Here is an 894758-nt window from a genome sequence, read left to right as displayed (position 1 = left end):
CCTCGACAGCAATGCCGAAAGCCTGATGGCGACCTTTGCCAATGTGGAAGGCGCCGATTGCATCATCCTCACCGAGAACATGCGCTATGCCGGCGTCATCTCCGCCGCTTCGCTGATCAAGATCATCAACGAGAAGCAGGTCCGCATTGCCCAGGACCAGAACCCGCTGACGGGGCTTCCCGGCAACCGCTCGATCCGCGACTTCATGCAGATGAGCGCACGTGACGGAGATGAGAACCGCTTCTTCTGCTATTGCGACTTCGACACCTTCAAGCCGTTCAACGATCACTACGGCTTCCAGGCCGGCGACCACGCGATCGCGCTCTTTGCCCGCCTCATGCACCGCTATTTCTTCTCGCAGGGCGATTTCCTCGGCCATATCGGCGGCGACGACTTCTTCATCGGGTCGTCGAGCCGCAACCGGGCGGAAATCGCCGCGGTGCTCGCCCGCCTGCAGCAGGATTTCCGCAGCGACGCGGCCGAGCTCTATTCCGAAGCCGACCGCGCCGCCGGCGGCATCTTCGGCCATGGGCGCAGCGGCGAAAGCCAGTTTTTCCCGCTTCTGCGCTGCTCGATCGCCGTCATCGAACTCCCTTGCGGCCTTGTCATCGAGGACATCGGCCGTATCAGCGCCGCGATCGCCGACATCAAGGGCGAGGCCAAGGAGAGCGATGCCGGATTGGTTTTCCGCGAGATTTGATCGACGATTGACGGGTGAAATCGGCGGTCAGCGCCCTATAGTCTCTTTCAGGACGTATGAGTCGCAGCCTGAAAGGGGGAGTTATCCGTGTCATTGCCCGAAAAGATGCGCTACGTGGCGCTTGCCGCGCCCGGCGCGCCGGAAGTCATGCACCTTGCCGACGGCCCGTTGCCGGAGCTGAAGTCCGGCGAGATCCTTGTCAAGGTTGAGGCGGCCGGCGTCAATCGTCCGGATGTCGCCCAGCGCCAAGGCACCTATCCGCCGCCGAAGGATGCAAGCCCCATCCTCGGCCTCGAGGTCGCCGGCACGGTCGCCGCCATCGCCCCGGATGTCGACGGCTTTTCCATCGGCGATCCGGTCTGTGCGCTGGCCAATGGCGGCGGCTATGCCGAGTATTGCGCCGTGCCCGCCGGTCAGGCGCTGCCGTTTCCCAAGGGCTACGATGCACTGCGCGCCGCCGCGATCCCGGAAACCTTCTTCACCGTATATGCCAACCTGTTCATGATGGGCGGGCTGAAGGCAGGTGAGAAGGTGCTGATCCATGGCGGGTCGAGCGGCATCGGCACGGTGGCGATCCAACTCGCCAGCGCTTTCGGCGCCGAGGTCTATACGACCGCCGGCTCGAAGGAGAAGTGCGATGCCTGCGTCGAGCTCGGCGCGAAGCGCGCCATCAACTACCGTGAGGAGGACTTTGCCGCCGTCATCCGCCAGGAGACCGGCAAGGCCGGCGTCGACGTCATCCTCGACATGATCGGGGCCTCCTATTTCCAGCGCAACATCGGCTCGCTCGCCCGCGACGGCCGCCTCGTCATCATTGCCTTCCTCGGCGGCGCGGTTGCCGAGAAGGTCGACCTGACTTCGATCATGCTCAAGCGGCTGACGGTCACCGGCTCGACCATGCGCCCGCGCACCGCAGACGAAAAGCGCGAGATCCGCGACCAGCTGTTGATGAAGGTCTGGCCGCTGCTCGACGAGGGCAAGGTCGCCCCCGTGGTCCACTCCACCATGCCCTTCGCCGACGTCGTCAAGGCCCACCGCCTGATGGAATCCAGCCGCCACATCGGCAAGATCATGCTGGAGATGTGAGCCATACCGGTTCCTTGTATTGCTGCTCAAATGAGCTATATTAAGGATCAATTGAGTTTAATTCGGGTGGCTGAACATGAGCGAACCGGCACTGGCAACGGCGAAACACCCGGCTGGCAACAGCGAGCCGGACGAGATCATCTCGATCTCCGATCACCTCGACCTCTTCCATTCGCCCGCCTGGATGCGTGTCGGTCTGATCCGGGCCGGCGTGCCCGCGCGTGACGTCAAGGCGCTTCAGGAACGGCTGAACATGCCGCAGGGCCTGCTGCTCGACAGCCTGAAGATTTCCCCGGCTACCCTCAATCGCAAGGTGGGCCGCAAGGACAACCTTTCGCCGGAAGACAGCGAGCGCGTTGTCGGCATCGCCAAGATGATCGGGCAGGTGGAGGAAATCGTCCGCCAGTCGGGCGAGATCGAAGGCTTCGATTCGGCGCAGTGGCTCTCCGAATGGCTGCAGCAGCCCGCACCGGCGCTTGCCGGGGCAAGGCCGCTCGATTTCCTCGATACCGTCGAGGGGCAGGCGATGGTCTCCGGCCTGATCGCCCAGATGCAGAGCGGGGCCTACGCATGACGGCAGGCGTTTGGCGTATCGCCACCGATACGCCGGACTACGAGGCCGACGACCTGTCCGGCGCCGGGGCTCAGGCCACCGGTGGCCGCTGGAACGAGAAGGGTTCCGCCGTTCTCTACTGTTCAAGCTCTATCGCGCTCGCCGCGCTCGAAACGCTGGTGCATCTCGGCTCCGCCGGGCTGCCGCTGAACCGCTATCTGGTGCGCATCGACATTCCCGATGATGTCTTCGCCGCCGCCGAGGTCCTCGATGCCACCACGGCGCCCGTCGGATGGGATGCGCGGCCGCCCGGCCGGGCGAGCATTGCCTACGGCACCCGCTGGCTTGCCGGACGCAAGACCCTCTGCCTCGTCGTGCCCTCCATCATCGCGCCGGAGGAAACCAACATTCTCGTCAATCCGCAGCATCCGGACATCGGCCGGCTCACCGCCACCAAGCTCCGCCGCTGGGACTACGATCCGCGGCTGCGCGGCGGTCCGGGTCCGGCATGAGGCCGCGCGTGCCATTTGCGGTCGGGAGCCGCGCCGCAGCATGAACGAAAGCACCATCCACCGCCTCTTCGAGGTGAGCGTCATCCTCAAGGGCCTGCATGCGGCTGTCGAATGCATTGGCGGGCTGACGCTCGCCTTTGTCAGCACCGGCTCCATCCTCGGGCTGGTCAAATGGATGACCCAGAGCGAGCTGCTCGAGGATCCGCATGATTTCGTCGCCACCCATCTGCTTGCCTGGGCCCAGGGCTTTTCCGTCGGCACCAAGACCTTCTACGCCTTCTATCTTTTAAGCCACGGCCTGGTGAAGCTGCTGCTCGTCGCCGGGCTCTTGAAGGAAAAGCTCTGGGCCTATCCGGCCTCGCTTGTCGTCATGGGTCTCTTCATCGCCTACCAGCTCTACCGCTTTTCCTACACCCACAGCCTCTTCCTGATCGTGCTCACTGTCTTCGACATCGTCGTCATCGCACTCATCTGGCACGAATACCGCCTCATGCGCCGCCATCTGCCGGTTCGGTGAAGGGGAGGGGGGCACCCTTCCCAAGCCGCCGCCGATCCTCTATGTACGCGGCCAAAACGCCCCGTCAGAACGGCCCGAAGGAAATGGTCATGGAAAATCCGGTCCTCGTCGAAGTCACCCGCGGAAATCGCGTCGAAAGCCGTCATCGCGGCATGATCGCCGTTGTCGATGGTGATGGCGCGGTCGTGTGGTCGAAGGGCGATATCGACAGCGCCGTCTTCCCGCGCTCGGCCTGCAAGGCGATGCAGGCGCTGCCGCTCGTCGAAAGCGGCGCGGCGGATGCCTATGGCTTCGGCGACAAGGAGCTCGCCTTTTCCGGCGCGTCGCATTCGGGCGAGGCGGCGCATGTCTCGCTGGCGGCTTCGATGCTGGCCCGCGCGGGCCTTTCCGAAGACGATCTCGAATGCGGCGCCCACTGGTCCTTCTACCAGCCGGTCGCCATCGAGCAGGCGCGCGAAATGGCGGTCCCGACCGCGCTCCACAACAACTGCTCGGGCAAGCATTCCGGTTTCCTGTGCGCCTGCGCCCATTCCGGCACGCGGCTGAAAGGCTATGTCGGCTATGAGCACCCGTTCCAGGGCGAGCTGCGCGGCATCATGGAAAACCTCACCGGCGCCGTCCATGACGCCGATATCTGCGGCACCGACGGCTGCTCGATCCCGACCTATGCCATTCCGCTCAAAAACCTCGCCCACGGCTTCGCGAAGATGGCGACCGGCACGAGGCTGGAACCCGTGCGGGCGAAAGCCGCCACGCGCCTGTTGAACGCCGCCATGGCCGAGCCTTTCTATGTTGCCGGCACCAACCGCTTCTGCACGCGGTTGATGGAGGCCGTGCCCGGCAAGGTCTTCGCCAAGGTCGGCGCCGAAGGCGTCTATTGCGCCGTCATTCCGGAAAAGGGGATCGCCATCGCGCTGAAATGCGAGGACGGCGCCGAGCGTGCGGCAAACGCCATGGTGGCCGGCACGCTCGCCCGCTTCTTCGACGAAGGCAGCACCGAGAAGGCGGCCCTTCTCGGCCTCGCCAATCACGCCATGCATAACTGGAACGGCATCCATGTCGGCGACGTCCGCATCGCAGAACCGCTCGCCAGTTGATCGCCGTCTGATCGTCAGTGACCGGCCGCTGATCGCGGCCGGCTGCATTCCCGCCTGCCGGTTCACCTTCCGGTAGCGGATTGTCCCGTTTCGGCACGGCTTTCCCGATCCGCCGCCGCGCTTGGGCCCCGTCGTCGCGATCCGTCAACCAGCCGCACAGGCTTTCCTGCGGGCATTTGGCGGAGATGCTAGTCTTCCTTTCGTCATGCAGCAGGGTTCGGCCCTCGTGGCCGGCCGCGTTGCATCAATGTGGCACGAAGGCGCCGCGGCCGCTGTGTTCGGCCCCGGGGAGAGGGAGACCCGCCGGTGTTTGCAGGACGCTATGTCTGGTGGATGTTGATGGCGGTCACCGCGTTCCTGTTCTTCGCGGTGTTCTATCCCTATGTCGTCTGGTTCTTCGCGGCGCTGACCGAATGTTCCGCGACGCCCGAGGGCTGTGCCGGCCAGTCCGCCTTCTTCAACGGCTTCCTGAAGCCCTTTGGCCTGACGATGACGGCGCTCGTCGTCTTCGGCTGCAGCGCCGCGCGCATCCTCTACCTGCGCCTGGCGCCCGCCTGGATCGCCGCGATCGGCATCTGGCTTGCCGCATCCGCCGGCAAGCTCATGATGCTGGCCTCGCTGTGGAGCGGCGCGCCGCGCCCGGACGTGCTCATCGAAACCACGCCGCAGCAGGTCCTGTTCCTCGCGGCCCTGCTCATCTTCCTCGCGTTCCCGATCGAGTCCTTCAAGGAATCGTCAAGCCCGCCCTGGCGGGTGGCCAACTGGCTCGCCGGCCTTGCCGCCGCTTGGTCCTGTGTTGTGGCGTTTGCCGGAATGGAAGAGCTGCCGGCGCTTCTCCACCGACTGCCCGGCCCAGGCCTAGCCGTTTCGGCGGTTGATTATCTGCAAGGCTTCGGCACATCACTCGCCGGTATGGGCGGGCTCGTCTCCAGTCCTGCGCTGTCGATGTTCATCGTCTATTTCGGCGTCCTGGCGCTCCTCGTCATCCTCAGGATACGCCCGGCGGTCACGTCGCTGGCGCCTCCGCCGGCAGAGAAGCCGAGACGCCGGCGATATCCCGTGCCATTGCGCCCGGCCCGCTGAAGAGGGGCCGCGGCCGTTACACCGGCAGGACTTCCGCCTCGCGCTTCATCATCATCGCCTTGAAGGCCGGTCGTGACTGGCAGCGCGCCAGCCAGTCCTTTACCTTCGGGTGGCTGTCGAACAGCGCCGTCTGCGTTTGCGCATAACGCAGCACCTCCGCCATGTTGAGGTCGGCGACGGTGAACCGGTCGGCAGCGAGATAGGGGCTCTCACTCAAGCGCTTTTCCAGGATTTCGAACGGCTTGGCGAGCAGCAGGACCGCCTCGCGGATCGTCCGTCGTCCGTCCTCCGTCCCTTCCGCCTCGTTGTCGTAGGTCAGCACGATCCTCACGCTCTGCGGCTCGATCTGGGTGGCGGCAAACAACGTCCACTGCGCGATCATGCCGTCCTCGCTTGCATCGGCGCTGGCAAGCGGCACGCCATGGCGGCGGGCGAGGTAGAGGTTGATCGCCAGCGATTCCGTCAGCACCAGCCCGTCGTCCTCCACCGCCGGGATCTGGCCCGCGGGATTGACGGCGAGGAAGTCCGGCGAGCGTGTGTTGATCGGTGCATCGGCGGCTTGCGGATCGGAAAGCAGCCGCGCCTGCACGACGGGGACCGAGCGGTGTTCGAGGCCGAGTTCCTCCGCCATCCAGTAATTGCGCGATGCGCGCGAGTGATAGACGCCGTAGATCGTCAGCATGCCGGGCTCCGTAAGGCTCCTGTTGGTTGCAGCGACACTAACCGGGCAGGCGGCGTGCGGGAAGCGGCCGGCCGATGACTTTTCGGCAGGCACCCATCACGCCGTCTGATGGATCAGCCCTTGACGACCCGGTTCCGTCCGACCGTCAGATGGTCGTAACCGCCGGCGTCCTCGGCGAGCTCGCCGGTCGCCTTTTCCAGCCAGCGGAAGCCGAGCACTCCGCCCTCCGCGACATCCTGGAACAGGTTGTCGGAAATAAGTGCGCTGCCAGCGCCTTCGACGACGCTGACAGCGCAGCCGACCGGCGTACTGCGGACCATGTTGCCGGTGGCGACGAGATTGCGCAGATAGGGCCCCCAGCCCAGCGATATGCCCCAGTGCGGCGCATTCTCGACGACGTTGTTGGAAATGACGGTGTCGGCCTCGGCCGCAATCCCGTAGCCGAAGCCGCCGTCCTGCTCGTAAGGCCCGGTCGCCGACAGGTTGCGGACGATGTTGCCGGTGACGACGGCAAGCCTGCCGCCATTGTCGAAGTTGACGATGGAAATGCCGTTGGCGGCTCCGTCGACCAGGTTGCCGGAAACCACCGCCCCCTCGAAGCCGAATTCCGAATAGATCGCCGTCTCGCCGGAGTTCAGGCACTGGTTGTTGACGATCTGCACGTCCGAGCCGGCGTTCGAGCGGATCGCGGAAAAGGCGCAGTCGGAGACGTGGTTTGCGGAGATCAGCACATTGTCGGCGCGGAAGACATTGATGCCGTTGCCGTTCTCGCCCGTGCCTCCGGCCTTGGCGCTGATCCTCCGCACGCGGTTGCCGGAGACCATGCTGGCGTCCGGACCTTTCGTCCAGCGGTGGACGAGGATGCCGCCATTGCCGCAATCCTCGACGATGTTGTCGGCGATCGCCATGCCGGTGCACTCGACCGCGTAGACGCCGGCATCGCCGGCGCCGGCGATCCGGCAGTCGCGGACATGCCCGCCGCAGCGCTCCAGCTGCAGGGCGTGCTTTGAAGAGCCGCGGATCTCGCAATTGTCGAAGGTGACCTCGCTCACCGCGCGGGCGTGGACCAGCGCCGGGGCATAGTCGGCGAGCCACCGCTGCCCGCCGTCGATGACGAGATTGGAGAAACTGACTCGCTGGACCTCGTTGGCGGCGAACAGATAGCCGTCGCCGTCATAGAGAATGCGCGTCTGGCCGGCGACGCCGGTGATGTGCACGCCGTCCGGCAGTTCGATGTTCGAGATCGCATAGTCGCCCGGCGGCAGGAACACGGGCGCACGGTTGCGCGTCGCCTCTTTCAGGAGATCGCTGAACGTCCTGCTCTTGCGATCGGCCGCGGCCGGCAGGTAGCCGGCCGACGCCTTGCCGATCGGCCCGCGCAGCACCGTGTCCGCGACGCCCGGTGCCTGGGCGCTGGCGCGGCTCGAAAGTCCGGCTGCGGCTGCGGCGGCAAGTCCCGCCATCAACGTGCGTCTTTGAAACATCCCGTCACTCCTTGCCATCATGGCAGCACAAAGCGTGCCAGACGGACATGTCCCGAAATGGGACAAATTGCGGGGTCGGACGACTTTCGCAGGCGGGGTTGATCTATATCAACGAGCGCCGTCCCGGAGCCGCTAGATTGAAATCCGCAATGACCGGGACGCAATGACGACGACTTCTTCAGTCGATGTCCGGCGCATTTCCTGGGAGCGGCCGGCGCCTCTCGAAAAGGCATTGGCCTGCTGGAAACTAAGGTGTCATTCGAGCTGTTGTGGCGACGGCGATGAATGACAGCGCCAGTGATGCTGCCGACAGGAATGGGGCTTCCTGCTCGGCGATATTGTCGGCTACCGGTCATTGCGTCCTTTCTCCCGGCGCTTTCGCGGTTCACGCGGGCGCCGGTTTCTTTTTGCGCACAGCTTTGCGACTCCTTAACCACGATCCGATTTCCGGCGCGCCTGCCGGCAGTCTCGGCCTCCATGGTCGCCATTCGCAACCCCCGGTTAATGCTGTGGCTCTATAAATCCCGGTTGAGGAAATGTTTCACTGGTCGATCATGAAGAACAAGTCGCCGCAATTTTCGAAATGGAGCGCGACGGGCAGAACCGGCCCCGACCGGCTTGCCGATGTGATGACCGACCGCCTGCTTTCGGCAGGCCGCGCCCTCAACAGCCACGCCATGGTGATCGGAAACCAGCAGATCTCGGCGCTGCCGCGCGAGGCCTGGCTGGAAGAGATTTTCGAGGTGACGCCCGACTATCTCTGGGCCAAGGACCGTCAGAGCCGCTACGTCGTCGCCAATGCCGCGATGCTGGCCGACACGCCCTTTGCGACGGCCGAGGAGATCGCCGGCAAGACCGATTTCGATATCCACGACAAGGCGATGGCCGAACAGTTCTTCGCCCGCGAACAACAGATCATGGCGAGCGGCAAGTCGGAAATCGGCCGGACCGAACGGATCATCGATGCTCATGGCAAGGTGAAATGGGTGCTGACCAGCAAGGTGCCGGTCTGGTCGGAAACCGGGGAGGTGATCGGCGTCATCTGCTGCGGTCACGACATCACCGCCCGCAAGCTCGCCGAAGACCTGCTCAAGGGCCAGTCGGCGCTGATGGAAATGATCACCCTCAGCAAGCCGGTCGAAACCATTCTGGATGAGCTCCTGCGCCTGATCGAGGGGCTGCTCGACGGGGTGATGTCCTCGCTTCTGCTTCTCGATGAAACCGGAACGCATCTGCGCAAATGCGCCGCGCCGACGCTGCCTGTCGCCTGGAGCGACCTGATCGACGGCGTCAAGATCGGCCCGTCCGTCGGCTCCTGCGGAACGGCCGCCTGGACCGGCAAGCCGGTGATCGTCGAGGACATCTTCACGAACCCGCTCTGGGCGGACTATTGCGAGCTGGCCCGGCCGTTCGGCTTGCGATCCTGTTGGTCGACGCCGATCTTCTCGCATGACGGCCGCGTGCTCGGCACGTTCGGCCTCTATTCGCTGCAAGCCGGGGCGCCGGATGATTACGCCAAGTCGCTCATCCAGTTCGCAACCGATATTGCCGGCATCGCACTCGACCGCAAATATGCCGAGGACCGCATCCGCTTCATGGCGCTGCACGACACGCTGACCGGCCTGCCGAACCGCGCGACGCTGCAGAAGAACCTGCAGGAGACCATCGATGCGGCCCGCATCGCCGGCGAGGGCGTGATGGTCGCCTATATCGACGTCGACAATTTCAAGATGGTCAATGACAGCCTGGGGCATGCTGCCGGCGATGAGGCGCTGCGCAGCGTCGCTGCGAGGCTGGGCCAGTCCCTGCCGTGCCTCGAAGCGGCCTACCGCATGGGCGGCGACGAGTTCCTGGTCGTCATGCGGGATCGCGATCCCACCTGCACGAGCGCCTGGGAAAGCCTTCTCGCGATACACCGCAAGCTCGCCGATCCGATCCTGGCGGCGGGCACCGACTTTTCCATTACCTGCAGCGTCGGTGCTTCCGGGTTTCCCGGCACGGCCGGCGACATGGAGGCGCTGCTGGCCCAGGCCGACGCCGCCATGTACCGCGCCAAGGCCTTCGGGCGCGACAATTGCCAGCGCTACAATGCCGACATGGAAACCAATGTGCGCGAGCGGCTGGCGCTGCACGAGGAACTGCGCATCGGCATCGAGAACGACCAGCTGCGGCTGGTCTACCAGCCGCAGATCGAGCTTTCCTCTGGCCGCATCGTCGGCCTGGAGGCGCTGGTGCGCTGGCAGCATCCCCGGCGCGGCCTGATCCCGCCGGCGATCTTCATTCCGGTTGCCGAGGAATCCGGCCTGATCTCCCAGCTTGGCAGCTGGGTCTTGGCGGAAGCCTGTCGCCAGAACCGGCTCTGGCAGGATGCGGGCCTGCCGCAAGTCCCGGTTTCGGTGAACGTCGCCGCACGTCAGTTTCGGGAGCAGGGCTTCATCGACGTGGTGCGCGATGCGCTCGCCGCCAACCGGCTGAGCCCCGCAAGCCTTGAGGTGGAGGTGACGGAAAGCCTGATCATGCAAGACCTGCCGCACGCGGTCGCCACCATGGAGGAGCTGGACGCGCTCGGCGTGCGCATCGCCATCGATGATTTCGGCACCGGCTATTCCAGCCTCAGCGCGCTCAAGCGCTTTCCCGTCTCGCGCCTGAAGATCGACCAGTCCTTCGTCGCCGGCCTTCCGGGCGACGAGAGCGACGCGGCGATCTGCTCGGCGGTCATCTCTATGGCGCAGAAGCTCAACCTCAAGGTCATCGCCGAAGGCGTCGAGACCATCGCGCAATCCGCCTTCCTGCGGTCTGCGGGCTGTGACCAGATCCAGGGCTACCTGATCTCGCGGCCGGTCTCGCCGGACGACATCGCCGATCTCCATCGCCAGCGCCGCTTCTGAGCGCTCTTGCCAGAAATGCCGCTTCATCGCAGCTTGGCATGATCAGGCTGTGCAGGGGGCTGGCAATGACGAAAGGCAGGCTGGAAGCGTTTTCGGATGGCGTGATCGCCATCTTCGTCGGCGTGGCCGCGACATGGCTCATTCCCGATCGCCGCTTCGAGCGGGTCCTGGCCGGCAAATGAGCGACAAAGATATATAGAAAACGATATTTTTTTGTCCTGGATCAATGCCGGGACCACGCCAACGCCTAGCCTTCCGCCATCAACGATGGACTGGAGGGCTTTACATGTTCCGTCTTGCTGCAATTCTCTATGTGCTGATCGCCTCCGCGCTCGCCGGCGCCGCCGTCGTCGCGGTCCTGTCGATGTCGATGATGGATGCGCGCTCGATCGTCGCCGCAGCGGTCGCGGGTGCCGTCATCGCCTTGCCCGCCACCTGGCTGGTCACGCGGCGGATATCTGCGACCGTATCACGGTGAGCCTCGCCGCTGTCTGACACGACAGCGGAAGCGGGTGGCCAAACATCGCGCATACCAAGCAAGACGGCCATCTCTAAGCCGTCTTGCGCAACCTAATATTTATCAATTTCGCCTAACCTCTCCGCAAAGAGGGGATTGTCGAGTTGTACAGTTTCAAATTGCAAATGGCGGACTGGATACAGGTCGCCGCAGCGTCTGCCGTCGGCACTTTCGTGTGCATAGTGCTGACGTTGCTGTTTGACGTGGACGTGTTGATCGAGGTTCCGGCAGGCCGACGCTTATGGGCCGTGCTCGACCATATGTTTGTGCCGCTCGTGATCGCCTTCCCGAATTTCCTGCTGGCCTCCTGGAAGATCGCCCAGTTGCGCGTGGCGCGCCGGGCGCTTGAGGTCCTGGCCATGACCGACGGGCTGACAGGCACGTTGAACCGCCGCGCCTTCGCGTGCCAGGTGGATGAGACGCTGCGCCGGCCGGTCAAGGGTGAGAAGCAAGACCGCATCGATGCGATGATGGTCGTCGACGTCGATCACTTCAAGCGCGTCAACGATACCTTCGGGCACGAGGTCGGCGACCGGGCGCTGCAGACCGTGACCAGCGCTGTTGCCGCAAGCCTTCCCCAGGGCGCCCTGTTCGGTCGCCTCGGAGGCGAGGAGTTTGCGGTCTTCATGCATGACACGGTGCCGTCCGTCGCCACGCTTGCTGCGGAAAACATCCGTCTGGCGGTGGCCACCTCCAAGTTCGAGGTCGGCGGCGTAACCTATCCGCTGAACGTCAGCATCGGCGTTGCCTGCGCCGACAATGCCGGCGGCTTCCGCGACCTCTACCATCAGGCGGATCTCTGCCTTTATGCGGCCAAGGAAGATGGACGCAATCGAGTCGTTGCGAAGCGCCTCTCCATCAAGAGCCGGGCGGCCGCCTGACGCCGGTGTCCGCCGCGTCCACCCAAGTCAGTTTCGCGCCAGCGCAACATGGAAGAGTGCCGCTGGATCATATCTGGTGACAGTGGGCGATTATGCTTTGCAATCTTTCTTTTCGGCGTCATGGGCTGCGCATCGGCGCGGTCCTTGCGATCTGCAACGGGCTGCAGGGATGCTATGTCCTGCCCGATACCGGCGCGACGGACCCCGACCGCTTCGTCGCCGAGACCTGGCCGGTCTATTACGAGCAGACGCCGAAGCAGAAGAAACATGTCGCCGACGCCGTCGTCGATTCGGTCGCTTCCACCTTCGGTCTCGACCAGGTGATCTGGGACGACGAGTATCGCGGCCGCAAGCTGCTCGCGAAGGAGACCTATGCGGGCAATGGCGGGCAGGTCTACCAGCCGGCCGGCGCTGGCGCTCCCTATTCCACGTTGCCGGTCATTCCGGGCGATCAGCCGGTCTACAAGTCTGCGGAAGAAGCATCAGGCTGCGACGTAGTGTGTTGAGCGCGTCGCGGATCTCCGGCGGGCTGTCGAGCGCGCAGCCCACCGCCTCCATGACCGGCTGAACCGCTTTCCGCGTCTCTGCCTCCCGCGCCTTGCCTTGGTCGGTCAGCGTGATCACCACCTGCCGTTCGTCGCGGCTGTCACGCCGTCGGGTGATCAGCCCGACCTGTTCCAGCCGCTTCAGGAGCGGTGACAGCGTGCCGGAATCGAGCATCAGCGCCTCGCCGATCGCCTTGACGGTGAGGGGGGCTTTTTCCCATAGCGCCAGCATCACGAGATACTGCGGATAGGTCAGCCCCAGCGGTTCGAGCACCGGCTTGTAGGCGCGGGTAAAGGCGTGGCTCGCCGAATAGATCGCGAAGCACAGCTGGTTTTCCAATGTGAATAGGTTTTTGCTCATCGTCTTGTCCTGGCCGGCTCGCTGTGCCGATCTCTCATGTTTCCATTGTTTCAGGCTTGACTCTCGAATGCAACGCGGTAAATTGAATTGTGTCCAATTTAATTTTGCACCAATTAAAGGAGTCTCGATATGGCAATTCTCTACCGGACCCAGGCCACCGCCGTCGGCGGTCGTGCCGGCAATGCGAAGTCGGATGACGGCGTTCTCGACGTGACGCTGACCGTGCCGAAGGAACTCGGCGGTGACGGCGCGCGCGGCACCAATCCGGAGCAGTTGTTTGCCGCCGGCTATTCCGCCTGCTTTACCGGCGCGCTGGGTGCTGCCGCCCGCAACGCCAAGGTCAAGCTGCCGGCGGATACGACCGTGACGGCCAAGGTCGGCATCGGCCCGCGCGACGACGGCACCGGCTTCGGCATTGAAGTGTCGATCGAGGCGAGCCTTCCGGGCATGGAGCGCGAACTGGCCGAAAAGCTGTTGGCCGACGCGCACATCATCTGCCCCTACAGCCACGCCATGCGCACTTCGACCGAAGTCAGCGCCACGCTTGCCGGCTGAGGTTTCAGATAAATCTCAGGACAATTCCGCGAGATCATGCCGCAGCCGGTCGAAATCCAGCTGCGGCCTTTCCTTTTCCAGTTCCTGGTGAACCGACTTCCACACCCACAGCGCGTCGGCAAGCACGGAGGCGCCGTCCTCCGTCAGCGCCAAGAGGCGTGAGCGGCGATCCTTCGGGTCGGCCTTGCTGGTGATCCACCCCCGCTTTTCAAGGGGTTTGAGTGCCGCCGTCAGCGTGGTGCGGTCCATGGCCAGCAGGTTGGCGACGGAACCGAGCGTCGGCGGCTCCGGCCGGTTGAGCGACATCATCAGCGAAAACTGCCCGTTCGTCACGCCATAGGGCTTCAGCGCATTGTCGAAGCGCCGGGCCAGCGCCCGCGCGGCGCGCTGCGCATGCAGGCACAGACAATGGTCGCGGACATGGATGGTGGTGGAATAGGGAACGGGTTGCTTGTTTGACATTGTCATATTATGTTGATATCAACTCAAAAGTCAAGTGAAACATATCGCATGCACTATGCATCATTCCGGCGCGTTGCGCGAGGTCCGGAATGCGCTCCTGCGCGATCCCATTACCCTTTCAGGGAAACGGTCCCCGAACAAGCCCTTGGGCGGCCATGAAAACCGATCAAACGCCGGAAGGAGACGGTCATGAAGGAAGGCGGATTTATCTGGTACGAGCTGATGACCTCGGACACGGCGGCCGCGGCCGCTTTTTATGAAAAGGTGGTCGGCTGGAAGGCGAAGAAGGCGGACAATACGACCGCCGGCGGCATGGATTACACAATTTTCCACGTGCCCGGCCACGAGGCGGGAACCGCCGGCATGATGGCGATCACGCCGGATATGGCGTCCGGCGGTGTCCGCCCCGCCTGGGTCGGCTATGTCTGCGTCGACGACGTCGATGTCAAGGCAAACGACTTCTGGGAGGCCGGCGGCCGGGTGCACATGCCGGCAACCGACATTCCCGGCATCGGCCGCTTCGCCGTCGTCGCCGATCCGCATGGCGCGGTCATCTATCTCTTCAAGCCGCAGATGCCGGACGGCCCGGTGCCGGAGATGCCGAAGCCGCCCACACCCGGCACCTTCGGCTGGCACGAGCTCTACGCCGGCGACGGCGGGCAAGCCTTCGACTTCTATGCGAAGATGTTCCGCTGGAAGAAGGGGCAGGGCATGGATATGGGCCCGATGGGCACCTACCAGCTGTTCCAGTACGAAGGCGCGGATCTCGGCGGCATCATGACCAAGATGCCGGACATGCCCGTTCCCTTCTGGAACTACTACATCTGCACCGATGCGATCGATGCGGCCGCAGGGCGGGTCGAAGCCGCCGGCGGCAAGGTCGTGAACGGCCCGATGGAAGTGCCCGGCGATTCGTGGATCATCCAGTGCCTCGATCCGCAAGGCGCGACGTTCGCGCTGGTGGCGCCGAAGCGCTGAGGGGAAGCGGCGCAGCATAACGTGAGTATTGCCCGTCAGAGACGAGGTGGCCAACTTCGTCGCCTCGTCTCTGTATTTTCCCAAGCTCTGCATTCAGCTTCTTGGCACCGCTTTGCTGTGACTGATTACATCAGCGGCAGTTCAAAGCTCCGCTTCAGCGTTTCCATCGGCACGTCCGTCTTGACGTTCAGCACGCTCGGGATGCGCGTCAGGTGATCGGCCTGGAAGCGCCAGTAGCTGTGAAGATCGGCGGTGACGACACGAAGCACCGCGTCGCATTCGCCTGTCGTCAAATAGCACTCCATCACCTCCGGCAACCGGTCCATCGCCTCGGCAAACTGCAGCGTGACCTGCGCATCCTGGGTCTTGAACCAGACCCGCACGAAAACCGTCAGTGCGGCGCCGACCTTCTCCGGATCCAGCACGGCGACGTAGCGCGATATCACGCCGGCTTCCTCCAGCAGCTTGACCCGGCGCAGGCACGGTGACGGGGACAGCCCCACCTCCTTGGCGAGGTCGACATTCGAAATGCGCGCGTTGCGCTGCAGGACGCGAAGAATGCGTCTATCAATGGCGTCTAGAGATCTTGGCATGTCACGTCTCAGTTATGTAGCTCATTGGCACGTTATGCCAATAATGCCTTCAAGAGAAGAAACTTCGCAATTCCTGGCCGCGCAGGCTGGTCTATCGTTGCGCCAGCTTTGACATGGAGCGTAGCGATGAACAAAGAAATCAAAAAGGTAGTGCTGTCCTACTCCGGCGGACTGGACACATCGATCGTCCTCAAATGGTTGCAGGAGACCTATGGCTGTGAGGTCGTGACGTTCACGGCCGATCTGAGGCAGGATGAAGACCTTGAGGCGGCGGGGCGCAAGGCGTCGCAGCTGGGTGTGAACGATGTCCGCATCGTCGATGTCCGCGAGGAATTCGTTCGTGACTTCGTCTACCCGATGATGCGGGCCAACACCGTCTACGAGGGGCAGTATCTGCTCGGCACCGCGATCGCGCGGCCCTTGATCGCCAAACACCTGGTCGCGATTGCTCAGGAGGTGGGCGCTGATGCGATCTGCCACGGTGCCACGGGCAAGGGCAATGACCAGGTTCGCCTCGAACTCGCGGTCAATGCGCTCGATCCGTCACTCGCCGTCATTGCCCCCTGGCGCGAATGGACACTTCAGTCGCGCCAGCAGCTAATCGCGTATGCGGAGCGTAACGGCATACCTATCCCGACTGACAAGCGCGGCGATGCGCCATTCTCGGTCGATGCCAATCTGCTGCACACCTCGACCGAGGGGAAAGTGCTGGAAGACCCCGCCAAAATCGCTCCGGACTATATCTACCAGCGCACGGTTTCCCCGTTGGCCGCGCCGGACGTGCCGGAAATGGTCGTTGTCGGCTTTGAAAATGGCGACGCGGTCTCGCTTGACGGGAAGGCCATGAGCCCGGCGTCCCTGCTGTCGGAATTGAATAGGCTCGGCGGCAAGCACGGGATAGGTCGGGTCGACATGGTCGAGAACCGCTTCCTGGGCATCAAGTCGCGCGGGGTCTACGAGACGCCCGGAGGCACCATCCTGCTCGCCGCCCATCGCGGCATCGAGTCGATCACTCTGGATAAGGCAGCGGCCCATCTCAAGGACGAGATCATGCCCCGCTATGCGGAGCTGATCTACAACGGCTTCTGGTATGCGCCGGAGCGCGAAATGCTGCAGGCGCTGATCGACCGCAGCCAGTCCTTCGTCAGCGGCGACGTCACCATGATGCTTTACAAGGGAAGCGCAACCGTCGTTGCCCGCAATTCGCCATGCTCGCTCTATTCCGCCGACCTCGTGACCTTCGAGGAAGGAGCTGTGCAATACGACCACCACGACGCGGAAGGTTTCATCAAGTTGAATGGCTTGAGGTTGAAGAGTTGGTCGGCTCGGAGGATTTTCGAAGACAATAATTAGGCGAGAGGATCCGGTGGCAGCAATTCATGTCGAAAGATCTTGGGTTGTCCGATATGGCAAGCCCTCAGTATTCGCGCCAATTATGGATGAATTACACGAAGCGGACTGGCTTGCCATCGGCAATCCAGTTCTTCATCTCATCAAGTCGCTCACGAGTAGGAAGATTAAGCGCTTGCGCTTCAGAGTGCCCCTCTGCAATCTTCTTTTCGGTCATCCAGCCGAGGAATGTTGCGTAATCTGCCTCCAGCCTTGCTGGCCCTGGCACCGCGATATTGGCCTCGACGCGGAAAAAGTCCCTGACATGCTTTATAACCAGCTCGTAGCTGTCGCCGTGATTGGCGACGTCTTGCCCGGAAATATCTGAAAGGGCCCGTTTCAGATCGTATGCATTTCGCTCAAAAATGAGGAATTTCTTCTGGTCAAGATTGCCCACACCGCTTATTCGCAGACCTACGTCGACGCCATATTCAAATGGCATGTTCATTCTGAAGAATTCGCCGATGGCTTGAGCCGTGCATCGCGATAGATCATGAATTGAGTACTTGGAGCCGCGGACCATGCCGACGATTTTTTCGAGGCGATTTTCTCCAGCTTCTAAACGCTCGTTGGCTAACCGTGGCTCGAAACCGAAATAAACAATGCAAAACAACGCCGCTTCAAGCAGTGGGGCATAAGTGTTGTCGAACGGGCAGTTGACGAAGACCGATGTCTCAAACTCAAATGCCACATTCATTATCCCTTTGGTGGATACGGGTCGCGACCGTAGGAGCTACGCTCGCGTATCCTTCCATCCTTGCCGTGTACATAGAGTTCCGAGCCTTGCTTTTGAGCTCTTCTCCTTGCACTTTCAATTGCCTCTTGCTGTGTGTCGAATGTCTTGCTGGCACGCTGCGCGCCGGCCGCTCGCACACTCCACTTTCCGCCATTGGGGACGACGTGTTGGCCCTTTTTTGACATGACTAACTCTCCGCTTGAGCGTTTATGCGTAGCAAGAATATAGGTGATATCGCTGCAACTCGCTAGTGAGAGTGATGCTTGCGACTTCTCCCCTACCGCTTCAAACTCCCCAAGATCCCCCTGACGATCGCCCGGCCGACTGATGAGGCCACAGACCTTGCGGCACTCTTCATCGCCGCCTCGATCACCGTTTCGCGCTGGTAGCTGCGGCGCGTCGTGGTGGTCTTGCGGCTGGAGCTGGTGGTGGAGCTGGCGTCTTCGTCGCCGAAGCCGGGCAGGGTCCAGCGTTTGGAAGCGCTCGCCTCGGCCTGGTCGGCCTGTTCCTCGGCTTGTCTCTGGGCGGCGGCCTGTTCGGCGGCCTTCTGGGCGCGGGCGGCGAGGATCTCGAAGGCGGATTCGCGGTCGATGTCCTTGTCGTAGACGCCGGCGACCGGGCTGACGGCCATCACCTGCGCGCGTTCTGCATCCGTCAACGGGCCGAGGCGTCCGGCCGGCGGGCGGATCAGCGTGCGTTCGACGATCGACGGCGCGCCCTTCGTCTCCAGCATCGAGACCAGCGCCTCGCCGGTGCCGAGCGTGGTAATCGCGGTGGCGCAGTCGAAGGCCGGGTTGGGGCGGAAGGTGTCGGCCGCCGTCCTGACCGCCTTCTGCTCGCGCGGCGTATAGGCGCGCAGCGCATGCTGCACGCGGTTGCCGAGCTGGGCGAGCACGGTTTCCGGCACGTCGAGCGGGTTCTGCGTGACGAAGAAGACGCCGACCCCCTTGGAGCGGATCAGGCGGACGACCTGTTCCACGCGCTCGATCAGCACCTTCGGCGCGTCGTTGAAGAGGAGATGCGCCTCGTCGAAGAAGAAGACGAGCTTCGGCTTGTCCGGATCGCCCACCTCGGGCAGTTCCTCGAACAGTTCGGAGAGCAGCCACAGGAGGAAGGTCGCGTAAAGCCTGGGGTTCATCATCAGCTTGTCGGCCGCGAGCACCGAGACCGCGCCGCGCCCGTCATTGGTCACCCGCATGATGTCGGTGATCTTCAGCGCCGGCTCGCCGAAGAATTCTTCGGCACCCTGCTGTTCGAGCACCAGAAGCCCGCGCTGCAGCGAGGCGACGGAGGAGGCGGAGATCAGGCCGAACTGCTTGGAAAGCTCGGAGGCCTTCTCGGCCATGTAGTTCAACAGCGATTGCAGGTCTTTGAGATCAAGAAGCGGCAGCCCGCCCTCATCGGCGATCTTGAAGGCGATGTTCAAGACGCCTTCCTGCGCTTCGGAGGCGTCCATTAGCCGGGCGAGCAGCAGCGGGCCCATCTCGGCGATCGTGGTGCGCACCCGGTGGCCCTTCTCGCCGAACAGGTCCCAGAAGATCACCGGAAATTCCTGGAAGTCGTAGGGTTCGAGGCCGATCTGCTCGGCCCGCTTTAAGAGAAAGTCCTTCGGCTGGCCCATGGCGGCGATGCCGGAAAGGTCGCCCTTGATGTCGGCGCAGAACACCGGCACGCCGGCGTTCGAAAAGCCTTCCGCCAGGATCTGCAGGCTCACCGTCTTGCCGGTGCCGGTCGCCCCGGTCACCAGCCCGTGCCGGTTGCCGTATTTCAGGTCGAGATATTCGCCCTTGTTGATGCTGTCATCCGGGTTGCGGCTGGTTCCGACATAGATCATCCCGTCCTTCAGCATCATGCGTCTTCTCCCTTGCGCTGCCGGCCATTGGCGCGGTGCGTCATCGAACCATCATCACTCCCTTATAAGTATCGACGCCGAAAGCGGCAACGGCCTTGCGGGAGCGGGTGGGAAAAGGGCATGCTGCGGCGGACAGCCCGCAAATCCGCTTGCGCGATACGAGCGGATGTTTTACGTGAACGTTAACGTCAATAAACGCTTCGAGGAGGCAGCATGAACGACATCGTCACCCAGATCGCCGATAAGGTCGGCATCGACAAGGAACTGGCCGAAACCGCGCTCGGCATGATGCTCGGCTTCCTGCAGCGCGAGGCCGATGACGGCGCGGTCGCCCGCATGATCGAGGCGATCCCCGGCGGCGCCGAACTGGTTGCCCAGCACAATGGCGAATCCAAGGGCGGCGGCGGTCTGCTCGGCGGGCTGATGGGCGCGATCGGTGGCGGCGGCGTCATGGCGCTCGGCCAGCAGCTGATGAGCGAAGGCCTCGGCATGGGCCAGATCACCTCGCTCGCCAGGGAAACGATCGCCATGGCCAAGGAATATGCCGGCGAGGAAGTCGTCGACGAAGTTGTCGCCTCCGTACCGGGCCTCAGCCAGTTCGTCTGAGGGCGCTCGAACGCAAGATATCGGGAAGGGCCGGGGAGCGATCTCCGGCCTTTTTCTTTTCCGTTTGGTTCAGCCGTTCGAGGTCAGCCAGACGCCGACAAAGGTGATCGCCAGGCCGACGAACATCGTCGCCGTCAGCGGTTCGGAAAACAGCGCCCATGCCCACAGCATGGTGACGGCTGGGCTGAGATAGATGACCGCGGTCACCTTGGCGACGGGGAAAAGGCGCAGGCTGGTATAGTAGATCGAGTAGGACGCGAAGGTGGCGATCAGCACCAGCCAGGCCATGCCGATCGCGAAGTCGCGGGTCATGGGCGGCGCCAGGCTGCCCTGCATCGCGGCGGCGATGCCAAACAGCGCGGCACCGGTCAGCATCTGGATTGAGATGCACTGGTGGACCGGCATATGGATGGTGCGCCGGCGCTTCTGCAACACGGAGGCGAGCGCGAAGATGAGCATGGAACCGACGGTGAGCCCGTAGGCCCAGATCGGCGCCGCGCCGAAGGCGAGGCTGTCGAACGACACCATGAGCACGCCGGCGATCGCGATCGCGGTGCCCAGCCATTGCCGCGGGCTCAGCCTCTCGCCGAGAAGCGGCTGTGCCAGCGCGGCGATCGCCAGCGGCACGAGATCCGAGATCAGCGCCACGAGCCCGGTCGGCACCCGCTGTTCGATCGCCAGCGCGAAGCCGCCGAGGTACAGAAACACGATCATCACGCCGTAGAGCATCTGCTCCAGCACCGCCCGCGCCCGCATCCGCGGCCCGATCGTCAGCGCGAACGGCAGCAGGATCAGCCCCGACAGGAGCGTGCGCCAGAACAAGACCAGCATCACGCTCGCCTGGTCGCTGGCATAGCGCGTGCCGACGAAACCGGAGCTCCAGGTGACCACCAGCAGCGCCGCCGTCAGCGGCCAGACGAGCGGCGGAAGAACCGGGGAAGGGGTGGTCACGGACTGATCGGTCATGTGGCTCTCGGATAATGTGTATGAAGGCGAGCCATAAGCGACAGGCACGGTCTGCGCACATGACAAATGTCGATCATTACATGACACGCCATTCCGGATATGAATGAAGACTTGCCAGCGGCAGCCGCCGGCCGCATAGATGATGCGGAACACAAGACGGATGGACATGGCGTGAGTGAACTGAACGGCCGGCGACTGGAAATCGATGCACTGCGCGCCTTGTGGGCGATCCGCCAGCATGGCGGCATCACCCGCGCGGCCGATGCCCTCGGCCTGTCGCAATCCGCCGTCAGCCACAAGATCAAGCGGCTGGAGACCAGCCTCGACTGCGATCTCATGAACCGTAAACCCGGCGCCCCGGTCTTCACCGCCGCCGGCGAGGACCTGCTGACCTATGCCTCCCGCATTCTCGTGCTGCATGACGAAGCGCTGCTGAGCCTGTCGAAGACCGCGCTTGCCGGCCGCATCGCGCTCGGCTTCACCGAGGACACGGCCTGCACCGACATCGCCCGCATCCTGGGGCGCTTCCGGCGTCTGCATCCGCATGTGGCGGTCCGCACCAAGGTCCGCATGAGTCTCGTTTTGAGGGCCATGCTGGAGCGCGGCGAACTGGACGCCGCCATCATCCAGGTCTTCGCCCACGAAGTCCGACCGACCGACATCGTGCTCATGCGCGAGGGCCTTCATTGGGTCAAGCATCCCGAACTCGCTCTGCCTGAGGCCGATCCCATCCCGTTCCTCTCCTTCGACAACGATTGCTTCTATCGGCAATGGGCGCTCGATATCGGCCAGGATGGCGGCGTCGCGCTCGAAACCGTCTTCGAATGCTCCAGCGCGGCGGGCATCGTCTCGGCGGTCAATTCGGGCCTGGGCGTGGGGCTCCTCAGCGATCGCCATCTGCGCCCGGACATGCAGGTCATCACGGACCGCCTGCCGCAGCCGCCCTCGCTCACCTACGTGATCCGCCGCGCCCGCAAGGGACGGAACCCGGCGCTCGATTCCCTCGTCGCCGAAATCGAGACCGAAATCAGCCGCTACGGCGGCCTCGTCCTGGCGGGATAAGCGCCGCGCTTTTCCTTACCCACGTCTTTGGCCGGTGCCCGGCCTCCCGCCGCAACAGGGGATATCGCCCACCGGCACTGGAGGCTGCCGGGGGCGGGTGGTAAGACCGGAAGGAGGAATCGATACGGAGGAACCTTCCATGACGTCCTGTCCCTGCGGCTCCGGTCGTACATTCGAAGACTGCTGCGGCCCCTATCTTGCCGGCCAGCCCGCGCCGACGGCCGAGGCGCTGATGCGCTCGCGCTACACGGCCTTCACCCGCGGCGACCTCGACTATATCGAGCGCACCATCACCGACCACGCTGCCGCCTCGTTCAACCGCGTCGACATGGAAAGCGCGCTGCCGGGCACCGAATGGCTGGGGCTGGAGATCCGCGATACCGAGGCCGGCGGCGAGGGCGACGAGACCGGCACCGTCCGCTTCGCCTTCAGCTTCCGCGCCAATGGCCGCCCTTTCACCCAGGTCGAGCGCGCCACCTTTTTGCGTGTCGACGGCGAATGGCGCTTCCACGACAGCGAGATCAATCCGAAATCCGAGCCCGTCCGCGTCGCCCATGTCGGCCGCAACGATCCGTGCCCCTGCGGCTCGGGCAAGAAATACAAGAAGTGCTGCGGCTCGGGCGCGGCGTCCGCCGGCTGATGAGCGAACAGCGGTTCCGCTGCACCGCCTGCGGCCTCTGTTGTTATGGCCTCTTGCCGCTGACGGTGGCCGAGGCGCTTTCGGGCGCAGGCCGCTTTCCGCTGGCAATCAGCATCACGCCGGTCAAGACGACGGCCCCCGGTTATCAGAAGGTGGGCGAGATCGCCGCGACGATCGACATCAGCCGCAAGAAGACCATGCCGATCCTGGTGACGCCCGTCTCATTCGTGCCGCCGCATCTGCCCTGTCCCGAGCTTGATCCCGAAGGTCTCTGTTCCATCCACACGACCAAGCCGCTGCGCTGCCGCACCATGCCCTTCTATCCCTACAGGGACGAGGCGCATCAGGCCGACATGCTCACCCCGCGCCCCGGCTGGCTCTGCGAGACCGGCGAGGAAGCCCCCGTCGTCTACCGCGACCGCCAGATCCTCGATCGCACCGATTTCGACGCCGAACGCGACGCCCTTGTCGACCAGGCGCCGGCGCTGCGCCGTTATGCGGACCTGCTTCTCAAACACGCCCCCGCCCACCACGCCCGCGTCCTCAAAGCCGCCCAATCCCCCGTCCCCGGCCGCGTCATCGTCAGCTTCGTCTCCTACCTGCGCTACGACAACCGCCTCGACCTCCTCGATTTTTCCGCCCGCCAGCTCCCGGTTCTGGAGGTCTGGGCGGAGAAGACGGCCACCGATCCGAAGGCGGCGGAACACCACCGTTACTATCGGGAGGCGATGGCGGAGTTGGGGAGGTACCGGCGGTGAGGGGGCAATACGGAAGATTGTCTTGTGGGCGGGTGGGTGCAGCTAAGCGGACGCTCACCTTTACACGTGTGCAACGGCACCTATGGGACCGTAAGAGGAATGGCGGCTTCATCTACCAATCGTGAGTGGCGGCCATTCGCCTGTCGAATTGCTTGAGCGTGGTCAGACGGTAGGCGTGTCTCAAAATGTTTCTTCGTCTCCACCACGATCGGTGTATTCGGCGTGCAGATCGTAGCAGATCTGCACGAACAGCTCTGAGATAACCCAGGAATCTATACTATCGAGATTACCTTCGCTGCCCATCTCTTCTAAACCTTGCGAAATACCGTCTGTCATATCTGTGAAGGCCTCCGCTGCTTGCCCCCATAGCGCCATCATCTCGCCGATTGAAGGGCTGAAAGTAAACTGATGCGCGAGCTTGTTGCGCATTTGGTTGATGGCATTGAGAACCTCTTTTTGTTCGGGGCTGATCGTGCCGATCTGACCGTTGAGATCAATCAACTGCTTGTGACGCAATTCGTCAGCAAGCGTAGTTAGCTTAGCGTCATATCGGCTGATCAATTTGCGCAGCATGAACTCAACTGCGAGATGACCCGAAAGGAATGCTCCCAGCCATGGGCGATCGCTCACTGCTCGCTCGTAGAGTTCTGAGAAAGTTGGTATGGCAGGTGGCTTCGTCATGACGTCACTTTCATTCGTTGCCCAATGGTTTTCCATGGCGTCAGCGGGCTCTACGAGCCTATCACTTAATGGTCTAGTTCGTGGCCGCGAGCGGACTATCCACTTCACCCCAGATTATTGTGGAGGCGCCCTTTATATTCGGTCTATTTCGTTTTCATCATTCTTCGCAGTATGGTTACGGGATGATCGAAACCCCATCAATACTCTATGCGGGCATGTCCAACGTCACCTATGCAGGCGAGCCGTTCGATATGGGAAACGGCATCATCCTGAGGCCAACCTATGCTCATCTCTTTGCTGCGAACATGATGGCGTTCGGGAGAACGACGGAGGGGAAACATCATCCTGCTCCTTGGCGCGCAGCGCGAGGTGGGTTCAGTTACGATATTGAGGTCGAGCTAGCGGTTCCCATCGGCCAGAAGCTACCAGGGGAACTCAGAGCTGAGGACACAGTGTGGTTGATAGCCGCGCTGCTGAGACTGGCGAAATATACTTATCTGATGGTCCCAGTAATTTCTGATGTGTCGTTCGATGCGGCAGTTTCCTCTAAACGGGATCCGCTGCTCCAGCCGTTCGAAATTGAACCGCGCATCCTTCACGCGACAGACGAGAAGACGTCGTGCCTCAAGATTGAGGACCTGTTGTGGGTGAAATCTGTGTGGCCCCGGACGGCAGAACTATTGCGGACATGCTCGCCACTAAACATGGCACTTCGTGCGGCCGACGCCTGTACAGTCAGGGACCGACCGGCCTCGGCGTTGCTAACAGCGTGGGGGGCGCTCGAAGAACTATTCGCTCCGTCACGGGCCGAGCTTCGCTTTCGTGTATCAGCTCATATCGCGGCTTACCTTGAGCCGGTCGGGGCCAAGCGACGCGAATTGTTTAAGACAGTTGCGGACCTCTACAACGCACGCTCGAAGGCCGCACATTCGGCTCAAGATGCGGAGGTCGCCGCGTTAATACAAAGCTTCATAATCTTACGAAACGCCCTCGTTCGGATGATCGACGAGGGGGTCGTGCCGACGCAAGCTGACCTAGAAGAACGACTGTTCTGCGGTGACGGGCAATGATCATCGGCGGCGCGCCATTTTCGGGCTAGATCTGCGAGCGGACGGTATCGGGTTCAAACGACGCGAGTCTGAACGTCCGAAATGGACGCGAAACCCCGCCCCCCGTTTTTTCGCTCCATCCCAACACCCCGCAACCCCAACTGACGAAATCAACCTCCCCGCAACCCCTTCACCTCATCCTCCGTCAGCGCCCTGACCGCACCCTTCTCCAACTCCCCAAGCGGCAGGCCCCCGATCGATACGCGCACGAGGCGCAGGACCTCTATGTCGAGCGCTTCCAGCATGCGGCGGATCTGGCGGTTCTTGCCTTCGTCGAGGGTGATTTCCAGCCAGGAGGTCTTGTCGCCTTCGCGCAGCTTTGTCGCCCGCGTGGCGCGCATCGTTTCGCCGTCATGCTCCACGCCGGCTCGCAGCGCGTCGAGCACGGCTTCATCGGGTATGCGGTCGATCTGCACGTGATAGGTCTTCGGCACATGCGTCTGCGGGTCGAGGAGCGCGTTGGCAAACGTCGTGTCGTTGGTAAACAGCAGCAGGCCCTCGCTCGCCTTGTCCAGCCGCCCGACCGGCGACAGGTGCGAGGTCAGGTGATCCTTCAGGCAGTCGAACACGGTCGGCCGGCCCTCGGGGTCGTGGCGGGTGGTCACCAGTCCGCGCGGCTTGTTCAGCATCAGGTAGACCGGCGTTTCGGCGGCGACTGTCCTGCCGTCGACGGCGATCTTCGCGGCCGAAAGATCGACCCAGGTCGCCGGATCGGTCGCAACCTTGCCGCCGATCGTCACGCGGCCCTCGGCAATCAGCGCCTCGGCCTGCGTGCGCGAGCAGAAGCCGAGCTTGGAGAGCGCCCGCGGCAGCGTCACGCGCTTGCCGTCCGGCGTCGCTGCCGCCTTCCTGCCCGCAGGCCGCGTTTTCCCGCCCGGTACCGGCGGTCTTGAACGGCCTTTGAAGTTGTTGCTGCCCTTCGCCACTGTCCTTGACCCTTCGGATCGGTTGACCGGCCACCCCTCGTCATTCTAGAGCGAAGTCTGGCTACCCGCATCCTGTCTGCCTGTCCTCCGACGGGCAATAGGACAGCTGCGCGAACATTGGAAGAGACGAGCATGCCGAACCTTGACGAGACGATCCGCGAACTGGCGACGCTGCGCGATTACTGGCGCTATGCGATTTCCCGCTTCAACGCCGCGGACCTGAGCTACGGCCACGGCACGACGACCGCCGGCGACGACGCCGCCTTCCTGCTCCTCGACAGTCTCGACCTGCCGATCGACGCGCTCGATCCCTTCCTCGACGCCCGCCTGCTGCCCGCCGAGCGCCGGTTGCTGGCCGAACGCATCGAGGCGCGCGTGACGACCCGCAAGCCGTCCGCCTATCTCACCGGCCGCTCCTATATCCAGGGCGTGCGCTTCCTCGTCGACGAGCGGGTCATCGTGCCGCGCTCGCATATCGGCGAAATCCTGTTCAACGAATATCTGAACGGCCAGGGCTCCGCCGTCCTGCCGGATCCGATGTCGGTGGAAAGCGCCGTCGACATCTGCACAGGCTCCGGCTGCCTGGCGGTTATCGCCGCGAAATTCTTCCCCATGGCTTCCGTCGATGCCGTCGATCTCTCCGCCGATGCGCTGGAGGTCGCGAAGCTTAACCTCGCCGAGCACGAGGTCGAGGACCAGGTCGAGCTGCACCAGGGCGATCTCTTCGCACCGCTCGAAGGCCGCACCTACGACCTGATCATCACCAACCCGCCCTATGTCGATCACGATGCGCTGGACGGCTATCCGCCGGAGTTCCGCGCCGAGCCGCAGATGGCCCATGACGGCGGCGCGGACGGCCTTGATCTGGTGCGGAAAATTCTGGCCGATGCGCCCGCCCATCTCAATCCGGGCGGCGGCATGATCTGCGAGATCGGCTCGGGCCGTGAAATCCTCGAGGAGGAGTTCCCGCATCTCGAATTCCAGTGGATCGAGACGGCGGAATCGCAGGACGCGGTGTTCTGGATTTCGGCCGAAGCGCTCGGCGTCGCCTGATCGCGGCCGGGGCGGGTCTCGTCAGGCCAGCCCGTCGAGCGTCGGCAGGATCATCGACGGTGTGCAGTCGCCATATTCGTCCGGCATCTTCAGCCGGTTGATCCAGACCGTGCGAAAACCGAAGGTGGTGGCGCCCGCCACGTCCCAGCGGTTCGATGACTGGAACGAGACAGCGTCCGGATAGAGCCGGTAATTGGTCGTCACCAGTTCATAGACCGGCGGCGCGGTCTTGTAGGTCTTCAAGAGATCGACGGAGAAGATGTCGTCGATGACGGTGTCGAGCTTGGAATTCTCCACCGCCGCCTGCAGCATCGCCGGTGAACCGTTCGAGAGGATAGCCACCTTCGTTCCCTGCGCCTTCAGCTGCTTCAGCACCTTCGGCACTTCCGGATAGCAGTCGAGCTTCCAGTAGGCGTCGAGCAGGTCCTGCCTCAAGCCCTTGTCCACGGTCTCGACGCGCGCCAGCGCATAGTCGAGCGCCTGTTCGGTCAGCGACCAGAAGTCCTGGTAACGGCCCATCAGCGCCCTGACCCAGGAATATTCCAGCTGCTTGGCGCGCCAAATTTCCGAAAACATCCGGTAGTCGGGACCGGCCCGGTCCGCATGCTTGCGCGCCGCCGCATGCACGTCGAACAGGGTGCCATAGGCATCGAATACATAAGCGGCGAAAGTCATGAGATCATTCCATGGAAGTGAAGCGCGGGGCGGTATCGACTATAATGCAACTTTTTCGGGAATTTACGCGAATTTGATGCCAGATCAATACGATTTGAAACCGGCGCGGGCAAGTCGTTCGCTTAACTTTAACTTAGAAAAATAGCGATATCACTATGTAGGAATACTCTTGGGAAACCGGCCGTCTGATGATGTTTCAATTCTTGTCGAGGTTTGGGATCGGCGACAGCCAGCGCCCGCGCATCGCTTTCATCTGGGCCGTGACCGGTACCGTCTGCCTTGCCATCATTGCCGGCTTCATGGCCCTCGCGCTCTATCTTCCGGGCGCCATGATGGCCGGAGCGCGGGAGATGACCGCCGCCAGCGGCGTATCCATGGCGCACAATATCGCAACGGTACGCAACTTCTATTCGTCGGCCGTCGTCGCCAAGGCAAAACCCTTCCTGACCCCGAAAGTCGACCACGCAACCGATCCGCACGGCATTCCGTTGCCGGCGACCTTCGTCCTGGACGTCTCCGCGCTCCTGTCCGGCGGCGGGGTCGAGGTCTCCATGACCAGCCCGTATCCCTGGCCGAACCGGGCAGGGCGCACGCTCGACGATTTCGAGAAGATGGCCTGGGACAGTTTCCAGACGAATCCCGATGTGCCGGTGATCCGCGAGGAGACGGTCGACGGAAAGCGCTACGTCCGGACCGCGATTGCCGACCGCCTGACGGCCGAAGCCTGCGTGGCATGCCACAACACCCAGTCGAACTCGCCGAAGACCGGCTGGAAGCTCGGCGATGTACGCGGCATTCTGGAAGTCTCGCGCATGATCGAGCCGAGCCTCGCCGCTGCCGAGAACAAGGCGAAGGTCATCCTGCAGATCGTCGGTCTCGCGGCGCTCGCCAGCATCCTGGTGATCATGACCATCGCCTTCTTCTTCCATCGGCGGCTGATCGAAAACGCCGAGGTGCGCAAGCACATGGAGCTGCTGGTGCATCACGATCCGCTCACCGGTCTCCTGAAGCGCCAGAGTGTACTCGATCTGATGCAGGAGATGGCGAAGGACAAGGCCGGCGGCCTCTCGGCGCTGCATTTCATCGGCATCGACCGGACCGGAGAGCTCAACGGATCCTACGGACGGCCCTCCGGCGATCTGCTCATTCGCGCGGTTGCCGACCGGTTGAAGGCGATTGCCGGCAAGGATGCCCTGGTCGGCCGCGGCGACGGAGACGAATTCATCATCGTCCAGCCCGGAGCCGCAGCGCTGGAACGCGCGCAGGCTTTCGCCGCCGGCGTCGTCGAGGCGTTTGCCACGCCGATCACGGCCGGACGCGAACAGGTCACGGTTTCCGTCAGCGTCGGCGTCGCCCTCAGCCATGGCGGAGAGATGGCCCGCGACGGTTTGCTGCAGCGCGCCGACATCGCTCTTAGGGATGCAAAATCCGGCGGCGGCAATTGCTACCGGCTGTTCCAGCCGCAGATGCTCGCGCAGCTCAAGCGCCGTCGCGATCTCAAGGGCATGATCGAGCGCGCCATCAGCCAGGACGGCTTCGAGCTGCATTTCCAGCCGGTACACAATGCGCAGTCCGGCAACATCGAAGGCTTCGAGGCACTTCTGCGTCTGATGGACGGGGAAGGGGGCCTCGTGCCGCCGTCGCAGTTCGTTCACCTCGCCGAGGAAAACGGGCTGATCCGCGAAATCGGCGCCTGGGTCGTCCGCAAGGCCTGCTTCTTTGCGGCCAACCTGCCCGACGATCTGTTCGTTGCCGTCAATCTGTCGCCGATGCAGTTCTCCACCGGCGGCCGCAAGGGCCAGATGGCGATCAGCGAGATCGTCCGCGAGGCGCTGGACCAATCCGGACTGGCGCCGTCGCGCTTCGAGCTCGAGATCACCGAGAGCGTGTTCCTGGAGCGGTCGGAAGAAACGGTCGCCGAGATCATGGCCTTGCACGACCTCGGCGTTTCGCTCGCCATGGACGACTTCGGCACCGGCTATTCGAGCCTCAGCTATCTGTGGAACCTGCCGTTCGACAAGGTCAAGATCGATCGCTCCTTCGTCCTCGGCTGGTCGGAGAACACCGCCCAGGTTGCGCCGATCATCGAGACCATCGCAGCACTCTGTCGCACGCTCGGCCTGCGTGTGACGGTCGAGGGCATCGAAAGCGAGAAGCAGGCCGAGTTCTTCCGCTCGGTCGGCTGCAACCAGTTCCAGGGCTATTACTTCGCGCAACCGATGCCGGAAGGCGAGGTTCCGTCCTCGCTGCTCGCCAACTTCATGCGGCAGTCCGAGATCGCCGGTCCTAACATCGATTTCGAACACCCCGGCACAACCCTCGGCACCGCCTGAATTCCCCCTCCGTCTGCTCCGCCATCAGCGGGCTTGATGCACTCATCAGCGTCGCCCGCGGCGGCGTGCGCATTCGGCAACGCCTCCGGACGGCCGCGCCGCTCCCATGAAAATCGGCAGGCTTTTCCGCTTGACCGCCGCCGCCGACTGTCCTTCAGTCCAGCCTTTGAAAATGAAGGAGGCAGCCGATGGCAGTCGATACGTCCGCCAAAACGACAACCTGGACCTATGTGGATGGCGAGTGGCTTGCCGGCAATCCGCCGCTGATCGGCCCCGTTTCGCATGCCGCATGGCTGGGCTCGACCGTGTTCGACGGCGCCCGCTGGTTCGACGGGATCGCCCCGGATCTCGACCTGCACTGCCAGCGCATCAACCGTTCGGCCACCGCCATGGGCATGAAGCCGACACTGACGGCAGAGGAGATCGAGGCGCTCGCCTGGGAAGGGCTGAAGCGGTTTTCCGGCGACGTCGCCGTCTACATCAAGCCGATGTACTGGGCGGAGCATGGCCTTCCTGGCAATGTCGTCGCCCCGGACGGGCGCTCGACGCGATTCGCGCTCTGCCTGTTCGAGGCGCCGATGAACACCGCCAAACCGGTGACGCTGACCGTCTCGCCCTTCCGCCGTCCGACGCCGGAATGCGCCATGACCGACGCCAAGGCCGGCTGCCTCTACCCCAACAACGGTCGCATGATCATGGAGGCGAAGTCGCGCGGCTTCGACAATGCGCTGGCGCTCGACATGAACGGCAATGTCGCCGAAACCGCATCCTCCAACATCTTCATGGTCCGCGACGGCGTCGTCTTCACGCCTGCCGCCAACCGCACCTTCCTCGCCGGCATCACCCGCGCTCGCGTCATCGCGCTTCTGCGCCAGTCCGGCTTCGACGTCATGGAAACGACGCTCTCGGTTCAGGATTTCCTCGCTGCCGACGAAGTGTTCATGACCGGCAACTATTCCAAGGTGATGCCCGTCAGCCGACTCGATGGCCGCGACTACCAGGAAGGTCCGGTCACCCGCAAGGCATTGGAACTTTATATGGAGTGGGCGCATTCCTCTGTAGATGCCTGAGCGCGGAGAAAAGCGTCGTCACCGACGAAAATCCTGTCGCCAAATGGTTCCAATTGCGATGCAACCGCACTATGTTCCGCTCGGGTTTGCATCTTGGCTGCAATCAACAAGATTAAGGAGAGACCGCTATGGCCTTTGAACTTCCGCCCCTCCCGTATGACTACGACGCGCTCGCCCCCTTCATGTCGCGCGAAACGCTCGAATTCCACCACGACAAGCACCACAACGCCTATGTCACGACCGGCAACAAGCTGGCCGAAGAAGCCGGCATGGGTGGCCTGTCCGTCGAGGAAGTCGTCAAGAAGTCCTACGGCAACAACCAGCCGCTCTTTAACAATGCCGCTCAGCACTACAACCACGTCCATTTCTGGAAGTGGATGAAGAAGGGTGGCGGCGGCAACAAGCTGCCGGGCAAGCTGGAATCCGCCTTCGCCTCCGATCTCGGCGGCTTCGACAAGTTCAAGGCGGACTTCATCGCCGCCGGCGTCGGCCAGTTCGGTTCTGGCTGGGCCTGGGTTGCCGTCAAGGATGGCAAGCTCCAGATCATGAAGACCCCGAACGGCGAAAACCCGCTGGTTCACGGCGCGTCCCCGATCCTCGGCGTCGACGTCTGGGAACACTCCTACTACATCGACTACCGCAACCTGCGTCCGAAGTACCTGGAAGCCTTCGTCGACAGCCTGATCAACTGGGACTACGTCCTGGAAATGTACGAAGCCGCCGCCTGATTTTAAGCGACGCATCGCACGATGTTGAAAGCCCCGGTCTAGGCCGGGGCTTTTTTCATGCCCGGCCATCACATGTCCTTCAAATCTTTGTGACTTCATTCGGTCATGCAAATTCGGCAATGATGCCGATGGCTGGATAAACAGGTCGGCCTCACGCCGACCGAAAACCATGGAGAGAGCCTGATGAAGTTTGCGAAGATCTGTCTTGCCGCCGGTCTGTTGGCCGGCGCGACCGCCGTGATCGCCGTTGCTGCCGACGAGCCGCAGGTGCTGCGCCAGGAAATGATGAAGAAGAACGGCGCGGCCATCGGTGCGCTCGTGGCGATTGCCAAGGGTGAAAAGCCCTACGACGCGGAGAAGGTGAAGGCCTCTCTCACCTCGCTCTCCGAAGACTCCAAGAAATTCCCGGACTATTTCCCGGAGGGCACGGAAACCGGCTTCAAGACCGAAGCCTCGCCGGCGATCTGGGCCAACATGGATGACTTCAAGGCGCTGTCGATGAAGCTCGCCACCGATGCCGACACGCTGCTGGCCGAACTGCCGGCAGATCAGGCCGCCGTCGGTGCCGCGGTCAAGACGCTCGGCGCTGATTGCGGCGCTTGCCACCAGAAATACCGCCTGAAGAACTGAGCGGCCTCATTCGAACTCGGAAGGGTCCGGTCAAAATGCCGGCCCTTGCTGTCCGCCGTTCCTGACAAGGGCGGCGGACCAGGAAGACGACAGGAGATATGATGGCGGGTCGGCTGACGAAAGTTCTGGTGTCGCTGGTAGGGCTCGGCATGGTCGGCGCCAGCGCATTCCTCTACGTGACGGCGCCCGATCCGCTGCCTGACAGCCATTGGCAGGGTCTCGGCCCCGCCGATCCGGCCAACGGCGAACTGGTCTTCTGGGAAGGCGGTTGCGCCTCCTGTCATGCCGCGCCGGGCGCCAAGGACGACGCGAAGCTGGTCTTGGCGGGCGGTCTCGCCATCAAGAGCGATTTCGGCACCTTCCATGCGCCCAACATCTCGCCCGATCCGGATGCCGGCATCGGCAAATGGACGCTCGCCGACTTCGGCAACGCCATCAAGCGTGGCGTCGGGCCGGGCGGCGAGCATCTCTACCCGTCCTTTCCCTACGGCTCCTACGCCCGTATGAGCGACAAGGACGTCAACGACCTCTGGGCCTACATGCAGACCCTGCCGCCAAGCGACAACCGTCCGCCGCCGCACGATCTGCCGTTCCCCTTCAACATCCGGCTTGCCGTCGGCGGCTGGAAATTCCTCTATGTCAGCCATCAGCCCCGCGTGGCGCTCGACAACCCGTCCGATCAGGTCAAGCGCGGCCAGTACATCGTTGAAGGGCCGGGCCATTGCGGCGAATGCCACACACCGCGCGATGCGCTCGGCGGCTTCAAGCCCGGCGAATGGCTGGCCGGCGCCAAGAACCCGGATGGCGAGGGCATGATCCCGAACATCACCCCGGGTTCGAAGGACATCGGCTCCTGGAGCGAGTCGGACATCGTCGAATACCTGACCTCCGGCTTCACTCCGGATTTCGATTCGGTTGGCGGATCGATGCTCGAGGTCCAGCAGAACATGGCGAAGCTCCCTGCCTCCGACCGCGAAGCGATCGCCGCCTACCTGAAGGCCATTCCGGCGATGTGAGGTTGGCGAGTTTGGAGAGTTCATGCGGATTGCTGTCCAATATCGTCAAATGACCTTGAAGTTTTGTAGTTTTAAAACTACATTTGCTCATGGTCGAGCTGAAGCAAACGGAAACCTTCCGGAAATGGTGGACGAAGCTGAAGGACGAGCGCGCCCGAGGCGCGATCTTCGCCCGGCTTGACCGCCTGGCTTACGGTCATGCCGGCGATGTCGAGCCGGTCGGCGACGGCGTATCCGAATTGCGGATCCACTATGGTCCCGGCTACCGGGTATATTTCCAGAAGCACGGCAACACGCTCGTCATCCTGCTTTGTGGCGGCGACAAGAGCACGCAGGGCAGGGATATCCGGACGGCAAAGCGTCTGGCGAAGGAATGGAGTGAAGAACATGGCTGAAAAACTGACCCCCTTTGATCCCGCCGAAGGCCTGACGTCGGGCGAGGCGATTGCCGGCTTCATGGCGGAGGCCTTCGCATCGGAAGACGCTGGCTATATCGCCCACGCGCTCGGCGTCGTCGCCCGTGCGAAGGGCATGACGCAGATCGCCAATGAAACAGGATTGTCTCGCGAACAGCTCTACCGCTCCTTCAGCGAGAACGGCAATCCAACGCTGAAGACAACCTTGGCGGTGATGAAGGCGCTCGGCATCGAGTTGACCGCCAAGCCGCTGGAACGGCGATCGGAACCGGCGTGAGCTGTTATGACGAAGTGAACACGGCATGAGCGCTGCATCCGACGAGGCGGAGGCTGCCATCCTGCGGCTTCAGGCGAAATTTTCAGGGCGTCGGGATCCGATGGCGGCCTGGGTGACTGATACGCTGGCCGCGCTCGAGAAGCGCTTGGAAGCTGTTACGGACGAAAGCCAGAAGGCCGAGGCGCGGCGGGCGGGGCTCGCCTTCATTCGCGCGACGCTGGAGGAATGGGCGAAGAAACCGCCGCATTCCTCCGGGTAGCGAAGGATGCTTGAGGGGAGGCCTGGCCCCTCATCCCTGATTCAGGCCAGCGCCTGATGGTAGCGCATGCCGGTGACCGGGCGCGGCACGAAATCGAGATGCTGGTAGAAGCGGTGGGCGCTGATGTTGCCGGTGGCGGCGGAAACCGAGAGGTAGTCGCAGCCGGCGGCTTTCGCATGGGCGCGGGCGTTTGCGACCAGGTGCTCGCCGATGCCGTGGCCGCGGTGGCCGTCGCGCACGAAGAGGTGATGCAGTTCCATGCCGCGCTTGCCTTCCTGCGCCCTGTAGAGCGGCACGAGGATGGCGTAGCCGATCAGGCCTTCGCTGCCGGCGTCGGCGACGAGGGCGGTGATCCAGGGCGTGGCGGAGAAGAGGTCGCGTTCCAGCTGTTCGGTGGTCATCGCCGCGACGTCGCCGTGATGGGCGGCGAGTGCGGCGATCATCTCGGCAAGCGACGGCAGGTCGCGCAGCTTCGCCAGGCGGATATTGACCACCGGCGGACGATCCAGGCTGATTTCGGTATCTTCAGGCATTTCAAGCATCCTTCTGGTTTCTTTGCCGTCAGGGTGCTTGGAGTTCGTCTAGAAACAAAAGCCGCCCTGAACCGGCGGCCTTGTTTGAATGAGATCAAGCGGGCCGCACCTTAGAGGTACAGCCAAAAATACTTCTGAGCGTGGGTCACGGTCTTGATCATGGACGTCTGTTTCTTCCAAAACTCCGGCCTTGTCAATCGGAATTTTGTCGGCGCCGTTTCCCGTCGGACGATCGGCGGCGCCGTCTCCAATATCGTTATCACGGGCAGGCCCTAGAGCTTGCCCGCCGCCTTGATCGCGAAGGCATATTCGAGCGCGATTTCTTCCAGCCGCTGGAAGCGGCCGGACGCGCCGCCATGCCCAGCGCCCATGTTCGTCTTCAGAAGGATCGGCGCGTCGCCGGTGGTCTTCTCGCGCAGGAGCGCCACCCATTTCGCCGGTTCCCAATAGGTCACCCGCGGATCGGTGAGGCCGGCCAGCGCCAGGATCGGCGGGTAGGGCAGGCCCGCGACGTTGTCGTAGGGCGAATAGGAGATGATGTAGTCGTAGGCTTCGCGCGATGTGATCGGATTGCCCCATTCCGGCCATTCCGGCGGGGTCAGCGGCAGCGTGTCATCGAGCATGGTGTTCAGCACGTCGACGAACGGCACGGCGGCGACGAAGCCGCCGAATTTCTCCGGTGCCATGTTGGCGACAGCGCCCATCAGCATGCCGCCGGCCGAGCCGCCTTGGGCGATGATCTTGCCGTAATGGGTAAAGCCTTCCGCCACCAGATGGTCGGCGGCGGCGATGAAGTCGCGGAACGTGTTCAGCTTGTTCAGCATCTTGCCGTTCTCGTACCAGGCGAAGCCCTTGTCCTTGCCGCCGCGGATATGGGCGATGGCGTAGACGAAGCCGCGGTCGGCAAGCGACAGGCAATTGGTGTTGAACGAGGCGGGGATGGAAATGCCGTAGGAGCCGTAGCCGTAGAGCAGGCACGGCGCGGAGCCGTCGATCGGCGTGTCCTTGCGATAGAGCAGGCTGACCGGCACCAGTTCGCCGTCTTCGGCGGGGGCCATCACCCGGCGCGTCACATAGTCGTCCGGGCTGTGGCCCGACGGCACTTCCTGCGTCTTCAGCAGCGTGCGCTCGCGCGTCACCATGTTGTAGTCGTAAAGCTGGCCCGGCGTCGTCATCGACGAGTAGGAAAAACGGATGACGTCGGTGTCGTATTCGGCCGCACCCTGCAGGCCGAGCGAATAGGCTTCCTCGGCAAAGGCGATCGCGTGCTCCTCGCCGCTCTTGCGGTCGCGGATGATGATCTGCGGCAGGCCGTTATTGCGCTCCAGCCAGACGAGATGGCGGGCATAGGCCGCATGCGAGAGGATCAGTCGGCCCGGCTTGTGGGCGACGACCTCGCGCCAGTTGTCGCGGCCCGGCGCCGTCACCGGGGCTTCCATGATCTTGAAGTCCTTGGCGCCGTCGGCATTCGTCAGGATGTAGAAGACGTCGCCGCCCTCGCACATCGAGTATTCGATGCCGGTCTCGCGCCTGGCCACCAGCTGCGGCTCGGCCGTCAGGTTCGAGGTCGACAGCAGGCGGTATTCGCTCGTCTCGTGGTCGTGGATGTCGATGAAGATGAAATCGTCGAGCAGCGAGCCGCCGACGCCCATGAAGAAGCCGGGATCGGTCTCCTCGTAGACCAGCCGGTCCTCGGACTGCGGCGTGCCGAGGATGTGGTGGAAGATCTTCGAGGGGCGATGGTTGTCGTCGAGTTCGGTGTAGAAGAAGCTCTTGCCGTCCGGCGCCCAGGCACCGCCGCCGCCGGAGTTGTCGATCACGTCGGCTAGGTCCTCGCCGGTCGAAAGATCGCGCACCTTCAGCGTGAAATATTCCGAGCCCTTGTCGTCATAGCCCCAGATGCCGAGCGCATGGTCGGACGAATGGTCGAGGCCGGCGAGCTTGAAATAGGCCTTGCCCTCGGCTTCCTTGTCACCGTCCAGCAGCACGTCGCGCTCGCCGCCGTCGCGCGGAACGCGGAAATAGCGGGGCTGCTCGCCGCCGGTAACGAAGAAGGTGCCGTAGGCATAGGGGCCGTCCGGCACGGGGACGGACGAATCATCTTCCTTGATCCGGCCGCGCATCTCGGCAAACAGCACCTTCTGCAGCGCTTCCGTATCGGCCATCGCCGCCTTCATGTAGGCGTTCTCGGCCTCCAGGTGGCGGCGGATGTCGTCATCGAGGATCGAGGGATCCTTGAACATCGCCTGCCAGTTGTCGGCTCTCAGCCATGCATAGTTGTCGGTCCGGGCGATCCCGTGGCGAATGTCTTCGGTCGGACGCTTCTGGGCGCGCGGAGCGTCGGGCAAATTCTTGAAAATCGTCACTTATGGGGTCTTTCGCATAGCGTTTTGAGCGGTACGAGAGATAGGCCCAATGCTGTCCGGCATCAAGCGGGAAACGGCGGTGGGAAAGCCTGCATTGTCCCAGGGTTGACAAATTTTTGCCGGATTGCGCGCCCACCTCCTGCGGGCCTTGAAATTTTGACGTGGCGGCGTTGAAATCAGCGGCCTATAGACGACGACAAGAAACGGCAAAAGCAGAGCCGGCCACCGATGCCGGCCCACGGGGATGTGATCAATGCGCAGATTTTCCGGATATCTTGCCTGGGCGGCGGCAGTCCCAGCCCTTCTTTGCGGGCAGCTTTCGGCGGCCCATGCCGGCTCCACGCCCACCGTGCAGGTGGAAAAGCAGCTGAACCGGCTGGCGCCCGAGGAGGAACTCGAGCAGCGCTGCGACATCGAGGCGATGAACCGCATCGACAAGGACAACGGCAAGTTCGACCCCGACAAGGTGATCGCCTATGCCTTCGGTCCGACGCAGGTCAACGGCACCACCATCAAGGCCAAGGGCGCCGTCTTCCGCTCGCACGAACACTGGTACCGGCTGAGCTACACCTGTGAGACGGGGGCGAAGCGGCTCACTGTCGAGAAGTTCGACTACAAGATCGGCTCCGAAGTGCCCCGCGACCAGTGGGATTCGCACTATCTCTACGATTGACGGCGGGCAGGGCTAAGTGTGGGGTCTTCTTGGTCAGACGAGGGCTCTGCTTTTAAGCCTCGGGTAAGGCAAATTCCTTGCCACGGGCTCGATAAGACATTGTGGCTAGGCGTTCGGTTTCATCCCATCCCGAAGTGTAGCAGGTGTCGGGAGTGAGATAGACTGTTGCTACGCCCACATGGCCGTTGCCTTATCGCGATGAGTCATCATTTGACCAGGCAAGCTCACCTAGCGACTGAATATGTACAGGCGCTCGATCCGGGAATTTAACCACCAGATCGAGTTCTCCCCCCATGGCTTCCACATAGCTGCGGAGCGTCGAGAGCAATATGTCGGACCGCTTTTCGATGCGCGAAACGTTATCCTGGGTAACGCCTAAAATGTCGGCCAGCCGGGCTTGCGTCATCTCGCGCGCTTTGCGCAACTCCTGCAGCGTCTTGTATTCGCCAATTAGCTGTTCTGTGCGTGCTTTCGCCTTTTCAAGCTGAGCGGCGCTGAGGTGTCTCCTGAAAACGTCATCGGCAGGGCGGGACATCACGAACTTCCTTTCATTTCATTCAGGTGATCCTGGAAACGCTTGTCAGCCTTCTGCAGCAATTGTTTGTAGAAGCGCTTCTCGCTTGTTCCTGATTTATCTCCGCCAACCAGCAGAATGGCGTTGCGGTCAGGATCGAACGCAAAAGCAACTCGCCACACGCCATCATTTGCCTTGAAACGCAGTTCCTTCATGTTGGCGTGTTTTGACCCTTTGAGCGTATCTGCGTGCGGGCGGCCAAGCTGCGGACCGAATTCCTTGAGCAAGCCGACCATAGCCGCCAACTCGATCTTCGTGTCATCGGGCCAGCCGGCAAACTCGTCCTCGAATTCGTCGTGAAAATCGACACGCCAGATCATTCCGAAAATATGCACCTTAGTGCATATGATTTCAAGTGCATATTTGCGCGTCAATTTGGGTAGGCGAGGGCCGGCGGCAATGCCGTGCCGACCCCGGTCGCGTCAGTCGAAGGTGACCGCCTTCAGCTTGTCGATGCCGAGCGCCTGCAGCGCCAGGCGTTCGTAGAACGGTTCGGCCTTGCCGAGGCGGATCTTGTAGAGGAAGTATTTCTCGAACCCGATCTTGGCGGCGTGCACCCATTTGCCCTGCGACGACCAGTTGACGTTGCGCGGCGGGATTTGCGGTTGTGCCACGAAGGCGATGCCCCCGTCGCCGAAATCGGCGAGGCAGACGGCGTTCCACGTCCCTTGCGCATTCGGCTCCTCGCCGGCGACCAGCCGGGCGATGTTCTTCGCCGTCGCTGTCACCATGGATTCGATCATGAAGCCGGTCTTCGGCACGCCGACGGGAACCGCCGTCTTGCCGGTCGGCGGGATGGCCACGCAGACGCCGATCGAGAAGACATTCTTGAAGGTCGGGTTCTGCTGGTGCTTGTCGGCAAGGATGAAGCCGCGCGGATTGGTGAGCCCCTCGATGCCGCGCACCGCCTCGACGCCGCGAAAGGCCGGCAGCATCATCGAGAATTCGTGCGGCAGTTCGTGCACGGCCTTCTGGCTGCCGTCGTCGTTGAGTTCCTCCACGGTCATCACGCCGGCCTCCACCTTCTGCACCTTGGCATTGGTGATCCACTTGATGTGCCGGTTGCGCAGGGCGCTTTCCAGAAGCCCCTTGGTGTCGCCGACACCGTCGAGGCCGAGATGGCCGATATAGGGCTCCGACGTCACGAAGGTCATCGGCACGCGGTCGCGCACCTTGGCGTCGCGCAGTGCCTTTTCCAGGATGAAGGCAAACTCGTAGGCCGGCCCGAAGCAGGACGCGCCTTGCACCGCGCCGATGATCACCGGTCCGGGCTTCTTCACCAGCGCGTCGAACGCGTCCTTCGCGCCGAGCGCATGATCGACCTGGCAGATGGATTGCGTGTGCCCGTCGGGACCGAGGCCGGGGATCTCGTCGAAGGCAAGTTCCGGGCCGGTGGCGATCACCAGATAGTCGTAGGAAAGCGACGAGCCGTCATTCAGCTCGATGCGGTTTTCGTCTGGATGCAGTCGCTTGGCGCCTTCCGGACGAAGGGTGATCTCCCGCTTGGCAAAGGCCGGCACCAAATCGACCTCCACCGATTGCCGATCGCGCCAGCCGACCGCCACCCAGGGGTTCGATGGCACGAAGGAATAGGTCGATCCCTTGTTGACCACGGTAATTTGATGCGTCTTGCCCAGCACGTCCCTCAGCTCGTAAGCCATGATCGTGCCGCCCAGACCGGCTCCCAACACTACGACATGCGCCATTTCTGTCTCCTCCGCGAATAGCCACACGACGCCGGGTCATCCGGCGCTCCTCAATACATATAAATAATCATATTTATGAATACAACAAGCCTGCCCGCCTGATCCGTTGACCGTTGTATTAGCGGCCCGCAGTGACGGCTTTCGGGATCATCATGGGACCAGGCGGGGCCGCTGTTCTTGATCTTGATCAATGCGGCGACCATGGCGAAGGGCAAAGCTTTGCCTATATCTTAAACAGCAGCCCAATTCAGGGAGGTGAGCCATGTACAAGACAATCATCGTTCCGGTCGACGTCGGAGCCCTCGACAAGGGAGAGCGCATCCTCACGAAGGCCTCGACACTGCTTGACGACGGCGGCGAGATCATTCTGGTCAATGTGGTAGAGGAGGTGCCCGGCTATCTGGCGATCGACCTGCCGACTGACCTCATCGAGAAGGCCGGCAAGGAGGCGATGGACCGTCTGACGGGCCTGAAACAGAAGACCGGCGTCAATGCCCGGACCTTCATCCGCCGGGGACCGGCCGCGCGCGAAATCATAGCGCTTGCAAATGAACACAATGCCGATCTTATCATAGTCGCATCGCACAAGCCCGATCTGTCCAACTATCTGATCGGCGCGACGGCCGACCGCGTTGTCCGGCATTCCAAATGCTCGGTTCTGGTCGACCGCTAACGGGAGGAATCGAAATCCGATGACCATCAGTGACAAGTACGAACCGATCCTGCGAGCGCGCCGCGAGGAAATCAACGCGCGCCTGCAGAAGATCGACATCGATCTCGGCAAGCAGCGCCCCGCCGACAGCGAGGAACGAGCGACCGAGAGCGAGAACGACGAGGTGCTGGAGGAATTCGGCAGCACGGGTCAGGCGGAGCTGAAGGCGATCGACGCGGCGCTGTCGCGCATCTCCGCCGGCACCTTCGGAACCTGCGTGAAATGCGGCGATCCGATTTCGCCCGAGCGCCTTGAGGCGGTTCCCTATACGCCGTTCTGCAAGACCTGCGCAGCGGCGCTCTGAGGCAAGCATCGGCCGTCCCGCCAGCGGGACGGCTTCACAATGTCGCGCAGGCCGTCTCTTTTTTTGATCGGAGCGCCCTTGCATGTGTCAGGCCGCGATGTCACCTTCAACGGGACATCGCGAGGACTGTGCATGGCCGAATTCAAGGGTATTCCTTGGCCTTATGACAAGATGGAGATCATTGCGGACGCCATCGTCCACGGCGTCGGCATTGTGCTGGCGCTGGTGGGTGCCACGGCGCTGATTTTCTACGCCACGGTCTGGGCCAGCGGCAGCGATCTCGCCGCAGCTTGGATCTACGGCATCGGCCTGGTGCTGACACTCTCCGTCTCGTTCACCTACAATATCTGGCCGGTTTCTCGCACCAAGTGGATCCTGCGCCGCTTCGACCATTCCTCGATCTTCATCCTGATCGCCGCCACCTACACGCCGTTCCTGCAGCGCGGTGCCAGCGACCCCTACATCTTCTCCGTGCTGATCGGCATGTGGATCTTCGCCATCGGCGGCATCGTGCTCAAATGCGCCTTTCCCGGCCGCTTCGATCGCCTCGCGATCGCGCTCTATCTCGGCATGGGCTGGGCCGGCGTCATGGTCGCGGGACCGATCGCCAACCACATCCCCTTCGCCTCGCTGCTCTTGATCGTCATCGGCGGCATCATCTATTCGCTCGGCGTGATTTTCCACGTCTGGGAAAAGCTGCGCTTCCAGAATGCCATCTGGCACGGCTTCGTGGTCACGGCGGCGGCGGTGCATTACTCGGCCGTGGTTGCCTGTCTTTCGGTGCAGCCGATAGTGTGATCCTGTCCGGCCCCGAGCCCATCTGATTCCCGGAGCGACCGCCTTGAGCGACCCTTTGACCATTCGAGACGCCGTCGAGGCGGATCTTGCCGCCATTCGCGACATCTACAATCACGCCGTCGAGCACACCACCGCGATCTGGAACGAGGTGATCGTCGACCTCGACAACCGCAAAGCATGGTTCGACGCCCGCCTGAAGCAGGGTTATCCCGTCCTGGCGGCCGAGCGCGGGGGCAGGGTGGTCGGATACGCTTCCTATGGCGACTGGCGCGCCTTCGACGGCTACCGCCACACGGTCGAGCATTCGGTCTATGTCGACAAGGACGCCCGCGGCGGCGGCATCGGCCAGGCGCTGATGGTGGCGCTGATCAATCGCGCCACGGCACAGGGCAAGCATGTGATGATCGCCGCGATCGAGGCGGAAAATCGTGCCTCCATCTGCCTGCACGAGAAGCTGGGCTTCCGCGGCGTCGGGCGGTTTACCGAAGTCGGCCAGAAATTCGGCCGCTGGCTCGATCTCTACTGCATGGAAAAGGTTCTTTAGCGCTTTGGTCGCCGCAAGGCTTCAGGGCCTTGGACCGCCGCACTGCGCCTGAGAGGCGCGGCGGCGATGTGGGCGCGGCCGCTGGGGCCAGGCGTTACGATTCGCGGCGTTCCAGCGGAAAGGACGGCGCGTCGTAGAGCATCCGGATCTGCCGGTCGACGAAGCGTGTTTCGTTGACTTCCAGCACTGAGCCGCGCAACTGCGAGCCGGGCATCTCTTCGATGGCGAAGCGCACGGCTTCGGCAGCCGTGTCGAAACGGCGATAGCGCAGGCCGCTGCTGCCACGCATCTTTTTGCCGGCGTAAAGTCCGGCAGCGGTCATGTAGTTGAATTCAGCCACGTTATGGGTCCTGTATAGTTCTTGGTAGGGGTGGAGATCAGGCCGTGCCGGCCTTCGGTCTTGCATTCAGGCGCAGCTGCCGTTCGGTCACGCGCAGTTCGCGTTTCCTGAGCACCTGGCGCTGGCGAAGGGCCTGCAGCTTTTCAGTGTTGGAGCCCTTGTCGGCGACGGGTGGAAGGAAAAGCTCCTCGGCCGCCCGTCGCGGTGTGTACTGTGTCATGTATCTGTCCTTGTGAATTCTTGTGAACGATTGCCCGGTCCGGGCAAAGCCCCCGCGCATGGCCATTGGCCGGCGCGACGCCCCGATAATCGGTTCGGGCAATCGGTTGATCTGGCCGCAAATGCGGCCCTTGCGTTACGATTTTCCCATCGAACGCGTCATGTTGCTGGTCGCAGCTTTGACCTGCGATCCCTGCTGCGGCGCGGCGGCCTTGACCGCCTTGTCCTTCTTCGGCTTGCGCACTTCGCGATTGCTGCGAACTTGGCCCTTTGCCATGGTCTTCTCCTTTGACGTAGAGCCGCGTTGGTCCGGGCGGCTTGCCCGGTGAAATCTTCTGATGCCGGCGGAAGGCGCGTGCCGTCCGCTCGGGCGATGTCAGGGGGTAATGGTCGGCAGCGCCTTGGGCGCGACCGGATAATCCCTGTGGTAGATCGTGACGCCCCGAATGGTCAGGACGGCGGTGATCTTGCGGGCGATGTCCTTGCTCGCTTCCGCGATCGGATCGGCGGCGCAATGGACGGCCCGGCGCAGGCCGGCATGCTGGAACGCAGCGCCGCCGGTGCGGCCGGAAAACAGACGGGTCTTTACCATAACAGGCCTCCTGCCGACATGTAGACAATGGCGGCGATGCTCAGAAACGCGACAAGCATGCCCGTGGTACGGGCATAAAGGATGTCATGGAAATGCTGAGAGACGGAAGACATGCTGTCCTCCTGTATTTGGGGCGAAGGTCGTGACCCCTCAGTCGGAGGCGCCCGTTTCAAGTGCCGCCGATGACAGATCATGCACTTAAATTATGGTCTTAACAAGCCCTGACCGGTCTGCCATCGGCGCGTCGGCCCATAAAAGCGGACGCTTATGGCCTGATGGCAAGCCAGATGACATGCCGCGCCCCGCCGCGCTTGGCGTTGGCGCGGACATTGACGGCGGAGGCCGAAAAGCCGCCCTGCTGCAGACGGCGGGTAAAGGCCGCGTCCGGTCCCGACGACCAGACCGCCAGCACGCCGCCGGGCCTCAGGGCCGCGCGCGCTGCATTCAGTCCGCCGTGATCGTAGAGCCGGTCGTTCGACGTCCGCGTCAGCCCGTCGGGCCCATTGTCGACGTCGAGCAGGATGGCATCGAAACCGTCGGCGGAGCGGCGGATCAGTTCGCCGACGTCGCCTTCGTGGATGCTGACGCGCGGATCGTCGAGGCAGCCGTCAAACACCTCCGCCATCGGCCCTCGGGCCCAGGCGACGACGGCCGGCACCAGCTCGGCAACGGTCACCTCGGCGTCATCGGGGAGGACGGCCAGCGCCGCGCGCAGCGTGAAACCCATGCCGAGCCCGCCGATCAGGATCTTCGCCTTCGGCCGGCCCTTGATCTTCTCCCAGGAAAGCGTCGCCAGCGCCTCTTCCGAGCCGCTCAGCCGGCTGTTCATCAGCTCGTTGGCGCCGAGCATGATCGAGAATTCGCGGCCGCGCTGCTTTAAGCGCAATTCGCCGCCGTCACCGGGTATCTTCGCCTGATCGAGCTGAATCCAGGGCAGCATGGCCGAACCTCGCATTGAAAAACGGGTACGCCCGGCGAGGGCGCAAAAAGGACGGCCGGCGTGGTCTCGCGGCAGCCGCCTGACGTCAATCAGCAGCCCGACCCCGTTCTAAATTTAACGGCGGTCGCGTCCCGACGCGGCTTGTGACAGAGCCAAACGCATTCGTCCAGTTCTTTGGTGGCGTCAGGCAACGTCGGTTATCCTCAGCCGGGACGATTCGTCGACCGTCAGGCTGATGCAGCCACGGTTCCGGCGGGCAACGCGAACCGGCAGTTGCTTTTGGGCCAGCCTCCTTTCGAGAAGGATCAGGCGCGCTTCCAGATTGTCCTTGTCGGCGGGCAGCAACAGCGATTGCTGGCGCCTGACGTCGCGGTTGAAGAACTCCGTCGTGCCGTTCTCGGCATAGGCGCAGAGGAAGTGGCGAAGCAGGCGGCCGGCCACACCGCGTATGACATATTCATCGTTGACGAACAGCGCGCCGTCGCGCCGGTGACAGCACACATGCAGCTGCCGGCGGCTCCTGCGCGGCCTGTCGGCATGGAGTGCTCTTTCAAGCCATCGCCGCACGCGGCCAAGCGGCAGAGTGTTCCAAAGGTCTATTTCGTTCAGCGTCATGATTGGCACCTTGTTCCGCAATTTTTCCTGTCTGGCTTCCGGAGTGGTGGTTGCGATCCGCGTCGGTGCTCTCGCAACCACCACAGTTCCCGTCAGTGTCTCCGTCAGTCGATCGGTGGTCCAACGAATTCGATGCCGTTGCGATTGCACAGCATGGCGAGTTTCTGCTGGTCCTCCGTCGTCAGTGGCGCCTGGGGTGGCATGCCCGGATGCTTTGCCGGCACGGAGAATGCGCGCACCATGGCTTCGAAGTTTCCGTTGGTGACCGTCAGGAAGCGCGCCCGGGGGGACAGCACCTTGAGGGCGTGTCGTTTGCCGCCGGGAACATGCAGGGACTGGCCGGCGACATGTTCGACGATGTCGCCCTCCATCATGAACCGGACCTGGCCCTCCAGCATGTAGAAGGTTTCGTCTTCGGTGTGGTGGACGTGTGGCGGCACGAAGAATCCGCCGAGCATGTCGTGCTCGATGATCGAGACGCCGGCGGCACTCTCGGACTGGGCGAGCAGGATTTTCAGATATGCGTTCATGAACCAACGGCCGTTCTCGGACATGGTGATAACCTTTGCTGATGGCGCCCGCGCAAGGCGGAACGCGCTGATGTGATTGGGGAAAGTCCGGCTTGCTGCGGTCCGGTCCGCTTCCTCCGATGCCGGCCGTCATCGTTGGAATGTGTATTTTCTAGTCAAATTCGCCGCCGATGATAAGATCGATTATCGCGCATCACTGTTTGGATAAATGGACATGAAGACACTCGATCCCTTTGCCGGCATCGCCGCCTTCCTCAACGTCGCGCAAAGTCTCAGCTTCTCGCAGGCGGCAGAGGACCTCGATATGTCCAGGGCGACCGTCAGCGCGCAGATCCAGGCTCTGGAGAAGCGGCTCGGTACCCGACTGCTCCAGCGCACCACGCGCGCAGTCACGTTGACAGAGGCCGGCGCAGCCTATCGCGATGCATTGCAGGGTGTCCTGCCGCAGATCCGCGAAGCCGAACGCGCCGCCGGGTCCTTCCAGCACGAAGCGGTCGGTCGCATGCGCATATCGGCAGCGCCGGATCTCGGGCCGGATCATATCGTTCCGGCCATTGCCGAATTCCTCAAGCTCAATCCCGGCCTGTCGATCGACCTCGACCTGTCGCTTGACGTCGTCAATCTGATTGAAGGCAATTTCGATCTCGCCATCCGTGGAACGGTGTCGGTGGAGCCCAACATAATCACCCGCCAGATCGGCGCTTCACCGATGATCGCCTGCGCATCGCCGGCCTATCTGGAACGCTTCGGCGCGCCGGAAAGACCCGACGATCTGATCCGGCACGCCTGTCTGAATTTTTCGAGATTGCGCTGGGGCAGGGTCTGGCAGTTCCATAAGGGTGAGGCAAGTCTGCGCGTGCCGCTGCTGCCGAAGATGGAGTGCAATGACAGCCGCAGCCTCGTCGTCGCGGCCGTTGCCGGCGCCGGCATCATGCTGGCCCCGGCCTTTGTCGTCGGCCCGCAAATCCGTTCGGGCAGGCTTGTCCCCGTCCTGCAGGACTGGTCGGTGGCGACGATACCGATTCACGCGGTCTATCCCGCCAACCGCCATATCGCCATGAAGGTGAAAAGCTTCGTGTCCTTCCTCGTGGAACATCTTGCCGGTCATCCGGACCTCAACTGAAATTTCCCGCCCAGCCGCGGACAGTCCGATACAAATGCCTCAACAATTCAGATCGTTGGCGCATTATGGCGTCGGCAGGGTCTCAAGCAAAAAGCTGCAGTGCCACGCCGCCAGAGGCGGCGACAAGCACCACAAGCCATGGCGGGGCTTTCCAGGCGATCAGCAGGACGAAACAGGTCAGCGCCAGCGCGAAGTCGCTCATGTTGCCGATGGCGCTGGTAAACACCGGCGAATAGAGCGCGGCCGCCAGGATGCCGACGACGGCGGCGTTCGCCCCGCGCATCAGCGATTGCACTTGTACCATCCTCCGGAAGCGATCCCAGAATGGCAGGATGCCGACAAGAATGAGAAAGCCTGGCAGGAATATGCCGGCCAGAGCCAGGAGAGCGCCGGCAATTCCGTTGGGTTCCGGTTGCAGCGCGGCGCCGAGATAGGCGGCAAAGGTGAAGAGGGGGCCGGGCACCGCCTGCGCGGCGCCGTAGCCGGCAACGAATGCGTCAGGCGAAACCCAACCGGGTTGCACGACCTCGCTCTGTAGCAATGGCAAAACGACATGCCCGCCGCCAAACACCAAAGCGCCGGCGCGGAAGAAACCGCCAAAGACGTCGAGCGCCTGCCACTGGCCGGCCAGCAGTGGCGTCAGGATCAGGAGGGTAAAGAAGGTCGCGAGCGCCACAAGCGCCGTCCGTCGCGTGACCGGCATGTGCACGGGTGTGCCGCTCGGCGAAACCGCGCCGAAGCGGAGGAAAAGGCCCGCTGCAGCACCGACAAGAATGGCGCCCAGCATCCCGTACATGCCGGGAATGAAGGCAATCATCGCAACCGCAACGACGGCGAGCGTTGCCCTTTCCCTGTCCGGGCACAGCGATTTTGCCATGCCCCAGACCGCCTGCGCCACGATGGCGACAGCGACAATCTTCAGCCCGTGCAATGCGCCGATCCCGACCGGCCCGGTCAATGTCGATGCAGTGCTGGCGAAAGCAAAGAGCAGGAGCGCCGAAGGGAGCGTGAAAGCAAGAAAGGCCGCCAGCGCCCCCAGCCAGCCGGCACGCATCATGCCGAGCGCAAAGCCGACCTGGCTGGAGGCGGGGCCGGGCAGGAACTGGCACAGCGCCACCAGATCGGCATAGGCGCTTTCGCTCAGCCATCGGCGGCGCACCACCAGCTCATCGCGAAAATAGCCGAGATGCGCGATCGGCCCGCCAAAGCTGGTCAGGCCCAGCTTCAGGAATGTCAGGAAAACCTCTCCCGCCGTGCCAGGTGTCAGACGCCTCTCGATTTCTTCCGACGAAAAATCCATCCGCCCCCGCTGTCCAGCCCCTGCGCCGGCTGTCAGTAAAAATGATGGCGGCGTCATTCGACGCCGGCATCGCTCTCAGTCTACTTCGCGCCCTCGGGCTCAAACGTCATCGAATGGCCGTTGATGCAGTAGCGCAGGCCGGTCGGCGGCGGGCCGTCGGGGAAGACGTGGCCGAGATGGCCGTTGCAGGTCGCGCAGCGGATTTCGGTGCGCACCATGCCGTGTGATGTGTCGCGCAGCTCGATGACCGCATCCTCGCTCACCGGCTCGAAATAGCTCGGCCAGCCGCAGCCGGAATCGAATTTCGTGTCGGAGTAGAACAGCGGCTCGTTACAGCCGGCGCAGCGGTAGAGGCCGTTCTCGTGGCTGTTCCAGAACGGGCCGGTAAACGCCCGTTCGGTGCCGGCTTCGCGCAGGATGCGGTACTGCTCCGGCGACAGCTCCTCGCGCCATTCCGTGTCGCTCTTGGTGATCTTGGGGCGCACCGTTTCAGACATGCTCGCTCTCCTGTTGTTGGCGTGGACGGGCCCGGCTTGGACATCTTGGTTGATTGTGGCCTTGAAGTTGTTCCGCTTATGGAACCGGTATTGGCCTTTGATATTCCGTCCCGGACGCTAGAAATAATGTCCGGCCAGCTCACGGGCAAGCTCCGCGCTCTACACATTCATGCGATTGTTATTTGATGGACAGAACTTGGCTTCGACTGCCTGTGACTTATGACCGGAAGGGGTGTTGCTGATGGCGGGAACGCCGCTTCAAAGTCTTCGCCTTCGTCGGGTTCCGCCTCTGCAACCGTTGAAGCCTGTCATCTTTTTGACGTGCGCCTCTTGAGACGGGGGGTTGTTTATCTTAAGTGGGTTCGGGGTCCCGGCCATAAGCCGCCTTGCGAATGACAAGAAGAAGGAGACGGCATGAACGCCGGTGCCGATGCGCTGACATTTGTGGTCTTGTGCCTGCCGTTTATCGGCGCCCTTGCTGCCCCCATCCTCACGCGTCTGCTTGCCGAGAAGGCGGCCTGGCTTCTGGCCATCGCCCCGGCGCTGGCCTTCTGGCACTTTTTCTCGATGCTCGACATCGTCTCGACCGGCGGCACGGTGACCGGAGGCTATGACTGGGTTTCGAGCTACGGCATCCGCTTTTCCTGGATGATCGACGGCCTCTCGGCCACCTTCGCGCTGCTGATCACCGGCATCGGCACGCTGATCGTGCTCTATTCCGGCGGCTACATGAAGGGCCATCCCCAGCAGGGCCGCTTCTTCTCCTTCATCCTCCTGTTCATGGGCGCGATGCTCGGCCTCGTCGTCTCCGACAGCCTGCTGACGCTGTTCGTCTACTGGGAGCTGACCTCGATCACCTCCTTCCTGCTGATCGGCTTCGATCACACGCGGGAAGCCTCGCGCCGGGCGGCGCTGCAGGCCCTCGTGGTCACCGGCGGCGGCGGGCTGATGCTGCTCGCGGGCCTTCTCCTGATCTGGAACCTGACGGGTGCGACGCAATTGTCGGACGTTCTGGCGAGCCACGATCTCCTGCGCCAGAGCCCGCTCTATCTCGCCGTCTTCGTCCTCATTCTCGGCGGCGCATTCACCAAGTCGGCGCAGGTGCCGTTCCATTTCTGGCTGCCGAACGCCATGGAGGCGCCGACCCCGGTCTCCGCCTACCTGCATTCCGCCACCATGGTGAAGGCCGGCGTCTACCTGCTGATGCGCCTCAATCCGGTGCTCGGCGACACGGCGCTGTGGGAAACGGTGCTGCCGCTCTTCGGCGGCGCGACGCTGATCGTCGGCACGCTGCTCGCCGTCCGCCAGACGGACCTGAAGCTGATGCTCGCCTATACCACCGTCTCTTCGCTCGGGCTTCTGGTCATGCTGACCGGTTTCGGCACGGAAAAGGCGATCGAGGCAGCGGTTCTCTATCTTCTTGCCCATTCCATGTTCAAGGGCTGCCTGTTCATGGTTGCCGGCGTCGTGGATCACGAGGCCGGAACGCGCGACATCACCAAACTCTCCGGCCTCGCCAAGGCCATGCCGGTCACCTTTGCCGCAGCACTTGCCGCTGCCTTTTCCATGGGTGGCCTGCCGCCCTTCGTCGGCTTCCTCGCCAAGGAAGAGATCTATGCCGGCATCGCCGCCGGCGATCCCTGGTCGATCTTCATCACCGTCGTCGCCATCATCGGCAACGCCTTGATGTTCGCGATCGCCTTCGCCGTGGCGCTCAAACCCTTCCTCGGCCCGAAGGTGGAAACGCCGAAGCACGCGCATGAAGGCCCGATCCTGCTGATTGCCGGCCCGATCGTGCTGGCAACGGCGGGTCTTCTCGCCGCCGTCTTCTCCGGCGCCTTCCACCACGCCATCTCGTCGCCCATGGCCTCGGCCGTCGCCGGCGAACCCGTCGACATCTACGTCTCGCTGATCCCGCATGTCGGCCTGCCGCTGGCGCTCTCCGGCATCACTATCGCGCTCGCTGTCGCCATCTATCTCGCCTATGATCGCGCCCGCACCGGCCTGGAGGCGATGTTCACGGCCCTCGGCAATGGCCCCGACAAATGGTTCGACGGCTTCATTTCCGGTCTCGCCGCCTTTGCCTTCCGCGTCACGCGCATCATCCAGTCCGGCCGTCTCGACATCTACATGACGGTGACCTTCATCGCCGTCGCCATCGTTTTGCTGGTGCCGCCCTTCGTCTTCGGCGAACTGCCGTCCTTCCCGCTGCTGCCGGAAGATGTGATGTTCCACGAATGGGCGATCATCTTCATCGCCATCGTCGGTCTCTTTGCCGTGCTCGGCGCCAAGAACCGGCTGACGGCCATCGTCTCGCTCGGCATCCAGGGCTTCGCCGTCGCCGTCATCTTCCTGCTGTTCGGCGCGCCGGATCTGTCCTTCACCCAGTTCATGGTCGAAACGCTGTCGGTCGTCATCCTCGCGCTGGTCATGACAAGGCTTCGCCTGTCGCCGAGCGATCATCGCCCGACGCGCGAGAAGATCATCGACGGCTCGATAGCGGCCGCCTGCGGCCTCGGCTTCGGCATGCTGCTCCTGAAGGCGACGGAGATCCCGTTCGATGCGTCGCTGACGCGCTTCTTCAACGAGTTCTCCAAGACCGTGGCGCACGGCAAGAACGTCGTGAACGTCATCATCGTCGACTTCCGCGGCACGGATACGCTGGGTGAAATCGCCGTGGTGATGATCACCGGTCTCGCCATCCTGGCGCTGATCCGCATCCGCGTGGCCGGACGCCGGCCGATTGCCGACAACACGCCCGACAAGCCGGCGGAGGCCGCACGTCCATGAACACCGTCATCTTCCGCACCGCCGCGCCGTTCCTGACCAGCCTCATGCTCTTGTTCTCGGTCTTCGTGCTGCTGCGCGGCCACAACGAGCCGGGCGGCGGCTTCATCGGCGGGCTGATCGCCGCATCCGCGCTGGCGATCTACGGTATTGCCTGCGGTGTCGCGACCGTGCGCCGCGCCATCCGCTTCCATCCGATGACCATTGCCGCCGCCGGTCTGCTGCTGGCCTGCTGCGCCGGCCTCCTGTCGCTGTTCCCCGACGTTCCCTTCATGACGGCGCTGTGGATCTACCCGTCGATCTTCGGCGTCGAGGTGCCGCTGTCGACCGTGATGGCATTCGATACCGGCGTCTACCTCGTCGTCGTCGGATCGATCACCTCGATCGCGCTGGCGCTCGAAGAAAGGGATAGCGACTGATGGAAGCGCTGTTTTCGGTTCTCGTCGGCCTGTTCTTCGCCACTGCCATCTATTTGATGCTGTCGAAGCGCATCGTCCGCGTCATGCTCGGCATCGCCATCCTCGGCAATGCGGTCAACCTGCTCCTGTTTACCGCGGGCCGGCTGACGCGCGAGGTGCCGCCGATCATTTCGGATACGATGGACACGCTGCCGTCCACCACCGCAAATCCGTTGCCGCAGGCGCTGATCCTGACGGCGATCGTGATCTCCTTTTCCTTCTTCGCCTTCCTGATGGTGCTGACCTATCGCGCCTTCCAGGATCTCGGCACCGACGATACCGACAACATGCGCGTCGCCGAACCCGAACATCCCGAACCGCCGCCGGCCGGATACTGAAGGGAACGCTGAAACCTCATGGCCGCAACGTCACACACACCGACCGTGGATCTCTCGCTAGCCTGGGTTATGGAGCCGGTGCCGGTCGCCCATTGGCTCGTCATCCTGCCGGTTGTACTCTGCATCGCGCTCGGCGCTATTCTCCTGATGATGCGCGGCCGCATGCACCTGCAGCCCTTCATCGCCATTCCAGGCTTTGCCGTCGTCGTCGTGATGGACGCGCTGTTGCTGGCCCAGGTGGTCGCCAATGGTCCGGTCACCATGGTCATGGGCCGCTGGCTGCCGCCCTTCGGCATTGCCTTTACCGTCGATGTGTTCGGTGCGCTGATGGCGCTTACAGCCGCCATCGTCGCGCTCTGCGGCGCCGTCTTCGCGCTGCACGACATCAATGACAGCGGCCGGCGCTACGGCTTCTATCCGTTCCTGATGCTGCTGCTGGCCGGCGTCACCGGCGCCTTCCTGACGGGCGACATCTTCAACCTCTATGTCTGGTTCGAAGTGTTGCTGATCTCGTCCTTCGGCCTGCTGATCCTCGGCTCCGAGCGCGAGCAGATCGACGGGGCGATGAAGTATGCGGTCCTGAACCTGATCGGCACGACGCTGTTCCTGATCGCCGTCGGCTACCTCTATTCGATCTTCGGCACGCTCAACATGGCCGACATCGCCCAGAAGGCGAGGGCGGGCATCGATGGCGCGCCGCTTCTGACGCTTTCGGCGCTGTTCATCCTCGCCTTCGGCATGAAGGCGGCGGCCTTCCCGGTCAATTTCTGGCTGCCGGCCTCCTATCACACGCCGCGCATCGTGGTGTCGGCGCTGTTTGCCGGCCTGCTGACCAAGGTCGGCGTCTACGCGCTGATCCGCGTCATGGTCATGCTGCTGCCGGTGGGGCTTGCGGGCCTTTCCGGCGTTCTCGCCGTCTCCGCCGGCCTGACCATGGTGCTCGGCGCGCTCGGCGCCATGGCGCAGAGCGATCTTCGCCGCATGTTCGGCTATCTCGTCATCTCCGGCATCGGCTCCATGATGGCCGGTGTGGCGATCGGCACGCCGGCGGGCCTCTCCGGCGCCATCGTCTATGCGCTGCATTCGATCGTTCTGATGACGGCGCTCTACCTTATGGCGGGCGCCGCCGCGCGCATCGGCGGCGGTTTCAAGATGATGGAACTCGGCGGCATCTACGCGACCAATCCATGGTTTGCCGGTCTGTCGCTGGCATTGCTCTTTGCCGCATCAGGTCTGCCGCCGTTCTCCGGCCTGTGGCCGAAGATCATGCTGGTCGAAGCGTCGATGAAGACCGGTTCGTGGTGGCTTGCCGCGGCCATTCTGGTCAGCGGCTTCCTGACCACCATCGCGCTCGGACGCATGTTCCTGATCGCCTACTGGCGCCCGGCCGCAGCGCGCGAGGAGGAGGTGCCGCCCGTCTCGCTGCCCGCCGGCATGTGGCTGCCGATGATCGCGCTGTTCGCACTGGTCGTCTTCTTTGGCGTCTTCCCGGACGGGCTCATCCGCCTGGCGCAGGCCGCCGCCGACGGGATCTTGAACCCGCAGGCCTATCTCAACTCGGTCTTCCCGGCTGGAGGTGCGTAAGATGCGTCTGTTCGTCATCAATCTCATCCTGGCGCTGATCTGGGTTTCGGTTACCGGCGATGCGTCGCTGCTCAATCTCGGCTTCGGCTTCGTCCTCGCCCTGCTGGCGCTTGGCGTCGTGCGCGAGCAGATCGGTGGCGCCGGTTACTTCATGCGCGCGCGCAATGTGCTTGCCCTGGTGCTTCTCTTCCTGAAGGAACTCGCGCTGTCCGCCTGGGACGTGGCGTGGCTTGTCCTGCGCCGGGACATGAACCTGAAGCCCGGCATCTTCGCCTTTCCCTTGACCGTCGACCGTGACTTCGAGATCGTCCTGCTCGCCAACATGATCACGCTGACGCCGGGCACGCTGTCCGTCGATGTCTCGGAAGACCGCAAGACGCTCTACGTCCACGCGGTCGACTGCTCGGATCCGGAAGGCACCGTCCGCTCGATCGCCGACGGATTCGAACGCAAGATCATGGAGGCATTCCGGTGATCACGCCCGAAAACATCATTTATGTCAGCACCGAGATCGCCCTTGTCCTGCTGGCTTTGTCCTTCCTCATCACCGTATACAGGGTGATCCGCGGTCCGACCCTGCCGGACCGGGTGGTGGCGCTCGACATGCTTGTGGCAACCGCCATGGGTTTCATCTGCGTGATCGCCATCAAGACCGGCTTCACGCTCTACATCGACATCGCCATTTCGCTCGGCCTCGTCGGCTTCCTGGCGACTGTCGCGTTTGCCCGCTTCATCCTGTCGCGCAACAGCATGGTGGAAAGCGAGAGCGAGGATGATCACCCCGACGCACCGGTTGCCGTGCGCAAAGAGGAGGGCTGAACCATGGACCTGATCTTCGCGATCGTCATTTCGCTCATCATCTTCGCCGGCGTCTTCTTCACGCTGACCGCTTCCATCGGCATCATCCGCCTTCCGGACATCTATACCCGCATGCATGCGGCTTCCAAGACCGGCACGGTCGGCTCCGGCCTGATGTTCCTGGCCGTCGGCCTGCACTCGGGCGACATCGCCACCTTCGAGCGGGCGCTGGCCGGATTTGTCTTCTTCATCCTGACGGCGCCGATCTCGGCACATCTGCTCGCCAAGGCTGCGCACAAGGCGGGTTACCCGCTTCACAGCGTCTCGGTACGCGACGATCTTGAGAAAGATGACGCGCATTAATCGATTACAGAGCCTTTCTTTAGCCAGAAGTGATTAATACACCCGAAAGTATTCGACGCCTTTGGCAGAAAATGATGATTGAAAATTACAAGAAATAATAATTGGCGACCTTGAAGAATAGTGATATTTGACTTTCGCGGATCGTCAGTATCGATATCCCGTACCGCTGAATTTTCACACGTCTAGAAGCACATGTCATGTTGCTGATTGAGGTAATCTGACCTGGTCTTGGTGGAGATTCAGATGAAAAAATGGGCAATCGCTGCTGTATCGGGCGTCGGAATGTCATAACGAAGCTTGGGGTGGGCATCGTTATATTAGAGATAGGTCATCTATCCCATCCGGCGTTCGGTGTCTGTGTTATTGATTCGTCGTCCTTTCCCACGAAAAGGCGGCGGATTGGGCGAGATATTGAACAGGAGATAGTCAATAATGACGGAGCTTGCTTTGGAGAGCAACCAGGATTTGTTAGTGGAATTGACGGCAGATATTGTCGCCGCTTATGTCGGTAATCACGTTGTTCCAGTCAGTGAACTGCCTGGTCTGATTGCAGATGTTCACAACGCATTGCATAATACGTCCACCCCCGCTCCTGCGGCCGCCGCGGCCGAGAAGCAGAAGCCTGCCGTTTCCGTGCGCAAGTCTGTTCAGGACGACCAGATCACTTGCCTGGAATGTGGCGGTACCTTCAAGTCGCTTAAGCGCCACCTGATGACCCATCATGACCTGACGCCGGAAGATTATCGCGAAAAGTGGGAACTTCCCGCCGATTATCCGATGGTGGCTCCGGCCTATGCGGAAGCTCGCTCCCGCCTGGCCAAGGAAATGGGCCTCGGCCAGCGTCGCAAGCGCGGCAAGTAATATGTGTATTGCCTCTCGATGAGAGGTGATTGGAGCAAAACCCGGCCCCTGTGGCCGGGTTTTCTGTTTGAGCGCCGGGATTGCCGGGGAGCAGATGCTGGCCGCTGCTGTTTCGATCCGTCCGTCCGGAGAGCCATTGCGTCTTTGTGACGAGGAAATAAATCCCATAAATTGTCATCGGAATCGCTGTTTCTCCAGCAAAAACAAGGCATGGTTGCAGACGGGATGTTTCATGCATCCCCGCATTTGCCGTAGGGTGTATGAATAAATTCCTATTCGCAAAGGAGTTGTTTCATGCTGCCGATAGTTCCACATGCCACCAGTCAGGCGAAAGAACCGCCGCCGACCTCCCGCCGCCGGTCGTTCCCCGTCAAGGGTCCCGGTCGTCCAGTGATCCTGCCGCTGTCGCGCGAAAGGGCGCTCTGCCGTGTGGTTCGCAACATCACGGCCGAACTCGTCCTGTTGACCGGCGAGCGCATTCTGGTGCGCCGCGAACGCCGGCGCACCGCCTGCCATATCCGCCAGATCGCCATGTATGTCTGCCATGTCTCGCTGAGCCTGCCGATGAGCGAGATCGGCATCGCCTTCGGGCGCGACCGTACCACGGTCTCGCATGCCTGCGCCAAGGTCGAGGACCGGCGCGACGACAGGGCCTTCGATGAGTTCGTCGCGACCGTGGAGCGCATCGCGCTGTCGATTGCAGCGGTGACGGCGGGAGGCGGCGATGACTGAGATGGCAGGCAACTGGACGCCGCGGCGCAAGGCCCGGACCCTCAGGCTCCTCGAGTTTATCGGCGCCGCCGGCGCGTCGGTAAACGAGGGGGCGGCCGTCAACCCCGACATGCTGTCCTTGACCGCCGGCGGGGCAGGCGGCACGCGCGCCTTTCCTGCGGATCTGGTCGGCGCACTCCTTTCCGAGGGCGTCGTCCGTCGCAACGGCGACAGTCTGACGCTGCGGCCGGAGGCGGCTTCGCTTCTGGTCCGGCTGCGTGCTGCCAACGGGCAAGGTCCGGAGGGTGATGCCTTCGCTGTCCAGCACCGGGATCTCGACCAGACATCGGTGGAGATGGAGGGGGTTCGCCAGACCGTCACGGTCAATCGCAGCGAATCTCCGCTGGCGCCCCTGCTGCGGCTGAAGGGAGGGGATGGCAAGCCGTTTCTGCCGCACGAGGCTGTCGCCGCCGGCGAGAGGCTGGCCGCCGACTTCGCCCGCGCCGGTCTGCAACCGCGCGTCACCGCATCATGGGAGCCGCGTCTGCAGAGCCGGGGCAGGGGACAGCCGGGCGGCATGGCCGATCTTGCGGTTAGCGCCATCGAGGCGCGCCGCCGGGTGAACCGGGCACTGGACGCACTCGGGCCGGACCTTGCCGGGATAGCGCTTGATGTCTGCTGCTTCTGCAAGGGGCTTGAAGCCGTCGAACGCGAGCGGCAATGGCCGGCCCGCTCTGCAAAGCTGATGCTGAGAACCGCGCTTATGGCGCTCGCGCGGCACTATCAGCCGCCGGCAGCGACCACCCGTCGCGACATCCGGCATTGGGGTGCGGACGGCTATCGGCCGGACATCGGGGAAAGGTGACGGCCGTCACACATCGCAAGCAATGAATCTTCATAATCTGATTGCAAATCCGAAGGCTGTCTCCATTTATTCTTTGCTCTCGGGCAGATTAACCACAGATATTATCAGAAGTTGAATTTCTCGTGATGGTCGCACTAATGTCGAAATGCGTAGCGGGAATTTCATTTTTTAGCGTATGTGGGGACAGTGCATGAATAGTAATGAACATATACTGCCGCAGTTGTTTCTGCGGTCGTGGCCATTTCCCTATGGCGTGGGGCGGCTGACGATCAAATTCTTTTCCGGCCTGAAGTTCAGGCACCAGCGGGCAACGGTCATGACGAGGGATGGGTTCCCGATCGATGTCATGCCCAACGAACATGTGGGGCGGGTTCTCTATCTCACGGGTCAGTTCGACCAGGGCGTCTTCGATGTCCTGTTCCAGCACAGCCGGCCCGGCGATACCCTGCTCGATATCGGTGCCAATATCGGCTATATGAGCGCCTGCTTCCTGGCCAATGTCGAAGGCTCGAATGTCATCGCCGTCGAGCCGCAGGCGGGCGTTCTCGATCTGCTGCGCGCCAATCTTGGGCGCTTTCCCGGCCGTGCCGAGATCGCGCCTGTGGCCCTGTCCGCAGAGAGCGGACGCGGTCACCTGCAGATCGTTGACGACAACAGGGGCGCAAGCAGGCTTGTCAGCCATGGCGACGGCGAGACGCAGGACGTGGAACTGTGGTCGCCCGAGCAACTGATCGAGGCCCTCAAGCCGACGAAGATCGACATCGTCAAGATCGATGTGGAAGGCCACGAGGAAACGGTCTTTCAGGCCTCGCGCTCAATCCTTGCCAAGTTCCGGCCACGCATCATCGTGTTCGAGGATCATGGTGACAAGGCGGCGCCGGACGCCGTCATCGGCAGCCTGTTGAGATCGCTTGGCTACCGGGTCCATGGGATCAAGAAAAGGCTGACAAGGCTGGAATATCCCGAAATCAAGTCTGCCAGGGACTGCGTGCACCGCGATTATATCGCAATCCTGAACGGATAGCCCGAACCAACGGAGTTACCTTATGCCGCGATCCGCAACGCTGCTTCGTTGCGGATCCGCTGGACCATGGAGCGCAACCCGTTCGCTCGCTGCGCCGAAAGGTGCTCGACGAGACCGATTTCCTTGAAGGTGTCGAGCGCGTCGAGCCTGGCGATCTCGGAGGCGTGCTTGCCGGAATAGAGCGCCAGCACGATGGCGACGAGGCCGCGCACGATATGGGCGTCGGAATCGCCTGCGAAGGTCAGCACCGGATCGGCCGTGTCGTCGGCCGGGTTGACGACCAGCCAGACCTGGCTCGCGCAGCCCTGCACCTTGTTCTCGGCTGTCTTCTGGCTGTCGGGCAGATCGGGGAGCGCCTTGCCGAGTTCGATCACGTAGCGATAGCGGTCTTCCCAGTCTTCCAGGAAAGCGAAATCGTCGATGATCTGATCGAGTGAGGTCATGTCGGGCCGTCGTCTTTGCTGTCTGGTGTCTCCCGCATATAGGCCAAACAGGCCGATAAATGAACCATCGGCGGGAAAAAAGAAAACGCCATGGCGGATGGGCTCCCCATGGCGCTGGCAACAGATTGCCGAGGTGGTGTGACAGGCAGTCACGGAAGGATGAAGGCGGTCGCTCCGCCTTCGGAAAATGTCAGCGCTGCGGCTTGGGAATGGGGTGTGGCACGACCGTGCCGGTGATGATGGCGCCGACCGGATCGTTCTCGTCGGTGGCGGTCGTTACGTCTTCGAGCGCGGCGGTTTCGGTCTTGGCGCCGTCCTTATTGTCCAGATAGGTGTCGAGCATCTCGTAGGCGACCTTGGCGCCCTCGCGCGCCCTGACGCTCAGCGCCGCAAATGTCCTTGCGCCCTTTTCGCAGACGTCCGGCTGCTCCGAGCAGATCGCGCCCATGTAGCGGATCGCGCCGCTCGCCGCCGTGAAGGCGTTTGCGAATTCAACTCTGGTCTCGCCCTTGGCCATTTCCTCGCCGGGATCGGTGGCGAAGAATGATAACGCCACAAGGACGATCGAGAACCAGAACGCTCCTTTGATCAGAAACCACATGATGCCCATCCTGTTTTGTCGTCCGGTCTGTCGCCGGTTCAACCTGACCATTTACCGGTCTTGTTGGGCACTATAGGGGCGAGAAGCGAATCGCCCTTTGCAGAATTTGCTCACATTTGCCGCGAATTTTGCTCAAATGCCGCTTTCTCAAATTTTCCGAAACATTGATTAGAATTTGAACGACCGGTGTTAATCATATGGGCAGCGGCGCGCCTGAAAACACTGGACAAGTGTGTGGGCAAGCCTGCCACAAATGTTAACGCGAAACGAAAAATCAAGCCAAATCCGTCGCTTACCCCTCGTTAACCACGAATTGCAAAGCACCGTTGAATCGTCCCAAATCGGGATTTTTATGGTTTGGCCGGCCCTTCCGGAGGGCCTCTTTTATACTTTCCTTAAGCCGCCGCCCTGTACATTTGCCCCATAAGAAAGAAGCGTCTCACAGGGCTCGTTTAAGTGCTGGTATTGCGTAACATTGCTGATCGGGCCGTTGGCCTCGCCGACCGGATGGCCACTGCGTGGCTCGCCGGTTCGAATGCGGGCCAGGAAGCCGAGACTGCCGAGGTCGCGGTGCTTCGCCGGCTGATCCTTGTCTCGTCCACGGCCCTGCTTGCCGTGCCCGCCGGCCTCTCTCTCGTCACCAGCCCCGCCGTCGCCTTGCCTGCCGGTGTCGCCGCCGTTGCCGCCGGCTTCCTGTTTTCCGCCGTTGGCGCCGTTGCCCTGTCGCGTCTCAGTGCACGCGAGGAGCGGCCGGCTGTCGCCAAGGCTGCTGAACCTGTTGACGAGGCGAGCCTGTTTGCCGCCTATCCCGGTTTTCTCATTCTCTTCGATCTGCAAGGCCATGTTGCAGCCGTCGGCGGTCGCGGTGCCGAGGGCCATGGCGAGCAGGCCGCCCGCTATCCCGGCCGCGGCTTCGTTGAGCACATCCATGTCTCCGATCGCATCCACTTCCTGAAAGCCATCGACGTCCTGCGCCAGGGCACGCGCCAGAGCATCGCCGTCGATCTGCGGCTGGAGCGTCGCGGTCTCGGTGACGGCCAGTTCTCGCATGTCCGTCTCGACCTCAGCGCCGGCGCCATCAAGGATGGCCGTCCGGCCCGCATCCTCGGCGCGCTGACGGATGTGTCGGCCGAGAAGGACATGGCTGTCGAGCTGCAGGCCAAGAGCGAGGAGGCCGCATCGGCGCATGAGGCGAAGTCGCGCTTCCTGGCCGCCGTCAGCCACGAACTGCGCACACCGCTCAATGCCATTCTCGGCTTCTCCGACATTCTCGCCGGCGAATATTTCGGCCGCTTCGAAAACGAGCGTCAGCGCGAATACGTCCAGCTGATCCGCCAGTCGGGCGGTCACCTCCTGTCGGTCGTCAACACCATGCTCGACATGAGCAAGATCGAGGCCGGTCACTACGAACTGATGCTCGAGCCCTTCGCGCCGGGCCGAGCGGTCAAGACCTGCGAGGAAATGCTCGGCCTTCAGGCGAAGGAAAAGGGCGTCTCGCTGACGAGCCGCGTCCAGCGCGACATCGGCGAACTCGTCGCCGACCAGCGCGCGCTCAAGCAGATCCTGATCAACCTCGTCGGCAACGCCATCAAGTTCACCGATGCCGGCGGCGTCATCACCATCGACGCCGTGCGCGAGGGCGACAACTTCAAGATGACGGTCAGCGACACGGGCATCGGCATTGCGGCCGACAAGATCGCCCTGCTCGGACGGCCGTTTACACAAATCCAGAACGATTACACCCGCCAGTACGAAGGCACCGGCCTTGGCATCTCGCTGGTGAAGGGACTTGTCGCGCTGCATGGCGGCGAGTTCCTGATCGATAGCACCCCGGGCGAGGGCACGGTGATTTCGATCGTTCTGCCGGCAGACGGAAGCGGCGCGGCACGTGCGGCGGCCGAGGGCGACGGGCGCATGGTGGAGTTTCCGCCGCGCCTGAAGACCAGCGATACGCCGGCAGACAGCCAATGCAAGGAAGAGATCAATGGCCGCTCGCAAGCGAAAACCGCCTAAGAAGCAGGGAGCAGGCGCCGTCCTGCTTCGCCTTGCCGTTCGGGGCGGGGGCCGCACGGCTGCGGTCATCGGCCGGCACCCGTCGCTGTTCGGCGGCACGTTGGCCTTCGCCGTCATTTTCGGCTTCGTCGCCGCCAATGCGCTCTGGTACCAGCCGAACGAACATCCGGCCCCGATCCTGAGGACCCGCACGGACAAGAACCCGAACGGCATTGCCGGTCTGGTGCGCAAGCCGAACGAACTGCCGGAAAACAATGTCACCACGTTCAGGATCGAGCGCGAAACCGGAAGCGACCTCGACAGCACACAGACCGCTGCCGTCCATCCGCTGGAGCGTCCCGCGCCGGACGATGCCGGCGTCACCGCATCCGTGCCGAAGCCGGACGTGCTGGTCGGCGAGATCCAGGGCGAACTCGCCAAGCGTGGCCTCTATGACGGCGCGATCGATGGTCTTGACGGGCCACGCACTTCCGCGGCGATCTCCACCTTCGAGCAGCGGATCGGCCTGAAGCCGACCGGGGAGGCACGCGACGACATTCTCGTGCTCCTGCAATCCGGCATTGGCAAGACCGCCGCCGCAGACCCGAAGCCTGCGCCGACCGCACCCGTCGTCGTGCCGGCCTCGCGGCCCACGCCGGAACTTTCCGACAGAAAGCCGGCGCCTTCGACAAAGACCGTGGTGGCGGCAAAGCCGCAGCCGAAGGTCCCCGTTTCCGATCCGGTTGCCGATGCGATCCGCCAGGCGTCAGCCAAGCCGCCGGCCGCCGCGCCGGTGACCAAGGCATCCGCACCGGCCAACGCGAACGCATCCGACCTGGTGACCAAGATCCAGCGCGGCCTCTCCAACATTGCCTATGCCGACATCAAGGTCGACGGCGTCGCCGGTGGCCAGACGCGCGCGGCGATCCGCCATTTCGAGAAGCATTACCGTCTGCCTGTGACCGGCGAACCCAATGCCGCCGTGCTGAAGAAGCTGCAGCAGATCGGCGCATTGTAAGTATTGCGCGCTGCCTGCGTAGTTGCGTCCTCTCTAATATTATGGATTGATTAACCATGCCAAGCATATCCTCGTCGTTGGTGAGGAGATGGTCATGCAATCCATGGTGCAGCCACAGGAAGACGTCGCCGGCGAGGCCGGTCCAGACGCGCGCGAATTGAAGTCAATCATCGGCAAGCTGGCCCGCGAGGCGTCCAATCTCGGCATCGACCTCGTCGATATCGCCGGCGCGGTTCATGATACGGCCGCCATGTCGTCCCGCCACGCCGGGACCTTTTCCGAAATCACCGATGCGGCGCTGGAAATCGCCAGCACGAACAACACGCTGGCCGAAAGCCTGCGCCGCACCGACGACGATGCCGCGCGCGCCCGCGCCATGATGCAGGAGTCCTCCGCACGGCTGACGCTGTCGGCAACCGAGATCGACAAGATGCTGTCGAGCACCGGCGAGATATCCGCCGAGATCGGCAGCTTTTCGCAGTCGCTGGCCAATGTCGACGGCATCGCCCAGGAAATCTCCATCATCGCCCGCCAGACCAACCTCCTGGCGCTCAATGCTGCAATCGAGGCGGCGCGTGCCGGCGAAAGCGGCAAGGGCTTTGCCGTGGTCGCGGCAGAAATCCGCGCCCTGTCGCTGCAGACCTCGAAGGCGACCGAGGCAATCCAGGCCATGCTCAACGAACTGGGCGGCAAGATCGAACGGCTGACCGGCTCCGGCGCAGGCGCGGCGGAAAGCGCGCGCGAGGTGCAGGAGACGTCGTCCGCCGTGCGCGCCTCGTTCGGCGAGATGGAGGGCGTGATGTCGAGCATCCTCGATTCGGCCTCCGAATTCGCCCGCACGACGGAGACGGTCGACCGCCAGTGCGCCGCCTTCGTCGACACGCTCGGCGGCATGGCCGGCGAGATGCTGAAATCGAATGCCGGCATGCAGAAGGCGAGCGAACGCCTCGACGATCTCGTCGGCCTCTCCGAGACGATCATCCAGCTGACGGCCAGCGCCGGCATCGAGACCGCCGACAGCCGCTGGATCGGCATGGCGAGCGACGTCGCCGGCGCCATTTCGGCGGCGCTCGAAGGTGCTGTCGCCCGTGGACGCATTTCCGAAGCCGATCTCTTCGACCGCAACTACCGCCCGGTGCCCGGCAGCGATCCGCAGCAATATCTGACGGCCTTCACGGCGATCACCGACGAATTGTTTCCGCCGATACAGGAGCCGGTGCTGCAGGAGGACGAACGCATCGCCTTCTGCGCGGCCGTCGACAACAACGGCTACCTTTCCACCCACAATCGCAAGTTCTCGCAGCCGCAGAAGCCGGACGACCCGGTCTGGAACATGGCGAACTGCCGCAACCGCCGCATCTTCAACGACCGCGTCGGGCTTGCGGCCGGACGGTCGACGGCTCCGTTCCTGGTCCAGACCTACCGCCGCGACATGGGCGGCGGCAATTTCGTGCTGATGAAGGATATTTCCGCGCCGATCGCCGTCAAAGGTCGCCATTGGGGCGGATTGCGGCTCGCCATCAAGGTCTGACGTCATCGCTGTCGATGGCGTTGCGCAGGTCGCCGGCTTGCGGAATTTGCCCTAGCATGCGATCAGCCGTTCTGCATCGAACGGGGTCCAGCCATGCGCCTGAAAACCGAAATCTTCGTCTCCGCCCTTGTCCGCCGCGTCTTTTCCGCCGGCGGATTTGCCGCCGTCGAGCGCAAGGGAGCAGACGCCGCCGGCGCGATCTTCATCCGCCAACGCTTCCGCGACGGCCGTGAAAACCTCTACGGCCCGGCGCCGCAGAGCTTCTTCGAGGAAGACGAGGCGATGGGCCGCCTGTTTGAAAAGCGTCTTGAGCTCGCCGAAGCCGCCGATGTCGATGCCCTGCTCAAACGAGAAGCAAGTTTCGATTCCGACCTCTGGATCGTCGAACTCGAATGCAACAGCGTCGAGGGTCTGTTCGAGGTGGAGGGGTAGGGAGCCCGCTAGGCCGCCCGCTCGTCCTTGCTTGCCGGCGCTATTGGCGGCGCGACGGCATCCTCGTCGTCCGAGAAGGTGTAGCGGTCGGCGCGGCACCAGGTCTCGACGCGCTCGAGGCTGTCCCAGGGGTCCAGTTCGCCGAGCAGCATGTCCGCCATCGTCCTGCCGTCTCTGACGTCCCCGAGATGGGGATAGAGGGCGGCCAGGATCAGGCGGATGTCCTCTTCGGCCATGCCGACCCCGATCAGTGTCGTTGCCAGCTGGTGGCCGGAGATGTCCAGCATGATGCGTTCGGCAAGCCAGCGGCTGGAAGTCAGCGTGTCCGAAAGGGTCGTGGCGAAGTGTCCGGCTTCCATGTTGCGCGCGAAGCGGACGAGGAGGGCGGATTGCATTTCGGAAATCGAGCGCAGGCCGAGCCGGTCGGTTTCGGGGCGGGCCATGTGCCGGGCGAGTTGCTTCAGCTGATCGCGCAGCGCTTCCTCGCGCGCCAGCCGCAGGATCTCTTCGTCCTCGGCGGCCGGGGTGGCAACGGCCGCTGGCTGCGTTGCCGTATCGGCGCGGGCAGCGGTCGCCTGGGGAGCGTCCGCTCCCTCTTGTCGTGGCAGCGCCGCCGGATGCGGCATGCCCCGGCTCGGCTGTTCGCCGCGCTGCTCGGTATGGCGCAGGCCAACCAGCGCGTCGACGACGCGCGGCGACAGGTTTTCGCGCCGGACGATGGCGCGGGCATGCGCTCCGCCTTGCGTGCGGGCGATGGTGATCAGCGTTTCGTCATGGATTGCGGGGGAACTGGTGAGGAAGGGCGCGGCAAGGCTGATCGGCTGGCTGCCGATGAAAAGGGCGACGGCCTGGGGAACATGCTCGCACTGGGAAAGCGCGGCGATCGCCTGGCGGCGGGTCTCTTCGGACGAGGCGTGAAAGAACGGTGTGAAGAGCTCGGCGAACTGCTGCAGTTCCGTCCGGGTCGGCTGTTTGAGCGACTCGAAACTCGTCACGGTCGCCATCAGCACCACATCCTTCCTACGCACACCCAATGGTCCTTCCAGCTCTCTGTACCGGTCACTCACGGCCCTACCCACGCTACGCACTACATCTGAATCAGCAAATTAGACCAAATTCGCTAACGACCTGTTAACTATGCTGTGTCTGAATGGAACCATCACCACCGGTGATCCGTTTGATGCGTTAAGGCGAAGCGGAAACCGGTGGACGAGAGAACGGCGCAGATGCCTCCGAAGGTTCGAGGTCCCCAATCTGGAGATGCGCCAGCCCGGCCGAAACGGCGGGCAGGATGAAATCGCTCTTCATCCGTCTCGATCGCCTTATCAAGGAGACGAGCATGGCAGAGATAGTTCGTTTACAGGACCGCAAGTCCAGCAAGAAGCCGCCGGTCAAGCGCCGGCCGGTCACCGGCGACGCCAAGGTGCTGCTGTTTACCGGCATACGCTACGAGCGCCGCGGCGAGATCATGATCAACAGCGTGTCGCAAAACCGCGGCTGATAGATTTCATCCGGCGGCCCTAGCGCTGGTTGTTAGGGTTGCGTGGCACGCTTGCAGATAATTCTCGGGGAGCTATGCTCACCGGATGGCAACTACGTTGTGCCCTGTTTTTCTTTTCCGAAGTTCGGGCTTTGCCCCATCTGGCGTCACTGTGATCAGTGTCGCGCCGCTGGAAGCTGTGATCTTCGTTTATGGCGGCGGTGGCGTCGTTGGAGAAGGCGGTCTGCACTCAGCCTTTGGCGGCGCGGCAGTTTTCAAGAACGACACGACCGGTGGGTGCTTTGTTGGCGTATGGGGAGCGCGCAACGCTTCACGATTTCGCAGAGAACTGCGAGCACATATGGACATTCGTGTTATCAAAGAAGCTCCGGACGCCCGCCTTGTTTTCTGGGGCGCGGCAAATAATCGACCAGGGAAACCCTAGGGTTCGTAGCGGGATATCGTTCCCTCCTGAAAAGCCTACTTGTTGACGCCCAAACTGAAGCATGAGCCGACTTCGTCACCCTTTACGCCGGGCGGGTCACCGTGCAGCTTGCTTCCTGAAGGAAGGAGCGGGCAAGTGGCCCGTAGCTCGGCATCGGCGCCATGGCGCGCAGCACGGCATAGCCGTCGGAGACCGGCATTTCGACGAGAATGGATTTTGCGAAGGCTTCCGGCAATTCCTTGCGGATCGACGCAAGGTCGACCGGTGTCGCCAGCACGACATCGAGCACGCCCGCCGAGGACGTGCGGTCATTGATCGAGAACACCTCGTTGCTGTTGGAATCATAGACCGCCAGCGACCAGAAGGGCAGGTCGCCCACGGCCTGCAGCCGCACCGGCCCGTCCGCCGCATCGAAACCGCAGACAGCCTCGCTCAGGAACGGATCGCCATTGGCAAGCCCTGCCGCGTCCGGCTGATCGGAGAGCAGGTGGAAGCGGTAGAAGTCGCCCTCCGCGATCACCCGCGTGAAGGCGTCGCGGCCGGTAAAGTCCGGCAGCCAGAGGATGGTGATCAGATGCAGGATCGCCGCGCCGACCAGCCCGATGATGACGGCGAAGGGCACGCCCCTGAAATCAGGCATTCTTGCACCCCAGTCTCTGCACTTGCGGCATGGTCAGGTCCATCAGACCCGCGCTGCCGGCCGTCGGCGTGTCGAACAGGGTCAGGACCAGCCTGAACGTGCCCGTCGGCAGCAGCGCCAGCCAGTTTCCGGGCTTGGCGTCGGTCGCCGCGACGATGTCGAACATGCCGTCCGTGCCGCGCACGACCACCCACGAATTCAGCGCCATCGGCAGGGTCTTCGCCACGGTGAAGGGCCGGCCGTCGGCGCCGGCGACATAGAGCGTCCAGAGTCTTGTCTGCGGCGTCTGCCCGGAAATGCGATAGGTGCAGGCGGTCGAAAACGCTTCGCCCGAATCGTCGCGGTCGGCGATGAAGCGCAAGGCCTCTGCCTCGCCATAGGTCAGCCGCCCGGCATTGGCCCGGTGCGCCTTGGCATAGGGGTCGGCATCGGCAGTCTGGGCACGGGGAAAGGCGGTCCAGGCGCCGAGCCGGATGGCACCGAAGCCCTCGGTCGCCTTCAGCGCATAGATCGACGACAGGATGCCGACGCCGAACGCGACCAGGAGGCCAACCGCCACAAGGAATGGAATTCTGAACACCTGGAGCTTGGACCCTCTGACCCCCGAACTGCTGCGGAGCCTAAAGCGTTCAGATTCAAATGGGAACAAGCCAGTTGCCGCAAACGCCGGCTTTCCACTGCGGGCGAGGGGAAAGCCCGGTGTGCGCAATGCGATCGGCCCAGGGCGATGCCCCGGGCCGATCTCTATTTCATCGGTAGCTGTCCGTCAAAAGGCGACCTTCACGCCCATCCGGCCCGAATACGCCTTGGACTTGTCGGTGTATAGCCAGCCTTCCAGCCCGCCATAGACGCTGACGTTCGATTTGATCTGAACGTCGATGTTTGCGCCGATGCCGGCGCCGGCGACATTGCGCGCGCCGCTATCGGCAACGCTGAACTCGGAGTTGTCGAGGCTGGCGTGGATGCTGTCGGAGCCGAGATACTGCACATCGGACACGGCGCCCGTCATGGTGAAGGTGAGCGGCTGTCCGGTCGAAAGCACGGTCCGCCTGGTCAGTTCGCCCATCAATCGGCCTTCAAGAGACTGGGACATACGAGAATCGTAGTCGATGTTCTGAGACGAGCCGCTTTCGTCGTAGCTCTCGTACCAGGCGCCCGTGTAGCGCAGCTTTGCTCGTCCGGTCAGCGTCCAGTCGTCGGCCAGCGACCGGGAGGTGCTGAGTGCAATTTCCGGCGAGGCATACCAGCCATTGAAGCTGCCGACCGCTTCCTCGTCACCGTCGTTGATCGAACGTTTGGAGCGGTTGTGGATGCCACCGAAGGCGACAGATGCGTCCAGCTGGAAGCCTTCGAACTGCTGCGCGCCGTAGAAACCGAAGAAGCCCGTGTTACCGGTGATGGAGGACGTGCCGTCATTGGCCTTGCTGGAAACATGGCCGCCGCCCATGAACATGCCGAGGCGGGTCTTGTCGAACTGGTGGTCGACGCCGGAAATGCCACCGTAGTGGTAGGAGTCGCTACCCGACTGGCCGTCTTCGCCCGGCAGGAACTTCTGACCGCCGAACACCCTCGTCCAGAAGAGGTTGCCGGTGCTGTCGAGAGCGGCATTGCCGGCCTGAGTCTTGATCGCCTTGACGGCGGGGGTGTCCGCCTTCGTTTCAGCATAGCCAAGCGCGCCGGTGGAACCGGCCGTGTCGACCTGCACCGAATCAGGCCTGGCGACATCGAGAGACAGAATGCTGCCGACGACGTCCGACACCGAGGAGGTATACTGCGTGGCCATCTTGCTCGCGGAAGGAAGCGTGACGACGTTGATCGTCCCGGTGGTGTCCGCGTCTGTGATGATCAGCGTCTGGCTGCTATTGTCGAGATTGATCGTGTTCAAGCCGGAAAGATAGTTCGACGCCTCGATACGATAGCTTCCCGCGCCGAAATTGGTGGTATTGCCCGTGGTATGATTGTAGTCGACGACGCCCGAGAAGGATGAGTCGGGCGAGATATTGAGCGTGTTGGAGCCGCTTGCGAAATAGACCGATGCGATGCCGCCGGTGATGCTGCCGGTATTGCTGATCGTGTTGCCGGACCCCTCCAGGTAGACACCGTATTTTTCGCCCTTGATCGTCCCCGAATTGTCGAGCGACGCCGTTTCCGAAAGGGTGACGCCCGTGCTGGTCAGGCCGGTGATCGTGCCTGTGTTGGTGATGGAGATCTTGCCGTTGAGGGTCGTCGCCTCGATACCGTCGGCGCCGGTGACGGAGCCGGCATTGACGATGGTGATATCGCCGCCGCCATCGGAGTCCTCATTGTCGCTCCCTTGAGCCGTGGCGGAGATCGCCGCATCGTCGGGAGCATAGATAACACCGGTCTTGGTGTTGGTGATGGTCGTGGTGCCGAAGCCCTGTACAAGCGTTTGAATGCCGTTATGACCGACGCCTTGGTCTGTCAGTTCGGTATTATCATAGGCATTGACGGTGCCGCTGTTGACTACCGTGACGCCAGTCGCGCCCCACGCCTGCAGGCCGATCTCGTCATACGATGTGACCGTTCCCGAGTTCGTCACACTGGCGGTGCCGGTGTCAGACCAGGCCGTGATGGCCTGGCGCGTGGTGGAATAGACGGTTCCGCTGTTGGTGACGCTGGTATTGGCCACATAGCCGATGGCGCGAATGCCGGCGAGATAGCCGTTGACGGTGCCGCTGTTGGTGATGGCGACGCTTTCCGTCTCTACGGAGTTGTGACCGCCATCGGCATAGAGGCCCCAATCAGTCGTCGAGGTTACGGTGCCGCTGTTTGTCAGGTCGACGCTGCCGTCGTTGGTCGTCGCGGTGATGCCCGGCCCCACATAGGCCATTACCGTCGCGGCGCTGTTGACCGTGATGTCGCCCGACGTCTCATTTCTGAACCATTCGGCCCCAAAGCCGCCGCCGCTTGCGGTGATCGAAACGCCCGCATCGATGATGATCGTCGCGTCGTGATCAGCGGCTTCGGTCGAGAAGTAGACGGCGCTGTACTCCGTGTTGTTGATGACCGTGCCGCCGGTAATCGTCAGCGTCTGGATCGTGGGCGAGGTGTCGCTGGTTTCCGGCCCGATATCGATCGCTGTCGCAGTACCCCCGGTGACGGTCAGCGCCGACGTACCAATGCCGCCAAGCATGCTGACGTGTCCGCCGTTATCGCAACTTAAGGAGGAAACATTGCCGGATGTGCTGCAGATCGAGGCTATCGGCTGGGCGAGAGCATAGGTCGGCAGAGAAAGATGCGCGGCAAATGGCATGGCGGCCATGCAGGTGGTGCTCAACAGAGCACGGACACGCGAGGAAATCGGAAGCTTTGACATTTTGAATCACATCCAATGCGGGAATCTTAAACACCTATGGGTGTATTTCGCAACTGATGAGATTCTCTTCTGGACGGCAATGTGACCGGAGGTAGATTTTCGTCTATAACCAAAAATGGTTGCGAATATCCGGATGCGCAACCCGCCGCGCCTCCGCTGTTCATTGGGCCAGGAGGCGCCTTATCGCACGCTGGCGACCTTTTGCGGGTCGGGCGGGGTGAGTGGCGGGGCCTTGATGAGGTCGTCGCGGATCGTGCGGATGAGCTTCGTCGTCTCCGGCGACAGCGAGCGGGGGCGCACCAGCGGCGGCAGGGAGCCGTCGTCTGGGGTGTTGCTCTTGCCGGCCGCGACCGTGATCGGCGTGCGGTCGCCTGTCGGCAGCGGGTCCTCGATGCCGGGAATGGGTTTCAGCTGGATGCCCTGGTGGGCGTAGTCCATCAGCCGCTTGAAGGTGCGGGCCGGAATGGAGCCGCCGGTCATGCGGTTGGTCGAGGTGTAGTCGTCGTTGCCGAACCAGACTGCGGTCGTGTAGTTGCCGGTGTAGCCGACGAACCAGGCGTCGCGATAGGCCTGCGTCGTGCCGGTCTTGCCGGCGGTGACGATGCCGTGGTCGAGGGCGGCGGCGCGCGCCGTGCCGGACACCGGCACCTGGGTCAGCATCTGGTTCATGTAGGCGTCGGCCTGCTCCGAAATCACCCGCTTGGCTGCGGGCTCGTCGCGTTCGAAGTCGTAAAGCAGGCGGCCGTCATAGGAGAGGATCTGCGAGATGCCGTGACGGCGCGACTGGTAGCCGCCGGCCGGGAAGACCGCATAGGCGGTCGCCTGGTCGAGCACGGTCACTTCCGACGTGCCGATGGGAATCGTCTTGTTGGCGCGGATCGGCGTCTCGACACCCATGTCCTTCGCCATCTTGACGATGCCGTCGATGCCGAGCTTCTCCTTGGCGAGGCGGACCGGAATGGTGTTGATCGATTTCTTCAGCGCCGTCTCGACAGTGACCCGGCCGGCATAGCTGCGGCCGTAGTTCTGCGGCGACCAGCCGTTCCAGGTGATCGGCGCATCGACGACCGTCGATTGCGGCGTCAGGCCTTTTTCCATCGCCAGCGCATAGGTGTAGACCTTGAAGGACGAGCCCGGCTGGCGCAGCGCCTTGGTGGCGCGGTTGAACTGGCTTTCGCCGTAGTCGCGCCCGCCGACCATGGCGCGCACCGCGCCGCCGTTTTCGATCATCACCAGGGCTGCCTGCTTGGCCTTGTAGCTCTGGCCGTATTCCCGGAGGCTCGCTTCGGTGGCCTGGTCGGCGGCGTGCTGCAGGCCCATGTCGAGCGTGGTGCGCACGATCAGCGCATGTTCGGGGAAGCGGAAGGCGAGGCGCTGGACCTCGTCATAGGCCCAGTCGAGGAAATAATCTGGCGATTCATTGGCGTCGCGGTCGATGGCGGTGGCCGGATTGCGCCTTGCGGCGACCACCTGGCCTTCGGTCATGAAGCCGCCCTGGACGAGATTGGTCAGCACCTCGTTGGCGCGGGCGCGCGCTGCCGGCAGGTTGACATGCGGCGCATATTTCGCCGGCGCCTTGAAGAGGCCCGCGAGCATGGCCGCCTCGGCAAGATTGACCTCGCGCACGTCCTTTCCGAAGTAGAAGCGCGCCGCCGCCGCCACGCCGAAGGTGCCGCCGCCCATATAGGCGCGGTCGAGATAGGTGGAGAGAATCTGCTTCTTGGTGAGGTTCGCCTCCAGCCACAGAGCCAGGAAGGCTTCCTTGATCTTGCGCTCGATGGAGCGTTCATTGGACAGGAACAGGTTTTTGGCGAGCTGCTGGGTCAGCGTCGAGCCGCCCTGGACGACACTGCCGGCCTTGGCGTTTTCGCCCATGGCGCGCACGAGGCCGAACACGTCGATGCCGAAATGGTCGAAGAAGCGGCGGTCTTCCGTTGCCAGCACCGACTTGATGAGATAATCCGGCATCTCTTCGATCGGGACCGAGTTCTGGTGGATGACGCCGCGATGGCCGATGACATTGCCGTAGCGGTCGAGGAAGGTGACGGCGTAGTCGCCGCTGTTGCGCCAATCCTTGTTGGTGGCCTGGAAGGCGGGAAGCGCCAGCGTCAGCATCAGGACGGCGCCGACGGTGCCCCAGGTCGCGGCCTCGCCGAGAAGTTCGAAGACGGCCCGCTTCCAGCCATACATGCGGAAGCGGCGGAAGAAGATGGTGATGCGTTCCCAGGTGTCGGCGATGCGGAAGCCGGCATTCCACAGGAAGGAATCGAGCGCGGCATCGATCTTGAGCAGGAGGAAGCGCTTCTTGCGCGGGCGCTCGTCTGATGAAAAAGGATCCTGCACGCTGCCGTCGCTCCCTCCGCCGGGCGGCATGTGCCGGCGGTTAACCCGGGCGGGATTATAACGGTTGGGGTCGGTTTGGAAAGTGCCGCCGGTGCCACACTGACACAGAAGACATACCAGGGTTAACCGGGATTTCCCCATGATGCCGAGGCGATAGAGTGACGGACAAACAGCCCTTCTGGAAAGAAAAGACGCTTCTCGAGATGAGCCCGCAGGAGTGGGAGTCGATCTGCGACGGCTGCGGCCTGTGCTGTCTCAACAAGCTCGAGGACTGGGATACCGGCGAGGTCGCCTTCACTTCGGTCGCCTGCACCCTGCTCGACGATCAGAGCTGTCGCTGTCGCCACTACGAGAGCCGCAAGGATTTCGTGCCGGAATGCATCCAGCTGACGCCCGAAAGCGTGCCGGAAATCCCGTGGCTGCCGCCGACCTGTGGCTACCGGCTGATCGAGGAAGGGCATGACCTCTACTGGTGGCACCCGCTGGTCTCCGGCGATCCGGAGACCGTGCATGCCGCCGGCATCTCGGCCCGCGGCCGCACCGTGAGCGAGGATGACGTCGATGTCGAGGACTACGAGGACTACATCGTCGACTGGCCGCTGACGGTGGGCGAGGGCGCGGAAAAGGCCTGACCGGCGGTCGTTTCGCCAGCCTCGGACCAGTTCTTTGTGCGAAGGGAGTCCCCGAGTGAAGGGGACAGGCGCGCAATGCTGGACGAGATGCAGGACAAGGTCAGAATTTTTCTGCGCGGCTTTGCCGTGATGTCCGATCCCGTCGCGGTGCGCGAGAAGGGCCACGCCCTGCTGGCAAAGTTTCCCGGCGACGAGATCGTCAAGGTGGCCTCGCTGCTGACGGCCTACAATCCTCTGTTTCTGCCCGAGTTCGGCAATGTGCCGGAACTGAAGGCGACACCCGACCAGTTCATGGAATGGGTGATGCGGCTGAAGCTGACGGCGGCGAATGCAGCCCAGCCGAACATTCTCCTGGCCGCCGCGCCGAAATCCGCCTCATCCTTCATCTTCGTCGCCGTCGCCAGGGCGGCAAAACTCCCGACCGTCTATCTCGGCGCCAATATCGCAACGCCGCAGACGCTCGGGATGATGGACGGCATCTTGAGGGAAGACGAGGTGGACGAACTGGCGCTGATCCGCAACGGGTTGAACGGCGTCGGCTACATCGCCCAGCACCACATCAAGCCGACGCCTTTCCTCTGCCGGCAGCTGGCGCAGTACAAGGTCCGCGTCATTGTCACCGTGCGCAATATCCTCGACACGTTCGTGTCGATCGACGACCAGTTCAAGCGCATGCAGAAGGTTTCACGCGAGGCGGGCGAGGACCCCGAGGTCAGCTATTTCTCGCAGGGCTTTCCTCGTCACTACACGGAAATGAGTGACGAGGACCGCTTCGATTTCCTCGCCGACCGGGCGGCCTGGTACGTGCAGTTCCTGATGCACTGGCAGAAGCTGGAGCAGCGCGGCATGGTGGAGCCGCTGTGGATTTCCTACGAGCGCGACCTCTTGGGCGACCGCCAGGCGATGGCCGGGCGGATCGCCGCCCATGTCGGCTTCGGCCTGTCGGCCGAGGCGGTGCTTGCCGAGCTTTCGGCCGACCCCGAGGCCGGGCGGTTGCAATGGAACAAGGGCGTGGCTGGCCGCGGCGAAAAGATCCCGACCGGACCGCGCGAACGGATATTGAAGGCCTTCGCGCCGTTCCGCGACGAGGCGGATTTTTCGCTGATGCTGGGGCCGGAGAGGGCGTGAGAATATCGACCGGCAGATATCGACGTTCGGCCCCAAGCCGTCGCCCTGCCTGGTGTCGAGTGGAAGAAAGAGGAAGGCAATGAACCCAGAAACGAAGGCATTGTTGCTGAAGTTTGCCGAGAAGATCTCGGAAAGTCCGGACCTCGCCTTTGTCGAGGCGAAGTGCAACGAATTCCTGGGCAAGCTCGATCCGCGCGAGCAGCTGGCCGCCGCGAGCGTCTTCTCGCTGACCAATCCCTTCTTCCTTCCCGATGTGGATGACGAGGTGGTTTCGCGGCTGGCGTTCAACCTGGACCAGTTTTCCGAGCTCCTGATGCGGGCGAAGCTCTCGGCCGCGCGGGCCAGGCAGCCGAACATCCTGGTGGCCTGCGCGCCGAAATCGGCCTCGACCTTCATCAGCGGCACGTTGAGGCGGACCATGAGCCTTGGCGGCGCCAACTTGATGGCCGCGACCCTTTACATGCAGACGCCCTATGCGATGGGCATCGTGCTGCGCGAGCAGGAAACCGACGAGCTGGCGCTGATCCGCCACGGGCTGAACCAGCGGGGCTATGTGGCGCAGCACCATGTGCGGGCGACGCCCTATCTCTGCCGGCAGTTGAAGACATTCAACATCATGCCGATCGTCACCTATCGCAACCTGTTCGATTCGATCGTCAGCCTCGACGACATGTTCCGCAAGGCACGCCAGAAGGGCTCCACCGGTAATGCCGATGTCGACTATTTCCTCGACGCGCTGCCGGACCGCTATCACGAGATGGACGACGAGACGCGCCTGACGGCGCTGGTGCACCTGCAGGCGCACTGGTTCCTGCAGTTCTATCTCTCCTGGAAGAAATGCGAGCGGATGGGCTTCGTCAAGCCGCTCTGGGTGTCCTACGAGAAGGACTTCCTCAACGATAAGCCGGGGCTTGCCGAGCGGATCGCGCGTTATGTCGGGCCGGACTATCTGGACGCTTCCAAGCTGGCGGAGGCCTTTGCCGATACCGAGACCGCCAGGGGCGAACGGCTGAACAAGGGCGTCGCCGGGCGCGGGGCATCGATGCCGGAGAGCGTGCGCAGGCTGATCCTCGAGATCGCCGAACCCTACCGGGCCGAAGAAGACCTCTCCGAACTGGTCGGTGATTGAAATCAAGGACGCTTCGAAGGCAGAATGCTCAATGTCTTGATGCGGGCCGGAACGAGATCCGGTGATTGCCCCTTTTCGGAGTGTTCGTGACGTCTCTTGCCGACTACCTGCCGGACCAGCTGCCGGCCTTCGTGCTCGCTTCCGTGCTGATCGAGCTGACGCCGGGGCCGAACATGGCCTGGCTGGCCATGGCCGCGGCGACGGAGGGGCGGGCGAAGGGCTTTGCGGCCGTTGCCGGCGTGGCGCTGGGGCTGGCGACGATCGGCATTGCCGGTGCGGTGGGAGCGGCCGAACTGGTGCAATCCTCCACGCTGGTCTACGAAACGCTGCGTTGGGCGGGCATCGCCTTCCTCTTCTATCTCGCCTGGGACGGCTGGCGCGACGGCGGCAGCGAGACGGGCGTCGGCGCCAATGACGGCTATGGCCGTTTCTTCCGGCGCGGGCTGGTGACCAACCTCCTGAACCCGAAGGCGGCAATCTTCTACGTCGCGGTGCTGCCGGCCTTCATCGATCCGGCCGGCGTGGTGCTCGGCCAGACGCTGCTCCTGACGGCGGTCTATGTGGCGGTCGCGACCGGTATCCATGCGGGTATCGTCGCGGCAGCCGGCTTTTTAACCCCCATCCTGACCGACGAGCGGCGCGAGCGTTTCGCCCGCCGTGCGCTCTCCCTGATGCTTGCCGCCGTCGCCGTCTGGTTCGCCTTCTCGACGGCGCGCTGAGGCGGACTTGATCTTTCGCAAATCAGGGCCGGGCGCCTTCCTGTAGAAACATATTGAAAAACGAATGTTTCTACAGGAGCTCCACATGACGACGAAATACTACCCCGACATCACCCGGGACATTTCCGCCCACACCAAGACGCTGCGACGCGATATTCCGGACGTGATGAAGGGCTTTTCAGCGATGGCGACGGCTGCGACCGCCGACGGCGCGCTCGACAAGAAGGTGAAGGAGCTGGTGGCGCTCGGCATCGCCATCGCGACGCGCTGCGACGGGTGCATCGGCTTTCACACCGAAACGCTGATCAAGCTTGGCGCGACCAAGGCCGAATTCGAGGAAACCCTCGGCATGGCCATCTACATGGGCGGCGGCCCGTCGCTGATGTACGCCGCGCACGCCATGGCGGCGTGGGAGCAGTTTTCGGCGCCTGTTGAGGCGGCGGAGTAGGTTAGGCGGAGCGCGCGTAGTCCTGGTCGATCGCCTCGATGGCGTCGATCATCTCCGCCTTCTCCCTTGCTTCGACCTTAAGGTCATAGCTGACCTGCATGTTCATCCAGAATTCCGGGGATGTGCGGAAATACTTGGCGAGCCGCAGGGCGGAGTCGGTGGTCAAGGCTGTCTGCTCGGCGACAAGGCGTTCGATGCGGGTGCGTGGCACGCCGAGCTTGCGCGCCAATGCGCCCGCGCTCATGCCGAGCGGACGGAGATATTCCTCGCGGAGGATTTCTCCTGGATGGACCTCTGGAAGAATGCTGACCATGGTTCAACTCCCTGGTTTCAATGGTAATCGACGATCTCGACGGCGTCCGCGCCTGTCAGTGTCCAGATGAAGCAAATACGCCATTGATCGTTGATCCGGATGGAATGCTGACCGGCGCGGTTGCCACTGAGCTTTTCGAGGCGATTGCCCGGTGGTGATCGCAAGTCGTCCAGCTGACGGGCATTTTCCAAGACGGTCAGCTTGCGCACGGCCGATCGCACCAAATCTGCCGGAAAGCCTTTCGGCGTCCGACCCCTTGCAACGGCTTCCGTACGGGCGTCTTTGTAAGACCGGATCATCAGGCGCCTCGATTTCATGTATCATAGCATGATACATCGTAAGTTCAAGTGCCATGCGGATGGACACAGGGCCGGTATGAGGATGGTGACGGCGGCGCTGAAAGGTAGATCAAATGCAAAGATAGGAAAATAATCCCAATATTATACTTCACACACCCACGCGAGTTTGTGGTATGTTGAGTCCATGGGTTGAATTAGGAGATTCTGCAATGAACAATACTCAGGCGGAAGTAGCAGCTCAAACAAGGCTCATCGCCGCCACACTGGCAAATGCCCTGATAATTGCGTCTGGGAGGCCACATTCCGTCAATGAAGCGCTTGCCCTGTTGAAGGACTTTCAGTTTTCGATGATGCCAAATCCGGGACACAGCTCATATCAACTATGGCATGATGCGTTTGATGGAGACAAACCTCACGAATAAACGTCGCCCATAAATAGGGAGGTTGTATCTTGGAGGAGAGTTTGGAACCACCAAGCGAATACAAGCTTCGTGATCCGGTCAACATCACGATTTCCATGACAGCCATCGGAAAACACCTGTCACGATGCGAGACGATAGAGCATGAAGGTTGTTACTGGCTCGTGCCGCAATGGATCGAAAACAAAGAGCAAGGATGGATGCGGCCAGTCCGAATAATTTCACTTCGGGATATACCCCACGAGGTGAAGGAAAACCGCGATCCGCCGATATTGGTAACTGAAGGATTGCCGGAAGACGCCGAGCCCCCGAACGATCCAATTCAAACAGCAGAACGAACGCTGGTAGTTGATCTGCCGAAGATATGGTTTTCAATCCCGGTCGCAAACTGATTGACATGGAAATCCCTATTAAAAAGCCCGCTCACTTGGCGGGCTTCTTGTCTTTGGTTCCGTCTTCTTTTGGCGGCGGTGACTTGGCGATCTTGCCAAGCCGCTGATCAAAACGCGCTTCATCGTCATCCGTTTCCAGTTGACGGGCGGCTTCGCGGAATTTGTCAATCTGCTGCTGCTTGACCTTCGTCATCTAAATTCTCGCAATCGACGCCTATCGCGCCCTCTTCTGGGAAGTTGATATTTAGCTGAGGATCTTCTGGAGGTAATTCCATATCGGCCAATCCAACGACGTTTATGCCCATGCGCTTTGCCACAGTCGCCAGACCTTTATCATCTGAATATATAGCCGTAGCTTGATTAACCAACGCGATAGCCACAATTTGCCGATCATATTTTAGCTTCGCCCAAGTTGCATTATCGTCCCGTTTGCTAGGCTGTTTCCCGCTGTCTGCAGAGTTCCTGGTCATAATGGCCACCTCGATGGCGGCCCTTTCATCGAAAGGCTCAATCCGAAAAACGGACATACCATTGATTTTTTCAACAAGGGTCTGCGCAACGCCCGCGTCAACACGAACCAGAACTTCACTCAACGCCGGGGTTGGTATGACAAGCTTTGCTCTCGCCTTATCCAACTTCTCCACCAAATACGTCAGACGCTCTACCGGCTTCGAAATTGGGTTGCCATCCTTGTCGACCGGTGTTTTTGCGCCGGGCTGCAGCAGGAGCATAAGTGTCGTAGCGTCAATGACTACCATTGCCGCCACCTTCTGGTCCGTGACGAATCAAGCTGAGTTCGTCATAAGCTGCCTGATCAAATTTTATCGGCAGTTTTTGCAGTTCAGCCAACGCATCGGATAAAAATATCGGCTTGAGGACTTCAAACGCATCTATCCTGAACTTCTCCAATTGCCACTTTCCATCGGAGTCGCGGCTCCAACTTCCAACGCCAATTAGGCGAACGTTCTCGTCAAACTTGGCGGCAAGCTCTTTGCCAAGCGACCTGCTATTTGTGTAGCATCCCGTAACAGGGACCCCCTCGGAAAGAAGCCGCACATGAACGGTGTTGTCTGCACCACCGACAGAAACGACAACACCGTCTAATGTTCCTTGCTGCCGAATGGTGGGGTATTTTTCTTCTACGAGTTCCCTACCGGGGAAGCGTATTATTACACCCTTCTTTTCCTGCAGGGTGCCGATGGCATTGTCATCGCGCAATAACTTGTTGACCGCACGATACGCTTTCAACGCATCCTGCGGGCCTTCATTTCGTCTTACAGCGGTAGTGCGCTCCCGCACTTTCGGAACAGCTTCCCGTTCAACTTTATGAACGATCACTGTGCTGCCACGCTCAAGACGCTCGAAATGGACCGCTCTTTGCTCGCCAAGAATGGCAGCAAGCTCGGCCATATATTCCGCGAGTCTGGACATAGGAATGGTGTCCGGACTGTAGGCATCGATCCGGAACCGATACTCTGCGTCAATGGGTTTACGTGGGGCCATTTGGCTTTCCTATTTCGGTTCTAGAAGGATGCCACAAATGAGTCCTTGTAGAGAAGCCTCTTATTTTTTGCTCCAACCAGTGCACTCAACGCACGGGAACCATCGTCAATGCCAAGGCCAACGCGGTTGTTGTAACGGAAATCAAATTCCGCCAGATAGCGGTGCAGATGCTTTTCGCTGCAATGCTGGTAAACGCCCTTCATGCCGCGCTTGAACACGCTGAAATAGTTCTCGATCGTGTTCGAGTGAATGACCTTGCCGCCCTCGTAGCGGACGTATTCGCCAGCGGAATGCTTTGTGGTCTGGTGGTCGGCAAACTGAGTACCTACTACCTTGTAGAGCCTGCTTTCGTCCGTATGCAGATCGCTTTCGCGGTGAACGTTTTCCGTGACGATCTGCGCAACAGTTTCCTTGTTTGCATTTTCGACGTGGAGCGTGCGGACGGAACCGCCACGCTCTACAAGACCGACAACAGCCCGCTTATGCGACGGGCCGGTTTTGCCGGACTTTGTGAACGGACGACCACTTGTCGTCATGGTCGGCGCAGGGCCAGACTTCTTGCCAAAGTAGGTTTCGTCTGCCTCGACTACCTTACCATTGCCGCCCATCGGGCCAAGGTTGCCTTCACGCATGGCTTCGCGGATGCGATGACCAAGGAACCAAGCAGTTTTCAGCGTGACCTCAAGGACGCGGTGAAGCTGGTTTGCGCTAATACCCTTCTTGGAAGAGCAAATAAGGTGGATCGCCTGCAGCCACTTATGCAAAGGCAGGTGGCTTTCCTCAAAGATCGTGCCGATGCGAACCGTGAACTGGCTACGGCAGGCAGCGCACTTGTATAGGCCATGGCGCTCGACACCTTCCGGGCTTTTCTTGGAAGGCTTGGAGCGAACACCCTCCAGCTTGTAGTGCTTGTCTACGTTCCCACAGTGAGGGCATACAGGACCTTCCGGCCACAGAATGCTTTCCACATGCTCGAAGGCTGCGGCCTCATTGTGAAAATATTCCCTCGACAAAACAGACATGACGCGTTCCAAAAGCTAACCTCTTGGATTCTTTATCTCACATCAATTTGGGTTTGTCAAAGATAATATTGGGAAAATAATCCTTGACGGTGTCACGGTGGTCTGATAGGGTTCTGGTATAGTCGGAAAGTTGCGACCGGATGCGGCGGCTGGCCGGGAAGGTCGGGGCTGTTTCCGGTGTCGGGAATGAGGGTTTTTGAGGTCGGTTTTGCCGGCCTTTTTTGTTGGGCGGGTGAGGGGGCTTACCCCCCCTCTGCCCTGCCGGGCATCTCCCCCGCAAGGGGGGAGATTAGCTGGGGTTGGCCTTGCGCCATCTGGCCCATGCCATCGGAGGTTTCATGGACAATCTGGACAGGTTCGATCCGGGGCTTTTCGGGCTCTGGCCGGAGCGGCGCGTCTATGGGGACGGGCCGTCGGAGGCCGGGGTGGCGGATGCGCCGGAGGTGAAGTCGGGTGAGGGCGGCGACGATCTGCGCCGGTTGCTCAATGACATGACGCGCGAGATGCGGGCGCAGTTCGATTATTTCCGCCGTCTGCGGGGCGAAAGCGAGGCGGACGGGGCGGCGAGCCGGACCGACGCCAAGGCGGCGGTGGATGCGATGTCGCTGATCGTCCGGACGCTCGAAAAGATCGACGCGCTGCAGCGCCAGCTTGCCCGCGACCGCGAAGAGGAGGCAGACCGTCATGCCGATCCGGCCGAACTGGAGCGCGCCCGCGACGCGCTGCTGGCGCTTATCGACGAGCGGGCCGACGAACGGGCGGCGCGCCTTGCTGATGAGCGGGACCGCGGATATTCGCCGGCCGGGGCGGCGGGTGATGGCGTCGGAGATAGTCGAGGGATCGAGGCGGGTGACGTTCGCCCCTCACGGGATGGCGGAACCGGCCAAGCATCGGGTGGCGGCGTTCGCTGAGCGGACGTGGTTGGGGCCAAGCGCGCCCGAACGGACCATCGGAGAGCGGGCGCGGGCCGAGTGGGCAAATGCGAACCCGGAATGGATTGCGGTGGCGCCCTGGATGGGGCGGCTTGCCGATGAGATGGCGGCGGTCGCTCGCCGGGCGATGGCGCCGAATGCGGTGCGATGGATCGCCCGTCATGAGCGGCGGATTGTGGCGCTGCTGGCCAATCCGGCGATTGCGGCGGCACTGCTGAAGGACTGGGCGATTGCCGGGCGCGACGAACAGCAGCCGCCGAAGGGCGACTGGCGCAGCTGGCTTCTGATGGGCGGGCGCGGCTCCGGCAAGACACGGGCCGGCGCCGAATGGGTCCACGCGCTGGCGAGCGGGGCCGGGGCATCCGAGCTGCGCATCGCGCTGGTGGCCGAGACGCTGGGCGACGCCCGCGAGGTGATGATCGACGGTGTGTCCGGCATCTGCCGGATTGCCCGGCGCAACGTGCCGGTGTTCGAGATTTCGCGCCGGCGGCTGATCTGGCCGAGCGGGGCGATGGCCTACATATTTTCTTCCGAAGATCCGGAAAGCCTGCGCGGGCCGCAATTTCATTTCGCCTGGTGCGACGAGCTCGCCAAATGGACGCATGCGGCGGAGACCTTCGACATGCTGCAGTTTGGCCTGCGGCTGGGTTCGCATCCGCGCCAGTTGGTGACGACGACGCCGAGGGCGGTGCCGGTGCTCAAACGGCTGATCGCCGATCCGGGCACGGTGGTCCGCAAGATTTCGACTGCGGCCAATGCCCGCAATCTGGCGCCGGGCTTCATCACCGCGCTCGAGGCGCGCTATGGAGGGACGCGGCTCGGGCGCCAGGAGCTCGGCGGCGAGCTGATCGAGGACCGCGAGGACGGGCTCTGGCGGCGCGAGCAGTTGGAGGCGTTGACGGTCAGGGCGGCGGGACCGATGCGGCGCATCGTCGTGGCGGTCGACCCGCCGGCTGCGGCCGGCAAGACGTCGTGCTGCGGGATCGTGGTCGCCGGGATCGACGAGGCGGGGCGCGGCGTCGTGCTGGCCGACTGCTCGGTGGAGGGCGCGAGCCCGTCCGGGTGGGCGGAAGCCGCGGCGCGGGCCTATCGCCGTTTCGATGCCGACCGGATCGTCGCGGAGATCAACCAGGGCGGCGACATGGTGGCCGCCGTGATGCGCTCGGTCGATGCCGGCCTGCCGGTGACGACGGTGAGGGCGACGCGGGGGAAATTCCTGCGCGCCGAACCGGTGGCCGCACTCTACGAGCAGGGCCGGGTGGTGCATGCCGGGCGGTTTAGCGCGCTCGAAGACCAGATGTGCGATTTCGGCCCGGACGGGCTTTCGAACGGCCGCTCGCCGGACCGGCTCGACGCGCTGGTCTGGGCCCTGACGGCATTGATGCTGGAGGGGGCGGGAGAGCCGAAGGTGAGGGGCGTGTGAGGCACGGCGCTGCAGCCATCGCATGTACAGAGACAAAATTGCATGTTAAAATTGTATTTGCGGACGAATGCACGCCAATGGGGAGTCCGCGCCAAACCGGGGGACATCATGAGCATCAATCGCAAGTTCTTCTACGATCATCTGCATGACACGCTGTTTTCGACCGGGCTGAACCAGTCGCAGGTGGACGGCCACAACGCCATTCTGGATGCCTGGGAAGAGGGCTACGCCAAGGAGGACGACCGCTGGCTGGCCTACATGCTGGCGACCGCCTATCACGAGACGGCGCGCACCATGCAGCCGGTGCGCGAGACGCTGGCGCCGACCGACGACAAGGCGATCGCCCGGCTGGAAAACGCCTGGAACGCCGGCAAGCTTTCCTGGGTGAAGGAGCCATACTGGCGCAAGGACAAGGACGGCAAGAGCTGGCTTGGCCGCGGGCTGGTGCAGCTCACCCACAAATACAACTACGAGAAGATGAAGAAGGAGACCGGCGTCGACCTGGTGTCGCATCCGGAGCTGGCAATGGAGATGGATGTGGCGATCAAGATCATGTTCATCGGCATGATCAAGGGCTCGTTCACCGGCCACAAACTCGCCGATTATTTCTCGAAGACGAACGAGGACTGGGTGCATGCCCGCCGGATCATCAACGGCATGGACCGGGCGCAGCAGATCGCCGGCTATGCGCGGACCTATTATTCGGCCGTGAGTTATACGATCGCCGAGGCGGCGTGAGGCGCGACCTATCCGCATCGTCATCCCGGACCTGATCCGGGATCCAGCGGCGCGATGTCGATCGCGCGGGGCACTCATTTGACGGCTTGGTAAGGTGGCGAGCCTGCCAGAGTCTTTCCACCGCGCGGACGCGCGGTGGCTGGATGCCGGATCAAGTCCGGCATGACGGAAGAGTTTTGCCGCTGTGCCACGCCGGCAGTCAGAAATCAGGGAAACGATCACCACATGAGAAACATTTTTCGTCTGCCGTTCAGGACGGCGGCGCCGGTTGGCGTGTCCGAGGAGAAGGCGCATTCGGGGCTGGTCGCGATTGCGGCGGGTTGCGAGGCGCACTGGAGCGGGCGTTCCTATGGCGAATTGTCGCGAAACGGCTTCATGCGCAATCCGGTCGCGCACTGCGCTGTCCGGCTGGTGGCGGAAGCGGCGGCGGCGGTGCCGTGGCTTCTCTACGAGGGGGCGGAGGAGCTGTCGGAGCATCACCTCGTCAACCTCATCCGCCGGCCTAACGCACGCATGGGCGGGCCGGAGTTTTTCGAAACGCTGTTCGGCCAGCTGATGCTCTCCGGCAACGGCTTTATCGAGCCCGCGATCCTCGATGGCATGGTGCGCGAACTGCATCTCCTGCGGCCCGATCGCATCAGCGTGGTCGAAGGGCCGGACGGCTGGGCGGCGGCCTATGACTACCGCGCCGGCGGGCGCACGCGGCGGATTGCGGCGGACGGCGAGGGGATATCGCTCCTGCACATGAAGCTCTTCCATCCGCTCGACGATCACCTGGGCTTCGCGCCGCTGGCCGCCGCCCACATGGCGCTCGATCTTTCCAATGCGGCGGCGCGCTGGAACAAGGCGTTGCTCGACAATTCCGCGAGGCCGTCCGGCGCGCTGATCTACCAGCCGAAGGAGGGGGGCAACCTGACGCCGGAGCAATATCGCCGGCTGAAGCAGGAACTGGACGACGGCTATTCCGGCCCGATGCGGGCGGGGCGGCCGTTGTTGCTGGAAGGCGGGCTCGACTGGAAATCGATGGGGCTGTCGCCCCGCGACATGGATTTCGTGGCGGCGAAGGATGGTGCTGCGCGCGACATCGCGCTCGCCTGCGGCGTACCGCCGATGCTGCTCGGCATTCCCGGCGACAACACCTATGCCAACTACCAGGAGGCGAACCGCGCCTTTTACCGCCTGACCGTGCTGCCGCTGGTGGCGCGCACCATGAGCCGCTTCTCGCAGTGGCTGGCGCCCGACGGATCCCTGCGCTTTGAACCCGATCTCGACCAGGTGGCCGGTCTCGGTGTCGAGCGCGGCGAACTCTGGAGCCGCATCGGCGCGGCGGATTTCCTGTCGGACGAGGAGAAGCGCCAGGCGGTGGGGTATTGAGGGAGGGCTTTGGCCTTGCTCCCTCATTCCTGTGCTTGTCACAGGAATCCAGCGGCGCGATGTCCATCGCTCGGGAGACTCCTTTCACAGAGTGGGAGCGGGTAGGCGTCCATTTTGTCTTTTCGGCTCGCGGACGCTCGCCGGCTGGATCCCCGGGACAAGCCCGAGGATGAGGGAGGGGGTGGTTGGCGTGATCACCGAAAATGAATCAATCTCTGAAGACGGCTGGCCAGTGGAAAGCGATTCAGGATCAGGGCTTTGTGCCGGGGTCCTGAATCGGATTGTCCGCTTTCGTGACTCGAAGTCTGAAGAACCGGACTCTTTGCGTGAAGTGGCTGACTCAGACTGTCAGCGGATCGACGCAAGCGATTCAAAGGATTCTGCAATCCCTGATCCTGACTCTGCGTGACGTGGGGCTTTCCGCCCCGGTGCACGGTCCGTGCAGCGTTCAGGCGAGTAAAAGCAGTATCGCACCAACAGGTTAACAATATGTCCGACTTTGCCAACGAGCCCGGAATGTGGGCTGCGCGGGCGGCGGGTGCCGCTGCCGGCGCCGCGGTCTCGCTGATCTATCTGCTGCCGAAAAGCCGGCGGGAAGCGGCGACGCGGTTCCTGACCGGCCTCGTTTGCGGGATCATCTTCGGCGGCCCGGCCGGGCTCTTTCTGATGGAGAAGCTGGGGCTTGCCGGCACGTTGTCCGGCAGCGAGGTCATGCTGTCGGGATCGGCGGCCGCCAGCCTCTGCGCCTGGTGGGGGCTCGGCATCCTGTCGAGGCTCGCCGAACGCTACGGCGCGCGGCGGTAGGGGGCCGCGAGTAACAGCAAGAAATACCCCTCTGGCCTGCCGGCCATCTCCCCCACAAGGGGGGAGAAGACACTTGGCACGCGCCCGCTTCATTTGAAACGCGGCGGCAGCGGCTGGCTTAGCCCCTTCCCCTTGTGGGGAGGGGTTGGGGGAGGGGCGGTTTCTGGGGAGGGGCATTTCACCCCGCCGTCCGAACAATCACAGCATTCGATCCAGGGAGATCCGCTCATGAACCATGCTCACGGGCCGGGCGCGGCGTCGTGCAAGTTTGCCAATCTGACGCTGAACGGCGTGACCGGCGACGGACGTTTTTCCGGCTATGCCAGCGTCTTTGGCGAAGTCGATCTCGGCAAGGACCGGATCGAGCGCGGGGCGTTTGGCAAGTCGCTCTCCGCACGCGGGGCGGGCGGGGTGCGCATGCTGTTCCAGCACGATCCGGCCGAGCCGATCGGCTCCTGGACCCGGCTTGTCGAGGATGCCCGCGGGCTCTTCGTCGAGGGCGTCCTGTCGACCGGGGTGACGCGGGCCCGCGAGGTGCATCAGTTGATGAAGAGCGGCGCACTGGACGGGCTGTCGATCGGCTTCCAGACGGTGAAGGCGAGAACGGACGCCAAGACCGGTGTTCGCTCTATCGTCGAGGCCGATCTCTGGGAGATCTCGGTGGTGACCTTCCCGATGTTGCCATCGGCGCGGGTGGAGAGCGTCAAGCATCTCGCCGGCCATCTGCCGACGAAGCGGGAAATCGAGCGCAGGCTGACGCGGGATGCCGGCCTGACGCGCAAGGAGGCCCGGCGGCTGATCGCCAGGGGCTACGACGACATGGCCGGTCTGCGGGATGCGGCGGGCAATCCTGACATAGACGGGGACGAGGCCCGACTGCTGGCGCTGATGCGTCGGGCAGCGTGGCTGATGTCGCCCCGAAACTGATCCAATCCAAAGGAGACGAGCATGACCGACATGCAAAGACGTGCCGCGCCCGAGATCAAGGCGGCGCCCGACACGATGACCGAGGCCTTCGAGGAGTTCATGGAGACCTTCGAGGCCTTTCGCGAGGCAAACGACCGCCGGCTCGGCGAGGTCGAGAAGAAGCTGACCGCCGACGTGGTGACGCGCGACAAGGTCGACCGCATCAACAAGGCGCTCGACGACCAGAAGCGCACCGTCGACCAGTTCCTCCTGAAGAAGGCGCGCCCGCGGCTTGGCGGCGGGTCGCCGGAGGCCGGCGAACACAAGGCGGCATTCGAAAGCTACATCCGCCGCGGTGACGAAGGCGGGCTGCGCGAGCTGGAGGCGAAGGCCTTTGCCGCCGGCACCAATTCCGACGGCGGCTATCTGGTGCCGGACGAAACGGACACCGAGATCGGCCGGCGCCTCTCCGCCGTCTCGCCGATCCGGGCGCTGGCGACGGTGCGCCAGGTGTCAGGCTCTGTGCTGAAGAAGCCGTTCATGGCATCGGGGCTTGCGAGCGGCTGGGTGGCGGAGACGGCGGCCAGGCCGCAGGACGCCACGCCGGATTTCTCCGAGCTGTCCTTTCCGACCATGGAGCTCTACGCCATGCCGGCGGCGACCCAGACGCTGCTCGACGACGCGGCGGTCGATATCGAGGCCTGGATTGCCGGTGAGGTGGACATTGCCTTTGCCGAGCAGGAGGGCGCGGCCTTCGTCGCCGGCGACGGCACCAACAAGCCGACCGGCTTTCTCGCCCATACCAAGGTCGACGACGCCGGCTGGAGCTGGGGCAATATCGGCTACTACCCGACGGGCGCGGCCGGCACGTTTGCCGCCTCCGGTCCCTCCGACGTGCTGGTCGATACGGTCTATGCGCTGAAGGCCGGCCACCGGCAGAATGGCACCTTCGTCATGAACCGCAAGACGCAGGCGCGGATCCGCAAGTTCAAGGATGCCGACGGCAATTATCTCTGGCTGCCGCCGGCAGGACCCGGCCAGGCGGCCTCCCTGATGGGCTTCCCGATTGCCGAGGCCGAGGACATGCCGGACATCGCGGCGGACGCCTTTGCGATTGCCTTCGGCGACTTCCGCGCCGGCTATCTGGTCGTCGACCGGACCGGGGTGAGGGTGCTGCGCGATCCCTATTCGGCCAAGCCCTACGTGCTGTTCTACACCACCAAGCGTGTCGGCGGCGGCGTGCAGAACTTCGAGGCGATCAAGCTGATCAAGTTCGCGACGAGCTGATTGGGAGCGCTTCAAGCGATTGCCCCTCATCCGCCTGCCGGCACCTTCTCCCCGCTTGCGGGGAGAAGGGACCAGAACGTCGACCTTTCCTCTCCCTCTCCCCGCCTGAGGGGAGAGGGTTTGGGTGAGGGGCAATTCACGCGGATATGAGGCGCTAACGCTCGAACATCCCGCCCGGTCGTTCTGCGTCGGGCGGTAGGCGGCTCCGGTTTTCCTCCCCGCCGGGGCCGCCAACTCTTTTCGATCCTCCGGAGACATTTCATGACCTATCTCAGACTGTCCGGTCCCGCTGGCGAGGCGGTGACGCTGGCCGAGGCGAAGGCGCATGCGCGGATTGACGGCGACGACGAGGATGCGCTGATCGAAAGCCTGATCGCCGCCGCTCGCGAATACCTGGAGGCGGTCACCGGGCTCAGCCTGATGGCCCAGCGCTTCCGGCTTTACCTCGACCACTGGCCGGCGGACGGGGTGATTCAGATTGACAGGTGCCCGGTGCAGGCCATTGAAACCGTGACGGTTTACGGCGCTGACGGCACGCCGTCGGAGGCCGTGCTTGCCGGCCATGTGCTTGATGGCGCGGCGCGTCCGGCGCGGCTGATGCTGGCTGATCCGCCGAGGCCTGGACGGATGGCGAACGGCATCGAGATCGACTTTTCCGCCGGCTTCGGCGACGCGGCAACCGATGTGCCGGATGGCCTGAAGCGCGCCATGCTGCTGCATGTCAGCGAGATGTATTCCTTCCGCGGCGCGGTGGCGCTCGAGAACCAGCCGGCGGCGGTGCCGGCCGGATACGAGGCGCTGATCGCGCCCTACCGGATGCGGAGGCTGTGACCATGGCGCACTCCCTTCCTCATCCCGGTGCGATGACGGCGCGGCTCGCGCTGGAGGCGCCGGAGGAGATTTTCGACGGGCAGGGCGGCGTGACCCGGACCTACGGCGTCGCTGCTTCGCTCTGGACCCGCATCGAGCCGGTGTCGCTGCGCGAGACCGAGCGGGCGGGCGCCGCATTCGGCATTGCCGCCTACCGCATCTGGATGCGCTACCGCGACGACATCACGCTCGCCAAACGCTTCCGCAAGGGCTCGCGCATCTTCCGCATTCTCGGCTACCGCGATCCGGACGAGACGCGGCGGTTTCTCGTCTGCGACTGCGAGGAGGAAAAGCTATGAGCGCGGCCAATGCCCTGCTGCAGGCGGTTCATGCGGCGCTTGCCGCAGATGCGGTGCTTGCCGGACTGGTCGGTCCGGATGCGATCCATGACCGGCAGCTGACGGGGAAGGCGCGGCCCTACCTGGTGATCGGCGAGATGGTGTCGCGGGACAATTCGACCTCGACCGAGGCGGGCGAGGTGCACCTGATGACGATCGAGGCCTGGTCGGACGAGCCGGGTCGGCGCGAGGTGGACGCGATCGCCGGGGCGGTCCGGAGCGTTTTGCATGACGCGGCGCTGGCGCTTTCGGGGGCGACGCTGGTCAGCTTGCTGCACCAGTCGACACGGGTGCGGCGCGAGCCGAAGGGGCGGGCGTTCAAGGCGGAGATCACGTTTCGGGCGGTGACGGAGTGAGGTTTGTTTTCCCCTCCCCAACCCCTCCCCACAAGGGGGAGGGGCTTGAGCCGCCGGCGTTGCGGCGAAAATGACAAGAATTCCCATGCTCAAAGCAATGTTGAGTTTCTGGAATCCATGCTGCTGCAAGGGAGCCCCTCCCCCTTGTGGGGAGGGGGTGGGGAGGGGTTCTTTTCACGAAAGGACAGATGATGGTGGCGCAGAAGGGCAAGGACCTGCTGATGAAGGTCCATAACGGCGCGGGCTACGAGACGGTGGCGGGGCTGAGGTCGAAGAAGCTGGCGTTCAACGCCGAGACGGTGGATGTAACGGACGCGGAGAGCGCCGGGCGCTGGCGGGAACTGCTGGCGGGTGCCGGTGTGCAGCGGGCCTCGCTGTCCGGCGCGGGCATCTTCAAGGACCAGTCCTCCGACGAGACCGTCCGGGGCGCGTTCTTCAACGGCGCGATCCTGTCCTGGCAGATCGTCGTGCCGGATTTCGGTACGCTGACGGGACCGTTCCAGGTGACCGCGCTCGAATATTCCGGACAGTACAATGGCGAGATCCTGTTCGAGATCGCCCTGGAATCGGCCGGTGAACTCTCGTTCGGAGCGGCGTGATGGCGGGCTATGCGGACGGACGGCGGGCGAACCGCCATCGCGGCGAGATCGAGGCGACGATCGACGGCGAGCGGCGGGTGCTTTGCCTGACGCTTGGCGCGCTGGCGGAGCTGGAAACGGCCTTTGCCGCCGACAGCCTCAACGGGGTTGCCGAACGCTTCGCCTCCGGCCGGCTGAAGGCGGCCGACATGATCCGCATCATCGGCGCCGGACTGCGGGGCGGAGGCAATCTCTACACCGACGACGAGGTGGCGGCGGCAAGCGTCGAGGGCGGGGTCGCGGGTTTCGCGCGGATCGCCGGCGAACTGCTGGCCGTGACCTTTGGCAGTGCGGAAGGCGAGACCGGGCCGGACCCTCTGGGGCCGTAGCAGGCGCGGACCGGCCGGCGGCGGACGCCTTTCCCTGGAAGGGCGTCATGCATGCCGGGCTCTGCCTGCTGCGGCTGTCACCGAAGGATTTCTGGGCGCTGTCGCCAATCGAATTTCACGCCATGACCGGTGGGCTTGCCCAAAAGGGCAGTGGGCCGGGAAGGGCGGAGTTGGAAGGGTTGATGGCGCGGTTTCCGGATGGGTGAGGTGGAGATGCCCCTCCCCAACCCCTCCCCACAAGGGGGAGGGGCTTCATCGTGGATACCCCTTTGCCAAGCCTGGGACCATTGTGTTCCGCAGCGCTTTTCGCCCCTGACTAGATCGTTCGGCAGGGTAAGCCCTTACTCCTTGTGGGGAGGGGTTGGGGAGGGGAAATGGCCATTGCAGATCAGGACGCCGCACTATCCGGTCAATCAAACAGGAATAATTTCCCATGGACATCGAAGACACACGGGATCTCGCGTCCGAGGCGCGGGATTTGAATGATATTCTGGCCGGGCTGGAGGCGCGGTCGAATGCGTTCGGGTCGGCGCTGACCGGGGCGCTGAAATCGGCGACCGTCAGCGGCCAGGGCCTCGATGATGTGCTGAGGGGGCTCGCGACGCGGCTGTCGACTGCGGCGCTGAACAGCGCGCTGAAGCCGCTGGAGACGCTGGTCTCGAGTGCGGCGAACAGCCTGTCGTCAGCGCTCGGTTCGCTGTTCGGCTTTGCCGATGGCGGGGTGGTCAGCGGCGTAAAACCGTTCGCCTCGGGTGGCGTGGTGTCGCAGCCGACCTATTTCGCCCATGGCGGCGGGCTTGGCCTGATGGGCGAGGCGGGCGCCGAGGCGATCCTGCCCTTGAAGCGCGGCAGCGACGGTTCGCTGGGAGTCGCGGCTGCGGGCGGCGGGTCGACGCAGATCGTCTTCAACGTGACAGCGAGCGATGCGGCGAGCTTCCGCAAATCCGAGGCGCAGATTTCGGCGATGCTGGCGCGGACCGTGAGCCGCGGACAGCGCAACACGTGAGGGGGCCGCATGACCGCGAGTTTTCACGAGGTCCGCTTTCCGCTGCGCCTGTCGCTGACGGTGACCGGCGGGCCGGTCAGGCGCACCGATATCGTCAACCTGTCCAACGGGCGGGAGAACCGTAACCAGCGCTGGCAGAATTCACGGCGCAGCTATGACGCCGGTTCGGGGATCCGCTCGGTCGCCGACCTCTACGAGGTCCTGGCATTCTTCGAGGCGCGTGCCGGCGAGATGTACGGCTTCCGCTTTCGCGACCCGGTCGACTGGAAATCCTGTGCGCCCGGCGCGGCGATTGCCGCGACCGATCAGGCGCTCGGCATCGGCGACGGGACGACGGCGGCGTTCCATCTGGTCAAGGCCTATGGCGACGGCGAGGGTGCGTGGCTGCGGACGATCGCCAAGCCGGTGGCGGGCAGCGTTTCGGTGGCGCTCGACGGCGTGGTTGCGGATGCCGCGACCTATGGGATCGACCATGCGATGGGCCTCGTCGTCTTCTCGGCGGGGCATCTGCCGGGCGACGGCGTGGCGGTGACGGCGGGCTTCGAGTTCGACGTGCCGGTGCGCTTTGCCACCGACCGGATCGACGTCAACCTGCAGGCCTTCAATGCCGGGCGCATTCCGACCATTCCGCTGATGGAGATCCTGCCATGAGGACGATCGACGCAGCCTTTGCGGCCCACCTCGGCGGCGACGTGACGACCGTCTGCCATGCCTGGCGGGTGACGCTGGCCGACGGAGCGGTGCTCGGCTTCACCGAGCATGACCGGGACCTGAATTTCGCCAGTACGCTCTACCGCGCGGCGAGCGGCTTTTCCGCGAGTGAAGCGGAGGAGGCGAGCGGGCTTTCGGCAGAGACGTCGGATGTTGCCGGCGGATTTTCGAGCGAGGCGATCACCGAGGCCGATTTGGTCGCCGGACGCTATGACGGGGCGAAGGTCGAGGTCTACCTGGTCAACTGGGCGGCGCCGGATCAGCACCTACTGCTGCGCGTACAGGAGATCGGCGACGTCCGGCGGACGGAGGGGTATTTTTCGGCGGAACTCCGGAGCTTTGCCCACAAGCTGTCGCGGCCGCAGGGCCGGACCTATAACCGCCGCTGCGACGCCACACTGGGCGATGCCCGCTGCGGGGTCGATCTCACCGCCTATCGGGCGGCGGCAAGCGTGGTGACGGTCGTCGACGCGGCGAAGCTGGTGGTCGACGGCGTTTCCGGTTTTGCGACGGGCTTCTTCCGCCAAGGCGTCGCGCGCTTTGCCGATGGGACGAGCGCCGATATCGACGATGTGAATGCGGAGGGCGACCATCACGTGCTGACGCTGTGGCTGCCGCTCGCCGTGCTGCCGGCGGAGGGAAGCGCGCTGACGCTGACCGCCGGCTGCGACAAGGCCTTTTCGACCTGCAAGGCGAGGTTCGCCAATCATCTGAATTTCCGGGGCTTTCCGCACATGCCGGGAAGCGACTTCGCCTATTCCTATGCGACGGGCGAGGCGAACCATGACGGCGGGGTGCTGTTCGAATGAGCGATATCCGCAATGACGTGCTGGCGATTGCCCGCTCATGGATCGGCACGCCCTATCGACATCAGGCCTCGCTGAAGGGTGTTGGCTGTGATTGCCTGGGACTGGTGCGCGGCATCTGGCGCGAACTCTATGGCCGCGAGCCGGAGCCGGCGGGCGCCTATGCCCGCGACTGGGCGGAACGCTCCGGCGAGGACCGGCTGATGGCGGCGGCGCTCTCCCATTTCGGCGGGGCGGTGGGCCTTGATGCGGCCTTGCCCGGCGATCTTCTGATTTTCCGCTGGAAGGCCGAGATGGCGGCCAAGCACCTCGGCATACTGGATGAGGGCGGCCGCTTCATTCATGCCTATGAACAGGCCGCCGTGGTTTCCTCGGCACTCGTGCCGTCCTGGCGGCGGCGGATCGCCGGCGTGTTCGTCTTTCCCGCCCGTCCGGGGCTCTGATCCCGTTTTCCTTTCGATGGCATGAGGTCCTGATGGCAACGCTTCTGCTTCAGGCCGCGGGCGCAGCACTTGGCAGCGTCTTCGGTCCCGTTGGTGCAATCATCGGCCGGGCGGCGGGTGCGCTGGCCGGCAACGCGATCGACCGCGCCGTGATCGGCGGCGGATCGTCGACGACGGTCAAGGGCAGCCAGCTGTCGTCGGCCCGCATCGCCGGGGCGGAGGAGGGCACGGCGGTCAATCGCGTCTACGGCACGATGCGGATCGGTGGGACGCTGATCTGGGCGACGCGCTTTCAGGAAGAGGTGACGACGGCGACCCAACGCAGCGGCGGCAAGGGCTCGTCCAGCTCTTCCTCAAAGGTGACGACCTACAGCTATTACTACTACGCCAATGTCGCGATCGGGCTCTGCGAGGGGCCGATCGCCGGCGTGCGCCGGGTGTGGGCGGACGGGCAGGAACTGGATCTGACGACGATCGAGATGCGGATCCATACCGGCGCTGAAGACCAGGCGCCGGATCCGCTGATCGAGGCCAAGCAGGGGGCGGGCAATGCGCCGGCCTATCGCGGGCTTGCCTATGTGGTGTTCGAGCATTTTCCGCTGGAAACCTACGGCAACCGCATTCCGATCCTGCAGTTCGAGGTGATGCGGCCGGCCGGCCGGCTGGAAAGCCTCGTCAAGGCGATCACCGTCACGCCGGGCGCGACCGAATACGGCTACAGCCCGGTAGCGATCAAGGAGCAGACGGGGCAGGCGAGCGCCCGGACGATCAACCGCAATGTGCTGACCCGGGCGACCGACTGGGAAGCCTCGATCGACGAGCTGATGGCCGTCTGCCCGAACCTCGAACGGGTGGCGCTCGTTGTCGCCTGGTTCGGCACCGACTTGAGAGCCGGTGAATGCCGCATCGTACCGGGCGTTGAGCTCTCCGCGCGGCAGAAGGAAAGCGTGACCTGGAAGGTTTCCGGCATTTCGAGAGGGGCCGCGCATCTGGTCTCGCGGATCGACGGCGAACCGGCACTTGGCGGCACGCCCGATGACGCGAGTGTGGTCGCGGCGATCACAGATCTCAAGGTGCGCGGGCTGGAGGTGTTTCTCTACCCCTTCGTGATGATGGACATACCCGCCGGGAACGGCCGGGCCGACCCCTACTGCGGCACGGAGCAGGACGCCTATCCCTGGCGCGGGCGCATCACCTGCCATCCGGCCGCAGGGATCGCAGGCAGCGTCGACGGGACGGCTGCGGCACGCACACAGGTCAACGGCTTTTGCGGCAGCGCGACGGCAGGCAACTTCACCACCAGCGGCACGACTGTCACCTATCACGGCAGTGATCAGGGTTACCGGCGGATGATCCTGCATTATGCCAAGCTCGCCAAGGCGGCGGGCGGCGTGGCGGGCTTCATTCTCGGGTCGGAACTGCGCGGGCTGACGCGGGTGCGCGACGAGACTGGCGGCTTTCCCTTCGTTTCGGCGCTGGTGACGTTGGCCGCCGATGTCAGGGCGATCGTTGGCGCGTCGACGAAGCTCACCTATGCCGCCGACTGGAGCGAGTATTTCGGCTATCACCCGGCGGATGGCTCCGGCGACGTCTTCTTCAATCTCGATCCGTTGTGGGCGTCGCCCAATATCGACGCGGTCGGGATCGACAACTACATGCCGCTCGCCGACTGGCGCGACGACGATCTCGTGGCGGCAAACCCCGACGGCTTGCGGCTCGCCGACGATGCGGACGGGTTGAAGGCGGCGATCACGTCGGGCGAAGGCTACGACTGGTATTATGCCGGAGACGCTGCGCGGGCGAACCGCAGCCGCAGCCCGATCGCCGACGGCCTGGCGGGCAAGCCATGGGTCTACCGCTACAAGGACATCGAGGGCTGGTGGGTAAACCGGCACTATGACCGCCACGGCGGAGCCGAAGCGGCGGAACCGACCGCCTGGCTGCCGGGGATGAAGCCCGTCTGGTTCACCGAACTCGGCTGCGCGGCAATCGACAAGGCTGCGAACCAGCCGAATGTCTTTTTCGACCCGAAATCCTCGGAGAATGCGGCGCCGTATTTTTCGAACGCCACGCGCTCGGACAGCGTCCAGCGCCGCTTTCTCGAAGCGCATCACGACTGGTGGACGAGCGAAGAAGCGCCGGCCGGCATGGTTGATCCGGGCCGCATGTTTCTCTGGACCTGGGACGCGCGGCCGTTCCCGACCTTTCCCTTTGACACATCCGTCTGGTCGGACGGGGACAACTGGCGCACGGGGCATTGGCTGAACGGCCGGCTGGGAACGGGGACGCTGGCCGGCATCATCGGTGCGGTGCTGACCGATCACGGTTTTGCCGATTTCGACGTGTCGCAGGTGAGCGGCAACTTGACCGGCTATGTGCAATCGGACGTGACGACGGCGCGCTCATTGCTCGAACCGTTGATCGACGTCTTCCAGCTCGACGTCTTCGAGGATGGCGGGCGGCTGACGTTCCGCTCGCGGGCCAAGGCGAGCCTGCCGGCGCGTGACATGGCGGTGCTGGTGGACGAGGAGGACCAGCCGCTGTGGGAGGAGACGCGGGGGCACGTGGCCGATTATGCCGGCGAGGCGCTGGTGACCTATTACGACGCGGCGCTGGATTACGAACAGGCGGGCGCACGCTCGCGCCGGGTGGCGGCGGCAAACGACCGGGTGCTGTCCTACAGTCTGGTGGCGGCGCTGCCGCAGGAAGAGGCGCTGCTGGCGACCGACGGACTGCTGCGCGACCACCGGATTTCCAGGCGGTCGGTGACTTTCGCGGTGTCGCCGACAATGGCGGCACTGCAGCCGGGCGACGTGGTGCGTCTGCCCGTGGGCCCTGAGGGGCGCTTTCTGGTCACCCGGATCGAGGATGGCGACAGCCGCAGCGTGGAGGCGCGCGAAGTGGTCAGCGCTCCCGGTCTGGCGCCGCCGGCGGAAAGCGCGCGCCGGCACACATCCGGTTCGGCTTCCGCCAGCTTCTCGCCGATCGTCCACCTGATGGACCTGCCGCGCTATGGTGGCGACGAGGCATCGGAATTCGCGCGGATCGCCGTGACGGCAAGCCCATGGAAGACGGTGACGGTGTCGGCATCGGCGACGACCGAGGGCTATTCGGCCCGCGCCCTGCTGACCCGCCCGGCCATCATCGGGACGCTTGGCACGACACTAGGCGGCGGCGTTCCCGGTCGCTTCGATCATTCGCAGGCGCTGGAGGTCGATCTTGCCTTCGGCAGCTTCGCGTCCGCGGAAAAGGCCACGGTGCTGAACGGCGGCAATCTGATCGCGGTCCGCTCTTCGGCGGGTAGCTGGGAACTCTGCTCGTTCCTCAATGCGGAGGAAACGGCGGCGGATCACTGGCGGCTGACCGGTCTCCTGCGCGGGCTGGCTGGCACCGAGGACGCCATGGCGGCCGGGGCGGAAGAGGGCACGGCGGTCGTGCTGATCGATGATGCGGTGGCGGCAATCGGACTGACGGCGGCCGAGCGCGGGTTGGAGCGCAACTGGATTGTGGAGACCGCCGACGGCATGGCCGGGCCATTCGCCTTCACCGGCGGGGAACGGGCGGAAACGCCGCTGGCGCCGGTGCATCTGCGTGCCGTGCGCCGTCAGGACGGCACCATCCGCATCACGTGGGTTCGGCGCGGCCGAATCGAGGCCGATAGCTGGTTATCGAGCGAGATTCCGCTGGACGAGGAGACGGAAGCCTATCGGCTGGACATTCTCTCCGGCGGCCTGCCGGTCCGTACGGTCGAAGTGGCAAGCCCGGTCTTTGAGTATGCGGGTGCCGACGAGGTCGCCGATTTCGGCGCGCCGCAGGCCGCTCTCGCGATCCGGGTCCGCCAGCTCGGGCGCAAGGTGCCGCTCGGTATTCCGGCGGAGAGACTGATTTCCCTTTGAAAACAGGAGCGAAAGGAGAAGTGCATGGAAAGCGAGAAGAACTGGTATCAGTCGAAGGCGGTCTGGGGCGCGCTGGTTGCGATCGGCGCATCGCTGGCGCAATATGGCGGCCTCGATCTCGGCGTGTCCGACCAGGGGCAGGTGGTGGAGTCGATCACGGCAATCACCGGTGCTATCGGCGGGCTGGTCGCGCTCTATGGTCGCGTTACGGCCAAAAAGGCGCTGAAATGAACGGCTGCAACTGAATTGCGGCGCAAATTGGACTTCCCTTGCCATTCATTTGCTGTTCAGGTGGGATCGGTTAGAAACGGCTTCAACATCGTTTAATGCCGAAAGGGAAAGCAATGGCGTCTCCCCTCATCATCGCCGCACTCACTGCAGGGCTGTCGGGCATGGCTTTCGAGCCGCCGCAGACGACCCGCTATGTCGTCGAGGCGGGGGGCAATTGCCAGGCTGCCGCCTCGCAGGTGGTGTCCCAGACGGGCGGGCAGCTACTCTCGGTACAGGCGTCCGGCAATTCCTGTGTCGTCACCGTTCTCGTGCAACGCGACGGCGAGCGACCGAAGAAGGTGACGAAAAAGGTCCCGATGTAATAGACTGCAACCTCCCGCCCGGTGATTCCGGGCGGGAGGTTTTTTATGTGAAGAGGGTGGGACCGCCATGCGCATTCTGGTCGTCGAGGATGACGAAAATCTCAACCGGCAGCTGAGCGAGACGCTGAAGGAGGCCGGTTATGTGGTCGATCAGGCATTCGACGGCGAGGAAGGCCATTTCCTGGGCGAAACCGAGCCCTATGACGCGGTGGTTCTCGATATCGGCCTGCCGGAGATGGACGGCATCACTGTGCTGGAGAAGTGGCGTGCTGAAGGCCGCGCGATGCCGGTCCTGATCCTGACCGCCCGCGACCGCTGGTCCGACAAGGTGGCCGGTATCGACGCCGGCGCGGATGATTACGTGACGAAGCCGTTCCATGTCGAGGAAGTGCTGGCGCGCCTGCGCGCGCTGATCCGCCGTGCGGCGGGCGTCGTTACCTCGGAAATCAGTTGCGGTCCGGTGCGCCTCGACACCAAGAGTTCGAAGGCGACCGTCAACGGCATGACGCTGAAACTCACCTCGCATGAGTATCGCCTTCTGTCCTACCTGATGCATCATCTCGGCGAAGTGGTGTCGCGCACCGAACTGGTCGAGCATATGTACGACCAGGACTTCGACCGCGATTCCAACACGATCGAGGTCTTCGTCGGGCGTCTGCGCAAGAAGCTCGGCGTCGACCTGATCGAAACGGTGCGCGGTCTCGGATACCGGATGCAGGCGCCGGGCGACGCCAAGTCCGCCGACGCGAAATAGGGGCGATGCGCAACAGCTCACTGACCTTCCGCGTTCTGCTGCTGGCGACAGTCTGGTCGGCGGTGGCAATCGTGGTGATCGCGCTGGTCATCTCGACGCTCTACCGGCGCGGGGCCGAACGCGGCTTCGAGGGACTGCTGCACGCCCAGCTCTACAACGTCATCAACTCGGTTTCCGTCGACGACGCAGGCAAGCTGACCGGCTCGCCGCAGCTCGGCAATCTCGATTTCCAGCAGCCGGCCAGCGGCTGGTATTGGATGGTCGAGCCGATCGGCGACTACAAGGCCGAGCCGCTGGTCTCGAGCTCGCTTGGCGATATCAAGCTGCCGGTGGTCTCGACGGCGGCGGTGCCGTTCGACGCCAATTACGAGCGGCTCTATTCCGAACCGGACGGTAGCGGCAACACCGTGATGATCGCCGAAACCGAGGTCATCATGGACAATGACGGCCGGATCGCCCGCTTCCGCGTGGCGGGGAACACCGATGTCGTCGAGGACGACGTGCGCTATTTCTCCCATCGCCTCTATCTGGCGCTTGGCGTCTTCGGCTTCGGCAGCCTTGTCATCAACGCGCTGGCGATCCTGCTCGGCCTGCGTCCGCTCGACCGTGCCAGAAAGGCGCTCGAGAAGATCCGCGGCGGCGAGAGCGAGAAGCTGCCGGAAAACTTCCCCCGCGAAATCCAGCCGCTGGCCAACGAGGTCAATGCGCTGATCGAGAGCAACCGGCGCATCGTCGAGCGCGCCCGCATGCAGGTCGGCAATCTCGCCCATTCGCTGAAGACGCCGATCGCCGTGCTATTGAACGAATCGCGGGTTATCCAGGGCGCGCAAGGGGAACTGGTGCGCAACCAGGCCGACACGATGCAGGCGCAGGTGCAGTCCTACCTCAACCGCGCCCGCATCGCGGCGCAGCGCGACACGGTGCTGGCGCGCTGCGAAATCGAACCGGTTCTGGAACGTCTGATCCGTGTCATGCGGCGGCTGAACGACGGCGTCGAGTTCACGCTTCGGGTCGAGCCGAAGGACCAGATGCTGGCGATGGAGGCGCAGGACCTCGAGGAGACGGTCGGCAATCTTCTGGAAAACGCCGCCCGTTTCGCCAAGGGCAAGGTGACGATTACGGCAAGGCGCGCCGCCGCGGAAGCCGGCTTGCGACCCAGGGTGGAGATCGTCGTCGAGGACGACGGACCCGGACTGGAGCCGGACGAGATCAAGGAAGCGATGAAGCGCGGCCGGCGGCTCGACGAAAGCAAGCCCGGAACGGGGCTGGGCCTTTCCATCGTCAAGGAGATCGCCACGGAATACGAGGGCGACTTCGTCCTGTCGCGGGGCACGATGGGCGGGCTTCGCGCCAGCCTGCTCCTGCCGGCGCTGATCCGGGAAAATGATTGATCCGCAATGACATGGTTCAGCTTTGCCGGGATTGTGTTAAAAGCGTGAAGACTTCGCCACAATGACGCCACGGACGAAAGCGAAGTCACTTTCGGCCAGTTCCAGACAACAGCTCAGTTCCCCGGTATTTGCTCCTCATGAATTTGATCAGGTCTTCCTTCCTTACGTCCCTTTGCCTCACTGCCATGGTCCTGAGCGGTTGCCAGGCGCTGAACGGGCCGAAGATCGGCAACGCAGCGTCTCCGGGGCGCTTCATCGCCGCCCTGAACGGCGGCATCGTGCGCCTGACGGGCGCCGATCTCGGCGATGGCGACAAGCAGCGGGCGCTGGAAGCGGAGTACCGGGCGCTGGAAGCGGCACCGGGCGGGCAGGCGGTCACCTGGACCGGCCGCAGCTATAGCGGCAAGGTGGTCGCGGCTGCGCCCTATCAGGTCGGCTCGCAGAATTGCCGCCAGTATTCCCATACGCTGCAGACGCCGAATGGCGAAAAAGTCGCCAAGGGCGTCGCCTGCCGCAACCAGGATGGCAGCTGGACGCCTTTGATCTGAATCATGGTGGCGCAAGGCTGAAGCCTTAAAAGCGAGGCCGAGTGTGGCCAAACGCAGCAATTTGCCGCGTCGGCCACTTTGAGCGTTGGAAAGCCCCCGCGCTTGCAGTATTTGGATCGCCATGGATTTCTGGATTCTCGCCACTCTTCTGACCGTTCTCGTCGCGGCCTTGCTCGTCATGCCGCTCTTGCGAAGGGGCCGTCAGCCCGATGAAACGAATGCCGGCGAGGCGGCCGTTTACCGCGACCAGCTCTCCGAGCTGGAGCGGGACCGCGCTTCCGGGCTCATCTCGGCGGAAGAAGCCGAATATGCCCGCGCCGAGATCGGCAGGCGGCTGATCGCCGTCTCCAAGGCGAAGACGGAGCGGCGGACGGCGGGCGGAAGGCACATTCTGGTTTCAGCCGTCGTCGTGCTGGCCGTTGCCGGAACCGCAATCTATCTCTACGGACTGACGGGGACGCCGGGCGCACCGGACGAGCCGCTGGCCGCCCGCATGGACAATCCCGGCAACGACGTCGGCATCCTGATTGCCAAGGCCGAACGGCACCTGGCCGAGAATCCCGATGACGGCGGCGGCTGGGACCTGCTGGCGCCGATCTACTTCCGCAACATGCGGATCGGCGACGCCGAGCTTGCCTATCGCAACGCCATCCGTCTTCTGGGCGAAAACGCCGAACGCCTCTCCGGCCTTGGCGAGACGCTGGTTGCCGGCAACGACGGTATTGTTACCGACGAAGCGCAGCAGATGTTCCAGAAGTCGGTGGCGCTGGACGGCAACAATCCGAAGGCGAAATATTACCTCGCTCTGGCGCTCGAGGAGAGCGGCAAGCGCGAGGAAGCGCTCGCGGCCTTCAAGGCGCTTGCGGCGGAAAGCCCGGCCGACGCGCCGTGGATGCCGCTCGTCAATCGCCATATCGCCCAGGTCGGCGGTGCTCCGACGGTGGCCGAAGGCGAGGCGAAGGCCCCGGGCAATCCGACGGCCGAAGACGTGGAGGCCGCAAAGGACATGTCGTCCGGCGACCGCCAGCAGATGATCCAGTCGATGGTCACAAGCCTGGCGCAGAAGCTTGCCGACGACCCGAACAATTTCGAGGGCTGGATGCGGCTGGTGCGCTCCTATGCGGTGCTGAACCAGAAGGACAAGGCCGAGGAGGCCCTCAAGACGGCATTGAAGACCTTTCCGGCCGACGGTGACGAGGGCAGGCAGCTCGTCGCGCTCGGCACCGAGATGGGGCTGACGGTGGATGGAGTAAGCCAATGACACGCAAGCAGAAACGCCTCGCGGTGATCGGCGGCGGCATGGGATTCATCATCGCCGCCGTTCTTCTGGTGATGTTCGCCTTCGGCCAGTCGGTCGCCTATTTCTACGTGCCCGGGGATCTCGCCGAGGCGCATGTGCAGCCGGGCACCCGGATCCGCCTTGGCGGGCTGGTCGAGGAGGGAAGCTGGGTGCGCGGCGCCGGCACGACCTCGACCTTCGTCGTCACCGATACGCAGTCGGAGGTCAAGGTGACCTATACCGGCATCCTGCCGGACCTGTTTCGCGAAGGGCAGGGCGTGGTGGCGGAAGGCACATTCGAGCCGGGCAGCAATGTTTTCGTTGCCGATACCGTGCTTGCCAAGCATGATGAGACCTACATGCCCAAGGATGTCGCCGACAGGCTCGAGGCGCGGGGCGTAACGCTTTCTGGTAAGGAAACGATCAAATGATGACCGAGCTTGGACATTATGCGCTCGTATTGTCGCTGGGGGTCATGCTGGTCCAGTCGATCCTGCCGGTCGTCGGCGCCCGGCGCGGCGATGCGGGGCTGATGGATCTCGCCTCCTATGCGGCGCTGACCGGCTTCGCGCTGGTCGCCTTTTCCTTCGCCATGCTGACGCGCGCCCACATGACCTCCGACTTCTCGGTCGTCAACGTTTGGGAGAACTCCCACTCGCTGGTGCCGGCGCTCTACAAATTCTCGGGCGTGTGGGGCAACCACGAAGGCTCGATGATGCTGTGGCTGCTGATCCTCGCCTTCTTCAGCGCCCTTGTCGCCCTGTTCGGCCGCAACATTCCCGACACGCTGAAGGCCAATGTGCTGGCGGTGCAGGCCTGGATCGGCTTTGCCTTCACGCTGTTCATCCTCCTGACGTCGAACCCGTTCGCGCGGCTCTTCCCGCCGCCGGCGGAAGGCAAGGATTTGAACCCGGTACTGCAGGATGTCGGCCTCGCCATTCATCCGCCGCTCCTCTATCTCGGCTATGTCGGCTTCTCGGTCTGTTTCTCCTTCGCCGTCGCAGCGCTTCTGGATGGCCGTATCGATGCCGCCTGGGCGCGCTGGGTGCGGCCCTGGACGCTGGCCGCCTGGACCTGTCTGACGGCCGGCATCGCCATGGGCTCCTATTGGGCCTATTACGAGCTCGGCTGGGGCGGCTGGTGGTTCTGGGATCCGGTCGAAAACGCCTCTTTCATGCCCTGGCTTGCCGGCACGGCGCTCCTGCATTCGGCCCTCGTGATGGAAAAGCGCGAGGCGCTGAAGATCTGGACGGTGCTGCTCGCCATCCTGACCTTCTCGCTGTCGCTGCTCGGCACCTTCCTCGTGCGCTCCGGCGTCTTGACCTCGGTGCATGCCTTCGCCTCGGACCCGTCGCGCGGCATCTTCATCCTCTGCATTTTGATCATCTTCATCGGCGGCTCGCTGAGCCTGTTTGCCTTCCGCGCCCCGCTCCTGAAGGCTGGTGGGCTGTTCGCGCCGATCTCCCGCGAGGGGGCGCTGGTGCTCAACAACCTGATCCTCACCGTATCGACGGCGACGGTTCTGACCGGCACGCTCTATCCGCTGCTGCTGGAAACGCTGACAGGCGAGAAGATTTCGGTCGGTGCGCCGTTCTTCAACCTGACCTTCGGCCTTCTGATGCTGCCGCTGATCGTCGCCGTGCCGTTCGGCCCGCTGCTCGCCTGGAAGCGCGGCGACCTGCTGGGCGCGTTCCAGAGGCTCTACATGTTCGCGATAGCCGCCTTCGTTGCCGCGGCGATCCTGTTCTACACGCAGAGCGGCGGACCGCTGCTGGCGCTCGCCGGGCTCGGTGCCGGCTTCTACCTGATTTTCGGGGCGTTCGCCGATCTCTACTACCGCGCCGGCTTTTCCAAGGCGGGACTGAGCGTCGGCTGGAAGCGGTTGACCGGCCTGCCGCGTTCGGCTTTCGGCACAGCGCTCGCCCATGCGGGCTTCGGCGTCTCGGTTCTCGGCGTCGTCGCCGTATCGACGTTCGCGACGGAAACCGTCGTTGAGATGAAGCCGGGCGCAACGACAGAGGCCGGCGGCTATCAGATCACCTTCGACGGCATGAAATCCGGGAAGGGACCGAACTATACCGAGGATTCTGGCCATTTCTCCATCGCCCGCGGCGGTGTACAGGTCTCGGATTTCTTCTCCTCCAAGAGGCTCTACACTGCCCGCCGCATGCCAACCACGGAAGCCGGCATCCGCACCTTCGGCCTGAGCCAGCTCTACGTCTCGCTGGGCGATCCGACGGAGGACGGCGGCATGGTCGTGCGCATCTGGTGGAAGCCTTACATCCTCTGCATCTGGGGCGGCGCGCTGCTCATGATGGTCGGCGGTTTCGTCTCGCTGAGCGACCGCCGCCTGCGGGTCGGCGCACCGAAGCGCCGGGCCAAAACGGTGACCGGACCGGCGGTGGAGGCTGCCGAATGATCCGCCGTCTTGTCCTGATCCTGGCGTTTCTGGTCACGGCGGCGCCGGCCTTCGCGGTCAATCCGGACGAAGTATTGGCTGATCCGGCCCTCGAAGCGCGGGCGCGCACGATTTCGTCCGAGCTTCGCTGCATGGTCTGCCAGAATCAGTCGATCGACGATTCGAATGCCGATCTCGCCCGCGATCTCCGGCTGCTGGTCCGCAACCGACTGACGCAGGGCGACACTGACCAGCAGGTCATCGACTATATCGTCTCCCGCTACGGCGAATTCGTGCTCTTGAAGCCGCGCTTCGGCGAGAAGACACTGATCCTGTGGGGCGCGCCCTTGCTGCTGGCGCTCGCCGGAGGTTTCGCGTTGTTCATCTACGGGCGCAGGAACCGCGCGCGGCCGACCGGCAAGCCGCTGACCGAGGCAGAGGCCAAGGAATTGGAAAACATACTGAAAGGCTGATTTTCTGGGTGCTCGTATACGGCGTTTTCCACAAGTGCCGAACATTACCAAAAATTCATCGCCCGGTCAGTTCTCCGTAAGGTCTCACCCTCTATACCTTTCTTCATCGATTGTTCCTGCCGACCCCCAAGGCAAAATGACAAAGGAAGAGAAGGTAATCCCCATGTCCAGCACTCAAAACGGTCGCACCACCCTGAAAACCGTCCTGAAGTCCACGACTGTCGCGGGTCTTGCGGCTGTGCTCCTGTCGACCGGCATTCCGGCTCTCGTCGAACAGAGCTATGCGGCACCGGTTGAGGTCGACGCGCCACACGTCGCAAGCTTTGCCGACGTCGTCGATGCCGTTTCGCCGGCGGTGGTTTCCGTCCGCGTCGAATCCAAGGTTCAGCCGGCTGCCGATGATGGCGGCTTCTACTTCAACTTCGGTGAGCGCGGCTTCGACAACCTGCCCGACGACCACCCGCTGAAGCGCTTCTTCCGCGATTTCGGCGGCCCGAATGGCGGCCCGCAGGACGGCAACGGCATGCCCAAGGGCAAGCAGCGTCTGCGTCCGACCGCCCAGGGATCCGGCTTCTTCATCTCCGATGACGGCTACATCGTCACCAACAACCACGTCGTCTCCGACGGTTCTGCCTTCACGGTCGTCATGAACGACGGCACGGAAATGCCGGCCAAGCTGATCGGCACCGACCCGCGCACCGACCTGGCTGTGCTGAAGGTCGATTCCAAGCGCAAGTTCACCTACGTGCAGTTTGCCGATGACAACAAGGTTCGCGTCGGCGACTGGGTCGTCGCGGTCGGCAATCCGTTTGGTCTCGGTGGCACGGTGACGGCCGGTATCGTTTCGGCCCGCGGCCGCGATATCCACTCCGGTCCCTATGACGACTTCATCCAGATCGATGCTGCCGTGAACCCCGGCAACTCCGGTGGTCCGGCCTTCAACCTGAACGGCGAAGTGATCGGCATCAACACGGCGATCTCCACGCCTTCCGGCGGCAATGTCGGCATTGCCTTCGCCATTCCGGCCTCCGTTGCCCAGGGCGTCGTCAACGACCTGATCAAGAGCGGCGCGGTCGACCGCGGCTGGCTCGGCGTACAGATCCAGCCGGTGACCAAGGACATCGCCGAATCGCTCGGCCTTGCAGAGGCCAAGGGCGCGCTGGTGATCGAGCCGCAGGAAAACTCTCCGGGCATGGAAGCCGGCATCAAGAAGGGTGACGTGGTGACCGCGGTCAACGGCGACCCGATCAAGGACTCCCGTGATCTCGCCCGCCGCATCGGCGCCATGGCACCGGGTGCCAAGGTCGACGTGACGATCTGGCGCGATGGCAAGTCGCAGGACCTGAGCGTCAAGCTCGGCACGCTGCCGGCCGAAAAGGTCGCAAGTGCCGATGAAGGCTCCGACCAGGCAACGCCGTCCACCGACAAGGCGCTGGCCGACCTCGGCCTCAGCGTGGCGCCTTCCGACGACGGCAATGGCGTGACGATCAACGACGTCGATCCGAACTCCGACGCCGCCGACAAGGGCATCCGCGCCGGCGACAAGATCACCTCGGTCAACAACCAGGAGATCTCCAGCGCCGACGACATCGTCAAGGCGCTGAAGGAAGCCAAGGACAACGGCCGCACCAAGGCGCTGTTCCAGATCGAGACCCAGCAGGGCAGCCGCTTCGTGGCTCTGCCCGTCAGCCAGGGCTGATCGGTTCCGACACACCGGGCGTCGCGCAGCATCAACCGCTGCGCGACGCCTTTTTGGTTCCGGACAATGGAGTGAGCGAATGTCTGATGCTGAAATCGCCGCTGTGGAGAAGGACTGTGCGGATGCCGGAAGACCGGCTAATGTCGCGCACATGAAGATTCTGCTGATTGAAGACGACCTGGAGGCCGCCGCCTACCTGGTCAAGGCATTCCGGGAAACCGGCATCGTGGCCGACCACGCCAGCGACGGCGAGAGCGGCCTGTTCATGGCATCCGAGAACCCGTACGACGTGCTCTTGATCGACCGCATGCTGCCGCGCCGCGACGGCCTGTCGGTGATCAGTGAGCTGCGCCGCAAGGGCATCCATACGCCCGTCCTGATCCTCTCGGCGCTCGGCCAGGTGGACGACCGCGTGACCGGCCTGCGTGCCGGCGGCGACGATTACCTGCCGAAGCCCTACGCCTTTTCCGAACTGCTCGCCCGCGTCGAAGTTCTCGGACGCCGCAAGGGCACGCCGGAACAGGACATGGTCTATCGGGTCGGCGACCTGGAACTCGACCGCCTGTCGCATCAGGTGCGCCGCGACGGCAAGGAAATCCTGCTGCAGCCGCGCGAATTCCGCCTGCTCGAATATCTGATGAAGAATGCCGGCCAGGTGGTAACCCGCACCATGCTGCTCGAAAATGTCTGGGACTATCATTTCGATCCGCAGACCAACGTCATCGACGTGCATGTCTCGCGCCTGCGCTCCAAGATCGAGAAGGATTTCGACCGGCCGCTCTTGAAGACCATCCGCGGCGCCGGCTACATGATCCGCGACGAAGGATAAGGGCCGGATGGCGCGACTGATGCTGCTCTTCCGCTCGACCGCCGTCAGGCTCTCAGCGCTCTATATCCTGCTGTTCGGCCTGTGCGCCGCCATGCTGGTCTTCTACGTGACGTCGATGTCCGGCCAGTTGATCGGGCGGCAGGTGCAGGAATCACTTGCCGATGAGATCAAGGATTTCAGCGAGATCTATGCGCGCGCAGGGGTCAACGGCATCCTGAAGACCATCGAACGGCGCGCCCGCCAGCCCGGCGCCAACCTCTACGTGATCGCCGGTCCCGTCGGCCAAGTTCTGGCCGGCAACGTGCAGGCGGTCGATCCCGGTGTGCTCGATGCGACCGGCTGGGTCGACCATCCCTTCCGTTATACGCGCTATGCCGACGACGAGACGAAGAGGCCGCAGCACGTCGCAGTCGGCTACGTCTTCGTCCTCGACAATGGTCTACGCATCCTGATCGCCCGCGATCTCGGCGAGCCGCAGCGGCTGCGCTATCTCGTGCGCCGGGCGCTGATGCTGGCGCTGGCGATCATGGGCGCCGGCGCGGTGCTGATCTGGTTCGGCATCGGCCGCAATGCGCTCAAACGGATCGACCGGATGTCGGCGGCCAGCAAGAAGATCATGGCCGGCGACCTGACGCAGCGGCTGCCAGAATCCGGCTCCGGCGATGAATTCGACCGGCTGTCGGTATCGCTGAACGCGATGATCGGCCGGATCGCCAAGCTCAACGAGGGGCTGCGGCAGGTTTCCGACAACATCGCCCATGACCTGAAGACGCCTCTGACGCGGCTGCGCAACAAGGCGGCCGACGCGCTTGCCAATCCGGAGCCGGAAGCCCGCCAGCTGGCGCTGGAGGGAATCATTGCCGAATCCGACCAGCTGATCCGCACCTTCAACGCGCTGCTGATGATTTCCCGCGTCGAGGCCGGATCGGTCGCCGCCGAGATGAGCCCCGTCGATCTCGCCGAGATCGTTGCCGACAGCGCCGAACTCTACGAGCCCGTGGCCGAGGACGTCGGGCTCTCGCTGGAGACCGATATCGGCGAAAAACTCTCCCTGCTCGGCAACCGCGAACTGATCGGCCAGGCGCTGACCAACCTGATGGACAACGCCATCAAGTATGCCGTCGAAGGCGAGGGCGAGCGCAAGATTTGCGTGCGCGCGGCAAGCGAGGGTGGCGAGATCCATCTGTCCGTGGCCGACCACGGGCCGGGCATCCCCGCGGACCGCCGCGACGACGTCGTCAAGCGCTTCGTCCGGCTGGACGAGAGCCGCACCAAGCCCGGCACGGGGCTTGGCCTGTCGCTCGTCGAAGCGGTCATGCTGCTGCATGGCGGACGGCTGGAGCTGTCCGACACGGATCCGGACTCCGAGGTCGCCAAGGGCTTGACGGTCACGATGATTTTCCCTGCCGCCAAGCTCTGACGGTCGCAATCGCGGTCCCCGGCTGCTATACCGGCTGAGGGAGGAATGGCATGGACGCAAAGCAACACATGCGGCGTCTTTCGGACGTCGAGGCAGGGGTGATCAGGCCCTTCAGCCAGAGCGAGCTGAAATCGGCGGCGACGGACCTGAAGGAGTGGATGGCGGAGGCGCCGGACCTGGCTCCGGTGATCGAGGCAAACCCGGACCTCAAGTCCTTCTTCCTCGCAGCAATGACGCTTTCCCCGCATCTTCGCGACACGGCGAGGCTGGAGGCATCGTTCCTGCCAATCGCCTTTTCCGAACCGCTAGACGGCATGATCCGCTCCCTGGTGCAGGATGCGCGCGATAGCTGGAAGGCGGACAAGGACGGAGCCCTGCCGGCGGAAGCCGAAGTGATGTCGCGGCTGCGGGTCGCCAAGCGCCGTGTCTCCTTTCTGCTGGCGCTGGCCGATCTCGGGCGGATATTGTCCACTGCCGAGGTGACGGCGTGGCTGAGCGCGCTGGCGGATGCGGCGATCTCGGCGGCGATCGATCATCTTCTCGCCACCACCGCGGCTGACGGCCGCATGACGCTGAAGGATACGGACCAGCCGTCGAAGGGGTCCGGTCTCGTCGTCCTCGGCATGGGCAAGCTCGGTGCCGGTGAACTCAATTATTCCTCCGATATCGACATTGTCGTCTTCTTCGATCCGGCCTCGGGTCTGGTCGCTGACCCGGACGATGCGATTGATCTCTTTCCCCGCCTCATGCGGCGGCTGGTGCGCATGCTCCAGGAACGCACAGCCGACGGCTATGTCTTTCGCACGGACCTGCGGCTGAGGCCTGATCCGGGTTCGACGCCGCTTGCCATCCCCGTCGAAGCGGCGCTGCTTTACTACGAAAGCCGCGGCCAGAACTGGGAGCGCGCGGCCTTCATCAAGGCGCGCCCCTGCGCCGGCGACCTCGAGGCCGGAGCGGCTTTCGTCAAGGAATTGCGCCCCTTCGTCTTCCGCAAGTATCTAGATTATGCGGCGATTTCCGACATTCATTCGATCAAGCGGCAGATCCATGTCCACAAGGGGCATGGCGAGATCGCCGTGAAGGGCCACAACGTCAAGCTGGGGCGCGGCGGCATCCGCGAGATCGAGTTCTTCGTCCAGACCCAGCAGCTGATCGCCGGCGGACGCATGCCGGAACTGCGCATCCGGCCGACGCAGGAAGCGCTCGAAGCGCTTGCCGAGGCGCGCTGGATCGGAGCATCGACGCGCGACGAGATGACTTCGGCCTACTGGTTCCTGCGCGCGGTCGAGCATCGCATCCAGATGGTGCGCGACGAGCAGTCGCATGTGTTGCCGGACAGCGAGGCGGAACTGAAGCGCATCGCCTATATGTGCGGCTTCGAGGACACGAAGGGCTTTTCGCAGAAACTGACATCGGTGCTCAAGCGCGTCGAGCATCGCTATGCGCGGCTGTTCGAGCGCGAGGCGGAACTGGCAAGCGATGCCGGCAATCTCGTCTTCACCGGCCAGCAGGACGATCCGGCGACGCTGGAGACGCTGCGCAAGCTCGGCTTCGAACGGCCCGAGGCGATCTCGTCGGTCATCCGTGGCTGGCATTACGGCCGCTACCGGGTGACGCAGTCGGCGCCGGCGCGCGAGAGGCTGACGGCGCTGACGCCGCAGCTTCTGAAGGCCTTTGGCGAGAACCGGCGGGCAGACGAGGCGCTGCTTCGCTTCGATCAGTTCCTGTCCGGCCTGCCGGCCGGCGTCCAGCTGTTCTCTCTGCTCGCCAGCAATCCCGCGCTTCTCGACCTGATGGTGACGATCATGGCGTCGGCCCCTCGGCTCGCCGACATCATCGCCTCGCGGCCGCATGTCTTCGACGGCATGCTGGATCCGGCACTCCTGTCGGAACTGCCGACGCGAGCCTATCTCGAAACACGGCTTGAGGAATTCCTGTCCGGTGCGGTGGTCTACGAGGACGTGCTCGACCGGCTACGCATCTTCGCCGCCGAGCAGCGCTTCCTGATCGGCATCCGGCTTTTGACCGGCGCGATCAGCGGCGCGGATGCCGGCAAGGCCTTCACCCATCTGGCGGATCTTGCGATCGCGGCCGCGCTACGCGCGGTGATCGACGAGATGGAGGCCGCGCACGGGGTGTTTCCCGACAGCCGCGTGGCGATCCTCGGCATGGGCAAGCTCGGCAGTTTCGAACTGACGGCGGGCTCCGACGTCGACCTGATCCTGCTCTACGAATATGACGACGACAACGCCGAATCGGACGGTGCGAAGCCGCTCGACGCGCAGCGCTATTTCACGCGCCTGACACAGCGGCTTATGGCGGCGCTGTCGGCGCCGACGGCAGAGGGCGTGCTGTTCGAGGTCGACATGCGGCTGAGACCCTCCGGCAACAAGGGGCCGCTTGCGACCCGCTTTCGCGCCTTCGTCAAATACCAGGAGGAGGAGGCCTGGACCTGGGAGCACATGGCTCTGACGCGTGCCCGTCCCGTCTGCGGCGACAAACGCCTTTGTGCAGAGACGGTCGCCGTCATCGACGGGATCGTGGCGCGCCGGCGTGATCCGGCAGCGCTCGCCAAGGACGTGTCGGACATGCGCGGCATGATCGACAAGGAAAAGCCGCCGGAAAGCCTGTGGGACATGAAGCTGATCGCCGGCGGCCTGGTCGACCTGGAATTCCTCGGCCAGTATCTGGCGCTTGCAGCGGGGGCGGAGGACATCGAGGTGCACACCGCCGGCATGACGACACAGGAGCTCCTGGAGGCGCTGGGCGCGCGGATGATGAGCCGCGACGATCTCGACACATGCCGGGAGGCGCTGCGGCTCTACGGCGAAGTCTCGCAGATCATTCGACTGTGCATCGACGACGCCTTCGATCCGAAGGAGGCGCCGTCAGGACTGGTCGATCTCGTTTGCCATGCGGGCGGATGCCCGGCCATCGGCCAGCTGGAAGCCGAGATCAAGCGCTGCGCAAAAGCCGTACGGACGATTTTTCAAAGGACTTTGAAAGCCTGACGAGATCGACGGAGGTGCCGAGGTCGGGAATGCGCAGGCAGATGATGGTGCCTTCCTTCTCGCGCGAGACGATCTTCATCTTGCCGCCGTGAAGGGCCGCCAGCGAGCGGGAGATGGCAAGGCCGAGGCCCGAGCCGCCCTTGCTCTTGGCGTACTGGTTCTGGACCTGTTCGAACGGCTGGCCGATCTTCGAGATCGCGGCGCGCGGAATGCCGATGCCGCTGTCGGCAAATGTCAGGTAGACCGCGCCGCCGGCCTTGCGGGCCTTGACCGAAACCCGGCCGCCCTCATTAGTGAACTTCACCGCGTTGGAGAGGATGTTGAGCATGATCTGCTTCATCGCCCGGCGGTCGGCGACCAGCGTCAGGCCGGAGGAGATGCACGGCATCACATCGATATTCTTCTGGCTTGCCGGAATGGTGATGAAGCGCAGGCTCTCCTCGATCAGCGGCGCCAGGTCGATCGCCTCGCAATGCAGCCGCATGTGGCCCGCCTCGATCTTCGACATGTCGAGGATGTCGTTGATGACGTTGAGCAGGTGCTTGCCGCTGTCATGGATGTCGCGGGCATATTCGTTGTATTTCGGAGAACCGAGCTCGCCGAACATCTGGTTGAGCAGGATTTCCGAGAAGCCGAGGATGGCGTTCAGCGGCGTGCGCAGCTCGTGCGACATGTTGGCGAGGAAATCGGACTTGGCGATGTTGGCGGCCTCGGCGCGTTCCTTCTCCGCCTGGTAGTTGGCGTTGGCGATGGACAGTTCGGCCTTCTGCTTTTCCAGTGTCTGGCGATAGGCGGACAGGTCGTTGATGGTCGCCATAAGACGGCGCTCGGACTTGCGCAGCCGTTCGGTGTTGCGCTTGAGCTGGGTGATGTCGGTGCCGACCGAGACGAGGCCGCCGTCACGGGTGCGCCGCTCGTTGATCTGCAGCCAGCGCTCGTCGGCGAGCTGAACCTCTGCCGTCTGCGAACGACCGTTGCGGTCCGGATCGGCGATGCGGCGGGTGACGACGGGGCGCGCGGCCGCCGACATGACCTTTTTGCGGTCGGTGCCGGGGATGAGGACGGTGTCCGGCAGGCCGTACGCCTGCTGGAAATGGGCGTTGCACATCACCAGCCGGTCGTAGCGGTCCCAGAGCACGAAAGTTTCCGAGGTGCATTCCAGCGCGTCGGCCAGACGCTGGTCGGCTTCGGCATAGCGCTGGGCGAGGCGGTGCTGTTCGGAAACATCCATCGCGATGCCGATCAGGTGGACCTTGCCGGATGCAGTGCGAACCAGCTGGGCGCGCGCCCTGAGCCAGACATAGTGACCGTCGGCGTGGCGGACGCGAAACACCTCGTCGATATTGCGGGCCTCCCCATGCGCCACGGAGCGGGCGATCGCGTAGAAGTTCTGGTCTTCCGGATGCATGCGCCGGGCGGCATCCGAGAAGGTGAGGATGCGGTCGGACGGCGGCAGGCCGAGCATCTGGTACATGGAGCGAGACCAGTAGAGCCGGCGGGTGGAGAAATCGAAGTCCCAGAGGCCGCTGCGGCCGCGCGACAGTGCGGTTTCGACCCGCAGGCTCGATTCCTGATAGACGAGATCCGAATCGCGGGCCCGCTTGATCTGCGTGTAATAGGCGTAGAGGACGACGAGCAGGATTGCCGAGGTGCCGGCAAACAGCGTGACGTTCAGCGCCACCTCGTTGCGCCACTGCTGGCCGATCCATTCGCGCGAGGATGCGACGAAGATCATGCCGCCCTTGTCGCCGGCGAGGCTGATGGCGGCGTCATAGGGCACCGAGCCGATCATCGCCTGGATGATGCCGGTGCTTGCGCCGTAGCGACCGACCGTCATCATTTCCGGCAGCAGTTCGGGAAGCTTCATGCCGACGAAGCCGGCGCCGGTCGGGGAGCTGGCGAAGATCGTGCCGTCGGCATGGATCAGCAGGATGAAGGTACCGGACGGCAGGCTGGCGGACGGAAGCTTGGCGCGGAGCATCTCCTCCGCGGCGTCGCGGTTGCTCCAGGCAGCCGCCGCTTCTGCACTGCCAAAGGCGGAATTGGCGGCGGAAAGGGTCAGTACCGTCGACTGGCGCAGGCTCTCCTCGAGCCGGTCCTGTTCTGAGACGACACCGATGATCCGCGAGGCTGCGACGATCGACAGAAAGATGATGATGAGGATCGGGATCGAGCGCTTGAGAACAGGCTCGATCTGCGGCAGACGGCTTGCCCTTGCCGTGAACATCTGTTCCGCCCCCCGTTTGAGCCAGTCGTGAAAGATGCTGAAATCCGGCGTCTTGAGACGCAGTCGCCCTTCGGCTGCGGTGACCCGCCGCACGTTTGTCATTCTAGCCTGCCCTGGTTCCCCGCACGATTCGCAAGAACTGCCGCGCGAATCTAGGCCTATGGAATCAAAGGTGATTCGGCTTGTCCAGCCTAAAAAGTAACGATTTTTTAACCGCTTGTTATGACTCGCATTTTTTCGGGAGGCATTTGCTGCGGGGTCTCGGCCGCGCCTGTCAAGGCGAGGAAAAGCCGGAATCACAGATGTTTGGCGGGCCAGAACGGTGCCTGCCAAAGGCCGATATCAGGCCTTCAGCATGCGCTCGACGATGTCGCGGACGTCGGTCGAAAGGCCAGTTGCTTGCTCGATCCGGACGAGGGCGGTGCGGGCATGCGCGCTGCGTGTCGCCTCCAGCGACTGCCAGGATCGCATCGAGGTCAGGATGCGGGATGCGAGCTGCGGGTTCTTGCCGTCGATCGCCAGGATCTCTGAGGCCAGGAAATCGTATCCGCCGCCGTCCTTGCGGTTGAAGCCCGTCGGATTGCCGAAGGCAAACGAGCCGATCAGGGAACGGACCCGGTTCGGATTGCCAGCGTTGAACAGCGGATCGGCCTTGAGCGCCTTGACCCGCGACAGCGCGGCGTCACCGGGCGTTGTCGCCTGGATCGAGAACCACTTGTCGATGACGAGCGCGTTGTCCTTGAAGCGGTTCTTGAACGTTTCGAGTGCCTGCCGCGTTTCGTCGGTATCCGGATAGGCATGCACGAGAAGGCTCAGCGCATGCGCGAGCTCGGTCATGTTGTTGGCGGACGCAAACGCTGCGGCAACGCGCTCAGGCGAGGCGTCGGCATGGGCGAGATAGGTGAGGGCGCCATTGCGCAGCGCGCGCTTGCCGGCGCTCGCCGCCTCCGGGCTGAATGCGCCCGGCGTTTCCATCGCCTCATACAGGGAGGCGAAGCGCGCCGGGTCATGGCTGGCGATCGCGGTCATCACGGCGACGCGGGCGGCGCGGATTGCATCCGGATCGTTGTCGTTGCCGAGCTCGCGGGCGATATCGGATTCGGTCGGCAGCGACAGTGCCTGCGCGCGAAACGCCGGCTCCAGCGTGTCGTCCGATGCGATGGCGTAAAGCGTGTCGATCAGCGCCGGGTCGCAGCTTGCCGGTTGTCCGGCACGCACATCCTTTGCCGCGGCCGTCAGGATCGTCAGCGCGATGTCGGTGATGGCCTGCCAGCGGGCGAAGAGGTCCGTATCATGGCGGGCGATGTGGATGAGGTCTGGAACCGGCATCGGGAAATGCAGGTTGATCGGCGCCGAGAAGCCTCGGTTCAGCGACAGGACCGGTCGTGCGGAGACGCCCGAGAACACCACCTTCTGCTTGCGCTTGAGGAGATGCAGCACGTCGTCGGTCACGGTTGCGCCTGTGACCTTCGACGCTTCGGCGATGCCGCCGTTTGGCAGGATCAGCGCAAATTTCAGCGGGATATGCGCCGGCGACTTGTTCGGCTGGCCGGGTGTGGCCGGGATCATCTGCTCGAGTGACAGCGTGAAGGTCTTCTTCGCCGCGTCATATTCGGCCGATGCGGTGACGAGCGGCGTGCCGGCCTGGTTGTACCAGAGCGAAAACTGGCTGAGGTCGCGGCCGCTGGCGTCCTCGAAGCACTTGACGAAGGTCTCGACGGTCGTCGCTTCGCCGTCGTGACGGTCGAAGTAGATGTCCATGCCCTTCTTGAAGAGGTCGGGCCCAAGGATGGTGGAGATCATCCGCGTGACCTCCGAGCCCTTCTCGTAGACGGTGGTGGTGTAGAAGTTGTTGATCTCGCGATAGGTCGTCGGACGCACCGGATGGGCGAGCGGTCCGGCGTCTTCCGGGAACTGCTCGGCACGCAGGTGGCGGACTTCGGCAATGCGCTTGACCGCACGCGAGCGCTGGTCGGCGGAAAATTCGTGGTCACGGTAGACCGTCAGGCCTTCCTTGAGGCACAGCTGGAACCAGTCGCGGCAGGTGATGCGGTTGCCGGTCCAGTTGTGGAAATACTCATGCGCGATGATCGCCTCGATATTGGCGTAGTCGGCATCGGTCGCCGTTTCCGGATCGGCGAGGATGTACTTGTCGTTGAAGACGTTCAGCCCCTTGTTCTCCATGGCGCCCATGTTGAAGTCGGAGACGGCGACGATCATGAAGATGTCGAGATCGTATTCGCGGCCGAAGCGCTCCTCGTCCCACTTCATGGAGCGCTTGAGCGCATCCATGGCATAGGCGGCGCGCGGCTCCTTGCCGTGCTCGACATAGATCTTCAGCGCGACCTCGCGGCCGCCCATGGTCGTGAACGTGTCCTCGACCACGCCGAGATCACCGGCGACCAGCGCGAACAGGTAGCTCGGCTTCGGATGCGGATCGAACCAGGCGGCGAAATGCTTGTCCGGTCCGAAACCGGCGCCGCCGAGGAAGTTGCCGTTCGACAAGAGCAGCGGATTGGCCTGCTTGTCGGCGATGATGTTGACGGTATAGAGCGCCAGGACATCCGGCCGGTCGGGGAAATAGGTGATGCGGCGAAAGCCTTCCGCCTCGCACTGCGTGCAGTAGATGCCGTTGGTGCGATAGAGGCCCATCAGCTGCGTGTTGGCTTCCGGGTTGATGATCGTGGTCACGCAGATTTCGAACGGTTCGCTCGCCGGCAGGTCTCTGACTTCAAGCCGTTCCGGCGTTACGGTGTAGCGGTCTGCGTCAAGCTCGATCTGGTCGATCAGCAGCCCCTGCAGCGACAGGCTGTCGCCGTCCAGCACCAGCGGTGCTGTGGGGGCTGTGCCTTCGCGGCGGTGAAAGATCAGGCGCGCCTCGACCTTCGTCTCGGTCGGGTCCAGTTCGAACGTCAGGTCAACGCGTTCAAGAACGAAATCTGTCGGCTGGTAGTCTGCCAGACGAATGACCTGGCCCGTATCTGTTCGCATAAGAAATCCTGGAGTGGTTCCCGTTTGGAATTCCTTGTAGGGGAGTTTCCCTTCGGAATCTTTATTTCGCTGGCCGATGTTCCCATGAAAGTCTGAACCAAAGCTAAAATTTTATACATTCGCCGCGAAAAAGTTCTTGGCATTCCACGCGCAGGAAATTTGCGGCGATGCGGTCATATTTTCCCGCCTTTGGGCTGGAAAAACCTGCCCAAAGGTTTAGGACCGTTGACGAGGACAACTCGTCTTCCACCGCCTGCTGTTCCCAAAGCGCCCCGAAAATACAATCAAGAAGTGCAGTCATGAGCGCCGACCTCCTCAATCCCATGCGGGGAATTCTTCTCAAATTGCTGTCGGTCGTCTTCTTCGTCGCCATGCAGACCTGCATCAAGGCGGTGGGCGATGCCGCCGCCACCGGCCAGATCACCTTCTACCGTTCGGCCTTCGCCATGGTGCCGATCTTCTCCTATCTTGCCTATCGCGGCGCGCTGCGGACGGCCTTTGCGACCGTCAATCCGGTGGGCCACCTCAAGCGCGGCGTTCTCGGCATCATTTCGATGGGTCTTGGATTCTACGGGCTGGTGCTGCTGCCGCTGCCCGAAGCCATCGCCATCGGCTACGCCATGCCTCTGCTGGCGGTCGTGTTTGCCGCGCTGCTGCTGCACGAGACGGTGCGGGTCTATCGCTGGACGGCCGTCTTCTTCGGCATGGTCGGCGTGATGATCATCTCCTGGCCCAATCTGACGCTCTTCCAGACGGAAGGATTCGGCTCGCTTGCCGCACTTGGCGTACTGGCCGTGCTGGCCTCCGCCACCCTTGGCGCGCTGGCCCAGATGCAGGTTCGCCAGCTGGTCGGTTCGGAGAAGACTGCGACGATCGTGCTCTATTTCTCGCTGACGGCCGCCGTCTTCTCGCTGGCGACCATTCCATTCGGCTGGCCGCATCTTTCCTGGAACCACGCCACGTTGCTCATCGCATCCGGCTTTCTGGGTGGGGCAGGGCAGATCCTGCTGACGGAGAGCTACCGCCAGGCGGATGTCTCCACGGTCGCGCCCTTCGACTATTCGTCGATCCTGCTCGGGATCGCGATCTCCTATTTCCTCTTCGGCGAAGCGCCGACGCTGACGACCATCATCGGCACGGTCTTCGTCGTTTCGGCCGGCATCTTCATCATCTACCGCGAGCACAAGCTTGGGCTCGAGCGCCGTGCGGCGCGCGAAGCCGGCGCGCAGCGGGTTTGAAGACGATCAGATCTCGTCGCTGAGCGCCGAGCCGGGGCTGTTGACCGGATCGGTGGCATTGATCGGAACGGCCATAGCCTGGAAGTCCGTCTTGTCGACGACGCCTTCCAGGTCCGCGCGCCGGGTGCGCCGCCAGGCGGCATAGGCGGCGTAGACGACAAACAGGACCATCATCAGCCAGATCATCCCGATCGGCCCCGTCGCGTTCATAACCACGCCGGACAAAAGCGGCCCGCCGACGGTGCCGAGGCCGTATAGGATCATGATACCGCTGGAAATCGTCACATATTCCTGAGGGTCGGCGAGGTCGTTGGCATGCGCGGCATTGAGCGCGTAGATCGGAAACAGGCCGATGCCGAGGATGAAGGCGGCGAAGTAGGTGATAACGCTGGCGCCGACCAGGCCCATGACCACGCAGGCGAGCCCGCCGATCACGCCGCAGCCGATCATCACCAGACGGCGATCGAACTTGTCGGAGAGCCGGCCGATCGGAATCTGGAAGATCGCGCCACCCGCGAGGCAGGCCGCCAGCAGCGTGGCGCCCTCGGCGGTCGTAAAGCCGATGCGCTGCGCGAAAACGCCGCCAAGGCTCCCCCACGTACCCCACAATGCGCCGGAGAGCAGCGAGCCGATGAAGGCGATCGGCGAGCGGCGGAAGAGCTTCGGCAGGTCGAACTTGCCCTGGCTGATCGGCATCGGCGACTGCGCGCTCGACAGAGTGGTCGGCAGAAGCGCGAAGGAGAAGACGATGCCGCAGACGATGAACAGGCCGGTGGTCTGCGGATCGCCGAGCGGTACGGCATACTGGCCGGCAATCGAGCCGACCAGCGACGTCACCATGTAGAAGGAGAAGAGCGAGCCGCGATTCTCGTTGTTGACCCGTTCGTTGAGCCAGCTTTCGATGATCATGTAGGCGCCGGCGATTGCAAAGCCGGCGAGGCCGCGAAAGGCGAACCACGCGAATTCATTGACCACCAGCGCGCAACTGAGGCAGGAGACGGTCAGGAGCGTGATGACCGCGCCGAAGACGCGCACGTGGCCGACCCGCTGCACGAGCTTGGGAATGACGAGGCCGGCGACCACGAAGCCGCAAGTATAGCCGGTTGCGATGATCGAGATCGACAGGGTCGACCAGCCTTCGGCAAGCGCCCGGATCTGAACCAGATAGTTCATCAGCCCGTAGCCGGTCATCATCAGCAGCGTGGACACCATGAGGCTGGCAACGGAAATGAGGCTATTGAGCATCCGGTTCGCTTTCTTGTTAAGGCAAGGCTGTCCGTGCGAATTGTCGCAATTGGATCATTGCGAAGGGGCACAGGTCAACCGTGTCGCCGATGCTTTGTGACTTCCGGTCCCGAATTCGGCAGACCTTACCAACTGCGGCAGCCCTCCATGGGCCGGATTGCGACACGGCGGAGCAGTGCTGAGACGCGGGTAGTAACATCTGCGGATTGCGGTCGTGCGTATTTTTAGCGATACCGCTGCAGAAAATCCTGGCCCGTCTACGGATGTCACGGATCAGCCCTATTGTTTTAAAACGCTTTTATTGTTAGCCCGCTGCTTTTTCCGCGGGCGTTGTCAATTCTGGATCGGACATGGAAAGACGCTGATGGCACGGAGTGTCGAAGAACTGGCGCAGCACCCTGCCTTCCTCGCTGCCCTGGCCCAATGGTCGTCCACCTGCCGCACGATGTTCGATAGCTCGCCGCGGTTGACCCTGTCGATGGCGACGCATCAGCGGTGGCTGATGATCCAGGCGGCCTATGCGCTATACATGGAAGAACTGCATCGGTCCGACGACGGCTTTACGCTGACGGACATAAAGGATTTGCTGATGCCGCTGAAGGTGGTCAGCCGAAACACGCTGCTGGCCTTCATCGACGAGCTTCTCGCCTATCAGCATATCCTCGACGTGACGCCTCGCGGGCGGCGGCGTCCGCGCCGGTTTGCAGCGTCGGAATTCAGCAGCTACCTGCTGTTCCTTTGGTACGGCGCCAACCTTGCGTCGCTCGATTCGATGGATGGTGGAGCGCGGGCGACGACATTTTTGGAGCGGCCGGAGGTGTTCTGCCTCGCCCAGCCGAGAATGGCGCGCAACTGCCTGGCTGACGAGCGCTGGCGCCACCCGACGGAGCGGGTGGGACATTTCCTGTGGACGGTCTCGGGTGGCCTCGTGGTCGACGAGTTCATGCAGAAGATCGGCGGTGCAAAGCCTGTGGACGGCCACTTCGACCTCGGTCTGGTGGACGTCGAGGACATGGCGTCCACCTTCATGATCTCGGCGACGCATCTGCGCCGCATCCTTCGCAATGCGATCAAGGCAGGTTTGATCGGCTGGCAGGGCACGCCAAACCGTTCGCCGATGTGGATCAGCGAGGCGTTCGTGGACGAATACAGGCACTGGCAGGCAATCAAGTTCCACTATGTGGAAGAGGCGTTCGAATGGGCTCTCGCCGAGCCCGTCGTCAGCAATGCCGCCCGCAACACGATCTATTCAGCGTTGAAGAACAGCGATCGGCCGACAAGTCTGAACGTCGCCCGGTAGGATTGCACCGGCATCGAGAGATGCTGCCGGGCCTTGTCTCCGGCAGATGCCGGCGCGCGAACGAAGAGCGCCGCGCATGGTTCGCGACATGGTCGTTCAGAGAGGAACGGTGGCGGCCGGGTCGTTGACGGTCTTGCGGCGCTGAGCCTTCGAGGAAAGCTCTTCGGCAAACACCTGCGAGGCCTTGACGGCCTGGTTGATGGCCGACAGCTCATTCCAGGTGTGAAGCATATTCTTGATGGGCTTAAACACGATGTTTTTCCTTCGCTTGAGATATTCCGGGGTGAGCCAGGCGGCTCAACGTTCCTGGAAATCCGCAAAAATCGCAGTCGGGCGAGTGATGTGGCCGTAGCCACGTGCGGTCATCTGCTCATTGGCGACGGCGCCGAACTGGTGATAGGACCGAGCTGCGTGGAGCCGGTCGCCGGCGATGCGAAGGGTTTCAAAACCCGAATGGATAGGGCGAAAACGGTTGGACATTGCCTTGGTTCCTAATTCGATTCGTTCCTCCCAAGACACAATCGGTATATTGCGGTGCGAAGTTGATTTTGCAATGCAGCATTTCGGGGAACTGCCATGCGCCGGACGCATGGCAGAATTCATAAAACTTTAACTAAGGGAGTCAGGGGCGGTGTCGCTCGCGAGCGTTTTTTCGCTCAAAGGGGGCCGGGTGTCACTCCGCCGGCGTCGCGAGGCGCTCGGAGAGCTTCTGCAGATCCTGCCATGCCATGCGCTTGCTGAGCGGCGCGGCGATCAGATCCTGCGGATGGAAGGTCGCGATGGCGGGCACCGGCTTGCCGCCGCCGAGGTCGAGGTCGCGCCATTCGCCGCGCAGCGCATGGATGGGGCGGTTGCCGCCGAACAGCATGCGCGCCGCGAGATTGCCCATGATGAGCAGCACGGGCGGTTGTACCAGCGTGATGGCGCGCTCGATGAACGGACGGCAGATCTCCGTCTCGGCGGGCGAGGGCGCGCGGTCACCCGGCGGGCGCCAGGGAATGGATGAGGTCAGCAGCACATCGTCACGGGACAATCGGATCGCGGCCAGCATGCGATCGAGCAGGGCGCCGGCCGGTCCGCTGAACGGCGCGCCTTCGCGGTCGTCGTCGGCGCTTGGCGCCGCGCCGACGATCATCAGCCGGCAGGCCGCGTCACCGGACGAAAACACGCTGTTGCGCGCGCTGTTCTTGAGGTTGCAGCCGGAAAACGCCTTGATGGCCGCTTCGAGCGCTTCGAGCGAACTCGCTCCTTCGGCCGCAAGCCGCGCCTGGGCGACCGCCTGCTCGTCCGGTATGGCGACAGGCTGGGATGGCGCGCGCGCCGGAGGCTCGGCCCGCTGAGCGGCATTGCGGGCGGGACGCTCCTTCTGGACCGGCGCCTGGCTTTCGCGGATTGCGGCGCGTGCCGCCTGTTGCGCCTTGAATTCTGCGAAACGATCCTGCGGTTCGTCCTCGATCAGCCAGTCGACGCCCGATTCCGCATAGAAATGCAGAAGCGCGGCCAGTTCGTCAGGCTGATAGAGGTCGATGGGGGTGGTGTTCATGGCGTGCACCATAGACCAACAGCCTCACGGCTGAAAGGCCGGGATGTCACTCAGCGCAGGTAGCGGCGGGAAACCCACAGCAGGACAAGTCCGGCGATGGCGAGGATCGCGCCATTGGTGATCCACGGGCTCTGGTCGATCATGAAGCTGGACGCGGGGTAGGGGAAATATCCGCTGCCCTGGCCCATCCAGACGAGACCTGTGAGGATTGCCAGAACGGCGATGACGGTCGCGGCCTTGCGGATCATGTGTGATGCCTCGTCGAATGTGCGTGATTGCACACGACTATATGGGCCGGGCCCGCCGCGACGGCAAGTGCGCGGGGTGGCCGCTTCGGCGCGCGGGATCAACTATGTCAGACGGTGAAGCCCTGTCGGCCGTAGAGTGCGTAATTCCGGCCGTCTCCGCCCGCATCACCCATGTCGTCATGGAAGACGGTTTCGTGCGGACCGGCCGTCTTGGCGCTTTCCAGTGCAAGCTCCGCATTGCGGATCAGCATTGCCGCCGTGCCGGCGCCGAACGTGTCGGAGCAACCGAACGAGATCTGCAGCGGCGGTGCCTTGGGCAAGAGCGGCCGGACGGCCTCGACCTGCCGGGTCAGGTTCTCCCGCAGGGTGTTGCAGAACTGCAGGATCCCCTGCTTTTCGCCGGAGGTGATGAGGAAGCCCATTTGCGGCTGGTCGAGCCAGAAACCGGTGTCGTCCTCATCGAGTCTCTGAAGCATGAAGGCGCCGAACTTTTCCAGGATCAGCGTCTTCGGCTTGATAAGCTGCGGCGCGTCCAGGTACTCGAAATTGCGGATGCTGCCGAGGATCAGCGTGATGCTCTGGGTGAAGCGCTCCTGGCGGTAGATTTCGGCGAGCTGCTTGTTGTAGGCGCGGCGGTTGTTCAGTCCGGTCATCGGATGCAGGAACTTGGCGCGTGCGACGTCGGACATCTCGTTCGACAAGCGGTCGACGGACCGCATCTGCTCGCCGACCGATCGAAGTATGCCGGCGGAAAAGGTGCTCTGCTCTGCCGTCGCCGAGGTAACGCGGGCGAGCTCCTTGCGGATGGCGGTGGTGTCGGCCGGGTTGATCCGGTCGAAGCGCTCGTTGGCGGTCTTCAGCGTATCGGTGTACTGCTGCAGCTTGGACTGGCCTTCATGAAGGAGCAGCTGCAGGTTGCTCAGTTCGTCGCGCAGCGTATCGGCGGAGTGCTCGTAGATGGAGTCGCCGAAATGATGCGGCAGGAACTCGCGCGCCAGTTCTTCCACGGAGGCCGGCGTGATGTTCTTGCCGAGCTCGGAGAACCGGCGGCGCAGTTCCGGATTGTTGCCCGAAACGATGTCGTGAATGAGCTCGAAGTTGACCGGGCTGGCTTCAAGCCGGAAGCGCTCCAGGAGGGCGAGCGTGCTCATGCTCATCTCCTGTCTTGGATTGCTTCGTACCGGTTGCTTCATGATTTTGCCCCGCCTTTAGACCTGATTATGCTATGAGGCCATAACTAGCATCGGCACTTTAAGAATCTCTTGAGATTTTCCCCATGCCGACGACGGTTTACCCGGCATGGCCAGGCAATCTATCGGCGTGGTTAAGCAATAAAGAGCGTGATCGATGGAAGTCTATCGATCACTGTCTTCAGATTGACCTTGCCGCGCCGCCGTCGCAGCGGATCAGGCTGCCGGTGATGTAGCTGGCCGGCTCCGAAACGAGGAAGGTGGCGGTCGCGGCAAACTCCTCGACGCGACCGTAACGGCCCGTCGGAATGGAGGCCTCAGACGCCGAGCGGACATCCTCCAGAGACTTGCCGGAGCGCTCGGCATTGGCCCGGTCCAGCTGGTCGAGGCGCGCGGTGGCGATGCGTCCCGGCAGCAGCAGATTGGCCGTCACGCCATGCTTTGCAATTTCCGACGACAGCGTCTTGTTCCAGCCGACCAGCGCCGAGCGCAGCGTGTTGGAGAGCGCCAGATTGGGGATCGGTTCGAAGACGCCGGACGAGGCGACCGTCAGGATGCGTCCCCAGCCATGCTCCTTCATTGACGGCAGCAGCGCCGCGGTCAGCGAGATGATGCTGACGACCATCGACTGGAAATAGGTCTGCAGGTTTTCCACTGACATGTCCTGCGCGCTGCCGGGCACCGGGCCGCCGGTATTGTTGACGAGAATGTCGGTCCGGCCGAGCTTCTCCTTGACGGCGGAAACGAGCCTGGCGGTGGCTGCCGGGTCATTGAGGTCGACGGCGACCCAATCCGCCTTGCCGGCCTTTTCGGCATTGATCGCGTCGCAGTTCGCCTCGAGCTTTTCGCCGTTGCGCCCGCAAATCAGGACATGGGCGCCTTCGCGGGCCAGCGCCTGGGCGATGCCGAGCCCGAGACCGCTCGACGAGGCCAGAACCAGCGCCCGCTTTCCCTTCAATCCGAGATCCATCGCCACACTCCCTGAACGTTTCTGTTTCGCGTAGAGGTGGTTATAGGCGATCGAAGGTGGATTGGAAGGGGGAAGGGCCTCAGGCTGTCCAGCGTTCGATGTCGGCGACCTCGCCGATCATCGCCAGACCATGCGCGATCGACAGCAGTTCCTCGCCCGTCTCGATCTTGCCGGCGTCGAAGCGATTGCTGAAGATCCGCCGCACGGCAGGCACGAAGGACGTGCCGCCGGTCAGGAACACCTTGTCGACCTGGCTATCCTTGGTGCCGGTCTTCGCCAGCACGTCGTCGAGCCCTTCCTCAAGCCGTGCCAGTTCCTCCGAAATCCAGCCGTCGAAGTCGCTCCGGCGGATCGTCCGGCGGCTGTCGGGCCCGAGGGGAGCGAAGTGGAATTCCGTTTCCTCTTCGTGCGACAGCGCCATCTTCGCCGCCGAAACCGCCTGATAGAGCGGATAGCCTTCGTCGTAATCAATAAGGTCGATGAAGCGCTCCAGCTTCTCCGGCTCCAGGCTGGAGGAAACCAGCTTCTGCAGTTCGGAAAACTCGCGGCTGGCCTTGAATACCGACAGCTGGTTCCAGCGGCCGAACTGCGCATAGTAGCTGGTGGGAACTTCCAGCGTCTTGCCTAAGCTCTTGAAATGGCTGCCCTTGCCAATCTGCGGCGAGACGACATTGTCGATGATGCGGAAGTCGAAATTGTCGCCGGCAACCCCGACGCCGGACTGACCGATCGGCGTGGCGCGCATGTCGCCGGCGACGAATTCGAAGCGGATCAGCGAATAGTCCGTCGTGCCGCCGCCGAAATCGGCAACGAGCACGGTCGCGTCGCTCTTCAGCCGGCGGGCAAAGTAGTAGGCGGCCGCGACCGGTTCGTAGACATAGTGGATCTCCGGAAAGCCGAGGCGGCCGAGCGCTTCGTTGTAGCGGCTGACGGCGAGGTCCTCGTCGGGCCGCGCACCGGCGAAGCGGACGGGACGGCCGGCAATCACGCGGCTGACCTCCGTTGGCCAGCCGTCACCGGCATACTGCTTCAACCGGCGGATGAAGATTTCCATCAGGTCTTCGAACTCGTGCCGCCGCGCGTGAACCAGTGTGCCCTGAAAGAGGGCGCTCGCGGCAAAGGTCTTGATCGACTGCAGGAAACGGCATTCGCCGGGATTGTCGATGAACTGGCGGATGGCCGCATGGCCCGCCTCGACGGTGAGCGCATGCGCCCCGAGTTTCCGGTCCTTCATGAAGGACAGCGCCGTGCGCATGCTGTTGGCCGTTTGCGCGCCGTCCGAAAAGGCGAGCGACGTTGTGCCGCCACCTGCCTGGGCGAGCGCAATCACCGTGTTCGTCGTGCCAAAATCGAGACCCAGCGCGGACGCCATCGTCGCACTCCCATGTTCTGCAGTGTGTCGTTTCGGAAATCCGCACCGGCAAATCGCGCCGCGAATGCCGGGGCAGGTAGCATCGTCGCGGACGGGCCGCAACCACCCGCGACCCGATGACGCCGCCTTCATCGCGTAAATATATTGACGTTTACGTAAAGGTTATTGTAGCTTTTGCGGAAAAGGGCGCACGTCTGTCGCACTGCGGCTCGACAAGGGGGTGCGCATTTGACAAAGGATAATGCCCAGAAAGACAGGCATGCCATATCAGGGGTGGACGGAATGAGTGAAGCGATGGAACTTCCCGAACGCGAAAGCATGGAATTCGACGTTGTGATCGTCGGCGCCGGTCCGGCGGGCCTGTCTGCGGCCATCCGGTTGAAGCAGCTGAACGAGGACCTCTCCGTCGTCGTCCTGGAGAAGGGCGCGGAAGTCGGCGCGCATATCCTGTCGGGCGCCGTCGTCGATCCGGTCGGTATCGACGCGCTTTTGCCGGGCTGGCGCGAGGAGGAGGGGCATCCCTTCAAGACCGAGGTCAAGGACGACCACTTCCTGCTCTTGGGCCCCGCCGGCTCCATCCGCCTGCCGAACGCCTTCATGCCGCCGCTGATGAACAATCACGGCAATTACATCGTCTCGCTCGGAAATGTCTGTCGCTGGCTGGCCGAGAAGGCCGAGGCGCTGGGCGTCGAGATCTATCCGGGCTTTGCCGCGACCGAAGTGCTCTATAACGAGGCGGGCGCCGTCTACGGCGTGGCGACCGGCGACATGGGCATCGAGAAGAACGGCGAGCCCGGCCCGAACTTCACCCGCGGCATGGAACTGCACGGCAAGTACGTGCTGATCGGCGAGGGCGTGCGCGGCTCGCTCGCCAAGCAGCTGATCGCCAAGTTTGAGCTCGACAAGGACAGTGACGTGCCGAAGTTCGGTATCGGCCTGAAAGAACTCTGGGAGGTCAAGCCGGAGAACCACAAGCGGGGCCTCGTGCAGCACTCCTTCGGCTGGCCGCTCGGCATGAAGACCGGTGGCGGCTCCTTCCTCTATCATCTCGAAGACAATCTGGTGGCCGTCGGCTTCGTGGTGCACCTGAACTACAAGAACCCCTATCTCTACCCCTTCGAGGAATTCCAGCGCTTCAAGACGCATCCGGCGATCCGCGGCACCTTCGAAGGCGGCAAGCGCATCTCCTACGGCGCCCGCGCCATCACCGAAGGCGGCTATCAGTCCGTGCCGCGCCTGTCCTTCCCGGGCGGCGCGCTGATCGGCTGTTCGGCGGGCTTCGTCAATGTGCCGCGCATCAAGGGCAGCCACAATGCCGTCATCTCCGGCATGATGGCGGCGGAAAAGCTGGTGGACGCGATTGCCGCCGGCCGCGCCAACGACGAGCCGGTCGAGATCGAGAACGCCTGGCGTTCGAGCCTGATCGGCAAGGACCTGAAGCTGGTCCGCAACGTCAAGCCGCTGTGGTCGAAGTTCGGCACGGCGATCGGCGTGGCGCTCGGCGGTCTCGACATGTGGACCAACACGCTGTTCGGCTTTTCCTTCTTCGGCACGCTGAAGCATGGCAAGACCGACGCCCGGTCGCTGGAGCCGGCGGCCAATTACAAGCCGATCGACTATCCGAAGCCGGATGGCGTCCTGACGTTCGACCGCCTGTCCTCGGTGTTCCTGTCGAATACCAACCACGAGGAAGACCAGCCGGTGCACCTGAAGGTCAAGGACATGGCGCTGCAGAAGGCCTCGGAACTCGGCGTCTATGCCGGTCCGTCGAACCGCTACTGTCCGGCCGGCGTCTACGAATGGGTGGAAAAGGACGGCGAGGAGACCTTCGTCATCAACGCCCAGAACTGCGTCCACTGCAAGACCTGCGACATCAAGGACCCGAACCAGAACATCACCTGGGTCCCGCCACAAGGCGGCGAGGGACCGGTCTATCCGAACATGTGATTTCGGATTTGGCGGGATGGTGCAGCCGTCCCACCTGTCCGCTCAGTGGCAGTGAACCTGGCCGGCCTTGTTGTCCATGTGGCAGCACTGCCCGGCCGGCGAACTCTTGCGGCAGCCGCCGCCATGGGCGAATGCGGCGTTCGCGATCACCATGCCCAGGACCGTCATTGCGGCGAATGTTGTTTTCATGTTTCCTCTCCCCATAAGCGTTCAAGGTGACACGTCGGTCGCCATGAGGCAAATTTGCCGGCGACGATCGACGGTCAGCGCCGTCCCGTATCCGTGCAAAAGACACTTGCAGAGGCGCGGTCCGAGGGATATGCGAGAAGCCGAATTTAAAGGTCAGCATGACTGACCGACCGAGAGGAAACGAAAGGTTTGCCTGCAATGCCTGCCGATACCGCGTCCCTGACATTTTCCATCAAGCCGAATGCGAACCCGATGCCGGTGGCGGAGCGGGCGAAGCTGTTTGAAAATCTCGGCTTCGGCACGGTCTTTACCGATCACATGGCGGTCATCCGCTGGACCGAGGGCAAGGGCTGGCATTCGGCGGAAGTGACCGCCCGCGCGCCGTTCCCGATCGATCCGGCCAGCGCCGTCCTGCACTACGCCCAGGAAATCTTCGAGGGCATGAAGGCCTACCGCACCGGCGACGGCCGCGCGGTTCTGTTCCGCCCCGAGCAGAACGCCCGCCGCTTCAACGAATCCGCGCGCCGCATGGCGATGCCCGAACTGCCCGAGACGCTGTTCCTCGAAGCCGTCGACAAGCTGGTGCGCCAGGACGGCGACTGGATCCCGTCGGGCGAGGGCGGCAGCCTCTATCTGCGCCCCTTCATGTTCGCCAACGAGGCCTTCCTCGGCGTTCGTCCGGCCCGCGACTACATCTTCTGCGTCATCGCCTCGCCGGTCGGCCCCTATTTCAAGGGCGGCGCCAAGCCGGTCTCCATCTGGGTGTCCGAGCATTACAGCCGCGCAGCCCCCGGCGGCACGGGTGCGGCCAAGTGCGGCGGCAACTACGCCGCCAGCCTGCTTGCCCAGGCGGAAGCCTACAAGAATGGCTGCGACCAGGTCGTCTTCCTCGATGCCGCCGAAAAGCGCTACATCGAGGAGCTTGGCGGCATGAACGTGTTCTTTGTCATGGATGACGGCTCGGTCGTCACGCCGCCGCTTGGCGGCTCCATCCTGCCCGGCATCACCCGCGCCTCGATCATCCAGCTCGCCCGTGACGCCGGCGCAACCGTCGTCGAGCGTCCCTACACGTTCGAGGAATGGCAGGCGGACGCCAAGAGCGGCAAGCTCAAGGAAGCCTTCGCCTGCGGCACCGCCGCAGTCGTCGCCGCCATCGGCACGGTCAAGTTCGACGGTGGCGAGTTCAAGATCAACGGTGGCGACACCGGCCCGCTGACCGAGAAGCTGCGCAACCAGCTGGTCGGCATCCAGAAGGGCCAGACCAACGACCCGCACGGCTGGGTCAAGGTCATCGACGGCATCTGACATCGTTTCCGTGGAATGTATGAAAGGCCGGGGTGTTTCGCCCCGGCCTTTATTTATGTCGGTGTGGGATTTTCTTGCGCAATTGAAGTATAGTTGGAAGATGAACGTGTCGTTCATTCGTAGTTCAGGCCTGAATCGATATTACCTTTCTCGTCAACAAGACGAACCGGAGAGGGAACATCATGACACGCAAGATCATCATCGCAGCAGCTTCATTCGCACTTGGCAGTGCATTGCTCGCATCGTCCGCTTCCGCCGCGGACTGGATCGACAAGGTCGATATCACGAAGAGCGGTATCGACGTTGTGCCGATCCAGGTGACCGCTGGGGACAGCGGTTACAAGGCGCTTAAACCCACGTCGCATAACTTCTCGCTGCATCTCTACGCCAAGGCGAAGTCCGGCAAGCGCATCGTCGCCGGCGCGCTCGGCTCGTTCAACGGCGTCGAATTTTTCGAGAGCCCAGGCAATCTCTGGCAGCAGAGCCTGACCGGCCGGGAAATCGGCGGCGGCGAGGCCAAGACCTTCAGCCGCGACTATTCGTTCGCTGTTCCGGTCGTGAAGCTTGGCTGGCAGGGCAAGAACCCGGTCCAGATCTGCAACGCCATGCTGCAGCAGAAGGTCGCCGGGGGCATGAAGAAGTCGGACGTGCTGGCGAAGACCTGGGACGTTCAGGCGCACGTCTTCTTCCAGTTCCAGGCTGTGGCCGCCAGGACCGGCAAGGCCAAGAATGACAAATGGAGCCTGGGAAACACGGAAAGCGAGCGCAAGTCGCTGAGCTACCCGGTTTCGGTCACCTGCCTGTCTTCGGCCAAGGTGAAGAGCTGACAGAGACAGACGGATCAGGATCGGCCGCTGCCGGACGTTTCCGGCGGCGGCTGCATTTTTTTATGAGAAGCTGGAGAGAGGCGACGGTTTCGCCGCTGATCGCCCTTGCAATCTATGAGGTTGTGCGTGCATTTCGAAGCATCCTCGCACGCCCGGACCTTCAATGCTCGATGTCGTCAATGTGACCGGTGTGGTCTTCGTCCTGATCGCGCTCGGCTTCTTCGCCGTCAAGATCTCGCTCTTCTCCGAGCGCGACCTCGGCGTTCTCGTCAAATATGCGGTCAACTTCGCCCTGCCGGCGCTGCTGCTGCGGGCATTTGCGCTCAGGGATTTCTCCGAGATCGTCGATGGCGGCTATCTCGTCGCCTATGCTGCCGGCTCGTTGATCAGCTTCATCTTCTTCTATCTGGCGAGCCGCTACCTGCTGAAGCGCTCGGCCGGGCAGGCGACGTTCCGTGCCGTCGGCGCCAGCTCTTCCAACAGCGGTTTTGTCGGCTATCCCATCGTGCTGGTGCTCCTGCCGGAGGTCGCGGACCGGGCGCTGGCGCTCAACATGATGGTCGAGAACATCCTCATCCTGCCGCTGACACTGCTTCTCGCCGAACGGGCGACCAACAGCGAGATCGGCGGCCTGCCGCTCGCCCGCAAGATCGCCGGCAAGCTCCTCGGCAATCCGATGATCGTGGCGATCTTCGTCGGCCTCGGCATTTCGATTGCCGGCATTCCGCTGCCGCGCCTGGTGTCCGGGCCGATCGACCTGCTGGCGTCGTCCAGCGCCGCCGTGTCGCTGGTGGTCATCGGCGGAACGCTCGCCGGCCTCTCCCTCAACACCTTCAATTTCGACGTGATCATGGTCACGGTCGGCAAGCTCGTCGTCCATCCCCTGGCGGTCTTCGCCATGGTTGCCCTGTTTGCCGGGCTCGGCTTCGGGATTGCCAACGGTGAGCTGGCGACGGCGGCGATCATCTATGCGGCGCTGCCGCCGATGTCGATCTATCCGATCCTCGCCGCCCGCTACGGCTTCCAGCACGTGGCAGCACCGGCCCTGTTTCTGTCCACCTGCGCCTCGTTCTTCACGCTCTCCATCCTGATCTGGGTCCTGATGGGCGGCGCCTGAAACGGCCGGAATGGGTCCGCCGCTCCCGGTTGGCAGCGACGGAGAGCCAGGTTGCTCTAGAGCAGCGTGCCGCTGAGGATGACGACGGCGACGCTGAAGTAGATGACGAGGCCGGAGACGTCGACCAGGGTTGCTACGAACGGTGCCGAGGCGCTGGCCGGATCGAGCTTCAGACGTTGCAGCAGGAAGGGCAGCATCGAGCCGGCCATAGAGCCGAAGGTGACGATGCCGACAAGCGCCGAGAACACCGTCAGCCCGACAAGCACCCAGTGCGGACCGTAGTCGTAGAGGCCGATCTGCTGCCAGAGCGTGATGCGGGCAAGTCCGACGAGGCCGAGGATCGCCCCGAGCGACAGGCCGGCCGGCAGTTCGCGCAGCGCCACCCGCCACCAGTCTCCAAGCTTCAGCTCGCCGAGCGCCAGCGCCCGGATGATGAGCGAGGTCGCCTGCGAGCCGGAATTGCCGCCCGAGCTCATGATCAGCGGAATGAACAGGGTCAGCACGACGGCCTTTTCCAGTTCACCTTCGAAATGCTGCATGGCGCTCGCCGTCAGCATCTCGCCGAGAAACAGGGCAGAGAGCCAGCCGGCCCGCTTGCGGATCATGTCGAGGAGGCCGATCTGCATGTAGGGCTTGCCGAGCGCTTCCATGCCGCCGAACTTCTGCGCGTCTTCCGTCGTGTCGGCGATCATAGTGTCGATGACGTCGTCGACGGTGACGATGCCGAGCACCCGGTCGGAGGTGTCGGTGACGGGCAGCGCCAGCAGGTCGTGCTTGCGGATCAGGCGGGCGACGTCCTCCTGCGGCATCAGAGGGCTGGCGCAGACCATTGCGCCGCGCTGCGACAGCGACAGGATGGGATCGTCCGGCTCGGCGGCGATCAGCCGGCGCAGCGTCACCACGCCGGCAAGATGCCGGTCGGCGTCGTCAAGCACGTAGATCGCATAGACCGTCTCACGGGAATGGCCGACCTCGCGGACATGGGCAAGTGTCGCGGCTGCCGTCCAGTTCGACGGCACGCTGAGGAACTCCGTCGTCATCATCGCGCCGGCGGTGCGCGGCGGATAGTCGAGAAGATGCGTGACGGCGCGGGCCGTTTCCGGGTCCAGCCGGGCAAACAGTGTGGCGCGGGTTTCGAAATCCGCCGACTGGAAGATGTCCGTCACCCGGTCGTTGGCGACCAGCCTGAGGAGGTGCGACGAGCGGGCGCTTGGCAGTGCAGCCAGGATGGCGGCGGCGTTTTCCAGTTCCGGCATGGACAGGATGCGCACGGCCTTGCGTTCGGGCAGGTTCAGAAGAACGGTCGCGGCCTCATTGGCGCCGGTCGTGTTCAGCCGTTCGACATATTCGGCGACGGTGACCGGGGTGAGTGTGCCAAGAAAGCGGGCAGCATTTGCGGCCCTGCGGGGGATGCTGTTGATGTTCATGGGGTTCGCCTTTCCGTCGATCAGCCAATGACGGCCGATCAGGCGAACCGACGGAGACGTCAGTCAGTGATGGCCGCGCGGGACTTGGGCAATCGACTACTACTGTCGCTTGGCATCTGGGATGATGGCTCCGTTGATATCCGCCCGGCGGCAATAAACTGCGGGCGTGGCGAATAAATCGGCCTGAAATTGCCCAATGTCAATCGGGTCAAACCTGCGTCATGATGTCCGCTCGATTGCCGCGGATCGTCCCTTCTCCCCGCGGGCGGGGAGAAGGTGCCCGGCAGGGCGGATGAGGGGCAGTGGGAGGCGACAGAACCCTGCGTTTGCAGGGGCTTTGTACGCTCATCGTCGGTGCGTGGGCGGGATTGGGGCCGTTTCCGCCCCTCACCCTGGCCCTCTCCCCGCAGGCGGGGAGAGGGGAAGCCTTGTAGGTGCTGCCGGTCTCAGAAACCGGCGAGCACCAGCTTGCCCTTCGTCTTGTTGGTCTCGATCATGGCATGCGCCTTCTTCAGCGTCGCCGCATTGATTGGGCCGAGCACCTCGGTCAGCGTCGAACGGATGGCGCCGGCGTCGACGAGGTCGGCGACCTGGTCGAGTAGCATGTGCTGCGCCTCCATGTCGCCGGTCTGGAAGACGGGACGAGTGAACATCATTTCCCAGTGGATCGATACCGCCTTCATCTTGAACGGCATGATGTCGAAGCTTGCCGGATCGTCGATCAGCGCCACACGTCCCTGTGGCGCGATCAGGGTGGCGACGTCGCCGCCGTGCCGGCCGCTGTCATTGGTGATGAAGGCAAATCCCGGGGCGGGGATGCCGAGCGCCTCGACCTGCGGTGCCATCGCCTCGCTGTGGTCGACGACATGATGGGCGCCGAGTTGCTTCACCCAGTCCTTCGTTTCCGGTCGCGAGGCCGTGGCGATGACGGTCAGATCGGTCAGCGCCCGGGCGATCTGGATGGCGATCGATCCGACACCACCGGCGCCGCCGACGATCAGTATTGAGCGGTGCTCGCCGGGCACCGGATCCTGCACCTTCAGCCGGTCGAATAGCGCCTCATAGGCCGTGATGGCCGTCAGCGGCAGGGCGGCGGCGGCCGGGAAATCGAGGCTCTTCGGCTTGCGCCCGACGATGCGTTCGTCGACGAGGTGGAACTCGCTGTTGGTACCCTGACGGTTGATCGCCCCGGCATAATAGACCGCGTCGCCCGGCTTGAAGAACTTCGCCTCCGGACCCACGGCCTTGACGATACCGGCGGCATCATAGCCGAGTACCGTCTGCGGGCCGTTGCGGGGCGGCCGGTGCCCGCGGACCTTGACGTCGACCGGATTGACCGAAACGGCCTTGATCTCGACCAGGAGGTCGCGGCCGGTCGGTTCGGGAACGGGCATGTCGATATCGACGAGGGACTGCTCATCCGTGATCGGAAGCGGGGCGGAATAGGCGACGGCGCGCATGGCGAAACTCCTTGGTTGGTTGGACAGGCCCCATTAAAGTGCTAGGCTCGATATACGCAAGAATGCACAATTTATGTACGTAGTACCCAAAAGGATACTGTAAATGTCCAGGCCGCGCGCGAAACTGACCAAGAATTTCCCCGGTTGCTTCGTTGAGGCGACGCTTTGCTTTCTCGACGGCAAATGGAAAGGCGTCATCCTGTTCCACCTCATGGGCGGCACCCAGCGCTTCAACGCCCTGCGCCGCAAGATGCCGGGCATCACCCAGCGCATGCTGACGAAACAGCTGCGCGAACTGGAAGATGCCGGCCTCGTTTCGCGCACCGTTCATCCGGTCGTGCCGCCGCATGTCGATTATGACCTGACGCCGCTCGGCCGTTCGCTGGAGCCGGTTCTTCGTGCACTCGCGGCCTGGGGCGAGGCGCATGTGTTCTGCAACGACGGACGTCACGAGTTGAAATCGCCGCAGCCAAAAACCGAGCTGCAGAAGGCGGCGCTTAAATATTTCGAGGCGGCGGAATAGGCGCGGCTGCGACTGCAGCATTGCTTGATACATATCAAAGTTAATATGTATTTTGTCGAATACCTTTCTCGGGTGGCGGTTGGCGGGAACCGCCCAGACTTCGAAACCCGGAAAGGAACTCGATATGAAACTCAGGAACACGACCGTGGCGGCGCTCGCCCTTGCCATGACGCTAACCTCTTCGCTGGCGCTCGCCCAGCAGGGCAGGGGCCAGATGGGCCGCTTTGCCGACATGGACGCCAATGGCGACGGCCAGCTTAGCCGCCAGGAACTCCTCGACAGCGCCGAAAGCGTCTTCTACGCGATGGACGCCGACAGTGACGGAAAGCTGACGCTGGAGGAATACATGGCGGTGCGCATGGGCCAGCAGCAGGGCAATAACGGCACCATGCAGGCGGCGCGTCAGGCAGACAAGGAAGCCCGCTTCCAGCCGATGGACGCCGATGGCGATGGGCTGGTGAGCCTCGCAGAATTCACCGGAGCCGCTGCGGCCCGCTTCGATGCGGCCGATAGCGACGGCAATGGCCGGCTCATGCGCCCCGAATGGGGCAACGGAGGATTTTGAGCCGCCGTCGGAGGGGCTAGCCGTTGCCGGCCCCTCCTTCCTTACCGCGTCATGCGATCCCGCGTCGCCGCATCGACAAGGATGCGGATCTTCTTGAGAAGCGGGTGCCTGTCGGTCTGCGCCACGCCGTAGCCGAGATTGAAGGCGTAGTCGAAATCCGCCCGGTTCTGCCCGATGGCATGCTGCAGCATCGTCTCCAGCTTGTCGAAGCCCTTGGCGAGGATCGCCTCGGGCGTCGCAGCTCCATCATACTCATCCCATAGCACCATGACATCCTGCCGTAGATCGGCGGGCAGCGGCGCGGTGAGTATTTCCATGTCCGCGCGCTCGCGTGCCGCCTTGCCGTCGTCCGGTGACTGGTCGGTGGCCGGCACGTCGCCGGAAATCGCCTCACCGAGATCGTGCAGGATACAAAGCTTCAGAAGCTTCAGCACGTCGCAGCCGGCAAGTTCCTTCTCGAACATCAGCACCATGAGGCAGAGCCGCCAGCTATGCTCCGCCGTGCTTTCCGGGCGTCCGCCGGAGGTGCGGCCGCTGCGCAGCGTGTCCTTCAGCTTCTCGGCGGACTGCAGGAAGGCGATGATGCCGGCGAGGCGGTCATCGGCGATCGGCGGACGGTCGGCGGCGGTATCGGTCATCATGGCATGGGTCCAGGCGCGTTCGGTGGCTGCCACGCATCATGCGAAACCCGCGTCTCACGGGAAAGGGCGAGGGGCGCATAAGTTATGCGCGCGCGATGCGCAAGCCGTCGGTCACCAGCCGCGCGAAGGTGCCGTCCGACAGCGGCATGCGCGTCCAGCGGATTTCACCGGCCCGGATCCCCACCTCCGGCCTGTCGGCCTCTTCGCTGATCACCGTGATTTCCGGTGGGGCGGGCTCAAACCAGCCGCGGCGCTCCAATTGTTCCTCGCCGCGCCTTATGCCGGGCGTGGCGTAGCGCCAGAGCGACTTCCCCTTAAGCTCCGCCATCCCGAGCCGCCATTCGGCGATCCGTCCCGGAGATGCAGCGAGCAGCCGGTGGGTGAGGTCGCAGACAAGATGCGTCGGCGTTGTTGCACTTGAGACGAGCCGGATGAGCGCCGCATCCGCCGCCGAGTTCGGCCGTGCAGAGAGGAGGCGTTCGATGCGGAGGGCATCATCGCCGACGGGAACGAGCAGGCCGGCCTCCCAGCGCGAAACGGTCGTCTGCGACACGCCGAAATCGGCCGCCAGCGCCGATTGCTTGACGCGATTGATCAGCCGCCACCGTTTGAGGCCGGCACCGATATTCCTGGCGGTCCGTGGTGTGTCTTCCTGCATGACGATCAGATTAGTCCGCGCACGCCGGCCGCGCAATCGGCGATCGTATCGCGGCTTGCCAAACCGGATTTCTGTGGCCAATCTGCGGGCACCTTCCGGACCAACAGTCAGTGAGCATCATGCCAGCGCTTTCCAATCTTGCCGCAATCGACGCCGCCCACCATTTCCATCCCTTCTCCGACATGAAGAAGCTGAATGCCTCGGGCAGCCGCATCATCGAGCGGGGCGAGGGCTGTCACATCTTCGACAATGCGGGCAAGCGCTATCTCGACGGCTTCGCCGGCCTCTGGTGCGTCAATATCGGTTACGGACGCCGGGAAATCACCGAGGCGGTGATGCGGCAGATGAACGAGCTGCCTTACTACAACACCTTCTTCGGCACCACGACGCCGCCGGCGACGCTGCTCGCCGAAAAGATCTCCGCCCATGCCGGCGAGAAGATCAACCATGTCTTCTTCACCGGCTCCGGCTCCGAGGCGAACGACACCTGGTTCCGCATGGCCCGCGTCTACTGGGCGGCGCTCGGCAAGCCGACGAAGAAGGCGGTGATCGCCCGCGTCAACGGCTATCACGGCTCGACGGTCGCCGGCGCCTCGCTCGGCGGCATGAAGTGGATGCACGAGCAGGGCGACCTGCCGATTGCCGGCATCCACCACATTGGCCAGCCATACTGGTATGCCGAGGGCGGCGAGATGAGCCCGGAGGAATTCGGTCTCGCCCGCGCCCGCGAGCTGGAAGCCAAGATCGACGAACTCGGAGAGGAGAATGTCGCCGCCTTCGTCGCCGAGCCGATCCAGGGCGCCGGCGGCGTCATCGTGCCGCCGTCGACCTACTGGCCGGAGATCGCCCGCATCTGCCGCGAGCGCAACATCCTGCTCGTCTGCGACGAGGTCATCTGCGGCTTCGGCCGCCTCGGCCACTGGTTCGGCCACCAGCATTTCGGCGTCGAGCCCGATCTGGCGCCGATCGCCAAGGGCCTGTCGTCGGGCTACCTGCCGATCGGCGGCGTGCTGATCTCCGACCGCGTCGCCGACGTGTTTTTAAACGAGGTCGGCGACTTCAACCACGGCTTCACCTATTCCGGCCATCCGGTCTGCGCGGCCGCGGCGCTCGAAAACCTCCGCATCATCGAGGAGGAAAAGCTGGTCGAGCGCGTGCATGACGATATAGGCCCCTATTTTTCCAAGGCCTGGAAGAGCCTCGAGGACCACGACATGGTCGGTGAAGTCGTCTCCGTCGGCCTGATGGGCGCGGTGCAGCTGGCGAAGGACAAGAAGACCCGCCAGCGCTTCGAGAAGCCCGACGAGATCGGCACGATGGTACGCAACGAATGCCTGGAGCGCGGCCTCATCCTGCGCGCCACCGGCGACCGCATGCTCGCCTCGCCGCCGCTGGTCATCACCGAAGGCGAGGTCGACCGCATGGTCGCCGTCCTGCGCGAAGGCCTCGATGCCGTATGGGCGAAGATGAAGGGCTAGTTGCCGGAGGGCTGCGGGGTGACCCAGGCGTAGCCGAAGAGCGTGGCGTCGTCGCCGCGCGCGTAGTGGTAGGGGATGGAGACCTGCTTCATCTCCTCTTCCGTCGGCTGCGGCAGTCCCTTTTTCTCAAGCCAGTTCACAAGACTGACCGGCATGCCCGCGTCGCTGTTCTTCCGGATCCAGAAGAGCAGGATCGGATGGTCGGCGTCGGCATGACTGGCCGTCTCGAACAGCGAGAATTCCGAGGTCGCGAACGGGATGTCCGGATGCTTGAGCCGCAGGCTGCCGGCGTAGAGCTTGCGGTCGGTGACCACAAGGCCGGGCGTCCTGTCCTTCGTCATGGCGTCGAACGCTGCGGTGTAGTCGGTGCTCGGCCGCTGGTAGTCGCCGGTGAAATGGGCGAGCGGCACGCGCAGGAAGAGTGCTGCCGGAATGACGATCATGAAGGCGGCGGCCGTGCGCCAGAACGGCTTCAGCAGTGCCGAGCCGGCCAGTCCCGAGGCTTCCAGCTTCAGGCAGAAATAGAGCGGCAGCAGGAAGAGAAGCGGCGTCAGCCAGCGGTCCTTGATGTTGTCGGCGCCGGCGAGGATCATGATGACGATGAAGACGAGGATGGCGAGCATCACCCGCTCGAAAAAGCGCGTCCATAGGGTTCCGGCCCGAAGGGAGACCAGCAGTGCCTTCTGGAAGATCGCTGCATAGACGACGAGCGTGACGCCGGCAAAGCCGATAAGCGCGATGGCAAGCGACCCGACACCCTTAAGCCAGCCCATGGCCATGTTGGCCGGTGCGTCTCCGGATGTCAGCTTGCCGATCGTGTTGGCGCTGGCCGCATCCAGATTGCCGGCGAGCCAGACGGCATGCGGCAGGAAGAGGAGGATGGCGATTGTCGCCGAAATGAGGATGCGCCAGTCGAGGAGCCGGGAGCGCAGATCGCGGTCCGTCAGCACCGCGATGAAGACGGCGGCGGGCAGCAGGGCAAAGTTATATTTGGCAAGCAGCCCGAGGCCGCTTGCCAGCCCGAGCAGCACATAGCTCGAAAGGCTCGGCCGCTTGAGCGTCAGCACGCTGGCAAACAGGAAGAAGGAGGCGGATAGCGTGACCGCCACCGTATGGGACAGGTCGCGCTGCGCCTCGAAACTGATCTGCGGGATCGTCAGCAGCGACAGGGCGGCGATCGGCAGCCAGCTCCGGTCCTTGAGCAGCATGCGCGCCGTCAGCCCGTAGAACAGGTAGATCAGGAACAGGAGCACGCACTTGGTGGCCGAGAGCGCCAGCATCGACACGCCGAAGACATCGAACACGGCATGCTGCAGCCAGTTGTAGAGCGGCGGCTGCGGCCCGTAGCCGAGCGCCCACCACTGCGCGAAGAAGACCTGCTCGGCCTCGTCCGACTCAAGCGCATGCGGCATCGCCATGCGGACGATCACATTGAGCGCGAAATAGGTCGCGACAATCAGGAAGACGCGTTCCGGGCGTGCTTTGAGCCACTCCGTCATGGTTTCGGCAGTCCGACGGCACTCGGCGATGGAAGCCACGCATAGCCGAACGTGTAGGTCTCGCCGTCCCAGCCGAAATGATAGGGGAGCGTCATCGACCGAGGCTCGATGTCGGTTGCCTGCGCGCCGGCAAAGGCCTGTGCGGCCTTGACGATGCCCGCCGGGATTTCGCCGGTGTGCTTGTTGTCGGTCCACACAAACAGCAGCGGGTGCCGGCCGTCGATCGCCTCCGCCGGCCGCAGTTCGTCGCCGGATCCGGCCAGCACCGGCACGTTCGGGAAGGCCTGCCGCAGATTGCCGGCTTCAAGCCAGCTTTGCGTGACGATCATCGCCGGCGTTTCGGCATTCTCCATCTTCAGGCTCTGCAGGAACGGGCCATAGGGAATGTTGATCCGCTTGTAGAGGCCGGCGAGAGGCAGGACGGTTACCTCGATGATGGTGAAGGCGGCAACACCGATCAGGATCACCGCCGCCGTAGTCGAAAGGCGCTTCAGTCCGGCGGAGATATCCATGCCGGCGGCTTCCATCTTGGCCGCGAGATAGAGGGGCAGCACTAGCAGGAAGGGATCGAGCCAGCGCTCGTTCATCTTCGTCGTGCCGGTGATGAGAATGATCAGGACCAGCGCCACGGCCGTGAGCAGGAACATGCGCTCGATGACCCGCGTGATCGCGTTGCCGCTCTTCAGGCTGTCGAGGAAGGGCTTCCTGAAGATCGCCGCGAAGATCACCAGCGTCAGCGCGCAAAAGGCGAGAATGCCCATGATCAGCGCGCCGATGCCCTTGAAGAACCGCAGCATGTGGCTGCCTGACGCCGAACCCTGCATCTTGCCGAGCGTGCCCTGGGTCGCGAGCCCGGCATGGTCGAGGAACCACAGCGCATGCGGCAGCACGATCAGTCCGGCAAGCGCCAGCGCGGCGAGAAGCCGCCAGTCGAAGACCCGCTTGCGCAGGGCCGGATCGGGCAGGAGCGCCAGGATGGCGACGACCGGCAGCAGCGCGAAATTGTACTTCGACAGGACCCCCAGCCCAACGGTCAAACCGGCCAGCAGGTAGGAAGCGAGGCTCGGCGCCGTCAGCGTGCGGAAAAAGGCGTACAGGAAGGCTGCTGTAACCGCCAGAAGCACGATCGTATGGGTGAGATCCTGCTGCGCCACCAGCGATACCTGCGGCAGCGTGACAAGCCCGGCGATCGAGGCAAGCCGCAGCGCCGGATCGCGGATCACGGTCGAGGTGGCGAACCAATAGAAAACGAAGCAGGCGAAGAGCAGAACGTTCTTCAGGATCACGATGCCGGTAATCGTCGGGCCGGTGACGGTGAAGACGGCTTGCTGCAGCCAGTTGTAGAGCGGTGGCTGCGCGCCGTAGCCCCAGGAAAGCCACTGCGACATGTAGATCTGCTCGGCCTCGTCGAGCCGAAGCGAATGCGGCAGCGACAGCCTGATGATCGCGGACAGGACAAAGTAGAGAAACAGCAGCGCGAAGGCCCGTGCGGCCGGCGGCGGCGCGGGGCGGGCGGTCATGCGGAAACCGCCCCGTCCGGTCGTTGCGTCTCCGCTGCCCGCGATGGACGCAGCTTACGCATGGCCATCCTTCTTGAACACGGTCCTGACGATGTAGTTCGGCTTCTCGATGCTGCCGAAGGACGTGCGGGTGATCAGCTCGGCGAGAATGCCGGTGGTGATGAACTGCACCGACGACAGGACGCCGACGACGCCGACTGTCAGAAGCGGACGCGTGCCGATGTCTTCGCCAAAGGCGAATTTCTGGATGAAGAGCCAGAGGAAGATGAGGGCGCTGAGCGCGCCGACGGCCAGCCCGATCGAGCCGAAGAAATGGCCCGGCCGCGCCTTGTAGCGCATGAAGAACAGCACCGACAGGAGATCGAGAATGACGCGGAAGGTGCGCGAGATGCCGTACTTGGAAACGCCGTGCTGGCGGGCGTGGTGGGTGACCGGCATTTCGCCGATGCGCGAGGAGGGCACGACGGCGGCGACCCAGGCCGGGATGAAGCGGTGCATTTCGCCGATCAGGCGCACCTGCTTGATCACCGAGGCGCGGTAGATCTTCAGCGAGCAGCCATAGTCGTGCAGGCGCACGCCGGTAATCTTGCCGATCAGGTAGTTGGCGCATTTCGACGGGATCTTGCGCAGCACCAGCGCGTCCTGGCGGTTCTGGCGCCAGCCCTGCAGGAGGTCGAGTTCGCGATCCTCGAGCGCCTGAACCATGGTCGGAATGTCGTGCGGATCGTTCTGCAGGTCACCGTCGAGCGTGGCGATCAGCCGGCCGGTGGCCGCATCGATGCCGGCCTGCATGGCGGCGGTCTGGCCGAAATTGCGCTGCAACTCGACGATTTTCAGGTCGAGACCGTCGCGGTCGAGGAACTTGCGCGCGCCGGCAAGCGTCGCATCGGCGCTGCCGTCGTCGACGATGATCAGCTCCCAGCTCTTCGGAAATGGCTTCATCGCGTCGGTGACACGCTCGATCAGCGGCGCAATGCTTTCCTGCTCGTTGAACACCGGAATGACGACGGACAGGTCTATGCCGCTCTCCAATGCGGTTTGCACGGGCATGGGTTCAATGGACGCGGACAAATTCATCACTCCGGAAAATTGCTCTTGAAGGCCGGCCTTGCCGGCGCTTCCTGTTATATCAAGCCGCATGGGAGGGCAACCGCGACGCGATGTTGCAAGTGGCGAGGCCCACGGAGTGTTGCCCGTCGGCCATCCCCGGGCTGTGCCTGCTCTTCTAGTTGCCCGGATAGATGACGCTATAGGCGAACTGATAGACGTCGCCGGGCCGCCCGTAGATATAGGGCAGCTTGACGACGCGCGTCTGAGCCGCTGCCGGCGAAATGCCCTTCGCTGTCAGCCAGTCCTTCAGGTCGTCCGGGAAAGGCGGCGGCGTCCGGCCCTTGCCCTGCCGCCAGACGAGCACGATCGGATGCTCGGCAGTCCAGTCATAGGCCGGCTGGTATTGCGGATAGGAAAGCGCGATGGCCGGTACGTCCGGCCGCTGGAAATGCAGGTTGCCGCTCAGATGCGTTTCCGATGACACATAGACCGCCGGCGTTCCGGCCTGCTGTTCGATGTCTTCGGCCAGCGCGGCAAACGGCGTGTTGATATACTCGTACTTGCCGTTGACATGGACGGTCGCGAGCAGCCCGACCAGCAGCAGCGGAATGAGGACCATCAGACCAGCGGCGATGATCTTGAAACGGTGGCGCCCGAGTTCCAACGATGTTCCTGAACGGTCGAGCCTGAGGCAGAGATAGAGCGGGAAGGTGACGAGATAGGGCGCCAGCCATCGGTCGCGGATGCTGTCGACGCCGCCGAACACGACCATCAGGATGAGCCCGATGATGACGAAGGCCGTCGTGCGCTCGAAGAAACGGATCCACGGATCGCGTGCGGCCAACGCCGCCCGCAGGTTCTCCCGGAAGGCTAAGGCGAAGCAGACGGCGGTCAGCGCGCAAAACCCTATGACGGCGACGGCAAGCGAGCCGAGCCCCCAGAACACCGTTGCGGCATAGCTCGTGTCGTCGGTCACCATTTTCTTGAGCGCCGTTCCGGTGGCGCGGCCCATATGGTCGAAGAACCAGAGCCCGTGCGGCAGGACGATGGCGGCGGCGACCAGTGCGGTCAGCGCAAGGCGGATGTCCAGCACATGCCGGCGCATGTCGCGGTCGAGCAGCAGGGCAAGGCAGGCGGCGACCGGCAGCAGCACGAAATTGTATTTCGACAAGGCCCCGAGACCGATCGCGACGCTCGTCAGGGCATAGTTGAAGGCGGAAGGATATTTGACCGTGCGGATCAGCGCATAGGCAAACAGCGTGGCCGAGAAGAAGACCGCGACGGTATGCGTCAGGTCCCGCTGCGACTCGAAGGCAAGCTGCGGGATCGTCAGCAGGCCGAGCGTCGCGGTGATCGCCAGCTTACGGTTGTCGAGGATCAGTCCGGCCGTCTTCCAGAAGACGAAATAGGTGCCAAACAGCACCAGGTTCTTCAAAAGCGCCAGCGAAACGAGCGACACGCCGAAGAGATGCACGGCGCCGTATTGCAGCCAGTTATAAAGCGGCGGCTGCCCGTCATAGCCGACGGCGAGGAACTGCGAGACGAAGATCTGCTGCGCCTCGTCGTGCTGCAGCGTGTCGGGCATCCACAGCCGCAGCAGCGTCTGGCCGACGAAATAGCAGGCGAGAATGATCGGAAACAGCAGTTCGCCGCCGGTCTTTCCGGCGTTGTCGCTTTCGGCGGACGGGGGCCGCGGGGATGTCGTGGGAGCGGGCAAATCCGGTACTCCGGGGCTGGTCTTTTGGCTGGCGCTGCCGGGGGCTTCTGTTATATCAAGCGGCATTCGAGAGCAACCGCGACGGAAAGCAGCATTGGAAACGAACGAGATGAATGGGGCGACGGAGAAGAGCCTGTTCGCCCGCCTGCGCATGCCGCTGTTCACATTGGCCGTCGTCCTCGCCTATGCCGCCTTCATCGAATGGTTCTGGGGCTGGTCGGTCATCATCGCCGGCTGGCAGCATGCAGGCATTTCGGTCGTCATCATCGCCATGGTCTTGCTGACCGCGACCTACATCATCCGCGCCTGGCGGATGCACGACTATTTCCCGCGCCAGACGAAGGGTCGTTTCCTGGCGCTTTTCCGCGTCACGCAGGTCCATAATCTCCTGAACATCATGATGCCGTTCCGCACCGGGGAGACGAGCTTTCCGCTGCTGATGCGCTCGGAATTCGGCATTCCGCTGGCGCGCGGCACCTCGGCGCTTCTGGTTCTCCGCCTTCTCGACCTGCATGCGTTGCTGGTCGCAGCCGGCATCGGTCTGGCGCTGGAGTCGGACAAGCCGGTTCTCGCCTGGGGGCTCTGGGCCATCGTCCTCGTCGCGCCGCTCATTCTTTTCGCCCTGAAGCGGCCGATCATCGGCTTCACCCGCCGCGTCCTGCCGCAGAAGCTCGAGGCGCTGATCGAGGAGGTCGACGCCGGTACGCCGGCGACCATGGCCGCCTTCATCCGCGCCTGGGCCTTCACTGTCGTCAACTGGTCGACCAAGGTCGTTGTGCTCGCCTGGGTGCTGGCGCTGATGGGCGTCACGCCGATTGCCGCTGCCTTCGGCGGTGCTTTGGGCGGGGAACTGTCATCGGTCCTGCCCGTGCACGCGCCGGGCGGTATCGGCACCTATCCGGCCGGGATTGCAGCGGGTGCGGCCGCACTCGGGGCGGATGCCTCCGATGTGCTGGGTACGCTCGCCAAGGCGGCGATCAACGTGCATCTGCTGGTCGTCGTTTCGGCTTTGGCGGGGACGGCGCTTTCCCTCGTCTTGCCCGGCAGCGGCAAATCGCGCTATACCGACGATCGGCGTTAAGCTTTCGCTAACCATAAGCGAATTGCTTAAAATTTTATGAATGCCGCTATTGTCGAATGCGTTTATAACGGCATTCGCTGTCACGTGGGCGGCTGACGACGAACAAGCGGGTAAATTCATGCAAAGAGAAAAGGCTTTTAAGGGCCTGTCTTCCTTTTTGATCTCGGCGATACTTCTGTTCTTCACCGCCTCCTTTGCGACAGCCGGCAATGCCTATCTGGTACTGGACGCCAAGAGCGGAAAAATTCTCGCCGCCCAGAATGCCGACGTTATCAACCATCCCGCTTCACTGACGAAGATGATGACGCTCTACATGACCTTCGAGGCGATGCATAAGGGCCGCCTCGGCTGGAATTCGCGTATCGTCATGTCGCCGACGGCCGCCGCAAAAATTCCGACGAAGCTCGGCGCGAAGGCAGGGGAGACGATCACCGTGCGCGAAGCCGTGCAGGGCATGATCGTGGTGTCTGCCAATGATGCCGCTGCCGCCATGGCCGAGGCGCTTGCGGGGTCCGAGGAGGCCTTCGCCGCCCGGATGACCGCCAGGGCGCGCGATCTCGGCATGCGCTCTACCGTCTTCACCAACGCCTCCGGCCTGCCCGACGACCGGCAGATCACCACGGCCCGCGACATGTCGATCCTGGCGGTCGCGCTGATGAACGACTACCCGAAGGAATACAAGCTCTTCGCGCTGGATCGCATGGAGTTTCGCGGCAAGGTCCGCGGCGGCCACAACCGCCTCATGTACCGCTATGACGGCATGGACGGCATCAAGACCGGTTACACCAATGCGTCCGGCTACAATATCGTCACCGCGGTCAAGAAGGGGAGCCGCCGGGTAATCGGCGTCGTCATGGGCGGACGCACGGCCAAGGCCCGCGATGCGCAAATGGCCGAACTGCTCGACCGTTATGTGCCGAAGGCTCGCTCGCGCTGGTCGAACACGCTGATCGCCGCCCGCGAAGCCGGCGGGGCGACCTATGCCACGGCGTCCGTTGCCGACGACAACCTGCCGACGCCGCTGATCCGGCCGACGCCGTCCGCACTCGCCTTCGCCACCGCGAGCGAACCGAGCGTGCCGCCGCAGCTGGCGCCCGATGCCGCCGCCCAGCCCGCACCTGCGGCCGCTGCCGCCCCGCAGGGTTGGAAGGTGCAGATCGCCGCCGCCCCGACGCAAGAGGCGGCCATCGATCTGCTCGCCAAGGCGCAGCCGACACTGTCCGCCAATTTCAGCGGCGTCACCTATTACACCGAGAGCGTCGCCACCATGGCCGGCGTTCTCTACCGCGCCCGGTTCGCCGGTTTCGACAGCCGCGATGCGGCGGCATCCGCCTGCGAGGCGCTGAAGGCCCGCGCGTTCACCTGCATGCTGGTTCCCGACAACGGCTGAGCCGGCCTGTTTTGGCCGGCCCGACCGCTGTCCGTCTCTCGGTCAGCCGATGCCCTCGTAGTGGACATAGGTCATCATGCCGTTCACCATGTGGTAGAGATGATGGCAATGCAGCGGCCAGACGCCGGCATTGTCGGTATCGAAGGCGATTTTCGCGGTGACCATGGGCGGCATGGTCAGCGTGTCGCGCAGTGCGCCGGAAAGCGGCGTCCCATCCAGCTCGATCACCTGGAAATGATGGCCGTGCAGATGGATCGGATGCGCCATCATTGTCATGTTGCGCAGGCCGATCTCGATCCTTTCCCCGCGCCGGACCTTCATCGGATCGCCCTCGATCCCCCAGCGATAGCCGTTCATCATCGAACCCGTCAGGTCGAGGTTGAACTGCCGGGCACCGGCGTTGCCGGCAAGCGGGCGCGAGGCCCGAAGCCGCGTTTCCAGCGACAGTCCGACGGCCGGGCCGGCTTCGTCGGCGAGGGGGGGCGTCTTGCCGATTGTGGCGTTCGCCGAGGCAAGCACGATGCCCGTTCTTTCCCGGGCGCCTTCGCGCTGGGCGATGATCGGGAATGCGCCACCGTCCGCCGGTATCTGCAGGCGGATATCGATCCGCTGGCCCATGGAGATCGGGAAGGCGCGATCCTCGACCGGTTCGACCGGCTGGCCGTCGACGGCGATGACCGTGCCGGCAAGGGGACCGGTCGACAGGGTGAAGGCCGTCGAGGCGGCGGCATTGATGATCCTCAGCCTGACGTGTCCGCCCTTGTCGACCCGAACGACCTCCGGATCGTCCAGCGTCCGGTCATTGGCGAGATAGGCATCGTATTCGATGTCGTTGAAATCCATCATGGCCATCCCCGGCATGCCGGACATACCAGACATGCCGCCGCCCATGGAGTGGCCCATCTGCGAGTGGTCCATCCCGCCCATCGCCATCCCGCCCATGGACATGCCGCCGCCATGATCGGAATCTCCACCGGAAAGGCGCGCCAGCAGCTCTTCCGCGGGCGTGAAGGAGAAATCGTGCAGCAGGATGACGACCTCCTGCTCGTCGGCTGACCGGTCCTCCGCCGTATGAACGATCAGCGGTGCGGCGAGCAGGTTCTGCTCCTGCAGCGTATGGGCGTGCATCCAGTGCGTGCCGCCCGAGGCAAGGGCGAAGGCGTAATGGCGTGTTTCGCCCGGTTCCAGCATCGCGGCGGGATTACCCGGTACGCCGTCCTGCTGCCATGGCGGCGTTAGGCCGTGCCAGTGAATGAGCGTCTGCTCGTCGATCCCGCTTTCGAGATCGACGTCGAAACCGTCCTCCCTGTTGATGACGAGCCCCGGCTTTCTGTTGGCGCCGACGAGGCTGAAGACCTTGGCGGCCCGGCCGTTGACCTCCAGTGTGCGGCTGCCGATCAGCAGCCTTTGGCGGGTGGCCGAGGCCGGCGCTTCCGTCGCGGCATTGGCGAAGCGGGTGAAGGATGACGCGGCAAGCGCGGTGGTGGCACCGAGCGCGGTGCGCAAGAAGTCTCTGCGATCCATGATGAGATCCTCTGATATGTGCCGGATGGTCCGGCATGACCGATGTCCCGCACGTCAGTGCGTGCGGGTCGTGAATGACCGGCCTGCAGTGCAGGCGGTCAGCATCGGAAGATCAGAGGCGGGGCGGTTCGAGGTCGGGAGGCGCGCGCTGGCCGACCAGCGTCCTCATGGCGTCCGCAACGTAGACGGGCCGGGTGATGTCGAAGACGACGGGCGCCTCGACCGTGCCGATCGATACGGGCAACTGGCTGCAGGCGCCGACACAGGCGAGCTTTTGGGCCGGTACGATATCGCCGTGGCACGGCTTCGCCTCATCCATCTGCATGGACTGATGCATCATGTGGTGAGGTGCGGCCATAGCGTCCGGCGTGCTCAGGCACAAGACGGCAATGAAGCCGGCCAGCGGCGCGAATGCGATCATGATGGCCAGCATCATGGAGAGGCTGCGCCTGTGACCGGACCGGGAAAACCGAGCAATTGCCATCAGGAAAACCGAACGTTTCGTTGGCCATGAATATGCGCGTGCGCCGCGTGATGTTCAATAGCCATCACGCAATATTGACGGCGGCGGCGCTGAGTGCGGGTCATGCTGCAGTGCTCGTTGAAACCGGTCCGGCGCTGTGAAAGACTTCCTCCCGCACTAAAGCTGAATGCCTGACAATGTGGGAGGAATTCACATGGGCGGAATGGCTTTGCATCCCTCTATCGACAATGGAATTTCAAAGGGCAGCGGCAGCTTTGCCGGCGGCACGCTGTCCTGCGGCTGCACCGACAGGACGGTGCGGCTGAAGATCAAGGGCGACGTCGCCCACAACCATGCCTGCGGCTGCACGAAATGCTGGAAGCCGGACGGCGCCATGTTCTCGGTGGTGGCCGTCGTGCCGAGCGACAATGTCGAGGTCGTCGAAAACGGCGACAAGCTCGCCGTCGTCGATCCCTCCGCCCTGATCCAGCGGCACGCCTGCAAGGCCTGCGGCATTCACATGTACGGCCCGGTCGAACGCGACCACGCCTTCAAGGGCCTGTCCTTCATCCATCCGGAGCGCTTTGCCGAAAAGGGCTGGTCGGCGCCGGGCTTTGCCGCCTTCGTCTCCTCGGTCATCGAATCAGGCGTCAGTCCGAAGAAGATGGACGGCGTGCGCGCCCGCCTGAAGGAACTGGGCCTAGAACCCTATGACTGCCTCAACCCGCCGCTGATGGACTACCTCGCCACCTTCGCCGCCAAGAAGGCCGGGACCTACGTCGAATAGCACCGGTCTCCTCAGCGCATCAGCAACAGCGGCTTTTCCTGCCGGCCCGCCGTCCGGAAGAGCGCGAGAGCCGATTGCCAGTCGGCAAGGGCGAAGCTCCGGGCCGGCGGCAGTGTCGTCCGGCGCAGAAGCGGCCAGATCTCGTCAAACAGCCCGCGCCATTCGTCCGTCGACAGGCGGGCGAGATGATCGCGGACATGGAAGCGTTGCAGCGCCGGGCCGGAAGCTCCCGGCGTTACTGGGCGCTCCGACAGCAGACCGTAGCCGACAAAGGCGGAGTCTTGCGGCATGGCGGCCATGATGCTGTCGGCGAGGGGACCGCCGACGGCATCGAAAACGATGTCGGCGCGCGCCGCCTCGGAGCGGATTGCCGCTAGGTCGGTGTCGGGCAGAACAGTCATGTCGAGCCCCCGCAACCGGTCATCATGCATGCGAGACCTGCAGATGCCAATGACCGTGTTCGCACCTGCGCCAAGCGCCCATTCCGCCAACAGCGCCGCGCAATTCGAGCCCGCCGCCGTCAGCAGGATGCGCCGGCCCGCAACAGGCCAGCCTTTCAGCATCAGAAGTGCCGCGACCGGATTGATGTAGGCGCGGGCGGCGATCGTATCGTCGATGTCGTCCGGCACCGGAACCGCGACCGCCGCATCGCAATCGACGAATGACGCCCATGTGCCCCCGGAACGCAACGGCAGAACGTGCCGGCCGAGCCAGTCTTCGTAGCCGCTGCCGGCTTCCGTAACCGTGCCGACGCCCTCATAGCCGGCGACCAGCGGCGGGCGGACGCGATGCCCGTAGGCGCCGGTGATGGGTATCAGGTCGGACGGATTGACGGGCGCTGCATGCATGGCGACGCGAAGCATGCCGGGTGCCAGTGGCCCGGGCTCATGTGCCTCAAGAGTGAGAACCTCTTCCGGCGCGCCGAAGCGCCGGTACCAGAGGGCGTCGCGGGCCATGCGGCAGACCCTACTGGAACGCCGTCTCGAAGAAGCTTCTGAGCTTGCGCGAATGCAGCCGTTCCGGCGGCATGGCGCCGAGCTTTTCGAGGGCTGCAATGCCGATCTTCAGGTGCTGGCTGACCTGCGTCTTGTAGAATGCGGTCGCCATGCCCGGCAGCTTCAATTCGCCATGCAGCGGCTTGTCGGACACGCAGAGCAGCGTGCCGTAGGGCACGCGGAAGCGGAAGCCGTTGGCGGCGATCGTCGCCGATTCCATGTCGAGCGCGATCGCCCGCGACTGCGACAGCCGCTTGACCGGGCCGGCCTGGTCGCGCAGTTCCCAGTTGCGGTTGTCGATGGTGGCGACCGTACCGGTGCGCATGATGCGCTTCAGCTCGAAGCCCTCGTAGCCGGTCACTTCCTCGACGGCTTCTTCCAGCGCCAGCTGCACTTCGGCGAGCGCCGGGATCGGCACCCAGACCGGCAGGTCGTCGTCGAGCACGTGATCCTCGCGCACATAGGCATGCGCCAGCACATAGTCGCCGAGCCGCTGCGAGTTCCTGAGGCCCGCGCAATGGCCGAGCATCAGCCAGGCGTGCGGGCGAAGCACGGCGATGTGGTCGGTGATCGTCTTGGCGTTGGAGGGGCCGACGCCGATATTGACCATGGTGATGCCGGCATGGCCCTTCTTCTTCAGGTGATAGGTCGGCATCTGCGGCAGCCGGCCGGGCGGGCTACCCTCGCTCGGCTCGCTCTGGCCGGGCAGGGTGACGACATTGCCGGGCTCGACGAAGGCAGTGTAGCCGCCGCCGCCATCGGCCATCAGCTTGCGCGCCATGGCGCAGAACTCGTCCATGTAGAACTGGTAGTTGGTAAACAGCACGAAGTTCTGGAAATGCTTCGGGCTGGTCGCCGTGTAATGCGCCAGCCGGGCCAGCGAATAGTCGATGCGCTGGGCGGTGAACGGGGCGAGCGGCAGCGGTTCCCCCGGCGCCGGCTCATATTCGCCGTTGGCGATCAGGTCGTCTGTGGTGTTGAGATCCGGCGTGTCGAAGATGTCGCGCAGCAGGATGTCGGCCATGGCCGGCGTCGCTTCCACATAGCTGTCCTCGCCGAAGGCGAAGTGCAGCGGGATCGGTGTCGCCGATTCCGAGATCGTCACCGGCACGCCGTGGTTCTTCATCAGCAGGCCGAGCTGCTGCTTCAGGTAATAACGAAACAGCTCCGGCCGGGTGACGGTGGTGGTGTAGACGCCGGGTGCCGTCACGTGGCCGTAGGAGAGGCGCGAATCCACATGGCCGAAGCTCGTCGTCTCGATCGACACCTGCGGATAGCAGGCGCGGAAGCGGCCCTGCAGCACGCCGCTTTCGGCGAGTGCGGCGAACGCGCCTGTCAGGAAGCGGGTGTTGCGTTCGTAAAGCTCGGAAAGCCTTTCGACGGCCTCCGTCGGATCATCGACGGTCAACGGCTCGAACGGCGGGGGCGTCAGAATATGGGAGACGGACATGGGAGAGATTCGCTTGTTCATGCGCCATTATAGATTGGCCTTGGTGACAAGCAAACGGCAGCAAACAGCTGCCGTCGAAATTTCGTTTCGGATTTAGCGGATGACCGGCCGGCAACCGATATCGTCGCTGAAGATGCAGGAGGCCGAGGTGCCTGCCTGATGGACGAAGCCGCGGCGGGATCCGTTTTCGACGGCCATGGAGAACAGCATCGCGAAGACTGCTGCAACAAGTCCGATAATCGTCATGCGTCTAGCCAGGATCATTGTTTTGCCCCTTCCAATGTGTTGACGCAGTTACAATGACCGAACCCGTCTGAATGGGCCCTGAGACCGGCATTCATCTGGAATTCAGCTTTATTAACACCCTTGAAAGGCAGGGAAACTTTATCCTGCCAGCGGAATGGGACCAATTTTGGGGGAGATTGTGATCATGCGCATGTACACGGGTGAACGGCACGGCGCCTGAACCGCATAAGAAAGGCGGCAGGCCGAGTGGCCCGCCGCCTTTTGCAGGGATCAGATTTTCGGGATCAGAGCCGCGTCCAGGTCTGCGACTTGCAGAGGATCTTCAGCACGCACCCCTTCATCTTCAAGGCCGCGCCGGAGACGGTGCCGTAGCCGGTATAGGTCTTGTCGTCCTTCGGGTCGGTGATCTGGCCGGAATAGTCCGCGCCGCTGCCGCTCATCTTGCCGATGCGCTTGCCGGCGAACTCGCCGGTCTTCAGCGTCACGCAGAACGCCCCGCCGCACGAGCTGATCTCGGCGGTTTCGCCGCTCGCCGTCTTCCACTTGCCGTCGATCGGTTCGCCCGCATGGGCCGTGGCCGAGGCGAGCGCAATGGCTGCCGCAGCCAGAAGTGTCTTGAATGCCATGGATCCTCCAATCCCGTTTCACCGCCGGGCACGTCCGGCCGGTGCTTCTCTCCTCCAGGGAACAGGCCGGCGCCAAACCCGCATGTTCCGGCACTGAAATTATCTTACCAACACGTAAAGGTAAATAGGCAATTCGGCCGGATTTCCTGGCCGCGGCAACGCCATTTGCGGCGGACGCTTCCGTGCCAATTCGTGCCTTGGTTATTAAAGGGTTGAGGCGGGCGCGTAAAATTTTCGTAAAATTCGAAGCAAATGCGAATGAATTCAAGCACTCCCGTGGTTAATGGAAATCGCCGTTTACCGGCTGTTTGGATTTTGTTTGCGGGCCATTAATCATGCAGCTTAAGCGCCTGTTGAAAGCCGTCGGCGATAGTTGGCTCATCAAACGAGCGGGGAAAACCCGGCCGGTCCTGACCGGTTCCGCGAAGGAAAGACAAAGCGGAGCCTCTCGGGCATGCCTCTCAAAAAACAGGGGCAAGACATGGCAACTGAGACAGGCAAAACAGGAACTTGACCAATGGCACGCTTTGAAATCAATCCGGTTGAAATGGCCACGATGGGTGGCGAAACCAAGGCCGACGTCTTCTGCGAAATGGGCCTCATGTATGCAACGGGCCGCGGCTGCGGCATCGACCTCGTCGCCGCCCACAAATGGCTCAACATCGCCGCCATCAAGGGCTGCGAACGCGCCGCCGAACTGCGCCAGGACGTCGCCGCGACGATGTCCAAGCTCGAGCTCGCCGAAGCGCTCCGCGCCGCCCGCGAATGGATGACGATGCACTAATTCAACGGCTTGGGGCCCTTCGCTGAATCAACTCGCGAGGGCCTTGAATCGAATTCTCCGCCGCAACCCGGCGGAAAAACCTCGACAAGAGGGGGACAGGCGGGGGCCTTTTGGACGGGGCAGACGCCACTTGAGAAAACCGCGACCGGCAGGAACAAGGCCGGCGCGGTTTTTTGTTTTTTTGGGGGGGGGGATTAAAGGGTGCTAGGAGCTGACTGGTGGGTTCTGGCAATCAGAATTGGTAGTCCGCAGTTATCGCGACGGCAAAATGGGCCTGCCATTCAAGCTGAAGTTAAAGATTCGTCGATTTTGCGACATCTTAATCAGCGCTTCCTCGTCGTCTAATCGTTTGCCATTTATATCGGTCGCAGCAATACAAGAGTTGCTGATCGAGCAATTGTGAAAATTCAGAACTCCGAAACATCGCGCATCGAAAAATGTCTCAGCGAAAGTGCAAGACTCAAAAGACACGTCCCCTAAAACGGCCTCCTCAAACCGAATTCTCGAAAGGTCGTAGTTGACCAAGCGCACCTGATGCAGGTGGATACCACGCAGAGCCAAGCCCTCGTCGTCATGCTCCAGTTCGAGCCATCGCCGCCTCCTCTCCGTTCGAGCGACCGCCGACAGAGCCGCCATGACAACGAAGTCGGTGCATGGGAACGTAGCGGGGTCGCAAGTACAGCCTTTCCTATAAGCCGCCCCCGTTGCGGCCGCGCAACGCTCCAGCAAGAACTGGCGAAGCGTCCTAATCACAGGCTCTTGGAATTCTTGATGATCTTCTCGGGCGACTACGGACAACAATTCGATACCGCCAAGTTTGGAACTGTCGGCCGCGGCACCCAACAACTCGACTCCCTTTTGATAACGATTGGCGACGGCCGCGCGCTGATTCACCCGGTAACTTCGCAGGGCAAGAAATGCTGCGGTGATCGCAATCAGCGTTGTCATCAAACCAATGATGAGATCGTAGATGCTCTTGGAACCGATCCAAAACGCATAGGCGTTTTTCCCGTCTGGGCTGGCGAGCCAGTTCCGAGCTTCTTCAAGAGTTGAGAGCGCAGCAGTCATGAGAATTATTGCAGACATTGCAAACAAGATAACTATAAACCAATCCGTGCTCCGCCGTTGCCTATAGGTAGTTAACGCATGCATCCGCTCTCCTGCTAACAGCACCGCAACAATGCTTCTGCGGTATGTTCGATGAAACATTCTTGAGAATTTTCTGCGCAACTTTGGCAACCTTTCAGTCATATCTGCACCAATACAACTACTTGGCCTGCCTAACAAACGGCATGTGGCGTTGGTTATGATGCGCATTGCTCGTTAGATGTCATTTTTGACAAGGCAGGCCCCAACGCTGTGGCTGTTTTTGGGTCTCCGATCGAGGAACCCGAATGACCGACATGAGGGCGCAAACCCGCCATTCCCCGTCTTCCCGCACCCTCATGATCCAATCGCTCCCCTCGAAGTTCCAGCGCCACCTCCACAGCCATGAAGCGCTCGCGGTCCATGCCCGCTTCGAACCGTTCGTCGCTGCCCCGGCCATGTCTGATCTGAAAGGCCAATGGCATCCGGCGTGGCAGAAGCGTTGAAAAGGGGAGGCGGGCCCTTCCGGACCGGGACCGGGGCCGTTGTTCACGCGCCAACTCGGCAAGCCTCGGAATTCCCTGCGAAAACACCCGCGTCATTCACGAAGCGTGAAGCGCATTGGCTGCCGTTCACGAATGGGGGCTGCAGCCTGCGTAAGCGGGTTTGATGCCCTGGGGATCGCGGTGTTTGACGGGCTTCATTCAACAATGGAGACCAGAATATGAACGCCGACATACTCCCCTATCTGCCGCTCGCCGCTTGCTTTTTTCACCTGATCGAGGAGTTCGCATGGCCCGGCGGCTTCGGGCGGTGGTACGCCGAATATCGCCCGGAAATCGCAAAAAGCCTGACGGTCGGTTTTCTCGTGCGCATCAATGCGGTCATGGTCGCCGTCGCGATATGGATCGCATGGCGCGGCACGACGGCTGAAGGCTACCTCTCGGCCTGGGTTGTCCTCGCCGCAATCCTGATGAGCAACGCATTCTTCCACCTGCGGGCGGTCTGGATCATGCGCCGCTATTCTCCGGGCGTGGTGACCGGAACGCTTCTCTATCTGCCGCTCTATTTTGCCGGCGTGCCCGTCCTCGTCAGCCACGGCATGGCAACCACGACGCAGGTCGTCTTCTCGACCGCGCTTGGCCTTTGCTACCCGCTCTGGTCGCTCACAAACCATCGCCGGCGGGCCCGGGCAGGCTGAAAGGGGGTTGTCTTTCGGTTGTTTGACAGTTTGCAACGAGAGAGGGCTTCCGGTCTTCGAGCCCGGAGACCTCCGATGTCCGGATCGGTGTGCAAGGCAGTCGATCGAAGTCCTAATCCTCCCGCACCTTCAAAATCCGGTCGATCAGCCCCCATTCCAGCGCCTCCTCGGCGGTCATGAAGCGGTCGCGGTCCATGCCGGCTTCGAACTCTTCGTAGCTGCGCTTGCAGTGTTCGGAATAGAGCCGCGTCATGCGGTGCTTGGTGCGGCGGATTTCGTCGGCGTGGATCAGCATGTCGGAGGCCTGGCCCTGGAAGCCGCCGGAGGGCTGGTGGATGAGGATGCTGGCATTCGGCAGCGCCGCGCGCTCGCCGGGCGCGCCGGCCATCAGCAGGAAGGAGCCCATGGAGCGGGCCGTGCCCATGCAGAGCGTGTGTACCGGCGCGCGGATATATTGCATCGTGTCGTACATGGCGAGCCCGCTGGTCACCACGCCGCCCGGCGAATTGATGTAGAGGTGGATCGGCCGCTTCGGGTTTTCGGATTCGAGCAGCAGGAGCTGCGCGCAGACCAGCGCCGCGACGGCGTCGTTGACCTCTCCGTTTAAAAAGATGATCCGCTCGCGCAGCAGGCGGGAATAGATGTCGAACGACCGCTCGCCGCGGCTCGATTGTTCGACCACCATGGGGACGAGTTGCATCGCTTCGCGCATCGGCGAACTCCAATCATGTCTGGTTTTGGGAAGGGGTTGGGGGCTTAGGCCCGTCAGGCGGCGAGCATCAGCATCGGGCCGTCATCGTTGGCCGCCGCCCGCCTGAGCCGTTCCAGGCTCTCGGCCGTCAGCTGCTGGATGATCTGCAGTGAGGTGCCGCCGGCGAGGTCGGGCGTGATGCGGAAGGTGACGTCGCTTTCGAGGAAGGGCGGGACGCCGTCGCGCAGCCGGTAGCGCACCTCGCGGCCGGGCACGATCGTCGTGCCGTCCTCCCCGGAAAGTGCTCCGTCCGGCAGCCAGCGCCGGCGAAATTCCGCCAGGCTGATGGCGCGCCAGACCTTTTCCGGCGGCGCGTCGAGCGCGTAGTCGAGGCGGAGGGGGGCGGTCTTGTCTGTCGTGGCGTCCGTCATTGGTCCATGTCCTTCAGGAGATCTTTCAGCGCATCGATGCGGGCGGGCCAGTAGGCCCGGTATCTTGAAAGCCATTGCGCGATCGCCGCCAGCCCGTCCGGGTCGACCTCGTAATGGACGAAGCGGCCCTGCCGCTCCTCGCGCACGAGCCCCGCGTCGCGCAGCGCGGAGAGGTGCTGCGACATCGCCGGCTGGCTGATCGTCATGCCCTCGCGCAGAGCGCTGGCATTCTGCCGACCGGCGGCCAGCTTCTCGAAAATCGTGCGGCGGGTCGGGTCGGCGAGCGCCCGGAAGATATCGTTCTCGATCATGCATAATACATAAGTCGATACTTATTCGATTCGCAAGAGGCAATGCGGGATTTTTTGATGTCCGCCGCGCCGGGCCGCCGTTAGAGCGCGGCGTCGGCACGCTGGCAGATGGCCTCCGCCATCTCGTCGCCAAGCCGGTTGTGGGAGCCCGTGCTGCGGACAAGAGCGATTTCCACCGCGTCGAGCGCCGGCAGGCCGTCGGCCTCGGTCAGCTGCGCGACGCTTGGCGGCGCCGACATGCGCGCCACGCTGGCCACCGCCAGCCCGGCCTCGACGACCGTCAACAGCGCCGACTGGCTGACATTCTCGTAAGCCGCACGAAACGGGATGTTGCTGCGCGTCAGCGCCGCCAGCACCACATGCCGCGCCTGGCTGCCGGGCTCGAACAGGGCGACGGGCAGCGGCCGCCGCTCCAGCGCCACGCGGTCATGCGAGGCGATCCAGATCATCGGCTCGCGCCGCAAAAGCTGTCCCTCGACGCCGCGCGAGCGGGTGACGACAGCCAGATCGATCTCGCCGTTTCGAACCTGCGGAACGAGCACCGTCGACTGCGCGCAGACGACCTTGATCTCCACCTTGGGAAAGGAAAGGCTGAAGCGCCTGAGCACCGGCGGCAGGATGTTGGCGACGTAGTCTTCCGGCGCGCCGATGCGGATCGAGCCCGCCACGTCCGGCTTGCGGAAGGCCTCCACCGCCTCGTCATGCAGCCGCAGAATGCGCCGCGCATGCGCCTCCATCTGCTCGCCGGCCCGCGTCAGCGCCAGGTTGCGGGTGTCGCGGACAAAGAGCAGCGTGCCCACCTCCGCCTCCAGCCGGGCGATCTGGCTGGAGATCGTCGCCGGTGACCGGTTCACGCTTTGCGCCGCACGGGCAAAGCTCATCGTGTCGACGCAGGCGACGAACGTGCGGAGCAGGACATGGTCGAGCTGCATGATTGCCTCGAAAAGCTGAATAATCCCGTCAGACTATATTGATTGTGAAACGAATCAACGGCGCTAGGATTTTCATCGGCAGCAGGCAGAAGGAGAGGCCGATGATCACCCGCCAGACGCAAGGCATTCTCGGCGTCATGGCCGCGCAGACGCTGCTCGGTACGCTCGGCGTCTGCGTGGTCGAAAGCGGCGCCGATCCCATCTCCGTCACCTTCTACCGCTGCCTGATCGGCGGTCTGGCGCTGGCGCTGCATGCGGCCTGGCGCGGCCGGCTGACGGCGCTCCTGCGCCTGCCGGGAAAAGTGCTCGCCCTGGCTTGCGCCAGCGGCCTGTTGATGGTCGGCAACTGGGTGCTGTTCTTCACGGCGATCCAGCACATCGGCATTGCCGTGTCGACCATCGTCTTTCACGTCCAGCCCCTGATCGTGGTGCTTCTCGGCGCACTCTTCTTCCGCGAGCGGCTGCATTTGGCGACATGCGCGTGGATCGTTCTGGCGTTGGCCGGGCTGGTGCTGGCGACGGATATCGGCGATGGCGGCGTCCTGCCGGGCGGATCCTATCTGCTCGGCCTTGCCTGCGCGCTCGGCGGCGCGCTCCTCTATGCGCTGGTGACGCTGATCGCCAAGGGGCTGAAAGGCATGAACGCGCCGCAGCTGGTCACAGTCCAGTGCCTCTGCGGCACGCTACTGCTGTTCGCCGCCGCGCCCCTCGGCCCAATGCAGGTGACATCCGGCCAGTGGGGCTGGTTCCTGCTGATCGGCCTGGTGCATACGGGCGGGGTCTATGTCCTGCTTTACGGCGCGCTGCCGAAGCTTTCGACATCGCTCGCGGCCGTCCTCCTGTTTCTCTATCCGGTCAGCGCCATCATGGCTGATGCCGTCGTCTATGGCCGCCATCTGGTGCCGGTGCAGTATGCCGGCTTTGCCGCCATCCTGATCGCCAGCCTCGGCGTCACACTACGCTGGGGCGTCCGCACCGCCGTGCCGGCCCCGGCGGCGTAGCGCCGGCGGATCGGGCATCGGCGCGAAACTCCCCATTGCCAAGGAAAAGCCGGGCGCAGTATGTCTGGTCATCGCCATCATGCCGCGTCAGACCCGCGCCACCAGGAGCCTGTCGAATTGGAAATGCTGCATACCTCTGAGGCTCCGCTGTTTCTCGGCATCGATACCGGCGGCACCTATACCGATGCCGTTCTCTGGTCGGAGGCGACCGGCATCGTCGCCAAGGCCAAGGCGCTGACGACCCGCCATGACCTCGCCATCGGCATTTCGAACGCCGTCGAGGCCGTGCTGGACCAGTCCCGCTGTCCGCCGCATCAGATCCGCCTCGTGTCGATCTCGACGACGCTCGCCACCAATGCGCTGGTCGAGGGGCAGGGCGGGCGCGTGGCGCTGGTGCTGATCGGCTTCGGCGAGGCGGAGCTTTCGAAGAATGGGCTGAAGGAGGCTCTGGGCTCCGATCCGCTGGTCGTCTGCCCCGGCGGTCACGATGTCTTCGGCAACGCCCAGCCGCTGGTCATGGATGCGCTGGATGAAGCGCTGCCCTTGCTTGCCGAAACAGTCTCCGGCTTTGCCGTCTGCGGCCAGTTCGCCGTCCGCAATCCCGCCCACGAGATCGCCGTGCGCGACCGGATCGTCGCGGCGACCGGCCTGCCGGTGACGATGAGCCACGAACTGTCGGCCAAGCTCGGTGGCCCGAAGCGGGCGCTGACGACGCTTTTGAACGCCCGGCTGATCTCGATGATCGACCGCCTTGTCGATGCCACCGAAGGCTATCTCGCGACGCGTGGCATCGATGCGCCGCTGATGATCGTGCGCGGCGACGGCGCGCTGATTTCGGCCGCCTCGGCGCGGCTGAAGCCGGTCGAGACGATCCTCTCCGGCCCGGCCGCAAGCCTCGTCGGCGCGCGCCACCTGACCGGCCTCGACGACGCCATCGTCTCCGATATCGGCGGCACCACGACCGATGTCGCCGTCCTCGCCAATGGCCGGCCGCGTCTGAGCCCCGAAGGCGCGACCGTCGGCGGCTACCGCACCATGGTCGAGGCCGTCGCCATGCGCACCTTCGGCCTCGGCGGCGACAGCGAAGTTGCGATGGAGCAGGGCGGCCTGAAGCCGAAGCTGCTTCTCGGCCCGCGCCGCATCGTGCCGCTGTCGCTTGCCGCGCACCTGCATGGCGAGGTGGTCACCGCGGTGCTCGAGCGGCAGCTGCGTGCCGCCGGCAATGGTCGTCACGACGGACGCTTTGCGGTGAGAACCGGCGTTCCCGCCCGCCTCGCCGCCGGTCTGTCGCAGAGCGAGAGCGCGGTCTACGCGAAGATCGGCGACGTGCCGCAGCCGCTCGAAACGCTGCTCGCCTATTCGGCGCAGACGGCGGTGCTCTCACGGCTCGTCGCCCGCGGGTTGGTCCACATCGTCGGCTTCACGCCATCCGACGCCGCCCATGCGCTCGGCCTGCAGTCGATCTGGAATTCAGAAGCCGCGAAGATGGGCGCGGAACTCTTCTGTCGCCAGAAGGACGGGCGCGGCCAGCCGCTGGCGGCGTCCGGAGAGGTCTTCGCCGGGCTGGTTCTAAAGCAGCTGACACGGCTTTCGGCGGAAGTCATCTTCGAGACGGCGTTCGGTGAGGACGGGCTTGATGGTGCGGCCATGGTCGCAAGCCAGTTGGTGCAGCGCGCCATCGACCGGGTTCCGGGTGTCGCGAAAATCTCGGTCTCACTCGACCGGCCGGTAATCGGCCTCGGCGCGTCGGCCGGCCTGCATTACCGCCACTTGCCGGCGCTTGTCGGCGGCGACTGCATCGTGCCGGAGGATGCGGACGTGGCCAATGCACTCGGCGCGGTCGTCGGCCAGGTGCGCGTCTCGGCGGAAGCGCAGATCAGCCAGCCCGTCGAAGGCCTGTTTCGCGTCATGGGGCCGGACGGCATCGAGGATTTCACGGCAGAGGATCAGGCGCTTGCCGCCGCCGAAGACCGCCTGCGTGCGATCGTCGCCCGACGCGCCGTGGATGCCGGCACGGACGAGGCCGACATTCAGGTGTCAACGGATCTGAAGACGGCGGAGATCGAAGGTCGCCGGTCCTTCATCGAGGCGCATATGGTGGCGACCGCCAGCGGCCGGCCGCGCATCGCGCATCCGGAAGGGGCTAGCTGATCGCTTTCAGCACCTTCGGCAGGGCTTCCGCCAGAAGCGCCATATCGGCCTCGACGCCGCAACTGATGCGGATGCAGCGGTTGAGCGGCGCGACGCCCGGCATGCGGATGAAGACGCCATGCTCCATCAGCCCGTCGACGATGGCGCGCGAATAGGTGCCGTCGCGGCCGCAGTCGATGGCGACGAAATTCGTGGCCGAGGGCAGGGCGGAAAGGCCGTTGTCGCCGGCGATCCGGGTGATTTCGGCGCGCGATGCGGCGATACGGCCGATCACCTCACGCAGATAGGCCTGGTCGGCCAGCGCCGCGAGGGCGGCTTCGGTGGCCAGCTTGTTCATGCCGAAATGGTTGCGGATCTTGTCGAAGGCCTGCGCCGTGCCCGGCGTCGTGATCGCATAGCCGATGCGCATGCCGGCAAGTCCGTAGGCCTTGGAGAATGTGCGCGTGCGGATGACGTTCGGCAGGTCGATCAGCGCCTCTATCGGCGGAATGCTGCCCGCAGGCGCCGTCTCGCTATAGGCCTCGTCCAGCACCAGAAGCGTGGTCTCCGGCAGGGCCTTCGCGAAGGCGACGATGCTGTCGGCATCCCACCAGCTGCCCATCGGATTGTCCGGATTGGCGAAGTAGACAAGCGGCGCGTTCTCACGGCGCACGGCGTCGAGCAGCGCATCGAGGTCCTCGCGGTCGTCGCGATAGGGAACGGTGACCAGCCGGCCGCCGAAGCCTGCGACATGGAAGTTGAAGGTCGGGTAGGCACCGAACGATGTGACGACCGGCATGCCTTTCTCGATGACGAGCCGGACGATGTGGCCGAGCAGGCTGTCGATGCCTTCGCCGATGGCGATGTTCCCTGCCTTCGTGCCGAGGAAGCCGGCCAGCGCCGTCTTCAGCGCGAAGTTTTCCGGGTCGTTGTAGGTCCAGACCGACGGCGCATGCTCGCGCATGGCGGCGATGACGGAGGGCGCCGGGCCGAAGCCGCTTTCATTGGCGCCGATGCGCGCCTTCACCCTCAGTCCGCGGTTGCGCTCGATGGCTTCCGGGCCGACGAAAGGCACGGTTGCGGGCAGGCTCTCGATCAGCGGTGTGAAGCGCGAAAAGGCGGACATGATTTCAAGTGTTTCCCGGAATTTTGTCGTTGCGCCAACAATAGGGGCAAATCTGGCCGGCGCAAGCCGGCGTCGGTCGCCTCGCAGGCGTGACGCCGGGAATTGTGACAGGACGGAAGCTGGGATCAGAAGGCGTGGAAGGTCAGCGTCGTCAGCGTCCGCTCGACATGGGCGATATCCTGGAAGATATCGTTGACGTAGCGGCCGACGTCATGGCCGTCGGGAACATAGATCTTGGCGATCAGATCATAGTCGCCGCTGGTCGAATAGAGCTCAGAGACGACCTCTTTCTCGTAGATTCGGTCGGCGACGGAGTAGGTCTGGCCGGGCTTGCAGCGGACCTGAACGAAGATGCAATCCATGGTTCCTCCGGAGGGCGCGGCCGAAGCGACCTGCGCCGGAAACGATGACGGGCCGGGTCGGCGTCCTTCGGACTCACTCGGCGGTTCGGCCGACTTTAGAGAATTAGAGTGGGAAATGAAACGCCGGACGGGCCGCTCAGTTGCGATACTTGTCGGCGGCGTTGCGGAAGTCGGTGTGGATGATCTCGCTCAATAGCAGGTCGGAGATCGGCTGGATGAATTTCACGCCGACGCGCTCTCCCTGCCGGTAGACCTCGGCGCAGCCGATGCGGTTCGAAAGGCCGATGATGTTGAGGTAGTAGTGTGGCGGCAGGCCGTGCAGTCCGTCCATGACGAGACCCGCGCCGCCGCGCGAGATGTCGACGACGTGACAGCTGCGCGTGAAGGTCTTGCGCAAGCCGATGTCGACGGCGGTGATCCGCGCCGGACGCTTCACCTGGAAGCGCTCCCATTGCCGCTCGTAAAAGTCGGACTTCACGAACGAGAGGTGTGATGATCCACCAGCAGCCATAGAGTTCCTCAAAGGGTTTGCGTCAGAGAAAGATGCTGCCATGCAACAATTGCCGTGACCTCAACGAAACCCCTAAACTTTTACGGGCTCCCGAGATATCGGGATGCAAAGTGTGCGAAAGTGGCAAGCTTGCCCTTCAGCCGCCGGAAATGGCGGTGAGGATGAAGACGTCGCTGCCGGGCGCGAGCGTCGTCTTCAGCGTCGCCCGCTCGCCATCGACGAAGATGGCCATGTGCTTGCGGATGGCGGGGCGGGAATCGCGGATGAAGCCGCCCATGCCGGGCCAGGCCTCCTCCAGCCGGTCGATAAGCTCCCGGACGTTGGCCGCCTCGACATCGAAGCGGCGGGGTGCGCCGGGAAAGAGATCGGCGAGCGACGCGGGCAGCACGACATGGACGGTCGTGTCAGTCGACGACATAGGTCTCGACCGAATGGACGACCGGCAGGTTGTCGAAGATCTTCCTCCAGCTGTCGCCTTCATCCGTGCTGGCATAGAGTTCGCCGGTATTGGTGCCGAAATAGACGCCGGCCGGTTCCAGCCGATCCGTCGCCATCGCCTGGCGCAGCGCGTTGAAGAAGCAGTTTTCCTGCGGCAGGCCGTTGCGCAGCGCCTCCCATGTCTTGCCGGCGTCGCGGGTGCGCCAGACGGCGGCCTTGCCGTCTGGCACGTAGCGGCCCTGTTCGGCGCCGTTGAGCGGAATGAGGTAGAGCGCGTCCGGATCGCGCGGATGCACCGCCGCCGGGAAGCCGAAGGAGGAGGGCAGCCCGTCCTCGATGCTGGTCCATGCGGCATCGCCGTCGTCGCAGCGATACATGCCGCAATGGTTCTGCTGGTAGAGCCGGTCCGGCTTGCCGGGCGCCATGATCAGACAGTGCACGCACTGGCCGGTTTCCGGGTAGCGCTGGTCTTCCGGCATGAAATCGGCGCGGGTTCCCTTGTTCTGTGCGACCCAGGTCTTGCCGCCGTCCTCGGTGTAGAACACGCCGGCTGCCGAGATCGCCACCCAGATACGGTTCGGATCGTCGGGATGGGGAACGAGCGAGTGCAGGATCAGGCCGCCGGCGCCGGGCATCCATGTCGGTCGCGACGGATGCTCCTGCAGGCCTTCCACATGGGCGAAAGTCTTGCCGCCGTCGCCGCTTCGAAAAAGACCGGCGGGCTCAACACCCGCATGCAGCGCGCCATGGGCGGCAGCGAGGCTCCAGACCGATTTGACCGGATCCTGGCCCTCCGGATAGGCGAAGCCCTGGTTGGAGTGCGTCCACGTCTTGCCGCGGTCGGAGGTCTGCCAGACCGCCGGTCCGAACCATTCATTGCCACCGCCGGCATAGATCGTGCCGGTCGCCGGGTCGGCAATCACGTGGTTGATCGGCCAGGCGTCGCAGAAGGGACCGGCAAGCGTCCAGTCGCGCCGGGCCGCGTCGCTGGTGGCGATAAACGCACCCTTGCGGGTGCCGATGAGAAGCATGACGGTCGCGGGCATGTGGCGCATCCTCCCAAATGAGCTCATCGGGAAATGCTAGCCAAGAAAAACGGCAATTGAAATGACGATTTGGCGGTCGTCATATTCAAATTGCCGTTTTTCCTTCAGGATTTAATTTTGCAATTTAAATAGAAATTTTGTGGTTATTTCTTTTCGACGGAGATGCCGCCCTTGCCGATGCTGAGCTCGACGCCTTCGGGCTGACGCTCCTTGTCGTAGATATAATAGGCCATTCCGGCCACGACGACGACAAGAGCGCCGACGACGAAATAAAGAACATTGTTCGTGGATCGCATTCAAACCCCCAGAGTAAATTCAACTAGCCAAGCCAAACGCATGACCCCGGCATTTGTTCCGCGGGAAATGCAGGAAATTTTGCGGTGCGATAAGAAGCCCCGCTGGTTCTGATCGGCGGGGCTTGCCTGTTCGCGCCTGTGAACGCTCAGGCGTTCACCAGCCACTCGTGTTCCTTCTGGTTGTGGAACTTCCAGACCCGCTTCGGTCCGGCCATCACGTTGAGATAGTAGAGGTCGTAGCCATGGATGGTGGCGCAGGGATGGTAGCCCTTCGGGACCAAGGTCACATCGCCGTCCTCGACCGCCATCGCCTCGTCCAGCGAGCGGTCGTCGGTGTAGACGCGCTGGAAGGCGAAACCCTGCGGCGGGTTGAGTCGGTGGTAATAGGTCTCTTCCAGCATGCTTTCGTTCGGCAGGTCATCCTTGTCGTGCTTGTGCGACGGATAGGACGAGGTGTTGCCGTTCGGGGTGATGACCTCGACGACCAGCAGCGAATGCGCCGAATTGTCGTCTTCCGGCATGATGTTGTTGACGTGGCGGACATTGGAGCCCTTGCCGCGCGTCAGCGCCGGATGCGTGCCGGGCGGGATCAGCTTCGCCTTGTAGTCGCCGCCGCCGGGCGCGGAGCAGACCGCAAGCTCGAGATCGGTCTCGGCCGTCACCGACCAGCTGGAGCCGGCCGGAACGTAGAGCGCGTGCGGCGCGCCTTCAAATGGGCTCATGCGCTCGCCGACCGTGCCGAAATCCTCGCCGGCAGCCTTGGCCTTGCCCTTGCCGGCGACCCAGACGAGGCAGACTTCGCGCGATCCGGTATCGGCGGAGACCGTTTCGCCGGCCTTCAGTCTATGGAGATCGAAGCCGACATAGGTCCAGCCGGCATTTTCCGGCGTCACATGGGTGATGCGGCCTGTGTCGCCCTTCGGCTTGACGAGAAGGTTGGGCATGGTTTTCTCCCTTTCAGTCGCTTTTTCCGGGTTTCGAGCGGCGCGGGCCATGGCGCGCGCCGCCGTCGAATGTCGCTCAGCCCTTCGGGAAACCCTCGGTCTCCACGGTATAGCCGGCGGCGGTCATGACACGCATCAGTTCGGCATGGCCGATCTCGGCCATCTTCTGCGGCGGTGCATTCTTCGGGTCCTGTTCCGCCTCGACGACGAACCAGCCCTCGTAGCCGTAATCGGCGAAGCGCTTGACGATCGCGCCGAAATCGAGCGAACCGTCGCCCGGAACGGTGAAGGCGCCGAGCGCCACCGCATCGAGGAAGGACTGGCGGCTGCGATCAAGACCGTCGACGACCGAGCGGCGGATATCCTTCACATGCACATGGTTGATGCGGGCGTGATGGTTGTCTATGGCGCGCAGCACGTCTCCGCCGGCAAAGGCCAGATGCCCGGCATCGAGCAGCAGCGGAATGCCTTCGCCGGAATGGCGCATGAAGGCGTCGAGTTCCGGCTCGGTCTCGACGACGGCCGCCATGTGGTGGTGGTAGGAGAGCGGCATGCCCTGGTCGGCGCACCATTCGCCGAACTCGGTGACGCGACGGGCGTAGGCCTTCATCTCGTCATCGGCAAGCTTCGGCTTGGTGTCGAGCGGCTTGGAGCGGTCGCCCTGGATCGAGCGGCCGACTTCGCCGTAGACGATGCAGGGTGCGTTGACGGCCTTGAACAGTTCGATCATCGGCGCGATGCGGTCCTTGTTGGCCGCAAGCTCCTCGTCGACCAGTGTGCCGGAGAACCAGCCGCCGCACAGCGTCACGTCGGCGGCTTTCAGGATCGGCAGCATGACGTCGGGATCGTCGGGGAAACGGCGGCCTTTTTCCATACCGGTGAACCCGGCGCTGCGCGACTGGCGCAGGCATTCCTCGAGCGACACGTCGTCGCTCAGGTCCGGAAGGTCGTCGTTCCACCATGCGATGGGAGACATGCCGAGCTTGGCTTTCATCGAAACTCTCCTGAGAGCGGCGGAGACGCGCGTTTCAGAGGCGTCTCCGGACATGGACAATGATCAGAATTGCCGGCCCCGGCTTTTCATCGGGGCTCGAATGGCTCAGCCGAGGCGCTGGGCCGCGCGGGCGGCCTCGTAGCGCTTGCGGGCTTCGTTGACTTCGCTGCGCGGGCTGACTTCGGGGACCGCGACATCCCACCAGTAGCCGCCGTCTTCCGTGGTCGTCAGCGGATCGGTATCGATGACGATTACGGTCGAACGGTCGTTGGCCTCTGATGCCTTCAAGGCTTTTTCAAGGTCGGCGATCGACGACACCTTCACCGCCACGGCGCCCATTGCTTCGGCATGCGCGCGGAAGTCGATATGAGCCGGAACGACGTGGTAGCTGTCGTCGAGCAGATTGTTGAAGTTGGCGCCGCCGGTGCCCATCTGCAGCCGGTTGATGCAGCCGTAGCCGCGATTGTCGAGGAGGACGACCGTGATCTTCTGGCCGATCATCACCGACGTCGCGAGCTCCGAATTCATCATCATGTAGGAGCCGTCACCGACCATCACGACGACATTCATGTCCGGACGCGCCATCTTCGCCCCGAGGCCTCCGGCAAGCTCGTAGCCCATGCAGGAGAAGCCGTATTCCAGGTGATAGCTGCCCGGCGTCGTCGCCGGCCACAGCTTGTGCAGTTCGCCCGGCAGGCCGCCGGCGGCGCAGAGCACCATGGACTTTTCCAGGTCGACGGAACGGCTGACGGCGCCGATGACCTGCGCGTCGGAGGGGAGGCCGGTGCCGGTCTTGAAGTCCGGCGAGAACATCTTGTCGACGCTCGCAAGCCAGGTCTTCTTCTCGTCCGCAGCCTTCTCCGCCAGCGAGGCGGGCGCCTTCCAGTCGCCGAGACCTTCGGAGATCAGCCGCAACCCTTCGCGGGCGTCGGCGATCAGCGGCTGTGCGTCATGCTTGCCGCCGTCGAACGGCGCGACGTTGAGCGACAGGATTTTAAGGTCCTCGTTGCCGAACAGCGCCCATGAACCGGTGGTGAAATCCTGGAAGCGCGTACCGATGCCGATTACGACGTCGCAGTCCTCAGCCAACGCATTGGCGGCAGACGTGCCGGTGACGCCGACCGAGCCGAGCGCCAGCGGATGGCGTTCGTCGATCGCCGACTTGCCCGCCTGGCTGACCGCGACCGGAACGCCGTGCTTTTCGGCGAAGGCGGTGAGTTCCGCGCTGGCGCCGGAATAGAGCACGCCGCCGCCGGCGATGATCACCGGCTTCTTCGCCGCCTTGATCAGCGAAATGGCGCTGGCCAGTTCATCCTGATCGGGCAGGGCGCGGCGGTTTGTCGTCCAGAGGCGTTCCTCGAAGAAACTTGCCGGATAGTCGAAGGCTTCCGCCTGGACGTCCTGGCAGAGCGAGAGCGTGACCGGGCCGCATTCGGCGGGGTCCGTCAGCACCTGCATGGCGCGTCTCAAGGCCGTGATGATCTGCTCCGGGCGGGTGATGCGGTCGAAATAGCGCGATACCGGCTTGAAGGCGTCGGAGGCCGAGATGGTGCCGTCGCCGAAATTCTCGATCTGCTGGAGCACCGGATCCGGCGCGCGGTTGGCGAACACGTCGCCGGGCAGGAAGAGGACGGGCAAACGGTTGACATGTGCAACGCCTGCCGCCGTCACCATGTTCAGCGCGCCCGGGCCGATGGAGGTCGTGCAGGCCATGAAGCGGCGGCGGAACGAGGCCTTGGCGAAGGCGACGGCCGAATGGGCCATGCCCTGTTCGTTATGCGCCCGGTAGGTCGGGAAATCGTTCTTCGCCTGGTAGAGCGCTTCGCCCATGCCGGCGACGTTGCCGTGGCCAAAGATCGCCCAGCAGCCGGCGAAGATCGGCATTTTCACGCCTTCGATCACCGTCATCTGGTTCTGCATGAACTTCACGACGGCCTGGGCCATCGTCAGCCGGATTGTCTTGCCCATCGGGGCCTCCCAAAAATCGTCTTCTTAACTCTTCGTTCGATCCGCCGCGATCAGAGACCGCGGGTCTTCAGCCACGCGGAGGTCAACTGCTCGAAACGTCCGGCCATATCGGCGATCGCCGCCTCGTCGTCCATGTCGCCGGCAAGCCACTGGCGCGCGGCATGGGCGAAGATTGTCCGCCCGACCGCAAATCCCTTGACCGTCGGTGCCGCAAGCGTCGCCGAGAAGGCCTTTTCCAGTTCCTCCGCCGGCGCTTCCAGCCCCAGCAGCACGATGCCGCGGCAGAACGGGTCGTTTTCGGTGATCACCGCATCGATCTTCTTCCACGCTTCCGCGGAGGCCTGCGGCTCCAGCTTCCACCAGTCCGGCTTGATGCCGAGAGCATAGAGCTCCGACAGCGCCCGCGAAATGGTGTCATCCTTCATCGGGCCGTTCTTGCCGGCGATGATTTCGATCAACAGTTCGCGCCCGACCTTGCGGGCGGCCTCGAAGAGCGCCAGCAGCTTCTGCTGCTGCTCTTCCTTCAGCGCCGCCGGATCGTCGGGATGATAGAAGCACAGGCACTTGATGCAATGCCCGACCGGCCAGGAAACGAGCTGCGAGCCGATATCCTGCGAGAATTCGAACCGGAGCGGCTTCGAGCCCGGCAATTCGACGGGCCGGCCGATCCAGCTGAAATTCTGCTTCGCCGCATCGAAAAAGGCGTCGCGGCCGAAGCGCTCGTCGATCAGCATGCCGTAGCCCGGACGCCCCTTGGCGACGCGCGCGGCAGCGGCGACCGCCAGCCGCTTGAACTCGGAAATCCTGTCTTCGCCGACGCCGAGCGCGCTGGTGATGTCGGTCAGCTGCGAGCGGTGATCGATGGCGAGTGCCATCAGAAGCGGAATGTCGCCGGCGACCCGCGTCGTGGCCCAATGGACGTGGTTGAGGTCCGCATCCCTGCGCAGCGCCCGGTAGCGGCTGCCGTGCTTCAGGAAATACTGCAGCTCGGTGAAGGTCGGGATTTCCGGCGAGCAGAGCAGGCGGGAGACGGCGAATGCGCCGCAGGCATTCGCCCAGGTCGCAGACGTTGCATGCTCCTCGCCCTTCAGCCAGCCGCGCAGGAAGCCGGACATGAAACTGTCGCCGGCGCCAAGCGTGTTGTAGACCTCGATCGGAAAGCCCTGGCCGACAATGCCCTGTTCCAGGTCGTCGGGAATGGCGCCGTCATAGACGATGCAGCCCATCGGCCCGCGCTTCAAAACGATGGTGGCGGCGGAGCTTGCGCGGATGGTCTTCAGCGCGGCGAGCAGGTCGCCTTCGCCGGACGCGATCAGCACTTCCTCTTCCGTCCCGACGATCAGGTCGCAATCGGCCAGCACCGGCTTCAGCCGGCTGGAGACCGTGTCGGAGGCGATGTAACGCTCCTCGCCGGCGCGGTGACCGGCAAGGCCCCAGAGATTGGGCCGGTAATCGATGTCGAAGATGACCTTTGCACCGTTCTCCTTGGCAATGCGAATCGCCTTCTTCTGTGCCGCTTCCGTGTTGGGCTTGGAAAAATGCGTGCCGGAGACGAGCACGGCGCGCGACGACTTGATGAAGCCCTCGTCGATGTCGCCCTCGTCGAGCGCCATGTCGGCGCAGTTTTCGCGGTAGAAGATGGTCGGGAAGGTCTTGTCGTTTTCCACACCGAGCAGCACGAGCGCCGTCAGACGCTTGTCGTCGGTGGCAATCCCGTCGATGCACACACCTTCGCGCGCCATCTGCTCCTTGATGTAGGAGCCCATCTGCTCGTCGCCGACGCGGGTGATGACGGCGGACTTCAGGCCGAGGCGGGCGGTGCCGATGGCGATGTTGGACGGGCAGCCGCCGACCGAGCGGGCGAAGGTCGCGGTGTCTTCGAGCCGTGCGCCGATCTGCTGGCCGTAAATGTCGACCGAGGAGCGGCCGATGGTGATCACGTCGAGTGCCGCCTCCGGTTTGAAGCCGGGGTCCAGTCGAGACATGTCTTCCTCCCATGCGTGGCGCGTTGCTGCGCCTTGTCAGACGAAATTTCGACGGAATAAAACACCCATTCCGAAATTTCGTCAATGCGGAATAAGTGTTTCAATCTATGCGGTCGGCGGCGATCCTGCGGATTTCATCCGCCGCTCGGCGATGGCGACCGGCAGGGCGCTCGCAAGCGCGACCGACGCCGAGAGCGAGCGGAAGCCGGCAAAATCGGCCTCGGCGACCTCGAACCAGTGGGTTGCGCAGGCCGCAAGCGGGGAAAAGGCCGAATCGGTGATGGCGATCACCGGTACCTTGCGGGCAAAGAGCGCCCGGGTCTGCGCCAGGCTTTCCGCCGCATAGGGCGAGAAGGAGGCGCAGATGGCCGCATCGCGCGGCGTGGCGAATTCGATTGTTTCCGCATCGACGCCGTTCGGCGAGGCGACGACGCAATGCCGGATCTTCAGCTTGGAAAACGCGTAGGCCATATGCGCGGTGAGCGGGTACGAGCGTCGCTTGGCGACGAGATAGATGGTGTCGGCCTTCGCCAGCACCTCGACGGCGGCGACAAAGGTTTCCGGATCGATGGTTGCGGCGAGCTTGGCGATCGAGGCGCTGGCGGCATTGAGGAAGCCTTTGAGCATGGCGGCCTCGGCGCCGTCGAAGGTGCTCTGTTCAAGCGCGTGCAGCCGCTCCTCATAGGTCGAGGTGCGCTCCCGCAGCCGCTCGCGGAACACCCGCTGCATGTCGGAAAAGCCGTCGAAATGGAAATGATAGGCAAGCCGCACCAGCGTCGAGGGCTGCACGTCCGCCGCCGCCGCGATGCTGGCGGCGGTGCCGAACGCGATGTCGTCCGGCCGCTCCAGCGCGAAGGCGGCGACCTGCGCCAGCCGCTTCGGCATCGTGTCCTTGCGCTGCAGGATGACGCTGCGCAGGCTTTCGAAATCGCGTGGCGGTTCCGCCGCTGGCTTCGTCTTGCTATTCGGCATCTCTTAAGCTCGCCTCTCGTCGCCGCGCTGCCCGATGCGCATGGCTGAAATAAATATTCCATTTTTGCGGCGCGTGCAAAGTGGGTGGGCAGATGCCCTATGCCGGCAGGCGCAGTTCGCTTCGACCGTCACAGGCCGGGCAGGCGAGCGGGGCGGAGCAGACCGGGCGCGGGCACGGACCGAGCGATCAGCTTCAGGCGCAAGCGATTGACGAGATCGGCGATTTCCTCCGGCTGCTTGCGCACCAGCGAGGCCTTCTTGTCCGTCGCCCCGGACTGTTCGATGAGCCAGGCGACCGCGGCCTTGTCGATGTCGAGGAGATCCTTCTCGCTTTCGATGGCGCCTTTGCCGTCGTAACGGGTGATATCCTCGGCCATGTCCATGCCCGCGCGCTCCCCGATCCAGGCCAGATCATCCGCCATCTCGGCAAACAGCCGCCGATAATGTTTCGAATGCAGCCGGAACTTTTCGCCGCCGAGCTCGGCCATCTTGCCGATCAGCGGCTCGTTGCCCTCGACGATGCCCGGATAGCGGCGGCGGAAGAGGTTCATCATCTGCACGGCCGGCTTGGACAGGCTCTCATTGGCCCGCACGACGAGGCTTTCGTCGACGTCGAGCCCAAGCGTCCGGCAGAAATCGCGGGTGACACAGCCTTCCGGAAAAAGCGCCGGATCGAAATCCCGCAGGATGACATTCTCGCGACCGAAGATATCGTCGTATTTCTCGAACCGCTTGCGGTAGTTAGGTCCGTGCTGGACGAGCGTGCTCAGGGGCAGCGACTCATACTTGAATATCTGCTGGATGACGCTTTCGATGTAGGCCTTCGGGCGGCGGACATAGGCGATGACCGTGATATCGCGGCTGTAGTCCGCCAGAAATGCCTGGAGGTCGGCGGTTTCCGCCGCCGTCATGTAATTGATGAACTCGCCGGAAATGACCGCCGTCCGGTCCTGTGCGTCGGTCAGTTGCCGTTCGAACGCCTTGCGGGCGTTGAGCTTCATGTGGAGGTTGGTCCTGGCGGAGGCGGCGAGCTGGTTGCTGAAGAGCCCGAGGCTCTCCGTCGCCTCGACGGCATGCATGACGGGCAGCGAAGAATTGGGCTGGCCGTCGAGCCAGACATAGACGGCGTTCCCGCCAAGGGCACCGGCATGGAAGCTCTGCTGAAGAGACGTGGTGCCGGTCTTGTCCATCCCGACGTGCAATATGATCCTCAAGGCCATGCTTCCGCTTCTTGTCGTCAAGCCGGCAATGAACGCAAAAATGCGGCGAATTGCAAGGCAACGGTTTTGTCGCTTGAAGGCATGAGGCTCTTATGGCTGCGACTGGCGTCAGATGAGACCCATCGCCAAGGAGGGTCGCAACTGTGAAAATTCCCTTGCTGATCTTTCCTCGCTGGCCAGCCGCGACTATACCCGACAATGATGACGGCCTCCAACGGGGCAGCAGGAGCGGATCTGGCAATCATGGCAAGCAGTGAACTCGACCTTTGCATCGTCGCCGGGCGACGGCCCGACCTTCTGGCGCAGACGCTCGACAGTTTTGCGGCAAGCGTCTTTCCCCATTTCGATATCCGCAATGTGTTCGTGAACATTGATCCGATCTTCGGTGACGTGGAGGATGAGGCAGCCTGCGTGGCTTGCGTCAGGGGACATTTCCCCCCAGCGGAAATCTTCACACCCGAGGTGGCAGGATTTGCTGCGGCCGTGCAGCGACTGTGGAGCGCAACGAAATCCCGCTACGTCCTGCACCTTGAAGACGACTGGATCGCGTTGACGAAGATCGGTCGGGAAATCCTTGAGCCCTTCGCAGACCCCACCATCATGCAGGTCTCGTTCCATACGGCCGATCAGAACTGGGACATCGCCAGGAAAGGCCACCTGCATCGCCGGAACGAATACGCCCGGCTGCTCGGCATCAAGGTCCCGCTCTTCAGGAGCTTTCCGAAATTCACGACGTCACCCTCCATCCTGCGCGGTGATTTTGCCCGCAAGGCCGCATCCTTGATGGATGTCTCGCGCGATCCGGAGAAGCAGTTCTATTCGCGGGTGAACCCCGCGCTCGAGCGCCTGGCGGCGCCGCACGACAACTACATCTTCTCGCCGGACCAGGTGCCGGTCATTCGTGACATGGGCCGCGAATGGCGCGACAGCCGCAAGATCAGGAAGGTGATCACCAACGCGACGTCCAACTGGGTTTCCGAATGAAGGACACCGGCAATTTGCGCCGGAGGTTTATTTTGCCCAGAACATCGGCTAACGGACCTCGACCACCGGTCTTCGCGATGGATACAGCGCCGATGATCTTATCAGCACCAAAGTGCAGCCGGATGCACATCAGAACAGCGGAAACGGATTGAATGTCGGATAAAGCCAAGGTCGCACTCATCACAGGGGTCACCGGACAGGACGGTGCCTATCTCGCCCAGCTTCTGCTGGACAAGGGCTATGTCGTTCACGGCATCAAGCGGCGTTCTTCGTCGTTCAATACCGGGCGCATCGAGAACATCTATCAGGACCCGCACGAGCAGAACGCCCGCTTCTTCCTTCATTACGGCGACATGACCGATGCGACCAATCTGATCCGCATCGTGCAGGAAACCCAGCCGGACGAGATCTACAATCTCGCGGCGCAGAGCCATGTGCAGGTGTCTTTCGAGACGCCGGAATACACCGCCAACGCCGACGGCATCGGCACCTTGCGGCTTCTGGAAGCGATTCGCATCCTCGGGCTCGAGAGGAAGACACGCTTCTACCAGGCATCGACGTCCGAACTCTATGGTCTCGTCCAGGAAGTGCCGCAGCGCGAAACGACGCCCTTCTACCCCCGCAGCCCCTATGCCGCCGCCAAGCTCTACGCCTACTGGATCGTCGTAAACTATCGGGAAGCCTATGGCATGCACGCCTCGAACGGCATTCTCTTCAATCATGAAAGTCCGCTGCGCGGCGAAACCTTCGTCACCCGCAAGATCACCCGTGCTGCCGCCGCCATCAAGCTCGGCCGGCAGGAGAAGCTCTATCTCGGCAATCTCGACGCCAAGCGCGACTGGGGGCATGCGCGCGAATATGTGCGCGGCATGTGGATGATGCTGCAGCAGGACGAGCCGGACGACTATGTGCTGGCGACCGGCGAGACGACCCCTGTGCGCACCTTCGTCGAATGGGCCTTCGCCGATGTCGGATTCACGCTCAAATGGCAGGGGGAAGGCGTCGAGGAGAAGGGGATCGATGCGGCGACCGGCAAGGTTCTCATCGAGGTCGACCCGCGCTATTTCCGCCCGACCGAAGTCGATCTTCTGATCGGCGATCCCGGCAAGGCGCATCAGAAGCTTGGCTGGAGGCACGAAACCGCGGTCAGGGAGCTTGCGCGCGAAATGGTGGTGGAAGACCTTCGCATCATGCAATCCGACGTTGTTGCGAAAGGCGTCTGACATGAGCCTCTATGACCTCAAGGGCAAGCGTGTATGGGTCGCCGGCCACCGTGGCATGGTCGGCTCCGCGATCGTGCGCCGGCTGCAGCAGGAAGACTGTGAAATCCTGACGGTCGGTCGTGACCAGGCCGATCTTCGTGATCAGGCCGCCACGTCGGCCTGGATAGCCAGGGAGAAGCCGCAGGCCGTCTTCCTGGCCGCGGCAAAGGTCGGCGGCATTCTCGCCAACGACACGCGCCCGGCGGAGTTCCTCTACGACAACCTGATGATCGAGGCGAATATCATCGAGGCGTCATACCGCGCCGGAGTCGAAAAGCTTCTCTTCCTCGGCTCCTCCTGCATCTACCCGAAGCTTGCCGAGCAACCGATCACCGAAGATGCGCTGCTGACCGGCCCGCTGGAGCCGACCAATGAATGGTACGCGATCGCCAAGATCGCCGGCATCAAGCTCGCTCAGGCCTACCGCAAGCAATATGGCTGCGACTTCATCTCCGCCATGCCCACCAATCTCTATGGCCCGGGCGACAATTTCGACCTGACCTCGAGTCATGTCCTTCCCGCCCTGATCCGCAAGGCACACGAGGCGAAGCTCAGGGGCGACAAGGAAATGGTCGTCTGGGGAACGGGATCGCCGCTGCGTGAATTCCTGCATGCCGACGACTGCGCCGATGCCCTGGTGTTCCTCATGAAGACCTATTCGGACATGGGGCATGTGAATGTGGGCAGCGGGACGGACCTTTCGATCCTCGAGCTGACAAAACTGGTCTGCCGCGTCGTAGGCTTCGAGGGTGAAATCGTTCACGACCTGACGAAACCGGATGGAACACCGCGCAAGCTGATGAGTGCCGACAAGCTCAGGGAAATGGGGTGGGCGCCGAGGATTGGTTTGGCCGAGGGGATAGCCGAAACATATCGCTGGTTTTTGACGTATACCATGGACTAGCTTCGGAAGTTGTAATTTTGAAGTGCATCACGATGCCGGACGGTTGTGTCTCAGGAATTATTTAGGGCAATTTGTACAACGTCTCTGCTGTGCTGCATAAACGCCGTAGTCTTTTGCTGGCCAGTCACCGCGATCAGAACCGAGAAATTACGGTTCTAGGCGGTTCAAGCGATATAATCGCTGAAATTAAATTGCCTCTTCTGCGGTATTCTATAGGTCTCTTATATACCAATCATCCCACTTGGAGATATTTTCAAATATTCTAATATAACAATTTTCTGTTAGTATATTTGATATTTTCTGGCGCGCCGATGTATAGTTGTTTTCTATAGTTAATGCATTAAATTTATATCGTGAAAAATCGAAGGAATTAAGTATTTCAAATTCGCTTCCCTCCGTGTCGATCGATATATAGTCGATTACTTTTGGTGCGTTATGCTTCTCAAGGAGGTCTAGAAGGGAAATTGTATTAACTCGTGTTTTTATGCTGTTTTCCGGGCTTCAACGTGTTTGTCCGAGCCTGAAAATCGAGAGATTGTGGATAGTCCTGCGCCCTGCTCAATTATCTCGAAATCCAGCGTCTCACCGGATTTTGTCCATACGCAGTCGAATTCAATAGCAGCCGCGCGATTCGACTGAAGTTCGGCATGCCAAATGTTTGCCGGTTCGGCGAGAATGCCGGTCCACCCAAAACGCTTTTCCAAAAGATAGGTGTTGCTTAGTCGAATCCCATTCGTCGCGCCAAACTCGACAAAGAATCCGCCTCTTTTGCCATTGTTCACCATCAGGGCGAAAATATCCTGACCGAGCTGTGACTTGCAGTCTGCCTTTCCCACACTTCTCGCATAATGTTCAAAAAAGAAAGAGAGGTCTGTGTCGGCTTTCTCCAATCTAAGTAGCTTGTTGTAGCGCATTAGTGACAATCCGATTGATTGGAAGAACAGTCTCTTGATATTCCGTGAATTCATTAAGTTTCACTCTTTCATCGTTTGTTTCGAAACGCATGTCGTTTCTTTTGTATTTCGAAAATTGAAATTCTATTCAAATGAATATCCAAATAAAGCGATGTCACGGGCATGCCGTCGCCTAATCGTATCAGCTTCCGAACTGCTATACGAGAAGCGATAGTCGCTTGCATCTCTGGAGGTGTTTATCCTCCGACCTAATTTAATGCTTATCCTCAAGCGGAACATGGCCTTGAATTCCAATAAGTCCTGCTCCAAATTCTCTTGTCTCAGTATGTGCTTCACCGCAAGATGGCCTTCTTCGTCGGTGAGCCAGTCACTAATCTGTCTTCGGGTGAAGTCATCTTTCGAACGCGGTAGATTTTGATCTTCCAACCATTTGAGATAGTCGGAGAATGTTAGGTCTTTTATCTGCTCATGCTCGAGAAGCATTCCAGATTTTTTGCCGCCAATATCCTTAGAAATGTAGTTGTACCAAGAGAGATGCCAGTCCCACGGGTTTCGGATGACTGTAAATATTATATAGTCATGAATATTTTGTCCTCGATTATAGAAAATATTCTTATACTCTAGATATGTCTTGTGTCCTTTCGCCTCTTTCCATTTTATCGTTGGACAATTTTTGAACCTTTTGCCGAAGGCGTCATTTACATAGCTTCCGCCACATTTGGGTGTGTGGAGGAATATCATTTTCAAGCCCGCATTGGGAAATACTGCTTCGATTGGATTTCTTGGAACCCTCAAGGAGCTACTCCTATTTGTAACTGCTTTGGCATCTAGGATATATCAACACACCCGTCCACTGGAGCGGCGGCTCCATAATCTCACCAGACCTTTGACATACTCGACCTATTGTTACACATTAACTGGCAGCGGAAACCACTCTTTCGAGAAACTGCCTTAGTGGCAAAAGTGTGGGCCTATCGCTGAGCAAAGGCGTTTGGACAATCCGCTCAAGGTTTGCTTCCACGACCGCATCTCTTATGCCGCTTTCGTATCCGTTAGCGGCAAGGGGGAGGCAGTTGATGAATGAGCCCTCCTTGAAGTCCGTGTGTAAGTTGGTATCAGCCCAGGTGATCGGTATGCAGCCGGCAGCGTATGATTCAACTATCTTCTCCGTATAATATCCAGGATAAAGGCTATTCTCGGGGCATAGATTGAATAGATAGTTCTTTAGTATATCGTACTTGTAAAGTCCGCTAGTATCATGTGACTTTATGCTTTTGTTGAAGGCTCGGCCATAGCAGTCGACCGTCATAATTTTACTGAGTGCATTGATAAGCGTCCCTCTTGGCTCTTTCAGGTGTCGCGTGAAAATTGCAGCCTTAAATGGCCGCTGTAGTGCGCTTTGTCCCAATGGGGCCATAAGTTGTCCGACCTCAATGGGCCTGCCAAATCGAACATTTGCGGGGCGATAGTCGATGCCATGCTCGTGCCAAGTGATGCAATCCATCCATAGTGGCCAACGAAGGTGTGTTTCGCTGCTCGCGTCGAGGTCAAATGAGATGGAGAAATCGGCTTCGACTTCATTGAATCTAACGTTTTCGCCGGTATGAAATAGATATTTAGCGCGTAAGTTGCGGCTCGCCTTGAAGAATTTCTGATAGAACTTCCTTCTCGTTTTAAAGGGCCCAACGATAACAAGATCGGCGTAATCTTCGTTGGTGACTTCTATATTGCCGCTGCAGACTGCAGCGATCATACTTGGGATGAGGGAGTTCTGATATGATGGATATAAGTCTTTAAAAGCCAATCGTAAACGCATCTGAAGTCCTAATTCTTGAAGCCTCAAGCTCAGTAAATGCCCTAAGGTCAAATAGTGTTCGTACGCTTAGTGGACTGCGTGTATCACGGGCGTACGGCTCTATGTTGAGCGCGTGAAGATTTCGTACCAACGGACATATAGTCACGCCGCTTCTAATCATTGAATTCATCTATCGCGATGTTGTTGGTCATTTCGGTAATTTGGGAGACAGGAGGTGTTTTCTCAATAAACGGATAATTGGGCGCCAAACTTGCTTCTCTGGTGTTTTTGCGATTGCTTTCGCCCATTGGCTGTAGCTGGTATAATATGGCTCCGCTCGGTTCTTTGGTGGCCATGCCGGTGCTACGAATGTTGTTTTTATGCCCAAGGTTGAGTTTACTGCTTCTGAGACAGGTTTTGATTGCCGGGTGTCAATGTGGCATGCTCCGTCGCCCATTTCTGTGATGAGCGAGCCATTTCTGTTAGAAAAGTGTGACCGGAAGTCGATGAAGGGGACGCCCATCTCGCTCATGAGCATATTCATTCTGTCACGAATGATGCGTTCTTCGGTGATTCTCGTATCAATATCGTCTTCGGTGCCGTACAACTCAAAGCGGGGGTTAAAGGGTATTATGCAGGACAAGGAAACTACGGTCGTGCACTCTTTCCGGAACTCCTTTAGGGTATGGCTGAATCTATTGCAAAGGTCATCAACGACCACTTCGATGGGCAAACCCCGCCGTAGGGCTTGGCTCTTGACATGCATTCTGCTGTCAATCTCGCCCAGAGATAAGATGAGGATGTCGTCGTTTCTCAGACGGCAGTTCTTGGGCAATAGACTCCATATACCGTCTCTGGCGGCCCTATGCATCGTAACCGGGCCGCAATGATAAATCTTGGCTTCCGCTATACCTGCAAAGCTGTAAATTGAATGGCTGTCTCCAAGAATTAGTAGGCGCATCGCGTGATCTCGCATATATAAATTGCTCGCCCGAAATACGATGGTTTTCGCTGGCGGAGGGCAAGTGCTCGTCCTGCAGCGTACTGGAACATCTGGTTTCCAAGTCCGCCGTTGATCTCCGTGACAATCAAGGCGCATCTCCGGGGTTGGTCGCCTGGTCCTGACGGGCAGGGGGCACCGCTTCCGCTGGTTGCCATTGTCCGACATGCCTGAGATTGCAGGCAAAGCGGCCGATGTCGTCAGCTGCGCGGTAAAGCGCGCGCAGCTTTCTGTAGCGACGGGATTTTGCTGCCCGTTTTTCCCCCTGCCAGATGTCCGACGACTGATTGCTGTCGGCCGTGTGAACGACCGGGGTTGGGGTGAGACCATGGCTGCCGACGCCATGGGTCCAGAAGCGGTCGAGATGGCAGTCCACGGGTTCGAACCAGACCTGTGCCTTGCGCAAGAGCTTACTCGCGGCCGATGCCGATATGCCATAGCAGGAGGTGCCATGCGGCCCGATCCGGTAGCGGACGAAATCCATATCGTCGGCGACGTGCTGGAGAATGGCGAAACTGCGTGCCTTGTGGGCCGAGAGCCGTATGAGGCCATACCGGTCGATATGAGCTGCCACAAATCCGAGCGCTTCCGGGAAATTGGGGTGTAGCGCCACGTCATCCTCGAAGATCAGCATCGGCTTGCCGCTACGTGCACATTTTTCCCACAGAAGGAAATGGCTGGCATAGCAGCCGAGCTCGCCGGGTGTCAGGGGGAAGCCACGCCGGATCTCGGCCAGCTTCGGATCGTAGCGCGCGAAGAGCGGATGCTCTTCGGTCCGCCCGTCAATCGCCTCGAAAAACTCATACGTCAGCCCGAACGCATCCAATGCCCTGATCATCTCGTCGCGACGTTCCGGGGAGTTCTTGAGATTGATAACCTCGATCGTCATTGAGGTCATTGCGTCTCCTTGTATACAGTCGATATTCGTGCGTTCGCCTGATCCTGTATTGGTCACGCGAACTGGCGTGTCAATTCTCCGGTCTCGCAATACACAATCGCTATGAGGGATGGCGGGGGAGACAAACTCGAGGGTTTGACGGAAAAAGGCCTTCATTGAGACAATGGCCGGCCGACAGATGCGTGCCGCGGCAATGCGCGCGCCAGCTTTGCCGCGACAGGCATCGCGAAGATGCTTGCAGTCTTCACGCGTCGCACGATCGGGCTTGCGTCCCGCAATTGGCGCATGCATCGAGACGTCGAATGAGAGGGTATTGCAAAGGAAGCGTGGCGGAGAGGATGGGATTCGAACCCACGATACGCTTTTGACGTATACTCCCTTAGCAGGGGAGCGCCTTCGACCACTCGGCCACCTCTCCGGTGAGGGCGGTGATATTGGTGTTTGCCCGTGCGATCAAGATGTTTTTTGGAATGTACGGGTATTTTCGTTCGTCCGCCGGAAAGGCGTGGCGGCGGTCGTCCCCGGGCCGACAATGAAGGCGTCGTGGCTTGCGCTTTCTGGCGAGGCGGATGCCGCAAGCGGATGGGTCGAAAGCGAGCCCGAGGCGATTCTCTGGAACTAGGCGCCTTCGCCGGCAATTCCGGAGCATGAATTGCCATCGCCGGAACCGGCCCGGCAGGCATGAATTTGGCGGTGTGAAATGCACCTTATATATAGGGAGGCGAAAATGAGGCTGAAAGCGGGTGCCGGAATCGGCTTGGTCGACCCCGGTCGCGAAACGAATCCCACGGCCGGGAGCAGCCGAACGAACCGTGCCGATTCGACTAAATTCGTCCTCCGCCTCGACTTTTCGGCGCCGCCCAAGGCCTTTGCCGTTAACACCCCGTTTACGAATGACCCGTCCGGCAGGGCCGTTTGTGTTGTTTCGGCAACAGCCGTCACATGCGCGGCTTTTTAACGGCTTGGCTTTGGCTTTTTCTGTTGTGCGGAATCCCTGCCTTTGTAAATGTCTCCCCAGAAGCACGGCGGCACGTCGCAAAGCTTCTTGAAACTTGGGGATGGGGCAGGGATGCCGAAAGGCAAAATCCCAGACCCGACTGAAAACCTTAATTGGAGGTCACACATGAACATCAAGAGCCTTCTTCTCGGCTCCGCTGCTGCTCTCGCAGTAGTATCCGGCGCCCAGGCTGCCGACGCAATCGTCGCTGCTGAGCCGGAGCCCATGGAATACGTCAAGGTCTGCGACGCTTTCGGCGCTGGCTACTTCTACATCCCGGGCACGGAAACCTGCCTGAAGATCGGCGGCTACGTTCGTATTCAGGAGCAGTTCAGCTCTGAAGATACTGCTACCACCGACTCTTACTCTGACGGTTATGCACGCGGTTACCTGTCGTTCCTGACGGCTCAGGACACCGAAGCTGGCGTTCTGAAGACGAACATCTCGTTCTACGTAGCTGGCACGGACACCGGCAGCGACGGTGCAACGCTTGACCGCGCTTACATCATGCTCGGCGGCTTCGGCGTTGGTTACACGACCAACCCCTTCGACGACGGCATTGCCGGCGAAACCGACATGCTCGGTGACGACACTGTCAACTGGCGCGCTTGGTACGAGTTCAGCACCGGTGCATTCGCCGGTAACATCGGCTTCGACCAGTTCGGCGATCTGGCTGACAGCGCTGCTTACGGCGTTTCCGGTAAGGTTGGCGGCACGTTCGGTGTTGTAACCGCTACCCTGTATGCTGGCTATGACGCTGACAGCTCTGAAGTTGCCGTTGAAGGCGTTCTGTCCGCTGCCATCGGCCCGGGCACGCTCGACTTCGCTGGTGCTTACCAGTCTGGCGATACCCGCTACTTCTTCTCTGACGAAGGCGAAACTTGGGCTCTCTCCGCTGCTTACGCTGCGAAGATCACCGACAAGCTGACCCTGACCCCCGGCGTTCAGTACACCTCGTTCGAAGACAGCGGCGAAGACCGTTGGGACGCTGGTCTGCTGGCTGAATACACGATCACCGACGGTCTCGTTGGCTCGGTCAACGTTCAGTACAACGACCCGTCTGACGAAGACAGCTACTGGGACGGCTGGGTCCGTCTGCAGCGCAACTTCTAATCTGATCTGATCAGATTGAACGGAAAGCCCGGCCTCTGGCCGGGCTTTCTGCGTTTGATGGCCTTGGCATTGTGACATCGGCAAGCCGTTATTCGCTGGGGGCAGATAGACCGACGGCGACGCTAGGCTACGGGTGTCGGGCGGGAGGGCCTCGAGACTATCAGTCGATCTGGCCGAGGAATCCGGCAATCTGGTGCGGCAGGCTGCCGAGATGCAGGAGCGGCGCATGGCCCTGGCCGTCGATCGTGACGGATTGCGCCTTCGGATTGCGTTTCTGCATCTCCTCAAGCGTCGAAGCCGACAGCAGGGTCGAATTGGCGCCGCGGATCACCATCATCGGAAACGCCGTCAGGCCCTCGAATTGCGGCCAGAGTGCCGGCAGCGGTGCATCGAAATTGATGTTCATCAATTGCTTGGCGATCGCCGGATCGTAGTCTGCGGCAATCTTGCGACCGCGCGGCGCGTAGATGGCATGCGCCATGTCCTGCCAATCGCTCTCCGCCAGCACGGTGAAGCTGCCGCCATGCGTCTCCTTCAGGATATCGGCGGCCTCTTTCCAGGTTTTCGGCCTGGCGCCCCGCGACAGGTAGGAACGGATCTGGGCCAGGCCCGCCGCTTCGATCACCGGGCCGATGTCGTTGAGAACCGTTCCGGCGATCAGCGTCGGGCGCAGGCCGGCCAGCACATGCAGGATGAGCCCGCCGCGCGACGTGCCGATGAAAGTGGCCTTGTCGATCTGCAGCGCGGCACAGCCGGCCACCACGTCGTCGGCTTCCGTGAGGATATTGTAGCTCGCCTTGTCGCTTGCCCATTCGGAACGGCCGCGGCCGCGATAGTCGAAGGCGTAAACCGCGCGTGCTGGGCCCATATCGCCCTGCGACAGCGCGAGCGCAAGCTGATGAAAGTCACGGCTGTTGCGGGTCAGTCCCGGCAGGCAGACGATCGGCGTCAGGTCGTCGTGCTCATTGGCGGCAGCATAGCGCCGAACATAGAGCTTCAGGCCGTCATTGGTGCGAAAGTGATGCTCGCTGAAGCCCGTGTCGTAGTCCGCTGCCATACCTTCCTCCGTGATTCGGCCGCGCAACATCGCCCGGTTCGCCCGTGATCGGGCAAAGATGCGTGAGGCAGGGAAGGGGAGCAAGCCCTATTTCATGCGGATATTGGCGCCGGCCATGAGATCGGCAACGATGTCGGCCCGTTCACCGAGCCGTGCCTTGTAGACCTCGTAGTTCTCCATGATCCGCTGCACGTAGTTGCGCGTCTCCGGATAGGGAATCATCTCGATCCAGTTGATCACGTCATCGAGCGGCATGCCGCGCGGATCGCCGAATCGCGAAATCCATTCGGGGATCTTGTTCGGCCCGGCATTGTAGGCGGCAAAGGTCAGGATGAAGGATCCGCCGAAACTGTCGATCTGTTCGCCGAGGAAATGGGCGCCGAGCGTGGCGTTGTAGCCGGCGTCGGTGGTCAGCCGGTCCTGCGAATAGGCAAGGCCGTAGCGACCGGCAATCTCCTTGGCCGTACCCGGCAGCAGCTGCAGCAGGCCCCGCGCGTTTGCGGGCGAAATGGCGGCCGGGTTGAAGGCGCTTTCCTGGCGGGCGATCGCGTAGGCCAGCGCCTTGCCGGAGCCGGAAATATCGGCGTCGTCGGGAATGGCACCGACAGGGAAGGCGAGTGCAGTGACATCGACGCCGCGCGACTGGGCGATCTTCCCGAGCTGCAGCGACAATTGATGGCTGTGCTCGCGTTCCGCCCGCTCGCAGAGCAGCGCGAGTTCGCCGGAACTGGAAAATTGCCGTGCGAGTGCCCGGTAAAGGCTCTCGGCCCGCCAGCCATATCCGGCCGCTTCGAGCCGCGCAATCGCCTGCACTGCCTCGTTCGACTGGAAATGGTGGCGATCCTCCATGGTTGCCGATGGCGGCACCACGGCAAGGCCCGGCTGCTTGAGGCGCGCGGCGGCGAGTTGCCCGTAGAACGTGGCGCTGTAGCCGGCCGCCTTGCGGTAATAGTCGTCTGCCTTGCCCGGACCACCGGCCTCGGCAGCCCGTCCAAGCCAGTACCAGGCCCGTGATTGCGAGATCGGTCCGTCGGAGGCGTCGAGAATCTTCTGGAAGTGCGGGGCGGCGAGCGCGCCGTCCTTCAGGCCGACCAGGGCAAACCAGCCGGCATGAAACTCGGCATCCGCCTTGTCGACCGGCCTTGCGGCGGTGTGGCTGGCGGCCACGTCAAAGGCTTCCCTTGGCTTGCCGGCTTCGAAAAGACCGCGCGCGACGATCCGCTGCTCGTCCCACCACTCTCCGGGAACGACGAGCGCGGCGGGATCATCGGGCATCGACTTCAGGAGCCTGGCGGCTTCCTCGTACCGGTCTTTGCGCTGCGCGTTGACGACGCGGATATAGAGATAGCCGGGATCCTTCGCCCAGGAGGTGTCGACGGCGGCAATCAGCGCCTCGGCGTTCGAGGATTTGGCGGCAACGGCCCTCCAGGCCTGGAACAGCGACCAAGCCTTGCCGAGCCGGGCAAAGCGTTCCGCCTGCTCTATCTTGCCCCGGTAGAGCAGGTATTGCATGCGCGTGCGATTGTCGGCTTCGCCGAGCAGATCGGGAAACTCGTCGAGAATTGCGTCTTCGGTGCTGACGTCCAGCGTCTCCGAGGTCCAGAGCCGGGCGAGAACGGCATGAGCCTGATCCGTCTTGCCGAGGGCGACATAGGCACGCGCGAGCAGCCGCGCGCCTTCCGGCGTGCCCGGTGTCTTGTCACCGAGTTTCGCGATCACCGTTTCGGCGGGCGGGTTTTCCCTGAACAGCGCCTGTTCATAGCGGCTGGCGAGCAGATCCTGGCCCGGCCAGTGAGCAAGCTCTTCGGACGCCGCGGCGACTTCGTCGGATGACATCGAGCCCGCAGCCGACATGGCGATCGACCATGTCAGGATGTGGCGGTCGATCGAATGCAGGGCGAGGCCGTCGCGAATGGCGCGTGCCCCGGCAATGTCCTTGTTGGAAAGCGCGTCGAGCCCCGTCTTGAGGTCGCTCACCGTGGCGGAGGCCAGTTGAAGGGTGGGAATGGCGCCGGTGGTTTCCATGGACGGCGGCAGGATCTTCTGGTCGGCGGCCGTGGCGACATTCGCCAGCGCTTCGGTCGAGCCCTGCGCCGGTCCTTCTATGAGGGAATAGAGGAGGCCTGCGCCGAGAAGCGCCAGGGCCGTCGTTCTCATCCAGTGCTTGCGTAGCAGTGCGGTCATTCCTTGATTGAGCAGCAGGGTGGTTAACGAAACCTTATGGCAATGCGCACGGGCCGGAAAATATTCGTGAAAACCGCGGCAAACCCGCTGGATATCTCCGAAATCGGCGCTTGTCGCGGCACACGCCGCACACTATGGTGCGCGAGTTTTACACAGCGAATGCGGCTGAAGGATGAACGTCTTGTGGCCGTGGGGAGTGATGCATGTTCAAGGGGTCTATGCCCGCTTTGGTCACACCGTTCAAAGAAACGGGTGACATCGATGAAGACGCTTTTACCAGACACGTCGAATGGGTGATCGCGGAAGGAAGCACCGGCGTGGTTCCGGTTGGAACCACGGGTGAATCGCCGACCCTTTCGCATGCCGAACACAAACGTGTCGTGGAACTCTGCATCGAAGTGGCGGCAAAACGCGTGCCAGTGATCGCCGGCGCCGGCTCCAACAACACCCGCGAAGCGATCGATCTCGCCCAGCACGCTGAAAAGGCGGGGGCGGATGCCGTTCTCGTCGTCACGCCTTATTACAACAAGCCGACGCAGAAGGGCCTGATCGCGCATTTCTCCGCCGTTGCGGAGGCGATCAGCCTGCCGATCATCATCTACAACATCCCGCCGCGCTCGGTCGTCGACATGAGCGTTGCGACGATGGCGCATCTGGCGAAGACCTACAAGAACATCGTCGGCGTCAAGGATTCGACCGGCAATATCGAGCGCGTGTCGGAACAGCGTGCCGCTTGCGGCAAGGATTTCATCCAGCTGTCCGGCGAGGATGCTGCAGCCCTCGGCCATGCCGCCCATGGCGGCGTCGGCTGCATCTCGGTGACTGCCAATGTGGCGCCGCGCCTGTGTTCCGAATTCCAGGCGCTGCTCGGCAAGGGCGACTTTGCCGGCGCGCTGGAATATCAGGACCGGCTCCTGCCGTTGCACAAGGCGATCTTCATGGAACCCGGCGTCTGTGGCGCCAAATACGGCCTGTCGAAGCTCGGCCGTATGGGCCGCACGGTGCGCTCGCCGCTGATGAGCGCGCTGGAGCCGTCGACGGAAGCCGCGATGGACGCAGCCTTGAAGCACGCGGGGCTGGTAAACTGACCGGGCTTTAAAAAGCCGGGCCGGCGACATATTTGTAATGCATGGGCGCCCGTGTTCTTCTCGGAATACGGGCGTCGGCATTCGAAAGACTGGAATTGGAAAGATGGCACCGAAGGGAAGCGAGAGACGGGTCGGACGGATCGTTGCGGAAAACCGCAAGGCCCGCTTCAACTATGAGATCGTCGACACCTACGAAGCCGGCCTCGTCCTGACCGGCACGGAGGTCAAGTCGCTGCGCGAAGGCAAGGCGAACATCGCCGAATCCTATGCCTCGGATGAGGATGGCGAGCTGTGGCTGATCAATTCCTATCTGCCTGAATACCTGCAGGCCAACCGGTTCAACCACGAGCCGCGCCGGCGCCGCAAGATCCTGTTGAGCAAGCGCGAGATCAACCGTCTGCGCGCCGCCGTCAACCGTGAAGGTATGACGCTCATTCCGTTGAAGGTCTATTTCAACGAAAAGGGCAGGGCGAAGATGGAGCTGGCGCTCGGCAAGGGCAAGAAGCTGCACGACAAGCGCGAGACCGAGAAACAGCGCGACTGGAACCGCCAGAAGAGCCGGCTACTCAAGGATCACGGCTGAGCGGCAGCCTTCTGCCGTCTCAGGCCCGTATAGAGATAGCCGATCACGGCGGCCATCACGACCAATCCCCCGACGAGCGTCCGGCCCGTCGGCGTTTCGCCGAAGGCAAGCCAGACCCAGAGTGGCGCAAGCGGTGTTTCGATCGTCCCCACCAATGACGTCTCGGCCGGTGCCAGCAGCCGCGCGCCGCGGAAGAAGACGACCGGCGCGATTGCCAGCGCCGTCAGCGCAAACAGGCTGATTAATACGAGATCGGTCGCGCTGGTGGCGGCGGGCCTGGCAACCGGCAGCGAGGCTAACGCGGTCAGGAAGGTCGAGATCGCCGTGACCTGCAGGGCGGGGATCGCCTTGTAACGGCCGGAAATAATCGTCATCAGGGCAAAACCGACGGTCATGCCGAGCGCCTCGAGATCGCCGCTCATATGCCCGCTGCCATCCGGCGCCGACATGATCACCACGCCGACAACGACGAACGCGCCCGCAACCAGCGCCGCTGGTCTCAGCCGCTCCCGGAAGAGTGCGTAAGCGAGGAGTGCGGTGATCACCGGCACGGTGGCGTAGATGACGGAGACGCGCGCAATGCTGGTGTGGCGCATCGATGTCAGGAACAGCAGCATGCTGAGTCCCGTCAGCCCCACATAGAGCCAGCCTTGCCAGGGCATGGCGGAGACGGCCTTCAGCGATTGCCGGCCTTCCCGCAAGGCGAGATAGCCGACGATCCAGACCGTCGCCAGCGTCGAACGCCAGAACAAGAGCGTCATCGTGTCGGCTTCGACCGCTCGGGTGAAATAGCCTGCGAGGCTCCAGAGTGCCGCCGCGCATGCCGTCAGGAGAATGCCCTCGATCCGTCTTGCGCGCGCGCCGGCCATTGCCGCGGCGTCCGTTTCAGTCAGCACCATGTGTCGTTACCTCGTTGTGTCGGCGCAATCAAACACACCTGTGCTGACAGCATACTGTCAGCAGGGACTGTGCTAGATTGCAACCGAAATCCGCAGACGGGAGACGAATGCAGTGAGCCGATCGGATCGGATGTTCGAAATCATTCAGATCTTGCGAAGCGCGTCCGGCGCCTTGACATCGGTCGAGCTGGCGGCCCGCCTTGAGGTGCATCAGCGCACCGTCTATCGCGACATTGCCGCCTTGCAGGCGATGCGGGTTCCGATCGAGGGGGAGGCGGGGATTGGCTATATCCTGCGGTCTGACTACAGCCTGCCGCCGTTGACCTTCGAGGCGGGCGAGATCGATGCCATCCTGACCGGACTGGCCCTTGTCGGCCGGACGGGAGACGGAGAGCTGGTGGCGGCTGCCGCGCGGGCGCGCGACAGGATTTCCGCTGGCCTTGAGGGACGTCTGAGAACGCTGGTGCTGGATCCGATCGTCGCGGCATCCGGTTGGCACGAAATCCCGCCGGGATGTTTCGATCCGGCCCTGATGCGGGCCGCCATCCGCGAGGAGCGGATGCTCGAAATCACGTACCGGGACGAACTGGGAAACGAGACGGTACGCCGCATTCTGCCGCTGATGCTGGCCTATTTCGTCGGCGCGGTCGTCCTCTCCGCATGGTGCGACCTGCGCCAGGATATCCGCCACTTCAGGCTGGACAGGATCTGGTCCTTGGACGTGCTGGAGGAGCGCAGAAAAGGCGACGGGCACCGGCTGCGCAAATTGCTTCCGGAAATCCAGTGAGCCGCGGTCAGTCCTCGTATTCGCTGGCAACCGGCTCGGTCTGGCGGACCGGGCGGTCGGCGGCGTCGCGTCCGACTTCGGCCTTCAGCGATACGAGATCGATGAAGTGGTCGGCCTGGCGGCGCAGGTCGTCTGCGATCATCGGCGGCTGGGTCGACATCGTCGAGACGACGGAGACCTTGCGGCCCTTGCGCTGCAGCGCTTCGACCAGCGTCGTGAAGTCGCCGTCGCCGGAAAAGATCACCAGATGGTCGACGGTCGCCGACTGTTCCATCGCGTCGATGGCCAGCTCGATGTCCATATTGCCCTTGATCTTCCTGCGGCCCATAGAATCCGTGAATTCTTTCGCAGGTTTGGTGATGACCTTGTAGCCGTTATAGTCCAGCCAGTCGATCAACGGACGGATAGACGAGTATTCCTGATCTTCTATGAGGGCCGTATAATAGTACGCCCTCAGAAGATAACCGCGCTTCTGAAAAGCTTTCAGCAGCTTGCGATAATCGATATCGAAGCCGAGGCTTTTCGAGGCTGCATAAAGATTGGCGCCGTCTATAAAAAGTGCAATCTTCTCTCTTGGGTCAAACATGCTTCCTCATCCTTTTTTAATCAATTAGTTAAATTTTTGTTGGTTTACCTGTTCATCGATACTTTGCTAAAGCTTGTCGCACAATCGTAATTATTCGGGGTTCTCTGTTTTCATCTAGGGCAGGAGGGGCGCCATTCCAAGCCCGCTCAGGTTGGGGTATGCGGTTTCCCCTATGAATTTGTCGCTTTCGTGCGGGTCGGGCAGGAAAAACTTGAAATTTTCCGCAGTTGTCTGTATCGCGGGGGCAACTCCTGAAATTTCGACCACAAAGGACAGGCAATGGCCCGTGTCACAGTAGAAGATTGCATCGATAAAGTTGATAACCGCTTCGAGCTGGTATTGCTCGCAAGCCACCGTGCCCGCCAGATCTCGCAGGGCAATTCGATCACGATCGACCGCGACAACGATAAGAACCCGGTCGTGGCTCTGCGCGAAATCGCCGACGAGACGCTTTCGCCCGACGATCTGAAGGAAGACCTGATCCACTCGCTGCAGAAGCACGTGGAAGTGGACGAGCCGGAAGCCGACGTCGAAACCCAGTCGGCCAGCCGCGCGGAAGACGTCTTCGGCGGCGCCGAAACGGAAGAGGATGCGCCCGAGCAGATCACCTTCGACAGCATGTCGGAAGAAGAACTGCTGGCCGGTATCGAAGGCCTCGTGCCGCCGGAAAAGAACGACGACTACTGATCGTCGTCTGCGATGCTTCGCGCATCCGGCTTTTGCATTTGAATTTCCGTGCGCCAATCCTATGATTGGCGCACTTTTTGATTTGCGCATGCCGGCCGGAAGCCGGCGGCGCGACATGTGGAATGTCTCCGGAGTAGCCTTGGGATGATGCGTCAATACGAGCTCGTTGAGCGCGTACAGAAATACAAGCCGGACGCCAATGAGGCGCTACTCAACAAGGCCTATGTTTACGCCATGCAGAAGCATGGCCAGCAGAAACGGGCGAGCGGCGACCCCTACATCTCCCATCCGCTCGAAGTCGCGGCCATCCTCACCGAAATGCAGCTCGACGAGTCGACGATCGCGGTCGCGCTGCTGCACGACACGATCGAGGACACCACCGCCACCCGCGCCGAGATCGACGAACTCTTCGGCGAGGACATCGGCGCGCTGGTCGAGGGGCTGACCAAGCTCAAGAAGCTCGACCTCGTCACCAAGAAGGCCAAGCAGGCGGAAAACCTGCGCAAGCTGCTGCTGGCGATTTCCGACGACGTCCGCGTGCTTCTCGTCAAGCTCGCCGATCGTCTGCACAACATGCGCACGCTGGAGCACATGCGTGAAGACAAGCGCATGCGCATCTCCGAAGAGACGATGGACATTTATGCGCCGCTCGCCGGCCGCATGGGCATGCAGGACATGCGCGACGAGCTGGAGGACCTGTCCTTCCGCAATCTCAATCCGGAAGCCTATGAGACCATCACCCGCCGGCTGGCCGAGCTTTCCGAGCGCAACGAAGGCCTGATCCGCAAGATCGAGGAAGAGCTGCGCGACCTTCTGATCGCCAACGGCATCACCGAGGCCGTCGTCAAGGGCCGGCAGAAGAAGCCCTATTCGATCTTCAAGAAGATGCAGTCGAAGTCGCTGTCCTTCGAACAGCTGTCCGACCTCTATGGCTTCCGGCTGATCGTCAACGACATTCCCGCCTGCTACCGGGCGCTCGGCATCGTGCACACCCGCTGGCGCGTGGTGCCCGGCCGCTTCAAGGATTACATCTCGACACCGAAGCAGAACGACTACCGGTCGATCCACACCACGATCGTCGGCCCGTCCCGCCAGCGCATCGAGCTGCAGATCCGCACGCGACGCATGCACGAGATCGCCGAATACGGTATCGCCGCCCACGCGCTCTACAAGGACGGGGAGGGCGACGGCGATCCGCTGTCGCGCGAAACCAATGCCTATTCCTGGCTGCGCCATACGATCGAGGCGCTGGCCGAAGGCGACAATCCGGAAGAATTCCTCGAGCACACCAAGCTGGAACTCTTCCAGGACCAGGTCTTCTGTTTTACCCCGAAGGGCAAGTTGATCGCCCTGCCGCGCGGCGCAACACCGATCGACTTCGCCTATGCCGTCCACACCAATGTCGGCGATACCTGTGTCGGCGCCAAGATCAACGGCCGCATCATGCCGCTGGTCACCCGGCTGTCGAACGGCGACGAGGTGGAGATCATCCGCTCCGGCGTGCAGGTTCCGCCGGCCGCATGGGAAGAAATCGTTGTCACCGGCAAGGCGCGCGCCGCCATCCGTCGCGCCACCCGCATGGCGATCCGCAAGCAATATGGCGGCCTCGGCTACCGCATTCTCGAGCGCACCTTCGAACGCGCCGGCAAGCAGTTTTCCCGCGAGGCGCTGAAACCCGTCCTGCACCGGCTCGGCCACAAGGACAGCGAAGACGTGATCGCCACCGTTGGCCGCGGCGAACTCTCGTCGCTCGACGTCCTGCGCGCCGTCTTCCCCGATTACCAGGACGAGCGCGTGACCGTGAAGCCGGCCAGCGATGAGGGCTGGTTCAACGTGCGCAGCGTGACCGGCATGGCCTTCCGCGTCCCTGGCCATGAAAAGGGCAAGTCAGACGAGGTGGAAGCCGGCGTCCTGCCGATCCGCGGATTGTCCGGCGACATCAATGTCGGTTTCTCCGCCTGTGGCGCTGTTCCCGGCGACCGCATCGTCGGCATCATGGGCGACGACAAGCAGATCACCATCTATCCGATCCAGGCATCCGCCCTGCAGAAGTTCGACGACCAGCCGGAGCGCTGGATCGATGTGCGCTGGGATCTCGACGAAGCCAACAAGACCCGCTTTGTCGCCCGCGTGCTTCTGAATGCGTTGAACGAGCCGGGTACGCTGGCGCGCGTCGCCCAGACGATCGCCACCCAGGACGTCAACATCAAGACGCTGAACATGGTGCGCATTGCCACCGACTTCACCGAGATGGCGATCGATCTGGAGGTCTGGGATCTGCGCCAGCTGAACCAGCTTCTGGCCCAGCTGAAGGATCTCGACTGTATCGCGACGGTCAAGCGCGTCTACGATTGAGTTGATGCTGCGCTGCACACATTGATACCGCGTTAATTGTGCTATGCAGCAAACGCACGGCTGCCTTCGATTGCTGGCTGTAGTAAAATCGGCCGGCAGACCGCATATTCCTACTCGAGACAAGAATTTGATGACGAGAGGAAAGCAAGATGTTCAAGTCGATCCGCAAGTTCGCCAAGAGCCTTCGTCCTGAAAGCATTCACGAGATGGAGCTCAAGTATCTGAGCCAGGCACGCGACCGCGTCGACCTGGAAATGCGCCAGCGCACCATTGACCGCGGCGATTTCAAGCATTTCTACTAAGAATGCGCGGGCTTCGGCCCGGAAGACGCCTCAGGACTGACAAACGGCAAACGCCTCCCGTTCGGGAGGCGTTTGCCGTTTTGCGCGAGCGAAACACTTTCTTTGCAAAGCGCGACGTAAGAGGATATGAGCGGCGGGGTTGGTGGATCCGAGACACGAACCGGACGCACTTTTGCGTTATCGACCCTTGCCAGAGGTATGGCTGCAAACATAAATGACATCATGCTGTTCAGACGACGTAAACCGGCCGGCTTTCTAGACGGTGTCAAAGGCCTTTTGTGGCCGCGCAAGGGCTTCCTGCGTCCGTTTCATTATTTTCGCATGCGCGTGCTGCGCCTGACGGCGTCGCCGCATGCCGTCGCCGCCGGCGTTGCCGCCGGCGTCATTTCGTCCTGGACGCCGTTCATGGGCTTCCATTTCATTCTCGCTTTCGTGATCGCCTATCTGGTGGCGGGCAACATGGTCGCCGCTGCTCTCGGTACGGCCTTCGGCAATCCGTTGACCTTCCCCTTCATCTGGGCTTCGACCTGGGAGGTGGGGCACATCATCCTCGGCCACGGGCATCGCGGTGGCGGTGGCCGTCTGGATCTCTTCCGGATGTTCGAGCATCGCGACTTCTTCGCGCTCTGGGATCCGGTGCTGAAACCCATGCTGATCGGCGCCATTCCGCTTGGCCTCGTCAGCGCCGTGGCGGTCTATATCGCGACCTACTACGCCGTCCGCGGCTTCCAGAGCCGCCGCCGCCAGCGCCTGGCCGAACGGGCAAAGGCGCGCATGGCCGGCGGTGTCGGCAATATCCAAAGTGTGTGAACGCTCGCGTATTGCGGGCGGCCCATGAAAGGCACCGCCGGATGAAGGCCATCGCATGATCATAGGTATTGGCAGCGACCTCATCGATATCCGCCGCGTGGAGAAATCGCTGGAGCGCTTCGGCGACCGCTTCACCGACCGTATTTTCACCGAAATTGAAAAGCAGAAGGCGGGCCGTGGACGCAACGCCACTGCCGCCTACGCCAAGCGCTTCGCCGCCAAGGAGGCTTGTGCCAAGGCGCTCGGCAGCGGGATTGCCATGGGGGTCTTCTGGAAGGAAATGGGCGTCGTCAACCGCCAGGACGGCGGGCCGGTCATGGAGCTAACCGGAGGGGCCGCCGCGCGGCTTGCTGCGCTCACTCCGCCGGGTCACGAGGCGGTCGTGCATCTGACGATGACGGACGAGCCGCCCTATGCCCAGGCCTTCGTGGTGATCGAGGCGAGGCCCACTTCGGGTTGAAGCCGGGAGGCGATGCCGGCGGGTGGGACATAGTGCCCCATTTAGCGGCTCGCCCCGGGTGACGCGCCTTGCCCGGCGCAATCGAAAAGACTACAGAGAAGCTCGAAATTCATTGCAAAGGAAAGAGACGCGTGTTCGAGAAAGCTGAAAAGAAGGAGCAAAACGCCCTGTGGGAGAACATCAAGGTGTTCGTACAGGCATTGCTGCTTGCTGTGATTATCCGCACGGTGCTGTTCCAGCCGTTCACCATTCCGTCAGGCTCGATGATGCCGACGCTGCTTGTCGGCGATTACATCTTCGTCAACAAATATGCCTACGGCTATTCGCGCTACTCTCTGCCGTTCTCGCCGGACCTGTTCTCCGGCCGCATCTTCTCGAGCGAGCCGAAGCGCGGCGACGTCGTCGTCTTCCGCTATCCGCCGAACCCGCAGATCGACTACATCAAGCGGCTGATCGGCCTTCCCGGCGATCACATCCAGGTCAAGGACGACATTCTTTACGTCAACGGCGAGCCGGTTCCGCGCCAGCCCGACGGCACGTTCACGTCCGATTACCGCAATGATCCCGGCGTCGACGTTCCGGTCTACCGGGAAACGCTCGACAACGGCAAGACCTACGACACGCTCGACGCGCGTCCGGATTCGGCCGGCGACAACACCCGCGAATTCATCGTTCCGGCCGGCCACTATTTCATGATGGGCGACAACCGCGACAACTCGCTCGACAGCCGTTTCGACGTCGGCTACGTGCCGGCTGAAAATCTGGTCGGCCGCGCCAGCTTCATCTTCTTCTCGATCGGCAATGACACCTCGTTCCTGGAGTTCTGGAAGTGGCCGGCGAACATGCGCTGGGATCGCCTGTTCAAGGGCGTTCAATGACGAGGAGCCCCAGGCTCACCGAAGCCGACCGCGTCGCGGTCGAGACATTGCTCGGACACGTGTTCCGCGACAGGTCGCATCTCGAACGCGCCCTGACGCATGCCTCTGTCGGCCAGGTGAAGGCCGGCAACTACGAGCGCTTCGAATTCCTCGGAGACCGGGTTCTCGGCCTGTGCATCGCCGAACTGCTGTTCGAGCTCTACGAGACCGCCAATGAAGGCGAGCTTTCGGTCCGCCTCAACCAGCTTGTCAGCGCCGGCACCTGCGCCGAGATCGCCGATGAACTGCAGCTCTACCGCTTCATTCGCGCCGGATCGGACGTGAAGAAGTTGACGGGCAAGCGGATGATGAACGTGCGCGCCGACGTGGTCGAAAGCCTGATCGCCGCCCTCTATCTGGACGGTGGCCTCGAACCGGCGCGAAGCTTCATCCTGAGGAACTGGAAGAAGCGTGCGGCCAGCGCCGATGGCGCGCGCCGCGACGCCAAGACCGAATTGCAGGAATGGGCGCACGCGAAATATGCGGTGACGCCGTCCTATCGTATTGAAGACAGGTCCGGACCGGATCATGATCCCCGTTTCACGGTCGTCGTCGAGATCCCGGGCCTTGAGCCCGTGTCCGGCGTGGACCGCTCCAAGCGCGCTGCAGAGCAGGTCGCCGCCGCGCGGCTTCTGGAGCGTGAAGGGGTTTGGCAGCCGGAAGACGGCGGAAAAGCAGATGACTGAAGAAAACAACACACAGAACGAAGCCGCAGAGCGGCCGACCCATTCCGGCTTCGTCGCCCTGATCGGCGCCACCAATGCCGGCAAGTCGACGCTGGTCAACCAGTTCGCCGGCGCCAAGGTATCGATAGTCAGCCACAAGGTGCAGACGACGCGCGCCATCGTGCGCGGCATCGTCATTCACGACAACGCGCAGATCGTGTTCATGGACACGCCCGGCATTTTCAAGCCGCGGCGAAAACTCGACCAGGCGATGGTGACGTCCGCCTGGGGCGGCGCCAAGGATGCCGACCTGATCATGTTCGTGGTCGACAGCGAGCGTGGCCTGAAGGGTGATGCCGAGGCGATCCTCGAAGGGCTGAAGGAAGTCCATCAGCCGAAGATCCTCGTCCTCAACAAGATCGACCGTGTGCGGCCGGACGCGCTTTTGAAGCTGGCGTCGGAAGCCAACGAGCGCATTGCCTTCGAGGAGACCTTCATGATCTCCGCGGCCAATGGCTCGGGCTGCAAGGACGTCCTCGACTTTCTCGCCAAGCGGCTGCCGGAGGGTCCGTGGTACTATCCGGAAGACCAGATTTCCGACCTGCCGATGCGTCAGCTGGCGGCGGAAATCACCCGCGAGAAGCTGTTCCTGCGCCTGCACCAGGAACTTCCCTACGCCTCGCATGTCGAGACGGAGAAGTGGGAAGAGCGCAAGGACGGCTCGGTGCGCATCGAGCAGGTGATCTATGTCGAGCGCGACAGCCAGAAGAAGATCGCACTCGGCAAGAACGGCGAGGCCATCAAGGCGATCTCCATGGCCTCGCGCAAGGAAATCTCCGACATCCTCGAGCAGCCCGTGCACCTCTTCCTGTTCGTCAAGGTGCGCGAGAACTGGGGCGACGACCCGGCCCGCTTCCGAGAAATGGGCCTCGATTTCCCCACCGGCTGAACGCCGCGCCTGTCAGACGCGGCTGGCGACGAAGCGGGATATGCTCGGCGACAGCGTCAGGATAAAGACGAAGCGTACCGTCTGGATGGTCATCACCAGCGGCAGGTCGACATGCGTCGAGGCCGCGATGATGGCGATTGAATCGAGCCCGCCGGGGCTGGTGGCGAGATAGGCCGTCAGCGGGTCGACGCCGAGGATCAGCCACAACAGGCTGCCGAGCAGCGCACCGAACGAGATTAGCAGCACGATCGACAGGAAAACCTGCGGGAAGGCGCGCGCCGCATGCCGCAACAGCCGGCGGGTGAAGGCGAGCCCGATCCGCCAGCCGATGATGCCGTAGGCGATCGCCAGCAGCCATGGCGGCAGGGTGATGGCGATGATGTCGAACGAGTTCAGCGCACCCATGACGAACATCGGCACCAGCATGTTGCCGACGGGGATGCGCAGCTTGAAGCCCGCATAGGCCGAAACGGCGGTGACCGCCATCGTCTCGCAGAAGCCGAGCCAATCGACCGGCGGAAACAGCACAAAGGCCGGCGCTTGCCCGCCCTTGAGGTGAAAGACGAAGGCGGCGACGGCGGCCGCCGTGCTCGCCACGCAGACGACCCGCAGATATTGCATGAAGGCGACGAGGCGTGCATCGGCCCCGTAGGCCTCGGCCATCAGCACCATGGCGGACGCACCGCCGGCCGAGGTTCCCCAGACCGCCGTGCTGCCCGGCAGGACCTGACGCTTGGCGAGCACATAGCCCAGAAGCGACGTTGCCAGGATGATGGCGAACACCACCGACACGAAGATCGGCCAGTCCTGAAGGAAGCGCTGCACCACCTTGCCGTCGAGCGACTGGGCGATCATGGCGCCGAGCAGCGACTGGCTGGCGAGATACGGCAGACGCGGAACCGCCATGCGCGCGCTGTTGACCGCAAATAGGATCGCCACGATCATCGGCCCGAGAAGAAGGGCAGCCGGCAGATGGACATATTCGAACGCGCCGGCGAGCGCTGCGGAAAGAACGAGCAGCAACAGCCACTTTGCCGGCGCGGGGACATCGGTCAGAAGTCCGGCGGGCGGGGCGGTTTCCTGCTTGCCGTCGGGAGGAACGGGTGTCGTCATGCGGGGGTCAGTTCGACCGTTGCGGAGGTGGCGATGCGCGCGATCCTCGGGAAAACGTAGCGGAAGGGGAAGGCGTGCATGTCTTCGCTCATCGTCGAACAGGCGTCCTCCAGTATCACCAGCTCGTAGCCGAGTTCATAGGCCTGCCGCGCGGTCGATTCCACGCCGAAATTGGTGGCGATGCCGCCGAGCACGATCGTCCTGATGCCGCGACGGCGCAATTGCAGATCGAGTTCCGTGCCGTTGAAGGCGCCCCACTGGCGCTTGGTGATCCTGAGGTCGCTTGGCTCCGCCAGGTCATCGACCAGATCGCTCCAGTCAGCGGGCAGACCGCCGGCCGGCCGCGCCATCGGTTCCTCGACCGGCTGCTTCAGGCCGTCGCCGAAATCCGCATGCCAGCCGACATTGACCAGCACCACAGGCGAACCGGCCTTGCGGAAGCGGGTCGCAAGCGCTTTCCCAAGGGCAATGACGTCGTCGCCGCTGTGCGGCGCTAGCGTGCGTCCCTGGGCGATGCCCTTCTGCAGATCGATGAGAACGAGAGCGGTGGTCTTGGGATCAAGTAAGATCATGGGAGGCAATCCGTGATGGGCAGATGCTTGGGTGGGGCTGGACCAGGAGCGGGACATGTCGTTATATGAGGATGTCCTCGCAAAATTTATATGAAGATGGCCTCATAAAAGTCAATGACCGGAGCCCCGTTGGAAGAAAATTCCCCAGCTGTCGCCAAGGCGCCGAAGCGTAAGCGCGGCAAGGAGCGGGTCGCCCAGCTTCTCGAGGCCGGCGCATCCGTCTTCGAGGAACGCGGCTTTGCGGCGGCGACGATGACCGAGATCGCCGCCCGCGCCGGTGCGCCGATCGGCTCGCTCTATCAGTTCTTTCCCAACAAGGACGTTCTGGCTGATGCGCTGATCGAGCGCTACGGCGAGCACGTGTTCGAGCGGCTGGACCGGATCGCCGCCAAGGTTCGCGACATGGCGCCGCCGGATCTCGCTCATGCGCTTCTCGATGTCTTTCTCGCGCTCTCCAGCGAACGCCGCCTGGCGATCGGGCTTCTTGACATGCGCTGGCGTGGCCCGGATGCGCGTCCGGGCTATTTCCGCGGCGCGATCCGCGCCCGAATCGCCGGCATCCTGCGCCTCTGGCGTCCGTCTCTTTCGAAGGAAATATCCGAATCGTCCGCCATCGTCGTGCTGCAGCTCATGAAGGCGCACGTGCAGCTGGACGAGGACAGGTCCGGCGAAGCGAAGGAAAAGGCGATGGCTGACTGGCGCGTTATGCTGGAAACCTATCTGGCCGGGCTCTGATACGACGTTTTGCCGGTGCTTTGGTTCTCCGGCGGTGATAAGGATTTTCCATGCAATGGCAGGATCAGGCGATCGTTCTGGGCATCAAGCGGCATGGCGAAACCAGCGTCATCGCCGAGGTGATGACGCGCGACCGCGGACGCCATCTCGGCCTCGTGCGGGGAGGGCGTTCCCGCTCGATGCAGCCGGTGCTGCAGCCGGGCAATCTGGTCGAAGTGACATGGCGCGCGCGGCTTGACGAACATCTGGGAGAGTTTCGTGTCGAACCGCAACGCCTGCGCGCCGCCCGGCTGATGGAGGCGGCGACCTCCGTCTATGGCGTCCAGGCCATGGGTGCCTTGCTGCGCCTGCTTCCCGAACGCGATCCGCATCCGCATCTGTTCGATGCGCTCGACGTAATCCTCGAAAACATGGAGAATCCGGCCGACGCTGGCGAGCTCTTCGTCCGCTTCGAGCTCGCGGTGCTCGACGATCTCGGCTTCGGCCTCGATCTCGAACGCTGTGCTGCGACCGGCAGCCGTGATGAACTGGTCTATGTCTCGCCGAAGTCGGGCAGGGCGGTCAGCCGCCCGGCCGGCGATCCGTACCGGGACCGCATGCTGGCCCTGCCGCCCTTCCTGCGCACCGACCACCGCAAGGCCGCCAATTGCGATACGCTCGCCGAAGCCTTCCGCCTGACTGGCTATTTCCTCAACCGCCACGTCTACGAGCCGCGCGGCATCGAGGTCGCCAGCGCCCGCGACGGCTTCATCCAGGCGGCGCTGAAGGCATTGAGAACCCGGCAGGCGGCGACCGGCGAAAACGCCTGAAGGCGAATTCCTGACGGTTGCGGCCGCCCGCAAAAGCGATTCCCCCTCAAGCGCTTGCGCGCCGGCGATGAATCATTGTCTCAGGAAATGTCAGGCAGCAGCCAGCGGCCGGGCGATCGCTTCTTCCTTGATCGGCCAGTGAACGACAGCCGCAAACAGGCCGAGCACCACGCCGAGCCACCAGACGACGTCGTAGGAGCCGAACTTGTCGTAGAGATAGCCGCCCATCCACACGCCGAGGAACGAACCGATCTGGTGCGACAGGAAGACGATGCCGCCGAGCAGGCCGAGATGGCGCGTGCCGAACATGATGGCGACGAGGCCATTGGTTGGCGGCACGGTGGAAAGCCACAACAGGCCCATCACGCTCGCGAAGATGATGACCGACAGTGGCGTCTGCGGCAGCAGCAGGAAAGCGGTGACCGCGATCGAGCGACCGATATAGATCAGCGACAGCATGTAGGGCTTGGAGCGGCGCTGGCCGATGGCACCGGCGGCGAGCGACCCGATGATGTTGAAGAAGCCGATCAGCGCCATGGCGATCACCGCATAGCGGGCGTCGATGCCGATGTCGCCGATATAGGCCGGGAAATGCGCGGTGATGAACGCCACCTGGAAACCGCAGACGAAGAAGCCGCTGGTCAGGAGCAGGTAGGAGCGGTGTCCGAGCGCTTCCTTCAGCGCCTGCACGACCGTCTGCTCGAACTGGGTGTGCGACTGGCTGCCGGACCTTGCATTGCCCTTCAGCGGGATGGCGAGGAACGGCACGACGATCATCATGGCGGCGAAGATGATCAGCGATTCCGACCAGCCGAACGCATTGATCAGCCCCTGGGTGAGCGGCGCGAACAGGAACATGCCGGCCGAGCCTGCGGCGGTCGCAATGCCGAAGGCGAAGGAGCGCTGGTCGGCGGTGACGTTGCGGGCAAAGGCCGACAGGATGACGCTGAACGAACCGGCGGCGATCGCAAGGCCGATCAGCACGCCGCCGCCCAGATGCAGGAGCACGATGGAATGGCCGCTCGCCATCATCACGAGCCCGGCGGCATAGAGGAGAGCGGACATGATGAGCACCTTGGCGGTGCCGTACTTGTCCGCCAGCGCGCCGAAGAACGGCTGGCCGAGGCCCCAGAACAGGTTCTGGATCGCCATGGCAAGGCCGAAGGTAGAGCGGTCCCAGCCGGTTTCCGACAACATGGGCAACTGGAAAAAGCCCATGGCCGAGCGCGGCCCGAAGGTCATGATCGAGATCAGCGATCCCGCGATGATCAGAGCCCAGGGCATCGGGTGTGTGGCGGTCTTCTGCATGGAACTGTCCCCTCAGCCAGCCAGTATTCTCTGAGACTGAAGTATATACGGCGCACTAATCACGCCAAGCGATTAGATTTGAATCTTTGATCAGGAAATTTGATGGTTCAGGCCGCCCGAAGCTTCCAGCCGCTGCCCCGTTCGTCGATTACGCGCACCTCGTCGCCGGCGGAGATACGGCCTTCGCCGCGCGGCACGGCGTTCCAGCCGAAGAGCACGCCCTTGATCCGCTCGTCCGCCGACATGCGGAGCTTGCGAAGGGCCGGCATCGGGTCGGCAATCTCGCGCGAGCCGGTCTTCTGGTCCTGGGTGGTCATCACGCAGCGCACGCAGGGTTTGACGAAATCGAAGCGGATGCCGCCGATCTCGACCGCCGCCCAGCGGTCCTCGGCGAAGGGCTCCTCGCAGTCGATGACGATGTTCGGACGGAACCGGTCCATCGGCACCGTGGGCAGGCCCTGGCCGTGCAGGTTGGCGTTGATGGCGTTCAGCGAGCCGGCGGTCGTCACCAGCACCTGGAACCCGTCGGCAAAGGTGACGGGCGTACCTTCTCCGGCCCAGTCGGCGCTCGCCTCGCGGTGCGCGTCGGCATCGAAGAAGGCAAGCTTCACCTCCGTCCCGAACCACTGCGAAAGCTTGGCATTGACGCCGTCGTCGGCAATCGCCGCGTTGACGCGCGACTTCCAGACCATGACCTCCATGCGGTGGTCCGGCTGCGGCGGCGCCACCAGAAGCTCGCCCTTGCCTTCCATCGTCAGAAGCAGCGAGGTCGCACCGGGGCGCGCGTCGATGCGCGCAAGCGACGGCAGTTCGCGCTGGGTGATGAACCGGCCATTGCCGTCGACGATCATCATCCGGCGGTCGCCGGAGAGGCCGAAAGCGTCGACCTTCGAATAGGGCAGGCGGATGCCGCGCGCGCTCTTGAGCGGGTAGATGAAGAGATCACTGACCTGCATGGGACCGTCCTATAGTTCGTCGAGAAAGTGTTGAAGGAATTGTGCCAGCCGGTCGTGACGTTCGCGGGCGAAATCCTGCCCCGCTGTCGTCTGGAAACCGTCGGCGAGCTTGAAAAGCTTGGCTTCGAAATGATCGATGGCAAAGGCCTTGTCGTCGAGCGGGCGACCGTCCGCGCGCGGATCGGCGGGATCATAAAGCGCCGACCCCATCCGCCCTGCGACATAGAAGCAGCGAGCCGCACCGATGGCGCCGATCGCGTCCAGCCTGTCGGCGTCCTGCAGGATCTTCGCTTCCAGCGTTTCCGGCGGAATGCCGGCGGAATAGCTGTGGGTGAGGATGGCGTGCGCCACGGCCTCGATGTCGACGTCAGCCCAGCCGAGATCGCCAAGGACGCTTGCCGCTCTTTCGGCGGCAAGCCGCGAGGCCTGGGTTCTCAGCGGCGAATTCTTCTCCACCGACACGCAATCATGCATCAGCACGGCCGCGGCCAGCACCTCGGCATTGCCGCCTTCGATAGCCTGGATTCGGAAGGCATTGCGGAAGACGCGCTGGATATGGGCAAGGTCGTGCGACCCGTCATTGCCGGCGTCGAGATGGGGCAGAAGCTGTTCGGCAATCGCCTGATGCGGCGCAAAGGCCAGGGCAGTCAGCATCGGTGGATCGTTCCTCCCAATCGGCGAATCTGACCGCTATTGATTATAGGCCGACGGCTGCGAACGCAATCCGGGGATCGCTGTGCGATGTTTCGACCAGTCCGTGCATATACCGATCGCTTGAAATGAGTGCGACAGATTGACGCAGGGTGCGCGGCCGCTCGAGACGTGGCCGTCGACATCGCCCCTAAGATGGAATGGGTTTTTTGCGCGATATGGCCGGAGAGGTTAATAAATATTAACAAAAATTCGATTCGAAACGTGTCAATTGCTGATTGTGGCAATTAACAAATTTTTTTGCCGGAAAAGGCGACTCAAATTAGCGATTCATCAGTCCTGGTTTCGTATTCTGTCCCGCAGGATTTCAGAGAATATTTTTACGGGGGCTTTTTTAATGACCAGCGTGTCCGCTGCGGGAAGCAGCAACTATCTCTATTTGTCCAAGATCAATGGAACCGACAAGGAAAGCACGGAAGCGGCAGCGTCGACGGCGGCTTCTGCCACGTCCTCCATGCCGGCCACACCACCGGCGATGGAATTCGACAGCGACAGCGCGACGTCGAAGTTTTCCGGCAACATGATGTCGATGATGATGAGCATGTCCGATACGCTGGCATCGCCCCAGCTGTCGACGACTGACCTGGTCTCCTCGATGGATTCCGATGAGGATGGCAGTGTGACGCTCGAGGAGTTCGTCGCCTCGCGTCCGGACGAGGTATCCGAAGAGGACGCCACGACGCTCTTCAATTCCTTTGACAGCGAGGACACCGGTTCGCTGACGACGGAGGCGCTTGCCGACGCCATGGATGCCAGCCGGCCGGCGCCGCCGATGGGTGGGCCGGGTGGACCGGGAGGTCCGCCTCCGGGTGGCCCGCCGTCCGAGGACAGTGATGGCGACGACGACCTCGTCAGTGCGATGGATAGCGACGAGGACGGCAGCGTAACCCTTGAGGAGTTCGTGGCCTCCCGCCCGGATGAAGTCTCCGAGGAAGACGCCACCACGCTGTTTAATTCCTTCGATAGCGAAGGCACGGGTTCACTGACCACCGAGGCGCTCGGTGACGCCATGAAGAGCAACCGTCCGGGCCCGCCGCCCGGCGGCGTCCAGATGATGACGCTGGGCGAGGACAGCACCTATTCGCTGTCCGATCTTCTTGGCGCCATCTCCAGCACGACTAACGAGGTTGCCGAAGCCGACGCCTAGGCCCCTGCCGGGCCGGGATGACGGCGCATCATGAAGACAAAAACCGGCCGCGTCTTTCGCGGCCGGTTTTCTGTTTCTTCCGGGAGGAGGCGATCTCCCTCGATTCGGCAGGTCAGCCGGTCGTCTTGTCCTGCTCCTTGTCGACCGGAGCAGGTGTCCCGTCCGCGGCCGCCACGGTGTAGGTGACCTGCGGGAACGGAATGGAGATGCCACGCTTGTCGAACTCCAGCTTTGCCGTCTTGGTGAAATGCCGGCTTGTCGGCCACCAGTCGGCGCTCATCGTCCAGTAGCGAAGGGTGATCGATACGGCGCTGTCGCCGAGTTCGGCAACGAAGGTTTCGGCCGCCGGATCGGCGAGCACGCGCTCGTCGCCATTGGCCATGTCCATCAGGATCGATTGCGCCAGCTCGATGTCGTCCTCATAGCCGATCCCGATCGTCAGGTCGTTGCGGCGGGTCTTCTGGCGGCTGTAATTGGTGATCGAGACGTTCCACAGCGACGAATTCGGCGCCAGGCGATAAAGCCCGTCCGGCGTCCTGAATTCGGTGGCGAACAGTCCGATCTGCTGGACGATGCCCGATACATTTCCGGCGTCGATATACTCGCCGTTGCGGAACGGGCGCAGCACCAGAAGCATGATGCCGGCGGCAATGTTCTGCAGCGTGCCCTGCAGGGCAAGGCCGATGGCGAGGCCGGCGGCGCCGAGGGCGGCGATGATCGAGGTGGTCTGCACGCCGAACTGGCCGAGCACCATGACCACGACGATGATGAGGACCCCGTAGCGGACGATGTTGCCGAGGAAGTTGATGACGGTTGCGTCCAGCCCGCGGACACGGCCGAGGGCGCTTTCGGTCCATCGGCTGAACAGGCTGGAGGCGATCCAGCCGATGATCAGGATCAGGATCGCGCCCACGGTCGAGAAGGCGTAGGACACGATCAGCGTGGCCAGGGAATCGATCAGGGTGGAGGTGGAGAGCAGAATGTCGTTGGCCTTCGAGCCGATGGCATCCGCGGAGAGGTTTTCCATATTCCTTCGTCCTCAGTTGGTCTTTCGGGCGGAGTCAGAGACCTATAAAGGGCGCTACCCCCCGGAAGTCAAACCTCCGGATGTCTCTTGGGACATTTCGGCGTGCAATCAGCCAAAATCGAACGAGAACGGCGCATTGCCGTCAGCATCGGCGCCCCTGCCGATGGACGCCATGGCTTCGATGAGCCGGCCTTGGCGGCCGAGCACAGAATCGCCGATGGCGATCAGCCGGGTGTTCGGCGTTGCGAAGGGCGAGGCCCGGCGCAAGTCTTCGGCGAGTGCGAAGTCGTCCAGATCCGGCCGCAAGGCGAGAGCGACGATCGCCGCTGCCGCCGGCGAGCGAGATACGCCCATCCAGCAATGAACGAGCAGCGGCGCGCTCTGGTCCCAGTCCCGCGCAAAGTCGATGATCGCCCGGACATGTGCTTCCTGCGGCGCGATCAGCCCCTCGGTCTTCGAGGAGAAGGTGATGTCGTTGACGTCGAGCCGCAGATGGCGGTCGCCAGAGATCACCGCCGGACGGTGAAATTTCTGGCTTTCGCCGACCAGGCTGATCATTTCGCGCGAGCGATGCCGGACGGCCATTTCCGCGATCCGCGCGAGCGGCGAGACGACGATGCGCGGCATTACGGACCCTCGGCCTTGCGCTCGGCCTCGATCGCTTCGAACCGCGCGCAGAAGATCCGCTCGACTTCGGTCGCCGGCAGCGGCTCAAGGAGCAGCATGTCGCGCGTGATGCCGCGCGGCTGTCCGAAGAACTGGCGTGCCTCCGCCGGATCGAAACCGGCGAGTTCCGTTGCCTCGAAATAGGCCGCGACCTGATCGGCCTTCTTGATCCTGGCCTTGAGGTCGGCCGTCGGATGCGGCGGCAGGCCGAAGCGCAGGTGCACCGCTGCCTCCAGCCGCTTCTCGACCGTCTTGTAGCCGCCGCCGACCACCGCCTTGAACGGCGAGATCATGTCGCCGATCACATATTCCGGGGCGTCGTGCAGCAGCGCCATCTGCCGGTCGCGCGCAGTGGTCTTGCAGCTCTTCGTAAAGATCGTTTCGACGATCAGGCTGTGCTGGGCAACGGAAAAGGCATGGTCACCGCGCGTCTGGCCGTTCCAGCGGGCGACACGGGCAAGGCCGTGGGCGATGTCGGCAATCTCGACATCGAGCGGCGAGGGGTCGAGAAGGTCGAGCCGTCGGCCGGAAAGCATGCGCTGCCAGGCGCGCGGGGTCGTCGGCGTCTTCAAGCGTCGACCTCGTCGGACGGGAAGGAGAGGCCGGACCATGCGGGCAGGGTAAGCGTGACCGGGGTGTCGCCCGCCAGCATCGGCGTGCCGGCGGCAAGCGCGGCGCCGACGCGGTCGGTCCGCACGATCGCAATCGCACTGGAGCCGGAGACGCTGCCGATGTTGCCAACCGGCTTTCCGGCGGCCGTCAGCGGCGTTTCCGGAGAAAGTGGGTCATTCTCGGCAGTCACGATCACAGGGCGGCGACGCGCCGTTCCCCGGTGCTGCATGCGCGACACCACCTCCTGGCCGACATAGCAGCCCTTCCTGAAGGAGAGCCCGCCGTTCAGGTCCATCATCACATCGTGGGGAAAGGCATCCTGCAGGGCGAAATCCTGTCCCGACACCGCGATGCCGAGACCGATTCTCAGCGCCTCATAGGCCGCACGGTCGCCGTCGCCGAGATTGCCGGGCAGGCGGTAAAGCGGCGTTCCGGCCTTGGCGAAGCGGCTGTCAGCAACGCTGCCGTCCGGTGCCGTCTCGTCCCAGATGACGCTCACACCGTCATTGTCTTCTGCGGCAAGCGTCACGTTCGCCCTGAGCTTGTACATCATCAGGCGTCGCAACAGCGACTCGGTCTGCGTGGCATCCGTCTCGATGCTGAAACCATCGGCGCTGCGCGAGATCATGAAATCGAACATGATCTTGCCCTGCGGCGTCAGCAGCGCCCCCGGCCGCGCTTCAGCATCGCCGAGACTGGCTATGTCGGTGGTGATCAGGTTCTGCAGGAATGATTCCGCGTCCGGCCCGGATATCCGGATCAGTCGGCGGTCTTCGAGATGGGCTTTGGACATCGCAGTTCCCGGGAATTGGTGTGGGGGACTCGCGATATCGCGCATCCCGTCAAAGGGAACAGGTAGGACGGGACCCGCAAGGGAGCAAGTGTCTTCTTATTCGCCGGCGAGCATGAACTTCCAGGTGCCGTCCGGCGAAATGCCCATCCGGTAGAAATTGTAGCCGCCGTAATCGAGCATGTTGGCATAGTCGCCGGCGGTCACGATGCGCAGCAGTTCCACCACTTCCGGCGGCGTCAGCTTGTCGAGGTCCTTCTCGGCGAAGTAGGGCCACTCATAGGTCTCGTCGGGCGTGCCCTTGTTGAAGTGCGCGGCGCCCGCCTGCAGGAGGTCGAGAACGATCGCGAGAATTTCGCGGCCGTCCGGATCGCCGGAGAAGGATTTCAGCACCGCGACCGGATCTTCGCCGGTGCTGCCGCCAGCGCCAAGCTGCGTCTGGTCGGGGCCGGGATTGGTGAGCTGTGCAAGCCGCGTCACGTCGCCGGATGCCGCCGCCTCGACGATCAGCTGGCGCATCCGCCGGACCGGCTCGGGAAGCTTCGAGGCGTCGAAGATATATTCGACCTCCTTCTTCGGCTGGTCGATGTCGGCCTTCTGCTTGACCATCGGGTCAGGGTCGGGCAGGCCCTGCTCTATGTCCGTGCCTTCGCTGCTGTTCTCGTCGCTCTCGCCTTCGTCGGTCGCCGCACCGCCATCTTCCGCGCCCTGCGATTCAGCCGCGCCGTCGCCAGCCTTGTCGGCGGGCGTGCTCTGAAGTTCGGAAAGCGCGAAGGCCGGCTGGATATGGGCAGACGCGAGGAACGCAGGCAGCACGATCGCGGCGGTCCGCAAAAGAAGACGTGTCGACACCAGAAGCGTCGCGGTCCTTGGCATGGATATGGTGTCCCGTTCTATTGAATGGTTCGGCCCGGAGAAAACTCGCCCGACCGAATGCGCTCGCGCAGCGATTCGAGCATCGCCTCCGCTCCGTCTTCGCCATGAAGGCGTACCGTCTCGCGCATGGCAAGGGCGATTGCGGCATCGGCGATGATTTCAGGCTCGATGCCGTCGGCAACGCCGTCGGCCCAGGCTTCGTTCTGGTATTCGAGAGCAGCCTGCATCTTTTCGTGGACGATAATGTCGTCGAGTTCGTTGATGCTTCTTTCCACTGCCCTTACCCCTGTACTTACTCTGGGTTCTTACCACACTCTTAAAGACGTTATCAGTTTTTTCCCAAAACGGCACTGCGCGCTAGGGAAAGAGGTAAATAAATCATAAATTTCCAAAGCGCGTGGCGATTTCTGTCGCCAGTGTTGCGCCGTCGATACGATATTGCTCCTCGGCTTTCACTGCCGCCGGCGTACAGCCGGTGTGAATCGCGGCGAAGGCACGGTAGCCCCGGTTGAAGGCCGCCGTCAGCTTCGCTGTCCGGTCTGGTTCGCCGGCCGTTTCCAGGTCCAGCAGCTTCTGCATCGAATCACGCCAGTTCGTCTCCTTGTCCGTTCCGCAAAGGCTTCTGAGATATTGGACGGAGCCGAGGATCTCAGACAGTCGCACCAGCTTGTCCTCATAGGGGGGCGGAGGCGAAGGAGCGGCGGGCGCGGGCTGTTCGGCCGCTTTTCCGGCCGCAAATGCGGCAGGGGCAGCGAAGGAAGCCAGGAGAACGAACAGAACAGGCAGGCGCATCGGTCGGTCCTAAGATGTCATGCCGGCGATCCGTTCGGCGCATTCCAGAACGCTCGGCAGAACGGCGATCTGCCGCATTTCCTCCACGCTATACCAGCCAAGCGCGTCCGCGTCATCGGCGGCGGCCGCCGTTTCCGGCCATTCCGCTTCAATCTCGAACACGGAGAGATAGAAGCCGACTCCGCCATCGGCGGAAGGAGGCAGGTCGTAGGCGGTGAAGAAGCGGGCATTGCGTCCGCGAAGCCCGGTTTCTTCCTCCAGTTCGCGAATCGCCGTTTCCTCCGGCGTCTCGCCGGCCTCGGCCCGCCCGCCCGGAAACGCGTAGACGCCCTTGCCAGGCGGGTTGGCGCGCCGGACGAGAAGAAACCGACCCTGATGAACCACGATGGCGGATGAGGCCTGAAGGGAGAGCGTTGTCATGGCCGCACTCTGCCACGAAAGCGGACAGGCTGCGAAGGGGCCGGGCGAGAAAAAGGATGGTCTCCGGGTCACTGCGCGCGCTACGAGATTTGGCACTTCTCAGAGCGCGCGGGCTCGTATATGAGGAGTTCTTTGTTTGTTCTTCGTGTCATCAAGACACCGCGACGTCATCGCAAAGCGAGAGGCCAACATGAAGGTTGAAATGATCAAGCTCGCCGGCATTCTGGGCCTGCTCGCTGCTGTCGGGCCTGTCGCGATCGACATGTATCTGCCGGCCATGCCGCTGATCGCCGCCGACCTTCAGGCACCGGTGGCGCTGTCGCAGTGGACGCTGATGGCGTTCTTCCTGTCCTTCGGCGTGTCGCAGCTCTTCTATGGCCCGGCCTCCGACATGTTCGGCCGCCGGTTGCCGCTCTATTTCGGCCTGACGCTGTTTGCCGTCGCGTCCATCGGCTGCGCGCTGGCCCCGACCATTGGCTGGCTGATTGCGCTGCGCTTCATCCAGGGCATAGGTGCTGCCTCCGTCATGTCGATCCCGCGTGCCATCATCCGCGACCTCTACACCGGCAATGCCGCCACGCGGCTGATGTCGACGGTCATGCTGGTCATTTCCGTCTCGCCGATGCTGGCGCCGCTGATCGGTTCGGCATTGATGGTGCCCTTCGGCTGGCGGGCGGTCTTCTACTGTTCGGCGATAACAGCGGTCACCAGCCTCATCCTGACCCGCTTTGCCCTGCAGGAGACCTTGCCGCCGGAGCGTCGCGTGCCCTTCCGGATGGGCGCCATGCTGAAGGCGTTCGGCATTCTTCTGCGCGATCCGTCCTATATGGGTCAGACGCTGATCGGCGGCGCGGGCATGGCGAGCTTCTTCGCCTTCCTGTCCACTGCGTCGTTTCTTTACACCGGCTATTACGGCCTGACGCCGACGCAGTTCAGCCTTGCCTTCGCGCTGAACGCGCTCGGCTTCTTCTCCTCAAGCCAGTTTGCTGCCAATCTCGGCGGGAGGTACGGCGCGCTCGCGGTCGTGCGCGTCTCCGTCGTCGGCTTCGCGGCCGCGTCGATGCTGATGTTTGTGCTGTTTTTGCTGGGACTGGGAAGCTTCTGGCTGCTGGTCTTCATGCTGATCGTCGCCAATGCCTTCCTCGGGCTCGTAATTCCGACGGCGATGGTCTTGTCGCTCGAAGAGCACGGAGAGATTGCCGGCAGTGCCGCAGCACTTGGCGGCACGCTGCAGATGCTGGTCGGCGCGATTGCTATCGCGATCGTCAGCCTGGTGTTCGACGGAACGCCGCTGCCGGTGGTGGCAAGCATCGCCGGCTGCGGCGTTATCGCCTTGGCGCTGTCCTTCCTGACACTCGGGCGCAGGACGGCCTGAGGGGAAGGGGCGGTGTCTACCGGCCCGAAGCGGGGAGCAAACCGTCCCGCTTCATCTGCTTGCGGACATATTTGCGGTGACGCTTGATCGCCTGCGCCTTCTGCCGGTTGCGGCGTTCCGACGGCTTTTCATAGGTCGCGTGTGCCTTCATCTGCTTGAAGACGCCCTCGCGCTGCAGCTTCTTCTTCAGAACGCGGATGGCCTGTTCGACGTTGTTGTCTCTCACGATGACTTGCAAAGCGGATCCTTTCTCTTTGGCGGCGCTGACACGCCGCTGTGGGAAGAAGGGGAGGGAACTGCACCTGCCCGTGACACCAAAGGCGGACAATCATTGTCCGTCCGAGGCGGGGCAGCATCCGATTTTCAATGCGGGACGCCAGCCTCAAGGCCGGCCAGTCCCCTCCCGTCGATCGAACGCATGGCTGCCAGTACATCCGTGGTCAGCCGCGCGCGAACGCGAACCTGCAGGGTCTTCTCAAGTCAGCCACACTATGGGTTGCTTCCCTTGGCCATGCCGGGAACGGTGCAGATAAAGCACTCTGTCCGCCGAGGCATCGTCGACTGTTCTGGGAAAGTGCGGCGAGGCTTGCACCTCGGAAAAGACCCGCAAAGAAGGTTCGATGATCATAATTTAGGCATTGGGGCGGGGATTTCAAGGGCCGCCGGCAGCAATCCGGCCGCGCTTGACCATTCCGTCGCGTGGTGCGATCACACGAACCCATGTGTGGACGATATGCGCTGGCCGCCACGGCGGAGGATATTCTGGAGTTTCTCTCGGTCATCATGATCGAGGATTTTCCGGCGCGCTTCAACATCGCCCCAACCCAGCCGATCCTGATCGTCACGGCGGGCGAGGGCGCCGAGCCCGGCTCCAACCTTCCCGACCGCAAGGCGATGCTGGTGCGCTGGGGCTTCACGCCGTCATGGGTGAAGGATCCGCGCGACTTTCCGCTGCTGATTAATGCCCGGTCCGAAACGGCCGCCGAGAAGGCGTCGTTTCGCGCCGCCATGCGTCATCGCCGCATCCTGGTACCGGCCTCCGGCTTCTACGAGTGGCACCGCCCCGCCAAGGACAGCGGCCGCAAGTCCCAGGCATACTGGATCCGTCCGAAGAATGGCGGCCTCGTTGCCTTTGCCGGGCTGATGGAAACCTGGTCCTCGCCGGACGGGTCGGAGGTCGACACCGGCTGCATCCTGACGGTCGGCGCCAATGCCGCCATGGCCCCGATCCACGACCGGATGCCGGTCGTCATCGAGCCGGAGAACTTTGCGCGCTGGCTCGATTGCCGCACGCAGGAGCCGCGCGACGTGGCCGACCTCCTGAAACCCGCCGATGACGGCTTCTTCGAAATGATCGCCGTCTCCGACAAGGTCAACAAGGTCGCCAATATGGGGCCGGACCTGCAGGAGCCGGTCAGCCTCGCCGAAGGCGGGGAAGCGCCTCCCGAGAAGCCCAAGCGAAAGAAGACGCCCGGCGATGCCTCCGGCGGCGGGCAGATGTCTCTGTTCTAGCCGGCGACACCCGGATCGCTATTGACGGCGAAGCGGCGGTACCGTCCAGCGGTCGTCAATGATCGGCTTCTTCGGATCGTAGGTCCGGAAGATCGCCTCGAAAGGGCCGTCGGGGGTTGGCACCCAGACCACATCCTTGCGATCCGGACGCTTTCGCGACAGGTACAGCAGGATAGAACCATCGTCCCGCTTGCGGATGTCGGACGAGCCGGAGTTGAGCGAGTGCCGCTTGATCGGCACCTTGAAGAAGAACAGCCGTCCATCCGCGTCCGGCTTGTAAACGCTTAGCGACCAGAAGGCCTCCACCGGCACGCCTTCTGGCGGCATCACCATTTCGTAGACCGCATCGCCGGTCAGTTCGCGGCCGTCCGCATCGCTCTCCGTCCGGTAGTAGCAGGCGTCCTCGATCCGCAGCGCACCAAAGCCGATCAGCGCGATTGCCGCGCGCACCACGTCGTTCTTGCCATAGTCCCCGAGGATCCGGGGCGGCGTGTTCCAGCCGGGCTTGTCCTGCGTGCGCGACAGGCCCTTGCGCACGACGGCCAGCGAGCGCGGCAGCCAGGCCTCCCATGCCACCCGGAAACGGGGACGCAGCGTGTTCCAGGCATCGAGCCGCCCGGGTATGATGCCCCTTGCGGCAAAATCCGCCGAGCGCGCCACCTGGGGGTGGGTGGGCGATCGCCCGAGCAGTTCGTTAGTCAGGGCCAGATAGGTGGGCGCCTCCATCTCCGGCGGTGCGAGCGTGACGAAGCGCCTGGCCTTCGCCTTGGCGATCGCCGGCTCCACATTGATTCCCGATTGAACGGACCGGGCAGCCTCCAGATCGTCCGTGCCGGCGACAAAGGTGCGTGCCAGAAGCCAGACGTCGTTGGAAGGCATGCGGACGATGGTCGCGCCACGCGCGTTGACGGCCGGGCTGTCCGGGCCGACGATCAGGAACGTCCCGCCCTTGCCGTGATGCTCCGCACGGCCGATCATCCCGGCCTGGTCGGTGAACATGTCCATCAGTGCGACCGACAGATAGCGCTTACCGCTCGCCGGCAATGTCAGGCGGACGGGCGTCCGCGACAGTTCCAGCACCGCGGAGGTGTAGAGCGTGTCGTTGTTTGGCGCCGTGACGGAACGGATGCGTTCGTCGGCGAGGTCGCGGACATGGATATGGCGGTTGATCAGGACGCCGTCGTCGCCGGCCCGTTTGGCGGCCTCGGCAAGCGCCTCCTTCGATACCATCGTATCCCCCACGTCGATCTGTCCGGACAACGCCTGCATGGAGCGCGCGAACTCATAAGGGCCGAAGGCATAAAGGAAGGCGTCGATCACCGTATCGTCCAGCACGCCGGTCAACTGCTCGTCGCGTGAGTTCGGGCGCAGCTTCGAGGCGCAGCCGATGAGGCCCGAGGCGGCGAGCGCCGACAGGTTGAGGAGCGTGGCACGGCGCGTGATGGGAAAGCGCATGATCCATTCCTTTCTCAGGTCCCGACATTGCGGAAGCCTGGTTGCTATATGGTCAATTGTACATATATTCATCCGAATGACGAACGGTCAAGACAATGAGTCGCCGCGGCGCGGGCGACGTCCGGCAAATCTCCCGGCGGGACGCAGCACGCTGATCCTGGCCGCCACCCGCTGTTTCGCGGACCTCGGTTTCGAGGCGGCGGGCGTGCGGATGATCGCGGCGCGCGCTGGCGCCGCGCCAAATCTGGTCACCATCCATTTCGGCAACAAGGAAGGGCTGTGGCTTGCCTGCGTCGACGCGCTGGCGGAAAACCTGGCGCCGAAGCTGAAGGCGGTCGCACTTCTGTCAGAGGTTCGATGGTCCGGCGTGCGGGAGCGCCTTGGTGCTGCAATCGCAATGACGGCGGCCTACTACGATCAAAATCCTGATTTGCGCGGCTTCATCGCGAGAGGAAGCCTTGAGCCTCCGCCACGCGGTCCGATCATCGCAGACCGTTTGCTGAAGCCGATCTACGAGGCGGCGCGCCCGCTCATCCAGGAAGGCATAGATGCGGGCGTCATCCCGATCGCTAACCCGGCACTCGTCTTCGTCATCCTCAATGCAACGCTGGGTCAGCCGGACCGCATGGCCGCCGCACTCGGCATTCTGGCGCCGGAATTGTCGACCGACGATCTCGCCGGCACGGTCGGGGAGGCGATGGCCAGGCTTTTATTGCAGCCTGAAAAGCCGGATACCGGTCGGCGCTGAACCACAGGTGCAAACAAGTCATCGCCGCGAACGACAAACCCGCCTCGAGGGCGGGTTTGCGGTTGTCTTCCGATTGAGATCCCTTGTCGGCCTTCTTAAGCGGCCTTAGGCTTTCTCACCATGATCGCTGCTGCCAGAACGGCCTTCAGGCCGAGTGGCTTGTAGAGCGACAGGAGCTCCGGTTTCTCTCGCTTCTGCGTGTCTGCCGGAGACGTTTCCTTGGTCATTTCCCGTTCCTTTGATTCCACCCCAATATGGTCGCCGGCTCTCTCGCGCCGGATCGTGACAAAATAAAGGCGTAAGGGCTTTGCTGGAAATCAATTACGAAAACGGCGTGTAATATTGCTCGCACGGAGGAAATATTGCGAAAGCGGAATATTTCCTCAGATGCCGCTGTCGATACTGTTGTCGCTCGGGCCCGGGTCTTCGGTGATCGTTAGCGTTCCGTATTTCTTGTGCCAGGCCCGTGCGCCGAAGGGCAGGGTGGCCAGATAGAAGACGACGGAGGCGACCAGCACTTCCCACGTGTAGCTCATCAGCAGCGCCACATAGAGCACGACGACGAGGATCATCGGCAGCACCAGGTCGCGCCTGATGCGCGCGGTCGCCGACTTGCCCGACCAGACCGGCAAGCGGCTGACGAGGAGCAGGGCGATGATGACGGTGTAGAGCGACGAGGCATAGGCGAAGGTCGCGCTCGGCGCCAGGCCGAGAAAGCCGAAATAGACCGGCAGCAGCACGAGGCAGGCGCCGGCAGGTGCTGGCACCCCGACGAAATATTCCGACTGCCACTTCGCCTTGACGTCGCGTTCGGCCATCACGTTGAAGCGGGCAAGCCGCAGGCCGGCGGCGATCGTGTAGATCAGCGCTGCCGCCCAGCCGAGCGAACGCCCCTGGTCGAGGATGAAGACGTAGGAGACGAGGGCCGGCGCGACGCCGAAATTGATGATGTCGGCGAGCGAATCCATCTGCGCGCCGAACTTCGAGGTCGCCTTCATCAGCCGCGCGATGCGGCCGTCGATACCGTCCAGGAAGGCGGCGAGCAGCACCATGCCGACCGCCAGCTGGTACTTGTTCTCGAACGCCAGGCGGATGCCGGTCAGGCCGGCGCAGATCGCCATCACGGTGATCAGATTGGGGATGACCATCCGAAGTGGGATTTCCCGAAGGCGGGGGCCGCGTGCGGCGTCGTCCGGACCGTTCGGTTCATGCGGTGGGAATGGCGTCTCCATGATTCCTTCCTGTCGCCTACGAGCGCTTCGCGGTGACCGGTCCCTTCAGGGTTCCGAACTCGGCGAGCACGGTTTCGCCGGCAATCGCCGTCTGGCCGAGGCTGACGCGCGGCTGCGCACCGGCCGGCAGGAAAACGTCGAGGCGGGAACCGAAGCGGATGAGGCCGAAGCGCTCGCCGGCTTCGATCGGCTCGTCGGGATGCACCCAGCAGACGATGCGCCGTGCCACCAGGCCGGCGATCTGCACGACGCCGATATCGCCATGCGTGGTTTCAACCACGACGCCGTTGCGTTCGTTTTCCTGGCTGGCCTTGTCGAGCTCGGCATTCAGGAAGCTGCCTTCGGTATAATTGATGTGCGTGATGCGGCCGCGCATCGGCATGCGGTTCACATGGCAGTTGAAGACGTTCATGAAGACGGAGATGCGCAGCATTTCCTCGGTGCCGAGACCGAGTTCTGCCGGTGGCACCATCTTCTGGATGGAGGAGACGCGGCCATCGGCCGGGCTGATCACCAGATCGTCGTCCTGCGGCGTCATGCGCTCCGGATCACGGAAGAAATAGGCGCACCATAGCGTGAGGATCAGGCCCACCCAGAACAGCGGCTTGAACAGCCAGCCCAGCACGAGAGAGGCTGCGAAGAACGCCGCAACAAACGGATAACCTTCCTTGTGCACCGGTACGATGGTGTTGCGGATGGTGTCGAAAAGGCTCATGTCGGCCAAACTCCCTGACGAAACTCGAACTGCTGACTACATTCAATTGGCGCGCGGGGCAATGCGCCGCTCGGCCGCAAGCCGCTTTGCGCACGCTATTTTGCCGGCGAACCGGCGTTCAGCCACCTTAGCGCGCCGGGTCGAGACGCACCACTATGCCCATATCGTCGCTCTCGCGCATCTGCTTGAGCTGCTCTTCGGCCATGGTCGCCTCGCGCTGGCGGTTCCACATCGAGGCGTAGAGGCCGCCCTGGGCGAGCAGCGAATGATGCGTCCCGCGCTCTGCGATCTCACCGGCACGAAGAACGATGATTTCGTCCGCATCGACGACGGTCGATAGCCGGTGCGCGATGACCAGCGTCGTCCTGTTCTTCGATACGATGTCGAGCGCGGCCTGGATTTCCTGCTCGGTCGTCGTGTCGAGCGCGGATGTCGCCTCGTCGAGGATCAGGATCGGCGGCGCCTTCAGGATCGTGCGGGCGATCGCCACGCGCTGCTTCTCGCCGCCCGAAAGCTTCAGCCCGCGCTCGCCGACCTTGGTGTGAAAGCCTTCCGGCAGCGCGCGGATGAAGTTGCCGATCTGGGCGGCTTCAGCGGCCTCCATGACGTCTTCGTCACTGGCCGTCGGCCGGCCGTAGCGGATGTTGTAGGCGATCGTGTCGTTGAACAGCACCGTATCCTGCGGCACCATGCCGATGCCGGCCCGCAGGCTTTCCTGCGTGACGTCGCGGATGTCGCGGCCGTCGATGGTGATCGAGCCGGAATTGACGTCGTAGAAGCGGTAGAGCAGGCGGGAAATCGTCGACTTTCCGGCGCCGGACGGACCGACGACGGCGATCGTCTTGCCGGCCGGAACCTCGAAGGAAATGCCCTTCAGGATCGGACGCGCCGGATCGTAGGAAAAATGCACGTTGCGGAAGGCGATGGCGCCTTCCTTGATCTGCAGTTCGGACGCATCGGGCTTGTCGGTGACTTCCGGCGCCACGTCCAGGAGGTCGAACATCTGCTCGATGTCGGTCAGGCCCTGGCGGATCTCGCGATAGAGCATGCCGATGAAATTCAGCGGCACGGACAGTTGCAGCAGCAGCGCGTTGATGAAGACGAAGTCGCCGATCGACTGCTCGCCGCGCTGCACGGCCAGCGCCGACATGACCAGCATGATCGTGGTGCCGACGCCGAATATCGCGCCCTGGCCGAAGTTCAGCCAGCCGAGCGAGGTCCACACCTGGGTCGCCGACTTCTCGTAGCGAGCCATCGAGTCATCGAAGCGACGGGCTTCCATCTCCTCGTTGCCGAAATATTTGACGGTTTCGAAGTTGAGGAGCGAATCGATCGCCTTGGTGTTGGCCTCCGTATCGGAATTGTTCATCGCGCGGCGGATGCCGATGCGCCAGTCGCTGGCCTTCACCGTGTACCAGATGTAGACCGCGACGGTGATGGCCGTCACCGCGAGATAGGAGAGGCCGTAACCCCACCAGAAGATGAACGCCGTCAGCGCGAATTCGAGAATGGTCGGGACCGTGTTGAGGATGGTGAAGCGCACCACCGTCTCGATGCCCTTGGTGCCACGCTCGATGATGCGCGACAGCCCGCCGGTCTTGCGCTCCAGATGGAAGCGCAGCGACAGGCGGTGCATGTGGACGAAGGTCTTGTAGGCGAGCTGGCGGACGGCGTGCTGGCCGACGCTGGCGAAAAGCGCGTCGCGCAGCTGGTTGAGGCCCCATTGCAGGAGCCGGGCAAAATTATAGGCAATGACCAGCATGACAGCGCCGAGCATGAAGCTCGGCAGGATGTCCGGATTGTCCATCTTGCCGTTCAGCGCATCGGTCGCCCACTTGAAGAAATAGGGCACGAGGATCAGGATGAACTTGGCGACGACCAGGAACACGGTCGCCCAGACGACCCTGAGTTTCAGGTCGCGCCGTGTCTGCGGCCACATGTAGGGCCACAGGTTGATGATCGTCTGCAGCGGATTGCCGGAGTCCGCCGAAACGGTTTTGCCCCTGGAGTTCATTCTGTCTCTTGTCCGTGTTTTTCAAGACGTTTCAGCATGCGGACCCGCACGTCGCCGCTGAAATGGAACGGCGGCCCGAAGGCCGCCGCTCACTTTGAAGTAGGCACATCACCCATGCATTACAATGCCCGGAGCCGAAATTCGCCTCAGTTTGACGTGGGGTCGATCGGCAGCCCCTTGAGGTGACGCTTGTGCATTTCCTCGGCGTTCGGAGCCGCCTTGTCCGGCAGGCCGAACACCTGACCGGGCTCGATCATGTCCGGGTCGCGGATCTTGTCCTCGTTGGCAAGATAGATCGTCGTGTAGCGCACGCCCTTGCCGTAAACGCGGCGGGCGATCTGCCAGAGCGTGTCGCCGCGGCGGATGATTACCGACGTGTCGCTCTTCTCCAGAGGCTCCTGGACGATGGTCTTCGGTTCGGTCACCGCTTCCGGCGCCTTGGAGGCGAGGTCGGCCGACCCCGCCGGCATCGGCGGTGTTTCGATCGTCTTGTCGGCAGCGGTGGCTGCAGGGGCTGCGTTGTCAGCCGTCGCGGGTGCTGCCGTACCGCCGATGTCGGGCGCCTTGGTGGCGAGATCGCTGGATGCTGAAGGCAGCGCCGGGATTTGCGGCTCCGCCGTGGCTGGAGCCGGAGCCGGCTTCGAGGAAGCATCCGGCACGGCGATCTCCGGCGCCTTGGTGGCAAGCTCGGTCGAGGCTGCCGGCAGGGCCGGGGTCTGGGCCGCCGTTTCGGTTGCCATTTCGATCGTGCCGGTCAGTGTGCCTTCGATGGCCGCGAGCTTCGGTCCGAGCGCCTTGGCGTCGGCCGGCAGGGCCTTCAGGGCGGCAAGCGCCTTGGCGGCATGGGCGGCGACCTTCTGCAGGCTTGCCTTCGTTTCGGCATCGGTCTCTTCGGCGAACTTGTATTCGGCGACGGACTTCAGCGCGATCTCGAGGGCGGAGCGTGCGGCGGCCAGTTCTTCCGCCGTCGGCGTCTTGCCGTCGGCATAAAGGCCCTTCAGCAGGTTCAACGCCTTCATTGCCTCGGTCGACAGTTTCTCGAACTGCATCTTGTCGAAGTTCGCCATCGACGTGACGTCAGCACCCGCTGCATCCGTCTTGGCCGGCGCGGCCTGGGCGACTTCGGCAGGCGCGGCAGGCTTGCCGGCGACGGCGGCGACGGCTTCGCCTTCCGGCCGGTTGAACGGAACGGTGGCGCGCACCACGACCTTGCCATCGGCATCGACGACGTCGGTGCGGATCTCATGATCCCCAACGCTGAGCTTCATGGCGCCATCGATGACGAAGCGGCCCTTGTCGTCGGCAGGAAACTCGCCGATGAGCTTGCCGTCGGCATAGGCGCGCACACGGGCGCCGGGGGCGGCGGATCCGGCGACGAACACCTTGTCGCCTTCCAGTTCGACGGCACTGATGCGCACGTCCGGTTCGCCTGCTGCGGCGGCCGTCTCGGTCGTCGGCTTTTCGGCTGCAGGTGCGGGGGCTTCCGCCGCAGCGGGAGCCTCGGGCTTGGGCGCGGCCGGTTCGGCGGAGGCGGTCTCGGTTGCCGGCGCATTCGCTTCTGCGGCAGCGGGCGCTTCGGCAGCTTTCGGTTCCTCGGTCGGCGCGGTGATGATGCGGCTGGCTTCACCCGGCTTGGTCACCATGGCGAGCAGCTGGCCCTTGTCGTCGGCCGGCACGGAGATCGTCGCGACTTCCTCGGAAGAGGTGGTCTTGCCGTCGTCTGTCGTGGTCTTCAGCGTCAGCTGGTGGTCGCCCGGGGAGAGGGGATTGTCGAGAACGGCGGCGAAGTCGCCGGAGCTTTCGATCTTCGAGGTCGTCAGGACCTTGTCGCCGTCCATGATTTCGAGCTTGGCGCCCGGCTGTCCGTTGCCGGCAATGACGGTCGAACCGTCGGGCTCGACGCGAAGGACGTCGAAGGACGGCGTGTTGTTGTCGGCGCTTGCCTCTTCCTTGGCGGGTTCTGCAGCGTCGGGCTTGGCGTCGGCTGCATCCGTCGACGCGCTGTCAGCGGGCTTTTCAGCGTCCGTCTTCGCTTCGTCATTCCCCGTGATGAGGTCCTTGGATGCCTTCAATGCATCGGCGGCGACATCGGAAATTGATACCGCTTCGCCATCCCCGTTCATGCGGGGCAGACCAAACACGACCATGATGATGGTAGCAAAGAATACAACAATAAGCGCCAGCCAGCCGGCGGATAGCTTCTTCATAATTCGTCTCCGCGCGGAAATCCCCCTTCCGCCAAGGGAATTGCTAGCCTCTTATTCCGTGCCGCACAAGTATTCATCACGGGCGCGCAAACGGGCAGCGTCAGTTTTCCTTCTATTTTCTTGACTGCCCCGGCGGCCCATAGTTCCTTCTAGCGTATGAGCCAGAACAAACCTTCGATTCGATCCATCTGCGTCTATTGCGGTTCACAGCCCGGACGCGATCCTCTCTACACCGAGGCCGCCCGCAGGCTCGGCCGCGCCATGGCCGAGAACGACATCCGCCTCATCTATGGCGGCGGCACCAAGGGCATCATGGGCGCGGTCGCCAGCGGCGTCCTGTCGAACGGCGGCAAGGTGACGGGCATCATACCGGAATTCCTGATCGACATGGAAGCCACAAGGCATTCGCTCGGCCAGTTGAACGACCTGATCGTGACGAAGGACATGCACGAGCGCAAGCATCGCATGTTCGAGCAGTCGGACGCCTTCGTGACGCTTCCCGGCGGCATCGGCACGCTGGAAGAGATCGTCGAGATCATGACCTGGGGGCAGCTCGGACGTCACGAGAAGCCCATGGTTCTCGCCAATATCAACGGCTTCTGGGACCCGATGCTGGAACTGATCGGCCACATGCGCGCCGAAGGCTTCATCCATACCGCGCACAAGGTGCAGCCGATGGTGATCGGTGACGTCGAGGACATCGTCCCGGCGCTGATCGAGCGGACCTCGGCCAGCGCCCCCGTTTCCGGCGACGAGGCCATGATTTCAAAGCTTTGACGTGACCGTTGGCTCGGTGACGACCTTCATGCGCGACTGACGCAGCATCGACCACGTATAGAGGACCAGCGCGCCCCAGATCAGCGGGAAGGCGATGGCCTTGGCCGTTGTGAAGGCTTCCCCGAAGGCGAAGACGGCGATCAGGAAGATCATCGTCGGCGCGATATACTGCATGATGCCGATCGTCGACAGCTTCAGGAGTTTCGCTCCGTTGGCGTAGATGACCAGCGGCACGGCGGTGACGAGCCCCGCTGAAGCGAGCAGCACCGTGTCGAGCGGACCGTCGGACAGAAAATGGCTGTTGCCGGTCGCCGAGAGGTAGATGAGATAGCCCGCCGCGAAGGGCGTCAGCAGCATGACCTCCAGGAAGAAGCCCTGGTTCGGCCCGATCGGCAGCGTCTTGCGGAAGAAGGCGTAGAAGCCCCAGGAGAAGGTCAGCACCAGCGACACCCAGGGCAGGCCACCCGAATCGAAGGTCAGCACGACGACGGCGGAGACCGCCATGGCGATGGCGGCGATCTGCAGCGGCGTCAGTTTTTCCTTCAGCACGATGGCGCCGAGAAACACGCTGAAAAGCGGGTTGATGTAATAGCCAAGCGCCGTGTCGAGCGTCCGTCCGACCGAGATCGCCCAGACATAGGTGCCCCAGTTGATGCTGATCAGGATGGCGGTCAACAGTGCCATGGCGAGCATCTTCGGCTGGCGAAGCGCCGCCTTCAGATCGGCGGTGCGTCTCAGGGCCACCAGGATGAGGCCGGCGACCGGCACCGACCACAAGATGCGGTGGGCGATGATTTCCGCTGCCGGAACATGTCCGAGCGCCTTCATGTAGAAGGGCAGGAAGCCCCACATGACATAGGCGGTCAGCGCGAAGGCAAAGCCGCGCGGCGTGTCTTCGCCCTTGATCGGCGTTGCGGCTTCGGTCGTCGCCATGGTGTCTCTCCCTGAAATGGAAGCGAGAGCGGTAGTCGATCTGCCGCTGATGCACAAATTCAAACTATTGAAGGATGGTTCAGAAGCAGTTGGAGAGGCCGTTTTCCGCCATCGTCAGGAAGATGTCGGTGCCATAGGCAAGCCAGCCGGAAAAGGCCGCACCAAACACTGCCGCCGTCGCGCTCAGCGCAAGGGCGGGCAAAAGCAGTCGATACGCGGACGGCGCAGTCGGTTGCGGGTGCTCCATGACGTCGAGATTAGCGCTGCCGCCCGCGGCCCGCAAGGCGGTTATTCCGCCGCGATGCGGCCGGCGAGCTCGCGGTTCTTCATCAGTTTGTAGACGACGGAATCACGCAGCGCTTCATAGGAGGCGTCGATGATGTTGTCCGACACGCCGACCGTTCGCCAGCGCGCACCCGTGCCATCGGTCGATTCGATCAGGACGCGGGTAATCGCCTCGGTGCCGCCGTTGAGGATACGCACCTTGTAGTCGACCAGTTCCAGATCGGCGATCTCGCCCTGGTACTTGCCGAGATCCTTGCGAAGCGCGATGTCCAGTGCATTGACCGGGCCGTGACCTTCGGCGACCGACATGACGTATTCGCCGTCGATGCGGATCTTCACGACCGCCTCCGAGACTGTCTTCTTGCGGCCATTGGCATCGAAGCGGCGCTCGACGATGACCCGGAAGCTTTCCGTGTGGAAGAACTCCGGCACGACGCCGAGCGTTTGCAGCGCCAGGAGTTCGAAGCTCGCATCCGCCGCCTCATAGGCATAGCCCGATGCCTCGCGCTCCTTGACGATGGCGATGAGGTCGTCGAGACGCGGATCGTCCTTGCCGACCGAAATGCCGCGCTTCTTCAATTCATTGAGAAAGTTCGACTTGCCGCCCTGGTCCGAGACCATGACCCGGCGGCGGTTGCCCACACTTTCCGGCTCCACATGCTCATAGGTCTTCGGGTCCTTGAGAAGCGCCGAGGCATGGATGCCGGCCTTGGTGGCGAAGGCGGAAGAGCCGACGAAGGGCGCCTGTTCGTTGGGCTGCCGGTTCAGAAGTTCGTCGAAGGCATGCGAGAGCTTGGTCAGGCCTTCCAGCCGGTCACGGTCGATGCCGGTCACGAAGCGGCTGTTGTAGGTCTCCTTCAGCACCAGCGTCGGAACGAGGGTGATCAGGTTGGCGTTGCCGCAGCGCTCGCCGATACCGTTCAGTGTTCCCTGAATCTGCCGTGCGCCGGCCTCGACGGCGGCGAGCGAATTGGCGACCGCCTGTCCGGTGTCGTTGTGGGCGTGGATGCCGAGCGAGGCGCCGGGCACGCCGCTTGCGATCACCGTCTCGATGATGGCGCGGATTTCGGCGGGCTGCGTGCCGCCATTGGTGTCACAGAGCACCACCCAGCGCGCGCCGGCCTCATAGGCCGTCTTCGCACAGGCCAGCGCATAGTCGGGATTGGCCTTGTAGCCGTCGAAGAAGTGTTCGCAGTCGACCATCGTCTCCTTGCCGGCGGCAACCGCGGCCTTGACGCTGTCGCGGATCGAAGAGAGGTTTTCCTCGTTCGTGCAGCCGAGCGCTACCTTCACGTGGTAGTCCCAGCTTTTCGCGACGAAACAGATGGCGTCGCTCTTCGACTGGATGAGCGCGGCAAGGCCCGGATCGTTGGACGTGGAAATGCCGGCCCGCTTCGTCATGCCGAAGGCGACAAATGCCGCATCCTGGGTCCGCTTCTTGGCGAAAAACTCGGTGTCTGTCGGATTGGCGCCCGGATAGCCGCCCTCGACATAATCGATGCCGAAATCGTCCAGCATGGTGGCAATCGCGATCTTGTCCTCGACCGAGAAATCGACGCCCGGCGTCTGTTGCCCGTCGCGCAATGTCGTGTCGAAGAGATAGAGTCTTTCGCGGTTCATGGTGTTTCTTCCCGTATGCGGCCTTATCGGTTGTTCGCGAACATGTCGGTGGTCCGGACCAGCCTGTCCAGAATACCGGGTTCGGAGGAGGCGTGGCCTGCGCCTTCGATCAGATGGAATTCGGCCTTCGGCCATGCCTTGTGCAGCTGCCAGGCGTATTTCGCCGGGCAGGGCATGTCGTAGCGACCGTGGACGATGAGTCCCGGAATGTCTTGAAGCTTATGCGCGTCGCGCAGGAGCTGCCCTTCGTCCAGCCAGCCGGCATGGACGAAGTAATGGTTCTCGATGCGGGCGAAGGCCTCCGCGAAGGCGTCCTCGCCAAATCCGGTGCTGGTCTCGGGTTCGGGCAGGAGCGTGATCGTCTCGCCTTCCCAGAGGCTCCAGGATTTGGCAGCGGCGATCCGCGTATCGCGGTCCTCGCTCGTCAGCCGCTTGCGGTAGGCGGCCATCATGTCGCCGCGCTCGTCTTCCGGGATCGGTGCGATGAAGCGCTCCCACTTGTCGGGAAACATCTCCGAGACGCCGAACTGGTAGTACCAGAGAAGCTCGGCGCGCGTCAGCGTGTAGACGCCGCGCAGCACGAGTTCCGTTACGCGTTCGGGATGCTTTTCCGAATAGGCGAGCGCCAAAGTCGAGCCCCAGGAACCGCCGAACACCATCCACTTGTCGACGCCGACCATTTCGCGCAGCCGCTCGATATCGGCGACCAGGTGCCAGGTCGTGTTGGCTTCCAGCGAGGCGTGCGGCGTGGACTTGCCGCAGCCGCGCTGGTCGAACAGCAGCACGTCATAAAGTTTCGGATCGAAGAAGCCGCGATAGGCCGGCCTAATACCGCCGCCGGGGCCGCCATGCAGGAAGACGGCAGGCTTTGCACCCGGCGTGCCGACCCGCTCCCAATAGATCTGGTGCCCGTCGCCGACATCGAGATGGCCGGAGGCATAGGGTTCGGTGATCGGATGGTAGGTCCTGAGGTCGCTCATGTGGGGCTGCCGTTCCAGTGGTCGGTGTCGTGATCGGGATGCTGGTGGTTGGTCGAGCGGACGTCTTCCAGCCCGCCAGGCAGATCGTCGCGGTCCGTGATGTTTTCATTAAGCCCCGTCAGCAGATGAAAGAAGCTGACCCGCGCCTCGACGCCGTCCTGGCTTTCTGGCGTGTAGGCGGACGGATCGTCCAGGCTGCCGAGCGTGACCGCGACCGTGTCGCTGCCGACGGTCTTGAAGAAGAGCGGCGTGCCGCAGCTTGCGCAGAAGCCGCGCTTGACCGGATCGGAGGAGTGAAACCACGACGGTTCGCTGCGCGTCAGTTCGAATTCGTCTTCGTTCGCGCTGGCAAGCGGCATGAAGTAGTTGCCGGCCGCCTTCTGGCACATGCGGCAATGACAGAGATGCGGGTTCGAGAGCCGGCCGCGGACGCGGTAGCGCACCGCGCCGCACTGGCAGCCGCCTGTGATGGGGGCGCTCGTCATGCCTCGTCCTCCGGCGGCCATTCAGTCGTATCGTGGTCCGGATGCTGCCAGGAGACGACGCTCGCATGGAACGCGGCCATGGCCGGCGTGCTGTAGGCCGGCTTGTCGAACAGGTGATCGATCCACGGCAGGCGCTGGGCGTGGTTGACCTGGATCTGCGGCTCGAACAGTTCCGGCTGGTCGAGCGCCCCGATCGCAAGCTCCAGCGCGCCCTCGTAGCGATAGGCGAGCGGCGTCCCGCATTTGTTGCAGAAGCCGCGATGGACCTTGGCCGAGGAGCGGAACCAGCTTGGCTGGCCACGCGTCCATTCCACATGCGCCGGATCCGCCGTCACGAAGGCCGCGAAGAAATTGCCGAACTGCTTCTGGCACATGCGGCAATGGCAGATCGACGGCCGCCCGAGCTTGCCCGCCCGAAACCGCACCGCTCCGCACTGGCATCCGCCGGAGTGAGTGTCGGTGGTGTTGGTCATTGTGCGACTCCTTGGCGGTTGGCGTTGTGGGGGACTTTCCGGCCTTTGGTCAAAATCCCCCTCTGGCCTTCCGGCCATCTCCCCCACAAGGGGGGAGAAATCGCGCGGAAAGCATTTGCCCCGTTTGAGGCGATAGCGATTGGGTCAGCCCCTCCCCCTCGTGGGGAGGGGTTGGGGAGGGGCATGAGGCCCGATCTTATGTCAATCTTCATCAGATCACCCCCGCATAGATCAGCAGCGCGATCAGCACGATCACGATGAAAACGATCTTGCCGATGATGCCGTAGACCATCCATTTCGGCATCTGCGTGTTCGGGTTCTTTTCCGTCATGACTGATCCTCCGGTGGCCATTGGTCCGTGTCGTGGTCCGGGTGCTGGTAGGAGACGAGGTCGGCGAGGAAGGGCGCGTCTTCGAGGTCGTCCTCGGTCGGATGCCCGGGCAGGAGATGCAGGCTGTCGGCAAACGGCAGCTTGGCTTCGATGCCGAACTGCCTGTTCGGGGGCAGGGCGGCCGGATCGTCGAATGCGCCGGCTGCCAGCGCCACGCCGTCCGGCGCCTCATAGGTCAGCGGCGTGCCGCATTCGGCGCAGAAGCCCCGCGCGACGAAATTGGACGATTGGAATTTTTTCGGCGCGCCCCGCGTCCAGGTCAGCACCGCCTTGCGGCTCGAGACCAGCGGCGCGTAATAGCCCCCGAATGCCTTCTGGCACATGCGGCAGTGACAGATCGACGAGTCGTTCAGATCCCCTTCGACGCGAAACCGCACCGCGCCGCATTGACATCCGCCGGAGTGAATGGTCATGGGGTTTCCTCCAGCCAGTTTTCGAGTTTAAGCCCGTCGATGCGCGAAAATTCGCGGACATTGTTGGTCACCAGCGTCAGGTCGAGCGACAGGGCGTGCGCGGCGATGAACAGGTCGACGGGACCGATGGTCTTCCCGGAACGTTCTGCACTTGCCCGAAGCCAACCGTAAACCCGGGAGGACGGATTTTCGTAGGGCACGATGCTGATACGCGCCAGCACCTCTTCAACACCGCGTGTCAGCCGGTCGGATTGTCGCTTCTCGATGCCGAAATAGAGTTCGGACGTCACGATGGCGCTGATGCAGAGGTCCGGAAAACCCTTCTTCTGCCAATGCTGGAAGGCTCGTCCGCCGGGATTGCGCACGAGGTCGGACACGATATTGGTATCCAGCATGAAGGACGCTTCGCTCACAGATCGACATCCCGTGCCGGCAACAGTGCCTCATCGACGTCGGGAAATTCGTCGTCGATCGGTTCCTGCTTGCTCAACCATTCGCGAAGGCCTTCGCTCGCCTTGACCGGCTCGATGATGATCCGGTCTCCCTCCTTGTGCATGATGACTTCATCGCCCGGGAAGTCGAATTCCACGGGAATGCGTACGGCGCGGTTGCGGCCGTTCCTGAAGACCTTCACATGTCTTTCCATTCCCATCCTCGCCTCCGTTCAGATCGGCATATGCCGTTAGCATATGCCAAATGGTGGTCAACGGCAAATCACCGCTTGACCTCCCACGTCGTCACCCGTTCGCCCGTCTCCGGGTCCTTGCCATCCTTCAGCTGGATGCCCTTGGCCAGCAGGTCGTCGCGGATCTTGTCGGCTTCGCCCCAGTTCTTGGCCTTGATCAGTTCGAGGCGCATGGCGACGAGGGCGGCGACCGCTTCACTGAGATCGTCGCTGACTTCGGCCTTGGCCGGCAAGACGCCGAGGAGGGCGGCTGATGCGGCAAATTCCGGCGCATTCGTGCTTGCCAGATGGTGCAGAGCCTGGATGGCGGCTACCGTGTTCAGATCGTCGCCGAGCGCTTCGAGCACGGAGGGGTGGACGTCTCCGTCGGCCGCGAGACCGGCAGGCCATTTGGCCAGCATGCGTTCGGCCTCCTCCAGCCGCTTGATCGAAAAATCGATCGGCTCGCGGTAATACGTCATCAGCATGGCGAGCCGCAGCACGTCGCCCGGCCACGTGCGGCCGCCGAACTTCTCCGTTGCCAGGAGCTCGTGGATGGTGACGAAATTGCCCTCCGACTTCGACATCTTGCGGCCTTCGACCTGCAGGAAGCCGTTGTGCATCCAGACATTCGCCATCACCGCCGAGCCATGGGCGCAGCGCGATTGGGCGATCTCGTTCTCGTGGTGCGGGAAGATCAGGTCGAGCCCGCCGCCGTGGATGTCGAACGTGTCGCCGAGATAGCGGCCGCTCATCGCCGAGCATTCGATATGCCAGCCGGGCCGGCCGTAGATGTCTGTCGTCGCGCCCTCGACCGTGAAGTCGGCATGCCAGCCGGGCTCCGTGTCCGCCGATTGCTTCCACAGCACGAAGTCGACCGGGTTCCTTTTGTGCGCCTCGACGGCGATGCGGGCGCCGGCCTGCTGGTCGTCGAGATTGCGCTTCGAAAGCTGGCCGTAATCGGCCATGGAGCGCACCTCGAACAGCACCTCCCGGCCTTCCGATCCTTCCGCCACATAGGCGTGGCCCTTGTCGAGAAGCGACTGGATGATCGCGACCATCTGCGTAATGTTGTCGGTCGCCCGCGGCTGCACGGTCGGCTCCAGCGTGCCGAGCGCCTTCACGTCCTCGAGGAACTGCGTCTCCGTCTTTTCCGTCACAAGCCGGATCGCCTCGTTCAAGGGCAGGTTCGGATGGTCGCGAAGCGCCCGCGCGTTGATCTTGTCGTCGACGTCGGTGATGTTGCGGACATAGGTGACGTGATCGGCGCCATAGACATGGCGCAGCAGGCGGTAGAGCACGTCGAAGACGATGACCGGGCGCGCATTGCCGATATGGGCGAAGTCATAGACCGTCGGACCGCAGACATACATGCGGACATTGTCCGGATCGATCGGCTGAAAGACCGTCTTTTCCCGTGTCAGCGTGTTGTAGAGCTTCAGCTCGGTCATTCCCAGGTCTCCAAACAAAAGATTTCACCCGGCGGGCCGGGACGTTTGTTCTCTTGCGGATATCGGGAGACGAAAACGGCCAGGCCAGCGGAAAGCTAGCGAATAATAATCCGGCAGATAATGCAGGTGCGCGTTTTCATGGGCCGACTTATCGCGCGCCGAAGGGGATTGGTCAAGGGGGGAGGCGAGCCGCCGGCTTGCACTCTTCGCGGGTGTCGGGATAACTGGCGGAGAACGGGAGGGACGCTCGATGCGGTGGATGTTTCGGATGGCGGCGGTGTGTCTTATGCTCGTTGCCGGTGCGTCGATCTTCTATTTCACCTATGATCGCGGCATGGTGCGGTTCAATTATCCTTCTTTGCAAGACTATCCGGTCCAGGGCATCGACGTCAGCCATCACCAGGTCGACATCGACTGGCGAACGGTGGCCGCGCAGCCGGGCGTCCGCTTTGCCATCATCAAGGCCACGGAAGGCGGAGACTATCGCGATCCAGACTTCAGCCGGAACTGGCAGGCGGCCAAGTCCGTCGACCTGGTGCGCGGCGCCTACCACTTCTTCACCTTCTGCCGTCCGGGTGTGGATCAGGCCCGCAACGTCATCGCCACGGTTCCCCGGGAGGCGAGAACCCTGCCGATTGCCGTCGACATCGAATTCGTGGGCAACTGCGAAAAGGTGCCGACCCTGGAAGAGCTGTCCCTGGAGGTCACTGCGTTCGTGGACGAGCTGAAGGCCGTCTTCCCGGAGAAGCCGATCTTCTACATGAACTCCGAATTCCGCGATCAGTACTTCAGCGGCAACGAGAACCGTTTTCCCGATCACTATCTCTGGCTCAGAAGCGTCTTCAAGGAGCCGGAGAACGAGGGATGCGCCCAATGGTCGATCTGGCAGTTTGCGGACAATGCGACGATCAAGGGCATCAACGGCCCCGTCGATCTCAATGCCGTCTGCTCGGGTGAGGCGGGGTTCGCCGCGCTCTTTCCGGAACTCGGCGGACAATGAATGCGGCCGGAGCTTCACCGGCAGCTGCGAGGATAATCGACAGGATAAAAAAAACGCGTGCCGGGATTAGTCGGCACGCGGATTTCGTATTTGTCGTCGTCGCTGGGACCGGCGGTCCTGCTGACCGTGCCTTAAATCAGGCGGCCCGCCTTGTCCGTGCGGCGCCGCTCGACAGCGTGAAGCGGGAGAGCATGTCGCGGAGCTTGCGGCTTTCCTCGGCCAGCGTCTGGCTGGCCGCCGAGCTTTCCTCCACCATGGCGGCGTTCTGCTGGGTCATCTGGTCCATCTGGTTGACGGCCGTGTTGACCTCCTGCAGGCCGGTCGCCTGTTCGCGCGAGGCGGTCGCAATCGTCTGGACGTGATCGTTGACCTTGTTGACGAGGTCCTCGATCTCGGCCAGCGCCTCGCCGGTCGAGCGAACGAGGCCGACGCCGCCCTGGACCTCGCCTGCCGAGGTCTGGATCAGGTTGGCGATTTCCTTCGCCGCATTGGCGGAGCGCTGGGCGAGCTCGCGGACTTCCTGCGCGACGACGGCAAAGCCGCGGCCCGCTTCGCCGGCGCGCGCTGCTTCGACACCGGCATTCAGCGCCAGCAGGTTGGTCTGGAAGGCGATCTCGTCAATCACGCTGATGATCTGGCTGATCTTGCTTGAGGATGTCTCGATGCGGCCCATGGCTTCGATGGCGTTGCGCACGATGCCGCTCGACTTGCCGGTGCTCGACTTCGTCTCGCCGACCATGCGGCTCGCCTCCGCCGCCCGTTCCGAGGCGGTGCGCACCGTCGAGGTGATCTCGTCGAGTGCCGCCGCGGTTTCCTCGAGCGAGGCCGCCTGCTGTTCGGTGCGGTAGGAGAGGTTGCCGGTCGCCTCGCTGATCGACGAGGCGCTGCCGTCGATGATCTCGCCGGTATGAACGATGGCCTCGATGACCGATTGCAGCGATTCCGCCGTCTTGTTGAAGTCGGCACGCAGTTCGGCATAGTCGGCGCCGAGGTCGCCGACCCGGACGGTCAGGTCGCCATCGGCAAGCCGCGACAGGGCCGCACCGAGGGCGGACATCGCATTGGCCTGCTTTTCGCTGGTGACGCGGTTGGCGTCCTCGTTGCGGGCACGGGTCTCGTCCAGCGTGCGGCGCTGCTCGGCCTCGCTCTGGCGGAGCATGGCGGCTTCGCGGACAGACTGGCGGAGCGTCTGCAGCGTGCCGGCCATCTGTCCGACCTCGTCCTTGTTGCCGGATGCGGCGATCGCGACATCGGTGTCACCGGCGGCAATTGCCCGCATGGCCGACTGCAGCTCGCCGATCGGTCCCGTGACGCTGCGAACGATCGCATAGGCTGCGGCCATGACGACGGCCATGGCGCCGAGCCAGAGGGCGCCGTAGATCATCGCATTGCGCCAGAAGAGGGCGGCGAGATCGTCTCCGTAGACGCCGGTGCCGACGACCCATCCCCAGGGTGCGAAGCCTGCCACGTGCGAGAACTTCTCCACCGGCTTGTCGGCGCCGGGCTTCGGCCAGTAATAGTCGACGAAGCCCTGGCCATGCGCCTTGACGGTGTTGACGAATTCGAGGAACAGGAACTTGCCGTTCGGGTCCTGGTTCTGCGACAGATCCTTGCCGACCAGCTCCGGCTTGATCGGATGCATGATCATCTTCGGCTGCATGTCGTTGATCCAGAAGTAGCCGCTGCCGCCGCCGTAGCGCATCGCGCCGACGGCCGCCATGGCTTCCGCCTGTGCCTGCTCGCGGGTCAGCTGACCCGATTGCTCCAGCTTGTAATACTTGTCGAAGATGGCAAGCGCGTTGTCGTCCATCGCCTGCAGGCCGGCCTTGCGTTCGTTGACCGACGCGTCATAGCTCTGGAAAAGGCTGAAGGTGACGCAACCGCCGAGAATGACCAGCGTCAGGGCGACCAGGGCAAAGAGCCTGGCCGAGATTTTCATGTTTCGCATTTGGGGCCCCAGTATTCTTGAACGTTGTCAAGAATATCGAGGAAAAATCTTACCGATGACTGAATGCAATTTTAGCTAAATGCCGCCAAAAGGCCGAAATGAGCGGAATTATTCGCCGCAATCAGGAATTGTTGCGTGCGTCTTGAGCAAAAGCCCGGCTTACGCCGGCATGCGATAGTCGAGGAAGCGGCCTTCACGTACGGAAAAAAGCTTGCCGGTTTCGGTGACGTCGGAGCCGGTCAGCGGCAGCAGCGCCTGGGCCACCGTCGAGGGATGCGGCAACGTGTCCTTGTCCTCGCCCGGATAGGCGAGCGCCCGCATGGCGGTGCGGGTGGCACCCGGATCGACGCTGTTGACGCGCAGCGGCGTGTTCTCGGTTTCCGCCGCCCAGGTGCGGGCGAGCGCTTCCACGGCTGCCTTGGAAGCGGAGTAGGGTCCCCAGAACGGCCGGCACTTGTGGGCGGCGCCCGATGACAGGATCACGGCGCGGCCAGCCCCGGAGAGCTTCAAAAGCGGCTCCAGCGAGCGGATCAGCCGCCATGTGGCGGTGACGTTGATCGTCATGACCTTCTCGAAGGTCTTGGCTTCCACATGACCGATCGGCGAGATGACGCCGAGAATGCCGGCATTGGCGACGAGGATGTCGAGCTTGCCCCAGCGCTCGAAGATCGAACCGCCGAGCTTGTCGATCGCTGCCATGTCGGTGAGGTCGAAGGGCACCAGCGTCGCCGAGCCGCCGACGGCCTTGATGGCGTCGTCGAGTTCTTCCAGGCCGCCGACCGTGCGGGCGCAGGCAATCACATGCGCGCCGGCTTTCGCGAGTTCGATGGCGGTGAAGTAGCCGATGCCGCGCGAGGCTCCGGTCACGAGTGCCAGCTTGCCGTTCAGATCCACGCTCATGTCCTGTCCCCCATATGCGACGAAGCGGCCCGGGGCCGCTTCGCAAAGTCAACGATGTGCCGAGAGCCGTTTAGCCGCTGCCGGCCAGAACGGCAAGCGGGCGCACCTTGTCGGTCGAATCCTGATCGACAAGGCGGGTCGGGTAGTCGCCGGTGAAGTAATGGTCCGTGAACTGCGGGTTCTTCGGGTCACGCGGCTTGCCGCCGACGGCCATGTAAAGCCCGTCGAGCGAGATGAATTCCAGCGAATCCGCTCCGATATACTTGCACATCGATTCCAGCGTGTCGTGCTGGTTGGCCAGCAGCTTGTCTCGGTCGGGCGTGTCGATGCCGTAGAAGTCCGGATAATAGATCATCGGGCTGGCGACGCGGATATGCACTTCCTTGGCGCCGGCCTCGCGCAGCATCTGCACGATCTTGACTGAGGTGGTGCCGCGCACGATCGAATCGTCAACGAGCACGATGCGCTTGCCGGTGATCACGCCGCGATTGGCCGAATGCTTCAGCTTCACGCCGAAGGCGCGGATCTGCTGCGTCGGTTCGATGAAGGTGCGGCCGACATAATGGTTGCGGATGATGCCGAGCTCGAAGGGAATGCCGCTTTCCTGCGCATAGCCGATGGCCGCAGGCGTGCCGCCGTCCGGAACCGGCACGACGACGTCGGCCTCGACGGGCGCTTCCTTGGCGAGGTTGATGCCGGCATTCTTGCGCGCGGTGTAGACGTTGCGGCCGGCGACGGCGGAATCGGGCCGGGCGAAGTAGACATATTCGAACAGGCAGATGCGTTCCGGCTTCGGATTGGTCGCCTTGCGGCTCTCGATCGAGATCGAGCCGTCCGGCTGCTCTTCGCAGATGATCAGCTCGCCGTTCTCCACGTCGCGGACGAACTTGGCGCCGATGATGTCGAGCGCGCAGGTTTCCGAGCAGAAGATCGGCTTGCCGTCGAGTTCGCCCATGACCAGCGGACGGATGCCGTTCGGGTCGCGCGCGGCGATCAGCTTGGTGCGGGTCAGCGCCAGCATGGCGTAGCCACCCTCGATATGCGAGATCGCATCGGCGAAACGGTCGGCCGAGGAGGTGTGCCAGGACCGGGCGATCAGGTGCAGCACGACTTCGGTGTCCGAGGTCGACTGACAGATCGCGCCGCTGGCGATCAGCTGCCGGCGCAGCGTCAGGCCGTTGGTGAAGTTGCCGTTATGGGCAATCGCGATACCGCCATTCTGCAGTTCGGCAAACAGCGGTTGGACGTTGCGCAGCACCGTCTCGCCGGTCGTCGAATAGCGCACATGGCCGATCGCCATGGAGCCGGGCAGAAGCGCCAGCGTTGCCGGGTCGGTGTAATGGTCGCCGACGAGGCCCATGCGGCGCTCGGAGCGGAACTGCTGGCCGTCGAAGGAGACGATGCCGGCTGCTTCCTGTCCGCGATGCTGCAGGGCGTGCAGGCCGAGTGCGGTCAGAGTGGCAGCATCGCTGTGCCCCAAAATGCCGAACACCCCGCACTCTTCGTGCAGGGTGTCGCCATCGAGGTCGTCGTCGATGTCTGCAGGGATTGGGAGATTCATGGCCGCCGGTCCTTGGATCACAAAAGAAATAGTGCGGTGAAGGGCGGCGCTATACACCGTCCTGATCACGAAGTGGAGTCCCTATATAGGTCTTCTGCCCCATATTTTGAGGGCTGAATGCGTCGCAGGCCCTAATTGCCTGTCGTGTCGGCCGGAGCGTCTTCCGCCGGCGCCTGATCCGAGGTCGCATCCGCACCCTGACCGGCGGCCTTCTCGTTGAAGACGCTGGCACGGATCACCTGGGCGAATTCCGTCGGCAGCACGGCCTCGAGCTTCGTTACCATGTCATCGAGGAACGGCTTGGACTTGGCGTTGTTGACCCATTCCGGCCGCTGCTCGGGCGCCACCAGCCAGTTCCAGAAGGCAACGGCGACGACGAGCAGCAGGATGCCGCGGGCGGCGCCGAACAGGAAGCCGAGCGTGCGGTCGAGCGCCCCAATGCGGCTGTCGATGATGAAATCGGCGATCCGCATGGTCAGGAAGGAGATCACGATGAGGGCGATCAGGAAGACCACCGCCGCCGAGCCCGCCGTGGCGATGCGCGTGTCGTCGGTATACTTCATCGCATAGGGCATCAGCAGGCCATAGAGATAATAGGCCGCTGCCGCAGCACCCAGCCAGCTGGCGATCGACAGGATTTCCCGCGAAAAACCGCGTACCATGGCCAGAACGGCCGAGAACAGCACAACGACGAGAACGATACCGTCGAAAATCGTGATGGGCATTCAATTCACTCCATGACTTCGCGCCATGTGCCACCGCATGGGCCGCGGCCGCTCACAGCCTGCACCTATAGCATCGCCCCGCAGAAAGAATAAAGGGGTCAATCCTCATCATCCCCTTGTCTTAACGCGGCTTTCGAGCCGGCGATGCGGGCAACCAGATCGGGAAGGCTTTCGATCTCGCTCCACCGGCGGCTATTGCCCTTTGGAAGGTCGGGGGAGCCCTGCGGCAACACGGCGGAGGAGAAGCCGAGCTTCTCTGCTTCCTTGAGCCGGTTTGCCGTGTGCGCGACTGGCCGGATCGCCCCCGACAGGCTCACTTCGCCGAAATAGACGCAGTCGGCCGGCAGCGGCGCGCCGGCAAGCGATGAGACCAGCGCCGAGGCGACCGCGAGGTCGGCGGCGGGCTCGGTGATGCGGTAGCCGCCGGCGACGTTGAGATAGACGTCATGCTGGCCGAGCCGCACGCCGCAATGGGCTTCCAGCACGGCGAGGATCATCGACAGTCTGGCCGAATCCCAGCCGACGACGGCGCGGCGCGGCGTGCCGAGCGAAGTGGGGGCGACCAGCGCCTGTACTTCGACGAGCACAGGCCGCGTGCCCTCCATGCCGGCAAAGACGGCAGCACCCGGCGATTTCTCGTTGCGCTCGCCGAGGAAGAGTTCCGACGGATTGGAGACTTCGCGCAGGCCGATATCCGACATTTCGAAGACGCCGATCTCGTCGGTCGGGCCGAAGCGGTTCTTGACCGTGCGCAGGATGCGGTAGTGGTGGCCGCGGTCGCCCTCGAAATAGAGGACGGCGTCGACCATGTGCTCGACGACGCGCGGGCCAGCGATCTGGCCTTCCTTGGTCACATGGCCGACGAGCACGATCGCCGCGCCCGTCTGCTTGGCGAAGCGGATCATCGCCTGTACGCCGGTCCTGACCTGCGTCACCGTGCCGGGCGCCGAATCGACGATGTCGCTCCAGAGGGTCTGGATGGAATCGATGATGACGAGATCCGGCCGCTTGCCTTCCGAAAGGGTCGCCAGAATATCCTCGACATTGGTCTCGGCGGCGAGCAGCACGTCGGTCGAGGCCGCGTTCAGCCGCTGGGCACGCAGTCGCACCTGCGCGACTGCCTCTTCGCCAGACACGTAGATGATCCGGTGACCGCCGCGCGACAGCGCCGCCGCGGCCTGCATCAGCAGCGTCGACTTGCCGATGCCGGGATCGCCGCCGATCAGCACCGCCGAGCCGCGCACGAAGCCGCCGCCGGTCGCGCGATCCAGTTCCGAAATCCCGGTATGGACGCGTGGCGCTTCCTCGATCTCGCCCGAAAGCGTCGTCAGCGCGACGGGACGACCCTTCTTCGGCGTCTTGCCGGGCCCGCCGCCGATGCCGCCGGTCGGATCTTCCTCGATGATCGTGTTCCACTCGCCGCAGCCGTCACACTTGCCCGCCCAGCGCGAATGCACGGTGCCGCAGTTCTGGCAGATGAATTGGGTGCGGGGCTTGGCCATGGGCAGAAGGTTCCTGGAGAATCGGAGGGATTCTTAGCGGTTGATCCGCAGAGGGGGCAATGGTGCAAAGCCAAATTGTCCGGACTCGTGCCTGGCAACGGCCCCTGTCGTCGAGAATGATCCGTGACGGCGGCGGCAACAGGCGCCGAACCTTTCCCGCATCAGCGAGTGCTGTCGGGTGGCGGATTCGGCTCCAGGCCGACGCCGTCCTTGAAAGGTCAGCGCGATGCCACGACGGCCGCGCCGGCCCCGATCATCGCGGTCCCGGCCGTCCGGTTCACGCGACGAACCACGATCGGACTGCGCAGCAATCTGCGGGCGCGGCCGGCGAGCAGGACATGTCCGCCGATTACCAGCACCTCGACAAGGACGATGACGCCGGCCAGTGCGCCGATATGGCTGGTGGTGAGGGATGATCCGACCACGTTCGGCAGCAGCGCCACGTAGAAGAGTGGCATTTTGGGATTGCCGAGATTGAGCGCGACGCCTGTTGCGAATACCGGCAACAGCCCCCGGCGCTGTGACACCGGTTGCAATTCCGGCACGACGGGTTCCGCGGTCCATAGCCTTATTCCCATCCAGATCAGATAGGCGGCACCTGCATAGCGCAGAACCATCATCACCCCACTCATGTCCGCAGCGAGCATTGAAAGCCCGAAGACGGAGAGAACGAGGAAAATCAGGATGCCGGCGACCGTTCCGGCTCCATATGCGATGCCCGAGGCTGCACCATAGGAAATAGTCCGGGCGACAATCGTCATATTGTCCGGACCGGGGCTGGCGGCAAACACGAAGAACGCTACGGCAAAGGCGAGCAAGGTCGAAATATCCATGGCGGCTCCAGGCGTTGGCTGTGCTCTCAGACGAAAAAAGCTTAGCCCAAACGCATTGCAGGAAAAGATCTGCGCTGCAGGATTTGGGCCCGATTGCTGCAAAAGACACGTGTAGGCGGACCCGATGTCCGCCCTTGCCGAAATGATCGCTTTCTCATGGCCCCAATTGGCCCTGTGCAGATTTCAGAGATAGCGGCGCTCGTGCCGCAATCCGAGGCTGGTCAGCATCTCGTAGCCGATCGTCCCGGCGGCGCGGGCCACGTCGTCCAGCGCGATGTTGCTGCCGAACAGTTCGACGTAGTCGCCAGCCCTGACCGCGGTCTCCGGTATGTCGGTGACGTCGAAGATGCTCATATCCATGGTGATGCGGCCGAGGAGCGGCACCTTTTGGCCGGCGACGAATGCCATCTGGCCGGGAATGTTGGTCGTCCGCAAGGGCACGCCCGCACCGGACCCGGAGCGCAGGTAGCCGTCGGCATAGCCCGCCGCGACGACGGCAAGCCGGCTGTCGCGTGTCAGCCTGTGGGCCGCGCCGTAGCTGACCGTCTCGCCGGCTTTCGCATGGCGGATCGTCAGGATCCGCGCCTCGGCGGTCGCCACCGGGCGCATGGGGTTTGCCACACCCGAGACGGCTTCGCCGCCGTAAAGGGCGATGCCGGGCCGGGTGAGGTCGAAGTGGAATTCGGGTCCATGGAACACGCCGGCCGACGAAGACAGACTTGATTCGACGCCTTCGAAAGCGGCGCTAACCGCCCGGAAAGACTCAAGCTGCTTGCGGTTCATCGGATTGGTCGGATCGTCGCCGCAGGCGAGATGGCTCATCACCAGCACCGGCGAGAAGCTCGACGGGCGCGACGCGTCGTCGGCCAGCATCATCGCTTCGTTCACCGACAGGCCGAGGCGGTTGAAGCCGGTATCGACCTGAATGGCGCAGGGGTAGTCGCCGAGTTCTGCCGACAGCGCCATGAAGAAGGCGAGCTGTTCTTCCGAGGCGATCACCGGCACGAGGTCGTTGCCGAAGAAGGTTGCCTCCGTGCCCGGCCAGATGCCGGAGAGCACGTAGATGCGCGCGTCCGGCGCGTAAGGGCGCAGGCTGGCCCCTTCGTCCGGCGTGGCGACGAAGAAATCGCGAGCCCCGGCGGCATAGAGCGCCCCGCCGCAATCCTCGATGCCGAGGCCGTAGGCGTCCGCCTTGACGACGGCGCCGGCGCGAGCCGAGCCGGAGCGTTCGGCCATGTCGGCCCAGTTGTCGCAAAGGGCTGCAAGGTCGATCGTCAGCCGCGCGGTGGCGGCGTCGAAAGCGTCGGTCTCTTCGGTGAAGGCGTCGATATCATCCATGCTTCCCTGATTACAGATCGTCCCCGCGTCTGACAACGGCAGTGCAGCATAAACGGGGGACACATGCGCACTTTTGTTCAAGACTATGCCGGCGCGCGCGGTGTATAGAAAGTCCATGGAAATCGTGACGCAGGAACAGGCCACCGAAGCGATGCCGCTGGAAAAGGGTGAGGCGACCCGCTTCTGGCGTGCGCGGCATTTCCGCGACATGGAATGCCTGAGCGCCACCTTCATCACCCATGCATTCGCCCCGCATGCGCATGACACGCTCTGCATCGGCGCCATCGAGGCCGGCTGCCAGATCGGCCGCATCCGCGGCGAGAGCAAGGCCGCCGGGCCGGGCGACATCTATCTGATCAATCCGGAAGAGGTGCATGACGGCCATCCCGGCGAGATCGGCTATCGCTACCGCATGATCTATCCCTCTGCCGAGCTCCTGACCGACATCATAGAGGACGTGACCGGAAAGGCCTTTCACGGCACCCCGTCATTCTCGCGCCAGATCCTGAAGGACGAGCCGCTGGCCAATGCCTTCCTCAAGGCGCAGAAGCGGCTGGAGGAGGGGCAGGGCGCGCTGGAAACAGACGAGGGCATGTATGGCGTGCTCGCCGCGCTCTTCATCCGGCACGGCGACGCGGTGGTGCGTCTGCCGGAAAACCGCGACCAGTCGGCGGTCGGCCGGGCGCGGGCCTATCTCGAAGAGCATTTTGACGAAGACATCAGCCTTGAAGAATTGTCCCGGGTCGCCGGCCTGTCGCGCGCCCATCTGATCCGCGCCTTCCGCAAGGCCTTCCACATGACCCCTCACGCCTATCTCACGCATCGGCGCGTGCGGGCGGCAAAACAGCTTCTCGCCAACGACATGGCGCCCGCCGAAGTGGCGCTCGCCTGCGGCTTTGCCGACCAGGCCCATTTCACCCGCCACTTCAAGGCGCGGGCCGGCGTGACGCCCGGCGCCTTCCGCGTCGCCTGATCGTCCGACATCACTTTCGTTCAAGACCCGGTCCATCCGCCCGGACTATCTCCGTTCCACCGGAAACGCAGACACGGGACGAATGACTTGAACGACAGACATCTCACCGAATTTCTCAACGGGTCGAAGGCGATGGTGCCGCTGATCGTCGCCGTCATCCCGATCGGCGCGCTCTTCGGAGCGGCCGCCGCGGCCAAGGGCCTCTCGGCCCTGGAGGCGACAATGATGAGCGCGCTGGTCTTCGCCGGCGGCTCGCAATTCGTCGCCGTCGACATCTGGACGTCGCCGCCCGCCTGGGTCGCCCTCGGGCTTGCGGCCTTGCTCGTCAATGTCCGCCATGTGCTGATGAGCTTCTCGCTCGCGCCCAAGCTCGAAGCCTTTCGCGGCTGGCGCAAATATGTCGCCGTCCTGTTCCTGACCGACGAGGGCTGGGCGGTTGCCGAAGGCCATGCCGCCCGCGCACAGCTGACGCCCCTGTGGTTTGCCGGCGCTGTGCTGCCCTTCTATGCGGCCTGGGTTCTTTCCGGCCTCGTCGGAGCGATAGCCGGCGCCTTCCTCGGCGATCCGAAGGCGGTCGGTCTCGACTTCGCCTTCTGCGCAGTCTTCATCGTTCTGGTGATGCGTTTCTGGAAAGGCCTAAGCACCGGGCTGGTGCTGCTCGCCAGCGGCGCGAGTGCCGTCGCCGTGCACCATTTCGTGCCCGGCGTCTGGTACATCCTCGCCGGCGCTCTGGCCGGCCTTGCCGCGGCCCTCATTGCCCCGGCGCCGAAGGAGGCAGCGGCATGACGCTTGATCCCGCCACCCTTCTGGCCATCCTCGCCATGGCGGCCGCCACGATCGCAACCCGCATTGCCGGACTGGTCCTCTATAGGTTCGTGACGCTGGGGCCGCGCCAGACGCAGGCGATGCAGGCAATCCCGCCCGCCGTGCTGATGGCCGTCATCGCGCCGACGGCTCTGGCCACAGGACCGGCCGAAACGATCGCCGCCGCCGTCACGGCACTCGCCGCGACGCGCCTGCCGTTGTTGGCTGCGGCGGGGCTCGGCGTCGTGACGGTTGCCGCACTACGGATGCTTCTGTCGTTCTGACGTCCCGGTCAGTGGCGCCCATAGGCGGCGCTGAACTTGCGCTCCAGATACTTGGAGTATTTCGACAGCGGGAAGCAGATGGCGAAGTAGAAGAGCGCCACCAGCCCGTAGACGGTGAAGGGCTGGAAGGTGGCGTTGGTGACGATCGTGCCGGCCTTCGACAGTTCCACGAATCCGATGATCGAGGTCAGCGCCGTGCCTTTGACCACCTGCACGGAGAAGCCGGCGGTCGGAGCGATGGCGATGCGCATCGCCTGCGGCAGGATGATGAGCCGCATCTGCTGGAGATAGTTGAGCGCCAGGCTGCGCGCCGCCTCCCATTGCCCGTTCGGAACCGCCTCGACGCAGCCGCGCCAGATTTCGGCGAGGAAGGACGCCGTCCACAGGACGAGCGCGACGCCGGCAGCAAGCCAGGCGGGAACGTCGATGCCGACCAGGCCGAGGCCGAAGAAGGCGAGGAACAGCTGCATCAGGAGCGGCGTGCCCTGGAAGAGTTCCACATAGCCGCGGGCGAGCACCTGGCCCGGCTTGAACCTGGCGATCCTGAGCATGAGGATGCCGAGCGCGACCACCGCGCCGCCGACGAAGGAGACGAGCGACAGGACGAGCGTCCAGCGGGTGGCGAGCAGCAGGTTGCGCAGGATGTCCCAGAAGGTGAAATCGGTCATCGCATCTGGCCTTTCGGGAAGAGGGCATGGCCGATCAGCGCCAGCACCTGACGAAGCAGGATCGCCAGCACGAGATAGATCGCGGTCGACACCATGTAGGCCTCGAAGGCGCGGAACGTGCGCGACTGGATGAAATTGGCGGCATAGGTGACGTCCTGGGCGGCGATCTGCGAGACGACCGCGGAGCCGAGCATGACGATGACGATCTGCGAAGAGAGCGCCGGCCAGATGCGCTGCAGGGCAGGGACAAGGACGACCAGCCGGAAGGTCTGCAGCGGCCTGAGCGCCAGCGCCGCGCCGGCCTCGTATTGCCCCTTGGGCGTCGCCTCGATGCCGGCCCGGATGATCTCGCAGCTGTAGGCGCCGAGATTGATGATCATCGCCAGATTGGCGGCTTGAAGCTCCGTCATCTTCACGCCGATCGAGGGCAGGCCGAAGAAGATGAAGAAGAGCTGGATCAGGAACGGCGTGTTGCGGATCAGCTCCACATAGGCGGCGACCGGCGGCTTCGCCCATTTGGGGCCGTGGGTGCGCGTCCAGGCGCAGACGATGCCGAACAGCACGCCGCAAAGGCCGCCGACGACGGTCAGTTCGACCGTGATGCCGATGCCCTTGAGGACGACCGGATAATAGTCGGCAATCCAGCTGAAATCGAAGATGTAGGTCAATGGTGTCTGTCCGCAATGGGGCTGAACCGGTTGCCGCCCCGTCCGGATCGAACGGGGCGGCGGCTTTTCAAGCTGTCAGCGCCGAGACCTTAGAGATCGGCCGGCAGGGCGACGCCGAGCCACTTTTCCGAGATCTTGTTCAGCGAACCGTCCTTCTTGGCCTCGGCAATGATGGCGTTGACCTTTTCCATCAGCGCCGGCTCGTTCTTGTTGAGGCCGACATAGCAGGGCGAGTTCTTGATCAGGAACTTCGGCTCCGGGCGCTTCGGCGGGTTCTTGGCGAGAATCGCGGCGGCGACGACGTTGCCGGTGGCGACAGCTTCGACCTGACCGGACAGGAAGGCCGAGATGGTGCCGTTATTGTCTTCGTAGCGCTTGATGTCGGCATCGGCCGGGGCGACCTTCGTCAGCTCCAGATCCTCGATCGAGCCGCGCGTCACGCCGACCGTCTTGCCGGCGAGGTCGGCAGCCGATTCGATCTTGGTGTCGGCCGGTGCGAAGACGCCGTTGTAGAAGGGCGCGTAGGGATCAGAGAAATCGATGACCTTCTCGCGGTCCGGGTTCTTGCCGAGCGAAGAGATCACCAGATCCACCTTGTTGGTCTGCAGATAGGGAATGCGGTTGGCGCTGGTGACGGGCACGATCTCGACCTTCACGCCGAGCTTCTCGGCGATCAGGTTCGCCATGTCGATGTCGTAGCCCTGGGGCGTCATGTCGGAGCCGACGCTGCCGAAGGGCGGGAAGTCCTGCGGCACGGCCACGCGGATTGTGCCGGACTTGGTGATGGTCTCCAGCGCGTCGGCATGGGCAGGGGCGGAAATCGCCAGTGTGCCGAACATGGCGGCAGCAGCGGCGGTCATGGCGAGGAATTGTCTGCGGATCATTTTGCTCTCCTTCATTGTCCGTCATGAAGGAAGCAAGCGGTGTGCCAGTGCCGACCGGGAGGATCGAATACAATTCATGCGGGAGATTGTAGGCGATTTTTGGTCGATCGGCATTTGGTGCGCGTGTATCCGGCACTGTCGGCCCGGCGAACATGCACAATGCGAAGGCAGCGGGCAGAAAATTGAGCAATCGCAATTTTCTCTCGACGTATGAAAAAGGCCGCCGGACCGGATGGTCGGCGGCCTTGTCGAACGCGATCGCGGATCAGGGTTCTTCGTACTGCGTGAACGACGGATCGGCGAGGTCGGCGAAGCGGGTGTATTCCGACTGGAAAGCGAGCTTGACGGTGCCGGTCGGTCCGTGACGCTGCTTGGCGATGATGACGTCGGCCGTGCCCCGCACCTTGTCGAACAGCGCTTCCCACTCGGCATATTTCGGGTCGGCCGGATCGCGCGGTTCGAGGTTCTTCACATAGTATTCTTCACGGAACACGAAGAGCACGACGTCGGCGTCCTGCTCGATCGAGCCCGATTCGCGAAGGTCGGAGAGCTGCGGACGCTTGTCTTCGCGGCTTTCGACACCACGCGACAGCTGCGACAGCGCGATGATCGGCACGTTGAGTTCCTTGCCGAGTGCCTTCAGGCCGGTGGTGATCTGGGTGATTTCCTGCACGCGGTTTTCACCCGACTTGCCGGATCCGGTCATCAGCTGGATATAGTCCACCACCAGGCAATCGAGGCCGCGCTGGCGCTTCAGGCGGCGGGCGCGCGCCGAAAGCTGGGCGATCGAGATGCCACCGGTCTGGTCGATGAACAGCGGCACTTTCTGCATCATCTGCGAGCAGGCGACCAGCTTTTCGAAATCGGCTTCGGTGATGTCACCGCGGCGGATCTTCGAGGACGAGACTTCCGTCTGCTCGGAGATGATACGGGTGGCGAGCTGTTCGGACGACATTTCGAGCGAGTAGAAGCCGACGACGCCGCCGTTCTTGGCCTTCGGCGTACCGTCCGCCTGGATTTCCGGCTCGTAAGCCGCGGCGATGTTGTAGGCGATGTTGGTGGCAAGAGAGGTCTTGCCCATGCCCGGACGTCCGGCAAGCACGATCAAGTCGGAGCGCTGCAGGCCGCCCATCTTGCTGTCGAGAGACATGATGCCGGTCGAGATGCCGGAAAGGTGTCCGTCGCGCTCGAAGGCGGCGCCGGCCATGTCGATCGCCTGCGCCACGGCGTCGTTGAACGACTGGAAGCCACCGTCGTAGCGGCCGTTTTCGGCAAGTTCGAAAAGGCGGCGCTCGGTGTCCTCGATCTGCGTCTGCGGCGGCATGTCGAGCGGCGCATCATAGGCGATATTGACCATATCCTCGCCGATGGTGATCAGCGCGCGGCGCAGCGCCAGATCGTAGATCGCCCGGCCGTAGTCTTCCGCGTTGATGATCGAGACCGCTTCGGCCGCCAGGCGGGCGAGATACTGCGCCACCGTCATGTCGCCGACCTTTTCGTCGGCCGGCAGGAAGGTCTTGATCGTCACCGGATTGGCGGTCTTGCCCATGCGGATGATGTCGCCGGCGACCTCGAAGATCTTGCGGTGCAGGCCTTCGTGGAGGTGGTTCGGCTTCAGGAAGTCGGAAACGCGATAATAGGCGTCATTGTTGACGAGAATGGCGCCGAGAAGGGCCTGCTCGGCCTCGATGTTGTGCGGCGCTTCGCGGTAATGCGGTTCCGCCGTGTTTACCGGAGCGAGTTTGCGCGCTGCGTCGTTCATGTTCCCTGCCGTCTTTCCGTTTGTGCCGGCCAGACGCCGGCATGCACAGTCCGTTCGCCCCGACCCATTACCCTGGGGCGCTCATCCGTGTTCCGTCTTGCCTAGTGGACCCCCGGTTTATCGTAAAAAGGCGGATGCGAAACCGTCATTCACATAACTCACAGCGATTCACAGGCACGAAAAAAAGAATCCTGAAAAAGCGCCCGTCACGGTTGACTCGAATCATACCCGACTCGGGGTCGCGCGCCATTTTACAATCGATGACGCCGGAGCAAAAAGAAAAAGCGCCCGCGGAACTGTCGTCCGCGGGCGCTTCCTCAAAGTGGTGCAGTCGAAGGGCTTATTCTTCGGTTGCTTCTTCGGCGTCTTCAGCGCCTTCGTCGTCGTAGTCGGCTTCCGGGTTGAAGAAGTCTTCCGGACGCAGTGCGTCTTCGTCCACGCCGTAGATGGCGTCGACGGAGGTGAGGTCTTCACCCTTGGACTGGCGCTCGGCTTCTTCGGCCGAACGGGCAACGTTGAGCTCGACGGTGATTTCGACTTCCGCATGCAGGCCGATTTCGACCTTGTGGATGCCGATGGCCTTGATCGGCTGGTTCAGGTGAACCTGGTTGCGGCCGATGGTGAAGCCTTCGGCAGCAAGCGTCTCGACGACGTCACGGGCAGCGACCGAGCCGTAGAGCTGGCCGGTTTCGCCGGCGGCGCGTACGACGATGAAGGACTTGCCGTCGAGTACGTCGGCAACCTTCTGGGCTTCGGACTTGCGCTCGAGGTTACGGGCTTCGAGAACGGCGCGTTCGGCTTCGAAACGGGCCTTGTTGGCGGCGTTTGCGCGCAGTGCCTTGCCGAGCGGCAGCAGGTAGTTGCGGGCGTAGCCGTCGCGAACCTTCACGGTTTCGCCCATCTGGCCGAGCTTGGAGATGCGTTCGAGGAGAATGACTTGCATGGTTCTGTTCCTTTCAGGTCTGTCTCTAGTGTTTGCTGTCGTTTGATGAATTGTCGTTCTTGGCCGGGGTGAGGGCGACGGCGCGGCGCGTGTCGACCAGTCCCAGGACCAGAATGAAGAAGGCGGGCAACATGAAGGTTGACGCCAGATAGGCAAGGACCAGCGCCGGAAAGCGCCAGGGCTTGCCGCGGGTGCGCAGGTGAATCGAGGCGAAGCCGGCAAGCAGGAAACCCGCGCCGAAGGCACCGCAGACCGCGGCGCCGATCATGCCTGGAACACCACCGACGAACATCGCGGCAAGGCCGGCGAGAAAGACGAAGATGCCGATCTGGTTCATGCGCAGCGCCGACGGCATGTCTTCGCGCGGACGCTTCGCCCGGCCGGAGGCACTGACGATCAGGCTGGCGAAATAGTAGGCGGAAAACAGGAAGATCACCCAGGTCGCGCCCTGGGCGAGCGGCAGGATGAACACCAGCGAGGCCTTGGTCTGCGCCAGTGTCTCGGCCTCTGCGAACAATGCCGGATCCTGGCTCTGCAGGTTGGCGGCCATCATGTCGACGAGGCTGCCGGCCAGTTCCGGACCATAGCCGATCATCATGCCGACGATGATCAGCGCCAGCGTCACCACAGCGCAGAGATGCAGCATGATGTCGGACAGCGGATACCAGGCGGTGAGGTTTTCCGGGCCGCCGAGTTCGCTCGCGGGACGCGCAAGGCTCGACAGATGGCTGAGCCAGCCGGCAGGCGCCAGCGTCGTGACGGTCATCAGCAGGGCGAACTGCATGGAAGAGGCGGCGCCGCCGAACACGAAGGCGGTGACGATGGCGGCCAGCGAGGCGGTATTGCCCCAGCCGAGGCCGACGATGAAGATCGGCAGCGCGGAGGCCGCGTAAAGCAGGGTCGCATAGGCAGGCTGAACGGTCGCGCCCAACACCAGGAAGGTGGCGGTCAGTCCGGCAAGAACGCCGGTAGCCAGCAATGTCAGCATCGATCTGTTCACGGTCGCTGTCCTGCTTCATTCAAGCAGTTAGAGGAGGTTCCGGACTCAAAGTCTCAATGGAACGGCTCCCCAACATGGGGTTTTCAAAAAGTTCCGATCCACGCCCATCGCGGAAGGGAGAATGGAAGGCGCCCGTCGGGCACCCTCCGGTATTCCAAAGGCCGTTCTTAGGAAACGACGTAGGGCAGCAGGCCGAGGAAACGGGCGCGCTTGATGGCACGAGCCAGTTCGCGCTGCTTCTTCTGGGAAACGGCCGTGATGCGGGACGGAACGATCTTGCCGCGCTCGGAAATGTAGCGCTGCAGGAGGCGAACGTCCTTGTAGTCGATCTTCGGAGCGTTGGCGCCGGAGAACGGGCAGGTCTTGCGGCGGCGGTGGAAGGGCCGGCGGACGGGAGTGGAAGCAATAGCCATCAGATCTTCTCCTTATGCACGGTCTTCGCGCGGACGGCGCGGACGGTCGTCGTCGCGGCGCGGGCCACGATCGTCGTCACGGCGCGGACGGTCGCCACGCGGGCCACGGTCGTCGTCACGACGCGGACGGTCGTCACGGTCGCGCTTCTGCATCATGGCAGACGGGCCTTCTTCGTGGGCTTCGACGGCGATGGTCATGTAACGAAGAACGTCTTCGTTGATGCGCATCTGGCGTTCCATTTCGTGGATCGCCGCTGCCGGAGCAGTGATGTCCATCAGCGCGTAGTGAGCCTTGCGGTTCTTGCGGATACGATAGGTAAGGGACTTGAGGCCCCAGTTCTCGATGCGCCCGACCTTGCCGCCGTTTTCTTCGATCACACCCTTATACTGTTCGATAAGAGCGTCGACCTGCTGCGGCGTAACATCCTGCCGGGCAAGGAATACATGTTCATAAAGTGCCATTATGGACTTGCCTTTCTTGCGTTTATCTCAAACCCGGAAACCGGCGCTAAGCCTCAACGACTGTTCCAGGCGGGCATGTGGCCCATGCAAGAAAAGCGTTGTTCGAGACGGTCGAGAGCGGAGACACGGGAGGCCGGAACGCTTGTCGTTCCTGTCGGCAGAACAAGTCTGCCGGCCCTCCGTTCAGCCACCAGCCGAATGACCGGGTGTTGTGAACAGCGCGCTTATACGCATTTCTGCCGGGAATGCAAGCGCAGCCGGGAGAAATGCGGAGATTGCGGTGCTTGAGGGATCAATTGATCTTCAGGACGTAGGCGCCGGCGTCCATCTCGAACGCGTATTGCGGGGTTTTGCCTTCAAGGGCGCCCTGGTCGAAATTGACGGTGAGCGTGTCGTCCGATCCGGCGAAGGTGATGGTCAGCTTGCCGTCGCCCACGGTTATCTGCGCGTCGTCCGGCGTGTAGCCGTCAACGCCGGTAAAGCGCAGGCTGATGCCGCTCGTGACGTTCAGCGTGTCCTTGCCATCGCCGCGGGCGAAGTCGTAGGTCACGTCGCCCTTGCCGTCACTGTTCAGGGTCACTGTGTCGTCGCCCTTGCCGCCGGACGCGCTGATGCGGCTGCCTTCCAGGTAGAGCGTGTCATTGCCGTCGCCGCCGTCCACGCCGAGGATGGTGCGCGCCGAAATCTTGATGTCGTCGTCGCCGGCGCCGCCGGAAATGCCGAGCGCCAGATCGCCGGCGATCTTGACCGTGTCGTTTCCTTCACCCGCCTCTATGTCGGCAGTAAAGCTCGCGGCGATGTTGAGCGAATCGTCGCCGTCGCCGGTATCGACCGTGGAGACGGCGTCGCTCTTGACGATCAGCGTGTCGTCGCCCTTGCCGGTCTCGGCATTGTAGACGGCGCGGCCGGTGATCGTCATCTTGTCGTCGCCGTCGGTGCCGTAGGCGCTGGTGATATAGCCCATCGCCTCGCTGACGCCCGCCTTGCCGTCCGCCGCCTCGTCGCTGGTCGAGAGAATGTCGACGATCCGGGCGAGCGCCCGTTCGGCAGCGCCGGAATAGGCGGGTTCACCGGTGTTGCGGAAAGACTGGCCCGGCTGACCGCTGGAGGCGGACATATTGGCCTGCGATCCCCGCGAAAACAGCTGGGAGGCATACTGCGCCGCATAGGCGCCTTTGAAGAATGAACTGATGCCGACCATAGGGTTTCCCGAGCTGGAACGAAGGCCGATCATACGGAGATCCACCTCGACCGGCGAACATTATCGTCGGTCGAGGTAACCAAAGACTAAATAGGAAGCTTTGGTTTCACGGCTTCAGAAGACTGCCGCCCTACACAAGCAGCGCAATGTAAACGGCGTAGCCCGCGAGCATGGCATAGGCGGCTTTCCTGCCGATCTCCTTGGCAAAGATCAGCAGTGCGGCAAAGGCGATGGTGGCCGCCAGCATCACCGGCGCGTCGAAGGTCGCAAACTGCGAGGCGACGCCGATCGGCTGAATGACCGCGGTAATGCCCAGAATGCAGAGCACGTTGAAGATGCAGGAACCGACGATATTGCCGATCGCAATGTCCGAGTGTCGCTTCAGGGCCGCGATTACCGATGTGGCGAGTTCGGGCAGGCTGGTGCCGAGCGCGACGACGGTCAGGCCGATCACGGCTTCCGAAACGCCGTAGTCGCGGGCGATGCTGGTCGCGCCGCGGATCAGCATTTCCGCGCCTCCGAACAGCAGGGCGAGGCCGGCGACGACCATCACCACGCTGAGCCACATTCGCTGTCCGGCGCTTTCAATGTCGATTTCGCTCTCGTTCGGCGCGTCGCGGCCGCGCCGGTAGGCGTGGAAGAGGTAGGCGCCGAGAAGGATCAGCATGATGAGGCCGGTCAATCGGCCGATATACTCGAATTGCACGGCGACAAGAACGAGCAGGGCGGCCAGCACCATGACGATCGCGTCGTGGCGGACATTGCTGTCCCATTGCCGCATCGGGAAAATGGCGGCGCTGACCCCGATGATCAGCAGGATGTTCGCGGTGTTCGAGCCGATGACATTACCAAGCGCCAGGTCCGGTGCGCCGGCAAAAGCCGCTCTCAGCGAGACGAGCAGCTCCGGCATTGAAGTGCCGAAGCCGACAATGACCAGGGATACGATCAGATGCGGCAGGCCGAGCCGGGCGGCAATCCGGACGGCTCCGCCAAGCAGCCATTCCGCGCCGAAATAGAGTCCGACGAGACCGCCGGCGATGAGGAAAAAATCCATGGTTGAGTTGCCGCCTTGTCTGGAGCTGTTTTTTATCCGGCGCCTTATATAGGCATCGGATAGAGCCGATGCACCTTCCGGATATCATTTATTGCCGCGTCGCTGAGCGTGATGTCCGCGGCGCTGATATCGATCTCCAGCTGTTTCATCGTCGTCGCGCCGATGATGACGGATGCCATGAACGGACGGGTCAGCAGGAAGGCCAGCGCGAAGGCGGACGGATCGAGGCCGTGCTTCCTGGCAAGCTCGACATAGGCGCGCACGGCGGGTTCTTGCTGCGGCTGGTAGCGGCCGCCGAGATCGTTGTTGATGGTCAGGCGCGAGCCGGCGGGACGCTGGCCGTCGAGATACTTGCCCGAGAGCAGGCCGGCGGCGAGGGGCGAATAGGCGAGCAGCCCGACATCCTCGTGATGCGACAGTTCGGCGAGATCGAGGTCGTGGTGGCGATAGAGGAGATTGTATTCGTTCTGGATCGTCGCAACGCGCGGCAGATTGTGCTTTTCGGCGAGCGTCAGGTATTTCTGCGTGCCCCAGGTCGTCTCGTTGGAGAGGCCGATCGCGCGGATCTTGCCGGCCTTGACGCATTCGTCGAGCGTTTCGAGGATCGTCAGGATGTCGGCGACCGCCTTCTCCTTGTCCTGTTTCGACGGATCGTAGGACCAGTTACTGCGGAAGTGGAAATGGCCGCGGTTCGGCCAGTGGATCTGGTAGAGGTCGATATAATCGGTCTGCAGGCGCTTCAGGCTGGCGTCGACCGCTTCGCGGATCCCGGCCGCATCCGTCGGACGTCCGTCGCGGATATAGGGCCGGCCCGGACCGGCGACCTTGCTGGCCAGAATAATGTCGGAGCGCTTGCCGGTCTTCTTGAACCAGGTGCCGATATAGTCTTCCGTCAACCCTTGCGTTTCCGCAGAAACCGGCGTCGTCGGATAGAGTTCGGCGGTGTCGAAGAAGTTGATGCCCTTCTCGACGGCGTAGTCCATCTGCTCATGGGCTTCGGCTTCCGTGTTCTGCGTGCCCCAGGTCATGGTGCCGAGGCAGATTTCGGACACGGAAATGCCGGTACGGCCAAGCGTATTATACTTCATGAATATGATTTCCCCACGTGAAAGCTGAGCGGAATGTAGGCACCTTGCGGCAATTCGCAAGCGCCACCACCGCATTTTTGGCGGTGGTGAAAGAAGTTGGCATCCCCCGCTTACCCTTGACTTCCGGTCTGGTAATGTGAATTGGAGGGAAAAAACGATCAGGGAGTACACGACCCGTGGCAATCGCATTCACATTTCCAGGCCAGGGCAGTCAGTCCGTCGGCATGGGCAAGGAGCTCGCCGACAACTTTGCCGAAGCCCGAGCCGTCTTCGAGGAAGTCGACGAAGCGCTCGGCCAGAAGCTGTCCGACATCATGTGGAACGGTCCGGAAGAAACGTTGACGCTGACCGCCAATGCGCAGCCGGCGCTGATGGCCGTGTCCATGGCCGTCGTTCGCGTTCTCGAAGCCAGGGGCCTGTCGCTTAAGGACAAGGTCGCCTATGTCGCCGGCCACTCGCTCGGCGAATATTCCGCCCTCTGTGCTGCCGGCACCTTCTCGATTGCAGACACCGCACGGCTTCTGCGCATCCGCGGCAATGCCATGCAGGCGGCAGTGCCGGTGGGCGAGGGCGCCATGGCGGCGATCATCGGCCTCGAGCATGGCGACGTCGAAGCGGTCTGCGCCGAGGCCTCCTCTGCCGGCTCCTGCCAGATCGCCAACGACAATGGCGGCGGCCAGCTGGTCATCTCCGGCTCCAAGGCGGCCGTCGAGAAGGCCGCGGCGCTGGCATCGGAAAAGGGCGCCAAGCGGGCCCTGATGCTGCCGGTCTCCGCACCCTTCCATTCCGCCCTGATGGGCCCGGCGGCCGACGCCATGCGCGAGGCGCTCTCCAAGGTCGAAAAGCATAATCCGGTCGTGCCGGTGATCGCCAATGTGCGCGCCGCACCGGTGAGCGACGCCACCGAGATCGCCTCCCTGCTGGTCGAGCAGGTGACCGGTCAGGTCCGCTGGCGCGAAACGGTCGAATGGTTCGCCGCCAACGGCGTCGACACGCTTTATGAAATCGGCGCCGGCAAGGTCCTCACGGGTCTCGCCCGCCGCATCGACAAGACAATCAGCGGCGTTGCCGTCAATTCTCCCGCAGACATCGATGCCGCGATTGCGGCGCTGATGGCCTGAGCGGGACACAGCAAGGAATGGGACACATGTTTGATCTGACCGGCCGCAAGGCCCTCGTCACCGGCGCCACCGGTGGCATCGGCGAGGAAATCGCCCGCACCCTGCACGCCCAGGGCGCCATCGTCGGCCTGCACGGCACCCGCCGCGAAAAGCTCGATGCGCTCGCCGCAGAACTCGGCGACCGCGTTCACGTCTTCCCGGCCAACCTCTCCGACCGCGCCGAAGTCAAGGCGCTCGGCGAAAAGGCGGAAGCCGAGATGGGCGGCGTCGACATTCTGGTCAACAATGCCGGCATCACCAAGGACGGCCTGTTCGTGCGCATGAGCGACGAGGACTGGGATGCGGTTCTGGAGATCAACCTGACGGCGACCTTCCGCCTGACGCGCGAGCTGACCCATCCGATGATGCGCCGCCGCTTCGGCCGCATCATCAACATCACCTCCATCGTCGGCGTTACCGGCAATCCGGGCCAGGCCAATTACTGCGCCTCCAAGGCCGGCATGATCGGCTTTTCCAAGTCGCTCGCCCAGGAGATCGCCACCCGCAATGTGACGGTCAACTGCGTCGCTCCGGGCTTCATCGAAAGCGCCATGACCGGCAAGCTCAACGACAAGCAGAAGGATGCGATCATGGGCGCCATTCCCATGAAGCGCATGGGCACCGGCGCGGAGATTGCCGCCGCCGTCGCCTACCTCGCATCCAACGAAGCCGCCTACATGACGGGCCAGACGCTGCACGTGAACGGCGGCATGGCAATGATTTAACGAATTCAGGCCGGTTTGGACCCGTCAACGGCTCAAAAGCCCTGTTGAACGGCTAAATCGGTTTGATTTTCTGGCTTTGCTGCGGGCTTAAACCGTGTTAAGCGGGCCGGGACTGAGACGCGCTGCGTAAGATATGAGAGCATTCCGAACGGGTTGGTTCTTGTGTTGGCGCGGTCCGGGTCTTAAAGAGTTTGCAGGCCCCACTTTGATTTCGAGGTGTGGTCGGCTTTCCAGCAATAGGGAATGCTCATGGGCATTCCGGTGAAGATCAAGAGGTCGAGGAAACCGACATGAGCGATATCGCAGAACGCGTAAAGAAAATTGTAGTGGATCATCTCGGCGTTGACGCCGACAAGGTTGTCGAAGGCGCAAGCTTCATCGACGACCTCGGTGCCGACTCCCTCGACACCGTTGAGCTCGTTATGGCGTTCGAAGAAGAATTCGGCGTTGAAATTCCCGACGACGCTGCAGACTCGATCCTGACTGTCGGCGATGCCGTGAAGTTCATCGAGAAGGCTCAGGCCTAATCCTGCGATATGGATTTTGATAGAGCGGGCCCTGCGCCCGCTCTATGTATTCTATGCGCCTTGCGCGCGACTGCCGCACCAGCGGCGCGGCGGGTGAACGACCCAGTCCGGAGCGTGGCGCCTTTTGAACCGTTGCTGGCGAGGCGGTCCCTGCAATTGATACAGGCGATCAGCCGTCCAGCAGCAATAACAAAGACGGTAATATTGGGGTAGGTTGCAGTCGATGAGGCGTGTCGTTATCACAGGAACCGGCATGGTATCCCCTCTGGGATGTGGCACCGAGATCACTTGGCAGCGTTTGCTGGCCGGTCAGAACGGTGCCCGCCGGGTTACGGAATTCGAGGTCGATGATCTGCCGGCGCAGATCGCCTGCCGTATTCCCACCGAGGCCGGCGTTGAAGGGGCGTACAATCCGGATGACTGGATGGAGCCCAAGGAGCAGCGCAAGGTCGATCCCTTCATCGCCTACGGCATGGCCGCCGCCGACATGGCGCTTGCCGATGCTGGCTGGCATCCGGAAACGGATGAAGACCAGATTTCGACCGGCGTCCTGATCGGCTCTGGCATTGGCGGACTGGAGGGCATCGTCGAGGCCGGCTACACGCTGCGCGACCGCGGCCCCCGCCGCATCTCTCCCTTCTTCATTCCCGGCCGCCTGATCAATCTGGTCTCCGGCCAGGTCTCGATCCGCCACAAGCTGCGCGGCCCGAACCACGCGGTTGTCACCGCCTGCTCGACCGGCGCGCATGCGATCGGCGATGCGGCCCGCATGATCGCGCTCGGCGATGCCGAGGTCATGGTCGCCGGCGGTGCGGAATCGCCGATCTGCCGGATCTCGCTCGCCGGCTTCGCCGCCTGCAAGGCGCTTTCCACCCAGTTCAACGATGATCCGCAGAAGGCGTCGCGCCCCTATGACCGCGACCGCGACGGTTTCGTCATGGGCGAGGGCGCCGGCATCGTCGTCCTGGAAGAACTCGAACACGCCAAGGCGCGCGGTGCCAAGATCTATGCCGAGGTCATCGGCTATGGCATGTCCGGCGACGCCTATCACATCACCGCGCCCAGCGAAGACGGCGACGGCGCGTTCCGCTGCATGACCATGGCGCTGAAGCGCGCCGGTCTGTCGGCTGCCGACGTCGATTACGTCAACGCGCACGGCACCTCGACCATGGCCGATACCATCGAGCTCGGCGCCGTCGAGCGTCTCGTGGGCGAGCACGCCTCTAAGATCTCGATGTCGTCGACGAAGTCGGCGACCGGCCACCTGCTGGGTGCCGCCGGCGCCATCGAGGCGATCTTCTCGGTCCTGGCGATCCGCGATAACATCGCGCCGCCGACCCTGAACCTCGACAATCCCGAGGTCGAGACCGCAATCGATCTCGTGCCGCACAAGGCCCGCAAGCGGGAGATCAACGTCGCCCTGTCGAACTCCTTCGGCTTCGGCGGCACCAACGCTTCGCTGGTTCTGCGTCGTTACGAAGCGTGACGAATTCTGGGGAGGAGCGTTGGCGCCTCCCAGATACGTCTTTTTTGCCGCAATCGCGGACATTACGATAGTGGAAGTCATGGGGGCATTGGCCTGCCTGGCCAATCGAGGATGGACGGATGAGTGACGGTTACGGAAATCCCGGTTCCGGTTACGGACGGGGCGGACAGGCACCGAGGGAGCCCTTCATTCCCAAGTCGCCCTCCGAGGCGTTGCGCCCGGAGAAGGTGCCGGAAGTCCAGAAGCGCTCCAAGAAGGCGCGCAGCCAGTTCGTCATCTTCCTGAATTTCGTCATGTCGATGATGGTCATTCTCTGCATCGCCGGCGTGGCGGTCTTCTACTATGTCATTTCCAGCTACGAGCAGCCGGGCCCGCTGGCGGTCAACAGCACCTTCAGCGTCCGCAGCGGCGCCGGCCTCGCCGAAATCGCCCGTGATCTCGAACGCAAGGGGATCGTCGAGGACGCCCGCATCTTCCGCTACGTGACCGCGACGCATCTGCGCGACGGCAGCACGCTGAAGGCCGGCGAATACGAGATCAAGGCGCATGCATCCATGATGGACGTCATGGAGCTGCTGAAGTCCGGAAAATCCATCCTCTATTCGATTTCCTTCCCCGAGGGCCTGACGGTTGCGCAGATGTTCGACCGGCTGAGAGCCGACGAAACGCTGACCGGCGACCTGCCGGCGATCCTGCCGCCGGAAGGCAGCCTGATGCCGGACACCTACAAGTTCTCAAAGGCGACCACGCGCGAGGAAATCGTCGCGCAGATGCGGGCGGCGCAAACCCGGCTGGTGGATGACGTCTGGAGCCACCGCGATCCCGACCTGCCGATCAAGACGAAGGAAGAACTGGTCAACCTCGCCTCGATCGTCGAGAAGGAGACGGGCCGCGCCGACGAACGTCCGCATGTGGCCTCCGTCTTCATCAACCGGCTGCAAAAGGGCATGCGGCTCCAGTCCGATCCGACCATCATCTACGGTCTGTTCGGTGGCGAAGGCAAACCGTCCGACCGGCCGATCTATCAGTCGGACCTGAAGAAGAGCACGCCTTACAACACGTATATCATCAAGGGCCTGCCGCCGACGCCGATCGCCAATCCGGGTCGCGCCGCGCTGGAAGCCGTCGCCAATCCCTGGAAGACGAACGACCTTTACTTCGTTGCCGACGGCACCGGCGGCCATGTCTTTGCCGCGACGCTGGAAGAGCACAACGCGAACGTGAAGCGCTGGCGCAAGGTCGAGGAAAACAGGCTGAAGGAAGAGGCCGAACAGGCCAACGGCGACGCAACGGACACGACGGGCCAGTAAGCGCCCGGCGAGGGTGCGTGGGGTTAAGGGGACGCGAGATGCCATTGCAGTCGATGACGGGCTTTGCCCGCAGCGAGGGAGCCGTCGGACGCTACCGCTGGAGCTGGGAACTGAGGTCGGTCAACGGCAAGGGGCTCGACATCCGCTTCCGCCTGCCGAATGGCATGGAGCGGCTGGAAGGCGACCTGCGCCGCATCGCCTCCGACAGCCTGGCCAGGGGCAACGTCCAGGCCGCCCTGACACTGACGGCGGAAAGCGCCGGCATGCAGGCGGTCCTCAATCGTGACGCGCTCGATGCTGTCCTGAGGCTCAGGGACGAACTCGGCGATCTTGCCGACACGGCCCCGATGACGCTCGACACGCTGCTGTCGATCCGCGGGCTTGTCGAATTCCGTGAAAGCCAGGACAGCGAGGAAGCCGTTGCCGAACTCGATCGCGCCGTTCTCGAAAGCGCTCGCGTTGCGTTTGAACGGCTCCAGTCGATGCGGGAAAGGGAAGGGACGTCCCTTGCCGATCTCTTCGAGGCGCAGCTGAGCAAGATCGCGGCGCTCGCCGACACGATCGAGGCCGATCCGGCCCGCAGCCCGCAGGAGATCGTCCGGAAGCTCTCTCAGCAGTTGCAGGCGCTGATGGATGCCGGTCCTTCGCTGGACAGTGACCGTCTTTATGCCGAGGCCGCCATGCTGGCGACCAAGGCCGATATCCGCGAGGAATTGGATCGCCTCAAGGCCCATGTCGCAGCCGCGCGCGAGCTCCTGGCCGACGGCGGACCGGTGGGGCGCAAGCTCGACTTTCTCGCACAGGAATTTAACCGCGAATCGAATACCATCTGCTCGAAATCGAATTCCGCCACGGTCACCGCCGCCGGCATCGAACTGAAGGTCGTCATCGACCAGTTCCGCGAGCAGATACAGAACCTGGAGTAACGGACCAATGGCAAATGCGGCAGAGATCGCAGGCAATATCAAGCGCCGCGGGCTGATGCTCGTCATTTCGTCGCCGTCGGGTGCCGGCAAGTCGACGATCGCCCGCAACGTGCTGGAGGCGGACAAGGCGATCGGACTGTCGGTCAGCGTGACCACCCGCAAGCGCCGCCCGAGCGAAATCGAGGGCGTGCATTACCACTTCATCTCCATCCGCGACTTCGAGCGCATGCGCGATACGGACGCACTTCTGGAATGGGCGGAGGTGCACGGCAATTTCTACGGCACGCCGCGCGAGCCGGTGGAAACGGCGATGGCCGAAGGCCGCGACATGCTGTTCGACATCGACTGGCAGGGCGCCCAGCAGCTACAGGAAAAAATGTCGGCCGACGTCGTGTCGATCTTCATCCTGCCGCCTTCGATCGATGAATTGCAGGCCCGCCTGCATCGCCGCGCCGAGGATTCGGAAGAGGTCATCCAGACGCGCCTCGCCAACGCAAGGGCGGAAATCGAGCATTGGCGTGAATATGACTACGTCATCGTCAATGACGATCTGGACCGCGCCTTCAGCTCGTTGAAGTCGATCGTGTCGGCAGAACGCCTGCGTCGCGACCGCCGGCCGGGCCTGTTCGAATTCGTCAATGCGCTGATGGATGAGACGCGGCGCTAACCGTCTTTTCCTCTGTTATCTCAGGAAGAAAGCGCCCGAGGCGGAATCGGGTTGTGAACGGCTACAGGCAGTTTGCCAGCCGGCAGAATTCCTCGACGCTCAGCGTTTCCGCCCGTCGCGACGGATCGATGTCTGCCTGTTTCAACAGGGCTTCCCCGCCAACCGGTTTCAGGCTCTGGCGCAGCATCTTGCGGCGCTGCCCGAATGCGGCATGGGTGATCTTTTCCAGAGCGGAGGCCTCGCAGGCGATCGGCGCGGCGATCGGCGTCAGGTGGACGACCGTCGACGTCACCTTGGGCGGCGGCGTGAAGGCCTGCGGCGGCAGGTCGAACATCATGTGCGCGTCCGTGCGCCAGCCGCAGAGCACGCCGAGGCGGCCATAGTGATTGTCGCCTTCCTGGGCGACGATGCGCTGCCCGACCTCCTTCTGGAACATCAGCGTCATCGACTGCCAGAAAGGTGGCCAGTGCGCAGGCAGGAGCCAGTTGACCAGCAGCTGGGTGCCGACATTGTAGGGCAGGTTGGCGATGATCCGCGTCGGTGCGTCGCCCGCAAGGGCGGCGAAATCCACCTTCAGGGCATCCGCCTCGATGACCGTCAGCTTGCCGGGATAGTGTTCGCCGATTTCGGCCAAGGCCGGCAGGCAGCGCGGGTCGCGTTCGATCGCGATGACCTTCTCGGCGCCGAGCGCCAGGATCGCCCGCGTCAGGCCGCCAGGCCCGGGGCCAACTTCGATCACGGTCATTCCGGCAAGCGGACCGGCGGTGCGCGCCACCTTCTGGGTGATGTTGAGATCAAGCAGGAAATTTTGCCCGAGCGCCTTCTTGGCGTCGAGCCCGTGGGTACGGATGACGTCGCGCAGAGGCGGGAGACCGTCGAGCGCCGCCATTATGCTCCTGCCTTTGCCGCGTGAGCAGCGAGTTCGCCGGCAAGCCGTATCGCTGCAATCAGGCTGTCCGGCCGGGCCACACCCTTGCCGGCCAGCGAAAATGCCGTGCCGTGGTCGGGAGACGTGCGGATGAAGGGCAATCCGAGCGTGACGTTGACGCTGTCGTCGAAGCCGAGCGCCTTTGCCGGGATCAGCGCCTGATCGTGATACATGCAGACGGCGACGTCATAGCCCTTGCGCGCCGCGTCGTGGAACATGGTGTCGGCGGGCAGGGGGCCGATGGCGTCGATCCCCATGGCGCGCAGCGTGTCGATCGCAGGCTTGATGATCGCCCCATCTTCCTGACCGAGCGCGCCGTTTTCTCCGGCATGCGGATTGAGCCCGGAAAGCGCCAGCCGTGGCGAAGGGATCGCGAAGCGCGTTTTCAGATCATGGTCGACGATTCGGCAGGTCTCGACGATCAGCTCGCTCGTGAGAGCCTCAGGGACATCCTTCAACGGAATGTGGATCGTCACCGGAACGGCTTTCAGCCGCGGGCCGGCGAGCATCATCACGGGTCGATAGGCCTCACCGGAGGCAGTGAGCCCCGAAAGGTGCGCCAGGAATTCGGTATGTCCAGGAAACGCGAAGCCGGCCGCATAAAGCACCGACTTGGCGATGGGATTGGTGACGATGGCACCGGCCCGTCCGTCTCTGACCAGCGAGACTGCCGTTTCGATGGCCGCGATCGTGCCTTTCGCCGAGTTGCTGTCTGGAACTCCGGGCGTCACCTCTGCGCCGGCTGAAACCGGCATGACTGGGAGGGCGCGGGGAAAAATGGCCACTGCGTCAGACGCATCCGCTTCAGCAATCTCGACGCTCATGCCGAGGCTTGCCGCGCGCGAAGCAAGAACCGCCGGATCTCCGATATAGAGAAACGGCGGAAGGTTCAGGCTTTCGCGATGGCTGTAGGCGGACAGGGCAATATCCGGCCCAATTCCGGCCGGATCGCCCTGCGTCAACGCAAGTGGAGTGGGATGGAGCATGGATGAGGGCATCGATCGTCAGGGATAGACGATCCGCGCCTTTTTCCGGAGTTCCTCGATGTACTTCTTGTCGTCCGGATCCTCGCCCTTCTTCTTGCTCATCTCTTCCTGCTTCTGCTCGCGGAACACGACTTCGGCGGCCTTGTCGTCGGACACCTGCTGTGCGGAGCATATCGCCAGAAACTCCACGCCACGGTCCGTCACGCGGGTGGCGGTCGTGCCATTGCTGGCCTTTTCGATGAAGGGTTTCCAATCTGCGGGCAATTCCTGCAGCATGAACCGGCCCAGATCCTTGACCGCTACGTCCATCATCGTCGCTGCGAAGACTTTCGCTTGGTCGCATCCGGGGAACCTCGCCCGCGCCGCATCCGCTTCCGCCTTGCGCTTGGAAAGGATGGCCTTGCGGCGGGATTCTGGGACCACGAAAATGATCTGCTTCAGGATGTACTCGGTCGTGACCGGCTTTTCTTTCGTCTGCTGCAGCTTTTCGATCAGCTCGTCCTGCGAAAGCCCGTCGCTCTGTCCGTAGCGGGCGCGCACAGCGCGGCTCCAGCTCATGGAAACGGCGATATAGGCCTTGAAGTGTTCCTTGCCGACGCCTGCCTGCTGGAGAATCTTGTCGAGCTGCGCGGTGGACATCTTGTTGCCAGAGGCAAAGCGTTCGTAGGCGGCATCCACGTCGCTGCTGCTGACCGACATCTTGGTGCGTAGAATCTCCTGGCGCTTCAGCACCTGGTCGATCATGTCCTGCAGGGCCATTTTCTTGAGGTTGCCCTGCTTGCGCTGCAGTTTCAGGAATGCGGCCCGGCGCGCGACGTCGCCACTGGTGATCACTTCGTCATTGACGACCACTTCCACCGAACTTGCCGCATAGGCCGGACGGATCGTCGTTTGAACGGTGAAGCTAAGCGTCAGCGCGGCCAGCGAAAGAGCCATTGCCGACAACGCCTGTCTCACGAATCTCATGGATGTTCCTTTCCCTGCGGTATTGCCCCGATACCGTATCCCTGCCGGATATCTACAGCAGGCAGCATGAAATGTACAATTGTTGCGGCAAAACGATGACGACCATGTCCCCGGCTCGTCATTTCTGACGGTCCGGGGGAAGCGATTCATCTGCCGGGCCTCAGTCGAAGCCAGTAAGCTTCGTTTTGCCGAGGGAAACGTCACCAAGGGTTCTGAAGACGACGCGGGCACCGATCGACCAGTCGACCGCGGACTCGTTGTCCGTGTCGCGCTTGTCGTAATAGACGAGCGAGAATTCGGTGCATTCGTCCGCATAGGTCACGCCGACGCCGCGGCGGCTCAGTACGTTGTTGTTGATGTCCCAGGTCAGCGAGCCGAACACCGACCACCGGTCGTTGAGGTTGAGCGAACCGGCCGTCTGCAATTCCTCCTGGTCTCTGTCGAAGCCGTAATCCGGTTGCGCAGTGATGTGGGTGTACGTCACATCCGTCTGCCAGCGATCGCTTCGATAGCTCACCGATGCATCGGCACGACGCAGGTCGAGGGTCTTCTCGTCCAGGCGGTAACTGGTCGACAGCGACACGCCGACCGGAAGGTCGACCGCGACCATGCCGACAAAGTCCGACACGGTGCTTTCAAGACCGGACTCGAGGCCGGCCCCAACAAGATCCTCAGAGGCGAAGGAGTTCTTGCCGGCCAATTGGTACGACTGGCCGAAAATGCTGCGGATCGAATAGCCGGCGTCGAACGTGCCGGTATAGCGGAAGCCGACATTGGCGCGGGTGCCGCCCTCGATGCGGTCGTATCCCGAGAACTTGTCGCGCTCGAACAGGTTGGTGGCGTCGAAGACGAAGCTTTGCGCATCTTCGTTCGGCAGGCCGCCAACCATCTGTTCGTCCGGCCGGACGAAGATCTGGGCGATCGGCTCGAAGACATGCGAGCTGTTCTGGGTCGTCATCAGGATCGGGTAGCGCGCCTCAAGCCCGGCCGTGACCATGCCTCGGGTTTTGGCGCCGTTGCCCTGCCAGTCACCATCATAGGTACCGAGATCGGACGGGTCGGACATGTCGACGTTCAGCGCATCGCCGCGTGCCGCGGCGATCGGCGTCAGCAGTATGCCCTGCGGGGTCGTGAAGGTACGCTGCCATTGCACTTCGGCCGAAAGACGGTTGTAGTCGCCGCTCAGTCCGCGGAAACGGTCACGCCCGGACACGGTGTAGAAGTCCGAACTCGAGCGTGTCAGATGGGTATAGTTCGCGTCCAGCGAAAGCTCGCCGCCGGCAACGGCCTCGGGCGCATAGTACTTGTAATCGATGACCGGTCCGACGATGGCCTGCTTCTTCTCGTCGACGCTATCCGTATCGGCGTCCTGGACGTCGAAGTAATAAGCGTTTGCCTCGAACGAGTTCCGCTGGCCGATGCCTTTCAGATAGACCTTGTTCGTGTGGACGGTGCTGTCCAGGTCGTCGAGGCCGTAGGTCTTGGCGAAATTGTTGTCGCTCTGGAGCATCGCATCCCAGCCGAAGGTCCAGCGAGGATTGATCTTGAAGTCGCCCTTCGACGCCACCATGCCGCGCATGTTGCGTTCAGAATCGGTCGTATCGGCAGAGAAGCTTCCGGGGTTCATCTGGTCGATGCCCGCAAAGCGGAAGATATGCGTGCCGTTTTCGAAGCGCTGCCGGTATTCCGCGTCCAGCAGGAAGCCCTGATTGGTATAGCCGGTGGCGTTGACGGTCATGTCCCGGTCGGGTGCGATGGCCCAGTAGTAGGGGACCTTGATGCCGAAGCCGAGGTTCTGCGACGTGCTCATCGTCGGGAACAGGAAGCCGGACTTGCGCTTGACCGTGTTGTCCGGAACCTCGATCGACGGGAAGAATGCAATCGGACGGCCGAACAGCTCGAACTTGGCCTTTTCAAGCCGGATCGTGTGGGTCTCGCCATTCTGGATGACGCGTTCGGCCTTGATCTGCCAGACCGGTGGTCGGCTCGGATCGCTCTCGCATGGCAGGCAAGCTGTGTAGATGCCCTTGTGCAGGATCGACACCTTGCCGTTGACGCGTTCCGCAGTCTCTGCGGCCAGGCGCGTGTTGTCCGTCGTCTCGACCCGCAACGTGTTCACGAAGCCGTCGGCGAAATCGTCGGTGATATCCATCTTGTCGGCATAGACGCGGTTGCCACCCGGCTCCACGAGTTCGATGCCGCCGGTCGCGATCAGGCGGCCGTTCTTCTGGTTATACTCGACCTCACGGGCGACCATCTTGTAGCCGCCGTAATAAATCTGCACAGCGCCGCGCACGATCACACGGTCGTTGTCTCTGTCGTAAATCAGCTCATTGGCGGAAAGGAGGAGTTTCGATCCTTCCGGAATCTTCGCGGAAACAAGCTCGGTGCCTGCATTCTGCGCAGAAGCTGTCTGGGAGTAGGCACTCGTCACCACCGCCGGGTTCGCTGTCAGCGCCGTGGTAGTAAGAAGAACAGCCCCCAGCTTTCCCCAATGTCTGCGGTCCCTAGCCGCCACTTAGCCATCCTCCTGATGCAGCAGTACTGTCGCCCCGGCAGCCAGAGCCACGATTACAGGAATCCACGCGGCAATGAACGGCGGCAGAATACCACTGCTTCCGAAAGCCTTAACCAATGCGGTCACCACATAAAGCACGAACCCGGAAATGATTCCACCGAGAATCATCGACCTCGATTGCGCGAACCGGCTGAACTTTAGCGATACGGTCGCGGCAATCAATGTCATTGCCACGAGAAGCACAGGCAATGACAAAAGATAATGATACTGTGTCTGCAGCGGATAGGGTGGCACGCCGTAGCTCTTTGCCGCCTCGATCTTGCGTGAAAGTTCAAAGAAACCAACGTCTTCCGGCGCTGTCAGGCGCTCGGTAAGGTATTTTTGTTCCAGATTGGTACGAACCTTGACCTCCGGCAGCGTCTTCACCACCTCGCCGGGACGAAGCTCCGAAACCTGGGTAAGGAGCCAGTAACCATCTTCCAACTTTGCTGTGGCTGCGTCCTGTCTGAGAACGATCCGGCCATCCGCATCAAAATGGAATATCGTCGCCTTGTTCAGGGTCGTGCCGTTGTCGGAGACCGAAGCCGCACCGATGATCATGTCGTCGTTGCCGACCGTTTGCCTGAACCAGGGAATGATGAACTTTTCTTTCATTCGTCCAGCGTCGATCCGCCAGTCGCTTTCCAGCGTCTGTGATTGGCGCATGCCGTAGGCGGCTAGCGGGTTAAGCAGGAAGGTGGTGGTCAGTCCCATCGCCAGCGCCCCGAAGACGAACGGCTGCATGAACTGCCATGCCGAAATGCCGGCCGCCCGCGTGACCACCAGCTCGTATTTCCGGTTCAGTGCAATCAGCACCGTCATGCCAACAAAGAGTGCAAGGAACGGAATCGTTTGCTGCAGAATGAGCGGTAGGCGCAACAGCGTCATCGCCGACGCACCGAGCAGGGAGTAGCTCGACATGTAGGACAGGCGCCTTGTGGTCTCGCTGAAATCGGCGAGAAAAATGATGGCCGAGGTTCCGAGTGCGAACCACAGAAAGGTCGTGACGTAGAGTTTGAAGAAATGGCGGCCCAGCGTCGTGAAGATCATGCGACACCTTCGTCTTCGTCGTTCGTGCGCGAATCCAGCCGACGGATGGTTCGCTGCCATGTCGTACTGATCCGCTGGCTTACACCTTCGGTGAACTTCAGCCTCCTTCCGGAGACGAGCAGATATAGGCAGACTGCGACACAGACCGCCGGCACGACGTAGTACCAGGCGACGCTGGCATAGCCGCGGCCCGTCTGGTTGGTCACGTAGAAGAGGATGCCGCGCACCAGGAATGATACAATCAGCGCTCCGATCATCGGATGAAGCCTCGCCTCGCGGTGCGAACGGGCATCAGCCGCAAACACCAGAGAAATGAGGCCGAAGACGAGCGGGGTCGTCCAGTCGCTCAGGCGGCGGTGCAGTTCCGACCATGTGCGGTCAGCTGTCGCCTTGTATCGATCGTCGTTGGCCGGCGGGTTCAAGAGATAGGAAGTCGGCTGGTCGCCTTCCTTCAGGGACGCGCCGTCGTCCGATGCCGTCAGTTCGGACAGATCGAAAGCGTAGGTGTCGAAACTGATGACGGACACTTCGCCGTTCGGGAGCTTGCGGTAGATCTGACCGTTGTTCATGATCAGCGATGTGCCGTCGCTGTTAACGGCGCCTTCTCGGGCATAGTAGATCAGGCTGACGGTTGGATCGCGTTCGTCCACGACGAAGAGGCCCTTCAGGATGCGTCCGGAAAGCCGCTGCGAGATCTGCACATAAAGACCGCCCTCGATCTGTCTGAATGTCTTCTCCTCGATCACGGTTGAGAGAAGGTCCGCATAGGTCTCGGCTATCATGTCCTTCGCAGCCCGACTTGAGGCGGGGGCGGCGTAGTTGGTGACACCGAACGAGACGGCGCTGAAGATCAGCGACAGCAGGATGATCGGCATGAAGATTGTCGATCGCGGCCCGCCGGCGGCGTCGATCACTGCCAGTTCCGAATCGTTGTTCATGGATGTCAGCGTCTGCGTGATGCCGATCACCAGTCCAAAAGGCAGCACCAGCGGCACGATGCTCGGCATGATCAGCGTGGCGAGCAGCATGAACGAGCCAATCGACTGTCCGCTGTCGGTCACCAGATCCACGCGCCTCAGGACCTGTGTCGTCCATATAATAGCAAGGATCGGCAGAAATGCCGCAAGCGACATCTGCATCACTCGTCCGAATATGTAGGACTGCAGGGTCTTCATGTTCGCCTTTGATACATAACGGGACGGGAGAGGCAAGCGGGAACTGCGTTGGGCGGTGCCATGCCCGGCTCAAGTTTCTGGTGCTGTTGCAGAAATGGAAAGGCCGCGCCCCTCAAGAAGCCTCCTGCCGACCCGCAGGTACAGGAAAGCGCCAAGCGTTGCGTAGAACACGACGACGGAGAGCAGCCAGCCGAGCAAGGCATCGGACAGGTAGTGGCCGCCGTAAAGAACGCGCAATCCGGCCGTCAGCAATGAACTCGCGACGATTGGAATGAACAACCTCTTGCGCCACGCCGGCGGCAGGATGACGAGGAGGCATATCAGCCATCCGGCGCCCGACGCTTCGCCGGAAACGAACGAGCAGTTATGATCGCATTCGCCCCCGAAAACCCCTGCCGGCATGAAAGTCATGTCGCCGCCGAAAAGATCGGTCACGCGCGGCCTCGGACGCCCGGATATCTCCTTGAGCACGAGATTGACCAGGACGTATGGACCGACAAGCATGGATACGACGCCGGCCGCCATCGCGCTGATCCTGTATGGCTTTGCCATTGGCTTGCCCGTGGTGGAAAGCAGGCGGACCGTCGCAAGCAGGAGCCGATAGGCGAGAAATGCCGGCATATAGACGAAGATCACCCTGCAGATATCGACGAAACGGAGCCGACGCGAGCGGTTGAGTTCCTCTGTCATGACCGCGCCAAGCAGTTTCGGCCCGAGCAGCATGGCCTGTGTCAGTCGTGCCGCCTGATCTGGCTTGATTCGCGGCGTGTGGTCGCGTGACAGCTGATAGATGAGGGCAATCAGGACGCAGATCGCAGAGAGCGCCGGCAGATAGAAGAATATCCGCCGGATGAAATTCAGAAATCCGTTGGTCTGCAGCGCGAAGGTTCCGCACACCGAATCGGGTGCGGCCGTTGCCGGGCAGGGAGTGCTCGTGAAAAACTGTCGCGCGGCGGCGATGTCGATACTTGGAAACAGGTAGAAGAAGGCAAGCAGCAGCCACCATGCGACAAGCAGCACAAGGGAAATCGTCATCGCCTGGCGGGCGTCCGGCCGCAGCCATGTCTTAGCGCTCCGCAACGGCTCCAAGCGGGCAGCGGCATGTCGCCATGCGCCACTTCGTCTAACGTCTTCCAACAGGCTCGATACCGACAATGCCAAACGATGCTCTCCCTCTGCCTGTATCGGCGCGGCGAAATTTTGGCGATCGGTATCACATCCGGATTTCCATTTCGACCTGCCGCGATGACGCGGGTGGTTCACGTTTGCGTTCCCGCCTGTGCTGGAGTGGGTGAGGACGGCAAACACCGTGGAAGACTGCCGCAATTCGACGCCTTGCCCTTGTTTTCGTCGGCGATTGTCCCATGATTTCGCAAAAGCCATGCTCAAAACAGTCGGGAGACGAGATGTCGGATAAATTGGAAGTCAGTTTCGCACGGTCGGTTTCGGTCAAGGGAGGTCTTGCCGTTCTCCTGCAGGCGAAGGGCGGCAACGGCCCGTCGCCGGCGGATGGCGTGATTTCCGCGGCCGCCGTCGCGCGCGCATCCGGCATCGCGGAATTCAAGGCGAAATCCATGGGTGTCCTCGACTTCATCGCGCCGGAAGACGCCGCCGTCGACCGGGTGGTGGTGGTTGGTCTCGGTGCGTCTGCCGACCTCGCTCCGTACGACTGGTTCAGGGCCGGCGGCACCGCCGCTTCCAAGATCGGCTCCAGCACATCGGTCAGTGTGTTCCTTGATGCGCCGGGCGTCGAGGTCACAGCCGCCAACGCCGCCGACTTTGCCGCCGGAATGCTCCTGCGCTCCTACAAGTTCGACAAGTACAAGACCAAGCGTGACAAGGACGGCGAGGAAAAGGACAAGAAGGTCAAGGTGACGATCGTCACCGCTGCCGCGTCTGACGCGAAGAAGGCCTTCGCGGACGCCGAGGCGGTGGTCGCCGGTGCGATCCTGGCACGCGATCTGGTCAATGAGCCGCCGAACGTGCTCGGCCCGGTCGAGTTTGCGGCCAAGGCCAAGGAGCTCGAAAAGCTTGGTGCCGAAGTCGAGATTCTCGACGAGAAGGACATGCGCAAGCTCGGCATGGGTGCGCTGCTTGGTGTGGCGCAAGGCTCCAGCCGGCCGCCGCGTCTCGCCGTGATCCAGTGGAAGGGTGGCAAGGCCAAGGCCAAGCCGGTCGCTTTCGTCGGCAAGGGTGTGGTGTTCGATACCGGCGGTATTTCGATCAAGCCGGCCGGTGGCATGGAGGACATGAAGGGTGACATGGGCGGTGCTGCCGCCGTGATCGGTCTCATGCATGCGCTTGCTGCGCGCAAGGCGAAGGTCAATGCCGTCGGCATACTCGGCCTCGTCGAAAACATGCCGGACGGCAACGCCCAGCGTCCGGGCGACATCGTCACCTCCATGTCCGGCCAGACGATCGAGATCATCAACACCGATGCCGAGGGCCGGCTCGTGCTCGGCGATGCGCTCTGGTACTGCAACGAGCGCTTCAATCCGGCCTTCATGATCAATCTGGCGACGCTGACCGGTGCCGTGCTCGTGGCGCTCGGAACCCAGCATGCCGGCCTGTTCTCCAATGATGATACGCTGTCCGAAAACCTGCTGAAGGCGGGCCTGCATACCCAGGAAAAGCTGTGGCGCCTGCCATTGGCGCCCGAATACGACAAGCTGATCGACAGCAAGTTCGCCGACATGAAGAACACCGGCGGGCGCAATGCCGGCGCCATCACCGCAGCGCAGTTCCTCCAGCGCTTCGTCAAGGAAACGCCCTGGGCGCATCTCGATGTCGCCGGAACCGCGATGGCGTCGCCGGCAACGGAAATCAGCACGACCTGGGCTTCCGGCTTCGGTGTCCGACTTCTCGATGAATTGGTCCGCGCCAATTACGAAGGATGACGGCGTCCGTGACGGAAGTCCTTTTTTACCACATGACGGAGTCGAAACTGGAGGACGCCCTGCCGCCCCTGCTCGAAAAGAGTATTGAGCGGGGGTGGCGGGTCTCCGTCCAGTTTTCCAATGCTGAGCGTCGCGACGGCATGGATGCGCATCTCTGGACCTTTCGAGCGGACAGTTTTCTGCCGCATGCGACGGATGAGGCGGAAACGCGCGAGGCCGAGCCGATCCTGCTCAGTGTTGCCGATGCGAACCCGAACGCCTCAAGCGTCCGCTTCTATGTCGACGGCGCTGCGCCGCAGGACGTCGGCGGCTACGAGCGCGTCGTGCTGATGTTCGACGGATACGAGGAGTCCGAGGTGGGCGCGGCGCGCGCCCAGTGGAAGCGGCTGAAGGAGGAGGGGCACGCGCTGACCTATTGGCAGCAGAGTTCCGACCGCCGCTGGCAACGCAAGGCCTAAGCCCGTCGGGCCTTGCCTCAGTTCAGTGTCAGCGTGTCGCCGATCCGGGGGCGGGTGAAGTGGAACTTGTCGTAATTGTAGCTGGTCACACCGGTGGCTGCCGACAGCAGCGACGTGAATGGCGTGACCAGCGAATATTTGGTCTCGACAACGATCATCTGCACGCCGGCTGTCTTTACATCCGCGGGGATGTCGAGCGGCGATGCAGCTCCCTTGGTCAAGGCAGTCACCTGGTAGCCGACGGACCAGTTGACCGTGGTGCTGAGGTCCGTGGCCACGTCGATAACGGCCAGCTGGATGGTCAGGCCGGTCGTCGAGAATGGCTGCAGTATGGTTGCAGAGCCGGCCAGGATGACGTCGACGTCGGCGGTTTTCCACGACGAGGAGCGGGAGATCATGTCCGCCACGGTCGAGGAAACCTGGTTGACCTTGCGGTTGACGATCAGTGCCTGACCAAGATCGACCGTGCCGGCAAGCAGAATGACAAGAATGGGCATGATCAGCGCAAATTCGATGGCGGACACGCCGCGCCTGTCGGCGCGCAGCCTTCGAGCCACGCGGCCAAGCCGTTTGAACGCGCCTTCGCGGATGGCTGCTGCTGTCGTCATCAGAAAGGCTCGTTCTTGAACAGGGTCGCGGCGGCCAGCACATAGCGGCCGTCGGCAAGCGTCGCGTCATTGGTGCCGTACATGGTCAGGATTCGGCTCCAGGGCAGGAAAGCCTGGACGAGCACGTAATCCCCGGACTCGCCGATGTCGAACCCTTCCGTCACCGCGATCGTGCCAGCCGACACCGCCGTGGCGTAGTTGACCGAAGACATGTCCGTCAATACGTCCGCGCGGATCAGCAGATCGGTGCTGCAATTGAAGGCATAGGCCATGTTGTTGCAAACCTTGGCCTTGAACCCGTTGATGTCCAAGGCTGCGGTCTGCGCCGAACCGGTGCGGATTTCGCGCACGGAGGCCTGCAAGGCAGCGGAGAGGGTCGAGTCGGTGAAGAACATCAGCGCGACTTCCATCACGCCGAAGATCATGATGAAGAAGGGCATGGCCAGCAATGCGAACTCGATTGCCGTCGCGCCCTGCTTGTCCTTGACCAGAAATCGCCGAAAGAGCCGCTTCATCTGTTAGCCTCGGCGGCTTTCCATCCAATGAAACATGGCTCTGAAACTGGCCTCACGCTTCGTGGTGTCCGGAAAGTCGCAATAAATTGGAACCCGCCGCACCATATCGCGCAAGCATTTCCCATCCCTTAAGGCGGTCGCAAAAATTATAGCAATTCCGAGAATCCCAAGCGCGGCAGTGGCTTGGCTGTGCCGAAATCAACCTGCCATTGCGGTTTCGTATTCATCGGAGAGCAGCAGCCATTGCTCCTCGGCTTCAGATAGCCTGCGCGCGGCGTCCGCGCGTTCCTTGGCCTTGGCGGCAGCCTTCGCCGGTGACTTCTCATAAAGTGTCGGGTCGCCGAGCTCCACGTCCAGCGCCTGAATCTGTTTCTCAAGCTTGCCGGTCAAGGATTCGATTTCGTTGATCTTCTTCTTCAGCGGAGAAAGCGCCGCGCGCTTGTCGGCGGCGCGCTTGCGGGCCTCGGCCTTGGAAACGCCGTCGTCAGCCTCGGAGCCTGCGGTTTTGTCTTCGCGGCTCTTGCCCGACTGCACCACGAGGGCCTTGTAGTCCTCCAGGTCTCCGTCATAGGCGGACACGGTCCCGTCCTTGACGAGCCACAGCCGGTCGACAGTCGCCTCGATCAGATGGCGGTCATGCGAGATCAGGATGACGGCGCCGGGATAGTCGTTCAGCGCTTCGACGAGCGCGCGGCGGCTGTCGATGTCGAGATGGTTCGTCGGTTCGTCTAGGATCAGCAGGTTCGGCGCTTCGAAGGCGGCAAGGCCCATCAGCAGTCGCGCCTTCTCGCCGCCGGAAAGGTCCTTCGACGGCGTATCCATCTTTTCCGTCGCCAGGCCCATCTGCGCAACACGGGCGCGCACCTTGGCCTCCGGCGCATCCGGCATTTTTGCCCGCACATGGTCCGCCGCCGACTGGCCGGGGATCAGGTCGTCGATCTGGTGCTGGGCGAAGAAGCCGGTCTTGAGGTTGGTGGCGATCTTCAGATTGCCGCTTTCGGCGGAAAGCCGGCCGGAGATGAACTTCGCGAAAGTGGACTTGCCGTTGCCGTTCGAGCCGAGCAGGGCGATCCGGTCGTCGGCGTCGATGCGCAGGTTGAGGCGCTTCAGGATCGGCTTGCCGGGCTGGTAGCCGACCGCGCCGCCTTCCACCGCGATGATCGGCGAGGCTAGCTCCTTTTCCGGCACGGGGAAGGTGAAGCCCTGCACGTGATCATCGACCACGGCGGCGATCGTTCCCATCCGCTCAAGCGCCTTCAATCGCGACTGCGCCTGGCGTGCCTTGGACGCCTTGTAGCGGAAACGTTCGACGAAGGCCTCCATATGCTTGCGCTTGGCATCGCTCTTCGCCTTGGCCTTCATCTGCAGTTCGTCGGCTTCCGCCTTCTGCCGCTCGAACTGATCATAGCCGCCGCGATAGAAGGTGAGCTTCTTCTGGTCGAGATGGATGATCGCGTTGACGGCGGTGTTGAGCAGGTCGCGGTCGTGCGAGATGATGATGACGGAGTAGGGATAGCGCCGGATGTAATCCTCCAGCCACATCGTGCCTTCGAGGTCGAGATAGTTGGTCGGCTCGTCGAGCAGCAGGAGGTCGGGCTCGGAGAACAGCACGGCCGCGAGTGCGACGCGCATGCGCCAACCACCGGAAAAGGAGGAGGCCGGTCGCTGTTGCGCCTCGTGATCGAAGCCGAGGCCGGCCAGAATGCTCGCCGCCCGTGCCTCCGCCGAATGGGCGCCGATATCGGCGAGGCGCGTCTGGATGTCGGCGATGCGCAACGGATCGGTCGCCGTCTCAGCTTCGCGCATCAGGCTCGCGCGTTCCTTGTCGGCGGCCAGCACGATCTCGATCAGCGGGTCCTCTGTGCCGGGCGCTTCCTGCGCCACCTGGCCGATGCGGGCATTGCGCGGCAGCGTCACATTGCCTGTCTCGGCGGCGAGGTCGCCGGTCAGCACCTTGAAAAGGGTCGACTTGCCGGTGCCATTGCGTCCGACCAGACCCGCCTTGATCCCGTCGGCAAGCGATACGGAGGCGTTTTCAATAAGCAGGCGTCCGGCAATGCGGACCGTGAGGTCGGAAATCGTGATCATGGCGGCGTTTTGGCGGAGGACTTCGCACAAAGCAAGGGGCAAACGCCTGTTCGCTGACACAGCCGGCATCTTGTCGGTGTCCGTGCGGGGTGCGCATTCATCTTGAATTGTCCGAATTTGTATTCCTCGGAAAAGTATAAATTTGATATAATGTTTAACTACGCCTAATTCTGGTTGTATTAGGCTTTTACGCAATAGAAAAAATTTCGATTTCGAGACGTTTGAACTTTGCTGTGTCGTGTTCGTTGATAATTCTTTAACGGTAGATGGTTAATTCTGGCTGTGACCCGTGCGTGACTTCCTGTCCGCGATCTGAACGGCGCGTGACGTCTCTGACGCCATGCGGGCCCTCCACCTTCGGATCTGTCGCCAGCGAAGCGGATCGCCATTTTCGAATGTTGGAGGACAGACTTCATGAAGAGACTGAGTATCAAGGCGTCGCTGACCGCTGTATTCGCGTCGATCGCCATCATTTCCGCGGCCCTTGGCTATATTGCCATCAACGGGCTCGCCACCACGAACAACGCTACGACGGAAATTTCGACGAACTGGCTGCCGAGTGTCGAGTTGGTGAACACGATCAATACTGCGACGTCGGACTTCCGCATCGGCGAAGGCGCGCACATCATGTCCACCAACGAGGCGGAGATGGCCGCGGCCGAAGCCGACATCAAGGCCGTCGGCGACAGCATCGTCACGCTGCGCAAGAAATATGAAGCGCTGATTTCCTCCGATCACGAACGTCAGGTCTACGAACAGTTTTCCAAGGAATGGGCTGACTATCTCGTACTGCACGAAAAGCTGCTGACCCTGTCGCGCGCCAACCAGAATGAAGAAGCGGCAAAGCTGTTCAAGGGCCAGATGGACACCGACTACGACGCTGCCTCAAATCTTCTGGTCGAGCTCATCAAGATCAATCATGACGGTTCGGAACAGGCATACGCATCGAGCGGGGAGGCGTATGCCTCGACGCGGGTGATCATGTTCAGCGCCCTTGGTTTCGTGGGACTGGTCGTTTTCGGTTCGATGATCTTCGCCATGACCGGCATCGCCCGTCCGATCAACCGCATTACCGATGCGATGAAGGCACTTGCCGGAGGTGATACCGCGTCCGAAGTGCCGTTTGCAGGCCGCGCCGATGAAATCGGATCCATGGCCGGAGCCGTTGAAGTCTTCCGCCAGGCGGCCATTGCCAACAAGCGTCTCGAAGCTGAAGCCGAGGATAACCGCCGCAAGGCGGAGGCCGACCGCATCGCGTCTCAGGAAAAGGCCGAAGCCGACGCCGCGGAACGGCTGCGGGTCGCCACCTCCGGCCTTGCCGCCGGCCTCAAGCGTCTTGCCGCCGGCGACCTGGCCTTCCAGCTGACGGAAGCCTTCGCGCCGGACTTCGAGGCGCTACGCCATGACTTCAACCAGTCGGTCAGCCAGCTCGGCGCCGCCATGTCGTCGATTGCCGGAACCGCATCCTCGATCGACAACGGCACCCGCGAGATCGCCGCCGGCGCAAACGACCTGTCCAAGCGCACGGAGCAGCAGGCTGCCTCGCTCGAGGAAACGGCTGCCGCCCTCGACGAGATCACCGCGAACGTGACGAGCTCCACAAAGCGGACGGAAGAGGCCCGTTCGGTCGCAACGCGGGCCAACCAGTCTGCTGTGAAATCGGCGGAAGTCGTCTCGACGGCCGAAGAGGCGATGAAGAAGATCGAAGCGAGCTCGCAGCAGATCTCCAACATCATCGGCGTGATCGACGAGATTGCCTTCCAGACGAACCTGCTTGCGCTGAACGCAGGCGTCGAGGCGGCGCGTGCCGGCGATGCCGGCAAGGGCTTCGCCGTCGTTGCCCAGGAAGTGCGCGAGCTTGCACAGCGCTCCGCCCAGGCCGCGAAAGAAATCAAGGCGCTGATCCAGACCTCATCCACCGAAGTCGAAGGCGGCGTCAAGCTCGTCCGCGATGCCGGCGAGGCGCTGAAGACGATCGGCGGCTTCATCGTCGAGATCAACGGCCACATGGAAGCGATCGCCACCTCCGCCCGGGAGCAGTCCGTGGGGCTCGCCGAAGTCAATACGGCGGTCAACTCGATGGACCAGACGACGCAGCAGAACGCGGCGATGGTGGAGCAGTCGAACGCTGCCTCGAACTCGCTCGCTCAGGAAGCCATGCGGCTTCGCGACCTCGTCGGTCAGTTCCAGATCGACGGCATTGCCGCGGCGCAGTCGTCCGCGCTGCGCCAGGTCGCACACGTCATGGCGCAGGCTCCGGCAAGGCCGGCATACTCGGCGCCGGCGAGAAGGGCGGCCGCATCCGGCGGCGCGGCTGTCGCGGTCAAGGATGACTGGCAGGAATTCTGATCGGGTCGACTGCCTTTTGATCGTTGAAACCCCGTGGCGTGGCCGCCGCGGGGTTTCTTTTTGCAGTACGGCTGCTCCCGATAGCCCGGCAGAGGTGTGGACGAAGCGCGGCGGCGTACTTCTCCACCTCGACAGGTGAGCCGGTTCAAATTATCTATAAAATATGTCTGCAGCCAAGGACGATACCATTGCCGTTCGCATTTCGAAGGTACTGGCGGACCGGATTGTCTCCGGTGCGTTGGCGCCCGGCGTGCGGCTGGCGCAGGATCATGTCGCCGCAGAGTTCGGCGCCAGCCATGTCCCGGTGCGCGAGGCCTTCCGGCGGCTGGAGGCACAGGGGCTGGTGGCCAGCCTTCCACGCCGCGGCGTGCGGGTGGCCGGCTTCAGTCTGGAGGAGGTCCGCGAGGTCGCCGAAATGCGCTCCGCCCTGGAGAGCTTGGCGCTGCGCCATGCCGCGCCGCATCTGACAAGGGCGCTGCTCGACCGCGCGGAAGAGATCAACCGGACGATGGAAAAATCGGGCGATGTGCAGGCCTGGGAGGAGGCGAATCGCGCCTTTCACCAGACATTGCTGAAGCCCTGCGGCATGCCGAGGCTGATCAAGGCGATCGACGATCTGCAGGCCGCAAGCGCGCGTTTTCTCTTCTCCGGCTGGCGTGCCGAATGGGAAACGCCGACCGACCGCGACCACCAGGCGATTCTCCATGCCCTGCGCAAGGGCGAGGTCGACCTCGCCGTGTCTGTGCTGGCCCGGCACGTCCAGTGGGTCGGCAAGAGCCGCACATAATCTCAACGAATTGAACAGCTTGGAGCGCGCCCTACAGTGACGTCGGGTGCGCCTCTTGTCATTTTTGTATTTCTGTGGATTCGATTAGCGATAGAAAATAAAAATTATCTATAATTTGGAAAAGGAGAGACACATGAAGGACACGCTCATCCAACCGGCCGAGAGCCGTAGCGGCAAGGCCCTGAAAACCATGGGCGTAGCCATTGCCGGCGCGGCGGTCATGATGCTGGCGGCAAAGATCCAGGTCCCGTTCTGGCCGGTGCCGATGACCCTGCATGTCATGGCGGTGATGGCATTCGCGGTCGTCCTTGGGCCGCGGCTCGCCGTCTCGATCTTCGTCGCCTACCTGGCCGCCGGCGCCGTTGGACTGCCGGTGTTCTCCGGCACGCCGGAACGGGGGATCGGTCTTGCCTACATGGTCGGCCCGACCGGCGGATACCTGATCGGCTTCCTCGTCGCCTCCTGGATGGTCGGCGTGCTGTCGGCGGGCAGGGGCATGATCGGCCGCTTTGCCGCCATGGCGGCCGGCCTAGTGGTCGTCTATCTGTTCGGCCTTGCCTGGCTTTCCGCTTATGTGCCGGCGGGCAAGCTCCTCGCCCTGGGTGTCACGCCCTTCATTCTCGGCGACCTCGTCAAGATTGCCGTCGTTGCCGTCGGCGCGTCTGCGGCCCGCACACTTGTCGAGCGCGCAACGGGCGTTGTCCGATGACCGCAAGGGACGGAGACGTCCGGCATGACTGGAGCGTCGGGGAGATCGAGGCGCTTCACGGCCTGCCGCTTCTGGAACTGGTGGGGCGCGCCAATGCGGTCCACCGGCAGCATCACGATCCCAATCGGGTGCAGAAGGCGAGCCTGCTGTCGGTCAAGACCGGCGGCTGTCCGGAAGATTGCGCCTATTGCCCGCAATCGGCCCGTCATAGCGAGGTGGACCTGACTCGCGACCGGCTGATGGACCCGCAGGCCGTCATCGCCATGGCGGCGCGGGCCAGGGCGGCCGGCGCCGAACGCTTCTGCATGGGCGCGGCCTGGCGGCAGGTCAAGGACGGTCGCGAGTTCGACGCGGTCCTCGACATGGTCAGAGGCGTGCGCAGGCTGGGCATGGAAGCCTGCGTGACGCTTGGCATGCTGAAGCCGCATCAGGCCGAGCGTCTCGCCGAGGCCGGGCTGACCGCCTACAACCACAATCTCGACACCAGCCCGGAGTTCTACGGCCGGATCATCTCGACGCGGACCTATCAGGACCGGCTGGACACGCTTGCCACCGTCCGTGCCTACGGCATCGACCTTTGCTGCGGCGGCATTATCGGCATGGGGGAGACGGTGCGTGACCGGGCGTCGATGCTGCAGGTGCTTGCCGCCATGGACCCGCACCCCGAAAGCGTGCCGATCAATGCGCTTGTCCCCGTTGCCGGCACGCCGCTTGAAAACCGGGCGAGGATCGATCCGCTCGAACTTGTCCGCATGGTCGCGACCGCCCGGCTGGTGATGCCGCAGGCAATGGTCAGGCTGTCGGCCGGGCGCTCGTCCCTCAACCGCGAGGCGCAGATCCTCTGCATGGTGGCCGGCGCCAACTCGGTCTTCTACGGCGAGACGCTGCTGACCACGCCGAATGCCGATCTTGGCGACGACGGGGAACTTTTTGCCGCCATTGCGCATTCCTCAAGTCCGATTGCTTCGCATCGGGAAACGGACGACAGTGACCTCCCGGTCGTACCGATTCCCGGCTGATCCCCTGCCTGCGTGCAACCGGAATGAAACCAAGGCCGGCCGGACAATGTCCGGCCGGGCCTGTCTTGGCGGAGACCCCATATGCAAGAAGCCGGACGGAAGCGCGGCGAGGGCACGTTCGGTGTGGCGATCGCGGCCTTCGTGCTGTGGATTGCCGTCACCTCGCTGACCGGCGTGGCGCCCGAGGGCGCGACCGACATTTCCGAACTCGTTTCCGCAGGCCTGGCGCGGCAGTTTTTCTTTGCGTCCGCCTTCATTCTGTTGATCGCCTGGATTTTTCGCTGGCGCGATCTCGGTTTCAACCGACCGCGACCGGGCCTTTTCGGCATCATCTGGCTGCCGGCGCTCTACATCGCCGTCATGTTCGCCTCGGCCGTTTCGCTCGGCCTGCCGCCACCGCACGTCGTGGCGCTGGTCTTCATCAACACGATGCTGGTCGGCATTTCCGAGGAGACCATGTTTCGCGGCGTCCTGTTCAGCGGCGCACGGCGCGTGATGCGCATCTGGCCGGCGATCATCGTCGTCACACTGGTCTTTGGTGTCGTGCATGTCTTGAATGCCCTGTTCACGGGCAATCTGCTCGCCGCAGTGCTCCAGGCGCTGGCGGCCACCATGAGCGGGCTCTTGTTCATGGCGGTGCGTATCCGTTCCGGCTCGCTCTATCCCGCGATCGCCCTGCACGCACTCTGGGATTTCTCGTTGCTGACGATCGTCCGTTCGGCATCCGCGCAGGCTGAGGGCCTGTCGTTGAACGAGGTCGCAGCGACCATTCCCTGGTATCAGCAGCTTGTGCCGGTCCTGGTCGTCCTGCCGCTGCTCATGCACGCGGTGTATCTGCTGCGCAAGGTCGGGCGCGACAGCGAAATCGAATAAGGCCTTCCGCCGCCTGCGAGCTCAGGCGACGCTGTTGCGCATATTGGCGCGGGCGATATCCGGACCGAAGGCGACGACCGGTGTGCGCTCGTTGGCACGTGCTGCCGCAAGGGCGGCCTCTGCCTGAGCACGCAGATGCGCGGGCGAGGGGGCGTTCACCGTCATCGCCAGCCCGAAGGACAGCGTCAGCGGCGGGCCGACCATCTCGGATGCGAAGATCAGATTGTCCTCGACCTGGGCGCGCAGGCGCGCAGCGATGCCAACGGCATCCTCTTTCGTGACGCCATGGATGAGGAAGGCGAACTCGTCGCCGCCCGAACGCGCCGCGAAATCGTCCTTCTTGACCGCCTTGCGGAAGATCGTCCCGAGCTGCTTGAGAACCCGGTTGCCGGCGCTGGCGCCATAGGTGCGGTTGAAGAGCGCGAAACCATCGATGTCGGCGATGATCAAAGCCATCTCCTGCGGCACGGTCGCGCCGTCATAGGCGTCGGCGAGCTTGCGCTGCAGGGCGGCCCGGTTCGGCAGGCTGGTCAGCCGGTCGCGGAGCGTCGCTTCCGCCGCGCGTTCCCGGAACCGGTCGCCGGCGTCCAGCTGTTCGAGGCCTTTGTCCAGCTTTTCGACGAGCTGCTGCTCGAAGCGGGTGACGTCGGACAATGCTTCGCCGAGAAAGCCGGCCTGGGCGATGATGACCTGCGCCTCATCCGCCGTCGCGCCATCGAGCGCGCCCGTGACGGTCTCGAGCGAGCGCAGGAAATTGGCCTTGCCGGTGCTGGCGAGGCCGATATGTTCGGAAAGCGAGCGGATGACCCGCGACTGGTTGGCGCCCGCCTGTTCGGCGCGGTAGCCCCAGAACGCCGGCAGGCGGTGCTTGAGCCCGACCTCGTCGATCAGGACCTGGCCCGGACCGACGCCGAGCGCGGTGATGTCCTTGCGCAACTCGTCCTGTGCTCCATAGAGCGCCTCGTACAACAGCTCGTAATTGCGCGGCAGGCCGCGGATTTTCAGCCGCTGCATCAGGACATTGATGTTGTCCGATTCCGTCTTCTTTCGGTCGACCGACCACATGACGCGCCTCCGCCACTTCGAGCTTTTGCGCCATTAGGTGCGGAGGCGTTTTAATTTCGCGTGAAATTCAAGGCGTTGTCCGTCGAAAAGCTGATGCGACGGTTAACGGTCCGTTCGCATCACCTGTAAGCGGCGCCATCCTCGGAGCGCTGGAAATAGATGAGGTCGAGGGCCAGCGACGGCTTGCCGAGCGCCGTGAGCGTCATGTGCGCCTGGCCGCGATGATGCGTGTGATGGTTGAAGAAATGAAACAGGGTGGGTGTGAGGCGCTGGGTGATCGTCACCGGATTGGTGATCGGCGTGTAGGTGATATCGGCGGCGAGCTGTTCCTCCGTCAGGCTGCCTACCCAGTCGAAGATACGCTCGTCTTCCTGCCTTCGGGCGTTCCTCAGATCGGCGAATTCCTCGTGGACAATGCCGTCGAGCCCTGTCGGGGCATTGCCGGTCCCCGTGAAGCGCCGCATCCAGATCTGATCGGCAAGCAGGACATGGTTGAGCGTGCCGCTGAGCGAACCGAAAAAGGCTCCCTTGTCGGTGTTGAACTCTTCCGGCGTCAGGTCGGACACGGCCTGATAGAGGCGATCATTGGCCCAGCGGTTGTAGGCGGCAAACATCATGAAATGGTCGCGCATGAAATCCTCCGTACGTTGGTGGCAGATAGTGCGGCGGGCGGGCAGGTTTGAAAACAGGCGGATCCATGAAAAATACTGATTGGATTATCATGCCGGGATGACCTGCTATGAATGCCCTGCCGAAACCATTGGAGCCCCCGTTTGATGACCAGATTGCTTTACTCGCTGTGCGGTGCCGACGAGACGCGTCCCTTCTCCCCGCATGTCTGGAAGACCAAGATGTCGCTCGCCCACAAGGGGCTCGCCTACCGGGAAGTCCCGACCCCGTTTACCGGTATTCCGCATATCGAGGGCGGCGCGACCAAGACGGTTCCGCTCCTGGTCGACAACGGCACGGTGGTGATCGACAGTTTCCAGATCGCCCTCTATCTCGACGAGACCTATCCGGAGACGCCGTCGCTGTTTCGCGGCGAGGGCGCCAAGGCGCTGTCGCGCTTCGTCGAGGGTTATTCGCAGTTCGTCGTCCACCCGGCGATCACGAAGATCGCCATTCTCGACATCCACGACATGCTGGCGCCCAAGGATCAGGCTTATTTCCGTGAAAACCGCGAGCAGCGTTTCTCCCGCACGCTCGAAGACGTGGCAGCCGGCCGTGAGCAGGAAATCGCCAGCTTTTCCGCCAAGCTCGAGCCGATGCGGCACATGCTGAAGTTCCAGCCCTTCCTCGGCGGCGACAGCCCGCTGTTTGCCGATTACATCCTGTTCGGCGCTCTGCAATGGCTCAGGATCGTCTCCGATGCCAAGGTCTTGCCGGCGGGCGATCCGGTCACCGACTGGTTCGAGGGCTGCCTCGATCTTTATGACGGGCTCGGCCGCTCCGTCGATGCCGCCTGATTGCATCGCCGGCCTCGCGCGGGGCCGGCGATTCTCGCTTCGTCCCTCTTGTTTTGCAGGCGGAAGGCGGCTATTGAGCCGCCCAAACCTCCTCAATCAATTCAAGGGATGAAACCGAAATGGCGATTGAACGCACCTTCTCCATGATCAAGCCGGACGCCACCAAGCGCAACCTGACCGGCGCCATCACCAAGATGCTCGAAGATGCCGGCCTGCGCGTCGTCGCTTCCAAGCGCGTGTGGATGAGCCGCCGCGAAGCCGAAGGCTTCTACGCTGTTCACAAGGAACGTCCGTTCTTCGGCGAACTGGTCGATTTCATGTCCTCCGGCCCGACCGTCGTCCAGGTTCTCGAAGGTGAAAACGCAATCGCCAAGAACCGCGAAGTCATGGGCGCCACCAACCCGGCAAACGCTGCCGAAGGCACCATCCGCAAGGTTCACGCCCTGTCGATCGGCGAAAACTCCGTTCACGGCTCCGATGCTCCGGAAACCGCTGCAGAAGAAATCGCCTACTGGTTCTCCGGCACCGAAATCGTCGGCTGAATCAATGCCTGAACCGGTTCGCGGACCGGTTTGAAAAGACTCGTGAAAACGGCGCCATCCGGCGCCGTTTTTTATTGTGTCTGCCACTTTTCCTGGGCCCGGTCGTCGGCATCCTTTGCTGACACCCAGTCGCCGAGCTTTCCGTCCGCCTGATATTCCTTCTTCCAGAACGGGGCGGAGGTCTTGAGGAAATCCATCACGAAGTTCGCACCGTCGAAGGCCGCTTGCCGGTGGGGTGCGGCGGCGATGACGAGGACGATGTTCTCGCCGGGCGAAATCTTGCCGAAACGGTGGATGGCGGTCAGGCCCTGCAACTGAAACCGCTCGATCGCCAGCCTGGCGATGCGGGCAATCTCCGCTTCCGCCATGCCGGGATAATGTTCCAGTTCGAGCGCGCACAGCGTGCCGCCCTCATCGCGGCAAAGCCCGGTGAAGGTGACGACGGCGCCGATGTCGGCGCGCCCCTCGGTCAGCTTCATGCATTCGCCGGCAAGGTCGAAATCCTCGCGCTGGACGCGGATGGTGGGGACGACGGTGGTCATGGGCGTACTGTCTTCAGCTTCTGTCTTTGAACTTTTCCACGTGCTGCGCCGAGAACCTGATGCATCCCGGCCCTTCGCATGGCTTCGGGTGTTCGACGCTGCAATCGGTTCACCGGATCGATTGCTCCGCTTCGCGGACCGCGTCTCACCCACCGGTCATCGGCGGGAAGATGCCGATCTCGCGGGCGCCGGCGATGCGTTCGCCGTGTTCCACATGCTCCTGGTTGATGGCAACCCGGATTGCCTTCGGGAACTGCAGCGCCGCGTCGTATTCCTCGCCTCGCGCTTTCAGGAACTCAAGCAGATCGGCCACGGTCTCCACGTCGGCGGGCAGGTTCACCTCTTCCTCGGTCTTGCCGATCTTTTCCCGCACCCAGGCGAAGTAGACGAGTTTTGTCACGCTTCTTCTCCGACGACATGCTTGAGGCCCGCCCGGAAATAATCATAGCCGGTATAGACCGTCAGCAGGGCGGCGAGCCACAGCAGCGCGATGCCGAGATCGGTGGTGTAGGCGAAATACTTGTCGCCTGCCGGGCCTGCAAGAAGGAAGCCGAGTGCCACCATCTGCACCGTCGTCTTCCACTTGGCGATCCGCGTCACCGGCACGCTGACCTTCAGCTCGGCGAGATATTCGCGCAGGCCGGAAACCAGGATCTCGCGGCAGAGAATGATGATCGCTGCCCACAGCGACCAGCCGGCAATCGTCTTTTCCGTGTCGGCGGCCAAGAGCAGCAGGCAGGTGGCGACCAGAAGCTTGTCGGCGATGGGATCGAGCATCCGGCCGATATTGGACGTCTGGTTCCAGATGCGCGCCAGATAGCCGTCGAAGAAATCGGTGATGGAGGCCGCGACGAACAGGCCGAGCGCCGCCCAGCGCGCCACATCCGTCATATGCAGCGTGCCTTCCGCGAAGAAGCACAGCACGATCAGCGGTACGGCCAGAATGCGGCCGTAGGTCAGGAGATTGGGGATGTTGAGTGCTGGGGAGGTCATGGTGTCCTGTATTCTCTTTTTGAGCAGACGCTGACGCTAGATGAAAACTTTGAAGTTAACGCGTCAACTCTTCTTTGCGGCGTTTTTACGATGAAGCCCGACGTTAGCCGGACCGATCTTCGTGAAAGTGATTGTATATCTGCTTTGCGACGGTTTCCGAAATGCCGGAGACGGTCATCAGATCGGCGAGCCCGGCGCGCGAGACGGCCTTCGCCGTGCCGAAGTGCTGCAGCAGCGCACGCTTGCGGCCGGGACCGATGCCGGAAATCTCGTCGAGCGGGTTTTTCACCATCTCCTTCTTCCGGCGGGCCCGGTGCGAGCCGATCGCGAAACGGTGCGCTTCGTCGCGCATCCGCTGGATGAAATAGAGGACGGGATCGCGGGGCGGCAGGGTGAAGTCGTCCCGTTTGCCGGCAAAGAACCGTTCACGGCCGGCCTCGCGGTCGGCGCCCTTGGCGACGCCGATGGCGGTCACGCAGTCGCTGATGCCGAGTTCGTCAAGAATGGCTCTGACGGCGCTCATCTGCCCCTTGCCGCCGTCGATGAGGATGACGTCGGGCCAGGCCGGGAAATTGGCGTCCTCGTCGGCGGCCACCGCTTCCGGCGAGCGGTCCGGCTTGCCTTCCTCCTTCAAGAGGCGCGAGAAACGGCGTGTCATGACTTCCTTCATCATCCCGAAGTCGTCGCCTGGCGTGATGTCCGTCGATTTGATGTTGAACTTCCGGTACTGATTCTTGACGAACCCTTCCGGCCCGGCGACCACCATGCCGCCGACGGCGTTCGTGCCCATGATGTGCGAGTTGTCGTAGATCTCGATGCGTCGCGGCACATAGGCAAGCTCGAAGGTCTCGGCAAAGCCCTGCAGAAGGCGTGATTGCGAGGCGGTTTCGGCGAGCTTGCGGCCATGCGCCTCGCGCGCATTCGCCAGAACCTGGTCGGTGACCTCCTTCTTCTCGCCGCGCTGCGGCACCGAGACCGTCACCTTGTAGCCGGCCTTTTCGCCGAGCGCCTGCGACAGCAGATCCATCTCCTCGATCTTTTCCGACAGCAGGATCTGCCGGGGACAGGGCTTGTCGTCATAGAATTGCGCCAGGAAGGCATTCAGCACCTCGGCACCCGTGAGCGCCGGGTCGGCCTTCGGGAAATAGGCGCGGTTGCCCCAGTTCTGTCCGGTGCGGAAGAAGAACACCTGGATGCAGGACAGGCCGCCCTCGTGATGGATGGCGAAGATGTCGGCTTCTTCGATGCCTGCCGGATTGACGCCCTGGTGGCTCTGGACGTGCGAGAGCGCCGCCAGCCGGTCGCGGTAGACGGCGGCGCGCTCGAAATCGAGCTCTTCGGCGGCGTCGTTCATAGCCTCGGCGATGGCGGCCTTGACGTTCTGGCTCTTGCCGGAAAGGAAGTCCTTCGCCTCGGACACCAGCTCGGCATAGTCCGCATCGGAGACTTCATGCGTGCACGGACCGGAGCAGCGCTTGATCTGGTGCAGCAGACAGGGGCGGGTGCGGCTCTCGAAGACGCTGTCGGTACAGGTGCGGATCAGGAAGGCGCGCTGCAGCGAGTTGATCGTCCGGCCGACGGCCGAGGCGGAGGCGAACGGCCCGAAATAGTCACCCTTTCGGGCCCGCGCACCGCGGTGCTTGAAGATGGCAGGCGCGCGATGATCGCCGGTGATCAGGATATAGGGAAACGACTTGTCGTCGCGCAGCAGCACGTTGAAGCGCGGACGCAGCCGCTTGATGAGGTTCGCTTCGAGAAGCAGCGCCTCGGTCTCCGTCCGCGTCGTGACGAATTCCATATGCGCGGTTTCGCGAATCATCCGGGTGATGCGGTTCGAATGGCCGCGGCCCTGGGCATAGTTGGAGACGCGCTTCTTCAGCGAGCGGGCCTTGCCGACGTAAAGCACGTCGCCGGCCTCGTTGAACATGCGATAGACGCCCGGCGCATTCGGCAGGTGCTTGACGAAGGCGCCGATGAGTTCCGCACCCTTCAGCCCGTGCGCGCGGCCGTCACCTTCATTCCAGTCGATACCGGTCGCGCCGATCGTCGCCACGGCATCCGGGATGATGTCGTCGTCTTCGTCGTCGTCCGTTTCTCCGTAAAGGATGCCGCCGTCATCCGGCTTGCCGCTCATTCCCTGATCTCCATGATGTCCGGCGTCTGCCAGGCGAGATGCTGCCCGCCGTCGAGAGCGATCATCTGCCCGGTAATAGACGGCGTGTCGATCAGGAACTTGATCGTCCGGCCGAATTCGTCAAGCGCCGGCCCTCGCTGCAGCAGCACGGCAGCCACCTGCTTGTCGAAATCCTCCTGCTCCTGCCGTGTGTTCGGAAGCGTCGGCCCGGGGCCGATGGCATTGACGCGGACGCGCGGCGCAAGGGCCTGGGCCATCGTCTTTGTGGCCGTGTAGAGCGCCGACTTCGATAGCGTGTAGGAATAGAATCGCGGATTGAGCGCCAGAACGCGCTGGTCGACCATGTTGACGACGAGGCCTTCCGCCTTCTCCGGCAATTGCCGGGCAAGCGCTGCGGCCAGCTGCGAGGGTGCGCGCACATGCAGCGCGAAATGCAGGTCCCATGCCTTGGCGTTCATGTCCTTGACGCTGTCATGAATGAAGACGGAGGCATTGTTGACGAGTACGCCGACCGGGCCGAGCCGGGCCTTGACAGCGTCAACGAGCGTCTCCGTTTCCTCGGCGCTTGAAAGGTCGGCCTTGACGGCAATGGCCGTATGTCCCTGATCCCGCAAGGCGGTGGCGGCCTCTTCGGCTTCGTCAAGGGAAGTATTGGCATGAATTGCGACGGCAAAGCCATCTTTCGCCAAGTCTTGAGCCATGGCCAGACCAAGCCTTTTTGCAGCCCCGGTGACCAGGGCGACACGTGGAATATTTGCCGTCAAAAGTCGTTCCTCGCATGAAATCAGAGTCTCGATGCCATGATATAGGCGTTCGCGCCGGATGATAAAGAGTGTGGCAAGTGTCGTTCAGATTTAATTTCGATTTTTACTTTCAGTATATTTATGTATTAAACAAATATTAAACAGAGGCGCCTGTGATTAATCTATGTTAAGATATGTAAAATTTCCGTTGCGTAAAAGCAACACCGTAAATACACCATCTTTGTGCCGCAAATATTTCACATTTCGGCTCTGGCAATTCCTCATTCGCGATCCAAATTCTCACTTGTCCTGGCGGGGGAAACTGAATTTCGCCGGGTTGCCCATGAGGCAGTCGGCATCAATCCGAAAGGAAATAGAATATGCGTACTGTGTTGATTACTCTTCTCACCTCCACCGCGCTCATCGCGGGGATCGCTCAGGCCCAGGCAGCGGATGCGATCGAAGCACCGCCGGCTCCGCCGCCGGTTGCAAACGACGTCGTTCCGGTGACGCCCACCTGGCAGGGTTTCTACCTCGGTGGTGAAGGCGACTATAACTGGGCTCGCTTCGGTGATAGCAGCAGCCTGAATGGCGATGGTTTCGGTGGTGGCTTCTACGGCGGCTACAACTGGCAGGCCGGCAAGATGGTCTACGGTCTTGAAGGCGATATCGGATACTCCGGCGTCGAAGGCGATGTCGCTTCCGGCTTCAAGGGCAAGACCGGCTGGAACGGCGCCATCAAGGGCCGCGTCGGTTACGACCTGAACCCCTTCCTGATCTACGGTACGGGTGGTCTCGCGATGGCCGACACCAAGATTTCGGGTAACGGCGATTCCGACAGCAAGGTCCAGTACGGCGCGACCGTCGGCGTCGGTGCGGAAGCCTTCGTGACCAACAACATCACGGCCCGCGTCGAATACGACTACACCAACTACTTCGACCGTGACTACGATGTCGGCGGCAGCTCGTTCTCCCGCGGCTTCGACGAGCACTCCGTCAAGGTCGGTATCGGCGTCAAGTTCTGATTTTTCTTCGAGAAATCTAAGACGGAAAAGCCGGGGCTCTGCCCCGGCTTTTTTGCGTCGTCCTGACAGTCATCCCTGCGATTTCAGGGCAGGGAATTCCGGGAAGCGCTTCTCGAACTTGACCGGCCACGCAGCCAGGTTTTCGCGACCTTCTTCCCAGCGGCCTTCGAAACGAAGCTGCAGGTAGCCGACCAGTGCGGCCAGCGCGAAATGGCCGCCATGCAGGGTCTTCGGCGTCTTCGGCAGGTTCTTGTCGAGATAGTCCAGCCCGCGCTCGACCTTCGACCACTGCCATTCCAGCCACGGCTCGTGCACCTTCTCCTCCGGCCGGAACCGTCGTTCGTAGATGCTGGTGACGAGGCAATCGGTGATCCCGTCGCACAGCGCTTCCAGCACCAGCGCCTCGGCGCGCTTCTTCTTCTTGTGCGGGTAGAGCTTGCGACCATATTCCTGATCGAGGAACTGCATGATCGCCCGGCTGTCGTAGACGGCGTCGCCATCGGCGGTGACGATCGTCGGGATCTTGCCGAGCGGGTTCTGCTCGACGAGTTCGACAGGCGCGGCCGTCGTGTTCACCTTCACGGCGTCGAAATCGATGCCGAGATAGCGGATCGCCATGTGCACCTTGGCGGAATAGGGCGATGTGGAGGAATAGAGAAGCTTCATGGGGTCTCCCTTGAGGTATCCGGTTCAGCGCACCGGCGGAACGTTGATCTGGCCGGCGCGGCAGGACTGCCGGTCGACCTCCGGGCAAGTCCGGAATTTGAGGTCTTTGGTAAGGCAAATCCGGATTTCGTCAAGCTGCCCGCGCTCGCAGGTGACGGCGACGCCTTGCGGCTTGAGACCGGGATTGGCGGCGATCATCTGCCGCTCGATCTCGTTGACGGCGAGCGTCTGGCGCTGGCGCGGCCGGTCCAGCAGCTTCGGCACCATAATTCTCTGGCGCGCGGTCTTCAGGACGTCGAAATAATCGTCCCGCGAAAGCCCGGAACAGGTGCCGTGCTTCTCCCATTCATGACGCATCAGCCCCGCCGACGGCATGATCGGGCCGAGTTCACGGACGAGTGCATCGGGAATGCGCCCGGCCTCAGCCGACGAGCACGAGTCGGGATAGCCCCGCTCATATTGCGGCCAAAGACCATGCACGATGAAGCCGTAGGACTTTCCCGCACCACATTGCTGGCCGGCATTTCCGGCGGATGGCCCGGAGCAGAAGGTCGGCGACCAGGAGAGTGAGAGGACGTAGAAATCGAAGCCCGAGCCGATCGGAACGGCGGGCGCCGGCGTATCGGTCTTGGCGACCTCTGTTGTTGACGTAGGGGCAGGTTTGACGGCGGTCTCGCGGTCATCGCCGCCACGCATCAGGCCGGCCGCTCCACCGGCTGCGATGAACAGCGCAAGCAGGAGGAAACCGGCATAGCGTCGCATCGCTCAGCCTTCCTCGCCTTCGCCGCGGATCCAGTGAGCCTTGCCGGAGGCGAAGCGGTCCTGCGCCAGTGTTTCCTTGAGGAAGGGCAGCAGCGTGTGCAACTCGTCCTTCAGCGTGAACGGCGGATTGACGATGATGAGGCCGGAGCCGGTGAGCCCGGTCGAGTCGCGGTCGCTTTTGACCGTCAGTTCGGCACAGAGCATCTTCTGGATGCCGGTGTCGCGCAGCGCCTGGTGAAATTCCTTGATCGGCGCGCCCTGCTTGATCGGATACCAGAGGCAGTAGGTGCCGCCGGGAAAGCGCTTGTAGGCTCTGGAAAGTCCGTCGACGAGGCGGTCGTATTCGCCTTCTTCCTCGAAGGGCGGGTCGACCAGGACGACGCCGCGCTTTTCCTTCGGCGGCAGGTGCGCGCCGAGCGCCAGCCAGCCGTCGAGCTCGGTCACGCGGACCTGATAGTCGCCCTCGAAAACATATTTCAGGACTGCGGCGTCCGTCGGATGCAGCTCCATCGCCGACAGGCGGTCCTGCGGACGGAACAGCATCCGGGCCAATTTTGGCGAGCCCGGATAATGGGTTACGCCGCCTTCCGGATTCAGGCTCTGAACGGCGGAGAGGTAGGGTTCGAGGATTTCCGCCACCTTCGGCGGCAGATCCGCGTCGATCAACCGGCCGATGCCGTCGCGCCATTCGCCGGTCTTCTGCGCCTCCTCGGAGGTGAGATCGTAGAGCCCGATGCCGGCATGGGTGTCGATCAGCCGGAAGGCCTTGTCCTTCGCCTGCATGTAACGGACGATGCGGGCGAGGATGGCGTGCTTCAGGACATCGGCGAAATTGCCGGCATGGTAGATGTGGCGGTAGTTCATTCGCTGACGTGATCGCTCCGATGATTTCTTGGAATGCGGACATTTCCGACTTTGGGGCGTCCGGTCTCTCCTCTATAAGAGACGTATGAACATTGCCGCACCCATTCGCCCGCAATCCTCCACCGGTCATACGGCCTGTCCGCACGACTGTCCATCCACCTGCGCGCTTGACGTCGAGCTTGACGCCGATGGCAAGGTCGGCCGCGTCCGCGGTTCTGCCGACAACAGCTACACGGCCGGCGTCATCTGTGCCAAGGTCGCCCGCTATGCCGAGCGCCTCTATCACCCGGACCGGCTGATGGCGCCGAAGCGGCGCACCGGTGCGAAAGGTGAGGGGCGCTGGCAGGAGGTTTCCTGGGAAGCAGCACTCGACGAGATCGCCGAGGCCTTCGTCAAGGCGGAGGCAAAGCACGGCTCCGAGGCGGTCTGGCCCTATTTCTATGCAGGCACCATGGGTCTCGTTCAGCGCGACTCGATCGAGCGCCTGCGCCACGCCAAGCGCTATTCCGGCTTCTTCGGCACGATCTGCACCAATATGGCCTGGACCGGCTACACGATGGGCACCGGCACCTTGCGCGGTCCGGACCCGCGCGAGATGGCCAAGTCTGATTGCGTGGTCATCTGGGGCACGAATGCCGTTGCCACACAGGTCAACGTCATGACGCACGCGATCCGCGCCCGCAAGGAGCGCGGCGCCAGGATCGTCGCCATCGACATCTACGACAATCCGACCATGAAGCAGGCGGACCTGAAGCTCATCCTCAGGCCCGGCACCGACGCCGCACTCGCCTGCGCCGTCATGCACATTGCCTTCCGCGACGGCTATGCCGACCGCGATTACATGGCCCGCTTCGCAGACGATCCGGCCGGCCTCGAGGCGCATCTGAAGACGCGCACGCCGGAATGGGCTGCCGGCATCACCGGTCTCACTGTGGACGAGATCGAGACCTTCGCCAGGCTCGTCGGCACGACGCCGAAGACCTATTTCCGCCTCGGCTACGGCTTCACCCGCCAGCGCAACGGCGCGGTCGCCATGCACGCGGCGCTGTCGATCGCCACGGTTCTCGGTTCCTGGCAGCACGAGGGCGGCGGCGCGTTCCATTCGAATTCGGACATCTTCAAGCTCAACACGGCGATCGTCAAAGGCACGGCGATGGTCGACCCCGATATCCGCATGCTCGACCAGTCGCAGGTCGGCCGGGTGCTGACCGGCGATGCCGAGGCGCTGCGTCATCGCGGTCCGGTGACGGCGATGCTGATCCAGAACACCAATCCGGTGAATATCGCGCCCGAGCAGCGGTTGGTGAAGCAGGGCTTCCTGCGCGACGACCTGTTCGTCGCCGTCCACGAGCAGTTCATGACGGATACCGCCGAACTCGCCGACATCGTCCTGCCCGCCACCATGTTCCTCGAACATGACGACATCTACCGCGGCGGCGGCCAGAGCCACATCCTGATCGGCCCGAAGGTGACGGAGCCGCCGGCAACCGTGCGCACCAATCTGTTCGTCATCGAGGAACTGGCAAAGCGCCTCGGCGTCGCAGACTGTCCGGGCTTCGGCATGAGCGAGCGCGAGCATATCGCCGCCATGCTCACGGCATCCAACCTGCCGGACTTCGATACGCTTGCCGAGGAGAAATGGTTCGACCGCCAGCCGGCCTTCGAGGACGCCCATTATCTGAACGGCTTCGCCCATCCGGGCGGCAAGTTCCGCTTCCGGCCCGACTGGACCGGCACGCCCGCGCCCAACCGCCCGCCGGAATCGGTCGGCGTGCTCGGCGCCGTCGATCGGCTGCCGATGTTCCCGGATCATGTCGAACTGATCGAGGAAGTGGACGAGACGCATCCTTTCCGCCTTGCCACGTCGCCCGCCCGCAACTTCCTGAACTCCACCTTCGCCGAGACGAAGACGTCGCGGCAGAAGGAGGGCAGGCCGGAACTGATGATCCATCCGGAAGACGCCGCCCGCCTCGGCGTGGAAGACGGCGCGATCGTGCGCATTGGCAACAATCGCGGCACGCTGCGCATCCATGCCAAGGTGACCGACGAGATGAAGCGCGGCACGCTGATCGCCGAGGGGCTCTGGGCCAACAGCGCCCATATCGACGGGGAGGGCATCAACGTGCTGACCGGCGCCGACTGCGTCGCCCCCTATGGCGGCGCGGCCATCCATGACAACCGCGTCTGGCTGGAAAAGGTGACAGTCGAACAACCGGAATTCGCATGAGCAAGTTTGACAGGACGAAAATCCAGATCGTCGAGGACAGGACGATCTGGCAGGGCTGGAGCCGTTTGAGCGAGGTCACCTTCGACTACACCAGCTCGGATGGCGACACCTCACGCATCACCTGGGAAATCTACGATCGCGGCCGGGCCGTGGCGGTGCTTCTGTTCAACCGCGAAAGCGAGACCATCACGTTTGTCCGCCAGTTCCGTCTGCCGGCCTATCTGCAGAAGCTGCCGCATTTTCTTTTGGAAGCGCCGGCCGGCAATCTGGAGGAGGGCGATCCTGCCGACGGCATACGCCGCGAGATTCTCGAGGAGACCGGCTATCAGATCGACGACGTCGTGCCGCTCTTCGAGGTCTACATGTCTCCGGGCGCCTATATGGAGCGCATCCAGTTCTTTGCCGCCTTTGTCGATCCGTCGATGAAGGTCGCGGACGGCGGCGGCCTCGACCATGAGAACGAAGATCTGGAACTCGTGGAACTGCCGCTGGAGGAAGCCTACGCCATGATCGGCCGCGGCGAGATCGTCGACGGCAAGACGGTCATGCTGCTGCAATGGGCGATGCTCAACCGCGACGCGCTGAAGGCCGGCAGAATTCCCGTCCCCGGCTGATCCGGCCGGTCGTCAGAGAGCCTCTTCCTTGTCGGGAATGTAGCCGCCGGTCTGGCGGTTCCAGAGACGGGCGTAGAGACCACCCATCGCCAGTAATTCGTCGGGCCGTCCTTCCTCGACGATGCGACCCTTGTCGAGGACGACGATCCTGTCCATCTGCGAAATCGTCGAGAGGCGGTGGGCGATGGCGATCACCGTCTTGTTCTCCATCAGGAGGTCGAGGTTCTGCTGGATCGCTGCTTCCGCCTCGCTGTCGAGCGCCGAGGTCGCCTCGTCGAGCACGAGTATCGGCGCATCCTTGAGCAGCACGCGGGCGATCGCCACCCGCTGCCGCTGGCCGCCGGACAGCTTGATGCCCCGGTCGCCGACATAGGCGTCGTAGCCACTGCGGCCTTCGCTATCCTTCAGTCCGGGGATGAATGTATCGGCCTGCGCCAGGCGTGCGGCATTCTCCACCTCCTGGCGGGAGGCGCCGGGTCGGCCATAGAGAATGTTGTCGCCGACCGAGCGGTGCAGCAGCGACACGTCCTGGGTGATGACGCCGATCGCTTCGCGCAGGCTCGCCTGGGTGACGCGGGTGATATCCTGTCCGTCGATCAGGACACGTCCACCCTCCAGGTCGAAGAAGCGCAGGAGCAGGCTGACGAGCGTCGTCTTGCCGGCGCCCGACAGGCCGACGATGCCGATCTTCTCACCGGCCTTCACCGTCAGCGACAGGTCCCGGATGACGCGCTGGTCCTTCTGGTATTCGAAGCGAATGGCCTCGAAGCGGATTTCGCCATGCTTGACCTCCAGGCGGCCCGCGCCTGAGGCATCCCGGATCGTCGGCGGCGTGGTCATTACCGGCATCGCGTCGCGGATCGTGCCGATCGCCTCGAAGATCTGCTGGCCCATGTTGAGGAAGGCCCGGGCATTGGATGACAGCCGCTGGGCGATGGTGATCGACGCAACGAAGTCCCCAAGCGTGACGAAGGACGCCGTCATCCCCCAAATGCCGACGATACAGGTAGAAAGCAGCAGGAGCACGTTCAGGGTGATGATGGCGATGTCCGCCGTCAGCATGACACGACGTTCTGTGTGCTGGGCGGCAAGCGATTTGCCGAGCGCCTTGCGGATTGCACCCGCCTCGCTGTCTTCTGCCGAGAACAGCTTGACCGTCTGGATGTTGGAATAGAGATCCGCCATCGTCCCGACCACGCGGCTGCGCGTCTTCGCCGTGCGGCGGGCGAGATCGGAAAACAGCGGCACCGCCTTGCGGGCGACGAAGAGGTTTGCGACCGCCCAGACGAGCACCGGAATGGCGAGCGGCCAGGATATGGCCGCAATCAGGATCAGCGAGCCGGTCACCTGCACGATGAAGTTCGGCAGGACCCATGCCGCCACCGCCAGTTGCTGCTTGATGGCCGAGGCGACCTGGGCGATGCGCGTCGCGACCTGTCCGGCAAACAGGTCGTGGAAGAAGGCGAGGTCCTGGCGCTCGACCGCCTTGTGGCCATGCCATTGCATGAGGACGGGCAGGCTGACGGCAATGACCTGTGAGCCCAGCGTGTTGCACAGGAAGGCAAGCAGCGGCATCACCGGGAAGAACAGGACGCCGAAAGCGACGATCGCCGACATGTGGCTCTCGACAAAAGCGGCCGCACCTTGTGTCGTCACACCGTCCACCAGTCGCGAAATGCCCCAGATGACGGCGAGATTGCAGGCCTCCGTCGCCATGCTCAGCACAAGGATCGCGATCAAGGCACCGCGGCACATGCGTGCGAAATGCATGAGAAGCGCAAGCGGCCCATCTGCGGGCAGGGGGCTGAACGGCACATCCAGGGGGCGGACGAGCGTCTCGAACGGGCGAAAGACGCGGTCTGACAGCGACATGGCAACCTGCTTTTCGATGATGTCAGGGCGGACGGTTAGGTCCGTTCACTAAACCACGAGTCGTGCTGATGGGCGAAGCCAATCGCGTGTCATTCGTCTTCAGGTTGCCGCCGTCTCCGTCTCCTCGGCGGGGCATGTCTGTGGCCTCAGAGCTTTTCGCCCTTCGCCACGGTGATGCGCGTATCGACGCGTTCGACGCCTTCCACCGAAGCGGCGGCATTGGTGGCAACCTCGATCTCGCGCTCCTGCGGAACGGTGCCGCTGAGGCGAGCGGTGTCGTCGTGAACCTCGACCTCAAGCGCTTCGGCATGAACGCCTTCGGTGGTGGCGAGCGTACCGGCGACACGGGTTTCGGTCAGCTTGTCCTTGACGGCCCGGATTTCGGCGCCTTCGTTATGTTCGTCGAAGAATGTGGGAAGCTCATATTTCATGGCAATCCTCCTTTCGTTTCCTGGTGGCAGGGCATGAACCCTGCTTAAGGGAAGCGCTTCACGATCAGGATTGTTCCATGATGGCCCCGCAATGCGGCAGGGATCAGACGGAAATAAGGAAGTCTGCGCCGTCGGTTGCCTCGATTGCGCCGCCGGCGACTTTGGCCAGTGCGCGGGCGTAGATCTGGTGCTCGACGGCAAGCACGCGGTGGGCGAGGTCGTCGGCGGTGTCGCCTGCAAGGATCGGCACGACGCCCTGGGCGATGACCGGACCTTCGTCCATCCCCTCGGTCACGACATGCACGGTGCAGCCGGCAAGCTTCATGCCGGCGTCGAGCGCCCGCTGATGGGTGTGAAGACCCGGGAAAAGCGGCAGCAGCGAGGGGTGGATGTTGAGGATGCGCCCGTCATAGGGACGGATGAATTCGGCCGACAGCAGGCGCATGTAGCCGGCAAGGCAGATCAGGTCCGGGTTGATGTCGGCGAGGCAGGCGAGAACGGCCGCTTCGTGGGCGGTCTTGCTGTCGTAGTCCTTGCGCATGAACACATGCGTGGCAATGCCGAGCGCTTCCGCCTTGGCGAGCCCGCCGGCGTCTGCCTTGTCGGAGACGACGGCGACGACCTCCGCGGGGAAGCCCGGTGCCTGCGCGGCTTTGGCAAGCGCCACCATGTTCGAGCCGGAGCCCGAGATGAAGATGACGACGCGCTTCTTCGCCGAACTCATAGGGCGAGCGTGCCCTTGTAGACCGTGCCGGGCGCGCCTTCGCTGCGCTCGACCATGCGGCCGAGCGGGAAGACCGTCTCGCCGGCTTCGCCGAGCGCCGCACTGACGGCGTCAGCCTGGTCGGCAGGGACGACGACGATCATGCCGACGCCGCAGTTGAAGGTGCGCAGCATTTCGCTGGCGGCGACACCGCCCTGCGCCGAAAGCCAGGAGAAGACTGGCGGAACGGCAATCGACGCCAGGTCGATCTCTGCGGCCAGCGTCTTCGGCAGAACGCGCGGAATGTTTTCCGGGAAGCCGCCGCCGGTGATGTGGGCCAGCGCCTTGATCGCGCCGGTGTCGCGGATCACTTTCAGGAGCGGCTTCACATAGATGCGGGTCGGGGTCAGAAGCGCCTCGCCGAGCGTCTTGCCTTCGGCGAACGGTGCGGGCGCATCCCAGGACAAGCCGGAGAGTTCGACGATCTTGCGCACCAGCGAGAAACCGTTGGAGTGGACGCCGGAGGAGGCGAGGCCGAGAATGACGTCGCCCGCCTCGATATTGCCCGACGGCAGCAGCTGGCCGCGCTCGGCCGCACCGACGGCGAAGCCCGCGAGGTCGTAGTCCCCGGAGGAATACATGCCCGGCATTTCCGCCGTCTCGCCGCCGATCAGCGCGCAACCGGCTTCCAGGCAGCCGGCGGCAATGCCGCCGACGATCGCCGCGCCTTGGTCGGCGTCGAGCTTTCCGGTGGCGAAATAGTCGAGGAAGAAGAGCGGTTCCGCGCCCTGGACGACGAGGTCGTTGACGCACATGGCGACGAGGTCGATGCCGACGGTGTCGTGCCGGTCGGCGTCGATGGCGATCTTGAGCTTGGTACCGACGCCGTCATTGGCGGCGACCAGCACCGGATCGGTGAAGCCTGCGGCCTTCAGGTCGAACAGGCCGCCGAAGCCGCCGATTTCGCCGTCGGCGCCCGGACGGCGCGTCGACTTCACAGCGGGCTTGATCTTCTCTACCATGAGATTGCCGGCATCGATGTCGACGCCTGCGTCGCTGTAGGTAAGGCCGTTTTTGCCGGACTGGCTCATCGATCGTTCTCCACTGGCTCGGAACGGTTTTTTCGTGCCGCTGGCAATTGCACGGGTCAGCGCGAGATGCAAGCCGGATGGCGGCGAAAACCCCGGTTTTTCACCGCAATGCCGGCCGTTTTCGGCACAGGCGCAAGGCCCGCCGCATGTGCCGCGGCGTGATGTTGAGGGTCTCGCAGGACCGGGTGGCGACGCCGGCTTTCGATTGCACCATCGCCGATGACGGGCGGACTTGACCAGTCTCCCACACGCATCCTATCTCCTAGGGACAGCAATTTCAGCCGCACCGGTTCGAACTCCGGCCCAACACGAGGAAACCGAAGCTCTTGGAACACAAACACATCAGCAGCGCGAGCCTCAGGCGGCAGGCAGTCTTCTGGCTTTGTGCCCTGCTGGTCCTCGCCGTGTTCCTCACCGTATTCCATTCGATCCTGCTGCCCTTCGTGGCCGGCATGGCGCTCGCCTATTTCCTCGATCCGGTCGCCGACCGGCTCGAGAAGATCGGGCTCAGCCGGATGATGGCGACGATCGTCATCCTCATCATGTTCATCGTCGTCTTCGTGATCGCCCTGGTCATCCTCATCCCGATCATCGCCGGGCAGTTGTCCGACTTCATCTCCAAGCTTCCAGGCTACATCAACCAGCTGCAGGACTTCATCACCCGCCAGCACGGCACGCTGATGCCCGACTGGATCGCCAACCAGGTGACGACGGTGAAGGAGAACTTCTCCAACTTCATCACCGAGGGCGCCGGATTTCTCGGCAAGCTGCTCGGGCAGATCTGGAGTTCGGGCAAGGCGCTGGTCGACATCGCCTCGCTGTTCGTCATCACGCCGGTCGTCGCCTTCTATCTCCTGCTCGACTGGGACCGCATGGTTGCCAAGGTCGACAGCTGGATCCCGCGCGACCACGTCGCCAGTGTCCGCCTGATCGCCCATGAAATGGACAATGCGATTGCCGGCTTCGTGCGCGGGCAGGGCTCCCTCTGCCTGATCCTTGGCCTCTATTACGGCATTGGCCTGTCGCTGACGGGTTTGAACTTCGGCTTGTTGATCGGTCTCTTCAGCGGCGCGATCAGCTTCATTCCCTATATCGGCTCGACCGTCGGCCTGGTGCTCGCCTTCGGCGTCGCGGTCGTGCAGTTCTGGCCGGAATACCTCAATGTTGCCCTGGTGCTGATCATCTTCCTCTCCGGCCAGTTCCTTGAGGGCAACATCCTGCAGCCGAAGCTGGTCGGCCAAAGCGTCGGCCTGCACCCCGTCTGGCTGATGTTCGCGCTGTTTGCATTCGGTCTGTTGTTCGGCTTCGTCGGCCTGCTGGTCGCCGTTCCGGCCGCAGCCGCCGTCGGTGTGCTCGTCCGCTTCGCCCTCAATCGCTATCTGGAAAGCGATCTTTATCACGGGCACGGCGGCATGAAGCTCATCGAACATGATACGGCTCCGGAGGAACTGGAGCCGTAAGATGAAGAAGAGCGACCGTCCGAGGCGCGAGACCGGCCAGCTGCCGCTGGCCTTCGAACACGCGGCTGCACGCGGCCGCGACGACCTGCGCGTGTCCGATCCGTTGAGCGCGGCCGTCTCCATCATCGATGAATGGCCGCGCTGGCCGTCGCCCGTCGTCATCCTCGCCGGGCCGGAAGGCGCCGGCAAGTCGCACCTCGCCGCCATCTGGCGGGAGCGCAGCGGCGCGGTGCCGATCTCGGCCGAAATGGGCGCGAAGGCGAGCGAACTGGCCGCCCTGGGACCGGTGGTCTTCGAGGATGCCGACCGCGCCGGCTTCGACGACGACATGCTCTTCCACGTCATCAATTCCGTTCGCGAGAATGGCACGAGCCTCTTGATGACGTCGCGCCTCTGGCCGATGTCCTGGCCGGTGACGCTGCCGGACCTCGTCTCGCGGCTGAAGGCGGCGACCGTGGTCGAGATCGGCGAGCCGGACGAGGATTTGCTGTCGCAGGTGATCGTCAAGCTCTTTGCCGACCGGCAGCTTCTGATCGACGACAAGCTGGTGCTCTACATCGTCAATCGCATGGAACGCTCCATGCGCGCGGCGCAGAAGATCGTCGAGAGCCTCGACCATCTGGCGCTGGCCAGGGGAACGCGGATCACCCGGACGCTCGCCGGCGAGGTCATCGATGAAATGAGCGGCGGGCAGGGTGGCGAGTGATTGTCACATAACCGTCGTTAACGTGTTATATTCGCGGGAAATCATACGAAGGCAGGCAAATGGACACGTTCGCATCCGACAACCAGAACATGGAACAACAGGAAGGAACGGTCGCAGACGATCCGTTCGATACGCTGATCGCCAGTCCCGAACGCTTCATCAACCGCGAATTTTCCTGGCTGCAGTTCAATCGGCGGGTGCTTGAGGAGACGCTGAACTCCGCCCATCCGCTTCTGGAGCGCGTCCGCTTCCTGTCGATATCCGCCGCCAACCTCGACGAATTCTTCATGGTGCGTGTCGCTGGTCTCGAAGGGCAGGTGCGCCAGGGCATGTCGATGAGGACGCCCGACGGCAAGACGCCGGCCGAACAGCTCGACGAAATCCTGAAAGAGATCGACAAGCTGCAGATGGAGCAGCAGGCCTCGCTCGCCGTCCTGCAGCAGGCGCTGGCGAAGGAGGATATCCTGATCGTTCGCCCCGGCGCGTTGTCGGACGAGGATGCCCAGTGGCTGAGCAATGAGTTCGCCGAATCGATCTTCCCGGTTTTGACCCCGCTGTCGATCGACCCGGCGCATCCCTTCCCCTTCATTCCGAACCTCGGATTCTCGGTCGGACTCCAGCTGGTCTCGAAGACCGGCCGCGAGCCGATGACGGCGCTCCTGCGCCTGCCGCCGGCGCTTGACCGCTTCATCCGTCTGCCCGATGCCGGCACGACCATCCGCTACATCACGCTCGAAGACGTGGTGTCGATGTTCATCCACAAGCTCTTCCCCGGCTACGAGGTGCAGGGCTCCGGTACGTTCCGCATCATCCGCGACAGCGATATCGAAGTGGAGGAAGAGGCCGAAGATCTGGTGCGGTTCTTCGAAACCGCCCTGAAGCGCCGCCGCCGCGGCTCCGTGATCCGCATCGAGACGGATTCCGAAATGCCGGCCTCGCTGCGCCATTTCGTGGTCCATGAACTGGGCGTTCCGGACAATCGCGTCGCTGTCCTGCCGGGCCTTCTGGCGCTCAACACGATCTCCGAGATCGTCAAGGCGCCGCGCGAGGAACTGAAGTTCGAGACCTACAATCCGCGCTTCCCCGAGCGGGTGCGCGAGCATGCCGGCGACTGCTATGCCGCGATCCGCGAAAAGGACATGGTGGTCCACCACCCCTACGAATCCTTCGACGTGGTGGTCCAGTTCCTGTTCCAGGCCGCCCGCGACCCGGACGTGCTGGCGATCAAGCAGACGCTGTACCGCACCTCCAACGACAGCCCGATCGTGCGCGCCCTGATCGACGCGGCCGAGGCCGGCAAGTCCGTGACCGCGCTCGTCGAGTTGAAGGCGCGCTTCGATGAAGAGGCCAACATCCGCTGGGCGCGCGACCTCGAACGCGCCGGCGTGCAGGTGGTGTTCGGCTTCATCGAGTTGAAGACGCACGCCAAGATGTCGATGGTCGTGCGCCGCGAGGACGGCAAGCTGCGTACCTACTGCCATCTCGGCACCGGCAACTACCACCCGGTCACGGCGAAGATCTACACCGATCTGTCCTTCTTCACCTGCAGCCCGAAGATCGCCCAGGACATGGCCAACGTCTTCAACTTCATCACCGGCTACGGCGAGATGGAGGAGGGGATGAAACTGGCGGTCTCGCCCTATTCGCTGCGCAGGCGCATCCTCACCCATATCGACGAGGAGATCGAGAACGCCAGGAACGGCCGGCCGGCGGCGATCTGGATGAAGATGAATTCGCTCGTCGACCCCGACATCATCGACGCGCTCTACCGGGCAAGCCATGCCGGCGTCGAGATCGACCTCGTGGTGCGCGGTATCTGCTGCCTGCGCCCGCAGGTGGCGGGCCTCTCCGACAATATCCGCGTCAAGTCGATCGTCGGCCGCTTCCTCGAGCACAGTCGCATCTTCTGCTTTGGCAACGGCCATGGCCTGCCGTCGGCTAAGGCGCTGGTCTATATCGGCTCGGCCGACATGATGCCGCGCAACCTCGACCGTCGCGTCGAGACGCTGGTGCCGCTCCTGAACCCGACCGTGCATGAGCAGGTTCTTCAACAGATCATGCTGGGCAATCTGATTGACAACCAGCAGAGCTACGAGATACTGCCCGACGGGACGTCCAGACGCATGGAAGTGCGCGAGGGCGAGGAGCCGTTCAATGCGCAGCACTATTTCATGACAAATCCCAGCCTGTCGGGCCGGGGGGAAGCCTTGAAGTCCAGTGCGCCGAAACTGATTGCCGGATGGATTTCCGGCAAGAAGAACTAGAACTGGGACTTAATGGTTGAATCAGAAGCCCAGGGGCGCCTTCCGGGTATTGCTCCTGTCTCGGTGATTGACATCGGGTCGAATTCCATCCGCCTCGTTGTCTACGAGGGCCTTTCCCGCGCACCCGCCATCCTTTTCAACGAAAAGGTGCTCTGCGGCCTTGGCCGTGGCATCGCCTCGACGGGCAAGATGCACGAGGAGGGCGTCGAGCGGGCGCTTGCCGCGCTCCACCGCTTCAAGATTCTGTCGGCCCAGGCGCGTGCCCGCACCATCTATGCGCTGGCGACGGCTGCCGCGCGCGAGGCAAGCAACGGCCCGGACTTCATCCGTGCCGCCGAAGACATCCTCGGCCAGAAGGTCATCATCCTCTCCGGCGCCGAAGAGGCGCGCTATTCTGCGCTCGGCGTCATCAGCGGCTTCCATGAGCCCGACGGCATTGCCGGCGACCTCGGCGGCGGCTCGCTCGAGCTCATCGACATCAAGGGCCAAAGCTTCAGTGACGGCATCACGCTGCCGCTCGGCGGCTTGCGCCTGTCGGAATATTCGAAGGGCTCGCTCGAACGGGCGGAAAGCTTTACCCGCAAGCAGGTTGCGACCGCCGGTTTCCTCTCCAAGGGGCAGGGGCGCACCTTCTATGCAGTCGGCGGGACCTGGCGCAATATCGCCAAGCTGCACATGGAAAAGCGCGGCTATCCGCTGCACATGATGCAGGGCTACGACGTTCCGTTCGAGGAGATCATGCAGTTCCTCGGCGAGATCATCGACACCAAGGATCCCGGCAAGGACCCGGCGTGGTCGAGCATCTCGCGCAACCGCCGAAGCCTGCTGCCCTATGGCGCGATCGCCATGCGTGCCGTGCTGGAGGAAATGAAGCCGAGCTCTGTCTCGTTTTCTGCCCAGGGCGTGCGCGAAGGCTATCTCTATTCGCTCTTGTCCGAGGCCGACCAGACGCGCGACCCGTTGCTGTCGGCCGCCGACGAACTGGCAATCCTGCGCGCCCGTTCGCCCGAGCATGCCCGCGAGCTGGCCGAATGGACCGGCCGAATGATGCCGCTCTTCGGCATCAGCGAGACGGAGGAAGAAAGCCGGTATCGCCAGGCGGCCTGCCTGCTCGCCGACATTTCCTGGCGTGCGCATCCCGACTATCGCGGACTGCAGGCGCTCAACATCATCGCCCATTCCTCCTTCATCGGCATCACCCATCCGGGCCGCGCCTTCATCGCGCTGACCAATTATTTCCGCTTTGAAGGTCTTCGCGAGGACGGCGCTTCCAAGCAGCTGGCCGATATCGCCACGCCGCATTTCCTCGAGCGCGCCAAGCTCGTCGGCGGGTTGCTGAGAGTCGTCTACCTCTTTTCCGCCTCCATGCCGGGCGTGGTGAGGAACCTGAGCTTCGTCGTGTCCGACAATCCGGACCTCGACCTCGAATTTGTGGTTCCGGCGGAATATCACGATTTCCGCGGCGAACGGCTCGACGGGCGCCTGCAGCAGCTGGCCAAACTGACCGGCAAGCGGCTCGCTTTCCGCTATCTCTGAAGCCTCAGGACGCCGACTGCAGCGCCAGCCAGCGGCCGGGCGTCATGCCGTATGTCTTCTTGAAATGCCGGGTCATGTGGGCCTGGTCCGCGAAGCCGCTGTCGAAGGCGGCATCCGCCAGGCCATGCCCCTGGCGCATCAGCCTGCGCGCCACATCCAGCCGGCGCAGCACCTGGAAGCGGTGCGGGCTGGTGCCATAGGCCGTGCGGAATTGGCGTGCGAGTGTAAAGCGATCGATGCCGGCGACCATTTCGAGTTCGCCGGAATTGACGTTTCTGCGGCAGTTGTCGGTCAGAAAATCACGACAGGCCGACAAGGCCAGGCCATCGAGGCGTGATGCTGCTTGCCGGCGATCGTCGCTGTGCCGGTTAAGCCCGGCTGCAACCTCCGCCAGAAAGCAATCGAGCCTCAAGTCACCGATTTCCCGGTCGATATCGTCGAGGACGTCGGCAAGGCTCGAGCGCAGGTTCGGGTCGTCCATCACCGGCGCCGGCACGAAGGGCAGGCGGCCGCCCGACCCACCCGCGGCATCGGCAACGCGGTCCGGCGGAATGTAGACCATGCGGTAGCGCAGGCCGCTTTCGGTGCCGGCTCCGCCGTCGTGCAACTCGTCCGGATGCAAGATGATGAGCTGCCCCGGCATGGAGAAGCGGGATGCGCCACGATAGCGGAAGGTCTGCACACCGCTGACGGTGATCCCCAGCGCATAGGTGTCGTGCCGGTGCGGCGCAAAGCCGTTGCCGTGGAACCGCGCCTCGATCCGCTCGATGCCATTTTCCTCCGGTGCAGAGCGGATCTCGTCCGTCTCGATCCTGCACGAACCTTCAAGACCATCCGGCGCGCTCGCCGATAGGGTCCCGGCCGAACCCATCTTGTGAAAGCCTTTCGTGGAGTTGCCCTGCATGTTCGAAACCAAGTTCGTTGTCGTGGTGCGTGAGGATCTGGCCGTCTGGCAGAAGCTCAACGTCACCGCCTTTCTCGCCACCGGCGTCGCTGCAGCCAAGCCGGAAATCATCGGCGAAGCTTACCGGGATGCGGAGGGCCATGTCTATAATGCGATGAGCGTGCAGCCGATCATCGTGCTCGCCGCCGACGGCGACACCCTGTCGAAGATTCACCGCCGCACGCTGGAGCGCGACATCGCCTCGACGCTCTATATCGAGGAGATGTTTTCGACCGGCCACGATACCGCCAACCGGGAGGTCTTTTCCGCCTACGGCCCGGACGACGCCAGGGTCGTCGGCATCGCCTTCCACACGGACAGGAAAATCGCCGACAAGGTTTGCAAGGGAGCCCGGATGCACCCCTGAGGCGCTTGAGGTCGGCGGTGAGGGACGCTATAGCGTCGGCCATGGCGAATAGGACGACCGGATCGGACAGCGTATCGCTCGTGGCGGATTGCAGCCGCTGCGCGGCGCTCTGCTGCGTCGCCTTCCATTTCGACAAGGGCGATGAATTCGCCTACAACAAGGACGCCGACGCGCCCTGCCTGCATCTGTCGGCACGGCATTCCTGCACGATCCACAGCATGCTGGAGGAGCAGGGCTTTTCCGGCTGCGTCGCCTTCGATTGCAAGGGTGCCGGACAGCGTGTGACGCAGGAGGTCTTCGGCGGACGCTCGTGGCGTGACGATGCCGGCATCGCTGCCACCATGTTCGAAGCCTTCCGGATTATGCGCCGGATGCACCAGAACCTGGACTATCTGGAAATGGTGGCGGACCTGCCGCTGACCGCCGAGCAGGAAGAGCAGCGGCGCGACCTGTTGCGCCAACTCTGTCCGGAGGGTGGCTGGACGGTCGAGACGCTGGAAGCCTATCAGCACGGCCCGCTGCCGCGCGCCGTCGCCGATTTCCTAGCCTCACTGAAAGACGCAGCCGCCAGGCTGCGCCACCGCTAGGCGTCCGGGCTCAAAGCTCGACGGCTTCCACCTTCTTGCCGGCAAACCGGAGTCCGATCTCGCCGTTGATCAGCTTCAACGCCACGTCGCCGAACAGTTCCTTGCGCCAGCCGTGCATGGCGGCGGCATCGGCATTCTCGCCGTCGGTCGCGATCTTTTCGAGGTCGTCGCTGTTGGCGATCACCTTCGGCGCGACACCGTGCTTTTCCGCCGTCAGCTTCAGCAGCACCTTGAGCAGTTCGACGGCCGCGCCGGAGCCTTCTGGTGACTGCTGCTGGCGCGGCATGGCCGGCAGTTCGGATTTCGGCAGGGCAAGCGCCTGGTTGACGGCTTCGAGCAGCTGCGCGCCGGCCGACGACCGTTCCCAGCCCTTGGGGATCGAGCGGAGCTTGCCGAGCGCCTCGATATCCTTCGGCTGCTGCTGGGCGATCTCGTAGATCGCATCGTCCTTCAGCACCCGACCGCGCGGCACGTTACGATTGCGCGCCTCGCGCTCCCGCCAGGCGGCAACGCTCTGCAGGACGGCGAGCTGCTGCGGCTTTTTCACGCGCATCTTCAGTCGCTGCCAGGCATCGTCCGGATGCAGGTCGTAGGTCTCCGGCGCCTCGAGGATGTCCATTTCTTCCTTCAGCCAGGACGTCCGTCCGTCACGTTCCAGCCTTTCCTTCAGCGCCAGATAGACGTCGCGCAGATAGGTGACGTCGGCGATCGCATAGTCCAGCTGCTTGTCGGAGAGCGGCCGGTGCCGCCAGTCGGTAAACCGCGAGGTCTTGTCGATATGCGCACCGGCGATGCGTGCGACCAACTGGTCGTAGGAGACCGAGTCGCCATAGCCGCAGACCATGGCCGCGACCTGCGTATCGAACAGCGGGTGCGGGATGAGACCGCCGAGATTGTAGATGATTTCGAGATCCTGGCGGGCGGCGTGAAAGACCTTCACGACGTTGGGATCGGCCATCAGGGCGAAGAAGGGTTTCAGGTCGATGCCCTTGGCCAGCGGATCGATCAGCACTTCCATCGATGGGTTGGCGATCTGGATGAGGCAGAGTTCCGGCCAGAAGGTGGTCTCCCGGATGAACTCCGTATCGACTGTTACAAATTCGGATTTAGCAAGCTTCTGGCAGGCGGCCTCAAGGTCCGCGGTGGTAACGATCATGTTCTTCTTACATTCTTGAAGACGGGAAACGGGCTATTCCTTGTCGCTTTCGGCCGTGATGTCAATCGCTTGGCCCGCTTTTGCGACCGCCGTCTCGCTCGGCGGGCGGTGTGGCGAGCTTGCTGAAGTAGAGAGAGGTGCGCAAAAGTGAGCGGAAACGCGAGCGCCGTTCGCCGGCCGGGATCGCCGCCCGCGCCGACATCCGGTAGATGGTGTAGCCGATGAAGGCTGCCTGGATGACGGACGTGTACCAGAACAATGCGTGCGGGCCGAAGAACTGAAGCATGACGGAGGCGAGAAAGGGACCGATTGTCGCGCCGACCGACCAGAAGAACAGGAGACCTGCAGCAATCGAGGCGTGCTGCCCGTCCTTCGCGAAATCGTTCGCATGGGCAGAACAGAGCGAATAGAGCGGCATGGCGAAGGCGCCGAAGATGAAGACGCCGGCAATGTTGCGCCACTCGTTGTTGCCCGCTGCGATGGCGAGATAAAGGCCGGCGATCAGCGCGCCGGTGGTCGTTACCAGCAGGATTTTGCGCCGGTCGATGCGGTCGGAAAAATGCCCGAGAGGATATTGCAGCACCACGCCGCCGATGATGCCGGCGCTCATGAAGCTCGCGACCTCGGCGATCGAGAAGCCGACATTCGACGCGTAGAGGGGCCCGACATAGCGGAAGGCGGCCATGGTGAGACCGACGACCACGACGCCGACGACGGCGAGCGGCGAGACCTGCCAGATGGTGCGCACGTCGAACTTGACGGCGCTCGGAACGGCCGGGCTCGACTTGTCGGCAAGCGAGATCGGCACCAGGGACAGGGTCGTTGCCATCGAGATCACCGCGAAGGCGGCAAAGCCGGGGATGCCGGCGACCGGGATGAGATACTGACCGGCCGTGACGGAGAACAGGTCGACGAAGCGATAGATGGAGAGCGTGCGCGCCCGCGTGTGATTGGTGACCTTGGCGTTGATCCAGCTTTCGACCGTCGCGAACAGGCCGGCGACGCAGATGCCGGTCAGGAAGCGCATCAGGAACCAGAAGACCGGATCGATCAGCAGCGCCATCGACAGCGAGGCGCTGGCGGCGATCGCCGCGAGGGCGGCAAACAGCCGGACATGTCCGATCGCCCGCAACAGCCGCGTGACATAGATGCAGCCGATGGCGAAGCCGAGCGAGTAGCCGGCGCCGATGATGCCGATCAGGGTGACGGAGAAGCCTTCATACGCGCCGCGCAGCGGAATGTAGGTGCCCTGCATGCCGTTCCCGCCGATCAGGATGCCGGCGGCGACGAGAAGAGGGATGAGGGCGCGGATCTGTGGCATGGACGGCTACCGGAACGCTGCGCGACTCGGATGATGCCTCGTTGCGCCAATAGCCATCAATAAACGGCCATCCGCTTCCATGACAATGCAAAGGTTGGAATGCACCGATAAACGGCGGAAATGACTGTCGTCCGGCCGCGGGGTGCATGGCCGGACGACAGGTTGGCTGGAGGCGTCAACTCAGGACGGAAATGCCGTGCCGGTCGCAGGCGCGCATCACGTCTTCCAGTTCGGCTGCTGTCGGCGGACCTTGCTCCGGCGCTTCCGTCTTTCCGAGGTCGCGGAAGAAGGCGGCCATCGAGCTTTCCAGCACGACCAGCATTTCCGCCGGAGTGTCGCAGCTGTTGACGTAGTTGTGGGCCTCGCGCGGGGCCACGGTGACGACGCTTCCCGGACCGGCAACGATCTGACGCGGCGGCATGGTGTCGAACAGGCCGAAGGTGATTTCGCCCTTCAGCACCCGGAAGATCTCCGCCGACTCATGCATATGCGGCGGCGTGCCGGAACCCGGCGGCACCATGACTTCGAGGACGGAAAGGTCCCGGCCTTCGACGTCGCCCATGAAGCGGACCTGGTCACGCACGACCCAGAGGGTTTCGGCGTTTTCGGCCCTAACAAAGCTTGCAGACATTCTGATTTCTCCTTGGAGGTTAAGACTGCTTTGGCATGCTTGCGTGGTGAATGAGTGTTTCGAGTGCCCAGGAGGCGACGTCGCCGGCTTCGGCGCCGGTCAGGCCCGCATAGTCCTTGAGGATTTCCCAGGCGCCGGCGCTGTAGAGCAGGTGTGCGACCGCCTCGACCGCCTTGGCCTCTTTCGGATCGGCCGTCTTCAGCGGTTCCTCCAGAGAGGCGTGGAAGGCTTCGCGCCGCGCCGGGACGGATTGCATCCGCATCGCTCGTCCGGCCGGCGTATGCAGGCTCGAGCGGATGATTCCCTCGTTCTCGTCGAACGCCCGAAAGGTCGCCTTCGGCGCGGCTATCAGTTCGTTGAGCGAGGAGGGGCGTGCCTGCGCGTCGAGCCTGGTGTTGATGAACTCCCAAAGGGCGTCGAGCAGCGTCTCCTTGTTGGCAAAGTGGCGGAAGACTGTCCGTCTCTCGACGCCTGCCGCCCGGGCGATCTCGTCCATCGAGAAGTCGGCATACGGATTGGCCTCCAGCAGACCCATCGCCGCCGACAGCACCTTTTCGCGCGTTTCGTTGGCCTGCGCCTCGCGGAGCGGGCTTTTGTATTTGCGGACTTCGGACACGGACACTTCCTCGGCGTTCAAATAATTTAATTTCACCATTAGTTACATGAAATCATATTGAGTGTCAATCATCCGGTTTGGTTTCCGGCCGGCAGTTGGGCAAGAGCGTGGGGCGGAGCGTGTGGAGGCATTGTTTGCTGCCGGGGAAGAGCAGGGGGCAGAGCCCGGCCTTCCGCCTTTTGCCTTGACAAAAGCGGTCCGGCATGCGCTTTTCCGCGCGATTTGTCTGCCGGTGGCCGTCGCGCGTCAGTGCCACGCATGCCGCCGCTTCACCAAGCACTGCAGGATAGAGAACAAGATGCACCGTTACCGCAGCCACACCTGCGCCGCCCTTCGCAAGAGCGATGTCGGATCGACCGCCCGCCTTTCCGGCTGGGTGCACCGCGTCCGCGACCACGGCGGCGTTCTCTTCATCGATTTGCGCGACCATTACGGCATGACCCAGGTCGTCGCCGATCCGGACAGCCCGGCCTTCAAGATGGCCGAGACCGTGCGTGGCGAGTGGGTGATCCGCATCGACGGCAAGGTGAAGGCGCGCACCGAGGACACCGTCAACAAGAACATGCCGACCGGCGAGATCGAACTCTATGCCGAGGAAATCGAGGTCCTGTCGGCGGCCAAGGAACTGCCGCTGCCGGTCTTCGGCGAGCCTGACTATCCGGAAGACGTCCGGCTGCGCTACCGCTTCATCGACCTGCGCCGCGAGACGCTCCACAAGAACATCGTCAAGCGCACGCAGATCGTCGCCGACATGCGTAACCGCATGGCGTCGGCCGGCTTCACCGAATACACGACGCCGATCCTGACGGCCTCCTCGCCGGAAGGCGCGCGCGACTTCCTCGTGCCGAGCCGAATCCATGAAGGCAAGTTCTTCGCGCTGCCGCAGGCCCCGCAGCAGTACAAGCAGCTGCTGATGGTCGCCGGTTTCGACCGCTACTTCCAGATCGCGCCGTGCTTCCGCGACGAAGACCCGCGCGCCGACCGTCTGCCGGGCGAATTCTACCAGCTCGACCTGGAAATGAGCTTCGTCACCCAGGAAGACGTCTGGAACACGATGACGCCGGTCATCACCGAAGTCTTCGAGCGTTTCGCCGAGGGCAAGCCGGTCACCAAGGACTGGCCGCGCATTCCCTATGACGTCGCGATCCGCAAGTACGGCACCGACAAGCCGGACCTCAGAAACCCGATCGAGATGCAGGCCGTGACCGAGCATTTCGCCGGTTCCGGTTTCAAGGTCTTCGCCGGCATGATCGAGCGTGACCCGAAGGTCGAAGTCTGGGCGATCCCGGCCAAGACCGGCGGCAGCCGCGCCTTCTGCGACCGCATGAACGCCTGGGCCCAGAGCCAGGGCCAGCCGGGCCTCGGCTACATCTTCTGGCGCAAGGAAGGCGAAAGCCTTGAAGGCGCCGGTCCGCTTGCCAAGAACATCGGCCCGCAGCGCACCGACGCGATCCGCACGCAGCTTGGTCTCGATGACGGCGATGCCTGCTTCTTCGTCGCCGGCGTTCCGGAGAAGTTCTACAAGTTCGCAGGCGAAGCCCGCACCCGCGCCGGCGAGGAACTGGACCTCGTCGATCGCGACCGCTTCGAACTCTGCTGGATTGTCGACTTCCCGTTCTACGAATGGAACGAGGACGAGAAGAAGGTCGACTTCTCGCACAACCCGTTCTCCATGCCGCAGGGCGGCATGGACGCGCTGCAGAGCCAGGATCCGCTGACGATCAAGGCCTACCAGTACGACGCGGTGTGCAACGGCTTCGAAATCGCTTCCGGTTCGATCCGTAACCAGTCGCCTGAAACCATGGTCAAGGCATTCGAGATCGTCGGCCTGTCGAAGGCGGACGTCGAGGAACGCTTCGGCGGCATGTACCGCGCCTTCCAGTACGGCGCACCTCCGCACGGCGGCGCCGCCTTCGGCATCGACCGCATCGTCATGCTGCTCGTCGGCGCGAAGAACCTGCGCGAGATCACGCTGTTCCCGATGAACCAGCAGGCCCAGGACCTGCTGATGGGCGCTCCTTCGGAAGCAAGCCCGCAGCAGCTGCGCGAACTCGCACTGCGCGTCATTCCGACCGCCAAGAAGGACTGATAATCCTTCCATCGAAGACAATCAAAAACCCCGACGGATCGCTCCGCCGGGGTTTTTGTTTTGGATCGGCTTGTGCCGCTTAGTCGTTCGCCGTGACCGTGACGCCGAGCACCTGCGGCAGCGTCTTCGGCGCGCCCATGGCGGCACCCATGATCATCGGGAAGGGGACGGCATCGGCGGGTTTCGCCGAGACGGTGATGTTCTCCGGATTGTCGAGATAGGTGTTGACCGCCTGGCTGACCATGTTCTGCAGTTCCGGGATCTGCAGCTGCGCCATGCCGATCGGCACCATGGCCTTCAGCATCTGCGCCATCTGCTCGCCTGACATGCCCTGGTCCTTGCCGGCCACGTCCAGCGCCCGCTCTGTGATCGAGTGATCCTCGAAGCGGATGGTGGCGCCGACGAAGCTCAGCTGCTGCATCAGGCCGAGCATCGCCATGCCGGACGCCTGCTGGGCCTCCGGCGTGTTGCCGCTGGCCTGGGCGGCCTTGGTGGCTTCCTGCAGGGCCCTCACGAATTCCAGCGTGTAGCCCGAAATCGACAGGCCGATATCGAGCTTGCCGACCTTGTCGAAATCATAGGCCATGGACTGCATGTCCAGCATGCCGCTCGACGAGTTCCAGTTGCCATTGCCCGAAAACGTTCCGCTGATCTGCATGAGATCGAGCGCCTGCATTTTTTCGCGTGTCTTTGGATCCATGTCCTTGACGCTCGACATGTCGATGAAGACGCCGCTGCCGGTGTAGTCGAAGGTCAGCGTGCTGTTGTCGCCGTCGACGCCGAGATTCATGTCGAGGCCGTCCATGGCGAACACTTTCGTGCCCTTGTCCTCGGCGCTGATCGGGCCGACATGGATGTTGCGATAGAGCAGCATGTCGGAAAGGCTGGTGGGGTTCGGCTTGATCTCGGCAGGCACCGTGATATCCGAAACCACGATGTCGCGCGCCTTGAAGGCGGAGCCTGCATCGCTGAAGTCGACATTGTCGAACGTCGCCTTGCCGATCGTGTAGCCGCCGTCGCCGGTTTCCTCGACATCCGAAAGCTCGACCTTGCCGAGCGGGATTTCCTTGTCTTCGCCGGGAACGCCGATGCTGACGCCGGACAGCGTGACGTTCGATCCGTTCGTCGATACGTCCTGCGCCTTCAGCGTCATGCCGCCCTGGCCCTCGTAGCTCTTGCTCAGGTGTTCGAACAGCTTCTCGCCGTCGAGCGCGAAGGCCGACGAACTCATGGCCGCGAAAGCAACGCCCGCCAGAAGCAGTCTCGTTTTTCTGTACTGAAACATGAAACCCCCAGAATAGAATAGTGTACAGGAACAGTATTGTCCGTCCCGTCATCTGCGATATACGCGATCAGATGCAAACCAGTATGTCACCAATGAATACGGCGCAATAGCGGCGGGCAGGGCGTTGGCGGGCGGGTTTAACGAAGCCTTAAACGGCGCGAAAATAGGGCTGGGGCGCTGAACACCTTAATCCACAGGGGATTGCGCCGCCTTTCTTGCTCCTGCTGCCGATCCCGGATAGTCAGGAAACATGGGGAAATCGCTTGTACCGCCGGGTGACGGCGGCGATCACATTCAGCCGGTCGATTTGAAGGCGGCGCTCGAGGAGCGCTACCTCGCTTACGCCTTGTCGACCATCATGCACCGTGCGCTGCCGGATGTGCGCGACGGACTGAAACCGGTCCACCGCCGCATCGTCCATGCGATGAGCGAAATGGGCGTCCGGCCCAATTCGGCCTACAAGAAGTGCGCCCGTATCGTCGGCGACGTCATGGGTAAGTTCCACCCGCATGGCGACGCCTCGATCTACGATGCGCTGGTGCGCCTGTCGCAGGATTTCGCGATCCGCTATCCGCTGGTCGACGGCCAGGGCAATTTCGGCAATATCGACGGCGATGGCGCAGCGGCAATGCGTTACACCGAAGCGCGCATGACGGAAGTCGCCGCACTTCTGCTGCAGGGCATCAACGAGGATGCCGTCGACCTGCGCCCGACCTATAACGAGGAAGACGAAGAGCCGGTCGTTCTGCCGGGCGCCTTCCCGAACCTGCTGGCGAACGGCGCCTCCGGCATCGCCGTCGGCATGGCCACCTCGATCCCGCCGCACAATGCGCACGAAATCTGCGACGCGGCACTGCACCTGATCAGGCATCCGGACGCCACGATCGAGAAGCTGATCGAGTTCATGCCCGGTCCGGACCTGCCGACCGGCGGCATCATCATCGAGAGCCGCGAAAGCATCATCGAATCCTACAAGACCGGCCGCGGCGGCTTCCGCGTTCGCGCCAAGTGGGAGACGGAAGATCTCGGCCGCGGCGGCTTCCAGATCATCGTCACCGAGATTCCCTATCAGGTGCAGAAGTCGCGCCTGATCGAGAAGGTCGCCGAACTGCTGATCGCCCGCAAGCTGCCGCTCTTGGAAGACATCCGTGACGAATCGGCCGAAGACGTCCGCATCGTGCTGGTGCCGAAGAGCCGCACCGTCGATCCCGTCCTCCTGATGGAATCGCTGTTCAAGCTCACCGACCTCGAAAGCCGCATCTCGCTCAACATGAACGTGTTGTCGATGGGCAAGGTGCCCAAGGTGATGGCGTTGAACGACGTGCTGCTGGAGTGGCTGGCGCATCGCCGCGACGTGCTCATCCGCCGCTCGCGCTTCCGCCTTGCCGCCATCGAGCGTCGCCTGGAAATCCTCGGCGGTCTGCTGGTCGCTTACCTCAACATTGACGAGGTAATCCGCATCATCCGCGAGGAGGATGAGCCCAAGCAGGTGATGATGGAGCGCTTCTCCATCTCCGACATCCAGGCCGAAGCCATCCTCAACATGCGCCTGCGCTCCCTGCGCAAGCTCGAGGAATTCGAGATCCGCAAGGAGCACGACGAGTTGTCGACCGAAAAGGCCGGCATTGAAGCCTTGCTCGCCTCCGACGAGAAGCAGTGGCAAACCGTTGCCTGGGAGATCGGCGAGGTCAAGAAGACCTACGCCAAGGCGACCCCGCTCGGACGCCGCCGTACCCAGTTTGCCGACGCGCCGGACGCCGACGACGAGGCGATCCACCAGGCGATGATCGAGAAGGAACCGATCACCGTCGTCATTTCGGAAAAGGGCTGGATCCGCGCCCTGAAGGGCCACATGTCCGACGTCTCGTCGCTGACCTTCAAGGAAGGCGACAAGATGGGCGTGTTCTTCAACGCCCAGACGACCGACAAGATCCTGATGATCACCACCGGCGGCAAGGCCTACACGCTCGGCGCCGACAAGCTGCCGGGCGGCCGTGGTCACGGCGAGCCCTTGCGCCTCATGGTCGACATGGAGCCGGGCCACGACATGCTGACGGCGTTCGTCCACGATCCGGAGCGCAAGCGACTGATGGTCTCGACTGCCGGCAACGGCTTCGTCGTTGCCGAAAGCGACATGATCGCCAACACCCGCAAGGGCAGGCAGATCATGAACGTCTCTCTGCCGGACGAAACACGGCTTGCCGCCGAAGTGAAGGGCGATCACGTCGCCGTCGTCGGCGAGAACCGCAAGTTGGTCGTCTTCCCGCTGGTGCAGATACCAGAGATGTCGCGCGGCAAGGGCGTCCGCCTGCAGCGCTACAAGGATGGCGGCGTGTCCGACGTCCGCTGCTTCGCGATGGAGGAGGGGTTGACCTGGGACGACAGCGCCGGCCGTACCTTTGTGCGCAAGCGTGATGAGCTGGCCGAATGGCTCGGCGACCGCGCTACCGCCGGACGGCTTGTGCCCAAGGGTTTCCCGCGTTCGGGCAAGTTCTGACCGGCGTGAGGGGGCTCGCCGGCTAGGATCTGGACAATGGCCTGGGGGTCATTCCTGGCTGTCGTCCAGTTCTTCCCCGGCTTCCGCCTCATACCGCTGCCAGCCCTTCGGCATCAGGTGCTCCTGCGGCTGGAAGCGGGTCTTGTAGTGCATCTTCTTCGAACCGTTGACCCAGTATCCGAGATAGACATGCGGCAGGCCCATCGCCTTGGTGCGGCGGATATGGTCGAGGATCATCAGTGAGCCGAGCGAGCGGTGGTCCAGTTCCGGGTTGAAGAAGGAATAGACCATCGACAGTCCGTCGCACATGACGTCGGTGAGCGCCGCGGCGATCAGCTCGCCCTTCTTCTCCCCACCCAGGCCGTGGCCGGGTTCACGGATCCGGTATTCGATCAGCCGGGTCGTCACATGCGTGTCCTCGACCATGATCGCATAGTCGAGCGAGGACATGTCCGACATGCCGCCCTTCTGGTGGCGATCGTCGAGATAGCGGCGGAATAGGGAATATTGTTCTGGGGTCGGCTGCGGCGGCAGTTCGGTCGCCACCACGTCCTTGTTGGCGGCCAGGATGCGTTTCATCGAGCGGGTCGGCTTGAACTCGTCGGCGAGAATGCGCACGGAGACGCAGGCCCGACAGGTTTCGCAGGCCGGGCGATAGGCGATGTTCTGCGACCGGCGGAAGCCACCCTGCGTCAGTAGGTCATTCAGCTCGGACGCGCGCGGACCGACGAGATGCGTGAAGACCTTGCGCTCCATTTCGCGCGGCAGGTAGGGGCAGGAGGCTGGTGCTGTCAGGTAGAACTGCGGGGAGGTCGCGACTCGTGTGTTCATCTGAGGCTTGCGGATCCTTGGTTTCGAAGATCAGAAACCATAATACCATGGCGCAACTATTGAAAACGTCAACCAAATGATGATGACGAGCGGCGTGCCGGCCTTGATGAACTCCGCGAAACTGTAATGACCGGGGCCCATGACCAGCAGGTTCGTCTGGTAGCCGATGGGCGTGGCGAACGAGCAGTTGGCGGCAAAAATCACAGCCATTGCAAAGGCTTCGCGCGAAACGCCGACCTTGTTGGCGATGTCGAGCGCGATCGGCATGAAGAGTGCCGCGACCGCATTGTTGGACAGCACGTTGGTCATCACCGCCATCAGCAGGAAGAGCACCGACAGGATCATCGCCGGCGGTGCGCCGTCCATCATCGACACGGTTTCGGTGGCGATCAGGTGCGCGCCGCCGGTTGATTCCAACGCGGTCGCCATGGCGATGGAGGTGCCGATCAGCAGGAAGATCTGCTTGTCGAAGGCGCGACTCGCCTGGTTGATCGTCAGGCAGCCGGTGGCGATCATCAGCACGGCGCCGGCAATGGCGTTGACGACGATCGGCGACACGTCGAAGGCCGAAAGCAGCACGATGCCGGCAAAGATCAGCGCGGCGAGGATCGCCTTCTGCCGCTGCGGCACGGCTTCCGCGGAGTGTTCGAGCAGCAGGATGTCGTGGTTGCCGCGCATCGATTCGATTGCTTCCAACGGTCCGCCGAGCAGCAGCGTGTCGCCGGCCTCGAGACGGACTTCGGACAGCGCGGTGCGCGCCATCCGGCTCTTGCGCTGCACGCCGAAGACGGCGACGCCGAACTGCGGCTGCAGGCCGGAAAGCTGGATGGTGCGGCCCTCGAAGCGCGAGCCGGGTGCGATCACCGCCTCGACCAGATGATAGTCGGCGGCCGGCGGCGCCGGATCGGCCAGCGCTTCGCCGGGAACATTGGTATGCTCCAGCGCCGGGCCCTTTTCGCCCTTGGCGATCGCCTCCATGAAGGCCTTGCGGGTGCCGGTGACAATGAGCTTGTCCCCGGGTTCGAGGATGACGCCGTCATAGGGCGGCAGGATCGGCACATCGCGGCGAAGCAGAAGACGCGGCGTCAGGTTCTTGATTTCGGGAAAGAAGCCGGCTTTCGACTGCATGCCGGCAAAGCGGTGGCCGCTGGTAATCACGATCTCGCCGAGGAACTGCGCCCCGCTCATCGTCTGCTGCGTCGATTGCGACGGACGCTCCTTCAACAGTCTCGGAAGGATGAGAAGCACGTAGATCGAGCCGACCAGCGCCAGGATGAGGCCGATCGGGCTCATGTCGAACATGCGGATATCGACATGATACTTCGAAGCGATGCCGGCGGCGATCATGTTCGTCGACGAGCCGATCAGCGTGGTCATGCCGCCGAGGATCGTGATGAAGGAGAGCGGCATGAAGACCTTGGCCGACGGCACCTTCTGTTTCGCCGCAATGAAGGCGAGGATCGGGATGAAGATCACCACCACCGGCGTGTTGTTGAGGAAGGCGCTGGTGAAGCCGGTGACGCAGAGAATGATGATGACGGTGCGCCAGGGCTTGTTGCCGCCGAGCTGTCCGAGGAAGCGGGCAGGGGCTTCCAGCGCGTCGGTGGCAAAGAGGCCCTGGCCGATGATCAGCAGCGCAATGACCGTCGCCAATGCCGGATTGCCGAAACCCTCGAGAAGCGCGTTGACGCTGAAGATGCCGCCGCCCTCCATCGGCATCGGAAAGAGGCCGAAGGTGATCAGCAGTGCTGCCAGAGTGCCGAGCGAGACGGCTTCGATGGAGAAGCGGTCCGAGGCGAATGCGATGATGGTGGCGGCAATGATAAGAAACGTAATGATAATATGAAAATCAGCCATTCAAGCTTTCCGCCAAAGTCCCCGTACGGTGTCCTGATGCCGAATGTGAATGCCCCGGTATCTGCGAAGATGTTTAATGTCGAGCCACGCGCCGCGACAGACTATCCGTTTCCGCCGGCGCGGCAAATGGAAAATTCTTTTTCAAAAATGACGAAAGCCGCCCGATTAAGATCGGACGGCTGACGGTTCTGGATGCGATGGGGGAAGGCGCGTGTCAGTCGGTGCGCATGACGACAGTGCCGAGAAGCAGGTCGTGCAGCAGGCGGCCGCGCTCGGTGAAGAGACCGGCGAGCAGAATGAGTGGCGTCAGCACCGAGTTGAAGATCCAGAACAGCACCAGATGCACCAGCGCGGTCAGGAAATCGATGCGGCGGCCGTCGACGCGCACCATGCGGGTGTTCATCGCCCGCATGCCGAGCGAGGCCTGCGACGGTCCCGACAGCGTCATGCCGAAATAAAGGCCGGCGACGACGAAGAACAGCACCGGATACAGGAAGAAGCCGAGCCCCAGCGTCACCACGCCGATGAAGGCGACGATGACGGCTGCCGGAATGCAGAGCAAGAGCACGATCAGGTAATCGAGCAGGAATGCCAGCACACGGCGGCTCAGGATGCCGCTATAGGCTTGCCACTCGTCGCGCGGGCCATAGGGTTGAACTTCGGGCAGTGCCATTTTCGTCTCCAGACAATCGTTCTTGCATTTATTTGGGAACGATCACCCGCGACTGCAAGTTCCGCCGCGCCCGTCCGTTATCCCTTCGACAGGATTTTGGCCACGTCGACCGCGAAGTAGGACAATATCCCGTCGCAGCCGGCGCGCTTGAAGCACAACAGCGTCTCCAGCATCATGCGCTCGCCGTCGATCCAGCCATTGGCGGCGGCCGCGTTGATCATCGAATATTCGCCCGAGACCTGGTAGGCGAAGACCGGCAGGCCGAAAGCCTCCTTCATGCGCCAACAGATGTCGAGATAGGGAAGACCGGGCTTGACCATCAGCATGTCGGCGCCTTCCTCGACGTCGAGCGCGGCGTCGCGGATCGCTTCCGTCCCGTTGGCCGGGTCGATGTAGTAGCTCTTCTTGTCGCCCTTCAGCAGGCCGCCCGTCGAGATCGCCTCGCGATAGGGACCGTAGCAGCCGGAGGCGAACTTCGTCGCATAGGACATGATGCCGACATTCTGGTGGCCGGCCGCGTCAAGCGCGCGGCGGATGGCGCCGATGCGCCCATCCATCATTTCAGAGGGCGCGATGATGTCCGACCCCGCATCGGCCTGCATCACGGCGGCGCGGGCGACGAGGTCCACCGTCTCATCGTTGACGATCTCGTTGCCGCGCAGGATGCCGTCATGGCCATGGCTGGTGAACGGATCGAGCGCCACGTCGGTGATCACGCCGATGTTGGGCACATGCTTCTTGAAAGCGGCGGTCGCCTGGTTCAAGAGGTTGTTGGCCTCGAGAATGTTCGAGCCGGTCTGGTCGCGCAACTCCATCTCGATGTTCGGGAAGGTGGCGACCGCCGGGATCCCGAGGTCGGCGGCTTCCTTCACCGCTTCGACGGCGACATCGACGCTCATGCGGTTGACGCCGGGCATCGCCGGGATCGGATCCAGGATGTTGCTGCCGGGAACGAGGAAGATCGGCCAGATGAGGTCGTCCACCGTCAGCCGGTTTTCCTGCACCAGGCGGCGCGTCCAGTCCGCCTTGCGATTGCGACGCATGCGGCGGTGGCCGGTGATGTCATCGACGATGTGGGTCTTGTCCGTCATCTTATCTCGTCCGTTGTGCTTTAGTATTCCGGTTCATTATCACGGGCAAAACCAGAAAAGAACCGCGTGGGGAAGGGGAGGCGATAGGCATGATGCCGCATTATCCATTATCGTTCGGCCATGTATTCTGATTCTCATCCCAAGGCGCAGTCCACGCTCACGCAGCGGCTCTTCCTTCTCTTTCTGAGAATGATCGCCATTGCCTGCTTCTGGTTCGGCCTTCAGTACTGGGCGATGCTCGTCGGCTTTTCCCTCGACGGACGCGGCCGCTTCGATCTCCTGTCCGTGCCGTGGCGCACGGCGGCAAGCGCGCTTGCCGTCCTGTTTCCGATCGCGTCGCTGGGCCTGTGGGTGAATGTCTCCTGGGGGGCGGTGGTCTGGGTTCTGGCCGCCGGCTGCCAGATGCTGATGTACAGTCTCTGGGCCTCGTCCTTTGGCTCGAATTGGATCATCTTTCCCATGCACGCGACAGTCGTCGTGCTTTACTGCCTCTTCCGGTTCCTGATCTGGCGCGAGCAGGACAAAGAGGGCAGGGATGTAACGGTTGATTCACCCTGAAACGCACTCGGCTTTTGGTAAGAGGCTGTTAAGCCTGCGTTTTAAGTAGAATTTTATGTGTATTCGATAGGGTCTCACTCAAGGCGGGAAGAACCATACACCGCCAAACAAAACAGTGAGGCAGTATCATGAACACCAATCTTCAGACCAAATCTGTCGGCCACGCCGATGCGAATGCCGAAGACGCAATCCGTGATCTCTACATGGAATCCCTGCACCTGGTCGAGCGGCTGCACCGCCGTCTCCTCGACGTCATCAAGGACGAGTTCGACCGTCAGGGCCGCAGCGATGTCAACGCCGTTCAGGCGCTGCTGCTCTTCAACATCGGCAACTCCGAACTGACCGCCGGCGAGCTGCGCTCGCGGGGCTACTACCTCGGCTCGAACGTCTCCTACAACGTCAAGAAGCTGGTCGACCTCGGTTTCATCAACCACCAGCGCTCGCGTGTCGACCGCCGTTCGGTCCGCATCAGCCTGACGGACAAGGGCCAGGAGATCGCCGAAGTGGTCGGCAAGCTCTACGAGCGCCATATCGGCTCGATCCAGAAGGTCGGCGGCATCGGCGAAGACGAATTCGGCCAGATGAACCGCCTCCTGCAGCGCCTTGACCGCTTCTGGAACGACTCGATCGCCTACCGCATGTAATCTGTGGCTGGCAGGCCTGTAATGAAAGCCGGGGGGGCACCCCGGCTTTTCGTATTTTGGTGCTGCTACCTGACCGCGCATGCCCGCTGACAGACACGAAACGGCCATATTGCCGTGTGAAACAGCGGACGAAAGTTTCCCCACGCGAAATTGACGAGATGCATTCGTCGCTTATTTCCGGATAAGGGTGGCCAATCGCCGCCCATCGGGGTAGAAAATGCGCATGAAAATCCGCTTCGGGAGCATGCCGCGGCGGTCCGACCGAACAGCCACACGCGAATGATTTGAAGAGCAACATCTGATGTCGAGAAAAATTTCCAATCCCTTCTCCCGCCGCGCGTTCCTGGGCACTGCCGCAAGTATCGGCGCGCTGGCAGCCTCCGGCCGGGCCAACGCCCAGTCGGTGCTCGACAGCCTGATCAACGCACCGGAGCGCGGCAACTGGGACGATCAGTTCGACGGCAACTCTTCCCGCCAGGCCGTGGCGGTCGTCTCCAACAATCCGGTGCTCGGCCCGTCCTCCGTCGCCAACATCACGCAGGCGATTTCCGACTACCAGATGATCGTTGCCAATGGCGGCTGGCCGATGGTGGATGGCAGCCAGAAGCTGCGCCTCGGCGCGGTCGATCCGTCCGTGCGCAACCTGCGCCAGCGGCTGATCGTAGCCGGCGACCTGGCGCAATCGGCCGGCGTTTCGGATTCCTATGACAGCTACGTTGATGGCGCCGTCAAGCGCTTCCAGGGTCGTCACGGACTGCCGGAAGACGGCGTTCTCGGCGAATACACGCTGAAGGCGATGAACATCACCGCCGATGTCCGCCTGGCGCAGCTCAACACCAACCTCAAGCGTCTGCAGGACATGTCGCCGGATCTCGGCCGGCGCTATGTCATGGTCAACATTCCGGCCGCCTATATCGAGGCCGTCGAGGACGATCGCGTCGCCCTGCGCAACACCGCGATCGTCGGCCGCATCAGCCGCCCGACTCCGATTCTCGATTCCAAAATCTACGAAGTGATCCTCAATCCCTACTGGACGTCGCCGCGCTCGATCATCCAGAAGGATATCATGCCGCTGATGCGCAAGGATCCGGAATACCTGGCGAAGAACAACATCCGTCTGTTCGACGCCAAGGGCGCCGAAGTCGATCCGTCGACGGTCGACTGGAATGCCGAGAAGGCTCCGAACCTGATGTTCCGCCAGGACCCGGGCGCCAACAACGCCATGGCCTCGACGAAGATCAACTTCCACAATCCCTATGCGGTCTACATGCATGACACGCCGCAGCAGGGCCTGTTCAACAAGCTGATGCGCTTCGAATCCTCGGGCTGCGTGCGCGTCCAGAACGTGCGCGACCTCATCACCTGGCTTTTGCGCGACACGCCCGGCTGGTCCCGTCAGCAGATCGAGGCGGTCATCCAGAGCCGCCAGAACAATCCGATCGAGCTTTCGCAGGAAGTGCCGGTCCACTTCGTCTACATCACCGCATGGTCCGCCAAGGACCGCGTCGTGCAGTTTCGCGACGACATCTACAAGATGGACGGCGCCAACGAACTGGCGCTCAACACGACCGCCGGCATCGAGCAGATCTCCGGCTCGGTCGAGGACGATCAGGTGCCGCAGCAGTAAGGCTGCGGTTCCGGTTCAACGCCGATTTGAAAGAAGGCAGGCTTCCTCCGCAAGGGCCTGCCTTTTCGCTGTCCGCAACCGCTAGTGTCAGGAGGGCAGGGCGTCGGCCGCCTTCTCTGCATCGGCAAGCGTTGCCGCCAGGATGTCGACGATCTCGAAGACGGCGCGGTTTTCCGGAATGTTATCCCGGATATTGGCCTTGTAGCTGTCGAGATTGTTGAGCAGCCGTTCGGTCGCCTCGGTGATGCCGCGCCGAAAGCTGGTCACGACGATGCCGAGGCCGTTTTCGTCCACCCAATCCGGATTGGGCTTTTCCTGTGGCATCGTGTGGGTGTTCTTCTCGACGATCACCGGCAGCCCCATGTGCACCGCCTCGCTGATGCTGCCGGGACCGGGCTTGCCGATGAAGAAGTCGGCGAGGCGCATGTAGTCGGCGACGTTGGAGACGAAGCCGACGGCATGGCAGCGCGGCCGGTCGGCGAGCGCTTCGAGCAGCTTGCCGTTCTTGCCGCAAAGCACGATCGCCTGGATCTTCCGCCTCGATTGCGAGAACTGGTCGAGAATCGCCTCCGTTGCCTTCGACGAGCCGTTGCCGCCGAACATGATGAGCGCGGTAGGAAGATCGGGATCGAGGCCGAGCGACAGGCGCGACAGTCCGCTGTCCTGAGGCTCCTCGTAGAACGAGCCCTTCAGGATCATGCCGGAGACGAGGTGTATGCGTTGTCTGGCGTAGTAGCCGGTCGACATCGCCTGCTCCAAGGCCTTTTTCGTGCCGCAGACCATGATCTGGTCCTGGTCTTCCATCCAGAAATGCGGCGGGCAGTCGACCATGTCGGTCATCACTGTGAGATAGGGCACATGGCTGTGCACCTTGCGCAGCGCGGCAAACATCACCCGGTTGAAATTCGGAATGACGGAGACGACGAGATCGGGGCGGGGCGTGCCGGCATTGCTCCAGCGGGCAGCAAGCAGTCGCTCGATGTCGTTCGACTGCCGGCGGATGAACGCCTGCAGGACCGGCAGGATCGTGCCCATGCCACGGGTCGCGCCGCGTTTCAGCGCATTGTTGTAGATGTCCTGTGCCTGCCAGGGCTCCATGGTGATGCGCGGCGCGACGGGTGTGAGAAGCTTAGACAGCGAACCGGTTACCGCCCGCGTCAGCCGGTGCACCGGATCGATCGGTTCGAGCAGCTTCTGCAGGTCGACCGGTATGACGGTCCACTCCGGATGGGTGTCCGCGATCAGGCGGCTGAGCGCAGTCATCGCGTTGCGATGGCCGCCGCCGGCATCGAAATAGAAGATTTCGACGACCTTGGGCGATGCTGTGGCAGTCTCGATCAAATTCGCGCCCTCATCATGACTGGCGCGCATAATTGAGGTTTTCCATTGCCAGTCAAGGGCGTGGCTTGGTTGCTCCGGGTGCGTTTCGACGCATGCGGGGCGGACGGGTGACGCAAACGGGCGCATGCGGGGCGGATTGATGCGCAAATATCACGGCCTGTATTGCTCTTGCCCGGTCCGGGCGGTAATACGCCATTCGCCTACTTCAGTTTCAGGCCACAGCAGGAGCCACCCACGATGACCGCATCAGAAGCCTTCTTCACCCGTACGCTTGCCGAAACCGATCCGGATATCTTTGGCGCGATCGAGAAGGAGCTGGGCCGCCAGCGTCACGAGATCGAACTGATCGCCTCCGAGAACATCGTCTCGCGCGCCGTCCTGGAAGCGCAGGGCTCGATCATGACCAACAAATATGCCGAAGGCTATCCGGGCAAGCGCTACTACGGCGGCTGCCAGTTTGTCGACATCGCCGAGGAACTGGCGATCGAGCGCGCCAAGAAGCTCTTTGGCGTCGAATATGCCAACGTTCAGCCGAACTCCGGTTCGCAGATGAACCAGGCCGTGTTCCTGGCGCTGCTGCAGCCGGGCGACACGTTCATGGGCCTCGACCTCAATTCCGGTGGCCACCTGACGCACGGTTCCCCGGTCAACATGTCCGGCAAGTGGTTCAACGTCGTTTCCTACGGCGTGCGCGAAGGCGACAACCTGCTCGACATGGATGAAGTGGAAGCCAAGGCCAAGGAAAGCAAGCCGAAGCTGATCATCGCCGGCGGCACCGCCTATTCCCGCATCTGGGACTGGAAGCGCTTCCGCGAGATCGCGGATTCGGTCGGCGCCCACCTGATGGTCGACATGGCCCACATCGCCGGCCTCGTTGCCGGTGGCGTGCATCCGTCGCCGTTCCCGCATTGCCATGTCGCGACCACCACGACCCACAAGTCGCTGCGTGGCCCGCGCGGCGGCATGATCCTGACCAACGACGAGGCGATCGCCAAGAAGATCAACTCGGCCGTGTTCCCCGGCCTGCAGGGCGGCCCGCTGATGCACGTCATTGCCGCCAAGGCCGTCGCCTTCGGTGAGGCGCTGCAGCCGGAATTCAAGGACTACGCTGCTCAGGTCGTCAAGAACGCCAAGACGCTGTCCGACACCCTGATCGCAGGCGGCGTCGACGTCGTCTCCGGCGGCACGGACAACCACCTGATGCTGGTCGACCTGCGCAAGAAGAACGCGACCGGCAAACGTGCCGAAGCAGCCCTTGGCCGCGCCTACATCACCTGCAACAAGAACGGCATCCCCTTCGATCCGGAAAAGCCCTTCGTCACCTCCGGTGTCCGCCTCGGCGCTCCGGCTGGCACGACCCGCGGCTTCAAGGAAGCCGAGTTCCGCGAAATCGGCAACCTGATCATCGAAGTGCTGGATGGCCTGAAGGTCGCCAACTCCGACGAAGGCAATGCTGCCGTCGAGGAAGCGGTACGCGGCAAGGTCGTCAGCCTGACCGGCCGTTTCCCGATGTACCCCTACATGTAAGGAGCGAGGATGCGCTGTCCCTTCTGCGGATCGCTCGACACGCAAGTCAAGGACTCCCGTCCGGCGGAGGATGGCACTGCCATCCGCCGCCGGCGCATATGCCCGGATTGCGCCGGACGCTTCACCACCTTCGAGCGCGTCCAGCTGCGTGAACTGACGGTTCTGAAGAAGACGGGCCGCAAGGTGCCGTTCGACCGTTCCAAGCTGGTCCGCTCCTTCGAGATCGCGCTGCGCAAGCGCCCGGTCGACGAGGAAAGGATTGAGCGCGCCGTCTCCGGCATCGTCCGGCGGCTGGAAAGCTCGGGCGAGGTCGAGATCCCCTCCGAGCAGATCGGCCTGCAGGTGCTGGAAGCGCTGAAGGCGCTCGATGACGTTGCCTTCGTGCGCTACGCGTCCGTCTACCGCGACTTCTCGCATGCGGAGGATTTTGAGAAGGTGATCGAAGAGATCAACGCCAAGATTGGCCGCGATCACGCGCTGGATTGAGCCATGGGCTTTACGCCGGAAGACAGGCGGTTCATGGCCGCAGCCCTCAGCACCGGGCGCCGCCATCAGGGCCTGACCGGCTCGAACCCCTCCGTCGGCTGCATCATCGTCAAGGATGGCAGCATCGTCGCCCGCGCGGTGACCGCACGCGGCGGCCGCCCGCATGCCGAGACGCAGGCCCTGGAACTGGCCGGAGAGGCCGCAAGGGGCGCCACCGCCTATGTCACTCTTGAACCCTGTTCCCACCACGGTCGGACGCCGCCCTGTGCCGATGCCCTCGTTGCCGCCGGCATCGTCCGCGTCGTCGTCGCGGTTCCAGATCCCGATGCGCGGGTATCGGGTCGCGGCTTGAAGCGGCTGGAAGAGGCCGGCATCAGGGTAGAAACGGGCCTGATGGAGCGTGAAGGCGCGCGGGATCTGTCCGGCTATCTTCTGCGGCAGACGAAGAAGCGGCCGCAAGTGATTCTGAAGATGGCGATTTCCGCCGATGGCAAGATCGGCCGGCTCGGCACCGGGCAGGTGGCGATCACCGGGGCGGAGGTGCGCGTCGAGGTCCACCGACTGCGGGCGAAATGCGACGCCATCATGATTGGCATCGGCACTGCGCTTGCAGACGATCCGGAATTGACCTGCCGCATTCCCGACTGGCAAGACCGCTCACCGCAGCGCATCGTGCTGGACCGCAGGCTCGACCTGCCGCTCGGCTCGAAGCTGGTGCGGTCGGCGGGAGACGTCCCGGTCATCGCGGTTGCCGGCAGCGAGGATTTTCCCGAGTTCGAGACCCGCAAGGCGGCGCTGGTCGACGCCGGGGTCGAGGTCGTTTCCTGCGCCCCGGACGATCCGTTGGCGCTTCTGGAGGCTCTGGCCTCACGCGGCATATCGACGATCATGCTCGAGGGCGGCGCGAGGACGGTTGAACGGTTTCTGTCCGCCGGTCTCATCGACTGCGCCATTCTCTATTCCGGGCCGGGGGAGATCGGGGAGGGCGGTATTGCCGCGCCGCTCGATCCATCCCATATGCCCGACGAATTCCGCCTCGTGCGGACGGGAAATATCGGTGCCGATCTGCGCCGCATTTTTGAAAGGGTCGCCTGAATGTTCACCGGAATTGTCACCGATGTCGGAACCGTCGTCTCCACGACCCCGATGAACGAAGGCGTGAAGCTGCGCATCGCCACCAATTACGATCCGAAGACCATCGAGATGGGCGCATCGATTGCCCATTCCGGCATATGCCTGACCGTGACCCGCCTGCCGGAAGAGGGGGCGAACGATCGCTGGTTCGAGGTCGAGGCCTGGGAGGAAGCGCTGCGGCTGACCACCATCGCCGGCTGGGGCGAGGGCACGAAGATCAATCTCGAACGCTCGTTGAAGATCGGCGACGAACTGGGCGGCCACATCGTCTCCGGTCACGTCGACGGACGGGCCGAAATCCTGTCGATCGAGCCGGAAGGTGACGCCTTCCGCTTCCGTTTGCGCGCGCCGCAGGAACTCGCCCGCTTCGTCGCACCCAAGGGTTCGATCGCACTGGACGGCACCTCGCTGACGGTCAACAAGGTCGACGGAACGGATTTCGACGTGCTTCTGATCCGCCACACGCTGGAGGTCACCACCTGGGGCGAGCGCCAGGCGGGCGACGAGGTGAATTTCGAAGTCGACACCATGGCCCGCTACGCGGCCCGGCTTGCGGAATTCAAGTAGACGCATCTTAAAAGCGAAGACCCCCGCATTCCAGGGAATGCAGGGGTCACCGAAAGGAACGCTTATGCGTTCATGTGCACCCTCGGGTGCGGGGTCCAACTATCTGAGATAGAAGGTTACGGTGCCGTCGGCCGCTTTCAGGGCGCCGGCGATATCATCGATGTTGACGTTCTGGGCCTTGAGCGCATCGCTCAGCGTCCGGTTCTCTTCGATGGACTGCCGCAGCATGGCGACGTCAGCCGCGTGGGCCGAGGCGTTATCGTCGAATGCCATCAGCGCCGGGTCGCCGTTGTCGAGCGAGCTGAGAGCAATCACGTCGAACTGGTTGGGGCCGAGCGTCTTGACGGTTGCGGTGATGCTGGACGGGCTTTCCGTCGCCATGCTGGCGGCGCTTGCAACGCCGGCCAGCGGCATTGCGGAAAGAAGAATGATGACGGGCATTTTGGCGAAACGGTTCATTGCAAGTCTCCTGTCAAATCCAGGCGGAACCGGGTTGGGTTGGTGGAAGTTCCGTCGTGTTACAGATCAGGAAATGGAGCGGAAAAAGTCGACTTCAATGCTTCTAACGCACTGAAATGTATTAAATATTCTTCATGAATTACGTCATGGAAATGCCATTTTTCGGGAGGCCGCGGTTTTATGTCGCTCGCTAAGGCGTGCCCGCTTCGGGGTGCTGGGCTCCATGCTTCCGGAAGAGAGTGACGACGCTGTCCCGGTATTGCGTGTCACACTCCCTGCGAAAGCCGAGCTTTTCGGCAAGACGGATGGAGGCGAGGTTCTCGGGGGTGATTATGGCGGAAAAGTCATGCGTCGCCACGGCGCCCTTTGCCCAGCGGAATGCCGTGCGCATGGCCTCTTCGCCATAGCCTTTTCCCTGGGCTGCCGACGATAGCAGCCAGCCGGCCTCCACGGTCCCCGAAAGAGACGGCTTCATGTCGCGGCGCATGTCGAGAAAGCCGGCCTCGCCGATGAGGCGACCCGTTTCCTTCTCCTCGATCGCCCAGAATCCGAACCCCAGATGATGCCAGTGGCCCGACACGCGCAGGAGCCGCGCCCAGCTCTCCTCTTCACTGGAGGGCTTGCCGGTGATGAAGCGAACGACGGCGGGATCGGTCCAAAGGGCGTGATAGATCTCGAAGTCCTCGCCGCGGTGCGGACGCAGGATAAGACGCGATGACTCAAGGGAAGGGACAGGCATGGCGATCATGGCTCCAAGGGTGCGGGGTTGGAGGCATTAGAGGTTGATTCCCGGTGGCAATCCAAGCCGTTTTCAAAGCGTGACAGCGCTGTCCGGCGGGGCAGACGAGAAAACACTTGCCAAGTGGCCGTCGGCGTGGTTTGACCGGCGCCTCACAGACAGCCGCCTGTATTGCTCCAATTGCGAAGGTCCATCATGTCCGAACCCACGCCGCATCTCCTTATTGTCGAAGCGCGCTTTTACGACGACATGGCGAACGCCCTGCTCGACGGTGCCAAGACGGCGCTCGAAGAAGCCGGCGCCACCTATGACGTGGTGACCGTTCCCGGAGCCCTGGAAATTCCGGCGGCAATCGCCTTCGCGCTCGATGCAGCCGACAGCGGCGCTGTCGTGTATGATGGTTACGTGGCGCTCGGCATGGTCATTCGCGGCGAGACCTATCATTTCGACATCGTCGCAAGTGAATCGTCGCGCGCGCTGATGGACCTCGCCGTTTCGGAATCGCTTGCTATCGGCAACGGCATCCTGACGGTCGAGAATGAAGAACAGGCTTGGGCGCGTGCGCGTCGCAGCGATAAGGACAAAGGCGGGTTTGCTGCCCGCGCGGCGCTGGCGATGATCGCGCTGAAGGAAAAACTTGGTGCATAGGAATGCCGGAAGCTGAAAACGAAAGACCGGTCAAACCGGCAAACCAGCGCGGCGCGGCAAGGCTCGCGGCCGTGCAGGCGCTCTACCAGATGGATATCGGCGGGACCGGCGTCCTTGACGTGGTCAGCGAATACGAGACCTATCGGCTCGGCCAGGAGCTCGACGGCGAGACCTACCTGAAGGCGGATGCCGCCTGGTTCCGCTCGATCGTCTCCGGTGTCGTGCGCGACCAGCGCAAGCTCGATCCGATGATCCGCGCCTGCCTGCAGGAGGACTGGCCGTTGTCCCGACTGGACACGACGGTGCGCGCCATCCTGAGGGCCGGGGCCTTCGAACTGCTGGAGCGCAAGGACGTTCCCGTCGCGGTGATCGTCACGGAATATATGGAGATCGCCCAGGCGTTCTTCGAGGATGATGAACCCAAGCTGGTCAATGCGGTTCTCGACCGCTTTGCCAAGAAGGTCAGGGACGGCGGCCGATAAGCCGCATGCCGAGCGCTCCGGGAGAGCAAACGCGGATGAACATGGCGGCCACGCAGGGGATTGAAGAGCAACTGCGGGTGGCCAAGCGAAAGGTCGCGGCTCTCGCGGTGGCCCAGGCGATCCAGGGCTCAGTGGCTCCCGTCTCCATCTCGCTCGGCGGCCTTGCCGGCTACCAGCTTCTCGCCGACGACAAGTCCTTCGCGACCCTGCCGGTGACCGGCTTCAATCTCGGCACAGCCTGCGGCGCGGCGCTGATCGCCATTCTGTCGCGCGTGATCGGCCGCAAATACAGCTTCATGACCGGCGCCGTGCTCGGTGCCTGCGGCGGTACGCTGGCGGCGATCGCCCTGATGCGCGGCAGCTTCTGGCTGTTTGCCCTGGCTCTCATGCTGATCGGCATTGCAAGCGGCTTCAACCAGAAGATCCGTTTTGCCGCCGCCGATGTCTCGCCGTCCTTCTACAAGCCGAAGGCGATCTCCTGGATCCTCGTCGGTGGCATCGTCTCCGCCGTGCTCGGCCCGCAGATTGCCATCTGGCTGAAGGATGCGCTGCCGACGGTGCCGTTTGCCGGCGCCTACATGGCCCTGATCCCGCTCTGCGCCGTCGTCTTCGTGCTGTTCGCCTTCCTGAAGCTTCCCGACATGCGCAAGCACGAGGCCGGCACCGCAGCGCCGCGCCCGCTGGGAGAGATCGTCAGGACGCAACGTTTCGTCACCGGCATGGTCTGCGGCATCTCGACCTACGCGCTGATGACCTTCATGATGACGGGCGCGCCGCTCGCCATGGTCTATGGCTGCGGCATCTCCACCGAACTGTCGACGCTCGGCATCCAGTGGCATGTGCTGGCGATGTTCGGCCCAAGCTTCTTCACCGGCATGCTCATTTCCCGCTACGGCGCCGAGCGGGTGGTGGCGATGGGCCTTGTGATCCTGATGGCCTGCGCGCTCGTTGCCCATGCGGGTATCGCGCTCTGGAACTTCTGGGGCGCGCTGATCCTGCTCGGCGTCGGCTGGAACTTCGGCTTCATCGGCGCGACCTCGATCGTCGCGTCCAGCTACCGGCCGGAAGAGGCCGACAAGGTGCAGGGTTTCCACGACATCGTCCTTTTCGGCTTCGTCGCCATGTCGTCCTTCCTGTCGGGCAAGGTCTACTTCGCCTTCGGCTGGTCGGTCATGACATTCGTCATCTGGCCGGTGACGGGTCTGTGCCTGATTCTGCTTGCTTTGCAGGTGCGCAAGGCCGCCAGGCGCACTGTCTGACCCCTTTCCACAATATCTGAGTGCCGAATCGTCGCGTTCCCTTGGCGGGACTTGACGGCGTTTGCGGTGCAACGCAATCTCCCCTTGCGCGGCGGTTTTTCCCTGGGGAGTGGCAGGGTCGTCGTGCTTTGATCCGGGGCACGATCACTGTGGCGCCGGCTTTGGGAGGAAAATGCGATATGACAATTCTTATTGGCGTAATCGTGTGCGGGTTGCTTTCGGTGGTCTATGCCATCTGGGCAACGCAATCGGTGCTTGCTGCCGATCAGGGCAATGCCCGCATGCAGGAAATTGCGAGTTACATCAGGGAAGGGGCGCAGGCCTATCTCACCCGTCAGTACAAGACGATTGCCATCGTCGGCATCATCGTCTGCATTGCAGCCTGGTTTCTTCTGTCCGGTGAAGCGGCGATCGGTTTCCTGATCGGCGCCATCCTGTCCGGCGCCGCCGGCTTTATCGGCATGCACGTCTCGGTCCGCGCGAACGTCCGCACGGCGCAGGCGGCTTCCAACAGCCTTGCCGCCGGTCTCGACATCGCCTTCAAGTCCGGCGCGATCACCGGCATGCTGGTCGCCGGTCTCGCTCTGCTCGGTGTTTCGATCTATTTCCTGATCCTCACCTCGGTTCTTGGCCATGAGCCCGGCTCGCGCGACGTCATCGACGCGCTGGTGGCGCTTGGTTTCGGCGCCTCCCTCATTTCCATCTTCGCCCGTCTCGGCGGCGGCATCTTCACCAAGGGTGCGGACGTCGGCGGGGACCTCGTCGGCAAGGTCGAGGCCGGCATTCCGGAAGACGATCCGCGCAATCCGGCGACGATCGCCGACAATGTCGGCGACAATGTCGGCGACTGCGCCGGTATGGCTGCCGACCTGTTCGAGACCTATGCCGTGACGGTGGTTGCGACCATGGTTCTCGCCGCGATCTTCTTTGCCGGCACCGACGTGCTGAGCTCGGCGATGATCTATCCGCTGGCCATCTGCGGCACCTGCATTCTCACCTCGATCGCCGGCACCTTCTTCGTCAAGCTCGGCACCAACGGCTCGATCATGGGCGCGCTCTACAAGGGCCTGATCGTGACCGGCGCGCTGTCGATTATCGGTCTCGGTGCGGCGACGTCGCTCACCGTCGGCTGGGGCGATTTCTCCACCGGCGACGGCGTGACGCTGTCCGGTCTGAACCTCTTCCTGTGCGGTCTGGTCGGCCTTGTCGTCACCGCCCTGATCGTGGTGATCACCGAGTACTACACCGGAACCAACAAGCGGCCGGTCAACTCCATCGCCCAGGCCTCCGTCAGCGGTCATGGCACCAACGTCATCCAGGGCCTTGCCGTTTCGCTTGAATCGACGGCCCTGCCGGCGATCGTCATCGTCGGCGGCATCATCGCGACCTACCAGCTTGGCGGCCTTTTCGGTACCGGCATTGCGGTTACTGCCATGCTTGGTCTTGCCGGCATGATCGTCGCGCTCGATGCCTTCGGTCCGGTTACCGACAATGCCGGCGGTATCGCCGAAATGTCGGACCTGCCGCCGGATGTCCGCAAGGTGACCGACGCGCTCGACGCCGTCGGCAACACCACCAAGGCCGTTACCAAGGGCTACGCGATCGGTTCCGCCGGTCTCGGCGCGCTGGTGCTCTTCGCGGCCTACTCGAACGACCTCAGATACTTCGCGGCGCATGGCGATCAGTACCCGTATTTCGCCGACATGGGACCGGTCTCCTTCGACCTGTCGAACCCTTATGTCGTCGCCGGCCTGATATTCGGCGGTCTCATTCCCTACCTGTTTGGCGGTATCGCCATGACGGCGGTCGGGCGTGCGGCGGGATCCGTGGTCGAGGAAGTTCGCCGGCAGTTCCGCGAAAAGCCCGGTATCATGCAGGGCACGGAGAAGCCGGACTACGGCCGCGCCGTCGACATGCTGACCAAGGCCGCGATCCGCGAAATGATCGTGCCGTCGCTGCTGCCGGTGCTGGCACCGATCGTCGTCTACTTCGGTGTGCTGCTGATTTCCGGTTCAAAGGCGTCCGCCTTCGCGGCGCTCGGTGCATCGTTGCTCGGCGTCATCGTCAACGGCCTGTTCGTGGCGATCTCGATGACCTCCGGTGGCGGCGCCTGGGACAATGCGAAGAAGTCCTTCGAGGACGGGTTCGTCGACAAGGACGGTGTGCGCCACGTCAAGGGCTCCGACGCCCACAAGGCCTCGGTCACCGGCGATACGGTGGGAGATCCCTACAAGGATACCGCCGGTCCCGCCGTCAATCCGGCGATCAAGATCACCAACATCGTGGCTCTGCTGCTCCTGGCGATCCTGGCATAAGGCCGGCTGACCCGACCAAAAAAGAGAAAGGCCGCGGATCCGATCCGCGGCCTTTCTGCATTCATGATACCTGGCGGTCTTACTTGCCGCCGAAGATGTTGCGCGCAGCCGCGGCACCGGTGCCCTTTGCGCCGCCGGACAGCAGCTGCTGCAGGAAGGTAAGGTCCTTGCCGCCGGTCGGCGTCGTGCGGGAAATCATGTCGAATACCTTGCCGTCCTGCAGGGTGTAGTTCGCCTTGCGCTCGACGGTGCCGTCCTTGCCGAAATAGATCGCGAGAATGGTCTGACTGATAAGCTTCTGCTTCATGAAGGCCACGCTGCGTTCGCGCTTCTGGGAAATGTAATAGAACACTTCCGTATCGAAGGTCGCGGTGGTCGAGGGCGTTCCGAGCGCCAGCAGAACCTGCTCGCGGCTGGAGCCCACGGGAACCAGCGCCAGCGATTGTTCGTCGACGACATAGCCCTGGTAGAAGACTTCGCTCGTCGATTCGCAGCCGGCAAGTCCCGTGCTCGTCACGGCAAGTGCCAGCGTGGCGGCCAGGTAGATGCGTTTCTTGTCAGACATGAAAGACCATTGCCTCAACGATGTTCCCCCTCGGTTTTCCCTCAAGGCTCATAAGCTCGAGGTTACTTGCTGCGCACATGATTGTGGCCTTTCCGGGGAGACCGGACCGAACAGCGATGCCTCAAGCTGGGTTCTACCAGCCGCGGACCCTTCGCGGGGAAGGTCTCCGGTGGCATTCGCCGAATTCAGGCACAATGGCATTGCAATTCGCGACTGCTTCGGTAAACCAGCTTGCTCAATCATGCAACATGGGCATCCGGCCTTTGCGGTCGTTTGCCTGGTGCTTGCCGGGAAAATTGAATGATTTTCAGTCTGTTTCGCAACAGGAAGACCAACAAGGCGATTTTGGAGCGGCAGTATGCAGCGTTGACCGCGACGGCGCGCATACCATATTTCTACTCCGATCTCGGTGTCCCGGACACGGTGATGGGCCGTTTCGAAATGCTGAGTATTGTCCTGATTCTGTTCTTCCGGCGCACCGCCACTGCGCTGACGAGCGGGCAGGAACTGGCCCAGGCCGTCGTGGATGCCTTCTTCGAGGACGTCGATCATTCGATTCGGGAACTCGGTGTTGGCGATACCGGCGTGCCGAAGCGGATGAAGAAGTTTGCCGGCATGTTTTATGGCCGGCTGGAAAGCTATGCGGCAGCGCTCGAGGCAAAGGATGTCGAGACGTTGTCGTCGGCGCTGAAGCGCAACATTCATCCGGGCAGGGAGGACGCGCCCGCGATGACCGGACTTGCCGAATGGATGATCGAGGCCGAGAAGGACCTCGCTGCCGTTTCGGAAGACATGATTGCCACGGGGTCGGTTGTCCTGCCGGCGCCCGGGCAATAGGAAAAGACCATGCAGCACAGTGATGACGAGATTCCCTTCTCCTACCGGCTCAAGGTGGGCCACATTTCCGCCAACCCGGTCGAGGTGAAGCTGGCAGCCGATGCCGAGGAACGCAAGGCGCTTGCCGATTTCTGGAACGTCCGCTCGGTGGAAGCCCTGAGCGCGCAGTTGACCGTATCGCGGTGGAAGAAGGATGGCGTCCGGGTGAAGGGCGCGGTGCATGCGGAACTGACGCAGTCCTGCGTCGTAACGCTGGAGCCCGTTGCCAGCATTATCGATGACCACTTCGAACAGATTTTCGTGCCTGAAGGCTCGAAGCTCGCCCGCATCATGACCGACGACAGCGGCGAGATGGTGCTCGATCCGGAAGGTCCCGATCTGCCGGAGGCGTTTTCGGGCGATGAAATCGACGCCGGCCAGGTCGTTTGCGAGTGTGTTGCGCTCGCGATCGATCCCTATCCCCGCAAGGATGGTGTTGCCTTTGACGCCCATATCGAGGATGACGGCCAGGACGCCAAGAAACAGTCGCCCTTTGCTGTGCTGAAAGACTGGAAAAAGGACAGCTAGTCCGGACGCACTTCACAATCAGGTTGTATGCGTTGGTAAAACCGCTATTTTGGCCGAACTTTCGCTTCGACGCGGAACAACAAGGATCAGGGACGCGTGATCAGAATATCTCTTGATGTCATGGGTGGTGACTTCGGCCCTGAGGTCGTTATCCCCGGAGCGGCCATCGCGCAGGAACGTCATCCCGAAGTGACATTCATTCTTTACGGAATCGAAAGTCAGTGCCGGCCGATTCTGGACAAGTATCCGAAACTGAAAGAGCGCTCCGTTTTCCACGATTGCGAAGTCGCCGTCGGTATGGACGAGAAGCCGAGCCAGGCGCTGCGCCGTGGCCGCTACGTCTCCAGCATGTGGCGGGCGATCGAGGCTGTAAAGGCGGATGAGGCCGATGTGGCCGTCTCCGCCGGCAACACCGGCGCGCTGATGGCGATGGCCAAGTTCTGCCTGCGGACAATGGCCAATGTCGAGCGTCCGGCAATCGCCGGCATCTGGCCGACGAGCCGGGGGGAAAGCATTGTTCTCGACATCGGCGCGACGATCGGCGCCGACGCGCAGCAATTGCTCGATTTCGCCCTGATGGGTGGCGCCATGGCGCGCGCACTCTTCGAACTGAAGCGGCCGACCGTCGGCCTGCTTAATGTCGGCGTCGAGGAGGTCAAGGGTCTCGAGGAGGTCAAGGAAGCGGCAAGGCTGCTGCGCGACGCCGATCTCGACACCATCCGCTACGCCGGCTTCGTCGAGGGCGACGATATCGGCAAGGGCACGGTCGACGTGGTGGTCACCGAGGGCTTTACCGGCAACATCGCGCTGAAGGCCGCCGAAGGCACCGCCCGTCAGATTTCCGAACTGCTGCGCGGCGCGCTCTCGCGCACCTGGATGTCGCGGCTTGGTTACCTGCTGGCCAAGAGCGCCTTCAACGTGCTGCGCGAAAAGATGGATCCCCGCAAGGTCAATGGCGGCGTGTTCCTCGGCCTGAACGGCATCGTCATCAAGAGCCATGGCGGCACCGATGCCGAAGGCTTCGCCGCAGCGGTCGACGTCGGCTACAACATGGTCCGCAACAATCTCACCGAAAAAATAGAAAAAGATCTGAAGATCTATCATACCAAGCATCCGGTCGTACCTGCCGGAACGGATGTGGCATGAAATTCGAGGTAAACTGACTATGATCCGTTCCGTAGTGCGTGGCTTCGGCGCCTGTCTGCCGAAACGAGTTGTGACCAACAAGGATCTCGAAGAGCAGGTTGCGACCTCCGACGAATGGATCGTGCAGCGGACCGGTATCCGCCAGCGCTACATTGCCGGCGATGACGAGACGACGGCGTCGCTGGGCGAGGGGGCTGCGCGCGAGGCGCTTGCGAGCGCCGGTCTTTCGGTCGACGACATCGACATGATCATCGTCGCCACCTCGACCCCGGACAACACCTTTCCGGCCGTGGCCGTCAACATCCAGAACCGCCTCGGCATGCATCACGGCTTCGCCTTCGACGTTCAGGCCGTCTGTTCCGGCTTCGTCTTCGCGATGACCACCGCCGACAATTACATTCGTACGGGCATGGTCCGGCGCGTGCTGGTCATCGGGGCGGAGACCTTCTCGCGCATTCTCGACTGGAGCGACCGCACGACCTGCGTGCTGTTCGGCGATGGCGCCGGCGCAGTCGTGCTGGAGGCACTGGAGGGCAACGGCACGTCAGCCGACCGTGGCATCCTCTCGGCAAGCCTGCGCTCTGACGGCGCGCACCAGGACAAGCTCTACGTCGACGGCGGGCCGTCGACGACCGGAACGATCGGCCATCTGCGCATGCAGGGCCGGGAAGTCTTCAAGCATGCCGTCGGCATGATCACGGATGTCATCATCGACGCCTTCGACCGGGCTGGCCTCACGGCCGCCGATCTCGATTGGCTGGTGCCGCATCAGGCAAACCGCCGCATCATCGAGGGCTCGGCCAAGAAGCTCGATATCCCGATGGAGAAGGTGGTGATCACCGTCGATCTGCACGGCAACACATCGGCGGCCTCGATTCCGCTGGCTCTGGCGCATGCGGCGGCGGATGGACGGATCAAGCAGGGCGACCTCGTCATGCTGGAAGCCATGGGGGGCGGATTCACCTGGGGGGCGATCCTGTTGCGCTGGTAGCGCGGCTGCGGCGCTTAAACGCTGAAAATTCATATGACACAGGTGCTTGACCACCCGCGTTAACGACAATAGTCTCTCCGTTATTTTTTGATCAAGAGATAAATACAGGGCGGAAAATCATGACCGGCAAGACTGTGACGCGCGCTGATCTAGCTGAATCGGTTTTCAGAAAAGTCGGCCTGTCGCGAACCGAGTCCGCGGAGCTGGTGGAGACCGTCATTGACGAGATTTGCCATGCGATTGTCCGCGGCGAGACGGTGAAGCTCTCTTCCTTTGCGACCTTCCAGGTGCGCAACAAGAAGGAGCGCATCGGCCGCAACCCGAAGACGGGGGAGGAGGTTCCGATTTCCCCCCGCCGGGTCATGACCTTCAAGGCGTCGAACGTGCTGAAGCAGCGGGTGCTGAAGTCGCATTTGGCGCGCAAGGCGAAGAAAAAGCCGGTCAGCCCGGACATCTGATCCCCTTCATGTCACAATTTGATGGCTTGTGCTGTCATTGCACTTGAACTGATGTGCTCAAGTGCGTTGAATCCTTGTGCGATTCGCAGTGATTTGGTTTGACAGGACCGCGGGAGAGGAATTGTGGACAAGAGCCCCGATGCATTTCGCACCATCAGCGAAGTGGCCGACGATCTCGATCTTCCGCAGCACGTGCTGCGTTTCTGGGAGACGCGGTTTCCGCAGATCAAGCCGATGAAACGTGGCGGCGGCCGGCGCTACTATCGGCCGGACGACGTCGATCTCTTGAAGGGGATCCGCCATCTGCTCTACGAGCACGGCTACACGATCAAGGGCGTGCAGAAGCTCCTGAAGACCAACGGCAACAAGTTCGTGATCGCGGTCGCCAACGGCGAAGCGGCGCTGACCGAGGTCATTGCCGCCGCAGCCGAGGAGCCGGCACCGAAGCCGGCACATGTCAGCCTTGACGACGACCAGCTGGTGGGTCGGCCGAAGCCGACGCGCCGGCTGTTCGGCTTTGGCGGTGGCGACAATGCGTCCACCGACGACCTGCGCGCCGGCGGGGTCGGCAAGGAGGACCGTGTTCTGCTGCAGGAAACCCTCTACGATCTCCTGGAGTGCAAGCGCCTGCTCGATCAGGTACGCTGAGAATTTTCTCTTGGGCGCCGGCAATTTGCCCTTGCGTCGAAAACGGCGAAAGACTAAGGAGTGCATGCCTTTATGGCTGGTCGGGGCGTAGCGCAGCCCGGTAGCGCACTTGACTGGGGGTCAAGGGGTCGTGGGTTCGAATCCCGCCGCCCCGACCATTTTAAAATCACCTGCCCCCCTCAGAGGTGATTGAATTTCCTTCTATTTATCTTTGTCTGGCGGCGAGCTCGGAATGTCGGGCACGCGGCGACAAACCGCCGTCATGCGCGGGCGGCCCTCATGTCGTCCAGTATGAGGGGTGAAGTGTCAGCCGTCGTTGGCCGAGTTGAGATTTTCCGGACGGATGCCGTCGTCCTGCGCGTTGAGCGACTTGAGGCGGACACCGGGTCCGCCGTCATCGCCCGACAGGAAGACGATCCCCCTCGATTCCAGGGCACGGCCAAGACACTGGAAAAGGCCGTCGTCATAATTCGCAGTCTCGCTCTCGATGGCCCGTATCGTGGCCACCTCGACACCCGAGAGGGCGGCGAGATCGTCTTCGGATAGCGCTAGCATGGCGCGGGCGGCACGGAGTTGAGAGGGCATGATCATGAAAATGACTATAGCTTTGGGCCCGAGGGAATCAAATCGAAATCTCGGTCGCCCTTTTGTGGGGAGATTCGGCGAGGCAACGCGGGCTCAAGCCGCAGCCGGCTTTGTCTTCGCAGCCGCAGGCCTGCGTGCCAGACGCTGATCCCGCTGCCAGCGATATTCCAGTGCGCCGCAACCCCAGATGATCCCGTAGAGCAGGTAGACATGGCGCCAGTGGTCGATGTCGATGACATTGGCAATCAGGATGTGGCCGAGCATGACGACCCAGGCGATCATCAGATACGGCTGCCAGGGCCGGTTTCTCAGCATGTAGCGAAAGCCGATCGTCAGTGTCGAGATGACCAGCGTGACATAGGAGACGAAGCCCAGCCACCCGTAGGTGGTCAGCGACTTCAGCCAGATATTGTGTTCGTCTTCCGTATAGATCTGGCCGAACACCATGGGCCCGAGCCCGAGCGGCTTTTCCATCGACAGCAGGAAGCCGATCTTGTGGCGCTCGAAACGCCCAAGATGGTCACTGTCATATTCCTGCTCCAGCTTGGCGCGTGAACTGAAGAGATCCGACACCTTCTTCGACTGCAGCACGGCAAGGAGCGCCCCGCTCATCAGCACGGCAGCCGCCATGGCGAGGATCAGGATCTTCATCCGGAAGACGGCGGTGCGCTCCTTGAGCAGCATGACGAAGACGAGCATGACGCCACAGAACAGGAACAGCGCCCAGGCAGCGCGCGAAAACGACAGGAACACGCCGAGCACGATGACGAGCAGCGCGGCGATGCGCAGCGGCGCATGCACGGCCTTTCCGGTCAGCAGTCCGTGAACGAGATAGAGGCCGGGCGCGACGAGAAAAGGACCGAACACGTTCGGATCCTGGAAGGCACCCATGGCGCGGTCGTAGCGTGTGAAAACCTCGGCGCCCGGGAACGCATGGAAGTAGCCGAGAATGCCGAGCATCGAGGTGATGACGGCGGCAAGCGTCCAGGCGTTGAAGATCAATACCAGCCGTGCCGGCCGCGCTTCTATGATCGCCGCATAGAAGATGGCCGTCAGCGCAAGGAAGGTCGATACGGCGATGTACATCGGCCCGACGTCGAGATCGTCCATCACCGTCAGCGACAGCATACCGCCGACATTGAAGACCAGGAGCAGGGCGAGCAGCGGCGCGGTGTAGCGCGAGATCCTGAGGCCGAGAATGAAGGAAATGCCAACGAGCCCGGCGAGGTAGAGCTCATAGGGAGCCGGCTCGGAAATGACGAAGCCGGACAGGAAGACGCCGAACGCCACCAGCCCCGACCCGAGGAGACGGAGGCCGGCAGTCTGCGGCCGGAAGACCGGGCGGATGTCGGCGGTGGTCGCGGTCAATAGGCGCTGTCCGTGTTCAACAGCCGGAAGGGCGTGAGGAAGAGAATTTTGAGGTCGAAGCACAGCGACCAGTTTTCGATGTAATAAAGGTCATAGGCCGTGCGGTTGCGGATCTTGTCGTCGCTGTCGATCTCGCCCCGCCAGCCGTTGATCTGCGCCCAGCCGGTGACGCCCGGTTTGACGCGGTGGCGGGCGAAGTAGCCGTCGACCACTTCGTCATAGATGCGGCTATGGCTCTGGGCGTTGACCGAATGCGGGCGCGGGCCGACGAGCGAGAGGGAGCCGCTGAGCACGTTGAAGAATTGCGGGAGCTCGTCGATTGACGTCTTGCGGATGAAGCGGCCGACCGGGGTGACGCGCGGGTCGCCCTTGGTAACCGGGATCTTGGCGGTCGGGTCGCACATGTCCGTGTACATCGAGCGGAATTTCAGGACGTCGATTTCCTCGTTGTTGAAGCCGTGCCGCTTCTGCCGGAAGAGGATCGGTCCCTTGGAGGTTGCCTTCACGGCGATCGCCGCTCCGAGCATGATCGGCCACAACAGGGCAATGGCGATCAGGCTGAAGACGATGTCGAAGACGCGCTTTGCGACCCAGTCCCAATCGCGGATCGGCCGGTCGAAGACGTCGAGCATCGCGACGTTGCCGACGCGGGAATAGGAGCGCGGACGGAACCGCAGCTTCGCGGCATGCGCCGCCAGGCGGATGTCGACCGGCAGGATCCAGAGCTTCTTCATCAGCGAGAAGATGCGGTCCTCGGCGCTGAGCGGCAGGGAGATGATCAGCATGTCGATATGTGCCAGCCGCGCGAATTCCACGAGTTCGTCGAAGGTGCCAAGCTTCGGGTATCCCGCCAGCACCTCGGGTGAGCGCTTCTCGCTGCGGTCGTCGAAGATGCCGCAGATGCGGATATCGCTGTCGGCCTGGCGCTCCAGGTCGCGGATCAGGTTTTTCGCGGATTCGCCGCCACCGACGATCACCGCGCGCCGTTCGACAAGGCCGTTGCGTGTCCAGTTCCTGATGCCATAGCCGATGAGGAAGCGTTCAGCGACGAGCAGCAGGCTGCCGAGGCTCAGCCAAGTCATGCTTTCGGGAAAGTTCGCCGGCCAGTTGCCATCGAAGACGACAAAGGCCAAGCGGATGGCCAGAAAGCCGATGGCGAAGGCACTGACGATGCGAAGCACCATGGAGGATGGCTTGCGCAATGTCGACGCGAGATAGCAGTCGGAGACCTGCAGCAGAAGGCAGGTGATGAGTGCCGCCGCAGCCGAACAGCCGAGCTTGCTTGCAAAATGCAGCGTGTCGGCGGCAGAAAAGATGGAGAAGAACAACAGGTGCAGGAGCAACAGGAAGGCAAGCTCTGCCAGCCTGATCTGACCGATCACCATCTGCGGCGAATGGCTTTCCTCCTGAAACTGCCGTGCGATCTGCAGGGCGAGGGGGTTGAGCTTGGTACGGTTGCTACGGTCGCCCGAGCCCTTGTTCGCCACGTCGGACACTCTGCGGCGCAGGTTCTCGACATCGAAATAGTCTTGTTCGGGCGGCTGGGTCATTGTTGCAACTCAATACTCCGGGACGCAGCGCAATATACAGCGGATGGACTAAGAAACACTTACGTCGGGTCGACGAAAAGTTTCACTTCTGCAAACATGGCACCGTCGTGTTCGAAAATTGCTTCGAAACGGATCAATCTCTCAGCTGGAAAGCTCATGATAGAGCCGCAGCAGGTCCGCCGCCATGGCCTGCGACGAAAAAACCTGCTTTAGCGCGTCGGGCCGCGGCAGGAATGCGCTGCCCCAGTCGGGGTCGTTGGCGGCGTCCGCCATCAGTCGTGCAAACGCGTCCGTGTCTCCCGGCGCAACGAGCGCGGGGGACTGGCTTCCCAGCACTTCGGGAATACCGCCGACGCGTGAGGCGATGATCGGCTTTCCGGCTGCCAGTGCCTCGATGACGATGTAGGGCATGGATTCCGCCCGCGACGGAATGACCACGGTTCGCGCCAGCGAGAAGGCCTCGCGCGCCGGCTTTGCAGGCGACATGGTCACCCGGTCCGTCAGCTGCCGCTGTTCGAGCGTTGCGGCGTATTTGTCGCGGTCCGGTCCGTCACCGATGATATAGGCGCTCAGCCGTCGACCGGTGATGTCTTCCGCCTTGCAGAAGGCGTCAATAAACAAATCGGGACCCTTGAGGTCCCGAAGCATGCCGATATAGAGGAAATCGGCGGGCGCATCGACGAGCGGTACGGGCGCGAACTCCCTGCCGTCGATCCCGTTGTAGATACGCCGCGTCAGCGTGTTCGGCTTGCCGATCTTGCGCTCGTAGGTCTGCTGCTCATAGTCGCAGACGAAGGTGATCGCGTCCGTCATATGGCTCTGCAGCCGCTCGATGCCGAAGACTAGGTTGCCCGCGAGCGTACCCTCGCAGAAATGCAGACTGCCCCCGTGGGGTGAATAGAGGCGGGACACGCGATACCTTTGTACCCGCAGGAGTGAGCCGATCGTCCTCGCCAGCACGCCGCCTTTGGCGCCGTGCCCATGCAGGATATCCGGCTGCAAGCTCTTGATTGTCTTGTAAGCGGAGAAAAGCGCCGCCATGTCGGACGGGCTGATGGCCCGCTTGATTGGAATGCGCGTCAGTCCGAGCGCGAGATACGGCCTGATCGTATCGAACAGATCGTCCTCGAACTTGCTTCCGGTCAGGCTGTCACAGACGATGCCGACCTGGTGTCCGGCGGCGCTGTGCTCACGTGCCAGATCGCGCACATGGCGGAAAATTCCACCCAGCGGCGAACGGAAACAGTGGATGATGCGGAGGGGTTTGTCCTGCGGCATGGCTGATCAGAACAGCCGCTCGCGTACATAAATGGTGTCCCCGGCCATGATCGGATCGGTGATCGGGACGCGGCCCGTGATGATGTCGCCATTGATCTTGCGCGTGACATCGGTGTTCTGCTGCTGGGCGCGGCTGGTGAAGCCTCCGGCGATGGCGATGGCAGTCTGTACGGTCATGCCCGGCACGTAGGTGTACTGGCCCGGCTGGCCCACTTCGCCCATGACGAAAACCGGCCGGTAGCGATCGACCTCGATCGTTACATCTGGGTCTCTCAGATAGCCCTGCTTCAACTTCTGCGCGACGAGGCCTTCAAGCTGGGTGAGGGTATGGCCGCGCGCCGGCACCTGGCCGATCAGCGGGAAGGAGATGTAGCCGGCCTGGTCGACATTGTAGGTATTCGTCAGGCCCTGCTGGTCGAACACAGTGATCCGCAGCCTGTCGCCGCTGTCGAGAATATAGGGCTGGATCGTCGCTTCATGGAAGGCACGCGGGGCAGGGCGGTAGGAGGCGCAGCCCGCTACGACTGACAAGCAAGCCAGTGTCAGTGCCACAACGTGTTTCGATTTGGCGAACGTCATTTCATGCCCAATCCATGATGCGTGAGTGGACCTGTTATCAATCCATTAGGGTTAATGGCGGGTAAACTGCGACTGAAAAAGATTGAACTGGTCTTTGTCGCCAGGCCGTCCGGGGCGAATTAACGGTTGCGTTACTATAAATGTTTACCTTGTCGCGTGATCAAGTTGCCCGTACCGCGTGTTATCGCGAGAAACGGCAAATGTTTTACTCTTTGAGCGGCTGGCGGGATCTACTTCCGCTGCCGGCGCGTGTTGGAGCCCCTGGATGTCCGGTTTTCGCAATGCTTCCGAAGATGTCGATATCGATCTGCGCGAGCTTTTTTCTGCGGTGTGGGCGAGGCGGGGTCGGGTGCTTGTCATCACAGCGGCCGCCGCCGGGTTGGCATTCGCCGTTTCCAGCATTGTGACGCCGAGCTACCGGGCCGAGACACGTCTCCTGATTGAATCCCGGCAGCCGGACTTCAACGGGCTGAACCAGGCGAACTCCGCCCAGACCCAGCCGGTGTTCGACGAGCTCAGCATCGCCAGCCAGGTTCAGGTTCTGCAATCGGCCGATCTCATCAAGCAGGTGGCGAAGGATCTGAAGCTTTACGACAAGGAAGAGTTCGACCCGACACTCAACCCGTCCGCGTTCTCCGACATCCTGGTCATGATCGGGCTGAAGAAGAGCCCGCTGGAGCAGGCGCCGGAGGACCGCGTGCTGGAACAGTTCCGCAAGAAGCTGACGGTCTACCAGGCGACCAGCTCGCGGGTTATCGGCATCCAGTTCGAATCGCACGATCCGCAGCTCGCTTCGGCGATCCCGAACCACATGGCCGAAGTCTACATGGCCATCCAGAGCGGCGCAAAGCTCGATTCCAATGTCGAGGCGGCGCGCTGGCTGGAGCCGGAGATCGCCAATCTTCGCGACAAGGTGAGGACAGCGGAAGAGAAGGTCGCCCAGTATCGCGCCCAACGCGACCTGCTGCCGGCCGGCCAGACATCGAGCTTCGCAGAAGCTCAGCTGAACGACATCTCGCTGGAACTGGCGCGGGTGCGCACCGAAAGGGCGACCGCCAGCGCGCGGGCCGAAAACGTCCGCTCGGCGCTCGCTGCCGGCGGCTCGCCCGATACGCTTTCGGACGTCGTCGGTTCGCAGATGATCCAGCGGCTCAAGGAGCAGGAAGCCGGCATCCAGTCGCAGATTTCCGATCTCTCCACCACCATGCTAGAAGGGCACCCGCGGCTGAAGGCGTTGCGCGCCCAGCTCGCCGGCATTCGCCAGCAGATCAAGTCGGAGACCGGCAAGATCCTGGCAAGCCTCGAAAACGATGCCAAGGTGGCCGACCTCAGGGAAAAGCAGCTGCTGCAGCAGCTCGACATCTTGAAGGGGCAATCGGCCAAGGCCGGCGAAGACGAGGTCGGTCTGAAGGCGCTTGAACGCGAAGCCGCCGCCCAGCGCCAGCTTCTGGAAACCTATCTTGCCCGTTATCGCGAGGCGACGTCCCGTTCGGGCGGTGCCGCAACGCCCGCCGATGCCCGTGTCATTTCCGGTGCCGTGACCCCGGCCGAGCCCTATTTCCCGAAGGTCGTGCCGATCGTCATCGTCGCCGCACTGGCAGCCTTCATTCTCTCCTCCGTCGTCATCATGCTTGCAGCCCTTTTCAGCGGCCGTGCCCTGAAGCCGGTCGACGAAAGCGATGCGGATGACGAGACTGAGCAGGACGAAGCGGAAGATGATGTGCGCCTCGCAGGCTCGCCGACCGTCGCAGCCGATGAGGTTGATGAAGGCGTTCGGGACGATGCCGTCGAGAACGAATGGGATATTGTCGATCCGGCAAGCCCGGTGCACGCCGACGAGATAGAGGAAGAACGCGCGCAGATCGTCCGTGCCGACGAGGCGCCGCTGCCGACTGAGACGATGGCCGTGGCCGCGTTGCCCGAAGCGCCCGCTGCCGATGAGGCCGAGCTCGACGAGATCGCCGCAAGGGAATTCGAGGCCGACGAGGAATTGCCGGCCGCCGCTGCCGCGCCCAGGGAGCGTGCTCCGGAGGAGGAGTTCTCCATTGGAGCGGTTGCCCGTTACCTCATCGCGTCGCGGGTCGAATCGGCGATCTGCATTTCACCCTCGGGAGACGATGGCTCTACGGCAACTGTGATGCTCGCCCGAGAAATCGCGGAGAAGGGCAAGCGCGTGGTTCTGGTCGACATGACCGGTTCAGCCTGCCCGACGCGTCTCATGTGCGACGGCCGCGACCTGCCCGGCGTCACCGATCTTCTCTGCGGCGAGGTCTCCTTCGGCCAGACGATCCATTCCGATCGCCTGTCCTCCGTTCACATCATTCCGCAAGGTGTCTCCGACGTGACCAAGGCGCAGGCCGGCGCGCGGCGGCTGACGATGATCATGGATGCGCTGACGGAAGCCTATGACATCGTCATCGTCGAATGCGGCCCGGCCGAAGCCGCATCTGCGGCGAAACTGGTGGGCGCGCGCGATGCCGCCATCGTCCTGTCGCTGCCGCATCCGCAGGAAAGCCTGCTGACGGATGTGCTGGCCGATCTGGAAAAGGTCGGCATCGACGATGTCGTGCTGATGTCCGACGTCCCGGATCCGGGCAATGGCAACGGTCACAGCCGGGCAGCCTGACGGACTTTTCTACTCGGAGCCCTGGTCTTCGCCCTGAGCCGGCCGTTTGGCGCGCAGGCGCTGGATGGCTGAATAGAGCGTGTGATTGGCCTTGATGGCCGCCTTCGCCCTGGTCAGGGCATGGAAGAAGCCGGCCGCGAACCGGCCCTTCAGGGTGACCGGCAGCAGAATGTCGTGCTGCACGGTCTCCATGGTGCACCAGGACCGCTTGTAGCCCTGGTCTCCGAGGCCGAAGTCGAACAGCGAGACGCCGTCTGCGACGCATTGCTCGATCATCAGCCAGAACAGAAGCTCTCCCGGGCTCGCGGCCATTGCCGGGCCTTCGGTGATCGACCCGAACTGGCAGATGACATGGTCGCCCTTGCGCGACAGTCCGGCGATTGCGGCGATGTCCCGGTTGTCGCCGGCGGCCAGGCGGATCGCATGCAGTTCGAGGGCATAGTCCTTGCCGTTTCGGGTCTGTCGCATCAGGGCATGGAAGAAGCCCTGCGTGCCTGACGGCTGGAAGACGTTCGGCAATCCGAGCGATTTGAACCTGCTGGCCTTCTGGGCGAAGAACGTTTCCAGAAGCGCGGCTTTGGCTTCCGGTGTCTTCGGCTGATAGTGCTCGAACCCGCCGAGCGCTTCCAGTGCGCGGACCTGGTTGCGGTACTTCTTGCGCCGGCGCTTGCCGTTCAGCTGGGAGATGGTCGCCTCGAAGGTCGCGGCGATCGGTAGCTGGTAGGTGCGGTTCTGGTTCTCGACCGTCGCCAGGCTTGCGAGCGGGTTCACCTTGTCGCGCCATTGAAGCGGCATGTTGGTCAGCCGGATGAGGTCCGCCTTGCCGGCAAGCAGACGGCGCATCTCGCCGGCGATGAATTCGCCGATGGCGGCATCGTACTCGTCGAGCAGGGATGCCGAAAAGAGACCCGTATTGATATTGGTGAAGGGGTTGGCCATGAAGCGGGCGACGCGGATGCCATGCTCGCCAACGATCTCCAGCGGCAGCAGGAACGCTGGTGCCGCACCACAGCGACCATAGAGGATTGCGCGGGGAAGGTCGTGCGTTTCGGCCCAGGCGGAGCACCAGTCGAAGCCCTGATGCACCGAGCCATAGGTTTCGGCCTCGAGAATGTTCCAGGCCTCGCGCACCTCTTCGAAATCGGTGTGCAGCGTCACCGTCATCCGGGCATGGGCAAGTTTTGCCGGGGCTGTCGAGGCTGCGGCACAGCCCTCCGGTGACAAGGCTAGGTCCGCTGCCGTGTCGAAACACAGATGCCGAACGTGCGCCATGTTCCAGTCTCCCGCCTTCGCTTTGTAGGATCTGGAGAAGATGGTCCTGGGCGGATAAGATTCGATTAAATTGTCGGGCGAAGCGGAAAATCGCCTTGAACGCGGTTAACCGCCGCTTAAGGAGTGTGATCCGCCTTGGGCCCGGCCATCCACTTGATGATCAGCATCGCCGGCAGAACCCATAACAGTCCCGTGACGAAGAAGTAGAGGAGATGCACCCAGACCGGCGCCGAGGCGAGCAGCAGTTCGGCGAAGGTAATCGCGGCCAGCGCATAGACGATCACCAGAATGATGATCAGAACCGTTCCGATGAACCTGCGTAGACGGATGGGCATTGCGTGAACGTCCGAGAATTGGCGCGGCGCGACGGCATGCCGCAAAGCATTGGGGCTTGTTTTGCCTGCCGAGGTCGGGCAAATCAAGCCGGAAGTGTCAGGGAATTGTGATGAGCACCGCAAATATCGCCACCGAAGCCAATCTTACTGCTGCAATCGAAAAGACGCAGCGCGACCGCAAGGCCATTCGCATTTGGCTCGGCATCGTCGTCTTCGCGCTGTTCTGTCTGGTGCTGGTCGGCGGCGCGACGCGGCTGACCAATTCCGGCCTGTCGATCACGGAGTGGAAGCCGATCCACGGTGTGATACCGCCGCTCAATGCCGCCGAGTGGGAAGAGGAGTTCAAGCTCTACCAGCGTATCCCCGAATACCAGCTTCTGAACCAGGACATGACGCTGGAAGGTTTCAAGTCGATCTTCTGGTGGGAGTGGGCGCACCGTCTGCTCGCCCGCTCGATCGGCGTCATCTTTCTGCTGCCGTTCCTCTTCTTTCTGTTCACCGGCCGCATCGAGCGCCGGCTGCGGGCGCCTCTGGCGGGTCTGTTCTTGCTGGGCGGCTTTCAGGGTTTCATCGGCTGGTGGATGGTGTCCTCGGGCCTCGCCGTCCGCACCGACGTCAGCCAGTACCGGCTCGCCACGCATCTCGTCATCGCCTGCCTGATCTTTTCCGCCTGTGTCTGGATCATGCGGGCGCTGAGCCCGCATTCCGCCGACCGCGCGCCGGACGGGGCAGGGCGGTTTACGGCGATTGTCGCCTGCCTGTCGCTCTTCCAGATTTATCTCGGCGCGCTGGTTGCCGGGCTCGACGCGGGCTTTTCCTACAACACATGGCCGCTGATGGACGGCGCGCTGATCCCGGGCGGTCTGTTCGTCCAGCATCCGGCCTGGATTAACCTGTTTGAAAATCCGAAGACGGTACAGTTCGTCCATCGCTGCGGTGCATACCTGCTATTTGCCGTCGCGCTCTGGCAGATGCTGTGGTTCGCGAGGAAGGCGCCCGGCACCACGCATGCGCGCCGGGCGACAGTCTTCTTTGTGCTGGTGACGATCCAGGCGGCGATCGGCGTTGCGACCCTGCTGACCCAGGTCGATCTCCACACCGCGCTCACCCATCAGGGCGGCGCGCTGATCGTCCTCGGCTTCGCCGTCGCCCATTGGCGCGGCATATACGGCGAGTATCCGCGTCCGGTCGAAGTCGCCGTGCGCGACTGAGCGCGGTCAGCCGAAGCGATAGCCCGAATAGGCCTTTCCGAGGATACGCCCGTCGAAAACGTGGCTGACCGGATCGCTGCCGCCGGCGCCCGCAGCGACCATGACCGGCAGAAAGTGCTCCGGCGTCGGCCAGTGGCAGGCGCGGGCATCCGGATTGTCGAGCCAATGAACGAGTTTCTCGTCACGCGCGTCGCTGTTGAGCGTATCCGTCAGCCAGTCGTCGAAGCGCTTGGCGACCTCCATGTGGTTCTCGTCCCGGCTGCCGAACATGCGCATGTTGTGGTAGCTCATGCCGCTGCCGATGATCAGGATGCCTTCGTCGCGAAGGGGCGCCAGCGCGCTTCCGAGCGCGATGTGGAAGGCCGGATCGAGGTCACGCCGGATCGACATCTGCACGACCGGGATGTCGGCGTCGGGAAACGCCACCATCAGCGGGATGAAGGTGCCGTGGTCGTAACCGCGGCGGTCATCGGCCTGAACGGCGATCCCGGCGGCCTTGAGGGTGTCGACCACCTTCGCCGCAACCTCGGGCGAGCCGGGGGCGGGATATTTCAGTTCGTAGGTGTGGGCGGGAAAGCCGGAATAGTCGAACAGCATGCCCGGCTTCTCGGCGGTCGAGACCGTAACGGTGTCCTCGTCGTCCCAATGGGCGGTCACCATCAGGATCGCCTTCGGCTTTTCCGCAATCTGGCTCCGCAGTCCGGAAAGGAAGGCGTGCAGGTCTTCCCATGCTCCGCCGCCGAAACGGCCCGCATCCATGAACGGCCACGGGCCGCCGCCATGGGGGATGAAATAGACGGGTTGTCTGTGCGTGCCGGTCATGGCGTCACCTCGCAATGATTGTGTTGACGAAGAGATAGGCCATTTGCGCCCTGCAAACGAGAAGGCAAACGACTGACACATCGTCAGGCAAAAGTTGACGGCCGCGGTTTTGACCGCATGTACGACGGTGTGCCATGCAGGCCATGAACGCTGATGCCAAAGGAGGACCCATGCCCCTGTTTCAACCGGAAAACGCCACGGCAAGCCCACGCCGCAGACGGCTTTACGCGATCTACGAGCTCGTCTACACGGCCATCGACCTCTCGGCGGCACTTCTGTTCATCATCGGCTCGTTGATGTTCTTCTCCGATGCCTGGCAGACCGCCGGCACATGGTGCTTCCTCGTCGGCTCGATCTTCTTCGCCTTCAAGCCGACGCTGAGGGTGGTGCGGGAAATCCACTTCTATCGCATGGGCGATCTGGAGGACCTGGCCAGACGCGCCCGAGGCTGATTCAGGCGAGCAAACCGCGGACCAGTTGCCCGAAGGCAAGGCGTTCGGAAATGTTCAGTACCGCCGAGGCGCTGCCCGGACGGGCCGAGGACCAGCAGATCGACAGCGCCGCGTGCGTTGCCGCGTAGGTGAGTATCTTCCGCTCCGGCATGCCCAGAGCGAAGGAGAACCTGGAGGCGAGATGCCTTGCCCGGGCCGGATCGAGGATCAGGTCCGTTGCGCCGAGCGGATTTCCAAAAACGTTGGCGACATCATAGGCGGGATCGCCGATCAGCCCTTTCGGGTCGATGATCCGCCATCTGCCGGCATCGTCGCTGATGATGTTGTCGTGGTGCAGGTCGCCATGCAGCGGACGGATGTCCTGCTGAGTGGCCAGCAGCTCGCGCGCCGTCGTCTTTGCCCACCCGACGAATGCGGCGAGCGCCGGATCGCCCCTGGTTTCCGCATAGGTGAAGAGTTCGCGATAGTTCGTCTCCAGAAGCACGAGCGATGCCGGTGGCGGCTTGGCAGCATTATTGAGGCCACGGACGATGCCGGCGATTACTTCCGTTGCAAGATCATCGTCGCCCGCGCGCACGACGTCGCCGAGCGTCCGTCGACCGGCATCCTCGATCAGGAACGTCGTATCGGCAGCGTCGAGCACGCGAACGGCGCCGTGGCCGTCCAGCCAGTCAAGATACGCCATGCCTGTCAGTTCTTCGAGGCCGGCCGGCTTCAGTGCCTTGACGATGGCCGTCCCCTCAGGGCGGGCGACGCGCCAGACATGGCTCGTATGGGTGTCGGCAATCAGCTCGGCGTTACGGACACTCCACCGTGCGACGAGATCGGCCGAAAGAGCGATGTCTGCCACAGTCTATTCCGGCTTGTGGCAGACAGCCTCGATATTGTGGCCATCCGGATCGAGTACAAAGGCGCCGTAGTAGTTCGGATGATAGTGCGGGCGCAGGCCGGGCGGGCCGTTGTCCTTGGCCCCGGCCGCCATGGCGGCGGCGTAGAAGGCATCGACCGCGGAGCGGCTTTCGGCGACGAAGGCGACATGCAGGCGGCCTTGCAGCGGGCCACCGGTGCCGATCCAGAAATAGGGCTTGCCGTCCTTGCCGTATCCCGCGCCCTCATAGGTGCCGCCAGTCTCTTCCGCCGTGACCTCCATCAGCCGCGCGCCGCCGATCGCCGGCATCACTGCATCATAGAAGGCCTTTGCGGCGGGATAGTCGGAAACGGAAATTCCCATATGGTCGATCATGGCTGGCTCCCTTAATGCCTCGGTCCCATTACGCGCGCGGCAGCCCCAGCGATCCGCCGGCACGGCGGAATTACCCGGTCTGCAACCTGTATGCGGACCCCATCCGGCTTGCGCCGGACGAGGTTTGTGGCGGGGTGTATGAAAGGGCCTCAAGCCGAGAGCATGAGGTCCATGTTCTGGACGGCGGCGCCGGACGCGCCCTTACCGAGATTGTCGAGGAGCGCGACGAGGTTGACATGCGGCTGGCCGGGCGTGCCGAAGACGAACAGCTTCATCGTATCCTTGCCGACGAGCTCGACCGCATCGACGCGGGCCGTCTTCGAGGAGACCTCCAGCGGCACGACCTCGACGATGTCCTGGCCGGCATAATGCTCGACGAGCGCGGCATGCACCGTTTCCAGGCTCTGGCCGCCCTTGAGATCGTCAAGGAACAACGGCACCTGGACGATCATGCCCTGTGCGAAGCGACCAACGGAGGGCGAGAACAGCGGCGCGCGGTCGAGCAGGCCGTGCTTCGTCATCTCCGGCACGTGCTTGTGCTTGAGCGTCAGGCCATACAGGAAGTTCGGCGAGGAGATGTGCTCCGGATGCCCTTCGTCTTCCATCTGCGCGATCATGCCCTTGCCGCCCCCGGTATAGCCGGAGACCGCATTGACGCTGACCGGATAACCGTCCGGCAGGATGCCGGCGGCCCTCAGCGGCCGGATCAGGCCGATGGCGCCGGTCGGATAGCAGCCGGGGTTGGAAACGTGCCGGGCCGAACGAATCTTCTCCGCCTGGTCCTTGTCCATTTCCGCAAAGCCGTAGGCCCAGTCCGGATGCACCCGGAAGGCGGTGGAAGCGTCGAGGAGGCGCACATTGTTGTTGGCGGCCGTCATCTCGTAGGCCTGCTTGGATGCGTCGTCCGGCAGGCAGAGAATGGCGACATCGGCGCTGTTCAACAGGTCTTCGCGCATCTTCTCGTTGCGCCGCTCGGCTTCCGGGATCGACAGAAGCTCGATATCGCGGCGGTCGGCCAGGCGCGTGCGGATCTGCAGCCCCGTTGTGCCGTGTTCGCCATCGATAAAGATCTTCGCTTTCATATCCTTAAGCCTTTTCAGACGGTTGCGCCTGTTTCCGGAATCAGTCCGGCAAGCGGTTGAATCAAATTCTGGGCATGGAGCGCGACAACAGCCCACTCGTTGCCGCCTTCATATATATCGACGCTTTGTGACATGCAATGAAAGGCTGCAATCAGCCCTTCAGCTTCGCCGCCCTGAGCCCCAGCATGTACATGGCGATCGTCGATCCGGCGATGGCGGTGATGTCTGCGTGGTCGTAGGCCGGTGCCACCTCGACGACATCCGAGCCGCGGACGTCGAGCGGTCCAAGCTTCTGCAGCACCGAGAGGATCTTCGCCGACGACGGACCGCCGGCGACCGGTGTTCCGGTGCCGGGGGCGTAGGCCGGGTCCAGGCAGTCGATGTCGAATGTCATGTAGCAGGGCGCTTGGCCGACATGGGCGAGGATGAGGGCGGCCAGGTCGCTCGCGCTCATGTCCTCGACCTCGTGGCCGTAGACGATGCGGATGCCGCAGGTTTCCGGCGCATGGGTGCGAATGCCGATCTGGATCGAGCGGGCGGGATCGATGACCCCGTCGCGAACCGCCCGGCCGACGAAGGAGCCATGATCGATCCGGTTGCCGTCATCCGGCCACGTATCCTGGTGCGCGTCGAACTGGACGAGGGCGAGCGGCCCGTGTTTGGTCGCATGGGCCTTCAGGACCGGCCAGGTGACGAAATGGTCGCCGCCGAGCGTCAGCAGATAGGCGCCGTCCTTGATCAGCTTCGCCGCCTCGCGCTCGATCGTCGCCGGCGTCTTCTGGTGATTGCCGTAGTCGAGCAGGCAGTCGCCATAATCGATGACAGCCATCCGTTCGAAGAGGTCGGCATCGAAGGGATATTGCGGATCGTTGTCGAAGATCGCCGACGCCCTGCGGATCGCCTGCGGCCCGAAGCGCGCGCCCGGCCGGTTGGAGACGGCGGCGTCGAACGGAATGCCCCAGACGATCGCATCAGCGCCCTTTGTCGTCTTCGAATATTTCCGCCGCATGAAGGACAGCACGCCCGCATAGGTCGGGTCGGTCGCGGCCGACGTCAGGCTTCTCGCGGTAATCGCGTGGTCGATGGTCTTCTTGGCCAAGATCTATTTCCTCTCGAACGAATATGCCCGCTCCACCCGGGCGACGCGCAGCTCGTAGCACTGGTACCATTTCTCCCGGCCGAGATCGCGCGCCAGCGTGTGCTCGGCATTGCGCTTCCAGGCGAGAACCGATTCCTCATCCTGCCAGTAGGAATTGGTGATGCCAAAGCCGGAGGCGTCGCGCACGCTGTCGATACCGAGATAGCCAGGTTGCTGGGCAGCAAGCGCATCCATCTTCTCGGCCATGGCGGCGTAGCCGTGATCCCCGTCCGTGCGCAGCGTGGAGAAGATGACGACGTAATAGGGCGGGCGAGGGGTCTTTGCGAGCTTGGTCATGGCAGGGTGGGTATCCGGTCCGTCAGTTGGCGCATTGTCCGGCGACAGTGTCGATCGCCCGTGACGAGCCGGACAGCGAGAAGGTCACCGGCGGAATGCGGCCGTCAATCTCGGATATCGAAACGCTGTGGCCGCTTTTCAGCATATTCGTCAGGGGCGCATCGGCTTGCCAGTAGATGGCCATCGCGCCGTCCATCGCCTCGAACACGGCGTCGTGCCTGACCTCGACGTCGCCGATGGCAAGCGTCAGCGCCGTGGAAAAATCGGGATTGCCGTCCGGCGGGTAGTTCTTCGCATTTTGCGGCGGATACCAGCGCAGCGCGAACTGGCCGTTGCCGCAGGTGAGGTTGAGCATCTGCTGCTCTTCGCCGCTGCCCGAACAGACCTCGCCGGTCATCTCCGATCCGCCTTCCGCTTCCATCATGTCTGCCGACCAGACATTCCCGCACTCCTCGGCGGCGGCGGAGAAGGGCAGGGCGAGCAGCGGCAGGAGAACGAGGCGCTTCATCTGTATCGACCGGGTGTAAAACGTTTGTCCGCCCAGCATTGGCCAGATTCGCGGGCCAGTCCATCAAAAAGAAAAGGCGGAGCCAAAGCCCCGCCTTTCCGCAAACCTGGTAGTCCAGTGAAGCGATTAACGCTTCGAGAACTGGAACGAACGGCGGGCCTTGGCCTTACCGTACTTCTTACGCTCGACGACGCGGCTGTCGCGGGTCAGGAAGCCGCCCTTCTTCAGAACAGAGCGCAGGCCCGGTTCGAAGTAGGTGAGCGCCTTGGAGATGCCGTGACGAACGGCACCGGCCTGGCCGGAGAGACCGCCGCCGGTAACGGTGGCGACGACGTCGAACTGGCCGTTGCGGGCTGCCGCTGCGATCGGCTGCTGCAGGATCATCTGCAGAACCGGGCGTGCGAAGTAGCCGGTGAAGTCCTTGCCGTTGACGGTGATCTTGCCGGTGCCGGCCTTGACCCAGACGCGGGCGACGGCGTTCTTGCGCTTGCCGGTCGCGTAGGAGCGGCCGAGATTGTCGACCTTGCGGACGTGAACCGGTGCTGCGTTTTCAGCGGCGGTTTCGCCTGCGAGGTCCTTCAGGGAAGAAAGATCAGCCATTATCAGGCGCTCCTTACGTTCTTCTTGTTCAGCTTGGCCACGTCGAGGGAGACCGGCTGCTGGGCTTCATGCGGATGGTTCGTGCCGGCGTAGACGCGCAGGTTCTTCATCTGGCGACGGCCGAGCGGGCCGCGCGGGATCATGCGCTCGACGGCCTTCTCGATGACGCGCTCCGGGAAGCGGCCTTCGATGATCTGGCGAGCCGTACGTTCCTTGATGCCGCCCGGATAACCGGTGTGCCAGTAGTACTTCTTGTCGGTGTACTTCTTGCCGGTCAGGACGGCCTTCTCGGCGTTGATGACGATAACATTGTCGCCGTCGTCAACGTGAGGGGTGTAGGTAGCCTTGTGCTTGCCGCGCAGGCGCATCGCGATGATGGAAGCGAGGCGACCGACGACGAGACCTTCGGCGTCGATGATGACCCACTTCTTCTCCACCTCTGCGGGCTTCTGGGAGAAAGTTGCCATAATAATTCTCTCTTTGTCTGGTCCCTTGCAGCCGAAGCCGCCAGGGCGTTTCTTGTTGCTTGATTTGGCAGCGCGGGGCGCGCCAAAAAGAATGCGAGCCGAAGGAGGCCCGCAATCTGGCGCGCTTATAGGCGAAGTCCGGAAAGTGGTCAATATGCGCAAATCTTGCGACATTAAAATAAGACGAGTAAAAACAATGACTTGATAATGTGGTATTATAAAACCACATTTTTTATGCATTGATGTTCGCCTGAGATAAAGGCCGAGGCCCGTGGTTTCGGGGCTTTTCGGCACCGATGGCAGACTTCCCGCTCGCAATGTGTGAGTCAAAAATGGTGGCAGTTTGCGAACGTAGAAAAAACATACTACACACATATCAAGAACAAAACTGTCCAGGGAGATGCAAAATGTCGCTCGATCGCCGCATATCGCTCGTCACGCTCGGAGTGGCGGATGTCGCCCGGTCCACCGCCTTCTACGAGAAGCTCGGCTGGAAGAAATCCTCCGCCTCCCAGGACGCGGTCACCTTCATCCAGCTCAAGGGAACGGTGCTGGGCCTGTTTTCCCGCGCCTCGCTTGCCGAGGATGCCGGCGTCGAGGATACGCCGCCCGGCTTTTCCGGCGTGACGCTGGCTCACAATGTCGCCAGCCCCGCCGGCGTCGACGCGGTCATCAAGTTTGCCGTCGCCAATGGCGCGACGCTGGTCAAGTCGCCGCGCAAGGTGTTTTGGGGCGGTTATTCCGGCTACGTCGCCGATCCGGACGGGCATTTGTGGGAAGTGGCCCACAATCCGTTTTTCCCGCTCGACGAAAGCGGTCACGTCGTCCTGCCGGACTGAGGACAGGCGGTCCCGGAGGCGTGTAAGCAATTCGTTAGGAAATTGGCTTATGCTTCCAGCCAGGGACATTGGGCGGGGAGCCATCGCGGTTCCGGTGAAGGCCGGAACGGAAGGAGCTGCCATGAACCATGATGCATACGCTTCCGACTATATCCGGGACATACTGACGTCTTGCAAGACCATCGCCCTTGTCGGTGCGTCCGCCGACGAGCATCGCCCGAGCTACAATGTGATGGGCTTCCTGCTCGGCAAGGGCTACCACGTCCTCCCGGTCAATCCTGCTCATGCGGGCGGGGAGATCCTCGGCCAGTTCTGCTACGAAAGCCTCGCCGTGCTCCCGGAGCCGGTCGACATGATCGACGTTTTCCGCGAGTCGAGCCACTTCAAGGACGTCGTCGACGAGGCGGTGGCGATGATCCCGAGACCGAAAGTCATATGGGGCCAGCTGACCGTGCGCGACGATGTCGCCGCGGCCAAGGCGGAACGGGCCGGCATCAAGGTCGTCATGGACCGATGCCCGGTAACAGAGTTCCCTCTGCTCTACCACGCCCTGCATAGCTGAGCACCGAAGCGCTCGGCAGTTCAGTTGTTCCTGTGGAGGGGAAAGCGGAACAGCCGCTGGCGTTCCTTGCACTGCCGGACGGGGCAGGCAGAGGTGTCGCGGGCCGGCACCGTCACCCGCTTGGCGTACTCGCGCGGATAGTCGCAGTAGCCGCTGTCACGCACATAGCGGTCGTAGAGCGTCAGCCCTGCCACGTTCTTCGACGGGTAGCGCAGGATCGCAGCACCCTCGCGCGCCAGCGCGGACTGGATGGCGGCGCATTGCATCTTGGTCGTGTTGTAGCGTGAAATCGCCAGTGCTGGCGTGGCGGCGATGGCGAGCGTCAGAGCGGAAAGAACGAGGCGGTTCATGATGGTCTTCTCCCGGAGCATGGTCGTGCCTAGATAGAACTATAACTGTCATTCAATTGTGGCGGTTCCACAGATTGATAAGAGGCCCGACACATGAACCACGATCACTATGACGACGCCTATATTGCCGACATCCTGAACAGCGTCAAAACCATTGCGCTGGTCGGCGCCTCGCCGAATACCGCGCGGCCCTCGTATCGGGTCATGCGCTTCCTCCAGTCGCAGGGATACCGCGTCATTCCGGTCAATCCGGGGCAGGCTGGCAAGGAGATCAACGGCGAGACCGCCTATGGCCGGCTTGCGGATATTCCGGAGCCCGTGGACATGGTCGACGTTTTCCGGGCGAAGGAGTTCCTGGACGGCGTCGTCGACGAAGCGCTTGCCATGGAGCCGAAACCCGCCGTCATATGGGGGCAGCTGGAGATCCGCGACGACAAGGCCGCCGCCAAGGCGGAGGCCGGTGGCCTGAAGGTCGTCATGAACCGATGCCCGGCGATCGAACATCCGAGGCTGGTCGGCTGACGCAGGTCTCCTACTCGTACAGGAGGTCCGGTTCGGCGCGCATGCCGTTCAGGGCGTCTGCATTCCCGCAATAGGAATCGAAGTTCTGATCGGCCCTGCCGTGCCCGAGATCGCGCCGGCATTTGGCCTTCGACGGGCAGAGCGCACAGGTCGCCTGCATGTTGCGGAACTCGGCGGGATGTTCAAGCTCGACCTCGACGGGGTCGATGTTCAGCGCGCGCATCATCTCCGGCATTTCCGCCGCCGCATTCGGCGGCTTGCGAGCGAGCTCCAGGAAGTCTGACGTCGGCAGGCCGCAGTCCCGCGCCAGCCTTTCGAGGTCGAACTCGCAAAGGCCCGCGAGTTCGCTGGACTGCCGCGCCGGGCGGGTCTCCCACCATTCGCTGATCCGGTCGAGAATCTTGTGCTGTGCGTTTGTCATGCCCTTCTCCTTCACATCCTTGGAGAATGGAGGGATTGGCTGCTGCCGGCATTGATCCGTGTCAAATCGGCAGCATCGGCACAGGCGGATTGCAATTGCTGTCTGCGGGATAAATGGCTACACAATCCAGCAACACAAAAAAGTCAAAAGGGAGTATCGCATGAGTTCGGAAAATCCTGGTTTCAGCACGATGGCAGTCCACGCCGGCGCGGCCCCCGATCCGACGACGGGAGCCCGCGCGACGCCGATCTATCAGACCACGTCGTTCGCCTTCCGCGACGCCGACCATGCGGCCGCTCTCTTCGGCCTGCAGGAATTCGGCAACATCTACACCCGCATCATGAACCCGACGCAGGCCGTGCTCGAAGAGCGTGTCGCGGCGCTCGAAGGCGGAACCGCCGCACTGGCGACAGCGTCCGGCCACGCCGCCCAGCTCCTGATCTTCCACACGCTGATGCGCCCGGGCGACAACTTCATCGCCGCCAACCGGCTTTATGGCGGCTCGATCAACCAGTTCGGCCATGCTTTCAAGAGCTTCGACTGGCAGGTGCGCTGGGCAGACGCGTTCAATCCGTCGTCCTTCGAGGCGCTGATCGACGACCGTACGCGGGCGATCTTCATCGAAAGCCTCGCCAATCCGGCCGGCACCTTCACGGACATCGCGGCAATCGCCGCCGTCGCCCAGAAGCACGGTATTCCGCTGATCGTCGACAACACCATGGCGACACCGTACCTCGTGCGTCCGCTCGAGCATGGCGCTGACATTGTCGTCCACTCGCTGACGAAGTTCATGGGCGGCCATGGCAATTCCATGGGCGGCATCATCGTCGACGGCGGCGCCTTCGACTGGTCGAAGTCCGGCAATTATCCGATGCTCTCCGAGCCGCGTCCCGAATATGCCGGCATCGTCCTGCATCAGACCTTCGGCAATTTCGCCTTCGCGATCGCCTGCCGCGTCCTCGGCCTGCGCGACTTCGGTCCGTCGATCTCGCCGTTCAACGCCTTCATGATCCAGACCGGCATCGAGACGCTGCCGCTGCGCATGCAGCGCCATTGCGACAACGCGCTCGCCGTCGCCGAGTGGCTGAAGAAGCATGAGAAGGTGGCGTGGGTCAGCTACGCCGGTCTTTCCGACGATCCGAATAACGGCCTGCAGCAGCGCTATTCGCCCAAGGGCGCCGGCGCCGTCTTCACCTTCGGCGTCAAGGGCGGCTACGAGGCCGGCAAGAAGCTGGTCGAGACGCTGAAGCTCTTCTCGCATCTCGCCAATATCGGTGACACCCGCTCGCTGGTCATCCATCCGGCATCGACCACGCACCGGCAGTTGTCGGAAGAACAGCAGATTGCCGCCGGCGCCGGGCCGGACGTCATCCGCCTGTCGGTCGGCATCGAGGACGTGAAGGATATCATTGCCGATCTCGACCAGGCGCTGGCAGGCGTCTGAGCAGAGTTAGGGAACGCCGGAGACAATCGATGGAAAAGATGATGCGTTTCGATCTCGATACCGTCGAGCCGGAAGAGGGCGCTCCGGCGCCAGACCGGCTGATCTCCGGCGATCCGCAATTCCGCACCTGGAACCTGGAGGAGGCCGATGGCGGCCTCTATGCAGGCGTCTGGGAAGCCACGCCCGGCAAATGGCGGATCGTCTATGACGAGTGGGAATATTTCCACATTCTCGCCGGCCACTCCGTCCTGACGGAGGAGGGCGGCGAGCCGGTTCACCTGAAGGCGGGCGACAGCATGGTGCTGAGACCCGGCTTCAAGGGAACCTGGGAAGTCGTTGAAACGACTCGCAAGGACTATGTCATCAAGCTTTGATCACTCGCCCTTCGCGAAGGGCGGTCACGCCGCGTTCTGCGCGGCTGCCTTCTCGTGTTCCGCCGCCATGACGACGTCCTCTTCCGTGACCTTCCTGAAGGACGGGCGGGACGTCACGCGGTCGATATAGGCGCGGAATACCGGCCGCTCTTCGACGAGGCCGAACATGGTCGTCCACTGCAGCGCGATCCCCCAGAGCACATCGGCGGCGCTGAAGCGTTCTCCGAGCAGATAGGGCCCGGGCGTCAGCGCATTTTCGATCGCAGCAAGCATGCTGTCATAATCGCTGTAGACCGTGAAGTTCCGCATTCCAGGCTCGCGGTTCATCGACTTGTCGACCAAGGCCGGTTCGAAGCAGCTGCCGTAATAGACGATCCAGCGCAGGAACGCTGCACGGTCTATCTCGCCGATCGCTGGTGTCAGCCCGGCTTCCGGAAAGAGGTCGGCGAGATACAGATAGACGGCCGGCTGTTCGGTCACGAAGGCGTCGCCATGACGGATCGCCGGCACCTTGCCGAGCGGGTTGATGGCGAGATAGTCCGGCTTGCGCTGCTCGTCGGCCTTCATGTTCAGCACATGCAGCCGGTAGGGCGCGCAGAGCTCTTCCAGCAGCACCCGCACGCCGGTCGCCCGGGTCTGTGGGGAATAATAGAGGGTGATCGGTTCCTTGGTGGGCATGGTCTCGTCCTTTCCCGTTTGTGGATGTCGATGAGGGCAGGGTACGGCGCCATACCTGTCAGTTTTTGTCAGGTTGGTTTAGGATAATCTCCGCACACGGAGATTTCTCGATATGCGGGCAAGCCGCCTCATCAACATCCTGACCACGCTGCAGGCCCGCGGACTGGTGACGGCCGAGACGCTAGCCGAGGAAAACGAGGTTTCGGTACGCACCATCTATCGGGATGTCGACGCATTGTCCGCCGCCGGCATTCCTGTCTACTCGGAGCGCGGATCGGACGGCGGCTACCGGCTGCTCGACGGCTATCGCGTCCGGCTGAACGGTCTTTCTCCAGGAGAGGCGGAGGCGATGTTTCTCTCCGGCCTGCCGGGTGCGGCCGCCGATCTCGGCCTCGGCACGCTGATGGCCGGCGCACAGAAGAAACTGACCGCGGCGCTGCCCGAAGAGCTGCGCCAGAGCGCGGCCCGCATGCAGCAGCGCTTCTATCTCGACGCTCCGACCTGGTTCGGGGAGAGCGAGCAGCCTCTGCATCTCCAGGCCATCGCAGACGCGGTCTGGAACAACAAGCGGGTACGGATGCGCTACCGCACCTGGGCGGAGGAGAAGACCCGCATAGTGGCCCCTCTGGGCGTCGTGTTGAAGGGCGGTGCCTGGTATATGGCAGCGAACGCGGAAACGGGGGAGCGGGCAGGGGTGCGGACCTATCGCATTTCCCGCATCCTGGACCTTGTCGTCACGGAAGAGCGTTTCGAGCGCCCGGCCGATTTCGACCTCACGGCTTACTGGGACGAGAACACCCAGCGCCTTGAGGCGGAACTGCATCCCAACATCGCAACCCTGCGCATCTCGAGATGGGGTCTGCGGCTCCTGGAACACATATCGCCCTTCTATGTCCGCACCCGCATTGCCGTGTCGGAGCCGGAAGGCGCGGATGGCTGGCGGACGGTCACGTTGCCCTGCGGCGGAATTCAACAGGCGACGTCGGAATTCCTGCGCCTCGGCGCCGAGGCCGAAGTCCTTGCGCCACAGGAGCTGAGGCAGGCCATGCGTGAGCAGGTCAACGCGCTGCAGAACCGCTACGCCTCGGAAACGTCATAGCGCGAGAGACGCGCCCCTCACCACTGAAGGTCGAGTCTTTCGAGCCCGTGAAAATGGTAGACGTCCTTCACCACGGGCGTCTCGGCGATTTTCATGCCCGGCAGCCGCTCGAACAGGATCGGCAGGGCGATGTTGAGTTCCAGCCGGGCGAGCGGCGCACCGATGCAGAAATGGATGCCGGCACCGAAGGAGAGGTTCGGCGCTTCCTTGCGGTCCGGCTTGAATGTGAGCGGGTCGGTGTATTTCAGCGGATCCAGATTGGCGGCGGCAAGTATCAGGGCGATCTCGTCGCCACGCTTCAGCGAGACCCCGTCGATGTCGACATCCTCCAGCGCCCAGCGCTCGAAGACATGCACCGGCGCGCAGATGCGCAGGGACTCCTCGACCGTCAGTTCGGTCGCGGCTGCATCGCGAAACAGGTCTTTTGGATCGAGGCCGCTTTCGAGAATGACCCGCATCGAATTGCCGATCTGATGAACGGTCGCCTCGTGACCGGCGTTCAGCAGCACGATCGTCGTCGAGATCAGCTCATCCTCGGTCAGGTACTGGCCTTTGTGCTCCGTGTGGATCATGTGCGACATCAGGTCGTCGCGCGGCTCCGCCCGGCGCTCGGCAATAATGGTGCGCACGTAGTCGGAAAACTCCTTCGCCACCCGGTTGGCGGCAATCTCCTCCTCCTTCGTCCGGTTGAACATGTACATGCGCACATAGGCGTGCGACCAGTCCAGCAGCTGCCGGCACATGTCGTCCGGGATGCCGATCATCCGGGCGATGATCGTCACCGGAATGATCTCGGCGAAGCGCGACAGCAGTTCAGTCCCGCCGTCCTTCTCGAAGCCGTCGATCAGCGAATGGGCGAGCGCGGCGATCTCCGGCGCCAGCTTCTCGATATGGCGCGAGACGAAGGCGCGGTTGACCAGCGTTCTCAGCCGCGTGTGTTCCGGCGGCTCGATGGCCAGCAGCGAATGCGCCTCGGATTGCACGAAATCGGCGATATGCGGTGGATCGTCGGCAAGCCCCAGCTCTTCGCGGCTGGCAATGTGGGTGATCTGGCGGCCGAACCGGCGGTCCCGGAGCAGGCCGTTGACATGGTCGTAACCCGCAAAGAACCATTGCCGCCGTTCCTCCCAATAGAAGGTGGGGCAGGCGGCGTGAAGCCGTGCATAGACCGCGTTCGGGCTGCCGTAGAACGCCGGATTTGCGGCGTCGAGCGATACGCGGCGATTGTCGCCGTCAATGTGCATGAAGTCTGGAGATGTCATGCCGAGCGATTTAGCGGATTTTGAAAAAGGCGGATAGCGGTCCGGGCGCTTTTTCAACCGGCCTGGACGAAACGGGGACGAAAGGGCTGAGGCACGGCAGCTTCGGGAGAGCGGTCCGCGCTGCCCGGGTCGTTGTCTGCCGCATCGCCCTCGTTGCAGCACCTGACCACATGCACCACGCCGTCGTGCAGGAAGGCGCTGCGGTTGCGGCCGCGGGCCTTGGCCTCGTAAAGCGCGGTATCGGCGGCATGCATCAGGCCGTCGATGTCGGCCTGATCGTGGGGCATGCAGGCGATGCCGATACTGACCGTGGCGCCGACGGAGCCCGATTTCGTTGGGTGGGCGGTGGAGCCGAAACGCAGGCGAATGGTCTCCGCATGGGCAATTGCTTCGGGATGGCCCGCAACGGGAAGGGCGGCGACAAATTCCTCGCCGCCGCTGCGCGCGACAATCCCCCGCTCGCCGATCACCTCACGGGCGAGCTTGGCGAAGGCGATCAGCACCTGGTCGCCCGCGTCATGGCTGTGGCGGTCGTTGATCTGCTTGAAGTGGTCGAGGTCGAATACCAGGATGGAAACCAGCGATGCCGGCTTGCCGCGCTCGATCATGGGACAGAACGCTTCCTCGAGGCCGCGCCGGTTGAGCGCCCCGGTAAGCGGATCGCAGCTCGCCAGGTGGCGCAGGCGGCTCTGGGACATCTCCATGACGATGCTTGCCCATGTGATGACCATGGCGATCAGGCCGGCAGCGCCGATCGCGCCACACACAGGGCCGACGGAGAGCTCGAGGATGTCGGCGGGCTGTTCGATCGCAACGCAGGCCGCGATGACGGTGGAGTTGAGCGCAAAGATGATCCAGAGCCCGCAGATGATGTGGCGCTGGACCGCCCGGCCGACGGGAATGGAAAGCGAGGCTGAGGCGAGCATCAGGCAGCCGCTCACCATGGACACGCCGTACAAGGCCGAACGATAGACGAGGTTGTCCTGCGCACCCGGCAACTGCATGCCGATCAGCCATGTCGCGACGGGAAGGAGTATGCTCGGCGGTACCGCGCGGCCCGACAGCTTGTGCATCCCCACCAGCCAGAAGCTCATGCCCCAGAGTGTCAGGGCATTGGGAAATTCCGGCGGCAGCATTCCCGGCGTGCGGCTGTTGAGGGTAAGCGCGATGAGGCCGGCGCTCCGAAACGCGAAGCCGAGGCTCCAGTACAGGTAAAACTGGCTGCGTGGCGAATTCAGCCATACGACCAGCAGGAGCACTGACAATGTCAATGTCTCTACCGTTAGAAACAGCATTCCGGTGTGTAGGTCGGGCAATGTCTTCAGGGGCCTGTTCGTTGCGTAACGTCAATCTAAACTGTGACGCATTGACAGATGCTTAAATAGGACTGATGTCGCTCATTAAAATTTGACAACAGATAAGCAAAAACCTGTGCGTGTGTACTTGGGTTGCGGCAACCCGCGACGCCGCCGCCAGCTTGTGGAAATTCAGTATTGCTTAACCACGTCCAGCGTGAAAACCGGTGGGGTCGTGCCTGCGTAACTGGTAATTAATGCGGCAGTTGGGAAAAAGGCCGCGACCACTGGAGCCGATCTGCCTGCAAAAAGCCGGGAAAACGCTTTTCAAGCTTATCGGGCGCATCTCTTGAAGTTGCGTACCCCGACGCTCTATGTAGGGATTGGATGAATTTACTGATTCCGGGCGCAAGCCGGGAATGCGTTGGATAAAGGAAGCAAATGAGAAACCCAGTTGATACCGCCTTGGCCCTGGTGCCGATGGTCGTCGAGCAGACCAACCGCGGGGAACGCTCCTACGATATCTATTCCAGGCTTCTCAAAGAGCGGATTATCTTCCTGACGGGCCCCGTGGAGGATCATATCGCGTCGCTGGTTTGCGCGCAGCTCCTGTTCCTGGAAGCGGAAAACCCGAAAAAGGAAATCGCTCTCTACATCAATTCGCCGGGCGGTGTCGTCACCTCCGGGATGGCGATTTACGACACCATGCAGTTCATTCGTCCGGCCGTGACGACGCTTTGCATCGGCCAGGCCGCGTCCATGGGTTCGCTGCTGCTCGCCGCCGGCGAGAAGGGCATGCGGTTCGCGACGCCGAATGCACGCATCATGGTCCACCAGCCGTCCGGCGGCTTCCAGGGCCAGGCGTCCGACATCGAGCGTCACGCCCGCGACATCCTGAAGATGAAGCGTCGCCTGAATGAAATTTACGTGAAGCATTGCGGCCGTACCTACGAGGAAGTTGAAACTTCGCTCGACCGCGACAACTTCATGGATGCCAATGAAGCCCAGGACTGGGGCCTCATCGACAAGGTACTGACGTCACGCGCCGAGACCGAAGGCGACGCCGCGTGAAATGACCGTTGACGGCCCTTGGCCGCCCTCAAAACATTTTGGGGGATGGCCTCGGCTCAAAAACCGGTTAATAGTGCGTCTTAAGGCTATGTTGAAGTTTTGTGACATAGCTTTTGGGTTTCAGGGGAATGCGTTGCCTCCGGAATTCAAACACGAAAAGGTTTGGTTCCGGTCAGTGCCCCTGAAAACGAGGCTGGTGGTGGCGAAGAGACCGAATGGGCCCCATCAGCGGCGATTAATGTGCGCGAAACCTTTTCGTTCGGAAAGCGTCGCGTCGTGCTGGAAGGGAATAGGATATGAGCAAGGTCAGCGGCAGCAACGGCGGTGACTCCAAGAACACCCTCTATTGTTCGTTCTGCGGCAAGAGCCAGCACGAAGTCCGGAAACTGATTGCCGGACCGACGGTATTCATCTGCGATGAATGCGTCGAATTGTGCATGGATATCATCCGTGAAGAGAACAAGTCCTCTATGGTCAAGTCCCGTGACGGCGTCCCCACGCCGCAGGACATCATGGAGGTCCTCGACGAATACGTGATCGGTCAGAAGGGCGCCAAGCGCATCCTGTCGGTCGCGGTACACAATCACTACAAGCGCCTCGCGCATGCCTCCAAGGGCAGCGACGTCGAGCTTGCAAAGTCGAACATCCTGCTTGTCGGCCCGACCGGCTGCGGCAAGACCTACCTTGCCCAGACGCTCGCCCGCATCATCGATGTGCCGTTCACCATGGCCGATGCGACGACGCTGACCGAAGCCGGCTATGTCGGCGAGGATGTCGAAAACATCATCCTGAAGCTTCTGCAGGCCGCCGACTACAACGTCGAGCGGGCGCAGCGCGGCATTGTCTACATCGACGAAGTCGACAAGATCAGCCGCAAGTCGGACAACCCCTCGATCACCCGCGACGTGTCGGGCGAGGGCGTGCAGCAGGCGCTTCTGAAGATCATGGAAGGCACGGTCGCTTCCGTGCCGCCGCAGGGCGGCCGCAAGCATCCGCAGCAGGAGTTCCTGCAGGTGGACACGACCAACATCCTCTTCATTTGCGGCGGCGCGTTCGCAGGCCTCGACAAGATCATCTCCGCCCGTGGCGAGAAGACCTCGATCGGCTTCGGCGCCACCGTCAAGGCGCCGGACGACCGTCGCGTCGGTGCCGTGCTGCGTGAACTGGAACCGGAAGATCTGGTGAAGTTCGGTCTCATCCCCGAATTCATCGGCCGTCTGCCTGTCCTGGCGACGCTCGAGGACCTCGACGAGGATGCGCTGATCCAGATCCTCTCGGAGCCGAAGAACGCGCTCGTCAAGCAGTACCAGCGCCTGTTCGAGATGGAAGACATCGAATTGACCTTCCACGAGGACGCGCTGCGCGAGATTGCCCGCCGGGCGATCGTGCGCAAGACGGGTGCCCGCGGTCTGCGCTCGATCATGGAGAAGATCCTGCTCGACACCATGTTCGAACTGCCGACCCTGGAAGGCGTTCGCGAAGTCGTGATCTCGGACGAGGTCGTGACCGGTGCGGCCCGCCCGCTCTACATCTATGCCGACCGGCAGGAAGAAAAGGCCAACGCTTCCGCGTAAGGCTCGCTTCTTTCGACGAATATCGAAAGGCCCGCCGCTGTGCGGGCCTTTTGCGTTGAAGATGTCGCAAAAACGGGTTGGATTCTGCGCTTAGCCATTGAAAAGCCGTGCTTTGCCGTTGCGGTCCGGCTTCAATACGGTGAAGATGGTGCGAATCCATTTGCGGCCTGTGCAGGTGCTGTGCGTGTGATGTCGGTAAGCTCCGGAACAGGTGGCTCGGCTAGCCTCGATTTCAGGCTTCGGGCTTAGGGTGACGAAGGGTTGTGGGGACGGGCGGTGCCCTTGAAAACGACCAGGCGATACTCCAACTGTTAGTAAACAACCGATATCGCCTGGAAGCCTCCCAAGCCTTGGCGATTGTTCCGGAAACGGAACCCTTGAAAGGACATGAAATGACGAAAGAAACGTCAGCTGCAAAACAGGCAACGCTGTATCCGGTGCTGCCTTTGCGCGACATCGTGGTGTTCCCGCACATGATCGTGCCGCTCTTCGTCGGCCGTGAAAAATCGATCCGTGCGCTTGAGGAAGTCATGGGGTCGGACAAGCAGATCATGCTTGTCACCCAGCTCAATGCCGGTGACGACGATCCGGATCCGTCCGCCATGTACGATGTCGGCACCGTCGCCAATGTGCTGCAATTGCTCAAGCTGCCCGACGGCACCGTCAAGGTGCTGGTGGAAGGCAAGGCGCGCGCAACGATCAGCGGCTATGGCAGCCGCCCGGAATATTATGAAGCCGTTGCCGAAATCCTGCCCGAGCCGGGCGACGATCCGGTCGAGGTGGAAGCGCTTGCTCGCTCGGTGGTCTCCGAGTTCGAGAACTATGTGAAGCTCAACAAGAAGATTTCGCCGGAAGTGGTGGGCGCCGCCAGCCAGATCGACGACTATTCCAAGCTCGCCGATACGGTTGCCTCGCACCTGTCGATCAAGATCACCGAGAAGCAGGAGATGCTGGAAACCACCAGCGTCAAGGAACGCCTCGAAAAGGCGCTCGGCTTCATGGAAGGCGAGATCTCCGTTCTGCAGGTCGAAAAGCGGATCCGCTCGCGCGTCAAGCGCCAGATGGAGAAGACCCAGCGCGAGTACTATCTCAACGAGCAGATGAAGGCGATCCAGAAGGAACTGGGCGACGCCGAGGACGGCCGTGACGAGATGGCCGAACTGGAAGAGCGCATCAAGAAGACGAAGCTTTCCAAGGAGGGCCGCGAAAAGGCGGACGCCGAACTGAAGAAGCTGCGCCAGATGAGCCCGATGTCGGCCGAAGCCACCGTCGTGCGCAATTACCTCGACTGGCTGCTGGGCCTGCCCTGGGGCAAGAAGTCGAAGATCAAGACGGACCTCAACCTCGCCGAGAAGGTGCTGGAAGAGGATCACTTCGGTCTCGACAAAGTCAAGGAACGCATCGTCGAATATCTCGCCGTGCAGGCCCGCGCCTCCAAGATCAAGGGTCCGATCCTGTGCCTCGTCGGTCCTCCGGGCGTCGGCAAGACCTCGCTCGCCAAGTCGATCGCCAAGGCGACCGGCCGTGAGTACATCCGCATGGCGCTCGGCGGCGTTCGTGACGAAGCCGAAATCCGTGGCCACCGCCGCACCTATATCGGCTCGATGCCCGGCAAGGTCATCCAGTCGATGAAGAAGGCGAAGAAGGCCAACCCGCTCTTCCTGCTCGACGAAATCGACAAGATGGGCATGGATTTCCGTGGCGATCCGTCGTCGGCGCTGCTTGAGGTGCTCGATCCGGAGCAGAACTCGACCTTCATGGACCACTACCTGGAAGTCGAGTACGACCTGTCGAACGTGATGTTCATCACCACGGCCAACACGCTCAATATTCCGGGTCCGCTGATGGACCGCATGGAGATCATCCGGATCGCCGGCTACACGGAAGACGAAAAGGCCGAGATCGCCAAGCGGCACCTGCTGCCGAAGGCCATCCGCGAGCATGCGCTGCAGCCGAAGGAATTCTCGGTCAGCGACGACGCGCTGATGGCGGTCATTCGTCAGTACACCCGCGAAGCCGGTGTGCGGTCCTTCGAGCGTGAGCTGATGAAGCTCGCCCGCAAGGCCGTGACGGAGATCATCAAGGGCAAGGTCACCAGCGTCAACGTGACGGCCGACAACATCCATGACTACCTCGGCGTGCCGCGGTTCCGTCATGGTGAAGCCGAGCGCGAGGATCAGGTCGGTGTCGTCACCGGTCTCGCCTGGACGGAAGTCGGCGGTGAACTGCTGACCATCGAAGGCGTGATGATGCCGGGTGGCAAGGGCCGTATGACGGTGACCGGCAACCTGAAGGAAGTGATGAAGGAATCGATTTCGGCGGCGGCATCCTATGTCCGCTCGCGGGCGATCGATTTCGGCATCGAGCCGCCGCGCTTCGACAAGGCGGACATCCACGTCCACGTTCCGGAGGGTGCTACTCCGAAGGATGGCCCGTCGGCAGGCGTCGCCATGGCAACGGCCATCGTGTCGATCATGACCGGCGTGCCGGTGTCCAAGGACGTTGCGATGACCGGTGAAATCACGCTCCGCGGTCGGGTTCTGCCGATCGGCGGCTTGAAGGAAAAGCTGCTCGCGGCCCTTCGCGGCGGCATCAAGAAGGTTCTCATTCCGGAAGAAAACGCCAAGGATCTGGCCGACATTCCGGACAATGTGAAGAACAACATGGAGATCATTCCGGTCTCGCGGATGGGCGAGGTGCTCGAGCACGCGCTCGTTCGCAAGCTCGAGCCGATCGAATGGGAGCCGCCGGTGGAAGTGCCTGCAATCGCAGGCAAGGACGCTGCCGACGATTCGGCCGGCACGATCGCGCACTGAGCGCGGCGCGGCCAGCTCGTGACCGCTCTGTGACCGAAGTGATACATTTTACCGAAAGGCCGGCATTTATGCCGGCCTTTTTTGTGAAATACGAACGAAAAACGCTTGCTTTTCCCTGCGTAGCAAGGCTTTTGGCTTGCAGCAGGCGATAGCTCCCCTATGCTTTCGCCGAGCTTGATAATGAGTCGTTTCATACCAATGAAAGGGGTGGAAACATGAACAAGAATGAACTCGTGTCCGCAGTTGCAGAAAAGGCCGGTCTGACCAAGGCAGATGCAGCTTCCGCAGTCGACGCGCTCTTCGAAACCGTTCAGGCTGAACTCAAGAACGGTGGCGACATCCGTCTCGCCGGCTTCGGCAGCTTCACCGTTTCGCATCGTGCAGCCTCCAAGGGCCGCAACCCGTCCACGGGCGCTGAAGTCGATATCCCGGCTCGCAACGTTCCGAAGTTCACGGCCGGCAAGGGCCTGAAGGACGCCGTCAACTAATTCACGTTGACGTCTTTCCCGGCACCTCGCTGGGAAACAGGAATTGAGTTTCAAACCCGGTGCAGCAATGCACCGGGTTTTCCTGTTTCAGGGGCGTATTGCCGCTTAGCTGCCAATGCCGAGAATCGCGCGGAAGGTGTTGAAACGCGCCAGCGTTGCTACCGAGATGGTTGGAAAACGACGGCGTGTTAGTGGGACGTGGGCTTCCGATCGTCATAAGCATCCCTATTCTAGTTCGATCTGATACCGGAGATGCCGCATTGGAATACAAGATTGATCCGTTCCCATCCTTTGAAGCGCTGACCGTTCTGTGGCGGGAGGCTTGGGGCAGGAGCCGTCGGCTTCCATGTCCGATGTATTGAAACGGAGCCTCGGTCATGTGGGTGCATATGAAGGCGAGACCATCGTCGGCTTTGTCAATGTTGCCTGGGACGGCGGCATCCATGCGTTCATACTGGATACTTGCGTTCTTCCCGCGTTTCGCAGGCAGGGCGTGGCGAGCCGGCTTGTGAAAGAGGCTATCGCCCTTGCCGGAAGTCGTGGGGCTCGATGGCTGCATGTGGATTTTGAACCGCATCTTGAGGAGCTTTATCATCGCTGCGGGTTCAGGCCGACGAAAGCGGGCTTGATTGGCCTTTAGTCCGGCAGGCTCCGGCCACTCTCGAAATCGGAGCGCATCCGGGTGATGCACCGTCAACAATCCGGAAACGCCCGCGCTCTTGCCCGGTGCGTCGGGATATCTTATCTGTGGGCTGTTCTCAGGGCGGGGTGAAAGTCCCCACCGGCGGTAAGGGGTTCGTCCCCAAGCCCGCGAGCGCCGTTGGATGTGTATCCGGCGGGTCAGCAGATCCGGTGCGATTCCGGAGCCGACGGTCATAGTCCGGATGGAAGAGAATGAGAGAGACGGTCGCAATCCGGGCGGGGTTCCTGCTCGGGGTTGAAGCCGTTTTCCACCTCATGCGTCCTGATTTGTGTTGGTCTCTTTTGGAGAAGCAAAGACATGAATCAGAGCTCCCTAGCGCTCAACCCGTCCCGCCCGGTGGCGGCCGCGATCCTCATGGTCGCAGCCGGTGTCGCCTTTGCGGGCATCAATACCGCCACCCAATGGGTGACGATGCGGCTCGGCTTTCCGCCGGCCGCCGCAGCCTTCTGGCAATATGCGTTTGCCTCCGTGCTGTCCGTGCCGGTCATCTGGCGGCTCGGCCTCGGCGCCATGCGCACGGCCCGGCCGTGGCATCATCTGTTGCGCGTCGTGCTCTCGGCGCTCGGCGTCGAGGCCTGGGTGGTGGGCCTTGCCTCCGTGCCGATCGGCCAGGCGATCGCGCTCGTCATGACCTCGCCCTTCTTCATCATCCTCGGCGCCCGCTTCTTCCTCGGCGAGCGGGTGGGGGCGGTGCGCTGGCTGGCGACCGCGACCGGCTTCACCGGCGCGATGATCATCCTGCAGCCCTGGTCGGAAGCCTTCACGCCGGCGGCACTCCTGCCGATCATCGCGGCACTGCTCTGGGGCGGCGCTTCACTGATCACCAAGAACCTGACGGCCTATGAGAAGCCCGAGACGATCACCATCTGGCTTCTTGTCCTGCTGACGCCGGTCAACGGGGTGCTGGCGGCCGGCGCCGGTTTTGCCGTGCCGACCGGCTTGGCGCTTGGACTTCTGGTGCTGATGGGCGTCCTGACGGCCGCTGCGCAGTATCTCCTGACCTGGGCTTACCGCGCCGCCGACGCGGCCTACGTGCAGCCGTTCGACGATCTCAAGCTGCCGCTCAACGTGCTCGCCGGCTGGGTCGTCTTCGGCTACGCGCCGACCGTCTCCTTCTGGATCGGCGCGGTGCTGATCCTCGGGGCCTCGCTGTTCATCATGCACAACGAGCGGCGGCGCCGGCCGGCCTGACCTTCGAAAACCCGGCTTTTGCCGGGTTTTCTTTGGTCTCTGTGCGAAATCGTCGCATATGAGCCCGCGCTGTCATGCGCCTGTCATGCAGCATGCGCACAACCGCCTGGTTCCAATTCGAGGAGACAGGGGGTCCCCATGACGAAGACTTTTTCCCGCGCGGCGTTGACCGCAGCATTGCTGGCATCCACCGCCGCAGCCGCATTCGCAGAACCCGTGTTCAACCGCATCGCAGCCTTCCCGGTCGCGGCAAACCTGCCGGCCGACAAGGACGCCAAGACGCCGACCTCGTCGGAGATCATCACCGCGACGGAAGACGGCAACACGCTTGTCTATTCCGACAGCCCGCTCGGCGCCGTCGGCTTCGTCGACATCACCGATCCGAAGGCGCCGAAGCCGCTCGGCGCCGTCATGGCCGACGGCGAGCCGACCTCCGTCGCCGCCCGCTTCGGCAAGGTCTTTGCCGCCATCAACACATCCGAGGATTACGTCAAGACGGGCGGCAAGCTTTTGACCATCGACGTCAAGAGCCGCGCCATCGAGGCATCCTGCGATCTCGGCGGCCAGCCGGATTCGATCGCGATCGCTCCGGATGGTTCCTTTGCCGCCATTGCAATCGAGAACGAGCGCAATGAAGAGCTGAACGATGGAAAGCTGCCGCAGATGCCTGCCGGCTACCTCGTCACCATTCCCTTCAAGGATGGCGCTGCCGATTGCGGCGGCCTGAAGAAGATCGACGTTACCGGTCTTGCCGAGATCGCCCCGGAAGATCCGGAGCCGGAATTCGTCGACATCAACGGCAAGGGCCAGATCGCCCTGACGCTGCAGGAAAACAACCACATCGTCATCGTCGACGGCAAGACCGGCGAAGTTACCTCGCACTTCACCGCCGGTGCGGTCGATATCGATGGTGTTGACATCGAGAAGGACGGCAAGCTCGACTTCACCGGTTCGCTGAAGGGCGTCAAGCGCGAGCCCGATTCGATCCAGTGGCTGGATGACAATCGCGTTGTCGTCGCCAATGAGGGCGATTACGAAGGCGGTTCGCGCGGTTTCACCATCTTCGACACGGCCGGCAAGGTCCTCTACGAGTCCGGCCCGAGCCTTGAGCGCGAAATCGCCAAGCTCGGCATGTTCCCCGACAAGCGCGCCGGCAAGAAGGGCGTCGAGCTGGAAGGCCTGGAAGTCGCCAAGTTCGGCGACCAGCAGTACATCTTCGTCATGTCCGAACGCGCTTCCGTCGTCGGCATCTACAAGGATACCGGCGCCGAGCCGGAACTGATGCAGATCGTGCCGTCGGGCGTGGCTCCGGAAGGCATCATCGCCGTTCCGCAGCGCAACCTGATCGCCACCGCCAACGAGGCCGACCTGGTCGAGGATGGCGGCGCCCGCTCGCATGTCATGCTCTACGAGCTCGGCGAAGGCGAGAAGGCATTCCCGGAAATCGTCTCGGCGGACGACAAGGACGGCAATCCGCTCGGTTTCGGGGCCCTGTCGAGCCTGGCTGCGGACGCCACGACCCCCGGCAAGCTCTATGCCACCAATGACAGCTTCTATTCGGGGCAGCCGTCGATCTTCGTCATCGACGCGACGCAGAAGCCCGCGGTCATCACGGACGCCATCCGCATCACCAAGGACGGCGCCCCGATGGAGCACCGCGACATGGAAGGCCTGACTCTCGACGGCAAGGGCGGCTTCTGGATCGCCAACGAAGGCAATCCGGAAAAGGACGTGCCGCACCAGATCTTCCACGCCGGCGCCGAAGGTGCCGTCGATCAGGTAATCGACATTCCGGAAGCTCTGAACGCCAATCAGGTGCGCTTCGGCTTCGAAGGCATCACCAAGGTCGGCGAAGGCGACGACGAGACGCTGTGGATGGCCGTGCAGCGCGAATGGAAGGATGACGAGAAGGGCTTCGTCAAGCTCGTCTCCTACAAGCCGTCCTCGAAGGAATGGGGCGCCGTGCGCTATCCGCTCGACAAGGGTGAAGCCGGATGGGTTGGCCTGTCCGAAATTACCGCCAATGGCGACTATGCCTATATCGTCGAGCGCGATAACCAGATCGGCGAAGCTGCCAAGCTGAAGAAGATCTACAAGGTCGCGCTTTCCGAGCTGAAGCCGGCGCCGCTCGGCGGCGAACTGCCGACGGTCAAGAAGGAACTGGCCTACGACCTGCTGCCGGACATGCTGGCCGCGACGCACGGCTATGCCGTCGACAAGATCGAAGGGTTCACGATCGACGCTTCGGGTCAGGCCTATGCCGTGACCGACAATGACGGCGTCGACGACTCCTCGGGCGAAACCCTGTTCTGGGCCGTCAACCTGAACAAGACCAACTGATCTCATATCAGGATCATGTAACGAGAGGCCCGGCAGTGATGCCGGGCCTCTTTGACGTTTCCTACCAGCGCTGATGGACGTGCGGGGCGATCAGCCGGGCATAGACGTCCCCGGCGGCCTTCATTACATCGGCGGAGAGTGCCGAGAGTTCGGCGGCCGCCGCGTTCGACTTTGCCTGCGTGGCGTTGCGCGCGCCCGGAATGACGACGGTGACGGCGTCGTGCATCAGGATCCATTTCAGCGCGAAGGCGGCCATGCTAGCGCCTTCCGGCACCAGCTTGCGGATCTCTTCGACCGCCTGCAGGCCGGTTTCGAACGGCACGCCGGCAAAGGTCTCGCCGACATCGAAGGCCTCGCCATTGCGGTTGAAGTTGCGGTGATCCTCGGCGTCGAATTTCGTCTCGGCGGTAATCTTGCCAGTAAGCAGACCGCTTGCCAGAGGCACGCGGGCGATCACGGCGACGTTCTTCCTGCGCGCTTCGTCGAAGAACAGGCCCGCCGGGCGCTGGCGGAACATGTTGAAGATGATCTGGACGCTGACGACGCCCGGATACTCGATGGCCTTCAGCGCTTCCTCGGCCTTTTCGACGCTGACGCCGTAATCGCCGATCTTGCCGGCCGCCTTCAGCTCGTCGAGCGCGACAAACGTCTCGGGGCGATAGAAAACCTCGGTCGGCGGGCAGTGGAGCTGCACGAGGTCCAGCCGCTCGACGCCGAGATTGGCAAGACTGCGGTCGACGAAGGCTTCGAGGTTCTTCTTGTTGTAACCGTCGGCGACATGCGGGGTCAGCCGTCGTCCGGCCTTGGTGGCGACCATCGGGCGCTCGCCGCCGCGCGCCTTCAGCACCTCGGCGATGATCTTCTCCGACCGGCCGTCGCCGTAGACGTCGGCCGTATCGATGAAGGTCACGCCGTTGTCCAGCGCAGCGTTCAGCGCGTCGCGGCCGTCGGTCTCGCTGACATCGCCCCAGCTGCCGCCGATCTGCCAGGCGCCGAAGCCGATTTCCGAAACAGTGAATGTCGTCCGACCGAATGGGCGGTAATGCATGACTATCCTCCTTGTCTGCGTTGGATGCGGCATAGCAGCGGCCTGAAGGCCGCACAAGTTCGCAGGTTCCGGGGTGAATATGGTGGAGGACGGGCCGATGACCATAGGCATGCCCGCCGCAATTGCCTAAAACGGGTGCGCATGCCCAACCGACCGAAGGACGAATGACCTCTTTCCGCTTCATCCACGCCGCCGACCTGCATCTCGGCAGTCCCTTCCAGGGGCTGGCGCTGAAGGATGCCGAGGTGGCGAAACTGTTCGTCGAGGCAAGCCGCAAGGCCTTCACCAATCTCGTCGACCGGGCCGTGGAGCTTCAGGTCGATTTCGTCATCATTGCCGGGGATGTCTATGACGGCGACTGGCCGGACAATTCGATCGGGCTCTTCTACAACCGCCAAGTGGCGCGGCTGACGCGGGCGGGCATACCCGTCTACTTTCTGCGCGGCAATCACGACGCTGAAAGCGTGATCACCAAGACCATCACCCTGCCGGAAAACGTGTACGAATTTTCGACCCGCAAGCCGGAGACCTTCCGCATCGACCGGCTCAAGGTGGCGCTGCACGGGCAGGGCTTCGCCAACCGCTCGGCCAACGACAATCTGGCAATCACCTATCCGCAGGCCGAGCCCGGTGTCTTCAACATCGGCGTCCTGCACACCTCGCTCACCGGCCGCGAACCGCATGCGCCCTATGCGCCGTGCTCGCTCGATGACCTCAAGTCGAGGGGATATGACTACTGGGCGCTCGGCCATGTGCACGAATACGAGGTGATCGCCGAGGATCCTCCGGTCATCTTCCCGGGCAATATCCAGGGCCGCAGCATTCGCGAGCAGGGGGCGAGGGGCGCTGTCCTGGTGACGGTGGAGGACGGTTCCGTCCGCCACGAGCGGATGATCGTCGATGAGGCCCGTTTTGCGGCGGCCACCGTCGAGGTCCTGCCGGACGATACCATGCCGGCCCTTCTGATGCGGATCGAACAGGCCCTTGAGCCGGTCGCGGCCGCTATGCAGGGCAGGCCGGCGGCTTTGCGGCTGCGGCTCTTCGGCCGTTCGCATCTCAAGCACGACATCGCCGCCGCCGGGCCGGATTTCCGCGACGAGGTGCAGGCGGCCTGCCACCGGGCCGGCGCCGATCTCTGGCTGGAAAAGCTGGAACTGGCGATTGAGCTTCCGCAGGACGAGGCGGCGCGCGATCATTTCGACGGCCTCGATCTCGAAGGCCTGATCGACGGGCACGTCTTCTCGCCGGAGATGCTGGCGCTCGCCGAAGCGCGCATCGCCGAGATCGCCGTCAAGATGCCGCCCGGCAGTGCGGCGGCAGACCTGCCGCTCGGCGCCGATGCCCGCACGCTTCTGGAAGAGGCCCGCGAATTGCTGATCGCTTCGGCAAAGCGGGGAGACTGACGCGATGCGCTTCAAGTCCCTCGATCTCCTGCGCTACGGCAAGTTCTCCGGACGGCATCTGGACTTTCGCGCCGATGCCGGCCTGCATGTCGTCTACGGTCCGAATGAGGCGGGAAAATCCTCCGCACTGTCGGCCATTTCCGATCTCCTCTTTGGCTTCCCGGACCGCGATTTCCGCTACGGCTTCGGCCATGACAACCGCGACCTGCGCGTCGGCGCGGAACTCGTTGCCCGCAACGGTGCGGAAATCCGTTTCCGCCGCCGCAAGGCACGCAAGAACGCGCTGGTCGCTGCGACCGACGCGGAGGAGCCACTCTCCGACGACGCGCTGAGCCCCTATCTCGGCACGCTTGGCCGCGACGTCTTCGAACGCGCTTTCGGTCTCGATACCGATGCGCTGCGCAAGGGCGCCGACATCATGCTGCACTCCTCCGGCGAGATCGGCAGCCTGCTGTTCTCCGCCGCCTCCGGCATGATGGGCATGCGCGACCTGCGCCAGAAGCTCGACCAGCAGGCCGACGGCATCTTCGCCGAGCGCAAGTCGCAGAACCGGCTGTTCTATCAGGTGCTTGATCGCTATGAGGTCGCCCGCAAGGCGGAGCGCGATCATACGCTGCGGTCCGATGTCTGGAAGAAGCTTTCGGAAGCGCGCGCCGAGCTGGATGCAAAAATGGCGGCGCTCGCGCTAGAGCGCAAGGAGACCGGCCATGCCATTGAGCGGCTCTCCCGCCTGAAGCGCTGGAAGCCGCTGATAGACGACATCGACGCAGAGACCCGGGCGCTGGAGGTCTTCGCCGATCTCGACGGCATTGAGGATGGTGACGCCGAACGGCTTCGCCAGCTTCTGGAGCGTCAGGAGCGGCTGAAGCAGGAGATCGCCCGGCTGGAGACGGACGGGCGTGGTCTCGCTGCCAAGCTGGAGGGCATAACGGTCGATGACGCCATGCTCGCCGCCTCCGGTCGCATCCAGGAGCTCTATCGCGAACTCGGCAACTATAACGGTCTGCGCAAGGACCTGCCGGCCGTGGATCGCGAACTGGCTCAGCACGAGGCCGGCCTGACGCAGCTTGCCCGCCGGCTGGGCCTCGCCGAACTGGAGGAACTCGAGGCGAAGATCCCGGATGAGATGGCGCTCACGGAACTGCGGCGGCTCGCCGAGCAGGGGCGGGACCTGCAGCGCCGCCGGAAGGATACGGACGAAGCGCTGGCCGCCGAGCGCGAGACGCTGGATCGCCTCTCTGCCGACAGGGCGGGTCACCTGATCGACCCCAAGCCCTGGCGCGACCAGCTGGCGACGATGGGTCCGGATATCGATGAGATCGCAAAAAGGGATCAGTTGGCGGTGCAGGTGGGCCGCCTCTCGGAAGACCTGGGGGCGATGGTGGGTCGTATGCGCCCGGCTGTCGACGCACTCGACCGGCTTGCCGCCGTGCCGCTGCCGGATCCGGCGGCGATCTCCGCATTCGGCGAGCGGTTGGGCGCCGCCCGGGACCGGCTGAAGGACGCTGTCCGCGAACGGGACCGGATTGCCGCCGCACTTGGCGAACTGGACGAGGAAATCCAGCGCCTCGGCGCCGGCGGGACGATGGTGACGCAGAGCGATATCCGTGACGCCCGACAGGCGCGCGACGAGGACCTGCGTCTGGTCGCCGACGCCGCGGCCAACCGGGAGCCGGTCGAGCCGGCGACGGTTAACCGGCTTGCCGATCGGATCACTGAGGCCGATCGTCTATCGGATGCGGCGCTTGCCGATGCCGAGCGCCTGTCGCGTCATGCTGCACTGGCCCAGCGCCGAGAGCGACTGACGGTCGATCAGCGGAAGGTGGATGCCGGGGTCGCTGAGTGCGAGGAGGCGTTATCGGCCGAACGTTCTGCGTATGAGGCTCTTTTCGAGGCATGCGATGTCACGCCGCTGGAGCCGGATGCGATGCTCGTCTGGCGGCGATCACTGGATGCTGCCTTCGAACGGCAGCGGGAAATCGACGCGCTCAAGGACCGCTGCGCCATTGTCGACCGCCTTGAAGAACGCCTGCTGCCGGCCATGCGATCGATCGCTGCCGGAGCCGGGCTCGCCGCGGTAGAGGCCTTGCCGGCCGTTGCCTTGAGCCGCGCCATTCAGCGCCATCTCGGCGAACTTGCCGACCGCTGGCAGGAAAGCCGTACGCTGGAGGGTGAGAAGACCGCCGCCCGCCGTCGTCTGAAATCGCTGGAGGCGCAGAAAGCCGAGGTCGATCGCGAAGAGGTTGAGTGGCGCCAGCCGTTCGCGGCGGCCGTGGCAAGGCTTGGCTATCCCGTCGGCATGTCCGCCGATGCCATCCTCGCCGGGCTGGACCTCTGGGCGCGGGTTCCCGATGCCCTCGTGCAGCGCCAGAGCTACACGCGTCGTGTTGCCGGCATCAACCGGGATATCGGCGCGTTCGAGAAGTCGGTCGCAGCGCTCATCTCGGACATTGCGCCGGACCTGAAAGACATGAACGCGGGCGCGGCGGTGGAGACACTGACGGAGCGCGCCGCGACCGCTCGCAGCCGGAATGAGGCGCGGCTCGCCCTGACGAAATCCTTGGAAGAGGCGCGGCAGAAGCTGAAGGAGTTGCGCCGGGCCGACGAAGAGACCGAGGCGGATCTGGAGGCGATGACGGCGGGCCGGGAAGGCGACGGCCCCGCGCTGCTGCGCCGTCTCGAAGAGCGTCAGTCTCGTCGCCGGCGTCTGGACGAAGCCCGTGAGCGCTTTCGCCAGCAGTCCGAGGGTGTCGACGAGGCCGAGGCTCGCGTGGCGCTTGATGGCTTCGATCCGGTCGATGCCGGCCTGTCCCTAGAGCGGCTGAATGCCGAAAGCGAGGCGCAGTATCGGACGTTCGGCGAGCTCAACGCCGCGCTTGCCGACAATCGTGCGGCGCGGGAGGCAGCCGAAACGGGCGAGAGCGCCGAGATGGCGGCCTTCGAAAAGCGCGCCGCCGAAGAGGAGGCGAGGGAGCTTGCCCGCCGCTGGGCAGTCACCAAACTCGCCTCCGACATCCTGCAATCCTCGCTCGACAGCTATCGCCAGTCGCAGGCCGATCCGATGATTCTCAGCGCCGGCGAGCGCTTTTCGAGCCTGACCGACGGCGCATTCGTCCGCCTGCTGCAGGATTATGACGACAAGGACGAGCTGCAGCTTCTGGCCGAGCGGGCAAACGGCGAGAAGGTGCCGCTGTCGGGCTTGAGCGAAGGCACCGGCGACCAGCTCTATCTGGCGCTACGGCTTGCCTTCCTGGAGGACTATTGCAGCCGTAACGAGCCGGTGCCGCTGATCGCCGACGACATCTTCCAGACCTTCGACGACGAACGCACCGCCGCCGGGTTGAAGACGCTCGCCCTCGGCGCCGGCACGTTCCAGACCGTTCTGTTCACCCACCAGCAGAGTGTCGTTGACATTGCCGGCGACGTGCTCGGAAAAGCTGCCGACATCATTCGCCTCTAGCATTGCCTGCAGATCGGGTGCTTCTTTCCAGCTTCGCGCAAGTCCCTGTCCCTAACGTGAAAACGAGAATGGGTTTGGGCTGTCTGTTCCGCTTTCATTGCTTGCGGATGATCCTTTCCTGCTTCTTGGGGAATTTCATTAGGAATTTGATTTCGCGGACCGAGATGATCTTGGTCCGAATGGTCTCTGGTAGACGCGTGACGCTCGAGATTGGTCGCCGGCCGTGGCCGTCTCGTCAGGGTGTCTAGCCAGTCAGCGGCCCATAAACGAGGGACAGGCATGGCGAAGTCGTCGGGTATAGGTCAAACAGCAGTCATCACCGATATTTCGCAGATCACGGCGACGTCCTATACCGACGTGATCACGGCTGCCGTCCAGATTACGGGCGCCTACATCGACCTCGGCAATGGTCGCGACTCCCTTACGCTCTCCGATTCCGGGCCGAACACGCTGACGCTCGCAAACATCGAGACCGTGACCGGCGGGGCCAGCGCCGACAGCGTCTATTTCGACGCGAAGGTGACCTCTGCGACCGTAGATCTCGGTGACGGCGAGGATCACATCTATCTTTCGGACGACGGTGCGACGCTGACGGCGGCGAATGTCGAGCAGATCACCGGCGGATCGAGCACGGACAAGATCGTGTTCTCGACGCAGGTGACCGGCGGCACCTATGATCTCGGCGACGGCTCGGATAGTGTCACGCTCTCTCGCTTCGACAACACCCTGACGCTGTCCAGCGTCGAGTATGTGTCCGGCAGTTCCAGCTCCGACGTGATCACCATTAACGGCGAAATCACCGGCGGGCGTTATGATCTCGGCAGCGGCAGCGATTCGCTGACCTTCGGAGACGGCGGCGTGACGGCTGCCGTGCTCAACACCGAGACCATCGTGTCCGGCGCCGGCGACGATCGCATCACGCTTGCAACCTACGCCACGACCAAGAACAGTGTTGATCTCGGGGCCGGTCAGGACACCCTGATCCTCGGCAACTACACCAACAAGCTGAGCGTCTCCAACGTCGAGACCATCAAGGGCGGTCGTTCGACAGACATCATCTATCTGAGCCAGTCGACGACGGGCGCCGACATCGATCTCGATCGCGGCCGCGACCAGGTCACGCTCGCCGACGGCGGCAACACGGTGACCATGACCGGCGTCGAGACCATTGTCGGCGGCGCCGGCGATGACCGTATCCTCTTCAACGAGGCGCAATCGGGCGGCAAGATCGATCTTGGTGACGGCCAGGATACGCTCATTTTCTCCGAGAGCCGCGGCGGCACCGCGACGCTCTACAATGTCGAGTCGGTCATCGGTGGCGACGCCTCTGAGTATCTGACATTCGGTACGCAGCTCACGGGTTCGACGCTCGATCTGGGCGAGGGCGGCGACCGCGTCTATCTCGGCAACTACCACAACACGGCGACCTTCCGGAATGTAGAGACGATCGTCGGCGGTCGCTCCGACGACTATGTCGTGGTCGAGACGGAGATCACCCGCGGTACGATCAACCTCGGCAAGGGCAACGATACGCTCTACCTCGGCGATGGCACCAATACGCTCAACATTTCCGATGCCGAGACGCTGATCGGCGGCAGCGGCGACGACCGCATCGCCATGGCGGTGTCGTCCTCCGGCTCCTACATCGATCTTGGTGCCGGCGATGACTACCTCTCTCTGACCGCCGCCAACAACAAGCTGACGGTCGCCAATATCGAGACGGTCATCGGCTCCAGCAGCACCGATACCGTCACGGTCTCCGGCCAGGTGACCGGGGGGCTGTTCAATCTCGGCTCCAGCAACGACGTGCTCACGCTGGACAACTTCAACAACACCTTGACCGTTTCGCTGGTCGAATCGATCAACGGCGGCTCCAGCTCCGATCACGTTCTGATCTCCAACCAGACGACCGGAACGATCCTCGATCTCGCCGACGGCAACGACACGATCGTGCTCTATTCCGGCGGCACGGTAACGGCGCGCAACGTCGAAACCGTCCTCGGAGATGCCAGCGCCGACTATGTGGTCTTCGATGAGGGCGTCACGGGCGCGACGATTGACCTCGGCAAGAATTCAGACCGTGTGAAATTCTCCGATTTCAACAACACGGCGACCATCTCCAATGTCGAGACCATCACCGGCGGCAAGTCATCCGACGTGATCACGCTCGGCGAAGGCTATACGGGCGGTGTCATCAGCCTTGGCCGCGGCGACGACAAGCTGGTTATCTCCGACAGCGGCGCAACGGTCACCGTCAGCGACGTGGAGACCGTCATCGGCGGCTCGGCCGACGATGACGTCCGTCTTGGCGGCACGATCGACGGTGGCTTCATCGATCTCGGCGATGGCCAGGACACGCTTCAGACCACGGGCAACGTCACCATCACGGTCGCGAATGTCGAAACGATCAACGGCTCTAGCGGCGTTGAGAAGATCTATATCTCGGCACCCTTCACGGGCGAGATCGGACTGGGCTCGGGCAGCGATACGGTGATCATGGCCGATGGCGGCAACACGATCACCATGTCGGGCGTGGAAACGGTGACCGGCGGTGCCGGCTCCGACAACATCACGATCAACTCGATCGACGGCGCGACGACTGTCGATCTCGGCGACGGCGTCGACACGCTCAAGATCAGCGACAACGGCGCTTCGCTCTCGGTTGCCAACGTGGAAACCATCACCGGCGGCCGCAGCGACGACACCATCGTCTTCAGCGATGCCGCGAATGGCGTCAGCATCGACCTGGCGGACGGCAATGACACCGTCATCTTCGCCGACCGCGACAACACCGCGACGGTGAGCTATGCCGAGACGATCGTCGGCGGCAGGTCCTCCGACAGCATCACCTTCGGCTCGGAAGTGACCGGCGCCTATGTCGATCTCGGCCGTGGTTTCGACACGCTGACCTTTTCAGCCGACGGCGCGACGGTCACCATCGACAATGTCGAGACCGTCATCGGCAGCCAGTACGAGGACGTCGTCAATCTCGCCACCTACACGACCGGTACATTCATCGATCTTGGCGACGGCGAGGACCAGGTCGTCTTCTCCGACGACGGCGGCACGATCACCACTGCCAATGTCGAAAGCGTCCAGGGCGGCGCGGGCAAGGACAATGTCACGCTATCGGATGGCGATCTCGGATACATTTCGCTCGGTGACGGCGATGATACGCTGAACCTGTCGAGCGCCGGTAATACGGTGACGGTCTCGGGCGTCGAAACCGTTCTCGGCGGCGCCGGTGATGACGATGTGACGCTGACGGACGAAGTGTCCGGCGGCGTCATCAAGCTCGGCGACGGCCAGGACACGCTGCATATTTCCGAATACGGGGCGACCCTGTCGGTTTCCGGCATCGAATCCATCATGGGCAATGCCGGCTCCGACGTGATCTCCGTCATCGAGCAGTATACCGGCGGCGTCATCAACCTGATGAGCGGTTCGGACGAGATCAAGTTCGGCAATTACAACAATACGGCGACGGTCCAGAACATCGAGACGGTTCTCGGCGGTACGCTCTCCGACACGGTCACCCTCGAGGGCAGCTACGAGCAGGGCTACATCGATCTCGGCAGCGGCCTCGATACCCTCAATCTTGGCGTCAGCGGCGCCACGGTGACGGTTGCCGGCGTCGAGACACTGGTCGGCTCCGACAGCGACGACGTGATCACCATCAACAGCTCCAATGTCGGCGCGGTGATGGACTTCGGTGCGGGATCAGACAAGCTGAGCTGGACCGGCGGCCTGACCGCAACGGTTTCCAATCTCGAGTCGATTTCAGGCGGCAGTTATTCCGACCGCATCACGCTCGCGACGCAGATGACCGGCGGCTACATCGACCTTGGCGACGGCAACGACAAGCTGACGCTGGCCGATGCGGAAAACACGGTGACGATCAGCAATGTCGAAACCGTCGTCGGTGGTTCGACGGACGATCTCGTGGTCATCAACAGCGACACTTATTCCGGCCGCCTCGATCTCGGCGACGGCTATGACGAACTCAACCTCGCGGCAAGCGCCAGCACGGTGTCCCTGACCGGTGTCGAGACGATACTGGGCGGCGGTGGCGCCGACAAGGTGACCATTCTGGACGCCGCCACGGGCATCGAGATCGACCTCGGCGACGGTTCGGACACGCTGGTCCTCGGAAACTACACCAACACGGTCTCGGTCTATTCGGTCGAATCGATTTCCGGTGGCTCGAACGCCGATACGATCTTCGTGAAGGAAGCCGTCACCGGCGGCCAGTTCAACCTTGGAACGGGTGTCGACAGCATCAGCTTCGCCGAGGGCGCGACCGCGACGCTGACCAGCGTCGAGACGATCAGCGGGTCGAGCTATGCCGACAACATCACCATTTCCGGCGCGTTCACAGGAGCGCCGATCGACCTCGGCAGCGGTGAAGACTATCTGACGCTCGGCTCCGCCTCGACGCTGACCGTTTCCAACACCGAAAACATCACCGGTTCGTCGGGGGCTGATGTCATCGTCCTCACCGGATCGACAAACACCATCGTCGATCTCGGCGCCGGCAGCGATAGCATCGTCTTCGGCGCGGGCATCGACACGGTGACGGGCGGGGCAGGCTCCGACCTCTTCACCTTCACCTCGACCTCTCAGTCGAGCGGCGACACGGCGGACAAGATCACCGATTTCGTCGCCGGTACCGACAAGCTGGTCTTCTCCGGATTGCAGTCGGGGACGTTTAACTGGCTCGGCAGCAACGCGACATTCAGCGGCAGCGGCAATTCCGAGGCCTACTTCGTCGACTCGACCGACACGCTCTACGTCGACGTCAACGGCGACGGCGCGGCCGACATGCAGCTGACCCTGAGCGGCACCTCTGCCTCGGACCTCGCCAGCGCCGACTTCAAGTGGAGCTGATCGACTTTACTTACGTTAGGTAAAGTAAAATGGAGCCCGGGGCCTCTGCAGCCCCAGGTATGTTTTCTGCCTAACAATTGCAGGCGGAATAATACCGATAGTGCATGTTTGTGTACCAATATTCACTACCGATATTGACGAATGTCAGTTTGAATTGGGTGTTTATTGATATACCAGCCGAAATTTACTGTCGCTATTTTTGTAAATCATGCAAATTAGGATGTTCTTTAATACCGAATTTTAACAATTGAAAGCGAACCATGGCTGCAATCTCGGGTGGGAATGCAGGGGTGCCCATGTTTGTGAATGCAGCAGCGCAGGATATGGAAGCGGTTGGAAAATCGCACGCCGTCATCGTCTTCAAGCCGGACGGCACGATCCTGGAGGCGAACGAAAATTTCTGCCACGTCATGGGGTATCGGCCTGAAGAGATCGTCGGCAGGCATCATTCGATTTTTGTCGGCGAAGACTATGCCGCGAGCCCGGACTATCGTGCGTTCTGGGATGGCCTGAGGAAGGGCGAGTTCGACCGCCGGCAGTACAAGCGCATCGCCAAGGGCGGACGGGAAGTCTGGATCGAGGCGTCCTACAATCCGGTCGTCAGGAACGGCAAGGTTCTACGCGTGCTCAAGATCGCTACCGACATCACCGCCTTCAAGCTGAAGGCCCTGGACGACGCCGCCAAGCTCGAAGCCGCGTCGAAATCGCAGGCCATCATCGAATTTTCGCCCGACGGCACGATCATCGCCGCCAATGCCAATTTCTGCTCGACGCTCGGCTACACGGCGGACGAGATCATCGGTCGCCATCATCGCATCTTCTGCGAGCCGTCCTATGTCAATTCCGCCGCCTATGCGGAGTTCTGGCCGCACCTTGCGCGCGGCGAGCACTTCAACGGTGAGTTCGTCCGCTTCGCCAAGGATGGCCGCGCCGTGTGGATTCAGGCCGTCTACAATCCGGTCTTCGACGATCGGGGCAGGGTGGTCAAGGTCATCAAGTTCGCCGTCGACGTCAGCGAGCGGATGACCTGCCTGGACAAGCTCGGCCGCGCCATCGAGGCGGTGGCCGATGGCAACCTCGCCGTCTCGCTCGACGAGCGTTTCACGCCGAGCATGGAAAAGACGCGCGCGGACTTCAATCATGCGGTCGGCGTGCTGCGCTCCTTCATGGAACAGGTTCTGCAGAACGCCCGCGGCATCTCGGCAAGCGCCGGGCAATTGCAGGAGGCCTCCGACGATCTTGCCCGCCGGACCGAACAGCAAGCGGCTTCCGTCGAGGAAACGGCGGCGGCCCTGACGGAGATCACCGAAACGGTTGCGAGCACCAGCGAGCGGGCGACCCAGGCCGGCAGTTCGCTGACGTTGACGCGCAAGACTGCGGAGGAATCCGGCCGCGTCATGCGCGATGCCATGGGCGCCATGGCCGAGATCGAGCGGTCGTCCGGAGAGATCTCCAAGATCCTGAGCGTGATCGACGGCATTGCCTTCCAGACCAACCTTCTGGCGCTGAACGCCGGCGTCGAGGCGGCGCGGGCAGGTGAGGCGGGCAAGGGATTTGCCGTCGTCGCCCAGGAGGTGCGCGAGCTGGCGCAGCGCTCCGCGACCGCCGCCAAGGAAATCAACGCGCTGATCGGCGAATCGGCCGCGCATGTCTCCCAGGGGGTCTCCCTGGTCAAGGCGACCGACACGTCGCTGTCGGGAATCATCGGGCAGCTCGCCAGCATCGACATGAATGTCGCGGCGATTGTCGAAGCGTCGCGCGAACAGTCGAGCGGCATTCGCGAGATCAACACGGCGATCAACGTGATCGATCACGGGACGCAGCAGAATGCCGCCATAGCCGAGGAATCGACGGCGGCCAACCATTCGCTGGCCGGCGAGCTCGAAACGCTGATGCAGCAGCTTGCCCGCTTCCGCACGACGGCCGCGCCGCCCGCCCGCGCCGCCCGCCCGGCGCTTGCGCTCGCCGCCTCCCGCTAGGGTCGGCAAAACGCAGGAATCGCCCGCGGTGCCGGCATGCGGAGGTTCGTGACGATTCGCGGAGAGCTGTGATTGCCGATCTTCCGGACAGGGATCGCCCGTCGCCTGCCGTCCGTGCCTCGCGGCATGCCACCGCGAGCAGATCCCTGTTTGCAGCCCGCAGAAGCCTCTTGCATGTTTTGCAATGCGCTCTAGGTTCATCTCCACCATGGATAGAGTTTTTTTCAGAGTGGCCGCCTGGGCATTGCTGGCGGCCATTGTTTTGGTCACCGTTTCCCCGATCGGCCTCAGACCCCACACCATCACGACGGTCAACCTCGACCGGGCGGCGGCCTATGCGGTGATGACCTTCGTCTTCACCTTCGCCTATCCCAGGCAGTGGAAATGGGTGCTATTGTTCTGCGCCGCCGCGGCCCTTGGCCTCGAGCTCGCCCAGGAACTCTCGCCCACCCGCCACGCCCGCCTGCACGACGCCGTCATCAAGGTCGCCGGCACCCTCTGCGGCAGCGCCGCCTACTGGGTTCTGACACAAATCCGCGCGCGGCGGCTGGGGTGAGCTGCCGAGAAACCGCAAGCAAGATGAGGTACTGTCGAGCGCTCAAAAGATATGTCTTTGGAAAAGGAATGGTGGGCGATGAGAGACTCGAACTCCCGACATCCTCGGTGTAAACGAGGCGCTCTACCAACTGAGCTAATCGCCCGTGCGCGTTGTGCGGATCAGCCGTCCGCCGCGTCGGTGGCCGTGATCTATGCGCATCGGAAAAATTCCGCAAGAGGGTCCAATCGATTTTTTTGCTTTTTTCAACGCTTCCGGCGTCTGCAGGGCAGGGAAGATGGCAGGGCGCGGGCAATGCCATTATAAAAAGAATGCGTTCTCTGTTTTTGTCTTCCAAACCTGCTTGACACCCCCATTCGAACCGCTTAGTTAGCCGCACACCAAACGGCAACGCCGCTTGGCGGGGGCGGCAACGTTCCCGAAGATTTCGAAAAGTGCGGGTGTAGCTCAGTTGGTTAGAGTGCCGGCCTGTCACGCCGGAGGTCGCGGGTTCGAGCCCCGTCACTCGCGCCACTTTCGACAGTCTTCAAACAATGCGCGGGTGTAGCTCAGTCGGTTAGAGTGCCGGCCTGTCACGCCGGAGGTCGCGGGTTCGAGCCCCGTCACTCGCGCCATTTTTTCTTTAAAGGGCCAAGCCCGTTTCCCCTCACTCATCCGAGTCGCTACGCTTCATCTCACGCCGAAGCGCCGTTTTCCGTCCCGTTCCTTGTCCGTGGTGGAGAAAGACCGTGAACGAATCCGATTATGACCCTGAATTGATTCGGCAATGCGCCGATCGCTTTTTCGTGCTGACCGGCTGTTCGGGCGGCGGCAAATCGACGCTTCTTTCGGCGCTGGCGGCAAGAGGGTTCGTCACCTATCCCGAGCCCGGACGACAGATCGTCCGCGAGCAGCAGGCAATCGGTGGCGACGCACTGCCCGGCGAAAACCCGCTCCGCTTCGTCGAACTGGTGTTGTCGCGGGCGATCGCCCAGAGGGTGGCGGCGGCGCGGGAAGGGCGGATCGCATTCTTCGATCGCGGGCCTGTCGATGCGCTGGCCTACCTTGAGATGAAGGGGCTCCCGGTGCCGCCCTGGCTCGAAAACGCGGTCCGGTTGCTCAAGCACAATGCCCTGGCCTTCGTGGTCCCGCCGTGGCCGGAGATATTCCGGAAGGATGCCGAGCGCCGTCACGATGTCTCGGCGGCGATGGCGGAATACGAGGCGTTGCTGCCCGCCTATCGCCGCTTCGGCTATCGGCTTGAGGTGCTTGAGCGGACGTCGGTCGAAAGTCGGGCGGAAAGGGTGGCGGCCGCGGTCAACGCGTTGTTCCCGCACGGCTGATGTGAGTCGGCCCAGTTCATGACGGATATCAATCAGATCGTTTTAAACGCTTGTGACCAAATCTGTTGCAATCGTGATGCTGCGTTGCGAAGTTTTGTCGCGACTCGGAGATCAAGCCTTGATAAAGTCGTCCGCGTAGTGGTTCAAAGGCCGCTAACGGCTTGCGCGGCAGCGCAGGCTGCGCTAACCACGGCTCGTTGCAACACAGACAATTACGGCCTGTCGAATTTGGACGTTCGCGCCGCCCGGCGCAGATCCACGGACAGGCAGGGACGGACTGAATGACTGACCTTCTCGGTTCCTATATTCCGATCGCAATCTTTATCGGCATTTCTCTGGTGATCGGCCTTGCTCTGCTGATCGCGCCGTTTGCCGTCGCCTTCAAGGCGCCCGATCCGGAAAAGCTGTCGCCCTTCGAATGCGGCTTCAATGCCTTCGACGACGCGCGCATGAAATTCGACATCCGCTTCTACCTGGTGTCGATTCTCTTCATCATTTTCGACCTTGAAGTCGCCTTCCTCTTCCCGTGGGCCGTTTCGTTCGGCGATATCGGCTGGTTTGGCTTCTGGTCCATGATGGTCTTCCTTGGCGTATTGACCATCGGCTTCATCTACGAATGGAAAAAGGGAGCTCTGGAATGGGAGTGACCGCGGAAAAGACGACGCTCGTCGCGCCGCAGCCCAAGGGCATCATCGATCCGGCAACCGGCAAGCCGGTCGGCGCCGATGACGCATATTTCGGCGAGATCAACGACGAGCTGGCCGACAAGGGCTTTCTGGTCACCTCGACCCGCGACCTGATCACCTGGGCGCGCACGGGCTCGCTGATGTGGATGCAGTTCGGTCTGGCCTGCTGCGCCGTCGAAGGCCTGATGCAGGTGTCCGGCCCGCGCTACGACATGGAACGCTTCGGCGTCGCGCCGCGCGCCTCGCCGCGCCAGTCGGACGTCATGATCGTCGCCGGCACGCTGACCAACAAGATGGCGCCCGCACTGCGCAAGGTCTACGACCAGATGCCCGAGCCGCGCTACGTCATCTCGATGGGCTCCTGCGCCAATGGCGGCGGCTACTATCATTATTCCTATTCGGTGGTGCGCGGCTGCGACCGTGTCGTCCCCGTCGACGTCTACGTACCGGGCTGTCCCCCCACGGCAGAAGCCCTGCTGTACGGGGTTCTTCTGCTGCAGAAGAAGATTCGCCGCACCGGCACGATCGAACGCTAAGGGTGAAGGGCAGAGCGAATGACTGAAGTCTTCAACGAGCTTGCGTCTCATATCAAGGACGCGCAGAGCTCTCACCTCGTCGGCGTCGAAGTCAAGCATGGCGAACTGACGGTGACGACCACCACCGCCGGCATCATCCCGCTTCTGACGTTCCTGCGCGACGACGTGCAGTGCGGTTTCGTCAACATCGTCGATATCTGCGGTGTCGATTATCCGCAGCGCGCCGAACGTTTCGACGTGGTCTACCACCTCCTGTCGCCGCGCCAGAACGTGCGCATCCGCGTCAAGCTCGCGGTCGCCGAAGACGTGGCCGTGCCGTCGGCAACCGCGGTCTATCCGGGTGCCGACTGGTTCGAGCGCGAGGCCTGGGACATGTACGGCATTCCCTTCTCGGGCCATTCCGACATGCGCCGCATCCTGACGGATTATGGCTTCGAAGGCCATCCGCTGCGCAAGGACTTCCCGGTCACCGGCTTCGTCGAAGTGCGCTACGACGACGAGTTGAAGCGCGTTCTCTACGAACCCGTCGAACTCAAGCAGGAATTCCGCAGTTTCGATTTTCTGTCGCCTTGGGAAGGAACGGATTACGTTCTGCCCGGCGACGAAAAGGCCGCGAAGTAAGGACGGAAGGCTAGCTCCATGACAGAACACAACGTCCGCAACTTCACCATCAACTTCGGTCCCGAACACCCGTCCGCGCACGGCGTTCTGCGCCTCGTGCTCGAACTCGACGGCGAAATCGTCGAGCGCGTCGATCCGCATATCGGCCTCCTGCACCGCGGCACCGAGAAGCTGATCGAGACCAAGACCTACCTGCAGGCCGTGCCCTATTTCGACCGCCTCGACTACGTGGCGCCGATGAACCAGGAACACGCCTTCGCGCTCGCCGTCGAAAAGCTCTTGAAGCTCGAGATCCCGATGCGCGGCCAGCTGATCCGCGTTCTCTTCTCCGAGATCGGCCGTATCCTGTCGCACATCATGAACGTCACGACGCAGGCCATGGACGTCGGCGCGATGACGCCGCCGGTCTGGGGCTTCGAAGAGCGTGAAAAGCTCATGGTGTTCTACGAGCGTGCCTGCGGTGCGCGCATGCACGCCGCCTATTTCCGCCCCGGCGGCGTCCACCAGGATATCCCGCAGAAGCTGGTGGAAGATATCGGCAAGTGGTGCGATCCCTTCATCAAGGTGCTCGACGATATCGAAGGCCTTCTGACCGACAACCGCATCTACAAGCAGCGCAACGTCGACATCGGCGTCGTGAAGCTCGAGGATGCCTGGGCGATGGGCTTCTCCGGCGTCATGGTGCGTGGTTCGGGCGCTGCCTGGGACCTGCGCAAGGCGCAGCCCTACGAGTGCTATTCCGATCTCGACTTCGACATTCCGATCGGCAAGAACGGCGACTGCTACGACCGCTATCTGGTGCGCATGCACGAGATGCGCCAGTCGATCCGCATCATGAAGCAGTGCGTAGACCTGCTGCTCGGCAAGCACGCCGTCGGCCCGGTGTCGTCGCTCGACGGCAAGGTCGTTCCGCCGAAGCGGGGCGAAATGAAGCGGTCGATGGAAGCACTGATCCATCACTTCAAGCTCTACACCGAAGGCTACCACGTGCCGGAAGGCGAGGTTTACGCCGCCGTCGAAGCCCCGAAGGGCGAGTTCGGCGTCTATCTGGTGTCGGACGGCAGCAACAAGCCGTACCGCTGCAAGATTCGCGCTCCGGGCTTTGTGCACCTGTCGGCCATGGACACGATGAGCCGCGGCCACCAGCTCGCCGACGTGACCGCGATCCTCGGTTCGCTTGATATCGTATTCGGAGAAGTGGATCGCTGATTTGTAGCGGTCCTGAACCCGTATTTTGGAATTTGAGATAAGGCGCGAAGAAGAATGTCCGTTCGTCGATTAGCCGAAGATAACGTCCAGCCAGCCGCATTCGCCTTTACGGCGGAGAATGCCGCCTGGGCCGAGGCGACCATCAAGAAGTATCCGGAAGGCCGTCAGCAGTCTGCCGTCATTCCGCTTTTGATGCGGGCGCAGGAACAGGATGGCTGGGTCACCAAGGCAGCGATCGAAGGCGTCGCCGACATGCTCGGCATGGCCTACATCCGCGTCCTCGAAGTGGCGACCTTCTACACCCAGTTCCAGCTGAAGCCGGTCGGCACCAAGGCGCATATCCAAGTCTGCGGCACGACGCCCTGCATGCTGCGCGGCGCCGAGGACCTGATCAAGGTCTGCAAGAAGAAGATCCACGCCGAACCCTTCCACACCAATGCCGACGGCACGCTGTCCTGGGAAGAGGTGGAATGTCAGGGCGCGTGCGTCAACGCGCCGATGGTCATGATCTTCAAGGACAGCTACGAGGACCTGACGGCCACGCAGCTCGAGCACATCATCGACCGTTTCGAAGCCGGCCGCGCCGACGAGATCCGTCCCGGCCCGCAGATCGACCGTGTCTATTCCGCGCCCGTCGGCGGCCTGACGTCGCTGACCGGCGACACCACGCCGTCGAAGAAGGCCGACGCCGCCAAGGCCGAGACCGCCTCGAAGGAAACGGAAGCCGAAAAGCCGGAACAGAAGGGCAAGCCCGACGGTGCCACGCCGAAGCCGGTCGAAGGCGAGGTCGCCGCTTCGCAGCCGGCGCTCGACGACGCCAACCGTCCGTCCGCCATCGACAAGCCGGAAAAGCCCGATGACCTGAAGCTGATCTCCGGCGTCGGTCCGGTGCTCGAAGGCAAGCTGAATGGCCTTGGCATCTACACCTATGCGCAGGTTGCCGCATGGAAGAAGAACGAGATCGACTGGGTCGATGGCTATCTGAGCTTCAAGGGCCGGATCGAGCGCGACGAGTGGATCAAGCAGGCCGATGCGCTGGCGCGCGGCGGCGAGGAAGAATATGTCCGCGTGTTCGGCAAGAAGCCGCGGTAAGGGGTGAGACATGCTTAAAGATCAAGATCGCATCTTCACCAATATCTACGGCCTCAAGGACAAGTCGCTGAAGGGCGCCATGGCCCGCGGCCATTGGGACGGCACCAAGCAGCTGCTCGAAAAGGGCAGGGACTGGATCATCAACGAGGTGAAGGCCTCCGGTCTTCGCGGCCGCGGCGGCGCAGGCTTCCCGACCGGTCTCAAGTGGTCCTTCATGCCGAAGGAATCGGACGGTCGTCCGCATTACCTTGTCGTCAACGCCGACGAGTCCGAACCCGGTACCTGCAAGGACCGCGACATCATGCGCCACGATCCGCACACGCTGATCGAGGGCTGCGTCGTCGCCTCCTTCGCCATGGGTGCGCATGTGGCCTACATCTATGTCCGCGGCGAATTCATGCGCGAGCGTGAAGCCCTGCAGTCGGCCATCGACGAGTGCTATGACGCCGGCCTCCTCGGCAAGAACAACAAGCTCGGCTACGACATCGACATCTTTGTCCACCACGGCGCCGGCGCCTATATCTGCGGCGAGGAAACCGCGCTGCTCGAAAGCCTGGAAGGCAAGAAGGGCCAGCCGCGCCTGAAGCCGCCGTTCCCGGCCAACATGGGTCTCTACGGCTGCCCGACGACCGTCAACAACGTCGAATCGATCGCCGTCACCCCGACCATCCTGCGCCGTGGCGCCGGCTGGTATTCGAGCTTTGGCCGCCCGAACAATGCCGGCACCAAGCTGTTTTCGATCTCCGGCCACGTCAATCGCCCGTGCACGGTCGAAGACGCCATGTCGATCACCTTCGAGGAACTGATCGAGAAGCACTGCGGCGGCATTCGCGGCGGCTGGGACAATCTGCTGGCCGTCATTCCCGGCGGTTCTTCGGTTCCCTGCGTTCCCGGCGCCCAGATGAAGGACGCCATCATGGACTATGACGGGCTGAAGGAGCTCGGTTCGGGTCTCGGAACGGCAGCCGTCATCGTCATGGACAAGTCGACCGACATCATCAAGGCCATCTGGCGCCTCTCGGCTTTCTACAAGCACGAGAGCTGCGGCCAGTGCACGCCGTGCCGCGAAGGCACGGGCTGGATGATGCGCGTCATGGAGCGCATGGTGAAGGGCAATGCCCAGAAGCGCGAAATCGACATGCTGTTCCAGGTGACCAAGCAGGTCGAAGGCCACACCATCTGTGCGCTCGGCGATGCGGCCGCATGGCCGATCCAGGGCCTGATCAAGCATTTCCGTCCGGAAATCGAGAAGCGCATCGACCAGTACACCTACAACGCCATGGCAAACGGCGTTCCGTTGGAAGCTGCGGAGTAAGGGCAGGGACATGACAGGCAAGGCGCCAGGCAAAGGCAAGAAGACGCCCGCGGAAGTTTCCGCGGACGATCTCGGCCGCGCTGCCGCCAAGCTTCTGCGCGATGCGCCAGCCCCGCCGCTCTTTCCTCTGCTCGCCCATCCGACGGCGGCCATGGCGGCTGCCACCGCCATCGGGTTCGGCCTGACGACGCAGATGGCGAGCGCCTTCCTCGGCGCGATGCAGGGCGCGTTCGATACCGCCGACCGCCTGTCTAAGGCCGCCGAAGCCGACGCCGCTAAGGCCGTGCCCGAGACCACGGCAGCGCCTGCCGAACCGGCTCCGGCCGCCGAACCGCCGAAGGCGGAGCCTGCCGTCGTCGCCAAGGCGGCGAAGCCGGCTGCCAAGAAGGCCAAGCCTGCGACGAAGGCCGCAAAGCCTGTTGCCGCGAAGGCACCGGCAAAGAAGGCGGCAAGCGCCAAGGCACCGGCTGCGAAGACCGCGAAAGCGCCGTCGAAGCCTGCGACGGAGCCGAAGGCTAAGCCGCGCGCCGCATCCGGCAAGGCGGACGACCTGAAGCAGATTTCCGGCATCGGCCCGAAGCTTGAGGAAGTCCTGAACTCCATGGGCTATCGCAGCTTTGCCGATATCGCCAAGCTGGACGCAAAAGCCATCGCCAAGCTCGAAGCCGATACGGGCCTCACAGGTCGCATCGGCCGGGACGACTGGGTCGGACAGGCGAAAGCATTGTTGGGAAAGGAGGGGTAATGCAATTGGCACAGGTCAAGATCGCCGAACTTCTCCATCCCCCGGGGGATCCCAGGGTTGCCGCCTTTGTCGACAACGTCGCGCTCATCAACGATCTTGCCGAGCGCGCTGACGGTTTCGTCTGGCGGCTGCAGGAGAAGGGCGAGGTCGAGACGATCTTCGACAATCCGATGATGACGGCGACGCTCAGCATCTGGCGGAGCCCCGAGCATCTGGAACGCTTTGTCTGGAAGACGGTGCACAAGAAATTCTACGGCCGCCGGGCCGAATGGTTCTCGCATCTGAAGAGCCATTACCTGGCCATGTGGTTCGTGGAGGACGGCGAGCGGCCGACGCTTGAGGAAGGCAAGGCTCGTCTCGATCACCTCGACCAACATGGTTCGACGGACTACGCCTTCGACTGGCCCTATCTCAAGTCGTCGGAGCTGTGGAAGTCCTACCGGCTGGAAAGCCAGCTCGAGCGCATGCCGGCGGAGGGCAACGCCTGATGCATCTCGCCGAACTCAACATCGCCCGTCTGAAATACCCGGCCGACGATCCGCGCGTCGCCCCCTTCATGAACGCGCTCGATCTCGTCAACGGGATTGCCGAGCGTTCCGAAGGCTTCGTCTGGCGGCTGAAGGACGAGAGCGGCAACGCCACCGACGTGAAGGCGTTCGACGACGAGCGCATCATCGTCAACATGAGTGTCTGGCGCGATGTCGCCAGCTTCGAGAATTTCGTATGGAAGACCGTCCACAAGCAGTTCTATGCGCGCCGGGACGAATGGTTTTCCATCATGGATAAGCAGCACTTCGCCATGTGGTGGGTCGAGGACGGACATGCCCCGACGCTGACCGAAGCGAAGGAGCGGCTGGATTATTTGAACGAACACGGCAACAGCGACCATGCGTTTTCATGGTCGCATTTGCCGGAGGTGAAACTCTGGCAAAGCGCCCGTTGTGCTTGAGACACAAAGGCGTGCGTGAAGCAGGAAGGCAGATATGGCAAAGCTGAAGGTCGACGGTAAGGAAATCGAGGTTCCGGATCATTTCACGCTGCTGCAGGCGTGTGAGGAAGCCGGCGCCGAGGTACCGCGCTTTTGTTTCCACGAGCGGTTGTCGGTCGCCGGCAACTGCCGCATGTGCTTGATCGAGGTGAAGGGTGGCCCGCCGAAGCCGGCAGCCTCCTGCGCCATGGGCGTGCGCGACATCCGCGGCGGCCCGAACGGCGAGCTTCCCGAGGTCTACACCAACACGCCGATGGTCAAGAAGGCCCGTGAAGGCGTGATGGAATTCCTGCTGATCAACCATCCGCTCGATTGTCCGATCTGCGACCAGGGCGGCGAATGCGACCTGCAGGACCAGGCCATGGCCTTCGGGATCGATTCGTCGCGCTACACCGAGAACAAGCGCGCGGTCGAAGACAAGTATATCGGCCCGCTGGTCAAGACGGTCATGAACCGCTGCATCCACTGCACGCGCTGCGTCCGCTTCACCACCGAAGTCGGCGGCATTTCCGAGCTCGGCCTCATCGGCCGCGGCGAGGATGCGGAAATCACCACCTATCTCGAGCAGGCGATGACGTCGGAACTGCAGGGCAATGTCGTTGACCTCTGCCCTGTCGGCGCGCTGACCTCCAAGCCCTTCGCCTTCACCGCCCGTCCGTGGGAACTCGGCAAGACCGAAACGATCGACGTCATGGACGCGCTCGGCTCGGCCATCCGCGTCGACACCCGCGGCCGCGAAGTGATGCGCGTCATGCCGCGCGTCAACGAGCAGGTCAACGAGGAGTGGATCTCCGACAAGACCCGCTTCATCTGGGACGGACTGAAGACCCAGCGTCTCGACAAGCCTTACGTCCGCAAGGACGGCCGCCTGCAGCCCGCAAGCTGGGCGGAAGCGTTTGCCGCCATCAAGGGCGCGGTTTCGGCCACCAGCGGCGACAAGATCGGCGCGATCGCCGGCGATCTCGCCTCGGTCGAGGAAATGTACGCCCTGTCGGAACTCGTGAAGTCGCTTGGCTCGGAAAACCTCGATTGCCGTCAGGACGGCACGCAGCTCCATCCGGCATTCGGGCGTTCGAGCTATCTCTTCAATGCCACAATCGAAGGCATCGAACAGGCTGACGCATTGCTGATCGTCGGCGCCAACCCGCGCTATGAGGCGGCCGTGCTGAACGCCCGCATCCGCAAGCGCTGGCGTCGCGGCAACTTCCCGATCGGCGTGATCGGTGAAGCCGGCGAACTGCGCTACGGCTACGACTATCTCGGCGCCGGTCCGGACACGCTGAAGGAAATCGCTGATGGCGCGCATCCGTTCGCGGAAGTCCTGAACAAGGCCGAGCGTCCGCTGATCATCGTCGGCCAGGGCGCGCTGTCGCGCACCGACGGTGCGGGCGTTCTCGCCACCGCCGCCAAGATCGCCGCCGCCTGCAACGCTGTCGTTGACGGCTGGAACGGCTTCTCGGTCCTGCACACCGCCGCCTCTCGAGTCGGTGGTCTCGACCTCGGCTTCGTGCCGGGCGCCAACGGCCAGGATGCGGCCGCGATGCTGGAAGGCATGGACGTTCTCTTCCTGCTCGGCGCCGACGAACTCGACTTCACCAAGAAGGCTGCGAAGTTCACGGTCTACATCGGTTCGCACGGCGACAACGGTGCGATGAGCGCCGACGTCATCCTGCCGGGCGCCGCCTACACCGAGAAGTCGGGCACCTGGGTCAACACCGAAGGTCGCGTCCAGATGGGCAACCGCGCCGGCTTCGCACCGGGCGATGCCCGCGAAGACTGGGCAATCATCCGCGCGCTGTCCGACGTTCTCGGCAAGAAGCTGCCGTTCGACTCACTGGCAGCGCTTCGGGCAAATCTCTACGCGGCCCACCCGCATTTTGCGGCGATCGACGAGATCGCCGTCGGTGGCAGCGGAGAAATTGCCGCACTTGCGAAAAAATCGGGCAAGATGAACAAATCCGGGTTTGCAAGCACCGTCAAAGACTTCTATTTGACGAACCCGATCGCCCGGGCATCCGCCGTCATGGCCGAATGCTCGGCATTGGCCCGCAACAATTTCAAAGTCGCGGCAGAGTAAGGGCAGGGGACTATGGATTCTTTCGTTTCAACCTATGTGTGGCCTGCGGCCATCATGATTGGCCAGTCTCTGCTGCTGCTCGTCTGCCTGCTGGTCTTCATCGCCTACATCCTGCTGGCCGACCGCAAGATCTGGGCTGCCGTTCAGCTGCGCCGCGGTCCGAACGTCGTCGGTCCCTGGGGTCTGTTCCAGTCCTTCGCCGACCTTCTGAAGTTCGTCTTCAAGGAGCCGATCATCCCGGCCGGCGCCAACAAGGGCGTCTTCCTGCTGGCACCGCTCGTCTCCGTGACGCTGGCGCTCGCCACCTGGGCCGTCGTGCCGCTCGCCGATGGCTGGGTCGTCGCCAACATCAATGTCGGCATCCTCTACGTCTTCGCGATCTCGTCGCTGGAAGTCTACGGCATCATCATGGGCGGCTGGGCTTCGAACTCGAAGTACCCGTTCCTCGGTGCGCTCCGCTCGGCGGCGCAGATGGTCTCCTATGAAGTGTCGATCGGCTTCGTCATCGTCACCGTGCTCCTGACGGCCGGTTCGCTGAACCTGACCGACATCGTCAACTCGCAGCAGCACGGCATCGGCACGATGATCGGCCTGCCGAACACGCTGCTCGACTGGAACTGGCTCGCCCTGTTCCCGATGTTCATCATCTTCTTCATTTCGGCGCTGGCCGAGACCAACCGTCCGCCCTTCGACCTTCCGGAAGCGGAATCGGAGCTGGTCGCCGGCTTCATGGTCGAATACGGCTCCGCTCCGTACATGATGTTCATGCTCGGCGAATATGCCGCCATCGTCCTGATGTGCGCGCTGACCACGATCCTGTTCCTCGGCGGCTGGCTGCCTCCGGTCGACGTCTGGTTCCTCAACTGGGTCCCGGGCATCATCTGGTTCGTGATCAAGGCCACGATGGTGTTCTTCATGTTCGCCATGGTGAAGGCATTCGTTCCGCGCTACCGCTACGACCAGTTGATGCGTCTCGGCTGGAAGGTCTTCCTGCCGATCTCGCTCGCCATGGTCGTCATTGTCGCATTCGTCCTGAAACTCGGCGGCTGGGCATGATCATGCCGGCTGTTGGTTTCAAGAAAACTGGAGAATAAGGATGGCAAGCATTTCCCAGGCCGTCAGTTCCGTGTTCCTCAAGGAGTTCGTCGCCGCCTTCGGTCTGGCGCTGCGCTACTTCTTCAAGCCGAAGGCGACGGTCAACTATCCGTTCGAGAAGGGTCCGGTCTCGCCGCGTTTCCGTGGCGAGCACGCGCTGCGCCGCTACCCGAACGGCGAAGAACGCTGCATCGCCTGCAAGCTGTGCGAGGCGATCTGTCCTGCCCAGGCCATCACGATCGAAGCCGGGCCGCGCCGCAACGACGGCACGCGCCGCACGGTCCGTTATGACATTGACATGGTGAAGTGCATCTATTGCGGCTTCTGCCAGGAGGCCTGCCCGGTCGATGCGATCGTCGAAGGTCCGAATTTCGAATTCGCCACGGAAACCCGCGAAGAGCTCTACTTCGACAAGGCGCGGCTTCTCGACAACGGCGACCGCTGGGAACGGGAAATCGCGCGCAACCTCGCGCTCGACGCTCCGTACCGCTGAGGTTCGACAAGTGAATGAAACGCTGCGGCTCCTTCTGCCGCAGTCAACATAAACGGAGCACCGGCCTCTCAGAGGGGAGGGCTCCAGATCGGGCAGGGACCTCCCCGGCCCGGGGGAAGACAAAAAGGCACCATCATGGGTCTGCAGGCTCTTTTTTTCTATCTCTTCGCCTTCGTCGCAGTCGCGTCGGCGTTCATGGTCATCTCGGCGCGGAACCCGGTTCACTCGGTTCTGTTCCTGATCCTGACCTTCGTTAATGCGGCGGGGCTGTTCCTGCTCACCGGCGCCGAATTCCTGGCGATGATCCTGCTGGTCGTCTATGTCGGCGCTGTGGCGGTTCTCTTCCTTTTCGTCGTGATGATGCTCGATATCGATTTTGCCGAGCTGCGCTCCGGCATCATGGAATACGCGCCGGTCGGCGCCCTTGTCGGCCTGATCCTGGCAGCAGAGCTGATCATCGTGGTCGGTGGCTCGATGATCTCGCCGACGATCGCCCAGGCGCCCGCGGTTCCGATCCCGGCGCTGAGCGAGCGGACCAACACCGCCGCCCTCGGCGACATCCTCTACACCAATTACGTTTTCTTCTTTGAAATCGCTGGCCTTGTGCTTCTCGTTGCGATGATCGGCGCCATCGTTCTGACGCTGCGTCACCGCCAGCATATCAAGCGCCAGAACATCTCGGCCCAGGTCGCCCGCACGCCCGAGACCGCCGTCCAGGTGGTCAAGGTCAAGCCGGGGCAGGGTATCTGAGCTGAGAAGCGCGAGGCACAAGGAATATTCATATGGAAATCGGACTTTCCCACTATCTGACGGTCAGCGCCATCCTCTTCACGCTTGGCGTCTTCGGCATCTTCCTCAATCGGAAGAACGTCATCGTCATCCTGATGTCGGTCGAGCTCATCCTGCTCGCCGTCAACATCAACATGGTCGCCTTCTCGCACTTCCTGAACGACATGGTCGGCCAGGTCTTCGCCCTGTTCATCCTGACGGTGGCGGCGGCGGAAGCGGCGATCGGACTTGCAATTCTGGTTGTCTTCTACCGAAACCGCGGCTCGATCGCCGTGGAAGACGTCAACATGATGAAGGGCTGATAAGGCTATGATGTATAAGGCTATCGTCTTTCTTCCGCTGATCGGCTTCCTGATCGCTGGCCTTGGCGGCCGCTCGATCGGCGCAAAGGCGTCCGAATATGTGACCACCGGCCTGATGGTCCTCGTCGCCATCCTCTCCTGGATCGCCTTCTTCACCGTGGCGCTCGGCCACGTCGACGAGCCGATCAAGGTCGAGGTCTTCCGCTGGATCCAGTCTGGCGCGATCGATGTCACCTGGGCCTTCCGGGTCGATACGCTGACGGCCGTCATGTTCGTCGTCGTCAACACCGTCTCCTGCCTGGTGCACCTCTACTCGATCGGCTACATGCACCACGATCCGCATCGTCCGCGCTTCTTCGCGTACCTGTCGCTGTTCACCTTCGCGATGCTGATGCTGATCACCTCCGACAACCTGCTGCAGATGTTCTTCGGCTGGGAAGGCGTGGGTCTGGCCTCGTATCTGCTGATCGGTTTCTGGTTCAAGAAGCCCTCGGCAAGTGCCGCCGCCATGAAGGCCTTCATCGTCAACCGCGTCGGCGACTTCGGCTTCATCCTCGGCATTTCCGGCGTCTTCGTGCTCTTTGGCTCGATCAACTTCGACACGATCTTCGCAGGCGCCGCCGGCTTCACGCCGGAAGAGGCCGCCAAGTCGACGGACGTCGTCCTCAACCTGTTCGGCATGCACCTCGACAAGGCGCACGCGCTGACCGGCGTCTGCCTGCTGCTCTTCATGGGCGCGATGGGCAAGTCGGCGCAGTTCCTGCTGCACACCTGGCTGCCGGACGCCATGGAAGGCCCGACCCCGGTTTCGGCTCTCATTCACGCCGCCACCATGGTCACCGCCGGCGTCTTCCTCGTCGCCCGCATGTCGCCGTTGTTCGAACTGTCGCCCGATGCGCTGACCGTCGTCACCATCATCGGCTCCATCACCGCCTTCTTCGCGGCGACCGTCGGCCTCGTGCAGAACGACATCAAACGCGTCATCGCCTACTCGACCTGTTCGCAGCTCGGCTACATGTTCGCAGCCCTCGGCGTCGGTGCATACGGCGCGGCCATCTTCCACCTGTTCACGCACGCCTTCTTCAAGGCGCTCCTGTTCCTTGGTGCCGGCTCGGTCATCCACGCCGTTTCCGACGAGCAGGATATGCGCAACATGGGTGGCCTGAGGAAGCACATTCCTTGGACATTCACGGCGATGACGATCGGCACGGTCGCTCTGACCGGTCTCGGCATCCCCGGCACCATCATCGGCACCGCCGGCTTCTTCTCCAAGGACGCCATCATCGAGACGACCTACGTCTCGAGCAATCCGGCCGCCGGCTTTGCCTTCGGCATGCTGGTCATCGCGGCCCTCTTCACCAGCTTCTATTCCTGGCGTCTGGTGTTCATGACCTTCTTCGGCAAGCCGCGCGCTTCCGCGGACGTCATGCACCATGTTCATGAATCGCCGATGGTGATGCTGCTGCCGCTGGCTATCCTGTCGCTTGGCGCTCTCTTTGCCGGCCTTATCTTCCACGGTGCCTTCTACGGCGAAGGCTACGCCGAATTCTGGAAGGGCGCGCTCTTCACGCTGCCGGAAAACGAGATCCTCGAACTGCACGAGCATGTGCCGGTCTGGGTGCACCTCGCACCGTTCACCGCCATGGCCGTCGGCTTCCTGGTCGCCTGGTGGATGTACATCAAGTCGCCTGAGCTGCCGGGCAAGCTCGCAGCCCAGCACCACGTCCTCTACCGGTTCCTCCTGAACAAGTGGTACTTCGACGAGCTCTACGACATCCTGTTCGTACGCTCCGCCAAGGCCCTTGGCCGGTTCCTCTGGAAGAAGGGTGATGTCGCCGTGATCGACCACTATGGTCCGAATGGTGTCGCCGCCCGCGTGGTCGACGTTACCAACCGCGTCGTGCGCCTGCAGACCGGTTACCTCTATCACTATGCGTTCGCGATGCTGATCGGTGTCGCCGCCCTCGTTACCTGGATGATGCTCGGGAGTTCCTTCTGATGACCGATTGGCCCATTCTCTCAACGGTCACCTTCCTGCCGCTCGTCGGCGTGGCGCTGCTGCTGCTGACCAACGAGAACAGCACCTATGGCCGCCGCAACATCCTCAATGTTGCGCTGCTGACCACCGTCTTCACCTTCGCGCTCTCGCTCTTCATCTGGGGCGGGTTCGACAATGCCAATCCCGGCTTCCAGATGGTCGAGAAACACGACTGGCTGAACACCGGCATTGCCTATCACGTCGGCGTGGACGGCATCTCGATGCTGTTCGTCATCCTCACCACCTTCCTCATGCCGTTCTGCGTGCTGGCAAGCTGGGTCGCGGTCGAGAAGCGCATCAAGTCCTATATGATCGCGTTCCTGATCCTCGAAACGCTGATGATCGGGGTCTTCACCTCACTTGATATCGTGCTGTTCTACGTCTTCTTCGAAGGCGGCCTCATCCCGATGTTCATCATCATCGGCGTCTGGGGCGGCAAGGACCGCGTCTATGCGAGCTACAAGTTCTTCCTCTACACGCTGCTCGGCTCCGTGCTGATGCTGCTCGCCATCATGGCGATGTACTGGCAGGCCGGCACGACCGACATCCCCGAACTGCTCGCCTACAACTTCCCGGCCGGCATGCAGAAATGGCTGTGGCTGGCGTTCTTCGCCTCGTTTGCAGTCAAGATGCCGATGTGGCCGGTCCATACCTGGCTTCCCGACGCGCACGTTCAGGCGCCGACGGCCGGTTCGGTCATCCTAGCGGGCATCCTCCTGAAGCTCGGCGGCTACGGCATGCTGCGCTTCATGCTGCCGATGTTCCCGCTGGCCTCCGACGCCTTCGCGCCCTTCGTCTTCGCGCTGTCCGTCATCGCCATCATCTACACCTCTCTGGTGGCGATGATGCAGGATGACATGAAGAAGCTGATCGCCTATTCGTCGGTTGCGCACATGGGCTACGTGACGATGGGTATCTTCGCGGCGAACGTGCAGGGCGTGCAGGGGTCGATCTTCCAGATGATCTCGCACGGCTTCGTCTCCGGCGCGCTCTTCCTCTGCGTCGGCGTCATCTATGACCGCATGCACACCCGCGAGATCTCGGCCTATGGCGGCCTCGTCAACAACATGCCGAAATACGCGGTTGCCTTCATGATCTTCACGATGGCCAACGTCGGTCTGCCCGGCACCTCCGGCTTCATCGGCGAATTCCTGACGCTGATCGGCGTGTTCCAGGCGAACTCGATGGTGGCGCTGTTTGCCGCCACCGGCGTGATCCTCTCGGCAGCCTACGCACTCTGGCTCTATCGCCGGGTCATCTTCGGTGCACTGGAGAAGGAGAGCCTGAAGGCGCTTCTCGATCTCTCGCCGCGCGAACAGATGATCCTCTATCCGCTGATCGCGGTCACCATCTTCTTCGGCGTCTATCCGGCTCCGATCTTCGATGCGACGGCGGCTTCGGTCGATCTGCTGGTAAATCACTATTCCGCAGCCCTGCAGGCGGCGCATAATCTTGCGCTTGCGGTGAACTGACGACAGGACCCTTGGAAATGACCGCTGAAACACTAATCGCGAGCCTGCAAATCACCACGCCGGAACTGATCCTGGCGGTGGGGGCTCTGGTTCTCCTGATGATCGGCGTTTTCTCGGGCGAGCGCTCGGGTCCGACCGTTACGGGACTGGCGGTGGCGCTGCTCATCGCCGCCGGCCTGTGGATCGTCCTCGTGCCCGCCGACGGCCAGGCCTTCGGCGGCGCCTACATCGCCGATCCGTTCTCTCGCTTCATGAAGGTGCTGGCGTTGATCGGCGCGGTCATCGCCATGATCATGTCCGTCGGCCATGCCCGCTCGGAACATCTCGACCGCTTCGAGTTTCCGGTGCTCCTGGTGCTGGCGACGCTCGGCATGCTGCTCCTGATCTCGGCCAACAACCTGATCTCCTTCTACCTGTCGCTGGAACTGCAGTCGCTGGCGCTCTACGTCGTCGCCGCCATCAACCGCGACAGCCTGCGCTCGACGGAAGCCGGCCTCAAGTACTTCGTCCTCGGTGCCCTGTCTTCGGGCATGCTGCTCTACGGCATGTCGCTGGTCTACGGCTTCACCGGCCACACCGGCTTCGACGGCATTGCCCAGGCGCTGACGGCCGAAACCCGTTCGCTCGGTCTCGTCTTCGGTCTGGTCTTCATCCTCGCCGGCATGTCCTTCAAGATCTCGGCCGTGCCGTTCCACATGTGGACGCCGGACGTCTATGAAGGCGCGCCGACCCCGGTCACCGCCTTCTTTGCCGCCGCCCCGAAGATCGCCGCCATGGCCATCTTCATCCGCATCGCCGTCACCGCCTTCGATCCGATCGTCAAGGACTGGCAGCAGGTCGTGGTGTTCATCTCGATCGCCTCCATGGTGCTCGGCGCCTTTGCCGCAATCGGCCAGAAGAACATCAAGCGACTGATGGCCTATTCGTCGATCGGCCACATGGGCTATGCGCTGGTCGGTCTCGCCGCCGGCTCCAAGACCGGCGTCACCGGCGTCATCCTCTACATGACCATCTACATGGTCATGACGCTCGGCACCTTTGCCTGCATCATGGCGATGCGTCGCAAGGAAGAGGGCAATGTCGAAAACATCGATGATCTTGCCGGCCTGTCTTCGACCAACCCCTTCATGGCCGTCGTGCTGACCGCGCTGATGTTCTCGCTTGCCGGCATTCCGCCGCTCGCCGGCTTCTTCGGTAAGTACTTCGTCTTCGTCGCTGCCATCGAAGCCAAGCTCTATGCGCTGGCCGTCATCGGCGTGCTCGCATCCGTCGTCGGTGCCTACTACTACCTGCGCATCGTCAAGCTGATGTGGTTCGACCAGCCGAAGGGTGAGTTCACCCGCGTCGCCGGCGAACTGCGCCTGGTCTTCGGCCTGGCCGGTCTCTTCGTCGCCGCCTACGTGCTGATCGGCGGACCGCTCGGTGCCGCTGCCGAAGCTGCTGCAGCGTCGTTCTTCTGATATGACGGATAGAAATGCGTGGCGGATGTCGATCGACGACTTCCGCCACGAATCGTTTTCGGAACTGGATTCCACCAATACGGCCTGCATGGAGCGGGGCAGGGCCGGCGATCCGGGCAACCTCTGGATCACCGCCGGCCGGCAGCTTGGCGGCAAGGCCCGCCGCGGCCGCTCCTGGGTGTCCGAACGCGGCAATCTCTATGCTTCCCTGCTTCTCGTCGATCCGGCCCCGGTCGCCAGGCTGGCCTCCCTGCCGCTCGCCGTTTCGCTTGCCGTCCATGACGCCGTGCGCAAGGTCATGCCGCCGGGGAGCGAGCCCGTCGAGATCAAGTGGCCGAACGACATCCTGATCGGGCGCAAGAAGACCTGCGGCATCCTGCTTGAGGGCGGCGCCTTGCCCGAGGGGCACCACGCCGTGGTCATTGGCATTGGCATCAACATCGTCGCGAAGCCGGACAACGTTCCTTATGACGCAACGTGCCTCGCCGAGCATGGCGCTGCCGTTTCGCCGGACGAATTGTTCGCCCATCTGTTCGCAACCATGGTGGATGCGCTCAATCTGTGGGATAAGGGCCGTGGTGTCCGTGCCGTCGTTGAACGCTGGCGCGAGAATGCCTGCGGGATCGGGGAGAAGATCCGGGTCAATCTGCCGGATCGCTCGTTGACTGGCCGGTTCCTCGACATTGACGACAACGGTCTGCTCCTGCTGCAGACGGACGACGGCGCGGGAATACCGATTGCCGCCGGCGATGTTTTTTTTGAATGATTGGAAAAATTTAGAGAATGGCAAAGAAAGACGAACTGGTGTTTCTGCCGCTGGGCGGTGTTGGCGAGATCGGCATGAACCTCGCCCTCTACGGCTTTGGCCCTCCGGACCATCGCGAATGGATCATGGTGGATTGCGGCGTCACCTTTCCCGGGCCGGATCTGCCCGGCGTCGATCTCGTGCTGCCCGACATCCGCTTCATCGCGGAACAGCGCAAGAACCTGAAGGCGATCTTCATCACCCACGCGCATGAGGACCATTACGGTGGGCTTAACGAGCTGTGGCCGGGCCTCAACGTGCCGGTCTACGCGTCCGGCTTCACCGCCGGCATGCTGGAAGCCAAGCGCGATTACGAAGGCGACCGTCGGGAAATCCCGATCACCCACTTCAAGGCCGGCGACCGCGTCAATGTCGGTTCCTTCAGCGTCGAGGGCGTGTCGGTCAACCACTCCATACCGGAGCCGATGTCGCTCGTTATCCGTACGCCGCTCGGCAATCTGGTCCATACCGGCGACTGGAAGATCGATCACAAGCCGTCGCTCGGTCCGTTGACCGACGAGGCACGCTTCCGCGCCATCGGCGACGAAGGCGTGCTGGCGATGATGTGCGACAGCACCAACTCCATGCGCGACGGCATTTCGCCGTCCGAGGAGGAGGTCTCCGAAGGGCTGCGCAAGGTCATAGAAAGTGCCGAGGGCCGTGTGGCGATTACCACCTTCTCCTCGAATGTGGGCCGCATCCGCTCGATCGCGCAGGCCGCCGAGGCCGCCGGCCGCGAAGTGCTGCTGCTCGGCAGCTCGCTGAAGCGCGTCGTCAATGTCGCGACCGATATCGGCCTGATGGAGGGCATCAAGCCGTTCATCGCCGAAGACGAGTTCGGCTACATCCCGCGCGACAAGGTCGTGGTCATCCTGACCGGCAGCCAGGGCGAGCCGCGCGCCGCACTCGCCAAGATTTCCCGCGACGAAATGCGTCACGTTGCGTTTGCCGCTGGCGACACCGTGGTCTTTTCTTCTCGCGCCATTCCCGGCAACGAGAAGGAAATCAACAATATCAAGAACGGCCTGATCGAGCAGGGGCTGCACATCGTGACCGACGCCGAGGCGTTGGTGCATGTCTCCGGCCATCCGCGCCGCAACGAACTCAAGCAGATGTACGAGTGGGTCCGTCCGCAGATCCTCGTTCCCGTCCATGGCGAAGCGGCGCATCTCACGGCGCAGGCCGAGCTGGCAGCACAGTCCGGCATCGCCCAGGTGCCGAAGGTGAGGAACGGCGACATGCTGCGCCTCGCTCCCGGTCCCGCCGAAGTCATCGACCAGGTCGCCCATGGGCGCCTGTTCAAGGACGGCAAGCTGCTCGGCGACATCGACGAAATGGGCATTTCCGAGCGCAAGAAGCTCTCCTATGTCGGCCATGTCGCAGTCAGCATCCTGATCGACAGCCGCTACGAGATCATCGGCGATCCGGATATCGTGCCGCATGGCCTGCCGGAATATGATGACGAAGGCGAGGACATGGACGACACGCTGTTCGACGCAGTGGTCGGCGCCGTCGAGAGCATTCCGCGCGCCAAGCGCAAGGATATGGAAATGGTGCGTGAAGCCGTGCGCCGTGCCGTGCGCTCGACCATGAACCAGAGTTGGGGCAAGAAGCCGGTCGTGACCGTGTTCTTGAACAAGGTCTAGGCAACGGCAGGGAGGCTGGCATGCTGGGCAAGGTCAATCACATCGCAATCGCCGTGCCGGACCTCGCGGCGGCAACCGCCTCCTATCGCGATACGCTCGGAGCGGTCGTTTCCGCGCCACAGTCGCTTCCCGAGCACGGGGTCACCGTCGTGTTCGTCGAACTGCCGAACACCAAGGTCGAACTTCTCGAACCGCTCGGCGAGGCATCGCCGATCGCTGCCTTTCTGGAAAAGAACCCATCCGGCGGCATGCATCACATCTGCTACGAGGTCGCCGACATTCTCTCCGCCCGCGACCAGTTGAAGGCGGACGGAGCAAGGGTGTTGGGAGACGGCAATCCGAAGACCGGCGCCCATGGCAAGCCGGTGCTCTTCCTGCATCCGAAGGATTTCTTCGGCACGCTGATCGAACTCGAGCAGGTGTGACAAGAGGGCGCTGCGCGCACCTTTGAAACCCGAATGCCGTCGGGCTATAAGGCGGCAAATGGAGGAGACTTTCCGTGCCCTGGTTTTCGATCTTTGCCGTCTACTTCATCATCTGGTGGCTGACGCTGTTCATCATGCTGCCGATCGGCATGCGCAGTCAGGCTGACGAAAATGACGTGACGCTGGGCACGGTCGAAAGTGCGCCCGCGCATTTCCGCTTCTGGCGCGTGATGCTGATGACGACCGTGGTCGCGGCGCTGATCAACGGTGTGTGGTGGATCGCCTCGGGCTATTTCGGGATCAGCATCGATTCAATCCCGCGTTTCGTACCGGTTTTTGACGAGAGCATCGGCCGCTGAGGCAGGCGTGGGGCAGTGCCTGAAACGAAGGCAAAAAAAAACAAGGCACGAAGCCTTGTTTTTAAGTGTCGCGTGACCTGTTTCCGTTTCCGGGGCTGCGAACGAGCGCGCCGAGATCAAAATCCTCCCAAGACTTTAACCGCGAGATGGCAAAGAATTTAACCTCTCTGCCTGTTTTGTGGGCTGACACTAGCCAAAACTTTAGGCTTTGTCATCCGGTTTTTTGCATTTTTGTTACAGTTCTGGACTTTTTTTGGTATTGACAAAATCGTGATGGACGATCTCGCGCCTTAAACTTCTGGCCGCCAAGAAATGGCCAACCGCCTCCAGTAAGTTGTTGATTACATTGAATGCGATTTCACGTCAATTGTATCGTTTCATTTGCTGGCGCGTCAGGTGCCCCATTCTTGACGGGCGTCATTTGCGGGCCTGAAAGTGGGCTTTGAGGCGAAACATGACGGTGATGCGACAGGCCCGGGGCAGGGCGGTGTTTCTGTCGCAGGCGATCGTGGCAGGTTATACGCCGAACTCTCGTCAAATCGCGTCTGGCCGGCAGCCTTGCCGGGTTTCATTCTCGCCCCGAAGCGGCTATGAAAGCGCCAAATTTGTAGCTCAAATGCGCGATTCCCGAGCAGTTCGGGGAAAGCATTGTTTTGGAACCTGAAGCCCATGCGTCTGTCCCGCTATTTTCTGCCTATCCTGAAGGAAAATCCCAAGGAGGCCGAGATCGTCTCCCACCGCCTGATGCTGCGCACCGGCATGATCCGCCAGCAGTCGCAGGGCATCTATTCCTGGCTGCCGATGGGCAAGCGGGTCCTCGACAAGGTGAACGCGATCATCCGTGAGGAACAGAACCGTTCCGGCGCCATCGAGCTCCTGATGCCGACGCTGCAGTCGGCCGAGCTCTGGCAGGAAAGCGGCCGCTATGACGACTACGGCAAGGAAATGCTGCGCATCAAGGACCGGCAGGACCGGCCGATGCTCTATGGCCCCACCAACGAGGAAATGATCACCGACATCTTCCGTTCGTCGGTCAAGTCCTACAAGAGCCTGCCGCTCAACCTCTACCACATCCAGTGGAAGGTCCGCGACGAGATCCGTCCGCGCTTCGGCACCATGCGCTCGCGCGAATTCCTGATGAAGGACGCCTATTCCTTCGACCTGACGAAGGAAAGCGCGATCGAGTCCTACAACAAGATGTTCGCCGCGTATCTGCGCACCTTCGACCGTCTGGGTCTGCGCGCCATTCCGATGCGCGCCGATACCGGCCCGATCGGCGGCAACCACAGCCACGAGTTCATCATTCTGGCCGATACCGGTGAATCCGAAGTGTTCTGCCACAAGGACTTCGTCAATTTCGACATTCCGTCCGCCGACACCGATTTCAACGATGCGGAAGGCCTGCAGGCGATCTTCGACAAGTGGACCTCGGTCTACGCCGCGACGTCGGAAATGCACGACGAAGCCGCATTCGACGCGATCCCCGAAGGCGACCGCCTGTCCGCACGCGGCATCGAGGTCGGCCACATCTTCTATTTCGGCACGAAATATTCCGAGCCGATGGGCGCGAAAGTGCAGGGACCGGACGGCAAGGAACACCTTGTCCACATGGGCTCCTACGGTATCGGCCCGTCACGCCTTGTTCCCGCCATCATTGAAGCCTCGCATGACGACAGTGGAATCATCTGGCCGGCCTCCGTCGCGCCGTTCGATGCCGTGCTGATCAACATGAAGCCCGGCGACCAGCTTTGCGATACAGCCTGCGATAAGCTTTATCAGGCATTGTCGAATGCGGGTAAGGACGTGCTCTACGACGACACCGACGAGCGCGCCGGCACCAAGTTCGCCACGGCGGATCTGATCGGTGTTCCGGTGCAGGTGATTGCCGGACCGCGCGCCCTTGCCAATGGCGAGGTCGAGCTGAAGGACCGCAAGACCGGCGCCCGCGAAACCATGACCGTGGAAGCGGCGCTGAACAAGATACTGGGCTGAAGGCCGCCTCCGGCCTTTTGGGAGTTGTCTGAATGACGAGCATGACGGCCGAAGAAACCTCGACCGAAGCCGCCGGCAAGGGAAATGCCAACCGTCCGTTCTCCGCCTTCGAGCGGATGGTGGCATGGCGTTATCTGCGGGCCCGCCGCAAGGAAGCCTATATCTCGGTGATCGCCGGCTTTTCCTTCATCGGAATCATGCTCGGCGTCGCCACCCTCATCATCGTCATGGCGGTGATGAACGGCTTCCGCACCGAGCTCATCTCCAAGATCCTAGGGCTCAACGGCCATATGATCGTCCAGCCGATCGACCAGCCGCTCTCCGACTATGTCGACCTCGCCAAGAAGTTCGAGGCGGTCGATGGCGTGACGATGGCGCTGCCGCTCGTCGAAGGCGAGACGCTGGCGTCCGGCAAGCAGGGTGCTGGCACCGGCGCGCTGGTGCGCGGCATCAGTGCCGACGATCTCTCCAAGCTCAAATCCGTTTCCGACAACATCAAGTCGGGCGACATGGTCTCCTTTGCCGCCGGCGACGGCGTGCTGATCGGCTCGCGGCTTGCCCAGCAGCTGGGCCTCTTCGTTGGCGACAGCATCACGCTGATCTCGCCGGAAGGCGACGTGACGCCGATGGGGGTCACGCCGCGGGTGAAGACCTACAAGGTGACCGGCATCTTCGAGATCGGCATGTCGGAGTATGACTCCTCGATCATCTTCATGCCGCTGAAGGAAGCGCAGCTCTACTTCAACGCCGAGGGCCTGGTGCAGTCGATCGAGATCTTCGTCGACAATCCGGACAATGTCGGCGATCTGCGCCCGAAGATCGAGGAGGCCGCTGGCCGCCAGGTGTTCATCACCGACTGGCGCCAGCGCAACCAGACCTTCTTCTCCGCCCTGCAGGTGGAGCGCAACGTGATGTTCATGATCCTGACGCTGATCGTCATCGTCGCGGCGCTCAACATCATCTCCGGCCTCATCATGCTGGTGAAGGACAAGGGCCACGACATCGCCATCCTGCGCACCATGGGCGCGACATCCGGCGCGGTGATGCGCATCTTTTTCATGACGGGTGCTGCGATCGGCACGGTCGGCACCTTCGCCGGCGTCGTGCTCGGCGTCGTCGTCTGTCTCAACATCGAGTCGATCCGCCAGTTCTTCTCCTGGGTATCCGGCACGGTTCTCTTCGATCCGGAGCTCTATTTCCTGAGCAAGCTGCCGGCCGACATGAATGCCGGCGAGACGATCGCCGTTGTCGTCATGGCGCTGGGGCTCTCCTTCCTGGCGACGATCTTCCCGGCCTGGCGCGCATCCCGGCTCGATCCGGTCCAGGCGCTGCGCTACGAATAAGGATACGTTTTCCTCCATGAACAACGACATCGCATTGCGCCTTGAGGGCATTTCCCGCAGCTACGGGCAGGGCGACGCCGTCCTGTCGATCCTGAAGGGCGTCGACTTCTCGCTGAAGCGCGGCGAAACCGTCGCGCTGGTGGCGCCGTCCGGCACCGGCAAATCGACGCTCCTGCAGATCGCCGGCCTGCTCGAGCACCCGGACGAGGGCGACATTTCCATCAATGGCATCTCCTGCACGCACATGTCGGACGACCGGCGGACGGCCGTGCGCCGCAGCGATATCGGCTTCGTCTACCAGTTCCACCACCTGCTGCCCGAATTCTCGGCGCTTGAAAACATCATGATGCCGCAGCTGATCGCCGGCCTCGACAAGAAGGAGGCGGCCGAGCGCGCCAGCCAGCTTCTCGACTACATGCGCATCGGCCATCGCGGCTCGCATCGCCCGGCGGAGCTTTCCGGCGGCGAGCAGCAGCGCGTCGCGATCGCCCGCGCGGTTGCCAATGCCCCGATCGTGCTTCTGGCCGACGAGCCGACCGGCAACCTCGACCCCGAGACCGCCCATTACGTTTTCGACGCTCTTGAGGCGCTGGTCCGCCAGTCCGGCCTTGCCGCCATGATCGCTACCCACAACCACGACATCGCCGCCCGCATGGACCGCTGCGTGACGATCGAGGCGGGGCAGATCAAGGAACTTTGAGGCGGTTTTGCGCTTCCGGTTCATGCGGTTAGGCGCTGATCCGGAATCAGTTTGCGAGGCCCGTCAGGGGGCTTTCTTCCTGTGGGAAGCCTGACACTTACGGGTTGAGCCCGCAGGCCTTCAGGCCCGTTTCGTCCTGCCAGTCCTGAAGCGTTATGCGCTTCGCCTCCATCGTCACTGGCTTGCCTTCCGCCACACCCTTGCCGGACAGAAGATTGAGGTCGCAGGATCCGTTCCGCTCGGTATCCAGCGTGTCATAGTATTCATAGGTGTAGCCGGCGACGACGAAGGAGCCGTCGCGATAGGCGAGCGTCAGCACCTGCCGCCAGCGGTCGCGGCCGACGGCGTCGTTGTGCGTGGTCACCGTGATGGAGCCGGCTGCCGTCGCCTTGATCGACGGCTCCTGTCCGTAGATGCCGTCATCGCCCGCCGGCGCATTTCCCCAGACCTTGTCCGGCACGATTGCCGCCGGCATCAGCAGGTCGCCCTCGCCGTTGCGCAGATAGATGCCGATGCCGATCTCGCCGGTAACACTTTCCTCCGCCCCATCGGTAGATGACACGAACAGGACGGCGAGGTCGCTTGCCCCGTCCTTGTTCCAGTCGCCGACGACCGCATCGACGATCCGGTCGGCCGCCGCCGCAGGCGTGGCGGCGATCCCTGCAACGAGGAGCAAACAGAGGGCGGTGGTGGGCAGGCGCATGGTGGGCTCCGGGCAGGGGAATGTTGACCTCAGAAAAGCACATCCAAAAAAGTGGCAAAAGGGTGTTGACGCGAGAACTAAAATAGAACATAAAAAGAACAGATAGGAAAAGGAGAGGGAAATGTCATACTTCATCAAAGACGTAGCAGCATTTGCATCGATTTCCGTGTTTCTGGCTGGCTTCGCCGCCATCGTCATGTCGGTCTGATCGGGGCCGCATTCTCTTCTGGAAATTGACACCATCCGGGCGCGCGGTTGTGGACATCGGGCGCTCACCGGCAGACAATCCGGCGATTGAAAGAATCGTCTGGAAGGTGACATGTCGGAAGCGGGAAGCGGAACGAAATCGGATGGTCTGACGCAGTCTGTCGGACCCGGGTTTGTGCACTTGCGGGTGCATTCCGCCTATTCGCTTCTGGAGGGCGCCCTGCCGCTGAAGAAGATCCTCGGCAAGGCCATTGCCGACGAACAGCCGGCGATCGCCATCACCGATACCAACAATCTCTTCGTGGCGCTCGAATTTGCCCAGAAGGCATCGGGCGACGGGTTGCAGCCGATCATCGGCTGCCAGCTCTCCATCGACATGGAGGACGGGCAGGAGACCGAGCGGCGCGGCAACCAGGCGTTGGCGAAGTTGCCGTCGATCGTGCTGCTCGCCGCCGACGCCGAAGGCTATGAACGGCTTGTGGACATCGTCAGCCGCGCCTATCTCGACGGCGAGAGCAATCATGCCGTCCATATGATGGCCTCATGGCTTGAGGAACTCGGCACCGGCGGGCTGATTGCGCTGACGGGTGCCAGCGGCGGGCCGATCGACATGCCGTTGAAGGACAGCCATGCGGCGGTTGCCGAAGCCCGGCTCCTGAAGCTGAAGGCTCTGTTCGGCGACAGGCTCTATATCGAGCTGCAGCGCCAGCGCGGCTACGACAAGCGGCACGAGAAGCGGATGATCGATCTCGCCTATCGCCACGACATTCCGCTGGTCGCCACCAACGAGGCGTTCTTTCCGTCTCCGGACGATTACGACGCGCATGATGCGCTGATGGCGGTCGCACACAATGCCATCGTGTCCGACGACCGCCGCTTCCGCCTGACCCCGGATCATTATCTGAAAAGCCGCAAGGAGATGATGCAGCTCTTTGCCGATATTCCGGAAGCGCTCGCCAATACGGTCGAGATCGCCAGGCGCTGCTCGTTCATCCTGAAAACCCGCAAGCCGATCCTGCCGCGCTTCACCGGCGCCTCCGACGATCCGGAAGAGGCGGAACGGGCGGAAACCGAGGAACTGAAGCGCCAGTCGCGCGAAGGTCTCGATAGCCGGATCGCGGCGCTCGGCATTGCGCCGGGCTACACCGAGCAGGATTATCGCGAGCGGCTGGAATACGAGCTCGGCATCATCGAGCGGATGAAGTTCCCGGGCTACTTCCTCATCGTTTCCGACTTCATCAAATGGGCCAAGCAGCAGGACATCCCGGTCGGCCCCGGCCGTGGTTCGGGCGCGGGCTCGCTCGTCGCCTATGCGCTGACGATCACCGACGTCGATCCGCTGCGCTTCTCGCTGCTCTTCGAACGCTTCCTCAATCCTGAGCGCGTGTCGATGCCCGACTTCGACATCGACTTCTGCCAGGAGCGCCGCGAAGAGGTGATCCGCTACGTGCAGCGCAAGTATGGCCGCGAGCAGGTGGGGCAGATCATCACCTTCGGATCGCTGCAGGCCCGCGCGGCGCTGCGCGACGTCGGCCGCGTCCTGGAAATGTCCTACGGCCAGGTCGACAAGATCTGCAAGCTGGTCCCCAACAATCCGGCCAATCCGACACCGCTGCACAAGGCGATCGAGGAAGAACCGAAGCTGCAGGAGGCCGCCGCCGAAGAGCCGGTCGTCGCCCGCCTTCTCGAAATCGCCCAGAAGATCGAGGGCCTCTACCGCCACGCCTCGACGCATGCCGCCGGCATCGTGATCGGCGACCGGCCGCTGTCGAAGCTCGTGCCGATGTACCGGGACCCGCGCTCCGACATGCCGGTCACCCAGTTCAACATGAAGTGGGTCGAACAGGCGGGCCTCGTGAAGTTCGACTTCCTCGGCCTGAAGACGCTGACGGTTTTGAAGACGGCGGTCGATTTCATCGCCAAGCGCAAGATTTCCGTAGACCTGCCATCCGTTCCGCTCGACGATCCGCCGACCTACGAGATGCTGTCGAAGGGTGACACGGTCGGCGTGTTCCAGGTGGAAAGCGCCGGCATGCGCAAGGCGCTGATCGGCATGCGGCCGGACTGCATTGAGGACATCATCGCGCTGGTGGCGCTCTATCGCCCGGGCCCGATGGAAAACATCCCGGTCTACAACGCCCGCAAGCACGGCGAGGAGGAGATCGCCTCCATCCACCCGAAGATCGACTACCTGCTGAAGGAAACCCAGGGCGTTATCGTCTACCAGGAGCAGGTGATGCAGATCGCCCAGGTGCTGTCGGGCTATTCGCTCGGCGAAGCCGACCTTCTGCGCCGCGCCATGGGCAAGAAGATCAAGGAGGAGATGGACAAGCAGCGCGCCCGCTTCGTTGACGGCGCGGTCGCCAACGGTGTCTCCAAGCCGCAGTCCGACATGATCTTCGACCTGCTGGCGAAGTTCGCCAACTACGGTTTCAACAAGTCGCACGCCGCCGCTTACGCCATCGTCTCCTACCACACCGCCTATCTGAAGGCGCATTATCCGGTCGAGTTCCTGGCGGCGTCGATGACGCTCGACATGTCGAACACCGACAAGGTCAATGACTTCCGCCAGGATGCCAAGCGTCTCGGCATCGAGGTGATCGCCCCGTCGGTGCAGACCTCGTTCCGGCATTTCGAGACGGGCGAGAACCGCATCTACTATTCGCTCGCGGCCATCAAGGGCGTCGGCGAAGCGGCCGTCGACCACATCGTCGCGGTGCGCGGCGACAAGCCGTTTGAAAGCCTCGAGGATTTCTGCCTGCGGATCGACCCGAAGCAGATCAACCGCCGCGTTCTCGAAAGCCTGATCTATGCCGGCGCTTTCGATTGCTTCGGCCACGACCGGGCGGCGCTCGTCGCCGGCCTCGACCGGATCATTGGCTATGCGCAGAGCGCGCAGGAGGACAAGGTCTCGGGGCAGGGCGGCCTGTTCGGCCTTGGCGGCGGCGGCGGACCGGAAAAGATCGTGCTACCGGCCTTCAACCCCTGGCTCGCCTCCGAACGGCTGATGAAGGAATTCCAGGTTCTGGGCTTCTACCTGACCGCCCACCCGCTCGATGCCTACCAGCCGGTGCTCGACAAGATGCGGGTGCAGAATTTTGCCGATTTCTCCGCCTCGGTGAAGCAGGGCGCAACTTTCGGCCGGCTCGCCGGCACTGTCATCTCGCGGCAGGAGCGCAAGACCCGCACCGGCAACAAGATGGGCATCGTCACCTTCTCCGATGCCTCCGGCCAGTATGAGGCGGTGCTCTTTTCCGAAGGCCTGAACCAGTATCGCGACTTGCTCGAATCGGGAAAGTCGCTGGTGATCACGGTTGCCGCCGAAGAGCGCCCCGAAGGCATCGGTTTGCGTATCCAGACCGCACAGTCGCTGGAGGAGAAATCCGTGCAGATGCAGAAGGCGCTGCGCGTCTTCGTGCGCGACAGCGGCCCGTTGAAGACCGTGGCGGCGCATCTGAACGCCAAGGGCGACGGCCTCGTCTCCTTCGTCGTCATCAAGGACGACGGCAAGCGGGAGGTGGAGGTGGAGCTGAACCAGCGCTACCGCATCTCGCCGGATATCGCGGCGGCATTGCGGGCAGCGCCCGGCGTCATCGATGTGGAACTGGTCTGATCCGGTCGGCGATCGCCGGAATTGAATCTGAAATCAGCGATTTGCCGACCGTTCCTGAATCAGGCTCTCAAGCCCTTGAATCACATTGTGAAGGCGGAGGCGATCAGGTCTCCGCCTCCGTATCCCGGCGTCTCGTCAGATAGAGAACGGCGATCGCCCCCATCATCACCACGGCGGCTGCGGCAAGCACGCTGCGGAAGTCGAACAGGCTGGCGATCAGGCCCATGCCGGTCGTCGCCGTCATTGACCCCAGGAACAGGCTGTTCATGTAGAGCGACGTCGCCCGGCCCAGCCGTCCGCGCGCAAACCCCTGGGCGAACATGATCGCCACGCCGGCGAAGATGCCGAAATAGAGCCCCTCGACGAAGGCCGCCACCATCATCATTTCGACGGAAGCAGTGATGTCGTAGAGAAAGAACGCCGCAAAGCCGCCGGCGCTGGAGAGAAACAGCGCATTGCGCCGGCCGATCGCGTTGGTCAGCGCCGGCGATCCCATGATGGCGATGATTTCGGCTGCACATTTCAGCGTGAAGGACAGGCCGGGCGTATAGGCCGGCAGGCCGAGTTCCTGGGTGAGGTAGAGCGGCAGCGTGGCGCTGCACAGCGTCGACGACAGCGAGAACAGGAAACAGAAGATCGCCGCCGCCCAGAGTGCCTTGTTGTCGAACCAGGCGCGCCAGCCGCCGATCAGCGGTCGACCGACCGCGGAGGTGATGAAATCGCGCGGCAGCGCGAGGAAGCTGGTGATCCAGCCGGCAAGCGCCAGGATGAAGACGAAATGGAAGACCGCGACGCTGCCGAAGCGGTCGGCGATCAGGTAGGAGCAGGCGGGGCCGAACATCCAGCCGGTCGAGGTCATGGTCCGCATCAGCGCGTTGTATCGGGCGAGCGGCAGGCCCTCGCGCTCGGCATAGAGCCGCCCGAAGATGAACATCGACGAGACGCCGGCGCTCGAAAACGCGATGCCCGGCGCCGAGATCAGCAGGAGGATCGCATAGGACTGGTGGAGCGAGAGCACGGCGCTGGAGAGAACGATCCCGCCCGCCGAAATCACCATCATCGGGAAGATCCGGACGCTGCGGTCGATCCGCTCGCCGAAATAGCGCGTGCAGGCCATGGTGAGCAGGCTCGCGGTGATCGCGTAAACGCTGATCGCCCACGGCGCCATGTGCAGGTCCTCCACGATGAAATATCCCATGAAGGGAATGATCGCGGAGTTGCACAGCGAGCTGATCAGCATGGCTAGCAGGATCAGTACCGGCTGACGGCCAAATACGGAGGGCATGACGGCAGTTCTTCTTAAAATGCGAAGTCAAGGAAGCGAGAAGACGGCGGAATGAGGAGGGAATGCGATCCAGGCCACTCCGGCCCGGTCGTCTGGATGGCCGGGCGAGTCCGTGGATGATCATAATACGACCATGCCGCATTCAAAGCCGCATTTTAAGGCAAGCTTACGGAATTGGCGTCGGGGGACCTTTTTGCAACAGCTTGGGGTTGTCGCCGGTCCCGCGTCGCATTCGGCCGATGCCGATCAGCCGCCCTTCGTTGCGGGCGGCTGGCGCACCGTGGTCACGAAATCCGTGCCCGGACCGGTGTTCATTTCATAGCCGGTGTCGGCGATGGTCAGCGACAGGCCGGGGACAACCATCGCCGCGATCTTCTGGCGGATGTCGTTGGGAATGGTCAGGCGGTCGAGCACGCGCTTGGCGGCGTCCGGCGCCGATGCATCGGCTTCCTTGGTGAGGCCGAGCCGTTCCATCGTTTTTGCGGGCAGATGATTGGGCAGCGTCAGCGCGTTCCACTCCGCGGCGCCATTGGCGGCATCGACACCGATCACTTCAAGGAAATGCGTACCGAGTGCCGTTTGCGGGTCGCGGATCGCGATGGGAGCGGAAAAGACCTCGGTAAAGTTCTGCCGTGCGACGAGCTGCCCGCGCGGGGGCACTTTCCGACCGGCAGCGTCATAAAGCGCCTGCAGCACGGCGTCGGACAGCAGTTCCGGCTGCGGCCCGATCTGGTGGGCGGTCTTGAACTGGTTGACGGCGTCCACGGTCTTGCGTCCGATCTGGCCGTCGGCCGGACCGATGTCGTAGCCGAGTTCGGCGAGAAGCGCCTGCGCATCGCGCGTGTCGTCGGCCTTGCTGCGCCAGGTGATGAGGATCCTCAGCGGTGCCACGTCGGGCAGGGGAGAAGCCGTGAATTCCGGCTTCGGCAACGCGCCGGTGACCGGCCCGTTCATCGCGATCTCCACCGGTGCCTTGCCGTCCAGAGGGACGGTCGGCCGCAAGGTCGCGTCGGACAGCATCTGGACGGGGCGGTCGAGATTGAAGAGCACGGGATGGCTGATCGGCGCGGGCGCGACCGGCGCTTCCGAGATGATGACATGCGTCCCGCGGGCGGTCATGCCGAAGAGCTCCTTGGCGAAGGCGCGCGGCATGCGCACGCAGCCATGCGAGGCCGGGTAGCGCGGCACATGGTTCGATTCGTGCAGGGCGACGCCCGACCAGGTGATGCGCTGCATGAAGGGCATCGGCGCGTCGTCATAGAGATTGGACCGGTGGAACTTCCGTTTCTCAAGGATCGAGAAGATGCCCGCCGGCGTCGTGTGGCCGGCCTTGCCGGTGGAGACATTCGAGGTGGCGACCGCCTTGCCGTTCTCGTAGACGGTCAGGCTTTGCGTCTGCTTCGAGACGATGATCTGCAGCACGGCATTTTCGGCTGCCAGAGCCGGGGAGGAAAGGCATGTGGCGGCGGCAAGGAAGCCGGCGACGACCGCAAGAGACAGACGCATGAACAGGAACCTCTATTCGGGATCGGTTCAAGCGTAGGAGTGGTGGTTTAAGAAAGTTCAACCGAAGCGGCCGAGCAGAGGCATTTGAGCCGGGTGAAGCGGCAAATCCCGCAATTGAGGTAAATTTTAAGTAAAGGATTGCGCTACTTGGTGCGCCCGCCGCCGGGGCTCTTCCCGGTACCGAACGTGTAGCCGGTTTCCACGGTCGCCTTGCCGAATTTCGCGCGGATCTTGTCCATTGCCGCTTCCGCCGCCGCGCGGCGGGTCGATTGCGCATCGATAAGGTCCGGCGGATCGGCCCGCTCGGCATCGGAAAGGTCGCTGACGCCGATGCCGATCAGGCGAAAGCGCGTGCCGTCGGTCTCCTTTTCGAGCAGGCTGAGCCCGGTGCGGAATATCCGGTCGGCAAGCTGGGTCGGGTCTTCCAGCTGTCGGTTGCGGGTGCGCAGCTTGAAATCGGCCGTCTTCAGCTTGAGCACCACCGTCCGCCCGGCGATCTCGCCGGTCTTCAGCCGCCAGGCAACGCTTTCCGATAGCCGACGCAGGATCGGCACCAGTTCGTCGAAGGAGGAGACATCCTCGAAGAAGGTCGTCTCGGACGAGACACTTTTGGCGCCTTCGTTGAGGTGCACCTTGCGGTCGTCGATGCCGCGCGACAGGCGATAGAGCCGCTGCCCTATGACACCGTAGCGGCGCATCAGGTCGTTTTCCTCCATCTGCTGCAACTGGCCCACCGTGCGGATGCCGTCCTTTTCCAGCGTCGCCGCAAAGGCCTTGCCGACGCCCCAGATGGTGGTCACCGGACGCGGGGCGAGGAACTCCACTGCCTCCGCCTGTCCGACGACGGAGAAGCCGCGCGGCTTCTGCAGGTCGGAGGCGACCTTGGCGAGGAACTTGCAGTAGGAGAGGCCGACGGACACCGTGATGCCGATCTCGCTCTCCACCCGCTTGGCGAACTTCGCCAGCGTGCGCGCCGCCGGATCATGGTGCAGCCGTTCGGTGCCGGCCAGGTCGAGAAAGGCCTCGTCGATGGAGATCGGTTGCACCAGCGGCGTCAGGTCCAGCATCATCTGCCGGATCTCCTTGCCGACGCGGCTGTATTTTTCCATGTCCGGCCGGATGACGACGGCATTGGGGCAGGCTTCCAGCGCCTTGAACATCGGCATTGCGGAACGCACGCCATGGATACGGGCGATGTAGCAGGCGGTCGAGACCACGCCGCGCTTGCCTCCGCCGATGATCACCGGTTTGTCGGCGAGCTCCGGATTGTCCCGCTTTTCCACCGACGCGTAGAAGGCGTCGCAATCGATATGCGCGAGCGACAGCCGGTTGATCTCCGGATGATAGACGAGCCGCGGGCTGCCGCAGGCATGACAGCGCTTCCGTCCGGCGGGAAGGCCGGTCAGACAGTCGCGGCAGAAACCTGGATACTCTTGCGCCTGCATCATCCGAAAAGAACAAATGTTGAACATCCTTAAGTTACGCCGTAAGCTCGCGAGTCTCAAGGGCTGCTTTCAAGGTGGAAGAGGGATGCGAATGACCGGCAAAACGAGGGTAGCGCATCCGCTGACGGCGGAGCGGTGGCCGGACTTCGAGCGCCTCTTCGGTCCGCAGGGCGCGTGTTATGGATGCTGGTGCACCTATTTCCGCATCCCGTCTTCGCAGCGCAAGTCATACGATGCCGACGCCAAGAAGGACTTCATGCGGACGCGGGTCGAGGCCGGTCCGCCGCCAGGTGTCCTCGGTTATCTCGATGGCGAACCGGTTGCCTGGGTGCAGGTCGGGCCGCGCCTGGAGCTGCCGCAATGGAACAGCCCACGCACCGTTTCGAGGCCGTTGCAGGAGAGCGATGCCGTCGACCCCGGCATATGGGCTGTCAGTTGTTTCTTCATGGCCTCGCGCCAGCGCGGCCATGGGCTCAGCCACTGGATGCTTGAGGAGGCGATCGCCTTCGCGAGAGAGAACGGTGCGCGACATCTGGAGGCTTGCCCGATCGAGCGCACCAAGCAATCGAAATCCGTCGGTCTCTATGTCGGCTCCAAAAGGATATTCGATGCTGCCGGTTTTGCGGAAGTCGCGCGCCGCAAGGAGGGCAGGCCGCTGATGCGGCTCAGCCTGTCTTCGGCGCCGCACGGCCCTGCATCGACTGGAAATGGGAACGGATGATCGTCTCGGCCGCGCTCCAGTCTTGCGCCGGGACCACGCCGTCGCCTGCGGGCGGCGCGAAAGCGAACACCGCCGCCGGAGGTTTCAGATGAATGAGCAGGCATTCGGGCACATGCTCGGCGACGGAGGCGAGATTGCGCGCCATGTCGTCGAGAAAGACGACGGGCTGGTCGCGCCCGGCATGCAGCCGCTCGACGACCGGTCCCTTGGCGGCTTCTGTGGCGATCATTGGAAAGCGGAGGCCGAACCGGTCGAGCAGCGCGCGCCGCGTCTCGGCATAGACCGGCGGCATCGCCGTCAGGAAGACGATGTCGGCCGTCTTCGAGAGAGAATACAGCGTCTCGCAGGCCGTGTCGAACGGACGCTGCCAGTCACTTTGCAGCCTGTAGAAATCGCGAATGAGCGCCGTGACGCGGCTGTCGTCGACAACGCTGCCGTCATCGATGGAGACGATATTGCCATGCAGGCGGAAGGAACGGGGGAGGTGTCGATGGCCGAGGCTTTCGAGATAGAGATTGAACGGATCGATGAACTGCAGCACGACATCGTCGATGTCGCTGACGATCAGCGGCCGGTCGGTGAGCCGGATGTCGCTCGGGTCTGCGGTCAGCGTCACGGCTGGAAATCGCCACGTGCGCCGGTGTCGTTGCCGAAGGCCCGGGCAGCCGCGACGACTGTCTCCGGCCGCGTGCCGGTCTCGCTGCAGAAGGCCATCAGGCTCGGCTCATGGTTCATCAGGAATTCGATCAGGGCGGCGAAGAAACCGGGCTTGGCGGCTGCCTCGCGCAGCTGGTCGGCCTTCATCCCGGACAGTGCAAGGAAGCGCCCAAGCATATCGGGTTGGGCCGCCAGCCAGGATAGTACGGCGATAGCGGTTTCCTGCGGGTCGGCGGAGACATTGGGATCATTCTTCATTTCTATTTCCAAGTTACCTATTTCTCAACCAAATCAAACTACCATTGCAAATTCAGGAGCCGGAAAACAGCGCGGTGAGCTGCAAATTGTTCGCGGTACCTCCCGACAGGGGCAAAGGAAGCTTGGAATGCCGAAGAAGGTAATGATCGTAGAAGACAACGAGCTCAATATGAAGCTCTTCAAGGATCTGATTGAAGCTTCCGGCTACCAGACGATTCAGACACGCAATGGCATGGAAGCCCTTGATCTTGCTCGTGAACACCGGCCGGACCTCATTCTCATGGACATCCAGCTTCCGGAAGTTTCGGGGCTTGAAGTCACGAAGTGGCTGAAGGAGGATGACGAGCTGCATGTGATTCCGGTGATTGCGGTCACCGCCTTCGCCATGAAGGGCGATGAGGAGCGCATCCGTCAGGGTGGCTGTGAAGCATATATCTCAAAACCAATTTCCGTTCCGAGATTTCTCGAAACGATCAAGACCTATCTCGGCGACGCTTGACGGTCACGTGACAATAGGGGTTGGAAAGCGAAGATGACGGCACGAATTCTGGTGGTTGACGATATTCCGGCGAACGTGAAGCTGCTCGAAGCGCGGCTGGTCGCGGAATATTTCGAGGTTCTGACTGCCGAAGACGGGATGACGGCGCTCGAGATCTGCGACCGGACCCATGTCGACGTGATCCTTCTGGACGTCATGATGCCCGGCATCAACGGCTTCGAGGTCTGCGAACGGCTGAAGGCAAATCCCAGGACTGCGCATATTCCCGTCGTCATGGTCACGGCGCTGGATCAGCCGGAAGATCGCGTGCGCGGCCTGAAGGCCGGGGCCGACGACTTCCTGACCAAGCCCGTCAACGACCTGCAGCTGATCTCCCGCGTCAAAAGCCTCGTTCGCCTGAAGACGCTGACCGACGAGCTGCGCGCTCGCGCCGAGACCGCCCAGCATGTGGGCATCGCGGACGTGCTGCGGGCCGGCGACGGTCAGCTGGAGGACAAGGGTCGCATCATGGTCGTCGACGGCCGTGGCAGCTCGCAGGAACGATTGGTGCGCAATCTGCAGCCGATCGCCGAAGTCCATTCCATGTCCGATCCGCAGGCGGCACTGTTCGAGGCGGCAGAGAACACGTTCGACCTGATCATCGTCAATTCCAACTTCGACGACTATGACCCGCTTCGCCTGTGCTCGCAGCTTCGCTCGCTCGAACGCACCCGCATGATCCCGCTTCTGATCATCACGGAGCAGGGCGACGAGCAGATGATCATCCGGGCGCTGGAACTCGGCGTCAACGACTACATCGTCCGTCCGGTCGATCCCAATGAACTGGTTGCCCGCAGCCTGACCCAGATCCGCCGCAAGCGCTATAACGACCGCCTGCGCGCCAACGTAACGCAGAGCATCGAACTGGCGGTGACGGACGGTCTCACCGGCCTCAGCAACCGCCGCTATCTCGACAATCACCTCAAGGTGCTGTTCAACCGCGCGCTCGTGCGCGGTCGCCCGATGTCGCTCTGCATCACCGACATCGACCGCTTCAAGCTGGTCAACGACACCTATGGCCACGATGCCGGCGATGAAGTGCTGAAGGAGTTCGCCTCGCGCATCCGCTCGGCCGTACGTGGCGCCGATCTCGCCTGCCGTTACGGTGGCGAGGAGTTCGTCATCGTCATGCCGGATACACCGCGCGAGGTCGCCGCCCTGGTCGCAGAGCGGCTGCGCGTTGCGGTCGAAAGCAAGCCCTTCACGATCAGGAGCCGCGACGAGGAGGTCAGCGTCACGGCATCCGTCGGCATCTCGACCACGACGCCGGCCCTGTCCGGTCCGGAAGAGCTCCTCAAGCTCGCCGACCAGGCGCTGTACACGGCGAAGAACAGCGGTCGCAACCGTGTGGTCGAAGCTGCCTGACGGCCGGTAGCCATTCAATCAAAGTATAATAGAGGGTGGTCTTCCCGCCATCTGGCAGGTCCGGATTCGGCAGCGATTCCGTATCGGACGATCGGCCCGGGGCGATTCTAAAGGCCGTTCCAGGCAATTCCTGAAGGCAGATGCCGAAAAAACAGTCACAGACTGTGGATATCTGCATATTTTTCCGGGCCGCATGGAGCATGCGCTAGCTTAGTATAGTTCTAAAAAGGCTGGAGGATTCAGGATATCAATGCCTATTTCTCAGTCTATTTTCACCACTTGAGTCTCTCAGTGCGAATATTTTCCAATTTTAGAAGATTTTAATGTGCATTCGCGCCCATGAATTTCGGATTTATTGTTTCAATTCAATCGAAGATCAGTTTTTGTCTTCCGAAACGTATTTCAAACTCGGAAATTGCCGTGCACAGGTTATGCACTAGTGATTCTTCGATTGCTTGGCGTATGCCTTGCGCGAAACTTGAAAAATACTCAGAGTATTGATCTATCAAATAATTTTAGTATTGTGTTGCTCATATACACGGGCCCCAAAGGGCCGATGGTTACCCCATGATGCTCAGGTCCGCCGCATCTCCTGGGTCGTGGGGCTGGTCAGCTGGTGATGCACAAGCGGTTCCTCGTGCCGCGCATTGCCAGCTGACCCTCTTATTGAAGACCGCTGCCCGCAAGGGTGGCGGTCTTTTCAATTGCGGACTTGTACAGGATTGAGCAACCGGTGCCGGGTTTGCCGCGGGCAACAAAAAAAGCGCCAGCCTGAAGGGTGGCGCTTTCCCGGTGAAAACCGATCAAGCAGATTACTTGATCTTGGTTTCCTTGAACTCGACGTGCTTCTTGGCGATCGGATCGTACTTGGTCTTCGTCATCTTGTCCGTAAACGTACGGCTGTTCTTCTTGGTGACGTAGAAAAAGCCCGTGTCAGCGGTCGACAGCAACTTGATCTTGATGGTGGTAGCTTTCGCCATGGTAGTCCTGCCTTATATAAAAATGAAGCCGTGGACAGCCGGTACGGGTCCACGGCGAATTCTGGCGCGAAACTACAAATCGACGCCGAAAAGTCAAGTCCGTTTTGGTCTAAAAAGCAAACGGAGCAGGGATAGCACCACGTATAGTGCGAAGAATCCCGCGATTGCCCAGGCAAAACCGCTATTTCCGCCGATATCCATCGATGCGCCGATAACCTGTGGGCCGGCCACTGTACCGACCGCGTAGCAGAAGATGAAGGCCGCATTCGCCGCCGCCAGGTCCGATCCGCGCAGTCGCGCGCCCATGTGACTGAGTCCCACCATGTAGAGGCCGGACACGCTGCCGCCCCAGAACAGCAGCACCGCGGCCATCACAATCCAGTTGTGGGTCAGCAGCGGCAACGCCATGGCGCCGATGAGGCCGATCAGCGCCAGCAGTGAGAGCAAGCTGCGCTTGTCGCGAATCTTGTCGGACAGCAGCCCGATCGGGATCTGGAAGACCACGTTGCCGATTCCCATGATCGTCAGCAGCAGCGCCCCTTGTGCTTCGCTGAAGCCGGCACGCGTCGCGTAGATCGGGAAGAGCGACAATCCGCCGGCCTCCACCGCGCCGAACACGAAGACGGCAGCCGTGGCCGTCGGCACGAGGAAGATGTAGCGGAAGAAATGCATTTCCGGCTTTTCGTCGAGTCGCGGGCTTTCGGCGCGGGCGATGAAGATCGGCACCGCCGACAGCAGGATGGCGCCGCCCGCCACCAGGAAGGGCAGGATGCCTTCGCTGCCGAGCAGCGAGTATAGCAGGGGGCCGATCGCGAAGCCGAGTGCCAGCAGCGTTGCGTATATGCCGAGCACCAGCCCGCGCTTTGTGGGCGGCGAGGCGGCGTTGATCCAGAACTCGGAGAGGATGAAGAGCGTCGTGATCGCGCCGTGGAAGAAGAACCGTAGAGGAAACCACAGCCAGAAATTCTCGACGTAGTAAAAGCCGAACCCGGAGATCGTGGCGACCGCGACGGCAAACAGCATGATGCGCGCGACACCGAAGTCGTGGGCGAGCTTCGTGGTGATCGGGGCGGCAGCCATGGAGGCGAGGCCGGCCATGGCCGTGTTGAGCCCGATCAGTGTCGAGGGGATGCCGCGCTTTTCCAGGATGATGCTCAAGAGCGGCAGGCCGAGGCCGATGGCAATGCCGACCGAGGTGATCGACGCAACTGCGGCAATGAGCGATGGCCAGCGTATCTTGTCGGGGAACCCTGTCCCCGCGGTCTGCTCGGTCATCGGGGTGTCCTCATCCAGCCTGTTTGTCGCCGGCGGCAAGGCGCCGATGCACGGGGTCGGCAAGCGTTCGATGGTCCGGCAGCATAGGTCATGTCCCCCTTAAAGATGCAGATGGGTCCGATACAATCGACCCGTCTGGTCTTCCATCCCGCGATGTCAGGGATGTACAGCCAAGAAATGGCGCGAAAGTCAAGCTGTTATAGTGTTGCCGAACATTCCGGGAGGTTCGTCAGATGTCCCGCGGCTCGTCGGCCTCGCCGCCGAAACCGTGCATCCTGAGTGCCCATTGCAGGCCGATGACGCCGCCCTTGATGGGCTGGATGATGAGCAGCGCGATGATGATCGTCAGCGGCACCCAGATGGCGAGATGCACCCACATGGAGACCTGGAAGACGAGGTCGGTCATCATGAAACCGCCGACCATGACGTGGCCGAGGACGAGGATGACGAGATAGGGCGGCAGGTCGTCGGCACGCTGGTGGGAGATGTCCTCGCCGCAGGCCGCGCAGTTGTCGACGGGCTTCAGAAAGGCTTTAAACAGCCGGCCGCTGCCGCAGGCCGGGCAGCGGTTCAGCAAACCGCGCATGATCGACTGCCCGAGCGGCCGCTCCGCCTTGTCCACGCCACCGAATTCCATCGACTGTGCTCCGCTGTCCGTGGTCATTGTCGTCACTCCTATCGTCTGCCGCGTGGCGGGCGGGTGCCCGGCCGCTTGCCGGGGCCGCCGGACCGGCGACGGGTTGTCTTGTGGAAGGAGCGCGTCGCCGTCGGCATCTTGCGCCCTTCGCTGAGTATTTGGAATTGCAGCGAGCCCGCGAGCGGCTGTGCGTGGACCAGCTTCACCTCGACCTCGTCGCCGAGCCTGTATCCAAGCCCGCTCTTCTCGCCGGTCAGCGCCTGATGCGCCTCGTCGTAGATGAAGTAATCCATCCCCAGCGTAGATATGGGGACGAAACCATCGGCACCAAACTCCGGAAGCGCGACAAAAAGTCCGGCCTTCGTCACCCCACGCACCCGTCCCTTGAACTCCTCGCCGACACGGCCGGAAAGGTGGTGGGCGATCAGCCTGTCGACCGTATCGCGCTCGGCCGCCATGGCGCGGCGCTCGAAGGTCGAGATTTCCGCGGCGATGTCGTCGAGCTGGCCTTCCTCTTCCGGGGTGATCCCGCCCTGGCCGAAGCCGAGGGAACCGACCAGCGCGCGGTGCACGATCAGGTCCGCATAGCGGCGGATCGGCGAGGTGAAGTGCGCGTATTTCATCAGGTTGAGGCCGAAATGGCCGATGTTTTCGGGACTGTAGATCGCCTGGCTCTGCGAGCGCAGCACCATTTCGCTGACCATCGTCTCGAACGCCTTGCCGCTGGCCTGCGCCAGGATGCCGTTGAACGAGTTCGCCCGCATGTGCCCGCCCTTGGCAAGCGAGATGCCGAGCGTGCCGAGGAATTCGCGCAGCGTCTCCTGCTTGGCGAGCGAAGGTGCGTCGTGGACGCGGTAGATCAGCGCCTGGCGCTTCTTCTCCAGCGTTTCGGCCGCGGCGACGTTGGCCTGGATCATCATTTCCTCGATCAGCTTGTGGGCGTCGAGGCGGGGCGGCACGAAGACGCGGTCGACCGTACCGTCCTCCTTCAGGAGGATCTTGCGCTCCGGCAGGTCGAGGTCGAGCGGCTGGCGGCGGTCGCGTCCGCGCTTCATGACCTCGTAGGCGTGCCACAGCGGCTTCAGGATCGGTTCGAGCAGCGGTCCGGCCTTGTCGTCCGGATTGCCGTCTATGGCCGCCTGTGCCTGTTGGTAGGCAAGCTTGGCGGCGCTCTTCATCATGATCCGATGGAAAGTATGGCTGACCTTGCGGCCATCCTTGGAGAAGGTCATGCGTACGGCAAGCGCCGGCCGGTCCTCGCCTTCGCGCAGCGAGCAGAGATCGTTGGAAATCCGCTCCGGCAGCATCGGCACGACACGGTCGGGGAAGTAGACCGAATTGCCACGCTTCAAGGCCTCGCGGTCCAGCGCCGAGCCAGGGCGGACATACCAGGAGACGTCGGCGATCGCGACCGTGACGATCACGCCGCCCGGATTGTCCGGCGAGGGATCGTCTTCGGCATAGACCGCATCGTCATGGTCCTTGGCGTCCGCCGGATCGATGGTGATCAGCGGCACGTCGCGCCAGTCCTCGCGCTTTTCCATCGTCGCCGGCCTGGCGCTGTCGGCTTCGGCAAGAGCCGCCTGCGGGAAGATATAGGGAATGCCGTGGGCATGGATGGCGATCATCGAGATCGCCTTTTCGGATGCGACCGAGCCGAGCACGGACATGATCTTGCCGCGCGGCAGGCCATAGCGGGCGGAGCGCACGACATCCACCTCGACGAGGTCGCCGTCCTTGGCGTTCTCGACCGAATCCGGGTCGATGATCAGCTCGTTGTCGCGCCGATCGACGGGGTCGACGCGTCCGCCGCCGCCGGGCGTTTCGCGAAACACCCCGAGGGCTGCCGTCTTGCGCTTGTCGATGACCTTGATGACGCGCGCCGTATAGGCCGGGCCGCCGCGATCCTTGGCCGGAAAGATCTTGGCGAGGATGCGGTCGTTGAGGCCGGCCGCCGGCGCCTTGTTGCGACCATTGGAAGACTGCTTGATCAAGACAGCCGGCGCGACGCCGGCATCCTCAGGCCACTCCGCCGGGCGGCCGATCAGTTCGCCGTCCTTGTCGCGGGTGGTGATGTCGAGCACGGTGACCGGGGGAAGGGCGCCCGGCCGCATCAGCGACTTGCGCTTCTTCTCAAGCAGGCCTTCGTCCTCAAGGTCCCGCAACAGGTCCTTGAGCTCGACGCGGGCCTCGCCCTTCAACCCGAATGCCTTGGCGATTTCCCGCTTCGAAGCCCGGTCCGGATAATCGGCGATGAAGCGCAGCAGCACATCACGCGGCGGCACCGCGCCGTGAATGATCGTGTCTTCCTTGCCGCTCGCCGCAGTCCGATCGCGCCCCGGCTTGTTCGATTTCGGCATGTCGGCGCGGGGTTTCTTGCTCACGGGATCAGCTCTTCTTGGCCTTTGCGGCCGGTTTCTTGGCTGCCGGCTTCTTTTTCGCCGCAGCGGTCGTCTTCTTTGCGGCTGCCGGCTTCTTGGCCGGGGCCTTCTTGCCGCCGCCGCCCTTGCCAGCCTTTTCGGCGATCAGCACCAGGGCTTCCTCGACGGTCACCGACTGCGGATCCTTGCCCTTGGGCAGCGTCGCGTTGACCTTGCCCCAGTTGACATAGGGGCCGTAGCGTCCGTCACGCACCGTGATCGCGCCGCCGTCCGGATGGTCGCCGAGCGCTTTCAGAGCCGCCGCTGCTGTCCGCCCGCCGCGCTGTCCGGCATTGGCCTGCTTTTCGGCAATGACGGTGACGGCGCGGTTGAGGCCGATGGTGAAGACGTCCTCGATGCTTTCGAGGTTCGCATAGGTGCCATCATGCAGCACGAACGGTCCGTAGCGGCCGAGGCCGGCGGAAATCATCTTGCCGGATTCGGGATGCTTGCCGATGTCGCGCGGCAGGTTGAGAAGCGCCAGAGCCTTTTCATGGTCGATATCCTCGACCTTCCAGCCCTTGGGCAGCGAGGAGCGCTTGGCTTCCTTGCCGTCGCCTCTCTGGACGTAAGGGCCGAAGCGGCCGGAGCGCAGCGTGATTTCTTCGTCGGTCAGCGGATCCTTGCCGAGCGCCTTCGGTTCGTTGCCGGCCGCTTCCGCATCCGCACCGCCCTCGGTCGAAAGCTGACGGGTGTAGTTGCAGTCCGGATAGTTCGAGCAGCCGACGAAGGCGCCGTACTTGCCGAGCTTCAGTGACAGCTGGCCGGTACCGCAGACCTGGCAGACGCGCGGATCGCTGCCGTCCTCGCGCTTCGGGAAGACGAGCGGCGCCAGTGCTTCGTTGAGCGCGTCGAGAACGTCGGTGACGCGCAGTTCCTTGGTGTCTTCGATCTGGGCGAAGAAGTCGTTCCAGAAATTGCGTAGCACGTCCTTCCAGTTGAGGTCGCCGGCAGACACCTGGTCGAGCTTTTCCTCGAGATCGGCGGTGAAGTCGTACTCGACATAGCGCTTGAAGAAATTCTCCAGGAACGCCGTCACCAGCCGGCCCTTGGCCTGCGGGATCAGCTTGCGCTTGTCGATCGTCACATAGTCGCGGTCGCGCAGCGTGGCGAGCGTCGCGGCGTAGGTCGACGGGCGGCCGATGCCGAGCTCTTCCATCTTCTTGATCAGCGAGGCTTCCGAGTAGCGCGGCGGCGGCTCGGTGAAATGCTGGCTGGAATTGATCTTTTCCTTGGCGAGCTTTTCGCCGGCATTGATCTCCGGCAGGCGGCCATCCTCGTCGCCGTCATCCGACTGCTCGCCGTCTTCCTTCTGGTCGGTATAGGCGGCGATGAAGCCGTCGAAGCGGATGACCGAGCCCGTGGCGCGCAGGCCGGCGACGCGGCCGTCGGCGCCCTTGGCGGAGATTTCCACCGTGGTGCGCTCGATTTCGGCGGACGCCATCTGGCTGGCGATGCCGCGCTTCCAGATCAGGTCGTAGAGCTTCAGCTGGTCGCCGTCGAGGTGGCGGCGGACCTTGTCGGGCGAGCGGTTGAAGTCGGTCGGACGAATGGCTTCGTGCGCCTCCTGGGCGTTCTTCGCCTTGGTCGAATAGAAGCGCGCCTTTTCCGGCAGGTAGCGTTCGCCGAACTGATCGGCGATCGCGCGGCGGGAGGCGTCGATGGCTTCCGGCGCCATCTGCACGCCGTCGGTACGCATATAGGTGATCAGGCCGACGGTCTCGCCGCCGATGTCGATGCCTTCATAAAGCTTCTGCGCCACCTGCATGGTGCGCGAGGCGGAAAAGCCGAGCTTGGAGGAGGCGGCCTGCTGCAGCGTCGAGGTGGTAAACGGCGGCGACGGATTGCGCCGGACCGGCTTCGCCTCGACCGTGTCGGCGGAGAAGCTGGCGCCTTCGAGGAGCGCCTTCAGCGATCCGGCCTGCTCGCCGTTGGTGACGGAATTGCGGTTGAGCCGCTTGCCGTCGGCCGACACCAGACGGGCCTGGAATTCGTCGCCGCGCGGCGTCTTCAGGTCTGCCGAGATGTTCCAGTATTCTTCGGCGACGAAGCGCTCGATCTCCGATTCGCGGTCGCAGACGAGGCGCAGCGCCACCGACTGCACCCGGCCGGCCGAGCGGGCGCCCGGCAGCTTGCGCCAGAGCACCGGCGACAGGTTGAAGCCGACGAGATAGTCGAGAGCGCGGCGGGCGAGATAGGCGTCGACCAGTGCGACGTCGATATCGCGCGGGTTCTCCATCGCGTCGAGCACCGCCTTCTTGGTGATCGCGTTGAAGACGACGCGCTTGACCGGCTTCTTGCCGATCACCTTGCGCTTGTTGAGCAGGTCCAGCACATGCCAGGAAATCGCTTCACCTTCGCGATCCGGGTCGGTCGCCAGAAACAGGCCGTCGGAGGACTTCATCGCATCGGCGATGTCCTTGACGCGCTTTGCGGAATCCTTGTCGACCTCCCACAGCATCTCGAAGTCCTGGTCCGGCAGCACCGAGCCGTCCTTGGCGGGAAGGTCGCGCACATGTCCGAACGAGGCGAGCACCTTGTAGCCCGGCCCGAGATACTTGTTGATCGTTTTGGCCTTGGCAGGCGACTCCACCACTACAACATTCATCATACTACTCTGGTATCCGTTCTCGTTCCGGCATGTCTGGTGAAAACGACCGCATTCGGATGCGACATGTCAATCGTGCCGGATCGTCTCCACACGCAGTCCCACACCTTCTTTTGAAGGATGCCCCTCGGCATTTGAAGGATGCCCGCCGGCTTGGCAGGCTGAATTTCGCGTATTTTCCCGCATTTCGGCCTCTCGAAATGGACAGGGATTTCGTTTCGGTCAAGAGCAAACCTTCAAATTCCGCCGAATACACGGAAATACAACCTATGGAAGAATACGTTCTTCTTGCAATTTTAGATAAACAATTTATGGTGATGCAAGCAGAAAGACACGGACCCGAGAAGGCTCTCTTGCCATGCAGGAAACGCGCAAGACCGCAAAGCTCCCAGGAAGTGCGAAGCCGGTCGATCACGAGGCGGATGGGATCGTCTACATTCGCCAGATGCTCGGCGAATTGCGCCGTGTCGCCGACGAGCAGGGCGCCGACATGCTCTGCTATCTGATCGAGATGGCCTATGAAGAGGCGGGCGACGTTCTGTCCGGCCGCCGGCCGCGCTCGATCGTCCTCGGTGGTGGCTGACCGGCAAGCCCGCATTCAACCTGCGTCGATCAGCGAGACCATGCCGCCGGCATGCCGCTGCAGGCGCCCCGCCAGATCCTGTTCCAGCAGGATGAGGTAGACCGCCGATGCCGGCAGCGCGGTATGGCGGATGACGTCATCTATCTCCACGGGCGTCGGGCTCAGCGCGTTGACGAGGCGCGAGCGGTCGCTGTCATCGGGTGGCGGCGCGATCGGCCGGTCGTCATCGTCGCCATAGGGTTCGCTGACGGTCGGCGGCGAGAACAGGTCGATGTCCGACATCGGCGCCAGCGCCTCCAGGATATCCTCGGCCGAGGTGGTGACGATGGCGCCGTTCTTTAAAAGACCGTTGGTGCCTTCGCAGCGTGGATCGAGCGGCGAGCCGGGAACGGCAAATACCAGCCGCCCGAATTCGGCGGCGAGCCGGGCGGTGATCAGCGAACCGGAGCGGCTTGCGGCCTCGATAACGGTCAGGCCGAGTGCCACGCCGGCGATCAACCGGTTGCGTCGCGGAAAGTCCCGCGCCCGCGGTTCCCAGCCGAAGGGCATTTCGGTGATCGCCACACCGCCGCCGTCGCATATGGCATCGAGCAGGCTCTGGTTTTCCGGCGGATAGGTCTGGTCGAGGCCGCCGGCCATGGCCGCGACGGTCCCGGTTGAGAGGCTGGCGCGGTGGGCCGCCGTGTCGATGCCGCGGGCAAGCCCTGAGACGATCGCATATCCGGCGCGGCCGCATTCGCCGGCGATCATGGCGGCGAACTTCGCGCCGCTGATCGAGGCATTGCGCGAGCCGACGATGCCGACAGCCGGCCGGGTGAGGGTGGTGGCGTCGCCCTTGACTGCGAGAAGCGGCGGCGCGCCGTCGATGTGCCTGAGGGATGGCGGATATTCCGGTTCGCCGATGCCGACGAACCGTCCGCCAAAGCGATGAAGCGCATCGAGTTCCCGTTCGGCCTCGCCGACGGTCGCGACGCGCATCGGCCTCGTCGAGCCGCCCCGGGATGAAAGTTCCGGCAGGGCGGCAAGCGCCGCCTCGGCGGTGCCGAAATGATTGATGAGATCGCGGAATGTAGCCGGGCCGACATTGTCGGAGCGGATCAGCCGTAGCCAGCAGATCCTTTGTCTGTCGGTGAGTGCGATGCCCTTGCGTCTTGCACTCACCTCTTCCATGGACCTAGCCCTTCTGTCCGATTTTCCCCTCGGTGCCGGAAATGAGCCGCTCGATATTCGCCTTGTGCTTCCACCAGCTGATCAGCGTCAGCACGGCCATGACGAGCGATATTTCCGGGTGTCCAGTAATCCACAATGCAACCGGAATGACAAGCGTTGCAACCAGAGCGGACAGCGACGAGTAGCGGCTGAGATAGGCGATCGAGATCCAGACGACGGCAAAAACCAGCACCATGACCGGCGCCAGGCCGAGCAGGATGCCGATATAGGTCGCGACACCCTTGCCGCCCTTGAAGCCGAGCCAGACCGGGAAGAGGTGTCCGAGGAAGGCGCCGACGCCGGCCGCCAGCGCGCCGTGCAGGCCGAAAAGCTCGGATGCCATCAGCACCGCCGCCGTGCCCTTGAAGGCGTCGAGCAGCAGGGTCAGCGCGGCGAGCTTCTTGTTGCCCGTGCGCAGCACGTTGGTGGCGCCGATATTGCCGGAGCCGATGCTCCGCACGTCGCCGAGGCCGGCCATCTTCGTCAGGATCAGGCCGAACGGGATCGAGCCGAGCAGGTAGCCGCCGACCAGTGCCGCGGCGAGCGCCAGAAGTCCGGGGGACATCGATGCAGTATCCAAGGCGGGCTCCTCCTTAAATGGGCCTAGACTTCGAAGACCTTGCGGCCCTTCACATAGGTGGCGACGGCGCGGCCGCTGAAGCGCGCGTCCTCGAACGGCGTGTTCTTTGAGCGCGACTGCAGCTGGTCCTTGGAAACCAGCCACGGCTCGTCGACGTCGATCAGGATGATGTCCGCATTCGCGCCGGGCTTCAAGGTGCCGGCGTCGAGCCCGAAGATTTCCGCCGGACGCGTCGACATGGCAGAGATCAGCCGCGAGAGACCGACCTGGCCGGAATGGTGCAGGCGCAGCGCGGCAGACAGCATGGTCTCCAGACCGACGGCGCCGTCGGCGGCATCGGCAAACGGCAGGCGCTTGGTGTCGACGTCCTGCGGATCGTGCGAGGAGCAGATGAGGTCGATCGTGCCGTCGGCCAGTGCGGCGACCATCGCCATCCGGTCGTCCTCGGTGCGCAGCGGCGGCGACAGCTTGAAGAAGGTGCGGTACTCGCCGATGTCGTTCTCGTTGAGCGACAGGTGGTTGATCGAAATGCCGCAGGAGACGTTGGCGCCGCGCGAACGGGCGACCCGGATGGCGTCCGCCGACTCCGGCACCGAGATCTTTGCCGCGTGATAGGCGGAACGCGTCAGCGTTGCCAGCCGCAGGTCGCGTTCGAGCGGAATGATCTCCGCTTCCTTCGGGATGCCGGAAAGGCCGAGCCAGCTCGCCAGCAGCCCCTCGTTCATCACGCCGTTGGCGCCGAGATAGGTGTCGCGGGTCTCGAGTGCGATGACCGCGCCGTGTTCGCGCGCATAGGTCATCGCGCGGCGCAGAACCTGCGCGTCCGGCATCGCCCGCCGGCCATTGGTGAAGGCGACGGCACCTGCTTCCTTGAGCATGCCGATCTCGGTCATCTCCTGGCCGTCCAGATGCTTGGTCAGCGCCGCTGCCGGATAGATATTGACGATCGCCTCGTCGCGGGCGGTCTTCTTGATGAATTCGACCAGCGCGATGTCGTCGATCACCGGCTCGGTGTCGGGCATCATGATGAAGCTGGTGACGCCGCCGGCCGCCGCCGCCTTCGAGGCGGACGCGATCGTTTCGCGGTGTTCGGCGCCGGGCTGGCCGACATAGACGCGGGCGTCGACGAGGCCGGGGGCGGCGATCAGGCCGCCGCAGTCGCGCACCTCGGCACCTTCCGGCGTGCCCTGGTTCTGCGCATCGGCGCCGGCGGCAACGATCCTGCCGTCCTTGACGATGATGGTCCCGGTCTCGTCGAGATTGCGGGAGGGATCGATGATGCGGACATTCTTGAGGACGAGGGCGGAAGTCATGCGCGCGGCCCCTGGTTTTGAGACAGAAGAAGGGTTTCCATGACGGCCATGCGGACAGCGACCCCCATTTCCACCTGGCTCTCGATGACGCTCTGCGGGCCGTCGGCGATCTCGGAGGCGATTTCGACGCCCCGGTTCATCGGACCGGGATGCATGACAAGCGCGTCGTCTTTGGCCGCTTTCAGCTTTTCGGCATCGAGGCCGTAGAAGTGGAAGTATTCGCGCACCGAGGGCACGAAGGAGCCCGCCATGCGCTCGCGCTGCAGGCGCAGCATCATGACGACGTCGGCGTCCTTCAGGCCTTCCTTCATGTCGTGGAAGACCTCGACGCCCATGTCGGCCATGCCGGCCGGCAGCAGCGTGGCCGGGGCCACGACACGCACCCGGGCGCCCATCAGGTTCAGCAGGATGATGTTGGAGCGGGCGACGCGCGAATGCAGCACATCGCCGCAAATCGCCACGATGATGCGCGACAGCTTGCCCTTGGCGCGCCGGATCGTCAGCGCGTCGAGCAGCGCCTGGGTCGGATGTTCATGCTGGCCGTCGCCGGCATTGACCACCGAGCAGGAGACCTTCTGCGCGAGGAGAGCGGCGGCGCCGGCCGAGGAGTGGCGCAGCACCAGCACGTCCGGGTGCATGGCGTTCAGCGTCATCGCCGTGTCGATCAGCGTCTCGCCTTTCTTCACCGACGAGTTTCCAACCGACATGTTCATGACGTCTGCGCCAAGGCGCTTGCCTGCCAGTTCGAAAGAGGCTTGAGTGCGGGTGGACGCCTCGAAGAAGAGATTGATCTGCGTCAGGCCGCGGAGGGTAGAGGTCTTTTTTTCCCGCTGCCGGCTGATCTGGACGGCCTCGTCGGCCTTGTCGAGAAGCAGTTCGATATCGAGCGGGGAAAGGCCCTTTATGCCGAGGAGATGGCGATGGGGGAAGAAGACCATAAAACGTCCTCCTTGCTTGGTCAGGCGGTCTATAATGACTGCGGGGTCCCGCCGCAAGCAGCCTTTCGGATCAATATCGATGATCCCCATGCAATTTGAAACGAATCCGGATAGAAGCCGGACAAAACGAACAGCGAAAAGAAGCCAATGAACCGGACCGAAGAAAAACTCCAGGAACTGAACCAGCCCAAACCCTGGTCCGGCATCAACGCCTACCGGTCGGATCCGCTGCTTCTTGACCTGACGTCGTCCATGCACCGGTCGCTTCGCGAGGACTTCGAGGCGCTCGGCCGTTATGTCACCTCGCCGGAGGCCCAGGAGCTGGCCCGCATGGCCAACCAGGGGACGCCGCAGCTGAGAACCCACGGCCCGCGCGGTGAGCGGCTGGACGTCGTCGAGTTCCATCCGGCCTGGCACGCGCTGATGCGCCGGTCCATGTCTGCCGGCCTGCATTCCTCGATCTGGGATTCGTCCGCCGATCCGGACGCCAAGGGCATGGCCCACAAGGTGCGCGCCATCCGCTTCTATCTGACGGCGCAGCTCGAATGCGGCCATCTCTGCCCGCTGACCATGACCAGCGCCTCGGTCGCCGCGATGATGTCCAATCCGCAGGTGCAGCGCGAATGGGGACCGAAGATCCTGTCGCGCAAGTATGATTCCGCCAACAAGCCGGCCAAGCAGAAGTCCGCCGTCACCATCGGCATGGGCATGACGGAAAAGCAGGGCGGCACGGATGTCCGCGCCAACAGCAGCCGCGCCGAAAAGGTGAGCGAGGGCATCTATCGGCTCTCCGGCCACAAGTGGTTCATGTCCGCGCCGATGAGCGACGCCTTCATCATGCTCGCCCAGACCGGGCAGGGGCTCGGCTGCTTCCTCGTGCCGCGCCTGCTGGAAGACGGTTCGACCAACGGCCTGCAGTTCCAGCGACTGAAGGACAAGATCGGCAACCGTTCGAATGCGTCCTCTGAGGTCGAGTTCACCGATACGTTCGGCTATCTGCTCGGCACGCCGGACGGCGGCATCCGCACGATTCTCGACATGGTGACGCTGACCCGGCTCGACTGCGCGCTGGCATCGGCCGCCATCATGCGCGCCTCGCTGGCGGAAGCCGTCCATCATTGCCGCGGCCGCAAGGTGTTCGGCAAGGAACTGGTGGCGCAGCCGCTGATGACGCGCGTGCTCGCCGACATGGCGCTCGACGTCGCGGCCGCCACTGCGCTCTCCTTCCGCGTCGCCGACGCCTTCGACCGTGCCCGCGACAATCCGGAAGAGTCCGCCTATGCCCGCGTCATGACGCCGGTCGCCAAATACTGGGTCTGCAAGATCGCGCCGTCGCTCATTTACGAGGCGATGGAATGCATCGGCGGCTCCGGCTACATCGAGGAACGCAACATCGCCCGCCACTACCGCGAGGCCCCGGTCAATGCGATCTGGGAAGGTTCCGGCAATGTCATGGCGCTCGACGTTCTGCGCGTGCTGGAAAAGGGCGAGGGTCTGTTCGAGCAGGTCTTTGCGACCCTGTCGCGTGATCTCGGCCCGTCCGGCCCGAAGACGGTTCAGGTGCTGCGCGCCGCCATCGCCCTCTGCCAGCGCGACGAGGGCGCCGCCCGCATGCTGGTCGAACAGCTGGCGCTTGCCGGCGCTGCCGCGGAACTCTACCGGATCGGTGCCGGCAAGATTGCCGACGCCTTCCTGGAAACGCGTCTCGCCGGCGGCTGGCGCACGACATACGGCATGCTCGACGCCCGCTTCGACGCCCGTTATTTCGTCGACATTCTTTATCCGGCTGCGAGCTGACGGCGGCTCAAACGCCGACGATCAGCAGGATCAGCGGAATGGAAAAGAAGGAGACCGCCGTCTGCACCGTTGCGACGGCGGAGTAGAGTTGCGCGTCGCCGCCCATCTTCTTGGCCAGCACATAGCCATTCATTGCCGTCGGCACGCTGGCGGCCAGCGCCAGCATGGACAGTTCCATGCCCGAAACGCCTGCCAGCATGCCGATGCCGACCATCAGCGCCGGGAAGGCGAAGAGCTTCACGATCACCGGAATGATCACCAGTCGGCTCGGCCTCAGCGCATCGGCAATCACCAGGCCGGCACCGACCATGATGAGGCTGAGGCTGAGCGCCGAGCGCGAGACGAGATCGATCGCCGTCATCAGCGGCTCGTAGATCGAAAGACCGCTGAGGCTGACGAACACGCCGGCGAGCGAGGAGACGATCAGCGGATTGGTCATGATGCGGATCATCAAGGTCATGTGATTGCGCGGCCGGCCGGAGAACCACTCCAGCATCACCACGTTGATGATGTTGATCGGCACGATGATGACCGCCATCACCAGGGCGATGATCGCCAGGCCGACCTGTCCGGCCAGCTTGTCGGCGATGGCAAGCGCCACGAAACCGTTCCAGCGTGTCGACGTCTGGAAGATGGTGGTGAACGAGGAGGCGGGAACGCCGATCCGCTTGAACAGCGGCCAGCTGAGCCAGGTCAACGCGCAGGTGATCAATACGGCCGACAGCGTGACGACGGCAATCACGCCCGCCGGAATTTCAGCGAAATTCGTTCGCGCCAGCGTGATGAACAGCAGCGACGGAAAGAGCACGTAGAAGCCCAGCTGCTCCAGTCCGGTCCAGAGATTCTGGTCGATGAATGGTGCGCGTCTCAGCGCAATGCCGAACAGCACAAGCAGAAAGATCGGCAGGACGCTTTCGAAGATCAGCAGCATGGGGAGGGCTCCGGGGCGGGGTGGCGCAGTAGTATCGACCGCCGCCCTCTTGTGCAATGCAAGATCTGGCCCTCTGCGACGCTCGGATCAGACGTCGGCCGCTTCCTTGACCTCATGCAGCCGCGTTTCGAATTCGCGCCGCAGTTCGCGACGTGCTTCGGCAGCGATGTTGCGCCGCTTCTTCGCGTCCGTATCGAGACAGAGCTCCGGAACGCTCGTCGGCCGGCCATGCTCGTCGACCGCGACCATGGTGAAGTAGCAGGAGTTTGTATGCCGGCGCGTTCCCGTACGGATGTTTTCCGCTTCGACCCGGATGCCGATCTCCATCGATGTCCGGCCGGCATGATTGACCGAGGCGCGGAAGGTGACCAGTTCGCCGACATGGATCGGCTGGCGGAAGACCACCTGGTCGACGGAAAGCGTGACGGCATATTGCTTCGAGAAGCGCGAGGCGCAGGAATAGGCAACCCGGTCGAGAAGGTTCAAAAGCGCGCCGCCATGCACCTTGCCGGAAAAGTTCGCCATGTCCGGCGTCATCAGGACGACCATTTCGAGCTGGCTGGGATCATGGGCGTGATGGTTCATGGGGCGCTGGTCCTTGTGTGGCGACGTATTGACATGTTTTGGCAGTCGGCGAGGGGAAGGGCAAGCCGGCTCGGCGCATGCCTGCCATTCGGACTTGCGTCGTCACGGCACTCGCAGTATGAGTCATTTCAATGTTTCAAGGATTGTTGAAATGATATCGGAGCAAAACGCGCTGCTGGCCTTCTCGGCGCTCTCGCAGGAGACACGCCTCAGGATCGTCCGCATGTTGGTGGTGGCCGGCGCGGAAGGCTTGGCAGCTGGGGCGATTGCCGAAAAGGTCGCCGTCTCGCCCTCCAACGTGTCGTTTCACCTGAAGGAGCTGGAGCATGCCGGGCTCATCGTCGCGCGACGTGAGTCGCGCTCGATCATCTATGCGGCAGATTATGCGGCGCTCTCGGGCCTTGTCGTCTTCCTGATGGAGAATTGCTGCGCCGGCCAACCGGAGATTTGCGGCCCCGTCGCCCAGGCGCTCGCCTGCGTGCCGGCCGGAACAACAAAAGTGAGGACATGCTGATGGACGTAACGATCTACCATAACCCCGCCTGCGGGACTTCGCGCAACACGCTGGCGATGATCCGCAATGCCGGCATCGAGCCGACCGTCGTCGAATATCTGAAGACGCCGCCGTCGCGCGAAACACTGGCGAAGATGATCGCCGATGCCGGCCTGACGGTGCGTGAGGCGATCCGCGAGAAGGGGACCCCCTACCACGAGTTGGGGCTCGACAAACCGGAGCTTGGCGACGATGCGCTTCTCGACGCGATGCTCGCCCATCCGATCCTCATCAACCGTCCCTTCGTCGTCACGCCCATGGGCACGCGGCTTGCGCGCCCTTCGGAAGTCGTCCTCGACATCCTGCCGGAGACTCACAAGGGTGCCTTCGTGAAAGAGGACGGCGAACAGGTGCTCGACAGCGAGGGCAAGCGCATTGTCTGAGACTGAATTCGATCTGCCGGCCGCTGATCCGGACCATCTCCGCAAGCCCGATCTTGCCGCCCTTCGCCTGGCTTTTTCCACGCACAAGCCGCGCATCCTTATCCTCTATGGTTCGCTCAGGCCGGTCTCCTACAGCCGCCTGCTGGCACAGGAGGCAGGGCGCCTGCTGGAATATTTCGGCTGCGAGGTGCGCATCTTCGATCCCGCCGGCCTGCCATTGCCCGACGGGGAGCCGGCAACGCATCCCAAGGTCAAGGAACTGCGCGATCTTTCCGCCTGGTCGGAAGGGCAGGTGTGGGTGAGCCCCGAGCGCCATGGCGCCATGACCGGCATCATGAAGGCGCAGATCGACTGGATCCCGCTCTCGCTCGGCGCGGTCCGCCCGACGCAGGGCAAGACGCTTGCCGTCATGCAGGTCTCCGGCGGCTCGCAATCCTTCAACGCAGTCAACCAGTTGCGCGTTCTCGGCCGCTGGATGCGGATGATCACCATCCCCAACCAGTCCTCCGTCGCCAAGGCTTGGCAGGAATTCGGCGAAGACGGCCGCATGAAGCCGTCCGCCTATTACGACCGCGTCGTCGATGTCTGCGAGGAACTGGTCAAATTCACCCTCCTGACCCGCGACGCCTCCGCCTATCTCACCGACCGCTACAGCGAACGCAAGGAAACTGCAGAGGAACTGATGGCGCGCGTGAACCTGAAGACGGCGACGTGAGCCGGATGCGGTAACGACTAGGCAGGCGAGCAAACGTTTGACGGTGAGGGAAGCCGCATCCCCGGGGTAGCGTTAAGGTTGCATGGAAAGTCCCAGGCAATGTTGCGGCTGCACGATGCAATCTCAAATGGAGGTTGCCATGGACGTCTACTCTTCTCAGTCGCTGACCCGGTACACTGCTGGTGCAGGAAACACTTCGCGAGGTGAGGAAGACGGGGATGCACCGACTTTTGAGTATGGTGCCGATGGGCCGGAAAGACCGGCGAGCGCCGCACAGCTTTCTGACAACAGACCGGACAATATCTGGGGAACGATCAATATCGGCGGCAATGTTGTGACCATATACAACGGTGGCGTCACACAATACGAGAACGGCCTGACGATCGACATTGACTGGGATGGCCTGAATACGGCTGAAGATCGTGCGAATGCCATCATGGCAAAATACGGCGGCTCGCTGACGATGGCCGGTACGGCCATGTCCGAGAGTGCATACAACAATCATGCGGCACAGTTTTGGGCAGGCGTCCTCGGCGATGAGAACCTGTTCTCGCGTTTTTTCAACGGAACCGGTGGCGGTTACAATGAGGAGGATCAGTTTCTTGACTTCCTCGCGGATGGGTTCAACGAGAGCGCGGGCAACGTGCAGCCCGCCGAGTAACCGCGTACGGAGTTTCTGTCGTCCCGACTATCCGGCTGACCTTCGCTATCGCTGACCCTTACGGCCTTCCTCGATACGCGCTCGGCTCCGGAAACGCCCAGTCCTTGAGCATCGCCATGTCCGGCCGGTAGATCTCGACCTTCAACGGATAGCAGGCGGCGGTGTCGCTGGAATGTTCTGAACTGCAGTCGCCGCCCGGGCAGGCCGAGAGCGCACCGAGTAGGTCGATCTCGGCGAAGAGTTCCAGATAGTCGCCGGGCCTGACCGGGCTCGCCTTCATGAAGTACTGGTGCGTGTCCTTCGTGAAGCCGGTGCACATGAAGACGTTCAGCACGTCATGCACATGCGGTTCGGCGTCCTTCAGGCTGATGCCCTTTTCCTCCGCCAGTGCGCCGCAGAGGTTTGAATGGCAGCAATGGTGATAGTCGCCGCCCGAGAGCAGCCGGTTGGTATAGGGATCGCAGCGCGTGCCGATGACGTCATGCACGCCGCCGCCGTCCTCGTCGAAACCGTACCAGCCGAGCGTGTCGTGGCTGATCGTCGCCATCGGCCTCAGATACGGCATGTTGCTCCATAGCCGGTTGCCGGTGGTCACGTGGGTCGCATGAAGCTGGCGCGTCTTGCCGGAGAAGAAGCGTTCGGAAAGGTCTTTGGCATTCCACAGGTTGAGGTCGCCGACCTGCGGCCCCTCGATGCTGACCATGCGGATGAAGTGACCCTTCGGCGCCGAAAACGTCTTGCCGTCGCGCGGCGGCACGATCACCTCGTCCACCTTCTCCATGGTCTCCCGCAGCTTGCGCAGGAGCGCCATGTCCGGCTTCGGCAGTGTGTCGTTGGGATAGCAGACAACGGGCCGTGCGGCTCGCCGAGCAGCAGCATCGGACGGCGTCTTCGGGGTGTCGTTGCTCTGCATGTGTCGGCTCCGGATGTTCGCAGGTGAAGGAAAGCGGAAAATGCCGTCTGCCGACGGCAATGACAATAGGTCATCCACTTGCGCTATGGATAAGCAGGGCTTAGCCTTGGAGGCATGAAGCTGCCACCGCTCACCCATCTTCGCGCCTTTGAGGCTGCTGCACGCCAACAGGGCTTTCTGCAAGCCGCCGAAGAGCTCGGCGTGAGCGCCGCCGCTGTCAGTCAGCATGTTCGTGCGCTGGAAGACTGGCTTGGTCTTCCTCTTTTCGAGCGCCGGCCGCGCGGTGTCGTTTTGACGGCGGCTGGCCGCGAGTTCGGCGCCGCATGTTCGCAAGGGCTTGGCGAAATTGCGCTCGCCGCAGAGGGATTGCGTCGCGCGCAACGCCAGAAGAAGGTGAGCCTTGCCTGTCAGGCCTCGGTGGTGACCCATTGGCTTCCGCCGCGCCTGCCGCGCTTTCGTGCCGCCCATCCGGAAATCCAGGTGTGCGTCGTCTATCCGCTCGGCGCCCGGACGCCGGAGGAAGCCGGTGCCGATCTGTTGATCCGCCACCTCGTCGGGGCGGATGGCGCCGGTGACCGGATACTGAGCGCCGCCGTTCGTCCAACCTGTTCGCCGGCCTATCTCGAACGTCACGGACCGATCGAAAAGCCTAAGGATCTGCTGGACGCAGACCTGCTGCATGACGAAACGGAAGCAGCATGGCGGGACTGGTTTTCCCTGTCCGGCATTAGGGCTCCGAAGGACAACGGCCCGATCTTCGAAGATTTCAATCTGCTCGTCGGTTCGGTCAAGGCTGGTCTTGGCGTCGGTCTCTGCCCGACGGCGCTTGTGCAGGAGGATGTTCGCCGTGGAAATCTCTGCGTTCTGTTCGAGACGCCGGGTGATGCTGACCGGAGTTACTGGTTGATCGCAGCCGGGCGTTTGAGCGAAGAGGCAGCCATCCTGCGCCGCTGGCTGCTTTCGGAGGCGGATGCCGCTGCCACAATCCTGTGAATCCACCGCTGTCACAATTGTCATGATCCTGCCGGCCACCTAATCACCGGTAAGTGACGTTCATAAACAGGGCAGGGGCTTTGATGGCGAATTTGGCCGCGCTGGAGCAGGCGACAGCAAATGATGATCTGGCGAGGCGGCCGCGCGGCAGGGCAGGGACCGAGAAGGTCATCCTCGCCGCCGCCAAGGGGCTGCTCGCCGAAGCCGGCTTCCAGGGTTTCGGAATCAACGCGGTCGCGCGCCGGGCCGGCTGCGACAAGCAGCTGATCTACCGCTATTTCGGCGGCCTTGACGGCCTGATCGAGGCGATCGGGGCGGACCTCAGTTCCTGGGTCGGCGACAATATCCCGGACGATACCGGTGGCATGTTCCTCCTGACCTATGGCGACCTGATGGAGCGGCTGGCGCTGCTCTTCCTCGAAGCGCTGCGCGCCGATCCGCTGATGTGCCGCATCGTTGTCTGGGAAGTGGCCGAAAGCTCCGAGACCGTGCGCCGCCTGAGCGATGCCCGCAACAAGGCGCTCGCCGATTGGCTGAACCGCATGCGCGGCTCGTTGTCCGCGCCGAAGGGGGTGGACGTCAACGCGGTCAATGCCGTCGTCATCGCCGCCATCCAGCATCTGGTGCTCTCCGCCGTCACCAGCGGCCAGTTCGCCGGCCAGCCTTTGAAGTCGAAGAAGGACTGGGAGAAGGTGGAAACGGCGCTGAAAAGGGTCGTGCGCGGCGTCTACGGCTGAGACATTTAAAATTTTCCACAGGCCGTTAACCTTAACAAATGGTTTACGTTGCGCGCTGGTCTTTAACGGTTCACTCTCGGTGGACGTTGAAAGGACCAGTCGGAACGGATGCGGAAAAAGCTTGAAAAACTGGCAGTTATGACGGCGGGAACGGCCTTCTTCGCGCTCGTCGCGCGCGATATCGCGGTACCGGCGGTGATCCTGTCGGCCATGGCCGCGCTGCGCCAGCTGGCCTTCATCGATATCGGCATGGTTAACCGCGGAAGGACAGCCTCATGAAATGGGTCCTGATCTTCTGGGGTGGTCCCATCGCCTTTCTCGGCAGCTGGTACTGGCTGTCCTATTACAACATCAGCTTCGGCTATTTCATGCTGACGCGCGAGGCCCATGATCTCGTGTTCCGGATCTACGGCAATATTCTTGGTATCAGCCCGGAGATCATTCCCGGCCTCGTTCTCGACGTCATCCTGTTCGATTCGGCGATCGTCTTCGGCCTGCTGGCGCTGCGACGCTACCGTCAGATCTTTGCCGGCCTTCGCCGGGTGCGGGATTGGTGGCGCGGGGAGAGGGGCGATCAGACGCCGACGGCGGAGGAACGTGCGATCAGTTCCGCTGCAGAAATGCCAGCCTATCGAGCGCACCCTGCAGAATGAAGCTGGCGGCGGCGGAATCGATCCGCTCGGCGCGCTTGGCGCGTGAGACGTCCATTTCCAGAAGCGCCCGCTCGGCGGCCACCGTCGACAGCCGTTCGTCCCAGTAGACGAAGGGGATTTCGGTCTTCTCGCTCATCGTCCGCACGAAGGCGCGGGTCGCCTGGACGCGTGGGCCTTCCGAGCCATCCATGTTGACCGGCAGGCCAATGATGAAGGCGGCGACCTTTTCCTTTGCCGCAAGCGCCAGCAGCACCTCGGCATCCTTGGTGAACTTGACGCGCTTGATGACCGGGCGCGGATTGGCGAGACGGCGACCGAGGTCGGAAACCGCAATCCCGATCGTCTTCGTGCCGAGGTCGAGCCCCGCCACCGGCTGGCCGGGCTGAAGCGCTGCGGCCAGCTCCTCGATCGTCAGTGTTGCCATCCGTGTTTCTCCCGCCTCAAGCCTAGCGCTTGCGGACGAATTCCGTGCGCAGCACGAGGCCTTTGATGGCATCGTGGCGGCAATCGATTTCTTCCGGATTGTCGGTCAGGCGGATCGACTTGATCACCGTACCCTGTTTCAGGGTCTGGCCGGCGCCCTTGACCTTCAGGTCCTTGATCAGGACGACGCTGTCGCCGTCGGCAAGCACGTTGCCGCTGGCGTCGCGCGCCGTGTTCGCGGCCGCAGCCTCGGCTGCCATTTCGGAGGCCGGGCGCCATTCGCCGGTCACTTCGTCGTAGATGTAGTCGTCATTGTCGGCCATGATGGTCCCCTCGCGAAACGCGGCTTGCCGTGAAAAACAAGAGGAGGCCGCAAGGCCTCCTCTGCATATGCTGTCGCTTACAGCACTTGTTCGGCTTTCGCAATTCGTCAGGCCGCGCGGCTGTCATAGGCGCTGCCGGCCACCAGCCGGAACTGGTTGACGAGCTGCATGAGCATGTCCGCCTCTTCCGCCAGTTGCTGCGACAGGGCGTTGCTTTCTTCCACCATGGCGGCGTTCGCCTGTGTCATCTGGTCCATCTGGTTGACCGATCCATTGACCTCATGGAGGGCGGAGGCTTGGTCCTGGGCGGCCGTGGCGATGCCGTTGACGTGGTTGGAAATCTCGGTGATCTGACCGCTGATTGCGCCGAGCACTTGCCCGGTTTTCTGGACATGGGTGACGCCCGAGGACACTTCGCTTGCGGCCTGTTCGATCAGCGCCTTGATTTCCTTGGCGGCGCCACCGGAGCGCTGCGCCAATTCGCGGACTTCCTGCGCCACGACGGCAAATCCCTTGCCGGCTTCGCCCGCCCGCGCGGCCTCGATCCCGGCATTCAGCGCCAGCAGGTTGGTCTGGAACGCGATGTCGTCGATCACCTCGATGATCTGTTCGATCTTGCCGGATGCGTCCTCGATGCGGGCCATAGCGTCGATTGCATTGGCGACCACGACGACCGACTCGTCCGTCATCTTGCGCGTGCTGGCGACAATGGTGTTGGCGTCACGGGCGCGCTCGGCCGAACCGCGGACGGTGACCGTGATTTCATCGACTGCGGCAGCCGTCTGTTCCAGCGAGGCGGCCTGCGCCTCCGTGCGGCGCGACAGGTCGTCCGCCGATGAGCGCATCACAGCGCCGTTCGACTGGATGGAGTAGGCGTTCGTCTGGATATGCGTCAGCGTCTCGCGCAGCCGCACCAGCGAGCCGTTGAAGTCGGACCGCAGACGGTCCAGGGAGCCTGCGAACGGTGTGTTGATTTCCTGCGTCAGGTCGCCCTTGGAAAGGCGTTCGAGACCGGAGGCCAGCGCGTTGACCGCGAAGGCGACCTGTTCCTCGCTGGCGCGCTTTTCCGCCTCGTTGCGGGCGCGCTCCTGTTCGGCTGCGGCCCTCTGCTGGCTGCTCGCCTGTTCCATGCGTTCCTTCTCGAGCGCGTTTTCCTTGAATACGCCGAGCGCTCGGGCCATGTCGCCGATCTCGTCGGCGCGCGCATCGCCGTCGATGCGGGTATCGAGCGCACCTTCCGCCAGCCGGCGCATGGCCGAGGTGATGCGGCCGATCGGCCCCTTGAAGGTGGCGACCAGGCCGATACCGGCAAGAATGGCGATGACGATGCCGACCAGCGTGGCGGTGATCGAGATCTGGTTGGCGCGTTCCCGCTCGACGCCGGCATTTTCCTTCTGCGTCTTGGCAAAATCGGTGAGCTTGCCCCAGATCTTGTCGACGCCGGCGGCGGCGCTTTCGAAGGCGGCCATGCGCTTGACGTTGATGTCGACCAGCGCCGCGCTTTCCGTGGTCATCTTGTCGATGGCCGGGACTAGCTTGGCGGTGAGGTCGTCGAAGAATTTCTCGCCCTTGGCCGCGCCCTGCAGGGCTTCCATGTCCTTGGTGATGATCTGGAACTGCTGGATCAGGCTGTCGCGGGTGTCCTTGTCCGGCTTGGCGAGAAACTGCGCCAGCTCGATCTGCACGGCATAGATGGATTTCGATACACGTCCCGAATCGCCGCGAATGCCGTCAGCCTTGACCTTGACGGCTTCGAGATCGGCGAGAGACTGGATTGCGGATAGCAGGTTCGGTGCGTTGAACGCGGCAATCGCCTGCTCGGCGGCATGAACCTTTTCCATCGCGGCGCTGAGTGCCGGCAGCGTCGTATCCTCGATGACGCCCGCATCGGCGATCGGTTTCAGCGTGTCGAATGCGTCCTTGATCTCGCCGGCCAGCGGCTTCTTGTCGGAGGGCAGGGCGGAATTGAGCTTGCGGAGGGTCTTTTGCGACTTGGCCAGCGCCTCAGAAAGGAACTTCAGTTTTTCCTCTGCCGTGCCGGCAGCCTTGTAGCCGGCATAGATGGCTGCGATCTCGGCATTGACGTTGGCGACGCGGCTGGCGTCGTAAAGCGCCGTCTTCGCAGTGCCTTCCTTGGTCAGGATGCCACGGTCGTTCTGCGAGCCGGCTTCATCGATGATCAGCTGTGCGGAAATGATGGCTGAAACGGCGTCATTGATCGCCTTGCGGCTGGCCTGGTCGGCCTGCTGCAGCTGCCAGAGGCTGGCCATGCCGTTCTCGACATCCGTCGCCGTGTCGATCGCAGTCTTCAGGTCGTCCTTGCCGTCCGTCTTGTCGCCGAGACCGTCCAGCGTGTTCTCAAGGATCTGCTTTTGCTCGCCGAGCCTCGTCTTGACGTCGGAAAGATTGGTCTCGGTCGTTTCTTCGAGGAAGCGGTTCATCGATGCCGAGACGTCGCGGAAGCCGGACAGCGAGGTCATCACCCCGTTCGAGATCGTCAGGCTGCTCTGCAGAAGACTTGTTGCGTAAAGTCCAAGCACGCCGACAGCCGAGATGCTGATGACGAAGGGGAATATAAAGGCGAGAACTTTGGTCTGAATCTTGAAGCGGGAAAGCAGAGAGTCGATGTTCATGGCTTGGACGATCATGTTTCATTCAGGGACCTGAGAAGTGATCGACACTAGCAAGATTGGTCTAAATAAAGCTTGAAGATTGTCTTGGGACTGATCTCTCGCGAAGCACGCCTTGCTTGATGGAAGGCAGATTGCCGGATGCGGCGCGCAAGATCGTGCCTGCCCCTTGCGGTCCGCGCCCGCTGTTCCATATCTTGGCCATCAACACGGATCTATCGGGAGACAATCATGAAGATCACATGGCTCGGACACGCGGCATTCCGAATTGAGACGGCGAAGGCGACGGTTCTGATCGATCCCTTCCTGAACGGCAATCCGGGTTTCAAGGGCCTGGACCTGAAGGACATGACCAAGGGCGTCACGCAGATCCTTCTCACCCACGGCCATGGCGACCATGTCGGTGATACCGTGACACTCGCCAAGGAAACCGGCGCCACCGTTCTCGCCAATGCCGATCTCGCGTCCTGGCTCGGTTCCAAGGGCGTGGAAAAGCTCGAGCCCGGCAATACCGGCGGCACCATCTCCTTCGGCGGCTTCTCCGCCACCTTCACCAATGCGCTGCATTCCTCCGCCATGCTGACTGAGGACGGCGTGTCCCATTCGCTCGGCAATGCCAACGGCCTGATGCTGCATTTCGAAGACGGTCCTACCGTCTATCACATGGGCGATACCGACATCTTCTCCGACATGGGCCTCATCAACGAGCTGCACCAGCCCGATATCGGGATCGTACCGATCGGCGACCGCTTCACCATGGGCGGTGCGGTCGCGGCACTCGCGTGCCAGCGCTTCTTCAACTTCAAGACCGCGATTCCCTGCCACTACGGCTCGTTCCCGATCGTCGACCAGACCCCTGAGAAATTCGTGACCGGGCTGGAAGGCTCGAAGACCAAGGTGTTCGCGCCGAAGCCCGGCGAAGTCCTGGAATTCTGACCTTGGTCAGCGTCACGCTGAAGGAATTGCCGGGCGATTACGCCGTCGCCCGGCTGCCACGCGATAGCGCAATCCCGACCTGGGCCGACGGCGAGGGATTCGTCTCGATCGGCCGCACGGAGGACGAACTCTCGGTCGTCTGCCTCGCCGCCCGTGTTCCAGATGACGTCCGTTCCGAAGCAGGCTGGACGGTCTACAAGTTTCAAGGCCCGTTCGAATTCAGCGAGACCGGCATCGCGCTCTCAGTCATCCGGCCGCTGTCGGAGGAGGGCGTCAGCATCTTCCTCGTCTCTACCTTCGATACCGACTACCTGCTGATCAGGACGGCAGACCGCGGGCGGGCAGGGGCGCTGCTTGCCTCCGCCGGGCACGTCCTGTCGTAGCTCTCTATTTCGGATGTCCCGGACGTCCGGCGGATTGGGCAAAATCATCCGAAACCCGTTGCATCGCGGCAAGCGCGCCTCTATAGCAACGGACAAATTTCCGCATATTCTGCGGCAAAGTCCGTCCGTACTGGAGAATTTCGATGTCCGTTGATCTTGCCACCGTCAAACGCGTCGCACATCTGGCCCGCATTGCCGTGACCGAGGATGAAGCCGAGAAGATGATGGGCGAGCTCAATAATATCCTCGGCTTCGTCGAGCAGCTCTCCGAGGTCGATGTCAAGGATGTCGAGCCGATGACGTCGGTGACGCCGATGGCCATGAAGAAGCGGATCGACGAGATCACCGACGGCAACAAGGCAGACGACGTCGTCGCCAATGCGCCGGTGACCGACAAGAACTTCTTCCTGGTGCCGAAGGTCGTCGAATAAGCGAAATCGCTTCCGACCCAGCCGCTCTCGAAAATCAAACGTTTTGCAAGTGACCGATATGACCGACCTGACGAGCCTGACCATTGCCGAAGCCCGCGACAAGCTGAAGGCCAAGGAGATCACCTCCCTGCAGCTCACCGAAGCCTATCTGGACGCGATTGCCGCCGCCAACGACAAGCTCAACGCCTACATCACCGTGACGCCCGAAAAGGCGCGCGACATGGCCAAGGCGTCCGATGCCCGTATCGCCGAAGGCAAGGCCGGCGCGCTGGAAGGCATCCCGCTCGGCATCAAGGACCTGTTCGGCACCGAAGGCGTGCACACCCAGGCCTGCTCGCACATCCTCGACGGTTTCCAGCCGAAATACGAATCGACCGTCACCCAGAACCTCTGGAACGACGGCGCGGTCATGCTCGGCAAGCTGAACATGGACGAGTTCGCCATGGGCTCGTCGAACGAGAGCTCCTATTACGGCCCGGTCATCAACCCGTGGCGGGCGGAAGGCTCCAACCAGCAGCTCGTTCCGGGCGGCTCGTCGGGCGGCTCTGCCGCAGCCGTTGCCGCGCATCTCTGCGCCGGCGCTACTGCAACCGACACCGGCGGCTCGATCCGCCAGCCGGCGGCCTTCACCGGCACCGTCGGCATCAAGCCGACCTATGGCCGCTGCTCGCGCTGGGGCATCGTCGCCTTTGCCTCCTCGCTCGACCAGGCCGGCCCGATCGCCCGCGACGTGCGCGATGCCGCGATCATGCTGAAGTCGATGGCAAGCGTCGACGCCAAGGACACCACCTCGGTCGATCTTCCCGTGCCGGATTACGAAGCGGCGCTCGGCGGCTCGGTCAAGGGCATGAAGATCGGCATTCCGAAGGAGTACCGCGTCGAAGGCATGCCGGCGGAAATCGAGAAGCTCTGGCAAGAGGGTATCGCCTGGCTCAAGGATGCCGGCGCCGAGATCGTGAACATCGAACTGCCGCACACCAAATACGCGCTGCCGGCCTATTACATTGTCGCGCCCGCCGAAGCCTCGTCCAACCTGGCCCGTTACGACGGCGTCAAGTACGGCCTGCGCGTCGAGGGCAAGGACATCGTCGACATGTACGAGAAGACCCGTGCTGCCGGTTTCGGCACCGAGGTCAAGCGCCGCATCATGATCGGCACCTATGTTCTCTCCGCCGGCTACTACGACGCCTACTACCTGCAGGCGCAGAAGGTCCGCACGCTGATCAAGCGCGACTTCGAGGATGCGTTTGCCAAGGGTATCGACGCCATCCTGACGCCGGCTACCCCGTCGTCGGCCTTCGGCATCGCCGACCAGGATCTCGCCGCCGATCCGGTCAAGATGTACCTCAATGATATCTTCACGGTGACGGTCAACATGGCCGGCCTGCCGGGCATCGCCGTTCCCGCCGGCCTCGACGGCCGCGGCCTGCCGCTCGGCCTGCAGCTGATAGGCAAGCCCTTCGACGAGGAAACCCTCTTCAAGACCGCCCACGTCATCGAACAGGCCGCCGGCAAGTTCACGCCGGCGAAGTGGTGGTAACATTCGCCTTTGGCGTTAGGCTATTTTGACTGGGATTCCATGAAGGCTTTCAGAACTGCGTTCATCCGCGTCTGATAGCCTTTTCCGCGCGCCTTGAACCAATCGAGGACGTCCGCATCGATGCGCATTGTCACCTGCTTCTTCGATGTCGGCTCGACAAGCTTGGCCGTGCGGAAGAATGACTCGTCAAGTTCCGGAACGTCACTGAAGTCGATGGCATCTTCGGAGCGGTTGGCGATTTGTTTAAGTCTCTCTGCCGACATGGTCATGGTAGAGTTTCCTTTCTTTCCTGCTCGCCAGTCTGGCGGATATGATCCTGATAGATCCGTCTCGGTCTGTATGAACGACCACCACGACAACGAGCTCTTGAATTGAACCAACGCTGATCCTGCGCTCTTCGCCGTAGTCACGGCGGTTGTCGGGACCAGTCAGAACAGGCCCGTCGAAGATCAGACAGGCTTCTTCGAACAGAATCCCATGCTTCTCGAAGTTCAGCGCGTTCTTGGCCGGATCCCACTCGAATTTCATAACGACAAATGTAGTTACATTTTTGAAGTTCTTCAATGGTGGCGGCGCGGCCATGGGGAAGGGCCGCGCCGGCTTCGCATTACCTGTTGTCCAATTGCGACCTCACCAGCTCCAGCCCCCGCGTGGTGATGCGGTAGGGCTTGCCGCCGGAAGATGCGATGGCGCGTTTGGCTTTCAGTTTCCTGAAGAGCCGCATCGTGATGTCCGGGAAACGCCAGCCTTCGCGGTTGAAGCAGCTGATGTCCTCGATCTTGCCGGTGTCGTCGTTGCGGGTGATTTCAATGCGTCCGCCCTGCGCCATGAGGTGCAGGATGCGCTGTTCTGCGCGGGAAATGTCCATGGTGTCCAAAAGTCCGGTATGCGCTGAAACGGGCGCGCAATAACTCGTTCCGCCGTTCGCTGACGAAGGCGGGGTTTCGAGGGAGGGCCGGGCCGAGCGTGTTTCCTTCGCGGGGCCGGCCCTTACCGGGTCTCTGACGAGTTGGACATGAACACTCCTAAGGAACTGCAGGATGATATCCAGCGAGGTGCTTCCTGGCAATCCATGACGTGTGGTCGGGGCGTGCCGGATCAAAGTTGCATCGGCCAGAAATACAAACTGTTACAAGACGGTGATCGTTCCGAGACTTTCCCTCTCTAAAAACAGTGTCAGAGCGCCGCGGCCGATAGACGCGCGCCGGCCACCGTTTTTCAGGAGAGATTGTCCGCCATGTTTGCAGGGATCAGAACATTAGCCGTTGCCTCGGCGTTATGCCTTGGCTTTTCCGCCGCCGCGGCTTCGGCGGCGACGCAGAGCCATACGCTTGCCACCGTCAACCTCAGGGCCGGGCCGTCGACCGCATATCCGGTTATCAAGGTCATGCCAGTTGGTGCGCCGATCGTGACTTTTGGCTGTCTGGCCAATTACTCATGGTGCGATGTCGGTTACGCCGGCAATCGAGGCTGGGTGTCGGCGAAATACATCCAGGTCGATTACAATGGAGCGCCCGTCGTCGTCACGCCCTCAGTCGCGATAGGGGTCGGCATCGGCGTCGTCACCTTTGGTCAGGCCTATTGGGATACCCACTACGGGAACTATCCCTGGTACCGTAACGGCGGCGCCTATCCGCCGCCGCCAACTCCACCGGCAGCTGCAGCGTCTGGCTCCCGTACGACAAGCTGCGCTGGCGGCACCTGCACGACAAACGGATCGATGACCGGTCCCTACGGAGGTTCGACCAGCCTTCATCGCACCTGCAGTGGGCCGGACGGAACCTGCGCGATGACCCGGACGGGACCCAACGGCGGCGGTGTATCGCGTTCCTGGCAATTCAACCGCTGACATCGATGGCAGGCGGTAGGACCACAGAAGGCTGCGTCAGGTCGCGTCGGGATTTTTCTCCTGACGTCCGGGTTTGCGCCGCTTCGCAGGCTCATCCGCCTGCCGCACTTCGACCGGTCCCCGCATGATGATCTCGCGGTGCGGGTAGGGGATGTTGATATCGGCCTCCTTGAACGCGTCCCAGAGCGCCAGCAGCACCTGTCCGCGGACATTGGTCAGACCGTTGTTCGGATCGGTGATCCAGAAGCGTAGCTTGAAGTCGAGCGAGGAGGCGCCGAAGGCCGTCATCCAGCAGACGGGCGCCTTGTAGTCGGAGACGCGGGGGATCGACTTGGCTGTCTCGATGGCGATCCTGACGACCTCGTGCGGGTCGCTATCGAAGGACACGCCGAAATCGACGTCGATGCGCACATAGGCGCTCGAGAACGACCAGTTGACCACTTGCTGGGTGATGAAGTCCTCGTTCGGGATCAGGTATTCCCGCCCGTCGCGGGTGATGACGGAAACGAAGCGCGCCCGCAACTCGCGGATCCAGCCGAAGGTCTCGCCGAGCGAGATGGTATCGCCGGGCTTGATCGACTTGTCCATCAGGATGATCATGCCGGACAGGAAGTTCGACACCACCTTCTGCAGGCCGAAGCCGACGCCGACGCCGACCGCGCCGGAAAAGACCGTGAAGGCGGTCAGGTCGATGCCCGTCGCCGAAAGCGCGAAGGCCCCGGCAAACAGGATGAGCGCGATCTTGATGAGCTTGCCGAGCAGCACCCGGAACGCAGGTGAAATGTCCTCGAACCGGTCGATACGGTTGGAGGCGACATTGCCGACCAGGACCGCCAGCCACAGCAGCGACGCGGTGATCATGACGCCCTTGGTGATCGACAGCAGGGATATGCGCATGCCGCCCATCGTCAGCGCCGCCCGGTCCAGCGTATGGCCGACGGAGGTTTCGAAGCCGAGGACGATGATGGCGATATAGATCCACACCACGACGGCAACGAAGCGGGCGAGTGACCGGTTGCGGATGATCCGGGTCAGGACGGAGACGACCCACCATGCGGCGGTCAGAAGCAACATCACCCTGACCATCCACGACCGGCTCGGCCACGTCTCGTAGACGAGGATCGCGTAGGCGATCCACAACCACAGCGTCATGAACATCCATTTGAGCCGCCGCATGAAGGCGACGATGACCCTGAGGAGATCGGGATTGCCCTTTATCTGCCGCGCCTTGGCCTCGAAGATCGGTTCGGTATAGCGTCCGAGAACGAGGCCGAAGATGTAGCCGCCGACGATGATGGCGAACTGGTAGGCGCCCCAGCGGCTGAGGACAACATTGTCCGCCCAGTCGTACCAATTCTGCAGCGTGGCGTAGAAATCCAAACTGTCCTCCAAGCCTGGCCCGGTCGGCAAAGCGCTTATAGGGCAGACTGTAGCATGGAACGGCGAGCGCAAGGAAATTGTTGAAAAACAACGTCCGGCTGCATTCCGAGGCTATCCGGCGACTGCATTTGGTCCAATATGGGCGTCGGTGGCGGAAGAGGCGCGGCATGATCCATATTCGCAATGCCAGGCTGGACGAGGCGGACAGGCTGACCGGGATCGGCCTTCGCGCCTGGGAGCAGGCGATGGCGCCGATCGGCGAGACCGCGTCGATGCTGCAGAATGCCGCCGCCGCCTTCCACAATTTCACCCATTCCGCCTGGATCACCATCTCGGTGATCGACAAGAACGGCGAACCCGCCGGCTGGGTGTCGCGGGAGCGGCTGGACGAGGAGATCACCGACTTCTGGATCGATCCGGATTTTCAGCGGCAGGGGCTCGGCTCCGCGCTATTGGCCGCGCTTGAGGAGGAAATGGCCGGGCAGGGGCTGGATCAGGCGAGGCTTGAAACCCATGCCCGCAATCAGCCCGCGATCGGATTTTTCGAGAAGCACGGCTACCGCATTCACGCACTGACGACGACCTACTCGCCGAAGATCGACCGTGACATCGATACGGTCAGCCTGTCCAAGCCGCTGGCGAGCAGCGAACCGGATACCTACGGGCCGCGGTTTTGAACCGCCACGGTTAGGGTTTGGCCGCCAGGCAACCGGCCTCGATGCGGTAGAGGTAGAGCGAACGCCCGGCCATGAAGCCTTCCTTCGGCGTCAGCGTCTCCACGAGTTTCGGCTCGTCCGCAGCGCAGCTCTGCTTGTTGCGGGTCACCAGCAGCACCGGACCCGGATCGCGTGTCGGGTCAAGCGTGAATTCCTGCTGGTAGTAATTGTCCGGGAATCGGCCGGTCGGACGCGCCTTGATCGGCATGCTGCTGTCGCGCAGCGTGTAGAAGAGGTCCGCCATGATGTTGCGGTCCTCGCCGACGATGGCGGTGACCTGCTGCTGGTCGGCAACCCTGGCGATCTCGCGGCTGACCTCGTCGCGCCCGACATAACGCTGCATCAGCCGCGAATGCGAGAGATCGACGATCTGGACGACGAAGACGGCGGCGATCGGCAGCAGGATGGCGGCGGCCGTGTTGATCCACAGCGACACCTGCAGCGCCTTCTCGCTTTTCTCAAGGAGAAGGACGACGGCAAGCACGATGCCGGCGATGTAGGCGGTGGCGGCCCAGTTGGCATTGGCGTCCGACATCAGCGCCTGGAAGATGATCACGCCAATGATCGGCCAGGAAAGGATGAAGAGATGCGTCTCCAGCCTGCCGTCCTGTCGCCGGATACGCCGGTAGAGCGCCCAGAGGAGGGCTGCGAAGATGACCGGCCCGACGACGCCGAACTGGCTGCCGAGGAATTCCGCCGCGGTGCCGAACTTGAAGTGCAGGCCGTTCCAGTCGGCATTCTGCGAGGTGTGGCGGAAGGTGACGTCGCCGTGGGTGTGGTTCCACCAGAGATTGGGCGATACGACCACGACGGCGACGAAGGCGGCGATTGCGGCATCCCGGATCGCGATGCGCGCCTGCGGCAGGACGAGCGCAGCGATCAGCGCCGTGGCGGCGAAATAGAGCATCGCGTATTTCGACAGGACCCCGAGGCCGATCGCTAGCCCGAGCAGGAGCGCATGCGGGAGGGACCGCTTTCCGATGAGCCGGCTGTAGGCAAACAGCGCCAGCGCGTAGAAGAACAGGAGGAACGTGTCGGTCGACAGGAAAATCGCCGAGAGCGTGACGCCCGGAATGGTGATGTAGGTGACGCCGACCCAGGAGGCGACCAGATCGTTTTTCGCCAGCCGGCGGGCGGCCGCCATCAGGGTTATCGCCGTCGCCATGTGGAAAAGCGGTGAACCGACGCGCACCCAGAAGGTCGAATCGGACGTGCCGAGCGCGGTGGTCGCATTGATGACCCAGGCGATCATCGGCGGCTTGGAATAGTAGCCCCAGTCGAGGTTCTGCGCCCACAGCCAGTACTGCGCCTCGTCGACATAGAGGTCCGTATGGTCGAAGGCGAGCATGATGACGCGGTAGAGCGTCACCAGACCGATGAAGGCCAGGGCGGCGTGGGGGCGGCGGATGAAGGTCATTCTGCGGGGATCGACGGTCTGTTCTGTTCGGACTTGCGCTCGTTGAAGATGAGCACGAGATTGCGCATGTAGACGACGATGCCGAACAGCTGGCCCATCATGATGACCGGCTCACGACGATGGACGCCATAGGCGAACAGCGCGATGCCGCCCGCGAGCGAGAACCACCAGAAGGCAACCGGGATCACCGACTTGCGCTGCTTCTCCGAGCTCAGCCACTGGATGATGAAGCGCAGGGAGAACATCAGCTGCGCGAACATGCCGAAGATCAGCCAGACGAGATCCGTCACGCTGTCGATCTTGAAATAGGCCAAAAGGTCACTCACGCGACGCCCTCCGTCTCGGTCGGCGAAACCGTCTTCCGGCGTTTGATCAGCCAGGTTACCCCGATCAGATCGTGTATGCCGACCAGCGCACGCTGTAGGTTGTTGTAATTCGATTGTCCTGCATGGCGCGGCCGGTGGGAAACGTCAACATGCGCGACGGCGTAGCCATGGGCTGAAAATAGGGCCGGAAGATAGCGATGCATATGATTGAAGAACGGCAGTTGCAGAAATGCATCACGCCGGAACGCCTTCAGGCCGCAGCCGGTGTCGCGCGTCGCATCCTTCAGGATCCAGGAGCGGATCGCATTGGCGGCCTTCGAGGCGAGCTTCTTGGAAAGCGTATCCTGACGCTTCTGCCGCTGTCCGGCGACAAGGCCGAGCGTTGCGGGAGCACCGGGCGCCAGCAGCGGCGCCACCAGCTTCGGGATTTCGGAGGGCGGGTTCTGCCCGTCGCCATCCATGGTGCAGATGATCGGCGCGCGGGCGAGCTGGACGCCGGAATGCACGGCCGCCGACTGGCCGCCGGACTGTGCATGCCGGACGATGCGCACCCACGGATACTGCGTCTGCGAAGCCTTCAGCACGCCGACGGTGTCGTCGGTCGAGCCGTCATCGACGAAGATCGCCTCAAATGTCTGTCCGGCGCAGGCCGCGGCAATCTCGGAGACGAGCAGGCCCACGTTTTCGGCTTCGTTCTTCATCGGAACGACAATGGAAAAACTGGGGTTCAAGACGGCTTCGCGTGTCATTCGCTGAGATTTCTATCGTGCGGACGGCGCCGGTATTGGCAATGCGGTCCAGGTTGCGCCGGAGCGGTCCGCCGCCCGTCATCAATTCGCGTGGTCGTCGCCGACCCCGACATGCGACCGCTTTTATGCCAATCCGTAGGCTTTTGCCAAGCCCGTTCGCGCTGTTCGCCATAGTCATTGTCCTCGGCCTGCTAGATTGGAAACGACGGCGAGGAACCGCTCGGCGGCATCCGGCACGAAAAGGCGGATGAAAGCAAAGGCGAAGGCGAGGAAAAGGATCACCAGCTGCATTCGCACGATGGCCGTCAGGCGGCTGCGAAAGGGTTCCTTGCGCGTCTTGTGGCGCAACCGGCGCTGGGCGATGAGCGCACCCGGGCTGCCGCCAAGAAGGGCGAGCCAGAGCAGGGTGCTCTCGCGAACCCGTTGGTGTCCGCGCGCAGCGGCGTATTTGTCCCACAACCATGTGAGGAACACTGCGACGTTGAAGAGGAGCAGGGCGGTGACTGCGGCTACGACCGGGGCTATCGACATTCGCTTGGCATTTTTCCCGTTTCGACGCTTGGCGCCTCTATGCCCCGGCGGTCCGGGAAGCGCAACAAGCCTTGCACCATCGCCATATTTGCTCTACCTGACGGCATCATAAACAGCCGTATTTTGACGAGAATTCCAAAGAGCACGCCATGACCCTAGTCGACGTCCGCACGCCCGATCCCAAACGCTTCATCCCCGGCGCCACAGGCGACTGGGAAATCGTCATCGGTATGGAGGTTCATGCCCAGGTCCTGTCGAATTCCAAGCTCTTTTCCGGCGCTTCCACGGAATTCGGCAAGGCCCCGAACGCCAACGTCTCGCTCGTCGATGCCGCCATGCCGGGAATGCTGCCGGTCATCAACGAGGAATGCGTGCGCCAGGCCGTGCGCACCGGCCTCGGCCTGAAGGCGAAGATCAACCACCGTTCGGTCTTCGACCGGAAGAACTATTTCTATCCGGATCTGCCGCAGGGCTACCAGATTTCGCAGTACAAGGACCCGATCGTCGGCGAGGGCAAGATCGTTATCTCGCTCGGCCCCGACCGTCAGGGCAACTTTGAAGACGTCGAGATCGGCATCGAGCGCCTGCACCTCGAGCAGGACGCCGGCAAGTCGATGCACGACCAGCATCCGACCATGTCCTATGTCGACCTGAACCGTTCCGGCGTGGCGCTGATGGAGATCGTTTCCAAGCCGGACATGCGCTCGGCCGATGAAGCCAAGGCCTATATGACGAAGCTGCGTTCGATCCTGCGCTATCTCGGCACCTGCGACGGTAACATGGACGAAGGCTCCATGCGCGCCGACGTCAACGTTTCCGTGCGCAAGCCCGGCGGCGAATTCGGCACGCGCTGCGAGATCAAGAACATGAACTCGATCCGCTTCATCGGCATGGCGATCGAATACGAAGCCCGCCGCCAGATCGACATTCTGGAATCGGGCGGCGAGATCGATCAGGAAACCCGCCTGTTCGATCCGGGCAAGGGCGAGACCCGCTCGATGCGCTCCAAGGAAGATGCGCACGACTACCGTTATTTCCCCGATCCGGACCTGCTGCCGCTCGAATTCGACAACGCCTTCGTCGGCGAACTCCTGAAGGATCTGCCGGAACTCCCGGACGACAAGAAGGAGCGTTTCGTCAAGGATCTGGGCCTGACCGTCTACGACGCCTCCGTCCTCGTTTCGGAAAAGGCGGTTGCTGCCTATTTCGAGGCCGTCGCCGAAGGCCGCGACGCCAAGATTGCCGCCAACTGGGTCATCAACGACCTGCTGGGCGCCTTGAACAAAGCCGGCAAAGACATTGAAGAGACTCCGGTTTCCCCCGCTCAGCTCGGCGCTATCCTCGACCTCATCAAGGAAGGTGTCATCTCCGGCAAGATCGCCAAGGATCTGTTCGAGATCGTCTGGAACGAAGGCGGCGACCCGAAGGAGATCGTCGAGGCCCGCGGCATGAAGCAGGTCACCGACACCGGCGCCATCGAGAAGGCCGTTGACGAAATCATCGCCGCCAACCCGGATCAGGTCGAAAAGGCCAAGGCCAAGCCGTCGCTGGCCGGCTGGTTCGTCGGCCAGGTGATGAAGTCGACCGGCGGCAAGGCCAACCCGCAGGCCGTCCAGGCACTGGTGAAGGCCAAGCTCGGGATCGAGGAATAATGTTCTTCGTCCGCTCCGCCAGCGAAGCTGACCTTGTGAAGGTCCAGGCGCTGCTGGCGGACACCTGGCGGGCGACCTACACGCCGTTCTACGGGGCGGAGAAGGTCGAGGCCCTGATCGCCGAATGGCATTCGATGCCGTCGCTGAAGGCCCGCCTGAAGAAGCCGCATTCGGAATATCTGGTCGCCGACGACGGTCGCCGGATTGGCGGCATGGCGTTCGCGTCCATGTCCGACACGCTCGCAAAGACGGTGCTTCTGCATCAGCTCTATGTCCATCCGGACTGCCAGCGGCAGGGCATCGGCCGCGATCTCTTCGCCGAGCTCGAAACCTGCTTTCCTGATGCCGACACGATGCGGCTGGAAGTGGAGCCCGAAAACGGGACCGCCATCGCCTTTTATCGCGCGCATGGATTTGAAGAGGCGGGCAAGGTCGACAATTGCGGCGGATGCAGTTCCGGCATCCCGGCCCTGATCATGGAAAAGCGGCTGACAGGCTGATGAACCAACCGGGAGGAGGCATGTTCTACATTCGCTCCGCCAATGAAGCCGATCTCGAAGCGATCCGTGTGCTTCTGGTGGAAACCTGGCGCGAAACCTATACGCCGTTTCATGGTCCGCAGAAGATCGAGGCGATGATCGAGACATGGTTGTCGCCACAGGCACTGGAGCAACGGCTCCGCCGTCCGAAGTCGGAATTTCTCGTGGCCGACGATGGCCGGCAGATCGCCGGCATGGCGTTTGCGGCGATGGCGAAGAACCGTCCCAACGTCGCCAACCTGCACCAGCTTTATGTCCATCCGATCTGGCAGCGGCAGGGCATCGGCACGGACCTTTTCGCCGAGATCGAGACCTGCTTTCCCGATGCCTCCGCCATGCAGCTGGAGGTGACGGCCGAAAACGACCGGGCGATCGCCTTCTACGAGACACTCGGCTTTGAGCCGATCGGCCGGATCGACAATGTCGGCCCGCCGGGGGCGGCGATTCCTGCCATCCTGATGGAAAAGCAACTCGACTTCTGACCCATGCCTGACGGAGACCCTGCATGAAGGCCGTTTTCTACGAACGTTTCTGTGAACCGCCGCGCCTTGCGGACCTGCCCGATCCGACGCCCGGCGACCACGCCGTCGTCGTCAAGGTCGAGGCGACCGGCCTTTGCCGGTCCGACTGGCATGGCTGGATGGGTCACGACCCCGACATCGTGCTTCCGCATGTCCCGGGCCACGAACTCGCCGGAACCGTCGTCGCCCGCGGTTCGCAGGTCAGCCGTTTCCGCGAAGGCGACCGCGTCACCGTGCCCTTTGTCGGTGGCTGCGGCCATTGCCACGAATGCGCGACCGGCAACCACCAGGTCTGCGAAAGCCAGTTCCAGCCGGGCTTCACCGCCTGGGGTTCGTTCGCCGAATATGTCGCGATCGACTATGCCGACACCAATCTGGTCCGCTTGCCCGACAGCATGGCGTTTGCCACCGCCGCCGGCCTTGGCTGCCGCTTCGTCACCTCGTTCCGCGCGATCGTCGATCAGGCGCGCGTCATGCCCGGCGAGTGGGTCGCGGTGCACGGCTGCGGTGGCGTCGGCCTGTCGGCGATCATGATTGCGGCCGCCATGGGCGCCAATGTCGTCGCCGTCGATCTCGCCGACGACAAGCTGGCGCTGGCAAAAAGCCTCGGCGCCGTCGCCACCGTCAACGGTCGCGCCGTCGACAATGTGCCTGCCGCCATCCGCGAGATCACCAATGGTGGAGCGCATGTCTCCGTCGATGCGCTGGGGCACCCGACGACGCTGTCCAACTCGATCCTCTGCCTGCGCCGCCGCGGCCGGCACGTGCAGGTCGGCCTCCTTCTCGCCGACCAGTCGCGCCCGCCGGTGCCGATGGACCGGGTGATCGGCTGGGAACTGGAGCTGAAGGGCAGCCATGGCATGCAGGCCCATCGCTACGGCGCGATGTTCGCGATGATCGAGGCCGGCAAGCTGCAGCCGGAAAAGCTGATCGGCAAGACGCTGACGCTCGCCGAAGCCCCCGAAGCGCTCGTGAACATGGACCGCTTCGAAGGCACCGGCATCAGCATCATCACCGGCTTCTGATATCCGGAAGGGATATGGGCGGGGCAGTTACTGCCCCAGCCGCTTCGTTAACCCGTCGAGGATCGTCTTGCCGACATCCTCGTAATTGCCGTCGAAGTGATGGCCGCCGTCAAAGGCAATCGTTTCATACCCTTTGGGCTTCAGGTCCGGGCAGGCATCGTCGTCATCATCGTCGGTGCCGTACATGCATTGTATCAGCTTCGGATCGATCTTCTCCACGGCATCGACCGTCTTGCCGCCGGCGCCGGCGCCCTTGGCGCCGAGCCAGCCGGTGACCGAGATCACGTAGTCGATCTCATGCGACAGGGCGAGCAGCGAGACCTGCTTGACCTCCGCCTTCTGGGCGGGGCTGAGCAGATCATAAGCGGCCGGCAGGATGTCGGCGCCGAAGGAATAGCCGACCAGCAAGACGTTCTTGACCTTCCACGTCTTGCGGTAGGTCTCGATGATGCGGGCAAGGTCCGATGCGGTCTCCTGTGCGGACCGCTCCGACCAGAAATACTTGAGCGAATCGACGCCGACGGTCGGGATGCCGTGCGCCTGGAGATAGGTGCCGAGCTGCATGTCGATGTCGCGCCAGCCGCCGTCGCCGGAATAGACGATGGCGAGCGTGTCATGCGTCGGCGTCGTTGGCAGCTCGGTCAGCGGCAGGCCGAGCGGGTTGGCGTTGCCGGACTGCGCGTCGATATGGTCGGTCACCGTGCCGGTCAGCAACTGGCCGTCCGAATTGTCTCCACTTTCGACATCGATGTCCGGATGGGAGGCGACCAGCGCGTCGACATGCGCCTTGCCGGCCTTCGTCAGCTTATCCGTCTCCATCACGGTCACCGGCGCGGGCAGGGGGCCGTCTGTCAGGCCGTACACGATGCCGCCGCCGACAGACGACTTGTCGGCCGGTGTGCAGAGTTGCTTCGTCAACGGCACCTTGTCCGTCGGATCGACGGTGATCGCTTCGCCGATCGTCGCAAACGGGCTCTGGGCGATCATCGCCAGAACCAGCGCGCCACCGGCTCCTTCGCCGGCCAGGATAGGCAGGTGATAGTTCGTGTTGCCGATCGCCCGCTGCACCTGCTGCGAGAGCGATTCGATGTCGGAGATCATGTAGATGCAGTCGCCGTCGTCCTTGGCGAGCGAAGCCATGTAGGCCTTGTAGTCGATGCCGACGACCGCCGCACCGTCAGCGACCAGGGCCTGCGACCGCTTGTCGTCCGCTGCACTCCACCCGTCCTGACCGGAGATCAGGAAGACCATGGCGGAAATGTCGCCGTCCGGCCGGGCGATGTGCGGTGACGGGATCATGCCGGTGTCGTAGGTCGCCGGCGGGACCGTGGCCCAGTCGGCCTGAGCTGCGAGCGGCAAGGCCGTTGCCAGCGTGAGCGACAGCAATAGTGCTTTCTTCGTCATTTCCCGACGACTCCTCTAAGACCGCCGCCGATCAGGACCGTTACATCCATCATCGCGATCATTGGCGAGGTGCCGCCCGATATAGCGATGTAGCGCGGTTCCCACTTCGGCGCGAATTTCGATTTGTAGGCCTTGAGGCCCTTGAAGTTGTAGAAACGCTCGGCGTGCTCGAAGATCACCCCGCCGACCCGGTCCCAGACGGGAGCGGTCTCGCGGCGCGACATTCCAGACAGCGGCGCCATGCCCAGATTGAAGCTCTGGTAGCCTTCGTCACGCATGTATTCGATGATGCGGACGAACAGGAAATCCATCGCTCCGTTCGGCGCGTCCGGCGAAAATCGCATCAAATCCACCGAACCTTCCACCTTGCTGTCTGTCACAAGAAGGGTGGCGAATGCAACCATGCGGCCGTCGATACGCAAAACCGCCACAGGCTGGGACGCGATGTAGTCGGGCTGGAAAGAACCCAAGGAGAATGTCTTCTCCCGGGTCTGGTGTTCGTCCAGCCAGGCGTCTGAAACGCTCTTGAGTTCGGCCAGGACACCCGGCACCTGCTCGGCCGCCAGGACTTCGAATTCGAGGCCCTCGCGCGCACCCTTGTTGATTGCCTGCCGAAGGTTGGCCATCTTTGAGCCCTTGAGCTCGAAGCCGGGCAGCGAGACATGGGCGGCTTCCCCAAGCTTGAAGGCGCGAAGCCCCATGTCGGCACAGAAGGGAAGCACGGCGGGCGAGATCTGGTAGAGCACCGCGCGTCCGCCGGCGGCATGTGCGCGTTCGACGAACCGCCACAGCAATTCGCCGCGCTCCGCATCCGGCCCGATCGGATCGAACAGCGCGACCCAGGAACGGCCCTGCACGGCATACATGATGAAGGCGTTGCCGCTATCGGAGAACAGCACCTGCTTGTCGCCCATGCGCACCATGTTGGCGTCGGCCATGTTCTGGCTCTCGACGATGGAAATCGCCTGCTGCAGTTCGACGCCGCGGATGGGCGAGCTTTTGAGCCGCGCCGGCCGCAACAGGCTGAACACGGCCACCGCCGTGCCGGCAATCGCGAGGCCGAGGGCTGCACGCAGCGCCCGCGGAGCCTGGTCGGTGATCTCGAACTGCCACCAAAGGTCGTTGCTGTAGTCGACGTCGCGATAGACGAAGAGCATCAGCGTCACTGCCGAGGCGATGACCACCAGCATGGCGGCGATCCAGCTCGGGCTCCAGGCCTGCCGGATCAGCGATGCCGGGCGGCGGAAGCGTTTCGGCGTCAGCGCCAGCCCGGCGATCAGCACGATCAGGAGCGTCGTCTCGACCGGCGAGATCGTCCGGATGATCGAGAAGAACAGCGCGGCGGTGGCGGTGATGATCGCGACCCACCAGGCGGCATCGAGCCTATGCGCCAGCCCGCGCGAGGCGAGGAACAGCACGAGGCCGAGAATGCTCGAGATGAAATGCGCGCCTTCGACGACGGCCAGCGGCACGAAAGCTTCCAGCACCTCGATCTTGCTGTCGCCGATCGGCGTGACGCTGGAGAAGATCAGGATGGCGCCGGCCACCAGTGCCAGCGTCGACAAGAGTGTTGGCGCCAGCCGTGATTCGATCTGCCGGATCGCCTTGGCCACCGGATAGTGCGAAAATCGCCGCGCTTCGATGACGATCATCGCCAGTGCCGCGATCACCAGCGGCAACAGGTTGTAGATCAGCCGGTAGAGGATGAGGCTGCCGAGAATGCGGTCGACATCGATCTCGCCGCTGAGTGCCGAGACGATGATCGTCTCGAAGATGCCGAGGCCGGCCGGCACGTGGCTGAGGACGCCGAGGCCGACGGCCACGGAGAAGACGGCGAAGAAGGCCGGCCAGCCGATCGAGGAATGCGGCAGCAGCACATAGAGGATGCTGGCGGAGGCGGCCATGTCGAGGGCGCTGACGAGGAACTGCCGCGACGATGTCTTGCTGTCCGGCAGGCGGACGACGAAGCCCGCGACGCGGATCTTGCGGCCGTTGCGGCCGGCATAGACGAAGGCCCCCATCACCACGACGACGATGGTGGCGATCAGCCGGACATGCCAGACGTGCAGCCCGACGAGCGAGGCGATCCGGGGCGCGGTGATCAGTGCCGCAATCGCGGCGACGCTCAGGAGCCCAAGCCCGAAGGAGAAGGTCACGAAGGCGATGACGCGGCCGATTTCCTCCGGCGACAGGCCGAGCCGGGTGTAGGCCCTCAGCCGGATCGCGCCGGCGCTGAGCGCGCCGAAGCCGGCGGTGTTGCCGACGGAATAGGCCATGAAGGAGGTGACGGCGACGGCAAGCGTCGACGGTTTGCCGTCCTTCTTCACATAGTCGATCGCGTTGAGGTCGTAGCCGATCAGGGCGGCGAAGCTCACGGCCGTGAAGATGAGGGCAAGGCCGATCGAATGCAGCGGGGTGTCGGCAAGCGCCGTCTGCACATCCTCCAGCCGGACTTCTTCCGTCATTGTATAGATTGCAAAAGCGGTCGCCGCGGTGATCGCGACGATGGAAACCAGAAGTATCTGGTCACGGAATCGTTCGAAGAATCGCTGCAGCCGGGAGGTGTGCGGAGCGTCTTCTTCTGTGTCGTGGGCGGTCGATGGTCCGCTGTGCTTCATGTTGGGTGCGTTTTTCTTAAGGCAGAGAGAAAGGGGCGAGTGTCAGGCCGCACTCAATTTCCCGTATCACGACAAAATTGGGGCGATTGTCCCGGCGACCAGCGGCTGCGACAAAATGCCGGGCAGGCTCAAGGGGAGACATCGACCTTGTTGCCGTCCGGATCATAGAGCTGCGTGGCCGCGCATTCGATCAGGTACGGGCGGCGGCTCTTGTCGCAAAGGTCGGCCGCGACCGCCATGGCCGTCTCGCGGCTGTCGAGGCCGCATTGCACCTCGTGCCAGTGCGGTCCCTCCTGATGCTGGACGAAGACATCGACGCTCCAGCCGGCCGGGAAGCACCAGGTGCGGGACAGGCAGTCTTCCTCCGCCGCGCCGCTCTCCGACACGCATTGTTCCCGGGCGCAGGAAAATGCCGTTGCGGCATCTCTGCCCGTGCAAACGCCGCCACCCTGTTCGGGCGCCTCGACGAAGGCGATGCCGACAGGTCCCTGCTCTTCGGCGAGGGCAGGCGCCATCGCCGCTAGCGTCATCAGAAAAACCGCGTACAACTTGCGAATGGCTATGGCTCCCGGAGCAGCAGGATATTCGGATGAATGAGACGGATGATGCCGTGACTCGGTGCAAATCGGCAAGCGGCGGTTTGCAGGCGGCGGGGGAAATCGTCATCCGCAGGGCGCGGCAGGAGGATGTGCTTGCAATCGTCGCGATGCTGGCCTCCGACGAGATCGGCGGACATGGAGACACGCTGGACGATACGTCGATGTCTGACTACCGGCGCGCCTTCGAGGATATTGACGCTTCTTCCCATCAGCGGCTCTATGTCGCCGAGGCGGACGGGGCCGTCGTCGGCACCTTCCAGACGGTGACGAGCAGGACGATGACCGCGCGCGGCGGCGCGACGATGACGCTGCGCGCCGTCCAGACGCGGGCCGATTGCCGGGGCAGGGGAATCGGCGCCGCCATGATGCGGTTCGCGATCGCAGAGGCCGAGAAGGAGGGCGTGCGGCTCATCGATCTCTCGTCGAATGGCAACCGCAAGGACGCGCATCGCTTCTATCAGCGGCTCGGCTTCGTCGCCAGCCACATCGGCTTCAAGCTGAAGCTGAAATGACGGGATGCGGCGTCCCGCCACTGGACATCGCCGGCGTATGATTGCATAAGCGGGAGCATGAATTTCTTTATCCTGCATGCGCCGCCATGCGGGCGGCTCTCAAGGGACCATAAGCATGAAGTTTCTCCTGCAGCTCTTCACATGGTGGAACGGCCAGACGCTCGGCACGCGTTTCTACACGTGGCGCAAGGGCAAGCGCGTCGGCGAAGACGAGTTCGGCAATGTCTATTACGAGGGCGGGCTGTCCACCTACGGCCTGCAGCGCCGCTGGGTCATCTATAACGGTTACGCCGAGGCTTCCGCGATTCCTCCCGGCTGGCACGGCTGGATGCATCACCGCACCGACACGCCGCCGTCGAAGGAAGACTACAAGCCGCGCGAGTGGCAGAAGACGCACCGCGCCAACCCCACCGGCACGCCTGCGGCCTATCGTCCGCCGGGCTCCCTGGCCCACGTCGGCGAGCGTCCGCGCGTGACGGGCGACTACGACGCCTGGACGCCGGGTTCCTGATAACCGGGCATGCCGCGGCGCCACATGCCGCGGCCAAGCCTCGGATCGCGAATTGCTCCTTTTGGCCACAATTGTCGAATAGGTGCGGATCGAGGGGCGTGACAGCCTACGCACTTCCAAGACGCCGCGCCGGAGAATGCCTGCAATGAACCAAGTGAAGCGGATCGCAGCCGCCCGCAGCCTCGCAAAAGCCGGCCTTGTGGCCGTCGCTGCTGCCTTGCCGCTGGTCCTGCCGCATCAGGCCGCCGCCAATCGGCTGTCGAACGCGGTTGCCGTCTTCTCCGGTCTCGACAAGATCACCGGCCGCATCACCACCTTCGACGTCTATGTCAACGAGACCGTCCAGTTCGGTGCGCTGCAGGTGACCCCGAAGGTCTGCTACTCGCGCGACGACGAGGAAGCCCAGAAGGTCGATTCCTTCGTCGAGGTCGACGAAATCACCCTCAATCGCAAGATCCGCCGCATCTTCACCGGCTGGATGTTCGCCGACAGCCCGGGCCTCAACGCCGTCGAGCATGCGATCTATGACGTCTGGCTGAAGGATTGCAAGCAGACCTCGGACGTTCCACCGCCGGACGGCTTCGTGCCGCCGAAGAACGAGGTCGCACCGCCCGATCCGACCGCCGACAGCGTCAAGACCCTCGGCACGATCGAGACCCCGAACCCGGATGGCCAGGCGCCGGAGCCGCAGCAGGTAGATCCTGCCCAGCAGGGCCAGCCGGCCGACGGCATCGAACTCAAGTTCTGATCATTCTTTTCAAGTGAACGGCAGGTTTTCCGACAGCATGGCCTTCGCCAGCAGTTCGCCGTAATCGCCCTTCGGCACGTCGATCGCGCCGAAATGCTTCAGGTGCTCGGTGGTGAACTGGGTATCGAGCAGGGTGAAACCGCGTTCCCTCAGCCGTTCGACCAGATGCACGAGGCAGATCTTCGAGGCATCGGTGGCGCGCGAAAACATGCTTTCGCCGAAGAAGGCCGAACCGAGCGAGACGCCGTAGAGACCGCCGACCAGTTGGCCGTCCCGCCAGGCCTCGACCGTATGCACGTGGCCGAAGGAGAAAAGCGCGGCGTAGAGGTCGCGGATGGTGGCATTGATCCATGTGCTCGGCCGGTCTTGCGTCGCCTCCGCGCAGCCGGAGATCACGCCGTCAAAATCCGTGTCGAAGCGGATGTCGAAGGGAGCCTTCGCCATCGTCTTCCTCAGGCTTTTCGAAACATGGAATTTGTCGAGGGGAATGACGCCCCGCATGTCTGGCTCGACCCAGAAGATTTCCGGATCGTCCGCCGATTCGGCCATCGGAAACAGGCCGATCGAATAAGCGCGCAGCAGGATTTCCGGTGTGATGCGGGTTTTCCTGCTGCGCTTTGTCATGGCCGCTCTTTAGCTGTCGGCGCTATTCGCCAGATACTCTTCAAGCCAATGGATGTCGTAGTCGCCATTGGCGATGTCCTGGTTGCCGATCAGGTCCTGGAACAGCGGCAGCGTCGTCTTGATGCCGTCGATGACGAACTCGTCGAGCACGCGGCGCAGGCGCATCATGCATTCGACGCGGGTCCGGCCGTGGACGATCAGCTTGCCGATCAGGCTGTCATAGTAGGGCGGGATCTTGTAGCCCTGATAGGCGCCCGAATCGACACGCACGCCAAGCCCACCGGGAGCGTGGAAATGCGTGATCGTGCCCGGCGAGGGGACAAAGGTGCGCGGATCTTCGGCATTGATGCGGCACTCGATCGCGTGACCGGAGAAATGCACCTCGTCCTGCGTGACCGACAGGCCGCCGCCGGAGGCGACGCGGATCTGCTCGTGCACGAGGTCGATACCGGTGATCGCTTCCGTGATCGGATGCTCAACCTGCAGGCGGGTGTTCATCTCGATGAAGTAGAACTCGCCGTTCTCGTAGAGGAACTCGATCGTGCCCGCGCCGCGGTATTTGAGCTTCTTCATGGCATCGGCGCAGACCTGGCCGATTTTCATCCGCTGCTCGTAGTTGAGCGCAGGCGAATTAGCTTCTTCCCAGACCTTCTGGTGGCGGCGCTGCAGCGAGCAGTCGCGCTCGCCGAGATGGATGGCGTTGCCTTCGCCGTCGCCGACGACCTGGATTTCGATATGCCGCGGCTTGCCGAGGTACTTTTCCATGTAGACCGCGTCATTGCCGAAGGCGGCAAGCGCTTCGGAACGGGCGGTGGAAACGGCTTCGTCCAGTTCGGCTTCGGTCTTGGCGACCTTCATGCCACGGCCGCCGCCGCCGGCAGTGGCCTTGATGAGAACCGGGAAGCCGATCTGGCGGGCAACCGCCATGGCGTTTTCCGGCTTCACTTCGCCGTCGGAGCCGGGAACCACGGGAATGCCGAGTTCCTGCGCCGTCTGCTTGGCGGTGATCTTGTCGCCCATGATGCGGATGTGGTCCGCGGTCGGGCCGATGAAGGTGATGCCGTGGGCGTCGAGGATATCGGCGAACTTGGCGTTCTCCGACAGGAAGCCGTAGCCGGGATGCACCGCATCGGCGCCGGTGATTTCACAGGCGGCGACGATCTGGTGAATGTTGAGGTAGCTGTCGCGTGACGGCGGCGGGCCGATGCACACGCTTTCGTCTGCGAGGCGCACATGCATGGCATCGGCGTCCGCGGTCGAATGAACGGCGACCGTCGCGATGCCGAGCTCCTTGCATGCACGAAGCACACGGAGCGCGATCTCTCCGCGGTTCGCTATGAGGATCTTGGAAATCATGATGCCGGAACCTATTCGATGACGACGAGAGCTTCGCCGTATTCTACTGGGGTGGCGTCGTCGACCAGGATTTCCGTGACCTTGCCGGAGCGCGGTGCGGGAATCTGGTTCATGGTCTTCATCGCTTCGATGATCAGCAGCGTCTGGCCTTCCTTGACCGTCGCGCCGACTTCGATGAACGGACGCGCGCCTGGTGCCGGCGACATGTAGACCGTGCCGACCATCGGTGCGCTGACGGTGTTCGCCGGGTTGCGGACCGGCGCTGCCGGTGCAGCGGCGACGGCCGGAGCGGCAGGAGCCGGAGCAGCTGCCGGAGGTGCAGCGTAGTACGGCATCTGCATCGCCGGTGCGGCGGTCACGGTGCGCGACACGCGGATGCGCAGGTCGTCCTGCTCGACTTCGATTTCGGTGAGATCGGTGTTGTTGAGGATATCGGCAAGATCGCGGATCAGCTCTTTATCGATGCCGGATTTCTTTTCAGCCATGGGTTTGCCCTGTGTTCTTTTCTTATTCAGCAGTGAGACGGGAGCATGGAGCCGCTCCCTTGGTAAAACCATGGGGCTGGCGCGATCGCACGCAATTGCCTGGGCCCCTTATGTAACGGCCACCTATAGACCGGCCTGAGGGCTAGGAAAAGCCCAAAGACGGCCCAATGGTAAACTCCCGCCTTTCATCCAAAGAAGAAAGGCGGTTTGAAGGCATGAGGGGGAGGGATCAGCAGGTGGCCTTGCCGCAGGCCCTGACGTTGGCGATCTTCTCTTCGAGCGTATCCTTGCCGACGGCGCCATAGATCGCCTCGTCGCCGATCACGTAGGACGGCGTTCCCGAGACGCCGAGATTCTGCGCGAGCTCGATGTTCTGGTCGACCAGCTTGTCGTTCGGGAAGTCCTTGATCGTCTTCTCGATCTGTTCCTTGCTGACGCCGAGGGAGACGGCGAGCGCCGTGGCGGTCTCGGCCGTTGCCCGGCCCTTGCCGCCGAGCAGCTTCAGATGGAACTCGCCGTATTTTTCCGGCGCGATCTGGCGGAAGGCGTCCGCGACCTTGTGGGCAGCGGTCGAATCGGGGCCGAGGATCGGCAGTTCCTTCAGCACGAAGCGGACGTTCTTGTCTTCCTTCAGGATGTCGGTCATGTCCGGCAGCGCCCGGCGGCAGTAGCCGCAATTGTAGTCGAAGAACTCGACGACGGTCACATCGCCGGTGGGATTGCCGAGCACGAGGTCGGACTTCGAAGCGAAGATCTCGTTCTTGTCCTTCTCGATGGCCTGCTGGGCGGCAGCCACCTGTGCCTGTTCCTGCTTGTCCTGCAGGGCCTTCTGGACATCGATGAGGATCTCCGGATTTTCGATCAGGTACTGCTTGATGAAGGCGCCGAATTCCTGCTTCTGCTCATCGGACATCTCTGCCCGGGCGGGCGTCTGCGCCACGATCAAGGCGGTCATCGAGAGAGCGGCAAGTGTTTTCCTGATCAACGTCATGTAATCCTCTTGGCAGACGCGGGGAGACGACGGCTCCGCGCATTTTTCGAATGGCGTAGCGCAAATTAGCCGGCAGGTACACGGGGAGCCAATATCAAAATCTGGGCGAATAGGTGTCCTCGCGGGATTGTGATGGCGCGCCGTATGCGGCACATGTCGGTTCTCCGGCGGATGCCGGGGCCAAAAAGCAAGCCGAAAGAGGAAGCCAGTGCCGTCCATTTCCAAGCGCTCGTCCGTCGAACCCTTTCATGCCATGGATGTCCTTGCCGAGGCGACGCGTCGCCGCAAGGCCGGCCGTCCGGTCATTTCCATGGCGGTCGGCCAGCCGGTCCATCCTGCGCCCCAGGCAGCGCTGGCGGCCGCGCGTGCCGCGCTCGACCACGGTCGTCTGGGCTATACCGATGCGCTGGGTACGGCGGAGCTGAAGACGGCGATCGCGGCCATATACAAGACCCGTCACGGGCTCGACATCGCGCCAGAGCGCATTGCAGTGACCACCGGCTCGTCCGCTGCCTTCAACCTGGCATTCCTGACGCTGTTCGACGCCGGCGATCATGTGGCGATCGCAAGGCCCGGCTATCCGGCCTACCGCAACATTCTGGGTGCGCTCGGCCTCAACGTGCTGGAGGTGGCTGCGGGACCGCAGGCTGGCTTCACGTTGACGCCGGAAAGCCTCGAGGAGGCGCAGAGCCGGGCAGGGGTGAAGCTCAAGGGCGTCCTGCTTGCGAGCCCCGCCAATCCGACCGGCACGGTTACCGGACGCGAAGCCCTGAAGGCCGTCATCGATTATTGCGCGGCCAACGACATCGCGTTCATTTCCGACGAGATTTATCACGGCCTGACCTTTGCCGGCGAAGAGGTGAGCGCGCTGGAACTGACCGGCGACGCGGTGATCATCAACTCCTTCTCGAAATACTATTGCATGACCGGCTGGCGCATCGGCTGGATGGTGCTGCCGGAGGCACTCGTGCGCCCGACGGAATGCGTGGCGCAAAGCCTCTATATCTCGGCCCCCGAGATTTCGCAGATTGCCGCCACCGCGGCGCTGACGGCAACCGCCGAACTCGACGTCTACAAGGAAGCCTACGCGAAGAACCGCGCCTTCCTGCTGGAACGTCTGCCGGCGCTCGGCTTCGACCTCGCGTCCCCGATGGACGGCGCGTTCTATGCCTATGTCGATGTCAGCCGCTTCACCAATGACAGCATGGCCTTTGCCCGCAAGATGCTTGCCGACATCGACGTGGCGGCCACGCCGGGGCTCGACTTCGATCCGCTCGAAGGCCACCGCACCATGCGGTTTTCCTATGCCGGTTCCTACGAGGAAATGGTCGAGGCGACAGACAGGCTGGCGCGCTGGATCGCCTGAAGGTGATTCGATTACAACGGCTTGGCGGGCGGACCTGACTCATTTTGTCAGCCGCTTGAATCAATCTCTCAACCTGCCTTGAGCCAACAAAAAAGCCCGCTGTCGCCAGCGGGCTTTTTCAATTCTCTGGCCAGCTCGGCTTACAGGAAGCCGCGGCGCTGCCACCAGCCGCCCTTCTTGGTCGGCGCGGGCTGCTCGTTGTCCTGGCTTGGCTTGGCGGAGGTGACTACCGGCTCGGAAGCCGCGAGGTTCGATCCGCGGTTGGCGCGCACCGGCTTCTCCTCGCCCTCGTCGGACGCGGTTTCCTCCTCGGAGGCCGTCTCTTCGACAGGCTGCGTTTCGGTCGCTGCCGCTGCCTCTTCCACGACCGGCGCTTCCGGAGCGGGCTCAGCTTCGGCCTCAGGCGCTTCGGCGACCGGCTCGACTGCCGGCACTTCCGGCTCGGCGCTCAGGTCGGCGATTGCCTCTTCCGTGCTCTCGACCGCTTCGTCGCTGTCGTCGTCTGCGCCGTCATGGCCTTCGACGTCGGCTGCCGCCTGCTCGTTCGTGTCGAGACCGTCACGGTTGCGGCGACCGCCGCGCTTGCCGCGCCGACGACGCTTGCGGTTGCCCTTGTCTTCGCCGGCTTCGTCAGCGGTTGCCTCGGAGCCCGCGGACGCCTGCGTGTCGTTGCTGTCGTCGTCGTCACCATCGCTGTCGCCGTCGTCATCGCCGTTATCCGACGAATCGCCGTCCAGGCTGGCTTCTCCGCCTTCGCGGTTGCCGCGGCCACGACGCCGGCGGCGACGCTTGCGCTTGCGGCCATTGCCCTGATCGTCGGAGCGGGCTTCGGAGGTCTCGGCCTCGGCCTTCACGTCGTCTTCGGCTTCATCCTCGTCCTCGATGAACGGAATGTCGTCGTCTTCCTCGGGCTCGACCTTGAACGCCATCAGGCTTTCGATCTTGACCGGGTTTTCGACCGGCTCGCCGCGTTCGACGTTGAAGTGGTTGCCACCGACGCTGTCGTCCGCATCGATCGCGATCGCGACGCCGAAGCGTGCTTCATACTCGATGATCGACTGGCGCTTGTGGTTGAGAAGGTAGAGCGCAATGTCCGGCGTGGTGTGCACGGTGATATTGTGCGTGGTGTTCTTCAGCAGGTATTCCTCGATGCCGCGCAGCACATGGAGCGCGATGGAGGACTGCGACCGGACGTGGCCGGTGCCGCCGCAATGCGAGCAGACCTGGGTCGTCGATTCCAGAACGGAAGCGCGGATACGCTGGCGCGACATTTCCAGAAGGCCGAAATGCGAGATGCGGCCAACCTGGATGCGGGCACGGTCGTTCTTCAGGCAATCCTTCAGACGCTTTTCGACCGACCGGTTGTTGCGCTTCTCTTCCATGTCGATGAAGTCGACGACGATCAGGCCGGCAAGGTCGCGCAGGCGAAGCTGGCGGGCGACTTCTTCCGCCGCCTCGAGGTTCGTCTGCAGCGCGGTGTCCTCGATCGAATGCTCGCGGGTCGAACGGCCGGAGTTGACGTCGATCGCCACCAGCGCTTCGGTCTGGTTGATGATGATGTAGCCGCCAGACTTCAGTGTGACCTGCGGCTGCAGCATGCGGTCGAGCTGGGCTTCGATGCCCGAGCGCGAGAAGATCGGATGCAGGTCGCGGTAGGGCTGAACCACCTTGGCGTGGCTCGGCATCAGCATGCGCATGAAGCTCTTGGCTTCCTTGTAGCCTTCCTCGCCGGCAACGATGATCTCGTTGATGTCCTTGTTGTAGAGGTCACGGATCGAACGCTTGATCAGCGAGCCTTCCTCATAGACGAGGCAGGGGGCGGTCGAATTCAGCGTCAGCGTGCGGACGTTTTCCCACAGGCGCATCAGGTATTCGAAATCGCGCTTGACCTCGGCCTTGGTGCGGTTGGCGCCGGCGGTCCGGAGGATGACGCCCATGCCCTTCGGCACTTCGAGGCCGCGGGTGATTTCCTTCAGCCGCTTGCGGTCGGCCGGATTGGTGATCTTGCGGGAAATCCCGCCGCCACGGCCGGTGTTCGGCATGAGAACGGAGTAACGGCCGGCAAGCGACAGATAGGTGGTCAGCGCCGCGCCCTTGTTGCCGCGTTCTTCCTTGGCCACCTGCACCAGCAGGATCTGCCGGCGCTTGATGACTTCCTGGATGCGGTACTGCTTGCGCGGACGGCGGCTGCTGCGGCGTTCCGGCAGCTCTTCCATCGCGTCTTCGGCGCCGATGCTTTCGATCTCTTCCTTCTCGTGCGGATGATCGTCGTCATCATCATCGTCGTCACCGTCGGTATCGACCTCTTCCGAGATCGTGTCGGTGTCGACCATGGCGGCCATTTCGTCGCCATTGCCTTCGCCGTCGACGTCATCGCCGGTGGAGGCTGCTTCGCCCGAGGCTTCAACTGCGGCGTCCTCGTCGGCTTTCGCCTTCTTCGGCTTCGCACGGCTGCGGCGCGGCTTCTTGGCCTTCTTGGGCTCTTCCTCGGTCGCGACCGCGGCTTCGGCTTCCGCCGGAGCTTCCGATGCGTCCGCCTCGGCTACGTCCGACGACGTCGCCTCGGAAGCTGCCGCTTCGGCAGCGACTGCGGCGGGCGTTTCCGCCGTGTCGTTGTCGTGGCCGGCGTCATCATCGTGATCGTCGTCGGCTTCGTCGTCGCGCAGCAGCGCCTGACGATCAGCCAGCGGGATCTGGTAATAGTCGGGATGGATTTCCGAGAAGGCGAGGAAGCCGTGACGGTTGCCGCCGTAATCGACGAAGGCCGCCTGCAGCGAAGGTTCTACACGTGTGACTTTTGCAAGGTAGATATTGCCGCGCAGCTGCTTCTTGTGCTGCGATTCAAAATCGAATTCCTCTATGCGGTTCCCACGTACAACGACAACGCGCGTCTCTTCTTCGTGAGACGCGTCGATAAGCATTTTGTCTGCCATTTAAGTTGTGCTCCTCGGCGCGGACGCACAAAAAAACACCCCACATTCGTGTTCGGAATGCCGGGGGTGTCGGTTGCGGTTCGGGCGCCGGAATTTAGATGCCTCGCTAGGCGTGTATGGGCGGGCAGCAGTGTCGCGGCAACGGGATGACAAATCCTCCGCTGCTCTGAAAATCTCTGTACTGTCCGCTGCAATTCCATCAACTATGCCAAAACGAGTTTTGCGGTTCTATGGACCTTTCTCAAGATCCGATGAGTGTGCTCCCTCGGGAGCGGGTGGCGATAATTCGCCGGGAATTGTTCCGGATCATTCCGGAAAATCAAAAGTGTTCACAGTCGGATAGATCTACCTGTGACGGCGGACGTCTCACCGCTTCCGGCGCCAGTCTTCGTTTGAACAACGGCTGGCAGCCTGCCTGTGATTCTGTCCCGTCGGTACTTCTAACCTAAATCGCCTTTTATGTTTTCTCGCGCGGGATAGCAAGGAAAAAGCCGAGCTTGCCATAATATGGATGGAATCAGCGTGTTAGCCGGACATGTTGATTCTGCCTTCGAAGCCCGGTGTATTTGGATGTCGATGGCATGTATTGTGTTTTGGGGCGGGACACCGGATCGTCGATCCGCATTCTGCCTGCATTTTGGTCGACTGGACTGGACGGGGATACTTGATGCGGCTTTTCCGCCTGTTGCGGTTTCTGCTGGCCTTGGCGGCATTGACGCTGCCTGTGCTTGCGGTTTCCGCCAAGGAGAGCGCCTTGACGGCCTATGATGCGCGCATTGCCGGCGACGACGCCCGCACGCGCATCGTGATCGATTTCAACCAGAAGCCGGACTTCAAGGTCCATTATCTCGACAATCCTGTGCGGGTTGTCGTCGATCTGCCGGGGACGGACTTCAAGTTTTCGGGCGATGAGTTCAAGCCGCGCGGTCTCTTCTCCAACATCCGCTACGGCGCGATTGATGCCGGCAGCGCCCGCCTGGTGCTGACCGCGCCGAAGCCGGTGCGCCTGGCCATGTCCGAAGTCCAGGACAACGAGCAGGACAAGGGCTATCGGCTCGTCCTCGACGCCGAAGCGATTTCACCGGACCAGTTTGCGGCCCTGATGGGCGCGCAGGATGACGGCGCTTCGGCCGCGCAGGCGTCCGATGTGGCGGGCCGCGAGCCGCTGGCGGCCAACGCTTCGGACTTCGTCATCGCCGTCGACGCCGGCCATGGCGGCATCGATACCGGTGCGATCGGGCTCGGTTCGAAGGTCGTGGAGAAGGACATCACACTTGCCTTCGCCAAGGTCGTGTCCGAGCGGCTCGGGAAAATTCCCGGCGTCAAGGTGGTCATGACCCGCGAAGGCGACGAGTTCCTGTCCCTGTCCCGCCGGGTGCAGATCGCCCGCCAGCAGGGCGCGCGCCTGTTCATCTCGCTGCATGCCGACACGCTGCGCCAGCACAACATTCGCGGCACCACCGTCTACACGATCTCCGACAAGGCCTCGGACAAGCTCGCCGACGATCTCGCCAAGCGCGAGAACCTGTCCGACGCGATGGCCGGCTTCACCATCGCCGACGAGCCGGATGACGTCACCGACATCCTGCTGGACCTGACGCGGCGCGAGACGCAGGCCTTTTCGATATCGCTCGCCAAGTCGGTCGTCGGTTCGTTCGACGGCAAGATCCGGCTGATCAACAATCCGTTGCGTTCGGCCGGCTTCCGCGTGTTGAGGGCGCCGGATATTCCCTCGATCCTGATCGAGCTCGGCTTCCTGTCGAACAAGGAGGACGAGAAGCTGCTGATGGATACGGAATGGCGCGAGAAGGTGGCCGACCTGATTGCTGCCGGGGTGACCGGCTACAAGGCCACGGTGCTGACGAATGGAGGCTGAGCGGAGGCTGCCGGCCGGCGGGTGCGTCGAACGGCGCAGGCCGCGAGCCGTAATTTGCTCACATTCGGGGGGTGGATTGGTGCTCAAGCATTGCGCGGGGCAGGGGAATGCGGATAAGCCGACTTGAATTAGCGGCCTTGCCGTGCAAAACGCGGCGTCATGTGCGATTGTGGCGCCCGGCGACCAGGCGAGCAACGCTTTTATGCCTGAATTCCGGTATAGGCGACCGGACGGGAAATCGATAGCGCGGAAACATGATCAGACTCATTGGATATTTCTTCGGACTGGGCAGCGTCATCTATCTTGCTGTCGCGACTGTCGTTGCTGTCTATCTCTCGGATATCAGCAAGGATCTGCCGAACTACGAAGTGCTGGCGAACTACGCGCCGCCGGTCACGACCCGCGTGCATGCCGGCAACGGTGCGCTGATGGCCGAATACGCCAAGGAACGCCGCCTGTTCCTGCCAATCCAGGCCATTCCGGACCGCGTCAAGGCTGCCTTCATCTCGGCCGAAGACAAGAACTTCTACACCCATCCGGGCATCGACGTTCAGGGGCTGGGCCGCGCGGTACTCGTCAACTTCAAGAACCTCAGCACCGGCCGCCGTCCGGTCGGCGCGTCGACGATCACCCAGCAGGTCGCCAAGAACTTCCTGCTGTCGGCCGACCAGACGATCGACCGCAAGGTCAAGGAAGCGATCCTGTCCTTCCGCATCGAGCAGACCTATTCCAAGGACAAGATCCTCGAGCTCTACCTCAACGAGATCTTCTTCGGCCTGAATTCCTACGGCATCGCCAGCGCCGCGCTGACCTATTTCGACAAGTCGGTCACCGAGCTCACCATCGCCGAAACCGCCTATCTTGCCGCCCTGCCGAAGGGCCCGGCGAACTATCATCCCTTCCGCCATCCGGAAGCCGCCATCGAGCGGCGCAACTGGGTCATCGACCGCATGGTCGAGAACGGCTACGTCACCCAGGCCGACGGCGAGAAGGCCAAGAAGGAGCCGCTTGGCGTCAATCTGCGCGGCGGCGGCGACAAGGTCTTCGCGTCCGAGTATTTCTCCGCCGAAGTCCGTCGCCAGATCATCGCCCGTTACGGCGAAGATGCGCTCTACGAGGGCGGCCTGTCGGTGCGCACCTCGCTCGATCCGCAATTGCAGGATTATGCCCGCAAGTCGCTTCAGGATGCGCTCATCGAATATGACGAACGGCGCGGCTTCCGTGGTCCGGTCAAGACGATCGAGCTCGGCGACGACTGGGGCGTGCCGCTCTCCGATGTGTCGCCGCTCGATGATATGCCGGAATGGCATCTCGCCGTCGTTCTCAAGGTGTCCGACAAGGGTGTCGATATCGGCATCCGTCCCGGCAAGGAGCCCGACGGCAAGACACTTCCCGACCGCGTGACGGGCTCCATCAGCGCCGAAAACATGAAGTGGGCCTACCGCTCGGCCCGCAAGGACACGAAGAACGCCAAGTCTCCCGAAGGTGTTCTCTCCGTGGGCGACGTCGTCTATGCCGAGGGCACCGGCGACGGCCAGTACAAATTGCGGCAGGTGCCGAAGGTCGAGGGCGGTCTGGTCGCCATGGATCCACAGACCGGCCGCGTGCTCGCCATGGTCGGCGGCTTCGACTACTCCGTGTCCCAGTTCAACCGCGCCACCCAGGCCATGCGCCAGCCCGGTTCCTCGTTCAAGCCGTTCGTCTATGCCGCCGCGCTGGACAACGGCTACACGCCCGCATCCGTGATCATGGACGCCCCGATCGAGATCAAGTCCGGCGGCGAAATGTGGAAGCCGGAAAACTACGGCGGCGGCTTCGCCGGTCCGTCGACGCTGCGCACCGGCATCGAGAAGTCGCGTAACCTCATGACCGTCCGCCTTGCCAACGACATGGGCATGAACATCGTCGCGGAATATGCCGAGCGTTTCGGCATCTACGATCACATGAACCCGGTTCTGGCCATGGCGCTCGGTTCCGGCGAAACCACCGTCCTGCGCATGGTGTCGGCCTATTCCGTCCTTGCCAATGGCGGCAAGCAGATCAAGCCGACCCTGATCGACCGCATCCAGGATCGCTACGGCCGCACCATCTTCCGCCATGAAGAGCGCATCTGCGAGGCCTGCAACACGGCCGAGTGGGACAATCAGGAAGAGCCGACGCTGGTCGACAATCGCGAGCAGGTGCTCGACCCGATGACCGCCTACCAGATCACCTCGATGATGGAAGGCGTCATCACCCGCGGCACCGCCGCCGGCCATGTCAAGCTCGATCGTCCGGTTGCCGGCAAGACTGGCACGACCAACGACGAAAAGGATGCCTGGTTCGTCGGCTACACGCCGAACCTCGTCGTCGGCCTCTATGTCGGCTTCGACAACCCGACGCCGATGGGCCGTGGCGCGACGGGCGGCGGCCTTGCCGCGCCGGTCTTCAACGAGTTCATGCAGCAGGCCGTCAAGACCATGCCTGCCTCGAAGTTCAAGATCCCGGACGGCATGCAGCAGGTCGCCATCAACCGAAAGACCGGCATGTGGGCGAACGAAGGCGACCCGGACACGATCATCGAGGCCTTCAAGCCCGGCACCGGTCCGTCCGACACCTTCAACGTCATCGGCATGGACGGCTATATGACGCCGGATGAAATCATGCAGTCCTCGCCGCAGGCAAACCAGGCGGTGACCTCGGGCAAGAGTGGCCTTTTCTGACAAGGGCCGTCGCCTTGGCAAACCGGCAGGCGGGTCTTTACATCCGCTGCCGGTCTGACTATGCACGGGGCCAATTCGAATTTTCACTGAAAAGAAACGGAAAATGCGAGCAGAAATCGAGAACGTAGTCGACGAAATCAAGCAGGCCATAAGCCTGCTGAGGAGGCATCTTTGACTGGGATCAGGCTGTACGGCGCCTTGATTGGCTGAACAACAAGGCTGAAGATCCCAATCTCTGGAACGATGCTGCGGAAGCGCAGAAGCTGATGCGTGAACGCCAGCAGCTCGACGACAATATTTCCGGCGTGCGCTCGCTCGAGCAGCAGCTGAACGACAACATCGAGCTGATCGAACTCGGCGAGGAAGAAGACGACCAGTCGGTCGTCACCGAGGCCGAGGAGGCGCTGAAGGCGCTTCTCTCCGAAGCCGGCAGGCGCCAGGTCGAGGCTATGCTTTCCGGCGAGGCCGACGGCAACGACAGCTATCTTGAAGTTCATTCCGGCGCCGGAGGCACGGAAAGCCAGGACTGGGCGAACATGCTTCTGCGCATGTACACGCGCTGGGCCGAGAAGGAAGGCTTCAAGGTCGAGCTTCTGGAAGTCCATGACGGCGAAGAAGCCGGCATCAAGTCGGCGACCATCCTCGTCAAGGGCCACAACGCCTATGGCTGGCTGAAGACCGAATCGGGCGTCCACCGCCTGGTTCGCATCTCGCCCTATGACAGCAACGCCCGTCGCCACACATCCTTCTCGTCGATCTGGGTTTATCCGGTCGTCGACGACTCGATCAACATCGAGATCAACGAGAGCGACTGCCGCATCGACACCTACCGCTCGTCCGGCGCCGGTGGCCAGCACGTCAACACGACCGACTCGGCGGTGCGCATCACGCATATCCCGACCGGCATCGTGGTTGCTTGCCAGCAGGAACGTTCGCAGCACAAGAACCGGGCGAAGGCCTGGGACATGCTGCGCGCCCGCATGTACGAGGCCGAGCTGAAGAAGCGCGAAGAGGCGGCGAACGCCGAAGCGGCGTCCAAGACGGAGATCGGCTGGGGCCACCAGATCCGCTCCTACGTCCTGCAGCCCTACCAGCTCGTCAAGGACCTGCGGACCGGCACGGAAAGCACCAGCCCGGACGACGTGCTGGACGGCGACCTGAACCCGTTCATGGAAGCCTCGCTCGCCCACCGCATTTCCGGCAAGGCCAATGCGGATGTCAGCGACATCGACTGATCGATGCGGATGCAAGATTGATTGAGCCCCGTTCGCGGGGCTTTTTCGTTTGTCGGGGCGGGCACGTTCGTTCAAGACGGCGAGAGCCGCAACGTGCTACCGCCAGAGACACCGATTGCGACAAGGAGGACCGCGCTTGGAAAACCTGATGCCATTCCTGTTTGCCGCATTCGCGCTGACCGGAAGCCCCGGGCCGAACACGCTGAGCCTTGCCGCCGCCGGCGCCGCATTCGGCGCGCGCCGGAGCGTCGGCTTCATGCTCGGCCTGCTTGTGGGCATGGTTCTCGTCATGAGCGCGGTCGCCGCCGGCATCACCGGTCTGATCCTCGCCGTCCCCGGCGCACTGCCGATCGTCACCCTGCTGGCCGCGGCCTATTTCCTCTATCTCGCCTGGAAGATCGCCACCGCGCCGCCGGTGAGCGTGCAGGCGGGCGAGGGCGCAGCCCCCTCATTCAAGGCGGGCGTTTTCCTGTCGCTCGTCAATCCCAAGGCCTATGCGGCTATGGGCGCGCTGTTCTCCGGCTTCATCCTTGTCCACGTATCGCCCCAGAGTGACGCACTTGCCAAGATCGTCGTGCTGACCGCCGTCATCGCCGTCGTCAACAGTCTCTGGCTGATGCTCGGCGCGGCGTTTACGAGGCTCTTCCGCGATCCGAAGGCAAGCCGGGTGATCAACATGATCTTCGCCGCGGCGCTGCTTGCCTCGCTGTCGGTCACGCTCTTCGGCTGACGCCGTTCAGTAGGTGAACTGTTCCGCCAGGATGCGCTCCGACCATGAATGATCGGGATCGGAGAGCACGCGCGCCGTCTTGTCATCCGACTGCGCGATCCGGACATGGATGACCGACTTGACCTCGAAGTGGTCGGCAACCGCGTTGACCGGCCGCTTCTCCGCCTCGAGAATATGGATGTCGACGGTGACCTTGTCGGGCAGAAGCGCGCCGCGCCAGAGGCGGGGCCGGAAGGCGCTGACCGGGGTCAGTGCCAAGAGCGGCGCTTCGAGCGGCAGGATCGGCCCGTGGGCCGAATAATTATAGGCGGTCGAGCCCGCCGGCGTTGCGACCATCACGCCGTCGCAGATCAGTTCGTCGAGGCGGACCTGTCCGTCGATTTCGACGCGCAGCTTCGCCGCCTGGTAGGATTGGCGCAGCAGCGCCACCTCGTTGATCGCCAGCGCATCTGCGACGAGCCCATCGGCATCCGTCGTCGTCATCTTCAGCGGGCGCAGGTCGTTTTCTACCGCGGCGGCCACCCGTTCCGGCAGGTTTCCCACCCGGTAGTCGTTCATCAGGAAGCCGACCGAGCCGCGGTTCATGCCGTAGACCCGTTTGCCGGTGTTCATCGTCTCGTGCAGCGTCTGCAGCATGAAGCCGTCGCCGCCGAGCGCCACGATCACGTCCGCGTTCTCTTCCGAGGCATTGCCATAGATGGCGATGAGCTCCTCACGCGCCGCCATGGCCTCGGGGGCCGTGGACGCGATGATGCGGAAGGAGCCGGTCGAACGCTGCATGAAACATCCCGCATTTGATGGGCCGGGCGCGGCCGGCGACTGTCAATGCCCTCTTGGTACCGGAAAAAACCTGTGTGCCACAAGTGCATGTGCGGCGATGCCGGTACGTTTTGCGCCGAGGCCCCGTGAGCCATTGAATGACGGACGCGGCAATTGCGCCCTTGAAACCGAGGCCAAAGCCGGGCAGATTTGCTTGCATGTATGCTTCTCATGGATTTCTTCGCTCGGACATCGGCGATGTCGATGTGGTCTACCACGACGGGCTCTACCATCTCTTCCACCTGGTTCTGCCCAACCACGATTTCATAGCCCACGCGGTCAGCACCGACGCCATGACATGGCGGCGGGTCAAGAACGCGCTTTTCGTCGGTGATCCCGGCGAGTGGGACGACGACATGCTGTGGACCATGCATGTCTCGCCGGACCCGGATGAAGCGGGCACCTGGCGCATGTTCTACACGGGGCTCTCGCGCTCGGAATACGGCCGCGTGCAGCGCATCGGCATGGCGCGCTCGAAGGACCTGATGACCTGGAAACGCTGCCGTAAGGGCACGTATCCGCTGGAGATCGACGGCTCCTATTACGAATCGAACATTGACGAGGGCCGCCACTGGGTGAGCTTCCGCGATCCCTATTTCTTCATCGATCCGGCGACGGGCGACCGTCTGCTTCTGACCTCGGCGCGCGTGCGCCACGGGCCGGTGATCCGCCGCGGCTGCGTCGGGCTCGCCCGCGAGGTGGAGCCGGACAAGTTCGTCTTCGATCCGCCGCTGCACCGGCCGGGGCTCTACGACGATGTGGAAGTGCCGAACCTGTTCGTGCTTGAGGACCGCTATTACCTGCTCGGATCGATTCGCGAGGACACCAAGATCCACTACTGGTACGCCGACAGCGCCTCCGGCCCCTTCGAGAACTTCTTCAACAACGTGCTTTTGCCGAACGGCAACTATGCCGCCCGCGTCTGCCGCAACGGCAGCAAGCTGCTGCTCTTCAACTTCTTCGCCAAGACCGAATATGTCTATGGCCGCGAGGTCGTCAAAAAGCTGCTGCCGCCGCCGAAGGAACTGGTGGTCGCCAAGGATGGCCGGCTGCTGCTGCGCTCGCACAGCGGTTTCGACGATCTCGTGACCGGCAGCGACAAGATCGATGCCGCCGGTCAGTGCCGCATGCTCTACGGCAATCCGCATGCCGGCATCGAGGACCATGACGGCGCGATGTTCCTCAAGTGTCGCAGCGGCTACGAGGCCTTCCTGCTGCCAGGCCGGCACGAGGAATTCCGCCTGCGCGCCGACATGACCCTTGAGGGCTCTGGCAAGGGCGGTCTCGTGCTGCGCATCAACGAGGAGGGCGATGGCTACTATCTGTCGCTCGATCTCATCAACGGCATCGCCCAGATGCGTGCCTGGGGCGCCAATGCCACGCCGGAATTCGAACACGCCTTCCGCTACCAGCCGCTGCAGGAGGCCCACTTCCGCGGCAACAAGCACGGTCCCTGGAAGATCGAGGTGGTCGCCCATGGCATGTATCTGGAGGTCTCGATCGATGGCTTCGTCGTGCTGAGCCTCGTCGACGACACCTTCACCGAGGGCGCCGTCGGCTTCTACGCCGAATCGGCGACGCTCGGGGTGCGCGACGTCGTCATGGAGCGGTTGACCCGCCCGGTCGTCGAGCATGCGTCCGAAATGGTCTATACGGCGACCCATCCACCCGAGGAGCACGCGCCGGTTCCGGGAATATGATCCCGCCCGGTGCGCCCTTCCGGTGCCGGTTCGCCGGCCGTCAGTCGCCAAGGTTGAAGGGAGCACCGGCTTGCATCTGCTGAAGAATCCATGGCGCCGGTCGGCGCTGGCCTTTCCCTTGCCCGACGAGGTGCCGTATCCGAGCATCGATGCCGAGCGGGTGGCGGCACTTCTGGAGCGCTGTCCCGCGCATGGCGAAACGCCTTTGCGCGCCTCGCCGGAGCTTGCCTCCCGCGCCGGCGTCGCCTCCGTCCACGTCAAGGACGAGCGCGGCCGGATGGGGCTTGGCAGTTTCAAGGCGTTGGGAGCGGCCTACGTCATTGCCTCGGAGGCTGCCGCGACCGGCAATCCAGACCGGCAAAGCCTCGCAGGGCGCACCTATGTGACCGCCAGCGCGGGGAACCACGGCCTTTCTGTTGCCGCCGGCTCGCGGCTGTTCGGCGCCAAGGCCAAGGTCTTCATTGCCGAGACCGTTTCGGAGAGCTTCGCCGCCCGTCTTGCCGCCAAGGGGGCGGATGTGATCCGCGAGGGGCGCGATTACGAGGCAAGCATGATTGCGGCGGAAAAGGCGGCGGCCGACAATGGCTGGCAGCTTCTCTCCGATAGCTCTTGGCCGGGCTATATCGAGCGCCCCTGGCGGCTGATGGAAGGCTACCTGCAACTGGCCGCCGAATCGGCTGAGGCGCTGGAAACCGCGCCGACCCACATCTTTCTGCAGGCCGGTGTCGGTGGTCTGGCCGGCGCGGTCGCCGCCTATGCGCGCCGGGTCTGGGGCGACGCGCCGACCATCGTCGTCGTCGAGCCGGAACTCGCGCCGGCGTTGATTGCCAGCATAGAGGCGGGCAGTCTCGTCAAGACGGAAGGCGGCGTGTCCGCCATGGGGCGCCTCGACTGCAAGGAGGCCTCGATGATCGCCCTGAAGGGTCTCGCCCGCGATGCCGATGTCTTCATGACGATCAGCGAGGCGGAAGCCGAAGCCGCCATGCAGCCGCTCGCACAGGCGGGGCTCGCCACCACGCCCTCCGGGGGTGCGGGACTTGCCGGATTGTTGGCGATCGGCCGGCAGGCCCCGGCCTTCGGCCTTGACGGGCAAAGCCACGTGCTGGCAATCCTGAGCGAGGAGTCGCAATGACTTCCAGGCCGAAACGCGGTTTTGACGTCGCCGAATACCAGGGACGCGTGGCGCGCGCCCAGGCCCTGATGCGGGAGCAGGGGCTTGCCGCGCTGCTTCTGACCACCGAACCCGAGATCCGATATCTCTCCGGCTTCCTCACCCGTTTCTGGGAAAGCCCGACGCGGCCGTGGTTTCTCGTCCTGCCGGCGGATGGCGCGCCGATCGCGGTGATCCCCGCCATCGGCGAGGCGCTGATGCGCAAGACATGGATCGCCGACATCCGCACCTGGCCGTCGCCGGCACCGGACGATGGCGTCGGCCTGCTTGGCGACACGCTGCGCGACGTGGTCGGCAGTAGCGGCCGCGTCGGTGTGCCGGACGGGCCGGAGACGATCGTCCGCATGCCGCTTGCGAGCTTCGAGGCCGTCAAGGCGCGTCTCGACGGTCTCGAATTCGGCGGCGACGCCGGCATCATGCGACGGCTGCGGATGGTCAAGTCGGAGGCCGAGATCGACAAGATCCGCCGTGCCTGCCGCATCGGCGATGCCGCCTTCGCCCGTGTCGAGGAAATCGCCTCGCCTGGCCGGCCGCTCGAGGAAGTGTTTCGCCGCTTCCAGATGCTGTGCCTGGAGCACGGCGCCGATCACGTCGCCTATCTCGCCGGCGGCGCGGGGCCGAACGGCTATGACGATGTCATTTCGCCCGCCGGCCCGACACCGCTTCGATCCGGCGACGTGCTGATGCTGGATACCGGGCTCGTCTGGGATGGCTATTTCTGCGATTTCGACCGCAACTTCGCGATGGGCTCGTCCAATGCCGCCGTCACCCGTGCGCACAAGCAACTGGTCGCGGCGAGCGAGGCGGCATTCGCGGCGCTCCGGCCGGGCATCACCGCCGCCGAGCTGAAGGCGGTCATGGTGGCTTCGATTGTTTCGGATGGCGGCACGCCATCGGGCGGCCGCTTCGGCCACGGGTTGGGCATGCAGTTGACGGAGTGGCCTTCGCTGATCGAACATGACCACACCGTCATCGCGGAGAACATGGTGCTGACGCTCGAGCCCTGCGTCGAGCTTGGCGGTGGCACCATCCTCGTTCACGAGGAAAATGTCCGCGTGACGGCTGCGGGCGGCGAGCGGCTGACGCGCTTCGCGTCGCCGGAAATCCAGGTGGTCTGAAACGAGGTGGTGCAAGCAATGACGGTCTTTCCCTTTACTCTCGACCGCCGCGACAGCGAACGCGCCCGGCTGGGCCTCGTCGTCCTGCAATCGGACGAGACGATCGAACGTGATTTTCGCCGGCTCATGCCGAACGGCGTCTCGCTCTACGTTACCCGTGTCGCCAGCGATCCGGAGGTGACGACCGAGACGCTTGCCGGGATGCGCGACCGCATCGCCGGCGCCGCCGGGCTCCTGCCGCGGCCGATCCATTTCGATTCGGTCGGATACGGCTGCACGTCGGGAACGTCGGTGATCGGCGTCGGTGCGATTGCCGAAAGGCTGCATGCCGGCTGCGACGCGAAGGCGACGAGCGAGCCGGTCTCGGCACTGCTGGCCGCCGCCAGCGCCCTCGGCCTCAAGCGCATCGCCTTCCTGTCGCCCTATGTCGCCGAGGTCTCCGCACGCCTGCGCGGCGTGCTTGCCGATGCCGGCCTGGAAAGCCCGGTCTTCGGCACGTTCGATGAAGCGCGTGAGGAAAATGTCGCCTGGATCGACCGGGCCTCGATCATCGAGGCGGCGACATCACTAGTCGGTGACTCCGATGTCGATGCGGTGTTTCTCTCCTGCACCAACCTGCGCACGCTCGACTGCCTGGCCGCGATCGAATCGGCCATCGGCCGTCCGGCGCTCTCCAGCAACCAGGTTCTCTGCTGGCACATGCTACGCCTCGCCGGCATCGACGATCGCCTCAGCGGCTATGGCCGTCTTTTCGAGATGGCGTGAGCGGCGGCAGGCGCTGGCGAAACGGACACCCGCAAGACGCAAATCAGAGAAGATTGAAGAAGAAGATGGTGCCCCCGCCAGGGTTCGAACCCGGGACCCCCTGATTACAAATCAGGTGCTCTACCAACTGAGCTACAAGGGCATTCAAAGTGAACATGGCAACTATCAGATTCTGGGAATCTGTAAAGCGGAAATAATGCGTCCTTCCTAATTTACAGCGCTTTGCTCTTTGATCCAACACGTTCATCCGGCAGACCGAAATGCTGAAATTCGCGGCATCGGACGCGAAAGACGGAAATCGCGACGGTGCGACCTTGACGCGCTCACTGCACAGGCGTTGATTTCGCAGACGCTCATATATCCCGCGGTCGCCTTTCCTGTGCGACCGGCCGCCACCACAGAGACTGACATGCCGATCATCGCCTTTTTTCGCGAGAACGCCCGCTGGATTGCCGGTGGCTTCCTGCTGAACTTCTTCTCCGCCTTCGGGCAGACCTTCTTCATTTCTCTGTCTGCCGGCGGCATTCGCGGCGAATACGGTCTTTCCAACGGTCAGTACGGCGTCATCTACATGATCGCGACGCTCGGCAGTGCGCTGACGCTGCCGATGCTCGGCCGCATCGTCGATCATTTTTCAGTGGCGAAGGTCACGCTCATCATCATGCCGGTGCTGGCGCTGGCCTGCACCCTGATGGCGGTCTCCACCTGGCTGCCGCTGCTGCTCTTCACCATCTACCTGCTGCGCCTCTTCGGCCAGGGCATGATGACCCACACGGCGCAGACGGCGATGGCGCGCTGGTTTGCCGGCCAGCGGGGCAGGGCGGTGTCCTTCACCAACCTCGGCCTGCAGGGCGGCGAGGCGGCGCTGCCGTTCCTGTTCGTCATCCTCGGCGGCGCCTTCGGCTGGCGCAACACCTGGTTCTTCTCAGCCTGCGCCATCGTCGCCGTCGGCCTGCCGGCGATCCTGATGCTGATGCGGGTGGAGCGCACGCCGCGCCAGACGGACCGGCCGGAGCGGCGCAGCGGCGCGCGCGACTGGACCCGCGGCGAAGTCGTGCGCGATCCGGTCTTCTGGATGACCATGCTCGGCGTGCTCGCGCCCGGCTTCATCGCCACCACGATCTTCTTCCACCAGGTCTATCTGGTGGAGCTGCGCGGCTGGTCGCTCACCGTCTTTGCCGGTGCCTTCGTCTTCTCGTCGGCCTCCTGCGTCGTCGCGGCCCTGATCACCGGCCAGTTGGTCGACAAGTTCTCGGCCGTCGACCTGATGCCATACTTCCTGCTGCCCATGGCCTGCGCCTGCGCGGTGCTCGCGGTGTTTTCGGGTGAGTGGAGCGCGTTCGCCTTCATGTGCCTGCTCGGCATCTCCAACGGCGTCGCCGGCACGCTGCTCGGCGCGCTGTGGCCCGAGGTCTATGGGCTCAAACATCTGGGCGGCATCCGCTCGATCATCATCGCGCTCACCGTCTTCGGCACGGCCATGGGGCCGGGGATCACCGGCTACCTGATCGACTTCGGCGTCTACTATCCGTTCCAGATCGCCGCCATGGGCGTCTACTGCCTGTTGGCGACCGGACTGATGGCGCTGGTACGGCGGAAGATCAGAACCAGGAATGCGCACTCTCCTGCCGCTACTTCCGACACAGTGGGGTGATGCTTTCTGTTGCCGCCGCTGGCTTGCGACGAGGCGCCGTATGCAGGACGCACGCATAAAATGCAATTATGATGCAATCTAGGGGTGTTTTTTTACCCATTCCCGCCTATCACTGACAAGCGATTCTTTGGTTATGTATTCCTTTAGGAGGTTGAACGTGAAATTGATTACCGTCTCGTCCATGATCGTTATGGTCGCAACATCGGTTTTTGCCGCTGATGTCGTCTCGCCGGACTCTCAGTTACCAATCGCGCCAGACAAAGTGCAGCCCTACAATTGGTCTGGAGGCTATCTGGGTGTCCAGGGCGGCTATGGCTGGATGAACGGAACCTTCAAGACGACTGGTTTGGTTCCACTCGACGGCAATTTCGACGGCGGTTTGCTCGGCGGCTTCGCGGGATTCAACTATCAGTTCGGCAACAACGTGGTTGCAGGTGTCGAAGCCGACTTTGAACGCAACTGGAACGATAAGACGCTAATTTCCGGATTGGGTACGGTCAACGGCGGAACCACTTGGCAAGGGTCTGTTCGCGCCCGAGTTGGCTACGCATTTGACCGCGCGCTGATTTATGCGTCCGGCGGCTGGGCTGCCTCGCGTGCCGATGCCGAAGTCGTTGGACTGGGTAGTGACAAGAAGACTTTCAACGGCTTCACAGTCGGTGCAGGTGTCGATTACGCGATCACTGACAACATCTTCGCACGCGTCGATTATCGCTATAACGACTTCGGAAAGAAGGACTTTAACTTCGGCGGATCGACTGTCGAAGGTGAATTGAAGCAGCATACCCTTAAGGTCGGCGTCGGCTACAAGTTCTGACTCTCGTCTGAGTAAATCACCGATTGGCATGCGGCAGTTATTGCCGCATGCTTTTCTGAGCGCGATTGCCGTTCTGTTGTGTGGCGGTTTCGAGGCAACTTTAATTTACATTTTCCAGGATCGGCGTATCCTGCCTGCATGAGCTGGATACTGCCCCATGGACTGACCAGAGTGGGCTCGGCCATGATCTTCCTGGCCGCGGGCCCATTTGCCACGCCGGCCTTTGCCGATTGCACCTGCAGCATCAAGGACGGAACCAAGCTGTCGCTCGGCCAGGTGACCTGCATCCGCATCAATGACATGGCCTATCTGGCGCGCTGCGAAATGGTGCTGAACAACACTTCCTGGCAGAAGATCCAGGATGGCTGCCCGATGACGGCGCTTCGGCCGGACCGTCATGTCGATCACCAGAGCGCTTGGCAGCCGGCTGTGCTGCAATAATCGAACATTCCCCGGGACGCGCGGCCATGTCACCTCGTGGTGACTTTTGGCGCGCGATTACTTTCCGGCGTCCTCGGCGTCGCGCCGTACCGCGGCCTGGATTTCCTCGAAGACGCCGGGCATGGCGCTCTGGACGCGGTTCCAACTCGGCATGAACGGGGTGGCGTTCGGATATTCGAGGAAGATGTTGCCGGCTTCGACCAGGTTGGCGGCAAACAGTTCGACGCCTTGCTCTTCCTTGTGACGGTCCGTCGAGAACCCGTTCATCTTGGCGTCGTTGTGGTAGATTTCCACGAGATCGAGCGCCGTGCGGTAATAGGTGGCCTTGAGCGTGCGCAGCGTCTCCTGGCTGAAGACGACGCCGTCGGTCGCGAGCTTCCTCAACACCGCCTTGCAGATGTCGATCGACATGCGCGACAGGCCCTTGGCCGTATCCTCCGGCGAGAGCGGCTGGTGCTTGTGGTCGTAGCGGTCGGCGATATCGACCTGGCAGATCGCCATGTTGGAATAGTTGCGCCAGAGTTCGGAGAGCACGCCGATCTCCAGTCCCCAGTCGGAGGGAATGCGGATGTCGGCAAGGATGTGCGAGCGCATCGCGAACTCGCCGGCGAGCGGATAGCGGAAGGCCTTCAGGTAGTCGATATAGGGGTGATGTCCGAGCACACGTTCGAGGCTGAGGAGCAGCGGCGTCACCAGCAGGCGCGTGACACGCCCGTTCAGCGATCCGTCGGCGATACGGGGATAGTAGCCCTTGGAGAAGACATAAGGAAAACCGGGATTGGTGACCGGATAGACGAGCCGGGCCAGCATGTCGCGCCTGTAAGTCACGATATCGCAGTCGTGCAGCGCCACTACGCCGGCATTGCGCTGGCCGAGCACGAAGCCGATGCAGTACCAGACATTGCGGCCCTTGCCCGGCTGGTCGGGCGCGAGATTGGCTTCTGCCAGCCGTTCGTCAACGGCGCGAAGCCGGGCGCCGTCGTTCCACAGGATATGATGCTCCTGCGGCAGCCGCGAGAAATACTCGCGGGCATGCAGATACTGTTCACGGGTCGCCTGGTCGAGGCCGATGACGACCGACGAGACGTAGTTTACCTGCGAAAGCTCGTCGACGATCTTCTCCAGCGCCGGCGCTTCCAGTTCGGAATAGAGGGAGGGGAGGATCAGGGTAATCGGCCGGACCTTGGAAAACAGTTCCAGGTCCTTCTCGATCTCGGCAGTGGTTCGTTCGCGAAAATTGTGGAGCGTCGCCACCACGCCGTTCTGATGAAAATCCGCCAACGCCTGTCCCCTTTATTATCTGTTTTGGATCGATCCTGTCGTTTTACGGACCGATGATTTTCAGAATTATGTCATTCCAGCCCGACGGGCCGGGTTTTGTCGTTCTCAGAATACGTCCGTTCGTCTCTCCCGCGAGCCGCGGAAGGGGCGCATGCGCCGGATTGGCGACGATGACGCCGGTGTCGGCCGCCTCGATCATCGCCACGTCGTTGGCGGCATCGCCAAGCGCGATCGTCCTGACCGCGCCGCCGCTTTGCCCGGCGTACCAGTCGGCGAGTTCGCGCATGCGCTCGGCCTTCGATGTGTTTGGCATGATGGTGAAAAACCGCCCGCCCTGTACCGCCATCAGTCCCTCGTCCTTCAGCAGCGCCTGGAAAGCCGCCTTCTGCTCCTCCGTTCCGGACCAGAGTCCGGGCTCGGAGAAGCGGCGCTCTTTGGCGAGCTTCGCACTTTCGACGGGAAGGCCGGTCCTGTCGCTGACGGTTTCGGCGTCCCAGTCACCGAAACTCGCAAACAGGCCTTTGAGTTCCGCCGGCAATGCGGCGAGCACGCTGCGGATCTTCGTATATGTGTCGGTCGCGTCCTGCGCGGTGCCGGCAGGATGGCGGGCGATGCCGGCACCGTTCTCGACGATCAGCGGATGGTCGATACCGATCGCCTCGGCGATCGGCAGCATTTCGGCCTCGGTCTTGCTGGAGGCGAGAATCAGCGGAATGCCTTTGTCACGAAGTCGTTCGAGCGCGGGCCTGGCCGCGTCGAAGGAATAGGTCTCATGGTCCAGCAGTGTTCCGTCGAGATCGGAGAAGACGAGAATCATCCTTTGGAGGATAGCAAAAACTGCCTCGTGGCATAGAGCGCGATTGCCGCAGCGTTCGAAACATTGAGCGACTTGATCTCGCCGGGCATGTCCAGCCGGGCCAGCGCACTCACCGTTTCGCGCGTCTTCTGCCTGAGCCCCTTGCCCTCGGAGCCGAGAACCAGGGCGATCCTGTCGCCGGAAAACGTCCCTTCGATGGCCGCCGGTCCTTCCGAATCAAGGCCGATCGAGAAGAAGCCGAGCTTGTGCAGTTCGCCGAGCGCATCTGCCAGATTGGTGACCTGGATATAGGGGATCATTTCCAGCGCACCGGACGCCGATTTGGCGAGCACGCCCGATTCGGTCGGCGAATGGCGCTGGGTGGTGATCACCGCGCCGGCGGCAAATGCCACGGCCGACCGCATGATGGCGCCGACATTGTGCGGATCGGTCACCTGGTCGAGCACCAGAATGAGCGGGCTTTCCTTCAAAGCTTCCAGCTTGCGCACCGGCAGCGGCCGCGTCTCCAGCATTACACCCTGGTGGATGGCATCGGGCCCAAGCATCTTGTCGATGTCCGACGGCTGGACGATCTCGACCGGGCAGCGAAGTGCGCCCGGGTCATCGATCTCGAGACGGGCAAGCGCATTCTGTGTGACGGACAGCTTGATCAGCGTGCGGGCCGGATTTTCCAGCGCGGCGCGCACGGTGTGCAGGCCGTAGAGAAACACCTGGTCGGGCTGCAGGGTAGGGGGAGACCACTGCGCTGCGGCCGCCTGGCGGCGATCCTTCGGCGATGGGGTCGGGATTTCGCCACGCTCGCGTTTCGCGTCGCGATGCTGGCGGCGCAGGCTGGCGTAATGGCTGTCCTTGGCGGACCGGTCGTCATTTCTATCTTTGCTCATGCCGCCTTATAGCGGTGCCCGGGGGCGGCGTGAAGATGCGGATCGATCGTTATTGTCCGGTGTTGGCTTCGGACATGAAGCCCTGCAGCAGGACTTCCAGCCGCAGGCCTATGTCGCGCTCAAGGATATCCGACTGGACCGCCGAGCCGCTGCCGCCCATCACCAGCTGGCGCAGGTGCGACATGGCGAAGGTCCCGCCAACCAGGACATCGGCAAGTGTTTCGGCATCGCAGACACGTGTCAGCAAGCCCTTGTCCTGGAAATGGCCGATGAACTCGGCAATCTCCCGACGGCCGCGTTCGACGCAGATCGTGAAGAAGAGCTGCGAGACTTCCGGATGGTTCTTCGATTCGGACACGACCAAGCGGGTGAGCGAGAGCTGAGCGTTCGACAGCACATAGGAGGCAAATTTGGTGAGGCCGCGCTGAAGGGTCTTTCGAAGGTCATCTCGCCCGGTGTCGGTCGGCATCTCCAGCCGCGGTGGCATTTCCTGCGCCTCCACCAGCGCTTCGAATAGCCCGGCCTTGTCGCTGAAGAACTGGTAGAGCGTCTTCTTCGACATGCCGCTGCTGCGGGCGATCTCCTCCATCGTCGCCTGTCCGTAGCCCGCTGTCATGAAGGTCTTTTCCGCCGCCGCCAATATGCGCGACCGCCGTTCTTCGCTCGTCAGCACCGGCGGACGCCCGACACCAGGCCCTTTTTTTCCGATTTCCGCGCTCATTTCGGTCCTTCTCCCAGAATCTGCTTGACAAATAAGAAACGATATCGTTTCCAAATGCAATCGAAAGATTTTGAATACGCCATCGTTTCCAAATTTTGGAAGAGAGATTTTTATGTCCGACAAGAATCATATCGCAATCGCCGTATGCCTGGGGGCGCTCACCGCCTTTGGCCCACTTGCAATCGACATGTATGTGGCAGCCATTCCCACCATCGCCCGCAGCCTCGCGGTCGGGGAGGGTGAAATCCAGATGAGCGTCATGAGCTTTTTTGCAGGCTTCACGCTCGGCCAGCTCTTCTGGGGTCCGGTGTCGGATCGCTATGGCCGCAAGGCCACGTCGCTATCGGCCCTGGCCGTCTTCGCACTTGCCTCCCTTGGTTGCGCGCTTGCCGTCTCCTCCGGCCAGCTGATGGCTTTTCGGTTCCTCGAAGGCATTGCCGGCTCGGTCGGAATGGTGGTCGCCATGTCGGTGGCGCGGGATATGTTTTCCGGCGTCGAGGCTGTGCGCATGATGGGCATGATCTCGCTCGTCAGCGGGCTTGCGCCGATCATCGCGCCGATGGCCGGCAGCCTCGTGCTGCGATTGAGCTATTGGGAAATGATTTTCGTCATTCTTGCCGTGCTCGCGGCGGCGGCGGCATTGCTGATCGCTGTGGTGTTGCCGGAGACGCGCAAGCCGGAAGACCGCACCAGCGCGCATCCGCTGGCGGTCCTGCGCAATTACCGGATCATTCTCCTGCAGAGAAACTTTTTCGGCTATGCCGTGCCCTTCGCCTTTCTGCAGGGCGGTTTCTTCGCCTATATCGCCGGTGCGGCCAGCGTCTTCGTCAGCGTCTACGGCATGACCCCGCTGCATTTCTCGTTCCTCTTCGCCGCCAATGCGGTCGGTCTCGCGATCGGCGTTCAGGTCAACTCAAGGCTGGTCGCCAGCACCTCTCCGCGATTCATGGTCAAGCTGGCGGCGGCCCTGAACCTCGCCTGCGCGCTCGCCCTGGTCGTTCTGCAACTGGCCGGGCTCGCCGATCTGATCGTCGTCAGCGTGCTGATGTTCGTGTTTGTCTTCAGCATGGGGGCGATCATGCCGAACAGCAATGTCTTGGCGATGGAAGAGCAGGGGGCCAATCCCGGCGCTGCGGCAGCGCTCATCGGGGCGATGGGGTTTGGCGGCGGCGCTCTCTCGGGTGCTGTTCTCGGCCTGCTTGCCGATGGCTCCGCCATGCCGCTGTTCGTCGTCATGGCCGTCTGCGCTGCCGCCGGCCTGATCGGCGCGCTCACGCTTTTCCCCAGGCAGCGCCCGGCCGCGCCCGTTCAGGTGGCCTCCGTCGGCAACCTTCATTGAAGGGCTGGCCGGCATGGATGGCGTCGGCATCGGCCGCCCGTCATGCATGCCGGCCGTCGCCTGTGGGCTCCGATCAGAAAATGAAACTTTTCTGATCGGACCGTGTTGACAGACGCGAAACGGGCGGTCATATACCCGGCGCAGATTGCGGGGCAGCAAAAACCCCGTAAGCTTCAAAAGCTTGGTCGCTTGATCCGGACTGATACTGGAGGGATGCCCGAGTGGTTAAAGGGGACGGACTGTAAATCCGTTGGCTTAGCCTACGTTGGTTCAAATCCAACTCCCTCCACCATCAGGACCGTCAAATGATCGATCGCCGCGGGTATAGCTCAATGGTAGAGCAGCAGCCTTCCAAGCTGAATACGCGGGTTCGATTCCCGCTACCCGCTCCATATTCAGCCTAACCTTGAAGCGTTGGTTTAATTAGTCGCGGCAAGGGATTGTTTTTGCCTTTCTATGGCAATTCGCCGTCATGTGACTTTCACGCCGCGCCCCGTTTCCGGAACAATATTCCGCTGCAAATTCCATTTCGTGGGACGGCCCCGCAATTTGGTCTTGCGCAAAGCGTGCGAAAGCCTTAAACGGCGGCACTAATCCGGCTGGCCGGCAACTACCATCTGACGTTCACAGGAAGAAATCAAATGGCAAAGAGCAAGTTTGAGCGCAATAAGCCTCACGTAAACATTGGCACGATTGGTCACGTTGACCACGGCAAGACGTCGCTGACGGCAGCGATCACGAAGTTCTTCGGCGAGTTCAAGGCGTACGACCAGATCGACGCTGCTCCGGAAGAAAAGGCTCGTGGCATCACCATCTCGACGGCGCACGTCGAGTATGAGACGGCCAACCGTCACTATGCGCACGTCGACTGCCCCGGCCACGCCGACTATGTCAAGAACATGATCACCGGTGCTGCCCAGATGGACGGCGCGATCCTGGTTTGCTCGGCTGCCGACGGCCCGATGCCGCAGACCCGCGAGCACATCCTGCTCGCCCGTCAGGTTGGCGTTCCGGCGATCGTCGTGTTCCTCAACAAGGTCGACCAGGTCGACGACGAAGAGCTCCTCGAGCTCGTCGAGCTGGAAGTTCGCGAACTTCTGTCGTCCTACGACTTCCCGGGCGACGACATTCCGATCGTCAAGGGTTCGGCTCTGGCCGCTCTGGAAGATTCGGACAAGAAGATCGGCGAAGACGCGATCCGCGCCCTGATGGCCGCTGTCGACGACTACATCCCGACGCCTGAGCGTCCGATCGACCAGCCGTTCCTGATGCCGATCGAAGACGTGTTCTCGATCTCGGGCCGTGGTACGGTTGTGACCGGCCGCGTCGAGCGTGGCGTTGTCAAGGTTGGCGAAGAAATCGAAATCGTTGGCATCAAGCCGACGACGAAGACGACCTGCACCGGCGTTGAAATGTTCCGCAAGCTGCTCGACCAGGGCCAGGCCGGCGACAACATCGGCGCGCTGCTTCGCGGTGTCGACCGTAACGGCGTCGAGCGTGGCCAGATCCTGTGCAAGCCGGGTTCTGTCAAGCCGCACCGCAAGTTCAAGGCCGAAGCCTACATCCTGACGAAGGAAGAAGGCGGTCGTCATACGCCGTTCTTCACGAACTACCGTCCGCAGTTCTACTTCCGCACGACGGACGTTACGGGCATCGTGACGCTTCCGGAAGGCACGGAAATGGTCATGCCTGGCGACAACGTCACCGTTGACGTCGAGCTGATCGTTCCGATCGCGATGGAAGAAAAGCTGCGCTTCGCTATCCGCGAAGGCGGCCGCACCGTCGGCGCCGGCATCGTCGCTTCGATCGTCGAGTAATTCCGGTTCCCGCAAGGGAATAAGGAAAAAGCCCCGCTGGCAACGGCGGGGCTTTTTTCATGTTGGGCGGGGTACCCGGCGACAGAGCGGGATGCGCTCCGGTTCATATGCTGCTTGCGTTTTCCAGCGTTAGCTGTCTTCAGTCGCCGGTAATCTGGATCGGAAGAGGGGATCGCCATGCCGTCAACGGACATTCTCATCGCCTTCTTTCTGACGACGCTTGCATTCGCCTATCTGCCGGGACCGGCCATGCTGTACGCAGCGGCGCAAACTGTTGCCCGCGGGCGGTTTGCCGGCCTCATGGCGGCTCTCGGTATCCACATCGGCGGCTACGTGCATGTCGTTGCGTCTGCCGCGGGCCTGTCCATTCTGTTCCACGCCGTTCCGCCTCTCTATGTCGCCGTCAAGCTCGCCGGTGCCCTCTATCTTGTCTGGCTTGGCGTCTGCTTCCTCCGGTCGAAGTCGGGTGCAGGCCCGGACGCTGTGGAAATGCCCCTCAAGACGGGACGGCAGGCATTCATGCAGAGCGTCGCGATCGAGGTGTTGAACCCGAAGACGGCACTGTTCTTCCTGGCCTTCCTGCCGCAATTCGTCGATGTCTCGGCGTCACTCCCTGTCTGGATTCAGCTGGCGATCCTCGGCACCATCGTGAACGTCATCTTCTCGTCGGCTGATGTCGTGTGCGTGGCAATCGCTGGCGTCCTGGTAGCCCGACTTCGCAGAAGTGGGCGCGTTCAGCTGATGGCGCGCCGCGCCGGCGGTGCAATGCTGGTGGGCCTCGGAGTGCACTTGGCTCTGCAGAAGGCATGACGACGAGACACCTGATCGCTGACTATTTGGCCTTGCCGTTGCCGGTCGAACCGCTAAATAGCTACCGAACGCATGAGGGAGGTCATTCATGAAAAAGCGCATTCTGTTCACCGGCGGTTCGGGCAAGGCGGGTCGGCATGTCGTGCCGTGGCTGATCGAGGCCGGATATGAGGTGCACAATATCGATCTCGTGCCGCTGGATTGCCCGGGCGTGACCAATCTCGTTGTCGACATCGCGGATTCGGGACAGGTCTTCAACGCGCTCTCCATGCACCGCGATTTCCCCGATCTCGAATCCGGCAAGGGCGTGCAGCCCTTCGACGCCGTAGTGCATTTTGCCGCCATCCCGCGCATCCTCATCAAGCCGGACAACGAGACCTTCCGCGTCAACGTGATGGGCACTTATAATGTCATCGAGGCAGCCGTGAAGCTCGGCGTGCGCAAGGTGATCGTCGCCTCCAGCGAGACCACCTACGGCATCTGCTTTGCCGAAGGGGAGCGCGAACCGCACTATCTGCCGCTGGATGAAGAATACGACGTTGATCCGATGGACAGCTACGGGCTCTCCAAGGTGGTCAACGAGAAGACGGCCCGCGCTTTCGCCGAACGCACCGGCGCCGATATCTATGCGCTCAGAATCGGCAATGTGATCGAGCCGAACGAGTACGACCGCTTCCCGGGCTTCGTAGAGAAGCCGGAGACCCGCATCCGCAACGCCTGGTGCTATATCGACGCGCGCGATCTCGCCCAGATCGTCGATCTCTGCATCAAGAAGGACGGCCTCGGCTTCCAGGTCTTCAACGCCACGAACGACACCGTGACGGCCGACATGACGACGCAGGAGCTGGCTGCCAAATTCTTCCCGAACACGCCCTTCAAGCGGGAGATGGGCTCAGACGAGGCGGTGATTTCCAACCGCAAGATCCGCGAGGTGCTGGGCTTCAAGGAGCAGCACAACTGGCGTAAGTATGTCGGCGGCTGATGCAGCCTGGCGACGGTCCGGAATTTTTCCAACCGCAATCGCGGGATAGGCAAGATCTCGCGATTGATCCTTTGTTAACCTTGCCGCAACGTCGATGGGCGAACCTTGTAGTGGTTCGGCTCATCGTCCCTGAGTGGACGCCGCTCTTCGTTTTTCGAAAAATGATGACGTGTCGATGTTTGCCCTTTGCCGGAATAGTCTTGTCCTGTGCCTGATGCTGGCGGCCTTGTCGCCGGCGAGCGCGTCCGCGATGGACGGAAGCCGCATCATCTGGGCGGCGACGAAGACGGCGGAGAATTCCTACAAGTTCCGGACGGGCATCCGTTGGCCGCTCCGCTTCCAGCCTGCAACCGGCGCGGAGATGCAGGTCAAGGCAGGCAGGGGTGGGGACATTCAGGCCGTTCCCGTGGCGCTCTGGGCAAATATCAGCATTTGCGACGTCCACAATGCCGTCGAGGATCACGACCTTCAGCTGCAGGCGCGCCTCAATGGGGACGATGCCGGCGAATCATTCGTCCAAGACGCGTCGTTGCGCTACTATGATTCGAATTCCTGGATCGCCACGCCCGAAGTGACCCTGACGAGCGTGCGGGCGCTGACGGCCCGGCTCGATACGACCGGCAGCAATGCGCTCGTAGCGAGTCAGTCGTTCGGCGTCGCAATGCCTGACCTCCGGCTGAAAACCGTCGCCTCGCTCGCTGCCAATCTGCCGTCACAAAGCTGCGCCGCAAGTCTGAAGCTCGAAAGCCGCCTGACGGCGCACTGGACGTTTACCGCGGCATTGACCGACCTGCAGCGCCTGGCGCAGAGCACCAAGGACGAGCCGGACATGCGCATGCGGTTGTCGTATAGCCGTAGATGGTAGCGCCGGAATATTTCGCACTGCGGTCGGCTTAACTTCGCATTCCTTGTTGTAATGGGCAAACTCCTTATCAAGGAAGGCAACGTAATGGATTATGCACCCAGAAATGGTCGTTGACTTTAATACGGGCCAGATCAGATGTTCGATTAGGTAAATTTTCTCCATGGAATTCTATAAATGTCGCGGCTCATTCTGCAGCACTACACCGGCGTGCCGGGAGAGCTGGAACTATTGTCTATGGAGAACATCCGGAGCTTCGCGCGCAGGGAGGGGGCCGACTATCTCTTTCTTGACGGCAACGTATTCGCAGAGGGACTGTCCGCCCCCATGCAGAAGCTTGCCATGCTTGACCAGAGATTCGACGCTTATGATGTCGTGGTCATGCTCGACATGGACATGTTCGTTCGCAAGGACCTGCAGGAGAGCCTGTTCGACCAGCCTGGCATCGGTGTCTCGGGATACTCGCAGAGGCGCCTGAAATGGCGACACCTGCGCAAGTTCAGTGGACTTGTTCATTGGCGCTATCCCTACTGGAACGGTTCGTTGTGGAAGCTTGACCGCTGGCACAGGCAGACCTTCAGGGCAAAGCTCGGCATGGTCGATCTGCAGAAATATTCGGGGGGAGAGTTGGAGGACGAGGGTGTCATGCATCAGCTGGCGCGTCACAACCGCTTTCACGGCGGCATCCTGCCGGGGGGAGAGCGGTGGGCGATGTCAAGCTGGTGGCCCAACCTGGAAGACGGGGCGATGTATCACATCCGGCCGCGTGTCAGCAAAAAGGGGCCGGTCCGCCCAAAGCTCGACAATTTGCGGAGAATTGTCGATATGGGGCTCATCGAAATCTGATCGCGGATGTTGTCCGAAGCTGCCCTTTACTCGCCGAATGCGGCCATCAAAAAATGTCGAACAAAAAGCGCAAACGTGCTTGTCATCCTCGGTCAACTTGAATATGAACCGCCCACGGTCTTGCTCGGGTGACAAATTGTCTTCCGGTTCGGGCTGAAGGGGTATAGCTCAGTTGGTAGAGCGGCGGTCTCCAAAACCGCAGGTCGGGGGTTCGAGCCCCTCTGCCCCTGCCATTTTATAGGTCCTGGCGCGGCAGCGCGACTTGGCTGACGATCTGGCACTTTCGTTAAACGCTCGAAATGCTCTTGTTAATTGAGGGCAGAGTGTTTATGTAGGCAAAAACAGACACGCGGCGCGTGGGGCTGGCAGGGCTGGCTTTACGCGTCGTTAACGCGTGAGCAGTCAATGGCATCCAAAGCAAATCCATTCACATTTCTGCGGCAGGTTCGTTCCGAGACGCAGAAAGTTACTTGGCCTTCGCGCCGCGAGACGATGATCTCGACGGTGATGGTCCTGGTCATGGTGGTCTTGGCCGCATTGTTTTTCTTCGCCTCGGACCAGCTGATCAGCTGGATACTCGGCCTTGTGCTGAATGTTGGTAACTAAGTCGGACGGAGAGGCAGTCATGGCAGCGCGCTGGTATATCGTCCACGCATATTCGAATTTCGAGAAGAAAGTCGCCGAGGATATCGAGAACAAGGCCCGCCAGAAGGGTCTCGATCATCTCTTCGAAAAGATTCTCGTGCCGACCGAAAAGGTCGTCGAGGTGCGCCGCGGCCGCAAGGTCGATTCGGAACGCAAGTTTTTCCCGGGTTACGTGCTGGTGCGCGCCAACCTGACCGATGAGGCCTATCACCTCATCAAGAATACCCCGAAGGTGACGGGCTTCCTCGGTTCCGACTCCAAGCCGGTTCCGATCCCGGATTATGAAGCCGACCGCATTCTCGGTCAGGTCCAGGAGGGCGTCGAGCGCCCGAAGTCGTCCGTGTCCTTCGAGATCGGCGAGCAGGTGCGCGTCTCCGACGGTCCGTTCGCCTCGTTCAACGGCGTTGTGCAGGATGTCGACGAGGAGCGTTCGCGCCTCAAGGTGGAAGTCTCCATCTTCGGTCGCGCGACCCCGGTCGAGCTGGAATACGGTCAGGTCGAAAAGGTCTGATCGCGGCGGGCTTGCCCGCCAATCCGCGTGGAAGGTGAGGGTGCTCTAAGCCGGCATCCATTGATCCGCACCACGCAACCGCAGCCGCCAGTCCGGTATCGGATCTGGCATCGAAGGGCCCGGGAAACCGGCCCGTATTTGGAAAGGCAGAGAAATGGCTAAGAAAGTTGCAGGCCAGCTCAAGCTGCAGGTCTCGGCAGGTTCGGCAAACCCGTCCCCGCCGATCGGCCCCGCACTTGGTCAGCGTGGCATCAATATCATGGAATTCTGCAAGGCGTTCAACGCCGCCACGCAGGAAATGGAAAAGGGTATGCCGATCCCGGTCGTCATCACCTATTACCAGGACAAGTCTTTCACCTTCATCATGAAGCAGCCGCCGGTCTCCTACTTCCTCAAGAAGGAAGCGAAGATCAAGAGCGGTTCGAAGACCCCGGGCAAGGCTTCGGCCGGCTCGATCTCGAAGGACCAGGTTCGTTCGATCGCAGAGGCCAAGATGAAGGACCTCAACGCGGCCGATATCGAAGGTGCAATGGCAATGGTCGAGGGCTCCGCCCGCGCCATGGGCCTGCAGGTTGTGGGCTGATATCATGGCGAAGATTGCAAAGCGTATTCAGAAGACCCGTGAAGGTGTCGATCCGACGAAGCTCTACGGCCTGAGCGATGCCATCGCCATGGTCAAGGAGCGTGCAACGGCGAAGTTCGATGAAACCATCGAAGTCGCGATGAACCTCGGCGTCGACCCGCGCCACGCTGACCAGATGGTCCGCGGCGTGGTCAACCTGCCGAACGGCACCGGCCGTACGGTTCGCGTCGCCGTGTTCGCACGTGGCGCCAAGGCTGACGAAGCCAAGGCTGCCGGCGCCGATATCGTCGGTGCGGAAGACCTCGTTGAAATCGTCCAGGGCGGCAAGATCGATTTCGATCGCTGCATCGCGACCCCGGACATGATGCCGCTCGTCGGCCGTCTCGGTAAGGTTCTCGGCCCGCGTGGCATGATGCCGAACCCGAAGGTTGGCACCGTCACCATGGACGTGAAGTCTGCTGTCGAAGCCTCGAAGGGCGGCGCAGTCGAGTTCCGCGTCGAAAAGGCCGGTATCATCCAGGCAGGCGTTGGCAAGGCTTCCTTCGACGCCAAGGCTCTTGAAGAAAACATCCGCGCCTTCGCTGATGCCGTCATCAAGGCCAAGCCGGCAGGCGCCAAGGGCAACTACGTCAAGCGCGTTGCCCTGTCCTCGACCATGGGTCCGGGCGTCAAGATTGAAGTTGGCACGCTTCTCGCGTCTGCCTGATTGATATTTGCGCGGCTCTGCTTTATAGAGCCGCACTTCTAAAGAATTTCCGGTCCGTTCGCGGGCCGGAATATCCGGGGCAACCCGGACTCCTGTCCGAGATTGCAGGTGGTTATACCTTAATCACTTTGCCTGCATGAGACGGGTGAGACCGTACTTCACTGTTGCGGTTCGAACCTAGTGTGCCTTGTGCCTGCCAGCCTGACGGTTGGGAGCGCGAGGGGGCAGGATCCTCAAGCGTCGCTCGGGATCCTTTTGAACGGATCCCTTGAGGCAAAGGCAAACCCGGCAGGCTCTCGAGTATTTGAGGCCTGCCAACTGGAGATAGGCAGTGGAAAAAGCGGAAAAACGCGAATTCGTTGCGGAACTGAACGAAGTCTTCAAGGCTTCCGGCTCGGTTGTCGTAGCCCACTATGCCGGTATCACGGTCGCGCAGATGAACGACTTCCGTTCGAAGATGCGCGCAGCCGGCGGTACCGTCAAGGTCGCGAAAAACCGTCTGGCCAAAATTGCCCTTCAGGGTACGGAGTCGGAAGAGATGTCCAATCTCTTCACCGGACAGACGCTGATTGCTTACAGCGTCGACCCGATCACGGCTCCTAAGGTCGTCATGGATTTCGCCAAGGGCAACGACAAGCTCGTCGTCCTCGGTGGCGCCATGGGTGCAACGTCTCTCGACGCAGAAGGTGTGAAGTCGCTCGCGACCCTGCCTTCGCTGGACGAGCTGCGTGCGAAGCTGGTGGGTATGATCCAGACCCCGGCTACCCGCATTGCAGGCGTTGTACAGGCACCGGCAGCTCAGCTCGCCCGCGTGTTCTCGGCTTACGCCTCGAAGGACGAAGCCGCTTAAGGCGGTTTTTTGCTGTAATCAAACAAACCAGTTCGAACCGAACAAAGGAACTTTAAAATGGCTGATCTCGCAAAGATCGTAGAAGACCTCTCCTCTCTGACCGTTCTCGAAGCGGCTGAGCTGTCCAAGATGCTCGAAGAAAAGTGGGGCGTTTCTGCCGCTGCTCCGGTTGCTGTTGCTGCCGCTGCTGGTGGTGGTGCTGCCGCTGTTGTTGAAGAAGAAAAGACCGAATTTGACGTGATCCTCGTCGATGCCGGCGCCAACAAGATCAACGTCATCAAGGAAGTCCGCGCCATCACCGGCCTCGGCCTCAAGGAAGCCAAGGACCTCGTCGAAGGCGCTCCGAAGGCTGTCAAGGAAGCTGTTTCCAAGGGTGAAGCTGCTGACCTCAAGAAGAAGCTGGAAGACGCCGGCGCTAAGGTCGAAGTCAAGTAATCTTCGGATTGCTTCGGGAAGCGGCCTCGCGCCGCTTCCCTTTTACGCTATTGAAATCCATTACCCAAAAGCCGGGTGAAATCGGCTTTTGGGTAATGGGCTCTTCAAGAGCATAGTAGCGCACTGAAGGGCATGGCAATCCGGCCATGCGGAGTTCAGGAGCGCTACGAGATTGGATTGACCCATGTCGACGGAGCCGCCTGGCCAGCGGTGATCCGTTCGTTGCAGGCCCGGATGCAAAAAGATTGAAGGAGCGACGATGGCTCAGACCCTTTCGTTTAACGGTCGTAGGCGCGTACGCAAGTTTTTTGGTAAAATCCCCGAAGTAGCAGAGATGCCGAACCTCATCGAGGTTCAGAAGGCGTCTTATGATCAGTTCCTCATGGTCGACGAGCCCAAGGGCGGCCGTCCTGACGAGGGTCTGCAGTCCGTTTTCAAGTCCGTTTTCCCGATCACCGATTTTTCCGGTGCGTCGATGCTGGAATTCGTGTCCTACGAATTCGAACAGCCGAAGTTCGACGTTGACGAGTGCCGTCAGCGCGACCTGACCTATGCGGCACCGCTCAAGGTGACGCTGCGTCTCATCGTGTTCGATATTGACGAGGATACCGGCGCCAAGTCGATCAAGGACATCAAGGAACAGTCCGTCTACATGGGCGACATGCCGCTCATGACCAACAACGGTACGTTCATCGTCAACGGTACCGAACGCGTCATCGTTTCCCAGATGCACCGTTCGCCGGGCGTGTTCTTCGACCACGACAAGGGCAAGAGCCATTCCTCGGGCAAGCTGCTGTTTGCTGCCCGCGTCATCCCGTATCGCGGCTCCTGGCTCGACATCGAGTTTGATGCCAAGGACGTTGTCTTCGCTCGTATCGACCGTCGCCGCAAGCTGCCGGTAACGTCGCTGCTGATGGCGCTCGGCATGGACGGCGAAGAAATCCTGTCGACCTTCTACACCAAGGACATCTTCGAGCGTGACGGCGACGGCTGGCGCGTTCCCTTCCAGCCGGATGCGCTGAAGGGCTCCAAGGCCATTTCCGAGATGATCGACGCCGACACCGGCGAAGTGGTCGTCGAGGCCGGCAAGAAGCTGACCCCGCGCCTGCTGAAGCAGTTGAAGGACAAGGGCCTGAAGGCTCTCAAGGCCACTGACGAGGATCTCTACGGTTCCTATCTCGCCGAAGACATCGTCGACATGGAAAGCGGTGCGATCTACCTCGAAGCCGGTGACGAGATCGACGAGAAGACCCTTCCGATCATTCTCGACGCAGGCTTCAGCGAAATCCCGGTTCTCGGCATCGACCACATCAATGTCGGCGCCTACATCCGCAACACGCTGGCCGCCGACAAGAACGAGAACCGTCAGGACGCTCTGTTCGACATCTACCGCGTCATGCGTCCGGGTGAGCCGCCGACCATGGAATCGGCCGAGGCCATGTTCCAGTCGCTGTTCTTCGACTCCGAGCGTTACGACCTGTCCGCTGTCGGCCGCGTCAAGATGAACATGCGTCTCGACCTCGACGCTCCGGACACCATGCGCGTCCTGCGCAAGGAAGACATCCTGGCCGTGGTCAAGATGCTGGTCGACCTGCGCGACGGCAAGGGTGAAATCGACGACATCGACAACCTCGGCAACCGCCGTGTCCGTTCGGTCGGCGAGCTGATGGAGAACCAGTACCGTCTGGGTCTCCTGCGCATGGAGCGTGCGATCAAGGAACGCATGTCGTCGATCGAGATCGACACCGTCATGCCGCAGGACCTGATCAACGCCAAGCCGGCAGCCGCCGCCGTCCGCGAATTCTTCGGCTCTTCGCAGCTGTCGCAGTTCATGGACCAGGTGAACCCGCTTTCGGAAATCACCCACAAGCGCCGTCTTTCGGCACTTGGCCCGGGTGGTCTGACCCGCGAGCGCGCCGGCTTCGAAGTCCGCGACGTTCACCCGACCCACTACGGCCGTATCTGCCCGATCGAAACGCCGGAAGGCCCGAACATCGGTCTGATCAACTCGCTGGCAACCTTCGCCCGCGTCAACAAGTACGGCTTCATCGAAAGCCCGTACCGCAAGATCGTTGACGGCAAGGTGACGAGCGACGTGATCTACCTTTCCGCCATGGAAGAGGCCAAGTATTACGTCGCCCAGGCGAACGCCGTCCTGGACGAGGACAACTCGTTCTCGGAAGAGTTCGTCGTCTGCCGTCACGCCGGTGACGTTATGCTCGCTCCGCGCGACACCATCAACCTGATGGACGTCTCGCCGAAGCAGCTCGTCTCGGTTGCAGCCGCGCTCATTCCGTTCCTGGAAAACGACGACGCCAACCGCGCTCTCATGGGCTCGAACATGCAGCGTCAGGCCGTTCCGCTTCTGCGGGCCGAAGCACCGTTCGTCGGCACCGGCATGGAGCCGATCGTCGCACGCGACTCCGGTGCTGCCATCGGCGCGCGCCGCGGCGGCGTGGTCGACCAGGTCGACGCGACGCGTATCGTTATCCGCGCCACCGAGGACCTCGACCCGTCGAAGTCCGGCGTTGATATCTATCGTCTGCAGAAGTTCCAGCGTTCCAACCAGAACACCTGCGTCAACCAGCGTCCGCTGGTTTCCGTCGGCGACGTTCTGAACAAGGGCGACATCATTGCCGACGGTCCGTCGACGGACCTCGGCGACCTGGCGCTCGGCCGCAACGCGCTCGTCGCGTTCATGCCGTGGAACGGCTACAACTACGAAGACTCGATCCTGATGTCGGAACGCATCGTCGCTGACGACGTGTTCACCTCCATCCACATCGAAGAATTCGAAGTGATGGCCCGCGACACCAAGCTTGGACCGGAAGAAATCACCCGCGACATTCCGAACGTTTCGGAAGAGGCTCTGAAGAACCTCGACGAAGCCGGCATCGTCTATATCGGCGCCGATGTTCAGCCGGGCGACATTCTGGTCGGCAAGATCACGCCGAAGGGCGAAAGCCCGATGACGCCGGAAGAAAAGCTTCTGCGCGCCATCTTCGGTGAAAAGGCGTCCGACGTTCGCGACACCTCCATGCGCATGCCTCCGGGCACCTTCGGCACCATCGTCGAAGTTCGCGTTTTCAACCGCCACGGCGTTGAAAAGGACGAACGCGCCATGGCGATCGAACGCGAAGAGATCGAACGTCTGGCCAAGGACCGCGACGACGAACAGGCGATCCTCGACCGTAACGTCTACGGCCGTCTGATCGACATGCTTCGTGGTCAGGTCTCGATTGCCGGACCGAAGGGCTTCAAGAAGGGCGTCGAGCTTTCGAATGCCGTCGTCTCCGAATATCCCCGCTCGCAGTGGTGGATGTTCGCCGTCGAGGACGAAAAGGTCCAGGGCGAGATCGAAGCACTTCGCGGCCAGTACGACGAATCCAAGTCGCGCCTTGAACAGCGCTTCATGGACAAGGTCGAAAAGGTCCAGCGCGGCGACGAAATGCCTCCGGGCGTCATGAAGATGGTCAAGGTCTTCGTCGCTGTGAAGCGCAAGATCCAGCCGGGCGACAAGATGGCCGGCCGTCACGGCAACAAGGGCGTGGTTTCGCGCATCCTGCCGATCGAGGACATGCCGTTCCTCGAAGACGGCACGCATGTCGACATCTGCTTGAACCCGCTGGGCGTGCCGTCGCGCATGAATGTCGGCCAGATCCTCGAAACCCACCTTGCCTGGGCTTGCGCCGGCATGGGTAAGAAGATCGGCCAGCTGCTTGATGACTATCGCAAGACGATGGACATCACCGATCTGAAGAACGAACTGACGACGGTCTACGCCAGTGACGCCAAGGACGAAGTTTCGTCCTTCGACGACGACGCGCTGGTCAAGCTTGCCGAGCAGTCCCGGAAGGGCGTCTCGATCGCCACGCCGGTCTTCGACGGTGCGCATGAGCCGGATATTGCCAGCATGCTGGAGCGTGCCGGTCTCAATACCTCGGGTCAGTCGGTTCTCTACGATGGCCGTACGGGTGAGCCCTTCGACCGCAAGGTGACTGTCGGCTATATGTACATGATCAAGCTGAACCACCTTGTCGACGACAAGATCCACGCCCGTTCGATCGGTCCGTACTCGCTCGTTACCCAGCAGCCGCTGGGCGGCAAGGCGCAGTTCGGCGGTCAGCGCTTCGGGGAAATGGAAGTCTGGGCACTGGAAGCGTATGGCGCCGCCTACACGCTGCAGGAAATGCTCACCGTCAAGTCGGACGACGTGGCGGGCCGTACGAAGGTCTATGAGGCCATCGTGCGCGGCGACGATACGTTCGAAGCGGGCATTCCGGAATCGTTCAACGTTCTGGTCAAGGAAATGCGGTCTCTGGGTCTCAGCGTCGAGCTCGAGAACTCCAAGATCGGCGAAGGCCAGGACGGAACCGATCAGCTGCCGGACGCGGCCGAATAATCAAACGTTGGATGTGCGCGGGTTTTCCGGCGCACATCTTCCCCCTTGCCGGTGCTCGTCGCCGGGAGAGGGGAGGCCGCCGCGCTCACACGCGGCGTGACGTTGTTTCGAGGCGCCGGACCGGCACCCGGGAAAGCCGGATCCGCCGCGCCAAATAGAGGGCCCAGAGCCCTAGAAGGAGATAGGCATGAACCATGAGGTCATGAATCTTTTCAACCCGCAGGTGCCTGCACAGCACTTCGACCAGATCCGGATCTCCATTGCGAGCCCCGAGAAGATCCTGTCGTGGTCGTACGGCGAGATCAAGAAGCCGGAAACCATCAACTACCGTACGTTCAAGCCGGAACGTGACGGCCTCTTCTGCGCGCGCATCTTTGGCCCGATCAAGGACTACGAGTGCCTGTGCGGCAAGTACAAGCGTATGAAGTACAAGGGCATCATCTGCGAAAAGTGCGGCGTCGAAGTCACGCTGTCGCGCGTTCGCCGCGAGCGCATGGGCCACATCGAGCTCGCTGCGCCCGTCGCCCACATCTGGTTCCTGAAGTCCCTGCCGTCGCGCATCTCGACCCTGCTCGACATGACGCTGAAGGATGTCGAGCGCGTTCTCTACTTCGAGAACTACATCGTCACCGAGCCGGGCCTCACCGCGCTGAAGGAAAACCAGCTTCTTTCCGAAGAAGAATACATGCTGGCCGTCGATGAATATGGTGAAGACCAGTTCACGGCGATGATCGGCGCCGAAGCCATCTACGAAATGCTCGCCAGCATGAATCTGGAGAAGATCGCCGGCGAACTGCGTTCGGATCTGGCCGACACGACGTCCGACCTGAAGCAGAAGAAGCTGATGAAGCGTCTGAAGATCGTCGAGAACTTCATCGAATCCGGCAACCGTCCGGAATGGATGATCATGAAGGTCGTTCCGGTGATCCCGCCGGACCTGCGCCCGCTCGTCCCGCTCGACGGCGGCCGTTTCGCGACGTCCGACCTCAACGATCTGTACCGCCGCGTCATCAACCGTAACAACCGTCTGAAGCGCCTGATCGAACTGCGCGCACCGGGCATCATCATCCGCAACGAAAAGCGCATGCTGCAGGAATCTGTCGATGCGCTGTTCGACAACGGCCGCCGCGGCCGCGTCATCACCGGCGCCAACAAGCGTCCGCTGAAGTCGCTGTCCGACATGCTCAAGGGCAAGCAGGGCCGCTTCCGTCAGAACCTGCTCGGCAAGCGCGTCGACTATTCCGGCCGTTCGGTCATCGTGACCGGTCCGGAACTGAAGCTGCACCAGTGCGGACTGCCGAAGAAGATGGCGCTCGAACTGTTCAAGCCGTTCATCTACGCCCGCCTCGACGCCAAGGGTTACTCCTCGACCGTCAAGCAGGCCAAGAAGCTGGTTGAAAAGGAACGTCCGGAAGTCTGGGATATCCTCGACGAGGTCATCCGCGAGCATCCGGTTCTCCTGAACCGTGCGCCGACGCTGCACCGCCTGGGCATCCAGGCCTTCGAACCGACCCTGGTCGAAGGCAAGGCCATCCAGCTGCATCCGCTCGTCTGCACCGCCTTCAACGCCGACTTCGACGGCGACCAGATGGCCGTTCACGTGCCGCTGTCGCTCGAAGCCCAGCTTGAAGCCCGCGTGCTGATGATGTCGACGAACAACATCCTGCACCCGGCCAACGGTCAGCCGATCATCGTGCCGTCGCAGGACATGGTTCTTGGCCTCTACTACCTGTCGATCATGAACCAGAACGAGCCGGGCGAAGGCATGGTGTTCTCCGACATGGGCGAACTGCACCATGCGCTGGAAACCAAGGCCGTGACCCTGCACGCCAAGATCCGCGGCCGCTTCAAGACGGTCGACGAGGACGGCAAGCCGGTTTCGAAGATCTATGAAACGACCCCGGGCCGCATGATCATCGGCGAGCTCCTGCCGCGCAATTCGAACATCCCGTTCGACATCTGCAACCAGGAAATGACCAAGAAGAACATCTCCAAGATGATCGACACGGTCTACCGCCATTGCGGCCAGAAGGACACGGTCATTTTCTGCGACCGCATCATGCAGCTCGGCTTCACGAATGCCTGCAAGGCGGGCATCTCGTTCGGCAAGGACGACATGATCATTCCGGAAACCAAGGCGAAGATCGTCGGTGACACCGAAACCCTGGTCAAGGAATACGAGCAGCAGTACAACGACGGCCTGATCACTCAGGGCGAAAAGTACAACAAGGTCGTTGACGCCTGGGGCAAGGCCACCGAAAAGGTCGCCGAGGACATGATGGCCCGCATTAAGGCCGTCGAGTTCGACGACAACGGTCGCCAGAAGCCGATGAACGCCATCTACATGATGTCGCACTCGGGGGCCCGTGGTTCACCGAACCAGATGCGTCAGCTGGGCGGTATGCGCGGCCTCATGGCCAAGCCGTCGGGCGAAATCATCGAGACGCCGATCATCTCGAACTTCAAGGAAGGCCTGACCGTGAACGAGTACTTCAACTCGACGCACGGTGCCCGTAAGGGTCTGGCCGACACCGCTCTGAAGACCGCGAACTCCGGTTACCTGACCCGTCGTCTCGTCGACGTGGCCCAGGACTGCATCGTCATTCACAACGATTGCGGTACCGACACCGGTCTGACCATGACGGCAATCGTCGACGCCGGTCAGGTCGTGGCTTCGCTTGGAGCGCGTATCCTTGGCCGTACGGCACTGGATGACATCGACAACCCGGTCACCGGCGAGCGTATCGTCGACGCCGGCCGCATGATCCTCGAAGCCGACGTCGTCGAAATCGAGAAGGCCGGCATCCAGTCCGTCCGCATTCGCTCGGCACTGACCTGCGAAATCCAGACGGGCGTGTGCCAGGTCTGCTACGGTCGCGACCTTGCACGCGGTACGCCGGTCAACATCGGCGAAGCCGTTGGCGTCATCGCCGCTCAGTCGATCGGCGAGCCGGGCACGCAGCTCACCATGCGCACGTTCCACCTTGGTGGCACGGCAACCGTGGTCGACCAGTCGTTCCTGGAAGCCTCGTACGAAGGTACGGTGCAGATCAAGAACCGCAACATGCTGCGCAATTCCGAAGGCAACCTGATTGCCATGGGCCGCAGCATGGCCGTCACCATCCTCGATGAACGCGGCGTTGAGCGTTCCTCGCAGCGTGTGGCCTATGGTTCGAAGATCTTCGTTGATGATGGCGACAAGGTGAAGCGCGGTCAGCGTCTCGCCGAGTGGGACCCCTACACCCGTCCGATGATGACGGAAGTGACGGGTACCGTTCACTTCGAAGACGTTGTCGACGGCATCTCCGCCCTCGAAGCGACCGACGAGTCGACCGGCATCACCAAGCGTCAGATCATCGACTGGCGTTCGACCCCGCGCGGGACGGACCTCAAGCCGGCCATGGTCATCAAGGATGCTTCCGGCAACATCATCAAGCTGCCGCGTGGCGGTGAAGCCCGCCTGATGCTCTCGGTGGATGCGATCCTTTCGGTCGAACCCGGCCAGAAGGTTTCCCAGGGCGACGTGCTTGCACGTATCCCGATGGAAAGCGCCAAGACCAAGGACATCACCGGTGGTCTGCCGCGCGTCGCCGAACTGTTCGAAGCACGTCGTCCGAAGGATCACGCCGTCATCGCCGAGATCGACGGTACGGTTCGCTTCGGCCGCGACTACAAGAACAAGCGTCGCATCGTCATCGAGCCGGCGGAAGATGGTGTCGAGCCCGTCGAGTATCTCATCCCGAAGGGCAAGCCCTTCCACTTGCAGGATGGTGACTACATCGAAAAGGGTGACTACATCCTCGACGGCAACCCGGCACCGCACGACATTCTGGCGATCAAGGGCGTGGAGGCTCTGGCTTCCTACCTGGTCAACGAAATCCAGGAAGTCTATCGACTGCAGGGCGTTGTCATCAACGACAAGCACATCGAAGTGATTGTCCGTCAGATGCTCCAGAAGGTCGAGATCACCGATGCCGGCGACAGCCAGTACATCGTCGGTGACAATGTCGACCGCATCGAGCTCGACGACCTCAACGATGCGCTGATCGAAGAAGGCAAGAAGCCGGCTTCGGGCGATCCTGTTCTGCTCGGCATCACCAAGGCTTCGCTGCAGACGCCGTCGTTCTTCTCCGCGGCTTCGTTCCAGGAGACGACGAAGGTTCTGACCGAAGCGGCGATCGCCGGCAAGACCGACACGCTGCAGGGCCTGAAGGAAAACATCATCGTGGGTCGTCTGATCCCGGCTGGTACGGGTCGCACCATGACCCAGATCCGTCGGATCGCAACGTCGCGCGACGATCTGATCCTCGAGGAACGCCGCAAGTCGACCGGCGCGGATTCGGCAACGCCGATGCTCCGCGACATGGCCGCAAGCGATCCGACCCCGGCCGCCGAATAAGGCATCAGCCGAACCTGAAAACAAGAAAGCCGCCGGTTTCGACCGGCGGCTTTTTCCGTTCTGGCGATGGTCGGGACCGGAAGGGCAGGGCGCTCCCGGTCAATCGTCGCGACAATGTCAGTCGAAGCGGATGATCGCCACTTCGCCTTCGAGGACGCCCTGATAGGCGGAGGCGTGCGGTTCTTCGTCCGGCATGCCGTCGAGCGTGCCGATCTGGTCGAGGTCGGCCTCGGCGAAACCTTCCTGGGCGAGCGCGTCGAGCGCGGTGCGGACCGCGGTATCGTCGTCGGGGGCTGCCAGCATGATATGGATCTCCATGCCTTCGTCGCCCTTTATGCGATACGCTTTTCCGATGATGATGAAGACGATGGGCTCGTCGGGGGCGTTGTCGTTGTCCGGAAATGCGATCATGATCTGCTCCTTGGCGTTCGCCTCTGGAAGGGCCGTCCGACAATCGGGCCGGAGATTCGGTCGGGCGGGGAAAAAGGGAATCGCCACAAAAGCGATTCTTGATTGGTGGTTTGCGACGGGTTATGGAGATGATATTCCCGTCGATCATTGCCTTATTTAGGGCAAGTTCGGGCCTTAGCCCAACGGAAAATGGCACCCAGGCGGTCAATATTCCGAAAATTCGGTTTCGCGACCCCCGCCGGAGGCTCCAGGCCCTGCGTTTTAAGAATTTCTTGGCGCCCGGTCTTGACGGAGAGGGCTTTACGCAGTAGTACCCGCGCCATCGGTCCCGATGTGAGGCTTGACTGTTCGGCGCGACACGCTCTGGAGTTCGTCTCAAACACGGTTCCTAAAATACGTTGAGACTTCGAAATGCTGTACGCATGACGCGAGAGCTTGCGTCCTCTGCTTTTTCTGGTCCATCCGCAAGCGAGCGGGTCGGGCCATATTTTGCGCATTATGACGTCGATCGTGTTGAGCCGTTATCGGCAGTTTAGATCCGCCCGCGAGGGCATGAGACAGAAGATTTTGTAAGGGATGGTTGTATGCCTACCGTAAACCAGCTGATCCGCAAGCCGCGTCAGGCACAGGTAAAGCGCAATAAAGTGCCTGCTCTGCAGGAAAACCCTCAGAAGCGCGGCGTTTGCACCCGTGTTTACACGACGACCCCGAAGAAGCCGAACTCGGCTCTGCGTAAGGTCGCGAAGATCCGCCTGACCAATGGCTTCGAAGTCATCGGCTACATTCCGGGCGAAGGTCACAACCTGCAGGAACACTCCGTCGTCATGATCCGTGGCGGCCGCGTGAAGGACTTGCCGGGCGTGCGTTACCACATCATCCGCGGCGTTCTCGACACCCAGGGCGTCAAGAACCGCAAGCAGCGCCGTTCGAAGTACGGTGCGAAGCGTCCGAAGTAATTCGGGCTTTTATCGTTTTCCAGGCGCTGCGCGAGGTTCTCCGCGTGATGAAGCGTCATAACTGTTGAGAGACAAGTAGTATGTCCCGTCGCCATAGTGCAGAAAAGCGTGAGATCAACCCGGATCCGAAGTTCGGTGATCTCGTCGTTACCAAGTTCATGAATGCCATCATGCTTCATGGCAAAAAGTCGGTTGCTGAATCCATCGTCTACGGCGCATTCGACGCCGTTGAAGGCAAGATGAAGCAGGAACCGGTCGCGATCTTCCATCAGGCACTCGACAACGTTGCTCCGCACGTTGAAGTGCGTTCGCGCCGCGTCGGTGGTGCGACCTACCAGGTTCCGGTCGACGTTCGTCCGGAGCGCCGTCAGGCACTCGCGATCCGTTGGCTGATCGCTGCTGCCCGCAAGCGCAACGAGCCCACCATGATCGATCGCCTCTGCGGCGAACTCATGGATGCGGCCAACAACCGTGGTTCTGCAGTGAAGAAGCGCGAAGACACGCACAAGATGGCTGACGCTAACCGCGCCTTCTCCCACTATCGCTGGTAATCGGCGGCAATTTTCGAAAGGCAGACCAAAATGGCCCGCGAATATAAAATCGAAGACTACCGCAATTTCGGTATCATGGCGCACATCGACGCCGGCAAGACGACCACGACCGAGCGTATCCTTTACTACACCGGCAAGTCGCACAAGATCGGTGAAGTCCATGACGGCGCTGCCACCATGGACTGGATGGAGCAGGAGCAGGAGCGTGGCATCACGATCACGTCCGCTGCCACCACGACCTTCTGGAAGGGCCGTGACGGCAAGATGCGCCGCTTCAACATCATCGACACCCCCGGCCACGTTGACTTCACCATCGAAGTCGAGCGTTCGCTGCGCGTTCTCGACGGTGCCATCGCACTGCTCGACGCCAACGCCGGTGTTGAGCCGCAGACGGAAACCGTCTGGCGTCAGGCTGAGAAGTACCATGTTCCGCGCATGATCTTCTGCAACAAGATGGACAAGACCGGCGCCGACTTCTACCGCTCGGTCGAGATGATCAAGACCCGCCTCGGTGCGACGGCTGTTGTCATGCAGCTGCCGATCGGTGCTGAAGCCGACTTCAAGGGCGTCGTCGACCTGATCGAAATGAACGCTCTCATCTGGCGCGACGAATCGCTCGGCGCTCAGTGGGACGTCGTGGAGATCCCGGCTGACCTGAAGGAAAAGGCTGAAGAATATCGCGAAAAGCTGATCGAGACGGTTGTCGAGATCGACGAAGAAGCGATGGAAGCCTACCTGAACGGCGACATGCCGGACAACGACAAGATCCGCGCCCTCGTTCGTCGTGGCACGATCGACGTGAAGTTCCACCCGATGTTCTGCGGCACCGCCTTCAAGAACAAGGGCGTTCAGCCGCTGCTCGACGCCGTTGTCGAATACCTGCCGTCGCCGCTCGATATCCCGGCGATCAAGGGCGTTGACGTCAAGACCGAAGCCGAAATCGAGCGTCATGCCGATGACGACGAGCCGCTTTCCATGCTCGCCTTCAAGATCATGAACGACCCCTTCGTCGGTTCGCTCACCTTCGCCCGTATCTACTCCGGCAAGCTCGAAAAGGGTTCGTCGGTCATGAACACGGTGAAGGAAAAGCGCGAGCGCGTCGGCCGCATGCTGCAGATGCACTCCAACTCGCGTGAAGACATCGAAGAAGCCTATGCAGGCGACATCGTTGCTCTCGCGGGCCTCAAGGAAACCACCACGGGTGACACGCTCTGCGATCCCCTGAAGCCGGTTATCCTCGAGCGCATGGAATTCCCCGAGCCGGTCATCCAGATCGCCATCGAGCCGAAGACCAAGGGCGACCAGGAAAAGATGGGCCTCGCGCTCAACCGCCTGGCAGCCGAAGATCCGTCCTTCCGCGTGAAGACGGACCATGAATCGGGCCAGACGATCATCGCCGGCATGGGCGAACTGCACCTCGACATCATCGTCGACCGCATGCGTCGTGAGTTCAAGGTTGAAGCATCCGTCGGCGCGCCGCAGGTTGCCTACCGCGAAACCATCACCCGCACCCACGAAGAAGACTACACGCACAAGAAGCAGTCCGGTGGTACCGGCCAGTTCGCGCGCGTCAAGATCATCTTCGAACCGAACCCGGATGGCGAAGATTTCGTCTTCGAATCCAAGATCGTCGGCGGTGCTGTTCCGAAGGAATACATCCCGGGCGTTCAGAAGGGTATCGAAAGCGTTCTGTCTTCCGGTCCGTTGGCTGGCTTCCCGATGCTGGGCGTCAAGGCGACGCTCGTCGACGGTGCCTTCCACGACGTTGACTCCTCGGTCCTGGCATTCGAAATCGCCTCCCGCGCCTGCTTCCGTGAAGCAGCCAAGAAGGCCGGTGCCCAGCTCCTCGAGCCGATGATGAAGGTTGAAGTCGTGACGCCGGAAGATTACGTCGGTGACGTGATCGGCGATCTGAACTCCCGCCGTGGTCAGATCCAGGGTCAGGAAAGCCGTGGTGTTGCCGTTGTCATCAACGCCAACGTTCCGCTGGCCAACATGTTCAAGTACGTCGACAACCTGCGTTCGATGTCTCAGGGCCGCGCCCAGTACTCGATGGTCTTCGACCACTACGCACCGGTTCCGTCGAACGTTGCAACCGAAATCCAGGCGAAGTATTCCGGCCAGAAGTAATTGGCCGGAATACTAGAAACCAAATTGTAGGACATTCCCCCGTAAGAGGGGCAAATTGGAGAGCCGAAAATGGCAAAGAGCAAGTTTGAGCGCAATAAGCCTCACGTAAACATTGGCACGATTGGTCACGTTGACCACGGCAAGACGTCGCTGACGGCAGCGATCACGAAGTTCTTCGGCGAGTTCAAGGCGTACGACCAGATCGACGCTGCTCCGGAAGAAAAGGCTCGTGGCATCACCATCTCGACGGCGCACGTCGAGTATGAGACGGCCAACCGTCACTATGCGCACGTCGACTGCCCCGGCCACGCCGACTACGTCAAGAACATGATCACCGGTGCTGCCCAGATGGACGGCGCGATCCTGGTTTGCTCGGCTGCCGACGGCCCGATGCCGCAGACCCGCGAGCACATCCTGCTCGCCCGTCAGGTTGGCGTTCCGGCGATTGTCGTGTTCCTCAACAAGGTCGACCAGGTCGACGACGAGGAGCTCCTCGAGCTCGTCGAGCTGGAAGTTCGCGAACTTCTGTCGTCCTACGACTTCCCGGGCGACGACATTCCGATCGTCAAGGGTTCGGCTCTGGCCGCTCTCGAAGATTCGGACAAGAAGATCGGCGAAGACGCGATCCGCGCTCTGATGGCCGCTGTCGACGACTACATCCCGACGCCTGAGCGTCCGATCGACCAGCCCTTCCTGATGCCGATCGAAGACGTGTTCTCGATCTCGGGCCGTGGTACGGTTGTGACCGGCCGCGTCGAGCGTGGTGTTGTCAAGGTTGGCGAAGAAATCGAAATCGTTGGCATCAAGCCGACGACGAAGACGACCTGCACCGGCGTTGAAATGTTCCGCAAGCTGCTCGACCAGGGCCAGGCCGGCGACAACATCGGCGCGCTGCTTCGCGGTGTCGACCGCAACGGCGTCGAGCGTGGCCAGATCCTGTGCAAGCCGGGTTCTGTCAAGCCGCACCGCAAGTTCAAGGCCGAAGCCTACATCCTGACGAAGGAAGAAGGCGGCCGTCATACGCCGTTCTTCACGAACTACCGTCCGCAGTTCTACTTCCGCACGACGGACGTTACGGGCATCGTGACGCTTCCGGAAGGCACGGAAATGGTCATGCCTGGCGACAACGTCACCGTTGACGTCGAGCTGATCGTTCCGATCGCGATGGAAGAAAAGCTGCGCTTCGCTATCCGCGAAGGCGGCCGCACCGTCGGCGCCGGCATCGTCGCTTCGATCGTCGAGTAATCGACGGACAAAGTCTCGGGGCAGGGGCCCAGAAGGGTCCCTGTCCTTGTTTGAATAAGAACAAAGATTCAAAACAGCCCTCTTTTGGTGAGGGCATGTTGAACAAGGACAAAACGTATGAACGGCCAGAATATCCGCATCCGCCTGAAGGCGTTTGATCACCGGATCCTCGATGCCTCCACGCGCGAAATCGTGTCGACTGCCAAGCGCACCGGCGCGTCCGTCCGTGGTCCGGTTCCGCTTCCGACGCGGATTGAAAAGTTCACGGTCAACCGTTCGCCGCACATCGACAAGAAGAGCCGCGAACAGTTCGAGATGCGCACCCACAAGCGTCTTCTCGACATCGTCGACCCGACCCCGCAGACGGTTGACGCGCTGATGAAGCTCGATCTGGCCGCCGGCGTAGACGTCGAGATCAAGCTCTAAGAATTCCGGCGAGAGCCGAAATTACAAGGAAGGTACGTGGCTTCGGCCAACGGCTTCTTAAAACGGGAAACCCGAAGGCGATAAGCCGGAGCGGAATCCTTAAACAAAGTGCCAAGGGACTGGCCGCAAATGCCTTTCCCTACTCGCAAGAGGAATGAACCAATGCGTTCAGGTGTGATTGCACAGAAAGTGGGAATGACCCGGGTCTACAACGACGCCGGCGAACACATTCCGGTAACAGTATTGCGCATGGACAGCTGCCAGGTTGTCGCACAGCGCACGAATGACAAGAACGGCTACACCGCAGTTCAGCTCGGTGCAGGCCATTCGAAGGTCAAGAACACGTCGAAGGCGATGCGCGGCAACTTTGCTGCTGCGAACGTTGAGCCCAAGGCGAAGCTCGTCGAATTCCGCGTCTCCGAGGACAACCTCATCGACGTCGGCACCGAGCTGACCGCCGCTCACTTTGCCGCTGGCCAGCTGGTGGACGTCACCGGCACCACGATCGGTAAGGGCTTCGCGGGTGCAATGAAGCGCCACAACTTTGGTGGTCTTCGCGCAACCCACGGCGTGTCGGTATCGCACCGTTCGCATGGTTCGACCGGTAACAACCAGGACCCGGGTAAGGTCTGGAAGGGCAAGCGCATGGCTGGTCACATGGGCCAGACCCGCGTCACCACCCAGAACCTGGAAGTCGTCTCCACCGACGCCGACCGCGGTCTGATCCTGGTCAAGGGCGCCGTTCCCGGCTCCAAGGGTTCCTGGATCATCGTGCGCGACGCCATCAAGTCGGCATCGAAGTAAGGGAGCCATTGATATGGAATTGAACGTCAAGACCCTCGAGGGAAAAGACGCCGGCAAGGTCTCCCTGTCGGATGCTATTTTCGGCCTCGATCCGCGTGAAGACATTCTTGCACGCGTCATCCGCTGGCAGCTCGCCAAGAAGCAGCAGGGCACGCACCAGACCAAGACCCGCGGCGAAGTTTCCCGCACCGGTGCGAAGATGTACAAGCAGAAGGGTACGGGCCGCGCTCGTCACCATTCCGCACGTGCACCGCAGTTCCGCGGCGGCGGTCGTGCTCACGGCCCGCAGACCCGCAGCCACGCTCACGATCTTCCCAAGAAGATCCGTGCTCTCGGCCTGCGTCATGCGCTGTCTGCCAAGTTCAAGGCTGAAGACCTGATCATCATCGACGATCTGGTCTCCAAGGAAGCCAAGACCAAGGCGCTGTCCGGCGTACTGGCGACGCTCGGCCTGGAAAACGCACTGATCATCGGTGGCGCCGAGCTCGACAACAACTTCAAGCTCGCAGCCCAGAACATCCCGAACATCGATGTTCTGCCGGTTCAGGGCATCAACGTTTACGACATCCTGCGCCGCGGCAAGCTCGTGCTCTCCAAGGCTGCTGTCGAAGCTCTGGAGGAGCGGTTCAAATGACTGATCTTCGTCACTACGATGTGATCCGCACGCCGGTCATCACGGAAAAGTCGACCCTTGTTTCTGATAACAACCAGGTCGTATTCAACGTCGCCAAGGACGCCAGCAAGCCTGAAATCAAGGCAGCTGTCGAAGCGCTCTTCGGCGTGAAGGTCAAGGCTGTGAACACGCTCGTCCGCAAGGGCAAGACCAAGCGTTTCCGCGGCTTCTCCGGCAAGCAGTCGGACGTCAAGAAGGCAGTCGTCACGCTCGTTGACGGCCAGTCGATCGACGTCTCCACCGGCCTGTGAGGTAAAAGACAATGGCATTGAAAAGCTTCAACCCGATAACCCCGAGCCAGCGCCAGCTGGTCATCGTCGACCGTTCGGGCCTGTACAAGGGCAAGCCGGTCAAGACGCTGACGGAAGGCCTGACCTCCAAGGGCGGCCGCAACAACGCCGGTCGCGTCACCGCACGCTACAAGGGCGGCGGTCACAAGCGCACCTACCGCATCATCGACTTCAAGCGTCGCAAGTTTGAAGTAGAAGGCACGGTCGAGCGTCTGGAATACGATCCGAACCGCACCGCGTTCATCGCGCTGGTTTCCTACGCCGACGGCGAGCAGGCCTACATCCTGGCTCCGCAGCGTCTGGCTGCAGGCGACAAGGTCATCTCTTCGGAGAAGGGCGCCGATGTGAAGCCCGGCAACACCATGCCGCTTCAGTCGATCCCGGTTGGCTCGATCGTTCACAACGTCGAAATGAAGCCGGGCAAGGGCGGCCAGATCGCCCGTTCGGCTGGGACCTACGTCCAGCTCGTCGGTCGTGACCAGGGCATGGCGATCCTTCGCCTGAACTCGGGCGAGCAGCGTCTCGTTCCCGGCTCTTGCCTTGCAACCATCGGCGCTGTATCGAACCCCGATCACGGCAACATCAATGACGGCAAGGCCGGCCGTACTCGCTGGCGCGGCAAGCGTCCGCACGTTCGCGGCGTCGTCATGAACCCGGTCGACCACCCCCACGGTGGTGGTGAAGGCCGGACTTCCGGTGGTCGTCACCCGGTTTCCCCGTGGGGCAAGCCGACCAAGGGCAAGCGCACACGTTCGAACAAGTCGACCGACAAGTTCATCATGCGCTCGCGCCACCAGAAGAAGAAGTAAGAGAGGTAGTCTGATATGGCTCGTTCAGTATGGAAAGGACCGTTCGTTGACGGCTATCTTCTCAAGAAGGCTGAGAAGGTCCGCGATGGCGGTCGTCACGAAGTAATCAAGACGTGGAGCCGTCGCTCCACGATCCTGCCGCAGTTCGTCGGATTGACCTTCGGCGTCTACAACGGCAGCAAGCATGTTCCGGTTTCCGTCTCGGAAGAAATGGTCGGACACAAGTTCGGCGAATTCTCTCCGACCCGTACCTACTACGGTCACGGTGCCGACAAGAAGGCGAAGAGGAAGTAACGATGGGCAAGGCAAAAGCCGAACGCCGGCTGAAGGACAACGAAGCGCAGGCAGTTGCGCGCACGATCCGCGTCAGCCCCCAGAAGCTGAACCTGGTTGCCGCGATGATCCGCGGCAAGAAGGTCGAGCGCGCGCTGGCAGAACTCGAGTTCTCCCGCAAGCGGATCGCAGGCACGGTGAAGAAGACCCTCGAGTCTGCTATCGCCAACGCTGAAAACAACCACGATCTCGACGTGGACGCTCTGATCGTCGCCGAAGCCTATGTCGGCAAGTCGATCACCATGAAGCGCTTCCACGCCCGTGGCCGTGGCCGTGCATCGCGTGTTGAAAAGCCGTTCTCGCACTTGACGATCGTTGTTCGTGAAGTCGAAGAAAAAGGGGAGGCCGCATAATGGGTCAGAAAATCAATCCAATCGGTTTCCGCCTCGGCATCAACCGCACGTGGGATAGCCGCTGGTATGCAGACAATGCCGAATACGGCCAGCTGCTGCACGAAGACCTGAAGATCCGCGCCTACCTGATGAAGGAACTCAAGCAGGCCGGTATCGCCAAGGTCGTCATCGAGCGTCCGCACAAGAAGTGCCGCGTCACGATCCACTCGGCTCGCCCGGGTCTGATCATCGGCAAGAAGGGCGCTGACATCGAGAAGCTTCGCAAGAAGATCGCCGAGATGACCAGCTCCGAAACGCACCTCAACATCGTTGAAGTGCGCAAGCCGGAAACCGATGCCACGCTCGTCGCCCAGTCGATTGCTCAGCAGCTCGAGCGCCGCGTAGCATTCCGTCGCGCCATGAAGCGTGCCGTTCAGTCTGCGATGCGTCTTGGCGCCGAAGGCATCAAGATCACCTGCGCCGGCCGTCTCGGCGGCGCGGAAATCGCCCGTACCGAATGGTATCGTGAAGGTCGCGTTCCGCTTCATACGCTGCGCGCCGACATCGACTACGGCACGGCTGAAGCTGAAACCGCCTACGGTATCTGCGGCATCAAGGTCTGGATCTTCAAGGGCGAAATCCTTGAGCACGATCCGATGGCTTCCGAGCGCCGTGCGCTTGAAGGTGATAACCAGGGCGGCAACGCCGGCAATCGCCGCCGCGAAAACGCTTAATTCCGCGTTGCGCGTGGTAGAGATTTGGAGAATAGAAAATGTTGCAGCCAAAGCGTACGAAATACCGTAAGCAGTTCAAGGGCCGCATCCATGGCGTTGCCAAGGGCGGCACTGATCTGGCTTTCGGTGAGTTCGGCCTGAAGTCCCAGGAGCCCAACCGCGTCAACGCACGCGAGATCGAAGCGGCCCGCCGCGCGATCACGCGTCACATGAAGCGTGCAGGCCGTGTGTGGATCCGGGTGTTCCCTGATGTTCCGGTCACGAAGAAGCCTACCGAAGTCCGCATGGGTAAGGGTAAGGGCTCCGTCGAATACTGGGCAGCCAAGGTCAAGCCCGGCCGTATCATGTTCGAGATCGATGGTGTCAGCGAAGAGATCGCCCGCGAGGCGCTGCGTCTCGGCGCTGCCAAGCTTTCGGTCAAGACGCGCTTCATCCAGCGCATCGCAGAGTAAGGAACGAAAGCCATGAAAGCCGATGATGTTCGCGCTCTGAGCGCCGATCAGCTGAAAGATGAGCTTGCCAAGCTGAAGAAGGAGCAGTTCAACCTGCGCTTCCAGAAGGCGACCGGCCAGCTCGAAAAGTCTTCGCGCATCCAGGAAGTCCGCCGGGATATTGCACGCATTAAAACCATAGCCGCCCAAAAGGCGACTGAAGCCAAGGCCTGAAGGACCAATAACCATGCCGAAACGTATTCTGCAGGGTACTGTCGTCAGTGACAAGAATGACAAAACGGTAGTTGTCCGCGTTGAGCGTCGATTCGCTCACCCGCTGCTTCAGAAGACCGTTCGTCGTTCCAAGAAGTACAAGGCACACGACGAGAGCAACCAGTACAAGGTTGGTGATGTTGTTTCCATCGAGGAATGCGCACCGATCTCGAAGGACAAGCGCTGGACGGTGATTTCCGCCCAGGCTTAATCATCGGAATTTTCGCCAGGCCCTTGCGTCTGGCGCAGAATTCTGTATGAAGCACTGACTTGGCGCAAAGGACGCCCGTTTTGCGGGCGTCTTTTGCTTTGAATTTAGCGCAGGGCAGGTCCGTTTAGGATACCACCTTGGCAACTTTTCCCCGCGCGAAAAAAACCAAGAGATTCGTTCATAAGCCGGCATAGGGGGCTTTGCGCCCAACCGTGCCGGTTACAACAAGAAGGCGACCTGACATGATTCAGATGCAAACAAACCTCGACGTGGCGGATAATTCCGGCGCACGTCGTGTCATGTGCATCAAGGTGCTGGGCGGCTCCAAGCGCAAGTACGCTTCCATCGGCGACATCATTGTCGTTTCGGTCAAGGAAGCGATCCCGCGCGGCCGCGTCAAGAAGGGTGACGTGATGAAGGCGGTAGTCGTTCGCACCGCCAAGGACATCCGTCGTCCGGACGGCAGCGTTATCCGCTTCGATACCAACGCAGCAGTTCTTATCGACAACAAGAAAGAGCCAATCGGCACCCGTATCTTCGGACCGGTTCCGCGCGAACTTCGCGCCAAGAGCCATATGAAGATCATCTCGCTGGCTCCGGAAGTACTGTAAGGAGCGATGGCTATGCAGAAGATCAAAAAAGGCGACAAGGTTGTCGTTCTGACCGGTAAGGACAAGGGTCGTACCGGTGAAGTAATCCAGGTAATGCCGAAGGACGACCGCGCAGTCGTTCGTGGCGTCAACGTCGTCAAGCGCCACCAGCGCCAGACGCAGACCCAGGAAGCCGGCATTGTTTCCAAGGAAGCGTCGATTCATCTGTCGAATCTCGCGATCGCCGATCCCAAGGACGGCAAGCCGACCCGCGTTGGCTTCAAGGTCGAAGGCGACAAGAAGGTCCGCTTCGCCAAGCGTTCGGGAGAATTGATCGATGGCTGATAACAAGTATGAGCCGCGGCTGAAGGCCGAGTACGTCAGCCGCATCCGCAAGGCGCTGATGGAGCAGTTCTCCTACGACAACGAAATGCAGATCCCGAAGCTTGAAAAGATCGTGATCAACATGGGCGTTGGCGAAGCAACTGCTGATTCGAAGAAGCCCACGATTGCTGCCGCCGACCTGGCCGCCATTGCTGGCCAGAAGCCGGTCATCACCCGTGCACGCAACTCTATCGCCGGCTTCAAGGTTCGTGAGAACATGCCGATCGGCGCCAAGGTGACGCTGCGCGGCACCCGCATGTACGAGTTCCTCGATCGTCTCGTGAACATCGCTCTTCCGCGCGTTCGCGACTTCCGCGGTCTGAACCCGAAAAGCTTTGACGGCCGTGGCAACTTCGCCATGGGCATCAAGGAGCACATTGTGTTCCCTGAGATCAACTACGACAAGGTTGATCAGATGTGGGGCATGGACATCATCGTTTGCACGACGGCCAAGACCGACGACGAAGCTCGGGCTCTTCTGAAAGAGTTCAACTTCCCGTTCCGTCAGTAACCGTAACGACGAGCGTAGAGAAGGAACACCGATATGGCGAAAGTCAGCGCAGTTGAAAAGAACAAGCGCCGCCGCAAGACGGTCGCCCAGCAGGCAGCCAAGCGCGCCGGCCTGAAGGCGATCATCATGAACCAGGATCTTCCGATCGAAGACCGGTTCAAGGCCACCCTCAAGCTGGCAGAACTGCCGCGCGACGGGTCCAAGACACGTATCCGCAACCGTTGCGAAGTCACCGGTCGCCCGCGGGCATTCTATCGTAAGCTCAAGATGTCGCGTATTGCGCTTCGCGAGCTGGGCAACCTCGGCAAGGTGCCGGGCGTCGTCAAGTCGAGCTGGTAAGGAGACGGGCACATGGCTATGACTGATCCTTTGGGCGATATGCTCACCCGTATCCGCAACGGCGCCGCCCGCAAGAAGTCGTCGGTTTCGACCCCGGCTTCCAAGCTGCGCGCCCGCGTGCTCGATGTCCTGCAGGCTGAAGGCTACATCCGTGGCTATTCGGAAGTGCAGTTCGAAAACGGCAAGTCCGAGCTTTCGATCGAGCTGAAGTACTACGAAGGCGCTTCCGTTATCCGTGAGATCGGACGCGTATCCAAGCCGGGCCGCCGAGTTTACGTCTCGGTTAAGTCCATTCCGCAGGTCGCGAACGGTCTCGGCATCACCATCCTTTCGACTCCGAAGGGTGTGATGGCTGATCACCAGGCTCGCGAACAGAATGTTGGTGGTGAGGTTCTGTGCTCCGTCTTCTAAGGCGGTGCATAGATCTCCATAGCGAAACAGACAGGATTTAAAATGTCTCGTATCGGTAAAAAACCCGTTCCGGTTCCTGCGGGCGTGACCGCCTCGGTCGACGGCCAGAAGGTTACCGCGAAGGGCCCTAAGGGCGAACTCTTCTTCGTTGCTAATGACGAAGTCGCCCTCAAGCTGGAGGACAACAGCGTTGTCGTCACTCCGGTCAACCAGAGCAAGGATGCTCGTTCGAAGTGGGGCATGTCCCGCACGATGATCGAGAACATCTTCAAGGGCGTTAAGGACGGCTTCGAGCGCAAGCTCGAAATCAACGGCGTCGGTTACCGCGCATCCATGCAGGGCACGAACCTGCAGCTGGCGCTCGGCTTCAGCCACGACGTTGTTTATCAGCCCCCGCAGGGCATCACGCTGGCCTGCCCGAAGCCGACGGAAATCGTCGTCACCGGCATCGACAGACAGGTTGTCGGCCAGGTTGCTGCTGAAATCCGCAGCTACCGCGGCCCCGAGCCCTACAAGGGCAAGGGCGTCAAGTATGCCGAAGAGCGGATTGTCCGCAAAGAAGGCAAGAAGAAGTAAGGAACACGCGAAATGGCTAGCAGGAAAGAATCCCTCCAGCGTCGCGCCAGCCGCGTGCGTCGCCAGCTCAAGAAGGTGGCCAACGGCCGTCCGCGCCTGTCGGTTCATCGCTCGTCGAAGAACATCTACGCACAGGTCATCGATGATGTTGCAGGCCACACGCTTGCAGCTGCTTCCACTCTGGAAGCCGATCTGCGCAAGGACCTGAAGACCGGCGCCGACACCTCGGCCGCTGCTGTCGTCGGCAAGCTCCTTGCTGAGCGTGCCGTCAAGGCAGGCGTCAGCGAAGTTGTCTTCGACCGTGGCGCTTTCATCTATCACGGCCGCATCAAGGCACTCGCCGATGCAGCCCGTGAAGGTGGCCTGAGCTTCTGATTAGGTTTCTGCCCGGCCTCCAGTCGAGGCCGGGCAGTTTCGGGCCTACGCCCACTCATGAACCCGGGCCGTGCCGACCCCCTTATGCGTAAGGGGAGGTGGGGTCTAATTGCATATCTGCCGATTGCACCCGGAAAAGAAAAAGGAACAGGACAATGGCACAGGAAAAGCGTGGCTCGCGCGAGGATCGCCAGAGCCGTGAAGAACGCGATAGCGAATTCGTCGACAAGCTGGTCGCGATCAACCGCGTCGCAAAGGTTGTTAAGGGTGGCCGTCGCTTCGGCTTTGCCGCTCTCGTCGTCGTCGGCGACCAGAAGGGCCGCGTAGGCTTTGGTCACGGCAAGGCACGTGAAGTGCCGGAAGCCATCCGCAAGGCAACCGAATCCGCCAAGCGCGACATGATCTTCGTACCGCTGCGCGACGGCCGTACGCTGCACCATGACGTTCACGGCCGTCACGGCGCCGGCAAGGTTCTGCTGCGCGCTGCCAAGGCTGGTACCGGCATCATCGCCGGCGGCCCGATGCGCGCCGTCTTCGAAACGCTCGGCATGCACGACGTCGTTGCAAAGTCGACCGGTTCGTCGAACCCGTACAACATGGTTCGCGCCACGTTCGACGCCCTGAAGCACCAGGTTCATCCGAAGGATGTTGCTGCTCAGCGCGGTCTCAAGTACGCAACCCTGCAGGCTCGCCGCGTTGCAGCCGGCATTGCCTCTGAAGAATAAGGGGAGACTTGACCATGGCCAAGAAGCCCGCAGAGAAGAAGATGCTGACCGTCGAACAGATCGGCAGCCCCATCCGCCGCCCGGAAGTCCAGCGCAAGACGCTGATCGGCCTGGGCCTCAACAAGATGCACCGCCGCCGCCAGCTGGAAGATACCCCGTCTGTTCGTGGCATGATCCGCGCTGTGCAGCATCTCGTTCGCATCGTCGACGAGAAGTAAGCCGGAGGATTGATCGATGAAACTGAATGAAATCAAAGACAACGAAGGCGCAACCAAGTCGCGCAAGCGTATCGGCCGCGGCATCGGCTCGGGCACCGGCAAGACCGGTGGCCGCGGTGTAAAGGGTCAGAAGGCGCGTTCGGGTGTAGCCGTCAACGGCTTCGAAGGCGGCCAGATGCCCATCTACCGCCGTCTGCCGAAGCGTGGCTTCAACAACATCTTCGCGTCCGAGTTCGCTGAAGTATCGCTCGGCCGCCTCCAGGCAGCCGTCGACGCCGGCAAGCTCGATGCCAAGAAGACCGTTGATGCCGAAGCCCTGAAGGCTGCTGGCGTGATTCGTCGCACCAAGGATGGCGTTCGCGTCCTCTCCGACGGCGAACTGAAGGCCAAGCTTTCGATCGAAGTCGCCGGCGCCTCCAAGGCTGCCGTCGAAAAGATCGAAAAGGCCGGTGGCTCGATCAAGCTTCTCTCTGCAGAAGCTGCTGAATAAACAATTTGCGAAGTTATCGCCCGGGGTGCTTCACACCGGGCGATTTTGCTCTCATATAAGAGCCTCACAATTCCGGTCGCGATGATGTTGCATTATTGGACCGGGCACAAACGGAAAACGAGGGTGAGGCGTTTGGTTGCGTTGCAATCCGTCCTTGGCTTTGCTTTCTGGAATGTCATGAAGACTGAGTCTCGACCCCTCTGAGGACAGAGGCGTGAGGCGAAGTCGCGCGGAGATATGCATGGCTTCTGCAGCTGAACAACTGGCTTCGAACCTGAACTTTTCGACCTTTGCCAAGGCCGAGGATCTGAAAAAGCGCCTCTGGTTCACCCTGGCGGCACTCCTTGTCTATCGTCTTGGCACGCACATCCCGCTTCCGGGCATCAATCCCGGCGCCTATGCGGCGGCCTTCCAGGGCCAGTCCAACGGCATTCTCGGTCTCTTCAACATGTTTTCGGGCGGCGCTGTCCAGCGCATGGCGATCTTCGCGCTCGGCATCATGCCCTACATTTCCGCGTCGATCATCGTGCAGCTGCTGACCTCGGTCATTCCGACTCTGGAAAACCTGAAGAAGGAAGGCGAGCAGGGCCGCAAGATCATCAACCAGTACACCCGTTACGGCACGGTCATTCTCGGCACGCTGCAGGCCTATGGCATTGCGGTCGGCCTCGAGAACGGCAACGGTCTGGTCAACGATCCGGGCATGTTCTTCCGCATTTCCACCGTCATCACGCTCGTTGGCGGCACCATGTTCCTGATGTGGCTCGGTGAGCAGATCACCTCGCGCGGCATCGGCAACGGCATTTCGCTGATCATCTTCTCCGGTATCGCAGCCGGCCTGCCGACCGCCGTCGTCAACCTGCTCGAGCTCGGCCGCACCGGCTCGCTGTCGACCGGCATCATCCTGTCCGTCCTCGTCGTCGGCATCCTGGTCATCGCCCTGATCGTCTTCATGGAACGCGCCCAGCGCCGGCTGCTGATCCAGTATCCGAAGCGACAGGTCGGCAACCGTATGTTCCAGGGCGACACCTCGCACCTGCCGCTGAAGCTCAACACGGCGGGCGTCATCCCGGCGATCTTCGCGTCCTCGCTGCTGTTGCTGCCCGCGACGCTTGCAGGCTTCTCCGGGTCGTCCGACATGCCCGACTGGGCGACGCGCACCATCGCGCTGCTCGGCCACGGCCAGCCGCTCTACATGGTGCTCTACGGTGCCCTGATTGCGTTCTTTGCATTCTTCTACACGGCGATTGTCTTCAACCCGTCCGATACCGCCGACAATCTCAAGAAGCACGGTGGCTTCATCCCTGGCATCCGTCCCGGCGAGCGCACCGCTGAATACATCGATTTCGTTTTGACACGCATCACCGTCGTCGGCGCGATCTATTTGGTGTTTGTTTGCATTCTTCCGGAAATTCTCGTGTCTCAGACGGGTGTACCGCTCGCTCTCGGCGGAACGTCGCTTCTGATTATTGTCAGCGTGACCCTCGATACGGTAGCACAGATCCAGGGGCACCTGATTGCCCAGCAGTATGAAGGCATGATCAAGAAGTCGAAGTTGCGTGGAGGAAAGAGGGGACGATGAGACTTATTCTTTTGGGGCCGCCGGGTGCAGGGAAGGGGACCCAGGCCCACCGTATCGTGGAAAAGTATGGCATTCCCCAGCTTTCCACCGGTGACATGCTGCGTGCGGCTGTTGCCGCAGGTACGGAAGTCGGCAAGAAGGCGAAAGCCGTCATGGACGCCGGTAACCTTGTCTCCGACGATATCGTGATCGCTATCGTGTCCGAGCGAATCGATCAGGACGATTGTTCCAAGGGCTTCATTCTCGATGGCTTTCCGCGGACGCTTGTCCAGGCGGATGCGACCGAGAAGATGCTTGCCGCCAAGGGCCTCGATATCTCGGCCGTCATCGAGATTCGCGTCGACGACGCCGTTCTCGCCGACCGAATCGCCGGGCGCTACACCTGCGCGACCTGCGGCACCGGCTATCATGACGAGAACCTGAAGCCGGCCGTCGAGGGCGTCTGTGACAAATGCGGTGGCACGACCTTCAAGCGTCGTCCCGACGACAACCGCGAGACGGTCCGCACGCGCCTGCAGGCCTACTACAAGGAAACCTCGCCGCTGATCGGCTATTACTATGCCAAGGGCAAGCTGAAGGGCGTCGATGGCATGAAGGATATCGACGCGGTCAGCGCCGACATCGAAGCCATTCTGTCCGCTTTCTGATTTCACGGGGAAGTCGGCAGGAAAATAAACTTGGCGGGGCCGGTTGCTTTTGGCCGCTGATTCCGCTAAACACCGCGCCAACTCGCAATAAGTTAACGCGATCGGTGCGGATTTCGAGAAGGAAGTCCGGCTTCGGTCGTGTTCACTTGTGACGAACCTGGATTTTTAAAGAACAACGGTGGCAGGGTACGCGTAGCTTTTGCGTTTTTCCGGCCGGAACATGAAACTAAGGAGAAGAGACGTGGCACGTATCGCTGGCGTCAACATCCCGACTGCAAAGCGCACCGTTATTGCGCTTCAGTACATTCACGGGATCGGTCCGAAATTCGCGCAGGAAATCTGCGACAAGGTCGGCATTCCGGCCGAGCGCCGGGTTCACGAACTGACGGACGCCGAAGTCCTGCAGATTCGCGAAGCTATCGACCACGATTACCAGGTCGAAGGCGACCTGCGTCGTGAGACCTCGATGAACATCAAGCGTCTGATGGACCTCGGCTGCTACCGCGGCCTGCGTCATCGCCGTGGCCTTCCGGTCCGCGGTCAGCGCACGCACACCAATGCCCGCACCCGGAAGGGTCCGGCAAAGGCTATCGCCGGTAAGAAGAAGTAATTTCCGGGAAACCGGGAAGGGGAGGCTGGTGGTTTCCACCGGCCTCTTTTTGAGTTTGACAGGGTAGGCTTCCGGTCTGCCCTGTCGGTGTAGCCGCTGGGATTACGGCGGCGATGAGATCAACGAAAGGAATAGCATGGCCAAGGAAGCCACTCGCGTTCGCCGTCGCGAACGTAAAAACATTACGTCCGGTGTTGCCCACGTCAACTCCACCTTCAACAACACGATGATCACCATCACCGACGCACAGGGCAATGCCATTGCCTGGTCGTCTGCTGGTGCCAAGGGCTTCAAGGGTTCGCGTAAGTCGACCCCGTTCGCCGCACAGATCGCCGCTGAAGACTGCGCCAAGAAGGCCCAGGAACACGGCATGAAGTCGCTGGAAGTCGAAGTCTGCGGTCCGGGTTCGGGTCGTGAGTCCGCACTGCGTGCGCTCCAGGCTGCTGGTTTCATGATCACTTCGATCCGCGACGTGACGCCGATCCCGCACAATGGTTGCCGTCCGCGCAAGAAGCGCCGCGTCTGACATTGGTCATTCATCAAGCCGGAGAGCGCGCATTTCGCGCTCCTCCCGGCGCTTCTGAAAATCGGCCGTCACGATTGGATGGTGGTGGCGAATGGAAGGTAGAAATATGATCCAGAAGAACTGGCAAGAACTCATCAAGCCGAACAAGGTGGAATTCACCACCTCCGGCCGCACCAAGGCGACGCTGGTTGCCGAGCCGCTGGAACGCGGTTTCGGCCTGACGCTCGGCAACGCGCTTCGTCGCGTTCTCTTGTCGTCGCTGCGCGGCGCTGCGGTCACCGCCGTCCAGATCGACGGCGTGCTGCACGAGTTCTCCTCCATCCCGGGCGTCCGGGAAGATGTGACGGACATCGTGCTCAACATCAAGGAAATCGCCATCAAGATGGACGGCGATGATCCGAAGCGCATGGTCGTACGCAAGCAGGGTCCGGGCTCGGTAACCGCTGGTGATATCCAGACGGTTGGCGATATCGAGATCCTGAACCCCGACCATGTGATCTGCACCCTCGACGAGGGCGCTGAAATCCGCATGGAATTCACCGTCAACAACGGCAAGGGCTACGTTCCTGCCGAGCGCAACCGCGCCGAAGACGCACCGATCGGCCTGATCCCGGTCGACAGCCTGTATTCGCCGGTCAAGAAAGTGTCCTACAAGGTGGAAAACACCCGTGAAGGCCAGGTTCTCGACTACGACAAGCTGTCCATGACGATCGAAACCGACGGTTCCGTTTCCGGTGAGGACGCTGTTGCATTCGCCGCGCGCATCCTTCAGGACCAGCTCGGCGTCTTCGTCAACTTCGACGAGCCGCAGAAGGAAGCAGAAGAAGAATCGGTTACCGAACTCGCGTTCAACCCGGCACTTCTCAAGAAGGTCGACGAACTGGAGCTTTCGGTCCGTTCGGCCAACTGCCTCAAGAACGACAACATCGTCTACATTGGCGATCTCATCCAGAAGACCGAAGCCGAAATGCTGCGTACGCCGAATTTCGGTCGCAAGTCGCTGAACGAGATCAAGGAAGTCCTCGCCTCCATGGGCCTGCACCTCGGCATGGAAGTGCCCGCATGGCCGCCGGAGAACATCGAAGACCTCGCCAAGCGTTACGAAGACCAGTATTAACCGAGTATCATACTGCGGGCGGGATGCCTGCAAGTGAAGGAGAAAAGCAATGCGCCACCAGAAAGCCGGCCGCAAGCTGAACAGAACCGCCAGCCACCGCAAGGCCATGTTCGCTAACATGGCGGCCTCGCTCATCACCCATGAGCAGATCGTCACCACCCTGCCGAAGGCAAAGGAAATCCGTCCGATCGTCGAGAAGCTCGTTACCCTCGGCAAGCGCGGCGACCTGCACGCTCGTCGTCAGGCCATCTCGCAGATCAAGGATCAGGACGCCGTCCGCAAGCTGTTCGATGCCATCGCTTCCCGTTACGCTTCGCGCAACGGCGGCTACCTGCGCATCATGAAGGCTGGTTTCCGTCAGGGCGACAACGCTCCGCTCGCCGTCATCGAATTCGTTGACCGCGACGTGGACGCCAAGGGCGCAGCCGACAAGGCCCGCGTCGAAGCCGAAGCCCAGGCTGAAGCTGCTTAATAGCATATAGGTTCCAGGCAACGGGAACTGTTCAAGAAGGCCGGGTGCCGCTGGGGCGCTCGGCCTTTTTGCATCTGCGGCCGCGTTCATGTCAGCGAACTGTCTCCAAGGGACGGGGAGGCGAGCCCGGTTTCGGCAGAAATTGTGATCGCAGTACTCAGGTTATTTGACTTGTATCAATAGGACGGATCCGGAACGGCGTATTGTCAATTCGGGACTGATACTTAAAGGATTAAGGCAATGACCGACCATACTGCATTTCAAGCTGAACACCCCATTTTCGAGAATGACCGCGACCATCTGATCCTTCCCTTTCTCGGCGGATTTTACGATCGCATCGCCCAGCCCATGGCATGGAGCATCTTCCGCCTTGCGGTCGGCGGCATGCTGATGATCGAAGGCTGGCCGAAGATCACGGCGCCCATGGCGCAGGTCGGGTTCGTCGAGAGCCTGCACTTCTACCCCGGCTGGTTATGGTCGCCGCTTCTGGCTGCCATGCAGTTCTTCGGAGGCTTTCTGATCGCCATCGGTCTTTTCACCCGGCCGATCGCGCTCGCCAACGCCGTGATGCTGGCGATCACGCTCTGGTTCCACTGGGCGCATCCCTACGGCGATGCGTTTCTGACCCAGGCCGGCATCGATGCCCTGAAGGCCGGCAGCGACTTCTTCACCGCCAACGGTGTCGCCCGGCTTGCCGATGGCGGCACGAAATTCGTCCATCAGGTCCAGGAAAAGGCCGAGCTGGCGTCGCTGTTCTGGACCGGCGGTGCATTCCTCTTCGCAGCCTTCGGCGGCGGCTACCTCTCGCTGGACCGGCTGTTCTTCAAGAAGTGGTTCTGAGTGGGAAATCGGCGACAAAGGTCGCCACCTGAATTGCGTATCGTGGGGCCGGAGCATCCGACAGGGTGTTCCGGCCCCACTTCCACGTCGGACGACCCTCCGAATTATCTAGTTTTGGAAATGGTCTTCGATGAGGCCGCTAAGGTCCAGCATGTCTCGAAAGGCCTTTGCATGCCTGTGACCGGAAGGCTATCCTCCCGGCAGATAGTGAAAAGCATGCATTCCCGCTCGCATTGCGGCCTCGACACCGACGTCGCTGTCTTCGACGACGACGCATTCTGAGGGTGCGAAGCCCATCGACTTCGCGGCGTGAAGGAACAGGTCCGGCTCAGGTTTCCAACTTCCAACGGTGTGTGAGCTGTACAGGTGTGGGCCGAAATGAGTGCTCAGAGAACAGATATCAAGCGCCTGCATGATTTTCGCCGGTGGCCCGCTCGAGGCTATGCACTTGGGGTAGATGAGGTTCGCCAGCATGCCTGCGACGCCGGGCATTGGTCGCAGTTCGCTTTGCATGAGCTCGGCAACCCGCGCCCGATATGTCTGCTCGAAGTCGCCAGGCAGCGTCATGGAAAGGCGGGCTTCGAGGTCGGAAAAGATATTGGTCAGCTTGCGCCCGCGATATCGCAGCAACAGGCTGCTGACCGGTTCGTTCAGGTCCGGCAGAAGATCCAGAAACGCCTGATTGCAGAGGGTCTCGCTGTCGACCAGCGTGCCGTCCAGATCGAAGATGACACATATTTCGCGCATCGAAGAAGCACTCTCATCCGGGAACACATACGTGCCTCGGGCCTAGTGGAAAGCCAGCGGTCTGGCAACGGATTCAGGGACATTCCGTGCAAACAAAAAGCCGGGGCATGCCCCGGCTTTTTTGTGTGCGTCAGTGGTCCGCTTATCGCAGGCCGTGCTTGCGCGTGATGCGATCGGCTTCCTGCTTCACTTCCTGATAGGTGCGGTAGTAGTCGGCGAAGCCGTTGCGAAAACGCTTGAAAAAGCTGCCATCGGCGGGGTTTTTGTCGTGTCTCATGATCTTGTCCTCTCGAGTTCGCTTCGTTGAAGACAAGGTAATCCTGGATTGTGCGCCGCACAATAGTCGGGCCGCGCCCATTTGCGATGCCAGCCATGCAGCCAAAGCAAGGCTTGGCAGCCGGTCAGGCCCGCCCGCCCGCCTGTGGCATCTCACTCGAGCGCGCCGAGACGCCTTGCGTCTTCTGCCGCTCCCGTTCGGCGAGACGCGCCGCCTTGCGCCGCTCGTTTTTCCAGGTGCGGATCCTGGGCCCCACCAGCCGGTAGGCGAGCAGTATGGCGATGATCGCGATGTAGATCGCCGGTTCCAGCGTGATCGACTTGCGCGACATGGCGAAGTGGATGACGCCGGCGGCGGCGATCACGTAGACGAGCTTGTGCAGCTTTGCCCATGTCGACCCGAGCCGGCGGATCGAGAACTGGTTGGAGGTCAGCGCCAGCGGGATCAGCATGACAAAGGCCGACATGCCGATGATGATGAACCAGCGCTTGGTGATGTCCTGCAGCACGACGCCGAGACTGAGGTTCTTGTCGAGGATGACATAGACGAGGAAGTGCATCACGACATACCAGAAGGCCATCAGGCCAAAGGCGCGCCGGTAATGCATCAGGCTGAGATCGGCGAGGTCGATCAGCGGTGTGACGAGCAGGGTGGCGATCAGGAAGCGCAGCGCCCAGATGCCGAGCAGGTGTTCGTAGGTCTTGATCGGGTCCGCGCCCAAGGCGCCGGTCGCGGCCTGATAGAAATACCAGGCCGCCGGCACGAAGCTGACCGCGTAGAGGAGCCAGATGACCGCTGAACGCGTCGTCCGGTTGCGGGGGGCGAGAACGATCATGATCAGAAGTTCGCTTTCAGGTCCATGCCGGCATAGAGGCTCGCGACCTCGTCGCCATAGCCGTTGAACATCAGCGTCTTCTTGGTAACGGGCGACAGGAACGAGCCTTCGCCGATCACCCGCTCGGTCGCCTGGCTCCAGCGCGGATGGTCGACCTCGGGATTGACGTTGGCGTAGAAGCCGTACTCGTTTGCGGCGGCGTTGTTCCAGCTCGTTTCCGGCTGCTTGTCGGTCAGCGTGATCCTGGTGATCGACTTGATGCCCTTGAGACCGTATTTCCACGGCACGACGAGCCGGATCGGCGCGCCGTTCTGGTTGGGCAGGGTTTCGCCGTAGACGCCGACGGCGAGGAGCGTCAGCGGATGCATAGCCTCATCCAGCCGGAGGCCCTCAAGATAGGGCCAGGGCAGGGGCTGCGCCCAGCCGGACTGGCCGGGCATTTCTTCCGGACGGACAACGCCTTCGAAGGCGACATATTTGGCGCTGCCCAGCGGCTCGGCCATCTTCAGGAGTTCGGAGAGCTGGAAGCCGTCCCACGGAATGACCATCGACCACGCTTCGACACAGCGCATGCGATAGACGCGCTCCTCGATCGGCATCTTCGCCATGATGTCCTCATAGCTGATGGTCATCGGCTTCTGCACCATGCCGTCGATCTTGATCGACCAGGGAAGCGGCTTGAAGTCGCCGGAGTTCTGGGCCGGGTCGCCCTTGCCGGTGCCGAATTCGTAGAAGTTGTTGTAGCTGAGGACATCCTTTTTCGGCGTCAGCGTGTCGTCGACGGTGTAATCGGTCTTCTTGGCGTCGAGTGCCTTGGCGAAGGCTGTCGATGCGCCGGTAATGGCGATACCGGCGGCCGCGGCACCTTTGATGATCTCGCGCCGGGTGAGGTAGAACTTGCGCGCGGTGATCTCGGAAGAGGGGATGCGGGGCGGATGATAGGTCATGGCATTCTTCCGTTTCGGTCTTTGGGGTCTGTCATTCTATACGAGATGGGACCCGGAACAGTTTCGAAAAGAGAAGACCAAAAGTCGTCTTCACATGGAAGGGGGGCATCAGGCACGTTTTCGTGTAGTGCGTTTGATCGCGCCCGTGTTTTCAACCGGTGGCAAAGTGCGTCGGAACACCCCGGTTCAGTGAGTTCGCGACGGTGCAGATCGCGCGTGCCCTGCGGATCACAGGCGTGGGATCCTCGCCACTCTCCGTTTCCGCCGTCGCGTCGATCTCGATCGCGGTCGCCAGCAACGGTTCGCCACCGAGCTCGACGGAGACGGTCACCTGCACCGACTTCAGCGGAATGCCGAGCTCGTGCGACGCATAACGCAGATCGTTGCAGAAGCAGCCACCCGCCGCCAGCCCCAGAAGCTGCGCGCCGTTAAAGCCGAGCCCCATTCCGCCGGCTCGTCCCTCCGGCCTGTCGACGACGATCGTATGGCCTCCGGCCCAGCCGAGCGCGGCTTCGGTTTCGTCTATGGAGCGCAATTCAACGGTCACGGATGCCATCGGAGAACCTCCGGAAAAGGGTGAACGAAACGAATTCGATCACGCGGAAACGGAAAAAGCCAGCCTCTTGTATACGGCACCGAAATTGACGATCGGCAAGCGGCTGCAGGCGGCGCCATGCGTACCGAAACGGCCCGTCCTGATAGTGACACCCGCCCGCATTTGCGTTAGGAAGTCCCAAAGATCGGGCCGTTTGGCGCATTTTCCGCGAGATTTTCGTCGCCTGGGACCGCCCGATAAAAAAATCACGTCAGATGTGAGGAAACGCAAGATGCCCGCTTATCGTTCACGCACCACCACCCACGGCCGCAACATGGCCGGCGCCCGCGGCCTCTGGCGCGCGACGGGCATGAAGGATGGCGACTTCGGCAAGCCGATCATTGCGGTCGTCAATTCGTTCACCCAGTTCGTGCCGGGCCACGTGCATCTGAAGGATCTCGGCCAGCTGGTCGCCCGCGAAATCGAGGCCGCCGGCGGTGTCGCCAAGGAGTTCAACACGATCGCCGTCGACGACGGCATCGCCATGGGCCATGACGGCATGCTCTATTCACTGCCGTCGCGCGAAGTCATTGCCGACTCGGTCGAATACATGGTGAACGCACACTGCGCCGACGCCATGGTCTGCATCTCCAACTGCGACAAGATCACCCCCGGCATGCTGAATGCCGCCATGCGCCTGAACATCCCGGCCGTCTTCGTCTCAGGCGGCCCGATGGAGGCCGGCAAGGTCGTCATGCACGGCAAGACGGTTGCGCTCGACCTCGTCGATGCCATGGTCGCCGCCGCCGACGACAAGGTGACGGACGAGGACGTCCAGGTCATCGAACGTTCGGCCTGTCCGACCTGCGGTTCCTGCTCCGGCATGTTCACCGCCAATTCGATGAACTGCCTGACGGAAGCGCTCGGCCTGTCTCTGCCCGGCAACGGTTCGACCCTAGCCACCCATTCCGACCGCAAGCGCCTCTTCGTCGAAGCCGGCCACCTGATCGTTGATCTGGCGCGCCGCTATTACGAGCAGGACGACGATGGCGTCCTGCCGCGTTCGATCGCCACGAAGGAGGCCTTCGAGAACGCCATGGCGCTCGACATCGCCATGGGCGGCTCGACCAACACCGTTCTGCACATCCTGGCGGCTGCCTATGAGGGTGGCGTCGACTTCACCATGGACGACATCGACAAGCTTTCGCGCCGCGTCCCCTGCCTCTCCAAGGTGGCTCCTGCCAAGCAGGACGTCCACATGGAAGACGTGCATCGCGCCGGCGGCATCATGCGCATCCTCGGCGAGCTCGAGCGTGGCGGCCTGTTGAACACCGATTGCAAGACCGTGCATGAGGCGACGCTCGGCGACGCCATCAATCGCTGGGACATCACCCGTACCAATTCGGAAAGCGTTCGCACATTCTTCAAGGCCGCTCCCGGCGGCGTGCCGACACAGGTTGCCTTCTCCCAGTCCTCGCGTTGGGACGATCTGGATACCGACGCCGAGAAGGGCGTCATCCGCTCCGTCGAGAAGCCGTTCTCCAAGGATGGCGGTCTGGCCGTTCTCCACGGCAACATTGCTCTGGACGGCTGCATCGTGAAGACGGCTGGCGTCGATGAATCGATCCTGAAGTTCACCGGTCCGGCCAAGGTCTTTGAAAGCCAGGATGCGGCCGTGAAGGGTATCCTCGGCAATGAAGTGGTTGCCGGCGATGTCGTCGTCATCCGCTACGAAGGCCCGAAGGGCGGCCCCGGCATGCAGGAAATGCTCTATCCGACGAGCTACCTGAAGTCGAAAGGTCTCGGAAAGGCCTGCGCGCTGATCACCGACGGCCGTTTCTCCGGCGGCACATCCGGCCTTTCCATCGGCCATGCCTCGCCGGAAGCAGCCCAGGGCGGTGCCATCGGCCTCGTGCGCGAGGGCGACACGATCGAGATCGACATCCCGAACCGGACGATCAACCTCAAGGTGTCGAATGCCGAGCTTGAAGCCCGCCGCGCCGAGCAGGACAAGACCGGCTGGAAGCCCGCCCATGCCCGCAAGCGCAACGTCACCACCGCACTGAAGGCCTACGCCGCCTTCGCCTCGTCCGCCGACCGCGGCGCCGTGCGCATCCTTCCGGAATAGGGCCACCGCCGGGCCGAACGTTCGCGCCGACAGAGGAATTGTAGAGCCAGCCATGGCGCCCACGTTTTCGTGGGCGCGAAGTGAGCTTGCAAACCTGTAGGTTCGAACGTTGACAGCTCTGTTGTGTTGCCAGGGTTTCAAATTGTCAGAAGTCGAGCGCAGGGCCGGTTGGCCTGTTGCGGCAGCGATTTTTGAGGTCGTACCCGCAGGGTGAGAGATCCAAAACGGTTCGACACGTTGAGACCGCTCAAATATTGCTCTTGAGCTGCGTCCGCAAGGAAAGCTTCAAGCGACTGAACAGGCTTTCCTTTTTTGCTTTTCTGCGTGAATAGACCAGTGGCCAGGGAGTTTTCTGGGTAGCCTCAAGATATAATCCGTCCCAGGTCGTGCCGCCGTTGAGCCAGGGCTTTCTGTGGCCTGCGTAATGAATGATTGTTGGCACCACGTAGTGTTCGCCGATAGGTGGTTTGTTGACCATGTGATTGTATTCGCTGTCCAATGGCGCGGTTTTGCCGGCCAGAACGATGTTGAGGGCGCATTGGTCCCACATTTTCAGGCGGGGACCGTGTGCCGCCATGACATCGAATGTTTCGGTTTCAACCTTGCTCTTGCGCCAGAGATCCAAGTCTATCAGCATGACGCCGCTGTTGAAGTATTCGCTGGTGTCCACGCCCATGTCGCTCAAATGGTCCAAGGGCGTTCTGCGTGCAGCAGCGATTTTTCCATCAAGATTGGTACTGTACAGTCGATCCAAGGGGCGAAGGACCAGCGTATCGCAGTCGATATATAGGATTTTCTCGACGGTGCCCGGAAGCAGAGATCCCATAGCGCAACGGTAAAGGGCGGCGTCGGAAACATGTCCGTCCCGCATCCTCTGGCGAAGATGCACAAAATGCGTTGGATCTATTTCCTGAAAATGAACCTTGCCAAGAAGGCTGTCGCAGAATTCTATCAATTTATCCAATTCTGCTTTTTCAATCGGGCTGTGTATAACAAATATATTGATGCCATCAGACGTGTTGCTGAGAGAAATAGATCTGATGCATGCAGAAATCGGCCCCAGCATGTTTTTGTCGACAGTCAGCAGTATGTTCATGCGTCTCTCGGCGTGTCGTTTTATTCAAGTTCCGTCTTAATAAGCCAGCGATAGTAATATGGGGCTGTAGAACTGTAATTTGGCTTTGATAGGAGGCGGAGTAAACTCAATTCATAAATATATCGATATCATGTATGATTTGAATTTAACAAGACAAGCATGACATTTAGTTTCGCAGGGCACTCAGAGTATCATGATCTTATTGCCATAGCGCAGGTCGCTCGAGCTTGTTGTAGAGGTCGTCGAACTGCTTCAGGCGTTCGTCATAGGCAGCCTTGATGCAGGCGTTGTCCGGCCCGCAGGCCTGGCGCTTGGCGAGCCACGCCGTCTGCTCGTCCTGAAGCTCTCCCCGGCTGCCCATGGCCATCAGCCCTTCGAAGAAATGGAATTCCGTCACCATCTTGACGTCGAGATCGTTCAGATCACGGTTGTCGCAGATCGCCTGTTCGTCGGCGGCAAGCCCCTTGGCGTCGCAGTCGAAGCTTGCGGCATGGGCGAGGGGCGCGGGCGCGGCAAACAGCAAGGCCGGCAATAGTGCGTGGCGTGCAAGCCGGGGCAAAGCGGTTGAAATCTTCATGATGGCGATCCTTCCGTTGGCAATCGTCTGGCGAATCTAACATGGAATTAAGTTGACCCTTGGGAAGAGGGTTGCGACATCCCTATGTCGTTCGAGGCGTCTTCACGCGATGCCCGTCCGCTATCGCGTCGTCTCACCGGTCTACCGTTCCGATTGCCGGAACCCTAGATAAAGTGTAGCCAGAACTGGGATTCGGAAAACAAGATGATCAAGAAAGCCTCATTCGCCCTTATCGCCTGTCTCGTGCTCTCCGCGCCGCTTGCCGATGCGCAGGATGCCAAGACCGTTCCCTCCACCCGCGAGGAAATGCAGCTTTCCTTCGCGCCGCTCGTCAAGCAGTCGAAGAACTCCGTGGTCAACGTCTATGCCGAACGGCTTGTCCAACGGCGCTCGGCGCTGTTCGACGATCCGTTCTTCCAGCAGTTCTTCGGCCAGCGCCTGCCGAACAGGACCGAAAAGCAGTCGTCGCTGGGTTCCGGCGTGATCGTCGCGGCCGACGGCTTCGTTGTCACCAACAACCACGTGGTCGAGGGCGCCGATGACATCAAGATCGCGCTCGCCGACGGTCGGGAATATCCCTGCAAGGTGGTGCTGAAGGACGCCGGCGTCGATCTCGCGGTGCTGAAGATCCAGTCGAAGGACAGCTTCACAGCGATGCCGATCGGCAATTCCGACAATGCCGAGGTCGGCGACCTGGTGCTGGCGATCGGCAATCCCTTCGGCGTCGGCCAGACGGTGACCAGTGGCATCGTCTCGGCGCTCGCCCGCAACAAGCTGCAGTCCTCCGATTTTTCCTTCTTCATCCAGACCGATGCATCGATCAATCCGGGCAATTCCGGCGGCGCGCTGATGAACATGAATGGCGAGCTGATCGGCATCAATTCGGCGATCTTCACCCGCGGCGGCGGCTCCAACGGCATCGGCTTCGCCATCCCGTCCAATCTCGTCCGCGTCTTCGTCAAGGCGGCCGAGAGCGGCGCCAAGAGCTTCGAGCGCCCCTACATCGGGGCCTCCTTCGAGCCGGTGACCTCCGATGTCGCTGAAGCGCTCGGCCTGCCGGTGCCGCGCGGCGCGCTGGTGACCAAGGTGATCAAGGACGGTCCGTCCGACAAGGCGGGTCTGAAGACCGGCGAAGTCGTGGTCGCGGTCAATGGCGAGGAAGTCGAGCATCCCGACGCGCTCGGCTACCGGCTGACGACGGCGGGTCTTGGCCAGACGGTCGACCTGACGGTGATCGACAACGGCAAGAAGCGCGACATGAACATTAAGCTCAGCGTAGCACCGGAAACGGTGCCGCGTGACACCCGGACGCTCGACGGCAACAATCCGCTGGCCGGCGCGATCGTCGAGAACCTGTCGCCGCGGGTCGCGACCGAACTGCACCTGCCGGCCGACCAGACGGGCGTCGTCATCTCCGACTTCGCCGACAACGCCATGGCTGTCCGCGCCGGCTTCAAGCCGGGCGACATCATCGTCGCGATGAACGGCCAGAAGGTCGACAGCACCAAGACGCTTGCCGCCATGCTCGCCGACGATCCGGGCTTCTGGTCCTTCGACATCAACCGCGGCGGCCAGGACATAAGGCAATCCTTCCGATGAGCGATCTCTTCGCCCCGCAGATCCCCGAGGATGTGGCGAACCGCCGGCCATTGGCCGACCGGCTGCGGCCGCAGAGCCTCGGCGATGTCACCGGCCAGTCGCATCTGACCGGTGACGACGGGGTGCTGAGGCGCATGATCGCCTCCGGCTCGCTCGGCTCGATGATCTTCTGGGGCCCGCCCGGTACCGGCAAGACGACGGTCGCCCGGCTTCTTTCCGGCGAGGCGGGGCTGGCGTTCGAGCAGATCTCGGCGATCTTTTCCGGCGTCGCGGACCTGAAAAAGGTGTTCGAGGCCGCTCGCACGCGGCGGATGAACGGCCGCCAGACGCTGCTCTTCGTCGACGAGATCCACCGCTTCAACCGCGCCCAGCAGGACAGTTTCCTGCCCGTCATGGAGGACGGCACGGTGATCCTCGTCGGTGCGACCACGGAAAACCCGTCCTTTGAACTGAACGCCGCTCTTCTGTCGCGCGCACGGGTGCTGACCTTCAAGTCGCATGACGAGGAAAGCCTTGGAGAACTTTTAAGCCGGGCGGAAGCGACGGAGGGCAGGGCGCTGCCGCTCGACGAGGACGCCCGCGCCAGCCTGGTGCGCATGGCCGACGGCGACGGCCGGGCGGTGCTGACGCTCGCCGAAGAAGTGTGGCGGGCGGCGCGCCAAGGCGAGGTGTTCGACACCGAGGGCCTGACGCGCATCGTCCAGCGCCGCGCGCCGGTCTACGACAAAGGCCAGGACGGCCACTACAACCTCATCTCGGCGCTGCACAAGTCGGTGCGCGGCTCCGACCCGGATGCCGCGCTCTACTATCTCGCCCGCATGTTCGACGCCGGCGAGGATCCGCTCTATCTCGGCCGAAGGCTGGTGCGCATGGCGGTCGAGGATATCGGGCTAGCCGATCCGCAGGCGCTCGTCATCGCCAACGCCGCCAAGGACGCCTACGACTATCTCGGCTCGCCGGAGGGGGAACTCGCATTCGCACAGGCCTGCGTCTATCTGGCGACCGCGCCGAAGTCGAACGGCGTCTACACGGCCTTCAAGGCCGCGATGCGGGCGGCCAAGGAGAACGGCTCGCTGCTGCCGCCCAAGCACATCTTGAACGCGCCGACGAAGCTGATGAAGGGCGAGGGCTACGGCGACGGCTACCGCTACGACCATGACGAGCCGGACGCCTTTTCCGGCCAGGACTATTTTCCGGAGAAGATGGGCCGAAAGACCTTCTACGATCCGCCCGAGCGCGGCTTCGAGCGCGAGATCCGCAAGCGGCTGGACTGGTGGGCGAAGCTGAGGCGCGAGCGTTCCGGCAAGTAGGCCCGCGATCGCGGAGCTACGACGCCTTGCTCATGCGCGGCGGCGGGGCCGGCGGCGCGACCAGCTTGACGGCGGAATTGGCGAATCCCTTGTGGCCTTCCATGTCGACGACGACATGCCAGTGGCCGTCTTCCGGCACGGCGAGCCTGAGCGGCGACTTGCGGGCGATGCCGCCCTTGAACTTGAACGGCCGCGTCTGCTTGAACAGCTCGAAATTCTCCGGCGTCATCAGCCGGACATTGGCGACCGCCGACAGCGTCACCTCGATCATCTGCCCGGCCTTGATGCGGCCGAGATCGTAATGCGTAAAGCGGAAGGCAACCATGCCCTCAGTCTCCCTAAAATGCCATGCGGACCGGATTTTAGCCCGCGCCGGTTAAGGAAGCGTTGGTTGGATGACCGACCGCCGCCGCCATTCTCTGTCCCTGGAATTATCCCACGAAATTTGTCGGCGGGGAAAATAAGCGGTAATTTGCTGATTTGATTGCCGCGACCACAATTTCGCCGCCGGTTTTGGCCGATGATGGCGGTGACGCCCGGCGCTTCGCGACCCGGCAGTCGACCCGGCGGGCTTGCGGCAAGCGGCCCGCGGGAGTAGGTGAATGTAACGGACGGAGCCCGGAAGGCAGGTGGCAGATTGATCGATCCCTATCAGATGCTTGGCATTGACCGTGATGCGCAGGAGCCGGCCGTCAAGGCGGCCTACCGCACCAAGGCCAAGACCGCGCACCCGGACCAGGGCGGCGATCCCGGCGAGTTCGAACGCCTGCAGGCGGCCTACGATCTCTTGAAGGACCCGGTGCGCCGCAAGGTCTATGACGACACCGGCTACGACCCGCAGCTGGCCGACCCGAAGGACCTGAAGGGCGTCATGATGCTGGAGACGCTGATCAACGACGTCATCCTCGACGAGCGCGACCCCGGCTCCTTCGATCCGCTGGCCGCCATGCGCCGAAAACTGTCCGACGACATCCTGAAGAACCGCTTCCACATTCTCGAGCTGGAGCGCCACCGCACCCGCATCCGCCAGCATGTCGACCGACTCGGCCGCAAGCCGGAAACCGACGTGCTCGGCTCGATGCTGCGTGCCCGCTCGCAGGCGATCGCCGAGGCGATCAAGAACACCGAAAACCAGATCGAGGCGATCGAGAAGGCCTATTCGCTGCTCGAGGGCTATTCCTACGAGCTGGAAGCGCTGGAAGCCCAGCCCGCCAAGGCGGCGGAGTAGGGGCGTTCGATAGCCTGTCCGGCACGATCCCCTCACCAACAAAATCTATGACTTAGCTGAAGCTAAGACCATGATTTTGTATCCTCTCCCGCACGGGGAGAGGTGAAGGCCGGGGCCGCCGCGAACTCTCATCTCCCCCTCGGCGGGGGAGAATGGAATTTCAACATCTTAGCCAAAGGCTAAGTGTTAGAAATTCCAAGAGAGGGGGGTATGAACGTCTGCCTCTTCCGCCACCCTTCGTATTCTCCGCATTACCCCCCTCTGTCCCTGTCGGGACATCTCCCCCACACGGGGGGAGATTGAACCGTCCCGTCACGGCCCGTTGACGAGGGTGAGGATCAGCTGGTGGACGGTGCCGCCGGGGGAGAGTTCGGCGCGGTCGAAATCGCGCTCGCGGGCGACGCGCTCGTCGGAGAGGACCTTCAGCCGGGCCTGCAGCGTGGCGCGCACCTTCGCGCATTTCGGATCGTTCTCCGCCGAAAGCCCGATGCTCGCCGCCTCGATCTTTTCGACCATCTCGCGGATGTGCTGGCCATGCACGCGCTCATGCGCGGCGACGCCGTCGACGAAGGTCTTCCAGCTCGCCGCGACCTCGGGCGACAGCCGACCCTTCGCTTTCGGCAGCGTGGTGGTGATGACGAGCTTCGGCACGGCGGAGGCCAGCACGCAGGCGCTGCCGCGGGTCTGGTAGTCGCGCCGCCAGGTGAGGCGGAACCCGGTATGGGCGATCGCCCGCCCGCCGCCGGCCTTCGGGCCGTGAAGGCCGATCGACTCGTAGAGCGCCGCACCGGTGGAACCGCTGACCGCATAGGTCTCGACCCGCTCGCTGACGCTGCCGCCGGCGCTGGCCGCGGCGGGCAGGAGCGTTGACAGCAGGGCCAGCACGGCCGGCAGGGCGAGACGCCGGATGGGTTTCGGGCGGATGGCGCGGCCCGAACCTGAACCGGTGTCGGGTGTTGCGGCGGGGCGGTGGATCACGGGCGAGCTCCGTCGGTGTCGGTCGGCGCGACACTAGTGCGCTCCGCCGGCCAAGTCCATCGGGCGCCGGTGCCGTGGCCGCAGGCCTCGTCCGCCCCGGCGCAGCGCGGATAGCCGGCCGCCGTCAGCGCGCCCTCGCACCGCCGCGCCCGCCGGCAGCGCCGCGTCGGGCAGGCGAGGGGATCGCCCCAGATCTCGGCCAGCCGGCGGAGTTCGGTCAGGAGGGTTTCGGATGCGGTGATGCGCATGGGGTTCCTTTCGGGGTTTGGGGTTGAAGACACCTCTCCCCTTGCGGGAGAGGAAGAAAAATCAGAATCTTAGCCGTCAGGCTAAGTGCTAGATTTTTCAGGTGAGGGGATCGCTTCGCCAGCCGCAGCCCTGACACCCTCTCTTGGAATTTCTAGCGCTTGCCGCTTCGCGCCAAGACACTGAAATTCCATTCTCCCCCGCCAGGGGGGAGATGGCGCGCCGCCGCCGTCGCCCTCCCTCATCCTCGGGCTTGTCCCGGGGATCCAGCGGCGCGATGTCCATCGCGCGGGAGACTCTTTTCCTTGGGGTGTACCCAAAGGCTGCTTCTCTCACCGCGCCGACGCGCGGTGGCTGGATCCCCGGCACAAGGCCGAGGATGAGGGTGGTGGGGATGGCTGCCTCGGTGCCTGCCGTTACCGGTGTCACTGCCGCATTCCTCTTCGTTGCCATATTCACCGCCGTTGATCTCTTCCTTCCGTCATGCCGGACCTGATCCGGCATCCAGCCGCCGCGCGTCGGCGCGGTGAGAGAAGGGGCGGCGGACGCCTCCCTTGGAAGGGAGTCTCCCGCGCGATGGACATCGCGCTGCTGGATTCCGGATCAGGTCCGGGATGACGGGTGTTGTTGGTGGCCATCGTCTGCGTCTCCATTCCTGTCCTCATCACCGGCCCATCGCATGTGCTCCGGGCGTTCGTCCTTCGAAACGATTCACTGGATCGTTTCGCCGGCTTTGCCGGTCAGTCCTCACCCTCCGGACACACCTTCCCCTTCACGCGCCGTTTCCGGCCGTGGCATGAAGGGTATGAAGGACGAAGCGCCCGGGGTGCCTCATCTTTTGTTTGGTATCATGGCCCTTCCGGGCGCCTCGTTCGGCGGTTTATGCCCGCGGATCCCTCTGCGGCACTGCCTCGCGGCAGGGCCTTGCGTGCCTCCAAGGCACGTCATTCAAGGGCGCGCCGGCGGGGCGTTTTCACACCCGACCGGTCTGCCCACCCGCCAGCACGCAACGGCTTGCGTCCTGTATGGCCCCGCATCGCGGGAACCGCACGGGCCGAGGGGGACCGTTCGCGAACCCCGACGGATATGAGCCTGCGATCGCCCGCACCCGTCAGCGCCGGTTCCGCTCGCCAGGTTCGCTCCCCCGGCCTATCCACACGGAACGGAACGAGTATGGCACGGGTTTTCAGGAGGGGGATTTAAGGGGGTGAGATGTGGTCGGCTTTGCCGATGAAACGATCCAGTGAATCGTTTCAAGCAGCGAACGCCCGGAGCCATGCGGAGGGCCGGGGGTGGCGGCCGGCGGTTTGCCTATCCCTTTGGCGGGGGAGGATGCAAAATCACAGAATTACATAGCCATTGCCACCAGCCGGCGATCGTGCGCGATGGTCGCTTTGCGCCAAGAGGAGACATGGCCTATCGCAGCCATCAGTTTTTGACCTCGTATAAGTCTCACCAGACAGAGGGAGCATGGAGCCCTTCATGACATCACCTCTTATACTGTACATCTGGTACTGACCGGAAGCAGCCAATATATATGTCGAATGGCAACCGCGAAGACGCTCCGGGTACGTGTTGTGCGCATCTAAAAGCTGAAACGCATTGGCTATGTTCAAGATTTCTGGCAAATCCGCATTGGAAGCCGACATGTCCGACGAAATCTGCTACCGTGCAGTTGCAATCGGAGGAGTGCGCATGAAGCGGCGAGTTGCATTATTCGCTATTTGGCTTTCGGTGGCGTCGATGACCAATGCTAATGCGACCCCAGCTTGCCCTCATAACGCGCTGGAAATAAATGGCTTTATGGCGAGATGGGATGAGCGGTATGGCAACCGGGTTGGTGCAGACTGGATTTTGAGCCCCTACAGTGGGCTGCCTTCGTTCCGCAGAGAACTCGAAGGCCCCCAAGTCGTAATATCGTTCAAAATTTCCGACAACGTATGCATTTCGCAAATCGTAGTGACGACCTTGAGGTCTTCGTCCACAGAAGCGGACGCATTTGCATCGCTCTTAGCCTGGGTGGCAGTGTTCGGAACGACCAATCCAACCGCGACGAAAAAGCAACGCGAAGACCTATTTCACGCGCTTGGCATTGATAGCGATGTCGCGGGAGCGAGTGTTGTTATAGACAAGATTCGATATACGTTCTCAGAAGACGCTGACGTAAACAAGTTCACTGTAGTTGCAGAATGAATCAGCCGGAAAGTCTACTAAAAATTCGATGTCACGAATGAAAAATCTTGCGAACGGATAGTCCCGAGACTTGTATGGAAATCGACATTTAAAATCCAGCACAAGCCAATACCTTTTGTGGCTGGCTTGAAGGTAACCATGAACGCCCCGCTATCATTTCCCGGAATCCTATAGACAGTCTTCAACTTGAATATTTGCTTCCCAGTTCTGTGTTCAAGATCGAGCACATATTCATGATTGGCAGTAATAATCCCCGGGCTCCCTCCAGACACCTGCTCTGCCGCGAGAACATTAACATCAATCTGGGTGAAGAGGGCTTCCTTTTCACCTGCGTTCTGGAAAACGAAGTCAAAAGACACTGGCCGACTTGTTTTAGACACTGCTGGAGGGAGATAGGTCGGGTAGGATTTTCCGTCAAACTTGCATGTCATTTCTTCTTCATGGAAAAACCCGTCGCTGTCACTTGCGAGGTTCATTTGAACTAATATAATAGGCGTCTCCCAAAACTCCCCGTAAAACTTTCGGATTTCCCCCCAAAACGAATAAAGTCCCGTGAAGATCGTCGCGGCAACGACGACGGTTGCGATAACCGAATTGTTCTTCAAACGGTCAAGGATATTGTCGACCCGCGTACCATCTTCCTTTTTCGCCAAAACTCCCCCCTGTGCCCAAAGAAATGATCCAAGACATCGATGTCTGTTTCGCAATGCGATCTACAGACATTATGCCATCTGGAAAAATAAACTACACTGCCCACCCTATTACCATGAGGCGATCTTGTTTTCATGGCATTGTCGCTTGCAAAACCTGTTCTCGCGATGTGGCGTCGAGCGTCATCCCGCGACTTGAAGACCATCACTCAGTCCTCCGCAGTAAGCAGTGTGCAGGCCGCACGGTAAGGGTAGCAGGCGACAGGAATGATGGCGCGAAGTTTAGGCAAAGCGACCGGACCTCCGATGGCCGTTTCGGGCCGGAGGCGGCACTTGCTGGCCGTTGCACCCAATACCGCAAAATCACGGTGTTGGCGCAGCCAAATCTTAGATTTTGTTGGCGAGGGAGTGGCACGCTAACGGCCGGCATTATCAAAGAGTCATTCACCGCGCAGAAGCGCGGTGGCTGGATCCCCGGGACAAGCCCGAGGATGAGGGACAGTTTAAGGCCGTGCTCAGGAGTTCTCCGATGGCATGAGATGATGATGTGGTGACTGCGTGTGCCTACTTCACCACAGCGAAATACGCCGCCCATGCCCCAAACGACACGACAAAGCCGGCGAAGAAGCCGACGATGCCGCCGGTGATGCGGTGGCGGGGGTAGACCCAGGCGCCGATGGCGGTGCCGAGCAGGGTGCCGGGGGCGCAGGCAATCAGGACCATGAGGAGGAGATCGGTGGGGGAGAACATGCTGCCGATGTCTGACATGGCGTGCCTTTCGCTGCTGGTCCGTCGCTAAAGTGCCATGGATTCCTTGCGCGGACTATGCGGCATTTTCCTGACATTGTGAGGCGCGGTCCGCGTAGCGGAGCGATCCATCCAGTAGCGCGATCGCAGCGCCGAACGCCCGAAGCCATGCGCCGGGCCGGGGGTGATTGGCGGTGGCTCCGGTGGCGGGATTGAAGCGCCGAACGTCGCGGGCTGGGCGGTGGGCCGGGGGCGGAAAGGACTCCGATTTGAACGGGTTGGCGGCGTTTCCGGAATCGGTTTGGCAGGGTGTTGAATCAGTTTGTGAAGGGGGGCGGGATGGGTGAGGCGCCATCTCGTTATCCGTCATGCCGTCCCCGGACGTGATCGGGGGATCAATCCGGCATGCGGGGGCCGGGAATGCTGAGCTGAGGATATTCTTCACACGGTCTGTCGGGGGCCGGGAGTCCTTTCACCGCGCCGACGCGCGGTGGCTAAATCCCCGGCACAAGGCCGAGGATGAGGGTGGAGGGGGTGGCCTCGGTGCATGCCGTTACCGTTGTCACTGCCGTGCTCCTCTTCTTGACCGCCGCCGCATCCTCTTCCTTCCGTCATGCCGGACTTGATCCGGCATCCAGCCACCGCGCGTCGGCGCGGTGAGAGAAGGGGCGGCGGACGCATCCCTCGGAAGGGAGTCTCCCGCGCGATGGACATCGCGCTGCTGGATCCCGGATCAAGTCCGGGATGACGGAGGTGAGGGGGCTGCAAAGCCTCTACCGTCGGCGGAGAGGTGACACCGTCCTTACCGTCCCGGCCGGCCGGTCTTGCCCTTGGTGCGGCTCTTGCGCTTGGCCTCGGCCGGGTCCTCGTAGGAGCCGGCGCCGACCTTGCCGCGCACGAGCGGGCGGGGGTCGTCCTTGTCCTGCCCTTCCGCAACCTTCCCCGTGAGGGGGGAGATCGATCCATCGGCCGGCTTTTGGGGCAGCTTGCCGGTCACCGGCTTTTCGGTGCGGCCGACGGTCATTTCGTCGAGGGAGTTCTTGCGGAAGTAGGTGGCGGTGTCGCCTGACCCCTCCCCAACCCTCCCCACAGGGGGGAGGGAGTCCGTCGTGCGCGGGGCTGCCGCTTGCGCCCTGTCTCCCCCCTTGTGGGGGAGATGGCCCGCAGGGCCAGAGGGGGTCTTTTCCACACTCCGCGCCTCTTCCCGCGCCATGGGATCGTCCATCGAGGCGAGCTCGACGGCCTTGAGGCGCTTGATCTCGTCGCGCAGGCGCGCGGCGGTCTCGAAGTCGAGGTCGGCGGCGGCGTCGCGCATCTGCTTTTCCAGCGCGTTGAGGTGGGACTGCAGGTTGTTGCCGACCAGATGGCCGCCATCCGCAAAGCCCTTGCCGGAACCGCCGGAAATGTCGGCGCGCACATGGTCGCGCTCGTAGACCGAGTCGAGGATGTCGGAGATCTTCGCCTTGACCGATTCCGGCGTAATGCCGTGCTCCTCGTTGTAGGCGAGCTGTTTTTCGCGGCGGCGGCTGGTCTCTTCCATGGCGCGGGCCATGGAGCCGGTGATGTTGTCGGCATAGAGGATGACCTTGCCGTCGACGTTTCGCGCCGCGCGGCCGATGGTCTGCACCAGCGAGGTTTCGGAGCGCAGAAACCCTTCCTTGTCGGCGTCGAGGATGGCGACGAAGCCGCATTCGGGAATGTCGAGGCCTTCGCGGAGCAGGTTGATGCCGACCAGCACGTCGAAGGCGCCGAGGCGGAGATCGCGGATGATCTCGATGCGCTCCAGCGTGTCGATGTCGGAATGCATGTAGCGCACGCGCACGCCCTGTTCGTGCAGGTATTCGGTGAGGTCCTCGGCCATACGCTTGGTGAGCACGGTGACGAGCGTGCGGTAGCCCTTCAGCGCGGTCTCGCGGATCTCGCCGAGCACGTCGTCGACCTGGGTGCGGGCCGAGCGCACCTCGACCGGCGGGTCGATGAGGCCGGTCGGGCGGATGACCTGTTCGGCAAACACGCCGCCGGACTGTTCGAGCTCCCACGAGCCGGGGGTGGCCGAGACGGCGATGGTGTCCGGCCGCATGGCGTCCCATTCCTCGAAGCGCAGCGGGCGGTTGTCCATGCAGGAGGGCAGGCGGAAGCCGTATTCGGCCAGCGTCGCCTTGCGCCGGAAGTCGCCGCGATACATGCCGCCGATCTGCGGGATGGTGACGTGGCTCTCGTCGATGAAGATGAGGGCGTCGTCGGGGATGTATTCGAAGAGCGTCGGCGGCGGCTCGCCGGGATTGCGGCCGGTGAGGTAACGCGAATAGTTCTCGATGCCCTGGCAGACCCCGGTCGCCTCCAGCATCTCGATGTCGTAGCGGGTGCGCTGCTCCAGCCGCTGGGCTTCCAAGAGGCGGCCGGCCTTTTCAAGCTCGGCGAGGCGGCCCTTGAGCTCCTCCTTGATCGATTTCACCGCCTGGTTCAGCGTCGGGCGCGGGGTGACATAGTGCGAATTGGCGTAGATCTTCACCGACTTCAGGTCGCCGGTCTTCTTGCCGGTCAGCGGATCGAATTCGGTGATCTGCTCGACCTCGTCGCCGAACATGGAGATGCGCCAGGCGGCATCCTCAAGGTGGGCCGGGAAGATCTCGATGGTATCACCGCGCACGCGGAAGGAGCCGCGCTGGAAATCCATGTCGCGGCGCTTGTACTGCTGGGCGACGAGATCGGCGAGCAGCTGGCGCTGGTCGATGCGGTCGCCGAGCTGGATCTGGAAAGTCATCGCCGTATAGGTCTCGACCGAGCCGATACCGTAGATGCAGGAGACCGAGGCGACGATGATGACGTCGTCGCGCTCCAGCACGGCGCGGGTGGCGGCGTGGCGCATGCGGTCGATCTGCTCGTTGATCGACGATTCCTTCTCGATGAAGGTGTCGGTGCGCGGCACATAGGCTTCCGGCTGGTAGTAGTCGTAATAGGAGACGAAATACTCGACCGCATTGTTCGGGAAGAAGTTCTTGAACTCCGAATAGAGCTGCGCGGCGAGCGTCTTGTTGGGCGCGAGGATGAGGGCCGGGCGCTGGGTGGCCTCGATCACCTTGGCCATGGTGAAGGTCTTGCCCGAGCCGGTGACGCCGAGCAGGACCTGGCTGCGCTCGCCGGTTTCCAGACCCTCGACGAGGTCCCTGATCGCCGTCGGCTGGTCGCCGGCCGGCTGGTATTCGCTGACCATCTCGATGGCGATGCCGCCTTCGGATTTCTCCGGCCGGGCCGGCCGGTGCGGCGTCCACAGCTTGCCGTCCTTGAACAGCGGATTGCCGCTCTCGATCAGCGCGGAGAGCGCCTCGACGGTGGCCGTGACGCTGCCCTTGGCGAGCGCGCCGGCGTCTTCCAGCGACACGTCGAGCCCGGCGACCGGGTTGAGCCCGGCGGCGGCGCGCGTCTTCGGATCGGACGAGGCGCCGATGGAGACGCCGCGCGAGGTTTTCGCGATGGTGGTGTTCTTGTTGGCGCTGGAGGACTTCTGCGCCTCGACCTTCTCGGCGTGCTTGCGCGCCTCGTTCTCGACCTTCTTGCGGTGCTTGCCGGCCTTCGACGCGATCTCGCGCTGGCTCTCGACGGCCGCCGCCTCGGCTTCCGCCTCCAGCTGCCGCACCCAGTCGGACACGTCGCCCGACAGCGGCGCGCCCTCAAAGGAGGATTGCGGCGCTTCCTCGAAACCTTGTCCTGCGTTCACGGCCGCACCGCCCTTCGGGCTGGCCTCCACGCGGGGCGCGGAAAAGTCCGCGACGGGCTTGCGCCCTTGCCGGGCTTCGCCCGGATGGGAGTCGGATTTTTTCGGTGATCTGGCCATGGCCGGAATATGGAGGCAGCCGGGTCAAAAGGAAAGGGGCGGCCAAGTACAAAATGGCAACAGGCGCGGCGCTGCTGACAGAAACTGTCACCCGGTTTTGTCAGGCGCGCGCCTGCCCGCATTCCGTATGGCCCGTGCACCTACCCGGCGCTTGCGGCCTTGGCGTCGGCGGCGAGTTCCGCCTTGGTCGCCGGACGGGTGATCAGCGTCCAGATGCCTTTTGCGGTCTCGTATCTGGAGACGATCTTCAAGCCGTCCCGCTTCATGTCCTCGATGACCATGGCAAGGTCGCTTTCGGGAATGCCGTTCAGTTGGTGCATGCGATTTCTCCCTGTCCGGATGCTTCGATGGCGCGAATAACTTCCTGGCGCAAGGCGACGTATTCCTTGCCTGCCATCAGGTGGCCGGTCTTGATATCGAGATGCTTGCAGTTGGCCAGCCAGTCGTTGATCCGGTCGCTAGCGGCGCTTCCGGACGCGATATACTGACGTATGACCTTCGAGGCGTCGTCGGGACCGTAGGTCGAGATCAGCGTGATCTTCTGCTCTTCACTGGCTGCCAGTGCCTTGGACGTCTGCTCGTCTATGGCCACCAGACCGGAGGTGACGGTGCCGGCGGCGGCATAGTCCTCCACGTCGATCAGCGCCATTTCCAGTGGATAGCGTCCGACATCCAGCGCCAGCTTGGAAATGATCTCGGTCTTCACCTTGTTGCGGTTGGTGCGCATCTGCTTCTGCAGGAACTGCACGGTCTTTTCCGCCAGTATGTCCTTGTCATAGGCGGCCTTGGCACCCTTGAGGCCGGTATCGACCGCCGCGAGCGTGGTCTTCGCGGCCGCGCCGGCGACAAGCGTTCCCGCACCACTGAGCGAGATGCTGGCCAGCGAGGTGATGAAGGGTAGCTGCTGCCCCTCGCGCGTCAGCGTCCGCTCATACGCGGTGTAGCGCGTGTCGATCGAGCCGATGGCGCTGAGAACGATGCTGTCGCGCAGCGACTTCTTCACATAGGGGTCGGAAGCCTGGTCATAGGCCGTCACGCGGTTCTGGCCGTAGCCGCTCTCGAAGAAATTTCGCGAGAAGCTCTCGTATCCGGAAAGATCCGGTCCGCCCGAAAGGGAGGGTGAGCAGCCGCTCGACACAGAAATGACCGCCAGAAAAATTGCAATAGGAAACCTCATCCGCGCCCCCGAGCAGATTAAAGAAACACAATCTATGCAGGCATTTTATAGTTAATACTCTTATGGAGAGTATTTCCGCGAAAGTCAATGTGCGGTTGTGCTTGCGGTTTCAGCTGCCCGCTGCGACAGGTTGAATGGGGGCTAGTGCCCGTTTGGGCATCGACTTGCATTCCATTCAATGATTTGAATACGTCTCATAGGGTCGACGCTTGGGGACACGCGCGTCGATTGTTGGGGAACTCGCATGAACCTTCTGGGGCAACCCGGGCGCACGCTGAACCGGATCATCGCATTCAACCTTCTGGTGGTCGCGGTGGCGACGCTTGCCTACATGCATGCCGGCTGGAGCTTCGTCGATGCCTCCTACATGGTGCTCTTGACGGTCTACACCGTCGGCTACGGCGAGGTGCACCCGATCGACACCTCCTACCTGCACACCGTCACCATCCTGACCATGATCTTCGGCTGCACCGGCACGATCCTTTTGACCGGTGCGCTGGTGCAGTTCCTGACCATCAGCCAGCTGCAGCAGATTTTCGGAGGAAAGCGCATGCAAACGGAAATCGACAGGCTCCGCGACCACGTCATCGTCGTCGGCTTCGGGCGCATCGGCCTGATGCTCGCCAAGGAGCTGAAGACCGCCGGCCGCAAATTCGTGATCCTCGAGGTCGACGAACACCGGGCGGAAGCCGTGCGCGAACTCGGGCATCTCTGCATGGTCGGCGACGGCACCAGCGAGGAGACGCTGAAGAGCGCCGGCATCGAGCGGGCGCGCACGCTCGCCTGCGTGCTGCCGGACGATGCCGCCAATGTCTTCATCACGCTCTCGGCGCGCAGCCTCAATCCGGCAATCGAGATCATCGCCCGCGGCGAGGTGCCGTCGACGGAAAACAAGCTCAAGCAGGCCGGCGCCGACAAGGTGGTGCTGCCGGCCCATATCGGCGCCGAGCGCATCGCCGAGATGATCCTCTATCCGCAGACCTCGCGCTTCCTGCGCTCGAGCACCGAGATGCAGGAACTCGACCATTCGCTGCACGGCCTGGGGCTGGAAATGGAGGTCGTGGTGGTGCCGCACGACAGCGCCACGGCCGGCATCGCGGTCGAGGAGGTCGAGCGGCGGGCGAACGGCCGCTTCTTCGTCGTGCAGATCAACCGCAGGGACGGCGACGCCGTGACCGCTCCGGCGCCGGCGACAAAACTCTACGGCGGCGACGGCATGGTCATCATCGGCCGCAGCGGCTCGGCGGCGCGGGTGTTGTTCGAAACGGAGGCGCAGGCGGGCGAGGAGTAAGGGGTAAGGGTGGCGGGGTTGGGTGGTATGGGGGTCGCCTGCTGCCATAGCGGATAGGCCGTCCTAACGTATGCTTAGCGCCAAAAGGGGACATTGCGAAGTTTCTTCTGCCACAGCGCGGACGGGTAAGGGACATCGCTGCAATTTTACGAAAAATTTAGGTTAATTAGCGCTTTCGATATTGGACCGTTCCATTGCAACCACGGATCCGTAAGTTAGGTGGCATCAGCCTTTGCCATGAGACTTCCGGAGCGTTGCGCATGACCATGCTTGCCACAAGTAACAATTCGCATGCGGATGGTCTTCCGTGGCACGCGCAGGCGAGTGTCGTGGCGACTGGTACACGGATGGTCGGTCCCGATATCCTTCGCTCGCTGGCGATCCTGCTGGTGATGCTCGTCCACCTGCCGTTGAACGCAACCCCAAGTCTATTGGTGACAGTGCGTGAATATGGCTGGCTAGGCGTCGATATCTTCTTTGTTCTGAGCGGCTACCTGATTGGCACGCAATTGTTCAAGGAAGTAACGCGCACGGGAACAGTCGACTTCAAGTCGTTTTACCTCCGGCGTGCCTTCCGCATCTTTCCGGCCTTCTTCGTGGTCCTTGGCCTCTACGCCTTGGTTCCAGTGCTTCGCGACAATCCGGCGATGCAACCGCTTTGGAAATTCGCGACCTTCACTGTCAATCTCGGGTTCGATCCGAGGGAGGGCAACGCCTTTTCGCAGGCATGGACGCTTGCCGTTGAAGAGCAATTCTATCTCGTCCTGCCTTTGCTGGTTCTCCTGCTATATAAGCGCATCGGCACAGGATGGGTGCTTGCCCTCGCAGGAATATTGACACTCGCTGGGGTCGTCCTGCGCTACGCGATCTGGGATATACACGTTGGCACCCTTGTTGCAGAGGGCCAGTTCCGCCCTGCCTTCGCGACATATCTCCGCGATGTTTACTATCCAACATACACACGTCTCGACGGCCTGCTATTTGGCGTAGTGCTCGCGGCTGCCCGCTTCTTTAGGCCCGAGCTTTGCAAACGGTATCTGCCGTCAAAGGCCACGATACCCTTGGGATTGTTCTTTGTGATCGCAGCGCTCATCTGCTTTGTGGATCGGGGACCTCTTGCAGGACAAGGCATATTTCCGGTGTTTCAGGCGCAACTTGGTGCCGTCGCGGGCTTCCCGCTGATCTCGATCGGTATTGCGCTGTTGTTCTGCGCCATGCTCGATCTTGAGCACGTTCTCAGCCGTTGGCCCGTGCCGGGTGCGGCTCTCGTGGCAACTCTGTCCTACAGCCTCTACCTCACGCATAAGTCAGTTTTTCACGTCATGCGCTTGGCAGTCGGAGAGGAAAACTTGCAAGGCGGCTTCGGCTTCGTCGCCTATATAATCGCAAGCTTTGCTGTCGCATCCGTTCTCTGGTTTTGCGTTGAGCGGACGTTTCTGCATCTTCGGGATAGAATGCTGTCATCATCGAGCTAGGTAGCCGCACCGCGATCACGGTTGTTAAGTGATGGCTGGCGACAATCGGCGATGTCCGCAATGGGCCGACAGGTGTCTGCGGCTTAGCGCCATTTGCGGTCATAGATGATATCGGTATTTTGGCGTTTCAACGCATGGAGAGGGCCAGATGGAGTTCAAGCAAGACCAATTCTTTCAGGCAGTTGCGTCCCGCAAAATTCCGAGGATTAGGATCGCTGGTATCGTCATCGCTGACGATGCTGTCCTCGTCCAGCAACCCGCAGACGATCCCCATTCGTGCTATGCATTTATTGGCGGGGAATATGAAGTCGGAGACACCTTTGAGACACGGCTTAGAGCGGAATTCGAAGAGGAGACAAATGCCAGTGTGGTCGAGGCGCAATACCTTTTCTGCGTCGAAAATCACTTTCGATATAAAGGCAACCTTATCCAGCAAGCGGAACATTATTACTCCGTAACGCTGGACAGGCGTGACATCGAAAGCCGAGAAGCACACCTGAAGCAGGTGTGGATACCGTTGTCTCAGTTCGGGCAAGTGGACGTGCGGCCAGTAGCAGTCAGGAATGCTGTGGCTGACGGAAGCTACATGACCAAACGCTACATTATCCAAATGCCAGATTAGGCCTATTGGCCGCAATGGGCCGAAAGGCCGCCACCGCAACTTTGCGTCAAGCGGTCATTCGTGGAAGCATCCATGAAGGTCGGCTCCCGACCCCTTTGCTGCCAGTCAAAGTGCTTGACGGTCCGCCTAGAACTTCCGTTTGGTTCAACTCACAGAGGCGGCAGGTTCGGAGCCGACTTCGCCCGTTAGTGTTCACCTTTTCACACACGGGGTCCGACATGGTTGCCAGCCGTATCGACGCGCCGGAAAGCCGCGACTATTGGATGCTGACACTGTGGTTTCAGAGGGAGACGTTATGTTCATTCGACGAGTCGCATTGCTGCTTGTCCTCGGTATTTTCGTTGCAGGCGCGGCCCGCGCCCAGACGTGGGAGGACACCGATCCGACTGCCGCCGGCTGGTCGGCGGAGCGGCTCGATGCGGCTCGCCTGCAATCGAAAAGACTCAAACCTACCGCGCTGATGATCGTCCAGGACGGACGGGTGGTTGCCCGGTGGGGCGACATCTCGCGCAAAGTGAATATGGCATCCGTTCGCAAGAGCCTGCTCAGCGCTCTTTACGGCATTGCTGTTGCCGAGGGTCGAGTCAAGCTTTCGGCCCGCCTTTCCGATCTCGGTATTGACGACAATTCTCCCAGCCTTACGGCCGAGGAAAAAACCGCGACAGTGCGTGATCTGCTCATGTCACGGTCGGGTATCTATCATCCTGCGGCCCACGAAACCGCCGACATCAAGCGCAAGCGTCCTACAAGAGGGAGTCACTCGCCCGGATCGTTCTGGTTCTACAACAACTGGGACTTCAACGCTTTGGGGACGATCTATCGGCAACAGACAGGAGAGGACATCTTTGGTAGCTTCGAGAAGCGGATCGCTGGCCCGATCGGGATGGAGGATTTCTCTGTGAGGGATGGCCGCTACGCTTCGGAAAAGCTGTCCCAGCATCCAGCCTATCCCATTCGCCTTAGTGCCCGAGATGCCGCCCGTTTTGGTCAGCTCTTTCTGAATGATGGAAAGTGGGGCACCAAGCAGATCATTCCGGCGTCGTGGATCAGGGAATCGACGACTGCCTATTCGTGGGCGAAGCGGATACGGCAAGGTTACGGTTATATGTGGTGGACCCTTCCAGAGGATACCTGGGGACCGAATGCATTCTACGCTTCCGGCTACGGTGGGCAGGTTATCGCCGTCGTGCCGTCAAAGCGGCTCGTGGTCGTGCAGACCGTTGATTTAAACCAGAATCCGAAGGGGGTTCGCACCAGCGCATTCATCGACCTGCTAAAAGAGATCGCTCTCGCTTCACCGTGAAGATGTGGTGCTACACACCCTAAACAAGTGTGGCTCAGCTGGTTCTGAGCAGCTTTGTACCGCCTCCGGCTCAAAGCAACAATCCGTTTCTCATCCCACTTCAGACAAACCTAACCCGGTCCTGCAATGACCAGTTTGGGCGGTAAGCAGACATTCGACCGCAAAAGCCCGAACGTTCAGAATGGGGGCGCGTTGCTGCCAAGAAAAATTGCACCGTCGACGACCGCTTAGAGGCTGATGGCCGCCGTTGGGCGCATGTACAAACTGACACCGTAGCGCTTACGGCGTTGTCAAAACGGCAGCAGGCCAACCCTTACCTCCGTCCTCGCCTCTCATACGCCGCCATATGGCGCGGCACTCAAACCCACAGATCGTTCCGCGCGGTGTGTTCGCCGCCGGCGTGGCCGGTGTTCAGCGTGCTGTAGCGGATCAGGCGCGCGGGCGCTGTTCGAGACTGAGGCGCAGGCGGGCGAGGGGTAGAGGCTACCGGCCCGTACCCGACTGGCCGGCGAGCTCCAAGACCGCCGAGGCGAAGGCGTCGGGGGCTTCCTGTGGCAGGTTGTGGCCGGCGCCGGGCAGGATCAGCCGGCGATAGGCCGCCTTGAAATGCGGCTGGTCGTGATCGGCCTCGGTTGGCGGATCGACGCCGTCGTCGGCGCCCTGCAGGACGATGGCCGGCACGGCGATGTCGGGCTGGGCGGCAAGGCGGGCCTCGATGCCGGCATAGGCCGGGTCGCCGGGAATGCCGCCGAAGCGGTGCCGGTAGGAATGGATGACGATGTCGACGAAATCCGGGTTGTCGAAGGCTTCTGCCGTCTGCGCGAAGGTCTGCCGGTCGAAGCGCCATGTCGGCGACCAGATTTTCCAGATGAACTCGCAGACGCCGCGGCGGTTCTGTTCCAGCGCCGTGCGGCCGCGCGCCGAATGGAAATAGTACTGGTACCAGTAGCGCGCCTCTTCCTCCGGCGGGGCGGGGGTGCCGGCGGCGGCGATGTTCTGGATGTTGTAGCCGGCGCCGCAGCTGACGAGACCGCGCACGCGCCCGGGCCAAAGCGCCGCGACGATGCAGGCGGCGCGTCCGCCCCAGTCATAGCCGCCGAGAATGGCGCTTTCTATGGCGAGCGCATCCATCAGCGCCAGCAGGTCCGCGCCGAGCGCCGCCTGCTCGCCGGACCGCGGCGTGTCCACCGACAGGAAGCGCGTCGCCCCATACCCCCTGAGATAGGGCACGATGCAGCGATGCCCGGCGGCGGCCAGGCGTTCGGTGATCACGTCATAGGCGTGAATGTCATAGGGAAAGCCGTGCAGGAGGATGACGGCCGGCCCATCCGCCGGCCCCGTCTCGCGATAGGCAATCTCCAGCACCCCGGCGGCAACGGTTTTCATGGCATGTCCCTCGTCGGTGTGCCGGCATGGCGGGATTTCCGCCAGTGTGTGACCTTGTCGTGAGGTTACCGGTTTTCGCGAGGGCTGCAACCGGGGCGGGGACAGCCAGTTATCGCTCGATATCAATGCTTGAACACGTTGTCTCGATGCCACGCGAGATAGTGTGGATGAGGCCGCAACCTTTGTTCCGACGGCACCTTTGCGACCATATCTCTGTTTAGAAGATGTGACACATCATAATTGATATGGCGTGACTGAAGGATGCTAAAGTCATCGGCCAGAGACAGAAGACCACGATCAAACATCCAGTGCACGGTGCCGGAGAGAGCGATGCCGTTCTGAATCGAGTCATTCCCGCCACGCTCGACGGGTACAATGTGCGCAGCTTCGACCTCCGGTCTGCCGCCACCATTGATGAGACGAAGGCCAGTGAATGCGCAAGTTCGATCATAGATGCGACGGATGTTCTGGCGAAACTTCACGTCACGAAACGGACGATTGCTTACTTGTGTGATAATCGGTCGCTCGTAGTTGCCAAGGTCAAAGCCGGCCTGTGACATATCGCTGACGCCAGGGGGGCGTTGATCAGTGACTTCGACGTCTGTTCGGTTTGGCCACTCGTCCGGTGTGGACAATCCCGCGTTGACAATCGCGACAAACTCGGCGTCTTCAATCAACCGAACTGCTTGAACGCTTCGGCCGCTGTTGATTGACCCGTTCGACGTAAATAGCTTCTTTTCGTAACCGCCGTCCTCCATGTACCCGACTAAGCGGTCAAAATCCAAATAATCCTTCAAAAACGCGTAGTAGTGTCCTTCGGTCTCTTGATCATCTTTGATCGCATCGACAACGGCAATTCCGGAATAGTATCTGCTTGGCTCTCCAGAAATTGGACCATAGTAAATAACCCAGTCGCCTAGGGTCTGTTCAACACGTGACCGATAGGTTTTTGGAAAGTGGTACTGCCTTCCTCTTATATCCTTATATCCGCTGCCATCCTTGTGATAAAAAATGCCCTTGGCCATGCAGCCCCCAATCCCTGCTTATGTGAAAGCAATAGGTTAAAGGGAGTTCTTTTGGCAACCTCTGACGATAACCTCTGCTATCGTCAAACCTTCGATCCACGTCGCAATCGGAGCGGTGAATTCGCTGCAGTGCATAAGCGGGGTACACCGCACTCACACCCAAAGATCGTTCTGCGCGGTGCGCGCGCCGCCGGCGTGGCCGGTGTTCAGCGTGCCGCGCGGCTCGATCAGCAGCATGTGGACCTCTTCGGCCGCGTAGGGCTTGTGCTCCATCCCCTTCGGCACGACGAACATCTGCCCCGGCTCGACCGTCACCGCGCCGTCGCGGAAGTCGATTTGCAACCGGCCCTTGAGGACGATGAAGGTCTCGTCGGTTTCGGGATGGTCGTGCCAGACGAAATCGCCTTCGATGCGAACTACCTTGAACTGGTAGTCATTCATTTCGGCAATCACGCGCGGCTGCCAGAGGTCCGTGAGTTTGCCGATCTTGTTGGCGAAGGTGATTGCCTCGTAGGTCTTGTTCATCTGGTCCATGTTGCCGCTGCTCCGATGTCGATGCCGTCAAGCTAGCGGGTTCCCGCCCGTCGTTCTTGAACGTTCGTGCAGGCGGGGAGAAGCCGACGCCCCGCCATCGTCAAACCGTCAAATGTCGCCTATACTCGCCGTTGCAATCCCGATCGGTCCACAACGGGGGTGGGACATGGTTGCTTACTGGCGTTTGAAGCATGCGTTTCGCGATCTGCCGGAGCCGGAGCGGGGGCTTCGGCTGAAGGGGGCGATTGCGGGGCTGGCGCGGCTCCGAGCTTCGCTCGTGGAGAAGATACCCGAGCGCAAGGTCGGCAAGACGCTGCTGCTCGGCACCTGGAACATCCGCAATTTCGACGACAACCGCTTCGGCCACGGGCCGCGCCATCCCGAAAGCTTCTTCTATCTGGCCGAGATCATCTCCGCCTTCGACATTCTGGCGGTGCAGGAGATCTGCGTCGATCTGGCGCCGTTCGAGCGGCTGATGGATACGCTCGGGCCGGCCTATGATTTCATCATGACGGATGTGACGCTCGGCCCCGGCGGCAACCGCGAGCGGCTGGCTTTCGTCTTCGACCGCAACAAGGTGCGCTTCAGCGGCATTGCCGGCGAACTGGTGCTGCCGTTTAACGACCAGATTTCCGACGGCACGAAGCAGCGGCAATTCGCCCGCACGCCGTTTTCCTGCACCTTCCAGGCCGGCTGGTTCAAGTTCAATTTCGCTACCGTGCATATCTATTTCGGTGACGACGCGCCGAATTCGCCGCAATTCGAAAGGCGGGTGAAGGAGATCGACGCGGTCGCCAGGTTCATCGCCGCCCAGGCGAAGGCGGACAGGGAACGCGCCCACATCCTCGTCGGCGACTTCAACATCGAGGGCTACAAGGACCGGACCTTCGACGCGCTGGATAAGCACGGTTTCGAGGTGTTTCGCAACAAGATCGGCTCCAACACCGACGAGACGAAATTCTACGACCAGATCTCCTTCATGCCCGATCCGAAGCGGGTGATGCTGGCCGACCCGGCATCGGAGAAGGCGCACGGCGTCTTCAATCCGTTCATTTCGGTGTTCCGGCCGGAGGATTTTCCGCTGTTCGACCGGGTGATCATCGACCTGACCGAGCGGCGCAAGGCCGAGGCGCAAGCGGAGATCGCCGCGCTCACCGAGAAGCTGCAGAAGCCGGACCTGAGCGTGAGTGCCCGCAAGCGCGCCGAGGGGCAGAAGAAGACGGCGGAAAAGGCGCTCGCCCTGCAGGAGGCGCGGCTGGCCGACGCCGAGCTGCGCGAGGACTATTACCTCGAGGAATGGCGGACCTTCCAGATCAGTGACCATTTTCCGCTGTTCGTCGAACTGGACATCGATTTCGCCGACGAATATCTGGCCGGGCTGGCAGGCGCCGATTAGCGCGCTCCACCCGGCAGCCGCCCTGCCGGGCACCTTCTCCCCGCGGGCAGGGAGAAGGAGATACTCCGGGTGATGCCACCCGTGTGTCTGAGGTTTCGGCGCCGTCAAATTTCGCAGCCCTGCGAATGGCGTGCAGTGGTCAGTCATGCAAAACCCCCGAAGTCGGTTTCGACGTTCGGGGGTCAGCTTGATGAACACGGCATTCGTGTGTTCGTCTGCAAGATCTCCCGGGTTTTCCGGAATCTCCCGGTAGCGATTACTGAGTGGGCCTGCCGGCAGCGGTCAGACCCGCGGCAATACCGATGCTGCCGACCTTGAGCATCTTCTGGTTTGGCGTGCAGCTCCAGCTGGCGGCATCGTTGACGTCGCCCTTGCCGTCATAGGCTGCCATTGTCGGATAGGCGCAAAGCGGCATCGAACGTGTGACGGAGTTGTCCTCCTGCCGGCTTTCAGCCAACAGGCTTGTCGGTGCTTCGCCTTGCTCCACCCATTTTTCCAGGGCTTTCAGCGTGTTGAACTTGTCGGGACCGGTTCCGCCGCTGCAGTGGTTCATATCCGGCACCGTGAAAAGGCGCGCATCTTTCGACAGCGCGTCATAACCGCCGTTTTCCTTCGCAAGATCATCGTAATAGCGAATGGTGCGGAAAGGGCTCAAGGCATGGTCGCCAAGGCCGTGATAGAGGATCAGCTTGCGCCCGGAGCCAAGAAACGTCTTGATGGTGTCGAGGTTTGTGCCATTGCCCTCGTTCGTTCCTTCAAGAAAACGCTCGACTGCCGCGCGGCTGATGGTGCCATCTGCCGTGACGCCGAATTTGCGAACGTCAAACTTCGGGTCCTTTTCGACAAAATACTGGATGACATGATCGGAGAACGCCCATTCGAAGGGCGAGGGCGGGTTGCCGTTATTTCCCCATGGTTCGGCTGCGTTGATGTCATGCGGTGGTTCGTTGCCGGCCATGTATTTGGAGAACGTCTCGTTCATCGCAGCCGGGGAATAGCCAGGAAAGACCAATTGTCTGTCGTCGGTGTAAAGCCCGGTGTAATAGGCGCGAAGTGCCTTGGCCTGATCCGGATTGAGGCAGGCGTCCGCTTGTCCTGGCTTGCAGATCAGGCTCGACGGATCGAAGGAACAGGCGGCGGGATTCTGGATCAATCCGTCTGTCACGCCATCGACAGGATCGCAGGCTTTGGTGATTGCACTGTTGATGATCGGGACCAGCGAGGCCGGGATATGCGCATCCTTCGTGGCAAGCTGCGCGATCTGGAAGTGCTGAATTTGCAGCATGGACGAAATGTCCATGAATGGAGCCCCCGCAATGATGCCGTCGAAATCGGAGGGGAAACGGTTTGCCTCCACCATGCCCATCCGACCGCCGGTCGAGCAGCCGGTGAAATAGGACCGCTGAATGGGCTGATCGTAGAAGGCGCGGACAATTTGTTTGGCGGTATCCGCAACATCATGCGTGGCCCGGTAGTTATAGTCGATCACCTTGGCGAGATCAGGCGTTCCATCCTTCTTCAGCGCCCATGTGGCGTCGAGCGAACTCTCGCCCTCGTGACCCATGTCGGTGGCGACCGTCGCGTAGCGAGATTCGAGCGCATATTGGATATCCTCGCCATTGCCTGAACCGCGAACGGAGCCCGCAAAGCCGCCATTTCCCAGCATCAGAAACTTGCTGTTCCACTTGGCCGGCAGACGCAGGCTGAACCTTGCAGACCCGGGCTCGACGCCGAAACCGCTTGTGGTGACGGAACCTTCGACGATGCAATCTTGCGCATTGCCCTCGCTGTCCAATGCGACTTTTGTGAAGGTTACGCCCTGCGGTGCAATTTTTTCCAGCATGGCTTGAGAACATGCGTCTGCCGCCATGGCTGTGCTTGCGCCTCCAGCTGCACCAAGGGCGGCGAGAATGGTGATATAACGAAACTGTCGAGACATTACAGAAACCCCTATAAACTATTGAAATATAGGTGTTTCCATCCCCTTTCGCGGTTACCCGCCCGGCACTTTTCTAATTATGAAACTTGGCCGGCTCACTCTGTCGAAACCGGCAGCAATCCAGCAGAAAAATTTCAATAAATTCGACTGCATACAAACGAAATTTGCGATGAATTGGGGTGTATGTCAATTGTGTGCGAACAGTATTTGGACTGTTCGGCGTGGTTGGCAGGTGCGGGTTGGAATGGCGCGTGCGCGAGGGGCGACCGGGGGCGGGGTGCTGCGACCGGTGACCGCTCCTCGAACTTGGTCCTTGCCGGAATTCTCGGCCGTGCTATGTGCATGCCCGCGAATTCCTCAAGTCCCCGGAGCCCCGCGATGGCGTTCAGTTTTTCTCCGGCCTATCTCTGGCCGATCCTCATGTTGTGCGCGTCGAACGTCTTCATGACCTTTGCCTGGTACGGCCATCTCAAATTCCGCGGCGCGCCGCTCTATATCGTCATTCTCGTCAGCTGGGGCATCGCCTTCTTCGAATACTGCCTGGCGGTGCCGGCCAACCGCATCGGCTCCTACGCCTATTCGCCAGCGCAGCTGAAAACGATCCAGGAAGTGATCACGCTGGTGGTGTTTTCCGGCTTTTCCTATTTCTGGCTGAAGGAAAGCCTGACCTGGAACCACGCCATCGGCTTCGCGCTGATCGCGATCGGCGCGGGCTTCGTCTTCAAGGGGTAGGGCGGATTGCGCCGGACTAACCGCGCCTGGCCACATGCGCGGCAAAACCGGCTAGGAAGCCCTTGAGCTGTTCGGCGACCTTGTCGTCGGTGAGCTTGCCGTCGGCATCGAAGACGCTGCCGGCGCGCGAGACCATCAGGCGACCGCCGGTCCACAGGTCGGTGCCGAGCGTGCGCATGACCGGCAGCCAGGCGTTCTGCGACAGGATGGTGCCGAAGCCGCCCGGCGAGGCGCCGATGATGGCGGTCGGCTTGTCGTTGAAGACGCGGGCGATATCGGCCGGCGGCCGCGACAGCCAGTCGATTGCGTTCTTGAAGACGCCGGGCATGGAGTTGTTGTATTCCGGTGTCACCAGCAGGAGACCATCGGCGGCGGCGATCGCATCCTTGAGCATGGCGACGGCGTCGGGAACGCCGTGTTCGGCCTCGAGATCGGCGTCGTAGAGCGGAATGCCGCGGATCGTCCCGGTCTCAAGCGTCGCGCCTTCCGGCATCAGGCCGGTGGCGGCGGAGAGCAGCGCCGTATTGAACGAGCCCTTGCGCAGGCTTCCAGAAACGCCGATCAGCTTCACCATTCCGTTCTCCTTCTGTCGTTGTCCCGCAGCTTCGCCGCACGGCATGTGACAGCAATAACGGCTGAGGCGGCGGCGTCAATCGCTGCCGTCTTTTCGGCGCATGGACCGAAGGTGGATCGCTTTGTCGCGGCCATTTTGTCGCAGTCGGTTGCCAGTCCACCGATTTGCCCCAATTGCTAATTGTTTCCTCCCGGAAACGCGGCCCGTCGCCCGACACACCTCCGCCCGTCACACCTCCGAAGGCGAGCCGGCACCCGCCGCCACATCGTTCTACATCCTTGTTCCATGCCCCAGTGGCGGCATCCGGAGAACCCTCCGGCGTGCCGGCTGCAACAGGAGGAGTTTTGCCATGTCCATCGTGGACTCGCTCAGAGCGCTGAATCCGCAGCAGCGCAGAACCGTCATCGCCAGCTTCCTCGGCTGGACGCTCGACGCGTTCGATTTCTTCATTCTCGTCTTCGTCATCAAGCACATCGCCGACGAGTTCCATACCAGCGTTCCGGAGGTCTCGATCGCGATCTTCCTGACGCTTGCCATGCGGCCGATCGGTGCGCTGCTGTTCGGACTTGCCTCCGACCGGTTCGGCAGGCGGGCGACGCTGATGGCCGACGTGGCCCTCTACTCGCTGTTCGAACTTCTGTCCGGTTTCTCCACCGGGCTCACCATGTTCATCGTGCTGCGCATGCTCTACGGCGTCGCCATGGGCGGTGAATGGGGTGTCGGCGCGTCGTTGACGATGGAGACCGTGCCGGAGGAATCGCGCGGCGTCGTCTCCGGCCTGCTCCAGGCCGGCTATCCGACGGGCTATCTGCTGGCCTCGCTGGTGTTCTTCTTCCTGTTCCCGATCGTCGGCTGGCGCGGCATGTTCTTCGTCGGCGCGCTGCCGGCGCTGCTGGTGCTCTACATCCGCCGCAATGTCGAGGAATCGCCGGCCTTCATCGCCCAGCAGAAGCGCGGACGCGAGCCGTTCCTCACCGTGCTCAAGCGCAATGTGCCGCTGTTCATCTGGGCCGTCTTCCTGATGACCGCCTTCAACTTCTTCAGCCACGGCACCCAGGACATCTACCCGACGTTCCTCGAAACCCAGCGCGGCTATGACAGCTACACGGTCGGTGCGATTGCCATCGTCTACAATGTCGGCGCCATCATTGGCGGGATCGTCTTCGGCGCCTTCTCGCAGAAGATCGGCCGCAAGCGCGCGATCGTGCTCGCCGCCATCCTCGCCATCCCCGCCTCTTGGCTTTGGGCCTATGCACCCAATGCCGTGCTGTTGGCCGTCGGCGCCTTCATCATGCAGTTCTTCGTCCAGGGCGCATGGGGCGTGATCCCGGTCCATCTGAATGAACTGTCGCCCGACGAGGTCCGCGGCACGTTCCCCGGCTTCGCCTACCAGCTTGGCAACCTGCTCGCCTCCGGCAACGCCACCCTGCAGACGACGCTTGCCGCCCACTGGAACGGTGACTATGCGCTGGCGCTGATCGTCGTCGCGGTCGTGGTGGCCGTTGCCGTCGCGCTGCTGGCCGGCTTTGGCTACGAGAAGCACAACGTCGCCTTTGGCGAAGCCCGCGCCGCACCGGCCCCGGACATCGGGCACCCGGCCAGGAGTTGAATGACCTTGGGAGGAAAAGCAGCGGGAGAGCCCATCGGCCTCCCGCTGTTTTCGTGCATGCCGGGGGATGGTAGCCGGGCGGGGTCCTGTCGCGGGTCAGACCCGCGCGAAGGGCGGATGCCTGGAGACGCTCTCGTCCAGCCAGCGGTCGATGTCCTCGATCCGCATCGGCTTGCCGTAGAGATAGCCCTGCGCCAGACGGCAGCCAAGCAGGCGCAGCGTTTCGGCGTCTTCCACAGTTTCGACGCCTTCCGTCAGGACGTCGATGTCGAGTGCGCGTCCGGCGCTGATCAGCGCGGTCACAAGCGCCTGGTTGTGGCGGTTCGTGGTAATTCCGTTGACGAAGGAGCGGTCGATCTTCAGGCGGTCGATCTTGAAGCCGAGAAGATAGGCGAAGGAGGAATGCCCCATGCCGAAATCGTCGACCGCGAGCTTGAAGCCCGTCTCGTTCATCGCCTTCAGCTCGGCCTCGCTGGATTTCGTGTCGAGCAGCGCCTCTTCGGTGATTTCCACCTCGATCCTGTCGGGCCGCACGCCGTGGCGGTCGACTGTCTCCTTGAGCAGTGCCGAAGGCGAGTAGCTGGCAAATTCTCGGGGCGACAGATTGACGGCGACGGTCGCATGGGCGAGGCCGCGCCGGTCGAGAAGGGCGATCAGCCGGCAGGCCTCGTTGGCCATCAGTCCGGTCAGTTCGCGCGAGTAATGGACGACGCTTGCGGCATCGACGATTTCCGCCGGCTTGACTTCGCCAAGCGCCGCACTGGTCCAGCGGACCAGCGCCTCGAAGCCGATGATCTCACCGGTGCCGATCACCACCTGCGGCTGGAAGACGGCGCGGATCTCGCCATTGGCGATCGCCTGTTCCAGGCTGGATTCGATCAGCCGCTCGCGCTGGATGCGATTGCAGAGCATGTCGTTGAAGGCCATGACGCGACGGCGTCCGCGCGCCTTGGCTTCGTAAAGCGCCATGTCGGCGAAGGTGAAGAGGTCCGAGGCGTTCGATGCGTGTTCCGGATAGTGCGCGATGCCGACGCTGGAGCCGATGATGGCGCGCCGTCCGGCGATGGTCACGGGATCGGTGGCCCGGGTGACGATCGCCTCGGCCACCTGCCGGGCCCGGCCGGCCGCATCGGGGCCGGGGATGATAATGGCGAATTCGTCGCCGCCGAGCCGGCCGACAAGTTCGTCCTCCGCGACCAGTTCGCCGATCCGGTCGGCAAATTCGATGAGCACCCGGTCGCCGGCATGATGGCCGTAGATGTCGTTGATCGACTTGAAGCGGTCGAGGTCGAGGATCAGCAGGGCGAGCGTGGACCTGTTGACCTGGCATTCGGCAACCATCTGCTTCAACCGGTCGTGAAAGACGGCGCGGTTGACCAGGCCGGTCAGCGGGTCGCGGTTCGCCAGGATTTCCAGCTTCGTATTCTTGCTCTGGATCTCGCTGTTGGCCAGGGACAGCGACTGGGCGAGGGAGGTTGCAGCCAGCGCGGCGCGCTGGCTCTTAAGATAGGCCTTCTCGCTGTTCAGGCTGGCGCGGATCATGAGGAACAGCAGCATCGTGGCGTTGATGCCGACGATGGTCTGCAGCATGTCGCCGATCCGGAAAAACGAGATGGCGGTCGCCAGAATGACGGGGCCGAAGAAGGCAAGGGCGTGGGGCGCATAGGCGGCGCTCTGGATCAACGCCCCGGCCGCCACCCCGGTGACGATGAAGAAGGCCTGGCCATGATAAGCGCCGGCCGTGGCGTCACCGAAGAACAGCGGAACCGTTGCCCAGCTGATGCCCGAACAGGCCGCGCCGGCGACGAGCACCCGCAACACCATTTCGGGACTGGTGGAGATGAGCTTGCGGCGTTTGCTGATGTAGACGAACAGGCAGCGGAGCGCGTTGATGGCAAGCACGCAGGCGAACCAGATGTAGATTTTCGACAGGTTGGTCTGGCTGCGCAGCACCATCACCAGCGAGAGGGCGATAAAGCTGTTGGCGAACAGCGTGAGGTGGATGTTGCTCGCGACCGCTTCCGCCTGAGCGGCTTTCAGTTTCCGCTGCAGATTTTCTACCTGGGTCATTCCGGATTTGCCGCCCGTTTCAAACGCATGCCACATTGATTGACCGTGCAAGGTCAATCGCAGTCACTACATGACCGGTTAACACTAGTCATTGATTAATAACAGTTTCTTAAGATTTTACCGCCTCCCCAGATATGGGGATGCGGGCGCCAAATGCCCGCAGCGCTGTAATTTGGTCGCATTTTTCGATAAAGCTATAAGTGTGTGGGGGCATTTTCCGTCAATCGGGAGGCGAGCATTGCCCTTGGAATACGCGACACTTGCATCCATACGATTTGGCTTCGGTCGGTCTGCCACAGCGACGGGAGCCGCTAATGCGGACGGGCTGCTCGCGGAATTGACGACAGCTTCTGCCGAGCCGCCACTGTTCATGCCGTCTGTCGAGGCCTACCGGTCGCGCGCCGTTGTGGCCGCCGCCGAGATGGCGGAACTCCAGCGTGCTGCCAGGGACGATCCGACGAAGCGCGTGGCCGTCCGGGATTACCGCAGGACGCTGGTCCAGGCTGGTCGCACGACATTGTCGCAGCGCCTGTTGCAGCCGGTCGTCTCGCCGAATGCCTTCTACGAGCGGCTGGTCGCCTTCTGGTTCGACCATTTTTCCGTCAGCACGGCCAAGAACCTGATGACGGCGGTGATGGTGCCGCTGTTCGAGGCGGAAGCGATCCGGCCGAATGTGGCAGGTAGTTTTACGACCTTGCTGACGGCGGCCGTCACCCATCCCGCCATGCTCTACTATCTCGATCAGGCGACTTCGGTCGGGCCGGATTCGCTTGCGGTTGCCGAGGGCAAGGGCAAGCGCGGCATCAACGAGAACCTCGGCCGCGAGATGATCGAACTGCATACGCTCGGCGCCCATAGCGGCTATACCCAGACGGATGTGCGCCAGGCTGCGATGGTGCTGACGGGCCTGACCGTCGACCGCAAGGCGATGGAGGCGGTCTACCGGCCGAGGCTCGCCCAGCCGGGCGACTTCACGGTGCTCGACCGCGACTATGGCGGGGCCAGGCGCCGGCTTGCCGACACGACGGACCTTCTCTCCGATCTCGCCGCCGATCCGCGCACCCGCCAGCATATCTGCCTGAAGCTCGCCAGCCACTTCGTCGCCGACGATCCGCCACAGTCTCTGGTCGGTGACATGGCGGCGGCGTGGGAGAAAAGCGATGGCGATCTGACCGAAGTCTACAAGGTGCTGCTGACCCATCCCGATCAGCTGAATGCGCCGCTGACCAAGGCCAAGCGGCCGTTCGAATTCGTCGTCTCGGGGCTGAAGGCGCTCGACGTTGGCTCGTCGCCGCTGATGGTTGGCATGACCGAAGGAGACGATGCGGAGGCAATGGGCGGCGACATCATGTCGATGATGGGTGCATCGGATGGCGGCGACAAGGACGACAAGCGCCGGCGCCGGCTGCGCAATCTGACGGTTGCGGCGCTCAACCGCATGGGCCAGCCGATCTGGAACCCCTCAAGCCCGGCTGGCTTCGGCGACCGCGCCGAGGAATGGATCAACGCCTCGCAACTGACGGAGCGCATCGCCTGGTGTCGTAACGCCGTGCAGCTTTTCGGCGGCGACCGTGATCCGCGCGCCTTCGTCGACGACGTGCTGGCGGATGCGGCCGGCGACAATACCCGCAAGGTCGTCTCCCAGGCGCCGAGCCGGCCCTACGGGCTGACGCTGGTGCTTGCTTCCCCCGAATTCAACCGTCGCTAGGATGATCGCCATGAACGCCATTCCCTTCTCGCTCACCCGCCGCGGCCTGCTGGCCGGCGCGTGCTGCGCGGCCGCTTCGCCGCTTCTGACCAAGGTGACATTCGCGGCCGCACCCGGCGACAACCGCTTCATCGCCATCGTGCTGCGCGGTGCGATGGACGGGCTCGACCTCGTGCAGCCCTACGGCGATCCGCTTTTGAAGACGCTGCGGCCCGATCTGGCGCTTTCTCCCGATGCCGGGCTGATCGATCTCGACGGCTTTTTCGGGCTCAACCCGGCGGCGGCCGGTCTCGTCGACCTGTGGAAGGCGAAGGAGCTGAGCTTCGTTCACGCGGTGTCGACGCCGTACCGCGACGGGCGCAGCCATTTCGACGGCCAGGATATCCTCGAGACAGGCGCCGAAGGCGTCAACGGCGAGCGGACCGGCTGGCTCAATCGCAGCCTGTCGGTGATCCCCGGCAGCGGCAAGGCCAACGCGATCGACGTCGCCGCGTCCTCGGAACTGATCCTGTCGGGCGCCAACCGCGCCGCCAACTGGTCCAGCGATGCCGACCTGTCGCTGAACGACGACCAGATCCAGTTTTTAAAACGGCTCTACCGGTCCGATCCCGCTTTCAGTGCGGCAATCGAGGAGGCGACCAGCGCCGACAAGTACAGCGACCTCCTGCGCGGCGGCGACAAGGGCAGGGGCGTTGTCGCAACCGCGCGACTGGCGGCGGGTTTTCTCCTGAAGGAATTCCGCATCGCCAGCTTCTCTATCAACGGCTGGGACACGCATTTCAGCCAGAAGGCGCAGTTCCAAAAGGTCGCCGGCGATCTTGCGGAGGCGATCACCACGATCAAGGCGACGCTCGGCCCGGACGTCTGGTCGAAGACGGTGGTCGTCGCGATGACGGAATTCGGCCGCACGGCCCGCCAGAACGGCACCGGCGGTACGGACCATGGCACGGGCGGCGTGGCGGTGTTGGCGGGCGGTGCCATTCCCGGCGGACGGGTGATCGGCAAGTGGCCGGGCCTCGACGATGCGTCGCTGTTCGAACAGCGCGACCTGATGCCGACCGCGGACGTGCGCGAGGTGGCGGCGGCCGCCCTTTACAAGCAGTTCGGCGTCAGCGGCACGGCGCTCGGCCGGGACGTCTTTCCCGGCCTGCAGTTTTCCGGCAGCGCGCCCTACATTTGAGCGGCGAAAGGCTGGTCAGCCGGCCTTCTTGCGGTCGAGCGCCGCGATCATCTGGCGGACATCGGCCGCCGCTGCGGCGACCGCCTCGGCGGTGCGTCCGCGCACGACGATCTCGGTGAAGAAGCGGTTTTCCGAAAAGCGCGGATAGGAGCCGATCGAGGTGTCGGGATGGGCCTTCTGGATATCGCCCAGCGGGCCGCCGATATCGCCTTCGCCATGCGGGCAGGGGATGGCCTCCGACAGCATCTTCGAGCCGGTGGCAAGCGTCGGCACGACGGCATCGAGCATCGCCTCGAACACCGACGGCACGCCGGCCATGACATGCACATTGCCGATGATGAAGCCCGGCGCTGTGGAGACCGGATTGGGGATATGGGTAGCACCCTTCGGCATGCGCGCCATGCGCTTGCGGGCGTCGGTGAATTCCAGGCCGCGGCGCTCGTACATGGCGCCGAGCAGTTCCATCGCCTTCTCGTCGTGGACGCAGGGCAGGCCGAAGGCCTTGGAGATCGCATCCGCCGTGATGTCGTCATGGGTCGGGCCGATGCCGCCCGAGGTGAAGACATAGGTGTAGCGCGCCCGCAGCGCATTCAGCGCCTCGACGATCGCTTCCTCGTCGTCGGCGACGATGCGCACCTCCTTCAGGTCGATGCCGGCGAGCGTCAGCACCTCGGCGAGGTGGCCGATGTTCTTGTCCTTGGTGCGGCCGGAAAGGAGTTCGTCGCCGATGGCGAGCATGGCGGCGGTGACGACGGTGGCAGTGGTCATGAAAAGCGTCCTGATGAAGTGTTGCGCCATAGGTAGCGCCGTTTTGCCGATTTGCAAATGCGGCATGGCGACGGGGCATCGCTGGACAGTCGCTGGGGGCGATCACCGGGCAAAAACGGTCGAAAGGCGACGAAACGGTGCGCGCAAGTGAAACTTGGCGGTGCCGGTGTGAACAGTCCGTCACCAATTGCGCCTCTTGGAATGGCGCGCGGAAACCCTAGATTGCCGTCGACACGTCTCGACCCATACAGTTCTGACAACGAAGGATATTTGCAAATGGCAAAGGTACTGGTTCTATATTACTCCGCATACGGCCACATCGAAACCATGGCCTATGCCGTCGCCGAAGGCGCGAAGTCCGCCGGCGCCGACGTCACCGTCAAGCGCGTTCCGGAACTCGTCTCCGAGGAAGTCGCCAAGGCCTCCTACTACAAGATGGACCAGAAGGCGCCGATCGCCACCCCGGCCGAACTGGAAGAATACGACGCCATCATCTTCGGCGCCGGCACCCGCTACGGCACGGTCGCTTCGCAGATGCGCAACTTCGTCGACCAGACGGGCGCGCTCTGGGCCGCCGGCAAGCTGGTCGGCAAGGTCGGCTCGGTCTTCACCTCCTCGGCCACCCAGCACGGCGGCCAGGAAACCACCATCCTCGGCTTCATCCCGACCCTGATGCACCACGGCATGGTCGTTGTCGGCCTGCCCTACGCCTTCCAGGGCCAGATGGGCCTTGAGGAAATCAAGGGCGGCTCGCCTTACGGCGCTTCCACGATCACCGGCGGCGACGGCTCGCGCCAGCCCTCCGAAATCGAACTGGACGCCGCCCGCTACCAGGGTGCCCACGTCGCCAAGATCGCTGCCAAGCTTTCCGCCTAAGCGGACCGCGAACAGCCCCACGCCACAGTCAGGCCGGGAAGCTCAAGGGCTTTCCGGCCTGAATTGCCATTTCCGCTCGATGGCGGCTGCAAGGTCGATGTCGTGCGCGCGGGCAAACAACAGCACATGGCCCATGAGATCGGCGGTCTCGTCGGCCAGCGCCGACTTCAGCTCTTCCGCCGACCGCCCCTTCGCCGGCGACCGGCCCGTGACCCGGTTGAACACCTGCGTCAGCTCTCCCAACTCTTCCTGTAATTTGAACACATGCCAGTCCGCGTCGCGCGCGATGCCGTTCTTCTCGGCATAGGCGGAAGACGCCGCCTCGAACATGTCCATCAATGGCTTGAGCATGAGTGCCCCGGGTTTGTTTCCGATTTGTTCCATTTTTAGTTGTCGCAGGAGATTCGTCAAGCTCTGGGCAAATGAGAGGGAAGCGGCCAAGGCCAGTTGTTGGTGCGGACGACGGGGGTCGAACCCGTACGACCAAGGTCGAGGGATTTTAAGTCCCTATCTTATATAGATAAATATCTGATATTTATTGATAATATGAAAGGGATATTCATATGTGTCCGGATGTGTGTCCAGTAATTGTGCCCGCTAGCCTCTATATTCCAAGTGTGAGTTGACGATTGTTGCGACTGGCTTCGCGCTGCCATACCCACGCGTCGAACTCCCTCCGCGAAACGGAAAGAAGGTCGGCAGCATAGCAAAACACCCATTTCAGATAGTCGTAGTCTTTCCCTTCCAGGCCTGCTCGACCCGCGTAGGTGCGGATGTGTCTATCGACCGCAATAGACTCGATACCCACAAGACAGGCCATGTAGTCGACAGTCTTTGGTCCGATTCCGTTCAGTGTCTGTAGCTGAGCAGAAAATCTCTCATCCCTTAGTTGGGAGCGAAGTTCGCTGACATTTGCGATCCCTGACTCATAAATTGTGGTCACAAGGCGGGCGAAGCGATCTGTCTTGACAGGGTGGGACCAGTTAAGGAATTCGGCAGTTCGGCCCTCTCGAACTATGTCAAATAAGACTTCGGTCGTTGTCGCATCGGGATAAGCGTTGAGGATACGAATAACCCTCGGACGTACCACTGTTTCATAATTTAGGCCTGCTTGAAGAACCGCATCAGCAAACGTTGCGCCTAGGTGCTCGTAGCTTGCACGCCGAACAGTTGGTCTTCCACTGACGCCTTCTGCCTCAGCGTAATCGGCAATTTTTCGGGCGGCCGATATAATTTCGGCGGGTGTCCGGCTAGGTGGGGAGATGTATAGGTTCATTTTAACAGTCCAGCTTCGCGGAGAGCCCCTAGCCGCTCTACACAATTTGGACAAGCCCCGCAGGGATGACGGCTGGCTGCTTGGCACGAAAAGGTACGACCGACGGGCACGCCCAATCGAATAGCCTCACGCGTTACGTCGGCTTTTGAGGAATTTCTAAACGGTGAAATGAACCTGACTGGTCCCACCGCGTCAGTAAGCCCATCCAGCTTGTTCATGAATTCCGCTGTGCAGTCGATTTCTTTTGCGTGATTGCTGTTTATGAAACCGGTATATACTTCACGAATTCCAAGCGTTTGCGCTCGAGCGGCAGACGCGGCGTAAAAGAGAAGCGTGCGATAAGGAATATAGAGATCGTCATCGTTCACCTCATCTTCCCAAAGATTGGCTTCTGCGACCAGTCGAGACCGAGAGCCTCTGAACAGGTCAGAAATATTGTTCCTTTCCGGCGTTTCAGCGGTCGGCGGAAGGACCTCATTGACAAGCCGCCACTCGGTCTCCGCACAGTGCTGTCCATAGTCAAAGAAAATGGGCAGGATTTCTATGCCCTTGTCCGCGAGCTGATAAGCAACCGTTGTCGAGTCCAGGCCCCCGGACGCCATTAACATCACGCGTCGCATTGGGTCTTCTTTCTCAATTTGGAGACGAGCTCAAATGCACCATTGATACATTCACCAAGATCGCTTGAATAAAAAGAACTGCCGCACACCACCATTGTATTATTGTTTTCCTTGCGTGGGTCGTATGTGATCACCGGTTTCCCCGCTGATATGGCCATTCCAACTTCCACGAGTGTTCCCGGGTCTCGCTCCAAAGGAACAGCAAACACCGCGGAGCAATTGTTGAGTAGTTCAACATCACTCTCGTAAAATGACATTAGGTCGCGCGGTTCCGAACCGGGCTTGGCCTCGCCATTTTCGGCGATTGGCCGTCTGACCCGAAAATTGTGGTATTGAAGGGCGGACACAGCTGCGTCGATTTCAGGTTTGTGAATGTATGAGAAATCTGGTGCAGCGAGGTAAATCTCAAAGCGTGGCCTCTCATGCCAGGGCAAACTCACTCCGCCGAGTGCCTTCACTTCGTCAACGGTTAATCGAAGTTGCCTTCCCACCTCGGTTCTTAAATCATCGGGGAATGTGGTTTGGGCATACTGCGTGGCGACTTGCATCCCTCGCCACGCTGCGGCTCTCGTATCTTCCCGGTGGTAGGCCGCAAATACGGCCGTATAAACGTCCCCGACACCCACGGAGTTTACGGTATCACCTAAAACTGCCGGTAATTCGTCCACCTGTCCGGCTTCAAGAGAAAACAGGCGGCTTCCCCCTCTATTTTCCTTCAAGAGGAGATGTCGCACGCCGAGATCACGACAGCGCTCCAGTAAGCGCTCGATGTCGGAAGTGGCTTCGGCAGCAAAAAGGTCTGACGAGGTAGAAATCGCGACATTCGCAATCTTCTCTCCGAATACCGCCAAATCCGCGACGGAATTCACGTCATAGGCAATGTCGATTGTCACCCGGCACTGGTCGGAGATTCTTGTGGCAATTTCCTTGAGATCGAGTGCTCCTGGATAGACAATCACGTTCTGGTAACCGTCGAATGGTGCTTGCAAGTGATTGATCTGGGCCACTCTCTCGTCACGGAGTAAGTCCTCGTATCCCTGATGCCCCACTTCGCGAACGTCGCCAATAACGAAAACATTCGGGGCGCCCGTCACACAGGCCAGATGTATGAACTCTATACAACCATGGCTTTTCAGGTAGCTTTCTGCTTCCGCCACCAGATAGGAAGGGCAGATTGCGGCGACAGAGTACGCAATGCCAGCAGACCAAAGCCCTCTGGCCGCATGTACAATTCCACCAAGCCGGAGTTTCACGGGGCAACCATTGGTGCCCAGCGAGAAATCGACGAAGATTTCGCCAATCAGAAGGGGTCGGTCAGCGTCCATGTGCTAAATCGCGACGAAGTCGACTTCGACGCGAGGTACTGCTGCATTTGCTGAGCTTCGGACAACTCCAGCATATTGAACGCCGTCCTGCAGGCATCCAGCAAGATAGTTCAGCCGGGTCGGAAGCGCCCCAACGCTCGTGCCGTCGGAATCTACCGCTACCAAACGGCCACGTAATGCAATCGTCAGATTTGTTCCCGGTGGTGGCACATCATTGTTCTGGGAATGAAAGTCATATTGTGCGACATCCTCCAGTTCTGTGTTGAAGGCTTGCCTGCAACGATCCTCACCACTGTTTCCACCGGAAGAGCCGCCGTTTCCCGACGGTTTTGTTGGCCTTCCTGAATAGTCGGAAAAGCTTCCGGATCCACTACTGCCCATTTCAACCTCCCTGTTTATATTTCGGCTGTTCATCGAGAAGTTGCAGCTTTGTAAGATGCACCGCAAGTAAATTTATAAAACACGAACAACTAATTTGCTTACGTTGTTGCCGGTTTGTGTGGAGGCCGTTGGGGGCGGGAGAGGTGCGCGAGGAGAGGGAATCGGGGTTCTCCTCGCCCTGGCGCCATCCGGGTCGATCCCGGTGGGTGCCAGTTCGGGCCGGAGGCGCCCAACGCAAAAAGCCCAAGCGGATGGCTCGGGCTCTTTCTCGCCAGTCAAGATTAAAAGACTAGGCCGCGTCACCTTTTCCGCGCAGGACGGGCGGCAGCCAGTCCTTGTCAGCCAGCTGCCTTTCCGCCTCGGCGACGGCATCGGCCTTCGGTGCCTTCTCCACCGCGTGGATGGCCTCGGGGGTACATCCCGCGTCGGCCAGCACCTCCGCAATCGTCCCCTTGCTCAGGCGGCAGAGGAAGGTGGCGTCCGCCTGCCAGTGTTCCCGCATGTCGAGGCTGACCGCCTCGGCAATCCGCTCGGCATTGTCCAGCCGCGCCTTGCTGTGGTCATGCTTGGCTTTGACGGCATTGAGGTTGGCGGCGGCGGTGAACGCGAGCAGGTCCAGCAGCTTGTCGGTGGACTGCTGCAACAGCCACTCCCACAGGTCCGCCGGTTGGCCGGGCAGGGTCTCGCCCCACGCGTCCTTCATCGCCTGCCATGCCAAGAGCGCACGGGCCTTTTCCGGTTCCTTGATGGCGGGAGCGAGGTCGCGGCGCTGCCCGTTGACCTCCACCGCCGCATCGAACGCGCCGTAGCCGGTCTGGAACAGGCGACCGGCCAGCGGATAGAGCAGGGCGGCAAGAGCCACGGCGGGACGGTTGGCAAGTTCCAGCCGCAGGGCGGCAGTGCGGATGGCGGTCAGTTCCTCAACCAATGCGGCGGAATACCCCGCATCGGGCTCGGTCGGCGTCGCCGGTGCCACGCTGTCGGGTTCGTCCGTGTCACCGTCCTGACCACGGCGCAGGCGCTCCAGCGCGTCCCGATCCTCGTCCTTCACATAGCCGCGACCGACATACAGGCTGCCCGCGTGGTCGATGCCAAGGATACAGCCCGCCAGCGCCTGTTCCTCACCATCATAGCTTTTGGCGGCGTTGCGGATGGCCGTAACGGCAGCCTCGATGTCGGCCAGTCGCCGCTCGTCGTCCGCGACGGCGGGATCGCCCTCGGCATAGGCTTCGATCTGCGCCTGTAGGGCATCGTACTGCGCGCCGAGGTCCGCAAGTTCGGCCTGCTCGGCCTCGGTTGGCTCACGCATCTGCGGGTAGATGCGCCCGTGGCCGCTGCTGTAGCTGGCGGAGGCGTTGAGGGTGGTTTCCACCCACTTCCAGCCTTCGCTCTGGTAGGGTTCCGCCGCCTTCTCCAGAGCGTCCAGAGCAAGCCGCGCAAGCAGGGGCTGGTCGGTCAGGTAGCAGCCGGTTTCGTCGGCGAACAGGTCGCGGAGAACGGTGCCGCCTGCGGCTTCGTAGGCCTCCAGCCCCACGAAACGGGCCAGCCGGTCGGTGCTGCGCACATGTTCGCGGGTCAACAGGGCGCGCAGGCTGCGCGGGTCGCGGTTCCATGCCGGTGCGTCGAACCAGACCCGTTCCTGTTCTTCGTGGTCGTCGCTGATGGCGAGTGCCCTTGCCTGCTCGATCGAAATCCCGTCCTCGCGCATGACATCCAGCACCTTGGGCGAGAGGCTGGCGAGTTTGAGGCGCTGGCGCACGGTCAGGACGGATTGTCCGAACCGCGCGGCAATGGTTTCCGGTGCCATGCCGTTTTCGGCAAGGTCACGGTAGGCGAGGATTTCATCGACGACGTGCATGGCCTCCCGCTGGACGTTTTCCGCCAGCGAAAGCTCCGTATCGCTGTCGGCGTCCCGCACGTTGCAGGGAATATCGACATCCGCCGCCAGCCGCCCTTCCTTTGCCAACAGGCGCAACGCCGCAAGGCGACGGCCACCCGCCACAACCTCGTAGCGGCCCTTTTTCCCCTTGCGGACGGTCAGGTTATGCAGAAGCCCATGAGCTTCAATGCTGTCGGCCAGTTCCGGCACGCCCGCCGTACCCCTGATGCGGCGCACATTGGCGCCGCTCGGCACCAGCCGGTTCAGCGGAATGGCTTCCACGGCGTGGCGCATGTTGATGTTTTGCTCGACCGCCGCCGCAGCGGCGTCTTGAGGATTGATGATGTTCATGGATTTTGTCCCTTCACTTTGGTTGATGGGACAGGGAAACAGGACCCCGTCCTGCTTCCCGGGGCCGCGCGAGTGGTGGGGTTGGAAGGGGACAACAGGTCTTCGCGGGGACCCGGCTGCACGGACCGCAGCGCAAGCGAAGGGACGGAAGCTGGGCGGAAGATCCTGTTTGGGGGAGAGAAGGGGCAACGCCCCTCGGCCCCATATAAATGGGAGGGATCGTCGGCACTTTTATCCAGTTTTGACAATTCTGGTTGTGTAAATTCTAGCACTCAACGCGGTGGTGCTTTCTCGACCACATTTCAAGGGATAAACGATGCAAGAACCAAAAAAAAATTCAAAAATTAACGTTTATTAATACGCGTCTCGTTGACGAGCTTTTAAAACAGTGTATAACTAAAGATATCTAAGATTTTCCTCAAAATTTACCTTGCGTTAACCAGCGGATTCGTGCATTAAAAAAGCACGTCGGCTTTGTCCGACGTGCTTTTGTATGTTTGCTGCGGCTGGCTGGCTTGCCGCGTGACAAGCTGTGTGCCGAAGCGGTAGTCTGAGCAACGCCGTAGATAGCGCCCAAAGGCGAGTTTGGCAAGTCAGTAACCTTTTTTAGGGAGAAGTAGTATGGCGTCAAAGCCTCCTCTTCGTCCTGGCAACGAGGCTCCGAAGTCTGGTCAATATCAGATTATCGGCCCTCGTGGTGGTGCTGGCCCAGAAAGGACCGTCGTTCGCGGCGAGCCTCTTCCGCCGACCCCCAAGCCGGGCTCTAGTTACCGTCTGGTGGATCCCACCAAGACCAAGTAATTAGCTAATACGGTTGGTGGTGGCGAACGTGCCGCCACCAGCTTTTATCTCAGCTCGAATCTCCGGACATGACGATGACTGATAAAAAAAGTGTGTCGAAGCCTACAGCTCCACGCGATGTGCGAAATGGCTCTTTCAAGGATGGAATGAGCGAGGGAACTCGCACACAGAAGAGTTTCACGACAAATCACAATCGCGAGAGAATTGGAAAGCCAAAACCGGGTTCTGGAAATGGGAAATGATCCAAGGGTTTTGGTCTGTTGAGACGATTACGTTTTTGGCCGGTCTAGTAACGATCATTGGTCTGCCATTTGCGATCATCGGCCTCTTTGCAGTAGCCAAGCAAATGAGAAACGACCGTTTGGCTGTTTCGGCTGCCGCGATTGGAGAAATGCGTTCCACTATCATCACTCGTATTGAGAGACTGCACGCCACCCACGGGGATGAAGATGTTAATGCCTGGACAAACGAGTTTGCGGAATTTGCAAATGAACTTGAAATGGCTTGCGCAATCTATCTGGACGGCCAACTGTCTGGCAGAACCGGTGAGCTTGCAAAGGACATGATTTGCGATTTCCTGAATATGATCAATGAAGATGATGATCTACGTGGTGAGTTAGAACGCGCGATTCATTCGCCGAACACGTTCAAGAACATCAGAGATTTTCGTGCTCAGGTGAGGTAGGGTGTTCAGGTCGTCTGGCTTGGTGAAAAAAGCGCTTGCCCATATCCAACCTGGCGAACTTCTCCGCTATGATTTTGGGTCTGGTGCGAGCATTATGATGATGCTCGAAAAGCGAGAAGAAGAACGCCACGGTGTTTTTGGGGTTCTATCAAGCCCTGATTTCGGGCGCCACATGTCCTTCTATTTAATGGATCTTGGTGGCAACTGCTTAAGTTATGGCGAAGACTGGTTCCTTGAGGAAATTCATGGTGATGAAACAGTCGTGGCGGCAACGCGGCCGGATGCGTCTCTTTTTATCAATGAATATGGCCCTGTATTTGTATTCCGCCCTCCAAAGGGAGCTTCGACACATATGCCTGCCTGCTTTGGTGTGCTGCGGCGTGAAATTCTTGTGGGTTTCGACCGTCGCTCGAACGCGCCAATAGCCGAATGGCGCATTTGGGAATCGCAAGAGCATTTCACCAGGCAAACTGGGCCCATTTTTGAAATGAAGCCCATGAGCCAGTCTGGGCCATCGACCCTTTCGAACTCCTAGCCATCGAAGTTTGGTTCGACGAACAATTGGGATACCTGCTTCCCATTGGCGATCCCCACGAAGAGGCCATCGGGCGGTTCGTCTTGCCCGACTATGACCATCAAGATACCTCCGAGCGCATGGCGGGACTGAGTGAATATTTCGATGATGTTCTTCAGATCGATCGACGATGGGGAGGGGTTGCGCTCCGGATGTGTATGCCAATCGCCAACATAATGCAGGCCCTGCCGGTGGAGCGATCTGATCTCTCGACGCTCGGCGATGCGACTAGGGGCAAAATAGAAGCGGCTGCGCGAGTCTTCACGACGGGGGCCTGTTGCAACTTCAATATCCACTTGAGCCGCCGACAGGCGGGCAAAAAGCTGACCGCCGGCCTCTGCATCTTTCGGGCCTAACTGCCGATAAGCCAGCATGTGCTCCAGAGCATTGGCACTGAATGTGATGCGTTCTTCGCCACCCCCGGCAAGGAATGTAATCACTGGTGGTGTTTTCCGCATACCGGACAATCCTTGTTCTTTGTCCAAGGTTGCTGCATCAGCAGTCCTCCTTCACCCGGATCGCCGACCTGGCTGAACCATGACGGGGTAACCTTCCCGCCGAGCGCTTGCCAGCGGCTCGTTTTACCGATCCAAAGAGTGTGTCGGCTTTCTGCTGGAGGCGTAACCAAAACGTCAAGGGCTTGCTCCACAGCCATGGCATGCGCGAATGTCAGCTCGGCGGCCCCGTAAGGTGTGAAAGTTCCTCCGCAGGATGGGACAGGAATGGCGCCGCCGTCCGGCCACTGGCTGACTACAGCCTCCGGGGTTCCCGTGCTCGAAAAATGGCAGCGGAGGCAACAGCTTCCTTTTGGAATGACCACCGCGTGGGCGGCTGCCGCGTGTGGTTCCAGCCATGTGTAAAGGACGGTTCCAACGTGACCGTGTTGTTGCTGAATATTGATGAGGGCAACAGCCGACCTAAAATTCATTCCAAAATTTACTGAACGCCTCCATGAAGGTATTGTGATTCTTCGGTGGCCAGCACACTGGGTGCCCGTCGCGAAGCAGCCAATGGATGCCGTTGGCACAAGTCAGCTCCGATTTATCCTGCATCCGATTAATGTGATTGAAGCAACTGATGACGGTTTGCTGATAGCTGCCGCCGAATAGGCTATTCGGAACATTCCAAAGCATGCCCTCAAGAAAGTATGATGGAGCAATCCCTTCCTGCAGTCTGCCGTCCTTGATCATCCGATTCCGGATGTTCTTGAAGATGCGCACCGTTGGCTTGAAATAGCTGTTGGTGTTCTGATGCTTGGTCGTGCAGTTCGCGGAATGCTGTTTGGGATAGTTGACGATCTTTGTGCCATCCTTGGTCCAGAACACGATACCTTCAAGGTATGTGGGCTGGCCGAAGGCTGGATAGCTCGTATAATGGTGATGTTCTGCGCAAGCGAGAACGTCAGCATCACGGCGGTTCCCGTTGCCGGGCACATAGATAGCCTTACCGCTGCCGTCTACGTCTCTGCCAAAGTGCTTTGTGAGCCAGCCCGCGACTTCTCCCTTGAATGTGGCGAGGGAATATTCCGCAGGCAAGCGCTTGCTGTTGTAATTTGCTTTATCACTTGGCGTGAGACCGCTGGTATCGGAATAGAAGATTGAGCTGAGCCGGATGACGATATCCACATCGCTGTCGGCCCAGACGTTCGTGTCATTGCCGTAGGAGCCCTGAAGAAAGGTGTCAAATGTCTTCAGGTAATATGGGGAACCAGTATCATTCAGGACACCGCTGATAGTCTTGTAGGTTGCCGCCGACTGCTGAATGCTGCCTTGGGCTGACCACGTTTCCAATTGTGCTTCACCAATGGTCATTCTCGCATCCATCACAAGAGAAAATCTTTTAGGGTAGCTTCGACTTTGGCGTACGAGTCCCGTCCGCGCTGCCGCAATATGTTGAGCTTTCTCAGATCGTGCTCAAAGAGATCGGTAGCCATCTCCGGCTGCTCGAATGTGTCGCTAATTCGCACTGTCGGCACGTCCTGACCTGCCACTGAACTTTCACCCAGCGGCGACTAGAGCCGCGGCGGTTTTGAATACGCCAACAGGCGCGGTGTGAGCAACCGGCGGAAACGCGAAGCTTTCATCTTGCGCAGCGTTGGAGCCGGTTGCGGCGATGGTCCCGGCAAAGTCTGCCGGGGTTTGGTATCCGAGCGATGAGTGCGGCCGAAAAGTATTGTAATCGTCCGCCCATTCGGCAATGGCGCTTCGGGCATGATCGAGGCCGAAGAACAGGCTCTCGTTGAGCAACTCGTCGCGCATCCGACCGTTAAAACTCTCGACATAGCCGTTCTGCATCGGCTTTCCCGGCGCGATGTAGTGCCACTCGACCTTGTGATCCTTCGACCAGGCAAGGATGGCATTCGAGGTTAGTTCGGTGCCGTTGTCGGAGACAATCATTCCTGGCTTGCCGCGTCGTTCGATCAGCGTCGTCAGTTCTCGGGCGACACGTCGACCGGAGATGGATGTGTCCGGGATGGCCGCCAGGCATTCGCGCGTCACATCATCGACAATGTTGAGCACGCGGAAGCGTCTGCCGCAGGCAAACTGGTCATGCACGAAGTCCAGCGACCAGCGGGCATTGGCCTTCGCTTCAACCAGGATCGGCGCACGCGTGCCGCCCGCACGCCGCCGGGCTTTTCGCTTGCGAACGGAAAGACCTTCCTCGCGATAGAGCCGGTAGATGCGATTGACGCCGGACGGCTCTCCGTCCCGCCGAAGCAGGACGAACAGTCGCCGGTATCCGAAACGCCTTCGCTCATTGGCGAGGTCGCGCAGCTTCGCCCGCAATTCTACCTCCGGCGGTCGGCAGGACCGATATCGCACCATCTTCCGATCCGCAGATATAATCTGGCAGGCCCGCCGTTCCGAAAGACCCATGACGGTCTTCAGATGCGTGACGGCGTCGCGTTTGGCGGCGGGCCCTACCATTTTTTTGCAAGAAGCTCGCGAACTGCGGCTGCATCCAACATCTGTTCGGCCAGCAGCTTCTTCAGTCTCGCGTTCTCGTCTTCAAGTGCCTTCAGCCGCTTCGCCTCGGAGACTTCCATGCCGCCGTATTTGGCTTTCCAATTATAAAACGTTGCTTCTGAAATCCCGTGCTTGCGGCAAAGGTTGACCTGCCACTGAACTTTCACCCAGCGGCGACTAGAGCCGCGGCGGTTTTGAATACGCCAACAGGCGCGGTGTGAGCAACCGGCGGAAACGCGAAGCTTTCATCTTGCGCAGCGTTGGAGCCGGTTGCGGCGATGGTCCCGGCAAAGTCTGCCGGGGTTTGGTATCCGAGCGATGAGTGCGGCCGAAAAGTATTGTAATCGTCCGCCCATTCGGCAATGGCGCTTCGGGCATGATCGAGGCCGAAGAACAGGCTCTCGTTGAGCAACTCGTCGCGCATCCGACCGTTAAAACTCTCGACATAGCCGTTCTGCATCGGCTTTCCCGGCGCGATGTAGTGCCACTCGACCTTGTGATCCTTCGACCAGGCAAGGATGGCATTCGAGGTTAGTTCGGTGCCGTTGTCGGAGACAATCATTCCTGGCTTGCCGCGTCGTTCGATCAGCGTCGTCAGTTCTCGGGCGACACGTCGACCGGAGATGGATGTGTCCGGGATGGCCGCCAGGCATTCGCGCGTCACATCATCGACAATGTTGAGCACGCGGAAGCGTCTGCCGCAGGCAAACTGGTCATGCACGAAGTCCAGCGACCAGCGGGCATTGGCCTTCGCTTCAACCAGGATCGGCGCACGCGTGCCGCCCGCACGCCGCCGGGCTTTTCGCTTGCGAACGGAAAGACCTTCCTCGCGATAGAGCCGGTAGATGCGATTGACGCCGGACGGCTCTCCGTCCCGCCGAAGCAGGACGAACAGTCGCCGGTATCCGAAACGCCTTCGCTCATTGGCGAGGTCGCGCAGCTTCGCCCGCAATTCTACCTCCGGCGGTCGGCAGGACCGATATCGCACCATCTTCCGATCCGCAGATATAATCTGGCAGGCCCGCCGTTCCGAAAGACCCATGACGGTCTTCAGATGCGTGACGGCGTCGCGTTTGGCGGCGGGCCCTACCATTTTTTTGCAAGAAGCTCGCGAACTGCGGCTGCATCCAACATCTGTTCGGCCAGCAGCTTCTTCAGTCTCGCGTTCTCGTCTTCAAGTGCCTTCAGCCGCTTCGCCTCGGAGACTTCCATGCCGCCGTATTTGGCTTTCCAATTATAAAACGTTGCTTCTGAAATCCCGTGCTTGCGGCAAAGGTCGGCCGCTTTCGCGCCAGCCTCCTGCTCCTTCAGCACCGCAATAATCTGCTCTTCCGTAAATCGCTGCTTCTTCATTCGTCCGTCCTTTGATGGGCCGGACTCTAATCCAATCTGGAGGAAATTCTCAGTGGCAGGTCAGTCCTTGAAAAGGATCGCGCGAAGCTGGTCCATAGACTGCGTGTTGATCTCAAGCGTCTTCTGCAAAAGCTGTACGCTTAAAAGATACTTCGCCCAATACATCTTGTTGAACAACGAAGGCTTGGGGGTGGGGTAAACACCGACACCAACGCTAACCACGCGCAAGTCCTTGTGGGCGATATTGAGTGCACGGGTGGCATCGGCGATTGCGTAAAGGGTGGGGTTGTTCGCGCAATAACCGCCATCCACGAGCTTCACCTCATCACCTGCATCAGTGGTGATAGTTTTGGGCACAAAGAAAGGGAATGCGGAGCAAGAGGCCTCAACCGCATCTCCGATGGACACGCCGAAACCAGGCTGGAACGTGCCCTTGCGCCCGTGGGCCTGCGCAACGCTGCCTTTGAAGATCATCGGGCGCTCGATAACCCATTTCGTAGTAACCACACCTACGGCGGTCTTCACCTCATCGAACTTGGCGTCCTTGAAGATTTCGGCAGAAAGCTCTGCCAGCTTCGCGGACTTCTGCGCGGGCTTCTTCAGCCCCATGATGTCAGGCACGAACTTTTTGTAGAGGGTGTGGATTTCCTCCACCGACATTCCAAGCGCTATCATAGACCCGATGATGGAGCCGGTACTGGTGCCAAATACGAGGTCAAAACGCTCGTGAAGACGACAACCGATCAAGCCCTCGATTTCCGCCAGAACGCCAAGGGTGTAGAATCCCTTTGCGCCACCGCCATCAAGGCTCAGGATACGAAAGGGCTTTCCAGCTTCTACCTCGGCGTTCATCAGACCAACTCAAAGGGCAATCGCCGCGAGAAACATTATCCCGCCTTCGACGCGCTGGCGGATGTTCTGAAGTTTTGCAAAACCGTGCTTCCCGGCAGCGCCGTGTGTAGCTTCGTTGAAAACGTAGAAGAGCTGCAGGATATCGTCGATGTCCTTTTCGACAAAGCCAAGCATTTCGGGGGAATCCGCTCCCTTCAATTTCAGGAGATAGCGGATTTTTGCGCGACGACTTGGGGTGCCGTTCGGAGTGCGGTCATAATTGGGGTCAGCCGCGATTACGGCGGCGTTATCTGCCCACTTTTCGAGAATTTCGGTGAAAATCTCCCGAACACTAGTGCAAAAGTGACGTGCGGCGTCCGTGTTCATGGGGTTTAGCGCGAAAAGTGCTCCCTTCCAACGGTCGCAAAGGTCTTCCGAGAATCCTGACAGGTACTCAAGGATACCACTGTCGTCCATTTGCTCCGGTGTTAGGGGCACCTCAGATGTCAATGCCTCTGCAACGTTGGCGCTATTGCTGGCTTCTTTTTCAGTCAATGTCAGTAGGTCTGACACGCCCGACGAATATTGCGCTTCGCGCTCAACGCGCTCGAACCTATCGTAGACGTCATATGTGGACGTCCGCACCTCCACGTAACGGGTTGTGGCCGTGGCCTGGCTTTTCAGAGACTCGATCTGCCGTGCTAGTGCCTGCCGGTTTTGGCGGAGTTTGGCGTTGTGGGCGTTTACCGCCTGATTGTACTTCCTGACGGCCGCTTCGTTCTTCTTATTGTGGTTACGAACCGCGCGATTGTAATCGTCGACAACCTTCTGATTGTGCCGGTTCACCCGGTCAATCTCGTGATTCACATCTCGGACATATTTCTCTTGAGCTTGGCGATTAGCTCGATTAACCCGATCCACTTCGGCGTTGTAGCGACGGATCATTTGATTGTACTGCGCAGGCGTCACCCTCCGAACCATCGGCCCCTCCAGACATTTCATATGATGCAACTTAGGCGCTATCATTTCGCGGAACAAGAGAAGAACGGTTCCTTTCACAGGAATTTTGCGAGTCACAACTTAAGTTTCGAAAATATTCAGGAGAAATATAGGGTGAAAGGCAAATAAGACGCCAACGTTTAGCAAAGGCTCAAGCCGATATATTACTGACTTTCATTTTTCGTCTCAGAAAATTGAAGGGCGCCTTGCATTCGCGCCGACATGGCCGCTTATTCGATGGACGATAAATCGAGCAATATGCCGGCCGCCGCCGCCTGAGTTAGTTGAGTCGTATTCATCCAAGAATATTCAGGATATACATTATTTTTTCAAATTATATAAAATACATCAATAATGATTGAATTCTATTCAAGATGATGCGTGTGAATAACTATCAAATTTATTTCTTCTTCTGCTGTGAAGACGTACTGAGCCGTTCGTGTTGCGATCGGTCCAGTAATGACCCGTCATCTCGACTGGTGGACGGCCAAGAATCTTATATTTGAAGCTGCCATAATGGATTTCGCTCACTCCCGTCCGCAATAGAATCGACGGGTCACTTTGATAAATGCCGTAAACATAGGTGGTTCCGTCTGGCTGACGGTCAAATCTGCCGGCGACAAGAAGTGACTCGGACTGTGCAGTCATCAAGCGAATTGATAAGGTGGAGTACGTTTGCCTGATTACCGCGTAGCCTTGGACTGTGGGCAATGCCATATCGCTGTCAGGGGTCTTGTATGATGATTGAAGCTCGGTGTTCCAGGTCCCGCTAATATCAGGAACTTTGGCAAATAATCTGAACGGCCAATATCTCCACAGGTGTTGATTGAATAACCACGAGACAAATGTAAGAGCTGCGAGTGTGAGGGAATACGGTTTGGCGTAATCCCACGTTAAATCCAAATTCAGCCACCAGAGAAAGCCTCCCCAAACAACGATCGCGACAACAAGATAAGCGGAAATGGATGTACGCGTGAGCAAAATTCCCCCCAGCAATGACCAATTGCGGCTACAAGTTACACAGGTACATCAAGGCGGAGTACCTTTCTACCCTTTAATCCTTGTGTTCGCCCATTCCGAGGTTTCAGAGAAAGACTGTGTTCCGATGAAGCGCAGCCCGACGCCTACTGTAGGTAGTAAATTCGACGCAAATATATGTTCGACTATAGAGGAGGCGATTAGTCTTAATGGGAGTATACACGATGGTGCTATCATTTTTGTTTGGGATCAATCCTCTGGTTCGTACTGCTTGAGCGCGTGGTCGATGAGAATCGTGAGCAACACGGTGCCCGATTGGGCAGAACCTAACTTGGGATCAGCTCACAATAGCGCCCTCTCATTGTCACTGTCTCAGAACATCGCCCTTTGTTGCGTCCTGTCTCCCGATAGTATTTCATTCTTTGAGCGCGGATGCTGTCAACGAGTCAAGATTTAGATTGTCTTAGCTTCCTTTAGTAGAAGAGGTTGAATTTCGTGAATGGGCAAAATTGATGGCTTAGGTGTAAGTATTTGCATCGCGGTTGCGATTTTCTATTTCCACACTTACCAACGCTGTAGTTGTAAGGGCGTGTTCAATTGCCCTTGAGGCTTGTTACATGAAATTTACATGAGCGGGTTTTCTGGAAACCATCATCATGTAAATCATTGAAAAAACTGGTGGGCGATACAAGATTCGAACTTGTGACCCCTGCAATGTGAAGCGCCAAAATCTCATATTCTCACTGATCGCCAACTGTCTATGTATCTATAAATGAATCATTTTTTGTAAAAATGATTTCGACGATAGTATAGTTCTCATGTAAACTATTCACGAAATTAGTTACATGAGAGTTACATGAGATGCCGAAGATTTATTTAACGGATACATTGGTTTCAACTGCGAAATGCCCCAAGGAAAAAGACCAGGAAATCTATTGGGATTACCCGGCCGGTGCTGATGGAGCCATTCGGAGTGGCTCGGTGCAGGGGCTTGGGTTGCGTGTCACTGCGCTCGGCCACAAGTCCTTTGTCCATTCCTACATGTTTAACCGCAAAAAGTACCGGAGAGTGTTGGGCTCGACCTTGGTTTTGAATGTTGCGTCGGCACGTCTCGCCGTTGGCCAGCGTGAACGCCAGATTTCGGCGGGAGAAAATCCTGATCTGGACGAGACCGATCCGCGCCGCATGCACCTTTTGACTGTGCGTGAAGCCATTGATCGCTATTGGGAGTCGCATGTTTCCGGGCTTTCTGAGGCGCACAAGTATGCCTTTGCATTGTGCGTGGCCAACTGGCTCCGCAAAAAGCCAAAGATCGCCAGTCGGCGCGGTCATAACATCCGCAAAAACTACATGGATTTTGGCTCGATGTTCGGCGATCGCCCCTTGTCGTCGATTAAGCCATTAGACATCGACCGGTTTCAGAAGCAATTTACATCGCCATATAGCTTCAACAGAGCGCTGGGGCATGTGACCGCATTGTTTAATTGGGCCATCCGCATGCAACTGGTCGACATGCGCAATCCGTGCGGCCCACTCCGCGCCCGTAAGGTGATGCGCCGGCGGCGCGAATACTCCACCGAGCAAATCCGGCAGATCGCTGCTCACATTTTCTGTCCGGTTTTGCAGGCAGTGCCTGAGACGGATGGTCTGGCTGGCCTCACCAAACGAGACACAGCGTTGGTCAAGGCCAGGGCGATGACAACCAATGACCAGATGCTGGAACTGTGCCATTTCATGGGCATCCTGTTCCTGACTATGGCGCGCCCTAGCGATCTGTCGAAGGCTGCGTTTGAGCACTTCGATCTGGAGAAGTTGGTCTGGCACAAGCACAATACCAAGGGGATCAAGTTGTCGCGCTCGATCTATGAATACGCCTACCGTTCGGTGCCGATCCACCCGAGGGTTGCTGCCATGGTGCGGTCCCAGCGTCAACGCTGGCCGGAAAGCGCGCTATTGTTCCCATCGCATACCGATCAAACCCGGCCACGGGACAATTTCCGCAAGGGCCTAGACCGCTTCAAGGCACTGCCCGGTGTGCCGGACTATTTCCAGATGTACGACCTCAAGCGGATCGCGATTTCGCTCATGCTGACAGGGCAGGGCGTCTCCCACGAGGCCGTGTCGCATTACGTGGACCACAAGGGCAACCTCGAAACGACCATGATCTACGACCTCGGCTTGGTCGACCCGCTGCGGCCGGTGACCGAAAAGCTCGGCGAGATGTTGGGAATCTGACCCGCCCGACCTGTGTTTCTCAGGGATACCCGTTAATGGACGCCCGCCGCCTCGATCTCGATGTACCGGCCGATGCTGCGCAGATGTGCGGCGATTTCCAGTCGAAGGTGGTCGCGGTCCCCAAACGCGTCACAGACATCCTCCACCAAGCGGCACACGCGGTCAAAGTCACTGTCCGGAACGTCACACTGCGCAATCACGTAAAGTTCGTGTCCGATGGCACACATCGGGCAGCCGGTCTCCAGAACCGCCTCAACGAATTCGGGTATCTGGTTCTTCCGCAACATCCCGCTCCTGCTGTGACCGCTTCCAAGTATACGTACTCAACCAAAGGGCGCAATTGTAAGATTTTCCATCAACTGCTTGTACGCAGCTCAGGAAAGCCGTCGGTCTTCGAAACGACTGTTGACGTCATTTTCCAGTTGTGCGGCAATAGGTGGGCGGCAAACTCCGGTCGCAATTCCTCCCATCAATGAAAGTCACGCTCATGGAAGCCTTGCAGGCGCTTGTCCTGACCAACACCCAGCTTCGCGAACTTTTGACCGATGCGGCGAGGGAAGGCGCAAAGCTTGCGGTCACCGAACTGCGCGCCGATCTCCACCAATCACCGGAAGATGCCACGCTGCAGCAACTCCGTGCCTACCTGTCCGATCCTGCCTGCATCCCCAACCCGCACGAACACTGGGCCCACGCCGACATCATCCGCCGGATTGAAGCGACCCCGCGCGGCAAGCCGAAATCCACAGCCTGGTTCATGAAATTCCAGCGGGAAACAGGTCTGAAGGAATGCCGTAGTCGCCCCAGTCCGGTGCATGGGCGCCGCAGGGAATGGACATTCACGGATATCAAGCTGGCGTGGGATGCCTACTATCGCACTCGATAGCAGCCTTATGTCGATGCTGGTCGATTTCCGCACTCTAGTTCCCCACGCGTTCCGCTAAGCGGAGCAACTCACCACACTTCTATGGCTGAGTTTCTGTCACGCAGCCACTCTACTTCCGCTCAACTGACCCAAAGAGACTATCCATTATGAGTGCAAAAGTGGCACCCAGAAAGGTTTCGATAACTCCTAGCGTACGCTTGAGGATGGAAATACCCGCGTTTTCCTAGTAGCCCGTCATTTCATGTTCCTGAAATGCCAGCGACTGCTTTGGTTTCCTGCCCAGAATGTGAGTGAGAACGTCATTCATCGTGGTGCGGTCGTTGTCGAACCCGCCGTGTGATTTGCTGTCGGTGCGTGACGTATCGCGCCCTGCAAAAAAGATCTTGTGGTTGCTCACGGACGGCAGCCCACCGTCGAACTTCTCCATGCCCAGGATGGGTTCCTGTTCCTTTTCTTCGAAGGCGTTGGAAACAAGGTAGAGCAGCGATTTCCCGTAGGGGCCGACGGTGTCATCCTGCTCCCGGCTGTCGATCATGTCATACTGCCACAGGCTCTTGACGACCGCTTTGGATCCGCCTTGTAGTTTCGGGATATACGTGGCCTTGAAATAGTCCACCGTGCAGGCTGGCGCCATCAGGCTGACAGTCGACGCCTGTGCTCCGTCTGGGGTGATCTTGTCCCAGACTTTCAGCAACTCGCCAAGCAGAATGGAGCCGGCGCTATGTCCTACAAGATGAACGGCGAGGGGTTTTGTCCGTTTCAGATTCTCAGCTAACAGTTCTTTCACGCTCAACCATCCGGCAGCGTTGCGTGCATACGCCCGTTCGGCGTCGACCTTCATCTGCTTCCAAACCCGCCGGCCCAAACCGCGTGCCGCCTTTTCAATCATCCAGTCGCGGAGATCACCAACCGAAGCGCCAACACGTTCCTCGCTCTTCTCAAAAATCTCCTTGAAGACATCGCCCAGTTCTTCCGTGAAGCCGGTCTCCCACATGAAATGAAAGGGATAAATCCGGTTGCGTTTAAAAACCTCCTTCATGGCCTTGATGCGTCGCGCTGATGCCAGAGACCCGTTCAGTCCGCCGTGTTTGTAAATGACCAAGTGGTCATATTTGCTATCGGCTCCTTGTCCGTCCGCGGCCAAATGTTGGGCCGTTTCCTTGATGTTGTCGAAGGTCGTGGCGTAGTTGCCTTGCTCGACGAACTTGCCGTCATCAACGTGCAGAAAATGACCGAGAATATCCTGCCGGCGTGGTTCCGGCAGCGTAACCACCTTGGCGGCTGTTGCTGTGCCTGGGCCGGCAATGATTTGTGTCAGATCGAAGGCGTCGGGGGTGGGGACCGCGAGGCGCAATACCCAGGCATCCATGATATTCTCCGCCCAGTCTTCATAAGACCAGTGGCCGATACCGGGTGTATTTTGGAATTGGCCCCAGGCCGGACCCCAGGAATTCTGGATCAGAAACCCGTCTTTGTCGTAGCCCACGATCATGAAGGCGTGGCCACCTTCGCGAAGGCTACTCTTCTGGATGACTCCCTTGGGCGGATTGCTCCAGCCGCGATGCACATTCGCGGATACGACAATAACGCCGACTTCATTTAAGGCGGCGTGGTAATCGATGATTTGTGGTCGCAAACGGTAGTATGCGCCGAGGCCGGTATTGCGGGCATCCTTGGCCTGCGCGACTTCAAGTGCCCAGTTCTTCTGGTTGGGTTTGTAGGGGGCTAGCTCCTCGCGACAAACGCCGTTGTGGAAGAACCCCTTCAGGGCTCCGCGAATACTGGATCCGACATAGTCTTTGCCGGGCCATTCGTCGTGGAGCTTTGCCATTTCATAAAGCATGCGGGGGCTGACGTCGTCTATTGGCGATGCCGCCTCTTGTCGTCCGAAGGCTCGGCGCCTCAAGAGATTGATCGTCCCGGCCAAGGCAAATCCTGTGCAGGCGCCTTCAGTTCCCTGATCCAGTATGGGCGACTCATCCATCGTGGGCGGTGGAAGATGAAACCTGAGTTCGAGCAGTGCTGGCTCGTACATTCGGTCCCGCAAATCTGGGACGTCCGGTTGGGTGCTTAGGAGGCGACGCGTTTCGCCGGCTGTGATCGCTTGACCCTGATTGGGTTCCTTGGTTGCCCGTTGTGCCTTGCGTGTTGGCATGCCACTCTCCCTAGATTCCAGCCGGATAAACACACATCCCCTGCGCTGCGTGATCTACCGCGACGAGAAATGGGGGCATTTTCGCTTGATCATCCATATCCGGCATGATGAGCATTAATTCGTTGTTGTTTAGGATGTGGCTCTCAAGCAACGCCACATGAATGGGGTAGGGGAGGCGCGGCCTTTTCCGTACGCACGCAATATTGCATGCCCATTTTAGATGCTCTTTGGTGGTATTCTGGATATTGAATTCCCGCTCCATCACCCAGGCCCCTGACAAGTACATCAGTCAAGTTAGTAAAAATCATGCACGCGTGATTTCTTCGTGATTTCTTTTCATTCGTGTCGGAAAATTTGTAGTCCAGAAAATAACCGAGCGGCATGCCACTGTATTCAATCAAAAAGTCTTTTGCGTCCGCCAAGTGCCCCGAGTGAAAAAATGACCTGCGCTTTCCTTTCCGAAGGAGTGCCCCTTTCACTGTCGTGCCCGTCGCCAGCCGGCCGCTTTTGCTTCGGCTTCCGTGCAGAACCATCTCTCCCCGTATTCAGGGCTGATTTTCGTCTGCTGATAGTATTTCTGTCCCGGCACGTGATAGATGCGCTTGCCGGTGTTGATGCTGATATTGCCTTTGATCACGCAGTCGGAAGGCGCATGTGGCGACGCTGTTCGATTGTCGGCAATCGTGATGGTCGCATCACCCATATTCCTCGCCTGTTGACCCACCCCATCCGGCATGACGGCCCCAAGGCCGGCGCCGACAAAAACGGCGCCCCCCAAAAGCAGGGGAACGAGTGACCGTCTCCGGTCGGAGCGCCAAGGCCCCTTGACGACAGTGGAAGACCGTCGACCTCCGGGAGGCGCGCGTCCGAACCTCACGGTTGGTCCTTGCCGGTTGCATAATATTCGCTGAGGTTCAGATGCCCGGCAAGTTGATCTGGTCGGTAAGGCCTGCATAGTCCGAGCTGCGGGACCTCGCCCCCCTTGCATCGCTCAAGCACCGAAGGGTGGAGGGTGGCCTCGGGATTGATGGAACGCGGCTTGGTCCGCCACTTAATCTTCAGGGGACCGAGCGTGAAAAAATAGACCTCTGCGTGCTGCAGGCCCGCAGGGTCCGGCCATCGCATCAGCAGGTCCTCGCGAATATAGACGCTCGGCACACATTCTTTCAGTTCTTCAATCATCCAGCCAAGTGCGATGTCACTCAGCCGGGACTCGTCCTCGGGATAGCTTCCGCCAACGTCGCTATGGCACCCCGCAAACCAAACCTGCTTCAGCCACTCGGGTGTGCGACCATTGGTCTTCTCCGCCTCAGCGGCACTTCCCCAGGCGACGTTTGGAAAATCCGCGCGGCTCTCATCGATCGACAGCGCATGACGTGCGTGCATGACATCGGAATCGAGGTAACGATCGTAGTTTTTCTTGCTCCAGGTCGCCCAATGACCGTTTTTGTAGATTGCCCACCAATCGAGAGGGTTGGAGAATTTCAGCGGCTTGTCGGGGTCGGGCGAGAAATATTTCCAGGCTGACATGAGGATGAGGATTGCACGGTAGGCAGCCAAACCCAGCGCGATGGTCAGTCCCGCCCTGACATACCAGGCCCAACCGTAAAACCACGCGGCCAAAACGAGCGTCAGCAGTATTGCGGCGAGAACGCTGGTGATGGTGTTAACGGTCTTGCTGTCGAGGGCTGCGACCGTATCAAAAACGCCGACGAAGGTCGGCTGCACATTGCCTTGTTCAAAGGCCTTTTCGCCTTCGGCTGCGCAGTCGTATTTGGCCCTGAACCGGCGTCCTTTTTCCTCTCGTTGAGAATAATAGGGCTCTTCACCCCGGAGGTGTCCGGCACCGTGATTGTAGACATATTTGACCGCGTCGGTGGCAATCTTCCGCAATTCCGGACCGTATCGGGGAACAACTGACCCGTCCGGCATACGAGTAGGTATCCCGCAGAGGTTCATGACATTCGCCACGGAGCGGACGGTGTAAGCTCCCCGTGAAAACCCGAACAATAACACCCGGTCGCCAGGCTCATAATAGGCAATGATTTTCGCGTAGCAATCGATAACGTTGTCATCGATGCCATCTCCAACGCCGGCTTCGACGGCGTGTCGGACGCGATCCAGCAGGGTACCCGCATTTTCACCGGATCCGAGGCCGGGATCATAGAAGGCAACCAGATCTTTGGGTGAGATGGGTGAGTCCGGACCGGGCCGCATGGCGCGGTACATCTTGTAGATGTTCGACAAGCATTGGTCCGGCCGCATGCCGCCAATTTGGCCAGTGCCGTCAGAAAATATCAGGATGTCTTTCGCCAACGCCACCCCCTGGTTCCATATCCTCAGCCTACGATCAGAGCAGGAGCGGACTTTGCTATTGCGCGTCGGACTACTTGATGATGGTCAGGTGTGGTGTCCGCGTTTTTTCCTCACCCTTATGCGCCGCCGCTTTTAACTGGACGTCCAGACCCTTGCTCTCCATTAGCGCCATGTCGATGAGGTAGATGAGCAGCGCCTTGTCCTCGGCATAAGCCAAGCTCAATGCGCACTCCAGATGGTGCGTGATGGTGTTTTCGCTGCGATCTTTTTGTTCGCTCATTGCGGCCCCCTATGCGTCCCAATTGCCAGCATTCGCAACACAACAGGCGTGCGTGATTTCTGCGTGATTTTTGCGGGGGACGTTCGTGATCGCCTCGCGATTCCACTAAGGAGACAATCGCTTGTGTGCAAACACTAGCGCGCGATGGCCTCAATGAGGCGTATGCGCCGCATCGTCGTCACGGGATAGTCATCGTCCAGAAAGCGTTCGAGATAAAAGTCCGGCTCAAGCTGCCGAAGCTTCCCGATGGCGCGCTGGAGCTCCGCAAGCATGCCGGCCTGCTTGTAGAGCGCCACCAGATACCGCAAGGGTGCGCGAAACGATGGACGTAAGATCAATGCCGCTTCGGCATGATCGATAGCGGCCTGATAGTCGCCGAGTGCGGCCGCCGCCATGCAGCAGAAGAACTCGACATACGCGCGGTGTTCACCGGCTCCGGCCAAGGCCAGAGCCGTTAGTGCCGATTCCCGGCTCCCGTTGAGGTCTCCGAGAACCAGTCGGGTGTTGGACAGAACCGCATGATTGATCGCGTTGAGGGGATCGAATCCGACGGCACGACTGGCTAGTTGAAGCGAACTGCGATGGGAACCGCCGGAGAGATATTCGATGTGGGCACCGACGCCAAGCGCGATCGCGCTGCCCGGGGCCTGCCGGATTGCTTCCTGCGCCATTTCCGCGACATCAACCGGACTGTCGAGGAAGCCGGTGTCACGATGCTGGAAATTGGCCATGTTACGAAGAAATGCCCGCCATGCCAGGTATTGCGGACGCGGCTCGTACTCGTAGGCGTATTGGATATACCGATCACCTTCTGCGAGGCTTTTCTTGTCGAACTGAAAGATTAGGCCTCTGGCCTTGTCAGCAAGCAGCGCCGCACAGTTCGGAATGGCGAGCGCGTCATGGCGTTGGCGAAGAGTCGACAGGATGGCCTCGACAAGCTGCGCGCAAACAGGATGGATGCGGTTGTCGTCGCCTTCATTAGAGGCGATGAGAAAGCTCTGTGTCCAGAAGATCCGATTTGACGCCGGGTGATAAATTTTCGCCGAGATATGAACCTGCCCAGGCTTCCGCATGGCGACAAGCGAAACACCGATCCCGCGCTGAGGTTGCGCCGTCGCGGTCGGCGATACGTCGCCCGGCGCCTGGAAAATGCTGAAATCGGAAAAATCCAGCAGGGACGTCGTGGCCAGAGAGAGGAGATCGTGCAGGAGGATTTCGCTGTCGGGATGCAAATCGGTCTTGCACGTGAAGAAGATAGCCGGATTGCGTGGCTTGTGAGGTGACACGCTGGGGACGTGAGCCGCCCCCATGCCGTCGGACAAGGCAAGTCTCTGATCGCGAATCCAGTCCTCGAACTCAGGGTCCTTGATGTCTAGGCCGTGGAACGCTTCCTCCTCGTCGTCTCCTGCGAGCGAAACAACAGATCGATTGTAGACGACGGTAAACAGCCGCGCGTCGAGGCCCACCGTTTCCCTGTCGGTCCGCAGCACCATGGCGTGCGCCCCCAACGCCTTGCGAAGGCCTGTCAGGGTCTGACGCAGGCTCTCGGAAGCGTGTTTCGTATCCCGATCGCTCCAGAGCTTGTCCTGAAGCCAGGTCCGCGTCCGGATGTGGTCTTTGGTCACCGCCAGAAGGACCAGAAGAGCGCGTGCCTTCTTGCTCTTCGGAGTCACATCGGCTCCGGCATCATCCAGCAATTGCAACCTGCCGAAGACGTTCAGCGACAGCATGGGCATTTCCCACAGCGTGTTGTCGATGCCGGTAGCGGCATTATCGTGTGAACATGTCACCCGTTATATCGTTCACGTCAATGCCGGATTTGCCAGCTGGAACTTCACTCGCCACCGGCTCCATCATACCAGCCTTTTCCGCCGTCTTGAACGGATAGGGCGTCACGTCGGTAGTCTTGTCGGCGTAGTACGGAAAATCGGTCGCGACCCAGTTGCGGAAAGCAGCAATGCCTTTGGAAACCTGGAGCACGTAGTCCAGTGACTGCGTGTCGGCGACCGGCGAATTGCTGCCGATATTGTGGAAGTACTTCTTCGTCGCGTCCTCATCGTAGGGATCATAGGGCACATCCGGCAGAAGCTCGTCGGCCTGAGCAGCTTCAGGCGTCTTCGGCAGCACGGCCCGGCCCCAGTCCAGGGCGCGCTGGTGACACGTGATGCAGGCAGACTTGGGGTTGTCGACCGGACCATTGGTGCGTCCAAACAGACCGAGATGCTGCCGCGGCAATGCATAAAAGCGTGCCGCAACCGTTGGATTTACCCAGCTTTCCTGGGGAACCATCGCATTCTGCAGATAAGTAGTGGCGGTCAGATCGGGATCGCTGCCCCAGATCAGTCCGACAGGTGCCAGGCGCTGGTAGGGTGTATCACCCGGCTGGGTGGCGTCGTACATGAAGGTTCCAAAAAACCATCCATTCGGCGAGCGCTTGTCCTTGACCGAGATGTCCATCTGCAGCAACCGCATCGTCATGATGCTGCCGTCCTTGCCGGCGGCGACCTGCCATTCCTTGGACCCGGCCAGAAACGGTACCTGTGAGGCAGGGGCTGAGGTGAAGAGCATTTTCATCCCCAGCGCGCCGTTGGCAAAGGCGAAGTCTTTCGTTTTCGGGAAGGTCGGGTCGCCCCAGATCTGGCCGAAGCCGTAACAGGCAACATCATTGTAGATACCCACTGCGAATGTCTGCTGCCAGTCTTTCTGGAGGGCATGCAATTCAAGGGGCCTCGACCAGCGCTCGCTGGTCATGCCGTGCAGAGGTTCCCGCAGCATGAAAAACCATGGGGCGTCACACCAATGCTCTTCCTTGTTGTCCTCGATGCGCCAGTCGATGTCTGGGCGCGCATTGACCTTGGTCACATAGGCGAGGATTGCATTCATGTAGCCGGCAGGATCGTTAAACGGGTCGATGGCAAGCCAGGGCAGTTTCGTGTTGTCTGGCATCTCTTGCGGAAAATCGTAGTGTATCTGGAACTTCCGCTCGTCTTCGCCCCCTTTCAAAGGCCTTGAACTGGAGCAATTGAAGAATGCTGTTGCCGCCGCTTCGTAGCTGGCGTCTGTTGGCTTCGGACAGTCCGCAAAAGCGGATCCGGCACACGCGCCAACAACAAACAAGATCGAAAGGATGAATATCTTCATAGCGACGGTCCCCAACTTCGCCAAGACTGACGCAACTTTAAGTCCAATAACCGGGAATTGTAAATCACTGACGATGATGTCTCAGAATTGAGCGGGTGTGCGCACGCGGGGAGGCCGGGACGCGCGCACTGGGCAGTTGATAAATGTCATGCACGTATGGCGTGCTGCTACCCGTTCACGTACACTTCACAACGACATCTCGCAGTTGTCGGAGACAGGGAGACTCCATGACGGTTCCCAAAAACATTGGCCACATGCTCAGTGCCCGCATCCGCAACGAGTTCCGGAAGGGAACGCCGGAGGCCGAGACCCTTGATCTGGTCCGGACGATGTATGCGAGGCAGAACGATGCGGATGCGATCAAAGCCACCGGCAAAGATTTAAAGGCGCCTCCAAGCCGCCCCAACAGTAAACATATCCCAAGCGACGGAAACAGCGACAACTAAAAGTATGCAATCCGGTTGTATCGGATTGAATTGTTCGAGCGTATCAGCATATCATCGGAGATCTGTTCTTTGAGGGGGAACCGCGATGCCGATACAACATCCGCATGAAGTTGATGTCATCGTAGGACGCAATGTCCGCATCCTGCGCACGCAAAAAGGCATTAGTCAGACAGAGTTGGCGGACGCCATCGGAATTACGTTTCAGCAAGTTCAGAAGTACGAAAAAGGATCCAACCGGATATCCGCAAGCCGGCTTCACCAGATTGCCGAGTTTCTCGGGATAGGGATTGCGACGTTGTTCCTGGGAACGGACAACGAAGGCAATGTCGAGAGCATTGTCCCGTTCAGTTCGGATGCCATCGCGTTTGCACGCATTTACGACAGCATCCAGTCGCCGAAGGTGAAGCAAGCTGTTCGGGGTTTTCTGCAGACCGTGGCCGATAAGGACCACATGGCGGGCAAAGCGGCGGCTTCCAAGGCTTCCTGATAACCGGGCTAGCCGTACGACATTTCAGTGTTGGCATCTGCCGCCGGCGACAGGCGCGTGAGCCCTTGAGCCAGCGTGTTCCCCGAACAGTCTGCCGTCAGAAACAATGAAGAGTATCGGAGACATCAGCATCGCGCCGCCGCAGGCGGGATGTCGGGCATTCTCGTCACGCGAAGGGTGGAAAGAGGCCAGCCGCAGGAGCCTCAGCAAAGCGGCCCGCAGGGCGAGGCGGGATCGACCGGCCCCGCCCGAGCGTTCCGCATGATCCCGTAGCCTTTCCTTACGGCCCGCGCAGATAAAGGTTGAGGGCCTATCCTTTACTTACAAACCCTCAGGACGCCGCCCCGACGTCTCCGCGACGGCCGGGGCGCACCATGCATGCATTCAGTGTGCGGGCGCGCGTGACGCCAGTGCCGCTCCTGCAAACATCAGGATGGCGCCCACGATGAACCCGGCAATGACGCCCATCGCAAGGTGGTTGCCGAGCAGCTGATCGAACTTCTGCATGAGGTCTGCGGACGACAGCGACGGATCCCCGAGATAGCCGTAGCGGTCCATCAGGGTCTGGAGGGCGTTCTTGTCGCCGCTCATGATGACACCGGCGATGTCGGCGGCATCCGGCCGGGCAGGCCCGGATTGCGAGGCAACACCGTAACCGGCGGCCATACCAAGAAACGGGAGACTTGCCAGCGGCACACGCAGTGCTGCCGGAATGCTCTCTGCGGATGAAAACAGGCGTGAAGCGAACGTCATATGCACCTCTCTGTCAGGAAACAAAGGCCAGCGGCCATGGAACAGTAAGGTGGTAGTCAAAATTCACGAGTTTTGACGGAGGCAGGGAAGGGGGCGAAACGGCAGGGTTCGCGGGCTTTCGATACGGAAAACCCTGTAGATTCAATATGTCTAAAATACGGGTTTTGGTGTTGCAAAACTCGTGAGTTTTGACAGGCTGGACGTCCAGACCAAAATATCAACATTACACGACGAAGTGGGCGTCAGGGTGGTTTCGCAAAATGGAGACCTATCCATGACCATCCCTCGTATTCTCGGCTACGCCCGTGTCAGCACCCAGGGGCAGGACCTGTCCTACCAGATCGACAAGTTGAAGGCCGCCGGTTGCACGCGGATCTTTGAGGAAAAGCGCAGCGGCAAAAACCGTGACCGGCCGGAACTGGAGAAGCTGCTGGCAATTCTCCAACCAAACGACACGGTACTGGCGACAGTGACCGACCGCATCGCCCGCGATCCGCTCGACATGCTGAACATCCTTCAGGCGGTAAAAGATGCCGGTGCGGCGCTCCGGCTGCTCGATGAACCGTTCATCGACACCACATCGGAACTGTCGGACCTGCTTATGTTCATTATCGGTTGGGCTGCACGCTGGCAGCGGCAGCGCATCCTGGAGAATACGGCGCACGGACGTGAACTGGCGCGCAAACGAGGTGTAAGGTTTGGTCGAAAGCCAAAGTTATCAATTTTGCAACAAGAACAAATTCGAGGCATGCGAAATTTGGGGGTGTCAATTTTTTCTGTCGCTGAAGACTTCAAAGTAAGTGCCAGCACCGTTAGGCGTGTACTGACTTCATGAATGTCTCACGTAAAATTCACCTAAACCGGGCTTGTTGAAGAAAAGTGGTTTGAAATTATATTTGTTAAGTAAGCGAATGCCGTCGGATGTCGCTGCCCGCGCGTAGACGCTTCGAGGTTTATTCCTGCTGACATAGTCAAATATGGACCCCAGAACGAAATGCTTTGAAAATGCTCCGTCTGCGTAAATGGCGCCGATATAGAGATCGTTATATTTTTTCTTTGAGTCCGTGCGCAAAAATTTCGGTGATACTGTTTTCACGGAGAACGAACCGTCGTGTATCGCGTCCTTTCCATCTTTGCTGAGGCGCAATACGCAGTAGTATCCTCTAAATCTCTTTTTATTGTCGCGTATTACAGTGAATGCTTGATCATCGAATGATTTAATTCTTCTTGTTTCGCTATCATCGGTTGCATCATTGAATATGATTTCGGCCGCATCCACAATTTTCTCCACACCGTCTGCATCGCATATCTCAGTGTAGAAAGTGTTGCGATATAACATCACGTCTGAAAAATATGTTCCGGTCCTGAGAATCCTATACAAGTAGATAACAAACAAAGCGGCAGCTACCAGCATTGTTGCAGCCCCTGAGTAGGATAGAATTTTTCGTAGCAGTAATGGCAGCCCCAGGTCGTCGAAAAACCCGGAGGCGCCAATTATAGTTAAAATTGATCCAGTCGCTGTAACAAAGAACAATAGAACTGTAAGGATGAAAGAGCGAGATTTCATATTCTTCTCCTTTTCCAATAAAATGCGCCGGCTATAACAGCCGGCGCTTGATATTTCTCGTCAGGAAAATCTCGACTTTCTCCTGGTTCATCCAGGCTGCGAGCGATCCACCGATCAGTGATACTCCAAGTACCATAAGAAAAATGTCGAACAAGATTGATCTCCACGTGAGGACTATAAACCTAGAACATCACATGGTTGTGATTTCGTCAACAATTTACCATAGATTGATTCTCGTAATGGTAGGTATATTCCAGAAGAGGGATCAAACCTCGAATAAGTGGTTCGACCTATCCTAAGTAGACTGTATTGCAATAAGGGGCGCTGCGGGCTCCCCCGCAGAAGGGGTGACGTAAAACCGCCCTTGCGGGTTGCAGGCAGGGGAAGGCCTTCCCCACCAATCCCTAAAACCCTAACCACAACATCCAACAATCCCCCAGCACCTTTTGGCGCCCCGCATGTGGGCCTGAGCCGTCCGATCTTCGGACGGGCGATGTCCGACGTGCGGGGCGCCGGGCGGTCCGTCACTCGCCAACCGGTTGGGGAGTGACGGACCCGCCGGACCCAAGCCCAGCGCCTGCTTTTGTGCACGTGACCGTACATGATGGACAAACGACGCCGCGTCCCTTGCGACGCGGCGTCATCATTTCCAGCGGAAAACACTGGCGCTTACCGCTTGGTTGCCGTCACACTCCCCCCAGATCACGCAACTGCCTGATCCATCTTCCCGACCATTTTCCCAACGAAAGGAGAGCGCCATGACCGCTCAGACCATACGTGCGCCGCCCGGGCGGCCACACCCCGACGTCCGGACGGACGCCGGATGCCCAACAGGGCAAACCGAACCGGACCGGTCTCCCGACCGGGCCACGGAGGCTTTTACCGCAGAAAGGAGAACTCACGTTCGCATTCCGGCCCATGGCCGCGAATGACCTTCGCGGGGTGCGCTGACCTCTACGGAGCGCGCATCGGCCATCAACACTCACCGACCTTGACAGAGGAAGCGAGCAAGATGGACGATTTGACCATGGACCTGGTGCGCATGTGCCGGCGCAACAGGGACGGCTCTTATGGCACACAGGCGAACCGGCAACGCGGATTGACCGCGATGGCGGCCGAACTCAGGGATTTGGGCTACCGGCTTCCGGCGGCGGCCTCCCTTAAACCCAAACATGTCGAGGCCCTTGTCGAGAAGTGGCTGAACGACGACAAGACGGACGCGACGATCCGCAACCGCCTGACGTGGCTGCGCTACTGGGCGGAGAAGATCAACCGGCCGGCGCTTCTCCACCGCGACAACACCCCGTATGGGGTGGGCGAGCGGGGCGAGGGCACCCGCAACCGCGCCCGGCCCCTCGACCTCCAGAAATGCAAGTCCATCAGCGATCCGCATGTGCGGGCCTCGCTGCTGCTGCAGGCGGCCTTCGGCCTACGCCGCGAGGAGGCGATCAAGATCCGCCCGCATCTCGCGCTCCGCGCCGATCAGCTGGTCCTTCAGGCCAGCTGGACGAAGGGAGGGCGACCGCGCGTATTGGATGTCCTCACGCTGGAGCAGCGCCAGGCGCTGGAGAACGCCGCCCGGGTCGCCGGCGGCGGCTCGCTGATCCCGCCGGACCTGACCTATGTCGAGCAACTGAAACGCTACGAGTACCTGACCCTGAAAGCGGGCCTGCGCAACACCCACGGGCTGCGCCACCACTATGCCCAGGAGCGCTACCGGACGCTGACCGGCCAGCTCTGCCCGTTGGCGGGTGGCAAGCGCTGGACGGAGATGTCCGCAAAGGAACAACACGCCGACCGGGCGGCGCGGCGGCAGATTTCGGCCGAACTCGGCCACGCCCGCCTGAAGATCACCGACACTTACCTGGGGAGGGCTTCCTGATGAAACGCGCCGAAAGCTACTATACGATGGCGGCCGACATGCGCCGCGAGATCGCCAATGTGCTGTTCAACCCCGGCGTGGTGGCCAATGCCATCCACGAGGTAGCAGCCCTTGGCCACCGGTCCTACCGCATCGAGCAGGACGACCCGTTCGACCTCTCGGACACCGATGCGGCTCGTGCCCTCGAAGTGTGGCTGGACAACGAGGAGTTCCGTTATGTGTGGCGCCCCACCTTCATCGAGTCCGATCCCTTCCGGCCCGGCCAAACCACCGAATACCCCGAACTGGTGATCTACTGGTGAGCAATCCGTGGCTATACCTGTTGGCCGTCATCCTCGGATGGCGGCTTTATGTCGACAATCCTCCTCTGCTGATCAAGATTTGTACTGCATTTTTCCTGTTGCTATTGCTTGTGAACCTCGTCGCAAGACACTTTTCTGGGTAGCGCTTATGCCCGAACCACGCTGCCGCATGAAGAGTATATTGGCCTGTCTTTTCCTATATCTTTGGAGCGCAGCCAGCTCGGGAACGGACCCGCTTGCGTAGCCGAATTTCACGGATGTGGAACTAGATTTCCGGCATGTAAAAATAGAGCGGGATGAAGAAATCATCCCGCTCCAAATCTGTTCCAGAAGTCAACAAAAGAAACTATTCCTGTTTCTCCTTAACTTTCGTTATCAAACCTCGCATTGTTGCGGGGTCTTCCGTGATCAGGTCAATCAAAAGAGATGCTGCAACGTTCGGTTGACCTCTGTCGGGTTGCTCCCAGTTTCGCACCGTCGCATAAGGAATTCCGAAATTTTCAGCAAATTCCTTCTGGGTCATTTCCAACTTTTCACGGAGAAGTTTCAGCTTCTCTCGATTACCTCCATTTGAGTGGCGGGAAATGATGTTTTGAGCACTTTGCTCAAACGCTGCGATAACTCTATTCTGTGCATCCGATGCAGGCATCCGACACACCTCCTTTCCGGTAAGTAAACGTTATGATTCCTTCGCCTTTTGGACGCCGGCTATGTGAGGAGCTTAAGCAGCCTGTCTACGACAACGAGCAGCCTGCTACCTACTTCCAGATACCAAAGAGCATCTCTATTGCCAGCTTCGGAAGACGGTGGGTTGACTTCCGAAATGAGCGAGCAATCGACCTCACTAAGCTCTTCGATATACACGAAATCAATTGCGAACGTACGGTTCCCAATTTTTACGCTAGCCTCCCGAAACATTGGCCAATCAGGTGAGTACTGTTTGCCAATAAGCGGATTGGAACGAATGTCCCGCGCCACCTCAGTTAGCATCTTGTTTGTAAGCCCAAGGTCCTTCTTGGCCTTGCAAAACTCTTTCGAGAAGTAGATTTTAACGGCTTCCGTCATGTCGGCCATCCCAAAGGTGAAGGTCTTCCTTACAGTTCTTTTTAACCGATTCGGCGCTTACCTACAAGGTAAATTTACCTTCTGGGTAAACTGTTGGAATTTGGGAGCTGCCACGCACGTTGCCTAATCGTGGTTCTCTGTGCGTGCGCTGGTGGTTAGACGTGTGCCGATTCTAAGTCGTCGAGGTGAACTTCCTCAGGGGAGACAATATCGCAAATGGGGTCTGTATGCCCGCTGCTCGTCCTATCCGGGGGTTAACTTGAGGTGTGGCTCGGCCGGGAAGCCTTCCGCCACGTCTGGCGCCCCACCTTCATCGAGTCCGATCCGTTCCGGCCCGGCCAAACCACCGAATACCCCGAACTGGTGATCTACTGGTGATCCCCAAAGGGTTCATCTTGTGGCTGTTGTGCGAGCAGGGAGTGGCCTCCACACGCCCTCTCGCACGAATCCTGTGGTTTGTCGCGGCCGCCTTGTGGTGTGTCTGGTTGCTACGACATTGTTTCCACCCGGATTGACATCTCTCCGGGTGGCGGAGCCGCGTCTCTCAACGTCACATCCGCACCCGCTGTGAGGGTGTCCGTCCCCGTCCGGCACTGGTCAGGGTGCGACTTGCTGCACCCTCTTGATCTCCTGCTGGCCTTGGCCCGCAGGGTCTCGGGCCGGCTGGAATTCAGCGGTGGCGATGACAGTGGATGCGCGCTTGTTCCAATCGGCGATGGACTGCTGGAACGTCGCCGTCTCGGTTTCATTAACGGGGCAGGGTAACGCACTGATCGCCGCATTCATTTCGGCTTGCAGGGTAAGGAGATTGAAGACGAGTTGCGACTTGCGGCTGATGCTGTCGTTGGGTGCAAAAAGAGCGGCCGTGGCGGTAATGGCGGTGATCAGGGCAGGCAAGGCAATGGCCGCGAGGCGGATGGCGGTGGAGCGCACGCCGGGCTCCTTTGACCATTCGGAGGAATTGATCGCCGAAACCACGGTCATGAGGAAACCCAGCACGATTAAAGCGAATGTGTATCGGGCACCGACTTTGCGCATCTGCTCAAGCTGGTCCTTATAAGACTGCAGCTGATTGTCGACCGCGCTGTACAAATCGTCGAAGTTCCGAACCGCACGGATGGCCACGGGTTTCCCTGTAACCCCAAGCGAGGCGAAGGTCTCGGCGTCTGAGATGAGGCTTTCGGATGCATCTTGTTGCAACTCCACCCCGAAGCACTTCAACGTCTCCGGAGCGCTGCCGATTATCCGCGTCCTGTGCGACGACTCGCTTTTGAAGGTTTCTCCCAAGCCCAGCGCCTGATCAACGCCTTCGAACAGAGCGTATTGTGACCTTGCGAACGTGGCGTTCATCAGATCCATGGCTTGGTACGGCACAAGAATGTGAAGGATGAACAAGAGCAGCCACGTTGATGCGAGAAGTGCAGCGACACTCACGCAAACAGTTGCGAGCCAGCGAAGAAGGGTTCGGGCAAAATCGGGAATCATGCGGCACCCGGTCTCTAATCAGCGCAGCTTGATCTTGAGGCGTCGCGCGGTTTGCGGTCCTACCTGACCGTCAACGACCAGCCCCTTTATCGTTTGGAACGCCGCGACCGCGGCGGCTGTTTGCGAACCATATTCACCATCGATCGGGCCGGGATCGATCCCCAGATCGGCCAGCGCGTGCTGGATTTCCAGTATGACGGCCTTCTTCATATTGGGCCGGCCGAGCGCGTAAATGATTTCTGGCCCCTGCAGGTCCAGTCCATCCACCGCGTCTCCATAGTCGAAGCCCGGCAGAAAGATGCCTGTGTCCCAATGCCGACCGTTGACCTTTCCGGCCTTGACGCCGTAGGCCTTTCCCATAGCTTCGACGGTACCACCCTTGCCGTCACAGATGGCAATATGTCCCATGCTTCCCGGAGCGGGAGGGTAGCGCAGCACGATACCACCAACCGTACTGGCGGCCTTCTCCCAGGACACCCGATGGCCAAGGTTCTGGGAATCCGATTTCCAGGCGCCGGTATAGGCTTCGACGAGTGCCGGATCGCCGTCGTCGTCCACGCATCCGTACAGGACGCCGCCAACCTGATAGACGAGCCATGACGCGAATTCCGCGCAGTCCCACGGACCGTGCCAGTCGGGATTGTTTTTGGGAACGCACACGTTGACGTATTTCTCCCCGATGCGGGTTTTGGCGAGAGCCAGCAGTTCCTTTCCGGTTGGCATGACGGTCCCCCTTGGCCGTGGTTGTATATAAGGTTTCGAAGTACTTGCCTGCGGTCACGCGATCAGGGCAAAGCCGATGGCTTTGTTGACGGCGTCCCGGACGACGGTGAGGGCCTTGTTGACCATCTTTTCGATCGTTGCTTCCAGCAGCACCGTGAGCATCGCAATGGTCGCCACCACGTGGTAGCGCATGGTGCGCAGGTGCCGCTTGACCATCGTCTGCGTCATCTCTTTGTCCTTGTAGGCGCGGGTCAGGGTTAGAAGGCGTTGCGCCAGCCCCTGAAACTCGACCATTGCCGCTTGTTTGATGTCCTTCCATCCGGCACCCGCCACTGCGGATGCTTCCGCGATCATTTTGCTTCCGAGATCTGATGCGTCGAGTGACATGGTTTGTCTCCGTCAGTATTTCTTGGCACGTAAGGTGGTGAGGGCGACCCTCACCGATGCGTCGATCTGCTGTTGATTGAATGTGCCGACCGTCGGGGTCAGCTTGCCCGCGTCTTTGTGATCAAGCTCCAGATCCTGCTGGGCAAGCGAGACACCATGCACCACGATCGAAAGGCAGTTGCCGGTCGGGCCGCTTCCGGTCGGTTGCGGCGTGTTGTCGGCAGACGCACCGGGTGCCTCCTCCGGTTGCAACGCAGCGGGAGCCAGCTGGCCGGCGATTTTCTGAAGATAGTCGGTGGGGCAGCGTCTAGGGCTGAGCACGGCCGCCTGCAGTTCGATGTTCGCCAGGGTCGCGCTTGCCTCGGCGTAGAACGCCTTTGCCTCGGCGGAACCAAAGGTGCCTTGCGGCGTTCCGGCGTTTTGTTCCATGGACTTTATGAACTGACTGGCCTGCTTGTGGTAGGCGTTCAGTTCATCGTCGATCTGCTGACTGTATCGCTCGCCGATTTCAAAGACGGTGCAGGCAGATAATGTGACAACAAATACGCAAGAATTAAGAACAACCTTCATCATTATTTTCTACCGCCCCCACGGACTAGAAAACGTCAGGCTATACAACTATTGTTAGATTTTTAGAAAATGTCTATCGAAATAATGCGCGGTAAAGGCGAGTCGACATCGTATTAATAATCGCTGGGTTGTTTAAGTGGCGGAAAGAGTTGCTGAATTCATGCCATATTTTTTGTCGTTCAAGGCAAGTGGGTGCTGATGCAGTACCTGCGTCAGAAGTCCATTTCCAGCTGATCTTGCCCGAGTGCTTCCAACGCGACCAGATGCGCATACCAGTTGTACAGATGCGAGAAGACCAGTCCGATGGCCGTGTCGAGGTCGTCCGAGCGGACAGGTTGGGCTGCAACACTAGTGGTTCTCCGCCGCGCGCGGAGTGCGCAGGCGAGATGCCGGTAGCGCGCCATGTCGGCTTTCAATCCGGCCAGAACCTCGGCCTTGAGGGCAGCCAGTTTCCGGCTGCGTTTCGGCTCCGGCAGCCGGTCCGCCGCCGCGATTTCGTCGGCGCGGTAGCCCTTGTAGCCGGTGATCAGGGCATAGGCCTTGATCGTGCGCGGGCGGAACACGGTTCCGCCCTGCAGGTAATACCACGGATGGGAGGGAGGATAACCGGTCATGACGCTATCCTCCGATCAGCAGCAGGTTGAATTGGATCTCGGTAACCGAGCCTTCCAGCACCATGTCCCGACCCAGCCGCTCGTAGTCGAGATAGCCTGCGAGGTTGGCAGGCAAGGTGTAGCACCCGGACACGATCTCCTCCGCGTAGTCGGCAAGCGTGCCGTGGTAGAGCGAGTAGTCGTCCCAGCGGGTCGATAATTCGTCCAGCGGATAGCCAAGCTCCATCAGGTGAATCGCGATCACCGTCCGGTCTTCGTCGCCGTCCAGTTCGTCGAGAAGATCGAACCACTCGGAAAGCGTGGCCTGGGTGACGCCGACGGCGGCGAACAGGTCGGCCTCTTCTCCGTCGATGTACTGGATTTCGAACTCCTCGACCGGCTGGCCGTAGTCGTCCACGCGGTTTGCGGCCTTGTCCCGATACTGATCCATATCGGTGAAGTAGAAGCCGGTCGCGCTGATGCTGTAGGGCTGGGCGAAGTACAGCGACTTCGCCCGGTTGCCGGAGAGCGCGGGGCTCATGCCGCATCCTCCTGTGCCTTGATCCGGCGCACCACGGTGCGGCCCTCGATCAGCGGCGTGTAGTTGATGATGAGGTTGAGGCCTTCGTTGTCGCCGTGGCTCCAGCCGATCCCGATCTTGGTCCAGCGGGCCTTGTCTTTCTCGCCCGTGACATGGAAGATTTCGTGGGTTGGTACTTTGGGTGCATGGGGTTTTGCCATTGCCGTCGTCCTGTGTTGGTTACTCCGGCCACCCTCTGCGGCCGGTCGCCAGCGTTTCGGGCCGGGCGTCACGGGACGGGTGCAAGGGTCTTCTCGGGAGACCGCTTGCGGCGGAAGATCCCTTGCGCACGGCACGGCGCGGCCCAGTCTGGCGAACCTTCCGGCCAGCGGGTGTCGGCAGGGACGTTCACGGATGAGGCAGGCGGAACACCGCAGCCTGCCGGTCCCACGCCATCTGTTGTGCGGGCGGGATGCAGGTCGGCTCAGGGGAGGGTACGTTGCACCGGCGTCCGAAGGGGCTCCCGTCTCTACATGCCGGAGAGGCCCCTCGTCTGTCGCCCGGGCAGGCCTAAGAAGCTAGCGGTCCCGTTCCCGCTCGTCTTCCTCGCGATCGTAGTCTTGCAGCATCAGGTTTTCGGCGCGATCGCGCTCGTCCGGCGAGAGCAGGTCACCGTCGGGTCCCGGCACCGGCAGATCGTGGTCGCGCTCACGAGCCTCCGAGGCGAGGTAGTCGTCCAGTGCGGCGCGCTGCGCCGGTTCCATCCGCCCCGACAGGTCCCGGACAAGCCGCTCCTCGTCGCGGGCACGCAGGGCGGCAATCCGGCGGGAGTGGATCAGGGTTTCCAGCTGGCCGCGCACGTCCTCCTGTTCCGGAGACAGGGTGTCGAGCATGCGGCGCTCGGGCTCGCTCAAGGGTTCCCGCAGGGCTTCACCGGCAAGGTCGCGTTCATAGTCGGCGCGTTCCGCGTCCTGCTCCGGGTCCGGTGTCGGCAGAACCGGATCGGTTCCGTGTCGTGCCCGTGTCAGCGCCTGCCGGTACCAGGGTGCCTCCGCCGCCGTTTGCGGGGCCGTGCGGTCCGGATCGGGTTCGTCCCGGACCTGCTCCTCGATGTCTTGAAGTTTCCTGTCTTCCCAGTAGCGGTGATGTTCCTCACGCTCCTGGGGGCTCATATCGGGGGACGCCGCCGGTTCCGGCGGCCATGCCCCCCGCTGCGCCAGCAGGGGGTAGTTCTGTCGCTCCCATGCGTCCGGTCCGGCCATCGTCCTCTCCTGTCTCACGCGCCGCGCGTGTTCACGCTTCCTGCGGCGCTCGGTTGCGTTCGGGCCACGATGCCGGGTCGGTTCCGCCCCAATGCCTCGCGCCTTGTAGCTGCGGTGATCGACGCGAAGCGCCGATCCGGTCTCTTCCAGAATGTGGTTGGTGAGGTCCGCCCAGCGTTTGCGGACGGATTTGACAAAGGCGCGCTGTTCCAGCGCGGTGATCTTGTCGCCGAAGCCGTCACCCGAAAATAGGCGGGTGGTCAGCAGGACATGGACATGAGGGTTGCCGTCGGTGCCGTCGTCATGAATGGCGATATCGGCTACACAGCCCATCGCGACGAAGGGCGCCACGAAGGCCTCCAGCAAGGCAGGCCGCCGGTCGACGGGAATGTCCCGCGTCACCGCCGCCTCGATGGACTTGGCGAGGCGCGCGTCGCGCCGCCGCGTGGACAAATCGACCCGGTTCCACAGAACCTCGCGCGCCGCCGCCCAACCGGGCGCGCCCTCCGGCAGGAGGATATGTGAGAACACCACGTCCTCGCGGTTGCCGAAATCCACAAAACGTTGCTCCCGTTCCGACCACAGCCGTGCCCCGGCGTTGTAGGCGGCGGTGGCCACGGCAATGCGTTCACCTCCCTTCCCGTTGCGGCGGGCGAGGTTGTCGACGTGGCAATGAATATTCCCGTCCTGCATGCGCGCGTCCTCGCCAGACACGCCACGAACGGCAGGGCTGGCACGGTGGGGTGCAGGGGCTTGCCCCTGCCGCACTTCGGCGTTTGACGTGGTTGCCTTATCGCGGCAACGCGTCAAACGACGGCAAGGTCGACGAACATGTAAGTACATGTCGGCGACCTGTAAGTGCGCTGTACGGATTTATGCACGCATATGTTGACTCTTTTCAAGGTTGCCGATTACGTTCCTTTCAATCTTTGGTGTTGGCACGGGGGCGGCCATGGGCAGGGATATTTTTGATATCGGCGGTTCGATGGGCGACATCCTGACCGCCGCACGCAGTGGAACACAGGTCAGCCGGGCGGTGCTGGTCTGGAACCTGCGGCGGCGCCTGCAAAAGGCGGGCTATGATCCGGTCACCATCGAGGCCGCGTGCGAGGCTCTCGCGGCCGGACGCGATCCACGCGTGATTGTGGAGCAGGCCGAGGCCGCCTATGCGCTGCGCGACAAGCAGGACGCCATGCGGCGCGATCCACCGCCGGTACATGGCTCGGCCCGCTGGGCAACGGTCGATGATGTTCGCAAGGCCGGACTGTTGCGCCCCGCCTCGGGGCGCACACTGAGCCTCGGCACCTGCGAAGGGCACGCCGTCAACTGGGACGGCGAAAGCCATCTTCTGACGGTCGCGCCGACCCGCACCGGCAAGAGCCGGTTGCAGATCATTCCGAACCTGCGCACCTACGGCGGCTCGGCCGTGGTGCTGGACCCGAAGGGCGAGCTTTACCAGAATACGGCGGCGTGGCGTCGCGAGGTGGGGCCGGTCTATGTCCTCAACCCGTTCGAGGTTCCCGATATCCCGAACGACGACGCCTTCAATCCGCTTGACGAGGTGACTGACAGCCAGTCAGCGGTGCAGCTGGCGGAGATTCTCTATCCGCGTACACGGGATGACCGGCAGCAGTTCTTCGAGAACGAGGCGGTCGGGTTCCTTGCGGCGGTGGTGGAGTTCACGGCGCGGTTCGCGCCGGAGAGCCACCGCAACCTTGCCACCATCAGGGACGCACTCAGTACGCTGGATCGGGACTTTCACCAGCTTGTCGAAGCCATGGCGAACGAGGTCATGCCGCCGTCGATCCGCAATGCGGCACGGAATTTCCGCACCAAGTCGCGCGAGACAGGGCAGCCGCGCGTTCTCGACAGTCTCAATACGCAATTGCGGATCTGGGACACGTCGGGACTGCGCCATGTGACCCGACGCTCGGGGTTCGCCTTCGAAGACCTCAAGGACACACCCGCCACCGTCTACCTCGTGCTGCCGTTCGCCAAGATCCGGCCCTTCTCCATTCTGGTGCGCATCCTGTTCGCCTCGGCGCTGGATGCCATGCTCCGAAATCCCGTCCGTCCGGATATTCCGGTACTGTTCGTGCTGGACGAGTTTCTGGCGCTGGATCGCGAGGACCGGTTTGTGGCGGCGATGCGCACCCATGCCAGCGCGGGCGTGCGGCTGTGGTTCTTCCTGCAGGACCTGCCAACCCTTGAAGAACTCTATCCCACCACATGGAAGTCCTTCCTGCAGGTCGAGACCAAGACCTTTTTCGGCACCGACGACCCGCACACGGCCGAACTGATCTCACGATACTTAGGCGACCGGACCGTGGCCTATGACGTGCCGAACATGTCGGCCTCGGTCAGCGGCGGCACCAATGCCTCCGCCGGTTACTCGTTGTCGGAGAACCTGCATCTCGCCGGTCGGCGCTTGATGACCCACGACGAGGTCACCGGGCTGCTGCGCGGCTCGGTCGCCGGTCGCAAGGCGATCCATTTCCTGCGGGATCTTGCTCATCCCCTGCAAACCGATCTTGTATCTGCGGAGACTCCTTCATGACCGACATTGTCGAGAGCGTACCCCGTCATCCCGTCGGTGCGACGGCCTTTGTCCTGATCCTCGGCGCGGCCGCCGGAACGGTGATCGCACTGGTGTTTGCCTTCGTGATCTCCAGCATGGGGGTTGCCGCCGGTGGGCCGTTGGCGATCCTTTTCTTCGCGCCGCTTCTGCTCGGGGTCTTCGGTATGACCGCGCTGTATATCCTGATCGGCGTGCCGGTCTGGGCGCTGATTGGCGGCATGCTGTTCGCGGCACGGTTTTCGACCGGCGCGGCCAGCCCGGCTGCCCAGGTCACGGGGGTGACCTTCCTGTCGGAAGGCCATCCGATCCACGAGGCGACCCAACGGATGGCGGCGCGGCTGGGACTGCCGCCGGTAGCCCATATCGGTTGGTACGACTCCGATATTATCAACGCCTTTGCCATGGGCACAAAGCCCGGCAATGCGCTGATTGCGGTGAGCAAGGGGGCGGTTGAGAAACTGTCGCGCGACGAACTGGATGCCGTGCTCGGCCATGAGCTCGGTCATGTAGCCTGCAACGACATGGCGCGCATGACCTACGCCCTCGGCGTGCGCGAGGCGTTGACGTTCTTTCTGGTGTTTGCGCGCCTGAAAGCGTTCGCCCGCTGGCTCTTTATGCCCTTTTCGGAGCTGGAGCTGCTGCGCTTCTCCCGCACACGCGAGTTTACCGCCGATGCGATTGGCGCTCGGCTGACGTCACCCGAAGCGATGATCTCGGTGCTGGAAACGTTACGTCATGCCAAAGGCGAAAGCCCGAACGATGATCTGGCGATGGTGAAGATGTTCGCGCTCGGAGACCGCACCTGGCTGTCCACGCATCCGCCGCTTGAGGACCGGATTACGGCCCTCAAGGCCTTGCCGTTACCCGCAAGCCGGGTGGCGGCGGTAACGACCGATCTGCGAAGCGCTGACTACGCGATTTCGGGTTGAGAAGAGCCGTCCGCTTTGCTAGCAGGAATGACCACGCGGACGTGGTGGAATCGGTAGACACAAGGGACTTAAGCAAAATTGAGTGCGCCGGGGGAAACGCCGGACGTAGAACTGCTCAAAGTCGGGGAACCCTGTCAGATGGCGATCCCGAGCCAAGCTCCATCAGGGGAAGGTGTAGAGACTAGACGGGCAGCACCTAAAGCGACAGCAACGGTGAAGGTATAGTCCAGACCACAAACGCTCACACGGGCGGCGGCGAAAGCCGTAGCTGGTACGAAAATCCCTCGGCTTTGGCCATGCGGGTTCGACCCCCGCCGTCCGCACCAAAATACTCAGATTGAAGACGTAATTGGCAGCTATTAGCCCTCATCCCGGACACCCGAGAGCTGTGGCTGAGATGCTCGAAGCGGTCATTCATTCCATCGACTGACCCTCGGCCCGCGCGCGGCCGAGCAAAATTTGACGCAAATGTCGTCCCGCGTGGGTCCGGTAAATTGTGCTTCGATCCTTCGCGTAGTGGCGCCATCTTCTAAGAATAATGACTGTTTGGCCTGCTGCTGGTTTCGATAAGCGGGCGTTCGGCTTCGCGCTCCTTCAACGCCGCGGGCGCGGGCTTGTAGAGGATTTCCATAGGGGTGGGTCGTGCGGGTGAAAAGTCGGGCCGATCATTGGGAGCAAGCGCAGGAAGTGCCGTTTACGAATTCTCGACAAGGGCTTTTTGAGAGCAGTCGTGTCCAAGCCTAGGGTGCGCGCCCTCCGCCGTCGTGGATCGTTCTGTTACCTGCGATACAACAGTCCGGCATTCCCGAGCGCAATTTCGTCGATCGCTACTCATTGGAGTCGCAGTGATTTCAGCGTTCTACACCTAAAATATGTATATTTAAAGAAATACTCGTATTCCGATTTCTATAGGTTTATGTTAATAGTTCGAAGGAACGGTCATCTAGGGCGGCTGGCGTGATGAAAACAATATGCACTGTCGCAATCGCAGTCTTTGCATTTTGCAGCTCCGCGGAAGCTGAAACATCAGTGATTTCCGCAGCAAGTATGGAGTTTGCTAAGTCAGTTCGTGAAGCAGAGCCGTTCATATATCAAGATATTGTTGTATCTCCAACAGAACCAGGCCATAGAACTTTCGTTCTAACTGAGCCGCCAGCCGCTGCCTTTGCTGCAAGAATGGAATGGGTGCCGCGGATCTTCGGCTCTCAACTGGTCGGTTTCACAGTTCGAGAGCACCCAATAGGTTTCGATGGGGTCGTACGAGACCTCGTGATCGAGACCCGGGCTGTCTCCGATGCTGACGTGGCGACGCTAGCCGAGGCGATCGACCGCGTTTATTTCGGCACGCCTTACAAAACGACCTATCGTCAGTTCGTACCAAAAAGCTGGAATGCTGAGCGACGCGCGTCTCGAAAGGTTGGGCCGCCCGACCTGGAGATTTCTGCTGCCTCGCTGCACGACTGGCTTTTTGGAACGGGCGCGGTTCGGTTCTCGTCCGATCCGTTCGACACGGCGACCCCGCAGACCATCGAGGCGAAGCTCCTTGACCTTCCCCTCGATCAGCCCGGCGTCTATTACGCCAGCCCGGCGGGTCTCGTGGTGTTGACGGTGCCCCTCTCCAAGTCTCTAAACGACGCGATCCCGCTTCTCCGGCGCTACCTGGTGGACACCGACACGCTCATCGGCGCCGTGACTCGTGTCGATCCGGACTGGTTAGTGCTGGTCGGACGGGAGCGCACGGCGTCCCTGGATCAGATGGCGCCGCTCCGCACGGACACCATTCTGACGCTTGCCTCGAGCCACGTCGTCGACCTCGCACAGAGCTACCAGCGGACCGCGCCGCTGGCGGGCGCGGTTACCGACCCCACTCTTGTCGCCGTGATGCACGACGCCGAGATCATCGGGGCCCTGTTCGATATATTTGGCAACGACGCGCCGGCGCAGAAGCGCCAGGGCTCTGTTCCCTTGTTTTTCGCAGAGACCGTGTTGCGCGGCGCGGTGGATTGGGCGCCCATCCTGCTCAGTCGCGAGCTGACGCACACGGAGTATGGCCAGCTGCTGAACATGACCGACCAGATGCTGAAGGGTTGGTCGCAGGGAAACCATCTCGCCTATGTCAGGTTTCCCTACCCGCGCCCCCTCGGCAATCCGGATGCGCGCGGCATCCGTTCGCGGCTCGACGCCGAGCTCGCGGAAGACTTTGAGTCCTTGACCTACAACTGGAACACCGCTGGCTTCGGATCCTGGACGACGTTCGGGGATCTGCAGGTTTTCGCGTTATCCCGCACGGGATCGCTGCCTGTGTCCTATTTTCCTGATGACGGGAAATTCGCGTTGGACGACGCCGTCGAGACGACGATCAAGCGGGCCGAGGACGAGTACTGGGACTTCTTCGCCGGTATGCGGGATCCTTATCTCGCTCGCGCCGCGCAATACGCTGCCCTCCATGTCGTCTTCAGCGCCGTACAGGTAAAGGCTACGCGCGTAGAACCGATGGTTTCGGAGAAAGCGTATCTGGAGCGGTGGAGTGGCTTCATCGGCGTCGTCGCCGATACGCTTGCGGATATGAGCCGGCAGCTCAAGGCGGGCACTCATCCGTTCCAAGCCTTCAAACTGTCCGCGACCGACCAGATCCAGTTGATCATCGATGCGGCAAGGGGCTGCCTGGCGACGACGGCCGATTATGCGAGCTGGGAGGACAACACGGGATCGGCCGATGCCAATGTGCTTCTGCGCGCGCCCGGCGACCCCCGAGAGCTCGCCACCCTGCTGGTTGACCCGGACGCGGCCATTCGGAAGTTCGACGCCGCATGGCAGCGCGAGCTGCATGAGTTGAGAGACAAGGAGGATCGCCTCAATGAGGCGATCAAGAAGTACAACGTCGCCGTCACCCGCTGCGGCAGCGTCGCTGCTTGTTCCCGTTCGACGTTGCAGAAGGAGAGCAACGCAATCGACGAATGGGGTGAAAAAATCGATCGCGACTTCGAGGATCTGGTTTCCAGAAGGGAAGAGTTCAAGGACAAGATCCATCGCCTCTCCCTCATGGCCGGTGACTTGGGTGATCTGGCGCGGCCATTCGGTGACTGCAGCGCTGCCTGGAAATCGATCGTGGACCACGTCCCCCCGCTTCCCGAGGCCGTATATAGGACTCCAGGTATCGTCGTCTCGGACAACGAGGTGGAAGCTCTCAGTGTCGGCGGACACAACCTCGACGGTCGGTCAGTGCGGATCCTGGCCGACGACGCCATCCCTGCCGGCAAGGTTCAAATCGATGGCAAAAACGGTATCATTCGTCTGAACCCGTCGGAGATGAATCAGGCCCAGGTAGTGGTCCGGACGTTCGAGCGCGACTACAAGCGTTATGCCGAAGGCGACGCGCTGTTCCAGGCGAAGGTCGTGCGCCGGGTCGAAGCGGCGCTGGCACAGGACACCCGCGCGATCCAAGCCTTCGACGCGATGGTGCTTAAGCGTGGCGAGGCCGCGGCCGGCGGGCAGAGGGGCTACGCTATCGCGGCCCTGCCGACGGCGGCCCGCCGCGCTGCACGCATCGAGGCGGTTAGGCTCGACGACGCTCTCGCGCTGGAACTTGCGGGCAGCGTCGAGGCAGCCGGCGCCGAAGGCGCCTACCGCGTTTTGCCGGACGGATTGATCGAGGTCTCGTTCCCCGGCGGACGCCCGCCGATCGCGGTTCGGGTCGCCTCGCGAGAGGACATCGCATCTGCCACGCAGCGCATCTTGGAACATGTCGCGACCGACGGAAGTGGCGCGGGGAGAACGATGAGGTTCGTCGATCTGAGCGGCTCACTCTCGCTCTCTGACATGGCCGCGATCAAATATTCCGGAGCCGGACGGGCTACGGCAAGCGGCGGCTTGCCGCCCAAGGGTCCAACGGGGCGCGGTGGCCTGCTGTTCTTCGGGGGCGAGCCGCCGAGGCGCTGGAGCTTGAAATCCGGAGAGACGTTTGATCGCCTGCTCGTCTGCTTCCTAGGCCGCCGGGGCGACCCGCTGGCAAAGCTCATGCGGGTCGACGCGGACTGGGCAAAGGCGACTGTCGGCCAGATCCGGATAAAGGCGTCGGGCAATGGTGGCAATCTGAGCACCCTCATCGAGATACCCTTCCGCTCCGTCGGGTCGGGTCCAAAATCGACCTTCGCAAGGCTGACGGCGATCTTTTCCCGCCGCGCGCCCACCGAGGCTGACGCCGTCGTCCTGCGGGAGACGATCGAGGCCATGCAGGCGGAGGAGGCGGCACTGCCGTTCGGCATGCAGCTCGAACTCATAAGGCGCAGGTTCCGCGAGAGCGTGAACGCCGATGCGTCGGACAAGATGCTGTTCCACCTGAAGGACACCGCGGACGATTTTCATGTCGTCGAAGATCAGCGGCTCCTGCGCGGCGGGTCGAGCCATGGCTGATCTCTTCGAGCAGAAGATAGGCGTCGAGGATGTCGCGCTGCTGATCGGTCTGCCCCTTGACCGGGCCGCATTCCACGCCGATCTCAGATTGCGCGTAGACTACCCGACCGATGGTCGTGGCGACTTCGCGACGGGGGAGGCTGAAGCCGATCCGGACGGCGACCGCGTTGCGAGGACGCTCTGCGAATTGCTGCAGACCGCCGAGGACGCCGGAATGGCTGCAGACCGCATCCATCGCGCGGCGACCTTCGAGGCGCTTAGCGAGGCCGCCGAGGGTGGCGCCAAGGTAATCGTGATCGTCGCGCACTGGCGCGAGGCGACCATTTCGCGGCGCGACCTCTCCGAGGATGCTTGGGCCGTGACGCAACGGCGCGCTGCGCAGGGCGCTTCCAGCATCCTGCGCGACCTTGGCGACTTCCTTGCGGCGAACGGCACGGCAGCGGCGGCGGACGGGTCCGATCGGCTGCCGGATCTGCTGTCGAGTTTCATCAAGGGCTTTGACGACGACGGCGACCTAGAAGGCGACGGCAACCGCGTCAAGGTCCGCGATGCGCTCGACGCCGTGCTCGGTGACGTGCTGGCTCCCGGCAATGGCGTCGAGTTCCGCGACGCCATCCACAAGCCCGCCGTTCTGGCTGCCGCCCTGCCGGAGCGCTGGTCGGGCATCTGCGACCTCGCGATCTGCCACTCCATGGGGATGGCCAGGACGCTGCGCGCGGGCCGGCATGACCGGCGGGTGATCGCCAACCGCAAGCCCAAGTATCTGGCGCGCGCTGTGCCGGAGCTGCAGGAAACCTTCCTCAACCTCGGACACGAGCCGCAGTCCTATCTCAAACTTAGATCTGATATCGCGCGGCTTTACGGTTCCATGCTTCTGGAGTTGTGAGCAATGGCTAAAACGCTGGAGCCAAAATTGGCGAACATCCTGTCCGAGGAAATCAGCCCTGTTCAGGGCAGGCTGGGGCGAGGCGACCCGCAGCAGCGCACAATGGCGCTGAAGGAGCGACTTTTCCTGGAAGCCGGCACGAGCAGCAGGATGATGTATGCGGCGCTGGCGATGATCTTGGCGGTCTTCGTCGTCATGCTCTACCTCCTCGTCCTCAACGCTGGCAACACCACGGTCCTTCTGGCCGTGTCTGGCGCTTCCGGCCTCTCGATCAGCGGGCTAATCTGGTTCGCCGTTCGGGTCGCGCGCGAGGCCGCGCAGGGCGCACTTCTCGTCGCGCTCGCCTCGCAGCTTTCGAGCGAGAACGCGCTAGCCGCGATGAAGGCGATTCTGCAGCAGCAGCAGGCGATCCCACCGGCTGGAGGAGCGACCGAACCGAAGAGGGGAAAGACATGACGACGGCGGTGAACTGGATTTTTGGTGGAATTGTCGTAGGGCTGGGAGCGGTCCTTCTGTATCAAGGCTCCTGGGCGACCGAGATGGAGAAGCGTGTCGCAGGCCTTGAGAAGCAGTTGCAGGCAGCCAAAGCCGACGTCGGAAAGAGTTTGGAGGAGCTTCGCTCGGAGCAAAAATCACAAGCGGAGAAGCTCATTTTGCTCGGTTCTGCGGATGATGTGGCGAAGTTGCTGATCGAGAAACACTTCGCCCAGATGATTGAGGCGGTGGCAGTGTCGCTTGCTCAGGATCCGGCAAAGGCTGCTCGGCTGAAGGGCGAGCCCGGCCCGGCGCCCGACCCCGATCTGATCGCTGACCGACTGATAAGCGCGGGCTTCATCGGCGCCGTCGCGGATCAAATCTGGGAGACCCAACACGCACAGCTGGCCGTGATGCCGGAGGTTCTGGCGGAGGTCGCCGAGGCAGTCTACCTCAAATACGGGCTCGAGCTGAAGGGGACGGAGGGACGGACGGTTACGGCAGAGGAAGTCGCTGCCGCGTTGGCGCTCAATCAAGACTTCATTGCGATGGTGGAGGACCTCGACTTGGAGCGCAGCCAGGGAACGGACGAGCCACATCCGCAGCCGCCGAACTGAAGTTGCGAGCGCCGCGAACCTCCCTTTGTCGCCAAAAGGACAGCGCAACCACTATGGCAACAGCACTCTCCCAAAAAGACGACCAGCAGCTTTGCATCCACGTTTCTGATTATCCTCGGTTCGATGTCCGCTGCCGTCAATAGGACATTGCGGGTGCTATCATTTCGTTGGCCGATAGCCGAGGCAATGCGAACAGGTCATTTTCGATGCGTATTCCGCTTCGCATGTTCGATAATGTCCTTCTTTGTCTTCACCTTTCGCTTCACGTTCACAGCTGCCGCACTGATGCTGGTGGCAATGTGTGAGGCGTAGTATTTCTCGATCATCTCAACGCTCGTGCGGCAGTTCTTGGCGATCTGATAGATGTCGGCGCCTTCCATCAGTCGCAGGCAGATGTAGGTGTGGCGCAAGCTGTAGGCCGTTCGCCGGTTTCCCTCACGGTCAAATTTCAGCTTCTCCTCGTCCAGTATGTTGTTGAACATGATGACGTGGTTGCCGGGAAACATCAGGTCGTCCGGCTTTGGCAGGTTCCGCTTGAGCAATCGTTCGAAGGGGAAGACTGCATTCTTTGTGCTCTTGCAGTAACCGACACCGCGCTTGCCGCGCACTTGAATGAGGAGGATGGTTTCCTCCGTTTCCTCGTCTTCGACGATCTCGACGTCCCGGTATTGAAGCCGGTTGGCTTCATCCGGACGAAGGCCCGTGTTGGCCATGAAAAGAACGTAGTCGTGCAGCTGTTCGGCATGCCACTGGAACCGCCGGTCGCGGTGCCGTTCGGCACGTTGCCGCGTGGCGGTGTAGAGCTGTTTGTACTCGTCTGCTGAGAACCAGGCCCGGTGCGAGATTTTCCGGGACGATTGATAGGGTTCCGACAGGTCCGGCAGATGGCTGAGCCAACCGGCCCGAAGCGCGGTCTTCAAGACCTGCCGCAAGGTCACGAATTCCTGGTGCAGGGTGTTCCTTGCCGGTCGCTTCCCGTCCGGTTCCGGAGTAAGCCTCGCGACACGGTATTCCTGCACTTTCCCGGCAGTTACCTCCGACAGACCCAGCGTTCCGAAGAACGGCAGCAGGTAAAGCCTGAGGCGCCGTTCGTTGCCCTCCACGTATTGCCGGTTCCTCGTGCCGCCGGTCACGGCATCGTACTCAGCCAGAAACTTCTTGGCGGCGTCCTTGAAGGTCTTCTCACGCTTCAACTGGCCGTTCAGGTTTTGGCCGCGAAGGCCAAAGTACCAGTTCTCCGCGAACGCCTTCGCTTCCGACAGGTTTTCGGTCTTTGTACTGACGCGCCACTTTTGGCCGTTGAAGCGGGCTTGCGCCTGCCAAAGGTTGCTGTTCTCGCGGCGGTAAATGCGCACCTTGCCGTCGAAAATATAATGGGTTTCGCTCATCTTGACCCACCAAACTGTGTCCGCAGTGTGTCCGGCCATTTTGGCAGCTTTTGAGCGATTATCAAGGTATTAAATATATGGTTTTATTGAGAATTTTTTGATGTAAAAACTTAGAAGGGCCGGATTTTAAGTCCCTTGCGTCTACCAGTTTCGCCACGTCCGCACTGAGGCGCTTTCCTATGCGCCGTGTTCTTCTTTGACGACGGTATCGGATTCGTCAAGGCTGGTTGGCGCGTGAAGTGATCGGTCGGGTTGTGTCAGGCGCCGGCCGACACGTCATAGGGGGTGGCCACAGCGACGCGGGAGGGGGCGATGCGGAATTCGGCGGGCAGCATGCGGTGATAGGCGAGCACCGTCTGGCAGGCGCTGCGGGCGTCCTGGCGAAGGTCATGGTGGATGACGAAGGTCAGTCGGCCGGCGGCCAGCAGCGCGCGGTTGTCGGCGTCGAGATCGTGGGCGGCGAAGACTTCGCAGGCGCGCTTCTGATCGTCGAAGGCCTCGAGAATGGCGCGGTTGCCGCCGCCGGCGGAATAGACGGCTCGGATGTCGGGATGGGCTTCCAGCGCGTTAAGGGCGAGCGCCTTCGTGGTGCGGTCGACGCCGCGGCCCTCGGAGATCGTCACTGTTTCCAGATGGGGGAAGCGCTCGCCGAGCGCCGCGCGAAACGCCTGCTGCCGTTCGTCCTCGCCGGTAAACAGCGCGCTCGAAAGCGTGACGAGCACCTTGCCCGGTTCGGGCCCGGCCATGCGGCCCAACAGATAGGCGGCGGTGGCGCCGGCCACACGGTTGTCCATGCCGACATAATCGGTGCGGACCTCGGCGGGCAGGTCGGTGACGAGGGTCACGACCGGGATCTTCGCCTCGAGGAACTGCCGCGCCATGTCGGCCATGGCTGGCGTCGACGGAACCTTCAGGATAACGCCGTGGCTGCCGCGACGGCGGATGCCAGACAGCACCGAGACCAGATCGTGCTCGCTCATCGTCTCGGCCACGTGGAAACGGGCGGAGAACGAGGCCGGCCGCATGCCCGGCAGCTCCGCCTCGAAGGCGGCGCGCACGGCGTTTGAAAAGCGCGTCGGGGTTTCCATGACGATATCGATGACGAAGCGGCGACCGGCGAGGCCGGCGGTAGCGTACTGGCGCTCCAGTTCGGCAATGGCCGCCTCGACCTGCCGCCGGGTGACAGTGCGCACGCCCGGCCGGCCGTGCAGCACGCGGTCGACGGTGGCGAGGCTGAGGCCCGCCTGGAATGCGATGTCCTTCAAGGGGTAGGGCGGTTTCATGGAACGATATGAGGTGTTTTTGAGGTGTTTTCCGCCTATGATTAGAGCTGGCCTCCGCTAGGATCAAGCTGACTTATGTCAATAATGGGAGGATAACGTCATGGACGCGCAAACAGTCGTCAGCCGGCGGCGCAACAAGGTGTGGCTTGCAGCCGACAGCGGCAGCTTCGAGAGCTTCAAGGCCGAGGTGATGAGGGCGACGGATATCGCCGAATGGCCCTATGCCGCGGCGGTCGAGAAGAACGTGCTGATCTATGACGGCGAGCGGGTGCGCGATGTGGCACGCGACGCCGAGGGCCGCCGCGAGCTGATGGCCGAATGGGTCGAGGCGTTTGCGACCGGCCCCGGCGTCATCGCCATCAAGAATGCGCTGCCGGACGCGGCCGTCGTCGACCGGGCAACCGAAGTCTTCAATGCGATCGTTCTGGAGGAGCGCGAGAAGGGCAAGGTCGCGGCCGACCATTTCGCCAAGCCGGGCGCCAACGACCGCATCTGGAATTCGCTGGAAAAGCACTGTCTCGCCGATCCGGAGAATTTTACTCGCTACTACGCCTCCGAGGCGATCGCGATGGCATCCGAAGCCTGGCTCGGCAAGGGCTACCAGATGACGGCGCAGATGAACCGGGTCAATCCCGGCGGCACGGCGCAGAAGCCGCATCGCGACTATCACCTGGGCTTCATGTCGCCGGCGCAGATGCAGGCCTATCCGGGCCACATCCACGGCATTTCGCCGCTCCTGACGCTGCAGGGCGCGGTCGCCCATTGCGACATGCCGCTCGAAAGCGGGCCGACGCTGTTCCTGCCCTATTCGCAGACCTTCTTCGAAGGCTATCTCGCCTTCGGCCGGCCGGAATTCCAGGCCTATTTCCAGGAGAACCACGTGCAGCTGCCGCTTGCCAAGGGCGACGCCGTGTTCTTCAACCCGGCGCTGATGCATGGGGCGGGCAACAATGTCTCGACCGACATCTACCGCATGGCGAACCTGCTGCAGGTCTCGTCCGCCTTCGGCCGGGCGATGGAAAGCGTCAACCGCACGCGGATGGTTGAGACCCTCTATCCGCATCTGCTGGCCGCGTTGAAAGCCGGCACGCTGAGCAAAGGGGAGGCGGTCAATGCCATTGCCGCCAGCGCCGAGGGCTATGCCTTCCCGACCAATCTCGACAGCGATCCGCCGCTCGGCGGGCTGGCGCCGAAGACACAAGCTGCGATCATGACGGAGGCGCTGGAAAGCGGCATGGCGCCGGCAGCGTTCAGCGAGCTGATCGCCGGCCACGCCGCGCGGCGGGAGGCATGAGGCAGGACATGGGCAGACTGGATGGAAAACATGCCGTCGTCACCGGCGGCACGCAGGGGCTTGGCGCGGAAGTCGCGAGGCTTTTTGCCGAACGCGGCGCGGCCGGGATCACGATCTGCGGCCGCTCGGTCGACAAGGGCGAGGTGAAGTCCCGCGAAATTTCGGAGCGCTATGGCGTGCCGGTGCACTTCGTCGCCGCCGATCTCGCCGAGGTCGAGGATTGCCGCAAGGTGATCGCGGCGGCGCGCGAGGCGTTCGGCGTCATCGACGTGCTGGTCAATGTCGCGGCGATCACCGACCGCGGCACGATCCTCGACACCGATCCGGTGCTCTTCGACCGGATCTTCGCGATCAATGTTCGGGCACCCTTCTTCCTGATGCAGGAGACGATCAAGGCGATGCGGGAAACCGGCACGGAAGGGGCGATCGTCAACATCTCGTCGATGTCGTCCATGGCCGGACAGCCCTTCATCGCCGCCTATTGCGCCTCGAAGGGGGCGGTCGACACGCTGACGCGCAACACCGCCTTCGCGCTGTTGAAGAACCGTATCCGGGTGAATGCGCTCAACATCGGCTGGATGTCGAGCGACGGCGAGGACCGTATCCAGCGCGAGCATCACGGCGCGCCGGAGAACTGGCTGGAGGAGGCGGCTGCCCGCCAGCCTTTCGGTCGGCTAGTTGACCCGGCCGAAGTGGCGCGCGCCGCCGCCTATCTCGCCTCGGCGGAATCCGGCCTGATGACGGGGGCGACCATCAACTTCGACCAGTCCGTCTGGGGCGCCTACGAGGACAGCCCGCATCCGAAGAGTGCGTTGTAGGGAGGCTGAGACCGGCCGGTATCCGCAAGGGCGCCGGCCAGTCATCCCGGTGGTATGGAACCTAGCCGGGAAGGCCATCCACTTTCGGGATGGTCTCCAGATCCGCGTCCCATTCCGCCCGGCTGGCACAGCAGATGTGCGCATTCGGGCGGATGGCGATCGCGCCGTCGATGCTCCCGGCAGGGACCACCAGCAAGGCGCCGTCCAGTTGAACGCCCGGAAGGGCGGACCCGCATTCTTTGCAGAAGCTTTTCTCGTGTCGGGTTTCCGGGACCCGGTAGGTCTGGATGCTGTCGTTGCCGGACAGCCAGGTCAGCGTTGCTGTCGATGAGAACAGGTTGGCCGCGTGCGCCGAGCCCGTGTCCTTCTGACAGCGCTTGCAATGGCAGAGAAAGAAGCTTTCGAAGCTACCCGAGATCTGGAACCTGACGGTGCCGCACAGACAGGAGCCGGGCGTGATCGGGGTCATGATGAAATACTCCTGATCGCTTGACGCGGGTTCGCAGCAGGGCTGCAGTCCGCCAGATCAATTGCTCCCGAGCCTAGTTCTTCCAGAACATCGGCATCAGGAGGACGAGGACGGTGAGGATTTCCAGGCGCCCCAGCAGCATCATCAGCGACAGCAGGTAGAGCGGCGGGTCGGCGAAGGTGGAGAAGTTGCCGGCCGGGCCGACGATGTCGCCTAGGCCCGGGCCGACATTCGAGAGCGCCGTGATGACCGCCGAGACGGAGGTCACGAGGTCGAAGCCCATGGCGCCGAGCACGAGGCTGCCGAAGGCCCAGAGCAGCATATAGAGGAAGAAGAACAGGAAGACGGCGCGCTGGGTGTCGGCTTCGACGATATTGCGGCCGTAGCGCACCGAATAGATGGCGTTCGGATAGAGGAGCTTCTTCAGTCCCGTGCGCAGGAGGTTGAAGAGGATGGTGAAGCGGTAGGCCTTGATGCCGCCGGCGGTCGACCCCGAGCAGCCGCCGACGAAGGTGGCGATGAAGGCCGCCATGATCGCGAAGGGTCCCCACAGCGAATAGTCCTCGCTCGCATAGCCCGTGGTCGAGAAGATCGACGCGAAGTTGAAGAAGGAATGCGTGAGCGAGCGCGAGAACGGCACGTCCGACTGGAAATGGTGGTAGATCGCCACCGCCACCGCGAAGGCGGAGACATAGCCGAGGAAGACGAGGATCTGCGGATCGCGCAGCGAATCGAGCCGACCGCGCACGATGAACAGGATCAGGATCGAGAACGGTAGCGAGCAGACCATCATGAAGAAGGTCGAGGCCCAGAGCAGCGCCGGGTTGCGGAAGAAGCCAAGCGAGGCGTCATGGGTGGAGAAGCCGCCGGTCGCCACCGTCGACATGGCGTGGTTCAGCGCATCGAAATGGCCCATGCCCAGAACGTCGTAGGTGATCGCGCAGACGATGGTGATGCCGACATAGACGCCGACGAAGGCGCGGGTGAAGCTGGCGATGCGGGCGAACGGCTTGTCGTTGGTGTCCGACGATTCCATCTTGAAGAAGGACATGCCGCCGACGCGCAGGTAAGGCAGCACGAACAGGCCGAGCGCGACGATGCCGACCCCGCCGAGCCATTGCAGGAGCGAGCGCCAGAGCAGGAGGCCGGGCGGCATGTTGTCGAGCCCGACGATGACGGTCGACCCGGTCGTCGTGATCGCCGAGACCGATTCGAACAGCGCCTGCGCAAAGGTGAGCTTCGCCGCCGAGAAATAGAGCGGAATGGCGCCGGTCAGCGAGAAGGTCGCCCAAAGGATGTTGACCAGCAGGAAGCCGAAACGCTTGTTGAACGGGGTGGAATTGCCGCGCGTCGCCATGGCGGCCGCCAGCGAGAAGCCGAAGGTCATGAAGCCGCACATGGCGAAGATGCGCCAGTCCGGATGGCCGAAATAGAGATCGACCATGGCGGGAATGAACATGACCGTTGCGAGATAGAGGCCACAGATCGCAGCAATGTGGATCGCGGAGCGTATCAGATTGACATTCAATGCGGTGGCATCCCGGCTTTCGCAGACAAGACTGGCGGCAAAGAAACTTTTGTCACCGCTTTCGCCATATGTCATAGCGGGTACGACCGTTAAACTCAATGAGCCCCGTATTGATGACCAAGACCTTTGCCACCCAGGATGTTGATAACGCTGCCGACGCCATGCGCTCGGTGTTTCCCGCGACACCACTGCAACTCAACGAGCACCTGAGCGGGCTCTACGGCGCCAGGGTGTGGCTGAAGCGGGAGGACCTCTCGCCGGTGCGCTCCTACAAGATTCGCGGCGCCTTCAATTTCTTCCGCAAGGCGATCGCCGCCGGCGGGTCCAACCGTACCTTCGTCTGCGCGTCCGCCGGCAATCATGCGCAAGGCTTTGCCTTCGTCTGCCGGCATTTCCAGGTGCCGGGCGTCGTCTTCATGCCGGTGACGACACCGCAGCAGAAGATCGACAAGACGCGCATGTTCGGCGGCGAGTTCATCACCATCCGCCTGTTCGGCGACTTCTTCGACCAGTGCTACAAGGCAGCTCAGGATCATGTCGCCGAGACCGGCGCGATCATGGTGCCGCCCTTCGATCACCCCGATATCGTCGAGGGGCAGGCAACCGTTGCAGCCGAAATCATGGAACAGTTGCCGGAGGGCACGGTGCCGGACCTGATGATCCTTCCGGTCGGTGGCGGCGGCCTGTCGGCGGGGATCACCGGCTATCTCGACGGCGTGGTGAAGCGCGAGAACTTCCTGTTCGTGGAACCAGCCGGCGCGCCGAGCCTGAAGAAGAGCCTGGAAGCCGGCGAGATCGTCACCCTGCCGAAGGTCGACAATTTCGTCGACGGCGCGGCGGTGGCGCGGATCGGCGACCTGAACTTTTCCATGCTCAAGGGGTTTCCGTCCGAGCAGGTGATGCTGCTGCCGGAAAACGCAATCTGCGTGACGATGACGGCGATGCTGAACGTCGAGGGCGTGGTGCTGGAGCCGGCGGGCGCCATGTCGATTGCCGCACTTGCCCAGTTGGGTCCGGAAAGGCTGGCGGGCAAGACGGTCGTTGCCGTCGTCTCGGGCGGCAATTTCGATTTCGAACGGCTGCCGGACGTCAAGGAAAGGGCGATGCGCCATGCGGGCGTGAAGAAGTACTTCATCCTGCGGCTCGCCCAGCGTCCCGGCGCGCTGCGCGACTTCCTCAACCTGCTCGGGCCGGAAGACGACATCTCGCGCTTCGAATATCTGAAGAAATCGGCGCGCAATTTCGGCTCGATCCTGATCGGCATCGAGACGGCGAAGCCGGAGAACTTCGATCGGCTGAGGGCCAATTTCGACGCGGCCGGAATGGGATATGAGGACATCACCGACAACGAAATCCTCGCCAACCTGATCATCTGAGTGACTCAACGTCATTCCGTAAGGTTAGGTTTACCGCGGTTGCATCCGCTGCCTTTGCCTCCTCGTCAAATCGTGATAGACCCCGGTTATGAGCTCTATATTTTCAAAGATTGCCTCCATCTTTTCCTCCGGCGACAAGGGGGCGGCAGCGCCGTCCGCGACACAGTCGGAGGAATATCAAGGTCTTATGATATTCGCCGAACCGATCAAGGAAGGCGGCCAGTACCGCCTGGCCGGACGGATCGAGAAGCGCGGGGACGGCGGCACGCTGGTGCGTTCCTTCATCCGCGCCGACCTGTTCTCGTCGTCCGACGAGGCGATCGAGTTCACCTTGCGCAAGGGTCGGCAGATCATCGACCAGAATGGCAAGCATCTGTTTGCCGATGCCGAAGGCTCGCGCCCCGTCTGATACGTCAACTCCTTGATTTGCTCTGAAGCATGATGCAGGCGGACCGATAGCGGGCCGGGCAGTCATCAGTCGTGCGCTGGTTGCAGTGCGCTGCACACGCAATGTTAACGCTTGGGACTTAGCATCCGTAAAACTTTAGTGTTTTCGGATGAATCCATTTCAATGCGCTTTGGTGTGACTGGAGCAATTTTAACCGGTTTTGCGTTGGCCCTGACCGGCCACGATGCGAAGGCTGCCGAAGCGGCCAGGGACATCACGCTCGGTCTGGATTTGAGCTGGATGCTTCTGGCGGGCGCGCTCGTCATGATGATGCAGGTCGGCTTCCTGCTGCTCGAAGCCGGTTTGGTGCGCTCGAAGAACTCCGTCAACGTCGCACAGAAGAACCTCCTCGATTTCGTCTTCGGCGTCGTCGCTTTCGCAGCGATCGGCTTCATGATGGGCTTCGGCCATGACAACGGCTTCGTTGTGGGCTGGGATCCGGACTTCTATTTCCTCGAGAAGCTGGATTCATGGCAGGCGGGCTTCTTCGTCTTCCAGGTGATGTTCTGCGGCACGGCGGCGACCATCGTTTCCGGTGCTGTCGCCGAGCGCATGCGGCTCTGGGTCTATGTGATGGGGTCGCTGGTCCTGTCGGGCCTCATCTATCCGGTCTTTGTGCATTGGGCCTGGGGCGCTGCGCTGTTCGAAAACCCGTCGGCTTACCTCGCCAATCTCGGTTTCATCGATTTTGCCGGTTCGACCGTCGTGCATGCGACCGGGGGCTGGGTGTCGCTCGCGGCCTGCATCGTCATCGGTCCGCGCATCGGACGCTTCGACGCCCGCGGCAACCCGGTCCGCATCACCGGTCATTCGCCGGTGCTGGCGACGACCGGCGCGCTGCTGCTCTATATCGGCTGGATCGGCTTCAATGGCGGTTCGACGCTCAAGGCGGTGCCGGATATCGCCCGCATCATCCTCAACACCGTGCTGGCCGGCGGCATGGGGGCCTGCGTCGGCTATTGCGTCGGCTATTTCCAGGATGGCCTGATCTATCCGGAAAAGTCCCTGTCCGGCCTCCTGGGCGGCCTTGTCGCCGTGACCGCCGGCTGTCACGTGCTCGGGCCGGGCGGCGCCTTGCTGATCGGCGCTGCCGGAAGCCTTGCCGCCGTCTACGGCAATATCTGGGTCGAACGCCAGTGGAAGGTGGACGATGCGGTCGGCGCAATCGGCGTGCATGCCTTCGGCGGCGTGGTCGGCACACTCGGTCTTGCGGTGCTGGCGCCGGCACACGTGCTGCCGGCGGGAAGTGCCCTGGGGCAGCTCTATATCCAGACATTCGGTTCGCTGCTGAATTTCTACTGGACCTTCTGCACCGGCTTCGCCTTCTTCTGGCTTCTGAACAAGCTGACGCCGATCCGCGTGTCGGCCGAACAGGAGGAGATGGGCCTGAACGTCGCCGAGCACGGAACCCGGCTCGGCGTCGGCCATGTCGAGGATGCGCTCGGCGGTCTTCTGGGCGGCGCTAAGGATTTCAACAAGCGTCTGCCGGTCGTCGCCGGCGACGAAGCGGAGAAACTGACCGACCTCTTCAACCGCCTGATGGACAACCTCGAGGACGAGGAGCGCGAGCGGGCACAGCTTGAAAAGATGAAGAGCCAGACGGAAGAGGCCGAGCGCGTCTCCGCACTGTCAAATGCGACATTCGAGGCCATCGTCATGATCCGCGACGGTATCATCGTCGATGGCAACGACCAGCTCGTCACCCTGGCCGGCAGGCCGATGGAGACGCTGATCAATTGCTCGGTATACGAGCTCATCGCGCCGGAGGACCGCGAGCGGGTGAGGGCGGTTCTCGACGCCGAAAGCACCGAGGAATACGAGTACCACCTGCTGCATACCTCCGGCGAGCGCATACCGGTCGCGGCGCGCGGCCGAATGATCCGGTACAAGGGCGAGACGGTTCGGATCGGCTGCATCGTCGACCTGCGCGAGCGCAAGGCGGCGGAGAAGAACATCATCCATCTTGCCCAGCACGATCCGCTGACCGGGCTTGCAAATCGCAGCCTGTTCAATCAGCAGCTCGCGAAGGCCGTCGAAACGGTGCTTGAAAGCGAGCAGGTGGCGCTGCTGCTGATCGACCTCGACCGGTTCAAGCTGGTCAACGATATCCACGGGCATCCGGCCGGCGACGAGGTCATCCGCGAAGCGGCGCGGCGATTGAAGCAGGTGTCGGGTCAGGGCAGCATGGTCGCCCGCCTCGGCGGCGACGAATTTGCCGTGATCGTCACGGGCGTGACGTTCCAGAACCAGATGACCGATCTAGGCATGCGCATTGTCCGCGAACTGTCACGGCCGATCCAGATCCGCGAAGGGCTGGAGGTGCAGGTCGGCGCCAGCGTCGGCATCAGCCTCAGCCCCGAGCACGGCCTGGATCCGGAGCTTCTGGTCGCCCGCGCCGACATCGCGCTCTACCATTCCAAGGAGTCCGGCAGAAACATCTGGCACATGTACCGGCCCGGCATGAGCGAGCTCACCGAAAAGCGCCGGCAGCTCGAGGCCGACCTCGTGACTGCGATCGACCGCAACCAGTTTGAACTGCACCTGCAGCCGCGTGTCGATTCCGCCACCGCCAAGATTGTCAGCTACGAGGCGCTGCTGCGCTGGACGCATCCGGAAAAGGGCGCCATCAGCCCGGTGGATTTCGTTCCGGTCGCGGAGGTCTCGGGCAAGATCGTGCAGATCGGCGAATGGGTGATCGAGGAAGCCTGCCGGATCGTCAAGTCCCATCTCGGCAACCGCCACATCTCGATCAATGTCAGCCCCATCCAGTTTCGTCAGGTGGATTTCCTGCCGCGGCTGATCGAGATCGTCGAGGCGAACGGGGTAAACCCCGAGCAGATCGAGCTCGAAATCACCGAAAGCACGCTGATCGAAGACGACAAGCGGGCGCTGCATCTGCTGAAGGCACTGAAGGCCAAGGGCTTCTCGATCGCACTCGACGACTTCGGCACCGGTTATTCCTCGCTCGGCTATCTCAGCCGCTATCCGTTCGACACGATCAAGATCGACCGTGAATTCGTCAAGAATCTCACCGTATCCGAAAACGCGACGCTGATCATCCGCACGATCATCGCGCTCGGCTCCGGGCTCGGCATGCGCGTCGTCGCCGAGGGTGTCGAGACGGTGGACCAGGCGGTGTTCCTGTCGCTGTCGGGATGTGATCAGCTGCAGGGCTTTCTCCTCGGGCGGGCGAAGCCTGCCGACGAGCTGCAGACCGAGATCGAGCCCGCCATCATGAACCAGATCATCACGAGCGTCCGGCAGGAGAGGCCGCATGTCTCCGGTCGCAATGACGTCGCTCCGATATCCAGGCCCGCCTGACGGCGGCCACGTAAGGCCCCTCGGGCAGGTGCCGTTTCGAAACGTTGGACGTAAAAAGGGCGCGGTCTCCAATGAGGCCGCGCCCTGTCATTATGAATTGTTGAAAAGATCTATAGTGAACTTACGCTTGAAAATCAGGCTGCTTCAGAAAACTGCTGGACCTTGGCCTGCGCGTCTGCGATCGCCTTTTCCGCCGCTTCCGGTCCGAAGGCGAGGCCTTCGACATAGATGACTTCGACGTCGGTCATCCCGAGGAAGCCGAGAACCGTCTTCAGGTAGGGGATGGCGTGGTTCATCGGGGCTGCCGGGCCTTCGGAATAGACACCGCCGGAGGACAGCACGATGTAGACCTTCTTGCCGGTGACAAGACCCTGTGGGCCGGTCTCGGTGTACTTGAAGGTGTGGCCGGCGCGGGCAACGTTGTCGATCCAGGACTTTAGCGTCGAGTAGATGTTGAAGTTGATCAGGCCGGTGGCGAGGATGACCGTGTCGGCGGCCAGCAATTCGGCAACCAGCTTGTCGGAGTAGTCGGCGGCAGCGGCTTCATCGGCGCTACGGTCGGCCGGCGCCTTGCGGATCGCATTGGTCGAAATGGTGTCGAGGTGCGGCACAGGCTCGGAGCCGAGATCGCGGTGAATGATGCCGTTGTTGGCAGCCTTGGCGGCAAGCTTTTCGGCGAGTTCGGTGGCGACCTTGCTGGAGAGCGACTCGGAACCGCGCGGGCTGGATGTAACAAGCAAAATATTGGACATTTCTGTACCTTTCGTCATTGAAATCAATGGCCGAGCGTTGTCCCCCCGGCTGTCTTGATGAATTAGATAAGTCAGATGATTAATATATAAAACCATGATAATATGGATTGATATCATCGAATTATTGGATGGGTACCCATGCAGCCAAATCCGACGCTCGATCAGCTCCAGGTGCTGATCGCCATTGCCGACACGGGCTCCTTTTCCGCCGCGGCGCGCCAGCTGAACAAGGCCCAGTCGGTCGTCAGCTATGCGATCTCCAATCTGGAAGACCAGCTGCAGCTCGATCTCTTCGACCGCAGCGGTTCGCGCCAGCCGGTGCTGACGGAGGCCGGCAAGGCGGTGCTGGAGGATGCGCGGCGGATGGCGGCGCAGCTTGACGCCTTGCGCGGCCGGGCCGCCGTCCTGCGGGAAGGCCTCGAGGGCGAACTGAAGCTCGCCGTCAGCGTCATGGTGCCGGAGCAGGCCCTGGTGGCGATCCTTACTGCGTTCCAGAAGACATTTCCAACGGTGCAGCTGAACGTCAACTGGGGATCCGGCTTCATGGTCAGCGACATGATCGAGACCGGCAACGCGCATCTCGGCATCGGCGGGGCGGTGATGAAGGTCGAGGACGGGATCATCGTCGAACGGCTGAGCCAATCCTATATGCTGCCGGTGGCGGCGGCCGACCATCCGCTGGCGAAACTCAACCGCCCGCTGCTGGTCGCCGACGTCCGCGACGAGGTGCAGATCGTCGTCTCCGACTCGACCGGCCAGACGCGCGGACGCGACTTCAACGTCTTTTCCATGCGCACCTGGCGGGTGGGCGACATGATGACCAAGCATACGCTGCTGCGTGCCGGGCTCGGCTGGGGCGGCATGCCGGGCGCGATCGTCGAGAAGGATATTCGCGATGGGCGGCTGGTGCGGCTGCAGATGGACATGTTCGAGACGTCCAATTTCCCGATCTTCGCGATGTGGCGGTCCGCAAGCCCGCCGGGACCCGCAGCGCGCTGGATGATGGAGCAATTCCGGCAGTTCCTCGGCAAATGCCCGTCCGACATGCACGAGGCCCTGGGCCTTCTGCCCCCCAAAGCCGCCGCGGAGTAATCCGCAGCGGCATTGGACAGGGCCGGACGGTCGTAGTCAGAGCACCAGGCGGAACCTGGCGAAACCGTCGGCGCCGTCGCCGGCATCCTCGATCCTGGCGCTCTTGACCGAGGCCGCATACTGGCGGCCCTTCGGACCGGTGTCGAAGACGGCGGTGGTGCCGTCCATCGGCTTGAACGACCAGTTGTCGTCCGCCGACGGGTTGATGGTGCCCTGTTCTATGATGTAGCGCACGACCACGTCGCGGTTGGTGTCCGGACCGACGAAGATGACCTTGCTGTCGTTGATGTCCGGGAAATTGCCGCCGCCGCCGGCACGGTAATTGTTGGTGGCGACGACGAACTTCTTGTCCGGATCGATCGGCTTGCCGTCGAACTTGAGGTCGACGATGCGGCCGGCACCGTCTGACACCTTCTTGCCGTCCTTGTCGAACATCGCCGGCTGCGACAGGTCGATCTGGTAGGTAACACCGTCGATGACGTCGAAATTGTAGGACGGGAAATCCGGGTTGAGCAGCGGCGCGTCTTTCGCACCCGGTTCGACCTGGTTGAACATGCCGGCCGACATTTCCAGCCAGTTCTTGACCTCCGCGCCGGTGATCAGCACGGCGCGCACGGTGTTCGGATAGAGATAGAGGTCGGCGACGTTCTTGATGGCGATGTCGCCGGCAGGGACATCGGTGTAGTAGTCCGCGCCGCCGCGGCCGCCGGCCTTGAACGGGGCTGCCGCCGAGAGCACCGGATAGTCCTTGTATTCCGTGTCCTTCAGCATGTCCTTGATGTACCAAGTCTGGGCGATCGAGACGATCTGCACCGACGGATCGTCGGCGACCAGCGCGAAGTAGGAGTAGAGCGGCGCCGACGTCTTGCCGACCGGGGTGCGGACATAGGCGAGCGTTTCCTCATGCTCCTTTTTCACCGCGTCAACGATGCGTTCGTCGCTCTTGACGTCGGCGACGATCTTCCGGTCTTCGGTGCGGTGGTAGATCGGCCGCGCCTCGGTGGTGAAGTCGACGACCTTCCAGGTCTTGCCGTCCTTTTCGAGAAGCAGGTCGATGAGGCCCATATGCGAGCCCCAGAAGCCGCCCATGACGGCGGGCTTGCCCTGCAGCGTGCCGCGCACCGGATCGACGCCGGCCATGCCGTCCCAGGTCTTCGGTCCGGGGAAGACGAGATGCTGGTGGCCGGTAAAGACCGCGTCGATGCCGTCGACGCCGGCGACATAGAGCGAGGCGTTTTCCATGCGCTCGCCGGGGCCGGTCGCATCGATGCCGGAGTGGGAGAGGGCAATCACGATATCGGCGCCTTCCTCGCGCATGGCCGGCACCCAGGCCTTGGCCGCCTCGACGATGTCGCGGGTCTGCGCCTTGCCTTCGAGGTTCTTGGCGTCCCAAACCATGATCTGCGGCGGCACGAAGCCGATGAAGCCGACCTTGACCGGGCTCATCTCGCCGGAGCCGTCCTTGATCTGCTTTTCAAGGATGACATAGGGCTTGAAGAACAGGTCATCGTCCTTCGGGTCGGACGCCAGCTGGCCCTTGGTCAGGTTGGCGCAGACGATCGGGAAATTGGCGCCGTTCAAGACGTTGAACATGAAATCGAGGCCGTAATTGAACTCGTGATTGCCGAGCGTGCCGCAATCATAGCCGAGCATGTTCATGGCCTTCATCACCGGATGCATGTCGCCGGCCTTGATACCCTTCTTGTAGGCCATGAAGTCGCCCATGGGATTGCCCTGCAACAGGTCGCCATTGTCGATCAGCATCGAATTGCCGGCCTCGGCACGGATCCCGTCGATGATCGAGGCGGTGCGGGCAAGACCCATCGTGTCGTTCGGCTTGTCGGCATAATAGTCGTAGGGCAGCAGGTTCACATGGATGTCGGTCGTCTCCATGATGCGCAGATGCGCCTGGTTGGCGGCGGCATGCGCGGCAAACGGATGCAGCATGATGAGGGCCGAACCGGCGGCAAGGCCTCCGAGCAGCGAGCGGCGGGTGAGCGCGGTGGAGGAGAGGAGGTGGGGCATTGTCTGTCTCCCGAAGTCGAGTTCGATGACGTTTGGTCGGGCGCCGAGCCCTCCCGGTGCGGTTGTCGATACGTCTGAATTGATGGCGGGATGATGACAGCGACGGTTTGGGATGGCCAGACGAAAAATTGTCCCTTTGGTAAAATAATTCGTCGCAGGGGAAAGAGCTGGGGCAGGGCGATGCTCGCTTGATTTTCGGTGCGTCCCGACCGGATTCGAGGAGGAAACCCGGCCATTCGGTGAGATCGGGCGTCCTCGCCGAATACGGCGTCACCGCCGATCTCGAGTTGGTCCGCAAAACGAGGTCAAGGATGCCTGCGAGCGGATGCCGAAGAGCGTGAGAAGCATCGGTCTACGACCGATATCGCGAGTGCTTGATCCTATTCGTCGGCCTGCAAGTTTCGGTGCACCAGCAAATCTGGTGGGGTCATTTTTTGCTTTATCATAGGTTGTTGTAAATTATAAAATACACGCTATAGTTAATTTAGTTCGGTGCGCCAGTATAGGGGGTGGTGATGCCTTTCAATTTCAGGGACTGTATTATCTGTGCGAGTATTTGCGGTGCGTTGGCTCCATCTGTGGTTGGGGCTTTGTCGGGATTTACCGGACCGGAGGGCGGCGCGTGGCTGGTCGCGGCTTTCGCAAGCTCCTCCAGCTTCGTGGCTATCTTTGGGCCGAAGATCGCCCTGGGGCTGCTTCTCGTTTTAGTGGGTGTCGTTACCGCCTTGTATGTCGCGACGCCGGCTGATGCCAAGACGGCCTTTATCAATGGCATAAGCGCGCCGGCGCTGATTACGACATTGATTGCCAACGTGCCGGCGAGTGCCTCAACGGACCAGGTGCCCAATGTCGGCGTCGTGAAAGACACTATGGTCACATCGGAGCTCGAATTCCGCGAGCGCGCTGTTCCATTCCGCATCTTCACCGCAGCATATGCCGAGGACGTGGGGACAGGCGTGTCGGGTGGCGCGGGAGTCTCGGTGAACGACGGTAGCCTGCTCAAGGATCAGGTGTTGAAGTTCCAGATCCAAGAAATTCAAGGCGACTGCTCTAGCTGCACGATCGAGTTTTTCGATGCCAGCGGAAAGGCGATCGCCGATTATCCGCTAGGCGACAAGGGCGCGCTTGTGGAAGTTCCCGTGCCCGACGACAGTGGCACCGCAACCATCAGCGGCATCGAGGGGACGAATGCCGGCCAGTTTGATGTCCAGTCGGCGCTGTCCGCTCAAGACAAGGCGGACGGAGCCATCTTTGTCGGCAAGACGCGAAGCTTCGAAAATGACCTTCTGAATACATTCGGCAACAGGGCGGTCCTGCCTTACGATCTGCAGTTGAAGGTCGACCCGAATTCATAAACTGGCCCTCACAGCCCCACGTTCGGCCGCTCGATGATCTCTCTGAGCGCAAAGGACGAGTTGATCTTGACGACGTGGGGCAGGGCGGAGAGCCAGTCGCGGTGGATGCGCTCGTAGTCTTCGAGATCCTTGGCCGCCACCCGCAGGATGTAGTCGTACTCGCCCGACATCAGGTAGCAGACGAGCACGTTGGGACAGCGTTTGACGGCGGCCTCGAACTCGGACAGCGTCTTGGCGAACTGTCCGGAAAGCGAGATGTGGACGATCACCATCATCTTGTAGTCGAGCGCCTTGTGCGACAGGCGGGCGTGATATCCGGAGATCACGCCCGACTTTTCCAGGATGTCGAGGCGCCGCGAACAGGCGGAGGCAGACAGGCCGATGCGCTCCGCAAGCTCGGCATTGGTGATCCGCCCCTCCTTCTGCAGGACGCGCAGGATCGAAACATCGACGGTATCCAGGTCGCTCATTCGCACACTCTTCGATTTCTCTCGCTTCCACGCAATTTTCGTCGAAAAATGTGTTTGCGGCAATAGGACTTTGCAAGGACATTGCCCGGCCGGAATGGTTCACTCGCCGCATCTGACAAGGACGCCGGCGCAAGACCGGCGAAAGAGAGGAACCAAGATGATCGTAGGCTGTCCCAAAGAAATCAAGAACCACGAGTACCGCGTCGGCCTGACGCCGGGCGCCGTGCGCGAATATGTGGCCCATGGCCACCAGGTGATCGTCGAGACGAAGGCCGGGGCCGGCATCGGCGCGGACGACGCGGCCTATATGGCGGCCGGCGCGAAGATCGCCGCCAGCGCCAGGGACATTTTTGAAAAGGCCGACATGATCGTCAAGGTCAAGGAGCCGCAGCCGTCCGAATGGGCGCAGCTGCGCGAAGGCCAGCTGCTCTACACCTATCTGCACCTTGCGCCCGATCCGGAGCAGACGAAGGGTCTTCTCGAATCCGGCGTCACCGCCATCGCCTATGAGACCGTGACCGACGAGCGCGGCGGCCTGCCGCTGCTGGCACCGATGTCGGAAGTCGCCGGCCGGCTGGCAATCCAGGCCGGCGCCACCTCGCTGCAGAAGGCCAATGGCGGCCTCGGCATCCTGCTCGGCGGCGTGCCCGGGGTGCTGCCGGCGAAAGTCACCGTCATCGGCGGCGGCGTCGTCGGTCTCCATGCCGCCAAGATGGCCGTTGGTCTCGGCGCCGACGTGACGATCCTCGACCGCTCGATCCCGCGCCTGCGCCAGCTCGATGACATCTTCAACGGCCGCATCCACACGCGCTATTCGACCATCGATGCGCTGGAAGAGGAAGTCTTCGCCGCCGATCTCGTCATCGGCGCCGTGCTGATCCCCGGTGCCGCCGCGCCGAAGCTCGTCACCCGCGAAATGCTCTCCGGCATGAAGAAGGGCGCGGTCATCGTCGACGTCGCCATCGACCAGGGTGGATGCTTCGAGACCTCGCATGCCACCACCCACTCCGACCCGACCTACGAGGTCGACGGCGTGGTGCATTACTGCGTCGCCAACATGCCGGGCGCCGTGCCGGTGACGTCGGCCCACGCGCTGAACAACGCCACGCTGCACTACGGCCTGGCGCTGGCTGATCGCGGCCTTGCCGCCATCACCGAGGACAAGCATCTGCGGAACGGCCTCAACGTCCACAAGGGCCGCATCACCAACAAGGCCGTCGCCGAAGCGCTCGGCTACGATCTGGTGCAGCCGGACGCCGCCATCAAGGCTGCATAAGAAAGACGGGCGCAGGCCCGCTGGAAAATCGTCGATGACGACACTGGGTCAGCCGTCTCCCATCCGGCTGGCCCTTTTTTGTTGCCTGATTTTTCAATGGCTTGGGCGAACCAGATATAAAAAGATAGGTTTTAGATATATCGAACATCTTGCAGGCGGGGTGAGATGGGATTATTTACGATATATCGAAAACATATCTTGAAGGAAAAATCATGTTCAAGCACATGCATGACAAGGACCACGACAGGGGCCATGAAAACGGCGAAGGCCATTGCGGACACGGTCGCCATCGCCGGCACCGTGAAGAGTTCATCGCCATGCTGGCCGCCAAGGGCGGGCCTTTCGGCCGCGGCTTCATGGGCGGCAGCCGCGGCGGCCGCGGCTTCGGTGACGATGGCGACGGACCGCGCGGCGGTCGTTTCCTCGGCCAGGGCGACATTCGCACACTGGTGCTGATGCTGATCGAGGACGAGCCGCGCCACGGCTACGAGATCATCAAGCAGATCGAGGAACTGAGTGCCGAGGCCTACGCGCCGAGCCCGGGCGTCATCTACCCGACGCTGACCTTCCTCGAGGAGGCCGGCTATGCCGCGATCACCGAGTCGGAAGGTTCCAAGAAGCGCTATGCCATCACCGAAGAGGGCCGGGCCTATCTCGAGGAGAACCGGGCGCTCGCCACCATGCTGTTCGAGCGGCTGAAGGCGATCGGCGAGAAGGCGAGCCGCATGCGCAAGTGGCGCGACGAGATGCGCGGCGGCCCGGACCTGCCGAAGAGCGTCGAGGCGGCGATGATGAACCTCCGCGAAGTCGTCGCCCGCAAGCTGGAAAAGGATCCGGCAGCCGCCACCGACATCGTTCGCAAGCTGCTGGAGATGGCCGACGGCGTCGAGTGATCAATGACCCCAAAGGCTTGCCGAAACCGCCCGGAGCGATCGTTCGTTCCGGGCGGTTTCGTTTTGTGGGGGGCGACGGCCTATTGCAGCTGTTCGGCAAGAATGTTGCGCACGTCGGTGACGAAGGCGGCTTCGCCGGTCTTCGGCGGCGTCAGGAAGAAATCGACGTCGCGCATGGCCGGCAGGCCGAATTTTTCGCCGACAGCCACGGCACCGGGCGGCACGGCGGAAGCGTTGAGGCAGGTGACGCCGAGCCCTGCCGACAGCGCCAGCTGCGCGCCGGCAATGCCGGAGGCCGAATGCGCCAGATCGAAGGCGATCTCATGTGCCGTCAGTTGTTCGACGACGTGCTGGCGCAAGCGGCATGAGCCCCTGAGCGCGATGACGGGCAGCGGAGCGTTGCCGGGGCGGGCAAATGTTTCGTCGGCAACCCATCGCAACGTTTCGCTGCGAACGGGGCGGCCGATGGGCGCGTCGGGCGAATTGGCTTCCGGAATGCGCATGAAAAGGCCGATATCGACGTCCCCTGGCGCCGTCTCGATGACCGAGCTGCTGACGACGGCGACGTGCAGGCGCAGATCCGGATAGGTGAGCCGGATTTTCTTCAGCGTCGTGGCGATCGTCGCCGGCTCGAAATAGTCGGTGATGGCAAACCGCACCTCGCCGGCAAGGCGCAAGCCTTTCATATCCTGGAATGCCGTGTCGTTCAGCGCCAGGATGCGCCGGGCGTGGCCGAGCAGTCGTTCTCCGGCCGCCGTCAGCTGTGTGCCGGCCTTGCTGCGCAGGAAGAGCGCCGTGCCGCAGGTCTCCTCCAGCTTGCGAATCTGCTCGCTCACCGCCGATTGCGATCGGCATAGCCGGGGTGCGGCGGCCGTCAGGCTGCCGGTATCGGTGACGGTCACGAAGGCATGCAGAAGGTCGAGATCGAAACGGGCCACATCATCCACCAGAATAACCGATGGATGATACCATATATTCCCGCTTTTCAGATGAAAAGGCCGGGGCTAGGCTTTTCTCATCCGAACGACAGAGGTTTGAGCGAAGGAGACCCAAATGCCCGGCATCACACTGACACTATCCGGTGAAAAAGACCCGTCACAAACTGCGCGGCTGGCAGACGAGGTTGCGGAGCTGACCTGCCGCATATTGCGCAAGGAGCTCGAGCGCACGACGGTCATCGTCCGGCACGTGGCCCGCGAGGACTGGTTCATCGTCGGAAAGTCGCTCGCAGCCCTTGACCGCAATGCCTTCCGGCTCGAAGTGGCGATCACCGACGAGACCAATACGCGCGAGGAGAAAGCCGTGTTCCATCGCGAGGCCTTCGCGCTTCTCTCGGAGCGGATCGGCAACCTGCATCCGCATTCCAACATCCACATCATCGACTGCCGCGCGACAGCTTATGGTTACGGCGGCGTCACGCAGGCGGAATACGCCTTCCGGCGCATGGCGGGCGCGTGATGATCGTCGAGATCGTCGCCTACGAGCTGCCGCCCGGCACGGGGCGCGGGCAGAGGCGATGACGCTCTTGCGCCAGTCGGCCGGAAAATGGCTGATGAACAGCGACCTCGTCGGGAAATACTATTTTCTCGATGAGGGGCGCTCCGTCGGTGGCGGTGTCTATCTCTGGCATTCGCGCGCCGATGCCGCCCATTGGCATGGCGAGGCCTACCGCAAGATGGTCGCGTCGTTCTACGGCTCGGCCCCTCGGATCGACATCTTCGACGCCCTGATCCGGGTCGATCCGACAGCGGGCGTGATCGCGGAGCTGTGAGCCTGTCGCGCTTGATCGTCTCGTCAGACTGGACTATGTCTCAAGTGTCGCGAAAAACGATTGGCCATTCTTGCCATCGCGTACACGTCAGCCACGCCTCGCGTGGCTCGGCCAGCGTCTCCCACAAAACCGCCTGACGAGATCAGGTCATTGCAGCCGGCAGCGTCGATCGACGCCGCCTGTCTGCGTTCAAAGGAGCGCAATAATGGAACATGCGATTACAATCATCGGCGCCGGGCTCGGCGGTCTCACACTCGCGAGGGTCCTGCATATCAACGGAATTGCAGCAACCGTCTACGAAGCTGAGGCCTCGGCAAGCGCGAGGCTCCAGGGCGGGTTGCTCGACATGCACGAACACAACGGTCAGATCGCCCTGAAGTCTGCGGGCCTCTTCGATGAGTTCCGTACGCTCATCCGTCCCGGCGAGGATGCCAAACGCGTCGCCGACAAGGATGGCCGTATCCTGCTCGACTTGCAGGGTAGCCGGACCGGCAGCCGTCCGGAAATCGACAGGGGTGACCTCAGGCGCATTCTGCTCGAATCTCTCCCTCCGGAAACGATCAAGTGGGGCCACAAGGTGACGTCCGTAGTGGCGCTCGGCGACGGCCGGCACAAGGTCGACTTTGCCAATGGGGCCAGTGTTGTTTCCGATCTGCTCGTCGGCGCGGATGGCGCGTGGTCGAAGGTCCGGCCGCTCGTATCCGATGCCAGGCCGACCTATACGGGCACATCCTTCGTCGAGACATGTTTGTTCGACGGCGATACACGCCACAAGGCGAGTGCAGATCTCATCGGCGGTGGAACGCTGATGGCGGTTGCTCCGGGAAAGGGCATTCTGGCGCATCGAAATGCGGATGGAACGCTGCAGGCCTATGTGGCGCTGAACAAGCCGGAGAACTGGTTCGACGCGATCGACTTCAGCGACCGGAAAACCGGCCTGGCGCAGATCACCGAAGAGTTCGAAGGGTGGGCTCGGGACCTGACCGTCCTCATCACGAAGAGCGATGCCGATCCCGTGATCCGCCCGATCCATGCGCTGCCCGTCGGGCATCGATGGACGCGTGTGAAAGGCGTGACGTTGCTCGGCGATGCTGCGCACCTGATGTCACCGTTTGCCGGCGAAGGCGCGAACCTGGCGATGTATGACGGCGCACGGCTCGCGGAGGCGCTGGTTACCGCTTCGGGTAACATCGAAGGCGCGCTTGCCGCCTATGAGGCCGAGATGTTCGCTCGAAGCGCCGAAGCGGCCGAAGAGAGCGCGCGTAACCTCGAACAGTTCTTCAGCGATGAAGCACCTCGAAGCGTGGTGGCCCTGTTCAACGGACATTGAGAGGCGGGACAGCTTGCCGCGCTGGGTTTGCGCTCTGCGCGTCAGTCGCTATCACATGGGGTGACCGAGTGATGATCCGTGCTAATGGATGCCCATGCCTTCGATACCGCTGCCATTTGTCATCTGCCTGATTCTTTGCCTCATCCTGGTGCGCATGCTCCGGCAGGCCGATCGCGGGCTGGGGCTCTTTCCGCTGCTCGTTGCGTCCTTCGCCGTGCAGTCGGCGATGTCCGGGTTGAGCTGGAATGTCGGCTGGCATCCCGCGCATCTGATCCAGCCGGTCATCGCCGCATGGCTGCCGGCGCTCTCCTTTGCCGCATTTGGCCAGCTAAGGCGCAACAGCCCTATGAGGTCTTCGGACATGCTGCCGCATCTGGTGCCGGCGGTCGTTACAGCCCTCCTCGTTGCCTTTTGGCGGGCGCCGCTCGACGCTGTGCTCTTTATCATTTACTTCGGATACGGCTTGGCCTTGCTGCGGATTGCGCGGCAGGGGCCGCAAGCATTGTCTGCCGTCCGGATTGCCGACGAGTGGACAGCGTACAGGGCGCTCGTGGCAATGGCGATCATTCTGATCGTGACGGCCATTCTCGACGCCATCGTGTCGCTCGACTTCGCATTCGGGGATGGCAGGCAGGCCCGGACGCTTCTGAGCGTGGCAAGCGTGCTCTGGCTGGCCATCGCCGGATATGCCGCGACCGTCGCCGAGAGAGCCCGTCCGGAAAGCGAGACCGATGGCTCTGACGGGGGGACTGCGTCATCCTCTTTGTCAGAGCCGCCTACGGCGAGCATTGAAGATGATCAGGCGATTGCACGCCGCATCGATCTGCTGATGTGCGAGCAGCATCTCTATCGCGACCCGGACCTTACGCTGGAGCGTCTTGCCCGGCGGGCAGGCATCCCAGGGCGGCAGATTTCCGCTGCACTGAACCGGGTGCATGGCCGCAATATCTCGCAGATCGTCAATGAATATCGGGTCGGCGATGCCAAGCGCCGATTGGCCACGACCAGCGAGCCGGTGACAAGCATCATGCTGGAATCCGGTTTCGGCACCAAATCGAACTTCAATCGCGAATTCCTGCGTGTCACGGGCATGACCCCAAGCGCTTTCCGGCTTGCGGGTGGCGACGTCCCGGCGGCAGCAGAAGCGAAAGCAACCGCCTCCTAGGTATTCCGCCAACATCATCCGCAAAGCGACCTCAATCGCGATCATGGACGTCCTAGATCGTGATCAAGGTCGCGGCCGCTTCGGATTCGGGCAAGTTGCAGCCGGCCCTCAATCTCGTGCCCCACCGGACATTGACCGGATGGCGGAGAACGACGGCATATCGCGGATTCAGCGCAAGAGAGGAACGAGATGAAACCCTTTATGACAAGAGCCGCCTTGATCTGCCTGGCAGTATCAGCAGTGCTGACGGTACAACGTCCCGCCCTTGCCAGCGAGTTTGTTGGCGTACGAGAGGTCGCGGCTCCGTCGAAGGAGCGAGGAAGCAATCTGGCGGTGACTGTGTGGTATCCGGCGGAGAAGGGTGGCACGTCCGCCACACTTGGTGAGAGTGCGTTCTTCGTGGGCACGTCCGCCATGGCCGACGCGCCGATCGCGGCAGGAGAATATCCTCTGATCCTGCTCTCCCATGGCGCGGGCCTTGGCGGCACGCCGCAAGCGATGAGCTGGATTGCAACACCATTGGCAAAGGCGGGCTTCATCGTGGCGGCCCCCACGCATCCGGGAAACGGTGGCGCCTATCGATCCGCCGAGGAGACGATCAAGCTGTGGCTGAGGCCCGGGGACATCACCGCCACTTTGGATGCGGTGGAAAATGATCCAACGTTCAAGCGAGGGGTCGAAGCGAGCAGTGTCGGTGTGCTCGGGCTTTCCATGGGGGGCAATACCGCCCTGGTGCTGACCGGCGCGCGAATCGACCCAGTTCTTCTTGCGGGCTATTGCGACACCGATAGTCTCAATGCATCGCTTTGCGGATGGATGCGACAGAGCGGTATCGATCTTCACGCCATTGATATGAAACGTGCCGCTCGCGATTACAGCGACAAGCGGATCCGGTTTGCCATGGCAATCGATCCGGCACCGGTCGATGTCCTGCGGCCCGATTCATTCGCGAACATTGCGATACCGGTCGAGATCGTCAATCTCGGTCAGGCCGGACATATCCCCCGGACCGCACTTGCCTCGGGCGTAGCGAAGACCATTCCGGAGGCGACATATGCGACGATCGCGGATGCGAGCCATTACAGCATGTTCGGCGAGTGCAAGCCGGGGGCGGCCGACCTTGCCGAGACCGAGGACGTCGGCGATCCGATCTGCTCGGACGGCACGGGACATTCACGCCTGAAAATCCATCAGCAGCTGATCAAGATGACGACGGACGCCTTCGAGCGGGCCTTGAAGGCAAGCCGCTGACTGGATGTCATCACTGTCGCGAAAATCGGGCGTCGAACCCGGATTTTCGCGACAAGTGTCAGTACTGCCGCTGATCCTAGTGCGACCGCCGCTTCTCGATGTCCGGCAGGAACATCGTCAGGATGCCGAAGGCGGGGAGGAAGGCGCAGAGGTGATAGACGAACTCGATGCCCTTGATGTCGGCGAGTTCGCCGAGTAGGGCGGCGCCGATGCCGGCAATGCCGAAGGCGAAGCCGAAGAACAGGCCGGCGATCAGCCCGACCTTGCCCGGCACCAGCTCCTGCGCGAAGACGATGATCGCCGAAAAGGCCGAGGCGAGCACGACGCCGATGATCACGGTCAGGATGGCGGTCCAGAACAGGTTGGCATAGGGCAGGGCGAGGCTGAAGGGCAGCACGCCGAGGATCGATATCCAGATCACCACCTTGCGGCCGATCCTGTCTCCGACCGGGCCGCCGATCACCGTGCCGGCGGCGACCGCGCCGAGGAAGACGAAGAGGAGCAGCTGCGACTCGCGGATCGTCAGGCCGAACTTCTCGATCAGGTAGAAGGTGTAGTAGTTCGTCAGGCTGGCGAGATAGATGTATTTCGAGAAGACCAGCAGGCCGAGAATGGCGATCGCGGTCAGAACCTGCTTGCGCGGCAGGCCTTCGCGCACGGCGCTGCCGGCGCCTTTGCCACGCTTCAGGTGGTTCCCGGCATACCAGGCTCCGACCCGCCACAGGACGAGGATGGCGAGCAGGGCGGCTGCCGAGAACCAGGCGATGCTCTTCTGTCCGTTCGGAAGCACGATGAAGGCGGCGAGCAGCGGCCCGAGCGCCGTGCCGAAATTGCCGCCGACCTGGAAGAGCGACTGCGCCAGTCCGTGCCGGCCTCCGGAGGCCATGCGGGCGATGCGCGACGATTCCGGATGGAACACCGACGAGCCGAGGCCGATCAGGGCGCTGGCGACCAGCATGAGTTCGTACTGGTGGGTATTGGCGAGCAGAATGAGCCCAACCAGGGTGAAGCCCATGGCCGCCGCCAGCGAATAGGGCTGCGGATGCTTGTCGGTGTAGATGCCGACGAGCGGCTGGAGCAGCGAGGCGGTCACCTGGAAGGTCAGCGTCATCATGCCGATCTGGCCGAAGTCGAGGCCGTAATTCGACTTCAGGATCGGATAGACGCCGGCCAGCAGCGACTGCATCATGTCGTTGAGCATGTGGCAGAAGCTTAACGCGGCAATGATGGTGAAGGCCGTCGTGCCGGCCGCGGCGCGGTCGGCGGTTGTGGCGTCGGTCATGGATGTCTCCGTAGGGCGTTTTTTGTCGAATGTGTTCTTTGCCTGCAAGGTATAGAGGGTTGTTCCGGCCTGCTTTCGTGGTATGGTCTATTACTATCGCAAGTGGGCCAATTGCATGCACTTCAGAATCCTCAACTCACCTGTGCCGGAGAGCCAGGAACAGTCGCTCGAGCGGCTGGAGCGGACGACCACGCCGCTGGTCGCCAAGGCAAGCGAATGCCCGGACGGCTTCGTCGTTGCGCCGCACGCCCACAGCCGCGCGCAACTGATCCATGCGCTGACGGGAGTGATCACGGTGTCGACGGCGTTCGGGCGCTGGATGGTGCCGGCCGGCCATGCGCTGTGGATCCCGGCCCATGTCGTGCATTCCGTCGTCGCAAACGGCGATGTCAGCCTGCGCTCGCTCTATGTCAAACCCGGCGCGGTCGAGGGATTGCCGGAGACGAGCCGGGTCGTCGGCATGACCGATCTGATGCGCAGCCTGATGATCGAGGCGGTGAAGTTTCCCATGGGCTGTGCGCCCGAGGGCCGGGCCGGGCTGATCATGGCGCTCATTCTGGAGGAGATACCCAATCTGCGCGAACTGCCGCTCGGCCTGCCGTTCCCGGCCGATCCGAAACTGGCCGGGCTTTGCGGCCGGTTCGTGCAGGACCCGTCGGCCGGCGCATCGATCGACCACTGGGCCGAACGGCTGGGCATGAGCCGGCGCACCTTCACTCGCTTCTTTCGCCGCGAGACGGGCCTGAGCCTCTCCGACTGGCGCCAGCAGGCAAGCATTTTCGCGGCCCTGCCGCGGCTGGCGCGCGGCGATCTGGTGACCAATGTCGCCCTCGATTTAGGCTATGACAGCCCGGCGGCCTTCACCGTCATGTTCAAGCGTATGACCGGAGTGGCGCCCAGCACCTACCTGCGCAACGCGGAGCCGTAGGCGCATTGCAATTGCGGGTCTGCCACCCTTGAAATCATCGATCACCTCAAATAGATACGAAAAATAATATATATAAGGCGGGCCGCCGATCATCGCGGCGGTCATGTCTCTCGCGGTCCGGCTTCAGCGCCGGCCCGGATCACGAATTTCAGCAAAAGGCCCAGTTCATGCCCCAGAACCCCGTCGTCACCGCCTTCTTCGACAAGCGTACCTTCTCCGTCCAGTATGTCGTGGCCGACCCCGCGACGGGCAAATGCGCAATCATCGACCCCGTGCTGGACTACGACGAGAAATCCGGCACGACCTCGACGGAGAATGCCGAGGCGATCCTGAAATTCGTGGCCGATGAGGGCCTGACGGTCGAATGGATACTGGACACGCATCCCCATGCCGACCATTTCTCGGCGGCGCAGTACCTGAAGGAAAAGACCGGCGCGCCGACCGCCATCGGCGCGAAGGTCAGGGACGTCCAGGCACTGTGGAAGGCAATCTACAACTGGCCGGATTTTCCCGCCGACGGTTCGCAGTGGGACCGGCTGTTTTCGGCCGGCGACAGGTTCAAGGTCGGTTCCATCGAGGCGAAGGTGCTCTTCTCGCCGGGCCACACGCTGGCATCCATCACCTATGTCATCGGCGACGCCGCCTTCGTGCACGACACGCTGTTCATGCCGGACAGCGGCACGGCGCGGGCCGATTTTCCCGGCGGCAGCGCCAGCCGGCTGTGGCACTCTATCCAGGCGATCCTGTCTCTGCCCGGTGACACGCGCGTCTTCACCGGACACGACTATCAACCGGGCGGCCGCGAGCCGCGCTGGGAAAGCACGGTTGCCGAACAGCGGGCCGCCAACCCGCACATTACCGGCAAGGACGAAGCCGCCTTCGTGGCGCTGCGCGAGGCGCGCGACAGGACGCTGCCGATGCCGAAGCTCATCCTGCATGCCCTGCAGGTCAACATTCGCGGCGGACGTCTTCCCGAACCGGAGGAAAACGGCAGACGCTACCTGAAGATCCCGCTGAACGCGTTGCAAGGAGCGGCCTGGGAATGAGCACGGAGCTGGCCGGAACGCTGACGGCGCTGTTTTCCGGTAGCCTCGTCGGCTTCACCCTCGGACTGATCGGCGGCGGCGGTTCGATCCTGGCGACACCGCTGCTCATCTACGTGGTCGGCGTGGCGAGCCCGCATGTGGCGCTCGGAACCTCGGCGCTGGCGGTGGCGGTCAATGCCTATGCCAATCTCATCAGCCACGCCCGCAAGGGCCATGTGCGCTGGCGCTGCGCCGCCGTCTTCGCCGGCATGGGCGTGATCGGTGCCTTCGGCGGATCGAGCCTCGGCAAGATGGTCGACGGCCAGAAGCTGCTCTTCCTGTTCGGCCTCCTGATGCTGGTGGTCGCGGCGGCGATGATGCGCGGCCGCCGCAACGGGTCGGCCACCGATACGCCCGTCGAGCCGCCGCATGTCTGCATCCGCACGTCGATCGTCGCGATCGGCACCGGCGTGCTGTCGGGCTTCTTCGGCATCGGCGGCGGTTTCCTGATCGTGCCGGGCCTGATGTTTGCGACCGGCATGCCGATGATCAATGCGGTCGGCTCGTCGCTGCTCGCCGTCGGCACCTTCGGCCTGACGACGGCGGCGAACTATGCGGCCTCCGGGCTCGTCGACTGGAAGATCGCCTTCGAATTCATCGCCGGCGGCATCCTCGGCGGCGTCATCGGCATGCTGGCGGCGTCGCGGCTGTCGACCAAGGGCCAGACGCTCAACAACATCTTCGCCGGCATCATTGTCGTCGTCGGTCTCTACATTCTGGCAAGGAGCGGCATGGCGCTCTGGGGCTGAACCGCCCAGGAGCGCCATCTCCCGCCGTCAGACGCGGTCGATCCGGCACTGATAGCAATTGTTGCGCGCCGAGCGGACGTGGACATAGGCGATGTCGTCGCGCGACAGGAGGTCGGCGGCGCGCGCCGGAATATCACCGGTCGGTGTCACTGCGCCGCTGCCATAGACGATCCGGTCGTTCTCTCCATAGCCGCGCACGATGTAATCCGGGCTTGCCAGCATCGGCGGAACGATCTCTTCGGCGGCGTAACGCTTGCAGGGTTCGGCATGCAGGAAGATCGGCCCGGTCTCGGCATAGGGCTGCAGGGCCGGGAAGGGGCGATAGGCCAGCACCAGATAGGCCTCGCCCTTGCCGACGGTTGCAAGGCAATGCCGGCAGGGCACGCCGTTGCCATCGGATATCTGCCGCTCGGGTGGCAGGCCGTAGGCGTCCGGCCCGCCGGCCCAATAGGCTTCGGCGTCAGCAGTGGGCATTGCGGAAAAATGGATGGCGGTCATGGTGGTCTCCTTTTGAGGCGTGGAGGCCATGATCCGCTTTGGGAGGTACTTCAGCCACCCGATACTTGCGCGACATCCCGCCTTGCCAGATCGAGGAGTTCCTTGTCGCTCAAGGGGCGGACGAGGGCGTCGGAAGTGGAGACGGGGGTGAAGCCGTAGCGTTGGTAGAGCTGCAGCGCGCGCGGATGGTCGAGCGTGTTGGTCTGCACGGTGACGCGTTTGGGCTCCAGCATCCAGGCGGCGGTGATCGCCTGCAGCAGGAACCACTTGCCGACGCCGAGGCCGAGTGCGTGTTCCATCAGGCCGAAATAGGAGAGCTCGACCGTCTCCACGCTTTCGTGGAAAAGCTCGAAAAAGCCGGCGGGTGCGCCGTCGACGTAGAGAACCGTCACGGAAACGCGCGGATCGCGCAGGATCGCCTCCAGCTTCTTGTCGGCGAGGCGCAGGCGGTTGACCCAGTGCCAGCGGCTGCCGACCTGGCGGTAAAGGTAGCGATAGAAGGGCAGCGGGATGTTCTTCGTCCGCATCAGCGCCGTGTGGATGTTGACCGGGATCGGCAGGTTCGCCTTGGGCGGCGCCGTCATTTCCAGGTGCGTGATGTGTGCTTTCAGCGCCCGCGGCGATTTCGTCTGCTCGGCCATGCTTCAGGCCTTCCCGGTGACGATCGGCGTGTCTTCCTTGGATCCCCATTCCGACCACGAGCCGTCATAGAGAGTGTGATCCGTATGGCCGAGGCTTTCGAGCGCCAGCGAAATGATCGCCGCCGTCACGCCGGAGCCGCAGGTGGTGGTGACCGGCTTCGAAAGGTCGATGCCGGCGGCCTCGATCGTCTCACGCAGGGCCGCGAGGTCCTTCAGGCGGCCGGCCTCGGAAAAGACGCCCGACGGCAGGCTTTTCGCGCCGGGCATATGGCCGGAGCGCATGCCGGCGCGGGGCTCCGCCTCTTCACCGGTGAAACGGCCGGTGCCGCGCGCATCCGCGATCTGTCGGCTGCCCGATGAGACAACCTCCTGCATGGCGGCGAAGGTGGTCACCTTGTGGAGACTTGGATTGAGTTTGAAATGCCCGGGTACCGGTTCCGGAATGTCGGTCTCGAGCGGCCGGCCTTCCTTCTTCCAGCCGTCGATGCCGCCCTCCATGATGAAGACCCTGGTGGCGCCGAACAGGCGGAACATCCACCAGACCCGCGGAGCGGTGAAGATGCCGGGGCCGTCATAGACGACGATCGTGTCAGTATCGGAAATGCCGAGCTTTTCGGCGGCGGCGGCGAATTCTTCCGGCGAGGGCAGGGTGTGCGGCAGGCCGGAGGACTGGTCGCAGATCGCGTCCTGGTCGAAGAAGACGGCACCGGGCACATGGCCTTCGGCATATTCGGCAGCACCATTGCGCTTCTGGGCCGGCAGATACCAGGAAGCATCGACGACCCTGAATTCCGGCGCGCCCAACTGCTTTTCGACCCAGTCGGCGGAAACGACGAACGAACTCTTTTCCTTGGTCATGATGGCTCCCTTGCCCAATCAGGCTTCCGGCGTGCCGAAACGGATGCGGAAGCGACGGTTTTCCTTGCCCTTCTTGTCGATCTTGGCGATGTGAATCGCCCCGACCTCCTGGGTCTCGGATACATGGGTACCGCCGCAGGGCTGACTGTCAACGGAAGAATTCTCGCCGATGCAGACGAGGCTGACCCGGCCCATGCCGATCGGCGGCCGGACGTTCTTGGATTTGACGAGGCCGGGATTGGCCTGCAGTTCATCATCCGTGATCCATTGCACGAAGATGGGATGGTTTTCGTTGATAAGCGCCATCAGCTTCGCCGTCACCTCGTCCTTGTCGATCGTCTCCGCCATGTCGAAATCGACGCGGCTGTCGTCCTCGTTCACGGATGCGCCGGTGATCGGATAGGGGCAGACGACGGAGAGCAGGTGGCAGGCCGTGTGCATGCGCATGAGCTTGTAGCGGCGCGGCCAGTCGATGTGCAGCACGAGCGTTTCGCCGACCGAAGGCAGCGCTTCGCCCTCGAGTGGCCGGTGCAGGATGATGTCCTTGGTCTCGCCATGGGTGGTGACGCCGAGCATGATCTTCGACCCGTCGGCACGTTCGAAGAAGCCGGTATCGCCGGGCTGGCCGCCCGAAGTGGCGTAAAAGCAGGTCTGATCGAGTTCGATCGCACCGTCTTCATGGACCGCGGTGACGACCGCCTCGCAGGTGGAGAGATAGAAGTCGTCGCGAAACAGCGGCTTGACGGGCATCGGGCATTCCTTTGATGGCGGACTTCACGCCGCCTGGAAAGGAAGCTCGATCTCCGTCGGCTTCGTCAGCCATTGCGGGACCGGCAGATCCTTCGATGCAAGGAAGTCCGGATTGAAGAGTTTCGACTGGTAGCGGTTGCCGTAGTCGCAAAGAATGGTCACGACTGTATGGCCCGGTCCGAGGTCTTTGGCAAGGCGGATGGCGCCGGCGATGTTGATGCCGGACGAGCCGCCGAGGCACAGCCCTTCGTTCTCGACGAGGTCGAAGATCAGCGGCAGGGCTTCGCGGTCGGGGATCTGGTAGGCGAAGTCCGGGGTGAAGCCTTCGAGGTTCGCCGTGATGCGTCCCTGGCCGATGCCCTCGGTGATCGAGGAGCCGGCGGATTTCAGTTCGCCGTTCGTGTAGAACTCGTAGAGGGCGGCGCCTTCCGGATCGGCGAGGCCGATCTTGATGGCGGGGTTCTTCGCCTTCAGCCCCATGGCGACGCCGGCAAGCGTGCCGCCCGAGCCGACCGCGCAGATGAAGCCGTCGACCTTGCCGCCGGTCTGCTCGAAGATTTCCGGTGCCGTGGTGGCGATATGGGCGTCACGGTTGGCGACGTTGTCGAACTGGTTCGCCCAGATCGCGCCATTCGGCTCGGTCTTCGCCAATTCGGCGGCTAGGCGTCCGGAGACCTTCACGTAATTGTTCGGGTTCTTGTAGGGAACGGCGGGCACCTCGACGAGCTCGGCGCCGAGCAGGCGCAGCGCGTCCTTCTTTTCCTGGCTCTGCGTTTCCGGGATGACGATGACGGTGCGGTAGCCGAGCGCCTTGGCGACGACGGTGAGCCCGATGCCGGTATTGCCGGCGGTGCCCTCGACGATGACGCCGCCGGGCTTCAGCAGGCCCTTCTTTTCCGCGTCGCGGATGATGAAGAGCGCTGCCCTGTCCTTGACCGACTGTCCGGGGTTGAGGAACTCCGCCTTGCCGAGAATGGTGCAGCCGGTGGCTTCCGATGCGCCTTTGAGCTTGATCAGCGGCGTGTTGCCGATCGCGTCCAGAACGGTGGGGAGAAAGGTCATGGGGATCGCCTTCATGTCGTCAGGGGTCAGAAATTCTATCGTCGGGTTTTCGGCGAGCGGCGACAATAAAACAAGGAATTCTGTTTTACGGCGGCCAAGGAACGCGCCAAATTCATCTTATTTTCCGGGAGGCAATCCCTCAATACAAGGTGAAAACACGATTCCGGCTTGGTGCCGCCATACTGCTGCTCCATATGGTCTGGAAAATACAGAAATGGCGAAGAGGGGATTTCGGAAAGCGCGCGGCTCAGGCTGCGCAGTTTGGAGATGTACCGGATGACCTCGTTCAACGCAAAACCCGAACATGGCGTGGTCTGGATCACCGGCGCGAGCTCGGGCATTGGCCGCGCGCTGGCGCTGGAAATGGCGCGGCGCGGCTACAATGTCGCCGCCACCGCCCGCGATCATGACCGCCTCGTCACCCTGCAGGAAGAGGCCGGCGCCCTGAAGGGGGCGATCCATGTCGTCGATGGTGATGTCACCGAGCGGCAGGACATGGAACGCGTGATCGCCTCGATCGAATACGAGCACGGCCGGATTGCGCTCGCCGTCTTCAATGCCGGCATTTTCGAGAGAGCCAGGCCGGGCGTCGAACTGCGCCGCGCGTTCGAAAAGTCGATCGCGGTCAACCTGACCGGCGTCGTCAATTGTCTGGTGCCGTGCCTGCGTCACATGCAGACCTATTCCCATGGCCAGATCGCCTTCATGGGCTCGGCGGCGGGCTATGCCGGCCTGCCGGGCAGCGCCGCCTACGGCGCGACGAAGGCGGCGATGATCAACATGGCGCAGAGCCTGGCGCTGGACCTTGAAGGCTCCGGCATCTTCGTGCAGCTGATCAATCCCGGTTTCGTCGAGACGCCGATGACGGCCGCGATGCGCACGCTTGCCGCCGGGCGGATCACGGCGGAGGACGCGGCCAGGCGCATCGCCGACGGCTTGCAGGGGCAGGCGTTCGAGATCGCCTTTCCGCGCCGACAGGCCTTGGCCGCCAAGCTTCTCGGCATCCTGCCCTATGCGCTCTATTTCCCGCTGCTGCGCTGGATGCGCGGCAAGACCGTGGCGCGCCAGCCGAAGGCCGTGGAAAACACCCTGCATCCTGCCGAATAGTGATGAAAAAAGCCGCCCGGCGTGACCGGACGGCTTCGTTTCTGACCGTCTTCGTTCGTATCAGGCCGCGCGTGCAACGCGGTGCGGCTGGCCGGGCGCAGCGGCGTCCAAGCGGAATTTCTCCAGCATCTGCTGCAGGCTGCGGCTTTCGCCGGCAAGCGTCTGGCTGGCCGCCGTCGTCTCCTCGACCATGGCAGCGTTCTGCTGCGTCATCTGGTCCATGTGGTTGACGGAGGTGTTGATCTCCTGGATGCCGGTCGCCTGCTCGCGCGCCGCCGTGGCGATCGTCGCGACATGGTCGTTGACGCGGTTGACCAGCTTCTCGATTTCCACCAGCGCCTCGCCGGTCGAGCGCACCAGCGCGACACCGTTGCCGACCTCGGATGCCGAAGCAGAGATCAGCGTCTTGATCTCCTTGGCGGCATTCGCGGAGCGCTGTGCGAGCTCGCGCACTTCCTGGGCGACGACGGCAAAGCCGCGGCCGGCCTCACCGGCACGTGCCGCTTCGACGCCGGCGTTGAGCGCCAGCAGGTTCGTCTGGAAGGCGATCTCGTCGATCACGCCGATGATCTGGCTGATCTTGCTGGACGAATCCTCGATCCGACCCATGGCGTCGACCGCATTGCGGACGATTTCGCCGGAGCGGGCGGCGCTGTTCTTCGTTTCGGCGACCATTTCGCTGGCTTCGACTGCGCGCTGCGATGCGGTGCGCACGGTGGAGGTGATCTCGTCGAGCGCGGCGGCGGTTTCCTCCAGAGCTGCGGCCTGCTGTTCCGTGCGGCGCGACAGGTCGTTGGCGGAGGAGCTCAGCTCGGCGGAGTTGCTGTTGATCGTCGAGGTGGCGGCACGCACGTTCTGCATGGTCGAGCGCAGCGTGGCGAGCGTGGTGTTGACGTTGGCCTTGAGCTCCGCGAAGGCGCCCTGGAATTCGCCGCGCATGTCCTGCGTCAGGTCTGCCTGGGCAAGGGCTGCCATGACCCGGCGCATCTCGGCGAGACCGAGATCGACCGAGCCGATCAGTTCATTGACGCTGGCGGCGAAGCGGTTGAGGTCTTCGTCGTCATAGACCTTGGAGATGCGCACCGAGAAGTCGCCGGCGACGGCGGAGGCCACCACATGGCTGATGCTCGACTGCAGGTCATCGCTCTGTGCCTGGATGACCGCTTCCTGGGCCTTCATGTCGCGCAGGCCCAGTTCGTTGCGGCGGAAGATTTCCAACGCGCGTGCCATTTCGCCGATCTCGTCCTTGCGGTCGGTATCGGGAGTGCGGCCTTCGAGGTCGCCGCGGGCAAACCGGCTCATGATAACGGTGAGGTCGGCAATCGGGCCGACGATGCCGCGACGGGCGACGAGGAAGCTGATCATCAGGCCGCCGAGAATGCCGACGGCGGCGACGATGATCTGCGCCATCATGGTGACGGTCGAGGCAGAAATGGCATTGGCACGGGAGTTGGCGAGCGTGTCGCCGGAATATTTGCTGTATTCCTTGACGGCGGCGGTCACGGTCTTCTGGCCGTCGAGGGCCTTGTCGAGCGCGGCCTTGATGGCGCCCTGGTCGTCGGGATTGGCGGCGACCGTCTTCACCATGGCGCGGATGTCGTCGAAGTAGCTGGCGAGCGTGGTGCGGATCGTTTCCAGCAGGGCAAGCTCGTTGGCGTCGGCGGTGGACTGGATCTTCGGCAGCCGGTCGAGCATTTCCTTTGCGCGGCTTTCCGTGTCGGCGGCGAAGTCCGCGGCCTTTTCAGGTGCCTGCGCCAGCTGGTAGGTCATGCGGCTGATCGCGACGATATCGATGCGCAGGTCCATCGCCTCGCGGGCGACTTCCTCGCGGGCGCCGGTATCGGCGATCGCACGGCTGAGCGAGTTCAGGCCGGTCGCGCCGGTGGCGGCGATAACGGCGGAGCTCAAGCCCATGATGGCGACGGCAATGCCAATCTTGTGGAGGATGGAAAGGTTCTTGAAGTGCATGTCCGAGGCCTCGTGGGGACGACGCTACCGGCGATCATTGGCGGTATCGGGATAGGTGACCGGCAAGACATCATGTCCCAGGCTTTTGGGAGAAGAGGAATGTTGCGGCGCAACAACTCCTCCGTTTCTTTCTACGGACACACTTTTAAAGTTCGGTAAAAACCCGCGAGGGTTGCGCCGGAAGGCCCCTCAGTCGCCGGACAGCGCCGAATGGGTGGACAGCGCCTTTTCGCGCGCCTTCATGTGATCGACGATCGGCTCGGGATAGGTCTCGCCGATGCGGATGCCGGCCTTTTCCCGAAAGGCGGGCGGCGCCTTGTCGGGCAGGTTCTTGTACTTGCCCGGAAGCTTGGCGAGTTCCGGCACGTAGCGGCTGATATAGTCGCCGTCCGGATCGAATTTCTCGCCCTGCATGATCGGGTTGAAGACGCGGAAGAACGGTGCCGCGTCGGCGCCCGATCCGGCCACCCACTGCCAGCTGGCCGCATTTGAGGCCGGGTCGGCATCGACCAGCGTGTCGCGGAACCATTTCTCACCGTGCCGCCAGTCGATCAGGCAATGCTTGATCAGGAAGGAGGCGACGACCATGCGCACACGGTTGTGCATCCAGCCGTGCTTCCAGAGCTGGCGCATGCCGGCGTCGACGATCGGATAGCCGGTCTGGCCCTTCTTCCAGGCGTCAAACAGCTTTTCATCGAACTCCCAGGGGAAATTATCGAACTTGTCGTTCCAGTTCTTCTCCGCCAGTTCCGGGAAATGGAAAAGGAGGTGATAGGAGAATTCCCGCCAGACGATCTCCTTGCGGAAGCGCAGCACGCCGTCGGTGCCGTAGCGGTCCATCAGGCCGTTGGTCGAATGCCAGATGCGGGCCGGCGAAATCTCGCCGAGCGCCAGGTAGGGCGACAGGCGCGAGGTTGCATCGACGCCCGGGAAATCCCGAAGGCTGTCATAGTCCTTCACATGCTTGTCGAGAAAGACCTTGAGGCGCTTGTGGGCGGCGGCCTCGCCGGGCTCCCACATTTCCGGAAAATGCTCCGCCCAGTTCGGCTTCGTCGGCAGATATCCCCAGTCGGTGACATTTTCGGACTTTGGCCATTTTTCCGGGCTTTTGAGCGATTTCGGAGCGTCGACCGGATCGCGCGGATCATCCTCGCTGCTGAAGGCCTTCCAGAACGGCGTGTAGACCTTGTAGGGCGTGCCCTGGCCGGTCAGAAGATGGGTGGGCTCGTGCAGGAGCTGGCCGGCGAAGCTTTTGACCTCGATGCCCGTCTCGGCGAGGCTCTTCTTCAGCGGCGTGTCGATCGCGATGCCCGGCGGATCGTAGCGCCGGTTCCAGTAGACGGCGCCGGCACCCGTTGCCTTGACGAGGCGGGGCAGGAGATCGTCGGCGGAACCGCTGGCGAGGATCAGACGCGAGCCGAGCTTTTCGAACGAATTCTGCAGGGTCACCAGTGAGTGATGCAGCCACCAGGCCTGCGCGGCGCCGAGCGGCCCGGTGCCGGCTTCCTCCGGTTCGCGGATATAGACGGGAATGACTGGCCCGCCGCTTTGCGCGGCTGCCGTCAGCGCCAGATTGTCGTCAAGGCGAAGATCCTTGCGGAACCAGACGAGGACGGGCTTGGCGGATGAGGTCAAGGAAAACTCCGTATCAGATCATCGTGAGGAGGGCGGCAGGCCGGGCGCGGACCTTTCCCGACCTGCCGCCTACGCAGTACTCACAATCTAATACGATTCCCGGAACCGTTTGGTTCAGGAATAAATCTCACCCGATCGTCATCAGGCTGGCATTGCCACCCGCCGCCGTGGTGTTGATCGAGGTCGAGACCTCCTCCAGCAGCCAGTTGAGGCAGTAGCAGTCGGCCTTGGCCGCGATCTCGCCGGCCGATGCCGCCTGTACCAGAACGAGCGGGCCGGGCAGCGTGGCGATCTTGCCGTTGATTGCGCGCACCCGTTCTCCGTCGCCTTCGATCAGCGCACCGGCAAACGGGCCGTCGGCCGCCCAGTCGCGCGAGAGCGAAACCTGCGCCGAAATGCTGGCCGGCAGATCCTTCAGCGCCGCCTGCAGGCCTGTGCCGGCGTCGATGACGGCGTGGTTGCCGGTCGCAAGGGCGGCGGCCAGCTGGCGGTACAGGCCGCTTTCGGTTTCCGGCGCGAGCAGCACCCGGCCGCGCGCATGCAGCTGGTAAAGATTGCGCTCGCCGACCGGGCCGGGAAGCTCCGTTTCAAGACCGAGCGCCGAATTGCCGCCGAGGGTGCGGGCGGCTTCGGCATCGGCCGTGCTGCCCTTCTCGTCGAGCCAGTTGACGAGGTCGAGGAGGGCCGGCGCCTGGTGGACGGAGCTCAGCATCGGCGGCAGCGGGGCGGTATCCACCAGACGGCCGAGATAGAGCGGTCCGCCGGCCTTGGGTCCGGTACCGGAGAGCCCGCGCCCGCCGAACGGCTGCACGCCGACGACGGCGCCGATGATGTTGCGGTTGACGTAGATGTTGCCGACCTTCACGCGGCTGGTCACATGCGCGATGGTCTCGTCCAGGCGGGTATGCAGGCCGAAGGTGAGGCCGTAGCCGGTAGCGTTGATCGCGTCGATCAGCCGGTCGAGGCCGCGACGCTGGTAGCGCACGACGTGAAGGACGGGGCCGAAGACCTCGCGTTCGAGGTCGGAGAGCTTGCCAATCTCGATGATGGTCGGTGGCACGAAGGTGCTGTTGGCGGTCGTCTCGGCGAGGCCGATCTGCTCGACCTTGCAGCCGAGCGCGCGCATGCGTTCGATGTGCTTTTCGATGATGCCCTTGGCTTCGGAGGTGATGACCGGGCCGATATCGACGCTGAGCTTGTCGGTGCGCCCGATCGAGAGCTCGTGCAGGGCGCCCTTCAGCATGGCGAGGATGCGGTCGGCGACGTCTTCCTGCAGGCAGAGGACGCGCAGCGCCGAGCAGCGCTGGCCGGCACTGTCGAAGGCGGAGGCGATGACGTCGGCGACCACCTGTTCGGCAAGTGCGGATGAGTCGACGATCATGGCGTTCTGGCCGCCGGTTTCGGCAATCAGCGGGATCGGCTTGCCGGTGGCGGAAAGCCGGCCGGCCAGCTGCGACTGGATGAGGCGGGCGACTTCGGTCGAGCCGGTGAACATGACGCCGGCGACCTCCGGGCTGCCGACGAGGGCGGCACCGACACGCCCGTCGCCGGGCACGAACTGCAGCGCGGAGGCGGGAACGCCGGCCTCATGCAGGATGCGGACACCCTCGGCGGCGATCAGCGGCGTCTCTTCGGCCGGCTTGGCCAGCACCGGATTGCCGGCGACGAGGGCGGCTGCCACCTGACCGGTGAAGATCGCCAGCGGGAAGTTCCACGGGCTGATGCAGACGATGGGACCGAGCGCCTTGTGGGTCGGGCCGAAGGTGGCGCGGGCCTGTTCGCCGTAATAGCGCAGGAAGTCGATCGCCTCGCGCACTTCGGCAATCGCATTGGGCAGCGACTTGCCGGCCTCGCGGGCGATCAGGCCGAGTAGAACCGGCATGCGCGCCTGCATGATGTCGGCGGCGCGTTCCAGGCAGGCGGCGCGTTCGACCGGCGGCGTGTCGGCCCAGGAAGCGGCCGCTTCGGCGGCAAGGCTGACGGCGCGGCGGGCGTCATCCTCGGAGGTTTCCGTGACCGTGCCGACGACGTCCGCGTGGTCGCCGGGATTGAGGACCGGCCGCGTTTCGCCACCGGCCTTAGCGTCGGCAAGCTGTGGGGCTGCCTGCCACTGCGTGGCGGCGCTTTCCTTCAGCGATACGGTGAGGTCGGCGAGAACCTGTTCGTTGGAAAGGTCGAGACCAGCCGAATTCGGCCGGCCGGCACCGAAAATGTCTTCGGGCAGGGCGATCTGGTCGTGCTGCGCACCGGGCTTAGCCATCGCGCGGACAACCTCGACCGGATCGGCGATCAGTTCGTCGATCGAGACCGTGGGATCGGCGATGCGGTTGACGAAGGAGGAGTTCGCGCCGTTTTCGAGAAGGCGGCGGACCAGATAGGCGAGCAGCGTTTCATGCGTGCCGACCGGTGCATAGATGCGGGCCGGACGGTTGAGCTTGCCGCGGCCGACGACCTCGTCATAGAGCGGCTCGCCCATGCCATGCAGGCACTGGAACTCGTACTTGCCGGAATGAAAGTCCTTGCCGGCCATGTGGTAGATGGTGGCGAGCGTCTGGGCGTTGTGGGTGGCGAATTGCGGAAAGACCGCATCGCCGGCGGCAAGCAGCTTCTTCGCGCAGGCGATATAGGAAACGTCGGTATGCACCTTGCGGGTGAACACCGGAAAGCCATTAAGGCCGTCCACCTGCGCGCGCTTGATCTCGGCGTCCCAGTATGCGCCCTTGACGAGACGCACCATGATGCGGCGCTCGGCGCGGCGGGCGAGGTCGATGATGAAATCCAGAACGAAGGGGCAGCGCTTGCCATAGGCCTGGACGACGAAGCCCATGCCATTCCAGCCCGAAAGGTCGGGGTCGAGGCAAAGGCTTTCGAGAAGGTCGAGCGACAGTTCCAGGCGGTCGGCTTCCTCGGCGTCGATGTTGAGGCCGATGTCGTAATCCTTGGCGATCAGGGCGAGCGCCTTTACCTTCGGAAGCAATTCGCTCATCACGCGGCCGGCCTGGGCGCGCGAATAGCGCGGATGCAGGGCGGAAAGCTTGATGGAAATGCCGGGGCCTTCATAGATACCGCGCCCGTCGGAGGCCTTGCCGATCGCATGGATGGCGGTCTCGTAGTCGCGGTAGTAGCGTTCGGCGTCGTCCGCCGTCGTCGCCGCCTCGCCGAGCATGTCGTAGGAGTAGCGGAAGCCGCGCTTTTCCAGAACGCGGGCGCGCTTCAGCGCCTCGTCGATGGTTTCGCCGGTGACGAACTGCTCGCCCATCATGCGCATCGCCATGTCGACGCCACGGCGGATGACCGGCTCACCGGCGCGGGCGACGAGGCGGGTGAGGGCCGCCGAGAGCGAACGGTCGTTGACGGTCGCCGTCAGCCGGCCGGTGATCGCCAGCCCCCAGGTGGCGGCGTTGACGAACAGCGACCGGTCGCCGCCGACATGCGAACGCCAGTCGCCATCGGAAATCTTGTCGCGGATCAGCGCGTCGCGGGTCGCCGTATCCGGGATGCGCAGCAGGGCTTCGGCGAGGCACATCAGCGCCACGCCTTCCTCGCTGGAGAGCGAATATTCATGCACGAGGCCTTCGACGCCGGAATCGCGGTGCTTGGCGCGCAGCGCCGTGATCAGCTGCCGGGCGGTGATCGCGATCACCTCGCTGCGCGGGCCTGTCTGCGTCGCCTGCTCGAGCAGCGGAACGAGGCATTCGGCCTCGTCGCGGCGATAGGCGGCGGTGATCGCCCGGCGCAGCTCGCTCTGCTCGGCGACCGGCGGCGCAAACTGCTGGAAGGCGTTGGAATTCGGGGTCTCGGGGGCAACAATCGACTGCGGCTGCGGCATGCTTCACACTCCATGGCAAAGGCTGTGCAGATGATAGCAAAACGACCTCAGGAAATCCGACTTGATTTGAGCGGGCTGTGATGCGATTTTCCTGATTAGAGATCAGATAAAAGAGAAAGTGGATTGTCGTGGCGGCTGAGCAAAGGGAATTCGACGTCTTCGATCGAAAAATCCTCGATATTGTCGGCGATGACGGTCGCATCTCCGTAACGGATCTTGCCAAGCGCGTCGGCCTGTCGAAGACGCCGTGCCAGGTGCGGCTGAAACGGCTGATCGACGACGGCTATATTCTCGGCTTCAAGGCGGTGCTCGATCCGGTCAAGCTCGGCCTCGACCATGTGGCTTTTACGGAGGTCAAGCTCTCCGACACCCGCGAGGCGGCGCTGAAGGAGTTCAACACCGCCGTGCGCAAGATCAAGGAGGTCGAGGAGTGCCACATGATTGCCGGCTCCTTCGACTATCTCCTGAAGGTGCGCACCGCCGACATCCGCAAGTACCGCCACGTGCTGGGCGAAAAGATTTCCGCGCTGCCGCATGTGGCAAGCTCCTCGACCTTCGTCGCCATGCAGACGGTGAAGGAGAGGGGGATTTAGGCGCCAGTAGCGCGGGCGTCGCCGGCGATTTCGGCGGTGATCCACTCGCGAAACGCCTTCATGGCAGGTGATTCCGGCCGTGATTTCAGCCGCGTCATCCAGTAGCCGCCCATGTCGACCTCGGTGGCAAACGGCTTGACGATCCGGCCGGCGGCAAAATCATGCCCGAACATGGCGACCGGGACGAGCGACACGCCGACGCCGCGGGCCGCCGCTTCCACCAGCGCCAGCGACGAATCGAACATCCAGCCGCGCAGGCTGGGCGGCGCCATGCCGGCGGCGCGAAACCATTTCGGCCATTCATCGACGCGGTAGGAGCGCAAGAGTTCCATGCCGGCAAGATCCTCGACGGAATTCAGTGCCGGCAGGAGTTCCGGCGCGCAGACCGGCGATAGCGGAGCGTCCATCAGTTGGACGGCCTCGGTGCCGTGCCAGGCGCCGTCGCCGAAGCGAATGAGGAAATCGAGGCCGTCGCCGAGAATGTCGGAGCGGTTGTTGTTGGTCTTGATGCGCAGGTCTACATGCGGCTGCCGGCGCCTGAAATCGGCAAGCCGGGGCAATAGCCAGCCGATGGCGAAGGTGCCGACGACACCGACGGTCAGGATCTCGTGAAAATTGCCCTCCTCGAACTGGCTGAGCGTGGCGCTCATCCGCTGGAAGGCGTCGGTCAGCACCGGCAGAAGGGCGTGTCCCTCGTCGGTCAGCGCCAGTCCGCGCGGCAATCGCTTGAAGAGACTGACCCCGAGGACGGCCTCCAGCGCCTTGACCTGATGGCTGATCGCCGTCTGTGTGACCCGCAGTTCCAGCCCGGCGCGTGTGAAGCTGCAAAGCCTAGCGGAGGCCTCGAAGGCGCGCAGCGAGTTGAGCGGCAGTTGCGAGACGTCCATCGTTCAAGCCCAAGATTTTCTCATGTCTCTCCCTATAAATCGTCGTTTGTACGAGGGCAACGCGCGTCATAGGGTCCTCACGCAGCCGACCGGATAGCCCTTGGGACCATGGACCGGACCGCAGCATCGTGCACTCAAAGACAGGACGAATTTTCATGACGACATCATTGTCCCGCCGTCAGGCCCTTGCCGCATCCCTGCTTGTCGCCCCGGCGCTCACCGCGCTTTCGAGCCCCGCTTCGGCCAGCAACCCGGGCGCCGAATCCCGCCTCGCCGAGCTGGAGAGCCGCCATGCCGGACGGATCTGCGTCAGGATCGTCAATCTTGGTACGGGCAAGACCGTGTCGCACCGAGCCGACGAACCGATATTGATGTGCAGCACCTTCAAGGCGATCCTTGCGGCGCAGGTGCTGAAGGCGGTGGATGAGAAGGCGGATGCGCTCGACAGCCGCATCCGCTTTACGAAGAAGGACGTTAGCACGGCCTGGTCGCCTGTGGCCGAGAAGCGTGTCGGCGGCGCCGGCATGACGATCGCGGAACTCTGCGAGGCGGCGGTGTGCTGGAGCGACAACACGGCCGCCAACCTGCTCTTGAAGCGGTTCGGCGGTCCGAAGGCGCTGACCGCATTCTTCCGTTCCATCGGCGACAGCGCCTCGCGCCTCGATCGTATGGAGCCGGGGCTCAATTATCATGAAGGTCCTGATGACCAGCGCGACACGACGACCGCGGCGGCGATGGCTGAAGACCTGCGCCGGCTTCTGTTCACCGACGTCCTGTCGTCATCCTCGCGCGCGCAGTTCGCTGCCTGGCTGATCGCCAACAAGACCGGCGATGCGCGCCTCAGGGCCGGTCTTCCGGCAAGATGGCTGGTCGGCGACAAGACCGGGACCAACGGCAAGAAATACGGCAACGCCAACGATATCGCCGTGGCATGGCCGACCGATCGGCCGCCGGTCATCGTGACCGCCTATTGCGAGATCCCGAAGATCGAATCGGAGGAGCGCGATGCCGTGATCGCCGAGATCGGCCGCATTGCTTCAGCGGTCTGATCAAGCCGCGCCGTCATGCCGAACCGGTGTCGGCGCAGCCCAAACGAGTCAGCGGGAATTGCCCTTACGCTTCTTGCGGCCCCACCAGACTTCCGAGCGCCGTCGCCAGCGCCTGACCGGTGGCAGGTCCTGCGACAGGACGAGCAGGCCGAGCGGAATCATCCAGAAGCCGAGGACCGGCAGGAAGCCGAGGCAGCCGCCGAGGATCAGCAGGCAGCCCAGCGTGATGCGTGGCCACCGCGAGCGGGGGAGGCGGACGCTGCGGCCCATCACGACGAATGCACCGTTTTTGTGATCCATGCTGAACATTGTATTGCAGTACCTGTTTGGTCATAAAAACGTGCGCCTGCGGGCGCTTCATCTGTCCACAGGACATGGCGACGGCGGCGAAATTAGGCAAGGGGTTCGAACTTTTTTGAAAAAACCGCTTGGCAAATCGGCAAAGCGTTTGTATTAGGCCACCCACACCGCCGCGAGGCGATGTTCCCTGGTAGCTCAGCGGTAGAGCATTCGACTGTTAATCGACAGGTCGCCGGTTCGAATCCGGCCCGGGGAGCCAGTTTCAAAAAGAACGCCGGCGCGGATATCCGCTGCCGGCGTTCTTCGTTTCGGGGCCTTGCTGGTGGGCCCGGCGGTTAACCGCCGAGCTTCTGTGCGAGAGTGGCGTCGAGCAGCGCCTTCTGTTCGTCCGTCAGCGGCCGGCCGTTGTTGGCCGTCATCAACGCATCGCCTGCCTGCGCTTCGGCGTCGGCGGCGGCCTGGTCGGCGTCCTGCGCCGTCTTCAGGTCGGTCCCGGCCTGTTCGAGGTCGGTGATGTCCCGCTCGGTCACGCCGGAGGCGGCGAGCGCCTGCTGGTAATCCGTATAGGCCGTGTTGGACTGCAGGCCGGTATAGGCCGTATTCAGCGTATCAAACTGTTCCGGCGTCAGGTTGGACGCGGTCAGAGCGTCCTGATAGGCCTGCTCGGCGGTTGGATCCACTGTCGGGTCGGAGGCCTTGGCGGCCTCGTAGGCGTCGCGCAGCGACTGGAAGCTTTCTTCCGTCAGGCTCGTACCGGCGAGCTCGGAATTGTAGGTGTCGAGCAGCGTCTTGGCGTCGGGATCGCCGAGATAGGCATTGTAGGCATCGACCGTCGTCTGGCCGACCTTGCCGAGCAGCGTGTCATAGGCTTCCTGCAACGCGGTCGCATCTGTCTGGTCCGCCAGGTCCTGCAGCGAGGCATAGGTGCCGTTCAACTCATAATAACTCTTCAGCTTGCCAAGACGGGAGTTCGGCGAGGCATGCGCGAATGCCGTTGCCGAAGCATGAGCGGCTGCGATGGCGCCGGTCAGTTTCAACTTGGCGGTCTTGACGCCCTTCTGTTTCGACTTGCCGTTCTCTGTGCCGGTCGAAACGAGCGTGGTGTTCGCCTTCTTGCCCTTCGCTTGCGATTTCTTGTCGCTCGAAAAGGCGGATGAGAACAGCGACTGGAACGTCGCATGCGATTTGCCGCCGGAGGAGGAGCCAGTCGACGAGCTCTTGCCGGAGGCGCTGGCCGACTTGCTGCCGGAATTGCCGGATTTACCGCTCGAGCCGCCGCTGTTGCCATTGCCGCCGGAGTTTCCTCCGCCGCCGTTGCCCGAATTGCCGGACGATTTTTCGCTTTTCGCCAGCGCACTCTTGATGACGGATGGCTGGCCGTCCAGGACGGACAATGGCAGCGCGGCGAAGAACAACGCCGCAACGGTGGAACAGAGCAACTTCTGGATAGGTTTCTGCATGGGTTTCCCTCTCTCCTTGCAATAACCCCTGAAAATTTAGGGGATTTGGAGAGATGAAGTCGCCGAACCCCTGAAGATTTGGTAAATCCGACCGCCGGTCGCGCCAAACGGTTAACGGACCGTTCGAGAGGAGACGGGATACTGGTCCGTTTCGGGACAAACGCGGGAGCCCAGATTAATCGGAAAAACATCCGCAATTGAGCCACGTCGCGCTGAAGTGAGCCAGGTTTTCAATCTATATTGGAGAAAGTGGAGGCCTCGCCCGGAATCGAACCGGGGTGCAAGGATTTGCAGTCCTCTGCGTAACCACTCCGCCACGAGGCCGTCCGTATCTCTCAAAGGTGCGAGAGCGGGTGGTGACGGGGCGTTTAGAACGGATCAAAGGAGAGCGCAAGAGGGTATGAACGGAAAATCTTCGAGCCGCTGGCGGAAACCCCGTGACACACCGCCGCCGGGCAAAAACGGAGGAAACCGTCGCAAACTCTTGCCAGCCGCTGCAGGCGGAACTAAGAGACAAGACAGGAAACCCGAACCGTTTATCACAGGCATATTAGATATGATGGACTTTGAAGCAGCCCGCGTCAAAATGGTCGACAACCAGATCAGGACCACCGACGTGACGTCGCATTCGGTGCTGAATGCCTTCCTGTCCGTGCCGCGCGAGGAATTCGTGCCGGCCGGATCGCGTGCGCTTGCCTATGTCGACACCGACATCGAAGTGGCGCCCGGACGATTCGTGATGGAGCCGTCGCCGCTCGCCAAGCTTTTGCAGCTGGCCGCGATCACCCGCAACGATGTCGTCCTCGAGATCGGTTGCGGCACCGGCTATACGGCCGGCCTGCTGTCGTTGCTGGCCAGTTCCGTCGTGTCGCTGGAAGTCGACGAGACGCTGGCGGCAACCGCGACGGAAACCCTGTCCCGTCTCGGCTATGACAATGTCGCCGTCGTCACTGGCCCGCTTGAAAAGGGTTACGCGCCGGAAGCCCCCTATGATCTCATCTTCGTCGGCGGTGCCGTCGATCAGGTGCCGGCCGACATTCTCGGTCAGCTGCGCGAAGGCGGCCGGCTGGTCGCCGTGATTGGCCACGGCAATGCCTCGCGCGCCAAGCTGTTTGTGAAGGAAGGCGGCGCGGTCGCCGAAAATTCCCACTTCAATACCGCAGTCAAGCCGCTGCCCGGCTTCGCCAAGGTGGCCGAGTTCGTATTCTGAGTTCCTTGCCGCGAGCCGGCAGCTCCGTGATGGTTTCGATGCAAGAGGCGGGTGTCATACCCGCCTCTTTTTTTAATCAAAGTCGTTCGAAACTGTTGCGCCGCAGCAACGGCCATCCACGGTCGCATGTTAACACTCTGATAAGGTGTTGATCATTTGACTAAAAGCAACCATGTTCGGCCCAGCCGTGCCGGCATGACTCGCCGACCCGGAGCCATTTGGTGTTTGTTATCGACGTGGCGTTGTTGAAATTTGCATGCATTTCTGCAGTGTAGGATCCGGGGCAGGCCGAGGCTGGACGGTACTCCGTCATCGAGTGTAGCGGCTGATTGTTTTTATTGAGGAGTGGGTTGATCGTGTCATTTTACCGGAAGGCGGCTTTGGCCGCGGCTGTTGCGCCATTGTTGATCCTTCAGCCCCTACAGGCGAGCGCCGAGACCATCTACGGCGCCATGGCGAAGGCCTACCAGAACAACCCCGATCTCAACGCCGCGCGCGCCGGGCTGCGTGCCACGGACGAGGGTGTGACGATCGCCAAGGCCGGCTATCGGCCGAAGGTCTCCGCCAACGCTTCGGCGGGCCTTGTCGACGTGTACGGCATGAACGGCAACGCGTCCGAGTTCAGCTATCATCAGACGGATGCGGGGTTCACGATCACGCAGACCATTTTCGACGGCTTCCAGACGCTCAACAATGTCCGCTCGGCCGAGGCCGGCGTCATTGCCAGCCGTGAAAGCCTGAAGGCCAATGAAATCTCCATACTCCTGTCGGCAGCCCAGGCCTATGCGGACATTGCCCGCGACATGCAGATCGTCTCTATCCGCAAGCAGAACCTGAGCTTCCTGCGCGAGCAGCTGAACTCGGCCAATGCGCGGCTGCAGGTCGGTGAGGGAACCCGCACGGACGTCAGCCAGGCCGAGGCGCAGCTCGCCTCCGCCGAAGCCTTGCTTGCCAGCGCGAATGCGCAGCTGGCCATCAGCCAGGCCACCTATGTGCAGATCGTCGGCGACACCCCGACCGGCATCAAGCAGCCGTCGCCCGCCCGCAAGGCGATGCCCGCCAGCGTCGATCAGGCGGTCGCGATCGGCGTGGTCGAACATCCTTCGGTGAAGGCGGCGTTCGCCCAGGTCGACCAGGCCGACTACAATACCAAGGCGGCGGAAGGCACTCTGCTTCCGGGCGTCACGTTGCAGGGTGGCGTCACCCGCCATCTGACGACCAATCCGTCCGTCAACGACATCAACAACACATCGGCCAGCATCACCGCCCAGGTCAACATTCCGATCTATCAGGGTGGCGCCGAATACGGCCGCATCCGCCAGGCCAAGGAACTCGCCGGCCAGCGGCGCATCATGGTGGACTCGGTGCGTGCCAGCGTCCGCCAGCAGATCGTCTCCGCCTATGCGCAGCTGCGCGCCGCGACGGCCTCCATCTCTGCCAACGGAAAGTCCGTCAACGCCGCGCAGCTGGCATTGAAGGGGGTCATCGAGGAGCGCAATGTCGGCCAGAAGACGACACTCGACGTCCTCAATTCGCAGCAGACGGTGTTGTCCGCCAAGGAAAACCTCGTGATTGCCCAGCATGACGCCGTGGTGGCAAGTTATTCCGTTATCGCCGCGACGGGCCGCCTGACGGTGGCAAGCCAGGGCCTGCAGGTTGCCGAATACCGTTCGGAAGACCACTACGAAGCCGTCAAGGACAAGTGGATCGGCCTCAGGACGGTTGACACCAAGTAGTGTTTCCGTTGCGTTGTGCAGTCTGTCAGCGAGGCCGGGGGATGACATCAACCTCCGGCCTCCGACGTTTACCATGCCGGCGAACAAAGCTGTGCATCAGTCCCGATAATTGATTCGCAGTGATTTTTTTCCCCTGATGAGTATCCTAAGGTGACCATGATTCGGACTTTGTTTCGCTGGTCCGATCGTTTTTTCGGGAAAACGGGGATGAGTATGGCCCAGCCAAATGTAGCGCGTGAACCGTCCATGGAAGAAATCCTGGCATCAATCCGCAAGATCATCGAGAACAATGATCCGGAGAGCGACGGCCAGCAGAATACGTCCATGCAGGCACCTTCGCTGCACAATGCCCCTTCGCACCTGTCGGATGACGGCGGTGATCCCTTTGCGGCCTTTTCGATAGAGCCGGAAACGCCTCCGGCACCCCGTCCGCACGCCGACATCATGCCGGCGCCGGTCGCGGTCGAACGGTCCCCGTCGAGCTACACGCCGTCGATGTCCGCCGCCAACCAGGGCGCGCCGGCCCGCATGGCACCACAGCCCGTCCGTGAGGCTCGGGAAGCCGCACCGCAGCAGGCGGATCCGTCCAGGAACCTGTCCCTGGCCGATGTCGCTGCACGCGTACGCGCAGCATCCGAACGCAATGCGGAAATGATGCGCTCGCGCGCACCGGAGCCGGCAGCGCCGGAACCCGTTGCAATGCGCGAACCGACTTCATCGGCCGACAAGGCGTCGGAAAGCCCGGCCGTCCGGCCGTCACCCGTCTCCGTATCTTCCGAGCCGAAGACGCCGCCGGCAGCTCCGACTTTGGCTGCCGTCGAGACGCCACCGGCTGCTCCGGCCCCTGTCGTCGCGAGCGAAACGGTCGAGGCAAAGCCCGCGCCCGTCCTTGTTGCTCCGGTCGAAGCGAAGGCGGCTCCAGCGATGCCCGCCGTGGCGCAGGCACCGGCGCCGAACCGGGGAGGGCTGATTTCGGCCGTGGCCGGCCAGCAGGTCGCCCGCTCGTTCGAGGATCTCGCCCAGGCGGTCGACGGTGCGCAGAAGCGTTCCCTCGACGAGATTGCCGAAGAGATGCTGCGCCCGATGCTGCAGGACTGGCTGGACAACAACCTGCCGAGCCTCGTCGAGCGTCTCGTGCGTGAGGAGATCGAAAGGGTGGCGCGAGGCCCGCGTCGCTGATCGGCGGTCCTTCGTCACACCCCAGGAAGCCGCCGCATTTCCGGCGGCTTTTTTGTTGACTTCATTCAGGCCATCCGGTTTACAACCTCGAACCCTAGAATTTCCGGAAGCGATCAGAAAATGCTTGAAAAAACCTACGATTCCGCAGCCGTCGAACCGAAAATCGCCAAGGCATGGGAAGAGGCGGACGCCTTCAAGGCCGGCGCCAACGCCAGGCCGGGCGCCGAAAGCTTCTGCATCGTCATCCCGCCACCGAACGTGACGGGTTCGCTGCACATGGGCCACGCGCTCAACAACACGCTGCAGGACATCATGATCCGCTTCGAGCGCATGCGCGGCAAGGACGTGCTGTGGCAGCCGGGCATGGACCATGCCGGCATCGCGACGCAGATGGTCGTCGAGCGCCAGCTGATGGAACGCCAGCTGCCGGGCCGCCGCGCCATGGGCCGCGACGCCTTCATCGACAAGGTCTGGGAATGGAAGGACCAGTCGGGCGGTCTCATCTTCAACCAGCTGAAGCGCCTGGGCGCATCCTGCGACTGGTCGCGCGAGCGCTTCACCATGGACGAGGGGCTGTCGAAGGCCGTGCTCGAAGTCTTCGTCTCGCTCTACAAGGAAGGCCTGATCTACCGCGGCAAGCGGCTGGTCAACTGGGATCCGAATTTCGAGACCGCGATTTCCGACCTCGAGGTCGAGAACCGCGAAACTGACGGCCATATGTGGCATTTCAAGTATCCGCTGGCCGGTGGCGAGACCTACACCTATGTCGAGAAGGATGCCGACGGTAACGTCATCCTCCAGGAAGAGCGCGACTACATCTCGATCGCCACGACCCGTCCGGAAACGATGCTCGGCGACGGCGCGGTGGCGGTTCATCCCTCCGACGAGCGCTATGCGCCGATCGTCGGCAAGCTCTGCGAAATTCCGGTCGGCCCGAAGGAGCATCGCCGCCTGATCCCGATCATCACCGACGAGTATCCGGACAAGGATTTCGGTTCCGGCGCGGTCAAGATCACCGGCGCGCACGACTTCAACGACTATCAGGTCGCCCGCCGCAACCATATCCCGCTCTATCGTCTGATGGACGAGAAGGCATCCATGCGCGAAGACGGCGAGCCATACGCGGTCTGCGCGGCGCAGGCGATGGAGATCGCCCGGTCCGGCAAGCTGCCGGGCGAGTCGGACGTCGACGCCATCAACCTGGTTCCGGACGAATATCGCGGCCTCGACCGTTACGAGGCGCGTAAGCGCATCGTCGCCCAGATCAATGCCGAAGGCCTCGCCGTCACCGTCAAGGATGACGAAGGCAACGACATTCCCTATGTCGAGAACAAGAAGATCATGCAGCCCTTCGGCGACCGCTCCGGCGTCGTCATCGAGCCGATGCTGACCGACCAGTGGTTCGCTGACGCGAAGACTCTGGCGAAGCCTGCGATCGAGTCCGTTCGCGAAGGCCGGACGAACTTCGTTCCGAAGAACTGGGAAAAGACCTACTTCGAATGGATGGAAAACATCGAGCCCTGGTGCATTTCGCGCCAGCTCTGGTGGGGACACCAGATCCCCGCCTGGTACGGCCCGGACGGACAGGTCTTCGTCGAGAAGACCGAGGAAGAGGCACTCGACGCCGCCATCCAGCACTACATCGCCCATGAAGGCCCGTGGAAGGCCTGGGTCGAGGACAAGCTCGAGAACTTCGCGCCGGGAGACATCCTCACCCGCGACGAGGACGTGCTCGACACCTGGTTCTCCTCGGCGCTCTGGCCATTCTCGACGCTCGGCTGGCCGGACGAGACGCCGGAACTGGCAAAATACTACCAGACCGACGTGCTGGTGACCGGCTTCGACATCATCTTCTTCTGGGTCGCCCGCATGATGATGATGGGCCTGCACTTCATGAAGGACGAGCACGGCAATCCGGTCGAGCCGTTCCACACCGTTTACGTCCACGCCCTGGTGCGCGACAAGAACGGTCAGAAGATGTCGAAGTCGAAGGGCAACGTCATCGATCCGCTCGAACTGATCGACGAGTACGGTGCCGACGCGCTGCGTTTCACGCTGGCCATCATGGCGGCGCAGGGCCGCGACGTGAAGCTCGACACGGCGCGTGTCGCCGGCTACCGCAACTTCGGCACCAAGCTCTGGAACGCGACGCGCTTTGCCGAGATGAACGGCGTCAAGCGTGATCCCGACTTCATTCCGGAAGACGCCACGCAGACGATCAACCGCTGGATCCTGACCGAACTCGGCCGGACGGCGAAGGAAGTGACCGAAAGCATCGAGGCCTATCGCTTCAACGATGCGGCGGCGAGCCTTTACCGTTTCGTCTGGAACCAGTTCTGCGACTGGTATCTGGAACTGTTGAAGCCGGTCTTCAACGGCGAGGACGAGGCCGCCAAGAAGGAAGCGCAGGTCTGCGCGGCCTATGTCTTGGACGAGACCTACAAGCTGCTGCACCCCTTCATGCCGTTCATCACGGAAGAACTGTGGGCGCATACGGCGGGCGAGGGCAGTGCACGCGACAGCCTGCTCTGCCACGCTGACTGGCTGACGCCGTTCTATTTCGATGACCATGCGGCCGACGAGATCAACTGGCTGATCGACCTCGTGTCCGGCATCCGCTCGGTACGTTCGGAAATGAACGTCGCGCCGGCGGCAACCGCGCCGCTGGTGATCGTCGGGGCGAATGCCGTGACGCGCGAGCGCGTTGGCCGCCATACGCCGGCCATCCAGCGCCTGGCACGCGTGGAGACGGTGACGTTCGCCGATGCGGCGCCCAAGGGGGCTGCACAGATCGTTGTCGGCGAGGCGACTGCCTGCCTGCCGCTCGGGAACCTGATCGATCTCGGCGCCGAACGCGCCCGGCTGGAAAAGGCGATCGGCAAGGCGGAACAGGACAAGGCGCGCATCGCCGCCAAGCTCGGCAACGAGAAGTTCGTCGCCAATGCCAAGCCCGAGGTGGTGGAAGCCGAGCGCGAGCGCTTCGACGAGCTCGAAACGCAGCTCAAGGGCCTGCAGATTGCGCTCAGCCGGGTCAACGAATCGGCCTGATAAGACAGACGCTCCCACAAACCAGAATACCCGGCCTCGTGGCCGGGTGTTTTCGTATGTGTGCGAATGGCTTAAACCGGAATCGGGCAGGAAGATGGCCAATTACGTGCACGTAAGGAAAGGAAATCTGATTGTTGTCAAATCGACACAAACTCCTTCCTTTGTGAAAAAAAATTCCAAACCGCAGACTCCTTGGCGGTTGAGCGTGGAATGAATTTCCACCGTCGAATTCATTAACCAATTTGGATCAGAATCTTACGTAAGGTTTTGATCGCGATACGAATTTTCCACACGAGAGTTCAGGCTTGTCTCCTCGTGCGATCATGGCAATGATCCGCTCAGTAATGCGGGAGAGAGGCAATTATGACTACAAATTCCATGATCAAGGGCGTTCTGGCTGCACTTCTGGCGACGAGCGCCTTCACGGCGGCTCATGCTGGCGGGCTTGAGGAGGCCGGCTACAATATTGACGACCTTTTTGACACTTCTGTGGTGACGTTCGATAGTCACGTCACCTATGTGCATCCGGACCGGAAGTTCAAAAATGTCAAGGATACGGACGCCTCTAACGGAACCTCCACGGGTACGACAACCGCCGACGGCGCTGAGGATTACACAAACTACTATGCCGGCTTGAAGTTCGGGATGGGCAAGAACGTTGACTGCTTGCTCGACTACTCTGAGCCGTGGGGTGTGAACTCTGCACCGGGCACCGATTGGGCCGGGGCGAATGACATTACCGAGATTAAGATTTACAGCCACAACTACGCAGGAACATGCTCTGTTAAATTTGACGTGGGCCCGGGCCAACTGCGACTTATCGGTGGTGGGTTCTACCAGGAAGTGGGTGGATTCAAGGAGGCGATGGTTTATGCAGCCGATCCCACCAGTATCGGACGTCTCGATCTGAAGGGTGACGGTTGGGGCTGGCGTGCAGGCGTAGCGTATGAAATCCCAGAGTACGCGATGCGTGCGAGTTTGGTTTACAATAGCTCTGTCGATCTCGGAACGATTTCCGGTACCCTCGACATGTCCAGCGTGAACAGTGCCTACACGTCGTTGGGCGGTAGCGTCTGGGACGTGCATGGAACAGCGAAGATGCCGGATACCCTGGAGTTGAAAGTTCAAAGCGGCATCGCGCCTGACTGGTTGGCGTTTGGTTCCGTTAAATGGACTGATTGGAGCCAACTCCAGAGCATTCCATTCTATCTCAATGCCAACGGCGCGGAGGCGACCTCACTCGATCTTCTCTACCGCGACGGCTGGACCATCACGGGCGGCATCGGTCACAAGTTCAACGATCAGTGGAGCGGCGCGGTCAGCCTTACCTGGGATCGCGGCACGACCACCGGCCTCACCTCGCAGACGGACTCCTGGTACGTGAGCGTTGGGACGGCGTGGACCCCGACCGAAAACGTCGAGTTGCGGCTCGGCGGTGCGGTTGGTCTCCTGACCAGCGGCAGCGTTGGCGAGGTTGACGGCTACGGCACGGACGCCTCCTACGACTTCGGCAACGATCTCGTGCTGGCCCTTTCGACATCCCTAAAGGTCAAGTTCTGATCTTGCTTTCCACTTTTCAGAAAAACCCGGCCTCGCGGCCGGGTTTTTTCGTCCCGCAAGACCGTGTTGCAACGCAACCGCAATGTGACGAAATCGCAACACTTTTTTATGACAGTTGTTCTATGATGCGTGGCGAGGGGGAATGTCTATTTCCCGCCACAAACGAAGAGCAAATGTGACGTCAGACACAGCGCGGTAAGAAAGCGCAGCGTAAAAAATGGGTGGTGGAAATTGAAAACCCGATACCGGAAGGCTTGTTTGCAGCCGGTTACGGTTTGTGCTTCGCAGAAAACTGCGGGGCGGGCGGAGGCAAAAGAACTTTGCTCCGCAGGGACTCTGTCGCGATGGGTGGTGGCCGGTCGCCGAGATGGTTTCGCAAAAAAGACCAGCATTTTTCGCCGCACGGCCGAGTGTCGTCCCATCCGCCTGACTGGCGAGGGACACGGGCATGAACATTCGCGCTTGAAGATTGCTCCCCAGTCCGGAGCAGCAAAAGAAACGGCTTGTTGTTGATGGTAACGCTTGAGTTGAAATCCCTGAAGGTCTTGCTGGTCTCCCTGCCGCTGGCGCTGTGCGCCGCCGGGGGCAGTGCGTTCGCCTTCGACATTCCCGAGGCCGACAGTGCCTCGAAACCGTTCGACGTGTTCAAGCTCGGCTTCAAGGCCTATCAGAGCGGACACAAGGACGAGGCCGTCGAGGCCTATCGCTATGCCGCCGAGAAGGGCCACACCGGCTCCCGCTGGGCGCTGGCCAGCATGTATGCCTATGGCGACGGCGTCACCGAAGACGACTACGAGGCCTTCAAGATCTATTCGGAAATCGCCTCCGAGGATGTGGAGCCCGGCTCCGAGGATACCGGTTTCTTCGTCTCGGCGCTGATGTCGCTGGCCAACTACTATCACAACGGCATTCCCAACAGCCCGGTGACCGTCAACCTGCCGATGGCACGCCAGCTCTATCAGGCGGCGGCGACCTTCGGCGTGGCGGAGGCGCAGTTCCAGCTCGCCCGCATGATTCTCGCCGGCGAAGGTGGCAAGGTAAACGTCAAGCTCGCCAAGAAGTGGCTGAACCAGGCCCGCAAGAAGGGCCATCCGGGTGCCATGGCGGTGTTCGGCAACCTGATCTTCGAGGAAGGCCAGAGCGTTCTCGGCCTCGCCTACATGACGGCAGCCCTGGATCTGAGCGCACCGCAGGATCACGGCTGGGTTCAGGAAATGCAGGAGCAGGCCTTCTCGGTCGTCAGCGAGGACGATCGCCGCAATGCGGTGGCTCTGGCGCAGAAGTTCGAAAAGACCGGCGCGACTCAGTAACGGTCAACGATCGGGTGCCTGAAGCGCCCGGCGATCCTTCAGAAATCGAATCGGCCGATCACCGGCACATGGTCGGACGGCTTTTCCCAGGCCCTAACCTGGCTGTCGACCTCGACCGCCTGCAGGCGGTCCGTCGCTTCCGCCGACAGCAGAAGATGGTCGATGCGGATGCCGTTGTTCTTCTGCCAGGCGCCTGCCTGGTAATCCCAGAACGTATAGGCCGGAACGCCGTCCGTCGTGGCGCGGAGCGCGTCCGTCAGCCCGAGGTGCTCAAGCCGGCGAAACGCTTGGCGCGTCTGCGGCAGGAAGAGGGCGTCTGATTCCCAGGCCTTCACGTCGTAGCAGTCGTGCGGTTCGGGAATGACATTGTAGTCGCCGGCGAGAATCAGCGGTTCCTCGAGCGCGAGGCGATCCTCGGCGAAGGCTTTCAGCCGTTCCATCCAGGCGAGCTTGTAGGGATACTTGACCGGATCGTCAGCCGGATTGCCGTTCGGCAGGTAGATCGAGCAGACGCGGAACGCGCCGCCGGCATGGGAGAACACGGCCTCCATGAAACGAGCCTGCTCGTCGCTGTCGTCGCCCGGCAGGCCGCGATTGACCTCGTCGGGCTTCATCTTCGACAGGATGGCGACACCGTTGAAACCCTTCTGGCCGTGGGTCTCGACGTGATAGCCGAGCGCCTCGATCTCCATCCGCGGAAACCCTTCGTCGACCGACTTGATTTCCTGCAGGCAGACGATGTCGGGCGAGGCATCCTTCAGCCAAGTGAGCAGATTGTCGATCCGCGCCTTGATGCCGTTGATGTTCCAGGTGGCGATCTTCATCGGCGTCCTCTCGGTCTCGTTTGTAAACCGGTTACCTGCCTTCGCCCTCCCAGTAAAGCCCCGACCGCAGTCGCGCTGTGTTGAGCGGACGCGACAGGCGCGCTTTCCTCCATGGCATATTCCTTGCGTCTTATGAAACGGGCGCCGTCATTTAAGGACGGTTGTCGGGTTCGAGAGGCAATTCAGCCTTGGAAGGGGCAATCATGACTGAAAAACAGGCAACTGCAGATGGAGAAATTATCTACGCGCTCGCCGACGTGCCGGCGCCGGGACCCGCATTCCTGGCGGCGTTTCAGCACATTCTCGCCAGCATCGTCGGAATAGCGACGCCGTCGCTGGTGATTGGCGGTGTTCTCGGCCTAGGCGAGCATATTCCCTATCTGATCTCGATGTCGCTGTTCGTCTCGGGCGTGGCGACCTTCATTCAATGCAGGCGCATCGGTCCGGTCGGTTCCGGCCTGCTCAGCCTGCAGGGGACGAGCTTCGCATTTCTCGGTGCGATCCTTGCGGCCGGTTTCGGGGTCAAGGCGCAAGGTGGGACGCCTGAGGACATCCTCGCCATGATCTTCGGCTTGTGCCTCGTCGGCTGCCTTGTCGAAGTCGTGCTCAGCCAGTTCATCGACAAGCTTGGCCGCATCATCACGCCGACGGTGACCGGCATCGTCATCGCGGTGATCGGTCTCAGCCTCGTCAAGGTCGGCTTCACGGATTTTGCCGGCGGGGTAGGGGCGGCCGACTTCGGCAGTCCGGTCAACATCTTGCTCGGCCTCTTCGTCGTCGCTGTCATTCTGACGCTGACGTTCCAGCAGAACCCGATGATCCGCATCTCGGCGATCATGCTCGGTCTCATCGCCGGCTTCATCGTCGCCGCCTTGATCGGCAAGGTGAACTTTTCGAGCTTCGGCAGCCAGCCGATCTTTGCTCTGCCGGTGCCGCTGAAATACGGCTTCGACTTCGATCTCGTCCTGTTCCTGCCGATTGCCTTCGTCTACCTCATCACGGCCATCGAGACGACCGGCGACCTGACGGCGAACTCCGTCATTTCCGGCGAGCCGGTCGAAGGCAAGGTGTATATGGAGCGGATCAAGGGCGGTGTCCTTGCCGACGGCATAAACTCCGGACTGGCGGCACTCTTCAACACCTTCCCGAACACCACCTTCAGCCAGAACAACGGCGTCATCCAGATGACCGGGGTGGCAAGTCGTCATGTCGGCCTCTACATCGCGGGAATACTCGTCGTCCTCGGCTTCTTCCCGGTGATCGGCGGCATTTTTCAGCTGATTCCCAAGCCGGTGCTCGGTGGGGCGACACTGGTTCTCTTCGGCTCGATCGCGGTCGCGGGCATCCGCATCCTTGCCACCCAGGAGATCGACCGGCGCAAGATATACATCATGGCCGTCTCCTTCGGGCTGGGCCTGGGGGTGACGCTGGTGCCGGATGCGATCAAAGGTCTGCCGTCGATCGTCCAGCAGGTCTTTGCGACCCCGATCACGCTGGCGGGTCTCTCCGCAATCGTCCTCTCGCTTGTCATTCCGGAGAAGGCAGGCGCCAGCGAATAGACAAGACGTCAGCCGAATATGCGAAAGGCCGCGGACAGGAGCCGCGGCCTTTTCCGATTGCCGGTCTGAACGTTGTACTCAGATCGCGAAGCTGGTGCCGCAGCCGCAGCTGGCGACCGCGTTCGGATTGGCGATCTGGAACGACTGGCCGAGCAGGTTGTCGATGAAGTCGATCTCGGATCCAGCCATGTAGATGAGCGACATGCTGTCGATCAGTACCTTGGCGTCGTTTTTCTCGATCACCAGATCGTCGTCCGTCTGGTCGTTCACCAGATCGAACTTGTAGGAAAAGCCGGAACAGCCGCCGCCCTCGACGGAGACGCGCAGTGCCGTCTTGCCGGGATCGGAGCCGAGAATGGTCGCGATGCGTTTCGCGGCGGAATCGGAAAGGGTTACCTGTGGTTCGCTCATGCTGTCCTCCTGCCGGGGTCAAGGTCCGGAGAGTGAAAGTCTTCATGTCAGGCCCGCGTCAGATAGCCGTCATAGACCGCTGACTGTTGCAAGCCCTGCAGGGCTATAGGTATGAAGACAGGCAGGCGGCGTCAATGGCTGAAGAGGCGGCAGGAGCAGGAATGACATTCGACAGGCATGCATTGGGATTTGGAGCGGGCGAGCGGGCGATCTATGCCGCCGATCCGTGGACGACGCGCGGCCGGCTCTACAACGAGAATGCCAGTCCGACGCGCTCCGACTTCCAGCGCGACCGTGACCGTATCGTTCACACCACCGCATTCCGGCGCCTGAAGCACAAGACTCAGGTCTTCATCGCCAATGACGGCGATCACTACCGCACCCGGCTGACGCATACGATCGAGGTGGCGCAGATCGCCCGCGCGCTGGCCCGCGCGCTGCGTCTGGACGAGGATCTCGCCGAAGGCGTCGCACTGGTGCATGACTTCGGCCACACACCATTCGGCCATACCGGCGAGGACGCGCTGCACGAGGAACTGGCGCCCTATGGCGGCTTCGACCACAATGCCCAGTCGCTGAGAATCGTCACCAAGCTGGAGCGCCGCTACGCCGAGTTCGACGGTCTGAACCTGACTTGGGAGACGCTGGAGGGGCTTGTCAAGCACAACGGCCCGCTGATGGCCGCAGACGGAACCGGCCTGAACGGCCATCCTGTGCCGAAGCCGATCCTCGATTACTGCGAATTGCACGATCTGGAGCTTTCGACCTTCGCCAGCCTGGAGGCTCAAGTTGCGGCGATTTCGGACGATATCGCCTACAACACCCACGACATCGATGATGGCCTGCGGTCGGGCTACCTGACCTTCGACATGCTGGAGGAAATCCCGTTCCTGGCAGGTTTGATGAAAGAGGTCCGCGACCGCTATCCGTCGCTGGAGGCCAGCCGCTTCACCCACGAGATCATGCGCCGGCAGATCACCCGCATGATCGAGGACGTGATCGGCGTCGCCCAGGCTAGAATTGCCGATGTGAAGCCGGAGAGGGCGCAGGACATTCGGCTTGCTCCCCGGGTGACGGCGACGTTCTCCGAAGCGATGGCGAAGACCGATCGCGAGATCAAGGGCATGCTGTTCAAGCGCATCTACCGCCATCCGGATATCATGCGCATCCGGGCCGGTGCTGCCCAGATCGTCAAGGACCTGTTCCGCGCCTATATGAGCGATCCCGGCCTGATGGAGAAGCACTACTGGGTGGACCAGCTGCCGAACCTCAACGAGGGCGCCAAGGCCCGCCATGTCGGCGATTATCTGGCCGGCATGACCGATACTTTCGCCATCAAGACCCATCAGCGCCTGTTTGACCATACTCCGGAATTGCGATAGGCAGCGGGCAATATGCCGGGAACGGGGCGTTCGCCGGCTTCTTTTCATGCGTGGACCACAACAGATGAACCTTTTCAGCGACTTCGACAAAAGAATTAAAAAAGCTTTGGAAGAAATTGACATTGTTTCTGAAAAGCGAAGCGAAGTGGATCTTTCCCGCATTACGGTCGAGCCGCCGCGCGATTCGGCCCACGGCGATGTCGCCACCAATGCCGCCATGGTTCTGGCAAAGCCGCTCGGCACCAATCCGCGCGCATTTGCCGACATCCTGATCGCCAAGCTGAAGGAAGATCCGGACGTCACCGAGATTTCGGTCGCCGGTCCGGGCTTCATCAACATTCGCCTGTCGACGGGCTACTGGCAGCGCCTGCTCGCCTCCATGATCGCGCTCGGCGAGGATTACGGTCGCTCGACCATGGGCGAGGGCCGCAAGGTCAACGTCGAATACGTCTCGGCCAATCCGACCGGGCCCATGCATGTCGGCCATTGCCGCGGCGCCGTCGTCGGCGATGCACTGGCCAACCTGCTCGCCTATGCCGGTTACGCTGTCGAGAAGGAATATTACATCAACGACGCCGGTTCGCAGATCGACGTCCTGGCGCGCTCGGTCTACCTGCGCTACCGCGAGGCCCTCGGCGAAACCATCGGCGAAATTCCGGCCGGGCTCTATCCGGGCGACTATCTCGTTCCGGTCGGAAAGGCGCTGGCCGCCGACTACGGCACCAGGCTTCTGGAAATGCCGGAGGACGACTGGATGCCGATCGTCAAGGATCGCGCCATCGACGCGATGATGGTGATGATCCGCGAGGATCTGGAGGCGCTGAACGTCAAGCACGAGGTGTTCTTCTCGGAGCGCACGCTGCATGCCAATGGCGCAGCCCCGATCCGTACCGCGATCAATGACCTGACCTTCAAGGGCCATGTCTACAAGGGCGTACTGCCGCCGCCGAAGGGCCAGGTTCCGGAAGACTGGGAAGACCGCGAGCAGACGCTGTTCCGCTCGACGGAAGTCGGCGACGACATCGACCGGCCGCTGATCAAGTCGGATGGCAGCTATACCTACTTCGCCGCCGACGTCGCCTATTTCAAGGACAAGTTCGACCGCGGCTTCGGCGAGATGATCTATGTGCTCGGCGCCGACCATGGCGGCTACGTCAAGCGCCTGGAGGCGCTGGCGAAGGCGGTGTCCGGCGGCACTGTGAAGCTGACCGTGCTGCTGTGCCAGCTCGTCAAGCTCTACCGCAACGGCGAGCCGGTAAAGATGTCCAAGCGGTCGGGCGATTTCGTGACGCTCCGCGAGGTCGTCGACGAGGTCGGCCGCGATTCTGTTCGCTTCATGATGCTGTACCGCAAGAGCTCGGAACCGCTGGACTTCGACTTCGCGAAGGTAACGGAACAGTCGAAGGACAACCCGGTCTTCTACGTGCAGTATGCGCACGCCCGCTGCATGTCGATCTTCCGCCAGGCGAAGGAGGCGTTCCCGGACGTCGACATCGAATCACTTGATCTTGGCAAGGGGGTTTCGCTGATCCAGGATCCGAGCGAAGTCTCGCTGCTCGCCAAACTTGCGGAGTTTCCGCGCCTGATCGAGACGGCAGCCGGCATTCAGGAGCCTCACAGGGTCGCTTTTTACCTCTACGACCTGGCTAGTTCCTTCCATGCGCATTGGAATAAAGGTAAAGATGCACCTGAATTACGGTTTGTTAACGATAAAAACCGAGAATTGAGCATTGCCAGACTAGGGCTGGTGTATGCCGTTGCATCGGTCCTGCGGTCGGGTCTTGCCATCACTGGTACGGCGGCACCCGAGGAAATGCGATAACGGCCAACATTTGCCCACAAAGTCTTGGCAGTTATGCGCGTAAATACATGACTGGATGAGTAATGGTGGACAATAACTACTCGGGTCAGGGGAACAAGAGGGCGGCTGTATTTGCCGAAGATGATCCGTTGGCCGAGCTGGCCCGGATTGTCGGTTTCGACCCTCAGCCTGTGCGGCCTGTGTCCCAACCCGTTCCCGAGGAAAAGGCTGCCGAAGACGTTCCGGCGGCCGTCGAGCCTGTTGAGGCGCCCTACCACGACGTCGAGCCGGTCATCGATCTCGAAGCGGAGTTGATGCGCGAGCTGTCGATCGACGATGCGTTCGAAGACTCCGACGACGAGCAGGCACACCCTCAACTGGAAGACGAATATCCGCTGGCGCCGGAGCCTCTTGCGGCCGAATCCGATTCGGCGCCGCAGGCGATCGCTCCACATCCTGCCGAGCTTCCGCATGCGGTTTACGAGGCTGAGCCGACAAGCGCCGAATGGCCGTCGGAAGAGGCGTCCGCGGAAGAGGTCGATGCGTATGAAGACGAGGACCTTGCTCCCGTCGCCGCATACGAATCCTACGCGGATGAGCCCGCCGCTGTCGAGCCGATGGAAGACGCGAGCGCAGAACATGAGGTCTATGCGGAGGATACAGCCGAGGCCGTGTCATCCCAGGCCGACGCGCTGGATGCCTTCGACGAAAGCGAACTGACGCGCGAACTCTATCTGTCGATTGGCGCCTTTGCCGACGAACTCAATGCCGATGAAACGGACGAGCCGTCCGACGAGGTGGAGGCCGACGATGGCGCGCATATGCACCAGCAGCCGGAGATGCCTTACGACCAGCCGGCGATCCGTCTGCCTGTGTCGAATTTCCGCGACGGCGTGCCGGCCGAACCGGTAATCGTCGAGGAGCCGATCGAGGAAGAGGCGGTGTCGCAGCCGCCGTCCATGGGTTTCGAGGCCGAGCACGATCGGCACGATGGTCTGCCGGAAGAGGATCCCGGCCATTGGAACCATGGCAAGGATGACCTGCTCGACGATATTTCCCGTTACCCGATTCCGTTCGGCACCAATGCCGCAGCCTCCGACGTTTCGATCAGCGCGTCGATGACGCATGATTTCGGACGTGCGCTCGAGGACGAAATCGCCATGCCGGCGATCGCCGAAGAGGTCGACGACGCTGCGATCGAGGCGCCGAGCATCGAGGCCGAGCAGAGAATGTCGACCCCTGCGGCGATGGCGACCGCTGCAGCGGCCGCTGCCATCCCGAAATTCGTGTCATCCGCCTTCCTGCGGGCACGGCAGGAGCCGGAAGCGCCACAGGTGAGCGAACGTGCACAGGTTTCCGAGCCGGTGCGCCAGGAGCCCGTCATGACGGCTGCGGCATCAGAGCCGCATTATGCGACGGAAGACGACGTGCCGCCTATGGACGTCACGCCCGAGGAAACGGCCTTCGATCCGGCCATGATCACGGAGACCGAAGAACAGCCCGAAGTGATCGCGCCGCTCGATGTGCCCGCACTGCCGGAAGTTCCGGAAGAGGAGCCGCGGCCGGCCGTCAGCGCCTACGAGGTGGACGTCGACGCCGAGATGGCGGCGATGATCGCGGATTACCCGAAGCCGACGACCACGCCAGCACCGGCGTCGAAAGCGACGGAGTCGGCCCAGACGGCCGACATGTTCGACACCGAGTTCGAATTCGAGGATTTCGAGACGGCGCTGAACGATGACATTCATCGCGAGCTGCAGTCGGCCGCCATGGCCGGTATCGATAACGACCGCCAGTACGAGGAGGAAAGGCTCGAACACCAGCCCTCCGTCGCCGCGATTTCGGCCAACCGGCCGAAGCGCAGCATGCTGGTTGTCGCCTCGCTGGTGCTGCTCGCCGGTGCCGGTGCCGTTGGCGCCTACACATGGATGGCGGGCGGAGTCAGCCTGCCGGAACTGTCGAGCGAGCCGGAAATCATCAAGGCCGACAAGGAGGCCTATCGCACCGAGCCGGCCAACAAGGGCGGCAAAACGGTGTTGAACCAGGACCAGGCCGTCTATGACCAGGTCTCCGGCAAGTCCGAGAACCAACCCTCGCAGGGAACGCTGATCTCGAGCGACGAAGCGCCGGTCGACGTGGTGCAGCGGACGCTGCAGCCGAGCACGATCCCCATGGAAGGGGAATCGGATGACACGGCGGATTCTGGCGCGAACGATCAGCGTCTGACGCCGTCTGGCGAAAGCCAGCCGGCTGACGGCACGAAGGCCGCTGCCGAGAATGCCAGTGTCGCGCCGCGCAAGGTCAGAACACTGATCGTTCGTCCGGACGGCACGCTGGAGACCCGCGAGGAAGAGCCCGCCGCAGCGTTGACAGTGACCCAGAAGAGTGACGGTGCCCAGCCGTCGGTCATGGCACCGGCCGAAGCCGCCGGCACGACCATGCATGCCGACGGAACCCAGCCGCCGGTCGCCAGCGAGGCATCGCCGGAAGCGCTTCAGCAGGTGGCCAACAGCAACGCCGCAGCCGACGCGAATTCGCCGGACATGGCGCCGGATACGCCGGAAGAGGCCGGTCCGGCGCTCGCCAATGCTCCGGTGCCGGTGCCGCGCCCCGGTGACCAGCCGGTTCGGGTGGTCAACAACCAGAACACCGCGCCGGCCGCAAGGCCGGTCGAGACGGCCGCAGCGGAACCCGTGACGCCGGCCGCTCAGGCCCCGGCGGCAGCGGCAACTCCCGCCGCAGGACAGACGACGATCCCGGCTGGAACCTATTCCATCCAGATCGCTTCGCTGCCGTCTGAAGCGGAAGCCCAGAAGTCCTACAAAAACCTTGCGACGAAGTTCGCCTCTGTCATCGGTGGACGCGGCATGCAGATCGTCAAGGCGGATATTGCGGGCAAGGGCACCTATTATCGTGTCCGGATTTCCGGAGGGACCAAGGACGAGGCCGTCGCCTTGTGCGAACGCTATCGGGCTGCCGGTGGAAGCTGCCTCGTCGCCCGATAATCGACGGTCGACTGATTCTTTAAGCTGTGAATGAGCCCGTGGCGCCCTCGCCACGGGCTCTTCGGCTTTTTATGATCCGGTCATGACCGACTCAAAAGCAATGATCCTCGGCTGCAGCGGCCTCAAGCTGACGGAAGACGAAAAGGCCTTCTATCGCGATGAGCGCCCATGGGGCTTCATCCTGTTCGGCCGCAACATCTCCGAACCGCAACAGATTTCCGACCTGACCGCCGAAATGCGCGAATGCGTCGGCCGCGATGCTCCCGTGCTGATCGACCAGGAGGGTGGCCGCGTCCAGCGCATCAAGCCGCCGATCCTGCAGGCCTATCCGTCGGCCGCGGCCATCGGTGCGCTCTACGACGAAGACCGCGAGAAGGGCTTGCGCGCCGCCTGGCTGATGTCGCGCCTGCATGCCTTCGACCTGACGCGGTTCGGCATCGACGTCGACTGCCTGCCGGTGCTCGACGTTCCGGTTGAGGGCGCCAGCAATGTCATCGGCAACCGCGCCTATGGCACGGATCCGCAGAAGGTCGCCGCACTCGGTAAGGCCGCGGCGGAAGGGCTGAAGGCCGGCGGTGTCCTGCCGGTGATGAAGCATATTCCCGGCCACGGTCGCGGCATGGCCGACAGCCACCACGACCTGCCGGTGGTCGAGACCTCGCTTTCCGAGCTTCAGGCCCATGACTTCATTCCGTTTGCGGCGATGAAGGACGAGTTGATGGCGATGACCTGCCATATCGTCTTCAAGGCGATCGACCCGGATAATCCGGCCACGACGTCACGCAAGGTCATCGACGGCATCATCCGCGAAAAGCTCGGTTTCGACGGCCTGCTGATGTCCGACGATTCCTCGATGAACGCGCTGAAAGGCACGCTCGGCGAGCGGGCAGCCAATATTGCGGCCGGGGGCTGTGATATTGTCTTGCATTGCAACGGTGTCATGGATGAGATGATGGCAGTGGCGCGCGAGGTGCCGGCGCTGGCCGGTCGTGCGCTGGAACGGGCGAAGAAGGTCGAAGCGGCGATCGGCAGGGCAAGCGACGGCGACGAGGCGGCACTGAGGGCGGAATTCAACGCCATGCTGCCAACGGTCTGACCGGGAGAGGCGATTGAACAAGGAAAACATCATCGGCAACAAGGCGGCGGCGATCCCGATGGACAAGCTTTGGCAGGATGCCAAGGCCGACCGGGCGACCGACGACCCGACTTTGCTGATCGATGTGGCGGGCTTCGAAGGCCCGCTCGACCTGCTGCTGCATCTCGCCCGCACGCAGAAGGTCGATCTCGCCCGCATCTCCGTTCTGGCTCTGGCCGAACAGTATCTCGAGTTCATCGAGCAGGCGCGGCGCATCCGCATCGAGCTGGCGGCCGACTATCTGGTCATGGCCGCCTGGCTTGCCTATCTGAAATCGCGCCTCCTGATCCCGCAGCAGCCGAAGGATGGAGGTCCCTCGGGCGAGGAAATGGCCGCGACGCTGGCCTTCCGCCTCAAGCGGCTGGAAGCCATGCGCGAGGCGGCAACCCGCCTGATCAACCGCGACCGCCTTGGCCGCGACGTCTTTCAGCGCGGCGCCCCGGAACACATCGCCGAAAGCCGTAAATCGGCCTTCGATGCGAGCCTCTACGACCTCCTGACGGCCTATGCGTCGCTGCGCCAGCGTCAGGCGATCACGCAGGTGACGATTGCCCGCCGGCGCGTCTGGTCGCTGGTCGACGCGCGCCAGATCCTCACGCGGATGATCGGCGAAATCGCCGACTGGACCGGGCTGGAGCAATATCTGATCCGCTACATGGTCGCGCCGGAAGACCGGGTGACGGCGATCGCCAGCGCCTTTGCGGCCTCGCTGGAGCTTGTGCGCGAGGGCAAGATGGAGATACGCCAGGAAGGCGCGTTCGAGCCGATCTACATGCGGCGGGGCCAGAGGTACGGGCCTGCGGCGGGCGAACCGGCGGAATAGAAACCCGAGGCGGGGGCATCAGGGGTTGGCGGCAGACGAAGACGATATCGAGGATGACGACGGCGGTGAGGCGGAAGCCCTTGCGCGCCCGATGCATGCGGTAGTTCTGGTCGAGGCCGAGCGCATCGCCGAGGCGCTGGTCTTTGCGTCTGCCGGGCCTGTGTCGGAGAGTTTCATCGCCGAGCGCTTGCCGCGCGGCGTCGCGGTCGCGCCGATCATGGAAAGCCTGCAGCGCGCCTATGCCGGACGCGGCGTCAATCTTCTGAAGATCGAGAACAATTGGGCATTCCGGACCGCATCCGATCTCTCCTTCGTCATCCGCAGCGATGAAAACGAGGTGCGCAAGCTCTCGCGCGCGGCATTGGAAGTGTTGGCGATCATCGCCTATCACCAGCCGGTGACCCGTGCCGAGATCGAGGAAATCCGCGGCGTCCAGACGTCGAAGGGCACGCTGGACGTCCTTATGGAGGCGGGCTGGGTGCGTTTCCGCGGTCGCCGGCGCACGCCGGGCCGGCCGGTGACGCTCGGCACGACGCGCGACTTCCTCGACCATTTCGGCCTCGAGGAATTGCGGGACCTGCCGGGTCTCGAAGAATTGAAGGGGGCGGGGTTGCTTTCCGGCCGCATTCCGCCGAACTTCGCGGTGCCGTTGCCGGGTGGCGAAGACGATCTGGCGGAGGACGAGGATCCGATCACCCAGATGGATCTGGAGGAGCTTGGCCTCTTGACACCGGGCGGCCAAGCGGATGATTAGAGTCAGGTTTTGATGGAGTTTCCGGCTGCTTTCTATGTCTGCAGACCGACAGAGTGAACGCATGGCATTTGAAACAGCGGCGGTGGCACAGGAAGGCGCCAGGCGGACGGCGGGGGTGACCTTCGCCGCGCGGCTGGCCTTTGAAGGCATCCGTCACAGCTATCACGGCAAGGAAACGCTCAAAGACGTCTCGCTGACGGCGGAGCCGGGCGAGGTGCTTTGCCTGCTTGGACCGTCCGGCTCGGGCAAGACGACGCTTTTGCGGATTGCGGCGGGCATCGAGGCGCAGAGCCACGGGCGCATCGTCATCAACGACCGCGAAGTCGCAGGCCCCGATGTCTTCCTGCCGCCGGAGCGGCGCGGCATTGGCCTGATGTTTCAGGATTTTGCGCTGTTCCCGCACATGACGATCCTCGACAATGTGAAGTTCGGCCTGACCGCCATGCAGAGCAAGGCGGCGACCGCCGAGGCGATGGCCTCTCTCGATCGCGTCGGGCTTTCCCACTACAGCGACAAATACCCGCATGTGCTGTCCGGCGGCGAACAGCAGCGCGTGGCGCTGGCCAGGGCGCTGGCGCCAAGGCCGGGTGTTCTCTTGATGGACGAGCCGTTTTCCGGCCTGGATTCGCGGCTCAAGGACACGATCCGCGCCGACACGCTGGCGATCCTGCGCGAGACGCGGGCGACCGCCATCGTCGTCACCCATGACGCGGAGGAAGCCATGCGCATGGGCGACCGGATCGCGCTTCTGAAGGATGGACGGCTGGTGCAGTCGGGCACGTCGGACGATCTCTATCGCCGCCCGCGCAACCTGTTTGCCGCCGCTTTCTTCTCTGAAATCAACGAGTTTCCCGGCGCCGTGCGCGATGGCCGGGTGATGACGCCGGTGGGCGAGGCGAGGGCGCCGGAACTTGCCGATGGCACGCCCGTCACGGTCGCGGTGCGGCTCTCCGGCATCGGCGTCCAGGCGGAGGGCGGCGCCATTCCCGCCCGCATCCTGTCCAGGCGGTTTCTGGGGGTCGTCGAGCTGCTCAGCCTTGCCGTTCCGGGAAGCGAACGGACGGTCAGGGCACGTATTCGCGCAGACCAGTTGCCGTCCGGCATTAAGGATGTGACACTGACAGTCAATGAACAGGACATTTTGGTGTTTGAAAATCAAAGCCAAACGTCTTAAATCGAATTCAAGATCCAATCGAGGAGAGTATTATGGGTTCTTTTAGTATGTGGCACTGGCTGATCGTTCTGGCGATCGTTCTGCTGCTGTTCGGCCGCGGCAAGATTCCGGAACTGATGGGCGACGTCGCCAAGGGCATCAAGAACTTCAAGAAGGGCATGTCCGACGAAGATACGCCCGATGCTCCTTCCAAGACCGTCGATCACAAGGCCGACGAGGTCAAGTAAGTCTGAAGGGCGCATCCGGGCGGCCATAGGGCGACGTATGCGCTTTTTTCTTGAACAGCAGGCATGACAGCGGCCGGTTCACAAGGGTGTGCCGGCCGCAGCCAACCTCCGCTAGAATTGAAGCTGTCGGCTTCAGGAGCCCTTTCATGTTGGATATTGGCTGGACCGAGCTCTTGGTCATTGCCGTCGTTCTGATCGTCGTGGTCGGTCCGAAAGATCTTCCGCCGATGCTGCGTGCATTCGGCAAGATGACCTCGAAGCTTCGCGGCATGGCCGGTGAATTCCGTCAGCAGTTCGACGAGGCGCTGAAGGAAGCCGATATGGAGGATGTCGGCAAGGCGGTCCGCGACCTCAAGAGCCTCAATCCGGCAAACACCATCCGCGAGGCGATGAGCCCGCTGCGCGACGCCGGCAATTCGATCCGCTCCGATTTGCAGAAGGCGACAAGCGCTACGGCGCCGAAGGCCGAGGACCCGATCGTGATGCCGGATCCGGCCGTTTCCTTGCCAAGCGATCCGCCGCCGATCATGGCTTCGCCCGAACCTGCGCCGAGCCCAGAGCCGGCAAAGCCCGAGCCTGCAAAGACGGAAACCGCCGCTGCCGAACCGGTGAAGAAGCCGGCGGCCCGCAAGCCGCGCGCGCCAGCCAAGGCTGCTCCTAAGACCGACGCCGCTGCCGCCAAGGCGACGCCGGCAAAGACTGCCACCAAATCGGCGGCGCCGAAGAAAGTTGCCGCCAAAACGGCCGATGCCGATGTGGCAGCCGCCGCGCCGAAGGCGAAGGCTCCGGCCAAACGCAAGACCGCCGCTACGGCCAAAGACAACAAAAAGGGTGACGCATGAGCGGCGAAAACATCGACGACAAGCCGCAGCCGCTGATCGAGCACCTGATCGAGCTGCGCACGCGCCTGATGTGGGCGATCGCCGCCTTCTTCGTGGCCTTCATCGTCTGCTTCTTCTTCGCCAAGAAGCTCTTCAACCTGCTGGTCGTTCCCTATCGCTGGGCGGTCGGTTGGGCCGGTCTCGATCCGTCGAAGACGGAGCTGATCTACACCGCGCCGCAGGAGTTCTTCTTCACCCAGCTCAAGGTGGCGATGTTCTCGGCGCTGGTGATCTCGTTCCCGATCATCGCCGCGCAGATCTACAAGTTCGTCGCCCCCGGCCTCTACAAGAACGAGCGCGCGGCCTTCCTGCCGTTTCTCGTGGCCTCGCCGCTCCTGTTCCTGCTCGGTGGCGCCATGGTGTATTTCTTCTTCACGCCGATGGTGATGTGGTTCTTCCTGTCGATGCAGCAGCCGGGCGGTGCCGACGATATCGCGATCTCGCTGCTGCCGAAGGTGTCGGAATATCTGAGCCTCATCATGACGCTGGTCTTCTCGTTCGGCCTCGTCTTCCAGCTGCCGGTCGTCACCACGCTTCTGGCACGCACCGGCTTTCTGACCTCGGACGGACTGGCGGCCAAGCGCAAATATGCGATCGTCGCCGCCTTCGTCGCCGCGGCCATTCTGACCCCACCCGATCCGCTCTCCCAGATCGGTCTTGCACTGCCGACAATCCTTCTCTACGAGGTGTCGATCTATGCGGCGCGAATGGTGGAGCGCAAGCGGGCCGAAGAGGCTGCCGCCAGCGCGGCGGAGGACTCCTCCGAAGACTCTACCACCGGCAGCGCCTGACTTTTCGGTCGATGCCCGGGAATTGACGGCGCTGCCAGGCCGCTCTCGACGGGAGCGGCTCGTTCACAGCGAAAACGGTAGAACAATTCGGATAAGACAATGCTCGATATCAAATGGATTCGTGAAAACGCCGAAGCCCTCGACGCCGCGCTGAAAAAGCGTTCGGCCGAGCCGCTTTCGGCACAGTTGATCGCGCTCGACGAAAAGCGTCGCGCCGTCGTCCAGAAGCTGCAGGACATGCAGGCCCGTCGCAACGCCGCCTCCAAGGAGATCGGCCAGGCGATGGCGACCAAGAACATGGAGCTGGCGGAGAAGCTGAAGGCGGAGGTCGCCGACCTCAAGACCACCATGCCGGCGCTTGAGGAAGAGGAGCGTCAGCTCAACTTCGAACTCAATGACGCGCTCGCCCGCATCCCCAACATCCCGCTCGACGACGTGCCGGTCGGCGCCGACGAGAACGACAATGTTGTCAAGCGCATGGTCGGCGACAAGCCGATGTGGAACCACAAGCCGCTCGAGCATTTCGAGATCGGCGAAAAGCTCGGCTGGATGGATTTCGAACGGGCGGCAAAGCTGTCGGGTTCGCGCTTCACGGTGCTGAAAGGCCAGATCGCCCGCCTGGAGCGCGCGCTCGGCCAGTTCATGATTGACCTGCACACCAGCGAGCACGGCTATCTCGAAGTCATGCCGCCCTTCCTGGTGCGCGATGACGCGCTCTACGGTACCGGCCAGCTGCCGAAATTCGAGGAAGACCTGTTCTTCACACCGCATGCCAATGCCCGCCTCGCACTCATTCCGACGGCGGAAGTGCCGCTGACCAATCTTGTGCGCGAGGAAATCCTCGATCAGGAGACGCTGCCGCTCCGGATGACGGCGCTCACCCCCTGTTTCCGTTCGGAAGCGGGCTCTGCCGGCCGCGATACGCGCGGCATGCTGCGCCAGCACCAGTTCTGGAAGTGCGAAATGGTATCGATCACCGATGCCGAATCGTCGGTCGACGAGCTGGAGCGGATGACGGCCTGTGCCGAAGAAGTGCTGAAGCGCCTCGGCCTGCATTTCCGCACGGTGACGCTCTGCACCGGCGACATGGGTTTCGGCGCCCGCAAGACCTACGACATCGAGGTCTGGCTGCCGGGTCAGGACACCTACCGCGAAATCTCGTCGTGCTCGGTCTGCGGCGATTTCCAGGCGCGCCGCATGAACGCCCGCTACCGCGGCAAGGAGGACAAGGCGACGAAGTTCGTTCACACCCTGAACGGCTCCGGCACCGCCGTCGGCCGCGCGCTGATCGCCGTTCTGGAGAATTACCTGAACGAGGACGGCTCGGTCACAATTCCGGACGTTCTGCTGCCCTATATGGGTGGATTGAAGAGAATCGAACGCGCCGCCTGACCAGGGTGGCGCCTGCCTCGGGGGCATCATGCGCATTCTTCTGACGAATGACGACGGCATTCATGCCGAAGGTCTGGCGGCTCTGGAGCGGATCGCCCGCGAGCTGTCCGACGACGTCTGGATCGTCGCCCCCGAGACCGACCAGAGCGGGCTTGCCCATTCGCTGACGCTGTCGGAGCCCTTGCGGCTGCGGCAGGTCGGCGAGAAGAAGTTCGCCCTCAAGGGCACGCCGACCGATTGCGTGATCATGGCGATCCGCAAGCTGATGTCCGGCAAGAAACCCGATCTCGTGCTCTCCGGCGTCAATTCCGGCGCCAACATGGCCGAGGACGTGACCTATTCCGGCACGGTTGCCGGCGCCATCGAAGGCGCGCTGAACGGCATACGCTCCTTTGCACTGAGCCAGGCCTACATCTATGACGGACGGCGGGTCGTGCCGTGGGAGGTCGCCGAGACCCACGCACCGGGCGTTCTCCGGCAGCTGATGCATCTCGACCTTCCGGAAGGCACTTTCCTCAACATCAATTTCCCCAATTGCCGGCCCGAAGAGGTTGCCGGCGTGGCCGTGACCTCGCAGGGCAAGCTCGACTACGGGGTCGGCATCGAGGAGCGTCAGGACGGTCGCGGCTTCCCGTATTACTGGCTGACGCTCGGCGGCCGCACCCCGCGCGAGGGTGAAGGCACGGATCTTGTGGAATTGCGCAACAGGAAGATCTCGGTGACACCGCTGAAGCTCGACATGACCGATTACTCCGTGCAGGATCGCGTCGCTCAAGCTCTTGCTGACGGAGGGAATGCTTGACGGCTGCCATGGTCGAAAAGGAAGGCTTTGCCGCTCTCGTGCTCAGATTGAGGGCCGAAGGCATTTCGGATATCGATCTGCTGACCGCCGTCGAGCAGACGCCGCGCTCGCTGTTCGTGCCGCCGCAATTTGCCGACAAGGCCTATTCCTCGCGCTCCATTCCAATCGAATGCGGCTCCTTCATGGAAGGGGTCGATTTCGCCGTCAGGCTTCTCGACCGGCTGAAGGTGAAGCCGGGGCACCGGGTGCTCGAAATTGGCACAGGCAGCGGTTTCATGACCGGCGTTCTCTCCAGGCTCGCGGAGCGGGTGCTGTCGATCGAGCGTTACCGGACGCTGACAGAGAATGCCCGCCAGCGCATGGAAAAGCTGCAGCGCCTCAATGTCATCATCCGCCAGGGCGACGGCCGTTCCGGGGTTCCGGGCGAGGGGACGTTCGACCGCATCGTCTGCACCGCCGCCTTCAAGGAAACGCCCCGGTTCTATGCGGAGCAGCTGGTCTCCGGCGGTACGATGATCGCGCCGCTGATGATGGAGAACGGCACCTGCCGCATGGTCCAGCTCGGCAAGGTCGGCAGCCGCTTCGAGCGCGAGGACCTGTTCGAAGCCCCGTATCTGCCATTCGTCGAGAACACCGCCTCCTTCCTCTGAAGACGTCCGACCCGCGCGCTCGACCTCCAATTGTGGCGGCATGGTTAGCTTTTTGTCAAAAATCTTCCTTGTGAGTCCGCGTCTTAACCGGGCGGTAACATTAACGCGGTTTAATTTGCTCATAACCTGTCGCGTATCGAGTAGGTCCAGTTATGAGTATCAAAGTGTCGCAAAAATTCGGAAACTCAGTTCTTCGGCTTGTCGCCATAGCCTTGCTGGGTTCGACTGTTGCGGGGTGCAGTTCGGATGCGATGCGGTTTTCCGGTGGCTATTTTGGCACGGATAACCTGACCACCAGCTCCGTACGTCCCGTTACCAACACTGCTGGCGCGCCTGTTCCGAGCGCCAATGTCGGCATGGCGCCGGCGCAGGATTATTCGACCGCCAACCAGGCGCTCAACCAGCCTTATCCGGCCCGCCCGGCCAACAGCAATTACGATCCGATGAGCACCGGCACGGTCGCATCCGGAGCCCGCATGTCAGCGACGCCGGTGAGCGTGCAGCAGCAGAGCCTGCCGCCGGTCTCCTCGCAGAGTGCATCGCTGGAACAGCCGATGCCGGCAAGGGCGCCTGCACAGACCACGCTTTCGCACGCCACGCTGCCCGCCGATCCGATCAGGACGGCGACGACGCGTCCGGCCGACAACGGCATGGGCGGCCAGAAGGTCGTCCTGAAGCCCGGCGACACCATCGCCGCCCTGTCGCGCCGCTACAACGTGTCGATGGCCGACATCATGAAGGCCAACGGTCTGACCAGCGGTGCTGTCCAGGCCGGCCAGACGCTGATTATCCCGTCCTACAGCGTCAGCCCGAACACGGCGAAGGCGTCCGCCACCGCGGAAGACTTCTCCAAGGGCGGCAGACTGCCCGAGCAGCCCAGGAAGACGGAGCAGAAGGTCGCCCTCCTGCCCAAGCCGGTCGACAATCGCGACAAGTCCGCGTCTGTCGAGCCGAAGAAGGCTCCGGCAGGCGGCGATGGCGGCACCTACAAGGTGGCTGCCGGCGACACGCTCACCAAGATTGCCCGCCAGACCGGCAGCAACATCGACGAGCTGAAGCGGCTGAACGGTCTTAACACCGCCAGCATCCGCATCGGCCAGGTGCTGAAGCTGCCGAACGGCTCGGCCTCGACCCCGGATCCGGTCAAGACCAGCGCCGTCAAGCCCGCCGCGGTGGCAAGCGCCTCCAAGCCGGCCGCCCAGCCGAAGACGACCGATACGGCATCGAACAACGATCCGAAGCCCTATGTGGCGCCGGCCGCCAACAAGTCCGTGACGGAAGTCGCCTCCAGGGATCCGTCGGTTTCGGCTCCGGCCTCTACCGGCATCAGCAAGTATCGCTGGCCGGTGCGCGGTCAGGTGATTGCCGCCTATGGCGCCAACGTCAACGGCAGCCGCAATGACGGTATCGACATCTCGGTACCGGAAGGCACGCCGGTCAAGGCTGCCGAGAACGGTGTCGTCATCTATGCGAGCAACGGCCTGAAGGAACTCGGCAACACGGTGCTGCTGCGCCACGACGACGGCACGGTCACGGTCTACGGCCATGCCGGCAACCTGAACGTTGCCCGCGGCCAGAAGGTCACCCGCGGCCAGGTCATCGCTTCCTCGGGCATGAGCGGCAATGCCAGCCGTCCGATGCTGCACTTCGAAGTGCGCAAGGATGCCACGCCGGTCAATCCCATCACTTACCTCGAATAGTGGTTTTGCGTATCGGGGAATAAAGAAAGGCCCGGCTGGTCGATCCAGCCGGGCCTTTTCATGTTGGCAGCCTGATGAAGCCGTATCAGCGATCGATCCGGACCCTGAGCCGTCCGGCGAGATCCTGGATGAACTGCCAGGCGACACGGCCAGAACGTCCGCCGCGCGTGGTGGCCCATTCGAGCGCCTGCTTGTGCAGGTCGTCGCGGTCGATCGGCAGGGAGAAATGCTCGGCATAGCCGTCGATCATCAGCAGATAGTCTTCCTGGCTGCACTTGTGGAATCCGAGCCACAGGCCGAAGCGATCGGAAAGCGAAACCTTCTCCTCGACCGCCTCGGACGGATTGATCGCCGTCGAGCGCTCGTTCTCGATCATGTCGCGCGGCAGAAGATGGCGTCGGTTCGATGTCGCGTAGAAAAGCACGTTGTCCGGCCGCCCCTCGACGCCGCCGTCAAGCGCCGCCTTCAGCGACTTGTAGGCCGTGTCGTCATGGTCGAAAGACAGATCGTCGCAGAAGATGATGACCCGGTGCGGACCATCCTTCAGCATGTCGAGGAGGAGAGGGAGGCTGGAGATGTCCTCGCGGTGCACTTCGATGAGCTTCAGCGAGACGCCGGAAGACGCCCGCACGTCGTCATGGACGGACTTCACCAGTGAGGACTTGCCCATGCCGCGCGCGCCCCACAGGAGGACGTTGTTGGCCGGATAGCCTTCCGCGAAACGCTCGGTGTTTTCGTGAAGGATATCACGCACATGATCGACGCCCTTGATCAGCTTCAGGGCGATCCGGTTCGGTCTTTGAACGGGCTGCAATTTCTGGCGCGCCGGCTGCCAGACGAAGCAGTGGGCGGCGTCGAGGTCGTTGTCCGCCGGCGCGGGTCCGGCGAGCCGCTCCACGGCATCCGCCAGACGGCGGAGTTCTGAAAGCAGGGCGTGTTTTGTCTTGTCTTTCATCCGAGGCCTCCCTTGGAAACGGCCGGCATGGCCGAACTGTCATTTTTAAAGCGCGGTAGCATGGCGTTTCAGACCGGAAAAGGCTAATAGGGCGGGAAATCGTCCTGTCCGGCCGGGCGTGCTGTTGCAATCACTGCGATCGCGCCTATATTCCGGCGGCTTTCTGTATGGCCGGAAACGGCACAGTGTTTTGGAATTCGAGGAGTTTTTGATGTTCTTTACCCAGGCATTTGCCCAAGACGCGGCCGGTGGTGCTGCCGGTTTCGGTTCCGGCATGGAAATGTTGTTCCTGTTCGTGCCTTTGATGGTCGTCTGGTACTTCCTGCTGATCCGTCCGCAGCGCCAGCAGATGAAGAAGCGCGAGGAAACCCTCAAGGCCATCCGTCGTGGCGACCAGGTCGTCACCGGTGGGGGCGTTCTCGGCAAGGTCACCAAGGTGATCGACGACAACGAACTCGAAGTGGAAATTGCCGACGGCGTGCGCGTGCGTGTCGTTCGTGCCCACGTCTCCGACGTCCGCGTCAAGGGCGAGCCGGTCAAGGCCGAAGCCGCCAACTGAGGCTGCCAGATCGCGCGCGGGTCCTTCATACGGCCCGCGCGCACGCCTTCCGCATGATACAGACACTCTGAAGCCGAGAAACCCATGCTCTATTTCTCCCGCTGGAAAACTACCTTCATCTGGCTTGCCGTCCTTGTGGCCTTCCTGACCGCGGCGCCGAACCTTTTCAGCGACAAGCAGCTGGCCTCGCTTCCTTCCTGGCTTCCCGACAGCAAGGTGACCCTCGGCCTCGACCTTCAGGGTGGCTCCCACATCATGCTCAAGATCGAGCGCTCCGACATCGTCAAGGAGCGTCTTGAAACGACGGTCGCCGACGTGCGCGCCAAGCTGCGCGCCGCCAAGATCCGCTATACCGGCCTTTCCGGCGCAGGCCAGACGGTTCAGGTGAAGATCACCGACCCGAACGAATATGACGCCGCCAAGGAGGCGCTTCGTCCGCTGACCGAACTGATCAGCGCCGGCACATTGACCGGCGGCACGATTCAGGAAGTCAACATGCAGGATGGCCAGAACAACACCATCCGGCTGGAGCTGACCGAGCAGGGCATCAACTATCGTCTCTCCTCGGCCCTGAAGCAGTCGATCGAAGTCGTTCGCCGCCGCGTCGACGAACTCGGCAACACCGAGCCATTGATCCAGCGCCAGGGTGACGACCGCATCATCGTCCAGGTTCCGGGTCTGCAGGACCCGCAGCGACTGAAGGCGCTTCTGAACCAGACTGCTAAGCTTTCCTTCCACATGGTCGATGACTCGATGCCGGTGCAGGAGGCGATCAACGGTCGTCCGCCCGTCACCTCCGAGGTTCTCTATTCGACCGATGATCCGCCGGTCCCGTACCTGATCGAAAAGCAGGCACTGGTTTCGGGCGACGAACTCGTTGACGCGCAGGCAAGCTTCGATCAGCGCTCCAACGAGCCGGTCGTCAACTTCCGCTTCGATTCCAAGGGCGCCACCGCATTCTCGCGGGCGACCACCGCCAATGTCGGCAAGCCGTTTGCGATCGTCCTCGACGACCAGGTGATTTCGGCGCCGGTCATTCGCGAGCCGATTACCGGCGGCACGGGCCAGATCTCCGGCAACTTCACCGTCCAGTCCGCCAACGACCTCGCCGTCCTGCTCCGGGCCGGCGCACTGCCGGCGACGCTGACGGTTGTTGAGGAGCGCACGGTCGGTCCGAGCCTCGGCGCCGACTCGATCAATGCGGGCATCGTTGCCGGCGTCATCGGCGCCGTCGCTGTCGTCGTCTTCATGCTGGTGTTCTACGGCTTCTTCGGCGTCATCGCCAACGTCGCACTGTTCGTCAACATCGTCATGCTGATCGCGGTCCTGTCACTGATTGGATCGACGCTGACCTTGCCCGGTATCGCGGGTATCGTCCTGACCATGGGCATGGCGGTCGACTCCAACGTGCTGATCTACGAGCGAATACGCGAAGAGGTCAAAAACGGCAGGCCGTTGATCCAGGCGATCGATACCGGCTTCTCCAAGGCCTATGCGACCATTGTCGACGCCAACGTCACGACGCTGATTGCCGCCGTTATCCTGTTCTATCTCGGCTCCGGCCCGGTTCGCGGCTTTGCTGTGACGCTCGCCATCGGTATCCTGACGACGGTCTTCACCGCCTTCACGCTGACCCGCTGGCTGGTGGCCGAATGGATCCGTCGTCGTCGCCCGAAGCACCTGCCGAACGGCATTCGTACCGGCGTGTTCGACGGTGCCAACATTCGCTTCATGGGCTTCCGCCGTTACACCTTCGTCATCTCGGCCGCGCTGTCGATTGCCGCTCTCGTCGGCTTTGCCACGGTCGGCATGAACCTCGGCATCGACTTCAAGGGTGGTTCGGTCATCGAACTGAAGGCGAGGAGCGGCAATGCCGATATCGGCGACATCCGCGACCGCCTGTCCGAGCTCAACCTTGGCGACATCCAGGCGCAGGAATTCGGCGACCCGTCCGAAGTCCTCGTCCGCCTGCAGGCGCAGGGCGGTGGCGACAATGCCGAGCAGTCGGCGCTGGCGCTGGTGCGCAACGAGCTCGAGAGCACCTACGAGTTCCGTCGCGTGGAAGTCGTTGGCCCGGTTGTTTCCAGCGAATTGACCCAGTCGGCAACGCTCGGCGTTCTGGTCTCGCTTGCGGCGATCCTGATCTATATCTGGTTCCGCTTCGAGTGGCAGTTCGCCGTCGGCGCCATCATTGCGACGGTGCACGACGTCATCCTGACAATCGGACTGTTCGTGCTGACTGGCGTTGAGTTCAACCTGACCAGTATCGCGGCCGTGCTGACGATCGTCGGTTATTCGCTGAACGATACCGTCGTCGTCTACGACCGAATGCGCGAGAACCTCAGGCGCTATCGCAAGATGCCATTGCCGCTCCTGATCGACACGTCGATCAACCAGACGCTGTCGCGAACGGTTCTGACGTCTGCGACGACCCTTCTGGCACTGGCGGCGCTCTATGTCTTCGGTGGCGAAGTCATCCGTTCGTTCACCTTCGCCATGCTGTTCGGCGTTGCCGTCGGTACCTTCTCCTCGATCTATATCGCTGCGCCGGTCCTGATTGCCTTCAAGCTGCGCCCGGAGAACTTCCAGAACGATGCTGACGGCGAAGGCGCGGAAGACGACGACCAGAACAAAGTGACGGCCTGAGGCTTTGGCGAAGGGCATCATCATCCGCGAGGCACATTTTCCGGGGCGTCCGCCGATCGACGCCTACGGAAACGGCGGCTTCCGCTTCGCCGACATGTCGCATCGCGGTTCGCTGCTCTGCCTGCCGTCCGGCGTCTACGGCTGGGACGTGGCCGACGGGGAGGATCTGACGGTCGACCTCTTCGAGCGCGTGTTCCAGGATGCCGGCGACATCGAATTCCTGCTGCTCGGCACGGGCACGGACCTTCGATTGCTGCCGCCGCTGCTCAAGGCGAAGCTCAAGGAACACGGCATCGGCAGTGATCCGATGAACACCGGTGCGGCCGTCAGGACGTACAATGTCATGCTGTCGGAAGACCGGCCCGTGGCCGCCGCCCTGATCGCCGTCGACTGACAAACCGGGATTGTCCCCATGAGCGCAGAGCCTGCCTCGAACGATATCATCTGCCTGTCGACGCTGCGCGAGACCGACCGCGACCGCTATCTGGTCGCGCTGCTGTCGCCGGAGGCACGTCGGCGCGCACTGGTCGCCCTCTATGTCTACAATGCGGAAATCGCCAAGGTGCGGGATCTCGTGCACGAGCCGCTGCCGGGTGAGGTGCGCCTGCAGTGGTGGCGCGACATCATTGAGGGGCAGAACCCCGGCCAGGCTGAGGCCAATCCGCTTTCGGCCGAACTGATGGCGGCGGTCCATGCCTGTCGCCTGCCGACCGCACCGCTGATCGCCATGAGCGAAGCTCGGATATTCGACCTCTATGACGATCCGATGCCCGATGTGGCGACGCTGGAGGCCTATGCCGGCGAAACGGCGTCGGCGCTGATCCAGCTGGCAAGCCTGGTGCTATCGCCGGAAAAGGCGGGCGAGAGCGCGGCCGCCGCCGGCCATGCGGGCGTTGCCCAGACCGTTGCCGGTCTGCTTCTCCTGATGCCGCGCCATCGCCAGCGCGGGCAGCTTTATCTGCCGCTCGACATTCTGTCGGCAACCGGGCTCGACCGGGAAAGCTTTCTCGAAGGGCAGGACAGGGAGCGCATCGGCGCTGCCATCACCGCCTTTGCGGCGCTCGGCATGGATCATCTGAAGAAGGCGAGGGCGGAAGAGCGGCCTTCGCCCGAGGTCTTTCCGGCCTTCCTGCCGGTGGCTCTTGCCGAATCAGTCCTGAAGAAAGCCATGAAGCTGAAGGCTTCCATTTTCGATGAAGCTTTGCAGCTGTCGCAATGGCGCCGCCAGCTGACCCTTGCCAGGGCCGCCTTCACCAAACGGTTCTGACAACGGTCGATTTCATATTCGCGCAAGCCTCGTCCCTTAATCTGATACAACCTGTAGCGTTGCATAGGAGATTGGAGAACACCCGTGGGATTGATCATCTGGGGCATCCTCTTTGGCGGGCTGGTTCTGCTGGCGATCGTGGCGACACGCATGGCCAAGCAGGATGACGACGACGGCCTGCACGACACCGGCATCGCCATCATGGAATTCGGCCGCGCCTATCCCGACGAAGCTATTCGTGCATTGCATTCGACTGCCGACGGCAATGCCGTCTTCGTGCGCCTGTATGACGACAAGGCGGGCTTCATGCGCAGTTTGAAGAATCACTTTGCCTGCCACCTGATCGAACCGGGTCGGGTGCGGGCCGGCGAAGGTGCCGCGAAGAACAGCCTGAAGGTGGAATTCCTGGACGCGCCCTATCACAACGGCACCTACCAGTTCAAAAGCGCCAAGGAGGCCTCGGAGGTCTCGCTCTGGCTTCTGGGCAATCTGCTGACGGAAGCCGACAAGAAGGCCGGCTGAGCGGGCCCTGTACGCCGTCATCACATTTCGCCACCTGATCAGGAATCAGACGGCCTGCTTCTCGCGCGTCTCGACGCCCAGCCACTCGGCGCAATCGGCAAGCGCGCGTTCGGCCATCAGCCGCTTCTTCATCGCTGCCTTCTCCTTGCCGCGGAAACGCTTGCCTTCGACCGGCTTGACGATCGAACCGGGCGCGAGTTCCGGAAACAGGCCGAAATTGATGTTCATCGGCTGGAAGGAGCGCTTGCCGGGCTCGTCGTCGGAAACGATGTGGCCGCCGGTGATGTGATTGAGCAGCGATCCGAATGCGGTGGTTGCCGGCGGCAGCGAGATCGGCTGGCCCTTGTGTTCGGCAGCGGCGAAGCGTCCCGCCAGAAGGCCGATGGCAGCACTCTCTACATAGCCTTCGCAGCCGGTGATCTGGCCGGCAAAACGCAGGCCGGGACGGCCCTTGAGCGTCAGCGACGGATCGAGCAGCACGGGTGAGTTGATGTAGGTATTGCGGTGCAGGCCGCCGAGACGGGCGAATTCGGCATTCTCGAGCCCGGGAATCATGCGGAAGATCTCGGCCTGGGTGCCGTATTTCAGCTTCGTCTGGAAGCCGACCATGTTGTAGAGGGTGCCGAGCGCATTGTCCTGGCGCAGCTGGACGACGGCATAGGCCTTGACGGTCGGATTGTGGGCATTGGTGAGCCCCATCGGCTTCATCGGCCCGTGGCGCAGCGTTTCGCGGCCGCGCTCGGCCATCACCTCGATCGGCAGGCAGCCGTCGAAATAGGGCGTGCCTTCCCATTCCTTGAAGCCGACGGTGTCGCCGGCGATCAGCGCGTCGACAAAGGCGTTGTACTGCTCCTCGGTCATCGGGCAGTTGATGTAGTCCTTGCCCGTGCCGCCCGGTCCGACCTTGTCGTAGCGCGACTGGTACCAGCAGATGTCCATGTCGATGGAATCGGTGTGCACGATCGGCGCGATGGCGTCGAAGAAGGCGAGCGCATCGGCGCCGGTCTCTTCCTGGATGGCGGCGGCAAGCGAGGGGGCGGTGAGCGGCCCGGTGGCGATGATTGCCTGTCCCCAGTCCGCCGGTGGCAGGCCGGTGATTTCCTCGCGCACGACCGTGATCAGCGGATGATCGGCAATCGTGGCGGTGACAGCATCGGAAAAGCCGTCGCGGTCGACGGCCAGTGCGCCGCCGGCCGGCACCTGATGGGCATCCGCCGAGCGCATGATCAGCGAACCGGCGAGCCGCATCTCCGCATGGATGACGCCGACGGCATTGCTCGTCGCATCGTCAGAGCGGAAGGAGTTCGAGCAGACGAGTTCGGCAAGGCCATCGGTCTTGTGGGCATCCGTGCCGCGCACGCCGCGCATTTCATGGAGAATGACGGGAATGCCGGCACTGGCGATCTGCCAGGCAGCTTCCGACCCGGCGAGCCCGCCGCCGATGACGTGGATGGGAGTGTCGTGCGATGATGTCTTGCTCATGGGCGCCTCCTTAACATGACGTGCTGCATGCGCAAAAGCCCGCAAACGAAAACGGCGCCACTCGGGCGCCGTTTTTGGGTAGGTCCAGGCAGTGGTCTCAGCGCTTGTTAGCGGAAGGACTTTGCTGCAATAGAGCGGATGTCATAGCGGCTGAGGCCAATGTCATCCAGGGTCTGGCTGGAGAGGTTGCCGAGCTCCTTGAGAGTGCGGCGATAATTGATCCAATTTTTTGCATAGCGAATCGGGCTCATGTTGGTTTCCTCAAGATCTTCGGGACAGCCTCGGCATCAATGTCTGTGCGGCTGTTCGTTGACCCTTATGTAGCTCTTTCGTTGTGCAATAACGAGTGCAAAAAATAGGCTACTGCTATGCAATTGTGCAGTGGGTTGAATAAAAAACAGGCTTCTTATTTGGTCAGATTAAAAAAGAGGCCGCGCGTCCGCGGTCGGTGCCGGCACACCTGAGGTCGGGAAAATATAATTTAAATCAATGGATTGGCAGGATTTCGAAGTCGCCAGGTCGGTCCGGATGAGGGCCTTCGGGCAAGTAGCGTCCCGATTAATACTTGCGGCGGCAATAAGGCTGCAATTTTAGGCATCTTTCGGCCATGCGAAACCGCATGTCGGCGGACAAAAGAAAACGCCCTCGGCTCGTAGGAGCAGAGGGCGGTTTTGAAGACCTGAAGGAGGTCTGGAATTAGAAGGCTGCAGCGCGGGCAACGCGACGGATGTCGGTGCGGCTGATGCCGAGGTCTGCGAGTTCGCGGTTGGACATGCGGTCAAGCTCGCTGACGGTCTGACGGTACTTGCGCCAGCTGGAAAAAGAGCGGGTCAGGTTCATGGTCGTGTTCCTTTCTAGTCGATCAATTGGCAGCGCTTGCTGCCGCCCCATCTGTTGATCTCAATGTATGTTGCATTGCAGCATTGAGCTAGAGGGTCTTCGGCATGGCACCTATGCATTCTTGCAAGGCTCGCGTTGCCCCAAAGGGGTAAGAAAGGCGTGTCTGGCCGCCCCAAACAAAAAAGCCCCCGCCGGGGCGGAGGCATTTTGAAAGTCTCTTTTGAAGAGGAGACTTTAGAGAACTGCGCCGCGGGCAACGCGGTTGATGTCGGCGCGGCTGATGCCGAGGTCGGCCAGTTCGCGGCTGTTCATCTTCTGCAGTTCATTGACGGTCTGACGGTATTTGCGCCAGTTGGCGAAAGAGCGGCTGATGTTCATGATCGTGTTCCTTTGGTTCATTTTGGCAGCGGCATTTGCCGTGCTCCGTTGATGAGCGAGATATATGTTGCGCTGCCGCATCCAGGTAGAGGGGCAACGGCATATCGGTCATGCGCCAAGCGCAAGGCTTTGGAAAATGCTGAGCAAGGACAGGGAGATGGGCAAAAAAATAACGCCCACCGGGGGAGGAGATCCGGTGAGCGTCATTTTGGTCGACTGGGAAGCTGGGAGGAGGAGTGCTTGCCAGTCTATATCGGAAGAGCGCTGGGAGGAGGAGCGCGCTTCATCCGAATTCTTGTCGATGAGAGGAAGCGAGAGAGAGAATGTTTCCGCCGTCATCTGATGATTGGAATATAGTATGATCATTCCGTTTTGTGCAGTGCAATAATCGCATGTAAGATATGCGTTGAGTGCATGGCTTATTCGTCGCCAAATATCTGTAATTTATTGAAATAAAAAGAAAACCGGGGCTGACCGTAGCCATGCAGCTTTGCCGCTATTCGCCGGTCTTGTTGATTGCGCCGATGTGGTCCATGTTTCCGGCAGCATTGGGCCGCGGAATTTTTGTTTCCAACGGCGGTGTTTGAATCGGGTGATGTACATGTACAGGAATCGCTTGCAGCAGGACATGGAGCGCTGGGTTGCGAAGGGGCTGGTCGCCAGGTCCGCCGCCGATGCCATGCTGGCGGAGTATGATGCGCGGCCGTCCGGCGTCTTCAGCGTTGGCCGTGTCCTGATGGTGCTGGCCGCGCTCCTGATCGCGGCTGCTATCGCCATGCTGATCGCCTCCAACTGGGATGCGCTGCCGCGCGGCCTGCGGCTCGTGGCGATGCTGGCGATGGTCACGGCCTTCTATATGGGGGCGGCCGCCTTCTTCATGCGCGGCGCCGACTACCTTGGCGGCGCGCTCCTCATCCTGGCGGTGCTGTGCTTCGGCGGCACGGTGTCATTGACGGCGCAGATGTACCACATCTCCGGCGACAGCCAGACCTTCCTCATGACGTGGTTCCTGTTCGCCATGCTGGCTTCCGTCCTCTTCAAGTCCGGCGGGCCGACAGTGATCGCGGGGTTTCTTTCCTGGGCTTATTTCAGCAATCTGATGTTTGATGACTATTCGGCCTGGAATTCGGTTGAAGGCTTGATGCCGCTCGCCATGGCGGCGGCCGTCATCGCACTGGTCTATTATACCGGGCCGGCGCGGGCGCGGCATTTCTCCTATCTGCTGATCCTCGCCTGGCTCTTCTGGTTCTATTTCGAGCACGAGAGCGACGGGCTGGCGATTGTCTTCACGCTGGCGGGCGCCGCCGCCTTCCTGGTCGCCGTTCTGCCGAGGTCGCCGCTGCAACGGTTGAATGCGGCAGCGGGCGGCATTCCCGCGACCTATGCCTTCCTGCTGATGATCGCCGGCCTGGCATTCCTGCATGACCGCTTCGATGGAACGAGCGGCAGGATTTCCGTGGCGATCGCGGTGATCGTCGCCACCGTCGCCGCCCTGATGCTGAACGGCCGCGACAACGGCGTGGTGCGCTATCTCGCCTACCTGATCTTTGCCGCCGAACTCATCTATCTCTGCAACGAGACGATCGGCAGCCTGATCGGGACGTCGGGCTTCTTCCTCCTGTCCGGTGTCTTCGTCGCGCTGGCCGCCTTCGCCGTCATCCGGCTGGAGAAGCGGCTGGCGGCCAAGCCGAAGGAGGTGTCTGCATGAGCGAGGCAAGTTTCGGCATGTCGAATCGCAACCGGGCAAGGCTCGTCATCGCGGCTGCCTGCATGGTGGTCCTGCAGATCGGCCTGATCGGCTACATGACGTGGGCGAGGGCGGCGATCCTGCGCGACGGCGCGGAAGTGCTGTTGCAGACGCGCGCCGTCGATCCACGCGATTTCCTGCGCGGCGACTACGTGACCTTGAACTACGACATCTCCAATGTGCCGAGGGCACTGGTCACGGGGCCCAAGCCTTCCGAGGGCGAGACTGTCACTCTGTCGGTGCTCTTGAAGAGGCAGGAGGATGGCGCGTTCGGAATTGTTGGTGCGACCTTCGGCGATCCCCCGCCGGCCACCGATGGCGAGGTCATGATGAGGACATTGCCGTTCCGCTATACGGACTACCTGAATGCCTCGGACTTTCGCGTGAGCTACGGAATCGAGCGCTATTACGTTCCGGAAGGCGAGGGAAAGGCACTGGAGGATCTGCGCAACGAAGGCAAGCTGCAGGTCGCCGTGCGCGTTTCGAGCGACGGCAAGCCGCAGATCCGCGCGCTTTATAATGACGGCAAACCCGCTTACGAGGAGCCGCTATACTGACGTTAGGAAAGGCCTGAACGCGAGTTTACGTTACGTAATATCCGACTTTGAAAGCAAAGGATCGGGTGGTGGCGCCGATCCTGTTGCCAAACCGTCATTTTTCCTTTGCGCTTGGCAGTTCGGATGATATAGAGACGCCGCTTCCCGGAGGGCCCATGTTTTCATGGCCTGCGGCAATCTGGAAAGCGGGTATGGTGAAATTGGTAGACACGCCAGATTTAGGTTCTGGTGCCGCAAGGCGTGGGAGTTCAAGTCTCTCTACCCGCACCACTATTGCGATCGGGCTGGGAGGAACGGAACTCTTGATAGCATTTGAGAGCGTATCCGGGATAAGCGCGGCATCCGGCTGAGGCTTACGACAGCCCGCTGGAATGCCTAGGAATTTGACACGTCGCGGCAGGACGGACGCTCCCGCACCGGCAGAGAAACGATCGGCTGTCCCGTCACGGCCGCTACGAAGTGAAGGTAAGACAATGCAGGTTATCGAAACGCTCGCTGAAGGGCTGAAGCGCGAAATCAAGGTCGTCGTTCCGGCGAAGGACATGGAAGCCAAGATGAACGAGCGCCTGGCGGAAGCCAAGGACAAGGTTCGCATCAACGGTTTCCGTCCCGGCAAGGTGCCGGTCTCGCACCTGAAGAAGGTCTACGGCAAGTCGATCATGGCCGAACTCGTCAACGAGATCGTTCGTGAAAAGCCGACCGAAATCCTCTCCGAGCGCGGTGAGAAGTCTGCGACCCAGCCGGCCGTCGCCATGACCGAGGACGAAGCCGAAGCCGACAAGATCCTGTCCGCTGAAGCCGACTTCGAATTCACGCTCTCCTACGAAGTCATCCCGCCGATCGAACTGAAGTCGGTCGATGGCATCAAGGTGACCCGTGAGGTCGTCGAGATCGAGGAAGAGGAAGTCACCGAGCAGATCCTCAAGATCGCCGAGAGCGCCCGTTCCTACGAAGCCAAGAAGGGCAAGGCTGCCAACGGCGACCGCGTCACCATGGATTACCTCGGCAAGGTCGACGGCGAAGCCTTTGAAGGCGGCGCTGCCGAAGATGCCGATCTGGTTCTCGGTTCCGGCCGCTTCATCCCGGGCTTCGAAGACCAGCTCGTCGGCGTCAAAGCTGGCGACGAGAAGACCATCACCGTGACCTTCCCGGAAGAGTATCCGGCGGCAAATCTTGCCGGCAAGGAAGCCACCTTCGACGTCAAGGTCAAGGAAGTGGCAGCACCGGCCGAAGTCGAGATCAATGACGACCTCGCTTCCAAGCTCGGCCTCGAATCCGCCGACAAGCTGAAGGAAATCGTCCGCAGCCAGATCGAAGGCCAGTACGGCCAGGTTACGCGCCAGAAGGTCAAGCGTCAGATCCTCGACCAGCTGGACGAACTCTACAAGTTCGACACGCCGCAGTCGCTCGTCGACGCCGAGTTCGAAAACATCTGGCGCCAGATCAACACCGATCTGGAACAGTCCGGCAAGACCTTCGAGGACGAAGACACCACGGAAGAAAAGGCACGCGAGGAATACGCCAAGCTTGCTGAACGCCGCGTCCGCCTCGGTCTCGTTCTCTCCGAAATCGGCGAAAAGGCCGGCATCGAAGTGACCGAAGACGAAATGCAGCGCGCCCTCTACGACCAGCTGCGCAACTTCCCGGGCCAGGAGAAGGAAATTATCAACTTCTTCCGCAACACCCCCGGCGCTTCCGCATCGCTTCGCGCCCCGATCTTCGAAGAAAAGGTGGTCGACCACCTGCTCGGCGAAGTGAAGGTCACCGACAAGACCGTCAGCAAGGAAGAGCTGATGGCCGATGACGAAGCCGAAGGCTCGGACGAAAAGAAGGCCGCGCCGAAGAAGAAGGCAGCCCCGAAGAAGGCCAAGGCTGAAGCAGCCGACGCCGCCGAGGCCAGCGAAGAGGCCGCCGCTCCGAAGAAGAAGGCGGCTCCGAAGAAGAAGAAGGCGGACGACGCCGCTGAGTGATCAGGGATTTGGGAGGCTTCGGCCTCCCAAATTGCTTTTGGGGCCTGAAGATGGCTCTTGGACGTGACGTCACCGTTACCGGCAAGCGCCTGTCATCGACTACAAGTTATGCTCGATTAATTTAGGTGTTTCTGAATTAATTGGCCGGTAACTATGAACCCGGATAGTCCTTCCAAACGTGTGGAGGGTACCGGTTCGATGTTTTCACTTGGTTTTGGCGGCTACGAAAAGTCGGTTCTCGCGGCGCTGGATCGTTCCCAGGCGATCATTGAATTCGACATGGACGGCACCATCCGTCACGCGAACAAGAACTTCTGCGACGCGATGGGCTACGAACTCGCCGAGATCGTCGGCAAGAAGCACAGCCTGTTCGTCGAGCCCAGCGAAGCCGGATCCGATGCCTACCGCCAATTCTGGAATGATCTGACGGCCGGCAACTACCAGCAGCGGCAGTATAAGCGGATCGGCAAGGGTGGCCGCGAGGTCTGGATCGAAGCGTCCTACAACCCGGTCTTCAAGGGCGGCAAGCCCTACCGGATCGTCAAGATCGCCACCGACATCAGCGCTTCGAAGATGGAAAGCATCGAGAACAAGGGCAAGCTGGACGCCCTGGACCGGGCGCAGGCGATCATCGAGTTTACGCCGAAAGGCGAGATCGTCACGGCCAACGCCAATTTTCTGAAGACCTTCGGCTATGACCTCGCGGAAATTCGCGGCAAGCATCATTCGATGTTCTGCGAAGCGGACTATGTTCGCACTCCCGAGTATGCCTCTCTCTGGCGGGATCTGGCCGCCGGCCAGTTCAAGTCCGACCAGTTTACGCGCATTTCGAAGACCGGCGAAAAGATCTTCATTCAGGCGTCCTATAATCCGGTGATCGATGCCGACGGCCGGGTGGTCAAGGTGGTCAAGTTTGCGACCGACATTTCCGGGCGCGTCAAGGCGCTGGAAGCGGTCGGCGCCGGCCTCAATCGCTTGTCGGACTGCAACATCCGCATGACCATCGATGAGCCTTTCATCCCCGAATTCGAGCATCTGCGCAAGGATTTCAACACCTCGATCGCAAAGTTCCAGGAGACGCTGGTAGAGGTGCTGAAGCAGACCAACGACGTGGCGAACGAGAGCCAGTCGATGAGCGGAGCCTCGGAAGGTCTGGCACGGCGCACAGAGCAGCAGGCCGCAGCCCTGGAGCAAACCTCCGCCGCGCTCGAGGAGATCACCGTGACGGTGCGGCAGTCGTCCGAGCGCACGCTCGAGACGCGCCGGCTGGTGGGCGACGCCCGCAAGGCCGCTTCCGCATCGGTTGACGTCGTGGAGAACGCCATACAGGCGATCAACCGGATCCAGAATGCATCGCAGGAGATCGGCAAGATCATCGACGTGATCGACCAGATCGCCTTCCAGACCAATCTCCTAGCGCTCAATGCCGGCGTCGAGGCGGCGCGGGCCGGTGACGCGGGCAAGGGTTTTGCCGTCGTCGCGCAGGAAGTCCGCGACCTTGCCCAGCGCTCCGCACAGGCCGCGAAGGAAATCGCCGGGCTGATCAACAATTCGTCCAAGGAAGTGGGCGAGGGCGTCCGCTTCGTCGGCGAGACTGGCGAGGCGCTGAAGAAGATCGAGGAATTCGTCGAAGCGATCGACCGGAATGTCGATGCGATCGCCACCGCCGCGCGCGAGCAGTCGACGAGCCTTGGAGAAATCAATTCGGCGGTCAATCAGCTCGACCAGATGACGCAGCAGAATTCCGGGCTCGTGGCCAACACCGCCCATATCAGCGAACGGCTGGCGGCCGGTGCTGCACGCCTGGCCGAGCTGGTCAATCGCTTCAAGCTCAACCGGCGCAGCACGATCCGCGAGCCGGGCACGGATGCGTCCAATGTCAGGCCGGGTCGCCAGAACGCTGCCTGAGCACGAACTCTACAGTTCCAATGCGAAACGGCCTCCCGAATGCGGGAGGCCGTTTTCATGTCGTCACGTCGCCGAGAGGCCGGCCCGCGATCCGGGCTATTCCGCCGCCTTGGCCTCGTCGCGCAGCTCGCCCATGCGGTTCCAGGCGTCGAGGCCGGCAATCTTGTAGGCCTCCGCGAGCGTCGGATAGTTGAAGGTGTTCTCGACGAAGTATTCGACCGTTCCCTTGAGGTTCAGGACTGCCTGGCCGATATGGACGAGCTCCGTGGCGCCTTCGCCGACGATGTGAACGCCGAGCAGCCGCCGCGTCTTCAGCGAGAAGATCAGCTTCAGGAGGCCGGTGTCGAGCCCCATGATGTGGCCGCGCGAGGTCTCGCGGAAGCGGGCGATGCCGCATTCATAGGGAATGTTGCGTTCCTTGACCTCTTCTTCCGTCAGCCCGCAGGTGGAAATCTCCGGCACGGCATAGATGCCGTAGGGGAAATAATGCGGCGGGTCGGCATGGCTGGCGCCGACCGCATGGCGGGCCGCAATGCGCCCCTGTTCCATCGAGGTCGAGGCAAGCGACGGAAAGCCGACCACGTCGCCGGCGGCGTAGATGTGCGGCACGTCCGTCTGGAAGGTCGTGGGATTGACCTTCAGCCGGCCGCGGCTGTCGGCCGTCAGGCCCGCCGCCTCGAGGCCGATCGTGTCGGTCGCGCCCATGCGGCCGGCGGCAAACAGCACCATGTCGGTGGTGATCAGCCGCCCGGTCTTCAGCGTGATCCGGCATTTCCCGCCTGGTTCGCGCTCGATCTTCTCGGCGGTCTCGCCGAGCATCAGCTTCATGTTGCGGTCGCGCAGCTGGTAGACGAAGTCGTTGACGATTTCCCTGTCGATGAAATCGAGCATCGTCTGGCGCGGTTCGATCAGCGTGACCTGCACATCGAGGGCCGAGAAGATCGTCGCATATTCGATGCCGATGACGCCGGCGCCGATGACCGCAAGCGAGCGGGGCAGGGTCTTCAACTCCAGCAGTTCGTCGCTGTCGATGATGGCGTCGTGATCGAAGGGGATATAGTCCGGCCGAAACGGCCGCGTGCCGATCGCCAGCAGGATCGCCTTGCCCTCGACCCGCTGGATCTCGCCATCGGTCTTCTCGATCTCCAGCGTGTGCGGATCGACGAAATGCGCGCGCCCGCGCAGGTGATGGACATGGTTGCGGGCAAACTGATGCTCCAGCACCTCGACTTCGTAGTCGAGCGTCTTCAGGAGGCGCATGCGCAGGTCGTCGGCGCTGATCTCCTGCTTGACCCGGTAGGAGCGGCCATAGAAGCCGCGCTCGCGCCAGCCGGTCAGGTTGAGCGCCGTTTCTCGGAGCGTCTTCGATGGAATGGTGCCGGTATGGACCGACACGCCGCCGACGCGGCGGCCCTGTTCGACGACAATCACATCCTTGCCGAGCTTGGCGGCCTGGATGGCGGCGCGGCGTCCTGCCGGTCCGCTGCCGATGACGACGAGATCATATCGGTTCATGGTGGTGTCCGTGCCTGACAATGTGATTCCCCCACATATCAACAAGAATCATGCTGCGATGCAATATGATCGACGCCACCATATCCCGTTGCTCGCCGTGATCTAGCGGGATTGTATGACGGTCATATGCCGGCAGCCGAAAATCTGGCTAGGACAGGAACTGCAGTCGTCGACTGGTGAGGGAATCCCGAGCGGCAGCGTAGCCGCCCGGACCATCCTCCGAGGCGTCACGATCCCCAGCCGACGACGCCCTTGATCTCCAGGAAGTCGTGAATGCCCCAGCCGGCATATTCGCGCCCATTGCCGGACTGCTTGTAGCCGCCGAAGGGAGCGAACGTGTCCCAGTCGGGATAGTTCAGGTAGACCGAACCGGCCCGCATGCGCCTGGCCACCGCGCGGGCATGGTCGATGTCGCCGGACTGGACATAGGCGGCGAGCCCGTAGACCGTGTCGTTGGCGATCCGGATCGCGTCCTCTTCGTCCTCGTAGGAGAGGATCGAGAGCACCGGTCCGAAAATCTCCTCGCGGGCGATCGTCATGTCGGGGGTGACGTGGCCAAAGACCGTCGGCCGGATGTAATAGCCGCGATTGAGGCCTTCCGGTCGGCCGGGGCCGCCGGTCACCAGCGTTGCGCCTTCGGCGATGCCTGTCTCAATCAGCCGCTGGATCTTGTCGTACTGCACATGGCTGACGACGGGGCCAAGATCGGTCCCATCCTTGCGTGGGTCTCCGGTGGTGAACGCCTCCGCGGCCACCTTGGCGATCGCAAGCGCTTCGTCGTGCCGCTCCTTCGGCACCAGCATGCGCGTCGGCGCATCGCAGGACTGCCCGGAATTGCCGAAGCAGCCCTTTACGCCCTCGGTGACGGCAGTGTCGAAGTCGGCGTCCGGCAGGATGATGTTGGCCGATTTGCCGCCAAGCTCCTGCGCGACCCGCTTGACGGTGTCGGCCGCCGTTCGGGCGACGATGATGCCGGCCCGCGTCGAGCCGGTGAAGGAGACCATGTCCACGTCCGGGTGACCTGCCATCACCTGGCCGACATCGGGGCCGGTGCCGTTGATGAGATTGAAAACACCCTTGGGCGTCCCAGCGGCTTCCATGACCTCGGCGAAGATGATGCCGCTGACCGGCGCGATCTCGGACGGTTTCAGCACTACGGTGCAGCCGGCGGCGATTGCGGGGGCGACCTTGCAGACGATCTGGTTCAACGGCCAGTTCCACGGCGTGATCAAGGCACAGACGCCGATCGGTTCGCGCAGCACGGTCGTCGTGCCGATGCTCTCCGAAAAGTGCATGGACTCGAAGGCGGCGATGGTTGCCTCCAGATGGGCGCGGCCGGCCCAGGCCTGGCTGTCGCGCGCAAAGGCAAGCGGCGCGCCCATTTCCTGGCTGACCGCCCGGGCGATGTCTTCGAAGCGGTCGTTATAGGCCGCGAGGATGCGCCTGAGCAGCGCGAGGCGATCTTCCCGGGCTGAGTAGCCAAATGTCTCGAACGCCGCCCTGGCGGCCGCTACGGCCTTGTCGACGTCGGCGGGCCCGCCGATCGCAATCTGCGTGAAAGGCTCTTCGGTCGATGGATCGATGACGTCGAGCGTCCGTGCCTCATCGGGGTCTACCCAGGCGCCGTCGATGAAGAATTTCAGGTGATGCGACATGGGGCCTCCGGGAGCGGGTCGATGATGGGGCAGTATGCATGAGGCAGGCACGACCGCAACCGCTGGGACGCGCGGGACAGACATTCTGCACGCAAAGAAAAACGGGGCCAGTAAAGGGCCCCGCTGACATGACTGAACTGCAGGCTGATAACTAGTGCAGGATCTGGCTGAGGAAGAGCTTGGTGCGCTCGTGCTGCGGATTGTCGAAGAATTCGGCCGGCGAATTCTGTTCGACGATCTGGCCCTGGTCCATGAAGATGACCCGGTCGGCGACCTGACGGGCAAAGCCCATTTCGTGGGTCACGCACAGCATGGTCATGCCTTCCTCGGCGAGACCGACCATGGTGTCGAGTACTTCCTTGACCATTTCCGGGTCGAGCGCCGAGGTCGGCTCGTCGAACAGCATGATCTTCGGCTTCATGCACAGCGAGCGGGCGATCGCCACGCGCTGCTGCTGGCCGCCCGAGAGCTGGCCCGGATACTTGTTGGCCTGCTCCGGGATCTTGACGCGCTCCAGGAAGTGCATGGCGATCTGTTCGGCTTCGCGCTTCGGCATCTTGCGAACCCAGATCGGCGCCAGCGTGCAATTTTCCAGGATCGTCAGATGCGGGAAGAGGTTGAAGTGCTGGAATACCATGCCGACTTCGCGGCGGATCTCGTCGATCTTCTTCAGGTCGTTCGTCAGTTCGATGCCATCGACGATGATTCTGCCCTTCTGGTGTTCTTCCAGGCGGTTGATGCAGCGGATCATCGTCGACTTGCCGGAGCCCGACGGGCCGGCGATAACGATGCGCTCGCCCGACGTCACCTTTAGGTTGATGTCGCGCAGCACGTGGAACTCGCCGTACCACTTGTTCATGCCGATGATTTCGATGGCGGTATCGGTCTTGGGCTTGGCGGCGCCAGTTGTTTGAGCTTGTGCCATATTTGTATTCCCCTGAGGTTTTTAGCGTTTGTGACCGGTGTCGAGGTGACGTTCCATGAACTGCGAGTACCGAGACATGCCGAAGCAGAAGATCCAGTAGACCAGACCTGCAAAGACAAAGGCGGTAATCGGAGTCACAGGGGTCGCCCAGTTCGCGTCCGAGAAGTTCAGCGTGACGATGCCGAGCAGGTCGAACATACCGATGATGGAGACGAGGGAGGTATCCTTGAAGAGACCGATGAAGGTGTTGACGATGCCCGGGATGACCAGCTTCAGCGCCTGCGGCAGGATGACGAGCCGCATTTTGTGCCAGTAGCTGAGACCCAGGGAATCCGCACCTTCGAACTGTCCTTTCGGGATCGCCTGCAGGCCGCCGCGGATGACTTCCGCCATGTAGGCGGACGAGAACAGCGACACGCCGATCAGCGCACGCAGGAGCTTGTCGAAGGTCCAGCCGTCCGGCAGGAACAACGGCAGCATTACGCTCGCCATGAACAGGACGGTGATCAGCGGCACGCCACGGATGACCTCGATGAAGACAACGCACAGCAGCCGGATGACCGGCATGTTCGACCGTCGCCCGAGTGCAAGCACGATGCCCACCGGCAGCGAAACGACGATGCCGAAGAAGGACAGGATCAGGGTGATCATCAGACCGCCCCAGAGCGGCGTTTCCACGTGGGGGAGGCCGAAGCCGCCCGACAGCAGGAAGAACGACACGAAGGGCAGCACCAGGAACAGAAGGAACGCGTTCAAGCCCTTGTGGGGCGCCTTCGGGATGAGCATCGGGATCAGCAGCACGACGAACATCGCCATGACCAGGATCGGCCGCCAGCGTTCGTCGAACGGGTAGCGCCCGAAGATGAACTGCTGGAACTTCGCGCCGACGAAGGCCCAGCAGGCGCCGGCCTGGCCGTCCGGCAGGACGCCGCCCTGCGCGATGGTGGCGCAGGCGGTGCGGTCGCTGCCGGTCCAAACCGCATTGATCAGCAGCCAGTCGATGATGCCCGGCAGGATATAGGCCAGCAGCGCCAGGGCGACGATCGTCAGAACGACGTCCTTCGGCGTTGCCAGCAGGTTTTCGCGGATCCAGTGGACGGGTCCGACCACGCTTGATGGCGCCGGCTGGGCCGGGGCCATGTCGCGACGCACGAAGGCGAGATTATTCGTAGCCATGTGCTTATCTCTCCACCAGTGCCATCTTGGCGTTGAACCAGTTCATGAACATGGCCGTGCTGATCGACATGGAAAGGTAGATCAGCAGCCAGAGCCCGACGATTTCGACGGCCTGGCCGGTCTGGTTCAGCATCGTTCCCCCAACGGCCACCACGTCGGCGAAGCCTACGGCAACGGCAAGCGAGGAGTTCTTGGTGAGGTTCAGGTACTGGCTGGTCAGCGGCGGAATGATGATCCTGAGCGCCTGCGGGATGATGATCAGTCGCGTGGTCACGCCGGACCGCAGTCCGAGCGCGTTGGCGGCTTCGGTCTGCCCCTTGGCGACCGCCTTGATGCCACCACGGACGATTTCCGCGATGAAGGCTGCCGTGTAGAAGGAGAGAGCCAGATAGAGCGACATGAATTCCGGACCGATCAGCGATCCGCCCTGCAGGTTGAATCGACCGGCGACGGGAATGTCGAAGGTGATCGGCATGCCGAGGACGAGGAAGACCAGGATCGGCAGGCCGATGATCAGGCCAAGACTGGTCCAACCCTTCGGAAACTGCTGTCCGGTCGCCATCTGCCGCTTCGTCGCCCAGGACGAGATGAAGATCGACGCGATGATGCCGATCACGAATGCCGCGACGACGAACAGGAAGGTCTCGCCGAAAATAGGCTTGGGAAAGGCGAAGCCGCGATTGCTGAGGAAGATGTCGAAGGGAAGCTGGATGGCATCCTTCGGCTGCGGAAGGATCGCCAGAACGCCCTTGTACCAGAAGAAGATGACGAGGAGCGGCGGAATGTTGCGGAAGATTTCCACATAGACCTGGCAGATCTTGGCAATCAGCCAGTTGTGCGACAGCCGGCCGATGCCGACCAGGAAGCCGATGATCGAGGCCGTGATGATGCCGAAGACCGCGACCTGGATGGTGTTGAGGATGCCGACGATCAGCGCCCGTCCATAGGTCGAGTCGCTGGAATAGTCGATCAGGTGCTGGCCGATGTCGAAACCGGCGCGACCGCTCAAGAAGCCGAAACCTGAGGCGATATTGGCTTTCTGAAGGTTGTGAATGGTGTTGTTCGTCACTGTCCAGACGAAAAGGACCAGCAAGGCGACGGTCACGACCTGATAGAAAATCCCGCGGACTTTCGGGTCGTAAATGAGAGACGTGCCACTGCTGGATCCGGCGTTTGGCGAGCTTAACGCATGGTCAGCCATTTTGCCTTTTCCCCTTATTCTCCCTTTGCGGGAGTCTTCATTGCCCTTGTCGGGTTGCACATGGGGAGGCAGCGTTGCCACTGCCTCCCCACATCAAGTCAGTATCTGAACTTGTCTTAGCGGATCGGCGGAGCGTACTGCAGGCCGCCCTTGGTCCACAGCGCGTTGATGCCGCGGTCGATCTTCAGAGGCGTTTCCGGACCGACGTTGCGGGCGAAAACTTCACCGTAGTTACCGACCTGCTTGATGATGCTGTAGGCCCAGTCGTTGGAGACGCCGAGGTCGGTACCGATCTTGGTGCCTTCTTCGGAGCCAAGCATACGCTTGATGTCCGGGCTGCCGTTGGCCTTCATGTCGTCGACATTGGCCGAGGTGATGCCGAGCTCTTCAGCATTGACCATGGCGTAGTGTACCCAGCTGACGATGTCGAACCACTGGTCGTCGCCCTGGCGCACTGCCGGGCCGAGCGGCTCCTTGGAGATGACTTCCGGCAGAACCATGTTGTCATCCGGGCTGCTGAGCGTCAGGCGGATAGCATAGAGGCCCGACTGGTCGGTGGTGTAGACGTCGCAACGGCCGGCGTCATAGGCGCCGGTTGCATCGGCTTCCTTTTCGAACACGACCGGCTTGTACTCGAGGCCGTTGGCCTTGAAGTAGTCGGCGAGGTTGAGTTCGGTCGTCGTGCCGGTCTGAACGCAGACGGCGGCGCCGGAGAGTTCGAGAGCCGACGAAACGCCGAGGCTCTTCTTCACCATGAAGCCCTGGCCGTCATAGTAGTTGACGGTGCGGAAGTTGAAGCCGAGCGACGTGTCACGGCTGATCGTCCAGGTGGTGTTACGCGTCAGGACGTCAACTTCGCCGGACTGCAGGGCCGGGAAGCGGTCCTTGCTGGAGAGAGGCGTGAACTTCGCCTTGGTTGCGTCGCCGAAGACGGCGGCAGCGATGCCGCGGCAATAATCGACGTCGAGACCAGACCATTCCCCTTTATCGTTCGGGTTCGAGAAGCCCGGAATACCCTGGCTTACACCGCACTGCACGAAGCCCTTGGCTTTGACGTCGTCCAGCGTCGCAGCAGAAGCGGCGTGTGCGCCGAGGCCAAAGACTGCTGCGCCGAGAGCGGCGGACAGAAGTGTCTTTTTCATTTTTCCCAACCTTATGTTTGTCTGTTGTCTTAAGACTGTTTTGGCGCAAAACCGATCCATGTTTCCAGACCAGCCCTGCACGTCTCGCGAAACCTCCCGGTGCGAGTATCGCTATCACAGTCGTAAAAAATGCTGAGGGTCAACCCTTATCTAAAAAATCGTCTTCGCAATTGCGGCTTTTGGTAAAAACAGGCCGGAAAACGGGCAAAAAGTGCCATATGAGGCAGTTTGCTGCATAAAAAAGTGACAACGGGGCCTTTCCGGATTGACTGACGTAACGGCAGTTTTCCGGGACATGTCGTGCTTGACGGGATTGTTCATCCGGGCCATGTCTGGCGTCGAAATCCTCCCCATATCCACAGTTTTTGAACGATAGGCAGACCCCCCGATGAACGATATGAAGTCAAAGATGGAAGGCGCTGGCATCAACACGCGCCTGGCGCACAGCGGACATAATCCGCGCGAGTTCCATGGATTCGTCAATCCGCCGGTCGTGCACGCTTCGACGGTCTTGTTTCCGGATGCGCGCACCATGGAAACGCGCGGGCAGAAATACACCTACGGCACGCGCGGCACGCCGACCTCCGATGCGCTGGCCGATGCGATCAACGAGCTGGAAGGCTCCGAGGGCACGATCCTGCTGCCGTCGGGCCTCGCCGCCGTCACCGTGCCGTTTCTCGCCTTCCTGTCGGCCGGCGACCACGCGCTGATCGTTGATTCGGTCTATGGTCCGACCCGCCATTTCTGCGACACGATGCTCAAGCGTCTGGGCGTCGAGGCCGAGTACTACGATCCGGAAATCGGCGCCGGCATCGAATCGCTGATGCGTGCGAATACCAAGCTCGTCCACACCGAAGCGCCGGGCTCCAACACATTCGAGATGCAGGACATCGGCGCGATTTCGGCCGTAGCCCACCGCCACGGTGCGGTGGTGACCATGGACAATACCTGGGCGACGCCTCTCTATTTCCGTCCGCTCGACCATGGCGTCGACATTTCCATTCACGCGGCGACCAAATATCCGTCCGGCCATTCCGACGTCCTGTTCGGCACGGTGTCGGCCAATAAGGAATGCTGGGCCACGCTCTGGGAAGGCAACTTCTCGCTCGGCATGTGCGCGGCGCCCGACGACGCCTACCAGATCCTGCGCGGCCTGAGGACGATGGGCATCAGGCTCGAACGTCATCAGGAAAGCGCATTGGAGATCGCCCGCTGGCTGGAGACGCGCGACGACGTGGCGCGGGTCCTGCACCCGGCGCTGGAGAGCTTCCCCGGCCATGAGATCTGGAAGCGGGATTTTACCGGCGCAAGCGGCATCTTCTCCGTCGTGCTGGCTGCCGATAACCCCGACCGCTTCAAGGCGAAGGCGCATGCCTTCCTCGACGCGCTGCGCCTGTTCGGTCTCGGCTATTCCTGGGGCGGGTTTGAAAGCCTGGCCGTGCACGTGAACCTGTCAGACCGCACGATCCGCAAGGGGCCGACGGAAGGCCCGGTTCTGCGCCTGCAGATCGGTCTGGAAGATGTCGCCGACATCAGGAAGGACATCGAGGCCGGGCTTGCCGCAGCCGCTGCCGCCGTCTGAAGGCTTCGGGGGCGCTCAGCCCCCGATCCGGTAGCCGTAAATCCAGTCGAGATCTCCGGCAAGCGACTCCGGCGATCGCATGGAAAGGACCAGGTCGCGTCCGAAGCGGACGGGACCGGTCGCATGATAGGCGAACTTGTTGAAGGCGGCGCGCCGTGAGAGTTTCGTCGCACGCTCCCGTCGCTGGCTCTCGAAGGTGGCAAGTGCCGGTCCAAGCTGCAGGCGGGCGAGGAGGGCGGCCAGTTCGAAGGCATCCTCAATCGCCATCGCGGCGCCCTGGGCGGCAAACGGCATCATCGCATGGGCAGCATCGCCGATCAGCACGGTATCGCTACCGTTCTGCCAGCGGCCGGAGCCGACCTCGTTCAATGGCCAGAAGACCGGCCATTCGCCATCGTCAAGAAGTTTGCGGATCGTCGGATGCCAGCTCTTGAATGCGGTCTCCATCAATAACCGGCCGGCCGGGTCGCTTGGGGCGTTCCAGGTCTCGCCGGGATTGATGCCGGAGGTGATGGCGACGAGGTTGAAGCCGCCGCTTTCCTTCAGCGGGTAGCAGACGAGATGGGCGGACGGGCCGAGCAGGGCGGTCACCGAATCGCGCCTCAGCACTTCCGGGGCCTGATCGGCGGGCACGACGAAGCGCCAGGCGACATTGCCGGAGAAGCGCGGGATAGGCGCGCCGGGCACGCGGCTTCTGACCCGCGACCAGACGCCGTCGGCTCCGATGAGGAGCTCCGCGCCGCTCTCCGCCATCGCGCCCTCAAGCGTCTCCGGTTCCAGTCGGTGGCCGAGCTCGAGCCGGCATAGGGGATTTTCCAGAACGGCTTCGACGAGCGCCTTTTGCAGCGTCGCGCGGTGCAGGACGCCGTAGGGGGCGCCCCAGCGGCTGCGTCCGGACGCGCCGAGCGGCACGGTTGCGAGCGTGCTCAGGCTCTGGCCGGAGACCAGCCTGATCGCCTCCGGCTCCAGCCATCGGGTCTCCAGACGCTGCAGCACGCCGACCTCGGCCAGCAGCCGGGAGGCGTTCGGCGAGATCTGCAGGCCGGCGCCGACCTCTTGGAGCTCTTCGGCCTGTTCGATGATGCGCGAGGCTATGCCGGCGCGCGCAAGTGCAAGCGCCGAGGTCAGGCCGGCAATGCCGGCGCCGGCGATCAATGCGGATTTTATGGTCATGGAAATGCCGCCGTTCTCTTTTTCACGGCCGGGGGCGCTGGGGCAGGCGCCACGCGGCCGGGTGCCAGCCTGTCTGTCAGGCGGCGTTCATGTGAAAGGTGCAGCCGGCCGGAACGGTTTCTTCCGCCTTGAGCGCCGGATTGTACTTGTAGAGCGTCGAGCAGTACGAGCAGACCTTCTCGTTGTCGTCGCCCATGTCGATGAAGATGTGCGGGTGGTCGAAGGGAACGGACGCGCCCGTGCACATGAATTCCTTCACGCCGATCTGGATTTCGCGGTATCCGCCGTCGTTCTGGAAGTGCGGAATTGAGTGGCCGGCCATGATGGTCTCCGTAGCGGTTATCGATTGCGGCGGACATTATCGCCGATCATTTGAAATGTGTAGGGTTGAAATCGCGTCATCGCCGTGGTTTTTCACCGCATCTTCCATGCGCTGGCCGATGTGAGCGGTCAGAGCGTCAAGACCGGAGCCCCCGATACGCCATGAACCTGAATGCGCCGAGCTTTTCCTCCTTCGTCCACGACGGCCTGAACATCGCCTATTTCGATGAGGGCGATGCGAGCGGCGAGCCGATCCTGCTCATCCATGGTTTCGCCTCGACTGCGACGGTCAACTGGGTGCATCCGGGCTGGCTGAAGACACTTGGCGATGCCGGCTACCGGGTGATCGCGCTCGATAATCGCGGCCATGGCCGCAGCGACAAGCCGCATGAGCCGGAGGTCTATCATCCGCAGATGATGGCCGGCGACGCGCTGGCGCTTCTCGATCATCTCGGCATTCACCAGGCGCATGTCATGGGCTATTCCATGGGCGCGCGTATTTCCGCCTTCCTGGCGCTCTCCGATCCGCACCGGCTGCGCTCGGTCATCTTCGGCGGCCTCGGCATCGGCATGTGCGACGGGGTAGGGGACTGGGATCCGATCGCCGATGCCTTGCTCGCCCCCTCTCTCGACGACGTCACGCATGAACGCGGGCGCATGTTCCGCGCCTTCGCCGACCAGACGAAGAGCGACCGGCTCGCGCTCGCCGCCTGCATTGCCACGTCGCGCGATCTCGTCTCCCGCGAGAAGATCGCAAAGCTCGACTTGCCGGTCCTGATCGGCGTCGGCACGAAGGACGATATCGCCGGCTCGGCTCAGGAGCTTGCCGACCTGATCCCGAATGCTGTGGCGCTCGACATTCCCGGCCGCGATCACATGCTGGCCGTCGGCGACAAGGTGTTCAAGAAGGCCGTTCTGGAGTTTCTGGAGCGCGTCTCCGGCTAGTGACATCAGCGCATCGCGACGGACGCGATGCCAATGCGGAAACCGGCCGTTAATCGCGTTGCGGCCGCCTATTTGTAAAAGGCCCGGCGTCCTCTATATTGAGCCGATGCTCGTTGCCAGCAAGGAGACGACCGATGGTCGCAACACACGAGGCCCGCAGGGCCGAACAGGTCAAGTCGATGGACCCGATCTGGGATAGCATGCGCCAGGAGGCAAGTTCCGCCGCGCTCGGCGATCCCGTGCTGACGGCCTTCCTCTATTCGACGGTTCTCAATCACAAGAGCCTCGAGGATTGCGTGATCTATCGCATCTGCGAGCGTCTCGATCATCCGGACATCCAGGCGACGCTCCTGCGCCAGACGTTTGAGGAAATGCTCGCCGAGGAACCGGAATGGAGCAGCATCCTCCGGGTCGACATCCAGGCCGTCTACGACCGCGACCCGGCCTGCACGCGCTTTCTCGAGCCGGTCCTCTACTTCAAGGGCTTCCATGCGATCCAGACGCATCGTCTGGCGCACTGGCTCTGGAACAAGGGACGCCGCGATTTCGCGCTCTATCTGCAGTCCCGTTCCTCGAGCGTCTTCCAGACGGATATCAATCCGGCGGCGCGCATGGGCAAGGGCATCTTCCTCGATCACGCGACGGGGCTGGTGGTCGGGTCCACCGCCGTCATCGGCGACAATGTCTCCATCCTGCAGGACGTCACGCTTGGCGGCACCGGCAAGGAAAGCGGTGACCGCCATCCGAAGATCGGCAATGGCGTGCTGATCGGTGCCGGCGCCAAGGTGCTCGGCAACATCGAGATCGGCTGCTGCTCGCGCATTGCGTCGGGATCCGTGGTCCTGAAGGCCGTTCCGCCCAGCACGACGGTCGCCGGCGTTCCGGCCAAGGTGGTCGGCGAGGCGGGGTGCTCGGAACCGTCGCGGTCGATGGACCAGACGCACCTGCCGTGCGACTGAGTGCGTCGCCGCTTTTGCTCACTTCGCTCGATCGGGCCTTTACAGCCTGCAACCTGCATGCGAGAAGCGCGGCAAATCTGTGGACCTCGATGGAGAAGATTCAGTGAAACCTGAAGAGATCAAGAAGCTCGACGCCTATTTCAAGAGCAATTTCAATCCGACGATGGTGGTCAAAGCGCGCCCGCGCAAGGACGACTCGGCGGAAGTCTATCTCGGCGAAGAGTTCCTCGGCGTCGTCTTCCGGGACGACGAGGATGGTGATCTTTCCTACAATTTCTCGATGGCGATCCTCGACATCGATCTCTGAGCGGCGCGTCGCCGTTCAGTCACGGACGAAACGAACCCGAAAGCCGGTGGCCATGCCACCGGCTTTCGGCGTTTTCGGTCTCGGGCTGCTGGTTTCGCCATGCGGCATCTTGTAGCTGGCGAGACCCCGCAAAAAAGAGGTTTTCGGAGCGCCAGCGTCATCATCCTGACGCAGGCCATTCGGACAATGGCCGGGTGTGAAATGGCGTTCAATTGAATTGCTGCATCGCACAAAAATCTTGACATTCATTGTGCGACGCACTAATTCTTTCAGCAACAGTCGTTATCGGAAGGAACTGCATCATGTATAATTTCGAGGAAGCAAGCCTGAAGGGCAAGGAAGCCATGGACGCGATGCTGAAGACCTATTCGGACATCACCAAGGGCTTTCAGGGTATCGCTGCGGAAGCCGCCGATTATTCCAAGAAGTCTTTCCAGGACGGCGTCGCCCATATCGAGGCGCTTGCCGGCACGCGCAGCATCGAGGCTGCCATGGAACTGCAGACGAGCTTCGTGAAGTCCTCTTATGAAGGCTTCGTCGCCCAGTCGACCAAGATGAGCGAAATGTACGCCGATCTCGCCAAGGCTGCCTACAAGCCTTACGAGAGCGCTGTCGCCAAGGCCGAGGAAGCCGTCGCCGCCTGAGAAGGCCGACAGAAATAATATCTACGGATCTCGTTCGAGAGGCCGGTTGCTGAAACGCGACCGGCCTCTCGGCGTTCCGGAAGGCCCCGAAGGCGCGAATTGCAGCGATCCGCGTTCAAATATGTTTGCACCGCAGAATTGGGGACTTAAAATTTCGCGGCAATGATCTAAGTTAATAGGATGATTTGCACGGCGGCCATCATGGCGGCCGATCTTGCGCCAACAGGAAAGTGATAGAATGATCGCTGAGCCGATCCTTATGCAACAAGATGACGATGGCCGCGGCGACGGCGCGGGGCGCGGCACCTCTGTCATCACCAAGACCAAACCAAAGACCAAGAAACCCAGTCTGTATCGCGTTCTTCTTCTCAATGACGACTACACCCCCATGGAGTTCGTCATCCACATTCTCGAACGGTTCTTCCAGAAGGACCGGGAGAGCGCGACCATAATCATGCTTCATGTCCACAATCACGGAGTCGGAGAATGCGGCGTCTTTACCTACGAAATCGCTGAGACCAAAGTCAGTCAGGTGATGGACTTCGCCCGCCAGCACCAGCATCCGCTGCAATGTGTCATGGAAAAGAAGTGAGGAACCAAGCGTGCCAACATTTTCGCCGAGCCTGGAAAAGGCACTGCATCAGGCACTGACCTACGCAAACGAGCGTCATCAGGAATACGCGACGCTCGAGCATCTGCTTCTCGCCTTGATAGACGATCCGGATGCGTCAGCGGTCATGGGTGCCTGCAATGTCAATCTCGACACCCTTCGAAAGACACTTGTCGACTATGTCGACACCGAACTCGCCAATCTGATCACCGGATATGACGAGGATTCCAAACCGACCGCCGGCTTCCAGCGGGTGATCCAGCGCGCCGTCATTCACGTCCAGTCCTCCGGACGGGAAGAGGTGACCGGCGCCAACGTCCTCGTCGCCATCTTCGCCGAGCGGGAAAGCCATGCGGCCTTCTTCCTGCAGGAACAGGAGATGACCCGCTACGACGCGGTCAACTACATCTCGCACGGCATCGGCAAGCGCCCCGGCGCCTCCCAGCCGCGTGCGCCGCGCGGTGCCGATGACGGTCCTGCCGAAAGCAAGCCGTCGGCATCCCGTTCCAGCGACGAAGACGGTCCGAAGAAGCAGCAGGATGCGCTGAAGGCCTATTGCGTCAACCTCAACGAGAAGGCGCTGAAGGGCAAGATCGATCCGCTGATCGGCCGCGAGGCCGAAGTCAACCGGACGATTCAGGTCTTGTGCCGCCGGTCGAAGAACAACCCGCTCTACGTCGGTGATCCCGGTGTCGGCAAGACGGCGATTGCCGAGGGCCTGGCCAAGCGGATCGTCGAAGGCAAGGTGCCGGAAGCGCTGGAAGATGCGACCATCTTCTCGCTCGACATGGGCACACTGCTGGCCGGCACGCGTTACCGCGGCGATTTCGAGGAGCGGCTGAAGCAGGTCGTCAAGGAGCTCGAGGAGTTCCCGGGCGCCGTGCTGTTCATCGACGAGATCCATACGGTCATTGGCGCCGGCGCTACCTCGGGCGGTGCGATGGATGCATCGAACCTCCTGAAGCCGGCTCTGTCCTCCGGGGCGATCCGCTGCATCGGCTCGACCACCTACAAGGAGTACCGCCAGTTCTTCGAGAAGGACCGGGCCCTGGTGCGTCGCTTCCAGAAGATCGACGTCAACGAACCGTCGATCGACGATGCCGTCGCCATCATGAAGGGACTGAAGCCGTATTTCGAAGAGTATCACAACCTTCGTTACACGAACGAGGCGATCAAGGCGGCCGTCGAGCTGTCGGCGCGCTACATCTCCGATCGCAAGCTGCCGGACAAGGCCATCGACGTGATCGACGAGACCGGTGCCGCCCAGATGCTGCTGCCGGCCTCGCGCCGCCGCAAGATGATCACCGAGAAGGAGATCGAGGCGACGATCGCGACTATGGCCCGCATCCCGCCGAAGACGGTGTCGAAGGACGACGAGATGGTGCTTGCCAATCTCGAGCAGGAACTGCGCTCCGTCGTCTACGGCCAGGACAAGGCGATCGAGGCACTGTCGACCTCGATCAAGCTGGCCCGTGCCGGCCTGCGCGAACCGAACAAGCCGATCGGCGCCTATGTCTTCTCCGGTCCGACCGGGGTGGGCAAGACCGAGGTCGCCAAGCAGTTGGCGTCGTCGCTGGGCGTCGAACTCTTGCGCTTCGACATGTCGGAATACATGGAACGCCATACGGTCTCGCGACTGCTCGGCGCACCTCCCGGCTATGTCGGCTTCGACCAGGGCGGGCTCCTGACCGACAGCGTCGACCAGCATCCGCATTCGGTTGTGCTGCTTGATGAAATCGAGAAGGCGCATCCGGACATCTTCAACATCCTGCTGCAGGTCATGGACCACGGTTCGTTGACCGACCACAACGGCAAGAAGATCGACTTCCGCAACGTCATCCTGATCATGACGACCAATGCGGGCGCGTCGGAAATGTCGAAGTCGGCGATCGGTTTCGGTTCGTCCAGACGCACCGGCGAGGACGAAGAGGCGCTCAACCGCCTGTTCACGCCGGAGTTCCGCAACCGTCTCGATGCGACGATCCCGTTTGCCCCGCTGCCGACGACGATCATCCATCAGGTCGTGCAGAAGTTCATCATGCAGCTGGAGGCCCAGCTGTCCGAGCGCAACGTCACCTTCGACCTCGAAGAGGACGCGATCGCCTGGCTGGCCGAGAAGGGCTACGACGAGAAGATGGGCGCGCGTCCGCTCGCCCGCGTCATTCAGGAGCATATCAAGAAGGAACTCGCCAACGAGATCCTGTTTGGCAAGCTCAAGAAGGGCGGCGTCGTGCATGTGACGACCGGCAAGAAGGACGACGGTTCGACCGGGCTCATCCTCGAGGCGATCCCGGACGGTGCACCGCTGAAGCCGAAGAAGGAAGAGGTCGCGATCGAGGCGGAACCCGACCTGGATGGCGACAAGGGCGGCGAAACGGCCACCAAGCCGAAACGGTCCTCGAAAGCTTCCGCGAAGAAGTAGTCGACCGCCCGAAACGTAAGGGTGACAAATTAAATGCCGGGCTCTCTTGCCCGGCATTTATGTTTTGAGCTAACGACTTATCCATGGAAATGGCGACAGGGATCACGAGCGGGAAGTCGAACGCCTACTGGTTTGCAACCGGCATGCGCGGCATCTACTCGCTGCCGGCCCTGATCCTGATGTCGTCGTTCGTGGGCTTCTGCGCCTTCGCGGTGCAGTCGGGCGTGAGCCGCGGCGAGGCGGCCTTCATGGTCGGGGCCGTCTGGGCGCTGCCGTCGAAGATGATCCTTGTCGGATCGGCAACCGGCGGCGCGGGGCTTCTGGCGAGCTTCATCGCCGTGGCGCTCTCGGCCATCCGGCTGATGCCGATGGTGGCGGCGCTCATCCCCGAGATCAAGACGGAACGCACGCCGACATGGCTTCTCTTGTTCCTGTCGCATTTCATTGCGGTCACTGCCTGGGTCTTCACCATGCAGCGCATCAAGGATGTGCCGCGTGACCGGCGGATCGCCTTCTTTGCCGGCTTCGGCATGACGCTGACGACGGCCAACATCATCCTGGTGACGGTCTGCTTCGGTGTCGTGTCGGATCTGCCGCCGATCCTGGCCGGCGCGCTGTTCTTCCTGACCCCGATCTATTTCCTGACCTCGCTCTGGGCTTCCGCGCAGCATCCAGTGGTCAACATGGCGCTGCTGACGGGGCTTGTTGCCGGGCCGGTGTTCACCATTCTGGCGCCGGGCTTCGACATTCTTTACGCAGGCCTTGTCGGTGGCACGGCCGCCTACTTCATCGACCGCGTGCGGCGCAAGGGTTGGGGGGCGCGCTGATGATGGTGCCCGGACCCTGGTGGTGGCCTTACGTCTTCATCCTGATCGCCGGTTGGCTGGCGACTGACATCTGGCGCTGGCTCGGCGTGCTGATCGGCAACCGGCTGGATGAGAATTCCGAAAGCCTGCAATGGGTGAGGGCGGTCGCCACGTCGCTTGTCGCCGCCGTGATCGCCAAGCTGATCCTGTTTCCGTCCGGAACGCTGGCCGGCACGCCGCTCTGGCTGCGCCTCGGCTCCGCCGTCATCGGTTTCGCCATCTTCCTGGCAACTGGCCGCAAGCCCGCCATCGGCATTGGCGCCAGTCTCGGCCTGCTGATCGCCGGATTGTATGCGTTGGGTTATTGAGTGTGTCTCAGGGCTCGATTGCCTTGAGGATCGCCTGCCAGTTCTGCCGGCCGCCTAGGACACGCAGCACGGTGATCGTATCGGGCTCCGGCAGATAAACGATCAGATGCGATTTGTGGACGTGGATATGGGCCGGGGGTTCGATTTCCCGATAGAGCCGTCCCAGTCCGGGCGTATCGACAACAAGCCCGAAGACGCCGACGAGTTCATCGATGTGGGCGTCAGCTTGGTCGGCCGACCAGGTCTCGGCGGTGTAGCGCCAGATGTCTTCGATATCGTGCAGGGCCTTGGGAGAAAGCCTGTAGGTGGCGGGCCTATTCGGCGCCATGACCTTCACGCATCCGCCGCTTGAAGGTCATTGCGTCGAACGCCTGGGCCTCTCCGCTTTCAAGACCCTCGGTGACCGCGGCTTGAAGGGCGGCCAGTGCCTGCTGGCGCTCCTGATCCTTGCGGATCAGGTCACGCACGTAGTCGCTGGAATTGCTGTAGCGGCCCTTGCTTGCCTGCTCTTCCACCCAGGACTTCATCTGCTCGGGAAGTGACACATTCATTGTCGCCATGACAGCCTCCGTATCCTCGAGACGATAGGATCGATTGCGGCTTCTGTCAAAGAGATTGGCAAACTTTGCCAATCATGATCGTACGCGCCTAAAGCGCCGATTTCAGCTTTGCCGCATTGGCTGCAAGAACGTCGTTGTTTTCCATCGTCCCCGTATGCGGCTTCAGCGGGATGCCGTCGAAGCGCGGGATGACGTGGAAATGCAGGTGGAAGACCGACTGGCCGGCCGGCGCCTCGTTGAACTGCACGATCTGCACGCCGTCGGCCTCGAAGGCGACCTTGGCGGCGATGGCGATCTTCTGGACGACCGGCAGCAGCTTTTCGAGCGTGCGGGCGTCGGCGTCGAGCAGGTTGCGGGAAGGGGCTTTCGGCACGACCAGCGTATGGCCGGTGCCCTGCGGCATGACATCCATGAAGGCAACCGTGTCGGCATCCTCATAGACGCGATGCGACGGAATTTCGCCGCGCAGGATCTTCGCGAAGATGTTGTCGCTGTCGTAGACTTGGCTCTTCGGCATGGTGCCTCTCTCCCTGTTCTCGTTTGCTCCTGTCTAGCAAGCCGACAGGCAGGCCTTCAAGCGGATAGTGCCGGGTCGTGGCGAGATCAATCTTGCTCGGGCGCGCCTTTGCGGAAGGGACTGTGCGCTGTCAGGATTTCGCCCATGTGCTCGACGTCTTGGCGCTCGTGGACAAGGTAGTTGGCAACGGCGTCGCGCAGGCCCTTGTGGGCGATGTAATGCGCGGAGTGGGTCGTCACCGGCACGTAGCCGCGCGCGAGCTTGTGCTCGCCTTGCGCGCCGGCCTCGACGCGCTTCAGCTTCTTTTCCAAGGCAAAGTCGATCGCCTGGTGATAGCAGACCTCGAAGTGCAGGAACGGGTGGTCCTCGATGCAGCCCCAGTGGCGGCCGAAGAGGACGTCGCTGCCGATGAAATTGATCGCGCCGGCGATATAGCGTCCCTCGCGCCTGGCCATCACCAGCAGGATGTCGTCGGCCATGCGTTCGCCGATCAGCGAATAGAAATCGCGTGTCAGGTAGGGCCGGCCCCATTTGCGGCTGCCGGTATCCATGTAGAAGGCAAAGAACTGGTCCCAGATGTCTTCCGTGAGGTCGCTGCCGGTCAGCCAGTCGATTTCTATGCCGCTTTCCAGCGCCGATCGCCGCTCCTTCTTCAGCGCCTTGCGTTTCCGTGAGGCGAGCGTGTCGAGGAAGTCCGCGTGATCGCGGTATCCTTCGTTGATGAAATGGAATTGCTGGTCTGTGCGGTGCAGGAAGCCGGCATCCTCGAAGAGGGCGACCTCGTCTTCCGGGATGAAGGTGGCATGCGCCGAGGAGACGCCGAGGCGTGTTGCAACCTCACGGTATCCGGCGGCAAGCGTCTCGCGCACCATGGTCTTGTCCTGACCGCTTGAGACCAGCAGGCGCGGCCCGGTGGCGGGCGTGAAGGGGATTGCGGACTGGAGCTTCGGGTAATAGTTCCCGCCGGCCCGTTCGAAGGCATCCGCCCAGGCGTGGTCGAAGACATATTCCCCCTGGCTGTGGCTCTTCATGTAACAGGGCAGGGCGCCGAGAAGCTCGCCCTTCTCCGTCTCCATCACCAGGTGGTGACCCAGCCAGCCCGTCCGCCGCGTCGCCGATCCGGATTCCTCCAGCGAGGAGAGAAACGCATGCGACAGGAAGGGGTTGTAGGCCGTTTCCTGGGCTTTGGAAGCGCCCGACAGGCGGCCCCAGCTTTCCGGCGAAATGGCCGGAAAGCTCTGTTCGACACGAATGGATACCGTTCCGGTCATGAAACGCCGGTTACTTCCCTTGGATCGAAACCTTCGAAGGTCATCTGGTCTGCATAGAGCGCGGTCTGCTTGCGACCTATCTCGTCGCGCACCGTCCAGGTGATGATCGGCACACCGCGCTTCTTCTGTCCTTCAATGAAAGCATTCGGAAGGTGTGCAGCGCAATAGGAAATGAAGTCCAGCCCGTATTGCATGGCCTCGTCGTGCTTGAAGAAGTCTTCCGGCTTGACGCCTTCGGCCGTCAGGCCGACGGGGCGGGGCGAGCCGAGCGCCTTCAGGTCTTTGAGAAGCCAGTGGTCGAAGCTCATCAGCGCCACCGGCCCGTCATAGCTTTCGAGCTCCTCGAGCACCGTCTCGGGAAAGCCCTCGTCGTCGCCTTCGCTGCCCTTCAGTTCGATGACCAGCGGCACGCGTCCCTTGACCAGCTGCAGAAGCTGCTTGAGCGTCGGCACCTTGTCGGCGGTGCCGCCGATCGACAGCAGCCCGAGTTCACCTGACGTCCGATCGCGCACATTGCCGGGAATGCCGCAGAGGCGTTCGAGCGTATGGTCGTGGAAGACGACCGGCACGCCGTTGGAGGCGTAATGAAGGTCGCATTCGATGGCAAAGCCCGCGTCGACGGCTCGCTGAAAGGCCGAAAGCGTGTTTTCCCAGACTGTCTTGTTGGTGTCGTGATAGCCGCGGTGGGCGATCGGACGTTCTGTCAGCCAGCCAAGCTCGCTCATGCTTCGATCTCGATGATTGCGTCGATTTCGACCGATGCGTTCATCGGCAGGGCGGCCATGCCGACGGCGGCGCGCGCATGCTTGCCAGGCTCGCCGAGCGCATTGGCGATGAGGTTGGAGGCGCCGTTTATGACCAGGTGCTGCTCGGTGAAATCCGGCGTCGAGGCGACGAAGCCGTTGAGCTTGATCACGCGCTTGATGCGGGAGAGATCGCCGCCGAGCGCAGAACTGGCCTGGGCCAGAATGTTGAGCGCGCAAAGCTCGGCCGCGCGCTGGGCGGAGGCGACGTCCTGGTCACGGCCGACGAGACCGGTCACCGCAATTTTGCCGCCTTCCATCGGCAATTGGCCGGAAAGGTAGAGAAGGTTGCCACTGACGACGTAAGGAACGTAATTGGCTGCCGGAGCAGCGGCGACGGGAAGCTCGTATCCCATTTCCTTAAGGCGGGCTGTAATTGTCGCGGACACTTGTTGACTCCCTTTTTTGCTGTACAGTGTTCGAGGAACGGCAGACTTTTATGCCGGACGGCTGATTGCTTCTATCGCATCGGGCCTGAGTCCAACAGGAGGAATTGAATGCATCATTTGCGCCTGGCCGCTGGTTTCACCCTGGCTCTGTCCTGCTCTCAGGCCACAGCCCTCGCCGCCGTCGATGATGCCAACAAGAATGCCGGTCTCACTCCGCACCGCGCCGTCTACGACATCAGCCTGCTGAGCGCCTCGGAGCGTTCCGGCATATCGGGAATGACGGGCCGCATGGTCTATGAATTCGATGGTTCCAGCTGCAAGGGCTATTCGACGAAGTTTCGTTTCGTCACTCGCATAGCGACCGACGATGACACCAAGACGACGGATCAGCAGACCATCACGTTTGAAAATCCGAGCACCGGCGACTTCGCCTTCCAGACGAAATCCTTCACCGGGTCCCAGCTCGACAAGGAGGTGAAGGGAGAGGCGCACGAGAATGCCGACGCACTGACGGTCAAACTCTCCCAGCCCGAGAAAAAATCCCTGGAGCTGGCCGCGAGCCGCTTCCCGACCGAACATCTCATGGAAGTCATCAACCAGGCCAAGGAAGGCAAGACGCTCGTGCAGTCGCGGCTTTTCGATGGAACGGACGATGCCGCCGAGAGCCTTTTGACCACCACTGTCATCGGCAAGCGGATCGGTGATGAAGCAGACGCCAAGGACGTGGCCGGCAAAAACCCGGTCGACGAACGTCTGCTCGACACCGTGCCCTCATGGCCGGTTACGATCGCCTACTACAAGGACAGCAACAGCAATGATGCCATGCCGGTCTACCGCATGTCGTTCAGGCTGTTCGAAAACGGCATCGTCGACGATCTTGCCATGGACTATGGTGACTTCGTGCTCGGCGGTCGCCTTGCCCGCCTCGATGGCCTGAAGACCAACGTCACCCTGTGCAAGTGACGTCAATCGGCTGAATCGTCACGGACTTCCTGTTTTTTCGCCTCCAAGGCTTGATTTTCCGGGCCGGAGCCGGTAACGGCACGACCATTCCACACGTGGAGCTTGGGAATGACCGGGAGAAATCCGGTCCTTTCCGCCGGTGGCGCCGTTCCAAGCGGTGTTCATTGCTCCACGGAGGTTCAACCGGAAAAGGAGTAACAAGGCATGGCATTGCCCGATTTTTCCATGCGCCAGCTTCTCGAAGCAGGCATACATTTTGGTCACCAGACTCACCGCTGGAACCCGAAGATGAAGCCGTACATCTTTGGTGACCGCAACAACATCCACATCATCGACCTCGGTCAGACCGTTCCGATGCTGTCGCGCGCCCTTCAGGTCGTGTCCGACACCGTCGCCCGTGGCGGCCGCGTTCTGTTCGTCGGCACCAAGCGCCAGGCGTCCGAAATCATCGCCGACAGCGCCAAGCGTTCGGCCCAGTACTACGTCAACTCCCGCTGGCTCGGCGGCATGATGACCAACTGGAAGACCATCTCCAACTCGATCGCGCGTCTGCGCAAGGTCGACGAGATCCTGGCTTCCGACGCACAGGGCTTCACCAAGAAGGAGCGCCTGAACCTCGAGCGCGAACGTGAGAAGCTTGAAAAGGCTCTCGGCGGTATCCGCGACATGGGCGGCGTTCCGGACCTGATGTTCATCATCGACACCAACAAGGAAAAGATCGCGATCGAAGAAGCCAAGCGTCTTGGCATTCCGGTTGTTGCCGTCATCGACTCCAACTGCGATCCGGACAACGTCGACTTCCCGATCCCGGGCAATGACGACGCTTCGCGCGCCATCGCTCTCTATTGCGACCTGATCGCCCGCGCTGCCATCGACGGCATCGCCCGCCAGCAGGGTGCATCCGGCCGCGACCTCGGCGCTTCGGAAGAAGTTCCGGTCGAGCCCGCCCTGGAAGGCGAAGCAGAAGCCTGATCCGGCGATTTGGCGGACGTTCCACGGGAAGGTCCGCCATCGAGAGTTCAGCATATCCCGGGCAAGGCCGTTTGCAGTGTCTTTTCAGAGCGCCAGCGGCCTTGTTCCATTTCTGGCCTGATGTCCGGTCGGTAAACGTCCCCGAGGCGTTCTCACTGTCATCACGCCGTCATACTTCCGGGTACAGTCGTGCCCAAAACGAAATGCGGTGCCGGTTCACCCGCGAGGGACTGAGGGCAGGGCACCCGACGAACGCTGAAAGAGGCATTACATGAGCAACATTACCGCAGCTATGGTGAAGGAACTGCGCGAGAAGAGCGGCGCAGGCATGATGGATTGCAAGAAGGCGCTGGCCGAAACCAACGGCGACATGGAAGCCGCAATCGACTGGCTGCGCGCCAAGGGCATCGCCAAGGCCGACAAGAAGTCGGGCCGCACCGCTGCTGAAGGCCTGATCGGCGTCGCCAGCGCCGGCCACAAGGCTGTTCTCGTCGAAGTCAACTCCGAAACCGACTTCGTTGCCCGCAACGACGCCTTCCAGGACATCGTCCGCGGCATTGCCGAAGTTGCGCTCCACACCGACGGCACCGTCGATGCTGTGTCTGCCGCGACCTACCCGGCAACCGGCAAGTCCGTTGCTGACACGATCAAGGATGCCATCGCCACCATCGGCGAAAACATGGCTCTGCGCCGTTCGGTCATGCTCGAAGTCGAGCACGGCGTCGTCGCCACCTACATCCACAACGCTGCCGGCGACGGCATCGGCAAGCTCGGCGTTCTGGTCGCCCTAAAGTCTGTCGGCGACAAGGCCGTCCTGACTTCGATCGGCCGCCAGGTCGCCATGCACGTCGCTGCAACGGCGCCGCTCGCCGTTCGTGCCGAAGACGTCGACCAGGCTGCTGCCGACCGCGAACGCGCGATCTTCATCGAGCAGGCCCGCGAATCCGGCAAGCCGGACGCCATCATCGAAAAGATGGTTGAAGGCCGCATGCGCAAGTTCTTCGAGGAAGTTGCACTTCTCTCGCAGGCCTTCGTCATCAATCCGGAGCTGACCGTCGCCGCCGCGCTGAAGGAAGCCGAAAAGGAAGCCGGCGCCGCGATCGAAGTGACGGGCATCGCCCGCCTGCTGCTCGGCGAAGGCGTCGAAAAGGAAGAGAGCGACTTCGCTGCGGAAGTTGCCGCAGTCGCCAAGGGCTGATTAACGGGCCAAACCGTTTCTTGATGGAAAACGAAGGGCATCGCGTGACAACGCGATGCCCTTCGTGTATCCGGCTTTGAAATCGAAATTCGGGAGATCACATGTCCGTGCAGCCGCTCTATAAACGCGTTCTGTTGAAAGCCTCGGGCGAGGCGCTGATGGGCAGCCAGGGGTTCGGGATCGACGTGGCTGTCGCCGACCGGATTGCCTCCGATATCGCCGAGGCGAAGGCCATGGGTGTCGAAGTCGGGGTCGTTGTCGGCGGCGGCAACATCTTCCGCGGCGTCGCCGTTGCCTCCAAGGGCGGCGACCGGGTGACCGGCGACCACATGGGCATGCTGGCAACCGTGATCAACGCGCTGGCGCTAGCCACTTCGCTGCGCAAGCTCAACATCGACACCGTGGTTCTCTCGGCCATCGCCATGCCGGAACTCTGCGAAAGTTTCTCCCAGCGCGCGACGCTCTATCACCTGCAGATGGGCCGCGTGGTGATCTTCGCCGGCGGCACCGGCAATCCGTTCTTCACGACCGATTCCGCCGCAGCGCTCCGCGCCGCCGAAATGGGCGCCGAGGCGATCTTCAAGGGCACGCAGGTCGACGGCATCTATTCGGCCGATCCGAAGAAGGATCCGACAGCGACCCGCTTCGATCACCTGACCCATAACGAAGTGCTCAACCGCGGACTGGCCGTCATGGACGTCGCCGCCGTTGCGCTGGCCCGCGAAAATTCCATTCCGATCATCGTCTTCTCGATCCACGAGAAGGGTGGCTTTGCCGATATTCTGAAGGGCGGCGGTTGCAAGACGATCGTCTCCGACAACTGACAATGACGTAGGGGTGACGCCTGGAAAACCGGCGACCCTGGACTAGACAGGAGAATGACCATGAGTGAAGGGATTGACTTCAACGATCTGAAGCGCCGCATGGAAGGCGCGATCAACGCGTTCAAAAGCGACATTGCCTCGCTGCGCACCGGCCGCGCTTCGGCCAACGTTCTCGATCCGGTGACGGTGGAAGCCTATGGTTCGCGCGTGCCGTTGAACCAGGTTGCCAACATTACCGTTCCGGAGCCGCGCATGCTGGCGGTCAACGTCTGGGACAAGCAGATGGTCGGCGCCGTCGATCGTGGGATCCGCGAATCCAACCTCGGTCTGAACCCGATCATTGACGGCCAGAACCTGCGCATTCCGCTTCCGGAACTCAATGAAGAGCGCCGCAAGTCGCTGGTCAAGGTCGCGCATGACTACGCCGAGAAGGCCAAGGTCGCGATTCGCCACGTGCGCCGCGACGGCATGGACGGCCTGAAGAAGGCGGAGAAGGACGGCGACATCAGCCAGGACGACAGCCGCACGCAGTCGGAAAGAGTGCAGAAGCTGACCGACGAGACGATTTCTCAGATCGACCACTTGCTCGTCGACAAGGAAAAGGAAATCATGCAGGTCTAATGTGCGCGGTCTGCGGATGAAGGCGGCGCCCTGTTTGATGGATTGCGAATGTCTGAGCCTCTAGTGCCTCATGTCCCTGAGCACGTGGCCATCATCATGGATGGCAACGGGCGGTGGGCCAATGCGCGGGGGCTTACCCGCACGATGGGGCACCGCAAGGGCGTGGAAGCCGTGCGCGACGCTGTCAGGGCGGCCGGTCGGCTCGGCATTCGCTATCTGACGCTTTACGCCTTCTCTTCGGAGAACTGGCGGCGGCCGGAGACGGAGATCAACGATCTTCTCGGCCTTCTGAAGCTCTTCATTCGCCGTGACTTAGCAGAGCTGCACAACGAAAATGTCCGCATCCGCATCATCGGCGACCGCACTGGTCTGCGCGGCGACATCCTGCCGCTGCTGCTCGAAGCGGAAGAGACGACGCGCAACAATTCCGGCCTGACGCTGGTGATCGCCTTCAACTATGGCTCGCGCGACGAGATCACACGAGCGGTTGTTTCGCTCGCCCGTGACGTCGAGGCCGGGCGGCTTGCGGCCGACAACATCACCACCGACCTGATTTCCTCCCGGCTCGACACCGCCGGCATTCCCGATCCGGATCTCATCATCCGCACAAGCGGTGAGGAACGGCTTTCCAACTTCCTGCTCTGGCAGGTCGCCTATTCGGAACTGATATTCGTTCCGGAGTTCTGGCCCGATTTCACGGAGGCTCTGCTGGTCGAGGCATTGAAGAAATTCGCCATGCGCAACCGGCGCTTCGGCGCGCTCGCCGAGCCCGGCAAGATGGCGGGAACCTGATGCAGCGGGAATTGCAGTTGAGAATCATCTCCGGCGTCGTCATGGCCGCCGTCGTTCTCGTCGTGACCTGGTACGGCGGCTTGCCGTTCCGCGTTATGGCCGCTGCGATCGGCCTCCTCATCTATTACGAATGGTCGACGATCACGCGACTGCCCGATGTCGATCTGCAGGGCAATGCCTGGGGCTGGATATCGGTGGCGGTCATCGGCCTGAACGTCGTGTTCGGCGACGATTCCTTTGCCGTTCCGCTTCTTTTCGGCGCCGTGGCGGCGGCCGCATTGCTGGTGGCCGTGCGAAAGAGAAGCTGGTGGCTTCCCGGCGGCATACTCTACGCCGGACTGTCGTCGATCTCGCTGGCGGCCATCCGTGGCGACAGCCAGCCGGGCCTTGTGGCCATGCTGTTTGTATTTGCGGTGGTGTGGGGCACGGACGTGCTGGCCTATTTCACCGGCCGCGCCATCGGCGGACCGAAGCTGGCGCCGCGCATTTCCCCCGGCAAGACGTGGTCGGGAGCAATCGGCGGGGCTGTTTTCGGCGTGCTGGCCGGCTGCGCGGTCATCTATGCGGAATTTGCCGAACCGGGCCTCTGGATCATTGTCATCGCCTTTGCGCTTTCGGTCTGCAGCCAGGCCGGTGACCTGTTCGAGTCTTTCGTAAAGCGCCGTTTTGGCGTAAAGGACTCCAGCCACCTGATCCCTGGCCATGGCGGGGTGATGGATCGGGTGGATGGGCTTGTTTTTGCCTGTTTTGCGGCGTTTCTGATGGGGGCCGTCTACGCGGCGAGCGGCGGGGCAATCGAATCCGTCGGCGCCTACCTGATTGGCCTGAGCGGCTGAGGCCGGAAGGATCGTGAAAGCATGCTCGAACATATCATAGGCGCTCCGGGCTTCATCATCGGCTATATCCTGCCTTTCGTGATTGTCCTGTCCCTGATCGTCTTCGTCCACGAGATGGGCCATTATCTGGTGGGACGCTGGTCCGGCATCCGGATATTGGCGTTCTCCATCGGCTTCGGCCCCGAGATCGCCGGCTTCACCGACAAGCATGGCACGCGCTGGAAACTGTCGGCGATTCCGCTGGGCGGTTATGTCCGCTTCTTCGGTGATGACGATGCCGCAAGCAGGCCCGACCAGGAAGGCCTTGCCGCGATGACGGACGAGGAACGGGCGAGAAGCTTCAGCGGCGCAAAGCTCTGGAAGCGGGCGATCACGGTCGCCGCCGGCCCGATTGCCAACTTCCTGTTTGCCATTCTCGTCTTTGCGGTGATGTTCACACTGTACGGCAAGCCTGTTGCCGATCCGGTCGTGGCCGACGTCCAGCCGGGCAGCGCGGCGCAGGCCGCCGGCATATTGCCTGGCGACAGATTCGTGTCCATCGACGGCGAACGCATTTCCACTTTCGACGACATCCGGCGCTATGTGAGCGTTCGTCCGGGAATCACCATGTCGGTGGTGCTTGAGCGCGATGGCCGCGAAATCGATCTGCCATTGACGCCGAAGCTCCAGGAAATGACCGACCGGTTCGGCAACAAGGCGGAGGTCGGCCTCATCGGCGTGATCACCAATGAACAGGTGGGCAAGTTCCGGACGGAAAAATTCGGGCCGTTCGCGGCGGTTGGCGCGGCAGTCCAGCAATGCTGGCACATCGTCACCGGCACCTTCGACTACATTTCGAACATTATTACAGGCCGGATGAAGGCCGATCAGCTCGGCGGCCCGATCAGGGTTGCGCAGGCATCCGGCCAGATGGCGACGCTTGGTGTTGCCGCATTGCTACAGTTGGCGGCCGTGCTGTCGGTATCTATCGGATTGCTTAACCTGATGCCCGTTCCGGTGCTGGACGGTGGCCATCTGTTGTTTTATGGAGTCGAAGCACTACGCGGTAAACCGATTGGGGGGAGGACGCAGGAGATCGCATTTCGCATCGGCTTGGTAATGGTCTTGATGCTGATGCTGTTTTCGACCTGGAACGACCTAAGTTCGCTGGTCGGTTAACCGAAGGGACGGTCGGAAAAAACCAACTGTTTACGATAATTGCAAACGATAGTGGCCTTCAGGCCACTTGCTGATTTGAAAGTAAATGGATTTTAACCCGCGACCTTGCTTGTGGTGCAAAAGCGGTTAAAACGGCACATGTGGCCAGAGTCGGGTAGGGCGACTTTGGGGCAACGGAAAAGGTAAGTTTAAAATGAAGGCTGGTTCAAAGTTCTTGAACGCGGTGTCAGCGGTTGCACTGTCCACGAGTTTGGTGGTTACCGGCACGGCAGCTGTCGTGATCGCATCCGCAACGGTGGCCGAGGCCGCGGTCGTCAAGAATATCGTGGTCCGGGGTGCTGGCCGCGTTGGCGCAGATACCGTTCGATCCAACCTGACGATCAAGCCCGGCAAGAGTTTCAGCAACGCCGATATCGATGAGTCGATCAAGAACCTCTATGCGACCGGCTATTTTTCCAATGTGAGCATCAGCGTCTCCGGCAGCAGCCTGATCGTGAATGTTGCAGAAGGTCAGCTGGTCAACCAGGTGGTCTTCAACGGCAACCGCAAGATCAAGGACGAGAAGCTGGCCGCCGCCGTCGAGACGAAGCCGCTTGGTCCTTATAACCAGGTCATGATCGAAAACGACATCCAGACGATCAAGGACGCCTACGCCTCGATCGGCCGCAGCGATGTCAGCGTGACGACCCAGACCTTCGATGTTGGCCAGGGCCGCCTCAACGTCGCGTTTGTCATCAATGAAGGTGACCGCACCAAGATCGACCAGATCAACTTCGTCGGCAACCATGCGTTCTCCGACGGCCGGCTTGCAGCCATCGTCAACACCAAGAAGTCCAACTTCCTGTCATTCCTGACGCGTCGTGACGTTTACAACCCCGACAAGCTGAAGGCTGACGAAGCGGCGCTCCGCAAGTTCTATTACAATCACGGTTACGCCGATTTCCGCGTGGTGTCGTCCGACGCCGTTCTGGACGAGGCGAGCAACACCTATACGATCACCTTCACTGTCGAAGAAGGCGAGAAGTACAATTTCGGCGCCGTGAACGTCGAATCGAGCGTCGAAGGCGTGGATCCGAGCGAATTGCAGTCGCTGGTCGAATCCCGCTCCGGCAAGACCTACAGCGCCGATGACGTGCAGAAGACCATGGAAGCGATTGCGGCCAAGGTTGCGTCGCAGGGTTATCCCTTCGCTCGCGTGACGCCGCGTGGCGACCGCGATTTCTCCAACAATACCATTGGTGTGAACTATCTGGTCGATCAGGGCGAGCGCGCCTATATCGAGCGCATCGAAATCCGCGGCAATACCCGGACCCGTGACTACGTGATCCGCCGCGAGTTCGACATCAGCGAAGGCGATGCGTTTAACCGCGAGTTGATTTCGCGTGCGAAGCGCCGCCTGGAAGCGCTTGGCTACTTCACGACCGTGGATATTTCGACGCAGCCGGGCAGCGAGCCTGACCGTGTGGTCATCATCGTGAATGTGGAAGACCAGCCGACAGGTTCATTCGGCATCGGCGCGGGCTATTCGGCCGGCGGCGACGGCCTGATGCTGGAAGCCTCCATCGAGGAAAAGAACTTCCTTGGTCGCGGTCAGTATATCAAGGTTGCAGCAGGTGCCGGCACCGAAGGTGCTCGAACCTACTCGCTGAGCTTCACGGAACCTTATTTCCTCGGCTACCGTCTCGCAGCCGGCTTTGACATCTTCAGGAGTGAAAGCGACAGCGCCGATAACTATGATTACGAGGAACAGGGCTTCACGCTCCGCGTGACGGCTCCGATCACCGAGGATCTGCGCACCACATTTGCCTACAACTACAAGCAGATGAAGTACGATTCCAGCGGCTCCGACTACGCTGATCTGTCCCAGCCATACAAGGATCTGGTCGACAATAGCCCGTGGACAAAGTCGTCTGTCTCGAACACGATCGTCTACAACACGATCGATGACATGCAGATGCCGCGTGAGGGTATTTACGCAAGCCTGACGAACGAAATCGCCGGTCTTGGCGGTGACTCGCAATTCTACAAGATCACTGCGAAGGCGAAGGCATTCTACACGGTCTCCGATTATGCGGACGTCGTGGCATCCCTCAGCGGTTCGGCAGGATATGTTGCTTCGCTTGGCGGCAACCTCAACGTCTTCGACCAGTTCCAGATCGGCGGACGTGAAATCCGCGGCTTCGAGAACAACGGCATCGGCCCGCGCATGTCCAACGGCGACGCGCTTGGCGGCACGACTTACTTCACGGCTTCTGCCGAAGCGTCGTTCCCCCTTCCGGGTATCCCGACGGACCTGAACCTGCGTGGCGCCGTATTCGCGGATGCCGGTACGCTGTTCGGTAACGAGGTCAGCCTGGGCGGAGATACCGCCGAGGGAACGGACGCGTCCCTGCGTGCATCCGTGGGTCTCGGCGTTGTCTGGGGTTCGCCGTTCGGCGCGATCCGCTTTGACTACGCTGTGCCGGTCCTGAAGGAAGACTACGACAAGACCCAGAATTTCCGGTTTGGCATCGCCAACCAATTCTGATATCGGCAGACCAGAACTGCGGGCCCATCCGCTCCGGAGCTTTGGCTGATCTATGATGCATAATGAATTCTTTCCGCCCCATGATGGCGTAAGCTTGAAAGAGCTTGCTGAGTTTCTTGGGGCGGAACTTGAGAATGCTGCAAATGGCGATTTGAGGGTGCGTACCGTTTCTCCGGTCGCCCGCGCAAAGCAAGGCGAGATTTGCTATATTCTCGCTCGACGCAACAAGGCCGATTTCGTCACGTGCAACGCGACGGCGGTGCTTTGCACAAAGGCCTTGCGTCCACTGGTTCCCGATAATATTCCGGTCTTGATCAGCAATCATCCGCATACGGATTTCGCCCGTGTCGGTGCTTTGCTGCATCCGGACGCCATGCGCCCGCAGCGCACAGCGCCCGCCGAAGGCCTTGTGTCGAAGCAGGCCGCGGTGGATCCGTCCGCCCAACTCGAGGGTGATGTCGAGGTCGAGCCTTTCGCGGTGATCGGCGCAGGTGCGGTGATCGGAACCGGCACGCGCATTGGTGCCGGCGTCGTCATTGGCCCCAATGTCAAGATCGGCCGCAATTGCACGATCGCGGCCGGTGCGAGTGTTCTTTGCTCGCTGATCGGCGACAATGTCATCATCCACAATGGCGCCCGCATCGGGCAGGACGGGTTCGGCTATGCACCGGGTCCGCGCGGACTGCTGAAGATCGTCCAAATCGGGCGGGTGATCATCCAGGACAATGTGGAGATTGGCGCCAACACCACGATCGATCGTGGCACCATGGACGACACGGTGATCGGCGAAGGCACGAAGATCGACAACCAGGTCCAGATTGCCCACAATGTGCGCATTGGCCGCCATTGTGGCATTGCCAGCCAGGTGGGCATCGCCGGCAGCACGACGATCGGCAACGGTGTTCAGATCGGGGGGCAATCCGGGTTCAATGGCCACATTTCGATCGGCGACGGTGTACAGATCGCCGGCGCCAGCGCGGTGGCTGCTGATATCCCGGCAGGGCAGGTCTATGGTGGCTTCCCGGCGCGGCCGATCCGCGACTTCCTCAAGGAGACGGCGGAGGTCATGGCGCGATCGGTCAATCGGCCGCGGGCTCAAGAGCGGAAAGAGGGGAAAGAGGAATGACAGAGGCCAATACGAGCGAGCTTGCGACGATCGACATCATGGAGTTGATGAAGCTCCTGCCGCATCGCTATCCGTTTCTTCTGGTCGACAAGATCGTCGAGGTCGATGGCGACAATTCCGCCGTCGGCATCAAGAACGTGACGGTAAACGAACCGCATTTCACCGGCCACTTTCCGGAAAATCCCATCATGCCGGGCGTGCTGCTGATCGAGGCCATGGCTCAGACTGCCGGCGCGATCTGTGCGCACAAGAGCGGCTCGACAGACAATCTGGTCTACTTCATGACCATCGACAACGCTCGGTTCCGCAAGCCTGTGGTTCCCGGTGACCAGGTCAAGTTCCACGTCGTCAAGCAGAAGCAGCGCGGCAATATCTGGAAGTTCCATTGTGACGCCAAGGTCGATGGTCAGCTTGTCGCTGAAGCCGACGTCGGCGCCATGATGGTGAAAAAAGGTGATAAATGAGCCTGATTGCGGCATCTGCCAGGATCCATCCGACGGCCGTCGTTGAAGACGGCGCCGTGATCGGCGAGAACGCGTCGATCGGGCCGATGGCCTATGTCGGACCCCGTGTGGTGCTCGGCGATAACGTCACCTTGCACAATCACGCGGTGGTTACCGGCATCACCCGGCTTGGTTCCGGCTGCACGGTCCATCCGATGGCGGTGATCGGCGGCGAGCCCCAGAGCGTTCATCACCATGGCGAGGAGACTACGCTTTCCATCGGCGACAACTGCACGATGCGCGAGGGCGTCACCATCAATGCCGGGACCGCGCAGGACAAGGGCAAGACGACGGTTGGCAACAACAATCTGTTCCTCGCCAATTCCCATGTGGCGCATGACTGCGTTCTCGGCGATCACATCATCCTGTCGAACAATGTCATGCTGGCCGGCCATGTGACGGTTAGCGACCGGGTCATTTTCGGCGGCGGCTCCGCCGTCCACCAGTTCTCGCGCATCGGCCGTCAGGCCTTCATCGGCGGCCTGACGGGTGTGGCCTATGACGTCATTCCCTACGGGATGGCGAACGGCAATCCGGCGGTTCTCGGTGGCTTGAACATCGTCGGGATGACCCGCGCCGGTCTCGACCGTGCGGTGCTTCATACCGTGCGCCGCGCCTACAAGCAGATATTCGAGGGTGAACAGTCGATCCGGCTGAATGCCGCCGCGATCCGTGACGAATACGCCGATTGCCCGCAGGTCATCGAAATCCTCGACTTCATCGCGGCAGACAGCGACCGGGCCCTGACTTCGCCTGCCCGGAAATAGGGGCACGGCATGGATGGCGAGCGCTCCCGCGAGACCGGCCGCCTGGCGATCATTGCCGGAGGGGGGCTGTTGCCGGTCTATCTCGCCGAGGCTGCCAGGGAGCAGGGTGAGGATCCCTTCATTCTGGCCTTGCGCGGTGAATCCGAGCGCGACTGGCATTCCTTCGAGCATATCGACATCGACACCGGCAATCTTGCCGGCCTGAAGAAGACGATTGGGGAGAAGGGCATAGACCGCGTGGTCATGTCCGGTTCCGTGAAGCGCCGTCCCGACTGGCGCGCCATCCGTCCCGACATCAAGGCATTGCTGAACTTTCCGCGCATCGTGCGGTCACTGGCGTCTGCCGGCGACGACAAGCTGTTGCGGCTGGTGATCGAGGTGATCGAGCTCTATGGCTGCAAGGTGATCGGCGCGCAGGATATCGCGCCCAACCTTCTGGCCGAGGTCGGGCCGCTCGGCGCGGTCCAACCGTCCGAGGCGGACTGGACCGATATTCGCCAGGCACGGCAGGCTGCCGAGGAACTCGGCCGGCTGGACGTCGGGCAGGGCGCCGTCAGCGTCAAGGGCAGGGTCGTTGCGCTGGAAGGCGCGGAGGGCACGGACCAGATGCTGGAACGCGTCGCGCGCATGCGCCGCGAAAGCCGCATTTCGAGCCGGGCGAAGGGTGTTCTGGTCAAGCTCTGCAAGCCGCAGCAGGATCTGCGCGCGGACCTGCCATCCATCGGTCCGTCGACGGTCGCCAATGCGGCGGCCGCCGGACTGGCGGGGATCGCCGTCGAGGCCGGCCGGTCGCTGGTGCTTGACCGCGACGAGATGGTCAGGGAGGCCGACAGGCTGGGCCTGTTCGTCATCGGGTTCGAACCCACGAAAAGGAAGACCTGACATGGCAGCTGAGCCCCTGAAGATCGCGGTCATCGCAGGCGAGGTTTCGGGTGATCTTCTCGGCGCGGATGTTCTCTCGGCGTTGCGCCGCCGCTTGGACGGACCCATTGAGATCATTGGTGTCGGCGGAGAGGCGATGGAGGCCGAGGGGCTGAAATCGCTGTTCGACTTTTCCGAATTGTCGATCATGGGCATTTCCGCCGTCGTCGCCAAACTGCCGCAACTTGTCCGGCGGATCCGCCAGACGGCAGATGCCATCGTCGCGGCCAGGCCGGATATTCTGCTGATCATCGATAGCCCGGATTTCACCCATCGCGTCGCCAGGCGCGTGAAGAAGGCCCTGCCGGACCTGCCGGTCGTCAATTACGTCTGCCCGAGCGTCTGGGCCTGGAAGGAATACCGGGCGACAAAGATGCTGGCCTATGTCGATCGTGTTCTGGCCCTGCTGCCCTTCGAGCCGGCCGTGATGGAGCGGCTTGGCGGGCCGAAGACGGATTTCGTCGGCCATCGCCTGACGAATGACGGCGATCTTCTGGCGGTGCGCCGCGCCCGGCTGGACAGGCCGGACCCGCAGGCTGCGGAGCCGAAGACGGTGCTGTTGATGCCGGGCTCGCGCGGCGTCGAGATCAAATTCCTGTTGCCTGTCCTCGGCGAGGCGATGCGCGCCCTGCGCGAGCGCCATCCCGACATGCGCTTCGTCCTGCCGGCGGTGCCCCGGCAGGAGGCGCGCATTCGCGAGGTCATTGCCGACTGGCCGGAGCAGCCGGAGATTGTCGTCGGCCCCGAGCAGAAGTGGAAGGCGCTTGCCGTCGCGGATGCCGCGATTGCCGCGTCCGGCACGGTGATCCTCGAACTGGCGCTCGCACGCGTGCCGGTCGTCTCCATCTATCGCGGAGATTGGATCATCAATCTGGTCGCCAACCGCATAAAGGTCTGGAGTGCCGCCCTGCCGAACCTGATTGCCGACTACACCGTCGTGCCCGAATATTTCAACGACATGCTGCGGCCCGGCCGGCTGGTGCGATGGGTCGAGCGCCTGATCGTGCCGAGCCTGGAACGGCAGGCGATGCTGCAGGGATACGACACGGTCTGGGAACGTCTTTCGACCGAAAGGCCGCCCGGAGAACTGGCTGCCGAGATCATCCTCGATGTGCTGAAAACAAAAAAACCCGGTCATTTCTGACCGGGTTTTTTATGTCCGCCGTGAGGCGATGTATTAGCGCTTGGAAACCGGGATGTAGTCGCGCTTCGGCGAACCGGTGTAAAGCTGGCGCGGACGGCCGATGCGCTGCTGCGGATCCTCGATCATTTCGGCCCACTGTGCGATCCAGCCGACGGTGCGGGCGAGAGCGAACAGCACGGTGAACATGGTCGTGGGGAAGCCCAGCGCCTTCAGCGTGATGCCGGAATAGAAGTCGATGTTCGGATAGAGCTTCTTCTCGATGAAGTAGCTGTCGGTGAGCGCGATGCGCTCCAGCTCCATCGCGACTTCCAGAAGCGGATCGTCCTTGATGCCGAGCTCGCCGAGCACTTCATGGCAGGTCTTCTGCATGATCTTCGCGCGCGGATCGTAGTTCTTGTAGACGCGGTGGCCGAAGCCCATCAGACGGAACGGGTCGTTCTTGTCCTTGGCGCGTTCGACATATTCCGGGATCCGATCGGCGGTGCCGATTTCCGAGAGCATGTTCAGTGCCGCTTCGTTGGCGCCGCCATGTGCCGGGCCCCAGAGGCAGGCAATGCCGGCCGCGATGCAGGCGAACGGATTGGCGCCCGACGAACCGGCCAGGCGGACCGTCGACGTCGAGGCGTTCTGCTCGTGGTCGGCGTGCAGGATGAAGATACGGTCCATGGCGCGCGAAAGCACCGGATTGACCTTGTACTCTTCACACGGCACGGCGAAGCACATGCGCAGGAAGTTCGACGAGTAGTCGAGATCGTTCTTCGGGTAAACGAAGGGCTGGCCGATATGGTATTTGTAGGCCATGGCCGCGATCGTCGGCATCTTGGCGATCATGCGCAGGCTTGCGACCATGCGCTGATGCGGATCGGTGATGTCGGTCGAGTCGTGATAGAAGGCCGACAGCGCGCCGACGCAACCGCACATGACGGCCATCGGATGGGCGTCGCGGCGGAAGCCGGTGAAGAAGCGGCTCATCTGCTCGTGGACCATCGTGTGATGCGTCACGCGGTAGTCGAAGTCCTTCTTCTGCGTTTCGGTCGGCAGTTCGCCGTACAGCAGCAGATAGCAGGTCTCGAGGAAGTCGCCGTGTTCTGCGAGCTGCTCGATCGGGTAGCCGCGGTGCAGGAGCACGCCTTCGTCGCCGTCGATAAAGGTGATCTTCGATTCACAGGCGGCGGTCGAGGTGAAACCCGGATCGTAGGTAAAGGAGCCGGTGTGCTTGTAAAGCGTGCCGATATCGACGACGCTCGGGCCAATGGTGCCTTCTCGAACCGGCAATTCGACCTGCTTGTCTCCAAGTGTCAAGGCAGCGCTTTTGTCTGTCATGCTCTTCCTCCAGATAGGGCGGGCTGGCGCCTCTAAGTGGCGCCACGGTTATTAGCGTCAATCGCTTAGCTATATGATCCTGGCGCGGATGCCAAGCTATCCGGCGGCCAAATTGTGCATCGCGAAATCAACTTTGCGACTTTCCCGTGGCGAAGCCGAGCCGCAACCTCGAACTTTGGCATCAACCGTAGCCGAATGACGCGCCATGCGGGGTCTTCGGTTGATTTTTCGTTTGTCGAAATCGCCCTGCGATTGCAGAATGCAACCGGGCGAGGGTGGTCGTTGACGGGGGCCGCATATGGCCGATGCCGGAGAGAAGAGGCGTCTTGGCAGCCGGGCGCTGGCGCGCGACCCGCAGCGTGCTGTTCCGCCTCATGTGCCGGCGCCAGAGCGTGGCGGGGCCGGGCGTCATCACACGTTCCGTCTGGACGACCTTCACGGAAAACTGCGGCTTGCCCTGGCCGAAGAGCGCCGCTTTCGTCATGACTTCCTCTTCTCGCCGGTCCTGCTCGGGCTGGGAGCCGTTTTCTGGTTCAACCTGGAACGCGACCCGCCCACGCCTGCCATTTTCCTTCTGGCTGCCGTGGCTTTAGTGGGTGCCTTTGCGGCCGGGCATCATCGCCCGCTGATGCGATATGCCGCAATCGCCGTGCTGCTTCTGGCGCTCGGCATGGGGCTTGCTGCTTTCGAGACATGGCGGACCGGGACTGTCGTGCTGGACACGCCGATCGTCACCCGGATCACCGGACGTATCGAGAGCCGCGAGATCGACGACAATGGCGGCTGGCGCTATCTGATCAATGTGTCGGCGACCAGCGAGCCGGCCCTCCGACGTCCGCCTGAGAGGGTGGCCGTGCTGGCGCGAAACGACCATGAGCCATTGCTGCCCGGCGAAATGATCAGCGGCAAGGCGCGGCTCTCGCCGCCCTCCGGTCCGGCCCTGCCTGGCGGCTATGACTTCGCGTTCTTCTCCTACTACCAGGGGATCGGTGCGGTCGGTTTCTTCTACGGTTCTCCCGAAGAAGTGGCTGTGGGGCAGCGTGCATCCCTTCTTGACCGCGCCCGGCTTGCGATCGAGATGCTGCGCGACACGATTTCCGCCCGGATTCGAGCGACGCTTGCTGGCGACACCGGGGCGTTTGCCTCGGCCATCGTCACCGGCCAGAGACGTGCGCTGTCGGATGAGACGGCGGAAGCCTTGCGCATGTCGGGATTGGCGCATGTGATCGCCATTTCCGGCTTGCACATGGCGCTCGCAGCCGGCCTCTTCTTTGCCGGCCTGCGCACGGCGCTCGCCCTGTTCCCGGCCCTCGTGCAACGCTTCTCGGTCAAGAAGTGGGCCGCAGCCGCTGCCCTGGCCGGGGCATTCGGCTATCTGCTGATCTCCGGGCTGCAGGTATCAGCGATCCGCGCCTTCATCATGCTGGCATTGATGCTGGTCGCAGTCCTCATCGACCGGCCGGCGATCAGTCTCAGGAACGTCGCGCTCGCGGCGCTGATCATTCTCACCGTCACGCCGTCCGCCGTCATGGGGCCGAGCTTCCAGATGTCATTTGCCGCGACGGTGGCGCTTGTGGCGGGATACAGATGGTGGCGGATGCGCTCGGTGGACCGGAGCGCTCCGCGTCGCCGGTCCGGTATCATCGCCCTTGCCGCGAAAGCCGGCGGGTTTGCTTCGGCGCTGGCGCTCACATCGGCGATCGGCGGGACGGCAACGGCGGTCTTCGCGCTGGAGCATTTCTACCGCCTCGCACCCTATGGCTTTGCCGCCAATCTCATCGCCATGCCGGTCGTCACCTTCGTGGTCATGCCGGCCGGCTTGGTCTCCGTCCTCGCCATGCCGTTTGGGCTCGAGCATTGGCCGCTACGCCTCATGGGGGTTGGGTTGGACATCGTCATCGCGGTGGCCCGAGATGTCACCGGCTGGGACAGCGGCGTGTCATCCGGACGCCTGCCTCCCTACGCCTTCGAACTCTCAGTCGCCGGCTTTCTGCTCCTGGTCCTGTTGCGCAGTCGTCTCAGATATCTTGGCCTGCCGCTGATGGCCGCGGCGGTTGCGCTGATCGCGTACGGACCGACAAACTCGTCTCCTGCGCTGATTATCAGCGAGGACGGCAGGCTGGTGGCCCGCATTGCCGATGGACGGCTCGAGACCAACCGCAGTCGTCCGCCATCTTTCATCTTCGAACAATGGCAGCGGGCGCTCGCCATGCCGAAGGGTGAGGGGCCGGACATGGCGGATGGGGATCCGGTCCCGCCTGACCGGACAGGAGGAGGAGAAGGAGGAGAACCGCCACGGCTGCCGGCCTCCGTCTTGAATGCGGAGCGATTGGCCATGGAGACGGCCCTGAATGGAGAGATATCCCCCTTCCACTGCAGGAAGGCCGCCTGGTGCGCCGGTCAGGTTACGGCGTCGGGCGGAACCGCATTGCGGGTGGTGACGGTGGAAAAACCCGCCTATGCCGGACCCGCCTGCGACATCGCCGATGTGGTCATCGTGCCGTTCCGGCTCGGCTACGACACGTGCCGCTCGGGCGCGACATTGCTTACGGCGGAACGTCTGCGAAGAACCGGATCGATCGAACTCCATGCGGCGTTGGATGGCATCGGCTTTGAGGCCAGGACGGCAGTCGGCGCAATCGACCGCCCCTGGACCCGGCATCGATATTATGACTGGCGGGCAAATAGCTTCCTGGCCACGCAGGAAACAGCCACATGGCCGCTTGTTCCGCATCCGCGTGATACGGACGCAGCCAGGCGTGTCACCGGTCAGTGATAGCGGCGGATGAGGCCGACGAGCTTGCCTTGGACCTTCACCCGATCGGAGGCGAAGATACGCGTCTCATAGGCCGGGTTGGCGGCTTCGAGTGCAATCGACGCACCCTTGCGGCGGAAGCGCTTGAGCGTTGCTTCCTCGTCGTCGACCAAGGCCACGACGATCTCGCCCGGATTGGCGCTGCTGACATTCTTGATGATGACGGTATCGCCATCGAGGATGCCGGCCTCGATCATCGAGTCGCCCTTGACCTCCAGCGCATAGTGTTCGCCGGAGCCCAGCATTTCCATCGGCACGGACAGGCTGTGCGTGTTGTTCTGGATGGCGGAGATCGGCACACCGGCGGCGATGCGGCCCATGACCGGGACGCTGACGGTGTCGTTCGCAGGTTCCGGTGCCTTGGGCGCCGGGGCGAGCTTCGGCTTGCCGAGGCTGCCTTCGATGACGCTTGGCGAAAAGCCGCGCCGTGGCTGCAGGCTCGGCGAATAGGCTTCGGGAAGCTTGATGACCTCCAGCGCGCGCGCCCGGTTCGGCAGGCGGCGGATGAAGCCGCGCTCCTCGAGCGCCGTGATCAGCCGGTGAATGCCGGACTTGGACGCGAGATTGAGTGCATCCTTCATCTCGTCAAAGGATGGCGGAACGCCGGATTCCTTCATCCGCTCGTGAATGAAGAGAAGCAGTTCCTGTTGCTTTCGCGTCAGCATGAATCGGCACCTTCCAGAATCATGAAACAAATACAGAACGGACACTATATGTTCCCACTGTGTTCCGCAAGTGCCTAAAATATCGTGAAAGCGGGGGCCGGTGTCGCAGGAACTGCCGATTTTTCCTGCTGCGGGTCGGCTATGAGCGTTAGCGAGCCGGATCGACTGCGATGTAGGCGCGCTCGGCTTCCGCTGCGCGTGCCTCGGCGAGCGTGCCGGAGAGAACGGCCTTCATGAGGACGGCCGGATCGATCGAACGCCAGCCGCCACTGACCGCCGTCACGTCGTACCCGTCGGCGGCGAGCCGGTCGGCTTCCGTCTTCTCCAGCGTGATGACGGCCTTGAAGCGATCGCCGGCTTCGACGTCCGCAAGCTTTCGTCGCTGCAGGAAAGGTCGTTCGACGCCGCTGTGCAACCGTGCCTCGGAGGCGACGATGTCAGACCCCAGGAAGACGATGTCGTCGGCGGGCAGGTCGAGTTGGGCGACCTTGTCGGCGATCGGCTTTCCAAGGTCGGGCATGCCGAAGGCGGCGACGACGGGATAGATGGCAAGCAGGATCGCCATAGGCAGGGCGGAGAGCGCCAGAACCTTGGGCCGGAAGGCCTGGCGATTGGCGATGCGCCAGACGAGAAGCAGGCCGAGGGCAATGGCAACCACGATCGCAACCGTTACCTTGGCACTCAGCAGCTGCGCCGAGACGCCGTAGAGGATGGCGAAGGTGAGGGCCAGGCCGATCGCCGAGAATTTGAGAAACAGGCTTAGATAGCGTGATGTCGTCTCGCGATCGAAGGAGGCGAGGCCGACCGCCATCAGGATCGACAGAGCGGGAAGCGACGGAATGATGTAGCGGTGATCCGGCTTGAAGGCTGGCGCGAACATGGCGATGTTGAGCGCGATCCAGCCCGCGAGCAGCAGCGCCGATGCGCCGAGCTGCCGGAAGCCCGGTACTTTGCGCGTGGCGATCGCGGTCGCCGCAATCACGAAAAGCCAGCCGATCACAGGCGCCAGCAGGCCGGCAACGCTGAGACCGACGGAATCGAACACCGCGAACACCGAGAATTCCAGCTTGGTGCGCACCTGATCGCCGACGAACTGGTTGTCGAGCGCCGAGCTCGACCGCAGCACCTGGTAGACGAACCACCAGCCGGCAAGAGCCATGGAGAAGAGAATCGGCAGCGGGGCGATCAGCCGGCGAAAATGAACGCGGCACGAGGGAAAGAGGACGATCAGGCCGAAGACGCAGGCCGGTGGCGCCAGCGCCGGAATGCCCTTCGTCAGGATCGCCATCGCCGTTCCGCCATAGGCAAGCCAGGCGTCCCATCTGTCTTCTTCGTCGCCGAAGAGCAGGCCGGCAAAGCCGTAAAGCGCCACCAGCATGAACAGCGTCAGCGGAATGTCGGGAATCGCCGTGACGGCGGAGCGCAGGAAGACGAAGTTGCCGGCGAGCATGGCGAGCGAGAACAGGGCGATCTCATCGTCGCCCGTCAGCCGCTTGGCCAGCCTGTAGGTGACGAACAGGATGGCGGCTGCGCCGAGCAGCCAGAAGATGCGCGAGCCGATGACGCCTATGCCGAAGATTTTCATGCCGGCGACGCTCATCCAGTAGGCAAACGGCGGCTTCTTCAGCCGCACAGCATCCTCGCCGGTGCGCGGCGTCAGGTAGTCGCCGCTCTCCATCATCAGCGCCGCGCCCTGTGAATAGTGGCGCTCGTCCGGATAATGCAGGATCATGCTCTCGGCGAAGGGAAAGATCGCGACTAGGAAGGCAATGACGAAGATCGCCGCGATCGTGCGGTTCGAACTCGCAATGGCGGCAAGCGTCTGCGGCATGTCGGCGCGGTTTCCCATTGATGCGTTGTGCGGTCACCTCTGTCCACATTTTCGCCGGCAAATCAACCGATGGCGGGGTGGGGCGACGAATGTTCGCGCCAAGACTTGCAAATCGGCCACGGATGAAGCACATCAGCGGCGAAATGGAGGAAGTCGCACATGGATGCAACCGGGTCTGCCGGCCGCCGCCTTCTGGATCATCTGGTTCTGCCGGTGACGTCGATCGCGATGTCCCGCGCGCGGCTCGCCCAACTCGGCTTCACCGTCGCCCCCGACGGCATTCATCCCTTTGGCACTGCGAATTCCTGCGTCTTCCTGTCCGATGGCACCTATCTGGAGCCGCTGGCAGTAGCCGATCGTGAGGCCTGCGAGGCGGCCGCGTTCAACGGCAACACCTTCATCGCCCGCGATCAGGCCATCCGCTTTCGCCACGGCGACGAGGGCCTCTGTGCCATCGTCGTCAACACGGACGACGCCGATGCCGATCACCAGCGTTTTGCCGCAAGCGGCGTCTCCGCCGGTCCCATGCTGTCCTTCTCCCGGGTCGGCCGCCTGCCGGACGGCACCGAAAGGACGGCCAGTTTCAAGCTCGCCTTTGCCGCCGACCTTAGATCGCCGGACTTCTTTGCCTTCGCCTGCCAGCGCATCGCTGCCCTGCCGTCCGCCGGCAAGGCGCTGGAAACCCACGAGAATGGGGTGACCGGTATTGCCCAGGTTGTGCTTTCCGAGCCGAAACCGGCAGATTTCAAGGACTTTCTGCAGATGGTCGCTGTCAGTCACGAAACGGCCGAGCATCCGTTCGGCATGGATGTCGGGCTCGATAACGCCATCATCGCCACGCTTAATCCCGCTGGCCTGAAGGATCGGTTCGGCCTCAAGGGTTCTACCCATGCCCGCGGCTTGCGTGGCCGGGCGGTCGTTTTCAAGGTCACGGATATCGAGCGGTTGAAGGCCTGTCTCGCCGAAAACGGCGTCGCCTTCGAGGAGCGCGCCGGCCGCGTTCTGGTGCCGCATGAGCCCGGTCAGGGCGTTCTTTTTGCATTCGAGGAAGAAAAATGAGCGATCAAACCAATTCCGCGGTCGTTGTCGGTGATGGCGCCGGGCAGGTGACGTTTTCGAACACGGGTAAACTGTCGCTGATTGCCGGCCCGTGCCAGATGGAAAGCCGCGATCACGCGTTCATGATGGCGGGCAGGCTGAGCGAGATCTGCAAGCGTCTCGGGATCGGACTCGTTTACAAAAGCTCCTACGACAAGGCGAACCGCACCTCGATCGGTGCCGAGCGCGGCATCGGTCTCGACAAGGCAATGGAAGTCTTCGCCGACCTCAAGAAGGAATACGGCTTTCCGGTTCTGACCGACATTCATACCGAAGAGCAGTGCGCGCTCGTCGCCCCGGCCGTCGACATCCTGCAGATTCCGGCCTTCCTCTGCCGTCAGACCGATCTTCTGGTCGCTGCGGCGAAGACGGGCCGGGTGATCAATGTGAAGAAGGGGCAGTTCCTCGCGCCCTGGGACATGAAGAACGTCCTAAAGAAACTGAACGTCAGCGGCAATCCGAATGTTCTGCTCTGCGAACGCGGCGCGTCCTTCGGCTACAACACGCTGGTCTCCGACATGCGCTCGCTGCCGATCATGGCCGCCATGGGCGCGCCGGTGATCTTTGATGCGACTCATTCCGTGCAGCAGCCGGGCGGGCAGGGCGGCTCTTCCGGCGGCCAGCGCGAATTCGTCGAAACGCTGGCGCGCGCGGCCGTTGCCGTCGGCGTTGCCGGTGTCTTCATCGAGACGCATGAGGACCCCGACAATGCGCCCTCCGACGGCCCGAACATGGTGCAGATCGACAAGCTCGAGGCGCTCCTGGAAAAGCTGCTCGCCTTCGACGCCATCGCCAAGTCCGGTTGATGACGGAGAGATGAAATTATGCCGTCGCCGGGCCGCTGCGGTCCGACGGCATTGAAATTCCGGCCTGTTCGATTATGACAGGCTATTCCCCGGAAAACTTCGTGACGGAAGTTCCACAAACGACCCCAGGCAGGAAACGAAAATGACCGCTATCATCGATATCATCGGCCGTGAAATCCTCGACAGCCGCGGCAATCCGACTGTTGAAGTCGACGTCTATCTGGAAGACGGCAGCATGGGCCGCGCTGCGGTTCCGTCGGGTGCGTCGACCGGCGCGCACGAAGCCGTCGAACTGCGCGATGGCGGCGAGCGCTATCACGGCAAGGGCGTCGAGAAGGCGGTCGAGGCGGTCAACACCGAGATCTTCGACGCGATCGGCGGTTTCGACGCCGAAAACCAGATCCAGATCGACAAGGCGATGATCGAGCTTGACGGCACGCCGAACAAGTCGCGCCTCGGCGCCAACGCCATCCTCGGCGTATCGCTGGCCGTCGCCAAGGCTGCCGCCGAATCGTCCGGCCTGCCGCTCTACCGTTACGTCGGCGGCCCGAACGCCCGTCTCCTGCCGGTGCCGATGATGAACATCATCAATGGCGGCGCGCATGCCGACAACCCGATCGACTTCCAGGAATTCATGATCATGCCGGTCGGCGCCGACACGCTGCGCGATGCCGTGCGCATGGGTTCGGAAGTCTTTCATGTCCTGAAGAAGCAACTGGCCGCCGGCGGTCACAACACTAATGTCGGCGACGAAGGCGGTTTCGCACCGGGCCTGAAAAGCGCTCCGGAAGCCCTCGACTTCATCATGAAGTCCATCGAGAAGGCCGGCTATCGTCCGGGCGACGACATCCAGCTGGCGCTCGATTGCGCCTCGACCGAATTCTTCAAGGACGGCAAGTACGTCATGGAAGGCGAAGGCCGCACGCTGGAGCCGGAAGCCATGGCGGACTACCTCGCTGAGCTGGCTGCCAAGTACCCGATCATCTCGATCGAGGACGGCATGGCCGAAGACGACTGGGATGGCTGGAAGTACCTGACCGACAAGATCGGTTCCAAGTGCCAGCTCGTCGGCGACGACCTGTTCGTCACCAATTCGGCCCGCCTGCGTGACGGCATCAAGATGGGTGTCGCCAACTCCATCCTCGTCAAGGTCAACCAGATCGGCTCGCTCACCGAAACGCTGGATGCCGTCGAGACCGCGCACAAGGCCGGTTATACCGCCGTCATGTCGCACCGCTCGGGCGAAACTGAAGATTCGACGATCGCCGACCTGGCAGTCGCCACCAATTGCGGGCAGATCAAGACCGGTTCGCTGTCGCGCTCGGACCGTATCGCCAAGTACAACCAGCTGATCCGCATCGAGGAGCAGCTGGGCCTTCAGGCGGAATTTGCCGGCCGCTCGATCCTGCGCGGCTGATTTTTTTTCAAAGCCTGCAATCAACTGACCGTTTCTCGAACCGCGTCCCGCAAGGGGCGCGGTTTTTGTTTTGCTGCCCGCCATGGTCAACGGACGATTAATCAATCCGCGTTAGTTTGATCGGCAGTAGCGTAATGCGTTCCAGGTTTCGTGAGTATGTGGACAAAACATCACAAGCAGAAAAAGACTGTCCGTCTGATCATTCCGGCCATTTCGGTCGCCTTCCTGTCCTATTTCGGGTACTATTGCATCCATGGGACCTATGGTCTCGAGGCCGGTCAGAAACTCGACGGCAGGATTGTCCGGTTGCAGGAGGAGCTGGATGGTTTGACCCGCCAGGCCGAGAGCCTGCAGAAGCGGGTTGCACTTTTGAGTGACGGTTCGATCGACAAGGACATGCTGGACGAGCGCGCTCGCTACGCTCTCAATCTTTCGCGCGCCGACGAGATCGTCATTTTTCGCACTGCGAAGAATTAACCGAAATCCGGTTAATTGAATTTTTCACAGATAAAACAGAAAGTTATGAGAATAGTAGCTATGCATTTATGGCATTGCTGACAGCCGCTTTCTTCCCTATGGTATTTCGCGACAAGAACAGTCGAAGCACCTTTAAGGGAGGGCTACATGGCGCCGCGAAAAACCGCGTCTGCTTCCAGCCGCAAGCCAGCGGCGAAGTCTCAAGCTAAAAAAGATACCGTTTCGGGCTCGATCGTCGAGTTCTCGAAGGAGCAGGAACTTTCCGCGTACCGCGAAATGCTCCTCATCCGCCGGTTCGAGGAGAAGGCCGGCCAGCTCTATGGCATGGGCTTCATCGGTGGCTTCTGTCACCTCTATATCGGCCAGGAAGCAGTCGTCATCGGCATGCAGATGGCGATGAAGGATGGCGACCAGGTCATCACCGGCTATCGCGACCACGGACACATGCTGGCAACCGGCATGGAAGCGCGTGGCGTGATGGCGGAGCTTACCGGCCGACGGGGTGGATACTCCAAGGGCAAGGGCGGTTCCATGCACATGTTCTCCAAGGAGAAGCAGTTCTACGGCGGTCACGGCATCGTCGGCGCCCAGGTGTCGCTCGGCACGGGTCTCGGCTTCTCCAACTGGTACCGCGAGAACGGCAACGTCTCGATCGCCTATTTCGGCGACGGCGCGGCCAACCAGGGCCAGGTCTATGAAAGCTTCAACATGGCGCAGCTGTGGAAGCTTCCGGTCGTCTACGTGATCGAGAACAACCGCTACGCCATGGGCACCTCGAATGCCCGCTCGACGGCGCAGACCGATTATTCGCAGCGCGGCGCCTCCTTCGGCATTCCCGGCATGCAGGTCGACGGCATGGATGTCCGCGCCGTCATGGCGGCCGGCGAGGTTGCCCTCGAACATGCCCGCAGCGGCAAGGGTCCGTTCATTCTCGAAATGATGACCTACCGCTACCGCGGCCACTCCATGTCCGACCCGGCGAAATACCGCTCCAAGGACGAAGTGCAGAAGATGCGCTCCGAACACGACCCGATCGAACAGGTCAAGGCACGGCTCCTCGAAAAGGGCTGGGCTAGCGAAGACGAGCTCAAGGAACTGGACAAGGACGTCCGCAACATCGTCGCCGACAGCGCCGACTTTGCGCAGAACGATCCGGAGCCGGATACCTCCGAGCTCTACACTGACATCCTGCTTTGATCTCGGGGAGGGATATCCATGACGATTGAAATTCTTATGCCTGCCCTTTCTCCGACGATGGAAGAAGGTACGCTGTCCAAATGGCTGAAGAAGGAGGGCGACACCGTCACCTCCGGCGACGTGATCGCGGAAATCGAAACCGACAAGGCGACGATGGAAGTCGAGGCCGTCGATGAAGGCGTGATCGGCAAGATCCTGATCGACGCCGGCACCGAAGGCGTCAAGGTCAACACGCCGATCGCCGTCCTCTTGCAGGAAGGCGAGAGCGCCGACGCGATTTCCGACAAGCCGAAGGCGGCACCAGCACCGGCCGAAGCGCCGGCTCCGGCTGAAAAGCCCGCGGCCGCCGCAGCCCCCGTTCCGGCGGCACCCGCTCAGGCGAGCGCGCCGTCCGATCCGTCCATCCCGGAAGGCACGGAAATGGTGCCGACGACCGTGCGCGACGCGCTTCGCGACGCCATGGCCGAGGAAATGCGCCGTGACGGCAACGTTTTCGTTATGGGCGAGGAAGTGGCCGAATACCAGGGCGCCTACAAGGTGACCCAGGGCCTTCTGCAGGAATTTGGTGCCAAGCGCGTCATCGACACGCCGATCACCGAGCACGGCTTTGCCGGCGTCGGCGTCGGTGCGGCCATGGCCGGCCTGCGCCCGATCGTCGAGTTCATGACCTTCAACTTCGCCATGCAGGCGATCGACCAGATCATCAACTCTGCCGCCAAGACGCTCTACATGTCGGGCGGCCAGATGGGTGCTCCGATGGTGTTCCGCGGTCCGAACGGTGCAGCTGCCCGCGTTGCCGCCCAGCACAGCCAGGATTATGCCGCCTGGTACAGCCACATTCCGGGCCTCAAGGTCATCCAGCCCTATACGGCGGCGGATGCCAAGGGCCTTCTGAAGGCTGCGATCCGCGATCCGAACCCGATCATCTTCCTCGAAAACGAAATCCTCTACGGCCAGACCTTCGACGTGCCGAAGTTGGACGATTTCGTGCTGCCGATCGGCAAGGCCCGCATCCACCGTTCCGGCAAGGACGCGACGCTCGTCTCCTTCGGCATCGGCATGACCTATGCGGTCAAGGCTGCAGCCGAGCTGGAAAAGGAAGGCATCGACGTCGAGATCATCGACCTGCGCACCATCCGTCCGATGGATCTGCCGACGGTCATCGAATCGGTCAAGAAGACCGGTCGTCTCGTCACCGTCGAGGAAGGCTATCCGCAGTCGTCGGTCGGCGACTTCATCGCCAACCGCGTCAGCCGCGAGGCCTTCGACTATCTTGATGCCCCGGTCATCACCATTGCCGGCAAGGACGTTCCGATGCCCTACGCGGCAAACCTCGAAAAGCTGGCTCTGCCGACCGTTGGCGAAGTCGTCGAGGCGGTCAAAGCCGTCTGCTACAAGTAACGGGGAGGGATAGAGACATGCCGATCAATATTACGATGCCGGCGCTTTCGCCGACCATGGAAGAAGGCAATCTCGCCAAGTGGCTCGTCAAGGAAGGCGATGCGGTCGCTCCCGGTGATGTCATCGCCGAAATCGAAACGGACAAGGCGACGATGGAAGTCGAAGCCGTCGATGAGGGCACGGTCGCCAAGATCGTCGTTCCTGCCGGCACAGAAGGTGTGAAGGTCAATGCCCTGATCGCTATCCTCGCCGGTGAAGGCGAGGACGTGGCCGACGCTGCCAAGGGCGGCGGCGGTGACGCCAAGGCCGAGGCACCGAAATCCGAAGCCCCCAAAGCCGACGCTCCGAAGGCTGAACCGGCACCGGCTGCCGCTGCTGCGCCCGCAGCACCTGCCGCCACGCAGACCGCCGGTCCCGCGCCGACGGCACATGGCGAACGCATCTTCTCCTCGCCGCTGGCGCGCCGGCTGGCCAAGGAAGCCGGTCTCGATCTCTCGGCCATTTCCGGTTCCGGCCCGCATGGCCGTATCGTGAAGGCGGATGTCGAAAAGGCCAAGTCCGGCGGTGCCGCCAAGCCGGCAGCAGCCGCTGCCGCTCCGGCCGCAGCAGCCCCGCAGGCCGCGGCGCCCAAGGGCATGTCGGAAGAAGCCGTCCTCAAGCTCTTCGAGGAAGGCTCCTACGAGCTCGTGCCGCATGACGGCATGCGCAAGACGATCGCTAAGCGCCTGCAGGAATCCAAGCAGACGATCCCGCACTTCTACGTTTCGGTCGATTGCGAACTCGACGCGCTTCTGGCGCTGCGCTCGCAGCTGAACGACGCGGCTCCGCGCAAGGACGACCGTCCGGCCTACAAGCTCTCGGTCAACGACATGGTCATCAAGGCCATGGCGCTGGCGCTGCGCGACGTGCCGGATGCCAACGTCTCCTGGACCGACACCAACATGGTCAAGCACAAGCACGCCGATGTCGGCGTCGCCGTGTCGATCCCCGGCGGTCTGATCACGCCGATCATTCGGAAGGCCGAAACCAAGGCGCTGTCCACCATCTCCAACGAGATGAAGGACCTCGGCAAGCGGGCCAAGGAACGCAAGCTGAAGCCTGAGGAATACCAGGGCGGCACGACTGCGGTCTCCAACATGGGCATGATGGGCGTCTCCAACTTCGCCGCCGTCGTCAACCCGCCGCATGCGACGATCCTCGCGGTCGGTGCAGGCCAGAAGCGTGTCATCGTCAAGAACGACGAGATGGTCATCGCACAGATGATGACGGTCACGCTGTCGACCGACCACCGCTGCGTTGACGGCGCTCTCGGTGCCGAGCTGCTCGGCGCGTTCAAGGGTTACATCGAAAATCCGATGTCGATGCTGGTCTGAGGGCGGTGACCGGCCATGAAAACCGTTCTGTGCTACGGTGACAGTCTCACCTTCGGGCATGACGCCGAAAATGCCGGCCGTCATGCCTATGAGGACCGTTGGCCGAGCGTCCTGCAGAAGGCGCTGGGCGAGGGGGCTGTCGTCATCGCGGAAGGACTGAATGGCCGCACTACGGCGTTCGACGATCACATGGCCGATTGCGACCGCAACGGCGCGCGGGTTCTGCCGACGATCCTGCATTCCCACGCGCCGCTCGACCTGGTCATCATCATGCTCGGCACGAACGACATGAAGCCGGCGGTCGCCGGTTCCGCCCATGCCGCCACCCGCGGCATGGCGCGGCTGATCGACCTCGTGCGCTATCATGCCTGGCCGTTCGACTACGACGCGCCGGAAATCCTCATCGTCTCGCCGCCGCATCTGGTGGAGACTGCGAACGAGGATTTCGCCGCAGCCTTCCGCGGCGGCATCGAGCAGTCGAAGATGCTGGGCACGCTTTACCGCGATCTCGCTGACGACAAGGGCTGCGGCTTTTTCGACGCGGCCTCGGTCGCGAAGGCCACACCGGTCGATGGCGTGCATCTCAATGCCGAGAACACCCGGGCGATCGGCCGTGGACTGGAGCCGATTGTCAGAATGCAGCTTGGAATTTGACGCAGATCAAGGAGGTAGGGACGGAGTGCAATAGCCTGAAGCCCATCGGAAACGAGGGGCTTTCACCATGGCGCACACTCCGCACGAACTGGCAGACGAATTTCCCGAATATGTCAGCAAGATGCGATTTCTTCGCGAGACCGATGGGCACTTCCATCGCCTGTGGACGGAATATCACGACATAAACCGGGCCGTTCATCGCGCCGAAACGAATATCGAGCCGACCGACGACGCCCGCATGGAGGACATGCGGAAGAAGCGGATGCGGCTCAAGGATGAAATCTACGGGATGCTGGTCAGCCTCGAAGACGTGCCGGATGCCCTCTCGGAAGTGAGCAAGGACTGAAGGCCGGGGCAACCACTCCCGATCAGCGGGCGGTCGCTGCCGTTCGCATAACAATCGAGGAGTGGAAACGCCCATGTCGAATGCTTATGACGTCATCATCATCGGTTCCGGCCCCGGCGGCTATGTGGCCGCCATCCGCGCCGCCCAGCTTGGCATGAAGGTCGCCGTTGTCGAGCGCGAACATCTGGCCGGCATCTGCTCCAACTGGGGTTGTATCCCGACCAAGGCGCTGCTGCGCACCGCCGATGTCATGCACACCGCCGTCCACGCCAAGGATTACGGCCTCACGCTCGAAGGCGCGATGAAGCCGGACGTGAAGGCCATCGTCGCCCGTTCGCGCGGCATCGCCCATCGCATGAACAACGGCGTCGGTTTCCTGTTCAAGAAGAACAAGGTCGACATCATCTGGGGCGAGGCGAAGATCACCAAGCCCGGCGAGATCGTTGTCGGCAAGACGACCAAAAAGCCGATGGAGCCGATGGGCCCCGTGCCGAAGAACACGCTCGGCGAAGGCACTTACACCGCCAAGCACATCATCGTCGCTACCGGCGCCCGCCCGCGTGCGCTTCCGGGCATCGAGCCCGACGGCAAGCTGATCTGGACCTATTTCGAGGCGATGAAGCCGGAAGAAATGCCGAAGTCGCTCTTGGTCATGGGCTCCGGTGCTATCGGCATCGAGTTTGCGAGCTTCTACCGCACCATGGGCGTCGACGTGACCGTCGTCGAGATCATGAAGCAGGTCATGCCGGTCGAGGACGCCGAAATCTCGGCGCTCGCCAAGAAGCAGTTCGAAAAGCAGGGCATCAAGATCCTGCTGGAAGCCAAGGTCGCCAAGGTCGAGAAGGGCGCGAATTCGGTGACCGCGACCATCGAGCTGAAGGACGGCAAAACGGAGAAGATCACCGCAGACCGGATGATCTCGGCCGTCGGCGTCCAGGCCAATATCGAGAACATCGGGCTTGAGGCCGTCGGCGTGAAGACCGACCGCGGCTTCATCGTCGCCGACGGCTACGGCAAGACCAGCGTCCCGGGCATCTATGCGATCGGCGATGTCGCCGGCCCGCCGCTGCTCGCCCACAAGGCCGAGCACGAAGGCGTCGTCTGTGTCGAAAAGATAGCCGGCCTCCCGAACGTGCATGCGACCGACAAGAGCAAGATCCCGGGCTGCACCTACTGCAACCCGCAGGTCGCCTCCGTCGGCCTGACCGAAGCCAAGGCCAAGGAGCAGGGCCGCGATATCCGCGTCGGCCGCTTCTCCTTCGTCGCCAACGGCAAGGCCGTGGCGCTCGGCGAGGACCAGGGCATGGTCAAGACGATCTTCGACAAGAAGACCGGCGAGCTGATCGGCGCCCACATGGTCGGCGCGGAAGTCACCGAACTTATCCAGGGCTTCGTCGTCGCCATGAACCTGGAGACGACCGAGGAAGAACTGATGCACACCATCTTCCCGCATCCCACCCTTTCTGAAATGATGAAGGAAAGCGTGCTCGATGCCTATGGACGCGCTTTGAACGCCTGATTTCGGATCAATTGGCTATCGCGAGGATATCTCTATGGACTTGAACGGTGTGGGCTGGCTCGGTGCAATCATTGTCGGCGGTATAGCCGGGTGGCTTGCCGAACGCGTGATGAAGAGCAATATGGGCCTCTTCATGAACATTCTGCTGGGGATCATCGGGGCGGCGCTCCTGAACTTCCTGCTGCGGAAGTTCGGCATCTATGCAGGAACCGGATTGCTGACCTACCTGATTGTGGGTTTCGGCGGCGCCTGCATTCTTATATTCCTCGGACGCGCCATCAGGCGCTGACGAACTAGGCACGATGCGGCGGGTGAGACGACCCGTCGCGGAAGGACAGACATGGTCACGATTCTCGACAGGGTTTCTCCCGACGCCAAGCGCGTGCGGCATCCGGAAAAGGCACATCGCCCGGACACGGAAGTCATGCGCAAGCCGGACTGGATCCGGGTGAAGGCGCCGACGTCGAAGGGTTACATGGAAACCCGTTCGATCGTGAAGGAAAACAAGCTGGTGACGGTCTGCGAGGAAGCGGGCTGCCCCAATATCGGCGAGTGCTGGGACAAGAAGCACGCCACCTTCATGATCATGGGCGAGATCTGTACCCGCGCCTGTGCCTTCTGCAACGTGGCGACGGGCAAGCCGAACGCGCTCGACCTCGACGAGCCCGCAAATGTCGCCAAGGCGGTCCGTGAAATGGGCCTGCAGCATGTCGTCATCACCTCCGTCGACCGCGACGATCTGGAGGATGGCGGTGCCGAGCATTTCGAGAAGGTGATCTTTGCGATCCGCGCGGCTTCTCCGGAAACGACCATCGAAATCCTGACCCCGGACTTCCTGAAGAAGCCCGGAGCGCTGGAACGCGTCGTCGCCGCCAAGCCCGACGTCTTCAACCACAACCTGGAAACGGTGCCCGGCAATTACCTGACGGTGCGTCCGGGCGCCCGCTACTTCCACTCGATCCGGCTTCTGCAGCGGGTCAAGGAACTGGACCCGACCATGTTCACCAAGTCCGGCATCATGGTCGGCCTCGGAGAGGAGCGCAACGAAGTCCTGCAGCTGATGGACGATCTGCGCACCGCAGACGTCGACTTCCTGACGATCGGCCAGTACCTGCAGCCGACCCGCAAGCACCACAAGGTGGAGCGGTTTGTCACGCCGGACGAGTTCAAGTCCTATGAAACGGTCGCCTATGCCAAGGGCTTCCTGATGGTCTCGTCCTCGCCGCTGACCCGCTCCTCGCACCACGCCGGCGACGATTTCGCCCGCCTCAAAGCCAACCGGGAAAAGAAGCTGGCCTTGGCGGAATAGGGCGGTGCCTTTGATTTGTGAACGTGCTTCGTGATAAGGTCTTTCAAGGATAAGCAGACGGAAAGGCTCTTTCTGTCGGGACGGTCCAAACGCCTGCCCGGCGATATTCTTGAAAGAGCGCAACGGAAGCTGACGTCCTTGAATGCAGCGAAGGTCGTTGATGATCTGCGTGTCCCACCCAGCAATCGATTGGAACGGCTGAGGGGCGATCGCGACGGTCAGTTCTCCATTCGGATCAACGATCAGTGGCGAATCTGTTTTCGTTATGCAGATGGCGACGCCCATGACGTCGAAATCTGCGACTATCATTGAGGTAAGGTCATGCTGTTTCTGCCCGAAAATCCGATTACTCCCGGAGAAATCCTGCGGGAAGAGTTTATGGCGGATTACGGACTTACCACTGAGAAGCTGGCGCGCGATCTTGGCCTCAACCAGGGTCGCTTAAATGACTTGCTGAACGGTCTTGTGCCGTTGGATGCCGAGACAGCGTTGCGGCTATCCCGCTATTTCTCGAACTCACCGGAGTTCTGGTTGAATATCCAGCGGGCGTGTGACTTGGCGGCGGCCATGAAAGCCGCCAAAGGGCTCGATGACATAAGGCCGATTGAGGCGGCTTGACGCAGCTGCCATAAACAGCCCAGAGGGTGTTGTAAATCGCAAAGGGATACGGCAGGTTGCGCCGCTTCGACGGGAGCCGTATTCATGAATTTCCTGACAATTGATCAGGCCGCAGCGATCCTGCCGGCGGCCAACCGCATCATCGTCTTCGGGTGCTCGGGCAGCGGCAAGAGCACGCTGTCGCGCAAGCTGTGCGGTCTGTTCGACCTGCCGTATTTTTCTATGGACAGGGAGTTCTTCTGGCTGCCCGGCTGGAAGATGCGCGAGCGCGGGGAAATCCGCCGGCGTATCGGGGAGGCTGTCGAGGGCGATCGCTGGCTGATGGATGGTACCAGTCCCGGAACGATGGACCTGAGGCTGCCGCGGACGGATCTCGCCATCTGGTTTCGTCCGCCGCGCTGGCGATCGCTGTGGGGCGTCTACAGCCGCGTCTGGAAGTCTTACGGGGCGGTCCGACCGGAGATGGCGGAGGGGTGCCCGGAGCACTGGCCGGAGTGGAACTTTCTCACCTACATCTGGAACTTCGAACGCAACGAGGTCCCGGAAATCGCGGAGAAATTCGCGACATACGGTCCGGATGTCCCGGTTTTGGTGTTGAAATCGCATCATGACGGCCAGCGACTCCTTGAGATTTCGTCGCGTGCTCGCTAGCTCTGAACCATGCCGAAGTTCGAGACACTCCGCTCCGTTCCCCACACGCCCGATCAGATGTTTGCACTGGTGGCTGATGTCGAGCGCTATCCGGAATTCCTGCCGCTGTGCGAGGCGCTGACCGTGCGTTCGCGCAAGGAGCGGGAGGGCAAGACCTTGCTGGTGGCCGACATGAGCATCGGCTACAAGGCCATCCGCGAGACGTTCACCACCCAGGTCCTGTTGAAGCCGGACGAACATGCGATCGACGTCAAATACATCGACGGACCGTTCCGCTATCTCGACAACCGCTGGCGCTTCGAGCCCGAAGGCGAGGGCGGTTGCCAGATCCGCTTCTATATCGACTACGAGTTCAAGAGCCGTATTCTCGGCGCGATGATGGGCGCCATGTTCGACCGCGCCTTCCGCATGTTTGCCGAAGCCTTCGAGAAGCGGGCGGCGTCGATTTATTCTGCCTGAGCGAGTTCCAGGAGCAGGTCGAGGGCCACGCGCACCGTCGCGGTCCTGACGCCGTCGCGTCCGAGCGCGCCGAACCGCATTTCCAGATGTTGGCTGCGACCGTCCTTGCGGCAGGCGGCGAGATGGACGAGGCCAACCGGCTTTTCCGCCGTTCCGCCGCCCGGACCGGCGATGCCGGTGACCGCGACCGCCAGGTCCGCCCGAGACTTGGCAAGCGCGCCCGCAGCCATTTCCAGTGCCGTCTCTTTCGACACGGCGCCATGGGCGGCAAGCGTTTCCGCCTTGACGCCGATCATCTCCTGCTTCGCTTCGTTGCTGTAGGTGACGAAGCCGCGATCGACGACGGCGGACGAGCCGGCAACCTCGGTGAGCGCGCCGGCAATCAGCCCGCCGGTGCAGGATTCCGCCGTGGCGACCATCAGTCCCTTGGCGGTGAATTCGTAGACGACGCGGGCGGCGAGCTCGTCGATCTCTTCGGGAAAGCGTGTCATGCCCTTGTCCTTCCATAGACGACGGTTGCGGTCGCGATCGCCGCGATGCCCTCGCGCCGTCCGACGAAGCCGATGGTCTCGTTGGTCGTCGCTTTCACCGAGCAGCGGTCGATCGTGATCTTCAGCATGCCGGACAGCGCCTCCCGCATGGCGTTGCGGTGCGGGCCCACCTTCGGTGCTTCGGCAATGAGCGAAACGTCGGCATTCATGATCGTCCCGCCATTGTCGCGGACGATCCTTGCCGCATGCTCGAGAAAGATCCGCGAGGCGGCGCCCTTCCACTGCGGATCGGAGGGCGGGAAATGGTCGCCGATATCGCCGGCACCGCAGGTGGCCAGCAACGCATCGGTGAGCGCGTGCAGGGCGACATCCGCGTCGGAATGCCCCTTCAGCCTCTGGTCGTGCGGGATGAAGATCCCGCAAAGCGTCACGCCGTCGCCGGGCTCCAGCTGGTGGACATCGTAGCCGTTGCCGGTCCGCACGTCCGGGAGAAGTCCGCCGCCGAGCCTTTCGTCCGCCATGATCATGTCTCGCCTGACTGTGAGCTTGAAATTGTCCGGAGATCCTTCCACCAGGCGAACCGGAATGCCGGCCCACTCGGCGATCGCCGCGTCGTCGGTGAAGTCGCTGCGCCCCAGCTCCGCCGCCCGGCGATGCGCCTCCAGAATGGCCTCGAAGCGGAACGCCTGCGGCGTCTGGGCCGCAAACAGGCCTTGACGGGACACGGTTTCGGCAACCAGGCCGTCTGCCGTGCCGCGCTTCAGCGTATCCGCGACCGGCAGGACCGGCAGGGCGGCATCGGCACCTGCGGCGAGCGCCTGCTCGACCCGATCCAGCAGGCCATCGTCGATGAAGGGGCGAACCGCATCCTGGATGTAGACATGCGTTACACCTGCCGCCCGCAGCGCTTCCAGTCCGTTGAGGACCGACTGCTGGCGCATGGCGCCCCCGGTGACGATGGTGAGCCCGTCATGATCGGCAAACGGAGCCAGCGCGTCGTCGCAGAGTGCGCGATCATCCGGATGGATGACGACGGCGATCGGCATGTCGGGGCGCCAGGCAATGAGACGCGCCAGCGTCTCGGCGATCACCGGCCGGCCACCGATCCGCTGATACTGTTTCGGGCCATCCTTGCCGGCGCCGGCCCGTTCGCCGCGACCTGCGGCGACGACCACCGTGCCGATCGAAAGCGGAGTTTTGGGGGATTGCATCGCGCACCGTGCCTGAAAGCGTCAAACCTTTCGCCGTCCTAGCGATTCTGCCCGGATTTTGCCAGCGCAAATGCCGGATTGCCTGTTGGCGGCGCGGTCCCGGAGTGTTAGGAGGGCGCGTTTCAGTCACCGGAATGTCGACAAAGCGTGCCATTGGTGCATTTGCCTAAAAAATATCTTGGCTATCCGATTTCTCTTGGCAAGCGTCTCTGGAGTGTCTAAAAATAGTGCAAAATTCAGACTGCCCGAAAGATGGTCATTTGTTGGCGCGCGATCCCAGTTCAGCTTTCCACATCGGTCCGGTGATGGTGCGCAACCGTGTGGTGCTTGCGCCCATGTCGGGCGTCACGGATCTGCCGTTCCGCCGGCTCTCCTGGCGTTATGGGGCGGGACTGGTCGTTACCGAGATGGTGGCGTCGCGTGAACTGGTGATGAGCCGCGGCGAATCCTGGTCACGGCTGAAGGCGGGCGACACCGGTCCGCATGTCGTGCAGCTTGCCGGCCGCGAACCGCACTGGATGGCGGAAGCCGCCAGGATTGCCGCCGACAACGGGGCCGACATCATCGACATCAACATGGGCTGCCCGGCCAAAAAGGTCATCGGCGGCTATTCCGGCTCGGCGCTGATGCGCGATCCGGAGCTGGCGCTTTCGATCATCGAGGCGACGGTCGCGGCTGTCGATGTGCCGGTGACCGTCAAGATGCGCCTCGGCTGGGATGAGACCTCGCTGAACGCTGCCGAGATCGCCCGTCAGGCGGAACTGGCAGGTGTTCGCCTGATCACCGTTCATGGCCGTACCCGCATGCAGTTCTACACCGGAACGGCGGACTGGCACGCCATTGCCCGCGTGCGCGAGGCTGTCTCGCTGCCGTTCATCGCCAATGGCGACGTCGAAAGCGCGGACGATGTTGAAAATCTGCTTTCCATCACCGGCGCCGACGCGGTCATGGTCGGCCGCACCTGCCAGGGACGGCCCTGGCATCCGGGCGTTCTGGCCGGCGGCGAAGAACCCGCCCATCACGAGATCACGGACATCATATTGGAACATTACGAATCGATGCTGGAATTTTACGGCCGCGAAGGCGGTCTGCGCCATGCGCGCAAGCACCTCGGCTGGTATCTGGACCGCTATGCGCCCGATCTGCCCTCCCAGGACAAGGCCGCCATCATGACCTCGACCGATACGGCATTCGTCTCTGCCCGCATGGCCGAGGCTCTCGGCCGCGACGCGCCGTTGGCCGTTGCAGCGGTGGGAGAAGCCGCATGAGCGATCTTCCAGCCAACGCGTTTAGCGACGGCGAGAACGGGGTGCTGGCGCTCTCCGTCCTCAATGCGATGCAGAATCCGGTCATTCTCGTCAACGAGAAGGGCTTTATCGCGTTCGCCAACTGGCAGGCCGAGGCCTTCTTCGGGGCCAGCGCGTCGCATCTCGCCCGCTACAAGATTTCCACCTTCATTCCGTTCGGCAGTCCGCTTCTGGCGCTGATCGATCAGGTGCGCGAACGCCGCGCGCCGGTCAACGAATACCGCGTCGACCTGAGCTCGCCGCGGCTGGGACAGGAAAAGCTTGTCGACATCTATGTCGCGCCTGTCGGCACCGATTCCGGCTCCGTCGTCATCGTCCTGCAGGAGCGCACGATGGCTGACAAGATCGACCGGCAGCTGACCTCGCGCGCCGCCGCCCGCTCGGTGACTGGTCTCGCGTCCATGCTGGCGCACGAGATCAAGAACCCGCTGTCGGGCATTCGCGGCGCAGCCCAGCTGCTCGAAACATCGGTCGGCGACGACGACCGGGCGCTGACCCGTCTGATCTGCGACGAGACCGACCGCATCGTCTCGCTCGTCGACCGCATGGAAGTGTTCTCCGACGAACGGCCGATCGACCGGGTGCCGATCAACATCCATTCGGTGCTCGACCATGTGAAGGCGCTGGCCTATGCCGGCTTTGCCCGCAACATCAAGATAACCGAGGATTACGACCCCTCACTGCCGCTGGTCTTCGCCAACCGCGACCAGCTGGTGCAGGTCTTCCTCAACCTGGTGAAGAATGCCGCCGAGGCGATCGGCGACAATCCTGAGGGAGAGATTCGCCTGACGACGGCCTACCGACCGGGCATCCGCCTTTCGGTCGCCGGCACCAAGGAAAAGATCTCGCTGCCGCTGGAATTCTGCGTTCACGACAATGGCGGCGGCATCGCGCCCGATCTCGTGCCGCATCTCTTCGATCCCTTCATAACCACGAAAACCAACGGCTCCGGCCTCGGGCTTGCCCTGGTCGCCAAGATCATCGGCGCGCATGGCGGCATTGTCGAATGCGACAGCCAGAACCAGAAGACGACGTTCAGGATCCTCATGCCGGCCTCCAAGCCCAGTGTACGTGCCGCCGATGGCAAAACGAAAACAGGAAGTGACATATGACAGCCACGGTTCTCGTTGCTGATGACGATGCAGCCATTCGCACGGTGCTCAATCAGGCGCTGAGCCGCGCCGGCTACGACGTGAGAATTACCTCGAACGCCGCCACGCTGTGGCGTTGGGTGTCGGCCGGCGAGGGCGACATCGTGGTGACCGACGTCGTCATGCCGGACGAAAATGCCTTCGACCTGCTGCCGCGCATCAAGAAGGCGCGTCCCGATCTGCCGGTTCTGGTAATGAGTGCGCAGAACACTTTCATGACCGCCATCAAGGCGAGCGAGAAGGGCGCGTACGACTACCTGCCGAAGCCCTTCGACTTGACCGAGCTGATCTCGATCATCGGCCGGGCGCTGGCCGAACCGAAGCGCCGGCCGACCAAGCCGGAAGACGACGTGCAGGACGGCATGCCGCTGGTCGGCCGCTCCGCCGCGATGCAGGAAATCTACCGCGTCCTGGCCCGCCTGATGCAAACGGATCTGACATTGATGATCACCGGCGAGTCGGGCACCGGCAAGGAGCTCGTGGCGCGCGCGCTGCATGATTACGGCAAGCGCAGCAATGGTCCCTTCGTTGCCATCAACATGGCCGCCATTCCGCGTGACCTGATCGAATCGGAGCTGTTCGGCCATGAAAAGGGTGCCTTCACCGGTGCCCAGGCGCGTTCGACAGGCCGGTTCGAGCAGGCCCAGGGCGGCACGCTGTTTCTCGACGAGATCGGCGACATGCCGATGGATGCGCAGACGCGATTGCTCCGCGTTCTCCAGCAGGGCGAGTACACGACCGTCGGCGGCCGCACGCCGATCCGTACCGACGTGCGCATCGTCGCGGCAACCAACAAGGACCTGAAGGTTTCGATCAACAAGGGCCTGTTCCGCGAGGACCTGTATTACCGCCTGAATGTCGTGCCGCTGCGCCTGCCGCCGCTGCGCGACCGCGCCGAGGATATTCCCGATCTCGTCCGCCATTTCATCCAGCAGGCGGAAAAGGAAGGGCTCGGCTCCAAGCGCTTCGATGGCGAAGCGCTGGAGGTCATGAAGGGCTATCCGTGGCCGGGCAATGTCCGCGAGCTGGAAAACCTCATCCGCCGCCTGCTGGCGCTGTATCCGCAGGACGTGATCACCCGCGAGATCATCGAATCCGAGTTGCGGACCGATATTCCCGACAGCCCGATCGACAAGTCGTCCGCCAGCGGCTCGATGACCATCTCGCAGGCGGTCGAGGAGAACATGCGCAGCTATTTCGCAGGCTTCGGCGAGAACCTGCCGCCGCCCGGTCTCTATGAACGGGTGCTGTCGGAAATGGAGTATCCGCTGATTCTGGCGGCGCTGACGGCCACCAGGGGCAATCAGATCAAGGCGGCCGATCTTCTCGGGCTGAACCGCAATACGCTGCGCAAGAAGATCCGCGAACTGGGTGTCACGGTTTACCGGAGTTCCCGCGGCGCTTGACATTTGTCCAGGTTGCGTTGCAATTTCGCCACAAAATGTTGCTTGGAAGTCACTCAGTTTCGGGTGCGCCAGACGCGCGCGACGATTCTTGCGGCAACACGAATACGATCTTGAGTCGTCGGAAGACCTGTCATGAGTGACATGCCGGCGTTGCAGGGCTCGACAGGGGAGCAGCCTTTGGAAGGCCATTCTGGCAGACGTTCTTTCCTGAAGAAGGAAGTGGTGGCGGCGGTTCACGACCGGCATGCCTCCTTCGCGTTGCCGGGGCTGGCCCTGGCGGCCGGCGCGCTGCTCTGCGCCATCCTGACGCTGTTCGTGCTTCTCGGCCTTACGCCGATCAAGCCGACCACGCATGTCGTCATCGCCTCGGCCATCATCAATGCGATCTTCGTCGCAGGACTGATCTTCCTGATCGGCCGCGAGGTCTATCGCCTGATCAGCGCCCGCAGCCGCGGACGGGCGGCGGCCCGGCTGCACATCCGCATCGTCGGCCTCTTCTCCGTTGTCGCCATCACGCCGGCGATCCTTGTAGCGATCTTCGCCAGCCTCACGCTCAATGTCGGCCTTGACCGCTGGTTTTCGATCCGCACCCAGGCGATCATCGAATCCTCCCGCGATGTCGCCCAGGCCTATATGATGGAAAACGCCAGCTACCTGCAGGGCCAGACCGCCTCCATGGCCAACGACATAGAGCGCAACCGCGCGGTCTTCTATCTCGACAGGAACGGCTTCGTGGAATTCCTGACACGCCAGGCCAAGGGCAGGGGAATGCTCGGCGCCTTCCTGGTGCGCGGCGACGGCTCGGCGGTGGTCCAGGCGGACATCAAGACCGACAAGCCCTTGCCGGCCATTCCGCAGGACGCCCTGGCGAAGGCGAAGGACGGCCAGCCGACACTGATCCCGCCGGGCATCACCAATCTCGTCGGCGCCATCATCCCGCTGAACGCGATTTCCGGAACCTATCTCTACACCGTGCGGGCCGTTGACCTGAAGGTCATGCGCGCCATGCGGCAGATGGAGGAGAACACCGCCGAATACAAGGCGATGGAGGAGGGCCGGACGTCGCTGCAGATCGCATTCGCCATTCTCTATCTGGGCTTCGCCCTGATCGTTCTGCTGGCCGCCATCTGGGGTGCCATCGCCATCGCCGACCGTATCGTCAGGCCGATCCGGTTGCTCATCAGCGCCGCCGACAGCGTGGCCTCGGGCAACATGAATGTCGTGGTCCCGGTTCGCGTCGCCGACGGCGACGTCGGCAACCTGTCGCGCACCTTCAACAAGATGATTTCGGAAATCCGCAGCCAGCAGCAGGAAATCCTGGTCGCCAAGGACGATGTCGACGATCGCCGCCGGTTCATCGAGGCGGTTCTGTCGGGTGTCACCTCCGCCGTAATCGGCGTGGAGGCAGACCGCACCGTCAGCATCGTCAATTCGGCGGCGGAGGTCCTGTTCGGCCTGCCGGTGGACAATCTGATCGGCCGGAAGCTGCAGGATGTCGCCCCGGAAATGGACAAGGTGCTGACGGAAGCGGCCAGCCGCTACCGCCGCGATTTCTCCAAGCACATTCAGTTCATGCGTGGCGGCAACGAGCGGACGCTGAGCGTGCAGGTGACGCGTGAGGAATCGCGCGATTTCAGCGATTCCTATGTCGTGACGGTCGATGACATCACCGATCTCGTGATTGCCCAGCGATCGAGCGCCTGGGCCGACGTCGCACGGCGCATCGCGCACGAGATCAAGAACCCGCTGACGCCGATCCAGCTTTCCGCCGAGCGGTTGAAGCGCCGCTACGGCAAGCAGATCGACGAGAGCGACCGCGCCGTCTTCGACCAGTGCACCGACACGATCGTCCGTCAGGTCGGCGACATCGGCCGCATGGTCGATGAATTCTCCGCCTTCGCCCGCATGCCGAAGCCCACCAAGGAGCGTTCCGACCTGCGCGATATCCTGAAGGATGCCATGTTCCTCAGGGAAATGGGGACGACTCATATCGATTTTCATCGCGAGTTCGGCGACGAGCCGCTGATCGGCGATTTCGATTCTCGTATGCTCGGTCAGGCCTTCACCAACATCATCAAGAACGCCGTCGAGGCGATCGAGGCCGTGCCGAGCGACGAGATCGGTGATGAGCGCAAAGTCCTGGTGCGCGCACACAAGAGCGCCGGCGGCGAGCAGATCGTCGCCGATGTGATCGACAACGGCCGTGGCCTGCCGAAGGAAAACCGCAGCCGCATTCTCGAGCCCTACATGACGATGCGCGAAAAGGGCACCGGACTGGGCCTGGCAATCGTCAAGAAGATCATCGAGGAGCACGGCGGCCAGATTGAACTGCATGACGCGCCGCCCGAATTCGACCGCGGCCGTGGCGCAATGATCCGCATCGTTCTGCCGGCGATAAATGCCGCGGCGAACGGTGATAAGAAGAAGAACGAGGAAGATGTAAATGGCGTCTGATATTCTTGTCGTCGACGACGAAGAAGACATCCGCGAGATCGTATCCGGCATCTTGTCCGACGAGGGGCACGAGACCCGCACCGCTTTCGACAGCGACAGCGCGCTGGCGGCGATCTCCGACCGCGTGCCGCGGCTGATATTCCTCGATATCTGGATGCAGGGCAGCAAGCTCGACGGGCTGGCGCTGCTGGAGGAGATCAAGAACCGTCACCCTGACGTGCCGGTCGTGATGATCTCGGGTCATGGCAACATCGAGACCGCCGTTGCGGCGATCAAGCGCGGTGCGTTCGACTTCATCGAGAAGCCGTTCAAGACCGACCGGCTGATCCTCGTCGCCGAGCGCGCGCTGGAAAACTCCAACCTGAAGCGCGAAGTCTCGGAGTTGAAGAAGCGTGCCGGCGACGGCATCGAACTGATCGGCACGTCGGTCGCCGTGTCGCATCTGCGCCAGACCATCGAGAAGGTCGGGCCGACCAATTCGCGCATCATGATCCTCGGGCCGTCCGGCTCCGGCAAGGAGCTCGTCGCCCGCACCATCCACAAGAAGTCGCAGCGCGCCAACGGGCCGTTCGTTGCGCTGAACGCGGCGGCGATCACGCCCGAGCGCATGGAGATCGCGCTGTTCGGCACGGAGGGCATGCCCGGCCAGCCGCGCAAGACCGGCGCGCTGGAGGAAGCCCACCGCGGCACGCTCTACCTTGACGAGATCGGCGAGATGCCGCGCGAGACGCAGAACAAGATCCTGCGCGTGCTTATCGACCAGCAGTTCGAACGCGTCGGCGGCAACAAGCGGGTGAAGGTGGACGTCCGCATCATTTCCTCGACCGCCATGAACCTGGAAAACCGCATCGCTGAAGGCCTGTTCCGCGAGGACCTCTACCATCGCCTGGCGGTCGTGCCGGTCAAGGTGCCGTCGCTTGCCGAACGCCGCGAGGACATTCCCTTCCTCGTGGACAGCCTCATCCGGCAGATCTGCGAGCAGGCCGGTATCCGGCTGCGCAATATCGGCGACGACGCCATGGCGGTCCTGCAGGCCAATGAGTGGCCTGGCAACATCCGCCAGCTGCGCAACAACATCGAGCGGCTGATGATTCTCGCCAGCGGCGACAATCCGGAGACGACCGTCACCGCCGACATGCTGCCGCAGGATCTGAGTGATATGCTGCCGAAGGTCTCTGCCCAGAATGACGTGCATATCATGACCTTGCCGCTGCGCGAGGCGCGTGAGATGTTCGAACGGGACTATCTGGTCGCCCAGATCAACCGTTTCGGGGGCAATATTTCCCGCACGGCGGAGTTCGTCGGCATGGAGCGCTCGGCGCTGCATCGCAAGCTGAAGTCGTTGGGCGTATAAGGCCCGGGCGCACGCCGGAATAATTGGAAAGAGACGCATGAAAGTCATTATTTGCGGTGCAGGGCAGGTCGGTTACGGCATTGCCGAACGCTTGTCCCAGGAAGGCAACGACGTGTCGGTCATCGATGTGTCCGCATCGCTGATCAGCGCCACGACCGACACGCTGGATGTGCGCGGTTATGTCGGCCATGGCGCCCATCCCGATGTTCTGGCCAAGGCCGGCGCCGACCAGGCCGACATGATCATTGCCGTCACGCTCTATGACGAGATCAACATGGTCGCCTGCCAGGTCGCCCATTCGCTGTTCAACGTGCCGACGAAGATCGCCCGTATCCGCGCGCAGAACTATCTGCAGTCGCATTACTCCGACCTGTTTTCGCGCGACCACATGCCGATCGACGTGACGATCTCGCCCGAGATCGAAGTCGGCAAGATGGTGCTGCGGCGCATTTCCTATCCCGGCGCCACCGATATCGTCCGATTCGTCGACGACAAAGTCGCGATGCTGGCGATCGAGTGCACGGAAGACTGCCCGGTCCTCAACACGCCTCTGGCGCAGCTCGCGCAGCTTTTCCCGGACCTGATGGCGACCGTCACAGGCGTCTATCGCGAGGGTCGCCTGTTCATCGCCCGCTCCGGCGACCAGTTGCGCGCCGGCGATCTTGCCTATGTCATCTGCCATCGTGACCACACCCGCCGCACGCTGAGCCTTTTTGGCCATGAGGAAACGGAAGCGCGGCGCATCGTCATCGCCGGCGGCGGCAATATCGGCTACTACGTCGCCAAGACGATCGAGGAGATGCAGCCGAAGACGTCGCTGAAGATCATCGAAAACAACCGCGAACGGGCGATCGCCATCTCCGAGCAGCTGAACCACGCCATCGTCCTCAACGGTTCGGTCCTCGAGCAGAACATTCTCCAGCAGGTCGATATCCAGGACGCCGAGCTTCTGGTGGCGCTGACCAACAACGACCAGACGAATATTCTGAGCGCCGTCATGGCCAAGGAACTCGGCTGCAAGTCGAGCCTCGTTCTTTTGAACAATCCGTCCTTCCACGACATGACGAAGGCCGTCGGGATCGACGCACACATCAATCCCCGGGCGGTGACGATCTCGCGGGTGCTCCAGCATGTCCGAAAGGGCCGCATTCGCTCGGTCTACGCCGTGCAGAAGGGGGCAGCGGAAGTCATCGAGGCGGAAGCACTGGAAACCTCGCCGCTGGTCGGCGTGCCGTTCCGCGATCTCGAATTGCCGAAGGGCATTCGTCTCGGCGCCATCTACCGCGACGGCAAGATGTTGACGTTGAACGGCGATACGAAGATCAAGGCGAAGGACCGCGTCGTCCTGTTCGCGCTGGCCGAGTCCGTCCGACATGTCGAACAGATGTTCCGGGTCTCGATCCAGTATTTCTGATATTGCCGTCCGTACCGTTTTGACGCGTAAGCGACTTGTCTATCCGCCATTGGATAGTGCACTGTCCATGTGGACGGTGCCGGTTCCGATTCCCGCATTGCGGAAGCAGCGGTGATTTGATACCAAGTCATCATACGGGAGGCGTGTGAAATTTCGATTACACATGCGGGGCGGTTAGGATTTGGCATGACACTGGATCGGCAGAGCCGGTCCGGCAAAAAAGGAAAGAAAGAATCGGCGCGATGGCGGAACGTTCTCAGAATCTGCAAGACCTGTTTCTCAATACAGTTCGCAAGCAAAAAATCTCATTGACCATCTTCCTGATCAACGGCGTGAAGCTGACAGGGGTGGTAACGTCTTTCGACAATTTCTGTGTGCTTCTGCGTCGTGACGGGCATTCGCAGCTCGTCTACAAGCATGCGATCTCGACCATCATGCCGGGTCAGCCGCTGCAGATGTTCGAGAGCGAAGAAACGGCATCCTGACAGGAATAGCGGCTATTTCCGCCAAACGAATTACGACACCGGACATGATTGTCCCGGAGCAGGAGATGCGCCGGGACGATATGCGTGCCGTTGTGCTCGTTCCCGTCCTGAAGGAAAGCCGTAACAGCAGGTCGAACCAGCCGCCGAAGCCCGATCGCCTGCCGGAAAGCCGGCTGGATGAGGCGATCGGCCTTGCCAGAGCCATCGATCTCGAAATCGTCCATGGCGCCATCGTCTTCGTCAACGATCCGCGTCCCGCGACCCTGATCGGCACCGGCAAGATCGAGGAGATCAAGGCCGTTCTGGACGAGATGGACGCCGGCCTTGTGATCGTCGATCATCCGCTGACGCCGGTCCAGCAGCGCAACCTGGAACGGGAATGGAACTCCAAGGTCATCGACCGCACCGGCCTCATTCTTGAAATTTTCGGCCGCCGCGCCTCCACCAAGGAAGGCCGCCTGCAGGTCGAGCTTGCGCATCTCAACTACCAGAAGGGCCGGCTGGTCAGAAGCTGGACGCACCTTGAACGCCAGCGCGGTGGCGCGGGCTTCATGGGCGGCCCCGGTGAAACCCAGATAGAGGCCGACCGCCGCATCCTGCAGGACAAGATCGTCAAGCTGGAGCGCGAGCTCGAGCAGGTCGTTCGCACCCGACAGCTGCATCGCGCCAAGCGCCGCAAGGTGCCGCATCCCATCGTGGCGCTGGCGGGCTACACCAATGCCGGCAAGTCGACGCTCTTCAACCGTATCACCGGTGCCGGCGTTCTCGCCGAGGACATGCTGTTTGCCACCCTCGACCCGACCATGCGCCGCATGAAGCTGCCGCACGGGCGCACGGTCATCCTGTCCGACACCGTCGGCTTCATCTCCGACCTGCCGACCCATCTCGTCGCCGCCTTCCGCGCGACGCTGGAAGAAGTGCTCGAGGCCGATATCATCCTGCACGTGCGCGACATGTCCGACCCGGACAACGCCGCCCAGGCCGAGGACGTCACGCGCATTCTTGCCGACCTCGGCATCGAGGAATCCGCCCAAGGCGTTCGCGTCCTGGAAGTCTGGAACAAGATCGACCGGCTGGAGCCGGAGGCTCGCGAGACGCTGTTGGCCAAGGCGCAGCCGAGCGAGGGCAAGTTCGCCGTCTCCGCCGTCTCCGGCGAGGGGCTGGACGCGCTTCTGGACAATATCGCCGACAGGCTTTCCGGCGTTCTCTCCGAGACGACCGTCGTTTTGCCGCCCGACCAGCTGAAATTGCTGCCGTGGCTCTATGAAAACGCCATCGTCGACGGTCGTGAAGATCTCGAGGATGGCTCGGTGAAGATCGACCTGCGTCTGTCCGGAGAACTGGCGACGACGCTCGAGCGCCGTCTCGGCAAGGCCATCGAGCCGCCCAAGGAAGACTGGGAGTAGCGCGGGATGGGAAGCGGGCAGCGCCGGATCGGATTTCTGCCGGCCCTGATGCTGGCCGCGACGGTTGCCGGACCAGCCTTCGCCAACGGCTCCGTTTCCGAATTCGCGGCCGGTGGCGTCACCTTCAAGCCCGAACCGCAGATTTCCATCGCTCGCGAGGACCTTTCGCTCTCTTTGGACAGCGTGAAGGTTCACTATGACTTCAAGTCGGACGCCGGCAACACCCTGACGCGCGTCATCGGCTTTCCGCTTCCGAAGGTTCCGCAGGACGATTCGCCCGACAGCCTCGGCGGCGGCATGGAAAATGATGGCGATCCCCGCAACTACATGCATTTCGAAGTGTCGGTGAACGGCCAGCCGGTGACGCCGACCCTGCACGAATACGCCTGGTTCAAGGGTGAGAACATCACCGAACGGCTGAAGGCGCTTGGTGTCCCGGTCTTCGCGCCGCCCGACGAGGATCTGTCCGATCTGCCGGATGCGACGATCAGGGCGCTGGAGGAAGACGGGCTGGCCCACAAGGACGGCGATTTCCTGATTGTCCGCTGGGAATATCAGGCGGTCTACGAATGGAGCCAGGATTTCGCGCCGGGTGTCACGAAGGTCGACATCGCCTACCAGCCGCTGACCGGCGCGCCCTCCGACTATGGCGATTTCTTCGAGGCCGGCGAGGGGGCTTCGACCTATTGCGTGGATGATGCCTTCCGCATGCGTTTGAAAGCGTTGCGCGACGAAGGCAAGGCGCCGGATGCTCTGACGCTGGGCTACATCCTGACGACCGCCAACAACTGGCAGGGTCCGATTGCGGAGTTCAATCTGAAGGTCGATCCCGGCAGCGACAGCATTGCGTCGCTTTGCACACCGCCGGGAACGAAGGCAGGCGCGCCGCTCGAATGGCACGCGACGAATTTCACGCCCGAGAAGGATCTGAAGGTCCTGTTCTTCGGCTATTCAACCGACGAATAGACGCGTGCGGCGGATTTCGCCGCTTCTTCAGACCTTCCCCTTGGCTTCCTGCCAGAGGGCTTCCATTTCGTCGAGCGTGGCCCCGCCGAGCGTTCGGCCTTCGGCCTTCAGCCTGTCCTCGATATAGCCGAAGCGGCGGCGGAACTTGGTGTTCGTGCCGCGTAGCGCATCCTCCGGATCGGCCTTCACATGGCGGCCGATATTGACGACGGCGAAAATCAGATCGCCGAGTTCATCCGCGACCTTTTCCTGCTGGTTGCCTGCCAGGGCCTCGCGCAACTCGCCGATTTCCTCCTCGATCTTGTCGAGGATCGGGGCGGCCTCGGACCAGTCAAAGCCGACCTTGGCGGCGCGTTCCTGGATCTTCAGTGCTTCTGTCAGCGCCGGAAACGACCGCTGCACCGAGCCGAGATGGCGATCGGTGGCGTCGGCTGCCAAGCCGCGCCGGGCTCGGCGTTCCGCCCGTTCGGCCTTTTCCTGCCGCTTGATCTCGTCCCATTGCAGCTTGACCTGATCAGGCGTCTGCGCATCCGAGACTGCAAACACATGCGGATGGCGACGGATCATCTTGCGGGTGACGGCATGGACAACGTCGCCGAATCCAAACTCGCCGGCTTCCTCGGCCATGCGGGCGTGGAACACCACCTGCAGGAGAAGATCACCCAGCTCCTCGCAGAGATCGTCCATGTCGTTGCGCTCGATCGCGTCGGCGACCTCATAGGCCTCCTCGATCGTGTAGGGTTTGATCGTCTCGAAATTCTGCACGATGTCCCACGGGCATCCCGTCTCGGGATTGCGCAGCGCCGCCATGATCTCGATGAGGCGCGAGATGTCTTTTGAAGGTTCCATGCGAAGGTCTCTGGTCGGTGACTGGCTCAGGCGAGTGGGATGTGGCTTTCACCCTTCTTCGACTGATAGACGCCGGAGGCGTCGTCGTACATGGCCTTGATGCGGGCAATCTGCTCTTTCATCTGGCTTTTGATCGGTTCGTCCGCCGTCTCGACCATGTCGGTGATCCAGGCGGAGTGCCAGAAGGCGTTGTTGCGCCTGTAACCGCCGGGCTCCAGGCCGAAGACCTCCTTGAGGATCTTCAGATCGTGTGGAATGGCGAAGGCGTCGCGGCTGTCTTCATGGCTGAAGAAATAATAGAAATTGTCGAAGCCTGCCCAGGTGATCGCCGACATGCACATGGTGCAGGGCTCGTGCGTCGACAGGAAGATCAGATCCTTCGTCACCGGCGGCTCGGACATCTCGTAGAACTGCTTCAGCGTATGCACTTCGCCGTGCCAGAGCGGATTGGCGGTCTCGTTGTTGGTGCCGGCGATGACCAGCGACAGGTCCGACTTGCGCAGGATGGCGGCACCGAAGACCTTGTTTCCGGTCGAAACACCCGCTTGTGTCAGAGGCAGGATGTCGTTTTCGATCACGTCGAGAAGACGGGCGGCAAGCATGTTTTGAGTCACGGGAGATCGCCTGAATGATTATGGTTTTATCAGCCTATAACCCGATTCCGGAGGTGTAAATCATCAGTTTTGAATTTATCGCTTGATTTGGAAACGATCATTTCCTAATTGTCGTGCATGGATGATTTGAACACATTGGATATCGCCGCCGTTCGTGGTCCGGGCAGACCGCGCAGCTTCGATATGGACGAGGCGCTGGACAGGGCCATCGTGGCATTCTCCGAGCGGGGCTATCACGCTGCCTCGATTGCGGAACTGACCGCTGCCATGGGTTTGACGCCCGGCAGCGTCTACAAGGCGTTCGGTGACAAGAAGGGCATCTTTCTGGCGGCATTCGACCGTTACAAGTCCGTGCGCAATGCGTTGCGGGACGAGGCGGTCGCCAGGGGCGCAAGCGGACGCGAGAAATTGCAGCTGCTGCTGGAGTTCTATGCCGATGCTTCGTGCGGCGAGGAGGGCCTCAGGGGGTGCCTGGTGGTCGGGACGGCGACTGAGCTTGCCATTGCCGACGAGGATGCCGCCGAACGGGTCCGCCGTTCGATGGCGGCCATGGAGGCACATGCTTTCGGTTTGATCCGGGAGGGCCTGGAGGACGGCTCGATCGCACCGACAATTGACGGGAGAGCGACCGCGAGGCTGATGGTGGGCATCCTGCATGGGATGCGCATCGTCGGCAAGACCGGTCGCAGCCGGGAGGAGATGACATCCATGGTCGAGGCGGCAATGCGCCTCTTCGACTGACTTTCTTCAACCGTTTTTGACATTGCTTTTTGGAGATAAGAATGGCCCCGCCCATTGCGACCGCCTCAGCCACGACAGGCGCCGAGGAACATCCACCCATCTCCGCCGCATTGACGCTGCTCTTTGCCGCGGCCTGCGGCCTGATCGTCGCCAACCTCTATTACGCCCAGCCGCTGGCCGGTCCGATCGGCCAGTCGCTGGGCATGTCGGCGGGCGCTGCCGGTCTTGTCGTGACGCTGACGCAGATCGGCTACGGCCTGGGCCTTCTGCTGATCGTGCCGCTCGGCGATCTTGTCGAGAACAAGCGGCTGGTGCTGATCCTGACGGGCCTTGCCGGCCTCGCGGCGCTCGGCTGCGCCTTGTCCGGCAGTCCCGCGCCGTTTCTCATGTCCTCTTTCCTGATCGGCATCGGCTCGGTCGCCGTTCAGGTCCTCGTGCCTTTCGCCGCCCATATGGCGCCCCAGGAAAGCCGTGGCCGCGTCGTCGGCAATGTCATGAGTGGCCTGATGGTTGGCATCATGCTGGCGAGGCCGGTCTCTAGCATGATCGCGAACTTTTTTTCCTGGCACGCCGTCTTCCTGTTTTCGGTCGCGGCCATGGTGGTTATCGGCGTCGTGCTCGCCGTTGCCCTGCCGACGCGGCGGCCGACATCGAAGATGACCTATCCCGCCCTGCTGGCGTCGCTCGGTCATCTGTTTGTCAGCGAGCCGGTGCTGCGCCGGCGGGCGCTCTATCAGGCCGGCCTGTTCGGCGCGTTCAGCCTGTTCTGGACGGTCACGCCTCTGGTGCTGGCCGGTCCGGCTTTCGGTATCGGGCAGGATGGAATCGCGCTCTTCGCGCTTGCCGGCGCTGCAGGCGCCATCGCATCTCCGATTGCGGGCAGGCTAGCCGATCGCAACCTGATCCGTCCCGCCACCGTTTTCGCCATGCTGTCGGTTGCCGTTGCTTTCCTGATCACCCACCTGACCGGCGAGGGATCGACGCTGTCGCTGGGGCTGTTCGTCCTGGCTGCGATCCTCCTCGACTTCGGCGTGACCACCAATCTCGTCGTCAGCCAGCGGGCGATCTACGGTTTGAGCGCCGAGCATCGCAGTCGCCTGAACGGCGTCTTCATGGCAACCTTCTTCGCCGGTGGCGCGGTTGGTTCCGCCGTCGGAGGCTGGGCCTTTGCAGAGGGCGGCTGGATGCTCGCCTCGCTCATCGGCGCCGCCTTGCCGCTGCTGGCGCTCGCCGGATTCGCCACCGAGCGCCGCTGAACCGGCCATCATCCGCGATCATGGCCGGGTGCACCGTGCGCCCGGTCACTTTTGCTCAAAAGGCAGGGTCTTGGAGCAAAGAAATATACGTGCTGGAAGGCCGATGAATTTCTGTTCCTTCATTTCGGCGCGGCGAAAAGCGATAGTGCGGCCAATATCGAGGAGTATAGGGCGCATGGGCGCAGCCAGAGACAAACTTGCCGTATTTCCAGCCTTCTTCCGCGTTGCGGACGAAGTCGCTGCCGTATTCGGCAATGGTGACGAGGCCTACGCCAAGGCGCGTCTGCTGGCCAACACGCAGGCCCGCATCGTCGCCTATGCGACCGATCCCGAACCGGACTATGCGGCTTTCCTGGCGACAAATGGCTTTGAGGTGATCGCGGAAGCGTTTTCTCCCGAACAGCTTGACGGCGCAAAGCTGGTCTTCGCCGCGACCGGCGATGCCGCCCTTGACCGGCACATCGTGACCGCGGCGCGCACGGCGAAAATCCCGGCGAATGCCGTCGACCAGCCCGATTATTGCGACTTCTTCACGCCGGCTCTCGTCAACCGCGCGCCGGTGGCCGTTGCCATCGGCACGGAAGGCGCCGGCCCGGTTCTGGCGCAGATGATCCGTGCCCAGGTCGACCAGATGCTGTCGCCGTCGCTCGGCAAATTGGCCCGGCTGGCAATCGACTACCGTTCCGCCGCCGAACGCATGACCGAGAAGGGCTCCGCTCGTCGCGGCTTCTGGCGCAACTTCTTCTCCGGCGCCGTCGCGCGTGCCGTCGAGCGTGATGATATTGCGGACGCCCGCCGCGAAGCCACGCAGCTCCTGCTGCAGTCGCGAGGGCAGGAGCATGGTCATGTGTCGCTCGTCGGTGCCGGTCCGGGTGCCGTCGATCTGCTGACGCTTCGCGCCCAGCGGCTCATGATGCAGGCCGACGTCATCGTCTTCGACGCCCTGGTGCCGCAGGCGATCGTCGACATGGGCCGCCGTGACGCGGAGCGCATTTCCGTCGGCAAGCGCAAGGGCTGCCATTCGAAATCGCAGGACGAGATCAACGACCTGCTGGTCGAACTCGGCCGCGAAGGCAAGCGCGTGGTGCGTCTGAAATCGGGCGATCCGCTGGTCTATGGCCGCGCGGCGGAAGAAATGGCCGCGTTGCGCGAAGCGAAGATCTCCTACGAGGTCGTCCCCGGCATCACCTCGGCCTTTGCCGCCGCCGCCGATTTCGAACTGCCGCTGACACTGCGCGGCGTCGCCTCGTCGCTGATCTTCACCACCGGTCACGACCTGACCGGCGATGTGCTGCCCGACTGGGCTTCGCTTGCCGTGTCCGGCGCGACCATTGCCGTCTATATGGGGCGCACGGTCGCCGCCTCCGTCGCCGGGCGTCTTATGAAGGCGGGCCTCTCCGCCGAGACCACGGTTGCCGTGATCGAAAACGCCAGCCGCGACGACCGCCGCCTGCTGCATGGCACGCTCGCCGACCTGCCGGGGCTGGAAGCGCGCGACGATCTGACCGGCCCGGTCATGGTGGTCATCGGCGACGCGGTCGCCGGCGCCAATTTCGACCATTCCGAACCTCTGGCCGTGGGCCGCGCGCCGGCCCCGAAAGCCGCCGAATTTTCTGCAAGGAGTGCATGATGACCGACAAGGTTTTGACCGCCAACCGTCTTGGCGACGGTATCGCCGTCTGGTTGACGGCCGCCGGCGAATGGAGCGAGAAGCTGCAGGACGCCCTCGTTGCCCGCCATGCCGAGGCCGTCGAAGCGCTTGAAGCGATCGGCAAGCGCGACTATGCCGGCAACAAGGTGGTCGACGTCAATGTCATCGATGTCGAGGAAGTCGACGGCGCCATCCGTCCGCAGCGCCTGCGCGAGCGCATCCGAGCCGCCGGGCCGACCATGGAATATGCCGCCGGCTATCAGGCCGCCGACCCCAAATTCATTGCCGTTTGAGGATAGACATGTACCGTTACGACGAATTCGACCACGCCTTTGTCGCCGAGCGCGTTGACCAGTTCCGCGACCAGGTCGGGCGCCGCCTCTCCGGTGAGATATCGGAGGATGCCTTCAAGCCGCTGCGGCTGATGAACGGCGTCTATCTCCAGCTGCACGCCTACATGCTGCGCGTTGCCATTCCCTACGGCACGCTCAACTCGAAGCAGATGCGCATGCTGGCCCATATCGCCCGCAAGTATGACCGCGGCTATGGCCACTTCACCACCCGCCAGAACATCCAGTACAACTGGCCGAAACTGTCTGACACGCCGGATATCCTTGATGAGCTGGCCTCCGTCGAGATGCACGCGATCCAGACGTCCGGCAACTGCATCCGCAACGTGACCGCCGATCATTTCGCCGGTGCTGCCGCCGATGAGGTTGCCGATCCGCGGCCCTATGCCGAAATCCTGCGCCAGTGGTCCTCCGTTCATCCGGAGTTCTCCTTCCTGCCGCGCAAGTTCAAGATCGCCGTCACCGGTGCCGAGCGCGACCGCGCCGCCATCCAGGTCCATGACATCGGCTTGCATCTGAAGAAGAACGACAAGGGCGAGCTCGGCTTTGCCGTCTATGTCGGCGGCGGGCAGGGGCGTACCCCTATGATCGCCAAGAAGATCTGCGACTTCCTGCCGGAAGAGGATCTCCTGACCTACACGACGGCCATCCTGCGGGTCTACAACCTGCATGGCCGCCGCGACAACAAGTACAAGGCGCGCATCAAGATCCTCGTGCACGAGACGGGCACCGAGGAATTGAAGGCGCAGGTCGAGGCCGAGTTTGCCAACCTGAAGGACAGCGAACTGAAGCTGCCCGACGCCGACGTGCAGGCGATCGCCGCCTATTTCGCGCCGCCGGCACTCGCCGAGCGTCCGGAAGGCTGGGCCAATCTCGCCGCCTGGAAGAAGGCCGATCTGGCATTCGCCGAATGGGTCGGCCAGAACGTCCATCCGCACAAGCATCCGGATTATGCTTCCGTGACGATTTCGCTGAAGCCCATTGGCGGCATTCCGGGTGACGCCACGGATGCGCAGATGGAGGCTGTCGCCGACATCGCCGCCGAATACGCATTCGACGAAATCCGCATCAGCCACGAGCAGAACATCATCCTGCCGCATGTGGCGATTGCCGATCTCGAAGCGGTATACCGCGCGCTGGTCTCCGACGGGCTGGCAACCGCCAATGCCGGCCTGATCACCGATATCATTGCCTGTCCCGGGCTGGACTACTGCGCGCTCGCCAATGCGCGCTCCATTCCGCTGGCCCAGGAACTCTCGACCCGCTTCGGCGCGTCCGAGCGTCAGGCCGACATCGGTGAGCTGAAGATCAAGATCTCGGGCTGCATCAATGCCTGCGGCCACCACCATGTCGGCCATATCGGCCTTCTGGGCGTGGAGAAGAAGGGCACTGAACTCTACCAGATCACCCTTGGCGGCTCGGGCGACGAAAACACCTCGATCGGCGAGATTATCGGTCGCGGTTTTGAGCCGGAGAAGGTGACGGATGCGGTCGAGACGATCGTCGACACCTATCTCGGCCTCAGGCAGTCGAAGGAGGAAACCTTCCTTCAAGCCTACCGCCGCGTCGGTGCGCAGCCCTTCAAGGATGCGCTCTACGGCAACGAAGCCAAGGCAGCCTGAGGAGAGCGATGATGACGAAAATCTGGAAGGAAACCGGCTTCGTTGAAAACGATCCCTGGGTGATCGAGACCGAAGAGGTCAAGGCGGACGGTAGCCGGAAGGCGATCCTGCCGCTGGACGCCTTTGTGGCAAAGGTCGAGGACAGCAACGAGACCGGCCTTGGCGTTCTGATCCGCCCGGCCGACGACGTGACCCGGTTAGAGCCCTATCTCGGTCGTATCGCTCTGGTAGCCGTCGAGTTCCCGGCCTTCAACGATGGCCGCGCCTTCAGCCATGCGTCGCTGCTGCGCGATCGCCTCGGCTACAAGGATGAGATTCGCGCCGTTGGGGACGTGCTGATCGATCCGCTGGCGCTGATGCTGCGTGTCGGCATCGACAGCTTCGCCGTTACCAATGCGACGGCGCTCAAGCGGCTCGCCGAAGGACGCATTCCGGGGATCTCGCTGCATTACCAGCCGGCAGCTCGGGAAGCTGCCAATCCCGGCAGCTACAGCTGGCGGCGCGGTGCCAAACCGGCTGCTTGATATAGGGAAAGTTCTATATTTTATTCCCGTATTGATGGAAATCAAGGAACACGCGGTCGGCCGCTGAGATGATCGGCGGCCGACGGCAAAGACCGGCGCACCGAAGCGGTGTTTTCACGCCGAATGCATATTTCGCCGTGCGCCTTTGCGTTGAAATGCGTTGCCTTCCATTTTGCCGCTGTTTGTAATATTCGCCTACCGACTGCAATAAATCGACTTTGAGGATCGAAGAGACCGATGAACGCGCCCGCTAAAGCCGAGAATTTCGCCCCCGCCATACCGGACGGCGTCTACGCGGAAAAAGTCCTGAGTGTCACGCACTACACCGACCGTCTTTTCCGCTTCTCGATGACGCGCCCCGACGGTTTCCGGTTCCGTTCGGGCGAGTTTGCCATGATCGGTCTGATGGTCGGCGAAAAGCCGATCTACCGTGCCTATTCGATCGCGAGCCCGGCCTGGGCGGAAGAGCTCGAGTTCTTCTCGATCAAGGTTCCGGACGGCCCGCTCACGCAGCATCTGCAGAAAATCGTTCCCGGCGATACCGTGCTGATGCGCAAGAAGCCGACCGGCACGCTGGTTCTCGACGCACTGGTTCCCGGCAAGCGTCTCTACATGTTCTCGACCGGCACGGGCATCGCGCCCTTCGCCAGCCTGATCCGCGATCCGGAAACCTATGAGAAGTTCGATGAGGTCATCCTGACCCACACCTGCCGCGAGGTTGCCGAGCTGAAATACGGCTTCGATCTCGTCGAGGAAATCAGGAACGACGAACTCCTGAGCGAGATCGTCGGCGACAAGCTGAAGCATTATGCGACGGTCACCCGCGAGGATTACCCCTTCCAGGGCCGCATCACCGACCTGATCGAGAGCGGCAAGCTGTTTTCCGATCTGGGCGTTCCGCCGCTGGATCCGGCGATCGATCGCGGCATGATCTGCGGTTCCGCCGCCATGCTGAAGGACACCAAGGCTGTCCTGGAAAAGGCCGGCCTGACCGAAGGCGCCAACAACAAGCCGGCGGAGTTCGTGATCGAGCGCGCGTTCGTCGGCTGATCCCGGCAAGGGGCCATGGATATCAAAGGCGGTCTTCGGGCCGCCTTTTTTGTTTCAGTTCGATGCCGCCAGCGGGGGCTGTTCGGCGATCAGCGTGGAGAGGAGCGTCGCCATTGCCACCTGTGCCTCGTGCGGCAGGGACCTCTGTATGGCGTTGATGACCGCGACGTGCAGCGAGATCGCGCGCTTCATCCTTTCCGGAGTTGCCGTCGAGAACCAGATGCGCCGGGCATGGGTTTGCAGCGGCGCCAGTGCGCCCGTGAGGAACTGGTTGGGGCAGGTCTTTTCCATGATGGTGTCGAAGCGCTTGTCGGCATTCAGGAACATCTCGACATCGCCGCTGGCCGCCGATGCAGTCATCTGCTGGGCACAATCGACGATGGCGGCGCGCTGGATGCTGTTGGCATACTGGGCCGTCAACCGCGCGGCGATCGGCTCCAGCTGCAGGCGAACGTCCATGATCTTGGCAAAATCCAGCTCGTCTATCGCCCGGATCTCCATGCCCGCGCGGGGGCGAATGATGATCAGGCCCTGCCAGGCGAGCCGCTGGATGGCCTCGCGGACGGGTGTCCTGCCTTGTCCGGCAATGTCGATCAGGCGCTTCTCATTGACGGAAGCGCCTGGCGGCAGCCGAAGGGTGACGATCTGATGTTCGAGCGCCAGATAGGCTTTCGTGCTGAACGATTCCAGTGAATCGGGCATGTATTACTCCGCGATATATTGTATTGCTTTGCACGCGTTATTCCACGGCGCAATATCATTGATATATCAGTCGAAGTTTTTAACATGTAGAGTTGTATTTTCTGAATTTTTCTCCCTAAACTTGATTTCGAGTGTCAACTTGATGGCGCGGCAGGGCTCACCTTTCCAGGCAGCCCTGCGAAGCCTAGGTCATGCCGCGTCGCGGTTCGGCTTCCGCTTCATGCTGAAGACCGCTCGGAATGCGGCGGCGGCGGAGCGGCTGGCGACGGCGTCTTTCAGGATCGCCATCCATTCGTGGAAAAGAATGGTCAACGGGTTGTTGCTCTTCATCTCGACCGCCTTCAGGCCGAAGCGCAGCGGCTCGTTCTGCGGCGCCTCGGCATAGGTGCCGAACATCCGGTCGAAAATGATGAAGACGCCGCCAAAGTTCTTGTCCAGGCATTCCGTATTGGACGCGTGGTGGACGTGATGGTGCTTGGGCGTGTTCAGGACATATTCCAGCGGCCCGAGGTCGGGGGCATGCGCCGGGTGCAGGAACAGCTGGTAGATGAGGCCGAGTGCCAGCATGCCGTAGATGACCAGCGGCGAAAAGCCGATCAGCACCAGCGGTGCGTAGAACAGGAAGCCCCCCGCGACATGTCCGCCGATACCAAGGCGCACGGCGGCGGTCAGGTTGAGCCGCGTCGGCGAATGATGGACGCTGTGGCTGGCCCACAGCAGACGCACCTTGTGCATGGCGTAATGGTGCCAGTAGTAGCAGAGATCCGTGAGGAAGAACGCCGCCACCAGCGCTGCCGGATTGCTTGCCGGAATGTCGAACAGCGCGAACTGGTGAAGCCAGATCAGCGGCAGGGCGGTGATGCCCGCCGACAGGGCGCCGACGGTCTTGTTGATGACGGCGATGGTCAGGGACGCCGCCGTTTCCTTGAGATCGTGCGTGTCCTCGTCCGATAGCCAGCCCGAGATGAATTCGACGAGCATGGCGACGCCGGCGACGGCCGCGATCGGCCAGGGATGGGTGAAGAAATCGCTGAGGTGCTGCATGGTGCTTACTCCATTGGTCGTCAGTTGCCGGCGGGCGCAGGCATGCTCTTCAGAGTGTCCGCCTGGTCGCGATACGGCTCCGCAGCCGCGATGCAGCCCGCGGAGACCTTGCTTTGCTGTGTCTTCAGGCAGGCGAGGATGCGCCCCTCGCCAGGCTCAACGGTCGGGCAAAAGGCCTGGATGTCCGCCTTGCAGGCGTTCATGACCTTCATGAGTTCGAAATAGCCGGGCTGTGCGGCGCCGGCGGATGTTGCGAGAAGGCAAATGGTCGTGGCGGCGAGAACGCTTCGCATTGTGTGTCTCCGGGTGGCGATACGGATCCGGTCCGGCTGCGGAGAGAGCTGCTGCCGGACCGGAGACTTCCCGCTGGGGTGGGACGAATTAGCGGGAAATCGTCGAGGAACGGTTCACCTGACCGCCATTGGGGCCGGTGACCGTCGAGTTGCGGGTGCAGCTCTGCGTGGCCGGATTGCAGGCGGTGGCGCTGTTGCGGGTCGCGGTCTGGCCGTAGCGGCCGGTATAGGTGCCGGAGGAGCTGCAGTTGTAGCCGCTGCAGCTGCCGCTGCCGGAGGAGTGGACACTGCCACCATAGGGACCTGTCGTCGTCGAGTTGCGGGTCCAGGCATTGGCGTCTGCGACGGCAGCAAGCGAGAGCGTGGCGGTTGCTGCGGCAATCAGAAGGGCTTTCATGATATTATCTCCATTGATTGTTTGCGCCGGCTGTCCGGCTTGACGAGATGGAGAATGAGGCCCGTATGTCTTGCGCGTATCACCGGCAGGCAGGGTTTTGTCGAATGTTGTCTCCGGCGTGTAACAGTGTGTAACAACGGCGGGCGGCCACTTGCGAAACGCATTGCGCTGGAAAATGATGGCGCCATGAACACGTCTGGTCTCGACATAGTGATGGTGGAGGACGATCCGGAGGTGAGGCGTCTCGTCGGCGCCTTCCTCGAGCGGGAGGGCTTTGCCGTGCGGGCCGCCGGCGATGGTCGCGAGCTCGATGCCATTCTCGCCGCAACCGAGCCGGATCTGATCGTCCTCGACCTGATGCTGCCCGGCGAGGACGGCCTGTCGATCTGCCGCCGCTTGCGGGCGACATCGGCCGTGCCCATTCTCATGCTGACCGCGAAGAGCGACGAAATCGACCGCATTGTCGGACTGGAGGTCGGTGCCGATGATTACCTCGCCAAGCCCTTTGCACCGCGCGAGCTGCTGGCGCGCATCCGCGCGATCCTGCGCCGCGCCAGACCGCGGACACCGGAAGACCGGCCGAACCGCTGCGCCGTCGATGCATTCCTGGTGGACTTCGACAGCCGCAGCGTGGAAACCGTCGACGGCACGCCGGTCGTGCTGACCAGCGCCGAGTTCGACCTTCTCGCCTGCTTCGCCAAGCGTCCGCGCCGGGTCTTGAGCCGCGAGACGATCCTCGACTGGGTGCATGGCCGCGATGCTGATCCGTTCGACAGGTCCGTCGACATGCTGGTGTCGAGACTGCGCAAGAAGCTCGATCAGCATGGCGGCAGTCCGAACCTGATCACGACGGTCAGGAACAGCGGCTACATGCTGACCGCCAGGGCCGTCTCGGAGGTCTCGTGACACGCTTTCTTCCTAAGCCGCGGTTCGTGGCGATTGCCGCGCTTGTCGTGATCATTCTCTGGATTGCCGTCGCAGCCGTCCTCTACATTGCAGCGATCCGCCGACAGCCGCCGCCGGTCTCCCCGCTGCGGTTTGCCGCCATAGTCCGCCTTGCCGAAACTCTGAACAGCGAGGGCAGGGCGGATCTCGCGCGCTTCGTCGGTGAACCGGGTGTGACGCTGCAATTCGAGCCCGGAAACACGCTGCTGAAGGAGGCGCCGCCGACACCGGATCTCGGCGCGCTGACGTTTGCCGCCTACGCCATGCGCGTTGCGCCGCGGGCGATCGAGATCGTCACGCCCCAGCCCGACGGCATTCGCCGGATCGCCCCCCGTTTCCTCCTTCGATATCCGCCGATCGCGATCTTTCGCGTCGCATTGCAGACCGGCGACACGCTGACGATCACCGCCAGAAGTCCGCTCCTTTCAAACGTGTTCGCCGTGCCGCCCGGCATTCTTGCCGGTCTTGTAGGCTCGCTGCTTGCCCTTGTGGTGCTCTTCGGTGTTGTACGCGCGACCCGCTCCCTGGAACACCTGGCGGATGCGCTCGACCGCACCGACCTTTCCGGGACGCCCGAGAGGTTGCCGCCCTACCGTGGCTTCAGCGGCGAGGTCGGCAGGCTGGTGGAGGCCTACAACCGCCTGCAGGACCGTCTGACGGTTCTGCTTCAGAACCGCATGGCGCTGATCGGCGGCATATCGCATGATGTGCGGACCTTCGCGACGCGGCTGCGCCTGCGGCTGGATGCGATCGAGGACGAAGCCGAGCGCGAAAGGGCGGCTGCCGATATCTCCGACATGATCCGCCTTCTTGACGATGCGCTGATTGCCTCGCGCATCGGCGCCGGTGAATTGACGGAAGAGCTGGTTGATGTCCGCGAGATCCTTGCCCAGGAATTCGTGGCGCGTCGCGAAGCTGGAGCCGCGATCGACATGTCGCTGGACGGTGATGACGAGGATCCGCTGCAGATCCTGGGAGATCGGCTCGCTGTGCGCCGCATCATCGCCAACCTCGTCGACAATGGCCTGAAATACGGACAGAAGGTGCAATTGTCTGGTGGCGTCAAGGACGGCAATGTGACGATCGTCGTGGAGGACAACGGCCCCGGCATTCCGGCGCACATGCGCCAGGCGGTCATGGAGCCGTTCTTCCGCCTCGAGGCCTCGCGGAGCCGGGAAACGGGAGGAGCCGGTCTCGGCCTCGCCGTGGTCAAGGCGCTGACGGAAGGACTGGGAGGGACGATCTCGCTCGGCTCTGCGGCGGGCGGCGGTGCGCGCTTCGTTGTGCGTCTGCCGGAATTCAGCGTCTGAGGATTTTAGGCCTGCTCGTCGTCGTCCCGATTGATGGTCAGCAGCACGTCCCACATGTCGGCGCCGGCCTCGAAGACCGATGCATTGGCCTTGTAGCTGGTTTCGGCTTCCATCATGTCGAGCATTTCGGTGCCGAGATCCACGTTGGAGGAGCCACCTTCCGTGGCGTCACTTTCGGTTACGGTGGTGATGACGCCGCCGCCCTCCGTCGTCGAGGAAGAGGCGTTCATCCGGCGATAGCCGGGCGTGTCCATGTTGGCGACGTTCTGGGCGGTCGCGCCGAGACGGTTGGTGCTCGCCAGCATGCCGGACATGGCCACGTTCATCATACCGGAAAGACCCATTTCGCAAACCTCACATTCAGATCGGCGCAGTCTTGCATGGCGGACTTAGCAAAGGCTGAAGGGGCAATGTCACCAAAGGGTGAATAAGGCAAGCCGGATGTGCCAGGCTGAAACAGAAACGGCCCGCCAGGGGGCGGGCCGTCTCCAGAGCATGCGACTGACCTTACTCGGCGGCTTCGGCGTAGGCCTCAACCGGTGGGCAGGTGCAGATCAGGTTGCGGTCGCCATAGACGTTGTCGACGCGATTGACCGGCGGCCAGTACTTGTCGACGCGGAAGGCGCCGGGCGGGAAGCAGGCCTGTTCGCGCGAATAGGGCCGGTTCCACTCGCCGACGAGGTCTTCCACCGTGTGCGGCGCGTTCTTCAGTGGGTTGTCGGTCTTGTCCATTCGACCGTCCTCGATGGCGCGAACCTCGTCGCGGATTGCCAGCATGGCATCGCAGAAGCGGTCGAGTTCCGCCTTGGTCTCCGATTCCGTCGGCTCGATCATCAGCGTGCCGGCGACCGGCCAGCTCATGGTCGGTGCATGGAAGCCGCAATCGATCAGACGTTTTGCAACATCGTCGACGGTTACGCCGGTGCTGTCTGCCAGCGGCCGCGTGTCGATGATGCACTCGTGCGCCACCCGTCCGTTCTTCGACGTGTAGAGCACGTCGTAGGAGCCGGCGAGACGCGCGGCGATGTAGTTGGCGTTGAGGATTGCGACCTTGGTCGCCTGCGTCAGGCCTTCGCCGCCCATCATCAGGCAGTAGCTCCAAGAGATCGGCAGGATGGACGCCGAACCGAAGGGAGCCGCCGACACCGCGCCGGAGCGGCCGTCGGTCGCCTCGTGGCCCGGCAGATGCTTGGCCAGATGCGCCTTTACGCCGATCGGACCCATGCCCGGTCCGCCGCCGCCATGCGGAATGCAGAACGTCTTGTGCAGGTTGAGGTGGCTGACGTCCGAACCGATGTCACCGGGGCGTGACAGGCCGACCATGGCGTTCATGTTGGCGCCGTCGAGATAGACCTGGCCGCCATGCTGGTGGGTGATCTCGCAGATCTCCCGCACCGTTTCCTCGAACACGCCATGCGTCGACGGATAGGTGATCATGCAGCAGGAGAGGTTCGCCGAATGCTGCTCGGCCTTCGCCCGGAAGTCCTCCATGTCGACATCGCCATTCTCGGTCGCCTTGACCGGGACAACCACCATGCCGGCCATCTGCGCCGAGGCCGGGTTGGTACCGTGCGCCGATGTCGGAATGAGGCAGATCGTGCGGTGCGCCTCGCCATTGGCGACATGGTAGTCACGGATGGTGAGAAGGCCGGCATATTCGCCCTGCGCGCCGGAATTCGGCTGCATGGAGATCGCGTCGTAGCCGGTGATCGCGCAGAGCTTGTCGGAGAGATCATCGATCATCGCCTTGTAGCCCTCGGCCTGATCCGCCGGGACGAAGGGATGCAGGTCGGAGAATTCCGGCCAGGTGATCGGCAGCATCTCCGCGGTCGCGTTCAGCTTCATCGTGCACGAGCCGAGCGGGATCATTGACCGGTCGAGCGCCAGGTCGCGGTCGGCGAGGCGGCGCATGTAGCGGGTCATCTCGCTTTCGGCGCGGTTCATGTGGAAGATCGGATGCGTCAGATATTCGCTCTTGCGCAGCTGTCCCTTCGGCAGCCGGTATTCCGGCTGGAAGTCGCCGATCTGGAACTTGCCGCCAAAGGCGCGCCAGACGGCTTCCAGCGTTGCCGGACGCGTCCGTTCGTCGAGGCTGATGCCGATCTTCGTCGTACCGACCTTGCGCAGGTTGACGCCTTCGGCGACGGCGGCGCGCAGGATAAGCCCCTGCATGTGGCCGACCTCGACGGTCACCATATCGAAGAAGGTCTCGGGTTCGACCGCGTAGCCGAGCTTTTCAAGGCCCTGCACCAGCCGGACGGTCTTCAGGTGAACGCCCTGCGCGATCGCCTTCAGTCCCTTCGGACCGTGGAAGACCGCATACATGGACGCCATGACGGCGAGCAGCACCTGCGCGGTGCAGATGTTCGACGTCGCCTTTTCGCGGCGGATATGTTGTTCACGGGTCTGCAGCGACAGGCGGTAGGCGCGGTTGCCGCGCGCATCGATCGAGACACCGGCAAGGCGGCCCGGCATGGAGCGCTTGTAGGCGTCCTTGACCGCCATGTAGGCAGCATGCGGTCCGCCATAGCCCATCGGCACGCCGAAGCGCTGGGTGCTGCCGACGGCAATGTCGGCGCCCATTTCACCCGGGGGCTTCAGGAGCGTCAGTGCCAGGATGTCGGCGGCGACGATGGCGATCGCATTCTCCGCATGCAGGCTGGAGATCGCGTCGCTGAAGTCGGTCAGGTGGCCGTATGTGCCGGGATACTGGAAGATCGCCCCGAAGACGTCCGCCGGCACGAGATCCTTGGCCGGGTTGCCGACGACGACCGTCCAGCCGAGCGGTGCGGCGCGGGTCAACAGCAGTTCGATGGTCTGCGGGTGGCAGTTCTCGTCGGCGAAGAACGTGTTGGACTTCGATTTTGCCACGCGCTTGGCCATGGCCATCGCTTCGGCCGCTGCAGTCGCTTCATCGAGCAATGAGGCATTGGCGACGTCGAGCGCCGTCAGGTCCGACACCATGGTCTGGAAGTTGATCAGCGCTTCCAGGCGGCCCTGGCTGATTTCCGGCTGGTAGGGCGTGTAGGCCGTGTACCAGGCGGGGTTCTCCAGGATATTGCGCTGGATGACCGGCGGCGTGATGGTGCCGTAATAGCCCTGGCCAATGAGCGAGACCAGGACCTTGTTGCGGTTGGCCGTGTCGCGCAGCGTGTCGAGCGCTTCCCGCTCGGTCATCGGCGGTGCCCATTTCAAGGGCTCCTTCAGTCGGATCGCGTCGGGCACGGTGGCGTCAATCAGCGCATCCAGGCTGTCGAAGCCGATCGTCTTCAGCATCGACGCCATTTCATCGGGGGAGGGGCCGATGTGGCGGCGGTTGGCGAAGTCGTAGGGCTGATAGTCCGTGAAGGTGAATTCGGTCGGCGTATCCATTATCCGACAAGCTCCTTGTAGGCGGCTTCGTCGAGCAGGGCTTCGGCGTCGGAGGGATTGGCAAGCTTCAGCTTGAAGAACCAGCCGTCGCCCTGGGGCGCGGAATTGACCAGCGACGGATCGTCGGCGATCGCCTGGTTGACCTCGACGATTTCGCCGTCGAGCGGGCAGTAGACTTCCGAGGCCGCCTTGACCGACTCGACCGTTGCCGCGTCATCGCCCTTCGAGAAGCTGGCGCCGACATCCGGGAGTTCGACGAAGACGAGATCGCCAAGCTGTTCGGCGGCGTGCTGGGTAATGCCGACCGTCGCGACGTCGCCTTCGATCTTCAGCCACTCGTGTTCTTCGGTAAATTTCAACATGGATCAATCCTTCTGGGAAAAGTTCAGGTCAGCGCTTGTAGGAGGAGGGGGTGAAAGGCATTGCCGTGACGGTGACGGGAAGGTACTTGCCGCGCACTTCGGCGAAGATCTCCGTGCCCTCGGCGGCATGGCTGGTCGGCACGTAGCCCATGGCGACGGGACCCTCGACGGTCGGGCCGAACGTGCCCGAGGTGACTTCGCCGAGTTCCGTCTGTCCGGCGTCATCGGCATAGAGTTTGGTATGCGCGCGGATCGGCGCGCGGCCTTCCGGCTTCAGGCCCACCCGGCGGCGGGTGGCACCCTCGTCGAACTCGCGCAGGATACGGTCGGCGCCGGGAAAGCCGCCGGCGCGCGCACCGCCATTGCGGCGCACCTTCTGGACGGCCCATTCGAGCGCTGCTTCCACCGGGGTCGTCGTCTGGTCGATATCGTTGCCGTAGAGGCAGAGACCGGCCTCCAGCCGCAGCGAATCGCGCGCGCCAAGCCCGATGAACTGGACGTCGGGATGCTCCAGCAGCTGGATGACCACCGATTCGGCCTTGTCGGAGGGGACGGAGATTTCGAACCCGTCTTCGCCGGTGTAGCCGGAGCGGGAGATGATGCAGTCGGTGTCGTGCAGGTCGCCGCCGCGCACATCCATGAACCGCATCGAGGCGACGTCCGGACAAAGCTCCGACAGCACCTTCTCGGAAAACGGTCCCTGCAGCGCGATCAACGAGCGGTCTTCCAGCATCTCGACAGTGCAGCTGTCGCTGATCCCGGCCTTCAGATGAGCGAAATCCTGCGCCTTGCAGGCGGCATTGACGACGAGGAAGAAGTGGTCGTCACGATTGGCGATCATCAGGTCGTCCAGAATGCCGCCGCCGTCGCTGGTGAACAGCGCATAGCGCTGGCGACCGGGCTTCAGGCCGAGGACATCGACCGGGACGAGGCTTTCGAGCGCCAGCGCCGCCGTTTCCATGTTGCCGTCCTTCGGCGTCACGCGGATCTGGCCCATGTGCGAGACGTCGAACAGGCCGGCGGCCGTGCGCGTATGCACGTGTTCCTTCAGAACGCCGAGCGGGTATTGCACCGGCATGTCGTAGCCGGCGAACGGCACCATGCGCGCACCGGCGGCGCGATGGAGCGAATGCAGGGATGTTGTCGATAGGGTTTCGGTATCCGACACTACAGGGCCTCCAGGTTCTTGCGCGAACGCCGCGCGAGCGCGTTGACGGCATGCGCCGCCTCCAAGTCGCGCCCCCTCTGTCCTTTGGCCTGAGATTGTTATCCCTTCGGCGCGCAACGGCCTTTTCAAGCCGTCATTCTCTCCAGAGTCCTTAGTGGCCCGCCGCTGGTCCTTTGGCCTGAGAGTTTCCGGGGCGGTTGCTCCTTCGGCACCGGATCGAACCGGCTTCTCCCAACGGGGTCGCGTCCATTATCGGGGAGACGGTGGGATTGGCAAGGCCTCCATGGCGTTTTCGGACAAATATTTGTCGTAGAGGAATTGCCCTGGGGGAATGGCGCTGCGATGCCGTTGGAAGCGATCGGGAATACCAGAGGGGAACGCTCGGGTTCGGGAACGAAAAAGGCCGCCATGCGCGGCGCGCGGCGGCCATCCGGAGTGTTGCGGTCGAGGAGATTTATGCTTCCGCGTCTTCGTATGCTTCTTTCGCCTCCTGCAGCGTGACCTGCGGCGGTACTTCTTCGTTTCCTGCGGTCAGGAAGAACAGCGCAAGCGCCGGCGGCTGGATCACGTTGACGATCGCGCGCAGCTGGAAATCCCCGCTTTCCAGGGCTTCCTTGGCAAATGCATTGACACTTTCCTCGACAAAACTGCTGCGTGGAACCTTGATCGGCGGTTTGTTTGCCTCGCTCACATATGCAGCTGTGTTTGCCGAAACAGTCAGAACCTGGGCCATGTCCATATCCGCTTCGATTACACTTGATATGAAGGCTAGCAAATATACGTATCGCGACCGTGAATATAATCAGTTGTATTTAAGTATAATTTTATTTATACATAAGTTTCTGTTTTGACTTGTTTTTCGAGGCGGTTGACGTACGTCAAATGTCCATGCGGCGGCCTGCAATATCCTTGCTTCAATCAGATGGAGGTAAGCTCTGATGAAGATTGTCGTTGGATATGTGAGCGTCGAAGGCCAGACCCGGCGGATCGCGGGCGAGATTGCCGCGCATGTCGAGAATGCCGGCCACGCCGTCGGCATCATGAACATTGCCGAGATGCCCGAATACACACTGGAACGGCCCGATCGCATCATCCTGTGTGCGCCGATCCATGCCGGGCGCTATCCGTCCGCTTTCGTCGATTTCGTGCACAGGGAGGCCGAATGGCTGAACGCGGTGCCGAGCGCCTTCGTCTCCGTCACCCTCTCGATCATCAGCGACGATGCCGGGGAAAGGGCGGCGGCGCGGCATTATCCGCGGCAATTGCTGGCGGAAACGGGGTGGACGCCGCGGGCGATCCATGATGCCGCGGGCGCATTGCGCTACACCGAATATGACTTCTTCAAGCGTTGGATGATGAAGCGCATATCGAAGGCCGAAGGCGGCCCGGTCGATACCGCGACGGATCATGAGTTTACCGATTGGGCAAAGCTCTACGAATTTGTCGACGCCTTCCTTGGCGGCGTTGCCTAAAAGCGCTTGGAATCCCCGCGTCCGTAGACTAAACGGGGGCGATGACACACATACTTCTCGCCGCTCTTGGCGGCGCATTCGGCTCCGTTCTCCGCTACCTTGTCGGTAACTGGACATTCCGGCTGTTCGGCCCCAGCTATCCGTGGGGGACGATGACGGTCAATGTCGTCGGTTCCTTCGTGATCGGCCTGTTTGCCGAACTGGTGGCGCGCAAGCTCAATTCCTCACCGGAACTGCGGGTGTTGCTGATCACCGGCTTTCTCGGCGGGTTCACGACCTTTTCAGCCTTCTCCCTCGATGCGTTCACGCTCTACGAACGCGGCGAGCTGGCGCTGGCCGGCGTTTATGTCATCGGCAGCGTCGTGATTTCGCTGTGCGCCGTCTCCGGTGGCCTGATGCTCGGCCGTGCGGTCTTTTGAGGGAACGGAGAGAGACGATCATGGCGGGAATTGAACATATCAAGGTAGACCAGGACGAAACGGGCATGCGCCTCGATCGCTGGTTCAAGATCCACTTTCCGGGCCTCGGCTTCGGCCAGCTGCAGAAGCTGCTGCGCTCGGGTCAGGTTCGCGTCGATGGCGGTCGCGTCAAGACGGATACCCGCGTCCAGCCGGGACAGATGGTGCGCATTCCGCCGCTCGACGTCGATGCGAAGGACAAGGGCCGGCCGGTCTCCGGGAAGGATCTGAAACACTCCGGCGACGGCGAACTGCTGGCCCGCATGCTTCTGCACGAGGATGACAAGGTCTTCGTTCTCAACAAGCCGGCGGGTCTGGCCGTTCAGGGCGGATCGGGCGTCACCCGGCACATCGACAAGATGCTCGATGCCTGGACCAACCAGCGGGGGGAAAAGCCGCGGCTCGTCCACCGGCTCGACCGCGACACCACCGGCGTCCTGGTGATCGCCCGCACGCGCGGCGCGGCGCAGAAGCTGACCGCCGCCTTCCGCGAGCGCGACACCAAGAAGACCTACTGGTCGCTCGTCAAGGGCGTGCCGCGCAAGCGTGACGACAAGATTTCCACCTGGCTGGTCAAGGAAGCGACGCCGGACGGCGACCGCATGCGGATCGCCAAGCACGGCGAGGATGGGGCTGATCACGCCGTGTCCTACTACCGCGTCGTCGACACGGCGGCCCAGAATCTCGCCTGGCTGGAGATGGAGCCCTACACCGGCCGGACGCACCAGCTGCGTGTCCACGCCCTCCATATCGGTCACCCGATCATCGGCGATCCGAAGTATTACGTCGACGACCCGAACTGGGATTTCCCCGGTGGCGTGCAGAAGCGCCTGCACCTGCATGCGCGCCATATCGACATACCCCATCCGAACGGCGGCCGGCTGCGTGTCACCGCACCGCTGCCGCCGCACATGGTCCAGACCTGGAACCTTCTCGGTTTCCCCGTGGACGGACCGGAAGACGAGGCCTGAGCCATGAAGCTCGTTCTTTTCGATTGCGACGGGACGCTGGTCGACAGCGGCGCGCTGATTCATGAGGTGATGGCCCGCACGTTCGAAGCATTCGGTCGTGAGCGTCTGGAAATTGCCCGTACGCGGTCTATCATCGGTTTGACGCTGGACATCGCCATTGCACGGCTGATCGGTAACGAGCACGTCGACGAAGAGGCGCTGCGGATGACCGCGCATTACAAGTCGATCTTTGCGGACGTGCGTCGCGAGCCGGGCTTCCAGGAGCCGATGTTCGAAGGAATTGCCGACCTTCTCTCTGCGCTTTCGGCGGAAGAGGACCTGTTGCTCGGCGCCGTCACCGGAAAGTCGCGGCGCGGCCTCGAGGTTATCATGGACACCCATGGCCTCCGCCAGCATTTTGTCGTTTCCCGTACTGCCGACGATTGCCCGTCCAAGCCGCATCCGGCGATGGTGACCGAGTGCTGCGACCAGATGGGCGTGCGCCCGGCCGATACGATTGTGATCGGCGACGCGATCTATGATATGCAGATGGCCAAGGCTGCGGGCGCTTCCGCGATCGGCGTTTCCTGGGGCTACGAGACGGTCGACAAGCTCATCGACGCCGGCGCGGATCGCATCGCGCTGAAGCCGACCGACCTGACGACACATGTATTCGAGACTGCCTATGCGTGATTTCATTTCCGACATTTCGACCCATCAGAAGGATCCGTCGAAGATCGCCCAGGAAGGCCAGAAGCAGCAGCTTCCGAAGCGCTTCTACAAGGAAGCGACCGTCGAGGCTGGTGATGACGGCGCCTTCCGCGTTCTGCTCGATGGCCGACCCGTCAAGACACCGGGTCGTGCGAGCCTGGAGGCGCCGACGCCGGCTCTGGCCGAGCTGATGGCGGCCGAATGGAACGCGCAGGGCGAGGTCATCGATCCGTTCACGATGCCGGTAACCCGTCTGGTCAACACCGCGATCGATGGCGTCAGAACCGACCCGCAGGCGGTGCACGAGGATATCCTGCGGTTTTCCTCCAGCGATCTTCTCTGCTACCGCGCCGGCGAGCCGGAGCGGCTTGTCGAGCGGCAGGCCGAACACTGGGATCCGGTCATCGACTGGGCCGCCAATGTGCTGGGCGCCCGGTTCATTCTGATCGAGGGGATCATGCACCAGGAGCAGCCGCGCGAGGCGATTTCCGCCTTCGCCGTGACGCTCCGCAAATACGACGATCCCCTGGCCTTGGCTGCACTGCATTCCATGACGACGCTCACGGGATCGGCGATCCTGTCGCTGGCGCACGCGGAAGGCGCATGGACGCTGGACGAGGTCTGGACTTTGGCCCATCTTGACGAAGACTGGACCATCGAGCACTGGGGCGAAGACGCGGAGGCGAAGGCCCGCCGCGACAAGCGCTTCGAGGAAATGCGCGCCGCCTCGCAGGTCTTGTCTGCATTGGCGGCACAGGGCTGAATTTTTCGGGCGACAGATTGGACAGGGGCAGGTTGATGGCTGGGATGACGAAGATTTTGCGAATGATGGGCGCGGTTTTGGCGGTCTGTGCGGCGCTGGCAGCCTGCACGCTTCTGCCCGACCAGAACAACCTGCGCTCCAAGGGATATAATGTCCGTCAGGTCGCGGTTCTCGGTGCCGCCAACGTACCGCTGGTCATCGTCGACCGGGTGAACAAGCAGCTGCAGCAGTCGATCGCCGCGACCCGTTATGACGATGTACGCCCGCGTGTCGTCATCACCGTCAATATCCTCAAGGTCCAGAAGGACATGGGGATCCACAAGACGGATAACATCGCTTCGGTCCTGGTCAAGGCGACCTATGTCGAAAACGGCGTCCAAGCGGGCGAGGGCGGTTTCGAGGTGTCGACGCAGGCGCTCGACTCGGATGTCGCCGATCAGGCGCTGGCGGAGAAGATCGCCGGTCGCGTCCGCTACCTCTTCGGTCTCGCTCACCCCTGATCGCGCCAAGCCGCGATCCTCCAAAAGTCTGGATTTAGCATGCAGGGAAAAGCACTGGTTCTGTTCTCGGGCGGTCAGGATTCGGCTACCTGCCTCGCCTGGGCGCTGGAAAATTTCGATGCGGTCGAAACCGTCGGCTTCGACTATCGCCAGTCGCATTCGGTCGAACTTGATGTGCGCAAGACCTTTCTCGCCGAACTGCGCGACGCCTTTCCGCACTGGTCGGAGAAGCTCGGCGAAGACCACATGATCGACATGGGGCTGCTCGGCGCGATCTCTGAGACCGCGCTCACCCGCGACATGGAAATCGAGATGACCGAAGCCGGCCTGCCGAACACCTTCGTTCCGGGCCGCAATCTCCTGTTCTTCACAGCCGCCGCCGCCCTCGGCTATCGCCGCAAGGCCCGCCATCTCGTCGGCGGCATGTGCGAGACGGATTATTCCGGCTATCCGGATTGCCGCGACGATACGTTGAAGAGCCTGCAGGTCACCCTGACGCTCGGCCTCGACAGCCGCTTCGTCGTCCATACGCCGCTGATGTGGATCGACAAGGCCGAGACCTGGAAGCTGGCGGCGGAGCTCGGCGGCGAAACGCTGGTCGATCTCGTCCGCCGCGAAACGCACACCTGCTACAGGGGCGATCGCACGGCCCTGCACGCCTGGGGCTACGGCTGCGGCGCATGCCCCGCCTGCGAGTTGCGCCGCACCGGCTGGGAACGCTACCGGGCCGAGGCCTGCTGAGCCGTCTTGCCGAAGAGCTAGTCGGTCGTACCTCTTCTGCCGAACTGGCCGGGCTTCCGAGGAATTGAAGGCTGCCTCACAGGCGCGGTCTGTGGCTTTCCGCCGAGGAAGTCGAAATTGCCGCCGGTGGGAATGACCGCTAGCGCTATCATTGACAGATAGAATGCGACGCTGGTCGCCTGCAGGACCAAGGTGGGCAATACGGGCGCGAAATGTCGGGGTGCGAAGAACAGCGCAAGAACGAACACGGACACGATCTGTGTCCAGCCAATATCGCGAACACGACCCGTCACCATGTAAAGCAGACCTACGACGGTTACCCCGGTCATTGCGATCACTGCCCAGAAGTAAATCGCTTCGTAGATGCTCCGGTTTATGACATGGCCCGCCAAACCGGGAGGTGGAGCAGGGGAGTTCGTGTTCATCGTGGCGACGTCTTCCATGAGTCTCGCCTTGAACTCGGCCTCGCTCATCTTTCCGTCGGAGCGCACAAAGTCCTCCTGTGCCCGCAACATCAGAGGCATATCTTTAGGCTGACGCCCATTCGAAAAACGCTTCGAAGTCTCGACAGCCTTCCAGTGCTCAGCCTGCTCGGGAGAAAGCGGGGTGGGCGCCATCAGTGCAGCAGACTCTTGATCCTGCAACTGCACCATGAACTTCTCGACCGGTGCCTTGGCAAAATCAAAAGCTGCCAGCAATACGAAAAAGGCAATGAACCAAGCGCGGCCCAGCCTATTTCCTGAAAACAAAGACATGCATATCCCCAACCCTAATCAAAATTCCATGCAACCTTGCATAGAAAAATGAACAGGAGATATCCGAGAAGACTAAAATTACTATCTTGGGTAATCAATGCCGCTTGGCGATCACTTGAGCCGCTCGGCGTGCCACCTGAGGTGGTCGTCCATGAAGGTCGAGATGAAGTAGTAGGAATGGTCGTAGCCCTCGCGCATGTTGAGCGTGAGCCTGATATCCGTGCCCTTGGTCGCCTCTTCGAACAGCCATGGCTTCAGCCCGTTCTCGAGAAAACCGTCTGCCTTGCCCTGGTCGATGAGGAACTCGGGAAAGCGGGCGCCGTCCTCGACCAGCGCGCAGGCGTCATACTGGCGCCAGGCGGAGCGGTCGGACCCCAGATATTTCTCAAGACCCGGCTCCGACCAGAAGGATGTCATGGGATTGACGATTGGGGCGAAGGCCGAGCACGACTTGAAGCGGTCGGGATTTTTCAGCGCGATGGTCATCGCACCGTGGCCGCCCATCGAGTGTCCGAATATCCCCTGGCGGCTCATATCGGCCGGGAAGTTTTCGGCGATCAGGGCCGGCAGTTCCTCAGTGATGTAGCTGTACATCCGGTAGTGCCTTGACCACGGCTCTTCGGTTGCATCGAGATAGAAGCCTGCGCCTTTGCCCATCTGCCAGTTGTCCGCCTCGTCGGCGACGTCGTCACCGCGCGGGCTCGTATCCGGGCAGACGATGATCAGTCCCAGCTTGGCGGCGAGCCGGCGGTATTCGCCCTTCTCCATGACGTTCGCATGCGTGCAGGTGAGACCCGAGAGATACCAGAGCACGGGACGAGGGCCGTCCTTGGCCTGTGGCGGAACGAAGACGGCGAAGGTCATGTCGCCGCCGCAGGCTTCGGATGCGTGCGAATAGACGCCCTGCTTGCCGCCGAAGGACAGGTTTTCGGAAATGGTCTTCATGGGGAAACTCCGGTGATTTTTCAGGCGATCGATACCGCGACATTGACCGCGGCGGCGATGAGAATGGTGTTGAAGAAGAACGAAATGACCGCGTGGAGAAGGTTCATGCCGCGCATGCGCGACGTGGTGATACCGACATCCGATGTCTGCGCGGTCATGCCGATGACAAATGAGAAATAGAGGAAGTCGAGTCCGTTCGGCTCGTTGTTGCCCGGGAAATCCAGCCCGCCAGCAATGCCGCGATCGCCGCCTTTGCCTGTCGGGTGAGGCTGCCAGTAGCGGTGGGCATAGTGCATGGCGGTCATGGTATGGATCGTCATCCAGCCGAGAATGACGGAGGCGAGGGCAAGAACGAGTGTCCCGGTGGATCCCTTGTCGATCGTCAGTGTAAACAGCGACACGACACAGACCACTACCGCCACTAGGGCGATGAAGACGATGAGCCAGGTGGGTTCGTCCGAATTGGCCGCGTGCTTTTTCAACTGCGCCGCGGTCAGTTGAGGAATCTTTGCCGCCATGCTGGCGAGATAGGCCACGAAGAAGGCGATCGTGATCAACTGAACAGCTATGGCTGGCGTGACGAGGATGGATGGAATGGCGGCGACAGCGCTAGCGGCGACGCCGATGATGAATGGTCCATGGCGTGTGTGAACGAAACTCGAGAGTGCGTTCGCCATGGGTCAGCCCTGATCTTCGTTTGAAGCGGCGCTGACCGCTCGACGGCAGAGCTGGTCGAGGACCTGCAGGAAGTTGGAACGGTCGCGCTGCGAGAATGCGGCGTTGTAGCCCTTGCTTTCGCCCGTCTCCCGCAGATGCTGGGAGAGGTCGCGCATGGCGCTCGCCATGCCGATATTGGTGCTGTCGAAGATCCGGCCCGTCGGTCCGGTCACCATCGCGCCGGCCTCGACGCAACGCACTGCAAGCGGAACGTCGGCGGTGATCACGATGTCGCCGGCGCCGGCGCGCTCGGCGATCCAGTTGTCGGCCGCATCGAAGGCGGCCGAGACGATGACGATCCTCACCATGGGGTCACGCGAGGGCCGTAGGCCGGAATTGGCGACCAGTGTCACCGGCAGGTGATGGCGCTCGGCAACCTTGAGGATTTCCGGTTTGACGGGACAGGCATCGGCGTCGACATAAATCATTGCGAGGCGGCCATTCTGTCAGGCGACAGCGACGGCAGCGGGCCGCAGCATGTCGATATGCGGGATATTGTCTTCCAGATATTCTTCCGAGACCGGCGCAAAGCCAAGTGAGGCGTAGAATTTGGCCAGATGGCTCTGGGCGGAAAGCGCGATGGCTCTGCCCGCAGCCCGTTCTTCGCATATGGCGATCGCTTCGCGCATCACCGATTCGCCGAGACGCCGGCCGCGATGGTCGGGCGAGACGACGACCCGTCCGATACGCGCCGAAGCGTCTTCCGTTGACGGAATGAACAGGCGGGCGGCGGCCAGCAGTTCTTGGCCGTCGAGCAACCGCAAGTGCAGCGCATCGGCGTCCTTGCCGTCGAGTTCGGGGTAGGGGCAAGCCTGCTCGACGACGAAGACGTCGACCCGCAATTTCAAGAGGGCATAGAGATCGAGTGCGGAAAATGCCTCCATCTTCCGCACGTCGACCTGATAGCTGCCCTTTGCAGGCATTAGTAGAGCACGACCGAGCGGATCGATTCGCCCGAATGCATCAGCTCGAAGCCCTTGTTGATGTCCTCAAGCGGCATGGTGTGGGTGATCATCGGGTCGATCTGGATCTTGCCTTCCATGTACCAGTCAACGATCTTCGGTACGTCCGTGCGGCCGCGCGCGCCTCCGAAGGCCGTGCCCATCCAACTGCGGCCGGTGACGAGCTGGAACGGCCGGGTCGAGATTTCCTGGCCGGCGCCGGCGACGCCGATCACGACGGACTTGCCCCAGCCGCGATGCGAGCATTCGAGCGCCTGGCGCATGACCTTGGTGTTGCCGGTGCAGTCGAAGGTGTAATCCGCGCCGCCGATCTGGTCGGCCCCGCGCTTCGTCATATTGACGATATAGGGCACGATGTCTTCGCCGATCTCGCTCGGATTGACGAAGTGCGTCATGCCGAACTTCTCGCCCCATTCCTTCTTGCCGTTGTTCAGGTCGACGCCGATGATCATGTCGGCGCCGGCAAGCTTAAGGCCCTGGATGACGTTGAGGCCGATGCCGCCGAGGCCGAAGACGACGGCAGTCGCGCCGATCTCCACCTTGGCGGTGTTGATGACGGCGCCGATGCCCGTCGTCACGCCGCAGCCGATGTAGCAGATCTTGTCGAAGGGCGCGTCGGGATTGACCTTGGCGACCGCGATTTCCGGCAGAACCGTGTAATTGGCGAAGGTCGAGCAGCCCATGTAGTGGTGGATCTTGTCCTTGCCGATCGAGAAGCGCGAGGTGCCGTCGGGCATCAGGCCCTGGCCCTGGGTGGCGCGGATCGCGGTGCAGAGATTGGTCTTGCGCGAGAGGCAGGACGGGCAGGAACGGCATTCCGGCGTATAGAGCGGGATGACGTGGTCGCCCTTCTTCACCGAGGTGACGCCCGGGCCGACATCGACGACGATGCCGGCGCCTTCATGGCCGAGAATGGCCGGGAAGAGACCTTCCGGATCGGCGCCGGACAGCGTGAAATCGTCCGTATGGCAGATGCCGGTTGCCTTGACCTCGACCAGCACCTCGCCGGCCTTCGGGCCTTCGAGCTGAACGGTCATGATCTCGAGAGGCTTGCCGGCCTGGGTGGCGACGGCGGCGCGAACGTCCATGGATGTTTCTCCCTTGTAGATGCGTTGATTGACGCGGACTTTGCCACGGGGAGCGCGGCAATCTCAAGGGCAAAGACGACGCCGAAGGGCCTTTTCGCGCCGCGGCCGGTCGAATGGCATGCGGGGCTCCGTCTAGCCGAAAAGGCGGTCGCAGGCGTAGATCACGGCATAGCCGTGGATGAAAAGCGCCGCATACAGGCCGAACCCCGCCATCAGCCGCTCCGCGGGCAGCATCTCGCCGAGCGCGAAGCGCGGCTTGACGTTCGAGGCGCCCAGCAGGCTGACCAGCGTGAAGACCGCCATGGCGGCGAGCAGCGCATTTTGCGGCAGGTCGATTCGGTAGCCGATCCACAGGACGACGCAGGCGATTCCGAAGCTTGCGGTTACCAGCATGCGCTTGGAATCGAAAAGCTGCCGGATGATCTGGCCGCCGTCGAAACGCGACATCGGCAGCAGGTTGAGCAGGTTGAATGCGCCGAGGATGAGCAGGAACATCAGCGCCGGATGATCGAGGGATTGCGGCAAAAAGCCGGCCTCCACCGCCTGATGAAAGAGGACAGGGACGGGAAACAGCAGGGCCGACATGCCGGCGCCGAGCAACGCGCATGTCGCGACCTCGAAGCGGGTGTCGTATGGCCTGCCGCCGATCGCCACGCCGCCAAGCAGGGGAATGAAGATCATGCGCGCCGATGTGTGGCCGAAGGCACGATAGGCCGCCATGTGTCCGAGTTCGTGGATGACGATCACCACGGTCAGCATCGTCGAGAGCATCAGCCCCGCCGGGTTGAGGCCGAAGAACGGCCACAGGATCAGCGTTGACAGCACGGCCATGCCGACCTGCGTCAGCGGATGCTCGAACAGACCGGAGGTGGAGCTGCGGCCCGATTTGAGCCATTGCCCCAGGGCGCGGACTTCGCGGCGCATCGCAAAATAGCGGAAGATCATGAATGCCAGGCCACGATAGTGATCCGTATGCTCGATCGTCACGTCAGAGCCGCTGCCCGTCGACGTTACCGCCGTCCGCTCGACATAGGCATGCCAGAAGGAGGCGTCGAGGGCGCTGTCCTCGACGATCCTGGCCTCATAGGCAAACTCCGCGCCGGGCACCTTCTCGACGGCGAGCCGGCGCACGATCGGGCGGCCCTTGCGGTCGAGGTGCGACAGGCTGCGCTCCACGATGCCGGGTTCTCCGGGCAGGGGATGGCTGGAAAGCACCGACGGGTGCCAGTCGGCCGTCTTGCCGAGCGGATACAACGCTTCCCAGATCCGCGACGGTTCTGTCTCGAAATGCCGTCGAACCCGGATCGTGCGCAGCCCGATCGGCGCCGCCATTAGCAGCCAGAGAATCCCGAGATTGAGGACCAGAAGGGAAACCGCGGCTATCGCATAGTTCATGTTCGACCTCTTCCCATGGTTTTCCCAGCCGGGATCAGCCTGCCACGCGCGATTTAACAAAGCCCCGCCATCATGCGCGCAATTTTAGACGTCGCGTCACTGATGCCGCCGGACGAGCGCCGGCCTCAGCCTTCCCGCATTCTCGTGGCAAGCCGCAGGGCAGGGTAGCGGACGGGCTGGGGGGCCCGGCGCAGGCTTATCGCCTGCAGCAACTGCTCCCAATCGCCGACATTGTCGCGGTTCGCAACGACGTCTCCGATCCGCAGGAGCGCACCGATTTGTTCTCTCGCAAGACGCAGGTGCTCTCCGGCGAAATCGTTGCGCAGCACACGGATGACATAGGCCATGTCGGCACTGTCGAGCCCCGCGGTTTCTGACCTCGCCGGCGAACGAAGCGGACCGATGTTGTCCCGCAGCGCATGGCGGAGCTGGTCGAGCGCCAGTCGCGACAGGCTCGGCGGCACTTCGACCGAGAGATCCATGATATGCAGCAGGGCGTCGAGTTCGAGCCTGGAGTTGACGATCCCGTCGGTGGCGAGCGTCGCTTCAATCCAGTCCGCATTGACCTCATCCAGCGACCCCTGCGGATAGCAATAGTGGAGGACGAACTGGGCAAGCGATTCGACGAAATAGTGCTCCCATTCCGGACACTTCACCGGGCAACAGCCGTTCAGCACCAGAAGGGTTGTGACGTCCTGATGGCAGAGGACGCCATTTGGAAAGATGTATTTGCGCAATATGGCCACGTCGGCGGCCGACAGCTCGTTCTTTCCGGCAATTGCACTTGCCGGAAATGCGAGGCGAAATCCATTCATGGTTTTCTCCGGTTTCATCATGAAACTGAGGAAAGCCTAGTGGGCATTCGTTGAGATAATGAAAAATCCGATGGTTAATGAAGGCTTGCTGCGTTTTTTGACGCCTTGCTGGCGCGCACCTGTTCTCGCCAGATGATGAACAGGCCGGATCCCACGATGATGGCAATCCCCAGCCACTTGCTGGCGCTCGGAAATTCCCCGAACAGGAAATAGCCGAGCAGGCTTGCGGCAATGATCTCGAAATATTGCAGCGGGGCGAGCAGCGACATCGGCGCCAGCCGGAATGCGCGCACGACGAGGATGTGGCCATAGCCGGAGATTGCCCCGAGCAGGAGAAGCAGGAGCAGGCCGGACAGCGATTTCGGCAGCGATGGCGCGAAATCCGGCAAGCCGGCGGCGCCCGCCGTTCCAAGTGCCAGGCTCATGATCGCCATGCCGCCGATCGCGGCCATGGTCTGCATCGTCACCGGCGCATCCTTCACGCCAGCAGCGCGGTTGAGAAACATGTAGAACGCAAAGAGTGCCGCGCAGCCGAGAGGTAGGAGCGAGATCAGACCGAATTGCTCGAAACTCGGCTGGATGACGATGAGCGCGCCGATGAAGCCGATGCCGATCGCCGTCCAGCGTCGCCATCCGACCTGTTCCTTGAGGAAGATGGCGGAGAGACCGGTGAGGATGAAGGGTTCGACGAAATAGATCGCGAACACGTCCGCGAACGGCATGTATTTGACGGCGGTAAAGAAGCAGAGCGTCGCGCCGCCATGCAGCACGCCACGAAAGATGTTCAGCCACGGGCGCTCGGAGCGGAGCGTCGGCCGCGTGCCGGGAATCATGAACAAGGGGATGATCGCCACCAGCTGGAACAGGAAGCGATAGAAGGTCACCTGCGCCGGCGCCATGCCTTCGCTGATCGCCATATGTCTGGCGATGGCGTCCATGACGGGCAGGATGAACATGGCTGCGCCCATCAGGATGACGCCCTGAAGCGGGCTTTCCTTGGACTGCGTGGCGGTGTGTGACATGTGAGATTCGACCGGGTGATATGGCCGGCAATCTCAATCATCAAGCAGTGCGCGAATCAATAGCGGAACCCGTCGCCACGCCCCAAAGAGCCTCCGGGGGTGGCTCTTTTCGGTCCAAGGCCTTATGAAGAGCCATCCCGACAACTGAAGGGGGCGGAATATTGCTGACAAGCGCCGCCCGCTTGGGACGTAGATTGTTCCGGCCGCGTGGCTCGACGCCGCGCCAGTTTTGCCGGAGCGCCTCGTAACCGCGCGTACTTTCGTCTCGCTCAAGGGGCGGCAGGCGCCAGACAAGGAGAGAACAGGGTGGAAGCAGCAATAGAATCCGGCGCGATGGGCCGAGACAGCGACGACACGCTTGGTGGCCGGCTGTCTACGGCGAGGGATGCGACAGGCATGGACATCAAGGCGGTCGCCAACCAGCTCGGTGTCAAGCTCGCGACACTGCAGGCTTGGGAAAGCGACCGGGCCGAACCGCGCCCGTCAAGGCTCGTCAATCTTGCCGGCATTCTCGGCGTGTCGCCGGTGTGGTTGATGACGGGGCAGGGTGCAGGTCCGGAAACGGACGCCGGCGCGTCGATCGGACTGATGCGTGCGCAACTGTCACGCCTGACCGACATGTACGGTGAAATGGGTCGGCTGATCGATGGCCTGTCCGCCAATATCGCCCGGCTGGAGACGGCCAGGCAGGACGCCTGAGGCTGTCGCGTCTTCCGTCTCGCAACTCATTTGCAGACAACAAAAAACCCGGCTTGAAGCCGGGTTTTTTTGGTGCGGTCGAGAAGACTCGAACTTCCACGGGTTGCCCCACAGCGACCTCAACGCTGCGCGTCTACCAATTCCGCCACGACCGCATCGTGGTAGGCCGATTTGCTGTCGGCGCGGTGCATGTAGCAAAAGCATGGGGGGTGCACAAGAGCAGTGTGACAGATTTTTTTCCCACGCTCCGGGCTGGGGATTTTTCCCGGTGATGCCTATTTATGGCGAACTTGCTGGACGGTGCCAATTCTGCCAGAAAGCGCCAACAATCTGGTTCAAAACGGTTTGAAATGATGCAGCGGACGGAAATCAGGACATCGATGTTGCCTGTGGATGGCACGCCGCCGGTTCGCTGGCGAATTGCCCGTAGTCCCGTCGATTACGACGAGGCGCTTGCAACAATGGAACGCGAGGTGGCGGCGATCGCCGCCGGCGAGTCGCCCGAACTCGTCTGGCTGCTGGAGCATCCGCCACTCTATACCGCCGGCACCAGCGCCGACGAGAAGGACCTCGTGATGCCCGGCCGGTTCCCGGTTTATGCCACCGGACGCGGCGGGGAATACACTTATCACGGCCCAGGCCAGCGCGTCGGCTATGTCATGCTCGACCTGAAGAAGCGCAAGCAGGACGTCCGCGCCTTCGTCGCCGCGCTGGAGGACGTCGTCATCGGTGCTCTCGATCTGATGAACATTCGTGGCGAGCGACGCGAGGACAGGGTCGGCGTCTGGGTACGCCGTCCGGAAAAGCCGTTGCTGCCGAACGGTGCGGTGGCCGAGGACAAGGTGGCGGCACTCGGCATCCGCCTGCGCCGCTGGGTCAGCTTTCACGGTTTCTCGTTGAACGTCGATCCGGACCTTGATCACTTCACCGGCATCGTGCCCTGCGGCATCAGCGAATTCGGTGTCACCAGCCTTGTCGATCTCGGCCTGCCGGTCGCCATGCACGACGTCGACATCCTGCTGCGCGAGTCCTTCGAAACCGTTTTCGGACCGACGGTCACCGACGAGGTTTGATCAGTCCTTCACCGGCCCTGTCCTTCGACCATTTCTTGACGAGCCGGTCGCGCTTGAGCTTGGACAGACGTCTCAGCCAGAAGATGCCGTCCAGCTGATCGACCTCGTGCTGGATGCAGGTCGCGAGGAAGCCGTCGGCATCCTCCTCTTTAACGTCCCCGGCCAGCGTCTGGTAGCGCACGCGAATCGTCTTCGGGCGCGTGACCGGCGCGATGGCGCCCGGCATGGAGACGCTGCCTTCGTCGTGGGTCGACTGTTCGGCCGATGCGTCGATGATCTCGGGATTGACCAGGACCATAGCCGATGCGTTGCGTTCGAGTTCGATCACCGTCAGCCGCTGCAGGACGCCAATATGCGGCGCCGTGATTCCGACGCCCGGCGCTGCCCGCATCGTGTCGAGTAGATCGTCCGCAAGTTGCTTGAGCTTATCGTCAAATTCAGTGACGGTTTCGGCCTTGCGTTCGAGCAACGGGTCGGGGAAGGCAAGGATCTGTCTGACGGCCATGACGGCTCCTGCAGGTCGGAATTGGGATCGTTCTAGAGCCAGACTTTGCCGGGTCAAGGCAATTTGCAAGGGAACCATCAACAAAGGTGGACGTTCCCATTCTAATGGGTTAGCAAAGTTAAAGGGGGCTTGGCGCGGACGCTGCGCAGTCTTTTTATCGTCTTGTTGACATTGGGTTTTCAGCCACCATTGCCTTGAGGGAAACCGGGCGAGGCGGCTGCGTAGGAATTGCGGAGACAGCCGGCATATGACAGATACCGACGAAGACATCCGCGAGCGCCCTGCCGATATCGAGCAGGAAGACATCTATGACGAGGACGGCTCGATTCGCTCCGACTTCCTCGCCATGGTCGGCGCCGCCATTGCCGACCGCGATCTTTTGTACCTTCGCCAGCATGTCGTGTCACTTCACGAATCCGAACTTGGCGATCTTCTCGAATCCCTGATGTCCGAACAGCGTCTGGCGCTGGTCCATCTGCTCGGCGACGAGTTCGACATGACCGCGCTGACGGAGGTCGACGAAGCCATCCGCCTCGAGATCGTCGAGCAGCTGCCGAACGACAAGGTGGCGGCCGCCATCACCGAACTCGATTCGGACGACGCCGTCTTCATTCTCGAAGACCTCGACGACGAGGATCGGGAGGAGATTCTCTCCAAGCTGCCGTTCACAGAACGGGTCCGCCTGCGCCGCGCGCTCGATTATCCGGAGAGCTCGGCCGGCCGCCGGATGCAGACGGAGTTCGTCGCCGTGCCGCCGTTCTGGACCGTCGGCCAGACCATCGACTACATGCGCGAGGACGAAGACCTTCCGGAAAGCTTTACCCAGATCTTCGTCGTCGATCCGACCTTCAAGCTGCTCGGCGCCGTCGATCTCGACCGTATTCTGCGTGCCAAGCGGCAGACCAAGGTCGACGACATCATGCGCGACACCAACCATCCGATTCCGGCCGAGATGGACCAGGAAGAGGCCGCGCAACTCTTCGAACAGTACGACTTGCTCTCGGCTGCCGTCACCGACGAGAACGGTCGTCTGGTCGGCGTCCTGACCATCGACGACGTCGTCGACATGATCCACGAGGAAGCCGAAGAAGACATCAAGCGCATGGGCGGCGTCGGCGACGAAGAGCTGTCGGACAATGTCGCCTCCACGGTGCGCTCCCGCTTCCTCTGGCTGCTGATCAATCTGGGCACGGCGATGCTGTCGGCCTCCGTCATCGGCCTGTTCGACGCCTCGATCGAGAAGATGATCGCGCTGGCCGTGCTGATGCCGATCGTCGCTTCCATGGGCGGCAATGCCGGCACGCAGACGATGACCGTCACGGTTCGGGCGCTTGCGACCCGGGATCTCGATATCTACAATGCCGGCCGCATCATCCGAAGAGAGGCCGGGGTCGGTCTGGCAAACGGCATTCTCTTCGCCATCCTCATCGGTTTGGCCGCCGGCTTCTGGTTCGGCAATCCGCAGTTGGGCGGGGTGATCGCCGCGGCGATGATCATCAACATGATGGCCGCCGCCATGGCCGGGATCCTGCTGCCGCTGCTTCTGGACAAGCTCGGCGCCGATCCCGCCATCGCATCGTCGGTGTTCGTCACCACGGTCACCGACGTCACCGGTTTCTTCGCCTTCCTCGGACTGGCGAGCTGGTGGTTCGGGTTTGGCATATAGCGTCACCGCCGCAAAAATTGACTATTACGTAAAAGTCAATAAAATGTCCGTCTGACTTGAAGGGCGGACTAAAGTGGAAAAGTACTACAGCATAACCGAGCTTACGCGCGAATTCGGGGTTTCGACGCGTACCTTGCGTTTCTATGAAGACGAAGGTCTCATTCACCCCGAGCGACGCGGCAGGACCCGCCTGTTCCGGGCGGCGGATCGTCGTCTCATTCAGGAAATCCTGCGCGGCCGACGCATCGGCTTCACCATCGCCGAAATCCGGCAGATCATCCAGGTCTACAAGGAACCGCCGGGCGAGGCGGGTCAGCTTCGACTGCTGATGGAGCGTGTCGACGAGAAGCGCGATGACCTGCGCCAGAAGCGCAAGGACATCGAGGAGACGCTTGCCGAACTCGACGCCGTCGAGGAAGCGTGCCTGACGCGCTTGGCAGAAATCGGCGTGGGCACCTGAGCCCATCCGTCGGCTCCACGACGGGCCGGGGGCTTTCCCAAAAAGGGTTCAGATCCAACGGCGGGTTCGCTGGCAGTACCGCTCGAATTCGATTCCGAACCGGGCGAGCAGATGCTTTTCCTCGGCCTTGACCGCCACCAGGTTGGTCGCGACCGCGGCGGCGAAGCCGAAGACAGCGAACCACGCATTGTCCGTCGCGAGAGCCAGCGCGGCCAGCACGAGCGTGTAACCCAGGTAGATCGGGTTGCGGCTGATGCGGAACGGACCGCATGTCACCAGATGGCGGGCGCTGGCAATCGGTAGCACGGGCGTGCGATGGCTGAGCAGGACGCCGATCGCCCAGATGACGAGAGCAACACCCACAAGCGCCAGGACAAGGCCGGCCGACATGGCCAGCATGTGCCCGTGCTCGAGGCTGGAAACCGGCAGGAACGCGCCACAGCCGGCGGCCGTAAGGCCTGCGGCCAGATAGTAGACCGGAGCCCACGGAAAGCGGAGCGGCTTGATACGATATGCGTTCATGATGCTGAAGGTGAACCCTTATTCTTGCACCAGGCTGCATTCGTTGGCGATTGTGGCAATCCTTTGGTCCTTGGCGTCGATTTTGCCGGTCGTGAACTCTGTGAACAGGTTTTGTTCGAGCATGCGGTTCACCGTGCAGCCACAGAAGGTTTGGCAGAACTTCGCGTCGTTGTTGGCGCTGCAGGACGCCTGGCAGGATTTCACATAGCCGACGACCGGATCTGCGGCCGCCGGCGGAACGACCAACGACAGGACATAGGCGACGCCGATCAGCACCGGCTGATGCAGCAGGTAGAAGCTGAGGCTGTGGCGGCCGGCGAACGCCAGCACGTTTCGCGGCCCGGCCGGCCGGCTGAGAGGTTCCGGGACGCCGAAGGCAACGATGAGCTTGCCGATGCCGATTCCCGCGAGGAACGGCCCGAGCCAGGGGAACAGCGGCACATAGTCGTTGGAATGCGGGACCACGGTCTGCAAGCCGGTCCACCAGAAATACCAGGCATCGAGTGCCGGCGTCTTCAGATAATAGGGCGCGGCGAGCGAGGCCGCCGCCAGAAGGAAAAGCACGACCGACGGCACCCTCAGGAACAGAAGCCCGATCAGGCTCATGGCGGCGATCGAATGCAGGATGCCGAAGAAGATCCACGCGTCAGGAAAGATGAAATATGTGGCGATCGAGATGACGGCGGCGGCCGCCACGATCATCGCGAAGCGCCGCCAGAAGCCCGGCCAGCGGATGCCGTTGCGGTGGGCGAGCACCAGCCCGATCCCGGCCAGCAGGATGAAGGTGCCAGCGATCAGCCGTGCATAATCCTTGAACAGCCCATGCGCGACCGTCCCCGGTTCCAGATAGCCGAAGAATTCGAGATCCCAGGAGAAGTGATAGCTCGCCATTGCCAGGAGCGCGATGCCGCGCAGCATGTCGAGGCTGCCGAAGCGCCCCCTGGTGGGAGTGGTCGTGGGAGCGCCGTCCAGGGCAGTCGCCATGGTGCTTTTCTTTCCGTTCAGATCAGCTGGTTCCGCTCCTCATCGGAGCGCGGCCTATCAAGGGGGAGAGCATGGCCTTTTGATGGCGGGATCTCCTCGATCAGGATCGCCCGCGCATGCGAGAAATATTGCCGGCGGGTGAGGATCGCCATCACGAACAGCGTCGTCGCGATGAAGACGTATGGGTGGATGAACCAGCCGAGATAGCCGATCGACAGGAAGATGGCGCGAAGTCCGGCGTTGAAGTGCCGGCCTGCAAGGATGTTGATCCGGGCCACCTTGTCGGCCGCGAGTGCGGCCGCCTCCGGATCGGCTTCCGCCTCCTTCGACATCGGCAGGCCGCCGAACAGGATGGTGCAGTAGTTGAAGAGCCGGTAGGCCCAGCCGAACTTGAAGAAGGCATAGCCGAAAATGACCGCCAGCCCACCGGCCTTCAGTTCGAAGATCGGCCGGCCGCCATGGAAGAAATAGGGCAGGTCGCGGAAGATCGCGTCGGCCTGGTCCGTGGCGCCGAGCAGGGCGAAGCAGCCGCCCATGGCGAAGATCGAGGTCGAGGCGAAAAACGCCGTGCCGTTCTGCAGGCCCGCCATGATCTGCGTGTCGATCATCTTCAGGTCGCGCTTGAGTGAATGCAGGATCCAGCGGCGGCGATGATCGGCGACCGCCTGGCTGAGGCTCTTGCGCTTGATCAGCCGCGTTCCGCTGGTGGCCAGGGAGAAGAACACCCAAAGGCCCAGAAAGAGCAGCAGGGAAAAATAGTCGGCTGGCGTCATGTCCCTTGTCTAGCTGATTCTCTGCCGTCGGTCGCGCGGCCGGATGAGGCCCGCTTATGGTTAAGCGGCGTTAGGAGGTTGGCACAAATTGTGACCAGTGAAAAATGCTCTTGTGCCGAATCGGGACGCTTCAAATCTGATTGAACTCAATGAGTTATGCGACAGTTGCATGACAGGCTTGCGCAAATCGCCTTGGATTCGCCATTTTTTGCGATTGCGAAGCTTAACGGAATTTAATAAATGATCGCCATAGCAGACGGGCAACAGCGCCTGTCGCGGAAGATGCGGAACAATCTGGAGTCATTATGGAAGACACCATTCGGAAGTCTTGCTGGGGCGTCACTATTCGCGCAGTGATGGGCTTTGTCGGAATTCTCGCGATAGCTTATCTCTTCGGCAGCATCTGAGCCGATCCCGAGACAAGAAAGTTTTAAAGACAGCGTGGCCGACCCAAGCCACGCTGTTTTTGCATCCAGCCCTGGGTCCCCGGTCATTTCATGTCGTAGCTGTGCCATGGAATGGCGTGCGATTGCTGTCGCTTTCAGCTGATGTTCGCGTAAGCTCGCGTCAGATAGTCCCAAACCCGGCAGGCCACGCATGTTTCTTTCCGTATTCGACGTCTTCAAGATCGGGATCGGTCCGTCCAGTTCGCACACGATGGGGCCGATGTCGGCGGCCAACCGCTTTCTGGACCTGATCCTGTCGGATGAATGGCCGCGACCCGCCGGCGCGCATGTCTCGGCCATTCGGGTGAGCCTGCATGGTTCGCTCGCCTATACCGGCGTTGGCCATGCCACCGACCGCGCCGTGATCCTCGGCCTTGTCGGCGAGCGCCCCGATACGGTCGATCCGGAAAAGATGGACGAACTGGTCGAGGCGGTGCAAAGGAGCGGCCACATCTCGCCGCCCGGGCATCCGAGCTACCAGTTCCAGCCCGATACCGATCTCGTCTTCGATCGCAAGCAGCCGCTTGCCGGCCACGCCAACGGCATGACCATCAGCGGTCTCGACCAGGATGGCCGACTGATCCTGAAGCGCATCTATTATTCGATCGGCGGCGGCTTTGTCGTGACCGACACGGAGCTCGACGCCATGCGCCGGCAGAAGACGCCGAAGAGCGACGTGAAAATTCCCTATCCCTTCGCCAGCGCCAAGCAGATGCTCGACATGGCCCACGCCTCCGGCCTGACGATCGCCCAGATGAAGCGTGCGAACGAGGAGGCGGTGATGAGCGCAGAGGAGCTCGACGCCGGCCTCGACCGTATATGGGGCGCCATGCGTAGCTGCATCGAACGCGGCCTGCAGAAGGAGGGGATCATGCCCGGCGGGCTCAAGGTCCGCCGCCGTGCGAAGGGCATCCACGACAAGCTCGTCAGCGATTGGCGCTCGAATCGCCTGAACCCGCTTCTCGCCAATGACTGGCTCAGCGTCTACGCCATGGCGGTCAACGAGGAGAATGCCGCCGGCGGTCGCGTGGTGACCTCGCCGACGAATGGGGCAGCCGGCGTCGTGCCGGCGACGATCCGCTACTACGAGCATTTTCACGAAGACGCCGATGCTCAAGGCATCCGCGACTTCCTGCTGACGGCGGCGGCGATCGGCGGCATCATAAAGCACAATGCGTCTATCTCCGGCGCCGAGGTCGGCTGTCAGGGCGAGGTGGGCTCCGCCTCCGCGATGGCGGCCGCCGGGCTTGCGGCGGTCATGGGCGGCTCGCCGGAGCAGATCGAGAATGCCGCCGAGATCGCACTGGAGCATCACCTCGGCATGACCTGTGATCCCGTCGCCGGCCTCGTGCAGGTCCCGTGCATCGAGCGCAACGCCCTTGGTGCGGTCAAGGCGGTCACTGCCGCGTCTCTCGCCGTCAAGGGCGACGGTCAGCACTTCGTGCCGCTGGACGCCTGCATCGAGACCATGCGCCAGACCGGCAACGATATGAGCGAGAAGTACAAGGAGACCTCCACCGGCGGTCTTGCGGTCAATGTTGTGGAATGCTGAGGGCATCATCGGTCGCTGCGACATGTCCGCGCTTGACCTTTACCGCGCTTGAGCGTTTCAAGGGGACATGAGCCTCCATATGATCAAACTCTGCGTCGGCGCCGACAGCGTCGATGACCTGAAGGAATGGGTCGCGGACCGGGCCATGACGGCGATTGCCGCCGGCCTGGAGCCGCATAGCGTTCACACGACCCGGATGGTGCCGAAGAAGGCCGACGAGATACTCGACGGCGGTTCGCTCTATTGGGTGATCAAGGGGCAGGTGCTGGCCCGGCAGATGATCATCGGGATCGAAACCTTCACCGATGTCGATGGAATTGGACGATGCCGTCTGATGCTGGGACCGGAGGTAATCGAAACCGCGCCGCAGCCGCGGCGGGCCTTTCAGGGCTGGAGATATCTGCGCCCCGAGGATGCGCCGCCGGACCTGAAAGGGATTGGCGGCGCCGATGCCGACATGCCGGCAGATCTCGCACGTGAACTCTCGGAACTCGGTCTGCTCTGAAGGCCGGGCGAGGGAAGCGACGGGCTTGGCGCCCGCCGGCTTAAGTCAACGAAGTTTCAGGTAGACCGGGCAGCGGCCGCTGTAATTCGCCAGATGCAGATGCATGTGGGCGGGCGGCTGGGAACTGCGCCAGGCGCGCGCGCCGTGGCTCAGAAGGGCCGACACAAGCTCCTTGGTCTTGTCCCGACGGGTAAAGCCGAGATCGGCAATCCGCATCGCCGCTTCGTGAAGGGGGTGAAGCCCGGGGCGTTTCGCCTTCCGCTCGTCCGTCTGGATGATGTCGTCACCCGCGCTGTTTTCGTTCAGAGCCATAACAAACCTCGCTACTCAATACTTGACCGAGGAGGCATCCGCTAAGCGAATGCCGCACACATTCCGGAACGGGGCCAAGGGCCGATACAAGACCCGGACAGGCCCCATTCCAATTCTTCTCGCGGTGACCATGCGGGCCGCGACGGACGCCTTGCGGCGTGCGATTGCTACTGCTGGGATGCCCAGCATCCGATGCCCGCCCGCTTCAGGCTGCGGCATGCATTGACTGCGCTCGTCTGGCCGGAAAAGCCGCCGAAACGTGCGCGATAGACCTTTTGCCCGCTGTTCTCGAAGGCAACGGTGAATGGGGTGGCGGAACGCAATACCTTGCCGCCTTTGGCCTGCGCTTTGTGCAGGAGACCGAGGGCGAGGTCCCGGTCGGGCGACGTGCCGACCTGAATGACCCAGCCAGAGGGTGTCGTCGTGGATGCAGTCTGGAGATGGTCGACCGCGTTGGGCTTGGTGTCTTCGTGTGCCGGAACCGGGGCAGGTGCGGGAACGACGTCCGCGACTTCCTCTTCGTCCGTGGTTTCCTCGACGAGGCCGCTGCTGATCGCGGAGACGGCGCGGTCTTGCGGGATCGGCGGAGCATAGGCGTTCGAGGCGACTTCGACGTCGTAGCGCTGCTGCGGAACCGGAACAGCGTCGTCAAGACGATCCAGCTTGCGCATGGCAACGGCATTCGTGCCGGCGCGCGGGATGATATAGCTGACACGCGAAGTGCTCTTGGCCTTCGGCAGGTAGGCCTCGACCAGCTGGCGCATCTTGGCGTCGCGGGATGCACCGGAGGTGCCGCCGAGGACGACGCCGACGATCGAACGGTTGCCGACTTCGGCGGACGTGGCGAGATTGAAGCCAGAGGCGCGGGTGTAGCCGGTCTTGATGCCGTCGACACCACGCACCTTGCCGAGCAGGCGATTGTGGTTGCCGATGGTCTGGTTGCCGTATTTGAACGACCGGGTCGAGAAGAAGTCGTAATACTGCGGGAAGTGCTGGCGCAGCGCGATGCCGAGGATCGCCTGGTCACGCGCCGTCGTGTACTGCTGCGTGTCCGGAAGTCCGTTGGCATTACGGTAGACGGTGCGCGTCATGCCGAGCGAACGGGCCTTGTTGGTCATCATCCGGGCAAAACCGGTCTCCGAGCCGCCAAGATATTCGCCAAGGGCGGTCGCCATGTCGTTGGCCGAGCGCGTGACCAGCGACTGGATCGCCTGGCGCACGGTGATGGTGCGGCCGGCCGGCACACCGAGCTTGGAGGGCGGTTCCGAGGCAGCATGAGACGACACCGGAATCGAGGAGTCGAGCGACATGCGACCTGCTTCCAGCGCCTCGAAGGTCAGGTAGAGCGTCATCATCTTGGTGAGCGAGGCGGGATACCGGCGTCCGTCCGGATCGCTGCTGTAGAGCACCTGTCCCGTCTTCGCATCGATGACGATGCCCGCATATTGCGCAGCCGCAGCAGAGGTATGCGAAGCGGCTAAAAGGGTGGTCAACGAGAAAAGCGCAATAGCCAAATTGCGAAGGGAGGAGCGGGAGAAAAAGGTACGGAAACTTGAAAAGCGGACGCTCTGCACGGATACACTCTTGTCGTTTTGGGTTTGATTGCCGTCTCGTTTTGGAGCGGTGAAAACTGTTAAGGATGCTATCCCCGTCCCGTTACCAATCCGTTTATAATGAACAATAGGTTTCCTTTTTTTTGAGCTTTTGAGGGAAGGGAGGTTGGTCGGGCCTGGCCTTACTTCCGCGCCAGCAGGGCCGTCACATGGCTCCGCACGGCAGCATCAAGCGCCTGCCAGTCCTGAAGGCGGGCGCTGGAAAAGCGGTAGAGAATGCTGAGATCCTGGCCGATCGCGATATCGCGCTGGCAGTCGCCGCTGGTTGCGGCAGCCGGGTCGTTCGGCAGGATACAGCGCACGGCATAGTCCGCCTGGTTGGCCATGGCAAAGGTCAGCATCACTTCGTTGCCGTAGCCGCTTGCCTGCTTGAAATGGTGCAGTGTCAGGCCGTTCGGGCCGGCCTGCGGTTCTCCCTCGAAGAGCTGCCGGTAGATCGGCTCAAGCCGGCCGGACATGTCCCGCGACATGGTTGCTTGCGAAATCTGCAGGAAAATCAGATTGTTGGACTTCTCTATATTGGTGAAGGTCTGTGCCGAGGCGGTGGTGTAACCCTTCATGGCCGGCCAGCTCAGATAGAGGTCGACGCTGTCGGCGGCGCCGGAAACGCGCTGGCGCGCAAAGCGTATTTCGTTCTCCGGAATGGCCAGCCGGTCGCGCCCGATCGCGATGGAGACCGTCTCTTGACTGTCCGTGTGCCCAACGGCGCTCAGCTCGCGGCCAAGCCAGTGACCCGCCAGGCTGATGAGCGCGGTAAATGCCGCCACGACGGCAATCGTCCCGGTCACGCGATAGAGAAAGCGGTTGGACAGCAGCGGCAGTTGCCGTTCGTCTTCGGCTGACGGGATGGACATCTAGGCTTCCGTTTGTTGCATCCGGCCAACGGAATGGATGGACGGACATCTTTATCAGGTCGGTACGGAGGACTGCGGCACGCCACTTGCAGCACTGAACCTGAACAGTCCTGTTTTATGGTTAAAATTCGATGAACTTTGCAGGCTTCGCCATGGCCGCCGCCCTCGGCTTCATCTTGTCGATCGCTCTGATGGATATAACCCGCCATCATCTCGCGGCCCGTTGGCCTGTCCAGCGGCAGGAGGGATTCCGCATCGAGCGAAGGTTGCTGCCTTGGATGCTGGCGCTTGTAGCCGGCCCCGCGATCCTGTGGGAGCAAACGAGGCGCTTTCAGGGAAAGGGATGGGAGTATGGCATCGAGCTCGCTGTGCTCTATGCGCTGACGGCTCTCTGGTCGCTCTGCTATGGCACGCTCGTCCTGTCGGGCTTCACCGCGGTGGCCGACGTCGTGCTCTCCCGACCGAGATGGCTCTGGCTTAAAAGAGTGAGCCGACCCCGGGGAAGCGGGATCGGCTCTGGGCTCCGGTCGGGGACGGGGTGCGGGGGGTGACCGGGCCTTTTCCTGGCAATGTCGGATCGGTTGCTTCGACCAATCCGACGTCACCGTTAATTCTTGACCGAGCCCACCAGCGTTGCGCGGCCGTCCTGCAGGCGCACCCAGCGGCCCGGATTGTCGGAGGCCTGACGCTTGATGAACGTGTATTCGGTGTCGGACCAGAGCAGGACCTTGTTGCGCATGTTGTCGAGAATGAAGTCGCCGCGGTCCGTCCGGACGGTCAGCACGGCATGGCCTTCACCATTCGGCTGCAGCACGACGGTGATCAGCAGGTCGTCTTCCGATATGCCCGCCTGCATCAGCATCTTCCGCTTCAACAGGACGAAATCCTCGCAGTCGCCAACCGTGGTCGGGTAGGCCCAGCGTTCCTCGACACCGTAGATTTCCTCGTCCGTCATCGGCTGGATCTGCGTGTTGACGGTGTAATTGACCTGCAGGATTTCCTTCCAGGTGCTTTCGGTCAGCAGCATGGGTCCAGGATCGCGGCCGTGCGGCTTGCACTCGTTGCCATGACTCTTGCAGAATTCGTAATGGCCGATCGGCGGATTGGTGGCGCCGGTGGTCAGCATGTTGGCTGGCATCGCCTGGGCGATTCCGGCTGTCGCAAGTGTCAGAATGAACGACAGGACACTCAACTTCCCTTGTGTGGCTTTCGTCATTTTTATTCTCCCCGTTTACGGAGAAAACAGTGCCACACAGATTTTTATCGCTCGCAAAATTCCGCAGTAAAATTAAGAGCTTAATAGAGTCAAATGCGCTGAAAACTCGACTAAAATGCCGTTCAAATTTGCCCTGTATTTAAGGTGAATTCTCATCGAATTTGCATCAAATTTTACCGGTGTCGGCAGTCCGTCTGGAAGGCCCCGGCATGTCATTGAATTGATGTGAAAATTCACGCCACGTTGCGATTCTCGCCGGCATGGACTGACGCCGGGGCCAACGACATCGAGCCGGTAGGAGCACGCTGTGCCACTTCGTGACACCTGGCTTGAAGTCGAAAATGTCGTGCCGGAGCGCGAGAATCCGTCGCGGAAAACAATTCGGTCCGTACAAACGTCCTTAATGAAGGCTTTCCAGTTCAGGGATATCGCTGTTCGTGCGCCAAAGAGTGAAGGGCGCGGCCGAGGTCGGGCCTGGCATGAGGCTGTGCGACGACGATGTTATTCAATGCATCGGCACGAATGTCGCCTGACGTGAACGCGCGCGTGCTTGCGCTGGCAGGGCACTGAATGGCGGCGAAGGTGGATCAGAGGAAGGCGCGGAGGGACTCGTGCGTCTGCTTTGCCGTGAACTCGACGGCGACGCCTTCCTTGAAGTGGCGGACGATACGGCCGCGGATATTGCCGATCTGCACGGCGGTGTCGATCGGCGGACGGAACTCGATGTCGACGGCGGCGCCGGACAGCGAAAGGTCCATGATGTTGCATTCGAAACGGCGACCGTCTTCTTCCAGCAGCAGCTCCGTGCGCGAGTGGCGCGGCGTCAGTCGGTCATGGCGGCGGTCTTCGGGAAGACCGAGTTCATGCTTGTTGGCGATCCAGGTCAGCTGCGCCGCCAGCTTCTCACGCTTGCGGCCCGTGGCGCTGATCGACAGCACGAAGCCATCCTTGATGAACTCGAGCACGCGGCCTTCGATACGGCCGATGTGATCCAGATAGGCGATGACGCGCTCATTCAGTCGGGGCAGGCCGCCGCAGAGAATGCAAAGATCGCCGGGAGACATTTCAGTGACGGCGCAGTCGTATTCCTCATAGTTGGAAAGCATCAGCCGGCCGCGAATATTGACCGTAACGCGCTGAAAACTGCGGCTCTGTTCGGTGCCGCCAGTTCTGACCGCTTGTGCAGGCTGAAAGGAATACATCTGTCATCGATCTTCTGACGTTTCTACAAGTGGAAAATACTGCCGATTCCATTAACAGAAGGTTTGTCGCCGACATCAAATTTATCCAATGAGCAACGCCCTCGGCGCAATGCTGCGGTTTACCGAGCCCAAACTGGCGCAACTCTTGAAACCCTCTGGTTCAATCCTGCCCGAACAACGGTCCTGTCTGGATGCGACGCACGCCTGTATGCTCGAGGCGGGCCAGGCCGGGCAGGGTTGGCGCGGTGTCGGCTTCGACGGGCTGGAGGTCGACGATCTCCGCGATCCGGTCGAGCGTCAGGAAGTCCAGCACGCTTGCATGCATGGCCTTTCGCGGGCCGATCACGGACATGGAGCCGAGCGCCCGGTCGCATCCGTCGCCGACGGTGCGCAAGGGGAGCAGCGTGATCTCCAGCGTCAGATCAGTCTCTTTCGTGTATGAATAGCCGCCTGCCGTCAAAAGGACGGGTGTCGCCGAGCGGATGACGGTGGACGCGACCTCTCCGGGATTCCTGACATTGTCGCCGTTCCACAGGGCGGAGAAAGGGCGGCCGTGAAGCTCGTGCCCGAACATCTCACAGATTCGCGTGCCCGCCAGACGAAAGAGCGGCGTTCCGCCGGCAACGTCTTCGAGAATAAACAGGTCCGGCAGAACGGATGCGATCTGCGAGGGGACAATCTGCTTGCGGCTCGGTGCGGCGTCCTGTCCGCGCAGCCTGTTCCAATATTGATAGATCTCAATGCTAACCTTGTTATCCATAGGGGGCCTTGTCCCGTTTCGGGTCAAACTCGGGCAAAAATCGCCCGCTGGATTCAGGTGGAGCGAAAACCGTGCCAAGCGCCGGAATTAAGGTTAATTTTTGCTTTCGATTGCGCCGGCCGTCGCCCTGTGGGACAAAAGTCTATCAACGCATTTCGGGAGGCAATGCTTCCCGTCATGGAAGACCTGGTCTTCACAGCACACTAGATTATGTCGGGCACGGGAAATTTGGGGGCTCGCAACCGTCCAGCCGCATGGCTGGACGGTTTTTCTTTGACCGGTGCGCGCCCGGACCTATATGCAGGTCATCATTGCAGGGTGTCGGTACAGGAATTCAGATGGAAGAAACGTTGCGCAAGCAGCCACATGCCGAGCCCGGGCCCGAAGGTCCCGACGACCGCGCGCCGATATTCAATCTGCCGACCGTGATCCTGATCTTCATTTTCGGCCTGGCGGCGATCTATCTGATCCAGACCTATCTGCTCTCCGCTGAATTGAACGATCGTGTCTATATCAATTTCGGTTTCATTCCGGCGCGTTGCGCCTATGCGCTCGGCATGACGGACCTTGCCTGGCTGTGGACGCCGGTGACCTATTCTCTGCTGCATGGCGGCATCAGTCATCTGGTCTTCAACAGCCTGTGGCTGGCGGCCTTCGGCTCTCCGGTCGCCTTGAGGATCGGCCCCGCGCGCTTTGTTGTCTTCTGGGTCCTGAGCGCCGCCGCGTCCGCATTATTCTTCATGGGACTGCATTGGGGCGAGCCTAGCCTGCTGATCGGCGCTTCCGGTTCCGTGTCGGCGCTGATGGGTGCTGCCTGCCGATTCGTGTTTGCCGAGGGCAGGGGTCTGCGCAGCGCCGATGTGCACCTCAATCCGCGGATGACAATGATGGAGGCCCTGCGCAACCGGACGGCCTTCATCTTCATCGTCGCCTGGCTCGCGGGCAATCTGTTGTTCGCCTTCGGCATTCCCTTTGCCGGGATGGAGGGGCAGAGCATTGCCTGGGAAGCCCATATCGGCGGCTTCCTGTTCGGTTTCATTCTCCTCGACCTCTTCGATCCGCGCCGGCCGGCCCGGCTTTCCGCGGAATTATAGTCACGCGGGATATTGCTATCCCTTCAACCGGCTGGCACCATTCACCCATCCGCATTCTGCGGCATTCGGTCACGGGTGGTGCCCGGGCGGCGATGTCATGCATCCGCCGCTCTGGCAAGAAGGAGGAAAGCATGTCTGTATCAGTGAAAGCCATTCTGAATGAAAAGGGCCGCAACGTCATAACCATTGCGTCGACGGCGAGCCTCTTGGATGCAGCCAAAATTCTCCATGAGAACAAGATCGGCGGCACGGTGATCCTCGGACCCGGCGAAACCATCGCCGGCATCTTCACCGAGCGCGACCTTGCACGGGCGGTCGCCAAGGATGGCCCGGAAAGCCTCGGCAATCCGGTGTCGGCCTACATGACATCCAATGTCTATGCCTGTCGCGAAGACACCACCGTCGACCAGTTGATGGAGGTGATGACCAGCCGCAGGTTCCGTCACGCGCCGGTCGAGCACGATGGCAAGCTTGCCGGCATCATATCCATCGGTGACGTGGTGAAGAACCATATCCGGGCGATCGAAATGGAAGCCCAGGAAATCAAGGCCTATATCGCCGGCTGACGCCAAGCGTCCCGGCGCTTTTCGGTGAATGATATCAGAGGCGGGTGTGGATCATGCCCGCCGCAAAGACTTCCTGCAGCCGGTGCAGGTCGGCGATCCTCGCCTTCGTCTCTTCGTAGCCGCGCTGGATGGCTTCGGCGGCGCGATGGAATTCGGACAGTCCGATATCGCTCAGGCGGGGCTGGAGCGCGAGGTCCGGCGGATCGCCGGCAAGCCTTGCACGTGAAATGCGATCCTGAATGATGTTGAACGCCTGCACCATGACCCGGGTGAGCCCGAGACGGCCGCCGGTGTCGTGATGCGATGGCAGTTCTTCCGGCTCCTGCGTGCTGGCATTGTGCTTGACGACCGCCGAGCGCCCGTAGATGTCGTAATGCAGGTTGACGGCGACGACGAGCGGCTGCTCGTAGGCGCGGCAGACGGTGACCGGCACCGGATTGACCAGCGCACCGTCGACCAGCGTGCGGCCGTTGCAATGGATCGGCTCGAAAATGCCGGGCAGGGCGTAGGACGCACGGATCGCGGTAATCAGCGAGCCGGCGGTGATCCACACTTCGTGACCGGTGTTGAGTTCCGAGGCGACGGCAACGAAGGGCCGGTCCATGTCCTCGATCATGATGCCGTGCAGGTGTTCCTGCATGCGTTTGGTCAGCCGCATGCCGGCGAACAGGCCGCCGCCGCCGATCGTCAGATCGAGCAGGCTGGCGATCCGGCGCATGGTCAGCGACCGGGCGAAGTCTTCCAGCTCATCAAGCTTTCCGGCGAGGTAGCATCCGCCCACCAGCGCGCCGATGGAGGTGCCGGCGATCATGCCGACCTGAATGCCGGCCTCGTCGAGGGCTCGCAACACGCCGATATGGGCCCAGCCGCGAGCAGCGCCGCCGCCAAGCGCGAGTGCGATCTTCGATTTTCTGGGTTCGGGTGTCGCAATATGGGGCGTCTTCATGGCGCTTTCCGGAGGCAGGGCCTGCCCGAGAGCGGCGTCGGAGGAATGACGGTGTCTGAAATTCCAGTCCAGCATGTCCGACCCTTCCTTCCTGCTGAACTCTCCCAAGAAGCCCATTAAATGCAGTTATAGGTTACCAAACCATTTAGGGCCACGGGAGCTGAGCACAATTGCGGCAAATGACCGCTCGGTGTGCAGCCTCTCGGGCCGGAAGCCTGTGGATGCGGTCAGGCGTCGTAAACGTCCTTGGGATCAAACCGCGGCTTCTCTTCGCTGAAGACCAAATGTGCGCCGCCTTCGCTTTGTTCCACCGACCGATAGAAACAGGTTCTGCGGCCGGTGTGGCATGTCGCATCATGGCCGGATACGGACACTTTCAGCCAGATCGCGTCCTGGTCGCAATCGGTGAGGATTTCACGCACCTGCTGCAGATTGCCGGATGTCTCGCCCTTTTTCCAGAGGCTGTTGCGCGAGCGGCTGTAATAATGTGCCACGCCCGTCTCAATGGTCAGCGCCAGGGATTCGGCATTCATGTGGGCGACCATCAGCAGCATTCCATCCGCAGCGTCGGTGACGACGGCGGTGATCAGTCCGTTGGCGTCGAACCGCGGCGTGAAGTCCGTCACGATTTCCCAATCCGCCTTGTCCTTCGACGGCGGAGCAAATGTCATAGGCATGTTTGCGTAATCCCCGGTCGTGGCCTAGCGGCCGCGCAGCATGGTCATGAAACGGACCTGCTCATGGGCTTCGTCCTTGAATGCACCCAGGAAGGTCGTGGTGATGGTCGTCGAGCCCTGCTTGCGGATGCCGCGCATCGCCATGCACATGTGCTCGGCCTCGATCATCACGGCAACGCCGCGCGGTCCGAGAGACTGGTCGATCGCCGTGGCGATCTGCGCCGTCATCGTTTCCTGCGTCTGCAGGCGGCGGGCGAAAATGTCGACCACGCGGGCAATCTTCGACAGGCCAAGCACACGGCCGGCAGGCAGATAGGCGACATGCGCCTTGCCGATGATCGGCACCATGTGGTGTTCGCAGTGCGAGAAGAACGGGATATCCTTGATGAGGACGATGTCGTCATAGCCACCGACCTCCTCGAAGGTCCGGCCGAGAACATCCTCGATATCCTCGTTGTATCCGCCGAACAGCTCCCCATAGGCTTTGACGACACGGCTCGGCGTATCGAGCAGGCCTTCGCGGGTCGGGTCCTCGCCGGCCCAGCGCAGAAGCGTGCGCACGGCCTCTTCGGCTTCCTCGCGGGAAGGACGCGTCATGCTGGAATCACGCAGCGAGAATTCTTTGACAATGGCGTCCATCTAGCGGTCTCCTGATCCCAGTCCGTTTTCCGGTGGATCCTGACGTCTACAATTGTCGGACAACACGCCATCAACCATATATCGAACTGGCCGAGCCAGATATGGACTTTCTGAGGCGGGCCCGGGGCGTTCCGGCCTCCAGCGCCACATTGCGCCATCGCCTTCCTGCACGGTTTCCCAGATCAAGGCCCATCGTGGAAGGCAGTGGTCCACATGAGCCGTAACCCTTATATATGAGCCTTCGGGTTAAGGAAAAGGGCCTGAAAACGACACAGACTGTTTTTCTTTCCCGAACGGACCCACTATATATATCGCAAGTACGTCATTCGCGGCCGACCGGATCATCATGGACGACATCTACAACAGCAAAATTCTCGAATTCGCCGGCAACATTCCTGCCATCGGCCGCTTGGAAGATGCAGACGCGTCGGCCGAGGCATTTTCCAAACTCTGCGGCTCCAAGGTGAAGGTCTATATCAAGATGCATGGCGACGAGGTGAGCGAGTTTTCGCACGAGGTTAAGGCCTGTGCCCTCGGTCAGGCTTCGTCGTCGATCATGGCCCGTCACGTCATTGGCGCGACAGTGCACGAGATCGAGACGGCACGCGACGACATGCGCGCCATGCTGACCGCCGGCGGCGAAGGGCCATCCGGACGGTTCGAGGACATGCGCTTCCTTTTGCCCGTCAGGGACTACAAGGCCCGGCATGCCTCGACGATGCTGACCTTCGACGCCGTTGTCGACGCCATCCAACAGATCAGGGCGAAGGCGCCGGCCGACGCCGAAGGCTGAGCGCATGTGCGACGGGCACTCCGGCCGGCATGACGGTGGACGCCAAAGATCGCGCAACTGGCAGGGGCCATTTGCCAAGACGCCGGGGCGCCTGCTCGGCATGGGCCTGATCCGGCTCTATCAGCTGACGCTTTCCGGTTTCATCGGCCAATCCTGCCGCCATCTGCCGACCTGCTCCGAATATGGATATGAGGCGGTCGCCCGCCACGGCCTTTGGGCCGGCGGTTTCATGGCCCTGTTCCGCTTCATGCGCTGCGGTCCGGGTGGAACCCATGGTTTTGATCCGGTACCCGACACACTGCCCGAGGCCACCAGATGGTGGGCGCCCTGGCGCTACTGGCATATTTCCAAACCGGTCCACGATTGACGGAGCCCACATGTCGTCTCAACCATCTTTTGATCCCGTCGAGAACCTCAAGCGCTTCCACGCCGCGATCAACGCCCTCGATTTCGACGTGATCGACGCCTGCTTCGCCGACGACGTCGTCTACCTCTCCGGCGGCACCGGCAATGTCGAGGGCAAGGTCAATGTGATGACGGCGTTCCGGCGCTATTTCAATGCCTATCCGGATCAGGTGGCGGAGAATGATGCCGTCTACCGGCTTTCTGACAGGAGCGCGAAATCGGTCTGGCGTCTGAGGGCAACGCATTCCGTCACCGGCGCGCCGCTGGTGCGACGTGGCGAGGAAACCATCCACTTCGACGAAAATGGCGAGATCATCCGGGTCGAGGTCACCGATCTCGGCGTGGACTGAAAAGCCGGTGGGCTTGCCCTGACTACCCTATAAACGAAAACCGCCGGCTTCCTGTCAGAAGCCGGCGTCTTTTGTCTCAGCCGAACGATCAGGCGAGCTTGCGCAGCTTGGCGTAGATGATATGCCGGTTTTCGCCGAAGAACACCTCGGCCTCGACCCGGTTGCGGTCGACGGAGCCGTTGACGATGTCCCACATGTCCTGCTCGTCCCGCAGGATCAGCGGCCAGTTCATGAAAGTCTCCATGTAGCCGTCCGGGATGACTTCAGTGCTGAAGTTGGCGAACAGGAATTCGCCGCCCGGCTTTACCAGCTCCATGAGGCGCTGGTTGAGGCGGATGGAGACGTGCTTCGGCAGGTAATCGTAGAGGCCGGCCGCATAGACGAGGTCGAACTCACCGAGTGCATATGAGCGACGAATCAGCCCGGCGACGCTGCCGGCCATGGCATCGATCGCCGTCCCGACGTGGTTTTCCGCCACCGTCGCCAGGCTCTGCGTATCCTGGTCGAGAGCGACCCAGCGCTTCAGCTTGCCGCTGGCATAGGCCTGCGACAGTTCCGCCTCGCGCAGGTGTCCGCAGGCAACGGCCAGAACTTCGGCATTCTCCGTTCGTGCGGCTGTCGCATCGACGGTCTCGGCCAGAATCAGCCGGCGTTCGCGCACGGCGACGCAGCTGCTGGAATCGCTGGTATAGGCATAGATCTCCTGGCCGAGAGGGGAGCTCTCGTCCACGAGGTGCTTGATCGACGGGTGCTTGTAGAGAAGGTCGAGCAGTCTCGCGTCGCCCGAATAGCCGCGCGGCTTCTGGAACGACCAGCGGGTGAAGGGATCGGCGAGCAGGAATTCCGCCACCGGGTGGGATTGTGCGACCGGAAGTAGGTTTTGCCAGGTATCCGGGGTGCAGCGACTGCGCAATTCGTGCAGCCGCAGAACCAGTTGATGGACGATCTGGCCGGTCGGCTCCTTCTTGATGAAGGATTGATGGGTCATCTGAAGAATGAGCATCAGATCCAGCACACGCTCGCTGAACTCGCCCTTGTCGGTGGCTTTGGCCTCGGCTTCGTTCTGCTTGTGCTGCTTCATCAGCTCGGGGGTGATTACGCTTTGCTGGTCAATATCAAACTTAAATTCTTTTGCACGCATTATGGCCAGGTTCCTGTTGTCCCTGCCAGAAATGTACCAACTTTTGCGGGCAGCGCTATTAGATGATTAATTAATGGTTAATTTCATAAAATTGTCTGTATCGGATTCGGTCGCCTAAAATCCGCCAGCCAAAATTAACGAGAGTTTAGGGATCTTGTGAGCAATTTGAGTTCAAATGCCCCAAAAATTTAGGGGGAGTGGATCATTGTTAGACAGATCCGCGCCCTCCGCCGGGGTCTGTGTCCACCGGTCGAGCTGATACGCAGATGAGTGACGATATTGCGAGACGTGCGAAAGAAGCGATAGGCCAGCCGTGGTGGAAGCCAACGGACCCGGTCCTGCGCAAGATCCTGATTGAGCGGAATTCGGCCAGCAACCGCCGCCTGGCGCGCTGGGGTCTCTGGGCCGCCGTGCTGACCCATGTGGTCTTCGGCGCCTTCGATATCTTCCTGCTGCCCGACGTCAGCTATGAACTCGTGGTGTTCCGCGTACTGCTTGCCGCTATCGTGCTCTTCAGTCTCGAGCTTGGCATCAGGCGCTCCGTGTCTCTCGATATCCTCCACCTGGGTGCCGCACTGGCGATTTTCGTGGCGGGCACCGGATTTCTTCTGCTGGAACTGGCGACGTTCGACACGCGGACGGCGTTTCAGTATTCGGTCTTCGGGACGATCTTCATTTTCGCCACCAACCTGTTCTTTAATTTCAGGTTTTCGGTCGCCGCAGTGTCGTCGGTGGCGATCACCGCAGTCTATATCTACGCGACGATCTACTGGATGAACGCGGACCTGAACGGACGCGCAATCAACATCGTTTTCTTCCTGACGTCACTGTCGCTATCGCTCTATCTGGCCTGGCGCCTCAATCTGGAGCGCTATCACACATTTGTGCACTCGCTTCAGGCTCAGATCCAGGAACAGGCGGCCCTTGAGAAGGGCGAACAGCTGAAGAAGATCGCCGAAACCGATCCCCTGACCGGCTTGAAGAACCGCCGCGCCATCGACCGCGAGTTCCTCAACCTGTCACGCCGGGACTACGGCGACTATGGCCATATCGGCATGATCATCATGGATGTCGACTTCTTCAAGCGTTACAACGACAGTCTCGGCCACAACGCCGGCGACGACTGTCTGGTTGCGCTCGGCGATATCCTCAGCGAGACCGCAACCCGATTCGACGGCGTCGTCGGCCGCCACGGCGGCGAGGAGTTTGTCGTCATCTGCCGGGTTCGCGACGAGGCCCATCTGCGCACTGTCACGGAGGCATTCTGCGCCGCCGTTCGGGAACGCAATATCCCGCATCCGGACCGGACCGATGCCTTGAACATCGTCACGATCAGTGCAGGCGCGGCGATGACCACCGACCAGGGCGTCGAAGACATGTCGCTGCTGCTGCAGCAGGCTGACCGGGCGCTCTACGCATCGAAATTCCGCTCGCGCAACACCTACACGATCTACGATCCGGAAAGTGTCGAGGAGGATGCCTCGGGCAGAAACCTGATCGAGCTTCTGAAGACTGCCGTCTCTCGCGGGCTTGCTTCGCTCGTCTATCAGCCGATCTTCGACGTCAAGTCGGGTATCCTGCGTGGTCACGAGACGCTGATGCGCCTGCGCGACTTCGACGGAACGCCGATCCATCCGCCGGTCTTCATTCCGGTGGCCGAGCAGACCGGCCTGATCATCAGTCTCGGGGAATGGGCAATCGAGCAGGCCTGCCGCGACATGCTGGAGCACGGGCTCGGCGAATTCGTATCGGTCAACGTATCGGCCGTGCAATTGCGCGAGGCCGGGTTCCCGCTGCAGGTCGCCAACATCCTGACGAAGCTCGGCATGCCGGCGCGGTCGCTGGCGCTCGAGGTGACGGAAGGCATGGACATCTACAAGGATGCCCAGGCGCACCGGAACATCCAGCATTTGCGGAACCTCGGCGTGCGCATCTGGCTCGACGATTTCGGCACCGGTTTCGCCGGCCTTGCCTGGCTGAACCGCTTCGAGTTCGACGTGATCAAGATCGACCGTTCCTTCCTGCAGGACTGCCAGAACCAGCAGGGGCTCAATCTCCTGAAGGACATGGTGACCATGCTGCGTCACCAGAACTTCACGGTGCTCGTGGAAGGCGTTGAAACCGCCGAACAGGCCGCGCTCCTCAAGCGCCTCGGCGTCCACACCATGCAGGGCTACCATCTCGGAATGCCGATGCCGATCGCCAAGGTCGTTCAGCGCAAGTCGGCCCGCGGGAAGTAGGGCAATCAAGAGGCTGGCCCCGGGCCGCGTTCGCTCTGCTCCAGCGGCCTGCCATGCCAACAAAAGGGCAGGGCGCGGCCTCTTCACAACCTCGCCATTACCCATTATACCGCCGCTTGCCTCGTGATGCGCTTGAACGACAGATGTCTTTTCCGCCAAAGCGCACGCGACGCCGCCGTCCTTCGGCGCCCATTGTCACCACCCGCATTCGTAGGCGGGACTGGACTAAGGAGATACCATGTCCGTTTCCCTGACTTTCCCCGATGGCTCCGTCCGTTCGTTCGACGCCGGCACGACCGGTCGCGACGTCGCCGAGTCGATTTCCAAATCGCTGGCCAAGAAGGCCGTTGCGATCGCGCTTGACGGCGAACTCCGCGATCTTTCCGATCCCGTCACCGACGGCAGGATCGAAATCGTCACGCGGACCGATCCGCGCGCGCTCGAACTCATCCGCCACGACGCGGCCCATGTTATGGCCGAAGCCGTGCAGACCCTGTGGCCTGGCACGCAGGTGACCATCGGCCCGGTCATCGAGAACGGCTTCTATTACGATTTCAAGCGCGTCCACCCGGATACCCGCGAGGATTGGCCCTTCACGCCCGACGATCTGCCGAAGATCGAAAAGAAGATGAAGGAGATCATTCAGCAGAACGCCGCCTTCACCAAGGAAATCTGGCCGCGCAACAAGGCGCGCGACACATTCGCCGAGATGGGCGAAGGCTACAAGGTGGAGCTGGTCGACGCGATCCCGGAAGACCAGGATCTGAAGATCTACCGTCAGGGCGACTGGTTCGATCTCTGCCGTGGCCCGCACATGGCATCGACGGGTCAGATCGGCACGGCCTTCAAGCTGATGAAGGTCGCCGGCGCCTATTGGCGTGGCGATTCCACGCGCCCGATGCTGACCCGCATCTACGGCACTGCCTGGGCCGAGCAGTCGGAGCTCGACAACTATCTGCACGTCCTCGAAGAGGCCGAGAAGCGCGACCACCGCAAGCTGGGCCGCGAGATGGACCTGTTCCACTTCCAGGAGGAAGGTCCCGGCGTCGTGTTCTGGCACGGCAAGGGCTGGCGCATGTTCCAGACGCTGGTGTCCTACATGCGCCGTCGTCTTGCTGGTACCTATGAGGAAGTCAACGCGCCGCAGGTGCTCGATTCCTCGCTGTGGGAAACCTCCGGTCACTGGGGCTGGTATCAGGAAAACATGTTCGCGGTGAAATCCGCCCATGCCCTGACGCATCCCGACGACGAGGACGCGGACAACCGCGTCTTCGCGCTGAAGCCGATGAACTGCCCGGGTCACGTGCAGATCTTCAAGCACGGGTTGAAGTCCTATCGCGAGCTGCCGATCCGTCTGGCCGAATTCGGCAACGTCCATCGCTACGAGCCGTCCGGCGCGTTGCACGGGCTGATGCGCGTGCGCGGCTTCACGCAGGATGACGCCCACGTCTTCTGCACCGATGAGCAGCTGGCGGCCGAATGCCTGCGCATCAACGAGCTGATCCTGTCGGTCTACCACGACTTCGGCTTCGAGGAAGTCGTCGTCAAGCTGTCGACCCGTCCGGAAAAGCGCGTCGGTTCGGACGCCCTGTGGGATCGTGCTGAATCGGTCATGACCGAGGTCCTCAAGACCATCGAGGAGCGTTCCGGCGGCCGTATCAAGACCGGCATCCTGCCGGGCGAGGGTGCGTTCTACGGGCCGAAGTTCGAATATACGCTGAGGGACGCGATCGGCCGCGAATGGCAGTGCGGCACCACGCAGGTCGACTTCAACCTGCCGGAGCGCTTCGGCGCGTTCTACATCGACCAGAATTCGGAGAAGAAGCAGCCGGTGATGATCCACCGCGCCGTCTGCGGGTCGATGGAGCGCTTCCTGGGCATCCTCATTGAGAACTTCGCCGGCCACATGCCGCTGTGGTTCGCGCCGGTGCAGGTCGTCGTCGCGACGATCACCTCGGATGCGGACGACTACGGCCGCGAGGTCGCGGAAGAACTCCGCGAGGCGGGCCTGCATGTCGAAACCGATTTCCGCAACGAGAAGATCAACTACAAGATCCGCGAGCACTCGCTTGCGAAGGTCCCGGTGATCATCGTGTGCGGCAAGCGGGAAGCGGAGGAGAAGACGGTCAACATCCGCCGCCTCGGCACCCAGCATCAGGTCTCGATGTCGCTTGTCGAGGCGATCGCATCGCTTGCCGATGAGGCAACGGCTCCGGACTTGAAGCGGAAGGCCGTGGCAAAGGCGGCGAAAGCAGCCTCCGCCTGACGGCTATTCGGAAACTTCACCAGCTTCGGCCGCCTGCGAGGCGGCCGTTTGATTCTCGTCGAGCAGAAGCTCGACGTCGAAATTGCGGCCCGCTTCGACCTCGAAGTCGCGCTGGTAGATCTTGTCTTTGTTGCGCGCGATCGCCGTGTACTCGCCTTCGGACAGCACCATGGTCGGGAAGGCCGAGAGGCTTTCCTTGATCAGGTCGCCGGAGCTCGCCAGCACGGACCAGGCGGTGTCGGCGATGGCTTCGCCACCCTTTTCGGCGACCAGCTTCAGGGTGACCTTCGCCGCCCGCTGCTGCATCGTCGCCTCGATCAGCTTGCCGGCGACAACCTGGATGTCGGCGCGAACCGTTGCATTGACCGAACCGTAGTTGGAAACCACCTGATAGGTGCCTGCGTTCAGCCGCACGATGGTCTTCGGCGGGATGTTGGCGACGACGAGGCCGCGCTCGCCACTCTCGAGCACGTCGGAGGAATAGACGGAAAACTTGAGATCCTTGGCGGGAATGCGCACGTCCTGGCCGGAGACGGCATTCAGCAGCAGTCCGCCTGCGTTCAGCACCAGAACCTGCTTCGGCTGCTCGCCGGACGATACGACGGTCAGCTTCTTGGTGGCGGTGGCGCGCCCGAAGGAGACATTGACGAAATAGTCGCCGGGCGCCAGGCGGAAATGGGCGGAGCCGCCCTTCGAGCTTGCCGCCAGCGGCAGCTTGCCGTCCTGGCCGGGAATGGGGGAGAAAACGTTCCATTCCAGCCCTTCCTGGACGGCTTTGCCGTCTTCGGTCAGCTTTGCTTCGAAGTCGACACCCACCCTCTGCGCCGGCTTGGAAATGCCGACCGCTTCGCCCGTCAGCGGGTTGATGCCGGGAATGCCTTCCGGAGGGCTTTCAAATGACTTGAATTCTTCCTGGGACAGCGCGGGCTGTGCAAGCGTGATGGCCAGGCCCGCCGTGGCGGCCAGCCGTAATATGCTGCTTGTTCCAAACATGTGGTGCGCCCGGTTGACTTCGTGATATTCCGGAGCCACTTGAAGACCAAGCCGGTGGCAAATTCAAGGCTTTGCGAGAATTCCAGTTAATTTGACGGCCGCAAACCAGATAGCGGGAAGAGAATATTGATGAGCATGGACATGAAATTGATCGATTATCTGGCGGTGCGCCGCTCCATCCCGGCTTTTCAGATGCGTGAGCCCGGTCCGAGCCGGTCCGAGATCGAGGCAATCCTCAAGCTTGCTGTGCGGGTTCCGGACCACGGCAAGATCGCACCCTGGCGATTCGTCGTCTATCGCGGCGCCGAGCGCGCCCGGATCGGCGAGGAACTGCTGAAGATGGCGCTGGCCAGGAAGCCGGACCTTTCGGACGAGATGATCGAGGTGGAACGGACCCGGTTTACCCGTGCGCCGGTGGTCATCGGTGTGATCAGCACGGCGGCGCCGCATTTCAAGATCCCGGAATGGGAACAGGTGATGTCGGCGGGTGCCGTTTGCCTCAACCTGCTGATGGCGGCAAACGCCCATGGCTACGTGTCGAACTGGCTGACGGAATGGTTCGCCTTCGACGAGGCGGCCCATCCGCTGCTCGGCGTGAAGCCCGGCGAAAAGGTGGCCGGCTTCATCCATATCGGCTCCACCGATTTTCCGGCCGTCGAGCGGCCGCGACCGGAACTGGAGACTGTCGTGACCTGGGTGGGAGACGAGGCATGAGCAAGATGTTCTACACGACCGACAGCAACCGGCACGGTCTGCCGCATGATCCCTTCAAGGCCATCGTCGCGCCGCGCCCGATCGGCTGGATCGGCACGAAGGGCAGGGCAGGGGTCCGAAATCTCGCCCCCTATTCCTTCTTCAACGCGATATCCGACAGCCCCAAGATGGTGATGTTCTCGTCAAGCGGCCACAAGGACAGCGTCCGCAACATCGAGGAGACCGCCGTCTTCACCGCCAACCTCGTCAGCCGCAACCTGGTCGACCAGATGAACTTGTCCTCGGCGCTGGTCGACTACGACGTCGATGAATTCTCGCTGACCGGCCTCACGCCGGTCGACGGCGAAGTCGTCGATGCGCCTTACGTAGGGGAAGCTTACGCGGCGTTGGAGTGCCGGATGACCGATGTCTACCGCCCGAAGACGGTCGACGGCGGCCTTGCCGATTCCTGGGTCGTCTTCGGCCAGGTCATGGGCATCCATCTGAGCGACGAGATTCTGAAGGATGGCCATATCGACATGTCTCTCGCACGTCCTGTCGCCCGCATGGGCTACATGGACTATTGCGAAGGCAGCGACGCCTTCCAGCTGGCGCGTCCGAAGGTTCCTGCCGCCTGATCGGCGGTGAGAAGTCGCGTCAGGCGGTTTGCGCCCTCGGCGGATTGCCGCAGTAGATGCCGTCAAACCCGTCCCCGGCGCTGACGGCGCCGTGGCGCATCATCGTGTCGGTCGCGGACAGGCGCTGGCCGGCATAGTCCAGCGCGGTGACGCCTGCCGCCCGCGCCGCAATCAGCACCATGCTCCGGATCGTCGAAAATACCGGCCCGGAGAAATCGTCGGAGGACGCGTGCGGCACGCGAAGGCTCTCGGCCAGCCGTTCGCCATCCCAGCCGACTGCCGTCAGGCGTTTCGTCTGTCCGGGTACGTCCTGCAGTTTGGACGCTATGCGCGCATTGTCCACCAGCAGCGCGATTCTTGTCTGTCCCTCGTTGAGGCCGCATCGGGTTTCCGCAACCGCGAGCAAGGCATCAAGCTTTTGCAGCTCCATGGGTGAGGTGAGACCACAAGGCACGACACCGTCAGGCAAGAATCCGGCAATCAGCGTGTCGAGTTCCGCCCCGGTGGCGGACGCTCCGACTTTCAGGAACAACCCTGCGCCGCTTGCCCGCCACGTTCCCAGCTTGGCTGACTGTAGGGCCTCGCCGGAGGAAAGGTCGAGGACTAGGACATCGGGCGTGCCGTCGGGATGTGACGGGACGCTCTCGACGTCTCGAGGGAGGGCTCCTGCCCAGAGTTGAAGGCGGCTAATGGTCATCTCCCGCATGGTTAATGGATATGGTGAACCAATCTTAAACTTTTTGCCCCTACCGTGAAACCTGCAGCCGGACAGATGTTGGCTGCAACGATTCGAAGCGGGGCATGCCAGTGATCATAGAGCGTTTTTTGTGCTGGACCGAGACGGCGAAAGCCGGAGACCGTGCGAAAGCAGCCAATGCCCTGGGACGTGCCTACCTGCAATCGGACATGACGCCGAGCGAACGCCAGGCCGCCGATCTTGCTATGACTTATCTTCTGGACGATCCGTCGCCGCTGGTGCGCAAGGCGCTCGCCGATGCGCTGGCCCGCGATCCCGATGCGCCGCACGCTGTGATCCTCTGCCTTGCCGGCGATCAGGACGAGATCGCCTCGGAAATTCTGCTGCGTTCGCCCGTGCTGACGGATGGTGATCTGGTCGAGCTCGCCGGTCGCGGCAGCAGTATCACCCGATCGCTGATCGCCACGAGGCGAGGGGTCTCACGCGGCGTCTCGGCCGCCATTGCCGAAGTCGGCGACCAGCCGGAAATCATCTGTCTTTTGGAAAATTCGAGCGCCAGCATTGCCGGCTTCTCGCTGCTGCGCATCGCGGAGCGTTTCGGCGGCGACGGCGAAGTGCGCAGCATGCTTCTGGAGCGCCCGTCGCTACCGAGCAAGGCCCGCCAGCTGCTGGTCCAGCATGTTGGCGAGGCGCTGGCCGGGTTCGGCTTCGTCAGTGCCGCGATCGGCCGGTCGAGGACGGAGCGCGTCGTCAAGGAAGCCGGTTCGGCAGCGACACTCGCGATCTCCGCGGATCTTGATACCGAGGATCTCAAGGATTTCACCGAGCATCTGCGCAAGACCGGACGTCTGACGCCCGCACTTCTGATGCAGGCTCTGGTTTCCGGCCGGCTGGAATTTTTCGCCGCCGCCATTGTCAATCTTTCCGGCTGCGAAGACAGGCGCGCCCGCGCGGTGCTGGCTTCGGGCCGCATGCACGCGGTGAGGGCGCTCTTCGAGGCGGCCGGCATCACCCGCACGGTAAGCCCGATCTTCGTCGAGGCTGCCCTGCTCTGGCGCGGCGCGCTGGAAGGCGGCTACGACAACGCGGTCGACTATCTGGCGTCCGAGCTGATGGCGCGGTTCCGTCACCTGCGCGGTTCGCACGACGAGGCCGACGAACTGCTGGACATCGTGTCGAAGCTGCAGATCGAGCAGAAACGCCGTCTCGCCCGCCTCTATGCAGAGGATGCGGCGATCAAGGCAGCCTGAGACCTGGCTCAGAGGATCAGCTTGCCGCCGACGATCAGCAGCGTGATCGCCAGCAACGTTCTGACATAAACCTCCGGCAGGCGTGGCGCGATATGGCTGCCGGCGATGATGCCGGGTATTGAGCCCGTCAGCAGCGCGCCAAGGATCATCCAGTCGATCTCGCCGATCATCCAGTAGCCCATTCCCGCGACGAAGGTGAGCGGAATGGCATGGGCGATATCCGATCCCACCACCTCGTGGATCGGCAATCTCGGATAGAGAAGCAGGAGAATGGTGACGCCGATCGCGCCCGCGCCGACCGAGGTAACGGTCACCAGCGTGCCGAGCACCAGGCCAAGCACCCAGGTCAGGACCAGAATGCGTGTCGCGTGCCTTTCGCTGCCAAAGGCTTCCAGTTCATGGGCGGCGAGCCTCTTCAGCCACGGACGCAACAGGAGCAAGAGCGCAGTCAGGATGAGAAGCGCGCCGAGCGCCACCGTGACGCCGCTGACCAGGGCGAGGTCGCTGCGGTCAACGGAGGATACGAGCCACAGTGTCAGCAGCGAGGCGGGCAGGCTGCCGGCCGCCAGCAGACCGACGATGCGCCAGTTTATGTTGCCGTGGCGGCCATGCACCACGACGCCGGCCGACTTGGTGATCGCGGCGTAAAGCAAATCCGTGCCGACCGCCGTTGCCGGATGGACGCCGAAGAGCAGAACGAGCAGGGGTGTCATCAGGGAGGCGCCACCGACGCCCGTCAGGCCGATCAGGATGCCGATGAAACCGCCACACAGAGAGTAGTAGAGCGCGTCAAGCGACGATGAGATCATCCGACCCTCTCCCCAACCGAAGGCGGCGGCAGAATGCGGCCCTTCGGTCTTGTGGCACTTTGCGTTCACTTTGTCCGCGGCACCGCAGCGTGGGAGCCGCCGGCAATTTCGGCATCGATGCGGAATCGACGACGCCGACTATAGCGGCCGGTCACGCCGACCGATAGAAGGCGGCAAGGCCAAAACGCGATGCACGTCCAGGCTTAGCTGGCCAAAAGCATCAGCCGCTTCCGAAACAGGGTGTTCCGTTCCCCGAAAACATGCGTTAAGAGCAGCGCTAGACGCTATTCCGGCAAGCGCACTGGCCGGGTCATCCATTCGCCGGGTCCGGCAGATTTTCTAGAAGCGAACAAGACGCGCCATGACAGACAAGTCCAAATTCTACATCACGACCGCCATCTCCTATCCGAACGGTAAGCCGCATATCGGCCATGCCTACGAGCTCATGGCGACGGATGCGATTGCGCGGTTTCAGCGGCTTGACGGCAAGGATGTGTTCTTCCTGACCGGGACCGACGAGCACGGCCAGAAGATGCAGCAGACGGCGCGTAACGAGGGCATTCCGGTCGAGGAACTGGCCGAGCGCAACTCTTCGGAGTTCCGTTCCATGGCGAAGCTTCTGAATGCCTCGAACGACGACTTCATCCGTACCACAGAGGCCCGTCACCACGAGACCTGCCAGGAGATCTGGCGGCGGATGGAAGCCAATGGCGACATCTACCGGGATTCCTATGCCGGCTGGTACTCGGTGCGCGACGAGGCCTACTACCAGGAAGGCGAAACGGAAGTCCGCGACGGCGTGCGCTACGGACCGCAGGGCACGCCGGTCGAATGGGTCGAGGAGGCGAGCTACTTCTTCAAGCTGTCCGAATACCAGGACAGGCTGCTGAAGCATTATGAAGACAATCCGGACTTCATCGCGCCGGCCGAGCGCCGCAACGAGGTCGTGTCCTTCGTCAAGTCGGGCCTGAAGGACCTCTCCGTCTCGCGTACCACCTTCGACTGGGGCATCAAGGTCCCCGGCGATCCCGAGCACGTCATGTATGTTTGGGTCGACGCTCTCACCAACTATCTGACCGCGACCGGCTATCTGACCGATCCGGACGGCGAGCGGGCGAAATACTGGCCCGCCGATATCCACATCATCGGCAAGGACATCATCCGCTTCCACGCCGTCTACTGGCCGGCCTTCCTGATGTCGGCCGGCGTGCCGCTGCCCAAGCGCGTCTTCGCCCACGGCTTCCTGCTCAACAAGGGCGAGAAGATGTCGAAGTCGCTCGGCAACGTCGTCGGCCCGGTCGAGCTCGTCGAGCATTTCGGTCTCGACCAGGTGCGCTATTTCCTGATGCGCGAAGTCTCCTTTGGCCAGGACGGCTCCTACAGCGAAGAGGCGATCGGTACCCGCATCAACTCCGACCTCGCCAACGGCATCGGCAATCTGGCCAGCCGCTCGCTCTCGATGATCGTCAAGAACTGCGACGGCCAGGTGCCGGCGCCGGGCGCCTTCACCGACGAGGACAAGGCGATGCTCGAAGCCGCCGATGCGCTCCTTGCCATCACCCGCGAAGAGATGGGCCGGCAGCAGCTGCACAAGGCGCTGGCGGCCATCATCGCCGTTGTCTCGCAGGCCGACCGCTATTTCGCCGGCCAGGAGCCCTGGGCGCTGAAGAAGACCGACCCGGCGCGCATGGGCACCGTCCTCTACGTCACCGCCGAAGTGGTCCGCAACATCGCCATCCTGCTGCAGCCCTTCATGCCGGAATCGGCCGGCAAGCTGCTCGACCTCGTGGCGGCCTCCGCCGACGAGCGCAGCTTTGCGAGCCTCGGTGACGCGGGCCGTCTGAAGGCCGGAACGCCGCTCGAGGCTCCCAAACCGGTTTTCCCGCGCTATGTAGCGCCAGAGAGCTGAGAGCCAAGAGCTGAGACCAAGAACAGACCAGGACACTGAACGCATGCTGATCGATACCCATTGCCATCTCGACTTCGCCGACTTCGAAGAGGAGCGCGACGAGATCGTCAAGCGCGCCCACCAGGCGGGCGTCAAGCAGATGGTGACGATCTCGACCCGCGTGCGAAAGCTCGACACGCTGCTGGCGATCTCCGAGCGCTATCCGTCCGTGTTCTGCTCGGTGGGCACGCATCCCAACAATGCCGACGAGGAACTGGACATCCAGGCGGACGATCTGGTGAAGCTCGCCGCACATCCGCGCGTGGTCGCCATCGGCGAAGCCGGTCTCGATTACTTCTACGATACGCAGAAGCCGGAGGACCAGAAGACCGGCCTGCGCCGCCACATCGAGGCGGCGCGCATCACGCAATTGCCGCTGGTCATCCACAGCCGCAGCGCCGACGACGACATGGCGGCGATCCTGACCGAGGAAACAGGGAAGGGGGCCTTCCCCTTCATCCTGCACTGCTTCTCGTCCGGCGCTGAACTCGCCAAGACCGGCGTCGAGCTTGGCGGCTACGTCTCCTTCTCCGGCATTCTGACCTTTCCGAAATCGACGGAGCTGCGCGAGATTGCAGCGACGGTGCCGATGGAGCGGCTTCTGGTCGAAACCGATGCGCCGTATCTGGCGCCGAAGCGCTGGCGCGGCAAGCGCAACGAGCCGTCCTACGTCGTCAACACCGCCGAGGTGCTGGCCGAGGTCAAGGGCGTCGGCTATGCCGAGATCGCCGAACGGACCACGGAAAACGCATTCCGCATCTTCAGCAAGATGCCGAGGCTTGCGGCCTGATGAGTTACCGGCGGCGCTTCACCATCCTGGGCTGCTCGTCGTCGCCGGGAGTGCCGCGCATCAACGGTGACTGGGGCGCCTGCAATCCGGACAATCCGAAGAACCGTCGCACGCGCGCCGCGTTCCTGGTCGAGCAGATCGCGCCGGACGGCGGTAGGACGACCGTCGTCATCGACACCGGCCCGGACTTCCGCGAACAGATGATTGCCGCAAAAGTCGAGGCGCTGGACGCGGTTCTCTACACCCACGCCCATGCCGACCATCTGCACGGCATCGACGACCTGCGCGGCTATTTCTTCGTCCGCGGCCATCGCATTCCGATCTGGGCGGATGCCTTTACCATGGAGCGCATCCGCGACGGCTTCGGCTATTGCATGGTGACGCCGCCGGAAAGCCAGTACCCGCCAATCGTCAAGCCGCACCTGATCGAGACTCCGGATATGCCGGTGACAATTTCCGGCGAAGGCGGAAAGATCAGCTTCATGCCGATCCTGCAGCGTCACGGCGACATTCATTCGCTGGGCTTCAGGATTGGTGACGTGGCGTATTGCAGCGACGTTTCGCATTTCCCGGAGGAAAGCGTCGCGAAGCTCCAGGGCCTCGATGTGCTGGTCATCGACGCGCTGCAATACCGCGAGCATCCGAGCCATCTATCGGTCGACCAGGCACTTGGCTGGATCGAACGGCTGCAGCCGAAACGCGCGATCCTGACCCACATGCATGTGCCGCTGGACTACGACACGCTGATGTCCGGCACGCCGGATCACGTCGAGCCGGCCTATGACATGCTGACCTTCGAGAGTGACGCGCCGGCAGTATCGTGATCGATAAAAGAACCTTTGAAACAATGCAGTATGCGGATTTGTGAATTCACGGCATGCAAAGCTTCAGAAGCCTGAAGTCTCTAATTCGGATATCGACAGAAGACATTGAGTTGAAACGCTTTATGAGTATTCAATGTCGAACGGAACTGGGAGCATTCCTGGGAGAGGACGACAGGCTCCAAACAGTGCTGCCATAGGCCGCCGATGACCGTCTGGAAGGCACGCCAGCACACAGAATAGTTCCATAATCTATCTTATGCGATCTTTGGATGCGGTTCGGTGGGGCTGTTCCCACGCACGGAAATCTTCTCTCCTACGAAGCGCCTGAAACCTTCGAACGCTGTCCAAGCACCTTCAATGCAACAGCGGCGGCGAATATGACGACAGCGAGCACCAGAGACAGGACGAGCGCCGCCATGTCGCCCGCACGTTCGATCACCATAGCGTAGACCAGCGGCGATGCGGCCGACAGGAAGAAGCTCGGTGTGATCAGCTTGCCGACGAGACGGCCGTAGTGTCGGTCGTCGAAGAGCACCAGTGGCAGTGACCCGCGCGTGATCGTCAGCAGGCCGTTTGCTGCGCCGAACAGTGCGACGAAGATTGCGGCCATGCCCATCGACCAGCCGCTGAAGAAGCTGCACAGGAATGCGATCGGCATCACGCTTGCGGCGATGAGGTTCAGCGACAGCGGATTGAGCTTGCGGCCGATGACGAGATTGGTAAAGCGCGCCGTGGATTGGGCAATGCCCGGCAGCGATGCGATCCAGACCGCGGAAACGGTCGCCATGCCAAGGCCGTCGAGGATGCCGATCAGATGCGACGTCAGGCCGGCCGACAGGCTGTTGGTCGCGGCGACGATGACCGCGTACAGAATGGCAGGCACGAGGCTTCGTGGCTTGGAGGCAGGGTTGTCGATGTCAGACAGCCCTGCCCTTGCCGTCTCGCCCTCCGGCACCGAGCCCCGCGGCGGCGCAACGAGGGCCACCAGATAAAGCGGGATGGTGCAGAGCGCAAAAGCTGCGTAGCAGAACAGCGCCACCGTGAGGCCGAAGAAGTCCGACAGATAGTGGCCGATCGGCCAGAAGACGGTGGACGCCAAGCCGCCGAGCAGCGTGATCTGGGCGATTGGCTGGCGCGCAGCAGGTCCTGCCTGTTTGACCAGCGCGGCGAACGCCGCGTCATAGAGGGAAAGCCGCATGGCGAGCCCCAGGATCAGCCACGAGGCATAGTAGCCGGCAAGCGAATGGCTGACGGCGATCCCGGTGCAGCCGACGGCGATCAGCAAGGCTCCGGTGCTCATGATCCAGCGACCGCCGAATGTGTCGATCAGCCGCCCGGTCAGCGCCGACGTCAGACCCATGACGATGAGCGCTGCGGCAAAACCGCCATAGATCGCATCCATGCTCCAGCCGCGCTCGGCCTCAAGCGTTCCCGCGAAGGTGCCGATCAGGTAGTAGGAAATCCCCCATGAGACGAGCTGCGTCAGCCCGAGGCAGAAGACCTGCAGGCGCGAAATCATCGGCTGTCCGCCGGTGGTTCCCCGTCGCCCGGCCCCAGCGGCCGCATCATCAGCAGCGTGTCGACCCAGCGCCCGTGCTTGAAGCCGACCGAGGTCAACAGCCCGACCTTTTCGAAACCGAGCTTCCTGTGCAGCGCCTCCGAGCCCGTGTTGAAGTGGCCGTTGCCGATGACGGCGAACATCTGGCGCCACGGGCCCTTTTCGCAGCGGCCAATGAGTTCGGCAAGAAGCAGGGCGCCGATACCCTGCCCGCCCTTACCCTCCGCCACATAGACCGAATCCTCGATCGTGTAGCGATAGGCCGGCCTCGGCCGATACATGGTGGCGTAGGCATAGCCGACCACCTCACCATCCTTCGTGGCGACGATATAGGGCAGTCCCGTCTTCAGCACGCTTGCGCGCCGCGTCCGCAGTTCTTCCACTGACGGCGGCGTCTCTTCGAAACTCGCCAGGCCGTGGAGGACGTGGTGGGCGTATATCGCCTGGATCGCCGCCATGTCGGCCTCTTCCGCATCGCGGACAATCAATCTGTGTGCTGGTACGGACATCTTTTCGGAATTCTCGGTCACTGCAATTCTCTATGCTGGCAAGTTCGTGACACCATCTTGCAAAAATTGCAGGCATAATTGAATATTGTCGAAATCATACATTGGATAAGAAAAAGTTTGGTTTGAGACGGCTCAATCTCGATTATCTCGACACCCTGTCACAGGTCGTCGCCCTTGGCAGCTTCTCTGCCGCGGCCGAGCGGCGCAACCTCACCCAGCCAGCAGTCAGCCAGCAGGTTCGGCAATTGGAGCGTTCGCTTGGCGTCCAGCTGATCGAACGGGTCGGCCGGCGCGCGCGACCGACGGCGGCGGGCGAGCTTCTTCTCTCGCATGCGGCGCGCATCGAAGCCGACGTGACGGCCGCCATCGACGCCATGGATGCCTTCAAGGGCGGCGTCGGCGGCCGGGTGCGGCTCGGAACCGGCGCCACCGCCTGCGCCTTCTTCTTTCCGCCGCTCCTCGGCAGCCTCAGGGCCAAGTTTCCGCTGATCGACATTTCGGTGATGACCGGCAATACGGCCGATGTCGTGCGCGCGGTGGAAGAAAACGTCATCGACATCGGCTTCGTCACCCTCCCCGTCGCCGGCCGCTCGCTGGAGATCATCCCGGTGATGGAGGACGAGTTCGTGCTGATCGCCCGGCCGGAGGATGCCATCGAGGGTGATATCACGCCAGCCCGGCTGACGGACATGGCGGTGATCCTGTTCGAGTCCGGCGGCAACACGCGCTTCATAACCAATGAGTGGCTCGCCGGCGCCGGCGCGTCGATCAAGCCGGTGATGTCGCTGGGCAGCGTCGAGGCGACCAAGGAGCTGGTCGCCGCCGGCCTTGGCGCCGCCGTCCTGCCGGGCATGGCCGTGCAGAATGCCCGCGACCGCGGCCGCTTTTCCATCCGCACCCTGACCCCGCCGCTTGCCCGCCGGCTGGCGATCGTCGTCCGGCGCGACAAGCCGCTTCATCGCGGATTGAAGGAACTGATCCAGGCCATCCAGCAGGCAGCGCCCGCCGCTCGCTGAGTTTTTCGATCCGTTGCGCCAAATCGGGCGTATACTTCTTCATGAGACGGAGAGGAGACGACGATGCGTGCGTTCATCCCACTTGTTGCAGCCGCGTTCATGGCACTCCTGCTGCCGGTCGCCGTCATGGCGGAAGAGCCGGTCGCCGAGGCGCAGAAGGTGATCCAGCAGCAGATCGACGCCTTCCTGGCGAATGACGCGGAGGCGGCCTACGCCTTCGCCTCGCCGGCCATCAGGCAGCGTTTTCCGGACAAGGATACGTTCTTCGAGATGGTCAAGCGCGGCTATGCGCCGGTCATCCGGCCCGGCAACTACGCCTTCGGCCGTTCGGCGGTTGCGCCTGACGACAGCATGCTGTTCCAGGAACTGCTGATCACCGGCAGCGACGGCAAGAGCTGGCGCGCCATCTACCAGATGACGCGTGACGATGATGGCAGCTACAAGATCAACGGCGTGCAGATGGACGTCGATACGGCCAGCAAGGGCATCTGACCCTCAGAGAGGATCGATATCGCCCCTCGCCCACGTCTCAGTCGTTTCGCCCATGAAGTCGGCGAAGCGGTCTTCGGCGATGGCCTTGCGGATGCCCTGCATCAGCTCCTGGTAATAGGCAAGATTGTGCCAGGAGAGCAGCATGCCGCCGAGCGCTTCATTGGCGCGCAGCAGATGGTGGAGATAGGCGCGCGAATAATCGCGGGACGCCGGGCAATTGGACTGCTCGTCCAGCGGCCGCATATCCTCGGCATGCCGGGCATTCCGCAGATTGACCTTGCCGCGACGGGTGAACGCCAGGCCGTGGCGACCTGAGCGGGTCGGCATCACGCAATCGAACATGTCGATGCCGCGGGCGACCGATTTCAAGATGTCATCCGGTGTGCCGACGCCCATCAGGTAGCGCGGCTTCTCGGTCGGCAGTTCCGGCAGCGTCGTTTCGAGCATTTCCAGCATCACATGCTGCGGCTCGCCGACCGCGAGGCCGCCAACGGCATAGCCCTTGAGGTCGAGATCCTTCAGCGCGCGCGCCGAACGGACACGCAGGTCCGGGATGTCGCCGCCCTGCACGATGCCGAACATCGCCTTGCCCGGCTGGTTGCCGAACTGCACCTTGCAGCGCTCCGCCCAACGCAATGACATCTCCATCGCCCGTTCGATTTCCTTGCGCTCGGCCGGAAGCGCCACGCATTCGTCGAGCTGCATCTGGATGTCGCTGTCGAGCAGGCCCTGGATCTCGATGGAGCGCTCGGGCGACATGTGGTGCAGGCTGCCATCGACATGGCTCTTGAAGGTGACGCCCTGCTCGTCGATCTTTCGGAGCGCCGACAGCGACATGACCTGGAAGCCGCCGCTGTCGGTCAGGATCGGGTGCGGCCAGCGGATCAGGTCGTGAAGACCACCGAGCCTTGCGACGCGCTCCGCGCCGGGACGGAGCATCAGGTGATAGGTGTTGCCGAGGATGATGTCGGCACCGGTGTCGCGCACCTGGTCGAGATACATCGCCTTGACCGAGCCGACCGTGCCGACCGGCATGAAGGCGGGCGTGCGGATCGTGCCCCGCGGCATGGACACTTCGCCAAGGCGCGCGCCGCCGCTCTTGCCCTTCAGCGTAAACTGGAAATTCTCGGTCATCGTCTGTCAGTCTTTCCGAAACAGCAGGCTGGAATCGCCATAGGAATAGAAGCGGTAGCCGGTGGCAATGGCGTGCTCGTAGGCTCCGCGCATCGTCTCCAGTCCGCTGAACGCCGAAACGAGCATGAACAGCGTCGATTTCGGCAGGTGAAAATTGGTCATCAGCACGTCGACGGCGCGGAAACGGTAGCCGGGCGTGATGAAGATGCCGGTGGCACCCGCCCATGGCTGGATCGCACCGGACTCGTCGGCAGCACTTTCGAGCAACCTCAGAGACGTCGTGCCGACGGAAACGATCCGCCCTCCCCGCGCCCGCACCGCATTCAGCTCCGCCGCGGTCTCCTCGGAGACGTAACCCGTCTCGAGGTGCATCTTGTGATCGTCGGTATCGTCGGCCTTGACCGGCAGGAATGTGCCGGCGCCGACATGCAGCGTCACGAAATGGCGTTCGATCCCTATCTCGTCCAGCCGCCGGAATAGCTCCGGCGTGAAATGCAGGCCGGCCGTCGGCGCGGCGACGGCACCGTCCTCGCGCGCGTAGATGGTCTGGTAGTCGGTCCGGTCCTTCTCGTCCTCGCCGCGCTTGGCCGCGATATAGGGTGGCAGCGGAATGTGGCCGACGGTGGCGATCGCTTCGTCCAGCGCCGGGCCCGAGAGATCGAAGTCGAGCGTGATCTCGCCCGCCTCGCCCTTCTCCGCGACGGTGGCCAGAAGTGTTCCGAGAAGACAGGCGTCTCCGCCATGACCGAATTCGATCCGGTCGCCGGCCTTGATGCGCTTGCCAGGCCTAGCAAACGCCTTCCACTGGTGGCCGGCGGTCCGCATATGCAGGGTGATGGAAACCGGCGTCCGTTCCGCTCCTTCGCGCAGTCGCACGCCTTCGAGCTGGGCCGGAATGACCTTGGTGTCGTTGAAGACCAGCGCATCGCCGCGACGCAGGAAGGTGGGCAGGTCGAAGGCGTTCCGGTCTTCCAGCGCCTCTCCCGGCCGGACGATCAGCATGCGGGCGCTGTCGCGCGGGCTCGCGGGCCTCAGCGCAATGCGCTCTTCCGGCAGGTCGAAATCGAAAAGGTCAACTTTCATGGCTATGCGGGCGTCCAAGAAAAGGCGAACCCGCCCCGGCACGCAAATTGCCGGAGCGGGTGCTGAAAAGCCGTCAGAAAATCAGGCGTCGGCGGCGACCTTCATCGAGACGATGGAGTCGGGATCGCGCACCGGCTCGCCGCGCTTGATCTGGTCGATGATGTCCATGCCTTCGATGACCTGGCCCCAGACCGAATACTGCTTGTTGAGCCAGGGTGCATCGGTGAAGCAGATGAAGAACTGCGAGTTGGCGGAGTTCGGGTTCTGCGAACGGGCCATCGAGCAGGTGCCGCGAATGTGCGAAACGGCCGAGAATTCGGCCTTCAGGTCCGGCTTGGAAGAGCCGCCCATGCCGGCGCGGGCCGGGTTGAAGCTCGGTCCGCCCTGCTTGCCGTACTGCACGTCGCCGGTCTGCGCCATGAAGTCTTCGATCACGCGGTGGAACACCACGCCGTCATAGGCGCCTTCGCGCGACAGTTCCTTGATGCGGGCCACATGGCCGGGCGCCACGTCCGGCAGGAGCGAGATCACGACCTTGCCCTTGGTGGTTTCCATGATGATCGTGTTTTCCGGATCCTTGATCTCGGCCATGCTATGTCTCCTTGACTGTACCGCTTGGTTTTTTACTGGGGCTTTCCGACAGTCACCTTGATCATGCGGTCCGGATCGGTGACTTCCCCGTTAGCGCCGTCGCCACGCTTGATCTTGTCGACGAATTCCATGCCAGAGACGACCTTGCCGACGACCGTGTACTGGCCGTTGAGGAAGGGACCGTCCGCGAACATGATGAAGAACTGCGAATTGGCGGAATTCGGATCCTGCGCGCGGGCCATGCCGACCACGCCGCGCTCGAAGCCGATGTCGGAAAATTCGGCCGGCAGGTCCGGCAGCTTGGAGCCGCCGGTGCCGACGCGCGACGCGTCGAAACCGTCCTTCATATTGCCGAACTCGACATCGCCGGTCTGCGCCATGAAGCCTTCGATCACCCGATGGAAGGCGACGTTGTCATACTTGCCTTCCTTGGCGAGCGTCTCGATCTGCTTGACGTGCTTCGGCGCGACGTCCGGCAGAAGCTGGACGACCACCGGGCCGTCCTTCAGCTGGATGGTCAGATAATCGTTCTCGGCGGCAAAGGCCGATCCGATCGAGGCTGCGAGGAACAATGCGCCTGCAAAGGCCAGTTTTGCGAGTTTCATATCTTCTCCTTGAGACCCTTATCCGCGAGCGGCATTGCGTTTCCCCAGGAGGGCGTCCAGGACGACCTTCGGCACGAATGCGCTCACATCTCCTCCCATACCCGCGATCTGCCGCACCAATGTGGCGGTGATCGGCCGGGATGCCGTGCCGGCCGGCAGAAACACGGTCTGAATGTCCGGCGCCATCTGGTTGTTCATGCCGGCCATCTGCATTTCATAGTCGAGATCGGTGCCGTCCCTCAATCCCCTGATGAGGAGGCTTGCACCATGGGCGCGAGCCGCATCGACCACAAGATTGTCGAAGGAAACGACGGAGACCCTGCCCTCGGCATCCGGCATGACTTCCGAAAGCGAGCTGACGATCAGTTTTTTCCGTTCATCGAAAGAGAAAAGCGGCGTCTTGCCAGGATGGACGCCGATCGCCACGATCACCTTTTCCGCCACGTTCAGCGCCTGAACGAGCACGTCAAGATGACCGTTCGTCATCGGGTCGAATGAGCCTGGGTAAAACGCTGTTTTCATGGGCGTCCGGGTTTCTGTTTCGCCGTCTTTTGTCATGGAAGCGTGAGAGCCGCAAGCCCTCTTAAAAAAGGCTAAATCACGTCCGACATAGCTTCGCCACATACGTTAAGAAATGTAAGGTTACATGAACGCCAGATGAACGGGGCATTCAAGGCGTCTTCAGATTGAGTGTGTTTTAAGGGTATGCAGCAGACGAAGGCGGGAACAAAGCCAATCGCTGCGCATTAAAAAGATGTAAACAGGAAGGAATTGGCCATGACCGACAAGATTATGATCATCAACGTGGTCTGGACAGGCTTTATCGCAGCGATGCTCGCAGCGATGTTTATCGGTCACGATGGAAACATCCGGACCGCCGACGCTGGTGATCGTGTTTTTGCCGTCAACACGCACCGCTACATTCACTGACCTGATCGCGCCGGTCCCCGCCGGCAGAGCTTAGGAAGGATGCCCCGATGTTTATTGCCTTGATTCTTTTGAGCACCTTGATCGCCACGATGTTCATCACGTCCATCGCGTTTACCGTGAGCGAGCTTCAGCACGAAGCCAAGGAAATGAAGCAGCATGGCAACGATCGCCAGTACTTCATCTGACGCATTCGCCGCCGTGCCGCATTGAATTGAAATGACCTCCCAAGAAAAAGACCGGATGCTTCCCTGGCGTCCGGTCTTTTTTTGTTGTCCGGCCACCGGAGTTGCGGCGCCGCATACGAAAAAGGCCGGGCATTGGAGCCCGGCCTGATTTCTTCATTCCTCGGAGGGTGCGGCATCCGGAGGCGTCTCGCCCTCCGGCGCGACGATGGTGTCGCCCGCTTCCAGAATGTCTTCCACATCCTCGCCTTCCGGCTCGCTGATGCGCTCGACCGATACGACCTTCTCGTCCTTGGCGGTGGAGAAGATCGTCACGCCCTTGGTGGCGCGGCTGGCGATGCGGATGCCGTCGACCGGCACGCGGATCAGCTGGCCGCGGTTTGATACCAGCATGATCTGGTCCTTGTCCTCGACCGGGAAGGCCGCGACCAGTTCGCCGATCTCGCCGGTCTTCGAGGTATCGGTGGCGCGGATACCCTTGCCGCCGCGACCCGAGGTGCGGAAATCGTAGGACGAGGACCGCTTGCCGAAGCCGCGTTCGGAGATCGTCAACACGAACTGCTCGCGTGCCTTGAGCTCTTCGTAGCGGTCGTCATTGAGGTGACCCTCTTCTGTGACCTCTTCGCCGACCAGCGCGATCTCTTCCTCGTCCGTGCCCATGGCGCGGCGTTCGCCGGCCGAGCGCTTGAGGTAGGCGGCGCGCTCCCATGGCTCTGCGTCGACATGGCCGACGATCGTCATCGAGATGATGCGGTCGCCGTCCGCCATGTTGATGCCGCGCACGCCGACCGAATTGCGGCCCGCGAAGACACGGACTTCGGTAACCGGGAAGCGGATACACTGGCCGAGCGCGGTGGTCAGCAGCACGTCGTCAAGCTCGCTGCAGGTCTCTACGGAGAGGATTTCATCGCCCTCCTCGTCCAGCTTCATGGCGATCTTGCCGTTGCGGTTGACCTGGACGAAGTCCGACAGCTTGTTGCGGCGAACGGTGCCGCGGGTCGTCGAGAACATGACGTCCAGCGTTTCCCAGGCGCTTTCGTCCTCGGGCAACGGCATGATCGTGGTGATGCGTTCGCCGTGTTCCAGCGGCAGCATGTTGATCAGCGCCTTGCCGCGCGAGGTCGGCGTGCCGATCGGCAGGCGCCAGACCTTCTCCTTGTAGACGATGCCGCGCGAGGAGAAGAACAGCACCGGCGTGTGCGTGTTGGCGACGAACAGGCGCGTGACGAAATCCTCGTCGCGCGTCGCCATGCCGGAACGGCCCTTGCCGCCGCGACGCTGGGCCCGATAGGTCGCCAGCGGCACGCGCTTGATGTAGCCGAGATGCGACACGGTCACCACCATGTCCTCACGGGCGATCAGGTCCTCGTCGTCCATGTCCGGACCGCCGAAGGTGATCTCGGTGCGGCGCGGCGTGCCGAATTCGTCACGCACGGCCGTCAGCTCGTCCTTGACGATGGTCTGGATACGCTCACGCGACGCCAGGATTTCAAGATAATCCTTGATCTCCGCGCCGATGGTGTTGAGCTCGTCGCCGATTTCGTCGCGGCCGAGCGCCGTCAGGCGGGCAAGGCGCAGCTCGAGGATGGCGCGCGCCTGCTCTTCCGACAGATTGTAGGTCATGTCGTCATTGATGCGGTGACGCGGGTCGTCGATCAGGCGGATCAGCGCTTCCACGTCGGCGGCCGGCCAGCGGCGTTCCATCAACTGCTCGCGGGCGGTCTGCGGGTCCGGCGCATAGCGGATCAGCCGGATGATCTCGTCGATATTGGCGACGGCGATCGCCAGACCGACGAGGACATGGGCGCGATCGCGCACCTTGCGCAGCAGGTACTTGGTCCGGCGGCTGACGACTTCCTCGCGGAACGAGACGAATGCCTTCAGCATGTCGATCAGCGTCAGCTGTTCAGGCTTGCCGCCGTTCAGCGCCACCATGTTGCAGCCAAACGAGGTCTGCAGCGGCGTGTAGCGGTAGAGCTGGTTCAGGATCACGTCGGCATTGGCGTCGCGCTTCAGCTCGACGACCACGCGGTAGCCCTGGCGGTCGGATTCGTCGCGCAGGTCCGAAATGCCTTCGATGCGCTTGTCGCGCACCAATTCGGCGATCTTCTCGATCATCGTCGCCTTGTTCACCTGATAGGGAACCTCGGTGATGATGATCTGCTCGCGGTCGCCGCGCATCGGCTCGATGGTCGCCCGGCCACGCATGATGACCGAGCCGCGGCCCGTCTCGTAGGCCGAGCGGATGCCGGCGCGGCCGAGGATCAGGGCGCCCGTCGGGAAGTCCGGTCCCGGAATGATTTCCATCAGCTCCGGCAGTTCGATCGCCGGATTGTCGATGAGCGCGACGCAGCCGTCGATCACTTCGCCGAGATTGTGCGGCGGGATGTTGGTCGCCATGCCGACGGCGATGCCGCCCGCGCCATTGACCAGCAGGTTCGGGAACTTGGCGGGAACGACAACGGGCTCCGACAGGGTGCCGTCGTAGTTTTCGCGGAAGTCGACCGTTTCCTTGTCGAGATCGTCGAGGAGCGAATGGGCGGCCTTCTGCAGGCGGCACTCGGTGTAGCGTTCGGCTGCCGGCGGGTCGCCGTCGATCGAGCCGAAATTGCCCTGCCCGTCGATCAGCGGCAGCCGCAACGACCAGTCCTGCGCCATACGGGCCAGCGCATCGTAGATCGCCGAATTGCCGTGCGGATGGTATTTACCCATCACGTCACCGGTCACGCGGGCGCATTTGACGTATTTCTTGTTCCAGTCGACGCCGAGTTCGGACATGCCAAAAAGGATGCGCCGGTGCACTGGCTTCAGTCCGTCGCGGACGTCGGGAAGCGCGCGGCTCACGATCACGCTCATTGCGTAGTCGAGATAAGACCGCTGCATTTCCTCCATGATGGAAATCGGCTCGATGCCGGGCGGGTTAGACCCGCTGCCAGGTGTGCTATGTTCGGTCAAAACGGTTCACGTTCTCATTGTCAGAATCACTATCCGGGTTATATCGGAAAGCGTTCGGGGGTGCCAATTTGAAGCCGGGTTTTGAACAGGCTTTTGGCCTGCAGTAAGGCATTGGCATGCCCCTTTGCAAGTCTTGGCCGCCAAACACCGGCCGCCGCTCTAGGCATCTGCCGCCCACCGGGCTAAAACGGAACGGAAAAGGGGCAAGGCGGGCGCATGGCAACGACGGATTTTCTCATCAATTCGATCACCACGCTTCTGGTGACTACGGATCCGCCCGGCCTGGCGCCGATCTTTCTCGGCATGACGGCCGGAATGTCGACGAGCCAGCGCCGGCAGGTCGCGCTGCGCGGCGTCATCATCGCTTTCTTCATTCTTGCCTTTTTCGCGATCGCCGGGGCCTCGGTACTGACCCAGCTCGGCATTTCCATGGGTGCATTCCGGGTGGCGGGCGGACTGCTCCTGTTCTGGATCGCCTTCGAGATGATTTTCGAGAAGCGCCAGCAGCGGCATGAAAACACCAAGGAAGTGGCGCTGACCAAGGACCAGATCCACGACCTCGCCGCCTTCCCGCTCGGCATTCCGCTGATTGCCGGCCCGGGCGCCATATCGGCGACGATCCTTTTGTCGGGATCGCTGGACGGCCCTGTTCAAAAGGCCGGCCTCGTGACGGTCATCGCCTTCTGTCTGGCGATCATGCTGGTGGTGCTGATGGTGGCCGAACGGCTGGACCGCTTCCTCGGCATGACGGGCCGGGCGATCCTCACCCGGCTCCTGGGCGTGCTGCTGGCCGCCCTCTCCGTCCAGTTCGTGATAGACGGCGTCAAATCGGCCTTCGCCTGACGCCGTCTGCCTGTCGATCCAAATCGTTCTCAGAACGGGATGTCGTCGTCGAGATCGCGCGAGAAACCGCCGCCGGAGGGTGCCGCAGCGCCGCCGCCGCGCGACGGGGATGCCGGAGCCGGCGAGCCGTAATCGCCGCCATAGTCACCACCATAGCCTTCGTCACGTCCGCCACGCGCACCGCCACCGTCGCCACGACCGCCGAGCATCGTCAGATTGCCGTTGAAGCCCTGCAGCACGACTTCCGTCGTGTAGCGGTCCTGGCCGCTCTGGTCGGTCCACTTGCGTGTCTGCAATTGACCTTCGATGTAAACGGTCGAGCCCTTCTTCAGGTACTGCTCGGCCACCTTGCACAGGCCTTCGTTGAAGATGACCACGGCGTGCCACTCGGTCTTTTCCCGACGCTCGCCGCTGTTGCGGTCGCGCCAGCTTTCCGACGTCGCGATCCTCAGATTGGCGATCGGTCGGCCGTCCTGCGTACGGCGGATTTCCGGGTCCGCGCCCAGATTGCCGATCAAAATCACTTTGTTGACGCTGCCTGCCATACTCTTCACCTCGATTGCCGCCGAAACGGCTTCCATTCCGTAAAAACTTGCGCCACTCTAAAGGAAAGCGCCGAGGCGCGCTTGCCCCGAGGGCGAAATCCACAGCTTTCCCCATGTGGAATTTTGTTCTTTTTTTGTTCTATTAAATATGTATGATCCTGTCAACTGAATCGATTTTTGCGGCAATTGCGGCGTCCGCTTCTCGACAGGCGGCGTAGTAACATTACATAGGGGCGGAATTCCAATCCGGATTATGTGAATATGAGCGAGTTGAAGACGATATCCATTCGCGGCGCGCGCGAACACAATCTGAAGGGCGTCGATCTTGATCTTCCCCGCAATTCCCTGATCGTGATGACGGGCCTCTCGGGCTCCGGCAAGTCTTCGCTTGCCTTCGACACGATCTACGCCGAGGGCCAGCGCCGCTACGTGGAAAGCCTTTCCGCCTATGCGCGGCAGTTCCTGGAAATGATGCAGAAGCCGGACGTCGACCAGATCGAAGGACTGTCGCCGGCAATCTCCATCGAGCAGAAGACGACATCGCGCAATCCGCGGTCCACGGTCGGTACGGTGACCGAGATCTACGACTATATGCGCCTCCTGTTTGCCCGTGTCGGCGTGCCCTATTCGCCGGCCACCGGCCTGCCGATCGAGAGCCAGACGGTCAGCCAGATGGTCGACCGGGTGCTCGCCTTCGAGGAAGGCACGCGGCTTTATATACTGGCGCCGATGGTGCGCGGCCGGAAGGGCGAGTACAAGAAGGAACTCGCGGAGCTCATGAAGAAGGGCTTCCAGCGCGTCAAGATCGACGGCCAGTTCTACGAGATCGCCGACGCCCCTGCCCTCGACAAGAAGTACAAGCACGATATCGACGTGGTGGTCGACCGCATCGTCGTGCGCCCCGACATGGCCGCCCGCCTTGCCGACAGCATCGAGACCTGCCTGACGCTCGCCGATGGCCTTGCCGTCGCCGAATTCGCCGACAAGCCATTGCCGCCGGAGGAAACCTCTGCCGGCGGCTCCGCCAACAAGTCGCTGAACGAGACGCATGAGCGCGTGCTGTTTTCGGAAAAATTCGCCTGCCCTGTTTCCGGCTTCACGATTTCCGAGATCGAGCCGCGGCTGTTCTCCTTCAACAATCCGGCCGGCGCCTGCCCGACCTGCGACGGTCTCGGCTCGCAGCAGAAGATCGACGAGAACCTGATCGTTCCGGAACCGGACCGCACGCTGCGCGACGGCGCGATCGCCCCTTGGGCGAAATCGAGCTCGCCCTATTACAACCAGACCCTTGAGGCGCTTGGGAAAACCTATGGCTTCAAGCTCGGCGACCGCTGGAGCGCCCTGAGTGCCGCCGCACAGAAAGCGATCCTCAAGGGTACCGACGAGAAGATCGAGTTCCACTATGCGGACGGCGCCCGGTCCTACAAGACGGTCAAGACCTTCGAAGGCATCGTGCCGAACCTCGAGCGCCGCTGGAAGGAAACCGACAGCGCCTGGGCGCGCGAGGAAATCGAGCGCTACATGTCGGCCGCCCCCTGCCCGGCCTGCAACGGCTTTCGCCTGAAGCCCGAGGCGCTGGCGGTGAAGATCCGCAAGCTGCATATCGGCGAAGTCACCGAGATGTCGATCAAGATCGCGCGCGACTGGTTCGACGAACTACCAAGCCATCTCTCCGACAAGCAGAACGAGATCGCGCTCCGCATCCTCAAGGAGATCCGTGAGCGGCTGCGATTCCTGAACGACGTCGGCCTTGAATATCTGAGCCTGTCGCGCAATTCCGGCACGCTGTCGGGCGGCGAAAGCCAGCGCATCCGTCTCGCCTCGCAGATCGGTTCCGGCCTTACGGGCGTGCTCTACGTGCTGGACGAGCCGTCGATCGGCCTGCACCAGCGCGACAACGACCGCCTTCTGGCGACGCTCAAGCATCTGCGCGACATCGGCAATACGGTGATCGTCGTCGAGCATGACGAGGATGCGATCCTGACGGCCGATTACGTGGTCGATATCGGCCCGGCCGCCGGCATCCATGGTGGCGAGGTCGTGGCCGAGGGAACGCCCGGCGACATCATGGCAAACCCCAAGTCGCTGACGGGCAAGTATCTCTCCGGCGAAATGGGCGTGCCGGTGCCTTCCGAACGGCGCAAGCCGAAGAAAAAGAAGGAAATCACCGTCGTCGGCGCGCGCGGCAACAATCTGAAGAACGTCACCGCCTCGATCCCTCTCGGCGTCTTCACGGCCGTGACCGGTGTGTCCGGCGGCGGCAAGTCGACCTTCCTCATCGAGACGCTCTACAAGTCTGCCGCCCGCCGCATCATGGGCGCACGCGAGCATCCGGCCGACCACGACCGCATCGACGGTTTCGAATATATCGACAAGGTGATCGATATCGACCAGTCGCCGATCGGCCGCACGCCGCGCTCCAACCCGGCGACCTATACCGGCGCATTCACGCCGATCCGCGACTGGTTCGCCGGATTGCCGGAAGCCAAGGCGCGCGGCTATCAGCCCGGCCGCTTCTCGTTCAACGTCAAGGGCGGCCGCTGTGAAGCCTGCCAGGGCGACGGCGTCATCAAGATCGAAATGCACTTCCTGCCGGATGTCTACGTCACTTGCGACGTCTGCCACGGCAAGCGCTACAACCGAGAAACGCTGGACGTGACCTTCAAGGGCAAGTCGATTTCCGACGTGCTCGACATGACGGTCGAGGAAGGCGTCGAGTTCTTCTCTGCCGTGCCGGCGGTGCGCGACAAGCTACAGGCGCTGTTCAATGTCGGGCTCGGCTACATCAAGGTCGGCCAGCAGGCCAATACGCTCTCCGGCGGCGAGGCGCAGCGCGTCAAGCTCGCCAAGGAACTCTCCAAGCGCTCGACCGGCCGCACGCTCTACATCCTCGACGAGCCGACCACCGGCCTGCATTTCCACGACGTCGCGAAACTCCTGGAAGTGCTGCACGAACTGGTCAACCAGGGCAATTCGGTCGTCGTCATCGAGCACAATCTGGAGGTCATCAAGACCGCCGACTGGATCATCGACTTCGGTCCCGAAGGCGGCGATGGCGGCGGCGAAGTCGTGGCCTTCGGCACGCCGGAAGCCGTCATCGAGAACGAAGCCTCGCACACCGGCCATTACCTGCGCGAACTGATGAGCCGCCGCCCCGGCCAGGGCAAGCAGCAGGCAGCGGAGTAGAGTTCACCAGAGACGGTCGATGTCGAACTGAGAAAAGGCGCTGTCAGCTGTGACAAGAACGAAGGAGTCGAGTTTCGCTTGCGCGGCAAGCAGGCGATCGAAGGGGTCTCGGTGGGCGACCGCAAACCGCCCGGCAAGAAGTGCGTGGGAAACGGTAATGGGCAGCAGCGCGAACTCCTGCTCGGCCACGAGGTGAGGAAAGCCGGTCACCAGATCAGCCATGGCCGGCCATTTTCCAATACGGTACTTTGTTGCCACTTCGAAGGCCGAAACTGCGCTCACGGCAACATCGTTACCGGGGTCAGCAATGGCGTTGCGTGCGGTTTCAGTGAGACGGCTATCGTCCATTAGCCACCATGCGAGCGCGTGGGTGTCCAGAAGCAGTTTCATCGGTCATTGTCGCCGGAAAAGGAATGGGCGCCCTCCCATAGCGACAACTCCTCTTCCGACATGGGCTCGAGGAAAAGGTCAGGCGGGATCGTGCCGCGCAGGTGCGAAAGAGAGCCCGGCCGACGTTTCGGCTTTGGAGTTTGAGCCGCATCAACAGGCACCAGCTTGGCTATGGGTTCGCTGCCGCGTGCGATGATGATCTCCTCACCCGCTTCGACACGGGCGAGAAGTTTGGAAAGTTCAGTCTTGGCCTTGTGAATGGTGACGACTGTCATCGTTCGCTCCATTGTTACTCATAAGTTAGCTAATAACTTAGCTAATATCAACTGGAGATCCAAAATGACCACTTCAGGCACAATCCGCACCGGCATCGGCGGCTGGACGTTCGATCCGTGGGAGGGGCACTTCTATCCGGCCGATCTGAAGAAGACGAAGCAGCTGCAATATGCCAGCTCCGAGCTGAAGACGATCGAGATCAATGGCACCTATTATTCCAGCCAGAAGCCGGCGACCTTCGCCAAGTGGGCGGCCGACGTGCCGGACGGGTTCGTCTTCTCGCTGAAGGCAATCCGCTATGCCACGAACCGGCGCGTGCTGGCCGAGGCAGGCGAGTCGGTCGAAAAATTCCTGGCCTCGGGCGTCACCGAACTCGGCGACCATCTGGGGCCCATCCTCTGGCAGTTCATGCCGACGAAGAAGTTCGATGAGGCGGATTTCGGCGCCTTCCTGGCGTTGCTGCCGGCAAAGCTGGACGGCCTGACGTTGCGGCATGCCGTTGAGGTACGCAATCCCTCCTTCATGGTGCCGGAATTCGTGGCGCTGGCCCGCCGACACAATGTGGCGATCGTCTACGCAGAGCATTTCGACTATCCGGAAATCGCCGATGTCACGGCCGACTTCGTCTATGCGCGCCTGCAGAAGGGCTCGGATGACGTGCCGACCTGCTACCCGCCGGACAAACTGGATGCCTGGGCCAGGCGATTTGGCGAATGGGCGGGCGGCGACCAGCCTTCCGACCTGCCGCTGCTTGCACCCGACGACAAGCCAGAAAAGAAGCCGCGCGATGTGTTTGGCTACTTCATCACCAGCGGCAAGGTGAACGCCCCGGCCGGCGCAATGGCGCTGCAGGAAAAGCTTGGTTGATTGAACCTTGGTTGTGTTGATTGAATTGACGCAATCAAGGATGCGCAATTTGTGACGGTGTCGAATCTGGGCTATAGGATGTCGCTGAGCCAGCGCCATCCGCGGAGATAATCGCGAAGCATCGCTGCTTGTCTTTTGGGTTGATGCCGGCTCCGGCTATGCCCGCTCCGCCACATTCATCCGGTCTCGCCCATGTCAGGTATTGTCGTCTTCATCAATCTCGCGGGAGCGGTCGCCCTCCTGCTCTGGGCGACCCGCATGGTGCGCACCGGCATCGAGCGGGCCTATGGGTCGATCCTGAAGGACAAGCTGCGGCTCGCCGTCGGTAATCGTGTGACCGCCGCCATCGCCGGTTTCTTCTTTGCCGTCGCGCTGCAGAGCGCCACGGCGGTCTCGCTGATCATCGCGTCCTTCGTCGCCGGCGGCTATGTGTCCTCGGCGATCGGCATCGCCACCCTGCTCGGCGCCGATTTTGGCTCGGCCTTTGTCGTCCGCATCCTGCGCCATGACCTGTCGCTGCTGATCCCAGTTCTGCTGCTCGCCGGGACCGTCGCCTTCCGGGCGTCGGAGGCGCGCAACTGGCGCCAGATTGGCCGCATCCTGTTCGGCCTCGGCCTGCTGCTGCTCGCGCTGAAGCTGATCGGCCAGGCGTCCGATCCGCTGCGCTCCAGCGAAATACTGCCGATCATCATCAACTATCTCTCTCGCGACTGGATCACCGCCTTCATTCTCGCGGCCATCCTGGCCTGGGCCTTTCACTCCAGCGTCGCAACGATCCTGCTGATCGCCTCTCTCGCCGACCGTGAGCTGATCCCGTCCGTCCTCATCATTCCGCTGGTGCTCGGCGCCAATTTCGGTGCAGCCGTCATCGGCGCCATGCTGACCAAGAACGCCGAGAGTGCCGCGCGCATCGTGCCGCTCGGCAATGTGGCGATCCGCGGCACCGCCACGCTGCTGGCGCTCGCGTTGCAATTCTCCGTGCAGCTGCCGCCGACCGATTTCGCCAACGGCCCCGGTGACGCCGTGGTCATGGTGCATCTGGCGATCAATGCCGCCGTCGTCATTTTAGGGCTGCCCTTCTGCGGCATCGTCGGCATGGCCCTGGAAAGGCTCTTCGCCAACCCGGCGCCGGTTGCGGGCATTCCCCTGGATGCGCGGATTTCCTCGCTCAATCCCGCCGATCTTGCCAATCCCCGGCAGGCGGTCGCCAATGCGACGCGTGAGGTGCTGACGGCCTGCGAAAAGACCGAGGTGATGCTGAACTGGATCTTCGATCTCTTCGAGAAAAACGATCCGAAGAAGATCGCCCGCATCGACGAACTCGACGACGAGATCGACCATATTCACCGGGAGATAAAGTTCTATCTCGCCCGCATCTCGCAAAGCGCGCTCGACGAGGCGTCGGCGGCCCAATGTCAGAGCCTGCTGTCGACCACGATCAAGATCGAGCAGGCCGCCGACATCATCTCGCAGAACATGCTGAACCGGGTGAAGAAGAAGCACGAGCGCAACACCGCCTTCTCGGCGGAAGGCTGGGCGGAACTCAAGGCCATGCATGCCGAGGTGCTGAAGAACGCCCATCTCGCCTTCAACCTCTTGATCAACCGCGACATCGAGCATGCCCGCCAGCTGGTCGCCAGCAAGGAAGCCATGCGCGCCTTGGTGCGCGAAAGCGAGGAGCGGCACCTGCAGCGCCTGCGCGCCGGCAATGTCGCAAGCTTCGATTCAAGCTCGCTGCACATCGACACGATGCGCGACCTGAAGGAGGTCAACTCCCTGGTCGTGTCGATCGCCTATCCCGTGCTTGAAGACCAGGGCATGCTGCGCCACAGCCGCCTTCTCTGAGTGGTTTCAGGCGCCGCCGACGACCGGCCGCGCGAACATCCTCGGCCCGAGCACGGTCAGAACGAGGCCGCAGACGATCAGCACCGCTCCGGCAAGCCGCATCGGGCTGAAACTCTCGCCGAAGACGAGTGCCGAGGAGCTCATGCCGAACACCGGCACCAGTAGCGAGAACGGCGCGACGTTGGAGACGTTGTATTTGCGGATCATGCGGCCCCAGACGGCAAAGCCGAAGATGGTCGCGAGATAGGCGATGTAGAGCACCGCCCCCGCCCCGCCGAAGGTCAGCGATTGCAGCGCCGCCAGATCGCGGTCCCAGCCTTCCGTTGCGATCGAGATCGCCAGCAGCGGCAGCGGCGGCACGAGGCTGACCCACACCATGAGGCGTAGCATGTCGACGCCGCCGGCCTTCTTCATCAGCATGTTCGATACGGCCCAGGCAAAGGCTGCGGCAAGGATAAGAACCAGGCCGTGCAGGCTGAAACTGGCGTCGATCGTCGTGCCGATCACGGCAATTCCTGCGAATGCGGCAATCACGCCCAGGATTTGCACGGGCTTTGGACGTTCCCTGTAGAGCATTGCTGCAAGGATGACGGTGAAGAAGGCCTGGCATTGCAGCACAAGCGAAGCAAGGCCGGCAGAGACGCCCTCATCCATGCCGATGAACAGCAGGCTGAACTTGATGACACCGAGCACCATGCCGATGGCAACGACGATCGGCCAGGAGACGGCGGGACGCGGGATGAAGAAGACCAGCGGGATCGCCGCAAACAGGAAGCGCAGGGCGGAGAACAGGATCGGCGGGAAGTTGGCGATGCCGATCTTGATCACCACGAAATTGAAGCCCCAGATGGCGGCGACGAGCACCATCATGAGAATGTCCGTGACGATCATTGTCGAATGTCCCGCCGGTTGAAACGTCCGGTGAGACTAGTCGAAATTTTCGCCGCGAGGTCGCTCAATTTTCGATGGGTCCATTCAAATGTGTGATCAGCGTCTCGGCCGTCAGGCCCCGCCCTGCCCGGTTTCCGGCTTCGCCGTGGCGGAACGCGCCCGCGGCGGCGGCCTGATAGGGCGCAACGGCTTGGGCCATAAGACCGCCAATAATGCCCGCCAGCACGTCGCCGGAGCCAGCCGTCGCCAGCCAGGGCGGCGCATTGTCGTTGATCACCGCATGGCCCACCGGATCGGCGATCACAGTGTCCGCACCCTTGTAGAGGACCACCGCATTCGCGCGCTTTGCCGCGTCGAGCGCCCGCTCCACCTTCGAGAGTTGCTCGTCGGCGGCAAGGTCGGGGAAAAGCCGCCGGAACTCACCCTCGTGCGGGGTCAGGACCAGTCTGACGGGCTTATCGGCGAAGGTATCGAACAGGTCCTCCGGCGCATCCTGAAACGAGGTGATGCCGTCGGCATCGAGCACCATGGGAATCCCGGTTCTGGCCAGCGTCCGCACGAAGTGTCGGGCCTTTTCGCCGACGCCGAAGCCGGGACCGATCACGGCAGCAGTCACGCGACGATCCTTCAGCCAGCCGGCAAGGTCGTCCGCATCAGCTATGGATTTCAGCATGATCGCCGTCAGCGCGCCGGCATTGACGAGTGCCGCGTTCGGCGGCGTGACGACGGTCACCAGGCCGGCGCCGCTGACGAGACCGGCTTGCGCCGAAAGCCGCGCCGCCCCGGTTGCCGTCGGGCCACCGGAAAAGACGACGAGATGGCCGCGGGTGAACTTGTGGGCGGCCGAATCGGGTGTCGGCAGGTCCCCCTGCCACAGCCCCGGCCCGTTGACGGCCAGCCGGCTGTCCTGCGCGGCAATGATGCGCCGGGGAATGCCGATGTCGAAGACTGAGATCTCGCCGCAGAGCGCCCGTCCCGGCATGAGAAGGTGGCCGGGCTTTCGGGTCATGAAGGTGACGGTGATCTCGGCCTTGAACGAGGCACCCAGCGGCACGCCGCGCCGGCCGCAAAGACCGGAGGGAAGATCGACGGCGATGACCGGCATGCCGGCAGAATTGACCGTTTCGATAAGGTTTGCGACCGCGGCTGGAACATCGCGATCCAACCCCGCCCCGAAGAGCGCGTCGATGATGACGTCCCCGCTGTCCAGCTGGTAGGTTTCCAGCGGTTCGGAGCCCAAGCCAAAGCGCCGCCGTGCCTCCGCCGCATCTCCCTTCAGCCGGTCGGGATCGCCGAGATGGAAGACCTTGATATTGCATCCGCTTTCACTGAGGGCGCGCGCGGCAACATAGCCATCGCCGCCATTGTTGCCGGGACCGCAGAACACGACGAAGCGCCCCGCGCCCGGATGGCGACGGAGCGCGGCGGCGGCGACCGCCTGCCCTGCCCGCTCCATAAATCCATAGCTGTCGATCCCCGATGCCGCTGCATCGCGGTCCGCCTGTCCCATCTCGTCGGGTGTGAGAAGCACTGTTTCGATTAATAATGTCATGCGGGAAGTTGATGCCGAGTCCGGGGAAAAAACAATCAAAAAACACAGGCTCTTTGGCTCAAATATTAGGCATATGCATAAATTGCATTCAAAAAATCGATAGCATTTTCATTCAATTAACCGCATCCTCTGGTTTCCGCATGATGTGGGAAATGGGAATGATGCCGTGAGCGGTGCGATTTCCTGCCATTCAGGCAAAAACAGGTCGTTCCGCGCGCCGACCTGCTATTGCACTGACCGCAAGCGGAGATATACAAATGTCTTGGCATGCTACGTGCATCGACATGGCCGAGCGGACACGAGGTCCGCCTCCAAGGGAGAAGCGGAGAGAAATTTTCTGATGAAAAAGATCGAGGCGATCATAAAGCCGTTCAAGCTGGATGAAGTGAAAGAAGCGCTTCAGGAAGTCGGCTTGCAGGGTATTACTGTAACGGAAGCAAAGGGATTTGGACGCCAGAAGGGCCACACCGAGCTCTATCGCGGAGCTGAATACGTTGTCGATTTTCTGCCCAAGGTTAAGGTCGAAGTCGTCCTCGCCGACGAGAATGCGGATGCGGTGATCGAAGCCATCCGCAACGCGGCCCAAACCGGCCGGATCGGCGACGGCAAGATCTTCGTGTCGAACGTGGAGGAAGTGATCCGTATCCGCACCGGCGAGACCGGCGTCGACGCAATCTGATCCAGATAACGTGATCCAATAGGGCCGTCTGTTCCCGACGTGACGGCAGGTTCATAACAATTCGGGAAAAACCAGGAAGGAAGGCCTAAATGACATCAGCGAATGATATCTTGAAGCAGATCAAGGAAAACGACGTCAAGTTCGTCGATCTGCGGTTCACCGACCCCAAGGGCAAGCTGCAGCACGTCACCATGGACGTTTCCTGCGTGGATGAGGACATGTTTGCCGACGGCGTCATGTTCGACGGCTCGTCGATCGCCGGCTGGAAGGCCATCAACGAATCCGACATGGTACTGATGCCCGATACGGATACGGTCCACATGGACCCCTTCTTCGCCCAGTCGACCATGGTCATCATGTGCGACATTCTCGACCCGGTCTCCGGCGAGTCCTATAACCGCGATCCGCGCGGCACCGCCAAGAAGGCGGAAGCCTACCTGAAGGCGTCCGGCATCGGCGACACGGTATTCGTCGGCCCCGAGCCCGAATTCTTCATCTTCGACGACGTCAAGTACAAGGCCGATCCCTACAACACCGGCTTCAAGCTCGATTCGTCCGAACTGCCTTCCAACGACGATACCGAATACGAGACCGGCAACCTCGGTCACCGTCCGCGCGTCAAGGGCGGCTATTTCCCGGTTCCGCCGGTCGACAGCTGCCAGGACATGCGCTCGGAAATGCTGACCGTGCTCGCCGAGATGGGCGTCGTGGTCGAAAAGCATCACCACGAAGTGGCGTCCGCCCAGCACGAGCTTGGCGTCAAGTTCGACACGCTGGTGCGCAACGCCGACAAGATCCAGATCTACAAGTACGGCGTCCACCAGGTTGCCAACGCCTATGGCAAGACGGCGACCTTCATGCCCAAGCCGATCTTCGGCGACAACGGTTCGGGCATGCACGTCCACCAGTCGATCTGGAAGGGCGGCAAGCCGACCTTCGCCGGTGACGAATATGCCGGTCTTTCCGAGACCTGCCTCTACTACATCGGCGGTATCATCAAGCATGCCAAGGCCATCAACGCCTTCACCAACCCGTCGACCAACTCCTACAAGCGTCTGGTCCCGGGCTATGAAGCGCCGGTTCTCTTGGCCTACTCGGCCCGCAACCGTTCGGCCTCCTGCCGCATTCCCTTCGGCTCCAACCCGAAGGCCAAGCGCGTCGAAGTCCGCTTCCCGGATCCCGCCGCCAACCCGTATCTCGGCTTTGCCGCGATGCTGATGGCCGGTCTCGACGGCATCAAGAACAAGATCCACCCCGGCAAGCCGATGGACAAGGATCTCTACGACCTGCCACCGAAGGAACTGAAGAAGATCCCGACCGTCTGCGGCTCGCTGCGCGAAGCGCTGGAAAGCCTGGACAAGGATCGCAAGTTCCTGACCGCCGGCGGCGTCTTCGACGACGACCAGATCGATGCCTTTATCGAACTGAAGATGCAGGAAGTCATGCGCTTCGAAATGACCCCGCATCCGGTCGAATACGACATGTACTACTCGGTCTGATCGACCGGTGGACGGCCCTGCCAGGGGCCTGAGAACGACAAGCAAGGCAGGAGCCAGACGGTTTCTGCCTTGTTTCTTTTCAAGCCTTTTCCGATCACGGTCCAATGCCAGGTCACCGATGACGCCCTTCGATCCGAACCAGAAACAGTCGCCAGGCCTTCTCGCCTGGGCCATCTTCATCGCCGTGCCGATTTTCTTTTCGAGCAACCTGATCTTCGGCCGCGGGATCATCGGCGACATCGCGCCGTTCATCACCGCCTTCATCCGCTGGGCCGGATCGGCGCTGATCATGCTGCCATTCATGCTGGCCGACCGGCGGGCGGCGATCGCCTTCGTGCGCGGCCATGTCGGGCTATGGCTTCTGCTCGGCGTGCTGGGCATGGGGATCTGTGGCGGCTTCGTCTACTGGTCGCTGACGAGGACGACCGCCTCCAACGCGACGCTGATCTACACGACCTCGTCGCTCTTCATCATCCTGTTCCAGTGGCTGTTTGCCGGTGGACGGATCAGCGCCCGCGAACTCGCCGGCATGGTCGTCGCCTTCTCGGGCGTCGTCGCCATCGTGCTGAAGGGCGAACCGCAGGCCCTGCTGCACATGCAGTTCAACATCGGCGATCTCGGCATCCTCGGTGCGGCGATCTCGTTTGCGGTCTACTCGCTCCTGCTGCGTCATCCTGCGGTCCGCACCGTCAGGCCGCTCACCCTGTTCGGGCTGATCGCCACATCCGGCGCGATCGTCCTGCTGCCACCGGCAATCATCGAAACCCTGTCGGGCGGCAATCTGCCGGATTCGGGCAGCGACTTCCTGAAGCTCGCGGGCATCATCTTCTTCGCGTCGCTGGCCGCCTTCTACTGCTTCCAGCACACCGTACACGTCTTCGGTCCGGCGGTTGCCGGTATCACCCTTTACATGATGCCGCCGATCTCCATCGTCATGGCCGTCCTGTTTCTGGGCGAGACGTTCGAGACCTATCATGCCTATGGAATCGTGCTCGTGACCGGCGGTGTCATGCTGGCAACGGCCCCTGCTGCACTTTTCAACAGGAGATCGTGACCTCACGGCCCCATGACGTGGCAGACCCTTGATATCATGGCCTATCCAACCCAAATATTTCAGGGAAAGGATAAAGCCCATGAAGATCCAGAACGCCAAGTACAATATCGGAGATGTCGTGCGTCACCGGATATTTCCCTTCCGGGGCGTGATCTTCGACGTTGATCCCGAATTCGCCAATTCGGAAGAATGGTGGAATTCCATTCCGGCCGAAATCCGACCGCGCAAGGACCAGCCGTTCTACCACCTGCTGGCCGAAAACGACGAGTCCGAATATGTGGCCTACGTGTCCGAGCAGAACATTGTGGTCGATGACAGCGGCACGCCGCTGCGCAACCCCAATATCGCGCAGATTTTTGATCGCGAACCCTCGGGGTCGCTCAGATCGAAACTGATCATGGCACATTGACGAAAATGCGAACGGCCCGATTTTCGGGCCGTTTCGCTTTTCAGGCGAAGACGGCGCGTGGGAAGTAGAACGAGACGACCCAGTTGGGTGCGTCGACGATTTCGGAAATGCGCAAGTCTCCGCAAACCGAGCAGAGCATGTAGGCATCCTCTGCCGTCATCCCACGGCTCATGGCCAAGAGGTCGATCATCCCCGAAACGGCATCCCGGCAGGCGGTCATCAGGTCCTGGCCAATTCCCGTTGTGACATCGTAGCCCGCACCGTCGATATGACCGGTGACTGGTCCGGCGGTCTCGAAACGCGGAAAGCGCAGCGGCTGATCCTTGATCAGGTCGACTGTGACGGTGACGGACATCGCGCTCTCGATTGCCGTTCCGCACACCTCCCCGTCACCCTGCGCCGCATGCGTATCCCCGATCGACAGCAATGCCCCCTCCACTTCCACCGGCAGGTAGAGAACGGAACCGGCCGACAGGTCGCGGATATCCATGTTGCCGCCGACCCGGCGCGGTGGGATGACGGAATGCGTACCGGGCTCCGCGGGTGCGACGCCGATCGTGCCGGTGAACGGCTTTAACGGAACACGGGCATGGCTACCAAACATGGCGGGCGTCTTGAGGTCCCGCTCGTAGGTCCAGAGATTGAGGCGCGCCTCCTTAAACTGGTCCGCCAGCAGTCCGAATCCCGGAATGATCGCCGTCCAGCCGAAACCGCCGGGCGCGAAGCTGTCGAGCGTAATCTTCAGCACATCCCCGGGATTCGCGCCGTCGACGAAAATCGGGCCGGTCACCGGGTTGATCGTCGCGGGATCCTGCCCGCCGACATCCGCCGAGGTGCTCTCGGCCGTGTAATAGCCGCCGGATGCATCCTTGCACTCGAATGTCAGTGTCTGGCCCGGTTCTGCCGTGTAGGCCGGCGGAAAGGCATTGTTCCAACCGCAATGGCAGTTCCGGCTGTGAATCGTGTAAGACGGACAGGTCATGGGGTCTCCTTTCCCGATCATTTAGGCCACAACAGCGATACCTGTCCAACGGGTCCATGCAGACAGCGCCAAGAGCGTGGCTGAATGTCGATCGCGCCGTCCCTTTTTTCACCGCTCGCCGCCTTCAATTCCGCTGCGCTTTGCTTTAAGGAACGTTCACAAAAATGTTTCCTGCGCCCGAAAAAACAAACGGGCGCAGCATCGTATGACGAGGAAGGCACCGGATGTTCCAGATACTGAGACGCGCGTCGCAGACATGGGTGGCGAAACTGCTGATGATCGTTCTGGTGGGCTCCTTCGGCATATGGGGCGTTTCGGCATCATTGCTCGCGCCTGCGGGCAACACCGTCATCACCGTTGGCGATCAGAAGGTGTCGGTCACCGACCTGCACTTCGCGTTCCAGCGGCAGATGGCGGCGCTCAGCCAGCAGTTCGGCACACAGCTGACGCTGGAGCAGGCCAAGGCCTTCGGCGTCGACCGTCAGGTCTATGCGCAGCTTTCGGCGGGCGCCGCCCTCGACCAGCTGGCCGACGACATGAATCTCGGCCTGTCGCAGGACCGGCTCGCCCGGCTGATCGCCGAAGATCCGGCCTTCAAGTCCCTGAATGGCGGCTTTGATCGCCAGCAGTTCACCGCTCTCCTGCGTAACGCCGGCATCCGCGAGCAGGATTATATCGCCGAGCGCAGCAACGTCGCCGTACGCAGCCAGATCATCGACGCCGTCGGCAGCGGCTTCACCGCCCCGCCGGTCTTGATCGATGCGCTGAAGCAGTACCGCTATGAGACCCGTTCGGTCGATTACCTGCTCCTGACCGACGCCAACATCGATCCGATCCAGGCGCCTTCGGATGAAGTGCTGCAGAAGTGGTTCGACACGGTCAAGGCCCGTTACCACGCGCCGGAATTCCGCAAGATCGCCTATGTGAAGCTCGAGCCTTCCGATATCGCCGATCCGACTGCGGTCACCGACGATGCGGTCAAGCAGGACTACGAGGAGCACAAGGACCGCTACACGACTGCCGAGACCCGGACGATCGAGCAGCTGACCTTTGCCGACGAGGCCAAGGCAGAAGCGGCGCTCAAGGAACTGCAGGCCGGCAAGAGCTTTGACGATCTCGCCAAGGAACAGGGCAAGACCGAAAGCGACGTCACGCTCGGCAACTTCACCAAGGCCCGCGTTCCGGACGCCGCAATCGCCGATGCCGCTTTCGCCATCGAGACCGACGGCGCGACTTCGGGCGTCGTCAAGGGTGCCTTCGGCCCGGTGATCCTGCGCGTCAAGGACATCAAGCCGGCCGTGACCAAGACGCTCGACGAGGTCAAGGATCAGGTCCGCAAGGATCTGGCGCTGAACAACGCGCTCGATGAAATCCAGTCCGTTCACGACCGCTACGAAGACCTGCGCGGCGGCGGCTCGTCGCTCACCGACGCGGCGAAGGAACTGGGCCTGAAGGTTGTCACCATCGACGCGATTGATGCCGACGGCAATGGTCCGGACGGCAAGCCGGTCGCCGATGTGCCGACCGGCCGGGACCTGGTCTCCGAAGCGTTCCAGACCGATGTCGGCGTGGAAAACCTGCCGCTCAACATCGGCCGCAACGGCTACCTCTGGTACGAGGTCGTGGACATCACTCCGGACCGTGACCGCACGCTCGACGAGGTGAAGGCCCAGGCGACGCAGGACTGGACTGCCGAACAGCAGAAGGAAGCACTGGGCGCCCTCGCCGAGAAGCTGAAGCTGCGCGTCGAGAAGGGTGAGACGCTGCAGGCGATCGCTGACGAGCTGAAGATCGCCGTCGAGCAGAAGAGCGGCCTGACCCGTCACTCCAACGATCCGATCATCGGCTCCGCGGCCATCCAGGAAGCCTTTTCCGGCCCGGTCGGGACCGTGGCGACCGGCGCGACCAGCGACGGGAGCAATCAGGTTCTCCTGAAGGTTACGGCGGATGATCCGAAGCCGGCAACGACCGCGCTCGACAACCAGGACCAGACGATCGACCAGATGGCCAAGGCCGCCGGCGACGACATCCTGGACGAAATGGTGAGCGAGCTGCAGGCGAAGTACGGCGTATCGATCAATCAGCAGCTCGCCGAACAGGCGCTGGTCCGGTAATCCGGAACGAGGGGAGCTACCAGGCGATGGCAGAACTCAAACCTTTTATCGCCAAGGCGGCCGCCGGCGAGGCCCTGAACCGCGAGGAAGCGCGCCAGGCCTTCGACATCCTCATGTCGGGTGAGGCAACGCCCTCGCAGATCGGTGGCTTCCTGATGGCGCTCAGGGTCCGAGGCGAGACGATTGACGAGATCGTCGGTGCGGTCACCACCATGCGTTCCAAGATGCTGACGGTCGAAGCGCCCGCAAATGCCGTCGACATCGTCGGCACGGGCGGCGACGGCACCGGCACCTACAACATTTCGACGCTCGCCGCGATCATCACGGCGGGCACCGGCGTGCCGGTCGCCAAGCACGGCAACAAGGCGCTGAGCTCGAAGTCCGGCGCGGCCGACAGCCTGTCCGCGCTGGGCGTGAAGCTCGACATCGGCCCCGACGCCATTGCCCGCTGCATCGCCGAAGCGGGCATCGGCTTCATGTTCGCCCAGATGCATCATTCCGCCATGCGCTATGTCGGTCCGACCCGTGTCGAGCTCGGCACGCGCACGATCTTCAACCTTCTCGGTCCCCTCTCCAACCCGGCCGGCGTCAAGCACCAGCTGCTCGGCGTCTTTGCCCGGCAATGGCTGCGCCCGTTGACGGAATCGCTCAAGGACATGGGCTCGACGACGGTCTGGACGGTGTTCGGCGATGGCATGGATGAAATCACCACCACCGGCGTGACCAATGTTGTGGCGCTGGAGGATGGCAAGATCCGCGAATTCGAACTGACGCCGAAGGACTTCGGCGTCGAAACCGCCACGCTTGCCGACCTCAAGGGCGGCGACGGCATCGCCAACGCCAAGGCGCTGCGCGAGGTGCTGATGGGCAAGAAGAACGCCTATCGCGACGTTGCGCTTTGCAATGCGGCGGCAGCGCTGATCGTGGCCGGCAAGGGCGAGACGATCGCCGATGCGATGAAGATCGCAACACATTCGCTCGAAGACGGTGGCGCGTCTTCCGCACTGGAAAAGCTCGTCGCCGTTTCCAACAGCGGCGAATGAGGATAGGTTAGCCATCATGACCGACATTCTGCGCAAGATCGAAGCTTACAAGCGCGAAGAGATCACCGCTGCGAAATCGGCTGTGCCGCTCGCCGAACTGAAGGCGATGGCCGCCGACCAGGCTCCGCCACGCGGTTTCTACAAGGCGCTCGAAGCCCGGAGGCAGGAGGGCTCCTTCGGCCTGATCGCCGAGATCAAGAAGGCGAGCCCGTCCAAGGGGCTGATCCGCCCGGATTTCGATCCCCCCGCGCTCGCCAGGGCCTACGAAGAGGGCGGCGCTGCCTGCCTGTCCGTTCTGACCGACACACCAAGTTTCCAGGGGGCGCCCGAATTCCTGACCAAGGCGCGGGATGCCTGCGGCCTCCCGGCGCTGCGCAAGGATTTCATGTTCGAGACCTATCAGGTGCACGAAGCCCGCGCCTGGGGGGCTGACTGCATTCTCCTGATCATGGCTTCGCTTTCCGATGACGATGCAAGGCGTTTGGAAGACGAGGCCCTTGGCCTCGGGATGGACGTCCTCATCGAGGTCCACGATGCACCCGAGATGGAAAGAGCCCTCAAGCTCGCCTCGCCGCTCGTCGGCATCAACAACCGCAATCTGCGCACCTTCGAGGTCAGCCTCGCCGTCAGCGAGGCACTGGCGCCCATGGTGCCGGCGGACCGCCTTCTGGTCGGTGAAAGCGGCATCTTCACCCATGCCGACTGCGAACGGCTGAAGGCGGCCGGCATCTCGACCTTCCTCGTCGGCGAAAGCCTGATGCGGCAGGACGATGTCACCGCCGCGACCCGCCAACTGCTGACCGGTGCGTCCGGCGCGATGGCTGCCGAATGACGGCCGGGAAAGCCGGCCTCACCCATATCGGCGCGTCCGGCGAAGCGCACATGGTCGACGTCGGCGACAAGACCGAGACCGAACGCGTTGCGGTTGCCGAAGGTTATGTCCGCATGCGTGCGCAAACGCTCAAGCTGATCGCCGAGGGCAACGCCAAGAAGGGCGACGTGATCGGCACGGCGCGCATTGCCGGCATCATGGCCGCCAAGCAGACCGCCAACCTCATTCCGCTCTGTCATCCGCTGATGCTGACCAAGGTGACGGTCGACATCACGGAAGACGCCGCCCTGCCCGGCCTGCGGGTTTCGGCCACCGCAAAGCTCACCGGCAAGACCGGCGTCGAGATGGAGGCCCTGACGGCGGTCTCCGTGACGTGCCTGACGATCTACGACATGGCCAAGGCCGCGGACAAGGAAATGGAAATCGGCGGCATCCGGCTGATGGAGAAAACAGGCGGCAAGTCCGGTCATTTCCGCAACACGAAGGCCTGAAGCCATGAGCCTGCTGCCGGTCGAAGATGCCCTTGAGCGGCTGCTGAGAGCGGCGAAGCCTGTCACCGGCACCGAAGAACTGCCGCTCGCCATGGCCGGCGACCGTGTTCTCGCCACCGATCTCGCTGCCCGTCTCACCCAGCCGCCCTTCGATGCCTCCGCAATGGACGGTTATGCGATACGGGCCGAGGACATCACGTCCATCGGCGCGGAACTCTCCGTCATCGGGACATCCTCTGCCGGCCATGGTTTCGATGGCGACATCGGCCGGAACGAAGCCGTCCGCATCTTCACCGGCGCGCCGGTGCCTGCCGGCGCCGATACCGTGCTGATCCAGGAAGACACCGAAATAGCCGGAGAAGGCCGCATCCGTGCGAACTTTCTGCCCGAGACGGGACGGCATATCCGTCCCCGCGGCCAGGATTTCGCCGAGGGCGATGTCGTGCTTTCGGCAGGGACTGCGCTCGACTTCACCAAGCTGACCGTCGCCGCAGCGATGAACCATGCATCGGTTGCGGTCTTCCGTAAGCCGCTGGTTGCCGTCCTTGCCACCGGTGACGAACTTCTGCAGCCCGGCTCCAGGCCCGGCCCGAGCCAAATCATCGCCTCGAACACGTTCGGCGTCGGAGCGCTGTTGCGCAAGGCCGGCGCGGACATCCTTGATCTCGGCATCGCCCCGGACGACGAGGAGGCGATCGCCGCCGCCATCCGTAAGGCGCAGGCTGCCAATGCGGACGTCCTGGTGACGCTCGGCGGCGCCTCGGTCGGCGATCACGATCTCGTCCAGAAGACCTTGAAGAATTGCGGCATGGAACTGGACTTCTGGAAGATCGCCATGCGTCCCGGCAAGCCGCTGATGGTTGGAAGGCTCGATGGCATGCAGGTGCTGGGTCTTCCCGGCAACCCCGCCTCCAGCCTCGTCTGCGCCCTGCTCTTTGCCGAACCGCTGATCAGAAAGCTCGCACACCTGCCGCCGGTCAACCGCAAGGCAACAGTCCTCTCGGCAAGCTCCCTGCCCGCCAACGGACAGCGCCAGAACTACATGCGCGCGCGGCTCATCAAGGACAGCTCCGGCCATCAGCTGGCCGAGCCCTTCGGCAAGCAGGATTCGTCCATGATGAAGGTGTTCGCGCAGTCCGATTGCCTGATCGTCCGGCCGCCGCATGCGCCGGAGCTGCCGGCCGCGGCCCCCTGCCCGGTCATCCTCCTGAGGCCTGAGATCGTTTGAACCCGACATTGTCCAAAAATGAAAAACCCGGCCTTTGAGCCGGGTTTTCTGATGTCATTGCGTCTTGGCGACTGTCGCGTCAGACGAGACGGCTCTGTTCCAGCGCCGCCTCGACGAAGCTTGCAAACAGCGGATGTGGCTCCAGCGGACGGCTCTTTAGTTCCGGATGGTACTGGACGCCGATGAACCACGGATGATCCGGGTATTCGACCGTTTCCGGCAGCAGGCCGTCCGGCGACATGCCGGCGAACTCCAGGCCGCAGCCTTCGAGCCTCTCCTTGTACTCGGCATTGACCTCGTAGCGGTGGCGGTGGCGCTCGGAAATTTCCGTCGAGCCGTAGATGTCGGCAATCTTGGAGCCCTTCTTGAGCGCCGCGCGATAGGCGCCGAGGCGCATCGTGCCGCCGAGATCGCCGGAGGAAGACCGCTTCTCCAGCTGGTTGCCGCGCATCCACTCGGTCATCAGGCCGACCAGCGGCTCGGATGTCGGACCGAATTCTGTCGATGATGCCTTCTCGATGCCGGCCAGATGACGAGCCGCCTCGATGACGGCCATCTGCATGCCGAAGCAGATGCCGAAATACGGCACCTTGCGCTCGCGGGCGAACTTTGCCGCCTGGATCTTGCCTTCCGATCCGCGCTCGCCGAAGCCGCCGGGGACCAGAATGCCGTGCACCTTCTCAAGATAGGGCGCCGGATCCTTTTCCTCGAAGATCGAGGATTCGATCCACTCGATATTGACCTTCACCTGGTTGGCGATGCCGCCGTGGTGAAGCGCTTCGATCAGCGACTTGTAGGCGTCCTTGAGCTCTGTGTACTTGCCGACGACGGCAATCGTGACTTCGCCTTCCGGATTGTGGATGCGGTCGGCAACCTGTTCCCAGGCCGCCATGCGCGGCTTCGGCGCCGGTTCGATCCCGAAGGCAGCCAGCACTTCGTTGTCGAGGCCTTCCTTGTGATAGGCCATCGGCACGTCGTAGATGTTGGCGACGTCGAGCGCCTGGATGACCGCCGACGGGCGAACGTTGCAGAACAGCGACAGCTTGCGGCGTTCCGCTTCGGGGATTTCCCGGTCGGCACGGACCAGCAGGATATCCGGGTGGATGCCCAGCGCCTGCAGTTCCTTCACCGAATGCTGCGTCGGCTTGGTCTTCAGCTCACCTGCTGCCGGGATATACGGCATAAGGGTCAGGTGAACGTAGACGGCGGTGCCGCGCGGCAGGTCGTTGCCAAGCTGGCGGATCGCTTCCATGAACGGCATCGCCTCGATGTCGCCCACCGTGCCGCCGATTTCGCACAGGACGAAATCATAGTCGTCATTGCCCTCGAGAACGAAGTCCTTGATCTCGTTCGTCACGTGGGGAATGACCTGCACCGTCGCGCCGAGATAGTCGCCGCGACGTTCCTTGTCGATGATGTTCTTGTAGATGCGACCCGTGGTGATGTTGTCGGTCTTGGTCGCCGAACGGCCAGTAAAGCGTTCATAGTGACCGAGATCGAGGTCCGTCTCCGCGCCGTCGTCGGTCACGAACACTTCCCCGTGCTGGGTCGGGCTCATCGTGCCGGGATCGACATTGAGATAGGGGTCCAGTTTGCGAAGCCGGACTCTGTAGCCACGGGCCTGCAGGAGTGCTCCAAGAGCTGCGGCCGCAATTCCCTTACCAAGGGAGGAAACCACGCCGCCGGTGATGAATACATATCGCGCCATGGGATTCACCGGATACCGTTTCAAAACTGATTCCGCTAGCCCCTAAATTCCGCTTCCCGAAATTTTAGGTGGACAAGCAAAATACGCACAAAAGAAAACCGGCAGGTCATTGACCTGCCGGAGAGTGATGCTGGTGACTGGCCCTTACTGACCGGTCGGGACGCCCGAATTATCGGCCGGAGGGGTCTGTGTCGGGGCCGTCGAGCCCTGAGCCGGGGTTTCCGCGCCCGCAGCCGGAGCTGTGGTCGACGGAGCCGTCGTGGTCGGAGCTTGCGTCGTGCCGTTGGCGGCAGGCGTCTGGCTGTTGACCGAGCCGCCAAGCTTGTCGAGAACGCCGGCGCCGCTACCGGTGCCGTCGGTCGACGTCGACTGCGGAATGCGGTCGAGAATGTCGGTCGGATCGCCCTGATAGCGGGCAAGGATGCTCATGCCGAGCGACGTGATGAAGAACAGCGTCGCCAGGATGGCGGTCGTGCGGGTCAGCGCATTGGCCGTGCCGCGGGCCGACATGAAGCCGGAGCCCCCACCGATGCCGAGGCCGCCGCCTTCGGAACGCTGGATAAGCACCAGCCCGACCAGCGCGAGCACGATCATCAGATGGATTACGATAAGAACAGTCTGCATGATTTTCCGGTCCTGCCCGCGAATGGTCGCGGGCATACGAAATGATTGGATTGCGGCTCTTTACATGAGCCGCGCTCGCATTCCAAGCCCTTTGACGCGGTCTATTGCCGCATTTCAGGCGGTAAGCTCTTCATAGACCGACCATATGGCGAGGAAGTCGCTCGCTTTCAAGCTGGCGCCGCCAATGAGTGCGCCGTCGACATTGGCGACCCCCATCAGTTCCTTCGCGTTGCCCGGCTTGACCGAGCCGCCATAGAGGATGCGCATAGACAGGCCCTCTGCGCCAAAGCGCGCCGTCAACTCGGCCCGCATGAAGGCGTGCGCCTCGGCGACGTCGTCGAGCGTCGGCGTGAGGCCGCTGCCGATCGCCCACACCGGTTCGTAGGCGATCACAGTATTTTCTGCCGTGGCGTTGTCCGGCACGGAACCGGAAAGCTGACGCTTCAGGATATCGAGCGTCTGGCCGGCTTCGCGTTCCGCCTGCGTTTCGCCGATGCAGATGATCGCCGTCAGGCCGGCACCATAGGCCGCCTCCGCCTTGGCGCAAACAAGGTGATCGGTTTCGGCATGGTCGGTGCGGCGTTCGGAATGGCCGACGATGGCATGGGTGCCGAAGCAGTCCGCGACCATTTCGGCGGAAATGTCGCCGGTATGAGCCCCCGACACGTTCTGGTGGCAATCCTGCGATCCGATCGCCAGCGGACTGTCGGTCGCCAGTGACGTCGCAACGTAAAGCAGGGTCGCCGGCGGGCAGATAAGACTGTCGACCTTCTCCGACAACGGCTTGTTCACACCGGCTGCGATCGCCTTGATCTGGTCAAGCGACGCGCGCGTTCCGTTCATCTTCCAGTTACCCGCAACAAGCGGTCGGACATTCGGGGTCATCCGCAAATACCATCCTTAAATTTGTGGGGCAGTAACAACATGATGCCAGGACAGGCGTTGGTGCCATTGATGAGGTTGGTCGTAAGGCGCCTGTTTGCTGGTAGACGAGAGGCTCCGCCCTTTCCTCATCGCCAATCGGAAAAAGGCCTCCGTCCCGGCCTTGATCCACCATCTGTGTTCTTAAAGGAGCATGCCCGGATTGCAAAGCAGCGGAGGCCTGTTTGCATTCGATTTTTCGCCAATTTTGGCGATTTCTTCCGCAATCGGCTACCTGAGCGGGAAAATAACGTCAGTCACTGCGCGGTGACGATCCAGTTCAGCATCCGTTTCCAGTCGCTCATGCGGACCGGCGTGCCGTGCGAGCCGCTGTTGAACAGGTCGAAGCGGGTCGGATATCCGTTGCCGTGCAGCGTCTCGTAGAGCGTCACCTGATCCTTGGCCGCATAGACCGGATCATTGCCGCCATGGGTGAAGTAGATCGGCAGCTTCGCCTTGTAGGCGGCGCTCTTGGTGAAATCGGGATCGGTTGCGCCACCGAGAATGGCCATCCCCTTGAGTTCAGTGACCGCCGCCGGCTCCTTGGCCACCGCCCAGCAGAGGAAGCTGCCCATGGACGCACAACTGAGGATAACCGGCGAACCGGGTGCGCGCCGGCTGGCATAGTCGATCAGCGCCGTGACGCGATCGACGCCGGACTGATCGAACACAGGAACGCTGGGCGCGTAGTAGGTGCCGCCGTTTCGGTCGGCAAGGTTCTTCAGCCGGTTGAAATTGCCGCCGAAGGAATTGTCGTTCATCCCGAGCCGCCGGTCGCCACCGCGTCCGTGGATGAAGATCACCGTGAACCGTTGCCCGCCATCCGGCCCGACCCGTCCGACATCGAGCTTCAGTCCTCCAAGATCGAGCGTCTCCATCACCTGCTTGCGCCGGACACCGAGAGACTGGTATTCGGACTTTGCATAACGTTCGGGAATGCGGTCGCGGCCGTTGATGTCGCGCATCTCCTGGTAGTCGATCACGCGGAAATCGCCATTGTCGCGGCTCTCGAGCACCGTCTGGTCGGAAAAGAGCTTGTCCTTGTAGGGGCCGACAAGATCTCCGGCCGCAGAACTTTCGGCATAGAGCGCCAGGAAGACGGCCATGCCGGTGCGTAGAATGAAATGAACTGTGGACATCGGCATGCAGTCGCGCTCCCCACCCCTTATTGCCTTGCCATCGGGTCCGCGCGAAAGCAAACCTGAAACGAAAAATGTGCCGGGAATCGCGCGCATCAGCGCTTTCTGGCAGAATTGAGTTGATTCGCATCCGAGTTGCAAAATGCGACTGAAATATGGGATGCGGATGCTTCTCTCACAGATTGAGCCTGGAATTCGAACGGTCATATGGACGATAGCAACGATCTCTTTTCGACCCTCGCAACCGGAACACCGGCCAGAAGCGACGAGGCAACCCCGCCTGCCCCCAAGGCAGCGGAAGTTAAGCCGCGACCTGCACCGGCCGCGCCACCCGCACCGGTGACTGCCTCCTCCGACAATTACGACGCCTCCGCCATCCGCGTTCTGGAGGGCCTTGAGCCTGTCCGCATGCGGCCGGGCATGTATATCGGCGGGACGGACGAAAAGGCGCTGCACCATCTCTTCGCCGAAGTCATCGACAACTCGATGGACGAAGCCGTCGCCGGACATGCCAATTTCATCGAGGTCCATCTCGATACGGAAGGCTTTCTGACGGTGACCGACAACGGCCGTGGCATTCCGGTCGAAAACCATCCTCAGGTGCCGGGCAAGTCGACGCTGGAAGTCATCCTCACCAAGCTGCACGCCGGCGGCAAGTTCGACGGCAAGGCCTACGAGACCTCCGGCGGTCTGCACGGCGTCGGCGTCTCGGTCGTCAACGCGCTGTCCGACAGTCTCGAGGTCGAGGTCGCCCGCAACCGCCGCCTCTACCGGCAGTGCTTCTCGCGCGGCATTCCGCTTGGCGGCATCGAGGATCTGGGCGACATCCACAATCGCCGCGGAACGCGCGTGCGCTTCCATCCCGATCCCGAGATCTTCGGCCCCGCCGCCCGCTTCGATCCCGGTCGGATCTTCCGGATGGCCCGCTCGAAGGCCTATCTCTTCGGCGGCGTGGAAATCCGCTGGGCCTGCGATCCCGGCGTCCTGCCCGAAGGTTCGGACATCCCCGACAAGGCGGTGTTCCACTTCCCCGACGGGCTGAAAGACTACCTGAAGGCGACGCTTGGCAAAGACTTCACCGTCACGCGCGAAATCTTCGCCGGCAAGACGGAGAAGACCGGCGGCCACGGCGCAGTCGAATGGGCGGTCACCTGGTACGGCGGCGACGCGCAGCTTCACTCCTACTGCAACACCATCCCGACACCCGAAGGCGGCACGCACGAGGCCGGCCTGCGCATGGCGCTGCTGCGCGGCCTTAAGAATTACGCGGAACTGACGCAGAACAAGCGGGCAGCCCAGATCACCACGGACGACGTGATGATCTCGGCCGTCGGCATGCTATCGGTCTTCATCCGCGAGCCGGAGTTCGTCGGCCAGACGAAGGACAGGCTGGCGACGATCGAAGCGCAGCGCATTGTCGAGAACGTCCTGCGCGATCCCTTCGACCACTTCCTGACCGACAACCCGGCCGAGGCCGAAAAGCTGCTCGACTGGGTGATCGAACGCGCCGAGGAGCGCCTGCGCCGCCGCAAGGAGCGCGAGGTCAATCGCAAGACGGCGGTGCGCAAGCTGCGCCTGCCGGGCAAGCTCGCCGACTGCTCGCAGAACGTCGCCCAGGGCGCCGAACTGTTCATCGTCGAAGGCGATTCGGCCGGCGGTTCCGCCAAGCAGGCGCGCAATCGCGCCAATCAGGCCATCCTGCCGTTGCGCGGCAAGATTCTCAACGTCGCCAGCGCCGGCCGCGAAAAGCTGACGGCCAACCAGCAGCTGGCCGACCTTATCCAGGCGCTCGGCTGCGGCACGCGGTCGAAATACCGCGAGGAGGACCTCCGCTACGAACGCATCATCGTCATGACCGATGCCGACGTCGACGGTGCGCACATCGCTTCGCTGCTGATCACCTTCTTCTATCAGGAGATGCCCGACCTCATCCGTCAGGGCCATCTCTTCCTTGCCGTACCGCCGCTCTACCGCCTGTCGCAGGGCGGCAAGACGCTCTATGCCCGCGACGACGCGCACCGGGCGGAACTGATGGAAACGGTGTTCAAGGGCAAGAAGGTCGAAATCGGCCGCTTCAAGGGTCTCGGCGAAATGCTGCCCGCGCAGCTCAAGGAAACCACCATGGATCCGGGGAAGCGCACGCTGCTCCGCGTCGATATCGACCAGGTGGATTTCGAAGGCACGCGCGATGCGGTCGACAGCCTGATGGGCACCAAGCCCGAGGCGCGTTTCCGCTTCATCCAGGACCGTGCAGAGTTTGCCGACAATCTGGATATCTGATCCGGCGCAAGGCAGGCCTCAGGACAACCTCTTCTCCATGAACAGGCTTAGCGGATCGGGGAGATAATCCGCGAAGGGCTCGATCTCCACATAGCCGAAGCGACGGTAGAGCCCGATCGCTTCCGGCTGGTGGATGCCGGTTTCCAGCCTCAGGACCGGCAAACCCGCCTCGATGGCCAGCCGCTCGATTGTTTCCAGCAAGCGCGCGCCGATCTTCAATCCACGCGCCTGCGGGTCGACGAACATCCGCTTGATCTCGCCGAAGCCGTCATGGGCGACATACGAGCCGCATCCGAGCACCTTGCCGTCACCCCGCGCCACGAGAAAGCTGACCTCCGGTTGCTCCAGAGTTTCGATGTCGAGAAGATGATTGCTTTCCGGCGGATAGAGAGACGCCATGTATTCGTCCGAAAGCGCGATCAGGCGCAGGATTTCCGGCTGGCGCGGCGTTTCTGTTGCAATCGATATCCGCAAGATGTCGCTCCCGCTTGTTGGTCGGCCGACTGAGATGATTCCAAATTTTACATTACCCGCCTTGGTTTTGCGGCAATGTCTCCCCTATAAGCAATAGCAACACGGCAACCGAAGAAAAAAGGTCGGCAGTCATGCAACCTGCAGCATTGGTGATCATGACCATCCTTGGATGTGACGACACCGCTACCAAGTGCAATTTCATCGCGACGGCGAACCAGCAATGGACGACCGTCGCCGCCTGCGATCAGGATACGGCCAATGTCCTGGACGGCTATTCCGATGCCGAATTTCCGATGGTGATCGCCGTTTGCCAGGCAGACGAGCCCGGCTCCATGCAGGCAGCCGCCGCCGCGGCCAAGGCCAGTTCCGAGGCAACTCCGGCCGCCACGCCTGAGAAGCCTGCCGCCCCGGAGGTCAAGCCCAAGCAGCAGGCCAAGACCACGCTGCCGGCAAAGGTCCCTGTGCCGACGCCGGCGCCGGCCACGCAGAGCGAACAACCGACCGGCAATGGCCTCCAGGCGAGCGCCGAGCCTCCGGCGGCCCCCGCCCCGGTCGTCGTGCCCATGCCGCCCGAGGAGGAAGATCCCGGCTTCGCCGCCCGCGCGATGACGCGAATCAAGAAAATTCTGCCGACCGGCAAGGATTTCAAGAAGATCGTCGAAGCGCCTGTTCATGTCGTGACCGACAGCTATTCCTGGGTCGCGCGCAAGGTCACAAAGAACGACAATCCATAACGGACTGAACCGTCTTCACTGGCTGATCGATTCCAGCACGGAGATGATCGTCTGCTTCCGATCGAGATTGTAGGCGTCCGCCACCGTCAGCTGTTCGTTGACGGTGCTGGTCAGCGTCGCATAGCGTTCGGCTGCTGCAAGATCACCCGTATGAGCCGCTTGCCGGGCCCGATCCATCAGCTCCGTGGCGATATGGGCGGTGAAGAAGGTGTAGATCGTATCCGCGCCCTTCTGTGACAAGGCGTCCGCCAGCCGATGCATGGCCTGGCGCGCCGCCGGTCCCCTTTGAGCTAGGACATCCTGATAGGCAGAGATGATTTCTCCGCCGCCATAATTCAAAAGCTTCAGCGCCTCCGAGACGCTGCCCTTGGCAGCCGCCAGAAGGCTGCCGGCAGCACCCGGCTCCACACGCACCTGCAGGTGGTCCAGAGCCTTCTGCAAGGCCAGGTCATCGAGCGGTGACAGTCTGAGCGACAGGCAGCGCGACCGGATGGTCGGCAACAGCTTACCCGGCGCATGCGACAGCACCAGGAACAGCGCCCGCTTCGGCGGCTCCTCGAGAATTTTCAGGATGGCGTTGGCGGCGCTCCGGTTCAGGTCGTCGGCCGGATCGAGAATAATGATCCGCCAGTTGCCGCTGCCGGAGGTCTGGGCGAAAAATTTGCCGGCCCGCCGGACCTCGTCGACCGTGATAGCTGTCTTGAATCGTCCGCTCTTCTCGTCGAAGGGGCGTTCCAGGTGCAGGAGATTGTGCGACGCGCCGCTGGCGAGCTGACGGCTCACCGGGCTGTCGGGATCCGGATCCGACATATGGTCCGGCGCATGTTCAGGCTCCGGATGGGTGAGGATGTGGTTGGCAAACCGGTAGGCGAGCGTCGCCTTGCCGATGCCCTCCGGCCCGTCGATCAGGATGGCATGGTGTCCCTTGCCGGACCGATAGGATTGCGCCAGGAACCGCTCGGCCTCCCCGTGGCCGAAGAGCACTGTGTTGCGCGCCGGCGCAATCGCGCCGTCGAGGATGCGCTCGCTCTCGTCGCTCATTGCACGGTTTCCGTATGCGTGGCCGAGACGCGGTCCACACTGTCGAGCAGCGGCTCGACGATGTCGCGGACGTCGGCGGCGATCTGTTCTTCGCCGCGCTGCGCATCGACGACCCGGCAACGCCCAGGCTCGTTGGCAGCGATCTCCAGGAATGCTTCGCGGCGCTTCTCGTGGGTATCGATCTTTTCGCGCTCGAAACGGTCCGGCTCGACCGGCAGGCTGCCCGCCGCCGCGTCCGCCCGCTTTCTCGCCCGCTCCAGCCCGATGGCTGCCGGAATGTCGAAGATGATGGTGCAGTCCGGCACTGTGCCGTTTACCGCCACGCGCTCCAGCGATTCGATGAATTCCGGCTCCAGATTTCCGGTCACGCCCTGATAGACGCGCGAGGAATCCATAAAGCGGTCGCAGAGCACGATCACGCCACGCTTCAGCGCCGGCCGCAGAACCTGTTCGACATGATCGGAGCGGGCTGCGGCAAACAGCACGGCCTCCATGCGCACGCCGTAACTTTCCGCAGCGCCTGAAAGAAGCACATGGCGCACGGCCTCGGCACCGGGAGAGCCGCCGGGCTCGCGGGTCGTCAAGACGTCATAGCCGCGCGAACGCAGCCATTCGGCAAGCCGGCGAATCTGGGTCGATTTGCCGGCCCCTTCCCCGCCTTCGAAGCTGATGAATAATCCTGGTTCGTTCGCCAATACGCATTTCCCGTCGTTGGGCTATCCTTACCTTCAATCGAGATCGTGCCGCAACCGTCCCGCACACAATCCGCCGACGGCCGCCACAGAAAACGGCCGGTTTCTACATCCAGAAGAATATGAGCGATTTCGCGGCATCCATCGCCCGGCTTTCCAGAGAGCCGCGGCTGACTGCTTCTCCGGCCAGAAGCGGCACTTCGCCGAGCACCTGGTCGCCGGAGAGGATCTGCAGCGACGCCATCTCGCTGCCCGCCTCCACCGGTGCCTTGAGGGGCCAGTTGTAGCGTATTTTGCCCCTGATGCCGGCGTTCTCGGCGGCAGGCACGTAAAGATCGAGCGGCTTCGCCACCTTGAGCGCCACCGTTGGTGCGACGCCGCCATAGACGTTGGCCTGCCCCACCACTTCGCCGCCATCGAACATGTGCCGTGGCTTGAAGGCGGTCATGCCCCAGTTGAACAGCGCCTCCGCCTCGCTTGCCCTGTCCTTCTCCGTGGCAACGCCGCTGAAGGCGAGATAAAGCTGGCGCCCGTCACGCTGCATCGAGCCGACATAGGCGTAGCCATAGCCGTCGGAATAGCCGAGGCCGAGGCCGTCGACACCGCTGTCGATCCGGATCAGTGGGTTCTTGTTGCGCTGGAAGATCCCGTTCCACTCGAACGATTCCTCCGAAAAATAGCGGTAATATTCAGGATAGGTTTTCTTCAGATGCTCGGCGAGCCTGACGAGATCGCCGATGGTCGTCCGGTTGCCGGGATGCGGCAGCCCTGTCGGATTGGAGTAGAACGTATTCTTCAAGCCGATCGCGGCGGCCCTGCGGGTCATGCGTTCGGCGAATTTCTCCTCCGACCCGTCCATGCCTTCCGCAAGGATGATGCAGGCATCGTTGGCGAGCTGGACCGCCGCGCCGCGAATGAGATCCTCCACCCGGATCTGCGACTTGATCGCCGCAAACATGGTGG

The 894758-nt window shown here is 62.2% G+C and carries 888 protein-coding genes, 13 tRNA genes, 6 pseudogenes and 3 riboswitches (2 of these 910 running past the window's edge); of the genes and pseudogenes, 499 read left to right on the top strand and 408 right to left on the bottom strand.

Annotated features, from left to right (window positions below; translation table 11 throughout):
- The 7 genes from ACU5AZ_RS05175 to ACU5AZ_RS05145 all read left to right on the top strand — a co-directional run.
- On the top strand, positions 1-700 hold the end of the coding sequence (locus tag ACU5AZ_RS05175) for a bifunctional diguanylate cyclase/phosphodiesterase (RefSeq protein WP_446824959.1). The gene continues 1094 nt to the left of window position 1, outside the view; the window shows 700 of its 1794 coding nt (coding positions 1095-1794); its start codon lies beyond the left edge, outside the window; it ends in the stop codon at positions 698-700.
- 105 nt (positions 701-805) lie between these two features.
- Positions 806-1786 carry an NAD(P)H-quinone oxidoreductase gene (locus ACU5AZ_RS05170; protein WP_446825923.1) on the top strand — a complete coding sequence of 327 codons (981 nt, stop codon included), beginning with the start codon at positions 806-808 and terminating at the stop codon, positions 1784-1786.
- Between the two features lie 76 nt (positions 1787-1862).
- Positions 1863-2360 carry a type II RES/Xre toxin-antitoxin system antitoxin gene (gene parS, locus ACU5AZ_RS05165; protein ID WP_446824958.1) on the top strand — a complete coding sequence of 166 codons (498 nt, stop codon included), beginning with the start codon at positions 1863-1865 and terminating at the stop codon, positions 2358-2360.
- Positions 2357-2851, top strand: a complete 495-nt coding sequence (locus tag ACU5AZ_RS05160; protein ID WP_446824957.1) for an RES family NAD+ phosphorylase — start codon at positions 2357-2359, stop codon at positions 2849-2851. Before parS ends, ACU5AZ_RS05160 begins: the two co-directional genes overlap by 4 nt.
- 40 nt (positions 2852-2891) lie before the next feature.
- Entirely contained in the window at positions 2892-3368 is a 477-nt protein-coding gene (locus ACU5AZ_RS05155) for a DUF2127 domain-containing protein (RefSeq protein WP_446824956.1), read from the top strand.
- A gap of 89 nt (positions 3369-3457) precedes the next feature.
- Complete coding sequence (locus ACU5AZ_RS05150; RefSeq protein ID WP_446824955.1) at positions 3458-4465, top strand: asparaginase; 1008 nt, start codon at positions 3458-3460, stop codon at positions 4463-4465.
- 306 nt (positions 4466-4771) lie between these two features.
- Positions 4772-5548: a hypothetical protein gene (locus ACU5AZ_RS05145; RefSeq protein WP_446824954.1), complete on the top strand. Its 777-nt coding sequence runs from the start codon at positions 4772-4774 to the stop codon at positions 5546-5548.
- 16 nt (positions 5549-5564) lie between these two features.
- Here the strand turns inward: ACU5AZ_RS05145 and ACU5AZ_RS05140 are convergent, their stop codons facing one another.
- Both ACU5AZ_RS05140 and ACU5AZ_RS05135 read right to left on the bottom strand, forming a co-directional pair.
- Positions 5565-6230 carry a glutathione S-transferase family protein gene (locus tag ACU5AZ_RS05140; RefSeq protein WP_446824953.1) on the bottom strand — a complete coding sequence of 222 codons (666 nt, stop codon included), beginning with the start codon at positions 6228-6230 and terminating at the stop codon, positions 5565-5567.
- Positions 6231-6343: 113 nt separating this feature from the next.
- Positions 6344-7714, bottom strand: a complete 1371-nt coding sequence (locus ACU5AZ_RS05135; RefSeq protein WP_446824952.1) for a TIGR03808 family TAT-translocated repetitive protein — start codon at positions 7712-7714, stop codon at positions 6344-6346.
- A gap of 536 nt (positions 7715-8250) precedes the next feature.
- On the opposite strand from ACU5AZ_RS05135, the gene ACU5AZ_RS05130 reads away from it, so the two are divergent.
- The 4 genes from ACU5AZ_RS05130 (at position 8251) to ACU5AZ_RS05115 (ending at position 12506) form a co-directional block, all read left to right on the top strand.
- Complete coding sequence (locus ACU5AZ_RS05130) at positions 8251-10602, top strand: putative bifunctional diguanylate cyclase/phosphodiesterase (protein WP_446824951.1); 2352 nt, start codon at positions 8251-8253, stop codon at positions 10600-10602.
- 286 nt (positions 10603-10888) lie between these two features.
- Complete coding sequence (locus tag ACU5AZ_RS05125) at positions 10889-11080, top strand: hypothetical protein (RefSeq protein WP_446824950.1); 192 nt, start codon at positions 10889-10891, stop codon at positions 11078-11080.
- A gap of 164 nt (positions 11081-11244) precedes the next feature.
- Positions 11245-12000, top strand: coding sequence for a GGDEF domain-containing protein (locus tag ACU5AZ_RS05120; RefSeq protein ID WP_446824949.1), 756 nt, complete (start codon positions 11245-11247; stop codon positions 11998-12000).
- 92 nt (positions 12001-12092) lie between these two features.
- Positions 12093-12506, top strand: coding sequence for a hypothetical protein (locus tag ACU5AZ_RS05115; RefSeq protein WP_446824948.1), 414 nt, complete (start codon positions 12093-12095; stop codon positions 12504-12506).
- Here ACU5AZ_RS05115 and ACU5AZ_RS05110 read toward each other — a convergent pair.
- Positions 12439-12906 carry a MarR family winged helix-turn-helix transcriptional regulator gene (locus tag ACU5AZ_RS05110; RefSeq protein WP_446824947.1) on the bottom strand — a complete coding sequence of 156 codons (468 nt, stop codon included), beginning with the start codon at positions 12904-12906 and terminating at the stop codon, positions 12439-12441. The two genes, ACU5AZ_RS05115 and ACU5AZ_RS05110, sit on opposite strands and share 68 nt — an antisense overlap.
- Before the next feature lie 129 nt (positions 12907-13035).
- On the opposite strand from ACU5AZ_RS05110, the gene ACU5AZ_RS05105 reads away from it, so the two are divergent.
- Positions 13036-13461, top strand: a complete 426-nt coding sequence (locus tag ACU5AZ_RS05105; protein WP_446824946.1) for an organic hydroperoxide resistance protein — start codon at positions 13036-13038, stop codon at positions 13459-13461.
- Positions 13462-13476: 15 nt separating this feature from the next.
- Here the strand turns inward: ACU5AZ_RS05105 and ACU5AZ_RS05100 are convergent, their stop codons facing one another.
- On the bottom strand, positions 13477-13923 hold the full coding sequence (locus ACU5AZ_RS05100) for a MarR family winged helix-turn-helix transcriptional regulator (protein ID WP_446824945.1): 447 nt from the start codon (positions 13921-13923) through the stop codon (positions 13477-13479).
- Between the two features lie 189 nt (positions 13924-14112).
- Here ACU5AZ_RS05100 and ACU5AZ_RS05095 point away from each other — a divergent pair, with 189 nt between their 5' ends.
- Positions 14113-14901, top strand: coding sequence for a VOC family protein (locus ACU5AZ_RS05095; RefSeq protein ID WP_446824944.1), 789 nt, complete (start codon positions 14113-14115; stop codon positions 14899-14901).
- A gap of 125 nt (positions 14902-15026) precedes the next feature.
- Here ACU5AZ_RS05095 and ACU5AZ_RS05090 read toward each other — a convergent pair whose 3' ends face one another.
- A complete protein-coding gene (locus ACU5AZ_RS05090) occupies positions 15027-15494 on the bottom strand; it encodes an Lrp/AsnC family transcriptional regulator (RefSeq protein ID WP_446824943.1) in 468 nt (155 codons plus the stop codon).
- Positions 15495-15602: 108 nt separating this feature from the next.
- Here ACU5AZ_RS05090 and ACU5AZ_RS05085 point away from each other — a divergent pair, with 108 nt between their 5' ends.
- The gene (locus ACU5AZ_RS05085) at positions 15603-16847 is read left to right on the top strand and encodes an argininosuccinate synthase (protein ID WP_446825922.1); all 1245 of its coding nucleotides are present in this window, start codon (positions 15603-15605) and stop codon (positions 16845-16847) included.
- 91 nt (positions 16848-16938) lie between these two features.
- Here the strand turns inward: ACU5AZ_RS05085 and ACU5AZ_RS05080 are convergent, their stop codons facing one another.
- The 3 genes from ACU5AZ_RS05080 to ACU5AZ_RS05070 all read right to left on the bottom strand — a co-directional run bounded on the left by ACU5AZ_RS05080 (position 16939) and on the right by ACU5AZ_RS05070 (position 19468).
- The gene (locus tag ACU5AZ_RS05080; RefSeq protein ID WP_446824942.1) at positions 16939-17574 is read right to left on the bottom strand and encodes a hypothetical protein; all 636 of its coding nucleotides are present in this window, start codon (positions 17572-17574) and stop codon (positions 16939-16941) included.
- A gap of 5 nt (positions 17575-17579) precedes the next feature.
- Positions 17580-17804 carry a DUF2188 domain-containing protein gene (locus tag ACU5AZ_RS05075; RefSeq protein ID WP_446824941.1) on the bottom strand — a complete coding sequence of 75 codons (225 nt, stop codon included), beginning with the start codon at positions 17802-17804 and terminating at the stop codon, positions 17580-17582.
- Between the two features lie 92 nt (positions 17805-17896).
- Entirely contained in the window at positions 17897-19468 is a 1572-nt protein-coding gene (locus ACU5AZ_RS05070; RefSeq protein WP_446825921.1) for a helicase HerA-like C-terminal domain-containing protein, read from the bottom strand.
- Between the two features lie 216 nt (positions 19469-19684).
- On the opposite strand from ACU5AZ_RS05070, the gene ACU5AZ_RS05065 reads away from it, so the two are divergent.
- Positions 19685-20077: a hypothetical protein gene (locus ACU5AZ_RS05065; RefSeq protein ID WP_446824940.1), complete on the top strand. Its 393-nt coding sequence runs from the start codon at positions 19685-19687 to the stop codon at positions 20075-20077.
- A gap of 69 nt (positions 20078-20146) precedes the next feature.
- On the opposite strand, the gene ACU5AZ_RS05060 is transcribed toward ACU5AZ_RS05065, so the two are convergent.
- On the bottom strand, positions 20147-21043 hold the full coding sequence (locus tag ACU5AZ_RS05060) for a DMT family transporter (RefSeq protein ID WP_446824939.1): 897 nt from the start codon (positions 21041-21043) through the stop codon (positions 20147-20149).
- A 171-nt stretch (positions 21044-21214) separates the two neighbouring features.
- Between ACU5AZ_RS05060 and ACU5AZ_RS05055 the strand changes: the two genes are divergently transcribed.
- The 3 genes from ACU5AZ_RS05055 to ACU5AZ_RS05045 all read left to right on the top strand — a co-directional run bounded on the left by ACU5AZ_RS05055 (position 21215) and on the right by ACU5AZ_RS05045 (position 23503).
- Positions 21215-22105, top strand: a complete 891-nt coding sequence (locus ACU5AZ_RS05055; protein WP_446824938.1) for a LysR family transcriptional regulator — start codon at positions 21215-21217, stop codon at positions 22103-22105.
- Between the two features lie 139 nt (positions 22106-22244).
- Positions 22245-22745, top strand: coding sequence for a YchJ family protein (locus ACU5AZ_RS05050; protein WP_446824937.1), 501 nt, complete (start codon positions 22245-22247; stop codon positions 22743-22745).
- A complete protein-coding gene (locus ACU5AZ_RS05045) occupies positions 22712-23503 on the top strand; it encodes a YkgJ family cysteine cluster protein (protein ID WP_446824936.1) in 792 nt (263 codons plus the stop codon). Before ACU5AZ_RS05050 ends, ACU5AZ_RS05045 begins: the two co-directional genes overlap by 34 nt.
- 180 nt (positions 23504-23683) lie before the next feature.
- On the opposite strand, the gene ACU5AZ_RS05040 is transcribed toward ACU5AZ_RS05045, so the two are convergent.
- Positions 23684-24184, bottom strand: coding sequence for a hypothetical protein (locus tag ACU5AZ_RS05040; RefSeq protein WP_446824935.1), 501 nt, complete (start codon positions 24182-24184; stop codon positions 23684-23686).
- A gap of 182 nt (positions 24185-24366) precedes the next feature.
- On the opposite strand from ACU5AZ_RS05040, the gene ACU5AZ_RS05035 reads away from it, so the two are divergent.
- On the top strand, positions 24367-25254 hold the full coding sequence (locus ACU5AZ_RS05035) for a hypothetical protein (protein WP_446824934.1): 888 nt from the start codon (positions 24367-24369) through the stop codon (positions 25252-25254).
- Between the two features lie 149 nt (positions 25255-25403).
- On the opposite strand, the gene ACU5AZ_RS05030 is transcribed toward ACU5AZ_RS05035, so the two are convergent.
- Positions 25404-26219, bottom strand: coding sequence for a pseudouridine synthase (locus ACU5AZ_RS05030; RefSeq protein ID WP_446824933.1), 816 nt, complete (start codon positions 26217-26219; stop codon positions 25404-25406).
- 132 nt (positions 26220-26351) lie between these two features.
- Here ACU5AZ_RS05030 and prmB point away from each other — a divergent pair, with 132 nt between their 5' ends.
- The gene (gene prmB / locus ACU5AZ_RS05025; protein ID WP_446824932.1) at positions 26352-27272 is read left to right on the top strand and encodes a 50S ribosomal protein L3 N(5)-glutamine methyltransferase; all 921 of its coding nucleotides are present in this window, start codon (positions 26352-26354) and stop codon (positions 27270-27272) included.
- Positions 27273-27293: 21 nt separating this feature from the next.
- Here the strand turns inward: prmB and ACU5AZ_RS05020 are convergent, their stop codons facing one another.
- On the bottom strand, positions 27294-27947 hold the full coding sequence (locus ACU5AZ_RS05020; protein ID WP_446824931.1) for a haloacid dehalogenase type II: 654 nt from the start codon (positions 27945-27947) through the stop codon (positions 27294-27296).
- 203 nt (positions 27948-28150) lie between these two features.
- Between ACU5AZ_RS05020 and ACU5AZ_RS05015 the strand changes: the two genes are divergently transcribed.
- From ACU5AZ_RS05015 to ACU5AZ_RS04980, 8 genes are all read left to right on the top strand, one after another.
- Positions 28151-30280 (top strand): EAL domain-containing protein, encoded by a 2130-nt coding sequence (locus ACU5AZ_RS05015; RefSeq protein ID WP_446824930.1) that lies wholly within the window; start codon positions 28151-28153, stop codon positions 30278-30280.
- A 188-nt stretch (positions 30281-30468) separates the two neighbouring features.
- Entirely contained in the window at positions 30469-31350 is an 882-nt protein-coding gene (locus ACU5AZ_RS05010; RefSeq protein ID WP_446824929.1) for a branched-chain amino acid aminotransferase, read from the top strand.
- Positions 31351-31478: 128 nt separating this feature from the next.
- Complete coding sequence (locus ACU5AZ_RS05005) at positions 31479-32078, top strand: superoxide dismutase (protein ID WP_446824928.1); 600 nt, start codon at positions 31479-31481, stop codon at positions 32076-32078.
- 183 nt (positions 32079-32261) lie between these two features.
- Positions 32262-32708 (top strand): c-type cytochrome, encoded by a 447-nt coding sequence (locus tag ACU5AZ_RS05000; RefSeq protein WP_446824927.1) that lies wholly within the window; start codon positions 32262-32264, stop codon positions 32706-32708.
- 101 nt (positions 32709-32809) lie between these two features.
- Positions 32810-33724 (top strand): c-type cytochrome, encoded by a 915-nt coding sequence (locus ACU5AZ_RS04995; RefSeq protein WP_446824926.1) that lies wholly within the window; start codon positions 32810-32812, stop codon positions 33722-33724.
- 89 nt (positions 33725-33813) lie between these two features.
- Complete coding sequence (locus ACU5AZ_RS04990) at positions 33814-34119, top strand: type II toxin-antitoxin system RelE/ParE family toxin (RefSeq protein WP_446824925.1); 306 nt, start codon at positions 33814-33816, stop codon at positions 34117-34119.
- Positions 34112-34417 carry an addiction module antidote protein gene (locus ACU5AZ_RS04985; RefSeq protein WP_446824924.1) on the top strand — a complete coding sequence of 102 codons (306 nt, stop codon included), beginning with the start codon at positions 34112-34114 and terminating at the stop codon, positions 34415-34417. The genes ACU5AZ_RS04990 and ACU5AZ_RS04985 overlap by 8 nt, the downstream gene beginning before the upstream one ends.
- Before the next feature lie 25 nt (positions 34418-34442).
- Positions 34443-34676: a hypothetical protein gene (locus ACU5AZ_RS04980; protein ID WP_446824923.1), complete on the top strand. Its 234-nt coding sequence runs from the start codon at positions 34443-34445 to the stop codon at positions 34674-34676.
- 41 nt (positions 34677-34717) lie between these two features.
- Here ACU5AZ_RS04980 and ACU5AZ_RS04975 read toward each other — a convergent pair whose 3' ends face one another.
- Positions 34718-35218, bottom strand: coding sequence for an N-acetyltransferase family protein (locus tag ACU5AZ_RS04975; RefSeq protein WP_446824922.1), 501 nt, complete (start codon positions 35216-35218; stop codon positions 34718-34720).
- A gap of 263 nt (positions 35219-35481) precedes the next feature.
- Positions 35482-37575 carry a S9 family peptidase gene (locus tag ACU5AZ_RS04970; RefSeq protein WP_446824921.1) on the bottom strand — a complete coding sequence of 698 codons (2094 nt, stop codon included), beginning with the start codon at positions 37573-37575 and terminating at the stop codon, positions 35482-35484.
- A gap of 253 nt (positions 37576-37828) precedes the next feature.
- Here ACU5AZ_RS04970 and ACU5AZ_RS04965 point away from each other — a divergent pair, with 253 nt between their 5' ends.
- A complete protein-coding gene (locus tag ACU5AZ_RS04965) occupies positions 37829-38248 on the top strand; it encodes a DUF930 domain-containing protein (RefSeq protein WP_446824920.1) in 420 nt (139 codons plus the stop codon).
- 190 nt (positions 38249-38438) lie between these two features.
- Here ACU5AZ_RS04965 and ACU5AZ_RS04960 read toward each other — a convergent pair whose 3' ends face one another.
- The 3 genes from ACU5AZ_RS04960 to ACU5AZ_RS04950 form a co-directional block, all read right to left on the bottom strand.
- Positions 38439-38783: a helix-turn-helix domain-containing protein gene (locus tag ACU5AZ_RS04960; RefSeq protein WP_446824919.1), complete on the bottom strand. Its 345-nt coding sequence runs from the start codon at positions 38781-38783 to the stop codon at positions 38439-38441.
- A complete protein-coding gene (locus tag ACU5AZ_RS04955; protein ID WP_446824918.1) occupies positions 38783-39142 on the bottom strand; it encodes a type II toxin-antitoxin system RelE/ParE family toxin in 360 nt (119 codons plus the stop codon). Before ACU5AZ_RS04955 ends, ACU5AZ_RS04960 begins: the two co-directional genes overlap by 1 nt.
- Before the next feature lie 102 nt (positions 39143-39244).
- On the bottom strand, positions 39245-40528 hold the full coding sequence (locus ACU5AZ_RS04950; RefSeq protein WP_446824917.1) for an NAD(P)/FAD-dependent oxidoreductase: 1284 nt from the start codon (positions 40526-40528) through the stop codon (positions 39245-39247).
- 262 nt (positions 40529-40790) lie between these two features.
- Between ACU5AZ_RS04950 and ACU5AZ_RS04945 the strand changes: the two genes are divergently transcribed.
- From ACU5AZ_RS04945 to ACU5AZ_RS04930, 4 genes are all read left to right on the top strand, one after another.
- Positions 40791-41201: a universal stress protein gene (locus tag ACU5AZ_RS04945; RefSeq protein WP_446824916.1), complete on the top strand. Its 411-nt coding sequence runs from the start codon at positions 40791-40793 to the stop codon at positions 41199-41201.
- Positions 41202-41220: 19 nt separating this feature from the next.
- A complete protein-coding gene (locus tag ACU5AZ_RS04940) occupies positions 41221-41544 on the top strand; it encodes a TraR/DksA family transcriptional regulator (RefSeq protein WP_446824915.1) in 324 nt (107 codons plus the stop codon).
- Positions 41545-41676: 132 nt separating this feature from the next.
- Positions 41677-42342 (top strand): PAQR family membrane homeostasis protein TrhA, encoded by a 666-nt coding sequence (gene trhA / locus ACU5AZ_RS04935; RefSeq protein WP_446824914.1) that lies wholly within the window; start codon positions 41677-41679, stop codon positions 42340-42342.
- 43 nt (positions 42343-42385) lie between these two features.
- The gene (locus tag ACU5AZ_RS04930) at positions 42386-42886 is read left to right on the top strand and encodes an N-acetyltransferase family protein (protein ID WP_446824913.1); all 501 of its coding nucleotides are present in this window, start codon (positions 42386-42388) and stop codon (positions 42884-42886) included.
- A 94-nt stretch (positions 42887-42980) separates the two neighbouring features.
- Here the strand turns inward: ACU5AZ_RS04930 and ACU5AZ_RS04925 are convergent, their stop codons facing one another.
- The 7 genes from ACU5AZ_RS04925 to ACU5AZ_RS04895 form a co-directional block, all read right to left on the bottom strand.
- Positions 42981-43226, bottom strand: coding sequence for a hypothetical protein (locus ACU5AZ_RS04925; protein ID WP_446824912.1), 246 nt, complete (start codon positions 43224-43226; stop codon positions 42981-42983).
- Positions 43227-43263: 37 nt separating this feature from the next.
- Complete coding sequence (locus tag ACU5AZ_RS04920; RefSeq protein WP_446824911.1) at positions 43264-43446, bottom strand: hypothetical protein; 183 nt, start codon at positions 43444-43446, stop codon at positions 43264-43266.
- Positions 43447-43581: 135 nt separating this feature from the next.
- Complete coding sequence (locus ACU5AZ_RS04915; RefSeq protein WP_446824910.1) at positions 43582-43722, bottom strand: hypothetical protein; 141 nt, start codon at positions 43720-43722, stop codon at positions 43582-43584.
- A 99-nt stretch (positions 43723-43821) separates the two neighbouring features.
- Positions 43822-44037, bottom strand: a complete 216-nt coding sequence (locus tag ACU5AZ_RS04910) for a hypothetical protein (protein WP_446824909.1) — start codon at positions 44035-44037, stop codon at positions 43822-43824.
- A gap of 265 nt (positions 44038-44302) precedes the next feature.
- Positions 44303-44977: a spermidine synthase gene (locus tag ACU5AZ_RS04905; protein ID WP_446824908.1), complete on the bottom strand. Its 675-nt coding sequence runs from the start codon at positions 44975-44977 to the stop codon at positions 44303-44305.
- Between the two features lie 183 nt (positions 44978-45160).
- On the bottom strand, positions 45161-45592 hold the full coding sequence (locus tag ACU5AZ_RS04900) for a hypothetical protein (RefSeq protein ID WP_446824907.1): 432 nt from the start codon (positions 45590-45592) through the stop codon (positions 45161-45163).
- 104 nt (positions 45593-45696) lie between these two features.
- Positions 45697-46146: a cupin domain-containing protein gene (locus ACU5AZ_RS04895; RefSeq protein WP_446824906.1), complete on the bottom strand. Its 450-nt coding sequence runs from the start codon at positions 46144-46146 to the stop codon at positions 45697-45699.
- A gap of 190 nt (positions 46147-46336) precedes the next feature.
- Here ACU5AZ_RS04895 and ACU5AZ_RS04890 point away from each other — a divergent pair, with 190 nt between their 5' ends.
- Entirely contained in the window at positions 46337-47245 is a 909-nt protein-coding gene (locus tag ACU5AZ_RS04890) for a LysR substrate-binding domain-containing protein (protein WP_446824905.1), read from the top strand.
- A gap of 82 nt (positions 47246-47327) precedes the next feature.
- On the opposite strand, the gene chrA is transcribed toward ACU5AZ_RS04890, so the two are convergent.
- Positions 47328-48545, bottom strand: coding sequence for a chromate efflux transporter (gene chrA / locus ACU5AZ_RS04885; RefSeq protein ID WP_446824904.1), 1218 nt, complete (start codon positions 48543-48545; stop codon positions 47328-47330).
- 80 nt (positions 48546-48625) lie between these two features.
- Complete coding sequence (msrB, locus tag ACU5AZ_RS04880; protein ID WP_446824903.1) at positions 48626-49042, bottom strand: peptide-methionine (R)-S-oxide reductase MsrB; 417 nt, start codon at positions 49040-49042, stop codon at positions 48626-48628.
- A 414-nt stretch (positions 49043-49456) separates the two neighbouring features.
- On the opposite strand from msrB, the gene ACU5AZ_RS04875 reads away from it, so the two are divergent.
- The 11 genes from ACU5AZ_RS04875 (at position 49457) to ACU5AZ_RS04825 (ending at position 58831) form a co-directional block, all read left to right on the top strand.
- The gene (locus tag ACU5AZ_RS04875) at positions 49457-51832 is read left to right on the top strand and encodes a putative monovalent cation/H+ antiporter subunit A (RefSeq protein WP_446824902.1); all 2376 of its coding nucleotides are present in this window, start codon (positions 49457-49459) and stop codon (positions 51830-51832) included.
- On the top strand, positions 51829-52248 hold the full coding sequence (locus ACU5AZ_RS04870) for a Na+/H+ antiporter subunit B (protein WP_446824901.1): 420 nt from the start codon (positions 51829-51831) through the stop codon (positions 52246-52248). Before ACU5AZ_RS04875 ends, ACU5AZ_RS04870 begins: the two co-directional genes overlap by 4 nt.
- Positions 52248-52625: a Na+/H+ antiporter subunit C gene (locus ACU5AZ_RS04865; protein ID WP_446824900.1), complete on the top strand. Its 378-nt coding sequence runs from the start codon at positions 52248-52250 to the stop codon at positions 52623-52625. The genes ACU5AZ_RS04870 and ACU5AZ_RS04865 overlap by 1 nt, the downstream gene beginning before the upstream one ends.
- Before the next feature lie 18 nt (positions 52626-52643).
- Positions 52644-54209: a Na+/H+ antiporter subunit D gene (locus tag ACU5AZ_RS04860; protein WP_446824899.1), complete on the top strand. Its 1566-nt coding sequence runs from the start codon at positions 52644-52646 to the stop codon at positions 54207-54209.
- A 1-nt stretch (position 54210) separates the two neighbouring features.
- Positions 54211-54684: a Na+/H+ antiporter subunit E gene (locus tag ACU5AZ_RS04855; protein WP_446824898.1), complete on the top strand. Its 474-nt coding sequence runs from the start codon at positions 54211-54213 to the stop codon at positions 54682-54684.
- Positions 54684-55028, top strand: a complete 345-nt coding sequence (locus ACU5AZ_RS04850) for a cation:proton antiporter (protein WP_446825920.1) — start codon at positions 54684-54686, stop codon at positions 55026-55028. The genes ACU5AZ_RS04855 and ACU5AZ_RS04850 overlap by 1 nt, the downstream gene beginning before the upstream one ends.
- 3 nt (positions 55029-55031) lie before the next feature.
- Positions 55032-55370, top strand: a complete 339-nt coding sequence (gene mnhG, locus ACU5AZ_RS04845) for a monovalent cation/H(+) antiporter subunit G (protein ID WP_446824897.1) — start codon at positions 55032-55034, stop codon at positions 55368-55370.
- 432 nt (positions 55371-55802) lie between these two features.
- A complete protein-coding gene (locus ACU5AZ_RS04840) occupies positions 55803-56231 on the top strand; it encodes a MucR family transcriptional regulator (RefSeq protein WP_446824896.1) in 429 nt (142 codons plus the stop codon).
- 294 nt (positions 56232-56525) lie between these two features.
- Positions 56526-56963 carry a helix-turn-helix domain-containing protein gene (locus ACU5AZ_RS04835; RefSeq protein WP_446824895.1) on the top strand — a complete coding sequence of 146 codons (438 nt, stop codon included), beginning with the start codon at positions 56526-56528 and terminating at the stop codon, positions 56961-56963.
- A complete protein-coding gene (locus ACU5AZ_RS04830) occupies positions 56956-57807 on the top strand; it encodes a DUF6456 domain-containing protein (protein ID WP_446824894.1) in 852 nt (283 codons plus the stop codon). The genes ACU5AZ_RS04835 and ACU5AZ_RS04830 overlap by 8 nt, the downstream gene beginning before the upstream one ends.
- Before the next feature lie 190 nt (positions 57808-57997).
- A complete protein-coding gene (locus tag ACU5AZ_RS04825) occupies positions 57998-58831 on the top strand; it encodes an FkbM family methyltransferase (protein WP_446824893.1) in 834 nt (277 codons plus the stop codon).
- 20 nt (positions 58832-58851) lie between these two features.
- Here ACU5AZ_RS04825 and ACU5AZ_RS04820 read toward each other — a convergent pair whose 3' ends face one another.
- Together ACU5AZ_RS04820 and ACU5AZ_RS04815 are read right to left on the bottom strand one after the other, a co-directional pair.
- The gene (locus ACU5AZ_RS04820; RefSeq protein WP_446824892.1) at positions 58852-59274 is read right to left on the bottom strand and encodes a SufE family protein; all 423 of its coding nucleotides are present in this window, start codon (positions 59272-59274) and stop codon (positions 58852-58854) included.
- Between the two features lie 190 nt (positions 59275-59464).
- Positions 59465-59875, bottom strand: coding sequence for a DUF5330 domain-containing protein (locus ACU5AZ_RS04815; protein WP_446824891.1), 411 nt, complete (start codon positions 59873-59875; stop codon positions 59465-59467).
- A gap of 507 nt (positions 59876-60382) precedes the next feature.
- Between ACU5AZ_RS04815 and ACU5AZ_RS04810 the strand changes: the two genes are divergently transcribed.
- From ACU5AZ_RS04810 to ACU5AZ_RS04795, 4 genes are all read left to right on the top strand, one after another.
- Positions 60383-61888: a sensor histidine kinase gene (locus ACU5AZ_RS04810; RefSeq protein ID WP_446825919.1), complete on the top strand. Its 1506-nt coding sequence runs from the start codon at positions 60383-60385 to the stop codon at positions 61886-61888.
- A complete protein-coding gene (locus tag ACU5AZ_RS04805; protein WP_446824890.1) occupies positions 61860-62885 on the top strand; it encodes a peptidoglycan-binding domain-containing protein in 1026 nt (341 codons plus the stop codon). The genes ACU5AZ_RS04810 and ACU5AZ_RS04805 overlap by 29 nt, the downstream gene beginning before the upstream one ends.
- Positions 62886-62979: 94 nt before the next feature.
- A complete protein-coding gene (locus ACU5AZ_RS04800) occupies positions 62980-64416 on the top strand; it encodes a methyl-accepting chemotaxis protein (protein ID WP_446824889.1) in 1437 nt (478 codons plus the stop codon).
- A 93-nt stretch (positions 64417-64509) separates the two neighbouring features.
- Positions 64510-64848 (top strand): DUF1491 family protein, encoded by a 339-nt coding sequence (locus ACU5AZ_RS04795; RefSeq protein ID WP_446824888.1) that lies wholly within the window; start codon positions 64510-64512, stop codon positions 64846-64848.
- Positions 64849-64856: 8 nt separating this feature from the next.
- On the opposite strand, the gene ACU5AZ_RS04790 is transcribed toward ACU5AZ_RS04795, so the two are convergent.
- Entirely contained in the window at positions 64857-65876 is a 1020-nt protein-coding gene (locus ACU5AZ_RS04790; protein ID WP_446825918.1) for a DUF2336 domain-containing protein, read from the bottom strand.
- 311 nt (positions 65877-66187) lie between these two features.
- Between ACU5AZ_RS04790 and ACU5AZ_RS04785 the strand changes: the two genes are divergently transcribed.
- Entirely contained in the window at positions 66188-66349 is a 162-nt protein-coding gene (locus tag ACU5AZ_RS04785; protein ID WP_446824887.1) for a hypothetical protein, read from the top strand.
- An 85-nt stretch (positions 66350-66434) separates the two neighbouring features.
- Positions 66435-66773, top strand: coding sequence for a hypothetical protein (locus tag ACU5AZ_RS04780; RefSeq protein WP_446824886.1), 339 nt, complete (start codon positions 66435-66437; stop codon positions 66771-66773).
- Between the two features lie 82 nt (positions 66774-66855).
- Here the strand turns inward: ACU5AZ_RS04780 and ACU5AZ_RS04775 are convergent, their stop codons facing one another.
- From ACU5AZ_RS04775 to ACU5AZ_RS04760, 4 genes are all read right to left on the bottom strand, one after another.
- On the bottom strand, positions 66856-67413 hold the full coding sequence (locus ACU5AZ_RS04775) for a DUF1254 domain-containing protein (protein WP_446824885.1): 558 nt from the start codon (positions 67411-67413) through the stop codon (positions 66856-66858).
- Positions 67406-67993, bottom strand: a complete 588-nt coding sequence (locus ACU5AZ_RS04770) for a DUF1214 domain-containing protein (RefSeq protein WP_446824884.1) — start codon at positions 67991-67993, stop codon at positions 67406-67408. Before ACU5AZ_RS04770 ends, ACU5AZ_RS04775 begins: the two co-directional genes overlap by 8 nt.
- Positions 67994-68179: 186 nt before the next feature.
- Complete coding sequence (locus tag ACU5AZ_RS04765) at positions 68180-70750, bottom strand: autotransporter outer membrane beta-barrel domain-containing protein (protein WP_446824883.1); 2571 nt, start codon at positions 70748-70750, stop codon at positions 68180-68182.
- A gap of 180 nt (positions 70751-70930) precedes the next feature.
- Positions 70931-73123, bottom strand: coding sequence for a transglycosylase domain-containing protein (locus ACU5AZ_RS04760; RefSeq protein WP_446824882.1), 2193 nt, complete (start codon positions 73121-73123; stop codon positions 70931-70933).
- A gap of 128 nt (positions 73124-73251) precedes the next feature.
- Between ACU5AZ_RS04760 and ACU5AZ_RS04755 the strand changes: the two genes are divergently transcribed.
- From ACU5AZ_RS04755 to ACU5AZ_RS04735, 5 genes are all read left to right on the top strand, one after another.
- Entirely contained in the window at positions 73252-73725 is a 474-nt protein-coding gene (locus tag ACU5AZ_RS04755) for a YcgN family cysteine cluster protein (protein ID WP_446824881.1), read from the top strand.
- A 75-nt stretch (positions 73726-73800) separates the two neighbouring features.
- The gene (locus ACU5AZ_RS04750) at positions 73801-74853 is read left to right on the top strand and encodes a hypothetical protein (RefSeq protein WP_446824880.1); all 1053 of its coding nucleotides are present in this window, start codon (positions 73801-73803) and stop codon (positions 74851-74853) included.
- Between the two features lie 79 nt (positions 74854-74932).
- Positions 74933-75982 carry a hypothetical protein gene (locus ACU5AZ_RS04745; RefSeq protein WP_446824879.1) on the top strand — a complete coding sequence of 350 codons (1050 nt, stop codon included), beginning with the start codon at positions 74933-74935 and terminating at the stop codon, positions 75980-75982.
- Positions 75983-76068: 86 nt separating this feature from the next.
- Entirely contained in the window at positions 76069-76701 is a 633-nt protein-coding gene (locus ACU5AZ_RS04740) for a LysE family translocator (protein ID WP_446824878.1), read from the top strand.
- 85 nt (positions 76702-76786) lie between these two features.
- Positions 76787-77149: a carboxymuconolactone decarboxylase family protein gene (locus ACU5AZ_RS04735; protein WP_446824877.1), complete on the top strand. Its 363-nt coding sequence runs from the start codon at positions 76787-76789 to the stop codon at positions 77147-77149.
- Position 77150: 1 nt separating this feature from the next.
- Here ACU5AZ_RS04735 and ACU5AZ_RS04730 read toward each other — a convergent pair whose 3' ends face one another.
- The gene (locus tag ACU5AZ_RS04730) at positions 77151-77462 is read right to left on the bottom strand and encodes a HigA family addiction module antitoxin (RefSeq protein ID WP_446824876.1); all 312 of its coding nucleotides are present in this window, start codon (positions 77460-77462) and stop codon (positions 77151-77153) included.
- Positions 77463-77479: 17 nt separating this feature from the next.
- Positions 77480-77761 carry a type II toxin-antitoxin system RelE/ParE family toxin gene (locus ACU5AZ_RS04725; RefSeq protein WP_446825917.1) on the bottom strand — a complete coding sequence of 94 codons (282 nt, stop codon included), beginning with the start codon at positions 77759-77761 and terminating at the stop codon, positions 77480-77482.
- Between the two features lie 209 nt (positions 77762-77970).
- On the opposite strand from ACU5AZ_RS04725, the gene ACU5AZ_RS04720 reads away from it, so the two are divergent.
- Both ACU5AZ_RS04720 and ACU5AZ_RS04715 read left to right on the top strand, forming a co-directional pair.
- The gene (locus ACU5AZ_RS04720; protein ID WP_446824875.1) at positions 77971-78183 is read left to right on the top strand and encodes a hypothetical protein; all 213 of its coding nucleotides are present in this window, start codon (positions 77971-77973) and stop codon (positions 78181-78183) included.
- A gap of 29 nt (positions 78184-78212) precedes the next feature.
- Complete coding sequence (locus tag ACU5AZ_RS04715) at positions 78213-78572, top strand: hypothetical protein (RefSeq protein WP_446824874.1); 360 nt, start codon at positions 78213-78215, stop codon at positions 78570-78572.
- A 31-nt stretch (positions 78573-78603) separates the two neighbouring features.
- On the opposite strand, the gene ACU5AZ_RS04710 is transcribed toward ACU5AZ_RS04715, so the two are convergent.
- Genes ACU5AZ_RS04710 through ACU5AZ_RS04695 form a run of 4 tightly spaced genes read right to left on the bottom strand, consistent with a single transcriptional unit; the run spans position 78604 to position 81097 of the window.
- A complete protein-coding gene (locus ACU5AZ_RS04710; RefSeq protein ID WP_446824873.1) occupies positions 78604-78765 on the bottom strand; it encodes a DNA-binding protein in 162 nt (53 codons plus the stop codon).
- A complete protein-coding gene (locus ACU5AZ_RS04705) occupies positions 78737-79330 on the bottom strand; it encodes a hypothetical protein (RefSeq protein ID WP_446824872.1) in 594 nt (197 codons plus the stop codon). The genes ACU5AZ_RS04710 and ACU5AZ_RS04705 overlap by 29 nt, the downstream gene beginning before the upstream one ends.
- A complete protein-coding gene (locus ACU5AZ_RS04700; RefSeq protein ID WP_446824871.1) occupies positions 79317-80075 on the bottom strand; it encodes a hypothetical protein in 759 nt (252 codons plus the stop codon). Before ACU5AZ_RS04700 ends, ACU5AZ_RS04705 begins: the two co-directional genes overlap by 14 nt.
- Before the next feature lie 20 nt (positions 80076-80095).
- Positions 80096-81097: an IS1595 family transposase gene (locus tag ACU5AZ_RS04695; protein ID WP_446824870.1), complete on the bottom strand. Its 1002-nt coding sequence runs from the start codon at positions 81095-81097 to the stop codon at positions 80096-80098.
- Between the two features lie 338 nt (positions 81098-81435).
- Here ACU5AZ_RS04695 and ACU5AZ_RS04690 point away from each other — a divergent pair, with 338 nt between their 5' ends.
- From ACU5AZ_RS04690 to ACU5AZ_RS04540, 31 genes and pseudogenes are all read left to right on the top strand, one after another.
- A complete protein-coding gene (locus ACU5AZ_RS04690; protein WP_446824869.1) occupies positions 81436-82008 on the top strand; it encodes a hypothetical protein in 573 nt (190 codons plus the stop codon).
- Positions 82009-82171: 163 nt separating this feature from the next.
- On the top strand, positions 82172-83452 hold the full coding sequence (locus ACU5AZ_RS04685) for a DNA-packaging protein (protein ID WP_446825916.1): 1281 nt from the start codon (positions 82172-82174) through the stop codon (positions 83450-83452).
- 108 nt (positions 83453-83560) lie between these two features.
- Positions 83561-84190, top strand: coding sequence for a glycoside hydrolase family 19 protein (locus ACU5AZ_RS04680; protein ID WP_446824868.1), 630 nt, complete (start codon positions 83561-83563; stop codon positions 84188-84190).
- Positions 84191-84415: 225 nt separating this feature from the next.
- Positions 84416-85564 (top strand): phage portal protein, encoded by a 1149-nt coding sequence (locus ACU5AZ_RS04675; RefSeq protein WP_446824867.1) that lies wholly within the window; start codon positions 84416-84418, stop codon positions 85562-85564.
- Between the two features lie 489 nt (positions 85565-86053).
- Positions 86054-86368 (top strand): DUF6107 family protein, encoded by a 315-nt coding sequence (locus ACU5AZ_RS04670; RefSeq protein WP_446824866.1) that lies wholly within the window; start codon positions 86054-86056, stop codon positions 86366-86368.
- 228 nt (positions 86369-86596) lie between these two features.
- Positions 86597-87295, top strand: a complete 699-nt coding sequence (locus ACU5AZ_RS04665; protein WP_446824865.1) for an HK97 family phage prohead protease — start codon at positions 86597-86599, stop codon at positions 87293-87295.
- Between the two features lie 21 nt (positions 87296-87316).
- On the top strand, positions 87317-88561 hold the full coding sequence (locus ACU5AZ_RS04660; RefSeq protein WP_446824864.1) for a phage major capsid protein: 1245 nt from the start codon (positions 87317-87319) through the stop codon (positions 88559-88561).
- Positions 88562-88822: 261 nt separating this feature from the next.
- On the top strand, positions 88823-89392 hold the full coding sequence (locus ACU5AZ_RS04655; RefSeq protein ID WP_446824863.1) for a head-tail connector protein: 570 nt from the start codon (positions 88823-88825) through the stop codon (positions 89390-89392).
- A gap of 2 nt (positions 89393-89394) precedes the next feature.
- Positions 89395-89730, top strand: coding sequence for a phage head closure protein (locus ACU5AZ_RS04650; RefSeq protein WP_446824862.1), 336 nt, complete (start codon positions 89395-89397; stop codon positions 89728-89730).
- Positions 89727-90125 (top strand): DUF3168 domain-containing protein, encoded by a 399-nt coding sequence (locus ACU5AZ_RS04645; protein ID WP_446824861.1) that lies wholly within the window; start codon positions 89727-89729, stop codon positions 90123-90125. The genes ACU5AZ_RS04650 and ACU5AZ_RS04645 overlap by 4 nt, the downstream gene beginning before the upstream one ends.
- Before the next feature lie 191 nt (positions 90126-90316).
- Positions 90317-90724: a phage major tail protein, TP901-1 family gene (locus ACU5AZ_RS04640; protein WP_446825915.1), complete on the top strand. Its 408-nt coding sequence runs from the start codon at positions 90317-90319 to the stop codon at positions 90722-90724.
- Entirely contained in the window at positions 90724-91092 is a 369-nt protein-coding gene (locus ACU5AZ_RS04635) for a gene transfer agent family protein (RefSeq protein ID WP_446824860.1), read from the top strand. Before ACU5AZ_RS04640 ends, ACU5AZ_RS04635 begins: the two co-directional genes overlap by 1 nt.
- 41 nt (positions 91093-91133) lie before the next feature.
- A pseudogene (locus ACU5AZ_RS04630) lies at positions 91134-91298 on the top strand (rcc01693 family protein); the annotation flags it as partial.
- 227 nt (positions 91299-91525) lie between these two features.
- Positions 91526-92098 (top strand): phage tail tape measure protein, encoded by a 573-nt coding sequence (locus tag ACU5AZ_RS04625; protein WP_446824859.1) that lies wholly within the window; start codon positions 91526-91528, stop codon positions 92096-92098.
- 9 nt (positions 92099-92107) lie between these two features.
- A complete protein-coding gene (locus ACU5AZ_RS04620; RefSeq protein ID WP_446824858.1) occupies positions 92108-92749 on the top strand; it encodes a phage distal tail protein, Rcc01695 family in 642 nt (213 codons plus the stop codon).
- Entirely contained in the window at positions 92746-93618 is an 873-nt protein-coding gene (locus tag ACU5AZ_RS04615) for a DUF2163 domain-containing protein (RefSeq protein WP_446824857.1), read from the top strand. The genes ACU5AZ_RS04620 and ACU5AZ_RS04615 overlap by 4 nt, the downstream gene beginning before the upstream one ends.
- Positions 93615-94058, top strand: a complete 444-nt coding sequence (locus ACU5AZ_RS04610) for an NlpC/P60 family protein (RefSeq protein ID WP_446824856.1) — start codon at positions 93615-93617, stop codon at positions 94056-94058. Before ACU5AZ_RS04615 ends, ACU5AZ_RS04610 begins: the two co-directional genes overlap by 4 nt.
- Positions 94059-94090: 32 nt before the next feature.
- Positions 94091-97954, top strand: a complete 3864-nt coding sequence (locus tag ACU5AZ_RS04605) for a baseplate multidomain protein megatron (RefSeq protein WP_446824855.1) — start codon at positions 94091-94093, stop codon at positions 97952-97954.
- 24 nt (positions 97955-97978) lie between these two features.
- On the top strand, positions 97979-98185 hold the full coding sequence (locus ACU5AZ_RS04600; protein ID WP_446824854.1) for a hypothetical protein: 207 nt from the start codon (positions 97979-97981) through the stop codon (positions 98183-98185).
- Between the two features lie 113 nt (positions 98186-98298).
- Complete coding sequence (locus tag ACU5AZ_RS04595; RefSeq protein WP_446824853.1) at positions 98299-98547, top strand: hypothetical protein; 249 nt, start codon at positions 98299-98301, stop codon at positions 98545-98547.
- Between the two features lie 67 nt (positions 98548-98614).
- A complete protein-coding gene (locus ACU5AZ_RS04590; protein ID WP_446824852.1) occupies positions 98615-99301 on the top strand; it encodes a response regulator transcription factor in 687 nt (228 codons plus the stop codon).
- Between the two features lie 5 nt (positions 99302-99306).
- Positions 99307-100692 (top strand): ATP-binding protein, encoded by a 1386-nt coding sequence (locus tag ACU5AZ_RS04585; protein ID WP_446824851.1) that lies wholly within the window; start codon positions 99307-99309, stop codon positions 100690-100692.
- A gap of 137 nt (positions 100693-100829) precedes the next feature.
- A complete protein-coding gene (locus ACU5AZ_RS04580; RefSeq protein ID WP_446824850.1) occupies positions 100830-101240 on the top strand; it encodes a hypothetical protein in 411 nt (136 codons plus the stop codon).
- A gap of 121 nt (positions 101241-101361) precedes the next feature.
- A complete protein-coding gene (gene ccmI / locus ACU5AZ_RS04575; RefSeq protein ID WP_446824849.1) occupies positions 101362-102501 on the top strand; it encodes a c-type cytochrome biogenesis protein CcmI in 1140 nt (379 codons plus the stop codon).
- The gene (gene ccmE / locus ACU5AZ_RS04570; protein ID WP_446824848.1) at positions 102498-102950 is read left to right on the top strand and encodes a cytochrome c maturation protein CcmE; all 453 of its coding nucleotides are present in this window, start codon (positions 102498-102500) and stop codon (positions 102948-102950) included. The genes ccmI and ccmE overlap by 4 nt, the downstream gene beginning before the upstream one ends.
- Positions 102947-104938 (top strand): heme lyase CcmF/NrfE family subunit, encoded by a 1992-nt coding sequence (locus tag ACU5AZ_RS04565; RefSeq protein ID WP_446824847.1) that lies wholly within the window; start codon positions 102947-102949, stop codon positions 104936-104938. The genes ccmE and ACU5AZ_RS04565 overlap by 4 nt, the downstream gene beginning before the upstream one ends.
- Positions 104935-105390: a cytochrome c-type biogenesis protein gene (locus tag ACU5AZ_RS04560; RefSeq protein ID WP_446824846.1), complete on the top strand. Its 456-nt coding sequence runs from the start codon at positions 104935-104937 to the stop codon at positions 105388-105390. Before ACU5AZ_RS04565 ends, ACU5AZ_RS04560 begins: the two co-directional genes overlap by 4 nt.
- 163 nt (positions 105391-105553) lie before the next feature.
- A complete protein-coding gene (locus ACU5AZ_RS04555) occupies positions 105554-107089 on the top strand; it encodes a Do family serine endopeptidase (RefSeq protein WP_446824845.1) in 1536 nt (511 codons plus the stop codon).
- Between the two features lie 79 nt (positions 107090-107168).
- Positions 107169-107918 (top strand): response regulator transcription factor, encoded by a 750-nt coding sequence (locus ACU5AZ_RS04550; RefSeq protein WP_446824844.1) that lies wholly within the window; start codon positions 107169-107171, stop codon positions 107916-107918.
- A 7-nt stretch (positions 107919-107925) separates the two neighbouring features.
- A complete protein-coding gene (locus ACU5AZ_RS04545; protein WP_446824843.1) occupies positions 107926-109338 on the top strand; it encodes an ATP-binding protein in 1413 nt (470 codons plus the stop codon).
- A gap of 50 nt (positions 109339-109388) precedes the next feature.
- Positions 109389-112349: a bifunctional [glutamine synthetase] adenylyltransferase/[glutamine synthetase]-adenylyl-L-tyrosine phosphorylase gene (locus tag ACU5AZ_RS04540; protein WP_446824842.1), complete on the top strand. Its 2961-nt coding sequence runs from the start codon at positions 109389-109391 to the stop codon at positions 112347-112349.
- Here ACU5AZ_RS04540 and ACU5AZ_RS04535 read toward each other — a convergent pair.
- The 3 genes from ACU5AZ_RS04535 to ACU5AZ_RS04525 form a co-directional block, all read right to left on the bottom strand.
- Positions 112294-114678 (bottom strand): PAS domain-containing sensor histidine kinase, encoded by a 2385-nt coding sequence (locus tag ACU5AZ_RS04535; RefSeq protein WP_446824841.1) that lies wholly within the window; start codon positions 114676-114678, stop codon positions 112294-112296. The genes ACU5AZ_RS04540 and ACU5AZ_RS04535 overlap by 56 nt on opposite strands.
- A 240-nt stretch (positions 114679-114918) precedes the next feature.
- Complete coding sequence (pepN, locus tag ACU5AZ_RS04530) at positions 114919-117567, bottom strand: aminopeptidase N (protein ID WP_446824840.1); 2649 nt, start codon at positions 117565-117567, stop codon at positions 114919-114921.
- Between the two features lie 103 nt (positions 117568-117670).
- Positions 117671-117868, bottom strand: a complete 198-nt coding sequence (locus ACU5AZ_RS04525; protein ID WP_446824839.1) for a hypothetical protein — start codon at positions 117866-117868, stop codon at positions 117671-117673.
- Here ACU5AZ_RS04525 and ACU5AZ_RS04520 point away from each other — a divergent pair.
- Positions 117867-118805: a DMT family transporter gene (locus tag ACU5AZ_RS04520; RefSeq protein ID WP_446824838.1), complete on the top strand. Its 939-nt coding sequence runs from the start codon at positions 117867-117869 to the stop codon at positions 118803-118805. The two genes, ACU5AZ_RS04525 and ACU5AZ_RS04520, sit on opposite strands and share 2 nt — an antisense overlap.
- 6 nt (positions 118806-118811) lie before the next feature.
- On the opposite strand, the gene ACU5AZ_RS04515 is transcribed toward ACU5AZ_RS04520, so the two are convergent.
- Complete coding sequence (locus ACU5AZ_RS04515; protein ID WP_446824837.1) at positions 118812-120050, bottom strand: MFS transporter; 1239 nt, start codon at positions 120048-120050, stop codon at positions 118812-118814.
- A 364-nt stretch (positions 120051-120414) separates the two neighbouring features.
- Here ACU5AZ_RS04515 and ACU5AZ_RS04510 point away from each other — a divergent pair, with 364 nt between their 5' ends.
- On the top strand, positions 120415-121350 hold the full coding sequence (locus tag ACU5AZ_RS04510; protein ID WP_446824836.1) for a hypothetical protein: 936 nt from the start codon (positions 120415-120417) through the stop codon (positions 121348-121350).
- A gap of 96 nt (positions 121351-121446) precedes the next feature.
- Here the strand turns inward: ACU5AZ_RS04510 and ACU5AZ_RS04505 are convergent, their stop codons facing one another.
- From ACU5AZ_RS04505 to ACU5AZ_RS04475, 7 genes are all read right to left on the bottom strand, one after another.
- A complete protein-coding gene (locus ACU5AZ_RS04505) occupies positions 121447-121602 on the bottom strand; it encodes a hypothetical protein (protein ID WP_446824835.1) in 156 nt (51 codons plus the stop codon).
- 45 nt (positions 121603-121647) lie between these two features.
- Complete coding sequence (locus tag ACU5AZ_RS04500) at positions 121648-121830, bottom strand: hypothetical protein (protein WP_446824834.1); 183 nt, start codon at positions 121828-121830, stop codon at positions 121648-121650.
- Positions 121831-122023: 193 nt separating this feature from the next.
- On the bottom strand, positions 122024-122893 hold the full coding sequence (locus ACU5AZ_RS04495) for a uracil-DNA glycosylase (RefSeq protein ID WP_446824833.1): 870 nt from the start codon (positions 122891-122893) through the stop codon (positions 122024-122026).
- Positions 122894-122943: 50 nt separating this feature from the next.
- Positions 122944-123138 (bottom strand): hypothetical protein, encoded by a 195-nt coding sequence (locus tag ACU5AZ_RS04490; protein ID WP_446825914.1) that lies wholly within the window; start codon positions 123136-123138, stop codon positions 122944-122946.
- A 110-nt stretch (positions 123139-123248) separates the two neighbouring features.
- Positions 123249-124292 carry a diguanylate cyclase domain-containing protein gene (locus ACU5AZ_RS04485; protein ID WP_446824832.1) on the bottom strand — a complete coding sequence of 348 codons (1044 nt, stop codon included), beginning with the start codon at positions 124290-124292 and terminating at the stop codon, positions 123249-123251.
- A gap of 220 nt (positions 124293-124512) precedes the next feature.
- Complete coding sequence (locus tag ACU5AZ_RS04480) at positions 124513-125301, bottom strand: SDR family oxidoreductase (RefSeq protein ID WP_446824831.1); 789 nt, start codon at positions 125299-125301, stop codon at positions 124513-124515.
- Positions 125302-125380: 79 nt separating this feature from the next.
- The gene (locus ACU5AZ_RS04475; RefSeq protein WP_446824830.1) at positions 125381-126673 is read right to left on the bottom strand and encodes an Hsp70 family protein; all 1293 of its coding nucleotides are present in this window, start codon (positions 126671-126673) and stop codon (positions 125381-125383) included.
- 282 nt (positions 126674-126955) lie between these two features.
- Here ACU5AZ_RS04475 and ACU5AZ_RS04470 point away from each other — a divergent pair, with 282 nt between their 5' ends.
- Positions 126956-128620, top strand: a complete 1665-nt coding sequence (locus ACU5AZ_RS04470) for a 4Fe-4S dicluster domain-containing protein (RefSeq protein WP_446824829.1) — start codon at positions 126956-126958, stop codon at positions 128618-128620.
- A gap of 42 nt (positions 128621-128662) precedes the next feature.
- Here the strand turns inward: ACU5AZ_RS04470 and ACU5AZ_RS04465 are convergent, their stop codons facing one another.
- Positions 128663-128809, bottom strand: coding sequence for a hypothetical protein (locus tag ACU5AZ_RS04465; RefSeq protein WP_446824828.1), 147 nt, complete (start codon positions 128807-128809; stop codon positions 128663-128665).
- Between the two features lie 198 nt (positions 128810-129007).
- Between ACU5AZ_RS04465 and ACU5AZ_RS04460 the strand changes: the two genes are divergently transcribed.
- From ACU5AZ_RS04460 to ACU5AZ_RS04450, 3 genes are all read left to right on the top strand, one after another.
- Positions 129008-130114 carry a branched-chain amino acid aminotransferase gene (locus ACU5AZ_RS04460; protein ID WP_446824827.1) on the top strand — a complete coding sequence of 369 codons (1107 nt, stop codon included), beginning with the start codon at positions 129008-129010 and terminating at the stop codon, positions 130112-130114.
- A gap of 182 nt (positions 130115-130296) precedes the next feature.
- Entirely contained in the window at positions 130297-130941 is a 645-nt protein-coding gene (locus ACU5AZ_RS04455) for a hypothetical protein (protein ID WP_446824826.1), read from the top strand.
- Between the two features lie 163 nt (positions 130942-131104).
- A complete protein-coding gene (locus tag ACU5AZ_RS04450) occupies positions 131105-132058 on the top strand; it encodes an AEC family transporter (RefSeq protein WP_446824825.1) in 954 nt (317 codons plus the stop codon).
- A gap of 56 nt (positions 132059-132114) precedes the next feature.
- On the opposite strand, the gene mgtE (ACU5AZ_RS04445) is transcribed toward ACU5AZ_RS04450, so the two are convergent.
- Both mgtE (ACU5AZ_RS04445) and ACU5AZ_RS04440 read right to left on the bottom strand, forming a co-directional pair.
- The gene (mgtE, locus tag ACU5AZ_RS04445) at positions 132115-133485 is read right to left on the bottom strand and encodes a magnesium transporter (protein WP_446824824.1); all 1371 of its coding nucleotides are present in this window, start codon (positions 133483-133485) and stop codon (positions 132115-132117) included.
- Positions 133486-133931: 446 nt separating this feature from the next.
- Positions 133932-134945 carry a zinc-binding alcohol dehydrogenase family protein gene (locus ACU5AZ_RS04440; protein ID WP_446824823.1) on the bottom strand — a complete coding sequence of 338 codons (1014 nt, stop codon included), beginning with the start codon at positions 134943-134945 and terminating at the stop codon, positions 133932-133934.
- 103 nt (positions 134946-135048) lie between these two features.
- Between ACU5AZ_RS04440 and ACU5AZ_RS04435 the strand changes: the two genes are divergently transcribed.
- Both ACU5AZ_RS04435 and ACU5AZ_RS04430 read left to right on the top strand, forming a co-directional pair.
- Positions 135049-135468, top strand: coding sequence for a winged helix-turn-helix transcriptional regulator (locus ACU5AZ_RS04435; RefSeq protein WP_446824822.1), 420 nt, complete (start codon positions 135049-135051; stop codon positions 135466-135468).
- Between the two features lie 124 nt (positions 135469-135592).
- Positions 135593-136033, top strand: a complete 441-nt coding sequence (locus tag ACU5AZ_RS04430) for an EF-hand domain-containing protein (protein WP_446824821.1) — start codon at positions 135593-135595, stop codon at positions 136031-136033.
- Between the two features lie 41 nt (positions 136034-136074).
- Here the strand turns inward: ACU5AZ_RS04430 and ACU5AZ_RS04425 are convergent, their stop codons facing one another.
- Both ACU5AZ_RS04425 and ACU5AZ_RS04420 read right to left on the bottom strand, forming a co-directional pair.
- On the bottom strand, positions 136075-136671 hold the full coding sequence (locus ACU5AZ_RS04425) for an HD domain-containing protein (RefSeq protein WP_446825913.1): 597 nt from the start codon (positions 136669-136671) through the stop codon (positions 136075-136077).
- Between the two features lie 85 nt (positions 136672-136756).
- Positions 136757-137332, bottom strand: coding sequence for a helix-turn-helix domain-containing protein (locus ACU5AZ_RS04420; RefSeq protein WP_446824820.1), 576 nt, complete (start codon positions 137330-137332; stop codon positions 136757-136759).
- A gap of 119 nt (positions 137333-137451) precedes the next feature.
- Here ACU5AZ_RS04420 and ACU5AZ_RS04415 point away from each other — a divergent pair, with 119 nt between their 5' ends.
- Positions 137452-138810: an aspartate aminotransferase family protein gene (locus tag ACU5AZ_RS04415; RefSeq protein WP_446825912.1), complete on the top strand. Its 1359-nt coding sequence runs from the start codon at positions 137452-137454 to the stop codon at positions 138808-138810.
- On the opposite strand, the gene ACU5AZ_RS04410 is transcribed toward ACU5AZ_RS04415, so the two are convergent.
- The 4 genes from ACU5AZ_RS04410 to ACU5AZ_RS04395 form a co-directional block, all read right to left on the bottom strand.
- A complete protein-coding gene (locus ACU5AZ_RS04410) occupies positions 138807-140309 on the bottom strand; it encodes a glycosyltransferase family 39 protein (RefSeq protein ID WP_446824819.1) in 1503 nt (500 codons plus the stop codon). The genes ACU5AZ_RS04415 and ACU5AZ_RS04410 overlap by 4 nt on opposite strands.
- A complete protein-coding gene (locus ACU5AZ_RS04405; RefSeq protein WP_446824818.1) occupies positions 140306-141829 on the bottom strand; it encodes a glycosyltransferase family 39 protein in 1524 nt (507 codons plus the stop codon). The genes ACU5AZ_RS04410 and ACU5AZ_RS04405 overlap by 4 nt, the downstream gene beginning before the upstream one ends.
- Positions 141830-141883: 54 nt before the next feature.
- The gene (locus ACU5AZ_RS04400; RefSeq protein ID WP_446825911.1) at positions 141884-142879 is read right to left on the bottom strand and encodes a glycosyltransferase family 2 protein; all 996 of its coding nucleotides are present in this window, start codon (positions 142877-142879) and stop codon (positions 141884-141886) included.
- 175 nt (positions 142880-143054) lie between these two features.
- Entirely contained in the window at positions 143055-144596 is a 1542-nt protein-coding gene (locus ACU5AZ_RS04395; protein ID WP_446824817.1) for an ArnT family glycosyltransferase, read from the bottom strand.
- A 109-nt stretch (positions 144597-144705) separates the two neighbouring features.
- Here ACU5AZ_RS04395 and ACU5AZ_RS04390 point away from each other — a divergent pair, with 109 nt between their 5' ends.
- On the top strand, positions 144706-145677 hold the full coding sequence (locus ACU5AZ_RS04390) for a lysylphosphatidylglycerol synthase domain-containing protein (protein WP_446825910.1): 972 nt from the start codon (positions 144706-144708) through the stop codon (positions 145675-145677).
- Between the two features lie 118 nt (positions 145678-145795).
- The gene (locus ACU5AZ_RS04385; RefSeq protein WP_446824816.1) at positions 145796-147067 is read left to right on the top strand and encodes a serine hydrolase; all 1272 of its coding nucleotides are present in this window, start codon (positions 145796-145798) and stop codon (positions 147065-147067) included.
- 42 nt (positions 147068-147109) lie between these two features.
- Here ACU5AZ_RS04385 and ACU5AZ_RS04380 read toward each other — a convergent pair whose 3' ends face one another.
- Together ACU5AZ_RS04380 and ACU5AZ_RS04375 are read right to left on the bottom strand one after the other, a co-directional pair.
- Complete coding sequence (locus ACU5AZ_RS04380) at positions 147110-148591, bottom strand: multicopper oxidase family protein (protein ID WP_446824815.1); 1482 nt, start codon at positions 148589-148591, stop codon at positions 147110-147112.
- Between the two features lie 112 nt (positions 148592-148703).
- A complete protein-coding gene (locus ACU5AZ_RS04375; RefSeq protein WP_446824814.1) occupies positions 148704-149027 on the bottom strand; it encodes a hypothetical protein in 324 nt (107 codons plus the stop codon).
- A gap of 241 nt (positions 149028-149268) precedes the next feature.
- Here ACU5AZ_RS04375 and gfa point away from each other — a divergent pair, with 241 nt between their 5' ends.
- Positions 149269-149841, top strand: a complete 573-nt coding sequence (gfa, locus tag ACU5AZ_RS04370; RefSeq protein WP_446824813.1) for an S-(hydroxymethyl)glutathione synthase — start codon at positions 149269-149271, stop codon at positions 149839-149841.
- A gap of 11 nt (positions 149842-149852) precedes the next feature.
- Here gfa and ACU5AZ_RS04365 read toward each other — a convergent pair whose 3' ends face one another.
- The 4 genes from ACU5AZ_RS04365 to ACU5AZ_RS04350 all read right to left on the bottom strand — a co-directional run bounded on the left by ACU5AZ_RS04365 (position 149853) and on the right by ACU5AZ_RS04350 (position 153158).
- The gene (locus tag ACU5AZ_RS04365; protein WP_446824812.1) at positions 149853-150797 is read right to left on the bottom strand and encodes a zinc-dependent alcohol dehydrogenase family protein; all 945 of its coding nucleotides are present in this window, start codon (positions 150795-150797) and stop codon (positions 149853-149855) included.
- Between the two features lie 10 nt (positions 150798-150807).
- On the bottom strand, positions 150808-152307 hold the full coding sequence (locus ACU5AZ_RS04360) for an AMP nucleosidase (RefSeq protein WP_446824811.1): 1500 nt from the start codon (positions 152305-152307) through the stop codon (positions 150808-150810).
- A gap of 72 nt (positions 152308-152379) precedes the next feature.
- A complete protein-coding gene (locus tag ACU5AZ_RS04355; RefSeq protein WP_446824810.1) occupies positions 152380-152532 on the bottom strand; it encodes a hypothetical protein in 153 nt (50 codons plus the stop codon).
- 284 nt (positions 152533-152816) lie between these two features.
- Positions 152817-153158, bottom strand: a complete 342-nt coding sequence (locus ACU5AZ_RS04350) for a DUF2147 domain-containing protein (protein ID WP_446824809.1) — start codon at positions 153156-153158, stop codon at positions 152817-152819.
- A gap of 517 nt (positions 153159-153675) precedes the next feature.
- Here ACU5AZ_RS04350 and ACU5AZ_RS04345 point away from each other — a divergent pair.
- Positions 153676-153942, top strand: coding sequence for a sel1 repeat family protein (locus tag ACU5AZ_RS04345; RefSeq protein ID WP_446824808.1), 267 nt, complete (start codon positions 153676-153678; stop codon positions 153940-153942).
- Positions 153943-154194: 252 nt separating this feature from the next.
- On the opposite strand, the gene ACU5AZ_RS04340 is transcribed toward ACU5AZ_RS04345, so the two are convergent.
- Positions 154195-155010, bottom strand: coding sequence for a hypothetical protein (locus ACU5AZ_RS04340; protein ID WP_446824807.1), 816 nt, complete (start codon positions 155008-155010; stop codon positions 154195-154197).
- A 326-nt stretch (positions 155011-155336) separates the two neighbouring features.
- On the opposite strand from ACU5AZ_RS04340, the gene ACU5AZ_RS04335 reads away from it, so the two are divergent.
- Positions 155337-155534, top strand: a complete 198-nt coding sequence (locus tag ACU5AZ_RS04335) for a hypothetical protein (protein WP_446824806.1) — start codon at positions 155337-155339, stop codon at positions 155532-155534.
- A gap of 218 nt (positions 155535-155752) precedes the next feature.
- On the top strand, positions 155753-156229 hold the full coding sequence (locus ACU5AZ_RS04330) for an HXXEE domain-containing protein (RefSeq protein WP_446824805.1): 477 nt from the start codon (positions 155753-155755) through the stop codon (positions 156227-156229).
- 112 nt (positions 156230-156341) lie between these two features.
- Here ACU5AZ_RS04330 and ACU5AZ_RS04325 read toward each other — a convergent pair whose 3' ends face one another.
- The 4 genes from ACU5AZ_RS04325 to ACU5AZ_RS04310 form a co-directional block, all read right to left on the bottom strand.
- Entirely contained in the window at positions 156342-156941 is a 600-nt protein-coding gene (locus ACU5AZ_RS04325; protein ID WP_446824804.1) for an ATP-dependent Clp protease proteolytic subunit, read from the bottom strand.
- A gap of 53 nt (positions 156942-156994) precedes the next feature.
- A complete protein-coding gene (locus ACU5AZ_RS04320) occupies positions 156995-157351 on the bottom strand; it encodes an SRPBCC family protein (protein ID WP_446824803.1) in 357 nt (118 codons plus the stop codon).
- Positions 157348-157662 (bottom strand): ArsR/SmtB family transcription factor, encoded by a 315-nt coding sequence (locus ACU5AZ_RS04315; RefSeq protein ID WP_446824802.1) that lies wholly within the window; start codon positions 157660-157662, stop codon positions 157348-157350. Before ACU5AZ_RS04315 ends, ACU5AZ_RS04320 begins: the two co-directional genes overlap by 4 nt.
- Positions 157663-157742: 80 nt before the next feature.
- Positions 157743-158594 (bottom strand): LysR substrate-binding domain-containing protein, encoded by an 852-nt coding sequence (locus ACU5AZ_RS04310; protein ID WP_446824801.1) that lies wholly within the window; start codon positions 158592-158594, stop codon positions 157743-157745.
- A gap of 101 nt (positions 158595-158695) precedes the next feature.
- Between ACU5AZ_RS04310 and ACU5AZ_RS04305 the strand changes: the two genes are divergently transcribed.
- Both ACU5AZ_RS04305 and ACU5AZ_RS04300 read left to right on the top strand, forming a co-directional pair.
- Complete coding sequence (locus tag ACU5AZ_RS04305) at positions 158696-159595, top strand: DMT family transporter (RefSeq protein ID WP_446824800.1); 900 nt, start codon at positions 158696-158698, stop codon at positions 159593-159595.
- 123 nt (positions 159596-159718) lie between these two features.
- On the top strand, positions 159719-161746 hold the full coding sequence (locus ACU5AZ_RS04300) for a hydantoinase/oxoprolinase N-terminal domain-containing protein (protein WP_446824799.1): 2028 nt from the start codon (positions 159719-159721) through the stop codon (positions 161744-161746).
- Here the strand turns inward: ACU5AZ_RS04300 and ACU5AZ_RS04295 are convergent.
- The 12 genes from ACU5AZ_RS04295 to ACU5AZ_RS04240 form a co-directional block, all read right to left on the bottom strand.
- On the bottom strand, positions 161739-162851 hold the full coding sequence (locus ACU5AZ_RS04295; protein WP_446824798.1) for a pyridoxal phosphate-dependent aminotransferase: 1113 nt from the start codon (positions 162849-162851) through the stop codon (positions 161739-161741). The genes ACU5AZ_RS04300 and ACU5AZ_RS04295 overlap by 8 nt on opposite strands.
- Positions 162852-162976: 125 nt before the next feature.
- Positions 162977-163213 (bottom strand): Lrp/AsnC ligand binding domain-containing protein, encoded by a 237-nt coding sequence (locus tag ACU5AZ_RS04290; RefSeq protein ID WP_446824797.1) that lies wholly within the window; start codon positions 163211-163213, stop codon positions 162977-162979.
- Positions 163214-163349: 136 nt separating this feature from the next.
- A complete protein-coding gene (locus tag ACU5AZ_RS04285; RefSeq protein WP_446824796.1) occupies positions 163350-163724 on the bottom strand; it encodes a PilZ domain-containing protein in 375 nt (124 codons plus the stop codon).
- Between the two features lie 136 nt (positions 163725-163860).
- Positions 163861-164142 carry a MoaD/ThiS family protein gene (locus ACU5AZ_RS04280; protein WP_446824795.1) on the bottom strand — a complete coding sequence of 94 codons (282 nt, stop codon included), beginning with the start codon at positions 164140-164142 and terminating at the stop codon, positions 163861-163863.
- Positions 164129-165208, bottom strand: coding sequence for a WD40/YVTN/BNR-like repeat-containing protein (locus tag ACU5AZ_RS04275; RefSeq protein WP_446824794.1), 1080 nt, complete (start codon positions 165206-165208; stop codon positions 164129-164131). The genes ACU5AZ_RS04280 and ACU5AZ_RS04275 overlap by 14 nt, the downstream gene beginning before the upstream one ends.
- Before the next feature lie 143 nt (positions 165209-165351).
- Entirely contained in the window at positions 165352-165504 is a 153-nt protein-coding gene (locus tag ACU5AZ_RS04270; protein WP_446824793.1) for a hypothetical protein, read from the bottom strand.
- A 146-nt stretch (positions 165505-165650) separates the two neighbouring features.
- Entirely contained in the window at positions 165651-166448 is a 798-nt protein-coding gene (gene iolB, locus ACU5AZ_RS04265; protein ID WP_446824792.1) for a 5-deoxy-glucuronate isomerase, read from the bottom strand.
- 76 nt (positions 166449-166524) lie between these two features.
- Entirely contained in the window at positions 166525-167442 is a 918-nt protein-coding gene (gene iolE, locus ACU5AZ_RS04260; protein WP_446824791.1) for a myo-inosose-2 dehydratase, read from the bottom strand.
- A 105-nt stretch (positions 167443-167547) separates the two neighbouring features.
- On the bottom strand, positions 167548-169410 hold the full coding sequence (gene iolD / locus ACU5AZ_RS04255; RefSeq protein WP_446824790.1) for a 3D-(3,5/4)-trihydroxycyclohexane-1,2-dione acylhydrolase (decyclizing): 1863 nt from the start codon (positions 169408-169410) through the stop codon (positions 167548-167550).
- A gap of 50 nt (positions 169411-169460) precedes the next feature.
- Positions 169461-171395 (bottom strand): bifunctional 5-dehydro-2-deoxygluconokinase/5-dehydro-2-deoxyphosphogluconate aldolase, encoded by a 1935-nt coding sequence (locus tag ACU5AZ_RS04250; RefSeq protein ID WP_446824789.1) that lies wholly within the window; start codon positions 171393-171395, stop codon positions 169461-169463.
- 105 nt (positions 171396-171500) lie between these two features.
- A complete protein-coding gene (locus tag ACU5AZ_RS04245; RefSeq protein ID WP_446824788.1) occupies positions 171501-172367 on the bottom strand; it encodes a MurR/RpiR family transcriptional regulator in 867 nt (288 codons plus the stop codon).
- A 128-nt stretch (positions 172368-172495) separates the two neighbouring features.
- Positions 172496-173587, bottom strand: a complete 1092-nt coding sequence (locus tag ACU5AZ_RS04240; protein WP_446824787.1) for a hypothetical protein — start codon at positions 173585-173587, stop codon at positions 172496-172498.
- A 243-nt stretch (positions 173588-173830) separates the two neighbouring features.
- On the opposite strand from ACU5AZ_RS04240, the gene ACU5AZ_RS04235 reads away from it, so the two are divergent.
- The 3 genes from ACU5AZ_RS04235 to fcl all read left to right on the top strand — a co-directional run bounded on the left by ACU5AZ_RS04235 (position 173831) and on the right by fcl (position 176737).
- Complete coding sequence (locus tag ACU5AZ_RS04235) at positions 173831-174571, top strand: hypothetical protein (protein WP_446824786.1); 741 nt, start codon at positions 173831-173833, stop codon at positions 174569-174571.
- A 152-nt stretch (positions 174572-174723) separates the two neighbouring features.
- The gene (gene gmd, locus ACU5AZ_RS04230) at positions 174724-175794 is read left to right on the top strand and encodes a GDP-mannose 4,6-dehydratase (RefSeq protein WP_446824785.1); all 1071 of its coding nucleotides are present in this window, start codon (positions 174724-174726) and stop codon (positions 175792-175794) included.
- A gap of 1 nt (position 175795) precedes the next feature.
- Complete coding sequence (fcl, locus tag ACU5AZ_RS04225; protein WP_446824784.1) at positions 175796-176737, top strand: GDP-L-fucose synthase; 942 nt, start codon at positions 175796-175798, stop codon at positions 176735-176737.
- A gap of 210 nt (positions 176738-176947) precedes the next feature.
- Here fcl and ACU5AZ_RS04220 read toward each other — a convergent pair whose 3' ends face one another.
- The 7 genes from ACU5AZ_RS04220 to ACU5AZ_RS04190 all read right to left on the bottom strand — a co-directional run bounded on the left by ACU5AZ_RS04220 (position 176948) and on the right by ACU5AZ_RS04190 (position 181762).
- Positions 176948-177202, bottom strand: a complete 255-nt coding sequence (locus tag ACU5AZ_RS04220) for an FkbM family methyltransferase (protein ID WP_446825909.1) — start codon at positions 177200-177202, stop codon at positions 176948-176950.
- 17 nt (positions 177203-177219) lie between these two features.
- The gene (locus ACU5AZ_RS04215; protein ID WP_446824783.1) at positions 177220-177651 is read right to left on the bottom strand and encodes a hypothetical protein; all 432 of its coding nucleotides are present in this window, start codon (positions 177649-177651) and stop codon (positions 177220-177222) included.
- A 123-nt stretch (positions 177652-177774) separates the two neighbouring features.
- Positions 177775-178446 (bottom strand): sulfotransferase family 2 domain-containing protein, encoded by a 672-nt coding sequence (locus tag ACU5AZ_RS04210; RefSeq protein WP_446824782.1) that lies wholly within the window; start codon positions 178444-178446, stop codon positions 177775-177777.
- A 118-nt stretch (positions 178447-178564) separates the two neighbouring features.
- A complete protein-coding gene (locus ACU5AZ_RS04205; RefSeq protein ID WP_446824781.1) occupies positions 178565-179467 on the bottom strand; it encodes a glycosyltransferase family 10 domain-containing protein in 903 nt (300 codons plus the stop codon).
- Positions 179468-179654: 187 nt separating this feature from the next.
- On the bottom strand, positions 179655-180407 hold the full coding sequence (locus ACU5AZ_RS04200; RefSeq protein WP_446824780.1) for a hypothetical protein: 753 nt from the start codon (positions 180405-180407) through the stop codon (positions 179655-179657).
- A 127-nt stretch (positions 180408-180534) separates the two neighbouring features.
- Positions 180535-181335, bottom strand: coding sequence for a glycosyltransferase family 25 protein (locus ACU5AZ_RS04195; RefSeq protein ID WP_446824779.1), 801 nt, complete (start codon positions 181333-181335; stop codon positions 180535-180537).
- Positions 181336-181671: 336 nt separating this feature from the next.
- Positions 181672-181762: transfer RNA gene (locus ACU5AZ_RS04190), tRNA-Ser, on the bottom strand.
- A gap of 705 nt (positions 181763-182467) precedes the next feature.
- Between ACU5AZ_RS04190 and ACU5AZ_RS04185 the strand changes: the two genes are divergently transcribed.
- Entirely contained in the window at positions 182468-183454 is a 987-nt protein-coding gene (locus ACU5AZ_RS04185; protein ID WP_446824778.1) for a porin, read from the top strand.
- A gap of 160 nt (positions 183455-183614) precedes the next feature.
- Here ACU5AZ_RS04185 and ACU5AZ_RS04180 read toward each other — a convergent pair whose 3' ends face one another.
- Complete coding sequence (locus ACU5AZ_RS04180; protein WP_446824777.1) at positions 183615-184511, bottom strand: alpha/beta fold hydrolase; 897 nt, start codon at positions 184509-184511, stop codon at positions 183615-183617.
- 87 nt (positions 184512-184598) lie between these two features.
- Positions 184599-186668 (bottom strand): lytic transglycosylase domain-containing protein, encoded by a 2070-nt coding sequence (locus ACU5AZ_RS04175; protein ID WP_446825908.1) that lies wholly within the window; start codon positions 186666-186668, stop codon positions 184599-184601.
- Positions 186669-186898: 230 nt separating this feature from the next.
- On the opposite strand from ACU5AZ_RS04175, the gene dapA reads away from it, so the two are divergent.
- Positions 186899-187783, top strand: coding sequence for a 4-hydroxy-tetrahydrodipicolinate synthase (gene dapA, locus ACU5AZ_RS04170; RefSeq protein ID WP_446824776.1), 885 nt, complete (start codon positions 186899-186901; stop codon positions 187781-187783).
- 103 nt (positions 187784-187886) lie between these two features.
- Positions 187887-188366 (top strand): SsrA-binding protein SmpB, encoded by a 480-nt coding sequence (smpB, locus tag ACU5AZ_RS04165; RefSeq protein WP_446824775.1) that lies wholly within the window; start codon positions 187887-187889, stop codon positions 188364-188366.
- Here smpB and ACU5AZ_RS04160 read toward each other — a convergent pair.
- Positions 188357-189265 carry a DMT family transporter gene (locus tag ACU5AZ_RS04160; RefSeq protein ID WP_446824774.1) on the bottom strand — a complete coding sequence of 303 codons (909 nt, stop codon included), beginning with the start codon at positions 189263-189265 and terminating at the stop codon, positions 188357-188359. The two genes, smpB and ACU5AZ_RS04160, sit on opposite strands and share 10 nt — an antisense overlap.
- A 112-nt stretch (positions 189266-189377) precedes the next feature.
- Between ACU5AZ_RS04160 and ACU5AZ_RS04155 the strand changes: the two genes are divergently transcribed.
- The gene (locus ACU5AZ_RS04155; protein WP_446824773.1) at positions 189378-190052 is read left to right on the top strand and encodes a helix-turn-helix transcriptional regulator; all 675 of its coding nucleotides are present in this window, start codon (positions 189378-189380) and stop codon (positions 190050-190052) included.
- Between the two features lie 7 nt (positions 190053-190059).
- Here the strand turns inward: ACU5AZ_RS04155 and ACU5AZ_RS04150 are convergent, their stop codons facing one another.
- Positions 190060-190638: a LabA-like NYN domain-containing protein gene (locus ACU5AZ_RS04150; RefSeq protein ID WP_446824772.1), complete on the bottom strand. Its 579-nt coding sequence runs from the start codon at positions 190636-190638 to the stop codon at positions 190060-190062.
- Between the two features lie 279 nt (positions 190639-190917).
- Here ACU5AZ_RS04150 and rpoZ point away from each other — a divergent pair, with 279 nt between their 5' ends.
- From rpoZ to era, 8 genes are all read left to right on the top strand, one after another.
- Complete coding sequence (gene rpoZ / locus ACU5AZ_RS04145; protein WP_446824771.1) at positions 190918-191325, top strand: DNA-directed RNA polymerase subunit omega; 408 nt, start codon at positions 190918-190920, stop codon at positions 191323-191325.
- A 144-nt stretch (positions 191326-191469) separates the two neighbouring features.
- Positions 191470-193680: a RelA/SpoT family protein gene (locus ACU5AZ_RS04140; protein ID WP_446824770.1), complete on the top strand. Its 2211-nt coding sequence runs from the start codon at positions 191470-191472 to the stop codon at positions 193678-193680.
- Between the two features lie 149 nt (positions 193681-193829).
- A complete protein-coding gene (locus tag ACU5AZ_RS04135) occupies positions 193830-193982 on the top strand; it encodes a DUF3563 domain-containing protein (RefSeq protein ID WP_261930651.1) in 153 nt (50 codons plus the stop codon).
- A gap of 222 nt (positions 193983-194204) precedes the next feature.
- A complete protein-coding gene (locus ACU5AZ_RS04130) occupies positions 194205-194792 on the top strand; it encodes a DUF2062 domain-containing protein (protein ID WP_446824769.1) in 588 nt (195 codons plus the stop codon).
- A 55-nt stretch (positions 194793-194847) separates the two neighbouring features.
- On the top strand, positions 194848-195252 hold the full coding sequence (gene acpS / locus ACU5AZ_RS04125) for a holo-ACP synthase (protein WP_446824768.1): 405 nt from the start codon (positions 194848-194850) through the stop codon (positions 195250-195252).
- Between the two features lie 131 nt (positions 195253-195383).
- Positions 195384-196130 carry a signal peptidase I gene (gene lepB / locus ACU5AZ_RS04120; RefSeq protein ID WP_446824767.1) on the top strand — a complete coding sequence of 249 codons (747 nt, stop codon included), beginning with the start codon at positions 195384-195386 and terminating at the stop codon, positions 196128-196130.
- Entirely contained in the window at positions 196127-196855 is a 729-nt protein-coding gene (gene rnc, locus ACU5AZ_RS04115; protein WP_446824766.1) for a ribonuclease III, read from the top strand. The genes lepB and rnc overlap by 4 nt, the downstream gene beginning before the upstream one ends.
- Positions 196848-197783 carry a GTPase Era gene (era, locus tag ACU5AZ_RS04110; RefSeq protein ID WP_446824765.1) on the top strand — a complete coding sequence of 312 codons (936 nt, stop codon included), beginning with the start codon at positions 196848-196850 and terminating at the stop codon, positions 197781-197783. Before rnc ends, era begins: the two co-directional genes overlap by 8 nt.
- A 12-nt stretch (positions 197784-197795) precedes the next feature.
- Here era and ACU5AZ_RS04105 read toward each other — a convergent pair whose 3' ends face one another.
- Positions 197796-198896 carry an AbrB family transcriptional regulator gene (locus ACU5AZ_RS04105; RefSeq protein ID WP_446824764.1) on the bottom strand — a complete coding sequence of 367 codons (1101 nt, stop codon included), beginning with the start codon at positions 198894-198896 and terminating at the stop codon, positions 197796-197798.
- Positions 198893-199468, bottom strand: a complete 576-nt coding sequence (locus ACU5AZ_RS04100; protein WP_446824763.1) for a hydrolase — start codon at positions 199466-199468, stop codon at positions 198893-198895. The genes ACU5AZ_RS04105 and ACU5AZ_RS04100 overlap by 4 nt, the downstream gene beginning before the upstream one ends.
- Before the next feature lie 129 nt (positions 199469-199597).
- On the opposite strand from ACU5AZ_RS04100, the gene ACU5AZ_RS04095 reads away from it, so the two are divergent.
- On the top strand, positions 199598-200203 hold the full coding sequence (locus tag ACU5AZ_RS04095; protein ID WP_446824762.1) for a TetR/AcrR family transcriptional regulator: 606 nt from the start codon (positions 199598-199600) through the stop codon (positions 200201-200203).
- A gap of 50 nt (positions 200204-200253) precedes the next feature.
- Positions 200254-201012 (top strand): DNA repair protein RecO, encoded by a 759-nt coding sequence (gene recO, locus ACU5AZ_RS04090; RefSeq protein ID WP_446824761.1) that lies wholly within the window; start codon positions 200254-200256, stop codon positions 201010-201012.
- Between the two features lie 90 nt (positions 201013-201102).
- On the opposite strand, the gene ACU5AZ_RS04085 is transcribed toward recO, so the two are convergent.
- The 3 genes from ACU5AZ_RS04085 to ACU5AZ_RS04075 all read right to left on the bottom strand — a co-directional run bounded on the left by ACU5AZ_RS04085 (position 201103) and on the right by ACU5AZ_RS04075 (position 203930).
- Positions 201103-202320 carry an MFS transporter gene (locus tag ACU5AZ_RS04085; protein ID WP_446824760.1) on the bottom strand — a complete coding sequence of 406 codons (1218 nt, stop codon included), beginning with the start codon at positions 202318-202320 and terminating at the stop codon, positions 201103-201105.
- A 107-nt stretch (positions 202321-202427) separates the two neighbouring features.
- On the bottom strand, positions 202428-203276 hold the full coding sequence (locus tag ACU5AZ_RS04080) for an MOSC domain-containing protein (RefSeq protein WP_446824759.1): 849 nt from the start codon (positions 203274-203276) through the stop codon (positions 202428-202430).
- Positions 203277-203285: 9 nt separating this feature from the next.
- Positions 203286-203930 carry an HD domain-containing protein gene (locus tag ACU5AZ_RS04075; RefSeq protein ID WP_446824758.1) on the bottom strand — a complete coding sequence of 215 codons (645 nt, stop codon included), beginning with the start codon at positions 203928-203930 and terminating at the stop codon, positions 203286-203288.
- 394 nt (positions 203931-204324) lie between these two features.
- Between ACU5AZ_RS04075 and ACU5AZ_RS04070 the strand changes: the two genes are divergently transcribed.
- On the top strand, positions 204325-205134 hold the full coding sequence (locus tag ACU5AZ_RS04070) for an EF-hand domain-containing protein (protein WP_446824757.1): 810 nt from the start codon (positions 204325-204327) through the stop codon (positions 205132-205134).
- Positions 205135-205246: 112 nt separating this feature from the next.
- Here the strand turns inward: ACU5AZ_RS04070 and ACU5AZ_RS04065 are convergent, their stop codons facing one another.
- The 8 genes from ACU5AZ_RS04065 to ACU5AZ_RS04030 form a co-directional block, all read right to left on the bottom strand.
- Complete coding sequence (locus ACU5AZ_RS04065; protein WP_446825907.1) at positions 205247-206137, bottom strand: mechanosensitive ion channel family protein; 891 nt, start codon at positions 206135-206137, stop codon at positions 205247-205249.
- Between the two features lie 132 nt (positions 206138-206269).
- Positions 206270-206788 (bottom strand): tyrosine phosphatase family protein, encoded by a 519-nt coding sequence (locus tag ACU5AZ_RS04060; RefSeq protein WP_446824756.1) that lies wholly within the window; start codon positions 206786-206788, stop codon positions 206270-206272.
- Positions 206788-207363 carry a YfbR-like 5'-deoxynucleotidase gene (locus tag ACU5AZ_RS04055; protein WP_446825906.1) on the bottom strand — a complete coding sequence of 192 codons (576 nt, stop codon included), beginning with the start codon at positions 207361-207363 and terminating at the stop codon, positions 206788-206790. The genes ACU5AZ_RS04060 and ACU5AZ_RS04055 overlap by 1 nt, the downstream gene beginning before the upstream one ends.
- 32 nt (positions 207364-207395) lie before the next feature.
- Positions 207396-208232 carry a CAF17-like 4Fe-4S cluster assembly/insertion protein YgfZ gene (ygfZ, locus tag ACU5AZ_RS04050; protein ID WP_446824755.1) on the bottom strand — a complete coding sequence of 279 codons (837 nt, stop codon included), beginning with the start codon at positions 208230-208232 and terminating at the stop codon, positions 207396-207398.
- Between the two features lie 96 nt (positions 208233-208328).
- Positions 208329-209105, bottom strand: a complete 777-nt coding sequence (locus ACU5AZ_RS04045; protein ID WP_446824754.1) for a hypothetical protein — start codon at positions 209103-209105, stop codon at positions 208329-208331.
- A 17-nt stretch (positions 209106-209122) separates the two neighbouring features.
- The gene (locus ACU5AZ_RS04040; RefSeq protein ID WP_446825905.1) at positions 209123-209332 is read right to left on the bottom strand and encodes a hypothetical protein; all 210 of its coding nucleotides are present in this window, start codon (positions 209330-209332) and stop codon (positions 209123-209125) included.
- A gap of 151 nt (positions 209333-209483) precedes the next feature.
- Complete coding sequence (locus tag ACU5AZ_RS04035) at positions 209484-209897, bottom strand: TIGR02301 family protein (protein ID WP_446824753.1); 414 nt, start codon at positions 209895-209897, stop codon at positions 209484-209486.
- A gap of 9 nt (positions 209898-209906) precedes the next feature.
- On the bottom strand, positions 209907-210317 hold the full coding sequence (locus ACU5AZ_RS04030; protein ID WP_446824752.1) for an NUDIX hydrolase: 411 nt from the start codon (positions 210315-210317) through the stop codon (positions 209907-209909).
- 190 nt (positions 210318-210507) lie between these two features.
- Between ACU5AZ_RS04030 and ACU5AZ_RS04025 the strand changes: the two genes are divergently transcribed.
- On the top strand, positions 210508-211692 hold the full coding sequence (locus ACU5AZ_RS04025; RefSeq protein WP_446824751.1) for a multidrug effflux MFS transporter: 1185 nt from the start codon (positions 210508-210510) through the stop codon (positions 211690-211692).
- Positions 211693-211708: 16 nt separating this feature from the next.
- Here ACU5AZ_RS04025 and rpsU read toward each other — a convergent pair whose 3' ends face one another.
- Positions 211709-211930, bottom strand: a complete 222-nt coding sequence (gene rpsU, locus ACU5AZ_RS04020) for a 30S ribosomal protein S21 (RefSeq protein WP_446824750.1) — start codon at positions 211928-211930, stop codon at positions 211709-211711.
- 482 nt (positions 211931-212412) lie between these two features.
- Between rpsU and ACU5AZ_RS04015 the strand changes: the two genes are divergently transcribed.
- On the top strand, positions 212413-213204 hold the full coding sequence (locus ACU5AZ_RS04015) for an SOS response-associated peptidase (protein ID WP_446824749.1): 792 nt from the start codon (positions 212413-212415) through the stop codon (positions 213202-213204).
- A gap of 18 nt (positions 213205-213222) precedes the next feature.
- Here the strand turns inward: ACU5AZ_RS04015 and ACU5AZ_RS04010 are convergent, their stop codons facing one another.
- Positions 213223-214659 carry a DUF1254 domain-containing protein gene (locus tag ACU5AZ_RS04010; protein WP_446824748.1) on the bottom strand — a complete coding sequence of 479 codons (1437 nt, stop codon included), beginning with the start codon at positions 214657-214659 and terminating at the stop codon, positions 213223-213225.
- Positions 214660-214735: 76 nt separating this feature from the next.
- On the opposite strand from ACU5AZ_RS04010, the gene ACU5AZ_RS04005 reads away from it, so the two are divergent.
- Entirely contained in the window at positions 214736-215407 is a 672-nt protein-coding gene (locus ACU5AZ_RS04005) for a TetR/AcrR family transcriptional regulator (protein WP_446824747.1), read from the top strand.
- A gap of 95 nt (positions 215408-215502) precedes the next feature.
- Here ACU5AZ_RS04005 and ACU5AZ_RS04000 read toward each other — a convergent pair whose 3' ends face one another.
- The 5 genes from ACU5AZ_RS04000 to ACU5AZ_RS03980 all read right to left on the bottom strand — a co-directional run bounded on the left by ACU5AZ_RS04000 (position 215503) and on the right by ACU5AZ_RS03980 (position 221575).
- Positions 215503-215634 (bottom strand): hypothetical protein, encoded by a 132-nt coding sequence (locus tag ACU5AZ_RS04000; protein WP_446824746.1) that lies wholly within the window; start codon positions 215632-215634, stop codon positions 215503-215505.
- Between the two features lie 156 nt (positions 215635-215790).
- Positions 215791-216639 carry a CDP-alcohol phosphatidyltransferase family protein gene (locus ACU5AZ_RS03995; RefSeq protein WP_446824745.1) on the bottom strand — a complete coding sequence of 283 codons (849 nt, stop codon included), beginning with the start codon at positions 216637-216639 and terminating at the stop codon, positions 215791-215793.
- A gap of 16 nt (positions 216640-216655) precedes the next feature.
- Positions 216656-217354 (bottom strand): phosphatidylserine decarboxylase, encoded by a 699-nt coding sequence (locus tag ACU5AZ_RS03990; RefSeq protein ID WP_446824744.1) that lies wholly within the window; start codon positions 217352-217354, stop codon positions 216656-216658.
- Positions 217355-217481: 127 nt separating this feature from the next.
- Positions 217482-219368, bottom strand: coding sequence for an ABCB family ABC transporter ATP-binding protein/permease (locus tag ACU5AZ_RS03985; protein WP_446824743.1), 1887 nt, complete (start codon positions 219366-219368; stop codon positions 217482-217484).
- A gap of 146 nt (positions 219369-219514) precedes the next feature.
- Complete coding sequence (locus tag ACU5AZ_RS03980; RefSeq protein ID WP_446824742.1) at positions 219515-221575, bottom strand: LysM peptidoglycan-binding domain-containing protein; 2061 nt, start codon at positions 221573-221575, stop codon at positions 219515-219517.
- A 156-nt stretch (positions 221576-221731) separates the two neighbouring features.
- Here ACU5AZ_RS03980 and ACU5AZ_RS03975 point away from each other — a divergent pair, with 156 nt between their 5' ends.
- Complete coding sequence (locus ACU5AZ_RS03975; protein WP_446824741.1) at positions 221732-222352, top strand: LOG family protein; 621 nt, start codon at positions 221732-221734, stop codon at positions 222350-222352.
- Here ACU5AZ_RS03975 and rarD read toward each other — a convergent pair.
- From rarD to cysS, 10 genes are all read right to left on the bottom strand, one after another.
- Positions 222341-223285: an EamA family transporter RarD gene (gene rarD, locus ACU5AZ_RS03970; RefSeq protein WP_446824740.1), complete on the bottom strand. Its 945-nt coding sequence runs from the start codon at positions 223283-223285 to the stop codon at positions 222341-222343. The two genes, ACU5AZ_RS03975 and rarD, sit on opposite strands and share 12 nt — an antisense overlap.
- A gap of 79 nt (positions 223286-223364) precedes the next feature.
- Positions 223365-223568 carry a hypothetical protein gene (locus tag ACU5AZ_RS03965; protein ID WP_446824739.1) on the bottom strand — a complete coding sequence of 68 codons (204 nt, stop codon included), beginning with the start codon at positions 223566-223568 and terminating at the stop codon, positions 223365-223367.
- Positions 223569-223573: 5 nt separating this feature from the next.
- On the bottom strand, positions 223574-225190 hold the full coding sequence (cimA, locus tag ACU5AZ_RS03960) for a citramalate synthase (protein ID WP_446824738.1): 1617 nt from the start codon (positions 225188-225190) through the stop codon (positions 223574-223576).
- A gap of 23 nt (positions 225191-225213) precedes the next feature.
- Positions 225214-226170, bottom strand: a complete 957-nt coding sequence (gene pip, locus ACU5AZ_RS03955) for a prolyl aminopeptidase (protein ID WP_446824737.1) — start codon at positions 226168-226170, stop codon at positions 225214-225216.
- Positions 226167-226655, bottom strand: a complete 489-nt coding sequence (locus ACU5AZ_RS03950) for a GFA family protein (RefSeq protein ID WP_446824736.1) — start codon at positions 226653-226655, stop codon at positions 226167-226169. Before ACU5AZ_RS03950 ends, pip begins: the two co-directional genes overlap by 4 nt.
- Positions 226652-227128, bottom strand: a complete 477-nt coding sequence (locus ACU5AZ_RS03945; protein ID WP_446824735.1) for a GFA family protein — start codon at positions 227126-227128, stop codon at positions 226652-226654. The genes ACU5AZ_RS03950 and ACU5AZ_RS03945 overlap by 4 nt, the downstream gene beginning before the upstream one ends.
- A gap of 327 nt (positions 227129-227455) precedes the next feature.
- Positions 227456-227932 carry a GFA family protein gene (locus ACU5AZ_RS03940; protein ID WP_446824734.1) on the bottom strand — a complete coding sequence of 159 codons (477 nt, stop codon included), beginning with the start codon at positions 227930-227932 and terminating at the stop codon, positions 227456-227458.
- The gene (locus ACU5AZ_RS03935; RefSeq protein ID WP_446824733.1) at positions 227929-228345 is read right to left on the bottom strand and encodes a PIN domain-containing protein; all 417 of its coding nucleotides are present in this window, start codon (positions 228343-228345) and stop codon (positions 227929-227931) included. The genes ACU5AZ_RS03940 and ACU5AZ_RS03935 overlap by 4 nt, the downstream gene beginning before the upstream one ends.
- Positions 228342-228584 (bottom strand): antitoxin, encoded by a 243-nt coding sequence (locus ACU5AZ_RS03930; protein WP_446824732.1) that lies wholly within the window; start codon positions 228582-228584, stop codon positions 228342-228344. Before ACU5AZ_RS03930 ends, ACU5AZ_RS03935 begins: the two co-directional genes overlap by 4 nt.
- Before the next feature lie 62 nt (positions 228585-228646).
- Positions 228647-230047 carry a cysteine--tRNA ligase gene (gene cysS, locus ACU5AZ_RS03925; protein WP_446824731.1) on the bottom strand — a complete coding sequence of 467 codons (1401 nt, stop codon included), beginning with the start codon at positions 230045-230047 and terminating at the stop codon, positions 228647-228649.
- A gap of 250 nt (positions 230048-230297) precedes the next feature.
- On the opposite strand from cysS, the gene ACU5AZ_RS03920 reads away from it, so the two are divergent.
- A complete protein-coding gene (locus ACU5AZ_RS03920) occupies positions 230298-231047 on the top strand; it encodes a glycoside hydrolase family 25 protein (RefSeq protein ID WP_446824730.1) in 750 nt (249 codons plus the stop codon).
- 136 nt (positions 231048-231183) lie between these two features.
- On the opposite strand, the gene ACU5AZ_RS03915 is transcribed toward ACU5AZ_RS03920, so the two are convergent.
- The 7 genes from ACU5AZ_RS03915 to alr all read right to left on the bottom strand — a co-directional run bounded on the left by ACU5AZ_RS03915 (position 231184) and on the right by alr (position 239854).
- Entirely contained in the window at positions 231184-232995 is a 1812-nt protein-coding gene (locus ACU5AZ_RS03915) for a methyl-accepting chemotaxis protein (protein WP_446824729.1), read from the bottom strand.
- Positions 232996-233154: 159 nt separating this feature from the next.
- The gene (locus tag ACU5AZ_RS03910; RefSeq protein WP_446824728.1) at positions 233155-233895 is read right to left on the bottom strand and encodes an SDR family NAD(P)-dependent oxidoreductase; all 741 of its coding nucleotides are present in this window, start codon (positions 233893-233895) and stop codon (positions 233155-233157) included.
- A 70-nt stretch (positions 233896-233965) separates the two neighbouring features.
- A complete protein-coding gene (gene purF / locus ACU5AZ_RS03905; protein ID WP_446824727.1) occupies positions 233966-235456 on the bottom strand; it encodes an amidophosphoribosyltransferase in 1491 nt (496 codons plus the stop codon).
- Between the two features lie 131 nt (positions 235457-235587).
- Positions 235588-236181, bottom strand: a complete 594-nt coding sequence (locus ACU5AZ_RS03900; protein WP_446824726.1) for a CvpA family protein — start codon at positions 236179-236181, stop codon at positions 235588-235590.
- A 98-nt stretch (positions 236182-236279) separates the two neighbouring features.
- Entirely contained in the window at positions 236280-237683 is a 1404-nt protein-coding gene (gene radA, locus ACU5AZ_RS03895) for a DNA repair protein RadA (protein ID WP_446824725.1), read from the bottom strand.
- A 218-nt stretch (positions 237684-237901) separates the two neighbouring features.
- Positions 237902-238516 (bottom strand): LysE family translocator, encoded by a 615-nt coding sequence (locus tag ACU5AZ_RS03890; protein ID WP_446824724.1) that lies wholly within the window; start codon positions 238514-238516, stop codon positions 237902-237904.
- 183 nt (positions 238517-238699) lie between these two features.
- Positions 238700-239854, bottom strand: a complete 1155-nt coding sequence (gene alr, locus ACU5AZ_RS03885; RefSeq protein WP_446824723.1) for an alanine racemase — start codon at positions 239852-239854, stop codon at positions 238700-238702.
- A 115-nt stretch (positions 239855-239969) separates the two neighbouring features.
- Between alr and ACU5AZ_RS03880 the strand changes: the two genes are divergently transcribed.
- The 3 genes from ACU5AZ_RS03880 (at position 239970) to ACU5AZ_RS03870 (ending at position 241915) form a co-directional block, all read left to right on the top strand.
- Entirely contained in the window at positions 239970-240827 is an 858-nt protein-coding gene (locus tag ACU5AZ_RS03880; protein ID WP_446824722.1) for an AraC family ligand binding domain-containing protein, read from the top strand.
- A 132-nt stretch (positions 240828-240959) separates the two neighbouring features.
- On the top strand, positions 240960-241613 hold the full coding sequence (locus tag ACU5AZ_RS03875; RefSeq protein WP_446825904.1) for an AzlC family ABC transporter permease: 654 nt from the start codon (positions 240960-240962) through the stop codon (positions 241611-241613).
- On the top strand, positions 241610-241915 hold the full coding sequence (locus ACU5AZ_RS03870) for an AzlD domain-containing protein (RefSeq protein WP_446824721.1): 306 nt from the start codon (positions 241610-241612) through the stop codon (positions 241913-241915). Before ACU5AZ_RS03875 ends, ACU5AZ_RS03870 begins: the two co-directional genes overlap by 4 nt.
- Before the next feature lie 8 nt (positions 241916-241923).
- Here the strand turns inward: ACU5AZ_RS03870 and ACU5AZ_RS03865 are convergent, their stop codons facing one another.
- From ACU5AZ_RS03865 to ACU5AZ_RS03815, 11 genes are all read right to left on the bottom strand, one after another.
- Positions 241924-242583: an amino acid ABC transporter permease gene (locus ACU5AZ_RS03865; protein ID WP_446824720.1), complete on the bottom strand. Its 660-nt coding sequence runs from the start codon at positions 242581-242583 to the stop codon at positions 241924-241926.
- Positions 242580-243251: an amino acid ABC transporter permease gene (locus ACU5AZ_RS03860; RefSeq protein WP_446824719.1), complete on the bottom strand. Its 672-nt coding sequence runs from the start codon at positions 243249-243251 to the stop codon at positions 242580-242582. The genes ACU5AZ_RS03865 and ACU5AZ_RS03860 overlap by 4 nt, the downstream gene beginning before the upstream one ends.
- Before the next feature lie 89 nt (positions 243252-243340).
- Complete coding sequence (locus tag ACU5AZ_RS03855) at positions 243341-244135, bottom strand: transporter substrate-binding domain-containing protein (RefSeq protein WP_446824718.1); 795 nt, start codon at positions 244133-244135, stop codon at positions 243341-243343.
- Between the two features lie 265 nt (positions 244136-244400).
- On the bottom strand, positions 244401-245897 hold the full coding sequence (locus tag ACU5AZ_RS03850) for a replicative DNA helicase (RefSeq protein WP_446824717.1): 1497 nt from the start codon (positions 245895-245897) through the stop codon (positions 244401-244403).
- A gap of 340 nt (positions 245898-246237) precedes the next feature.
- A complete protein-coding gene (gene rplI, locus ACU5AZ_RS03845; RefSeq protein WP_446824716.1) occupies positions 246238-246840 on the bottom strand; it encodes a 50S ribosomal protein L9 in 603 nt (200 codons plus the stop codon).
- Positions 246841-246865: 25 nt separating this feature from the next.
- Entirely contained in the window at positions 246866-247840 is a 975-nt protein-coding gene (locus ACU5AZ_RS03840) for a DUF2232 domain-containing protein (protein ID WP_446824715.1), read from the bottom strand.
- A 167-nt stretch (positions 247841-248007) separates the two neighbouring features.
- On the bottom strand, positions 248008-248253 hold the full coding sequence (gene rpsR, locus ACU5AZ_RS03835) for a 30S ribosomal protein S18 (protein ID WP_410010928.1): 246 nt from the start codon (positions 248251-248253) through the stop codon (positions 248008-248010).
- Positions 248254-248265: 12 nt separating this feature from the next.
- Entirely contained in the window at positions 248266-248715 is a 450-nt protein-coding gene (gene rpsF, locus ACU5AZ_RS03830; protein WP_446824714.1) for a 30S ribosomal protein S6, read from the bottom strand.
- A gap of 292 nt (positions 248716-249007) precedes the next feature.
- Positions 249008-249916, bottom strand: coding sequence for an RTX toxin (locus tag ACU5AZ_RS03825; RefSeq protein ID WP_446824713.1), 909 nt, complete (start codon positions 249914-249916; stop codon positions 249008-249010).
- Between the two features lie 130 nt (positions 249917-250046).
- Positions 250047-250970, bottom strand: coding sequence for a calcium/sodium antiporter (locus ACU5AZ_RS03820; RefSeq protein ID WP_446824712.1), 924 nt, complete (start codon positions 250968-250970; stop codon positions 250047-250049).
- Positions 250971-251014: 44 nt separating this feature from the next.
- The gene (locus ACU5AZ_RS03815; RefSeq protein WP_446824711.1) at positions 251015-252058 is read right to left on the bottom strand and encodes an aldo/keto reductase; all 1044 of its coding nucleotides are present in this window, start codon (positions 252056-252058) and stop codon (positions 251015-251017) included.
- Between the two features lie 176 nt (positions 252059-252234).
- Between ACU5AZ_RS03815 and fabD the strand changes: the two genes are divergently transcribed.
- The 7 genes from fabD to gmk all read left to right on the top strand — a co-directional run bounded on the left by fabD (position 252235) and on the right by gmk (position 258859).
- Positions 252235-253179, top strand: a complete 945-nt coding sequence (gene fabD, locus ACU5AZ_RS03810; RefSeq protein WP_446824710.1) for an ACP S-malonyltransferase — start codon at positions 252235-252237, stop codon at positions 253177-253179.
- Positions 253180-253205: 26 nt separating this feature from the next.
- Positions 253206-253943, top strand: a complete 738-nt coding sequence (gene fabG, locus ACU5AZ_RS03805; RefSeq protein ID WP_261930595.1) for a 3-oxoacyl-[acyl-carrier-protein] reductase — start codon at positions 253206-253208, stop codon at positions 253941-253943.
- Between the two features lie 290 nt (positions 253944-254233).
- Positions 254234-254470, top strand: coding sequence for an acyl carrier protein (locus ACU5AZ_RS03800; protein ID WP_027675866.1), 237 nt, complete (start codon positions 254234-254236; stop codon positions 254468-254470).
- Positions 254471-254693: 223 nt separating this feature from the next.
- Positions 254694-255956: a beta-ketoacyl-ACP synthase II gene (fabF, locus tag ACU5AZ_RS03795; RefSeq protein ID WP_446824709.1), complete on the top strand. Its 1263-nt coding sequence runs from the start codon at positions 254694-254696 to the stop codon at positions 255954-255956.
- Between the two features lie 119 nt (positions 255957-256075).
- Positions 256076-257266 carry an endolytic transglycosylase MltG gene (gene mltG, locus ACU5AZ_RS03790; RefSeq protein ID WP_446824708.1) on the top strand — a complete coding sequence of 397 codons (1191 nt, stop codon included), beginning with the start codon at positions 256076-256078 and terminating at the stop codon, positions 257264-257266.
- Positions 257267-257304: 38 nt separating this feature from the next.
- Positions 257305-258192 carry a YicC/YloC family endoribonuclease gene (locus ACU5AZ_RS03785; protein ID WP_446824707.1) on the top strand — a complete coding sequence of 296 codons (888 nt, stop codon included), beginning with the start codon at positions 257305-257307 and terminating at the stop codon, positions 258190-258192.
- 7 nt (positions 258193-258199) lie between these two features.
- The gene (gmk, locus tag ACU5AZ_RS03780; protein WP_446824706.1) at positions 258200-258859 is read left to right on the top strand and encodes a guanylate kinase; all 660 of its coding nucleotides are present in this window, start codon (positions 258200-258202) and stop codon (positions 258857-258859) included.
- Between the two features lie 61 nt (positions 258860-258920).
- Here the strand turns inward: gmk and rsmA are convergent, their stop codons facing one another.
- The 7 genes from rsmA to ACU5AZ_RS03745 form a co-directional block, all read right to left on the bottom strand.
- The gene (rsmA, locus tag ACU5AZ_RS03775) at positions 258921-259748 is read right to left on the bottom strand and encodes a 16S rRNA (adenine(1518)-N(6)/adenine(1519)-N(6))-dimethyltransferase RsmA (protein WP_446824705.1); all 828 of its coding nucleotides are present in this window, start codon (positions 259746-259748) and stop codon (positions 258921-258923) included.
- Complete coding sequence (gene pdxA, locus ACU5AZ_RS03770; RefSeq protein ID WP_446824704.1) at positions 259748-260773, bottom strand: 4-hydroxythreonine-4-phosphate dehydrogenase PdxA; 1026 nt, start codon at positions 260771-260773, stop codon at positions 259748-259750. The genes rsmA and pdxA overlap by 1 nt, the downstream gene beginning before the upstream one ends.
- 18 nt (positions 260774-260791) lie before the next feature.
- Complete coding sequence (locus ACU5AZ_RS03765; RefSeq protein ID WP_446824703.1) at positions 260792-261739, bottom strand: SurA N-terminal domain-containing protein; 948 nt, start codon at positions 261737-261739, stop codon at positions 260792-260794.
- 160 nt (positions 261740-261899) lie between these two features.
- On the bottom strand, positions 261900-264257 hold the full coding sequence (locus ACU5AZ_RS03760; RefSeq protein WP_446824702.1) for an LPS-assembly protein LptD: 2358 nt from the start codon (positions 264255-264257) through the stop codon (positions 261900-261902).
- Positions 264258-265346: an LPS export ABC transporter permease LptG gene (gene lptG, locus ACU5AZ_RS03755; RefSeq protein WP_446824701.1), complete on the bottom strand. Its 1089-nt coding sequence runs from the start codon at positions 265344-265346 to the stop codon at positions 264258-264260.
- Positions 265343-266521, bottom strand: coding sequence for an LptF/LptG family permease (locus tag ACU5AZ_RS03750; protein WP_446824700.1), 1179 nt, complete (start codon positions 266519-266521; stop codon positions 265343-265345). Before ACU5AZ_RS03750 ends, lptG begins: the two co-directional genes overlap by 4 nt.
- A gap of 69 nt (positions 266522-266590) precedes the next feature.
- Positions 266591-267904 (bottom strand): phosphatase PAP2 family protein, encoded by a 1314-nt coding sequence (locus ACU5AZ_RS03745; protein ID WP_446824699.1) that lies wholly within the window; start codon positions 267902-267904, stop codon positions 266591-266593.
- A 23-nt stretch (positions 267905-267927) separates the two neighbouring features.
- Between ACU5AZ_RS03745 and ACU5AZ_RS03740 the strand changes: the two genes are divergently transcribed.
- Both ACU5AZ_RS03740 and ACU5AZ_RS03735 read left to right on the top strand, forming a co-directional pair.
- On the top strand, positions 267928-269418 hold the full coding sequence (locus ACU5AZ_RS03740; RefSeq protein ID WP_446824698.1) for a leucyl aminopeptidase: 1491 nt from the start codon (positions 267928-267930) through the stop codon (positions 269416-269418).
- A gap of 8 nt (positions 269419-269426) precedes the next feature.
- Positions 269427-269876, top strand: a complete 450-nt coding sequence (locus ACU5AZ_RS03735) for a DNA polymerase III subunit chi (protein ID WP_446824697.1) — start codon at positions 269427-269429, stop codon at positions 269874-269876.
- A gap of 17 nt (positions 269877-269893) precedes the next feature.
- Here the strand turns inward: ACU5AZ_RS03735 and ACU5AZ_RS03730 are convergent, their stop codons facing one another.
- The 3 genes from ACU5AZ_RS03730 to ACU5AZ_RS03720 all read right to left on the bottom strand — a co-directional run bounded on the left by ACU5AZ_RS03730 (position 269894) and on the right by ACU5AZ_RS03720 (position 273087).
- Positions 269894-270484 (bottom strand): TadE/TadG family type IV pilus assembly protein, encoded by a 591-nt coding sequence (locus ACU5AZ_RS03730; RefSeq protein ID WP_446824696.1) that lies wholly within the window; start codon positions 270482-270484, stop codon positions 269894-269896.
- The gene (locus ACU5AZ_RS03725; protein WP_446824695.1) at positions 270484-270999 is read right to left on the bottom strand and encodes a TadE/TadG family type IV pilus assembly protein; all 516 of its coding nucleotides are present in this window, start codon (positions 270997-270999) and stop codon (positions 270484-270486) included. Before ACU5AZ_RS03725 ends, ACU5AZ_RS03730 begins: the two co-directional genes overlap by 1 nt.
- A 198-nt stretch (positions 271000-271197) precedes the next feature.
- The gene (locus ACU5AZ_RS03720; RefSeq protein WP_446824694.1) at positions 271198-273087 is read right to left on the bottom strand and encodes an ABC-F family ATP-binding cassette domain-containing protein; all 1890 of its coding nucleotides are present in this window, start codon (positions 273085-273087) and stop codon (positions 271198-271200) included.
- A 414-nt stretch (positions 273088-273501) separates the two neighbouring features.
- Here ACU5AZ_RS03720 and ACU5AZ_RS03715 point away from each other — a divergent pair, with 414 nt between their 5' ends.
- From ACU5AZ_RS03715 to ACU5AZ_RS03695, 5 genes are all read left to right on the top strand, one after another.
- Complete coding sequence (locus ACU5AZ_RS03715) at positions 273502-275436, top strand: methyl-accepting chemotaxis protein (protein WP_446824693.1); 1935 nt, start codon at positions 273502-273504, stop codon at positions 275434-275436.
- 163 nt (positions 275437-275599) lie between these two features.
- A complete protein-coding gene (locus ACU5AZ_RS03710) occupies positions 275600-276223 on the top strand; it encodes a GntR family transcriptional regulator (protein WP_446824692.1) in 624 nt (207 codons plus the stop codon).
- Positions 276224-276356: 133 nt separating this feature from the next.
- A complete protein-coding gene (locus ACU5AZ_RS03705; protein WP_446824691.1) occupies positions 276357-276932 on the top strand; it encodes a biotin transporter BioY in 576 nt (191 codons plus the stop codon).
- A complete protein-coding gene (gene bioB / locus ACU5AZ_RS03700) occupies positions 276929-277951 on the top strand; it encodes a biotin synthase BioB (protein WP_446824690.1) in 1023 nt (340 codons plus the stop codon). The genes ACU5AZ_RS03705 and bioB overlap by 4 nt, the downstream gene beginning before the upstream one ends.
- 81 nt (positions 277952-278032) lie before the next feature.
- Positions 278033-278824: a CPBP family intramembrane glutamic endopeptidase gene (locus ACU5AZ_RS03695; protein WP_446824689.1), complete on the top strand. Its 792-nt coding sequence runs from the start codon at positions 278033-278035 to the stop codon at positions 278822-278824.
- A gap of 21 nt (positions 278825-278845) precedes the next feature.
- On the opposite strand, the gene ACU5AZ_RS03690 is transcribed toward ACU5AZ_RS03695, so the two are convergent.
- Together ACU5AZ_RS03690 and ACU5AZ_RS03685 are read right to left on the bottom strand one after the other, a co-directional pair.
- Positions 278846-279889 carry a diguanylate cyclase domain-containing protein gene (locus ACU5AZ_RS03690; protein WP_446824688.1) on the bottom strand — a complete coding sequence of 348 codons (1044 nt, stop codon included), beginning with the start codon at positions 279887-279889 and terminating at the stop codon, positions 278846-278848.
- Positions 279890-280008: 119 nt separating this feature from the next.
- Positions 280009-280521 (bottom strand): DinB family protein, encoded by a 513-nt coding sequence (locus tag ACU5AZ_RS03685; protein ID WP_446824687.1) that lies wholly within the window; start codon positions 280519-280521, stop codon positions 280009-280011.
- A gap of 144 nt (positions 280522-280665) precedes the next feature.
- On the opposite strand from ACU5AZ_RS03685, the gene ACU5AZ_RS03680 reads away from it, so the two are divergent.
- Together ACU5AZ_RS03680 and ndk are read left to right on the top strand one after the other, a co-directional pair.
- Entirely contained in the window at positions 280666-281355 is a 690-nt protein-coding gene (locus ACU5AZ_RS03680; protein ID WP_446824686.1) for a glutathione S-transferase family protein, read from the top strand.
- Positions 281356-281474: 119 nt separating this feature from the next.
- On the top strand, positions 281475-281897 hold the full coding sequence (ndk, locus tag ACU5AZ_RS03675) for a nucleoside-diphosphate kinase (protein WP_446824685.1): 423 nt from the start codon (positions 281475-281477) through the stop codon (positions 281895-281897).
- A gap of 71 nt (positions 281898-281968) precedes the next feature.
- On the opposite strand, the gene ACU5AZ_RS03670 is transcribed toward ndk, so the two are convergent.
- From ACU5AZ_RS03670 to ACU5AZ_RS03650, 5 genes are all read right to left on the bottom strand, one after another.
- Positions 281969-282439, bottom strand: a complete 471-nt coding sequence (locus ACU5AZ_RS03670) for a molybdenum cofactor biosynthesis protein MoaE (RefSeq protein ID WP_446824684.1) — start codon at positions 282437-282439, stop codon at positions 281969-281971.
- Positions 282440-282584: 145 nt separating this feature from the next.
- Positions 282585-282839 (bottom strand): molybdopterin converting factor subunit 1, encoded by a 255-nt coding sequence (gene moaD, locus ACU5AZ_RS03665; protein WP_446824683.1) that lies wholly within the window; start codon positions 282837-282839, stop codon positions 282585-282587.
- The gene (gene pgsA, locus ACU5AZ_RS03660; RefSeq protein WP_446824682.1) at positions 282836-283432 is read right to left on the bottom strand and encodes a CDP-diacylglycerol--glycerol-3-phosphate 3-phosphatidyltransferase; all 597 of its coding nucleotides are present in this window, start codon (positions 283430-283432) and stop codon (positions 282836-282838) included. Before pgsA ends, moaD begins: the two co-directional genes overlap by 4 nt.
- A 103-nt stretch (positions 283433-283535) precedes the next feature.
- Entirely contained in the window at positions 283536-285566 is a 2031-nt protein-coding gene (gene uvrC, locus ACU5AZ_RS03655) for an excinuclease ABC subunit UvrC (protein WP_446824681.1), read from the bottom strand.
- Positions 285563-286330 carry an SDR family oxidoreductase gene (locus ACU5AZ_RS03650; RefSeq protein WP_446824680.1) on the bottom strand — a complete coding sequence of 256 codons (768 nt, stop codon included), beginning with the start codon at positions 286328-286330 and terminating at the stop codon, positions 285563-285565. The genes uvrC and ACU5AZ_RS03650 overlap by 4 nt, the downstream gene beginning before the upstream one ends.
- Before the next feature lie 359 nt (positions 286331-286689).
- Between ACU5AZ_RS03650 and ACU5AZ_RS03645 the strand changes: the two genes are divergently transcribed.
- Positions 286690-287334, top strand: coding sequence for an outer membrane protein (locus ACU5AZ_RS03645; protein ID WP_446824679.1), 645 nt, complete (start codon positions 286690-286692; stop codon positions 287332-287334).
- A gap of 69 nt (positions 287335-287403) precedes the next feature.
- Here the strand turns inward: ACU5AZ_RS03645 and ACU5AZ_RS03640 are convergent, their stop codons facing one another.
- The 3 genes from ACU5AZ_RS03640 to ACU5AZ_RS03630 are packed head-to-tail and all read right to left on the bottom strand — an operon-like array spanning position 287404 to position 289626.
- Positions 287404-288000: a glutathione S-transferase gene (locus ACU5AZ_RS03640; protein ID WP_446824678.1), complete on the bottom strand. Its 597-nt coding sequence runs from the start codon at positions 287998-288000 to the stop codon at positions 287404-287406.
- Positions 288001-288024: 24 nt separating this feature from the next.
- Entirely contained in the window at positions 288025-288762 is a 738-nt protein-coding gene (locus tag ACU5AZ_RS03635; RefSeq protein WP_446824677.1) for a ribonuclease T2 family protein, read from the bottom strand.
- A 3-nt stretch (positions 288763-288765) separates the two neighbouring features.
- Positions 288766-289626 carry a 23S rRNA (adenine(2030)-N(6))-methyltransferase RlmJ gene (locus ACU5AZ_RS03630; RefSeq protein WP_446824676.1) on the bottom strand — a complete coding sequence of 287 codons (861 nt, stop codon included), beginning with the start codon at positions 289624-289626 and terminating at the stop codon, positions 288766-288768.
- Positions 289627-289711: 85 nt separating this feature from the next.
- Between ACU5AZ_RS03630 and ACU5AZ_RS03625 the strand changes: the two genes are divergently transcribed.
- Together ACU5AZ_RS03625 and ACU5AZ_RS03620 are read left to right on the top strand one after the other, a co-directional pair.
- A complete protein-coding gene (locus tag ACU5AZ_RS03625) occupies positions 289712-291853 on the top strand; it encodes a molybdopterin oxidoreductase family protein (protein WP_446824675.1) in 2142 nt (713 codons plus the stop codon).
- On the top strand, positions 291850-292467 hold the full coding sequence (locus tag ACU5AZ_RS03620; RefSeq protein ID WP_446824674.1) for an NUDIX domain-containing protein: 618 nt from the start codon (positions 291850-291852) through the stop codon (positions 292465-292467). Before ACU5AZ_RS03625 ends, ACU5AZ_RS03620 begins: the two co-directional genes overlap by 4 nt.
- Before the next feature lie 12 nt (positions 292468-292479).
- Here the strand turns inward: ACU5AZ_RS03620 and ACU5AZ_RS03615 are convergent, their stop codons facing one another.
- From ACU5AZ_RS03615 to purM, 4 genes are all read right to left on the bottom strand, one after another.
- Complete coding sequence (locus tag ACU5AZ_RS03615; protein ID WP_446824673.1) at positions 292480-294339, bottom strand: ABC transporter ATP-binding protein; 1860 nt, start codon at positions 294337-294339, stop codon at positions 292480-292482.
- 146 nt (positions 294340-294485) lie between these two features.
- The gene (locus ACU5AZ_RS03610; RefSeq protein ID WP_446824672.1) at positions 294486-294770 is read right to left on the bottom strand and encodes a BON domain-containing protein; all 285 of its coding nucleotides are present in this window, start codon (positions 294768-294770) and stop codon (positions 294486-294488) included.
- Positions 294771-294873: 103 nt separating this feature from the next.
- Positions 294874-295494, bottom strand: a complete 621-nt coding sequence (purN, locus tag ACU5AZ_RS03605; RefSeq protein WP_446824671.1) for a phosphoribosylglycinamide formyltransferase — start codon at positions 295492-295494, stop codon at positions 294874-294876.
- The gene (purM, locus tag ACU5AZ_RS03600; protein WP_446824670.1) at positions 295491-296564 is read right to left on the bottom strand and encodes a phosphoribosylformylglycinamidine cyclo-ligase; all 1074 of its coding nucleotides are present in this window, start codon (positions 296562-296564) and stop codon (positions 295491-295493) included. The genes purN and purM overlap by 4 nt, the downstream gene beginning before the upstream one ends.
- A gap of 326 nt (positions 296565-296890) precedes the next feature.
- Between purM and ACU5AZ_RS03595 the strand changes: the two genes are divergently transcribed.
- Genes ACU5AZ_RS03595 through ppx form a run of 4 tightly spaced genes read left to right on the top strand, consistent with a single transcriptional unit; the run spans position 296891 to position 302530 of the window.
- On the top strand, positions 296891-298024 hold the full coding sequence (locus ACU5AZ_RS03595) for an AI-2E family transporter (protein ID WP_446824669.1): 1134 nt from the start codon (positions 296891-296893) through the stop codon (positions 298022-298024).
- A gap of 1 nt (position 298025) precedes the next feature.
- Positions 298026-298730 carry a DnaA regulatory inactivator HdaA gene (hdaA, locus tag ACU5AZ_RS03590; protein ID WP_446824668.1) on the top strand — a complete coding sequence of 235 codons (705 nt, stop codon included), beginning with the start codon at positions 298026-298028 and terminating at the stop codon, positions 298728-298730.
- A 59-nt stretch (positions 298731-298789) separates the two neighbouring features.
- A complete protein-coding gene (locus ACU5AZ_RS03585) occupies positions 298790-300994 on the top strand; it encodes an RNA degradosome polyphosphate kinase (protein ID WP_446824667.1) in 2205 nt (734 codons plus the stop codon).
- A 12-nt stretch (positions 300995-301006) separates the two neighbouring features.
- Entirely contained in the window at positions 301007-302530 is a 1524-nt protein-coding gene (ppx, locus tag ACU5AZ_RS03580) for an exopolyphosphatase (RefSeq protein WP_446824666.1), read from the top strand.
- A 4-nt stretch (positions 302531-302534) separates the two neighbouring features.
- Here ppx and ACU5AZ_RS03575 read toward each other — a convergent pair whose 3' ends face one another.
- Positions 302535-303434, bottom strand: a complete 900-nt coding sequence (locus ACU5AZ_RS03575; protein WP_446824665.1) for an AraC family transcriptional regulator — start codon at positions 303432-303434, stop codon at positions 302535-302537.
- On the opposite strand from ACU5AZ_RS03575, the gene ACU5AZ_RS03570 reads away from it, so the two are divergent.
- Positions 303433-303840, top strand: coding sequence for a DUF2000 family protein (locus ACU5AZ_RS03570; RefSeq protein WP_446824664.1), 408 nt, complete (start codon positions 303433-303435; stop codon positions 303838-303840). The two genes, ACU5AZ_RS03575 and ACU5AZ_RS03570, sit on opposite strands and share 2 nt — an antisense overlap.
- A gap of 41 nt (positions 303841-303881) precedes the next feature.
- The gene (locus tag ACU5AZ_RS03565; protein ID WP_446824663.1) at positions 303882-304427 is read left to right on the top strand and encodes a hypothetical protein; all 546 of its coding nucleotides are present in this window, start codon (positions 303882-303884) and stop codon (positions 304425-304427) included.
- 10 nt (positions 304428-304437) lie between these two features.
- Here ACU5AZ_RS03565 and rnd read toward each other — a convergent pair whose 3' ends face one another.
- From rnd to ACU5AZ_RS03545, 4 genes are all read right to left on the bottom strand, one after another.
- Positions 304438-305583: a ribonuclease D gene (rnd, locus tag ACU5AZ_RS03560; protein WP_446824662.1), complete on the bottom strand. Its 1146-nt coding sequence runs from the start codon at positions 305581-305583 to the stop codon at positions 304438-304440.
- A 61-nt stretch (positions 305584-305644) separates the two neighbouring features.
- On the bottom strand, positions 305645-306904 hold the full coding sequence (locus ACU5AZ_RS03555; protein WP_446824661.1) for an MFS transporter: 1260 nt from the start codon (positions 306902-306904) through the stop codon (positions 305645-305647).
- Between the two features lie 175 nt (positions 306905-307079).
- The gene (locus ACU5AZ_RS03550; protein ID WP_446824660.1) at positions 307080-307535 is read right to left on the bottom strand and encodes a cupin domain-containing protein; all 456 of its coding nucleotides are present in this window, start codon (positions 307533-307535) and stop codon (positions 307080-307082) included.
- 19 nt (positions 307536-307554) lie between these two features.
- Complete coding sequence (locus tag ACU5AZ_RS03545; protein ID WP_446824659.1) at positions 307555-308151, bottom strand: TetR/AcrR family transcriptional regulator; 597 nt, start codon at positions 308149-308151, stop codon at positions 307555-307557.
- A gap of 298 nt (positions 308152-308449) precedes the next feature.
- Here ACU5AZ_RS03545 and aspS point away from each other — a divergent pair, with 298 nt between their 5' ends.
- Positions 308450-310240: an aspartate--tRNA ligase gene (gene aspS, locus ACU5AZ_RS03540; RefSeq protein ID WP_446824658.1), complete on the top strand. Its 1791-nt coding sequence runs from the start codon at positions 308450-308452 to the stop codon at positions 310238-310240.
- Between the two features lie 79 nt (positions 310241-310319).
- Here aspS and ACU5AZ_RS03535 read toward each other — a convergent pair whose 3' ends face one another.
- Positions 310320-311525 carry a hypothetical protein gene (locus ACU5AZ_RS03535; protein ID WP_446824657.1) on the bottom strand — a complete coding sequence of 402 codons (1206 nt, stop codon included), beginning with the start codon at positions 311523-311525 and terminating at the stop codon, positions 310320-310322.
- A 250-nt stretch (positions 311526-311775) separates the two neighbouring features.
- Between ACU5AZ_RS03535 and parC the strand changes: the two genes are divergently transcribed.
- Positions 311776-314022 (top strand): DNA topoisomerase IV subunit A, encoded by a 2247-nt coding sequence (parC, locus tag ACU5AZ_RS03530; RefSeq protein ID WP_446824656.1) that lies wholly within the window; start codon positions 311776-311778, stop codon positions 314020-314022.
- Positions 314023-314070: 48 nt separating this feature from the next.
- Here parC and ACU5AZ_RS03525 read toward each other — a convergent pair whose 3' ends face one another.
- The 4 genes from ACU5AZ_RS03525 to hemB all read right to left on the bottom strand — a co-directional run bounded on the left by ACU5AZ_RS03525 (position 314071) and on the right by hemB (position 318474).
- A complete protein-coding gene (locus ACU5AZ_RS03525; protein ID WP_446824655.1) occupies positions 314071-314853 on the bottom strand; it encodes an arginyltransferase in 783 nt (260 codons plus the stop codon).
- Positions 314854-314883: 30 nt separating this feature from the next.
- Positions 314884-316710, bottom strand: coding sequence for an SLC13 family permease (locus ACU5AZ_RS03520; protein WP_446824654.1), 1827 nt, complete (start codon positions 316708-316710; stop codon positions 314884-314886).
- Positions 316711-316924: 214 nt separating this feature from the next.
- Positions 316925-317383 (bottom strand): RDD family protein, encoded by a 459-nt coding sequence (locus ACU5AZ_RS03515; RefSeq protein WP_446824653.1) that lies wholly within the window; start codon positions 317381-317383, stop codon positions 316925-316927.
- 77 nt (positions 317384-317460) lie between these two features.
- Positions 317461-318474 (bottom strand): porphobilinogen synthase, encoded by a 1014-nt coding sequence (hemB, locus tag ACU5AZ_RS03510; protein WP_446824652.1) that lies wholly within the window; start codon positions 318472-318474, stop codon positions 317461-317463.
- A 120-nt stretch (positions 318475-318594) separates the two neighbouring features.
- Between hemB and ACU5AZ_RS03505 the strand changes: the two genes are divergently transcribed.
- The 3 genes from ACU5AZ_RS03505 to ACU5AZ_RS03495 all read left to right on the top strand — a co-directional run bounded on the left by ACU5AZ_RS03505 (position 318595) and on the right by ACU5AZ_RS03495 (position 321303).
- Complete coding sequence (locus ACU5AZ_RS03505) at positions 318595-319032, top strand: DUF6163 family protein (protein WP_446824651.1); 438 nt, start codon at positions 318595-318597, stop codon at positions 319030-319032.
- 128 nt (positions 319033-319160) lie between these two features.
- Complete coding sequence (gene ldtR / locus ACU5AZ_RS03500; RefSeq protein ID WP_446824650.1) at positions 319161-319676, top strand: transcriptional regulator LdtR; 516 nt, start codon at positions 319161-319163, stop codon at positions 319674-319676.
- 301 nt (positions 319677-319977) lie between these two features.
- Positions 319978-321303, top strand: a complete 1326-nt coding sequence (locus ACU5AZ_RS03495; RefSeq protein ID WP_446824649.1) for a L,D-transpeptidase family protein — start codon at positions 319978-319980, stop codon at positions 321301-321303.
- A gap of 87 nt (positions 321304-321390) precedes the next feature.
- On the opposite strand, the gene ACU5AZ_RS03490 is transcribed toward ACU5AZ_RS03495, so the two are convergent.
- Entirely contained in the window at positions 321391-322674 is a 1284-nt protein-coding gene (locus tag ACU5AZ_RS03490) for a glycosyltransferase (RefSeq protein ID WP_446824648.1), read from the bottom strand.
- 207 nt (positions 322675-322881) lie between these two features.
- Here ACU5AZ_RS03490 and glyA point away from each other — a divergent pair, with 207 nt between their 5' ends.
- From glyA to ACU5AZ_RS03470, 4 genes are read left to right on the top strand one after another with little or no spacing between them, the layout of a single operon-like run.
- Positions 322882-324171, top strand: coding sequence for a serine hydroxymethyltransferase (glyA, locus tag ACU5AZ_RS03485; protein WP_446824647.1), 1290 nt, complete (start codon positions 322882-322884; stop codon positions 324169-324171).
- A gap of 9 nt (positions 324172-324180) precedes the next feature.
- Positions 324181-324657 carry a transcriptional regulator NrdR gene (nrdR, locus tag ACU5AZ_RS03480; protein WP_446824646.1) on the top strand — a complete coding sequence of 159 codons (477 nt, stop codon included), beginning with the start codon at positions 324181-324183 and terminating at the stop codon, positions 324655-324657.
- A 3-nt stretch (positions 324658-324660) separates the two neighbouring features.
- The gene (gene ribD / locus ACU5AZ_RS03475) at positions 324661-325752 is read left to right on the top strand and encodes a bifunctional diaminohydroxyphosphoribosylaminopyrimidine deaminase/5-amino-6-(5-phosphoribosylamino)uracil reductase RibD (protein WP_446824645.1); all 1092 of its coding nucleotides are present in this window, start codon (positions 324661-324663) and stop codon (positions 325750-325752) included.
- Positions 325753-326358, top strand: coding sequence for a riboflavin synthase (locus ACU5AZ_RS03470; protein WP_446824644.1), 606 nt, complete (start codon positions 325753-325755; stop codon positions 326356-326358).
- A gap of 99 nt (positions 326359-326457) precedes the next feature.
- Here ACU5AZ_RS03470 and ACU5AZ_RS03465 read toward each other — a convergent pair whose 3' ends face one another.
- Both ACU5AZ_RS03465 and ACU5AZ_RS03460 read right to left on the bottom strand, forming a co-directional pair.
- On the bottom strand, positions 326458-326817 hold the full coding sequence (locus ACU5AZ_RS03465; RefSeq protein ID WP_446824643.1) for a hypothetical protein: 360 nt from the start codon (positions 326815-326817) through the stop codon (positions 326458-326460).
- Positions 326818-327007: 190 nt separating this feature from the next.
- The gene (locus tag ACU5AZ_RS03460) at positions 327008-327556 is read right to left on the bottom strand and encodes a GNAT family N-acetyltransferase (RefSeq protein WP_446824642.1); all 549 of its coding nucleotides are present in this window, start codon (positions 327554-327556) and stop codon (positions 327008-327010) included.
- Between the two features lie 195 nt (positions 327557-327751).
- On the opposite strand from ACU5AZ_RS03460, the gene ACU5AZ_RS03455 reads away from it, so the two are divergent.
- From ACU5AZ_RS03455 to ACU5AZ_RS03440, 4 genes are all read left to right on the top strand, one after another.
- Positions 327752-328204 (top strand): 6,7-dimethyl-8-ribityllumazine synthase, encoded by a 453-nt coding sequence (locus ACU5AZ_RS03455; RefSeq protein WP_446824641.1) that lies wholly within the window; start codon positions 327752-327754, stop codon positions 328202-328204.
- Positions 328205-328206: 2 nt separating this feature from the next.
- Complete coding sequence (gene nusB / locus ACU5AZ_RS03450; protein WP_446824640.1) at positions 328207-328686, top strand: transcription antitermination factor NusB; 480 nt, start codon at positions 328207-328209, stop codon at positions 328684-328686.
- Positions 328687-328721: 35 nt separating this feature from the next.
- Positions 328722-329945, top strand: coding sequence for an MFS transporter (locus ACU5AZ_RS03445; RefSeq protein WP_446824639.1), 1224 nt, complete (start codon positions 328722-328724; stop codon positions 329943-329945).
- Positions 329946-330124: 179 nt separating this feature from the next.
- Positions 330125-332260: a sodium-translocating pyrophosphatase gene (locus tag ACU5AZ_RS03440; protein ID WP_446824638.1), complete on the top strand. Its 2136-nt coding sequence runs from the start codon at positions 330125-330127 to the stop codon at positions 332258-332260.
- 79 nt (positions 332261-332339) lie between these two features.
- On the opposite strand, the gene ACU5AZ_RS03435 is transcribed toward ACU5AZ_RS03440, so the two are convergent.
- Complete coding sequence (locus tag ACU5AZ_RS03435) at positions 332340-332825, bottom strand: outer membrane protein assembly factor BamE (protein WP_446824637.1); 486 nt, start codon at positions 332823-332825, stop codon at positions 332340-332342.
- 300 nt (positions 332826-333125) lie between these two features.
- On the opposite strand from ACU5AZ_RS03435, the gene ACU5AZ_RS03430 reads away from it, so the two are divergent.
- From ACU5AZ_RS03430 to ACU5AZ_RS03400, 7 genes are all read left to right on the top strand, one after another.
- A complete protein-coding gene (locus ACU5AZ_RS03430; RefSeq protein ID WP_446824636.1) occupies positions 333126-333662 on the top strand; it encodes a ubiquinol-cytochrome C chaperone family protein in 537 nt (178 codons plus the stop codon).
- A gap of 9 nt (positions 333663-333671) precedes the next feature.
- A complete protein-coding gene (locus ACU5AZ_RS03425) occupies positions 333672-334229 on the top strand; it encodes a YceD family protein (protein ID WP_446824635.1) in 558 nt (185 codons plus the stop codon).
- A 96-nt stretch (positions 334230-334325) separates the two neighbouring features.
- Positions 334326-335375, top strand: a complete 1050-nt coding sequence (gene plsX / locus ACU5AZ_RS03420) for a phosphate acyltransferase PlsX (RefSeq protein ID WP_446824634.1) — start codon at positions 334326-334328, stop codon at positions 335373-335375.
- A 19-nt stretch (positions 335376-335394) separates the two neighbouring features.
- Positions 335395-336366, top strand: coding sequence for a beta-ketoacyl-ACP synthase III (locus ACU5AZ_RS03415; RefSeq protein WP_446824633.1), 972 nt, complete (start codon positions 335395-335397; stop codon positions 336364-336366).
- A gap of 119 nt (positions 336367-336485) precedes the next feature.
- On the top strand, positions 336486-336824 hold the full coding sequence (locus ACU5AZ_RS03410) for an integration host factor subunit alpha (protein ID WP_446824632.1): 339 nt from the start codon (positions 336486-336488) through the stop codon (positions 336822-336824).
- A 123-nt stretch (positions 336825-336947) separates the two neighbouring features.
- On the top strand, positions 336948-337472 hold the full coding sequence (locus ACU5AZ_RS03405; RefSeq protein WP_446824631.1) for a MerR family transcriptional regulator: 525 nt from the start codon (positions 336948-336950) through the stop codon (positions 337470-337472).
- A gap of 81 nt (positions 337473-337553) precedes the next feature.
- Positions 337554-337630, top strand: a tRNA-Pro gene (locus ACU5AZ_RS03400).
- 148 nt (positions 337631-337778) lie between these two features.
- On the opposite strand, the gene ACU5AZ_RS03395 is transcribed toward ACU5AZ_RS03400, so the two are convergent.
- The 5 genes from ACU5AZ_RS03395 to ACU5AZ_RS03375 all read right to left on the bottom strand — a co-directional run bounded on the left by ACU5AZ_RS03395 (position 337779) and on the right by ACU5AZ_RS03375 (position 342832).
- Entirely contained in the window at positions 337779-338063 is a 285-nt protein-coding gene (locus tag ACU5AZ_RS03395; protein WP_446824630.1) for a helix-turn-helix domain-containing protein, read from the bottom strand.
- Positions 338064-338150: 87 nt separating this feature from the next.
- Positions 338151-339425 carry an O-antigen ligase family protein gene (locus tag ACU5AZ_RS03390; protein ID WP_446824629.1) on the bottom strand — a complete coding sequence of 425 codons (1275 nt, stop codon included), beginning with the start codon at positions 339423-339425 and terminating at the stop codon, positions 338151-338153.
- Positions 339422-340975 carry an undecaprenyl-phosphate glucose phosphotransferase gene (locus tag ACU5AZ_RS03385; RefSeq protein ID WP_446824628.1) on the bottom strand — a complete coding sequence of 518 codons (1554 nt, stop codon included), beginning with the start codon at positions 340973-340975 and terminating at the stop codon, positions 339422-339424. The genes ACU5AZ_RS03390 and ACU5AZ_RS03385 overlap by 4 nt, the downstream gene beginning before the upstream one ends.
- Positions 340976-341116: 141 nt before the next feature.
- On the bottom strand, positions 341117-342253 hold the full coding sequence (locus ACU5AZ_RS03380) for a glycosyltransferase family 4 protein (RefSeq protein WP_446824627.1): 1137 nt from the start codon (positions 342251-342253) through the stop codon (positions 341117-341119).
- 6 nt (positions 342254-342259) lie between these two features.
- Entirely contained in the window at positions 342260-342832 is a 573-nt protein-coding gene (locus tag ACU5AZ_RS03375; RefSeq protein WP_446824626.1) for a polysaccharide biosynthesis/export family protein, read from the bottom strand.
- A 265-nt stretch (positions 342833-343097) separates the two neighbouring features.
- Between ACU5AZ_RS03375 and ACU5AZ_RS03370 the strand changes: the two genes are divergently transcribed.
- The gene (locus ACU5AZ_RS03370) at positions 343098-345458 is read left to right on the top strand and encodes an exopolysaccharide transport family protein (protein WP_446824625.1); all 2361 of its coding nucleotides are present in this window, start codon (positions 343098-343100) and stop codon (positions 345456-345458) included.
- A 9-nt stretch (positions 345459-345467) separates the two neighbouring features.
- Here the strand turns inward: ACU5AZ_RS03370 and ACU5AZ_RS03365 are convergent, their stop codons facing one another.
- Positions 345468-346730, bottom strand: a complete 1263-nt coding sequence (locus tag ACU5AZ_RS03365; RefSeq protein WP_446824624.1) for a GNAT family N-acetyltransferase — start codon at positions 346728-346730, stop codon at positions 345468-345470.
- Positions 346731-346846: 116 nt separating this feature from the next.
- On the bottom strand, positions 346847-347065 hold the full coding sequence (locus ACU5AZ_RS03360) for a DUF2842 domain-containing protein (RefSeq protein ID WP_446824623.1): 219 nt from the start codon (positions 347063-347065) through the stop codon (positions 346847-346849).
- 110 nt (positions 347066-347175) lie between these two features.
- Between ACU5AZ_RS03360 and ACU5AZ_RS03355 the strand changes: the two genes are divergently transcribed.
- Positions 347176-348276, top strand: a complete 1101-nt coding sequence (locus ACU5AZ_RS03355) for a COX15/CtaA family protein (RefSeq protein ID WP_446824622.1) — start codon at positions 347176-347178, stop codon at positions 348274-348276.
- Positions 348277-348282: 6 nt separating this feature from the next.
- Here ACU5AZ_RS03355 and ACU5AZ_RS03350 read toward each other — a convergent pair whose 3' ends face one another.
- Entirely contained in the window at positions 348283-349098 is an 816-nt protein-coding gene (locus ACU5AZ_RS03350; RefSeq protein ID WP_446824621.1) for a DODA-type extradiol aromatic ring-opening family dioxygenase, read from the bottom strand.
- Positions 349099-349268: 170 nt separating this feature from the next.
- On the opposite strand from ACU5AZ_RS03350, the gene ACU5AZ_RS03345 reads away from it, so the two are divergent.
- Positions 349269-349550, top strand: a complete 282-nt coding sequence (locus ACU5AZ_RS03345; protein ID WP_446824620.1) for a YrhK family protein — start codon at positions 349269-349271, stop codon at positions 349548-349550.
- Between the two features lies 1 nt (position 349551).
- On the opposite strand, the gene ACU5AZ_RS03340 is transcribed toward ACU5AZ_RS03345, so the two are convergent.
- The 8 genes from ACU5AZ_RS03340 to rplM all read right to left on the bottom strand — a co-directional run bounded on the left by ACU5AZ_RS03340 (position 349552) and on the right by rplM (position 354885).
- A complete protein-coding gene (locus ACU5AZ_RS03340) occupies positions 349552-350400 on the bottom strand; it encodes an aminoglycoside phosphotransferase family protein (protein ID WP_446824619.1) in 849 nt (282 codons plus the stop codon).
- Positions 350401-350403: 3 nt separating this feature from the next.
- Positions 350404-350793, bottom strand: a complete 390-nt coding sequence (locus tag ACU5AZ_RS03335) for a VOC family protein (RefSeq protein ID WP_446824618.1) — start codon at positions 350791-350793, stop codon at positions 350404-350406.
- A 149-nt stretch (positions 350794-350942) separates the two neighbouring features.
- Positions 350943-351875: an N-acetyl-gamma-glutamyl-phosphate reductase gene (argC, locus tag ACU5AZ_RS03330; protein ID WP_446824617.1), complete on the bottom strand. Its 933-nt coding sequence runs from the start codon at positions 351873-351875 to the stop codon at positions 350943-350945.
- 151 nt (positions 351876-352026) lie between these two features.
- Entirely contained in the window at positions 352027-352974 is a 948-nt protein-coding gene (gene speB, locus ACU5AZ_RS03325) for an agmatinase (protein ID WP_446824616.1), read from the bottom strand.
- Between the two features lie 3 nt (positions 352975-352977).
- Positions 352978-353310 (bottom strand): antibiotic biosynthesis monooxygenase family protein, encoded by a 333-nt coding sequence (locus tag ACU5AZ_RS03320; protein WP_446824615.1) that lies wholly within the window; start codon positions 353308-353310, stop codon positions 352978-352980.
- A gap of 22 nt (positions 353311-353332) precedes the next feature.
- Entirely contained in the window at positions 353333-353818 is a 486-nt protein-coding gene (locus ACU5AZ_RS03315) for a hypothetical protein (RefSeq protein WP_446824614.1), read from the bottom strand.
- 126 nt (positions 353819-353944) lie between these two features.
- A complete protein-coding gene (gene rpsI / locus ACU5AZ_RS03310; protein WP_261930502.1) occupies positions 353945-354418 on the bottom strand; it encodes a 30S ribosomal protein S9 in 474 nt (157 codons plus the stop codon).
- 2 nt (positions 354419-354420) lie between these two features.
- Entirely contained in the window at positions 354421-354885 is a 465-nt protein-coding gene (gene rplM / locus ACU5AZ_RS03305; protein ID WP_261930501.1) for a 50S ribosomal protein L13, read from the bottom strand.
- A 407-nt stretch (positions 354886-355292) separates the two neighbouring features.
- Between rplM and ACU5AZ_RS03300 the strand changes: the two genes are divergently transcribed.
- Positions 355293-355724 (top strand): VOC family protein, encoded by a 432-nt coding sequence (locus ACU5AZ_RS03300; RefSeq protein ID WP_446824613.1) that lies wholly within the window; start codon positions 355293-355295, stop codon positions 355722-355724.
- 121 nt (positions 355725-355845) lie between these two features.
- Positions 355846-356286 carry a CoA-binding protein gene (locus ACU5AZ_RS03295; RefSeq protein ID WP_446824612.1) on the top strand — a complete coding sequence of 147 codons (441 nt, stop codon included), beginning with the start codon at positions 355846-355848 and terminating at the stop codon, positions 356284-356286.
- Between the two features lie 20 nt (positions 356287-356306).
- On the opposite strand, the gene ACU5AZ_RS03290 is transcribed toward ACU5AZ_RS03295, so the two are convergent.
- The gene (locus ACU5AZ_RS03290; protein WP_446824611.1) at positions 356307-356636 is read right to left on the bottom strand and encodes a hypothetical protein; all 330 of its coding nucleotides are present in this window, start codon (positions 356634-356636) and stop codon (positions 356307-356309) included.
- Positions 356637-356729: 93 nt separating this feature from the next.
- On the opposite strand from ACU5AZ_RS03290, the gene ACU5AZ_RS03285 reads away from it, so the two are divergent.
- Entirely contained in the window at positions 356730-357158 is a 429-nt protein-coding gene (locus ACU5AZ_RS03285; RefSeq protein WP_446824610.1) for a CoA-binding protein, read from the top strand.
- A 10-nt stretch (positions 357159-357168) separates the two neighbouring features.
- Here the strand turns inward: ACU5AZ_RS03285 and ACU5AZ_RS03280 are convergent, their stop codons facing one another.
- On the bottom strand, positions 357169-357579 hold the full coding sequence (locus tag ACU5AZ_RS03280; protein WP_446824609.1) for a DUF6455 family protein: 411 nt from the start codon (positions 357577-357579) through the stop codon (positions 357169-357171).
- 160 nt (positions 357580-357739) lie between these two features.
- Here ACU5AZ_RS03280 and ACU5AZ_RS03275 point away from each other — a divergent pair, with 160 nt between their 5' ends.
- The gene (locus ACU5AZ_RS03275) at positions 357740-359023 is read left to right on the top strand and encodes an O-acetylhomoserine aminocarboxypropyltransferase (protein ID WP_446824608.1); all 1284 of its coding nucleotides are present in this window, start codon (positions 357740-357742) and stop codon (positions 359021-359023) included.
- Between the two features lie 29 nt (positions 359024-359052).
- Positions 359053-359397: a cupin domain-containing protein gene (locus tag ACU5AZ_RS03270; RefSeq protein ID WP_446824607.1), complete on the top strand. Its 345-nt coding sequence runs from the start codon at positions 359053-359055 to the stop codon at positions 359395-359397.
- Positions 359398-359421: 24 nt separating this feature from the next.
- On the opposite strand, the gene ACU5AZ_RS03265 is transcribed toward ACU5AZ_RS03270, so the two are convergent.
- Positions 359422-360075: a glutathione S-transferase family protein gene (locus ACU5AZ_RS03265; protein WP_446824606.1), complete on the bottom strand. Its 654-nt coding sequence runs from the start codon at positions 360073-360075 to the stop codon at positions 359422-359424.
- A gap of 112 nt (positions 360076-360187) precedes the next feature.
- Here ACU5AZ_RS03265 and ACU5AZ_RS03260 point away from each other — a divergent pair, with 112 nt between their 5' ends.
- On the top strand, positions 360188-361174 hold the full coding sequence (locus ACU5AZ_RS03260; RefSeq protein ID WP_446824605.1) for a helix-turn-helix transcriptional regulator: 987 nt from the start codon (positions 360188-360190) through the stop codon (positions 361172-361174).
- 17 nt (positions 361175-361191) lie between these two features.
- Here ACU5AZ_RS03260 and ACU5AZ_RS03255 read toward each other — a convergent pair whose 3' ends face one another.
- Entirely contained in the window at positions 361192-362436 is a 1245-nt protein-coding gene (locus ACU5AZ_RS03255; protein ID WP_446824604.1) for a cytochrome P450, read from the bottom strand.
- A gap of 53 nt (positions 362437-362489) precedes the next feature.
- Positions 362490-363695, bottom strand: coding sequence for a GGDEF domain-containing protein (locus tag ACU5AZ_RS03250; protein ID WP_446825903.1), 1206 nt, complete (start codon positions 363693-363695; stop codon positions 362490-362492).
- 477 nt (positions 363696-364172) lie between these two features.
- Between ACU5AZ_RS03250 and clpP the strand changes: the two genes are divergently transcribed.
- The 7 genes and pseudogenes from clpP (at position 364173) to ACU5AZ_RS03215 (ending at position 373914) form a co-directional block, all read left to right on the top strand.
- A complete protein-coding gene (gene clpP, locus ACU5AZ_RS03245) occupies positions 364173-364802 on the top strand; it encodes an ATP-dependent Clp endopeptidase proteolytic subunit ClpP (RefSeq protein ID WP_446824603.1) in 630 nt (209 codons plus the stop codon).
- 296 nt (positions 364803-365098) lie between these two features.
- Positions 365099-366376: an ATP-dependent Clp protease ATP-binding subunit ClpX gene (gene clpX / locus ACU5AZ_RS03240; protein WP_446824602.1), complete on the top strand. Its 1278-nt coding sequence runs from the start codon at positions 365099-365101 to the stop codon at positions 366374-366376.
- 392 nt (positions 366377-366768) lie between these two features.
- Positions 366769-369192: an endopeptidase La gene (lon, locus tag ACU5AZ_RS03235; RefSeq protein WP_446824601.1), complete on the top strand. Its 2424-nt coding sequence runs from the start codon at positions 366769-366771 to the stop codon at positions 369190-369192.
- 215 nt (positions 369193-369407) lie between these two features.
- Positions 369408-369680, top strand: coding sequence for a DNA-binding protein HupB (gene hupB, locus ACU5AZ_RS03230; protein WP_261930484.1), 273 nt, complete (start codon positions 369408-369410; stop codon positions 369678-369680).
- Positions 369681-369940: 260 nt separating this feature from the next.
- Positions 369941-370320: pseudogene (locus ACU5AZ_RS03225) on the top strand (GNAT family N-acetyltransferase).
- Positions 370321-370430: 110 nt separating this feature from the next.
- Positions 370431-370580: riboswitch (FMN riboswitch) on the top strand.
- 100 nt (positions 370581-370680) lie between these two features.
- Positions 370681-371574: a DMT family transporter gene (locus ACU5AZ_RS03220; protein WP_446824600.1), complete on the top strand. Its 894-nt coding sequence runs from the start codon at positions 370681-370683 to the stop codon at positions 371572-371574.
- 138 nt (positions 371575-371712) lie between these two features.
- Positions 371713-373914 carry an esterase-like activity of phytase family protein gene (locus ACU5AZ_RS03215; protein WP_446824599.1) on the top strand — a complete coding sequence of 734 codons (2202 nt, stop codon included), beginning with the start codon at positions 371713-371715 and terminating at the stop codon, positions 373912-373914.
- A 61-nt stretch (positions 373915-373975) separates the two neighbouring features.
- On the opposite strand, the gene ACU5AZ_RS03210 is transcribed toward ACU5AZ_RS03215, so the two are convergent.
- Positions 373976-374962 carry an aldo/keto reductase gene (locus ACU5AZ_RS03210; protein ID WP_446824598.1) on the bottom strand — a complete coding sequence of 329 codons (987 nt, stop codon included), beginning with the start codon at positions 374960-374962 and terminating at the stop codon, positions 373976-373978.
- 164 nt (positions 374963-375126) lie between these two features.
- On the opposite strand from ACU5AZ_RS03210, the gene ACU5AZ_RS03205 reads away from it, so the two are divergent.
- The 5 genes from ACU5AZ_RS03205 to ACU5AZ_RS03185 all read left to right on the top strand — a co-directional run bounded on the left by ACU5AZ_RS03205 (position 375127) and on the right by ACU5AZ_RS03185 (position 387247).
- On the top strand, positions 375127-376365 hold the full coding sequence (locus ACU5AZ_RS03205; RefSeq protein WP_446824597.1) for a metallophosphoesterase family protein: 1239 nt from the start codon (positions 375127-375129) through the stop codon (positions 376363-376365).
- 4 nt (positions 376366-376369) lie between these two features.
- On the top strand, positions 376370-379825 hold the full coding sequence (locus ACU5AZ_RS03200) for an AAA family ATPase (RefSeq protein ID WP_446824596.1): 3456 nt from the start codon (positions 376370-376372) through the stop codon (positions 379823-379825).
- A 279-nt stretch (positions 379826-380104) separates the two neighbouring features.
- Positions 380105-384712: a M10 family metallopeptidase C-terminal domain-containing protein gene (locus tag ACU5AZ_RS03195; RefSeq protein ID WP_446824595.1), complete on the top strand. Its 4608-nt coding sequence runs from the start codon at positions 380105-380107 to the stop codon at positions 384710-384712.
- A 296-nt stretch (positions 384713-385008) separates the two neighbouring features.
- Positions 385009-386691 carry a methyl-accepting chemotaxis protein gene (locus ACU5AZ_RS03190; RefSeq protein WP_446824594.1) on the top strand — a complete coding sequence of 561 codons (1683 nt, stop codon included), beginning with the start codon at positions 385009-385011 and terminating at the stop codon, positions 386689-386691.
- Positions 386692-386899: 208 nt separating this feature from the next.
- On the top strand, positions 386900-387247 hold the full coding sequence (locus ACU5AZ_RS03185) for a VanZ family protein (protein WP_446824593.1): 348 nt from the start codon (positions 386900-386902) through the stop codon (positions 387245-387247).
- A 69-nt stretch (positions 387248-387316) separates the two neighbouring features.
- Here ACU5AZ_RS03185 and ACU5AZ_RS03180 read toward each other — a convergent pair.
- A tRNA-Val gene (locus ACU5AZ_RS03180) sits at positions 387317-387392 on the bottom strand.
- Between the two features lie 291 nt (positions 387393-387683).
- On the opposite strand from ACU5AZ_RS03180, the gene ACU5AZ_RS03175 reads away from it, so the two are divergent.
- From ACU5AZ_RS03175 to ACU5AZ_RS03045, 27 genes are all read left to right on the top strand, one after another.
- Positions 387684-387760: transfer RNA gene (locus ACU5AZ_RS03175), tRNA-Asp, on the top strand.
- A 24-nt stretch (positions 387761-387784) separates the two neighbouring features.
- Positions 387785-387861: transfer RNA gene (locus tag ACU5AZ_RS03170), tRNA-Asp, on the top strand.
- Positions 387862-387975: 114 nt separating this feature from the next.
- Positions 387976-388569 (top strand): AAA family ATPase, encoded by a 594-nt coding sequence (locus ACU5AZ_RS03165; RefSeq protein WP_446824592.1) that lies wholly within the window; start codon positions 387976-387978, stop codon positions 388567-388569.
- A gap of 281 nt (positions 388570-388850) precedes the next feature.
- Complete coding sequence (locus ACU5AZ_RS03160) at positions 388851-389216, top strand: NADH-quinone oxidoreductase subunit A (RefSeq protein ID WP_261930474.1); 366 nt, start codon at positions 388851-388853, stop codon at positions 389214-389216.
- The gene (locus ACU5AZ_RS03155; RefSeq protein ID WP_446824591.1) at positions 389207-389791 is read left to right on the top strand and encodes a NuoB/complex I 20 kDa subunit family protein; all 585 of its coding nucleotides are present in this window, start codon (positions 389207-389209) and stop codon (positions 389789-389791) included. The genes ACU5AZ_RS03160 and ACU5AZ_RS03155 overlap by 10 nt, the downstream gene beginning before the upstream one ends.
- Positions 389792-389809: 18 nt before the next feature.
- Complete coding sequence (locus ACU5AZ_RS03150) at positions 389810-390412, top strand: NADH-quinone oxidoreductase subunit C (protein WP_446824590.1); 603 nt, start codon at positions 389810-389812, stop codon at positions 390410-390412.
- Positions 390413-390430: 18 nt separating this feature from the next.
- Positions 390431-391621, top strand: coding sequence for an NADH-quinone oxidoreductase subunit D (locus ACU5AZ_RS03145; protein ID WP_446824589.1), 1191 nt, complete (start codon positions 390431-390433; stop codon positions 391619-391621).
- Positions 391622-391675: 54 nt separating this feature from the next.
- On the top strand, positions 391676-392713 hold the full coding sequence (nuoE, locus tag ACU5AZ_RS03140) for an NADH-quinone oxidoreductase subunit NuoE (protein WP_446824588.1): 1038 nt from the start codon (positions 391676-391678) through the stop codon (positions 392711-392713).
- A gap of 10 nt (positions 392714-392723) precedes the next feature.
- Positions 392724-394028, top strand: a complete 1305-nt coding sequence (gene nuoF, locus ACU5AZ_RS03135; RefSeq protein ID WP_446824587.1) for an NADH-quinone oxidoreductase subunit NuoF — start codon at positions 392724-392726, stop codon at positions 394026-394028.
- A gap of 10 nt (positions 394029-394038) precedes the next feature.
- Entirely contained in the window at positions 394039-394773 is a 735-nt protein-coding gene (locus ACU5AZ_RS03130) for a helix-hairpin-helix domain-containing protein (protein ID WP_446824586.1), read from the top strand.
- Positions 394773-395261, top strand: coding sequence for a DUF3291 domain-containing protein (locus ACU5AZ_RS03125; RefSeq protein WP_446824585.1), 489 nt, complete (start codon positions 394773-394775; stop codon positions 395259-395261). Before ACU5AZ_RS03130 ends, ACU5AZ_RS03125 begins: the two co-directional genes overlap by 1 nt.
- Positions 395261-395722, top strand: a complete 462-nt coding sequence (locus ACU5AZ_RS03120) for a DUF3291 domain-containing protein (RefSeq protein WP_446824584.1) — start codon at positions 395261-395263, stop codon at positions 395720-395722. Before ACU5AZ_RS03125 ends, ACU5AZ_RS03120 begins: the two co-directional genes overlap by 1 nt.
- Positions 395723-395756: 34 nt before the next feature.
- Entirely contained in the window at positions 395757-397838 is a 2082-nt protein-coding gene (nuoG, locus tag ACU5AZ_RS03115; RefSeq protein WP_446824583.1) for an NADH-quinone oxidoreductase subunit NuoG, read from the top strand.
- 12 nt (positions 397839-397850) lie between these two features.
- Positions 397851-398894 carry an NADH-quinone oxidoreductase subunit NuoH gene (gene nuoH / locus ACU5AZ_RS03110; RefSeq protein WP_261930464.1) on the top strand — a complete coding sequence of 348 codons (1044 nt, stop codon included), beginning with the start codon at positions 397851-397853 and terminating at the stop codon, positions 398892-398894.
- Positions 398895-398934: 40 nt separating this feature from the next.
- On the top strand, positions 398935-399426 hold the full coding sequence (gene nuoI / locus ACU5AZ_RS03105; RefSeq protein WP_261930463.1) for an NADH-quinone oxidoreductase subunit NuoI: 492 nt from the start codon (positions 398935-398937) through the stop codon (positions 399424-399426).
- Positions 399427-399561: 135 nt separating this feature from the next.
- Positions 399562-400176, top strand: a complete 615-nt coding sequence (locus ACU5AZ_RS03100) for an NADH-quinone oxidoreductase subunit J (RefSeq protein WP_446824582.1) — start codon at positions 399562-399564, stop codon at positions 400174-400176.
- Positions 400177-400208: 32 nt separating this feature from the next.
- The gene (gene nuoK, locus ACU5AZ_RS03095; RefSeq protein WP_261930461.1) at positions 400209-400517 is read left to right on the top strand and encodes an NADH-quinone oxidoreductase subunit NuoK; all 309 of its coding nucleotides are present in this window, start codon (positions 400209-400211) and stop codon (positions 400515-400517) included.
- A gap of 7 nt (positions 400518-400524) precedes the next feature.
- Positions 400525-402516, top strand: coding sequence for an NADH-quinone oxidoreductase subunit L (nuoL, locus tag ACU5AZ_RS03090; RefSeq protein WP_446824581.1), 1992 nt, complete (start codon positions 400525-400527; stop codon positions 402514-402516).
- The gene (locus ACU5AZ_RS03085; RefSeq protein WP_446824580.1) at positions 402516-404027 is read left to right on the top strand and encodes an NADH-quinone oxidoreductase subunit M; all 1512 of its coding nucleotides are present in this window, start codon (positions 402516-402518) and stop codon (positions 404025-404027) included. The genes nuoL and ACU5AZ_RS03085 overlap by 1 nt, the downstream gene beginning before the upstream one ends.
- A gap of 17 nt (positions 404028-404044) precedes the next feature.
- Positions 404045-405487, top strand: a complete 1443-nt coding sequence (nuoN, locus tag ACU5AZ_RS03080) for an NADH-quinone oxidoreductase subunit NuoN (RefSeq protein ID WP_446824579.1) — start codon at positions 404045-404047, stop codon at positions 405485-405487.
- Position 405488: 1 nt separating this feature from the next.
- Positions 405489-406253 (top strand): biotin--[acetyl-CoA-carboxylase] ligase, encoded by a 765-nt coding sequence (locus ACU5AZ_RS03075; RefSeq protein ID WP_446824578.1) that lies wholly within the window; start codon positions 405489-405491, stop codon positions 406251-406253.
- A gap of 17 nt (positions 406254-406270) precedes the next feature.
- On the top strand, positions 406271-407938 hold the full coding sequence (locus ACU5AZ_RS03070) for a ribonuclease J (protein ID WP_446824577.1): 1668 nt from the start codon (positions 406271-406273) through the stop codon (positions 407936-407938).
- 20 nt (positions 407939-407958) lie between these two features.
- On the top strand, positions 407959-408363 hold the full coding sequence (gene mce / locus ACU5AZ_RS03065; RefSeq protein ID WP_446824576.1) for a methylmalonyl-CoA epimerase: 405 nt from the start codon (positions 407959-407961) through the stop codon (positions 408361-408363).
- A 74-nt stretch (positions 408364-408437) separates the two neighbouring features.
- Positions 408438-408722 carry a DUF1467 family protein gene (locus tag ACU5AZ_RS03060; protein ID WP_446824575.1) on the top strand — a complete coding sequence of 95 codons (285 nt, stop codon included), beginning with the start codon at positions 408438-408440 and terminating at the stop codon, positions 408720-408722.
- 669 nt (positions 408723-409391) lie between these two features.
- Positions 409392-410714: a proline--tRNA ligase gene (proS, locus tag ACU5AZ_RS03055; RefSeq protein WP_446824574.1), complete on the top strand. Its 1323-nt coding sequence runs from the start codon at positions 409392-409394 to the stop codon at positions 410712-410714.
- Positions 410715-410755: 41 nt separating this feature from the next.
- Positions 410756-412057: a lipoprotein-releasing ABC transporter permease subunit gene (locus ACU5AZ_RS03050; protein WP_446826096.1), complete on the top strand. Its 1302-nt coding sequence runs from the start codon at positions 410756-410758 to the stop codon at positions 412055-412057.
- A gap of 16 nt (positions 412058-412073) precedes the next feature.
- The gene (locus ACU5AZ_RS03045; protein ID WP_446824573.1) at positions 412074-412757 is read left to right on the top strand and encodes an ABC transporter ATP-binding protein; all 684 of its coding nucleotides are present in this window, start codon (positions 412074-412076) and stop codon (positions 412755-412757) included.
- Positions 412758-412854: 97 nt separating this feature from the next.
- Here ACU5AZ_RS03045 and ACU5AZ_RS03040 read toward each other — a convergent pair whose 3' ends face one another.
- The gene (locus ACU5AZ_RS03040) at positions 412855-413460 is read right to left on the bottom strand and encodes a hypothetical protein (protein ID WP_446824572.1); all 606 of its coding nucleotides are present in this window, start codon (positions 413458-413460) and stop codon (positions 412855-412857) included.
- 319 nt (positions 413461-413779) lie between these two features.
- On the opposite strand from ACU5AZ_RS03040, the gene dnaE reads away from it, so the two are divergent.
- Positions 413780-417280: a DNA polymerase III subunit alpha gene (gene dnaE, locus ACU5AZ_RS03035; protein ID WP_446824571.1), complete on the top strand. Its 3501-nt coding sequence runs from the start codon at positions 413780-413782 to the stop codon at positions 417278-417280.
- 103 nt (positions 417281-417383) lie between these two features.
- On the opposite strand, the gene ACU5AZ_RS03030 is transcribed toward dnaE, so the two are convergent.
- The 3 genes from ACU5AZ_RS03030 to ACU5AZ_RS03020 form a co-directional block, all read right to left on the bottom strand.
- Positions 417384-418565, bottom strand: coding sequence for an MFS transporter (locus ACU5AZ_RS03030; RefSeq protein WP_446824570.1), 1182 nt, complete (start codon positions 418563-418565; stop codon positions 417384-417386).
- 246 nt (positions 418566-418811) lie between these two features.
- A complete protein-coding gene (locus tag ACU5AZ_RS03025; protein WP_446824569.1) occupies positions 418812-420071 on the bottom strand; it encodes a L,D-transpeptidase in 1260 nt (419 codons plus the stop codon).
- Between the two features lie 143 nt (positions 420072-420214).
- The gene (locus tag ACU5AZ_RS03020) at positions 420215-421519 is read right to left on the bottom strand and encodes a DNA polymerase IV (RefSeq protein ID WP_446824568.1); all 1305 of its coding nucleotides are present in this window, start codon (positions 421517-421519) and stop codon (positions 420215-420217) included.
- Between the two features lie 88 nt (positions 421520-421607).
- Here ACU5AZ_RS03020 and ACU5AZ_RS03015 point away from each other — a divergent pair, with 88 nt between their 5' ends.
- Positions 421608-422237 (top strand): N-acetyltransferase family protein, encoded by a 630-nt coding sequence (locus tag ACU5AZ_RS03015; RefSeq protein WP_446824567.1) that lies wholly within the window; start codon positions 421608-421610, stop codon positions 422235-422237.
- Here the strand turns inward: ACU5AZ_RS03015 and ACU5AZ_RS03010 are convergent.
- Both ACU5AZ_RS03010 and ACU5AZ_RS03005 read right to left on the bottom strand, forming a co-directional pair.
- Complete coding sequence (locus tag ACU5AZ_RS03010; RefSeq protein ID WP_446824566.1) at positions 422182-422853, bottom strand: hypothetical protein; 672 nt, start codon at positions 422851-422853, stop codon at positions 422182-422184. The genes ACU5AZ_RS03015 and ACU5AZ_RS03010 overlap by 56 nt on opposite strands.
- Entirely contained in the window at positions 422850-423164 is a 315-nt protein-coding gene (locus tag ACU5AZ_RS03005; RefSeq protein ID WP_446824565.1) for a DUF3572 domain-containing protein, read from the bottom strand. Before ACU5AZ_RS03005 ends, ACU5AZ_RS03010 begins: the two co-directional genes overlap by 4 nt.
- Positions 423165-423279: 115 nt before the next feature.
- On the opposite strand from ACU5AZ_RS03005, the gene ACU5AZ_RS03000 reads away from it, so the two are divergent.
- Both ACU5AZ_RS03000 and ACU5AZ_RS02995 read left to right on the top strand, forming a co-directional pair.
- Positions 423280-423651 (top strand): response regulator, encoded by a 372-nt coding sequence (locus ACU5AZ_RS03000; protein ID WP_446824564.1) that lies wholly within the window; start codon positions 423280-423282, stop codon positions 423649-423651.
- A gap of 33 nt (positions 423652-423684) precedes the next feature.
- Entirely contained in the window at positions 423685-425055 is a 1371-nt protein-coding gene (locus ACU5AZ_RS02995) for a PleD family two-component system response regulator (RefSeq protein ID WP_446824563.1), read from the top strand.
- A gap of 812 nt (positions 425056-425867) precedes the next feature.
- On the opposite strand, the gene rpmG is transcribed toward ACU5AZ_RS02995, so the two are convergent.
- From rpmG to topA, 5 genes are all read right to left on the bottom strand, one after another.
- Positions 425868-426035 carry a 50S ribosomal protein L33 gene (rpmG, locus tag ACU5AZ_RS02990; protein WP_261930441.1) on the bottom strand — a complete coding sequence of 56 codons (168 nt, stop codon included), beginning with the start codon at positions 426033-426035 and terminating at the stop codon, positions 425868-425870.
- Between the two features lie 93 nt (positions 426036-426128).
- Positions 426129-427310, bottom strand: a complete 1182-nt coding sequence (locus tag ACU5AZ_RS02985) for an MFS transporter (RefSeq protein WP_446824562.1) — start codon at positions 427308-427310, stop codon at positions 426129-426131.
- Between the two features lie 229 nt (positions 427311-427539).
- Positions 427540-427974 (bottom strand): DUF983 domain-containing protein, encoded by a 435-nt coding sequence (locus ACU5AZ_RS02980; RefSeq protein ID WP_446824561.1) that lies wholly within the window; start codon positions 427972-427974, stop codon positions 427540-427542.
- A gap of 11 nt (positions 427975-427985) precedes the next feature.
- A complete protein-coding gene (gene rnr / locus ACU5AZ_RS02975; RefSeq protein WP_446826095.1) occupies positions 427986-430307 on the bottom strand; it encodes a ribonuclease R in 2322 nt (773 codons plus the stop codon).
- 28 nt (positions 430308-430335) lie between these two features.
- Positions 430336-432975 carry a type I DNA topoisomerase gene (topA, locus tag ACU5AZ_RS02970; protein WP_446826094.1) on the bottom strand — a complete coding sequence of 880 codons (2640 nt, stop codon included), beginning with the start codon at positions 432973-432975 and terminating at the stop codon, positions 430336-430338.
- 358 nt (positions 432976-433333) lie between these two features.
- Between topA and ACU5AZ_RS02965 the strand changes: the two genes are divergently transcribed.
- A complete protein-coding gene (locus ACU5AZ_RS02965) occupies positions 433334-433558 on the top strand; it encodes a hypothetical protein (RefSeq protein WP_446824560.1) in 225 nt (74 codons plus the stop codon).
- A 15-nt stretch (positions 433559-433573) separates the two neighbouring features.
- Here ACU5AZ_RS02965 and dprA read toward each other — a convergent pair whose 3' ends face one another.
- From dprA to ACU5AZ_RS02945, 4 genes are read right to left on the bottom strand one after another with little or no spacing between them, the layout of a single operon-like run.
- Positions 433574-434728, bottom strand: a complete 1155-nt coding sequence (dprA, locus tag ACU5AZ_RS02960; RefSeq protein WP_446824559.1) for a DNA-processing protein DprA — start codon at positions 434726-434728, stop codon at positions 433574-433576.
- A 4-nt stretch (positions 434729-434732) separates the two neighbouring features.
- Positions 434733-435332 (bottom strand): glycerol-3-phosphate 1-O-acyltransferase PlsY, encoded by a 600-nt coding sequence (plsY, locus tag ACU5AZ_RS02955; RefSeq protein WP_446826093.1) that lies wholly within the window; start codon positions 435330-435332, stop codon positions 434733-434735.
- A 38-nt stretch (positions 435333-435370) separates the two neighbouring features.
- Positions 435371-436660, bottom strand: coding sequence for a dihydroorotase (locus ACU5AZ_RS02950; protein WP_446824558.1), 1290 nt, complete (start codon positions 436658-436660; stop codon positions 435371-435373).
- Positions 436657-437598, bottom strand: a complete 942-nt coding sequence (locus ACU5AZ_RS02945) for an aspartate carbamoyltransferase catalytic subunit (protein WP_446824557.1) — start codon at positions 437596-437598, stop codon at positions 436657-436659. Before ACU5AZ_RS02945 ends, ACU5AZ_RS02950 begins: the two co-directional genes overlap by 4 nt.
- A 147-nt stretch (positions 437599-437745) precedes the next feature.
- Here ACU5AZ_RS02945 and ACU5AZ_RS02940 point away from each other — a divergent pair, with 147 nt between their 5' ends.
- Positions 437746-439395, top strand: a complete 1650-nt coding sequence (locus tag ACU5AZ_RS02940) for an acyl-CoA dehydrogenase family protein (protein WP_446824556.1) — start codon at positions 437746-437748, stop codon at positions 439393-439395.
- Between the two features lie 7 nt (positions 439396-439402).
- On the opposite strand, the gene ACU5AZ_RS02935 is transcribed toward ACU5AZ_RS02940, so the two are convergent.
- Entirely contained in the window at positions 439403-440326 is a 924-nt protein-coding gene (locus ACU5AZ_RS02935) for an AEC family transporter (protein ID WP_446824555.1), read from the bottom strand.
- A gap of 87 nt (positions 440327-440413) precedes the next feature.
- Positions 440414-440911: an acyl-CoA thioesterase gene (locus tag ACU5AZ_RS02930; protein WP_446824554.1), complete on the bottom strand. Its 498-nt coding sequence runs from the start codon at positions 440909-440911 to the stop codon at positions 440414-440416.
- Between the two features lie 154 nt (positions 440912-441065).
- Here ACU5AZ_RS02930 and ACU5AZ_RS02925 point away from each other — a divergent pair, with 154 nt between their 5' ends.
- The 4 genes from ACU5AZ_RS02925 to ACU5AZ_RS02910 all read left to right on the top strand — a co-directional run bounded on the left by ACU5AZ_RS02925 (position 441066) and on the right by ACU5AZ_RS02910 (position 443223).
- Positions 441066-441425: an ArsR/SmtB family transcription factor gene (locus tag ACU5AZ_RS02925; RefSeq protein ID WP_446826092.1), complete on the top strand. Its 360-nt coding sequence runs from the start codon at positions 441066-441068 to the stop codon at positions 441423-441425.
- On the top strand, positions 441425-441847 hold the full coding sequence (gene arsC / locus ACU5AZ_RS02920; protein WP_446824553.1) for an arsenate reductase (glutaredoxin): 423 nt from the start codon (positions 441425-441427) through the stop codon (positions 441845-441847). Before ACU5AZ_RS02925 ends, arsC begins: the two co-directional genes overlap by 1 nt.
- Positions 441840-442562, top strand: a complete 723-nt coding sequence (gene arsH, locus ACU5AZ_RS02915) for an arsenical resistance protein ArsH (protein ID WP_446824552.1) — start codon at positions 441840-441842, stop codon at positions 442560-442562. The genes arsC and arsH overlap by 8 nt, the downstream gene beginning before the upstream one ends.
- A 139-nt stretch (positions 442563-442701) precedes the next feature.
- Positions 442702-443223: a hypothetical protein gene (locus ACU5AZ_RS02910; protein ID WP_446824551.1), complete on the top strand. Its 522-nt coding sequence runs from the start codon at positions 442702-442704 to the stop codon at positions 443221-443223.
- A 58-nt stretch (positions 443224-443281) separates the two neighbouring features.
- On the opposite strand, the gene ACU5AZ_RS02905 is transcribed toward ACU5AZ_RS02910, so the two are convergent.
- Positions 443282-444136, bottom strand: a complete 855-nt coding sequence (locus tag ACU5AZ_RS02905) for an urea carboxylase-associated family protein (RefSeq protein WP_446824550.1) — start codon at positions 444134-444136, stop codon at positions 443282-443284.
- A 114-nt stretch (positions 444137-444250) separates the two neighbouring features.
- Between ACU5AZ_RS02905 and ACU5AZ_RS02900 the strand changes: the two genes are divergently transcribed.
- The 4 genes from ACU5AZ_RS02900 (at position 444251) to ACU5AZ_RS02885 (ending at position 446519) form a co-directional block, all read left to right on the top strand.
- Positions 444251-445129 (top strand): LysR substrate-binding domain-containing protein, encoded by an 879-nt coding sequence (locus tag ACU5AZ_RS02900; protein ID WP_446824549.1) that lies wholly within the window; start codon positions 444251-444253, stop codon positions 445127-445129.
- An 83-nt stretch (positions 445130-445212) separates the two neighbouring features.
- On the top strand, positions 445213-445866 hold the full coding sequence (locus ACU5AZ_RS02895) for a TetR/AcrR family transcriptional regulator (RefSeq protein ID WP_446824548.1): 654 nt from the start codon (positions 445213-445215) through the stop codon (positions 445864-445866).
- A 108-nt stretch (positions 445867-445974) separates the two neighbouring features.
- Positions 445975-446145 (top strand): hypothetical protein, encoded by a 171-nt coding sequence (locus tag ACU5AZ_RS02890; protein ID WP_446824547.1) that lies wholly within the window; start codon positions 445975-445977, stop codon positions 446143-446145.
- Entirely contained in the window at positions 446142-446519 is a 378-nt protein-coding gene (locus tag ACU5AZ_RS02885) for a DUF6105 family protein (RefSeq protein ID WP_446824546.1), read from the top strand. The genes ACU5AZ_RS02890 and ACU5AZ_RS02885 overlap by 4 nt, the downstream gene beginning before the upstream one ends.
- Here ACU5AZ_RS02885 and ruvX read toward each other — a convergent pair.
- The 3 genes from ruvX to ACU5AZ_RS02870 all read right to left on the bottom strand — a co-directional run bounded on the left by ruvX (position 446470) and on the right by ACU5AZ_RS02870 (position 449898).
- The gene (ruvX, locus tag ACU5AZ_RS02880; protein WP_446824545.1) at positions 446470-446943 is read right to left on the bottom strand and encodes a Holliday junction resolvase RuvX; all 474 of its coding nucleotides are present in this window, start codon (positions 446941-446943) and stop codon (positions 446470-446472) included. The genes ACU5AZ_RS02885 and ruvX overlap by 50 nt on opposite strands.
- A 22-nt stretch (positions 446944-446965) precedes the next feature.
- Complete coding sequence (locus ACU5AZ_RS02875) at positions 446966-447268, bottom strand: alkylphosphonate utilization protein (protein WP_410010978.1); 303 nt, start codon at positions 447266-447268, stop codon at positions 446966-446968.
- A 104-nt stretch (positions 447269-447372) separates the two neighbouring features.
- The gene (locus tag ACU5AZ_RS02870) at positions 447373-449898 is read right to left on the bottom strand and encodes a methyl-accepting chemotaxis protein (RefSeq protein ID WP_446824544.1); all 2526 of its coding nucleotides are present in this window, start codon (positions 449896-449898) and stop codon (positions 447373-447375) included.
- A gap of 228 nt (positions 449899-450126) precedes the next feature.
- Here ACU5AZ_RS02870 and ACU5AZ_RS02865 point away from each other — a divergent pair, with 228 nt between their 5' ends.
- The 4 genes from ACU5AZ_RS02865 to gatA all read left to right on the top strand — a co-directional run bounded on the left by ACU5AZ_RS02865 (position 450127) and on the right by gatA (position 453185).
- Complete coding sequence (locus ACU5AZ_RS02865; RefSeq protein WP_446824543.1) at positions 450127-450831, top strand: metal-dependent hydrolase; 705 nt, start codon at positions 450127-450129, stop codon at positions 450829-450831.
- Positions 450832-450833: 2 nt separating this feature from the next.
- The gene (locus ACU5AZ_RS02860) at positions 450834-451214 is read left to right on the top strand and encodes an ACT domain-containing protein (protein ID WP_446824542.1); all 381 of its coding nucleotides are present in this window, start codon (positions 450834-450836) and stop codon (positions 451212-451214) included.
- 143 nt (positions 451215-451357) lie between these two features.
- Positions 451358-451645, top strand: a complete 288-nt coding sequence (gene gatC / locus ACU5AZ_RS02855) for an Asp-tRNA(Asn)/Glu-tRNA(Gln) amidotransferase subunit GatC (protein ID WP_446824541.1) — start codon at positions 451358-451360, stop codon at positions 451643-451645.
- A gap of 58 nt (positions 451646-451703) precedes the next feature.
- Entirely contained in the window at positions 451704-453185 is a 1482-nt protein-coding gene (gene gatA / locus ACU5AZ_RS02850) for an Asp-tRNA(Asn)/Glu-tRNA(Gln) amidotransferase subunit GatA (RefSeq protein WP_446824540.1), read from the top strand.
- A 20-nt stretch (positions 453186-453205) separates the two neighbouring features.
- On the opposite strand, the gene ACU5AZ_RS02845 is transcribed toward gatA, so the two are convergent.
- Genes ACU5AZ_RS02845 through ACU5AZ_RS02835 form a run of 3 tightly spaced genes read right to left on the bottom strand, consistent with a single transcriptional unit; the run spans position 453206 to position 454053 of the window.
- The gene (locus ACU5AZ_RS02845; protein WP_446824539.1) at positions 453206-453454 is read right to left on the bottom strand and encodes a BrnA antitoxin family protein; all 249 of its coding nucleotides are present in this window, start codon (positions 453452-453454) and stop codon (positions 453206-453208) included.
- Complete coding sequence (locus ACU5AZ_RS02840) at positions 453429-453767, bottom strand: BrnT family toxin (protein ID WP_446824538.1); 339 nt, start codon at positions 453765-453767, stop codon at positions 453429-453431. The genes ACU5AZ_RS02845 and ACU5AZ_RS02840 overlap by 26 nt, the downstream gene beginning before the upstream one ends.
- Positions 453768-453792: 25 nt before the next feature.
- The gene (locus ACU5AZ_RS02835; RefSeq protein WP_446824537.1) at positions 453793-454053 is read right to left on the bottom strand and encodes a YjhX family toxin; all 261 of its coding nucleotides are present in this window, start codon (positions 454051-454053) and stop codon (positions 453793-453795) included.
- A gap of 369 nt (positions 454054-454422) precedes the next feature.
- On the opposite strand from ACU5AZ_RS02835, the gene ACU5AZ_RS02830 reads away from it, so the two are divergent.
- The gene (locus tag ACU5AZ_RS02830; protein ID WP_446824536.1) at positions 454423-455034 is read left to right on the top strand and encodes an SH3 domain-containing protein; all 612 of its coding nucleotides are present in this window, start codon (positions 454423-454425) and stop codon (positions 455032-455034) included.
- Between the two features lie 36 nt (positions 455035-455070).
- On the opposite strand, the gene ACU5AZ_RS02825 is transcribed toward ACU5AZ_RS02830, so the two are convergent.
- Entirely contained in the window at positions 455071-456414 is a 1344-nt protein-coding gene (locus tag ACU5AZ_RS02825) for a mechanosensitive ion channel family protein (protein WP_446824535.1), read from the bottom strand.
- A 167-nt stretch (positions 456415-456581) separates the two neighbouring features.
- On the opposite strand from ACU5AZ_RS02825, the gene ACU5AZ_RS02820 reads away from it, so the two are divergent.
- On the top strand, positions 456582-457091 hold the full coding sequence (locus ACU5AZ_RS02820) for an N-acetyltransferase family protein (RefSeq protein WP_446824534.1): 510 nt from the start codon (positions 456582-456584) through the stop codon (positions 457089-457091).
- A gap of 10 nt (positions 457092-457101) precedes the next feature.
- Here ACU5AZ_RS02820 and ACU5AZ_RS02815 read toward each other — a convergent pair whose 3' ends face one another.
- The 4 genes from ACU5AZ_RS02815 to ACU5AZ_RS02800 form a co-directional block, all read right to left on the bottom strand.
- Positions 457102-458547, bottom strand: a complete 1446-nt coding sequence (locus ACU5AZ_RS02815) for an ArnT family glycosyltransferase (RefSeq protein WP_446824533.1) — start codon at positions 458545-458547, stop codon at positions 457102-457104.
- Positions 458544-458873 carry a lipid-A-disaccharide synthase N-terminal domain-containing protein gene (locus ACU5AZ_RS02810; RefSeq protein WP_446824532.1) on the bottom strand — a complete coding sequence of 110 codons (330 nt, stop codon included), beginning with the start codon at positions 458871-458873 and terminating at the stop codon, positions 458544-458546. The genes ACU5AZ_RS02815 and ACU5AZ_RS02810 overlap by 4 nt, the downstream gene beginning before the upstream one ends.
- Positions 458870-459622, bottom strand: a complete 753-nt coding sequence (locus ACU5AZ_RS02805) for a glycosyltransferase family 2 protein (RefSeq protein ID WP_446824531.1) — start codon at positions 459620-459622, stop codon at positions 458870-458872. The genes ACU5AZ_RS02810 and ACU5AZ_RS02805 overlap by 4 nt, the downstream gene beginning before the upstream one ends.
- 174 nt (positions 459623-459796) lie before the next feature.
- Positions 459797-460153, bottom strand: a complete 357-nt coding sequence (locus ACU5AZ_RS02800) for a DUF1294 domain-containing protein (RefSeq protein ID WP_446824530.1) — start codon at positions 460151-460153, stop codon at positions 459797-459799.
- A 149-nt stretch (positions 460154-460302) separates the two neighbouring features.
- On the opposite strand from ACU5AZ_RS02800, the gene gatB reads away from it, so the two are divergent.
- From gatB to ACU5AZ_RS02780, 4 genes are read left to right on the top strand one after another with little or no spacing between them, the layout of a single operon-like run.
- Positions 460303-461805, top strand: coding sequence for an Asp-tRNA(Asn)/Glu-tRNA(Gln) amidotransferase subunit GatB (gene gatB / locus ACU5AZ_RS02795; RefSeq protein ID WP_446824529.1), 1503 nt, complete (start codon positions 460303-460305; stop codon positions 461803-461805).
- Positions 461805-462305: an N-acetyltransferase family protein gene (locus tag ACU5AZ_RS02790; RefSeq protein ID WP_446824528.1), complete on the top strand. Its 501-nt coding sequence runs from the start codon at positions 461805-461807 to the stop codon at positions 462303-462305. The genes gatB and ACU5AZ_RS02790 overlap by 1 nt, the downstream gene beginning before the upstream one ends.
- Positions 462306-462325: 20 nt before the next feature.
- Positions 462326-462826: an N-acetyltransferase family protein gene (locus tag ACU5AZ_RS02785; protein ID WP_446824527.1), complete on the top strand. Its 501-nt coding sequence runs from the start codon at positions 462326-462328 to the stop codon at positions 462824-462826.
- Positions 462827-462849: 23 nt separating this feature from the next.
- Entirely contained in the window at positions 462850-463890 is a 1041-nt protein-coding gene (locus ACU5AZ_RS02780) for a zinc-dependent alcohol dehydrogenase family protein (protein ID WP_446824526.1), read from the top strand.
- Positions 463891-463917: 27 nt separating this feature from the next.
- Here the strand turns inward: ACU5AZ_RS02780 and ACU5AZ_RS02775 are convergent, their stop codons facing one another.
- The 3 genes from ACU5AZ_RS02775 to ACU5AZ_RS02765 form a co-directional block, all read right to left on the bottom strand.
- Positions 463918-465294, bottom strand: coding sequence for a virulence factor family protein (locus tag ACU5AZ_RS02775; RefSeq protein ID WP_446824525.1), 1377 nt, complete (start codon positions 465292-465294; stop codon positions 463918-463920).
- A complete protein-coding gene (gene mprF, locus ACU5AZ_RS02770; protein WP_446824524.1) occupies positions 465291-467912 on the bottom strand; it encodes a bifunctional lysylphosphatidylglycerol flippase/synthetase MprF in 2622 nt (873 codons plus the stop codon). The genes ACU5AZ_RS02775 and mprF overlap by 4 nt, the downstream gene beginning before the upstream one ends.
- Positions 467913-468040: 128 nt before the next feature.
- Entirely contained in the window at positions 468041-468442 is a 402-nt protein-coding gene (locus ACU5AZ_RS02765; RefSeq protein ID WP_446824523.1) for a hypothetical protein, read from the bottom strand.
- Positions 468443-468501: 59 nt separating this feature from the next.
- On the opposite strand from ACU5AZ_RS02765, the gene ACU5AZ_RS02760 reads away from it, so the two are divergent.
- The 3 genes and pseudogenes from ACU5AZ_RS02760 to ACU5AZ_RS02750 form a co-directional block, all read left to right on the top strand.
- On the top strand, positions 468502-469023 hold the full coding sequence (locus ACU5AZ_RS02760) for an N-acetyltransferase family protein (RefSeq protein WP_446824522.1): 522 nt from the start codon (positions 468502-468504) through the stop codon (positions 469021-469023).
- Positions 469024-469138: 115 nt separating this feature from the next.
- Entirely contained in the window at positions 469139-469534 is a 396-nt protein-coding gene (locus ACU5AZ_RS02755) for an NADH:ubiquinone oxidoreductase subunit NDUFA12 (RefSeq protein ID WP_446824521.1), read from the top strand.
- 145 nt (positions 469535-469679) lie between these two features.
- Positions 469680-470114: pseudogene (locus ACU5AZ_RS02750) on the top strand (DUF2155 domain-containing protein); the annotation flags it as partial.
- A gap of 177 nt (positions 470115-470291) precedes the next feature.
- Here the strand turns inward: ACU5AZ_RS02750 and aat are convergent.
- The 4 genes from aat to ACU5AZ_RS02730 form a co-directional block, all read right to left on the bottom strand.
- Complete coding sequence (gene aat / locus ACU5AZ_RS02745; RefSeq protein ID WP_446824520.1) at positions 470292-470906, bottom strand: leucyl/phenylalanyl-tRNA--protein transferase; 615 nt, start codon at positions 470904-470906, stop codon at positions 470292-470294.
- 9 nt (positions 470907-470915) lie between these two features.
- Positions 470916-472262, bottom strand: coding sequence for an acetyl-CoA carboxylase biotin carboxylase subunit (gene accC / locus ACU5AZ_RS02740; protein ID WP_446824519.1), 1347 nt, complete (start codon positions 472260-472262; stop codon positions 470916-470918).
- An 11-nt stretch (positions 472263-472273) separates the two neighbouring features.
- A complete protein-coding gene (gene accB, locus ACU5AZ_RS02735) occupies positions 472274-472747 on the bottom strand; it encodes an acetyl-CoA carboxylase biotin carboxyl carrier protein (protein ID WP_446824518.1) in 474 nt (157 codons plus the stop codon).
- Between the two features lie 229 nt (positions 472748-472976).
- Positions 472977-473738 (bottom strand): DsbA family protein, encoded by a 762-nt coding sequence (locus ACU5AZ_RS02730; RefSeq protein ID WP_446824517.1) that lies wholly within the window; start codon positions 473736-473738, stop codon positions 472977-472979.
- Positions 473739-473991: 253 nt separating this feature from the next.
- On the opposite strand from ACU5AZ_RS02730, the gene ACU5AZ_RS02725 reads away from it, so the two are divergent.
- Complete coding sequence (locus tag ACU5AZ_RS02725) at positions 473992-475104, top strand: pyridoxal phosphate-dependent aminotransferase (RefSeq protein WP_446826091.1); 1113 nt, start codon at positions 473992-473994, stop codon at positions 475102-475104.
- Positions 475105-475244: 140 nt separating this feature from the next.
- Here the strand turns inward: ACU5AZ_RS02725 and ACU5AZ_RS02720 are convergent, their stop codons facing one another.
- Entirely contained in the window at positions 475245-478037 is a 2793-nt protein-coding gene (locus ACU5AZ_RS02720) for an Rne/Rng family ribonuclease (RefSeq protein WP_446824516.1), read from the bottom strand.
- Positions 478038-478704: 667 nt separating this feature from the next.
- Between ACU5AZ_RS02720 and ACU5AZ_RS02715 the strand changes: the two genes are divergently transcribed.
- From ACU5AZ_RS02715 to ACU5AZ_RS02700, 4 genes are all read left to right on the top strand, one after another.
- Complete coding sequence (locus tag ACU5AZ_RS02715) at positions 478705-479913, top strand: N-acetylmuramoyl-L-alanine amidase (RefSeq protein ID WP_446824515.1); 1209 nt, start codon at positions 478705-478707, stop codon at positions 479911-479913.
- A 254-nt stretch (positions 479914-480167) separates the two neighbouring features.
- Positions 480168-482615, top strand: coding sequence for a penicillin-binding protein 1A (locus ACU5AZ_RS02710; protein ID WP_446824514.1), 2448 nt, complete (start codon positions 480168-480170; stop codon positions 482613-482615).
- Between the two features lie 103 nt (positions 482616-482718).
- A protein-coding gene (gene prfB / locus ACU5AZ_RS02705; protein ID WP_446824513.1) for a peptide chain release factor 2 occupies positions 482719-483850 on the top strand; the annotation gives its coding sequence in 2 pieces (ribosomal slippage) (positions 482719-482787 and positions 482789-483850; 1131 coding nt in all).
- Between the two features lie 136 nt (positions 483851-483986).
- On the top strand, positions 483987-484580 hold the full coding sequence (locus ACU5AZ_RS02700) for a LysE family translocator (protein WP_446824512.1): 594 nt from the start codon (positions 483987-483989) through the stop codon (positions 484578-484580).
- 6 nt (positions 484581-484586) lie between these two features.
- On the opposite strand, the gene ACU5AZ_RS02695 is transcribed toward ACU5AZ_RS02700, so the two are convergent.
- Positions 484587-485360 (bottom strand): NAD kinase, encoded by a 774-nt coding sequence (locus ACU5AZ_RS02695; RefSeq protein ID WP_446824511.1) that lies wholly within the window; start codon positions 485358-485360, stop codon positions 484587-484589.
- A gap of 197 nt (positions 485361-485557) precedes the next feature.
- Here ACU5AZ_RS02695 and ACU5AZ_RS02690 point away from each other — a divergent pair, with 197 nt between their 5' ends.
- From ACU5AZ_RS02690 to ACU5AZ_RS02675, 4 genes are all read left to right on the top strand, one after another.
- Positions 485558-487099, top strand: a complete 1542-nt coding sequence (locus tag ACU5AZ_RS02690) for a glycosyl hydrolase (protein WP_446824510.1) — start codon at positions 485558-485560, stop codon at positions 487097-487099.
- A gap of 70 nt (positions 487100-487169) precedes the next feature.
- The gene (locus ACU5AZ_RS02685) at positions 487170-488231 is read left to right on the top strand and encodes a pyridoxal-phosphate dependent enzyme (protein WP_446824509.1); all 1062 of its coding nucleotides are present in this window, start codon (positions 487170-487172) and stop codon (positions 488229-488231) included.
- Entirely contained in the window at positions 488228-489388 is a 1161-nt protein-coding gene (locus tag ACU5AZ_RS02680; protein ID WP_446824508.1) for a M24 family metallopeptidase, read from the top strand. The genes ACU5AZ_RS02685 and ACU5AZ_RS02680 overlap by 4 nt, the downstream gene beginning before the upstream one ends.
- An 18-nt stretch (positions 489389-489406) precedes the next feature.
- The gene (locus tag ACU5AZ_RS02675) at positions 489407-490153 is read left to right on the top strand and encodes a maleate cis-trans isomerase family protein (protein ID WP_446824507.1); all 747 of its coding nucleotides are present in this window, start codon (positions 489407-489409) and stop codon (positions 490151-490153) included.
- A gap of 66 nt (positions 490154-490219) precedes the next feature.
- Here the strand turns inward: ACU5AZ_RS02675 and ACU5AZ_RS02670 are convergent.
- Positions 490220-490295, bottom strand: a tRNA-Thr gene (locus tag ACU5AZ_RS02670).
- Between the two features lie 267 nt (positions 490296-490562).
- On the opposite strand from ACU5AZ_RS02670, the gene ACU5AZ_RS02665 reads away from it, so the two are divergent.
- From ACU5AZ_RS02665 to ACU5AZ_RS02655, 3 genes are all read left to right on the top strand, one after another.
- Complete coding sequence (locus tag ACU5AZ_RS02665; RefSeq protein ID WP_446824506.1) at positions 490563-491807, top strand: MFS transporter; 1245 nt, start codon at positions 490563-490565, stop codon at positions 491805-491807.
- A 157-nt stretch (positions 491808-491964) separates the two neighbouring features.
- A complete protein-coding gene (locus ACU5AZ_RS02660; protein WP_446824505.1) occupies positions 491965-492624 on the top strand; it encodes an outer membrane protein in 660 nt (219 codons plus the stop codon).
- Between the two features lie 138 nt (positions 492625-492762).
- Entirely contained in the window at positions 492763-493065 is a 303-nt protein-coding gene (locus ACU5AZ_RS02655; protein ID WP_446824504.1) for a hypothetical protein, read from the top strand.
- Between the two features lie 57 nt (positions 493066-493122).
- Here ACU5AZ_RS02655 and ACU5AZ_RS02650 read toward each other — a convergent pair whose 3' ends face one another.
- The 4 genes from ACU5AZ_RS02650 to ACU5AZ_RS02635 are packed head-to-tail and all read right to left on the bottom strand — an operon-like array spanning position 493123 to position 496768.
- Positions 493123-494346 (bottom strand): glycosyl transferase, encoded by a 1224-nt coding sequence (locus tag ACU5AZ_RS02650; RefSeq protein ID WP_446824503.1) that lies wholly within the window; start codon positions 494344-494346, stop codon positions 493123-493125.
- 43 nt (positions 494347-494389) lie between these two features.
- On the bottom strand, positions 494390-495163 hold the full coding sequence (locus tag ACU5AZ_RS02645) for an HAD-IIB family hydrolase (RefSeq protein WP_446824502.1): 774 nt from the start codon (positions 495161-495163) through the stop codon (positions 494390-494392).
- Positions 495160-496047: a TrmH family RNA methyltransferase gene (locus ACU5AZ_RS02640; protein WP_446824501.1), complete on the bottom strand. Its 888-nt coding sequence runs from the start codon at positions 496045-496047 to the stop codon at positions 495160-495162. The genes ACU5AZ_RS02645 and ACU5AZ_RS02640 overlap by 4 nt, the downstream gene beginning before the upstream one ends.
- Positions 496048-496096: 49 nt before the next feature.
- A complete protein-coding gene (locus tag ACU5AZ_RS02635) occupies positions 496097-496768 on the bottom strand; it encodes a TetR/AcrR family transcriptional regulator (protein WP_446824500.1) in 672 nt (223 codons plus the stop codon).
- Between the two features lie 112 nt (positions 496769-496880).
- Between ACU5AZ_RS02635 and ACU5AZ_RS02630 the strand changes: the two genes are divergently transcribed.
- The 17 genes from ACU5AZ_RS02630 to rpoC all read left to right on the top strand — a co-directional run bounded on the left by ACU5AZ_RS02630 (position 496881) and on the right by rpoC (position 515955).
- Complete coding sequence (locus ACU5AZ_RS02630) at positions 496881-498107, top strand: multidrug effflux MFS transporter (RefSeq protein ID WP_446824499.1); 1227 nt, start codon at positions 496881-496883, stop codon at positions 498105-498107.
- 207 nt (positions 498108-498314) lie between these two features.
- A tRNA-Tyr gene (locus tag ACU5AZ_RS02625) sits at positions 498315-498399 on the top strand.
- A gap of 26 nt (positions 498400-498425) precedes the next feature.
- Positions 498426-498499: transfer RNA gene (locus ACU5AZ_RS02620), tRNA-Gly, on the top strand.
- Between the two features lie 249 nt (positions 498500-498748).
- Complete coding sequence (gene tuf, locus ACU5AZ_RS02615; protein WP_446824488.1) at positions 498749-499924, top strand: elongation factor Tu; 1176 nt, start codon at positions 498749-498751, stop codon at positions 499922-499924.
- Positions 499925-500101: 177 nt separating this feature from the next.
- Positions 500102-500734 (top strand): LysE family translocator, encoded by a 633-nt coding sequence (locus tag ACU5AZ_RS02610; protein WP_446824498.1) that lies wholly within the window; start codon positions 500102-500104, stop codon positions 500732-500734.
- Between the two features lie 88 nt (positions 500735-500822).
- Positions 500823-501716, top strand: coding sequence for an NAD-dependent epimerase/dehydratase family protein (locus ACU5AZ_RS02605; protein WP_446824497.1), 894 nt, complete (start codon positions 500823-500825; stop codon positions 501714-501716).
- 169 nt (positions 501717-501885) lie between these two features.
- Positions 501886-502581, top strand: a complete 696-nt coding sequence (locus tag ACU5AZ_RS02600) for a hypothetical protein (protein WP_446824496.1) — start codon at positions 501886-501888, stop codon at positions 502579-502581.
- Positions 502582-502755: 174 nt separating this feature from the next.
- The gene (locus tag ACU5AZ_RS02595) at positions 502756-503424 is read left to right on the top strand and encodes a hypothetical protein (RefSeq protein WP_446824495.1); all 669 of its coding nucleotides are present in this window, start codon (positions 502756-502758) and stop codon (positions 503422-503424) included.
- Between the two features lie 157 nt (positions 503425-503581).
- A tRNA-Trp gene (locus ACU5AZ_RS02590) sits at positions 503582-503657 on the top strand.
- 172 nt (positions 503658-503829) lie between these two features.
- Positions 503830-504030 (top strand): preprotein translocase subunit SecE, encoded by a 201-nt coding sequence (gene secE, locus ACU5AZ_RS02585; RefSeq protein ID WP_446824494.1) that lies wholly within the window; start codon positions 503830-503832, stop codon positions 504028-504030.
- Positions 504031-504049: 19 nt separating this feature from the next.
- On the top strand, positions 504050-504580 hold the full coding sequence (gene nusG, locus ACU5AZ_RS02580; protein ID WP_261930363.1) for a transcription termination/antitermination protein NusG: 531 nt from the start codon (positions 504050-504052) through the stop codon (positions 504578-504580).
- A 154-nt stretch (positions 504581-504734) separates the two neighbouring features.
- Positions 504735-505163, top strand: a complete 429-nt coding sequence (gene rplK, locus ACU5AZ_RS02575) for a 50S ribosomal protein L11 (protein ID WP_261930362.1) — start codon at positions 504735-504737, stop codon at positions 505161-505163.
- Positions 505164-505167: 4 nt separating this feature from the next.
- Positions 505168-505869 (top strand): 50S ribosomal protein L1, encoded by a 702-nt coding sequence (gene rplA, locus ACU5AZ_RS02570; protein WP_446824493.1) that lies wholly within the window; start codon positions 505168-505170, stop codon positions 505867-505869.
- Positions 505870-506200: 331 nt separating this feature from the next.
- Positions 506201-506719: a 50S ribosomal protein L10 gene (gene rplJ / locus ACU5AZ_RS02565; protein WP_261930360.1), complete on the top strand. Its 519-nt coding sequence runs from the start codon at positions 506201-506203 to the stop codon at positions 506717-506719.
- A 57-nt stretch (positions 506720-506776) separates the two neighbouring features.
- On the top strand, positions 506777-507154 hold the full coding sequence (gene rplL, locus ACU5AZ_RS02560) for a 50S ribosomal protein L7/L12 (RefSeq protein ID WP_446824492.1): 378 nt from the start codon (positions 506777-506779) through the stop codon (positions 507152-507154).
- A 259-nt stretch (positions 507155-507413) separates the two neighbouring features.
- Positions 507414-511556, top strand: a complete 4143-nt coding sequence (rpoB, locus tag ACU5AZ_RS02555) for a DNA-directed RNA polymerase subunit beta (protein WP_446824491.1) — start codon at positions 507414-507416, stop codon at positions 511554-511556.
- 187 nt (positions 511557-511743) lie between these two features.
- Positions 511744-515955, top strand: a complete 4212-nt coding sequence (gene rpoC / locus ACU5AZ_RS02550) for a DNA-directed RNA polymerase subunit beta' (protein ID WP_446824490.1) — start codon at positions 511744-511746, stop codon at positions 515953-515955.
- Positions 515956-516072: 117 nt separating this feature from the next.
- Here the strand turns inward: rpoC and ACU5AZ_RS02545 are convergent, their stop codons facing one another.
- Entirely contained in the window at positions 516073-516366 is a 294-nt protein-coding gene (locus tag ACU5AZ_RS02545) for a transcriptional regulator (RefSeq protein WP_261930356.1), read from the bottom strand.
- A 584-nt stretch (positions 516367-516950) separates the two neighbouring features.
- Here ACU5AZ_RS02545 and rpsL point away from each other — a divergent pair.
- From rpsL to ACU5AZ_RS02385, 32 genes are all read left to right on the top strand, one after another.
- Positions 516951-517322, top strand: coding sequence for a 30S ribosomal protein S12 (gene rpsL, locus ACU5AZ_RS02540; RefSeq protein WP_003507760.1), 372 nt, complete (start codon positions 516951-516953; stop codon positions 517320-517322).
- Positions 517323-517402: 80 nt separating this feature from the next.
- On the top strand, positions 517403-517873 hold the full coding sequence (rpsG, locus tag ACU5AZ_RS02535; protein WP_261930355.1) for a 30S ribosomal protein S7: 471 nt from the start codon (positions 517403-517405) through the stop codon (positions 517871-517873).
- Between the two features lie 30 nt (positions 517874-517903).
- Positions 517904-520003, top strand: a complete 2100-nt coding sequence (gene fusA, locus ACU5AZ_RS02530; RefSeq protein WP_446824489.1) for an elongation factor G — start codon at positions 517904-517906, stop codon at positions 520001-520003.
- A 69-nt stretch (positions 520004-520072) separates the two neighbouring features.
- Positions 520073-521248: an elongation factor Tu gene (tuf, locus tag ACU5AZ_RS02525; RefSeq protein WP_446824488.1), complete on the top strand. Its 1176-nt coding sequence runs from the start codon at positions 520073-520075 to the stop codon at positions 521246-521248.
- A 117-nt stretch (positions 521249-521365) separates the two neighbouring features.
- Positions 521366-521674 (top strand): 30S ribosomal protein S10, encoded by a 309-nt coding sequence (gene rpsJ, locus ACU5AZ_RS02520; protein WP_003547547.1) that lies wholly within the window; start codon positions 521366-521368, stop codon positions 521672-521674.
- A 162-nt stretch (positions 521675-521836) separates the two neighbouring features.
- Positions 521837-522478, top strand: a complete 642-nt coding sequence (gene rplC / locus ACU5AZ_RS02515) for a 50S ribosomal protein L3 (RefSeq protein WP_261930352.1) — start codon at positions 521837-521839, stop codon at positions 522476-522478.
- Between the two features lie 13 nt (positions 522479-522491).
- Positions 522492-523112 (top strand): 50S ribosomal protein L4, encoded by a 621-nt coding sequence (rplD, locus tag ACU5AZ_RS02510; protein WP_446824487.1) that lies wholly within the window; start codon positions 522492-522494, stop codon positions 523110-523112.
- Positions 523109-523402 (top strand): 50S ribosomal protein L23, encoded by a 294-nt coding sequence (locus tag ACU5AZ_RS02505; RefSeq protein ID WP_261930350.1) that lies wholly within the window; start codon positions 523109-523111, stop codon positions 523400-523402. Before rplD ends, ACU5AZ_RS02505 begins: the two co-directional genes overlap by 4 nt.
- 11 nt (positions 523403-523413) lie before the next feature.
- Entirely contained in the window at positions 523414-524250 is an 837-nt protein-coding gene (gene rplB, locus ACU5AZ_RS02500) for a 50S ribosomal protein L2 (RefSeq protein WP_446824486.1), read from the top strand.
- A 15-nt stretch (positions 524251-524265) separates the two neighbouring features.
- Positions 524266-524544: a 30S ribosomal protein S19 gene (rpsS, locus tag ACU5AZ_RS02495; RefSeq protein WP_261930348.1), complete on the top strand. Its 279-nt coding sequence runs from the start codon at positions 524266-524268 to the stop codon at positions 524542-524544.
- 2 nt (positions 524545-524546) lie between these two features.
- Positions 524547-524936, top strand: coding sequence for a 50S ribosomal protein L22 (gene rplV, locus ACU5AZ_RS02490; protein WP_446824485.1), 390 nt, complete (start codon positions 524547-524549; stop codon positions 524934-524936).
- Positions 524936-525649 (top strand): 30S ribosomal protein S3, encoded by a 714-nt coding sequence (gene rpsC / locus ACU5AZ_RS02485; protein ID WP_446824484.1) that lies wholly within the window; start codon positions 524936-524938, stop codon positions 525647-525649. Before rplV ends, rpsC begins: the two co-directional genes overlap by 1 nt.
- Positions 525650-525687: 38 nt before the next feature.
- Complete coding sequence (gene rplP, locus ACU5AZ_RS02480; RefSeq protein ID WP_446824483.1) at positions 525688-526101, top strand: 50S ribosomal protein L16; 414 nt, start codon at positions 525688-525690, stop codon at positions 526099-526101.
- A gap of 12 nt (positions 526102-526113) precedes the next feature.
- Positions 526114-526314 carry a 50S ribosomal protein L29 gene (rpmC, locus tag ACU5AZ_RS02475; protein ID WP_261930344.1) on the top strand — a complete coding sequence of 67 codons (201 nt, stop codon included), beginning with the start codon at positions 526114-526116 and terminating at the stop codon, positions 526312-526314.
- A 13-nt stretch (positions 526315-526327) separates the two neighbouring features.
- A complete protein-coding gene (gene rpsQ / locus ACU5AZ_RS02470) occupies positions 526328-526564 on the top strand; it encodes a 30S ribosomal protein S17 (RefSeq protein WP_446824482.1) in 237 nt (78 codons plus the stop codon).
- A gap of 242 nt (positions 526565-526806) precedes the next feature.
- A complete protein-coding gene (rplN, locus tag ACU5AZ_RS02465) occupies positions 526807-527175 on the top strand; it encodes a 50S ribosomal protein L14 (protein ID WP_261930342.1) in 369 nt (122 codons plus the stop codon).
- A gap of 12 nt (positions 527176-527187) precedes the next feature.
- The gene (gene rplX, locus ACU5AZ_RS02460; protein WP_261930341.1) at positions 527188-527499 is read left to right on the top strand and encodes a 50S ribosomal protein L24; all 312 of its coding nucleotides are present in this window, start codon (positions 527188-527190) and stop codon (positions 527497-527499) included.
- A complete protein-coding gene (gene rplE, locus ACU5AZ_RS02455) occupies positions 527492-528049 on the top strand; it encodes a 50S ribosomal protein L5 (protein ID WP_446824481.1) in 558 nt (185 codons plus the stop codon). Before rplX ends, rplE begins: the two co-directional genes overlap by 8 nt.
- 33 nt (positions 528050-528082) lie before the next feature.
- Positions 528083-528388, top strand: a complete 306-nt coding sequence (gene rpsN, locus ACU5AZ_RS02450) for a 30S ribosomal protein S14 (protein ID WP_261930339.1) — start codon at positions 528083-528085, stop codon at positions 528386-528388.
- 12 nt (positions 528389-528400) lie between these two features.
- Positions 528401-528799, top strand: a complete 399-nt coding sequence (gene rpsH, locus ACU5AZ_RS02445) for a 30S ribosomal protein S8 (protein ID WP_446824480.1) — start codon at positions 528401-528403, stop codon at positions 528797-528799.
- Between the two features lie 42 nt (positions 528800-528841).
- Positions 528842-529375 (top strand): 50S ribosomal protein L6, encoded by a 534-nt coding sequence (rplF, locus tag ACU5AZ_RS02440; RefSeq protein WP_446824479.1) that lies wholly within the window; start codon positions 528842-528844, stop codon positions 529373-529375.
- 12 nt (positions 529376-529387) lie between these two features.
- Complete coding sequence (gene rplR / locus ACU5AZ_RS02435) at positions 529388-529750, top strand: 50S ribosomal protein L18 (RefSeq protein WP_446824478.1); 363 nt, start codon at positions 529388-529390, stop codon at positions 529748-529750.
- 155 nt (positions 529751-529905) lie between these two features.
- The gene (gene rpsE / locus ACU5AZ_RS02430; RefSeq protein ID WP_261930335.1) at positions 529906-530475 is read left to right on the top strand and encodes a 30S ribosomal protein S5; all 570 of its coding nucleotides are present in this window, start codon (positions 529906-529908) and stop codon (positions 530473-530475) included.
- Positions 530476-530489: 14 nt separating this feature from the next.
- Positions 530490-530693, top strand: coding sequence for a 50S ribosomal protein L30 (rpmD, locus tag ACU5AZ_RS02425; RefSeq protein WP_261930334.1), 204 nt, complete (start codon positions 530490-530492; stop codon positions 530691-530693).
- Between the two features lie 16 nt (positions 530694-530709).
- Positions 530710-531183 carry a 50S ribosomal protein L15 gene (gene rplO / locus ACU5AZ_RS02420; protein WP_446824477.1) on the top strand — a complete coding sequence of 158 codons (474 nt, stop codon included), beginning with the start codon at positions 530710-530712 and terminating at the stop codon, positions 531181-531183.
- 241 nt (positions 531184-531424) lie between these two features.
- Complete coding sequence (gene secY / locus ACU5AZ_RS02415; RefSeq protein WP_446824476.1) at positions 531425-532765, top strand: preprotein translocase subunit SecY; 1341 nt, start codon at positions 531425-531427, stop codon at positions 532763-532765.
- A complete protein-coding gene (locus ACU5AZ_RS02410; RefSeq protein WP_446824475.1) occupies positions 532762-533412 on the top strand; it encodes an adenylate kinase in 651 nt (216 codons plus the stop codon). The genes secY and ACU5AZ_RS02410 overlap by 4 nt, the downstream gene beginning before the upstream one ends.
- 241 nt (positions 533413-533653) lie before the next feature.
- Positions 533654-534022 (top strand): 30S ribosomal protein S13, encoded by a 369-nt coding sequence (rpsM, locus tag ACU5AZ_RS02405; protein WP_446824474.1) that lies wholly within the window; start codon positions 533654-533656, stop codon positions 534020-534022.
- A 136-nt stretch (positions 534023-534158) separates the two neighbouring features.
- A complete protein-coding gene (gene rpsK / locus ACU5AZ_RS02400) occupies positions 534159-534548 on the top strand; it encodes a 30S ribosomal protein S11 (RefSeq protein WP_007766864.1) in 390 nt (129 codons plus the stop codon).
- A gap of 106 nt (positions 534549-534654) precedes the next feature.
- Positions 534655-535665 carry a DNA-directed RNA polymerase subunit alpha gene (locus ACU5AZ_RS02395; protein ID WP_261931946.1) on the top strand — a complete coding sequence of 337 codons (1011 nt, stop codon included), beginning with the start codon at positions 534655-534657 and terminating at the stop codon, positions 535663-535665.
- Positions 535666-535714: 49 nt separating this feature from the next.
- A complete protein-coding gene (rplQ, locus tag ACU5AZ_RS02390; RefSeq protein WP_261930329.1) occupies positions 535715-536137 on the top strand; it encodes a 50S ribosomal protein L17 in 423 nt (140 codons plus the stop codon).
- A 240-nt stretch (positions 536138-536377) separates the two neighbouring features.
- Complete coding sequence (locus ACU5AZ_RS02385; protein WP_446824473.1) at positions 536378-536977, top strand: DoxX family protein; 600 nt, start codon at positions 536378-536380, stop codon at positions 536975-536977.
- A 189-nt stretch (positions 536978-537166) separates the two neighbouring features.
- On the opposite strand, the gene ACU5AZ_RS02380 is transcribed toward ACU5AZ_RS02385, so the two are convergent.
- The 5 genes from ACU5AZ_RS02380 to ACU5AZ_RS02360 form a co-directional block, all read right to left on the bottom strand.
- On the bottom strand, positions 537167-537724 hold the full coding sequence (locus ACU5AZ_RS02380; RefSeq protein ID WP_446824472.1) for an HAD-IA family hydrolase: 558 nt from the start codon (positions 537722-537724) through the stop codon (positions 537167-537169).
- Between the two features lie 142 nt (positions 537725-537866).
- Positions 537867-538001, bottom strand: coding sequence for a hypothetical protein (locus ACU5AZ_RS02375; RefSeq protein WP_446824471.1), 135 nt, complete (start codon positions 537999-538001; stop codon positions 537867-537869).
- 124 nt (positions 538002-538125) lie between these two features.
- A complete protein-coding gene (gene msrQ / locus ACU5AZ_RS02370) occupies positions 538126-538836 on the bottom strand; it encodes a protein-methionine-sulfoxide reductase heme-binding subunit MsrQ (protein ID WP_446824470.1) in 711 nt (236 codons plus the stop codon).
- A gap of 2 nt (positions 538837-538838) precedes the next feature.
- Complete coding sequence (gene msrP / locus ACU5AZ_RS02365; protein WP_446824469.1) at positions 538839-539783, bottom strand: protein-methionine-sulfoxide reductase catalytic subunit MsrP; 945 nt, start codon at positions 539781-539783, stop codon at positions 538839-538841.
- A 151-nt stretch (positions 539784-539934) separates the two neighbouring features.
- Positions 539935-540339 carry an OsmC family protein gene (locus tag ACU5AZ_RS02360; RefSeq protein WP_446824468.1) on the bottom strand — a complete coding sequence of 135 codons (405 nt, stop codon included), beginning with the start codon at positions 540337-540339 and terminating at the stop codon, positions 539935-539937.
- A 271-nt stretch (positions 540340-540610) separates the two neighbouring features.
- Here ACU5AZ_RS02360 and ilvD point away from each other — a divergent pair, with 271 nt between their 5' ends.
- Complete coding sequence (ilvD, locus tag ACU5AZ_RS02355) at positions 540611-542446, top strand: dihydroxy-acid dehydratase (RefSeq protein ID WP_446824467.1); 1836 nt, start codon at positions 540611-540613, stop codon at positions 542444-542446.
- 247 nt (positions 542447-542693) lie between these two features.
- Here the strand turns inward: ilvD and ACU5AZ_RS02350 are convergent, their stop codons facing one another.
- Positions 542694-543542, bottom strand: coding sequence for a glycosyltransferase family 8 protein (locus tag ACU5AZ_RS02350; RefSeq protein WP_446824466.1), 849 nt, complete (start codon positions 543540-543542; stop codon positions 542694-542696).
- A gap of 199 nt (positions 543543-543741) precedes the next feature.
- Entirely contained in the window at positions 543742-544119 is a 378-nt protein-coding gene (locus tag ACU5AZ_RS02345) for a lysozyme inhibitor LprI family protein (RefSeq protein ID WP_446824465.1), read from the bottom strand.
- 204 nt (positions 544120-544323) lie between these two features.
- Here ACU5AZ_RS02345 and ACU5AZ_RS02340 point away from each other — a divergent pair, with 204 nt between their 5' ends.
- Positions 544324-545718, top strand: coding sequence for a DegQ family serine endoprotease (locus ACU5AZ_RS02340; RefSeq protein ID WP_446824464.1), 1395 nt, complete (start codon positions 544324-544326; stop codon positions 545716-545718).
- A complete protein-coding gene (locus ACU5AZ_RS02335) occupies positions 545715-547028 on the top strand; it encodes a replication-associated recombination protein A (protein WP_446824463.1) in 1314 nt (437 codons plus the stop codon). Before ACU5AZ_RS02340 ends, ACU5AZ_RS02335 begins: the two co-directional genes overlap by 4 nt.
- Positions 547029-547044: 16 nt before the next feature.
- Here ACU5AZ_RS02335 and ACU5AZ_RS02330 read toward each other — a convergent pair whose 3' ends face one another.
- Entirely contained in the window at positions 547045-547353 is a 309-nt protein-coding gene (locus ACU5AZ_RS02330; protein ID WP_446824462.1) for a DUF1883 domain-containing protein, read from the bottom strand.
- 330 nt (positions 547354-547683) lie between these two features.
- On the opposite strand from ACU5AZ_RS02330, the gene ACU5AZ_RS02325 reads away from it, so the two are divergent.
- Positions 547684-548256, top strand: coding sequence for a DnaJ domain-containing protein (locus ACU5AZ_RS02325; RefSeq protein ID WP_446826090.1), 573 nt, complete (start codon positions 547684-547686; stop codon positions 548254-548256).
- Positions 548257-548568: 312 nt separating this feature from the next.
- On the opposite strand, the gene ACU5AZ_RS02320 is transcribed toward ACU5AZ_RS02325, so the two are convergent.
- Together ACU5AZ_RS02320 and ACU5AZ_RS02315 are read right to left on the bottom strand one after the other, a co-directional pair.
- Entirely contained in the window at positions 548569-549141 is a 573-nt protein-coding gene (locus ACU5AZ_RS02320) for a DUF922 domain-containing Zn-dependent protease (protein ID WP_446826089.1), read from the bottom strand.
- Between the two features lie 89 nt (positions 549142-549230).
- On the bottom strand, positions 549231-549515 hold the full coding sequence (locus tag ACU5AZ_RS02315; RefSeq protein ID WP_446824461.1) for a hypothetical protein: 285 nt from the start codon (positions 549513-549515) through the stop codon (positions 549231-549233).
- Positions 549516-551127: 1612 nt separating this feature from the next.
- On the opposite strand from ACU5AZ_RS02315, the gene ACU5AZ_RS02310 reads away from it, so the two are divergent.
- Positions 551128-551673 carry a hypothetical protein gene (locus tag ACU5AZ_RS02310; RefSeq protein WP_446824460.1) on the top strand — a complete coding sequence of 182 codons (546 nt, stop codon included), beginning with the start codon at positions 551128-551130 and terminating at the stop codon, positions 551671-551673.
- A 17-nt stretch (positions 551674-551690) separates the two neighbouring features.
- On the opposite strand, the gene ACU5AZ_RS02305 is transcribed toward ACU5AZ_RS02310, so the two are convergent.
- The 5 genes from ACU5AZ_RS02305 to ACU5AZ_RS02285 all read right to left on the bottom strand — a co-directional run bounded on the left by ACU5AZ_RS02305 (position 551691) and on the right by ACU5AZ_RS02285 (position 558082).
- Positions 551691-552326, bottom strand: coding sequence for a hypothetical protein (locus ACU5AZ_RS02305; protein ID WP_446824459.1), 636 nt, complete (start codon positions 552324-552326; stop codon positions 551691-551693).
- Positions 552327-552887: 561 nt separating this feature from the next.
- Positions 552888-553091 (bottom strand): hypothetical protein, encoded by a 204-nt coding sequence (locus tag ACU5AZ_RS02300; protein WP_446824458.1) that lies wholly within the window; start codon positions 553089-553091, stop codon positions 552888-552890.
- Between the two features lie 781 nt (positions 553092-553872).
- Positions 553873-556818, bottom strand: coding sequence for an excinuclease ABC subunit UvrB (uvrB, locus tag ACU5AZ_RS02295; protein ID WP_446826088.1), 2946 nt, complete (start codon positions 556816-556818; stop codon positions 553873-553875).
- 227 nt (positions 556819-557045) lie between these two features.
- On the bottom strand, positions 557046-557225 hold the full coding sequence (locus tag ACU5AZ_RS02290) for a hypothetical protein (RefSeq protein WP_446824457.1): 180 nt from the start codon (positions 557223-557225) through the stop codon (positions 557046-557048).
- On the bottom strand, positions 557213-558082 hold the full coding sequence (locus tag ACU5AZ_RS02285) for a hypothetical protein (protein WP_446824456.1): 870 nt from the start codon (positions 558080-558082) through the stop codon (positions 557213-557215). Before ACU5AZ_RS02285 ends, ACU5AZ_RS02290 begins: the two co-directional genes overlap by 13 nt.
- A 244-nt stretch (positions 558083-558326) precedes the next feature.
- Here ACU5AZ_RS02285 and ACU5AZ_RS02280 point away from each other — a divergent pair, with 244 nt between their 5' ends.
- The 4 genes from ACU5AZ_RS02280 to ACU5AZ_RS02265 all read left to right on the top strand — a co-directional run bounded on the left by ACU5AZ_RS02280 (position 558327) and on the right by ACU5AZ_RS02265 (position 562773).
- Positions 558327-559373 carry a potassium channel family protein gene (locus ACU5AZ_RS02280; protein ID WP_446824455.1) on the top strand — a complete coding sequence of 349 codons (1047 nt, stop codon included), beginning with the start codon at positions 558327-558329 and terminating at the stop codon, positions 559371-559373.
- Positions 559374-559633: 260 nt separating this feature from the next.
- Complete coding sequence (locus ACU5AZ_RS02275) at positions 559634-560848, top strand: acyltransferase family protein (RefSeq protein WP_446824454.1); 1215 nt, start codon at positions 559634-559636, stop codon at positions 560846-560848.
- A 148-nt stretch (positions 560849-560996) separates the two neighbouring features.
- Positions 560997-561470, top strand: a complete 474-nt coding sequence (locus ACU5AZ_RS02270) for an NUDIX domain-containing protein (RefSeq protein WP_446824453.1) — start codon at positions 560997-560999, stop codon at positions 561468-561470.
- Between the two features lie 295 nt (positions 561471-561765).
- Positions 561766-562773 (top strand): serine hydrolase domain-containing protein, encoded by a 1008-nt coding sequence (locus tag ACU5AZ_RS02265; protein WP_446824452.1) that lies wholly within the window; start codon positions 561766-561768, stop codon positions 562771-562773.
- 483 nt (positions 562774-563256) lie between these two features.
- Here ACU5AZ_RS02265 and ACU5AZ_RS02260 read toward each other — a convergent pair whose 3' ends face one another.
- The 3 genes from ACU5AZ_RS02260 to ACU5AZ_RS02250 all read right to left on the bottom strand — a co-directional run bounded on the left by ACU5AZ_RS02260 (position 563257) and on the right by ACU5AZ_RS02250 (position 565709).
- A complete protein-coding gene (locus tag ACU5AZ_RS02260) occupies positions 563257-564159 on the bottom strand; it encodes an alpha/beta fold hydrolase (RefSeq protein WP_446824451.1) in 903 nt (300 codons plus the stop codon).
- 122 nt (positions 564160-564281) lie between these two features.
- Positions 564282-565184 carry an HNH endonuclease gene (locus ACU5AZ_RS02255; RefSeq protein WP_446824450.1) on the bottom strand — a complete coding sequence of 301 codons (903 nt, stop codon included), beginning with the start codon at positions 565182-565184 and terminating at the stop codon, positions 564282-564284.
- Positions 565185-565337: 153 nt separating this feature from the next.
- The gene (locus ACU5AZ_RS02250) at positions 565338-565709 is read right to left on the bottom strand and encodes a cupin domain-containing protein (protein ID WP_446826087.1); all 372 of its coding nucleotides are present in this window, start codon (positions 565707-565709) and stop codon (positions 565338-565340) included.
- A 175-nt stretch (positions 565710-565884) separates the two neighbouring features.
- Between ACU5AZ_RS02250 and ACU5AZ_RS02245 the strand changes: the two genes are divergently transcribed.
- Positions 565885-567114, top strand: a complete 1230-nt coding sequence (locus tag ACU5AZ_RS02245; protein ID WP_446824449.1) for an endonuclease/exonuclease/phosphatase family protein — start codon at positions 565885-565887, stop codon at positions 567112-567114.
- Positions 567115-567370: 256 nt separating this feature from the next.
- Here the strand turns inward: ACU5AZ_RS02245 and ACU5AZ_RS02240 are convergent, their stop codons facing one another.
- Positions 567371-568957, bottom strand: coding sequence for a tannase/feruloyl esterase family alpha/beta hydrolase (locus ACU5AZ_RS02240; RefSeq protein WP_446824448.1), 1587 nt, complete (start codon positions 568955-568957; stop codon positions 567371-567373).
- A 474-nt stretch (positions 568958-569431) separates the two neighbouring features.
- On the opposite strand from ACU5AZ_RS02240, the gene ACU5AZ_RS02235 reads away from it, so the two are divergent.
- On the top strand, positions 569432-569785 hold the full coding sequence (locus ACU5AZ_RS02235) for a DMT family protein (protein WP_446824447.1): 354 nt from the start codon (positions 569432-569434) through the stop codon (positions 569783-569785).
- 16 nt (positions 569786-569801) lie between these two features.
- Here ACU5AZ_RS02235 and ACU5AZ_RS02230 read toward each other — a convergent pair whose 3' ends face one another.
- Positions 569802-570359 carry an NADPH-dependent FMN reductase gene (locus tag ACU5AZ_RS02230; RefSeq protein WP_446824446.1) on the bottom strand — a complete coding sequence of 186 codons (558 nt, stop codon included), beginning with the start codon at positions 570357-570359 and terminating at the stop codon, positions 569802-569804.
- Positions 570360-570708: 349 nt separating this feature from the next.
- On the opposite strand from ACU5AZ_RS02230, the gene ACU5AZ_RS02225 reads away from it, so the two are divergent.
- Entirely contained in the window at positions 570709-571968 is a 1260-nt protein-coding gene (locus ACU5AZ_RS02225; protein WP_446824445.1) for an MFS transporter, read from the top strand.
- Between the two features lie 96 nt (positions 571969-572064).
- On the opposite strand, the gene ACU5AZ_RS02220 is transcribed toward ACU5AZ_RS02225, so the two are convergent.
- Positions 572065-574038 (bottom strand): putative bifunctional diguanylate cyclase/phosphodiesterase, encoded by a 1974-nt coding sequence (locus tag ACU5AZ_RS02220; RefSeq protein ID WP_446824444.1) that lies wholly within the window; start codon positions 574036-574038, stop codon positions 572065-572067.
- Positions 574039-574240: 202 nt separating this feature from the next.
- On the opposite strand from ACU5AZ_RS02220, the gene ACU5AZ_RS02215 reads away from it, so the two are divergent.
- Positions 574241-575746, top strand: coding sequence for a DUF1800 domain-containing protein (locus tag ACU5AZ_RS02215; RefSeq protein ID WP_446824443.1), 1506 nt, complete (start codon positions 574241-574243; stop codon positions 575744-575746).
- 10 nt (positions 575747-575756) lie between these two features.
- Positions 575757-576926: a DUF1501 domain-containing protein gene (locus ACU5AZ_RS02210; protein ID WP_446824442.1), complete on the top strand. Its 1170-nt coding sequence runs from the start codon at positions 575757-575759 to the stop codon at positions 576924-576926.
- A 15-nt stretch (positions 576927-576941) separates the two neighbouring features.
- Here ACU5AZ_RS02210 and ACU5AZ_RS02205 read toward each other — a convergent pair whose 3' ends face one another.
- Entirely contained in the window at positions 576942-577694 is a 753-nt protein-coding gene (locus ACU5AZ_RS02205) for a competence/damage-inducible protein A (protein WP_446824441.1), read from the bottom strand.
- A gap of 276 nt (positions 577695-577970) precedes the next feature.
- On the opposite strand from ACU5AZ_RS02205, the gene wrbA reads away from it, so the two are divergent.
- On the top strand, positions 577971-578570 hold the full coding sequence (gene wrbA, locus ACU5AZ_RS02200) for an NAD(P)H:quinone oxidoreductase (protein ID WP_446824440.1): 600 nt from the start codon (positions 577971-577973) through the stop codon (positions 578568-578570).
- Positions 578571-578612: 42 nt separating this feature from the next.
- On the opposite strand, the gene ACU5AZ_RS02195 is transcribed toward wrbA, so the two are convergent.
- From ACU5AZ_RS02195 to ACU5AZ_RS02170, 6 genes are all read right to left on the bottom strand, one after another.
- On the bottom strand, positions 578613-578921 hold the full coding sequence (locus ACU5AZ_RS02195) for a pyrophosphatase (protein ID WP_446824439.1): 309 nt from the start codon (positions 578919-578921) through the stop codon (positions 578613-578615).
- A gap of 253 nt (positions 578922-579174) precedes the next feature.
- On the bottom strand, positions 579175-579846 hold the full coding sequence (locus tag ACU5AZ_RS02190; protein WP_446824438.1) for a hypothetical protein: 672 nt from the start codon (positions 579844-579846) through the stop codon (positions 579175-579177).
- On the bottom strand, positions 579843-580466 hold the full coding sequence (locus tag ACU5AZ_RS02185; RefSeq protein ID WP_446824437.1) for a 7-cyano-7-deazaguanine synthase: 624 nt from the start codon (positions 580464-580466) through the stop codon (positions 579843-579845). Before ACU5AZ_RS02185 ends, ACU5AZ_RS02190 begins: the two co-directional genes overlap by 4 nt.
- A complete protein-coding gene (locus tag ACU5AZ_RS02180; RefSeq protein WP_446824436.1) occupies positions 580454-581791 on the bottom strand; it encodes a nucleoside 2-deoxyribosyltransferase in 1338 nt (445 codons plus the stop codon). The genes ACU5AZ_RS02185 and ACU5AZ_RS02180 overlap by 13 nt, the downstream gene beginning before the upstream one ends.
- Before the next feature lie 3 nt (positions 581792-581794).
- Positions 581795-582172: a hypothetical protein gene (locus ACU5AZ_RS02175; protein ID WP_446824435.1), complete on the bottom strand. Its 378-nt coding sequence runs from the start codon at positions 582170-582172 to the stop codon at positions 581795-581797.
- A 289-nt stretch (positions 582173-582461) separates the two neighbouring features.
- Positions 582462-584345, bottom strand: coding sequence for a ParB/RepB/Spo0J family partition protein (locus ACU5AZ_RS02170; protein ID WP_446824434.1), 1884 nt, complete (start codon positions 584343-584345; stop codon positions 582462-582464).
- A gap of 1096 nt (positions 584346-585441) precedes the next feature.
- Between ACU5AZ_RS02170 and ACU5AZ_RS02165 the strand changes: the two genes are divergently transcribed.
- Together ACU5AZ_RS02165 and ACU5AZ_RS02160 are read left to right on the top strand one after the other, a co-directional pair.
- Positions 585442-585888 carry a hypothetical protein gene (locus tag ACU5AZ_RS02165; RefSeq protein ID WP_446824433.1) on the top strand — a complete coding sequence of 149 codons (447 nt, stop codon included), beginning with the start codon at positions 585442-585444 and terminating at the stop codon, positions 585886-585888.
- A 19-nt stretch (positions 585889-585907) separates the two neighbouring features.
- Positions 585908-586423 carry a hypothetical protein gene (locus ACU5AZ_RS02160; protein ID WP_446824432.1) on the top strand — a complete coding sequence of 172 codons (516 nt, stop codon included), beginning with the start codon at positions 585908-585910 and terminating at the stop codon, positions 586421-586423.
- On the opposite strand, the gene ACU5AZ_RS02155 is transcribed toward ACU5AZ_RS02160, so the two are convergent.
- The 7 genes and pseudogenes from ACU5AZ_RS02155 to ACU5AZ_RS02125 form a co-directional block, all read right to left on the bottom strand.
- Complete coding sequence (locus ACU5AZ_RS02155; protein WP_446824431.1) at positions 586420-586947, bottom strand: Mov34/MPN/PAD-1 family protein; 528 nt, start codon at positions 586945-586947, stop codon at positions 586420-586422. The two genes, ACU5AZ_RS02160 and ACU5AZ_RS02155, sit on opposite strands and share 4 nt — an antisense overlap.
- Positions 586948-587379: 432 nt before the next feature.
- Positions 587380-588273 carry a nucleotidyltransferase domain-containing protein gene (locus tag ACU5AZ_RS02150; protein WP_446824430.1) on the bottom strand — a complete coding sequence of 298 codons (894 nt, stop codon included), beginning with the start codon at positions 588271-588273 and terminating at the stop codon, positions 587380-587382.
- Between the two features lie 186 nt (positions 588274-588459).
- Positions 588460-589574: pseudogene (locus tag ACU5AZ_RS02145) on the bottom strand (IS3 family transposase); the annotation flags it as partial.
- Positions 589575-589591: 17 nt separating this feature from the next.
- A protein-coding gene (locus tag ACU5AZ_RS02140) for an IS3 family transposase (protein ID WP_446822318.1) occupies positions 589592-590781 on the bottom strand; the annotation gives its coding sequence in 2 pieces (ribosomal slippage) (positions 589592-590529 and positions 590529-590781; 1191 coding nt in all).
- 60 nt (positions 590782-590841) lie between these two features.
- A complete protein-coding gene (locus tag ACU5AZ_RS02135; RefSeq protein ID WP_446824429.1) occupies positions 590842-591633 on the bottom strand; it encodes a patatin-like phospholipase family protein in 792 nt (263 codons plus the stop codon).
- 9 nt (positions 591634-591642) lie between these two features.
- Complete coding sequence (locus tag ACU5AZ_RS02130) at positions 591643-592557, bottom strand: pPIWI-associating nuclease domain-containing protein (RefSeq protein ID WP_446824428.1); 915 nt, start codon at positions 592555-592557, stop codon at positions 591643-591645.
- 423 nt (positions 592558-592980) lie between these two features.
- On the bottom strand, positions 592981-593592 hold the full coding sequence (locus ACU5AZ_RS02125) for a Cap15 family cyclic dinucleotide receptor domain-containing protein (RefSeq protein WP_446824427.1): 612 nt from the start codon (positions 593590-593592) through the stop codon (positions 592981-592983).
- An 858-nt stretch (positions 593593-594450) separates the two neighbouring features.
- Between ACU5AZ_RS02125 and ACU5AZ_RS02120 the strand changes: the two genes are divergently transcribed.
- The 3 genes from ACU5AZ_RS02120 to ACU5AZ_RS02110 are packed head-to-tail and all read left to right on the top strand — an operon-like array spanning position 594451 to position 596707.
- Positions 594451-595824: a tyrosine-type recombinase/integrase gene (locus tag ACU5AZ_RS02120; RefSeq protein ID WP_446824426.1), complete on the top strand. Its 1374-nt coding sequence runs from the start codon at positions 594451-594453 to the stop codon at positions 595822-595824.
- Positions 595825-595859: 35 nt separating this feature from the next.
- The gene (locus ACU5AZ_RS02115; protein WP_446824425.1) at positions 595860-596300 is read left to right on the top strand and encodes a hypothetical protein; all 441 of its coding nucleotides are present in this window, start codon (positions 595860-595862) and stop codon (positions 596298-596300) included.
- An 11-nt stretch (positions 596301-596311) separates the two neighbouring features.
- Positions 596312-596707: a hypothetical protein gene (locus ACU5AZ_RS02110; protein WP_446824424.1), complete on the top strand. Its 396-nt coding sequence runs from the start codon at positions 596312-596314 to the stop codon at positions 596705-596707.
- Between the two features lie 223 nt (positions 596708-596930).
- Here ACU5AZ_RS02110 and ACU5AZ_RS02105 read toward each other — a convergent pair whose 3' ends face one another.
- The 6 genes from ACU5AZ_RS02105 to ACU5AZ_RS02080 all read right to left on the bottom strand — a co-directional run bounded on the left by ACU5AZ_RS02105 (position 596931) and on the right by ACU5AZ_RS02080 (position 604599).
- Positions 596931-598862 (bottom strand): C1 family peptidase, encoded by a 1932-nt coding sequence (locus tag ACU5AZ_RS02105; protein WP_446824423.1) that lies wholly within the window; start codon positions 598860-598862, stop codon positions 596931-596933.
- A gap of 475 nt (positions 598863-599337) precedes the next feature.
- The gene (locus tag ACU5AZ_RS02100; RefSeq protein ID WP_446824422.1) at positions 599338-599598 is read right to left on the bottom strand and encodes a sunset domain-containing protein; all 261 of its coding nucleotides are present in this window, start codon (positions 599596-599598) and stop codon (positions 599338-599340) included.
- Positions 599599-599735: 137 nt separating this feature from the next.
- Positions 599736-601178: a phospholipase effector Tle1 domain-containing protein gene (locus ACU5AZ_RS02095; RefSeq protein WP_446824421.1), complete on the bottom strand. Its 1443-nt coding sequence runs from the start codon at positions 601176-601178 to the stop codon at positions 599736-599738.
- A 70-nt stretch (positions 601179-601248) separates the two neighbouring features.
- Entirely contained in the window at positions 601249-601458 is a 210-nt protein-coding gene (locus ACU5AZ_RS02090) for a hypothetical protein (protein ID WP_446824420.1), read from the bottom strand.
- A gap of 134 nt (positions 601459-601592) precedes the next feature.
- The gene (locus ACU5AZ_RS02085) at positions 601593-603188 is read right to left on the bottom strand and encodes a hypothetical protein (protein ID WP_446824419.1); all 1596 of its coding nucleotides are present in this window, start codon (positions 603186-603188) and stop codon (positions 601593-601595) included.
- A gap of 40 nt (positions 603189-603228) precedes the next feature.
- Positions 603229-604599 (bottom strand): hypothetical protein, encoded by a 1371-nt coding sequence (locus ACU5AZ_RS02080; RefSeq protein ID WP_446824418.1) that lies wholly within the window; start codon positions 604597-604599, stop codon positions 603229-603231.
- Between the two features lie 227 nt (positions 604600-604826).
- Between ACU5AZ_RS02080 and ACU5AZ_RS02075 the strand changes: the two genes are divergently transcribed.
- Both ACU5AZ_RS02075 and ACU5AZ_RS02070 read left to right on the top strand, forming a co-directional pair.
- Positions 604827-605045, top strand: a complete 219-nt coding sequence (locus ACU5AZ_RS02075; RefSeq protein WP_446824417.1) for a hypothetical protein — start codon at positions 604827-604829, stop codon at positions 605043-605045.
- A gap of 85 nt (positions 605046-605130) precedes the next feature.
- A complete protein-coding gene (locus tag ACU5AZ_RS02070) occupies positions 605131-605532 on the top strand; it encodes a helix-turn-helix domain-containing protein (protein WP_446824416.1) in 402 nt (133 codons plus the stop codon).
- A gap of 384 nt (positions 605533-605916) precedes the next feature.
- Here the strand turns inward: ACU5AZ_RS02070 and ACU5AZ_RS02065 are convergent, their stop codons facing one another.
- Entirely contained in the window at positions 605917-606285 is a 369-nt protein-coding gene (locus ACU5AZ_RS02065; protein ID WP_446824415.1) for a hypothetical protein, read from the bottom strand.
- A gap of 274 nt (positions 606286-606559) precedes the next feature.
- Here ACU5AZ_RS02065 and ACU5AZ_RS02060 point away from each other — a divergent pair, with 274 nt between their 5' ends.
- A complete protein-coding gene (locus ACU5AZ_RS02060) occupies positions 606560-607120 on the top strand; it encodes a recombinase family protein (RefSeq protein WP_446824414.1) in 561 nt (186 codons plus the stop codon).
- Here the strand turns inward: ACU5AZ_RS02060 and ACU5AZ_RS02055 are convergent.
- Entirely contained in the window at positions 607115-607852 is a 738-nt protein-coding gene (locus ACU5AZ_RS02055; protein WP_446824413.1) for a hypothetical protein, read from the bottom strand. The genes ACU5AZ_RS02060 and ACU5AZ_RS02055 overlap by 6 nt on opposite strands.
- Before the next feature lie 1012 nt (positions 607853-608864).
- On the opposite strand from ACU5AZ_RS02055, the gene ACU5AZ_RS02050 reads away from it, so the two are divergent.
- Together ACU5AZ_RS02050 and ACU5AZ_RS02045 are read left to right on the top strand one after the other, a co-directional pair.
- Complete coding sequence (locus tag ACU5AZ_RS02050) at positions 608865-609734, top strand: phage integrase N-terminal domain-containing protein (protein ID WP_446824412.1); 870 nt, start codon at positions 608865-608867, stop codon at positions 609732-609734.
- Positions 609734-610036: a hypothetical protein gene (locus ACU5AZ_RS02045; RefSeq protein WP_446824411.1), complete on the top strand. Its 303-nt coding sequence runs from the start codon at positions 609734-609736 to the stop codon at positions 610034-610036. The genes ACU5AZ_RS02050 and ACU5AZ_RS02045 overlap by 1 nt, the downstream gene beginning before the upstream one ends.
- Positions 610037-610382: 346 nt before the next feature.
- On the opposite strand, the gene ACU5AZ_RS02040 is transcribed toward ACU5AZ_RS02045, so the two are convergent.
- The 10 genes from ACU5AZ_RS02040 to ACU5AZ_RS01995 all read right to left on the bottom strand — a co-directional run bounded on the left by ACU5AZ_RS02040 (position 610383) and on the right by ACU5AZ_RS01995 (position 617334).
- Complete coding sequence (locus ACU5AZ_RS02040) at positions 610383-610685, bottom strand: helix-turn-helix domain-containing protein (RefSeq protein WP_446824410.1); 303 nt, start codon at positions 610683-610685, stop codon at positions 610383-610385.
- 59 nt (positions 610686-610744) lie between these two features.
- Positions 610745-611101, bottom strand: a complete 357-nt coding sequence (locus ACU5AZ_RS02035; RefSeq protein ID WP_446824409.1) for a hypothetical protein — start codon at positions 611099-611101, stop codon at positions 610745-610747.
- Between the two features lie 597 nt (positions 611102-611698).
- The gene (locus tag ACU5AZ_RS02030) at positions 611699-612586 is read right to left on the bottom strand and encodes a hypothetical protein (protein WP_446824408.1); all 888 of its coding nucleotides are present in this window, start codon (positions 612584-612586) and stop codon (positions 611699-611701) included.
- An 18-nt stretch (positions 612587-612604) separates the two neighbouring features.
- Positions 612605-613309, bottom strand: coding sequence for a peptidoglycan-binding domain-containing protein (locus ACU5AZ_RS02025; protein WP_446824407.1), 705 nt, complete (start codon positions 613307-613309; stop codon positions 612605-612607).
- 54 nt (positions 613310-613363) lie between these two features.
- Positions 613364-613696, bottom strand: coding sequence for a hypothetical protein (locus ACU5AZ_RS02020; RefSeq protein WP_446824406.1), 333 nt, complete (start codon positions 613694-613696; stop codon positions 613364-613366).
- Positions 613697-613708: 12 nt separating this feature from the next.
- On the bottom strand, positions 613709-614269 hold the full coding sequence (locus ACU5AZ_RS02015; RefSeq protein WP_446824405.1) for a hypothetical protein: 561 nt from the start codon (positions 614267-614269) through the stop codon (positions 613709-613711).
- A gap of 209 nt (positions 614270-614478) precedes the next feature.
- Positions 614479-614880, bottom strand: a complete 402-nt coding sequence (locus ACU5AZ_RS02010; protein ID WP_446824404.1) for a hypothetical protein — start codon at positions 614878-614880, stop codon at positions 614479-614481.
- A 4-nt stretch (positions 614881-614884) separates the two neighbouring features.
- Entirely contained in the window at positions 614885-615400 is a 516-nt protein-coding gene (locus tag ACU5AZ_RS02005; RefSeq protein WP_446824403.1) for an antirestriction protein ArdA, read from the bottom strand.
- Complete coding sequence (locus ACU5AZ_RS02000; protein ID WP_446824402.1) at positions 615397-615600, bottom strand: hypothetical protein; 204 nt, start codon at positions 615598-615600, stop codon at positions 615397-615399. The genes ACU5AZ_RS02005 and ACU5AZ_RS02000 overlap by 4 nt, the downstream gene beginning before the upstream one ends.
- 357 nt (positions 615601-615957) lie before the next feature.
- The gene (locus ACU5AZ_RS01995; RefSeq protein WP_446824401.1) at positions 615958-617334 is read right to left on the bottom strand and encodes a MobA/MobL family protein; all 1377 of its coding nucleotides are present in this window, start codon (positions 617332-617334) and stop codon (positions 615958-615960) included.
- Between the two features lie 259 nt (positions 617335-617593).
- Here ACU5AZ_RS01995 and ACU5AZ_RS01990 point away from each other — a divergent pair, with 259 nt between their 5' ends.
- The 6 genes from ACU5AZ_RS01990 to ACU5AZ_RS01965 all read left to right on the top strand — a co-directional run bounded on the left by ACU5AZ_RS01990 (position 617594) and on the right by ACU5AZ_RS01965 (position 626538).
- Positions 617594-619198, top strand: a complete 1605-nt coding sequence (locus ACU5AZ_RS01990) for a type IV secretory system conjugative DNA transfer family protein (protein ID WP_446824400.1) — start codon at positions 617594-617596, stop codon at positions 619196-619198.
- On the top strand, positions 619195-620148 hold the full coding sequence (locus ACU5AZ_RS01985) for a M48 family metalloprotease (protein WP_446824399.1): 954 nt from the start codon (positions 619195-619197) through the stop codon (positions 620146-620148). Before ACU5AZ_RS01990 ends, ACU5AZ_RS01985 begins: the two co-directional genes overlap by 4 nt.
- A 1269-nt stretch (positions 620149-621417) precedes the next feature.
- Positions 621418-624561, top strand: a complete 3144-nt coding sequence (locus ACU5AZ_RS01980; RefSeq protein WP_446824398.1) for a hypothetical protein — start codon at positions 621418-621420, stop codon at positions 624559-624561.
- Positions 624554-625447, top strand: coding sequence for a hypothetical protein (locus ACU5AZ_RS01975; protein ID WP_446824397.1), 894 nt, complete (start codon positions 624554-624556; stop codon positions 625445-625447). The genes ACU5AZ_RS01980 and ACU5AZ_RS01975 overlap by 8 nt, the downstream gene beginning before the upstream one ends.
- A gap of 3 nt (positions 625448-625450) precedes the next feature.
- Complete coding sequence (locus tag ACU5AZ_RS01970) at positions 625451-625903, top strand: hypothetical protein (RefSeq protein ID WP_446824396.1); 453 nt, start codon at positions 625451-625453, stop codon at positions 625901-625903.
- Positions 625900-626538, top strand: coding sequence for a hypothetical protein (locus tag ACU5AZ_RS01965; protein ID WP_446824395.1), 639 nt, complete (start codon positions 625900-625902; stop codon positions 626536-626538). Before ACU5AZ_RS01970 ends, ACU5AZ_RS01965 begins: the two co-directional genes overlap by 4 nt.
- Before the next feature lie 197 nt (positions 626539-626735).
- On the opposite strand, the gene ACU5AZ_RS01960 is transcribed toward ACU5AZ_RS01965, so the two are convergent.
- Both ACU5AZ_RS01960 and ACU5AZ_RS01955 read right to left on the bottom strand, forming a co-directional pair.
- On the bottom strand, positions 626736-627926 hold the full coding sequence (locus ACU5AZ_RS01960) for a site-specific integrase (protein WP_446824394.1): 1191 nt from the start codon (positions 627924-627926) through the stop codon (positions 626736-626738).
- Positions 627927-628183: 257 nt separating this feature from the next.
- Positions 628184-629209: a LacI family DNA-binding transcriptional regulator gene (locus ACU5AZ_RS01955; protein WP_446824393.1), complete on the bottom strand. Its 1026-nt coding sequence runs from the start codon at positions 629207-629209 to the stop codon at positions 628184-628186.
- Between the two features lie 100 nt (positions 629210-629309).
- Between ACU5AZ_RS01955 and ACU5AZ_RS01950 the strand changes: the two genes are divergently transcribed.
- Positions 629310-630503, top strand: a complete 1194-nt coding sequence (locus tag ACU5AZ_RS01950) for a phytanoyl-CoA dioxygenase family protein (RefSeq protein WP_446824392.1) — start codon at positions 629310-629312, stop codon at positions 630501-630503.
- Positions 630500-631321 (top strand): SDR family oxidoreductase, encoded by an 822-nt coding sequence (locus ACU5AZ_RS01945; protein WP_446824391.1) that lies wholly within the window; start codon positions 630500-630502, stop codon positions 631319-631321. Before ACU5AZ_RS01950 ends, ACU5AZ_RS01945 begins: the two co-directional genes overlap by 4 nt.
- Positions 631322-631382: 61 nt before the next feature.
- On the opposite strand, the gene ACU5AZ_RS01940 is transcribed toward ACU5AZ_RS01945, so the two are convergent.
- The gene (locus tag ACU5AZ_RS01940; protein ID WP_446824390.1) at positions 631383-631790 is read right to left on the bottom strand and encodes a GFA family protein; all 408 of its coding nucleotides are present in this window, start codon (positions 631788-631790) and stop codon (positions 631383-631385) included.
- A 73-nt stretch (positions 631791-631863) separates the two neighbouring features.
- The gene (locus ACU5AZ_RS01935) at positions 631864-633318 is read right to left on the bottom strand and encodes a TrkH family potassium uptake protein (RefSeq protein ID WP_446824389.1); all 1455 of its coding nucleotides are present in this window, start codon (positions 633316-633318) and stop codon (positions 631864-631866) included.
- A gap of 113 nt (positions 633319-633431) precedes the next feature.
- On the opposite strand from ACU5AZ_RS01935, the gene ilvA reads away from it, so the two are divergent.
- The 3 genes from ilvA (at position 633432) to amt (ending at position 638463) form a co-directional block, all read left to right on the top strand.
- Positions 633432-634694 carry a threonine ammonia-lyase gene (gene ilvA, locus ACU5AZ_RS01930; RefSeq protein WP_446824388.1) on the top strand — a complete coding sequence of 421 codons (1263 nt, stop codon included), beginning with the start codon at positions 633432-633434 and terminating at the stop codon, positions 634692-634694.
- 88 nt (positions 634695-634782) lie between these two features.
- The gene (locus ACU5AZ_RS01925; RefSeq protein ID WP_446824387.1) at positions 634783-635103 is read left to right on the top strand and encodes an HlyU family transcriptional regulator; all 321 of its coding nucleotides are present in this window, start codon (positions 634783-634785) and stop codon (positions 635101-635103) included.
- 204 nt (positions 635104-635307) lie between these two features.
- Entirely contained in the window at positions 635308-638463 is a 3156-nt protein-coding gene (amt, locus tag ACU5AZ_RS01920; protein ID WP_446824386.1) for an ammonium transporter, read from the top strand.
- Positions 638464-638597: 134 nt separating this feature from the next.
- Here the strand turns inward: amt and ACU5AZ_RS01915 are convergent, their stop codons facing one another.
- Positions 638598-639215: an FMN-dependent NADH-azoreductase gene (locus ACU5AZ_RS01915; RefSeq protein ID WP_446824385.1), complete on the bottom strand. Its 618-nt coding sequence runs from the start codon at positions 639213-639215 to the stop codon at positions 638598-638600.
- 138 nt (positions 639216-639353) lie between these two features.
- Between ACU5AZ_RS01915 and ACU5AZ_RS01910 the strand changes: the two genes are divergently transcribed.
- Positions 639354-640307, top strand: coding sequence for a LysR family transcriptional regulator (locus ACU5AZ_RS01910; RefSeq protein WP_446824384.1), 954 nt, complete (start codon positions 639354-639356; stop codon positions 640305-640307).
- Between the two features lie 36 nt (positions 640308-640343).
- On the opposite strand, the gene ACU5AZ_RS01905 is transcribed toward ACU5AZ_RS01910, so the two are convergent.
- Complete coding sequence (locus ACU5AZ_RS01905; protein WP_446824383.1) at positions 640344-642332, bottom strand: bifunctional 2',3'-cyclic-nucleotide 2'-phosphodiesterase/3'-nucleotidase; 1989 nt, start codon at positions 642330-642332, stop codon at positions 640344-640346.
- A 515-nt stretch (positions 642333-642847) separates the two neighbouring features.
- Here ACU5AZ_RS01905 and ACU5AZ_RS01900 point away from each other — a divergent pair.
- The gene (locus ACU5AZ_RS01900; protein WP_446824382.1) at positions 642848-643687 is read left to right on the top strand and encodes a hypothetical protein; all 840 of its coding nucleotides are present in this window, start codon (positions 642848-642850) and stop codon (positions 643685-643687) included.
- 8 nt (positions 643688-643695) lie between these two features.
- On the opposite strand, the gene ACU5AZ_RS01895 is transcribed toward ACU5AZ_RS01900, so the two are convergent.
- A complete protein-coding gene (locus ACU5AZ_RS01895; protein ID WP_446824381.1) occupies positions 643696-644157 on the bottom strand; it encodes an Lrp/AsnC family transcriptional regulator in 462 nt (153 codons plus the stop codon).
- Between the two features lie 157 nt (positions 644158-644314).
- Here ACU5AZ_RS01895 and ald point away from each other — a divergent pair, with 157 nt between their 5' ends.
- Positions 644315-645433, top strand: coding sequence for an alanine dehydrogenase (ald, locus tag ACU5AZ_RS01890; RefSeq protein WP_446824380.1), 1119 nt, complete (start codon positions 644315-644317; stop codon positions 645431-645433).
- A 212-nt stretch (positions 645434-645645) separates the two neighbouring features.
- Positions 645646-646326 carry a helix-turn-helix transcriptional regulator gene (locus ACU5AZ_RS01885; protein WP_446824379.1) on the top strand — a complete coding sequence of 227 codons (681 nt, stop codon included), beginning with the start codon at positions 645646-645648 and terminating at the stop codon, positions 646324-646326.
- 80 nt (positions 646327-646406) lie between these two features.
- Here the strand turns inward: ACU5AZ_RS01885 and ACU5AZ_RS01880 are convergent, their stop codons facing one another.
- The gene (locus ACU5AZ_RS01880; RefSeq protein WP_446824378.1) at positions 646407-647273 is read right to left on the bottom strand and encodes a LysR family transcriptional regulator; all 867 of its coding nucleotides are present in this window, start codon (positions 647271-647273) and stop codon (positions 646407-646409) included.
- Positions 647274-647379: 106 nt separating this feature from the next.
- Here ACU5AZ_RS01880 and ACU5AZ_RS01875 point away from each other — a divergent pair, with 106 nt between their 5' ends.
- The 5 genes from ACU5AZ_RS01875 to ACU5AZ_RS01855 all read left to right on the top strand — a co-directional run bounded on the left by ACU5AZ_RS01875 (position 647380) and on the right by ACU5AZ_RS01855 (position 651843).
- Complete coding sequence (locus tag ACU5AZ_RS01875) at positions 647380-647784, top strand: tautomerase family protein (protein ID WP_446824377.1); 405 nt, start codon at positions 647380-647382, stop codon at positions 647782-647784.
- Between the two features lie 58 nt (positions 647785-647842).
- On the top strand, positions 647843-648097 hold the full coding sequence (locus ACU5AZ_RS01870) for a hypothetical protein (RefSeq protein WP_446824376.1): 255 nt from the start codon (positions 647843-647845) through the stop codon (positions 648095-648097).
- Positions 648098-648302: 205 nt separating this feature from the next.
- Positions 648303-649427 carry an FAD-dependent oxidoreductase gene (locus ACU5AZ_RS01865; RefSeq protein WP_446824375.1) on the top strand — a complete coding sequence of 375 codons (1125 nt, stop codon included), beginning with the start codon at positions 648303-648305 and terminating at the stop codon, positions 649425-649427.
- A 214-nt stretch (positions 649428-649641) separates the two neighbouring features.
- A complete protein-coding gene (locus ACU5AZ_RS01860; RefSeq protein WP_446824374.1) occupies positions 649642-650592 on the top strand; it encodes a helix-turn-helix domain-containing protein in 951 nt (316 codons plus the stop codon).
- A 189-nt stretch (positions 650593-650781) separates the two neighbouring features.
- Positions 650782-651843: an alpha/beta hydrolase family protein gene (locus tag ACU5AZ_RS01855; RefSeq protein WP_446824373.1), complete on the top strand. Its 1062-nt coding sequence runs from the start codon at positions 650782-650784 to the stop codon at positions 651841-651843.
- 76 nt (positions 651844-651919) lie between these two features.
- On the opposite strand, the gene ACU5AZ_RS01850 is transcribed toward ACU5AZ_RS01855, so the two are convergent.
- Positions 651920-653125: an MFS transporter gene (locus ACU5AZ_RS01850; protein ID WP_446824372.1), complete on the bottom strand. Its 1206-nt coding sequence runs from the start codon at positions 653123-653125 to the stop codon at positions 651920-651922.
- Positions 653126-653240: 115 nt separating this feature from the next.
- Here ACU5AZ_RS01850 and ACU5AZ_RS01845 point away from each other — a divergent pair, with 115 nt between their 5' ends.
- From ACU5AZ_RS01845 to ACU5AZ_RS01835, 3 genes and pseudogenes are all read left to right on the top strand, one after another.
- Positions 653241-654053: an AraC family transcriptional regulator gene (locus ACU5AZ_RS01845; protein WP_446824371.1), complete on the top strand. Its 813-nt coding sequence runs from the start codon at positions 653241-653243 to the stop codon at positions 654051-654053.
- Between the two features lie 185 nt (positions 654054-654238).
- Positions 654239-655099 (top strand): annotated as a pseudogene (locus ACU5AZ_RS01840) (MBL fold metallo-hydrolase); the annotation flags it as partial.
- Positions 655096-655887, top strand: coding sequence for a sulfite exporter TauE/SafE family protein (locus ACU5AZ_RS01835; protein WP_446824370.1), 792 nt, complete (start codon positions 655096-655098; stop codon positions 655885-655887). The pseudogene ACU5AZ_RS01840 and the gene ACU5AZ_RS01835, both read left to right, overlap by 4 nt.
- A 27-nt stretch (positions 655888-655914) precedes the next feature.
- Here the strand turns inward: ACU5AZ_RS01835 and ACU5AZ_RS01830 are convergent, their stop codons facing one another.
- From ACU5AZ_RS01830 to ACU5AZ_RS01810, 5 genes are read right to left on the bottom strand one after another with little or no spacing between them, the layout of a single operon-like run.
- Entirely contained in the window at positions 655915-656385 is a 471-nt protein-coding gene (locus ACU5AZ_RS01830) for a DUF1203 domain-containing protein (protein ID WP_446824369.1), read from the bottom strand.
- A gap of 50 nt (positions 656386-656435) precedes the next feature.
- Positions 656436-657026 (bottom strand): GNAT family N-acetyltransferase, encoded by a 591-nt coding sequence (locus tag ACU5AZ_RS01825; protein ID WP_446824368.1) that lies wholly within the window; start codon positions 657024-657026, stop codon positions 656436-656438.
- A 3-nt stretch (positions 657027-657029) separates the two neighbouring features.
- A complete protein-coding gene (gene sseA, locus ACU5AZ_RS01820; RefSeq protein ID WP_446824367.1) occupies positions 657030-657884 on the bottom strand; it encodes a 3-mercaptopyruvate sulfurtransferase in 855 nt (284 codons plus the stop codon).
- Positions 657885-657902: 18 nt separating this feature from the next.
- Positions 657903-658634, bottom strand: coding sequence for an alanyl-tRNA editing protein (locus ACU5AZ_RS01815; protein ID WP_446824366.1), 732 nt, complete (start codon positions 658632-658634; stop codon positions 657903-657905).
- 24 nt (positions 658635-658658) lie between these two features.
- Positions 658659-659696 carry a cysteine synthase A gene (locus ACU5AZ_RS01810; protein WP_446824365.1) on the bottom strand — a complete coding sequence of 346 codons (1038 nt, stop codon included), beginning with the start codon at positions 659694-659696 and terminating at the stop codon, positions 658659-658661.
- Between the two features lie 276 nt (positions 659697-659972).
- On the opposite strand from ACU5AZ_RS01810, the gene ACU5AZ_RS01805 reads away from it, so the two are divergent.
- Entirely contained in the window at positions 659973-660803 is an 831-nt protein-coding gene (locus ACU5AZ_RS01805) for an SDR family NAD(P)-dependent oxidoreductase (protein WP_446824364.1), read from the top strand.
- A 60-nt stretch (positions 660804-660863) separates the two neighbouring features.
- On the opposite strand, the gene ACU5AZ_RS01800 is transcribed toward ACU5AZ_RS01805, so the two are convergent.
- The 3 genes from ACU5AZ_RS01800 to putA form a co-directional block, all read right to left on the bottom strand.
- Entirely contained in the window at positions 660864-662771 is a 1908-nt protein-coding gene (locus tag ACU5AZ_RS01800) for a HAMP domain-containing methyl-accepting chemotaxis protein (protein ID WP_446824363.1), read from the bottom strand.
- Between the two features lie 189 nt (positions 662772-662960).
- Positions 662961-664406 (bottom strand): cryptochrome/photolyase family protein, encoded by a 1446-nt coding sequence (locus tag ACU5AZ_RS01795; RefSeq protein WP_446824362.1) that lies wholly within the window; start codon positions 664404-664406, stop codon positions 662961-662963.
- Between the two features lie 127 nt (positions 664407-664533).
- Positions 664534-668235: a trifunctional transcriptional regulator/proline dehydrogenase/L-glutamate gamma-semialdehyde dehydrogenase gene (putA, locus tag ACU5AZ_RS01790; protein ID WP_446824361.1), complete on the bottom strand. Its 3702-nt coding sequence runs from the start codon at positions 668233-668235 to the stop codon at positions 664534-664536.
- A gap of 128 nt (positions 668236-668363) precedes the next feature.
- Between putA and ACU5AZ_RS01785 the strand changes: the two genes are divergently transcribed.
- Positions 668364-668828: an Lrp/AsnC family transcriptional regulator gene (locus ACU5AZ_RS01785; protein ID WP_446824360.1), complete on the top strand. Its 465-nt coding sequence runs from the start codon at positions 668364-668366 to the stop codon at positions 668826-668828.
- Here the strand turns inward: ACU5AZ_RS01785 and ACU5AZ_RS01780 are convergent.
- Positions 668825-669715 carry a LysR family transcriptional regulator gene (locus ACU5AZ_RS01780; protein WP_446824359.1) on the bottom strand — a complete coding sequence of 297 codons (891 nt, stop codon included), beginning with the start codon at positions 669713-669715 and terminating at the stop codon, positions 668825-668827. The two genes, ACU5AZ_RS01785 and ACU5AZ_RS01780, sit on opposite strands and share 4 nt — an antisense overlap.
- A gap of 155 nt (positions 669716-669870) precedes the next feature.
- Between ACU5AZ_RS01780 and bla the strand changes: the two genes are divergently transcribed.
- A complete protein-coding gene (gene bla / locus ACU5AZ_RS01775; protein ID WP_446824358.1) occupies positions 669871-670764 on the top strand; it encodes a class A beta-lactamase in 894 nt (297 codons plus the stop codon).
- Positions 670765-670812: 48 nt separating this feature from the next.
- Here the strand turns inward: bla and ACU5AZ_RS01770 are convergent, their stop codons facing one another.
- On the bottom strand, positions 670813-671064 hold the full coding sequence (locus ACU5AZ_RS01770) for a hypothetical protein (protein ID WP_446824357.1): 252 nt from the start codon (positions 671062-671064) through the stop codon (positions 670813-670815).
- 184 nt (positions 671065-671248) lie between these two features.
- On the opposite strand from ACU5AZ_RS01770, the gene ACU5AZ_RS01765 reads away from it, so the two are divergent.
- Positions 671249-671323 (top strand) — tRNA-Asn (locus tag ACU5AZ_RS01765).
- Positions 671324-671399: 76 nt separating this feature from the next.
- Here the strand turns inward: ACU5AZ_RS01765 and ACU5AZ_RS01760 are convergent.
- Both ACU5AZ_RS01760 and ACU5AZ_RS01755 read right to left on the bottom strand, forming a co-directional pair.
- On the bottom strand, positions 671400-672524 hold the full coding sequence (locus tag ACU5AZ_RS01760; protein ID WP_446824356.1) for a hypothetical protein: 1125 nt from the start codon (positions 672522-672524) through the stop codon (positions 671400-671402).
- Positions 672525-672774: 250 nt separating this feature from the next.
- A tRNA-Cys gene (locus tag ACU5AZ_RS01755) sits at positions 672775-672848 on the bottom strand.
- Between the two features lie 235 nt (positions 672849-673083).
- Here ACU5AZ_RS01755 and ACU5AZ_RS01750 point away from each other — a divergent pair.
- The 6 genes from ACU5AZ_RS01750 (at position 673084) to ACU5AZ_RS01725 (ending at position 682567) form a co-directional block, all read left to right on the top strand.
- Positions 673084-673734 (top strand): protein-L-isoaspartate O-methyltransferase family protein, encoded by a 651-nt coding sequence (locus tag ACU5AZ_RS01750; RefSeq protein WP_446826086.1) that lies wholly within the window; start codon positions 673084-673086, stop codon positions 673732-673734.
- Positions 673735-674087: 353 nt separating this feature from the next.
- Positions 674088-675470, top strand: a complete 1383-nt coding sequence (locus tag ACU5AZ_RS01745) for a TolC family outer membrane protein (protein ID WP_446826085.1) — start codon at positions 674088-674090, stop codon at positions 675468-675470.
- Positions 675471-675683: 213 nt separating this feature from the next.
- Positions 675684-676649: a DUF2497 domain-containing protein gene (locus ACU5AZ_RS01740; RefSeq protein ID WP_446824355.1), complete on the top strand. Its 966-nt coding sequence runs from the start codon at positions 675684-675686 to the stop codon at positions 676647-676649.
- 120 nt (positions 676650-676769) lie between these two features.
- Positions 676770-679697, top strand: coding sequence for a valine--tRNA ligase (locus ACU5AZ_RS01735; protein WP_446824354.1), 2928 nt, complete (start codon positions 676770-676772; stop codon positions 679695-679697).
- A gap of 363 nt (positions 679698-680060) precedes the next feature.
- Entirely contained in the window at positions 680061-681257 is a 1197-nt protein-coding gene (locus tag ACU5AZ_RS01730; protein ID WP_446824353.1) for an OmpP1/FadL family transporter, read from the top strand.
- A 512-nt stretch (positions 681258-681769) separates the two neighbouring features.
- Positions 681770-682567: a tetratricopeptide repeat protein gene (locus tag ACU5AZ_RS01725; protein WP_446826084.1), complete on the top strand. Its 798-nt coding sequence runs from the start codon at positions 681770-681772 to the stop codon at positions 682565-682567.
- Positions 682568-682605: 38 nt separating this feature from the next.
- On the opposite strand, the gene xth is transcribed toward ACU5AZ_RS01725, so the two are convergent.
- The gene (gene xth / locus ACU5AZ_RS01720) at positions 682606-683391 is read right to left on the bottom strand and encodes an exodeoxyribonuclease III (RefSeq protein ID WP_446824352.1); all 786 of its coding nucleotides are present in this window, start codon (positions 683389-683391) and stop codon (positions 682606-682608) included.
- 203 nt (positions 683392-683594) lie between these two features.
- Here xth and ACU5AZ_RS01715 point away from each other — a divergent pair, with 203 nt between their 5' ends.
- A complete protein-coding gene (locus ACU5AZ_RS01715) occupies positions 683595-684950 on the top strand; it encodes a nucleobase:cation symporter-2 family protein (protein ID WP_446824351.1) in 1356 nt (451 codons plus the stop codon).
- Positions 684951-685028: 78 nt separating this feature from the next.
- Here ACU5AZ_RS01715 and erpA read toward each other — a convergent pair whose 3' ends face one another.
- The gene (erpA, locus tag ACU5AZ_RS01710; protein ID WP_446824350.1) at positions 685029-685361 is read right to left on the bottom strand and encodes an iron-sulfur cluster insertion protein ErpA; all 333 of its coding nucleotides are present in this window, start codon (positions 685359-685361) and stop codon (positions 685029-685031) included.
- A 161-nt stretch (positions 685362-685522) separates the two neighbouring features.
- Between erpA and ACU5AZ_RS01705 the strand changes: the two genes are divergently transcribed.
- The 14 genes from ACU5AZ_RS01705 (at position 685523) to ACU5AZ_RS01640 (ending at position 701878) form a co-directional block, all read left to right on the top strand.
- The gene (locus ACU5AZ_RS01705; RefSeq protein WP_446824349.1) at positions 685523-686743 is read left to right on the top strand and encodes a deoxyguanosinetriphosphate triphosphohydrolase; all 1221 of its coding nucleotides are present in this window, start codon (positions 685523-685525) and stop codon (positions 686741-686743) included.
- 64 nt (positions 686744-686807) lie between these two features.
- Positions 686808-688565 carry an arginine--tRNA ligase gene (gene argS / locus ACU5AZ_RS01700; RefSeq protein WP_446824348.1) on the top strand — a complete coding sequence of 586 codons (1758 nt, stop codon included), beginning with the start codon at positions 686808-686810 and terminating at the stop codon, positions 688563-688565.
- A gap of 62 nt (positions 688566-688627) precedes the next feature.
- Positions 688628-691549 carry an SPOR domain-containing protein gene (locus ACU5AZ_RS01695; RefSeq protein WP_446824347.1) on the top strand — a complete coding sequence of 974 codons (2922 nt, stop codon included), beginning with the start codon at positions 688628-688630 and terminating at the stop codon, positions 691547-691549.
- An 82-nt stretch (positions 691550-691631) separates the two neighbouring features.
- Complete coding sequence (gene nagZ, locus ACU5AZ_RS01690; protein ID WP_446824346.1) at positions 691632-692645, top strand: beta-N-acetylhexosaminidase; 1014 nt, start codon at positions 691632-691634, stop codon at positions 692643-692645.
- Between the two features lie 58 nt (positions 692646-692703).
- Complete coding sequence (locus tag ACU5AZ_RS01685; protein WP_446826083.1) at positions 692704-693507, top strand: segregation and condensation protein A; 804 nt, start codon at positions 692704-692706, stop codon at positions 693505-693507.
- 91 nt (positions 693508-693598) lie between these two features.
- Entirely contained in the window at positions 693599-694261 is a 663-nt protein-coding gene (gene scpB, locus ACU5AZ_RS01680; RefSeq protein WP_446826082.1) for an SMC-Scp complex subunit ScpB, read from the top strand.
- Positions 694262-694322: 61 nt separating this feature from the next.
- Entirely contained in the window at positions 694323-695435 is a 1113-nt protein-coding gene (locus ACU5AZ_RS01675; RefSeq protein WP_446824345.1) for an ABC transporter ATP-binding protein, read from the top strand.
- 32 nt (positions 695436-695467) lie between these two features.
- Entirely contained in the window at positions 695468-695662 is a 195-nt protein-coding gene (locus tag ACU5AZ_RS01670; RefSeq protein WP_446824344.1) for a twin-arginine translocase TatA/TatE family subunit, read from the top strand.
- 146 nt (positions 695663-695808) lie between these two features.
- Positions 695809-696504 carry a Sec-independent protein translocase protein TatB gene (gene tatB, locus ACU5AZ_RS01665; RefSeq protein ID WP_446824343.1) on the top strand — a complete coding sequence of 232 codons (696 nt, stop codon included), beginning with the start codon at positions 695809-695811 and terminating at the stop codon, positions 696502-696504.
- Complete coding sequence (gene tatC, locus ACU5AZ_RS01660; RefSeq protein ID WP_446824342.1) at positions 696501-697334, top strand: twin-arginine translocase subunit TatC; 834 nt, start codon at positions 696501-696503, stop codon at positions 697332-697334. The genes tatB and tatC overlap by 4 nt, the downstream gene beginning before the upstream one ends.
- A gap of 99 nt (positions 697335-697433) precedes the next feature.
- Positions 697434-698726 (top strand): serine--tRNA ligase, encoded by a 1293-nt coding sequence (serS, locus tag ACU5AZ_RS01655; protein WP_446824341.1) that lies wholly within the window; start codon positions 697434-697436, stop codon positions 698724-698726.
- Positions 698727-698754: 28 nt separating this feature from the next.
- Complete coding sequence (gene surE, locus ACU5AZ_RS01650; RefSeq protein WP_446824340.1) at positions 698755-699528, top strand: 5'/3'-nucleotidase SurE; 774 nt, start codon at positions 698755-698757, stop codon at positions 699526-699528.
- Positions 699525-700178 (top strand): protein-L-isoaspartate(D-aspartate) O-methyltransferase, encoded by a 654-nt coding sequence (locus tag ACU5AZ_RS01645; protein ID WP_446824339.1) that lies wholly within the window; start codon positions 699525-699527, stop codon positions 700176-700178. The genes surE and ACU5AZ_RS01645 overlap by 4 nt, the downstream gene beginning before the upstream one ends.
- Positions 700179-700429: 251 nt before the next feature.
- Positions 700430-701878, top strand: coding sequence for a peptidoglycan DD-metalloendopeptidase family protein (locus ACU5AZ_RS01640; protein ID WP_446824338.1), 1449 nt, complete (start codon positions 700430-700432; stop codon positions 701876-701878).
- 85 nt (positions 701879-701963) lie between these two features.
- Here ACU5AZ_RS01640 and ACU5AZ_RS01635 read toward each other — a convergent pair whose 3' ends face one another.
- Positions 701964-702833, bottom strand: a complete 870-nt coding sequence (locus ACU5AZ_RS01635) for an ATP-binding protein (protein ID WP_446824337.1) — start codon at positions 702831-702833, stop codon at positions 701964-701966.
- 211 nt (positions 702834-703044) lie between these two features.
- On the opposite strand from ACU5AZ_RS01635, the gene yajC reads away from it, so the two are divergent.
- The 5 genes from yajC (at position 703045) to ACU5AZ_RS01610 (ending at position 707827) form a co-directional block, all read left to right on the top strand.
- Positions 703045-703392, top strand: coding sequence for a preprotein translocase subunit YajC (gene yajC, locus ACU5AZ_RS01630; protein WP_446824336.1), 348 nt, complete (start codon positions 703045-703047; stop codon positions 703390-703392).
- A gap of 84 nt (positions 703393-703476) precedes the next feature.
- On the top strand, positions 703477-706038 hold the full coding sequence (gene secDF, locus ACU5AZ_RS01625) for a protein translocase subunit SecDF (RefSeq protein ID WP_446824335.1): 2562 nt from the start codon (positions 703477-703479) through the stop codon (positions 706036-706038).
- A 4-nt stretch (positions 706039-706042) separates the two neighbouring features.
- Positions 706043-706432: an Mth938-like domain-containing protein gene (locus ACU5AZ_RS01620; protein WP_446824334.1), complete on the top strand. Its 390-nt coding sequence runs from the start codon at positions 706043-706045 to the stop codon at positions 706430-706432.
- 18 nt (positions 706433-706450) lie between these two features.
- Complete coding sequence (locus ACU5AZ_RS01615) at positions 706451-707305, top strand: phytoene/squalene synthase family protein (RefSeq protein ID WP_446824333.1); 855 nt, start codon at positions 706451-706453, stop codon at positions 707303-707305.
- An 84-nt stretch (positions 707306-707389) separates the two neighbouring features.
- Complete coding sequence (locus tag ACU5AZ_RS01610) at positions 707390-707827, top strand: hypothetical protein (protein WP_446824332.1); 438 nt, start codon at positions 707390-707392, stop codon at positions 707825-707827.
- Positions 707828-707872: 45 nt separating this feature from the next.
- Here the strand turns inward: ACU5AZ_RS01610 and trmFO are convergent, their stop codons facing one another.
- The 4 genes from trmFO to ACU5AZ_RS01590 all read right to left on the bottom strand — a co-directional run bounded on the left by trmFO (position 707873) and on the right by ACU5AZ_RS01590 (position 710527).
- Positions 707873-709309 (bottom strand): methylenetetrahydrofolate--tRNA-(uracil(54)-C(5))-methyltransferase (FADH(2)-oxidizing) TrmFO, encoded by a 1437-nt coding sequence (gene trmFO, locus ACU5AZ_RS01605; RefSeq protein ID WP_446824331.1) that lies wholly within the window; start codon positions 709307-709309, stop codon positions 707873-707875.
- Between the two features lie 107 nt (positions 709310-709416).
- A complete protein-coding gene (locus tag ACU5AZ_RS01600; protein ID WP_261930241.1) occupies positions 709417-709560 on the bottom strand; it encodes a DUF1127 domain-containing protein in 144 nt (47 codons plus the stop codon).
- A gap of 445 nt (positions 709561-710005) precedes the next feature.
- Positions 710006-710149 carry a DUF1127 domain-containing protein gene (locus tag ACU5AZ_RS01595; protein WP_446824330.1) on the bottom strand — a complete coding sequence of 48 codons (144 nt, stop codon included), beginning with the start codon at positions 710147-710149 and terminating at the stop codon, positions 710006-710008.
- Between the two features lie 234 nt (positions 710150-710383).
- Complete coding sequence (locus ACU5AZ_RS01590) at positions 710384-710527, bottom strand: DUF1127 domain-containing protein (protein ID WP_446824329.1); 144 nt, start codon at positions 710525-710527, stop codon at positions 710384-710386.
- Positions 710528-711128: 601 nt separating this feature from the next.
- Between ACU5AZ_RS01590 and ACU5AZ_RS01585 the strand changes: the two genes are divergently transcribed.
- The 5 genes from ACU5AZ_RS01585 to ACU5AZ_RS01565 all read left to right on the top strand — a co-directional run bounded on the left by ACU5AZ_RS01585 (position 711129) and on the right by ACU5AZ_RS01565 (position 716709).
- Positions 711129-712235 carry a DUF2157 domain-containing protein gene (locus ACU5AZ_RS01585; RefSeq protein WP_446824328.1) on the top strand — a complete coding sequence of 369 codons (1107 nt, stop codon included), beginning with the start codon at positions 711129-711131 and terminating at the stop codon, positions 712233-712235.
- Entirely contained in the window at positions 712232-712831 is a 600-nt protein-coding gene (locus tag ACU5AZ_RS01580; protein ID WP_446824327.1) for a GDYXXLXY domain-containing protein, read from the top strand. Before ACU5AZ_RS01585 ends, ACU5AZ_RS01580 begins: the two co-directional genes overlap by 4 nt.
- Before the next feature lie 185 nt (positions 712832-713016).
- A tRNA-Leu gene (locus ACU5AZ_RS01575) sits at positions 713017-713101 on the top strand.
- A 203-nt stretch (positions 713102-713304) separates the two neighbouring features.
- Complete coding sequence (tig, locus tag ACU5AZ_RS01570) at positions 713305-714801, top strand: trigger factor (RefSeq protein ID WP_446824326.1); 1497 nt, start codon at positions 713305-713307, stop codon at positions 714799-714801.
- Between the two features lie 198 nt (positions 714802-714999).
- Entirely contained in the window at positions 715000-716709 is a 1710-nt protein-coding gene (locus tag ACU5AZ_RS01565; RefSeq protein ID WP_446824325.1) for a methyl-accepting chemotaxis protein, read from the top strand.
- A gap of 96 nt (positions 716710-716805) precedes the next feature.
- Here the strand turns inward: ACU5AZ_RS01565 and sthA are convergent, their stop codons facing one another.
- From sthA to ACU5AZ_RS01535, 6 genes are all read right to left on the bottom strand, one after another.
- On the bottom strand, positions 716806-718224 hold the full coding sequence (gene sthA / locus ACU5AZ_RS01560) for a Si-specific NAD(P)(+) transhydrogenase (RefSeq protein WP_446824324.1): 1419 nt from the start codon (positions 718222-718224) through the stop codon (positions 716806-716808).
- A 227-nt stretch (positions 718225-718451) separates the two neighbouring features.
- Positions 718452-719879: an aldehyde dehydrogenase family protein gene (locus ACU5AZ_RS01555; protein WP_446824323.1), complete on the bottom strand. Its 1428-nt coding sequence runs from the start codon at positions 719877-719879 to the stop codon at positions 718452-718454.
- Between the two features lie 151 nt (positions 719880-720030).
- Positions 720031-720804: an amino acid ABC transporter ATP-binding protein gene (locus tag ACU5AZ_RS01550; RefSeq protein ID WP_446824322.1), complete on the bottom strand. Its 774-nt coding sequence runs from the start codon at positions 720802-720804 to the stop codon at positions 720031-720033.
- 21 nt (positions 720805-720825) lie between these two features.
- On the bottom strand, positions 720826-721980 hold the full coding sequence (locus ACU5AZ_RS01545) for an amino acid ABC transporter permease (RefSeq protein ID WP_446824321.1): 1155 nt from the start codon (positions 721978-721980) through the stop codon (positions 720826-720828).
- Between the two features lie 4 nt (positions 721981-721984).
- Positions 721985-723181 carry an amino acid ABC transporter permease gene (locus ACU5AZ_RS01540; RefSeq protein WP_446824320.1) on the bottom strand — a complete coding sequence of 399 codons (1197 nt, stop codon included), beginning with the start codon at positions 723179-723181 and terminating at the stop codon, positions 721985-721987.
- A 116-nt stretch (positions 723182-723297) separates the two neighbouring features.
- Positions 723298-724323 (bottom strand): amino acid ABC transporter substrate-binding protein, encoded by a 1026-nt coding sequence (locus ACU5AZ_RS01535; RefSeq protein ID WP_446824319.1) that lies wholly within the window; start codon positions 724321-724323, stop codon positions 723298-723300.
- 388 nt (positions 724324-724711) lie between these two features.
- Between ACU5AZ_RS01535 and ACU5AZ_RS01530 the strand changes: the two genes are divergently transcribed.
- Complete coding sequence (locus ACU5AZ_RS01530; protein ID WP_446824318.1) at positions 724712-725905, top strand: cystathionine beta-lyase; 1194 nt, start codon at positions 724712-724714, stop codon at positions 725903-725905.
- Between the two features lie 15 nt (positions 725906-725920).
- Here ACU5AZ_RS01530 and ACU5AZ_RS01525 read toward each other — a convergent pair whose 3' ends face one another.
- A complete protein-coding gene (locus ACU5AZ_RS01525; protein WP_446824317.1) occupies positions 725921-727078 on the bottom strand; it encodes an FAD-dependent monooxygenase in 1158 nt (385 codons plus the stop codon).
- A gap of 76 nt (positions 727079-727154) precedes the next feature.
- A complete protein-coding gene (locus ACU5AZ_RS01520; RefSeq protein ID WP_446824316.1) occupies positions 727155-727400 on the bottom strand; it encodes a zinc-finger domain-containing protein in 246 nt (81 codons plus the stop codon).
- Positions 727401-727561: 161 nt separating this feature from the next.
- On the opposite strand from ACU5AZ_RS01520, the gene ACU5AZ_RS01515 reads away from it, so the two are divergent.
- From ACU5AZ_RS01515 to ACU5AZ_RS01505, 3 genes are all read left to right on the top strand, one after another.
- Positions 727562-728344, top strand: a complete 783-nt coding sequence (locus ACU5AZ_RS01515) for an alpha/beta fold hydrolase (RefSeq protein ID WP_446824315.1) — start codon at positions 727562-727564, stop codon at positions 728342-728344.
- A gap of 134 nt (positions 728345-728478) precedes the next feature.
- Positions 728479-729303 carry a serine O-acetyltransferase gene (gene cysE, locus ACU5AZ_RS01510; protein ID WP_446824314.1) on the top strand — a complete coding sequence of 275 codons (825 nt, stop codon included), beginning with the start codon at positions 728479-728481 and terminating at the stop codon, positions 729301-729303.
- Positions 729304-729406: 103 nt separating this feature from the next.
- On the top strand, positions 729407-729610 hold the full coding sequence (locus ACU5AZ_RS01505; protein ID WP_261930224.1) for a DUF3126 family protein: 204 nt from the start codon (positions 729407-729409) through the stop codon (positions 729608-729610).
- 15 nt (positions 729611-729625) lie between these two features.
- On the opposite strand, the gene ACU5AZ_RS01500 is transcribed toward ACU5AZ_RS01505, so the two are convergent.
- Complete coding sequence (locus tag ACU5AZ_RS01500) at positions 729626-729859, bottom strand: hypothetical protein (RefSeq protein WP_446824313.1); 234 nt, start codon at positions 729857-729859, stop codon at positions 729626-729628.
- Positions 729860-729912: 53 nt separating this feature from the next.
- On the opposite strand from ACU5AZ_RS01500, the gene ACU5AZ_RS01495 reads away from it, so the two are divergent.
- The 5 genes and pseudogenes from ACU5AZ_RS01495 (at position 729913) to ACU5AZ_RS01475 (ending at position 734460) form a co-directional block, all read left to right on the top strand.
- Positions 729913-730254: a phasin family protein gene (locus ACU5AZ_RS01495; RefSeq protein ID WP_446824312.1), complete on the top strand. Its 342-nt coding sequence runs from the start codon at positions 729913-729915 to the stop codon at positions 730252-730254.
- 238 nt (positions 730255-730492) lie between these two features.
- The gene (gene clpS, locus ACU5AZ_RS01490; protein WP_261930222.1) at positions 730493-730846 is read left to right on the top strand and encodes an ATP-dependent Clp protease adapter ClpS; all 354 of its coding nucleotides are present in this window, start codon (positions 730493-730495) and stop codon (positions 730844-730846) included.
- A gap of 10 nt (positions 730847-730856) precedes the next feature.
- Positions 730857-733268 (top strand): annotated as a pseudogene (clpA, locus tag ACU5AZ_RS01485) (ATP-dependent Clp protease ATP-binding subunit ClpA); the annotation flags it as partial.
- 107 nt (positions 733269-733375) lie between these two features.
- Positions 733376-734113 carry an AzlC family ABC transporter permease gene (locus ACU5AZ_RS01480; protein ID WP_446826081.1) on the top strand — a complete coding sequence of 246 codons (738 nt, stop codon included), beginning with the start codon at positions 733376-733378 and terminating at the stop codon, positions 734111-734113.
- Between the two features lie 2 nt (positions 734114-734115).
- Positions 734116-734460, top strand: a complete 345-nt coding sequence (locus tag ACU5AZ_RS01475) for an AzlD domain-containing protein (RefSeq protein ID WP_446826080.1) — start codon at positions 734116-734118, stop codon at positions 734458-734460.
- A 7-nt stretch (positions 734461-734467) separates the two neighbouring features.
- On the opposite strand, the gene ACU5AZ_RS01470 is transcribed toward ACU5AZ_RS01475, so the two are convergent.
- From ACU5AZ_RS01470 to ACU5AZ_RS01445, 6 genes are all read right to left on the bottom strand, one after another.
- Positions 734468-734788, bottom strand: coding sequence for a type II toxin-antitoxin system RelE/ParE family toxin (locus ACU5AZ_RS01470; protein WP_446824311.1), 321 nt, complete (start codon positions 734786-734788; stop codon positions 734468-734470).
- On the bottom strand, positions 734775-735020 hold the full coding sequence (locus ACU5AZ_RS01465) for a type II toxin-antitoxin system ParD family antitoxin (protein ID WP_446824310.1): 246 nt from the start codon (positions 735018-735020) through the stop codon (positions 734775-734777). Before ACU5AZ_RS01465 ends, ACU5AZ_RS01470 begins: the two co-directional genes overlap by 14 nt.
- A gap of 88 nt (positions 735021-735108) precedes the next feature.
- Positions 735109-735537 (bottom strand): HIT family protein, encoded by a 429-nt coding sequence (locus ACU5AZ_RS01460; protein WP_446824309.1) that lies wholly within the window; start codon positions 735535-735537, stop codon positions 735109-735111.
- Positions 735538-735623: 86 nt separating this feature from the next.
- A complete protein-coding gene (locus ACU5AZ_RS01455) occupies positions 735624-736808 on the bottom strand; it encodes a GNAT family N-acetyltransferase (protein WP_446824308.1) in 1185 nt (394 codons plus the stop codon).
- Entirely contained in the window at positions 736805-737533 is a 729-nt protein-coding gene (locus ACU5AZ_RS01450; protein ID WP_446824307.1) for a glycerophosphodiester phosphodiesterase, read from the bottom strand. Before ACU5AZ_RS01450 ends, ACU5AZ_RS01455 begins: the two co-directional genes overlap by 4 nt.
- Positions 737530-738000 (bottom strand): RidA family protein, encoded by a 471-nt coding sequence (locus ACU5AZ_RS01445; protein ID WP_446824306.1) that lies wholly within the window; start codon positions 737998-738000, stop codon positions 737530-737532. The genes ACU5AZ_RS01450 and ACU5AZ_RS01445 overlap by 4 nt, the downstream gene beginning before the upstream one ends.
- 108 nt (positions 738001-738108) lie before the next feature.
- On the opposite strand from ACU5AZ_RS01445, the gene ACU5AZ_RS01440 reads away from it, so the two are divergent.
- The 14 genes from ACU5AZ_RS01440 (at position 738109) to lpxB (ending at position 752352) form a co-directional block, all read left to right on the top strand.
- Positions 738109-738963, top strand: a complete 855-nt coding sequence (locus tag ACU5AZ_RS01440) for a cell envelope integrity EipB family protein (protein ID WP_446824305.1) — start codon at positions 738109-738111, stop codon at positions 738961-738963.
- A 204-nt stretch (positions 738964-739167) separates the two neighbouring features.
- A complete protein-coding gene (gene rpsB / locus ACU5AZ_RS01435) occupies positions 739168-739935 on the top strand; it encodes a 30S ribosomal protein S2 (protein ID WP_446824304.1) in 768 nt (255 codons plus the stop codon).
- 271 nt (positions 739936-740206) lie between these two features.
- Positions 740207-741133, top strand: a complete 927-nt coding sequence (tsf, locus tag ACU5AZ_RS01430) for a translation elongation factor Ts (protein WP_446824303.1) — start codon at positions 740207-740209, stop codon at positions 741131-741133.
- A gap of 101 nt (positions 741134-741234) precedes the next feature.
- Entirely contained in the window at positions 741235-741957 is a 723-nt protein-coding gene (gene pyrH / locus ACU5AZ_RS01425) for a UMP kinase (RefSeq protein WP_446824302.1), read from the top strand.
- Positions 741958-742017: 60 nt separating this feature from the next.
- Entirely contained in the window at positions 742018-742578 is a 561-nt protein-coding gene (frr, locus tag ACU5AZ_RS01420; RefSeq protein WP_446824301.1) for a ribosome recycling factor, read from the top strand.
- 48 nt (positions 742579-742626) lie between these two features.
- Positions 742627-743370, top strand: a complete 744-nt coding sequence (locus ACU5AZ_RS01415) for an isoprenyl transferase (RefSeq protein WP_446824300.1) — start codon at positions 742627-742629, stop codon at positions 743368-743370.
- Entirely contained in the window at positions 743370-744206 is an 837-nt protein-coding gene (locus ACU5AZ_RS01410) for a phosphatidate cytidylyltransferase (RefSeq protein ID WP_446824299.1), read from the top strand. Before ACU5AZ_RS01415 ends, ACU5AZ_RS01410 begins: the two co-directional genes overlap by 1 nt.
- 21 nt (positions 744207-744227) lie before the next feature.
- Entirely contained in the window at positions 744228-745364 is a 1137-nt protein-coding gene (gene rseP, locus ACU5AZ_RS01405) for an RIP metalloprotease RseP (RefSeq protein WP_446824298.1), read from the top strand.
- Between the two features lie 193 nt (positions 745365-745557).
- Entirely contained in the window at positions 745558-747891 is a 2334-nt protein-coding gene (gene bamA, locus ACU5AZ_RS01400) for an outer membrane protein assembly factor BamA (RefSeq protein ID WP_446824297.1), read from the top strand.
- A gap of 52 nt (positions 747892-747943) precedes the next feature.
- Entirely contained in the window at positions 747944-749017 is a 1074-nt protein-coding gene (gene lpxD, locus ACU5AZ_RS01395; protein WP_446824296.1) for a UDP-3-O-(3-hydroxymyristoyl)glucosamine N-acyltransferase, read from the top strand.
- Positions 749014-749481, top strand: a complete 468-nt coding sequence (gene fabZ, locus ACU5AZ_RS01390; protein WP_446824295.1) for a 3-hydroxyacyl-ACP dehydratase FabZ — start codon at positions 749014-749016, stop codon at positions 749479-749481. Before lpxD ends, fabZ begins: the two co-directional genes overlap by 4 nt.
- Positions 749478-750287, top strand: coding sequence for an acyl-ACP--UDP-N-acetylglucosamine O-acyltransferase (gene lpxA, locus ACU5AZ_RS01385; RefSeq protein ID WP_446824294.1), 810 nt, complete (start codon positions 749478-749480; stop codon positions 750285-750287). Before fabZ ends, lpxA begins: the two co-directional genes overlap by 4 nt.
- 9 nt (positions 750288-750296) lie before the next feature.
- Positions 750297-751169: an LpxI family protein gene (locus ACU5AZ_RS01380; RefSeq protein ID WP_446824293.1), complete on the top strand. Its 873-nt coding sequence runs from the start codon at positions 750297-750299 to the stop codon at positions 751167-751169.
- Between the two features lies 1 nt (position 751170).
- On the top strand, positions 751171-752352 hold the full coding sequence (gene lpxB, locus ACU5AZ_RS01375) for a lipid-A-disaccharide synthase (protein WP_446824292.1): 1182 nt from the start codon (positions 751171-751173) through the stop codon (positions 752350-752352).
- 33 nt (positions 752353-752385) lie between these two features.
- Here the strand turns inward: lpxB and gltA are convergent, their stop codons facing one another.
- Positions 752386-753675: a citrate synthase gene (gene gltA / locus ACU5AZ_RS01370; RefSeq protein ID WP_446824291.1), complete on the bottom strand. Its 1290-nt coding sequence runs from the start codon at positions 753673-753675 to the stop codon at positions 752386-752388.
- Between the two features lie 298 nt (positions 753676-753973).
- Here gltA and ACU5AZ_RS01365 point away from each other — a divergent pair, with 298 nt between their 5' ends.
- Positions 753974-756451, top strand: coding sequence for a ComEC/Rec2 family competence protein (locus tag ACU5AZ_RS01365; RefSeq protein ID WP_446824290.1), 2478 nt, complete (start codon positions 753974-753976; stop codon positions 756449-756451).
- Here the strand turns inward: ACU5AZ_RS01365 and lexA are convergent.
- Positions 756445-757155 (bottom strand): transcriptional repressor LexA, encoded by a 711-nt coding sequence (gene lexA, locus ACU5AZ_RS01360; RefSeq protein ID WP_446824289.1) that lies wholly within the window; start codon positions 757153-757155, stop codon positions 756445-756447. The genes ACU5AZ_RS01365 and lexA overlap by 7 nt on opposite strands.
- A gap of 148 nt (positions 757156-757303) precedes the next feature.
- The gene (locus tag ACU5AZ_RS01355; RefSeq protein WP_446824288.1) at positions 757304-758986 is read right to left on the bottom strand and encodes an ArnT family glycosyltransferase; all 1683 of its coding nucleotides are present in this window, start codon (positions 758984-758986) and stop codon (positions 757304-757306) included.
- Positions 758987-759145: 159 nt separating this feature from the next.
- Between ACU5AZ_RS01355 and ACU5AZ_RS01350 the strand changes: the two genes are divergently transcribed.
- The 16 genes from ACU5AZ_RS01350 to ACU5AZ_RS01275 all read left to right on the top strand — a co-directional run bounded on the left by ACU5AZ_RS01350 (position 759146) and on the right by ACU5AZ_RS01275 (position 772311).
- Positions 759146-760045, top strand: a complete 900-nt coding sequence (locus ACU5AZ_RS01350; RefSeq protein ID WP_446824287.1) for a VOC family protein — start codon at positions 759146-759148, stop codon at positions 760043-760045.
- The gene (gene kdsA, locus ACU5AZ_RS01345) at positions 760042-760890 is read left to right on the top strand and encodes a 3-deoxy-8-phosphooctulonate synthase (protein WP_446824286.1); all 849 of its coding nucleotides are present in this window, start codon (positions 760042-760044) and stop codon (positions 760888-760890) included. The genes ACU5AZ_RS01350 and kdsA overlap by 4 nt, the downstream gene beginning before the upstream one ends.
- A gap of 142 nt (positions 760891-761032) precedes the next feature.
- Entirely contained in the window at positions 761033-762307 is a 1275-nt protein-coding gene (eno, locus tag ACU5AZ_RS01340; protein ID WP_261930195.1) for a phosphopyruvate hydratase, read from the top strand.
- 156 nt (positions 762308-762463) lie between these two features.
- Entirely contained in the window at positions 762464-762784 is a 321-nt protein-coding gene (locus tag ACU5AZ_RS01335; RefSeq protein WP_446824285.1) for an FtsB family cell division protein, read from the top strand.
- A 147-nt stretch (positions 762785-762931) separates the two neighbouring features.
- Positions 762932-763981: a pyruvate dehydrogenase (acetyl-transferring) E1 component subunit alpha gene (gene pdhA / locus ACU5AZ_RS01330; RefSeq protein ID WP_446824284.1), complete on the top strand. Its 1050-nt coding sequence runs from the start codon at positions 762932-762934 to the stop codon at positions 763979-763981.
- A gap of 18 nt (positions 763982-763999) precedes the next feature.
- Positions 764000-765382 (top strand): pyruvate dehydrogenase complex E1 component subunit beta, encoded by a 1383-nt coding sequence (locus tag ACU5AZ_RS01325; protein ID WP_446824283.1) that lies wholly within the window; start codon positions 764000-764002, stop codon positions 765380-765382.
- A 17-nt stretch (positions 765383-765399) separates the two neighbouring features.
- On the top strand, positions 765400-766755 hold the full coding sequence (locus ACU5AZ_RS01320) for a pyruvate dehydrogenase complex dihydrolipoamide acetyltransferase (RefSeq protein WP_446824282.1): 1356 nt from the start codon (positions 765400-765402) through the stop codon (positions 766753-766755).
- A 15-nt stretch (positions 766756-766770) separates the two neighbouring features.
- Positions 766771-767409, top strand: a complete 639-nt coding sequence (locus tag ACU5AZ_RS01315) for an SGNH/GDSL hydrolase family protein (protein WP_446824281.1) — start codon at positions 766771-766773, stop codon at positions 767407-767409.
- 67 nt (positions 767410-767476) lie between these two features.
- A complete protein-coding gene (locus ACU5AZ_RS01310; protein ID WP_446824280.1) occupies positions 767477-767755 on the top strand; it encodes a YdcH family protein in 279 nt (92 codons plus the stop codon).
- 73 nt (positions 767756-767828) lie between these two features.
- The gene (lpdA, locus tag ACU5AZ_RS01305; RefSeq protein WP_261930188.1) at positions 767829-769274 is read left to right on the top strand and encodes a dihydrolipoyl dehydrogenase; all 1446 of its coding nucleotides are present in this window, start codon (positions 767829-767831) and stop codon (positions 769272-769274) included.
- A gap of 34 nt (positions 769275-769308) precedes the next feature.
- Positions 769309-769563, top strand: a complete 255-nt coding sequence (locus tag ACU5AZ_RS01300; RefSeq protein WP_446824279.1) for a GlsB/YeaQ/YmgE family stress response membrane protein — start codon at positions 769309-769311, stop codon at positions 769561-769563.
- Positions 769564-769614: 51 nt separating this feature from the next.
- Positions 769615-770583 carry a lipoyl synthase gene (gene lipA, locus ACU5AZ_RS01295; RefSeq protein ID WP_446824278.1) on the top strand — a complete coding sequence of 323 codons (969 nt, stop codon included), beginning with the start codon at positions 769615-769617 and terminating at the stop codon, positions 770581-770583.
- 30 nt (positions 770584-770613) lie between these two features.
- The gene (locus ACU5AZ_RS01290) at positions 770614-770895 is read left to right on the top strand and encodes a type II toxin-antitoxin system RelE/ParE family toxin (RefSeq protein ID WP_446824277.1); all 282 of its coding nucleotides are present in this window, start codon (positions 770614-770616) and stop codon (positions 770893-770895) included.
- A gap of 9 nt (positions 770896-770904) precedes the next feature.
- Positions 770905-771201 (top strand): HigA family addiction module antitoxin, encoded by a 297-nt coding sequence (locus ACU5AZ_RS01285; RefSeq protein ID WP_446824276.1) that lies wholly within the window; start codon positions 770905-770907, stop codon positions 771199-771201.
- An 84-nt stretch (positions 771202-771285) separates the two neighbouring features.
- Positions 771286-771852 carry an AAA family ATPase gene (locus ACU5AZ_RS01280; RefSeq protein WP_446824275.1) on the top strand — a complete coding sequence of 189 codons (567 nt, stop codon included), beginning with the start codon at positions 771286-771288 and terminating at the stop codon, positions 771850-771852.
- Between the two features lie 9 nt (positions 771853-771861).
- Positions 771862-772311 carry a type II toxin-antitoxin system RatA family toxin gene (locus tag ACU5AZ_RS01275; protein WP_446824274.1) on the top strand — a complete coding sequence of 150 codons (450 nt, stop codon included), beginning with the start codon at positions 771862-771864 and terminating at the stop codon, positions 772309-772311.
- On the opposite strand, the gene ACU5AZ_RS01270 is transcribed toward ACU5AZ_RS01275, so the two are convergent.
- Both ACU5AZ_RS01270 and ACU5AZ_RS01265 read right to left on the bottom strand, forming a co-directional pair.
- Positions 772299-772802: a CinA family protein gene (locus ACU5AZ_RS01270; protein ID WP_446824273.1), complete on the bottom strand. Its 504-nt coding sequence runs from the start codon at positions 772800-772802 to the stop codon at positions 772299-772301. The genes ACU5AZ_RS01275 and ACU5AZ_RS01270 overlap by 13 nt on opposite strands.
- Positions 772799-774013 carry a bifunctional 2-C-methyl-D-erythritol 4-phosphate cytidylyltransferase/2-C-methyl-D-erythritol 2,4-cyclodiphosphate synthase gene (locus ACU5AZ_RS01265; protein WP_446824272.1) on the bottom strand — a complete coding sequence of 405 codons (1215 nt, stop codon included), beginning with the start codon at positions 774011-774013 and terminating at the stop codon, positions 772799-772801. Before ACU5AZ_RS01265 ends, ACU5AZ_RS01270 begins: the two co-directional genes overlap by 4 nt.
- Before the next feature lie 305 nt (positions 774014-774318).
- Here ACU5AZ_RS01265 and dusB point away from each other — a divergent pair, with 305 nt between their 5' ends.
- From dusB to ACU5AZ_RS01220, 9 genes are all read left to right on the top strand, one after another.
- Positions 774319-775281 (top strand): tRNA dihydrouridine synthase DusB, encoded by a 963-nt coding sequence (dusB, locus tag ACU5AZ_RS01260; RefSeq protein ID WP_446826079.1) that lies wholly within the window; start codon positions 774319-774321, stop codon positions 775279-775281.
- The gene (locus ACU5AZ_RS01255) at positions 775278-776432 is read left to right on the top strand and encodes a two-component system sensor histidine kinase NtrB (protein ID WP_446824271.1); all 1155 of its coding nucleotides are present in this window, start codon (positions 775278-775280) and stop codon (positions 776430-776432) included. The genes dusB and ACU5AZ_RS01255 overlap by 4 nt, the downstream gene beginning before the upstream one ends.
- Positions 776429-777877, top strand: coding sequence for a nitrogen regulation protein NR(I) (gene ntrC, locus ACU5AZ_RS01250; RefSeq protein ID WP_446824270.1), 1449 nt, complete (start codon positions 776429-776431; stop codon positions 777875-777877). The genes ACU5AZ_RS01255 and ntrC overlap by 4 nt, the downstream gene beginning before the upstream one ends.
- Positions 777878-778018: 141 nt before the next feature.
- Entirely contained in the window at positions 778019-780331 is a 2313-nt protein-coding gene (locus tag ACU5AZ_RS01245; RefSeq protein WP_446826078.1) for an ATP-binding protein, read from the top strand.
- Positions 780321-781685 (top strand): nitrogen assimilation response regulator NtrX, encoded by a 1365-nt coding sequence (gene ntrX / locus ACU5AZ_RS01240; protein WP_446824269.1) that lies wholly within the window; start codon positions 780321-780323, stop codon positions 781683-781685. Before ACU5AZ_RS01245 ends, ntrX begins: the two co-directional genes overlap by 11 nt.
- 37 nt (positions 781686-781722) lie before the next feature.
- Positions 781723-783099, top strand: coding sequence for a Trk system potassium transporter TrkA (gene trkA / locus ACU5AZ_RS01235; RefSeq protein ID WP_446824268.1), 1377 nt, complete (start codon positions 781723-781725; stop codon positions 783097-783099).
- 242 nt (positions 783100-783341) lie between these two features.
- On the top strand, positions 783342-783584 hold the full coding sequence (hfq, locus tag ACU5AZ_RS01230; protein WP_446824267.1) for an RNA chaperone Hfq: 243 nt from the start codon (positions 783342-783344) through the stop codon (positions 783582-783584).
- Positions 783585-783664: 80 nt separating this feature from the next.
- Entirely contained in the window at positions 783665-784990 is a 1326-nt protein-coding gene (hflX, locus tag ACU5AZ_RS01225; RefSeq protein WP_446826077.1) for a GTPase HflX, read from the top strand.
- A 6-nt stretch (positions 784991-784996) separates the two neighbouring features.
- On the top strand, positions 784997-785956 hold the full coding sequence (locus ACU5AZ_RS01220; protein ID WP_446824266.1) for a DUF4424 family protein: 960 nt from the start codon (positions 784997-784999) through the stop codon (positions 785954-785956).
- Positions 785957-785983: 27 nt separating this feature from the next.
- On the opposite strand, the gene mazG is transcribed toward ACU5AZ_RS01220, so the two are convergent.
- Together mazG and ACU5AZ_RS01210 are read right to left on the bottom strand one after the other, a co-directional pair.
- Positions 785984-786805, bottom strand: coding sequence for a nucleoside triphosphate pyrophosphohydrolase (gene mazG, locus ACU5AZ_RS01215; protein ID WP_446824265.1), 822 nt, complete (start codon positions 786803-786805; stop codon positions 785984-785986).
- A gap of 26 nt (positions 786806-786831) precedes the next feature.
- On the bottom strand, positions 786832-787419 hold the full coding sequence (locus ACU5AZ_RS01210) for a deaminase (RefSeq protein WP_446824264.1): 588 nt from the start codon (positions 787417-787419) through the stop codon (positions 786832-786834).
- Between the two features lie 117 nt (positions 787420-787536).
- Between ACU5AZ_RS01210 and ACU5AZ_RS01205 the strand changes: the two genes are divergently transcribed.
- The 7 genes from ACU5AZ_RS01205 (at position 787537) to ACU5AZ_RS01175 (ending at position 794613) form a co-directional block, all read left to right on the top strand.
- The gene (locus tag ACU5AZ_RS01205; RefSeq protein ID WP_446824263.1) at positions 787537-788160 is read left to right on the top strand and encodes a TetR/AcrR family transcriptional regulator; all 624 of its coding nucleotides are present in this window, start codon (positions 787537-787539) and stop codon (positions 788158-788160) included.
- 41 nt (positions 788161-788201) lie between these two features.
- Positions 788202-789416, top strand: a complete 1215-nt coding sequence (locus ACU5AZ_RS01200; RefSeq protein ID WP_446824262.1) for an MFS transporter — start codon at positions 788202-788204, stop codon at positions 789414-789416.
- Between the two features lie 175 nt (positions 789417-789591).
- Positions 789592-791046 carry a siroheme synthase CysG gene (gene cysG, locus ACU5AZ_RS01195; protein WP_446824261.1) on the top strand — a complete coding sequence of 485 codons (1455 nt, stop codon included), beginning with the start codon at positions 789592-789594 and terminating at the stop codon, positions 791044-791046.
- On the top strand, positions 791046-791360 hold the full coding sequence (locus ACU5AZ_RS01190; RefSeq protein ID WP_446824260.1) for a DUF2849 domain-containing protein: 315 nt from the start codon (positions 791046-791048) through the stop codon (positions 791358-791360). The genes cysG and ACU5AZ_RS01190 overlap by 1 nt, the downstream gene beginning before the upstream one ends.
- An 8-nt stretch (positions 791361-791368) precedes the next feature.
- On the top strand, positions 791369-793039 hold the full coding sequence (locus ACU5AZ_RS01185; RefSeq protein WP_446824259.1) for a nitrite/sulfite reductase: 1671 nt from the start codon (positions 791369-791371) through the stop codon (positions 793037-793039).
- Positions 793040-793050: 11 nt separating this feature from the next.
- A complete protein-coding gene (locus tag ACU5AZ_RS01180) occupies positions 793051-793563 on the top strand; it encodes a DUF934 domain-containing protein (protein ID WP_446824258.1) in 513 nt (170 codons plus the stop codon).
- A 237-nt stretch (positions 793564-793800) separates the two neighbouring features.
- Positions 793801-794613 (top strand): ferredoxin--NADP reductase, encoded by an 813-nt coding sequence (locus ACU5AZ_RS01175; protein ID WP_446824257.1) that lies wholly within the window; start codon positions 793801-793803, stop codon positions 794611-794613.
- A 54-nt stretch (positions 794614-794667) separates the two neighbouring features.
- On the opposite strand, the gene ACU5AZ_RS01170 is transcribed toward ACU5AZ_RS01175, so the two are convergent.
- The 4 genes from ACU5AZ_RS01170 to ACU5AZ_RS01155 all read right to left on the bottom strand — a co-directional run bounded on the left by ACU5AZ_RS01170 (position 794668) and on the right by ACU5AZ_RS01155 (position 797049).
- Positions 794668-795315: a GntR family transcriptional regulator gene (locus ACU5AZ_RS01170; protein WP_446824256.1), complete on the bottom strand. Its 648-nt coding sequence runs from the start codon at positions 795313-795315 to the stop codon at positions 794668-794670.
- Positions 795316-795504: 189 nt separating this feature from the next.
- A complete protein-coding gene (locus ACU5AZ_RS01165; RefSeq protein WP_446824255.1) occupies positions 795505-796359 on the bottom strand; it encodes a sterol desaturase family protein in 855 nt (284 codons plus the stop codon).
- Positions 796360-796379: 20 nt separating this feature from the next.
- Positions 796380-796652: a cysteine rich repeat-containing protein gene (locus ACU5AZ_RS01160; RefSeq protein WP_446824254.1), complete on the bottom strand. Its 273-nt coding sequence runs from the start codon at positions 796650-796652 to the stop codon at positions 796380-796382.
- A gap of 88 nt (positions 796653-796740) precedes the next feature.
- Complete coding sequence (locus ACU5AZ_RS01155) at positions 796741-797049, bottom strand: hypothetical protein (protein WP_446824253.1); 309 nt, start codon at positions 797047-797049, stop codon at positions 796741-796743.
- 186 nt (positions 797050-797235) lie between these two features.
- On the opposite strand from ACU5AZ_RS01155, the gene ACU5AZ_RS01150 reads away from it, so the two are divergent.
- Positions 797236-797955 (top strand): response regulator, encoded by a 720-nt coding sequence (locus tag ACU5AZ_RS01150; protein WP_446824252.1) that lies wholly within the window; start codon positions 797236-797238, stop codon positions 797953-797955.
- Complete coding sequence (locus tag ACU5AZ_RS01145; RefSeq protein WP_446824251.1) at positions 797952-799304, top strand: sensor histidine kinase; 1353 nt, start codon at positions 797952-797954, stop codon at positions 799302-799304. Before ACU5AZ_RS01150 ends, ACU5AZ_RS01145 begins: the two co-directional genes overlap by 4 nt.
- Before the next feature lie 5 nt (positions 799305-799309).
- Here the strand turns inward: ACU5AZ_RS01145 and ACU5AZ_RS01140 are convergent, their stop codons facing one another.
- From ACU5AZ_RS01140 to ACU5AZ_RS01120, 5 genes are all read right to left on the bottom strand, one after another.
- The gene (locus tag ACU5AZ_RS01140; RefSeq protein WP_446824250.1) at positions 799310-799648 is read right to left on the bottom strand and encodes a flagellar basal body rod protein FlgC; all 339 of its coding nucleotides are present in this window, start codon (positions 799646-799648) and stop codon (positions 799310-799312) included.
- 163 nt (positions 799649-799811) lie between these two features.
- A complete protein-coding gene (gene gcvP, locus ACU5AZ_RS01135; protein WP_446824249.1) occupies positions 799812-802676 on the bottom strand; it encodes an aminomethyl-transferring glycine dehydrogenase in 2865 nt (954 codons plus the stop codon).
- A complete protein-coding gene (gene gcvH, locus ACU5AZ_RS01130) occupies positions 802676-803038 on the bottom strand; it encodes a glycine cleavage system protein GcvH (protein WP_446824248.1) in 363 nt (120 codons plus the stop codon). Before gcvH ends, gcvP begins: the two co-directional genes overlap by 1 nt.
- Positions 803039-803066: 28 nt before the next feature.
- Positions 803067-804206, bottom strand: a complete 1140-nt coding sequence (gcvT, locus tag ACU5AZ_RS01125) for a glycine cleavage system aminomethyltransferase GcvT (protein ID WP_446824247.1) — start codon at positions 804204-804206, stop codon at positions 803067-803069.
- 67 nt (positions 804207-804273) lie between these two features.
- Positions 804274-804362, bottom strand: a riboswitch (glycine riboswitch).
- A riboswitch (glycine riboswitch) is annotated at positions 804363-804450 on the bottom strand.
- Between the two features lie 210 nt (positions 804451-804660).
- Positions 804661-804939, bottom strand: a complete 279-nt coding sequence (locus ACU5AZ_RS01120; RefSeq protein ID WP_446824246.1) for a hypothetical protein — start codon at positions 804937-804939, stop codon at positions 804661-804663.
- A 205-nt stretch (positions 804940-805144) separates the two neighbouring features.
- Here ACU5AZ_RS01120 and ACU5AZ_RS01115 point away from each other — a divergent pair, with 205 nt between their 5' ends.
- Genes ACU5AZ_RS01115 through queC form a run of 7 tightly spaced genes read left to right on the top strand, consistent with a single transcriptional unit; the run spans position 805145 to position 809801 of the window.
- Entirely contained in the window at positions 805145-805678 is a 534-nt protein-coding gene (locus ACU5AZ_RS01115; RefSeq protein ID WP_446824245.1) for a flavodoxin domain-containing protein, read from the top strand.
- A gap of 41 nt (positions 805679-805719) precedes the next feature.
- Positions 805720-806097, top strand: a complete 378-nt coding sequence (gene crcB, locus ACU5AZ_RS01110) for a fluoride efflux transporter CrcB (RefSeq protein ID WP_446824244.1) — start codon at positions 805720-805722, stop codon at positions 806095-806097.
- 20 nt (positions 806098-806117) lie between these two features.
- Positions 806118-807107, top strand: a complete 990-nt coding sequence (locus ACU5AZ_RS01105; protein ID WP_446824243.1) for an RluA family pseudouridine synthase — start codon at positions 806118-806120, stop codon at positions 807105-807107.
- 3 nt (positions 807108-807110) lie between these two features.
- Positions 807111-807779 (top strand): HAD-IA family hydrolase, encoded by a 669-nt coding sequence (locus ACU5AZ_RS01100; RefSeq protein WP_446824242.1) that lies wholly within the window; start codon positions 807111-807113, stop codon positions 807777-807779.
- Positions 807772-808560, top strand: coding sequence for an ATP12 family chaperone protein (locus tag ACU5AZ_RS01095; RefSeq protein ID WP_446824241.1), 789 nt, complete (start codon positions 807772-807774; stop codon positions 808558-808560). The genes ACU5AZ_RS01100 and ACU5AZ_RS01095 overlap by 8 nt, the downstream gene beginning before the upstream one ends.
- Before the next feature lie 44 nt (positions 808561-808604).
- Entirely contained in the window at positions 808605-809060 is a 456-nt protein-coding gene (locus ACU5AZ_RS01090) for a hypothetical protein (protein ID WP_446824240.1), read from the top strand.
- Between the two features lie 39 nt (positions 809061-809099).
- Positions 809100-809801: a 7-cyano-7-deazaguanine synthase QueC gene (gene queC, locus ACU5AZ_RS01085; RefSeq protein ID WP_446824239.1), complete on the top strand. Its 702-nt coding sequence runs from the start codon at positions 809100-809102 to the stop codon at positions 809799-809801.
- A 17-nt stretch (positions 809802-809818) separates the two neighbouring features.
- Here queC and ACU5AZ_RS01080 read toward each other — a convergent pair whose 3' ends face one another.
- The 9 genes from ACU5AZ_RS01080 to ACU5AZ_RS01040 all read right to left on the bottom strand — a co-directional run bounded on the left by ACU5AZ_RS01080 (position 809819) and on the right by ACU5AZ_RS01040 (position 817500).
- Positions 809819-810556 (bottom strand): hypothetical protein, encoded by a 738-nt coding sequence (locus tag ACU5AZ_RS01080; RefSeq protein WP_446824238.1) that lies wholly within the window; start codon positions 810554-810556, stop codon positions 809819-809821.
- Positions 810557-810667: 111 nt separating this feature from the next.
- Positions 810668-811501, bottom strand: coding sequence for an S-formylglutathione hydrolase (gene fghA, locus ACU5AZ_RS01075; protein ID WP_446824237.1), 834 nt, complete (start codon positions 811499-811501; stop codon positions 810668-810670).
- A 20-nt stretch (positions 811502-811521) separates the two neighbouring features.
- Entirely contained in the window at positions 811522-812178 is a 657-nt protein-coding gene (locus ACU5AZ_RS01070) for a DUF1345 domain-containing protein (RefSeq protein WP_446824236.1), read from the bottom strand.
- A 3-nt stretch (positions 812179-812181) separates the two neighbouring features.
- On the bottom strand, positions 812182-812646 hold the full coding sequence (locus tag ACU5AZ_RS01065) for a YaiI/YqxD family protein (protein WP_446824235.1): 465 nt from the start codon (positions 812644-812646) through the stop codon (positions 812182-812184).
- 18 nt (positions 812647-812664) lie between these two features.
- Complete coding sequence (locus ACU5AZ_RS01060; protein ID WP_446824234.1) at positions 812665-813141, bottom strand: GNAT family N-acetyltransferase; 477 nt, start codon at positions 813139-813141, stop codon at positions 812665-812667.
- On the bottom strand, positions 813141-814268 hold the full coding sequence (locus ACU5AZ_RS01055; RefSeq protein ID WP_446824233.1) for an S-(hydroxymethyl)glutathione dehydrogenase/class III alcohol dehydrogenase: 1128 nt from the start codon (positions 814266-814268) through the stop codon (positions 813141-813143). Before ACU5AZ_RS01055 ends, ACU5AZ_RS01060 begins: the two co-directional genes overlap by 1 nt.
- 132 nt (positions 814269-814400) lie before the next feature.
- Positions 814401-815663 (bottom strand): hypothetical protein, encoded by a 1263-nt coding sequence (locus ACU5AZ_RS01050; protein ID WP_446824232.1) that lies wholly within the window; start codon positions 815661-815663, stop codon positions 814401-814403.
- 125 nt (positions 815664-815788) lie between these two features.
- Positions 815789-816478, bottom strand: coding sequence for a hypothetical protein (locus tag ACU5AZ_RS01045; protein WP_446824231.1), 690 nt, complete (start codon positions 816476-816478; stop codon positions 815789-815791).
- Between the two features lie 74 nt (positions 816479-816552).
- Positions 816553-817500, bottom strand: a complete 948-nt coding sequence (locus ACU5AZ_RS01040) for a DMT family transporter (protein WP_446824230.1) — start codon at positions 817498-817500, stop codon at positions 816553-816555.
- 306 nt (positions 817501-817806) lie between these two features.
- Here ACU5AZ_RS01040 and ACU5AZ_RS01035 point away from each other — a divergent pair, with 306 nt between their 5' ends.
- Positions 817807-818199 carry a helix-turn-helix domain-containing protein gene (locus ACU5AZ_RS01035; protein ID WP_446824229.1) on the top strand — a complete coding sequence of 131 codons (393 nt, stop codon included), beginning with the start codon at positions 817807-817809 and terminating at the stop codon, positions 818197-818199.
- Between the two features lie 70 nt (positions 818200-818269).
- Here the strand turns inward: ACU5AZ_RS01035 and ACU5AZ_RS01030 are convergent.
- Positions 818270-818354 (bottom strand) — tRNA-Leu (locus ACU5AZ_RS01030).
- A gap of 195 nt (positions 818355-818549) precedes the next feature.
- Here ACU5AZ_RS01030 and lipB point away from each other — a divergent pair.
- Positions 818550-819272 carry a lipoyl(octanoyl) transferase LipB gene (lipB, locus tag ACU5AZ_RS01025; protein WP_446824228.1) on the top strand — a complete coding sequence of 241 codons (723 nt, stop codon included), beginning with the start codon at positions 818550-818552 and terminating at the stop codon, positions 819270-819272.
- Here the strand turns inward: lipB and ACU5AZ_RS01020 are convergent.
- Positions 819256-819777, bottom strand: a complete 522-nt coding sequence (locus ACU5AZ_RS01020) for a peptide deformylase (RefSeq protein ID WP_446824227.1) — start codon at positions 819775-819777, stop codon at positions 819256-819258. The genes lipB and ACU5AZ_RS01020 overlap by 17 nt on opposite strands.
- Before the next feature lie 247 nt (positions 819778-820024).
- Here ACU5AZ_RS01020 and mgtE (ACU5AZ_RS01015) point away from each other — a divergent pair, with 247 nt between their 5' ends.
- Positions 820025-821443 (top strand): magnesium transporter, encoded by a 1419-nt coding sequence (gene mgtE / locus ACU5AZ_RS01015; RefSeq protein ID WP_446824226.1) that lies wholly within the window; start codon positions 820025-820027, stop codon positions 821441-821443.
- 73 nt (positions 821444-821516) lie between these two features.
- Complete coding sequence (locus ACU5AZ_RS01010; protein WP_446824225.1) at positions 821517-821903, top strand: MerR family transcriptional regulator; 387 nt, start codon at positions 821517-821519, stop codon at positions 821901-821903.
- Between the two features lie 48 nt (positions 821904-821951).
- Here the strand turns inward: ACU5AZ_RS01010 and ACU5AZ_RS01005 are convergent, their stop codons facing one another.
- The 4 genes from ACU5AZ_RS01005 to ACU5AZ_RS00990 all read right to left on the bottom strand — a co-directional run bounded on the left by ACU5AZ_RS01005 (position 821952) and on the right by ACU5AZ_RS00990 (position 824781).
- Positions 821952-822425, bottom strand: a complete 474-nt coding sequence (locus ACU5AZ_RS01005) for a methyltransferase family protein (protein WP_446824224.1) — start codon at positions 822423-822425, stop codon at positions 821952-821954.
- Between the two features lie 18 nt (positions 822426-822443).
- Entirely contained in the window at positions 822444-823409 is a 966-nt protein-coding gene (locus tag ACU5AZ_RS01000) for a DUF1624 domain-containing protein (RefSeq protein ID WP_446824223.1), read from the bottom strand.
- Positions 823410-823426: 17 nt separating this feature from the next.
- Entirely contained in the window at positions 823427-824182 is a 756-nt protein-coding gene (locus ACU5AZ_RS00995) for a DUF599 domain-containing protein (protein ID WP_446824222.1), read from the bottom strand.
- 233 nt (positions 824183-824415) lie between these two features.
- A complete protein-coding gene (locus ACU5AZ_RS00990; protein ID WP_446824221.1) occupies positions 824416-824781 on the bottom strand; it encodes a hypothetical protein in 366 nt (121 codons plus the stop codon).
- On the opposite strand from ACU5AZ_RS00990, the gene ACU5AZ_RS00985 reads away from it, so the two are divergent.
- Both ACU5AZ_RS00985 and ACU5AZ_RS00980 read left to right on the top strand, forming a co-directional pair.
- The gene (locus tag ACU5AZ_RS00985; RefSeq protein ID WP_446824220.1) at positions 824780-826180 is read left to right on the top strand and encodes an L-serine ammonia-lyase; all 1401 of its coding nucleotides are present in this window, start codon (positions 824780-824782) and stop codon (positions 826178-826180) included. The genes ACU5AZ_RS00990 and ACU5AZ_RS00985 overlap by 2 nt on opposite strands.
- Positions 826181-826247: 67 nt before the next feature.
- Positions 826248-826685 (top strand): DUF1489 family protein, encoded by a 438-nt coding sequence (locus ACU5AZ_RS00980; RefSeq protein ID WP_446824219.1) that lies wholly within the window; start codon positions 826248-826250, stop codon positions 826683-826685.
- Between the two features lie 45 nt (positions 826686-826730).
- Here ACU5AZ_RS00980 and ACU5AZ_RS00975 read toward each other — a convergent pair whose 3' ends face one another.
- The 6 genes from ACU5AZ_RS00975 to ACU5AZ_RS00950 all read right to left on the bottom strand — a co-directional run bounded on the left by ACU5AZ_RS00975 (position 826731) and on the right by ACU5AZ_RS00950 (position 832642).
- Positions 826731-826997, bottom strand: coding sequence for a hypothetical protein (locus ACU5AZ_RS00975; protein WP_446824218.1), 267 nt, complete (start codon positions 826995-826997; stop codon positions 826731-826733).
- Positions 826998-827164: 167 nt separating this feature from the next.
- Positions 827165-828490 (bottom strand): D-alanyl-D-alanine carboxypeptidase, encoded by a 1326-nt coding sequence (locus ACU5AZ_RS00970; protein WP_446824217.1) that lies wholly within the window; start codon positions 828488-828490, stop codon positions 827165-827167.
- 242 nt (positions 828491-828732) lie between these two features.
- Complete coding sequence (locus tag ACU5AZ_RS00965) at positions 828733-829464, bottom strand: hypothetical protein (RefSeq protein ID WP_446824216.1); 732 nt, start codon at positions 829462-829464, stop codon at positions 828733-828735.
- A gap of 607 nt (positions 829465-830071) precedes the next feature.
- The gene (locus ACU5AZ_RS00960; RefSeq protein WP_446824215.1) at positions 830072-830680 is read right to left on the bottom strand and encodes a transglutaminase-like cysteine peptidase; all 609 of its coding nucleotides are present in this window, start codon (positions 830678-830680) and stop codon (positions 830072-830074) included.
- Positions 830681-831267: 587 nt separating this feature from the next.
- A complete protein-coding gene (locus tag ACU5AZ_RS00955) occupies positions 831268-831882 on the bottom strand; it encodes a PilZ domain-containing protein (protein WP_446824214.1) in 615 nt (204 codons plus the stop codon).
- A gap of 160 nt (positions 831883-832042) precedes the next feature.
- The gene (locus tag ACU5AZ_RS00950; RefSeq protein WP_446824213.1) at positions 832043-832642 is read right to left on the bottom strand and encodes a PAS domain-containing protein; all 600 of its coding nucleotides are present in this window, start codon (positions 832640-832642) and stop codon (positions 832043-832045) included.
- Between the two features lie 338 nt (positions 832643-832980).
- On the opposite strand from ACU5AZ_RS00950, the gene ACU5AZ_RS00945 reads away from it, so the two are divergent.
- The gene (locus tag ACU5AZ_RS00945; RefSeq protein ID WP_446824212.1) at positions 832981-833736 is read left to right on the top strand and encodes a rhomboid family intramembrane serine protease; all 756 of its coding nucleotides are present in this window, start codon (positions 832981-832983) and stop codon (positions 833734-833736) included.
- A gap of 131 nt (positions 833737-833867) precedes the next feature.
- A complete protein-coding gene (locus ACU5AZ_RS00940; RefSeq protein WP_446824211.1) occupies positions 833868-834302 on the top strand; it encodes a CBS domain-containing protein in 435 nt (144 codons plus the stop codon).
- 34 nt (positions 834303-834336) lie between these two features.
- On the opposite strand, the gene ACU5AZ_RS00935 is transcribed toward ACU5AZ_RS00940, so the two are convergent.
- From ACU5AZ_RS00935 to folE, 3 genes are all read right to left on the bottom strand, one after another.
- Positions 834337-835323 carry a patatin-like phospholipase family protein gene (locus ACU5AZ_RS00935; RefSeq protein WP_446824210.1) on the bottom strand — a complete coding sequence of 329 codons (987 nt, stop codon included), beginning with the start codon at positions 835321-835323 and terminating at the stop codon, positions 834337-834339.
- 152 nt (positions 835324-835475) lie between these two features.
- Complete coding sequence (gene hisI, locus ACU5AZ_RS00930) at positions 835476-835925, bottom strand: phosphoribosyl-AMP cyclohydrolase (protein ID WP_446824209.1); 450 nt, start codon at positions 835923-835925, stop codon at positions 835476-835478.
- A gap of 24 nt (positions 835926-835949) precedes the next feature.
- Positions 835950-836564 (bottom strand): GTP cyclohydrolase I FolE, encoded by a 615-nt coding sequence (gene folE, locus ACU5AZ_RS00925; RefSeq protein WP_446824208.1) that lies wholly within the window; start codon positions 836562-836564, stop codon positions 835950-835952.
- A gap of 346 nt (positions 836565-836910) precedes the next feature.
- On the opposite strand from folE, the gene ACU5AZ_RS00920 reads away from it, so the two are divergent.
- Genes ACU5AZ_RS00920 through ACU5AZ_RS00910 form a run of 3 tightly spaced genes read left to right on the top strand, consistent with a single transcriptional unit; the run spans position 836911 to position 838112 of the window.
- Positions 836911-837357: an iron-sulfur cluster assembly scaffold protein gene (locus ACU5AZ_RS00920; RefSeq protein ID WP_446824207.1), complete on the top strand. Its 447-nt coding sequence runs from the start codon at positions 836911-836913 to the stop codon at positions 837355-837357.
- A 4-nt stretch (positions 837358-837361) separates the two neighbouring features.
- Positions 837362-837724: a membrane protein insertion efficiency factor YidD gene (gene yidD, locus ACU5AZ_RS00915; RefSeq protein ID WP_446824206.1), complete on the top strand. Its 363-nt coding sequence runs from the start codon at positions 837362-837364 to the stop codon at positions 837722-837724.
- Positions 837725-837734: 10 nt separating this feature from the next.
- Complete coding sequence (locus ACU5AZ_RS00910) at positions 837735-838112, top strand: nuclear transport factor 2 family protein (RefSeq protein ID WP_446824205.1); 378 nt, start codon at positions 837735-837737, stop codon at positions 838110-838112.
- Positions 838113-838200: 88 nt separating this feature from the next.
- On the opposite strand, the gene ACU5AZ_RS00905 is transcribed toward ACU5AZ_RS00910, so the two are convergent.
- On the bottom strand, positions 838201-839193 hold the full coding sequence (locus ACU5AZ_RS00905) for a class I SAM-dependent methyltransferase (protein WP_446824204.1): 993 nt from the start codon (positions 839191-839193) through the stop codon (positions 838201-838203).
- 326 nt (positions 839194-839519) lie between these two features.
- Between ACU5AZ_RS00905 and ACU5AZ_RS00900 the strand changes: the two genes are divergently transcribed.
- Both ACU5AZ_RS00900 and thrS read left to right on the top strand, forming a co-directional pair.
- On the top strand, positions 839520-841493 hold the full coding sequence (locus ACU5AZ_RS00900) for a putative bifunctional diguanylate cyclase/phosphodiesterase (RefSeq protein ID WP_446824203.1): 1974 nt from the start codon (positions 839520-839522) through the stop codon (positions 841491-841493).
- A gap of 238 nt (positions 841494-841731) precedes the next feature.
- Positions 841732-843759 carry a threonine--tRNA ligase gene (thrS, locus tag ACU5AZ_RS00895; RefSeq protein WP_446824202.1) on the top strand — a complete coding sequence of 676 codons (2028 nt, stop codon included), beginning with the start codon at positions 841732-841734 and terminating at the stop codon, positions 843757-843759.
- A 3-nt stretch (positions 843760-843762) separates the two neighbouring features.
- On the opposite strand, the gene ACU5AZ_RS00890 is transcribed toward thrS, so the two are convergent.
- Positions 843763-844752 carry a hypothetical protein gene (locus ACU5AZ_RS00890; RefSeq protein ID WP_446824201.1) on the bottom strand — a complete coding sequence of 330 codons (990 nt, stop codon included), beginning with the start codon at positions 844750-844752 and terminating at the stop codon, positions 843763-843765.
- A gap of 129 nt (positions 844753-844881) precedes the next feature.
- On the opposite strand from ACU5AZ_RS00890, the gene ACU5AZ_RS00885 reads away from it, so the two are divergent.
- Together ACU5AZ_RS00885 and ACU5AZ_RS00880 are read left to right on the top strand one after the other, a co-directional pair.
- Positions 844882-845466 (top strand): nitroreductase family protein, encoded by a 585-nt coding sequence (locus ACU5AZ_RS00885; RefSeq protein WP_446824200.1) that lies wholly within the window; start codon positions 844882-844884, stop codon positions 845464-845466.
- A gap of 5 nt (positions 845467-845471) precedes the next feature.
- The gene (locus ACU5AZ_RS00880; protein ID WP_446826076.1) at positions 845472-846083 is read left to right on the top strand and encodes a flavin reductase family protein; all 612 of its coding nucleotides are present in this window, start codon (positions 845472-845474) and stop codon (positions 846081-846083) included.
- Positions 846084-846102: 19 nt separating this feature from the next.
- On the opposite strand, the gene ACU5AZ_RS00875 is transcribed toward ACU5AZ_RS00880, so the two are convergent.
- Positions 846103-846780 carry an aldolase/citrate lyase family protein gene (locus ACU5AZ_RS00875; RefSeq protein WP_446824199.1) on the bottom strand — a complete coding sequence of 226 codons (678 nt, stop codon included), beginning with the start codon at positions 846778-846780 and terminating at the stop codon, positions 846103-846105.
- A 104-nt stretch (positions 846781-846884) separates the two neighbouring features.
- Between ACU5AZ_RS00875 and ACU5AZ_RS00870 the strand changes: the two genes are divergently transcribed.
- Positions 846885-848030 carry a DUF2336 domain-containing protein gene (locus tag ACU5AZ_RS00870; protein ID WP_446824198.1) on the top strand — a complete coding sequence of 382 codons (1146 nt, stop codon included), beginning with the start codon at positions 846885-846887 and terminating at the stop codon, positions 848028-848030.
- An 8-nt stretch (positions 848031-848038) separates the two neighbouring features.
- Here the strand turns inward: ACU5AZ_RS00870 and ACU5AZ_RS00865 are convergent, their stop codons facing one another.
- Positions 848039-848839, bottom strand: coding sequence for a sulfite exporter TauE/SafE family protein (locus tag ACU5AZ_RS00865; RefSeq protein WP_446824197.1), 801 nt, complete (start codon positions 848837-848839; stop codon positions 848039-848041).
- 361 nt (positions 848840-849200) lie between these two features.
- Here ACU5AZ_RS00865 and metG point away from each other — a divergent pair, with 361 nt between their 5' ends.
- Genes metG through ACU5AZ_RS00850 form a run of 3 tightly spaced genes read left to right on the top strand, consistent with a single transcriptional unit; the run spans position 849201 to position 852401 of the window.
- Positions 849201-850748 carry a methionine--tRNA ligase gene (gene metG / locus ACU5AZ_RS00860; protein WP_446824196.1) on the top strand — a complete coding sequence of 516 codons (1548 nt, stop codon included), beginning with the start codon at positions 849201-849203 and terminating at the stop codon, positions 850746-850748.
- 43 nt (positions 850749-850791) lie between these two features.
- Entirely contained in the window at positions 850792-851577 is a 786-nt protein-coding gene (locus tag ACU5AZ_RS00855) for a TatD family hydrolase (protein ID WP_446824195.1), read from the top strand.
- The gene (locus ACU5AZ_RS00850; protein WP_446824194.1) at positions 851577-852401 is read left to right on the top strand and encodes an MBL fold metallo-hydrolase; all 825 of its coding nucleotides are present in this window, start codon (positions 851577-851579) and stop codon (positions 852399-852401) included. Before ACU5AZ_RS00855 ends, ACU5AZ_RS00850 begins: the two co-directional genes overlap by 1 nt.
- A gap of 313 nt (positions 852402-852714) precedes the next feature.
- Here the strand turns inward: ACU5AZ_RS00850 and ACU5AZ_RS00845 are convergent, their stop codons facing one another.
- The gene (locus tag ACU5AZ_RS00845) at positions 852715-853920 is read right to left on the bottom strand and encodes an MFS transporter (protein WP_446824193.1); all 1206 of its coding nucleotides are present in this window, start codon (positions 853918-853920) and stop codon (positions 852715-852717) included.
- On the bottom strand, positions 853917-854468 hold the full coding sequence (locus ACU5AZ_RS00840) for an N-acetyltransferase family protein (protein WP_446826075.1): 552 nt from the start codon (positions 854466-854468) through the stop codon (positions 853917-853919). Before ACU5AZ_RS00840 ends, ACU5AZ_RS00845 begins: the two co-directional genes overlap by 4 nt.
- A gap of 101 nt (positions 854469-854569) precedes the next feature.
- Here ACU5AZ_RS00840 and ACU5AZ_RS00835 point away from each other — a divergent pair, with 101 nt between their 5' ends.
- Positions 854570-855484, top strand: coding sequence for a LysR family transcriptional regulator (locus tag ACU5AZ_RS00835; RefSeq protein WP_446824192.1), 915 nt, complete (start codon positions 854570-854572; stop codon positions 855482-855484).
- 63 nt (positions 855485-855547) lie between these two features.
- The gene (locus ACU5AZ_RS00830) at positions 855548-855976 is read left to right on the top strand and encodes a DUF4864 domain-containing protein (RefSeq protein ID WP_446824191.1); all 429 of its coding nucleotides are present in this window, start codon (positions 855548-855550) and stop codon (positions 855974-855976) included.
- Between the two features lie 3 nt (positions 855977-855979).
- On the opposite strand, the gene tgt is transcribed toward ACU5AZ_RS00830, so the two are convergent.
- The 5 genes from tgt to coaD form a co-directional block, all read right to left on the bottom strand.
- Positions 855980-857110, bottom strand: a complete 1131-nt coding sequence (tgt, locus tag ACU5AZ_RS00825) for a tRNA guanosine(34) transglycosylase Tgt (RefSeq protein WP_446824190.1) — start codon at positions 857108-857110, stop codon at positions 855980-855982.
- Positions 857111-857116: 6 nt separating this feature from the next.
- Positions 857117-858193 carry a tRNA preQ1(34) S-adenosylmethionine ribosyltransferase-isomerase QueA gene (queA, locus tag ACU5AZ_RS00820; protein WP_446824189.1) on the bottom strand — a complete coding sequence of 359 codons (1077 nt, stop codon included), beginning with the start codon at positions 858191-858193 and terminating at the stop codon, positions 857117-857119.
- Between the two features lie 81 nt (positions 858194-858274).
- Positions 858275-858784 (bottom strand): peptidylprolyl isomerase, encoded by a 510-nt coding sequence (locus ACU5AZ_RS00815; protein ID WP_261930099.1) that lies wholly within the window; start codon positions 858782-858784, stop codon positions 858275-858277.
- 32 nt (positions 858785-858816) lie between these two features.
- The gene (locus ACU5AZ_RS00810; protein ID WP_446824188.1) at positions 858817-859389 is read right to left on the bottom strand and encodes a peptidylprolyl isomerase; all 573 of its coding nucleotides are present in this window, start codon (positions 859387-859389) and stop codon (positions 858817-858819) included.
- A gap of 18 nt (positions 859390-859407) precedes the next feature.
- Complete coding sequence (gene coaD, locus ACU5AZ_RS00805) at positions 859408-859911, bottom strand: pantetheine-phosphate adenylyltransferase (RefSeq protein ID WP_446824187.1); 504 nt, start codon at positions 859909-859911, stop codon at positions 859408-859410.
- 255 nt (positions 859912-860166) lie between these two features.
- Between coaD and ACU5AZ_RS00800 the strand changes: the two genes are divergently transcribed.
- Together ACU5AZ_RS00800 and ACU5AZ_RS00795 are read left to right on the top strand one after the other, a co-directional pair.
- Positions 860167-860319, top strand: coding sequence for a hypothetical protein (locus ACU5AZ_RS00800; RefSeq protein WP_261930096.1), 153 nt, complete (start codon positions 860167-860169; stop codon positions 860317-860319).
- Between the two features lie 47 nt (positions 860320-860366).
- Positions 860367-860504 carry a hypothetical protein gene (locus ACU5AZ_RS00795; protein ID WP_446824186.1) on the top strand — a complete coding sequence of 46 codons (138 nt, stop codon included), beginning with the start codon at positions 860367-860369 and terminating at the stop codon, positions 860502-860504.
- 153 nt (positions 860505-860657) lie between these two features.
- On the opposite strand, the gene gyrA is transcribed toward ACU5AZ_RS00795, so the two are convergent.
- Complete coding sequence (gene gyrA, locus ACU5AZ_RS00790; protein WP_446824185.1) at positions 860658-863456, bottom strand: DNA gyrase subunit A; 2799 nt, start codon at positions 863454-863456, stop codon at positions 860658-860660.
- 216 nt (positions 863457-863672) lie between these two features.
- On the opposite strand from gyrA, the gene ACU5AZ_RS00785 reads away from it, so the two are divergent.
- The gene (locus tag ACU5AZ_RS00785) at positions 863673-864299 is read left to right on the top strand and encodes a MarC family protein (RefSeq protein ID WP_446824184.1); all 627 of its coding nucleotides are present in this window, start codon (positions 863673-863675) and stop codon (positions 864297-864299) included.
- Positions 864300-864328: 29 nt separating this feature from the next.
- On the opposite strand, the gene ACU5AZ_RS00780 is transcribed toward ACU5AZ_RS00785, so the two are convergent.
- Positions 864329-864844 (bottom strand): single-stranded DNA-binding protein, encoded by a 516-nt coding sequence (locus ACU5AZ_RS00780; RefSeq protein ID WP_446824183.1) that lies wholly within the window; start codon positions 864842-864844, stop codon positions 864329-864331.
- Between the two features lie 261 nt (positions 864845-865105).
- Between ACU5AZ_RS00780 and uvrA the strand changes: the two genes are divergently transcribed.
- Positions 865106-868030, top strand: a complete 2925-nt coding sequence (gene uvrA, locus ACU5AZ_RS00775) for an excinuclease ABC subunit UvrA (protein ID WP_446824182.1) — start codon at positions 865106-865108, stop codon at positions 868028-868030.
- 3 nt (positions 868031-868033) lie between these two features.
- Here uvrA and ACU5AZ_RS00770 read toward each other — a convergent pair whose 3' ends face one another.
- Both ACU5AZ_RS00770 and ACU5AZ_RS00765 read right to left on the bottom strand, forming a co-directional pair.
- On the bottom strand, positions 868034-868420 hold the full coding sequence (locus tag ACU5AZ_RS00770) for a type II toxin-antitoxin system VapC family toxin (protein ID WP_446824181.1): 387 nt from the start codon (positions 868418-868420) through the stop codon (positions 868034-868036).
- Positions 868417-868695, bottom strand: coding sequence for a type II toxin-antitoxin system Phd/YefM family antitoxin (locus tag ACU5AZ_RS00765; protein WP_446824180.1), 279 nt, complete (start codon positions 868693-868695; stop codon positions 868417-868419). Before ACU5AZ_RS00765 ends, ACU5AZ_RS00770 begins: the two co-directional genes overlap by 4 nt.
- A gap of 64 nt (positions 868696-868759) precedes the next feature.
- Between ACU5AZ_RS00765 and ACU5AZ_RS00760 the strand changes: the two genes are divergently transcribed.
- Both ACU5AZ_RS00760 and ACU5AZ_RS00755 read left to right on the top strand, forming a co-directional pair.
- Positions 868760-869563: a DUF72 domain-containing protein gene (locus ACU5AZ_RS00760; protein WP_446824179.1), complete on the top strand. Its 804-nt coding sequence runs from the start codon at positions 868760-868762 to the stop codon at positions 869561-869563.
- Between the two features lie 192 nt (positions 869564-869755).
- Positions 869756-871408 carry a Na/Pi cotransporter family protein gene (locus tag ACU5AZ_RS00755; RefSeq protein WP_446824178.1) on the top strand — a complete coding sequence of 551 codons (1653 nt, stop codon included), beginning with the start codon at positions 869756-869758 and terminating at the stop codon, positions 871406-871408.
- 6 nt (positions 871409-871414) lie between these two features.
- Here the strand turns inward: ACU5AZ_RS00755 and ACU5AZ_RS00750 are convergent, their stop codons facing one another.
- Entirely contained in the window at positions 871415-872299 is an 885-nt protein-coding gene (locus ACU5AZ_RS00750) for an EamA family transporter (protein ID WP_446824177.1), read from the bottom strand.
- Positions 872300-872363: 64 nt separating this feature from the next.
- Positions 872364-873851 carry an NAD(P)H-hydrate dehydratase gene (locus tag ACU5AZ_RS00745; protein ID WP_446824176.1) on the bottom strand — a complete coding sequence of 496 codons (1488 nt, stop codon included), beginning with the start codon at positions 873849-873851 and terminating at the stop codon, positions 872364-872366.
- A 340-nt stretch (positions 873852-874191) separates the two neighbouring features.
- On the opposite strand from ACU5AZ_RS00745, the gene ACU5AZ_RS00740 reads away from it, so the two are divergent.
- The 4 genes from ACU5AZ_RS00740 (at position 874192) to hspQ (ending at position 877492) form a co-directional block, all read left to right on the top strand.
- Complete coding sequence (locus ACU5AZ_RS00740; protein ID WP_007753933.1) at positions 874192-874530, top strand: P-II family nitrogen regulator; 339 nt, start codon at positions 874192-874194, stop codon at positions 874528-874530.
- A gap of 89 nt (positions 874531-874619) precedes the next feature.
- Complete coding sequence (gene glnA, locus ACU5AZ_RS00735; protein ID WP_446824175.1) at positions 874620-876029, top strand: type I glutamate--ammonia ligase; 1410 nt, start codon at positions 874620-874622, stop codon at positions 876027-876029.
- A 118-nt stretch (positions 876030-876147) separates the two neighbouring features.
- Positions 876148-877083 carry a DMT family transporter gene (locus ACU5AZ_RS00730; RefSeq protein WP_446824174.1) on the top strand — a complete coding sequence of 312 codons (936 nt, stop codon included), beginning with the start codon at positions 876148-876150 and terminating at the stop codon, positions 877081-877083.
- Positions 877084-877162: 79 nt separating this feature from the next.
- Entirely contained in the window at positions 877163-877492 is a 330-nt protein-coding gene (gene hspQ, locus ACU5AZ_RS00725; protein ID WP_261930081.1) for a heat shock protein HspQ, read from the top strand.
- 40 nt (positions 877493-877532) lie between these two features.
- Here the strand turns inward: hspQ and ACU5AZ_RS00720 are convergent, their stop codons facing one another.
- Positions 877533-878474 (bottom strand): acetamidase/formamidase family protein, encoded by a 942-nt coding sequence (locus ACU5AZ_RS00720; protein WP_446824173.1) that lies wholly within the window; start codon positions 878472-878474, stop codon positions 877533-877535.
- Positions 878475-878698: 224 nt separating this feature from the next.
- On the opposite strand from ACU5AZ_RS00720, the gene ACU5AZ_RS00715 reads away from it, so the two are divergent.
- From ACU5AZ_RS00715 to ACU5AZ_RS00695, 5 genes are read left to right on the top strand one after another with little or no spacing between them, the layout of a single operon-like run.
- On the top strand, positions 878699-880588 hold the full coding sequence (locus ACU5AZ_RS00715; protein ID WP_446824172.1) for a SurA N-terminal domain-containing protein: 1890 nt from the start codon (positions 878699-878701) through the stop codon (positions 880586-880588).
- Between the two features lie 26 nt (positions 880589-880614).
- Positions 880615-881631: an anthranilate phosphoribosyltransferase gene (trpD, locus tag ACU5AZ_RS00710; protein WP_446824171.1), complete on the top strand. Its 1017-nt coding sequence runs from the start codon at positions 880615-880617 to the stop codon at positions 881629-881631.
- 16 nt (positions 881632-881647) lie between these two features.
- A complete protein-coding gene (gene trpC, locus ACU5AZ_RS00705; RefSeq protein ID WP_446824170.1) occupies positions 881648-882463 on the top strand; it encodes an indole-3-glycerol phosphate synthase TrpC in 816 nt (271 codons plus the stop codon).
- Positions 882460-882954: a cyclic pyranopterin monophosphate synthase MoaC gene (gene moaC, locus ACU5AZ_RS00700; protein WP_446824169.1), complete on the top strand. Its 495-nt coding sequence runs from the start codon at positions 882460-882462 to the stop codon at positions 882952-882954. Before trpC ends, moaC begins: the two co-directional genes overlap by 4 nt.
- 4 nt (positions 882955-882958) lie before the next feature.
- Complete coding sequence (locus tag ACU5AZ_RS00695; RefSeq protein ID WP_446824168.1) at positions 882959-884182, top strand: molybdopterin molybdotransferase MoeA; 1224 nt, start codon at positions 882959-882961, stop codon at positions 884180-884182.
- A 79-nt stretch (positions 884183-884261) separates the two neighbouring features.
- Here the strand turns inward: ACU5AZ_RS00695 and ACU5AZ_RS00690 are convergent, their stop codons facing one another.
- The 4 genes from ACU5AZ_RS00690 to ACU5AZ_RS00675 all read right to left on the bottom strand — a co-directional run bounded on the left by ACU5AZ_RS00690 (position 884262) and on the right by ACU5AZ_RS00675 (position 888580).
- Positions 884262-885899 carry a CTP synthase gene (locus ACU5AZ_RS00690; protein ID WP_446826074.1) on the bottom strand — a complete coding sequence of 546 codons (1638 nt, stop codon included), beginning with the start codon at positions 885897-885899 and terminating at the stop codon, positions 884262-884264.
- 135 nt (positions 885900-886034) lie between these two features.
- Positions 886035-886514 (bottom strand): preprotein translocase subunit SecG, encoded by a 480-nt coding sequence (secG, locus tag ACU5AZ_RS00685; protein ID WP_446824167.1) that lies wholly within the window; start codon positions 886512-886514, stop codon positions 886035-886037.
- A 114-nt stretch (positions 886515-886628) separates the two neighbouring features.
- Positions 886629-887399 (bottom strand): triose-phosphate isomerase, encoded by a 771-nt coding sequence (gene tpiA, locus ACU5AZ_RS00680; RefSeq protein WP_446824166.1) that lies wholly within the window; start codon positions 887397-887399, stop codon positions 886629-886631.
- Positions 887400-887692: 293 nt separating this feature from the next.
- Entirely contained in the window at positions 887693-888580 is an 888-nt protein-coding gene (locus ACU5AZ_RS00675) for a dienelactone hydrolase family protein (protein WP_446824165.1), read from the bottom strand.
- 201 nt (positions 888581-888781) lie between these two features.
- On the opposite strand from ACU5AZ_RS00675, the gene parE reads away from it, so the two are divergent.
- Positions 888782-890854: a DNA topoisomerase IV subunit B gene (gene parE, locus ACU5AZ_RS00670; RefSeq protein WP_446824164.1), complete on the top strand. Its 2073-nt coding sequence runs from the start codon at positions 888782-888784 to the stop codon at positions 890852-890854.
- 18 nt (positions 890855-890872) lie between these two features.
- Here parE and ACU5AZ_RS00665 read toward each other — a convergent pair whose 3' ends face one another.
- Positions 890873-891331, bottom strand: coding sequence for a GNAT family N-acetyltransferase (locus tag ACU5AZ_RS00665; protein WP_446826073.1), 459 nt, complete (start codon positions 891329-891331; stop codon positions 890873-890875).
- 152 nt (positions 891332-891483) lie between these two features.
- On the opposite strand from ACU5AZ_RS00665, the gene ACU5AZ_RS00660 reads away from it, so the two are divergent.
- Positions 891484-892062, top strand: coding sequence for a hypothetical protein (locus ACU5AZ_RS00660; RefSeq protein WP_446824163.1), 579 nt, complete (start codon positions 891484-891486; stop codon positions 892060-892062).
- Positions 892063-892077: 15 nt separating this feature from the next.
- Here ACU5AZ_RS00660 and ACU5AZ_RS00655 read toward each other — a convergent pair whose 3' ends face one another.
- The 3 genes from ACU5AZ_RS00655 to ACU5AZ_RS00645 form a co-directional block, all read right to left on the bottom strand.
- A complete protein-coding gene (locus ACU5AZ_RS00655) occupies positions 892078-893103 on the bottom strand; it encodes a DNA polymerase III subunit delta' (RefSeq protein ID WP_446824162.1) in 1026 nt (341 codons plus the stop codon).
- Positions 893100-893798 carry a dTMP kinase gene (tmk, locus tag ACU5AZ_RS00650; RefSeq protein WP_446824161.1) on the bottom strand — a complete coding sequence of 233 codons (699 nt, stop codon included), beginning with the start codon at positions 893796-893798 and terminating at the stop codon, positions 893100-893102. The genes ACU5AZ_RS00655 and tmk overlap by 4 nt, the downstream gene beginning before the upstream one ends.
- Before the next feature lie 103 nt (positions 893799-893901).
- On the bottom strand, positions 893902-894758 hold the 3' portion of the coding sequence (locus ACU5AZ_RS00645; protein WP_446824160.1) for a D-alanyl-D-alanine carboxypeptidase family protein. It continues 310 nt past the right edge of the window; only the last 857 of its 1167 coding nucleotides appear in the window; the start codon falls outside the window, past its right edge — the gene reads right to left on this strand; the stop codon is at positions 893902-893904.

The organism is Rhizobium sp. PAMB 3182 (assembly GCF_052908355.1).
This window is presented reverse-complemented; position numbering and strand designations above follow the sequence as displayed.

Coding starts and splice junctions, on each gene's coding strand:
- ACU5AZ_RS02675 (WP_446824507.1), top strand. CDS start 489,407: ATGACGGTCTTTCCCTTTACTCTCGACCGCCGCGACAGCGAACGCGCC.
- ACU5AZ_RS01805 (WP_446824364.1), top strand. CDS start 659,973: ATGACCTCGTTCAACGCAAAACCCGAACATGGCGTGGTCTGGATCACC.
- ACU5AZ_RS04775 (WP_446824885.1), bottom strand. CDS start 67,413: ATGCCTGATTTCAGGGGCGTGCCCTTCGCCGTCATCATCGGGCTGGTC.
- ACU5AZ_RS02010 (WP_446824404.1), bottom strand. CDS start 614,880: ATGACCGGTTATCCTCCCTCCCATCCGTGGTATTACCTGCAGGGCGGA.
- ACU5AZ_RS03975 (WP_446824741.1), top strand. CDS start 221,732: ATGAGCCAGAACAAACCTTCGATTCGATCCATCTGCGTCTATTGCGGT.
- ACU5AZ_RS00765 (WP_446824180.1), bottom strand. CDS start 868,695: ATGACAGTCGTCACCATTCACAAGGCCAAGACTGAACTTTCCAAACTT.
- gmd (WP_446824785.1), top strand. CDS start 174,724: ATGTCGGATAAAGCCAAGGTCGCACTCATCACAGGGGTCACCGGACAG.
- pyrH (WP_446824302.1), top strand. CDS start 741,235: ATGTCCGTGCAGCCGCTCTATAAACGCGTTCTGTTGAAAGCCTCGGGC.
- ACU5AZ_RS03430 (WP_446824636.1), top strand. CDS start 333,126: ATGATTTTCAGTCTGTTTCGCAACAGGAAGACCAACAAGGCGATTTTG.
- ACU5AZ_RS02375 (WP_446824471.1), bottom strand. CDS start 538,001: ATGAGACACGACAAAAACCCCGCCGATGGCAGCTTTTTCAAGCGTTTT.
- ACU5AZ_RS02940 (WP_446824556.1), top strand. CDS start 437,746: ATGAACCGGACCGAAGAAAAACTCCAGGAACTGAACCAGCCCAAACCC.
- ACU5AZ_RS00975 (WP_446824218.1), bottom strand. CDS start 826,997: ATGGCTCTGAACGAAAACAGCGCGGGTGACGACATCATCCAGACGGAC.
- ACU5AZ_RS04915 (WP_446824910.1), bottom strand. CDS start 43,722: ATGGCAAAGGGCCAAGTTCGCAGCAATCGCGAAGTGCGCAAGCCGAAG.
- bamA (WP_446824297.1), top strand. CDS start 745,558: ATGAAGGCTGGTTCAAAGTTCTTGAACGCGGTGTCAGCGGTTGCACTG.
- ACU5AZ_RS03985 (WP_446824743.1), bottom strand. CDS start 219,368: ATGAACTCCAGGGGCAAAACCGTTTCGGCGGACTCCGGCAATCCGCTG.
- ACU5AZ_RS01520 (WP_446824316.1), bottom strand. CDS start 727,400: ATGGCCGGCCACTCAATTCCGCACTTCCAGAACGACGGCGGATACCGC.
- ACU5AZ_RS02190 (WP_446824438.1), bottom strand. CDS start 579,846: ATGAACCTATACATCTCCCCACCTAGCCGGACACCCGCCGAAATTATA.
- ACU5AZ_RS03120 (WP_446824584.1), top strand. CDS start 395,261: ATGCATCTCGCCGAACTCAACATCGCCCGTCTGAAATACCCGGCCGAC.
- ACU5AZ_RS01170 (WP_446824256.1), bottom strand. CDS start 795,315: ATGCCCGATTCACTGGAATCGTTCAGCACGAAAGCCTATCTGGCGCTC.
- ACU5AZ_RS03275 (WP_446824608.1), top strand. CDS start 357,740: ATGAGTTCGGAAAATCCTGGTTTCAGCACGATGGCAGTCCACGCCGGC.
- ygfZ (WP_446824755.1), bottom strand. CDS start 208,232: ATGTCCAAAGCCCATCTCGAAGACCGCCGACTGATCCGGATATCCGGG.
- rplD (WP_446824487.1), top strand. CDS start 522,492: ATGGAATTGAACGTCAAGACCCTCGAGGGAAAAGACGCCGGCAAGGTC.
- ACU5AZ_RS04360 (WP_446824811.1), bottom strand. CDS start 152,307: ATGAACAAGCGAATCTCTCCCATGTCCGTCTCCCATATTCTGACGCCC.
- ACU5AZ_RS03870 (WP_446824721.1), top strand. CDS start 241,610: ATGACGCTTGATCCCGCCACCCTTCTGGCCATCCTCGCCATGGCGGCC.
- ACU5AZ_RS04305 (WP_446824800.1), top strand. CDS start 158,696: ATGATCACCCGCCAGACGCAAGGCATTCTCGGCGTCATGGCCGCGCAG.
- ACU5AZ_RS01540 (WP_446824320.1), bottom strand. CDS start 723,181: ATGGCTGACCATGCGTTAAGCTCGCCAAACGCCGGATCCAGCAGTGGC.
- rpoZ (WP_446824771.1), top strand. CDS start 190,918: ATGGCCCGTGTCACAGTAGAAGATTGCATCGATAAAGTTGATAACCGC.
- gatC (WP_446824541.1), top strand. CDS start 451,358: ATGTCCGTTGATCTTGCCACCGTCAAACGCGTCGCACATCTGGCCCGC.
- ndk (WP_446824685.1), top strand. CDS start 281,475: ATGGCGATTGAACGCACCTTCTCCATGATCAAGCCGGACGCCACCAAG.
- ACU5AZ_RS04920 (WP_446824911.1), bottom strand. CDS start 43,446: ATGACACAGTACACACCGCGACGGGCGGCCGAGGAGCTTTTCCTTCCA.
- ACU5AZ_RS02895 (WP_446824548.1), top strand. CDS start 445,213: ATGGCGAATTTGGCCGCGCTGGAGCAGGCGACAGCAAATGATGATCTG.
- ACU5AZ_RS03085 (WP_446824580.1), top strand. CDS start 402,516: ATGACCGATTGGCCCATTCTCTCAACGGTCACCTTCCTGCCGCTCGTC.
- rplC (WP_261930352.1), top strand. CDS start 521,837: ATGCGTTCAGGTGTGATTGCACAGAAAGTGGGAATGACCCGGGTCTAC.
- ACU5AZ_RS04290 (WP_446824797.1), bottom strand. CDS start 163,213: ATGGATTGCATCTTCGTTCAGGTCCGCTGCAAGCCCGGCCAGACCTAC.
- ACU5AZ_RS04650 (WP_446824862.1), top strand. CDS start 89,395: ATGGCGCACTCCCTTCCTCATCCCGGTGCGATGACGGCGCGGCTCGCG.
- ACU5AZ_RS03155 (WP_446824591.1), top strand. CDS start 389,207: ATGGGAGTGACCGCGGAAAAGACGACGCTCGTCGCGCCGCAGCCCAAG.
- ACU5AZ_RS03490 (WP_446824648.1), bottom strand. CDS start 322,674: ATGCGCGCCAGTCATGATGAGGGCGCGAATTTGATCGAGACTGCCACA.
- clpX (WP_446824602.1), top strand. CDS start 365,099: ATGAGCAAGGTCAGCGGCAGCAACGGCGGTGACTCCAAGAACACCCTC.
- nuoF (WP_446824587.1), top strand. CDS start 392,724: ATGCTTAAAGATCAAGATCGCATCTTCACCAATATCTACGGCCTCAAG.
- rplQ (WP_261930329.1), top strand. CDS start 535,715: ATGCGCCACCAGAAAGCCGGCCGCAAGCTGAACAGAACCGCCAGCCAC.
- msrB (WP_446824903.1), bottom strand. CDS start 49,042: ATGTCTGAAACGGTGCGCCCCAAGATCACCAAGAGCGACACGGAATGG.
- ACU5AZ_RS04785 (WP_446824887.1), top strand. CDS start 66,188: ATGGCAGAGATAGTTCGTTTACAGGACCGCAAGTCCAGCAAGAAGCCG.
- ACU5AZ_RS04180 (WP_446824777.1), bottom strand. CDS start 184,511: ATGGCAGCGGACTACGACACGGGCTTCAGCGAGCATCACTTTCGCACC.
- ACU5AZ_RS05000 (WP_446824927.1), top strand. CDS start 32,262: ATGAAGTTTGCGAAGATCTGTCTTGCCGCCGGTCTGTTGGCCGGCGCG.
- pgsA (WP_446824682.1), bottom strand. CDS start 283,432: ATGACCTCCCCAGCACTCAACATCCCCAATCTCCTGACCTACGGCCGC.
- ACU5AZ_RS02065 (WP_446824415.1), bottom strand. CDS start 606,285: ATGACGTTCGCTTCACGCCTGTTTTCATCCGCAGAGAGCATTCCGGCA.
- ACU5AZ_RS01350 (WP_446824287.1), top strand. CDS start 759,146: ATGGATGCAACCGGGTCTGCCGGCCGCCGCCTTCTGGATCATCTGGTT.
- ACU5AZ_RS04030 (WP_446824752.1), bottom strand. CDS start 210,317: ATGACAACGCTCTCCCTTCAGGCCTCATCCGCCATCGTGGTTCATCAG.
- rplR (WP_446824478.1), top strand. CDS start 529,388: ATGGCTAGCAGGAAAGAATCCCTCCAGCGTCGCGCCAGCCGCGTGCGT.
- scpB (WP_446826082.1), top strand. CDS start 693,599: ATGCATGCGGTAGTTCTGGTCGAGGCCGAGCGCATCGCCGAGGCGCTG.
- ACU5AZ_RS04855 (WP_446824898.1), top strand. CDS start 54,211: ATGCGTCTGTTCGTCATCAATCTCATCCTGGCGCTGATCTGGGTTTCG.
- ACU5AZ_RS00995 (WP_446824222.1), bottom strand. CDS start 824,182: ATGACGCCAGCCGACTATTTTTCCCTGCTGCTCTTTCTGGGCCTTTGG.
- ACU5AZ_RS04000 (WP_446824746.1), bottom strand. CDS start 215,634: ATGACCAAGGAAACGTCTCCGGCAGACACGCAGAAGCGAGAGAAACCG.
- wrbA (WP_446824440.1), top strand. CDS start 577,971: ATGGCAAAGGTACTGGTTCTATATTACTCCGCATACGGCCACATCGAA.
- ACU5AZ_RS01175 (WP_446824257.1), top strand. CDS start 793,801: ATGAACGCGCCCGCTAAAGCCGAGAATTTCGCCCCCGCCATACCGGAC.
- ACU5AZ_RS01380 (WP_446824293.1), top strand. CDS start 750,297: ATGGATGGCGAGCGCTCCCGCGAGACCGGCCGCCTGGCGATCATTGCC.
- ACU5AZ_RS02285 (WP_446824456.1), bottom strand. CDS start 558,082: ATGAGGTTTCCTATTGCAATTTTTCTGGCGGTCATTTCTGTGTCGAGC.
- ACU5AZ_RS04870 (WP_446824901.1), top strand. CDS start 51,829: ATGAACACCGTCATCTTCCGCACCGCCGCGCCGTTCCTGACCAGCCTC.
- parC (WP_446824656.1), top strand. CDS start 311,776: ATGGGGAAATCGCTTGTACCGCCGGGTGACGGCGGCGATCACATTCAG.
- purN (WP_446824671.1), bottom strand. CDS start 295,494: ATGAGTTCGGCGAAGAAGCGCGTCGTCATCTTCATCTCGGGCTCCGGC.
- ACU5AZ_RS02185 (WP_446824437.1), bottom strand. CDS start 580,466: ATGCGACGCGTGATGTTAATGGCGTCCGGGGGCCTGGACTCGACAACG.
- ACU5AZ_RS04005 (WP_446824747.1), top strand. CDS start 214,736: ATGACGAACGGTCAAGACAATGAGTCGCCGCGGCGCGGGCGACGTCCG.
- surE (WP_446824340.1), top strand. CDS start 698,755: ATGCGCATTCTTCTGACGAATGACGACGGCATTCATGCCGAAGGTCTG.
- ACU5AZ_RS04390 (WP_446825910.1), top strand. CDS start 144,706: ATGAATGGGGCGACGGAGAAGAGCCTGTTCGCCCGCCTGCGCATGCCG.
- ACU5AZ_RS04350 (WP_446824809.1), bottom strand. CDS start 153,158: ATGGCATTCAAGACACTTCTGGCTGCGGCAGCCATTGCGCTCGCCTCG.
- ACU5AZ_RS03740 (WP_446824698.1), top strand. CDS start 267,928: ATGTCGGATAAATTGGAAGTCAGTTTCGCACGGTCGGTTTCGGTCAAG.
- ACU5AZ_RS04810 (WP_446825919.1), top strand. CDS start 60,383: ATGGCCACTGCGTGGCTCGCCGGTTCGAATGCGGGCCAGGAAGCCGAG.
- ACU5AZ_RS03040 (WP_446824572.1), bottom strand. CDS start 413,460: ATGCGCCTGCCCACCACCGCCCTCTGTTTGCTCCTCGTTGCAGGGATC.
- ACU5AZ_RS04495 (WP_446824833.1), bottom strand. CDS start 122,893: ATGAACACCACCCCCATCGACCTCTATCAGCCTGACGAACTGGCCGCG.
- ACU5AZ_RS04805 (WP_446824890.1), top strand. CDS start 61,860: ATGGCCGCTCGCAAGCGAAAACCGCCTAAGAAGCAGGGAGCAGGCGCC.
- ACU5AZ_RS02995 (WP_446824563.1), top strand. CDS start 423,685: ATGACGGCACGAATTCTGGTGGTTGACGATATTCCGGCGAACGTGAAG.
- ACU5AZ_RS04470 (WP_446824829.1), top strand. CDS start 126,956: ATGAGTGAAGCGATGGAACTTCCCGAACGCGAAAGCATGGAATTCGAC.
- ACU5AZ_RS02690 (WP_446824510.1), top strand. CDS start 485,558: ATGTATGCTTCTCATGGATTTCTTCGCTCGGACATCGGCGATGTCGAT.
- ACU5AZ_RS03465 (WP_446824643.1), bottom strand. CDS start 326,817: ATGAACCGTTTCGCCAAAATGCCCGTCATCATTCTTCTTTCCGCAATG.
- parE (WP_446824164.1), top strand. CDS start 888,782: ATGGACGATAGCAACGATCTCTTTTCGACCCTCGCAACCGGAACACCG.
- ACU5AZ_RS02340 (WP_446824464.1), top strand. CDS start 544,324: ATGATCAAGAAAGCCTCATTCGCCCTTATCGCCTGTCTCGTGCTCTCC.
- ACU5AZ_RS04405 (WP_446824818.1), bottom strand. CDS start 141,829: ATGACCGCCCGCCCCGCGCCGCCGCCGGCCGCACGGGCCTTCGCGCTG.
- ACU5AZ_RS03995 (WP_446824745.1), bottom strand. CDS start 216,639: ATGGAGACGCCATTCCCACCGCATGAACCGAACGGTCCGGACGACGCC.
- ACU5AZ_RS02205 (WP_446824441.1), bottom strand. CDS start 577,694: ATGACCACTGCCACCGTCGTCACCGCCGCCATGCTCGCCATCGGCGAC.
- trpD (WP_446824171.1), top strand. CDS start 880,615: ATGGCAGAACTCAAACCTTTTATCGCCAAGGCGGCCGCCGGCGAGGCC.
- ACU5AZ_RS03620 (WP_446824674.1), top strand. CDS start 291,850: ATGAGCAAGTTTGACAGGACGAAAATCCAGATCGTCGAGGACAGGACG.
- mnhG (WP_446824897.1), top strand. CDS start 55,032: ATGGACCTGATCTTCGCGATCGTCATTTCGCTCATCATCTTCGCCGGC.
- coaD (WP_446824187.1), bottom strand. CDS start 859,911: ATGAAAACAGCGTTTTACCCAGGCTCATTCGACCCGATGACGAACGGT.
- ACU5AZ_RS04985 (WP_446824924.1), top strand. CDS start 34,112: ATGGCTGAAAAACTGACCCCCTTTGATCCCGCCGAAGGCCTGACGTCG.
- secDF (WP_446824335.1), top strand. CDS start 703,477: ATGCTCTATTTCTCCCGCTGGAAAACTACCTTCATCTGGCTTGCCGTC.
- ACU5AZ_RS02270 (WP_446824453.1), top strand. CDS start 560,997: ATGGAGTTCAAGCAAGACCAATTCTTTCAGGCAGTTGCGTCCCGCAAA.
- ACU5AZ_RS03610 (WP_446824672.1), bottom strand. CDS start 294,770: ATGAAATATGAGCTTCCCACATTCTTCGACGAACATAACGAAGGCGCC.
- pdxA (WP_446824704.1), bottom strand. CDS start 260,773: ATGCTCCATCCCACTCCACTTGCGTTGACGCAGGGCGATCCGGCCGGA.
- ACU5AZ_RS04990 (WP_446824925.1), top strand. CDS start 33,814: ATGGTCGAGCTGAAGCAAACGGAAACCTTCCGGAAATGGTGGACGAAG.
- ACU5AZ_RS02885 (WP_446824546.1), top strand. CDS start 446,142: ATGAAATGGGTCCTGATCTTCTGGGGTGGTCCCATCGCCTTTCTCGGC.
- ACU5AZ_RS05105 (WP_446824946.1), top strand. CDS start 13,036: ATGGCAATTCTCTACCGGACCCAGGCCACCGCCGTCGGCGGTCGTGCC.
- rpsR (WP_410010928.1), bottom strand. CDS start 248,253: ATGGCTATTGCTTCCACTCCCGTCCGCCGGCCCTTCCACCGCCGCCGC.
- ACU5AZ_RS01740 (WP_446824355.1), top strand. CDS start 675,684: ATGGCCCAGCCAAATGTAGCGCGTGAACCGTCCATGGAAGAAATCCTG.
- ACU5AZ_RS03910 (WP_446824728.1), bottom strand. CDS start 233,895: ATGAGCGTGGATCTGAACGGCAAGCTGGCACTCGTGACCGGAGCCTCG.
- rplE (WP_446824481.1), top strand. CDS start 527,492: ATGGCTGATAACAAGTATGAGCCGCGGCTGAAGGCCGAGTACGTCAGC.
- xth (WP_446824352.1), bottom strand. CDS start 683,391: ATGAAGATCGCCACCTGGAACATCAACGGCATCAAGGCGCGGATCGAC.
- ACU5AZ_RS00850 (WP_446824194.1), top strand. CDS start 851,577: ATGAGTTACCGGCGGCGCTTCACCATCCTGGGCTGCTCGTCGTCGCCG.
- ppx (WP_446824666.1), top strand. CDS start 301,007: ATGGTTGAATCAGAAGCCCAGGGGCGCCTTCCGGGTATTGCTCCTGTC.
- ACU5AZ_RS01065 (WP_446824235.1), bottom strand. CDS start 812,646: ATGATTTATGTCGACGCCGATGCCTGTCCCGTCAAACCGGAAATCCTC.
- ACU5AZ_RS01925 (WP_446824387.1), top strand. CDS start 634,783: ATGAGCTCTATATTTTCAAAGATTGCCTCCATCTTTTCCTCCGGCGAC.
- ACU5AZ_RS04475 (WP_446824830.1), bottom strand. CDS start 126,673: ATGGCGTCCGCGCTGGGTCTCGATTTTGGCACGACGAACACGGTGATT.
- frr (WP_446824301.1), top strand. CDS start 742,018: ATGAGTGAAGGGATTGACTTCAACGATCTGAAGCGCCGCATGGAAGGC.
- ACU5AZ_RS01080 (WP_446824238.1), bottom strand. CDS start 810,556: ATGTCTTTGTTTTCAGGAAATAGGCTGGGCCGCGCTTGGTTCATTGCC.
- cysG (WP_446824261.1), top strand. CDS start 789,592: ATGGGCGCAGCCAGAGACAAACTTGCCGTATTTCCAGCCTTCTTCCGC.
- ACU5AZ_RS01320 (WP_446824282.1), top strand. CDS start 765,400: ATGCCGATCAATATTACGATGCCGGCGCTTTCGCCGACCATGGAAGAA.
- ACU5AZ_RS03150 (WP_446824590.1), top strand. CDS start 389,810: ATGACTGAAGTCTTCAACGAGCTTGCGTCTCATATCAAGGACGCGCAG.
- lpxA (WP_446824294.1), top strand. CDS start 749,478: ATGAGCCTGATTGCGGCATCTGCCAGGATCCATCCGACGGCCGTCGTT.
- accC (WP_446824519.1), bottom strand. CDS start 472,262: ATGATTTCCAAGATCCTCATAGCGAACCGCGGAGAGATCGCGCTCCGT.
- ACU5AZ_RS03160 (WP_261930474.1), top strand. CDS start 388,851: ATGACTGACCTTCTCGGTTCCTATATTCCGATCGCAATCTTTATCGGC.
- ACU5AZ_RS03030 (WP_446824570.1), bottom strand. CDS start 418,565: ATGCCCTCCGTATTTGGCCGTCAGCCGGTACTGATCCTGCTAGCCATG.
- ACU5AZ_RS01315 (WP_446824281.1), top strand. CDS start 766,771: ATGAAAACCGTTCTGTGCTACGGTGACAGTCTCACCTTCGGGCATGAC.
- ACU5AZ_RS04085 (WP_446824760.1), bottom strand. CDS start 202,320: ATGCAGAAGACCGCCACACACCCGATGCCCTGGGCTCTGATCATCGCG.
- ACU5AZ_RS02255 (WP_446824450.1), bottom strand. CDS start 565,184: ATGGCCAAGGGCATTTTTTATCACAAGGATGGCAGCGGATATAAGGAT.
- nuoG (WP_446824583.1), top strand. CDS start 395,757: ATGGCAAAGCTGAAGGTCGACGGTAAGGAAATCGAGGTTCCGGATCAT.
- ACU5AZ_RS04320 (WP_446824803.1), bottom strand. CDS start 157,351: ATGACGGACGCCACGACAGACAAGACCGCCCCCCTCCGCCTCGACTAC.
- ruvX (WP_446824545.1), bottom strand. CDS start 446,943: ATGGCAACACTGACGATCGAGGAGCTGGCCGCAGCGCTTCAGCCCGGC.
- ntrX (WP_446824269.1), top strand. CDS start 780,321: ATGGCGTCTGATATTCTTGTCGTCGACGACGAAGAAGACATCCGCGAG.
- ACU5AZ_RS00755 (WP_446824178.1), top strand. CDS start 869,756: ATGTCAGGTATTGTCGTCTTCATCAATCTCGCGGGAGCGGTCGCCCTC.
- ACU5AZ_RS02785 (WP_446824527.1), top strand. CDS start 462,326: ATGTTCTACATTCGCTCCGCCAATGAAGCCGATCTCGAAGCGATCCGT.
- ACU5AZ_RS01845 (WP_446824371.1), top strand. CDS start 653,241: ATGCACTTCAGAATCCTCAACTCACCTGTGCCGGAGAGCCAGGAACAG.
- ACU5AZ_RS04510 (WP_446824836.1), top strand. CDS start 120,415: ATGGCACGGAGTGTCGAAGAACTGGCGCAGCACCCTGCCTTCCTCGCT.
- ACU5AZ_RS03415 (WP_446824633.1), top strand. CDS start 335,395: ATGATCCGTTCCGTAGTGCGTGGCTTCGGCGCCTGTCTGCCGAAACGA.
- ACU5AZ_RS02015 (WP_446824405.1), bottom strand. CDS start 614,269: ATGATGAAGGTTGTTCTTAATTCTTGCGTATTTGTTGTCACATTATCT.
- ACU5AZ_RS04800 (WP_446824889.1), top strand. CDS start 62,980: ATGCAATCCATGGTGCAGCCACAGGAAGACGTCGCCGGCGAGGCCGGT.
- ACU5AZ_RS04550 (WP_446824844.1), top strand. CDS start 107,169: ATGTCTGATGCTGAAATCGCCGCTGTGGAGAAGGACTGTGCGGATGCC.
- ACU5AZ_RS04430 (WP_446824821.1), top strand. CDS start 135,593: ATGAAACTCAGGAACACGACCGTGGCGGCGCTCGCCCTTGCCATGACG.
- ACU5AZ_RS04195 (WP_446824779.1), bottom strand. CDS start 181,335: ATGACGATCGAGGTTATCAATCTCAAGAACTCCCCGGAACGTCGCGAC.
- ACU5AZ_RS04200 (WP_446824780.1), bottom strand. CDS start 180,407: ATGCGCCTACTAATTCTTGGAGACAGCCATTCAATTTACAGCTTTGCA.
- ACU5AZ_RS03880 (WP_446824722.1), top strand. CDS start 239,970: ATGGAAATCGTGACGCAGGAACAGGCCACCGAAGCGATGCCGCTGGAA.
- ACU5AZ_RS02045 (WP_446824411.1), top strand. CDS start 609,734: ATGAAACGCGCCGAAAGCTACTATACGATGGCGGCCGACATGCGCCGC.
- ACU5AZ_RS04400 (WP_446825911.1), bottom strand. CDS start 142,879: ATGCCCGTGCAAACCGCATTGGAGAGCGGCATAGACCTGTCCGTCGTC.
- ACU5AZ_RS03345 (WP_446824620.1), top strand. CDS start 349,269: ATGCCCCTGTTTCAACCGGAAAACGCCACGGCAAGCCCACGCCGCAGA.
- ACU5AZ_RS01895 (WP_446824381.1), bottom strand. CDS start 644,157: ATGAGCGACCTGGATACCGTCGATGTTTCGATCCTGCGCGTCCTGCAG.
- ACU5AZ_RS01615 (WP_446824333.1), top strand. CDS start 706,451: ATGAGCGCAGAGCCTGCCTCGAACGATATCATCTGCCTGTCGACGCTG.
- rnc (WP_446824766.1), top strand. CDS start 196,127: ATGACGAGGAGCCCCAGGCTCACCGAAGCCGACCGCGTCGCGGTCGAG.
- ACU5AZ_RS03980 (WP_446824742.1), bottom strand. CDS start 221,575: ATGAAGAAGCTATCCGCCGGCTGGCTGGCGCTTATTGTTGTATTCTTT.
- ACU5AZ_RS02845 (WP_446824539.1), bottom strand. CDS start 453,454: ATGACCATGTCGGCAGAGAGACTTAAACAAATCGCCAACCGCTCCGAA.
- ACU5AZ_RS04365 (WP_446824812.1), bottom strand. CDS start 150,797: ATGGCCCGCGACGCCCTCTGGTACCGGCGCTTCGGCGCGCCGGAAGAG.
- ACU5AZ_RS01440 (WP_446824305.1), top strand. CDS start 738,109: ATGCATCATTTGCGCCTGGCCGCTGGTTTCACCCTGGCTCTGTCCTGC.
- nuoE (WP_446824588.1), top strand. CDS start 391,676: ATGTCCGTTCGTCGATTAGCCGAAGATAACGTCCAGCCAGCCGCATTC.
- ACU5AZ_RS03825 (WP_446824713.1), bottom strand. CDS start 249,916: ATGGTCGGCATCAGTTCATTCTTCAAAGGCGCCTATGCGGCGCAGTAT.
- rpsK (WP_007766864.1), top strand. CDS start 534,159: ATGGCCAAGGAAGCCACTCGCGTTCGCCGTCGCGAACGTAAAAACATT.
- ACU5AZ_RS01090 (WP_446824240.1), top strand. CDS start 808,605: ATGACGAAGATTTTGCGAATGATGGGCGCGGTTTTGGCGGTCTGTGCG.
- ACU5AZ_RS04900 (WP_446824907.1), bottom strand. CDS start 45,592: ATGACGCTGAACGAAATAGACCTTTGGAACACTCTGCCGCTTGGCCGC.
- ACU5AZ_RS01975 (WP_446824397.1), top strand. CDS start 624,554: ATGGCTGATCTCTTCGAGCAGAAGATAGGCGTCGAGGATGTCGCGCTG.
- ACU5AZ_RS04485 (WP_446824832.1), bottom strand. CDS start 124,292: ATGAGCACGCTCGCCCTCCTGGAGCGCTTCCGGCTTGAAGCCAGCCCG.
- ACU5AZ_RS03315 (WP_446824614.1), bottom strand. CDS start 353,818: ATGAAGCGCCTCGTTCTCCTGCCGCTGCTCGCCCTGCCCTTCTCCGCC.
- ACU5AZ_RS03460 (WP_446824642.1), bottom strand. CDS start 327,556: ATGCCTGTCCCTTCCCTTGAGTCATCGCGTCTTATCCTGCGTCCGCAC.
- ACU5AZ_RS05020 (WP_446824931.1), bottom strand. CDS start 27,947: ATGACTTTCGCCGCTTATGTATTCGATGCCTATGGCACCCTGTTCGAC.
- ACU5AZ_RS00720 (WP_446824173.1), bottom strand. CDS start 878,474: ATGACCTGTCCGTCTTACACGATTCACAGCCGGAACTGCCATTGCGGT.
- ACU5AZ_RS03685 (WP_446824687.1), bottom strand. CDS start 280,521: ATGCGCGACCATTTCATGATGTTTGCCGCCTACAACCGCTGGGCCAAT.
- ACU5AZ_RS02165 (WP_446824433.1), top strand. CDS start 585,442: ATGATCCAAGGGTTTTGGTCTGTTGAGACGATTACGTTTTTGGCCGGT.
- ACU5AZ_RS02945 (WP_446824557.1), bottom strand. CDS start 437,598: ATGGTCTTCTTCCCCCATCGCCATCTCCTCGGCATAAAGGGCCTTTCC.
- rpsH (WP_446824480.1), top strand. CDS start 528,401: ATGGCTATGACTGATCCTTTGGGCGATATGCTCACCCGTATCCGCAAC.
- ACU5AZ_RS04975 (WP_446824922.1), bottom strand. CDS start 35,218: ATGCTTGAAATGCCTGAAGATACCGAAATCAGCCTGGATCGTCCGCCG.
- ACU5AZ_RS03715 (WP_446824693.1), top strand. CDS start 273,502: ATGAAGAGACTGAGTATCAAGGCGTCGCTGACCGCTGTATTCGCGTCG.
- rplV (WP_446824485.1), top strand. CDS start 524,547: ATGGGCAAGGCAAAAGCCGAACGCCGGCTGAAGGACAACGAAGCGCAG.
- ACU5AZ_RS02090 (WP_446824420.1), bottom strand. CDS start 601,458: ATGAGCGAACAAAAAGATCGCAGCGAAAACACCATCACGCACCATCTG.
- ACU5AZ_RS02060 (WP_446824414.1), top strand. CDS start 606,560: ATGACCATCCCTCGTATTCTCGGCTACGCCCGTGTCAGCACCCAGGGG.
- ACU5AZ_RS03100 (WP_446824582.1), top strand. CDS start 399,562: ATGGGTCTGCAGGCTCTTTTTTTCTATCTCTTCGCCTTCGTCGCAGTC.
- ACU5AZ_RS02755 (WP_446824521.1), top strand. CDS start 469,139: ATGAAGTTTCTCCTGCAGCTCTTCACATGGTGGAACGGCCAGACGCTC.
- ACU5AZ_RS04705 (WP_446824872.1), bottom strand. CDS start 79,330: ATGGTAGTCATTGACGCTACGACACTTATGCTCCTGCTGCAGCCCGGC.
- ACU5AZ_RS02640 (WP_446824501.1), bottom strand. CDS start 496,047: ATGAGCAAAGATAGAAATGACGACCGGTCCGCCAAGGACAGCCATTAC.
- ACU5AZ_RS04615 (WP_446824857.1), top strand. CDS start 92,746: ATGAGGACGATCGACGCAGCCTTTGCGGCCCACCTCGGCGGCGACGTG.
- gatB (WP_446824529.1), top strand. CDS start 460,303: ATGACCCTAGTCGACGTCCGCACGCCCGATCCCAAACGCTTCATCCCC.
- ACU5AZ_RS04660 (WP_446824864.1), top strand. CDS start 87,317: ATGACCGACATGCAAAGACGTGCCGCGCCCGAGATCAAGGCGGCGCCC.
- ACU5AZ_RS00760 (WP_446824179.1), top strand. CDS start 868,760: ATGACCACTTCAGGCACAATCCGCACCGGCATCGGCGGCTGGACGTTC.
- ACU5AZ_RS02910 (WP_446824551.1), top strand. CDS start 442,702: ATGGACGTCTACTCTTCTCAGTCGCTGACCCGGTACACTGCTGGTGCA.
- ACU5AZ_RS03370 (WP_446824625.1), top strand. CDS start 343,098: ATGTCCGGTTTTCGCAATGCTTCCGAAGATGTCGATATCGATCTGCGC.
- ACU5AZ_RS05140 (WP_446824953.1), bottom strand. CDS start 6,230: ATGCTGACGATCTACGGCGTCTATCACTCGCGCGCATCGCGCAATTAC.
- ACU5AZ_RS04895 (WP_446824906.1), bottom strand. CDS start 46,146: ATGTCCGAGAACGGCCGTTGGTTCATGAACGCATATCTGAAAATCCTG.
- mgtE (WP_446824824.1), bottom strand. CDS start 133,485: ATGAACATCAACAGCATCCCCCGCAGGGCCGCAAATGCTGCCCGCTTT.
- ACU5AZ_RS01480 (WP_446826081.1), top strand. CDS start 733,376: ATGGCGACAGGGATCACGAGCGGGAAGTCGAACGCCTACTGGTTTGCA.
- ACU5AZ_RS04585 (WP_446824851.1), top strand. CDS start 99,307: ATGCGCAACAGCTCACTGACCTTCCGCGTTCTGCTGCTGGCGACAGTC.
- ACU5AZ_RS03265 (WP_446824606.1), bottom strand. CDS start 360,075: ATGCCCACCAAGGAACCGATCACCCTCTATTATTCCCCACAGACCCGG.
- ACU5AZ_RS04105 (WP_446824764.1), bottom strand. CDS start 198,896: ATGACGACACCCGTTCCTCCCGACGGCAAGCAGGAAACCGCCCCGCCC.
- ACU5AZ_RS01495 (WP_446824312.1), top strand. CDS start 729,913: ATGTATAATTTCGAGGAAGCAAGCCTGAAGGGCAAGGAAGCCATGGAC.
- ACU5AZ_RS03520 (WP_446824654.1), bottom strand. CDS start 316,710: ATGGCTGATTTTCATATTATCATTACGTTTCTTATCATTGCCGCCACC.
- ACU5AZ_RS04750 (WP_446824880.1), top strand. CDS start 73,801: ATGCTGGACGAGATGCAGGACAAGGTCAGAATTTTTCTGCGCGGCTTT.
- rpsC (WP_446824484.1), top strand. CDS start 524,936: ATGGGTCAGAAAATCAATCCAATCGGTTTCCGCCTCGGCATCAACCGC.
- ACU5AZ_RS05100 (WP_446824945.1), bottom strand. CDS start 13,923: ATGTCAAACAAGCAACCCGTTCCCTATTCCACCACCATCCATGTCCGC.
- ACU5AZ_RS00740 (WP_007753933.1), top strand. CDS start 874,192: ATGAAAAAGATCGAGGCGATCATAAAGCCGTTCAAGCTGGATGAAGTG.
- ACU5AZ_RS03050 (WP_446826096.1), top strand. CDS start 410,756: ATGACGGCCGAAGAAACCTCGACCGAAGCCGCCGGCAAGGGAAATGCC.
- ACU5AZ_RS05095 (WP_446824944.1), top strand. CDS start 14,113: ATGAAGGAAGGCGGATTTATCTGGTACGAGCTGATGACCTCGGACACG.
- ACU5AZ_RS01590 (WP_446824329.1), bottom strand. CDS start 710,527: ATGAACATCAGCCGCTCTTTCGCCAACTGGCGCAAATACCGTCAGACC.
- ald (WP_446824380.1), top strand. CDS start 644,315: ATGATCGTAGGCTGTCCCAAAGAAATCAAGAACCACGAGTACCGCGTC.
- ACU5AZ_RS05050 (WP_446824937.1), top strand. CDS start 22,245: ATGACGTCCTGTCCCTGCGGCTCCGGTCGTACATTCGAAGACTGCTGC.
- ACU5AZ_RS04820 (WP_446824892.1), bottom strand. CDS start 59,274: ATGACCTCACTCGATCAGATCATCGACGATTTCGCTTTCCTGGAAGAC.
- ACU5AZ_RS01040 (WP_446824230.1), bottom strand. CDS start 817,500: ATGTCACACACCGCCACGCAGTCCAAGGAAAGCCCGCTTCAGGGCGTC.
- ACU5AZ_RS04545 (WP_446824843.1), top strand. CDS start 107,926: ATGGCGCGACTGATGCTGCTCTTCCGCTCGACCGCCGTCAGGCTCTCA.
- ACU5AZ_RS03125 (WP_446824585.1), top strand. CDS start 394,773: ATGCAATTGGCACAGGTCAAGATCGCCGAACTTCTCCATCCCCCGGGG.
- era (WP_446824765.1), top strand. CDS start 196,848: ATGACTGAAGAAAACAACACACAGAACGAAGCCGCAGAGCGGCCGACC.
- ACU5AZ_RS01220 (WP_446824266.1), top strand. CDS start 784,997: ATGGGAAGCGGGCAGCGCCGGATCGGATTTCTGCCGGCCCTGATGCTG.
- nuoK (WP_261930461.1), top strand. CDS start 400,209: ATGGAAATCGGACTTTCCCACTATCTGACGGTCAGCGCCATCCTCTTC.
- ACU5AZ_RS04420 (WP_446824820.1), bottom strand. CDS start 137,332: ATGCAGGAAGACACACCACGGACCGCCAGGAATATCGGTGCCGGCCTC.
- ACU5AZ_RS00875 (WP_446824199.1), bottom strand. CDS start 846,780: ATGACCATTAGCCGCCTTCAACTCTGGGCAGGAGCCCTCCCTCGAGAC.
- pip (WP_446824737.1), bottom strand. CDS start 226,170: ATGAGCGACCTCAGGACCTACCATCCGATCACCGAACCCTATGCCTCC.
- ACU5AZ_RS04380 (WP_446824815.1), bottom strand. CDS start 148,591: ATGGATCGCAGAGACTTCTTGCGCACCGCGCTCGGTGCCACCACCGCG.
- ACU5AZ_RS04205 (WP_446824781.1), bottom strand. CDS start 179,467: ATGCGTTTACGATTGGCTTTTAAAGACTTATATCCATCATATCAGAAC.
- ACU5AZ_RS02130 (WP_446824428.1), bottom strand. CDS start 592,557: ATGATCCGTCGCTACAACGCCGAAGTGGATCGGGTTAATCGAGCTAAT.
- ACU5AZ_RS03525 (WP_446824655.1), bottom strand. CDS start 314,853: ATGAACACACGAGTCGCGACCTCCCCGCAGTTCTACCTGACAGCACCA.
- ACU5AZ_RS04840 (WP_446824896.1), top strand. CDS start 55,803: ATGACGGAGCTTGCTTTGGAGAGCAACCAGGATTTGTTAGTGGAATTG.
- ACU5AZ_RS02330 (WP_446824462.1), bottom strand. CDS start 547,353: ATGGTTGCCTTCCGCTTTACGCATTACGATCTCGGCCGCATCAAGGCC.
- ACU5AZ_RS04635 (WP_446824860.1), top strand. CDS start 90,724: ATGGCGGGCTATGCGGACGGACGGCGGGCGAACCGCCATCGCGGCGAG.
- ACU5AZ_RS03865 (WP_446824720.1), bottom strand. CDS start 242,583: ATGACCGATTTCACCTTCTGGGACATCCTGCGCAACCTGCTGCTCGCC.
- ACU5AZ_RS00815 (WP_261930099.1), bottom strand. CDS start 858,784: ATGGCCGAGATCAAGGATCCGGAAAACACGATCATCATGGAAACCACC.
- aat (WP_446824520.1), bottom strand. CDS start 470,906: ATGACAAAGCGCAGCAGGAAAACCCGCATCACACCGGAAATCCTGCTG.
- ACU5AZ_RS02930 (WP_446824554.1), bottom strand. CDS start 440,911: ATGAACCATCACGCCCATGATCCCAGCCAGCTCGAAATGGTCGTCCTG.
- rpmC (WP_261930344.1), top strand. CDS start 526,114: ATGAAAGCCGATGATGTTCGCGCTCTGAGCGCCGATCAGCTGAAAGAT.
- ACU5AZ_RS02030 (WP_446824408.1), bottom strand. CDS start 612,586: ATGATTCCCGATTTTGCCCGAACCCTTCTTCGCTGGCTCGCAACTGTT.
- rpsE (WP_261930335.1), top strand. CDS start 529,906: ATGGCACAGGAAAAGCGTGGCTCGCGCGAGGATCGCCAGAGCCGTGAA.
- ACU5AZ_RS01000 (WP_446824223.1), bottom strand. CDS start 823,409: ATGGCGACTGCCCTGGACGGCGCTCCCACGACCACTCCCACCAGGGGG.
- ACU5AZ_RS02545 (WP_261930356.1), bottom strand. CDS start 516,366: ATGATCGCATTTCCGGACAACGACAACGCCCCCGACGAGCCCATCGTC.
- ACU5AZ_RS01905 (WP_446824383.1), bottom strand. CDS start 642,332: ATGCCCCACCTCCTCTCCTCCACCGCGCTCACCCGCCGCTCGCTGCTC.
- ACU5AZ_RS04060 (WP_446824756.1), bottom strand. CDS start 206,788: ATGCCGCGCATCGTCGTCTCGCCGCTCGCGCGGATCGCGGAAATGGCC.
- ACU5AZ_RS04560 (WP_446824846.1), top strand. CDS start 104,935: ATGATCCGCCGTCTTGTCCTGATCCTGGCGTTTCTGGTCACGGCGGCG.
- ACU5AZ_RS01050 (WP_446824232.1), bottom strand. CDS start 815,663: ATGAACTATGCGATAGCCGCGGTTTCCCTTCTGGTCCTCAATCTCGGG.
- hspQ (WP_261930081.1), top strand. CDS start 877,163: ATGAAGATCCAGAACGCCAAGTACAATATCGGAGATGTCGTGCGTCAC.
- ACU5AZ_RS02265 (WP_446824452.1), top strand. CDS start 561,766: ATGTTCATTCGACGAGTCGCATTGCTGCTTGTCCTCGGTATTTTCGTT.
- ACU5AZ_RS01835 (WP_446824370.1), top strand. CDS start 655,096: ATGAGCACGGAGCTGGCCGGAACGCTGACGGCGCTGTTTTCCGGTAGC.
- ACU5AZ_RS05130 (WP_446824951.1), top strand. CDS start 8,251: ATGTTTCACTGGTCGATCATGAAGAACAAGTCGCCGCAATTTTCGAAA.
- ACU5AZ_RS02335 (WP_446824463.1), top strand. CDS start 545,715: ATGAGCGATCTCTTCGCCCCGCAGATCCCCGAGGATGTGGCGAACCGC.
- msrP (WP_446824469.1), bottom strand. CDS start 539,783: ATGACCTATCATCCGCCCCGCATCCCCTCTTCCGAGATCACCGCGCGC.
- ACU5AZ_RS02040 (WP_446824410.1), bottom strand. CDS start 610,685: ATGCCTGCATCGGATGCACAGAATAGAGTTATCGCAGCGTTTGAGCAA.
- ACU5AZ_RS04795 (WP_446824888.1), top strand. CDS start 64,510: ATGCGCCTGAAAACCGAAATCTTCGTCTCCGCCCTTGTCCGCCGCGTC.
- gltA (WP_446824291.1), bottom strand. CDS start 753,675: ATGACAGACAAAAGCGCTGCCTTGACACTTGGAGACAAGCAGGTCGAA.
- ACU5AZ_RS03745 (WP_446824699.1), bottom strand. CDS start 267,904: ATGGCTTTTGCGAAATCATGGGACAATCGCCGACGAAAACAAGGGCAA.
- ACU5AZ_RS02235 (WP_446824447.1), top strand. CDS start 569,432: ATGGCGTTCAGTTTTTCTCCGGCCTATCTCTGGCCGATCCTCATGTTG.
- ACU5AZ_RS03555 (WP_446824661.1), bottom strand. CDS start 306,904: ATGCCACAGATCCGCGCCCTCATCCCTCTTCTCGTCGCCGCCGGCATC.
- ACU5AZ_RS04025 (WP_446824751.1), top strand. CDS start 210,508: ATGAAGGTTGAAATGATCAAGCTCGCCGGCATTCTGGGCCTGCTCGCT.
- rplB (WP_446824486.1), top strand. CDS start 523,414: ATGGCATTGAAAAGCTTCAACCCGATAACCCCGAGCCAGCGCCAGCTG.
- lptG (WP_446824701.1), bottom strand. CDS start 265,346: ATGATCTTCACGACGCTGGGCCGCCATTTCTTCAAACTCTACGTCACG.
- tatC (WP_446824342.1), top strand. CDS start 696,501: ATGAGCGGCGAAAACATCGACGACAAGCCGCAGCCGCTGATCGAGCAC.
- ACU5AZ_RS00905 (WP_446824204.1), bottom strand. CDS start 839,193: ATGAAGCAGCACAAGCAGAACGAAGCCGAGGCCAAAGCCACCGACAAG.
- ACU5AZ_RS01550 (WP_446824322.1), bottom strand. CDS start 720,804: ATGGCACAAGCTCAAACAACTGGCGCCGCCAAGCCCAAGACCGATACC.
- ACU5AZ_RS03200 (WP_446824596.1), top strand. CDS start 376,370: ATGCGCTTCAAGTCCCTCGATCTCCTGCGCTACGGCAAGTTCTCCGGA.
- ACU5AZ_RS01045 (WP_446824231.1), bottom strand. CDS start 816,478: ATGAATGGATTTCGCCTCGCATTTCCGGCAAGTGCAATTGCCGGAAAG.
- cysE (WP_446824314.1), top strand. CDS start 728,479: ATGGTCGCAACACACGAGGCCCGCAGGGCCGAACAGGTCAAGTCGATG.
- ACU5AZ_RS02815 (WP_446824533.1), bottom strand. CDS start 458,547: ATGACCTTCATCCGCCGCCCCCACGCCGCCCTGGCCTTCATCGGTCTG.
- ACU5AZ_RS01600 (WP_261930241.1), bottom strand. CDS start 709,560: ATGAGCCCGATTCGCTATGCAAAAAATTGGATCAATTATCGCCGCACT.
- ccmI (WP_446824849.1), top strand. CDS start 101,362: ATGGATTTCTGGATTCTCGCCACTCTTCTGACCGTTCTCGTCGCGGCC.
- ACU5AZ_RS04830 (WP_446824894.1), top strand. CDS start 56,956: ATGACTGAGATGGCAGGCAACTGGACGCCGCGGCGCAAGGCCCGGACC.
- ACU5AZ_RS02730 (WP_446824517.1), bottom strand. CDS start 473,738: ATGACGTTGATCAGGAAAACACTTGCCGCTCTCTCGATGACCGCCTTG.
- rpsN (WP_261930339.1), top strand. CDS start 528,083: ATGGCGAAAGTCAGCGCAGTTGAAAAGAACAAGCGCCGCCGCAAGACG.
- ACU5AZ_RS00745 (WP_446824176.1), bottom strand. CDS start 873,851: ATGACATTATTAATCGAAACAGTGCTTCTCACACCCGACGAGATGGGA.
- accB (WP_446824518.1), bottom strand. CDS start 472,747: ATGGCTGAAAAGAAATCCGGCATCGATAAAGAGCTGATCCGCGATCTT.
- rpsQ (WP_446824482.1), top strand. CDS start 526,328: ATGCCGAAACGTATTCTGCAGGGTACTGTCGTCAGTGACAAGAATGAC.
- ACU5AZ_RS04235 (WP_446824786.1), top strand. CDS start 173,831: ATGGCAAGCAGTGAACTCGACCTTTGCATCGTCGCCGGGCGACGGCCC.
- ACU5AZ_RS02100 (WP_446824422.1), bottom strand. CDS start 599,598: ATGCCGGATGGGGTGGGTCAACAGGCGAGGAATATGGGTGATGCGACC.
- ACU5AZ_RS02170 (WP_446824434.1), bottom strand. CDS start 584,345: ATGCGCCACGCCGTGGAAGCCATTCCGCTGAACCGGCTGGTGCCGAGC.
- ACU5AZ_RS02150 (WP_446824430.1), bottom strand. CDS start 588,273: ATGACCATTGGTGAAGCACAATTGGAAACGTGGTCAGCCCAAGGCAGC.
- ACU5AZ_RS04730 (WP_446824876.1), bottom strand. CDS start 77,462: ATGGTCAGCATTCTTCCAGAGGTCCATCCAGGAGAAATCCTCCGCGAG.
- ACU5AZ_RS02025 (WP_446824407.1), bottom strand. CDS start 613,309: ATGCCAACCGGAAAGGAACTGCTGGCTCTCGCCAAAACCCGCATCGGG.
- ACU5AZ_RS02135 (WP_446824429.1), bottom strand. CDS start 591,633: ATGAACGCCGAGGTAGAAGCTGGAAAGCCCTTTCGTATCCTGAGCCTT.
- ACU5AZ_RS01735 (WP_446824354.1), top strand. CDS start 676,770: ATGCTTGAAAAAACCTACGATTCCGCAGCCGTCGAACCGAAAATCGCC.
- rseP (WP_446824298.1), top strand. CDS start 744,228: ATGCTCGAACATATCATAGGCGCTCCGGGCTTCATCATCGGCTATATC.
- ACU5AZ_RS04960 (WP_446824919.1), bottom strand. CDS start 38,783: ATGTCCCGCCCTGCCGATGACGTTTTCAGGAGACACCTCAGCGCCGCT.
- ACU5AZ_RS04515 (WP_446824837.1), bottom strand. CDS start 120,050: ATGCTCAATAGCCTCATTTCCGTTGCCAGCCTCATGGTGTCCACGCTG.
- ACU5AZ_RS00960 (WP_446824215.1), bottom strand. CDS start 830,680: ATGACGAAAGCCACACAAGGGAAGTTGAGTGTCCTGTCGTTCATTCTG.
- ACU5AZ_RS01410 (WP_446824299.1), top strand. CDS start 743,370: ATGCAGCGGGAATTGCAGTTGAGAATCATCTCCGGCGTCGTCATGGCC.
- lipA (WP_446824278.1), top strand. CDS start 769,615: ATGGTCACGATTCTCGACAGGGTTTCTCCCGACGCCAAGCGCGTGCGG.
- ACU5AZ_RS02395 (WP_261931946.1), top strand. CDS start 534,655: ATGATCCAGAAGAACTGGCAAGAACTCATCAAGCCGAACAAGGTGGAA.
- ACU5AZ_RS01530 (WP_446824318.1), top strand. CDS start 724,712: ATGAACGATATGAAGTCAAAGATGGAAGGCGCTGGCATCAACACGCGC.
- ACU5AZ_RS04780 (WP_446824886.1), top strand. CDS start 66,435: ATGGCAACTACGTTGTGCCCTGTTTTTCTTTTCCGAAGTTCGGGCTTT.
- ACU5AZ_RS02800 (WP_446824530.1), bottom strand. CDS start 460,153: ATGTCGATAGCCCCGGTCGTAGCCGCAGTCACCGCCCTGCTCCTCTTC.
- ACU5AZ_RS01580 (WP_446824327.1), top strand. CDS start 712,232: ATGAGCGAGGCAAGTTTCGGCATGTCGAATCGCAACCGGGCAAGGCTC.
- ACU5AZ_RS00655 (WP_446824162.1), bottom strand. CDS start 893,103: ATGAGCGACGAGAGCGAGCGCATCCTCGACGGCGCGATTGCGCCGGCG.
- ACU5AZ_RS04520 (WP_446824838.1), top strand. CDS start 117,867: ATGAGCGCCGACCTCCTCAATCCCATGCGGGGAATTCTTCTCAAATTG.
- lpdA (WP_261930188.1), top strand. CDS start 767,829: ATGTCGAATGCTTATGACGTCATCATCATCGGTTCCGGCCCCGGCGGC.
- thrS (WP_446824202.1), top strand. CDS start 841,732: ATGTCCGTTTCCCTGACTTTCCCCGATGGCTCCGTCCGTTCGTTCGAC.
- ACU5AZ_RS01950 (WP_446824392.1), top strand. CDS start 629,310: ATGGACGCGCAAACAGTCGTCAGCCGGCGGCGCAACAAGGTGTGGCTT.
- ACU5AZ_RS03640 (WP_446824678.1), bottom strand. CDS start 288,000: ATGAAGCTTCTCTATTCCTCCACATCGCCCTATTCCGCCAAGGTGCAC.
- ACU5AZ_RS04910 (WP_446824909.1), bottom strand. CDS start 44,037: ATGGTAAAGACCCGTCTGTTTTCCGGCCGCACCGGCGGCGCTGCGTTC.
- ACU5AZ_RS02635 (WP_446824500.1), bottom strand. CDS start 496,768: ATGAGCGCGGAAATCGGAAAAAAAGGGCCTGGTGTCGGGCGTCCGCCG.
- ACU5AZ_RS05070 (WP_446825921.1), bottom strand. CDS start 19,468: ATGCTGAAGGACGGGATGATCTATGTCGGAACCAGCCGCAACCCGGAT.
- ACU5AZ_RS04045 (WP_446824754.1), bottom strand. CDS start 209,105: ATGCCAAGGACCGCGACGCTTCTGGTGTCGACACGTCTTCTTTTGCGG.
- rplP (WP_446824483.1), top strand. CDS start 525,688: ATGTTGCAGCCAAAGCGTACGAAATACCGTAAGCAGTTCAAGGGCCGC.
- ACU5AZ_RS03280 (WP_446824609.1), bottom strand. CDS start 357,579: ATGACAAACGCACAGCACAAGATTCTCGACCGGATCAGCGAATGGTGG.
- ACU5AZ_RS05005 (WP_446824928.1), top strand. CDS start 31,479: ATGGCCTTTGAACTTCCGCCCCTCCCGTATGACTACGACGCGCTCGCC.
- tsf (WP_446824303.1), top strand. CDS start 740,207: ATGAGCAACATTACCGCAGCTATGGTGAAGGAACTGCGCGAGAAGAGC.
- ACU5AZ_RS03365 (WP_446824624.1), bottom strand. CDS start 346,730: ATGGCGCACGTTCGGCATCTGTGTTTCGACACGGCAGCGGACCTAGCC.
- ACU5AZ_RS02055 (WP_446824413.1), bottom strand. CDS start 607,852: ATGAAATCTCGCTCTTTCATCCTTACAGTTCTATTGTTCTTTGTTACA.
- ACU5AZ_RS04955 (WP_446824918.1), bottom strand. CDS start 39,142: ATGATCTGGCGTGTCGATTTTCACGACGAATTCGAGGACGAGTTTGCC.
- ACU5AZ_RS04450 (WP_446824825.1), top strand. CDS start 131,105: ATGCTCGATGTCGTCAATGTGACCGGTGTGGTCTTCGTCCTGATCGCG.
- ACU5AZ_RS02050 (WP_446824412.1), top strand. CDS start 608,865: ATGGACGATTTGACCATGGACCTGGTGCGCATGTGCCGGCGCAACAGG.
- ACU5AZ_RS02195 (WP_446824439.1), bottom strand. CDS start 578,921: ATGCTCAAGCCATTGATGGACATGTTCGAGGCGGCGTCTTCCGCCTAT.
- hupB (WP_261930484.1), top strand. CDS start 369,408: ATGAACAAGAATGAACTCGTGTCCGCAGTTGCAGAAAAGGCCGGTCTG.
- ACU5AZ_RS00880 (WP_446826076.1), top strand. CDS start 845,472: ATGTTCTACACGACCGACAGCAACCGGCACGGTCTGCCGCATGATCCC.
- ACU5AZ_RS03320 (WP_446824615.1), bottom strand. CDS start 353,310: ATGACCAAGCTCGCAAAGACCCCTCGCCCGCCCTATTACGTCGTCATC.
- nuoN (WP_446824579.1), top strand. CDS start 404,045: ATGACCGCTGAAACACTAATCGCGAGCCTGCAAATCACCACGCCGGAA.
- ACU5AZ_RS03350 (WP_446824621.1), bottom strand. CDS start 349,098: ATGACCGGCACGCACAGACAACCCGTCTATTTCATCCCCCATGGCGGC.
- ACU5AZ_RS01180 (WP_446824258.1), top strand. CDS start 793,051: ATGACGAAAATCTGGAAGGAAACCGGCTTCGTTGAAAACGATCCCTGG.
- ACU5AZ_RS05075 (WP_446824941.1), bottom strand. CDS start 17,804: ATGTCAAAAAAGGGCCAACACGTCGTCCCCAATGGCGGAAAGTGGAGT.
- ACU5AZ_RS03025 (WP_446824569.1), bottom strand. CDS start 420,071: ATGCGTCTGTCTCTTGCGGTCGTCGCCGGCTTCCTTGCCGCCGCCACA.
- ACU5AZ_RS04865 (WP_446824900.1), top strand. CDS start 52,248: ATGGAAGCGCTGTTTTCGGTTCTCGTCGGCCTGTTCTTCGCCACTGCC.
- ACU5AZ_RS05010 (WP_446824929.1), top strand. CDS start 30,469: ATGGCAGTCGATACGTCCGCCAAAACGACAACCTGGACCTATGTGGAT.
- ACU5AZ_RS00955 (WP_446824214.1), bottom strand. CDS start 831,882: ATGTATTCCTTTCAGCCTGCACAAGCGGTCAGAACTGGCGGCACCGAA.
- rplK (WP_261930362.1), top strand. CDS start 504,735: ATGGCTAAGAAAGTTGCAGGCCAGCTCAAGCTGCAGGTCTCGGCAGGT.
- rnr (WP_446826095.1), bottom strand. CDS start 430,307: ATGCCGAAATCGAACAAGCCGGGGCGCGATCGGACTGCGGCGAGCGGC.
- ACU5AZ_RS04500 (WP_446824834.1), bottom strand. CDS start 121,830: ATGTCCAACCGTTTTCGCCCTATCCATTCGGGTTTTGAAACCCTTCGC.
- ACU5AZ_RS01460 (WP_446824309.1), bottom strand. CDS start 735,537: ATGCCGAAGAGCCAAGTCTACGACAGCGACAACATCTTCGCGAAGATC.
- ACU5AZ_RS03950 (WP_446824736.1), bottom strand. CDS start 226,655: ATGACGAGCGCCCCCATCACAGGCGGCTGCCAGTGCGGCGCGGTGCGC.
- ACU5AZ_RS04945 (WP_446824916.1), top strand. CDS start 40,791: ATGTACAAGACAATCATCGTTCCGGTCGACGTCGGAGCCCTCGACAAG.
- ACU5AZ_RS04765 (WP_446824883.1), bottom strand. CDS start 70,750: ATGTCAAAGCTTCCGATTTCCTCGCGTGTCCGTGCTCTGTTGAGCACC.
- ACU5AZ_RS02225 (WP_446824445.1), top strand. CDS start 570,709: ATGTCCATCGTGGACTCGCTCAGAGCGCTGAATCCGCAGCAGCGCAGA.
- ACU5AZ_RS02210 (WP_446824442.1), top strand. CDS start 575,757: ATGAACGCCATTCCCTTCTCGCTCACCCGCCGCGGCCTGCTGGCCGGC.
- ACU5AZ_RS01115 (WP_446824245.1), top strand. CDS start 805,145: ATGAAGATTGTCGTTGGATATGTGAGCGTCGAAGGCCAGACCCGGCGG.
- ACU5AZ_RS01455 (WP_446824308.1), bottom strand. CDS start 736,808: ATGACCGGAACGGTATCCATTCGTGTCGAACAGAGCTTTCCGGCCATT.
- ACU5AZ_RS00800 (WP_261930096.1), top strand. CDS start 860,167: ATGACCGACAAGATTATGATCATCAACGTGGTCTGGACAGGCTTTATC.
- ACU5AZ_RS02805 (WP_446824531.1), bottom strand. CDS start 459,622: ATGACACGCGAAGCCGTCTTGAACCCCAGTTTTTCCATTGTCGTTCCG.
- ACU5AZ_RS03215 (WP_446824599.1), top strand. CDS start 371,713: ATGACGAAGACTTTTTCCCGCGCGGCGTTGACCGCAGCATTGCTGGCA.
- ACU5AZ_RS03690 (WP_446824688.1), bottom strand. CDS start 279,889: ATGTGGTCGGTCGACCGAAAGAAGACGGAATCGGACAACATCAATGTC.
- ACU5AZ_RS04815 (WP_446824891.1), bottom strand. CDS start 59,875: ATGTGGTTTCTGATCAAAGGAGCGTTCTGGTTCTCGATCGTCCTTGTG.
- ACU5AZ_RS01585 (WP_446824328.1), top strand. CDS start 711,129: ATGTACAGGAATCGCTTGCAGCAGGACATGGAGCGCTGGGTTGCGAAG.
- rplX (WP_261930341.1), top strand. CDS start 527,188: ATGCAGAAGATCAAAAAAGGCGACAAGGTTGTCGTTCTGACCGGTAAG.
- rplN (WP_261930342.1), top strand. CDS start 526,807: ATGATTCAGATGCAAACAAACCTCGACGTGGCGGATAATTCCGGCGCA.
- ACU5AZ_RS04080 (WP_446824759.1), bottom strand. CDS start 203,276: ATGCAGGTCAGTGATCTCTTCATCTACCCGCTCAAGAGCGCGCGCGGC.
- ccmE (WP_446824848.1), top strand. CDS start 102,498: ATGACACGCAAGCAGAAACGCCTCGCGGTGATCGGCGGCGGCATGGGA.
- rpsG (WP_261930355.1), top strand. CDS start 517,403: ATGTCCCGTCGCCATAGTGCAGAAAAGCGTGAGATCAACCCGGATCCG.
- ACU5AZ_RS04940 (WP_446824915.1), top strand. CDS start 41,221: ATGACCATCAGTGACAAGTACGAACCGATCCTGCGAGCGCGCCGCGAG.
- ACU5AZ_RS01635 (WP_446824337.1), bottom strand. CDS start 702,833: ATGAAAGACAAGACAAAACACGCCCTGCTTTCAGAACTCCGCCGTCTG.
- eno (WP_261930195.1), top strand. CDS start 761,033: ATGACCGCTATCATCGATATCATCGGCCGTGAAATCCTCGACAGCCGC.
- ACU5AZ_RS01705 (WP_446824349.1), top strand. CDS start 685,523: ATGACATTCGACAGGCATGCATTGGGATTTGGAGCGGGCGAGCGGGCG.
- putA (WP_446824361.1), bottom strand. CDS start 668,235: ATGCCGCAGCCGCAGTCGATTGTTGCCCCCGAGACCCCGAATTCCAAC.
- hdaA (WP_446824668.1), top strand. CDS start 298,026: ATGAAGAAGAGCGACCGTCCGAGGCGCGAGACCGGCCAGCTGCCGCTG.
- ACU5AZ_RS01475 (WP_446826080.1), top strand. CDS start 734,116: ATGGTGCCCGGACCCTGGTGGTGGCCTTACGTCTTCATCCTGATCGCC.
- ACU5AZ_RS04675 (WP_446824867.1), top strand. CDS start 84,416: ATGAGAAACATTTTTCGTCTGCCGTTCAGGACGGCGGCGCCGGTTGGC.
- ACU5AZ_RS04735 (WP_446824877.1), top strand. CDS start 76,787: ATGACGACGAAATACTACCCCGACATCACCCGGGACATTTCCGCCCAC.
- ACU5AZ_RS02900 (WP_446824549.1), top strand. CDS start 444,251: ATGAAGCTGCCACCGCTCACCCATCTTCGCGCCTTTGAGGCTGCTGCA.
- ACU5AZ_RS04455 (WP_446824826.1), top strand. CDS start 130,297: ATGACACGCAAGATCATCATCGCAGCAGCTTCATTCGCACTTGGCAGT.
- rplO (WP_446824477.1), top strand. CDS start 530,710: ATGAAACTGAATGAAATCAAAGACAACGAAGGCGCAACCAAGTCGCGC.
- ACU5AZ_RS04345 (WP_446824808.1), top strand. CDS start 153,676: ATGGCACGCTTTGAAATCAATCCGGTTGAAATGGCCACGATGGGTGGC.
- ACU5AZ_RS02965 (WP_446824560.1), top strand. CDS start 433,334: ATGCAGGAAACGCGCAAGACCGCAAAGCTCCCAGGAAGTGCGAAGCCG.
- ACU5AZ_RS03535 (WP_446824657.1), bottom strand. CDS start 311,525: ATGTTTCAGTACAGAAAAACGAGACTGCTTCTGGCGGGCGTTGCTTTC.
- ACU5AZ_RS01830 (WP_446824369.1), bottom strand. CDS start 656,385: ATGACCGCCATCCATTTTTCCGCAATGCCCACTGCTGACGCCGAAGCC.
- ACU5AZ_RS02610 (WP_446824498.1), top strand. CDS start 500,102: ATGCCGTCAACGGACATTCTCATCGCCTTCTTTCTGACGACGCTTGCA.
- ACU5AZ_RS01960 (WP_446824394.1), bottom strand. CDS start 627,926: ATGAGCGAAACCCATTATATTTTCGACGGCAAGGTGCGCATTTACCGC.
- mce (WP_446824576.1), top strand. CDS start 407,959: ATGCTGGGCAAGGTCAATCACATCGCAATCGCCGTGCCGGACCTCGCG.
- ACU5AZ_RS01885 (WP_446824379.1), top strand. CDS start 645,646: ATGTTCAAGCACATGCATGACAAGGACCACGACAGGGGCCATGAAAAC.
- ACU5AZ_RS01970 (WP_446824396.1), top strand. CDS start 625,451: ATGGCTAAAACGCTGGAGCCAAAATTGGCGAACATCCTGTCCGAGGAA.
- ACU5AZ_RS01730 (WP_446824353.1), top strand. CDS start 680,061: ATGACTACAAATTCCATGATCAAGGGCGTTCTGGCTGCACTTCTGGCG.
- ACU5AZ_RS04140 (WP_446824770.1), top strand. CDS start 191,470: ATGATGCGTCAATACGAGCTCGTTGAGCGCGTACAGAAATACAAGCCG.
- ACU5AZ_RS04385 (WP_446824816.1), top strand. CDS start 145,796: ATGCAAAGAGAAAAGGCTTTTAAGGGCCTGTCTTCCTTTTTGATCTCG.
- ACU5AZ_RS01985 (WP_446824399.1), top strand. CDS start 619,195: ATGACCGACATTGTCGAGAGCGTACCCCGTCATCCCGTCGGTGCGACG.
- ACU5AZ_RS02410 (WP_446824475.1), top strand. CDS start 532,762: ATGAGACTTATTCTTTTGGGGCCGCCGGGTGCAGGGAAGGGGACCCAG.
- ACU5AZ_RS04670 (WP_446824866.1), top strand. CDS start 86,054: ATGTCCGACTTTGCCAACGAGCCCGGAATGTGGGCTGCGCGGGCGGCG.
- ACU5AZ_RS03070 (WP_446824577.1), top strand. CDS start 406,271: ATGGCAAAGAAAGACGAACTGGTGTTTCTGCCGCTGGGCGGTGTTGGC.
- tgt (WP_446824190.1), bottom strand. CDS start 857,110: ATGACCGAGAATTTCCAGTTTACGCTGAAGGGCAAGAGCGGCGGCGCG.
- ACU5AZ_RS04175 (WP_446825908.1), bottom strand. CDS start 186,668: ATGAGAACGACGGCCCTGGCGCTTCTCGGCGCAGGCCTCCTCTATTCC.
- ACU5AZ_RS01105 (WP_446824243.1), top strand. CDS start 806,118: ATGGCGGGAATTGAACATATCAAGGTAGACCAGGACGAAACGGGCATG.
- ACU5AZ_RS01810 (WP_446824365.1), bottom strand. CDS start 659,696: ATGACCTTTCTCCCCACCGTTCTGGACGCGATCGGCAACACGCCGCTG.
- ACU5AZ_RS03395 (WP_446824630.1), bottom strand. CDS start 338,063: ATGATCATGCCCTCTCAACTCCGTGCCGCCCGCGCCATGCTAGCGCTA.
- fabG (WP_261930595.1), top strand. CDS start 253,206: ATGTTTGATCTGACCGGCCGCAAGGCCCTCGTCACCGGCGCCACCGGT.
- bla (WP_446824358.1), top strand. CDS start 669,871: ATGACGACATCATTGTCCCGCCGTCAGGCCCTTGCCGCATCCCTGCTT.
- pdhA (WP_446824284.1), top strand. CDS start 762,932: ATGGCGCCGCGAAAAACCGCGTCTGCTTCCAGCCGCAAGCCAGCGGCG.
- ACU5AZ_RS04890 (WP_446824905.1), top strand. CDS start 46,337: ATGAAGACACTCGATCCCTTTGCCGGCATCGCCGCCTTCCTCAACGTC.
- moaC (WP_446824169.1), top strand. CDS start 882,460: ATGACGGCCGGGAAAGCCGGCCTCACCCATATCGGCGCGTCCGGCGAA.
- ACU5AZ_RS04280 (WP_446824795.1), bottom strand. CDS start 164,142: ATGTCGTCGACTGACACGACCGTCCATGTCGTGCTGCCCGCGTCGCTC.
- ACU5AZ_RS02665 (WP_446824506.1), top strand. CDS start 490,563: ATGCCGATCATCGCCTTTTTTCGCGAGAACGCCCGCTGGATTGCCGGT.
- ACU5AZ_RS04725 (WP_446825917.1), bottom strand. CDS start 77,761: ATGATCCGGTCTTACAAAGACGCCCGTACGGAAGCCGTTGCAAGGGGT.
- ACU5AZ_RS02820 (WP_446824534.1), top strand. CDS start 456,582: ATGATCCATATTCGCAATGCCAGGCTGGACGAGGCGGACAGGCTGACC.
- ACU5AZ_RS01140 (WP_446824250.1), bottom strand. CDS start 799,648: ATGGGTCTTTCCGGTATGATGAACGTGGCCATGTCCGGCATGCTGGCG.
- hisI (WP_446824209.1), bottom strand. CDS start 835,925: ATGCCTATGACATTTGCTCCGCCGTCGAAGGACAAGGCGGATTGGGAA.
- rpsB (WP_446824304.1), top strand. CDS start 739,168: ATGGCATTGCCCGATTTTTCCATGCGCCAGCTTCTCGAAGCAGGCATA.
- ACU5AZ_RS04285 (WP_446824796.1), bottom strand. CDS start 163,724: ATGGCTGCTGGTGGATCATCACACCTCTCGTTCGTGAAGTCCGACTTT.
- ACU5AZ_RS01450 (WP_446824307.1), bottom strand. CDS start 737,533: ATGAGCGAGCTTGGCTGGCTGACAGAACGTCCGATCGCCCACCGCGGC.
- ACU5AZ_RS01200 (WP_446824262.1), top strand. CDS start 788,202: ATGGCCCCGCCCATTGCGACCGCCTCAGCCACGACAGGCGCCGAGGAA.
- ACU5AZ_RS00840 (WP_446826075.1), bottom strand. CDS start 854,468: ATGTCCGTACCAGCACACAGATTGATTGTCCGCGATGCGGAAGAGGCC.
- ACU5AZ_RS03185 (WP_446824593.1), top strand. CDS start 386,900: ATGGATAGAGTTTTTTTCAGAGTGGCCGCCTGGGCATTGCTGGCGGCC.
- ACU5AZ_RS04330 (WP_446824805.1), top strand. CDS start 155,753: ATGAACGCCGACATACTCCCCTATCTGCCGCTCGCCGCTTGCTTTTTT.
- ACU5AZ_RS01020 (WP_446824227.1), bottom strand. CDS start 819,777: ATGGCCGTCAGACAGATCCTTGCCTTCCCCGACCCGTTGCTCGAACGC.
- ACU5AZ_RS03680 (WP_446824686.1), top strand. CDS start 280,666: ATGACCAGATTGCTTTACTCGCTGTGCGGTGCCGACGAGACGCGTCCC.
- ACU5AZ_RS01825 (WP_446824368.1), bottom strand. CDS start 657,026: ATGGCCGAGCAGACGAAATCGCCGCGGGCGCTGAAAGCACACATCACG.
- rplL (WP_446824492.1), top strand. CDS start 506,777: ATGGCTGATCTCGCAAAGATCGTAGAAGACCTCTCCTCTCTGACCGTT.
- ACU5AZ_RS01715 (WP_446824351.1), top strand. CDS start 683,595: ATGACTGAAAAACAGGCAACTGCAGATGGAGAAATTATCTACGCGCTC.
- ACU5AZ_RS03815 (WP_446824711.1), bottom strand. CDS start 252,058: ATGAAGTATAATACGCTTGGCCGTACCGGCATTTCCGTGTCCGAAATC.
- ACU5AZ_RS02595 (WP_446824495.1), top strand. CDS start 502,756: ATGTCGCGGCTCATTCTGCAGCACTACACCGGCGTGCCGGGAGAGCTG.
- ACU5AZ_RS03205 (WP_446824597.1), top strand. CDS start 375,127: ATGACCTCTTTCCGCTTCATCCACGCCGCCGACCTGCATCTCGGCAGT.
- nusB (WP_446824640.1), top strand. CDS start 328,207: ATGCCGGAAGCTGAAAACGAAAGACCGGTCAAACCGGCAAACCAGCGC.
- ACU5AZ_RS03695 (WP_446824689.1), top strand. CDS start 278,033: ATGCAAGAAGCCGGACGGAAGCGCGGCGAGGGCACGTTCGGTGTGGCG.
- ACU5AZ_RS04580 (WP_446824850.1), top strand. CDS start 100,830: ATGAATTTGATCAGGTCTTCCTTCCTTACGTCCCTTTGCCTCACTGCC.
- ACU5AZ_RS01190 (WP_446824260.1), top strand. CDS start 791,046: ATGACCGACAAGGTTTTGACCGCCAACCGTCTTGGCGACGGTATCGCC.
- ACU5AZ_RS03730 (WP_446824696.1), bottom strand. CDS start 270,484: ATGACGACAGCAGCAGCCATCCGCGAAGGCGCGTTCAAACGGCTTGGC.
- ACU5AZ_RS01265 (WP_446824272.1), bottom strand. CDS start 774,013: ATGCAATCCCCCAAAACTCCGCTTTCGATCGGCACGGTGGTCGTCGCC.
- ACU5AZ_RS03710 (WP_446824692.1), top strand. CDS start 275,600: ATGTCTGCAGCCAAGGACGATACCATTGCCGTTCGCATTTCGAAGGTA.
- ACU5AZ_RS05035 (WP_446824934.1), top strand. CDS start 24,367: ATGATCGAAACCCCATCAATACTCTATGCGGGCATGTCCAACGTCACC.
- ACU5AZ_RS04040 (WP_446825905.1), bottom strand. CDS start 209,332: ATGCAGGCTGCTCTCGAATACCAGAACGAAGCCTGGGCCGACGGCGTT.
- parS (WP_446824958.1), top strand. CDS start 1,863: ATGAGCGAACCGGCACTGGCAACGGCGAAACACCCGGCTGGCAACAGC.
- ACU5AZ_RS01850 (WP_446824372.1), bottom strand. CDS start 653,125: ATGACCGACGCCACAACCGCCGACCGCGCCGCGGCCGGCACGACGGCC.
- ACU5AZ_RS03270 (WP_446824607.1), top strand. CDS start 359,053: ATGGAAAAGATGATGCGTTTCGATCTCGATACCGTCGAGCCGGAAGAG.
- ACU5AZ_RS00770 (WP_446824181.1), bottom strand. CDS start 868,420: ATGAAACTGCTTCTGGACACCCACGCGCTCGCATGGTGGCTAATGGAC.
- ACU5AZ_RS05135 (WP_446824952.1), bottom strand. CDS start 7,714: ATGTTTCAAAGACGCACGTTGATGGCGGGACTTGCCGCCGCAGCCGCA.
- ACU5AZ_RS03020 (WP_446824568.1), bottom strand. CDS start 421,519: ATGATGCAGGCGCAAGAGTATCCAGGTTTCTGCCGCGACTGTCTGACC.
- ACU5AZ_RS01185 (WP_446824259.1), top strand. CDS start 791,369: ATGTACCGTTACGACGAATTCGACCACGCCTTTGTCGCCGAGCGCGTT.
- ACU5AZ_RS02345 (WP_446824465.1), bottom strand. CDS start 544,119: ATGAAGATTTCAACCGCTTTGCCCCGGCTTGCACGCCACGCACTATTG.
- ACU5AZ_RS01470 (WP_446824311.1), bottom strand. CDS start 734,788: ATGGCGCCGAATAGGCCCGCCACCTACAGGCTTTCTCCCAAGGCCCTG.
- ACU5AZ_RS01310 (WP_446824280.1), top strand. CDS start 767,477: ATGGCGCACACTCCGCACGAACTGGCAGACGAATTTCCCGAATATGTC.
- ACU5AZ_RS04590 (WP_446824852.1), top strand. CDS start 98,615: ATGCGCATTCTGGTCGTCGAGGATGACGAAAATCTCAACCGGCAGCTG.
- ACU5AZ_RS03445 (WP_446824639.1), top strand. CDS start 328,722: ATGAACATGGCGGCCACGCAGGGGATTGAAGAGCAACTGCGGGTGGCC.
- rpsF (WP_446824714.1), bottom strand. CDS start 248,715: ATGGCACTTTATGAACATGTATTCCTTGCCCGGCAGGATGTTACGCCG.
- ACU5AZ_RS03915 (WP_446824729.1), bottom strand. CDS start 232,995: ATGCGAAACATGAAAATCTCGGCCAGGCTCTTTGCCCTGGTCGCCCTG.
- tpiA (WP_446824166.1), bottom strand. CDS start 887,399: ATGACCCCGAATGTCCGACCGCTTGTTGCGGGTAACTGGAAGATGAAC.
- ACU5AZ_RS02780 (WP_446824526.1), top strand. CDS start 462,850: ATGAAGGCCGTTTTCTACGAACGTTTCTGTGAACCGCCGCGCCTTGCG.
- ACU5AZ_RS03720 (WP_446824694.1), bottom strand. CDS start 273,087: ATGATCACGATTTCCGACCTCACGGTCCGCATTGCCGGACGCCTGCTT.
- ACU5AZ_RS03410 (WP_446824632.1), top strand. CDS start 336,486: ATGACCGGCAAGACTGTGACGCGCGCTGATCTAGCTGAATCGGTTTTC.
- ACU5AZ_RS03785 (WP_446824707.1), top strand. CDS start 257,305: ATGCCATTGCAGTCGATGACGGGCTTTGCCCGCAGCGAGGGAGCCGTC.
- ACU5AZ_RS03130 (WP_446824586.1), top strand. CDS start 394,039: ATGACAGGCAAGGCGCCAGGCAAAGGCAAGAAGACGCCCGCGGAAGTT.
- ACU5AZ_RS02985 (WP_446824562.1), bottom strand. CDS start 427,310: ATGACCGAGCAGACCGCGGGGACAGGGTTCCCCGACAAGATACGCTGG.
- ACU5AZ_RS04465 (WP_446824828.1), bottom strand. CDS start 128,809: ATGAAAACAACATTCGCCGCAATGACGGTCCTGGGCATGGTGATCGCG.
- ACU5AZ_RS03355 (WP_446824622.1), top strand. CDS start 347,176: ATGAGCACCGCAAATATCGCCACCGAAGCCAATCTTACTGCTGCAATC.
- ACU5AZ_RS02935 (WP_446824555.1), bottom strand. CDS start 440,326: ATGCTGCTGATCTTCGAAAGCGTCCTGCCGATCTTTCTGCTTGTGCTG.
- ACU5AZ_RS02250 (WP_446826087.1), bottom strand. CDS start 565,709: ATGAACAAGACCTACGAGGCAATCACCTTCGCCAACAAGATCGGCAAA.
- argC (WP_446824617.1), bottom strand. CDS start 351,875: ATGAAAGCGAAGATCTTTATCGATGGCGAACACGGCACAACGGGGCTG.
- ACU5AZ_RS02275 (WP_446824454.1), top strand. CDS start 559,634: ATGACCATGCTTGCCACAAGTAACAATTCGCATGCGGATGGTCTTCCG.
- ACU5AZ_RS04605 (WP_446824855.1), top strand. CDS start 94,091: ATGGCAACGCTTCTGCTTCAGGCCGCGGGCGCAGCACTTGGCAGCGTC.
- tuf (WP_446824488.1), top strand. CDS start 498,749: ATGGCAAAGAGCAAGTTTGAGCGCAATAAGCCTCACGTAAACATTGGC.
- ACU5AZ_RS02075 (WP_446824417.1), top strand. CDS start 604,827: ATGACGGTTCCCAAAAACATTGGCCACATGCTCAGTGCCCGCATCCGC.
- ACU5AZ_RS00855 (WP_446824195.1), top strand. CDS start 850,792: ATGCTGATCGATACCCATTGCCATCTCGACTTCGCCGACTTCGAAGAG.
- nagZ (WP_446824346.1), top strand. CDS start 691,632: ATGACCGACTCAAAAGCAATGATCCTCGGCTGCAGCGGCCTCAAGCTG.
- ACU5AZ_RS04835 (WP_446824895.1), top strand. CDS start 56,526: ATGCTGCCGATAGTTCCACATGCCACCAGTCAGGCGAAAGAACCGCCG.
- ACU5AZ_RS03575 (WP_446824665.1), bottom strand. CDS start 303,434: ATGCAGGGCAACTCCACGAAAGGCTTTCACAAGATGGGTTCGGCCGGG.
- ACU5AZ_RS01855 (WP_446824373.1), top strand. CDS start 650,782: ATGAAACCCTTTATGACAAGAGCCGCCTTGATCTGCCTGGCAGTATCA.
- ACU5AZ_RS01675 (WP_446824345.1), top strand. CDS start 694,323: ATGGCATTTGAAACAGCGGCGGTGGCACAGGAAGGCGCCAGGCGGACG.
- sseA (WP_446824367.1), bottom strand. CDS start 657,884: ATGACCAAGGAAAAGAGTTCGTTCGTCGTTTCCGCCGACTGGGTCGAA.
- ACU5AZ_RS03285 (WP_446824610.1), top strand. CDS start 356,730: ATGAACCACGATCACTATGACGACGCCTATATTGCCGACATCCTGAAC.
- ACU5AZ_RS02260 (WP_446824451.1), bottom strand. CDS start 564,159: ATGAAAACCGTTGCCGCCGGGGTGCTGGAGATTGCCTATCGCGAGACG.
- ACU5AZ_RS04300 (WP_446824799.1), top strand. CDS start 159,719: ATGCTGCATACCTCTGAGGCTCCGCTGTTTCTCGGCATCGATACCGGC.
- ACU5AZ_RS01255 (WP_446824271.1), top strand. CDS start 775,278: ATGAGCGATCTTCCAGCCAACGCGTTTAGCGACGGCGAGAACGGGGTG.
- ACU5AZ_RS03750 (WP_446824700.1), bottom strand. CDS start 266,521: ATGAAGACCCTGCAGTCCTACATATTCGGACGAGTGATGCAGATGTCG.
- ACU5AZ_RS05155 (WP_446824956.1), top strand. CDS start 2,892: ATGAACGAAAGCACCATCCACCGCCTCTTCGAGGTGAGCGTCATCCTC.
- ACU5AZ_RS01465 (WP_446824310.1), bottom strand. CDS start 735,020: ATGGCGACAATGAATGTGTCACTTCCCGAGCAGATGAAGTCCTGGGTG.
- ACU5AZ_RS03515 (WP_446824653.1), bottom strand. CDS start 317,383: ATGGCACTGCCCGAAGTTCAACCCTATGGCCCGCGCGACGAGTGGCAA.
- radA (WP_446824725.1), bottom strand. CDS start 237,683: ATGGCCAAGCCCCGCACCCAATTCATCTGCCAGAACTGCGGCACCGTG.
- ACU5AZ_RS02505 (WP_261930350.1), top strand. CDS start 523,109: ATGACTGATCTTCGTCACTACGATGTGATCCGCACGCCGGTCATCACG.
- ACU5AZ_RS04250 (WP_446824789.1), bottom strand. CDS start 171,395: ATGTCTCGACTGGACCCCGGCTTCAAACCGGAGGCGGCACTCGACGTG.
- dusB (WP_446826079.1), top strand. CDS start 774,319: ATGGTGCGCAACCGTGTGGTGCTTGCGCCCATGTCGGGCGTCACGGAT.
- ACU5AZ_RS02180 (WP_446824436.1), bottom strand. CDS start 581,791: ATGGACGCTGACCGACCCCTTCTGATTGGCGAAATCTTCGTCGATTTC.
- alr (WP_446824723.1), bottom strand. CDS start 239,854: ATGGATGATATCGACGCCTTCACCGAAGAGACCGACGCTTTCGACGCC.
- smpB (WP_446824775.1), top strand. CDS start 187,887: ATGGCACCGAAGGGAAGCGAGAGACGGGTCGGACGGATCGTTGCGGAA.
- ACU5AZ_RS04610 (WP_446824856.1), top strand. CDS start 93,615: ATGAGCGATATCCGCAATGACGTGCTGGCGATTGCCCGCTCATGGATC.
- ACU5AZ_RS03290 (WP_446824611.1), bottom strand. CDS start 356,636: ATGAACCGCCTCGTTCTTTCCGCTCTGACGCTCGCCATCGCCGCCACG.
- ACU5AZ_RS03670 (WP_446824684.1), bottom strand. CDS start 282,439: ATGACCACCGTCGTCCCCACCATCCGCGTCCAGCGCGAGGATTTCGAC.
- ACU5AZ_RS02715 (WP_446824515.1), top strand. CDS start 478,705: ATGCGGCTTTTCCGCCTGTTGCGGTTTCTGCTGGCCTTGGCGGCATTG.
- erpA (WP_446824350.1), bottom strand. CDS start 685,361: ATGAGCGAACCACAGGTAACCCTTTCCGATTCCGCCGCGAAACGCATC.
- ACU5AZ_RS00950 (WP_446824213.1), bottom strand. CDS start 832,642: ATGGATAACAAGGTTAGCATTGAGATCTATCAATATTGGAACAGGCTG.
- prmB (WP_446824932.1), top strand. CDS start 26,352: ATGCCGAACCTTGACGAGACGATCCGCGAACTGGCGACGCTGCGCGAT.
- fcl (WP_446824784.1), top strand. CDS start 175,796: ATGAGCCTCTATGACCTCAAGGGCAAGCGTGTATGGGTCGCCGGCCAC.
- yidD (WP_446824206.1), top strand. CDS start 837,362: ATGTGCGACGGGCACTCCGGCCGGCATGACGGTGGACGCCAAAGATCG.
- ACU5AZ_RS04355 (WP_446824810.1), bottom strand. CDS start 152,532: ATGACGATTATCGGACTTGTTGCAGCAGTCTTCGCGATGCTGTTCTCC.
- ACU5AZ_RS02645 (WP_446824502.1), bottom strand. CDS start 495,163: ATGATTCTCGTCTTCTCCGATCTCGACGGAACACTGCTGGACCATGAG.
- ACU5AZ_RS04700 (WP_446824871.1), bottom strand. CDS start 80,075: ATGGCCCCACGTAAACCCATTGACGCAGAGTATCGGTTCCGGATCGAT.
- argS (WP_446824348.1), top strand. CDS start 686,808: ATGAACCTTTTCAGCGACTTCGACAAAAGAATTAAAAAAGCTTTGGAA.
- ACU5AZ_RS04340 (WP_446824807.1), bottom strand. CDS start 155,010: ATGACTGCTGCGCTCTCAACTCTTGAAGAAGCTCGGAACTGGCTCGCC.
- ACU5AZ_RS00785 (WP_446824184.1), top strand. CDS start 863,673: ATGGCAACGACGGATTTTCTCATCAATTCGATCACCACGCTTCTGGTG.
- ACU5AZ_RS04070 (WP_446824757.1), top strand. CDS start 204,325: ATGACCAGCGTGTCCGCTGCGGGAAGCAGCAACTATCTCTATTTGTCC.
- ACU5AZ_RS04745 (WP_446824879.1), top strand. CDS start 74,933: ATGAACCCAGAAACGAAGGCATTGTTGCTGAAGTTTGCCGAGAAGATC.
- ACU5AZ_RS04275 (WP_446824794.1), bottom strand. CDS start 165,208: ATGCCCGCGACCGTCATGCTTCTCATCGGCACCCGCAAGGGTGCGTTT.
- ACU5AZ_RS00810 (WP_446824188.1), bottom strand. CDS start 859,389: ATGAAACTCGCAAAACTGGCCTTTGCAGGCGCATTGTTCCTCGCAGCC.
- ACU5AZ_RS04760 (WP_446824882.1), bottom strand. CDS start 73,123: ATGCCGCCCGGCGGAGGGAGCGACGGCAGCGTGCAGGATCCTTTTTCA.
- ACU5AZ_RS00780 (WP_446824183.1), bottom strand. CDS start 864,844: ATGGCAGGCAGCGTCAACAAAGTGATTTTGATCGGCAATCTGGGCGCG.
- ACU5AZ_RS03210 (WP_446824598.1), bottom strand. CDS start 374,962: ATGCATTACCGCCCATTCGGTCGGACGACATTCACTGTTTCGGAAATC.
- purF (WP_446824727.1), bottom strand. CDS start 235,456: ATGAATCTCCCAATCCCTGCAGACATCGACGACGACCTCGATGGCGAC.
- ACU5AZ_RS04410 (WP_446824819.1), bottom strand. CDS start 140,309: ATGACGGAGTGGCTCAAAGCACGCCCGGAACGCGTCTTCCTGATTGTC.
- ACU5AZ_RS04710 (WP_446824873.1), bottom strand. CDS start 78,765: ATGACGAAGGTCAAGCAGCAGCAGATTGACAAATTCCGCGAAGCCGCC.
- gcvP (WP_446824249.1), bottom strand. CDS start 802,676: ATGGATACGCCGACCGAATTCACCTTCACGGACTATCAGCCCTACGAC.
- ACU5AZ_RS02020 (WP_446824406.1), bottom strand. CDS start 613,696: ATGTCACTCGACGCATCAGATCTCGGAAGCAAAATGATCGCGGAAGCA.
- ACU5AZ_RS03920 (WP_446824730.1), top strand. CDS start 230,298: ATGCGGTGGATGTTTCGGATGGCGGCGGTGTGTCTTATGCTCGTTGCC.
- ACU5AZ_RS02890 (WP_446824547.1), top strand. CDS start 445,975: ATGCGGAAAAAGCTTGAAAAACTGGCAGTTATGACGGCGGGAACGGCC.
- ACU5AZ_RS00980 (WP_446824219.1), top strand. CDS start 826,248: ATGAGCCTCCATATGATCAAACTCTGCGTCGGCGCCGACAGCGTCGAT.
- ACU5AZ_RS04565 (WP_446824847.1), top strand. CDS start 102,947: ATGATGACCGAGCTTGGACATTATGCGCTCGTATTGTCGCTGGGGGTC.
- ACU5AZ_RS00935 (WP_446824210.1), bottom strand. CDS start 835,323: ATGCTGGACTGGAATTTCAGACACCGTCATTCCTCCGACGCCGCTCTC.
- ACU5AZ_RS00695 (WP_446824168.1), top strand. CDS start 882,959: ATGAGCCTGCTGCCGGTCGAAGATGCCCTTGAGCGGCTGCTGAGAGCG.
- fghA (WP_446824237.1), bottom strand. CDS start 811,501: ATGAAGACCATTTCCGAAAACCTGTCCTTCGGCGGCAAGCAGGGCGTC.
- ACU5AZ_RS00890 (WP_446824201.1), bottom strand. CDS start 844,752: ATGTTTGGAACAAGCAGCATATTACGGCTGGCCGCCACGGCGGGCCTG.
- ACU5AZ_RS04435 (WP_446824822.1), top strand. CDS start 135,049: ATGTCCAGGCCGCGCGCGAAACTGACCAAGAATTTCCCCGGTTGCTTC.
- ACU5AZ_RS02220 (WP_446824444.1), bottom strand. CDS start 574,038: ATGACCCAGGTAGAAAATCTGCAGCGGAAACTGAAAGCCGCTCAGGCG.
- ACU5AZ_RS02300 (WP_446824458.1), bottom strand. CDS start 553,091: ATGTCAGACATCGGCAGCATGTTCTCCCCCACCGATCTCCTCCTCATG.
- ACU5AZ_RS04695 (WP_446824870.1), bottom strand. CDS start 81,097: ATGTCTGTTTTGTCGAGGGAATATTTTCACAATGAGGCCGCAGCCTTC.
- ACU5AZ_RS02870 (WP_446824544.1), bottom strand. CDS start 449,898: ATGAACATCGACTCTCTGCTTTCCCGCTTCAAGATTCAGACCAAAGTT.
- rplA (WP_446824493.1), top strand. CDS start 505,168: ATGGCGAAGATTGCAAAGCGTATTCAGAAGACCCGTGAAGGTGTCGAT.
- clpS (WP_261930222.1), top strand. CDS start 730,493: ATGATCGCTGAGCCGATCCTTATGCAACAAGATGACGATGGCCGCGGC.
- ACU5AZ_RS01300 (WP_446824279.1), top strand. CDS start 769,309: ATGGACTTGAACGGTGTGGGCTGGCTCGGTGCAATCATTGTCGGCGGT.
- ACU5AZ_RS01760 (WP_446824356.1), bottom strand. CDS start 672,524: ATGCAGAAACCTATCCAGAAGTTGCTCTGTTCCACCGTTGCGGCGTTG.
- rarD (WP_446824740.1), bottom strand. CDS start 223,285: ATGGCGACGACCGAAGCCGCAACGCCGATCAAGGGCGAAGACACGCCG.
- rpsJ (WP_003547547.1), top strand. CDS start 521,366: ATGAACGGCCAGAATATCCGCATCCGCCTGAAGGCGTTTGATCACCGG.
- ACU5AZ_RS00900 (WP_446824203.1), top strand. CDS start 839,520: ATGAGTGACGATATTGCGAGACGTGCGAAAGAAGCGATAGGCCAGCCG.
- bioB (WP_446824690.1), top strand. CDS start 276,929: ATGACCGCAAGGGACGGAGACGTCCGGCATGACTGGAGCGTCGGGGAG.
- ACU5AZ_RS00985 (WP_446824220.1), top strand. CDS start 824,780: ATGTTTCTTTCCGTATTCGACGTCTTCAAGATCGGGATCGGTCCGTCC.
- ACU5AZ_RS04375 (WP_446824814.1), bottom strand. CDS start 149,027: ATGATGCTGGCCATCATGATCGCATTCGCGCCGCTGGCCGGCTTCATT.
- gcvH (WP_446824248.1), bottom strand. CDS start 803,038: ATGTTGAAATTTACCGAAGAACACGAGTGGCTGAAGATCGAAGGCGAC.
- ACU5AZ_RS01800 (WP_446824363.1), bottom strand. CDS start 662,771: ATGCACTTCAAGAACCTTTCCATCCTCCACAAGATTGGCATTGCCGTC.
- metG (WP_446824196.1), top strand. CDS start 849,201: ATGACAGACAAGTCCAAATTCTACATCACGACCGCCATCTCCTATCCG.
- ACU5AZ_RS03455 (WP_446824641.1), top strand. CDS start 327,752: ATGTCCGAACCCACGCCGCATCTCCTTATTGTCGAAGCGCGCTTTTAC.
- ACU5AZ_RS02775 (WP_446824525.1), bottom strand. CDS start 465,294: ATGACGAAGAAAGCACTATTGCTGTCGCTCACGCTGGCAACGGCCTTG.
- rplF (WP_446824479.1), top strand. CDS start 528,842: ATGTCTCGTATCGGTAAAAAACCCGTTCCGGTTCCTGCGGGCGTGACC.
- ACU5AZ_RS02000 (WP_446824402.1), bottom strand. CDS start 615,600: ATGGCAAAACCCCATGCACCCAAAGTACCAACCCACGAAATCTTCCAT.
- ACU5AZ_RS03850 (WP_446824717.1), bottom strand. CDS start 245,897: ATGAACGACGCAGCGCGCAAACTCGCTCCGGTAAACACGGCGGAACCG.
- trmFO (WP_446824331.1), bottom strand. CDS start 709,309: ATGAGCAAGACATCATCGCACGACACTCCCATCCACGTCATCGGCGGC.
- ldtR (WP_446824650.1), top strand. CDS start 319,161: ATGAACACCAATCTTCAGACCAAATCTGTCGGCCACGCCGATGCGAAT.
- ACU5AZ_RS03625 (WP_446824675.1), top strand. CDS start 289,712: ATGAACATTGCCGCACCCATTCGCCCGCAATCCTCCACCGGTCATACG.
- ACU5AZ_RS01640 (WP_446824338.1), top strand. CDS start 700,430: ATGCGGTTTTCCGGTGGCTATTTTGGCACGGATAACCTGACCACCAGC.
- ACU5AZ_RS01865 (WP_446824375.1), top strand. CDS start 648,303: ATGGAACATGCGATTACAATCATCGGCGCCGGGCTCGGCGGTCTCACA.
- ACU5AZ_RS01685 (WP_446826083.1), top strand. CDS start 692,704: ATGGACAAGCTTTGGCAGGATGCCAAGGCCGACCGGGCGACCGACGAC.
- kdsA (WP_446824286.1), top strand. CDS start 760,042: ATGAGCGATCAAACCAATTCCGCGGTCGTTGTCGGTGATGGCGCCGGG.
- ACU5AZ_RS03195 (WP_446824595.1), top strand. CDS start 380,105: ATGGCGAAGTCGTCGGGTATAGGTCAAACAGCAGTCATCACCGATATT.
- ACU5AZ_RS01095 (WP_446824241.1), top strand. CDS start 807,772: ATGCGTGATTTCATTTCCGACATTTCGACCCATCAGAAGGATCCGTCG.
- ACU5AZ_RS01165 (WP_446824255.1), bottom strand. CDS start 796,359: ATGCAGCACCTCAGCGATTTCTTCACCCATCCCTGGCCGATCGCGGCC.
- cimA (WP_446824738.1), bottom strand. CDS start 225,190: ATGAACCGCGAAAGACTCTATCTCTTCGACACGACATTGCGCGACGGG.
- ACU5AZ_RS03565 (WP_446824663.1), top strand. CDS start 303,882: ATGGCGAATAGGACGACCGGATCGGACAGCGTATCGCTCGTGGCGGAT.
- ACU5AZ_RS01005 (WP_446824224.1), bottom strand. CDS start 822,425: ATGAACGCATATCGTATCAAGCCGCTCCGCTTTCCGTGGGCTCCGGTC.
- ACU5AZ_RS03220 (WP_446824600.1), top strand. CDS start 370,681: ATGAATCAGAGCTCCCTAGCGCTCAACCCGTCCCGCCCGGTGGCGGCC.
- ACU5AZ_RS02350 (WP_446824466.1), bottom strand. CDS start 543,542: ATGAACATACTGCTGACTGTCGACAAAAACATGCTGGGGCCGATTTCT.
- fabF (WP_446824709.1), top strand. CDS start 254,694: ATGAGGCGTGTCGTTATCACAGGAACCGGCATGGTATCCCCTCTGGGA.
- ACU5AZ_RS05170 (WP_446825923.1), top strand. CDS start 806: ATGCGCTACGTGGCGCTTGCCGCGCCCGGCGCGCCGGAAGTCATGCAC.
- ACU5AZ_RS03435 (WP_446824637.1), bottom strand. CDS start 332,825: ATGTCTGACAAGAAACGCATCTACCTGGCCGCCACGCTGGCACTTGCC.
- ACU5AZ_RS04425 (WP_446825913.1), bottom strand. CDS start 136,671: ATGACCGATACCGCCGCCGACCGTCCGCCGATCGCCGATGACCGCCTC.
- ACU5AZ_RS01990 (WP_446824400.1), top strand. CDS start 617,594: ATGGGCAGGGATATTTTTGATATCGGCGGTTCGATGGGCGACATCCTG.
- ACU5AZ_RS05090 (WP_446824943.1), bottom strand. CDS start 15,494: ATGCCAAGATCTCTAGACGCCATTGATAGACGCATTCTTCGCGTCCTG.
- ACU5AZ_RS03360 (WP_446824623.1), bottom strand. CDS start 347,065: ATGCCCATCCGTCTACGCAGGTTCATCGGAACGGTTCTGATCATCATT.
- tuf (WP_446824488.1), top strand. CDS start 520,073: ATGGCAAAGAGCAAGTTTGAGCGCAATAAGCCTCACGTAAACATTGGC.
- ACU5AZ_RS04310 (WP_446824801.1), bottom strand. CDS start 158,594: ATGCAGCTCGACCATGTCCTGCTCCGCACGTTCGTCGCCTGCGTCGAC.
- gmk (WP_446824706.1), top strand. CDS start 258,200: ATGGCAAATGCGGCAGAGATCGCAGGCAATATCAAGCGCCGCGGGCTG.
- ACU5AZ_RS00920 (WP_446824207.1), top strand. CDS start 836,911: ATGGACGACATCTACAACAGCAAAATTCTCGAATTCGCCGGCAACATT.
- ACU5AZ_RS04075 (WP_446824758.1), bottom strand. CDS start 203,930: ATGCTGACTGCCCTGGCCTTTGCGCCGCATCAGGCGATTGCCGAACAG.
- fabZ (WP_446824295.1), top strand. CDS start 749,014: ATGACAGAGGCCAATACGAGCGAGCTTGCGACGATCGACATCATGGAG.
- acpS (WP_446824768.1), top strand. CDS start 194,848: ATGATCATAGGTATTGGCAGCGACCTCATCGATATCCGCCGCGTGGAG.
- ACU5AZ_RS05065 (WP_446824940.1), top strand. CDS start 19,685: ATGAACGACATCGTCACCCAGATCGCCGATAAGGTCGGCATCGACAAG.
- purM (WP_446824670.1), bottom strand. CDS start 296,564: ATGAGCCAGTCCGGCAAAAACGGCCTTACCTACAGCGACGCAGGCGTC.
- ACU5AZ_RS01875 (WP_446824377.1), top strand. CDS start 647,380: ATGCCCGGCATCACACTGACACTATCCGGTGAAAAAGACCCGTCACAA.
- clpP (WP_446824603.1), top strand. CDS start 364,173: ATGAGAAACCCAGTTGATACCGCCTTGGCCCTGGTGCCGATGGTCGTC.
- ACU5AZ_RS00965 (WP_446824216.1), bottom strand. CDS start 829,464: ATGTCCATCCCGTCAGCCGAAGACGAACGGCAACTGCCGCTGCTGTCC.
- trkA (WP_446824268.1), top strand. CDS start 781,723: ATGAAAGTCATTATTTGCGGTGCAGGGCAGGTCGGTTACGGCATTGCC.
- ACU5AZ_RS00675 (WP_446824165.1), bottom strand. CDS start 888,580: ATGCCGATGTCCACAGTTCATTTCATTCTACGCACCGGCATGGCCGTC.
- ACU5AZ_RS03890 (WP_446824724.1), bottom strand. CDS start 238,516: ATGGATATTTCGACCTTGCTCGCCTTTGCCGTAGCGTTCTTCGTGTTT.
- ACU5AZ_RS04655 (WP_446824863.1), top strand. CDS start 88,823: ATGACCTATCTCAGACTGTCCGGTCCCGCTGGCGAGGCGGTGACGCTG.
- ACU5AZ_RS01725 (WP_446826084.1), top strand. CDS start 681,770: ATGGTAACGCTTGAGTTGAAATCCCTGAAGGTCTTGCTGGTCTCCCTG.
- ilvD (WP_446824467.1), top strand. CDS start 540,611: ATGCCCGCTTATCGTTCACGCACCACCACCCACGGCCGCAACATGGCC.
- ACU5AZ_RS03940 (WP_446824734.1), bottom strand. CDS start 227,932: ATGACCATTCACTCCGGCGGATGTCAATGCGGCGCGGTGCGGTTTCGC.
- cysS (WP_446824731.1), bottom strand. CDS start 230,047: ATGACCGAGCTGAAGCTCTACAACACGCTGACACGGGAAAAGACGGTC.
- ACU5AZ_RS03765 (WP_446824703.1), bottom strand. CDS start 261,739: ATGAGATTCGTGAGACAGGCGTTGTCGGCAATGGCTCTTTCGCTGGCC.
- ACU5AZ_RS02005 (WP_446824403.1), bottom strand. CDS start 615,400: ATGAGCCCCGCGCTCTCCGGCAACCGGGCGAAGTCGCTGTACTTCGCC.
- rplM (WP_261930501.1), bottom strand. CDS start 354,885: ATGGCAACTTTCTCCCAGAAGCCCGCAGAGGTGGAGAAGAAGTGGGTC.
- ACU5AZ_RS01245 (WP_446826078.1), top strand. CDS start 778,019: ATGCCGGCGTTGCAGGGCTCGACAGGGGAGCAGCCTTTGGAAGGCCAT.
- ACU5AZ_RS04540 (WP_446824842.1), top strand. CDS start 109,389: ATGGACGCAAAGCAACACATGCGGCGTCTTTCGGACGTCGAGGCAGGG.
- ACU5AZ_RS01535 (WP_446824319.1), bottom strand. CDS start 724,323: ATGAAAAAGACACTTCTGTCCGCCGCTCTCGGCGCAGCAGTCTTTGGC.
- ACU5AZ_RS00730 (WP_446824174.1), top strand. CDS start 876,148: ATGACGCCCTTCGATCCGAACCAGAAACAGTCGCCAGGCCTTCTCGCC.
- ACU5AZ_RS01940 (WP_446824390.1), bottom strand. CDS start 631,790: ATGACCCCGATCACGCCCGGCTCCTGTCTGTGCGGCACCGTCAGGTTC.
- ACU5AZ_RS01870 (WP_446824376.1), top strand. CDS start 647,843: ATGACGCTCTTGCGCCAGTCGGCCGGAAAATGGCTGATGAACAGCGAC.
- rsmA (WP_446824705.1), bottom strand. CDS start 259,748: ATGGCGGCGCTCGACGGTCTCCCGCCTCTGCGCGACGTCATCCGTACC.
- ACU5AZ_RS00845 (WP_446824193.1), bottom strand. CDS start 853,920: ATGATTTCGCGCCTGCAGGTCTTCTGCCTCGGGCTGACGCAGCTCGTC.
- ACU5AZ_RS02310 (WP_446824460.1), top strand. CDS start 551,128: ATGTCCGACGAAATCTGCTACCGTGCAGTTGCAATCGGAGGAGTGCGC.
- ACU5AZ_RS00865 (WP_446824197.1), bottom strand. CDS start 848,839: ATGATCTCATCGTCGCTTGACGCGCTCTACTACTCTCTGTGTGGCGGT.
- nuoH (WP_261930464.1), top strand. CDS start 397,851: ATGGATTCTTTCGTTTCAACCTATGTGTGGCCTGCGGCCATCATGATT.
- ACU5AZ_RS03585 (WP_446824667.1), top strand. CDS start 298,790: ATGGACACGTTCGCATCCGACAACCAGAACATGGAACAACAGGAAGGA.
- nrdR (WP_446824646.1), top strand. CDS start 324,181: ATGCGCTGTCCCTTCTGCGGATCGCTCGACACGCAAGTCAAGGACTCC.
- ACU5AZ_RS03190 (WP_446824594.1), top strand. CDS start 385,009: ATGTTTGTGAATGCAGCAGCGCAGGATATGGAAGCGGTTGGAAAATCG.
- ACU5AZ_RS03945 (WP_446824735.1), bottom strand. CDS start 227,128: ATGACCAACACCACCGACACTCACTCCGGCGGATGCCAGTGCGGAGCG.
- ACU5AZ_RS01275 (WP_446824274.1), top strand. CDS start 771,862: ATGCCGAAGTTCGAGACACTCCGCTCCGTTCCCCACACGCCCGATCAG.
- ACU5AZ_RS04130 (WP_446824769.1), top strand. CDS start 194,205: ATGCTGTTCAGACGACGTAAACCGGCCGGCTTTCTAGACGGTGTCAAA.
- ACU5AZ_RS04015 (WP_446824749.1), top strand. CDS start 212,413: ATGTGTGGACGATATGCGCTGGCCGCCACGGCGGAGGATATTCTGGAG.
- ACU5AZ_RS01150 (WP_446824252.1), top strand. CDS start 797,236: ATGAACACGTCTGGTCTCGACATAGTGATGGTGGAGGACGATCCGGAG.
- ACU5AZ_RS03015 (WP_446824567.1), top strand. CDS start 421,608: ATGACCGGCAAAACGAGGGTAGCGCATCCGCTGACGGCGGAGCGGTGG.
- ACU5AZ_RS01270 (WP_446824273.1), bottom strand. CDS start 772,802: ATGACACGCTTTCCCGAAGAGATCGACGAGCTCGCCGCCCGCGTCGTC.
- lpxD (WP_446824296.1), top strand. CDS start 747,944: ATGATGCATAATGAATTCTTTCCGCCCCATGATGGCGTAAGCTTGAAA.
- ACU5AZ_RS03570 (WP_446824664.1), top strand. CDS start 303,433: ATGTTCGAAACCAAGTTCGTTGTCGTGGTGCGTGAGGATCTGGCCGTC.
- ACU5AZ_RS03900 (WP_446824726.1), bottom strand. CDS start 236,181: ATGCCCATCACGATTTTCGACGGTATCGTTCTCGTCGTTGTGCTGTTC.
- ACU5AZ_RS03725 (WP_446824695.1), bottom strand. CDS start 270,999: ATGAAGCGGCTCTTTCGGCGATTTCTGGTCAAGGACAAGCAGGGCGCG.
- mprF (WP_446824524.1), bottom strand. CDS start 467,912: ATGAAGCACAGCGGACCATCGACCGCCCACGACACAGAAGAAGACGCT.
- ACU5AZ_RS03295 (WP_446824612.1), top strand. CDS start 355,846: ATGAACCATGATGCATACGCTTCCGACTATATCCGGGACATACTGACG.
- ACU5AZ_RS02905 (WP_446824550.1), bottom strand. CDS start 444,136: ATGCAGAGCAACGACACCCCGAAGACGCCGTCCGATGCTGCTGCTCGG.
- pepN (WP_446824840.1), bottom strand. CDS start 117,567: ATGCGAACAGATACGGGCCAGGTCATTCGTCTGGCAGACTACCAGCCG.
- ACU5AZ_RS01160 (WP_446824254.1), bottom strand. CDS start 796,652: ATGCGAAGCGTTCTCGCCGCCACGACCATTTGCCTTCTCGCAACATCC.
- ACU5AZ_RS02980 (WP_446824561.1), bottom strand. CDS start 427,974: ATGACCACGGACAGCGGAGCACAGTCGATGGAATTCGGTGGCGTGGAC.
- ACU5AZ_RS04665 (WP_446824865.1), top strand. CDS start 86,597: ATGAACCATGCTCACGGGCCGGGCGCGGCGTCGTGCAAGTTTGCCAAT.
- ribD (WP_446824645.1), top strand. CDS start 324,661: ATGGGCTTTACGCCGGAAGACAGGCGGTTCATGGCCGCAGCCCTCAGC.
- ACU5AZ_RS02720 (WP_446824516.1), bottom strand. CDS start 478,037: ATGGCAGACAAAATGCTTATCGACGCGTCTCACGAAGAAGAGACGCGC.
- chrA (WP_446824904.1), bottom strand. CDS start 48,545: ATGGATTTTTCGTCGGAAGAAATCGAGAGGCGTCTGACACCTGGCACG.
- ACU5AZ_RS04875 (WP_446824902.1), top strand. CDS start 49,457: ATGAACGCCGGTGCCGATGCGCTGACATTTGTGGTCTTGTGCCTGCCG.
- trhA (WP_446824914.1), top strand. CDS start 41,677: ATGGCCGAATTCAAGGGTATTCCTTGGCCTTATGACAAGATGGAGATC.
- ACU5AZ_RS02630 (WP_446824499.1), top strand. CDS start 496,881: ATGTCCGACAAGAATCATATCGCAATCGCCGTATGCCTGGGGGCGCTC.
- ACU5AZ_RS03380 (WP_446824627.1), bottom strand. CDS start 342,253: ATGCCGCAGGACAAACCCCTCCGCATCATCCACTGTTTCCGTTCGCCG.
- ACU5AZ_RS01365 (WP_446824290.1), top strand. CDS start 753,974: ATGGCCGATGCCGGAGAGAAGAGGCGTCTTGGCAGCCGGGCGCTGGCG.
- ACU5AZ_RS04335 (WP_446824806.1), top strand. CDS start 155,337: ATGACCGACATGAGGGCGCAAACCCGCCATTCCCCGTCTTCCCGCACC.
- ACU5AZ_RS01280 (WP_446824275.1), top strand. CDS start 771,286: ATGAATTTCCTGACAATTGATCAGGCCGCAGCGATCCTGCCGGCGGCC.
- ACU5AZ_RS00870 (WP_446824198.1), top strand. CDS start 846,885: ATGCCAGTGATCATAGAGCGTTTTTTGTGCTGGACCGAGACGGCGAAA.
- ACU5AZ_RS03550 (WP_446824660.1), bottom strand. CDS start 307,535: ATGTCTGCAAGCTTTGTTAGGGCCGAAAACGCCGAAACCCTCTGGGTC.
- ACU5AZ_RS02840 (WP_446824538.1), bottom strand. CDS start 453,767: ATGGCCGCGCCGCCACCATTGAAGAACTTCAAAAATGTAACTACATTT.
- iolD (WP_446824790.1), bottom strand. CDS start 169,410: ATGGGCAAGACAATCCGGCTGACGATGGCCCAGGCCGTCGTGAAGTTC.
- ACU5AZ_RS02110 (WP_446824424.1), top strand. CDS start 596,312: ATGGAAGCCTTGCAGGCGCTTGTCCTGACCAACACCCAGCTTCGCGAA.
- ACU5AZ_RS02290 (WP_446824457.1), bottom strand. CDS start 557,225: ATGCACCAACTGAACGGCATTCCCGAAAGCGACCTTGCCATGGTCATC.
- ACU5AZ_RS03855 (WP_446824718.1), bottom strand. CDS start 244,135: ATGATCCGCAGACAATTCCTCGCCATGACCGCCGCTGCTGCCGCCATG.
- ACU5AZ_RS04860 (WP_446824899.1), top strand. CDS start 52,644: ATGGCCGCAACGTCACACACACCGACCGTGGATCTCTCGCTAGCCTGG.
- aspS (WP_446824658.1), top strand. CDS start 308,450: ATGCACCGTTACCGCAGCCACACCTGCGCCGCCCTTCGCAAGAGCGAT.
- ACU5AZ_RS04185 (WP_446824778.1), top strand. CDS start 182,468: ATGAACATCAAGAGCCTTCTTCTCGGCTCCGCTGCTGCTCTCGCAGTA.
- dapA (WP_446824776.1), top strand. CDS start 186,899: ATGTTCAAGGGGTCTATGCCCGCTTTGGTCACACCGTTCAAAGAAACG.
- secG (WP_446824167.1), bottom strand. CDS start 886,514: ATGCAGACTGTTCTTATCGTAATCCATCTGATGATCGTGCTCGCGCTG.
- ACU5AZ_RS04480 (WP_446824831.1), bottom strand. CDS start 125,301: ATGGATCTCGGATTGAAGGGAAAGCGGGCGCTGGTTCTGGCCTCGTCG.
- mltG (WP_446824708.1), top strand. CDS start 256,076: ATGAGTGACGGTTACGGAAATCCCGGTTCCGGTTACGGACGGGGCGGA.
- ACU5AZ_RS03645 (WP_446824679.1), top strand. CDS start 286,690: ATGCGTACTGTGTTGATTACTCTTCTCACCTCCACCGCGCTCATCGCG.
- hemB (WP_446824652.1), bottom strand. CDS start 318,474: ATGACGGACAAGACCCACATCGTCGATGACATCACCGGCCACCGCCGC.
- nuoL (WP_446824581.1), top strand. CDS start 400,525: ATGATGTATAAGGCTATCGTCTTTCTTCCGCTGATCGGCTTCCTGATC.
- ACU5AZ_RS03385 (WP_446824628.1), bottom strand. CDS start 340,975: ATGACCCAGCCGCCCGAACAAGACTATTTCGATGTCGAGAACCTGCGC.
- hflX (WP_446826077.1), top strand. CDS start 783,665: ATGCGTGCCGTTGTGCTCGTTCCCGTCCTGAAGGAAAGCCGTAACAGC.
- ACU5AZ_RS02695 (WP_446824511.1), bottom strand. CDS start 485,360: ATGCAGCGTTCGACCGGCTCCTTCCGCATCATCGCGTCCACGGCCCCC.
- ACU5AZ_RS04240 (WP_446824787.1), bottom strand. CDS start 173,587: ATGGCCTTGAGGATCATATTGCACGTCGGGATGGACAAGACCGGCACC.
- ACU5AZ_RS03000 (WP_446824564.1), top strand. CDS start 423,280: ATGCCGAAGAAGGTAATGATCGTAGAAGACAACGAGCTCAATATGAAG.
- ACU5AZ_RS01900 (WP_446824382.1), top strand. CDS start 642,848: ATGCCTTTCAATTTCAGGGACTGTATTATCTGTGCGAGTATTTGCGGT.
- glyA (WP_446824647.1), top strand. CDS start 322,882: ATGACCGCATCAGAAGCCTTCTTCACCCGTACGCTTGCCGAAACCGAT.
- ACU5AZ_RS02085 (WP_446824419.1), bottom strand. CDS start 603,188: ATGCTGTCGCTGAACGTCTTCGGCAGGTTGCAATTGCTGGATGATGCC.
- uvrA (WP_446824182.1), top strand. CDS start 865,106: ATGAGCGAGTTGAAGACGATATCCATTCGCGGCGCGCGCGAACACAAT.
- rpmD (WP_261930334.1), top strand. CDS start 530,490: ATGGCCAAGAAGCCCGCAGAGAAGAAGATGCTGACCGTCGAACAGATC.
- ACU5AZ_RS04980 (WP_446824923.1), top strand. CDS start 34,443: ATGAGCGCTGCATCCGACGAGGCGGAGGCTGCCATCCTGCGGCTTCAG.
- ACU5AZ_RS01515 (WP_446824315.1), top strand. CDS start 727,562: ATGAACCTGAATGCGCCGAGCTTTTCCTCCTTCGTCCACGACGGCCTG.
- serS (WP_446824341.1), top strand. CDS start 697,434: ATGCTCGATATCAAATGGATTCGTGAAAACGCCGAAGCCCTCGACGCC.
- ACU5AZ_RS04150 (WP_446824772.1), bottom strand. CDS start 190,638: ATGTTTGACCCAAGAGAGAAGATTGCACTTTTTATAGACGGCGCCAAT.
- tig (WP_446824326.1), top strand. CDS start 713,305: ATGCAGGTTATCGAAACGCTCGCTGAAGGGCTGAAGCGCGAAATCAAG.
- ACU5AZ_RS02380 (WP_446824472.1), bottom strand. CDS start 537,724: ATGCGCGAAATATGTGTCATCTTCGATCTGGACGGCACGCTGGTCGAC.
- ACU5AZ_RS03425 (WP_446824635.1), top strand. CDS start 333,672: ATGCAGCACAGTGATGACGAGATTCCCTTCTCCTACCGGCTCAAGGTG.
- ACU5AZ_RS05125 (WP_446824950.1), top strand. CDS start 10,889: ATGTTCCGTCTTGCTGCAATTCTCTATGTGCTGATCGCCTCCGCGCTC.
- ACU5AZ_RS00910 (WP_446824205.1), top strand. CDS start 837,735: ATGTCGTCTCAACCATCTTTTGATCCCGTCGAGAACCTCAAGCGCTTC.
- dprA (WP_446824559.1), bottom strand. CDS start 434,728: ATGGAAGAGGTGAGTGCAAGACGCAAGGGCATCGCACTCACCGACAGA.
- tatB (WP_446824343.1), top strand. CDS start 695,809: ATGTTGGATATTGGCTGGACCGAGCTCTTGGTCATTGCCGTCGTTCTG.
- ACU5AZ_RS04135 (WP_261930651.1), top strand. CDS start 193,830: ATGTTCAAGTCGATCCGCAAGTTCGCCAAGAGCCTTCGTCCTGAAAGC.
- msrQ (WP_446824470.1), bottom strand. CDS start 538,836: ATGATCGTTCTCGCCCCCCGCAACCGGACGACGCGTTCAGCGGTCATC.
- ACU5AZ_RS01335 (WP_446824285.1), top strand. CDS start 762,464: ATGTGGACAAAACATCACAAGCAGAAAAAGACTGTCCGTCTGATCATT.
- rpsI (WP_261930502.1), bottom strand. CDS start 354,418: ATGGCTGATCTTTCTTCCCTGAAGGACCTCGCAGGCGAAACCGCCGCT.
- ACU5AZ_RS05160 (WP_446824957.1), top strand. CDS start 2,357: ATGACGGCAGGCGTTTGGCGTATCGCCACCGATACGCCGGACTACGAG.
- iolE (WP_446824791.1), bottom strand. CDS start 167,442: ATGAAAGCCAAGCTCGGCATGTCTCCCATCGCATGGTGGAACGACGAC.
- gatA (WP_446824540.1), top strand. CDS start 451,704: ATGACCGACCTGACGAGCCTGACCATTGCCGAAGCCCGCGACAAGCTG.
- sthA (WP_446824324.1), bottom strand. CDS start 718,224: ATGAACCGATATGATCTCGTCGTCATCGGCAGCGGACCGGCAGGACGC.
- queA (WP_446824189.1), bottom strand. CDS start 858,193: ATGAAAGTTGACCTTTTCGATTTCGACCTGCCGGAAGAGCGCATTGCG.
- glnA (WP_446824175.1), top strand. CDS start 874,620: ATGACATCAGCGAATGATATCTTGAAGCAGATCAAGGAAAACGACGTC.
- ACU5AZ_RS01565 (WP_446824325.1), top strand. CDS start 715,000: ATGTTTTCACTTGGTTTTGGCGGCTACGAAAAGTCGGTTCTCGCGGCG.
- ACU5AZ_RS04825 (WP_446824893.1), top strand. CDS start 57,998: ATGAATAGTAATGAACATATACTGCCGCAGTTGTTTCTGCGGTCGTGG.
- ACU5AZ_RS03615 (WP_446824673.1), bottom strand. CDS start 294,339: ATGTCGCTGTCAGACCGCGTCTTTCGCCCGTTCGAGACGCTCGTCCGC.
- ACU5AZ_RS02120 (WP_446824426.1), top strand. CDS start 594,451: ATGCCGAAGATTTATTTAACGGATACATTGGTTTCAACTGCGAAATGC.
- ACU5AZ_RS01545 (WP_446824321.1), bottom strand. CDS start 721,980: ATGGCTACGAATAATCTCGCCTTCGTGCGTCGCGACATGGCCCCGGCC.
- ACU5AZ_RS02115 (WP_446824425.1), top strand. CDS start 595,860: ATGGACGCCCGCCGCCTCGATCTCGATGTACCGGCCGATGCTGCGCAG.
- ACU5AZ_RS05040 (WP_446824935.1), bottom strand. CDS start 24,184: ATGACGAAGCCACCTGCCATACCAACTTTCTCAGAACTCTACGAGCGA.
- ACU5AZ_RS02080 (WP_446824418.1), bottom strand. CDS start 604,599: ATGAAGATATTCATCCTTTCGATCTTGTTTGTTGTTGGCGCGTGTGCC.
- ACU5AZ_RS02605 (WP_446824497.1), top strand. CDS start 500,823: ATGAAAAAGCGCATTCTGTTCACCGGCGGTTCGGGCAAGGCGGGTCGG.
- ACU5AZ_RS04680 (WP_446824868.1), top strand. CDS start 83,561: ATGAGCATCAATCGCAAGTTCTTCTACGATCATCTGCATGACACGCTG.
- lipB (WP_446824228.1), top strand. CDS start 818,550: ATGATGCAGCGGACGGAAATCAGGACATCGATGTTGCCTGTGGATGGC.
- ntrC (WP_446824270.1), top strand. CDS start 776,429: ATGACAGCCACGGTTCTCGTTGCTGATGACGATGCAGCCATTCGCACG.
- ACU5AZ_RS05150 (WP_446824955.1), top strand. CDS start 3,458: ATGGAAAATCCGGTCCTCGTCGAAGTCACCCGCGGAAATCGCGTCGAA.
- ACU5AZ_RS03375 (WP_446824626.1), bottom strand. CDS start 342,832: ATGACGTTCGCCAAATCGAAACACGTTGTGGCACTGACACTGGCTTGC.
- ACU5AZ_RS04555 (WP_446824845.1), top strand. CDS start 105,554: ATGTCCAGCACTCAAAACGGTCGCACCACCCTGAAAACCGTCCTGAAG.
- nusG (WP_261930363.1), top strand. CDS start 504,050: ATGGCAGCGCGCTGGTATATCGTCCACGCATATTCGAATTTCGAGAAG.
- ACU5AZ_RS00945 (WP_446824212.1), top strand. CDS start 832,981: ATGGAAGAAACGTTGCGCAAGCAGCCACATGCCGAGCCCGGGCCCGAA.
- ACU5AZ_RS00715 (WP_446824172.1), top strand. CDS start 878,699: ATGTTCCAGATACTGAGACGCGCGTCGCAGACATGGGTGGCGAAACTG.
- ACU5AZ_RS01965 (WP_446824395.1), top strand. CDS start 625,900: ATGACGACGGCGGTGAACTGGATTTTTGGTGGAATTGTCGTAGGGCTG.
- ACU5AZ_RS04100 (WP_446824763.1), bottom strand. CDS start 199,468: ATGATCTTACTTGATCCCAAGACCACCGCTCTCGTTCTCATCGATCTG.
- ACU5AZ_RS01695 (WP_446824347.1), top strand. CDS start 688,628: ATGGTGGACAATAACTACTCGGGTCAGGGGAACAAGAGGGCGGCTGTA.
- topA (WP_446826094.1), bottom strand. CDS start 432,975: ATGAATGTTGTAGTGGTGGAGTCGCCTGCCAAGGCCAAAACGATCAAC.
- ACU5AZ_RS02765 (WP_446824523.1), bottom strand. CDS start 468,442: ATGACGCTAGCGGCGATGGCGCCTGCCCTCGCCGAAGAGCAGGGACCT.
- ACU5AZ_RS03875 (WP_446825904.1), top strand. CDS start 240,960: ATGGTGCCGCTGATCGTCGCCGTCATCCCGATCGGCGCGCTCTTCGGA.
- secY (WP_446824476.1), top strand. CDS start 531,425: ATGGCTTCTGCAGCTGAACAACTGGCTTCGAACCTGAACTTTTCGACC.
- ACU5AZ_RS04600 (WP_446824854.1), top strand. CDS start 97,979: ATGGAAAGCGAGAAGAACTGGTATCAGTCGAAGGCGGTCTGGGGCGCG.
- ACU5AZ_RS01120 (WP_446824246.1), bottom strand. CDS start 804,939: ATGGCCCAGGTTCTGACTGTTTCGGCAAACACAGCTGCATATGTGAGC.
- ACU5AZ_RS01955 (WP_446824393.1), bottom strand. CDS start 629,209: ATGAAACCGCCCTACCCCTTGAAGGACATCGCATTCCAGGCGGGCCTC.
- ACU5AZ_RS00750 (WP_446824177.1), bottom strand. CDS start 872,299: ATGATCGTCACGGACATTCTCATGATGGTGCTCGTCGCCGCCATCTGG.
- ACU5AZ_RS01415 (WP_446824300.1), top strand. CDS start 742,627: ATGTCTGAGCCTCTAGTGCCTCATGTCCCTGAGCACGTGGCCATCATC.
- ACU5AZ_RS02035 (WP_446824409.1), bottom strand. CDS start 611,101: ATGACGGAAGCCGTTAAAATCTACTTCTCGAAAGAGTTTTGCAAGGCC.
- ACU5AZ_RS02245 (WP_446824449.1), top strand. CDS start 565,885: ATGGTTGCTTACTGGCGTTTGAAGCATGCGTTTCGCGATCTGCCGGAG.
- ACU5AZ_RS01525 (WP_446824317.1), bottom strand. CDS start 727,078: ATGACCATAAAATCCGCATTGATCGCCGGCGCCGGCATTGCCGGCCTG.
- ACU5AZ_RS04950 (WP_446824917.1), bottom strand. CDS start 40,528: ATGGCGCATGTCGTAGTGTTGGGAGCCGGTCTGGGCGGCACGATCATG.
- ACU5AZ_RS02325 (WP_446826090.1), top strand. CDS start 547,684: ATGCTTGGCATTGACCGTGATGCGCAGGAGCCGGCCGTCAAGGCGGCC.
- plsY (WP_446826093.1), bottom strand. CDS start 435,332: ATGTCCCCCGGACTTCTGGCGCTCGCCGCGGCACTGGTCGGCGGCTAC.
- lexA (WP_446824289.1), bottom strand. CDS start 757,155: ATGCTGACGCGAAAGCAACAGGAACTGCTTCTCTTCATTCACGAGCGG.
- ACU5AZ_RS04160 (WP_446824774.1), bottom strand. CDS start 189,265: ATGGTGCTGACTGAAACGGACGCCGCGGCAATGGCCGGCGCGCGCGCA.
- ACU5AZ_RS01595 (WP_446824330.1), bottom strand. CDS start 710,149: ATGAACCTGACCCGCTCTTTTTCCAGCTGGCGCAAGTACCGTCAGACC.
- ACU5AZ_RS02280 (WP_446824455.1), top strand. CDS start 558,327: ATGAACCTTCTGGGGCAACCCGGGCGCACGCTGAACCGGATCATCGCA.
- ACU5AZ_RS03705 (WP_446824691.1), top strand. CDS start 276,357: ATGAAGGACACGCTCATCCAACCGGCCGAGAGCCGTAGCGGCAAGGCC.
- ACU5AZ_RS02835 (WP_446824537.1), bottom strand. CDS start 454,053: ATGGACATTTCCCGCGCAGAACAGCGCATCCTGCACCTCATGGCGCAG.
- ACU5AZ_RS04535 (WP_446824841.1), bottom strand. CDS start 114,678: ATGACAAACGTGCGGCGGGTCACCGCAGCCGAAGGGCGACTGCGTCTC.
- ACU5AZ_RS04645 (WP_446824861.1), top strand. CDS start 89,727: ATGAGCGCGGCCAATGCCCTGCTGCAGGCGGTTCATGCGGCGCTTGCC.
- ACU5AZ_RS04640 (WP_446825915.1), top strand. CDS start 90,317: ATGGTGGCGCAGAAGGGCAAGGACCTGCTGATGAAGGTCCATAACGGC.
- ACU5AZ_RS02950 (WP_446824558.1), bottom strand. CDS start 436,660: ATGACTTCCGCCCTCGTCCTCAAGAATGTCCGCATCATCGATCCCTCC.
- ACU5AZ_RS01055 (WP_446824233.1), bottom strand. CDS start 814,268: ATGGACGTTCGCGCCGCCGTCGCCACCCAGGCCGGCAAGCCTCTCGAG.
- ACU5AZ_RS02830 (WP_446824536.1), top strand. CDS start 454,423: ATGTTTGCAGGGATCAGAACATTAGCCGTTGCCTCGGCGTTATGCCTT.
- folE (WP_446824208.1), bottom strand. CDS start 836,564: ATGGACGCCATTGTCAAAGAATTCTCGCTGCGTGATTCCAGCATGACG.
- ACU5AZ_RS04415 (WP_446825912.1), top strand. CDS start 137,452: ATGCCAGCGCTTTCCAATCTTGCCGCAATCGACGCCGCCCACCATTTC.
- secE (WP_446824494.1), top strand. CDS start 503,830: ATGGCATCCAAAGCAAATCCATTCACATTTCTGCGGCAGGTTCGTTCC.
- ACU5AZ_RS01555 (WP_446824323.1), bottom strand. CDS start 719,879: ATGTCGCATCACCTGAAATTCTTCATCGACGGCGCCTGGGTAGACCCC.
- dnaE (WP_446824571.1), top strand. CDS start 413,780: ATGTCGGAAGCGGGAAGCGGAACGAAATCGGATGGTCTGACGCAGTCT.
- rpsS (WP_261930348.1), top strand. CDS start 524,266: ATGGCTCGTTCAGTATGGAAAGGACCGTTCGTTGACGGCTATCTTCTC.
- ACU5AZ_RS04035 (WP_446824753.1), bottom strand. CDS start 209,897: ATGCGCCTGCCTGTTCTGTTCGTTCTCCTGGCTTCCTTCGCTGCCCCT.
- rpsL (WP_003507760.1), top strand. CDS start 516,951: ATGCCTACCGTAAACCAGCTGATCCGCAAGCCGCGTCAGGCACAGGTA.
- ACU5AZ_RS01670 (WP_446824344.1), top strand. CDS start 695,468: ATGGGTTCTTTTAGTATGTGGCACTGGCTGATCGTTCTGGCGATCGTT.
- ACU5AZ_RS01995 (WP_446824401.1), bottom strand. CDS start 617,334: ATGCAGGACGGGAATATTCATTGCCACGTCGACAACCTCGCCCGCCGC.
- ACU5AZ_RS04625 (WP_446824859.1), top strand. CDS start 91,526: ATGGACATCGAAGACACACGGGATCTCGCGTCCGAGGCGCGGGATTTG.
- ACU5AZ_RS02360 (WP_446824468.1), bottom strand. CDS start 540,339: ATGGCATCCGTGACCGTTGAATTGCGCTCCATAGACGAAACCGAAGCC.
- ACU5AZ_RS04325 (WP_446824804.1), bottom strand. CDS start 156,941: ATGCGCGAAGCGATGCAACTCGTCCCCATGGTGGTCGAACAATCGAGC.
- ACU5AZ_RS02655 (WP_446824504.1), top strand. CDS start 492,763: ATGAGCTGGATACTGCCCCATGGACTGACCAGAGTGGGCTCGGCCATG.
- ACU5AZ_RS02175 (WP_446824435.1), bottom strand. CDS start 582,172: ATGGGCAGTAGTGGATCCGGAAGCTTTTCCGACTATTCAGGAAGGCCA.
- ACU5AZ_RS03255 (WP_446824604.1), bottom strand. CDS start 362,436: ATGACATCTCCAGACTTCATGCACATTGACGGCGACAATCGCCGCGTA.
- ACU5AZ_RS03630 (WP_446824676.1), bottom strand. CDS start 289,626: ATGAACTACCGCCACATCTACCATGCCGGCAATTTCGCCGATGTCCTG.
- ACU5AZ_RS01910 (WP_446824384.1), top strand. CDS start 639,354: ATGCAGCCAAATCCGACGCTCGATCAGCTCCAGGTGCTGATCGCCATT.
- ACU5AZ_RS04595 (WP_446824853.1), top strand. CDS start 98,299: ATGGCGTCTCCCCTCATCATCGCCGCACTCACTGCAGGGCTGTCGGGC.
- iolB (WP_446824792.1), bottom strand. CDS start 166,448: ATGCCCAACCTTCTCGTCAAGCCGAAGGGCGACACAGGCCGCATCACC.
- ACU5AZ_RS02385 (WP_446824473.1), top strand. CDS start 536,378: ATGACCGACCATACTGCATTTCAAGCTGAACACCCCATTTTCGAGAAT.
- ACU5AZ_RS01205 (WP_446824263.1), top strand. CDS start 787,537: ATGGATGATTTGAACACATTGGATATCGCCGCCGTTCGTGGTCCGGGC.
- ACU5AZ_RS00940 (WP_446824211.1), top strand. CDS start 833,868: ATGTCTGTATCAGTGAAAGCCATTCTGAATGAAAAGGGCCGCAACGTC.
- gfa (WP_446824813.1), top strand. CDS start 149,269: ATGGGCGGAATGGCTTTGCATCCCTCTATCGACAATGGAATTTCAAAG.
- lon (WP_446824601.1), top strand. CDS start 366,769: ATGACGAAAGAAACGTCAGCTGCAAAACAGGCAACGCTGTATCCGGTG.
- ACU5AZ_RS01780 (WP_446824359.1), bottom strand. CDS start 669,715: ATGGACGTCTCGCAACTGCCGCTCAACTCGCTGCGCGCCTTCGAGGCC.
- ilvA (WP_446824388.1), top strand. CDS start 633,432: ATGACCAAGACCTTTGCCACCCAGGATGTTGATAACGCTGCCGACGCC.
- ACU5AZ_RS04215 (WP_446824783.1), bottom strand. CDS start 177,651: ATGCGCTACAACAAGCTACTTAGATTGGAGAAAGCCGACACAGACCTC.
- ACU5AZ_RS03800 (WP_027675866.1), top strand. CDS start 254,234: ATGAGCGATATCGCAGAACGCGTAAAGAAAATTGTAGTGGATCATCTC.
- proS (WP_446824574.1), top strand. CDS start 409,392: ATGCGTCTGTCCCGCTATTTTCTGCCTATCCTGAAGGAAAATCCCAAG.
- ACU5AZ_RS04460 (WP_446824827.1), top strand. CDS start 129,008: ATGCCTGCCGATACCGCGTCCCTGACATTTTCCATCAAGCCGAATGCG.
- ACU5AZ_RS02790 (WP_446824528.1), top strand. CDS start 461,805: ATGTTCTTCGTCCGCTCCGCCAGCGAAGCTGACCTTGTGAAGGTCCAG.
- trpC (WP_446824170.1), top strand. CDS start 881,648: ATGACCGACATTCTGCGCAAGATCGAAGCTTACAAGCGCGAAGAGATC.
- ACU5AZ_RS00830 (WP_446824191.1), top strand. CDS start 855,548: ATGCGTGCGTTCATCCCACTTGTTGCAGCCGCGTTCATGGCACTCCTG.
- ACU5AZ_RS04965 (WP_446824920.1), top strand. CDS start 37,829: ATGCGCAGATTTTCCGGATATCTTGCCTGGGCGGCGGCAGTCCCAGCC.
- ACU5AZ_RS01060 (WP_446824234.1), bottom strand. CDS start 813,141: ATGCCTGCAAAGGGCAGCTATCAGGTCGACGTGCGGAAGATGGAGGCA.
- recO (WP_446824761.1), top strand. CDS start 200,254: ATGCAATGGCAGGATCAGGCGATCGTTCTGGGCATCAAGCGGCATGGC.
- ACU5AZ_RS03990 (WP_446824744.1), bottom strand. CDS start 217,354: ATGAGCCTTTTCGACACCATCCGCAACACCATCGTACCGGTGCACAAG.
- ACU5AZ_RS05060 (WP_446824939.1), bottom strand. CDS start 21,043: ATGACCGATCAGTCCGTGACCACCCCTTCCCCGGTTCTTCCGCCGCTC.
- ACU5AZ_RS03635 (WP_446824677.1), bottom strand. CDS start 288,762: ATGCGACGCTATGCCGGTTTCCTCCTGCTTGCGCTGTTCATCGCAGCC.
- uvrC (WP_446824681.1), bottom strand. CDS start 285,566: ATGAGCGGCAAGCCGGATGACGGCGGCATCCTTTACGGAGAAACGGAC.
- hfq (WP_446824267.1), top strand. CDS start 783,342: ATGGCGGAACGTTCTCAGAATCTGCAAGACCTGTTTCTCAATACAGTT.
- ACU5AZ_RS04995 (WP_446824926.1), top strand. CDS start 32,810: ATGGCGGGTCGGCTGACGAAAGTTCTGGTGTCGCTGGTAGGGCTCGGC.
- rpmG (WP_261930441.1), bottom strand. CDS start 426,035: ATGGCGAAAGCTACCACCATCAAGATCAAGTTGCTGTCGACCGCTGAC.
- ACU5AZ_RS04440 (WP_446824823.1), bottom strand. CDS start 134,945: ATGCGCGCCGTCGCCTATTCCGCCCCGCTTCCGATCACGGATGAGCAG.
- ACU5AZ_RS03045 (WP_446824573.1), top strand. CDS start 412,074: ATGAACAACGACATCGCATTGCGCCTTGAGGGCATTTCCCGCAGCTAC.
- ACU5AZ_RS05115 (WP_446824948.1), top strand. CDS start 12,093: ATGCTTTGCAATCTTTCTTTTCGGCGTCATGGGCTGCGCATCGGCGCG.
- ACU5AZ_RS01070 (WP_446824236.1), bottom strand. CDS start 812,178: ATGGCGAACGCACTCTCGAGTTTCGTTCACACACGCCATGGACCATTC.
- queC (WP_446824239.1), top strand. CDS start 809,100: ATGCAGGGAAAAGCACTGGTTCTGTTCTCGGGCGGTCAGGATTCGGCT.
- ACU5AZ_RS04245 (WP_446824788.1), bottom strand. CDS start 172,367: ATGCCGAATAGCAAGACGAAGCCAGCGGCGGAACCGCCACGCGATTTC.
- ACU5AZ_RS01100 (WP_446824242.1), top strand. CDS start 807,111: ATGAAGCTCGTTCTTTTCGATTGCGACGGGACGCTGGTCGACAGCGGC.
- ACU5AZ_RS02865 (WP_446824543.1), top strand. CDS start 450,127: ATGAAGATCACATGGCTCGGACACGCGGCATTCCGAATTGAGACGGCG.
- ACU5AZ_RS03820 (WP_446824712.1), bottom strand. CDS start 250,970: ATGGATTTTTTCCTCATCGCCGGCGGTCTCGTCGGACTCTATTTCGGC.
- ACU5AZ_RS04620 (WP_446824858.1), top strand. CDS start 92,108: ATGACCGCGAGTTTTCACGAGGTCCGCTTTCCGCTGCGCCTGTCGCTG.
- ACU5AZ_RS03260 (WP_446824605.1), top strand. CDS start 360,188: ATGCGGGCAAGCCGCCTCATCAACATCCTGACCACGCTGCAGGCCCGC.
- crcB (WP_446824244.1), top strand. CDS start 805,720: ATGACACACATACTTCTCGCCGCTCTTGGCGGCGCATTCGGCTCCGTT.
- ACU5AZ_RS03470 (WP_446824644.1), top strand. CDS start 325,753: ATGTTCACCGGAATTGTCACCGATGTCGGAACCGTCGTCTCCACGACC.
- ACU5AZ_RS05120 (WP_446824949.1), top strand. CDS start 11,245: ATGGCGGACTGGATACAGGTCGCCGCAGCGTCTGCCGTCGGCACTTTC.
- ACU5AZ_RS01355 (WP_446824288.1), bottom strand. CDS start 758,986: ATGCCGCAGACGCTTGCCGCCATTGCGAGTTCGAACCGCACGATCGCG.
- ACU5AZ_RS02240 (WP_446824448.1), bottom strand. CDS start 568,957: ATGCTGGAAAAAATTGCACCGCAGGGCGTAACCTTCACAAAAGTCGCA.
- ACU5AZ_RS04055 (WP_446825906.1), bottom strand. CDS start 207,363: ATGCTTTCCGGCCGACGGCTCGACCTTCTCGACCCCTCGCCGCTCGAT.
- ACU5AZ_RS02710 (WP_446824514.1), top strand. CDS start 480,168: ATGATCAGACTCATTGGATATTTCTTCGGACTGGGCAGCGTCATCTAT.
- rnd (WP_446824662.1), bottom strand. CDS start 305,583: ATGATCGTTACCACCGCGGACCTTGAGGCCGCCTGCCAGAAGCTTGCT.
- ACU5AZ_RS03495 (WP_446824649.1), top strand. CDS start 319,978: ATGTCGAGAAAAATTTCCAATCCCTTCTCCCGCCGCGCGTTCCTGGGC.
- ACU5AZ_RS01815 (WP_446824366.1), bottom strand. CDS start 658,634: ATGCCCGTCAAGCCGCTGTTTCGCGACGACTTCTATCTCTCCACCTGC.
- lpxB (WP_446824292.1), top strand. CDS start 751,171: ATGGCAGCTGAGCCCCTGAAGATCGCGGTCATCGCAGGCGAGGTTTCG.
- ACU5AZ_RS01945 (WP_446824391.1), top strand. CDS start 630,500: ATGAGGCAGGACATGGGCAGACTGGATGGAAAACATGCCGTCGTCACC.
- ACU5AZ_RS02725 (WP_446826091.1), top strand. CDS start 473,992: ATGGATGTCCTTGCCGAGGCGACGCGTCGCCGCAAGGCCGGCCGTCCG.
- ACU5AZ_RS00795 (WP_446824186.1), top strand. CDS start 860,367: ATGTTTATTGCCTTGATTCTTTTGAGCACCTTGATCGCCACGATGTTC.
- ACU5AZ_RS03335 (WP_446824618.1), bottom strand. CDS start 350,793: ATGATCGACCATATGGGAATTTCCGTTTCCGACTATCCCGCCGCAAAG.
- yajC (WP_446824336.1), top strand. CDS start 703,045: ATGTTCTTTACCCAGGCATTTGCCCAAGACGCGGCCGGTGGTGCTGCC.
- ACU5AZ_RS04905 (WP_446824908.1), bottom strand. CDS start 44,977: ATGCTGCCCTGGATTCAGCTCGATCAGGCGAAGATACCCGGTGACGGC.
- ACU5AZ_RS03145 (WP_446824589.1), top strand. CDS start 390,431: ATGACAGAACACAACGTCCGCAACTTCACCATCAACTTCGGTCCCGAA.
- ACU5AZ_RS02230 (WP_446824446.1), bottom strand. CDS start 570,359: ATGGTGAAGCTGATCGGCGTTTCTGGAAGCCTGCGCAAGGGCTCGTTC.
- rpoC (WP_446824490.1), top strand. CDS start 511,744: ATGAACCATGAGGTCATGAATCTTTTCAACCCGCAGGTGCCTGCACAG.
- ACU5AZ_RS00660 (WP_446824163.1), top strand. CDS start 891,484: ATGACCATCCTTGGATGTGACGACACCGCTACCAAGTGCAATTTCATC.
- ACU5AZ_RS03505 (WP_446824651.1), top strand. CDS start 318,595: ATGTATTCTGATTCTCATCCCAAGGCGCAGTCCACGCTCACGCAGCGG.
- mgtE (WP_446824226.1), top strand. CDS start 820,025: ATGACAGATACCGACGAAGACATCCGCGAGCGCCCTGCCGATATCGAG.
- ACU5AZ_RS04010 (WP_446824748.1), bottom strand. CDS start 214,659: ATGCGCTTTCCCATCACGCGCCGTGCCACGCTCCTCAACCTGTCGGCG.
- ACU5AZ_RS04720 (WP_446824875.1), top strand. CDS start 77,971: ATGAACAATACTCAGGCGGAAGTAGCAGCTCAAACAAGGCTCATCGCC.
- ACU5AZ_RS03300 (WP_446824613.1), top strand. CDS start 355,293: ATGTCGCTCGATCGCCGCATATCGCTCGTCACGCTCGGAGTGGCGGAT.
- ACU5AZ_RS04525 (WP_446824839.1), bottom strand. CDS start 117,868: ATGACTGCACTTCTTGATTGTATTTTCGGGGCGCTTTGGGAACAGCAG.
- fusA (WP_446824489.1), top strand. CDS start 517,904: ATGGCCCGCGAATATAAAATCGAAGACTACCGCAATTTCGGTATCATG.
- ACU5AZ_RS02105 (WP_446824423.1), bottom strand. CDS start 598,862: ATGCCAACACGCAAGGCACAACGGGCAACCAAGGAACCCAATCAGGGT.
- ACU5AZ_RS02760 (WP_446824522.1), top strand. CDS start 468,502: ATGAATGAGACGGATGATGCCGTGACTCGGTGCAAATCGGCAAGCGGC.
- nuoI (WP_261930463.1), top strand. CDS start 398,935: ATGGCAAGCATTTCCCAGGCCGTCAGTTCCGTGTTCCTCAAGGAGTTC.
- ACU5AZ_RS01770 (WP_446824357.1), bottom strand. CDS start 671,064: ATGGATCACAAAAACGGTGCATTCGTCGTGATGGGCCGCAGCGTCCGC.
- ACU5AZ_RS01750 (WP_446826086.1), top strand. CDS start 673,084: ATGGACTTTGAAGCAGCCCGCGTCAAAATGGTCGACAACCAGATCAGG.
- ACU5AZ_RS00885 (WP_446824200.1), top strand. CDS start 844,882: ATGAGCATGGACATGAAATTGATCGATTATCTGGCGGTGCGCCGCTCC.
- ACU5AZ_RS00990 (WP_446824221.1), bottom strand. CDS start 824,781: ATGCGTGGCCTGCCGGGTTTGGGACTATCTGACGCGAGCTTACGCGAA.
- ACU5AZ_RS01285 (WP_446824276.1), top strand. CDS start 770,905: ATGCTGTTTCTGCCCGAAAATCCGATTACTCCCGGAGAAATCCTGCGG.
- ACU5AZ_RS01915 (WP_446824385.1), bottom strand. CDS start 639,215: ATGTCCAATATTTTGCTTGTTACATCCAGCCCGCGCGGTTCCGAGTCG.
- ACU5AZ_RS01500 (WP_446824313.1), bottom strand. CDS start 729,859: ATGAATGTCAAGATTTTTGTGCGATGCAGCAATTCAATTGAACGCCAT.
- ACU5AZ_RS01325 (WP_446824283.1), top strand. CDS start 764,000: ATGACGATTGAAATTCTTATGCCTGCCCTTTCTCCGACGATGGAAGAA.
- ACU5AZ_RS02070 (WP_446824416.1), top strand. CDS start 605,131: ATGCCGATACAACATCCGCATGAAGTTGATGTCATCGTAGGACGCAAT.
- ACU5AZ_RS01155 (WP_446824253.1), bottom strand. CDS start 797,049: ATGAAAGCCCTTCTGATTGCCGCAGCAACCGCCACGCTCTCGCTTGCT.
- rpoB (WP_446824491.1), top strand. CDS start 507,414: ATGGCTCAGACCCTTTCGTTTAACGGTCGTAGGCGCGTACGCAAGTTT.
- ACU5AZ_RS04690 (WP_446824869.1), top strand. CDS start 81,436: ATGGACAATCTGGACAGGTTCGATCCGGGGCTTTTCGGGCTCTGGCCG.
- mazG (WP_446824265.1), bottom strand. CDS start 786,805: ATGGAACCTTCAAAAGACATCTCGCGCCTCATCGAGATCATGGCGGCG.
- rplI (WP_446824716.1), bottom strand. CDS start 246,840: ATGCAAGTCATTCTCCTCGAACGCATCTCCAAGCTCGGCCAGATGGGC.
- ACU5AZ_RS04270 (WP_446824793.1), bottom strand. CDS start 165,504: ATGCGATCCACGAACAATGTTCTTTATTTCGTCGTCGGCGCTCTTGTC.
- ACU5AZ_RS03075 (WP_446824578.1), top strand. CDS start 405,489: ATGACGGATAGAAATGCGTGGCGGATGTCGATCGACGACTTCCGCCAC.
- ACU5AZ_RS04315 (WP_446824802.1), bottom strand. CDS start 157,662: ATGATCGAGAACGATATCTTCCGGGCGCTCGCCGACCCGACCCGCCGC.
- ACU5AZ_RS03440 (WP_446824638.1), top strand. CDS start 330,125: ATGACAATTCTTATTGGCGTAATCGTGTGCGGGTTGCTTTCGGTGGTC.
- ACU5AZ_RS03930 (WP_446824732.1), bottom strand. CDS start 228,584: ATGGGAATGGAAAGACATGTGAAGGTCTTCAGGAACGGCCGCAACCGC.
- ACU5AZ_RS05110 (WP_446824947.1), bottom strand. CDS start 12,906: ATGAGCAAAAACCTATTCACATTGGAAAACCAGCTGTGCTTCGCGATC.
- arsC (WP_446824553.1), top strand. CDS start 441,425: ATGGACGTAACGATCTACCATAACCCCGCCTGCGGGACTTCGCGCAAC.
- ACU5AZ_RS04295 (WP_446824798.1), bottom strand. CDS start 162,851: ATGTCCGCCTTTTCGCGCTTCACACCGCTGATCGAGAGCCTGCCCGCA.
- ACU5AZ_RS02680 (WP_446824508.1), top strand. CDS start 488,228: ATGACTTCCAGGCCGAAACGCGGTTTTGACGTCGCCGAATACCAGGGA.